This is a genomic window from Azospirillum agricola (assembly GCF_020005195.1).
Classification (GTDB): Bacteria; Pseudomonadota; Alphaproteobacteria; order Azospirillales; family Azospirillaceae; genus Azospirillum; species Azospirillum agricola.
Genome location: NZ_JAIFZR010000005.1, coordinates 2,226,391 through 2,966,187 on the forward strand (window position 1 = coordinate 2,226,391; position 739,797 = coordinate 2,966,187).

Annotated in this window: 672 protein-coding genes, 5 tRNA genes, 1 other RNA gene, 6 pseudogenes and 4 riboswitches (1 of these 688 only partly in view); of the genes and pseudogenes, 350 read left to right on the forward strand and 334 right to left on the reverse strand. The window is 69.1% G+C overall.

Annotated features, from left to right (window positions below):
* The 11 genes from JN22_RS25530 to JN22_RS25580 form a co-directional block, all read left to right on the forward strand.
* A protein-coding gene (locus JN22_RS25530; protein WP_085556560.1) for a phage tail sheath C-terminal domain-containing protein crosses the window boundary here: on the forward strand, positions 1-1,143 show its 3' portion. 273 nt of this gene lie to the left of the window's left edge; only the last 1,143 of its 1,416 coding nucleotides appear in the window; the start codon falls outside the window, past its left edge; it ends in the stop codon at positions 1,141-1,143.
* Positions 1,143-1,658, forward strand: coding sequence for a phage major tail tube protein (locus tag JN22_RS25535; protein ID WP_085556561.1), 516 nt, complete (start codon positions 1,143-1,145; stop codon positions 1,656-1,658). The genes JN22_RS25530 and JN22_RS25535 overlap by 1 nt, the downstream gene beginning before the upstream one ends.
* Before the next feature lie 97 nt (positions 1,659-1,755).
* Complete coding sequence (locus tag JN22_RS25540; RefSeq protein ID WP_211099686.1) at positions 1,756-2,031, forward strand: phage tail assembly protein; 276 nt, start codon at positions 1,756-1,758, stop codon at positions 2,029-2,031.
* Positions 2,032-2,054: 23 nt separating this feature from the next.
* Positions 2,055-2,183, forward strand: coding sequence for a GpE family phage tail protein (locus tag JN22_RS25545; RefSeq protein ID WP_085556563.1), 129 nt, complete (start codon positions 2,055-2,057; stop codon positions 2,181-2,183).
* Entirely contained in the window at positions 2,176-4,491 is a 2,316-nt protein-coding gene (locus JN22_RS25550) for a hypothetical protein (RefSeq protein WP_085556564.1), read from the forward strand. The genes JN22_RS25545 and JN22_RS25550 overlap by 8 nt, the downstream gene beginning before the upstream one ends.
* Before the next feature lie 18 nt (positions 4,492-4,509).
* On the forward strand, positions 4,510-4,965 hold the full coding sequence (locus JN22_RS25555) for a phage tail protein (protein WP_143268427.1): 456 nt from the start codon (positions 4,510-4,512) through the stop codon (positions 4,963-4,965).
* Entirely contained in the window at positions 4,962-5,171 is a 210-nt protein-coding gene (locus JN22_RS25560) for a tail protein X (protein WP_085556566.1), read from the forward strand. Before JN22_RS25555 ends, JN22_RS25560 begins: the two co-directional genes overlap by 4 nt.
* Positions 5,172-5,174: 3 nt before the next feature.
* On the forward strand, positions 5,175-6,227 hold the full coding sequence (locus JN22_RS25565) for a phage late control D family protein (protein ID WP_085556567.1): 1,053 nt from the start codon (positions 5,175-5,177) through the stop codon (positions 6,225-6,227).
* Positions 6,228-6,358: 131 nt separating this feature from the next.
* Entirely contained in the window at positions 6,359-6,772 is a 414-nt protein-coding gene (locus JN22_RS25570; RefSeq protein WP_085556568.1) for a glycoside hydrolase family protein, read from the forward strand.
* Positions 6,773-6,828: 56 nt separating this feature from the next.
* Positions 6,829-6,996 carry a hypothetical protein gene (locus JN22_RS25575; protein WP_179166223.1) on the forward strand — a complete coding sequence of 56 codons (168 nt, stop codon included), beginning with the start codon at positions 6,829-6,831 and terminating at the stop codon, positions 6,994-6,996.
* Positions 6,997-7,175: 179 nt separating this feature from the next.
* On the forward strand, positions 7,176-7,418 hold the full coding sequence (locus JN22_RS25580) for a hypothetical protein (RefSeq protein ID WP_223677883.1): 243 nt from the start codon (positions 7,176-7,178) through the stop codon (positions 7,416-7,418).
* A 456-nt stretch (positions 7,419-7,874) separates the two neighbouring features.
* On the opposite strand, the gene hisI is transcribed toward JN22_RS25580, so the two are convergent.
* The gene (hisI, locus tag JN22_RS25585; protein ID WP_085556569.1) at positions 7,875-8,306 is read right to left on the reverse strand and encodes a phosphoribosyl-AMP cyclohydrolase; all 432 of its coding nucleotides are present in this window, start codon (positions 8,304-8,306) and stop codon (positions 7,875-7,877) included.
* Between the two features lie 26 nt (positions 8,307-8,332).
* Entirely contained in the window at positions 8,333-9,511 is a 1,179-nt protein-coding gene (gene metC / locus JN22_RS25590; RefSeq protein WP_085556570.1) for a cystathionine beta-lyase, read from the reverse strand.
* A gap of 289 nt (positions 9,512-9,800) precedes the next feature.
* Between metC and JN22_RS25595 the strand changes: the two genes are divergently transcribed.
* The 5 genes from JN22_RS25595 (at position 9,801) to JN22_RS25615 (ending at position 15,356) form a co-directional block, all read left to right on the forward strand.
* On the forward strand, positions 9,801-10,820 hold the full coding sequence (locus JN22_RS25595; protein WP_085556571.1) for a transporter substrate-binding domain-containing protein: 1,020 nt from the start codon (positions 9,801-9,803) through the stop codon (positions 10,818-10,820).
* A gap of 220 nt (positions 10,821-11,040) precedes the next feature.
* Entirely contained in the window at positions 11,041-12,240 is a 1,200-nt protein-coding gene (locus JN22_RS25600) for an amino acid ABC transporter permease (protein ID WP_085556572.1), read from the forward strand.
* Positions 12,240-13,349 carry an amino acid ABC transporter permease gene (locus JN22_RS25605; protein WP_085556573.1) on the forward strand — a complete coding sequence of 370 codons (1,110 nt, stop codon included), beginning with the start codon at positions 12,240-12,242 and terminating at the stop codon, positions 13,347-13,349. Before JN22_RS25600 ends, JN22_RS25605 begins: the two co-directional genes overlap by 1 nt.
* A 16-nt stretch (positions 13,350-13,365) precedes the next feature.
* Positions 13,366-14,142, forward strand: coding sequence for an amino acid ABC transporter ATP-binding protein (locus JN22_RS25610; RefSeq protein WP_085556574.1), 777 nt, complete (start codon positions 13,366-13,368; stop codon positions 14,140-14,142).
* 128 nt (positions 14,143-14,270) lie between these two features.
* Positions 14,271-15,356 (forward strand): pyridoxal phosphate-dependent aminotransferase, encoded by a 1,086-nt coding sequence (locus tag JN22_RS25615; RefSeq protein WP_085556575.1) that lies wholly within the window; start codon positions 14,271-14,273, stop codon positions 15,354-15,356.
* 218 nt (positions 15,357-15,574) lie between these two features.
* Here the strand turns inward: JN22_RS25615 and JN22_RS35385 are convergent.
* The 8 genes and pseudogenes from JN22_RS35385 to JN22_RS25655 form a co-directional block, all read right to left on the reverse strand.
* Positions 15,575-15,719 (reverse strand): annotated as a pseudogene (locus tag JN22_RS35385) (DapH/DapD/GlmU-related protein); the annotation flags it as partial.
* 454 nt (positions 15,720-16,173) lie between these two features.
* Positions 16,174-16,794, reverse strand: a complete 621-nt coding sequence (locus JN22_RS25625; RefSeq protein ID WP_085556577.1) for a GNAT family N-acetyltransferase — start codon at positions 16,792-16,794, stop codon at positions 16,174-16,176.
* Positions 16,770-17,207 carry a GNAT family acetyltransferase gene (locus JN22_RS25630; protein WP_085556578.1) on the reverse strand — a complete coding sequence of 146 codons (438 nt, stop codon included), beginning with the start codon at positions 17,205-17,207 and terminating at the stop codon, positions 16,770-16,772. Before JN22_RS25630 ends, JN22_RS25625 begins: the two co-directional genes overlap by 25 nt.
* On the reverse strand, positions 17,204-18,091 hold the full coding sequence (locus JN22_RS25635) for a sulfurtransferase (protein ID WP_085556579.1): 888 nt from the start codon (positions 18,089-18,091) through the stop codon (positions 17,204-17,206). The genes JN22_RS25630 and JN22_RS25635 overlap by 4 nt, the downstream gene beginning before the upstream one ends.
* 29 nt (positions 18,092-18,120) lie before the next feature.
* Positions 18,121-18,828, reverse strand: coding sequence for an alanyl-tRNA editing protein (locus JN22_RS25640; protein WP_085556580.1), 708 nt, complete (start codon positions 18,826-18,828; stop codon positions 18,121-18,123).
* A gap of 19 nt (positions 18,829-18,847) precedes the next feature.
* Positions 18,848-19,849, reverse strand: a complete 1,002-nt coding sequence (locus JN22_RS25645) for a cysteine synthase A (protein WP_085556581.1) — start codon at positions 19,847-19,849, stop codon at positions 18,848-18,850.
* A 104-nt stretch (positions 19,850-19,953) separates the two neighbouring features.
* Entirely contained in the window at positions 19,954-20,577 is a 624-nt protein-coding gene (locus JN22_RS25650; RefSeq protein WP_085556582.1) for an NUDIX domain-containing protein, read from the reverse strand.
* A gap of 64 nt (positions 20,578-20,641) precedes the next feature.
* Positions 20,642-21,715, reverse strand: coding sequence for a S1C family serine protease (locus JN22_RS25655; protein ID WP_085556583.1), 1,074 nt, complete (start codon positions 21,713-21,715; stop codon positions 20,642-20,644).
* A gap of 164 nt (positions 21,716-21,879) precedes the next feature.
* Between JN22_RS25655 and JN22_RS25660 the strand changes: the two genes are divergently transcribed.
* Together JN22_RS25660 and JN22_RS25665 are read left to right on the forward strand one after the other, a co-directional pair.
* A complete protein-coding gene (locus JN22_RS25660; RefSeq protein WP_179166224.1) occupies positions 21,880-22,056 on the forward strand; it encodes a hypothetical protein in 177 nt (58 codons plus the stop codon).
* Positions 22,057-22,116: 60 nt separating this feature from the next.
* Entirely contained in the window at positions 22,117-22,350 is a 234-nt protein-coding gene (locus JN22_RS25665) for a hypothetical protein (protein ID WP_085556584.1), read from the forward strand.
* 64 nt (positions 22,351-22,414) lie between these two features.
* On the opposite strand, the gene JN22_RS25670 is transcribed toward JN22_RS25665, so the two are convergent.
* From JN22_RS25670 to JN22_RS25700, 7 genes are all read right to left on the reverse strand, one after another.
* Positions 22,415-22,573 carry a hypothetical protein gene (locus JN22_RS25670; RefSeq protein ID WP_179166225.1) on the reverse strand — a complete coding sequence of 53 codons (159 nt, stop codon included), beginning with the start codon at positions 22,571-22,573 and terminating at the stop codon, positions 22,415-22,417.
* A gap of 300 nt (positions 22,574-22,873) precedes the next feature.
* Positions 22,874-22,949 (reverse strand) — tRNA-Asn (locus JN22_RS25675).
* Between the two features lie 196 nt (positions 22,950-23,145).
* Positions 23,146-23,541: a COG4315 family predicted lipoprotein gene (locus tag JN22_RS25680; protein WP_085556585.1), complete on the reverse strand. Its 396-nt coding sequence runs from the start codon at positions 23,539-23,541 to the stop codon at positions 23,146-23,148.
* A 133-nt stretch (positions 23,542-23,674) separates the two neighbouring features.
* Positions 23,675-24,325, reverse strand: a complete 651-nt coding sequence (gene plsY / locus JN22_RS25685; RefSeq protein ID WP_085556586.1) for a glycerol-3-phosphate 1-O-acyltransferase PlsY — start codon at positions 24,323-24,325, stop codon at positions 23,675-23,677.
* The gene (locus tag JN22_RS25690; RefSeq protein WP_085556587.1) at positions 24,297-25,589 is read right to left on the reverse strand and encodes a dihydroorotase; all 1,293 of its coding nucleotides are present in this window, start codon (positions 25,587-25,589) and stop codon (positions 24,297-24,299) included. Before JN22_RS25690 ends, plsY begins: the two co-directional genes overlap by 29 nt.
* Complete coding sequence (locus tag JN22_RS25695) at positions 25,586-26,548, reverse strand: aspartate carbamoyltransferase catalytic subunit (protein ID WP_085556588.1); 963 nt, start codon at positions 26,546-26,548, stop codon at positions 25,586-25,588. Before JN22_RS25695 ends, JN22_RS25690 begins: the two co-directional genes overlap by 4 nt.
* 86 nt (positions 26,549-26,634) lie before the next feature.
* Entirely contained in the window at positions 26,635-27,525 is an 891-nt protein-coding gene (locus tag JN22_RS25700) for a transcriptional regulator GcvA (protein WP_085556589.1), read from the reverse strand.
* Positions 27,526-27,754: 229 nt separating this feature from the next.
* On the opposite strand from JN22_RS25700, the gene JN22_RS25705 reads away from it, so the two are divergent.
* The 5 genes from JN22_RS25705 to JN22_RS25725 all read left to right on the forward strand — a co-directional run bounded on the left by JN22_RS25705 (position 27,755) and on the right by JN22_RS25725 (position 30,199).
* Positions 27,755-27,991: a DUF1127 domain-containing protein gene (locus tag JN22_RS25705; RefSeq protein WP_085556590.1), complete on the forward strand. Its 237-nt coding sequence runs from the start codon at positions 27,755-27,757 to the stop codon at positions 27,989-27,991.
* Positions 27,991-28,413, forward strand: coding sequence for a GFA family protein (locus JN22_RS25710; RefSeq protein ID WP_085556591.1), 423 nt, complete (start codon positions 27,991-27,993; stop codon positions 28,411-28,413). The genes JN22_RS25705 and JN22_RS25710 overlap by 1 nt, the downstream gene beginning before the upstream one ends.
* Positions 28,410-28,823, forward strand: a complete 414-nt coding sequence (locus JN22_RS25715) for a GFA family protein (protein WP_085556592.1) — start codon at positions 28,410-28,412, stop codon at positions 28,821-28,823. The genes JN22_RS25710 and JN22_RS25715 overlap by 4 nt, the downstream gene beginning before the upstream one ends.
* 141 nt (positions 28,824-28,964) lie before the next feature.
* Positions 28,965-29,312, forward strand: coding sequence for a cupredoxin domain-containing protein (locus tag JN22_RS25720; RefSeq protein ID WP_085556593.1), 348 nt, complete (start codon positions 28,965-28,967; stop codon positions 29,310-29,312).
* A gap of 53 nt (positions 29,313-29,365) precedes the next feature.
* Complete coding sequence (locus tag JN22_RS25725) at positions 29,366-30,199, forward strand: FTR1 family iron permease (protein WP_085556594.1); 834 nt, start codon at positions 29,366-29,368, stop codon at positions 30,197-30,199.
* Between the two features lie 112 nt (positions 30,200-30,311).
* Here the strand turns inward: JN22_RS25725 and ruvX are convergent, their stop codons facing one another.
* Positions 30,312-30,887 carry a Holliday junction resolvase RuvX gene (gene ruvX, locus JN22_RS25730; RefSeq protein ID WP_085556595.1) on the reverse strand — a complete coding sequence of 192 codons (576 nt, stop codon included), beginning with the start codon at positions 30,885-30,887 and terminating at the stop codon, positions 30,312-30,314.
* Positions 30,888-30,966: 79 nt separating this feature from the next.
* Between ruvX and JN22_RS25735 the strand changes: the two genes are divergently transcribed.
* The 4 genes from JN22_RS25735 (at position 30,967) to gatA (ending at position 33,800) form a co-directional block, all read left to right on the forward strand.
* Positions 30,967-31,491: a GNAT family N-acetyltransferase gene (locus JN22_RS25735; RefSeq protein WP_085556596.1), complete on the forward strand. Its 525-nt coding sequence runs from the start codon at positions 30,967-30,969 to the stop codon at positions 31,489-31,491.
* Positions 31,492-31,581: 90 nt separating this feature from the next.
* Positions 31,582-31,899, forward strand: coding sequence for a hypothetical protein (locus JN22_RS25740; RefSeq protein ID WP_223677884.1), 318 nt, complete (start codon positions 31,582-31,584; stop codon positions 31,897-31,899).
* Positions 31,900-32,031: 132 nt separating this feature from the next.
* Complete coding sequence (gene gatC, locus JN22_RS25745; RefSeq protein WP_085556598.1) at positions 32,032-32,319, forward strand: Asp-tRNA(Asn)/Glu-tRNA(Gln) amidotransferase subunit GatC; 288 nt, start codon at positions 32,032-32,034, stop codon at positions 32,317-32,319.
* Positions 32,319-33,800 carry an Asp-tRNA(Asn)/Glu-tRNA(Gln) amidotransferase subunit GatA gene (gene gatA / locus JN22_RS25750; protein ID WP_085556599.1) on the forward strand — a complete coding sequence of 494 codons (1,482 nt, stop codon included), beginning with the start codon at positions 32,319-32,321 and terminating at the stop codon, positions 33,798-33,800. The genes gatC and gatA overlap by 1 nt, the downstream gene beginning before the upstream one ends.
* Before the next feature lie 73 nt (positions 33,801-33,873).
* Here gatA and JN22_RS25755 read toward each other — a convergent pair whose 3' ends face one another.
* Both JN22_RS25755 and JN22_RS25760 read right to left on the reverse strand, forming a co-directional pair.
* Entirely contained in the window at positions 33,874-34,089 is a 216-nt protein-coding gene (locus tag JN22_RS25755) for a hypothetical protein (RefSeq protein WP_085556600.1), read from the reverse strand.
* A 67-nt stretch (positions 34,090-34,156) separates the two neighbouring features.
* The gene (locus JN22_RS25760) at positions 34,157-34,741 is read right to left on the reverse strand and encodes a GNAT family N-acetyltransferase (protein ID WP_085556601.1); all 585 of its coding nucleotides are present in this window, start codon (positions 34,739-34,741) and stop codon (positions 34,157-34,159) included.
* Between the two features lie 392 nt (positions 34,742-35,133).
* Between JN22_RS25760 and JN22_RS25765 the strand changes: the two genes are divergently transcribed.
* Positions 35,134-35,304, forward strand: coding sequence for a hypothetical protein (locus JN22_RS25765; protein ID WP_179166164.1), 171 nt, complete (start codon positions 35,134-35,136; stop codon positions 35,302-35,304).
* A 155-nt stretch (positions 35,305-35,459) separates the two neighbouring features.
* Here JN22_RS25765 and JN22_RS25770 read toward each other — a convergent pair whose 3' ends face one another.
* From JN22_RS25770 to JN22_RS25785, 4 genes are all read right to left on the reverse strand, one after another.
* Entirely contained in the window at positions 35,460-36,806 is a 1,347-nt protein-coding gene (locus JN22_RS25770; protein ID WP_085556602.1) for a globin-coupled sensor protein, read from the reverse strand.
* 385 nt (positions 36,807-37,191) lie between these two features.
* Positions 37,192-38,082, reverse strand: a complete 891-nt coding sequence (gene rpoH, locus JN22_RS25775) for an RNA polymerase sigma factor RpoH (protein WP_085556603.1) — start codon at positions 38,080-38,082, stop codon at positions 37,192-37,194.
* A gap of 580 nt (positions 38,083-38,662) precedes the next feature.
* Positions 38,663-39,070, reverse strand: a complete 408-nt coding sequence (locus JN22_RS25780; RefSeq protein WP_085556604.1) for a MucR family transcriptional regulator — start codon at positions 39,068-39,070, stop codon at positions 38,663-38,665.
* A gap of 29 nt (positions 39,071-39,099) precedes the next feature.
* A complete protein-coding gene (locus JN22_RS25785) occupies positions 39,100-39,375 on the reverse strand; it encodes an HU family DNA-binding protein (RefSeq protein ID WP_085556605.1) in 276 nt (91 codons plus the stop codon).
* A 428-nt stretch (positions 39,376-39,803) separates the two neighbouring features.
* On the opposite strand from JN22_RS25785, the gene JN22_RS25790 reads away from it, so the two are divergent.
* Positions 39,804-40,790 carry a TerC family protein gene (locus JN22_RS25790; RefSeq protein WP_396021979.1) on the forward strand — a complete coding sequence of 329 codons (987 nt, stop codon included), beginning with the start codon at positions 39,804-39,806 and terminating at the stop codon, positions 40,788-40,790.
* Between the two features lie 73 nt (positions 40,791-40,863).
* On the opposite strand, the gene hemB is transcribed toward JN22_RS25790, so the two are convergent.
* From hemB to JN22_RS25805, 3 genes are all read right to left on the reverse strand, one after another.
* Entirely contained in the window at positions 40,864-41,868 is a 1,005-nt protein-coding gene (gene hemB / locus JN22_RS25795) for a porphobilinogen synthase (RefSeq protein ID WP_085556607.1), read from the reverse strand.
* A gap of 104 nt (positions 41,869-41,972) precedes the next feature.
* Positions 41,973-42,821, reverse strand: coding sequence for a metallophosphoesterase family protein (locus JN22_RS25800; protein ID WP_085556608.1), 849 nt, complete (start codon positions 42,819-42,821; stop codon positions 41,973-41,975).
* 19 nt (positions 42,822-42,840) lie between these two features.
* Positions 42,841-43,734 (reverse strand): diacylglycerol/lipid kinase family protein, encoded by an 894-nt coding sequence (locus tag JN22_RS25805; protein WP_085556609.1) that lies wholly within the window; start codon positions 43,732-43,734, stop codon positions 42,841-42,843.
* Between the two features lie 306 nt (positions 43,735-44,040).
* On the opposite strand from JN22_RS25805, the gene JN22_RS25810 reads away from it, so the two are divergent.
* The 5 genes from JN22_RS25810 to JN22_RS25830 all read left to right on the forward strand — a co-directional run bounded on the left by JN22_RS25810 (position 44,041) and on the right by JN22_RS25830 (position 49,804).
* Positions 44,041-45,102, forward strand: coding sequence for an enoyl-CoA hydratase/isomerase family protein (locus JN22_RS25810; protein ID WP_085556610.1), 1,062 nt, complete (start codon positions 44,041-44,043; stop codon positions 45,100-45,102).
* Between the two features lie 294 nt (positions 45,103-45,396).
* Entirely contained in the window at positions 45,397-45,870 is a 474-nt protein-coding gene (locus JN22_RS25815; protein WP_085556611.1) for a MarR family winged helix-turn-helix transcriptional regulator, read from the forward strand.
* 240 nt (positions 45,871-46,110) lie between these two features.
* A complete protein-coding gene (locus JN22_RS25820; protein WP_143268431.1) occupies positions 46,111-47,382 on the forward strand; it encodes a cation:proton antiporter in 1,272 nt (423 codons plus the stop codon).
* Positions 47,383-47,556: 174 nt separating this feature from the next.
* Positions 47,557-48,789, forward strand: a complete 1,233-nt coding sequence (locus JN22_RS25825) for an ABC transporter substrate-binding protein (RefSeq protein WP_085556613.1) — start codon at positions 47,557-47,559, stop codon at positions 48,787-48,789.
* Positions 48,790-49,141: 352 nt separating this feature from the next.
* Entirely contained in the window at positions 49,142-49,804 is a 663-nt protein-coding gene (locus tag JN22_RS25830) for a phasin family protein (RefSeq protein ID WP_085556614.1), read from the forward strand.
* Between the two features lie 93 nt (positions 49,805-49,897).
* On the opposite strand, the gene JN22_RS25835 is transcribed toward JN22_RS25830, so the two are convergent.
* Both JN22_RS25835 and JN22_RS25840 read right to left on the reverse strand, forming a co-directional pair.
* A complete protein-coding gene (locus tag JN22_RS25835) occupies positions 49,898-50,737 on the reverse strand; it encodes a 23S rRNA (adenine(2030)-N(6))-methyltransferase RlmJ (protein ID WP_085556615.1) in 840 nt (279 codons plus the stop codon).
* A gap of 72 nt (positions 50,738-50,809) precedes the next feature.
* Positions 50,810-51,400: a transglycosylase SLT domain-containing protein gene (locus JN22_RS25840; RefSeq protein ID WP_223677885.1), complete on the reverse strand. Its 591-nt coding sequence runs from the start codon at positions 51,398-51,400 to the stop codon at positions 50,810-50,812.
* Between the two features lie 614 nt (positions 51,401-52,014).
* Here JN22_RS25840 and JN22_RS25845 point away from each other — a divergent pair.
* The gene (locus tag JN22_RS25845; RefSeq protein ID WP_085556617.1) at positions 52,015-53,349 is read left to right on the forward strand and encodes a tetratricopeptide repeat protein; all 1,335 of its coding nucleotides are present in this window, start codon (positions 52,015-52,017) and stop codon (positions 53,347-53,349) included.
* A gap of 25 nt (positions 53,350-53,374) precedes the next feature.
* Here the strand turns inward: JN22_RS25845 and JN22_RS25850 are convergent, their stop codons facing one another.
* Positions 53,375-54,826, reverse strand: coding sequence for an alkaline phosphatase D family protein (locus tag JN22_RS25850; RefSeq protein ID WP_085556618.1), 1,452 nt, complete (start codon positions 54,824-54,826; stop codon positions 53,375-53,377).
* Between the two features lie 210 nt (positions 54,827-55,036).
* Positions 55,037-55,261: an anti-sigma factor family protein gene (locus JN22_RS25855; protein WP_085556619.1), complete on the reverse strand. Its 225-nt coding sequence runs from the start codon at positions 55,259-55,261 to the stop codon at positions 55,037-55,039.
* A gap of 347 nt (positions 55,262-55,608) precedes the next feature.
* Between JN22_RS25855 and JN22_RS25860 the strand changes: the two genes are divergently transcribed.
* Positions 55,609-56,469 carry an SDR family oxidoreductase gene (locus tag JN22_RS25860; protein ID WP_085556620.1) on the forward strand — a complete coding sequence of 287 codons (861 nt, stop codon included), beginning with the start codon at positions 55,609-55,611 and terminating at the stop codon, positions 56,467-56,469.
* 142 nt (positions 56,470-56,611) lie between these two features.
* On the opposite strand, the gene JN22_RS25865 is transcribed toward JN22_RS25860, so the two are convergent.
* Together JN22_RS25865 and JN22_RS25870 are read right to left on the reverse strand one after the other, a co-directional pair.
* Positions 56,612-57,085 (reverse strand): sigma-70 family RNA polymerase sigma factor, encoded by a 474-nt coding sequence (locus JN22_RS25865; protein WP_085556621.1) that lies wholly within the window; start codon positions 57,083-57,085, stop codon positions 56,612-56,614.
* Between the two features lie 470 nt (positions 57,086-57,555).
* Complete coding sequence (locus JN22_RS25870; protein WP_085556622.1) at positions 57,556-58,044, reverse strand: GNAT family N-acetyltransferase; 489 nt, start codon at positions 58,042-58,044, stop codon at positions 57,556-57,558.
* A 198-nt stretch (positions 58,045-58,242) separates the two neighbouring features.
* Between JN22_RS25870 and JN22_RS25875 the strand changes: the two genes are divergently transcribed.
* The 5 genes from JN22_RS25875 (at position 58,243) to JN22_RS25895 (ending at position 66,052) form a co-directional block, all read left to right on the forward strand.
* A complete protein-coding gene (locus JN22_RS25875; RefSeq protein ID WP_085556623.1) occupies positions 58,243-60,744 on the forward strand; it encodes a glycogen/starch/alpha-glucan phosphorylase in 2,502 nt (833 codons plus the stop codon).
* Between the two features lie 280 nt (positions 60,745-61,024).
* Positions 61,025-62,062 (forward strand): aspartate-semialdehyde dehydrogenase, encoded by a 1,038-nt coding sequence (locus JN22_RS25880; protein ID WP_085556624.1) that lies wholly within the window; start codon positions 61,025-61,027, stop codon positions 62,060-62,062.
* A gap of 143 nt (positions 62,063-62,205) precedes the next feature.
* A complete protein-coding gene (locus JN22_RS25885) occupies positions 62,206-63,813 on the forward strand; it encodes a peptide chain release factor 3 (protein WP_085556625.1) in 1,608 nt (535 codons plus the stop codon).
* Positions 63,814-64,071: 258 nt separating this feature from the next.
* Positions 64,072-65,679, forward strand: coding sequence for a sensor histidine kinase (locus JN22_RS25890; protein WP_085556626.1), 1,608 nt, complete (start codon positions 64,072-64,074; stop codon positions 65,677-65,679).
* Positions 65,672-66,052, forward strand: coding sequence for a response regulator (locus tag JN22_RS25895; RefSeq protein WP_085556627.1), 381 nt, complete (start codon positions 65,672-65,674; stop codon positions 66,050-66,052). Before JN22_RS25890 ends, JN22_RS25895 begins: the two co-directional genes overlap by 8 nt.
* Before the next feature lie 7 nt (positions 66,053-66,059).
* Here JN22_RS25895 and JN22_RS25900 read toward each other — a convergent pair whose 3' ends face one another.
* From JN22_RS25900 to JN22_RS25915, 4 genes are all read right to left on the reverse strand, one after another.
* Complete coding sequence (locus JN22_RS25900; protein ID WP_085556628.1) at positions 66,060-66,941, reverse strand: transglutaminase family protein; 882 nt, start codon at positions 66,939-66,941, stop codon at positions 66,060-66,062.
* 46 nt (positions 66,942-66,987) lie between these two features.
* Positions 66,988-69,537 (reverse strand): circularly permuted type 2 ATP-grasp protein, encoded by a 2,550-nt coding sequence (locus tag JN22_RS25905; RefSeq protein ID WP_085556629.1) that lies wholly within the window; start codon positions 69,535-69,537, stop codon positions 66,988-66,990.
* 283 nt (positions 69,538-69,820) lie between these two features.
* On the reverse strand, positions 69,821-71,851 hold the full coding sequence (locus JN22_RS25910; protein WP_085556630.1) for a di-heme-cytochrome C peroxidase: 2,031 nt from the start codon (positions 71,849-71,851) through the stop codon (positions 69,821-69,823).
* Positions 71,852-72,165: 314 nt separating this feature from the next.
* A complete protein-coding gene (locus tag JN22_RS25915; protein WP_085556631.1) occupies positions 72,166-75,522 on the reverse strand; it encodes a transglutaminase family protein in 3,357 nt (1,118 codons plus the stop codon).
* 234 nt (positions 75,523-75,756) lie between these two features.
* Between JN22_RS25915 and JN22_RS25920 the strand changes: the two genes are divergently transcribed.
* A complete protein-coding gene (locus tag JN22_RS25920; protein WP_085556632.1) occupies positions 75,757-76,680 on the forward strand; it encodes a hypothetical protein in 924 nt (307 codons plus the stop codon).
* A gap of 16 nt (positions 76,681-76,696) precedes the next feature.
* The gene (locus JN22_RS25925; protein WP_085556633.1) at positions 76,697-77,524 is read left to right on the forward strand and encodes a lysozyme inhibitor LprI family protein; all 828 of its coding nucleotides are present in this window, start codon (positions 76,697-76,699) and stop codon (positions 77,522-77,524) included.
* A gap of 98 nt (positions 77,525-77,622) precedes the next feature.
* On the opposite strand, the gene JN22_RS25930 is transcribed toward JN22_RS25925, so the two are convergent.
* Positions 77,623-78,531: an aldose 1-epimerase gene (locus tag JN22_RS25930; protein ID WP_085556634.1), complete on the reverse strand. Its 909-nt coding sequence runs from the start codon at positions 78,529-78,531 to the stop codon at positions 77,623-77,625.
* Positions 78,532-78,747: 216 nt separating this feature from the next.
* Between JN22_RS25930 and JN22_RS25935 the strand changes: the two genes are divergently transcribed.
* Complete coding sequence (locus JN22_RS25935; RefSeq protein WP_223677886.1) at positions 78,748-81,426, forward strand: serine/threonine-protein kinase; 2,679 nt, start codon at positions 78,748-78,750, stop codon at positions 81,424-81,426.
* A gap of 61 nt (positions 81,427-81,487) precedes the next feature.
* Here JN22_RS25935 and JN22_RS25940 read toward each other — a convergent pair whose 3' ends face one another.
* The 3 genes from JN22_RS25940 to purM all read right to left on the reverse strand — a co-directional run bounded on the left by JN22_RS25940 (position 81,488) and on the right by purM (position 83,538).
* A complete protein-coding gene (locus JN22_RS25940) occupies positions 81,488-81,631 on the reverse strand; it encodes an aa3-type cytochrome c oxidase subunit IV (protein ID WP_085556636.1) in 144 nt (47 codons plus the stop codon).
* Positions 81,632-81,820: 189 nt separating this feature from the next.
* Complete coding sequence (gene purN, locus JN22_RS25945; RefSeq protein ID WP_085557350.1) at positions 81,821-82,480, reverse strand: phosphoribosylglycinamide formyltransferase; 660 nt, start codon at positions 82,478-82,480, stop codon at positions 81,821-81,823.
* Entirely contained in the window at positions 82,477-83,538 is a 1,062-nt protein-coding gene (purM, locus tag JN22_RS25950) for a phosphoribosylformylglycinamidine cyclo-ligase (RefSeq protein ID WP_085556637.1), read from the reverse strand. The genes purN and purM overlap by 4 nt, the downstream gene beginning before the upstream one ends.
* 97 nt (positions 83,539-83,635) lie before the next feature.
* On the opposite strand from purM, the gene JN22_RS25955 reads away from it, so the two are divergent.
* From JN22_RS25955 to JN22_RS25985, 7 genes are all read left to right on the forward strand, one after another.
* Entirely contained in the window at positions 83,636-85,033 is a 1,398-nt protein-coding gene (locus JN22_RS25955) for a DUF2066 domain-containing protein (RefSeq protein WP_085556638.1), read from the forward strand.
* Positions 85,030-85,590, forward strand: coding sequence for a CDP-alcohol phosphatidyltransferase family protein (locus JN22_RS25960; RefSeq protein WP_085556639.1), 561 nt, complete (start codon positions 85,030-85,032; stop codon positions 85,588-85,590). The genes JN22_RS25955 and JN22_RS25960 overlap by 4 nt, the downstream gene beginning before the upstream one ends.
* Positions 85,587-86,654: an AI-2E family transporter gene (locus tag JN22_RS25965; RefSeq protein WP_085556640.1), complete on the forward strand. Its 1,068-nt coding sequence runs from the start codon at positions 85,587-85,589 to the stop codon at positions 86,652-86,654. The genes JN22_RS25960 and JN22_RS25965 overlap by 4 nt, the downstream gene beginning before the upstream one ends.
* 45 nt (positions 86,655-86,699) lie before the next feature.
* Positions 86,700-87,404, forward strand: a complete 705-nt coding sequence (locus JN22_RS25970) for an HdaA/DnaA family protein (RefSeq protein ID WP_085557351.1) — start codon at positions 86,700-86,702, stop codon at positions 87,402-87,404.
* Positions 87,405-87,430: 26 nt separating this feature from the next.
* Positions 87,431-88,210, forward strand: a complete 780-nt coding sequence (locus JN22_RS25975; protein WP_085556641.1) for an SDR family oxidoreductase — start codon at positions 87,431-87,433, stop codon at positions 88,208-88,210.
* Positions 88,211-88,511: 301 nt separating this feature from the next.
* Complete coding sequence (locus tag JN22_RS25980; RefSeq protein ID WP_085556642.1) at positions 88,512-88,994, forward strand: MarR family transcriptional regulator; 483 nt, start codon at positions 88,512-88,514, stop codon at positions 88,992-88,994.
* 494 nt (positions 88,995-89,488) lie between these two features.
* Positions 89,489-91,066 (forward strand): AAA family ATPase, encoded by a 1,578-nt coding sequence (locus JN22_RS25985; RefSeq protein WP_223677887.1) that lies wholly within the window; start codon positions 89,489-89,491, stop codon positions 91,064-91,066.
* Positions 91,067-91,138: 72 nt separating this feature from the next.
* Here JN22_RS25985 and JN22_RS25990 read toward each other — a convergent pair whose 3' ends face one another.
* Positions 91,139-91,318, reverse strand: a complete 180-nt coding sequence (locus tag JN22_RS25990; protein ID WP_085556644.1) for a hypothetical protein — start codon at positions 91,316-91,318, stop codon at positions 91,139-91,141.
* 542 nt (positions 91,319-91,860) lie between these two features.
* Here JN22_RS25990 and JN22_RS25995 point away from each other — a divergent pair.
* Positions 91,861-92,559 carry a LuxR C-terminal-related transcriptional regulator gene (locus JN22_RS25995; protein ID WP_085556645.1) on the forward strand — a complete coding sequence of 233 codons (699 nt, stop codon included), beginning with the start codon at positions 91,861-91,863 and terminating at the stop codon, positions 92,557-92,559.
* 216 nt (positions 92,560-92,775) lie between these two features.
* Here JN22_RS25995 and JN22_RS26000 read toward each other — a convergent pair whose 3' ends face one another.
* Positions 92,776-93,519 (reverse strand): response regulator transcription factor, encoded by a 744-nt coding sequence (locus JN22_RS26000; protein WP_223677888.1) that lies wholly within the window; start codon positions 93,517-93,519, stop codon positions 92,776-92,778.
* Positions 93,520-94,287: 768 nt separating this feature from the next.
* Here JN22_RS26000 and JN22_RS26005 point away from each other — a divergent pair.
* The 4 genes from JN22_RS26005 to der all read left to right on the forward strand — a co-directional run bounded on the left by JN22_RS26005 (position 94,288) and on the right by der (position 98,665).
* On the forward strand, positions 94,288-94,932 hold the full coding sequence (locus tag JN22_RS26005; RefSeq protein WP_085556647.1) for a response regulator transcription factor: 645 nt from the start codon (positions 94,288-94,290) through the stop codon (positions 94,930-94,932).
* 293 nt (positions 94,933-95,225) lie between these two features.
* The gene (locus tag JN22_RS26010) at positions 95,226-95,870 is read left to right on the forward strand and encodes a tetratricopeptide repeat protein (protein ID WP_085556648.1); all 645 of its coding nucleotides are present in this window, start codon (positions 95,226-95,228) and stop codon (positions 95,868-95,870) included.
* Between the two features lie 3 nt (positions 95,871-95,873).
* Positions 95,874-97,220 (forward strand): PQQ-like beta-propeller repeat protein, encoded by a 1,347-nt coding sequence (locus JN22_RS26015; protein ID WP_085556649.1) that lies wholly within the window; start codon positions 95,874-95,876, stop codon positions 97,218-97,220.
* Between the two features lie 35 nt (positions 97,221-97,255).
* Positions 97,256-98,665 (forward strand): ribosome biogenesis GTPase Der, encoded by a 1,410-nt coding sequence (der, locus tag JN22_RS26020; protein ID WP_085556650.1) that lies wholly within the window; start codon positions 97,256-97,258, stop codon positions 98,663-98,665.
* Between the two features lie 16 nt (positions 98,666-98,681).
* Here the strand turns inward: der and JN22_RS26025 are convergent, their stop codons facing one another.
* Genes JN22_RS26025 through map form a run of 4 tightly spaced genes read right to left on the reverse strand, consistent with a single transcriptional unit; the run spans position 98,682 to position 101,175 of the window.
* Positions 98,682-99,116 carry a cupin domain-containing protein gene (locus JN22_RS26025; protein ID WP_085556651.1) on the reverse strand — a complete coding sequence of 145 codons (435 nt, stop codon included), beginning with the start codon at positions 99,114-99,116 and terminating at the stop codon, positions 98,682-98,684.
* 2 nt (positions 99,117-99,118) lie between these two features.
* Positions 99,119-99,709: a Uma2 family endonuclease gene (locus JN22_RS26030; RefSeq protein WP_085556652.1), complete on the reverse strand. Its 591-nt coding sequence runs from the start codon at positions 99,707-99,709 to the stop codon at positions 99,119-99,121.
* Between the two features lie 48 nt (positions 99,710-99,757).
* Positions 99,758-100,366, reverse strand: a complete 609-nt coding sequence (locus tag JN22_RS26035) for an NUDIX hydrolase (protein WP_085556653.1) — start codon at positions 100,364-100,366, stop codon at positions 99,758-99,760.
* Positions 100,363-101,175 (reverse strand): type I methionyl aminopeptidase, encoded by an 813-nt coding sequence (map, locus tag JN22_RS26040; RefSeq protein WP_085556654.1) that lies wholly within the window; start codon positions 101,173-101,175, stop codon positions 100,363-100,365. The genes JN22_RS26035 and map overlap by 4 nt, the downstream gene beginning before the upstream one ends.
* A 176-nt stretch (positions 101,176-101,351) precedes the next feature.
* Here map and radA point away from each other — a divergent pair, with 176 nt between their 5' ends.
* The 4 genes from radA (at position 101,352) to JN22_RS26060 (ending at position 105,906) form a co-directional block, all read left to right on the forward strand.
* Positions 101,352-102,758 carry a DNA repair protein RadA gene (gene radA, locus JN22_RS26045; protein WP_085556655.1) on the forward strand — a complete coding sequence of 469 codons (1,407 nt, stop codon included), beginning with the start codon at positions 101,352-101,354 and terminating at the stop codon, positions 102,756-102,758.
* A gap of 27 nt (positions 102,759-102,785) precedes the next feature.
* The gene (locus JN22_RS26050) at positions 102,786-103,472 is read left to right on the forward strand and encodes a CvpA family protein (protein WP_085556656.1); all 687 of its coding nucleotides are present in this window, start codon (positions 102,786-102,788) and stop codon (positions 103,470-103,472) included.
* An 85-nt stretch (positions 103,473-103,557) separates the two neighbouring features.
* Entirely contained in the window at positions 103,558-105,006 is a 1,449-nt protein-coding gene (gene purF, locus JN22_RS26055) for an amidophosphoribosyltransferase (protein WP_085556657.1), read from the forward strand.
* Between the two features lie 192 nt (positions 105,007-105,198).
* Positions 105,199-105,906 carry an SDR family NAD(P)-dependent oxidoreductase gene (locus JN22_RS26060; protein ID WP_085556658.1) on the forward strand — a complete coding sequence of 236 codons (708 nt, stop codon included), beginning with the start codon at positions 105,199-105,201 and terminating at the stop codon, positions 105,904-105,906.
* A 123-nt stretch (positions 105,907-106,029) separates the two neighbouring features.
* On the opposite strand, the gene JN22_RS26065 is transcribed toward JN22_RS26060, so the two are convergent.
* The 3 genes from JN22_RS26065 to JN22_RS26075 all read right to left on the reverse strand — a co-directional run bounded on the left by JN22_RS26065 (position 106,030) and on the right by JN22_RS26075 (position 107,519).
* Positions 106,030-106,197, reverse strand: a complete 168-nt coding sequence (locus JN22_RS26065; RefSeq protein ID WP_179166227.1) for an RSP_7527 family protein — start codon at positions 106,195-106,197, stop codon at positions 106,030-106,032.
* Positions 106,198-106,355: 158 nt separating this feature from the next.
* Complete coding sequence (locus tag JN22_RS26070; protein WP_143268435.1) at positions 106,356-106,640, reverse strand: hypothetical protein; 285 nt, start codon at positions 106,638-106,640, stop codon at positions 106,356-106,358.
* A 63-nt stretch (positions 106,641-106,703) separates the two neighbouring features.
* Positions 106,704-107,519 (reverse strand): hypothetical protein, encoded by an 816-nt coding sequence (locus tag JN22_RS26075; RefSeq protein ID WP_085556660.1) that lies wholly within the window; start codon positions 107,517-107,519, stop codon positions 106,704-106,706.
* 59 nt (positions 107,520-107,578) lie between these two features.
* Between JN22_RS26075 and JN22_RS26080 the strand changes: the two genes are divergently transcribed.
* The 8 genes from JN22_RS26080 (at position 107,579) to moaE (ending at position 114,696) form a co-directional block, all read left to right on the forward strand.
* A complete protein-coding gene (locus tag JN22_RS26080; RefSeq protein WP_085556661.1) occupies positions 107,579-108,349 on the forward strand; it encodes an SDR family oxidoreductase in 771 nt (256 codons plus the stop codon).
* A gap of 407 nt (positions 108,350-108,756) precedes the next feature.
* Positions 108,757-110,739 carry an excinuclease ABC subunit UvrC gene (gene uvrC / locus JN22_RS26085; protein WP_085556662.1) on the forward strand — a complete coding sequence of 661 codons (1,983 nt, stop codon included), beginning with the start codon at positions 108,757-108,759 and terminating at the stop codon, positions 110,737-110,739.
* Between the two features lie 51 nt (positions 110,740-110,790).
* On the forward strand, positions 110,791-111,396 hold the full coding sequence (gene pgsA / locus JN22_RS26090; protein ID WP_085556663.1) for a CDP-diacylglycerol--glycerol-3-phosphate 3-phosphatidyltransferase: 606 nt from the start codon (positions 110,791-110,793) through the stop codon (positions 111,394-111,396).
* A 24-nt stretch (positions 111,397-111,420) separates the two neighbouring features.
* A complete protein-coding gene (gene mobB, locus JN22_RS26095; RefSeq protein ID WP_085556664.1) occupies positions 111,421-111,924 on the forward strand; it encodes a molybdopterin-guanine dinucleotide biosynthesis protein B in 504 nt (167 codons plus the stop codon).
* A gap of 10 nt (positions 111,925-111,934) precedes the next feature.
* Entirely contained in the window at positions 111,935-112,561 is a 627-nt protein-coding gene (locus JN22_RS26100; RefSeq protein WP_085556665.1) for an HAD hydrolase-like protein, read from the forward strand.
* A gap of 165 nt (positions 112,562-112,726) precedes the next feature.
* Positions 112,727-113,992 (forward strand): molybdopterin molybdotransferase MoeA, encoded by a 1,266-nt coding sequence (gene moeA / locus JN22_RS26105; RefSeq protein WP_085556666.1) that lies wholly within the window; start codon positions 112,727-112,729, stop codon positions 113,990-113,992.
* Positions 113,992-114,243, forward strand: a complete 252-nt coding sequence (gene moaD, locus JN22_RS26110; RefSeq protein WP_085556667.1) for a molybdopterin converting factor subunit 1 — start codon at positions 113,992-113,994, stop codon at positions 114,241-114,243. Before moeA ends, moaD begins: the two co-directional genes overlap by 1 nt.
* Positions 114,244-114,696 (forward strand): molybdopterin synthase catalytic subunit MoaE, encoded by a 453-nt coding sequence (moaE, locus tag JN22_RS26115; protein WP_085556668.1) that lies wholly within the window; start codon positions 114,244-114,246, stop codon positions 114,694-114,696.
* A gap of 56 nt (positions 114,697-114,752) precedes the next feature.
* Here moaE and JN22_RS26120 read toward each other — a convergent pair whose 3' ends face one another.
* Together JN22_RS26120 and JN22_RS26125 are read right to left on the reverse strand one after the other, a co-directional pair.
* On the reverse strand, positions 114,753-115,235 hold the full coding sequence (locus JN22_RS26120) for a peroxiredoxin (RefSeq protein WP_085556669.1): 483 nt from the start codon (positions 115,233-115,235) through the stop codon (positions 114,753-114,755).
* A gap of 51 nt (positions 115,236-115,286) precedes the next feature.
* Positions 115,287-117,416 carry a protein-disulfide reductase DsbD family protein gene (locus JN22_RS26125; RefSeq protein ID WP_085556670.1) on the reverse strand — a complete coding sequence of 710 codons (2,130 nt, stop codon included), beginning with the start codon at positions 117,414-117,416 and terminating at the stop codon, positions 115,287-115,289.
* Positions 117,417-117,597: 181 nt separating this feature from the next.
* Here JN22_RS26125 and JN22_RS26130 point away from each other — a divergent pair, with 181 nt between their 5' ends.
* On the forward strand, positions 117,598-118,173 hold the full coding sequence (locus JN22_RS26130) for a YqgE/AlgH family protein (RefSeq protein ID WP_085556671.1): 576 nt from the start codon (positions 117,598-117,600) through the stop codon (positions 118,171-118,173).
* 68 nt (positions 118,174-118,241) lie between these two features.
* Here JN22_RS26130 and rnhA read toward each other — a convergent pair whose 3' ends face one another.
* Genes rnhA through cysQ form a run of 4 tightly spaced genes read right to left on the reverse strand, consistent with a single transcriptional unit; the run spans position 118,242 to position 121,340 of the window.
* The gene (gene rnhA / locus JN22_RS26135) at positions 118,242-118,703 is read right to left on the reverse strand and encodes a ribonuclease HI (protein ID WP_085556672.1); all 462 of its coding nucleotides are present in this window, start codon (positions 118,701-118,703) and stop codon (positions 118,242-118,244) included.
* Positions 118,704-118,706: 3 nt separating this feature from the next.
* Entirely contained in the window at positions 118,707-119,690 is a 984-nt protein-coding gene (locus JN22_RS26140; protein WP_085556673.1) for a homoserine kinase, read from the reverse strand.
* A gap of 13 nt (positions 119,691-119,703) precedes the next feature.
* Positions 119,704-120,573 carry a ferritin-like domain-containing protein gene (locus tag JN22_RS26145; RefSeq protein WP_085556674.1) on the reverse strand — a complete coding sequence of 290 codons (870 nt, stop codon included), beginning with the start codon at positions 120,571-120,573 and terminating at the stop codon, positions 119,704-119,706.
* Positions 120,567-121,340, reverse strand: a complete 774-nt coding sequence (gene cysQ / locus JN22_RS26150) for a 3'(2'),5'-bisphosphate nucleotidase CysQ (RefSeq protein ID WP_085556675.1) — start codon at positions 121,338-121,340, stop codon at positions 120,567-120,569. The genes JN22_RS26145 and cysQ overlap by 7 nt, the downstream gene beginning before the upstream one ends.
* Positions 121,341-121,431: 91 nt before the next feature.
* Here cysQ and JN22_RS26155 point away from each other — a divergent pair, with 91 nt between their 5' ends.
* Positions 121,432-121,974 carry a GNAT family N-acetyltransferase gene (locus JN22_RS26155; RefSeq protein ID WP_085556676.1) on the forward strand — a complete coding sequence of 181 codons (543 nt, stop codon included), beginning with the start codon at positions 121,432-121,434 and terminating at the stop codon, positions 121,972-121,974.
* Between the two features lie 132 nt (positions 121,975-122,106).
* Here the strand turns inward: JN22_RS26155 and JN22_RS26160 are convergent, their stop codons facing one another.
* Entirely contained in the window at positions 122,107-123,564 is a 1,458-nt protein-coding gene (locus JN22_RS26160) for a catalase (RefSeq protein ID WP_085556677.1), read from the reverse strand.
* 121 nt (positions 123,565-123,685) lie between these two features.
* Here JN22_RS26160 and JN22_RS26165 point away from each other — a divergent pair, with 121 nt between their 5' ends.
* Entirely contained in the window at positions 123,686-124,597 is a 912-nt protein-coding gene (locus JN22_RS26165) for a LysR substrate-binding domain-containing protein (protein ID WP_085556678.1), read from the forward strand.
* 7 nt (positions 124,598-124,604) lie between these two features.
* Here the strand turns inward: JN22_RS26165 and JN22_RS26170 are convergent, their stop codons facing one another.
* The gene (locus JN22_RS26170) at positions 124,605-125,096 is read right to left on the reverse strand and encodes a hypothetical protein (RefSeq protein WP_085556679.1); all 492 of its coding nucleotides are present in this window, start codon (positions 125,094-125,096) and stop codon (positions 124,605-124,607) included.
* Between the two features lie 116 nt (positions 125,097-125,212).
* Positions 125,213-126,019, reverse strand: a complete 807-nt coding sequence (locus JN22_RS26175; RefSeq protein ID WP_085556680.1) for an alpha/beta hydrolase — start codon at positions 126,017-126,019, stop codon at positions 125,213-125,215.
* A gap of 135 nt (positions 126,020-126,154) precedes the next feature.
* On the opposite strand from JN22_RS26175, the gene JN22_RS26180 reads away from it, so the two are divergent.
* The 4 genes from JN22_RS26180 to JN22_RS26195 are packed head-to-tail and all read left to right on the forward strand — an operon-like array spanning position 126,155 to position 129,311.
* On the forward strand, positions 126,155-126,631 hold the full coding sequence (locus JN22_RS26180; protein ID WP_223677889.1) for a cupin domain-containing protein: 477 nt from the start codon (positions 126,155-126,157) through the stop codon (positions 126,629-126,631).
* Positions 126,625-127,170 (forward strand): bifunctional adenosylcobinamide kinase/adenosylcobinamide-phosphate guanylyltransferase, encoded by a 546-nt coding sequence (cobU, locus tag JN22_RS26185; RefSeq protein WP_085556682.1) that lies wholly within the window; start codon positions 126,625-126,627, stop codon positions 127,168-127,170. Before JN22_RS26180 ends, cobU begins: the two co-directional genes overlap by 7 nt.
* Positions 127,167-127,811 (forward strand): cob(I)yrinic acid a,c-diamide adenosyltransferase, encoded by a 645-nt coding sequence (cobO, locus tag JN22_RS26190; protein ID WP_085556683.1) that lies wholly within the window; start codon positions 127,167-127,169, stop codon positions 127,809-127,811. The genes cobU and cobO overlap by 4 nt, the downstream gene beginning before the upstream one ends.
* A 3-nt stretch (positions 127,812-127,814) precedes the next feature.
* A complete protein-coding gene (locus JN22_RS26195; RefSeq protein ID WP_085556684.1) occupies positions 127,815-129,311 on the forward strand; it encodes a cobyric acid synthase in 1,497 nt (498 codons plus the stop codon).
* A 2-nt stretch (positions 129,312-129,313) separates the two neighbouring features.
* Here JN22_RS26195 and cbiB read toward each other — a convergent pair whose 3' ends face one another.
* Positions 129,314-130,276, reverse strand: a complete 963-nt coding sequence (gene cbiB, locus JN22_RS26200; protein WP_085556685.1) for an adenosylcobinamide-phosphate synthase CbiB — start codon at positions 130,274-130,276, stop codon at positions 129,314-129,316.
* A 44-nt stretch (positions 130,277-130,320) separates the two neighbouring features.
* Here cbiB and cobD point away from each other — a divergent pair, with 44 nt between their 5' ends.
* The 4 genes from cobD to JN22_RS35275 all read left to right on the forward strand — a co-directional run bounded on the left by cobD (position 130,321) and on the right by JN22_RS35275 (position 135,111).
* Complete coding sequence (gene cobD / locus JN22_RS26205) at positions 130,321-131,394, forward strand: threonine-phosphate decarboxylase CobD (protein WP_396021982.1); 1,074 nt, start codon at positions 130,321-130,323, stop codon at positions 131,392-131,394.
* 130 nt (positions 131,395-131,524) lie between these two features.
* Positions 131,525-133,141, forward strand: coding sequence for a sensor domain-containing diguanylate cyclase (locus JN22_RS26210; protein ID WP_085556687.1), 1,617 nt, complete (start codon positions 131,525-131,527; stop codon positions 133,139-133,141).
* Between the two features lie 166 nt (positions 133,142-133,307).
* Positions 133,308-133,832: a PAS domain-containing protein gene (locus JN22_RS26215; RefSeq protein WP_085556688.1), complete on the forward strand. Its 525-nt coding sequence runs from the start codon at positions 133,308-133,310 to the stop codon at positions 133,830-133,832.
* Positions 133,807-135,111 (forward strand): methyl-accepting chemotaxis protein, encoded by a 1,305-nt coding sequence (locus tag JN22_RS35275; RefSeq protein WP_085556689.1) that lies wholly within the window; start codon positions 133,807-133,809, stop codon positions 135,109-135,111. The genes JN22_RS26215 and JN22_RS35275 overlap by 26 nt, the downstream gene beginning before the upstream one ends.
* 66 nt (positions 135,112-135,177) lie before the next feature.
* Here JN22_RS35275 and JN22_RS26225 read toward each other — a convergent pair whose 3' ends face one another.
* Positions 135,178-136,116, reverse strand: coding sequence for a response regulator (locus JN22_RS26225; protein ID WP_085556690.1), 939 nt, complete (start codon positions 136,114-136,116; stop codon positions 135,178-135,180).
* Positions 136,117-136,255: 139 nt separating this feature from the next.
* Here JN22_RS26225 and JN22_RS26230 point away from each other — a divergent pair, with 139 nt between their 5' ends.
* Positions 136,256-137,002, forward strand: coding sequence for a glutathione S-transferase family protein (locus JN22_RS26230; protein ID WP_223677890.1), 747 nt, complete (start codon positions 136,256-136,258; stop codon positions 137,000-137,002).
* A 21-nt stretch (positions 137,003-137,023) separates the two neighbouring features.
* On the opposite strand, the gene JN22_RS26235 is transcribed toward JN22_RS26230, so the two are convergent.
* The 3 genes from JN22_RS26235 to JN22_RS26245 are packed head-to-tail and all read right to left on the reverse strand — an operon-like array spanning position 137,024 to position 138,922.
* Positions 137,024-137,356: a DUF1244 domain-containing protein gene (locus JN22_RS26235; RefSeq protein ID WP_085556691.1), complete on the reverse strand. Its 333-nt coding sequence runs from the start codon at positions 137,354-137,356 to the stop codon at positions 137,024-137,026.
* Positions 137,357-137,382: 26 nt separating this feature from the next.
* A complete protein-coding gene (locus JN22_RS26240; protein WP_085556692.1) occupies positions 137,383-138,660 on the reverse strand; it encodes a DUF2478 domain-containing protein in 1,278 nt (425 codons plus the stop codon).
* A gap of 28 nt (positions 138,661-138,688) precedes the next feature.
* Positions 138,689-138,922: a sulfurtransferase TusA family protein gene (locus tag JN22_RS26245; protein ID WP_247877521.1), complete on the reverse strand. Its 234-nt coding sequence runs from the start codon at positions 138,920-138,922 to the stop codon at positions 138,689-138,691.
* Positions 138,923-139,117: 195 nt separating this feature from the next.
* Here JN22_RS26245 and JN22_RS26250 point away from each other — a divergent pair, with 195 nt between their 5' ends.
* The 3 genes from JN22_RS26250 to JN22_RS26260 all read left to right on the forward strand — a co-directional run bounded on the left by JN22_RS26250 (position 139,118) and on the right by JN22_RS26260 (position 142,708).
* On the forward strand, positions 139,118-140,125 hold the full coding sequence (locus JN22_RS26250; protein ID WP_085556694.1) for an SDR family oxidoreductase: 1,008 nt from the start codon (positions 139,118-139,120) through the stop codon (positions 140,123-140,125).
* 82 nt (positions 140,126-140,207) lie between these two features.
* A complete protein-coding gene (locus JN22_RS26255; protein WP_085556695.1) occupies positions 140,208-141,458 on the forward strand; it encodes an Hsp70 family protein in 1,251 nt (416 codons plus the stop codon).
* Positions 141,459-141,679: 221 nt separating this feature from the next.
* Complete coding sequence (locus JN22_RS26260; RefSeq protein WP_085556696.1) at positions 141,680-142,708, forward strand: fatty acid desaturase; 1,029 nt, start codon at positions 141,680-141,682, stop codon at positions 142,706-142,708.
* A gap of 83 nt (positions 142,709-142,791) precedes the next feature.
* Here the strand turns inward: JN22_RS26260 and JN22_RS26265 are convergent, their stop codons facing one another.
* From JN22_RS26265 to JN22_RS26280, 4 genes are all read right to left on the reverse strand, one after another.
* Positions 142,792-143,619, reverse strand: a complete 828-nt coding sequence (locus JN22_RS26265; protein ID WP_085556697.1) for a universal stress protein — start codon at positions 143,617-143,619, stop codon at positions 142,792-142,794.
* A 117-nt stretch (positions 143,620-143,736) separates the two neighbouring features.
* Positions 143,737-144,690, reverse strand: coding sequence for an ABC transporter substrate-binding protein (locus JN22_RS26270; protein WP_085556698.1), 954 nt, complete (start codon positions 144,688-144,690; stop codon positions 143,737-143,739).
* A gap of 32 nt (positions 144,691-144,722) precedes the next feature.
* Entirely contained in the window at positions 144,723-145,490 is a 768-nt protein-coding gene (locus tag JN22_RS26275; RefSeq protein WP_085556699.1) for an ABC transporter permease, read from the reverse strand.
* A gap of 10 nt (positions 145,491-145,500) precedes the next feature.
* Positions 145,501-146,280 carry an ABC transporter ATP-binding protein gene (locus JN22_RS26280; protein WP_085556700.1) on the reverse strand — a complete coding sequence of 260 codons (780 nt, stop codon included), beginning with the start codon at positions 146,278-146,280 and terminating at the stop codon, positions 145,501-145,503.
* A riboswitch (TPP riboswitch) is annotated at positions 146,273-146,381 on the reverse strand. It overlaps the preceding gene by 8 nt.
* A gap of 160 nt (positions 146,382-146,541) precedes the next feature.
* On the opposite strand from JN22_RS26280, the gene JN22_RS26285 reads away from it, so the two are divergent.
* The 3 genes from JN22_RS26285 to JN22_RS26295 all read left to right on the forward strand — a co-directional run bounded on the left by JN22_RS26285 (position 146,542) and on the right by JN22_RS26295 (position 148,965).
* Positions 146,542-147,663 carry an acetoin utilization protein AcuC gene (locus JN22_RS26285; protein ID WP_223677891.1) on the forward strand — a complete coding sequence of 374 codons (1,122 nt, stop codon included), beginning with the start codon at positions 146,542-146,544 and terminating at the stop codon, positions 147,661-147,663.
* 169 nt (positions 147,664-147,832) lie between these two features.
* Positions 147,833-148,411 carry a hypothetical protein gene (locus tag JN22_RS26290; protein WP_085556701.1) on the forward strand — a complete coding sequence of 193 codons (579 nt, stop codon included), beginning with the start codon at positions 147,833-147,835 and terminating at the stop codon, positions 148,409-148,411.
* Positions 148,411-148,965: a hypothetical protein gene (locus tag JN22_RS26295; RefSeq protein ID WP_085556702.1), complete on the forward strand. Its 555-nt coding sequence runs from the start codon at positions 148,411-148,413 to the stop codon at positions 148,963-148,965. Before JN22_RS26290 ends, JN22_RS26295 begins: the two co-directional genes overlap by 1 nt.
* Before the next feature lie 75 nt (positions 148,966-149,040).
* Here JN22_RS26295 and JN22_RS26300 read toward each other — a convergent pair whose 3' ends face one another.
* Positions 149,041-150,687 (reverse strand): hypothetical protein, encoded by a 1,647-nt coding sequence (locus tag JN22_RS26300; protein WP_085556703.1) that lies wholly within the window; start codon positions 150,685-150,687, stop codon positions 149,041-149,043.
* Between the two features lie 235 nt (positions 150,688-150,922).
* Here JN22_RS26300 and JN22_RS26305 point away from each other — a divergent pair, with 235 nt between their 5' ends.
* The 3 genes from JN22_RS26305 to JN22_RS26315 all read left to right on the forward strand — a co-directional run bounded on the left by JN22_RS26305 (position 150,923) and on the right by JN22_RS26315 (position 153,074).
* Entirely contained in the window at positions 150,923-151,618 is a 696-nt protein-coding gene (locus JN22_RS26305; protein WP_085556704.1) for a hypothetical protein, read from the forward strand.
* A 199-nt stretch (positions 151,619-151,817) separates the two neighbouring features.
* Positions 151,818-152,246: a response regulator gene (locus JN22_RS26310; RefSeq protein ID WP_085556705.1), complete on the forward strand. Its 429-nt coding sequence runs from the start codon at positions 151,818-151,820 to the stop codon at positions 152,244-152,246.
* Between the two features lie 339 nt (positions 152,247-152,585).
* A complete protein-coding gene (locus JN22_RS26315) occupies positions 152,586-153,074 on the forward strand; it encodes a single-stranded DNA-binding protein (RefSeq protein ID WP_085556706.1) in 489 nt (162 codons plus the stop codon).
* 142 nt (positions 153,075-153,216) lie between these two features.
* Here JN22_RS26315 and JN22_RS26320 read toward each other — a convergent pair whose 3' ends face one another.
* The gene (locus JN22_RS26320) at positions 153,217-154,449 is read right to left on the reverse strand and encodes a hypothetical protein (protein WP_223677892.1); all 1,233 of its coding nucleotides are present in this window, start codon (positions 154,447-154,449) and stop codon (positions 153,217-153,219) included.
* A 311-nt stretch (positions 154,450-154,760) separates the two neighbouring features.
* Here JN22_RS26320 and JN22_RS26325 point away from each other — a divergent pair, with 311 nt between their 5' ends.
* Complete coding sequence (locus JN22_RS26325) at positions 154,761-155,345, forward strand: hypothetical protein (protein WP_085556708.1); 585 nt, start codon at positions 154,761-154,763, stop codon at positions 155,343-155,345.
* 25 nt (positions 155,346-155,370) lie between these two features.
* Here the strand turns inward: JN22_RS26325 and JN22_RS26330 are convergent, their stop codons facing one another.
* Entirely contained in the window at positions 155,371-157,248 is a 1,878-nt protein-coding gene (locus JN22_RS26330; RefSeq protein ID WP_223677893.1) for a lytic transglycosylase domain-containing protein, read from the reverse strand.
* A 153-nt stretch (positions 157,249-157,401) separates the two neighbouring features.
* Here JN22_RS26330 and dapA point away from each other — a divergent pair, with 153 nt between their 5' ends.
* From dapA to JN22_RS26350, 4 genes are all read left to right on the forward strand, one after another.
* Positions 157,402-158,277 (forward strand): 4-hydroxy-tetrahydrodipicolinate synthase, encoded by an 876-nt coding sequence (dapA, locus tag JN22_RS26335; protein ID WP_085557354.1) that lies wholly within the window; start codon positions 157,402-157,404, stop codon positions 158,275-158,277.
* A 26-nt stretch (positions 158,278-158,303) separates the two neighbouring features.
* The gene (gene smpB, locus JN22_RS26340) at positions 158,304-158,777 is read left to right on the forward strand and encodes an SsrA-binding protein SmpB (RefSeq protein ID WP_085556710.1); all 474 of its coding nucleotides are present in this window, start codon (positions 158,304-158,306) and stop codon (positions 158,775-158,777) included.
* A gap of 270 nt (positions 158,778-159,047) precedes the next feature.
* The gene (locus JN22_RS26345) at positions 159,048-160,076 is read left to right on the forward strand and encodes a methyltransferase (RefSeq protein WP_085556711.1); all 1,029 of its coding nucleotides are present in this window, start codon (positions 159,048-159,050) and stop codon (positions 160,074-160,076) included.
* Between the two features lie 40 nt (positions 160,077-160,116).
* Positions 160,117-160,710, forward strand: coding sequence for a class I SAM-dependent methyltransferase (locus JN22_RS26350; RefSeq protein WP_085556712.1), 594 nt, complete (start codon positions 160,117-160,119; stop codon positions 160,708-160,710).
* A gap of 51 nt (positions 160,711-160,761) precedes the next feature.
* Here JN22_RS26350 and JN22_RS26355 read toward each other — a convergent pair whose 3' ends face one another.
* Together JN22_RS26355 and JN22_RS26360 are read right to left on the reverse strand one after the other, a co-directional pair.
* Positions 160,762-161,223 (reverse strand): HAD family hydrolase, encoded by a 462-nt coding sequence (locus tag JN22_RS26355; RefSeq protein ID WP_085556713.1) that lies wholly within the window; start codon positions 161,221-161,223, stop codon positions 160,762-160,764.
* Entirely contained in the window at positions 161,223-163,175 is a 1,953-nt protein-coding gene (locus JN22_RS26360) for an acetoacetate--CoA ligase (RefSeq protein ID WP_085556714.1), read from the reverse strand. Before JN22_RS26360 ends, JN22_RS26355 begins: the two co-directional genes overlap by 1 nt.
* Positions 163,176-163,349: 174 nt before the next feature.
* Between JN22_RS26360 and JN22_RS26365 the strand changes: the two genes are divergently transcribed.
* The 3 genes from JN22_RS26365 to JN22_RS26375 all read left to right on the forward strand — a co-directional run bounded on the left by JN22_RS26365 (position 163,350) and on the right by JN22_RS26375 (position 166,263).
* A complete protein-coding gene (locus JN22_RS26365) occupies positions 163,350-164,453 on the forward strand; it encodes a polysaccharide pyruvyl transferase family protein (protein WP_085556715.1) in 1,104 nt (367 codons plus the stop codon).
* An 81-nt stretch (positions 164,454-164,534) separates the two neighbouring features.
* The gene (locus JN22_RS26370) at positions 164,535-165,956 is read left to right on the forward strand and encodes an FAD-dependent oxidoreductase (RefSeq protein ID WP_085556716.1); all 1,422 of its coding nucleotides are present in this window, start codon (positions 164,535-164,537) and stop codon (positions 165,954-165,956) included.
* A 151-nt stretch (positions 165,957-166,107) separates the two neighbouring features.
* Positions 166,108-166,263: a DUF3309 family protein gene (locus JN22_RS26375; protein WP_085556717.1), complete on the forward strand. Its 156-nt coding sequence runs from the start codon at positions 166,108-166,110 to the stop codon at positions 166,261-166,263.
* A gap of 1 nt (position 166,264) precedes the next feature.
* Here the strand turns inward: JN22_RS26375 and JN22_RS26380 are convergent, their stop codons facing one another.
* Positions 166,265-166,495: a hypothetical protein gene (locus JN22_RS26380; RefSeq protein ID WP_223677894.1), complete on the reverse strand. Its 231-nt coding sequence runs from the start codon at positions 166,493-166,495 to the stop codon at positions 166,265-166,267.
* 149 nt (positions 166,496-166,644) lie between these two features.
* Here JN22_RS26380 and JN22_RS26385 point away from each other — a divergent pair, with 149 nt between their 5' ends.
* Entirely contained in the window at positions 166,645-167,121 is a 477-nt protein-coding gene (locus JN22_RS26385; protein ID WP_085556719.1) for a CYTH domain-containing protein, read from the forward strand.
* 150 nt (positions 167,122-167,271) lie between these two features.
* Here the strand turns inward: JN22_RS26385 and JN22_RS26390 are convergent, their stop codons facing one another.
* The 7 genes from JN22_RS26390 to JN22_RS26420 all read right to left on the reverse strand — a co-directional run bounded on the left by JN22_RS26390 (position 167,272) and on the right by JN22_RS26420 (position 176,360).
* Complete coding sequence (locus JN22_RS26390; protein WP_085556720.1) at positions 167,272-169,671, reverse strand: methyl-accepting chemotaxis protein; 2,400 nt, start codon at positions 169,669-169,671, stop codon at positions 167,272-167,274.
* A 110-nt stretch (positions 169,672-169,781) separates the two neighbouring features.
* The gene (locus tag JN22_RS26395) at positions 169,782-170,957 is read right to left on the reverse strand and encodes a GNAT family N-acetyltransferase (protein ID WP_085556721.1); all 1,176 of its coding nucleotides are present in this window, start codon (positions 170,955-170,957) and stop codon (positions 169,782-169,784) included.
* The gene (gene queG, locus JN22_RS26400; protein ID WP_085556722.1) at positions 170,954-172,015 is read right to left on the reverse strand and encodes a tRNA epoxyqueuosine(34) reductase QueG; all 1,062 of its coding nucleotides are present in this window, start codon (positions 172,013-172,015) and stop codon (positions 170,954-170,956) included. The genes JN22_RS26395 and queG overlap by 4 nt, the downstream gene beginning before the upstream one ends.
* Entirely contained in the window at positions 172,002-172,466 is a 465-nt protein-coding gene (gene queF, locus JN22_RS26405; protein WP_085556723.1) for a preQ(1) synthase, read from the reverse strand. Before queF ends, queG begins: the two co-directional genes overlap by 14 nt.
* The gene (tgt, locus tag JN22_RS26410; RefSeq protein ID WP_085556724.1) at positions 172,459-173,748 is read right to left on the reverse strand and encodes a tRNA guanosine(34) transglycosylase Tgt; all 1,290 of its coding nucleotides are present in this window, start codon (positions 173,746-173,748) and stop codon (positions 172,459-172,461) included. The genes queF and tgt overlap by 8 nt, the downstream gene beginning before the upstream one ends.
* Positions 173,745-174,773, reverse strand: a complete 1,029-nt coding sequence (gene queA / locus JN22_RS26415) for a tRNA preQ1(34) S-adenosylmethionine ribosyltransferase-isomerase QueA (protein ID WP_085556725.1) — start codon at positions 174,771-174,773, stop codon at positions 173,745-173,747. The genes tgt and queA overlap by 4 nt, the downstream gene beginning before the upstream one ends.
* A gap of 240 nt (positions 174,774-175,013) precedes the next feature.
* The gene (locus tag JN22_RS26420; protein ID WP_085556726.1) at positions 175,014-176,360 is read right to left on the reverse strand and encodes an ABC1 kinase family protein; all 1,347 of its coding nucleotides are present in this window, start codon (positions 176,358-176,360) and stop codon (positions 175,014-175,016) included.
* A gap of 943 nt (positions 176,361-177,303) precedes the next feature.
* Here JN22_RS26420 and JN22_RS26425 point away from each other — a divergent pair.
* The 5 genes and pseudogenes from JN22_RS26425 (at position 177,304) to JN22_RS26445 (ending at position 183,086) form a co-directional block, all read left to right on the forward strand.
* Entirely contained in the window at positions 177,304-178,515 is a 1,212-nt protein-coding gene (locus tag JN22_RS26425; RefSeq protein ID WP_223677895.1) for an ABC transporter substrate-binding protein, read from the forward strand.
* Between the two features lie 101 nt (positions 178,516-178,616).
* Complete coding sequence (locus JN22_RS26430; protein WP_085556727.1) at positions 178,617-179,642, forward strand: Ppx/GppA phosphatase family protein; 1,026 nt, start codon at positions 178,617-178,619, stop codon at positions 179,640-179,642.
* A gap of 41 nt (positions 179,643-179,683) precedes the next feature.
* Positions 179,684-180,391: an RlmE family RNA methyltransferase gene (locus tag JN22_RS26435; RefSeq protein ID WP_085556728.1), complete on the forward strand. Its 708-nt coding sequence runs from the start codon at positions 179,684-179,686 to the stop codon at positions 180,389-180,391.
* Positions 180,392-180,525: 134 nt separating this feature from the next.
* Positions 180,526-182,004 (forward strand): IMP dehydrogenase, encoded by a 1,479-nt coding sequence (gene guaB, locus JN22_RS26440; RefSeq protein WP_085556729.1) that lies wholly within the window; start codon positions 180,526-180,528, stop codon positions 182,002-182,004.
* Between the two features lie 125 nt (positions 182,005-182,129).
* Positions 182,130-183,086 (forward strand): annotated as a pseudogene (locus tag JN22_RS26445) (IS630 family transposase).
* Between the two features lie 31 nt (positions 183,087-183,117).
* Here the strand turns inward: JN22_RS26445 and JN22_RS26450 are convergent.
* From JN22_RS26450 to mltA, 3 genes are read right to left on the reverse strand one after another with little or no spacing between them, the layout of a single operon-like run.
* The gene (locus tag JN22_RS26450; protein WP_085556730.1) at positions 183,118-183,882 is read right to left on the reverse strand and encodes a TrmH family RNA methyltransferase; all 765 of its coding nucleotides are present in this window, start codon (positions 183,880-183,882) and stop codon (positions 183,118-183,120) included.
* Between the two features lie 29 nt (positions 183,883-183,911).
* Entirely contained in the window at positions 183,912-184,445 is a 534-nt protein-coding gene (locus JN22_RS26455; RefSeq protein ID WP_085556731.1) for a GNAT family N-acetyltransferase, read from the reverse strand.
* 12 nt (positions 184,446-184,457) lie between these two features.
* Positions 184,458-185,597 carry a murein transglycosylase A gene (gene mltA, locus JN22_RS26460; RefSeq protein WP_223677896.1) on the reverse strand — a complete coding sequence of 380 codons (1,140 nt, stop codon included), beginning with the start codon at positions 185,595-185,597 and terminating at the stop codon, positions 184,458-184,460.
* Positions 185,598-185,956: 359 nt separating this feature from the next.
* Between mltA and JN22_RS26465 the strand changes: the two genes are divergently transcribed.
* The 4 genes from JN22_RS26465 to JN22_RS26480 all read left to right on the forward strand — a co-directional run bounded on the left by JN22_RS26465 (position 185,957) and on the right by JN22_RS26480 (position 190,894).
* The gene (locus JN22_RS26465; protein WP_085556733.1) at positions 185,957-187,339 is read left to right on the forward strand and encodes an RsmB/NOP family class I SAM-dependent RNA methyltransferase; all 1,383 of its coding nucleotides are present in this window, start codon (positions 185,957-185,959) and stop codon (positions 187,337-187,339) included.
* 196 nt (positions 187,340-187,535) lie between these two features.
* Entirely contained in the window at positions 187,536-189,044 is a 1,509-nt protein-coding gene (locus JN22_RS26470) for a leucyl aminopeptidase (protein ID WP_085556734.1), read from the forward strand.
* Positions 189,045-189,097: 53 nt separating this feature from the next.
* The gene (locus tag JN22_RS26475) at positions 189,098-189,547 is read left to right on the forward strand and encodes a DNA polymerase III subunit chi (protein WP_085556735.1); all 450 of its coding nucleotides are present in this window, start codon (positions 189,098-189,100) and stop codon (positions 189,545-189,547) included.
* A 132-nt stretch (positions 189,548-189,679) separates the two neighbouring features.
* The gene (locus JN22_RS26480; RefSeq protein ID WP_085556736.1) at positions 189,680-190,894 is read left to right on the forward strand and encodes an ATP-binding response regulator; all 1,215 of its coding nucleotides are present in this window, start codon (positions 189,680-189,682) and stop codon (positions 190,892-190,894) included.
* 19 nt (positions 190,895-190,913) lie between these two features.
* On the opposite strand, the gene JN22_RS26485 is transcribed toward JN22_RS26480, so the two are convergent.
* Together JN22_RS26485 and JN22_RS26490 are read right to left on the reverse strand one after the other, a co-directional pair.
* Positions 190,914-191,681, reverse strand: a complete 768-nt coding sequence (locus JN22_RS26485; protein ID WP_085556737.1) for a class II glutamine amidotransferase — start codon at positions 191,679-191,681, stop codon at positions 190,914-190,916.
* Positions 191,682-191,850: 169 nt separating this feature from the next.
* On the reverse strand, positions 191,851-192,876 hold the full coding sequence (locus JN22_RS26490; protein ID WP_085556738.1) for a DUF2125 domain-containing protein: 1,026 nt from the start codon (positions 192,874-192,876) through the stop codon (positions 191,851-191,853).
* A 109-nt stretch (positions 192,877-192,985) separates the two neighbouring features.
* Here JN22_RS26490 and JN22_RS26495 point away from each other — a divergent pair, with 109 nt between their 5' ends.
* The 3 genes from JN22_RS26495 to JN22_RS26505 all read left to right on the forward strand — a co-directional run bounded on the left by JN22_RS26495 (position 192,986) and on the right by JN22_RS26505 (position 196,669).
* A complete protein-coding gene (locus JN22_RS26495; protein WP_085557356.1) occupies positions 192,986-193,606 on the forward strand; it encodes a gamma-glutamylcyclotransferase in 621 nt (206 codons plus the stop codon).
* Positions 193,607-193,678: 72 nt separating this feature from the next.
* Positions 193,679-195,655, forward strand: coding sequence for a M1 family metallopeptidase (locus JN22_RS26500; protein ID WP_085557357.1), 1,977 nt, complete (start codon positions 193,679-193,681; stop codon positions 195,653-195,655).
* 192 nt (positions 195,656-195,847) lie between these two features.
* Entirely contained in the window at positions 195,848-196,669 is an 822-nt protein-coding gene (locus JN22_RS26505; protein ID WP_085556739.1) for a universal stress protein, read from the forward strand.
* A 43-nt stretch (positions 196,670-196,712) separates the two neighbouring features.
* On the opposite strand, the gene JN22_RS26510 is transcribed toward JN22_RS26505, so the two are convergent.
* From JN22_RS26510 to JN22_RS26530, 5 genes are read right to left on the reverse strand one after another with little or no spacing between them, the layout of a single operon-like run.
* Positions 196,713-197,213 (reverse strand): DUF934 domain-containing protein, encoded by a 501-nt coding sequence (locus JN22_RS26510; RefSeq protein WP_085556740.1) that lies wholly within the window; start codon positions 197,211-197,213, stop codon positions 196,713-196,715.
* Positions 197,200-198,891: a nitrite/sulfite reductase gene (locus JN22_RS26515; protein WP_085556741.1), complete on the reverse strand. Its 1,692-nt coding sequence runs from the start codon at positions 198,889-198,891 to the stop codon at positions 197,200-197,202. Before JN22_RS26515 ends, JN22_RS26510 begins: the two co-directional genes overlap by 14 nt.
* A 45-nt stretch (positions 198,892-198,936) precedes the next feature.
* Entirely contained in the window at positions 198,937-199,272 is a 336-nt protein-coding gene (locus JN22_RS26520) for a DUF2849 domain-containing protein (protein ID WP_085556742.1), read from the reverse strand.
* A gap of 41 nt (positions 199,273-199,313) precedes the next feature.
* Positions 199,314-200,135 (reverse strand): uroporphyrinogen-III C-methyltransferase, encoded by an 822-nt coding sequence (cobA, locus tag JN22_RS26525; protein WP_143268441.1) that lies wholly within the window; start codon positions 200,133-200,135, stop codon positions 199,314-199,316.
* The gene (locus JN22_RS26530) at positions 200,132-200,689 is read right to left on the reverse strand and encodes a precorrin-2 dehydrogenase/sirohydrochlorin ferrochelatase family protein (protein WP_085556744.1); all 558 of its coding nucleotides are present in this window, start codon (positions 200,687-200,689) and stop codon (positions 200,132-200,134) included. The genes cobA and JN22_RS26530 overlap by 4 nt, the downstream gene beginning before the upstream one ends.
* Before the next feature lie 235 nt (positions 200,690-200,924).
* Here JN22_RS26530 and JN22_RS26535 point away from each other — a divergent pair, with 235 nt between their 5' ends.
* The 6 genes from JN22_RS26535 to JN22_RS26560 all read left to right on the forward strand — a co-directional run bounded on the left by JN22_RS26535 (position 200,925) and on the right by JN22_RS26560 (position 207,166).
* Positions 200,925-201,647 (forward strand): phosphoadenylyl-sulfate reductase, encoded by a 723-nt coding sequence (locus JN22_RS26535; RefSeq protein WP_396021983.1) that lies wholly within the window; start codon positions 200,925-200,927, stop codon positions 201,645-201,647.
* On the forward strand, positions 201,644-202,441 hold the full coding sequence (cysD, locus tag JN22_RS26540; RefSeq protein WP_085556746.1) for a sulfate adenylyltransferase subunit CysD: 798 nt from the start codon (positions 201,644-201,646) through the stop codon (positions 202,439-202,441). The genes JN22_RS26535 and cysD overlap by 4 nt, the downstream gene beginning before the upstream one ends.
* Positions 202,441-204,312, forward strand: a complete 1,872-nt coding sequence (gene cysC / locus JN22_RS26545; RefSeq protein ID WP_085556747.1) for an adenylyl-sulfate kinase — start codon at positions 202,441-202,443, stop codon at positions 204,310-204,312. The genes cysD and cysC overlap by 1 nt, the downstream gene beginning before the upstream one ends.
* A 279-nt stretch (positions 204,313-204,591) precedes the next feature.
* Positions 204,592-205,623, forward strand: coding sequence for an ABC transporter substrate-binding protein (locus JN22_RS26550; RefSeq protein WP_085556748.1), 1,032 nt, complete (start codon positions 204,592-204,594; stop codon positions 205,621-205,623).
* Between the two features lie 20 nt (positions 205,624-205,643).
* Positions 205,644-206,396, forward strand: a complete 753-nt coding sequence (locus JN22_RS26555) for an ABC transporter permease (protein WP_085556749.1) — start codon at positions 205,644-205,646, stop codon at positions 206,394-206,396.
* Positions 206,384-207,166 carry an ABC transporter ATP-binding protein gene (locus tag JN22_RS26560; protein WP_085556750.1) on the forward strand — a complete coding sequence of 261 codons (783 nt, stop codon included), beginning with the start codon at positions 206,384-206,386 and terminating at the stop codon, positions 207,164-207,166. The genes JN22_RS26555 and JN22_RS26560 overlap by 13 nt, the downstream gene beginning before the upstream one ends.
* 36 nt (positions 207,167-207,202) lie before the next feature.
* On the opposite strand, the gene JN22_RS26565 is transcribed toward JN22_RS26560, so the two are convergent.
* The 3 genes from JN22_RS26565 to JN22_RS26575 form a co-directional block, all read right to left on the reverse strand.
* Positions 207,203-208,417: a threonine ammonia-lyase gene (locus JN22_RS26565; RefSeq protein ID WP_085556751.1), complete on the reverse strand. Its 1,215-nt coding sequence runs from the start codon at positions 208,415-208,417 to the stop codon at positions 207,203-207,205.
* A gap of 2 nt (positions 208,418-208,419) precedes the next feature.
* The gene (locus JN22_RS26570) at positions 208,420-210,831 is read right to left on the reverse strand and encodes a penicillin acylase family protein (protein WP_223677897.1); all 2,412 of its coding nucleotides are present in this window, start codon (positions 210,829-210,831) and stop codon (positions 208,420-208,422) included.
* A gap of 70 nt (positions 210,832-210,901) precedes the next feature.
* Positions 210,902-213,169 carry a hybrid sensor histidine kinase/response regulator gene (locus tag JN22_RS26575; RefSeq protein ID WP_085556753.1) on the reverse strand — a complete coding sequence of 756 codons (2,268 nt, stop codon included), beginning with the start codon at positions 213,167-213,169 and terminating at the stop codon, positions 210,902-210,904.
* A gap of 157 nt (positions 213,170-213,326) precedes the next feature.
* On the opposite strand from JN22_RS26575, the gene JN22_RS26580 reads away from it, so the two are divergent.
* The 7 genes from JN22_RS26580 (at position 213,327) to JN22_RS26610 (ending at position 218,531) form a co-directional block, all read left to right on the forward strand.
* Positions 213,327-213,848, forward strand: a complete 522-nt coding sequence (locus JN22_RS26580; RefSeq protein WP_085556754.1) for a hypothetical protein — start codon at positions 213,327-213,329, stop codon at positions 213,846-213,848.
* A gap of 119 nt (positions 213,849-213,967) precedes the next feature.
* Positions 213,968-214,828, forward strand: coding sequence for a lytic transglycosylase domain-containing protein (locus tag JN22_RS26585; protein ID WP_223677898.1), 861 nt, complete (start codon positions 213,968-213,970; stop codon positions 214,826-214,828).
* A 78-nt stretch (positions 214,829-214,906) separates the two neighbouring features.
* A complete protein-coding gene (locus tag JN22_RS26590) occupies positions 214,907-215,770 on the forward strand; it encodes an alpha/beta fold hydrolase (protein ID WP_143268443.1) in 864 nt (287 codons plus the stop codon).
* A 10-nt stretch (positions 215,771-215,780) separates the two neighbouring features.
* On the forward strand, positions 215,781-216,371 hold the full coding sequence (locus JN22_RS26595; protein ID WP_143268445.1) for a hypothetical protein: 591 nt from the start codon (positions 215,781-215,783) through the stop codon (positions 216,369-216,371).
* A gap of 31 nt (positions 216,372-216,402) precedes the next feature.
* Positions 216,403-217,290: a 16S rRNA (adenine(1518)-N(6)/adenine(1519)-N(6))-dimethyltransferase RsmA gene (gene rsmA / locus JN22_RS26600; protein WP_085556756.1), complete on the forward strand. Its 888-nt coding sequence runs from the start codon at positions 216,403-216,405 to the stop codon at positions 217,288-217,290.
* 10 nt (positions 217,291-217,300) lie between these two features.
* Positions 217,301-217,726: an alternative ribosome rescue aminoacyl-tRNA hydrolase ArfB gene (gene arfB / locus JN22_RS26605; protein WP_085556757.1), complete on the forward strand. Its 426-nt coding sequence runs from the start codon at positions 217,301-217,303 to the stop codon at positions 217,724-217,726.
* Between the two features lie 103 nt (positions 217,727-217,829).
* On the forward strand, positions 217,830-218,531 hold the full coding sequence (locus tag JN22_RS26610) for a type 1 glutamine amidotransferase (protein WP_085556758.1): 702 nt from the start codon (positions 217,830-217,832) through the stop codon (positions 218,529-218,531).
* On the opposite strand, the gene JN22_RS26615 is transcribed toward JN22_RS26610, so the two are convergent.
* The 9 genes from JN22_RS26615 to JN22_RS26655 all read right to left on the reverse strand — a co-directional run bounded on the left by JN22_RS26615 (position 218,497) and on the right by JN22_RS26655 (position 227,980).
* A complete protein-coding gene (locus tag JN22_RS26615) occupies positions 218,497-220,137 on the reverse strand; it encodes an NTP transferase domain-containing protein (protein ID WP_085556759.1) in 1,641 nt (546 codons plus the stop codon). The two genes, JN22_RS26610 and JN22_RS26615, sit on opposite strands and share 35 nt — an antisense overlap.
* Positions 220,138-220,176: 39 nt before the next feature.
* A complete protein-coding gene (locus JN22_RS26620) occupies positions 220,177-220,893 on the reverse strand; it encodes an XdhC family protein (RefSeq protein ID WP_085556760.1) in 717 nt (238 codons plus the stop codon).
* Positions 220,890-221,219, reverse strand: a complete 330-nt coding sequence (locus JN22_RS26625; RefSeq protein ID WP_085556761.1) for an XdhC family protein — start codon at positions 221,217-221,219, stop codon at positions 220,890-220,892. Before JN22_RS26625 ends, JN22_RS26620 begins: the two co-directional genes overlap by 4 nt.
* Positions 221,216-222,391 (reverse strand): vWA domain-containing protein, encoded by a 1,176-nt coding sequence (locus JN22_RS26630; RefSeq protein WP_085556762.1) that lies wholly within the window; start codon positions 222,389-222,391, stop codon positions 221,216-221,218. Before JN22_RS26630 ends, JN22_RS26625 begins: the two co-directional genes overlap by 4 nt.
* Positions 222,392-222,444: 53 nt before the next feature.
* On the reverse strand, positions 222,445-222,867 hold the full coding sequence (locus tag JN22_RS26635) for a hypothetical protein (protein WP_143268447.1): 423 nt from the start codon (positions 222,865-222,867) through the stop codon (positions 222,445-222,447).
* Between the two features lie 100 nt (positions 222,868-222,967).
* On the reverse strand, positions 222,968-223,921 hold the full coding sequence (locus JN22_RS26640; RefSeq protein ID WP_085556763.1) for an AAA family ATPase: 954 nt from the start codon (positions 223,919-223,921) through the stop codon (positions 222,968-222,970).
* 265 nt (positions 223,922-224,186) lie between these two features.
* On the reverse strand, positions 224,187-224,978 hold the full coding sequence (locus JN22_RS26645) for an FAD binding domain-containing protein (RefSeq protein ID WP_085556764.1): 792 nt from the start codon (positions 224,976-224,978) through the stop codon (positions 224,187-224,189).
* A 54-nt stretch (positions 224,979-225,032) separates the two neighbouring features.
* Positions 225,033-227,420, reverse strand: coding sequence for a xanthine dehydrogenase family protein molybdopterin-binding subunit (locus JN22_RS26650; RefSeq protein ID WP_085556765.1), 2,388 nt, complete (start codon positions 227,418-227,420; stop codon positions 225,033-225,035).
* 59 nt (positions 227,421-227,479) lie between these two features.
* Entirely contained in the window at positions 227,480-227,980 is a 501-nt protein-coding gene (locus JN22_RS26655) for a (2Fe-2S)-binding protein (protein ID WP_085556766.1), read from the reverse strand.
* Positions 227,981-228,267: 287 nt separating this feature from the next.
* Here JN22_RS26655 and JN22_RS26660 point away from each other — a divergent pair, with 287 nt between their 5' ends.
* From JN22_RS26660 to JN22_RS26670, 3 genes are read left to right on the forward strand one after another with little or no spacing between them, the layout of a single operon-like run.
* The gene (locus JN22_RS26660) at positions 228,268-229,206 is read left to right on the forward strand and encodes a TAXI family TRAP transporter solute-binding subunit (protein ID WP_085556767.1); all 939 of its coding nucleotides are present in this window, start codon (positions 228,268-228,270) and stop codon (positions 229,204-229,206) included.
* Positions 229,207-229,231: 25 nt separating this feature from the next.
* Positions 229,232-231,325, forward strand: coding sequence for a TRAP transporter permease (locus tag JN22_RS26665; protein WP_085556768.1), 2,094 nt, complete (start codon positions 229,232-229,234; stop codon positions 231,323-231,325).
* Positions 231,322-231,702 (forward strand): DUF1850 domain-containing protein, encoded by a 381-nt coding sequence (locus JN22_RS26670; protein WP_223677899.1) that lies wholly within the window; start codon positions 231,322-231,324, stop codon positions 231,700-231,702. Before JN22_RS26665 ends, JN22_RS26670 begins: the two co-directional genes overlap by 4 nt.
* Before the next feature lie 29 nt (positions 231,703-231,731).
* Here the strand turns inward: JN22_RS26670 and JN22_RS26675 are convergent, their stop codons facing one another.
* The gene (locus JN22_RS26675; protein WP_085556770.1) at positions 231,732-232,658 is read right to left on the reverse strand and encodes a bifunctional helix-turn-helix transcriptional regulator/GNAT family N-acetyltransferase; all 927 of its coding nucleotides are present in this window, start codon (positions 232,656-232,658) and stop codon (positions 231,732-231,734) included.
* 216 nt (positions 232,659-232,874) lie between these two features.
* Here JN22_RS26675 and JN22_RS26680 point away from each other — a divergent pair, with 216 nt between their 5' ends.
* Complete coding sequence (locus JN22_RS26680) at positions 232,875-234,329, forward strand: sodium:proton antiporter (RefSeq protein ID WP_085556771.1); 1,455 nt, start codon at positions 232,875-232,877, stop codon at positions 234,327-234,329.
* 19 nt (positions 234,330-234,348) lie between these two features.
* Here the strand turns inward: JN22_RS26680 and mazG are convergent, their stop codons facing one another.
* Positions 234,349-235,158 carry a nucleoside triphosphate pyrophosphohydrolase gene (mazG, locus tag JN22_RS26685; protein WP_085556772.1) on the reverse strand — a complete coding sequence of 270 codons (810 nt, stop codon included), beginning with the start codon at positions 235,156-235,158 and terminating at the stop codon, positions 234,349-234,351.
* Positions 235,159-235,608: 450 nt separating this feature from the next.
* Between mazG and JN22_RS26690 the strand changes: the two genes are divergently transcribed.
* Positions 235,609-236,976 (forward strand): hypothetical protein, encoded by a 1,368-nt coding sequence (locus tag JN22_RS26690; protein WP_143268449.1) that lies wholly within the window; start codon positions 235,609-235,611, stop codon positions 236,974-236,976.
* 125 nt (positions 236,977-237,101) lie between these two features.
* The gene (locus JN22_RS26695) at positions 237,102-238,325 is read left to right on the forward strand and encodes a lysozyme inhibitor LprI family protein (RefSeq protein WP_143268451.1); all 1,224 of its coding nucleotides are present in this window, start codon (positions 237,102-237,104) and stop codon (positions 238,323-238,325) included.
* 41 nt (positions 238,326-238,366) lie between these two features.
* On the opposite strand, the gene ppx is transcribed toward JN22_RS26695, so the two are convergent.
* The gene (ppx, locus tag JN22_RS26700; protein WP_223677900.1) at positions 238,367-239,908 is read right to left on the reverse strand and encodes an exopolyphosphatase; all 1,542 of its coding nucleotides are present in this window, start codon (positions 239,906-239,908) and stop codon (positions 238,367-238,369) included.
* A 31-nt stretch (positions 239,909-239,939) separates the two neighbouring features.
* Complete coding sequence (locus tag JN22_RS26705; protein ID WP_085556776.1) at positions 239,940-242,087, reverse strand: RNA degradosome polyphosphate kinase; 2,148 nt, start codon at positions 242,085-242,087, stop codon at positions 239,940-239,942.
* A 127-nt stretch (positions 242,088-242,214) separates the two neighbouring features.
* On the opposite strand from JN22_RS26705, the gene JN22_RS26710 reads away from it, so the two are divergent.
* From JN22_RS26710 to trmFO, 7 genes are all read left to right on the forward strand, one after another.
* Positions 242,215-242,733 carry a SixA phosphatase family protein gene (locus JN22_RS26710; RefSeq protein WP_085556777.1) on the forward strand — a complete coding sequence of 173 codons (519 nt, stop codon included), beginning with the start codon at positions 242,215-242,217 and terminating at the stop codon, positions 242,731-242,733.
* A gap of 67 nt (positions 242,734-242,800) precedes the next feature.
* Positions 242,801-244,378 carry a CYTH and CHAD domain-containing protein gene (locus JN22_RS26715; RefSeq protein WP_085556778.1) on the forward strand — a complete coding sequence of 526 codons (1,578 nt, stop codon included), beginning with the start codon at positions 242,801-242,803 and terminating at the stop codon, positions 244,376-244,378.
* Between the two features lie 285 nt (positions 244,379-244,663).
* Positions 244,664-247,516 (forward strand): excinuclease ABC subunit UvrA, encoded by a 2,853-nt coding sequence (gene uvrA, locus JN22_RS26720; RefSeq protein WP_085556779.1) that lies wholly within the window; start codon positions 244,664-244,666, stop codon positions 247,514-247,516.
* Positions 247,517-247,577: 61 nt separating this feature from the next.
* The gene (locus JN22_RS26725) at positions 247,578-247,808 is read left to right on the forward strand and encodes a hypothetical protein (RefSeq protein WP_085556780.1); all 231 of its coding nucleotides are present in this window, start codon (positions 247,578-247,580) and stop codon (positions 247,806-247,808) included.
* 107 nt (positions 247,809-247,915) lie between these two features.
* Positions 247,916-248,221: a nucleotidyltransferase family protein gene (locus JN22_RS26730; protein ID WP_179166228.1), complete on the forward strand. Its 306-nt coding sequence runs from the start codon at positions 247,916-247,918 to the stop codon at positions 248,219-248,221.
* A complete protein-coding gene (locus tag JN22_RS26735) occupies positions 248,209-248,616 on the forward strand; it encodes a nucleotidyltransferase substrate binding protein (protein WP_085556782.1) in 408 nt (135 codons plus the stop codon). The genes JN22_RS26730 and JN22_RS26735 overlap by 13 nt, the downstream gene beginning before the upstream one ends.
* Positions 248,617-248,670: 54 nt before the next feature.
* Positions 248,671-250,014, forward strand: a complete 1,344-nt coding sequence (gene trmFO / locus JN22_RS26740; RefSeq protein WP_085556783.1) for a methylenetetrahydrofolate--tRNA-(uracil(54)-C(5))-methyltransferase (FADH(2)-oxidizing) TrmFO — start codon at positions 248,671-248,673, stop codon at positions 250,012-250,014.
* Positions 250,015-250,040: 26 nt separating this feature from the next.
* On the opposite strand, the gene JN22_RS26745 is transcribed toward trmFO, so the two are convergent.
* On the reverse strand, positions 250,041-250,895 hold the full coding sequence (locus JN22_RS26745) for a phytoene/squalene synthase family protein (RefSeq protein WP_085556784.1): 855 nt from the start codon (positions 250,893-250,895) through the stop codon (positions 250,041-250,043).
* 123 nt (positions 250,896-251,018) lie between these two features.
* On the opposite strand from JN22_RS26745, the gene JN22_RS26750 reads away from it, so the two are divergent.
* The 4 genes from JN22_RS26750 to JN22_RS26765 all read left to right on the forward strand — a co-directional run bounded on the left by JN22_RS26750 (position 251,019) and on the right by JN22_RS26765 (position 254,831).
* Positions 251,019-251,903 (forward strand): squalene/phytoene synthase family protein, encoded by an 885-nt coding sequence (locus JN22_RS26750; RefSeq protein ID WP_085556785.1) that lies wholly within the window; start codon positions 251,019-251,021, stop codon positions 251,901-251,903.
* A 46-nt stretch (positions 251,904-251,949) separates the two neighbouring features.
* Positions 251,950-252,843 (forward strand): presqualene diphosphate synthase HpnD, encoded by an 894-nt coding sequence (gene hpnD, locus JN22_RS26755; RefSeq protein ID WP_085556786.1) that lies wholly within the window; start codon positions 251,950-251,952, stop codon positions 252,841-252,843.
* Positions 252,840-254,105, forward strand: coding sequence for a hydroxysqualene dehydroxylase HpnE (gene hpnE, locus JN22_RS26760; protein WP_143268456.1), 1,266 nt, complete (start codon positions 252,840-252,842; stop codon positions 254,103-254,105). Before hpnD ends, hpnE begins: the two co-directional genes overlap by 4 nt.
* 132 nt (positions 254,106-254,237) lie before the next feature.
* Entirely contained in the window at positions 254,238-254,831 is a 594-nt protein-coding gene (locus JN22_RS26765) for a superoxide dismutase (protein ID WP_143268458.1), read from the forward strand.
* 107 nt (positions 254,832-254,938) lie between these two features.
* Here JN22_RS26765 and JN22_RS26770 read toward each other — a convergent pair whose 3' ends face one another.
* From JN22_RS26770 to yajC, 4 genes are all read right to left on the reverse strand, one after another.
* Positions 254,939-255,316: an Mth938-like domain-containing protein gene (locus JN22_RS26770; RefSeq protein ID WP_085556787.1), complete on the reverse strand. Its 378-nt coding sequence runs from the start codon at positions 255,314-255,316 to the stop codon at positions 254,939-254,941.
* Positions 255,317-255,335: 19 nt separating this feature from the next.
* Positions 255,336-256,286 (reverse strand): protein translocase subunit SecF, encoded by a 951-nt coding sequence (gene secF / locus JN22_RS26775; RefSeq protein WP_085556788.1) that lies wholly within the window; start codon positions 256,284-256,286, stop codon positions 255,336-255,338.
* Between the two features lie 11 nt (positions 256,287-256,297).
* On the reverse strand, positions 256,298-257,896 hold the full coding sequence (gene secD / locus JN22_RS26780) for a protein translocase subunit SecD (RefSeq protein WP_085556789.1): 1,599 nt from the start codon (positions 257,894-257,896) through the stop codon (positions 256,298-256,300).
* Positions 257,897-257,963: 67 nt separating this feature from the next.
* Complete coding sequence (gene yajC / locus JN22_RS26785; RefSeq protein WP_085556790.1) at positions 257,964-258,389, reverse strand: preprotein translocase subunit YajC; 426 nt, start codon at positions 258,387-258,389, stop codon at positions 257,964-257,966.
* A gap of 224 nt (positions 258,390-258,613) precedes the next feature.
* Here yajC and JN22_RS26790 point away from each other — a divergent pair, with 224 nt between their 5' ends.
* Positions 258,614-259,471, forward strand: coding sequence for an ATP-binding protein (locus JN22_RS26790; protein ID WP_085556791.1), 858 nt, complete (start codon positions 258,614-258,616; stop codon positions 259,469-259,471).
* On the opposite strand, the gene JN22_RS26795 is transcribed toward JN22_RS26790, so the two are convergent.
* Genes JN22_RS26795 through serS form a run of 4 tightly spaced genes read right to left on the reverse strand, consistent with a single transcriptional unit; the run spans position 259,428 to position 263,480 of the window.
* Positions 259,428-260,780, reverse strand: a complete 1,353-nt coding sequence (locus JN22_RS26795) for a LysM peptidoglycan-binding domain-containing M23 family metallopeptidase (protein ID WP_085556792.1) — start codon at positions 260,778-260,780, stop codon at positions 259,428-259,430. The two genes, JN22_RS26790 and JN22_RS26795, sit on opposite strands and share 44 nt — an antisense overlap.
* Positions 260,777-261,433, reverse strand: coding sequence for a protein-L-isoaspartate(D-aspartate) O-methyltransferase (locus tag JN22_RS26800; protein WP_085556793.1), 657 nt, complete (start codon positions 261,431-261,433; stop codon positions 260,777-260,779). Before JN22_RS26800 ends, JN22_RS26795 begins: the two co-directional genes overlap by 4 nt.
* Complete coding sequence (gene surE / locus JN22_RS26805; protein ID WP_085556794.1) at positions 261,430-262,215, reverse strand: 5'/3'-nucleotidase SurE; 786 nt, start codon at positions 262,213-262,215, stop codon at positions 261,430-261,432. The genes JN22_RS26800 and surE overlap by 4 nt, the downstream gene beginning before the upstream one ends.
* On the reverse strand, positions 262,215-263,480 hold the full coding sequence (gene serS, locus JN22_RS26810; protein WP_085556795.1) for a serine--tRNA ligase: 1,266 nt from the start codon (positions 263,478-263,480) through the stop codon (positions 262,215-262,217). Before serS ends, surE begins: the two co-directional genes overlap by 1 nt.
* Positions 263,481-263,822: 342 nt before the next feature.
* Between serS and JN22_RS26815 the strand changes: the two genes are divergently transcribed.
* The 5 genes from JN22_RS26815 (at position 263,823) to JN22_RS26835 (ending at position 271,766) form a co-directional block, all read left to right on the forward strand.
* A complete protein-coding gene (locus tag JN22_RS26815) occupies positions 263,823-265,025 on the forward strand; it encodes an MFS transporter (RefSeq protein ID WP_223677901.1) in 1,203 nt (400 codons plus the stop codon).
* 121 nt (positions 265,026-265,146) lie between these two features.
* Entirely contained in the window at positions 265,147-265,704 is a 558-nt protein-coding gene (locus JN22_RS26820; RefSeq protein WP_085556798.1) for a 1,2-dihydroxy-3-keto-5-methylthiopentene dioxygenase, read from the forward strand.
* A gap of 785 nt (positions 265,705-266,489) precedes the next feature.
* Positions 266,490-267,773, forward strand: coding sequence for a type III PLP-dependent enzyme (locus JN22_RS26825; protein WP_085556799.1), 1,284 nt, complete (start codon positions 266,490-266,492; stop codon positions 267,771-267,773).
* Positions 267,774-267,939: 166 nt separating this feature from the next.
* The gene (locus tag JN22_RS26830) at positions 267,940-269,361 is read left to right on the forward strand and encodes a homospermidine synthase (protein WP_085556800.1); all 1,422 of its coding nucleotides are present in this window, start codon (positions 267,940-267,942) and stop codon (positions 269,359-269,361) included.
* Positions 269,362-269,474: 113 nt separating this feature from the next.
* Complete coding sequence (locus tag JN22_RS26835) at positions 269,475-271,766, forward strand: LPS-assembly protein LptD (protein ID WP_085556801.1); 2,292 nt, start codon at positions 269,475-269,477, stop codon at positions 271,764-271,766.
* Here the strand turns inward: JN22_RS26835 and JN22_RS26840 are convergent.
* Positions 271,723-272,313, reverse strand: coding sequence for a D-glycero-alpha-D-manno-heptose-1,7-bisphosphate 7-phosphatase (locus JN22_RS26840; protein WP_211099687.1), 591 nt, complete (start codon positions 272,311-272,313; stop codon positions 271,723-271,725). The two genes, JN22_RS26835 and JN22_RS26840, sit on opposite strands and share 44 nt — an antisense overlap.
* A gap of 179 nt (positions 272,314-272,492) precedes the next feature.
* On the opposite strand from JN22_RS26840, the gene JN22_RS26845 reads away from it, so the two are divergent.
* On the forward strand, positions 272,493-273,218 hold the full coding sequence (locus tag JN22_RS26845; protein ID WP_085556803.1) for a hypothetical protein: 726 nt from the start codon (positions 272,493-272,495) through the stop codon (positions 273,216-273,218).
* Between the two features lie 9 nt (positions 273,219-273,227).
* Here the strand turns inward: JN22_RS26845 and JN22_RS35025 are convergent, their stop codons facing one another.
* From JN22_RS35025 to JN22_RS26870, 4 genes are read right to left on the reverse strand one after another with little or no spacing between them, the layout of a single operon-like run.
* Positions 273,228-275,237: an O-linked N-acetylglucosamine transferase, SPINDLY family protein gene (locus tag JN22_RS35025; protein WP_085556804.1), complete on the reverse strand. Its 2,010-nt coding sequence runs from the start codon at positions 275,235-275,237 to the stop codon at positions 273,228-273,230.
* Between the two features lies 1 nt (position 275,238).
* A complete protein-coding gene (locus JN22_RS26860; RefSeq protein WP_085556805.1) occupies positions 275,239-275,589 on the reverse strand; it encodes a YdbL family protein in 351 nt (116 codons plus the stop codon).
* Positions 275,586-275,849, reverse strand: coding sequence for a YnbE family lipoprotein (locus JN22_RS26865; protein ID WP_085556806.1), 264 nt, complete (start codon positions 275,847-275,849; stop codon positions 275,586-275,588). Before JN22_RS26865 ends, JN22_RS26860 begins: the two co-directional genes overlap by 4 nt.
* A gap of 18 nt (positions 275,850-275,867) precedes the next feature.
* Complete coding sequence (locus JN22_RS26870; RefSeq protein ID WP_143268460.1) at positions 275,868-277,505, reverse strand: intermembrane phospholipid transport protein YdbH family protein; 1,638 nt, start codon at positions 277,503-277,505, stop codon at positions 275,868-275,870.
* A 210-nt stretch (positions 277,506-277,715) separates the two neighbouring features.
* Between JN22_RS26870 and JN22_RS26875 the strand changes: the two genes are divergently transcribed.
* A complete protein-coding gene (locus JN22_RS26875; RefSeq protein ID WP_085556807.1) occupies positions 277,716-278,267 on the forward strand; it encodes a peptidylprolyl isomerase in 552 nt (183 codons plus the stop codon).
* A gap of 213 nt (positions 278,268-278,480) precedes the next feature.
* On the opposite strand, the gene JN22_RS26880 is transcribed toward JN22_RS26875, so the two are convergent.
* Positions 278,481-280,439, reverse strand: a complete 1,959-nt coding sequence (locus tag JN22_RS26880; RefSeq protein ID WP_085556808.1) for a methyl-accepting chemotaxis protein — start codon at positions 280,437-280,439, stop codon at positions 278,481-278,483.
* Positions 280,440-280,682: 243 nt separating this feature from the next.
* Here JN22_RS26880 and JN22_RS26885 point away from each other — a divergent pair, with 243 nt between their 5' ends.
* The 8 genes from JN22_RS26885 (at position 280,683) to JN22_RS26920 (ending at position 288,798) form a co-directional block, all read left to right on the forward strand.
* Positions 280,683-281,477, forward strand: coding sequence for a YdcF family protein (locus JN22_RS26885; RefSeq protein ID WP_223677902.1), 795 nt, complete (start codon positions 280,683-280,685; stop codon positions 281,475-281,477).
* Positions 281,478-281,590: 113 nt separating this feature from the next.
* Positions 281,591-282,553 carry a septal ring lytic transglycosylase RlpA family protein gene (locus tag JN22_RS26890; protein WP_085557361.1) on the forward strand — a complete coding sequence of 321 codons (963 nt, stop codon included), beginning with the start codon at positions 281,591-281,593 and terminating at the stop codon, positions 282,551-282,553.
* A 45-nt stretch (positions 282,554-282,598) separates the two neighbouring features.
* The gene (locus tag JN22_RS26895) at positions 282,599-283,762 is read left to right on the forward strand and encodes a D-alanyl-D-alanine carboxypeptidase family protein (protein ID WP_085556810.1); all 1,164 of its coding nucleotides are present in this window, start codon (positions 282,599-282,601) and stop codon (positions 283,760-283,762) included.
* Between the two features lie 65 nt (positions 283,763-283,827).
* Positions 283,828-284,469 carry a dTMP kinase gene (tmk, locus tag JN22_RS26900; RefSeq protein WP_085556811.1) on the forward strand — a complete coding sequence of 214 codons (642 nt, stop codon included), beginning with the start codon at positions 283,828-283,830 and terminating at the stop codon, positions 284,467-284,469.
* Positions 284,466-285,590: a DNA polymerase III subunit delta' gene (locus JN22_RS26905; RefSeq protein ID WP_085556812.1), complete on the forward strand. Its 1,125-nt coding sequence runs from the start codon at positions 284,466-284,468 to the stop codon at positions 285,588-285,590. The genes tmk and JN22_RS26905 overlap by 4 nt, the downstream gene beginning before the upstream one ends.
* Positions 285,591-285,644: 54 nt before the next feature.
* Positions 285,645-287,195 carry a methionine--tRNA ligase gene (gene metG / locus JN22_RS26910; RefSeq protein ID WP_085556813.1) on the forward strand — a complete coding sequence of 517 codons (1,551 nt, stop codon included), beginning with the start codon at positions 285,645-285,647 and terminating at the stop codon, positions 287,193-287,195.
* Between the two features lie 11 nt (positions 287,196-287,206).
* Positions 287,207-287,986 (forward strand): TatD family hydrolase, encoded by a 780-nt coding sequence (locus tag JN22_RS26915; RefSeq protein ID WP_085557362.1) that lies wholly within the window; start codon positions 287,207-287,209, stop codon positions 287,984-287,986.
* On the forward strand, positions 287,983-288,798 hold the full coding sequence (locus tag JN22_RS26920; RefSeq protein WP_143268462.1) for an MBL fold metallo-hydrolase: 816 nt from the start codon (positions 287,983-287,985) through the stop codon (positions 288,796-288,798). The genes JN22_RS26915 and JN22_RS26920 overlap by 4 nt, the downstream gene beginning before the upstream one ends.
* 23 nt (positions 288,799-288,821) lie before the next feature.
* Here JN22_RS26920 and JN22_RS26925 read toward each other — a convergent pair whose 3' ends face one another.
* Positions 288,822-290,627 carry an ABC transporter ATP-binding protein gene (locus JN22_RS26925; protein ID WP_223677903.1) on the reverse strand — a complete coding sequence of 602 codons (1,806 nt, stop codon included), beginning with the start codon at positions 290,625-290,627 and terminating at the stop codon, positions 288,822-288,824.
* A gap of 214 nt (positions 290,628-290,841) precedes the next feature.
* Here JN22_RS26925 and JN22_RS26930 point away from each other — a divergent pair, with 214 nt between their 5' ends.
* Positions 290,842-291,837 (forward strand): patatin-like phospholipase family protein, encoded by a 996-nt coding sequence (locus tag JN22_RS26930; protein WP_223677904.1) that lies wholly within the window; start codon positions 290,842-290,844, stop codon positions 291,835-291,837.
* 117 nt (positions 291,838-291,954) lie between these two features.
* On the opposite strand, the gene JN22_RS26935 is transcribed toward JN22_RS26930, so the two are convergent.
* A complete protein-coding gene (locus JN22_RS26935; RefSeq protein WP_085556816.1) occupies positions 291,955-292,146 on the reverse strand; it encodes a hypothetical protein in 192 nt (63 codons plus the stop codon).
* A gap of 157 nt (positions 292,147-292,303) precedes the next feature.
* Between JN22_RS26935 and JN22_RS26940 the strand changes: the two genes are divergently transcribed.
* The 3 genes from JN22_RS26940 (at position 292,304) to JN22_RS26950 (ending at position 295,842) form a co-directional block, all read left to right on the forward strand.
* On the forward strand, positions 292,304-292,783 hold the full coding sequence (locus tag JN22_RS26940; protein ID WP_085556817.1) for an RT0821/Lpp0805 family surface protein: 480 nt from the start codon (positions 292,304-292,306) through the stop codon (positions 292,781-292,783).
* A 136-nt stretch (positions 292,784-292,919) separates the two neighbouring features.
* On the forward strand, positions 292,920-294,803 hold the full coding sequence (locus JN22_RS26945) for a potassium/proton antiporter (protein WP_085556818.1): 1,884 nt from the start codon (positions 292,920-292,922) through the stop codon (positions 294,801-294,803).
* Between the two features lie 93 nt (positions 294,804-294,896).
* Positions 294,897-295,842, forward strand: a protein-coding gene (locus tag JN22_RS26950) for an IS630 family transposase (protein WP_143268068.1) whose coding sequence is annotated in 2 segments (ribosomal slippage) — positions 294,897-295,235 and positions 295,237-295,842 — 945 coding nt in all. Because the reading frame shifts where the segments join, the coding sequence is not laid out codon by codon here.
* 47 nt (positions 295,843-295,889) lie between these two features.
* Here JN22_RS26950 and JN22_RS26955 read toward each other — a convergent pair.
* The gene (locus JN22_RS26955; RefSeq protein WP_085556819.1) at positions 295,890-298,097 is read right to left on the reverse strand and encodes a putative bifunctional diguanylate cyclase/phosphodiesterase; all 2,208 of its coding nucleotides are present in this window, start codon (positions 298,095-298,097) and stop codon (positions 295,890-295,892) included.
* Between the two features lie 348 nt (positions 298,098-298,445).
* Positions 298,446-298,607 (reverse strand): hypothetical protein, encoded by a 162-nt coding sequence (locus JN22_RS26960; protein ID WP_179166229.1) that lies wholly within the window; start codon positions 298,605-298,607, stop codon positions 298,446-298,448.
* Between JN22_RS26960 and JN22_RS26965 the strand changes: the two genes are divergently transcribed.
* The gene (locus tag JN22_RS26965; protein ID WP_143268465.1) at positions 298,606-298,839 is read left to right on the forward strand and encodes a hypothetical protein; all 234 of its coding nucleotides are present in this window, start codon (positions 298,606-298,608) and stop codon (positions 298,837-298,839) included. The two genes, JN22_RS26960 and JN22_RS26965, sit on opposite strands and share 2 nt — an antisense overlap.
* Here JN22_RS26965 and JN22_RS26970 read toward each other — a convergent pair.
* A complete protein-coding gene (locus JN22_RS26970) occupies positions 298,811-299,155 on the reverse strand; it encodes a YnfA family protein (protein ID WP_085556821.1) in 345 nt (114 codons plus the stop codon). The genes JN22_RS26965 and JN22_RS26970 overlap by 29 nt on opposite strands.
* A gap of 166 nt (positions 299,156-299,321) precedes the next feature.
* Between JN22_RS26970 and JN22_RS26975 the strand changes: the two genes are divergently transcribed.
* Positions 299,322-299,528: a hypothetical protein gene (locus JN22_RS26975; protein ID WP_143268467.1), complete on the forward strand. Its 207-nt coding sequence runs from the start codon at positions 299,322-299,324 to the stop codon at positions 299,526-299,528.
* 149 nt (positions 299,529-299,677) lie between these two features.
* Positions 299,678-299,860, forward strand: coding sequence for a CsbD family protein (locus JN22_RS26980; RefSeq protein WP_085556823.1), 183 nt, complete (start codon positions 299,678-299,680; stop codon positions 299,858-299,860).
* Positions 299,861-299,956: 96 nt separating this feature from the next.
* Here the strand turns inward: JN22_RS26980 and JN22_RS26985 are convergent, their stop codons facing one another.
* Entirely contained in the window at positions 299,957-301,726 is a 1,770-nt protein-coding gene (locus JN22_RS26985; protein WP_085556824.1) for a Na/Pi cotransporter family protein, read from the reverse strand.
* A gap of 238 nt (positions 301,727-301,964) precedes the next feature.
* Here JN22_RS26985 and JN22_RS26990 point away from each other — a divergent pair, with 238 nt between their 5' ends.
* Both JN22_RS26990 and trpE read left to right on the forward strand, forming a co-directional pair.
* Positions 301,965-303,848, forward strand: a complete 1,884-nt coding sequence (locus tag JN22_RS26990) for a peptidylprolyl isomerase (RefSeq protein ID WP_085556825.1) — start codon at positions 301,965-301,967, stop codon at positions 303,846-303,848.
* 48 nt (positions 303,849-303,896) lie between these two features.
* Positions 303,897-305,408, forward strand: coding sequence for an anthranilate synthase component I (trpE, locus tag JN22_RS26995; protein WP_085556826.1), 1,512 nt, complete (start codon positions 303,897-303,899; stop codon positions 305,406-305,408).
* A 61-nt stretch (positions 305,409-305,469) separates the two neighbouring features.
* Here the strand turns inward: trpE and JN22_RS27000 are convergent, their stop codons facing one another.
* From JN22_RS27000 to JN22_RS27010, 3 genes are read right to left on the reverse strand one after another with little or no spacing between them, the layout of a single operon-like run.
* Entirely contained in the window at positions 305,470-305,754 is a 285-nt protein-coding gene (locus JN22_RS27000; protein ID WP_317852935.1) for an FmdB family zinc ribbon protein, read from the reverse strand.
* A 38-nt stretch (positions 305,755-305,792) separates the two neighbouring features.
* Positions 305,793-305,996 (reverse strand): heavy-metal-associated domain-containing protein, encoded by a 204-nt coding sequence (locus JN22_RS27005; protein ID WP_085556828.1) that lies wholly within the window; start codon positions 305,994-305,996, stop codon positions 305,793-305,795.
* A 26-nt stretch (positions 305,997-306,022) separates the two neighbouring features.
* The gene (locus tag JN22_RS27010; protein WP_085556829.1) at positions 306,023-307,204 is read right to left on the reverse strand and encodes a divergent polysaccharide deacetylase family protein; all 1,182 of its coding nucleotides are present in this window, start codon (positions 307,202-307,204) and stop codon (positions 306,023-306,025) included.
* Positions 307,205-307,360: 156 nt separating this feature from the next.
* Between JN22_RS27010 and JN22_RS27015 the strand changes: the two genes are divergently transcribed.
* From JN22_RS27015 to lexA, 8 genes are all read left to right on the forward strand, one after another.
* Positions 307,361-308,725 carry a tetratricopeptide repeat protein gene (locus JN22_RS27015; RefSeq protein ID WP_085556830.1) on the forward strand — a complete coding sequence of 455 codons (1,365 nt, stop codon included), beginning with the start codon at positions 307,361-307,363 and terminating at the stop codon, positions 308,723-308,725.
* A 430-nt stretch (positions 308,726-309,155) separates the two neighbouring features.
* Positions 309,156-309,749 carry an anthranilate synthase component II gene (locus JN22_RS27020; protein ID WP_085556831.1) on the forward strand — a complete coding sequence of 198 codons (594 nt, stop codon included), beginning with the start codon at positions 309,156-309,158 and terminating at the stop codon, positions 309,747-309,749.
* Positions 309,746-310,798: an anthranilate phosphoribosyltransferase gene (gene trpD, locus JN22_RS27025; RefSeq protein WP_211099688.1), complete on the forward strand. Its 1,053-nt coding sequence runs from the start codon at positions 309,746-309,748 to the stop codon at positions 310,796-310,798. The genes JN22_RS27020 and trpD overlap by 4 nt, the downstream gene beginning before the upstream one ends.
* Entirely contained in the window at positions 310,795-311,589 is a 795-nt protein-coding gene (trpC, locus tag JN22_RS27030) for an indole-3-glycerol phosphate synthase TrpC (protein WP_085556832.1), read from the forward strand. Before trpD ends, trpC begins: the two co-directional genes overlap by 4 nt.
* A 4-nt stretch (positions 311,590-311,593) precedes the next feature.
* Positions 311,594-312,052 (forward strand): GNAT family N-acetyltransferase, encoded by a 459-nt coding sequence (locus JN22_RS27035; protein ID WP_085556833.1) that lies wholly within the window; start codon positions 311,594-311,596, stop codon positions 312,050-312,052.
* Entirely contained in the window at positions 312,049-312,561 is a 513-nt protein-coding gene (gene moaC / locus JN22_RS27040; RefSeq protein WP_085556834.1) for a cyclic pyranopterin monophosphate synthase MoaC, read from the forward strand. Before JN22_RS27035 ends, moaC begins: the two co-directional genes overlap by 4 nt.
* The gene (locus JN22_RS27045) at positions 312,545-313,774 is read left to right on the forward strand and encodes a molybdopterin molybdotransferase MoeA (RefSeq protein ID WP_085556835.1); all 1,230 of its coding nucleotides are present in this window, start codon (positions 312,545-312,547) and stop codon (positions 313,772-313,774) included. Before moaC ends, JN22_RS27045 begins: the two co-directional genes overlap by 17 nt.
* 141 nt (positions 313,775-313,915) lie before the next feature.
* Positions 313,916-314,632, forward strand: a complete 717-nt coding sequence (gene lexA / locus JN22_RS27050; RefSeq protein WP_085556836.1) for a transcriptional repressor LexA — start codon at positions 313,916-313,918, stop codon at positions 314,630-314,632.
* 138 nt (positions 314,633-314,770) lie between these two features.
* On the opposite strand, the gene JN22_RS27055 is transcribed toward lexA, so the two are convergent.
* Positions 314,771-316,939 carry a ComEC/Rec2 family competence protein gene (locus JN22_RS27055; protein WP_223677905.1) on the reverse strand — a complete coding sequence of 723 codons (2,169 nt, stop codon included), beginning with the start codon at positions 316,937-316,939 and terminating at the stop codon, positions 314,771-314,773.
* Between the two features lie 148 nt (positions 316,940-317,087).
* Between JN22_RS27055 and gltX the strand changes: the two genes are divergently transcribed.
* From gltX to JN22_RS27070, 3 genes are all read left to right on the forward strand, one after another.
* Positions 317,088-318,494, forward strand: a complete 1,407-nt coding sequence (gene gltX, locus JN22_RS27060) for a glutamate--tRNA ligase (RefSeq protein ID WP_085556838.1) — start codon at positions 317,088-317,090, stop codon at positions 318,492-318,494.
* A 100-nt stretch (positions 318,495-318,594) separates the two neighbouring features.
* Entirely contained in the window at positions 318,595-319,908 is a 1,314-nt protein-coding gene (gltA, locus tag JN22_RS27065; RefSeq protein ID WP_085556839.1) for a citrate synthase, read from the forward strand.
* A 22-nt stretch (positions 319,909-319,930) separates the two neighbouring features.
* Positions 319,931-320,104, forward strand: a complete 174-nt coding sequence (locus tag JN22_RS27070) for a hypothetical protein (RefSeq protein ID WP_179166230.1) — start codon at positions 319,931-319,933, stop codon at positions 320,102-320,104.
* 6 nt (positions 320,105-320,110) lie between these two features.
* Here the strand turns inward: JN22_RS27070 and JN22_RS27075 are convergent, their stop codons facing one another.
* Positions 320,111-320,518, reverse strand: a complete 408-nt coding sequence (locus tag JN22_RS27075; protein ID WP_085556840.1) for a rhodanese-like domain-containing protein — start codon at positions 320,516-320,518, stop codon at positions 320,111-320,113.
* Positions 320,519-320,591: 73 nt separating this feature from the next.
* On the opposite strand from JN22_RS27075, the gene ftrA reads away from it, so the two are divergent.
* Positions 320,592-321,578, forward strand: coding sequence for a transcriptional regulator FtrA (ftrA, locus tag JN22_RS27080; protein WP_223677906.1), 987 nt, complete (start codon positions 320,592-320,594; stop codon positions 321,576-321,578).
* 58 nt (positions 321,579-321,636) lie between these two features.
* Here ftrA and JN22_RS27085 read toward each other — a convergent pair whose 3' ends face one another.
* The 16 genes from JN22_RS27085 to rpsB all read right to left on the reverse strand — a co-directional run bounded on the left by JN22_RS27085 (position 321,637) and on the right by rpsB (position 336,472).
* Positions 321,637-322,194 carry a hypothetical protein gene (locus JN22_RS27085; protein ID WP_085556842.1) on the reverse strand — a complete coding sequence of 186 codons (558 nt, stop codon included), beginning with the start codon at positions 322,192-322,194 and terminating at the stop codon, positions 321,637-321,639.
* Positions 322,195-322,333: 139 nt separating this feature from the next.
* Positions 322,334-322,729 carry a lactoylglutathione lyase gene (gloA, locus tag JN22_RS27090; protein ID WP_085556843.1) on the reverse strand — a complete coding sequence of 132 codons (396 nt, stop codon included), beginning with the start codon at positions 322,727-322,729 and terminating at the stop codon, positions 322,334-322,336.
* On the reverse strand, positions 322,726-323,919 hold the full coding sequence (lpxB, locus tag JN22_RS27095) for a lipid-A-disaccharide synthase (protein WP_085556844.1): 1,194 nt from the start codon (positions 323,917-323,919) through the stop codon (positions 322,726-322,728). Before lpxB ends, gloA begins: the two co-directional genes overlap by 4 nt.
* The gene (locus tag JN22_RS27100) at positions 323,916-324,767 is read right to left on the reverse strand and encodes an LpxI family protein (RefSeq protein ID WP_085557365.1); all 852 of its coding nucleotides are present in this window, start codon (positions 324,765-324,767) and stop codon (positions 323,916-323,918) included. Before JN22_RS27100 ends, lpxB begins: the two co-directional genes overlap by 4 nt.
* Positions 324,768-324,786: 19 nt before the next feature.
* Positions 324,787-325,581: an acyl-ACP--UDP-N-acetylglucosamine O-acyltransferase gene (gene lpxA, locus JN22_RS27105; protein ID WP_085556845.1), complete on the reverse strand. Its 795-nt coding sequence runs from the start codon at positions 325,579-325,581 to the stop codon at positions 324,787-324,789.
* Positions 325,578-326,060 (reverse strand): 3-hydroxyacyl-ACP dehydratase FabZ, encoded by a 483-nt coding sequence (fabZ, locus tag JN22_RS27110; RefSeq protein ID WP_085556846.1) that lies wholly within the window; start codon positions 326,058-326,060, stop codon positions 325,578-325,580. The genes lpxA and fabZ overlap by 4 nt, the downstream gene beginning before the upstream one ends.
* A gap of 210 nt (positions 326,061-326,270) precedes the next feature.
* Complete coding sequence (locus tag JN22_RS27115; protein WP_085556847.1) at positions 326,271-326,927, reverse strand: OmpH family outer membrane protein; 657 nt, start codon at positions 326,925-326,927, stop codon at positions 326,271-326,273.
* 1 nt (position 326,928) lies between these two features.
* Positions 326,929-329,256 (reverse strand): outer membrane protein assembly factor BamA, encoded by a 2,328-nt coding sequence (gene bamA, locus JN22_RS27120; protein WP_143268469.1) that lies wholly within the window; start codon positions 329,254-329,256, stop codon positions 326,929-326,931.
* Between the two features lie 27 nt (positions 329,257-329,283).
* Complete coding sequence (rseP, locus tag JN22_RS27125) at positions 329,284-330,417, reverse strand: RIP metalloprotease RseP (RefSeq protein ID WP_085556848.1); 1,134 nt, start codon at positions 330,415-330,417, stop codon at positions 329,284-329,286.
* 37 nt (positions 330,418-330,454) lie between these two features.
* Positions 330,455-331,654 carry a 1-deoxy-D-xylulose-5-phosphate reductoisomerase gene (locus JN22_RS27130; protein WP_085556849.1) on the reverse strand — a complete coding sequence of 400 codons (1,200 nt, stop codon included), beginning with the start codon at positions 331,652-331,654 and terminating at the stop codon, positions 330,455-330,457.
* Positions 331,645-332,526 carry a phosphatidate cytidylyltransferase gene (locus JN22_RS27135; protein WP_085556850.1) on the reverse strand — a complete coding sequence of 294 codons (882 nt, stop codon included), beginning with the start codon at positions 332,524-332,526 and terminating at the stop codon, positions 331,645-331,647. Before JN22_RS27135 ends, JN22_RS27130 begins: the two co-directional genes overlap by 10 nt.
* On the reverse strand, positions 332,468-333,223 hold the full coding sequence (locus JN22_RS27140) for an isoprenyl transferase (RefSeq protein ID WP_179166231.1): 756 nt from the start codon (positions 333,221-333,223) through the stop codon (positions 332,468-332,470). The genes JN22_RS27135 and JN22_RS27140 overlap by 59 nt, the downstream gene beginning before the upstream one ends.
* 6 nt (positions 333,224-333,229) lie before the next feature.
* Positions 333,230-333,787 (reverse strand): ribosome recycling factor, encoded by a 558-nt coding sequence (gene frr, locus JN22_RS27145; RefSeq protein WP_085556851.1) that lies wholly within the window; start codon positions 333,785-333,787, stop codon positions 333,230-333,232.
* A 5-nt stretch (positions 333,788-333,792) separates the two neighbouring features.
* Positions 333,793-334,572 carry a UMP kinase gene (gene pyrH / locus JN22_RS27150; RefSeq protein WP_085556852.1) on the reverse strand — a complete coding sequence of 260 codons (780 nt, stop codon included), beginning with the start codon at positions 334,570-334,572 and terminating at the stop codon, positions 333,793-333,795.
* A gap of 49 nt (positions 334,573-334,621) precedes the next feature.
* Positions 334,622-335,554, reverse strand: coding sequence for a translation elongation factor Ts (gene tsf / locus JN22_RS27155; protein ID WP_085556853.1), 933 nt, complete (start codon positions 335,552-335,554; stop codon positions 334,622-334,624).
* 135 nt (positions 335,555-335,689) lie between these two features.
* Positions 335,690-336,472: a 30S ribosomal protein S2 gene (gene rpsB, locus JN22_RS27160; protein WP_085556854.1), complete on the reverse strand. Its 783-nt coding sequence runs from the start codon at positions 336,470-336,472 to the stop codon at positions 335,690-335,692.
* A gap of 376 nt (positions 336,473-336,848) precedes the next feature.
* On the opposite strand from rpsB, the gene JN22_RS27165 reads away from it, so the two are divergent.
* Positions 336,849-337,664, forward strand: coding sequence for an EcsC family protein (locus JN22_RS27165; RefSeq protein ID WP_179166232.1), 816 nt, complete (start codon positions 336,849-336,851; stop codon positions 337,662-337,664).
* Positions 337,665-337,746: 82 nt separating this feature from the next.
* On the opposite strand, the gene aspS is transcribed toward JN22_RS27165, so the two are convergent.
* Positions 337,747-339,564, reverse strand: coding sequence for an aspartate--tRNA ligase (gene aspS, locus JN22_RS27170; protein ID WP_085556856.1), 1,818 nt, complete (start codon positions 339,562-339,564; stop codon positions 337,747-337,749).
* Positions 339,565-339,748: 184 nt separating this feature from the next.
* Between aspS and rnd the strand changes: the two genes are divergently transcribed.
* A complete protein-coding gene (rnd, locus tag JN22_RS27175) occupies positions 339,749-340,939 on the forward strand; it encodes a ribonuclease D (RefSeq protein ID WP_085556857.1) in 1,191 nt (396 codons plus the stop codon).
* Between the two features lie 279 nt (positions 340,940-341,218).
* Positions 341,219-342,508: a hypothetical protein gene (locus JN22_RS27180; RefSeq protein WP_085556858.1), complete on the forward strand. Its 1,290-nt coding sequence runs from the start codon at positions 341,219-341,221 to the stop codon at positions 342,506-342,508.
* A 3-nt stretch (positions 342,509-342,511) separates the two neighbouring features.
* On the opposite strand, the gene JN22_RS27185 is transcribed toward JN22_RS27180, so the two are convergent.
* Positions 342,512-343,273: an SDR family NAD(P)-dependent oxidoreductase gene (locus tag JN22_RS27185; protein ID WP_085556859.1), complete on the reverse strand. Its 762-nt coding sequence runs from the start codon at positions 343,271-343,273 to the stop codon at positions 342,512-342,514.
* A gap of 118 nt (positions 343,274-343,391) precedes the next feature.
* Here JN22_RS27185 and JN22_RS27190 point away from each other — a divergent pair, with 118 nt between their 5' ends.
* A complete protein-coding gene (locus JN22_RS27190; protein WP_085556860.1) occupies positions 343,392-344,258 on the forward strand; it encodes a YicC/YloC family endoribonuclease in 867 nt (288 codons plus the stop codon).
* A 5-nt stretch (positions 344,259-344,263) separates the two neighbouring features.
* Positions 344,264-344,932: a guanylate kinase gene (gmk, locus tag JN22_RS27195; protein ID WP_085557368.1), complete on the forward strand. Its 669-nt coding sequence runs from the start codon at positions 344,264-344,266 to the stop codon at positions 344,930-344,932.
* A gap of 53 nt (positions 344,933-344,985) precedes the next feature.
* Here gmk and ribB read toward each other — a convergent pair whose 3' ends face one another.
* Together ribB and JN22_RS27205 are read right to left on the reverse strand one after the other, a co-directional pair.
* The gene (gene ribB, locus JN22_RS27200) at positions 344,986-345,669 is read right to left on the reverse strand and encodes a 3,4-dihydroxy-2-butanone-4-phosphate synthase (protein WP_085556861.1); all 684 of its coding nucleotides are present in this window, start codon (positions 345,667-345,669) and stop codon (positions 344,986-344,988) included.
* A 134-nt stretch (positions 345,670-345,803) separates the two neighbouring features.
* A riboswitch (FMN riboswitch) is annotated at positions 345,804-345,956 on the reverse strand.
* 94 nt (positions 345,957-346,050) lie between these two features.
* A complete protein-coding gene (locus JN22_RS27205; protein WP_085556862.1) occupies positions 346,051-346,782 on the reverse strand; it encodes a DUF6065 family protein in 732 nt (243 codons plus the stop codon).
* Positions 346,783-347,061: 279 nt separating this feature from the next.
* On the opposite strand from JN22_RS27205, the gene JN22_RS27210 reads away from it, so the two are divergent.
* The 3 genes from JN22_RS27210 to JN22_RS27220 all read left to right on the forward strand — a co-directional run bounded on the left by JN22_RS27210 (position 347,062) and on the right by JN22_RS27220 (position 350,424).
* Positions 347,062-348,747, forward strand: coding sequence for a methyl-accepting chemotaxis protein (locus JN22_RS27210; protein ID WP_179166233.1), 1,686 nt, complete (start codon positions 347,062-347,064; stop codon positions 348,745-348,747).
* Between the two features lie 88 nt (positions 348,748-348,835).
* A complete protein-coding gene (locus JN22_RS27215) occupies positions 348,836-350,002 on the forward strand; it encodes a PLP-dependent cysteine synthase family protein (RefSeq protein WP_085556864.1) in 1,167 nt (388 codons plus the stop codon).
* Positions 349,999-350,424: a winged helix-turn-helix domain-containing protein gene (locus JN22_RS27220; protein ID WP_085556865.1), complete on the forward strand. Its 426-nt coding sequence runs from the start codon at positions 349,999-350,001 to the stop codon at positions 350,422-350,424. Before JN22_RS27215 ends, JN22_RS27220 begins: the two co-directional genes overlap by 4 nt.
* Before the next feature lie 13 nt (positions 350,425-350,437).
* Here JN22_RS27220 and JN22_RS27225 read toward each other — a convergent pair whose 3' ends face one another.
* Positions 350,438-350,863: an acyl-CoA thioesterase gene (locus JN22_RS27225; protein WP_085556866.1), complete on the reverse strand. Its 426-nt coding sequence runs from the start codon at positions 350,861-350,863 to the stop codon at positions 350,438-350,440.
* 108 nt (positions 350,864-350,971) lie between these two features.
* On the opposite strand from JN22_RS27225, the gene parE reads away from it, so the two are divergent.
* Both parE and JN22_RS27235 read left to right on the forward strand, forming a co-directional pair.
* The gene (gene parE / locus JN22_RS27230) at positions 350,972-352,960 is read left to right on the forward strand and encodes a DNA topoisomerase IV subunit B (protein WP_085556867.1); all 1,989 of its coding nucleotides are present in this window, start codon (positions 350,972-350,974) and stop codon (positions 352,958-352,960) included.
* Positions 352,961-353,051: 91 nt separating this feature from the next.
* Entirely contained in the window at positions 353,052-353,621 is a 570-nt protein-coding gene (locus JN22_RS27235) for a hypothetical protein (protein WP_085556868.1), read from the forward strand.
* Positions 353,622-353,787: 166 nt separating this feature from the next.
* On the opposite strand, the gene JN22_RS27240 is transcribed toward JN22_RS27235, so the two are convergent.
* Entirely contained in the window at positions 353,788-354,489 is a 702-nt protein-coding gene (locus JN22_RS27240; protein ID WP_143268473.1) for an alpha/beta fold hydrolase, read from the reverse strand.
* A 28-nt stretch (positions 354,490-354,517) separates the two neighbouring features.
* On the reverse strand, positions 354,518-355,063 hold the full coding sequence (locus JN22_RS27245; protein WP_085556870.1) for a hydrolase: 546 nt from the start codon (positions 355,061-355,063) through the stop codon (positions 354,518-354,520).
* A gap of 218 nt (positions 355,064-355,281) precedes the next feature.
* Here JN22_RS27245 and JN22_RS27250 point away from each other — a divergent pair, with 218 nt between their 5' ends.
* Together JN22_RS27250 and JN22_RS27255 are read left to right on the forward strand one after the other, a co-directional pair.
* Positions 355,282-356,826 (forward strand): DEAD/DEAH box helicase, encoded by a 1,545-nt coding sequence (locus JN22_RS27250; protein ID WP_085556871.1) that lies wholly within the window; start codon positions 355,282-355,284, stop codon positions 356,824-356,826.
* Positions 356,827-356,830: 4 nt separating this feature from the next.
* Positions 356,831-357,073: an Lrp/AsnC ligand binding domain-containing protein gene (locus tag JN22_RS27255; protein ID WP_085556872.1), complete on the forward strand. Its 243-nt coding sequence runs from the start codon at positions 356,831-356,833 to the stop codon at positions 357,071-357,073.
* A 399-nt stretch (positions 357,074-357,472) separates the two neighbouring features.
* Here JN22_RS27255 and cas2 read toward each other — a convergent pair whose 3' ends face one another.
* The 6 genes from cas2 to JN22_RS27285 form a co-directional block, all read right to left on the reverse strand.
* On the reverse strand, positions 357,473-357,802 hold the full coding sequence (gene cas2 / locus JN22_RS27260; RefSeq protein WP_211099689.1) for a CRISPR-associated endonuclease Cas2: 330 nt from the start codon (positions 357,800-357,802) through the stop codon (positions 357,473-357,475).
* Positions 357,756-358,739: a type II CRISPR-associated endonuclease Cas1 gene (cas1, locus tag JN22_RS27265; protein ID WP_085556874.1), complete on the reverse strand. Its 984-nt coding sequence runs from the start codon at positions 358,737-358,739 to the stop codon at positions 357,756-357,758. Before cas1 ends, cas2 begins: the two co-directional genes overlap by 47 nt.
* A 3-nt stretch (positions 358,740-358,742) precedes the next feature.
* Entirely contained in the window at positions 358,743-361,931 is a 3,189-nt protein-coding gene (gene cas9 / locus JN22_RS27270; protein WP_143268475.1) for a type II CRISPR RNA-guided endonuclease Cas9, read from the reverse strand.
* 271 nt (positions 361,932-362,202) lie between these two features.
* Positions 362,203-362,370, reverse strand: a complete 168-nt coding sequence (locus tag JN22_RS27275; protein WP_179166234.1) for a hypothetical protein — start codon at positions 362,368-362,370, stop codon at positions 362,203-362,205.
* A gap of 293 nt (positions 362,371-362,663) precedes the next feature.
* A tRNA-Pro gene (locus JN22_RS27280) sits at positions 362,664-362,740 on the reverse strand.
* 65 nt (positions 362,741-362,805) lie between these two features.
* Positions 362,806-362,897: transfer RNA gene (locus tag JN22_RS27285), tRNA-Ser, on the reverse strand.
* Between the two features lie 230 nt (positions 362,898-363,127).
* Between JN22_RS27285 and JN22_RS27290 the strand changes: the two genes are divergently transcribed.
* Positions 363,128-363,364, forward strand: coding sequence for a hypothetical protein (locus tag JN22_RS27290; RefSeq protein WP_085556878.1), 237 nt, complete (start codon positions 363,128-363,130; stop codon positions 363,362-363,364).
* A 54-nt stretch (positions 363,365-363,418) separates the two neighbouring features.
* Here the strand turns inward: JN22_RS27290 and JN22_RS27295 are convergent, their stop codons facing one another.
* A complete protein-coding gene (locus tag JN22_RS27295; RefSeq protein ID WP_085556879.1) occupies positions 363,419-365,176 on the reverse strand; it encodes a PAS domain-containing sensor histidine kinase in 1,758 nt (585 codons plus the stop codon).
* A 157-nt stretch (positions 365,177-365,333) separates the two neighbouring features.
* The gene (gene gatB / locus JN22_RS27300) at positions 365,334-366,785 is read right to left on the reverse strand and encodes an Asp-tRNA(Asn)/Glu-tRNA(Gln) amidotransferase subunit GatB (RefSeq protein WP_085556880.1); all 1,452 of its coding nucleotides are present in this window, start codon (positions 366,783-366,785) and stop codon (positions 365,334-365,336) included.
* Between the two features lie 216 nt (positions 366,786-367,001).
* On the opposite strand from gatB, the gene JN22_RS27305 reads away from it, so the two are divergent.
* On the forward strand, positions 367,002-367,697 hold the full coding sequence (locus JN22_RS27305; RefSeq protein WP_085556881.1) for a Clp protease/crotonase-like domain-containing protein: 696 nt from the start codon (positions 367,002-367,004) through the stop codon (positions 367,695-367,697).
* A 25-nt stretch (positions 367,698-367,722) separates the two neighbouring features.
* Here JN22_RS27305 and JN22_RS27310 read toward each other — a convergent pair whose 3' ends face one another.
* Together JN22_RS27310 and fliN are read right to left on the reverse strand one after the other, a co-directional pair.
* Positions 367,723-368,952 carry a diaminopropionate ammonia-lyase gene (locus JN22_RS27310; RefSeq protein WP_085556882.1) on the reverse strand — a complete coding sequence of 410 codons (1,230 nt, stop codon included), beginning with the start codon at positions 368,950-368,952 and terminating at the stop codon, positions 367,723-367,725.
* Positions 368,953-369,101: 149 nt separating this feature from the next.
* Positions 369,102-369,404, reverse strand: a complete 303-nt coding sequence (fliN, locus tag JN22_RS27315; protein WP_085556883.1) for a flagellar motor switch protein FliN — start codon at positions 369,402-369,404, stop codon at positions 369,102-369,104.
* Positions 369,405-369,633: 229 nt separating this feature from the next.
* Here fliN and JN22_RS27320 point away from each other — a divergent pair, with 229 nt between their 5' ends.
* On the forward strand, positions 369,634-370,491 hold the full coding sequence (locus JN22_RS27320) for a sulfurtransferase (RefSeq protein WP_085556884.1): 858 nt from the start codon (positions 369,634-369,636) through the stop codon (positions 370,489-370,491).
* A gap of 4 nt (positions 370,492-370,495) precedes the next feature.
* On the opposite strand, the gene murJ (JN22_RS27325) is transcribed toward JN22_RS27320, so the two are convergent.
* Positions 370,496-372,043 (reverse strand): murein biosynthesis integral membrane protein MurJ, encoded by a 1,548-nt coding sequence (gene murJ, locus JN22_RS27325; RefSeq protein ID WP_143268477.1) that lies wholly within the window; start codon positions 372,041-372,043, stop codon positions 370,496-370,498.
* A gap of 120 nt (positions 372,044-372,163) precedes the next feature.
* Here murJ (JN22_RS27325) and JN22_RS27330 point away from each other — a divergent pair, with 120 nt between their 5' ends.
* On the forward strand, positions 372,164-372,949 hold the full coding sequence (locus tag JN22_RS27330; RefSeq protein WP_085556886.1) for an alpha/beta fold hydrolase: 786 nt from the start codon (positions 372,164-372,166) through the stop codon (positions 372,947-372,949).
* Positions 372,950-373,118: 169 nt separating this feature from the next.
* Complete coding sequence (gene eno, locus JN22_RS27335; protein WP_085556887.1) at positions 373,119-374,396, forward strand: phosphopyruvate hydratase; 1,278 nt, start codon at positions 373,119-373,121, stop codon at positions 374,394-374,396.
* Positions 374,397-374,506: 110 nt separating this feature from the next.
* Here the strand turns inward: eno and JN22_RS27340 are convergent, their stop codons facing one another.
* From JN22_RS27340 to JN22_RS27350, 3 genes are all read right to left on the reverse strand, one after another.
* Positions 374,507-375,574 (reverse strand): extracellular catalytic domain type 2 short-chain-length polyhydroxyalkanoate depolymerase, encoded by a 1,068-nt coding sequence (locus tag JN22_RS27340; protein ID WP_085556888.1) that lies wholly within the window; start codon positions 375,572-375,574, stop codon positions 374,507-374,509.
* Positions 375,575-375,578: 4 nt separating this feature from the next.
* The gene (locus tag JN22_RS27345) at positions 375,579-376,568 is read right to left on the reverse strand and encodes an extracellular catalytic domain type 2 short-chain-length polyhydroxyalkanoate depolymerase (RefSeq protein WP_085557369.1); all 990 of its coding nucleotides are present in this window, start codon (positions 376,566-376,568) and stop codon (positions 375,579-375,581) included.
* A gap of 248 nt (positions 376,569-376,816) precedes the next feature.
* Positions 376,817-377,344, reverse strand: a complete 528-nt coding sequence (locus tag JN22_RS27350; protein WP_085556889.1) for a peroxiredoxin — start codon at positions 377,342-377,344, stop codon at positions 376,817-376,819.
* A 476-nt stretch (positions 377,345-377,820) separates the two neighbouring features.
* Here JN22_RS27350 and JN22_RS27355 point away from each other — a divergent pair, with 476 nt between their 5' ends.
* Together JN22_RS27355 and JN22_RS27360 are read left to right on the forward strand one after the other, a co-directional pair.
* The gene (locus JN22_RS27355) at positions 377,821-379,449 is read left to right on the forward strand and encodes a type I secretion system permease/ATPase (protein WP_085556890.1); all 1,629 of its coding nucleotides are present in this window, start codon (positions 377,821-377,823) and stop codon (positions 379,447-379,449) included.
* Positions 379,450-379,506: 57 nt separating this feature from the next.
* On the forward strand, positions 379,507-380,931 hold the full coding sequence (locus tag JN22_RS27360; RefSeq protein ID WP_085556891.1) for an HlyD family type I secretion periplasmic adaptor subunit: 1,425 nt from the start codon (positions 379,507-379,509) through the stop codon (positions 380,929-380,931).
* A 128-nt stretch (positions 380,932-381,059) separates the two neighbouring features.
* Here JN22_RS27360 and JN22_RS27365 read toward each other — a convergent pair whose 3' ends face one another.
* Complete coding sequence (locus JN22_RS27365) at positions 381,060-381,395, reverse strand: hypothetical protein (protein ID WP_223677907.1); 336 nt, start codon at positions 381,393-381,395, stop codon at positions 381,060-381,062.
* Between the two features lie 297 nt (positions 381,396-381,692).
* Between JN22_RS27365 and phaC the strand changes: the two genes are divergently transcribed.
* Complete coding sequence (gene phaC, locus JN22_RS27370; protein ID WP_085556893.1) at positions 381,693-383,498, forward strand: class I poly(R)-hydroxyalkanoic acid synthase; 1,806 nt, start codon at positions 381,693-381,695, stop codon at positions 383,496-383,498.
* Positions 383,499-383,649: 151 nt separating this feature from the next.
* Here phaC and JN22_RS27375 read toward each other — a convergent pair whose 3' ends face one another.
* Positions 383,650-384,741, reverse strand: coding sequence for an alpha/beta hydrolase (locus tag JN22_RS27375; RefSeq protein WP_085556894.1), 1,092 nt, complete (start codon positions 384,739-384,741; stop codon positions 383,650-383,652).
* A gap of 76 nt (positions 384,742-384,817) precedes the next feature.
* On the opposite strand from JN22_RS27375, the gene JN22_RS27380 reads away from it, so the two are divergent.
* The gene (locus tag JN22_RS27380; RefSeq protein ID WP_085556895.1) at positions 384,818-385,705 is read left to right on the forward strand and encodes an AraC family transcriptional regulator; all 888 of its coding nucleotides are present in this window, start codon (positions 384,818-384,820) and stop codon (positions 385,703-385,705) included.
* Positions 385,706-385,710: 5 nt separating this feature from the next.
* Here the strand turns inward: JN22_RS27380 and JN22_RS27385 are convergent, their stop codons facing one another.
* Positions 385,711-389,028 (reverse strand): maltotransferase domain-containing protein, encoded by a 3,318-nt coding sequence (locus JN22_RS27385; RefSeq protein WP_085556896.1) that lies wholly within the window; start codon positions 389,026-389,028, stop codon positions 385,711-385,713.
* A 201-nt stretch (positions 389,029-389,229) separates the two neighbouring features.
* Between JN22_RS27385 and JN22_RS27390 the strand changes: the two genes are divergently transcribed.
* Positions 389,230-390,054, forward strand: a complete 825-nt coding sequence (locus tag JN22_RS27390) for a polyphosphate kinase 2 family protein (RefSeq protein WP_085556897.1) — start codon at positions 389,230-389,232, stop codon at positions 390,052-390,054.
* 16 nt (positions 390,055-390,070) lie between these two features.
* Here the strand turns inward: JN22_RS27390 and JN22_RS27395 are convergent, their stop codons facing one another.
* From JN22_RS27395 to flgB, 22 genes are all read right to left on the reverse strand, one after another.
* On the reverse strand, positions 390,071-391,876 hold the full coding sequence (locus JN22_RS27395; RefSeq protein ID WP_223677908.1) for a chloride channel protein: 1,806 nt from the start codon (positions 391,874-391,876) through the stop codon (positions 390,071-390,073).
* Between the two features lie 105 nt (positions 391,877-391,981).
* A complete protein-coding gene (locus JN22_RS27400) occupies positions 391,982-393,235 on the reverse strand; it encodes a hypothetical protein (RefSeq protein ID WP_223677909.1) in 1,254 nt (417 codons plus the stop codon).
* A gap of 90 nt (positions 393,236-393,325) precedes the next feature.
* The gene (locus JN22_RS27405) at positions 393,326-394,039 is read right to left on the reverse strand and encodes an ABC transporter ATP-binding protein (protein ID WP_085556900.1); all 714 of its coding nucleotides are present in this window, start codon (positions 394,037-394,039) and stop codon (positions 393,326-393,328) included.
* Positions 394,036-395,751, reverse strand: a complete 1,716-nt coding sequence (locus JN22_RS27410; RefSeq protein WP_085556901.1) for a branched-chain amino acid ABC transporter ATP-binding protein/permease — start codon at positions 395,749-395,751, stop codon at positions 394,036-394,038. The genes JN22_RS27405 and JN22_RS27410 overlap by 4 nt, the downstream gene beginning before the upstream one ends.
* Positions 395,752-395,941: 190 nt before the next feature.
* Entirely contained in the window at positions 395,942-396,817 is an 876-nt protein-coding gene (locus tag JN22_RS27415) for a branched-chain amino acid ABC transporter permease (RefSeq protein ID WP_085556902.1), read from the reverse strand.
* Between the two features lies 1 nt (position 396,818).
* The gene (locus tag JN22_RS27420; protein ID WP_085556903.1) at positions 396,819-397,925 is read right to left on the reverse strand and encodes an ABC transporter substrate-binding protein; all 1,107 of its coding nucleotides are present in this window, start codon (positions 397,923-397,925) and stop codon (positions 396,819-396,821) included.
* Positions 397,926-398,010: 85 nt separating this feature from the next.
* A riboswitch (TPP riboswitch) is annotated at positions 398,011-398,108 on the reverse strand.
* A 47-nt stretch (positions 398,109-398,155) separates the two neighbouring features.
* Entirely contained in the window at positions 398,156-399,073 is a 918-nt protein-coding gene (locus tag JN22_RS27425; RefSeq protein ID WP_085556904.1) for a DMT family transporter, read from the reverse strand.
* Positions 399,074-399,338: 265 nt separating this feature from the next.
* Entirely contained in the window at positions 399,339-400,667 is a 1,329-nt protein-coding gene (gene deoA, locus JN22_RS27430) for a thymidine phosphorylase (RefSeq protein WP_085556905.1), read from the reverse strand.
* Positions 400,668-400,670: 3 nt separating this feature from the next.
* Positions 400,671-401,483 carry a deoxyribose-phosphate aldolase gene (gene deoC, locus JN22_RS27435; protein WP_085556906.1) on the reverse strand — a complete coding sequence of 271 codons (813 nt, stop codon included), beginning with the start codon at positions 401,481-401,483 and terminating at the stop codon, positions 400,671-400,673.
* Positions 401,480-402,313 (reverse strand): purine-nucleoside phosphorylase, encoded by an 834-nt coding sequence (locus JN22_RS27440; RefSeq protein WP_085556907.1) that lies wholly within the window; start codon positions 402,311-402,313, stop codon positions 401,480-401,482. Before JN22_RS27440 ends, deoC begins: the two co-directional genes overlap by 4 nt.
* Positions 402,314-402,327: 14 nt before the next feature.
* Positions 402,328-402,738 (reverse strand): cytidine deaminase, encoded by a 411-nt coding sequence (gene cdd / locus JN22_RS27445; protein ID WP_085556908.1) that lies wholly within the window; start codon positions 402,736-402,738, stop codon positions 402,328-402,330.
* Between the two features lie 4 nt (positions 402,739-402,742).
* The gene (locus tag JN22_RS27450; protein WP_085556909.1) at positions 402,743-403,717 is read right to left on the reverse strand and encodes an ABC transporter permease; all 975 of its coding nucleotides are present in this window, start codon (positions 403,715-403,717) and stop codon (positions 402,743-402,745) included.
* Positions 403,718-403,720: 3 nt separating this feature from the next.
* Positions 403,721-404,860 (reverse strand): ABC transporter permease, encoded by a 1,140-nt coding sequence (locus tag JN22_RS27455; protein WP_085556910.1) that lies wholly within the window; start codon positions 404,858-404,860, stop codon positions 403,721-403,723.
* Between the two features lie 103 nt (positions 404,861-404,963).
* Positions 404,964-405,770 (reverse strand): ion transporter, encoded by an 807-nt coding sequence (locus JN22_RS27460; RefSeq protein WP_085556911.1) that lies wholly within the window; start codon positions 405,768-405,770, stop codon positions 404,964-404,966.
* 217 nt (positions 405,771-405,987) lie between these two features.
* Positions 405,988-407,067 carry a recombinase RecA gene (gene recA / locus JN22_RS27465; RefSeq protein WP_085556912.1) on the reverse strand — a complete coding sequence of 360 codons (1,080 nt, stop codon included), beginning with the start codon at positions 407,065-407,067 and terminating at the stop codon, positions 405,988-405,990.
* Positions 407,068-407,219: 152 nt separating this feature from the next.
* Entirely contained in the window at positions 407,220-409,730 is a 2,511-nt protein-coding gene (locus tag JN22_RS27470) for a PAS domain-containing hybrid sensor histidine kinase/response regulator (RefSeq protein WP_085557370.1), read from the reverse strand.
* A gap of 51 nt (positions 409,731-409,781) precedes the next feature.
* The gene (gene flhB / locus JN22_RS27475; RefSeq protein WP_085556913.1) at positions 409,782-410,858 is read right to left on the reverse strand and encodes a flagellar biosynthesis protein FlhB; all 1,077 of its coding nucleotides are present in this window, start codon (positions 410,856-410,858) and stop codon (positions 409,782-409,784) included.
* A 29-nt stretch (positions 410,859-410,887) separates the two neighbouring features.
* Positions 410,888-411,658 (reverse strand): flagellar biosynthetic protein FliR, encoded by a 771-nt coding sequence (gene fliR / locus JN22_RS27480; protein WP_085556914.1) that lies wholly within the window; start codon positions 411,656-411,658, stop codon positions 410,888-410,890.
* Positions 411,655-412,002, reverse strand: coding sequence for a flagellar biosynthetic protein FliQ (locus JN22_RS27485; protein WP_085556915.1), 348 nt, complete (start codon positions 412,000-412,002; stop codon positions 411,655-411,657). The genes fliR and JN22_RS27485 overlap by 4 nt, the downstream gene beginning before the upstream one ends.
* Before the next feature lie 39 nt (positions 412,003-412,041).
* Positions 412,042-412,344 carry a flagellar hook-basal body complex protein FliE gene (gene fliE / locus JN22_RS27490; protein WP_085556916.1) on the reverse strand — a complete coding sequence of 101 codons (303 nt, stop codon included), beginning with the start codon at positions 412,342-412,344 and terminating at the stop codon, positions 412,042-412,044.
* Between the two features lie 40 nt (positions 412,345-412,384).
* A complete protein-coding gene (gene flgC / locus JN22_RS27495) occupies positions 412,385-412,795 on the reverse strand; it encodes a flagellar basal body rod protein FlgC (protein ID WP_085556917.1) in 411 nt (136 codons plus the stop codon).
* Between the two features lie 52 nt (positions 412,796-412,847).
* Positions 412,848-413,252, reverse strand: coding sequence for a flagellar basal body rod protein FlgB (flgB, locus tag JN22_RS27500; protein WP_085556918.1), 405 nt, complete (start codon positions 413,250-413,252; stop codon positions 412,848-412,850).
* 288 nt (positions 413,253-413,540) lie between these two features.
* Here flgB and JN22_RS27505 point away from each other — a divergent pair, with 288 nt between their 5' ends.
* From JN22_RS27505 to JN22_RS27530, 6 genes are all read left to right on the forward strand, one after another.
* Positions 413,541-413,927 (forward strand): EscU/YscU/HrcU family type III secretion system export apparatus switch protein, encoded by a 387-nt coding sequence (locus JN22_RS27505; protein ID WP_396021990.1) that lies wholly within the window; start codon positions 413,541-413,543, stop codon positions 413,925-413,927.
* A complete protein-coding gene (locus tag JN22_RS27510) occupies positions 413,924-414,322 on the forward strand; it encodes a hypothetical protein (RefSeq protein WP_085556920.1) in 399 nt (132 codons plus the stop codon). The genes JN22_RS27505 and JN22_RS27510 overlap by 4 nt, the downstream gene beginning before the upstream one ends.
* Before the next feature lie 3 nt (positions 414,323-414,325).
* Positions 414,326-414,664, forward strand: a complete 339-nt coding sequence (locus tag JN22_RS27515) for a FliO/MopB family protein (RefSeq protein ID WP_085556921.1) — start codon at positions 414,326-414,328, stop codon at positions 414,662-414,664.
* On the forward strand, positions 414,661-415,419 hold the full coding sequence (gene fliP / locus JN22_RS27520; RefSeq protein ID WP_085556922.1) for a flagellar type III secretion system pore protein FliP: 759 nt from the start codon (positions 414,661-414,663) through the stop codon (positions 415,417-415,419). The genes JN22_RS27515 and fliP overlap by 4 nt, the downstream gene beginning before the upstream one ends.
* Before the next feature lie 207 nt (positions 415,420-415,626).
* On the forward strand, positions 415,627-417,525 hold the full coding sequence (locus JN22_RS27525; RefSeq protein WP_085556923.1) for a potassium transporter Kup: 1,899 nt from the start codon (positions 415,627-415,629) through the stop codon (positions 417,523-417,525).
* A 242-nt stretch (positions 417,526-417,767) separates the two neighbouring features.
* Positions 417,768-418,223: a fasciclin domain-containing protein gene (locus JN22_RS27530; RefSeq protein ID WP_317852936.1), complete on the forward strand. Its 456-nt coding sequence runs from the start codon at positions 417,768-417,770 to the stop codon at positions 418,221-418,223.
* A gap of 65 nt (positions 418,224-418,288) precedes the next feature.
* Here JN22_RS27530 and JN22_RS27535 read toward each other — a convergent pair whose 3' ends face one another.
* The 5 genes from JN22_RS27535 to JN22_RS35030 all read right to left on the reverse strand — a co-directional run bounded on the left by JN22_RS27535 (position 418,289) and on the right by JN22_RS35030 (position 424,441).
* On the reverse strand, positions 418,289-421,792 hold the full coding sequence (locus JN22_RS27535; protein WP_085556925.1) for a tetratricopeptide repeat protein: 3,504 nt from the start codon (positions 421,790-421,792) through the stop codon (positions 418,289-418,291).
* Between the two features lies 1 nt (position 421,793).
* The gene (locus JN22_RS27540) at positions 421,794-422,525 is read right to left on the reverse strand and encodes an OmpA/MotB family protein (protein WP_085556926.1); all 732 of its coding nucleotides are present in this window, start codon (positions 422,523-422,525) and stop codon (positions 421,794-421,796) included.
* On the reverse strand, positions 422,522-423,319 hold the full coding sequence (locus JN22_RS27545; protein ID WP_223677910.1) for a hypothetical protein: 798 nt from the start codon (positions 423,317-423,319) through the stop codon (positions 422,522-422,524). The genes JN22_RS27540 and JN22_RS27545 overlap by 4 nt, the downstream gene beginning before the upstream one ends.
* A gap of 4 nt (positions 423,320-423,323) precedes the next feature.
* A complete protein-coding gene (locus JN22_RS27550; protein WP_085556927.1) occupies positions 423,324-424,046 on the reverse strand; it encodes a protein phosphatase CheZ in 723 nt (240 codons plus the stop codon).
* A 260-nt stretch (positions 424,047-424,306) separates the two neighbouring features.
* Positions 424,307-424,441: a hypothetical protein gene (locus JN22_RS35030; protein ID WP_263300997.1), complete on the reverse strand. Its 135-nt coding sequence runs from the start codon at positions 424,439-424,441 to the stop codon at positions 424,307-424,309.
* Positions 424,442-424,734: 293 nt separating this feature from the next.
* On the opposite strand from JN22_RS35030, the gene rssA reads away from it, so the two are divergent.
* Both rssA and JN22_RS27560 read left to right on the forward strand, forming a co-directional pair.
* On the forward strand, positions 424,735-425,718 hold the full coding sequence (gene rssA / locus JN22_RS27555) for a patatin-like phospholipase RssA (RefSeq protein WP_085556928.1): 984 nt from the start codon (positions 424,735-424,737) through the stop codon (positions 425,716-425,718).
* Between the two features lie 247 nt (positions 425,719-425,965).
* Positions 425,966-427,453 (forward strand): matrixin family metalloprotease, encoded by a 1,488-nt coding sequence (locus JN22_RS27560; RefSeq protein WP_223677911.1) that lies wholly within the window; start codon positions 425,966-425,968, stop codon positions 427,451-427,453.
* 25 nt (positions 427,454-427,478) lie between these two features.
* On the opposite strand, the gene JN22_RS27565 is transcribed toward JN22_RS27560, so the two are convergent.
* A complete protein-coding gene (locus JN22_RS27565) occupies positions 427,479-428,444 on the reverse strand; it encodes an SAM-dependent methyltransferase (RefSeq protein ID WP_085556929.1) in 966 nt (321 codons plus the stop codon).
* A 238-nt stretch (positions 428,445-428,682) separates the two neighbouring features.
* Here JN22_RS27565 and JN22_RS35390 point away from each other — a divergent pair.
* The 3 genes and pseudogenes from JN22_RS35390 to JN22_RS27575 form a co-directional block, all read left to right on the forward strand.
* Positions 428,683-428,766 (forward strand): annotated as a pseudogene (locus JN22_RS35390) ((2Fe-2S)-binding protein); the annotation flags it as partial.
* A 57-nt stretch (positions 428,767-428,823) separates the two neighbouring features.
* Positions 428,824-428,952, forward strand: coding sequence for a hypothetical protein (locus tag JN22_RS35040; RefSeq protein WP_263301179.1), 129 nt, complete (start codon positions 428,824-428,826; stop codon positions 428,950-428,952).
* 466 nt (positions 428,953-429,418) lie between these two features.
* The gene (locus JN22_RS27575) at positions 429,419-429,724 is read left to right on the forward strand and encodes a hypothetical protein (RefSeq protein ID WP_085556931.1); all 306 of its coding nucleotides are present in this window, start codon (positions 429,419-429,421) and stop codon (positions 429,722-429,724) included.
* 86 nt (positions 429,725-429,810) lie between these two features.
* Here JN22_RS27575 and JN22_RS27580 read toward each other — a convergent pair whose 3' ends face one another.
* From JN22_RS27580 to JN22_RS27595, 4 genes are read right to left on the reverse strand one after another with little or no spacing between them, the layout of a single operon-like run.
* Positions 429,811-430,824 (reverse strand): MotE family protein, encoded by a 1,014-nt coding sequence (locus JN22_RS27580; RefSeq protein WP_143268479.1) that lies wholly within the window; start codon positions 430,822-430,824, stop codon positions 429,811-429,813.
* Positions 430,821-431,438 (reverse strand): DUF6468 domain-containing protein, encoded by a 618-nt coding sequence (locus JN22_RS27585; protein ID WP_223677912.1) that lies wholly within the window; start codon positions 431,436-431,438, stop codon positions 430,821-430,823. The genes JN22_RS27580 and JN22_RS27585 overlap by 4 nt, the downstream gene beginning before the upstream one ends.
* 5 nt (positions 431,439-431,443) lie before the next feature.
* Positions 431,444-432,520 carry a flagellar motor switch protein FliM gene (gene fliM / locus JN22_RS27590; protein WP_085556933.1) on the reverse strand — a complete coding sequence of 359 codons (1,077 nt, stop codon included), beginning with the start codon at positions 432,518-432,520 and terminating at the stop codon, positions 431,444-431,446.
* Positions 432,521-432,537: 17 nt separating this feature from the next.
* Positions 432,538-433,068: a flagellar basal body-associated FliL family protein gene (locus JN22_RS27595; RefSeq protein ID WP_085556934.1), complete on the reverse strand. Its 531-nt coding sequence runs from the start codon at positions 433,066-433,068 to the stop codon at positions 432,538-432,540.
* Positions 433,069-433,656: 588 nt separating this feature from the next.
* Here JN22_RS27595 and flgF point away from each other — a divergent pair.
* From flgF to JN22_RS27620, 5 genes are all read left to right on the forward strand, one after another.
* Positions 433,657-434,379, forward strand: coding sequence for a flagellar basal-body rod protein FlgF (gene flgF / locus JN22_RS27600; RefSeq protein WP_085556935.1), 723 nt, complete (start codon positions 433,657-433,659; stop codon positions 434,377-434,379).
* 31 nt (positions 434,380-434,410) lie between these two features.
* On the forward strand, positions 434,411-435,196 hold the full coding sequence (gene flgG, locus JN22_RS27605; protein WP_085556936.1) for a flagellar basal-body rod protein FlgG: 786 nt from the start codon (positions 434,411-434,413) through the stop codon (positions 435,194-435,196).
* A gap of 51 nt (positions 435,197-435,247) precedes the next feature.
* A complete protein-coding gene (flgA, locus tag JN22_RS27610) occupies positions 435,248-436,030 on the forward strand; it encodes a flagellar basal body P-ring formation chaperone FlgA (RefSeq protein WP_085556937.1) in 783 nt (260 codons plus the stop codon).
* A gap of 13 nt (positions 436,031-436,043) precedes the next feature.
* Entirely contained in the window at positions 436,044-436,826 is a 783-nt protein-coding gene (gene flgH / locus JN22_RS27615; RefSeq protein ID WP_085556938.1) for a flagellar basal body L-ring protein FlgH, read from the forward strand.
* 525 nt (positions 436,827-437,351) lie between these two features.
* Positions 437,352-437,735, forward strand: coding sequence for a hypothetical protein (locus tag JN22_RS27620; protein WP_085556939.1), 384 nt, complete (start codon positions 437,352-437,354; stop codon positions 437,733-437,735).
* Positions 437,736-438,101: 366 nt separating this feature from the next.
* On the opposite strand, the gene JN22_RS35045 is transcribed toward JN22_RS27620, so the two are convergent.
* From JN22_RS35045 to JN22_RS27650, 7 genes are all read right to left on the reverse strand, one after another.
* The gene (locus tag JN22_RS35045; protein ID WP_263300999.1) at positions 438,102-438,236 is read right to left on the reverse strand and encodes a hypothetical protein; all 135 of its coding nucleotides are present in this window, start codon (positions 438,234-438,236) and stop codon (positions 438,102-438,104) included.
* Between the two features lie 2 nt (positions 438,237-438,238).
* Positions 438,239-438,697 (reverse strand): structural protein, encoded by a 459-nt coding sequence (locus JN22_RS27625; protein ID WP_211099691.1) that lies wholly within the window; start codon positions 438,695-438,697, stop codon positions 438,239-438,241.
* Positions 438,698-438,707: 10 nt separating this feature from the next.
* Positions 438,708-438,980: a hypothetical protein gene (locus JN22_RS27630; protein ID WP_143268481.1), complete on the reverse strand. Its 273-nt coding sequence runs from the start codon at positions 438,978-438,980 to the stop codon at positions 438,708-438,710.
* 74 nt (positions 438,981-439,054) lie between these two features.
* Positions 439,055-440,674 (reverse strand): glycosyl hydrolase family 28-related protein, encoded by a 1,620-nt coding sequence (locus JN22_RS27635; protein WP_085556941.1) that lies wholly within the window; start codon positions 440,672-440,674, stop codon positions 439,055-439,057.
* A 67-nt stretch (positions 440,675-440,741) separates the two neighbouring features.
* Positions 440,742-441,200, reverse strand: coding sequence for a hypothetical protein (locus JN22_RS27640; protein WP_085556942.1), 459 nt, complete (start codon positions 441,198-441,200; stop codon positions 440,742-440,744).
* Between the two features lie 51 nt (positions 441,201-441,251).
* Positions 441,252-441,500 (reverse strand): hypothetical protein, encoded by a 249-nt coding sequence (locus tag JN22_RS27645; protein ID WP_085556943.1) that lies wholly within the window; start codon positions 441,498-441,500, stop codon positions 441,252-441,254.
* A complete protein-coding gene (locus JN22_RS27650) occupies positions 441,497-441,805 on the reverse strand; it encodes a hypothetical protein (RefSeq protein WP_085556944.1) in 309 nt (102 codons plus the stop codon). The genes JN22_RS27645 and JN22_RS27650 overlap by 4 nt, the downstream gene beginning before the upstream one ends.
* 331 nt (positions 441,806-442,136) lie before the next feature.
* Here JN22_RS27650 and JN22_RS27655 point away from each other — a divergent pair, with 331 nt between their 5' ends.
* Complete coding sequence (locus JN22_RS27655) at positions 442,137-442,328, forward strand: hypothetical protein (protein WP_143268487.1); 192 nt, start codon at positions 442,137-442,139, stop codon at positions 442,326-442,328.
* Between the two features lie 58 nt (positions 442,329-442,386).
* Positions 442,387-442,560, forward strand: coding sequence for a hypothetical protein (locus JN22_RS27660; protein WP_179166235.1), 174 nt, complete (start codon positions 442,387-442,389; stop codon positions 442,558-442,560).
* Positions 442,561-442,858: 298 nt separating this feature from the next.
* Here JN22_RS27660 and JN22_RS27665 read toward each other — a convergent pair.
* Positions 442,859-443,002, reverse strand: a pseudogene (locus JN22_RS27665) (ClpX C4-type zinc finger protein); the annotation flags it as partial.
* 93 nt (positions 443,003-443,095) lie between these two features.
* Positions 443,096-443,242, reverse strand: coding sequence for a hypothetical protein (locus JN22_RS27670; protein ID WP_179166236.1), 147 nt, complete (start codon positions 443,240-443,242; stop codon positions 443,096-443,098).
* Between the two features lie 337 nt (positions 443,243-443,579).
* On the opposite strand from JN22_RS27670, the gene JN22_RS27675 reads away from it, so the two are divergent.
* Entirely contained in the window at positions 443,580-443,981 is a 402-nt protein-coding gene (locus JN22_RS27675; RefSeq protein ID WP_179166237.1) for a helix-turn-helix domain-containing protein, read from the forward strand.
* 790 nt (positions 443,982-444,771) lie between these two features.
* On the forward strand, positions 444,772-445,665 hold the full coding sequence (locus tag JN22_RS27680) for a Rha family transcriptional regulator (RefSeq protein ID WP_143268489.1): 894 nt from the start codon (positions 444,772-444,774) through the stop codon (positions 445,663-445,665).
* 65 nt (positions 445,666-445,730) lie between these two features.
* Here JN22_RS27680 and JN22_RS35050 read toward each other — a convergent pair whose 3' ends face one another.
* Positions 445,731-446,996 carry a calcium-binding protein gene (locus JN22_RS35050; RefSeq protein WP_179166238.1) on the reverse strand — a complete coding sequence of 422 codons (1,266 nt, stop codon included), beginning with the start codon at positions 446,994-446,996 and terminating at the stop codon, positions 445,731-445,733.
* 268 nt (positions 446,997-447,264) lie between these two features.
* Positions 447,265-447,573, reverse strand: coding sequence for a hypothetical protein (locus tag JN22_RS27690; RefSeq protein ID WP_085556948.1), 309 nt, complete (start codon positions 447,571-447,573; stop codon positions 447,265-447,267).
* A 97-nt stretch (positions 447,574-447,670) separates the two neighbouring features.
* Between JN22_RS27690 and JN22_RS27695 the strand changes: the two genes are divergently transcribed.
* The 10 genes from JN22_RS27695 (at position 447,671) to JN22_RS27740 (ending at position 455,399) form a co-directional block, all read left to right on the forward strand.
* The gene (locus JN22_RS27695; RefSeq protein WP_143268497.1) at positions 447,671-447,997 is read left to right on the forward strand and encodes a hypothetical protein; all 327 of its coding nucleotides are present in this window, start codon (positions 447,671-447,673) and stop codon (positions 447,995-447,997) included.
* Positions 447,998-448,000: 3 nt separating this feature from the next.
* Positions 448,001-448,297, forward strand: a complete 297-nt coding sequence (locus JN22_RS27700) for a hypothetical protein (RefSeq protein ID WP_085556950.1) — start codon at positions 448,001-448,003, stop codon at positions 448,295-448,297.
* A gap of 323 nt (positions 448,298-448,620) precedes the next feature.
* Positions 448,621-448,803 carry a hypothetical protein gene (locus tag JN22_RS27705; RefSeq protein ID WP_085556951.1) on the forward strand — a complete coding sequence of 61 codons (183 nt, stop codon included), beginning with the start codon at positions 448,621-448,623 and terminating at the stop codon, positions 448,801-448,803.
* Positions 448,800-449,402, forward strand: coding sequence for a hypothetical protein (locus tag JN22_RS27710; protein WP_179166239.1), 603 nt, complete (start codon positions 448,800-448,802; stop codon positions 449,400-449,402). The genes JN22_RS27705 and JN22_RS27710 overlap by 4 nt, the downstream gene beginning before the upstream one ends.
* Positions 449,392-449,991, forward strand: a complete 600-nt coding sequence (locus tag JN22_RS27715) for a hypothetical protein (protein ID WP_179166240.1) — start codon at positions 449,392-449,394, stop codon at positions 449,989-449,991. Before JN22_RS27710 ends, JN22_RS27715 begins: the two co-directional genes overlap by 11 nt.
* A complete protein-coding gene (locus tag JN22_RS27720; protein WP_179166241.1) occupies positions 449,975-450,454 on the forward strand; it encodes a tyrosine-type recombinase/integrase in 480 nt (159 codons plus the stop codon). Before JN22_RS27715 ends, JN22_RS27720 begins: the two co-directional genes overlap by 17 nt.
* Positions 450,455-450,707: 253 nt before the next feature.
* Complete coding sequence (locus JN22_RS27725; RefSeq protein WP_085556953.1) at positions 450,708-452,090, forward strand: tyrosine-type recombinase/integrase; 1,383 nt, start codon at positions 450,708-450,710, stop codon at positions 452,088-452,090.
* 1 nt (position 452,091) lies between these two features.
* The gene (locus JN22_RS27730) at positions 452,092-452,472 is read left to right on the forward strand and encodes a hypothetical protein (protein WP_143268505.1); all 381 of its coding nucleotides are present in this window, start codon (positions 452,092-452,094) and stop codon (positions 452,470-452,472) included.
* Between the two features lie 348 nt (positions 452,473-452,820).
* Positions 452,821-453,297 carry a hypothetical protein gene (locus tag JN22_RS27735; RefSeq protein WP_179166242.1) on the forward strand — a complete coding sequence of 159 codons (477 nt, stop codon included), beginning with the start codon at positions 452,821-452,823 and terminating at the stop codon, positions 453,295-453,297.
* A 2-nt stretch (positions 453,298-453,299) separates the two neighbouring features.
* Positions 453,300-455,399 (forward strand): AAA family ATPase, encoded by a 2,100-nt coding sequence (locus tag JN22_RS27740; RefSeq protein ID WP_179166243.1) that lies wholly within the window; start codon positions 453,300-453,302, stop codon positions 455,397-455,399.
* Between the two features lie 38 nt (positions 455,400-455,437).
* Here JN22_RS27740 and JN22_RS27745 read toward each other — a convergent pair whose 3' ends face one another.
* Positions 455,438-456,634 carry an IS256 family transposase gene (locus JN22_RS27745; protein WP_085553231.1) on the reverse strand — a complete coding sequence of 399 codons (1,197 nt, stop codon included), beginning with the start codon at positions 456,632-456,634 and terminating at the stop codon, positions 455,438-455,440.
* Between the two features lie 460 nt (positions 456,635-457,094).
* Between JN22_RS27745 and nusG the strand changes: the two genes are divergently transcribed.
* The 10 genes from nusG (at position 457,095) to JN22_RS27795 (ending at position 466,052) form a co-directional block, all read left to right on the forward strand.
* Entirely contained in the window at positions 457,095-457,664 is a 570-nt protein-coding gene (nusG, locus tag JN22_RS27750; protein ID WP_085556955.1) for a transcription termination/antitermination protein NusG, read from the forward strand.
* On the forward strand, positions 457,658-458,884 hold the full coding sequence (locus tag JN22_RS27755) for a phage portal protein (protein WP_085556956.1): 1,227 nt from the start codon (positions 457,658-457,660) through the stop codon (positions 458,882-458,884). Before nusG ends, JN22_RS27755 begins: the two co-directional genes overlap by 7 nt.
* Positions 458,868-459,404 (forward strand): HK97 family phage prohead protease, encoded by a 537-nt coding sequence (locus JN22_RS27760; RefSeq protein ID WP_085556957.1) that lies wholly within the window; start codon positions 458,868-458,870, stop codon positions 459,402-459,404. The genes JN22_RS27755 and JN22_RS27760 overlap by 17 nt, the downstream gene beginning before the upstream one ends.
* A complete protein-coding gene (locus JN22_RS27765) occupies positions 459,405-460,595 on the forward strand; it encodes a phage major capsid protein (protein ID WP_085556958.1) in 1,191 nt (396 codons plus the stop codon).
* Between the two features lie 13 nt (positions 460,596-460,608).
* A complete protein-coding gene (locus JN22_RS27770; RefSeq protein WP_085556959.1) occupies positions 460,609-461,034 on the forward strand; it encodes a hypothetical protein in 426 nt (141 codons plus the stop codon).
* A gap of 9 nt (positions 461,035-461,043) precedes the next feature.
* Complete coding sequence (locus JN22_RS27775) at positions 461,044-461,427, forward strand: HNH endonuclease signature motif containing protein (RefSeq protein ID WP_223677913.1); 384 nt, start codon at positions 461,044-461,046, stop codon at positions 461,425-461,427.
* Positions 461,428-461,543: 116 nt separating this feature from the next.
* The gene (locus JN22_RS27780; RefSeq protein WP_223677914.1) at positions 461,544-461,924 is read left to right on the forward strand and encodes a phage terminase small subunit P27 family; all 381 of its coding nucleotides are present in this window, start codon (positions 461,544-461,546) and stop codon (positions 461,922-461,924) included.
* On the forward strand, positions 461,896-463,488 hold the full coding sequence (locus JN22_RS27785) for a terminase large subunit (protein ID WP_085556961.1): 1,593 nt from the start codon (positions 461,896-461,898) through the stop codon (positions 463,486-463,488). Before JN22_RS27780 ends, JN22_RS27785 begins: the two co-directional genes overlap by 29 nt.
* Positions 463,489-463,917: 429 nt before the next feature.
* Positions 463,918-465,033, forward strand: coding sequence for a hypothetical protein (locus JN22_RS27790; RefSeq protein WP_143268509.1), 1,116 nt, complete (start codon positions 463,918-463,920; stop codon positions 465,031-465,033).
* Positions 465,034-465,752: 719 nt separating this feature from the next.
* Positions 465,753-466,052 (forward strand): hypothetical protein, encoded by a 300-nt coding sequence (locus JN22_RS27795; RefSeq protein ID WP_085556962.1) that lies wholly within the window; start codon positions 465,753-465,755, stop codon positions 466,050-466,052.
* Between the two features lie 72 nt (positions 466,053-466,124).
* Here the strand turns inward: JN22_RS27795 and JN22_RS27800 are convergent, their stop codons facing one another.
* From JN22_RS27800 to JN22_RS27835, 7 genes are all read right to left on the reverse strand, one after another.
* Positions 466,125-466,886 (reverse strand): hypothetical protein, encoded by a 762-nt coding sequence (locus tag JN22_RS27800; RefSeq protein WP_143268511.1) that lies wholly within the window; start codon positions 466,884-466,886, stop codon positions 466,125-466,127.
* A 941-nt stretch (positions 466,887-467,827) separates the two neighbouring features.
* Positions 467,828-468,031 carry a hypothetical protein gene (locus JN22_RS27810; protein WP_085556965.1) on the reverse strand — a complete coding sequence of 68 codons (204 nt, stop codon included), beginning with the start codon at positions 468,029-468,031 and terminating at the stop codon, positions 467,828-467,830.
* A 109-nt stretch (positions 468,032-468,140) separates the two neighbouring features.
* Positions 468,141-468,827, reverse strand: a complete 687-nt coding sequence (locus JN22_RS27815) for an Abi-alpha family protein (RefSeq protein ID WP_085556966.1) — start codon at positions 468,825-468,827, stop codon at positions 468,141-468,143.
* Between the two features lie 178 nt (positions 468,828-469,005).
* Positions 469,006-469,081, reverse strand: a tRNA-Lys gene (locus JN22_RS27820).
* Positions 469,082-469,229: 148 nt separating this feature from the next.
* Positions 469,230-469,796 (reverse strand): pantetheine-phosphate adenylyltransferase, encoded by a 567-nt coding sequence (gene coaD, locus JN22_RS27825; RefSeq protein WP_085556967.1) that lies wholly within the window; start codon positions 469,794-469,796, stop codon positions 469,230-469,232.
* Positions 469,797-469,821: 25 nt separating this feature from the next.
* Positions 469,822-472,605 (reverse strand): DNA gyrase subunit A, encoded by a 2,784-nt coding sequence (gene gyrA, locus JN22_RS27830; RefSeq protein ID WP_085556968.1) that lies wholly within the window; start codon positions 472,603-472,605, stop codon positions 469,822-469,824.
* Between the two features lie 152 nt (positions 472,606-472,757).
* Positions 472,758-474,104: an MATE family efflux transporter gene (locus tag JN22_RS27835; protein WP_085557374.1), complete on the reverse strand. Its 1,347-nt coding sequence runs from the start codon at positions 474,102-474,104 to the stop codon at positions 472,758-472,760.
* A gap of 233 nt (positions 474,105-474,337) precedes the next feature.
* Here JN22_RS27835 and JN22_RS27840 point away from each other — a divergent pair, with 233 nt between their 5' ends.
* The 4 genes from JN22_RS27840 to JN22_RS27855 all read left to right on the forward strand — a co-directional run bounded on the left by JN22_RS27840 (position 474,338) and on the right by JN22_RS27855 (position 476,394).
* Positions 474,338-474,502, forward strand: a complete 165-nt coding sequence (locus tag JN22_RS27840; protein WP_085557375.1) for an entericidin A/B family lipoprotein — start codon at positions 474,338-474,340, stop codon at positions 474,500-474,502.
* Between the two features lie 94 nt (positions 474,503-474,596).
* Positions 474,597-474,785 carry a hypothetical protein gene (locus tag JN22_RS27845; protein WP_085556969.1) on the forward strand — a complete coding sequence of 63 codons (189 nt, stop codon included), beginning with the start codon at positions 474,597-474,599 and terminating at the stop codon, positions 474,783-474,785.
* A 275-nt stretch (positions 474,786-475,060) separates the two neighbouring features.
* Positions 475,061-475,741, forward strand: a complete 681-nt coding sequence (locus JN22_RS27850; RefSeq protein ID WP_085556970.1) for a calcium-binding protein — start codon at positions 475,061-475,063, stop codon at positions 475,739-475,741.
* Between the two features lie 170 nt (positions 475,742-475,911).
* Positions 475,912-476,394 (forward strand): hypothetical protein, encoded by a 483-nt coding sequence (locus JN22_RS27855; protein ID WP_085556971.1) that lies wholly within the window; start codon positions 475,912-475,914, stop codon positions 476,392-476,394.
* Between the two features lie 21 nt (positions 476,395-476,415).
* Here the strand turns inward: JN22_RS27855 and JN22_RS27860 are convergent, their stop codons facing one another.
* Genes JN22_RS27860 through JN22_RS27870 form a run of 3 tightly spaced genes read right to left on the reverse strand, consistent with a single transcriptional unit; the run spans position 476,416 to position 481,440 of the window.
* Positions 476,416-477,390: an ACT domain-containing protein gene (locus JN22_RS27860; protein WP_223677915.1), complete on the reverse strand. Its 975-nt coding sequence runs from the start codon at positions 477,388-477,390 to the stop codon at positions 476,416-476,418.
* Positions 477,391-477,449: 59 nt separating this feature from the next.
* Positions 477,450-481,076: a transcription-repair coupling factor gene (gene mfd, locus JN22_RS27865; RefSeq protein ID WP_085556973.1), complete on the reverse strand. Its 3,627-nt coding sequence runs from the start codon at positions 481,074-481,076 to the stop codon at positions 477,450-477,452.
* 43 nt (positions 481,077-481,119) lie between these two features.
* On the reverse strand, positions 481,120-481,440 hold the full coding sequence (locus JN22_RS27870; RefSeq protein WP_085556974.1) for an FAD assembly factor SdhE: 321 nt from the start codon (positions 481,438-481,440) through the stop codon (positions 481,120-481,122).
* A 223-nt stretch (positions 481,441-481,663) separates the two neighbouring features.
* On the opposite strand from JN22_RS27870, the gene sugE reads away from it, so the two are divergent.
* Positions 481,664-481,981, forward strand: a complete 318-nt coding sequence (gene sugE / locus JN22_RS27875; RefSeq protein ID WP_085556975.1) for a quaternary ammonium compound efflux SMR transporter SugE — start codon at positions 481,664-481,666, stop codon at positions 481,979-481,981.
* Positions 481,982-482,116: 135 nt separating this feature from the next.
* On the opposite strand, the gene JN22_RS27880 is transcribed toward sugE, so the two are convergent.
* Positions 482,117-482,536 carry an OsmC family protein gene (locus JN22_RS27880; RefSeq protein WP_085556976.1) on the reverse strand — a complete coding sequence of 140 codons (420 nt, stop codon included), beginning with the start codon at positions 482,534-482,536 and terminating at the stop codon, positions 482,117-482,119.
* Positions 482,537-482,724: 188 nt separating this feature from the next.
* Here JN22_RS27880 and JN22_RS27885 point away from each other — a divergent pair, with 188 nt between their 5' ends.
* Together JN22_RS27885 and JN22_RS27890 are read left to right on the forward strand one after the other, a co-directional pair.
* Complete coding sequence (locus tag JN22_RS27885; RefSeq protein WP_085556977.1) at positions 482,725-483,111, forward strand: hypothetical protein; 387 nt, start codon at positions 482,725-482,727, stop codon at positions 483,109-483,111.
* Positions 483,112-483,227: 116 nt separating this feature from the next.
* Complete coding sequence (locus JN22_RS27890; RefSeq protein ID WP_085556978.1) at positions 483,228-483,677, forward strand: hypothetical protein; 450 nt, start codon at positions 483,228-483,230, stop codon at positions 483,675-483,677.
* Here the strand turns inward: JN22_RS27890 and JN22_RS27895 are convergent.
* From JN22_RS27895 to JN22_RS27920, 6 genes are all read right to left on the reverse strand, one after another.
* Positions 483,667-484,614, reverse strand: a complete 948-nt coding sequence (locus JN22_RS27895; RefSeq protein WP_085556979.1) for an SH3 domain-containing protein — start codon at positions 484,612-484,614, stop codon at positions 483,667-483,669. The two genes, JN22_RS27890 and JN22_RS27895, sit on opposite strands and share 11 nt — an antisense overlap.
* Positions 484,611-484,847: a hypothetical protein gene (locus JN22_RS27900; protein WP_085556980.1), complete on the reverse strand. Its 237-nt coding sequence runs from the start codon at positions 484,845-484,847 to the stop codon at positions 484,611-484,613. Before JN22_RS27900 ends, JN22_RS27895 begins: the two co-directional genes overlap by 4 nt.
* A 27-nt stretch (positions 484,848-484,874) precedes the next feature.
* The gene (locus JN22_RS27905; protein ID WP_085556981.1) at positions 484,875-487,985 is read right to left on the reverse strand and encodes an efflux RND transporter permease subunit; all 3,111 of its coding nucleotides are present in this window, start codon (positions 487,983-487,985) and stop codon (positions 484,875-484,877) included.
* Positions 487,986-488,000: 15 nt separating this feature from the next.
* Positions 488,001-488,546, reverse strand: coding sequence for a hypothetical protein (locus JN22_RS27910; RefSeq protein WP_085556982.1), 546 nt, complete (start codon positions 488,544-488,546; stop codon positions 488,001-488,003).
* Between the two features lie 26 nt (positions 488,547-488,572).
* Positions 488,573-490,234 (reverse strand): efflux RND transporter periplasmic adaptor subunit, encoded by a 1,662-nt coding sequence (locus JN22_RS27915; RefSeq protein WP_143268513.1) that lies wholly within the window; start codon positions 490,232-490,234, stop codon positions 488,573-488,575.
* A 204-nt stretch (positions 490,235-490,438) separates the two neighbouring features.
* Positions 490,439-491,170 carry an MlaA family lipoprotein gene (locus JN22_RS27920; protein ID WP_085556984.1) on the reverse strand — a complete coding sequence of 244 codons (732 nt, stop codon included), beginning with the start codon at positions 491,168-491,170 and terminating at the stop codon, positions 490,439-490,441.
* Positions 491,171-491,401: 231 nt separating this feature from the next.
* On the opposite strand from JN22_RS27920, the gene JN22_RS27925 reads away from it, so the two are divergent.
* A complete protein-coding gene (locus JN22_RS27925) occupies positions 491,402-491,806 on the forward strand; it encodes a DUF6524 family protein (protein WP_085556985.1) in 405 nt (134 codons plus the stop codon).
* A gap of 40 nt (positions 491,807-491,846) precedes the next feature.
* Positions 491,847-492,251, forward strand: a complete 405-nt coding sequence (locus JN22_RS27930) for a DUF6524 family protein (RefSeq protein WP_085556986.1) — start codon at positions 491,847-491,849, stop codon at positions 492,249-492,251.
* Positions 492,252-492,316: 65 nt separating this feature from the next.
* Here JN22_RS27930 and JN22_RS27935 read toward each other — a convergent pair whose 3' ends face one another.
* The 5 genes from JN22_RS27935 to metZ form a co-directional block, all read right to left on the reverse strand.
* A complete protein-coding gene (locus tag JN22_RS27935) occupies positions 492,317-493,369 on the reverse strand; it encodes a tetratricopeptide repeat protein (protein ID WP_223677957.1) in 1,053 nt (350 codons plus the stop codon).
* 195 nt (positions 493,370-493,564) lie between these two features.
* Positions 493,565-494,233, reverse strand: a complete 669-nt coding sequence (locus JN22_RS27940; protein WP_085556988.1) for a hypothetical protein — start codon at positions 494,231-494,233, stop codon at positions 493,565-493,567.
* 68 nt (positions 494,234-494,301) lie between these two features.
* Positions 494,302-494,730: a hypothetical protein gene (locus JN22_RS27945; RefSeq protein ID WP_085556989.1), complete on the reverse strand. Its 429-nt coding sequence runs from the start codon at positions 494,728-494,730 to the stop codon at positions 494,302-494,304.
* A gap of 290 nt (positions 494,731-495,020) precedes the next feature.
* On the reverse strand, positions 495,021-495,536 hold the full coding sequence (locus JN22_RS27950; protein WP_085556990.1) for a phasin family protein: 516 nt from the start codon (positions 495,534-495,536) through the stop codon (positions 495,021-495,023).
* A 72-nt stretch (positions 495,537-495,608) separates the two neighbouring features.
* Positions 495,609-496,817, reverse strand: coding sequence for an O-succinylhomoserine sulfhydrylase (metZ, locus tag JN22_RS27955; protein ID WP_085556991.1), 1,209 nt, complete (start codon positions 496,815-496,817; stop codon positions 495,609-495,611).
* Positions 496,818-496,898: 81 nt separating this feature from the next.
* Positions 496,899-496,978: riboswitch (SAM riboswitch) on the reverse strand.
* A 192-nt stretch (positions 496,979-497,170) separates the two neighbouring features.
* Between metZ and JN22_RS27960 the strand changes: the two genes are divergently transcribed.
* Positions 497,171-498,061 (forward strand): DMT family transporter, encoded by an 891-nt coding sequence (locus JN22_RS27960; protein WP_085556992.1) that lies wholly within the window; start codon positions 497,171-497,173, stop codon positions 498,059-498,061.
* An 18-nt stretch (positions 498,062-498,079) separates the two neighbouring features.
* On the opposite strand, the gene murJ (JN22_RS27965) is transcribed toward JN22_RS27960, so the two are convergent.
* Positions 498,080-499,645 carry a murein biosynthesis integral membrane protein MurJ gene (gene murJ, locus JN22_RS27965; protein ID WP_085556993.1) on the reverse strand — a complete coding sequence of 522 codons (1,566 nt, stop codon included), beginning with the start codon at positions 499,643-499,645 and terminating at the stop codon, positions 498,080-498,082.
* Between the two features lie 219 nt (positions 499,646-499,864).
* Between murJ (JN22_RS27965) and JN22_RS27970 the strand changes: the two genes are divergently transcribed.
* A complete protein-coding gene (locus tag JN22_RS27970; protein ID WP_223677916.1) occupies positions 499,865-502,336 on the forward strand; it encodes an ATP-binding protein in 2,472 nt (823 codons plus the stop codon).
* A gap of 15 nt (positions 502,337-502,351) precedes the next feature.
* On the opposite strand, the gene JN22_RS27975 is transcribed toward JN22_RS27970, so the two are convergent.
* The 7 genes from JN22_RS27975 to JN22_RS28005 form a co-directional block, all read right to left on the reverse strand.
* Complete coding sequence (locus tag JN22_RS27975; protein WP_223677917.1) at positions 502,352-504,286, reverse strand: PAS domain-containing sensor histidine kinase; 1,935 nt, start codon at positions 504,284-504,286, stop codon at positions 502,352-502,354.
* Between the two features lie 66 nt (positions 504,287-504,352).
* Positions 504,353-505,225: a VOC family protein gene (locus JN22_RS27980; protein ID WP_085556995.1), complete on the reverse strand. Its 873-nt coding sequence runs from the start codon at positions 505,223-505,225 to the stop codon at positions 504,353-504,355.
* Between the two features lie 131 nt (positions 505,226-505,356).
* Positions 505,357-506,292 carry an electron transfer flavoprotein subunit alpha/FixB family protein gene (locus tag JN22_RS27985; RefSeq protein WP_085556996.1) on the reverse strand — a complete coding sequence of 312 codons (936 nt, stop codon included), beginning with the start codon at positions 506,290-506,292 and terminating at the stop codon, positions 505,357-505,359.
* A gap of 17 nt (positions 506,293-506,309) precedes the next feature.
* A complete protein-coding gene (locus tag JN22_RS27990; protein WP_085556997.1) occupies positions 506,310-507,059 on the reverse strand; it encodes an electron transfer flavoprotein subunit beta/FixA family protein in 750 nt (249 codons plus the stop codon).
* Between the two features lie 57 nt (positions 507,060-507,116).
* On the reverse strand, positions 507,117-507,647 hold the full coding sequence (locus JN22_RS27995) for a thioesterase family protein (RefSeq protein WP_085556998.1): 531 nt from the start codon (positions 507,645-507,647) through the stop codon (positions 507,117-507,119).
* A gap of 91 nt (positions 507,648-507,738) precedes the next feature.
* Positions 507,739-508,128 (reverse strand): MerR family transcriptional regulator, encoded by a 390-nt coding sequence (locus JN22_RS28000; protein ID WP_085556999.1) that lies wholly within the window; start codon positions 508,126-508,128, stop codon positions 507,739-507,741.
* A gap of 158 nt (positions 508,129-508,286) precedes the next feature.
* Positions 508,287-510,017, reverse strand: coding sequence for a long-chain-fatty-acid--CoA ligase (locus JN22_RS28005; RefSeq protein ID WP_085557000.1), 1,731 nt, complete (start codon positions 510,015-510,017; stop codon positions 508,287-508,289).
* 157 nt (positions 510,018-510,174) lie between these two features.
* Between JN22_RS28005 and JN22_RS28010 the strand changes: the two genes are divergently transcribed.
* From JN22_RS28010 to JN22_RS28025, 4 genes are all read left to right on the forward strand, one after another.
* Entirely contained in the window at positions 510,175-510,477 is a 303-nt protein-coding gene (locus JN22_RS28010) for an SCP2 sterol-binding domain-containing protein (RefSeq protein ID WP_085557001.1), read from the forward strand.
* A 53-nt stretch (positions 510,478-510,530) separates the two neighbouring features.
* Positions 510,531-511,184 carry a DUF6134 family protein gene (locus tag JN22_RS28015; protein ID WP_085557002.1) on the forward strand — a complete coding sequence of 218 codons (654 nt, stop codon included), beginning with the start codon at positions 510,531-510,533 and terminating at the stop codon, positions 511,182-511,184.
* Between the two features lie 18 nt (positions 511,185-511,202).
* Positions 511,203-511,487 (forward strand): DUF1488 family protein, encoded by a 285-nt coding sequence (locus tag JN22_RS28020; RefSeq protein WP_085557003.1) that lies wholly within the window; start codon positions 511,203-511,205, stop codon positions 511,485-511,487.
* Positions 511,488-511,666: 179 nt separating this feature from the next.
* Positions 511,667-512,215 carry a hypothetical protein gene (locus JN22_RS28025; RefSeq protein WP_085557004.1) on the forward strand — a complete coding sequence of 183 codons (549 nt, stop codon included), beginning with the start codon at positions 511,667-511,669 and terminating at the stop codon, positions 512,213-512,215.
* Between the two features lie 103 nt (positions 512,216-512,318).
* Here JN22_RS28025 and JN22_RS28030 read toward each other — a convergent pair whose 3' ends face one another.
* Positions 512,319-512,825, reverse strand: coding sequence for a flavin reductase family protein (locus JN22_RS28030; RefSeq protein ID WP_085557005.1), 507 nt, complete (start codon positions 512,823-512,825; stop codon positions 512,319-512,321).
* Between the two features lie 226 nt (positions 512,826-513,051).
* Between JN22_RS28030 and JN22_RS28035 the strand changes: the two genes are divergently transcribed.
* From JN22_RS28035 to JN22_RS28050, 4 genes are all read left to right on the forward strand, one after another.
* Positions 513,052-514,230, forward strand: coding sequence for a flagellar motor protein MotB (locus JN22_RS28035; RefSeq protein ID WP_085557006.1), 1,179 nt, complete (start codon positions 513,052-513,054; stop codon positions 514,228-514,230).
* A gap of 258 nt (positions 514,231-514,488) precedes the next feature.
* Positions 514,489-515,874, forward strand: a complete 1,386-nt coding sequence (locus JN22_RS28040) for a circularly permuted type 2 ATP-grasp protein (protein WP_223677918.1) — start codon at positions 514,489-514,491, stop codon at positions 515,872-515,874.
* Positions 515,871-516,848, forward strand: a complete 978-nt coding sequence (locus JN22_RS28045) for an alpha-E domain-containing protein (protein WP_085557008.1) — start codon at positions 515,871-515,873, stop codon at positions 516,846-516,848. The genes JN22_RS28040 and JN22_RS28045 overlap by 4 nt, the downstream gene beginning before the upstream one ends.
* Before the next feature lie 85 nt (positions 516,849-516,933).
* The gene (locus JN22_RS28050) at positions 516,934-517,680 is read left to right on the forward strand and encodes an arginyltransferase (protein WP_085557009.1); all 747 of its coding nucleotides are present in this window, start codon (positions 516,934-516,936) and stop codon (positions 517,678-517,680) included.
* Positions 517,681-517,864: 184 nt separating this feature from the next.
* Here the strand turns inward: JN22_RS28050 and JN22_RS28055 are convergent, their stop codons facing one another.
* Entirely contained in the window at positions 517,865-519,556 is a 1,692-nt protein-coding gene (locus JN22_RS28055; protein ID WP_085557010.1) for a HAMP domain-containing methyl-accepting chemotaxis protein, read from the reverse strand.
* Positions 519,557-520,038: 482 nt separating this feature from the next.
* On the opposite strand from JN22_RS28055, the gene JN22_RS28060 reads away from it, so the two are divergent.
* Complete coding sequence (locus JN22_RS28060; protein WP_085557011.1) at positions 520,039-520,578, forward strand: TRAP transporter small permease subunit; 540 nt, start codon at positions 520,039-520,041, stop codon at positions 520,576-520,578.
* A 19-nt stretch (positions 520,579-520,597) separates the two neighbouring features.
* The gene (locus JN22_RS28065; RefSeq protein ID WP_085557012.1) at positions 520,598-522,097 is read left to right on the forward strand and encodes a TRAP transporter large permease; all 1,500 of its coding nucleotides are present in this window, start codon (positions 520,598-520,600) and stop codon (positions 522,095-522,097) included.
* A gap of 203 nt (positions 522,098-522,300) precedes the next feature.
* Here JN22_RS28065 and JN22_RS28070 read toward each other — a convergent pair whose 3' ends face one another.
* The 3 genes from JN22_RS28070 to recO form a co-directional block, all read right to left on the reverse strand.
* Positions 522,301-523,398: a TRAP transporter substrate-binding protein gene (locus tag JN22_RS28070; protein ID WP_085557377.1), complete on the reverse strand. Its 1,098-nt coding sequence runs from the start codon at positions 523,396-523,398 to the stop codon at positions 522,301-522,303.
* A 285-nt stretch (positions 523,399-523,683) separates the two neighbouring features.
* Complete coding sequence (parC, locus tag JN22_RS28075) at positions 523,684-525,903, reverse strand: DNA topoisomerase IV subunit A (protein ID WP_085557013.1); 2,220 nt, start codon at positions 525,901-525,903, stop codon at positions 523,684-523,686.
* Between the two features lie 18 nt (positions 525,904-525,921).
* Entirely contained in the window at positions 525,922-526,644 is a 723-nt protein-coding gene (gene recO / locus JN22_RS28080) for a DNA repair protein RecO (RefSeq protein WP_085557014.1), read from the reverse strand.
* A 194-nt stretch (positions 526,645-526,838) separates the two neighbouring features.
* Between recO and JN22_RS28085 the strand changes: the two genes are divergently transcribed.
* Both JN22_RS28085 and JN22_RS28090 read left to right on the forward strand, forming a co-directional pair.
* Complete coding sequence (locus JN22_RS28085; protein ID WP_085557015.1) at positions 526,839-529,337, forward strand: sensor domain-containing protein; 2,499 nt, start codon at positions 526,839-526,841, stop codon at positions 529,335-529,337.
* A 31-nt stretch (positions 529,338-529,368) separates the two neighbouring features.
* A complete protein-coding gene (locus JN22_RS28090) occupies positions 529,369-529,752 on the forward strand; it encodes a hypothetical protein (RefSeq protein WP_085557016.1) in 384 nt (127 codons plus the stop codon).
* A gap of 198 nt (positions 529,753-529,950) precedes the next feature.
* Here JN22_RS28090 and era read toward each other — a convergent pair whose 3' ends face one another.
* The 7 genes from era to rpoZ form a co-directional block, all read right to left on the reverse strand.
* On the reverse strand, positions 529,951-530,856 hold the full coding sequence (gene era / locus JN22_RS28095; RefSeq protein ID WP_085557378.1) for a GTPase Era: 906 nt from the start codon (positions 530,854-530,856) through the stop codon (positions 529,951-529,953).
* 145 nt (positions 530,857-531,001) lie between these two features.
* Positions 531,002-531,706, reverse strand: coding sequence for a ribonuclease III (rnc, locus tag JN22_RS28100; RefSeq protein WP_223677919.1), 705 nt, complete (start codon positions 531,704-531,706; stop codon positions 531,002-531,004).
* 78 nt (positions 531,707-531,784) lie between these two features.
* Complete coding sequence (gene lepB, locus JN22_RS28105; RefSeq protein ID WP_085557018.1) at positions 531,785-532,552, reverse strand: signal peptidase I; 768 nt, start codon at positions 532,550-532,552, stop codon at positions 531,785-531,787.
* Complete coding sequence (acpS, locus tag JN22_RS28110) at positions 532,549-533,046, reverse strand: holo-ACP synthase (protein ID WP_449658112.1); 498 nt, start codon at positions 533,044-533,046, stop codon at positions 532,549-532,551. The genes lepB and acpS overlap by 4 nt, the downstream gene beginning before the upstream one ends.
* Positions 533,043-533,777, reverse strand: a complete 735-nt coding sequence (locus tag JN22_RS28115; protein WP_085557019.1) for a pyridoxine 5'-phosphate synthase — start codon at positions 533,775-533,777, stop codon at positions 533,043-533,045. Before JN22_RS28115 ends, acpS begins: the two co-directional genes overlap by 4 nt.
* Positions 533,778-533,927: 150 nt before the next feature.
* On the reverse strand, positions 533,928-536,102 hold the full coding sequence (locus JN22_RS28120) for a RelA/SpoT family protein (protein WP_085557020.1): 2,175 nt from the start codon (positions 536,100-536,102) through the stop codon (positions 533,928-533,930).
* Between the two features lie 94 nt (positions 536,103-536,196).
* On the reverse strand, positions 536,197-536,631 hold the full coding sequence (rpoZ, locus tag JN22_RS28125) for a DNA-directed RNA polymerase subunit omega (protein WP_085557021.1): 435 nt from the start codon (positions 536,629-536,631) through the stop codon (positions 536,197-536,199).
* Between the two features lie 233 nt (positions 536,632-536,864).
* Between rpoZ and JN22_RS28130 the strand changes: the two genes are divergently transcribed.
* Positions 536,865-537,518 (forward strand): LabA-like NYN domain-containing protein, encoded by a 654-nt coding sequence (locus tag JN22_RS28130; protein ID WP_396022000.1) that lies wholly within the window; start codon positions 536,865-536,867, stop codon positions 537,516-537,518.
* 150 nt (positions 537,519-537,668) lie between these two features.
* Here JN22_RS28130 and pdxA read toward each other — a convergent pair whose 3' ends face one another.
* The 3 genes from pdxA to lptG all read right to left on the reverse strand — a co-directional run bounded on the left by pdxA (position 537,669) and on the right by lptG (position 541,381).
* Entirely contained in the window at positions 537,669-538,703 is a 1,035-nt protein-coding gene (gene pdxA, locus JN22_RS28135; RefSeq protein WP_085557022.1) for a 4-hydroxythreonine-4-phosphate dehydrogenase PdxA, read from the reverse strand.
* Entirely contained in the window at positions 538,703-540,133 is a 1,431-nt protein-coding gene (locus tag JN22_RS28140) for a peptidylprolyl isomerase (RefSeq protein WP_085557023.1), read from the reverse strand. The genes pdxA and JN22_RS28140 overlap by 1 nt, the downstream gene beginning before the upstream one ends.
* 153 nt (positions 540,134-540,286) lie before the next feature.
* A complete protein-coding gene (lptG, locus tag JN22_RS28145; protein WP_085557024.1) occupies positions 540,287-541,381 on the reverse strand; it encodes an LPS export ABC transporter permease LptG in 1,095 nt (364 codons plus the stop codon).
* A 238-nt stretch (positions 541,382-541,619) separates the two neighbouring features.
* Here lptG and JN22_RS28150 point away from each other — a divergent pair, with 238 nt between their 5' ends.
* The 3 genes and pseudogenes from JN22_RS28150 to JN22_RS28160 all read left to right on the forward strand — a co-directional run bounded on the left by JN22_RS28150 (position 541,620) and on the right by JN22_RS28160 (position 545,393).
* Positions 541,620-542,180 (forward strand): GNAT family N-acetyltransferase, encoded by a 561-nt coding sequence (locus tag JN22_RS28150; RefSeq protein WP_085557025.1) that lies wholly within the window; start codon positions 541,620-541,622, stop codon positions 542,178-542,180.
* 36 nt (positions 542,181-542,216) lie between these two features.
* Complete coding sequence (gene guaA / locus JN22_RS28155; protein ID WP_209779300.1) at positions 542,217-543,800, forward strand: glutamine-hydrolyzing GMP synthase; 1,584 nt, start codon at positions 542,217-542,219, stop codon at positions 543,798-543,800.
* Positions 543,801-544,122: 322 nt separating this feature from the next.
* Positions 544,123-545,393 (forward strand): annotated as a pseudogene (locus JN22_RS28160) (IS256 family transposase).
* Between the two features lie 53 nt (positions 545,394-545,446).
* Here the strand turns inward: JN22_RS28160 and JN22_RS28165 are convergent.
* The gene (locus tag JN22_RS28165; RefSeq protein WP_085557027.1) at positions 545,447-546,247 is read right to left on the reverse strand and encodes an alpha/beta fold hydrolase; all 801 of its coding nucleotides are present in this window, start codon (positions 546,245-546,247) and stop codon (positions 545,447-545,449) included.
* Positions 546,248-546,634: 387 nt separating this feature from the next.
* Here JN22_RS28165 and JN22_RS28170 point away from each other — a divergent pair, with 387 nt between their 5' ends.
* The 4 genes from JN22_RS28170 (at position 546,635) to JN22_RS28190 (ending at position 552,184) form a co-directional block, all read left to right on the forward strand.
* The gene (locus JN22_RS28170; RefSeq protein WP_179166246.1) at positions 546,635-547,087 is read left to right on the forward strand and encodes a response regulator; all 453 of its coding nucleotides are present in this window, start codon (positions 546,635-546,637) and stop codon (positions 547,085-547,087) included.
* 178 nt (positions 547,088-547,265) lie between these two features.
* Positions 547,266-547,505 (forward strand): hypothetical protein, encoded by a 240-nt coding sequence (locus JN22_RS28175; protein WP_085557029.1) that lies wholly within the window; start codon positions 547,266-547,268, stop codon positions 547,503-547,505.
* A 393-nt stretch (positions 547,506-547,898) separates the two neighbouring features.
* Positions 547,899-550,337 carry a diguanylate cyclase domain-containing protein gene (locus JN22_RS28180; protein WP_085557030.1) on the forward strand — a complete coding sequence of 813 codons (2,439 nt, stop codon included), beginning with the start codon at positions 547,899-547,901 and terminating at the stop codon, positions 550,335-550,337.
* Positions 550,334-552,184: a putative bifunctional diguanylate cyclase/phosphodiesterase gene (locus JN22_RS28190; RefSeq protein ID WP_282183175.1), complete on the forward strand. Its 1,851-nt coding sequence runs from the start codon at positions 550,334-550,336 to the stop codon at positions 552,182-552,184. Before JN22_RS28180 ends, JN22_RS28190 begins: the two co-directional genes overlap by 4 nt.
* A 41-nt stretch (positions 552,185-552,225) precedes the next feature.
* Here the strand turns inward: JN22_RS28190 and JN22_RS28195 are convergent, their stop codons facing one another.
* Entirely contained in the window at positions 552,226-553,272 is a 1,047-nt protein-coding gene (locus JN22_RS28195; protein WP_223677920.1) for a lytic transglycosylase domain-containing protein, read from the reverse strand.
* Positions 553,273-553,530: 258 nt separating this feature from the next.
* Between JN22_RS28195 and JN22_RS28200 the strand changes: the two genes are divergently transcribed.
* Together JN22_RS28200 and JN22_RS28205 are read left to right on the forward strand one after the other, a co-directional pair.
* Positions 553,531-554,718 carry an efflux RND transporter periplasmic adaptor subunit gene (locus JN22_RS28200; protein WP_085557033.1) on the forward strand — a complete coding sequence of 396 codons (1,188 nt, stop codon included), beginning with the start codon at positions 553,531-553,533 and terminating at the stop codon, positions 554,716-554,718.
* Between the two features lie 3 nt (positions 554,719-554,721).
* Complete coding sequence (locus tag JN22_RS28205) at positions 554,722-557,850, forward strand: efflux RND transporter permease subunit (RefSeq protein ID WP_085557034.1); 3,129 nt, start codon at positions 554,722-554,724, stop codon at positions 557,848-557,850.
* A 1-nt stretch (position 557,851) separates the two neighbouring features.
* Here JN22_RS28205 and JN22_RS28210 read toward each other — a convergent pair whose 3' ends face one another.
* A complete protein-coding gene (locus JN22_RS28210) occupies positions 557,852-558,931 on the reverse strand; it encodes a patatin-like phospholipase family protein (RefSeq protein WP_085557381.1) in 1,080 nt (359 codons plus the stop codon).
* Positions 558,932-559,111: 180 nt separating this feature from the next.
* Between JN22_RS28210 and JN22_RS35280 the strand changes: the two genes are divergently transcribed.
* The 5 genes from JN22_RS35280 (at position 559,112) to JN22_RS28235 (ending at position 564,552) form a co-directional block, all read left to right on the forward strand.
* Entirely contained in the window at positions 559,112-559,939 is an 828-nt protein-coding gene (locus JN22_RS35280; RefSeq protein WP_085557035.1) for a TrmH family RNA methyltransferase, read from the forward strand.
* Positions 559,936-562,158, forward strand: coding sequence for a helicase-related protein (locus JN22_RS28220; protein WP_085557036.1), 2,223 nt, complete (start codon positions 559,936-559,938; stop codon positions 562,156-562,158). Before JN22_RS35280 ends, JN22_RS28220 begins: the two co-directional genes overlap by 4 nt.
* A 282-nt stretch (positions 562,159-562,440) precedes the next feature.
* The gene (locus JN22_RS28225; RefSeq protein WP_223677921.1) at positions 562,441-563,721 is read left to right on the forward strand and encodes an Nramp family divalent metal transporter; all 1,281 of its coding nucleotides are present in this window, start codon (positions 562,441-562,443) and stop codon (positions 563,719-563,721) included.
* A 117-nt stretch (positions 563,722-563,838) separates the two neighbouring features.
* The gene (locus JN22_RS28230) at positions 563,839-564,054 is read left to right on the forward strand and encodes a SlyX family protein (RefSeq protein ID WP_085557038.1); all 216 of its coding nucleotides are present in this window, start codon (positions 563,839-563,841) and stop codon (positions 564,052-564,054) included.
* Positions 564,055-564,096: 42 nt separating this feature from the next.
* Positions 564,097-564,552, forward strand: coding sequence for a cupin domain-containing protein (locus tag JN22_RS28235; RefSeq protein ID WP_085557039.1), 456 nt, complete (start codon positions 564,097-564,099; stop codon positions 564,550-564,552).
* Positions 564,553-564,556: 4 nt separating this feature from the next.
* On the opposite strand, the gene JN22_RS28240 is transcribed toward JN22_RS28235, so the two are convergent.
* The 8 genes from JN22_RS28240 to JN22_RS28275 form a co-directional block, all read right to left on the reverse strand.
* Positions 564,557-566,080 (reverse strand): multicopper oxidase family protein, encoded by a 1,524-nt coding sequence (locus tag JN22_RS28240; RefSeq protein ID WP_085557040.1) that lies wholly within the window; start codon positions 566,078-566,080, stop codon positions 564,557-564,559.
* Between the two features lie 83 nt (positions 566,081-566,163).
* On the reverse strand, positions 566,164-566,583 hold the full coding sequence (locus tag JN22_RS28245; RefSeq protein WP_143268515.1) for a hypothetical protein: 420 nt from the start codon (positions 566,581-566,583) through the stop codon (positions 566,164-566,166).
* Between the two features lie 391 nt (positions 566,584-566,974).
* Entirely contained in the window at positions 566,975-569,065 is a 2,091-nt protein-coding gene (gene pbpC, locus JN22_RS28250; RefSeq protein WP_223677922.1) for a penicillin-binding protein 1C, read from the reverse strand.
* A 4-nt stretch (positions 569,066-569,069) separates the two neighbouring features.
* Positions 569,070-574,289: an alpha-2-macroglobulin family protein gene (locus JN22_RS28255; protein WP_085557043.1), complete on the reverse strand. Its 5,220-nt coding sequence runs from the start codon at positions 574,287-574,289 to the stop codon at positions 569,070-569,072.
* A gap of 88 nt (positions 574,290-574,377) precedes the next feature.
* Positions 574,378-575,265 (reverse strand): LysR family transcriptional regulator, encoded by an 888-nt coding sequence (locus tag JN22_RS28260; protein ID WP_085557044.1) that lies wholly within the window; start codon positions 575,263-575,265, stop codon positions 574,378-574,380.
* Between the two features lie 25 nt (positions 575,266-575,290).
* Entirely contained in the window at positions 575,291-576,289 is a 999-nt protein-coding gene (locus tag JN22_RS28265) for a YeiH family protein (RefSeq protein ID WP_143268517.1), read from the reverse strand.
* 91 nt (positions 576,290-576,380) lie between these two features.
* Positions 576,381-577,631, reverse strand: a complete 1,251-nt coding sequence (locus JN22_RS28270) for a molybdopterin molybdotransferase MoeA (RefSeq protein WP_085557045.1) — start codon at positions 577,629-577,631, stop codon at positions 576,381-576,383.
* Between the two features lie 128 nt (positions 577,632-577,759).
* Complete coding sequence (locus JN22_RS28275) at positions 577,760-578,953, reverse strand: vWA domain-containing protein (RefSeq protein WP_085557046.1); 1,194 nt, start codon at positions 578,951-578,953, stop codon at positions 577,760-577,762.
* A 57-nt stretch (positions 578,954-579,010) separates the two neighbouring features.
* Here JN22_RS28275 and JN22_RS28280 point away from each other — a divergent pair, with 57 nt between their 5' ends.
* Positions 579,011-579,586 carry an HD domain-containing protein gene (locus JN22_RS28280; protein WP_085557047.1) on the forward strand — a complete coding sequence of 192 codons (576 nt, stop codon included), beginning with the start codon at positions 579,011-579,013 and terminating at the stop codon, positions 579,584-579,586.
* 259 nt (positions 579,587-579,845) lie between these two features.
* Here the strand turns inward: JN22_RS28280 and JN22_RS28285 are convergent, their stop codons facing one another.
* The 4 genes from JN22_RS28285 to JN22_RS28300 form a co-directional block, all read right to left on the reverse strand.
* Positions 579,846-580,502, reverse strand: a complete 657-nt coding sequence (locus JN22_RS28285; RefSeq protein WP_223677923.1) for a DUF2497 domain-containing protein — start codon at positions 580,500-580,502, stop codon at positions 579,846-579,848.
* A gap of 128 nt (positions 580,503-580,630) precedes the next feature.
* Entirely contained in the window at positions 580,631-582,022 is a 1,392-nt protein-coding gene (locus JN22_RS28290) for a TolC family outer membrane protein (protein WP_085557049.1), read from the reverse strand.
* A 2-nt stretch (positions 582,023-582,024) separates the two neighbouring features.
* On the reverse strand, positions 582,025-582,351 hold the full coding sequence (locus JN22_RS28295; protein ID WP_085557050.1) for a rhodanese-like domain-containing protein: 327 nt from the start codon (positions 582,349-582,351) through the stop codon (positions 582,025-582,027).
* An 86-nt stretch (positions 582,352-582,437) separates the two neighbouring features.
* Positions 582,438-583,094, reverse strand: a complete 657-nt coding sequence (locus JN22_RS28300; RefSeq protein ID WP_085557051.1) for a protein-L-isoaspartate O-methyltransferase family protein — start codon at positions 583,092-583,094, stop codon at positions 582,438-582,440.
* Positions 583,095-583,365: 271 nt separating this feature from the next.
* On the opposite strand from JN22_RS28300, the gene JN22_RS28305 reads away from it, so the two are divergent.
* Positions 583,366-583,439: transfer RNA gene (locus tag JN22_RS28305), tRNA-Cys, on the forward strand.
* 368 nt (positions 583,440-583,807) lie between these two features.
* Positions 583,808-583,993 (forward strand): hypothetical protein, encoded by a 186-nt coding sequence (locus tag JN22_RS28310; protein ID WP_085557052.1) that lies wholly within the window; start codon positions 583,808-583,810, stop codon positions 583,991-583,993.
* Positions 583,994-583,999: 6 nt separating this feature from the next.
* Here JN22_RS28310 and JN22_RS28315 read toward each other — a convergent pair whose 3' ends face one another.
* Both JN22_RS28315 and JN22_RS28320 read right to left on the reverse strand, forming a co-directional pair.
* The gene (locus tag JN22_RS28315; RefSeq protein ID WP_085557053.1) at positions 584,000-584,212 is read right to left on the reverse strand and encodes a hypothetical protein; all 213 of its coding nucleotides are present in this window, start codon (positions 584,210-584,212) and stop codon (positions 584,000-584,002) included.
* A 120-nt stretch (positions 584,213-584,332) separates the two neighbouring features.
* A complete protein-coding gene (locus JN22_RS28320; RefSeq protein WP_085557054.1) occupies positions 584,333-584,638 on the reverse strand; it encodes a hypothetical protein in 306 nt (101 codons plus the stop codon).
* Positions 584,639-584,904: 266 nt separating this feature from the next.
* Here JN22_RS28320 and JN22_RS28325 point away from each other — a divergent pair, with 266 nt between their 5' ends.
* The gene (locus JN22_RS28325) at positions 584,905-585,699 is read left to right on the forward strand and encodes a C1 family peptidase (RefSeq protein WP_179166248.1); all 795 of its coding nucleotides are present in this window, start codon (positions 584,905-584,907) and stop codon (positions 585,697-585,699) included.
* A gap of 79 nt (positions 585,700-585,778) precedes the next feature.
* On the opposite strand, the gene dksA is transcribed toward JN22_RS28325, so the two are convergent.
* Positions 585,779-586,198, reverse strand: coding sequence for an RNA polymerase-binding protein DksA (gene dksA, locus JN22_RS28330; protein ID WP_085557056.1), 420 nt, complete (start codon positions 586,196-586,198; stop codon positions 585,779-585,781).
* Positions 586,199-586,388: 190 nt separating this feature from the next.
* Positions 586,389-586,814 (reverse strand): flagellar assembly protein FliX, encoded by a 426-nt coding sequence (locus JN22_RS28335; RefSeq protein WP_085557057.1) that lies wholly within the window; start codon positions 586,812-586,814, stop codon positions 586,389-586,391.
* Positions 586,815-587,046: 232 nt separating this feature from the next.
* On the opposite strand from JN22_RS28335, the gene JN22_RS28340 reads away from it, so the two are divergent.
* The 6 genes from JN22_RS28340 (at position 587,047) to sciP (ending at position 592,468) form a co-directional block, all read left to right on the forward strand.
* Complete coding sequence (locus JN22_RS28340) at positions 587,047-588,201, forward strand: flagellar basal body P-ring protein FlgI (RefSeq protein WP_085557058.1); 1,155 nt, start codon at positions 587,047-587,049, stop codon at positions 588,199-588,201.
* Positions 588,201-588,578, forward strand: coding sequence for a rod-binding protein (locus JN22_RS28345; protein WP_085557059.1), 378 nt, complete (start codon positions 588,201-588,203; stop codon positions 588,576-588,578). Before JN22_RS28340 ends, JN22_RS28345 begins: the two co-directional genes overlap by 1 nt.
* The gene (locus JN22_RS28350) at positions 588,571-589,083 is read left to right on the forward strand and encodes a flagellar basal-body protein (RefSeq protein ID WP_085557060.1); all 513 of its coding nucleotides are present in this window, start codon (positions 588,571-588,573) and stop codon (positions 589,081-589,083) included. The genes JN22_RS28345 and JN22_RS28350 overlap by 8 nt, the downstream gene beginning before the upstream one ends.
* Before the next feature lie 273 nt (positions 589,084-589,356).
* Positions 589,357-591,168 carry a flagellar hook-length control protein FliK gene (locus tag JN22_RS28355; RefSeq protein WP_085557061.1) on the forward strand — a complete coding sequence of 604 codons (1,812 nt, stop codon included), beginning with the start codon at positions 589,357-589,359 and terminating at the stop codon, positions 591,166-591,168.
* A 78-nt stretch (positions 591,169-591,246) separates the two neighbouring features.
* Positions 591,247-591,990, forward strand: a complete 744-nt coding sequence (locus tag JN22_RS28360; protein ID WP_085557062.1) for a flagellar hook assembly protein FlgD — start codon at positions 591,247-591,249, stop codon at positions 591,988-591,990.
* Between the two features lie 217 nt (positions 591,991-592,207).
* Complete coding sequence (gene sciP / locus JN22_RS28365) at positions 592,208-592,468, forward strand: CtrA inhibitor SciP (RefSeq protein ID WP_449658113.1); 261 nt, start codon at positions 592,208-592,210, stop codon at positions 592,466-592,468.
* 102 nt (positions 592,469-592,570) lie between these two features.
* On the opposite strand, the gene JN22_RS35060 is transcribed toward sciP, so the two are convergent.
* A complete protein-coding gene (locus JN22_RS35060) occupies positions 592,571-593,164 on the reverse strand; it encodes a TetR/AcrR family transcriptional regulator (RefSeq protein WP_085557064.1) in 594 nt (197 codons plus the stop codon).
* 140 nt (positions 593,165-593,304) lie between these two features.
* On the opposite strand from JN22_RS35060, the pseudogene JN22_RS28375 reads away from it, so the two are divergent.
* Positions 593,305-593,769 (forward strand): annotated as a pseudogene (locus JN22_RS28375) (MaoC family dehydratase); the annotation flags it as partial.
* 62 nt (positions 593,770-593,831) lie between these two features.
* On the opposite strand, the gene JN22_RS28380 reads toward JN22_RS28375, so the two are convergent.
* Both JN22_RS28380 and JN22_RS28385 read right to left on the reverse strand, forming a co-directional pair.
* Entirely contained in the window at positions 593,832-594,923 is a 1,092-nt protein-coding gene (locus tag JN22_RS28380; protein WP_085557066.1) for a TRAP transporter substrate-binding protein, read from the reverse strand.
* 476 nt (positions 594,924-595,399) lie between these two features.
* Positions 595,400-596,014, reverse strand: a complete 615-nt coding sequence (locus tag JN22_RS28385) for a DUF882 domain-containing protein (RefSeq protein WP_085557067.1) — start codon at positions 596,012-596,014, stop codon at positions 595,400-595,402.
* Between the two features lie 509 nt (positions 596,015-596,523).
* Between JN22_RS28385 and JN22_RS28390 the strand changes: the two genes are divergently transcribed.
* On the forward strand, positions 596,524-597,807 hold the full coding sequence (locus JN22_RS28390; protein WP_085557068.1) for a pentapeptide repeat-containing protein: 1,284 nt from the start codon (positions 596,524-596,526) through the stop codon (positions 597,805-597,807).
* Between the two features lie 23 nt (positions 597,808-597,830).
* On the opposite strand, the gene JN22_RS28395 is transcribed toward JN22_RS28390, so the two are convergent.
* From JN22_RS28395 to JN22_RS28405, 3 genes are all read right to left on the reverse strand, one after another.
* The gene (locus JN22_RS28395) at positions 597,831-599,528 is read right to left on the reverse strand and encodes a sensor histidine kinase (RefSeq protein ID WP_223677924.1); all 1,698 of its coding nucleotides are present in this window, start codon (positions 599,526-599,528) and stop codon (positions 597,831-597,833) included.
* 169 nt (positions 599,529-599,697) lie between these two features.
* A complete protein-coding gene (locus tag JN22_RS28400; protein ID WP_085557069.1) occupies positions 599,698-600,294 on the reverse strand; it encodes a response regulator transcription factor in 597 nt (198 codons plus the stop codon).
* An 18-nt stretch (positions 600,295-600,312) separates the two neighbouring features.
* The gene (locus JN22_RS28405) at positions 600,313-602,268 is read right to left on the reverse strand and encodes an ATP-binding protein (RefSeq protein WP_085557070.1); all 1,956 of its coding nucleotides are present in this window, start codon (positions 602,266-602,268) and stop codon (positions 600,313-600,315) included.
* Positions 602,269-602,477: 209 nt separating this feature from the next.
* Here JN22_RS28405 and JN22_RS28410 point away from each other — a divergent pair, with 209 nt between their 5' ends.
* From JN22_RS28410 to JN22_RS28430, 5 genes are all read left to right on the forward strand, one after another.
* Entirely contained in the window at positions 602,478-603,488 is a 1,011-nt protein-coding gene (locus JN22_RS28410; protein ID WP_085557071.1) for a TRAP transporter substrate-binding protein, read from the forward strand.
* A 229-nt stretch (positions 603,489-603,717) separates the two neighbouring features.
* Positions 603,718-604,287 (forward strand): TRAP transporter small permease, encoded by a 570-nt coding sequence (locus JN22_RS28415; protein ID WP_085557072.1) that lies wholly within the window; start codon positions 603,718-603,720, stop codon positions 604,285-604,287.
* Positions 604,284-605,582: a TRAP transporter large permease gene (locus tag JN22_RS28420; RefSeq protein ID WP_085557073.1), complete on the forward strand. Its 1,299-nt coding sequence runs from the start codon at positions 604,284-604,286 to the stop codon at positions 605,580-605,582. Before JN22_RS28415 ends, JN22_RS28420 begins: the two co-directional genes overlap by 4 nt.
* Positions 605,583-605,733: 151 nt before the next feature.
* Positions 605,734-607,785, forward strand: a complete 2,052-nt coding sequence (locus JN22_RS28425; protein WP_085557074.1) for a molybdopterin-dependent oxidoreductase — start codon at positions 605,734-605,736, stop codon at positions 607,783-607,785.
* Between the two features lie 103 nt (positions 607,786-607,888).
* Complete coding sequence (locus JN22_RS28430) at positions 607,889-608,980, forward strand: NAD(P)H-dependent flavin oxidoreductase (RefSeq protein ID WP_085557075.1); 1,092 nt, start codon at positions 607,889-607,891, stop codon at positions 608,978-608,980.
* A 96-nt stretch (positions 608,981-609,076) separates the two neighbouring features.
* Here the strand turns inward: JN22_RS28430 and JN22_RS28435 are convergent, their stop codons facing one another.
* The 3 genes from JN22_RS28435 to JN22_RS28445 form a co-directional block, all read right to left on the reverse strand.
* The gene (locus JN22_RS28435; protein ID WP_143268519.1) at positions 609,077-610,102 is read right to left on the reverse strand and encodes a GGDEF domain-containing protein; all 1,026 of its coding nucleotides are present in this window, start codon (positions 610,100-610,102) and stop codon (positions 609,077-609,079) included.
* A gap of 101 nt (positions 610,103-610,203) precedes the next feature.
* Positions 610,204-610,713 (reverse strand): pentapeptide repeat-containing protein, encoded by a 510-nt coding sequence (locus tag JN22_RS28440; protein ID WP_085557077.1) that lies wholly within the window; start codon positions 610,711-610,713, stop codon positions 610,204-610,206.
* 75 nt (positions 610,714-610,788) lie between these two features.
* Positions 610,789-611,298: a thioesterase family protein gene (locus tag JN22_RS28445; protein WP_223677925.1), complete on the reverse strand. Its 510-nt coding sequence runs from the start codon at positions 611,296-611,298 to the stop codon at positions 610,789-610,791.
* A 224-nt stretch (positions 611,299-611,522) separates the two neighbouring features.
* Here JN22_RS28445 and JN22_RS28450 point away from each other — a divergent pair, with 224 nt between their 5' ends.
* Positions 611,523-613,397 (forward strand): S8 family serine peptidase, encoded by a 1,875-nt coding sequence (locus tag JN22_RS28450; RefSeq protein WP_179166249.1) that lies wholly within the window; start codon positions 611,523-611,525, stop codon positions 613,395-613,397.
* A 152-nt stretch (positions 613,398-613,549) separates the two neighbouring features.
* On the opposite strand, the gene JN22_RS28455 is transcribed toward JN22_RS28450, so the two are convergent.
* From JN22_RS28455 to JN22_RS28475, 5 genes are all read right to left on the reverse strand, one after another.
* On the reverse strand, positions 613,550-613,792 hold the full coding sequence (locus JN22_RS28455) for a hypothetical protein (RefSeq protein WP_143268521.1): 243 nt from the start codon (positions 613,790-613,792) through the stop codon (positions 613,550-613,552).
* Positions 613,793-614,176: 384 nt separating this feature from the next.
* Complete coding sequence (gene metH, locus JN22_RS28460) at positions 614,177-617,668, reverse strand: methionine synthase (RefSeq protein ID WP_085557080.1); 3,492 nt, start codon at positions 617,666-617,668, stop codon at positions 614,177-614,179.
* A 42-nt stretch (positions 617,669-617,710) separates the two neighbouring features.
* A complete protein-coding gene (locus tag JN22_RS28465) occupies positions 617,711-618,184 on the reverse strand; it encodes a DUF29 domain-containing protein (RefSeq protein ID WP_085557081.1) in 474 nt (157 codons plus the stop codon).
* A 48-nt stretch (positions 618,185-618,232) separates the two neighbouring features.
* The gene (gene metF, locus JN22_RS28470) at positions 618,233-619,123 is read right to left on the reverse strand and encodes a methylenetetrahydrofolate reductase [NAD(P)H] (protein WP_085557082.1); all 891 of its coding nucleotides are present in this window, start codon (positions 619,121-619,123) and stop codon (positions 618,233-618,235) included.
* Positions 619,120-620,118, reverse strand: coding sequence for an ArsR/SmtB family transcription factor (locus JN22_RS28475; RefSeq protein WP_085557083.1), 999 nt, complete (start codon positions 620,116-620,118; stop codon positions 619,120-619,122). The genes metF and JN22_RS28475 overlap by 4 nt, the downstream gene beginning before the upstream one ends.
* Before the next feature lie 394 nt (positions 620,119-620,512).
* Between JN22_RS28475 and JN22_RS28480 the strand changes: the two genes are divergently transcribed.
* Both JN22_RS28480 and JN22_RS28485 read left to right on the forward strand, forming a co-directional pair.
* A complete protein-coding gene (locus JN22_RS28480; protein WP_085557084.1) occupies positions 620,513-621,286 on the forward strand; it encodes an MlaA family lipoprotein in 774 nt (257 codons plus the stop codon).
* Positions 621,287-621,404: 118 nt separating this feature from the next.
* Positions 621,405-622,034, forward strand: coding sequence for an MlaC/ttg2D family ABC transporter substrate-binding protein (locus JN22_RS28485; protein ID WP_085557085.1), 630 nt, complete (start codon positions 621,405-621,407; stop codon positions 622,032-622,034).
* Positions 622,035-622,106: 72 nt separating this feature from the next.
* Here the strand turns inward: JN22_RS28485 and JN22_RS28490 are convergent, their stop codons facing one another.
* Positions 622,107-623,369 (reverse strand): MFS transporter, encoded by a 1,263-nt coding sequence (locus JN22_RS28490; RefSeq protein WP_085557086.1) that lies wholly within the window; start codon positions 623,367-623,369, stop codon positions 622,107-622,109.
* Positions 623,370-623,554: 185 nt separating this feature from the next.
* On the opposite strand from JN22_RS28490, the gene JN22_RS28495 reads away from it, so the two are divergent.
* From JN22_RS28495 to JN22_RS28510, 4 genes are all read left to right on the forward strand, one after another.
* Positions 623,555-625,039 (forward strand): pentapeptide repeat-containing protein, encoded by a 1,485-nt coding sequence (locus JN22_RS28495; RefSeq protein WP_085557087.1) that lies wholly within the window; start codon positions 623,555-623,557, stop codon positions 625,037-625,039.
* A 167-nt stretch (positions 625,040-625,206) separates the two neighbouring features.
* Complete coding sequence (locus tag JN22_RS28500; protein ID WP_223677926.1) at positions 625,207-625,704, forward strand: hypothetical protein; 498 nt, start codon at positions 625,207-625,209, stop codon at positions 625,702-625,704.
* Between the two features lie 314 nt (positions 625,705-626,018).
* Entirely contained in the window at positions 626,019-626,387 is a 369-nt protein-coding gene (locus JN22_RS28505) for a calcium-binding protein (RefSeq protein ID WP_179166250.1), read from the forward strand.
* A 3-nt stretch (positions 626,388-626,390) separates the two neighbouring features.
* Positions 626,391-627,425 carry a calcium-binding protein gene (locus JN22_RS28510; protein WP_085557089.1) on the forward strand — a complete coding sequence of 345 codons (1,035 nt, stop codon included), beginning with the start codon at positions 626,391-626,393 and terminating at the stop codon, positions 627,423-627,425.
* A gap of 63 nt (positions 627,426-627,488) precedes the next feature.
* On the opposite strand, the gene ettA is transcribed toward JN22_RS28510, so the two are convergent.
* Positions 627,489-629,165, reverse strand: a complete 1,677-nt coding sequence (ettA, locus tag JN22_RS28515; RefSeq protein ID WP_085557090.1) for an energy-dependent translational throttle protein EttA — start codon at positions 629,163-629,165, stop codon at positions 627,489-627,491.
* A gap of 130 nt (positions 629,166-629,295) precedes the next feature.
* Between ettA and JN22_RS28520 the strand changes: the two genes are divergently transcribed.
* Positions 629,296-629,763, forward strand: coding sequence for a YaiI/YqxD family protein (locus JN22_RS28520; RefSeq protein ID WP_085557091.1), 468 nt, complete (start codon positions 629,296-629,298; stop codon positions 629,761-629,763).
* 9 nt (positions 629,764-629,772) lie between these two features.
* On the opposite strand, the gene JN22_RS28525 is transcribed toward JN22_RS28520, so the two are convergent.
* Positions 629,773-631,176 carry an FAD-binding oxidoreductase gene (locus tag JN22_RS28525; RefSeq protein WP_085557092.1) on the reverse strand — a complete coding sequence of 468 codons (1,404 nt, stop codon included), beginning with the start codon at positions 631,174-631,176 and terminating at the stop codon, positions 629,773-629,775.
* Between the two features lie 192 nt (positions 631,177-631,368).
* Here JN22_RS28525 and JN22_RS28530 point away from each other — a divergent pair, with 192 nt between their 5' ends.
* Positions 631,369-631,641 carry a hypothetical protein gene (locus JN22_RS28530; protein WP_085557093.1) on the forward strand — a complete coding sequence of 91 codons (273 nt, stop codon included), beginning with the start codon at positions 631,369-631,371 and terminating at the stop codon, positions 631,639-631,641.
* 42 nt (positions 631,642-631,683) lie between these two features.
* Here JN22_RS28530 and JN22_RS28535 read toward each other — a convergent pair whose 3' ends face one another.
* Both JN22_RS28535 and JN22_RS28540 read right to left on the reverse strand, forming a co-directional pair.
* A complete protein-coding gene (locus JN22_RS28535; protein ID WP_223677959.1) occupies positions 631,684-635,364 on the reverse strand; it encodes a hydantoinase B/oxoprolinase family protein in 3,681 nt (1,226 codons plus the stop codon).
* A 128-nt stretch (positions 635,365-635,492) separates the two neighbouring features.
* Entirely contained in the window at positions 635,493-636,056 is a 564-nt protein-coding gene (locus tag JN22_RS28540; protein WP_085557094.1) for a GNAT family N-acetyltransferase, read from the reverse strand.
* Positions 636,057-636,368: 312 nt separating this feature from the next.
* On the opposite strand from JN22_RS28540, the gene JN22_RS28545 reads away from it, so the two are divergent.
* The 25 genes from JN22_RS28545 to lpxC all read left to right on the forward strand — a co-directional run bounded on the left by JN22_RS28545 (position 636,369) and on the right by lpxC (position 664,702).
* Positions 636,369-637,145 (forward strand): TerB family tellurite resistance protein, encoded by a 777-nt coding sequence (locus JN22_RS28545; RefSeq protein ID WP_085557387.1) that lies wholly within the window; start codon positions 636,369-636,371, stop codon positions 637,143-637,145.
* Between the two features lie 171 nt (positions 637,146-637,316).
* On the forward strand, positions 637,317-638,462 hold the full coding sequence (locus JN22_RS28550; protein ID WP_223677927.1) for a hypothetical protein: 1,146 nt from the start codon (positions 637,317-637,319) through the stop codon (positions 638,460-638,462).
* Positions 638,463-638,567: 105 nt separating this feature from the next.
* Positions 638,568-640,391, forward strand: a complete 1,824-nt coding sequence (locus tag JN22_RS28555; RefSeq protein WP_085557095.1) for an ATP-binding cassette domain-containing protein — start codon at positions 638,568-638,570, stop codon at positions 640,389-640,391.
* Positions 640,388-641,266, forward strand: coding sequence for a DMT family transporter (locus JN22_RS28560; protein WP_085557096.1), 879 nt, complete (start codon positions 640,388-640,390; stop codon positions 641,264-641,266). The genes JN22_RS28555 and JN22_RS28560 overlap by 4 nt, the downstream gene beginning before the upstream one ends.
* Positions 641,263-641,952 (forward strand): N-acetylmuramoyl-L-alanine amidase, encoded by a 690-nt coding sequence (locus tag JN22_RS28565; protein ID WP_085557097.1) that lies wholly within the window; start codon positions 641,263-641,265, stop codon positions 641,950-641,952. Before JN22_RS28560 ends, JN22_RS28565 begins: the two co-directional genes overlap by 4 nt.
* Before the next feature lie 67 nt (positions 641,953-642,019).
* A complete protein-coding gene (locus JN22_RS28570) occupies positions 642,020-642,598 on the forward strand; it encodes a Uma2 family endonuclease (RefSeq protein ID WP_085557098.1) in 579 nt (192 codons plus the stop codon).
* 49 nt (positions 642,599-642,647) lie between these two features.
* An RNA gene (gene rnpB, locus JN22_RS28575) (RNase P RNA component class A) lies at positions 642,648-643,048 on the forward strand.
* Between the two features lie 757 nt (positions 643,049-643,805).
* Positions 643,806-644,252, forward strand: coding sequence for a division/cell wall cluster transcriptional repressor MraZ (locus tag JN22_RS28580; RefSeq protein WP_223677928.1), 447 nt, complete (start codon positions 643,806-643,808; stop codon positions 644,250-644,252).
* Positions 644,249-645,223 (forward strand): 16S rRNA (cytosine(1402)-N(4))-methyltransferase RsmH, encoded by a 975-nt coding sequence (gene rsmH / locus JN22_RS28585; protein ID WP_085557100.1) that lies wholly within the window; start codon positions 644,249-644,251, stop codon positions 645,221-645,223. Before JN22_RS28580 ends, rsmH begins: the two co-directional genes overlap by 4 nt.
* A complete protein-coding gene (ftsL, locus tag JN22_RS28590) occupies positions 645,220-646,002 on the forward strand; it encodes a cell division protein FtsL (RefSeq protein ID WP_085557101.1) in 783 nt (260 codons plus the stop codon). Before rsmH ends, ftsL begins: the two co-directional genes overlap by 4 nt.
* The gene (locus JN22_RS28595) at positions 645,999-647,813 is read left to right on the forward strand and encodes a peptidoglycan D,D-transpeptidase FtsI family protein (RefSeq protein ID WP_085557102.1); all 1,815 of its coding nucleotides are present in this window, start codon (positions 645,999-646,001) and stop codon (positions 647,811-647,813) included. Before ftsL ends, JN22_RS28595 begins: the two co-directional genes overlap by 4 nt.
* Entirely contained in the window at positions 647,776-649,254 is a 1,479-nt protein-coding gene (locus JN22_RS28600) for a UDP-N-acetylmuramoyl-L-alanyl-D-glutamate--2,6-diaminopimelate ligase (RefSeq protein WP_085557103.1), read from the forward strand. The genes JN22_RS28595 and JN22_RS28600 overlap by 38 nt, the downstream gene beginning before the upstream one ends.
* Positions 649,251-650,765 (forward strand): UDP-N-acetylmuramoylalanyl-D-glutamyl-2,6-diaminopimelate--D-alanyl-D-alanine ligase, encoded by a 1,515-nt coding sequence (locus JN22_RS28605; protein WP_085557104.1) that lies wholly within the window; start codon positions 649,251-649,253, stop codon positions 650,763-650,765. Before JN22_RS28600 ends, JN22_RS28605 begins: the two co-directional genes overlap by 4 nt.
* 9 nt (positions 650,766-650,774) lie before the next feature.
* Positions 650,775-651,860: a phospho-N-acetylmuramoyl-pentapeptide-transferase gene (gene mraY, locus JN22_RS28610; RefSeq protein ID WP_085557105.1), complete on the forward strand. Its 1,086-nt coding sequence runs from the start codon at positions 650,775-650,777 to the stop codon at positions 651,858-651,860.
* Positions 651,861-651,875: 15 nt separating this feature from the next.
* Positions 651,876-653,297: a UDP-N-acetylmuramoyl-L-alanine--D-glutamate ligase gene (gene murD, locus JN22_RS28615; protein WP_085557106.1), complete on the forward strand. Its 1,422-nt coding sequence runs from the start codon at positions 651,876-651,878 to the stop codon at positions 653,295-653,297.
* Entirely contained in the window at positions 653,294-654,415 is a 1,122-nt protein-coding gene (locus JN22_RS28620) for an FtsW/RodA/SpoVE family cell cycle protein (protein WP_085557107.1), read from the forward strand. The genes murD and JN22_RS28620 overlap by 4 nt, the downstream gene beginning before the upstream one ends.
* Positions 654,416-654,426: 11 nt before the next feature.
* Positions 654,427-655,617 (forward strand): undecaprenyldiphospho-muramoylpentapeptide beta-N-acetylglucosaminyltransferase, encoded by a 1,191-nt coding sequence (gene murG, locus JN22_RS28625; RefSeq protein WP_223677929.1) that lies wholly within the window; start codon positions 654,427-654,429, stop codon positions 655,615-655,617.
* Positions 655,614-655,865, forward strand: a complete 252-nt coding sequence (locus tag JN22_RS28630) for a hypothetical protein (protein WP_085557109.1) — start codon at positions 655,614-655,616, stop codon at positions 655,863-655,865. The genes murG and JN22_RS28630 overlap by 4 nt, the downstream gene beginning before the upstream one ends.
* 11 nt (positions 655,866-655,876) lie before the next feature.
* A complete protein-coding gene (gene murC, locus JN22_RS28635; protein ID WP_085557110.1) occupies positions 655,877-657,295 on the forward strand; it encodes a UDP-N-acetylmuramate--L-alanine ligase in 1,419 nt (472 codons plus the stop codon).
* Entirely contained in the window at positions 657,292-658,245 is a 954-nt protein-coding gene (gene murB / locus JN22_RS28640) for a UDP-N-acetylmuramate dehydrogenase (protein WP_085557111.1), read from the forward strand. The genes murC and murB overlap by 4 nt, the downstream gene beginning before the upstream one ends.
* Positions 658,242-659,186: a D-alanine--D-alanine ligase gene (locus JN22_RS28645; RefSeq protein WP_085557112.1), complete on the forward strand. Its 945-nt coding sequence runs from the start codon at positions 658,242-658,244 to the stop codon at positions 659,184-659,186. The genes murB and JN22_RS28645 overlap by 4 nt, the downstream gene beginning before the upstream one ends.
* Complete coding sequence (locus JN22_RS28650) at positions 659,171-660,133, forward strand: cell division protein FtsQ/DivIB (RefSeq protein ID WP_085557113.1); 963 nt, start codon at positions 659,171-659,173, stop codon at positions 660,131-660,133. The genes JN22_RS28645 and JN22_RS28650 overlap by 16 nt, the downstream gene beginning before the upstream one ends.
* A 44-nt stretch (positions 660,134-660,177) precedes the next feature.
* Positions 660,178-661,452 carry a cell division protein FtsA gene (gene ftsA / locus JN22_RS28655; protein ID WP_085557389.1) on the forward strand — a complete coding sequence of 425 codons (1,275 nt, stop codon included), beginning with the start codon at positions 660,178-660,180 and terminating at the stop codon, positions 661,450-661,452.
* A 115-nt stretch (positions 661,453-661,567) separates the two neighbouring features.
* The gene (gene ftsZ / locus JN22_RS28660) at positions 661,568-663,430 is read left to right on the forward strand and encodes a cell division protein FtsZ (RefSeq protein WP_085557114.1); all 1,863 of its coding nucleotides are present in this window, start codon (positions 661,568-661,570) and stop codon (positions 663,428-663,430) included.
* Positions 663,431-663,763: 333 nt separating this feature from the next.
* Complete coding sequence (gene lpxC / locus JN22_RS28665; protein WP_085557115.1) at positions 663,764-664,702, forward strand: UDP-3-O-acyl-N-acetylglucosamine deacetylase; 939 nt, start codon at positions 663,764-663,766, stop codon at positions 664,700-664,702.
* Positions 664,703-664,973: 271 nt separating this feature from the next.
* Here the strand turns inward: lpxC and JN22_RS28670 are convergent, their stop codons facing one another.
* Both JN22_RS28670 and ligA read right to left on the reverse strand, forming a co-directional pair.
* Positions 664,974-665,411: a bacteriohemerythrin gene (locus JN22_RS28670; RefSeq protein ID WP_223677930.1), complete on the reverse strand. Its 438-nt coding sequence runs from the start codon at positions 665,409-665,411 to the stop codon at positions 664,974-664,976.
* Between the two features lie 250 nt (positions 665,412-665,661).
* Positions 665,662-668,043 carry an NAD-dependent DNA ligase LigA gene (gene ligA, locus JN22_RS28675; protein ID WP_085557116.1) on the reverse strand — a complete coding sequence of 794 codons (2,382 nt, stop codon included), beginning with the start codon at positions 668,041-668,043 and terminating at the stop codon, positions 665,662-665,664.
* Between the two features lie 168 nt (positions 668,044-668,211).
* Between ligA and JN22_RS28680 the strand changes: the two genes are divergently transcribed.
* Positions 668,212-668,736: a hypothetical protein gene (locus tag JN22_RS28680; RefSeq protein ID WP_085557117.1), complete on the forward strand. Its 525-nt coding sequence runs from the start codon at positions 668,212-668,214 to the stop codon at positions 668,734-668,736.
* 148 nt (positions 668,737-668,884) lie between these two features.
* Here the strand turns inward: JN22_RS28680 and recN are convergent, their stop codons facing one another.
* The 10 genes from recN to JN22_RS28730 all read right to left on the reverse strand — a co-directional run bounded on the left by recN (position 668,885) and on the right by JN22_RS28730 (position 682,941).
* Positions 668,885-670,564, reverse strand: coding sequence for a DNA repair protein RecN (gene recN, locus JN22_RS28685; protein WP_085557118.1), 1,680 nt, complete (start codon positions 670,562-670,564; stop codon positions 668,885-668,887).
* A gap of 8 nt (positions 670,565-670,572) precedes the next feature.
* On the reverse strand, positions 670,573-671,388 hold the full coding sequence (locus JN22_RS28690; RefSeq protein WP_085557119.1) for an outer membrane protein assembly factor BamD: 816 nt from the start codon (positions 671,386-671,388) through the stop codon (positions 670,573-670,575).
* Between the two features lie 168 nt (positions 671,389-671,556).
* The gene (locus tag JN22_RS28695; protein WP_085557120.1) at positions 671,557-672,297 is read right to left on the reverse strand and encodes a protein phosphatase CheZ; all 741 of its coding nucleotides are present in this window, start codon (positions 672,295-672,297) and stop codon (positions 671,557-671,559) included.
* A gap of 161 nt (positions 672,298-672,458) precedes the next feature.
* Positions 672,459-673,490: a protein phosphatase CheZ gene (locus tag JN22_RS28700; protein ID WP_223677931.1), complete on the reverse strand. Its 1,032-nt coding sequence runs from the start codon at positions 673,488-673,490 to the stop codon at positions 672,459-672,461.
* A 191-nt stretch (positions 673,491-673,681) separates the two neighbouring features.
* Entirely contained in the window at positions 673,682-674,047 is a 366-nt protein-coding gene (locus JN22_RS28705; protein ID WP_085557122.1) for a chemotaxis response regulator CheY, read from the reverse strand.
* Between the two features lie 236 nt (positions 674,048-674,283).
* On the reverse strand, positions 674,284-676,305 hold the full coding sequence (locus tag JN22_RS28710) for an aminopeptidase P family protein (protein ID WP_085557123.1): 2,022 nt from the start codon (positions 676,303-676,305) through the stop codon (positions 674,284-674,286).
* 93 nt (positions 676,306-676,398) lie between these two features.
* Complete coding sequence (locus JN22_RS28715; RefSeq protein WP_085557124.1) at positions 676,399-676,869, reverse strand: tellurite resistance TerB family protein; 471 nt, start codon at positions 676,867-676,869, stop codon at positions 676,399-676,401.
* A gap of 156 nt (positions 676,870-677,025) precedes the next feature.
* Entirely contained in the window at positions 677,026-677,919 is an 894-nt protein-coding gene (locus tag JN22_RS28720) for a 50S ribosomal protein L11 methyltransferase (protein ID WP_085557125.1), read from the reverse strand.
* A gap of 191 nt (positions 677,920-678,110) precedes the next feature.
* The gene (locus JN22_RS28725) at positions 678,111-679,310 is read right to left on the reverse strand and encodes a hypothetical protein (RefSeq protein WP_085557126.1); all 1,200 of its coding nucleotides are present in this window, start codon (positions 679,308-679,310) and stop codon (positions 678,111-678,113) included.
* 130 nt (positions 679,311-679,440) lie between these two features.
* Positions 679,441-682,941: a UvrD-helicase domain-containing protein gene (locus JN22_RS28730; protein ID WP_223677932.1), complete on the reverse strand. Its 3,501-nt coding sequence runs from the start codon at positions 682,939-682,941 to the stop codon at positions 679,441-679,443.
* A 528-nt stretch (positions 682,942-683,469) separates the two neighbouring features.
* Between JN22_RS28730 and JN22_RS28735 the strand changes: the two genes are divergently transcribed.
* Both JN22_RS28735 and JN22_RS28740 read left to right on the forward strand, forming a co-directional pair.
* Positions 683,470-684,156: a LuxR C-terminal-related transcriptional regulator gene (locus JN22_RS28735; protein WP_085557127.1), complete on the forward strand. Its 687-nt coding sequence runs from the start codon at positions 683,470-683,472 to the stop codon at positions 684,154-684,156.
* A gap of 215 nt (positions 684,157-684,371) precedes the next feature.
* The gene (locus JN22_RS28740) at positions 684,372-685,046 is read left to right on the forward strand and encodes a LuxR C-terminal-related transcriptional regulator (RefSeq protein WP_085557128.1); all 675 of its coding nucleotides are present in this window, start codon (positions 684,372-684,374) and stop codon (positions 685,044-685,046) included.
* 134 nt (positions 685,047-685,180) lie between these two features.
* Here the strand turns inward: JN22_RS28740 and JN22_RS28745 are convergent, their stop codons facing one another.
* A complete protein-coding gene (locus JN22_RS28745) occupies positions 685,181-685,528 on the reverse strand; it encodes a hypothetical protein (protein ID WP_085557129.1) in 348 nt (115 codons plus the stop codon).
* A gap of 362 nt (positions 685,529-685,890) precedes the next feature.
* Positions 685,891-686,172: a hypothetical protein gene (locus JN22_RS28750; RefSeq protein WP_085557130.1), complete on the reverse strand. Its 282-nt coding sequence runs from the start codon at positions 686,170-686,172 to the stop codon at positions 685,891-685,893.
* 266 nt (positions 686,173-686,438) lie between these two features.
* On the opposite strand from JN22_RS28750, the gene JN22_RS28755 reads away from it, so the two are divergent.
* Entirely contained in the window at positions 686,439-687,182 is a 744-nt protein-coding gene (locus JN22_RS28755) for a helix-turn-helix transcriptional regulator (protein WP_179166251.1), read from the forward strand.
* Positions 687,183-687,240: 58 nt separating this feature from the next.
* Here the strand turns inward: JN22_RS28755 and JN22_RS28760 are convergent, their stop codons facing one another.
* Complete coding sequence (locus JN22_RS28760; protein WP_179166252.1) at positions 687,241-687,828, reverse strand: alpha/beta hydrolase; 588 nt, start codon at positions 687,826-687,828, stop codon at positions 687,241-687,243.
* A 219-nt stretch (positions 687,829-688,047) separates the two neighbouring features.
* Positions 688,048-688,599: a hypothetical protein gene (locus JN22_RS28765; protein WP_085557132.1), complete on the reverse strand. Its 552-nt coding sequence runs from the start codon at positions 688,597-688,599 to the stop codon at positions 688,048-688,050.
* Positions 688,600-688,811: 212 nt separating this feature from the next.
* Between JN22_RS28765 and JN22_RS28770 the strand changes: the two genes are divergently transcribed.
* Positions 688,812-689,252, forward strand: coding sequence for a YccF domain-containing protein (locus JN22_RS28770; protein WP_085557133.1), 441 nt, complete (start codon positions 688,812-688,814; stop codon positions 689,250-689,252).
* 271 nt (positions 689,253-689,523) lie between these two features.
* On the opposite strand, the gene JN22_RS28775 is transcribed toward JN22_RS28770, so the two are convergent.
* Entirely contained in the window at positions 689,524-690,711 is a 1,188-nt protein-coding gene (locus JN22_RS28775) for a DUF3095 family protein (RefSeq protein ID WP_085557134.1), read from the reverse strand.
* 137 nt (positions 690,712-690,848) lie between these two features.
* The gene (locus tag JN22_RS28780) at positions 690,849-691,280 is read right to left on the reverse strand and encodes a CBS domain-containing protein (protein WP_179166253.1); all 432 of its coding nucleotides are present in this window, start codon (positions 691,278-691,280) and stop codon (positions 690,849-690,851) included.
* Positions 691,281-691,662: 382 nt separating this feature from the next.
* Between JN22_RS28780 and JN22_RS28785 the strand changes: the two genes are divergently transcribed.
* Together JN22_RS28785 and mutL are read left to right on the forward strand one after the other, a co-directional pair.
* Positions 691,663-692,028, forward strand: coding sequence for a hypothetical protein (locus tag JN22_RS28785; RefSeq protein ID WP_085557136.1), 366 nt, complete (start codon positions 691,663-691,665; stop codon positions 692,026-692,028).
* Positions 692,029-692,090: 62 nt separating this feature from the next.
* A complete protein-coding gene (mutL, locus tag JN22_RS28790) occupies positions 692,091-694,022 on the forward strand; it encodes a DNA mismatch repair endonuclease MutL (protein WP_085557137.1) in 1,932 nt (643 codons plus the stop codon).
* A 114-nt stretch (positions 694,023-694,136) separates the two neighbouring features.
* Here the strand turns inward: mutL and JN22_RS28795 are convergent, their stop codons facing one another.
* Both JN22_RS28795 and JN22_RS28800 read right to left on the reverse strand, forming a co-directional pair.
* Positions 694,137-696,059 (reverse strand): ShlB/FhaC/HecB family hemolysin secretion/activation protein, encoded by a 1,923-nt coding sequence (locus JN22_RS28795; protein ID WP_085557138.1) that lies wholly within the window; start codon positions 696,057-696,059, stop codon positions 694,137-694,139.
* A 35-nt stretch (positions 696,060-696,094) separates the two neighbouring features.
* Complete coding sequence (locus JN22_RS28800; protein ID WP_263301001.1) at positions 696,095-703,327, reverse strand: MBG domain-containing protein; 7,233 nt, start codon at positions 703,325-703,327, stop codon at positions 696,095-696,097.
* A gap of 562 nt (positions 703,328-703,889) precedes the next feature.
* Between JN22_RS28800 and JN22_RS28810 the strand changes: the two genes are divergently transcribed.
* Both JN22_RS28810 and JN22_RS28815 read left to right on the forward strand, forming a co-directional pair.
* Positions 703,890-704,582, forward strand: a complete 693-nt coding sequence (locus JN22_RS28810; protein WP_085557139.1) for a response regulator — start codon at positions 703,890-703,892, stop codon at positions 704,580-704,582.
* A 4-nt stretch (positions 704,583-704,586) separates the two neighbouring features.
* A complete protein-coding gene (locus JN22_RS28815; RefSeq protein WP_085557140.1) occupies positions 704,587-706,479 on the forward strand; it encodes a sensor histidine kinase in 1,893 nt (630 codons plus the stop codon).
* A 187-nt stretch (positions 706,480-706,666) separates the two neighbouring features.
* Here JN22_RS28815 and JN22_RS28820 read toward each other — a convergent pair whose 3' ends face one another.
* The 4 genes from JN22_RS28820 to JN22_RS28835 form a co-directional block, all read right to left on the reverse strand.
* Positions 706,667-707,047 (reverse strand): GcrA family cell cycle regulator, encoded by a 381-nt coding sequence (locus JN22_RS28820; protein WP_085557141.1) that lies wholly within the window; start codon positions 707,045-707,047, stop codon positions 706,667-706,669.
* Between the two features lie 166 nt (positions 707,048-707,213).
* Positions 707,214-708,014 (reverse strand): anti-sigma factor family protein, encoded by an 801-nt coding sequence (locus JN22_RS28825; RefSeq protein ID WP_085557142.1) that lies wholly within the window; start codon positions 708,012-708,014, stop codon positions 707,214-707,216.
* The gene (locus JN22_RS28830) at positions 708,014-708,565 is read right to left on the reverse strand and encodes an RNA polymerase sigma factor (protein WP_085557393.1); all 552 of its coding nucleotides are present in this window, start codon (positions 708,563-708,565) and stop codon (positions 708,014-708,016) included. Before JN22_RS28830 ends, JN22_RS28825 begins: the two co-directional genes overlap by 1 nt.
* A gap of 45 nt (positions 708,566-708,610) precedes the next feature.
* A complete protein-coding gene (locus tag JN22_RS28835) occupies positions 708,611-710,053 on the reverse strand; it encodes an NADP-dependent isocitrate dehydrogenase (protein WP_179166254.1) in 1,443 nt (480 codons plus the stop codon).
* 303 nt (positions 710,054-710,356) lie between these two features.
* Between JN22_RS28835 and JN22_RS28840 the strand changes: the two genes are divergently transcribed.
* The 3 genes from JN22_RS28840 (at position 710,357) to JN22_RS28850 (ending at position 715,706) form a co-directional block, all read left to right on the forward strand.
* On the forward strand, positions 710,357-712,582 hold the full coding sequence (locus tag JN22_RS28840; RefSeq protein ID WP_085557143.1) for a SulP family inorganic anion transporter: 2,226 nt from the start codon (positions 710,357-710,359) through the stop codon (positions 712,580-712,582).
* A gap of 97 nt (positions 712,583-712,679) precedes the next feature.
* Positions 712,680-714,617, forward strand: coding sequence for an O-linked N-acetylglucosamine transferase, SPINDLY family protein (locus tag JN22_RS28845; protein WP_085557144.1), 1,938 nt, complete (start codon positions 712,680-712,682; stop codon positions 714,615-714,617).
* A gap of 291 nt (positions 714,618-714,908) precedes the next feature.
* Complete coding sequence (locus tag JN22_RS28850; protein WP_223677933.1) at positions 714,909-715,706, forward strand: DUF2189 domain-containing protein; 798 nt, start codon at positions 714,909-714,911, stop codon at positions 715,704-715,706.
* Between the two features lie 59 nt (positions 715,707-715,765).
* Here the strand turns inward: JN22_RS28850 and ntrX are convergent, their stop codons facing one another.
* The 6 genes from ntrX to JN22_RS28880 form a co-directional block, all read right to left on the reverse strand.
* Complete coding sequence (gene ntrX / locus JN22_RS28855; protein WP_085557146.1) at positions 715,766-717,166, reverse strand: nitrogen assimilation response regulator NtrX; 1,401 nt, start codon at positions 717,164-717,166, stop codon at positions 715,766-715,768.
* Entirely contained in the window at positions 717,156-719,474 is a 2,319-nt protein-coding gene (locus tag JN22_RS28860; protein ID WP_085557147.1) for a sensor histidine kinase NtrY-like, read from the reverse strand. Before JN22_RS28860 ends, ntrX begins: the two co-directional genes overlap by 11 nt.
* Before the next feature lie 167 nt (positions 719,475-719,641).
* Positions 719,642-721,087 (reverse strand): nitrogen regulation protein NR(I), encoded by a 1,446-nt coding sequence (gene ntrC / locus JN22_RS28865; protein ID WP_085557148.1) that lies wholly within the window; start codon positions 721,085-721,087, stop codon positions 719,642-719,644.
* The gene (locus JN22_RS28870; RefSeq protein ID WP_085557149.1) at positions 721,087-722,268 is read right to left on the reverse strand and encodes a two-component system sensor histidine kinase NtrB; all 1,182 of its coding nucleotides are present in this window, start codon (positions 722,266-722,268) and stop codon (positions 721,087-721,089) included. The genes ntrC and JN22_RS28870 overlap by 1 nt, the downstream gene beginning before the upstream one ends.
* Positions 722,268-723,254: a tRNA dihydrouridine synthase DusB gene (dusB, locus tag JN22_RS28875; RefSeq protein WP_085557150.1), complete on the reverse strand. Its 987-nt coding sequence runs from the start codon at positions 723,252-723,254 to the stop codon at positions 722,268-722,270. The genes JN22_RS28870 and dusB overlap by 1 nt, the downstream gene beginning before the upstream one ends.
* Positions 723,255-723,406: 152 nt before the next feature.
* The gene (locus JN22_RS28880) at positions 723,407-724,237 is read right to left on the reverse strand and encodes a cytochrome C assembly family protein (RefSeq protein ID WP_085557395.1); all 831 of its coding nucleotides are present in this window, start codon (positions 724,235-724,237) and stop codon (positions 723,407-723,409) included.
* Between the two features lie 198 nt (positions 724,238-724,435).
* Between JN22_RS28880 and JN22_RS28885 the strand changes: the two genes are divergently transcribed.
* From JN22_RS28885 to JN22_RS28920, 8 genes are all read left to right on the forward strand, one after another.
* Entirely contained in the window at positions 724,436-725,605 is a 1,170-nt protein-coding gene (locus JN22_RS28885; RefSeq protein WP_085557151.1) for a bifunctional 2-C-methyl-D-erythritol 4-phosphate cytidylyltransferase/2-C-methyl-D-erythritol 2,4-cyclodiphosphate synthase, read from the forward strand.
* 58 nt (positions 725,606-725,663) lie between these two features.
* Positions 725,664-726,167, forward strand: a complete 504-nt coding sequence (locus tag JN22_RS28890) for a CinA family protein (RefSeq protein ID WP_085557152.1) — start codon at positions 725,664-725,666, stop codon at positions 726,165-726,167.
* Between the two features lie 36 nt (positions 726,168-726,203).
* Complete coding sequence (locus JN22_RS28895) at positions 726,204-726,392, forward strand: 4-oxalocrotonate tautomerase (protein ID WP_085557153.1); 189 nt, start codon at positions 726,204-726,206, stop codon at positions 726,390-726,392.
* A gap of 282 nt (positions 726,393-726,674) precedes the next feature.
* Complete coding sequence (gene ileS / locus JN22_RS28900) at positions 726,675-729,518, forward strand: isoleucine--tRNA ligase (protein ID WP_085557154.1); 2,844 nt, start codon at positions 726,675-726,677, stop codon at positions 729,516-729,518.
* A 199-nt stretch (positions 729,519-729,717) separates the two neighbouring features.
* Positions 729,718-730,221, forward strand: a complete 504-nt coding sequence (gene lspA, locus JN22_RS28905) for a signal peptidase II (protein WP_085557155.1) — start codon at positions 729,718-729,720, stop codon at positions 730,219-730,221.
* Between the two features lie 80 nt (positions 730,222-730,301).
* Positions 730,302-730,898 carry a DUF3035 domain-containing protein gene (locus JN22_RS28910; RefSeq protein ID WP_085557156.1) on the forward strand — a complete coding sequence of 199 codons (597 nt, stop codon included), beginning with the start codon at positions 730,302-730,304 and terminating at the stop codon, positions 730,896-730,898.
* A gap of 103 nt (positions 730,899-731,001) precedes the next feature.
* Positions 731,002-732,384, forward strand: coding sequence for a M16 family metallopeptidase (locus JN22_RS28915; RefSeq protein WP_085557157.1), 1,383 nt, complete (start codon positions 731,002-731,004; stop codon positions 732,382-732,384).
* Positions 732,385-732,386: 2 nt separating this feature from the next.
* Positions 732,387-733,742: a M16 family metallopeptidase gene (locus JN22_RS28920; protein WP_085557158.1), complete on the forward strand. Its 1,356-nt coding sequence runs from the start codon at positions 732,387-732,389 to the stop codon at positions 733,740-733,742.
* Positions 733,743-733,766: 24 nt separating this feature from the next.
* Here JN22_RS28920 and JN22_RS28925 read toward each other — a convergent pair whose 3' ends face one another.
* Entirely contained in the window at positions 733,767-733,952 is a 186-nt protein-coding gene (locus tag JN22_RS28925; RefSeq protein WP_085557159.1) for a hypothetical protein, read from the reverse strand.
* Between the two features lie 170 nt (positions 733,953-734,122).
* Here JN22_RS28925 and pgi point away from each other — a divergent pair, with 170 nt between their 5' ends.
* Positions 734,123-735,775 carry a glucose-6-phosphate isomerase gene (gene pgi, locus JN22_RS28930; RefSeq protein WP_085557160.1) on the forward strand — a complete coding sequence of 551 codons (1,653 nt, stop codon included), beginning with the start codon at positions 734,123-734,125 and terminating at the stop codon, positions 735,773-735,775.
* A gap of 168 nt (positions 735,776-735,943) precedes the next feature.
* A complete protein-coding gene (locus JN22_RS28935) occupies positions 735,944-736,210 on the forward strand; it encodes a hypothetical protein (RefSeq protein WP_223677934.1) in 267 nt (88 codons plus the stop codon).
* A 130-nt stretch (positions 736,211-736,340) separates the two neighbouring features.
* Here the strand turns inward: JN22_RS28935 and JN22_RS28940 are convergent, their stop codons facing one another.
* The 3 genes from JN22_RS28940 to JN22_RS28950 form a co-directional block, all read right to left on the reverse strand.
* Positions 736,341-737,537, reverse strand: coding sequence for an acetate/propionate family kinase (locus tag JN22_RS28940; RefSeq protein ID WP_085557161.1), 1,197 nt, complete (start codon positions 737,535-737,537; stop codon positions 736,341-736,343).
* Between the two features lie 13 nt (positions 737,538-737,550).
* Entirely contained in the window at positions 737,551-738,939 is a 1,389-nt protein-coding gene (locus tag JN22_RS28945) for a bifunctional enoyl-CoA hydratase/phosphate acetyltransferase (protein ID WP_143268691.1), read from the reverse strand.
* A 545-nt stretch (positions 738,940-739,484) separates the two neighbouring features.
* Positions 739,485-739,797, reverse strand: a 313-nt coding sequence (locus JN22_RS28950; protein ID WP_223677935.1) for a sensor histidine kinase, incomplete at its 5' end; no start/stop codon positions are given.

The following is a 739,797-nucleotide window of genomic DNA, read 5'->3' on the forward strand; positions in this document are numbered from 1 at the left end:
GGGGCGGACGATGCCGCCAAGGCCGCCGCCACCCTCACCAACATCCTCGGCGGCGTGGACGGCGCCACCGGCGCCTACACCGGCGTCCACGCCCTGCTGGCCGCCCGCACGGATCTGGACCTGACCCCGCGCATCCTGTGCGCGCCGGGCTTCACCCACCAGCGCACGGTCGGCGGCGTCACCGGCGCCGTGGTGGCCGCCGGCGGCAGCGGCTACGCGGCCGGCACCACCAGCGTGACCATCACCGGCGACGGCACCGGCGCCGAGGCCACCGCCACCGTGACCGACGGCGCCGTCACCGGCATCACCGTCACCAAGCCGGGGCGCGGCTACAGCAGCGCCACCGTCACCATCACCGGAGCCGGCACCGGCGCCGCCGCCACCGCGAACCTCGGTAACGTCGCCAACGCGGTGGTGGCCGAACTGCTCGGCATCGCCGAACGCATCCGCGCCGTGATCATTGCCGACGGCCCTGGCAGCACCGACGAGGCGGCCGTCGCCTACCGCGGCGACTGGGGCTCGCCGCGCGTGTTCGTGGTCGATCCCTGGGGACTGGTGATGAAGGACGGCGAGCCGGCGGCGGAACCGCTGTCCGCCCGCGTCGCCGGCCTGATCGCCAAGACCGACAACGACCGCGGCTTCTGGTGGAGCCCCTCCAACCAGGCGATCAACGGCATCGTCGGCACCTCCCGCGCGGTGGACTTCACGCTGGGGGATGCGAACTGCCGGGCCAATTACCTGAACGAGCACGAGGTCGCGACGGTCATCCGCGAGGACGGCTTCCGCCTGTGGGGCAACCGGAGCTGCTCCAGCGACCCGAAATGGGCGTTCCTGTCGGTCCGCCGCACCGCCGACATGATCAACGACAGCCTCCAGCGGGCGCATCTGTGGGCGGTCGACCGCAACATCACCCGGACCTACCTGGAGGACGTCACGGAAGGCGTCAACGCCTACCTGCGCAGCCTCACCGCGCAGGGCGCCATCCTCGGCGGCCGCTGCTGGCCCGATCCGGACCTCAACTCGGCCGCCAACATCGCGCAGGGCAAGGTCTTCTTCAACTTCGACTTCACCCCGCCCTATCCGGCCGAGCACATCACCTTCCGGTCGCATCTGGTGAACGACTACATTGCGGAGATCCTGTGATGGCGATCCAACTCCCCCGCGTCCTGAAGAATCTGAACCTGTTCATCGACGGCTCCGGCTATGCCGGCCGCGTGGAAAGCGTGGTCCTGCCCAAGCTGTCCCTCAAGACCGAGGAGTACCGCGCCGGCGGCATGGATTTGCCGGTCGAGGTCGACGTCGGCATGGCCAAGCTGGAAGCGTCGCTGGTCCTTTCCGACTTCGATCCGGCGCTGTTCGCATCCTTCGGTCTTCTCGACCTCGTCGGCATTCCCGTCACCATCCGCGGTGCCTTCCAGGCGCAGGGCAACGCGGAGGTGACGTCGGTGGTCGTCAACCTGCGCGGCGGGTGGCGGGAGATGGATGTCGGAACCTGGAAGGCGGGGGACAAGTCGACCCTCACCCTCGCCGTCGCCGCCCACTACTACAAGCTCACCGTGAACGGGGAGGAGCTGGTGGAGATCGACGCCATCAACATGGTGCGCTCCATCGGCGGCGTCGACCTGCTGGCCGCCCAGCGCGTCGCCGTCGGCCTCTGACCCTCTTTTCCCGATAGCCACCACGGACAGGGCCGGCGCGGCGACACCGCCGCCGCCGGCCCTGTCGTTTTTAAATCCCGACATGGGGAGCATGGATATGAACGACACGCAGACCATCGGGCCGCGCCGCGTCGCGCTGAGCGTGCCCATCGCGATCGACGGGCAGGAGACGGCGGAGATCACCCTGCGGCGTCCCAAGGTCGCCGACCTCCGGCGCATGGACGCCGTGAAGGGCGGGGACCTGTCCAAGACGCTGTGGATGATCGGCCAGCTCGCCGGCCTGTCGCCGCAGGAGGTCGACGAGATCGATGCCGGGGACCTGGAGGCCATCGCGGAGGTGGTCGCGGGTTTTACCGGGAGGGGGCGGGAGTAGCCCCGGACATTCTGTGGGCGGCCATGGCGGACGTGGCCGCCGTCTTCCACTGGCCTCCGTCCGCGATGGACGAGATGGAGCCGGCGGACCTGCTGCGCTGGCACGGGCTGGCGCGGGAACGCGGCTCCATGACCGGAGGGATGCATGGCTGAACAGGACCCCACCCTCGCGGGTAAGAAGTTTTCGGAACTCGTCAAGAAGATGGGCAACGTGACGGCATGGGTGTCCGACGCCGTCGCGGGCATGAACCGGGACCAAAGCGTTTCCAACTTGGTAAAGACCATCAAGAGGCTGGCGCGGGAGGGGCTGGAGGCTCGGGCGGGGGTTCGGGGGTATGTCCCCGGTCCGGCCGGCGCGCGTGCGGCCAGGGTCGGACCGGGCCTGTCGTCCTTGAAAACCTACCTGACGCAGCGCGGCGAGGCGGTACGGGCACAGTTCGAGAGGTTCGAGAAGCACGCCAAGCTCTCCGCCATGGGGGACCGCTTCAAGGCCGTGGGAGGGCAGATCGTCACGACCCGCGAGCAGGCGTCCGGTTTGGCCGGCTTGACCGGGCAGGGCCTGTCGGCCTTGTCGGGTGCGCTGGCTTCCACGGGGAAGAGCGCCCTCAGGGCGTCGGCGGATTTCGAGACGTACAAGGCCGTCCTGACCACCATCATGGGGGAGGACAAGGCCAAAACCTCCATGACGTGGATCGACGAGTTCACCCGGAAGACACCCTTCAAGCTGGCGGGAGTGACCCAGGCCTTCATGACGTTGAAGGGTGAAGGCATCGATCCGATGGATGGGACCCTTCAGGCTCTGGGGGACGCCGCCGCCGCCACCGGCAAGCCGCTGAACGACCTGGCGGAGGCGTTCGCCGACGGTGCCGGCGGCGATTGGAAGGGGCTGAAGAAACTCGGCATCACGCTCAAGAAGACCCAGGGCGACATGATGTCGATGACCTACACCGACAAGAGCGGTCGGGAACAGACCATCGAAGCGGCGAAGAAGGACAGCGAGGCCATGCAGGCGGCCATCCTGCATGTCCTCAAGGCCAAGGGGTTCGGCGGAACCCTCGATGCCCTGTCGCAAACCTGGGATGGGATGTGGTCCAGCCTTCAGCACAGCCTGTCCGGCTTCCTGCGCATGATCGGGGACGCCGGGGCCTTCGAGTCCCTGAAGGGCAAGCTGCGGTCCATCCTGGAACTGATCGCCCGATGGAAGGCGGATGGCACCCTCCAGGCCTGGGCCAACAGGATATCCGACAGCCTGAAAACGCTGTTCGATTTTATCGAGGCCAAACTGACTGGGGTGGATTGGGGGAACCTGTTCACGACGGCGACCACCGCCGTTTCGGATTTCGTGGGGTGGGTCCAGCGTGCCGTGGCCTATGTCGGCGGCTGGGAGAACGCCGTGCTGATCCTCGTGGCGGCCTTGAACGCCAACCTGCTGCTGTCTCTGGTCGGTCTTGTTGGCCAGTTCGCGGCCCTGGTGCCGTTGATGGCGCGCGTCATCGTGGCGGTGGCGAGCCTCAACCCGGTACTGGCCTTGATCGGAAGCCTCGCGATGGCGGTGTATCTGATCTACGAGCATTGGGGAAACCTTCCGGCCTTCTTTGCGAGCGTGTTGAACGCAATCGCTCCGATGGCTCAAGGCGTGATGGATGCCTTGCGCACTGCCTTGGAGGGGGCGTCCTCTTGGTTGTCTGATTTCTGTGATGGTGTCCGCGCTGCCTTTGAAGAGGGGTTCATCAACGGGATCATCCATGTGGTCGATAGAATGACCCTCCGGCCCTACCTTGCCAAGATCGCCCAGGAGGCACTGCTGTTCCTCACCGGTATCGATCTCTACGCCATCGGCGCGGAGTTGATTCAGGATCTGTGGGGAGGCATCAAGGCCAAATGGGCGGAACTGGAGTCCTGGCTGACCGATAAATTAAAAAGCCTGACCGACTGGATTCCGGATGTGGCCAAGGACAAGCTTGGCATAACGGCGCCCAGCGGTACGCTGACGGTTCCACCGGCCAACGAGAACCGGAGCGCGGTGGAACGGGTGGCTGCTTCCGGGAGCAAGGCGCTGGCCGCCGGGCTGATGGCCGCGACCCTGGCGGCCGGGCCGGTGGCGGCGTCCCCCACCGTGGCGAAGGCGGCGTCCTCCGCTCTGCCGGCGGTGGAGAATGCGGGCAAAATTCCGGGCGCCGCCTTGGCCGTTCCGGGCGGAGCGGGCGCCCCGTTCCTGTCCCTGTCCCCATCACCAATTGCCCCGTCGCCCATCGCCCCGTCGCCGCCCGGCTCACCGCCCGGCCCGTCATCCGGCAATGTGGTGAACGCGCCGGTGAACGTGTCGATCACCGTCAACGGGATGGCGGAGCTCGATGCCTTGCGCCGGGAGACGGAGAGCGCGGTGCGGTTCGCTCTGGCCGAGTGGACGTCCCGCCAGCAAGCGGACGCCGAGGCGTCCCTGTTCGACCAATGGGCATGATCACTGACGGAGACCGGCATGGCCGAGCGCATCATGTTGGGTTTGGGGGATTTTCGCTTCGAGGTGGGGACCGCCGCCTACCAGTCCATGAAGCGCTCCCAGTCCTTCCGGTGGGGAAAACAGGACCGGATCGGCCGCTCGCCGGCCCTCCAGTTCACCGGCCCCGACCTCCAGACCGTGGAGTTGACCGGAGTCATCCATCCCGCCTTCCGGGGCGGCCTGGGGCAGATCCCGCGGATGCGGGAGATGGCGGCCCTGGGCACGCCGCTGGAACTGGTGGCCGGCACCGGCACGGTGTTGGGCCTCTGGTGCATCACGGAGGTCAGCGAAACGGGCACCGTCCTCACCGACGACGGACGCCCCCGCAAGGTGGAGTTCACCTTGAAGCTCCAGGAATACGGGGACGACGCGCCGGACGTCATCATCCTGGAGGAAACGACCGGCCCGGCCGGAGGAGAGGAGGATCAGCCATGACGCTCCAGTATGTGAGCAAGGCCGGCGACACAGCCGACGGCATTGCGTGGAAGCGGTACGGCGCCCGTTCCGGCACGGTGGAAGCCCTGCTGGACGCCAACCCCGGCCTGGCCGACCAGGGCGCCGTGCTGCCGGCGGGGCTTCTCGTCACGTTGCCGGAGCCTCCCGCGGAGACGGCGCGGGCGGTGATCAGGATTTGGGGGTGACCGATGCGGCCAGCCTTCCGACTGTTGGCGGGCGGGGCGGACATCACCGCCAACATCAAGGACCGCCTGCTGTCCATCACCTACCACGACGAGGCGGAAACCAAATCCGATCGTCTCACCATCCGGCTGGACGATCGGTCCAGACCGGGAAGCGGAGCCCATGTGGCTCTGCCGGATGTCGGCACCCGGCTGGAGCTGTCGCTGGGGTATGAGGGGAGCGGGCTGGTCGCCGTCGGCTCCTTCACCGTGGACCGCATCAAGCACAGCGGCCCGCCCGCCACGCTGGAGGTCGGGGCCACGGCGGCCGACATGCCGGGCCCGTTCCGCTCCCCGGCGTCCCGGTCCTGGGACGGCACCACGCTGGGGGCCATCGCGCGGGAGATCGCCGACGCCCATGGCTACCGCGCCAAGGTGGCGGCGGCGCTGGACGCCGTGCCGGTGGAGCACGAGGACCAGACCAACGAAAGCCCGATGGCCTTCCTCAACCGTCTGGCGGCCCGGCATGACGGGGTGGCCAAGCCGGTGAACGGATTCCTGGTGCTGGCTCCGAAGGGCACGGCCAAATCCGTCACCGGCCGGTCCCTGCCCGCCGTTTCCCTGCGGCCGGAGCGGATGTCCCGCTGGGACTTCAGCTATTCCGCCCGGAAGGAGGCCGGCGAGGCCGCCAAGGACGGGACCGGCAAGGCCGGCAGCGGGGGAGGGGTGCGGACGGTCTATTGGGACAAGGACGCGGCCCGGATGGTCGAGGTGACGACGGGCTCTGCGCCTTACCAGAACGCCCGTTTCGCCTCATCCGATCCACGGGCCGCCAAGGCGGACGCGGCCTCCACGAAGAACCGGAAGGACCGCGAGAAGGCCGAGTTCTCCGCCACCTGTCCGGGGGACCCGGCGTTCCAGGCGGAACAGAGGCTGGTTCTCGGCGGATTCCGGCCGGGGATTCCCACCGAATGGCGCCTGACCAGCGTCGAGCATAAGCTGGAGAACGGCGCGTACTCGATGTCGATCAAGGCGGAACTGTTCAACGGCGCGCAGGCGGACGCGGCGCAACCGGAATGACGTCCATCCGGATGGCCGGGCCTTGCGGCCCGCGTTGCTCCGCGCGCCTCGTCCTCCCTCCCATCTCCGGCCTCGCAAGGTTCGGCGGTTCCGGCCGCCGATTGCCCATCGCAAACGCAAAGGTGTCTTCCATGCCCGACGTGACCAAGCTTAAAGCGGATTTGATCCGCGACGAGGATCTGCGGTTGAAGCCCTACCGCTGCACCGCCGGCAAACTCACCATCGGGGTGGGCCGGAACCTGGAGGATGTCGGCATCGTCAGGGAGGAAGCCATGCTTCTCCTCGACAACGACATCGCCCGGATCACCGCCGATCTCGACCGCGCTCTGCCCTGGTGGCGGACACTGTCGGAGCCCCGCCGGCGCGCCTTGGCCAACATGGGCTTCAATCTCGGCATCGACCGCCTGCGGGGCTTCCGCAAGATGCTGGCCGCCCTGGAGGCCGGTGATTGCGCCCGCGCCGCGCTGGAGGCGGAGGACAGCCTGTGGGCCCGTCAGGTCGGCGGGCGCGCCGCCCGCATCATTGGAGCCATCCGCAACGGGTGATGGCCGCCGGCCGCGGCGATCACCCGGCAAAACGATCACGCAGAAAGGAGAATCCCATGTTCCAGGTCATCCTCCGTGCCCTGTCCCAGCCCTCGACCTACGCCGGTCTGTCCGGCCTGGCCGGAGCCGCCGGGCTGTCCGCTCCGGAATTCCAGGCGACCGCTTCGCTGCTGGCGGCCCTGTTCGGGGCCGTGGCCGTGTTCGTGAACGAGCGCGGCGCCTGATCCTTCGTTTCGCTTCCACCCGGCGGGTGGGAAAAGGCCCCCGGCGCTTCGGCGCCGGGGGCCTTTTTGCGTTGCGGAGCGGTTCCCGGAACCGGGACCGGCATTCCCCGTTTCACAGGCTCGGCGGGGCCGGTATTCTGAAGGCCGGGTTCCGCCATGGCCGATGTCGAGGTGCTGTCTTGGGATGGATCGTCAGAACGCTGGTCTTGTGCTTCATCGTCGGCTTCATCCTTTCGGTGTTGCGGATCGATCCGGCCAGCATCCTCACCGACAGCTGGGAGACGGTTCGCGACATCGCCGAGCTGGCGCTCGACGCGGGGCGCTGGGCCTTGCCCTATATCCTGATCGGCGCGGTGATCGTCGTCCCCCTGTCTGTGCTGGGCGCCCTGCTGCGCTGGTCGCGCTCGCGCCATCGGCCGTGACATGGGCAGCCGCGGGCAAAAAAATAGGAGGCGCCGTTGCCGGGCCTCCTAAACAGGGAGGGTTAGAGACAATTCAAACAATAGGCCCGGCGGAAGGCTTCTACCTTGATCCACATCAACGGGCCAGTTGTTTGCGCTCCCAAGCGGAAAGCCGCACGAAAAAACCGGAGCATCCTGGGATGCTCCGGTCCAGTGATATACAGGGAGGGTTAGAGACGGACGAACCCTAGGCGGATCGCCTAGGTCCTTCGTTGATCTGCATCAAATTAAGGCAAAATCCATCGGACCACTTCAATCCGTCGGATGGGCAAAAAAAGGCCGGACATCCAAGAGAATGTCCGGCGCAGTCGTATACAGGGAGGGTTAGAGACAAGGCGATGTCTATACCCTTCGTCTGGGCCTCAACATGACATGGATCAAAAGACCGCCATGGCGGGAGCCGGCATGCCGGTTCGGTCATCCATGGTTGTGATCGTGCCCGTGATGATTCTGGCCGTAGAGCACGCTGGGATCGGTTTCGACCGCCTGGATCACCTCCAGCTTGCCGTCGCGCCATGCCCGGTAGAAGCAGCTCCGCCGGCCGGTGTGGCAGGCGACTCCATCCTGCTCGACGATCAGAAGCAAGGTGTCGCCGTCGCAGTCGACGCGGAAATCCTTCAGCCGCTGGACCTGCCCCGACGTCTCGCCCTTGCGCCACAGCCCGCCGCGCGAGCGCGACCAGTAGCAGACCCGGCCGGTGCTGAGGGTCTCGATGACCGCGTCGCGGTTCATCCAGGCCATCATCAGAATCTCGCCGGTGCCCTCGGCCTGCGCGATGGCCGGAACCAGACCGTCCGCCGTGAAGCGGATGGCGGCCAGCACCTCCTCGAACGCGGTCGCGTCCGTCATGCCCGTATCTCCTGGAAAATCCGCCCTCACAGGGCGGCGTTGAGGCGTCGGAACGCGTTGTCGAGGTCGCGGATGAGGTCGTCGGGATGCTCCAGCCCGGCGTGCAGGCGCAGCACCTGACCCGGATCGGTCCAGCGCGTCGCCGTGCGGATGGCGGCCGGGCGGGTCGGCAGCAGCAGGCTCTCGAAGCCGCCCCAGCTGTAGCCCATCCCGAACAGCTCCAGATCGTCGACCATCGCGGCCAGCGCCGCGCGCGGCACCGGGTTGATGACGATGGAGAACAGACCGCTGGAGCCGGTGAAGTCGCGCTTCCACAGCGCGTGGCCGGGGAAGTCGGGGCGCGCCGGATGCAGCACGCGCGTCACCTCCGGCCGGGATGCCAGCCAGTCGGCGAGGATCAGCGCGCTCTCCTGGTGCTGGCGCATGCGCACCGACAGGGTGCGCAGGCCGCGCATGCCGAGGAACAGGTCGTCCGGCCCGGCGCAGGTCCCGAAGCGGGTCGCCGCCTTCTTCACCGGGGTCCACAGCTCCTCGTCGCGGCAGGTAATGACGCCGAGCATCGCGTCGGCGTGGCCGACCATGTATTTCGTCGCGGCGTGGATCGAGACGTCGACCCCATGGTCGAAGGGCCGGAAGAACAGCGGCGTCGCCCAGGTGTTGTCGAGCAGCACGGTGGCGCCGACCGACTTCGCGGCCTCGGCGATGGCCGGGACGTCCTGAATCTCGAAGGTCAGCGAGCCCGGGGATTCGAGGAAGACGACGCTGGTGTTCGGGCGCAGCAGCGCCGCGATGCCGGCGCCGATGCAGGGATCGAAGAACTCGACCTCGACCCCGTAGGGGATCAGCGTCTCGCGGGCGAACCGCCGCGTCGGGCCATAGACGCTGTCGCTGACCAGCACATGGTCGCCGGCCTTGGTGAAGGCGCTGAGCGCGGTGGCGATGGCGGCGAGGCCCGACGCGGTGTGGACGGCGCGCCAGCCGCCTTCCAGCGCGGCCACCGACTCCTCGAAGGCGAAGCTGGTCGGTGTGCCCATGCGGCCGTAATGCACGCCTTCCAGCTGGTTGCGGTCGCTCGCCTCCAGCGCGTCGAGCGTCGGGAACAGCACGGTCGAGCAATGATAGACCGGCGGGTTGACGATGCCGTGGTTGTCTCGCGGGCTGCGGCCGGCGTGAACCAGGAGGGTGTCCGTGGTGGCGTTCTTCATCGGCTGTCCGTTTCGCGTGGAAGCTGTTTTGGGCTGGCCGGACATCTTGTCATCCCGTTCCCCGCGCCGCCATCACAGATTCGGCGCCAAGTCCCGGATGCCGTTGGGTTCTTCCCCAACCTCCTAGCCGAACAGAGGATTCGACAAGTCGGATAAAGTTGATGCACTCTTGTCACACGCGCATGGCTGCCGCGCGATCCGGACGGGTGTCCGGCGTTGCCAGGGGCCGGACGCGTCGTCACGCCGCTCAAACGCGGATAACGCAAGAACAGGGTGGAGCTTAAGCATCATGAAATCCGGAATCCTGGCCGCCGCCGCTGCGGCCGTGGTTGTTACCGCTACCGCCGGTGCCGGCGCCGCCACGCTGGACACCGTCAAGCAGCGCGGCTTCGTGCAGTGCGGCGTCAACGCCGGCCTGCCGGGCTTCGGCAACCCGGACAGCGCCGGCAACTGGACCGGCCTGGACGTCGATTACTGCCGCGCCGTCGCGGTGGCGATCTTCAACGATCCGAACAAGGTCAAGTTCACCCCGCTCTCCGCCCAGCAGCGCTTCCCCGCCATCCAGTCGGGCGAGGTCGACCTGCTGTCGCGCAACACCACCGTCACGCTGACCCGCGACACCTCGGTCGGCCTGAACTTCGCCCCCGTCACCTACTATGACGGCCAGGGCTTCATGGTGAACAAGAAGCTCGGCGTGAAGAGCGCCAAGGAGCTGAACGGCGCCACCGTCTGCGTCCAGTCCGGCACCACCACCGAGCTGAACCTGGCCGATTACTTCCGCGCCAACAACATGAGCTACAACCCGGTCGTCATCGAGTCGAACGACGAGGTGAACGCCGCCTACTTCGCCGGCCGCTGCGACGTGCTGACCACCGACGTGTCGGGCCTCGCCGGCACCCGCGCCGGCGTCGCCCCGGTTCCCGACGACCACGTCATCCTGCCGGAGGTCATCTCCAAGGAGCCGCTGGCTCCCGCCGTCCGCCATGGCGACGACCAGTGGTTCGACATCGTCAAGTGGACGGTCAACGCGACCATCCAGGCGGAGGAGTTCGGCATCAACTCCAAGAACGCCGACGAGTTCGTCAACTCGAAGAACCCGGACATCCAGCGCTTCCTCGGCACCTCGCCTGGCCTCGGCAAGGCGCTCGGCCTGGACGAGAAGTACGCGCTGAACGTCATCAAGAAGGTCGGCAACTACGGCGAGATCTTCGACCGCAACGTCGGTCCGGGCACCCCGCTGAAGCTGGAGCGCGGCCTGAACGCGCTGTGGACCAAGGGCGGCCTGCAATATTCGGCGCCGTTCCGGTAAGCCGGTCGGCAGTTCGGTCTGAGGGGGGCCGCCCGCCGGAAACAGGGGGCGGGCGGCCCGCCAAGTGAGAGAGCGACCGCGAAGGGGACCAACGAATTCCCCACGCATCACGTCGCATTGGGAGACATGTCGCATCCGACGGTGTGGGAAAAAGCCCGGAACAACGTCCGGGACCGCGTGGGCACCGGATGGAGCGCGATGGTTCGAGGGAGAGTAGTCCGTGGCGACCGAGACCCGGACCACCCAAGGCGCGCCCGCGCCGGGTGGCTCATCGTTTTCCCTCAGCGACCCGACGTTCCGCGCGGTGGTCTACCAGCTTCTGGTGGTCGGCGCGGTCGTCCTGGTCGGCTGGTTCCTGATATCCAACACGCTCGACAATCTGGCACGGCGCTCCATCGCCACCGGATACCACTTCCTGGAGCGTGAGGCCTCCTTCGGCATCGGCGAATCGATGATCGATTATTCGCCGAAGGACAGCTACGGCCGGGCCTTCCTGGTCGGCGTGCTGAACACGCTGAAGGTGTCGGTCATCGGCATCGTCCTGGCGACGGTCCTCGGCACGCTGGTCGGCGTGGCGCGGCTGTCCAGCAACTGGCTGATCGCCAAGCTGGCCTCGACCTTCGTCGAGATCGTCCGCAACGTCCCGCCGCTGCTGCAACTCTTCTTCTGGTACGCGCTGGTGTCCGACAGCCTGCCGCCGGTGCGCAACGCGCTGAACCCGGTGCCGGGCGTCTTCCTGTCGCAGCGCGGCCTGTGGGTGCCGTCGCTCAGCGCCAGCCCGGTCTGGGCGACGATGGGCATCGCCTTCGCGGTCGCCGTGATCCTGACCATCTTCCTGAACCGCTGGGCCAAGGACCGGCAGGCGCGGACCGGGCAGATCTTCCCGGTGGGCCGCGCGGCGCTGGGTCTGCTGATCGGGCTGCCGCTGATCGCCTACGTCGCCGGCGGGGCGCCGACGGCGCTCGACATGCCGCGGCTGGCCGGCTTCAACTTCGTCGGCGGCATGGCGCTGTCGCCGGAATTCTTCGCCATCCTCACCGGCCTGACCGTCTACACCTCCGCCTTCATCGCCGAGGTGGTGCGCAGCGGCATCGTCGCCGTCAACTGGGGCCAGACCGAGGCGGCCCGCGCGCTGGGCCTGCCGAGCGGCCCGACGCTCCGCCTCGTCATCCTGCCGCAGGCGCTGCGGGTGATCGTGCCGCCGCTGACCAGCCAGTACCTGAACCTGACCAAGAACAGCTCGCTGGCGCTGGCCATCGGCTATCCCGATCTGGTGTCGATCGCCAACACGACGCTCAACCAGACCGGCCAGGCGATCGAGGGCGTGACGATGATCATGGGCACCTACCTGACCATCAGCCTCAGCATTTCGATCTTCATGAACTGGTACAACAAGCGCATCGCGCTGGTGGAGCGGTAATGGCGACGACCGACAACGTCCAACCCGTCGGCCTGCCGGACGAGCGTCCGCCGGCCAACACCATCGGCCCCGTCGCGTGGCTGCGGAACAACCTGTTCAACACCTGGTACAACGCCATCCTGACGGTGCTGGTGCTGGCCCTGCTGGGCTCGGCGATCCCGCCCTTCCTCGACTGGCTGCTGATCAAGGCGCACGGGCTCGACTCGACCTCGCAGGAATGCCGCCAGGGCGGCGGCGCCTGCTGGGGCTTCATCAGCGAGAAGCTGCGCTTCATCATGTTCGGCACCTTCCCCTACGCCGAGCAGTGGCGCCCCTTCGTGACCATCGCGATCTTCATCGCGCTGTTGCTGGCGAGCTGCGACCGCCGCTTCTGGAAGCCATGGTTCGGCCTCGTCTGGGCCGCCGGTCTGGCGGCGGTGGCGATCCTGATGTGGGGCGGCGTGCTCGGCCTGACCTATGTCGAGAACACGCTGTGGGGCGGCCTGCCGCTGACCATCATCCTGTCGGTGATCGGTCTGGCCGTGGCCTTTCCGGTGGCGATCCTGCTGGCGCTCGGCCGCCGTTCCAACATGCCGGCGGTCAAGGTGCTGTGCGTCACCTACATCGAGCTGATCCGCGGCGTGCCGCTGATCAGCCTGCTGTTCATGGCCTCGGTGATGTTCCCGCTGTTCCTGCCCAACGGCGTGTCGGTGGACAAGCTGCTGCGCGCCCAGGTCGCCTTCATCATGTTCGCCGCCGCCTACATGGCCGAGGCGATCCGCGGCGGTCTCCAGGCGATCCCCAAGGGGCAGTACGAGGCGGCCGACGGGCTCGGGCTGGGCTACTGGCAGAAGATGCGCAAGATCATCCTGCCGCAGGCGCTCGCCGTCGCCATTCCGCCGCTGGTGAACACCTTCATCAGCTTCTTCAAGGACACCTCGCTGGTCATCATCATCGGCCTCTACGACCTGCTCGGCACCGCCAAGGCGGCGCTGTCCGACCCGGCGTGGCGCGGCTTCTACCGCGAGGCGTACCTGTTCATCGGCGTCATCTACTGGATCTTCTGCTACAGCATGTCGAAGTACAGCCAGAAGCTGGAACGCGACCTGAACCGCAGCCATCGCCGCTAAGGGAGTACAAGGAACCATGGCCCAGGTCGCCCAACAGGCCCATCACATCTCCGTCGGCGAAGAGATCATCCGCTGCACGGGCGTCAACAAGTGGTACGGCGAGTTCCACGTCCTCAAGAACATCGACCTCAGCGTCCAGAAGGGCGAGCGCATCGTCGTCTGCGGTCCCTCGGGATCCGGCAAATCGACGATGATCCGCTGCCTGAACCGGCTGGAGGAGCACCAGAAGGGCACGATCGTCGTCGACGGCATCGAGCTGACCAACAACCTGAAGAACATCGAGCTGGTGCGCCGCGAGGTCGGCATGGTGTTCCAGCACTTCAACCTGTTCCCGCACCTGACCGTGCTGGAGAACTGCACGCTGGCCCCCATCTGGGTGCGCAAGAAGCCGAAGGCCGAGGCCGAGGACATCGCCATGCGCTACCTCAAGCGCGTGCGCATCGCCGAGCAGGCCAACAAGTATCCCGGCCAGCTCTCCGGCGGCCAGCAGCAGCGCGTCGCCATCGCGCGCTCGCTGTGCATGAGCCCGAAGGTCATGCTGTTCGACGAGCCGACCTCGGCGCTCGACCCCGAAATGGTCAAGGAGGTGCTCGACGTCATGATCGGGCTGGCCGAGGACGGCATGACCATGCTCTGCGTCACCCATGAGATGGGCTTCGCCAAATCGGTTGCCGACCGGGTCATCTTCATGGACCGCGGCGAAATCGTCGAGCAGGACACGCCGGACCGCTTCTTCACCAACCCGAAGTCGGAGCGGACCAAGCTGTTCCTCAGCCAGATCCTGAATCACTGACCTTCGGAAACAAACGCCGTTTTTCCCGGTGTGCGGCGCAATGAAGTGTGGCGACGCACGCCGGTTTCAGGTTCAATCCTCTTCCGTTACGCGCTGCCGGCTGCCACGCACAACGGAGACCGTGCCTCATGGATCTGCTCAGCCCACGCCCTGGCGTCGTACAGATCAAGCCTTACCGGCCGACGCGCCCGCCCAAGGATGGCCGGCGCTGGATCGACCTCTCGCTGACGCAAAATCCCCTGGGGCCGAGCCCGGCGGCGCTGGCCGCCTACCGCAACGCGGCCGGCCAGATCCACCGCTACCCCGACTGGAGCCAGGATTCGCTGCGCCACGCCATTGCCCGGCGCTATGCCATCGACGTCGAGCGCGTCGTCTGCACCGCCGGGTCGGAGGAACTGATCCATCTGGTGACCCAGGCCTTCGCCGGTCCTGGCGACGAGGTGCTGTGCCACGAGCGCGGCTATCGCGGTTTCCTGAAGGCGATCCGCGCGTCGGGCGCCACGGCGGTGGTCGCGGCGGAGCGCGACATGGTGGTCGACGTCCAGGCGATGATCGACCGCGCCAACGAGCGCACGCGGATCTGCTTCCTCGCCAACCCGAACAACCCGACCGGCACCTACATCCCGGCCGAATATGTCCAGAGGCTGCGCGCCGGGCTGCCACCGCACACGCTGCTGGTGCTCGATTCGGCCTACGCCGACTATTGCCGGCGACCCGACTACAGCGACGGGACGGAGATCGTCGAGACCTCCGACAACGTGCTGATGATCCGGACCTTCTCGAAGATGCATGGGCTGGCCGGGCTGCGGGTCGGCTGGGGCTATGGTCCGGCGGCGGTGATCGAGGCGGTCAACGCGATCCGTGGCGCCTTCAACGTCGCCACCCCGGCCCAGGCCGCCGCGACGGCCGCGCTTGGCGACGCCGAGCATGAGGAGGCGACCTACGCCCACAACGCCGAATGGCTTCCCTGGTTGTCGCGCGAGTTGGAGCGGGTGGGGCTGCGGGTCTACCCGAGCGTCTGCAACTTCGTGCTGGCCCGCGTGCCGACCGACCCGTCGCTGGGCGTCCAGGCGGTGATCGACCATCTGGCGGGGCGCGGCATCCTGGTGAAGCCGGTTGCCGACTACGGCCTGCCGGACTGCTTGCGCATCACCGTCGGGCGCGAAGAAGAGAACAAGCTCCTGGTCGCTGCCTTGGCGGAGATATTGGGATAGCATGGGGAACCTGAGGTACCCACTCTATGTGAACAACTTTATGGGGGTTAATCTTTTCGGTTTGAATTTTTTTAAAGTCCCTGAGATCTCAGAAAACTCTTCGATAAATTTTTCCGGATCATTTGTCTGGAGATGGCAGAAATCCTTGAATTCATAATCCCACCATTTTATTGAACTTAAATTAAGAATAATTTTTTCGGGAAATCTCATTTTCAGGATTTTTCCAGGATTACCTCCAAATATTGAATAGGAAGGAACATCCTTGGTTACCACGGATCCCGCGGCGATTACGGCTCCGTCTCCTATTTCCACTCCAGGAAAAACGGATACATTTCGGCCAATCCAGACGTCATTGCCAATGATAGGGGGCGGTTTCTGTGGATTGACGTGTGTGTGAAAAGAGATTTTTTGGTCATCGGCATAAAGCCTTGACGCCAGCATCATGGGGTCCGTCAGCATTGGTGAAGTGCTGATATACTCATGGGCATGGCGCGGTGCCGGCACATCGAATCCAGCGGCGATCGAGCAATAACGACCAATTTTGATTGATGATATCAAGGGCGACCAAGAATAAGAAAAAGCTCCCATTGTACAAAGGCAGCTTCCAGCAAAAAAACTAGTATACGGCTCAATGTCCGTAAATTCATCAAAATGGATGAAGTTCTCGCCTGGAAAACGCTCCCGGAAGGCCGCATCCGAGAAGCCGCCAGGGGACAAAAATATCCGAAAACTCTGAAGAATATCACGAAATGAGTTGGTGAGTTCGGCCTTGTAGACGGTCATGCAGAGTGCCTTGATCAGGATGATTTTTGGAAAATCATGGGCTTATGATCGGAATGTGCGGTCCGGCGCTCTTCGGCAAGGGTCCGCCGATCCGGGGGTCGCGGATCTCCCGCACGACATGCCGCACCGGCTTGAATCCCATGCTCTGGTAGAGCGGCAGCGCCTTGGGGTGGTCGAAGCTGCACGTGTTGACGACCAGCTTCCTCGCCCCGCCGTCCCAGGCCAGCCGGATCGCGGTGTCGAGCAGCCAGGGACCGAGCTTCAGCCCGATGAAGTCCGGGATCATGCCGAAATAGGCGAGGTCGGTCGCCGCTTCCCGCCGGTCGAGCTCGGCGTAGCCGGCCGGAGTCCCGCTCACGTACAGAACCCAGACCTCGACGCGCGGGTCGTTGAGGCTGCGCTCCAGCTCCTTGCGCGGCAGGCGGCGGCGCTCGTGCCACAGCCACGGTTCGCCGACCGTGTCGTAGAGGTAGCGGTAGAAGGACCAGTTCGGCGGGTTGGCGCGGACCAGCGCCACATCGCCCTTCGGCCGGGCCAGCGGCGCGTGGCTCGGCGGCGCCGTCATCTCCAGATAGGTGACGATGACCGAGAGGTTCCCCGGCTTCACGGCGGTCGGCAGGGCGGGGCGCATCAGGGAGAAGGTTTCGTCAGCCATTTCTGCATCATCGTAACGGGCGAGGTGGCATAGCCCAACCGCTCGTAGAAGGCCAGCACCCGCTGGTTGGTCTCGCGCACCAGAAGCTGGACCTTGGGCATCCCGGCCTCGGCCAGCCAGCGTTCGGCGGCCTCGACCATGCGGTGCCCGTAACCGCGCTTCTGGTGGGCGGGATCGACGGCCACATAATAGATCCAGCCCCGGTGCCCGTCATGGCCGACCATCGCGCTGGCGACGATGCCGCCGTCCAGCGTGCCGAGCAGGATGGTCGAGTTCGGCCGGGAGAGCGCCAGCGCGATGTCCGCCGCCGGGTCGTTCCAGGGAACGACCAGTCCGCAGGCGGTCCACAGCGCCACCACCGCGTCGCGGTCGGAGGGGTCGCAGACGCGGATGGCGAGCGTCGGTCCGGTCACGCGGCGCGCGGCCCGGTTTCGATGGGCAGGTCGGGGCGCAGGCCCCATTCCGCCCAGGAGCCATCATAAATGGCGACGTCCGTCTTGCCGGCGGTCGCCAGACCCAGCGCGATCACGCAGGCGGTGATGCCGCTGCCGCAGGAGGCCACCACCGGCCGGCCGAGATCCAGCCCGGCCGCCTCGGCCTTCGCCCGGATGGCGTCGGGCGGCAGCAGGAGCTTGGTGTCCGGATCCATCAGGTCAGTGTGCGGCAGGTTGAAGCTGCCGGGGATGCGCCCGCTGCGGCGGCCGGGCCAGGGCTCGGCGGCGTTGCCCTCGAAGCGGGCCGGGGCACGGGCGTCGGTCACTTGTTCGGCCTTGCGGTCGATGTTGGCGAGCACGTCGTCGACGCCGCGCACCAGCTCCGGACGCAGCCGGGCGGTGAAGCTCCCTGGCGCGGCGGTGGGCACGGTGCCCGATTCGGTCGGGCGTCCCTCGGCCAGCCAGCGCGGCAGGCCGCCGTCGAGCACCGCCACCGTGTCGTGGCCGAACAGCCGGAACATCCACCAGACCCGCGCCGCCGCCGTGGCGATGCCGGCGCTGTCGTAGGTCACGACCGTATCGCCGTCGCCGATGCCGAGCGCGCCGACCTTGGCGGCGAACAGCGCGGCGTCCGGCACCATGTGGGGCAGGGGGCCGGTGTCGGGCGCCGAGATGTCGTCGACCTCGGCGAAGCGGGCGCCGGGGATGCGGCGCTCGGCGAATTCGGCGTGGGTGTCGCGGTTCTGCGAGGCGAAGTACCAGGAGCAGTCGAGCACCCGCAGGCCGGGGCGGCCCAGATTGCGGGCCAGCCAGTCGGTGGAGACGATGGGGCCGGGCAGGGCCTCGACGGAATTGTCAGTCATGGCGGCGTCTTCCCTTCGTTTCTTCGGGCTCAGTCCTTCAGCGCGATGACGACGCGCCGGTTCTGCTTGCCCTTGTTCTCGATCTTGGTGACCTCGATGCCGCCGATCTCGCCGGTGCGGGCGACGTGGGTGCCGCCGCAGGGCTGGAGATCCACCCCCTCGACGTCCAGCAGGCGGACGCGGCCCGAGCCGGTCGGCGGCTTGACCGACATGGTGCGCACCAGCTCGGGCGCGGCCGCCATCTCCTCGTCGGTGATCCAGCGGGTGCCGACGGGTGTGTCGGCGGTGATCAGCGCGTTGACGGCGGCGGCGATGGCGTCCTTGTCCAGGCTCTCGGCCGGCACGTTGAAGTCGAGGCGGCTCTTGTCGGCCCCGATCTGCCCGCCGGTGACCGAGCCGGGCACCACGGCGCACAGCAGATGCAGCGCCGTGTGCATCCGCATGTGGCGGTGGCGCCGTTCCCAGTCGATGACCGCCTCGACCTCGGTGCCGGGAGCGGGCGGGGTGGCCCCGGCCTCCGGCACATGGATCACGTCGTCGGGGCCGCCGTCGCCCTTCACCGTGTCGGTGATGCGGATTTCGCCGCCGCCGAAGCGCAGCGCCCCGCTGTCGCCGGGCTGGCCGCCGCCGGTCGGGTAGAAGACGGTCCGGTCGAGCCGGATGCCGCGCTCGTCCACCGAAACGACGGTGGCGGTGCAGCGTTGGGCGTAAGCGTCGTCGCGAAACAGCGCGTCCATGGAACCCCGCGAGGAAGAATCAGGCGAGCCAATCAGGCACGGGCAGATTCTTCTCACGAAGGAAGTCCGGATTGAAGAGCTTCGATTGGTAACGCTGCCCCCCGTCGCACAGGATGGTCACGACGGTGTGGCCCGGCCCGAGGTCGCGGGCGACGCGGATGGCGGCGGCGATGTTGATGCCCGACGAGCCGCCCAGCACCAGCCCCTGCGTCCTGATCAGGTCGAAGATGATCGGCAGCGCTTCCTCATCGGTGATCTGGAGCGCCTGGTCGATCGGCGCGCCCTCCAGATTGGCGGTGATGCGGCCCTGGCCGATGCCTTCGGTGATCGAGCTTCCCTCGGCCTTCAGCTCGCCGTACGCGTAGTAATTGTACAGCGAGGCGCCCATCGGGTCGGCCAGCGCGATGCGGATGCTGGGGTTGCGCTCCTTGAGCGCCAGACCGATGCCGGCCAGCGTGCCGCCGCTGCCGACCGCGCAGGTGAAGGCGTCCACCCGGCCCCCGGTCTGCTCCCAGATCTCGGGGCCGGTGGTCAGGCGGTGGCCCTCGCGGTTGGCGACGTTGTCGAACTGGTTGGCCCAGATGGCGCCGTTGGGCTCGGTCTTCGCCAGCTCCTCGGCCAGCCGGCCGGAGTAGCGCACGTAATTGTCGGGGTTGGAGTAGGGCACCGCCGGAACCAGCCGCAGGTCGGCGCCGACCAGCCGCAGCATGTCCTTCTTTTCCTGGCTCTGGGTTTCCGGCATGACGATGACGGTGCGGTAGCCCAGCGCGTTGCCGACCAGCGCCAGCCCGATGCCGGTGTTGCCGGCCGTGCCCTCGACGATGGTGCCGCCGGGGCGCAGCAGCCCGCGCCGCTCGGCATCCTGGACGATGGCGAGCGCCGCGCGGTCCTTCACCGAGCCGCCGGGATTCAGGAATTCCGCCTTGCCGAGGATGTCGCACCCCGTCGCCTTCGAGGGGCCTTCCAGGCGGATCAGCGGCGTGTTTCCGATGGCGCCGATGAAGCCGTTGCGAATGTCCACGACCGAGTCTCCTGAATCCTGATGCCGAATGTTGGCCTTCACTATCGGGAGATAGCGGCCGTGATTCAAGATGGGTCTGTGAAATGCAGCATTGAACAAATTTCTCAGGTGGAAACTTGGCCATCGTCGAGCCAGCGCCGGCGCAGCGCCTCGCGGTGGCGGGCCAGCCAGCCGATGGCGATGATGGCGACGGAGTTGCGAAGGCGGTTCTCATCCATCAGCCGGATCGCCTCGTCGCTCGGCATCACCATGATGCGGATGTCCTCGTGCTCCTCCTCCAGCCCGCCGGTCGCGGCCAGCCCACGGCTGTCGACCCGCCCGCAGAAGACGAAGACCTGCTCGGTGAAGGCGCCGGGGCTGACGAAGTAATCGCCGATCGGTTCGATCGCGCCGATGGTGCAGCCGGCCTCCTCGACGGCCTCGCGGCGGGCGACCTCCTCGGGGGTTTCGCCCTCGCCAACCATGCCGGCGACGATCTCGGTCATCCAGGCCGGACCGCCGACGGCGGCGGAGCCGACGCGGAACTGCTCGATCATCACCACGGCGTCGCGGTCGGGATCGTAGAGCAGCACGCCGACCGCCGGCCCGCGGTCGCAGACCTCGCGCGGCGGCAGCACGCCGGTCCAGGTGCCGTCGAACTTCTTGTGGCGCAGGCGGTACACGTCGATGGTCAGAAAGCCCTTGTAGGCCGTCGTCCTGTCGAGGATCTCGATGTCGGGATGGTCCATGGCGAGTCTGCCCCGGAAGCGGAATGAAATGGGTCCTTCCAGGGTTTACCGCATCCTTCCCCCGCTACAAGGTCGGATTCAGCCGCAGGAAGCGCACGCGGTCGGCCGATGGCACGGTGACCGGCTCCAGCCGCGCCCCGCGCAGCACTTCCAGCGGCACCACCACGCCGGCCGGTCCCAGCCCCCAGAGCTTGCGGTAGAAATCGGCCAGCCCGCTGAAGCGCTGTCCGCCGACCCCGACGATCTGGTCGCCCGGCCGCACCCCGGCCGATTCGGCGGGGCCGCGCGGCGACACTTTCTCGACCAGCAGCCGGCCCTGCTCCTCGCGCAGGGTCACGCCCAGCCAGGGGCGGGCCGGCTCCTGCCGCTTGCCGTAGGCGAGCAGGTCGGCGAGGATCGGCTCCAGGGCCGAGATCGGTACGAACATGTTGCCCGGCAGCCCGCGCCCCTCCATCGCCTGCGCCACCAGCAGCGAGCCGACGCCCACCAGCGCGCCGTTGCGGTCGACCAGCGCCGCTCCGTTGAAGGCGCGGATCGGCGGGAAGGTGAACAGCGCCTCGTCCAGCAGATACTCCCAATAGCCGGCGAACTCGCGCTTGCCGACCAGCTTCACCGCCGTCGCCGACCGGTTGCGGCCGCCGCTGAGCGCCAGCAGCGCGTCGCCTTCCTCCACCGCCGCCACGCTGCCCAGCCGCAGCCACGGCGACTCGAAGCCCATCCCGGCGCGCAGCAGGCCGAAGCCGCTGACCGGGTCGTAGGCGACCAGGGTCGCCGGATAGCCCTTGCCCTCCAGCGTGGTCACCTGGATTTCCGAGGCTTCCATGACGGTGTAGCCGATGGTCAGGATCAGGCCGGATCCGTCGATGACGATGCCGCTGCCCTCGCGGGTGGAGCCCAGCGTCTGGGAGCTTTGCGAGTCCGGCGGGACCACCGCCGAGACGCCGACCACGGCGCGCATCAGCCGGTCGGCGTTCAGCCCCTCGGCGGCGCGAAGGGGGGCCGAGGGGAACAAGATCAGGAGAAGGAGGAAGAGACCGGCGCCGCGCGCCGCCAAGGTGGCTGCGGTGGTCCTGGCTGCGATGGCCCAGGCTTCGATGAGATTCGTTCCGGTGATGGTGGCTGTGACGACGACCCGCATGCTTGCCGCCCTCCCGCAAACGCGGATCCGCCCCGGAGCCGCCCCTCATGACATTGCGTGCGAGTCGCGGCGCATCAAGGCGTGACCGTCGCCATCGGCGTGAAACATGCCGCTCCGGCCGGTGTTGTCGTGGAGAAGCATCAGCCATAAGGGAGACCCATGTGATGCCCATCAGCAGCGAGCAGGACCTCGAGCGCGCCGTGGAGGAATTCCAGCGTCTGAGCGACGCGCCCGACGAGTCGAAGGAGGGGGAGCGGCGCAGGGTTCTGGACGCGGACATCAAGGCGTATTACGCCCAATGTTCCGACGCCCTGCGGCCCGGCAAGCCACGCCACGAGTGAGGGACTCCGATCCGTTCCCTTCCTTCGCGGCCACGATGAACGAGAGAGGAATGGTCGGCGATGAAGCGAACGGACACCTGCTACACCTGCCGCTTCTGGGAGGGGCAGGGCCTGCGCCAGCGCGGGCCGAAGGGAACCTGCCGGCGCTACCCGCCGGTGGTGACCCCGCGCAGCCCCGATGGCAACTTCCCCGTCACCCTGTCCACCGACTGGTGCGGGGAATGGAAGCGGGTGGCGTCGCAGGCCGTCGAGGGCGATCCCGATACGACCATCTACGACGATCTCGTCGGCTGAGCGGGCTCGCCGGCTGAGCGGGGCCGGTGGCCGCTGAAGCCGTGTCGCGGGGGCGACCGGACGATCAGCGGGGCAGGGGCGCCATGATCAGCGTGCGGGAGGCTTCCGGCAGGGAGCGGTCGCCGTCCAGCATCATGTCCCAGTCCAGCCCGAGCAGCAGCAGCGCGGTCACCATGACGACGGCGAACAGGAACGCAGCGCCGGTGCAATCGCGCAATCGCATCGGCGCGTCTTCCCCCAGAGGCCTGGCGGGCGGGTCGAGCGGGTGGGATCCTCGCAGTGGCAGAAGCATGGCGGTCCTCCTTCGGCGGAGCACCCAACCGACGGGCTCGGTTCGGAATTGTTGCAAAGTTTAAACCTGTCGGCCCTCCGGCGGCAGTTCGCTTCCGGTGCATCAGCCCCACCATTTGGGCTTATACGATGTCGCCGGAACGGAGACGGTTTGGCCGAACGGCCGATTTCCACGCGGGGCGCCGGAAAAGGAAAAGGGCCGGACGCTGCTGGCGTCCGGCCCTTTTCAATCTGGCTCCCGGTGCTGGACTCGAACCAGCGACAAGCGGATTAACAGTCCGCTGCTCTACCAACTGAGCTAACCGGGATCGGAAGCCCTTGTTCGGGCTGCCGTTGTTGGCGTGGGCGGGTGTATAGCGAAAGATTTCCCGCCTGCCAAGCCCTATCCGACGAAAAAACGCAAACCGCTGAAGAAGCGGCGGGAGGGGGCTGCCGCGACGCCCGCTCCCGCCGGGTTGCGCGCCGACCGGTCCGTTTCGGAAGCCGCTCGGCGCGCCGGTCCTGTCATGGCTTCGCGACGTGCCAGACACTGTTCACGCCGTCACCCGTGGTGTCGCCGGCCTTGGCGTCCTTGGCCCATGTGTAGAGCGGCTTGCCGTTGTAGGCCCATTGCCTGGACCCGTCGTCGCGGGCGATGACGGTGTATTTCCCCATCGGCTTGGCCGAGGCGTCCGCCATCAGCGGCGGCCAGTTCGCGGCACAGGGACCGTTGCAGGTCGATTTCCCGGCGGTGTCCTTGTCGAAGACGTAGAGCGTCATGCCCTTCGCGTCGGTCAGCACCGGCCCCATGGCCGTCTTGCCGGTCATCGCCGGCTCCTTTCCCTGCGCAAGGGCGGACGGTCCGGACAGGGCGATGCCCAGGCCGAAGGCAAGCGCGGTGATGCGGGCTGTGGATGTCATCGTTCGATCCTCCCCATAAGCGAAGCGCGCTGGTTGGCGGCGCCGCTTCATCATGGACGCGGGGAGGCGGTAAATATTCCTCAAGGATGGATACGGCCGTTTGATCCGCATCCACCTTCAAAGAGGGGGCGCTTCAGGGGACCGCCTTCTTCTTGCCAGCGCCGATCCTCGGTTCTTCGCCCTTCAGCAGGCGGCGGATGTTGGCCTCGTGGCGGACGAAGACCAGGACGGCGATGAACAGGCACAGGCCGGCGACCAGCGGGCCGCCGAAATACCAGCCGGTCAGCGGGCTGAGAGCCAGCGCGGTCAGCGCCGACAGCGACGAGATGCGGAAGACCGCCGCCATGACCAGCCAGGTCAGGCAGGCCAGCAGCCCGGCCGGCCAGCACACCGCCAGCAGCACGCCGAGCGCCGTGGCGACACCCTTGCCGCCCTTGAAGCCGAGCCAGACCGGAAAGCTGTGGCCCAGCATGGCGCCACCGGCCGCCAGGACCGCCGCCTCCAGCCCGAGAAAGGCCGGGCCGGCCCACAGGAAGGCGAGCAGCGCCGCGATGGCGCCCTTGCCGCTGTCCAGCAGCAGCGTGGCGAGCGCCAGCGGCTTGTTGCCGGTGCGGAGCACGTTGGTCGCCCCGATGTTGCCGGAACCGATCTGGCGGATGTCGCCCAGCCCGGCCATGCGGGTGAGCACGAGGCCGAAGGGGATCGAGCCCAGCAGATAGCCCAGCAGGGCGCAGACGGCCAGCATGACCACCGGCTCAGCCCTCCGTCCAGACGGTGCGGCCATCGACGATGGTGCGCAGCGGACGGCCCTGGACCGGGCGGTTCTCGAAGGGCGAGTTCTTCGACTTCGACCGGAAGCGCGAGACGTCGATCTGCCAGGGGCTGTCGAGGTCGAAGACCACGAGGTCGGCGGCGGCCCCCCTGGCGATGCGGCCGAGGGCCAGGTCGAGGATCGCCGCCGGGTTGGCGGTGACGCAGGCCAGCGCCTTCAACAGCGGCAGCCTGCCCTTGTGGACCAGCTCCAGCGTCAGCGGCAGCAGCGTCTCCAGCCCGATCACGCCGAAGGCGGCCTGGGCGAAGGGCAGGCGCTTCTGGTCCTGGTCCTGCGGCACATGGTCGGACGCGATGGCGTCGATGGTGCCGTCGGCCAGCCCCTCGACCACCGCGCGGCGGTCCATCTCGCCGCGCAGCGGCGGCGAGACCTTGGCGTAGGTGCGGTAGTCGCCGACATCGACCTCGGTCAGGGCGAAATAGTGCGGGGCGGTGTCGCAGGTCACGCGCAGGCCGCGCGCCTTGGCCCGGCGGATCAGCTCCACCGACTCCGAGGTGGTGACGTGGGCGAAGTGCAGCCGGCCGCCGGTCAGCTCGACCAGCCGCAGGTCGCGCTCGATCATGATGATCTCGGCCTCGCGCGGGATGCCGACGAGGCCGAGGCGGGTGGCGATCTCGCCGGAATTCATCATGCCGCCCGAGGACAGCGACGGCTCCTCCGGGTGCTGCACGATCAGCTTGTCGAAGGTCCTGGCGTAGCTCAGCGCCCGGCGCATCGTCTTGGCGCTGCCGATCGCCTTGGTGCCGTCGGTGAAGGCGACGGCGCCGGCCTGGGCCAGCAGGCCCATCTCGGTGATCTCCTTCCCTTCCGTCCCGCGCGTGGCGGAGCCGTAGGCGAAGACCTTGACCAGCCTGGCCTCGCGGGCGCGGCGGGCGACGAACTCCAGCCCGGCGACCTCGTCGAGCACCGGCGTGGTGTTGGGCAGCAGCGCCATCGCGGTGATGCCGCCGGCGGCGGCGGCGCGCGACGCGCTCTTGATCGTGTCCTTCTCCTCCTCGCCGGGCTCGCCGATCAGCACGCGCATGTCGACGAGGCCGGGGGCGAGGCAGAGGCCGTCCAGGTTCACCGCCTCGGCGTCGGCGGGCACGCCGTCGCGGAACAGGTCCGGACCGAAATCGGCGATCTTGCCGCCCTCGGTCAGCAGGTCGGCGCGCTGGTCCAGCCCGGTCGCGGGATCGAGCAGGCGGGCGTTCAGGTAGGCGACGCGGCTGTTCATTGGTCGGCCTTCCGGCGTTCGCGGGTCAGGAGGTCGAGGACGGCCATGCGCACGGCGACGCCCAGCTCGACCTGGTCGAGGATCATCGAGCGCTTGAGGTCGTCGGCGACCTCCGAGTCGATCTCGACGCCGCGGTTCATCGGGCCGGGGTGCATGATGACCGCGTCCGGCTTGGCGACCTCCAGCTTCTCGTAGTCGAGGCCGTAGAAGTAGAAGTATTCGCGGGTCGAGGGGATGTACTGGCCGCTCATCCGCTCGGTCTGGAGCCGCAGCATCATCACGACGTCGGCGTCCTTCAGGCCGGTCTTCATCTGATGATGGACCTCGACGCCGAGCCGGTCGATCTGCGAGGGCAGCAGGGTCGGCGGCGCCACGCAGCGCACGCGGGCGCCCATGGCGTTCAGCAGATGGATGTTGGAGCGCGCCACCCGGCTGTGCAGGATGTCGCCGCAGATCGCCACCACCAGCCCTTCCAGCCGGCCGACGCGGCGGCGGATCGCCAGCGCGTCGAGCAGCGCCTGGGTCGGGTGCTCGTGGTGCCCGTCGCCGGCGTTGATGACCGAGCAGTTGACCTTGTCGGCCAGCAGCTTGACGGCGCCCGAGTCGGCGTGGCGCACGACCAGCGCGTCGAGATGCATGGCATTGAGCGTCATCGCCGTGTCGATCAGCGTCTCGCCCTTCTTCACCGAGCTGCCGTCCGACGACATGTTGATGACGTCGGCGCCCAGCCGCTTGCCGGCCAGCTCGAAGCTGGTGCGGGTGCGGGTGGAGTTCTCGAAGAACAGGTTCACCAGCGTGCGGCCGTCCAGCAGGGCGGACTTCTTCACGGGGCGGCGGTTCTGCTCGACATAGCCGTCGGCGAGGTCGAGGATCCGGGTGATCTCGCCGGCCCGCAACCCCTCGATGCCGAGAAGGTGGCGGTGCGGGAAGATCTCGTCTTGGGGGTGGGGCGCGCTCATGGGCGCGGACTATAGGAGCGGTGCGGGGCGCCCGCAAGCGGGTGCCGCCGGTATTCAGGGCAATCGCTTGCGGCCTCCGCGCGCGCTCACGGCGTGTTGGCGGCCTCCTCGAACAGCCAGTCGCGGAAGGCCTTCACCTTGGGCCGGTTGAAGTAATGCGGCGGGGCGACGACGTAGTAGGCGAGGCTGCCGGGCAGCCCGACGTTGAACAGCCGCACCAGCCGGCCGCTGGCGATGTCGTCGGACACCAGGACGCCGCGCGCCAGCGCGATGCCGTGGCCGTTGATCGCCGCCTGCAACGTGAAGGACGAATCGTCGAAGCGCAGGCCGCGGTCGACATCCACCCCCTCGATCCCGGCCGCCCGGCACCAGACCGCCCAGGAGATGTTGTAGTCGTCGTGCAGCAGGGTGTGGTTGCAGAGGTCCTCCGGGCAGGTCAGCGGGCGCTCGCCGTTGAGCAGCGACGGGTGGCCGACCGGGAAGATGTCCTCGGTCAGCAACCGCTCGACCCGCAGGTCGGGCCAGACGCCGGTGCCGAAGCGGATCGCCAGATCGACGTCGTGCCGGGTGAAATCCACCATCTGGATGGTGCTCTGCACGCGGACGTCGGTGTCGGGATAGCGCTTCTGGAAGCGCATCAGCCGCGGCACCAGCCATTTCGACGCGAAGCTCGGCATGGTGGAGATGGTCAGGGCGCCGGCGCTGTCGGTGCGGATCAGCTTCTCGGTCGCCTGGGACAGCGTGTCCATCGCCTCGCGCACCGGCGGCAGATAGTTCTGCCCGGCCTCGGTCAGCGCCAGCGCGCGGTTCATTCGGCGAAACAGGGGTAATCCGAGCCACTCCTCCAGCGCCTTGATCTGGTGGCTCACCGCCGCCTGGGTGACGTGGAGTTCGTCGGCCGCCTTGGTGAAGGACAGGTGACGGGCGGCGGCTTCGAAGGCGCGAAGCGCGTTCAGCGGGGGCAGGCGGCGGGACATCGGGATCCGGGGAAGGTATCGGATTAGTTTCTCTAATCGACTCTATGAGAAAGCGTCGTTTGTCCGCAAGGCGTCGTTCGGTCATCTTCAGTCCCACGACGACAGCCGATGCGGCGCGGTCGAGAAGCCTTCCGTCGATCCCCGCATCCAGCCCCTCGAAGCGTGTCTTTCCCATCATCCCCGCATGGCCCGTCCTTCGGGCCTGGTTCTTCGGGCAAGGAGACCGATCATGAGCCGGATCACCCAATCCACCCTGTCCAGCACCCGGACCATGGCGGCGGAGCGTTCCGCTTTCGCCGGTGCCGGCGGCCTGCTGGCCGCGCTGTTCGACCGCATGGCGACCTGGAGCGAGCGGCGCCGCCAGCGGCTGGCGCTGGAAGCCCTGCCGGACCATCTGCTGTCCGACATCGGCGTGTCGCGCGCCGACGCCTCGACCGAGGCCGACAAGCCTTTCTGGCGGGGCTGATGTCCGCTTCCGGCCTCACCGTGTGGACCGGCGGCTGCCTGTGCGGCGGCGTGCGCTACGAGATCGGTTCCCCGCCGGAACCGGTCTCGTTCTGCCATTGCGGCCAGTGCCGCCGCCAGCACAGCCATGTCGGCGCTTACGCCGGGGTGCCGCGCGCGGCGCTTCGCCTGACCGCCGCCGACACGCTGACGTGGTACGCCTCTTCCGGCCGGGCGCGGCGCGGCTTCTGCGCGCGTTGTGGGTCCGGGCTGTTCTGGGAGGCCGTCGATGACGCCGAGCGCATCACGGTGACCGCCGGCAGCCTGGACGACGCGCCGGGCTTGCGCGCCGACCGGCACATCATGGTCGATTGCAAGGGCTCCTATTACGAGATCGGCGCCGACGGGTTGGAACGGCGGACCAGCGCGGGAGAGACGGAATGAGCGGAGAGCAGGGGTTGCCCGGCGGCTGCCTGTGCGGCGGCGTGCGGTTCCTGGCCACGGAACGGCCGATGGGGGTGGTGAACTGCCATTGCGGGCAGTGCCGCCGCTTTCACGGGCATCTCGGCGCCTACATCACCGTGCCGCGCGACACCGTGTTCTTCGACGCCGACTCCACGCTGGTCTGGTACCGCTCGTCCGACAAGGCCGAGCGCGGCTTCTGCGGGCGCTGCGGCTCGTCGCTGTTCTGGAAGGGCGACGGCAACGCGTGGGTCGACATCGCCGCCGGAACCCTCGACCAACCGACCGGCCTGACCACGCTGCGGCACATCTTCGTCGCCGACAAGGCCGACTACTACGCGATCGACGACGGGCTGGAGCGCTTCGACGGCACCGCGCCGGAGCCGCCCTAACCGTCTTTCCTTCCAGCCGGATGCGCGTTTCCGTCGCAGGGGGCGTGCGAAGGGCGCGGGGCGCTTTTCGTTGACCCTGGGTATCTCGGGTGAGAATGCTTTGCATATGCAAGAACGCTCACCGTTCCGAGGTTCCGCCCCATGCACCGCCTGATCGCCCCCCTGGCCCTTGCGGCCGCCCTCCTGCTGCCCGCCCTGACGTCCCGTGCGCCCGCGCTGGCGGATGACGCGCCGGTCACCATCGTCATCAAGGACCACAAGTTCGAACCCGCCGAGGTGAAAGTCCCCGCGAACAGGCGGGTGACGCTGCTGGTCGACAACCAGGACGTGACGTCCGAGGAGTTCGAGAGCGCCGAGCTGAAGGTCGAGAAGATCGTCGGCGGCCGCAAGCAGATGAAGGTCGCGATCGGGCCGCTGAAACCCGGACGCTATCCGTTCTTCGGCGAGTTCCACGAAGCCACCGCCCAGGGCGCCGTCCTGGCCGAGTGAGCCGGCCGTTTCGCTTTCCCCTTCGCGCCGGTCCTTCCTCGGAGACGTCCGCCATGCTCGCCAGTCTGATCATCGTGTTCCGCGAGGTGCTCGAAGCCGGCCTCGTCATCGGCATCGTGCTTGCCGCCACCCAGGGGGTCGTGGGGCGCGCCCGCTGGATCGCCACCGGCATCGCCGCCGGCATCGTCGGATCCTGCGTCGTCGCGGCCTTCGCCGACGGCATCAGCGCGCTGTTCGCCGACACCGGGCAGGAGATGTTCAACGCCGGGGTCCTGCTGGTCGCCGTCGTCATGCTGGCCTGGCACAACGCCTGGATGGCCCAGCATGGCCGGGAACTGGCGCGCGACATGGCGGCGGTCGGCCGCGCGGTGGCGAGCGGCGAGCGCACGCTGGCGGCGCTCGCCATTGTGATCGGCGTCGCCGTGCTGCGCGAAGGGTCGGAGATCGTGCTGTTCCTCACCGGCATCGTGGCGTCGGAGGAGGGCGGCTTCGCCACCGTGCTGCTCGGCGGGCTGGGCGGCGTGGCGCTCGGCGCCCTGGTGTCGGTTCTGCTCTACGCCGGGCTGCTGCGCATCCCGACGCGCCATCTCTTCTCGGTGACGACGTGGCTGCTGACCCTGCTGGCGGCGGGGATGGCGTCCACCGCCGTCACCTTCCTGGCCCAGGCCGGCCTGCTGGAGGCCGGCGGCGAAATTCTGTGGGACAGCTCGTTCCTGCTGCGCGACAAGAGCCTGTTCGGGCAGGCGCTGCATGTGCTGGTCGGCTACACCGACCGGCCGACCGAGGCGCAACTGATCGCCTATGTGGCGGTGGTGCTGGGCATTCTGCTGCTGACCCGCTGGGCGGCGCGCAACCAGCCGCCGGGCGGCCGCATCAGCGCGGCCTGAGGCCGGCGCTTTCCATCGTGACCGGGCTTGGCCCGGTCACCCGCGCGCAAGCATGAGCTCTGCCCTTGGATGCCCGTGCCGGGCACGGGCATGACGCATGAAGGAGCGCCGTTCAGCGGTCGGCGCGGTCTGTCCAGCCGCCGGGGCCGTCGTCGTCACCGTCACCGTCACCGTCACCGTCACCGTCCGCCCCCTCGGCCTCGCGACGGCGCTGGTTCGCCAGCATGTCGAGCGCGCCTTGCAGGATGTAGGCGGCGGCCATCTTGTCGACCACCTCGTCGCGCCGCTTGCGGGTCATGTCGGCCTCGCCGATCATGAAGCGTTCGACCGCCGATGTGGACAGCCGCTCGTCCCAGAAGGCGATCTCCGCCTCCCAGCCCAGCAGGTCGGCGCGTTCCAGCAGATTCTTGGCGAAGGCGCGCACCGATTCGACGCGCGGTCCCTCCGACCCGTCCATGTTCAGCGGCAGCCCGACCACCAGCCCGCCGATGCCGTAATCGCGGATCGTCTTTCCCAGTTCGCGCGCGTCCTGGGTGAATTTGGTCCGCTTCAGCGTGCCGATGGGCGAGGCGACGACCAGTCCGGGGTCGGCGACCGCCAGCCCGACCGTCTTGCTGCCGACGTCGAGCCCGAGAAGCCGTTGCCCCTTGCCCAGCCGGGCGGCGAGTTCGGAGAGTGTGTGGATCATGCGCCGACCATAGGAGCCCACGGGGATTGCCGCAAGACCACTTGAGTTGTCCGGAGCGGCCCTCCACTGTCTCCGGATCATGACCCATCCGCCCCGCATTGTCGGCGACCGTCCGCTGACCGACGCCGACATCCCCACCGTCTGTGGCTTTCCCCGCAACGCCGAGGAGCTGTATTTCCTGTTTCCCCGCGCCACATGGCCGCTGACCCCCGGACAGGTCCGCGCCAGCCTGGCGGAGCGGCGCGACCCGACCGTGGCGATCCTGGACGGCCAGGCGGTCGGCTACGCCAATTTCGTCGCCTTCGAGGAGGGGCGGACCACCAGCCTCGGCAACCTCGCCGTCGATCCGCGGCGGCGGCGGCAGGGCATCGCCGAGCATCTGGTGCGGACGATGATGGAGCGCGCCTTCTCGGTCCACGACCTGCCGGAGATGACACTCTCCTGCTTCAACACCAACACGCCGGGCCTGCTGCTCTACGCCAAGCTCGGCATGACGCCGATCGGGCTCACGACGCACGTCGCGCCCTGGGGCGATACGGTCGCTCTGCTGAAGCTGCGGATGACCCGCGAGGCGTGGCGGGGCGGGGCGGTGGCGGCGTCCTGAGCGGGCGGCCGTCTTGCGGATCATTCTGCTATGTTGTAACGTTTTTGGGTTGCAACCTTAGTCCTGGCTCCGACCCGCGGAGCGGAACCGATGGGGCGGAGAATGGGTGGGCGGACGCGGAACACTGGCCGGCGGGACATCCTCCGGGGGCTGGCGGCCGGTGGGGCGGTCCTGCTCTCCGGATCGGGGGCCGGCGCCATCACCGCCCGGCCGTCCTCGGATTACGGCGCCGTGCTGGACGCGGCCTGCGGACCGTCGGCCGACCATGCCAGGCAGATCGCCGAGATCGAGAACGCCTTCGGCCTCACACGTCCCGACCCGCGCATGATCGAGCGTCTTCGGCGCACCGCGTGCCCGAACTGCGGCTGCCCCCTGATGCCGCCGGCCGGCCCGTCCGACGCCTTCTGAGCGGTTGGCCGATGCATTTTTCGCGTCCCTGTCGCCGTCTTCGGCCGGGCGGGGTGCCGCGAACGTTGCGGCGGGCCGGCGCGGGTGATAGCTTCGCGGCGGATTTCCAATATTTTGGAAGAGAGTAGAGGCATGTCGCTCGACAAGGCCACGGTGGCCAAGATCGCGCATCTGGCCCGCATCAAGGTGCCGGACGGGGAACTGGAATCGCTGGCGGGGGAACTCAGCCAGATCCTGACCTTCGTGGAACAGCTCAACGAGGTCGACACGAAGGACGTGCCGCCGATGACCAGCGTCGCCGCGCAGAAGCTGCGCCGGCGCAAGGACGCGGTCACCGACGGCGGCTATGCGGCCCAGGTCCTGTCGAACGGTCCGGAAACGGCCGAAAGCTTCTACGTCGTGCCGAAGGTGGTCGAGTGATGACGGCGCTCACGCATCTGACCATGGCGGGGGCGCTGGACGGCCTCGCCAAGAAGGAGTTCACCGCGGTCGAACTGGCCGAGGCGCATGTGCGCGCGGTCGAGGCCGTGCGCCCCTTCAACATCTTCATCACCGAGACGCCCGACGCCGCGCTGGCGATGGCCAAGGCCAGCGACGAACGCCGCGCCAAGGGCGAGGCCGGTCCGATGGACGGCCTGCCCATCGCGGTGAAGGATCTGTTCTGCACCAAGGGCGTCGCCACCACGGCCGGCAGCCACATCCTCGACGGCTTCAAGCCGGAGTATGAGTCGACGGTGACGTCGCAGCTCTGGCGCGACGGCGCCGTGATGCTCGGCAAGGTCAACCTCGACGAGTTCGCCATGGGCTCGGCCACCATCACCGCCCACCAGGGCGAGACGGTCAGCCCCTGGAGCCCCGGCGCGCCGGGCGCCTGGGATCGGAAGATCGTGGCGGGCGGCTCGTCGGGCGGCTCGGCCGCCGTCATCGCCGCGCGCGCCGCGCTGGGCGCCACCGGCACCGACACCGGCGGCTCGATCCGCCAGCCGGCCGGCTACACCGGCACGGTCGGCATCAAGCCGACCTACGGCCGCTGCTCGCGCTGGGGCATCGTCGCCTACGCCTCCTCGCTCGACCAGGCCGGGCCGATGACCCGCACGGTCGAGGACGCGGCGATCATGCTGCGCTCGATGTGCGGCTTCGATCCCAAGGATTCGACCTCGGTCGACATGGCCGTGCCGGACTTCCGCGCCGCGCTGACCGGCGACATCCGCGGCCTGCGCGTCGGCATTCCCAAGGAATACCGGGTCGAGGGGCTGTCGGCCGAGATCGACGCGTTGTGGACTCAGGGCATCGAGTGGCTGAAGGAGGCCGGCGCCGTGCCGGTCGAGATCAGCCTGCCGCACACCAAATACGCTCTGGCCGCCTATTACATCATCGCCCCGGCCGAGGCGTCCTCCAACCTCGCGCGCTACGACGGTGTCCGCTACGGCCTGCGGGTCGAGGGCGGCAGCCTGTCGGAGATGTACGAGAACACGCGCGGCGCCGGCTTCGGCAGCGAGGTTCGCCGCCGCATCCTGATCGGCACCTACGTGCTGTCGGCCGGCTATTACGACGCCTACTACAACAAGGCCCGCCAGGTGCGCACGCGCATCAAGTGGGACTTCGACGAGGCGTTCAAGAGCTGCGACGTCATCCTGACGCCGACCGCCCCCAGCACCCCCTTCGCCATCGGCGAGAAGATGGATGATCCGGTGCAGATGTACCTGAACGACGTCTTCACCGTGCCGATCAACCTCGCCGGCCTGCCGGCGATGTCGGTCCCGGCCGGTCTGGGGGCCGACGGTCTGCCGCTCGGCCTGCAACTGATCGGCCGCCCGTTCGACGAGGAGACCCTGCTCCGCGTCGGTCAGGTGGTGGAAAAGGCGGCGAACGTCACGGCGCTGCCGCCCTTCGTGGCCTGAAGATTCGTCTTCGACGGGAAAAGGACCGGCTCCGATGGGGCCGGCCCTTTTTCTTTGAGGACGGGCGGGGCGGTCAGGCCCCGCCGATGCCCTTGATGTAGGTCTCGCCGGTCTTCGGGTCGATGGCCTCGCCGGTGCCGGGCGTGCCGGGAGCGGCCTCGTCACGGTCGCTCAGCGGTTCGTTCCGCGGCTGGACCGGGATCGGCTTGGCCGCCGGCCGGTCGGCGGCCGGACGGTCCTTTTGCGGGCGATCCGTTTGCGTGTGGTCGGGCGTGCGGTCGTCGGCCATCGTCGGGGCTTCCTCTTGGCTGCGGATGGTTGCGGTCGCTTCCTACAACAGGAGGCGGGCGCGATGATCACTCCGCCGCCAGGATCGCCACGGAGGCCTGGGCCGGTGCGACGCGCTTGTGCAGCAGCCACTGGTCGATGACGACGCGGACCAGCACGCCGTCGGGGGTGTGGTAGCTGAAATGGCCGCGCTCGGTTCCACAGCGCAGATAGCCGAGCCGGTCGTAGAAGGGCAGGACCCCGGCGTTGTCGCGGTCGACGCCCAACTCGGCGACACCGCCGCCGCGTTCCGCCACGACCTCTTCCGCCGCGCGCATCAGCCGGCTGCCCAGCCCCGCTCCGCGGAAGGGCTGGAACACCCGCAGCGCCCACAGGGTCGCGCGGCCGAGATGGCGCTTGCGCATGAAGTCCACGCAGATCTGGCCAGCCGGAAAGCCGTTCACCTCGGCCAGCAGCATCGCGCCGACGCCACGTTCCTGCATGCGGAAGGCGTTGCCGATGATCTCGCGGTGCGCGGTGTGCAGGCCGAACCATTCCAGCACCGGAAGGTCGTCGGCGCGTGCCGGGCGGATCGCCACTGTCAGGGACAGCGTGTCCGGGTCCGTGGTCGCCGATGCCGGCCGCATCCTGAAGCCCCACCCGCCATCCGCCATCGCTCGGCTCCTTCCTCTCCTGTGCGCCCTTTCGGCCCGTCCGGCAGCCTTCCGGCCTCGATCTTCCGCCGGGTCGACAGATGAACGGCTGCGAAAAGCCGGCGTTCCCGCCTCTGCCTCATGGACAGGACGGAAGAGGGAAGCGCTTGTCGCCGAATTTCAGAAAATATATCGAAAATACAATGAAACGTCCGGGGTGTGTGGAGAGTGATCAAGGTCTGGAAAGAATTTCATGCTCCATGAAGGGATTGAGGCAAGTTGAGTGGTGTTCGGCTGATTGACAACCGTCCGCATTGTTTGATACCCATAGAAAAGATGTTGGGAACTTCGTGGCGACAATGAAGTTAATCACAACATTATCTAAAATTTTATCTTCAGGGCGGAGGCGGAACATGATGAGAATCGTCAATCTGGGACGCACGGGGCTCTTCGTCGTGATGCGTGGCGGCGCGTTGGCCAATCTCGACGGCCGCAGCCATTGGGGATCGGCCGATGAGGCGCGCCGGGCGGCGCAAATGGCCAACCTGCCGGTCAGTGATTTCGTCGTGCGGACGATGCCTTGAGAATCCGTCCGGCGGGAATCCTTGCGACGCGTGCGGCGTCCGGGACAGGGCAGGGCACACGGTAAAGCGGAACAAACGATAAGGGGCGCGTCCACGCATTGGACGCGCCCCTTTCTCGTCAGCGGTGCCGCGACGGACGCGGCGCTTGGCGGAGGTCAGCCGGCGCGCACGCGGGCGAGGAAGCGGTCGACCTCGTTCCCCAGGGTCTGCGCCTGATGCGAGAGCTGGTTGGTCGCCTCCAGAACCCTGCGGGCCTCGCCCCCGGCGTCGTTGGCCGAGTTGTTGACGCGGACGATGGTCTCGCTGACCTCGCGGGTTCCGACCGATGCCTGCTGGACGTTGCGGGCGATCTCCGTGGTCGCGGCTCCCTGCTCCTCCATCGCCGTGGCGATCGAGGTCGAGATCTCGTTGATGCGGGAGATCGTGCCGGAGATGGAGCGGATCGCCCCGACCGCCTCCTGCGTGGCGCCCTGGACGGCACCGATCTGCGCGTTGATCTCCTCGGTGGCCTTGGCGGTCTGGTTGGCGAGGCTCTTCACCTCGCTGGCGACCACCGCGAAGCCCTTGCCGGCTTCGCCCGCCCGCGCTGCCTCGATCGTCGCGTTCAACGCCAGCAGGTTGGTCTGGGACGCGATGTCGTGGATCAGCTTCACCACCTGCCCGATCTTGCTGGCGGCGTCGGCCAGCCCCTGCACGGTGGCGTTGGTCCGCTCGGCCTCGGTCATGGCGGCGCTGGCGATGGCGGCCGATTGGGTGACCTGCTGGCTGATCTCGCCGATCGAGGCGGTCAGTTCCTCCGCCGCGGCGGCGACGGTCTGGATGTTGACGGACGCCTCCTCGGCGGCGGCGGCGACCTGGGTCGACTGCTCGCTGGTCTGGGCGGCCGTGCGGTTCATGCTCTGCGCGGTGGTCTGCAACTGCCCGGCGGCGGCGGCCACCCCCTGGACGACGCTCTTCACCTCGCGCTCGAAGCTGTCGGCGGTCGAGCCGAGTTCGCGGGTGATGATCGCCGCCGTGTTCAGGTCGATGTAGACCGAGGTCGCCAGATCCATGTCGAGGAAGACGGCCTTGTTGATGGCCTGGAGCAGGGCCGCCAGCTTCTCCGGCTTCTTGCGGTGGAGCTGGGCGGCCTGGTCGATCAGCCGGTTCAGCATGTAGCAGTAGGCGCCGGTGTACCAGCGCGGCTCCAGCCCGATGCGCTGGTGGGTCTGGCCGATCTTCAGGACCTGGCTGACGTAGGAATCGTCGAAGGTTCCGGTGAAGACGTTGCGCAGCCAATGCTGCTTTTGCAGGTCGCGGGCGCGGCCGACGGTGGCCGGGTTGGCCAGGAGCTGGGAGATCTGCGGGACCGCGCGCAGGTATGAATAGAAGTCATCCAGGATTTGGTCGATCCGCTGCGCCAGGTAGGGTTGGAACTCGCGAAGCGCGGCTTTCGTGGAGTCATCGATCCGCAGGAAAGCGATGCGATCTGCGATTGACTGGGTCTGGGCAGGATTCGACATGGAGTGATCTCCGGATAGCGTTATGAGCAGTATACAAAGAGTTTGTTAAAATTTTGGGAGCTTAAGGCGGGCCGGTCATCATGCGTATCTTAACGTATCTTTAAAGACGTCACTTTGTCGCACTTCAAGATTTTGAAGAGGCCGAATTCCGCTTCCGAAGGGGGCGGCGGGTTTTTGCGAGCCTCTGAAACGGAATCGAGGGGATGAGGACAGAAAGAAACCGGCGGAGCCAGGGCGCCGCCGGTTGGAAGTTCGACAGGTCTGGAGGCTAGAAGCGGGCGAACGGCCCGCGGCGCCGTGCGCGGGCGGCTCTCGTCGAGCCGGCCGGCACGCCCACAAGGCCGCTGCCAAGGCGGCGGCCCTGTGGGAAAACTGTGTCAAGCGGTCAGGCGACCATCGGCGTGGCCGGACGGCGCAGGGCCTGCGCGGCGCTCAGCACCGCCTTCTGAAGCTTCTCGAAGGCGCGGACCTCGATCTGCCGCACCCGCTCGCGCGAGACGGAGAATTGCTGGCTCAGCGCTTCCAGCGTCGAGGGGTCGTCCTTCAGGCGGCGCTCGAACAGGATGCGGCGTTCACGCGGGTCGAGCCGGTCGAGCGCCTGGCCGACCAGACGGCGGCGGAGCGCCAGCTCGTCGGCGTCGGCCAGCATGACGTCCTGCGTCGGGCGGTCGTCGGCCAGCAACTCCAGCCAGTTGGTTTCGCCGTCGCTCGACAGGGTGGCGTCGAGCGAGCTGTCGTTGGCGGCCAGCCGGCGGTTCATCTCGATGACCTCGGTTTCCGGCACGTCCAGCTCGGTGGCGATGGTGGCGACGGTCTCGGGCGACAGGTCGCCCTGCTCCAGCTCGGCCATCTGGCTCTTCAGGCGGCGCAGGTTGAAGAACAGCTTCTTCTGCGCGGCGGTCGTGCCCATCTTCACCAGCGACCAGCTGTGCAGGATGTATTCCTGGATCGCCGCGCGGATCCACCAGGTGGCGTAGGTGGCGAAGCGGAAGCCGCGCTGCGGATCGAATTTCTGGGCGGCCTGCATCAGGCCGACATTGCCTTCCGCCACCAGATCGACGAGCGACAGGCCGTAGCCGCCGAAGCCGCGGGCGATCTTGATGACGAGGCGGAGGTGGCTGCCGACGAGCTGCTCCAGGGCGTGCGGGTTGCCGCGCTCGCGCCAGGCTATGGCAAGCTCACGCTCGTCGTCCGGAGCCAGGATTGGGAACCGCTTGGATTCTTCGACGTAGCGGGTCAGGCTGGCGCTTTCGCCGGTCAGAAGTTTCTTCAGCACGCTAATGCCTCCTCTCCAACGCTCCACGGTCGGCCGTGACGCGGTGTTCCATTGGCGAATGCAAGACCAGCATCCACCACGTCGGCTTTTTGCTTTGTCGGGGTTTGTATTCGCCGCGCTTCTTCAGGAACAACGTCCGTCAGACACTGTTAATGTGAATGGGCGTTCCTGTTGGATCAAGCCCTTAAAGGGAAGATGCCGGGTGTTTTTCGGCGTATACCCACGCTCTTCTGCCACGGGGGCAGGCGCTCCGGCGGATCGGACCTTGCTATGACCCTGTCCATTTGGCCGATGGCCGTTCGGACAGGTGCGCGCTCTTTCCGCCGCAGGATCGGCGGTGCCCCGGTGGAATGCCGGACGACCCCTGTCGGCCTTATGACCATGGTCGTCTATGCATCGGACCGGCGGAAGGGAGGAGGGCCGGGCGGGGCGTAGGAACCCTAGATGGGAAGGCTGCGGCAGAGCACCACCCGCACCTTCGGCCTATGCCGTCATTTCTTCGATCCGGACATTCGGGCAGGAAAAAAGGCGCATCCCGGCGGGATGCGCCTTTCCGAGGCGGCGGGAGCGCGGGCGGAGGTTACTCCGCGGAGCGCTTGCGGCCGAGACCGAGCTTGGTCGCCATTTCCGAGCGCGCCTTGGCGTAGTTCGGGGCGACCATCGGGTATTCGGCCGGCAGGCCCCACTTGGCGCGGTATTCGTCGGGCGACAGGTCGTAGACCGTCTTCAGATGCCGCTTCAGCATCTTCAGCTTCTTCCCGTCCTCCAGGCAGACGATGTATTCCGGCGTGACCGATTTCTTGATCGACACGGCGGGAATCAGCTCCGACTTGGCGGGAGCCGGCTTGTCCTCACCCAGGTTGCGGAAGGCCGCCTGCACGTTGTGGATCAGCGACGGCAGTTCATGGACCGACACCGTGTTGTTGCCGACATAGGCGGCGACGACCTTTGCGGTCAGCGATTGCAGATCGGCGGACTCGATGGTCATGGCGGCATTCCCTTCCGGCGCGGGGGCGATCAGCCGTTCACCGAATCGCGCAGTTGCTTGGCCGGCTTGAATTTCGGGGCCTTCGACGCGGCGATGGCGACCACCTCGCCGGTGCGCGGGTTGCGGCCCTCGCGGGCGGCGCGCTCGGCGACCTCGAAGATGCCGAAGCCGGCGAGACGGACGTCTTCGCCACGGCCCAAAGCGGAGGAGATGCCCTCGAACACCGCCTGAACGACCTTGGCCGCGTCGGCCTTCTTGATGCCGGCGTTGGTGGCGACGGTTTCGATCAGTTCGGCCTGGTTCATGCAACACTCCATTGGGTTTGGTTTGGTTTCGGTTTTTCGGAGTTATTGGCAGAACGTCTCCATCTGCACAAGAGGCAACACAGAAAAGGCAACTGTTGGTGTTTTTCTTTGACACCGTTCGTGTCCGATCTGTGGCTGGGATGCACCAAGCCATTGGCCGCGGACGGGGGGCGGAAGGCGGGGGCGGTCGTGGCGCCGGCGCCGCCCGGCCGGATGACGGCGACTCGCGGGGGTGGCGAAAGGCTTGAAATCGGTGCTCTTGACGCGGCGGCGGGCCTCACCACGTAACCAGACGTTCGGGTCCGGGCCCCTCTGGCGACCGAGGCGTCGGTCGTGATGTCGGAACCGCTTGATTTTCCCGCTGACGCAGCGCCATCAAGTGGATCGTTTCGATGGACAGCTTATACGCGTCCTTTCTTTTTGAAGTCATGGGGAAACCGCTTTGGGTCTGGCTGGCCTTCATTGGCATCGTCACCACGCTGCTGGCGTTCGATCTGGGTGTCCTCAACCGCCGCGACCATGAGATCGGCATCGCGGAAAGCCTGAAGCTCTCGGCTTTCTACATCACCGTCGCCCTGCTGTTCGGCGGCTGGATCTGGTGGTCGATGGGCCAGGAATCGGCCATCCTCTACTACACCGGCTTCTTCATCGAGAAGAGCCTGTCGCTCGACAACGTCTTCGTCATATCGCTGATCTTCGGCTTCTTCGCCGTGCCCCGCGCGGTGCAGCACCGCGTGCTGTTCTGGGGCATCCTCGGCGTGATCCTGCTGCGCGGCCTGATGATCGGCGCCGGCGCGGCGCTGGTGTCGGAATTCCACTGGGTCCTCTACATCTTCGGCGGCTTCCTGCTGCTGACCGGCGTGAAGATGCTGTTCGCGTCGGATTCCGAGCCGGACATCGCGCACAACCCGGTGCTGGGCTTCCTGAAGCGCCATCTCCGCGTCACCGACCGCTTCCACGGGCATCATTTCTTCGTGAAGCTGCCGGAAGGGCCGGGTGGCGCCCTGCGCTGGGCGGCGACGCCGCTTCTGCTGGCGCTCATCATGGTCGAGCTGGCCGATCTGGTCTTCGCGGTCGACAGCGTGCCGGCGATCTTCGCCATCACCACCGACCCGTATCTGGTCTACACCAGCAACATCTTCGCCGTGCTGGGCCTGCGCGCCCTGTATTTCGCGCTGGCGGCGATGGTCCACCGCTTCCGTTACCTGAAATACGCGCTGGCGCTGGTGCTGGTGTTCATCGGTTCGAAGATCTTCTACACGCAGTTCTTCGGCAAGATGGATCCGCTGATCTCGCTGGGCGTGACGCTGGGCCTGATCGCCGGCGGCGTCGTGGTCTCGCTGGTCAAGACCCGCCAGGAGGAGCGGGCGGCGCTCGACTCCGGGCAGCGTGACGCCGGCATGAAAACCGGTTGAGCATAGGAAAAGGGCCGGGATATCCCCGGCCCTTTTCCGTCATGCGCTCAAAAGCCGGCGTTCGCAGGCGGGTTCAGCCCTGCCGCAGCAGCTTCGCCGCGTCCACCGCGCCATAGGTCAGGATCGCGTCGCAGCCGGCGCGCTTGAAGCCGGTCAGCGTCTCGATCAGCGCCTTGTCGTAATCGAGCCAGCCATGCCCCGCCGCCGCGCGCAGCATCGCGTACTCGCCCGACACATGATAGGCGAAGGTCGGCACCGCGAAGCTGTCCTTCACCCGGCGGATGATGTCGAGATAGGGCAGGCCGGGCTTGACCATGATCATGTCGGCGCCCTCCTGGAGATCCTGCGCCACCTCGCGCAGGGCCTCGTCGCTGTTCGCCGGGTTCATCTGGTAGGTCTTCTTGTCGCCCTTCAGGAAGCCGCCGGAATTCACCGCGTCGCGGAAGGGGCCGTAGAAGGCCGAGGCGTATTTCGCCGCGTAGGAGCAGACCCGCACCAGCTGGTGCCCCTCGGCGTCGAGCCGGTCGCGGATGGCGCCGATTCGCCCGTCCATCATGTCGGACGGCGCGACGATGTCGGCCCCGGCCTCGGCCTGGGACAGGGCCTGGCGAACCAGCACCTCCACCGATTCGTCGTTCAGGATGCGGCCGTCGCGCAGGATGCCGTCGTGGCCGTGGCTGGTGTAGGGGTCGAGCGCCACGTCGCACAGCACGCCGACGTCGGGCGCGGCCGCCTTCAACGCGCGGATGGCGCGGTTCATCAGGTTGTCGGGGCGGTAGGATTCGGCCCCGTCCTCCGACTTGCCCTCGGCGCCGACCACCGGGAACAGCGCGACGCAGGGAACGCCGAGGTCGCCGGCCCCGGCCACCGCCTCGCACAGAAGGTCGATGGTCAGCCGCTCCACCCCCGGCATCGAGGCGACCGGCTGGCGCTGGTTCTCCCCCTCGATGACGAAGACCGGCCAGATCAGGTCGTCGACCGTCAACCTGTTCTCGGCGACGAGGCGCCGGGTCCAGGAATCGGCGCGGTTGCGGCGCAGGCGCGTGCGCGGAAAGGAGGAGGGCAGGGAGATCGGCATCGCAAAACCAGGCATCGTGCAGAAAGTTGCGCGATCCTACGCCTTCCGTTGCCGATAACTCAAGCCGGCGGGCCACCATGCCACAGGGAACTTACCGGGCGGGGTCACGCCGCGCTGCCGACCGGGCGGAATCCGCTGTCCTGCGCCTGCAACTCCCAGCGCTGTCCCCGCTTGATCCAGGTGGAGACGAGGCCGGCGGTGAAGGCCGCGCCCTCCCACGAGCGGACCTCGAAGGTGACCTGGGGCGGGGCGATGGCGATCAGGTTGTAGGCGTTGGCCTCGTTGCGCAGCCGCGTCGAGGTCGCGGTGGAGGCCTGGGCGACCAGGATCGAGCGGGCGACCTGGGTGTGGTGGCTCATGATGTCGCCGGAATAGGCCTTGTGAAGATGACCGGCCAGCATCAGGTCGACGCCGCAGCTCTCCAGCGCCGGCAGCGCCAGCTTGTGGCGGCCGACCAGCCGGGTGTCGGGCGAATCCGGCGGGGGCAGGAAGGGGTGGTGGGTGAACAGCACCTTGAACACGGTTTCGGGCAGCTCGCAGAACACCTCGCGCACCCGCTGGATCTGCGCCTTGTTCATGCGGCCTTCGGAGAAGTCCAGGATGACCGGGCGGGCGGTGTTGATGCCCAGCACGGCAATCTCGGAATCGACGTGGATCGGGCTGAGATCGGCCGAGATGTAGCGGCGGTAATGGCCGAACGGGTCGGTGAAACGGCGGAAGACGTTGTAGACCGGGATGTCGTGGTTGCCCGGCACCACCAGATAGGGAGCGGTCAATTCGCGCAGGAAGGCGCGCGCCGCCTCGAAATGGCGGGGCTTGGCCCGCTGCACGAGGTCGCCGGAGATGACGATCAGGTCGGGGCGCTGCGCCGCCAGATCGGCCAGCAGCCCATCGACGACCTTGTGGTCGATCCGTCCGAAATGCAGGTCCGAGATGTGCGCCAGCCTCTTCACCCGAACCTCTCGCGTTGCGTCAGCGTGGGGCCAGCACCTTCAGCGCCTCCGGACGAATCCGGTAGTGCAGCGGCCCGGCCATCTTCCGCACCTCGCCATCGTTGACCATCTTCAGCGTCCGCCGCCGGCTGTGGACCGTCAGGCTCGTCACGGTGAACGTATCCAACGCCTCATCCTGCCTCCAGGTTCCCGTGACCAGACGCCCCATCAGCCGCAGCATCGCCAGCGCGCTGCGCTGGTGCGCCACATAGACGCCCAGCCGGCCACCGTCGAGCGAGGCCCGCCGCAGCACGAGGCCGAAGCCGTCGTCGTAGGGGTTGTTGGACACCGCCAGCACCGGCGTGCGGACCCGGCGCGGCCCGTCGCCCCAGTCGAGCCGGACGTCGAGCATCGGCAGCCGGTAGAGCGTCTTGGCCAGCGCCACGGCGGCGCCCGGCCATTTCAGCAGCCGGTGCAGCTTGCGATGCCGCTCGCGCTCCTGCACCACGGCCGGGTAGAAGCCGAGCACCGAGCTGTTGAGATAAGGCTCCCCGTTCACCTCGGCGACGTCGATCGCCCGCATGCTCCCGGCGGCCAGCGCCTGGGCCGCAGCCTCGATCTCCAGCGGGATGGCGAGGTCGCGGGCCAGCAGGTTGAGGGTGCCCAGCGGCAGCACGCCCAGGGCCTTGCCGGTCGGCAGCGCCAGCCGCACCGCGGTGTGGACGGTGCCGTCGCCGCCGCCGACCACCACGCAGTCGGCGTCGGACGCCAGCGCGCGCTCGATCTCCCCGGTGCAGGCGGCGCCCTCGACGGTGCGCAGATCGACCTCGGCGCCCTGGGCTTCGAAGGCGGCGCGCACGGCGGAGACCGGGCCTTCGAGCGGACGGTCGACCAGCGATCCGGCCGACTGGTTCAGTATGACGGCAACCTTCATGACGCTGGCTCGGCCTTCCCCGGTCGTTGTCCCTCACAGATGAGGGCGCGGTCGCAACGGGCCAAGCCCCCGCTTGGTTCCCGGCCGCCGTCGCGTCGATCGTTCCGGTCAGCGGGACGGCTGGCGGGACGGCTGGCGGGATGGCCGGTCCCTTTCAATCCGCTGGCGTATGGCTGGTTTGACAGATCCGCCGCCGCACGTATCATCGGGGCCGTCCGGTTTTTTGACCGAGAGACAGCCGGACGCGGGTTGCCCCGCTATCGCGACCGCCCGATTCGACAACGATAACCGAGAAAAACCAAGACGATGAGCGACGCTGCTGAGATTCTGTTCGAACGCCGGGGCGCCATCGGCCTCGTCACGCTTAACCGGCCGAAGGCGCTGAACGCCCTGACGCTCAACATGGTCCGCCTGTTCATTCCGCAGCTCCGGGCCTGGGACGCCGATCCCGAGGTCAAGGCCGTCGTCATCCAGGGCGCCGGCGAGAAGGCCTTCTGCGCCGGTGGCGACGTGGTCGGGCTCTACGAGGCCGGCAAGGCGGCGCGCGAGGGCAACGGCGACGGGTCCATCGTTCGCGCCTTCTTCAGCGAGGAGTACATCCTCAACCGCCTGATCAAGCGCCTGTCCAAACCCTACGTCGCGCTGATCGACGGCATCTCGATGGGCGGCGGCGTCGGGCTGTCGGAACACGGCACCCACCGCATCGTCACCGAGCGCACGCTGTTCGCCATGCCGGAGACCGGGATCGGCCTCTACCCCGACGTCGGCGGCACCTATTTCCTGCCGCGCCTGCCGGGACAGACCGGGGTGTGGCTCGGCCTGACCGGCGACCGGCTGAAGGCGGCCGACATGCTGGCGATCGGCGCCGCCGACGCCTTCGTGCCGAGCGCCGGGATCGAGGCGCTGGTCGCCGACCTCGCCGCCGGCACCCCGCCGGACGAGGCGGTCGCCAAGGCCAAGGGTTCGGCCGGCGAGGCCGGCGTTCCCGCCAACCGGGCGGCCATCGACCGTTGCTACGGCTTCGACACGGTGGAGGCCATCGTCAAGGCGCTGGAGGCCGAGGGCACCGACTGGGCGGCCGCCCAGCTCGCCACGCTGAGGCGCGTGTCGCCGACCAGCCTGAAGGTCACGCTGACCGCGCTGCGGCGCGGCGCCAAGCTCGACTTCGACGCCTGCATGGTGCAAGAACTGCGCCTCAGCCTCGCCTTCCTGGCCGGCGACGATTTCTACGAGGGAATCCGCGCGGCGCTGGTCGACAAGGACAAGAACCCGAAATGGAAGCCGGCCGATCTGGCCGGGGTCGGCCCGTCCGACGTCGAGCGCCATTTCGCGGAGCCGGCCGGCGGCGATCTCGTCTTCGCCGATTGAGGATGACGGCCGGAGGGGAGACCCTCCGGCTTTCGCCGGGCTCGGTCCGGCCAATTCTTGAGAAGGGCGGTCGGGCATTGATGGTGCCGCCGTACCGCGGCCGAGTGGCTGCTCTCGGTTTGATCGAATGTCCTATTTGAACGGCAAATCAACAGGACGCCGCCCTTTCCATTGCGCCTCGTCTTTTCCGGAATTATTAAGATGATTGCCGACGAATGATCGGTTAATCTCGTCTTAAGGTCCCGGTAACGTCCTTGCGCGGGGACGGTCCGGTGAGAGCCAAAGGAGACCGCGGTGCGCAAACCCTATTATGAAAGCATCCTGTTGATCGAGCGGCTTCACCGCCATTTCCTCGAAGTGCTCAAGACCGAGCTGGACCGGCTGGGGATCCAGGACATCAACAACGTCCAGAGCCTCATCCTCTACAACATCGGCGAAGACGAGATGACGGTCGGCGAACTGACCGCGCGCGGCTATTATCTGGGCTCCAACGTCTCCTACAACGTCAAGAAGATGGTCGAGAACGGCTATCTCGGGCAGGAGCGTTCGCCGCACGACCGCCGGTCGGTGCGCGTCCGCCTGTCGGAGAAGGGCCTCGACCTGCGCGAGAAGATCAGCCTGATGTTCGAGCGTCATCTGACCGCCCTGGAGAAGGCCGGCTTCAGCGACGAGGAGCTGACCAAGGCGAACGAGACCCTGCGCAAGCTGGAGCGTTTCTGGTCCGCCTCGCTCGATTACAGCGGCTTTCCGATGACCTCGGCGGCCTGACCGCCGGCTGTTCCCGGCCGCGTTTGGCTCGCGCGGCCGCCTTCTGCGACGTTTCCCGATCCCGGTTGGGGAACGTCCCCTTATCAGAGCCGATTCGCGGCGGTAGAAGATCGCCGCCTTTCCCCGACATCCCCTCATCCGTCGCGCCGGCGTTTCGGTCTGTCCGGGCCGAACAGCCTCCAGCCTTGTTGAGGTTGGATTCGGCCGCGCGGTTCGCGGCCGCCACGGATCGGGCGGTGGATGTCCTACGTCGTCATGCTGGTCGGGTTTGGCCTTCTGGTGCTGCTGGTGGCGTGGCTGCCGATGGTGCTGAAGGAACTGCCGCTGTCGCTGCCCATCATCTGCGTCGGGCTCGGCTATGGCGCCTTCACCCTGTCGGGGCTGGACGCGCCGGATCCGATGAGCTTTCCGAAGGCCACGGAGCGGTTGACCGAACTGCTGGTCATCGTCGCGCTGATGGGGGCCGGGCTGAAGCTCGACCGGCCGCCGGGCTGGCGGTCCTGGTCGATCACCTGGCGGCTGCTCGGCGTCACCATGCCGCTGTCCATTCTCGGCATCGGCCTGATCGGCTGGTGCGGACTCGGGCTGCCGCCGGCGGCGGCGATCCTGCTGGGAGCGGCGCTGGCGCCGACCGATCCGGTGCTCGCCTCCGACATCCAGGTCGGGCCGCCGCAATCGGGCGAGGAGGACGAGATCCGCTTCAGCCTGACGTCGGAAGCCGGGCTGAACGACGGGCTGGCCTTCCCCTTCGTCCATCTCGCCGTGGCCGTCGTCCTGGACGAGGGGAGCGGCGCCGGGTGGCTGCTGCATTGGTTCGCGCTGGACGTTCTGTGGAAGCTCGCCGCCGGAATCGGGATGGGGTGGGTGATCGGCAAGCTCCTGGCGCTGGCGACCTTCCGCGTGCCGAACCGGGCCAAGCTGTCGCGGACCGGCGACGGCTTCGTCTCGCTGGGAATCACGCTGATCGCCTACGGCTCCACCGAACTGGTGGGCGGCTACGGATTCGTCGCCGTCTTCGTCAGCGCCGTGGCGTTGCGCGATGCCGAGCGGTCCCACCGCTACCATGAGACGCTGCATGATTTCATCGAGCAAACCGAGCGCCTGCTGATGATGGTCGTGCTGGTGCTGTTCGGCGGCACGCTGGCCGATGGCCTGCTCCATCCGCTGCCAGGGGGGGGCGTGCTGGCGGTCCTGGTCATCCTGTTCGTCCTGCGGCCCCTGACGGGCTGGCTCGGCCTGTGGGGAGCCGCGATGTCCACGGGCGAGAAGCTCGCCATCGGCTTCTTCGGGATCCGCGGCATGGGCAGCATCTATTACATCGCCTTTGCCCTGAACGCCGCCGACTTCGGCGTTCAGGGCAAGCTGTGGGCGCTGACCGGTCTCACCGTGCTTCTCTCGATTCTCGTCCATGGCACCACGGTGACGCCGGTGATGCGGCGCATGGACAACCGGCGGCGGCGCGGCTCCGGCGGTTCGGCAGCGCCGGATGGAGAAAGCGCGCGCGTCGCCTGACCATTCCCGAAATCTGTTTCATATGCTGAAAATCAGCTTCGCCTCCAAGATGATGCGCCTGCATAGTGTTGTCGGCGAGGACATGGCCGGACCGTTCCGTCACCGTCGCCGACCGCCCAGGTGCCATATCCCGAGAGCCACATCCAAGAATCGCTGAGGGGGAGGAATTCACGCATGAACGCACGTCTTCTGGCCGGTGCCGCGCTGGCCGCCTTGACCGTGGGAAGCATCGCTTCCGGCCCCGCCTCGGCGCAGGGCAAGCTGTCGGGCGACACCGTCAAGATCGGTGTGCTGAACGACCGCTCCGGCCTCTACGCCGATCTCGGCGGCGAGGGATCGGCGATCGCCGCCCGCATGGCGGCCGAGGAGTTCGGCAACAAGATTCTCGGCAAGCCGATCCAGATCGTCACCGCCGACCACCAGAACAAGCCGGACATCGGCTCCAACCTCGCCCGCCAATGGATCGACCAGGACGGCGTCGACGTCATCGTCGACGTGCCGAACTCCGGCGTCGCGCTGGCGGTGCAGGAGGTGACGCGCGAGAAGAAGACCGTCTTCCTGATGGAAGGGCCGGCGACCTCGCGGCTGACCGGCGACGCCTGCTCGCCCACCGGCTTCCACTGGGCCTACGACACCCACGCGCTGGCCGTCGGCACCGGCCGCGCCATGGTGCAGGAGGGCGGCAAGAGCTGGTATTTCCTGACCGCCGATTACGCCTTCGGCCATCAACTGGAGGCCGACACCTCGGCCGAGGTGAAGAAGGCCGGCGGGCAGGTGATGGGGGCGGTCCGCACCCCGCTGAACACCGCCGACTTCTCCTCCTTCCTGCTCCAGGCCCAGTCGTCGGGCGCGCAGGTCGTCGGGCTCGCCAACGCCGGTGGCGACACCATCACCTCGATCAAGCAGGCGGCCGAATTCGGCCTGACCCAGAGCGGCAAGCAGAGGCTGGCCGGGCTGCTGATCTTCCTCTCCGATGTCCACGCGCTGGGGCTCCAGGTGGCGCAGGACCTGGTGCTGACCACCGGCTTCTATTGGGACATGGACGACGAGAAGCGCGCCTGGTCCAAGAAGTTCGCCGAGAAGTTCGGCGGCCGGATGCCGACCATGGTGCAGGCCGGCAGCTATTCCGCCGTCCGCCATTACCTGAAGGCGGTGGAGGCCGCCGGCACCGACGACGGCCCGACCGTCGCGGCCAAGATGAAGGAGATGCCGGTCAACGACATGTTCGCCAAGAACGGCAAGATCCTGGCCAACGGCCGCATGGTCCACGACATGTATCTGGCCCGCGTCAAGAAGCCGTCCGAATCGAAGGGGCCGTGGGACTATTACCAGATCCTGCGCACCATCCCCGGCGAGGAGGCGTTCGCCACGCTGGCGGAGAGCGGCTGCAAGATCGCGGCGAAGTGACCTGACGCGACGTCCGCCCCGCTCGGGAAATCGGGGGTGGACATTCCTGGCAAGCTTCGCCGGGTGTGCCGGCAAGGTGGGCCGGCAAAGAGCATCGTCGAGCGGAAGCGTCGCTGCATTGCGGCAGCAGTACTGTCGCAATGCAGCGGAAGGCTAATAAGTGAAGGGCTTCAAGGGATTGAAGAATCCTATACCCCGAAAGAATGGATATTCTTTTATTACTTTGCGCCATGGATGGTTTTTGATTTGACGTGTTATATCCTCGTCGCGTGTGGCGGTGCAGCATAAAGGTCCACGCGCAATTTTGGGAAGAAACGTCCGAATCGGACGAACCAAAACGAGGAGCATTGGCATGGCCACCGACAAGGATACGCAGACCGCGTTGCGCGAGGCGACGGCACGCACCAGGGGTGCGGTCGACGAAGCGGTGCGGGCCGGCGAGTCCGCAACCCGCCGCGCCGCCGACGCCGCGCGCTCCATGGCCGAGGACAGCGCCGAGGCCGGCCGCCGCGCCGTCGACGAGGGGGCGGAGACCGGCCGCAAAGCGCTCGACGCCGGGGCCGACCTGACCCGGCGCGGGGCCGAAACGGCGCGTGATCTGGCGGGCACCGCCCAGGAGGTCGCGAACCGCACGACCAGCCAGTTCCAGCGGACCTTCGGGCTGTCGAGCGAGGCCCAGGGCGAGGTGATGCATCAGGCGCGCGAGAACATGGATGTCATGGTCAAGTGCGGCAGCGTGCTGGCCGACGGCTTCCAGTCGATCTGGAAGGAATGGATGGGGCTGGCTCAGGAGGTCGCGAGCCGCAACGCCAGCGCGGTCAATTCGCTGATGCGCAGCCGCAGCGTTCCCGATTTCTACGCCACCCAGAGCAGTGTGCTGAAGGAGAATGTCCAGCTCGTGCTGGACCGCAGCGTCAAGGTGTCGGAGCTGTCGGCCCGCACCGCCCACGACGCCATCAGCAAGCTGGCCAACCGCGCCGAGGACGCCGCCAGGGAAACCGGCCGCTGCGTCTGACGGCCGAAGCAAACCGTTTCGAGAGTTCCATCCTGACTTGCCCCCGGCCCGCAAGGGCCGGGGGATTTTGCGTTCCGATGGAGCGGGAAGGGGTCAGCGTTCCGGCACCAGCCAGCTCACCGCCGCTCCGCCGCCGGTGGTGGGAAGCGACTCGTGCAGGGCGGGCAGCATGGCGCGCAGCGTGTCGTCCAGCGTCCAGGGCGGGTTGACGATCAGCAGGCCCGAGCCGTTGAGGCGGAGGTGCGTGTCCTCCGGGTGCCACGTCAGTTCGGCCAGCAGGATCTTCGGGATGCCGGTCTTCTCGACCGCGTCCTGGAACCGCCAGACGGCGGCGCGCTCCTTGATCGGGTACCACAGGGCGTAGATTCCGGTCGGCCAGCGGCGATGCGCGGCGGCCAGCCCCTCGGCCATGCGGGCGAACTCGTCGGGTTGCTCGAAAGGCGGATCAATCAGGACGAGGCCGCGCTTCTCCCTGGGTGGCAGATGCGCCTTGAGCGCGACATAGGCGTCGGTCTGGTGGACGGCGACGCTGCGGTCGCCGGCGAATTCGGCCTTCAGGCTGCGGGCGTCGTCGGGGTGCAGTTCGGCGAGGACCAGCCGGTCCTGGTCGCGCAGGGCATTGCGGGCGATGCAGGGCGATCCCGGATACCAGCGCAGCTGCCCGTCCGGATTCGCCGCCGCCACGCTGCGCAGATAGGGCTCGAGCGCCGGATGCGGGGCGGGGGCGCCGAACAGGCGGCCGATGCCGTCCTCATGCTCGCGGGTCTTCCGCGCGGGCTCCGACCATAGGTCGTAGAGCCCGATGCCGGCGTGGGTGTCGAGCACGCAGAACGGGGCGGGCTTGGCGCGCAGATGGTCGAGGATCAGCGCCAGGACGGCGTGCTTCATCACGTCGGCCGGGTTGCCGGCGTGGAAGATGTGGCGGTAGTTCATGCCGGGGATCTACCCCATCACGGACGCCCGCGCCAGATCCCTCTCAAAGCTTCGAATCCGCGCCGCGGGCGGTCAATCGATGGCCGCGACCTGCTGGGCGTTGCGGAAGCTGCGGCGGGTCTTGGGGGCGACGCTGACCGTGTCGGTGTCCTCGCAGCGCGAGGAGGCCAGCAGCTTGGCGCTTTGCGCGTCCAGCTCGCTCAGATGTTGCCAGATTTTGCAGACATAGGCCTGGGAGCGGTGGCTGGAGCTGCCGTTGTAACGGGCCAGGGCGGTCTTCCAGTTGCCCTCTTCCCCATGGAAACGGACGAGGAGCTGGCCGGCGTAGAACACGTTGTCGCGGGGCTGGACGATCTTCTCGACGGGCTGGAACTGCCCCCGGTGCGACGCCAGCGACAGCTGCATGCAGCCGACATAGGTGTTGGAGCGAAGCTGGCCGCGGTGGTCGCGAAGATGCTTGGCGGCGTCGCCGACGTTGCGGGCGAAGTAGGAGCGGCCTTGCAGGCTCATGGCGAAGGGGTGGGGAGCGCCGTCCTGGCCGCTCTCGACCAGAGCGATCGCCACCAGCAGGCCGGAGGGGATGTTGAGCTTCTGCTCGGCTTCCACCGCGTGGGTCACGCAGCTTTCCTGTGCCAGGGCCGGCTTCGCTGCCAGCGGGGCCATCAAGAGTCCGGCAGCCAGTGCGCAGCATCCACCCAATGTGGCGCGTACGCGCTGTTTTCGTCCTCGCATCTCCGACCTCCTCTGTCTGGTGCCCCGCCTTGTACGGTGGCTGTTTGACCCCCTGCGCGGGGTCCTTTTTCCGATCGCCGAGTCGCTTACGGCGACCGCCTCCTAACCTGGGTTCGACGCCTCCCAATCGGGCGCCGGGGTGACATTTCCAAAAATTTGATCCATCGTCAACCCACTTGCGCCCTGGTAATACCACACCCTTCGCTCGTCGAATGTCACAGAGGGCGGCGAATCGGCGTGCCTATGCCCTGTGATTCCGGTCATAAGCCTTTGAATTAAGCCGAAACTGCACAATGGGGCATGACCTCTCCGAACGGTTGGGCGAGACCCTACGAAAAAAGGGCTACTGCAACCGCGTGTCGCCGGAATCACACGGCCGGATCATTTTCGGGGCCCCCTTGCGCGGCGCAACATGATCGGGCAATAAGCTGTGCCGCCCCATGACCCGGCTCCAGCCTCGCGAACGCCCCGGACTCGGGCGAGTCGCCGCGAGCCGCCGGGCGGGCGCCCCGTTTCGTTCCCCCGCATCCTTGAGGATCACGCGCGTGTCATCGGACCCGGCCGCCGGCGCTTTCGCCGTGGACATCGACAGCCTGTTTCAACTGGGGTACGACCGCCTCTACGCCGGTGACGCCGACGGTGCGGCCGCCGCCTTCCGCCTGGCGGTCGCCGCCAATCCCGGCAACGGCGAGGCTTGGGCCGCCCTGGCGGAGACGGCCGGCGCCGTTGCGGCCCACGCCCATGCGGTCGCCATCGATCCGCGTTCCTGGACGTGGCGGCTGGGGCTCGCCGAGGCGCTGCGGCTCGCCGGCGCGCTGGACGACTCCGTCGCCCTCTACCGGGTCCTGGCGGAGGAGCGGGCGGATTCGGCGCCGGTCCGTCTCGGCCACGCCCGCGCCCTGCGCGCCGCCGGCCGCGCCGCGGAGGCGCTCGCCGAACATCGGGAGGCCGCCGCGCTGCGCCCCGACGACTCCGAGTCCGCCCTGGAGCTGGCCGAGGCGCTGGTCGCCGCCGGGGACGCCCTCGCCGCGGTGGAGCTGCTGCAACCGCTGTCCCGCCGCGCGCCGGACGACGCGGCGCTGCACCATGCGGTCGGCCGCGCCTGGATCGCCCTGCGCGAACCGGAGAAGGCGCTGAGCGCCCTGCGCCGCGCCCGCGCCCTCGATCCGGAGGACCGGCTGGGCACCGCGCCCCTGATCGCGGCGCTGGAGGCCGGGGAGGGGGCCGATCTGTCCGCCGCCTATGTGCGGGCGCTGTTCGACCGCTACGCCGACCGTTTCGACCAGGATCTGCTGGGCAAGCTCGGTTACGCGGCTCCCGATCTGCTGCGGTCGGCGGTGGACCGGGTGAGCGGATCCGGTGCAAGGGTGGGGGCCGGGGCGATCGGGCCGGCCGCCGGGCCGCGGGTGCTCGATCTCGGCTGCGGCACCGGTCTGGCGGGGGTGAGCTTCCGTCCGCTCGCCGGGTTCCTGGCGGGAGTCGACCTGTCGCCGCGCATGGTCGACAAGGCGCGCGACCGGCGGCTCTACGACGATCTGCGGGTCGGCGACGTGGTGGCCGCGCTCGACGAGGCCCCGGCCGCCTGGGATCTGCTGGTGGCCGCCGACGTGCTGGTCTACATCGGCGACCTCGATCCGGTCTTCCGGGCGGCGGCGCGGGCGCTGGTTCCGGGCGGCCGGTTCGCCGCGACGGTGGAGCGCTCGCCGGAGGACGGCTTCACCCTCGGCCCGGCGCGCCGCTACGCCCACGCCGAGACCTATCTGCGGGCGACGGCCAAGGCGGCCGGCCTGCCGATCCGGCTGATGGAGCCCTGCACCCCGCGCCGGGAAAAGGGCGCCGGCGTGCCGGGGCTGCTGTTCGTGGTCGAACGGCCGCTCTGATCGCCGCGCTTCGGATCGCCGGCATTCAGATCGCCTGGGCGTAGCGCGTCTCGTCCTTTTCGGCGGTCCAGCGGGCGTGCAGCTGCCCCTTGCCGTCGAACGCCAGGGCGAGCCAGCCGCGCTTGGCGACGGTGCGGCGGCCGGTTTCCGCGAAGGCCGGCGTGTCGAGCCCATGGCCCGGCAAAGGCTGTTCCCGCCGCGCCGCCAGCCGCTCCACCGCCTGGGCCAGCCAGCCGGCCGGCGGAGTCGCGGTCAGCGGCGGCCCCAGCAACTGCCAGAGTTCGACGCCGCCGCCGCGCAGCACCGAACGGCCCGCGAAGCCCGAGCCGCCCGACAGGGCGGTGACCCGGCAGCCGGTGCGGCGGGAGAAGTCGGTCAGCGCGCCGATCAGCCGCTCCCATTCGGCGGCATGGTCCCGGCTGCGCCATTGGTCCCCCAGCGACCGGGCCCGTCCGGCCATCCCCGGCAGCCAGGAGGCCAACCGTTCCAGCCCGGCCGTCGCCGGAAACAGCAGGGGCGTTCCGGTCATCAGGATCAGGTGCCGGCAATCCTGGAAACGGTCGAGCCAGTCCGGCAACTGCGCCCAGCTGTGGTCGGACAGGACTCGGCTCCGTGTCCGTTCGGCGCGCGCATCGAGCGCCAGCAGGCCGGTCTCGCCGATGAGGAAGCCCTGGCTCGCCGTTCCGCGGGCGGCGCCCCAGGCGCAGTCGGGCGGCGACTCGGCGAGCGCCCCCATCTGGAACAGCGAGACGTTGCGCCGCGCCGCCATCAGGACGCCGCGCATGACCTTGGTCGCCGCCTCGGCTTCCGGCAGGCGGCCCCAGCCGGTGGCGATGTCGGCGTCGTCCCACATCATGACCGAGGGGATGCTGGCCAGGGTCTGCGCCGTGTCCGCCTGGGCCCATTGGTGCAGGTAGCGCTCGAAGCCGGCGTCGATCAGTTCCTCCGCCATCGCCGGGGAGAAGGGCTGGGCCGCGCGCGCGCGTCCGGACTGGCGGCGCCACGCGGCGAATTGCGGGGAGTCCGCCATCACGGCGTCGCCGTCGATCTGCCCGCCGCCATGCAGCAGAAGATGGTGGCGGTCGGTGGCGTGGCGCGCGAGCAGGTCCCCCCACAGGCCGGGCTCTCCGCCGGTTCCGGTCGTTCCGCCCCCGCAGACGAAGGCGAGGCGCGGGCGCGAGAAGCGGCCCGGAACGACGATGCTCCAGGACGGCCCCTCGGGAAAGCCGTAGGTGACGTCGGTGTCCTGCATCCCGCGCGGCACCGCGAAGTCGAAGCGCCAGACATGGCGCCGCCGCCACTGGGTCAGATGGCGTGGCGGAACGGGCAGGGTGACGCCGTCGACCCGCAGATCCTCCGGCTCGACCTCGCCGTCGAGGACGAACAGGGCGGACAGCCACCAGCGGTCGCGCTGCTCGCCGCGGAAATAAAGAATGGGGCCGAGCAGGATGCTCGGTTCGGCCCGTCTGCGCGCCATGCCCGTCTTCTCATCCGGTTCCGGTCGAGCCCCGGCGCGGTTCCGCCGGCCGGCTTGCCTGGATCCGATAGCCGAACGCGCCGTCCCGCGCATGCGAAAAAGCCGTTCGGGCCTGCGCCGGGTTATAAAAAAGGCGGCCGGAACCGAACCGGTCGCCTTGTCCTGCGTCATTCCGCTCTTCGACGGCGTGGAGCGCGCGCAAGCGCGCCGCTAGCTGTTCCGCTTGCGCAACAGATCGAGCATGCGGGAGGGAACCTCCTCGTCGAGCACGGGGTCGTAGAGCCGGTGAAGCTCCTCGACATGCTGGCGGTGAAGCGACAGCAGCGCCTTGGCGTCGGCATCGCTTTCGACGGCGCTCTCGAACCGCTGGCGCTCCTGGTCGTCCAGGGCGCCGTCCAGATAGGCGTTGATATCGGTCATCGTCACACGCTTCATGTCTGTCGTTCCCGGAGGTCGCCGGGGATCAAGCCCAGGGGACGAAAACAAACCGTACGGCATTCGGCGGTGTTGCCATCCTGCGTGGGCTGGCGGAACGGTGCCTACCTCATCTTATGGTGTGCAACGTGGCCTTCGCCAGTCGGACGAAAGGCTCAGTCCACGCTCTCCCCTTCGACGTTCGGCCCGCGGCATCATCCTTTTCCGTGTCTCTCGCGGAGGGTAACAGCGGTGCGGGAGGGTTGTTCCCAGCCATTTCCACCGGGAACGCCTGGATCCGCCTTCTGTTGTGACGGTGCAACGCATGTTCCGGTCGCCCCATCCGGACCACCGCAAAGGAGAAGGCCATGGCCCAACAAGAGAGCCGCCAACCGCCCCAGCATCAGGACAGCCGCCCCGGCCATGAGGGGCCCATGCACCCCAAGCCATCCGAGACGGCCCCCGGCTACCGCGGCAGCGGCAAGCTGCGCGACAAGGTGGCGCTGATCACCGGCGGCGACAGCGGCATCGGCCGCGCCGTCGCCGTGCTGTACGCCCGCGAGGGCGCCAAAGTCGGCATCCTGTACCTGTGCGAGGACGAGGACGCCGAGGACACCCGCCGTCTCGTGGAGGCGGAGGGGCGTCCCTGCACCCTCCTGCGCGGCGACGCCGGCCAGGAGGAGACCTGCCGCAAGGCGGTGGCGCGGATGATCGAGGAGCATGGCCGCCTCGACATCCTCATCAACAATGCCGCCGAGCAGCACCCGCAGGAGTCGATCGAGGACATCACGGCCGAGCAGCTGGAGCGGACCTTCCGCACCAACGTCTTCGCCCAGTTCCATCTGGTGAAGGCCGCCCTGCCGCACCTGGCCGAGGGGGCCTGCATCATCAACACGGCGTCGGTCACCGCCTACAAGGGCAGCCCGAAGCTGCTGGACTATTCGGCGACCAAGGGGGCCATCGTCGCCTTCACCCGCTCGCTGTCGATGGCGCTGACGGAGCGCGGCATCCGCGTGAACGCGGTGGCGCCCGGCCCGATCTGGACCCCGCTGATCCCCTCGACCTTCACCGCCGAGGAGGTCGCCGAGTTCGGCGGCAACACCCCGATGAAGCGCGCTGGCCAGCCCGACGAGGTGGCGCCGGCCTATGTGTTCCTGGCGTCGAGCGACTCTTCCTACATGTCGGGGCAGGTGCTGCATCCGAACGGCGGCACCGTGGTCAATGGCTGATTCCGGGGCATTCCAGGGCTGATTCCGGGACTGACTCCGGCGCTCGATCCGGCGGATGGCAATGAGCGGGCGAGCATGGAAAAGGCCCCTCCCCCGCGAAGGGGAGGGGCCTCGGGCGAGTCGGGGAAAGGGAAAGGAAGGGTCAGGCGGCCATCAGGTTGTTCAACCGTTCGCGGGCACGGCACAGGCGGGAGCGGATCGTGCCGATCGACACGTTCAGCGTTTCCGCCGCCTCCTGGTAGGGGCGCCCCTCGATGGCGACCAGCTTCACCACCTTGCGCTGGCTGGGGGTGAGGGCGGAAAAGGCGCGGTCGACGTCGCGGAACATCAGCCGCGACATCTGCGCGGCCTCGACCGACATGGCGCCGTCCCACAGCTCCACCTTGGTGACGTGGCGGTCGCGCTGGAGGTTGTTGAAATGCAGATTCTTCAGCATGGTGGTCAGCCACGCCTGCATGTTCGTGCCGGGTTCGAAACGATGCTGACGGGAAAGGGCGCGGGCCAGGCAATCCTGCATCAGGTCCTCCGCCGCGCTGGCGTCGCGGGTCAGTTTGCAGGCGTAGCGTTGCAGGTTGGGCATGCAGCGGATCAGCTCGGATTCGAACGAGTACGCCATGATCGTTATTTCCTCCACAAGGTATGCCGCGTCCCCGTCCGCCGCGCGTCCCGTTCGGAGGCGCGGCGAGGCTGCCGGCCGGGTGGCGCCCGGACGGAGACGACGATTCCCCATCCGGCGCGCGGTTCGGCCGCGGGCCGGTTTCCGGGGAGTGACAAGGCGGTGTCGGGGTCGGTAACGGCGGTTAGAAGGCCCGGCCGATGGAGCCGGAAAGGCGCGCGGAACGAACGGTCGTCATAGGTCCCTCATCGCTCGGCAAGGGGGCGCTTCCGGCGGCGGACCGCTCTGGAGAACGCTCCCGGTGATGATCGCGTTGGTTCATGAACGCGGGGCGATCCGGGTTGTTCCCCGGCCGAGGGCGGAAAGAGCGACTTCGGCGAGGTCGGGCGGCGATTTCGGCCCAACGGCCGCAGAAAGGCTTAACCCTATCGTTATGACAGGGCGCGCGACGGTTGCCGGACCGGAACGATTCAGGCCTCCAGCCGCTTTTCCAGTCGCAACGCCGCCATGTCGTCTTCATAATACTGGAGGTACAGGCCGAACACGCCGTATCCGGTGCGGGTGTAGAGGGCGATGGCCGGGGTGTTGTCGCGCCGCACCTCCAGCCGGATGGCGCGGCAGCCATGGCCCCGCGCCGCGTCCTCCAGCGCCGCCAGCAGGCGGCGGGCGATCCCCAGCCGGCGGCAGCCGGGATCGACGGCGAAGGAGGTCAGGCGGCCGATCCGCGTCCCCGCGTGGAACCCGACGACCCCGTAGCCGGCGACGCGCCCGGCCCGCTCGGCCACCAGGAACGCGCCCTTGGCGTGCGTGATGGCGTAGCGGAAGTTGCGCCGGCTCATCCGGTCGGTCGGGAAGCACAGATCCTCGATGGCCAGCAGCGCCGGAATGTCGCGCAATTCGGCCCGGCGGAACGCAATCGGTGTTGCGGCGCAGTGGACAGGATCGATTTCGTGACGCATCGTTGAGGGGTCGGAAGAGGAGGGCGAGCCATCCTACTCCCTTTGCACCAAAGGGAAAGCGGGCGCTCCGCCGATTCCGGAAAGCAATGCTTAACCAAGCCAATGGACTGTTGTCGTCAGGAAGCGCCGGCCGTGTGATCCACGCCCCCTCGTGATCCTCCCGCTCCCGCTGGCCCAGTCAACGCAGAAGGTCAAGACATGGACGCTCGGTACAAATCCCGTGAAATCGAACGCCGCAGTCTGGATGTCGACGGCCTCAAACGATCATTCCTTGAATGGCTGGTCTATTCGGTCGGCAAGGACGCCCGCGCCGCGACGCGCCGCGACTGGTTCCACACCGTGGCGCTGGCCGTCCGCGACCGTGTCGTCGACCGTTGGATGGACACGACGCGCAGCTATTACCACGAGGATGCCAAGCGTGTTTACTACCTCTCGCTCGAATTCCTGATCGGGCGGCTGCTGACCAACAGCCTGTCCAACCTGGGCATCATCGAGGAGTGCCGGCAGGCGCTCGACCGGCTGGGCCTGTCGATGGACGACGTCACCGATTCCGAACCGGACGCGGCGCTCGGCAACGGCGGCCTCGGCCGTCTCGCCGCCTGCTTCCTCGACAGTATGGCCTCGCAGGGGCTGCCCGGCTACGGCTACGGCATCCGCTACGAGTTCGGCCTGTTCGAGCAGCGCTTCGAGCATGGCTGGCAGGTCGAATACCCGGAACAGTGGCTTCAGTTCGGCAACCCCTGGGAGTTCGCCCGGCCGGAGGTGCTCTACCCGGTCCAGTTCTACGGCCGCGTCGAGGAGTTCCGCGACAGCGTCGGCGAGCGCGCCTACCGCTGGGTCGACGCCGATCGCGTTCTGGCGATGGCCTACGACACGCCGGTGGTCGGCTTCGGCGGCGACACCATCAACACGCTGCGCCTGTGGTCGGCGCGGGCGACGCGCGACTTCAACTTCGGGCACTTCAACGACGGCGCCTACATGAAGGCGGTCGAGCAGAAGATCCTGTCGGAGAATCTCAGCCGCGTCCTCTACCCGAACGACGCGACCGAAACCGGCAAGGAGCTGCGCTTCAAGCAGGAATACTTCTTCACCTCGGCGTCGTTGCAGGACATCCTGCGCCGCTATCTCCAGCACCACACCAGCTTCGACAATCTTCCCAACAAGGCGGCGATCCAGCTCAACGACACCCACCCGGCGATCGGCATCGCCGAGCTGATGCGGCTGCTGGTCGACCAGCACGCGCTGCGCTGGGACGCGGCGTGGGAGATCACGCGGGCGACCTTCGCCTACACCAACCACACCCTGCTGCCGGAGGCGCTGGAAGCCTGGCCGGTGCGGATGGTCGAGCGCGTTCTGCCGCGCCACATGCAGATCATCTACGAGATCAACGCCAAGTTCCTGAACCGCTCCAAGGCGCGGACCTCGGGCGACAACGCCAAGCTGTCGCGCCTGTCGCTGATCGACGAGCGCGGCGACCGCCGCGTGCGCATGGGCAACCTGGCCTTCCTCGGCTCGCACAAGGTCAACGGCGTCTCGGCGCTGCACACCGACCTGATGAAGCAGACGGTCTTCGCCGACTTCCACGAGGAATTCCCCGACCGCATCAACAACAAGACCAACGGCATCACCCCGCGCCGCTGGCTGAAGCAGGCCAACCCGGCCCTGTCGGAGCTGATCACGTCGCGCATCGGCGAGGGCTGGATCTCCGACCTGGAGCAGATCGGGGCGCTCAAGGAGAAGGCCGACGACGTGGTGTTCCGCGAGGAGTTCCGCCGGGCCAAGCGCAAGAACAAGAAGCGGCTGGCCGCCTACATCGCCCGCCAGACCGGCGAGGAGGTGCAGGTCGACAGCATCTTCGACGTGCAGGTCAAGCGCATGCACGAGTACAAGCGCCAGCTTCTCAACGTGCTGCACACGGTGGCGCTCTACAACGAGATGCGCGACAACCCGACCGTCTCCTGGGTGCCGGTCACCAAGATCTTCGCCGGCAAGGCGGCGCCCTCCTACCACATGGCCAAGCTGATCATCAAACTGATCAACGACGTCGCCAAGGTGGTGAACCACGACCCGTCGGTGCACGACAACCTGAAGGTCGTCTATCTGCCCAACTACAACGTCACCGCGGCGGAGATCATCATCCCGGCCGCCGACATCTCCGAGCAGATCTCCACCGCCGGCATGGAGGCGTCGGGCACCGGCAACATGAAGCTGGCGCTGAACGGTGCCTTGACCATCGGCACGCTGGACGGCGCCAACGTCGAGATCCGCGAGCATGTCGGCCCCGACAACATCTTCATCTTCGGCATGACCGCCGACGAGGTGAACGACCTGCGGGTGTCGGGCGGCTTCAACCCGCGCGAGGTCATCGCCTCGAACCCCAGCCTGAAGCGGGCGCTCGACATGATCTCGACCGGCGTCTTCTCGCCGGACGACCGCAACCGCTACCACCCGATCCTCCAGGCGCTGACCGACGGCGGCGACCATTTCCTGGTGACCGCCGACTTCGCCGACTATTGCCGGGCGCAGGAGGCGGCGATGCAGCTCTACCGCGATCCGGAGGAATGGACCCGCAAGGCGATCCTCAACACGGCGAGCATGGGCTGGTTCTCCTCCGACCGCACGGTCAACGAGTACGCCAAGGAGATCTGGGACGTGCATCCGGTCAAGCCGACCCACGAGGGCGACGGCTTCCGGCCGTAACCGGGGCCGGACCGAGATAAATGCGACGACGGCCGCGCGGGCGCTTTACAAGCCCCGCGCGGTCCAGTATGAAGCCTGACCATGATCCGCATCGCCATCACCACCACGACTACGAAAAAAGCGACTCGCTGCGGCGGGCCGTCTCGTGGCGTGTGCTGATCGGACCGATCCGCGCGTATCTTCCACGAGGCAGGCCCCGCCGGACACGGACGGGGCCTCGTCGTATCCGGGGTCTTCGTCCGGTCCAACCACCAGGACCAGACAGGAACGGACCCCGACAATGAGCAGCAACCAAGCCAGCAGCCCCGCCCCCCGCCGCGTCGCCGTCGTCGGCGCCACCGGCGCCGTGGGCCGCGAGATGGTCAGCGTCCTCCACGCCCGCAACTTCCCGGTTTCCGAGATCGCCCTCTTCGCGTCGGAGCGCAGCGCCGGCAAGGTGCAGGACGGCCCCTACGGCCCGCTGACCCTCAAGGCCTTCGACGCCGAGGTGGTGAAGGGCTACGACGTGGTGCTGCTGGCCGTGTCGGGCGATTTCGCCAAGGAGCACGCCAAGACTCTCGCCTCGGCCGGGGCGCTGGTGATCGACAACAGCTCGGCCTTCCGCTACGACGCCGACATCCCGCTGATCGTTCCGGAGATCAACGCCGCCGCCTTCCATGAGGCCTTCCAGGCCGGCAGCCGGCTGATCGCCAACCCGAACTGCACGACGGCCATCGCCGTGGTGGCGCTCGGGCCCCTGCACAAGGCGTTCGGCCTTCGCCGCGTCATCGTCTCGACCTATCAGGCGACCAGCGGCGCCGGCGCCGAGGGCATGGCCGAGCTTGAGGAGCAGACCCGCAACCAGCTCGACGGCAAGCCGGTCACCAACAGCGTGTTCCGCCACCCGATCCCCTTCAACCTGATCCCGCAGATCGACGCCTTCCAGGACAACGGCTACACCAAGGAAGAGATGAAGGTCACCTGGGAGACGCGGAAGATCCTGGATCTGCCCGATCTGGCCCTGAGCTGCACGGCGGTCCGCATCCCGACCTACCGCGCGCATTCGGAGGCCATCACCATCGAGACGCTCCAGCCGGTCACGCCCGACGCCGCCCGCGCGGTGCTGGCCGACGCCGCCGGCGTCAAGGTGGTGGACGATCCGGCCAACGGCGCCTACCCGATGCCGCTGAACGCCGCCGGCCAGTTCGACGTCGAGGTCGGCCGCATCCGCGGCAACCTCGTCTTCGGCGACCATGGCCTCGACCTCTTCGTCTGCGGCGACCAGCTTCTGAAGGGCGCCGCCCTCAACGCGGTGCAGATCGCCGAGCTGGCGCTCTGATCCGGCGGTGGGCTGAGCCAAGCCTCTGGAAACCGGCGGCTTCGGCTGCTATGTAATGCGACGAGGGCCGATGGGCGTGTTCCGCCTGTCGGCCCTTTTCGCCGTTCGCATCGTTTTTCGCCTCAGTCACGGGACTCTTGCGCATGTCCGAGCTTCAGGACGCCGTCTCCCGCCGTCGGACCTTCGCCATCATCGCGCACCCCGACGCCGGCAAGACCACGCTCACGGAAAAGCTGCTGCTGTTCGGCGGCGCCATCCAGATGGCCGGCGCCGTCAAGGCGCGCGGCGAGCAGCGCCGCGCCAAGTCCGACTGGATGAAGGTGGAGCGCGAACGCGGAATCTCGGTCACCGCCTCGGTGATGACCTTCGATTACGACGGGCGCACCTTCAACCTGCTCGACACGCCGGGCCACGAGGACTTCTCGGAAGACACCTACCGCACGCTGACCGCCGTGGACAGCGCCGTGATGGTGATCGACGGGGCGAAGGGCATCGAATCCCAGACGCTGAAGCTGTTCGAGGTCTGCCGCCTGCGCGACGTGCCGATCATCACCTTCTGCAACAAGATGGACCGCGAGGCCCGCGACCCGTTCGACCTCATCTCGGAGATCGAAAGCTCGCTGGCGCTGGAGGTCACTCCGGCGAGCTGGCCGATCGGCATGGGCCGCGACTTCCTCGGCTGCTACGACCTGATCCGCGACCGGCTGATCCTGATGGACCGCAGCAAGGGCGACGAGATCGACGAGGGCATCGAGTGCAACGGCCTCGACGACCCGCGCCTCGACGAGCTGCTGCCGGCCCACGCCGCCGCCAAGCTGCGCGAGGAGGTCGAGATGGCGCGCGGCCTGATGCCGCCCTTCGATCTGGAGGCCTACCGTGCCGGCCACCTGACGCCGATCTATTTCGGCTCGGCGATCAACAATTTCGGCGTGCGCGAGCTGCTGTCGGGTCTGGCCGAGAACGCGCCGCCGCCGCGCCCGCAGCCGGCCGATCCGCGCACCGTCCAACCGGACGAGGAGAAGATCACCGGCTTCGTGTTCAAGGTCCAGGCCAACATGGACCCCAACCACCGCGACCGCATCGCCTTCGTCCGCCTCTGCTCCGGCCGCTACAAGCGCGGCGCCAAGCTGAAGCATGTCCGCTCGGGCAAGCTGATGGCGGTGAACAACGCCGTGCTGTTCCTGGCCCGCGACCGCGAGGTGGCGGAAGAGGCGTGGCCGGGCGACATCATGGGCATCCCCAACCACGGATCCCTGCGAATCGGCGATACGCTGACCGAGGGCGAGGAACTGCGCTTCACCGGCGTGCCGAGCTTCGCGCCGGAGCTGTTGCAGCGCGTGCGGCCCGACGACCCCATGCGGGTCAAGCATCTGCGCAAGGCGCTGGAGCATTTCGCGGAGGAAGGCGCCTCCCAGGTGTTCAAGCCGCTGACCGGGGCCGACTGGGTGGTCGGCGTGGTCGGTCAGCTCCAGTTCGAGGTGCTCGCCGCCCGCATCGAGGCGGAATACGGACTCCAGGCCCGCTTCGAGGGGGCCGGGCTCGACGCCGCGCGCTGGATCGAGACCGACGACAAGGTCCAGTTGGAGAAGTTCATCGACCTCAACCGCTCGGCTCTGGCGGAGGACCATGACGGCGCTCTGGTGTTCCTGGCCCGCAACGCCTGGCACCTGAACCGTTCGCAGGAGGATTATCCGGCCCTGCGCTTCCTCAAGACGCGCGAACAGAACCGCAAGGTCCACACGGCCGCCTGACGCGCACCGCTCGCGAGCATCGGCGGCTCGATCCCCATGGGCCGCCGCCCTTTTGCGCCCAGCCGGTGATTTGCCGGTCGGCGGGCATGGTCGGGGGTTTGGCTCTATTTCTTTCGATGAGATGAGTGAGCCGATTGGCGTCTTGACGGCGTCAATCCGTTGGTCAAACGTGGCATGGTTTCGGGTTGTTTCGGCTCGAAACCGTCACCTCGATCCGGTGACAAGAGAGCCGGGCCGGGGTAGGGAAGCGAGGTCCGCATGGCGGGAGCACTGGAGTCGGTGTGGGATGCGAGCGAGTTCGTGCCGCACGGTGTGTGCCTGTTGTGGAGACCCGACATACTGGCGCTGCATGTCGGTGCCGACAGCCTGATCGGCCTGTCCTATTTCTCGATTCCGCTGGCCCTGCTCTATTTCGTCCACCGCCGCCGCGACATCGCCTTCGGCTGGGTGGCGGTCCTGTTTGCGCTCTTCATCCTCGCCTGCGGCACCACGCATTTCTTCAACATCTGGACCCTGTGGAACGCCGACTACGTCACCGAGGCGGCGATCAAGGGCTTCACCGCGCTGGTCTCGCTGCTGACGGCGGTGACGCTGTGGCTGCTGATGCCGCGCCTGCTGGCCCTGCCCAGCCCGCGCCAGATGGCCGAGGCCAACGAGGCGCTCCAGCGCGAGATCGAGATCCGCCGGCAGGCCGAGCAGCGCTATTCCGGCTTCTTCAACAATCTGGGCGAGGCGCTGTTCATCGTCTCGGTGCGGCCCGACGGGCAGTTCGTCTACGACGCGATCAACCCGGCGCTGGCGCGGGCGACCGGGCTCGATCCGGAGCGCCTGCGCGGCCGGCTCGTCACCGAGGCGCTGGCTCCGTCCCTGGCCGGGGACATCCTTCCCCGCTACACCGAGTGCCGCGACGGCGGCGTCCCGGTCGATTACGAGGAGACGCTGGATCTGCCGGCCGGCCGCCGGGTCTTCCACACGGTTCTGGTGCCGGTGCGCGACGCGGACGGGCGGGTCGCCCAGATTCTCGGCAGCGGCCGCGACATCACCGAGCGCAAGCGCTTCCAGGAGGAGCTGGTCCAGACCACCAAGATGGCGACGCTCGGCACGCTGGCGGCCGGCATGGCGCACGAGATGAGCCAGCCGCTCAACGTCATCCGCCTGTGGGTCGAGAACGCCCTCGACCGGCTGCGCGCGGGCGCCACCGACCCGGTCCGGCTGGAGCGGACCATGACGCTGGTGATCGAGCAGACCGAGCGGATGGGCAAGCTGATCGACCATGTCCGTGCCTTCGGGCGGCGCGACGGCGGCGGGCAGTGCGACTTCACGCCGGCCGGCAGCGTCCGCAGCGCCGTCGATCTGGTCCGCCACCAGTATGGGCTGGAGAACATCGACCTGCGCGAGGAGCTGCCCCCGGAATCCGGGACGGGTGGAGCGTCGGAGCTGGTGGTGCGCGGCCGTCCCTTGCAGCTCGAACAGGTGGTTCTCAACCTGCTCGCCAACGCGCGCGACGCCGTTCTGGCGCGGCGGGCGGCGGACGGCGAGGGAGGCGGTGGGCCGGCCGGCCGCATCGAGGTGGCGGTGCGCGACGACGCGACGTTGGGCGTCGCCGTCATCCAGGTGACCGACGATGGCGGCGGCATCGACCCGGCGATATTGCCGCGCATCTTCGATCCCTTCTTTACGACCAAGGATGTAGGAAAGGGATCGGGGCTTGGCTTGTCGATCGGTTATGGCATCATCGATTCGATGAATGGCCGCATCGAGGCGGTCAATGTGGAGCTGGACGGTGGCCGCCGTGGCGTGCGCTTCACGATCACGCTGCCGGTTCAGCCGCTCGCCCCCCAGGATCGGGAGCTGTCGCATGCCTGACCCCTTCCACATCCTGGTCGCCGAGGACGAGGCCCTGGCCGCGATGGCCCTGGAGGATTTCCTGTCGATCAAGGGCTTCCGCGTGACACTGGCCGGGGACGGAATCGAGGCGATGGAGCGCTACGCCGAGGATCCGGCCGACGCGCTGATCACCGACCTGCGGATGCCGCGCATGGACGGGCACGCGCTGATCCGCGAGATGCGGGCGCGCCATGTCACGCTGCCGGTGCTGGTGATGACCGGCTTCCTGACCCAGGACACCGACCTGACGGACGAGCGCTGGAAGCCGCTGGAGATCCTCAGCAAGCCGGTCAACCCGCAGACGATCCTGGAGACGCTGCGGCGCATGCTCGGCGTGCCGCGGACGGCTTGAGCGGCGCTCAGCCCTCCAGCGGCTCCACATCGACGCTGACGGTCAGGCCGTGGCCGACGCCGCCGATCAGCACGCCGCGCGCCGGGCTGACGTCGTCGTAGTCGCGCCCCCAGGCGATGGTGATGAAGTCGCGGTTGGCGATGCAGGCGTTGGTCGGGCAGACGTCGAGCCAGCCGGCCGGGCCGCACCAGACCGAGGCCCAGGCGTGGCTGACGTCGGCGCCGACCAGACGGGGCTGCCCCGGCGGCGGCAGGGTGCGCAGATAGCCCGACACGTAGCGGGCCGGCAGCCCCATCGTGCGGACGCAGCCGACGATGATGTGGGCGAAATCCTGGCAGACGCCGCGCCGCTTGCGCATGACCTCGGCCATCGGCGTGGCGACGGTGGTCGCCGCCGGGTCGAAGGCGAAATCCCTGTTGACCCGCTGCATCAGGTCGACGGCCGCCGCCGCCACCGGCCGTCCTGGGGTGAAGGAGGCGCGGGCGTAGTCCATCAGTTCCGGGCTGGCCTTCACCAGCGCGCTGTCGAAGCAGTATTGCGTGATCTCCGCCCCGTCATCCGGGCCGGACAGGCCGCGCAGGCTGTCGCGGACATGCTCCCAGGATTGCGTCGCGGCGATGTCCAGCGGCGGCTGGTCATGAACCTCGACCTCGCTCTCGGCGATGACGCTGAAGGTCCGGTGCGGCTCCTGCACGGCGACGTAGGTGACGGTGTTGCCGAAATAATCAACCCGGTCGCTGCGCACCGCCGGAGCCGGCTCCACCGTCAGCAGGGCGCGGCGGACCCGCTGGCGCGGGTGCGGCCGGGCGGTCAGATGCAGCAGATGGTGCGAGACCGGCACATCCTCGCCATAGTCGTACGCCGTCTCGTGGCGCACGCGGTAGCGCATGGGGGCCGCCGGGGCGGAACCCTGGGCGGCGGGGGCGGGGGCGGGGTCAGGCCGATCGGGCGAAGGCATGGCTGAAATACGCGTGTGCGAGGAAGTTGGATATGTCCGGCAGCGACATCGCCAGCGTGTCGAGCAGCGTGTGCAGGGCGTCGCTCGACCGCAGGGCCTCCGGCTTGCGCAGGCTGCCGCGCGCGGCGGCGACGATCGACAGGGCGCCGCCGGTCGGGTCGCCGGTGCTGCCGGCGCCGTGGTTGGGCAGGGCGCTGAGATGCCGCTCCAGCGCCGCGAGCTGGAAGGCCAGCGCGCGCGGGTTGCCCTCGTCGGCCAGCAGCAACTCCAGCACCGGGGTGCGCTGCACGCTGGTCAGGTAGCGCGCGCGGTAGGTCATCACGCTCTCGCCAAGCTCCAGCAGGACGGCGAGCGAGGCCGCCTGCACCGCCTCGTCCTGGCGGTCGAGGTCGGCGACGCGGATGCCGCGCAGCACGGCGACCGTGTGCAGGGCCCGCTCGATCCGCCGTCCGATGTCGAGGAAGCGCCAGCCGGGGCCGCGCGTCATGCTCTCCTGCTCCAGCCCGGCGACGGCGGCGAGGCTGGTCATCAGGTCGTCCATGCGCAGCAGCAGGGCGGCGGCGTCGAGGCGGACGCGCGGCGGCTGGGTCTGGCGGTCGATGGTGGAGATGACGCGCCACATGTCCATCGACAGCCGGTCGCGCACCGAATAGGCGGTGCGGTGCAGCCGGAGGACCTGCGAGCGCAGGCTGTTCGGGTGGTCGGGATCGACCACGGCGGAATAGAGCGCGTCGCGCAGGCCGCGCCCGCCGCCCGCCTCGGTGACGCGGGTCATCTCCCAGGGGATCATGCCGGTCGACGCCTGGAGCGTCAGCAGCGGGCGGAGCTGCGCCGAGGCACCCGGCATGTTGCCGTCGGTCAGCCGGCCCTGGGTGGCGCGCAGCAGCCGGACCGTTCCCTCCGACCGTTCGGCATAGCGGCCCAGCCAGTACAACCCGTCGGCGACGCGGCTCGGCAGGTCGCCGGCGGCGGGACGGGCGACGGCGGGCGTCGGTTCGGTGGCGATGGCCGGACGCGGCTGGGCGGGCGCCACCTCCGACCGGCGGGCGGCGAGGATCCAGGTGTCCTTGCTGCCGCCGCCGCGTTGCATCGACACCACCAGCCGGCCGGATTCGCTCGACACGCGGGTCAGGCCGCCGGGCATCACCGTGTAGCCGCCGCTGGGGGTGGCGCACAGGAAGACGCGCAGCACCAGCGGGCGCGGCTGGAGCTTGCCGTCCTGCCAGACCGGGGCGGTGGAGAGCGCCATCTGCTCCTGCGCCACGTAATACCAGGGGCGCTGCCGGATCTTCTCGACCAGCGCCGCCTTCTCGCCGGCCGCCAGGGTGGCGCCGAAGATCGGCTCGAAGGGCAGGGACGGGAAGGCCGGCTTGAGGACCAGCCCGTCGAGATGGTCGATGACGTAGGCGCGCTCGGCGTCGTTGCCGCACCACCAGCTTGCCACGCCGGGCAGCCGCAGCTCCTCGCCCAGCAGATGGCGGCACAGCGTCGGCAGCGACGACTTGATCGCCATCGATTCCATCAGGCCGGAGCCCAGCGCGTTGGCCACCACCACCGTGCCGGCGCGCACCGCCTCGATCAGCCCGGCGACGCCGAGCGAGCTGTCGGCGCGCAGCTCAAGCGGATCGGCGAAGTCGGCGTCGAGCCGCCGCAGGATGACGTCGACCGGCTCCAGCCCCGACAGGGTCTTCAGGAACACCTGCCGGTCGCGCACCGTCAGGTCCGCCCCCTCCACCAGCGTGATGCCGAGGTAGCGGGCGATGTAGACATGCTCGAAATAGGTCTCGTTGTAGGGGCCGGGGGTCAGCAGCACCACGCGCGACCGTTCGCGGCGTGGGCTGATCGACAGCAGCGTCTCCTTCAGCGTGTCGAAGAAGGGGGCGAGCCGCTCGACCTGGCAATGGCGGAAGCTGTCGGGCAGCACCTTCGCCATCACCGCGCGGTTTTCCAGCGTGTAGCCGCTGCCGCTCGGCGCCTGGGTGCGGTCGGACAGCACCCACCAGCGCCCGTCCGGCGCGCGGGCGAGGTCGGCGGCGTAGAAATGCAGATGGACGTCGTTCGGAACGCGGATGCCGTGGACGGCGCGGCGGAATCCCGGATCGGCGTGGATGACCGCCGGGGGCAGCCGGCCGTAGCGGGTCAGGGTCTGCGGGCCGTAGAGGTCGGTCAGGATGGCGTTGAGCAGCGAGGCGCGCTGGATCAGCCCCGATTCGATGGCCTTCCACTCGTGCGCCGGCAGCAGCAGCGGCATCATGTCGAGCGGCCAGGGCCGTTCCATCCCCTTGGGGTCGCCGTAGATGTTGTAGGTGACGCCGTTCTGGTGCAGCAGCCGCCGCGCCTCCTCCCAGCGCACCGCCATCAGGTCGGCGTCGAGGGGGCCGAGCGTGCTCATGAAGGTCTGCCAGTGCGGCCGCAGCCGGCCCTGGCCGGTCACCATCTCGTCATAGACCTGGCCGGAGCCGTAGCCCATGGCGTCGGCCTCGCCGAACAGCGATCCCTGGGCGAAGGGCACCGGTTGCGTTCCCATCAGGGGTGCGTTGGCCGGTGCGGCGGCGGAGGGATCGTACTGGGACAAGGTCGGGACGGTGCTTTTTGCCTATGAAGGAAGCAACAGTGTGAACGTCCCGGCCCGCCGATGCAAGAACGGCGGGCCGGAACGGCTTCCGATGGCGCAATATTCCTTCCGGATCATGCCGCTAGGCCGTTCGTTCAGGAAAGACCGCCGCCGGCGCCGGCTTGCGGCGTACTCCGGCGGCGGTCCCTGGCGGCGGTCCCCGGACCGCTCCCCCGATCGATGCCGGGCGATGCGGTCAGAGGGTCTTCAGATACTCCAGCAGCTGCCAGCGCTGGGTGTCGGTCAGATGGGCGCCGAACTCGTGCCCGCTGTTCCGGTTGCCCGGCTTGCTGGTGTCGAACAGGAAGGTCGAGCTTGGCGCCGCCGAATCAACCCCGACCTTGACCGGGTCGAGGGCGCCCCCGCCCATCCGGAAGCTGGCCGACCGCTGGGCCGCCGGCAGCAGCATCTCGTACAGGTTCGGCACCGAGCCGTTGTGCATGTAGGGGGCCGTCGCCCAGACGCCGTCGAGCGGACGCGCCTTGTAGGCGAGCAGCCTCTTGATGGTGTCCGCGAACTCCTGTGTCGCCTTGGCGGGGTCCTTCGCCTTTTCCGCCGCTGCCCGGCTCGGTCCGGCGGCGGGGACCGGCGGCTTCACCCTGCTGGAGGCTTGCAGGACGCTGATGATCTTCCGGTGCTGGTCGGTCATCGGCGCGCCCGGCTTGACGAGGGGGGTGGTGTCGAGCGGCTTGCCGGGCGGCTGGGACGCGGCGGCGGACATAGTGGCCGACTGCGACTGCGACTGGGCGGCCCAGGCCGGGGTTGCGGACCCGCCTCCGGCTCCGCTCTTGATGAGGTCGTCGATCAGCCCCGGATCCTTGACGATGTCGCCGAGCATCGCGCCGATCACCGCGTTGGACAGCAGGTTGACGGCGGTGTCCGGATTCTTCAGCTTGGCTCCGCCCAGCAGCTCCGGCGGCATGGCGACGCCGGCGATGGCCCCGGTGTCGGACTGGCGGCACAGCGCGTCCACCGCCATCTTCGGGTCGGAGGCGTAGTTGACCGTCACCATCTTCGCCGTGACCGCCGCCTCGATGCCCTGGGTGCAGATCATGTTGAAGGCGGCGATGACCTTTGTGGGATCGTTCGGGTAGGGCCAGGTGAACAGCGGCTCCATGTGGACGGGGGCGGTGGTGTAGGTCTCGCCGCGCGGCAGGAGCGTGTGGCAGCTCACGCAATTCTGCTGGTAGAGGTCGGCGCCGGCCGCCGCCTTGACGATGTCGACGGTGCCGGCGATGGAGTCCGGCCAGACCGGGGACCGGAGCTGGCGGAGCTGGTTCTCCATCGCCACCAAGTTCCGCCCGCGCACGGTCGAATCATAGTAATAATGCATGACGGTGGGCTTCTTCAGCCTCACGTCGCCGAACACGCCCAGCACCTCGCCGGCGTTGCGCCCCAGCGCGTCGAAAGCGTTGTTGTTGGGCAGCAGGCCGTTCCACTGCACCCAGGGCTGATGCGGGGCGTCCCACAGGAAGGGGTAGCTGACCGGCGCGTCGGGCGGCCGGTTGTTCTTCGGGATCTTGAGGTCGATCCCCGACACCCGGTTGAAGATCATGCCGAAGGCGTCGGTCCGCATCGGCCCCCAGGGGGTGGCCGGCGTGCTCTGCGCCACGAAGGCGGTGAAGCTCGTGTCGAACGCCTTGAGCTGTTCGAGGAGCGCCAGCCGCTGCTGCGGGTTGGCGTCGGGGCCGAGCACGCGGGTCGAGAAGGGCTCGAACACGCCGTCCACGGTGGTGGTGGTGTGGACCGCGTCGCGGATCGCGCTGATCAGGCCATAGAGGTCGCCGGTGGTCACGGCGCCGTCGAGGCGGAGCGTCTTGCCGTTGACCGTCAGGTCGCCGGTGTGGCAGGCGGCGCAGGTCATGCCGAACCATGCCGTCTTGTCGGGATCGACGTCCTTGACGAAGCCGAGCGGCAGCCCGTCCGGATTCCATTTGCCGGCCGCGTCGGCGGGATAGCCGTAACGGGACAGGCTCTTGACGAAGGGCGCCTTGGTCTGCGGATCCTCCAGCGCCATGAACCAGTCATAGCGCATGATCTGCGAGCCCTGGCTCGTGTTGTAATACCACTGGCGCGCGTCCTGCGACCAGTTCTGGTCGAGGTACCAGACGCCGTCGATCTGCGTCGGCGGCTTGACCGGCACCTCGCGCGGCGGGGCCGGCGGCTCGGCGCAGGCGCTCAGCAGAAGGCTGGCCGCGGCGGCGGTTCCGAAAATCCTGGCTTTCATCCCTGTTGTCCCCCAGCAGGTTGATGGCTTGTCGCCTTCAGCGGGTGAGGGTAGGTTCGATAATCGTGAAACGGGTATACGTATTACGATTTTATCGGAAAAATTATTCCCGGACATATGGATGCAGGCAATCGGGTGGGCGATCCGGTCGCTGTCGGGAAGACGGCCAGGGGCGAGGCGATGGGGAAGGGGCGACTCGTGGACGTCTTCCGCCCCCACCCCGGACCTCCCCGCTCTCAGGCGGACCGGAGGTTCGCCTGCCGCGTCAGCGCAAGCGAAGCTTGCGCGTGAGCTGAGCGGGGGAGGGGAAAAGGCTACCCCCGCCGCAGGTCCAGCGTCATCGGGAACTGCGGGTTGCGTTCCTCGCCCGGCACCGTCATCGGGCCCGGCGTGTGGCCGAAGGGGAAGAAGCGGGCGAGGCGCCGGCCCTCGGCCTCGTTGGCGTTGACCGGGAAGGTGTCGTAGTTGCGCCCGCCCGGATGCATGACGTGATAGGTGCTGCCGCCGATCGACCGGCCCGCCCAGCTGTCGACGATGTCGAAGATCAAGGGCGTGTGGACCGGGATGGTCGGGTGCAGGCAGGAGGGCGGTTGCCACGCGCGGTACCGCACGCCGCCGACGAACTCGCCCTCGGTCCCGGTCGGGACCAGCGGCACGCGGCGCCCGTTGCAGGTGATGGCGTAGCGCGCGTCGATCAGGCCGCTGACCCGCACCTGCACCCGCTCGACCGAGCTGTCCACATAGCGCACCGTGCCGCCGCCGCCCGGCTCCTCGCCCAGGACGTGCCAGGGCTCCAGCGCCATGCGCAGCTCCATGGTGATGCCGCGCTGGCTGACATGGCCGTAGGTCGGGAAGCGGAAGTTCATGTGCGGCGCGAACCACGCATCCTCCAGCGGGTAGCCGTGGTCGCGCAGATCCTGGAGCACGTCGGCCAGATCCTGCTGCACGAAATGGGGCAGCATGAAGCGGTCGTGCAGCTCGTTGCCCCAGCGCACCAGCCGGCCCTTGTAGGGAGTCTTCCAGAAGCGCGCGACCAGCGCCCGCATCAGGAGCTGCTGGGTCAGGCTCATCTCCGCGTGGGGCGGCATCTCGAAGGCGCGGAACTCGACCAGCCCGAGCCGCCCGGTGGAGCTGTCCGGCGAATAGAGCTTGTCGATGCAGAATTCGGCCCGGTGGGTGTTGCCCTGCACGTCGACCAGCAGGTTGCGCAGGATGCGGTCGATCATCCAGGGCGGGCACTGGCCGAAGCTGGCGATCTGCCGGTCGATCTCGGTGAAGGCGATGTCGAGTTCATAGAGCTGGTCGTCGCGCGCCTCGTCGACGCGCGGCGCCTGGCTGGTCGGCCCGATGAACATGCCGGAGAAGACATAGGACAGCGCCGGGTGGTTCTGCCAGTAGGTGATCAGGCTGCGCAGCAGGTCGGGCCGTCGCAGGAACGGGCTGTCGGCCGCCGTGGCCCCGCCCATCACCACATGGTTGCCGCCGCCGGTGCCGGTGTGGCGTCCGTCGATCATGAACTTCTCGGCGCACAGCCGCGACTGGCGGGCGTCCTCGTAGAGGTCCAGCGTGTTGCGCACCAGCTCGTCCCAGCTGTGGGCCGGGTGGATGTTGACCTCGATCACGCCGGGGTCGGGGGTGACGGCCAGCGAGTTCAGGCGCGGGTCCTTGGGCGGCTGGTAGCCCTCGATCACCACCGGCATGTCGAGTTCGACGGCGGTCGCCTCGATCTCTGCCAGCATCGCCAGATAATCCTCCAGCGTGCTCATCGGCGGCATGAACAGGTGGAGGCGGCCGTTGCGCGCCTCGCAGGTCAGCGCGGTGCGGACGATCCACCAGGCCGACTTGCCCTCTTCCGGAACCTCGGCGCGGACCTCGGCCATCACGCGCTGGCGCTGGGCCTCGCGCGCCTCGCCATGGACGCCGCGGTCGGAATCGCGGGCCGCGCGTCGGGCGTCGACGCTGCGCTGGAGCGGGTGCGGCGGCAGGGGTTGCCGCTCCTCGAACGGGTCGGTCTCCCAGGCGTAGGGGTAGTCGCTCTTCGACACCCAGGGCAGCGAGCCGAGCGGCAGGCGGTAGCCGACCGGGCTGTCGCCGGGGATCAGCACCAGCTTCTCCTGGCGCAGCGGCCATGTGCTCGAGAGCCAGACCGGGCCCTTCTGGGTCATGCGCCGGTTGATCGGCATGGCGAAGCCGACCGGCTCGTTCAGCCCCTTGGTGAAGACGCGGGCGAGGCGCTCGCGCTCCTCCTTGTCGTCCAGCTTGCTGTTCAGCGGATCGACGTTGATCGGGAGCTTGGCCTCCTTGTTCAGGTAGTGCCAGGAATCCTCATAGGCGGCGAGCACCACCGCCGGATCGACGCCCAGCCGCTTCGCCAGCGTCACCAGGAAGACGCCGGCGTCCTGCGCGGTGTGGCCGTAATCGACGTTCTCCTTCGCCAGCAGGTCGGTGTTGGCCCACATCGCCTCGCCGTCGCGGCGCCAGTAGACGGTCATCGCCCAGCGCGGCAGCGATTCGCCGGGGTACCATTTGCCCTGGCCGAAATGCAGCAGCCCGCCGGGGGCGAAGCGCGCCATCATGCGGTGGATCAGGTCGGCGGCGAGCCGGCGCTTGTTGGGACCGACGGCGGCGGTGTTCCACTCCGCCCCCTCCATGTCGTCGATCGACACGAAGGTCGGCTCGCCGCCCATGGTCAGGCGGACGTCGCCGGTCTTCAGATCCTCGTCCACCCGGTGGCCGAGCGCCTCGATGGCCGACCATTGCTGGGGCGTGTAGGGCTTGGTGACGCGCGGCGCCTCGTAGATGCGGGTGACCGACATCGCGTGGTCGAACTCGACCTCCGCCTCGTCGACGAGGCCGGAGATGGGGGCGGCGGACGAGGCGTCGGGGGTGCAGGCCAGCGGGATGTGGCCCTCGCCGGCCAGCAGGCCCGAGGTCGGGTCGAGCCCGACCCAGCCGGCGCCGGGCAGGAAGACCTCGGTCCAGGCGTGCAGGTCGGTGAAGTCGGTCTCGGTGCCGGACGGGCCGTCCAGCGCCTTCTGGTCGGCGGTGAGCTGGATCAGGTAGCCGGACACGAAGCGCGCCGCCAAGCCCATGTTCCGCAGGATCTGCACCAGCAGCCACGCCGAATCGCGGCACGACCCGGTGCGCTTGCTCAGCGTCTCCTCGCAGGTCTGGATGCCCGGCTCCAGCCGGATGACGTAGCCGATGTCCTTCTGGAGCCGCTGGTTGATGTCGATCAGGAAGTTGATGGTCGGGGTCGGCTCGCGGGGGACCGTCGCCAGATAGGCGGCCAGCGCCGGCTCGACCGTCTCCGTCTCCAGATAGGGGCGAAGCTCCTTCTCCAGCCAGTCCTCGTAGGCGAAGGGGAAGCTCTGCGCCTTCTCCTCCAGGAAGAAGTCGAAGGGGTTGATCGACGCGATCTCGGCGACGAGATCGACCTCGACGATGAATTCGCGGGTCTTCTCCGGGAAGACGAAGCGGGCCTGGTAGTTGGACTGCGGATCCTGCTGCCAGTTCAGGAAATGATGCTTGGGCGTGACGCGCAGGGAGTAGCTGAGGATCGGCGTCCGGCAATGCGGGGCCGGGCGGAGGCGGACGATCTGCGGACCGAGGGACACCAGCCGGTCGTAACGGTAGATGGTCTTGTGATTCAGCGCGACGTGGATCGCCATGTATACCCCGCCTCTTTCCTGTTCGAATATCTTCGCCCGCCGGTTGGTCCGGCGCTTCGTCGGAAACGGTAACACCGATGAAATCCGCCCGACAGGGTGCCCGCGCACCGACTCTACCGCAGTTGCGAGAAAGTCACGATCTTGCCCGGCCGGTGGGCCTCGGCTTTCATTCGTTCGCGTTCCCCGTTATATCGGTTCACACTGGGTCCGGGGTTTCGCGACGGGGCGGGGGCGATGGTGTCACTGGCGTCTTCCTCCATGGGCAGCGGGATGGCGGGCAGCGGGATGGGCGGCGCCGGGCGCGGCGTGGTCACGGGGAAATACTTCAACTTCAAGCCGCTGCCGCCGCCCGCCGACATCCTCGGCAACCCGCTGGTGGTCGCCGACCTGCCGACCCACAAGCTGCCCAGGGAAACCGCCGGCAGCCGGTTCAAGCGCTTCCTCGCCCGCTTCAGCCTGGGCAGCCAGTCGTCGGAGACGCGGCTGCGCTGGAAGCTGCACGACACCATCCACGCGACCATGGCGTCGCTGTCGCCGTGCGCCTCGCTGGTGGCGGGGAAGCGGGCGGGGCCGAAGCGCCGGAAACTGTCGGTGCCCGTCATCGTCGTGCGCCACCCCTACCACCTGCGTCATGTCTTCGAGACGCTGCCCCAGATCCCCGCCGCCCTGGGGATGGAGCGGCGGTTCCTGGAATTGCTGATGACCCGCGCGCTGAAGCGCTACGGCGAACAGATGGCGCTGGTGAAGGGCAGCCCCTTCTCCTTCGAGCACGAGGCGCGGGAGTATTTCTTCGCCGGCTTCCGCCTGGAGAAGCACATCAAGCAGGTCACCAATCCCGACGAGCGCTTCGCCGCGTTGCAGGCCATCTACATCAATTATTTCCATGGCCGGAACTACTACTACTACGCGCTGTTGCGGCGGGAGAAGCTGGCGCCCGACAACAAGCTGTTCATGCTGTTCGCCCGCGCCGTCTATTTCATGGCGCGCGTCGACTGGAACGGCGAGCTGCTCGACAAGCCCAACCCGCGCTCGATGCCCCGGCGCGACGAGGTGATGTTCTTCGTCGAACGTGACAAGTCGGTCCTGACGCGCTATCGCAGCGACCAGGATTTCCAGCGTCAGGTCAAGGCGGTGCTGGAAGCCTTTCCAGCGGCTTGATTTCGGGGTTTGAGCGATGCGCGTTGTCTCCCTGCCGGCCGGCCTGCTCGCCGGTTTGCTGATGGTGGGTTCCGTTCAGGCTTCGGCTCAGGAGGCCGTCCAGAAGGCGGCCCCGGAAGCGGCCCCCAAGACGGGATGCGCCGCAAGCGAATCGCCGGTTGCCGAACTGATCTGCCGCGACCCCGCCCTGGCCGCCGCGACGGAAGCGGTGGATGGCGCGCTGAAGGCTCTGGGCGCGACGACCGACGATCTGGGACGCGCCGCCATCGAGGCCGGCCAGACCCTGTGGCGCTCGCGCCGGGACGAGGGCTGCCCGGTCGCAGCCGCCGACCTCGCCGATCCCAAGGTGGCGAAGGCCCGCGTGGACTGCCTGCTGCGGGCGAGCAGGGCGCGCGTGGCCGCGCTCGACGCCGAGCGGGCGGCGCGCGGCAGGCCGGTGGCCGACCTGCCGTTGACCATCACCGACGCGGCCGCTCCCCGGCTGGTCGCGGTGCCGTCGCGGCCGCCGGCCCTGACCCGTCCGGTGTCGGCGCTGGCGCTGGTCGGGCGCTGGGCCAAGGCCGATCCGGTCAGCCGGGCGCCGATCGACGACTGCCGGACCTCCTATCTGGACGTCACGCGGGAGCAGGCCGTCCAGGCGGTGGATCCCCGTCTTCCGTTCTTCCCGATCGAGGGGAGGCTGGCCGCCGACACGGATCCGGCCGAGGGCATGACGGTGACTGGCGAGAACGGCCCGGTGGGAAGCCTTCGGCTGGAGGCGGCGGAAACGCCGAGGCTGGACCGTCTGGTGCTGCGGCTGGCGCCGCCGGCCACCTTCGCCGCGACCTTCGTGCGCTGCCGGTAGTGCCTTGAAGCACGTCATGCCCGTTGCTTGGCACGGGCATGACGGAAGGAGCCGCGAGACGGTTGTCTACAGCGCCGGTTGTCTAAAGCGTCGGTTGTCTACAGCGCCGCGACGCGGAAGCGCACGGTGCCGGTCAGCCGTTCGCCGGGAGGCAGGGCGATCACGCCGGCGTCCGGTTCCTGGGGGCGGTTCAGCGCGTCGGTCATGTGGCTGACCGGCTCCAGGCACAGGTAATCCTCGCCGGCCGGCGCGTAGACGATCAGGTGGCCGAACGGCCCGTCGGCGACGATGGTCAGCGACAGCCCCCGCCCCGGCCATTCCAGGACGGCCCGGCCGTCCCAGCCGGTGAAGCCGTGGTCCAGCACCAGCCCATCCATCGCCACGCCCTTGGGGAAATTCCAGGCGGGCGGCAGCGGGCGGCGGTTGCGCGGGAGGATCGTCTCGTCGCTTTCCCACATCCCGTTCAGCCGTGCCGTCACCCGCGTGCCCGGCGGCTTCGGGAAATAGGGGTGGAGGCCGAAGCCGGCCGGCATGACGCTGTCGGACTCGTTCACCAGCTCCAGCGTCACCGTCAGCCCGTCGTCGTCCAGCGCGACGGTCTGCGCCGCGCTGTAGCTCCACGGCCAGGAATCGGCCCGATGGCGGAAGGCCAGGCGCGCCGCCGAGGCGGTCCGCTCCTCCACCTGCCCCTCGACCCGCCAGGGAACCGCCCAGCCATGGCCGTGGATGCGGTGGGGGGAACCGGGATCGGTCGGCATCTCCACACGGCGCCCCTGGAAGGTGAAGCGGCCGCCGGCGACCCGGTTCGAAAAGGGAATCAGCGGGAAGCAGGCCATGTCCGGAGCGAAGTCGCCGGCCATCGCCGCTTCGCTCGCCGGCCGGAACAGATCGATCGTCCCGTCGGGGCCGCTCCGCCTCCAGGCGGCGATGGAGCCGCCGCAGCCGGGGGCGAGAAGGCACTCCATGGCGCCGTGCCGCAGCGCCACCATGTCGTGGACCCCAATCATGCGTGCTCCCCGCTTTCAGCCGCTCCGGTCTTATCGCACATGCGAAGTGGGAAGGAAACGCCCCATCCCCGCTGTCGCAGGATCGCCACAACAGGTGTGTATTCGATGAAAAATGTCGATATCGTACACGCCTCCTTTACCGGCGCGATGGAACACTGCCAGCGACCGCGTTCCGCCAGCGCCCGCCGGTCCTGCCCCCCGTGTCGAAAGGCTCGCGTGCCCAGCCCTCTGCCCAGCCGTCCGGCCGCACCTCCGCCGCCCTCCGCCGTCGGAGCCTTCGACGAGGCGGAGCTGTGCGGAAGCCTTGCCGAATGTCACGGCTGGCAGGGCCGCATGGTCATCGGCATCGCCCTGCGCTCCTACCTCGATCCGCTGTTTCTGACCCCGACCGAGCTGATCCACCACGCCAAGCCGCTGAAGGTTCTGCTGGGGCATGGGCAACTGGTGGAAAGCGCGGTGGCGCGGATCGCCGCCGTCCAGGGGCGTCTGCCCGGTCAGGAGCCGCGCGCCCGCCGGCTGGCGCTCCAGGCCGCCGTCGACGAGAGCTGGGCGAAGGCGCGCGCCGCCCAGATCGCCTTCGCCGACATTCCCAAGGGCCGCTCCGCCGTCGATTCCGTGCTGGCGGCCGCGCCGGGCCAATCGCCGACCGGCGATGTCGCCTACGACCTGCGCGTTGCGCTGAGCCTGGAACTGTACGAACTCAAGAGCTGGTCGGCCAAGCTCGACCGGCTGCTCGATATCCTCCAGTGGGACCGCGACGAGCGTCTGTCCGGCGTGGTCGACGGCATGATCGGCGACGTGCTGTGCTCGGCCGCCGCCGGGGTCGAGCTGCTGGGCGGCGGGCTGCCGCCCGGCGCGCTGCTGGTCACGCTGTGCGAGCTGCTGTGCGGCCGGGTCCGCATGGACGCGATGGGACCGAACCGGCTGGGCGTGCTGAACGCGCTGTTCCGCCAGGGCAAGCTGCCGCAGGCGCGGCTGGCCGTGCTCGACCGTGTCCGCCGTCAGTTGAAGGCGCCGCAGCCGCTGGGGCGGGGCGCCTTCGACCAGGAGGCCGAGTGCCTGAAGACGCTGCTCGGCCATCTGCTGACGCGCAACGGGCTGACCGGCGGTCCGGCGATGGCCGACGCGCTGACCGTCCGCTATTCCCGCCGGTTGGAGCAGGGCGGGGCGAGCGCCTATCGCCGCTCCATCGTCGGGCTGGGCGAGGGGCAGCCGGACCTGATCTGCCGCATCCATTACCTGACCGCCGTGGCCGCGGTTCCGGCGGCCGAGCGGCACATGGGCGAGATCGCGGCCTCGCTCGACGCCGCCGTCGGCAATGAGCTGCTGATCGAGAACATGCTGGTCCAGACGCCCGACACGGGGCTGCTGGAGCGGGATTTGGCCGGCGCGCTCGATGCGATCCGTGACTCCGCCCTGCCGTGGGAGGCACGCGGGCCGATCGCCGAGAAGGCGGAGCGGGCGATCGACGGCTACGCCAAATCGGGGAACCTTGCCGCGCGGCTGCGGCAGGTCGAGCCGGTGCTGCGCCGGCGCACCATCCGGCTGGCCGAGATCGCCTGCTCCGGCCTGATCCGCGAGGACGGCGCCCTGCCGCTGATGCGCCAGCACATCCTGGAGATCGTTCGCCAACCGCAGTTCCAGGCCGAACTCGCCGCCCAGCAGAACAACGAGATGGCGCAGGCCGAGGTGCGGCGCCTGTTCGAGCTGCTCGACCGGCTGCGGCAGATGGCGACGGCTCCGGCCCCGGCGCCGCAGCCGCCCGGCCCTTCGGCCGCCGCCACCGTGTCGGCGCCGCCTCCAGCGACGCCCCCGCTCCGTCCGGTGGCGGCACCGCAGGGCGCCGGCGGCCCCATGGCGGCCCCCGCTCCGGCGGTGACGGTCGCGCTGCCGCCCGGTTCCGTTCCGGGACTCTCGGGAACCGGCCTGGACGGGCGCTGCCCGAGCTGCTTCGCCGACCGGCCGACGCGCGACGCCTGCCGGAATTGCGGCTATCCCGCCAGCTCCGACAACCGGCCGGGGGTGCATCTGATGCCCGGCACGGCGCTGCTCGACCGTTACCGGGTGGGCCGTGTGCTGGGGCAGGGCGGGTTCGGCGCGACCTATCTGGGCTGGGACGACCGGCTGCGCGTGAAGGTGGCGATCAAGGAGTTCTACCCCTCGAACCTGATTTCACGGGCGCCCGGCTCCTTCGGCGTCGTTCCCTTCTCCGACGAGCACGCGCGGGGCTTCGCCGCCGGTCTGGCGAAGTTCCTCGACGAGGCGCGGATGCTCGCCCGGCTGCGCGACATCAAGGAGATCGTCGGCGTCCAGGATTTCTTCGAGGAGAACGCCACCGCCTATCTCGTCATGGAGCTGCTGGAGGGCCGCACCATGAAGAAGTATCTGGCCGACAGCGGCGGGCGGATCGACGTGCGCCGCACGCTGGGGGTGCTGACGCCCATCATGAGGGCGTTGCAGACCATCCATGAGCAGGGGCTCATCCATCGCGACATCAGCCCGGACAACATCTTCCTGACCAGCGCGGGTGAGCGCAAGCTGCTGGATTTCGGCGCCGCGCGGCGGTCGGCGGGGCAGGGGGACGGGCTGACCGTGATCCTGAAGCCGGGCTACGCCCCGCCGGAGCAATATTCCAACGAGGGCCGGCAGGGCCCCTGGTCGGACGTCTACGCCCTGTGCGCCACCATGTATCTGGCGCTGACCGGCAAGACGCCGCCGGACGCCACCGCCCGTTTCGTGAGCGACCGGGTTCCACGGCCGAACGAACTCGGCGCCGCCCTGCCGCCGTCTTTCGAGAAGGTGCTGCTGGCCGGTCTCGCCATGCGCTGGCAGGACCGTCCGCAGAGCATGCGCGACCTGCTGCGCGGCATGACCAACGCGTTGGGGGCGGGCTGAGCGGGCGGAGCCGGGGGAAACGCCGCCGGGAGGAACCGGCGGCGCAAAGACGGGATCACTTCTACAGGGTGATCAGCGCCATCAGGACCAGCACGGCGATGACGCCGGCGGTGCTGAGCTTCACGAACTTGGTGAAGGCGATCCAATTCTGCATGTGGGTGCGGACCAGCTCTTCGCTGACCGGGTTGGAACCGACGGCGGCCATCTCAGGAACCCTCCTTTTGGTTTGTGTTGCCCGCAATTCTGCCGAAGCAGATGGGAAGCGCAACAGAAACCGGCAATGCCCGACGGTTTTGGGAGGGTTTGTGTGGATGGGAAGGCCGGCCCCCCACCTATCCTCCGCCGCTGGGTCGGGAAAGGGGCGGGATGGGCGCGCATGCCCGCGTCTGAACGCTCAAAAAGGCGGGTTGACCACCGAATCCAGCACCAGGCCGCCCCCCTCGATCCGCACCAGATCGCCATCGACGCGGGCGCGGCCCTCGGCGATCAGGCGGACGGCGTGCGGGTAGAGCCGGTGCTCCGATTCCAGCACGCGGCCGGCGAGGGCGTCCGCGTCGTCGCCGGGCAGGACCGGAACGGCGGCCTGCGCGACGATCGGCCCGTCGTCCATCGCCGGGCGGACGAAATGCACGGTGCAGCCGTGGAACCGCACCCCCGTCGCCAGCGCCCGCGCGTGCGTGTCCAGCCCCTTGAAGGAGGGCAGCAGCGACGGGTGGATGTTGATGAGCCGGTCGCGCCAGCTTTCGACGAACCATTCCGACAGGATGCGCATGAAGCCGGCGAGGCAGACCAGCTCGACGCCGGCCTCCCGCAGCCTGGCGTCCATCGCCGCCTCGAAGGCCGGCTTGTCGCCGGGGAAATCGCGGTGGCTGACGACCGTGGTCGGAATGCCGGCCGCCGCCGCGCGCTCCAGCCCGTAGGCGTCGGCCTTGTTGGACAGGACGAGCGCGATCTCGGCCGGGAAGTCCGGGGCGGCGCAGGCGTCGATCAACGCCTGCAAGTTGCTGCCCCGGCCCGAGATCAGGACACCGAGCTTGAGCTTCGCGGAGGTCACGGAGCCCACGCCGCATCCATGCCGGTGACGGTGACGCGGGCGTCGCCCTCCTTCAGCGCGGTGACGGTGCCGACGGTGAAGACCGTCTCGCCGCCCTCGGTGAGGATGTCGATGGCCTGCTGCGCCTTGTCGGCCGGGACCACGGCGACCATGCCGAGCCCGACGTTGAAGGTGCGGGCCATCTCGTAGGGGGCGATGCCGCCGGTCTTCATCAGCCAGCCGAACACCGGGGGCAGGGTCCAGGTCGAGGCGTCCAGCGTCACGCCGAGCCCGTCGGGCAGCACGCGCGGGATGTTCTCGATCAGGCCGCCGCCGGTGATGTGGGCGAGCGCCCGGACGCTGCCGGCGCGCACGGCCTTCAGCGTGCTCTTCACATAGATGCGCGTCGGGGTCAGCAGCGCCTCGCCCAGCGTCCTGGAGGAATCCCACGGGCATTCGGCGTCGTAGCCGAGGCCGGATTTCTCGACCAGCTTGCGGACCAGCGAATAGCCGTTGGAATGCACGCCGGTCGAGGCCAGACCAAGCACCACGTCGCCCGCCTGCACGGCCGAGCCGGTCAGCGCATGCTCGCGCTCGACCGCGCCGACCGAGAAGCCGGCGAGGTCGTAGTCGCCTTCCGAATACATGCCCGGCATCTCGGCGGTCTCGCCGCCGACCAGCGCGCAGCCGGCCTGGCGGCAGCCCTCGGCGATGCCCGACACGATGGCGCGGCCGGCGGCCACGTCGAGCTTGCCCGTCGCGTAGTAATCCAGGAAGAGAAGCGGCTCCGCCCCTTGAACAACCAGATCGTTGACGCACATCGCCACAAGGTCGATGCCGACCGTGTCGTGGCGGTTCGCCAGGATCGCGACCTTCAGCTTGGTGCCGACGCCGTCGGTGGTGGCGACCAGCAGCGGATCCTGGTAGCCGGCCGCGCGCAGGTCGAACAGCGCGCCGAAGCCGCCCAGGCCCGCGTCGGAGCCGGAGCGCGCGGTGGAGCGGGCAAGGGGCTTGATCGCTTCGACAAGCGCGTTGCCCGCGTCGATGTCCACACCGGCCTGCTTGTAGGCGTCGGACATGTTATAGGACTGGGTGCTGATGGTATCCTCGCTTGGGCTGAGCTATATACCGGGCCGTTGGATCGGCCCGAACATACTCGAATCGGAAGGCATTGCAATGCTCCACCGCCGCCGCGCGCCGCTGTTTGCGGGTCTCGCCGCCCTGTCCGTCGCCTGCGTCCTCTCGGGCGGGCCGGCCGGGGCGCAAACCGTCGCGCCGCCGCCCGCCTCCATGCCCTCTGCCGTGCCCTCCGCGCTGCCCTCCTCCACGCCGACGGCCAACACCGCCGCCGACGCCTTCGCGGTGTCGGGCGTCAAGGTGGACATCAACGCCGCCAACGCCAACACCGCCCGCGACCAGGCGATCCGCGAGGCGCAGAGCAAGGCCTGGGTCGAGCTGTACAAGCGTCTTGTCCCCGGCGGCGGCAACCCGCCGCGCCTGTCGGAGACCGATATCGCCCGCCTGGTCCAGGGTTTCGAGATCGACGAGGAGAAGGTGTCGGCCACCCGTTACGTCGGGTCGATCACCGTGCGCTTCCGTCCAAACGCGGTGCGCGACGCCATCGGCGGCGCCGGCAGCGCCCAGTATGTCGAGCCGCCGACCCGCCCCTTCGTGGTGCTGCCGCTGACGGTCACCGACGGGCGTACCCTGCTGTGGGAGGACCGCACCCCCTGGCGCGCCGCCTGGGAGGAGCGCCCGGCAACCTCTTCGCTGGTGCCGCTGGTGGTGCCGGACGGCGAGCTGCCCGACGCCCAGGCCATCGGGACGGAGGAGGCGGTGAACGGCAACGCCGACGCGCTCAACCGCATCGCCCAGCGCTACCACGCCGGCGGGGTCATCGTCGCGCGGACGGAGCTGCCGGCCGGCGGCCCCGACCTGTCGCGCGGTTTGGTGGTGGATCTCACCCGCTACGGGCTGGACGGCACCCGCGAGACCCAGACCATCAACGTCAAGCCCGACGCTTCGGACCGGCCGACCGATTTCCTGACCCGCGCCGTGACCTTTGTCGGCGCCCAGCTCGACGAGGCGTGGCGCCGCAACAACGTGACGGCGACCGGGCCGGAGCAGACCACGCTGGTCCGCGTGCCGCTGGGCAGCGCCGCCGACTGGGTGGAGACCCGCAAGCGGCTGGCCGGCCTCGCCGCCGTGACCCGCAACGAGCTGCTGTCGATGACCCGGTCGGAGGCGCTGGTCAACCTGACCCATCGCGGCGACCCCGACCGTCTGGCCCCCCTGCTGAACAAGCGCGACCTCGGGCTGACCCGCGTGGCGCCGCCGGCCGCCATGGGCACGGCGCCGCTGCCGGTGTCCGCCGCCGGCTGGCAGCTCACCCTGCTGCCGCGCGGCTCGGGCTCGGGCTCGGGCGATGCGGCGGCCCCGGCCGCCAACCCCGGCGCGATCCCTCTGGCGCCCTCGGCTCCGCTGGGAACGGCGCCGGCCGCGGCCTATCCCACCGGCGGGCTCGGCGCGCCGCCGCGCAACCTGGGCACCCTGCCGGTGAGAAACGCACCGTGAGCGTTCCCAACATCATCACCTTCCTGCGCATCCTGGCGGTGCCGCTGGCGATGTACATGATCCTCACCGGGAACATGGTCTGGGCCTTCGGCCTGTTCGTCGCGGCCGGCCTGTCCGACGCGCTGGACGGCGCCATCGCCCGCATGTTCCGCGCCCGCACCGTGCTGGGCGGCTATCTCGACCCGCTGGCCGACAAGGCGCTGATCGTCGGCGTCTATGTTGCGCTCGGCCATGTCGGGCTGATTCCGCTGTGGCTGGTCATGCTGGTGGTGTTCCGCGACGTCATGATCATCGCCGGCGTCATCCTGCTGTTCACCCTGAAGGAGACGCTGGCGATGCAGCCGCTCTACATCAGCAAGGTGAACACGGTGGTGCAGATCGCGCTGGCCGCCGCCGTGCTGGCGCCGGCCGCGCTGGGGCTGCCGAATCCGCGGCTGTTCGGGATGGAGCTGGTCGAGGCGCTGGTCTATGTCTGCGCGGCGACGACGGCCGGCTCCGGCCTCGCCTACGCCCGGCGCGCGGCGCTGCTGTTCAACCGGCTCGGCGGTGTCCGGTGACGGACTCCAAGCAGATCCGCTTCTGGCTGATCGGACTCGGGCTGTTCGTGCTGGCGCTCTGGCTGCTCGCCGGCATGCTGCTGCCCTTCGTGGTCGGGCTGGCGCTGGCCTATCTGCTCGATCCGCTGGTCGACCGGCTGGAGGCGATCCGCCTGCCGCGCTGGCTCGGCACCACGCTGGTGCTGCTGTCCTTCCTGCTGGTGCTGGTGGTGTTCGTCCTGCTGCTGGTGCCGCTGGTCCAGGGCCAGATCGCCCATCTGCTGGAGGTGCTGCCGCACTACGCCGCCGTGGTGAAGGAGCGGGCGCTGCCGGCGATCAACCGCCTGCTGCACCGGCTGCCGCCCGACGACATGGAGCGGCTGCGCGCCGCCGCCGGCACCTACGCCGGCGACGTCGCCGGCTGGGTCGCCAAGGTGGTGAGCAGCATCCTGTCGGGCGGGCTGGCCCTGTTCGACGTGCTGTCGCTGATGTTCATCACCCCGATCGTCGCCTTCTACATGATGCGCGACTGGGACGTGATGGTCGCCAAGGTGGACGCCTGGCTGCCGCTCCAGCACGCCGAGACGATCCGCGCGCAGGCGCGCGAGGTGGATTCCACCCTATCCGGCTTCGTGCGCGGGCAGGCGATGGTCTGTCTCGTGCTCGGCCTGTTCTACGCGCTGGCGCTCTCGGCGGCCGGGCTGGATTTCGGGCTGGTGATCGGGCTGGTCGCCGGGCTGCTGTCCTTCATCCCCTATGTCGGCTCGCTGTTCGGATTCGTCGCCAGCACCGGGCTTGCCCTTCTCCAGTTCGACGAGTTCTGGCGAGTCGGGCTGGTGGTCGGGATTTTCCTGTTCGGGCAGGCGATCGAGGGCAACGTCCTGACGCCGAAGCTGGTCGGCGACAAGGTTGGCCTGCACGCGGTCTGGGTGATGTTCGCCCTGCTGGCCGGGGCCAGCCTGTTCGGTTTCCTCGGCGTGCTGCTGGCGGTTCCGGTCGCCGCGGTCATCGGCGTGTTGACCCGCTTCGCGTTGCGCCAGTATCTCTCAAGCGGCTACTACCGGGGCGTGACGCCGGAACCTTGACCGCTTTTCCTTTTGGGCCGCCTTTCCTCCTGCCTTGAGTTCCCGATGAGCTTGCCGGCACAGATTCCGCTCGACCTCGGGCACCGGACGGCGATGGGCTGCGAGGATTTCCTCGTGGCGCCCAGCAACGCCGACGCGGTGGCGTGGCTCGACCGCTGGCCGTCCTGGCCGGCGCCGGCCCTGACCGTGTACGGGCCGGCGGGCTGCGGCAAGACCCATCTCGGCCATGTCTGGCGGGCGCGCAGCCACGCGGTCATCGCCAGCGGCGCCAGCCTCGACGCCGCCGACCTGCCGGAGCTGCTCGCCGCCGCCAACGCCGTGGTGGTCGAGGAGGCCGACAAGGTTGCCGGCAAGCCGGCGCGCGAGGAGGCGCTGTTCCACCTCTACAACCTCGCCCGCGAGCAGGGCGGCCATCTGCTGCTGCTGTCGCGCAAGGCGCCGTCGCGCTGGCGGGCGCGGCTGGCCGACCTGCGCTCGCGCATCAAGGGGGCGCCGGCGGTCGAGGTCGCGGCCCCCGACGACGCGCTGCTCGCCGCCGTGCTGGTCAAGCTGTTCGCCGACCGCCAGCTGCGGCCGGGGCTGGAGGTCGTCACCTACCTGCTGACGCGGATGGAGCGCTCGCTGGATTCCGCGCGCACCCTGGTGGCGGCGCTCGACCACGCCTCGCTGGCGGGGCACCGCCGGGTGACGGTTCCGCTCGCCCGCGAGGTTCTGGCCGAACTGGAACACCGGCCAAAGACACGACAGTAGCGACACGACGATAGGGAGGATACGCCATGGATTTGGGCATCGCCGGCCGCCGCGCGCTCGTCTGCGCCGCCAGCAAGGGGTTGGGCAAGGCCTGCGCGCTGGCCCTGGCCAGGGAGGGCGTCCACGTCACCCTGACCGCCCGCAGCGCCGACGCGCTGGAGGAGGCCGCCGCCGAGATCCGCGCCGCCACCGGCGTGACCGTGACCACCGCCGCCGGCGACATCGCCACCGAGGAGGGACGGGCCGCCGCGCTCGCCGCCTGTCCGGAGCCGGACATCCTCGTCAACAACGCCGGCGGTCCGCCGCCGGGCGACTTCCGCGACTGGGAGCGCGAGGACTGGATCCGCGCGCTCGACGCCAACATGCTGGCGCCGATCCTGCTGATCAAGGCGACGGTCGACGGCATGATCGGCCGCCGCTTCGGCCGCATCGTCAACATCACCTCGGGGGCCGTGAAGGCGCCGATCCCGATCCTCGGCCTGTCCAACGGGGCGCGGACCGGGCTGACCGGCTTCGTCGCCGGGCTGTCGCGCCAGACGGTCAAGCACAACGTCACCATCAACAACCTGCTGCCCGGCCCCTTCGAGACCGACCGCCTGCGCAAGACCATGGAGGGCGGCGCCAAGGCGTCGGGCCGCAGCATCGACGAGGAGATGGACCTGCGCCGCCAGAGCAACCCGGCCGGACGCTTCGGCGACCCCGACGAGTTCGGCGCCGCCTGCGCCTGGATCTGCTCGGCCCGATCCGGCTTCATGACCGGGCAGAACATCCTGCTGGACGGCGGGGCCTACGCCGGCACGCTGTGAGCGTGGTCTCCGGACACCCAATTTTTGGACACGGATGAACATGGATGCTGTCCTTCATCCCGTTCATCCGTGAGCCGGCGCAGCCGGCATCCGTGTTCATCCGTGTCAAAATTTTTCGAACCTTTTGCCGCCGACCTGATAGTCCGGCTCCGGCCGGTGCCGCTTCCGGCGTCCCAAGTTTGTCCCCCCAATTCGCGACAAAAGCCCTTCATCGTGGCGGGCCAGGGGAGTGGCGGGGATCGCCGCCCCCTTCGCGTTCCCTCCGGGGGCGGACAGGGCTCAGGCAACAGGAAGCACGATCATGCAGAGTGCGGCGACCCCGGCGGTCTACACCGACCTCGGCCGCGTCATGGAGAGCATCACGCGGCGGTTTCTCGATGTTCTGCGGATGGAACTGGCGCGGATCGGCGTCACCGACCTCAGCCCGACCCAGGCGTTGATGCTGCTCCACATCGGCAACGAGGAACTGTCGGTCCGCGACCTGCTGGAGCGCGGTTATTATCTGGGCTCCAACGCCTCCTACAATCTGAAGCATCTGGTCGAGGCCGGCTATGTCGACCGCACGCCGTCGCAGCGCGACCGCCGCGCCGCCCGGCTGCGCCTGTCGGAGCGCGGCCTCGCCACCTGCGAAGGTCTGAGGCGGCTGGAGGCCGCGCGTGCCGACAACCTTGTGCGCAGCGAGACCGACGGCGCCGATTTCGAGACGACCTACCGCACCCTGCGCCGGCTGGAGCGCGCCTGGATGGATCTGATCCGTTACGACGACTCTCCCGACCCCTCCTGACCATCTTTTCGTGGTGGGTCGCTCCGGGGCTGTCGCCCCCGGTCGGTCGTTGCCTTTCCGGAAAGAACCACACCCTATCCCATTTCTGCCTCAAGACGGAACGTAAGGGGTCTTTGAAGCGAACATAATAGGAACTTATTCGTTGCCGTACCCCGTTCGTTCTGGTATCAAGCTGGAACACAACATGAACATGGGGGGTTGGCATGTCGGTTCTGGCTTTCGTGCGTGAATGCGTGACGCTCGCGGTGCTGCTGGCCAGCCTCTACGGCTGGATCATGGTCGGCCCGCTGCTGGTGGGATGAGACGGGGAGCCGCCCCTCATCCGAACGGAGTCGCCGGAAGGGCGATGCTGCGTCGGTATGATATCCGAAATCCCAACCCATCCCGCCGGCCGCATCGCTTACATCGGGTAGACGCGGATCGGTTCCCTCGCTGAAACAAGCGCTTGCCGGGGCCGGTGCCGCAAACGCCGACAAGCGTGAGGACTGGGACGGATGCGCAACTTCTTTCGGAAACGGCGGACGGCAACGGCGGCGGACGAGCGGGTACCGGCAGCAGGCGCCGCTGGCGGCGTCGGCATAACGGGCGGCGGTCTGGGCGGCGGTGCCCCCGCCGGCGGTGCGCCGGCGGCGGGTTCGGCCCATCACGGCTTCGCCCGTCCGCCCGGTCCTTCCCATCTGCGGCCCATCGACGGGATGCGCGGGGACGGAATGCGCGGACCGGCGGCGCCCCGCCAGCCGGACATTCTCGGGCAGGACGCGACGGGCGACCATCGCGGGCGCATGTTCCCGGCGCCCGGCGGCGGCGATGCGGGCGACGCCGAGTTGCCGCGCTTCACCATGACCGTCAACGGTGGCTTCCGCGGCGGCATGGGGGTGAACGCGCCGGCCATGCTGAAGGGGCTGACGCCGGAACTGAACGGCCTGCTGCGCGAGGCCTTCACCCCGACACGCCCCAAGCAGCAGCTCAACGGCCTGTTCATCGGCCGCAGCGACACGCTGCGCCGCATCATCTCGGCCATCGAGGAGGAGCGGGCGCACGTCATCCTCTACGGCGACCGCGGGCGCGGCAAGACCTCCGTCGCCAACGGCATCGAGAAAATCGCCGCCCAGGCCGGCTATCTGTCGCTGAAGCTGACGTGCAGCGCCGAACTCAGCTTCGAGGACATCTTCCGGCACTTCCTGAAGAAGATCCCCTCGACCTACTACCGCTCCGGGGCGGACAACCCCTTCGCGGCGCGGCGCAACTTCGCCAGCTTCAACGAGCTGCTGCCGGACGGCACCTTCAGCGTCACCGAGCTGAACGAGGTGCTGTCGGGCATCCACGCCACCCATGTGCTGCTGATCCTGGACGAGTACGACCGCGTCACCGACGAGGATTTCCGCAACAAGCTGGCCGAGCTGTTCAAGAACCTCACCGACAGCTCGATTCCGGTGACCCTGCTGGTGGTCGGCGTCGCCGAGAATCTCGACCAGCTTCTCGGCAAGCATCCGTCGATCCAGCGTTCGCTGGTGCCGGTGCATCTGCCGCTGATGACCGACCAGGAGATCGGCCGGCTGATCCAGGCCGGGGCGGAGAACGCCGGCATCGGCTTCGCGCCCGACGTGGTGCAGCGGATCGCCGAGTTCGTGCGCGGGCTTCCCTACTACGCCCAGCTTCTGGGGTTGCACGCGGCGCGCAGCGCGGTCAGCCGCGGCAGCACCATCGTGGAGCGTTCGGATCTGGCCTACGCCGTCGCCCGCTGTCTCCAGGAGGCCGAGCGCGGCATCGTCGACAGCTACGCCCGCGCCCTGGCCGCCGAACGGCGCGGCGAACTGGAGGACGCGCTGCTCGCCGCCGGTCTGTGCCCGGCCGACGCCTACGGCACCTTCGACCCGGCCGACCTGGCGGGGGAGGGGGGTGAGCCGCCGAGCCGCGAGATGCTCGACCTGCTGAAGCGCCTGACCCGCGAAGACCATGGCGCGGTGCTGGCCCCGGTGATCGAGCCCGGGCGGGAGCGCTACCGCTTCCGCAACCAGATGATGCGCCAGTATGTCCTGATGCGTCAGGCGAACGAGCGCGGCCAGATCTGATCCATTCCCGATCCGGCCCATTTCCGAGGCCCTTCCCCATTGCCGGGGAAGGGCCTTTTCTTGTGGAGTGGGTCAGGGAGGCGAATCGAGCATGATGACCGCCGCCACGATCGCCGCGATGGCGCCGCAGAGGATCGCGACGATCGCGAGGCTGCGCAGGAACTGGCGGAACTCCCCCTGCTTCCAGGCGCTGCGCGCCAGCAGCAGGAGATAGCCGGCGATTCCCGCCCCGATGATCTGCCAGCCCGTCATGCCGTCCCCGCGATTCGCGGCCGCAGAAGCGCATGGGCGGGGTCGGCTCGTCAAGGCCGGTCGGAGGATGCGGAAAAGGGGCGGGACGGGCGTCCGGACAGGGGGCGGCCGTTACGCCGAAAGGCTATGGTCCCGGATGGGGGGAGGGGAAGGCGCGACCTTCCGCGCAGCGGGTTTTCTGCAATTCACGGCGCTATTTTTAGAATCCACATCACTCAATGCGCGTTTTTATTGACAAATAAGTGGTGGTTGTCACGAAGAATAACCTTTTCGATGGGATGAGACGAATACTTTCAACGAGGCCGTTTACACCTTCAAGAGGTCGTGGCTTTGCGCATATGTCCAATGCGTTCTTCTTTTAACTCCGGAGAGTGGTAACGTAGGACACGACACGGGGGTAAGCTCACCCTAAATATTGGTAGGCCGAAGACTTCGAAGGGGGGCGGCGCCGGATGGTTCGGATAGCCGGACGCCCACACGATCGGAATCGTTTTCTGGTCCGCCGTGTCACGACGATCGATCCAAATTCGCGGGAGCTGACCATGGACACAGTGCGTGCTTTTCTGATCGACTCCAACAAGCTGTTCCGCGAGGGATTGAAGCGGCTGCTCGACGACTCGCCGTTCCAGATCGGCGCCGAGGCCGGCAACCTCCGCGAGGCGCTGAACAGCGTCGAGAACGGCCTGCGTCCGCAGCTCGTCCTGCTCGACCTCCAGAACGGCGGCGACGAGGAGGCGGAAGGGATGCGCCGGCTGCGCGCCCAACTGCCGGACGCCCGCATGGTCATCCTGACCAGCGATCTCTGCACCCGCCGCCTGGCCAACGCGCTGGAGGCGGGGGCCGACGGCTACCTGATGAAGGACCTGTCGTCCGACGCTCTGGCCCAGTCGTTGAAGCTGGTGATGATGGGCGAGAAGGTGTTCCCGACCCATCTGGCCGCGCTTCTGATCTCCGGCCGGGTCAACGGCAACGGCACCGAGATGCCGGTGTCGCGCAAGGGGCTGTCGCAGCGCGAGGTGCAGATCCTGCGCTGCCTGCTGAACGGCGACAGCAACAAGATGATCGCCAACCATCTGAACATCACCGAGGCGACGGTGAAGGTCCACCTGAAGAGCCTGCTGCGCAAGATCAACGCCTCCAACCGCACCCAGGCCGCCATCTGGGCGCTCAACAACGGCATCGGCGGCGAACTGGCCGGCGCCGGCGTGGTGGCGGCTGCCGCGACGGCGGCCCACCAGTAACCGTTCCCCACCACGGCTCGACCGCGAAAAGCCCCTCTTCCATCAGGAGGAGGGGCTTTTCGCGTGGGCGCCCCTTGCCGAAACCCGCGACCCGGCCGGATGCCGCAGGGCGGGCGGCGCAAGGGGCGTGACCGCGGGGACGTCGCAAAAAAAACCTCCGGACTTGTGATCCGGAGGGCTTCGAAGCCGATGGGCCGTGGGGGGAGGCCGGCGGGGCTAGGCTCCCGCCGCGCGCTGCTGCTGGGCGGCGTGCATGTGGGGGGGCACGACCCCGTCGCGCGCCGATTGCAGGGCGCCCTGCTGGCGCGCGGCGAAGACCCCGGCCTCGGTCCGGTTGCGGAAATGGAGCTTGGACAGCACGCTGCGCACCATCGACTTGATCACCGCCTCCGACAGGTCCAGCGCGTTGGCGATGGTCCGGTTGTTCAGCCCCTGGCCCAGCAGGCGCAGGGTCTCGTATTCCGGATCGGACAGGCGGGGCAGCAGGCTGAGCCGGATTTCGTCCACCCCCAGCCGCGACAGGAACTGCTTGGGCATCAGGCAGTGGCCCTCCAGCCCGAGGTCCAGCAGCTCGTTGATGCGGTCGACGTTGAGATCCTCGAACACCCAGGCGTCGGCGAAGGCCAGGATGTGGGCGGCGTCGAGCAACTCGCGCGACGACAGCACCACGACGATCCGGGAGCGCCGCGACAGGCGCAGATAGACCATCGGCTCGTTCTCGCGCAGCGCGGTGAACTGCTGGAGGCCGATCAGGATGGCGTCCGGCGTCAGCGCGCTCTGCGTCAGGTCGGTGATGTCGTGCAGCACCGTCACCCGGTGCCGGCCACCACGGTCGAGCGCCTGCACCACGGTTTCGGTCAGCGCGTTGTTGTCGAGGATCAGGCAGACATGCATGGGGGTCACCGCGTTGCGGGTCTGGTGAGATGCTTTCTCATGGGCGTACTCATGATGTGTGTGCATGGGTCAGCTCTGTCTGGAGGAGGCATCCACGGCTGGCCCGAACCGGGCATTGCCGCCTGCGTCTCGGTTGAATGGAAAACCGACCGTGTGTTCGGCCGGCCCAGGCACGCGCAATCCCGATATTTCATAAAATGTTCCAAGTATTCCTGTAAAAGAGAAGAGTTCGCTGGTGGTCCTGGAATAATTTAGAAATTGATGAGGTGGCACGTAAATCGAACGATGGATTATCAACCGAGATCGTCAAGCACAGCCAGGATGGTCGCCTCTTGTTTCGGGACGGTAACACCTCTGGAATGTTGTGTGCTGAACGGGTCACAGCCGATTGCGCGTTGGTACAGGGATCCTTCCGGGAGATTCGAACGGTTCGGCCTGACCCTCCGCGCCCTCGATTCGGGGTTAGTTCAGCTCTGCTCACACGAACGGGATCGCTTCGCAAAGGTTCCAAGACGATTCCCTGCGCGAACGGAGACGATTTTTGCATTTTCGAGTGCTTCGATTGGACGGGCTCAGTCCCGAATCGGGTTTCCTGCCGCGAATCTATGACTTATGGCCTGGGCAATGCTTGGGCGCGCTCTGCCGTATGGTTCGGTCATGGCGCGGCGCGGCGGCTAATGACCTATGGCCCTTGTCGATATACAGCCCCTCTTCCGATCGTGGTATCAATCACCCAAGCCAGTTAAGGCGAGCGAGACGATCCGGGGGCCGCGGGGGCTTACCGGACGCGAAGGCGAGGCCCGCAAGGGGCGGCGAACGAGGGTGACGGGGATCATGAAAATCCTGATCGGTGACGACCATCTGCTGTTCCGTGAAGGGCTGCGGCGGCTGCTCGAGCAGCTGCATGGCGATGCCACCTTCATCGAGGCGGGGACCTTCAACGAACTGCTCGACCGCTGCCGGTCGGACATCACCTACGACATCGTGCTGATGGATCTGCACATGCCGAACTGGCCGGGCTTCGACGGCCTGCGCGACGTCCAGGCCTTGCAGCCGGGGGTTCCCATCGTCGTCATCTCCGCCTCCGAGGCGCTGGGCGACATCCGCGGCGCGCTCGACCACGGCGCCACCGGCTACATTCCGAAATCCAGCAGCGTCAAGGTCATGATGGGCGCGCTGAACCTCGTCTTCTCCGGCGGCATCTATGTTCCGCCCGGAGCCCTGACCGCCAGCATGGACGCGGCGCCGCGCCGCCGCTCGCCGCTGGACGTCGCCGACCGCAGCGGCGGCTACGGCCTGACCCAGCGCCAGCGCGAGGTTCTCGAATGCCTGCGGCTGGGCAAGTCGAACAAGCAGATCGCCTATGAACTGGGTCTGTCGGAAGGCACCGTCAAGATCCACGTCACCGCCATCTTCAAGTCGCTGGGCGTCAAGAACCGCACGCAGGCGGTGATCGCCGCCGCGGCGATGACGGCCTGACGGTTTCCGGGGCGACCTCGTTTCCCTCCGTGTTTCGCTGACATCGGGTGGTGCGCTGAAAAAGGGCCGTGCGGGCGTCGTCCCGCGCGGCCTTTCGCCTGTCCGGCCATCCGAATCCCCAGGGGGCATGGGGGGCGGGGCGCCGTGCGCACTTGACCGGGCGTGGTACCCAATGCTATCCGGCCCTGTGATGGCGCGGACAGGCCCCTCCGGCCAGCCGGGGGTGCCGTTCCGCCCGACCCGAGACCGCGCCGCCGTCCCGGCCGCACGAACAAGGACCGCACCGCAGCGCCATGAGCGATATTTTCCGCGAAGTCGACGAGGATCTGCGCCGCGATCGCGCGGAGCATGTGTTCAAGAAGTATGGCGGCGCCATGATCGCCGCCGCCGTGCTTCTGGTCGCCGGAACCGGCGGCTACACCGCGTGGCGCAACTGGCAGGCCTCCAAGCAGCAGCAGGACACCGCGGCTCTCGTCACCGCCATCTCGCAGACCGCGCAGGGGCCGGAGAAGGGCGTCGAGGCGCTCGCCGCCTACGCCGGCAGCGCCGACCCGCGCATGGCCGCCTTCGCCCAGTTCAACGCCGCGGCGCTGCTGCTGCGCCAGGGCAAGCCGGCCGACGCCGCGACGATCTATGACGGCATCGCCGCCAACAGCTCCGTCGATCCGGTCTACCGCGACCTCGCCACCCTGCTGGGGGCGATGCAGCGGGTCGAGAGCGGCGACGCCGCCCAGCTCACCGCCAGGCTCCAGCCGTTGACCGCCGACAGCAGCCCGTGGCGCTTCACCGCGCGCGAGCTGACCGCCTTGCTGGCCGCCCGCGGCGGCGACACCGCCAAGGCGCGCGGCCTCTTCCAGCAACTGGCCGACGACCAGCAGGCGCCGAGCGGCGTCCGCTCCCGCGCCGCCGACCTCGCCTCCCTCTACGGCAAGACCTGACGAATGACCACGGCCCGTCCTCTGCGCCGTTCGGCGCTCCTGTCCGCTTCGCTGCTCGCCGTCCTGCTGGGCGGTTGCGACACCGTCGGCGACTGGTTCGGCAAGACTCCCGAACCGCCGCTGCCGGGGCAGCGTGTCTCCGTCCTGACCCGCGAGCGCAAGATCGAGCCGGACGCCCGTCTGGCCGACGTCGCGGTCACCGTGCCGCCGCCGGCCGCCAACGTCGCCTGGCCGCAGGCGGGCGGCACGCCGGACCACGCCATGGGGCATCTCGCCCTTGCGGCCAGCCCGTCCGAGGCGTGGCGCGGCGACATCGGCAGCGGGTCGAGCAGCTCGCGCGCCCTGCTGGGCGTTCCGGTGGTCGCCGACGGCAAGATCTTCGCCATGGACGCCGACGCGCATGTCGCGGCGCTCGACGAGCAGACCGGCCGGTCGCTGTGGCGCGTCGACACCAAGCCCGAGCATGAGCGCGGCGGCGCCACCGGCGGCGGCGTGTCCTACGCCGACGGACGCCTCTACGCCGCCACCGGCTTCGCCGAGGTGATGGCGATGGATCCGGCCAACGGCTCGGTCCTGTGGCGCAAGCGCGTCGCCGGCCCGGTGCGCGGCGCTCCGACCGTGTCGGGCGGGCGGGTCCTCGTGCTGACGCTCGACAACCAGATCGTCGCCCTGTCGACCGGCGACGGCACCGTGCAATGGTCGCAGCAGGGCATCCTGGAAACTGCCGGCCTGCTCGGCGCCGCCAGCCCGGCCGCGACGTCGACCCTGGTCGTCGCCCCCTACTCGTCGGGCGAGCTGTTCGGGCTGCGGCCCGAGACCGGCCGCGTCGCGTGGCAGGAGAGCCTCGCCGCCATCCGCCGCACCGGGGCCCTCAGCAACCTCGCCGACATCCGCGGCCTGCCGGTGATCGACCGCGGCACCGTCTACGCCATCGGCCATTCCGGCCGCATGGTCGCCATCGACGAGCGGATCGGCAACCGGGTGTGGGAGGCCGAGATCGGCGGCACCCAGACCCCGTGGCTGGCCGGCGACTATCTGTTCACCGTGACCAACGACGCCGAGCTGGTGGCGGTGACCCGTCAGGCGGGCCGCGCCCGCTGGGTGGCTCCGCTCGACCGCTACGACGATCCCAAGGACAAGACCGGCCCGATCACCTGGGCGGGGCCGGTGCTGGCCGGCGGCCGCCTGTGGGTGGCCGGCTCGAACGGCCAGCTGCTCGGCCTGTCGCCGAACAACGGCGCGGTCGAGGTCACCCGCAAGCTGCCGGCGGCCGCCTACTTGCCGCCGGTCGTCGCCAACAACACTCTCTATGTCCTGTGCGACAACGGGACGCTTGCCGCGTTCCGTTGATGCTTCTCGTCTGTCTTTAGGAAAACCCTGGCGCCATGTCGTTCACAGTCGTTCTCGTCGGTCGGCCGAATGTCGGCAAATCGACCCTGTTCAACCGCCTGGCCGGCAAGAAGCTGGCCCTGGTGGACGACACGCCGGGCGTCACCCGCGACTGGCGCTCCGCGCCCGGATTCGTCGGCGGCCTGTCCTTCACGGTGGTGGACACCGCCGGGCTCGAGGACGTCACCGACGACAGCCTGGAGGCGCGCATGCGCCGCCAGACCGAGCAGGCGCTGGAACGCGCCGACGTCGCGCTGTTCATCATCGACGCGCGCGCCGGCGTGACCCCGATGGACCGCCATTTCGCCTCCATCCTGCGCAAGAGCAAGACCCCGGTCCTGCTGGTCGCCAACAAGTCCGAAGGCAAGGCGTCGAAGTCCGGGCTCTACGAATCCTACGAGCTTGGGCTGGGCGACCCGATCCCGCTTTCCGCCGAGCATGGCGAAGGCATGGCCGATCTGGTCGAGGGGCTGCTGCCTTTCGTTCCCAAGGAGGAGGCCGAGGCCGAGGCCGAGGAGGCCGCGCCCGCCGCCGACGCGTCCGACGAGGGACCGATCCCCGTCGGCGACCAGCCGGAGCCGGAAGAGGACAAGGCCAAGCCGATCCAGATCGCCATCGTCGGCCGTCCCAACGTCGGCAAGTCGACCCTGCTCAACAGCCTCGTCGGCGAGGAGCGGGTGCTGACCGGGCCGGAGGCCGGCATGACCCGCGACGCGATCAGCGTCGATTGGGAATGGCGCGACCGCCGCTTCAAGCTGGTCGACACCGCCGGCATGCGCCGCCGCGCCCGCGTCGACGAGAAGGTCGAGAAGCTGGCCGTCGCCGACACGCTGCGCGTCATCCGCATGGCGAACGTCGTGGTGCTGGTGGTCGACGCCGAGGCGATCCTCGACAAGCAGGACCTCAACATCGCCCGCATGGTGATCTCGGAAGGCCGCTCGCTGGTCATCGCGGTCAACAAGTGGGACATCGTCGACGACCGCGCCATGGCGCTGCGGCAGGTCGAGGACAAGCTGGAGGCGGCGCTCGGCTACATCAAGGGCGTCAAGGTCGTTACCATCTCGGCCCTGAGGAACCAGAAGCTCGGCACGCTGCTCGACGCCATCGTCGACACCTACGCGGTGTGGAACCGGCGCATCCCGACCTCGCAGCTCAACCGCTGGATCGAGGGCGTGCTCGACCACCATCCGCCGCCCCTGATCGAAGGGCGCCGGGTGAAGATCCGCTACGTGACCCAGGTGAAGTCGCGGCCGCCGACCTTCGCGCTGTTCGTCAACAAGCCGCTCGACCTGCCGGAAAGCTACCAGCGCTACCTGATCGGCCATCTGCGCGACAGCTTCGACCTGCCGGGCGTGCCGTTGCGGCTGCTGCTGCGCAAGGGCAACAACCCCTACGCCAAGGAGTGAGGGGAGGGGGCCGGAGTCAGGCCGGCCCCGGATCCCAATCCGGCGGTGCCAGGGTGAAGCCGGCGAACTCGAAGGCCGGCGCCACGGTGCAGCTCACCAGCGACCAATCCCCCAGGCTGCGGGCCGACTGCCAGGCGCCGACCGGCACGACCGCCTGCGGCCGTTCTCCCGCCGCGAGATCCATGCCGAGCCTGTGAACACGGGTTCCGGGAGCGGCCTCGTCGTGAATCGACAGCTCCAGCGGCGCGCCGCCGTGCCACAGCCAGATCTCGACGGCGTCCACCTTGTGCCAGTGGGACCGCTCGCCGGCCTTCAGCAGGAAGTAGATCGCCGTCACCGCGCCGCGCCCCTCGGCGGGAGCGCGGTAGGTTTCCACGTAGAATCCGCCCTCGGGGTGCCGCTGGAGACCGAGCAGCGCGATCAGGCGGTCGGCATCGAAGGCGTCCATCATCGCTAGTCCTCGTCGTCGGATTCGCCGTCGAGGGCAAAGGGCACCTCGGTGTCCTCGTAGATGACCGCAAGCGGCAGTTCGACCCCCAGCGCCGGAAGGCGCAGGACGCCGGCCTCGCCCGAGACCACCTCGTGCAGCCAGCCGTCGCCGTCGCGGCGGAAGCTCTCCACGGCGGCGGCGCGCTGGTGGACGATCACGTACTGCGTCAGCGAGGGTAGGGTGCGGTAGGCCGTGTTCTTGGTCAGGTGATCGCGGGTCGCGGTGCTGTCGGACAGCACCTCGACGATCACGCTCGGCTCGGAGGCCAAGCGGTCCTGGTCGTTGAGCTTGGCGCAGGTGACCAGAACATCCGGATAGAAGACCGAGTCGTCGGCGATGGTCTTCATGTTTTCCTGGAAAACCCGGCACGGAGTGCCGCGCAGAGCGCTCCGGAGCGCTGTGTAGATGTTGCCGGCGATCTGGTTGTGCGCCACGGTTCCGCCGACCATGGCGACGATCTCGCCATGATGGAACTCGTGGCGCCCGTCTTGCCGTTCCTCCCAAGCGAGGAATTCGGCCACCGTCATCGTCCGATGCTTGCGCAAGGCACCCATAGCCACGCCTCCCACCGTCCTGCCGTTCCGGCCATCACCTTATCACGGTCAGACTGTCCGTGCCCGCGCCGCCATGCCCAATCCCTCGCGCAGTTCCGGCAGCAGCACGGCGCCGAGCATGGCGATCACCGGCAGGAAGGCATAGTCGCCGCGCGCCGCCGCCTCGATCAGCTCCTCGCGGCTGTGCAGCTCGATCCGCATCTCCTCCAGGTCGCCGTCGTCGGGCTCGGCGATCTTGCGGGCGTTGCGGGCGTGGAACATGTGGCAGGCGCAGCCGCGATGGTTGCCCTGCACGACGAAGTCGCCGAGCCCGGTCCACTCGTCGGAGACGTAGCCGGTCTCCTCCAGCAACTCGCGCTTGGCGGCGGCCAGCGGATCCTCGCCGGGAGAGAGGGCGCCGGCCGGAAAGGTCAGGCTGACCCGCCGAGCCCCGTGCTTGTAGGTGCGCAGCATGACGACCCGGCCGTCCCCGGTCTCGACGAACATCACGGCGTAGTCGGGCTGCTCGACCTGATAGAAGCTTTCGACCCGGCGGCCGTCGGGAAGCTCGACCGTCTCGGCGCGCACCTTCAGGAAGGGGCTGGCGTCCAGCAGGTCGCGGCTGCCCAGCACCGTCCAGGGCTTCAGCGGCTCGTCGCCGCCGGATTCCCCGCTCAAGCGGCGTCTCCGTAGGGCGGCTGGGTGAAGCCGGCGGGGGAGAGGGTGAAGATCTCGCAGCCGTCTTCGGTGATGCCGATCTGGTGCTCGAACTGCGCCGACAGCGAACGGTCGCGGGTCACCGTGGTCCAGCCGTCCGACAGGATCTTCACCTCGGGGCGGCCGGCGTTGATCATCGGCTCCACCGTGAAGACCATGCCGGGCTTCAGCTCGACGCCGGTGCCGGGCTTGCCGAAATGGTCGACGTGCGGGGCGTCGTGGAAGACCTGCCCGATGCCGTGCCCGCCGAAGTCGCGCACCACCGAGCAGCGGTTCGCCTCGGCCAGCGTCTGGATGGCGTGGCCGATGTCGCCCAGATGATTGCCGGGCCTCGCCTGGGCGATGCCGGCCATCATGCAGCGGTAGGTCAGGTCGACCAGATTGCGCGCCTTCACGCCGATCTTCTCGCCGACGAAATACATGCGGCTGCTGTCGCCGTACCAGCCGTCGAGGATCACCGTCACGTCGATGTTGACGATGTCGCCCTCGGCCAGCCGCTTGTCGTCGCTGGGGATGCCGTGGTTGACGACATGGTTGGGCGAGATGCAGCAGGCCTTCGGGTAGCCGTGATAGCCGATGGTGGCGGGGATGCCGCCGCGGTCGCGCTGGAACGTCTCGATCAGCTGGTCGAGCCGGCCGGTGCTGACCCCCGGCACCACGAAGGCGCCGATGTAGTCCAACGTCTCCGCCGCCAGCCGGCACGCCTTGCGGATCGCCTCGAACCCTTCCGGTCCATGCAGAACGATGCGCTTGCCTTCCTTGTCCGCCACAAATCCCCCGGTCTTCGTCGTCGTGGTGCGAATGTTCGTCGTCGCAGTAAACTACCACCTCGGCGGGCCGAAAAAAGCCCCCGCATTTTCATGGCTGGACCCGGCCGGGGCCATAGGATTCCCGGAAACGCCTTGCTATATGTTGGCCGTCTTACCCCCATCGGACTACCAGACCTTTGGCGAAGCCAACCACCCGCTACGTCTGCCAAGCCTGCGGCGCCTCCTTTCCGAAATGGGCGGGGCGCTGCGACGCCTGCGGCGAATGGAACAGCCTCGTCGAGGAGGCCGCGCCCGACGCGGCGCCGAAGGGGCTGGGCGTCTCGCGCGGCCGCCGGCTGGAGTTCGTCGGGCTGGAGGGATCGAGCGCCGCCCCGCCGCGCCGCCTGACCGGCATCGCCGAATTCGACCGGGTGTGCGGCGGCGGGCTGGTGCCCGGCTCGGCGATCCTCATCGGCGGCGATCCCGGCATCGGCAAATCGACGCTGCTGCTCCAGGCGATGGCGCGGCTGGCGCAGAACCACCGCTGCGCCTACGTCTCGGGCGAGGAGGCGGTCGACCAGGTGCGGCTGCGCGCCCAGCGGCTGGGCTGCGCCAACGCGCCGGTCAGCCTCGCCTCGGCGACCAACGTCCGCGACATCGTCGCCTCGCTCGACGAGGCGAACGGTCCCGAGATCATCGTCATCGATTCGATCCAGACCATGTATGTCGATGTGCTGGACAGCGCGCCGGGCACCGTCGCCCAGGTGCGCGCCAGCGCGCAGGAGCTGATCCGCGTCGCCAAGCGGCGCGGCGTCGTGCTGCTGCTGGTCGGCCACGTCACCAAGGAAGGCACCATCGCCGGCCCCCGCGTGCTGGAGCACATGGTCGACACGGTGCTCTATTTCGAGGGCGAGCGCGGCCACCAGTTCCGCATCCTGCGCGCGGTGAAGAACCGCTTCGGCCCGACCGACGAGATCGGCGTCTTCGAGATGGGCGACGGCGGCCTCGGCGAGGTCGCCAACCCGTCCGCCCTGTTCCTCGCCGAGCGGCGCGGCGACGTGTCGGGCGCCGCCGTCTTCGCCGGGATGGAGGGCACCCGCCCGGTGCTGGTCGAGGTGCAGGCGCTGGTGGCGCCGTCGCCGCTCGGCACGCCGCGCCGGGCGGTGGTCGGCTGGGATTCGGCACGGCTCGCCATGGTGCTGGCGGTGCTGGAGGCGCGCTGCGGCGTGCAGATCGGCACCAACGACGTCTATCTGAGCGTGGCCGGCGGCCTGCGCATCACCGAGCCGGCGGCCGATCTGGCGGTCGCCGCCGCGCTGGTGTCCTCGCTGACCGGGGAGCCGGTGCCGGCCGACGCCGTGGTGTTCGGCGAACTCGGCCTGTCGGGCGAGGTCCGCGCCGTGAGCCAGACCGACACGCGGCTGAAGGAGGCGGCGAAGCTCGGCTTCTCCTCCGCCATCTTCCCGGCGCGGCGCACCGGCAAGCGCGGCCGCAACGCCGACAACGGATTGAAAAGCGTGGAATTGCAGCAACTGGGCGAATTGTTGCCGCTGTTCCAGCAGGGCTCGCGGCCGGCCCGGCCGCGTCATCGCGACGACGAGTGAGAGCAGGGACGAGGGGACGACACGACCATGGAGAATTTTCCCGTCAACCCGGCGGATCTCGCCGTCATCGCGGTGCTGCTGCTGGCGGCGCTGCTGGCCTTCACGCGCGGCCTGGTGGCCGAGGTGCTGTCGGTCGCCGCCTGGGCCGGTGCCGCGGTGGTGACGCTCTACGCGCTGCCGCATGTCCTGCCCTTCGTGCAGGCGCAGATCAAGCTGGAGATGGTGGCCTACGCGGTCACCGCCGTCGGCCTCTACATCGTCTCGCTGGTCGTGCTGACCCTGGTCGGCCGGGCGCTGTCGCGCGGCGTGCAGAATTCCGGCCTTTCGGCGCTCGACCGCTCGCTCGGCTTCGTCTTCGGTCTGGCCAAGGGTGCCATTCTGGTGTCGGTGGCCTATCTCTTCTTCGTGTGGCTGGTGCCCAACACGGCGGAGCATCCGGTCTGGCTGCAAACCGCCAAGACCCGGCCCTTCCTGGCGAACGGCGCCGCCATGCTCTACGACTTCGTGCCGGAGACTCTGCGCAAGGAAGGGGTGGGGCAGATGGACATCGCGCGCGAGCAGGCCAAGCGGGCGATGGAGGCCAAGGAGGCGCTGGACCGCCTGTCCACGCCGGTGCCCAGCCAACCGAAGACCGGGGGTGCGTCGCAATCCGATACCGGCTATAAGGACCGCGACCGCGCCGAGATTGAACGGCTGATGCAGAACGCGCGATAAAAAGCGCGGTTTTCTGCTCTTTTTCGTTGTGAGTTCACCGCGTTTACGGCGCCCGGCAGGGGCGCTTTCACGAAGGACCTTAGCGATGCTGACGACGCATCCGTTCGACGACGACAAGCTGCGCGAGGAGTGCGGCGTGTTCGGGATCTACGGCAACCCGCAGGCGGGCGCCATCACCGCGCTGGGGCTGCACGCCCTTCAGCATCGCGGTCAGGAGGCGGCGGGCATCGTCAGCTTCGACGGCGGGCGCTTCCATCTTCAGCACACGCTGGGCCTGGTCGGCGACCATTTCAGCTCCGAGGCGGTGATCGCCAAGCTGAAGGGCGGCACGGCCATCGGCCATGTCCGCTACGCCACCACCGGCGACACCTCGATCCGCAACGTCCAACCGCTCTACGCCGACTTCGAGTTCGGCGGCTTCGCGCTGGCCCACAACGGCAACCTGACCAACGCGCAGACCCTGCGCCGCCAGCTGGTCCGCCGCGGCTGCCTGTTCCAGTCCTCCACCGACACCGAGGTCATCGTCCATCTGATGGCGACGGCGCGCGGCGGCTCGCCGGTCGACCGGCTGATCGAGGCGGTGCGGCAGGTCGAGGGCGCCTTCTCGCTGGTGGCGCTGACCTCCAACGAGGTGATCGGCGTGCGCGACCCGCTGGGCGTGCGCCCGCTGGTGCTCGGCCGGCTCGGCGACACCCACATCCTGACCAGCGAGACCTGCGCGCTCGACATCGTCGGCGCCGAGCTGGTGCGCGACGTCGAGCCGGGCGAGATGATCGTCATCGACGGCTCGGGCGTCCACAGCATGCGGCCGTTCCAGCCGCACGGCCGCCGCTTCTGCATCTTCGAATACATCTACTTCGCGCGGCCGGACAGCGTGATGGAGGGCACCTCCGTCTATCAGGCCCGCCAGCGCATCGGCCGCGAGCTGGCGCGCGAGGCCGGGGTCCCCGCCGACGTCATCGTCCCGGTTCCCGACAGCGGCGTGCCGGCGGCGCTGGGCTACGCCCAGGAAAGCGGCGTGCCCTTCGACCTGGGCATCATCCGCAACCACTATGTCGGCCGCACCTTCATCGAGCCGACCGACCAGATCCGCCACCTCGGCGTGAAGCTGAAGCACAACGCCAACCGCGCGATGATCGAGGGCAAGCGCGTCGTGCTGGTGGACGACTCCATCGTGCGCGGCACGACCTCGAAGAAGATCGTCGAGATGGTGCGCGCCGCCGGGGCCGCCGAGGTCCACATGCGGATCTCCAGCCCGCCGACCTCGCACCCCTGCTTCTACGGCATCGACACGCCGGAGCAGAGCAAGCTGCTCGCCCACCGCATGACGGTGGAACAGATGCGCGAGTTCATCCAGGCCGACAGCCTCGCCTTCATCTCGCTCGACGGCCTGTACCGGGCGATGGGCGAGGAGAAGCGCGACCCGGCGAAGCTCAGCTACTGCGACGCCTGCTTCACCGGCGATTACCCGATCGCCCTGACCGACGCGCTCGACAGCCCGCCGGTCGAAGCCAACGTCGCCGTCCGGGCGTAAGAAAACCTCCCTCTCCCGCCCCGGGAGAGGGAAGGGGCCCGCGAAGCGGGAAGGGTGAGGGGCTGGCGGGACATGGATTTCGTGCCACGCCCGACAGCCCCTCACCCTCCCCACCGCTTCGCGGCGGGTCCCCTCCCTCTCCCGGGACGGGAGAGGGCCTAACAGTCCCCCCGAACCCGAGAGCCAGATCCCATGTCCCGTCTGTCCGGCCGCATCGCCCTTGTCACCGGCGCCTCGCGCGGCATCGGCGCCGCCGTCGCCAAGCGCTTCGCCGCCGAGGGCGCGCACGTCATCCTGACCGCCCGCACCGTCGGCGGGCTGGAGGAGGTGGACGACGAGATCCAGAAGGCCACCGGCCACAACGCCACCCTGGTGCCGCTGGATCTGCGCGACTACGACAAGATCGACCAGCTCGGCTATTCGGTGTACGAGCGCTTCGGCAAGCTCGACATCCTCGTCAGCAACGCCGGCGCGCTGGAGGCGCTCGGCCCGATCGCCCAGTACGATCCGAAGCTGTGGTCGCGGGTGATGGACCTGAACGTGACGTCGAACTATCGGCTGATCCGCTCCTTCGACCGGCTTCTGCGCACGTCGGAGAGCGGCCGGGCGATCTTCGTGACGTCCTCCGCCGCCAAGGCGCCCTATCCCTACTGGAGCCCCTACGGGGCCAGCAAGGCGGCGCTGGAGATGGTCGTGAAGACCTACGCGCTGGAGATCGCCGCGTCGCCGCTGCGGGTCAACCTGATCGACCCCGGCGTGGTCGCCACCAAGATGCGCACCCAGGCCTTCCCCGGCGAGGACCCGAAGTCCATCACCCAGCCCGACCAGATCACCGACCGCTTCGTCGATCTGGCCGAGGCCGCCTGCACCCTGCACGGCGAGATCGTCAACGCCCAGTGAGTGGGGGGGACGGGGCGGCATCGTCCGCCCCTTTCCAAAAACCATCCGCAAGCGCCGAAAGGCGGAGAAACGGGCGTCGGCCTCGTCTCTCCGCCGTGCGGAGCGTCACCATGAAGGGTGGTGTCAGCGGGCGTTCGGCGTCAGGGCCGGGCCGTGGTCGCCGTGGCCGGACAGCGCGGCGCGCAGCTTGCCGAACAGTTCGCGGATGTAGTCGGCGCGCATCTGGCGGGCGGCCTTCATGATCTCTTCGTGGCTGCGCGGGTCGCGTTCGTAAATCATGGTCTTGGACATGGCAGGGATATCTCCTCGTCGAGAGAGACGTCCCCTCCCCGGACTTTCTTGTTTCGCCTCTGAAGATAGGGAAAAAGGCTGTCCCAAGAAGCGCCATGCCTGCATTGCCGCCCAACGCTGCGCGTATCAGCTTGGTCAATCAACATGACCGCAAACAATTACTTCCCGCCACCATCGCGCCCGCCATCCACCGCGACGTTGCGGTCGTCGACGATGCGGTCGTCCCGGACCTGTTCGGGCTGCGGGCGGTCGCGGCCGTCCTCGCGCGGGCGGGGCAGGGGGCCGGTGCCGAGCCCGCGGGCCTCCTCGCTGCCGGGGATGCCGTAATCCGCCTCCGCGCCGGGGCCTTCGACGTTCTGGAAGCCCATCTCGCGCTCGTCCACGTCGGGCTGAGCGCGGGTGTCGCGGATGTCGAGTGGTTCCTTGCGTTGGTCGGTCGCCATGCCGGTCTCCTGTTCCAATGGAATGGGGTTTCCCTTCGCATCAACAGGCGGACAGCGCGCTCGTCACCGCGCGGACAGCGCGCTCGTCACCGTGCGGACGTCGAACCAGGCGCCGACGCTGTGGCGCAGGTCGTGGCGGCGGTCCTGCTCGGGGGCCGGCGCGATGTCCCACAGCCAGGACAGGTCCGGGGCGGGCAGGGGAAGGCCCCAGACCGAATCCTCCCGCTCCAGGATGGTGCCGGACTCCAGCCATTGGCTTTCGATGTCGGTGAACAGGGCGGCGGTATCGGCGATGCCGCCCAGCCACTCCAGATGGTCGCGGGCGAGCCGCCGCGCGAAGGCGACGCGCTCCGCCGGCGGAACCATGGGAGCCCGCCGCTCCACCGCGTCCAGCGGCAGCAGCGGCAGTTGGGACAGCAGGTTGCAGGAGATCGCGAAGGCGAAGCCCCCACCGGGAACGGGCGGTGGCGTGAAGCCGGCGGGCAGCCCCCGCCCGGCGTCCAGCGCCTCGGCCAGCGGGCTGAGCGCCCCGGTCGCGTCCAGCGTCAGCAGCCGCACGTTGGGGAGGCGCGCCGCCCGCCGCCGCACCGGGCGGGCGTGCAGCATGTCGAGCAGCACCACCTCGTCGAACCGGCTGGCCAGTTCGTCCAGCGGCACCTCGATCAGCAGGCCGGAGCCGGCGACCAGCGCGCGCCCGCCTTCCGGAGCCCGCTCCGTCGCCTCCAGGATGAAGCGCCGGCAGGCGGCGACGTGCGGCGCCCAGGCGCGGCGCTGGCGCCGGTACCGCGCGCCCAGCGCGACCAGTTCCGACAGATAGCCCAGGCGGCGGGGCAGCGGGTCGCAGGGGGTGGTCAGATACTCCAAAGCCTCGCGCAGCATGGGCGGTTTGTCCTCCGTCTCCCCTTGACCCGCGACGGTGGCAAGGTACCTATGGCGGCATGGTCGAGATCAAGAGGAAAGCGGCTCTCGTCACCGGAGCCGGCAAGCGCATCGGGCGTGCCATCGCGCTCGATCTCGCGGCCCAGGGCTGGGCCGTCGCCGTCCATTACCGCAGTTCCCGCGCCGACGCCGACGCCGTCGTCGCCGGAATCGAGCGGGCCGGCGGCCGGGCCGCCGCCTTCGCCGCCGACCTCGGGCGCGAGGAGGAGGTGCGGGCGCTGGTCCCCGCCGTGATCGACCGCCTCGGTCCGCTGACCCTGCTGGTCAACAACGCCTCCCGGTTCGAGCGCGACGCGGTTGCCGACGCCACCCGCGAGTCCTGGGACGCGCACATGGAGGCGAACCTCCGCGCGCCCTTCGTGCTGTCGCAGGAGTTCGCGTCCCGGTTGCCGCCGGAGGAGGGTGGCCTGATCGTCAACCTGCTGGATCAGCGTGTGTGGAACCCGACCCCGCACTTCCTCTCCTACACGGTGTCGAAGATGGGGCTGTGGGCGCTGACCCGCACGCTGGCGCAGGCGCTGGCCCCGCGCATCCGCGTCAACGGCATCGGCCCCGGCCCGACCCTGCGCAACGAGCGCCAGAGCGAGGCGGAGTTCGCCGCCCAGTGGGACTCCACCCCGCTGCGCCGGGGCACGACGCCGGAGGAGATCTGCGCGGCCATCCGCTTCCTGGTTTCGGCCCCGGCGATGACCGGCCAGATGATCGCGCTGGACGGCGGCGAGCATCTCGGATGGGCGCAGCCGGCGCATGGCTTCGTGCCCGTCGAATGACGGGAGGCGGGGTGCGCTGCACAAGGTCCGGACGCACCGTTTCCCCACCGCCGGAAGGGCCGGCGGGCGGCGGCCTGGCCGTGAAGGACCGCGCGTTTTACACAGGTGCCCTCCGCGACGCAAGCTCCGCCTTTGGGGCTATGACATTTTTATGCCTGTGGGCGATTTGCCACAGTCGATTCAGTGTTGACGCATATAAATCAATGACTTAGAAAAAATGCCTCATTTTTAGGCAACTGTGCGGCAACCCTTGCAACGCTTGGCTCCCGGCCCACTACCCCCTTCGTTATCGACAAACTTATCCACAGGATTGGTGGATAGTCTTTCCGGGTGGGGCAACCGACGCCTCCGCGCCTTTCGCGCGGCTTGCGGTTGACCCCGCGCGGCGGCTCGACGACATTCTGGCCATGTCCGAAACGCAGCCCTCCGACCCGGCCGCCAGCCTGCCGGGCGATCCGCCCGCCAATCTGCCCGCCGACCCGCCCGCCGACCCGACGCAAAGCCCGGAGACGGCTCCCCAGCGTCCCCGCCGCCGCCCCGCCGACCTCGCGCGCGGCGTGGAGATCATCCGCGAGCATCTGAAGACGCTGCCGCAGACGCCGGGCGTCTACCGCATGCTGGCGGGCGACGGGGCGGTGCTCTATGTCGGCAAGGCGCGCAACCTGAAGCGCCGGGTGACCAACTACACCCAGGTCGCCAAGCTGCCGATCCGCCTCCAGCGCATGGTTTCCGAGACCGAGACCATGGAGTTCGTCAACACCCACACCGAGGTGGAGGCGCTGCTTCTCGAATCGAACCTGATCAAGAAGCTGATGCCCCGCTACAACGTGTTGTTGCGGGATGACAAGACCTTTCCGCACATCATGATCACCAGGGATCATGACTACCCGCAGCTCACCAAGCATCGCGGGGCGCGCGGGCGCGACGCCGACTATTTCGGCCCCTTCGCCTCGGCCGGGGCGGTCAACCGGACGATCACCGCGCTCCAGCGCGCCTTCCTGCTGCGCAACTGCGCCGACACCGTGTTCGCCGCGCGCTCGCGGCCCTGCCTGCAATACCAGATCAAGCGCTGCACCGCGCCCTGCGTCGGCCGCGTCACCCCGGCGGAGTATCAGGCCCAGGTCGGGCAGGCGCGCGCCTTCCTGTCCGGCAAGAGCCGCGACATCCAGACGGAGTTCGCCGCGAGGATGATGGAGTCCTCGGAGGCGATGGATTTCGAGGCGGCGGCGCGCTACCGCGACCGCATCCGCGCGCTCACCGCCATCCAGGCCCACCAGGACATCAACGTCGAGGGGGTGGTGGAGGACGCCGACGTCGTGGCGGCCCACGCCGAGGGCGGCGTCACCTGCATCCAGGTCTTCTTCTTCCGCGGCGGGCGCAACTACGGCAACCGCGCCTATTTCCCCAGCCACGACAAGGCGGCGGAGACGGAGGAGGTGCTGGCCGCCTTCATCGCCCAGTTCTACGAGAACAAGGCGGCCCCGCCGCTGGTGCTGGTCAGCCACGCGCTGCCCGAACTGGAGCTGCTGACCGAGGCGCTGGCCGTGCGCGCCGGCCACAAGGTCGAGCTGGTCGAGCCCAAGCGCGGCGAGAAGCGCCGCATCGTCGAGCACGCCCTGACCAACGCGCGCGAGGCGCATGGCCGCCGGCTGGCCGAAAGCTCGTCGCAGGCGCGGCTGCTGGAGGGGGTGGCCGGCGTCTTCGGGATGGATTCCGCGCCGGAGCGGGTCGAGGTCTACGACAACTCGCACATCCAGGGCGCGCACGCCATCGGCGCCATGATCGTCGCCGGGCCGGAGGGCTTTATCAAGAACGCCTACCGCAAGTTCAACATCAAGAGCGAGGGCGCGGCCGGCGACGACTTCGCCATGATGCGCGAGGTGCTGACCCGCCGCTTCGGCCGCGCGGTGAAGGAGGATCCGGAACGCACGCTCGGCACCTGGCCCGATCTGGTGCTGATCGACGGCGGGCTCGGCCAGTTGAACGTCGCGCTGGAGGTCTTCGCCGAGCTGGGCATCGACGACGTGACGCTGGTCGGCATCGCCAAGGGGCCGGACCGCGACGCCGGGCGCGAGCATTTCTTCATGGAGAACCGGCCGCCCTTCCAGATGGAGATGCGCGACCCGGTGCTGTATTTCCTGCAACGGCTGCGCGACGAGGCCCACCGCTTCGCCATCGGCACCCACCGGGCCAAGCGCACCAAGGCGATCGGCAAATCCCCGATCGACGAGATCGCCGGCATCGGCCCCGCCCGCAAGAAGGCGCTGCTGCACCATTTCGGCAGCGGGGCGGCGGTGGCGCGGGCCGGGCTGGCCGATCTGGAGGCGGTGGAAGGGATCAATCGGGCGGTGGCGAAAAAGATATACGATCACTTCCATCCCGACGGTTAGAATGGGGAAGCCCGCATTCTTCCTGCCCTCCAGCGGTTCGAGCCTCCGATCATGTTGACCAGCCTGCCCAACCTGCTGACCCTGTCGCGAATCGCGGTGATCCCGCTGGTCGTCGGGCTGTTCTACATTCCGGAGGCGTGGGCCGCCTACACCGCCTGCGGGCTCTACGCGGCGGCCTGCATCACCGACTGGTTCGACGGCTACCTCGCCCGCGCCTGGGCGCAGGAGAGCGTCATCGGCAAGTTCCTCGACCCCATCGCCGACAAGCTGCTGGTGGCGGCGACGCTGATCATGCTGGCCGGATTCGGGCGGCTGGGCGGCCTGTCGATCCTGCCGGCGGTGACGATCCTGCTGCGCGAGGTGCTGGTGTCGGGGCTGCGCGAGTATCTCGCCGGCCTGCATGTCGGCGTGCCGGTGACGTGGCTGGCGAAGTGGAAGACCGGCATCCAGATGGTGGCGCTGGGCTTCCTGATCGTCGGCGACTACGCCCCGCCGGAGATCCCCTCGACCATCCTCGGCACGGTGGGCCTGTGGATCGCCGCGGCGCTGACCTTCTACACCGGCTGGGACTACATGCGCGCCGGCCTGACCCACATGATGGCGGAACAGCCGCCCAAGCGCGGCGCCGCCGCCCGGTCCGCCGGCAGCGCCGGCTGAGACCCTTCGCTACGAGTGCCCGACATGAAGATTTTCGGTCTGACCGGCTGGAGCGGCAGCGGCAAGACGTCGCTGGTCGTCCGGCTGATCCCGGCGCTGACGGCGCGGGGCCTGCGCGTCTCCACGATCAAGCACGCCCACAAGGGCTTCGACATCGATCATCCCGGCAAGGACAGCCACAACCACCGGCTGGCCGGGGCCACCGAGGTGCTGGTCAGCTCGCCTAAGCGCTGGGCCCTGATGCACGAGCTGCGCGGGGACGATCCGGAACCGGCGCTCGCCGACCTGCTGCCCAAGCTGGCGCCGGTCGACCTGCTGCTGATCGAGGGCTTCAAGCGCGAGCCGCACGAGAAGATCGAGGTGTGGCGGAGCGCGGTCGGCAAGCCGCTTATCGCGCCCGAAGATCCGCAGATCGTCGCCGTGGCCAGCGACGGGCCGGTGCCGGGCTGCCCGGTCCCGCTGCTCGATCTCGACGACGCCGAGGCCATCGCCGCCTTCGTGATGGCCCGCTGCGGGCTGGAGCGCTGACGCCCCTTCCATGCTCCACAGGCTCGTCATCTTCGATTTCGACGGCACGCTGGCCGATTCCTTTCCCTGGTTCGTCGGCGTCCTCAACGGCGTTGCCGGACGCTACGGCTTCCAGCCGGTCCGGCCGGAGGAGATGGAGACGCTGCGCGGCTATGACGCCCGCCGGATCATGCGGCACCTGCGGGTGCCCCTGTGGAAGCTGCCCTTCATCGCCAGCCACATGCGCCGGCTGATGGCGCGGGACATCGACGGCATCCAGCTTTTCGACGGGGTGCCGGCGATGCTGCGGACGCTGACCGGGCGCGGCGTCACCGTCGCCATCGTCAGTTCGAATTCGGTGGACAACATCCGCCGCATCCTGGGGCCGGAGAACGCGGCGCTGGTGTCGCGCTACGCCTGCGGCGCCTCGCTGTTCGGCAAGCCGGCCAAGTTCCGCGGGATCCTGCGCGACACCGGCATCCCGGCTGCGGACGCCATCGCCATCGGCGACGAGCTGCGCGACATCGAGGCGGCGCGGCGGGTCGGCGTCGCCTGCGCCGCCGTCACCTGGGGGTACACGCGGGGCGACGCGCTGGAGGCCCACCGGCCCGACCGGCTGTTCCGGCGTGTCGAGGAGATCCCGGCCGGCCTCGCCTGACCGGCGCCGAAGCGGGTCCCATTTCCCCCTTCGCAGCCACGGGTGCGGCGGACTAAAGTTTCGTGCGTTTAATAAGAAACGCACGAAACTTTAGCCTTTTGATGACGAGCGGATTCACGCTCCAAACCGATTCCGGTTTTACGCGATCCGCTCTAGAGTGGCCCCATGGTGCAACTCAGCGACGATTGCTTCGCCTTCGGCGGCGGGATGATGACGGTGGATCGCGCGCTCGCCCTGCTGGCGGAGCGGACGCATCCGGTCACGGCGCCGGAACGGATACCCCTGGCCGGGGCGCTCGGGCGCGTGCTGGCCGCCGACGTCATCGCCCCCTTCAGCGTTCCGCCGCACGACAACGCGGCGGTGGACGGCTACGCGGTGTGCTTCGACGATCTCGCCCCGGATGCGCCGACGGTCCTGCCGGTGACCGGGCGGGTGGCCGCCGGGCAGGCGCTCGGCCGGTCCGCCGCGCGGGGGGAGGCGGTGCGCATCTTCACCGGCGCGCCGATGCCCGAGGGCTGCGACACCGTCTTCATGCAGGAGGATTGCCGTGCCGCCACCCTGGACGGCGCGACCACCGTCACGCTGCCGCCCGGCATCCGGCGCGGCGCCAACCGGCGGCCGGCCGGGGAGGACGTGACGGCGGGGGCGACCGTGCTCGCCGCCGGCCGGCGGCTGCGTCCGGAGGACATCGGCCTGCTCGCCTCGCTCGGGCAGCGCGACGTGGCGGTGCGGACGCCGCTGCGGGTCGCCGTCTTCTCGACCGGCGACGAGGTGCGGGAGCCGGGAACGGCGCTCGCCCCCGGCGCGGTCTACGACGCCAACCGCTTCGCGCTCATGGCCCTGCTGGCGCGGCTCGGCTGCGCGGTGACCGATCTCGGCATCCTGCCCGACCGCGTCGGGACGATCCGCGACGCTCTGGCCGGGGCGGCGGCGACGCAGGACGCGATCGTCACCTCCGGCGGCATGTCCACCGGGGAGGAGGACCATGTCCGGGCGGCGGTCGAGGCGTCGGGGCGGCTCGATTTCTGGCGCCTCGCCATCAAGCCTGGCCGCCCGGTCGCGCTGGGCCGGGTGGGGGAGGCGGCCTTCATCGGGCTTCCCGGCAACCCGGTGGCGGTGGTCGTCACCTTCCTGCGCATCGCCCGGCCGATCCTGCTGCTGATGATGGGCGCGGCCGACGGGGCGCCGCCGCTGTTTCCGGTGCGCGCCGCGTTCGCCTACAAGAAGAAGCCCGGCCGCCGCGAGTATCTGCGCGGTTCGCTGGTCCGCGACGCCGATGGAGTCCTGAGCGTGGTGAAGCACCCGCGCGACGGGGCCGGCGTCCTGTCCTCGCTGGTCGAATCCGACGGGCTGATCGAGCTGCCCGAGGATCTGGCCGGCGTCGAGCCGGGCATGACGGTGGATTTCCTGCCTTTCAACGAGGTCCGGTGATGAAGATTCTCTATTTCGCGTGGCTGCGCACCAAGATCGGGGTGCCGGCCGAGACGGTCGAACTGCCGGCCGAGGTGACGACTGTCGGCGCGCTGGTCGAGTGGCTGAAGACCCGCAGCGAGCGGCACGCCGACGCGCTGGCCAACAGCAAGGTGGTCAAGGTCGCGGTCAACCAGGAGCATGTGCCCTACGACCACCCGCTGTCGCCCGGCGACGAGGTCGCCCTGTTCCCGCCGGTCACGGGGGGCTGAATGGCGATCCGGGTCCAGGCCGGGGATTTCGACGTCGGCGCCGAATACGCCGCGCTGACGGCGGGGCGGACCTCGGTCGGCGGCGTGACGCTGTTCGTCGGTCTGGTGCGCGACATCGCCGGCGGCGAGGCGGTCAGCGCCATGACGCTGGAGCATTATCCCGGCATGACCGAGCGGCAGCTGGAGGCCGTCGAGGCGGAGGCCCGGCGCCGCTGGCCGCTCGACGACGTGCTGATCGTCCACCGCTACGGCCGGCTGGAGCCGGGCGACCGGATCGTTCTCGTCGCCACCGCGTCGGCGCACCGGGACGCGGCCTTCGACTCCTGCCGCTTCCTGATCGACTGGCTGAAGACCAGGGCGCCCTTCTGGAAGCTGGAGGCGACGCCCGGCGGGGAGCGCTGGGTCGAGGCCAAGGACAGCGACGACGCGGCCGCCGCGCGCTGGACGGAGTAGGGAAGGCGGGGGCGGGCCGGTGCGGGGACGAAAGGCCCGTCCCCGCCCGTCGCCGCTTACAGCGTGGCGAGGATCGCCTCGGCCGAGGACACCTCGAACTTGCCCGGCTCCTCGACCGCGACGTGGGTGACCTTGCCGTCCTCCGCCACCAGGGCGAAACGCTTGCCGCGCGTGCCCAGCCCATGGCCCGACGCGTCCATCGTCAGGCCCAGCGCCGACGTGAAGGTCGCGTTGCCGTCCGGCAGCATGACGACCGAATCCCCGACATTGCCCTTGTCGCCCCAGGCCCGCATGACGAACGGGTCGTTGACGGCGAGGCAGACGATGGTGTCGACGCCCTTGGCCTTCAGCGCCCCGGCGTTCTGGACGAAGCCCGGCAGATGCTTGGCCGAGCAGGTCGGGGTGAAGGCGCCGGGAACCGAGAACAGGACGACCTTCTTGCCCTTGAACAGCTCGTCGGTGGTCACGTCCTGCATGCCGTTGGCGGTCAGGTGCTTCAGCGTGACCGACGGGATGGTGTCGCCAACCTGGATGCTCATGTCTCTAACCCTTCCTGATTTTTTATGGGTGAACGGGTTTGGCGGCGAACTCTAGCAGCCTGCGCCGCCACCGCAAGACGGCGCGGCCGTCAGCGACCCCACTATTCCGTTCTGCGGACGGGCGGCGCGGTCGAGCGCCTCGATCACCGCCGCTTCGCTCAGCAGTTCCGGCAGCGCGATGCCCCGTGGCGCGCCCGGTCCATAGACGATGTTGAAGGGGATGCCGTAGCGGCCGTGGGAGGCCAGGAAGCGGGCGATGCCGTCGTCCGGCCGCGTCCAGTCGGCGCGCATGGCGACCAGGGCGGGATCGTCGAAGCGCTTGGCGACGGTGTCGCGGTTCAGCACCAGCTTCTTGTTCGCCTGGCAGGTGATGCACCAGTCGGCGGTGACGTCCACGAACACGGTGCGGCCGGCGGCGACATGGTCGCGGATCGCCGCCTCGTCGAAGCCCGTCCAGCGGGCCGCCGCCTCCGTGACCGTCACCGCCCCGGCACCGGCCAGGGGGCCGAGCGCCGCCGGCAGCGCGAGGGCCGCGACCGCCAGCAGACCGGCCAGCGCCGGCCCGGCCCGGCGGCCGTTCCCGGCCAGACGCCGCCCGGCCCAGAGGACCGCCACCAGCGCGATCATGAGCCCCCCGACCCCGGCGGCCGGCGCCGTCCCGATCTGCACGGTCAGCACCGACAGCAGCCACAGGGCCGTCAGAGCGAGCGCGAAGCCCATGACCGCCCGCAGGGTCGCCATCCAGCGCCCCGGACGCGGCAGCCAGGCGGCCAGACGCGGCCACGCCGCGACCAGCAGATAGGGCGCCGCCAGGCCGATCCCCAGCGCCGTGAAGATGGCGAAGACCTCGGCCGGCCCGTTGGCGAGCGCGAAGCCGACCGCCGTCCCCAGGAAGGGCGCCGAGCAGGGCGTCGCCAGCAGGGTCGCGAAGGCCCCGGTGGCGAAGGGGCCGGCCAGCCCGTCGCCCTCCAGCCGGTCGGCCAGGGCGCGCGGCAAGGGGACCTCGAACAGCCCCCAGAGATTGGCCGAGAACAGGGTGACCAGCACCACCATGAAGACGAGGAACAGCGGCTGCTGGAACTGGATGCCCCAGCCGACGGCGCCGCCCGCCGCCTTCACCGCGACCAGCGCCGACGCCAGCACCAGGAAGGAGGTCAGGATTCCGGCGGCGCTGGCGAGGAAGCCGGCCCGCACCGCGCGCGGCGCGCGGCCGCCCTGCTTGACCACCGACAGCAGCTTCAACGACAGCACCGGCAGCACGCAGGGCATCAGGTTGAGGATCAGCCCGCCGAGCAGCGCCACCCCCAGCATTGCCCACAGCCCGCCCGACGGAGCCGTCCGTCCCGGCGCCGCCGTGGCCGGAGCCTCCACCGACCGCGCGCCGTCCACCAGCGTCACCGTCACCGCCCGCCCGGCGAGGTCGAGTCCCTGCGGCGGGTCGGAGGCCGGAACGCTCAGCCGCACGCGGCGGTCGTTGTCGGAAAAGACCGCCTTGGGGGCGGAGAAGGTCAGCGGCGGGTCGGTTTCGACGAAGACGTCCGGCGAGACGAAGCCGTCGGCGGCGGTCGCCTCGATCTCCAGCGCGGTCCCGCTGGCGCGCACCGATTCGACGGCCAGCAGGCTGTTGCCCTGGCGCGGCACCAGCGACTGGGCGCGGGCGACGTCGTTCGCCGATTCCGACGGCGCGGCCGGTCCGGCGGGAAGCGCCAGGGCCAGCTTGACCGTCTGCGGCACGCAGATCTCGGAGCAGACCAGCAGTTCGGCGGTGAGCGCCAGATCGACCGGCTTGCCGGGCTCGGCCGGGACAGCTTGAAGCGGGAACATCACCTCGACGTCGTAGCCCGCCGTCTCGAAGCCCAGCACGGAGAAGCGGTGCGGCGCCGGGTAGGCGAGCGACGCCTCCTTCAGGTTGGCCGAGCCGCTCCAGTCCAGGCGCGGGGCGAATCCGGCGTCGCCGGGGGACCGCCAATAGGTCTTCCAGCCCGGCTCCAGCCGCAGCTCCAGCCCGAGCGGCAGCGCCGCGAGGTCGCCGGTGCCGCGGACCGAGGACACCAGGCGGGCTTCGACCTGCCCGGCCTTGAACCAGGGGCTTTGCGCCTCTCCGGCAAGGGCGGGGGGGACGGCGGACGCGGCCCCCAGCAGACCGAGAAGGGCGAGCGCGGGAGGGGCAAACCTTTTCATCGTCGGCACTGTTCTCATATCTGAAGGGCCACGCGGACCGTCGCACCCATATATAGGTGACAAAGCTCGGCCGCTGCTGTCACACTCCGGTGAAAGCGTCACGAGAGCGCCCACCACAACCGAACGTTCGGACAGGCGCGGCTTTACGCCGTTCCCCGACCGACGACAAGGATACCCGCCCATGCCGCGCCTCACCAAGTCCTCGGAATCGCTGACCGGCCAATTGCTGATCGCCATGCCCGGAATGGAGGATCCCCGTTTCCAGCGCACCGTGATCTACATGTGCGCCCACAGCGAGGAAGGTGCCATGGGTTTGGTGGTCAACCGGCTGTTCGGCTCGATCACCTTCGAGGATCTGCTGGAGCAGCTCGACATGGAGGTGCCGCAGCCGGTCAACAACCTGCCGGTCCATTACGGCGGGCCGGTCGAATCGGGGCGGGGGTTCGTGCTGCATTCCACCGACTATGTGCGGGATGGCACGCTGGTGGTGAACGACGACGTCGCCCTGACGGCGACCATCGACATCCTGCGCGCCATCTCCGAGGATCGCGGCCCGCGCCGCAACCTCCTGCTGCTCGGCTACGCCGGCTGGGGGCCGGGGCAGCTCGACGCCGAGTTCCAGGCCAACGGCTGGCTCAACGTGCCCTGCGACGAGGAGCTGCTGTTCGACACCGACCTCGAGGCGAAATGGGAGCGCTCGATCGCCAAGCTGGGCGTCAGCGTCTCGATGCTGTCGGGCGAAGCCGGGCACGCCTAAAAAGCGACAGGACATTTCCCCCGCCCTGGAGCGGGGGGCCGCCGCGACCGGCGGCGGCCGGCGAACCGTTATCCCTGGGCGCGCACGTCCGCGACGCCGCGCCGGGCGAGTTCGTCGGCGCGCTCGTTCTCCGGGTGGCCGGCGTGGCCGCGCACCCAATGGAACTCGATCCGGTGCTGGCGCTGCGCGGCGTCGAGCCGCTGCCACAGATCGACGTTCTTCACCGGCTTCCTGTCGGCGGTGGTCCAGTTCTTGGCCTTCCAGCCGTGGATCCATTTGGTGATGCCGTTCTTCACATACTCGCTGTCGGTGTAGAGGCGGACCGTCACCGGCTTCTTCAGGGCTTCCAGCGCCTGGATGGCCGCCATCAGCTCCATGCGGTTGTTGGTCGTCGCCGGCTCGCCGCCATACAGCTCCTTCTCCACCGCGCCGTAGCGCAGGATGGCGCCCCAGCCGCCGGGGCCGGGGTTGCCGCTGCACGCGCCGTCGGTGAAGATGTCCACCGCCTTGGAGCCCTGATCGTCACTCATGATTCAGGCTTCCGCCGGCTGTTCGTCGTCGAGGAAATAGTCGCCGAGCCCCCGCACCGTCTGGTGGAAGCGCAGCTTGCGCAGATACTCCAGGGGATCCTTGGGCCGCACGAAGGCGCCCGGCGGGTGGTTCAGCCAGTCGTAGAGCCGGGTCAGCAGGAAGCGCACGGCGCTGCCCCGGCACAGCCAGGGCAGGGCGTCCAGCTCGGCGCGCGACAGCGGGCGGACCTTGCGGTAGTTGGTCAGCAGCAGCCGGGCCTTGGTGGCGTTGAACGACCCGTCGACCTCGAAACACCAGGCGTTGATGCAGATGGCGATGTCGTAGGCCAGGAAGTCGTTGCAGGCGAAGTAGAAGTCGATCAGCCCCGACAGGCTGTCGCCACGGAAGAACACGTTGTCGGGGAACAGGTCGGCGTGAATGACGCCGGATGGCAGGCCCGTCGGCCAGTTGGCCTCCAGCGCCGCCAGCTCGGCCTCCAGCGTCGCCCGCAGGCCGGGCGCCACCTCGTCGGCGCGGGACGCCGATTTGGCGAACAGGTCCTGCCAGCCGGCCAGCGCCAGCGCGTTCGGCCGCTCCATCCGGAAATCGGCGACCGCCAGATGCAGGCGGGCCAGCGCCTCGCCGAGCTGCGCGCAGTGCTGCGGGTGGATGCGGCGCGGCCACATGCCGGCCAGGAAGGTGACGATCACCGCCGGACGGCCGCACAGCTCGCGCAGCGCCACCCCGTCGCGACCGGGCACCGGCAGCGGGCTGGCGACGCCCTTCTCGGCCAGATGCTCCATCAGCCCGAGGAAGAAGGGCAGATCCTCCCGCCGCGTGCGCTTCTCGTAAAGCGTCAGGATGTAGGGGCCGCGTTCGGTCACCAGCAGGAAGTTGGAATTCTCCACCCCCTCCGCGATGCCCTTGCACGACAGCACCGCGCCCAGATCGTACTGGGCGGCGAAGGTGCTGAGATCCTCGTCGGAGACTTCGGTGTATACGGCCATGATGCCCTGCGCCTTACCGGGTTTCGTGCTGCCGGTCAACGGCGGCCTGTTTCGTGGTGCCCTGTCTCGGGGCGGGCTGTTCGGGAAGGGGGGTGATCGGCTCGTAATATTCCGGGCCGAAGCCGGCGCGCTCGCGGCTCGGCACGTTGAAGGGGCGCTTCAGGCCGCCGCGGAAATGGCGGCCGACCAGTTCCTGCCACAGAGCGACCGGCTCCGCGCCGCGCTGGGCGCAGAGATGGACGAACCAGCGCCGGCCGGCGGCGACATGGTCGATCTCCTCGTCGTGGATGGTCTGGAGCAGGTCGGCGCTCTCCTGGTCGCCGAAATCGCGCAGGCGGCGCACCGTGTCGGGGGTGACGTCGAGCCCGCGCGCCTCCAGCACCATCGGCACCACCGCCAGCCGGGCGGCGACGTCGTGCGCGGTCTCGGTCGCCGCCTGCCACAGCCCGTCATGGGCCGGCAAATCGCCGTAGGAGGCGCCGAGCGCGTTCAGCCGCTCCTCCAGCATGACGAAATGCCGCGCCTCGTCGTCGGCGACCCGGACCCAGTCGTCGGTGAATCCCTTCGGCAGGCCGGCGGAGGCGAAGCGGCAGACCAGATCCCAGGCGAGGTCGATGGCGTTCAGCTCGATGTGGGCCAGCGCGTGCAGCAGGGCGACGCGGTTCTGCGCGCTGCCGCCGCGCCCGCGCTTGGGCATGTCGCGCGGCAGCTTCAGCTCCGGCCGCTCGGGCCGCGCCGGGCGGTCGGGTGGCGTCACGGTGACGGCGGGGGAGAGGGCGCCGTCGCGCCACGCGGCGGCAAAGGCGCGGGTCAGGCGCACCTTCTCCAGCGGCGGCGCGGTGGTCAGGACCGCGACGGCCGCTTCGCCGAGGTTGCTCACCATCCGTAGGCGATGAAATTCGGGTTGGCGATGTCGGGCTTGCCATAGAGCAGGGGCGAGCCGTCCGGCTGCTCGACCCGGCCGCCGGCGCCGACCAGCACGGCGTGGCCGGCGGCGGTGTCCCATTCGCTGGTCGGGCCGAAACGCGGGTAGAGATCCGCCTTGCCGCAGGCCACGGTGCAGAATTTCAGCGACGACCCGCAGGTGATGCGGTTCTTGACCGTGTGGCCGGCGAGGAAGGCGTCGAACGCGGCGCCGCTGCCGTGCGAGCGGCTGGCGACCACGGTCAGCCCGTCGGCCGGGCGGTTGCGCACGGCGATGGGGTGGTCGTGCCGCCCCTCCGCCCAATGCACCGCCGTGCCCGGCCCGGCCGCCGCGTAGAGGTCGCCGGTCGCCGGGGCGTAGACGACTCCCAGCACCGGGACGCCGTTCTCGATCAGCGCGATGTTGACGGTGAACTCGCCGTTGCGCGAGATGAATTCCTTGGTGCCGTCGAGCGGATCGACCAGCCAGAAACGCCCGCCGGAGATGTCCGGCCGGTGCCCGGCGGCCGTCGCCTCCTCCGCCACCACCGGGATGCCGGGGGTCAGGTGGTGCAGGGCGGGAAGGATCACCGCCTCGGCCGCGTGATCGGCCTGCGTCACCGGGCTGCCGTCGACCTTGGTGGCGACGTCGATGCCGTCGTTGTAGAAGCGCAGGATCACCTGACCGGCCTCGTGGGCGATGGTGCGGACCGTGGGCAGCAGGCTCGCCACAGCGGCGTCGGGCATGGTGGTGTCTCCTCAAGCGTGGGGAGTCACCATAGCGCGCCGAACGGGTGGGCCGGAAGATCTTGAACGGGTTGCAAAGCGGAGAAGGCGGATGAGCGTGCGGTGGAGAGCGATGGGCGGAATGGACCTCGACGCGGTGCTGGCCATCGCCGACGTCGTGCATCCCGACTACCCGGAGGAACGCGCGGTCTTCGCCGAGCGGCTGGCGCTTTTCCCCGATGGCTGCCGGCTGGCAGAGGGGGGTGACGGGCGCGCGCTGGGCTACGGCGTGATGCATCCGGGGCTGCTGGGGGTGCCGCCGCCGCTCGACGCCCCGCTGGGGGAACTGCCGGCTGCGGCGGATTGCCTCTACCTGCACGACATCGCGCTGCTGCCAGGGACGCGCGGGCTTGGGCTGGGCGCGTCGGTGTTGCGGGACGCCCACGCGCTGGCCGCCGCGCGGGGGTACGGCTGGCTGGCGCTGACCTCGACGCCGGGCGCCCGGAGCTACTGGGACCGGGCCGGATTCGCGCCCTACGCGGACGCCAGCCCGGCCCTGGCGGCGAAGCTGGCGAGCTATGGCGAGGGGATGGCCTACATGGTGATGGCGGTGGTTCCCTCTCCCGCCTCGGGAGAGGGAAGGGGCCCGCGATAGCGGGAAGGGTGAGGGGCTGTGTGGACATGGATTTGGTACCACGCCCGATAGCCCCTCACCCTCCCCACCGCTGCGCGGCGGGTCCCCTCCCTCTCCCGGGGCGGGAGAGGGCGTGCCGCCCGCTTCACGGGCTCACTCCGCCGCGACGGCCGTCTCGATCTCCACCCCCAGCCGCTTGGCGACGCCGGCGCCGTAGGCCGGGTCGGCGGTCAGGAAATGGCGAAGCTGGCGCTGCTGGATGAAGGCCGGGGCCTTGCCCAGCGAGCCGGCGATGTTGTCCATCAGCCGCGCTTGCGCTTCGGCGCCGATCAGGCGGAACAGGGCGCCGGCCTGCGAATAATCGTCGTTGCCGGCGCGGTGGTCATAGCGGTCGGCGTCGCCGGAGACGCGCAGCGGCGGCTCGGCCTTGCCCGGATCCTGCGCCGGGCCGCCGAAGCTGTTCGGCTCGTAGTTCGGACGGCCGCCGCCGTTGCCGTCGAAGCGCATGGCGCCGTCGCGCTGGTAGGTGCGCGCCTCGGTGGCGTGCGGGCGGTTGACCGGCAGATGGCCGTGGTTCGCGCCCAGCCGGTAGCGGTGGGCGTCGGCGTAGGCGAACAGCCGGCCTTGCAGCATCTTGTCCGGGCTGAAGGAGACGCCGGGCACCACGTTGGCCGGGCTGAAGGCCGACTGCTCGACCTCGGCGAAGTAGTTCTCCGGGTTGCGGTTCAACACCAGCTCGCCGATCTCGATCAGCGGGTAGTCGGCGTGCGGCCACACCTTGGTCAGGTCGAAGGGGTTGATGGCGCAGCGCTCGGCCTCCAGCTCCGGCATGATCTGCACCGAGACGGTCCAGGCCGGGAAATCGCCGTCCTCGATCGAGGCGAACAGGTCGCGGGTGGCGTGGTCGGGGTCGATGCCGGCGACGCGGGCGGCCTGCTCGGCGGTGAGGTTCTCGATCCCCTGGCGGGTCTTGAAGTGGTACTTGACCCAGACCCGCTGATTGGCGGCGTTGATCCACGAGAAGGTGTGGCTGGAGAAGCCGTCCATGTGGCGGTAGCCGCGCGGCGTGCCGCGGTCGCTGAACAGGATCGTCAGCTGGTGCATCGTCTCCGGCGACAGCGAGAAGAAGTCCCAGACCGCCGTCGGATCCTTCAGGTTGGTGGCCGGGTTGCGCTTTTGCGTGTGGATGAAGTCCGGGAACTTCAGCGGGTCGCGGACGAAGAAGACCGGCGTGTTGTTGCCGACCAGATCGTAGTTGCCTTCCTTGGTGTAGAACTTCACGGCGAAGCCGCGCGGGTCGCGGTCGGCGTCGGCCGAGCCCTTCTCGCCGCCGACGGTGGAGAAGCGCAGGAAGACCTCGGTCTCCTTGCCGACCGCCGACAGGAAGGCGGCCTTGGTGTAAGGCGTCACGTCGCGGGTGACGCGGAAGACGCCGTAGGCGCCGGCCCCCTTGGCGTGGACCACGCGCTCCGGGATGCGCTCGCGGTTGAAATGGGCGAGCTTCTCGATCAGATGGAAGTCCTGCATCAGCAGCGGGCCGCGCGGGCCCGCGCTCAGGGAGTTCTGGTTGTCGGCGACGGGGATGCCGGCGGCGGTGGTCAGGCTGCTCATGGGTTTCATCCTTCGCGTTTTTTGTGCGTTTCTGGGTTGGGACCGCTCTCGCCTCTGGTTATCCGCCGCTCGGTTCAATATATCCAAGTCATGGTTCTGAACGGATCGATAGGGAAATTCTATGAACTTGGCCGGGCTGTCCCTGCGCGACCTGGAGTATGTCGTCGCCGTCGATGAGCAGCGGCATTTCGGCAGGGCGGCGGAACGCTGCGCGGTCAGCCAGCCGTCGCTCAGCGCGCAGATCCGCAAGCTGGAGGAGGTGCTGGGCGTCACCCTGTTCGAGCGGACGAGCCGCCGCGTCCTGCCGACCCAGCCGGGCGAGCTGGTGATCCGGCAGGCCCGCGTCGTGCTGGAGGAGGCCCGCCGTCTGCTGACCCTGGCGCGGGGGATGGAGGGGACGCTGACCGGCGACATCGCCATCGGGGCGATCCAGACGCTGGGGCCGTATCTGTTCCCCCACGCGCTGCCGGTGATGCGCCGGCATCTTCCCGACGCGCGGCTGATCCTGTCGGAGGGACGGACGGACGGCCTGCTGGACGAGCTGCGCGAGGGGCGGATCGACGCCGTGCTGTTGGCCCTGCCGGCCGAGGGGGACGGATTCGCGAGCGAGGCGCTGTTCTTCGAGCCCTTCCTGCTCGCCCATCCGGCGGGGCACCGGCTGGAGGGGTTGCCCTCCATCGCGCTGGCGGACCTCGATCCCAGCGAGCTGGTCCTTCTGGAGGAGGGGCATTGCCTGCGCGATCAGGCGCTGGCGGCCTGCGGCGGCGCGGCGCGCGGCATGCGGCACGCCACCGGGCTGGAGACGCTGCGCCACATGGTGGCGGCCGGCGCCGGCTACACGCTGATGCCGCAACTGGCGGCGGGGGAGGGCACGACGGTCGGCGGTCTGATCGCCTACCGCCCCTTCGAGGGAGAGCCGCCCGGCCGCAGGGTCGGTCTGGTCTGGCGGGCCAGCGACCCGCGCGGACCGGGCTTCCGGGCCCTGGCGGAACGGCTCAGGGCCGAGCCGCCGCCGGGCGTCCGGCCGGTCTGAACGGCCGTCAGGAGGCTTGGCGCAAGGTGTCGGTCGATGCGGGCTGGCGGTGCGGCGCCTTGGGGAAGGGCAGGATGTCGCCCGACGCCCTTCCGGCTTCCCGTCCGCCGCGCGGCTCCGTGCCATTCAGGATCCAGCCGTAGGCGGCGGTGATGAGGATGCGGTCGCGGCCGTCGCTGACGAGGATTCTCAGGTCGGCGGCCTTCCCGGCGACGGCCAGCCGCCTCGCCAGCGCCGGATCGGTCAGCAGGACCGCGCTCCGTCCCATCCCGCCGCGGGTCAGCAGCTTCGCCAGCCCTTCCAGATGGGCCGGGGACAGGGCGGCGTCGCTCGCGTCGCGGAGATCGAGGAACAGGCCGGCCGGGCGTGGCCGGCCGCACACCCGGTCGGCGGCATCGCGCAGCGCCGCGATCCAGGCCGGGCGGTCGCCCTCGGTCAGGCTCTTGTAGAGAATGGCGTGGACCCCCCAGTCGTTGACCGAGACTGAAAAGCCTTTCATGGTCCACCCCTCTCCGTTGGCGCTCCGCCCGCGCCGGGGATCGGCGGGGCGGGCGTGGAGTCGAGGATATCGACCGCATTCCTAACAATCAGTTTACAAAACAATCGAGCGGGCGCTCAGGCCGCCTTCCTCATCAGGGCCTCGGTCAGCCAGCCGTCGATCCGTTCGGCGGCCTTTTCCCAGCCATGCTCCAGCATGATGGCGTGGCCCATGCCCGGCATGAACACCGCCTCGGTTCCGAGCGCGCGGGCGGTCCACAGAACCTCCTCGCGGGGGAACAGCAGATCCTTCTCCGCGCCCATGACCATCACCGGGATGTCGCGCGGCGGCAGGAGCGGGAAGGGAATCCAGCCGCCGATGTCCATCAGCACCCGGCGCGATTCCTCCTGGAGGTAGGGCTCGTAGACGGCGGCCTCGGCCTCCGGCATCTGGTCGGAGAACATGGCGCGGCGCACCGCCGCCGGATCGACGGCCGAGGTTCCCAGCGTCATCAGCACCGACATCTGCTGGAACACATGGGGCGCCCGCCACATCAGCCCCATGGTGGAGGACAGCAGCCCGTGCGGCGGGGCCGAGGCCATCAGCACGCCGGCCGGGAAGCCGCCCTTGCGCAGCGCCCGCTGCACCACCAGGCCGCCCATCGAATGGCCGATCAGCACCGGCGGCGCCGAGCAGCGGCCGGCCGCCTCCAGCACGTCGTCGACGTAATCGGCGATGCCGAAGCCGTGCAGCCGCTCGCGCCCCTCGCTGCCGCCATGGCCGCGCAGGGAGACGGCGTGCGCCTCCCAGCCGCGCGCGGCGAACCAGGGCAGGAACTTGGCCTCCCAGATCCAGGCGGCGCTGAAGGCGCCGTGGACGAACAGGAGCGGCGCCGGCTTGGCGGGACCGGCGGGACGGTGGCTGAGAATTTCAAGCTGGGACATCGGGCTCGCGGATGGTCGTTGCGCGGTGCGGTGAGAATGGTGCCGGAGCCTGGCGCTGTCCAGTTGCGCCGCGTGCGGTTTGACGCCGCCGGCCGGGTTTGCGACAGTCGCCACCCGCAACCGCAGGAGACGGCCGTGACGACCGATTCCGCCCCGCCAAAGGCGCCTGTTCTGGATCCGGCGACGCTGACCGCGCGCCCCGGCGAGACCGACTATCCGGAACCGTTCCGGGCGCAGGTCGCCGGGCGCCACCGGCTGGCGCTGGGTGATCCGCTGGGAATCAGCAGGTTCGGGGTGAACCTGACGCGACTCGACCCCGGCGCCTCCTCGGCCCTGCGCCACTGGCACAGCCGGCAGGACGAGTTCGTCTATGTGGTCGAGGGCGAACTGGTGCTGGTCACCGACGCCGGCGAGACGCGGCTGACCGCCGGCCTGTGCGCGGGCTTCCCGGCCGGGGCGGCGGACGGCCACCGGCTGGTCAACCGCAGCGACCGTCCGGCCCGCTATCTGGAGGTCGGCGACCGCAGTGCCGGCGACGTCATCGACTATTCCGACGAGGACATGGTGTGGCGCGACGGCGCCTACCATCACCGCGACGGCTCGCCATGGTGAGCGGCCCGGATCTGACCGCCCCCGACCTCACCCTGGTGCTGGGCGGCGCCCGCTCCGGCAAGAGCCGCCACGCCGAGGGGCTGGTGACGGCGCTCGGCGGGCCGCGAATCTACATCGCCACCTCGCGGGTCTGGGACGACGAGATGGCCGAGCGGGTGGCGATGCACCGCGACGATCGCGGCCCGGACTGGACGACAATCGAGGAGCCGCTGGATCTGGCCGGCGCCCTGCGCCGCCACGCCGCCCCCGGCACCGGCCTGCTGGTCGATTGCCTCACCCTGTGGCTGACCAACCTGATGATGGCCGAGGCCGACATCGCCGCCGAAACGGCGGCGCTGGCCGAAACTCTGCCGACGCTGCCCGGCCGGATCGTGCTGGTGTCGAACGAGGTCGGGCTCGGCATCGTGCCCGACAACGCGCTGGCCCGCCGCTTCCGCGACCATGCCGGACGCTTGCACCAGACCATCGCGGCGCTGGCCCCGCGCGTCGTCCTCACCGTGGCCGGCCTGCCGCTGTTCGTGAAAGGAAACGCCCCATGACCGAGTCCAGCAGGACCGACACCCCGGAGACCGGCGACAAGGCCGAGGCCAACCGCCGCCACGCCGAGAAGATGAAGCGCCGCAAGGCGTTGCAGGAGCGCACGCTGGCCTCCAAGACCATCGAGAAGGGGCTTCTCATGGTCCACACCGGCAAGGGCAAGGGCAAGTCCACCGCCGCCTTCGGCCTGATGATGCGGGCGGTCGGTCACGGCATGCGGGTCGGCATGGTCCAGTTCGTCAAGGGCGCCTGGTCCACCGGCGAGACGGTGGCGCTGGAGCGCTTCGAGGATCTGGTGGACTTCCACACGATGGGCGAGGGCTTCACCTGGGACACCCAGGACCGCGCCCGCGACGTCGCCGCCGCCGAGGCCGCCTGGGCCAAGGCCAGGGCGATGATGGACGACCCGCACTACCGCCTGATCGTGCTGGACGAGCTGAACATCGCGCTGCGCATGGATTACCTGCCGCTCGACGAGGTGCTGGCGGTCCTTGCGGCGCGGCGTCCCGACCTGCATGTCTGCGTCACCGGCCGCAACGCCAAGCCGGAGCTGATCGCCGCCGCCGACCTCGTCACCGAGATGACGCTGGTCAAGCACCCCTTCGAGGCCGGGGTGAAGGCCCAGGCCGGAATCGAGTTCTGATCCATGGCCATCCCCACGGCGACCCCGGCGGCCGCGCCGCGCCGGGCGCGCGCGATCATGCTCCAGGGCACCGGGTCGGACGTCGGCAAGTCGCTGCTGGTCGCCGGTCTGTGCCGGGCGCTGGTGCGGCGCGGGCTGTCCGTGCGGCCCTTCAAGCCCCAGAACATGTCGAACAATGCCGCCGTCACCGCCGACGGCGGCGAGATCGGCCGGGCCCAGGCGCTCCAGGCGCGGGCCTGCGGGGTGGCGCCGACCGTCCACATGAACCCGGTGCTGCTGAAGCCGCAGTCGGACATCGGCTCGCAGATCGTCGTGCGCGGCGTCGTGGTCGGGACGGCGAAGGCCGCCGACTATCAGGCACGCAAGCGCGAACTGCTTGGCACCGTGCTAGACAGCTTCGAGCGGCTGAGGGCGGAGGCCGACATCGTCGTCGTCGAGGGCGCCGGCAGCCCGGCCGAGGTCAATCTGCGGGCCGGCGACATCGCCAACATGGGCTTTGCCACCGCCGCCGGGGTGCCGGTGCTGCTGGTCGGCGACATCGACCGGGGCGGGGTGATCGCCAGCCTCGTCGGCACCCACGCGCTTCTCCCCCAGGATGAGCGGGAGCGCATCAAGGGCTTTCTCATCAACAAGTTCCGTGGCGACGTCCGGCTGTTCGACGAGGGCCTGCGCATCATCGAGCGGCACACCGGCTGGCGCGGCTTCGGCGTCGTGCCCTGGCTGGCCGAGGCGGCGACCCTGCCGGCGGAGGACGCGGTGGCGCTCGACCGCACGCGCGCCGCCGGCGGCGGCGGTCTGCGCATCGCCGTGCCGATGCTGTCGCGCATCGCCAACTTCGACGATTTCGACCCGCTGGCGCAGGAGCCGGGGGTGTCGCTGACCATGGTGCCGCCGGGGCGTCCGCTGCCGGGGGATTGCGATCTGGTGATCCTGCCGGGGACCAAGGCGACCATCGCGGACCTCGCCTTCCTGCGCGCCCAGGGCTGGGACGTCGATCTGCTGGCCCATTGGCGGCGCGGCGGGCGGGTGCTTGGCGTCTGCGGCGGCTACCAGATGCTCGGGCGCCGCATCGCCGATCCCGACGGCATCGAGGGGCCGCCGGGCGAGGCCGCCGGGCTCGGGCTCCTGGACGTCGACACCGTGCTGAAGGGGCCGAAGGTGCTGGAGGAGGCGCGGGGCACCGAGCGCCGCACCGGCGCCGCCGTGGCCGGCTACGAGATGCACATGGGCCGCACCGACGGGCCGGACCGCGCCCGCCCGATGCTGGATCTTGCGGAGGGCGGCAGCGACGGCGCCGTGTCGGAGGACGGCCGGGTTGCGGGCTGCTACCTGCACGGCCTGTTCGGCGCGGACGGATTCCGTGGCGCCTTCCTGGCCGGGCTGGGCGGGGGCGGGTCGGAGCTGTCCTACGGTGCGGCGGTCGACCGGGCGCTCGACGCCATCGCCGAACGGCTGGAGCGCGAGATCGACATCGACGGGCTGCTCGCCGTCGCGGAGTGACGCTATCCGAAGACCGCCAGCACCAGCGCCGACGCTCCCAGCACGACGCAGGCCCGCCGGTAGAGCGCCAACGCCCGCCCGATGTCCGCCGGAGTCGCCGCCGTCCGTCCGCCGCCCAGCCAGACATCCTCGATGCGCGTCGCGCCATAGACGCGCGGGCCGCCCAGCCGCAGGTCGAGGGCGCCGGCCATCGCCGCCTCCGGCCAGCCGGCGTTGGGCGAGCGGTGGCGGTGGGCGTCGCGCCGCACCGACCGCCACGCCTCCGCCGAATCGGCCCCCGTGGTGAAGCGGGCGGCGACCGTCAGCAGCAGCGCGGTCAGCCGCGAACCCGGCAGATTGACCAGATCGTCGAGCCGCGCCGCCGCCCAGCCGAACGCCTCGTGGCGCGGGGTGCGGTGGCCGATCATGCTGTCGGCGGTGTTGATCGCCTTGTAGAGCGCGATCCCCGGCAACCCGCCGACCAGCAGCCAGACGGCCGGGGCGACGATTCCGTCCGAGAAATTCTCGGCGAGGCTCTCGATGGCGGCGCGGCAGACGGCCGGCTCGTCGAGCGTCGCCGGGTTGCGGCCGACGATCATCGCCACCGCCGCCCGTCCGCCCTCCAGCCCCCCCTTGGCGAAGCCCCTGGGCACGGCGGCGACATGGTCGTGCAGGCTGCGCTGCGCCAGCAGGGTCGAGGCCAGCGCCGCCTCCAGCAGCCAGCCGAAGGGCAGCAGCCGGCACAGCCACGCCACGGCGACCGCCACCCCGCCCACCGTCAGCAGCAGGACCAGCAGGGCGAGCGCGCCGAACGCCTTGCGGCGGGCGAAGCCGTCGCCCTCATGGTTGAGCGCGCGGTCGAGCTGCGCGATAAGCGCACCGATCCACACGACGGGATGGCGGACGCGGGCGTAGAGTGCGTCCGGGTAGCCGGCCATCGCCTCGATCGCGAGGGCGGCGGCGAGCAGGAATGGATGAAGCGGCACGACGGCGGAATCCTGGCGGGTTGGGTTTGGGCAGGTAAGGTTTCATGAGCGGAATCGGGGGCGGGATGATGGCCGAAAGCACGGCGGCGACCAAGGATTTGCGGGACGGCATCCTGCATGGCGGCGACCTGGACGGCGCGCGCGCCGCCTTTCCCGACGCCCCGCAGCCGTGGGTCGATCTTTCGACCGGCATCAACCCATGGTCCTACCCGTTGCCGCCGATCCCGCCCGACGCCTGGACCCGGCTGCCCGCGCGCGGGGCGGAGATGGCGTTGCGCGAGGCGGCGGCGGCCTGCTACGGCGCGCCGTCGGCCGAACGGGTCGCCGCCGCGTCGGGATCGCAGGCGCTGATCCAGCTTCTCCCCCGCCTGCGCGCGCCGGGCCGGGTCGCCGTGCTGGCCCCGACCTACGCCGAGCACGCGCTCTGCTGGGCCGGCGCCGGCCATCGACTGTCCGAAACCACCGATCCGGAAACCGCCGACGCCGACGTGCTGGTCGTCGTCAACCCCAACAACCCGGATGGGCGGCTGCTGGAACCGGCCCGGCTGCTGGCCCTGGCGGAGCGGCAGGCGGGGCGGGGCGGCTGGCTGGTGGTGGACGAGGCCTTCGCCGATTGCGAGCCGGCCGGCAGCGTCGCGCCCTTCGCCGGGACGCCGGGTCTGGTCGTGCTGCGCTCCTTCGGGAAGTTCTTCGGGCTGGCCGGCCTGCGGCTCGGTGTCGCGCTGGCCGAGCCGGCCCTGGCGGCGGCCCTGCGCGCGGCGGTCGGTCCCTGGGCGGTGTCCGGGCCGGGGCTGGCGGTCGCCGCGGCGGCGCTGTCCGACCGCGACTGGATCGCCGCGACGCGGATCCGCCTGCGGGCGGAGGCGGAAGCGCTGGACCGGCTGTTGACCGGCGTCGGGCTGACCGTGGCCGGCGGCACCGACCTCTTCCGTCTGGTGACGCATCCCGACGCCCGGTCGCTCCACCGGATCCTGGGCGAAGCCGGCATTCTGGTCCGCCGATTCGAGCAGCGGCCGGACTGGCTGCGCCTGGGCTTGCCGGCCGACGGCGAGGCCCGCCGCCGCCTGCGCGACGCCTGCGCCGTGGCCTGTCGCCCCCGCCAGCCTTCAGCCTGTTGAACGGTCGAAGGAATCCGCCTCCGCGCAACCCGTCGGCTGGCCCCCTGGCCGGGGCGGAAGGGGGCCGCGTGTTTCAGTCGCGAGATACCATCATTGCAAGGAAATAATATTTTATGGGAAACTAATACGCATGTTCGATTCGGGTAGCACGGCGATGATCTCTCAGGAAAACGGGAACGACCCGCGCCAGGCGGGGTGGCGGGCGTTCGACGTTTTGCCGGCGGCTGTGTGCGTGGTCACGCCGATGGGGGAGATCCGTTACGCCAACCCGGCCCTGCACGCCCTGCTCGGTCATCCGGTGCCGTCGCTGGTCGGGACGCTCCTGAGCGAGCTGGAGGTCGCCGCCGGCACGGCCGCCCCGTCGGGAAGCGGGCGGCAGTTGCGCCGCCGCGACGGCCGTTGCCTGTGGGTCGCCGAAACCGCCACGCCCATCGAGGGACCCGACGGGACGCCGCTCCAACTCAGCGTCTTCACGGAAATCGACGAATGGCGGCGGCGCGAGCTGGAACTGCACAACCGCCTGCTGATGCGGGAGGCGCTGTTCGACACGCTGCCGGTGCCCGTCTTCGTCAAGGACGTTCGCGGGCAGTACGCCGACGTCAACAGCGCCTTCGAGCGCTACACCGGGCTCGACCGCCGCGACATCCTGCAACGGACCGCCTTCGCGCTGATGGAGCCCGGCTCCGCCAAGGTGCATGCCGCCCACGACCGCCGGCTTCTGGCCGGGGAGGGGGAAGCCCATTACGAGGAGCCGGTGCCCGTCGCCGACGGCAGCCTGCGCATGGCCAGCCTGAGCAAGGTGTCCTTCCGCGACAGCGCCGGCAACATCGGCGGCATCGTCGGCGTCATCCACGACCTCATCGACTCCCAGCCCAACGAAGCGCGGCTGGAGGCGATCCTGGAGCAGAGCCCGATCGGCGTGTCGGTGTCGCGCCGCGACGACGGGCGGATCGTCTTCGTCAACACCCGATTCGCCGAGCTGATCGGGCTGCCGCGCGAGCGGCTGGTCGGCAGCCGGGCGCGCGACTACTATCTCGACAACCACCAGCGCGAGCGGGTGCTGGAGCGGCTGCGCGCCGCCGGCGCCGTCGTGAACATGGAGGTCCAGTTCAAGAAGGCCGACGGGTCGCCCTTCTGGACCCTGTTCACCGTCAACCAGGCGATCATCCAGGGGGTGGAGGTCAACCTCGCCTGGATCTACGACTACACCGAGCGCCGCAACATGGAGGAGGCGTTGCGCGACATGGCGTCGCGCGATCCGCTGACCGGCATCCACAACCGGCGCTCCTTCATGGAGCTGGCGCGCCAGCAGCTCGCCCGCGCCCACCGCTTCCACGAGCCGCTGGCGGTCTTCGTGCTCGACGTCGATCATTTCAAGCGGATCAACGACAGCTACGGCCACGCCACCGGCGACGACGCCCTGCGCATGGTCGCCGCCGGCTGCCAGGCGATCCTGCGCGAATATGATCTGCTGGGCCGCCTGGGCGGCGAGGAGTTCGTCGTCGTGCTGCCCGGCGCCACCGCCGACGAGACCCGCGTGGTGGCGGAGCGGGTGCGCCGCTATCTGGCGCGCATGCCGATTCCGGGTCCGGACGGCCGCTTCCACCTGACCTCCAGCATCGGCATCGCCGGGCTGGAGGGGGCGACCGACACGCTGGAGAAGGCCATTCACCGCGCCGATCTGGCGCTCTACCGGGCCAAGCACGAGGGGCGGAACCGGGTGGTCGTCTATGAGCCGGGAATGTGACCGGCACCGCACCCCATAGGTAAAGGAACCCTGAAACCCTGAGCGCGCGTGCGGTTTTGCCGCACCCGTTCGTGTGCGATAAATGCGGCGATCGGACAGTTGCTCCGCTATCCAGCCTTGACATCCGGTATTACCACCGGGTGCCCTTGCGGGGAGACGGGCGGCCATGACCTCGACCAGAGCACCCCTGACCGGCCACGAACGCAGGTTCGCGGCCGATGAGATCATCGTTTCCAAGACCGATCTCAAGGGCGTCATCACCTACGCCAACGACGTCTTCCTGCGGGTCAGCGGCTTTTCCGAGAGCGAGCTTCTCGGACGGCCGCACAACATCGTGCGCCATCCCGACATGCCGCGCTGCGTCTACCGCCTGTTGTGGGAGCGCATCAAGGGCGGCCACGAGATCTTCGCCTATGTCGTGAACCGGGCGCGCAACGGCGACCATTACTGGGTGCTCGCCCATGTCACGCCGTTGCTCGACGCGGACGGCACCATCGCCGGCTACCATTCCAGCCGCCGCCTGCCCGAGCGCCGGGCGGTGGAGGCGGCCATCGGCCTTTACGCCGCGCTCCGGGAGGAGGAGGCGCGCCACCGCGCGCCCTCCGACGCCATGGCGGCCTCGGCCGGGATGCTGGACGAACTCCTGCGCGGGAAGGGCATGAGCTATGACGAATTTGTCCTCGGTCTCTAAGGCGCGGATCGCGGTCTGGCTGGTCGGGGCGCTGGCCGCGCTCCAGGCGGCGCTGGGCGGGATGGGCGGACGCTGGGACATGGCGGCGCTCGCCCTGGCGACGCTGGCCGGCTGCGTCCTGATGGCGCGCTGGCTGGCGCTGACCGCCCGGTCGCTCGCCCGCGCCGGGGCGGTGCTGGCGGCGGCGGAGCGCGGCGACCTGCAACCGCGCGTCCTGCACATCCATGGCCACAACGAGATCGCCGACCTGCTGCGCACGCTCAACCGCCTGCTCGACCGCGTGGAATCCTTCGGCAAGGAGGCCAACGCGGCGATGCGTTTCGCGGCGGAGGGACGCTATTTCCGCCGCATCGTGATGACCGGCATGCTGGGCGAGTTCGGCGCCTATTCCCGCTCGATCAACGCCGGGCTGGACGCGATGGACGGCAAAAGCCGCGAGTTCGTCGACAGCGCCACCCGCATCGGCGACAACATCAAGGGCGTGGCGCAGAGCCTCTCGGCCAGCGCCGCGCAGCTGGAATCGGCCTCATCCTCGATGACCCACGTCGCGTCGGTGGCGAGCGAGCAATCGACCTCCGCCGCCTCGGCGGCCGGGCAGGTGTCGGTGAACGTGGACGGCGTCGCCGCCGCGACCGGCGAGGTGTCCGGGGCGATCGGCGAGGTGGCGCGCGGCGTCACCCGCACCGCGACGCTGGCGCGGGAATCGGTCGGCAAGGTCGCCGACGCCGACCGCACCATCGGCCTGCTGATCGCGGCCTCCGAACAGATCGGCGAGGTGGTCAACCTGATCAACGCCATCGCCGGCCAGACCAACCTGCTGGCGCTGAACGCCACCATCGAGGCGGCGCGGGCGGGCGAGGCCGGCAAGGGATTCGCGGTCGTCGCGACCGAGGTGAAGAACCTCGCCAGCCAGACCGCCAAGGCCACCGAGGACATCCACGCCCAGGTCGCCCAGGTGCAGGCGGTGAGCCGCGACGCCGCCGAGGCGATCCGCCACATCGGCGCCATCATCCACGACATCGACGAGATCGCCGTCGGCATCGCCGGGGCCGCCGAGGAGCAGAGCGCCGCCATCGGCGGCATCAGCCGGTCGATCCACGACGCCTCCGACGGCGTGCGGACGGTGGCCGGCGCGGTCACCCAGGTGTCGGGCGGCGCGCAGGAGGCGAGCGCCGCCGCCAGCCAGGTCCTGGCGTCGGCCGGGGATCTGGCGCGGCGGGCGGCGACCCTGCACGGCGACATCGACGCCTTCGTGCGTCGCGTCTGCGGCAGCCGCTGAGCTTACCCGCCGTTGAAATTACCAGCCGCTGAAATTACCGGCCACTGAGCTTGCCGGCCGTGGGCCTCATCGGTCGCCGGGCGTGGGACCGTCGGCGTCCGGCCCGGACCGGGTGAGGTCGACGACGCCGACCGCCTGGTTGCCGGTGCCGACATAGGCGAGCCGGTCGAAGCCGACCATGCGGGCCAGCGCGATGCCGCGCCCGTGGGTGGCGGTCGATTGGAAGGCGTCGAGCGTCAGGTAGCGGCTCGAATCGAAGCCGGGACCGGTGTCGGTGACGGTGAAGACGATGCGGTCGTCGCCGCGCTCGACACGCAGGGTCGCGTGCTTGTCGCGATTCTCCGGCAGGGCGAGCCGCCGCTCGATCTCCCCTCCCAGCTTGCCGTCCACCTTCAGGATGCTCTTGGCCTCGAAGCCGATGCCGAGATTGCCGTGCTCCACCGCGTTCATCAGGATTTCCGACAGCCCGAAGGTCAGGCTGTGGGTGGTGTTGGCGAGCGAGGACAGGGCGATGGCGAGATTCTGCGCCTCCTGCGGGGTCCGGAAACGGAAGGTCGCGTCGCGCAGCAGGGCGATGGCGTCGGCGCGCGAGCGCAGGTTGCCGCGCAGGCTCTTCATCCGGCCGGAGCTTTCCTCCGCCGCCCGGACGACGGAGCGCAGCAGGGCGCCGTCGTAGGGCTTGATGAGGTAGTAAAAGACCCCGGCGCGGACCGCCGCCGCGATCTCCGCGCTGCTGTCGGAGATGGTCTGGATGATGACCGGAATCTCCGCCAGCGCCGGCACCGCCTTCATGCGCTCGTACAGCTCCAGACCGTCGCCGTCGTGCAGGCGGCGGTCGAGCAGGGCGACATGGATGGTGACGCCGGGGGTGTTCAGGATGCTCCACGCCTGCGCCAACGTCTCGGCCTCGAGCGTGCGGTAGCCGATGCGGGCCAGATAGCCGGCCACGATGGCACGCGTCATTTCCTCGTCGTCGACAACCAGGGCGGTGACGGGTTCGGCCATGTTCCGCATGTCTCCGGCGGGTGGGGCGGCGGGTGGGGCGGCGGCAAGTCGCGGCGGTTTCAAAGAGACCGCCGGCTCTCTACCTAACTCAAGTTAGGAGCGATTTTAACTTAAAAACGGTTCTCGTTGAAATTGTAACGTGCGCGACGCATTCCAGAAACGACACGACGGGCGGGACGTCTCCTGGAATCCGTCGGTTGCCGGCGGGGATCATGCTAGGGTCGCCGTCCAGGTGTCGGTTCTGTCGATGGAGGCTGCGGTGATCCTGATTGGTCAGTATGATTCCCCTTTCGTGCGGCGCGTGGCCATCGCGTTGCGGATCTACGGGCTCGACCATGAACACCGGCCCTGGTCGGTCTTCGGCGACGCGGCGGCGATCGCCCGTTTCAACCCGCTGAAGCGCGTTCCCACCCTGGTTCTCGACGACGGCGAGGTGCTGATCGAAAGCGGCGCCATCCTCGACCATCTCGACGAGCTGGCCGGACCGGATCGGGCCCTGATCGCGCGGCACGGGCCGGAGCGGCGCCGGGCGTTGAAGGTTTGCGCCCTGGCGACCGGCCTTGCCGACAAGGCGGTGAGCCTGGTGTACGAGCGGGTGCTCCACCAGGAGACGTCGGCGGTCTGGATCGAGCGCTGCGCGTCGCAGATCGCCGGCGTTCTCGACGCGCTGGAGGCCGACCGGGCCGGGCGTCCCGGTCCCTGGTGGTTCGGCGGCGCCATCGGGCACGCCGACATCGCGGTCGGCTGCGTCCTGCGCTTCGTCGGCGAGGCGCATCCCGGCGTCTTCGATGCCGGCCGCTGGCCCGCCCTGGCGGCCCACGCCGCCGCCTGCGAGGCGCTGGAGCCGTTCCAGGCCGTCGTGCAGCCCTTCTCGGTCAGCGCCTGAGGGGGGGCTTGCGGGCCGGGGTCAGCGGGCGTTGTGGCCGCTGATCTCGGCGTGCAGGGGCTTGGTGTCCTCGAAGCGCTGCTGCTGTTCGGGGCTGGCCTCCTTCTGGTGCTTGGCCTTCCATTCGGAATAGGGCATGCCGTAGACGGCGACGCGGGCGTCCTCGTCGGACAGGGCGACCCCGCGTTCCTTCGCGGCGGCGGCGTACCATTTCGACAGGCAGTTGCGGCAGAAGCCGGCGAGATTCATCAGGTCGATGTTCTGCACGTCGGTGCGCTTGCGCAGATGCTCGACCAGACCGCGGAAGGCGGCGGCTTCCAGCTCGACTCGGGTCTGGGGATCCAGATCGGCCATGGTGTGTCTCTCTCCTGGTGGTCTTCTTATGAGATGGGCGGCCGGTGCAGCGTGACCATCCGGCCATGCGGGTGAAAATCGCGCGACCCGCCGCCGGCCGCGATGGTGCGGGCCACCGCGTCGCGGTCCTCCGCGACGAAGCCGGCCAGCGATTCGATGCCGTAGGCGAACAGGCGCGGGGTCAGCGGCGTGCCGGGGCCGATCAGGGCGACCCGCGCGCCGGCGGCGACGCGCAGCAGGCGGGGCAGGGTGCGGTTGGCGAAGGTCGAGGCGGTGATCGCCACCGCCTCGGCGCCGGGCAGCAGCCAGTCGCAGGCGGCCTCCGGATACTCGCCGTCGCGCGGCGTCATGTCGATCACCTGGGCGCGCGGCAGGCGGCTGGCGATCTGCGGGAAGCCGCCGATCACCACGACGCGCCCCTCGACCCCGGCGAACAGGTCCAGCCCGTTGCCGGCGGCGCCGGTCAGGCCGGGGCGGTTGTAATGGGCGTTGATCGCCGCCATCCCGACCACGAGGTCCAGCGGGTCCCAGCCGCGCGCGGCGAGCGCCGCCAGGTCGCGCAGGCTTCTGCCGGCCCAGCGCTCCGTCGGCTCCTGGCCGCCGCCGGGCGTCTGGCGGGCGGCGACGCCCAATCCGCTTTGGACCGCTCCCTCGTCCGTCTCCACCAGCGCCCATTGCGCGCCGACCACCACGCGGCGGACCGGGACGTCGGCGACGCCGAGCAGCAGATCCTCGTAGAGCCGCTGCGGCCCCCACCAGCGCCACAGCGCCTCCATGGTCGGGGCCAGCCAGTCGCTGAAGCCGCCGGTCGCCGCCTGCCATTCGTTGAGGTAGCGGCTGCCGACGCTGGTCAGCAGCGGGATGCCGTCGGCGATGCCGGCCAGCATCTCGTCGATCAGCCCGTCGCCGGTCGCCTCCAGCCCGGCGAACTTGTTGATCACCAGCAGGTCGACCCGCTCGGCCAGCGCGCGCCGCACCGCCTGGCTGGCGTCGGCGACCCCGGTGGGATCGACCCGGCAGGATTGCGATTCCCGGCCCAGCCGCTGCGTGATGTCGAAGGCGTGGCCGGTGGCGACGTCCACCAGCTCCATCACCTCGGCGCAGGCGTCGTCGATGGCGCCATGGTTGCGCTGGACCAGCCCGCCGACACGGAAGCCCCGGCGGATCAGCTCCGCCGCGAAATCGTCCAGCAGCCTGTCGACCCCGACCGAGCCGGGGCCGTGGATGACGGCGCCGGGGCGCAGCGGCGGCGGCAGGGCGGGGGATAGGGCAGGGGGCAGGGCGGGAGACAGGGAAGGCGGCATCGGGAATCCTTCCGCGACCGGGACGGGCTCAGCCGCCGCGCCGGATGTGGTAGACGAACAGGGTGGCGTGGGCGGCGTCAGGACGTGTCTCGGCCCGGACCTCGTGGGCGACCAGCAGGTTGTCGGTCGTGTTGCAGAAATGCTTGAAGTCGATGACCGAGGCCGGGTCGGTCGCGGTGACGATCACCTCCTCCCCCGGCGCCATGCGGTCCAGGAGCGCCCGTGTGCGCAGGATGGGCAGCGGGCAATGCAGTCCCGTCACGTCAAGCTCTCTCGCCGGCACCGCGCCCGCTCCTTATCCGTTTCCGGGAAAACCAAACCCTTACCGGGCGTATGACTGTAGCGGGTTCGCCGGACCTACTCCAGCCGGATGGCGCGGCTCCCGCCCCGCCGCGACATTCCGGACGCCTTTCTGTTGTCGGTGGCAGAGCGTTCGGAATTCGGGAGTGGACGGGCGATGGCGACACGGTTCGACGACAGGGTGGTGGTCATCACCGGGGCTTCCAGCGGCATCGGCCGCGCGGCGGCGCTGGAGTTCGCGCGGCGGGGCGCCTCGGTGGTGCTGGCGGCGCGGCGGCTGGCCGCCCTGCACGAGGTGGCCGAGGCCTGCGTCGAGGCCGGCGGGCGGGCCATGGTGGTGCCGACCGACGTCACCGACCAGGACGGCGTGCGCCGCCTCGCCGAGCGGGCGCTGGCCGGCTTCGGCGGCATCGACGTCTGGGTCAACAACGCCGGCGTGCTGGCGCTGGGCAGTTTCGAGGAAACGCCGGAGGACGTCTTCGAGCGGGTCGTCCAGACCAACTTCTTCGGCGTCGTCCATGGCTGCCGCGCGGTGCTGCCGCATTTTCTCGACGAGGGGCGGGGCGTCGTCATCAACACCGCCTCGATGGTCGCCAACGTCGGCCAGCGCTACGCCACCGCCTATGTCGGCAGCAAGTTCGCGGTGCGCGGCTTCACCGAATCGCTGCGCCAGGAACTGGTCGACGAACCGGACATCCACATCTGCACCGTGATGCCCGCCGCCGTCGACACGCCGCTGTGGCAGCACGCCGCCAACTACACCGGCCGCGCCGTCAAGCCGATGGAGCCGATCCACCAGCCGGAGGAGGTCGCCGCCGCCATCGTCGCCCTGGCGGACTCCCCCCAGCGCGAGCTGTTCGTCGGCGCCGAGGGCCGGCTCGCCGCGCTGGCGAACGCGGTGGCGCCGGCGCTGGCCGAACGCTCAATGGCGCACGGCATCGACCGCAACATGTTCGCCAACCGGCCGGCGCGGGCGACGTCCGGCGGCGTGCTCTCCGCCATGCCCGAGCATCAGGGCACCAGCGGCGGATGGGCGCCGCCGCCGCGCGGCGACCGCCGCTTCTCCTGGGCCAACCTGACGCTGTTCCTGCTGCCCATCCTGCTGGCCAGCCGGCCGGCGCTGTCGGGCCTCGCGTCCGCGCGCCTGTCCGCACGCGCGTCTTGATCCCGCCGTCCGGAGCCGTTATACGCTCGCCCCTTTTCCGCGGCCCGCAGACCGGGGCCGGAGGGCAGGAGGGGGACGGGCGATGACGGCTTGCGGACTCGATTTCGGGACGTCCAACACGACGCTGGGCGTGCGGGACGGCGACGCCTTCCGCCTGCTGGCGCTGGACGGCGTGCGGACGACGCTGCCGACGGCGGTCTTCTTCGATTTCGAGGCCGACGCCGTGACCATCGGCCAGGCCGCCGTCGATTCCTACGTCTCGGGCGTCGAGGGGCGGCTGATGCGCTCCATCAAGTCGATGCTCGGCACCGACCTGATCGACGCCGACACCGCGCTGCGCAAGGGCCGCATCAGCTTCCGGGCGGTGATCGGCACCTTCCTCGACACGGTGAAGACGCGGGCCGAAACCGCCCACGGCGCTCCCCTGACCGACGTGGTGGTCGGCCGCCCGGTGCATTTCGTCGACGGCGACCCGGCCGGCGACGCCGCGGCCGAGGAGACGCTGGGCGCCATCGCGCGCGCCGCCGGCTTCCGCGAGGTTTCCTTCCAGTTCGAGCCGATCGCCGCCGCGCTCGATTACGAGCAGCAGGTGTCCGGCGAGGAGCTGGCGCTGATCGCCGACATCGGCGGCGGCACCTCCGACTTCTCCGTCGTCCGCATCGGGCCGGAGCGGCGTGGCCGGCCCGACCGTTCGGGCGACATCCTGGCCAACGACGGCATCCGCGTCGGCGGCACCGACTTCGACCGCGACCTCAGCCTCGCCACCGCCATGCCGGAGCTGGGCCACGGCAGCGCCATGAAGCGGGCCGGGCTGCTGGCGCCCAGGAGCATCTATTTCGATCTGGCGACCTGGTCGAAGATCAACTTCCTCTACACCAACAAGGCGATGGCCGAGCTGGAGCGCTTCCGGCGCGATTCCGCCGTGCCGGACAAGATCGAGCGGCTGATCGGAATCGTCGAGCACCGCCAGGGCCACGCGCTGGCGATGGCGGTGGAGCGGGCCAAGATCGCCCTGTCCGACGCGGACGAAACGCGGCTGGCGATCGACTGGGGCGACGGCGAACTGGCGCTGCCGGTCGACGTCGCCGGGCTGAACCGCGCCACCGGGGCGCTGGCGGGGCGGATCGGCGACCGCATCCGCTCCTGCCTCGCCGAGGCCGGCGTCACCCCCGACCGAATCGACGCGGTGTTCCTGACCGGCGGCTCGACCCTGCTGCCGCAGGTCCGCGCCGCCATCCTGGCCGAGGCGCCGGGCGCCCGCGTGGTCGAGGGCAACATCTTCGGGTCGGTCGGGCTGGGTCTCACCGTGGAAGCACAAAGACGTTACGGTTGACGGATTCTGTGCACCGCAGCATTCCGGAAAGCGGAAAAATCGCCGCGCCCCAACTTTGCGACAGTATTTCCTTCGGCCATACGCTATTTTGCAGTCCGGACGACCCCCTGGCCAACTTTGACCGCGGAAACCCCTTCTCGATGACCGTTGCCGCTCCGGCACCGCTGCTTGGTGCCCCGGTTTCGCCCGCCGAAACCACCGTTCCGCCTTGCGCATCCTCCATGAAAGATCCGGCCGCCAAGGCCGCGCACCGCAAGGCGCAGGCCCGTTTCTGGGCGGAGCGGCTCGCCGATTACAAGAGCCCGGTGACCAGCCGCAGTCTGGGCCAGCTCGCCACCACCCTGCTGCCCCTGGTGGCGCTGGTCGCGGCGATGGGCTTCGCGCTGGAGGTCGGCTATTGGCTGACCCTGCTGCTGGCGGTGCCGGCGGCGCTGTTCCTGACCCGGCTGTTCGTGCTCCAGCATGATTGCGGCCACGGTTCCTTCTTCAAGGCCGACTGGGCCAACAACTGGGTCGGCCGCTGCCTCAGCGTCTTCACCGTCACCCCCTACGAGGTCTGGCGGCGCGACCACGCCATCCACCACGCGACCTCCGGCAACCTCGACAAGCGCGGTACCGGCGACATCGACACCCTGACGGTCCGCGAGTATCTGGCGCTCAGCCGTTGGAAGCGTCTGGCCTACCGCATCTACCGCCATCCGGTGGTGCTGTTCGGCATCGGTCCGACGGTGCTGTTCATGTGGAAGTTCCGCTTCCCGCTCGGCGACCAGACGCGCGACGTCAAGGCGTGGCTCAGCGTGCTGTCGACCAACGCGATGATCGCCGGCGGCCTCGCCGCCTTCATGCTGGCCTTCGGCGCCCTGCCGGTGCTGATGGTGTGGGCCCCGGTGGTGATCCTGGCGGCGACCATCGGCATCTGGCTGTTCTACGTGCAGCACCAGTTCGAGAACGTCTACTGGCGCAGCCAGGACGAATGGGACTTCCACGAGGCGGCGGTCGAGGGCTGCTCCTTCTACGACCTGCCGCGCTGGCTGCACTGGGTGACCGGCTACATCGGCTATCACCACGTCCATCACCTGGCCTCGCGCGTGCCGAACTACCGTCTGCGCGACTGCCATCTGGCGATCCAGGAGTTCCAGAAGGTCGCCCGCATCGGCGTCTGGGACAGCCTGAAGACCGTGCGCCTGGCCCTGTTCGACGAGGACAGCCGCCGCATGATCGGCTTCCGCGACCTGCGCGCGATGGCCTGACCGATGGCCTGACGGCCGGTCTTCCGATCGTTGGCGAGATCGCTTCGGGCGGCATGGATCACTCCATGCCGCCCGAAGCGTTTTCAGTGCGACATCAGCGTCGGCAGCGGCATGCCGGCCAGCACGCTGCGGGTGGCGCCGCCCAGCACCAGCTCGCGCAGGCGCGAATGGCCGTAGGCGCCCATCACCAGAAGGTCGGCGCCGAGATCGGCGGCGGTGGACAGGATGCGGTCGCCGACCTCGCCGCCGCCGGTGGCGGTCTCGGTCCGCTGGGCGGCGGCGATGCCGTGCCGCCCCAGCCAGTCGACCAGCGCCGGCCCGTCCCCGTCGCGCCGGCCCGGCGGCGTGACCGTCAGGACCGTCACCGATTCCGCCGTCTCCAGGAAGGGCATGGCGTTGCGCACCGCGTGGGTCGCCTCGCGGCCGTTCTTCCAGGCGATCAGCACGTTGCGCCCGATGGGCGCCGTCGCCGGCTGGTCGGGCGGCAGCACCAGGGTGGGGCAGGCGGTCGCCAGCGGCAGCCGGTCCGGCACATGCAGCGGCACCCGCTCCCCCGACCGCTCGGCGGCGGACTGGGCGACGATGGCGAGGTCGGCGTAGGTCGCGCGCTCCGCCAGCAGCTCGACATGGTCGCCCTCGTCGACGCTCCACCGGTGGGAAACGCCGTCGAGGGCGACGGAGACCTCGGCCTCGATGCGCTCGGCGTTCTCGTGGGCGATGGCGGTCGCCTCGGCGATGTAGCCGTAGGAGGCGGCGCGGCCGGTCGCTCCCGCCGGCATCGACACCGGGGTGGCGATGTAGAGAGCCTCGACATGGGCGGAGAAGCGCCTCGCCAGCGCCGCGGCGACCGCCAGCCGGCTGGCGTGGGCGTCGTCGTTCGCCATGTGCAGGAGGATGGTCTTGATCGGCATGCGCTTCCCTCGCTGTTGATCGGCTCCCTTCTGCGTCCGGACGGGACGGCGGAGCATTGACCCTCTAGGTAATGCTCCGCGCGCCGTTCTGGCAACAGGACCCGCGCGGGAAAGACGTTACTTGACCACCACCGCGTAGCGCTCGACCGGCTCGACCTTCTGGATCAGGCCGCGCGCCTTGAGGAATTCGGCGAAGCGGGCGTAGCGCTGGCTGTCCAGGGCCGCCGGGCTGTGCGAGAAGCGCGGCAGCGTGTCGGCCCAGGCGCGGCGGTTCAGCTCGTCGTTCAGCTCGGGGCGGTCCTTGACGAAGGCGGCCTGCGCCTCCTCCGGATGGTTCAGGATGTAGAGGGTGGCGCGCTCGACCGCGTCCAGGAAGCGCTTGATGCGGGCGTCGCCGGTCTTGTCCTTGTGGGCGATGACGATCAGCTCGTCGTAGGGCGGCACCCCTTCCTCCTCGGGGAAGAAGGCGCGGCCGGGATGCTTCTCGATCTCCATCTGGTTCAGCTCGAAGTTCCGGAAGGCGCCGACCACGGCGTCCACCTGCCCCGACAGAAGCGACGGCGACAGCGAGAAGTTCACGTTCACCAGCGTGACATCCTTCAGGCCCAGCCCGTGCTTCTCCAGCATGGCGCCGAGCAGCGCGTCCTCGAAGCCGGCGATGGAAAAGCCGATCTTGCGCCCCTTCAGGTCCGGAATCGTCTTCACCGGCCCGTCGCGCAGCACGACGACCGAGTTCAGCGGCGTCGACACCAGCGTGCCGACGCGGACCAGCGGCAACCCCTCGGCGACGTGGAGGATGAGCTGCGGCTGGTAGGAGATGGCGAGGTCGGTGCCGCCGGCGGCCACCAGCTTGGGCGGGTCGTTGGGATCGGCGGGCGCGGTCAGCGTCACGTCGAGCCCGGCCTCCTTGAAGAAGCCCTTCTCCTGCGCCACCACCAGCGGGGCGTGGTCCGGGTTGACGAACCAGTCCAGCATGACCGACAGCTTGTCGGCCGCCTTTTCCTGGGCCACGGCCGGCAGGGCCGTCATCAAGCCGGCGGCGACGGCCGCCACGGCGAACATGCGCTTCATCCCGATTTCCTCTTGTCCATGGAGCAGGCGCTTTATCCGTTGAGGCCGCCCGCCGGTTGCGTGTCGGATTGCCAGGGCAGCGCGCGCCGGGCCAGCGCGTTCACGGCGGCGTAGAGCGCCACCGCGAACAGGCCGAGCACCAGCACGGCGGCGAACAGCAGGTCGATCTGCATGCGCGCGTTGGCGTGCAGCATCAGGTAGCCGAGGCCGGAGGAGGAGCCGACCCACTCGCCGATCACCGCCCCGATGGGCGCCACGGCGGCGGCGACCCGCACCCCCGACCAGAAGGCGGGCAGGGCCGCCGGCAGGCGGATCGACCACAGCGTCGCGGCCGGCGTGGCCCCCATGGTGCGGGCGAGGTCGAGCCAGCCGGGATCGGTGCGGCGCAGCCCGTCGAACAGGGCGGTCGTCACCGGGAAATAGATGATCAGCACCGCCATGGCGATCTTCGAGGCCATGCCGTAGCCGAGCCACAGCACCAGCAGCGGCGCCAGCGCGAAGACCGGAATGGCCTGGCTGACCACCAGCAGCGGCATCAGCCAGCGCTGCGCCGCGCGGAAGCGGGCGAGCGTCAGGGCGCTGACTCCGCCCAGCACGACGCCGCCGACCAGCCCCAGCAGAATCTCGGTCAGAGTCGTCAGCCCGTGCTGCATCAGCAGCGGCGCCTGCCGCTGCATCGCCTCGGCGACGGCCAGCGGACCCGGCAGCAGGTAGCGGGGCAGGCCGGTCAGCCACACCAGCCCCTGCCACGCGCCCAGCAGCACCGCCAGGGTGACGGCGCCGCGCGCCAGCCCCCTCATGCCGGCCCCCTCATGCCGCCAGCCTGCGCAGCAGCTCGGCCTGGAGCGCCAGCAGGGCCGGATCGTCGACCCGGCGCGGGGCGGTGCCCGGCGGCTCCAGCGCCGGACCGACGGTCGCCGGGCGGCCGGTCATCACATGCAGCCGGTCGCCGATGCGCAGCGCCTCCAGCGGGTCGTGCGTCACCATCAGCACGGTGCGCCCGGCCAGCGTCTCCGCCGCCGTCTCCTGGAGCCGCAGCCGGGTCAGCGCGTCGAGCGCCGAGAAGGGCTCGTCCATCAGGACCAGCGGCTTGTCCTCCATCAGCGTGCGGGCCAGCGCCACCCGCTGCCGCTGCCCGCCGGACAGCGACGCCGGGCGGTCGCGCTCGCGCCCGGCCAGCCCGACGCGGGCGAGCAGGGCGACGGCGCGCTCCACCCGGTCCGCGTCCGGTTTCCGCCGCCGCAGCCGGTCGCCGAGCAGCGCGTTGTCGAGCACGGACAGCCAGGGCAGCAGCAGATCCTGCTGGGCCATGTAGGCGATGCGCCCGGCAAGCGGCCGGCCGTCGCCGGCTTCCACGCGGGTCGGCGGCTCGGGTTCGGCCAGCCCGGCCAGCACGCGCAGCAGCGTGGTCTTGCCGACGCCGCTCGGCCCCAGCAGGCAGGTCGTCCGCCCGGCCTCCAGCGTCAGGGTCAGGTCGGAGAATAGCACCGTCCCGCCGTAGGTCAGCCGCGCCGAGGACACCGCGACGGGCAGGGCCGCGACGTGGGGAGGGACCGGCCGGGCGCCGGAACGGAGAAGGACATCGGTCATGACTCACTGATCCCTACGCCGGTGTGAACCGGATCAGGTTCCAGGGGTCGTCCCACGCCTTGGGACCTCTCAGCCGACCATCGGCTCCCCCCAGTGAAGGCGCCGACTATAGGCGGGCGGCGGCGGGCGCCGCAAGGGGGCGGTGGCGCCATCCCGCCTTGCGGAAACGCGTATGGCGCCGGCCCTTGACCGGAGGTTCCGGCCGCGCCACGTCATCGACGGCGGCGTTCCGCTCGCGCTGCGGCCAGACCGGATCATCCCTTGCCCGTTCCCCTGTTCATCGGCCCCCTGTTCATCGGCGGCGAGATTTACCGCGGCTCGACCTACGGGCCGAAGCACCCGCTGGCGATTCCGCGCGTCTCGACCGTGATCGACCTCAGCCGCGCCATGGGCTGGCTTCCCGAGACACGGTATCTCGACACCCATGTCGCGACGGAGCGCGAGCTTGCCCGGTTCCATACACCCGACTACATCGCCGCCCTGCGCCGCGCCGAGGCGGAGCAGCGGGTCGATGCGGAGACCGGCGCCCGCCACAACCTCGGCAAGCTGGAGAATCCGGTCTTCCCCGAGATGTACCGGCGTCCGGCGACCAGCGCCGGTTCGGCGATCCAGGCGGCGCGGCTGCTGCTGGAGCGTCCGTCCGGCATCGTCTACGCCCCGGCCAGCGGCACCCACCACGCGCGGGCCGGACGGGCCAGCGGCTTCTGCTACTTCAACGCGCCGGTGCTGGGCATCCTGGAACTGCTCGACCAGGGGGTGCAGCGGGTGCTGTACGTCGATCTCGACGCCCACCACGGCGACGGGGTCGAGGAGGCGTTCGCGGAGGATGGGCGGGTGCTGACCGTCTCGGTCCACGAGGAGGGCCGCTGGCCCCGCACGGGAAAGGCGGAAGACCGCCACGCCGTCCAGGCCCGCAACCTGCCGGTGCCGCCCGGCTTCAACGACAGCGAGATGGCGTACCTGATGGAGAAGGCCATCCTGCCGCTGGGCCGCGCCTTCCGGCCGGAGGTCCTCGTCATCCAGACCGGCGCCGACGCGCTGGCCGAGGATCCGCTGAGCCGGCTGGAGCTGTCCAACCGCGCGCTGTGGGACTCGGTGGCGGCGCTGCTGCCGCTGGCGCCCAGGATTCTCGTGGTCGGCGGCGGCGGCTACAACCCATGGTCGGTCGGGCGCTGCTGGGCCGGGATCTGGGCGGTTCTGAACGGCATCGACCCGGTCACGGACCCGACCCCGGAGGCCGAGGCGGTTCTGCGCGCCCTGACCTGGACGCGCGCCGCCGGCCGCAACCCGCCGCCGCACTGGTTCACCACCCTGGCCGACGAACGCCGGCCCGGCCCGGTGCGCGATGCGGTCCGCCGCATGGTCGATGTGGCGCTGGCGTGACGATCCCGTGGCGGTTGCGATTCGGATCGTCGAATTCCGTCACGTTTCGTTGACGAAACCGGATTGTTCGGGGATTCTGCTTTTCATGCGGTTCCGGTCGCGCCCCGTCGGGTGGCGCTGGCCCGGCTCCAGGGCGCGAGCGCGCGGGTTTGGGAGTGCTGGCGGACGGATGTCGAACACGACGCTGTTCCTGATCGCCATCGTCGTCATCATGCTGGCCGCGATCCCCGTGGCCATGATGCTGAAGGATTTCCTGCCGGGCATCCTGGAGAAAAGCTCCGGCCTCGACCAGCTGGAGAACCGCATCTACGTCCTCCATGCCGAGTCGCACGACCTCCAGGACCGGGTGAACGGGCTGGTCCAGCGCCGCAACGGGCAGGCGTCCGACAAGCACCGGCTGGAGGCCGACATCCGCAAGGCGGAGAAGCAGATCCGGGAGCTGGCCGAGCAGCCGCCGCTGTTCGTCCACGAGGTCGGCGATCCGCAGGCCGGCCTGACCAAGTTCGTCGCCAGCGTCAGCCAGGAGAAGGCGTCGGCCGCCGCCCGGCTCAACGGGGACCGGGCGCAGGTCAACCCGATCTGGCGCTGCGCCAACGTCGCCGAGATCTGGGCGGCCAGCCAGGAGGAGGCGCGGCAGATGGTGGACGTGGCCTTTCCCTTCAAGATGGGCTTCGAGACGTCCTTCCAGCGCGCCGGCAAGGGCGCGCCGAAGAAGCCGGCGCTGCCGCCGAAGGTGGATGCCGTCTGATGATGCTCAACTTCATCATCGTCCTCGCCATCGTCGCCATCGGGGCGTGGCTCGGCAACGTGCTGCTGACGGTGGAGGCGCGGGTGTCGCAGACCCGCAACCGGGTGCGGGGCGCGCGGAGCAAGCTCGACGCGCTCGAAGGCAACATCCGGCGCCTCCACCGCGAGGAGGAGAAGCTGCACGCCGAGATGGATGAGCTGATGCGCGACGTGGTCGGTCTGCGCAAGGAGCAGTCGGAGGTCCAGCGCCGCCTGTCGGAAGCCCAGGCCAGGCGGCGCCCGCAGATCCTGATCCTGACCGACCGTCGCAACCCCAACGACAAGGAATGGCTGGTCACGGTGGTGAACCAGCAGATCGGCGAGATCGACGCCGCGCACCCGCTGGCGCTCGATTGGGCGCGCGGGCGCGAGTATCTGGTGTGGGCGGACTCGGAGCGCGAGGCCGCCGAACGCGCCAACCGCCGCTTCAGCGCCCGGCCGGGCTATCAGGTGAAGGCGGTGGCGCCCGTGAAGGGCGACCTGTATTCGGCGGGCGCGGCGCGCGGCGCGGCCTAGGTCCCGCTCCGCGCTTTCGCGCTCCGTCCCGCAAGGCCCTTCCCCGGCCGGGCGTGGCCGGGGAAGGGAAGGGGCTCAGCGGGCGCCGGCCTTGGCCGGGGCGTTGCCGGTCTGGCGGAAGGCGTCGTGCAGGTAGGGCGACAGCGCCAGACGCATGTTGCGCAGCCACTCGTGGATGACGATCAGCGAGCGCGAGGCGACCGGCGGCGTCATGCCCAGCTTCACCAGATCCTCGCGGGTCATGGTGGCGACCTGATCCAGCCGGTGGCCGGTCAGCCGCGCCCAGGCCGGGGCGGTGCAGGGGGGCATCGCGATGACGTGGACGCCCTCGCGCTCGACCATCTCGGCCTTGCGGCGGGCGTACTGGCTGTCCTCCAGCTGGCTGAAGGGGCCGGAGGAGCCGTTCTCGACCAGCACGCGCTTGGCCTTCGGCGCGATGGCCGCCACCCGCTCCAGCGTCGCCATGCCGGTGGACAGCGAGGCGAGATCGACCGTGACCGGCACCATGAAGGTCAGCCGTTCGCCGTCGCCGACGTAATAGTCGAAGCCCGACACCTCGGCCCAGTTGAAGAACCACTGCGAGATGTTGCCGCCGAAGTCGTACAGGCGGCCGCCGCGCTGCAACTCCGGCCCGATCAGATCCCAGAACTCGTAGAAGCCGTCGCCCGAGCCCATCATGTTCATGAAGTCCTGGGTGATGCGGCGGTGTTCGACCACCTCCGGACCGAACAGGCGGGCGAGACGCTCGTTCACCTCGTACTCGACGACCTTCAGTTGCAGGCCTTCCAGCATGGCGGTCGCCATCAGGTGATGGGACAGCAGCGTCTTGCCGACGCCGCCGCGGTCATTGAGGACGAAGATCGTGCCCAGCATGCGATCGCCTTTCCAAAAAACGTTCGTTGTTTCGTCGTGAGAGAGGGTTGAGCGGGTGATGTGCGATGCCGTGGGCGGCGGAGCCGCGGGCAGGGGGGGCACGGCCGCCGTTTCCGGCAGGCCCGTGTCCCAATGCGCCGGTTCGGGATGGTCCGGTCCGGGGTTCGGTGCGTCGAGGGGTGGTGCATCGTCCAGGGCCGCCGGGACCTGGGACTCCGCAGGGGACGGCTCTGCGGGTTCGGCCTCCGGTTCCGGAGGCGTCGCGGCGGGGTCCTCCCCCGGCAGGGGCACTGCGGCGGTGGTCCCCGTTTCCGGGGCCGCCGCCTCGCTGTCCGGGATTTCGCCGTCCGGACTCCCGTCAGCCAGGTTTTCGTCGTTCGGAGGTGCGCCGTCCGCCGAGTCGGTCAACGCCGTTTCCTCGCCCGCTTCCCGATCGCCGACCCGATCGCCGACCGTCTCGTCGCGTCGTGGCGGAATATCCCGAGGCGTGGAAGGTTCGGCGGCGCCGTCATCGGCGGCCGGCGGGCGCCGGGCCTCCAGCGCCGCCCGATGCACGGCGGCCAGCGTTTCCGGCGGGGTCGCGGAGGCATCCTCCGCCGATTCGGCGCCGCGCCCCTCGTTGCCGACCAGGAAGAAGGCGGAGCGCAGCGTCACCGCCGAGATCGGCTGGTTGTCGCGGGCGGTCACGCCCAGCCTGGCCAGCAGTTCGGAGATTTCGGCCCAGGACAGGCCGCGTTCGCGCATCAGCCCGATGTCGGCATAGCTTTCGCGCACGGCCTGCATGGCGCTGCGGTTGCCGGTGGGGCGATCGGCAAGGAGCCGTTCAAGTTCCGTGCGATCGATCGACACCGTCGGGGATTCCGGAAAGAATTGGGCGTTGGATTGGATGCCGCGGGAACGAGAAGCCGCAAGGAATCCGTTCCCCCGGCGGGCAAAAAATAGTACAAGCGGCCACAGCGCGCAAACGGTTTCCAAGCGCTCTTAACGGCGTTAAACAAGCAGCTTGCGGCGTGCCGCGCGACGGTTTCCGGTGTTGACGCGGTTTCAGGATCGAACAGGATCGAATCTCCAGGGTCTGGTCAGGATGCCTCACGACTTCGGGTCTTTCGGGTCGCGCGACCGTCGTTCCGGATCGGCTTCCGCTTCGGGAATCGGCTTCCACGAATTGCGGCAGGCGTGCGAGATCTCGACCCTGCGGGAGGATGTGGAGCGTCTGGCGCACGAGGCCGCCACGCTGCGCGACCGCGTCGAGGAGGCGGTCGAGGACATCCGCGACCGCTTCGCCGCGCTCAGCGCCGAACAGCTGACCGACGCGGCGGCGATGGCGCCGCTGCTCCAGGTCGCCGTCACCACCCTGTTGGACATCCGCGAGCAGACGCGGCGGCTGAACACGCGGACCGGCCCGCTGCCCGACGACGACCGGTCCTCCTGGCTGGCCGCCGCCGACGCCCCGCCCGTCCGCCCGGCCGCCGCCGCCCCGCCTTGCGCGCCGGCGCCACCCGCCCAACCGCTCCCGCCGGAGGTGGCCGCGCCGGCCGCGCGGGCGGCGTCGCCTTTCCCGGTCCCGCCGCCCCACGTCCCCGACGCCGTTCCTCCGGTCCCCGCCGCCCCGGCTGCCACGGGTTCCGCGGGTTCCGGTCCCGGCGCGCCGTCGGCCTCCTGGCTCACCGCCCGGCCGTCCCCAACGCCTCCCCCGTCCCGCGCGGCGGCGACGCGGAGCGGCGGCCCGTCCCCCGCGAAGCCGGGCGGCATCGACTGGCTCGGCCCGGCCGGCCGCTGATCCCTGTCCGGCATCCCGCATGGCTTCGGCCCGCCGGCTGGGGGCGGCGCATTCTGTCCGGAGTCCCGCCCGAAAGTTCATTTTCGCAACGAATGCGCTTGCAATTTCGGGGTGAGGGTAATATGACTGGGGAAATGGTAAATTAAATTTTACCAAAAAACGCAGCGATTGCCCGCAACGTTCGCCGAGGTCGGTCCCGATGCTGAAGGCCGATACCCTGACCCGATCGACCGGCGCCTCCCGGCCCCGCCCGCCGAGCCGCCCCCTGCGCCTTCTGGTCGTCGAAGACGAGCAGCTGTCGGCGGAAGCCGTCTGCATGGCGGTCAGCGATCTTGGTCACACCGTCTGCGGGACGGCGGCGACGGAAGCCGAAGCGGTCGAGATCGCGGCGCGGGTCCGCCCGGACGTCGCGCTGATGGACGTCCGTCTGGCCGGCGGCGATGGCATCGCGGCCGCGCGGCGGCTCCACACCGACCATGGCATCCGCTCCATCTTCCTGTCCGGCTACGCCGACCATGGCGTCATGGCGCGCATCACCGAGACCTACCCGCTGGGCGTGGTCCACAAGCCCTTTTCGCACGGTCAGCTGAAGGTGGTTCTGGATCTGGCCGCCCGCCGTCTGCGCTGAGGTCTGCGCTGAGCGCGGGCGTCCGGTCTTTTTCGTCTCCTCGACGTTACGCCGAAGGAATCCGTTTCCCGGCGCTCCCTGTTCTGCTATAAATGTTCATGGAGTGTTCTTGTTCGGCGCGGTGGGGTGAGTGCTCCGCGCCGGCGCGATGGGAACGCTTCGACGGCGGTTGACCCGCGCCCCGTCCCCGTGCTTCGGTGCGGCCGGACCATGGCGGGGTCGCGACTTGTCACGCTGGCCCCCGCGAACGGGAACCCTCGGCATCCGGATGCCCACCGCCGGGCATCCCCATGGGCCGGCAAGGATGCTGGGACACTCGCGCTTACGGAGTATCGAGCGATGAATGTTTGGACGTTTACGGGACGCTTGGGCGCCGACGGCGAGTTGCGCACGACCCAGAGCGGCGAGAAGGTGCTGGGCTTCCGCGTTGCCAACGACGTTGGCTTCGGCGACCGCAAGACGACCCAGTGGGTCGATTGCTCGATCTGGGGCCGCCGCGCCGAGTCGCTGGCTCCGCACCTGACCAAGGGCAAGGCCGTTGTCATCTCCGGCGAGGTGACGCTGCGCGAGTTCGAGAAGCGCGACGGTACCCGCGGCGCCGGCCTGTCGGTCCGCGTGGCCGAGATCGACTTCACCGGCGGCAACCGCGAGGAAGGCGGCGGTGGCGGCAGCTATGGCGGTGGCGGTGGCGGTGGCGGTTACGAGTCGCGCGGCGAGTCCCGTGGCGGCGGCGGTGGGTATGGCGGTGGCGCCGGTTCCGGCGGTGGCCGCAGCGGCGGTGGCGCTCCGCCCCGTCACGAGGATCTGGACGACGAAATCCCGTTCTGAAATCGACCGGACGCTCTCGGGTAAGGTCGAAAGACCGTGAAACGCCCAGGGAGCTTCGTTGCGCATCCCTTCCGGAGCCAATCCCGCATGTGTGGGATCGGTTCCGGGACGATGTGCGGGGAATGCCGGCTCGGCGCTTCCGTCAGCGCAGGGTGTTGCTCTTCAGGCCGGAGACGATGCCCATCGCCCGCTTGCCTTCCGCCATGTGGTTCAGCAGGGCGTTGATCATCTGGCGGCGGTTCGCCTTTCCCACCATGTATTCACGGTCGATCTCCGCGAGAATCTTCCTGTTCTCCTCCTGCATGTCGGCCGCCATCTCCTTGTAGGCGACGTTGGTCGCCCCGATCATTTGAAGTCCGATGCCCTTGGCCGAAACCGGGTTGTAGCTCATCTGTTCGATGGTCTGCACATTGTCGGGCGTGAAGAGGCTGAGCGCCACCAGCGCCGGGGCGTTGGTGAATCCGGTCACCTTCAGATTGCGGTACACCGCTTCCGACAGGAAATTCCAGTCGATGCGGTCGCCCATCGCCCAGCGGTTCGACTTCAGCGCCATGTTGAGGCGCTCCGCCTCCCTATACTCGCGGTAGGACGGAATGGTTTTGACGGTGTTCTCGGCGCCGGCACGCACCAGCGGATCATTTTCGAACGCCCCGATCATCTTGAGCGATTGGTTCATTTCATTGGCCATGACCGAGGTCGAGAGAACGAAATCGACCTTTTCGGTTTTCAGGCGCTCCAGCACATTCTCGTAATAGAATTTACCGTAGAAGGCGAAATCCCCCCGCAGGGTCGTCGCCATCAGCCCGTTCTCGTTCGACATGTTGTCGGCGGCGGCGAGGATCGGATTGGCGTAGGTCGGGGTAAGGTGCCTGCGCACCGCGTCGGCGTATTTCTGCTCCAGCGTCTTGCGCCACTGGTCCAGGAGCGTGGCGTATTTCTGGCTGGTCGCCAGCGGAGCCAGCTTGAAGCTGCCCGACAGCGCCTTGTGCAGTTCCTGGGTTTCCGCCCAGTCGATTTCGTTGCGGAAGACTCCACCCGCCGTCAGCCGGGGGCGATAAACCGGCTCGAGGACGCCGACTCCCTGTGCCAGCATCGAGCGTGCCAGATCAATGTACGGTTTGCGAAGCGTCAGGGATTGAACGTATTTTCGGCCGGAGATTTCCTTGTTTCCGAAATAATACTCGCCGGTTTCGTCGCTAACGACTTTTCCCGTATTGGCCGTTATCAGGGCGATCCATTCCTTCTTGTCGGATTCGTCCGCAATGATCGGCTGGTACTTCGAATTCGGAACCCCCGACATGTCGGCCATGGTTTTTACGCAACCCGACAGGGCGATGGCCGCGGCAAGGGCGACGAAAACCCGTTTTATCTCCATGATGAATGCAATCTCCGAGGGATGAACATGTCGCATTTTTCTGAAATGTAGAATAACATTCCATCTGTCGTTCGGAAAGCGATGCGGCTGCTTCACAAGGACATCCCATCCCCCATCCCCCGTCCTCATGGCGGCCGTGTTTGCCCTCCTGACCCTTCTCCGCCCTCGGCGGACCAAAAAGGCCCGCCCGGCAGGGAAGGGAAGGAGAGGGCTGGGGTGGGGGTGGGGCGCTCGTGGCCCAATCCGCGCGGTTCCGTCGAGAGCGGCTTCCGATCATTCCGGCTTCACCCGACAGCGAGGCTTCGTCAATCATGCTGCCCCGCAACACGCCGGCCGCCTTTGCGCTGCTTTCCGCCATTCTTCTTTCGGTCAACCCGCATCCGGCGGCGTCGGACAGCCCGCGCGGCGTCGCTCGTACGGTGATCGCCACGCTGTCGGGCGACCTCAACGGCGACGGCGTTCCCGACCGCGCGGTGCTGACCGGGCTGGACGACGAGGCCGATCTGGCGGTCCATCTGTCGGTTGATGGCGCATTGCCGGCCGACCCGACGCTGTACCGGCAGGCCATCGGCTGGAAGGGTGAGCTCGCCGGGACGCTGCCGGAGATGTCGATCACGCCGCGCGGCTCGCTGGTGGTGGTGTTCCAGAACGACGCCATCGGCCGCAACCGCTGGCGCGAGCAGTTGACCATCGCCTTCCGCAACGGTGTTCTGGTGGTTGCCGGCTACACCAATGCGTCACGCGACACGCTGGATCCGAAGGGCGGTGGATCGTGCGACCTGAACCTGCTGTCCGGCAAGGGCGTGCGGAACGGGAAGCCGGTTACCATCCCAGCCAAACCCGTTCCGCTGGCCGACTGGACGCAGGACTCGGTCCCCGAATCCTGCGTTTTCTGAACCGGCGGAAGCGGCGGCGCGACGGTCAGCGCCGCAGGTCGCGGTCGAGGTTCAGGTCGGCCTTCGTCCCTTCGAGGCGCGAGCGGTAGACCAGCACGGCCTCCATCACCCGCTGCACGTAGTTGCGCGTCTCGTAGATCGGGATCAGCTCGATCCAGTCGACCACGTCGATGCTGCCGGAGCGCGGGTCGCCGTAGGTCTGGATCCACTGCCGCACCCGGTTCGGCCCGGCGTTGTAGCCGGCGATCGCCAGCACGTAGGAGCCGTTGAAGCGGTCGATCAGATCCGACAGATAGGCCGACCCCAGCGTGACGTTGTAGTCGGGGTCGCTGGTCAGCCGCCCGTTGGCGTGCTTCAGCCCGAGCTTGCCGGCAACGAGCTGCGCCGTGGCCGGCATGAGCTGCATCAGCCCGCGCGCTCCCGCCGACGAGACGACGCGGGTGTTGAAGGTGCTCTCCTGGCGGATGATGCCATGGACCAGCGCCAGCTCCGGCGAGGCGGGGCGGGCGTCGATCATCGGGTAGCCGGCCTCGACCAGGAAGACGTCGTTCTGCGCCGCGTCCTTGGCGGCGGCGACCGCCAGATCGCGGCGGCCGACGGCGCTCGCCAGCCGGGCGGCCAGCGTGTAGTCGGCCGGCGTCTTGGCGTCGAGGCTGAGGCGGCGCAGGAAGGCGGTCACCCGCTCGTCGTCGCTGCCCTCGATTTCGGCGAGCAGCCGCACCACGCGCACCACCTCGCGGCGCTCGAAGGCGGTCGCCTCGGCGTTCGACACCTGCGGCGGGGCGGGCAGGGTGACCTTGCCGCCGGCGAGGTGGCGGGCGGAGAGCTGGCCATAGAAGGTCGTGCCGTAGGGGGCGGCCTTGGCGTACCACTCGTTGGCCTGGGCGGTCTGGCCGAGCGCCTCGGCGGCGCGCCCGCACCAGTAGGCGCCGCGCGCCTTGCTGATCGGCGCGCTGACCGAGCGGTAGAGCTTGTTGAAATGGTTGAACGCCTCCGACGGCTGGTCGAGGAAGCGCAGCGCCAGGAAGCCGGCCAGGAACTCGGCTTCGGCGAAGCCGGAGCCGTCCTTCTGGCCGTGCGCCCTCACCAGCCGGTAGGCGAGGTTGTAGTCGCCGCGCTCGATGGCGCGCCGCGCCAGCAGATGGCGCTCGCTCCACCACGCCTGCGGGCGGCCCATCTCGGCGGGGGCCTGGGTGATGATCTCCAGCGCGCCGGCGTCGTCGCCCTTGCGGCGGCGCCAGCGGGCGCGGTCGAACAGCAGGCCGGGGTCGTTGCGCAGGTTCGGCGCCACCCGCCCGACCGCCGCGTCGGCGTTGCCGTTGTCGGTGTCGAGCGCGATGCGCGCCTCGATCAGCGTGTCGTAGGCGTCGTCGAAGAAGGGCAGCATCCGGCGCACCGGCGCCTCCTGCCGCTCCCACAGCAGCCGGTCGATGCGCGCCTTGTGGTCCTGTTGGCGCAGGTGCGAGCGGTAGCGGACGAGGAAGGCGGCCTCCTCGTCGGCGGTGAAGTTGCTCTCCACCCAGCGGGCGCGGATCAGCGGGACGGCGCGTTCCGTGCCGCCGCCGCCGATCAGCGTGTCGGCGTGCATCAGGAAGCCGTCGTTGGACAGCGGCGGATACTGCCGGAACCACGCCAGCACCTGGTCGGCGTCGAGGTCGACCGGCATCGCCTTCTCGGCCTGCCGGCGCAACTGCGCCTGGTTGGGCCAGTCGGGGTTGTCGCGGATGAAGGACGATATCTCGGCGAAGCTGCCGCCGCTCGGCGTCGCCAGCGTCATCCAGCGGATCACCTTGGCGGGCAGCGGGTCGGCGGCCTGCCCGGCCAGCCGCTGCGCCTCGTCGTGGCGCTCGTTGTCGGCCGCCTTGAAGGCCTGCCGGTAGAGCGCCAGATCCTGCGGGCTCAAGGCTCCGCCCAGCGCGGAAGCGGGGGCGAAAACGGGGGCGGGGAGGGCGAGCAAAGCCGCCAAAATTGCCGTTCTGGCGCTCTTGCCCAAGACGGCGGGGAGGTCTAATGTGCGCAACTCTTTTTTTCCAGAAGTCCGTCTGAGGAGGCTGCCATGTTCCACGGTTCCATCGTCGCTCTCTTGACTCCGTTCAAGGGCGGGAAAGTGGACGAGGCCGCCTTCCAGTCCTTCGTGGAGTGGCACGTCGCCCAGGGCACCCATGGCCTGGTCCCCTGCGGCACCACCGGCGAATCGCCGACCCTCTCCCACGACGAGCACAACCGCGTCGTCGAGCTGTGCATCGAGGCGGCCGGCGGCAAGGTGCCGGTGATGGCCGGCAGCGGCTCCAACTCGACCGACGAGGCGATCGCGCTCACCCGCCACGCCAAGAAGGCGGGCGCGCAGGCGGCGCTCGTGGTGACGCCCTACTACAACAAGCCGTCTCAAGAGGGTCTCTACCAGCATTTCAAGGCGATCCATGACGCGGCGGATTTGCCGATCTTCATTTACAACATTCCGGGCCGCAGTGTCGTGGATATGTCTGTGGCCACGATGGCCCGGCTGGCCAAGCTGCCGAACATCGTCGGCGTGAAGGACGCCACCGCCGACCTGTCGCGCCCGTCGCGCCTGCTGGCGGAGGTCGGCCCCGACTTCATCCAGCTCTCGGGCGAGGACGCCACCGCGCTGGGCTTCAACGCGCAGGGCGGCACCGGCTGCATCTCGGTGACGGCCAACATCGCGCCGGCGCTCTGCTCGGCGATGCAGACCGCCTGGGCCAAGGGCGACCTGAAGGAGGCGTTCCGCCTGCGCGACGTGCTGTCGCCGCTGCACGACGCCATGTTCGTCGAGACCAGCCCGGCCCCGGTGAAGTTCGCCGCCAGCCTGCTCGGCCTCGCCACCGACGAGGTTCGTCTGCCGCTGGTCACGGCCTCGGAATCCGCCCGCGCCGCCGTGCGCGCGGCCATGAGCAAAGCCGGCCTGCTGTCGTAAGGGCGCGGGCCGCCGAGGAGAACGCAGTGTCGCGCGACACGGAAGTTAAAAAATACGCGGCGCAGAACCGTCGGGCGCGCTTCGACTTCTTCATCGACGACACCTTGGAGGCCGGCATCATGCTGACCGGCACCGAGGTGAAGTCGCTGCGGAACGGCCGCGCCAGCGTGAACGAGGCCTATGCGGGGCTGAAGGGCGGGGAGCTGTTCCTGTTCAACGCCTACATCCCCGAATACCTCCAGGCCGGGCGCTGGCTCCAGCACGAGCCCAAGCGCCCGCGCAAGCTGCTGATCCGCCGCCGCGAGCTGGACAAGCTGGCGGCCGGGATCAAGCAGAAGGGCGTCACGCTGATCCCGATGTCGGTCTATTTCAACGACCGCGGCATGGCCAAGGTCGAGCTCGGCATCGCCACCGGCAAGAAGAAGCACGACAAGCGCAACACCGAGAAGGAACGCACCTGGCAGCGCGACAAGGCGCGCCTGATGCGGGACAAGAACTGAGCTTTTTTGTCTCTCCCTCTCCCGCCCCGGGAGAGGGCGTGAAGACGACGGCCGCAGGCCGGACGAGCGCCGAAGGCGATCGTAGACGGAACGCGGTCGTGAGATTTACGAACGACCTCGGGGCCCGCGATAGCGGGAAGGGTGAGGGGCTATGTGGACATGGATTTCGTACCACGCCCGCCAGCCCCTCACCCTCCCCACCGCTTCGCGGCGGGTCCCCTCCCTCTCTCCCGGGGCGGGAGAGGGACTGTCACACCAAGGATTCTCACAGTGAGCCGATTGGACAACCGTGCGACGGACCGCGATTCCACCATCGCCGTCGTCGCGGCGGAAGCCTTGGCCGAGCGCCGGCCGCAGGGGCGCATCCTCGTCGCCTTCGATTCCGATGGCGGCATCGAACGGGCGCTCGCCGAGGGCGGGGCGGAGGTCGTGTCCTGGCTGCGGCTCGCCCAGGCAGGCCGCATGGCGACGCCCTGGCCGGCGGACGGTCCCTTCGACGGGGCGGTGCTGCGGCTGCCGCGCGGCTGGGCCTCCTTCGGGATGGCGCTGCACGCGCTGGCGGCGCGGCTGGCGCCGGGGGCGCCGCTGTGGATCGTCGGCAGCAACGACGAGGGCGTGACATCGGCGCCCAAGCGCTTCGACGGGCTGGTCGAGGGGGCGGAGACGCTGACCATCAAGCGCCGCGCCCGCGTCCTGGAGACCCGCCGCACCGCCGTCCCGGCGCGCGGCGCGCTGGAGGCGTGGCGGGAGAGCGTGACCCTGCCGCTGCCCGAGCCGGCCGCCCCGCTGGATCTCGTCTCCTACCCCGGCCTGTTCGCCCACGGCCATCTCGACCCCGGCACCGAATGCCTGCTGCGCGTGCTGCCGGAGGTCGCGGCCGGCACGCGGGTGCTCGATTTCGGTTGCGGCGCCGGGGTGATCGCGCGGGCGGTGCGCGAGCGCCAGCCCGAGGCGGTTTTGACCCTGCTGGACATCGACGCGGTCGCGTTGCACGCGGCCCGCCAGAACGTGCCGGATGCCGAACTGGTGCTGAGCGACGGGCTGGCCGGTCTCGGCACCCGCGAGCGCTTCGGGCTGATCCTGTCCAACCCGCCGCTCCACCGCGGCAAGGACGAGGATTTCGGCATGCTGGAGGCGCTGGTCGCCGGCACCAAGCAGTATCTCAAGCTGCGCGGCTCGCTGGTGGCGGTGACGCAGCGGACGGCCGGCGTCGGCAAGCTGTTCAAGACCGCTTTCGGCCACGCCGACCTGCTGCTGGAGACCACCCAGTTCCAGGTGTGGAAGGGCACGCCGAAGTAACGCGCCGGCTGCCGCCACGCGTGGGCAAGGGAGGGACGAAATGCGCGGGAACAGCGGGTATGGCGAGAACGCGGAAGCGCTCACCGAACAGTACGAGAGCGTGGCGTTTTCCGATGTCCACCGCGACGTGCTTCACCTCTTTCCGTCCCAGCCGAGCCGGATCCTGGACATCGGCGCGGGCACCGGGCGCGACGCCGCCGCCCTCGCGCTGTCCGGCCATGATGTGACCGCCGTCGAACCGACGACGGAGCTTCGCAGCGCGGGGATGCGCATCCACGCGGCGCAGCCGATCCTGTGGATCGACGACGGCCTCCCGGATCTGGCGGTGGTGAGAGGCAAGGGCGGGTCGTACGACGTCGTGATGCTGACCGCCGTGTGGATGCACCTCGACGAGGCCGAGCGCGGCATCGCGATGCCGCATCTCGCCGCCCTCCTGACCCGCAAGGGCAGGGTGGTGATGTCCTTGCGGCACGGGCCGGTGCCGGCGGGGCGGACGATGCACGACGTTTCGGCCGCCGAGACCGTTGAACTCGCCGCTTCGGTCGGCCTCCGCTGCATCCATCACAGTCAACGGGAGGATATGCTCGGGCGCGGCGACGTGTCCTGGAGCTTCCTTGGCCTGGAGGCGGACTGACGGCCGCCATCCTCGGTGCCGTCACGCTTACGGTGCACGCATCCCTCGGCGTCAGAACCCCAGCTTGCTCAGCGCGCCGATGCTCTCCGCCGCGCTGCGGTGCAGGATGAACGCGCCGCCCGCCGCCTCCCAGGGCTCTTGCGCCTTTTCCCGGTCGTCGACCAGCACGGTGCCGGGGCCGCCGTGGCGCGGCTTGTCGCGGGCCATGCAGGTGATGACCCGGACGTCGGCCCCGAGCATCCGGGCGACCCAGCGGGTCTTCTGCGCCGGCGCCCAGCTTCCCAGCGGCAGGCCGGTCAGGATGGTCGGCCGGTGGGGCGCGCAGAAGGCCCACAGCTCCTGCGCGTCGTGCATGAACTCCAGCGTGCCGAAGAAGTCGGGGTGGCGGGACAGCGCCCGCCACATCTCCTTCATCGGCAGCTGTTCCGGCCGCTTGCCGGTGACCGCGACGACGCCCCGGTCGAAATCGGCCAGCACCCCGTCGAGATCGAGGAACAGCGCCGGCAGTTCCATCAGGCGCCGCCCAGTTCGGTCCGCTCGCGGAACTCGTCGAGCGCCTGCGGGTTGGCGAGCGCCTCGGTGTTCTTGATCGGGCGGCCGTGAACGGCGTCGCGCACCGCCAGCTCGGTGATCTTGCCCGACCGCGTGCGCGGGATGTCGCTGACCTGGACGATCTTCGCCGGCACATGGCGCGGCGAGCAATTGTCCTTGATCCGCTTGCGGATCGTCGCCTCGAGCCCGGAATCGAGCGTCATCCCCTCGCGCAGCACGACGAACAGGATGACGCGGACGTCGCCGTCCCATTCCTGGCCGATGCAGACCGCCTCCATGATCTCGGGCAACTGCTCGACCTGCCGGTAGATCTCGGCGGTGCCGATGCGCACGCCGCCGGGATTGAGCACCGCGTCGGAGCGGCCGTAGATCACCCAGCCGCCATGCTGCGTCTGCTCGATGAAGTCGCCATGGACCCAGACGTTGGGGAAGCGGTCGAAATAGGCGGCGCGGTACTTGGCGCCGTCGGGGTCGGCCCAGAAGCCGATGGGCATGCTGGGGAAGGGACGGGTGCAGACCAGCTCGCCCTTCTCGCCGCGCACGGCGTGGCCGTTGTCGTCGAAGGCCTCCACCGCCATGCCGAGGCCGCGCGTCTGGATCTCGCCCTTCCACACCGGGGCGATCGGGTTGCCCAGCACGAAGCAGGACATGATGTCGGTGCCGCCGCTGATCGAGGCGAGATGCACGTCCGCCTTGATGCCCTCGTAGACGAAGTCGAAATTCTCCGGCATCAGCGGCGAGCCGGTCGAGGCGATCGCCCGCAGGCTGGCCAGCGAATGGGTCTCGATCGGCCGCAGCCCGGACTTCTCCAGCGACTGGATGAACTTGGCCGAGGTGCCGAACACGGTGATCCGCTCGGCGTCGGCGTAGTCGAACAGGATGTTCCCGTTCGGCGCGAAGGGCGATCCGTCATACAGGACCAGCGTCGTGCCGCTCGTCAGCCCGCTGACCAGCCAGTTCCACATCATCCAGCCGCAGGTGGTGAAGTAGAACAGCCGGTCGCCCGGCTTCAGGTCGCAGTGCAGCCGGTGCTCCTTGACGTGCTGGAGCAGCGTGCCGCCGGTGCCGTGCACGATGCATTTCGGCTTTCCGGTGGTGCCCGACGAATAGAGGATGAACAGCGGGTGGTCGAAGGCGACCCGCTCGAACACCGGCTCGGTGGCGGGGTGCGGCGCCATGAACTCCCGGAAGCCGATGGCGCCCGGCACGCCGGACAGATCCGGCGCCTCGGCGACGTAGGGCACGACGACGGTGGCGACGACGGTCGGCAGGTCCTTCAGCACCTCGGCGAGCTTGGCGCGGACGTCGTGGCTCTTGCCGTTGTACCAGTAGGCGTCGGGGGCGAAGACCACCTTCGGCTCGATCTGGCCGAAGCGGTCGACGATGCCCTGCACGCCGAAGTCGGGCGAGCAGGAGGACCACACGGCGCCGAGGCTGGCCGTCGCGATCATCGCCGCCAGCGTCTCCGGCATGTTCGGCATGATCGCCGCCACCCGGTCTCCCTTGGTCACGCCCTTGGCCTTCAGCGCCTGCTGCAACCGCGAGACGGTCGCCCGCAGCTCGGCGCCCGACCAGCGGTATTTCACCTTGTCCTCGCCCCAGAACACCAGCGCCGTGTCGTCGGGCGCGTTGGCCAGCATGTTCTCGGCGTAGCTCAGGCTGGCCTCGGGGAACCAGCGGGCGCCCGGCATCCTGTTGCCGTCCAGCAGATCGACCCCGCCGAGGTCGCCCGTCAGCCCGGCCCACTCCCATAGGAAGCGCCAGAAGCGCTCCTTCTCGGCGATGGTCCAGTTGTAGAGCGCCTCGTAATCATCCAGCCGCAGCCCGAAGCGCGCGTTGGCCGCGTCGCGGAAGGCGGTCAGGTTGGCCTGGGCGACGCGTTCCTCGCTCGGGCGCCACAGCGGAGTGTCCATGCTCTCGTTTTCCCTCGTTACCATGGTGGGGCCGGATTGTTCGGCGCCTCGGATTGCGGGGCAGCATAGCGCAGCTTCCGGCCGCTTGTCTGTCCCTAGAGTGCGGTTGCGAAAACGGAACTTTCGCGTGGTCCGGCCGGTTCCCCTTGGAACGCTCAACCCTGGCGAGGCGGCATGACGGTCATCGGCATTTCAGGCTCTTACGGCGGTCTGAACACGGGCGACGAGGCGATCCTGACCTCGGCCATCGAGCAGTTGCGGGCCACGGTCCCCGGCGTGGAGATCGTCGTCTTCACCCGCAACGCCGACCACACCCGCCAGCACCACGCGGTCGACCGCGTGCTGAACCCGCGCGAGGCGATGCGCGACGAGATCATGCCGGAGGTCGAGCGGCTCGACCTGCTGCTGCTCGGCGGCGGCGGCATCCTCTATGACAGCGAGGCGCGGACCTACCTGCGCGAGGTCACCATCGCCCAGCGGCTCGGCATTCCCACCCACACCTTCGCCATCGGCGTCGGCCCGCTGCGCGACCAGACCGAGCGCGACGCGGTGCGCGACGGGCTCGACCGCATGGGCGGCATCACCGTGCGCGAACTCAGCGCCAAGCGGCTGATCGAGGAGATCGGCGTCCGCCTGCCGGTCGAGGTCACCGCCGACCCGGCCCTGCTGCTGACCCCCGACCCCTTCACCGACGAGATGCTGGCCGAGGCCGGCATCCCGCGCGACCGGCCGCTGGTCGGTCTGTCGGTGCGCGAGCAGGGGGCGGCCGCACCCGACCTGTCCGACGCCGCCTACCACCAGCTTCTCGCCGAGGCCGCCGACTTCATCGTCGAGCGCTTCGGCGCCGACGTGGTGTTCGTGCCGATGGAGCGCGCCGACGTGCGCGAGGCCCACCGCGTCATGGGCCGCATGGCGCTGCCCGACCGCGCGCATCTGCTGAAGTACCGGTACGGCCCGCGCCAGATCATCGGGCTGATGCGGCATTTCCAGATGGCGGTCGGCATGCGGCTGCATTTCCTGATCTTCGCGGCGATCACCGGAACCCCGCTGATCGCCTTGCCCTACGCCTCCAAGGTGTTCGACTTCCTGACCTCGCTGGGGATGGAGCCGCGCGCCACGGTCGCCCACACCACGGCGGGAACCTTCCTGGCCGACCTCGACCGGCTGTGGGACCACCGCGACGACCAGCGCGCCCTGCTGCGCGACGGGGTGCCCGCGCTTCAGGATCTCGCGCGCCGGACCGCCCCGCTCGCCACCCGCGCCGCAAGGGGGGAGTGAGGGAGCCGCCTCGCATTCGCCCGTTCCCCCTCCAGGCGGAGGGGGAACGGGCAACACGCCCAGCATGAAGGAGACCGACCCGTGCCCGTCCTGACCCTGCCGCCCAACCCCGCCACCGTGATGCTGCCGCCGCGCGCCGCCACCCGCGTCGGCCGCTGCGACGTGCTGGTCGTCGGCGGCGGGCCGGCGGGGATGGCGGCGGCGATCGGCGCCTCCCAGGCCGGCGCCGACACCATCCTGGTCGAGCGCTACGGCTTCCTCGGCGGCAACGCCACGGTGGCGCTGGTCATGCCGTGGATGAGCTTCTACACCCAGCGCGGCTCGGTCGCTGTGGTCGACAACACCAAGCTGATGCCGCAGGACCACGGCCCCGGAGAGCCGGTGGTCGGCGGCGCCCTGTCGCTGTTCCTCGGCCGGCTCTACGCCGCCCACGGCGCCATCCCGCCCTCGCCGGACACCGGCTTCACCGTGCCCTTCGACCCGGAGATCCTGAAGGCGGTGTCGCAGGAGGTGCTCGACGAATCCGGGGTCAGGGTGCTGCTGCACGCCTTCGCCTCCGGCATCGTCGGCGAGCGCGGACGGCCGACCGGCGTGGTGTTCGAAACCAAGTCCGGCCCGCTGGTGATCGAGGCCGGCACCATCGTCGACGGCACCGGCGACGGCGACATCGCGGCGCTGTCCGGGGCCGATTACGAGGTCGGCCGGGAGGAGGACGGTCTGGTCCAGCCGATGACGCTGATGTTCCGGCTGGTCGGTTTCGACCGCGACCTGTTCTCGCGCTTCGTCCACGAGAACCCGACCCAGTGGCGCGGCGTGCACGGGCTGTGGGATCTCGTCTCGAAGGCGACGGCCAACGGCGACCTGTCGCTGACCCGCGAGGACATCCTGTTCTTCGGCACCACCCACCCGGACGAGGTGGCGCTGAACTGCACCCGCGTCACCGGCGTGCTCGGCACCGACGTCTTCGACCTGACCCGCGCGGAATGGGAGAGCCGGCGGCAGGCCGCGCAGATCACCGCCTTCATGCGGAAATACGTGCCGGGTTTCGCCGACTCGCACCTGTGCCAGACCGGCGTCGCCGCCGGCGTGCGCGAGACGCGGCGGATCGTCGGCGACTACCGGATGACCGCCGACGACGTGCTGGGCGCCGCGAAGTTCGAGGACGCGGTGGCGCGCGGCACCTACCCGGTCGACATCCACAGCCCGACCGGAAAGGGCACGACCTTGCGCAAGGTGCCGAGCGGCGAATGGTACGAGGTGCCGCTGGGGGCCCTGCTCCCGAGGGGGATGGACAATCTGCTGGTCGCCGGCCGCTGCATCTCGGGCAGCCACGAGGCGCATTCCTCCTACCGGGTGACGCCGACCTGCATGGCGACGGGGCAGGCGGCCGGAGTCTGCGCCGCCTTCGCCAGCGCCCGGCGCGAGCAGCCCCGCGCCATCCCCGCCCGCGCGGTGCAGAAGGAACTGCTGCGCCAGGGCGCGCTGCTGCGGCCGGTGGAGTGACGCGGACGATCCGCCGGTCCCGTTCGGGGGTGTCGGACGGGGAGGCGCCTCACCCCTTCGTGGCAACCGGAGGGGGCGCTCTCCCCAAGCTGGAACAAAGCCGTGGAATTCCCGTTCCGATCACTGCCTATCCGTCACTTGGGAGGATGCCATGATCGGCACGATTCTGCTCGTTATCCTGATTCTTCTGCTTCTCGGTGCCGTCCCGGCCTGGCCGCACAGCCGCGGCTGGGGCTATGGGCCGAGCGGCATCCTGGGCGTTCTGCTGATCGTCCTGATCGTGCTGCTGCTGATGGGGCGGATCTGACCTAGCCCCGTTTTCCCCGGATGCGGGAGGGCCGGCGGAGCGCGAACAGCAGCCAACCGACCGGCCCCAGCATCAGCACCATCACCAGCCAGCCGGCGCGCGGGCCGAACGGGCAGCGCGACCCCGGCGGCGGACGCCAGCCGCCCCCGCGCGGCGACAGCGCGACGTGCAGCAGCGGCAGCCCGTAAAGGGCCGACAGGATCAGCCAGGGCAGGAAATCGGCGTCGGACATGCCGCAGGGTAGCATCGTTGCGGCCATCCGTCGCGCACCGCCGTCCGGCGGTCATGGCGGCACCGCGAAAAGCACGCGACTGGATGGCTTGCCCAACCTATCCGTTTTTACTAGGCTCCCTGCCATCGGACTGTCCAAAAGGCCAAGCCATGGCACTGGAGATCGAGCGCCGCTTCCTGGTCCGCAGGGACATCCGGCATCTGTGCCGGAACGGGGTGCGCATCATCCAGGGGTACCTGCCGCAGAGCGGCGACAACACCGTCCGTGTCCGTCTGACCGACGACGACGCCACCCTCACCATCAAGACCCGGAAGACCGGCGCCTGCCGCGAGGAGCTGGAATACCCGCTGGGTTTCGATCTGGCCCGCAAGCTGCTGCGCCATTCCTGCACCGGCCGCGTCGTCCGCAAGACCCGCTACCTGCACCGCCAGGACGGCTTCTGCTGGGAGATCGACGTGTTCGAGGGGGAGAACGCCGGCCTCGTCATCGCCGAGGTCGAGCTGTCCGATCCGAACCAGCTTCTGCCGCTTCCCGACTGGATCGGGGCGGAGATCACCAGCCTGCGCGCCTACAGCAACTCCTCGCTGTCGCGCGCGCCGATCCGCCGCTGGACCGCCGCCGCCTGAGCGGGGCATGCTCGTCAAGGGCGGGCACGCTTCCCGTTCGCCTTGGCCTGACTTGATCCGGCCACCCACGGGCGCGCTTCAAAAGCCATCGGAGGTTTGCCCGCGGATGCCCGGCGCAAGGCCGGGCATGACGGAAGGCGATGCGGTGGCTTACGCCGTGCGCACCTTGTTGAGGAAGCCCTGCACCTCGCCGCGCAGCCGGTCGGCCTGACCGGCCAGGGTGCGGCTGGCCAGCAGCACCGCGTCGGCGGCTCCGCCGGTCTTGCTGGCGGCGGTCGTCACCTCGGCGATGTTCTGCATGACCTGCTGGGTGCCCTCGGCGGCCTGCTGGACGTTCTGGGCGATCTCGCGGGTCGCCATGCCCTGCTGCTCCATCGCCTGGGCGATGTCGGTCACGGTGCGGCTGATGGTGGTCACCGCGTCGGAGATGGTGCGGATCGCGTCGACCGCGCTGACGGTGGCCGACTGCATCTCCATCACCTGGGTCGAGATCTCCTCGGTGGCCTTCGCCGTCTGGCCGGCGAGGTTCTTCACCTCGGTCGCCACCACGGCGAATCCCTTGCCCGCCTCGCCCGCCCGCGCCGCCTCGATGGTGGCGTTCAGCGCCAGCAGGTTGGTCTGCTCGGCGATCTCGCCGATCAGCCCGACCACCTGGCCGATGCGCTCGGCGGCGTGCGACAGCCCTTCGACGATGCCGTTGGTCTGCACCGCCTTCTGCGCGGCGCCGACCGCCGCGTCGGAGCTGGCGTTGAGCTGGCGCGAGATCTCGGCGATGGAGGCCGACAACTCCTCCGCCGCCGCGGCGACGGTCTGCACGTTGTTGGTCGCCTGCTGCGAGGCGGTGGCGACGGCGGTCGACTTGGCGGTGGTCAGCGCCGCGTCCGACGACATCTCCTGGGCGTCGCGGCCCAGCGTGCCGGCCGATTCGGTCAGCGACACCACCACGCCCGACACAGCCTGCTCGAAGCCGTTGGCGAACTCGTTCATGGTGCGGCGGCGGTCGGCGTCGATCTGCTGGCGCATCTCCTCGCGCTCGCGCTCCATCCGCTGCATCTCCAGGGCGTTGTCCTTGAAGATGGTCATGGCCTGGGCCATGGCGCGCAGCTCGTCCTTGCGGTCGCTGCCGGGCACGTCGACCGACAGGTCGCCTTCGGCCAGACGGCCCATGGCGCCGGTCATCGCGTGCAGCGGGTGGGTGATGGCGCGGTCGATGACGAAGGCCATGATGGCGCCGAGCAGCAGCGCCACGGCGGAGCCGACGGCGATGACCATGCCGGAGCTGGCGCGCCCGCTCTCGCGGTCGTCGCGCTGCATCGTCACCAGACGGCCGACCTGGTCGCTGACCGACGCGGCGGCCTTGGCCATCGCCAGCGAGGCGTCGTGCTGCTTGCGGCTGGTGGCGACCAGCGCCGCGAATTCGGTGTCGAAGGCCCGCGCCGCCTCGGTGGTCGCGGCGATCAGGGCGCGGCCCTCCTTGTCGACCAGCAGGGGGGCGGCCTTGGCGGCGAGGTCCAGCATCTCCTTGACGGCGCCCGTCACCAGGGCCTGCGAGGCGGCCGAGCCGCTCAACAGGAAGTCGCGCTGGCCGAGCATGGCCGACTGGGCGCTCTGCACCAGCCGCATCGCCAGACCGCGCAGCAGCACCGCCTCGTTCACCTCGGACTGGGCGTAGGCCGACGCCTCCAGCAGGGCCGAGGACACCATGGTCTGGTTTTCCTGAAGCTCCAGCGCGCGGATCTGCGCGGCGCGCGCCGCGTCGTCGACGGCCTGGGCGCGGTCCTCGGGAATGGGGCCGGCGATGGCGCGCATCGCCTGGAAGGCCTCGCGGTAGGCGTGGGTGTCGGCGGTGATCTGCTGGGACAGCGTTTCGTCGTTGGTGCCGGCCAGATCCCTCTCCACCGCCTCGGCGGTCGCCACCAGCTCGTCGATGGCGGCGGCGATGCGGTCGGGCAACAGGGTCGCGCCGGTGCGCAGATACTCGCTCTGAAGCCGGCGGGCCTCCTGCACGCGCTCGATCAGCCGGTTGGCGCGCTCGGCCGTCTCGCCGCTGTGGCGGACGGCGGTGTCGGCGTCCTTCTGGCTGACCATGTTCTGGTCGTAGCGGTCGGACTGCTGCCTGCCGATCTTCTCGGCGTTGTCCTTCAGGGCGTTGGCCCGCGTCTCCATGCTGGCGGTGCGGGTGTGCGCCTCGTTGTCCTGGGCGACGAAGTTGGCGAAGGCGGCGCGGTAGCCGTCGATGCCCGCCAGGATGTCGTCCACCAGCCGCAAGCCCTCGCCGGCGGCGAGCGCCGCGCGGGTGTCCTGCGCCTCGCCGCGCAGCGCGTCGAGCATCACCGGCACGCTGGTTGCCGCCTTGGCGTCGCGCTCGGTCACGAAGCGCGCCTCCTCGATGCGGACGGACTTCAGCCGGGCGTCGAGTTCGGCCGTGTGGGCGGCGAGATCGACGCGCTCGGCATAGGTGCGCAAGCTGTTCCAGCCGACGAACGCCACGGCAACCGTCAGCAGCAGCACGGTGGCGAAACCGAGCGCGATCCGTGTTCCGATCGTCATGGATGGTGAACTCCCCGATGGCCTGCGGTGCGATTGCCGCTCTTACCCCCTTAGTTAAGCACCATGGGTTAATTTCAGGTTTGATGCAGGTCAGGTAGCGCCCCTGATTTTCAGAAGCGATCGTTCATCCAGGGGTGTGCGCCGCAAAACAACTGGTCGAGGGTTTCAATCACGACATCTTCGCCGTCCAGCATCCCTGCTTGCCGAAGCGCGCGAGCGGAGGCGTGGCCGCTGAACAGCGTCGAAAAAGCGGCGATCCCAATTCTCGCGACCGCCGAGTCGTCTTGCGCGCGTTCGGCGATTACGCCAGTGCCTCCGTCAACCTGAAGATGGAAGCGTCCCGAATTGTCGGGAATTAGAGAATCATTTGTATCGAAAGTGATGGAACCAACGACGTTCGGCGGATAACCACGGGCCGTGAGCGCGCGCCGCACATCCAGGACGCGCAGAAGCCATTCCTCGCGCCCGTCCATCCGCACCCCGGAATCGTCGGCCAGCAGCGCCAGCGGGTCGTCGGGGCCGCCGTGCCACGCCACCCGCTCCACCTGGGCGCGGTAGCCGGCGAGCAGGCGCCGGGCCAGCCGCAGCGCCAGCGGGGTCGGCGCGCACAGGTCGGCGACGGTCAGAAGCCCATCCTTGGGCGGCGTCACCGCGACGTAACCTTCCGGCCCGTCCGCCCCGCACAGCAGGAAGACGTCGGACGGCTCGCCGTCCGGGCAGAGGGCGAGGTTCCACAGGGCCTCGTTGCGTTCGGGCAGGCCGTTCGCCCCGGCCAGCAGCGCGCGGCGCAGCGCGGCCAGCGGGGCCGCGTCGAGCGGGTCGGCCGGCCGGATGCAATCTCCGGGTTCGGCGGAGGGGGCGCCCAGGGCGGCCGGGGGCGCGCTCCAGCCGCAGGACACCCCGCCGCGCCCGTAGCCGAGCCGCCGGTAGAAGGGCAGGGTGGAATGCCACAGGACGGAGACGGCGGCCCCGGCCTCCCGGCCCTCGGCGAGCACCCTCCGCATCAGGGCCGATCCGGTCCCGCCGCCGCGCAGGGCCGGCTCGACCGCCACCATGGCGACTCCCTGGGCCGGCACCGGGCGGCCGCCGAACCATTGGTCCATGCCCCACAGCGCGGCGCAGCCGGCGATGGAGCGCCCGTCCGCGCCGCGCAGGCTGCGGATGGTGTCGTTGCCGAACAGCGCGGCGTAGCGGTCGAACAGGTCGCGGGGGACGCCGAAGCCGGTCCGCGACAGCCGGGCGATGGCGTCGAAATCGTCGGGGGAGGCGGGGCCGTAAACAGTCATCGCGTCAGTCTTTCCATGGCCCAGCGCGCCGAATCGCGCACGACGTCGCTGGGGTCGTCGATCAGGGCTTCGGCGGCCGGGCGCAGGCGGCGGTCGCCGCTGTTGCCCAAGGCCACCAGCACATTGCGCACGAAGCGGTCGCGGCCGATCCGCTTGACCGGCGAGCCGCTGAACACCTGCCGGAACCCCGGATCGTCCAACTGCGCCAGATCGGCGAGGCGCGGCGCCGTCAGCTCGGCGCGCGGCAGGAAGGCCGGCTCGCGCGTCGCGCGCGCGAACTTGTTCCACGGGCAGGCGGCGAGGCAGTCGTCGCAGCCGTAGACGCGGTTGCCGATCAGCGGCTTGAGGTCGTCGGGGATCGGCCCCTTGTTCTCGATGGTCAAATAGGAGATGCAGCGCCGCGCGTCGAGCTGGTAGGGCGCCGGGAAGGCGTTCGTCGGGCAGGCGGTCTGGCAGGCGGTGCAGGAGCCGCAGCGGTCGCGGCCCGGCTCGTCGGCGGGCAGTTCCAGCGTCGTGTAGATTTCGCCGAGGAACAGCCAGGAGCCGTGGTCGCGCGACACGAGGTTGGTGTGCTTGCCCTGCCAGCCCAGCCCGGCGCGCTCGGCCAGCGGCTTTTCCATGACGGGGGCGGTGTCGACGAACACCTTCACCCCGGCCTTGGTCTGGTGGTGCAGCCAGTGGCCGAGCGTCTTCAGCCGCCCCTTGATCAGGTCGTGATAGTCGCGGTTGCGCGCGTAGACCGAGACGATTCCCCGGTCGGGATGCTCCAGCAGCCCGCGCGGGTCGGCGTGCGGGGCGTAGCTGGTGCCGAGCGCGATGACCGTCCGCGCCTCGTCCCACAGGTCGCGGGGATGGCTGCGCTGGTCGCCGCGCTCGGCCATCCAGCCCATGTCGCCGTGACGGCCGGCGGCCAGGAAGGCGGCCAGCTTCGCGCGCGCCTCCGGTCCAAGGGCGGCCGGCGCGAAGCCGACCGCGTCGAAGCCCAGCGCCAGCGCGCGGTCGCGGATGCGTTCCCGCAACAGCGCCGGGTCGCTCGGCGGCCGCTCAGCCCCGGCCACGGTAGGTCTGGACGTCCTGCGACGGGATCCACACGCCCTTCGGCGGCTCGCCGGTCTGGTAGAAGACGTCGATGGGGATGCCGCCGCGCGGGTACCAGTAGCCGCCGATGCGCAGCCAGACCGGCGACAGCTCCGCCACCAGCCGTTTGCCGATGCCCACCGTGCAGGCCTCGTGGAAGGCGCCGTGGTTGCGGAAGCTGGTGAGGAACAGCTTCAGCGACTTGCTCTCGACCAGCCAGTCGCCCGGCACATAGTCGATGACCAGATGGGCGAAGTCGGGTTGTCCGGTGATCGGGCACAGCGAGGTGAATTCGGGTGCTGTGAAGCGCACGACGTAGCCGTCGCCGGGGTTCGGGTTGGGCACGCGCTCCAGCACCGCCTCTTCCGGTGTCTTCGGCTGGATCGTGGCGCCGCCGAGCTGGGTCAGGTTGGCGTAGATGTTCTCACTCATCGCTCTTGTCCTCTGCGGCCACGGCGGCCGCGGCCTCGCTCTTCCCGACCGGGGCCTGATCGGTCTTCGGCGTCTGCTGCGGGCGATTCTGCCCAGGGCGGTTCTGCCCAGGGCGGTTCTGCTTCGGCGGCTTCGGCGGCTTGCCGATGGGATCGGCGGTCGCCTCGACGTCGCCCTCGTTCAGCCGGGCCTCCAGGGCGGTGGCGGCCTGCTCGAACCGGCCCTCGGCGATGGCGTGGCGCATCTCCCGCATCAGATCCTGGTAGTAATGCAGGTTGTGCCAGGTCAGCAGCATCGGCCCCAGCATCTCGTTCGCCTTGAACAGATGATGCAGATAGCCCCGGCTGTACTTCTGACAAGCCGGGCAGCCGCATTCGGCGTCGAGCGGGCGCTCGTCGTGGGCGTGGCGGGCGTTGCGGATGTTGATGGTGCCGCGCCGCACGAAGGCTTGGCCGGTGCGCCCCGAGCGGGTCGGCATCACGCAGTCGAACATGTCGACGCCGCGCCGCACCGCGCCGATCAGGTCGCTCGGCCGGCCGACGCCCATCAGGTAGCGTGGGCGCTCCCGGACCATCGCCGGCTCGGTGAAGTCCAGCACGGTGAACATCGTCTCCTGCCCCTCGCCGACCGCCAGCCCGCCGATGGCGTAGCCGTCGAAGCCGATGTCGGACAGGGCCGCGACGCTCTCCGCCCGCAGCTCCGGATAGACGCTGCCCTGGACGATGCCGAACAGGCCGTAGCCGGGGCGTTCGACGAAGGCGTCCTTGCTGCGCTTCGCCCAGCGCATCGACAGCCGCATCGAGGATTCCGCCTGCGCCTGGGTCGCCGGGAAGGGCGTGCATTCGTCCAGGCACATGGTGATGTTGCTGTCCAGCAGGTGCTGGATTTGGATCGAGCGTTCCGGCGTCAGATGGTGGCGGCTGCCGTCGAGGTGCGATTTGAAGGTGACGCCCTCTTCCGACATGGTGCGCAGGTCGGACAGGCTCATCACCTGGAAGCCGCCGCTGTCGGTCAGGATCGGCTTGTCCCAGTTCATGAAGCGGTGCAGCCCGCCGAGCTGCGCCACCCGCTCCGCCGTCGGCCGCAGCATCAGGTGGTAGGTGTTGCCGAGCAGGATTTCGGCTCCGGTCGAGGCCACGGCGTCGGTGGTCATCGCCTTGACGGTGGCGGCGGTGCCGACCGGCATGAAGGCCGGCGTCTCGATGGAGCCGTGGGCGGTGGTCACGCGCCCGCGCCGCGCCCGCCCGTCGGTCGCCAGAAGCTCGAAGCCGATACCGGTCATGTTGGATCCGTCCTGTGCAGAAGCGAGGCGTCGCCGTAGCTGAAGAAGCGGTACTCGGCGGCGATGGCGTGGGCGTAGGCCGCCTTCATGCGATCGAAGCCGGCGAAGGCGCAGACCAGCATGAACAAGGTCGATTTCGGCAGGTGGAAGTTGGTCCACAGCAGATCGACGATGCGGAAGCGGTAGCCTGGCGTGATGAAGATGCTGGTGTCGCCGCTGAAGGGGGCGAGCGTGCCGTCCTCCCGCCCCGCCGTCTCCAGGATGCGCAGCGCGGTGGTGCCGACCGAGACGATCCGCCCGCCGTCGCGCCGGGCGGCGTTCACCGCCTCGGCGGTCTCCGGGGAGATCTCGCCCCATTCGCTGTGCATCCTGTGCTCGGCGATGTCGTCGACCTTCACCGGCAGGAAGGTTCCGGCCCCGACATGCAGCGTCACCGGAACCCGCCGGACTCCGCGCGCGTCGAGTGCGGCCAGCAGCTCCGGCGTGAAGTGCAGACCGGCGGTGGGGGCGGCGACGGCCCCCTCGCGCGCGGCGAAGACGGTCTGGTAATCGGCGTCGTCGTCCGCGCCGGACTTGCGGCGGATGTAGGGGGGCAGGGGCATGCGGCCGTGGCGGTGCAGCGCCTCCATGAGATCCGGGCCGCCGGCGGAGAAGCGCAGCCGCACCTCCATGCCGTCCTTGGCGATGACTTCGGCAGAGAAATCCTCGGCGATCACGATGACGTCACCGGGCTTCAGCCGCTTGCCGGGCCGGGCGAAGCTCGCCCATTCGCGCTCGCCGAGCCGCTTGTGCAGGGTGATCTCCACCGCCACCTCGCCGCGCCTTCCGTCGAGGCGGGCCGGGATGACGCGGGTGTCGTTGACGACCATCAGGTCGCCCGGCTGCAACAGCGCGGGCAGGTCGCGCACGACGCGGTCGTGCAGCCGGTCGCCCACCTCCAGCAGGCGGGCGGCGTCGCGCGGCCGGACGGGATGCTCGGCGATCCGGTCGGGCGGCAGGTCGAAGTCGAAATCGGCGGTCTTCATGGAGGCGGCAGCTATAGACCGAACCGCCCGCCCTTGGGAAGGCATGCGGTGGGGCAGGGCGGGACAATCGGCGGAATGCGGTCGGGAAGGTGGACCTTTGACACGGATGAACACGGATTTTTACACGGATGAACACGGATGAACACGGATGACGGCTGACCGGCGTGTATCCATCATCCGCGGGCGGGCGAAGCCCGCATCTTGTTCATCCGTGTCAAATCCCTCCTGACCGAACACTGTTCATTCCGGCGGCGGCAACCCTTGCGCAGCCAGCGCGGCGGCCTGCCGGGCGGCGAGCGTCTCGACGTCGAAATCCTGGATCAGCCCCTGGAACAGCCGGTACCAGTTCACCTCCGCCTTCAGGTGCAGGAAGACCGAGCCAAGCCCGACGGCGGCGCGGTCCATGAAGACGAACTCGCGCGGGATCGCCACGCCGCCGACCCGGCGCAGCTCGGCATGGACCTTCCCGGCGGTCTCGCGGCCGTAATGGCCGCCGTTGGTCTCCTCGATGCGGCGGCTGCGGTCGTCCATGATCGGGGCGTAGACGAAGCGCGCCCAGATGTTCAGGACCTCGACCAGTTCCTTGGACGGGTCGGCGAAGCCCCAGGTCCGGTAGGCCTCGGTCGCCGCCTCCTGGTCGTCGGTGCGCAGCGCGTTGTAGAGGTCGATCACGCCCTTGACGAAGCTCGGCCGGAAGACGCGCACGCAGCCGAAATCCAGCAGGTTGATCGAGCGGTCGGGACGGACCGAATAGTTGCCGAGATGCGGGTCGCCGTGGATCACCCCGTAATTGTAGAAGGGCACGTACCAGGTGCGGAACATGTTCATCGCCAGCTCGTCGCGCGCCTCCGGATGCTCGGCGACGAACTCCAGGATCTTGCGGCCGTCGACCCATTCCAGGGTCAGCAGGCGGCGGGTCGACAGCTCCCCGACGATCTCCGGCACATGGACGCCGGGGGTGTCGGCCAGCATGGCGCGGTAGAGGCGGGCGTGCTTGGCTTCCCGCTCGTAATCCAGCTCCTCGCGCAGGCGGGCGCCGATCTCCGTCTGGATGTGGCGGGTCGAGATGGCGCTGTCGGTGCGCTCGAAGATGGCGAGGATCAGCCCGAGCTGCCGCAGATCCGCCTCCACCGCCGAGGCCATGTCGGGGTATTGCAGCTTGCAGGCCAGCCGCCGCCCGTCCGGCCCGACCGCCCGGTGCACCTGCCCGAGCGAGGCGGCGGCGGCGGCCTCATGCTCGAAGCTCCGGAAGCGGGATTGCCAGGACGGCCCCAGCTCGCTCGCCATCCGCCGCTTGACGAAGGGCCAGCCCATCGACGGCGCGTCGGCCTGGAGCTGCGACAGCTCCTGCACATACTCGCGGGGCAGGGCGTCGGGGATGGTGGACAGGAGCTGCGCCACCTTCATCAGCGGCCCCTTCAGCCCGCCCAGCGCCGCCCGCAGCTCGGCCGCGTGCTTGTCGCGTTGCAGGGGGATGCCCAGCACCCGTTCCCCGGCGAAACGGGCGGCCAGGCCGCCCACGGCGGTTCCGACGCGCGCGTAACGCGCGATCCGGCGACCCAATCGGTTCTCGTCCTCGTTCGGCATGGATCACAAAGTGGTGCGGAGGGGGCAAAAGGCCAGCCCGCGCCGCTGCGGCGAATTTCGCAATGCGGGAATAGGACGGGCTCTTGACAGGCCCGGCGAACAGGCGCAGGCTTCTTCTTACAGTAATCGTGCCTGAGGTGAACAAAACGGCTTCACTGTCAACCGCTAAGCTCAAGCAACACTGCGCGAGCGAAAGTCGATACCGAAGCAAGGGAGGGTGAGTAAAATCATGACTCCACCGGCGCTTACTTGAGCATGCCGATCTGTTCGGCCTAAACAGTTTTGAGATTTGTCGCCCATCGGGCGAAAGAGATGCGAGCCCTCAGCGCTTGCAACGGAAACCCTCGCAATACTTTGCGAGGGTTTCTTTTTTGTTTGATCGACAGCAAAAAATCGCCGTTTCCGATGCTTTCCTCTGTTGACAGCCGGTCCAATCAGGTTCAGGCTTCTCCTTACAGTAATCGCTGAGGTGACGAAAACAGCTTCACCGCTCAAGATTTCGCTCAGGTCGCTCGGCTTGAGACGGATACTCGATACCGAAGCAAGGGAGGGTGAGTAAGATCATGGCTCCACCGGCGCTTACTTGATGAAGCCGAAACACTCGGCCTGAACATTTCGAGGGTTCCTCGCCTGACCGGCGACAAGACCTGTGGGCCGTCAGGCCCCTCAACGAAAGCCCCCGCAGTCTGTGCGGGGGCTTTCTTTTTGCCCGGTGGGGGCGGCTTCCGCTCCGGAACGGCGTTCTCCCCGCTCGTCGCAACAGCGGTCGGCAGCAGGGTCTCATCCCTCCGCCCCACGACACACCCTCTCGACAGCGATAAGGTTTCATACGATACTGTTTGTGTTGACTAACAAACTGTCCGGCCCGCCACGGGCCGGCAAGCGGTTGGCGTTCCGGAAAAGACGGCAAGAAACGCTCCAAGAAAGCAAACGGGAGGAACCATTGAACGCAACGATACGGCCCGTCGCCGTCGCGGCGGCGCTGCTCGCCGGCACGGCGCTCACCATTCCGGCCGAGGCCGCCCAGCCGGTGAGGATCGGCGTCCTGGCGGACGAGGCCGGCTTCGCCTCGGACATCGGCGGCAAGGGCGCCACGGTCGCCGCCCGCATGGCGGTGGAGGATTTCGGCGGCACGGTGCTCGACCGGCCGATCGAGATCGTTTCGGCCGACATGCAGAACAAGCCGGACGTCGCCTCCAACATCGTGCGGCGCTGGTTCGACCTCGATGGCGTCGACATGGTGACGGACATCCCCGTTTCCTCGGTGGCGCTGGCGGTGCAGGCGGTGGCGCGCGAGAAGAAGAAGGTGCTGATGATCAGCGCCGCGACGACGACCGAACTGACCAACGCCCAATGCTCGCCCTACAGCATCCATTGGGCGGACGACACGGCGTCGCTGGCGGTGGGCGCCACCAAGGCGGTGGTGCAGGCCGGCGGCACCTCCTGGTACTTCATCACCGCCGACTTCGCCTTCGGCACGGCGATGGAGAAGGCGGCGACCGACGCCATCAAGCAGGCCGGCGGCAGCGTGCTGGGCAGCGTCAAGCACCCGATCGGCACCAGCGATTTCGGCTCCTACCTGCTGAGCGCCCAGGCCAGCGGCGCCAAGGTGGTGGCGCTCGCCAACGTCGGGGCCGACACCATCGGGGCCATCAAGCAGGCCGGCGAGTTCGGCTTGACGGCCGGCGGCCAGCGCATGGTCGGCTACATCGTCTTCATCACCGACGTGCATTCGCTGGGGCTGGATCTGGCCAAGGGCCTCTACGTCACCGAGGGCTTCTACTGGGACCGGAATGACAGAACCCGCGCCTGGTCCAAGCGCTTCCTCGAGCGCCACGGCAAGATGCCGAGCAAGGAGCAGGCGAACACCTACCTCGCCACCCTGCACTGGCTGAAGGCGGTCAAGGCCGCCGGCACCACCGATTCCGAGCCGGTGACCGCCAGGATGAAGGCGATGCCGACCGACTATTTCGGCACCCCCGGCAGCATCCGCAAGGATGGCCGCGTGCTCTATGATCTGGCGCTCTATCAGGTGAAGAGCCCGGCGGAAAGCAAGGCGCCGTGGGACTATTACACCCAGGTCCGCAGCATTCCGGCGTCGGAGGCCTTCCTGCCGCTGGAGTCCAGCACCTGTCCCTTCGTGACCGGCAAGTAGCGCATGCCATCATCCGCCCGGCGGGATTTCCCGGAAGAGGGGTTCCCGCCGGACCGTAAACCGGGTTACACTCCGCTCTTTAAGCGCGGCGGGAAGACTTCGTGGATTTGCAGGTGCAAGGCGAACGGCAGAACGACACCGGACGGTTGCGTTCGTCGGCGCTGGTGCGCCCGGTCTTCGCCGCGCTCGATCTCGGGACCAACAACTGCCGCCTGCTGATCGCGAAGGCCGCCCCCGGCGGCGGCTTCCGCGTCATCGACGCCTTTTCGCGCATCGTCCGCCTCGGCGAGGGGCTGAGCCGCAACGACCGGCTGTCCGACAGCGCGATGGAGCGCACCATCGACGCGCTGCGCATCTGCGGCTCCAAGATCGAGCGGCGCGGCGTGACCGCCGCCCGCGCCGTCGGCACCGAGGCCTGCCGCCGCGCCGTCAATTGCGGCGAGTTCGTCGAGGCGGTGGAGCGCGAAACCGGCATCGCCCTGGAGATCATCTCCAGCCAGGAGGAGGGCCGGCTGGCGCTGGCCGGCTGCGCCTCGCTGCTGGAAACCCACAGCCCCTACGCGCTGGTCTTCGACATCGGCGGCGGTTCCACCGAGCTGATGTGGCTGGAGCAGGTGCGCGGCCGCGCGCCGCGCGTCCTCGACCAGACCTCCATCCGCTGCGGCGTCATCGGCCTGACCGAGGAGTTCGGCGGGCCGGAGGTGACGCCCGCCATGTACGCCCGCATGGTCGAGGCGGTGGCCGACGCCATCGCCCCCTTCGAGGCGCGCAACAACATCCAGCGCCGCGTCGCCGCCGGCCAGGTGCAGATGCTCGGCACCTCGGGCACGGTGACGACGCTGGCCGGCGTGCATCTGGGGCTGTGCCGCTACGACCGCCGGGCGGTGGACGGCAGCTACCTGCGCATCGATCACGCCCGCACGGTGATCGGGCATCTCGTCGGGCTGGACTTCGACGGCCGCGCGCGGCATCCCTGCATCGGGCAGGACCGCGCCGATCTGGTCGTCGCCGGCTGCGCCGTGCTGGAGGCGCTGTGCGACGTCTGGCCGGTGGAGCGGCTGCGCATCGCCGACCGCGGCCTGCGCGAGGGAATTTTGGTGGACCTGATCGGGTCGGCCGGGGAATGACCGGCCGCCGCGCCGGGTGATCGAGGGTATTGAGAAGCATCATGGTTGAGAAGAATTCGTCGTCGCGTCCTGGAGGGCGCCGCGCCACGGTTCGCGTGAAGACCGCCGGCAAGCGCTCGGAATCCTCCAAGCGCTGGCTGGAGCGGCACCTGAACGACCCCTATGTGGCGGAGGCGACCAAGCGCGGCTACCGCTCGCGCGCCGCCTTCAAGCTGTTGCAGCTGGACGAGAAGTTCCGGCTGCTCGGCCCCGGCAAGCGGGTGGTCGATCTCGGCGCCGCCCCCGGCGGCTGGACGCAGATCGCGGTGGAGAAGGTGCAGGTTTCCAAGGAGGGCTGGAAGGTCGTCGGGCTCGACATCCTGCCGATGGACGCGGTTCCCGGCGCCACCACCATGCAGGCCGACTTCCTGGAGGACGGCGCGTCCGACCGGCTGAAGGAGGCGCTGGGCGGGCCGGCCGACGTCGTGCTGAGCGACATGGCGGCGCCGACGACCGGCCACCAGCAGACCGACCATCTGCGCATCATGGCGCTGGCCGAGGCCGCCTACGACTTCGCCGAGGAGGTGCTGGCGCCGGGCGGCGCCTTCGTCGCCAAGCTGTTCCAGGGCGGGGCGGAACGCTCGCTGCTCGACCGGCTCAAGCGCGACTTCGCCGTGGTCCGCCACGCCAAGCCGCCGGCCAGCCGCGCGGAATCCTCGGAGACCTACGTGGTCGCCACCGGCTTCCGTGGCGGGAACGCCAACGATTGAGCGGATGGTTGGGAGGGCCCGCGAATTCGGCGCTCTTTTACCGCTTTGCATGACAGATGCTGTGTGCGCACGGGTTCACAAGCCCATTCTCTTGTGTATAGTGCGCCACGTTTTTCTTCCGGGAGATCCACAGCATGGCGCGCGACACGAAAATCCGCGAGGCCCTGACCTTCGACGACGTCCTTTTGGTTCCGGCCGAGAGTTCCGTCCTGCCGAACGACGTGGACACCCGGACAAGGCTGACCAAGTCCATCGAGCTGGGCATCCCGCTGATGTCCTCGGCGATGGACACCGTGACGGAGAGCCGTCTCGCCATCGCCATGGCCCAGGCCGGCGGCATCGGCGTCGTCCACCGCAACCTGACCATCGAGCAGCAGGCCGAGGAGGTCCGCAAGGTCAAGCGGTACGAGTCGGGCATGGTGGTCAACCCGATCACCATCACGCCGAACGCGACGCTGGCCGACGCGCTGCAACTGATGGCCGACTACCGCATCTCCGGCATCCCGGTGGTGGAGAGCCGCGACGCGCTCGGCAGCGGCAAGCTGGTCGGCATGCTGACCAACCGCGACGTCCGCTTCGCCACCGACCCGCGCCAGCCGATCAGCGAGCTGATGACCAAGGACTTGGTGACGGTGCGTGAGGGCGTCAGCCAGGAGGAGGGCAAGCGCCTTCTCCACCAGCACCGCATCGAGAAGCTGCTGGTGGTCGACGAGGATTACCGCTGCATCGGCCTCCTCACCGTCAAGGACATCGAGAAGGCGCAGGCCTATCCCAACGCCTGCAAGGACGGCAAGGGCCGCCTGCGCGTCGCCGCCGCCACCGGCACCGGCAACGATGGGCTGGCGCGCGCCGAGGCGCTGTTCGACGCGGGCGTCGACGTGCTGGTGGTCGACACCGCGCACGGCCATTCGCTGAAGGTCCTCGATCAGGTCCGCGCCGCCCGCGCCCTGTCCAGCTACACCCAGGTCATCGCCGGCAACGTCGCCACGGCGGAAGCCGCCAAGGCGCTGATCGACGCCGGCGTCGACGCCGTGAAGGTCGGCATCGGTCCGGGCTCCATCTGCACCACCCGCATCATCGCCGGCGTCGGCGTTCCGCAGCTCACCGCCGTGATGGACGTGGTGGACGAGTGCGAGAAGCACGGCATTCCGGTGATCGCCGACGGCGGCATCAAGTATTCGGGCGATCTCGCCAAGGCCATCGCCGGCGGCGCCAGCGTTGCCATGCTGGGCAGCCTGTTCGCCGGCACCGACGAGAGCCCCGGCGAGGTCATCCTGTTCCAGGGCCGCTCCTACAAGAGCTACCGCGGCATGGGTTCGGTCGGCGCGATGGCGCGCGGTTCGGCGGACCGCTACTTCCAACAGGAAGTCTCGACCATGAAGCTGGTGCCGGAAGGCGTCGAGGGCCGCGTCCCCTACAAGGGCCCGGTGTCGGCGGTCATCCACCAGCTCGTCGGCGGCCTGCGCGCGGCGATGGGCTACACCGGCAGCGCCTCGATCGCCGAGATGCGCGAGAAGTGCCAGTTCGTCCGCATCACCAACGCCGGCCTGCGCGAGAGCCACGTCCACGACATCACCATCACCAACGAGTCGCCGAACTACCGCCAGGGGTGATGAAGCGACCCTCCGTGAAGCTGGCCCTCTCCCCCCTGGGGAGAGGGTTAGAGCTTCGAGCTTGAAACGCGAATCGTTGTTGCTCCTGGGCCTGGGTTGTGATTCACCGTCGTTGGAGGTGGATCATGGGTCGAGGTTATTCGTCGGATCTGCGGGTCCGGATTTACGGTGAGATCGAGCAAGGCGGTTCGCGTCGGGCAGCGGCCCGGCGCTTCGGTGTCAGCGCGAGCACGAGCGTGCGGCTGGCCCAGCGGATGGCGGCGACCGGCTCGCTGGAGCCGGCCCGGCAAGGGCGCCCGCCGGGCGGCGGCAAGCTGGCGCCCTACGCCGAGCTTCTGACTGGCTGGGTGGACGCGCAAGGCGACCTCACCATGCCGGAACTGGCGGCCAGGCTGAAAGCCGAGCAGGGTATCACGGCTCACCCGGCCTCGCTGTCGCGCTTCCTGATCGCTCGCGGCTACAGCGTCAAAAAAAAACGCTGCTGGCGAGCGAGGCCGATCGCGCTGACGTCGCCCAGGACCGCCAGACCTGGCGTCGCCACCGCCAACCTCGGATGCGCGCGGAACCGGAGCGGCTGGTGTTCCTCGACGAGACCGCCACCACCACGAAAATGACCCGGCTGCGGGGGCGGGCCAAGCGCGGCCAGCGGCTCAAGGCCAAGGCCCCGGTTGGCCACTGGGGCACCCAGACCTTCATCGCCGCCTTGCGCTGCGACGGCCTGACCGCCCCCTGGATCATCAAGGGCGCGATGAACAAGGCGCTCTTCGAGACCTACGTCGAAACCCAGCTCGCCCCGACCCTGCGGCCGGGCGATGTCGTCATCCTCGACAACCTGTCCAGCCACAAGAGCGAGAAGGCCAAGGCCACTCAAGGCCAAGGGCGCCTGGTTCCTCTTCCTGCCGCCCTACAGCCCCCATCTCAATCCCATCGAGATGGCTTTTGCCAAGCTCAAGGCCCACCTCCGCCGTATCGGTGCTCGAACCATCGACGACCTGTGGAAAGCCGTCGGCTCCATCTGCGACCTCTACACACCCGACGAATGCTGGAACTATCTCAGGCACGCAGGGTATGCACCAGATTAAACGCTCGAAACTCTAGACTTGCGGAATGACGTTATTTGCCCACCGCCGCGAAGCGCGCGAACAGGGCGACGCTGACGGCGACGGTCGCGTTCAGCGATTCCACGGTGCCGGTCGTCGGCACCGACAGCCGCGCCGCCGGGCAGTCCGCCGGCACGCCCTGGCCTTCCTCACCCAGAATCAGCCGCATGTCCGCCGGCCAGTCGAAGCGCGTCAGATCCGCGCCGCCGCCGTCGAGCGCGTAGAGCGGTCCCGCCGCCGCGTTGACCTCGGCCCAGCGCGGACCGCGCAGCAGCGTCAGCGTGAACTGCGCGTTGGACGCCGCGCGCAGGCATTTCGGGTGGAAGGGATGCGCGGCCCCCTCCAGCAGAACGATCCGCGACGCGCCGAAGGCGGCGGCGCTGCGCAGCAGGGCGCCGAGGTTGCTGGGATCCCCGAGCGCGCAGAGCAGCTCCAGCCCTTGCGGCGGCCGGCTCAGATCGAGGACGGGCAGGCGCGGCACGTTGCCGACCAGCAGCGGGAAGCCGGTTCCCGAGACGTCCAGCGTCCGGAACAGGGCGGGGGCCAGTTGCACCGGCTCGACGCCCGGCGGAATGGCCCAGCCGGCGATGTCCGCCGGATCGGTGAACAGCAGCCGCTCGAACCGGTCGGGGTGGTGGCGCAGGGCCTCCGGCACCGTCTTCAGCCCGGCGAGCAGAAATTTGCCGTGCTTTTTCAGGCCGCGCCCATCGAGCGCGGATTCCCACAGCTTGAACTGCGCGTTGTGCGGGCTTTCGATGAGCAGCGGCGGGCGGGACATGGCGGACGCTTTCGGAAGTTTCGCCCTGCCTAGCACAGCCTCCGGCCCAAAAACAGCAGGGCGCCGCGTTGCAGCGCGTCGGTGAAGCCGGCCCGCTGGTAGAAGGCCACGTTGCGCGCGAAGACCCCCGTCACCAGATGCACGCCGGGCAGGCCGTCGGCCCGGCAATCCTCGGCGAAGCCGTCCACCAGCCGCCGCCCGATCCCGTGGTCCCGCCAGCCGGGCCGGACGTTGACATGGAGATGCGCCGGGTAGGCGGCGAAACGGTCGGCGAAGACCTCGTATTTCGGGACGACCCGCGCCAGCGCTTCCGCTCCGGCGCTGTCCTTGCAGCCGGTCAGGTAGCCGACGACGGTCTCGCCCCCGCAGCCGTCCTCCGCCAGGGCGAACCAGAGGTCGGCCGGCGCGTGCTCGACATACCAGCCGGTCCAGGTCGCCAGGAAGGCGCGGCGCTCCGCCTCGGAGGCGAACTCCGTCCGCGTCGTCGAGGCGAAGAAGATGTCCTCCAGCGCGGCGAGCGCGGCCGCGCGGTCGGGCAGGGCGGTCAGACGGGCCAGCCGCAAGGATGGTCTCCCTTATCTGCGCTGGGCCGTCTCGATGGACAGGTTGCGCGGCGACAGCATGGTGTAGCGCCCGCGCGCCTTCATGACGCCGGCCCCGTCCTCGGCCTCGGCGCCGTGGCCCCAATAGAGGTCGCCGCGCACCGGCCCCTTGATGGCGCCGCCGGTGTCCTGGGCCAGCACCAGCCGGTTGATGGCGCCGCCCGGCACCGGCGCCTCGCGCACCTCCAGCCACAGCGGCACGCCGAGCGGGATGTGCTCGGGATCGACCGCGAGGCTGCGGCCCGGCGTCAGCTCCATGTTGCGGGCGCCGCGCGGGCCGCCCTCGCTGCGCGGCTTGAAGAAGACGTAGGAGGGATTCAGGTCCATCACCCGCTTGGCCTCGTCCGGATGATTCTTCAGCCAGGAACGGATCAGTTGCAGCGACATCTGCTCCGGCGTGGCGTCGCCGCGCTCGATGATGTGGCGGCCGATCGGGTAATAGCCGTGACCGTTCTGCCCGGCGTAGCCCAGCCCGACGAGCGAGCCGTCGGTCATCCGCACCCGGCCCGACCCCTGGATCTCCAGGAAGAAGGCGTCGACCGCGTCGTCCACCCACATCAGCTCCAGCCCCTTGCCCTTCAGCGCGCCGTCGGTGATGCGGGCGCGGGTGGGCAGGCCGCGCTTGCCGCGCGGCGGCATCCGGTAGAGCGGCACAGTGTAACGGTCGGTGCGCGTCCAGCTTCCGCGCAGCTCGATCTCGTAATAGCCGGTGAACAGCCCATCCTGCCCGGTGCCGAGCGCCACCGGGGTGAAGAAGGTCTCGAAGAAGCGGCGTGCCGCCTCGGGGTCGCCGGCCGGCAGGTCGCGGGCGGCGGCGCAGATGGAGCGCCAGTCGTCGGTGGTGCCGGCGGCGCGCAGCGGCCCCAGCGCGCGGCCCGGCGGCTGCCCCTTCACCCAGCCGCAGGTGCGCTGCACGGCGGGAACCGCCTGGGCGTGGTCGTCGTCGGTCCAGCCGGCCAGCGCGCGGAAATCGGGCGCCACCTGATCCAGGCTCACCCGCTGCGACGCCGGGCGCTGGGCCAGCGATTCCGGTCCCGCCGTCCCGGCGCAGGCCGCCAGCAGCGCCACGCCGCACATCATCGCCGCGCGCGCCAACGCGCGATTGACAGCCATGCGCGCCAACCCACGCACGACTTCCCCCTCGACCGCAGCCGCCATCGCCCACGCCCCCAGCAGGATCCGGAATTTCCGATAAGGCCCCAGGAGGCGGTCCCGGCCGCGACTGTCACGGCTTGGTCACATCCCTCTTTCGTTTTTGCCGGGCGCCGGAAGGTCCGTCAACGACTGTTTGCGCCTTCGGATTAACCCTTGCGGCGTTGTCACGGCCATCCTCGCGGCCGCTCCGGCTGCGGCCGAGCGCGCAAGGCGTGACAAGCCACCGGCAAACGCGGTATCGACAGAGTGGGCCGACGCGGCTTCGCGTCCGCCGGCATTCCCATGCCCCCTTTTCATCTCCGCAGGACTTCGCCGCCATGACACCCGCCGCCCGCCTCCAGGCGGTCATCGATCTGCTGACCGAGATCGACGAGACCCCCCGCCCCGCCGACGCGGTGATGAGCGCCTATTTCCGCAACCGCCGCTTCATCGGGTCGAAGGACCGCACCCACATCGCGCAGACCTCCTACGCGATCCTGCGGCGCCACGCCCGGCTCGGCTGGTGGATCGAGCGGACGGGCTTCCCGCGCGCCACGCCGCGTGCCCGCGTGCTGGCCTATTCGCTGCTGGAGGAGCGCCGCAACGCCGGCGTCGTGCTGGAGATGTTCAGCGGCGGCAAGTTCGCCCCGGCCCGCCTGACGGATGAGGAGCTGGCGCTGGTCACCGCGCTCGACACCCACACGCTCGACCACCCGGACATGCCGGAGACCGTGCGCGTCGAGTGCCCGGAGTGGGCGGAGGGCCCGATGCGCGCCGCGCTCGGCGACCGCTTCGCGGTGGAGATGGAGAAGCTGCTCGACGCGGCGCCGCTCGACCTGCGCGTCAACTCCATGAAGGCCAACCAGGCGAGCGCCATCAAGGCGCTGAGCAAGGTGCAGATCACGGCGGAGACGACGCAGTGGTCGCCCTGGGGCCTGCGGGTCAAGGGCCGTCCGCAGCTGGCCGGCGTCGGCGCCTTCAAGGACGGGCTGGTCGAGATCCAGGACGAGGGGTCGCAGCTCGTGGCGCTCGCCGTCGCGCCCCGGCCCGGCCATCAGGTGGTGGATTTCTGCGCCGGGGCCGGCGGCAAGACGCTGGCCATCGCCGCCTACATGAAGAACAAGGGCCGCGTCGTCGCCTGCGACGTGCTGGAGAAGCGCCTGAAGCGCGCCACCGAGCGGTTCCGCCGCGCCGGTCTGCACAACATCGAGGCGCACCCGCTGACCAGCGAGCGCGATCCCTGGGTGAAGCGCCACAAGCGCAAGTTCGACCGCGTGCTGGTGGACGCCCCCTGCTCGGGCACCGGCACCTGGCGCCGCAACCCCGACGCCCGCTGGCGCCAGCTCGGGCCGGGGCTGGAGCAACTGCTGCCGCTCCAGGCCAACATCCTGGACAGCGCCGCGCGTCTGGTGAAGCCGGGCGGGCGGCTGATCTACGCCACCTGCTCGATGCTGCACGACGAGAACGAGGGGCAGGTCGAGGCCTTCCTGCAAAGCCATCCCGACTTCACCGTCAAGCCGATCGCCGAGGTCTGGGCGGAGGAGGAGGCCGGCACGCCGCCGGTCGAGGGCCCGTTCCTGCGCCTGACGCCGGCCCGCCACGACACCGACGGCTTCTTCGCCGCCGTGCTCGACCGCAAGGCGGAGGACAGCTTCCCCACCGCCGAGGCCGGGGTGGATGAGGTCGATCCGCTGGAACTCGGCAAGGCGATCGACGCCTGACCGGGGCCTGACGCTTGAAGCCCCTCTCCCTCAGGGAGAAGGGCTTCATTGAGCGATCGCCCCGTCGCGCCGTCCTATGCCTTGACAGGCGGGGTGGCGCGCTCCTTATCGCTGGGTTAGGGTTTCCCCCGCTTCATCGCTTCCGGGCGCGTCCCGCCGCCCCCGCCATCTCAAGCCGACATCTCAAGAGGACCACATGAAGTTCTCCTTCGCCAAGCCGGCCCTGCCCAGCAGCGGCATCCTCGCCGTCACCGTCGCCGCCGACCGCAGCCTGGGCGTGCTCGGCCAGGAACTCGACCAGAAGACCGGCGGCGCGCTCGGCCGCGCCATGGCCGCCGCGCGCTACAGCGGCAAGAAGGACGAGACGCTGACCCTGCTGGCCCCGGCGGGCGTCGAGCTGGAGCGCATCCTGCTGGTCGGCGTCGGCAAGGCCGGGGAGATCTCCGACCTCGTGCTGCAATCGGCCGGCGGCACGCTGTTCGCGGCGCTCGACAAGGCCGGCGACGAGGTGTCGGTGCTGGTCGACCTGCCGTCCGGCGCCGCCCTGGCCGGCGCGGCGGCCGCCGCCGAGATCGCCTTCGGCGCCCGCCTGCGTTCCTACAAGTTCGACAAGTACCGCACCAACGACCGCAAGGCCGACAAGAAGGAGCCGAAGCCGAGCCTGCGCAAGCTGACGCTGCTGGTTGCCGAGCCCGACGCCGCCAAGAAGGCCTTCGCCAGGCTCGACGGTCTGGCCGATGCGGTGTTCTTCGCCCGCGATCTGGTGTCGGAGCCGGCCAACGTCATCTACCCGGAAAGCCTCGCCGACCGCACCAAGGCGCTGGCCGAGTTCGGCGTCGAGGTCGAGATCCTCGACCAGAAGAAGCTGCGCAAGATCGGCATGGGCGCGCTGCTCGGCGTGGCCCAGGGCAGCGCCAACGAGGCGCGCGTCGTGGTGATGCGCTACAACGGCAACGGCGACGCCGAGGACCAGCGCCCGGTCGCCTTCATCGGCAAGGGCGTGACCTTCGACACCGGCGGCATCTCGATCAAGGGTGCGGCCGGCATGGAGGACATGAAGTGGGACATGGGCGGTTCGGCGACCGTCATCGGCACCATGTACGCGCTGGCCGCCCGCAAGGCCAAGGTCAACGCCGTCGGCATCGTCGGGCTGGTGGAGAACATGCCGTCGGGCACCGCGCAGCGGCCGGGCGACATCGTCACCTCGCTGTCGGGCCAGACCATCGAGGTCATCAACACCGACGCCGAGGGCCGTCTGGTGCTGGCCGACTGCCTGTCCTACGCGCAGGACGTCTTCAAGCCCAAGCTGATGATCGACCTCGCCACCCTGACCGGCGCCATCATCGTCGCGCTGGGGCATGAGCACGCCGGCCTGTTCAGCAACGACGACGCGCTGTCGGCCAACCTGACCGCCGCCGGCCTGAAGGTCGGCCAGCCGGTCTGGCGCCTGCCGATGAACGACGCCTACGACAAGGAGATCGAGACCCCGGCCGCCGACATGAAGAATGTCGGGTCGGGCGGCGGCGCCGGCAGCATCGTCGGCGCGCAGTTCCTCAAGCGCTTCGTCAACGACGTGCCGTGGGCGCACATCGACATCGCCGGCGTCGCCTGGGCCAAGAAGGACAGCGCCACCGTGCCGAAGGGCGCCACCGCCTTCGGCGTGCGTCTGCTCGACCGCTTCGTCGCGGACTTCCACGAGGGCTGACGATCAAGCCCCTCTCCCGGGGCGGGAGAGGGGCGTTCCCCGGAACGAGGCCCATGACCGAAGTCCGATTCTATCATCTCCAGCGCCGGACGCTGGAGCAGGCGCTTCCCAAGATCCTGGAGAAGGTGCTGGAGCGGAACTGGCGCGCCGTCGTCCTCGCCGGCTCGGCCGAGCGGGTGGACGCGCTCAACCAGCATCTGTGGACCTACGATCCCGGCTCCTTCCTGCCGCACGGCGCCGCGCGCGACGGATTCGCCGACCAACAGCCGGTCTGGCTGACCGCCGAGGACGAGAACCCCAACGGCGCCACCGTGCTGGTCACGGTGGACGGGTCGGTCAGCGACCGTATGGGCGGCTTCGAGCTTGTCTGCGACCTGTTCGACGGCAACGACGAGGAGGCCGTTCTCGCCGCGCGCGGCCGCTGGAAGGCGTGCAAGGCCGCAGGCCATTCCCTGACCTACTGGCAGCAGAACGAGCGCGGCGGCTGGGACAAGCGCGCGTGAGGCTGGGAACGACGCGTCGTTGCCGGGAAAGGTGCCGAACCATTGCAATAAAGTCGTTGCATTTCAGCGGTGACCCGGCAAGGCTTGTGTCCCAAACAGACGGTTCGTCTCGAACGTGAGGGCCGCGTCCCGATGATCCGAAGCCAGATCGACCCGTCGCTCGAACGCCAGATCAAGGATGCCAGCATCCTGATCGTCGACGACAACATCTCCAACGTGGAGCTGTTGCGCGAGATCCTGACCCATGACGGCTACGCCCGCATCCGCGGCGAGACCGATCCGCGCAAGGTCCCCTACCTGTGCGCCGGCGAATCCTTCGACCTGCTGCTCATCGACATCCGCATGCCGCACATGAGCGGGTTCGAACTGATGGAGCGTCTGAGGCCGGTGTTCGGCGCCGACTATGTTCCGATCCTGGTGCTGACCGCCCAGACCGACCAGGAGACCCGGCGCAAGTCGCTGGAACTCGGCGCCAACGACTTCCTGACCAAACCCTTCATCGCCTGGGAGCTGCTGCACCGGGTCCGCAACATGGTGGAGATCCGCACCCTCTACCGCCGCACCGTCGAGCAGAACCGCGACCTGGAGCGCCGCGTCTCCGAGCGCACCGCCGAGCTGAGCAGCGCGCTCGACGCCGCCCGGCAGGCCGACCGCGCCAAGCTGGATTTCCTGTCGGTGATGAGCCACGAGCTGCGCACGCCGCTGAACTCGATCATCGGCTTCGCCGACGTGCTGGGCAGCGAGGGGATGGGCAAGCTCGGCCATCCCGACTATGTGGAGTACGCCAAGCTGATCGAGGACAGCGGCAAGTCGCTGCTGACCATGGTCAACAACATCCTCGACTACACGCGTGGCTCGACCGGGGCCATCGAGCTTCAGGAATCCGACGTCAACCTGCCGCAGCTGCTGAGCTCCTGCGTCGACCTGCTGGGGCCGAAGGCCGATCCGAAGCGGCTGACCGTGGCGGCGCAGCCCTGCGCGCCCTTCCGCCTGCGCGCCGACCACCGGCGGCTGCGCGAGATGATCCTCAACGTGCTCGACAACGCGGTGAAGTTCACGCCGCCGGATGGCCATGTGCTGGCCTCCATCGAGCAGCGGCAGGGCGCGGTCGCCGTGGTCGTGCGCGACGACGGACCGGGCATCGCGCCGGAACTCATGGGGCGCATCTTCGACCCCTTCTTCCAGGCCGAGCGGTCGCTGGTGCGCCAGCATGAGGGGATCGGGCTGGGGCTGCCCATCGTCCGCCGCCTCGCCGAGCTGCATGGCGGCAGCGTCGAGCTGGACAGCGCGCCGGGGCAGGGCACCGCCGTGACCATCCTGCTGCCGGCCGGCCGCCTGACCGGCTGACTCCTTCCGGCCCGGTCCGTCAGTGGAAGGTGAAGGTTTCGGGCAAGGCGCCGAGGCGGGCGACCAGACCGCCGCCGGCCGGTACCGGACGCCATTGGTCGCGCTGGGCGTCCACCGGCTCCGACACCACGACCAGCCCGTTGCCGCTGCTGCGCCAGTAGAGGCTGGGCGGCTTGTCGTCGGAGGCCCAGCGCACCGCCCACACCGTCCGCCCGTCGGTCCAGGTCGCGGTGAAGCGCAGCGGCGCGGTGATGCCGAGCGCCGCCATCTCGTCGCGGATGGCGTGCAGCACGGTCTGGAAGGCGCCGACCGAATCCTCCTCCAGCCCGTGGCCGAGCGCGGCGAGGAAGATCGCCTCGCTGTCGGTCGTGCCGGTTCGGGTGGCGTAGAGGTGGTCGGGGATCATCGCCTCGACCTTGCGGCGCAGCCGGGTCCAGTCGCCGACCTGCCCGTTGTGCATGAACAGGAAGCGCCCGGCCTTGAAGGGGTGGCAGTTGGCCCGGCTGACCGCCGTTCCGGTCGCCGCCCGCACATGGGCGAAGAACAGGTGCGAGCGGACATGGCCGCAGATCGATTGCAGGTTCTCGTCCGACCAGGCCGGGCGGATCTCGCAGTAGCGGCCGGGCTCGGGACGCTCGCTGTACCAGCCGACGCCGAAGCCGTCGCCGTTGGTCTCGGTCTTCGCCTCCGACGCGCGCATCGACTGCTCGATCAGCGAATGGCAGGGCGTGCAGACCAGCGTTTCCAACAACACCGGCTCACCGCAATAGGCAAGAAAACGGCACATCGGCGGGCGCACCTTGAAGGCAATGCGAGGCGAGGATGCAGCGCAGCACAGGTGCGTCAATTTGGCCAGAACGCCGCTGTGAAACAAGAGGCGGCGTTCACGGATCCGTCATGAGGACAGGGGGTGTGGCTTTTCTGCCGGGCCGCCCCCGCCGTCCACCACGCCCCACCTACCACGCCACGCGCGGCACCGACGCGACCTTCAGCGGGCCGAGGAACAGCGCGCTGTTCTGCACGGTGACCGGGGCGGTGAGGACCGATGCGCCGCCGGGGCCGGTCGGGCGGGACAGCATGGCCAGCACCGTGCGGGCCATCGCCGCCTCGTTCGGCCGCATCATCGGCTTGACCGCGTCCAGCACCGCCGGGGCGCCCTGGATCTCCGCCGTCAGCGCCGCCTGCGGCTGGAGGTCGCCGTCGAGCGCCAGCGTCCCGTTCATCGTCACCGCCAGCGGACCCCAGTTCAGCGCCAGCCGGTCCAGCTCCACGGTGCCGCCGTCGCGGCTCCAGGCCGACAGGCCGGCCGGCTCGGGACGCGGCGGCCGGCCGAGCACGCGGGCCGACAGCTCGGCGCGCTTCACCTCGCGGCCGAGCGCGGGCGGGGTGGTTTCGGGCAGGGTCAGCCCGTTGGCGATGATGCCGACCGTCAGGCCGGTCGCGGTGTGGGCGGCGGGCGGCTCGCCCGGCTGCGCGGCGCTGACGTCGAGCGAGGCGATGGGCATCGGCAGCCCCGCCGCCTGGGCCGTCAGGTCGGTGAAGGACAGCCGGAGTCGCTCGACGGTGCCGGCCAGCGACCACACCGCGTGCCCGGTGCCGCCGCCGCGCGCCGTGAGGTCGAGCGGCGGCTGGCCGGCCTGGACCAGCGTCAGCCGCTGCTCGCCGGGCAGGCTGAGGGCCACCTGGGTGACGTTCCAGGGCGCGGCCTCCGCCACCAGCCGCCCGCCGCGCCATTCCGCGCCGCGCGTCGCCAGATGCGGCTGCTCCAGCGTCGCGCGCAGGGTGAAGGGGAAGCCGTCCACCGCCAGCCCGCCATGCTCGACCAGCGCGCCGTTGGCCCTCTGCTCCGCGACCCAGGCGAGCAGCCCCTGCTCGACCATGCGGGCGGCCTGCCACCACCACAGCGCGTAGCCGGCGAGCGGCAGGGCCACCAGAAGAGCCAGGATCAGGCCGGATCGGCGGCGAAACTTGGGAAGACGCATGGGGGAGCTGTCCGTTTCGTGTCGGTCCCGTTATAGCGGCTGGCGGAAACCCATGCTAGGCTTGCTCCTTCCCTGGCGCCGCCGTCGCGCCGGCTGCGCCGCGCGGACCATGCCTGCCGACACGCACACCGCTTCCCCCGTCCGGTCCTCTCCCCTCTGGTCGTCCGACATCGCCGTGACGCCCGGCGCCGATCTCTGGGTCTTCGCCTACGGCTCCCTGATGTGGAATCCCGGCATTCCCTTCGTCGAGCGCCACGCCGCGACGCTGGGCGGCTACCACCGCCGCTTCTGCGTCGCCTCGCACCGCTACCGCGGCACGCCGGAACGGCCGGGGCTGGTGCTCGGCCTCGACCGTGGCGGCTCCTGCCGGGGCATCGTCTTCCGCGTCCCGGCGGCGGCGGTGCCGGAGGCGCTGGACTATCTCTGGGAACGCGAGATGGACAACCGCGTCTACCGGCCGAAGATGCTGCGCGTCCGCCTGCGCGACGGGCGCTCGGCGGAGGGGGCGACGGCGGTGGAGGCCTGCTGCTTCGTCGTCGACCGGGGGCACCGGCAATATTGCGGCTGCCTGGAGGCGTCCGAGCTGGTCGCGCGCATCGCCGGCTGCTGCGGCGCGCGCGGGCCGAACATCGAGTATCTGGCCAACACGGTCGTGCATCTCGACGAGCTGGGCATCCGCGACGAGGCGTTGCACCGGCTCTACCAAGCCGTCCTCGGCCACCGCGCGTAACCCGCCGTCCGGCGGAGGGACCCGGTGCTGGCGCCCTGGCGCCCTGGCGGCGGGGCGCCTATCTTCGGGGGCATGCCGACTCCCCGCCTCGCCCCCCTCGTTCCGATGGTCGCCGCGCTGATCCTGGGCGTCGTTGCCCCGGCCTGGGCCGCCACCGCTCTCACCCCCGCCGTCCATCACGACCTCGACGTCACGCTGGATCCCGCCGCCGGGACGCTGGAGGTGACCGACCGCGTGAGCCTGCCGCCCGGCGTTCGGGAGTTCCGCCTGCTCCCTGGACTGACCCTGCGCGAGGCCAGCGCCGCCGGCCGGCCGCTGCCGGCACGGCGCGACGGCGGCCGTCTGACGCTGACCGTCCCGGAGGGGGCGGGCGAGGTGACAATCCGCTATGGTGGCACGCTGCCGGATTTTGGAAGGGAGCGCTCCATCGGGGCGGCTGTCGGGGCCGAGGGCGCCTTCCTGCCCGGCCTGTCCGGCTGGCTGCCCTCGACGGGCGGCGAAACCGGCGGCGAACCGCCGAGCTGGCGCCTGTCGGTCCGCGTTCCGGCGCCCTTCGCCGCCGTGGCGACCGGCCGGCTGGTGAAGGAAGTTCGGGAGGCCGGCACCTACCGCGCCGTGTTCGAGGAAACCCGCGGCGTCGAGGAGCCCTCGCTGTTCGCCGGCCCCTGGACGGTGACGGAGCGGATGCACGGCGCGCTGCGCCTGCGCCTCTACGGCCATCCCGGACAGGAGGCGCTGGCCGGGGATTACCTCGACCTGACGGGGCGGGCCATCGACGGCTACGCGGCGCGGATCGGCGCCTACCCGTTCGACGGCTTCTCCATCGTCTCGGTGCCGCCGCCGGTGGGGCTGGGCTTTCCGGGGCTGACCGCGCTGGGGCGGTCGGTGCTGCCGCTGCCCTTCGTCCGTGGGCAGTCGCTGACCCACGAGGTCCTGCACAACTGGTGGGGCAACGGCGTCCGGGTGGGGGAGGGCGGCAACTGGGCGGAGGGGCTGACCACCTATCTGGCCGACCACGCCGCCGCCGAGGACCGCGACCCCGCCGCCGGGCGGGCGATGCGGCTGGACTGGCTGCGCGACTACGCGGCCCTGCCGGCCGAGCGCGACAGCCGGCTGACCGATTTCCGGGGAAAGACCCACGACGCCTCGCAGATCGTCGGCTACGGCAAGGCGGCGATGCTGTTCCACATGCTGCGCGCCGAGGTTGGCGCCGACGCCTTCGACGCCGGCCTGCGCGGCTTCTGGAGCGCCCACGCCTTCCAGGAGGCGGGCTGGACCGATCTGCGCCGCGCCTTCGAGACGGCGGCCAAGCGCGACCTCGGCGGCTTCTTCGCCCAGTGGCTCGACCGGCGCGGCGCCCCGGCCCTGACCCTGGCCGACGCGCGGGCGGAGGGGAACGCCGTCAGGCTGACGCTGCGGCAGGAGGCCGACCGGCCCTACGCCCTCTCGGTTCCGGTGGCCGTCGAGACCCCGGCCGGCACCGAGCGCCACCACCTGCGCCTGGATGGCCGCGAGGCTTCGGCGACCCTGCGCACCGCCGCCCGTCCGCTGGCGGTGACGGTCGATCCCGACTTCGCCCTGTTCCGCCGTCTCGGCGCGGGGGAGGCGCCGCCGATCCTGCGCGATGTGACGCTCGATCCCGGAACCGCCGTGATCGTCGCGGCGACCGGGGAGGCGGCGACGGCGGCCAAGGCCCTGGCCGACCGTCTGGTGGACGGGAAGGCCGGAAACGCCGGTGCCGGATCGCCCGCGCTGCTGGTCGGCACCGACGAGGCCGTCGCGGCGGCGCTGGCCGGGCGCGGTCTGCCGCCGGTTCCGGAGTCGCTGGCCGGCCGGGGAAGCGCGCGGGTGTGGACCGCCCGCCCGGCCGGGGGCGCCCCGCTGCTGGTGGTGTCCGGCGCGGACGCGGCGGCCTTGCAGGCGCTGCTGCGCCCGCTGCCGCATTACGGGCGGCAGAGCTGGCTGGTCTTCGACGGCGCCAGGGCGGCCGACCGTGGCGTCTGGCCGGTGGGCGACAGCCCGTTGCGGCGGATCCTCGCCGAGCCCTGAACGCGCTTCGCGGCTCCGGCGCCAATTCGCCGGGACGGCGATTTGGAGGTGCATCGCCGGAGCGGCTCTGGCCTTCCGCGACGCTTTGCCGCAGTATCGACCGCCTTGCCGGGTATACACATGATGCCACCATGAACCGTCGCCGGCCCTTCAAACCAGGGAGGGCCGCATAAGACAGCGGGAGGAAACACCATGCCTTACAAGCACATTCTCGTTCATCTGGATTCCAGCCCGCACGTCGAGGCCCGCCTCGACGCCGCCATCGCGCTGGCGGCCAAGCATGGCGCCTTTCTGCGCGGCCTGTTCGCGCAGGGCGACCGCAACGCCACCAGCATCATCGCGCGCCGTCCCAGCGAGCATCTGACCGAAGCCGCCGCGAAGAGCGAGGCGCTCTTCAACGCAAGGCTGGCCGCCGCCGGCCTGAAGGGGCAGTGGCACGGGCTGACCCATGGCGAGCACAACCACGTGGTCCGCGAGATGATCATCTGGTCGCGCTTCGCCGACCTGACCGTGCTCGGGCAGTATGACCGCGAGATCGGCTCGTCGGGTGCGCCGGAGGAATTGAACGAGCAGGTGGTGCTGAATTCTGGCCGGCCGGTGCTGGTGATCCCCTACGCCGGCCATTTCCCGGTGATCGGCAAGCGCGTCGCCGTCGCCTGGAACGCCGAGCGCGAGGCCGCGCGCGCCCTGTCCGATTCCCTGCCGCTGCTCGAGAAGGCCGACGAGATCACGGTGATCACCGTGCTGACCCAGGCGTCGGGCGACCATGCGGAGACGCCGCGCGTCGGGCTGCTCGATCATCTGGCCCTGCACGGAATCAGCGCCGAGCAGACGCACTTCACCGTGACCGACATCGGCGCGATGGATGCGCTGCTGGCCCGCACCATGGACACCGGCGCCGACCTGCTGGTGATGGGCGCCCACGGGCATTACGGCTTCCCATTCCTGCACCGCGGCAGCGGGACGCGCCACGTCCTGCGGACCTGCCCGGTTCCGCTGCTGCTGTCGCATTGAGGATATCGCCCTCTCCCGCTCCGGGAGAGGGCATTCTCGGGTATCACCCCACCTTCAGCTTCCGGCGCAGCAGGGACAGCGGATCCGTCTCGTCCAGGCTGGGCTGGAAGGCGACGGTGATCTCCGTCAGCGCGTTGGCCCAGCTCTCCGGGTTGGTGTCCTCCGGCGCCTCGACCGACGTGAAGCCGGTGCGGACCAGGAATTGGTACTGGTCGGGAATCACATGCCCGACCGCCCGGATCTCGCCGGTGTAGCCGTAGCGCTCCCGCAGCTCGCGCGCGGTGGAGAAGCCGCGCCCGTCGCGGAATTTCGCGAACTCCACGGCGACCAGCGCGAAGCGGTCGAGATCCGGGGCGATGGCCCTGGCCAGGGTGCCGCTCTTCAGCCGCACGCCGAGCTTGGCGTTGCGGCCGTCGAAGCTCGCGCGTTCCGCCTGCCAGCGCTCGAAGCTGATGATGACCGGGCGGTCGTTGGGCACCGGCTCCCCGTCGGGGGCGAAGCTCCAGGCGTCCTCGCCGATGCGGCCATTCTCAATCAGCGGCATAGATTCTCTCCTTGAACGGCGCATGGCCGACGCGCTTGAGGGTGTCGATGAAGCGCTCGTCCTCGCCGGTCCGGTTGGCCAGATAGACCTCGACGATGGCCTCGACGGCGTCCACCGCCTCGGTCTCGGTCACAGCCGGGCCGAGGATGTCGCCGATCGCCGCCGTCAGGGTCGGGTCGCCGCCGACGGTGATCTGGTAGAACTCGGTGCCCTTCTTGTCGACGCCGAGGATGCCGATGGCGGCGATGTGGTGATGGCCGCAGGCGTTGATGCAGCCGCTGATCTTGATGCCCAGCTCGCCGATGGTGCGCTGGCGGATCGGGTCGGCGAAGCGGGCCGACAGAGCCTGCGCCAGCGGGATCGAGCGGGCGTTGGCGAGCGCGCAGTAATCCAGGCCGGGGCAGGCGATGATGTCGCCGATCAGCCCGGCGTTGGCGGTGCCGAGCCCGGCGGCGTCGAGCCGCGTCCACAGTTCGAACAGCTCGTCCTGCTTGACGTGGGCCAGCACGATGTTCTGGACATGGCTGACGCGCAGCTCGCCGAAGCTGTGGCGCTCGGCGAGGTCGGCGATGAGGTCCATCTGGTCGCAGGTGGCGTCGCCGGGGATGCCGCCCGCCGGCTTCAGCGAGATGGTGGCGATGGCGTAGCCGGGCTGCTTGTGCTCGGCGACGTTCACCGCGACCCAGTTGGCGAAATCCTGGCTCTCCGCCTTGGCGCGTTCCAGCGCGTCCGAGCGCGCCGGCAGCTCCTCGAAGGGCGGCGGGGCGAAATGCGCGCGGATCCCGGCGACGATCTCGGGGTCCAGCCGGTATTTCGCGCCGCGCAGCCGGGCGAACTCCTCCTCGACCTCCGCCTTGAATTTTTCAAGGCCAAGCTCGTGGACGAGGATCTTGATGCGCGCCTTGTAGATGTTGTCGCGCCGGCCATACTGGTTGTAGACGCGCAGGATGGCTTCGAGATAGGCGACGAAATCCTCCTCGGCCACCCACTCGCGCACCAGCTTGCCGATGAAGGGCGAGCGCCCGAGCCCGCCGCCGACGTAGAAGGTGAAGCCGGCCTCGCCCGCCGCGTTGCGCTTGGCCAGCAGCCCGACGTCGTGGACGCGCACGGCGGCGCGGTCGCTGGCCGCACCCGAGATGGCGATCTTGAACTTGCGCGGCAGATAGGTGAATTCGGGGTGCAGCGTCGTCCATTGCCGCAGGATCTCGGCGTAGACGCGGCCATCCACCACCTCATCCGCTGCGGCGCCGACGAACTGGTCGGTGGTGACGTTGCGCACGCAGTTGCCGCTGGTCTGCAACGCGTGCATGTCGACCTCGGCCAGCTCGTGCAGGATGGCCGGGGTGTCCTCCAGCTTGATCCAGTTGTATTGCAGGTTCTGGCGCGTGGTGAAGTGGCCGTAGCCCCGGTCGTACCGGCGGCCGATCGAGGCCAGCTTGCGGAGCTGCACCGAGGTCATGACGCCGTAGGGCACGGCGATGCGCAGCATGTAGGCGTGGAGCTGGAGATAGAGGCCGTTCATCAGCCGGATCGGCTTGAACTCCTCCTCCGTCAGCTCGCCGGCCAGGCGGCGCTCGACCTGTTTGCGGAACTGCTCGACGCGTTCGCCGACGAAGCGGCGGTCGATCTCGTCGTAATGGTAGATCCCGGCGCGGGCGCCGGGCGCGATGTGGTTCATGTCACTGTTCCCAAGGCCGGGGTAAGCGCTGGCTTGCAGGGGCGGTCAGGCCGCGGCCTGCTTGCCGAGATCGAGACGGACGGAGGGGCCGAGCGCGCGGATGCGCTCGCGCATCTTGACCGGCACCGGGACGCCGTTCTCCGTCTCGACGTCGAAGGCGTAGATGTCGACGCCGAACTGCTCGCGCTCGGCCCGTGGCTTGGCGGCGGCGAGCGCCGTCTCGGCCTTGGCGGCGGGGAACAGGGCCGCGTCGGCGAAGGATTCGACCCAGGCCGTGGCCACCTCGCCCCCGGCGTTCCAGTCCGGACCCAGGAACACGACGACGCCATCGCGCAGACGGTTGGCGGTGATGGCTTTCAACGATCCATCTTGCGACGGCATCTGGCTCTCCTCGCTTCTCTAAACTCAGGCTGTTCTCGAATTCAGGCGGTCAGGACGGCGGCCGGCGCGGTCGCCGTGGCCGTCTGCTGGAACCCGTGCATCCAGCCGCGCAGCCGAACCACCTCGCCGATGGCGACGATGGCCGGCCGTTTGGGCTGTAGCCGGACGAGGTCCTCGCCGCAACGGGCAAGATTGGTCTCGATCACCGACTGGGCTTCGGTCGAGGCGCTCGACACGATGGCGACCGGCGTCATCGGCGGCTTGCCGGCGGCGATCAGGCGGCGGGCGATCTCGTCCAGCGTGCCGAGCGCCATGTAGAACACCAGCGCTCCCGGCAGCTTGGCCAGCACGGCGAAGTCGAGCGACTCCGGCAGTGCTCCCGACCTGTCGTGCCCCGTCACGAAGGTGGCGGTCGTCGCCATGCCGCGGTGCGTCACCGGAATGCCGGCGTAGGCGAGCCCGCCGATCCCGGCGGTGATGCCGGGCACGACGCGGAAGGGGACGCCCGCCGCGGCCAGCGCCAGACACTCCTCGCCGCCGCGTCCGAAGACGAAGGGGTCGCCGCCCTTCAGCCGCAGCACCCGCAGCCCCTCGCCGGCCAGCTCGACCAGCGTGGCGTTGATCGCGTCCTGCGTCGGGGAGGGCCGGCCGGCCCGCTTGCCGAGGTCGATCATCCGCGCCGCCGGGTTGGCCAGCGCGAGGATGGCCGGATCGACCAGCGCGTCGTGGATGATCGCGTCGGCCTCGCCCAGCGCCTTGGCGGCCAGCAGGGTCAGCAGGCCGGGGTCGCCGGGGCCGGCGCCGGCCAGCCAGACGCTGCCCGGCGCGAAGTCCGGCAGGGCGAGGCCGTGGACGCCGATCATGGCAGCCATCCCTCTCGGGCGATCCGCTCCTTGGTCGCGGTGGCGATGGCGGACATCGAGGCGCCCGCCTTGCGCATCCCGTCGCGCAGGTCGGAGATGGTCCGCAGGCGCTCGGCCCACACCTCCGGGAACAGCGCCTCCAGCCGCTCGCGCAGCAGCCTCGCCAGGGTCGGGCTGCGCCCGCCGGTCGAGACGCTCAGCAGCAGGTCGCCGCGCCGGACCACGGAGGGGGAGTGGAAATCGCACAGGGGAACGACGTCCTCGACGTTCACCAGGATCCGCCGCGCCCGCGCCCGTTCGGCCAGCTCCGTTTCGACCGCCGGATCCAGCCCGGCGACGAACAGCACGCGCACCGCGTCGAGTTCGTCGGGGCCGGGCAGGGCGCGCACCAGACGCTCCCCGGCCAGCGCCGCGAATTCCCCGTCCGGTTCCGGTGAATAGACCGTCGGATCGGCACCGCCCTCGCGCAGCTGGGTCAGGCGGCGCACCGCCAGCGGGCCGTTGCCGGCCAGCGCCATCGGCGCGCGCGCCGGGTCGAGGACCAGCGGGATCATCGCCGGCCGCCGACGCCGCCGGCGCGATGGAGGGCGTGCCAAACCACACCGGGAATTGCGGGGAAAATAAGCATGGCGGTATTTAGCCCACGCCCGACGGGACATTCAACACATTTCACACAAAGGGTACATTCCTATTAAACAAGTAGATAATGTATTTGCGTTGCACCCGAACCGGACGGGTGATAATGTGCAAATCACAGAGCCAATTCTACTTATTGAGTAGACAAAAGCCATGCCGGAAGGTTCGACGACGATGGATGCGGTGGCGCGGGTCGAGGAATTGACCGCCTTGTATGGAACGCTCGAAGGCGCGCCGTTGCTGGCGGCGGTCCATGGGGCGTTCGACGGGCGCGTCGCGCTCGTGTCGTCCTTCGGCACCGAATCCGCCGTGCTGCTGGCGCTGGCCGCCGAGGCGAAGCCGGACTTTCCGGTCGTCTTCGTCAACACCGGCAAGCTGTTTGGCGAGACGCTGCGCTACCGCGACCAGCTTGTGGAAGCGCTGGGCCTGACCGACGTGCGCGAGGTCGGTCCGACGGCCGACGATCTCGCGGCCGGCGACCCGCAGGGGATGCTGTTCGCCAAGGATTACGACGCCTGCTGCCACCTGCGCAAAACGGTGCCGCTGGACCGCGCGCTGGCGGGCCTGGACGCCTGGGTGACCGGGCGCAAGCGCTTCCAGGCTGCCACCCGCGCCGCGTTGCCGCTGTTCGAGGCGGAAGGAAACCGTGTCAAGATCAACCCCCTCGCCGCCTGGGACAAGGCGCGGCTGGAGGAGGAGTTCATCCGGCGCGACCTGCCGCGCCACCCGCTGGAGGCCGACGGGTTCCTGTCCATCGGCTGTTACACCTGCACCGAGCGCGTGGCGCCCGGCGCCGACCCGCGTTCCGGCCGTTGGGCCGGCAGCGCCAAAACCGAATGCGGCATACACATGAGCATGATTGGAACCGCCCGATGAGCGCCGATCTCGACCAGCTTGAGAACCAGAGCATCTACATCCTCCGCGAGGCCTACAACCGCATCGACAAGCTCGCCCTGCTGTGGTCGATCGGCAAGGACAGCAACGCGCTGCTCTGGCTCTGCCGCAAGGCGTTCTTCGGCCGCATTCCGTTCCCCGTGGTGCAGCTCGACACCGCCATGGAACTGCCGGAGGTCTACGAGTTCCGCGACCGCATCGCCAAGGAGTGGGACCTGAACCTCGTCGTCGAGCAGTGCCCGCCGGAAGAGGAGATGGACCAGACCCTTCCGCCGCTGACCCGCGCCGCCGCGCGCAAGACGGAAGGGCTGAAGAACCTGCTGCGCAACGACGCCTACCAGGGCGTCATGGTCGGCATCCGCCGCGACGAGCAGGCGACCCGCGCCAAGGAGCGCGTCTTCTCGCCGCGCTCGCTGGAGGGCGACTGGGACGTCAAGGACCAGCCGGCGGAGTTCTGGGACCATTACAAGACGCGCTTCCCCGAGGGCGTCCATGTCCGCATCCATCCGCTGCTGGCCTGGACCGAGCTGGACATCTGGCGCTACTCGCAGCGCGAGGGGATTCCCATCGTCCCGCTGTACTTCGCCCGCGACGGCAAGCGCTACCGCTCGCTCGGCGAGAAGAACATCACCTTCCCGGTGGATTCGACCGCCGCGACCATCGACGAGATCATCGCCGAGCTCCAGGTGACCCGCGTGCCGGAACGCGCCGGCCGCGCCATGGACAACGAATCCGAAGACAGCTTCGAGCGCCTGCGCAGCGTGGGGTACATGTAATGCCGCATTCTCAACTCCGCATCGTCATCGTCGGCCATGTCGACCATGGCAAGTCCACGCTGATCGGCCGCCTGCTGAACGACACCGGCAGCCTGCCCGACGGCAAGGTCGAGCAGGTCCAGGAGATGAGCCGCAAGCGCGGCATGCCCTTCGAATGGGCCTTCGTGATGGACGCCCTCCAGGCCGAGCGCGACCAGGGCATCACCATCGACACCACCCAGATCCACTTCAAGACGGCGCAGCGCCCCTACGTCATCATCGACGCGCCCGGCCACACCGAGTTCCTCAAGAACATGGTGACCGGCGCGTCCCAGGCCGACGCCGCGCTGCTGGTGATCGACGCCGGCGAGGGCGCCCTGGAGCAGTCGCGCCGCCACGCCTACCTGCTGCATCTGCTGGGCGTCCGTCAGGTCGCGGTGGTCATCAACAAGATGGACCGGGTGGAATTCTCGCAGGCCCGCTACGAGACCGTCGCCCACGAGATCAAGGAGTATCTGGCGGAACTCGGCCTGTTCCCCAAGGCGGTGATCCCGATCTCCGCCCGCAACGGCGACAACATCGTCGCCCGCAACACGGAGCAGGCGCGCTGGTACCTGGGGCCCACGGTGATCGAGCAGCTCGACTCCTTCCGGCCGCAGCAGACCTCGCCCGACCAGCCGCTGCGCTTCCCCTTGCAGGATGTCTACAAGCCCGACGACCGCCGCATCCTGGCCGGCCGCGTCGAGAGCGGGAGGCTGCGCGTCGGCGACACGCTGCGCTTCGCCCCGACCGGGGCCAGCGCCAAGGTGGTCAGCATCGAGGCGTGGAACCATCCGGAGACCGTGCTGTCGGCCCAGGCCGGGCAGAGCATCGGCGTCACGCTCGACAAGCGCATCTTCGCCGAGCGCGGCCACGTCGCCTACCATGAGGATTCCGCCCCGGTCCTGACCCACCGGCTGAGCGTCCGCCTGTTCTGGCTGGTGTCGGAGCCGATGCAGGTCGGCCGCACCTACACGCTGAAGATCGCCACCGCCGAGCACCGGGTGACGGTGGAGCAGGTGACGGCGGTCATCAACGTCGAGGATCTGACCAGCACCCCCGGCAAGGCGGTGCACCGCAACGAGGTGGCGGAGGTCGTGCTGCGCTCCCGCTCGCCGATCGCGGTGGATCTGGCGGCGGAGCTGCCGCGCACCGGGCGCGGCGTGCTGCTCGACGGCCACGATGTCGTCGGCGGCTGCCTCGTGGTCGAGGCCGAGGATTCGGCGACGGCCAACATCACCGAGGTGTCGCACACCGTCTCGGCCGAGGAGCGTTCGGCGGCCAACGGCCACAGGGGCGGCATCCTGTGGCTGACCGGCCTGTCGGGCGCCGGCAAGTCGACGCTGGCCATGGCGTTGGAGCGCGCGCTGTTCGACCGCGGCTGGCAGACCTTCGTGCTGGACGGCGACAACGTCCGCAACGGGCTGAACGCCGGCCTGGGCTTCTCGCCCGACGACCGGGCCGAGAACATCCGCCGCGTCGCCGAGACGGCCAAGCTGTTCGCCGACGCCGGGATGGTGGTCATCGCCTCGCTGATCTCGCCGCTGCGCGACGACCGGGCGCGGGCGCGGGTGATCGGCGGCGACCGCTTCCACGAGGTGCATGTCGCCGCCGATCTGGCGACCTGCGAGGAGCGCGACCCGAAGGGCCTCTACAAGAAGGCGCGGGCCGGCGAGATCGCCGAGTTCACCGGCGTCTCGGCGCCCTACGAGGCGCCCGAGCAGCCGGAACTGGTGATCGACACCGCCGCTCTGAGCCGCAGCGAGGCGCTCGCCCATCTCCTCGACTACGTCGACGAGACGCTGGGCAAGGCCAGCCTGCGGACCGGCAAGGAGTTGACCTACGTGATCTGAGGCGACCGAGCCCGTTCAAATGATAAGCCCTTCTCCCCTTGCGGGAGAAGGGTTGGGATGAGGGGTGTTCCGCCGCAGGCGGAAGATTTGCTCGCCCCCTCACCCCAACTCCTCTCCCTCAGGGAGAGGGGCTTACGGGCGTGCCGAAGTGGATGCACACAGAAACAACTTGTAAATCTCGTTAAATCTCCAATTCCCTTCGATCCTTCTGTTGAAATCGATCTTCCTTCATCCGGTTTTCGTGCTAAACAGCAGCAGAACCCTTTCGAGGAAGATCCGATGCCCAGCTTGACCCGCCGTGCCGCCATCGCCGCGATGGCCGCTTTCGCGTCCCTCTCGACCCTCGCGCCCGGCGCCGTGCGCGCCGCCGATCCGGTGAAGCTCGAAATCGGTTACATCCCGATCCTCGCCGCCGCCCCGCTGTTCCTCATCGACGGCCAGGGCTGGGCCAAGGATGCCGGCATCGCCCTGAAGCTGACCCGCTTCGAATCCGGGCCGCACGCCATCCAGGCGCTGGCCGCCGGCCAGATCGACCTGCTCTACGCCGGCGTCGCCCCGGTGCTGGTCGCCCGCACCAAGGGCGTCGATGTCTCGGTCATCGCCAACTCGGCGGTCGAGGAGATGGTCGTCGCCGCGCGCGGTCCCTTCGCCAAGTCGGTGGGCGCCACCCCGACCGCCGAGTCCTTCAAGAAGTTCGCCGCCGACACCGGCCGCAAGGCCAAGATCGGCACCCAGCCGCCGGGCTCGGTCCCCGACACGGTGCTGAAGCACTGGCTGTTCAAGGTCGTGAAGGTCGATCCCGCCGACGTCGAGCTGGTGCCGATGGGAATCGAGAAGACCCAGCAGGCGCTGCTGGCCGGCGCGCTCGACGCCGCGACCATCCGCGAGCCGACGGTCACCGTCACCCAGCAGATGGACCGGAACGTCGTGCTGCTGGCGACCGGCGCCCAGATGTTCCCGGACCAGCCCGGCACCGTGGTGTCGGCGCGCGGCGAGGTGCTGAAGAAGAACCCCGAGGCCATCGGCGCCCTGGTCAAGGCGCATCTGCGCGCCGTCGATCAGATCGCCAAGGATCCGGCCGGCTCCGCGAAGGTCGTCAACGAGTATCTCGGCAAGGGCCTGCTGGAGCCGGCGACGCTGGAGGCCGCCTTCCGGGGGCCGGGCTCCAAGTTCGTCGCCGATCCGCACGGCGTGGTTCCGGCGGTCGAGAAGATGATGAACTACGCCAAGGAGATCGGCTCGGCCGAGGGCGTCATTCCGGTGGCGGAAGCCTTCGATTTCCGCTTCTATGACGCCGCCGTGGCCAAGTAAGCACAACAGCAAGACGTTCGATGAAGACCCGCACCTCACTCGCCCTGTCGGCGCTCGGCGTCGTCGCCTTCCTCCTGCTGTGGGAGGCGGTGGCGCAGAGCGGCATCGTCCCCGCCCGCCTGATCCCGTCGCCCAGCGCCGTCCCCGCCGCCTTCCTCTCCGAGTTCCGCAGCGGGACCTGGCAGGCGATGGTGCTGGCCAGCCTGTCGCACTATCTGGTCGGGCTGTCGCTGGGGGCGTTCCTCGGCGTGTCCTTCGGGACGGCGGCGGCGCTGTGGGGGCGGTGGGACGCCTTCCAGGCCTGGGTCGTGCGCATGCTGCGCCCGATCCCGGCCATCGCCTGGATCCCCTTCGCCATCATCTGGTTCGGCGTCAGCGAGGGGGCGGCCTCCTTCCTGATCGCGCTGACGGTCTTCTGGATCAACTACTACGCCAGCTACGCCGCCGTGCGCGGGGTGGACAAGGACCTGATCGAGCTGGGCCACGCCTTCGGCCAGGGCGGGCTCGTCCCGCGCCTGTTCAAGATCGTGCTGCCGGGTGCTTTGCCGGGCATCCTGTCCGGCCTGCGGGCCGGGCTGGGGCAGGGCTGGATGACCGTCGTCGCGGCCGAGCTGTTCGGCATCTCGGGCCTCGGCATGCGGATGATGGAGGCGTCGGGCCTGCTGGCGACCCACATCGTCGTTCTCTACATGGTGACCATCGCGCTGCTCTACGGCGTGTCGGACTTCCTGTTCATGCAAGTGCAGTCGCGGGTTCTCTCATGGCAACGGTAAACGGGGCGCCGGCCAACGGCGCGGTATCAAGCGGCGCGGCGGTGATCGACCTCAAGAACGTCTCCATCGGCTACGGGGCCGACACGCCGCCGGTGCTGGTGGACGTCGACCTGACGGTGGAGCGCGGCAGCTTCGTCGCCATCGTCGGGCCGTCGGGGGTCGGAAAATCGACCCTGCTGCGCGTCGTCGCCGGCCTGCACAAGGCGCGCACCGGCGGCGTCACCATCCACCAGGACCCGCGCCCGGCCCACCGCCCGGTCGGGCTGGTCTTCCAGGACGCCCGGCTGCTGCCCTGGCGCCGGGTGGTGAAGAACGTCCAGCTCGGGCTGGAGGGGCTGCCGGTCAGCCGCGCCGAGCGGCTGCGCCGGGCCGAGGAGGCGCTGAAGCTGGTGCGTCTCGACGGCTACGCCCGCCGCTGGCCCTACGAGCTGTCGGGCGGCCAGCGCCAGCGCGTCGGCATTGCCCGCGCGATGGCGGTCGATCCCGACATCCTGCTGATGGACGAGCCGTTCGGCGCGCTCGACGCCATCACCCGCAACAACCTCCAGGACGAGCTGCGGCGGATCCACCGGGAGACCGGCAAGACGATCCTGTTCGTGACCCACGACCTTGAGGAGGCGGTGCATCTGGCCGACCGCATCATCGTGCTGGGCGGCACCCCGGCGCGGGTGGTCCGCGACGTGCGCAACAACGCCGGCCGCGACGGCGCGGTGTTCCGCGAGCAGGTCGAGCAGCTCCGGCTGGAGATCGCCGACAACTACAGCATTTGAGGGGGTGCCCCCTCTTCCGTCCCGGAAGAGGGCGTTCTACGAGACGTTGGTCATCAGCGCGGTCGGGTAGCCGGCCTCCGTCATCCGCGCGATCAGCGCCTGCACATGCGTCTGGTCGCGGGTTTCCAGCACGACATCCACCTCGGCCATCTTCACCGGCACGTTGTGGAACAGCCGCTGGTGATAGACCTCGACGATGTTGGCCCCGGCCTCGCCGAGCAGGCGGGTGACGCGGGCCAGCGCGCCGGGGGCGTCCGTGATGCCGATGCGCAGCCGGACGATCCGCCCCTCATAGACCAGACCGCGCATCAGGACCTGCGCCAGGATGCGGGAATCGATGTTGCCGCCCGACACGACGATCCCGACGTTGCGGCCCTTGAACGCTTCCGGGTCGTTCAGCACCGCCGCCAGCGCCGCCGCGCCGGCCCCCTCGGCGACCAGCTTCTGCATGGTGGACAGGCGGTAGACCGCCTCCTCCAGCCGCGTCTCGTCGACCTCGACCACCTCATCGACCAGCGCGCGGACGATCGGCAGGGTCAGCCCGCCGGGCGCCTTCACCGCGATGCCCTCGGCGATGGTGGCGCCGCCGCAGGCCACCGGCTGGCCGGCCAGCGCCTGCCGCATCGCCGGGTAGAGGCTGCACTGGACGCCGACCACGCGGATCCCCGGCTTCAGCGCCTTGGCCGCCGTCGCCATGCCGGCGATCAGCCCGCCGCCGCCGATGGGCACCACCAGCGTGTCGAGGTCGGGCACCGCGTCGAGGAACTCCAGCGCCGCCGTGCCCTGGCCGGCGGCGACGAAGGGGTCGTCGTAGGGGTGGACGAAGGTCAGCCCCTCGCGCGCCGCCAGATCATGGGCGAAGGCCGCCGCGTCGCTCAGCGTGTCGCCGTGCAGCTCCACCTTGGCGCCCAGGCTCTCCGTCCGCTCCACCTTGGTGAAGGGGGTGAAGCTGGGCATGACGATGGTCGAGCGGATGCCGAGCCTTGTCGCGTGACAAGCCACCGCCTGCGCGTGGTTGCCGGCCGACATGGCGATGACGCCGGCCCGCCGCTCCGCCTCGCCGAGCGACAGCAGCTTGTTGAGCGCGCCGCGCTCCTTGAAGGAGCCGGTGGCGTGCTGGCTCTCCAGCTTCAGGTGCAGCCGGCAGCCCGCCATGTCCCCCAGGCGGGGCGCCGGCACGGCCGGAGTGGATGACAGATGTCCCGCGATGCGCGCCGCCGCGGCGCGCACGTCCTCCAGCGTTATCGTCATGGTCAGTTCGTCCCGGTGTTGCGTGGTGTGAGTGTCAGCACCTCCGCCCCTGCCGTGGTCAGCGTGCCACGGTCGCCGGACAGACGCAACGAGCCGCCGTCGCGCCACATCGACACCAGATCGCCCCAATGGGCCGAGAAGGGGTTGCCCGACTGGCCGGTCGCGATGACGAACCGGGAATTGTCGAGGTCGGCCAGATCATACACCCCGCGATACCCCGCGCCATGGACATGGGCGAAGGGCGCGGCCGCGTCGCGGATCCGCGTGGTCCCCCGGTTGACGGTGAAGAAGCCGCCGTCGGTCTCGACCGACAGGTCGCTCATCCCGCCGAGCAGCGGGATGCGGTCGAGCATCCGGTGCTTCAGCGCCACCTTGTGCTCGTCGCCCCAGCGCCAGTTCGCCACCGTCGAGCCGTGGCGCTTCTCCAGCATGGTCAGCGCGTCGCTCAGAGCGCTGGCGATGGCGTCGGCGCAGCTCTCGGTCGCCGAGGTGGCGACGTCGTCGCACCATTGCGGCCGTTCCTTCAGCACCCGCATCAGGGCGGCCGGCCGCAGCTCCCAATAGACCGCGAAGTCGGGGCCGAGCTCGTCGGCGAAGACGGTGCGGACCAGGGCGCGCAGCCACGCCTCGAAGATCAGCGGTTCCGGCCGGTCGCGCGCCATCGTGCCGTCCCAGCCCTTCAGCAGGGCCACCGCGTCGGCCGCCATGCCGCGCGGCACCGGGTATTTCAGCAGCTCCGGCAGCAGCTCGCGGGCGGGCAGGGAAACGACGTCCATCTGCTGGCGCGCCACGTCCTCGACCGAATGGCGGCCGGTGCCCAGCATCTCGACGATGCGCTTGGCCCGCGACGGATCCGGCCATTCGGTGGCGATGCGGTAGGGATAGTCGGCGCCGACGATGGCGTTGTTGGCGTTGACGAACTGGCCCGACGGCGGGTTGACCGCCTGCGGCAGCGCGTAATAGGGCAGGAAGCCGGTCCAGTCATACTCGCCGGTCCAGCCCGGAACCGGCACCCGCCCGTCGCCCTTGCGGCGGATCGGCACCCGGCCGGGGGAGATCAGCCCGACCTCGCCCGTCTGGTCGGCGTAGACGATGTTCTGCTGCGGCGAGACGTGCAGGCGCAGCGCCTCGCGCACCGCCTCGGCGTCCCCGGCGTGGTTCAGGCGGTAGAGCGCCTCGGCCGAGCTGTCGTCGGCGGCCAGACCGGGGAAGGAGAGGGCGAGGACATGGCCGGCGGGCGCCGTGCCGTCGGCCTCCAGGTCGGAGATCACCGGGCCGTGCCGGGTCTCGCGCACAGTCAGCGTCTCGTCGGGCCGGCCGGCGACGCGGATGGTCTCCTTGCGGCTCTCGAAGGGCTGGCTGCCGTCGGGGGTGGCGTAGCGGGCGGGATCCTGCGGGTCGATCCTCTCGACGAAGAGGTCCTGCGTGTCGCTGTGGGTGGTGGTGAAGCCCCAGGCGACCTTGCCGTTGTGCCCGAGGATGTGCAGCGGCACGCCGGGCACGGTGGCCCCGGCGATGCTGTGCTCCGGCGTGACGATGCGGGCGAGGTACCAGAGGATCGGCGCGTCGAGCCCGAGATGCGGATCGTTGGCGATGATCGGCTTGCCGGTGCTGGTGCGGGCGCCGGTCAGCGCCCATTCGTTCGACGCGGTGTCGAAGCCGAGCGTCGGCAGCGCCGCGAGGGTCCGTTGCAGCAGCGGCCCGAGGTCGCGCTGGCCGCGCAGTTCGGTCGCCAGCGTCACCGGCGAGCCGGGCGGATCGGGCGGGAACAGGTCGTCGACCTGCTGCGGCGTCAGCCGCTCCAGCACGCGGGCGCGGAACAGCTCGTCGCGGTGGTTGGCCGAGAGCTGCAACGCCATCAGCTTGGCCCAGACCAGGCTGTCGGCCGGCGTCCACGGCTCCGGCGTGTGGCGGAGAAGCTGGAACTCGATGGGCAGCGCCTCCCGCCGGGTGGCGAGGTAGCCGTTGACCCCCTCGGCGTAGGCGTCGAACGCCGCGCGCGCCGGCGGGGAGAGGGTGGCGGCCATCGCCTCGGCGGAGCGGCGGACGCCCAGCGTCCGCATCATGCGGTCGTTGCGCAGCGCGAAGTCGCCGAAGCGGGTGCCGACCAGCCCGGCCAGCCGGCCCGACCCGGCGAGCCTCATCGTCTCCATCTGCCACAGCCGGTCCTGGGCGTGGGCGTAGCCGAGGGCGCGGTAGGCGTCGCGCTCGCTCGTCGCGAAGATGTGCGGCACGCCGTGGGAATCGCGGATGATCTCGGTCGCCGCGCCCAGGCCGGGAAGGGAGACGCTGCCGCCGGTCTGCGGCTGCTGGGCGCGCATCCACAGGAAGGCGCCTCCCAGGGCCAGCGGCGGCAGGAGGACCAGGACCCCCGCCGCGACGGCGATGCGGGTCAGCAGGGGTTTGCGCAGCATTGCGGCTCGCAGTTCAGGAATCGACGGCATGGGACTGCAACACGGGGGGAGGGGGCGGAGAGCCGCAGCTTTACGCCGCCGAGGCCAGAATGTCGCGCAGGATCGACGGCGACACCGGCTTGTGCAGCAGCCGGTGGCCGCTGCGCTGCACCTCGGCGATGCGGGCCGGGTCGGTGTCGCCGGTCAGCACCACGGCGGGCACGCGCACGCCGCACACCCCGTAGATGTCGCGGATCGCCTGGACGCCGGTCCGCCCCTCGCGCAGGCGGTAGTCGGCGACGATCATCGCCGGGCGCTGGCCGAGGTTCAGCAGCGTGTCGATCGCCTCGTCGGCGGACACGGCGGCGACCACGTCGTAGCCCCACTCCTCCAGCATGGCGCGCATGCTGAGCAGGATGATGCTGTCGTCCTCGACGACGACGATCAGCCCCTTGCCGCGCGGGCGGTCGACGGGCGCGCGGGCCGGCTTCGGCACGGCGCGCGGCGTCACCGCCGGCACCTCCAGCAGGAAGGCGCTGCCGCGTCCGGGCTCCGAGTGGACCGTCATCCCATGGTCGAGCAGACCGGCCAGCCGCTTGACGATCGCCAGCCCGAGGCCGAGCCCCTTGCGGCGGTCGCGCTCCGGGTTGGCGAGCTGCGTGAACTCCTGGAAGATGTCCTGGAACTTGTCGGCCGGAATGCCGATGCCCTGGTCGAACACCCCCAGCCGCAGCCGGCCGTCGCGGTGCAGGCAGCCGAGCAGGATGCCGCCGCTCTCCGAATAGCGGATGGCGTTCTCGATCAGGTTGCGCAGGATGCGCTCCATCAGGGCCGGGTCGCTGCTGGTCCAACTGCTGGTCGGCACGTAGCGCAGCTCCAGCCCGGCCTCCAGGGCGCGGACCCGGTATTCCTCGGCCAGCCGGGCCATCAGGGGGGCGAGCGCGAACTCGGTGACGTTCGGCTTCACCACCCCGGCGTCGAGCTTCGACACGTCGAGCAGGCTGTCCAGCATCACCCGCAGCCCGTTCAGCGATTCGCTCATGCTCGCCAGCAGCGGCGCGGTCGGGTGGCCCTCCAGCTTGTCGGACAGGGCGTGGGCGAAGAAGAACAGCGATTGCAGCGGCTGGCGCAGGTCGTGGCTGGCGGCGGCGAGGAACTTGGTCTTGGCGCGGTCGGCGCGCTCGGCGGCGCCCTGGGCGCTCAGCGCCTCCTCCCGCGCCGCCTCCGCCTCGTCGCGGGCGCGCAGGATGGCGACCTCGGCCGCCTTGCGGGCGGTGATGTCGCGCATGATGCCGGTGAACAGCCGCCGCTTGCCCGCCCGCCATTCGGCGACCGACAGGTCGAGCGGGAAGGTGCTGCCGTCCTTGCGCCGCCCCTCCACCTCGCGGCCGATGCCGATGATCCGGCGCTCCTCGGTGCGGCGGTAGCGGGCGAGGTAGCCGTCATGGGCGGACTGGTGCGGCTCCGGCATCAGCATGGAGATGTTGCGGCCGATCGTCTCGGCGGCGGTGTAGCCGAAGGTCCGTTCGGCGGCCGGGTTGTAGGATTCGATGACGCCGCGCTCGTCGATCACCACGATGGGATCGACGGCGGTGTCGACGATGGCGCGGTAGCGGGCGTCCTGCTCCGCCGTCCGTTCGTCGTGGATGCGGCGGTCGAGCAGCGACGAGACCAGCGCCAGCGCCAGCAGCACCAGCGTGCCCAGCCCGGTCATCGTCGCCAGCAGCGGCGAGGAGAGCGAGGGCATCCCGCCATGCACCGTCCCATGGGCGCCGATGCCGGGCTCCATGCCGGCGGCGGCCATGCCGGTGTAGTGCATCGCCACCACCGCCAGCCCGAGCAGGACGGCGCCGGCGGCGCGCTGAAGCGGCCGGGTGGTGCGGAAGGCGAGCCAGAGCGCCACCGTCGACGCCACGATGGCGATGGCGACCGAAGCCGCGACAAGACCCGCGTCGTAGGACAAGCGACCCTCCATGCGCAGACCGGCCATGCCCACATAATGCATGGCGACGATCCCGAGGCCGGTGATGCCGCCGGCGATCGGCAAGGTGAGGCGGTGGAACCGCCGATGCGCCGCGGTGAACAGCCCGACCCCCGACATCGCCACGGCGATCAGGAAGGACAGGGCGGTCAGCCCGGCGTCGTAGCCGACCGGCTGGTCCATCCGGTAGGCCAGCATGCCGACGAAATGCATCGACCAGATTCCGGCGCCCAGCGCCAGGGCGGCCCCGCCCAGCCAGGATGCCTCTGTCCGCCCCGCGCCCTGCGCGTGGTGGGCGAGATCCAGCGCCACGTAAGCGCCGAAGACGGCGATCACGTAGGACAGGGCGACGAGGAGCGGATCGTAATGGCCGGGCAAGGGAGTTACGTCGCCATGCTGCAAGGGTTGCACTGGACGGGGAAGAGTTCCCGCCCCCGTATGGACAATTTGGGCGAGCGTGCCACCCCCACCAACCCAACGAAAGGCCTTCCTTCGTGGTAGAAAACGTTCTAGGCCATCCGTACGGGTATGACCAATGAGCAGGATCTCCCTCCGTATCCGGGCCGTCGCCGCGCGCGCCCTGCGGCCGTTGGTCACGGCGCTGGCCCTGCTTTATTTTCTGATCGACGCGCTGGTCTATTGGGTGGTGAAGCCCTTCGCCCGATGGGTCGGGCGGCTGCCGGTCTTCGCGCGGTTCGCGCTGTGGGTCGGCGGGCTGGGGCGCTACCCGTCGCTGGCGCTGGTCCTGGTGCCGCTGGCGTTGCTGGAGCCGGCCAAGCCGGCCGCCGCCTGGTTGCTCGCCACCGGGCGCCCGCTGAGCGGGATTCTGGTGCTGGCCGGGGCGGAGCTGGTCAAGATCACGCTGGTCGAGCGGCTGTTCCATCTGACGCGTCCCAAGCTGATGACGATCCCCTGGTTCGCCTGGCTGTTCCTGCGCGCGGTCCGCTGGCTCGACTGGCTGAAGTCGCTGCCGCCCTGGCGGGCCGCCCGGCGCGCCGCGAAACGGATCGGCGAGGCGGCGCGGCGCCTCGCGGCGGCGCTGCGCGGGGCGGGGTAGGGACAAGAGTCGGTGCAACCCTGCCCCGACCTTGCCGAGTCGGGCCGGCGACCCCATACTTGCCCGGCGCCCCCCGTGCCTGTCGGGCGTGTGCCTGTGCGGATTCGGAGGATGAAGGGTTGAACGGTCGCGTCGTCTCGGTGGTGCTGGCCGGGCTTCTCGCCTTGGCGGCGCCCGCAGCCCTGGCGGCCGACAAGCCCGCGTCATCCGTGGCGGAACTCGCCGCGCCGGCCCGGCCGTCGTCCCTGCCCAAGCGCTCGACCGATTGCGAGGCGGCGGAGCAGGGCAACGCCGACGCCGCCTTCCGGCTGGCCCGCCGCTACCTGTTCGGGGTCGGCGTGACCAAGAACCGCCGGCTCGGCACCGCGTGGCTGCGCGCGGCGGCCTCGCTCGGGCATGGCGAGGCGCGGCGTCTCGCCAACTACGTCCCCGGCCGCATGGGCCGCATCCGCCCCTGGTGCCGGCCCGGCGCCGGCCCGGTGCGCGAACCGTCGGCGCCGCCGGCCGAGATCGTCCGGCTGGTCAACGCCATCGCCCCCAGGCATGGCGTCGATCCGGCGCTGGTGCTGGCGGTGATCCAGGCGGAGAGCGCCTTCCGCACCGACGCGGTGTCGCCCAAGGAGGCCGCCGGGCTGATGCAGCTCATCCCCGACACCGCCGACCGCTTCGGCGTCGACAATGTTTTCGACCCGGCGCAGAACATCACCGGCGGGGTGCGCTACCTGCGCTGGCTGCTGAGCTACTTCCAGGGCGACGTGACGCTGGCGCTCGCCGGCTACAACGCCGGGGAACGGGCGGTCGACCGCTTCAAGGGCGTGCCGCCCTACGAGGAGACCCGCAACTACGTCCGCATCATCCGCCGGGTCTACGGCGCCGAGCGCCACCCCTTCGACGACCGCGCGGCCGATCCCTCGCCGCTGTTCGCCGCCGGCGCGGCTGCGGAGTTGCCACGCCCCGCCAAATCGCCGAAAAAGGGCTGAGAGCCGAACGTCCCCGGCCCGACACCCCAAGCCGAACACCCCAAGCCGAACACCCGGATCATCAGGAGACCCCGCCCCGTGCCGATGTCCGAACGCAGCTTCCTTGGCCTCAGCGCCGCCGGGTTCCATCGGGTGGCCTACACGCAATGGGGGCGCGACGACGCGGCGCGCACCGTGGTCTGCGTCCATGGCCTGACCCGCAACGGGCGCGATTTCGACCATCTGGCCCTGGCGCTGGCCGACCGCCGCCGGGTCGCCTGCCCGGACGTGGTGGGGCGCGGGCGCAGCGGCTGGCTGCCGGTCCCGTCGCTTTACGGCTACCCGCAATATTGCGCCGACATGGCCGGCCTGATCGCCCGGCTGGGGGTGGAGGAGGTCGATTGGGTCGGCACCTCGATGGGCGGGCTGATCGGCATGACGCTGGCCGCCCAGCCGAACAGCCCGATCCGCCGGCTGGTCATCAACGACGTCGGCCCCTTCATCGCCAAGGCCGGGCTCCAGCGCATCGCCGACTATGTGGGCAAGGATCCGGTGTTCGAGGATCTGCCGGCCGTCGAATCCTACCTGCGCTTCGTCCTGATGGGGTTCGGCCGGCTGTCGGACGCCTGCTGGCGCCACATGGCGGAGCACAGCGCGCGCCGCCGCCCGGACGGCCGCTACGGCCTCGCCTACGACCCCGGCATCGCCGAGGCGTTCAAGAACCAGCCGATGAACGACGTCGATCTCTGGGCGCTGTGGGACCGCATCCAATGCCCGGTGCTGGTGCTGCGCGGCGCCGATTCCGACCTTCTGACCGCCGGGACCGCCGAGGAGATGACCCGGCGCGGTCCCGGCGCCGGGCCGGGCGTGCGCGTGGTCGAGTTCGCCCACACCGGCCACGCGCCGGCGCTGATGAGCGAGGACCAGATCGCCGTCGTCCGCGACTTCCTTCTCGACGCGTAGGGCGGATCCGATGCCCCGCCTCCTCTGGGTCGCTCTGCTGGCCGGGTTGGGGGGAGCGCTGGCGGCGGTGCCGGCCGGTGCCCAGGGCGATGCGCAGGTCGCAAGGCAGAGGGACGCGCTCGACTGGCTGGCCGGCGAGCCGATGACCCTGCTGGACTGGGGCATCGCCAGGCTGCGCGGGGACCTCGACGACGCGGCGGGGGAGGCGGCGCATGGCGGGCGCTCCACGCTCGCGCGCAGCGGGGTGTTCTACCGCCCGCAGGACCGCCGCATCGTCGCCTACGCCAGCTTCGTCGAGCCGCCGGCCAACCGCACCGACGCGGTCTGCGTCGAGCTGTTCGGGCGTCTGGCCGCGGCGCTGGTCCATGGCGCGCCGCAGGGCTCGGGCGGGGCGAGCTGGTATCTGGAGAATCTGTTCGGCCACGAGGCCCGCTTCGCCAGCCGCCCGCCGGATCTGGGGGAGCAGATGGCCGACCGCGTCGCCTTGCAGGTGACGGTCGGCGCGCGGGCGGCCGACGCCTTCGAGGATTCCCGCCGCGTCACCTGCACGGGCCGGCTCGACTCCCCGCCTTCCGCCATCGCCCTGCGCGTGGAGGGCTGACGGCGGCGCGGCGGCGGCTTATAAGACGAACATGACCGATCCGATTGCCGCCCCCGCCACCGCTTCCGTCCCGACCTTCGACCCGCACGCCCTGCCGCCGCTGCGCGACGTCATCGCGCGCTTCGACCTGGGAGCGAAGAAGTCGCTCGGGCAGAATTTCCTGCTCGATCTGAACCTGACGGGGCGCATCGCCCGCTCGGCCGGACCCATGAAGGGCGTCACCGCGATCGAGGTCGGCCCCGGCCCCGGCGGCCTGACCCGCGCCCTGCTGGCGACCGACGCGGTGAAGGTGATCGCCATCGAGCGCGACCGCCGCTTCATCGAGGCGCTCCAGGAGGTGGTCGACGCCGCCGCCGGCCGGCTGAGCATCGTCGAGGCCGACGCGCTGACCGTCGATCCGGAGGCGCTGGCCCCGGCGCCGCGCGCGATCGTCGCCAACCTGCCCTACAATGTGGCGACGCCGCTGCTGCTCGGCTGGCTGGCGCGCATCGATTCCTACGTCAGCCTGACCCTGATGTTCCAGAAGGAGGTCGCCGACCGGCTGGTGGCGCGGCCCGGCAGCAAGGCCTATGGCCGGCTGTCGGTCATCACGCAGTGGCGGTCGGACGCGCGGGTTCTGTTCAACCTGCCGCCGCGCGCCTTCACCCCGCCGCCGAAGGTCGAATCCACGGTCGTCCAGCTGACCCCGCGCGCCAACCCGGAACCGGCCGATTGGAAGGCGGTCGAGCAGGTGACCGCCGCCGCCTTCGGCCAGCGCCGCAAGATGCTGCGCCAGAGCCTGAAGTCCCTGGGCAACGCCGAGGCGCTGCTCGAGGAGGTCGGCATCGCCCCGACCGCGCGGGCCGAGGAGATCGACATCGCCGGCTTCGCCGCGCTGGCCCGCGCCCACCGCGCGCGGAATCCGGTGGAGACGCCGTGATGGCCCCCTCATGACGACGATCCGCGTCACCCCCCGGATCAGCCTGGACGAGAGCGAACTCCACGAGGATTTCGTCCGCGCCTCCGGTCCGGGCGGCCAGCACGTCAACAAGACCGAGTCCGCCGTTCAGCTTCGCTTCGACGTCGCCGCCTCCCCGAACATTCCGCCGGATGTGAAGGCCCGGCTGGTGAAGCTGGCGGGATCGCGGATGACCTCCGACGGGGTGCTGATCATCCAGGGCGACAGCTACCGCAGCCAGCTTCGCAACCGCGAGGATGTGCGGGAGCGGCTGATCGACCTGATCCGCGACGCCTCGGTGCCGCCCAAGATCCGCCGCAAGACCAAGCCGACCTACGGATCCCAGCAGCGGCGGCTGGAGGGGAAGGCCAAGCGATCGGAAGTCAAGCAGGGCCGGCGCGGCCCGACGGGGGATTGACCGCCCGCATGGCCGCCTTGCAAGGGCGCCGGCCGTCTTGAACTGCACCCGCGGCGGCCTCACAACAGGATGTCGCTATTCCAATGACGTGAGCGTGCCCACCATGCGCATCCTGGTCGTGCAGAACAGCCGCACCGCCCCCATCGGCCTCGTCGGCGAGGCGCTGGCCGACAACGGCGCCGCCCTGGTCACCGTCGCCGCCAACGAGGGCGAGGCGATTCCGGCGCTGGACGGTTATGCCGGCCTGGTCGTGCTGGGCGGCCCCCAGGATGCCTGGAACGACGCCCAAGGCCCGCATTTCCCGGTGGTGATGGAGACGATCCGCGCCTTCACCGAGGCCGACCGCCCGGTGATGGGCATCTGCCTCGGCGCCCAGCTCGCCGCGCGGGCCTATGGCGCGCGGGTCTACCGGCACGAGGTCGCCGAGCTGGGCATCCACGGCGTGACGCTGAACGAGCGGGCCGCCGACGATCCCGTGCTCGGCGGGCTGGGGCCCGAGCTGAAGCTCGCCCAATGGCATTACGACACCTTCGAGTTCCCCGAGGGCGCGGTGCCGCTGGCCCACAGCGCCGCCTGCGGCCGGCAGGCCTTCCGCCTCGGCCGCGCCACCTACGGCTTCCAGTTCCACCCGGAGGCGACCGGGGAGATCGTGCGCGGCTGGGCCTCGCGCTTCGGCGAGGAGGCGCGGGAGCGCAACCGCGGCCTGCTCGACGGGCTGGACGCGGCGCTCGACGCCCATCTGCCGGCGGCGGAGACCTTCACCCGGACGATCACCCGGCGCTGGCTGGATCTGGCGGCGCCCTGAACTGCGCGAGCAGTTCCGGAGTGTCCACATCGTAGAGGATGCCGGCGTCGTCCACCGGAACCTCGCAAACCCGGTCGGCGTGCAGCCCGAGCAGCCGCTTGGCGCCGCTGTCGCCGGTCAGGGCGGCCATCTCGGTGAAGAAGGCGCGGTCCCACAGCACCGGGTTGCCTTGCTTGCCGTGGGTGGTCGGAATGCAGATGGCGCGGCCCTCCGCCGGGCTGTAGGCGGCGACCAGCCGGTCGATCACCCCGGCCGCGACGCGCGGCATGTCGCCCAGGCAGACGACCACCGCGTCGGATTCGCTGGGCACCGCCGCCAGCCCGGCGCGCAGCGAGCCGCTCAAGCCCTCGGCGAAGGCCGGGTTATGGACGAAGGTGACGGGTTTGCCGGAGAGCGCGGCGGCGACCCGCTCGCCCTGGTGGCCGGTGACGACGATGACGCTGGCCGCCTGGCTCGCCAGCGCCGCATCCACCGCGCGGGCGACCAGCGGCGTGCCGCCGACGTCGGCCAGCAGCTTGTTGGTGTCGCCCATCCGGCTCGACCGGCCGGCGGCCAGCACCAGGGCGGTGACTCGCGGAGCGCGCGGGGTCTCGGCGACGGCGCCGGAGCGGGGCAGGGGACGGCTCGGGATCTCGGCCAGCAGGCCGCCGACCCCCATCCGCATCACGTCCGCCCGCGACGGCGGCAAGCCGGCGGCGATCCGTTGCAGCACCCAGTCGAAGCCGTTCAGCTTGGGCGAGCGGGCGCAGCCCGGCAATCCAAGCACCGGACGCTCGCCGGCCCGCGCGCCGAGACGGGCGAGCAGCAGCAGGTTGCCGGGATCGACCGGCATGCCGAAATGCTCGACCGTTCCGCCGGCCCGCTCGATGGCGGCGGGCAGCACGTCGCGCCGGTCGGTGATGGCCGACGCCCCGGCGATCAGCAGCAGATCGACCGGCGGCGCCTCGTCGATGCGCCCGGCGAGATCCGTCTCGTCGTGGCCGCAGCGCGCCTCATGGACCAGCCGGCCGCCCAGCGCCTCGATCCGGTCGCGGGTGACGCCGACGGTCTTGTCGAGCACGCTGTCCTTGACGCCCGGCAGACGGGTCTGGATCAACCCGACCGTCAGCGGCCGGAAGGCGGCGACGCGCAGCGGCGGCGAACCGGCCAGGATGGCCTCCGCCTCCTCGACACAGCGGGCGGGGGCGGCGAAGGGAATGATCTTGACGGTCGCCAGCATCTGCCCCGGCTCGACCGGCGACAGGTCGGGCAGGGTGGCGACGGTCACGCTCTCGTCGATCAGGTTGATCGTGTCGAGGCGGGCGGCGTCGAGCCGCAGCAGGCCGCGCCCGGCGGCGAACAGGTTGACCCGCCCGGTGAAGGCGGCGGCGACGGTGACGCCCTCGCCGGCCACCGCCGTGGCAACGCGCGAGGCCGCCTCGTCCTCGCCCAGATCGTCGGCCGACAGCCGCGCGGCGATGACCGTCTCGATTCCGAGGCCGCGCAGGGTGGCGACGTCCGCGGCGGACAGGCGGCGGCCCTTCTTGAAGGCGACCGCGCCGCGCCGCAGGGAATGCGCCAGGATGGCGCCCTCGGCGTCGCTCAGCGGGACGGAGCCGAACTGCATGGACGCGGGCGCTCCCTCGGGGCGGTTAGGGCAGGGCGGTCAGCAGGGGTGGTTCTCTCCCCGGCGGACGCAGGTGATCTGCGCCAGGATGGCGATGGCGATTTCAGATGGGGTGACGGCGCCGATCGACAAGCCCACCGGGCCACGGATCCGCTTCACCTCGGCCTCGCTCAGCCCCTCGTCGCGCAGGCGGTCGAGGCGCAGCGCGTGGGTGCGCTTGCTGCCCAGCGCGCCGACGTAGAAGGCCGGGGAGCGCAGCGCCGCGATCAGCGCCGGGTCGTCCAGCTTGGGGTCGTGCGTCAGCGTGACGATGGCGGTGCGGACGTCGGGCTTCAGCGCGGCCAGCGCCTCGTCCGGCCACAGGTCGCTCAGCTTGGTGCCGGGAAAGCGCGCCTCGGTCGCGAAGGCGCCGCGCGGGTCGATCACCGTCACGTCGTAGCCGGTCAGCGCCGCCACCGGGGCCAGCGCCTGGGCGATGTGGACGGCGCCGACGATCAGCAGCCGCATGGCCGGGTTGTGGACATGCACGAACAGCTTGAAGCCGTCCTCGTCCTGCGGGTCGGTCAGCAGGCCGGAGCGGTCCTGGCGGATGCGGCGGCGCACCTCGTCCAGCAGGTCGGGCTCCAGCCCGAAGCCGCCATGCACGGCGTCGTCATAGACCAGCGATTGCAGGCCGCTGTTCAGATCGGTGACCAGGGCCACCGGAAGGGCGGCCTCCTTGGCGGCGACCAGACGGTCGAGAATATCGCGTTTCATTCCACGGCCTCGACATAGACCTGAACCTGCCCGCCGCAGGCCAGCCCGACTTCCCAGGCCATTTCGTTGGTGATGCCGAAGGACAGCAGGCGCGGTTCGCCGTCCTCCATCGTCTTGGCCGCCTCGTGGGCGACGGCGCCCTCGATGCAGCCGCCCGACACGGATCCGGCCATCGAGCCGGCGTTGTCGACCGCCATCTGGCTGCCGACCGGGCGCGGCGAGGATCCCCAGGTCGCGACCACGGTCGCCAGCGCGACCTTGCGGCCGGCGGCCCGCCATGCGGCCGCCTGCTCCACGATGTTGTCAGCCATCAGGGTGTCGTTCATCCCGCCGCCTCCTTGACCCAGCGGCGCAAGCCCGGATGCCGGCGCGGGCCCTCGCGCGACAGGGCGTCGGCGAGACCGGCGAGGCTGTTGAGGCTGTGAGCCGCTCGAAAATCGTCCACATGCGGCAGCAGCGCCCGGATGCCGGAGGACTTCGGCGCGAAGCCTTCCCAGCGCAACAATGGATTCAGCCAGACGAGCCGCCGGCAGCTTTTGTGCAACCGTTCGGCCTCCGCCGCAAGCCCTTCCCCTGCATCCCTGTCCAGCCCGTCGGTAATGAGAAGCACCACGGCGCCCTGTCCCAGCACGCGCCGCGCCCACTGGCGGTTGAAGGCGTGCAGCGCCGTGCCGATCCGCGTGCCGCCCGACCAGTCGGCCACCGCGCCCGACACGGCGTCGAGCGCCACGTCCACATCCTTGTGGCGCAGATGGCGGGTGATGTTGGTCAGCCGGGTCCCGAACACGAAGCTGTGCACCCGGTCGCGGTCGTTGGTCACCGCGTGCATGAAATGCAGCAGCATGCGCGAGTAGCGCGTCATCGAGCCGGAGATGTCGCACAGCACGACCAGCGGCGGCGGCCGGGTGCGCCGCCGCTTGCGCGCCAGATCGGCGAGGTCGCCGCCCGCCCGCAGCATGCGGCGCAGCGTGCCGCGCGGATCGACGCGCGGTCCGGCCGGGTCGGGGCGGTGGCGCCGCGTCGTCACCTCGGCCAGCGGCAGGGCGAGGCGGGTGAGCAGGCGCTTGGCCTGCGCCATCTCCTCGCCGGTCATCTTCTCGAAATCCTTGTCCTGCAACCGTTCGGCGGCGGAGACGGTGAAGCTGGCGTCGATCTCGATCTCGGTCTTCTCGGGGCCGTCCTCTTCCTTTCCCGCGCCATGCAGGGCCTCGGCGAGGCGCTGGGCCATCTCGGCGCGGTCGGGCGCGGCCTCCGTCCGCACGGTCGGCAGCATCAGCGCCATCATCCGCTTCAGGATGTCGGGGTTGCGCCAGAAGATGTGGAACGCCTGGTCGAACAGCTCGCTCTGGTCGCGGCGGTTGACGAACACGGCGTGCAGCGCCCAGTAGAAGTCGGTCCGGTTGCCGAGCCCGACCGTCTCCACCGCCTCGACCGCCTGCAACACCTTCCCCGGCCCGACCGGCAGCCCGGCGGCGCGCAGCGCGCGGGCGAAATGCATCAGGTTGAGGACCAGCCGGCTATTGATGGAAGCCCCCCTGCAAGTTCATGAGTTTAGACAATATTGATATTATCGCTGTTGGGCAGGCTCGCTGTGGCCGCCTTTTTGATTGAGCAGGTCGCTATTGCAGCTGCTCCTGATTGAGAATTTGTCGGAAGTTCTATAACCAGCAAAGATTTATGGGAATTTGACAAGCTTAAATTCAGAACGATGTAACTTATAATTCCTCTCAGATCTACGGCGCTTCCGCCCCAAAGAACAACGCGAACTTGGTTAACTGGAGTTCTTGCTTTAAATCCGGAATCAATAAAATACATAACCTTATTGTAATCATGATAATTAAACCCCGGACACCCACGATCCCAACTCACCAAAAATGGCTTTTTATGTCCAGAATTTACACCAGCATTATATACTGAAGATAAAAGCATGTCGTTATCTATGAGATTTTTTATTTTTTCGAGCGTAGACGGCATTTTCCCCTCATTTGCAAACTGATGATCAATTGAAATCAATAATAATGCAGATTTTTAGCAATTAATCAACCTCTGGTGAAAAATTACAGGCTTTTTTCGGCTATCGGGCGGTGGTGGCGGCGAGTTCGGTCTTCACCTGCGACAGGATGCGGGCGGCCTCGCTGCCCTGGATGCGGGCGATGTCGTCCTGGTACTTCAGCAGCGTGCCCAGCGTGTCGTTGATGACCGAGGGTTCCAGCTCCAGCTGGTTCAACTCGACCAGCGCCTGCGCCCAATCCAGCGTCTCCGCCACCCCCGGCGCCTTGTAGAGGTCGAGGCCGCGCAGTGACTGCACGAAGCCCACCACCTGGGCCGCCAGCCGCGCGTCGGCGCGCGGCGCCTTGACCGCGACGATCTCGCGCTCCCGCGCGGCCGACGGGTAATCGACCCAATGGTAGAAGCAGCGCCGCTTCAGCGCGTCGTGGATCTCGCGCGTGCGGTTGGAGGTGAGGATGACGATCGGCGGCTCCGGCGCGCGGATGGTGCCGTATTCGGGGATGGAGACCTGGAAGTCGGAGAGGATCTCCAGCAGATACGCCTCGAAGGGTTCGTCGGTGCGGTCCAGCTCGTCGATCAGCAGCACCGGCGGGCCGGCGGGATCGGGTTCCAGCGCCTGGAGCAGCGGCCGCTTGACCAGGAAGCGCTCGGAGAACAGGTCGGCGGCCAGCGCGTCGCGGTCGGAAGCGCCACCGCCGGCGCTGTTGGCGGTCGCCTCGGCCAGCCGGATCTCCATCATCTGGCGGGCGTAGTTCCACTCATAGACGGCGGAGGAAGCGTCGAGCCCCTCGTAGCATTGCAGGCGCAGCAGGCGGCGGCCCAGCGTGGCCGACAGCACCTTGGCGATCTCGGTCTTGCCGACGCCGGCCTCGCCCTCCAGGAACAGCGGCCGCTTGAGCTTCAGCGCGAGGTAGAGCGCCGTCGCCAGCGAGCGGTCGGCGACGTAGTCGCCACGGGTGAGAAGCGCCAGCGTGTCATCGACGGAGACGGGGACGGAGGCGGGGAGGGGGATGGTCATGAACACCTTGCGGACTGGCGGAGATTGCCCTCTCCCGCCCCGGGAGAGGGCGCAGAACCGACGGCCGCAGGCCGGACGAGCGCCGAAGGCGATCGTAGGTGGCGCGCGATCGCGAGACTTGCGAGCGACCGTGGGACCCGCGAAGCGGGGAGGGTGAGGGGCTATCGGGACATGGATTTCGTACCACACCCTCTAGCCCCTCACCCTTCCCACCGCTTCGCGGCGGGCCCCTTCCCTCTCCCGGGGCGGGAGAGGGAGAATCATATCACCCCGCCGCCTCGACCGCCCGCTTCGCCATCACGGTGACGAGATGGGCGCGGTACTCGGCGCTGGCGTGCAGGTCGGCGTTCAGGCCATCGGCCCCCACCGACAGGCCGTTCAGCGCCTCGGCCCGGAAATCGGCGGCCAGCGCCGTCTCGAACGCCTCGGCGCGGAAGACCGACCCGCCGGCCCCCGTCACCGCGACGCGGACCTCCGCCCCGAAGCGCGCCACGAAGACGCCGACGATGGCGTAGCGGCTGGCCGGGTTGCGGAACTTGGCGTAGGCCGCCTTGTCGGGCTTGGCGAAGCGCACCGCCTTGACGATCTCGCCCGGCTCCAGCGCCGTCTCGAACATGCCGGTGAAGAAGGCGTCGCCGGCGATCTCCCGCCGGTCGGTCACCACCGTGCCCTTCAGCGCCACCACCGCCGCCGGATAGTCGGCCGACGGGTCGGCGTTGGCGATGGAGCCGCCGAGCGTCCCCATGTTGCGGACCTGCCGGTCGCCGATGCCCTCCGCCAGGCTCGCCAGCGCCGGGATGACGCGCCGGACGAGGTCGGAATAGGCCACCTCGGCGTGGCGGGTGAAGGCGCCGATCTCCAGCCCGCCGCCGGCCTCGCGGATGCCCTTCAGCTCGGCGATGGCGCCGAGGTCGATCAGGTCGGACGGCCGGGCCAGCCGCTGCTTGAGCGTCGGCAGCAGGGTTTGCCCGCCGCCGAGCAGCTTGGCGTCCTCCGCCTGGAGGGCGGCGGCGGCCTCGGCGAGGGACCTGGGCCGCTGGTACGAGAATGCGTACATCGGGTCTTCTCCTTATTCCTCGGCGGTCATTTGGCGGCGATCATTCGGCGGCGGTCATTCGGCGGCCATGGCCGGGGTGGCGGCCTGGATGACACGCCAGACCTTCTCCGGCGTGGCCGGCATGTCCATATGGATGACGCCGTAGGCCGCCAGCGCATCGACCACCGCGTTCATCACGGCGGCCGAGGCGCCGATGGTCCCGGCCTCGCCGCAACCCTTCACGCCGAGCGGGTTGTGGGTGCAGGGCTGGTCCTCGTGGTAACGCACGGTGAAGGACGGCACGTCGTCGGCGCGCGGCATGCAGTAGTCCATGTAGGAGCCGGTCAGCAACTGGCCGGACTCGTCGTAGACGCAGTTCTCGAACAGCGCCTGCCCGATGCCCTGGACCAGCCCGCCATGCACCTGCCCCTCGACGATCAGCGGGTTGATGACCCGGCCGAAATCATCGACGGCGGCGAAGGCGACCACTTCGGTGACGCCGGTCTCCGGGTCGATCTCCACCTCGCAGACGTGGCAGCCGTTGGGGTAGGTGAAGTTCTTGGGGTCGTAGAAGGCCTGCTCGTCCAGCCCCGGCTCCAGCTCGTCGAGCGGGAAATTGTGCGGGACGTAGGCTTGCAGGGCGATGTCGCCGATGCCGAGCCCCTTGTCGGTGCCCGCCACGGTGAAGCGGCCGTCCTTGACCTCGATGTCGCTCTCGGCCGCCTCCAGCATGTGGGCGGCGATCTTCCGGGCCTTGCGCTCGACCTTGTCCATCGCCTTGACCAGCGCCGAGCCGCCGACCGCCAGCGAGCGCGAACCGTAGGTGCCCATGCCGAACGGGATCTTGGCGGTGTCGCCGTGGACGATCTCGACATTCTCGATGGGAATGCCGAAGCGTTCGGCGACGAGCTGGGCGAAGGTCGTCTCGTGGCCCTGGCCGTGGCTGTGCGAGCCGGTGAAGACCGTCACCGAGCCGGTCGGGTGGAAGCGCACCTCCGCGCACTCGTACAGGCCCGCCCGCGCGCCCAGCGCGCCGGCGACGTTGCTGGGGGCGATGCCGCAGGCCTCGATGTAGGTGGCGAAGCCGATGCCGCGCAGCTTGCCCTTGGCCCTGGACGCCGCCTTGCGCGCCTGGAATCCGTCGTAATCGACCAGCGGCAGGGCGATCTCCAGATTCTTGGCGAAGTCGCCGGTGTCGTATTGCAGGGCGACCGGCGTCTGGTAGGGCATCGCCTCCGCCGGCACGAAGTTGCGCCGCCGGATCTCGGTGCGGTCGAGCCCGGCGACTCCCGCCGCGACGTCGACCAGCCGCTCGATCAGGTAGCAGGCCTCCGGACGGCCGGCGCCGCGGTAGGCGTCCACCGGGGCGGTGTTGGTGAAGACCGCCTTGACCTCGGCGTAGATCGCCGGGGTCTTGTACTGGCCGGCCAGCAGGGTGGCGTAGAGGTAGGTCGGGATCGAGGGCGCGAAGGTCGAGAGATAGGCGCCGAGGTTGGCCAGGGTGGACACGCGCAGCCCCAGGAAATGGCCGTCCTTGTCCATCGCCATCTCGGCGTGGCTGACATGGTCGCGGCCGTGCGCGTCGGTGAGGAAGCTCTCCGAACGGTCGGCGGTCCATTTCACCGGACGCCCGATCCGGCGCGCCGCCCAGGTGACGACGGCCTCCTCGCCGTAATGGAAGATCTTCGAGCCGAAGCCGCCGCCGACGTCCGGCGCCACGACGCGCAGCTTGTGCTCGGGGATGCCCAGCACGAAGGCGCCCATCAGCAGCCGGATGACGTGCGGGTTCTGGCTGGTGGTGGTCAGCGTGTAGTCGCCGGTCGCCGCGTCGTACTCGCCGAGCGCCGCGCGCGGCTCCATCGCGTTGGGCACCAGCCGGTTGTTCACGAGGTCGATGCGGGCGATGTGCGCCGCCTGCACGAAGGCCGAATCCACCGCCGCCTTGTCGCCGAGATGCCAGTCGTAGCAGACGTTGCCCGGCGCGTCGTCGTGGACCAGCGCCGCCGCATCCTCGACCGCGCGGGTGGAGGAGGCGACCGCCGGCAGTTCCTCGTAATCGACCACGACCAGCTCGGCGGCGTCGCGCGCCTGCTCGCGGGTCTCGGCGATGACCACGGCCACCGCGTCGCCGACGTAGCGCACGCGGCCGCGCGCCAGCGGGAAATGGCCCGGCTCCTTCATCGGCGAGCCGTCCTTGGAGTGGATCTGCCAGCCGCAGGGCAGGCTGCCGACCTTGTCGGCCTCCATGTCGGCGCCGGTCAGCACGGCGACGACCCCCGGCGCGGCCAGAGCCTCCGCCGCGTCGATGCCCTTGACCAGGGCGTGCGCGTAGGGCGAGCGGACATGCACCGCGTGGGTCATGTTCGGGCGCTTGAAATCGTCCGTGTAGCTGCCGCGGCCGGTCAGGAACCGCTGGTCCTCGCGCCGGCGCACCGGGGCGCCGATGCCGTTGGGGTTCGCCATCTCGTGAATCCTCCCATCGGAACGCTTCTTGTTCGCAAGACTGGTGCGGTTGCCGCGCCTTACTCCGCCGCGACCTTCGCCGACTCGGTCCCGGCCATCGCCTCGGCTCCGGCCATCACCGCCTTGACGATGTTGTGGTAGCCGGTGCAGCGGCAGATGTTGCCCTCCAGACCCTCGCGGATCTCCTGCTCGGTCGGGCTGGGGTTGTCGCGCACCAGATCCACGGCGCTCATCACCATGCCCGGCGTGCAGAAGCCGCATTGCAGCCCGTGATGCTCGCGGAAGGCGGCCTGCATCGGGTGCAGCGTGCCGTCGGCCGCCGCCAGCCCCTCGATGGTGGTGACGGCGGCGCCGTCGGCCTGGAGCGCCAGCGCGGTGCAGGACTTCACCGAGCGGCCGTCGACATGCACGACGCAGGCGCCGCACTGGCTGGTGTCGCACCCGACATGGGTTCCCGTCAGGCCCAGGGTTTCGCGCAGGAAGGTGACGAGCAGGGTGCGCTCCTCCACCTCGCGCGTGACCGTCTTGCCGTTGACGGTCATCGTAACGGTACTCGGCATTGGATACCTCCCGCTGGCTAACTTTCGGCTGGCAGTTTGGTCGGCCCGCTTCCGTGCGGATGTCGGCGGTCATTCCACCGCAAGGATAGGGTAGCCCTCCCCGCCGAGGTCAAGCGGTCCTATGGCCGTCGGCCGAAAGAATGGGATTGAAATGGTCTATGACTCGGATTGTACGTACTGGCGCGCAATTTTGCGCCGCGTTACAGTGGCTTGGCAAGAGCCCGCGAGCAAAGCGGGCGCAAACGGCCTCAGAACGTCACGTCAAAAACGCCCTTGGGAGAAAACGCATGAAACGCTTCGCCGCCGCCGTCGGAGTCTGCCTGTTCCTGTCGCTGCCGGCGCAGGCCGAATCCTTCATCACCGTGCTGACCGGGGGCACCAGCGGCGTCTACTACCCGCTGGGCGTGGCGCTTTCCAACGTCTACGGCAAGGCGCTGCCGGGCGCCAAGGTGACGGCGCAGGCCACCAAGGCGTCGGTGGAGAATCTCAACCTGCTCCAGGCCGGGCGCGGCGAGATCGGCTTCACGCTCGGCGATTCGCTGAGCGACGCCTGGAAGGGCAACGAGGAGGTCGGCTTCAAGGCCAAGCTGGAGAAGCTGCGCACCATCGCCGCCATCTACCCCAACTACATCCAGGTGGTGGCGACCAAGGAGTCGGGCATCAGGACGCTGGCCGACCTGAAGGGCAAGCGCGTGTCGGTCGGCGCGCCGAAATCGGGGACGGAGCTGAACGCGCGGGCGATCTTCCACGCCGCCGGCCTCGACTACAAGGATTTCTCCAAGACCGAATATCTTCCCTTCGGCGAATCGGTCGATCTGATGAAGAACCGCCAGCTCGACGCGACGCTGATCTCGGCGGGTCTCGGCGTCGCCGCGATCAAGGATCTGTCGGCCTCGCAGGAGGTCACCGTCGTCACCATCCCGGCGGAAATCATCGCCAAGGTCGGCGACCCCGCCTACATCGCGGAGACGGTGCCGCCCAACACCTACCCCGGCCAGACCGAGGCGGTGCCGACCGCCGCCGTGCGCAACCTGCTGGTCACCCATTCCGGCGTGTCGGACGACGCGGCCTACGCGATGACCAAGACGCTGTTCGACAATCTCGACGCGCTGGCCGCCGCCCATGTCGCCGCCAGGCAGATCAAGCTGGACGCCACCGCCACCCAGTCGCCGGTGCCGCTGCACCCAGGCGCGGCCAAATTCTACAAGGAAAAGGGTCTGATGTGAGCGGACACCGGCCGGAGACGCCGCGTTGACCACGAAACAGGGCGAGGCGGACGCCCAGATCCGCCAAGCCATCGACCGCGAGAATCCGTCCACCGTCGCCGCCTTCGAGGGCTTCGACGGGCGGGCGGTCTTCGCCATCGCCGTCGCCTTCTCCGTCTTCCAGCTGTGGACGGCCGCCTTCAACCCCGTGTCCAGCATGGTGGTGCGGTCGGTCCATGTCGGCTTCCTGCTGCTGATGACCTTCGCCCTGTTCGGTTTTCGTCAGGAGTCGGCGCGCAAGCGGGTGCCCTGGTACGACTGGCTGCTCGGCCTGACCGCCTTCGGCACCGGCCTGTACCACTACGTGTTCGAGGTCGAGCTGATCCAGCGCTCGGGGGATCCCAGCACCGCCGACCTGATCGTCGGCGCCATCGCGGTGGCGCTGGTCTTCGAGGCGGCGCGGCGCATCATGGGGCTGGCGCTGCCGATCATGTGCGGCGTCTTCATCCCCTACGCGCTGTTCGGGCGCCATCTGCCCTTCGGGCTCGGGCATCGCGGCTACGACCTGGATCAGGTCATCGACAACCTGTTCCTGTCCACGGAAGGCATCTACGGCACCCCGACCTTCGTCTCGGCCAGCTACATCTTCCTGTTCATCCTGTTCGGCGCCTTCCTGGAGCGGGCCGGGATGATCAAGCTGTTCAACGACGTCTCGCTCGGGCTGGTCGGCCACGCCAAGGGCGGACCGGCCAAGGTGGCGGTGATCTCGTCGGGCCTGATGGGCACCATCAACGGGTCGGGCGTCGCCAACGTGCTGACCACCGGCCAGTTCACCATCCCGCTGATGATGCGCTTCGGCTACCGCCCGGCCTTCGCCGGCGCCGTGGAGGCCACCGCCAGCATGGGCGGACAGCTGATGCCGCCGGTGATGGGGGCCGCCGCCTTCATCATGGCGGAGACCATCGGCGTGCCCTACAGCGAGGTGGCGATCGCCGCGGCGATCCCGGCCATCCTCTATTTCGGCAGCGCCTTCTGGATGGTCCATCTGGAGGCCGGCATGCGAAACCTCGTCGGCCTGCCGCGCGACCAGTGCCCGAGCGCGCTGAGGGCGGTGGTCGAGGGCTGGTACCTGCTGCTGCCGCTGGCGGCGCTGATCTACCTGCTGTTCTCCGGCTTCACGCCGCTGTTCGCCGGGGTGATCGGCATCGCGGCGACGGCGGCGCTGATCCTCGGCATGAGCATCGCCGGCGCCGTCGGCGCCACGGCGCTGCGCGTCGCCTTCTGGGTCGTGGTCGGGCTGGCCGCGGCGGGGCTGTGGCGGCTCGGCATGCGCACCGAGCACCTCGCCTTCACCATGGTGGCGCTGCTGATCGTCCCCTGCCTGATGTTCCGGGGCGGGCGGGAGACGCTGCGGCTGGTGGTCAACAGCATCGCCGACGGCGCCAAGAACGCCATCGGCGTCGGCGTCGCCTGCGCGCTGGTCGGCGTGCTGATCGGCATGATGACGCTGACCGGGCTGGCGTCGAGCTTCGCCTCGACCATCGTCGACTGGTCGGGCGGCAACCTGCTGGCGGCTCTGGTGCTGACGATGATCGCCTGCATCGTGCTGGGCACCGGCCTGCCGACGACGGCGAACTACATCATCACCGCCTCGATCGCCGCCCCCGCCTTGCTGACCATGGGCGTGCCGCTGATCGTCAGCCACATGTTCGTCTTCTATTTCGGCATCATGGCCGACCTGACGCCGCCGGTGGCGCTGGCCGCGCTGGCCGCCTCGTCGATCTGCAAGGCCGACCATATGGAGATCGGCTGGATCGCCGCCCGCGTCGCCATGGCCGGCTACGTCGTGCCCTTCATGGCGGTCTACGACCCGGCGCTGGTGTTGCAGACCGGCGACTGGCTGGCGGTGGCCTATGTGTTCGGCAAGGCCTGCGTCGCCATCGCGCTCTGGGGGGCGGCGACCATCGGCTTCTTCTGGACGCCGCTGCCGCTGGCGGCGCGCGTTTACGCGGCCGCCACCGCCTTCCTGTTCGTGCTGGCCCTGCCGGTGACCGACGAAACCGCCTTCGCGATGACCGGCCTGTTCCTGCTCTGGCAGCACCGGCGGCGGCGGACCCAGACGGCCCTGCGGGCGGCGTGAGCGCATCGCTGTGCCTGATGGCCCTCGGCGGCGCGCTGCTCGCGGCGCTGCCGGGGCCGTCCTTCACCCTGTCCTGGACGCACTCCATCGAGAAGACCGAATGGCGGGAGGCGTGGCGGGTCGAGGCCGGCCGCCTCGTTCCCGTCGAGGCCCGCGTGCGCGGCGCCGGCGCCGGCATGGAGCCGGGGCCGGACGCCCGCCTGACCGCCGACGGCTGGTGGGTGTGGGTGCCCGGCCTGCCGCCGCAGGAGAGCGTGACGCTCGCCGCCTCGTCCTTCACCGCCGAGCATCGCCTGTGCGCGGGCGACCTCTGCAAGCCGCTCGGCGGCTGGACCGGGCGGCGTGACGAACCCGTGACGCTGCGCGCCTGCCCGTGACGCGGGCTCGAACATCGGAAGACGCGCTGTTACGGCGCGAGGTCCAGCGACCAGATCTGGTCCACAAGATCGTGACCGAACCGATGGTTCGGCATTTCCCGGGTCATCACGAAGCCGGCGCGCCGATAGAGCCGGCAGGCGGCGGCCAGCACGCTGACGGTCCAGAGATCCAGGCGCCGGTAACCCAGCTCGCGCGCGCGAGCGACGCAGGCCGCGACCAGCCGCCCGCCCACGCCCATGCCCCGCGCGTCGGATTCGACGTAGAGCAGGCGGAGCTTGGCGGCCCCCGGTTCCTCGCCGCGCACCAGGAAGACCGAGCCCACCATCCGCCCGCCAGCCTCCGCGATCCAGCAATCGTCCTTCGCGGGATCGAAGGCTTCGTGGAAATCGGCCAGAATGCGGGCGACCAGGGCCTCGTAATCGCCGTTCCATCCGTATTCGGAGCTGTAGAGGATCGCCTGACGGGCGGCGACGAGGCCGAGGTCGCCCGGCCGCAGCCCCCGGAGCGTCACCGTGGGCTCGTCACCGTCGAAGACCTCGTTGATGGCGACCGCCGCCGACAGGAGGCGGGAGCGCTGGAACGGACCCAGGCTCTCGATGAGCGTTCCGACCGCCGCGCGCGTGCTGGCCTCAAGGGCCGCGAAGGCGGCCCGCCCCTCCTCGGTGAGGGAAAGAAGCTGGTGGCGGCCGTGGGCCGGATTCTCGCGGACCGCGACGAGGCCGCGGTCCAGGAACCGTTTGACGGTCCGGCTGAGCTGGGCCGGGTCGAGGCGCAGCGCGCGGGCGATCTCCGCGGCCATCGGGCTGGTCCGGTTCGCCAGCTCGTACAGGATGCGCGCCTCGCTGAGGGTGAAGGGGCTGCCGTCGTAGGTGGCGTCGAGAAGCCCCAGACGGCTCGTGTAGGTCCGATTGAAAGCGCGCAACGTCGCGACGTCCCGGTCGTGCTGAGCGGTCATGGGGCCTCCAGTGTTGACTCAATCAATATTCGACACTGTTGATCGAGTCAACACTGCCCGGCCGGCATTTTCCAATCCCACGCCCGAAACCCGCCGGCGGGCAGGGCAGGGTGGGGGGGAGGCATGGCGACCCGCCGGGCCCCGCCGCCTCGCTTGCGCTTGGGCTCCTTCACCCCGCATACTCCCGCCCCTTCCGCCAGCCGACAATTCGGACCCATGACGAACCTGCCCTTCCTCCCCCGCCTTGCCGCGGCCGCGCTCGCGCTGGCGGGCTTCCTTCTGGCCGGAGCGCCCGGCCTCGCCCTGGCCGCGGAAGCCGGCGCGCCGCATCTCGACGGGCGCGCGATGGGCGTGCTGTGGGTGGTGCCCTTCGCCGGCATCCTGCTGTCGATCGCGCTGTTCCCGCTGCTGGCCCCGCTGGTCTGGCACCATCATTTCGGCAAGATCTCGGCCGCCTGGGCGCTGGCCTTCCTGCTGCCCTTCGCCGCCGTCTTCGGGGTCGGGCTGGCGACCTACGAGCTTCTGCACACGCTGCTGCTGGAATACATCCCCTTCATCGTGCTGCTGACCGCGCTGTTCACGGTGGCCGGCGGCGTCCGGCTGACCGGATCGCTGGTCGGCACGCCGCTGGCCAACACGGTCGGACTGGCGCTGGGGACCGCGCTGGCCAGCGTGATGGGGACGACCGGCGCCTCGATGCTGCTGATCCGGCCGCTGCTGCGCGCCAACGAGCACCGCCGCCACAAGGTCCACACCGTCGTCTTCTTCATCTTCCTGGTGTCGAACGTCGGCGGCTCGCTGACGCCGCTCGGCGACCCGCCGCTGTTCCTGGGCTTCCTGAAGGGCGTCAGCTTCTTCTGGCCGACCATCCATCTGCTCGGGCCGATGGTCTTCCTGTCGGCGCTGCTGCTGGCGATCTATTTCGCCCTCGACCTGTTCCTCCACACCCGCGATCCCGGCAAGCATCCGCTGATCGAGGGCGTGCACGAACGCGAGCCGGTGCGCATCGAGGGCGGCGTCAATCTGCTGCTGCTGGCCGCCATCGTCGGCGCCGTGCTGCTGAGCGGCGTCTGGCATCCCGGCACCGGCGTCACGCTGTACCATGTCGCGGTGCCGCTGGAGACCATCGTCTCGCAGATCCTGCTGGTCGCGATCACGCTGCTGTCGCTGAGGCTGACCAGCGCCAGGAGCCGCAGCCTCAACGGCTTCAGCTGGGGGCCGATCCTGGAGGTCGCCAAGCTGTTCGCGGCGATCTTCCTGACCATCATCCCGGCCATCGCCATCCTGAAGGCCGGCACCGACGGCGCGCTCGGCGCCATCATCGCCGCCGTGAACGACAACGGCACGCCGAACCCCGCCGCCTATTTCTGGGCGACCGGCATCCTGTCGAGCTTCCTCGACAACGCGCCGACCTACCTGATCTTCTTCAACACGGCCGGCGGCGACGCGCAGGTCCTGATGGGCGATCTGGCGCTGACCCTGACGGCGATCTCGGCCGGCGCGGTGTTCATGGGGGCGAACAGCTACATCGGCAACGCCCCCAACTTCATGGTCAAGGCGATCGCCGAGGAGCGCGGCGTCGCCATGCCCAGCTTCTTCGGCTACATGGTGTGGTCCTGCGGCATCCTGGTGCCGCTGCTGGGGCTGACGACCCTGGTGTTTTTCGTGTGAGAGGGCAGGCGAGGGCGCCTCAGCCCTCGCCGCGTTCCTCCCGCTTGGCCTGCTGCCAGAAGGCTTCCATCTCGTCGAGCGTGGCGTCCTGCGGCTTGCGGCCCTGGTCGGCGAGCAGCGCCTCGATGCGGTGGAAGCGGCGCTCGAACTTGGCGTTGGTGCCGCGCAGCGCCGATTCAGGCTCGACCTTCAGGCGGCGCGCCAGATTGACCAGGGCGAACAGCAGGTCGCCCAACTCGTCGGCGACCCGCTCCTGGGCCGAGCCGGCGTCCATCTCGGCCCGCAATTCCCGGACCTCCTCCTCGATCTTGTCGAGGATGTCGCGGGCGTCGGTCCAGTCGAAGCCGACCCGCGCGGCGCGGTTCTGCAACTTCAGGGCGCGGGTCAGGGCGGGCAGGGCGGGGATGACGCCCTCCAGCGCCGACGGGGCGCGCCCTTCCTCGGCGGCCTTGGCGGCGCGCTCGGCGGCCTTGTGCTCCTCCCAACGCGAGGTCTGGTGGTCGGCGGTCTTCACCTCGTCGGGGCCGAAGACGTGCGGATGGCGGCGGATCATCTTGTCGGTGATGACGCCGGCGACCTCCTCGAAATCGAACAGCCCTTCCTCGCGCGCCATCTGGCTGTAATAGACGACCTGGAACAGCAGGTCGCCGAGTTCCTCGCGCAGCGCCGTCTTGTCGTCCTTCTCGATGGCGTCGGCGACCTCGTAGGCCTCCTCGATGGTGTGCGGCGCGATGGTCCTGTAGGTCTGCACCAGATCCCACGGGCAGCCGCCGTTCGGATCGCGCAGCCGCGCCATGACGTCGATGAGCCGGTCGATGTTGCGGGTCATGGAATGCGGTCTCCGGAACGGGAACGAATGGAAGGAAGGTGGATCGGGAGCGCGACGATAACCGAGCCATCAGGGCATGGGAAGACCGGGGGCACGAAAATCACATAATCAACATTATGGAAAATAATATCCGGCAAGCCCGACCTGCCTCATGGAAACGAGCCGGTTCCGGTCAGGCACTCGAATCCCGTTCCGCGCGAACAGGATGCCTCATGCACAATTGGCCGACTCCCTTGCTGTCGCGGGATGTGACATCCTGTCAGCCGCATGGCCGGAGAGCCCGGCGACACCCCCAACGATGATGGAGCATCAATGCCACGGAATCCGAACCGGCCTTTGTGGCGCGCATCATCCTCGACACCGCAACCACCGGATCGGCCCTCCGGAGCCGCCGCCCCCACGGCTGCGCGCTTGTCGGCGCCACCCCCGCCCGGTCTCCTTCCGGTCCAAATGAAGAGAAAAGATTGGGACCAGGGCCATCATCAGGCGCTTCCTCCGGCGGCTTTCGGCCAAGGGCGGGCGCCGAAGAAGCCGGAGACGCCGGGATGGCCGCAACCCGCCTTGGCGGCCGGCCCGCGAACCATTCAGCCCTGCAACCGGAATTCCGCTCCGGCCCATCAGCCGCCAGGAATCGGCGCGCGGCCCCCGGCGGCGGGCCATCGTCCCTTCCGCCCCGGCGTCGTCCAGGCCATGGAGGTGTTGAACCCCGTCTCCCTGGAGCAGAGGCAGGTTATCGAGCAAGGAAACATTCCTCAAGAAGCCTATCAGGCTTCAGAGAAGCAAATCATGGATTTGAGGAATGTCGTGCAAAAATGGAACGGCTCCGTTCCCAGTGTCGCCACCTTCAAAAATGACACCTCTGTGTTTTTTGAACTGTCATACACACTGGCGTTCGGACAGATCATCAACAATCTTGCTTTTTTCCATGCGGCGCGAACCCAGGAAGAAAAAATCATAAGGGCAAACCATCTGATCCTATCCTGCAATTACTGGCTTCGAAAGGCGAACGTCAAGACCAAGGATTCAAAGCCGCTGGATTACGTCAACAACGGCCAACTGCCCAAGGGTGGCTTGAAACTCAAGGGTGCGGAAAGCCGCCGTGTGCCGATCCTTGCGCTGAGCGTCCTGCTGTCGAACTGGCTGACCGGCCAGGGCAAGACGGCCACAATCTCTTCGATCATCGACAGCATGACGATACCGAATCAGGGCATGACCCCCGACCATGGTTCCAAAGACGTCATATGGTGGAACAGATTCGCCGGAAATAGAGTTCCCGAAACGATCAAGACGAAGGAACTCCGCAACGAAGGCTCCTTCGATGACATCGATGAAAGGCTGGTCAGTCTTGACAACGATAGCCAGAAACGGATTGCCAAGCTGATTTTCAGGGCCGGCGTGGCCTACAAGTGGGGCAACAACGATTTTGGGAGAATCGACGACGTCGGCTACGCCCTGTTCAACACATCCTCTTCCGGCGTTCATTTCGTGATGGATCGCCGTGGCCGGATTTACGCGGGAACGCTGTCGAACGTCTTCTTCGTCCATTCCTCCCTCGTGGGCTTCGCCGACGCCCTCTCCGCCGGCTTCATCGTTGCCAAGCAGGGCAGGATCACCGGCATCAAGAACGACAGCGGACACTACAAGCCGGGAGCCGAGGAGATGGTCAAGGCGCTGCAACGGCTGGAGCTTTACGGGGTGAATCTGTCCGGCGTGAGCGTCGAGCGGCTCCAAGCCACCCATCGGCTGGGCGGCCGGGTGTTCTCCGCCGCCGAAATCCTCAATGCACCTTCCGGCAAATGGCCGGACGAGGAGGGTTGACCAGGCCCGACGGCATGGGCTTGACGGCATGGGAGGCAGCGCAGGGTCGCGTCGCGGCCGCTTCCGGTCCGTCCTCCGATGCACTATCGTCGGCGCCGGCGATGGACACCGGAAGATTTGGCGGCGTGCGACGGTTCGACATGGCGATGGCGCGTTTCAAGGCGGGGCTTCTCATCGGGACGGCCCTGTTGGTGGTTGGAGTCTTCGGCGCCGGGAGCAGCGCGGCGCAGAGCCTGTCCTGCGCGAAGCCGGCAAGCGCGGTGGACCGCACGCTCTGCGCCAGCGCCGACCTGAGGATCGCCGCCGAGGATGTCGCGGCGGCGTTGCGCGACACGCTGGCCAACACGCCGCTGGCCGAGCGCGATCCCGTCACGCGCGGCCAGCAGGCGTTCCTGGCGGAGCGTGACCGGCTGTGCGCCGACCGCTCCGGCCTCGCCGCCTGCCGCCAGTCCTACGAGAAGCGCGTCGCCGACCTCCAGGCGCAGAACAGCGCCGCGCAGAAGAAGCTGGCCGCCGTCGCCGCCGGGATTCCCAGGGATCCGAAGGCCGCCGCCGCCGCCCTGCAACGCTACGACGGCGCCGCCGCCAAGGCATGGCAGGTCTATCTGCTTCAGTCGGGCCTGCTTCAGTCGGGCCAAACCCAGGCCGCCGACCGCGAGGCGACGGTGCGCGCCCTGGTCGCCTCGGTGATCGACAAGGATCTGCCGCCCGACCCGGAGTTGAAGGAGGAAATGCGCAACCTCGGCGATGTGGCGACGGCGCCCCTCGGCACGGCGCTTCTGTTCCTGCGCCATGTCCTGTCGACCACCGAGATGGAGGCGCCCTGCTTCCTCTTCACCCGGCACGGCCAGCCGGCCTTCGAGGCGTTCGGCCCCTTCTGGGGCAACAGCCGCGACGCCTCCCCCGCCCTGTGCGAACCGCCCTCCTCCCTCTACGACCTGCCGGAATGGCAGCGGATCGAGGCGCGCCTCGCGCCCGCCGTCGATCCCGCCCTGGAGGAGCGCGGCAGCATCCGCGAAGGCTACGAACGGCAGTTCGCGGTCGACAACCTGCAAGCCTCGCTGGTCCCCGGCACCCTGCTGGAATCGCCCCATTCGCCGGAGGCCCGCAAGGCCGCCGAACAGCGCAAGGCGACGGTGACCGCCTTTCGGAGCTGGAGCGACTTCGCGGTCTGGCCGGAGGCCGACTACAAGGCGGTCGTCGCCGCCCTGCCCGCCGCCCAGGCCGCGACGGCGCGGATCTACCGGGAGAAGTTCGGCCTGAACCAGCAGACGGCCGATCAGGCCGCCCGCGCCGCCGCCGACCGCTTCATCGCCGCCCGGCTGGGCCTGCTGATGCCGGACGACTGATCCGGAGCGGCCGGACCGGCCACCGGCAATTCGGTCACCGTCTATTCGGCCGCCTGCGGGCGCATCGGCTGGGCGATGTCGCCCTTGCGGTTCAGCGCCTTGGCCAACGCGTCGACACGGCGCTGCACCGCCTCGCCCGACGGTACGGTCCCGTCGTCGGGCAGGGTCAGCACCAGACGCTCGCCGACGACCTTCAGGCTGGTCCGCTCCAGCAGCGCGGTGGCGCCGCCCGACAGCGTGTGCGCCAGCCGCAGCGCCAGCCCGAGCACCAGCGCCTTCAGCCCCTGCCCTTCGCTCAGCAGCGAGCGGGCGCCCAGAGTCTGCGGTGATTCGACGGTGCCGGCGTAGCGGGCGTAGGCGGCCAGCGCCAGGAAGGCCCGCTCGTCATGGTCGAGCGCCGGGAACGGGTAGCGCAGGATGCGCAGGAAGGCGTGCTCGGCGCGGTAGTCGGGATGCTCGGCCCAGCCGACGTCGCTCAGCAGGCAGGCGGCGTGGCGCAGCCGGGTGGCGTTGTCGTCCTCGCCGGCGAACAGCCCGGCGGTCCAGTCCAGCAGCAGCGACGGGTCGCCCATCCGCACGAAACGCTGCGCCCAGTCCGCGGCCGAGGCCAGCAGCGGATCCACGCGCCGGCCTTCCGGCGTCAGCAGCGAATAGAGATGCCCCTCGCGCAGGCCATAGGCGGAGAACACCACCCTGGACGGCTGGGCCGCGCGCAGCAGCCGCTCGAACACCAGCGCCGCGAAGGGCAGCGTGTCGAGCCGCCGCCGCGAGCCCGACAGCTTCTCCAGCGACGAGCGGCTCTGCCGGCCCATCAGGGCCGCGAACTCCCGCGCCTCGCCGGCCGGCATGCTGTAATGGTGGATGATGTGCAGCGGGTGGTTGCTCTGCTCCATGTGCAGCTTGGCGATGGCGCGCCAGCTTCCGCCCACCGGGTAGAAGGGCCGTCCCTTGGCCTTGCCGAGCCAGGGCAGCGATTCCAGACGCTGGTCGATCAGCCGGATCAGCCCGTTCTGGCGCGTCACCCCGGTTTCCATCAGCCGCAGCGGGCCGAGCGGCAGGGTGACCTGCTCGCCGATGGCGCCGCGGTCGAGCGACACCAGCTCCAGGCTGCCGCCGCCGAGGTCGCCGACCAGCCCGTCGGCCTCCGGCGTGCCGGACAGCACGCCCATCGCCGAGAGCCGGGCCTCCTCCTCGCCGCTGATGACGCGGACGGTCAGGCCGGTCGACCGCTCCACCCGTTCGACGAAGGCGGCGCCGTCGCGGGCGTCGCGGACCGCCGCCGTGGCGATCACGTCCAGCCTCGCCACCCGCATGCCGGCGGCGAGGCGGGCGAAGCGCTCCAGCGCGGTCAGCCCCTGGGCAACGCCGTCCGGGTTGAGGTTGCCGGTCTTCTCCACCCCGCGCCCGAGGCCGCACAGCACCTTCTCGTTGAACAGCGCCAGCGGCGACCGGATCAGCCCGTCATAAACGACCAGCCGGATCGAGTTCGACCCGATGTCGATCACCGCGACCCGGCCGCCCGAGTTTCCAAGGGCCAAATCCCCGCCGGCGCCTTCGGCCGGTGAGACCGTGCGATTGTCCATCCCCATCGTCGTCGACTCCGTCACCCGAACCTCAGGACACCGTACGCAACATCAAACGCGGAGGCGTCTTTTTGTTGCTCAGGGCGCTTCCCCGGCCCGACAGGCTGGGGTTGGTCATGAAGTAATTGTGGACGCTGAAGGCGTCCGGACCAGCCTTGATGCGGTGGTACACGCCGTCGGGGCCGAGCTTCCAGGTGCTGGCGTCGTCCTTCAGGTTGGCGACCATGATCTGGTCGAGCACCTGCTCGTGCACGGTCGGATTCTCGATGGGGATCAGCGTCTCGATCCGGCGGTCGAGGTTGCGGGTCATCCAGTCGGCCGAGGAGATGAACAGCTTGGCCTGCGGGCTGGGCAGCCCGTGGCCGTTGCCGAAGCAGATCACCCGGCCATGCTCCAGGAAGCGTCCGACGATGCTGCGCACCCGGATGTTCTCCGACAGGCCCGGCACGCCCGGCCGCAGGCAGCAGATGCCGCGGATCACCATGTCGATCTGCACGCCGGCCTGCGACGCCTTGTAAAGCTGGTCGATGATGGTCGGATCGACCAGCGAGTTCAGCTTCACCCAGATGGCGGCCGGCCGCCCGGCGGCGGCGTGGGCCATCTCCGCCTGGATCAGCTCGGCCAGCCGCTGGCGCAGCGTGATCGGGGCGATGGCGATCTTCTCCAGCACCTTGGGCGTGGCGTAGCCGGTCATGAAGTTGAACATCACCGCCGCGTCGTGGCAGAGCGCCGGGTCGCAGGTGAAGAATGACAGGTCGGTGTAGATCTTGGCGGTGATCGGGTGGTAGTTGCCGGTCCCGAAATGCACGTAGCTGCGCAGCGCCTTCTTCTCGCGCCGCACCACCATCGACACCTTGGCGTGGGTCTTGAGATCGACGAAGCCGTAGACCACCTGGGCGCCGGCGCGTTCCAGGTCGCGGGCCCAGCGGATGTTGGCCTCCTCGTCGAAGCGGGCCTTCAGCTCGACCAGCGCGGTCACCGACTTGCCGGCCTCGGCCGCCTCGATCAGGGCGGCGACGATCGGGCTGTCCTTGCTGGTGCGGTAGAGCGTCTGCTTGATGGCGACGACCTGCGGGTCGCGCGCCGCCTGCCGGACGAACTGCACCACCACGTCGAAGCTCTCGTACGGGTGGTGGACCACCAGATCCTTGTGGCGGATCGCCGCGAAGCAGTCGCCGCCGAAGTCGCGGATGCGCTCGGGGAAGCGCGCGTTGAAGGGGCGGAAGACCAGATCCGGCCGCTCGTCGACGATCAGGTTCTTGGTGTCGGTCAGGCCGATCAGCCCGTCGAGGCTGAAGACGTCCTCGCTGACGACGTTCAGTTCATGCCGCAGGAACTCGCGCAGGTCGGCGGCCATGCCGCTGTCGGTCTCCAGCCGGATCACGCTGCCGCGCCGGCGGCGCTTCAGCGCCGTCTCGAAGGTGCGGACCAGATCCTCGGCCTCCTCCTCGATCTCGATCTCGCTGTCGCGCAGCACCCGGAAGACGCCGTTGCCCTTGACCTGGAACGGAGGGAACAGGCGGTCGATGAACAGCATCACCACCTTCTCCAGCTGGACGAAGCGGATGTCCGAGCCGGGCAGACGGATGAAGCGCTCGATCTGCGAGGGCAGCGGCACCAGCGCGTCGATGTGGCGCCCCTTCACCGGGTCGTGCAGCTGGAGCGCCAGCGAGAAGCCCAGGTTGGGCAGGAAGGGGAAGGGGTGGGCCGGATCGACGGCGATCGGCGTCAGGATCGGGAAGATGTCGTCGAGGAACTTGGCCTCCAGCCAGTCCTTCTCGCCCTCGGTCAGCTCGTCGGGGTCGGCGACGGTGATGTTGGCCTCGCGCAGGTCGCCCTTCAGCGAGCGCCACATCGCCTGCTGGCTCGCCATCAGCTCGACGATGCGCTGTTTCACCGCACTCAGCTGCTGGGCCGGGGTGAGGTTTTCCGGGCTGGGAGTCTTCACTCCGGCCGCCACCTGCCCCTTCAGGCCGGCGACTCGGACCATGTAGAACTCGTCCAGGTTGCTGGCCGAGATCGACAGGAACCGCAGCCGTTCCAACAGCGGGTGGTTCGGATTTTCAGCTTCGTCCAGGACCCGCTGGTTGAAGGCCAGCCACGACAGTTCGCGATTGATGAAGCGCTCCGGCGCGGTGGCTTCGATGCAGACCGTTTCGAGATCCTGGAGATTGGTCACGGCACCCTCTGAGGTTCGTCAGCCGCCCCCGCCCCGGACGGGCGAGGGGATGCAAAGATGGCGGACAAGTCTATCCCATCTGCGTTACGGTTTCAGGACTCCTGTTTCGGATAAGCCCCCCCTTGCGATGAAGACCCTGTTTCTCCTTCGCCACGCCAAATCCTCCTGGGACGCTCCGGGCCTGGGCGACCACGAGCGGCCGCTCGCCCCGCGCGGCGAGAAGGCGGCGACCCTGGTCGGCCGCCATCTCGCCGCCCACCACGCGCGCGTCGATCTGGTGCTGTGCTCCACCGCCGTCCGCGCCGTGGAGACCCGCAAGCGGGTGATGGCCGCCATGGGCGTGCCCTTCCCGCCGGTGGAGCATGAGCGCGGCCTCTATCTGTGCGGCGCCCGCACCCTGCTGGAGCGGCTGCGCGACGCGCCGGATTCGGCGACCGGGCTGATGCTGGTGGCCCACAACCCGGATCTGCACGATCTGGCGCAGGAGCTGGCCGGCGACGGCCCGGCCGAGCACCGCCACGCGCTCGCCGACAAATTCCCGACCGGCGCCTGCGCCGTGCTGGTGTTCGGGGCGATGCGCTGGCGCGACCTCGATCTCGGGGCCGGGCGGCTGGCGGATTTTGTGCAGCCGCGGAAACTCTCTTAACGCGGTGCGTCCTCTTGGGGTATCCACGGATCCGGCCGCCAACGTCCGGACCGGGAGGATTTGCCGTTTGCCCCAAGCCAAGCCCGACACGGCCGCCAACAGCCAGCCCGGCGGAACCGCCTTCCGCGAGGTCGAGCTGAAGCTTCACGTCGCCCCGGCGGATCTCGCCCGCGTGGCGGCCCTGCCCGCCGTCCGCGAGCTGGCCGACGGACCGGCGGTGGTCAGCCATCTGCGCACCGTCTATTTCGACACGCCCGACCTGCGGCTGTTCGCCAACGGGGTCGCCTTCCGGGTGCGGCGCGACGGCGACCGCTTCATCCAGACGCTGAAGACCGTGAACAGCGCCACGCCCGGCGATTCGGCGGCGGTCGCGGTGCGCCGGGAATGGGAATGGGTGGTGGCCGGCGAGACGCCGGACTTCACCGTTCTGGCGGCGGAGGGGGTGGCCGGTCTGGTCCCCGCCGACGCGCGCGACGCCCTGCGTCCGCTGTTCGTCACCGAGTTCCGCCGCACCGCCGTGATGGTCCGCCCCGACGCGGCGACCACCATCGAGCTGGCGGTGGACGAGGGCCGCGTCACCGCCGGCACCGCCAGCGTGCCGATCAGCGAGGTCGAGCTGGAGCTGAAGGCCGGCCGCGTCGCCCGGCTGTTCGACCTCGCGCTGCGCCTGCAACGCGCCGTGCCGATGCGCATCGGCACGGAGAGCAAGGCGGAGCTGGGCCTGCGGCTGGTCACCGGGCGCCTGCCGCCGCCGGTCGGCTCGGAGCCGCTCGGCCTGTCTCCCGTCACCACGGTGGCGGAGGCCTACCGTCACATCGTCCGCCACGCGCTGCGCCAGTTCCTCGCCAACGAAGCCTGCGCGCTGGCCGGCGGCGACGTCGAGGGGCTGCACCGCATGCGCGTCGCGCTGCGCCGGCTGCGCATCGCCCACCGGCTGTTCGCGCCGCTGATCGGGTCGGTCGAGGCCGACCGGCTGGTCGCCGAAAGCCGGGCGATGGCCAAGCAGCTCGGCCCGGCGCGCGGCTGGGACGTGCTGCTGACCGGGGTCATCGACCCGCTGTCGGCCAACCCCAAGGCGCCGCCGGGCCTGCCGATCCTCGCCGCCGCCGCCCGCAGCGCCGGCGCCGGACCGGCCCGCCAGGCGGTCGCCGCCATCCTCGCCCCGCACGGCACCACCACCGTTCTGGGACTGGCCGCCTGGCTGGAGGACGGGCGCTGGCTGGCCAACGCCGGCAAGGACAGCCGGGCGGCGCTCGACGCCCCGGTCACGTCCGTCGCCGGCCCCTGGCTGTCGGCCCGCCTCGCCAAGCTGGGCAAGCCGGCCAAGCTGCCCGACGAGCCGAAGGAGCGCGAGAAGCTGCGCCGCCGCCTGCGCACGCTGCGCTACGTCGCCGAGTTCTTCCGCGGCCTCTACCCGGAATCCGCCACCCTGCCCTTCCTGGCGGCGCTCGATTCGCTGCTGGCGGCCCACGACGCCGACCACGACGCGGCAACCGGCCGCAAGATGCTGGCCGCCCTGCCCGGCGCCGACCCGCGGACCGTGGCGGCGGCCGTCGCCTGGATCGACCGGCAGGCCGACAAGCGGCGCAAGGCGCTGCCCGAGCTGTGGAAACGTTTTCGAGACACGCCGGTTTTCTGGACCTGACCCGCGCGCGGCGCCGTTGGGAACCGCCTGTCCGCCGCCTATATCGTCCCATCGGCCGAAGCGGGCATCGAGGAACGGGCGTAGGCACTTCGAGCCCTTCTCCCCTCGTGGGAGAAGGGTTGGGATGAGGGGGATTCGCCGCAGGCGAAAGAGAGAGTTTGCTTTGCCCCCTCACCCCACCCCCTCTCCCTCGGGGGAGAGGGGCTTTCAAAGTGCATATGGCCCCCTCACCGCCCGCATGAAGCCGCTTTCCAACCGGATCGGCTTCGAGTAAAAGAACAACCCATGAACAAGTACATCAGCGTCCGCGGCGCGCGGGAACACAACCTGAAGAACGTCGATGTGGACCTGCCGCGCGACGAACTGATCGTCATCACCGGCCTGTCGGGGTCCGGCAAGTCGTCGCTGGCCTTCGACACCATCTACGCCGAGGGGCAGCGCCGCTACGTCGAGAGCCTGTCGGCCTACGCGCGCCAGTTCCTGGAGCTGATGCAGAAGCCCGACGTCGATTCGATCGAGGGGCTGTCGCCGGCCATATCGATCGAGCAGAAGACGACGTCGAAGAATCCGCGCTCCACCGTCGGCACGGTGACCGAGATCTACGACTACATGCGCCTGCTGTGGGCGCGGGTCGGCATCCCCTACTCGCCGGCGACCGGCCTGCCGATCGAAAGCCAGACGGTCAGCCAGATGGTCGACCGCATCATGGCGATGCCGGAGGGCACCCGCCTGCTGCTGCTGGCCCCCTTCGTGCGCGGCCGCAAGGGCGAGTACAAGAAGGAGATCCAGGATCTCCGCAAGCGCGGCTTCCAGCGCGTCCGCGTCGACGGCACCATGCACGAGATCGACGAGGTGCCGGCGCTCAACAAGAAGCTGAAGCACGACATCGAGGTGGTGGTCGACCGCATCGTGGTGCGCGAGGGGCTGGGCAACCGCCTGGCCGATTCGCTGGAGACCGCGCTGGGTCTGGCCGACGGCATCGTCTGGGTCGAGAACGCCGAGACCAACGAGCAGACCGTCTTCTCGCAGAAATTCGCCTGCCCGGTGTCCGGCTTCACGATTCCGGAGATCGAGCCGCGCCTGTTCTCCTTCAACAACCCGTTCGGCTCCTGCCCGGCCTGCGAGGGTCTGGGCAGCAAGATCTATTTCGACCCGATGCTGGTCGTCCCCGACGAGCGGCTGACGCTCGGCAAGGGCGCCATAGCACCCTGGGCCGGCTCGACCTCCAAATACTACGACCAGACGCTGGAGAGCATCGCCCAGCACTTCAACGTGTCGATGGGCACGCCGTGGGAAGAACTGCCGGAGACGGTCCGCCAGACCATCCTCTACGGGTCGGGCGGCACCGCCATCACCATGACCTACGACGACGGGCTGCGCAGCTACCAGACCAACAAGCCGTTCGAGGGCATCGTCACCAACCTGGAGCGCCGCTACCGGGAGACCGAGAGCGCCTGGATGCGCGACGAGCTGTCGAAGTACCAGTCCTCCCAGCCCTGCGAGGTCTGCAAGGGCGCCCGACTGAAGCCGGAGGCGCTGGCCGTCAAGGTGAACGGCCACCACATCTCGCAGGCGGCGGAAATGTCGATCTCCGACGCGGCGGCGTGGTTCGGCGGGCTGAACGAGCATCTGCGCCCGAAGGACCGCGAGATCGCCTATCGCATCCTGAAGGAGATCAACGAGCGGCTGGGTTTCCTCAACGCGGTCGGGCTGGAATACCTCACGCTCAGCCGCGGCTCCGGCACGCTCTCCGGCGGCGAGAGCCAGCGCATCCGCCTGGCCTCGCAGATCGGCTCCGGCCTGACCGGCGTGCTCTATGTGCTGGACGAGCCGTCGATCGGCCTGCACCAGCGCGACAACGACCGGCTGCTGGAGACGCTGAAGCGGCTGCGCGACATCGGCAACACCGTCGTCGTCGTCGAGCATGACGAGGACGCCATCCGCAGCGCCGACTATCTGGTCGACATGGGCCCCGGCGCCGGCCAGCACGGCGGCAACGTCATCGCCCAGGGCACGCCGGAGGAGGTCCAGAAGAACCCCGACAGCGTCACCGCCCAGTTCCTCAACGGCACCCGCTTCGTCCCCATCCCCGACGAGCGCCGCCCCGGCCATCCCGGCCAGTTCCTGGAGGTGACCGGCGCCCGCGCCAACAACCTGCGGAACGTTTCGACGAAGATTCCGCTCGGCACCTTCACCTGCGTGACCGGCGTGTCGGGCGGCGGCAAGTCCACCCTGATCATCGAGACTCTCTACAAGGCCGTCGCCCGCAAGCTGATGGGCGCCCGCGAGCACCCGGCCGAGCACGACACGGTGATGGGGCTGGAGCATCTCGACAAGGTGATCGACATCGACCAGTCGCCGATCGGCCGCACCCCGCGCTCGAACCCGGCGACCTACACCGGGGCCTTCACGCCGATGCGCGACTGGTTCGCCGGCCTGCCGGAGGCCAAGGCGCGCGGCTACGGCCCCGGCCGCTTCTCCTTCAACGTCAAGGGCGGGCGCTGCGAGGCGTGCCAGGGCGACGGCGTCATCAAGATCGAGATGCACTTCCTGCCCGACGTCTACGTGACCTGCGACGTCTGCCACGGCAAGCGCTACAACCGCGAGACGCTGGAGGTCACCTACCGCGACAAGACCATCGCCGACGTGCTCGACATGACGGTCGAGGAGGGCAAGGAGTTCTTCAAGGCGGTGCCCGGCATCCGCGACAAGCTCGACACGCTGGAGCGGGTGGGGCTCGGCTACATCCACATCGGGCAGGCGGCGACCACCCTGTCGGGCGGCGAGGCGCAGCGCGTCAAGCTTTCCAAGGAACTCAGCCGCCGCGCCACCGGCCGCACCCTCTACATCCTCGACGAGCCGACGACGGGCCTGCACTTCGCCGACGTCGAGAAGCTGATGGAGGTGCTTCACGCGCTGGTCGACCAGGGCAACACGGTGCTGGTGATCGAGCACAATCTGGAGGTCATCAAGACCGCCGACTGGATCATCGACCTCGGGCCGGAGGGCGGCACCGGCGGCGGCGAGATCGTGGCGGAGGGCACGCCGGAGGATGTGGCGAAGGTCAAGCGCAGCTACACCGGCCGCTATCTGGCCCCCTACCTGAAGGCGAAGCCCAAGTCGCGAAAGAGGGCGTGAACAAACAGAGGCTCGGCGGTGTTTCCCGGTCATTGTTCGCTCTGAAACGAGGAGACGAGGAATGACCAGGACGCTTCTGACCGGTGTCGGCGCCGCCATGGGCGCCGCCCTCCTGCTGGCCGCCTGCGGGTCCGACGGCAGCAGCACCAGCACGACGACCACCACCACCACGACCCCGAACTACGGATCGAGCACGGTCGTCACGCCGGCTCCCTCGGGTTCGGCCACCGTCGTGACCCCGGCCCCGTCCTCGACCACCGTCGAGCGCCGCACGACGACCAAGACGGAGTGAGGGGCGGACACGCTCCGCCCGTTATCGCGGCCGGCCCCGTGCGGAACGGGGCCGGCCGTTTTCGTTGGGAAGGGCTGACGGCCCGGTTCCGTGCTATGATCCTTCCCATGATGAACGACGTCCGCCTGCGCGCGCTCGACACCGTCAAGTGGATCCTGTTCGACCGGCTTGCGGGACATCCCGCGCGCGTGTACCTGTTCGGTTCCTGCGCGCGCGGCAACCCGCGCCACTGGAGCGACATCGACGTCGCCATCGAACCGTCCGAACCGCTGCCGGCCGGCCTGCTCGCGGACATCGACGAGGATCTGGAAGAGAGCACGGTGCCTTATTTCGTCGATGTGGTGAATCTCGCGACGGCAAGGCCCGAACTCCGCGATACGGTCAGGCGGGAGGGCGTCGAATGGACCCGCTAGAGCGGAAGCTGGACAACGCGGGGCTGGCCTTGCGGCGTTTCCAGGAGATCCTGACGCACCCGGTCGACGAGATCGTGCGGGATTCGGCGATCCTCCGTTTCACCCTGGCGACCGAGACGGCCTGGAAGGCGGCCCGCGCCGTGATCGCGGAACGGGCCGGGCCGGAACGCCTGACCTCCGCCAGCCCCAAGGCGATCGTGCGCGAAAGCCAGATCGCCGGCCTGTTGACCGAGGCGCAGGCGGAAGCGGCCCTCGGCATGATGAACGACCGCAACCTGACGGTTCACACCTACGACGAGGAGAAGGCCAACGAGCTGTTCTCCCGCCTGCCCGGCCACGCGGCGCTCATCGACGCGTGGTTGACGGCCATGCGCAGCGGTGCGACAGGCTTCTAGCCGACGCCGGCTTTCACACCCTCCGTTCTTCGCCTCTGTTTTCTGGAAAGATTCATGACCGACACCCTTCGCCCCGTCCATGTCATCGGCGGCGGTCTCGCCGGATCCGAGGCCGCGTGGCAGCTCGCCTCGCGCGGCGTGCCCGTGGTCCTGCACGAGATGCGGCCCGTCCGCAAGACCGACGCCCACGACACCGACAAGCTGGCGGAACTGGTCTGCTCCAACTCCTTCCGCTCCGACGACGCCGAGTACAACGCGGTCGGGCTGCTGCACGAGGAGATGCGGCGCTGCGGCTCGCTGATCCTGCGCTGCGCCGACGCCCACAAGGTGCCGGCCGGCGGGGCGCTCGCCATGGACCGCGACGGCTTCGCCGGCGCCGTGACCGAGGCGATCACCGGCCATCCCCTCATCACCGTCGAGCGCGGCGAGATCGCCGGCCTGCCGCCCGAGGAATGGGACAGCGTCATCGTCGCCACCGGCCCGCTGACCTCGCCGCCGCTGGCCGAGGCGATCCGCGCCTTCACCGGCGAGGAATCGCTGGCCTTCTTCGACGCCATCGCCCCCATCGTCTATCTGGAGAGCGTCGACCTGTCGAAGGCGTGGTTCCAGTCGCGCTACGACAAGCCCGGCCCCGGCGGCACCGGCAAGGACTACATCAACTGCGCCTTCGAGAAGGACGAGTACCGCGCCTTCATCGACGCGCTGATCGCCGGCGAGAAGACCGACTTCAAGGAGTGGGAGAAGAACACGCCCTACTTCGAGGGCTGCCTGCCGATCGAGGTGATGGCGGAGCGCGGCGTCGATACCCTGCGCTACGGCCCGATGAAGCCGGTCGGCCTGACCAACCCGCACAAGCCGGAACGCCGTCCCTACGCCGTCGTCCAGCTTCGCCAGGACAACGCGTTGGGCACCCTCTACAACCTCGTCGGCTTCCAGACCAAGCTGCGCCACGCCGAGCAGACGCGCATCTTCCGCATGATCCCCGGCCTGGAGAAGGCCGAGTTCGCGCGGCTGGGCGGCCTGCACCGCAACACCTTCCTGAACAGCCCGCGCCTGCTCGACGGCGCCCTGCGCCTGAAGGCGCAGCCGCGCCTGCGCTTCGCCGGTCAGGTGACGGGCTGCGAGGGCTACGTGGAGAGCGCGGCCGTCGGCCTGCTCGCCGGCCGCTTCGCCTCGGCCGAACGTCTGGGCCAGCCCATCGTCAACCCGCCGGTCACGACCGCGCTGGGCGCGATTCTCGGCCACATCACCGGCGGCGCGGAGGCCGAGACCTTCCAGCCGATGAACGTCAATTTCGGCCTGTTCCCGCCGGTGGACGAGAAGATCCGCGGGCGCGACCGCAAGCTGGCCTACACCCGCCGCGCCCTGGCCGACCTCGACGGCTGGCTGGCGGCCTGACCGCCCGGCCCGTCCGACCGCCGTCGTCAGTACGCCCCGCGCACCGCCGCCCAGCCCAGCCGCAGCTGACGGAACGGGTTGGGCAGCAGCACGCGCGGGGCAAAGGGATCGTTGCCCTCCCGCGCGAGAACGCCGAGATGCAACTCGGCCAGCACCGCCGGCAGCAGGGCCGGCACGGCGGCGCGCGGCACCGAGCGGCGCAGCTTGCGCGCCTCGCCCAGATGCTTGCGCGCCACCAGCGCGACGTCGCCCACCACCGGCCGCAGCTCGGGCGTGGAGCGCAGTTCGAACAGGTCGTGCGACCGTGCCCCCTGCCGCGCCATCAGGTCGGCGGGCAGCAACTGCCGGTGCTGGCGCGCCAGGAAGGGCACGGCGCGCAGGATGCCGGCCAGGGCGTAGGCGATGCCGACATGGCGCCCGGCGGCCATCGCCGCCTCGTCGCGCACGCCCAGGATCTCCAGCGCCAGTTGGACCAGCGGCGCCCCGGTGACCTCGGCGTAGTTGACCAGACAGGTCAGGTCGGCCGGCGGCGTGTCGTCGAGGTCGGCCTCGCGCGCGTCGATCAGCCGGTCGAACAGGGCGCGGCTCAACCCCAGGCTCCGCGCCGCTTCCGCCAGCGGATCCATCACCGCGTGGCGGGGTACGGGTCCGTCCCCATAGACAGCCTCGATGCCGTCGCGCCAAAATTGGAGCCGCATCTGCCCCATGATCGGCTCGCTGACCACCTCGCGGGTCTTGGCGATCTCCAGATTGAAGGCGTGCAACGCGAACAGGGCTTCGCGCCGGTCCGCCGGGGCGAAGAGACCTGCCAGAAAGTGATCGTTGTCATACTTCCGGACCTCCCGTCCGCAATAAGACAGGTCGGTGGTCGTCTTCGCCATGTGAAACCCGGATGGAAAAAGAGGGGTGGATCGCGGTGAGGCGGCGGTCAAAGCTTGAGTCCACGCCTATATGAAGCACACTCGATCGCACCGCCAGTCCCGACGCGCAGCAGGCAGGGCCCCATGACGGATTTCAACACGGACTTCAACACCGCCCCGGCGAAACCCCGCAGGCCGAGCCCGATCGCCCGCAAGGACGAGAGCACGGAAAACTTCCCGGTCGCGTCGCGCCTGCTGCCGAAGCAGTTGCGCCCGCACGTCATCGCCTTCTACCGCTTCCTGCGGCTGGCCGACGACATCGCCGACGACATGGATCTGGAGCCGGAGACCAAGCTGGCCTATCTGGAGGCGCTGGAACGCGCCCTGACCTCGGGGCAGGCCAAGCACGCCTACCTGAAGCCGGCGCTCGACCTGCGCGACAGCCTGAAGGCGACCGGGGTCAGCGACCGCCACGCCCGGCAGGTGCTGCGCGCCTTCCGCCGCGACGCCGTCGGCGCCCGCTGCCACAGCTGGAGCGACCTGCTGCTCTATTGCCGCTTCTCCGCCAACCCGGTCGGGCGCTACCTGCTGGAGCTGCATGGCGAGGGGGTGGCCGCCGGCCCGGCGTCCGACGCGCTGTGCTCGGCCCTCCAGGTGCTGAACCATCTTCAGGACGCGCGCGAGGACTGGTCGCAGCTCGGCCGCTGCTACATCCCGCTGACCTGGTTCGAGGAGGCCGGCGTCAGCGTCGAGCGGCTGGTGGAGCATGAGAGCGATCCCCGCCTGCGCGCCATCTTCGACCAGGCGCTGGAGCACACCGACCGCCTGCTGGAGCGCGCCGCCCCCCTGCCCGGCCTGATCCAGCATCGCGGCCTGCGGATGGAGGCGTCGGTCATCCTCAGCCTCGCGCAATCGCTGTCGCAGCGGCTGAAGGCCCGCGACCCGATGAAGGCGCGGGTCGTGCTGGGTCCGCACCACAAGCTGGTCGCCGTGGCGCGGGGGCTGGCGCGAAGCTTCTCCGCCTCCTAAACTTCCGGGCCGCGTTCGTCCGAACGCCCGGCCCGGGAAGATCCGCATGACGCCTCCGCTGTCCGATTCGTCTCCGCCCCCGTCCACCGACACGCCCTCGGCGGTGGCGGAGCGGTCGGGAAGCAGCTTCTATTGGCCGATGCGGCTGCTGCCGGCGTCCAAGCGCGCCGCGATGTTCGCCATCTACGCCTTCTGCCGGCGCGTCGACGACATCGCCGACGAGCCGGGCGATCCGACGGAAAAGCGCGACGCGCTGGATTGCTGGCGGCGCACGATTCGCGGCCTCTATTCCGGCGACGCGCCGACCGGCCCGCTGCCCGCCGCGCTGAAGGGCGCCATCGACCGCTACGGCCTGCCCCGCGCCGAGTTCGAGGCGGTGATCGACGGCATGGCGATGGATGTCGGCGGCGATGCCGGCGGCGGGCTGCGGGCGCCCGGCCTGCCCACCCTGCGCCTCTATTGCCGCCGCGTCGCCGGGGCCGTCGGCATGCTGGCGATCCGCGTCTTCGACCGCGCCGACCCGGCGACCGAGGCCTTCGCGCTGGCGCTCGGCGAGGCGCTGCAACTGACCAACATCCTGCGCGACCTCGCCGAGGACGCGGCGCTCGGCCGCCTCTACCTGCCGCGCGAACTGCTGGACGCCGCCGGGATCGGCACGGACGTGCCGGACGAGGCGCTGGCCCATCCCGGACTGCCCCACGCCTGCGAGGCGCTGGCCGAGCTGGCGGAAACCCGCTTCGCCGAGGCGCGGGCGGCCATCGCGGGGACGGCGCGCGGCTCGCTGTGGGCGGCCGTCGCCATGATGGTTCTCTACCACCGGCTGCTGCGGCGCCTGCGGGCGCGGGGCTGGAGCGATCCGGCGGTCCGTGTCCGGCTCGGCCGGCGCGAAAGCGCCTGGGTAGCGTTGCGCTGCCTGATCGGCGTGCCGCCCGCCGCGTGACCGCCCCGCCTTCTCCCAACGCCGGAACGGTGCATGTGATCGGCGCCGGGCTCGCCGGCCTGTCGGCCGCCCTCCGTCTGGCCGAGGCGGGGCGACGCGTCGTCCTGCACGAGCAGGCCCCCCAGGCCGGCGGGCGCTGCCGCTCCTTCCACGACGCCACGCTCGACCGGACGCTCGACAACGGCAGCCACATGGTCCTCGGCGGCAACCGGGCGCTGCTGGATTACGCACGCCGGATCGGGGGGGCCGGCGCGCTGACGGAACTTCGCCCGGCCGCCTTTCCCTTCCTCGACCTGCGCGACGGCGCCGCCTGGACCCTGCGGCCCGGCGGGCTCTGGCTGTTCGACGAGGCGCGGCGGGTGCCGGGAAGCCGGCCCTGGCAGTATCTCGCCGCGCTGCGCGCCGTGCTGGCCGGTCCGGCGGCGGCGCTGGACGCGGTTCTGCCTCCGCACGGCCCGCTGCACGGCCGGCTGTGGGCTCCGCTGGCGGTGTCGGCGATGAACGGCCCGACCGCGCGGGTGTCGGCCCGCCTGTTCGGCGCGGTGATGCGGGAGACCCTGCTGCGCGGCGAGGCGGCCTGCCGGCCGGTGATCGCCGCGCAAGGGCTGTCCGCCGCCTTCGTCGATCCGGCCCTGAACCGCCTCGCGACGCTCGGCTGCGAGGTCCGGTTCGGCGCGCGCGTGGACGGACTGCGTTTCGACGGCGGCCGGCTGGCCGGGTTGTCCATCGCAGGCTCCGGTTTCGACCTTGGGCGGATGGATTCCGTCATCCTCGCGACGCCGGCCTGGGTGGCCGGGCGGCTGGTGCCGGGGCTGTCCGTGCCGCCGCCCGGCCCGGCCATCGTCAACGTCCATTACCGCTTCGACGGGCCGGTGAGCCTGCCGGGCGGGCTCCCCTTTCTCGCGCTGGTCGGCGGGCGGGCGGAATGGCTGTTCGCGCGCGGCGACGTGCTGTCGGTCACCGTCAGCGACGCCGACGCCCTGGCCGACCAGCCGGCCGACGCCATCGCCGCCCGCCTGTGGAGCGACGTCGCGGCGGCCCTGCGACTCGATGTCCCGATTCGCCCCTTCCGGGTGGTCAAGGAGCGCCGGGCGACCCCCGATCAGGCGCCCGACTCGGTGCGGCGCCGCCCGCCCGCCCGCTCCCGCTGGAGCAACCTCGCCCTGGCCGGAGACTGGACGGACACAGGACTTCCAGCCACCCTGGAGGCCGCGGTGCGCTCCGGCGACCGGGCGGCGGCGCTGCTTCTCGCCAAGCCCTAGCCTCTTTCTCTCAGTCTGGAGCCATTCCAGCCTTCACTTTGCCGCGCCGTCGGCCTATCTGGACGGGTGGATGGGCCAGGCCCGCAAAGCCAAGCTCGGAAGTGCATCCAAAAAAGAGAGAGGGTATTCAAGATGGCGTTCGAACTTCCGCCGCTCCCCTACGCGTACGACGCTCTGGAGCCGTACATCTCGTCGCAGACCCTGCATCTGCACCACGACAAGCACCACCAGACCTACGTCACCAACCTGAACAACCTGACCAAGGACAGCCCGCTGGCCAACGCCAGCCTGGAGGAGGTCATCAAGGCCTCGGCTGGCGACGCCTCGAAGGTCGGCATCTTCAACAACGCCGCGCAGGTGTGGAACCACACCTTCTTCTGGCAGTGCCTGAAGAAGGACGGCGGCACCATCCCGGCCGCCCTGGAAGCCCGTCTGGTCGCCGATTTCGGCAGCGTCGAGAAGTTCAAGGAAGAGCTGACCCAGGCCGCCCTGACCCAGTTCGGCTCGGGCTGGGCCTGGCTGTACGAGGAGGGCGGCAAGCTGAAGGTCGGCAAGACCGGCAACGCCGACACCCCGCTGGCGCACGGCCAGAAGCCGCTGTTCACCATCGACGTGTGGGAGCACGCCTACTACGTCGATTTCCAGAACCGCCGCGCCGACTTCGTGAAGGCCGTCATCGACAACCTCGCGAACTGGGACTTCGCCGCCGAGCAGCTCGCGGCCTGATCCCGACGGCCTGACCGCGAGGTCGCGCTGAAAACGCGCTGAAAAACGCGAAGGCGCCCCCGACCGGGGGCGCCTTCGTCGTTTCGGACGGGATGAACGCGGAGCGGTCAGACCGGCAGCAGCGCCGCCGCCACCCGCCGGCCCTCGGCCAGCAGCACGTTGTAGGTGCGGCAGGCCGCCCCGCTGTCCATGAACTCCACCACGATGCCGGCCCCGCGCAGCTCCTGGCGGAGCGCCTTCGACACCAGCTTCATGGTCGGGCCGGTGCCGAGCAGCAGCAGTTCCACCTTCGGCTCCGCCTCCAGCACCGCCGCGAAGTCGGCGGCGGTCAGCGCCGCCGCGTCGGTGGCGGTCCAGGGCAGCGTGCGGTCGGGCAGCACGATGACCGCGCCGACACGCCACTGACTCGACACGCAAAACTGCCCCTCGCCATAGCCGTCGATGACCTGACGGTCGGACGGGATGATCGGCGTGATGTCGGCCATGGCTGGATCCTGTCTTCCGTTACGGCGTCGTCGCCGCGTTGGAGGCGGCGGCCTCCGGCGCGCCGCGGCGCAGGCGGTTCTCGCCCAGGAACAGCAAGATGGGGGCGGCGATGAAGATCGACGAGGTCGTCGCGATGAACACGCCGAGCAGCAGCACGATTCCGAAATCCTGCAACGCCTCGCCGCCGAACAGCGCCAGCGGGATGACCGACAGGAAGGTGCACATCGAGGTGCCGACGGTGCGGTTCAGCGTCTCGTTGATCGACAGGTCGATCAGGTCGCGCAGCGGCATCTTCTTGTAGATGCGCAGGTTCTCGCGCATCCGGTCGTAGACCACGACCTTGTCGTTGATCGAGTAGCCCATGATCGTCAGGATCGCCGCGATCGCCGTCAGGTTGAACTGCATGCCGGTGATGGCGTAGAAGCCGATGATCTTGGTGATGTCGAGCAGCAGCGTCACCACCGCGCCCAGGCCGAACTGCCATTCGAAGCGGAACCAGATGTAGATCAGCATCGCCACCATGGCGAGGCCCATCGCCAGCATGCCGTTGGCGAACAGCTCCGAGCTGACCGAGGCGCCGACCGCCTCGACGCGGCGGACCTGGGTGCCCGGCAGGATCTGGGCCAGCGAGGCGCGCACCTTGTCGGCGGCCACCTGCTGGGCGGCGTCGTCGCCCGGCTGGCGCTCCAGCCGGATCAGCACGTCCTGCGGCGAGCCGAACTCCTGCAACGCCACCTGCCCCATGCCCAGCTCGCCCAGCGAGTGGCGCAGCGAGGCGAAGTCGGCGGCCTGCGGGGTGCGGGCCTCGATGACGATGCCGCCCTGGAAGTCGATGCCGTAGTTCAGGCCCGGATGGAAGAACAGGACGATCGAGGCGATCGACAGGAACGCCGAGGTCAGCAGGCCGGCGAACCGGCCGTTCATGAACGGGATCTTGGTGTCGTCGGGGACGAGGCGGAGGTGGAACATGGATCGTCCTCTCAAACCGGCAGCGCGGCGGGCCGCGTGCGGCGCAGCCACGTCACCATCATCAGGCGCACCAGCACCGTCGCGGTGAACATGGAGATCAGGATGCCGAAGGTGATGGTGACGGCGAAGCCCTTGATGGCGCCGGTGCCGAAGATGAACAGCAAGGCCATCTTGAGCGCCGTCGTCAGGTTCGAATCGACGATGGTGCTGTAGGCGCGGCTGAAGCCGGCCTCCATCGAGGCGAAGACGCCCCGGCCCTTCCTCGTTTCCTCGCGGATGCGCTCGTTGATCAGGATGTTGGCGTCCACCGCGAGGCCGAGCGACAGCAGCACGCCGGCGATGCCGGGCAGCGTCAGCGTCGCCTGGAGCATCGACAGCGCCGCCAGCGTCAGCACGAGGTTGACCAGCAGGGCGAAGCAGGCGAAGGAACCGAACAGCCCGTAGGACGCGATCATGTAGATGCAGACCATGACGAAGCCGACCATCACGGCGGTCAGGCCGGCGCGGATGGAATCGGCGCCGAGGTCGGGCCCGACCGTGCGTTCCTCGATCACCTTCAGCGGCGCCGGCAGGGCGCCGGCGCGCAGCAGCACGGCAAGGTCGTTGGCGGTGGCGGCGGAGAAGTTGCCGCTGATCTGGCCGCGCCCGCCGGTGATCGGCTCGCGGATGACCGGCGCGCTGATGACCTTGTTGTCCAGCACGATGGCGAAGGGGCGGCCGACATTCGCCTTGGTGATCTCGGCGAAGCGGTTGGCGCCGGCGCTGTTGAACTCGAAGTTCACCACCCATTCGCCGGTCTGCGAGTTGGTCGAGGCCGACGCGTTCTTCAGCGTGGCGCCGTCGACCTCGACCTTCTTGCGGATGACGTAGGTGGTCTGGAACCGCTCGCCCTCGGCCGACGGCAGGATCTCGGAGCCCGGAGGGGCGCGGCCGGTCGAGGGGTCGGCGTTGGTGTCGACCAGACGGAAGGTCATCTTCGCCGTGGTGCCGAGCAGCCGCTTGACGCGGTCGGGATCCTCGACGCCGGGAAGCTGGACCAGGATGCGGTCGTTGCCCTGGCGGGCGATGGTCGGCTCGTTGACGCCGGTCTCGTCGATGCGGCGGCGGACGATCTCGATCGACTGCTCGATGGCCTGCGTCGCGCGGTCGCGCAGCGCCACCTCGCTCAGCTGGACCGTCACCGTGCTGCCGTTGGCGCTCACCGTCAGGTCAGGCTGGCCGCCGCCGAGCGCCGTGCCGCCGACCGGGCTGGCGAGGCCGCGCAGAGCCTTCACCGCCTCGTCGGCCTGGGCCGGGTCGCGGAGCTGGACGGTCACGGCGCGCTCGCCGGGGTTGATCGCGGTGTAGCCGACGTTGGCGGTGCGCAGCTGCTGCCGCGCCCCGTCCACCAGCCCCTCGACGCGGTCGCGGATGACCGCGCCCATGTCGACTTCGAGCAGCAGATGCGATCCGCCGCGCAGGTCGAGACCCAGCGACACCTTGCTGTGGGCGTACCAGCCGGGCAGGTGCGCCAGCGTGTCACGGCCGAGGAAGTTCGGCAGCATCATGACGAAGCCGGCGGCGCAGATCGCCACGATCGTGTAAATCTTCCAACGCGAAAAATACAGCATGCGTCACTCGAATCCGATTCGACGACCGGCGCGCTGGTGACCGGCGCCGGCCCTGTTTGCGCCGGTCTTACTTGCGGCCGAACAGCTTGCCGATGCCGCCGGCGGCCGGGGTCTCGGCGGGCTTGGCCTCGCCCTCGGCGGCGGCCGGGGTGGCGCCGTCGCCGCCCTTGCCGGCCGGCTCGGTCTTGGCCAGCACGAGGTTGACCGTGGAGCGGACGCAGCGGACGCGGACATTCTCGGCGATCTCGACGGTCAGCTCGTCGTCGGCGCCGACCTTGGTCACGGTGCCGATGATGCCGCCGCCGGTCACGACGCGGTCGCCGCGGCGGATGTTGCCCAGCATCGCCTTGTGCTCCTTCATCTTCTTCTGCTGGGGGCGGATCAGCAGGAAGTAGAAGACGACGAAGATCAGAATCAGCGGCAGGAATTGCACGAGCATGTCGCTGCCGCCAGCCGGCGCCGCGGTCTGTGCATAAGCCGTCGAAACGAACATCAGGGAGCTCCTTTTGGTTTGGTCCCGGCGCGGGTTCGGCGGACCGCCGGGACGCCGCGACTATAGCCGCCCATGCCCCGGATGCAACGGTGATGCGGCGAAAACCGGGGAATGGCGGCTGCTTGTGCGCACGCATTGCTGTGATACCGTGCGATCGCGTCGGAAAGATGGCTGCGCCGACCGCCGGTTTCCATGAAATTTTGTGAAAAGGTGCCTGGAAAACGATGTCCCCCGACTCCCTGCTTCCGTTGCTGACCCGCATCGCCGACGCGCTGGAGCGTCTGGCCCCGCCGGCCTCCGTGCCGCTCGACCTGACCGCGGCCGACGCCTTCGTCTGGCACACCGAGCCGGACCGGCTGGAGCCGGTGCCCGCCGTCAACCGGGTCGACATCGTCCTGCTCCAGGGCGTCGAGCGGCAGCGCGACACCCTGCTGGAGAACACCCGCCGCTTCGCCGCCGGCTATCCCGCCAACAACGCCCTGCTGTGGGGCGCGCGCGGCACCGGCAAGAGTTCGCTGGTCAAGTCGGTCCACGCGCTGCTGTGCCAGGAGCGTCCCGGCGAACTGGTTCTGGTGGAAATCCACCGCGAGGACATCCCCACCCTGCCCCGCCTGCTGACCCGGCTGAAGGGCGAGACGCGGCGCTTCATCCTGTTCTGCGACGACCTGTCCTTCGACCATGACGACGCGCACTACAAGTCGCTGAAGGCGGTGCTCGACGGCGGCATCGAGGGGCGGCCGGAGAACGTCGTGTTCTACGCGACCTCGAACCGCCGCCACCTGATGCCGCGCGAGATGATCGACAACGAGCGCTCGACCGCCATCAACCCCGGCGAGGCGGTCGAGGAGAAGGTGTCGCTGTCCGACCGCTTCGGCCTGTGGCTCGGCTTCCACAACTGCGACCAGGACACCTACTTCGCGATGATCGAGGGCTACGCCCGCCACTTCGGCCTGGAGATCCCGCTGGACCAGCTCCGCGCCGAGGCGGTGGAATGGTCGGTCACGCGCGGCAGCCGCTCGGGCCGCGTCGCGTGGCAGTTCATCCAGGACCTGGCGGGCCGTCTCGGAAAGCCCCTTCGATAGGCCGGCGGTCCATCTGATCGGTCGGATCGACCGCCTGGCTGCCCTTGCGAAGCTCGAAATGGAGCTGCGGGCTGCTGACGGCGCCGGTCTGGCCGACCCGGCCCACCGTCTGCCCGCGCTTCACCGTGGCGCCGCGCTCCACGTCGATGCGGTCGAGGTGGGCGTAGGCGGTGATCCAGCCGTCGGCGTGCTTCAGCAGCAGCAGGTTGCCGAAGCCGCGCAGCTCGTTGCCGGCGTAGGCGACGACGCCATTGTCGGCGGCGACCACCGCCGTGCCCTTGCCGGCGGCGATGTTCAGCCCGTCGTTGTGCAGCCCGTCCGGCTTGGGGCCGTAGCCGGAGATCAGCTTGCCCTTCACCGGCCACAGGAAGCGCGCCGAGCCGCGCGGCGGCGGCGCGGCGACCTCGGCCTTCGGTTCCGGCTTGGGCGGCGCGGCGGCGACCTCGGTCGGCGCCGGCGCGGCGGTGCGGCCGGCCGGAAGGCTGGGCGGCAGCGGCGAGGCGGCGACCGCCGCCGGGGCGTCCGGAGCGGGAGCCGGCTCGGCCGTCACGCCGGGTTTCGAGCCGGGCGGGCGGAGCGAGACCGGAGCCTGTCCCGGCTGATAGGCGACCTCCGGTTCTCCGGACGCGGCGGCGGCGGGACCGCCCGGCTTCGCGGCGGACGGCGGCGGCGCGGTGACGCCGCCCCCCGGAGAGCCGGACGGGGGAGCGGACGGCGCGGCGCCCGGCGCCGGCAGCTCGGCCGCCTGGATCGAGCCGCGGCCGGCGCGCGGCGCGCCATCGGCGGCGCCCGGCGGAGCGGCGGGAACGGTTCCAGCATCGGCCAGCACGACCGGCCCGGAGGACGGCCGTTGCCCGGCGCCCGGCAGGCGGAGCGGCTGGCCGGCCTGCACCGCGTAGGGCGGCGACAGGTTGTTGAGGGTGGTCAGCTCGCTGACGTCCACATTGTGCATGCGGGAGATGCCGTAGAGCGTGTCGCCCTTCTGCACGATGTATTGCCGCGCCGCCGGCAGGGTCAGCCGTTGCCCGACCTCCAGCTTGTAGGGCGGCGTCAGGCGGTTGATCTCGATCAGGTCGCGCAATGGCACATTGTAGCGCCGGGACAGCATGTAGGCGTTGTCGCCCTTCTGCACCGTGATGGCGCCCCCGGCGGAGTCCGGCGTTCCCCCCATCATGTCGGTGAAGGGGGCCAAACCGCCGATCCGCTCGCAGCCCGCCAGCGCCAGCAGGGCGAGCGAGACGGCGGCGAGGCGCGCGGCGAGGCCGCCCCGGCGCGCGGACGGGGGGACGGACGGAGCGGCGGGCGTCATGATGCGGAACGGACCTGTTGCGGCGGGTCGGACAGCAGCGGAACGAAACGGACGGGCCACAGGTCCTCCCGGATAAGACCATCTTCGGTGCGCCGGAAGCGGACCACCTTCTGATCGTGGTAGCCGTCGCCCAGCGGAATGAGCATGACACCACCAACGGCGAGCTGATCCGTCAAGTCTTTTGGCGGCTCCGGCCCGCCGGCGGCCGTGACCAATACGCGCAGGAACGGCGCCTGCTCCGGCCAGCCGCGCGTTCCGTCGCCGAGCCGCGTGGTGATGTTGTCGATCCCAAGCGCCCGGAAACGCCTTTCCGCCTCGCCCAGCAGCGGTTTCAGCCGTTCGATGGTGAAGACGCGGCGGCACAGCCGCGCCAGCACCGCCGCCTGGTAGCCGGAGCCGGTGCCGACCTCCAGCACCAGATGGCGGGGGTGCAGTTCCAGGGCCTGGGTCATCAGCCCGACGACCAGCGGCTGGCTGATCGTCTGGCCGAGCTCGATCGGCAGGGCGGTGTTCTCCCAGGCCTGGTCCTGGAAGGCGTCGGGGACGAAGACCTCGCGCGGGACCCGTTCGATGGCGGCCAACACCTTGGTGTCGGTCACGCCGGACTGGCGCAACGCCATCAGCAAACGGATCTTGCGCGCGTCGATCGTCACACGAAGGCCTGCCTCAGCGTCTGCAAGGTTGGGGTGTGGGTGAGGTCGAGATAGACCGGCGTCACCGAGATGCCGCCGTCGTGCAGAACGACGTGGATGTCGGTGTCCGGGGTGGCGTCGGCCTCGCCGCGCAGGGTGCCGATCCAGATGTAGGGCTTGCCGCGCGGATCGACCCGCTCGAACAGTTCGTCGCCGATCTTGCGCTTGCCGTGGCGGACCACCTGGATGCCGGAGACCTCGGCGGCCGGGCGGGCCGGGAAGTTCACGTTCAGCAGCACGTTCTTCGGCCACGCCACCGTGACCGCCTTGCGCACCACCTCGGCGCCGTGGGCCTCGGCCGCCGACCAGTCGATCGGCTGGCCCGGCTCGTAATGCTGGCTCATGGCGATGGCGGGGACGCCGAGCAGCGTCGCCTCCATCGCCGCGGCGATGGTGCCGGAGTAGGTCACGTCCTCGCCGATGTTGGAGCCCTGGTTGACGCCGGACAGCACCAGCGTCGGGCGGGACTCCTTCATCACGTGGTTGATCGCCAGCAGCACGCAGTCGGTCGGCGTGCCGTCGACGGTGAAGCGGCGTTCGCCCAGCGTGCGCAGGCGCAGCGGCCGGTTGATGGTCAGCGAATGGCTGGCGGCCGACTGCTCCATCTCCGGCGCGACCACCCAGACGTCGTCGGACAGGGATCGGGCGATCGCCTCCAGCACCTTCAGCCCGTGGGCGTGGATGCCGTCGTCGTTGGTGACGAGAATGCGGGTCCGGGACAGGTCGAGCGGCAGGTCGAACATCAGGCGGTAATCCTTTCCGCTCCGCGCATGTAGGGCCGGAGGGCTTCGGGAATCAGGATCGAACCATCGGGCTGCTGGTAGTTCTCCAGCACCGCGATCAGGCAGCGCCCGACCGCCACACCCGACCCGTTCAGGGTGTGAAGGAATTGAGTTTGCTTCTCCCCCTTGGCTCTGCAACGGGCCTTCATCCGTCGCGCCTGGAAATCGCCGCAATTGGAGACGCTGGAGATCTCGCGGTAGGCGTTCTGGCCGGGCAGCCACACCTCGACGTCATAGGTCTTGCGCGACGAGAAGCCCATGTCGCCGGTGCACAGCACGATGGTGCGGTAGGCCAGCCCCAGCCGTTCCAGCACGGTCTCGGCGCAGCGGGTCATCCGCTGGTGCTCCGCCTCCGACTGCTCGGGCGTGGCGATGCCGACCATCTCGACCTTCCAGAACTGGTGCTGGCGGATCATGCCGCGCGTGTCGCGCCCGGCCGAGCCGGCTTCCGCGCGGAAGCAGGGGGTCAGCGCGGTGTAACGCAGCGGCAGATCCTCCGCCGCGACGATCTGGTCGTTGACGAGGTTGGTCAGCGGCACTTCCGAGGTCGGGATCAGATAATGGTCGCCGGCCTTGAACAGATCCTCCTCGAACTTCGGCAGCTGGCCGGTGCCGAACAGGGCGTTGTCGCGCACCATCAGCGGCGGGGCGATCTCGGTGTAGCCGTGCTCGCCGGTGTGGATGTCCAGCATGAAGTCGGCCAGCGCGCGCTCCAGCCGGGCGAGCCCGCCCTTCAGCACGGTGAAGCGGGCGCCGGACATGCGGACGGCCGCCTCGAAATCCATCAGGCCGAGCGCCTCGCCCAGCTCGTAATGCTGCTTGGGGTCGGCGATGTCGGGCGGGGTGCCCCAGCGGCGGATCTCGACGTTGGCGGTCTCGTCGGGGCCGTCCGGCACCTCGTCGGCCGGAAGGTTGGGGATGCCGGCCAGCAGCGTGTCGAGTTCGGCGCCGAGGCGGCGCTCCTCCTCCTCGACCTGCGGCAGCCGCTCCTTGAGCTGGGCCATCTCGTCGAGGATGGGCTGGGCGTCGCGGCCCTCGCGCTTGGCGACGCCGATCTCCTTGGCCGCCTCGTTGCGGCGGGCCTGCATCTCCTGCATCTGGGTCTGCGCGGAGCGGCGGCGGCCGTCCAGGTCGAGCACGGACGACGACAGCGCCGCCAATCCCCGGCGGCCGAGGCCGCGGTCGAAGGCTTCGGGATTCTCACGGATGGCGCGAAGATCGTGCATGGCTCGAACGGATTTCGAATGATAGGGAGGCTGTTTATACGGCGCGCCTTGCCGAAGGTCCAGAGCGAGGCCGGAAATCGGGCGGTCGGGGAAAGCGATGGAAGCCCTTCTCCCTGAGGAAGAAGGGTTGGGATGAGGGGGATTCCGCCACAGGCGGAAAGAGCTTGCGGCCTCCTCACCCCAACCCACGAAACCCGCGAGGGGAGAGGGGCTTCGGATGGACTTGCGCTCCGGTCATGGCGGACGCGCCGAGACCGCCTTGGACAAGAGGCCTGCCGACGGGTCAATCTGCGCCATGCCGCACCGCAACATGGGTGTGGACACGCGATGAGAGGACCAGCGGTGCGCGACGGAGACGAACCGGGCTACCTGACGGCGGGAAGCGCCGCCTACCGGCTGGCAAGCCGCATCCTCTTCGTGGCCGGCTTCTCCACCTTCGCCACGCTCTATTGCGTGCAGCCGCTGCTGCCCGACTTCGTGCGCGAGTTCGGCGTCACCCCGGCGGAATCGAGCCTGTCGCTGTCGCTGACCACCGGGATGCTGGCCGGGATGCTGCTGGTGGCCGGCGCCGTGTCGGACGGGGTCGGGCGCAAGCCGATCATGGTCGCCTCCCTGCTGGCGGTCGGGCTGCTGGGGATCGTCGGGGCGCTGGTGCCGGACTGGCACGGCTTCCTGATCGTCCGCGCGCTGGAGGGCGTGGCGCTGAGCGGGCTTCCCGCCGTCGCCATGGCCTACGTCTCCGAGGAGGTCGATCCGAAATCGGCCGGCGTGGCGATGGGGCTCTACATCGGCGGCACCGCGGTCGGCGGCATGTCGGGCCGGGTGCTGACCGCGGTGGTCACCGATCTCGGGACCTGGAGGCTGGCGGTCGGCGTCGTCGGCGCGATCGGCATCGCGGCGGCCGTGACCGTCTGGGCCGGTCTGCCGCCGTCGCGCCATTTCCACCGGCGCCCGGCCGGCCTGCGGGAGCTGGTCAAGGCGTGGCGCGGGCTGCTCGGCGACGGCGGGCTGCTCGGGCTGTTCTCGCTGGGCTTCCTGCTGATGGGGGGCTTCGTCACCGTCTTCAACTACATCGGCTTCCGGTTGGCCGAGGAGCCCTTCGCGCTGCGCCCGGCGGTGGTCGGCGCGATCTTCCTGGTCTACAGCTTCGGCGTGGTCAGCTCGCCGCTGTTCGGGCGGCTGGCCGGGACCTATGGCAACGCCCGCACGCTGGCGGCGGCGGTGCTGCTGATGCTGATCGGGCTGGCGCTGATGGAGCCGGACAGCCTGTGGTTCATCGCGCCGGGCATCGCGCTGTTCACCTTCGCCTTCTTCGGCGCCCATTCCACCGTGTCGGCCTGGATCGGCCAGCGCGCCACGGTCAACCGGGGGCAGGCGTCGTCGATCTACCTGTTCTGCTACTACATGGGCTCCACCGTGGCGGGGACGCTGGGCGGGCTGTTCTGGCACGATTTCGGCTGGACCGGGGTCGCCGCCTTCATCGCGCTGCTGCTGGCGGTGGCCGCTCTGGTCGCCGGCCGGCTTCTGCTGGCGGCGCGGCGCTGAGCGGCCGGGGCCGAGCGGCGAAGGGTCGCGGGGCCGCGAAAAGGATTGCCGTCGCCGCTTGCCGGGAACAGGGTTTGCCCGAGGGCTGGGGAACCAGGCCGGAACAGCGGACCTGAGCGCCATGACCCACCTGACCGTCTATCACGAGCACGACCCGGTGCGGCCCGAACTCGCCACCGGCGACCCGATCGTGCTGGCCGGCCATCTCGCCATGGCGGGGGTTCTGTTCGAACGCTGGCCGGCGGAACACCCTCTTCCCCCGGATGCCGGCAGCGACGCCGTGCTGGCGGCCTACGCCGCCCCCATCGCGCGGCTGAAGGGGGCGCGGGGCTACCGGTCGGCCGACGTGGCCCGCGTGCCGCGCGGCGTGCCCGACGCCGCCGCGCTGCGGGCGAAGTTCCTCGACGAGCACACCCACACCGAGGACGAGGCCCGCTTCTTCGTGGAGGGCAGCGGCGCCTTCTACCTGCATCTGCGGCCGCGCGTGCTGCGCCTCGTCTGCGAGGCCGGCGACCTGCTGAGCGTGCCGGCGGGAACCCCCCACTGGTTCGACATGGGGGCGGACCCGCATTTCACCGCGATCCGCTTCTTCACCCGCCCCGACGGCTGGGTCGCGGAACCGACCGGCGATCCTATCGCCGCGCGCTTCCCGGCCTACGAGGGGCCGGAGGCGATCTAGGCACTGACTCTCATGCCCCCTGCGAATCCGGCCTTTATCCCCTCTCCGGGGGGAAGGGGGATTTCGCGGCACCCCGGGACATGTGCCTGCCAGAACCCCCATGGACCGGGGTTTTCCCGACACCCCCACGTGCAGGACATTTTTCCTATATCATGGGCGCCGACCACTCGCCGCCCATGGAGCCCCGCCGTGCCGCCCTCCCCCGCGCCCTTCCTCCCCCTCCCCATGCGGTGCATGCGGCGCATGGGTCACCGGACCGTGGAACATGGAACGGACCCGGAAAAACGTTCCACGGTGTTTCAAACGTTCCAAACGTTCCACTCCCCGCTTTCCAGGCGCGGCACGCGGCCCCCGCCACCGCGCGGCCCCGCTTCCGTACAAACCCGTATCCCAAAAAATTCACTTGAATCGCCGCCGGAAAAGCGTAATTCAAAGCGAACGACGCACCCGCACGTGCCTATGGCCCTCTGTGGTTATGCTACGACGTACCGCGTCCTTTTTGGCAGAACCGACCATTCCAGTGGGTCGGTCCCGAGAGGGAGGTCAGTATGTACGCTGCCCACGGTGGGGCTGTGAGACGGTAGCCCTGCAGCCGGTTCATCGACGCGCTGTTGCCCGGAGCTTCGCAGCCCGGGGCCGCTGCCCGACCCGGCTTTCCGTCTCCCACCCTCCCCTATCCGATCCATTCGCCGATTCCGCTCCGCGCGCCAGCCTTGGCCGCAACGGGTCGCCGTCTGCTTGTCTGGGCCGGCTTCGCCGCCGCGCCCAGGGTATGGAGTTGCGCCATGGGCTTCCTGCGTTCCCGTTCCGCCGTCACCCCGCTCCGCCGCAACGGCTCGGCCACCACCGCGACCGTCTCGCTGTCGAGCGGCCGCCGCACCACCGTCACCCAGGCGGTCGCCCTGCACCGCCCGGAGGAGCCGATGCACTGCATCCGCCCCGGCGTGCTGGCCGACACCGCCGAGAGCTTCCTCGCCGCCTTCGGTGAGGCGACCGCCTCGGTCGGGCGCGGCGGCGACGTGCTCTACGCCGTGAAGTGCAACCCGGAACCGGCGGTGCTGCGCGCCCTGTGGGCCGGCGGCGTGCGCCATTTCGACGTCGCCTCCCCCGGCGAGATCCGCCTGATCCGCCAGATGTTCCCCGAGGCGGTGCTGCACTACATGCACCCGGTGAAGGGCCGTCAGGCGATCCGTGCCGCCTACCAGCAGCATGGCGTCCGCGACTTCGTGCTCGACAGCCGCGAGGAGCTGGACAAGATCCTGGAGGAGACCGACGGCGCCGCCGACCTCGGCCTCGTCGTCCGGCTGGCGCTGCCCAAGGGCAACGCCGTCTACGACCTGTCGGGCAAGTTCGGCGCCGCCATGGCCGACGCCGTGGAACTGCTGCGCGCCGTCCGCGCCGCCGCCCCCAAGGTCGGCGTCTCCTTCCATGTCGGCTCGCAGATGCTGGATCCGGCCGCCTACGAACGGGCGCTGGCGTTGGCCGGGCGCGTGATCGCCGAGGCCGGCGTGACCATCGACGTGCTCGACGTCGGCGGCGGCTTCCCGGTGTCCTATCCGGGCGTCACCCCGCCGCCGCTGGGCGACTTCATGGCCGCCATCGCGCGCGGCGTCGCCGCCCTCGGCCTGCCGGAGACCTGCCGCGTCTGGTGCGAGCCGGGCCGCGCGCTGGTGGCGCCGGGCGTGTCGCTGGTGGTCCAGGTGGTCAAGCGCCGGGGCGACGAGCTGTTCATCAACGACGGCGTCTACGGCGCCCTGTCGGATGCCGGCGTTCCCGGCTTCCGCTTCCCGGCGCGGATGATCCGTCCCTTCGAGGCGATGACCGACGCCGGGGGCGTGGCGTTCAGCTTCTACGGCCCGACCTGCGACAGCGCCGACAGGATGAACGGCCCCTTCCTGCTGCCCGCCGACATCAAGGCGGGCGACTGGATCGAGCTGGGGCAGCTCGGCGCCTACGGCTCCTGCCTGCGGACCGCCTTCAACGGTTTCGACCAGGCGAAGGTGGTCGAGGTGGCGGACGCGCCGCTGCTGGAGACCCCCGGCTACCTCCTGCGGTCGTGCGCCGCCTGACGGCGGCAATCGAACGTCCCGCCGGAAACTGTGGATAAAGTCTAAAGACACCCGTACCATCGACCAGCCGGCGCCATCCCGCCCTTCTTCACCGAAGAGACGGGAGCGCCGGCTTGCGTCGTCGTTTCGATTACTTCGGCAAACTACCTTGGAGGAGCACGCAATCATGGCCCTGGACACGAAGTTCCAGACGTTCACAGGCCGCATGGTCATCGTTGGTTTCGGTTCGATCGGCCAGGGGGTTCTGCCTTTGCTGTTGCGCCATCTGGACGGCCTGACGGCCGACCGGATCACCATCGTCACGGCCGAGGAGCGCGGGCGCGAGGAGGCGGAGCAATACGGCGTCGCCTTCCACAACAACCCGCTGAACAACGACAACTTCTTCCAGATCCTGAAGCCGCTGCTCGACAAGGGCGATTTCCTCGTCAACGTGTCGGTCGACGTCTCGTCGATCGCCTTGATCGAGTTCTGCCATCGCATCGGCGCCAACTACATCGACACCTGCATCGAGCCCTGGGCCGGCGGCTACACCGACCCGACCCTGTCGCCCTCGCTGCGCTCGAACTACGCGCTGCGCGAGACCGCGCTGGCCACGCGCGACAGGCTGGCCGGCGGCCCGACCGCGGTCATCACCCACGGCGCCAACCCCGGCCTCGTCTCGCATTTCGTCAAGCAGGCCCTGCTCAACATCGCCGCCGACACCGGCGTCGAAACCGACATCCCGACCGACCGCGACGGCTGGGGACGGCTGGCGCGGACGCTGGGGATCAAGACCATCCACGTCGCCGAGCGCGACACCCAGGTGTCGAACCAGCCCAAGCGGATCGGCGAGTTCGTCAACACCTGGTCGATCGACGGCTTCGTCGGCGAGGGCTGCCAGCCGGCCGAACTCGGCTGGGGCACGCACGAGCGGCATTTCCCCGAGGACGGCCGCCGCCACGACTTCGGCAGCGACGCCGCCATCTACCTGATGCGGCCCGGCGCCTCGACCAAGGTGCGGACCTGGACCCCGCTGGAGGGCCCCTTCCACGGCTTCCTGATCACCCACAGCGAATCGATCTCGATCGCCGACTATTTCACGGTGCGCGAGGGCGGACAGGTGGTCTACCGGCCGACCTGCCACTACGCCTACCACCCGTGCGACGACGCGGTGAAATCGATCCACGAGCTGGCCGGCAAGAACTGGGCGATGCAGGCGACCCAGCGGCTGATGATGGACGAGATCACCAGCGGCATGGACGAGCTGGGCGTGCTGCTGATGGGCAACCCGAAGGGCGCCTACTGGTACGGCTCGCGCATGACCATCGACGAGGCGCGGGAGCTGGTTCCCTACAACAACGCCACCTCGATCCAGGTGACCTCCACCATCCTGGGGGGCATCGTCTGGGCGCTGGAGAACCCGAATCGGGGCGTCGTCGAACCCGACGAGATCGATTTCCGCCGGGTGCTGGAGATCGCCACGCCCTACCTCGGCGAGGTGGTCGGCGCCTATGGCGACTGGACGCCGTTGCAGGACCGCAACCTTCTGTTCCCGGAGGACATCGACGAAAGCGATCCGTGGCAGTTCAAGAACTTCCGCGTGCTCTGAACGGCCGGGCCCAGGACCGGCGGTGGCCGGGCGGTAACAGCCGCCCGGCCACCGCCGGACGCCCGAACCGAAACCGTTGACTTGGCGGGGCGCTTCCCCCAATCGTTCGTGCCATGCCCACGCACGCTCCCCGGCGCGCCCGCGCCAACGCCAAGCCCGCCTCGTCCCTGATCCTGCGCTCCGGCATCGTCGGGCTGATGATCGCGTGCGGGGTGGCGACCGTCGATCTGGCCAGCGCCCAGTCACCCGCGAAGGAACCGCAGCCGCCGGTTCTGCTGACCGCCGACCAGGTGACCTTCGACGAGCCGAACGGCCTCGTCACCGCGACGGGCAACGTGGAACTGGCGCAGGACAAGCGCAGCGTCCGCGCCGACACGATCACCTACAACCAGAAGACCAAGGTCGTCACCGCGACCGGCGCCGTCCGCCTGGTCGAGCCGTCGGGCGACATCGTCTTCGCCGACTACGCCGAGCTGACCGACGACCTGAAGGACGTGTTCATCGAGAACATCCGCGTCCTGATGATCGACAACGGCCGCATGGCCGGCAACGAGGGCGAACGGCGCGAAGGCCGGCTGACGCGCGTCAACCGCGGCGTCTACAGCCCTTGCGACCTGTGCAAGACCGATCCGACCCGGGCGCCGCTGTGGCAGATCCGCGCCGTCCGCATCGTCCACGACAACCAGGAGCACGAGGTCCGCTACAAGGACGCGACGATGGAGATCTTCGGAATCCCCATCGGCTACACGCCCTACCTGTCGCACCCCGATCCGTCGGTCGACCGCAAGAGCGGTTTCCTGACGCCGTCCTTCGGCAACAGCTCCGACCTCGGCTTCATCCTGAAGAACCATTATTACTGGGACATCGGGAAGGACCAGGACGCGACCTTCGACCTCCAGGGCTATTCCAAGCAGGGGCTGCTTCTGGGCGGCCAGTACCGCAAGCGCTTCGAGAACGGCCGGCTTGAGCTGGAGGGCGCCATCACGCGCGCCGACCTCGCCAACGGCCAGCAGACCGGCGCACCCAAGGACAAGCGCACGCGCGGCTACGTCGCCGCCAAGGGCCTGTTCGACATCGACGAGACCTGGCGGGCCGGCTTCGACCTGAAGCGGGCGAGCGAGGAGACCTTCCTGCGCCGCTATTACGACTTCCGCGAGGATTATCTCACCAGCAAGGCGTATGTGGAGGGGTTCCAGGGGCGCAACTACGCCTCGGTCGCCGCCTACGGATTCCAGGACCTGCGCTACGGCAACACGGTGGCCGAGCCGATCGCCGTGCCGGCGGCCCGCTACAACGCGCTGGGCGAGCCGGGCAGCCTGCTCGGCGGGCGCTGGTCGTTCGACACCAGCCTGCTGGCCGTCACCCGGCCGGACGACGCCGGGCCGAACAGCCGGCGCTTCGTGGTGCAGCCGGGCTGGGAACGCAACATCATCGCGCGCGCCGGCTTCATCACCACCCTGTCGGCGAGCGTGCTGGCCGCCGGCTACACCGCCGACCGCTTCAACTCGTCCGATCCGACGACGCGCGGCACCGGGGAGTCGAACGGCGTCCGGCTGTTCCCGCAGGGACAGCTCACCGTCCGTTACCCCTTCGTCCGCTACGGGGCGTCCTCGCAGCAGCTGGTCGAGCCGATCGTGCAGCTCACCGCCTCGCCCAAGCTCGGCAACAGGAAGATCTTCCCCAACGAGGACAGCCTCGACGTCGAGTTCGACGAGGTCAACCTGCTGACGCCCAACCGCTACACCGGCATCGACCGGCTGGACGACGGCGTGCGCGTGACCTACGGCCTGCGCACCGCGCTGTACGGCTACAAGGAAGGGTCGGCCAGCCTGTTCCTCGGCCAGAGCCGCCGCCTGACCGACGCCAACTCCGGTTTCCAGGTCGGCTCGGGGCTGGAGGACCGGGTGTCGGACTATGTCGGCCGGCTCGACCTTCAGCCGGCCGACTGGCTGGACGTGAACTACGGCTTCCGCATCGACCACGACACCCTGAGGCCGCGCCGCCATTCGCTGAACGCCTCGGCCGGCGTGCCGATGCTGCGGGTGTCGACCGCCTACACCTACGTCGACCAGACCGCCTCGCGCGCCGCCGTCACCCAGGACCGGGTGGAGCAGGCGACCTTCGGCCTGTCGTCGGCCTTCTCGGATCACTGGAGCCTGGGCGTCGCCCACGTCCAGGCGATGGAGCCGCAGCCGGGCGCGCGGACCAGCCTCGCCACCCTGACCTACAACGACGAGTGCCTGATCTTCCAGACGGTGCTCCGCCGCGACTACACCACGACGGCCGGCGACGTGAAGGACGGCAACAGCATCTTCTTCCGCTTCGTCTTCAAGAACGTCGGCGAGATCACGACCCCGGCCATCAGCGCGAGTTTCCTGGGCGGCGGTTCGTCCTCGTCCAACTAGCCAGCAGCGGCAGGATGTCCGCCAGACGGCCGAGCTTGTGGTCGGCCGTTCGCGTTTCGGCACCGGCCTCCGGATTGGCATCCGAACCGACCAGCAGCTTCAGCCCGACACCGGCCGCCTGCGCCGCCTGCATGTCGGTCGGCTGGTCGCCGACGAACACCGAGCGGGCAAGGTCGAGGTCGAGGCGCCGCGCCGCCTCCAGGATCATCCCGGGGCCGGGCTTGCGCCAGAAGCTCTCGCGGGCGTAACGCTCGACCGGGCCGCCGCGGTGGTAGGGGCAATGGAAGACCCCGGCCAGTTCGATGCCGCGCGCCCGGAACTCCCCCGTCATCCAGGCGGTGAAATCGAGGAACTCCGCCTCGGTGAAGTAGCCGCGCGCGATGCCCGACTGGTTGGTGATGACCGCGACGCGGTAGCCCTGGTCCACCGCCGCCCGCGCCAGATCGAAGATGCCATCCATGAACTGGAAGCGGTCGTGGGTGACCACGTAGCCATGGTCGACGTTGACGACGCCGTCACGGTCGAGGAACAGGGCGGGACAGGGCAAGGCGCGGAACTCCCGGTGGCCGACAGGCGATGACAAAGTTCGGACGTTGGTAGCATGGCGCGGGCAACGGGAAAACAATGTCCGGGCCATTGTCTGTGACGGGGCTGTCAAGGGGTTGCATCGCACCGGCGTTGCCGCTAGCCATAGTGCCCTTCCCCGCCACACCGCTGCGACGCATCATGACCCTCGGACGCTATGATTACGAACGACGCTACCGGCGCCGTGTCTGGGCCGGCTTCGGCAAGTTCGGGCTTCTGGCCGCGGTGATCCTGGGGGTCGGGCTGTTCGCCTACCAGATGGGCATCGAACAGCTGAAGGGCCGCGACGTCACCCTGCGCGAGGAGATCGCCACCCTGTCGCGCCAGAAGGCCGAGTTCGAACTGCTGGCCTCGCAGATGCAGACGGCGGCCCGCACGGCGGAGGCGCGCAGCGCCGAGCTGGAGGCGAGGCTCCAGCGCGAGGTGCCGACCGGCGACCTCGCCCGTCTGTCGCAGCTCGTCAGCGAGCGGCTGAAGGGCGGCCTCGACGCCAACCGCCTGTCCTTCGTGATCTCCCAGGCACAGACGCCGCGCAACTGCCAGCCGGCGGACAGCAAGCGCTTCGTCCTGTCGACCCCGCTGTTGAAGAGCGGCGTGCGCGGGACCACCTTCGGCAACGGCACCATCACGGTGTCCGGCGAGGGACAGTCGTCGCACAACAACCAGGGCAACCCGGAAAGCTGGTTCGACCCCGGTCAGCCGGTGACGATCAAGATCACCGGCATCGGCGGCAAGACCGCCACCGCGACCGGCGTGCTGCCGCTCCACCAGTCGCTGGTGGTGGACAACAACGAGTACCGCTTCACCTTCGCCGCCGGCCAGCGCTCCTTCGTCGACGTCACCGCCGACCGCTGCGCCTATCCCTGACGCTTTTCCCTAGCCGGGCACCGCGAAGGAGCGCGGCGCCTCGCCGCGCGCGTGGATGTCCCACATGGTCGTGAAGGCGCTTTCCAGGCGACGGGCGAAGCGCGCGCTGTCGAACAGGGGCGCCACCTCCCGGTTCTCGGCGAGGCGTGACCGCAGCGCCTTCAGCGCTTCCGGCCGGCGCGCGAGGTCGAGCGCCATCGCCTCGTAGGCCTCCCAGCTCTCGGCCACGAGGTCCGGCAGACCGACCGCGCGCAGCAGGCTGGCGCCGACACGCGCGGCGAAGCTCCCGCCCAGCATGGTCAGCACCGGCAGCCCGGCCCACAGCGCCTCGCCGGCGGTGGTGTGGGCGCCGACCGGGCCGGTGTCGAGGAACAGATCGGCCAGCCGGTAGCGCGCCAGATGGTCCGGGCCGGGCAGACGCGGCGCGAAGACCAGCCGCTCCGGCGCCACTCCCCGCGCCACCGCCTCGCGGCGCAGATTGCCGGGCACCTCGGGATGGCTGGCCAGCAGCCAGAGGACCGAGCCGGGAACCGCGTCGAGAAGGCGGCACCAGCGGCCGAACAGCTCCGGCCCGATCTTGTAGGCGGCGTTGAAGCAGCAGAAGACGAAGCCATCCTCGGGCAGCCCGCAGGCGGCGCGGCCGGGTGTCGGGCCGATGGCGCGGGTGCGGTCGTTGGGCTGGTAGCTGCCGGGCAGATGGACGATGCGCTCGCTGTAGGCGGGCTGCTGGTCGAAGGGCGCGACGGCGGCGTCGGCGATGACGTAATCGATGAAGCCGGCCCCCACGCTGCCGGGATAGCCCAGCCATTGCGCCTGGACCGGCGCCGGCCGGTGGGCGGCGATGCCCGGCCGGGCATGCTGGGTGTGCCCTTTCAAATCGACCAGCAGATCGATGCGCTCGGCGTGGATGCGGTGGGCGGCGTCCTCGTCGGGCAGCGCCGACAGATCGATGAAGCGGTCGAAGCCGCGCCGCAGACGCGCTCGCATCGGCCCGCCGTCGTCGGCGCCGTGCGACAGGCCGACGATGGTGAAACGGTCGCGGTCGTGCCGTTCGATCAGTTCGGCGATCAGCACGGCGGTCGCGTGCTCGTGGTAGTCGGCCGACAGATAGCCGACGCGCAGCCGCTCGCCCCGCTCCCTGCGGAGGGGGAACGCCGGGCGGATGCCGCGCGTGCGCCACGCGCTGTAGCGTTCGGCGCACGCGCGCTCCAGAGCCGGGCCGGCGCCCTCGCCCAGGAAGATCCAGGGATGGACCTGCTCGGTCCGTCCGTCGCGCACCGCCGCGATGAGACGGACCGACAGCTCATCCAGCCCGTCCCAGCGCGCGAGATGCCGGCGCTGCTGCACCAGTTGGGCAAGCACGCCTCCGGCGTCGGGCAGGCCAAGACGCAAGGCCCGCTCGAAGCCCGGCAGGCTTTCGGGAATCCGGTCCGTCTCCTTCAGCGCCAGCGCCAGGTTGGCGTGTGCCTCGGCCAGATCGGGGCGCAGGGCCAGCGTGTTGCGGAACCCCCGGACCGCGCCTTCCCCGTCACCACGGTCGCGCCGGACGGCGGCGAGGTTCAGCCAGCCCGCCGCCAACCCGCAATCGGTCGCCAGCGCGCGGCGCAGCGCCGCCTCCGCCTCGTCCCAGCGGCCCAGCGCGCGCAGCATGGCGCCCTCGTTGCAGGCGGCACCGGCGAAGGACGGCATGAGGCGGGCAGCCTCGCCATAGGACTCCGCCGCCTCGCCGGTGCGGCCGAGTGCCTGGAGCGTGACGCCCAGATTGAAGTGGTTGCCGCCGAAGCCCGGCAGCCAAGCGACGGCCCGGCGGTGATGCGCCTCCGCTTCCGCCGCCCGGCCCTGCCTGCGCAGCGCCTCGCCGAAGTTGGAGCGGGCGACCGCCTCCTCCGGCGTGCCGGCCTCGCCCAGCGCGTCGAGCGCCGCGAACAGCGCCGACAGAATGGCCGGATCTCCCGGCCGTTCGGACAGCCGGCGGCGCTGCTCGCGAAGCGCCGCGCGCGGATCGGTGCCGGCGGTCACGTCACTTGCGCTGCCAATGGCCGGCCGGCGTCATGACGAACTGGCCGGCGGGCGTGCGCTCGACCAGCTGCTGGCCGGCGACCGCCTGCACCTTGTCGAGCGCGGTGCCGTTGCTTGCGGCGATCTGCTTGTAGCGGGCGAGGCGCTGGGCGTTGACCTCGGCCACCAGCGTCTCGACCAGCGGCGGCGCGCCGGGGAGCGAGCCGACCAGACCGTCCGGCCGTTCGCCGATCTGTCCGGCCGTCTTGGCGGCAGCCAGCGCATCCTGAGCCATGGCGGGAGCGGAGGCCAGGACGGGAGCCCCCAGCAGGAACAGGGCCGCGGTCATGGCGCGGAGGAAACGGCTGGTCATGGCGTCTTCCCCTTGGTGGCGGCCGGCGTTGCGCCGGACACGGAAGCGGGCGGCAGGCCGAACAGGCCGGGATCGTTGCGGATGGCGCTGTCGACGTCGCGCTCCAGCTTGACGCGGACCTCCTGCTCGATGCGGACGTTCAGATTGATCTCGATCGGTTTGTCGGGCGCCTCGATCTTCACGGTCGGGGAGCAGGCCACCAACGCCACGGCGAGAAGCGGTGGTGCCAGCAGGCTGGGGAATCGGGTCTTGGTCGTCATGATGGCCGTCAGGGGTCCTTACTTGTCGAAACCGGTCATGCGGTCGCGCACCGCGTCGGGGATGCGGGCGGCGTCGAGGCTCTGGCGCAGGATCCGGTCGAGCGCGCCCGACAGCTTAAGGTTAAGCGCGACCGGATGACCATCATAGAATGAGGGGTTGGCGCCGCGCACCGACAAGCCGACGCTGAGATCGGCCCCCGCCTCCCCATCGATGGTCAGGCGCAGGCTCTCGTAACGGAAGTCGGTCAGCGCGCCGAGCAGCAGCGCGCCGGGGCTGCCGTCCTCTCCCTGAAGGGAGGGTGGCGGATGGGCCGGGTCGTAACGCAGGGTGCCGGCGTCCCGTGCCTCCAGCACGCCGCCGTCGAACCGGACATGCTGGCCGTCCAGCCGGACCGGCAACATGCCGGACAGGGTGCCGGTGGCCTCCATCCCCTCGACGTCGATGAGGTCGAAGATTCGGGCGAGATCCACCCCCTCGGCACGGAGGGTCACCGTGCCCTTGGGCGCGGTCGGCGACAGCTCGAACGGGTCGGCGCGCAGCCGCCCGCCCGCCCAGTTCCACACCGCCTCATCGACGTCGAGCCGGCGGTCGCGGCCGTAGCCGAAGCGGACGGTGCCGTCGGTCAGCGGCACGCCGACGTCGAGCAGCGCGACCGCCAGCTTTTGGCCATCCGGGATGACCGGCGGCAACAGGCTGGAGAGGGCAACGGTCCCCTTCACCCCGGCGACGGTTACCGGCCCAAGCTTCCCGGCGGCGTCCTGAACCCGGATCTGCCCGCTGGAACGGGTGCCGGACGCTCCCCAAACCAACGTTCCCTTGACGGTCAGGGTGCCCGAGGCGCCGCCAATCGATCCGGCCAGCAGCGGCGACAACGCTTTCGCCCCTGGCCCATTCGGGACGAGGCGCACCGGCTTGGTCTGGAGATCGGCCCGGCCTTCGCCCGTCCGCGCATCGTGGGTGCCGCTCAGATTGGCCGTCAGCAGCCCCTGCGCGCCGGCCGCCGTGCCGGTGAAGCGCCAGACCATGTCGTCCGCCGCCTGCCTGCCTTGAATCTGGAGCGCCAACGGCACCAACTCGGCCGGGTTGACGGTCCGGCGCAGCGCGGCGGCACGGGCATCCACCTCCTGTCCGGGCGGTGATTGCATCCAAGCCACCGACAGGCCGTCGACACGCAGGGCGCGCGCCGGCAGATCCAGGCGGGGCGCCCGCAGGTCGGCCGCCAGGGTCAGCCCGTCGCCGGACCAGCGCAGGGCCGAGGCATCCTTGGGCGCGCACAGGGTCAGCCCGTTTGGCAGGGCGAGGGATTCGCCGTGCAGCGAGAGCTCCTTCCCCGCGCCCTCCAGGCAGCCGAGCGGCATTGCCGTCAGCGCCCAATCCGACAAAGCCACAACCACGGTGCCCGACAGCCGCGCACGTCCGCCGAGCGGCACGCCCAGCGCGGCACCGGCGCCGTCCAGGGGGCCGAAATCGATGGCGGCGTCCAGTTGCAGCGCCCAGCGGTCGGGATCGAGGCCGATCCGGCCTACGTCAACCACGGCCCCTTCGAAGCCGGCACGGCGCAAGGCCATGGTCGCGGCGGCGCCCAACCCGGCGTCGGCGAACAGGACGGCGGGCACGGCGACGGTCACCGCCGCTCCGGCCAGCAGGACCGCCACCCTCCACGGCCGCCTCCGGCGCACCGTCCCGCTCCCATCCCCGACCAAACGCTGTCTCCCGCTCTTCGACCCGCCGTCATCAACACCCACTTGCGACCCTATCGTCCGTGACTTTTGGAGGATAGTGTGGGGACCGCCGGGCGGCTTTGCATCGGGTGGCTTTTCCCCTATGGTCCCCGGCGCGGATTTCGGAACATCGGAGTGTTTCGCATGTTGCGGTGGACCCGCGTGTTGCTGGCGGCCCTGTTCGCCATGTTTCTAATCTCTCAGGGGGAGGCCAAGGCCTTGGATCCGGAAAACACCCTTTACCTCGACCTCAAGGACGGTCGAGTCGTGATCGAGATGCGTCCCGACCTGGCGCCCAACCACGTCGCCCGCATCAAGGAGCTGACCCGCCAGGGCTTCTACAACGGCGTCGTCTTCCACCGCGTGATCGACGGCTTCATGGCCCAGACGGGCGACCCGACCGGCACCGGCTCGGGCGGCTCGGGCAAGAAGCTGAAGGCCGAGTTCTCCAGCGCCCCGCACATCCGCGGCACGCTGTCGATGGCCCGCACGCCCGATCCGGACAGCGCCGACAGCCAGTTCTTCATCTGCTTCGCGCCCTCCTCCTTCCTCGACCGCCAGTACACCGTCTGGGGCCGCGTCGTCGAGGGCATGGAGTTCGTCGACAACATCAAGAAGGGCAGCCAATCCGCCAACGGCGCGGTCAAGGATCCCGACAAGATCGTCAAGATGCAGGTCGCGGCCGACGCCAAGTAAGGCCGGCAGGGCTGAAGGGTCGCTCCCCGCCCCGTCTCGTCATGACCGGGCCCGTCCCGGTCATCCACGCGGAAACCGGATGGTTCACCCATGGATGCCCGCGCCAAGCACGGGCATGGCGTTCGGAGAAGCGCGGAACGGTGGTTCCCATCAGCCGGACCAGACAAAAGGCCCGCCTTCCGATCGGAGGCGGGCCTTTTGCGTGGAGGACGTTCAGACCTTGATCGACGCCACGAACCGGTCGGCGTCGCTTTCGAGCTGTTGCAGCTCGGTGGTGAGTTGGCCGGCGGAATACATCATCTCGACGGCCGACTTGCCGGTCTCGGCGGCGGTGATGGCCATGGTGCTGACGCTTTCCGACACCTCGTGCGAGTTGTGGGTGGCGCGGTCCACCGCCGAGGCGATCTTCTGCGTGTGCTCCAACTGCTGGCTGACGGCGGCGGACACCTCGCCGGACAGGATCTGCACCTCCTCCACCGTGGCGCGGATGGCGCGGATGGCGTCCACCACGTCGGCGGTGGCGCCCTGGATGGCGCCGATCTGCGAACCGATGTCCTCGGTCGCCTTGGCCGTCTGGCCGGCCAACACCTTGACCTCCTGCGCCACGACCGCGAAGCCCTTTCCCGCTTCGCCGGCCCGCGCCGCCTCGATGGTGGCGTTGAGAGCCAGAAGATTGGTTTGCCCGGCGATGTCGGTGATCAGCCGGACGATCTCGCCGATCCGTTGCGAGCTGTCGGCCAGCGCCTGCACCGCGGCGTCGCTCTGCCGCGCCCGGTTCACCGCCCGCTCCACCGCGGTCGAGGTGGTGGTGACCCGGCCGCCGATCTCGCCGATCGAGCTGCTCAGCGTCTGCGACACCGTGTTGACGATGCCGACCACCTCCGACGTCTGCTCCGCTTTCTCCGCCGTGTGGAGCGCCTGCTCCTTCATCGTCTCGGCGATGTCGCGCAGCAGATGGGCGCCGTTGCGGATCTGCTCGGTGGCGTTGCCGACGGTGCCGAGCACCCGGCCGAAGGCGCCGTCGAAGTCGGTCGCCACGTCGCGCAGCGACGCCTTGCGGTCGGCCTCGGCGCGGCGCTCGGCCTCGCGCGCCTCGATCTCCAGATCGTGGGTGCGTTGCAAGTTGTCCTTGAACACGGCGACGGCGCGGGCCATGGCGCCGATCTCGTCGCGCCGCCGGGTGCCGGGCACCGCGGCGGCGCGGTCGCCGGCGGCCAGCTTCTCCATCGCCGCCTCGATCAGCCGCAGCGGGCCGGTGATGCTGCGCGCCACGAACAGGCTGGTGACGATGAAGCCGACGAGCAGCACCGAACCGGCCATCAGCGCGTTGGTGGTGACCTCCTCGCCGACGGCGTTCTGCGTGTTCACCGCCCCGGCCATGCCGGCGTTGGCGCTCTCCAGCAGCGCGTCGAAGCGCGGGACGAGCGCCTGGAAGGCGCCGTTGAAGGACTGGACCTGGGCACGGAACGCCTTGCTGCCATCGACGAACTTGCCGAGGTCGGTGCGGTAGGTGCGCGCCAGCCCCTCCAGCTTGAGCTGGGTGGTCTCGTCCAGCCCGGCGTCGGCAAGGAAGAAGATGAACTCGTTGAAGGCCTTGCGATGCCCCGACAGCATCCCCTCGTCCTGGTAGATGATGAAGTCCTTCTCCATCTTGCGCATCGATTCCATGCGGCCGGACAGCTTGTCGGCGTTCGGCCACTGCTTCAATTCGTCCTCGATGGCCTTCGCCGAGGCTCGCAGGACGCCGCGCAGGCCCGTCTCGTCGGTCAGCCCCAACTCCTTGGCCTTGTCGACCACGCCGGAGAACTGACCGTTCAAGCCGGACAGCCCGCCCGCCACCTGCTCGATATCCGCTCCCGCCATCAGTTCGCCGGCCTTGTCCTTGATGCCGGCCAGCAGTTCCACCGCCGCTCCGGCGTTGGCCTCGAAGGAGCGGGCGGCCTCGGCGTCGCGCTCGGCCACGAAGCGCTGGCCCTGGAACTGGAGGCGGGCGACCCGGCGTTCGACGTCGGTGATCTGTTCGTAGATCCCGCGGAACCGGTTCATCTCGGCCGTCGCCTCGAACACCTGCCGCGCGCCGACCGCGACGGTGCCGCCCAGCAACCCCACCGTGACCAGGGAGGCGACGACCAGCAGCGCGATCCGCGTGCCGATGGAGAGGTTGGACAGCATGGGCCGGGTTCCTTTTCGACTGGGCCGGATTTTCGCAAGGCCGATCACCCGGCGGACAGGAGGCGTTCCGGCGGGCGGCAAAGATTAACGCCGCACCGGCGACGCCCTTGTTAAGGAACCATGTCGTTTTTGTGTCACGGGCAGCCCGTCCAACCCCGCATTGCCGGCCAAGCTTGGTTTGCCGGAAAGCGGCGGCAGCGCTTATGCTCCGGCCCGTCGGCCATGACCCGTGCGAGGGAACCGGTGCTGTCCTTTGTCCTGTCGAAGCTGTTCTGGGGGATCCTCAACCCTGCCAACGCGCTGGTCCTGCTGCTGGCGCTCGGCGCGCTGATGCTGCGGCGCCCGCGCTGGCGCCGTGCCGGCGAGCGGCTGGTGATGGTGGCGGCGCTCGGATTCCTGGCGGCGACCTTCACGCCGATGGGTTCCTTTGTCGCACTGCCGCTGGAGAACCGCTTTCCCCGCGTCGAGCCGGCCGGGCCGGTGGACGGCATCATCATGCTGGGCGGGGCGGTCAATCCGCCGATCACCGCCGACCGCGGCGATCCCTCGGTCAACGACGCGGCGGAGCGGGTGCTGGCCTTCGCCGATCTGGCGCGGCGCTTTCCCGACGCCAAGGCCGTCTTCACCGGCGGCTCCGGCCGGCTGCTCGGCCAGGACACCAAGGAAGATGCCTCGATCCGCGCGGCGCTGGCCCAGGCCGGCGTCCCCGAGGGGCGGGTGATCTACGAGACGGAATCCCGCAACACCTGGGAAAACGCCCTGTTCAGCCGCGATCTGGTCCGGCCGGCCCCGGAAGAGCGCTGGGTGCTGGTGACCTCGGCGATGCACATGCCGCGCTCGGTCGGCATCTTCCGGCGCATCGGCTGGGAGGTGGTCCCCTACCCGGTCGATTACCGGACCCGGCACGACGGCCGCCCCTACCTCCGCTTCGAGCTGGAGCACAGCCTGCCGGTGCTCAGCCAGTCGGTGCGCGAGTGGATCGGGCTGGTTTCCTACCGGCTGATGGACCGCACCGCCACCCTGTTCCCGGCTCCATGAGGGGTGCCCTGCCACCCATCTGAAGGATTGTTGGGACGGCGCCGCTCCAGCCTTGGCGCGAGCGTGGCAACTCGGCTAGAGTGCCGCCCTCTGTCGAACAAGGGATGTCGTGGATGGGCCGCTGGCGCAGGCTGAGAGGGGCAATGGTGCTGGCCGGCGTGGCCGCGCTCGCCGCCTGCGCGCAGGCTCCCACCGTCGGCGGCCCCGGCCTGCCGACCAGCGGCATCTACAAGGTCGGCAAGCCCTATCAGATCAATGGCGTCTGGTATTATCCGGCCGAGGATTTCGCTTATGACGAGACCGGGGTCGCCTCCTGGTACGGGCCGGGCTTCCACGCCAAGACCACGGCCAACGGCGAGCTCTACGACCAGAACGAACTGACGGCGGCGCACCGGACGTTGCCGATGCCCAGCCTCGTCCGCGTCACCAACCTGGACAACGGACGCTCGGTGGTGGTGCGGGTCAACGACCGCGGCCCCTACGCCAACGGCCGGGTCATCGACATGTCGCGGCGCGGCGCGCAACTCCTGGGATTTGAGGGCAACGGCACCGCCAAGGTGCGCGTCCAGATCCTGGCGGAGGAGACCCGCGCCATCGCCGCCGCCGCACGCCAGGGCACCCCCGCCCCCATCCTGGCCGAAACCGACGGCCCGGCGCCGAAGCCGGTGCCGCGCAGCCGCATCGAGGTCGCCGGCCCCGCCGCCGGCCCCACCACGAACAAGGAACCGTCCGCCGGCATCGTCGGCAAGCCGGTGCCGCCGCCCACGACGGTGGCGGGCGCGGTGGTCGAGGGGCGCTTCGTGCCGGCGCCGGTGGTGGCACAGATGCCGGTCCCCGCCGGCCACGAGAACCTGTTCGTGCAGATCGGCGCCTTCGGCAGCGCCGAGAACGTCGCGCGGGTGCGCGCCCGCCTCGCCGCCATCGGGCAGCCGGCGGCCGTGACCGCCACCCGGACCGGAAAACAGACCTTGCAGCGGGTCCGCGTCGGCCCGCTGGAGAGCGTCGACCGTGCCGACGCCGTGCTCACCCAGATCATTCAGGCTGGCCTTACGGAAGCCAAAATCGTGGTCGATTGATCGCCCCAGGCTGATTCGACCATGTTTCCTTGGAGGGACGTTACCATGAACGCTGTTGTCGTCCGCACCCGCGCCGTGATCGGCCTCGCGGTCGCGCTGGCCTCGGCGAATGTCGCGCTGGCTGTCGGGGCGCATGCCGCCACCATCGACACCATCGCCAAACAGGCGATCCTGCTCGACCTGACCTCGAACACAGTCCTGTTCGAGAAGAACGCCGACGAGCGCATGGCTCCGTCGTCGATGAGCAAGATCATGACCGCCTATCTGGTGTTCGAGGCGATCAAGGGCGGCCGCCTGACGCTGGAGAGCACCCTGCCGGTGACCGAGCGGGCGTGGCGCATGCAGGGCTCCAAGATGTTCGTGGAGCTGCACAACAACATCAAGGTCGACGACCTTCTGAAGGGCGTCATCGTCCAGTCCGGCAACGACGCCTGCATCGTGCTGGCGGAGGGCCTGTCGGGTTCGGAATCGGCCTTCGCGGCCCAGGCGACCAAGAAGGCGAAGGAACTGGGACTGACCGGCACCAACCTGACCAACGCCACCGGCTGGCCCGATCCCAACCACTACATGACGGCGCGGGATCTGGCGCTCCTGGCCGAGCACCTGATCAAGGACTTCCCCGAATACTACCATTACTATTCGATGCGGGAGTTCAAGTATCACGGCATCACCCAGGGCAACCGCAACCCGCTGCTCTACCGTGGGATGAACGTGGACGGCATGAAAACCGGCCACACCGAGGCTGGCGGCTACGGCCTGACCGCGTCCGGCGAGCGTGAGGGGCGCCGGCTGCTGCTGGTGGTCAACGGGCTTCCCAGCATGCAATCCCGCGCCGACGAATCCGCCCGTCTGATCGAGTGGGGCTTCCGCGAGTTCGCCACCTATTCCCTGTTCAAGGGCGGCGAGACGATCGAGCAGGTTCCCGTCTGGCTCGGCGAGCAGGACATGGTTCCGGTCTCGGTGCCGAAGGACCTCAACGTCACGATGGCGCGCGCCGACCGGTCGGGCATGAAGGTGTCGCTGGTCAGCAGCGCGCCGGTCGCCGCCCCGATCAAGAAGGGCGACGTCGTCGGCAAGGTGATGATCACCGCCCCCGGCTTCCCCGGCAAGGAGGTGCCGGTGGTCGCGGCGCAGGACGTCGAGAAGCTGGGCTTCGTCGGCCGTGCCTTCGCGGCGGCCAAGTATCTGGTCTTCGGCGCCAAGAGCTAGGCGACCTCAAAAGCCCTTCTTTTCCCGCGAGGAGAGAAGGGTTCTTCAAGAATGGGCAGCAACAAATGACCGTCACGAAGGGCCGCTTCATCACGCTGGAGGGCGGCGAGGGCGCCGGCAAGTCGACCCAGCTCCGCCGTCTGGCCGAGGCGCTGAACGCGCGCGGGATCGACGTGCTGACCACGCGCGAACCGGGCGGCTCACCGGGCGCCGAGGAGATCCGCGCCCTGCTGGTGTCCGGCGAGACCGGCCGCTGGGGCGCCGTCACCGAGGCGCTGCTGCACACCGCGGCCCGCCGCGACCATCTGGAGCGCACCGTGTGGCCGGCGCTTGAGGCTGGCCGCTGGGTGCTGTGCGACCGCTTCTTCGACAGCACCATGGCCTATCAGGGCTACGGGCTGGGGTTGGGCCGCGACCTGATCGCCGGCTTGCAGAGGACGGCGCTCGGCGACTTCCGTCCCGATCTGACGCTGATCCTCGACATCGCGGTGGAGACTGGGCTGCGCCGCGCCGCCTCCCGACACGGCGGCGAGGATCGCTACGAACGGATGGACATCGGCTTCCACCAGCGGCTTCGCGACGGCTTCCTCGACATCGCCCGGCGCGAGCCGGAGCGCTGCTCGGTGATCGACGCCGACGCGGACCTCGACAGCGTCCAGGCCCGCGTCTGGAACGCCACAGCCACCCGCCTGACGCTGGCATCATGAGCAAGGCCCGTGCCGCCACTGGATCCGCCACCCAGTCCGCCGCCGACGAGGGGTTGTCCCCACGCCGCAATCCTGAGTTGACGGGACACGTCGAGGCCGAACAGCTCCTGCTCGACGCCTGGAACTCGGGCCGACTGCCCCACGCTTGGCTGATCGGCGGCACGCCCGGCATCGGCAAGGCGACGCTGGCCTACCGCTTCGCCCGCTTCGTGCTGGCCCAGGAACCGCCGGGAGACAGCCTGTTCGGCGGCAACGCCCCGGCGACCTCGTTGCACCTGCCTTCCGACCATCCGGTGTTTCGCCGCGTCGCGTCCGGCGGGCACGCCGACCTGCTGACCGTGGAGCGCCAGCGCGACGAGAAGCGCGACCGGCTGAAGCGCGACATCGCCGTCGACGACGTCCGCAAGATCGGTCCCTTCCTGCGTCGGACATCGGCCGAGGGCGGCTGGCGCGTGGCGGTAATCGACGGCGCGGATCGCATGAATCTCAGTGGCTTGAACGCTATTCTTAAGATTTTGGAGGAACCGCCGCCCGGTGCCCTGCTGCTGCTGATCAGCGACAACCCCGGCGGCATGTTGCCCACCATCCGCTCGCGCTGCCGCAAGCTGTCTCTTAACGCTCTACCTGAGGATTCGGTTGTCAACCTGTTGATACAGAACCGTTCCGACATCGCGGAAGAAGATCGGCCGGCGCTCGCCCGGCTGGCGGAAGGCAGCGTCGGGCGGGCGATCCACCTTGCCGACGCCGGAGGGCTGGCGCTCTACCGCGAGATGATCGGGTTGCTGTCCGGCCTGCCCCGGCTCGACGTGGCCGCCGCGCACGCTTTTGGCGACAAGCTGACCCGCAAACAGGACGACGGCCTCTACGAGACGGCGACCGAGCTGCTGGTCTGGTGGCTCGCCCGCTTCGCCCGCTCTCTGGCGCGCGGGCAATGGCCCGCAGAGGTGGTTCCGGGCGAGGCCGCCCTGATGACCCGCCTCGCCAACGCCCGCGGCCTTGAACGTTGGGTGGAGGTGTGGGAAAAGGTCCAACGCCTCTTCGCTCGTGCGGAATCCGCAAATCTGGACCGCAAGCAGGTGGTACTGAACGCCTTGGCGGCGCTGGAAACCGCCGCCACTTAATAGAGCAGTGCAAAGACAGCAGTGCCGAACAACCCCTCGGGAGAGTGCCGAACAATGGCCGGGCCGAAGACGTTTTACCTGACGACGCCGATCTACTACGTGAACGACGTGCCGCACATCGGCCACGCCTACACGACCCTCGCCTGCGACGTCCTCGCCCGGTTCATGCGCCTCGACGGTTACGACGTGAAGTTCCTGACCGGCACCGACGAGCACGGCCAGAAGGTGGAGAAGTCGGCCGAGAAGGCCGGGATCCCGCCGCAGGACTTCACCGATCGGGTGTCGCAGAATTTCCGCGACCTCGTCTCGCTGATGAACTACTCCAACGACGACTTCATCCGCACCACCGAGCCGCGCCACGTCGCCTCGGTGCAGGCGCTGTGGAAGGTGTTGGAGGAAAAGGGCGAGATCTATCTCGGCTCCTACGCCGGCTGGTACTCCGTGCGCGACGAGGCCTTCTATGGCGAGGACGAGCTGACCACCAGCCCGTCCGGCAAGAAGATCGCCCCGACCGGCGCCGAGTGCGAATGGGTCGAGGAACCCTCCTACTTCTTCAGGCTCTCGGCCTGGCAGGACCGGCTGATCGCTTTCTACGAGGCGAACCCGGACTTCATCGCCCCGGCCGGCAAGCGCAACGAGGTGATGGCCTTCGTCAAGTCGGGCCTGAAGGACCTGTCGGTCAGCCGCACCACCTTCAAATGGGGCATCCCGGTGCCCGGCAACGACGCGCACATCATGTATGTGTGGCTCGACGCGCTGGCCAACTACATCACCGCCGTCGGCTACCCCAACACGGACGGCGACTTCGCCAAATACTGGCCGGCCGACCTGCACATGGTCGGCAAGGACATCCTGCGCTTCCACGCCGTCTACTGGCCGGCCTTCCTGATGGCCGCCGGCCTGCCGGCGCCCAAGCGCGTCTTCGCCCACGGCTGGTGGACGATCGAAGGCCAGAAGATGTCGAAGTCGCTCGGCAACGTCATCGCGCCGGAGACGCTGGTCACCACCTACGGCCTCGACCAGACCCGCTACTTCCTGCTGCGCGAGGTGCCCTTCGGCAACGACGGCGACTTCTCGCACAAGCAGATGGTCGCCCGCATCAACGGCAACCTCGCCAACGATTACGGCAACCTCGTGCAGCGCGTGCTGTCGATGATCGGCAAGAATTGCGGCGGCGCCGTGCCGACCCCCGGCCCCTTCACCGAGGCCGACAACGCCCTGCTGGGCGCGGCGCACGGGCTGCTCGACGTGGTGCGCGCGGAGATCCGCGCCCAGGCCTTCCACAAGGCGCTCGACGCCATCTGGGCGGTGATCGGCGACAGCAACCGCTACGTCGACGAGCAGGCGCCCTGGACGCTGAAGAAGACCGATCCGGCGCGCATGGCCACCGTGCTCTATGTGCTGGCCGAGACGATCCGCCACCTTGCCATCCTGACCCAGCCGGTCATGCCCGACGCCTCGGCGAAGATCCTGGACCAGCTGGCCCAGGGGCCGGACGCGCGCGGCTTCGGCAACCTTGGGCCGGCGGGCACGCTGGTCGCGGGCACCCCGCTGCCGACCTCGCAGGGCGTCTTCCCGCGCTTCGTCGAAGAACCGAAAGCCTGAGTGCCTTGAACATGCTGGTCGACAGCCACTGCCATCTTGACTTCCCCGACTTCGCCGAGGAGCTGGACGCGGTCGTCGACCGCGCCCGGCAGGCCGGGGTCGGCCGTATGGTCACCATCTGCACCCACCTGACCCGTTTCGACCGCATCCTGGCGGTGGCGGAACGCTACGACGACGTGCTCTGCACCGTCGGCGTCCACCCCCACCAGGCGGCCGAGGAGTTCGCGGTCACGACCGTCGAGGCGCTGGTCGAGCGCTCGAAGCACCCGAAGGTGATCGGGCTCGGCGAGACCGGGCTCGACTATTTCTACGACAAGAGTCCGCGCGACCAGCAGCAGGAATGTTTCCGCCGGCACATCCGCGCCAGCCTGGAAACCGGCCTGCCGCTGATCATCCACACCCGCGATGCCGACGACGACACCATGCGCATCGTCAAGGAGGAGGCCGCCGGCCAGCCGGTGAAGGGTCTGCTGCACTGCTTCAGCTCCGGCCGCGCGCTCGCCGAGGAGGCGCTGGAGTTCGGCTTCACCCTGTCGCTGTCGGGGATCGTCACCTTCAAGAAGTCCGAGGAACTGCGCGACATCGTCAAGGACGTGCCGCTCGACCGCATCCTGGTCGAGACCGACGCGCCCTATCTGGCGCCCATCCCCTTCCGCGGCAAGCGCAACGAGCCAGCCTTCGTCGCCCACACCGCCGCGACGGTCGCCGGGGTCAAGGGCGTCGCGCCCGAAGAATTGGCCCGCGTGACCACCGAGAACTTCTTCCGCCTGTTCGACAAGGCGACCGCATGAGCGACGCGGGCCGATCCGCCGGGCCGATCCGCATTACCGTTCTCGGCTGTGGCGGCTCGCGCGGCGTTCCGGTGGTCGGCCCCGGCGGCTGGGGACGCTGCGACCCGGCCAACCCGAGGAACCACCGCCTGCGCCCATCGGTGCTGGTTGAATCGGCGCAGGGCGGGGGGGATAACGCGGCGGTGCTGGTTGACAGTTCGCCCGACCTGCGCCAGCAACTCCTCGCCAGCGGCTGCGAGCGGCTGGACGCCGTGCTGTGGACCCACCAGCACGCCGACCACGCCCACGGCATCGACGAGCTGCGCGAGATTTGCCGGCTGATGCAGGCACCGCTCGACGCCTATGGCTGGGACGAGCATCTGCGGGATCTCGAGACCCGCTTCCCCTATTGCTTCGAGCCGTTGAAGCCGGGCTTTCCCTATTACCGTCCTGTGCTGAACGCGCGACGCGTGACCGGCCCCTTCATGGTCGGCGATCTCCCGGTGATCCCGTTCGAGCAGGATCACGGCTACATGAAGACGGTCGGCTACCGCTTCGACCGCTTCGCCTATTCGACTGACGTGGTCCGGCTCGACGAAGCCGCCTTCGCGGCGTTGGAGGGCGTCGATACCTGGATCGTCGATTGCGGACGCATCGAGCCGCCGCACCCGGTCCACGCCCATCTGGCGCTGACCCTGTCCTGGATCGAGCGGGTCCGCCCCCGGCGCGCCTACCTGACCCATATGGACAACAGCATGGATTACGATCACCTGCGCCGCATCCTGCCGGCCGGGGTCGAGCCCGCCTACGACGGGCTGGTGATCGAGGTCTGACAACCCTCCCGGGGATCGGTCTTTCAGCCGGCGGCCCGGACCACCTCATCCTCGCCGAACTGCAAACGGCAGAGCCGTGCGTAGGCGCCGTTGGCGGCCAGCAGGGCGTCGTGGGTCCCCTGCTCGATGATGCGTCCGCCCTCCATCACCACGATGCGGTCGGCGTTGCGCACCGTCGCCAGACGGTGGGCGATCACCAGCGTGGTGCGCCCCTGCGTCAGCCGCTCCAGGGCGCCCTGCACCAGCCGCTCGGATTCGCTGTCGAGCGCGCTGGTCGCCTCGTCAAGCAGAAGAATCGGCGCGTCCTTCAGGAAGGCGCGGGCCAGCGCCAGACGCTGGCGCTCGCCGCCCGACAGCTTCACCCCGCGGTCGCCGATGACGGTGTCGTAGCCCTCCGGCAACCGCATCACGAAGTCATGCGCGGCGGCGGCCTTGGCCGAAGCGATCACATCACCGAGCGGGGCGTCGAGCCGGCCGAAGGCGATGTTGGCGCGCACCGTGTCGTTGAACAGCACCGTGTCCTGACTGACGATCGACACCGCGCCGCGCAGGCTGCGCAGGGTGGCGCCGCGGACGTCCTGCCCGTCGATCGTGACCCGCCCGTCCACCGTGTCGTAGAGGCGCGGAATCAGATTGAAGACCGTCGATTTGCCGGCGCCGCTGCGCCCGACCAGCGCCACCGTGCAGCCGGCCGGCACATCCAGGTCGACGCCCTTCAGCGTCTCGACCCCCGCCTCGTAGGCGAAGCGGACGCCATGCAGGGCGACCGCCCCCTTGGTCAGGGCCAGCGGCCTTGCATCGGGCGCTTCGGTGATTGTCGGCCGTTCGTCGACCAGCTCGAAGATGCGCTGGGCGGCGGCCAGGCCCTCCTGGAGAGCGGCATTCAGCGTGCCGATGGCGCGCACCGGCTGGGCCGCCATCAGCAGCGCGCCGACGAAGCCGGAGAAAGCGCCGACCGAGCCCTCGCCCATCGCCATGCGGTAGCCGGAGAAGGCGATCACGCCGGCGACCGCGACGCCACCCAGCACCTCCATCATCGGGTCGATGCGCGAACGGGCACGCGTCGCCTTCATGGTCAGATGGTAATTGTCCTCGAAGGCGCCGGCGGCGCGGGTCCGCTCGTAATCCTCCAGGCAGTAGGTCTTGACCATGCGGGCGCCCGACAGGCTTTCGGTCAGCAGCGAGGTCATGTCGCCCATCTGCGCCTGGGTGTCGCGCGACACCCGGCGCAGCCGCTTGCCTATCCGCACGATGGGGATGGCGGCGATGGGGTAGATGACGAAGACGATCAAGGACAGGAGCCAGTCGAGGTAGAACATCGACCCGACCAGCGCCACCACCGTCAGGATGTCGCGCACCAGCCCGGTCAACGTGCGCGACAGCGCGTTGCGGATCAGGTCGACGTCGTTGATGAAGCGCGAGGTCAGCGAGCCGGTGGGGGCCGCGTGGATCTGGGCCATGTCGGCGGCCAGCAGATGCGAAAACATCGACAGGCGGACGTCGGCGATGATGCGCTGAACGATGTCGCTGGTCACCACCGTCTGGGCGTAAAGCGACACGCCCTTGACCATCGTCACCAGCACGATCAGCGCCGGAATCACCAACAGCATCCCCCGGTCCTGCGCCGAGAACATGGCGTAGGACTGGTCGATCAGCAGCGGGTAGGCCCCGGTGGTCGCGGCGACCAGCGCCATCAGCAGGAAGGACAACCCCAGCTTGGCCCGGTAGGGCCGCACCCAGTCGCGCCACATGCGGCCGACCAGCCGCTCGGTCGTCGCGTCCAGGCGCAACGGCACGCCGCCTGCCTTGCCCACGGTCGTCTTGCTCACGGTCGCGCTCTTTCCTGCGTTCGGGGATCGGCCTTCGTGAAGTCCGCCATCCATTGCCCGATGGCTTAGCCGATGGGGTCCGGTTTTGTCCACCGGGGCGCGGGTCGGGGGCGCCATCCAGCCTTCCTTAACCCACTTATGGAATCATCAGGACAATCGGTCGCACAATCAATGTGCATCGACCGATGGGGAGACGATGCGGAAGGAGAACGCCATGGCGAACGGTGGAACGGGCGGCAACAGATCCTCCAGGCCGCGCATCGGCATCGCGCTGGGCGGTGGAGTGGCGCGCGGCTGGGCACACATCGGGGTGCTGCGGGCGCTGAAACGGTACGGCATCGAAGCCGACATCGTCTGCGGCGCCTCGGTCGGCGCGCTGGTCGGCGGCCTGCATCTGGCCGGAAAGCTCGGCGTGCTGGAAGAGTGGGTGCGCGGCCTCAGCCGGATGAAGATCGTCGGCTATCTGGATCTGCGGCTGCGCCAGGGGGGCGGGCTGATCGGCGGCGACCGTCTGATGGCGGAGATGCGGCTCCATCTCGGCGACCTGCGGATCGAGGAACTGCCGGTACCCTACGCCGCCGTCGCCACCGATCTCGCGACCGGCCATGAGGTGTGGTTGCAGGATGGAGAGCTGGCGGACGCCATCCGGGCGTCGATCTCGCTTCCCGGCGTCTTCCCCCCGGTGCTGATCGACGGACGCTGGATGATCGACGGGGCGCTGGTCAACCCGGTTCCGGTGTCGGCCTGCCGGGCGCTGGGGGCGCAGATGGTCATCGGGGTCAATCTGGCCGGCGACATATTGGGCAAGGCCCGCAAGCCCGGCGCCGCCATTCCGACCGCCGCCGGCTTCGACTTGCTGAAGCTGATCGACGAGGAGATGCCGGAAACCCGCTCCTCATCCGCCATCGGGGCACTGACCCGGCGCATCTTCCGCCGGGACTACGAAGGGCCGAGCCTGTTCGGCGTTATGGTGTCGTCCCTCGGCATCGTCACCGACCGCATCACGCGGTCGCGGCTCGCCGGGGAGCCACCGGACGTTCACATCGCCCCCCGGCTCGGCCACATCGGACTGACGGAGTTCGACCGGGCCGACGACTGCATCCGCGAAGGCGAGGCGGCGGTCGAGCGCGCCCTCCCCGACCTGCATGACGCCTTGGCGGTTTTCGCGACCAGCCCGCGCGAAAGCACGCGCGCGCCGGTGCGAAGCTGACACCATCCAGGGGATGCGCCGAAACGTCCGCCTCCTCCTGTCCGCCACACCCGGCCTTGGGCCGGTTACGACGCGATGCAGGGGGTGAAGCCGACGTTTCCGCGCATCTCCGAAGCGTCAATGATCCAGGGCGGTGCCCAGCGCGGCACCGCCCAGGCCGCCGATGATCGCGCCTCGGCGCCCGTCCACCGCATAGCCGCCGGCCGCGCCGGCCGCGCCGCCGACCACGCCGCCGGTCGAGCAGGCAGCCACGGAAAGAAGCGCCAGGGCGGCTCCGACCAGGCGCAAACGGGACGTCAAACGGGACATGGGAAACCCTCCTCGTGGTCACTGTTCCTTCTCTCAACACACGAAAAGGCGTTTTGCTTCCATCCGACCCGTTCTTTTGCCTGCGCTTTTGAACGGGAACATTCGCCCTGGCCGCGCGTTTCCCCAGGTTTGGAACGAAGCAGCGGGGGAAACCAGCATGAATCGGACGAAGACCACACGCGCCATGGCGCTCGCCACCGTCATGGCCCTGTCGGTCGGCGCCTGCCAGACCGGCAGCATGAGCACCTCGGAGACCGTCGGCACGCTGGGCGGCGCCGTGGCCGGCGGCCTGCTGGGATCGCGCTTCGGCGGCGGCGCCGGCAAGGTGGCGACCACCGCCGTCGGCACGCTGCTCGGCGCCTACGCCGGCAACCTGCTGGGCCGTCGATTCGGCGACGCCGACCAGACCCGCGCCTCGGACGCGGAGGAGCGCGCCGTCTCCAGCAACCAGGCCATCACCTGGAACAATCCGCAGAGCGGCTACAGCGGCAACGTCCAGCCAACCCGCACCTATCAGGATTCCAACGGCCAGACCTGCCGCGACTACACCCACACGGTGACGATCGACGGCAAGAGGGAGGTTGCGCGCGGCACCGCCTGCCGCCAGGGGGACGGAAACTGGAAGCTGGTGTCCTGACCGCACCTGTCCGGACGGTTGAACTCCAATCCGAAAGACCGACTCCGGGCGGTTCGCCTTGCGGACGGTGTGGGTTAACGCCAAGATCGACGGGTTCCGCCCAGCGGCGGCCCGACGGATATGGCGCGCGAGGCATATGGAGGCGGTCAGCTACATCATCCTGATTGGTTCGACCCTGCTGATCGCCAGCATCCTGACCAGCTATCTGGCCTTGCGGATCGGCACGCCCCTGCTGCTGATCTTTCTCGGCATCGGCCTGCTGGCAGGCGAGGACGGAATCGGTCACATCGCGTTCAACGATCCGCAATCGGCCTTCCTGATCGGATCGATGGCGCTGGCCGTGATCCTGTTCGAGAGCGGATTCGACACCAAGCTGTCGAGCTACCGCGCTGCCGCATGGCCGGCCATGTCGCTGGCAACGGTCGGGGTGGCGGTCACCACCGGGGTGATCGGGGTGGCCGCCCATCATCTGATGAAGCTGCCCTGGGCGGAGGCTCTGCTGGTCGGGGCGGCGGTCAGCTCCACCGACGCGGCGGCGGTGTTCTTCCTGCTGCGGGTCGGCGGCATCACGCTGCGCGACCGCGTGCGCTCGACACTGGAGATCGAGTCGGGCACCAACGACCCGGTCGCCATCATGCTGACCATCATCCTGGTGGAAGCGGCCAGCCACGGCTGGGCCTCCCCCTGGGCGGTTCTGGAGGAGCTGGTCCGCGCCTTCTCCTTCGGGGCGGCGCTCGGGCTGGCCGGCGGGTGGCTGCTGGTCACCTTCATCAACCGGGCCAACTTCGAGACCGGGTTGAACCCGGTTGTGACGCTGACCTTCGCCCTGTTCATCTTCGCCAGCACCAACATGCTGGGCGGCAGCGGCTATCTGGCGGTCTACGCCGCCGGCCTGTACGCCGGCAACGTCAAGCTGCGCGGCGCCCTGGAGCTGCGGCGCTTCCACTCCGGGCTGACCTGGCTCAGCCAGATCGTCATGTTCGTGATGCTCGGGCTGCTCGCCACCCCGCGCGAGTTCGGCGAGATCGCGCTGCCGGCCCTCGTCATCGCCCTGCTGCTGATCCTGGTCGCCCGGCCGCTGGCGGTCTGGCTCTGCCTGCTGCCCTTCCGCTTCTCGGCCAACGAGACGACCTTCATCGCCTGGGTGGGCCTGCGCGGCGCCGTGTCGCTGCTGCTGGCGCTGGTGCCGGTGCTGGGCGGGCTGGAGAACGGCCAGAGGGTGTTCAACGCCGCCTTCATCGTCGTCTGCGTCTCGCTGCTGGTTCAAGGCTGGACCATCGGCGCGATGGCGCGCTGGCTGAAGCTGATCGTGCCGCCGCGCCGCGGGCCGGTCGAGCGCGTCGAGCTGGAGCTGCCCGGCAACGCCGACCAGGAGCTGGTCGCCTACACCGTCCACGCCAAGTCGCCGGCGGCGCGCGGCCAGCGCATGCCGCGCTGGGCGCGCCCGTCGCTGGTCATCCGGGCCGGCTCGGTGGTGCCGCCGCATAAGGTCAAGCCGCTACAGCCGGGCGATCATGTCTATCTGTTCTCGGCGCCCGACCGGCTGCCTCTGATCGACAAGCTGTTCGGCGGCAGCCGGGCGCTCGACCAGGACGACCGCGAGTTCTACGGCGACCTCGTGCTCAGCCCCGACGCGACGGTGGAGCAGATCGCCGAGATGTACGGCCTGCCCCTGTCGCTGGCCAACGCCAAGCTGACCCTGCGCGACCTGCTGCGCAACGAGTTCGGCGGCTCCTGCGAACTGGGCGACCGGGTAAGGATGGGCGGAGTCGAGCTGATCGTCCGCGACATGGACGATCATGGCATCACCTCGGTCGGGCTGGCGCTGGAGCCCACCGGCGTCGGCAAGCCGCGCGTGGTCCTCTTTGCCCGCCCGCGGGCGCTGGCCGGCGCGCTCGGCGACTGGTGGCGGGAACGCTCCTTCCAGCGCTGGAAGCGCCGCGAGCAGCGGCGGGAAGGAGGAAGCGGCGGACAATTGACGGACGACCGGCCGGGCGACGGGGTCGCGGGGTCGGATTAGAGTCTGTCTGTTTGTGTCTGAATCGGAGATGGGGATTCCCGAGGGAGCGGATGTGTGATTCAACGGGTTGACTGATTTGGGAGATCAACCCTGATGGCACGTCCGTTGTCTCTGGATCTTCGTGAGCGGATTGCGGCGGCGTTGGCGAGTGGCCTGACGACCCGCGCGGTGGCGCAGCAGTTCAGCGTCTCAGTTGCGACGGCAGTGCGGATCGGTCAGAAGCAACGTGCCGGACAAGGGCTTGAGCCGGGCAAGATGGGCGGTCATCGTCCCTTCGTGCTGGGGCCGGAGGCGGTGGATTGGCTGCGCGAGCGGCTGGCTGAGAAGGGCGACCTGACGATCCGGGCGCTGACGGCGGAGTTGGCGGAACGCGGCACAGTGGTGACGCCGGACACCGTCTGGCGATGCGTGCGCCGGTTGGGCCTCAGCTTCAAAAAAAACGCTGCTGGCCAAGGAGCAGGATGGGACGAAGCTGGCTCGCTTCCGAGCGCGCTGGAAAGCCCACCAGCATAAGATCGATCCCAAGCGCCTGGTCTTCATCGACGAGACCTGGGTGAAGACCAACATGACCCGCACCCGGGGTTGGTGTGCGCAGGGCCAGCCTTACCTCGCCAAAGTTCCCCACGGCCATTGGAAGACGCTGACTTTCCTGGCAGGCCTGCGTCACGACAGGATCGTGGCTCCTCTGGTCCTGGATGGGCCGATCAACGGGACCATGTTTACGGCCTGGGTCGAGCAATTCCTGGTGCCCACCCTGGCACCGGGCGATGTCGTCGTTCTCGACAACCTGGGCAGTCACAAAGGAGCCGCGGCGCGCAACGCCATACGGAATGTCGGCGCCCATCTGCTCTTCCTGCCGCCCTACAGTCCTGATCTCAATCCCATCGAGATGATGTTCGCAAAGCTCAAAACCTTGGTCCGGAAAGCCGAGGAAAGGACGATCGAAGCCGTATGGCGGCGCATCGGAAACCTGCTGGAGCACTTCCAGCCTCACGAGTGCGCCGCATATATCCGACATGCAGGATACGATCCTACTTAAATCAGACAGACTCTAGTTCTCCCACCCGCTCCCTTCCCGATTCCTCTTCAGGCGTGTGCCTTCGGCTCCGGCACGCCCACGCCATGCACGCCCTGCCCCCGAACCATCTCGCCCAGCGCCTCGGCGGTCATCGGCCGGCCGAAGAGATAGCCCTGCATCATGTCGCAACCGACCGACACCAGGAAATCGCGCTGCTCCTCCGTCTCCACCCCTTCGGCGACGGTGGCGAGGCCGAGGCCGTGGGCCATGCCGATCGCGGCGCGGATCAGCGCGTTGCTCTTCGGATTTTCCGGCACGTCGACGACGAAGGCGCGGTCGATCTTCAGCTTGGCGACCGGCAATTGCTGGACGTAGCTGAGCGACGAATAGCCCGACCCGAAATCGTCGATGGCCGCCTGGATTCCCAGCGCCGCCAGCTCGCCCAGCGTCCGCACCGCCACCTTCAGGTCACGCACCGCCGCCTGCTCGGTGATCTCCAGCCCCAGCCGGGTCCGCAGATCCGGGCAGTCGGCCAGCAGTTCCTCCAGCCGGGGGGTCAGGTTGCCGCGCAGGAACTGCTGGCCGGAGATGTTGAGGAACACCCGCTCCGGCAGCACGCCCTCGCCCTGCCAGCGCGCCATCTGGCCGATGGCGGTGGACAGGACCCAATCGGTGATCGGCACGATCAGGCCGCTTTCCTCCGCAACCGGAATGAACTCGCCGGGCGACACCGGCCCCAGCGTGTGGTGCGTCCAGCGCAGCAGCGCCTCGGCCGAGACGATGCGGCCGGTGCGGTCGACGATCGGCTGGTAGACCAGATGCATCTCGTTGCGCTCGATGGCGTGGGTGAGATGCACGGTGAGCAGCATGCGCCGCGTCGCCGCCGCCGCCATCTCCGGCGTGTAGAAGCACACCGCGTTGCCGCCGTCGTGCTGGACCGCCTGGAGGGCCAGCTTGGCCTTGGCGTTGAGATCCTCCAGCGATTGCCGTGGGCCATCCTGGAGGGCGGCGCCGATCGACAGCCGAAGCCGCACCCAGTGGCGATCGGCGTAGATCGAGGCGGTGAGCCGGTCGTGCAGCACGTCGGCCAGCGTCCGGGCGTGCTCCATCCCGTCGACCCGCGCCAGAGCCGCGAACTCGTCGGCGGCGATGCGGCAGATGTAGGTGTTGGCCGGCAGAACCTCGGTCACCCGGCTGACCATTGCCTTCAGCGCCGCGTCGCCGACATGGAAGCCGAACGCCTCGTTGACGTCGCTGAACTGGTCGACGTCCAGGGTGAACAGGGCGAAGCCGCCCTCCCCGTCCCCGCCGCCGTCGCGCAGCAGCGCCTCGCATTCCTCCAGGAAGGCGGTGCGGGTGAGGACCCCGGTCAGCGGGTCGTGCCGCGCCAGATAGGAGGCGCGCTGTTCCGCCGCCAACCGGTCGGAGATGTCGCGGATGATGCCGACGAAGGTGACGTTGTCGCCCAGCCGCGCCTCGCCGACGCTGAGATGGATGGGGAAGACGGTGCCGTCCTTGCGGCGGCCCAGCGTGTCGCGGCCGATGCCGATGATCTTCGGCCGCTCCGTCCGCATGTAGGTGTCGACGTATTTGGCGTGGTCGCGCGAGAAGGGCGGCGGCATCAGCACGGTCATGCTCTGGCCGAGCAGTTCCCCCTCCTCGTAACCGAACAGGGTCAGGCAGGCGCGGTTGATCGAGCGGATCAGGCCGCTGCGGTCGGACACGATGATCCCGTCGACCGCCGCGTCGAGCAGGGTGGCGACAAAGGGATCGCGGCGGGTGACGAACTCGGCGACGCGGCGCGTGTCGGCGGTGTCGAGAAAGCTGCCGAGGAACCCCAGCGTCTCCCCGGCCGCGTCGCGGTGGGCCAGCAGGCTGCCGCTGACCAGCGCGCGGCTCCCGTCCTGGCCGGCGACCTCGCAATCGACCGGGACCGACCCGGCGCCGGACCGGGTCAGTACGGCGACCGCCTCGCCGACCGCGCGGGCCAGCGGGTGATCGAGCCCGTCGAGGGCGGATCCGGCGAGGCCGGCCGGCGCGCGGCCGAGCAGGGCGGAGAAACGGTGGTCGGCGTGGCGGCACAGGCCGTCGGCGCCGATGTAGACCAGGGCGAGGTCGGTGTGGCTCAGCAGGCTGGAGGCGAGCGACGCCAGAAAGGCGGGATCGCGGGGAAGACCGCTCTCCTCCGTTCCATCCCGATCATGCTCATGCTCCGCCGGCTTCTCATGCAAGGACTTGTTCGCTTTCACCGCTGTCGCCGCACCATTCACGGACATGAATGGGCATCCCGCCGGAGGGATTATGACCCTCCCATCCGAATTTTCCAACGCCCCCAAACTCCGTGCCCCATCCGGTCGCGGACGGACGAAAACACCCATGGCAAACCACCCGACCTCGCGCGCGCCACGTCCGGCGCGCCATAAACCGTTTTGCACTCTAACGGTCATAGGGATGTCACCGATTGACATGGTTCAATCGGCCGAACGATTTTTCAACGGGACGAAAGTGTCATCCGCCGGCCTGGCCGCGCAACCGGCCAGTGCGGTCTCTGCAACAAAAAGGAGGTGCCGGACCATCGGGCTTGGACCGCAAGCGGGTTTGCGGGCAAGATGCTCCCGGTTCCGTCATGCCTCCGCATCGGCGGAAAAAAAGCCGACCAACCCTGTTTCATGGGGAATAAAGCGCCGGCCTTCGACGTTCATTCGGCAAACACCACTGGAGTGCAACTCCGGACCGAGTTCGTCGGGCCACCACAACCGAGCAGCAGAGATGGGGAGCATCGCCATGACCACCGCCTTCCGCCACATTCGCCATGCCGACGGACGCGCGTATTACGAGGGAAAGCCGCTTTCCCTGGCCGATGCCCAGATCATGCTGAACGACGACATTCTGCGGCGGATGGTGCGGGTCGACGCCTACCTGCGAATCGATGAGTCGGGTCTGGTCCTGGAAACCGGCCCCTGCGGTGCGCCGTTGGTGAACCGCCCTTTCACCCCCCACGCGGGCCAGCCAGGATAACCACCGTCCCGACGAGGCAGAGCAGCGCGCCGGCCATGTCCCAGCAGTCCGGCCGCACCCCCTCGACCAGCCACAGCCAGAGCAGCGACGCGCCGATGTAGACCCCGCCATAGGCGGCGTAGGCCCGGCCGGCAAACTCCGCGTCGACCCGCGTCAGCAGCCACGCGAAGGCGCACAGGCTGGCGATCCCCGGCGCGGCCCACCACGCCGACTGCCCCAGCCGCAGCCAGGCCCAGAAGGCGAAGCAGCCAGCGATTTCCGCCAGCGCGGCCGCCCCGTAAAGCCCCACTGCCAGGAAGGTTGCCGACTGTCCCATGCGCTTGCTTCCAGCCCCCCGAGGCCGATATTTCGTATTTTGTTAAAATACGGCACAGTTTGTTTCAATTTTCCCCGGCCATGTTGCTGGGTTTTCATATTTTTTCAAGCGCACCGAGGCATGCTTCCGACTGGAACGGAAGCGGGACGCCATGATTCCGGGGGCGATGATTCTGGACACGACGAATCCGATGTTCGATGCCATCGAGACCATCAAAGGCACGGACGTGATCTCGGACGAGAAGAAATGCGCCCTGTTCCAAGGCATCGAGCGCCTGCGGCGAAGCCATTGCCCACCGAACCAGACGTTGTGCACGGCCTGTCCGACGCGGCGGCGCTGTCTGGCCGACATTCTGGATCTGCTGGGATCCTGAAGCCTTCCGGTATCGCCTGTTCCCCGGCCGGCGATTCTCCGCGACCGGCTGGTTAACCCAATTTGCGGCTCCGTCACGTTTGCGCTCGGGACCCTTTCCGCGACCGGCCTGTTGTTTCCTGCATAATCAAGACACAACGGAGGTCCACCATGGATAAGGATCGTATCGAAGGCGCCGCCCGCACCGCGAAGGGCACCATCAAGGAAACCGCCGGCAAGCTGATGGGCGACACCAAGATGGAAGCCGAAGGCAAGACCGAGAAGGCCGCCGGCAAGGTCCAGAACACGGTCGGCGGGGCGAAGGACGCGGCGCGCGACGCGCTGAAGGAGTAACCGCCCCCCACGACGCAGTGGACTGCGAAGCGACAAGGCCCCGCCCCGGTTCCACCGGGGCGGGGTTTCGCATGTCGAGGCCTCCCGCCGCGAGGCTCAGCCCGCCGGCAGCGCATCGAGTTCCACCGGGCGCGCCTGTGGAGGAAACACTTCATCGGACACCGCGCCACCGTCACCCGATGCGCCAGCCTGGGCGCCGCTCTCCTCGCCCAGCCGCAGGTTCAGCAGGCGGGCCAGTTCCCACAGAGCGCTTTCGGCCAGCCCCAAGGCGGCCAGCAGCCGGGTCCGTTCGGTCAGCGGGATGCCGCCGTCGGCTTCGAGGTAACCCTGCCGCAGCCGCGCCGCCGCGCCGCCGCGATCGCCGATCATCGAGCGCATCATCCGCAGATCGTCGGTGTCGCCGCTGCCCAGCGCCGCCAGCGATTCGAGCAGCACCGCGTCCAGCGCCTCGACCAGGATGTCGGCGAAGCTCCGGCCGGCCGGCGACAGCGGCTCGCCCCCCAGTTCACGGGTGAAATCGAACAGGTGACGTTCCAGCGCCCGGCCATGGTCCTGACTTTGGAGGACGCGCATGAGCACCGGCACCAGCGGCGGCGGGATCGGGCGCTTGCACAGGTTGCCGGCGAAATCGTCGATCTCGCGCGCCAGCGAGCCGAGCGCCGTGTGCAGGGCCGCGGCGCGGACGCCGGCCTTGCGCGACTCGTCCGGCCTCGATCCCTCGAACCTTGCCGCGGACAACAGCGCCGGCAACGCCTGCTGGAAGCGGACCTGCTCGCGCTCCAGCAGGCGGACGGCGGTCTCCGGCTCCTCCAGCGCCTTGGCGAACAGGTGGCGGGGCACCGACAACTCGTCGTCCTCGCCCTGCCCCTGCCCGACCTTCGACAGAATGCGCGCCATCAGCGGCACGAAGGGCAGCATCACCGCCGTGTTGAAGACGTTGAAGCCGGTCGAGTAGGAGGCGATGGCGATCGGCACCAGCGGGTGGCTGACCGTGGCGTCGGCGGCGGTGACGGCGGCGCCGGGATCGCCGCCCAGCGCCCAGGCGACCAGCTTCAGCGACAGCGGGAACAGCGGCAGCATCAGCAGCACGCCGATGACGTTGAAGGCCATGTGGCCGTAGGCGGTGCGCCGGGCGTTGGGCGACAGGTTCAGCGCCGCGACGTAGGAGGTCGCCGTGGTGCCGACGTCGGCCCCCAGCGTGAAGGCGAGCGCCGCATGCCAATCCATCACGCCCGAGGCGCCCAGCCCCATGACGATGCCAACGGTCGCCGACGAGGAATGGATGATCGCCGTGACCAGCGCCGACAGCAGCACGCAGAGCAGGATCCCGCCGTAGCTGTCGGCCGACAGCCAGGTGAAGATCTCCATCATCGCCGGGGCCGAACGGATCGGCCGGAAGCCGCTGGTCAGCAGATCCAGCCCGTAGAAGATCATCCCCAGCCCGAGCAACGCCAGCGCCGCGTAGCGGACCCTCGGCCGACCGACGAAAAGATAGACCAGCGCGGCCACGCCGATCACCGGCAGCCCCCATTTGCCGATGGGCAGCGCGACGAAGACGGTGGTCAGCGTCGTGCCGATGTTGGCGCCCATGATCAGGCCGATGGCCTGCTCCAGCGTCACGATGCCGCTGTTGACGAAGCCGACCACCATGACGGTCATCACCGTGCTGGACTGGATGACGCCCGTCACGAAGGTGCCGGTCAGAAGCGCGAAGATGCGGTTCGTCGTGAAGCGTTCGAGAATTTGGCGCATGCGCGCCACCGCCAGCGACTGGATGCCGTCGGACAGGAACTCCATGCCCAGCATGAACAGCCCCAGCCCGCCCAGCACGCGGAACACCATGTCCTGAAGAATGTCGGCGTCCATCGAGCCTCCGCCCCTTTCACAAAAGCGTCACGAAGAATACGCGGGCCATCGGAGAAGGCAAAAAGGAAGCACCACGAACGGATCGCCGGCGCAATTTTCCTTTGGACGGTTTCCCCCGGCGGATGTCCGGCAACCCGGCACAACCGGCCGGAAATGCGCTGTTGCCGCCCCACCGCGCCCTATCTATGATGCGCCGCCCCGGCCGGACGGCCGAACGACGCGCTCAGATTCGGGTCCCATGCTCCAGTTCATCCGCAATTTCGCCGGTTCGTGGGTCGTCAAGATCCTGTTCGTCCTGTTGATCCTCAGCTTCGGTGTCTGGGGGATCGGCGACGTGTTCCGCTCCAGCGTCCCCACCACGGTGGCCGAGGTCGGCAAGGTCGCGATCGAGCGCGACGCTCTGGACCAGGAATTCCGCCGGCAGATGGACCGGCTGCGCCCGATGCTCGGCGGCAACCTGACGACCGAGCAGGCCAAGCAGTTCGGCCTGCTCGACCAGTCGCTGAACGCGCTGATCCAGCGCACGCTGTTCGACCTCGCCGCCAAGGACGCCGGAATCAGCGTCGGGCCGGACGTGGTCAAGCTGCGCATCGCCGACGAACCCGCCTTCCGCAACCCGCAGGGCCAGTTCGATCCGAACCTGTTCCGCAGCGTGCTGCGCAACAACCAGTTGACCGAGGAGGGGTATGTCGCCGTGGTCACCCGCGAGACCGCGCGCGAGCTGGTGGCTGGTGCCGTCAACGCCGGGGTGGCCGCGCCGAAGCCGCTGGTCCAGGCGCTCTACCGCTTCCGCGGCGAGACGCGCGTCGCCGAGTTGGTGACCCTCCCCAACGCGGCCGTCGGCGACGTCGGCGTTCCGGACGATGCCGAGATCACCAAATCCTACGAGGATCATCAGGTCCGCTTCACCGCCCCCGAATACCGCGCCCTGACCGTCGCCCAGCTCTCGCCGGACGCCTTGGCCAAGGACATCAAGATCGAGGACGACCAGCTCCGCGCCGCCTACGACGAGCGGTCGGCCGAGTTCGGCACGCCGGAGAAGCGCACCGTCCAGATGGTGGTGGTCGACGACGAGGCGAAGGCGAAGGCCATCGCCGAGGCGGCCAAGACCAGGAGCCTGACCGACGCCGCCAAGGAGGCGGGGATCGAGCCGCTGACTCTCGACAACATCGCCCGCGCCGAGCTGCCGGAGCTGGGCGACGCCGCCTTCGCCCTGGAGCAGGGCAAGCCCAGCGAGGCGATCAAGAGCGCGCTCGGCTGGCATGTGCTGGCCGTCACCGGCATCCAGGCCGGCTCCACCAGGAGCTTCGAGGAGGTGCGCGACCAGCTGCGCGCCGAACTCCAGAAGGAGAAGGCGCTCGACGCCGTCTTCTCCATCGCCAACCGGGCCGAGGACCAGCTCGCCAGCGGCGCTTCGCTGGACGAGGTGGCTCAGGCCCAGGGTCTGGTCGTGACCAAGGTCGCCGCCATCGACAGCACCGGCAAGGCTCCGGACGGCAAGGAGGCCGCCCCCAACCTGCCCGCCCTGAAGGCGCTGCTGCCGACCGCCTTCCAGCTCCGTTCCGGCGCAGCCTCCAACCTCACCGAAGGACAGGGCAGCGTCTTCACCGCCGTCCGCGTCGACAGCGTCATCCCCGCCGCCGTCCGTCCGCTGGCCGAGGTGCGCGATCAGGTGATCGCCGACTGGCAGGCCGCCAAGCGCGCCGAACTGGCCGCCAAAAAGGCCGAGGACATCGCCGCCAAGCTCAAGCAGGGTGCCGAGCAGGCCGCCCAGACCGTGGCCACCGACGCCGGCGCCAGCTTCGCCATGACCACGCCCTTCACCCGCGACGCCCGCTCGGTCGAGGGGCTGCCCGGCGATCTGGTGCGCAAGCTGTTCGACGCCAAGCCCGGCGATGTGGTCAGCGGCGCCAGCGCCGACGCCCAGGTCGTCGCCCGCCTGAAGGAGGTCATCGCCGCCAACCCGGCCGCCGATGCCGCCGCCCTCGGCCCGATCGAGAGCACGATCACCCAGGGGATCGAGAGCGACCTGATGGCGCAGTTCGGCAACGCCCTGCGCGGCCACTACCCGGTCCAGATCCATCGCCAGCGGATCGACCAGTTCTTCGCCGCCAGCAACTGAGGTCCCGCCCCCGCGTTCGCGCGGGGGCCTGCGAGAGAGGTTCGTGCCGTGAAGGTCCTGCCCGAGAACACCGCCTTCGACGCCGTCTACGCCGCCGGCCGGCCGCAGGTGGTGTGGACCACCCTGGTCAGCGACCTGGAGACCCCGGTCTCCGCCTACATGAAGCTGGCGGACGGCCGCCCCTTCGGCTTCCTGCTGGAATCGGCGGAGCGCGGTGCCGGGTCGCGGCGCGACCGCTACTCGGTGATCGGCTTCAAGCCCGACGTGGTGTGGCGCTCGCGCGGGGCCAGGGCGGAGATCAACCGCGACGCCTTGCACGACCGCGACGCCTACAGGCCCCTCGAGTCCGCCCCGCTGGAAGCGCTGCGTTCCCTCATCAACGAAAGCCGCATCGAGCTGCCGGCCGAGTTGCCGCCGATGGCCGCCGGCCTGTTCGGCTACATGACCTACGACATGGTCCGGCTGATGGAGCGTCTGCCCGACGCCAACCCGGACGAGTTGAACATCCCCGACGCCATCCTGACGCGGCCCAGCATTGTCGCCATCTTCGACAGCCACACCGATTCGATCACGCTGGTGACGCCCGTCTGGCCGAAGGCCGGGCGGGACGCGGCCGCCGCCTACGCCGACGCGCGGGAGCGGCTGACCGACGCGCTGGCCGACCTGGAGCGCCCACTGCCCTACCGGCGCGAGCCGCGCAGCGACGCCGGGCTGCCGCTCGCCTGGACCTCCAACACGACGCGCGAGGAGTATCACGCGATCGTCGAGCGGGCAAAGGAGTACATCCGCGCCGGCGACATCTTCCAGGTCGTGCCGTCGCAGCGCATCCGCTTCCCCTTCAAGCCGTCACCGCTTGCGCTGTACCGCACGCTGCGCCGCCTGAACCCGTCGCCCTTCCTGTTCCACTGCGACTTCGGCGAACTGACCATCGTCGGCTCCAGCCCCGAGATCCTGGTCCGCGTGCGCGATGGCAAGGTGACGGTTCGCCCCATCGCCGGCACCCGCAAGCGCGGCGCCACGCCGGAGGAGGACCGGGCGCTCGCCGACGACCTGCTGAGCGATCCCAAGGAACTGGCCGAGCATCTCATGCTGCTCGACCTCGGCCGCAACGACGTCGGCCGCGTGGCCAAGGTCGGGACCGTCAAGGTGACGGCCAAGATGATCGTCGAGCTGTACAGCCACGTCATGCACATCGTGTCCAACGTCGAGGGCGACCTCGACCCGAAGCACGACGCGCTGGATGCGCTGATCGCCGGCTTCCCGGCCGGCACGGTGTCGGGCGCGCCGAAGGTCCGCGCCATGGAGATCATCGACGAGCTGGAAAAGGCACGGCGCGGCGTCTATGCCGGCTGCGTCGGCTATTTCGGCGCCTCGGGGGCGATGGACACCTGCATCGCGCTGCGCACGGCGGTCCTGAAGGACGGCATGATGTATGTCCAGGCCGGCGGCGGCGTCGTCGCCGACAGCGACCCGGAAGCCGAGTACCAGGAGACCGTCAACAAGGCCAAGGCGTTGATCCGCGCGGCCGAGGAGACGGTCAAGGCGACCTCTGCGCGGTAGGTGTCCGGCAGTTCCAGGAGCCCTTCCCCCGACATGGAGGAGAGGCTCCCGGAGCGTTCCGTCACCGCTTCGGCCGCTCCGACCGGCTGTAATTGCTGAAATGCCCTTCGCGCGCCGCCTGTCTGCGGGCGCCCTGGATGATCGCGCCGGACTTGCCTTCGGCAGCGATGGACGACACCAGGCGGTTCACGTCGACGCTCCCGCAAGCGGGACAGGGCGGCGTCTCGGAGAAGCGGGCCAGGGTTTCGAACCCGTGGTCACAAGCTTTGCAACGGAACGAATAAAGCGGCATGGGGCCTCGCGGGCGGGTGCGGTTGTGATCCGGACCCGCCGAGTATTCCCTCATGACCGTAAAAATAAAATGGTTTTGTTGCGACGCAGCGCTCAGGCGGCGCCGCCGAAGTCGAAGCCGGCGGCCTCGACTGCCGTCCGCACCGTTTCCAGCGGCACGCCGCCCGCAACGATCACGGTGCCGACGGACAGATCGACGGTGACGGCGGCGGCCGGCGCCGCCTTGACGATGGCGTTCGAAACCGAACGGGCACAGCCGCTACAGGTCATCCCGCCCACCTTGTACGCATCAGTCATGACTTCACTCTCCTCGTGGGCACGCCTCAGCCGCCCGCGTGATGCGCGCGGACCACGGCGCTGACCGGGACCAGAACGAACCCACGCTTTTGCACATCCGGCACCCAGGACGCCAGTGCCTCGATTGTCGCATCATGGGGATGCCCGATGGCGATGCCGTAGCCCTGGCGCTTCGCGACCTGCTCGACCTTGGCCAACTGGGCGCGAACGGCGGCGACCTGGGCGGTGTTGTCGAGGAAGATGTCGCGACCGGCGAAGGGCATCTTCAGCTCCTGGGCAAGGCCGATGCCGGCGCTTTTCGGAGTCGTCCGGCTGTCCAGCCACAGCAGGCCGCGCCGGTGAAGCTCGGCCAGCACCGGGGCCAGCGCCGCGCGGTCGGCGGTGAATCGGCTGCCCATGTGGTTGTTCACCCCGACATAGCCGTCGAAGCTGTCGAGCGCCGCGCGGAAGCGGCGCAGGACCTCCCCCCTGTCGAGCGAGACCAGCAGCGCCTCGGGGCCTGGGTCGGCCTTGACGCTGGGTTCCATGGGCATGTGCAGCATCAGTTCGTGCCCGTTGGCGCGGGCGGCGCGGGCCTGGGCCGGCAGGTCACGGGCATAGGGCAGCCAGGACAGGGTCAGCGGCCCCGGCAACGCCGCCATCCGAGCCGCACGCCTGCGGTCCAGCCCCATGTCGTCGATGACGATGGCGATCACCGGCTTGCCCGCCGGTACCGTCACCGGCACGGCGTTCTTCCGCCACAGGGCGGCGTTGCCGGCCGGCGGCTGCACCGGCGGATGGGCGGGCGGCGCCGGTGGCGGCAGCATCGCCAGGGTTGTCGGCAGCGGAGCGGGTGATGGAGCGACCGGAGGCGGAGCGGCGACCTCCTCCTCTTCCGCACCCATCGCCGGGTCCGGCCGAACGATCGGGGGCGGCGTGGGAACCACCGGTTCAACCGGCGACGGAGCCTTGACGGCGACGGGGGACGGGGGCGGCTGAGGAACCGGAGCCGGCGCCGAAACGGCAGGCTGGACCGGCCGTGCCGGGGCCGCGACCTGAACCGCCGGCTTGCTTCCGGACTCCGTCACCAGCGACACGCCGAAGCCGATGGCGAAGACCGCCGCGACGGCCGCGAGTGCCAGAACGAGCGGGTTTCTGGCGAGACCGGCCTTGCCAGCCGCTTTGCCTGCGGTCTTGCGGGTGGCCTTGCGCGGGGTCTTGCGGACCATGGCGGGACGTTCCATCCTGATGACGACGAAAGGGCGGCACAGTGGCACCCGGCCACCACCCGCCGCAACCGGCCTTTCGGCGCGAGCACGCAGAGCAGCACCGACGCCGGCGCCATTGAGGCATCACCGTCCACCGGATTCGCAAGGGACAGAATTATGGCCACCGTCCAGGAGGCGCTTCTCTTCGCGTTCGACCTTCACCGGGAAGGCCGCCTGACGGAAGCCGACACCATCTACCAGCGCATTCTGGACGTTGCTCCGGGCTTTCCCGAGGCGCTCCACCTCCGTGGTCTCATCCTGGCGGAAGCCGGCCGCCTGGAGGAAGCGGCCGGGCACATCGACCGGGCGATCGCCGGAAACGGGGCAAAGGCGGATTATCATGCCAACCTCGCGAGCGTACTCGAGGCGCTGGACCGCCAGGACGAGGCCGCCGACCGTCTCACCGCTGCCGTGGCCCTGGATTCCGCCAAGGTCGAAGCCCTGAACGGCTTCGCCGCCCGCCGGCTGCGCCAAGGCCAGCCGGATCTGGCCGCCCGGATCCTGAGGGACGGGGTGGCGGCGGCTCCGCTGCTGCCCGAATTGCGCTACAATCTCGCCCTTGCCCTGACCCGGCTCGGGCGGGACGCGGAAGCGGCGGCCCAGCACCGGGCCGGGCTGCTCCTCGCCCCGGACGATGCCGGCGCGGCGCGGCTTCTTTCTGAACGGCTGTGCGCGTTGAACAGGGACCAGGATGCCATGCGGATCCTGGTCCGCGCGGTCCGCCTCGATCCGGCACAGCCCGATTCCTGGAATCTCCTCGGCAATCGGCAGAAAGCCGACTCAAGGCTTTCCGAGGCGCGCCGCAGCTACGAGCGGGGATTGTCGCTGGCCCCCGGCGCCGCCGAGATTTGGAACAACCGGTCGAGCGCTTTGAAGGGACAAGGCGATCTTCCGGGAGCCGTGGCGGCTCTGCGCCGCGCTCATGCGCTTTTTCCAGATTCCCCGGCGATCCTGAACAATCTGGCCGACGCCTTCCTGCTGTCCGGCGAAGCGGAGGACGCGCTGGACGCGGCGGAGCAGGCGCTCGCCCTGGCTCCCGAGCTTGCGGATGCCAGGGTCATACGCGCCGTCGCGCTGCTCTCCCTCGAACGTTTCGCGCAGGGATGGGCCGCCTGGGAAGACCGCTGGTTGGCTGAGCCCTGGAGTCTATTCGCCGCGCGCTTCCCGCAGCCGGCCTGGGACGGACGCCCTCCCGCCTCCGGACAGTTGCTCATCTGGGGGGAGCAGGGCGTGGGAGACGAAATCCAGTTCGCCGCCCTCGTTCCATCCTTGACGCGGGCCGGGATCGACTGCGTGCTGGAATGCGAGGAGCGCCTTATCCCGCTGTTCGAGCGTTCCCTGCCCGCCGTCCGGCTGGTCGCCCGCACCACCCCTCCCGACCCGGCGCTACTGTCGCCCGGCATCGCGGCGCAGTGCCCGTCCGGCTCCCGCCCCGGTTTCTCCTGGAAGACAGCGGCCGGTTCAGGCTCAATCCCTATCTGAAGGCCGATCCGGAGCGCACCGCTACCCTGCGGGCACGCTGCACCGCCGCCCCCACCGACACTCTGCCAAGCCGTCCGCTGTTGATCGGCATCGCCTGGCACACGACCAATCCCAAGCAGGGGTGCAGCCGAAACCTTCCACTCGCCACGCTTGCTCGGAGCCTCAACCTGCCAGGCGTCCGGATGGTGGTCCTGCAATAGTGGGTCGCGGCGCTTGAGAAGGACGGGATCGACGTCCGCGACCGGCTCGCGGCGCTCGTGGGTCGGGCGCCGACGGCGTGACGCGACAGACTCGGGAGGCTGGAAATCCGCCCCCCCAGCCGCTAGGGTGGCGGCGGTGGAACGGGGCCGGAACGGCGCGGCCCCGGAACGGCGCAGCCGGGGGCTTGGCCAGCGGCGCGACCGGACGATTCAGGCGAAGGCGAAGGCGCATGCTGCTGCTCATCGACAACTACGACAGCTTTACCTACAACCTCGTCCATTATCTGGGCGAGCTGGGCGCCGACGTGCAGGTCCGCCGCAACGACGCCCTGACGGTGGACGAGGCCATGGCCCTGCGCCCCGACGGCATCGTGCTGTCGCCCGGCCCCTGCGATCCCGACCGCGCCGGCATCTGCCTGCCCCTGATCGACGCCGCCGCCAAGGCGCGGCTGCCGCTGCTGGGGGTCTGCCTGGGCCACCAGTCGATCGGCCAGTCCTTCGGCGGCAAGGTCGTCCGCGCGCCGGTGCCGATGCATGGCAAGGTCGACAACATGCGGCATGACGGGCGCGGGGTGCTGGCCGGCCTGCCCTCCCCCTTCCGCGCCACCCGCTACCATTCGCTGATCGTCGAACGCGCCAGCCTGCCCGCCTGCCTGGAGGTCACCGGCGAGACGGGGGACGGCCTGATCATGGCGCTCGCCCACCGCGAGCTGCCGATCCACGGCGTGCAATTCCATCCGGAAAGCATCGAGAGCGAGCACGGTCACCAGATCCTGCGGAATTTCCTGGACATGACCCGTCCCCGCCTGGAGAGCGCGGCATGAGCGCTCCGTCCTCCCATGGCGACATCGCCGACATGAAGGCCATCCTGGCGCGCGTCGCCGCCGGCCATACCCTGACCGAGGCCGAGGCCGGGCTCGCCTTCGACATCATCATGTCGGGCAACGCCACCCCTTCGCAGATGGGCGGCTTCCTGATGGCGCTGCGCGTTCGCGGCGAGACGGTGGACGAGATCACCGGCGCCGCCCGCGTCATGCGCGCCAAGGCGGTCCCGGTCGAGGCGCCGGCCGGCACCATCGACACCTGCGGCACCGGCGGCGACGGGGTCGGCACCTACAACATCTCGACCGCCGCCGCGCTGGTGGTGTCGGCCTGCGGCGTCCCGGTCGCCAAGCACGGCAACCGCGCCATGTCATCGAAGTCGGGTGCGGCCGACGTGCTGGGCGCGCTCGGCGTCAACCTCGACTGCGATCTCGGTCTGGTCCGCAAGGCCCTGTGGGACGCCGGCATCGGCTTCCTGATGGCGCCGCGCCACCACCTTGCCATGCGCAACGTCGGCCCGACACGGGTCGAGCTGGGCACCCGCACCATCTTCAACCTGATGGGGCCGCTCTCCAACCCGGCGACGGCCAGGCGCCAGCTCCTCGGCGTCTACGCCCGGCAGTGGGTGGAGCCGCTGGCCCAGGTGCTCAAGCGCCTGGGCTCGGAGGCGGCCTGGATCGTCCACGGCTCCGACGGGCTCGACGAGATCACCACCACCGGCCCGACCACCGTCGCCCAGTTGAAGGACGGCGCCGTCACCGTGTTCGAGGTGACGCCCGAGGACGCCGGCCTGCCGCGCGCCGCCATCGACGATTTGCGCGGTGGCGACGCCCAGGTCAACGCGGCGGCGATCCATGCCCTGTTCGACGGCGTGCGCGGCCCCTACCGCGACATCGTGCTGATCAACGCCGCCGCCGCCTTGCTGGTGGCCGGCAGGGCGGCCACGCTGAAGGACGGCGTAGCGCTCGCCGCCGACGCCATCGACGGCGGGGCCGCCCGCGAGCGGCTGAACCGCCTCGTCGCCATCACCAACGAGACGGTGCCCGCATGAGCGACGTCCTGACCCGCATCAACGCCGACAAGCGCGCGCTGGTCGCCGCGCGCAAAGCCGCCCGCCCGCTGGCGGAGGTGGAGGCGGCGGCCCGCGCCGCCGACCCGGCGCGCGGCTTCGTCGCCGCCCTGCGCGGCGCCGTCGAGGCCGGCCGCTACGGCCTGATCGCCGAGATCAAGAAGGCCAGCCCGTCGAAGGGCCTGATCCGCGCCGACTTCGACCCGCCGACGCTCGCCCGCGCCTACCGCGAGGGCGGGGCGACCTGCCTGTCGGTGCTGACCGACGAACCCTATTTCCAGGGCAAGGACGAGTATCTGGTCGCCGCCCGCGCCGCCGTCGATCTGCCGGTGCTGCGCAAGGACTTCATGGTCGATCCCTACCAGATCGTCGAGGCGCGCGCGCTCGGCGCCGACTGCATCCTGATCATCATGGCCTCGCTGTCCGACACCCAGGCCGGCGAGATCGAGGACGCCGCCATCGCCCAGGGGCTCGACGTGCTGGTCGAGGTGCACGACCGCGCCGAGCTGGACCGCGCTCTGCTGCTGAGGACGCCCCTGCTCGGCGTCAACAACCGCAACCTCAAGACGCTCGCCGTCGACATCGCGACGACGGAGGAACTGGCGCGCAACGTGCCGGCCGACCGCATGCTGGTGGCGGAAAGCGGGCTCTACAGCCCGGCCGACCTGTCGCGGATGGCGGCGGTGGGCGCGCGCTGCTTCCTGGTCGGCGAATCGCTGATGCGGCAGGAGGACGTCGCCGCCGCGACCCGCGCCCTGCTGGCCAGAGGCTGATCCCATGCCGGACGTCGCCATCGCCGCCGAGGATCCGCGCCAGGAGGCGGTGACCGCCCTGGTCGCCGCCCTCGACTCCTACCTGACGGACCTCTACCCGGAGGACTCCTGCCACCTGCTCGATGTCGAATCGCTGGCGGCGGCCGACGTTCGCTTCCTCGTGGCGCGCAAGGGTGAGCATCCGGTCGGCTGCGCCGCCCTGCGCGTCGATCCCGAGGGCTATGGCGAGGTCAAGCGCATGTATGTGGCGCCCGCCGTGCGCGGCGGCCGCATCGGCGCACGGCTGCTCGACCGGTTGGCGGAGCAGGCCAGGGTCGAGGGGCTGAACTCCCTGCGGCTGGAAACCGGCATCCATCAGGCGGAGGCGCTGATGCTCTACCACAAAACCGGCTTCACGGAACGCGGCCCCTACGCCGATTATCCGGACATCCCCCTCAGCATCTTCATGGAAAAGGCCCTATGACCGGCTTCACCCATTTCGACGCGGAAGGGCGCGCGGTGATGGTCGACGTCTCCGACAAGGCGGAGACCGAGCGCACGGCGACCGCCGCCGGATCGGTGCTGATGCGGCCGGAAACGCTGCGGCTGATCATGGAGGGCGGCGTCAAGAAAGGCGACGTGCTGTCGGTGGCCCGGCTGGCCGGCATCATGGGGGCCAAGCGCACTCCCGACCTGATCCCGCTGTGCCACCCGCTGATGCTGACCTCGGTCAAGGTGGAGCTGACCTGCGACCCCGACCGCAACGCCATCGACATCGCCGCGACCTGCAAGCTGAAGGGCCGCACGGGCGTGGAGATGGAGGCGCTGACCGCCGTCTCGGTCGCGGCGCTGACCGTCTATGACATGTGCAAGGCAGTGGACCGCGGCATGACCATCACCGCCGTCCGCCTGCTGCGCAAGGCCGGCGGCAAGAGCGGCGATTGGACATCCGGCGCGCTGCCAGCGGAATCCGCCGATGATCCCGGTCGCTGAGGCGCGCGCCCGCATCCTCGCCGCCTTCACGGCACTGCCGGCCGAGACGGTCGCCTTGCCCGATGCGCTCGGCCGCGTGCTGGCCGAGCCGGTCGTCGCCCGGCTGACCCAGCCGCCCTTCGACGCCGCCGCCATGGACGGCTGGGCGGTGCGCGCCGCCGACGTCGCCGAGGCCCGCGCCGACCACCCGGTCACGCTGCGCCGCATCGGCGAATCCGCCGCCGGCCACGCCTTCTCCGGCCGGGTGGGGCCGGGCGAAGCGGTGCGCATCTTCACCGGCGCGCCCCTGCCCGCCGGCGCCGACGCCGTGGTGATGCAGGAGGATTGCACGGCCGACGCCCGCACGGTCCGCATCGGCCGTGCCGTCGTCGCCGGCCGCTTCGTGCGCCACGCCGGCTTCGACTTCGCCGCCGGACAGGAACTGCTGCCCAAGAGCCGACGGCTGACCGCGCGCGACGTCGCGCTGGCGGCCGGCGCCAATGTGCCGTGGCTCGCCGTCCACCGCCGCCCGCGCGTCGCCGTTCTCGCCACCGGCGACGAGATCGCCCTGCCCGGCGATCCGCTGGGGCCGAGCCAGATCGTCAGCACCAACGCGCTCGGCCTCTGCGCCCTGGTGACGACCCAGGGCGGCGTCGCCCACAATCTCGGCATCGCCCGCGACACCGCCGAGAGCGTCGCCGCCATGGCCGCCGGCGCGACCGGCTGCGACCTGCTGGTGACCACCGGCGGCGCGGCCCAGGGCGATTACGACCTCGTTCGCGACGTGCTGGCCGACAAGGGTGTGTCGCTCGACGTCCACGCCATCGCCATGCGGCCCGGCAAGGCGGTGATGTTCGGACGGGCGGGAAGCGTTCCGCTGCTGGGGCTTCCCGGAAACCCGGTGTCCACCGGCGTTACCGCCCTCCTGTTCCTCCGGCCGGTCCTGCGGCTGCTGCAAGGGCTGTCGCCGGACGAGGATGCCGGGCCGGTCCGCGCCCGGCTGGCGGTGGCGCTGAAGGCCAACGACCGGCGGGAGGATTACCTGCGCGCCACGCTGGCGACCGGGGCCGACGGCGGCCTGACCGTTACGCCCTTCGCGCGCCAGGACAGCGCGATCACCTCGCTCTACGCACAGGCCGACTGCCTGATCCGCCGCGCCGCCCACGCGCCGCCGGCCAGTCCCGGCGAGATGGTGGAGATCCTTTCCCTGTCCGGCGGCGCGCTGAATCCTTAGCGGGGACTGGAGCGGAAATCGATCCAACCTTCGGTGAGGCCGCGTCGAGAGACCTTGACGTTCTGCGGGAACCAAACTAGAACATGGGGTAACGTTTTACTTTTGTTCCATGTCCAGTGTGGCGACCGCCGGGAGGCACAAATGCTCACGCGCAAGCAGCACGAATTGCTGCTTTTCATCAACGAGCGGCTCGGCCAGGGCGGTGTTTCCCCTTCGTTCGACGAGATGAAGGACGCGCTCGGGCTGAAATCCAAGTCGGGCATCCACCGTCTGATCACCGGGCTGGAGGAGCGCGGCTTCATCCGCCGCCTGCCCCACCGCGCCCGCGCGCTGGAGGTCCTGCGCCTGCCGGAAGGGCTGGAGGCGTCCCGTGGCCGGTCGTCCTCCGCCTCGGCCCGCTCGAAGTTCCAGCCGAACGTCATCAAGGGCGACTTCGCCCTGACCGGCCGCGAGGTGAGCCGGTCCCCGGTGGTCGAGACGGTGCAGTTGCCGCTTTATGGCCGGATCGCCGCCGGTACGCCGATCGAGGCGTTGCGCGACGGATCCTCCTTCATCGACATCCCGGCGACGATGCTGACCGCCGGCGATCACTACGCCCTTGAGGTGGCCGGCGATTCGATGATCGAGGCGGGAATCCTCGACCACGATACCGTCATCATCCAGCGCTGCGATTCGGCCGACAACGGCGCCATCGTCGTCGCCCTGGTCGATGAGGGCGAGGTGACGCTGAAGCGGCTGCGCCGCAAGGGCAACACGGTCGCGCTGGAGCCAGCCAACGCCTCCTACGAAACCCGGATCTTCGGCGCCGACCGCGTCCGTGTCCAGGGCAAGCTGGTCGGGCTGGTCCGCAAGTACTGACGGTCCGCGAGGAAACGCCTCCTTTCCTCCCCGCCTCTTCCGTCATGACCGGGCTTGTTCCGGTCATCCACGTGGAAACTTGAAGCTTGCCCGTGGATGCCCGCGTCAAGCACGGGCATGATGGATCCGGAGCCGGCGTTACCGCCGCCCTGTCCAGGGGCGGTCGCCCCGCTGGTCGCGCACGCTTTCGATCCGGATGCCTCCTGCCTCCAGATACAGCGCGTGCGCGCCATCGCGGCGCAGACGCCAGCGGTCGATGACCAGCGGCGCCCGGCAGGCCCGGGCCGGAAAGGCGGCGACAACGACGTCCGCACCGCCGCAATCCTCATCCAGCGCGTCCGGCAGACGCAGCAGAGCCACGGTCCGGCCACCCCTCCGGTAGAGGCAGCCCAGCGCGTCGCAGGTCAATTCTCCCCCGGCGCCGGCTCCGGTGCGTGGCCAGGGCTCGTCCGGCTCGGGAACGCCGTCCCGCTGCAACCAGGTTTCGGCGGTGCGCCCCTCGCTTTTCACCGACAGGCTGAGACGGCCGGAGGCGGCACGAACGGCGGCGATCCTGCCATCGCCGGACACGAGGACATCCGGCCGCTCGACCAGCGCCGGGGTCGCGAGGCCGGCGGCCACGGCGGCCAGCCCCCACCAGCGCCAGCGGCGGGTCCACACGCACAGCCAGAGGCCGCCGAGGATCACCGCCGCGAAGCCGCCGGCCGGCATCGCCGGGACGGTCAGCGACGCCCAGGGCAGCCCGCCGAAGAACTCGGCGGTCCAGATCACCACCCGGTCGCCCCAATTCATCGCGATCACCGCCGGAGCCTCCAGCCCGAAGGGGAACAGCGCGTAGGCGATCAGGCTCCACGGCATCACCCAGAAGGAGGTGACGGGAATGGCGATCATGTTGGACAGCACGCCGTAGAAGGCGATCTGCTGGAAATGGAACAGGGAGAAGGGCAGCGTCGCCAGCGTCGCGATGACGCTGGTCAGCACGATCCCGCCGACATAGAGCGCGGACCGTCCGAACCAGCCGGCGTCGCGCCCCCAGCGCGCCAGCGGTCCACCGCCCTCGAAGGCGGCGATCAGCGCCACCACCGCCGCAAAGGACATCTGGAAGCTCGGGCCCAGCATGCCTTCCGGGTCCATCGCCGCCGTGACGATGCCGGCGAAGGCGACCAGCCGCATGCTGAGCGGGTCGCGGTCCAGCAAGACCGCGCCCATGACGAGGCCGGTCATCAGCACCGAGCGCACCGTTGGCAGCGGCGCGCCCACCAGCAGTGTGTAGGCGAGCGCCGACAGGATTCCGCACAGCGCCGCGATCTTCTTGATCGGCCAGCGCAGCGCGATGAAGGGGATGGCCGCCAGCAGTGCCCGCACCACATAGAACAGGATGCCCGCCGCGATCCCCACATGCAGGCCGGAGATCGACAGCAGATGCGCCAGCCCGCTGTTGCGGAAGGCGTCCATCGTCGCGTCGGGAATGGCGAACTGCTCGCCGTTCAGCAGCGCGGCGGTGACGCTGGCTTCCACCGGGTCGGAGATGGTCGCCGCCACCCGCTCGGCGATATGGCCGCGCGCGCGCTCGAAGGCCACCGTCACGGCGGCCCAGCCGGTGAGCGGCGGCGCCTCGATCACCTCCGCCGCCCCGACCGAGAATCCGGCGGCGCCCAGCCCCATGAAATAGGCCCGCCGCTGGAAATCGAAGGCTCCCGGCTCGGCGGGCGGAGCCGGCGGCGACAGGGTGGCGCGAAGCCGGACCAGGGCGCCGGGCGGTGGCGGCGGATAGCGATCCGACAGGCGGATCCGCAAGGCGGCGGGCGTCTCCTCGGGTTTCAGCCGGCTCACCGTCGGATCGCGCAGGGTGATTCGCAAGGCGCCCGGCCGCCGCTCCACCGCCATCACCCGGCCGGTGACGACCGCCGACGGAATTTCGCGCGCCAGGATCGGGCTCGCCACCCGCCAGGCGTGACCCTGCGCCGTCAGGAATCCGGCGGCCACCACCAGCAATCCCAGCGCGACGGCCAGACCGGGCAGCCAGCGGCGCAACAGCGCAAACCCCAGAATCGCGCCACCGACCGCCACAAGACCGGCCCATGCGGGCGGTTCGCTCCGCAAGGCGAAATACAGCACCGCGCCGAACCCGAAGCCCACGGGGATCCACAGCACCCAGCGTTCACGCTCCGCTGCCAGTTGCCTGACCAGCCAGTTCCAGGCCCGGAACAGCGGACCGAGCAGCCGTGGCGGGGATTTCGCCGGGGGCGTTTCCCACGCCTCGTCCAGCTCATCCCCGGCCCCCCCGTCGGCGGAACGGTCGGTCACGCGCGCCGCCCCTCCGACGATCGCTGCCGCACCGCCTCCTTTGCCGCCCATGCGCGCATGGCATTGCCCCTGAACCGGGTCCCTGTGGTAAACGATGGAACACACTCCGTTGCAGTGTAGCAGCGCAGAACCCGGAATTGAGACACCGATGACCGTCGTCACCCGTTTCGCCCCGTCGCCCACCGGCTTTCTCCACATCGGCGGTGGCCGCACCGCCCTGTTCAACTGGCTGTACGCCAAGCGGATGGGCGGCAAGTTCCTGCTGCGGATCGAAGACACCGACCGGCAACGCTCCACCCAGGCCGCCGTGGACGCGATCCTCGATGGGTTGACGTGGCTGGGCCTGGATTGGGACGGCGAGGCGGTCAGCCAGTTCGAGCGCAAGGACCGCCACGCCGAGGTCGCCCACCAGATGCTCGCCGCCGGCAAGGCCTACCGCTGCTATTGCAGCCCGGAGGAGCTGGAGCAGATGCGCGCCGCCCAGAAGGCCGCCGGCCAGCCGATGCGCTACGACGGCCGCTGGCGCGACCGCCCCGAGTCCGACGCCCCGGCCGGAGTCGCCCCCGTCATCCGCCTGAAGGCTCCGCAGGAGGGGCAGACCGTCCTCAAGGACCTCGTCCAGGGCGAGGTGACGGTGCAGAACGCCCAGCTCGACGACCTGATCCTGCTGCGCGCCGACGGCACCCCGACTTATCTGTTGGCCGTGGTGGTGGACGACCACGACATGGGCGTGACCCACGTCGTGCGCGGCGACGACCACCTGACCAACACCTTCCGCCAGATCCAGATCTTCAACGCCATGGGCTGGGACCTGCCGCAGTTCGGCCACATCCCGCTGATCCATGGCGCCGACGGGGCCAAGCTGTCCAAGCGCCACGGCGCGCTCGGCGTCGACGCTTACCGCGACCTCGGCTATCTGCCGGAGGCGGTGCGCAATTACCTGATGCGGCTCGGCTGGTCGCACGGCGACGAGGAGATCATCTCGACCGAGCAGGCCATCGAGTGGTTCGACCTGGAGAGCATCGGCCGCTCCCCATCGCGCTTCGACTTCGCCAAGCTCGACAACCTCAACGCCCATTACATGCGCCAGGCCGACGATGCCCGGCTGGTCGGGCTGGTCGTGCCGCGGCTGGAGGCCGACCTCGGCCGCGCGCTCTCCGACTCCGACCGCGCCCTGCTGACCCGCGCGATGAACGGGTTGAAGCAGCGCGCCCGCACGGTGGTCGACCTCGCCCAGAGCGCCCGCTTCTACGTCGCCGCCCGGCCGCTCGCCTATGATGAAAAGGCGTCGGCCCTGCTGGACGAAAAAGGCCGCGGGCTGTTGAAGGAACTGGCCGACCAGTTCGCCGGGGAAACGGACTTCACCGCGGCGGCGCTGGAGACCCGTGTCCGTGCCTTCGCCGAAGCGAGTGGCGAAAAATTGGGCAAGGTGGCGCAACCGCTGCGGGCGGCGCTGACCGGCTCGACCGTGTCGCCCCCGATCTTCGAGGTTGCCGAACTTCTCGGCCGGGAGGAGACTTTGTCTCGCATCCGCGACGCAGCGGGTGCAGCATAAAGTCGGTTCCGTGCGTTGCCATCGGCCTGTCATAGAACTATGCTGCGCCGACGCAAAAAAGGGCACCAAGCCCAGACCTCAACGATAAGGACGTGCCGAGATGACCCAGACTGAGGACGGCAACGACACCGTCACCCTCATCGACAACAAAACGGGCAAACAGGTCACGATGCCGGTGCTGCATGGCAGCGTGGGGCCGAGCGTGATCGACATCCGCAAGCTCTATGCCGCCACCGGCTACTTCACCTACGATCCGGGCTTCACGTCCACCGGCTCCTGCGAGTCGGCGATCACCTACATCGACGGCGACGAGGGTGTCCTGCTGCACCGCGGCTACGCCATCGACGAGCTGGCCAAGAACTCGACCTTCCCAGAGGTCTGCTTCCTGCTGCTGAACGGCCATCTGCCGACGGCCGCCGAGAGCGCCGAGTTCGACATCATCCTGCGCCGCCACTCGATGGTTCATGAGCAGCTGACGAAGTTCTACAGCGGCTTCCGCCGCGACGCGCACCCGATGGCGATCATGTGCGGCGTCGTCGGCGCCCTGTCGGCCTTCTACCACGACTCGACCGACATCGAGGATCCGGTGGAGCGCAAGATCGCCGCGCACCGGCTGATCGCCAAGATGCCGACCATCGCCGCGATGGCCTACAAGTATTCGGTCGGCCAGCCCTTCATGTATCCGCGCAACGACCTGACCTACGCGGAGAATTTCCTCTACATGACCTTCGGCACGCCCTGCGAGCCGTACAAGGTCAACCCGATCCTGTCCAAGGCGATGGACAAGATCTTCATCCTGCACGCCGACCACGAGCAGAACGCCTCGACCTCGACCGTCCGTCTGGCCGGCTCGTCGGGTGCCAACCCGTTCGCCTGCATCGCCGCCGGCATCGCCTCGCTGTGGGGTCCCGCCCATGGCGGCGCCAACGAGGCCGTGCTGAAGATGCTGGAGGAGATCGGCTCGGTCGATCGCATTCCGGAGATCGTCCGCCGCGCCAAGGACAAGAACGACAACTTCCGCCTGATGGGCTTCGGCCACCGGGTCTACAAGAACTACGACCCGCGCGCCCAGGTCATGCGCGAGACCTGCCACGAGGTGCTCGCCGAGCTCGGCATCAAGAACGAGCCGCTGCTCGACATCGCGATGGAGCTGGAGAAGATCGCCCTCTCCGACCCGTACTTCATCGAGAAGAAGCTGTATCCGAACGTCGACTTCTACTCGGGCATCATCCTGAAGGCGATGGGCTTCCCGACCAGCATGTTCACCGTGCTGTTCGCGCTGGCCCGCACCGTCGGCTGGATCAGCCAGTGGAAGGAGATGATCGAGGATCCGGTGCAGAAGATCGGCCGTCCGCGCCAGCTCTTCACCGGCGAGACCAAGCGGCCGTTCGTGCCGCTGAACGAGCGTGGCTAACCGGCCCACAGCTCACATCGGAATGGGCGGCTCCAACGGGGCCGCCCAGGACCCGGCTGCGTTCATCGTGCCGGCCCGGCGGGTGCGTCTGCACCCGCCGGCCAACGACAACAAGGCGCCGCTCGGCTGGCGCCTGCGCCGGCTGGTGGTGTATCTGCTGATCCTGGCGCTGGTCGCCGGCGTCGTGCTGATCTGAGCACCGTCACTCCGTGTCCTGCCCTGCCGCGATGGCGAAGCCCTCGTCGGCCCACCCGGTCATGCCGCCGATCATCAGCTTGACCGGCCGCCCGAGACGGGCCAGCCGCAGCGCCGCCCGATCCGCTCCATTGCAGTGCGGCCCGGCGCAATAGACGACGAACAGCGTCTCCGCCGCCCACTCCTCCATCCTCCGCGCCGTCATCTTGCCATGCGGCAGATTGAACGCTCCGGGAACATGGCCACGCGCGAAGGCCGCCGGACCGCGCACGTCGAGCAGGACGAAGTCGGCGGGACCGCCCTTCAGCGCCTCATGGACGTCCCAGCAATCCGTCTCCAGCGACAGGCGGCGAGCGAAATGCTCCTCGGCCAGGGTGGAGGGAGCGGCGGCGATCTCGGCGACCAGACTGGGCATGGAACAGGCTCCGTTCGGGGATATGACCGACCCCGACGGTGCCGCAGCCGGCACAGGCTGGAAAGTGGCGCGGATGCCAGTTACCGTGCGGATCATGCCAAACACTCCGCACCTCGTCGTCGCCCTCGCCTATGACGGCCTCTGCACCTTCGAGTTCGGCGTCGCCGTCGAAGTGTTCGGCCTGCCGCGCCCGGAACTCGGGCCGGACTGGTACCGCTTCGCCGTCGCGGCGCTCGACCCCGGTCCGCTGCGGGCGATGGGCGGCGTCCGCTTGCTGGCCGACGGCGGGCTGGAATTGCTGGAGGCGGCCGGCACCATCGTCATTCCCGGCTGGCGCGGAGCCCGCGAGCCGGTTCCAGCCATCCTGACGGAGGCGTTGCGGCGGGCCCATGCACGGGGTGCCCGCATCCTGTCGATCTGCTCCGGCGCCTTCGTGCTCGCCGCCGCCGGCCTGCTGAACGGCCGGCGGGCAACGACCCACTGGCGCTACGCCGAAACGCTCGGCGATCTCTATCCGGCGATCCGTGTGGCGCCCGACGTGCTCTATGTGGATGAAGGGAACATCCTGACCTCCGCCGGCAGCGCTGCCGGGATCGATCTGTGCCTGCATCTGGTGCGGCGCGATTTCGGCCCGGAGGCCGCAAACAGCGTCGCGCGCCGGCTGGTGGTCCAGCCGCACCGCGAGGGTGGCCAGGCGCAGTTCATCGAAACGCCGGTTCCCACGGCGCGGGAGGGCGCCCGGCTCGGCCCTCTGCTCGATCATCTCCGTGAAAGGCTGGAGGAGGAGCACACGCTGGCCTCCATGGCCGAGCGGGCCGGCATGAGCCTGCGCACCTTCCTGCGCCGCTTCAACGCGCTGACCGGCCGGACGCCAGGGGAATGGCTTCTGGCCGAACGGCTCGCCCGTGCCCGCGCCCTGCTGGAAAGCGGAGAGACGGCGGTGGAGGAGGTGGCGACACGGGCCGGCTTCGGCTCCGCCGCCACGCTGCGCCACCATTTCCGCCAGCGGCTGGGCATCAGCCCGGCGACATACCGGGCGCGGTTCCGCCGTTCCGTTTGAGACCGGCTGCAACAGCGCCGGAACCATTTTTCCCGGCAAAATTGTCCGGCCGGCAAGATCACGCCATCTGCTGCGCCAGGAACAGCAGGCGCGCCCGCTTGGTTTCCTGGATTTGCCCATACAGGGGATCCTGCATCATCGCCGTTTCGTCAAAGATCGGTTTGGGCTTGGGCAGCGAGTCGTAACGCTGCTGGCTTATCGCGGTCTCGGACGCCACCACCTTGCCGCCAAGCAGCTTGGCCACCGCCTCCGCCCGCGCCTGCGCCAGCAGCGGGCCGGATTTCCCGTTTGGCCCGATGTCGGGAATGCGCCCTTCGACCTGGGCGCCGACGCTGTTGGAGGTGATCAGGAAGCCGTTGTTGTCGACCCGCGCGAGTTCCTTCCCACCGACCATGACCCGGGCGTAGTCCTTGTAGGCCGGATGGTCGGAAAGGTCCGCAGGCTCGGTGTAGCGATGCCGCAGCATCATTTCCTGGGAGTCGATGAGTCTTTGAAAATGTTCCTGCGGAGCTTCGGTCAGCTTGACGGCCTTCAGCCCCGAAACGTCGATGCGCTTGGCGTTGGCGATCGAATATGGGCCTGAGCCCGACTGGACGGTGAGTTGACCGGACGACATGTTTGAGCCTCCCCCAAGGACACACGGTTTGCCTGGGGAGGTTCAAGCAAAAGCTGCGCCATAGGGTTGCGCGCGGACGACGGGCAGCACCGCGTCCCGGCGGCCGGCGGCGTTCAAGCCGCCAGCCGTCCAGGAACTCTTACTTCTTCTCGATCAACTCGACCTTGTAGCCGTCCGGATCCTCGATGAAGGCGATCACAGTGCTGCCATGCTTCATCGGGCCGGGCGCGCGCGGGATCTTGACGCCTTCCGCCGCCAGCTTGTCGCAGGTGGCGTAAATATCCGGCACGCCAAGCGCGATGTGGCCATAGCCGGTGCCGATCTCGTAGGGCTCCGCCTGGTCCCAATTATGGGTCAGCTCCAGCACCGCGGTGTCGGATTCGTCGCCGTAGCCGACGAAGGCCAGGGTGAAGCGGCCGCCCTCGTAATCGTTGCGGCGCAGCAGCTTCATGCCGAGCAGCCGCGTATAGAAATCGATCGACTTGTCCAAATCCAGAACGCGCAGCATCGTGTGCAGCAGTCGGAAATCGCTCATGGTCTTGCCTCTCCCGCTTCGGGGTTGGGGTGGTGTCGGGCGATGACGTCGAGGATGGCGCGGGCGGCGCGCTCGCTGGGCGGGCGGTCGCCCTGCCCCAGCCACCGGGCGACCTCGGCCACGCCGTCGATCTGCGTTTGCCGGGCCTGCGGGTCGTCGAGCAGCCGCGCCAGTTCCCCGGCCAGCCGGTCAGGCCGGCAATCCTGCTGGAGCAGTTCGGGCACCAGCATGCGGTCGAGCATCAGGTTGACGAGATTGACATACTTCACGCGGATCAGTCGTCGATAGAGCGCCACCGTCACCGGGTTCAGCCGGTAGGCGATCACCGCCGGCAACCGGGCGAGCGCCAGTTCCAACGCCACGGTTCCCGACGCGGCGAGCGCCGCCTCCGCCGCTGCGAAGGCGTCGTATTTGGCGGAGTCGCCCTCGATCACGATGGTGCGCACGGGCCAGTCGGCGACCGCCGCGATGACGCGGTCGCGCACCGTCGCCACCGTCGGCACGACGGCGACCAGACCGGGATGGGTCGGCCGCAACCGTTCCAGCGTCGCGCGGAAATCGGGAAGCAGGCGGCTCACCTCGCCCTTGCGGCTGCCCGGCAGGATGGCGACCAGCCGATCGGTGGGGGCCAGACCATGCCGCCCCCGGAAGCGGCCGGCATCGCCGGCCCCCGCCCCGCTCTCGACCACCGAATGGCCGACGAAGGTGCAGGCCAGCCCCTCGCGCTCGAAATAGGGCGGCTCAAAGGGTAGGACGGCCAGGAGGTGGTCGTAGATCGCCGCGTATTTGGCGGCGCGCTTGGGTTTCCAGGCCCAGACCGTCGGCGCGACGTAATGGACCAGCGGAATGCCAGGCGCCGCCGCCCGGACCTTTTTCGACACCCGCACCGTGAAGCCGGGCGAATCGATGCCGACCACCACGGCGGGGCGGTCGCGCAGGATCGTCTCCACCGTCTGGTCGATGCGGCGGATCAGATTGGGAAGATGCGGCAACAGCTCGAAGATGCCGAACAGCGTCAGTTCCGCCATGGGAAACAGGCTTTCGAGCCCTTCGGCGATCATCCGCTCGCCGCCGATGCCGGCAAACCGCACACGCCCGCCGGTCAGCCGCTTGGCCGAGGCCATCAGCCGGGCGCCGAGCGCATCGCCCGACGGCTCTCCGGCGATCAGGAAGAGGGTCGGCACGCTCATGGCGCCGGCCCGGTGGAAGCGCCCGGCGCGTCGATGCCGACGACGAACAGGCCGAGCCGATCGGCCGTCCGCGCCACCGCCGCGCGATCAACCAGCAGGCTGCCGCCCGCCTCGACCGCGATGCCGCGCAGACCGGCCGCCGCCGCGTTCTCCACCGTCGTCACGCCCATGGTCGGCAGGTCGATGCGGCGGTCCTGGCGCGGCTTGGCGAGCTTGACCAGAACCCCGCCTGGCCCCGGCCGCGCCAGCCCGGCGCAACGCGCCAGCATGGCGTCGGTGCCCTCGATGGCCTCGACCGCCAGCACGATGCCCTGCTGGACCACCGCGCCCTGCCCGACGTCGAGATTGCCCATCGCCCGCGCCACCTCGGCCGCGCGGGCAATGTCGCGCAGGGCCTCCGCATCCGGAACCAACGATCCGACGGGGCCGGGGGTGGTCAGCAAATCCTTCAGCAAATCATGCAACCCGACGACACGGAACCCGTCCTCCTCCAGTTCGCGCACCACGGCGCGCAGCAGCCCGTCGTCACCGAGCGCCCGCGCGCCGACCCGCGCCAGGAAGCGCGTGGTCCGCCAGTCGGGCAGCAGTTCGGTGAAGGAGGGACGCTTGACCGGCCCGGCGAACACCACGTCGCCGACGCCCTCGTCGTGCAGACGGCGGATGATGGTCCCGGCAGCCCCAAAACGGCTCCACAGATGCGGGAGCCCGGCCACGGTGTCGGGATCGGTGTGCCCCTCGAAGGCGACCAGGAAGACCGGCCGCCCCTGCCCCAGCGCCGCCGCCGCGATGCGCGCCGGCAGCGTGCCGCCGCCGGCGAGGATGGCGAGCTTCTGCGGAACGGCGGTCACGGGGCGGGGCTCCGCCGCCTCAGCCTTCACGCGGCTGGCAGAGCGAGCGGGCCTCTTTGGCGCGGATGAAGTCGAGCACGTCGGTGATCAGGGCGCGCTCGCCGAAATCGCGGCCGACCCCCTCCACACGCTCGGCGAAGGTGCCCTCCGGACCGAACAGCATGCGGTAGGCGGCCCGCAACGCGTGGATGTCGTCCTTCTTGAAGCCGCGCCGCTCCAGCCCGACCAGATTGAGCCCGGCCAAGCGTGCCCGGTCGCCCATGACGAGGCCGAAGGGGATCACGTCGTTCTCGACGCCCGACATGCCACCGATCATGGCGTGGGCACCGATGCGGACGAACTGACGCACCGCCGACAGACCGCCGATGATGACGTAATCGCCCAGCGTCACATGGCCGCCCAGCGTCGCGTTGTTCGCCAGGATCACATGGTTGCCGACGATGCAGTCGTGCGCCACATGCGAACCCATCATGAACAGCCCGTCGTCGCCGACGCGGGTGATCATGCCGCCGCCCTCGGTCCCCGGATTCATCGTCACATGCTCACGGATCTGGTTCCGCGCGCCGATGACCAGCTCCGACGGCTCGCCATGGAACTTCAGGTCCTGCGGCCGATGGCCGATGGAGGCAAACGGGTAGATCTCCGTGCCGGCGCCGATGCGCGTCCGCCCCTCCACCGCGACATGGGACACCAACCGCACGCCATCGCCCAGTTCGACCTGGGGACCGACGACGCAGAAGGGGCCGATCGAGACGCCCTCGCCCAGCGAGGCGGCGGGATCGACGATGGCGGACGGGTGGATGGTGACGGTCATTTCTCGTCCAGGATCATGGCGGAATAGACGGCTTCGGCGACGAGGACGCCGTTGACCTTGGCCTCGCCCTGAAACTTCCAGACGTTGGCGCGCTTGCGCTGCTTGGTGACATGGATGTGGATGGTGTCACCCGGCGTCACCGGGCGGCGGAAGCGCGCCTCGTCCACCGTCATGAAATAGACCAGCTTGCCCTCGGCTTCGGCCCCGAGCGTGCCGACGACCAGGACGGCCGAGGTCTGGGCCATCGCCTCGATGATCAGCACGCCGGGCATGACCGGACGCGAGGGGAAATGCCCCTGGAAGAAGGGCTCGTTGATCGAGACGTTCTTGATGCCGGTGGCACTCTCGCCCAGCACGATGTCGACCACCCGCTCGATCATCAGGATCGGATAGCGGTGCGGGATCATCTGCATGATCCGGTTCACGTCGAGATCGGGAAGCGTGTTGCTTTGCGCGTTGTTGTCTGCCGTTACATCCATCGTCCGGCCGCCCGCCTTTCCAAAACCGCCGAAAGTTTCCGCGTTCCCAAAACCGGGAACGGGGCGCCGCGTCGCCGCGGCGTCTGACCTGTTCGCCGCCTTCTTGCCCGATTTCGGCGGCGACTGCAATCGCTCAGCCGGCGTCCCCCGGCAACGAAAAGGGCCGCCATCGCCCGGACGGGCGGTGGCGGCCCTTTTTTCCGGACGCCCTTACTGCTTGGGAACGTTGAGAGCGACCTGCGGAAGCTTCTTGTTCACCCGCTCCAGAACGGTGTCGGTGACGTCGAGCTGGGTGTCGACCAGAACGAACTGCTGGCGCGCCAGCACCAGATTGGCGCCACGCTCGCGCGAGATGTCGGCGACGATCTCGACCATCGTCTTGTGGACCACCGCCATCGCCTCGTTCAGCGAGGTCTCCAGCACCCGCTTGCGGGTCTGGACGGTCTTCTGCACCTCGGCGACCTGCTTCTCGAAGTCACGCCGCTTGTTGGCGAGCGCTTCCGGCGCCAGAACGGTCTGCTGCTTGCGCAGTTCGTCCTCGCCCTTGCGCAGTTTGTCCTCGAGCGCCGAGATTTCCTTCTGGTAGGTCTCGCGCAGCGTCTCGAAGGACTTGGAGATGCCCTTCGAGGCGTTGGATTCCTGCATGATCTTCTGGACGTCGATCACCGCGATCACCGGCGCCTTCAGCTCGCCCGTCGCCGGAGCGGCGGCGGGGGCCGCCGCGGCAGGAGCGGGGGCGGCCGCCTTGGGCGGCTCGGCCTTGGGAGCCGCCTGGGCCAGGACCGCCGGAGCGTAGGACAGACCGGCGGTCACGGCGACCGACAGGGCGGCGGCGCGAAGCGTCGCCTTGAGCGTGCTGGATTGCATCTTAGAACCTGGTTCCGAAGCTGAAACGGATGAGCTCTTTCTTGTCGTAGCTTTCCTTGCGCAGAGGAAGCGCCACGTCGAGACGGATCGGGCCGAACGGCGACTTCCACGACACGCCGGTGCCGACCGACACGCGGATCGATTCCTTGTCGACGACGTTCGGATCGCTGATGTCGACCTTGCCCAGCGAGCCGACGTCGGTGAAGGCGTGGCCGAGCAGTCCGAACTCCTCTGGCAGGCCGAAGGGGAAGCTCATCTCGACCGAGGCGCGGGCGTAGCGCGTGCCGCCCAGCGAATCGCCGGTCGTGATGTCGCGCGGACCGATGCCGGCGGTGTTGAAACCGCGCAGCGTGTCGCCGCCGATGAAGAAGCGATCGGCCAAGGCCACCTTCTGGCCCATGCCGAGGATGTAGCCCAGCTCGCCGGTGGTGCTCAGCACCCAGTTCTCACCGTCCAACGGCAGGTAATAGCCACCGGCCAGACGGTTGCGCAGGAAGCGCACCGAACCGCCGAGACCGGCGATGTCGTTGGTCAGACGGATGAAGTAACCCTCGGTCGGCGTCAGCTTGCTGTTGCGCCGGTCGTAGGTCAGCTCCTGGCCGATCAGCGAGGTCAGACGCTCGCCCTTCTGCTCCTGCACGTATTTCGAGGCGGTGATCGGCACCTCCTCGATCAGGGTGTCCTGGAGCTGGTAGTAAACGCGCTGGCGCAGGTTTTCGCTCAACGGGAAGCCCAGACGCAGCGAGAATCCGGTGTTCTTCTCGTTGAAGGAGCTTTCGTCCTGGTAGTTGCGGCGGACACGGAAGATGTCGACGCCGGCCGACAGGTCGCGGTCGAGGAAATAGGGCTCGGTGAAGGAAATGTCGTATTCCTGGCGGACGCCGGAAATCGTCGCCCCCAGCCGCAGATCCTGGCCGCGGCCCAGCAGGTTGCGCTCGCGGATCGAGAAGTCGCCCAGGGGACCGTCGGAGGTCGAGAAACCGGCGCCGATGGAGATTTCGCCGGTCGACTGTTCGGCCACCTCGACGTTGACCACGGTGCGGTCGGGAACGCTGCTTTCGGCGGTGGTGACGTTCACCCGCTCGAAATACCCCAGATCCTTGATGCGCTGCTCGGACCGCTTCAGCTTGGAAGAGCTGAACGGGTCGCCTTCGGACAGCAGCATCTCGCGCCGGATCACCTTGTCCAGCGTGCGGACGTTGCCGTTGATGTCGATGCGGTCGACGAAGACGCGCGGCCCCTCGTTGATCTCGTAGGTGATGTCGATCGCCTGGGTCTCGCGGTTCCGCGAGATGCGCGGCCGGACATCGACGAAGGCGTATTGCAGGTCGCCGACCGCCGAGGTCAGCTTGGTGATGGTGTTCTCCACCTCCTGCGCGTTGTACCAGTCCCCTTCCTTGGTCGTCGTGATCGTCTCAAGGGTCGCCGGGTCGAGCTGCTTCAGCGAGGATTTGATGTCGATCTTGCCGAACTTGTAGCGCTCGCCTTCCTCGATGGTGAAGGTGATGAAGAACGCCTCGCGGTCCGGCGTCAGCTCGGCCACCGCGGAGACCACGCGGAAATCGGCGTAGCCCTCCTTCAGGTAGAAGCGGCGCAACAGGTCACGGTCGTAGTTCAACCGGTCGGGGTCGTAGTTGTCGTCCGAGGTCAGGAACCGCCACCAGGCGGTCTCCTTGGTCTGGATCGCCTCGCGCAGGGAGCCGTCGGAGAATTTCTCGTTGCCGACGAAGGTGATGCCGCGCACGCCGGTGCGCACACCCTCGTTGATCTCGAAGACCAGATCGACGCGGTTCTGGTCGAGCTGGATGATCTTCGGCTCGACCGTGGCCGCGAATCGGCCCTGGCGGCGGTAGATGTCCTGGATGCGCTGGACGTCGTTCTGCACGCGGGTGCGGGTGTAGACCACGCGCGGACGAAGCTGGATTTCCTTCTCCAGATTGTCCTTCTCGATCCGCTTGTTGCCCTCGAAGGCGATGCGGTTGATGATCGGGTTCTCGACCACCGCCACCACCAGCGTGTCGCCGTCGCGCCGCAGCGTGACGTCGGCGAACAGGCCTGTGTTGAACAGCGCCTTCAGGGACTGGTCGATGCGGTCGGGATCGAACGAATCGCCCGGCTGAATCGCCAGATAGGAGCGGACCGTGGAGGCCTCGATGCGCTGGATGCCATCGACACGGATGTCGCGCACCGTTCCGCCGGAAAAGACCTGGGCGACCGACGACCCGAACGCCGCTGACGGGGACCCTGACTGGGCGAGGGCGACAGACACCGTCGTCATGGCGCAGCCGGCCAGCAGGCCCGCCACCAGAACTTTGCTCGACACCGGCAAATCACGCTCCCTGGCAAGGGGCTGGCGTTACGACACCAGTCCCCGGAAGAAATCGACCACGCGCAATTGAACGAGGTCGTTCCACGTGGCGAAGACCATGAGCGTTAATACCAAAGCCAATCCAATGCGGAAACCGTATTCTTGCGCTCTCGCTCCGAGGGGGCGTCCGCGCAGCGCCTCGATGCCGTAGAACAGCAGATGGCCGCCGTCGAGCATCGGCACCGGGAAGAGATTGATCAGGCCGAGGTTGACCGACAGGAAGGTCATGAACCAGACCAGCGGGTACCAGCCCGACTGCGCCACCTCACCCGACATCTGGGCGATGCGCAGCGGCCCGCCCAGCTCCTCGGTCCCGCGCGAGCCCTCGACCATCTGGCCGAGCGCGGTGAAGGTGCCGGTGATCATCCCCATCACCTCGCGCCCGGCCTGCCAGACGGCGGTCAACGGGTCGTGGCGCTTCATATCGACGCTGCCGCGGGTGATGCCGAGCTGGCCGACACGGTGGGTGTTGCCGAGTCGGTCGGTCATCTCGCGGGCGTCGGGAGTCGCGTCGAGCGTGACCACCCTGCCCTCGCGCTCGACCTCCATCCGCAGCGTCTCGCCCGGCTTGATCGAGACGATCTGGCGGATTTCCTCGAAGCGCTGGATGCCGGCCCCGTCGATCGACAGGATCAGGTCGCCCGGCTGGAGCCCGGCGCGCTCGGCGGCGCTGCCCGGCTGCACGCCGCCGACGTCGGCAGGCGTGAAGGACTGGCCGGCGGTGGCGAACAGCACCGCCAGCACCACGATGGAGAAGACGAAGTTGGCGATAGGGCCGGCGGCGACCACGGCGGCGCGCTGGCCCAGCCGCTTGTGGTGGAAGGAGACGGCGCGCTCCTCCGCCGACATGGCGGTCAGATGGGCGCCGGGCGTGCTGGCCGGATCGGCGTCGCCGAACATCTTGACGTAGCCACCGAGCGGCAGGGCGCTGAACTTCCAGCGCGTGCCGGTTCGGTCGGTGAAACCGAACAGCTCCGGCCCGAAGCCGATGGAGAAGACCTCGATCCGCACGCCGTTGCGCCGCGCGACCAGATAATGGCCAAGCTCATGCACGAACACGAGCACGGTGAGGACCACCAGGAACGCGAGAACCGAGGTCCAGAAACCGCCGAGAACGTCCATCACCACCCTTTGCGCCCGTTCGGGCCTCGAACTCGGATCACCGGCTGCCAACCGCAGACGCACCGCAGGCCGTCACGCGCGCGGCGGCGTCGCGGCGCGCCTCGGCATCGGCCTCGCGCACTGCGGCAAGATCACGCAGCGGGCGGTGGGGCAACGCCGCCAGCGTGCCCTCGACGATTTTTTCGATGTCGAGGAAGCCGATCCGGCGGTCGAGAAACGCCTGGACGGCCACCTCGTTGGCGGCACTGAGAATAGTAGGAGCGCCCCCCCCGCTTTGCAAGGAGGCGCGGGCCAGCCGCAGGGCCGGAAAACGCACGGGATCCGGCGCTTCGAAGGTCAGGGTCGCCGCCCGTGTCAGGTCGAGCCGCTCGGCCGGGGTGGCGATGCGCGCCGGCCAGCCGAGCGCGTAGGCGATCGGCGTGCGCATGTCGGGCGTGCCGAGCTGCGCCAGCACGGAGCCGTCGACATACTCGACCAGCGAATGGATCACCGACTGCGGGTGGACCAGGATGTCGATGCGCTCCTCGGGGATGCCGAAGAGGAAATGCGCTTCGATCAGCTCCAGCCCCTTGTTCATCATGGTGGCGCTGTCGACCGAGATCTTGGCGCCCATGTCCCAGGTCGGGTGCGCCACCGCCTGCTCGCGCGTCGCCGCCGCCATGAAGGCGCGGTCGCGCGTGCGGAACGGGCCGCCCGACGCGGTCAGGATCAGCCGGGCGACGCTTTCGGTCCGGGCGAAGTCGAAGACCTGGTAGATGGCGGAATGCTCGCTGTCGACCGGCAGCAGCGTGGCGCCGTGGACGCGCACCTCCTCCATCATCAGGTCGCCGGCGCAGACCAGCACCTCCTTGTTGGCGAAGGCGACGATGGCGCCGCGGCGCACGGCGGCGAGCGTCGGCTCAAGCCCGGCGGCGCCGACGATGGCCGCCATCACCCAGTCGGCGGGGCGCTGCGCCGCCTCGGCCACCGCCTGCGGACCGGCGGCCGTCTCGATGCCGGTGCCGGCAAGGCGCTCCCTCAGCTCGGCGTGCCCCGCGGGATCGGCAACGACGGCGAGCCGGGCCTTCAGGCGCCGGGCCTGCTCGGCAAGAAGGGCGACGTTGCGGTTGGCGGTCAGCGCCTCGACCGGGAAGCGCTCCGGGTCGCGGGCGACGAGATCCACGGTCTGGGTCCCGACCGAGCCGGTCGAACCCAGGATCGTCACCCGCCGGGGGCCACCGCCCGTCGTCACCACCATGATAGAGCCGTTCCGATGGTCGCGTGGAAAACAGCCAGCACCGGGGCGGCGACCAGAAGCCCGTCGATGCGGTCGAGGATGCCGCCATGCCCGGGAATGAGCTGGCCGCTGTCCTTGACGTCGTAGCGGCGCTTGACCGCCGATTCGAAGAGGTCGCCCGCCTGCCCCACCACCGCCGCCACGGCACCCATCAGCAGCGCCAGGGCCGGCATCGCCGCGCCGACGGCGAGAGCGATCAGCCAGCCGACCAGGGCGGCGGCGGCCATGCCGCCGATCAGGCCGGCCCAGGTCTTCTTCGGGCTGATGCGCGGCGCCAGCTTCGGTCCGCCGATGGAACGGCCGGCCGCGTAAGCACCGATGTCGGTGGCCCAGATGGCGAGCATGGCGAAAAGGAACAGGGCCAGCCCATCGCCCGGCAGGTCGCGCAACCACGTCAGGCCGGCCATTCCCGCCGCGACGTAGAAAACGCCGAAGCCGAGCAGGCCGCGGTCGCGGCCGCCGCCGGCCAGCGCGGTCAGCGCGGAAAAGGCGACGGCCACCCCCAGCCCGACCCAGGGTCCGGCGGCCAATTGCGCCATCAGGGACACCAGCACGCCGGCAACCGACATCAGCCGCGCCGGCAGGCGCCGGGCGCTGGGGACCAAATTGATCCATTCGGAAATGGCGACGACCGCGCCGAAGGCGATCAAGGCGCGGAAGACCCAGCCGCCGGCCCAGACGGCGCCAAGCACGATCGGCGCCATGATCAGCGCCGAGACCACGCGGGTCTTGAGGTCGCCCGTCTTCGGGTTGGGTTTTCCCGCGGAGGCCGACTCAGCGGGAGCCGGCCGTGGTGGCGCCGAAGCGGCGTTCCCGTCGGTGGAACTCTTCAATCGCCGCCTCCAGATCGCGCTTGGTGAAATCGGGCCAGAGCGTGTCGATGAACACCAGCTCGGCGTAGGCCGCCTGCCACAGCAGGAAATTGCTGATGCGCTTCTCGCCGCTGGTGCGGATGATCAGGTCGGGATCGGGAATGTCGGCGGTGAACAGGCGGGCGGCGAAGGCACCCTCATCGATGGCGCTGGCGCTCACCCGGCCGGCAGCCACATCCTCGGCCAGCCGCCGGGCCGCCAGCACGATCTCCTGCCGCGACCCGTAGCTGAGGGCGACGACCAGCGTCATCGTCCTGTTGTCGCGGGTCAGATCCTCGGCGTTGTCGATCAGCCGGTTGATGTCGTCGGACAGGCGGAGCCGGTCGCCGATCACCCGCAGCCGGATGCCGGCCTTGTGCAGTTCGGCGACTTCGCTGCGCAGATAGAAGCGCAGCAGGCCCATGAGGTCGGTGACCTCCTCCTCCGGCCGCCGCCAGTTCTCCGAGGAGAAGCTGAAGATGGTCAGGGTGCCGACGCCCAGTTCGCGCGCCGCCTCCACGGTGCGACGGACGGCGTCCACGCCCTTTTTGTGGCCGGCGGTGCGCGGCAGGCCGCGCGCCTTCGCCCAGCGCCCGTTGCCATCCATGATGATGGCCACATGCTCGGGAGGGGTGATCGAACCGCTTCCGTCCATCCGGTTCTCGTCCGCGTCGCGCATTCCGGATCAGACCTGCATGATGTCCTTTTCCTTTTGCGCTAGCGTGTCGTCGACCAGCTTGATGTGCTGGTCGGTCAGCGCCTGCACCTTGTCGGACTGCGTTTTCAGCTCGTCCTGCGTGATCTCGCTGGCCTTCTCGGCTTTCTTCAGGCCGTCCATGCCGTCGCGGCGGATGTTGCGGATGGCGACGCGGGTCTGCTCGGCGTATTTGTGGGCGACCTTCGCCAACTCGGCGCGGCGCTCCTGCGTCAGGTCGGGCAGCGGCACGCGGATGACCTGACCCTCGGCCTGCGGGTTCAGCCCGAGACCCGAATCGCGGATGGCCTTCTCGACCGCCTTGGTCATGCCGCGGTCCCACACCTGCACCGTGATCAGGCGCGGCTCGGGAACCGAGACGGTGCCGACCTCCTTGAGGTGGACGCGGTTGCCATAGGCCTCGACCATGACCGGCTCCAGCAGGCTAGAGGAGGCGCGGCCGGTACGGAGGCCGGTGAGTTCCTTGCGAAACGACTCGAGCGCGCCTTCCATGCGGCGCTTCAGGTCCGATGTGTCGGGCGCAGCCACGGGACCTACTCCCTTTCTTCCGTTATGATGGTGTGCTTGCCACGGCCCTGCATCACCTCGGCGAAGGAACCGGGGGTGTGGATCGAGAGGACCAGGATGGGGATCCGGCTGTCTCGTGCCAGGGCGATCGCCGACGCGTCCATCACCTGGAGATCCTGGGCCAGGACGTCCATGTAGGTGAGGCGGTCGTAATGCGTGGCGGTCGGGTCCTTCTTGGGGTCGGCGGTGTAGACGCCGTCCACCTGCGTGCCCTTCAGCAGCCCGTCGCAGCCCATTTCCGAGGCGCGCAGCGCCGCGGCGGTGTCGGTGGTGAAGAAGGGGTTGCCGGTGCCGGCGGCGAAGATCACCACCCGCCCCTTTTCCATGTGACGGATCGCGCGGCGCCGGATGTAGGGCTCGCAGACCGACGACATGGGGATGGCCGACTGCACGCGGGTCGGCACGCCCATCCGTTCGAGCGCGCTCTGCATCGAGAGCGCGTTCATCACGGTGGCGAGCATCCCGATGTAGTCGGCCGACGCGCGCTCCATGCCGCCCGCCGCCCCCTTGACACCGCGGAAGATGTTCCCCCCGCCGATGACCAGGCAAACCTGGACACCGAGCGCGACCACCGCCTTCACCTCGTTGGCGATGCGGTTGACCATGTCCGGATCGAGGCCGTAGTCGCGCTGCCCCATCAGCGCCTCGCCCGACACCTTCAGCAGCACCCGCTTGTAGCGGATGCTCTCCGGTGCGATGGCCGGCGTGGTGGTTCCGGTGGTCTCGGCCCCGTTGATCTCGGGCATGAGGGGAACGCTCCCTTGCTGTTTCGAATGCGGCGCGGCGTGGAGGTTATCAGGCCTGACCGGCGGCGGTGGCGGCCACTTCGGCGGCGAAGTCGCTCTGGGCCTTCTCGATGCCCTCGCCCAGCGCGAAGCGGGCGAAGGACGCGACCTTGACCGGAGCGCCGATGTCCTTGGCGGCGTTCTCGACCACCTTGCGGACCTTGGTCTCGCCGTCGATCACGTAGACCTGCTCGAGCAGGCAGACCTCTTCGTAATACTTACGGACGCGGCCCTCGACCATCTTCTCGATGATGTTCTCCGGCTTGCCCGAGGCGCGGGCCTGCTCGGCCAGCACGCTGCGCTCGCGCTCCAGCGCCGAGCTGTCGACGTCGGCGATGTCGAGCGCCTCCGGACGGGCGGCGGCGATGTGCATGGCGATCTGCTTGCCGAGGTCGGCCAGCTTGGCCACGTCGCCAGTCGACTCCAGCGCGACCAGCACGCCGATCTTGCCGAGGCCCGGCGCGATGGCGGAGTGGACGTAGCTGACGACGGTGCCGGCCGACACTTCCAGCGTCACGGCGCGACGCAGGTTCATGTTCTCGCCGACGGTGGCGATCAGGCTGGTCAGCTCGTCCTGGGCGGTGTGCGCGGTGCCCGGGTAGGCGGCGGCCTTCAGCGCCTCGACGTCGCCGCCGGTGGCGAGCGCGATCTCGGCGGCCTTGGCGGCGAAGCCCTGGAACTTGTCGTTGCGGGCGACGAAGTCGGTCTCGGCGTTCACCTCGACGACGGCGCCCTTGGTGCCAGCGGTGGCGACGGCGACCAGACCCTCGGCGGCGATGCGGCCCGACTTCTTGGCGGCGGCGGCGAGGCCCTTCTTGCGGAGCCAGTCAACGGCGCCCTCGAGGTCGCCCTGGGTCTCGTTCAGAGCCTTCTTGCAATCCATCATGCCCGCGCCGGTCTTCTCGCGCAGTTCCTTGACGAGCGAGGCGGTAATCTCGGCCATGTTGCGCCCTCTTCCTTACAAGCGATCCGTGGCGGATCGGATTGAGTCACAAAGTCAATTCGGGTGGCAACCCACAAAAAAGGCAGCCGGGCCATTGGTCATAAGGCCCGGCTGCCCCTTTCCAAACCGCTGGGGTCAGGCCTGGGCGGCTTCGGCGGCGGTCTCGTCTTCCGGCAGTTGCTCGGCCGGGGCGTCCTCACGGGCGCCGACGTCGATGCCGGCGGCGCTCATCTCGGCCTGCAGGCCGTCGAGGACCGAACCGACCACCAGATCGCAGTACAGGTCGATGGCGCGCAGGGCGTCGTCGTTGCCCGGAATCGGGAAAGCGACGCCGTCCGGATCGGAGTTGCTGTCGAGGACCGCGATGACCGGGATGCCGAGCTTGTTGGCTTCCTTGACCGCGATCGACTCCTTGTTGGTGTCGATGATGAAGATGACGTCCGGCAGGCCGCCCATCTCCTTGATGCCGCCCAGCGCGCGCTCCAGCTTGTCGCGCTCGCGGGTCAGCTCGAGGATCTCGCGCTTGGTCAGGCCCGAGGTGTCGCCGCCCAGACGCTCTTCCATCTCGCGCAGGCGCTTGATCGACAGCGAAATGGTCTTCCAGTTGGTCAGCATGCCGCCGAGCCAACGGTGGTTGACGTAGTACTGGCCGCACTTCGAGGCGGCCTCGGCGATGCGCTCCTGGGCCTGGCGCTTGGTGCCGACGAACAGCACGCGGCCACCGCCGGCGACGACGTCACGCGCGGCCTGGAGGGCGCGGTGCAGCATCGGGACGGTCTGTTCCAGATCGATGATGTGCACGCCGTTACGCACACCGAAGATGTACTGGTTCATCTTCGGGTTCCAGCGACGGGTGTGGTGACCGAAGTGGACGCCGGCCTCGAGCAGCTGGCGCATGGTGAAGGTGGGCATAGCCATGGAAAAATCCCTTTTTCCGGTTGGTCCGCCGCGGGCGTCTGTCCACAGGTGTGGACACCGGATCGGGCCATCGGGGTAAAACCGAGGGTCCGCCAGCCCGCGTGAGGTTTTGACGACGGCGCTTACATAGCCCGATGAACCGGGTTTGGCAACAGCGATGGCAGGAAAAGAACGGTCGGATGCCGTCGATCCTTGCCGGCCGCGGCGGGACCGGGCGGCAGGTCGGATCCTCCCTCCTCCCGAACCCGATTCGTCCCCATATTTCCCGACGACCATCCGTTGCGCGCAATCTCGCCAGACCGGGAAAACCGTTGGAGACGGTCGCGCGGCGTTCGCGGCTCTTCACTGGAACTCAACAGCGCCAAGGAATGGAAACGTGCCGGATCCTCATGAGATTTCCAGAAACACGAATTCATGCGCCATCTTGGAGAGGGAGGATTTCGAGATCCTCGTGCAGGCCGCGAACGAATACATCGCGGCCAGAAGCACTCTCATGAGCTTCATGTCCTCGCTCGGCAGCAAGATCGAGGCTGGCATCGACATGCTGCCGGAGGGAACAAAGGCGACCCTCCTCGACGCCATCCGCGGCGCCTTGGAGCACGCGCACAGGATATCGACCGGATACATGGACAACGAGAAGGGCCGCGAGGCGTCCACGGGGCTGTACAGCCTCATCGGTGCCGCCACGGGGGCCGCGAGCGGCTTTTTCGGGCTGGCGGCCACCGCCGCGGAGCTTCCGATCGCGACGGCGACCATCATGCGATCGATCGCCGACATAGCGCGCTCGAAAGGCGCCGATCTCGACGATGTCGGCGTCCAGGCGACCTGCATCGAGGTCTTCGCCTATGGCGGCCCGCTCGAGGATGACGACGATGCCGACATCGCCTTCGTGACGTCGAGGCTCGGAGCCACGCTGGGCGCCGCCCCCATCTCCGAAATGATCACCAAGGTCGCCGCCCGCTACGCGATCGCGATTTCCCCGAAGATCCTGGCGCAATCGGTCCCCATCACCGGCGCCGTCCTGGGCGCCGCGCTGAACTGGACCTACATGCGGTTCTACCAGTCGATCGCTTCCGTCCTCTTCACGCTCCGCCCGGTCGAGTTGCGGTACGACAAGGATCAGGTCCGCTCCTGCTTCGCGTCGATCGTGCGGGAGATCGAGAAGGAGAAATTTCCCCGGAAGAAGGCTTGAGCGAACGGCAAGCCGGGAAATGGCAAGGGCCATGGCGTCCGACGCCATGGCCCCTTCGCGATGAACGCGTGCGCCCTGCCCTTTACGCCTGCGGCGCGGCGACCTTCGGCTTGGGCAGGTCGAGCTTGATGTGCAGCTCCTTCAGGCGGGTCTGATCGACCTGCGCCGGGGCCTGCATCAGCAGATCCTCGGCCCGCTGGTTCAGCGGGAAGGCGATGACCTCGCGGATGTTCGGCTCGTCGGCCAGCAGCATGACGATGCGGTCGATGCCCGGCGCCGAGCCGCCGTGCGGCGGGGCTCCCAGCTTGAACGCGCTCAGCATGCCGCCGAATCGGGCCTCCAGCTCCTCCGGCGGGTAGCCGGCGATGTCGAAGGCCTTGTACATCACCTCCGGCAGATGGTTCCGGATAGCGCCCGACGACAGCTCGACGCCGTTGCAGACGATGTCGTACTGGTAGGCCTTGATGTCGAGCGGGTTCATCTCCTCCAGCGCCTTCAGGCCGCCCTGCGGCATCGAGAAGGGGTTGTGGCTGAAGATGACCTTGTTGGTCTCCTCGTCCAGCTCGTACATCGGGAAATCGACGATCCAGCAGAAGCGGAAGGCGTTCTTCTCGATGAGGTCCAGCTCCTCACCGATGCGGGTGCGGGCCAAGCCGGCCAGCTTGGCCGCCGGGCCGGGCTGGTCGCAGACGAAGAAGACCGCGTCGCCGTCCTCGAGCCCGACCAGCTCGCGCAGGGCGGCCTGCGCGGCCTCCGGCACGAACTTGGCGATCGGACCCTTGCCGCCGGCGGCCTCCATGACGATGTAGCCGAGGCCGGGAGCGCCGAGACCACGCGCCCAGTCGTTCAGCTTGTCGAAGAAGCTGCGCGGACGGTCAGAGACCTTCGGCGCGCGGATGGCGCGGACGACGCCGCCCTTCTCCACCGTCTGCTTGAAGGCGCGGAACTCGACGTCGTCGCGCTTGAAGATTTCGGTGACGTCGGTGATGACCAGCGGGTTGCGCAGGTCGGGCTTGTCGTTGCCGTACTTCAGCATCGACTCGGCGAAGCTGATGCGGCGGAACGGCGCCTGGTCGATGACCGGCTTGGTCTCGCGGCGGAAGCCGCCGAACTCGTCGAAGAGCCCGTGCAGCACCGGCTCGACGGCGGCGAAGACGTCCTCCTGGGTGACGAAGGACATCTCGAAATCGAGCTGGTAGAACTCGCCCGGGCTGCGGTCGGCGCGCGCGTCCTCGTCGCGGAAGCAGGGCGCGATCTGGAAGTAGCGGTCGAAGCCGGCGACCATCAGCAGCTGCTTGAACTGCTGCGGCGCCTGCGGCAGGGCGTAGAACTTGCCGGGGTGGTTGCGGCTCGGCACCAGATAGTCGCGGGCGCCCTCCGGCGAGGAGGCCGTCAGGATCGGCGTCTGGAACTCGGTGAAGCCCTGGTCGATCATCCGGCGGCGCGCCGACGCGATGACGCGCGAGCGCAGCAGGATGTTCTCGTGGATGCGCTCGCGCCGCAGGTCGAGGAAGCGGTAGCGCAGGCGCATGTCCTCGCCGGTGTCGGCCTCCTGGTTGACCTGGAGCGGGATCTGCTCCGCCTCGCCCTGGACCGTCAACTCGGCGATCTGCATCTCGATGCGGCCGGTCGGCAGCTTGTCGTTGATCGTCTCGGCGGTGCGCTTGACGACCTTGCCGGTGACGGTGATCACCGATTCCAGCTTCAGCCGGTTGGCGACCTCGAAGGCGGGATTCGAGGTGTCGACCACGCACTGCGTCAGGCCGTAATGGTCGCGCAGGTCGACGAACAGAAGCTGTCCGTGGTCGCGCTTCCGGTTGATCCAGCCCGACAGGCGGACGGTTTCGCCGGCATTCTCTTCACGAAGCTGGCCGCAGGTGTGCGTGCGGTAGGGGTGCATGGGTCGAAACACCTTGAAAAGGTCGGATTCCGGCAAGGAAATGGGGTCCGACACACCACACCGTAAGCCGGTGAAAGTCAAGCCGCGTACGACGAATGCGCACGCGGCGCGTCGCCGCCGAGCGAAAGCGCAACGATCTTTCACCCCCCTTTAACCCGCCCGCCGCCTCGTGTATGAAGCAACCATGACGCTCATCACGACAAACGACGCCCTTCAGGCCTTCTGCCAGTCGCTGGCCGGGGCCGAATACATCACGGTCGATACCGAGTTCCTGCGGGAAAAGACCTATTGGCCGCAGCTCTGCCTCGTGCAGATCGGGGGACCCGACGGCGCCGTCGCCATCGACCCGCTGGCCGAGGGGCTCGATCTGGCGCCGCTCTACGCCGTGATGGGCGATCCGTCGATCCTCAAGGTCTTCCACGCCGCCCGCCAGGACGTGGAAATCTTCTGGCACCTGTCCGGCAGCATCCCCACCCCGCTGTTCGACACCCAGGTCGCCGCCATGGTCTGCGGCTTCGGCGAGAGCGTCGGTTACGAGACGCTGGTCACCAAGCTGGCTGGCGCGCGCATCGACAAGTCCAGCCGCTTCACCGACTGGTCGCACCGCCCCCTGACCGAGCGGCAGCTGACCTACGCGCTGTCCGACGTCATCCACCTGCGCCCGGCCTACGAGAAGCTGAAGCGCCGCCTCGCCCGCACCGGCCGCTCGCACTGGCTGGAGGAGGAGATGGCGATCCTCACCGACCCGCGCACCTACCAGGTCGATCCTGACAGCTCCTGGCTGCGCCTGAAGGTGCGCACCAACAAGCCGCGCTTCATGGCGGTACTGAAGGAGCTGGCGGCGTGGCGCGAACGCGAGGCGCAGCGCCGCGACATGCCGCGCTCGCGCGTGCTGCGCGACGAGGCGCTGCTGGAGATCGCCGCCCACGCCCCGACCAGCGTCGACGACCTCGCCCGCACCCGCGGCATGGGTCGGGGCTTCGCCGAGGGGCGCCAGGGGGCCGACGTGCTGGCCGCCGTCCAGGCCGGTCTCGACATTCCCGACCGCGACCTGCCCAAGATCGAGCCGCGGGAGGAGCCGCCGCCCGGACTGCAACCGATCGTCGAGCTTCTCCGCGTCCTGCTGAAGATGAAGTGCGACGAGAACAACGTCGCCGCCAAGCTCGTCGCCTCCTCGGCCGATCTGGAGGCGATGGCGGCCGACGATTCCGCGGACGTTCCGGCGATGCAGGGCTGGCGCCGCGAACTGTTCGGAGACGACGCGCTCGCCCTCAAGCATGGAAGGATCGCGCTGGCGGTCATAAACCGTCGTGTCCGCATCGTTCCTGCTGGAGAACCGATGCCGCTCCCGAAATCCGAAGAAACCGAAACTTGACGTTTCTGGATGGCGTGGTTTCGATGGGCCTATCGCTTTAGGCACAATATCGAATGCATTTATTTCGTTAACCATGCCTTAAAGGCTTTTTAAAGAAAGTTGCAAGCAGTATCGGTTCGGGGCCGCATGTCCTTGTCCAGTGCTTCCAGTGCTTGGTCGGGACGTGACTCCGGCTCCGCCCGTCATCCGGCGCGTTCCTGGTCGGGAGCGCGCGGGCATGCCGGTGTCTGCGGACACGGCGGCGTGATCGGGAAAAGTCGGTTCGGGGGAAGGCACGGAATGAGCAGGTTCGGCGGCAAACCACCGATGGGACGGGACCGGGTCCGGCTTTCCACGACGGAAAAGCAGGCCGCCGTCGCCGCCGCCAAGGACCAGCGCCCCGATTTCGACAATGACAAGCTGCTGAATCTGCTGCGCTCGGCCAAGAGCGAACTCCAGGGCATGCGGCTGATCCACATGCACCTGTCGCTGCTGCGCGACAAGGATCCCACCAGCCAGATGATGGTCCGCACCATCATCCAGGAGCTGGGAAGCAAGGCGTCCTTCCTGCAATCCTTCAACATTTCCAACGGCGACGTCATCATCCTCTACAAGGGGCTGAAGCTGACCGGCGTGACCGATGTTTGCCAGAAGCTGGAACAGGTCTTCCTGTCGAAGACGACGCTGACCGGGCCGAATCCCTACAAGGAGTATTCGCTCTACTCGATCATGGAACTGGCGTTGAACTTCATCAACGTCATCCGCTTCATCGAGGAATTGCAGGCCAACGAGACCGGCGGCGGCCCGCTGGAGACCAAGCCCCCCATCACGCTGGAGGAACTGGGCAAGCTCGAACGCTCCATGCAGATGTTCGACCTGTCGCCCTTCCTGTTCAATCAGGCCATCGCCAACATCGGCAAGGGCAGCGAGGAGGAGATGGAGTATTTCGAACTCTACATCTCCATCAAGCTGTTGCAGGAGCGTCTCTGCCCGGACTACGACATCACCGCCAACAAATGGCTGTTCAACTACTTCACCGCCAACCTCGACCAGTCGGTGCTGCGGGCGTTGAACCACGGACTCAGCTTCATGCGCGGGCGGCGGATCGGCATCAACATCAACCTGTCGACGGTGATCTCCACCGGCTTCGTGAAGTTCGACGAGCGGCTGCCGATGGATTTCCGCGGGCAGGTCGTGCTGGAGGTCTCCAAGGGCGACCTGATCGAGAACCTGTCGCTGTTCAACGAGGTGGTCGAGTTCGCGCAGGACCGTCGTTACCAGATCGCGGTGGACGGGCTGAATCCCTTCTGGGTGACGAACTTCGACCTGGAGTATCTCAACGCCGATTACGCGAAGATCTTCTGGTCGAACGACATGCTGGAGATGGAACCGTCCTTCGAAAAGTACTTCCGCGACCGCATCGCCGAGCAGGACCGCTGCAAATTCATCCTGGCGCGCTGCGACAGCGTGTCGAGCCTCGTCTACGCGCACAAGATGGGCATCAACTTCGTCCAGGGCCGCGCGGTGGACAACATTCTGCGCAAGGGCGTCAGCGTCCGCGACGCCATCGCCCACGCCAAGGCCGACTGACCCTCACCCCTTCTTCGGCGCGCGGGTCAGGGCGGCGTCGGTCCAACCCGGCGGCAGCAGCGCCAGCAGCCACACCGCCGCCGCCATCGGCCAGGGAAAGCCGATGCGCGCCGCGTTGCGCTCCAGCCCGCGCTTGATCGTCCGCGCCGCCGCGTCGGTCTCGACCAGGAAGGGCATGGGAAAACGGTTGACCGCCGTCATCCGGCTCTTGACGAAGCCGGGGCAGATCACCGAGACGCCGATCCCCTCCGCCGCCAGATCGCCGCGCAACGCCTCGCCATAGACGCGCACCGCCGCCTTGCTGGCGCAGTAGGCCGGAGCGCCCGGCAAGCCCCGAAAACCCGCCTGCGACGCCATCAGCGCGATCTGCCCGCGCCGCCGCGCCCGCATCGCCGGCAGCAGCGGATGGATGCTGTTCAGAACGCCGTCGATGTTGACCGACAGGATGCGGCGGGCCTGCGCCTCGCTCTCCACCCCGCCGCCGGTGCCGGCGGAAATCCCGGCGTTGGCGATCACCAGATCGACCGGAGTCGCGGCGTCCACCGCCGTCAGCCACGACGCCATCGCCTCCCGGTCGGCGGCGTCCACCAGCCCGGCGGTGACCGACGCGCCGGCCCGGCGACAGCGTTCCGCCACCTCCTCCAGCCGCGCCGGATCGCGGCCGGTCAGCGCCAGGGCCATGCCGGGCGCTGCGTAGAGGCCGGCCAGGGCCGCGCCGATGCCGCTGGAGGCGCCAGTGATGACGATGGAACGCGGATCCCGCATGAAACCTCTCCCTTGCCCGCTTGTTGCCGGATCATACCGCCGGTATAAGGTGGGCCACATCATTCAACAGCTTGCAGCCGAGGTCCCCTTGCCCGCCCATCGCCCTGTTGTCGCCAGCATGACCGGTTTCGCGCGTGTGGACGGGCACGGGGACGGCTTCTCCTGGACCTTCGAGGCGAAGAGCGTCAACGGCCGCAGCCTGGATCTGCGCTGCCGCCTGCCGTCCGGCTTCGACGGCGTCGAGGCGGTGGCCCGCGCCGAGGTGCCGAAGAAGCTGGCGCGCGGCAACGTCAACCTGACCCTCACCGTCAACCGCAGCCAGGCCGTCTCGCAGCTGCGCATCAACCGCGAGCTTCTGGCCCAGGTGCTGGAGTTGGCCCGCGAGATCGAGGGCGCCGGGGCCGCGCCGCCGCGCCTCGATTCGCTGCTGGCGGTGCGCGGCATCATCGAACCGGTCGAGGAGGACGAGACCGAGGCGCGTGAACGGGTCGAATCGGCGCTGAAGGCCGATCTGGCCAAGCTGATCGACCAGCTCGCCGTCAACCGGCTGGCCGAGGGCGCCCGGTTGGCGGCGGTGCTGAACGGCCATCTCGACGAGATCGCCCGGCTGGTCGAGGCCGCCGGGGCTTGCGCCTCGACCCAGCCCGAGGCGCTGCGCGAGAAGCTGCGCACCCAGGTCGCCACCATCCTCGGCTCCTTCCCCGCCCTGTCGGAGGAACGCCTCGCCCAGGAGGCGGCGATCCTCATCGGCAAGGCCGATGTGCGGGAGGAGATGGACCGGCTGCGCGCCCACATCCAGGCCGCCCGCGACATGATGACGGAGGGCGGCGCCATCGGCCGCCGCTTCGACTTCCTCTGCCAGGAATTCAACCGCGAGGCCAACACGCTGTGCTCCAAGTCGGCCGACGTGGAATTGACCCGCATCGGCCTGTCGCTGAAAGCCTCGATCGAGCAGCTTCGCGAACAGGTCCAAAACATCGAGTGACCGCCATGGCCCCGCAGCGCACCCAGTCGCCCGCTTCCCCTTCGAAGACCATCTCCCGGCGCGGCCTGATGCTGGTGCTGTCGTCGCCCTCTGGCGCCGGCAAGACGACCATCTCGCGCCGCCTGCTCGACCGCGACGGCGACCTCGCCATGTCGGTGTCGGTGACGACCCGCCCGATGCGCCCCGGCGAGGTTCCGGGCGTCGATTACCATTTCATCGACCTTGAGCTGTTCGACCGCATGGTCGAGGCCGGCGAGCTGCTCGAATACGCCCGCGTCTTCGGCAACTGCTACGGCACGCCGCGCGGCGCCGTCGAGGACGCGCTGGCGTCCGGCCGCGACGTGCTGTTCGACATCGACTGGCAGGGCACTCAGCAGTTGGCGCAGAACGCCCGCGACGATCTCGTCAGCGTCTTCGTCCTGCCGCCCTCGGGCGAGGAGCTCGAACGCCGTCTGCACAGCCGCGCCCAGGATTCGGCGGAGGTCATCGCCAACCGCATGGCCAAGGCGTCCGACGAGATCAGCCACTGGGCCGAATACGATTACGTCATCGTCAACCACGACGTCGAGGAAAGCGTGGCGGCGGTGGAGGCCATCCTGCGCGCCGAGCGGCTGCGCCGCCGCCGGCAGGTCGGCCTGCCGCGATTCGTGCAGACCGTGCAGGCCGCGCTGTAGGCGGGGAGCGGAAGAAGCCCCGTCCCGATGGAACGGGGCTTCTTCCCTTTGCCTCAGGCGACCGACGACAGCCGGGCGCTCGCCACCAGATCCTCGATGGTGACGACCGGCATACCGTGCGTCTCGGCAAAGGCGACCAGTTCCGGCAGCCGCGCCATGCTGCCGTCCGGGTTCATCACCTCGCAGAGGACGCCGGCCGGCTTGCGGCCGGCCCGGCGCATCAGATCGATGGTCGCCTCGCTGTGCCCCCGGCGCGCCGCCAGCCCGCCCGGATGGGCGCGGATCGGGAAGACGTGTCCGGGACGCGCCAGATCGTCGGGCCGGCAATCGTCGGCGATGGCGGCGCGGATGGTGGTGACGCGGTCAGCCGCCGACACGCCGGTCGACACCCCCTCGCGCGCCTCGATCGACACCGTAAAGCCAGTGCCAAAGCGCGAGCTGTTGGACTCGACCATTGGCGGCAGCTCCAGCCGGCGCAGATGCTCGGCCGGCAGGATGAGGCAGACGATGCCGGTGCAGGTGCGGATGAGGAAGTTCATCTGCGCGGCCGTGATGGTTTCGGCGGCGTAGACGATGTCGCCTTCGTTCTCGCGGTCCTCGTCATCCACGACGATGACGCCTTGCCCCTCGCGCAGCGCGTCGAGCGCACGGTCGATCCGTTCGGCGGCCGTGCCGAAACGGGCCAGGAGACTGTTGCCATGCTGGGCTTGAACAGACTGATTCACAAACTGATTCATGGGTCTTACTCCGGTTCGAGCAAGCCTGAATCAGGGCGCAAAGAGACAGCCGACGGCCGGGAACGGAATCCCCGGACCATCGTCGCAGGCCACCGCCGCCGCCGCCGGTTTTCCGGGGACGTCACCCATGGCCGGCTCATTCTCTTTCATCCGGACTGTGACCGTCGGCCCCGGCGTCTCACCGGGTCTGCTGACCCCGCGGCCAATGGCCGCGGGCGCTCGCGGGCTCCCTCCCTTGCGAGGAGGATACCGCCGGTAGGGACTTCCACCCTGCCCTGAGAACAAGCGCTATGACACCGCCCGACAGCGGACGGCTGCTCTTCACCTATCGACAGGCGATGGATCTTGTCAACGCCCCGCCTCGAAGAAAGCCGAGCTTTCTCACCTTGCGGGAAACGGCTTCGGCCGCAACTTGATCTCGTGCCCGTCCGGGCCGTCGCTGCCGTCGGGCTGCTTGCCCCGGTAATAGCCCTTCTGCCAGCGCTCCTGCGCGGCGGCGCTGCCGGGCTTCTGGAGTTCGGCGTTGAACTGGCTGCGCGAGGTCGCCCAATGGCGGTACTGCGCCGCGGTTTCCGGGTCGCTGTCGAGTTCGCGGATCTCCGGTTCCAGCGATTCGACCAGACCGCGCTGGATCGGCATCAGGTGGGCGTAGGGCTCGCCCTTCTCCCAGGTCACCGGCACGTTGGGTGCGGTGAACTTCCAGTTCATGGTGAAGGGATAGGGCGACCAGTCGGTCTCGATGATTCCCGAGAGTCCCATGATCCCATGCTTGGGATGGTTGATCGGCCCGGTGACCATCAGGTTGATCCCCGGCGGCGTGCGGAACAGCACGGCGACGTGGAAGGTCAGGACGCCGCTGCCGAAATGGCTCGCCGGCAGCAGCGGATGCTGCTCCTCCGCCGTCACCGTGATGGCATCGATGCCGGTGCCGCCGTTCCACACCGCCGTCGCGCGGCAGGGGCTGCACACCTCCCACCCGTGCATGCTGGCGATGTTCAGGGGCAGACAGCGGTAGCCGTACTGCTCCGGCAACGCGTCGATCCAATCGCGCGTGGCGCGGGCGGGACGGATATCGGGAAGCGCGCCCGACAGCGGGTATGCGATCAAGGTCATGGAGTCACTCTGCCAGATGCGATGCCGGGCGGTAAGCCGTCCGAGGCGGATAGGACGTCGCACCGGGGTAGAACGCCCGTCGAGTCCGATGTCCTGCAAAGATCACCGTTTTTGCACCTGCGTCATACTGTCCGTCTGTCTTTAGTGACGATTGCATACGGCCATTGCGCCGTATTAGCCATGGAAAATTTGTTGATATTCCCCGCTCGGGCCGGAGCGGCGCTGTTTGGGCGCTGCCGGCCCGCTCGTGGGCGAACCGATGGAAAGCGGACGGTCGGCATGCGGATTTCCTTTCACAGCATCAGAGCGAAGCTTCTGATCCTTCAAGGGCTTTTCATCGTCGCCATCCTGGCGGCGGGGGTCTGGTCGGCCTATGCGAAGCGGGCCATGATGGTCGACGGCTACGAGAACACCATCCGTTCGGTGGTGGAATCCTCCGTCGCGATCCTGAAATCCTACGACGCGCGGATGGCCAGGGGCGAACTCACCAAGGAAGAGGCGCAGGCACGCGCCAAGGACGCGCTGCGCTCGGTGCGCTTCTCCGGGCAGGAATACGTCTTCGGCTTCGAGTATGACGGGACCAACGTGTTCCACATACGGCCCGACATCGAGGGCACCCGCAAGCTGGCCGATTTCAAGTCGAGCGACGGCACCCTGATCATCCGCGAACTGCTCAGCCGTGCGCGGGCCGGCATCGGGTTCCTGGTCTACGACTTCCCCAAGGCCGGCGGCGACCAGCCCTTCCCCAAGCTCGCCTACGCCGCCCTTTACGAGCCCTGGGGCTGGATGATCGGCACCGGCGTCTACATCGACGACGTCGATGCCGCCTTCCGCTCGATCCTGGTCGGCACGCTGGCGACCACCGTCGCCACCGCCCTGCTGCTCGGGCTGTTCGGCTACCGTCTGGTGTCGCGCATCGCCAACGGGCTCGACAGCATCGCCGGGGCCACCGGCAAGATCGCCAGGGGCGACCTCGCCGCCACGGTCGAGGGGGCGGAACGGCGCGACGAGGTCGGCACGCTGGCCCGCGCGGTCGAAGCCCTGCGGCTGACGGCCATCGAGGCGGCGGACCTGCGCGCCGGACAGGCCGCGCTGGAAGCCCGCGCCGCCGAGGAGCGCCGCGCCGCCATGAACCGCTTCGCCGATGATTTCGAGCGCACGGTCGGCAGCCTGGTCCGCTCGGTCGCCGAGGCGGCGGAGACGCTGACCGGCACCTCCAGCGCCATGAGCCGGGGAGCCGATCAGACCACCGGCCTGATGGGCACCGCCGCCGAGGCCGCCAGCCACACGTCCGGCAACGTCAACGCCGTGGCCGAGGCGACCGAGCAGCTCGCCGCCTCGATCCGCGAGATCGCCCAGCAGGTCGCCGAATCGACCGCCGGCTCGACCCGCGCGGTCGAGGATGTGCGGCGCACCTACCAGCTCATCGAACAGCTCGACACGGTGGCCAAGCGCACCGTCGAGGTGGTCGACCTCATCCGCTCCATCGCCGCGCAGACCAACCTGCTGGCGCTGAACGCCACCATCGAGGCGGCCCGTGCCGGCGAGGCCGGCAAGGGCTTCGCCGTCGTCGCCAGCGAGGTGAAGAACCTCGCCAACCAGACCGCCAAGGCGACCGACGACGTGCAGGCGCAGATCGCGGCGATGACGGCGGCCACCGCCTCGGTGGTCGACGCCATGCGCGGGGTCGGCGGGGTGATCGAGACGGTGAACAACGTCGCCTCCAGCATCTCCGCCGCCATCGAGGAGCAGGGGGCGGCGACCCGCAACATCAGCGCCAACGTCAACGAGGCGGCGCAGGGCGTCGCCCAGGTGTCGAGCAGCCTGACGATGGTGTGCGGCCACGCCACCGCCACCGGCAACGCCTCCGCCGAGGTGGCCGAGGCCGCCCGCGCCGTCAGCGGTCAGACCGAGCGCATGCGGACCGAGGTGTCGGGCTTCCTCGCCAAGATCCGCCAGGGATAAAGGGGATCCGGAGGGGGCGGTCGCGGGACGGGGTGCATTCCGCAACAATCCGCGCTATGGAAGGATCCGGATTTCCTGGATGGCTTCCATGACCACCCCCTCCTCCACCGCGCCCATGCCCGCGCCCGTTTCGACGCCGCGCGGCTGGCTCGACGAGGCGCTGCGGCGCATCGACGCGGACGTCAACCGTTCGGCCGACACCCACCTGCTGCGCCTGCCGATTCCGGGGGCGCCGGGCGTGACGCTGTACCTGAAGGACGAATCGACCCACCCCACCGGCAGCCTGAAGCACCGGCTGGCGCGATCCCTGTTCCTCTACGCGCTGTGCAACGGCTGGGTCCGCGAGGGCAGCACGGTGATCGAGGCGTCGTCGGGCTCGACCGCCGTGTCGGAAGCCTATTTCGCCCAGCTTCTCGACCTTCCCTTCGTCGCGGTGATGCCGCGCGGCACCTCGCCGGCCAAGATCGCGCAGATCGAGTTCTACGGCGGCCGTTGCCACATGGTGGAGCGCGCGTCGGAGGTCTGCGCGGAGGCACGGAGGCTGGCGCGGTCCTGCGACGGCCATTTCATGGACCAGTTCACCTACGCCGAACGCGCCACCGACTGGCGCGGCAACAACAACATCGCCCAATCCATCTTCGAGCAGCTGGCGCAGGAGCCGCACCCGGTTCCCGACTGGATCGTCTGCGGCGCCGGCACCGGCGGCACCTCGGCCACGATGGGGCGCTACGTGCGCTACCGCCGGCTGCCGACGCGGGTCTGCGTTCCCGATCCGGAACAATCCGCCTTCTTCGAAAGCTTCCGCGACGGCAACCCCGACGCCACCGCGCCGCGCGGCTCGGGCATCGAGGGGATCGGGCGGCCGACGGTGGAACCCTCCTTCCAGGCGGGCGTCATCGACCGCATGGTCAAGGTGCCGGACGCCGCCAGCGTCGCCGCCGCCTGGGTGCTGCGCGACCGGCTGGGGCGCTCCTGCGGCGGCTCGACCGGCACCAATCTGATCGGCTGCATCACGCTGATCGCCGGAATGCTGCGCGAGGGGCGGCGGGGCAGCGTCGCCACCCTGCTGTGCGATTCGGGGGAACGCTACGCCGGCACCTACTTCAACCGCGACTGGCTGGCCAGCGCCGGCCTGGACATCGATCCGTGGATCGCCCGGATCGACGGCTTCTTCCGCACCGGCGCGTGGAGCACAGAGGGGGACGGCTGGGAGCTGGCGACGGCCGACCGCCCGGAAAGGCAGGGAACGCCATGACCCGCATGCGAATCCGGATCGATTTCCAGCCCGGCGGATCGATCGGCCCCGGCAAGATCATGCTGCTGGAACGGATCCGGGAAACCGGCTCGATCTCCGCCGCCGGGCGGGCGCTCGGCATGTCCTACCGGCGGGCGTGGCTGCTGGTCGACGACCTCAACCACATCTTCCGCGAGCCGGTGGTCAGCGCCGCGGTCGGCGGCAAGCATGGCGGCGGCACCGTGCTGACCGCCTTCGGCGAGCAGGTGATCGACCATTACCGCGCGGTGGAGCGCGAGGCCCGCGTCGCCACCGCCCACCGTCTGGCGGCGCTCCAGGCCACCGTCAACCCGGACTACGGCGCCACCGACAAGACGGTGGACGACGGAAGTTTCGCCGGCGATCCCGGCCTTCAGCCCGGCTGCGAAACGACCGGCGGATAGGCGCCTGGCGCGCTCACCCCGGCGGCACCTCGCGCGGCTTGCGGTCCTCGCCGATGGCGACGTAGGTGAAGACACCCTCGGTGACCTTGATCGGTTCGGCTCCGGACCGTTCCCGGCGCACCCAGGTTTCGATGCGCACCCGGATCGAGGTGCGGCCGACCTTCTCGACGGTGGCGAAGCAACTCACCTCGTCGCCGACATAGACCGGCTTGTGGAAGGTCATCGCCTCGATTCCGACGGTGGCGACCCGGCCGCGCGAGCGGCGCACCGCCACCGTGCCGCCGGCCAGATCCATCTGCGCCAACAGCCAGCCGCCGAAGATGTCGCCGTTCGGATTGGTGTCGGCCGGCATGGCGATGGCCCGCAAGGCCGGCCCGTTGTCGAAATCATACCCCGCGCCTCCGGTCCCCGTCCCCCCGGTCCCTGCACCCTTGGTCATCGGCCCCTCGCAGTCGCAAAAAATTGACGCACCAAATCTTGTATCGAGGGTATATAAGCGCCACAGGATGCGCTTGCGCACCCCTGACGAAATTCCTATCATGCCGCCATGAGCGATCTTTTCGAGAACAAAGGGCCCAAGGCCGACAGCTACTCCGCCCAGGACATCGAGGTTCTGGAAGGGCTTGAGCCCGTGCGCCGTCGCCCCGGCATGTACATCGGCGGCACCGACGACCGGGCGCTGCACCACCTCGTCGCCGAGGTTCTGGACAACGCGATGGACGAGGCCGTCGCCGGCCATGCCAGCCGCATCGACCTGGAGCTGACGGCCGACGGCACCGTGGTGGTGCGCGACAACGGGCGCGGCATCCCGATCGACGACCACCCGAAATACCCCGGCAAGTCGGCGCTGGAAGTCATCCTGACGACGCTGCATTCGGGCGGAAAATTCTCCAACAAGGTGTACGAGACCTCGGGCGGCCTGCACGGCGTCGGCCTGTCGGTGGTCAACGCCCTGTCCGACCGGCTGACGGTGGAGATCGCCCGCGAGAAGCAGCTGTACGTGCAGGAGTACAGCCGCGGCCTGCCGCAGGGGCCGCTGACGCCCAAGGGCAACGTCAACCGGCGCGGCACCACCATCCGCTTCCACCCCGACCCCGAAATCTTCGGGGAGACCGCGCGTTTCGAACCGCACCGGCTGTACCGGCTGGCGCGCTCGAAGGCCTATCTCTACCGCGGTGTCGAGATCCGCTGGAGTTGCGATCCCTCGCTGCTCTCCGTCGACGCGACGACTCCGGCGGCGGAGACGCTGCATTTCCCCGGCGGCCTGCTCGACTACCTGACGGCGGCGCTGCGCGATCGCAGGACCCTGACCCCCTCCCCCTTCGCCGGCTCGCTGGACTTTCCCGGCGGCCAGGGGCGCGTCGAATGGGCGGTGGCGTGGCCGGACGACGACGAGGGCTTCTCGCACACCTACTGCAACACGGTACCCACCCCGCTCGGCGGCACGCACGAGGCGGGCCTGCGGGCGGCGCTGACGCGCGGTCTGAAGGCCTATGGCGAGCTGACCAACAACAAGCGCGCCGGGCAGGTCACCGCCGACGACGTGATGGGCGACGCCTGCGTCCTGCTGTCGGTCTTCATCCGCGAGCCGCATTTCCAGGGTCAGACCAAGGAGAAGCTGGTTACGGCCGAGGCCCAGCGCCTCGTCGAGACGGCGGTGAAGGACCATTTCGACCATTGGCTGTCGGGCAACCCGCCGTCCGCCAACGCCCTGCTCGACCGGCTGATCGAGAAAGCCGAGGAGCGGATGCGCCGCAAGCAGTCGAAGGAGATGGGCCGCAAGACCGCGACCCGCCGCCTGCGCCTGCCCGGCAAGCTGGCCGACTGCTCGCGCAACTCGCCCGAGGGCACCGAGATCTTCCTGGTCGAGGGCGATTCGGCCGGCGGTTCCGCCAAGCAGGCGCGCCAGCGCGAGACCCAGGCGATCCTGCCGCTGCGCGGCAAGATCCTGAACGTCGCCAGCGCCTCGACCGACAAGATGCGGGCCAACCAGGAGCTGAACGACCTGACCCAGGCTCTGGGCTGCGGCGTCGGCAAGGATTTCTCGAGCGACAAGCTGCGCTACGAACGGGTCATCATCATGACCGACGCCGACGTGGACGGCGCCCACATCGCCTCGCTGCTGATGACCTTCTTCTACCGGGAGATGCCGGGGCTGATCCAGAACGGGCACCTGTACTTGGCGCTGCCGCCGCTCTACCGGCTGAGCCACGGCAACAAGCAGGTCTACGCCCGCGACGACGCCCACAAGGACGAACTGCTGTCCCGCCAGTTCAAGGGCAAGAAGCCGGACATCAGCCGCTTCAAGGGCCTGGGCGAAATGATGCCGGCGCAGTTGCGCGACACCACCATGGATCCGGCCAAGCGCACCCTGCTGCGCGTCGTCGTTCCCAACGCCGCCGATCCGGAGGAGCGTGCCGACAGCGACCGCACCCGGATGCTGGTCGAGGATCTGATGGGAAAGCGGCCGGAGCTGCGCTTCCGCTTCATCCAGGACAACGCCAAGTTCGTGAAGGCCGACGACATCGACGTCTGACGGCGGCGGGGCGCTCCCGTCCTGCTCCTGTCAATCGTGCCCTGGCGCGCCATATCAGAGCAGGACGGTTTCTGATCGGAGTGAGGATGAGATGACTCGCTGGCACGCGCTCCCGGCCCTGCTCCTCGCCGGAACGGCCCTGCCGTTGCTGGGGGGCTGCATGAACGAGCGGGTGGTGGCGAACGACCCGATGCCCGCCTACACGCTCAGCGAGGTCGCCTACGCCGCGTCGGAGCGGGATCTGCGGGTGGTCCTGATCGGCGACCCTTTCGGACTGGACCCGCAGAGCTTCGCCGCAAAGGTGCTGCCCTCGATGCAGAACCGCGTCTTCGGCGTGAAGACCAATCTGACGACCACGCCGAACGAGACAGCCCGGCCCGACTACAAGGTCGTGCTGGCCTTCAACATCGCCAACACGACGCTCAGTTCCGCCATCTGCGGCGACGCCCCCATCCCGACGCGGCCGCCGGGCGGCCCGATCGTCGTCCAGGGCGCCTTCTGCCGTGGCGGCGGGGCGCTGACCTCGGCCACCGGCTGGCTCGACCGGCCGCAGGGGCCCGACGACCGGGATTTCCAGTACCTGATCAGCGACATGACCTTCTCGCTGTTCCCGACGAGGCAGGCCAACGACACACGGTGTGGCGGCAACCCCGACTGCTGAGGCGTCCCGCCGAGGCATCCGGGGCCCTGACGCCACGGCCTCGGGGGCATTGTGAAGGACAGGCTTCCGGCTCCCCATCGTGTCCGCCGTCCTCCGGCGCGTCATGGCCGTGGCAAGCCCGGTCACGATGGAAAAGGCCTGGAGGCGGTTGCTTCCAGATGAACCGTCAGGGACGCAGCAGCCAGTCGCGCATCAGCGCGGTGACCGCCTGCGGCTGCTCCATCGCCGACAGATGCCCGCACTGCTCGACCAGCGCCAGCCGGGCGCCGGGAATGGCGGCGGCCATCTCCGCGTGCAGGTCGGGCGGGGTCAGCGCGTCCTCTCGCCCGCACAGGACCAGGGTCGGACAGCGGATGGCGCCGAGGCCGGGCCGGCTGTCCGGCCGGTTCATGATGGCGTTCTGTTCGCGCGCGTAGCCCTCGACTCCGACCCGCTCCATCTGGGCCAGCACCGAGTCGACCAGCGGCCGGTCGGACAGCCGGTCGGGATGGACCAACCGTGCCAGCCCGGCCCGCATCACCGAGCCGTACTTGCCCTGCCGGGCGAGCGCCACGGCGTCGCGGCGGTTGGCCGTCTGCTCCGGCGTGTCGGGCCGCGCGCTGGTGTCCAGCAGCGCCAGCCGCTCCACCCGCTCCGGAGCGCGCCGCAGGATCTCCAGCGCGACGTAACCGCCCATCGACAGGCCGCCGAGCGCGAATCGGGAAGGCGCGCCATCAAGGACATGCTCCGCCATGGCGCCGATCGAATCATGGGCCGCCAGGTTGGCGACGCGGGCCTCCGCGACCTCGGCGAGATGGCGGACCTGGTGTTCCCACAGCGCCGCGTCGAGCGGCATGCCAGGAAGCAGGATCAGGGTCGGCCAGGTCATTCCTTCCACCTCCGTCATCGTCCCGCCGTCACTTGATCAGGGCGCTGACGGTCTTGAAGACCGGCGTCCCCGCACGTTCCAGCCATTCGAACACCACCATCTCGGTGGTGACGATGGAGGCCCCGGCGGCGCGCAGGCGGTCGATGGCGGCGGCGTGGTTGGCCGGCGTGCGCGACGACACGGCGTCGGCGACCAGATGAACCGTGTATCCGAGTCGCAGCAACCCAAGCGCGGTCTGCAACACGCAGACATGCGCCTCGGTCCCGCACAGAACGACGGAGCGGCGGCGCAGCCCCTCCAGCGCGGCGACGAAGGCCGGCTCGCCGGTGGAGGCGAAGGTGATCTTTTCGATGGTCGGCGTGCCGGCGGGCAGCGCGGCGCGGACCGGTTCCACCGTCTCGCCCAGCCCCTTGGCGTACTGTTCGGTCAGGAGCACCGGGACGGACAGCGCCCCGGCCGCCTTCAGCAGGATGCCGGCGTTGCGCAGCACCCGGCCGGACTCGTGGATGGCGGGCAGCAGACGGGCCTGCACGTCGACGACGACCAGGACCGACTCTTCGGCGCGGATAAGCATGGACGGACACTCTCCAACGAGGAACCACAGCCCTCCCAGGGGCGACCCAACCTACCGCAAGTCGGTTTTTCCGCCAACGGCGGCGGCATTCCCGCCTATTTTGGGGGTTTCAACATCGGGTCTATTGACATGGGCCTTTGACTACCTATTCTGCCGCACTATCTAGGCATCGGGCGTTGCACGCTCGATTTGCGAACTCCAGATCAGAAACAGGTTGGATGCTATTTTCGGAACTTGGGCTTGGCCCTGACGTCCTGCGCGCCATCGAGGACAAGGGTTACACCCAGCCGACGCCCATTCAGGAACAGGCGATTCCCTGGGTCCTGCAAGGCCGCGACGTGCTCGGCTGCGCGCAGACCGGAACCGGCAAGACGGCGGGCTTCACCCTGCCGATGATCTCGCTGCTCGCCTCCGGGCGGGCGCGGGCACGGATGCCGCGGTCGCTGATCCTGGAACCGACGCGCGAACTGGCCGCCCAGGTGGCGGACAGCTTCGAGATGTACGGCAAGTACCACAAGCTCAGCATGGCGCTGCTGATCGGCGGGGAGACCTTCTCCGAGCAGGTCAAGAAGCTGGACCGCGGCGTGGACGTGCTGATCGCGACTCCGGGTCGTCTGATCGACCTGTTCGAGCGCGGCAACATCATGCTGAACGACATCAAGGTCTTCGTCATCGACGAGGCCGACCGCATGCTCGACATGGGATTCATTCCGGACATCGAGCGAATAGTCAGCAAGCTGCCGAAGACCCGCCAGACCCTGTTCTTCTCGGCGACCATGCCGCCGGAGATCCGACGTCTGGCCGACGCCTTCCTGACCACTCCGCAGGAGGTGACGGTCGCCCCGCCCGCCTCCCCGGCGGAAACGGTCACCCAGGCCATGGCCCTGGTGCAGGACATGGACAAGCGCAAGGCTCTGCGCCACCTGCTGCGCACCGAGGACGTCAAGAACGCCTTCATCTTCTGCAACCGCAAGCGCGACATTGCCGTGCTCCAGAAGTCGCTTGAGCGTCACGGCTTCAACGCCGGCGCACTGCACGGCGACATGGTGCAGTCCAAGCGAACCGAGACGCTCGACCTGTTCAAGAAGGGCGAGATCTCGTTGCTGGTCTGCTCCGATGTCGCGGCGCGCGGCATCGACGTCCAGGGTCTCAGCCACGTCTTCAACTTCGACGTGCCCCTGACCCCCGACGATTACGTCCACCGCATCGGCCGCACCGGCCGCGCCGGCAAGCAGGGCCGCGCCTTCATGCTGGCGACGCCCGACGACACCAAGCTGGTCGGCGCCATCACGCGCCTCATCAAACGGGAGATTCCGATGATCGCCATCGACGGCCTCGAGACGGCCGAGTTCGGCGACGAGGACGCTCGCCCCCGCCGTGGCGGCCGTGGCGGCAGCCGCAGCCGTTCCGAAGGTCGCCCGGAAGCCCGGTCGCGCGATGAGCGGCCGAGCCGCGAGGAGCGCCCCGCTCGGGAAGAGCGCGCCGTCCGTGACGAGCGTCCCCCCCGTGAGGAACGTCCGCTTCGCGAGGAGCGTCCGGAGCGTCAGCCGCGTGAATCGCTGGCTGCCGCGGAAGCCCGCCGCAATGGCGAGCCGCGCCGCGATCGTGACCGCGACCGCCGCCGCCGCCGTGACGACGATGACGACGATGTGTCGGTGATCGGTTTCGGTGACCACATGCCCGCCTTCATGCTGCGCTCGGCCCGGCCTCGCCCGGCGGCGGAGACGGTCGCGGAATCCGCCGAGCAGAGCCAGGAGGGCTGAGTCCGTGCAGACCATCTTCGTCATGGTCAAGTGCGAGCTGGGAAAGGCCTATCTGGTCGCCGACCAGGCGGTCCAGCAGATTGAACCGGTGTCGGAGGTGCATTCCATCTCCGGCCAGTACGATCTTCTGATGAAGTGCTATCTCGGACAGGACGACGACATCGGCCGTTTCGTGACCGAGCATGTCCAGACCTTGCCGGGCGTCCGCGACACCTTTACGCTGATCGCCTACAAGGCCTTCGCATAGACACTGATCATCGCTTTGCGGGAAGGGCCGGGAATTTCCCGGCCCTTTTTTCTTTTCCGAATTGTCGCTGACCGCACCCGGCCGCCCACCGTTGCGGCTGGACTCCGATCCCCCAGCGGCTACAATCCTCAAAACTCTCGCCGGCTAGAGATTTGAGTTGCGGCTGGACCCCGATCCCACAGCGGCTACAATCGGGCGGCAGGAGCGGTTCGAGATGAGCACGTTGCGGCTGGACCCCGATCCCACAGCGGCTACAATTGACCGTCTGTCCGCAGGACCGGGAGGATTGTTGCGGCTGGACCCCGATCCCACAGCGGCTACAATAGGTCTCCAGATAACGCTTTGTTATAAAAGCGCTATCTGGAGATTTTTCCATTGCCATCCGGAGCTAACCAGCCATCAAAACAGCTTAAACTGTTCGTAACGCGCTCCGGGTTCCCGTTTCGTGCGCGCCTCCAAACAGACCATTGTCTGGTATTGGCGATCGGTGAAGGTCAAGATCTGCACTTTTCCCCTCTTCGGGACATTGGAACGGATGCGTCCGATTCGCGCTTCAACCTGCGGCGTTCCCGCACAGAAACGCAGGTAGACGCTGAACTGCGACATCTCAAAACCTTCATCCAGCAAGAAGTTCCGAAATTTCGTCGCTGCCTTCCGATCCGACTTCGTCACCGTCGGCAGATCAAACATCACCATCATCCACATCAAGCGATACGCGCTGAGTGCCATGCGCGCCCTCCTTGCGAGATTGCGGAACAGCCAAATCGAGCGGCAGTGGCAACAACGGCAAATCCAAGACCTTCCGTTCACCCACCATCACCTGCGCAAGCGACGAGGCAAGCCGAAACAGACAGGTGGACAAAGGCGTCACGCCAACCTCGGTCCGCAGGTCCTGCACCAGAATTCCCGCCAGGACGCGCTTGGTTTCACGGTCCACCTCTTGCTGCCCGCCGGCCACAAGCCGATGGACAACGACATCGACCAAGGGCCGGAATGGCTCCATCAAATCATCGACAAGGCACATCGGGTTGTATCGGTTGGAATGCTTCAGCCCGAGCGTGGGATGCAACCCGGCCGCCGCGACGGCTCGCGCGGTGCCGCCACGCAAGACCGCATACCCATAATTCAACAGACCGTTGATGCCCGGCTCATCGCTGTCGCGTCGGAAATCCGATCCGAACAGCAACGGCCAATACCGACGCGCCGCCTGCGCCTCGATGTTGTCGGGGTCACCCGACCGTAGTTTCCGAGCAAGTTCCACGAAGGCACCCGCCGGCTGACCGAGTGATTCAAGAACCGCCCCCTGCGTTCGCACCTTGGCTCGCGCGATGGCCTGCCACAATCGGTTCTTGAAGGCATCGGTCACTTCGGCCTGCGCCCGCATCCGCTGAGCCTGGACGTGATGGCCGTCGGTCGGCCACAAAATGGCGGCAGGACTGAAGTTGCGCCCGCACAGAACAACCGCACAGTCCCTTTCCAGCAGCGCCAGCAACAGGTTGTTGGAATAGGTCAACCCATGGGCGGTGCCGATCAACACCGCGATGTCGTCCAGCGGCACGCGGCCGATTTCATTGCCACGCGCCGAGACCACCATGAACCCACGATCAAGCGACAGATGCCGCCCGTCTTCCGCAACCTCGATGACGATCCCGGCCGCGCTTGCCATGGCTCACTCCACCGGCCCCTTGTCGTGGACATAGCCGAGCAGGTCCACGCCGGCGGGCCTTGCCTGGGCTTTTCGCAGGGCCTCGGGAGAGCTGTAGCGGTACTTGAAGGGATCGCCCTTGTCGGCGTCCCGAGCCTTCAGGTTCCCGGCTTCGTGATGGGAGGCGAGGACGATCTGGCCCTCGGAGAACTTTACCACCCGCAGGATCTGGCGGTCGGGCGCGACGCCCAGCGCCAGCAGGTCGCCCTTGAACAGCCGAAACAGCGGCGTGTCCGAGTTGCCGACCACGCGCCGGGCCGCCCATTCCTGGAACGGGCGGCCATCCTCGGTACGCGCGGAGCCGGTCTCGGCCACCCATTGGCGATGCAACTGGTACGCCTCGTGGGTGCTGACGATCCGCCCGGTCCAGCGGCCCCGCCCGTCGCGGAGGATCTCGTACCACGCGTTGCTGTCGCCCTTGTAGAGCTTGAACACCGCGCCGGCCGGGTCGCGGACCGGAATCGGGCTGCCCAGCTTGTCGAGCATCCGCACGCGGCGCACGGTTCCGTTCGTCCATTCGAAGGCGCTCAACGCCTCGGCGAAGCCGCGCCCCTGCGCCGCCTGCGCCTCGACGTGGGCCTCCAGCGCGGCCGCCAGCTTGGGATCGCGGATGTTCGGCAAATCCTTGGCGGTCAGGCTGGCGAGCGGCTTGCGCGTCACCACCACATGGGCGCCGTCCGCCTGGACGGCCACCGGGCCATAGGCGGTGTCGTTGTGCATGCGGCCCTGCCAGCCGTGCTCCGCCTTGTGCGAGACGACGATGCCGCGCGCTTTGTCCCGCACCTGGTCGCCGAAGGAATCGACGCCCAGCCCGTCGAAGGGATCGGGCAGGCCATCGAACAGCCGCTCCAGCTCGTTGACCTCCGCCCGCTCGGCCGCCTTGGCGACCTGCTGCACGAGCCGCTGGTCGACGACGCCGAGCACCGCGGCGTCGACGGCGTGGTGCCGATGGTCGCTGCGGTTCTTGAGGTTCGAGTCGGAGAGGATCTTGTTCAGTCCCCAGCGGGCCCGCAGCAGCGCCGTCAGCCGGACGGGCGCCACACGCACCCTTTCCAGCGGCAGGATGCTGCCGAGATACTGCCGGGCGATGCGGGACAGATGCCGGGTTTCCGTGAGCTGGCGGTCGAGGAAGCCCTTCTCGCCGTTGAAGCGCTCCATCGCGTCGGGTTGGAAGCGCCAACGCTTGTTCCGGGGCAGTTGCTCGGCCCGCTCGCCGATGGCCGCCCAGTCGTAGCCGTCCACCGGGACGACGCCGAAGGCTTCCCAAGGGGTGCGGTTGCGCTTGAAGCGGTTGGCGCCGCGCACGCAGACGATCTTGTTGTCGGGGCCGTCGCTCAGCGTCTTGCTGAAGGGCAGGATGTGGTCGATGTCCACGTCGCCTTGCAGCAGGCGTGTCAGGCTGATGACCTCGCCGGTGTAGACGCACACGCGGGCCAAGCCATGCTGCGGCAGTTCCTCCCACAGGCGCAGGCGCAGGCGCGACTCGGCCTTCACCTCGACCCCGAGTTCGCGCAGGCGGTTGGCGCGTTCCTCGTTCCGGCGCTGGTTCTGCGCCTGGTCGCGCTGGAGCTTCTCGCGTTCGTCGCGGCTGCGCTTCAGGTCGCGGGCGAGTTCGACGACGATCTCCTCCGGCTTGCCCCAGCGCTGGATGATGCGGTTGACCAGCTTGCGCAGCTCGTTCAGGCCGATGTGGACGGTCGGGTTCGGGAAGCGGCCGAGCCGCAGCTCCGGCGGGTCGGACGGCTCGCCGGTGCCGAAGGCGATGAAGCGCTCCAGCGGCTCGCCGTAATAGGGAAGCTCGTCGAGCAGCGAGTCGGGCCGGAAATCCGAATGGTGGAGGCCCAGGGCGCTCACCGCCTCGTCATAGCGCAGGTGCTGGTCGCGCATCAGCGGGACGACCTCCTCCAGCGCCTTTTCGCTGAGGCTGCAATGGCCGTCCGGCAGGCCGGGGCGCTCGGCGGTGAGAATCGCCACCTCCCAGCCCAGGCCGACATTCTCGACCAGCCAGACGGCGAGTTCCTCCTCATCCTCGGTGTCGAGCAGGCGGCCGACAATCGCGCGCTGGCGGGCCGGCGGCAGGTCGTGCCAGGGCGGGCCGATCCGCCGGCGCTTGCCCTTGTCGGCCGACAGGGCGTCGGCCACCGCGTCGCCCTTCAGGCGGTCGCGCTTCTCGTCCTCCAGGTTGATGCGGGTGTCGGGGGGAAGCTTCAGGTCCTTGCGCATCGCCTTGAAGGTCAGGTCGCCCTTGCGGCACAGGCGCGCGAACAGGGCGGCGCTCTCGTCGGCGGTCAGCTCCCATTGGGGTTCGCCAGGACGCTCGAAGCGCAGGTTGGCCAGCTCCGTCAGGATGCGGAACTGCTGGGCGATGGGCAGGGCCCAGGGGGCGCGCTCCTCGGTGGGGTACAGGGTGCATTTGCCCGGCTTCACCGGCTTCAGCGGGCGCTGGTGGAAGATGATCGACTCGATCCGGTCCCACTGGGCGGGAGTCACGCCGGGCTGGTGCGGAGCCTGCACGGCGCGGATCACCTGGAACTCCTCATGCACCAGCGAGCGGTCGGGGTAGAAGCTGTAGGACGCCTTGGCCCCGGCGCCGGTCAGGCGAGCGCGCACCGGCTCGCGGCGGGCGTGGCGGGCGGCGAGCCACTGGCCGAGCGTGCCGGCGCCGCTGGCGGCCAGCTCCTCCTTCAGGGCCGAGATCCCGGTCTTGACCTTGCCGGCCTCGTTCTCGTCACCGGCGGCCTTGCGGTTGCTCTTGAAACCCCGGCGCTGGTTCAGGTGGAACAGGGCGCGGCCGAGCTGGTGGGGCGGCAGAGGCTCCGCCACCGCGCGGGCTCGCAGGGTGTAGGGGTCGTCGTGCTCCAGGGCCTTGCGGTCGGCCGGATCGGGCGGCATCAGGCCGGCGGCAGCCAGAGCGTTCATCAGCACGGTGCGCCGCCGCAGGTAGCGGTCGCGCCGCCGCCGCATCGAGCGCGCCAGCCGGCGGTCAGCAGCCAGCGACGCCTTCGATTTCGGATCGCGCCCATCGGGGAAGATGCGGACACCCATGCGCCGGATCCCGCAGGGCCGCCCCTCGCCGTTCAGATCGAGCAGGCAGAAGCCGATGCTGTTGGTGCCGAGATCGAGGGCGAGGCGATAGCGGAGACGCTTGGACAAGGGATTCCTCCCGCGCGGTCGGCGAGGGATTGAAGTTCCTTCGCCTTGGAAAGAGCTGGATTGTCTTTCTGCGCCCGAAGCGTGTCTAGCTTGAATGCTTCTTCAACCCTCTTGACGGGCGCTGAATGGAGTGCGAGCCTAAGCGTGGAAAGACAATCACCTTTGCTTAGCCGCTGGGGGATCGGGGTCCTTCCGTTAACACGTCACGGGGGTTCGCCCCTGGTGGCACAAGATGTGCGGCGGGCTTCGGCCCGCCGCGTTTCGTTTGGGCCTACCCCTGCCCTCCCATGGTGCTCTGGCCAGCGAGGAACTGGCGGATGGCGATCGCCTCGCGTTCCAGGATTTCGGCGACGGTGTCGATGTCAATCCGCTCGCCTCGGCGCAGGCGGTGGAGGGCTTGGCCGGTCAGCGCGGCGCTGAAGCACCGTTTCCACGACACGAAGGCAAGCTTCGTCTCCGCCGTCGCCCTCGTGGCGCCTGCCGCCGTCACGCAGCAGCTCGCGCGGCACAAGAGCTACGAGACCACCTGCCGCTATCTGCGCGTCGCCGACAAGGCCGCCCGGCGTGCCGTCGAGGACGCGACCATGGCGAGTCTGCGTGTGGGAATCGGCTCGACTTCCACACAGGATTTCCACACGAAGGCTGTCAGCGGGCCGGACGGTGCTGCGGTCGGGCCAAATGAAAAAGCCTTGGAACCGTTGGGTTCCAAGGCTTCTCATATCCGTCCGGAACTGGTCGGAGCGACAGGATTTGAACCTGCGACCCCCAGACCCCCAGTCTGATGCGCTACCAGGCTGCGCTACGCTCCGTCAAACAAACCACGGGATTCCGTGGCTTGGTTCCGAACGGTGTGACCAGGAAACTTTCCTGGTCGTGGCGGAGGGGATGGGATTCGAACCCACGATACGGTTTAACCCGTATGACGGTTTAGCAAACCGTTGCCTTCAGCCACTCGGCCACCCCTCCAACCCGGTCCGCATCCTTGCGGTGCGGCTGGCGTGGGTGGGTTTCTAGCGGCCCGACCGGCCCCTTGTCAACGCTTACAAACCATAAATTCAAAAGATTAGAACAGCCAAGAAAGTGAGATAAATCTGTATAAAATTTTAGTCATTTTTTAATCTCCACGGGCTAGAATGGAACCATGAGCAACGAACCCTTCGGGTGAACCGCCTCACCCGCCTGCCGCGGAGGACACCATGACCCTGTCACGCCGGTGCGCCGAAACGCTGATCGATCTCGTCGAAATCAAGTTGAGTTGCCTGGAGGTCACCGACCGCGAGGACATGCGGGAAAAGGAACTCCTGATGCGTTGCGTGCAGGAATTGAACGCGGAACTCCGGGGCGAGAACGGAAGCGCCGCCGCCCTGGCCGCGCCCAAGCGCCGCGGCCGTCGGCCCAAGCATCTGCAATTGCACGAACTGCACGCCGCCTGACCCGTCCGGCGTTCCGGACCGGCGGCCGATGATCCACTTCGGCGGGCCCGAAGGTCAGGGAGAGGCCGCCACCACCACCGGCTGCGGCTGAGCGGCCGGTGCCTCGCGCGGCAGGAGCAGGGTGAAGCGGGTCCCCTGCCCCGGCCAGGAGCGCACCGACACAGTGCCCCCCAGCGGCCCGGTGACCGTGTTGAACACGATGTGCAGGCCGAGCCCCGAACCGCCCTGCCCGCGCTTGGTGGTGAAGAAGGGATCGAACACCCTCGACAGATGCTCCGGCTCGATTCCGGCGCCGTCGTCCATGAAGTCGATCCGCACCCGGTCCGGGCCATCCGCCTGCCCGGCGATTCGGATCGTTCCCGTTCCGCCGTCGCCATAGGCGTGGACGATGGCGTTGATCACCAGATTGGTCAGAACCTGACCGAGCGCGCCGGGAAAGCTGTCCATCATCAGATCCTCGGTGCACTCGACCGTCAGGGTCAGCCGGGTCCGCTTCAACCGGGGACGCAGCGAGAACAGGATCTCCGCGATGTAGCCGCGCAGGTCGAAGACCCGGCGGTCGCCGGAAGACTGGTCGACCGCCACCTGCTTGAAGCTCTGGACCAGCGAGGCGGCGCGGTCGATGTTCGCCATCATCAGCCGGGCGCTCTCGCCCAGCCCGTCGAGGAAATCGGTGAAATCGGATCGGCGCAGCGTCCCGCAGGTGAAGCGGTCCCGCAGCATCTGCGCCTGCTCGCCGATGTGGCTGGCGGCGGTCAGGGCGATGCCGATCGGGGTGTTGATCTCATGCGCCACACCGGCGACCAGTTGGCCCAGCGACGCCATCGTCTCGGCCTGGATCAGACTCTCCTGGGCGGCCCGCAGGTCGGTCAGCGCCCGCTCGGCATCCTCACGCGCGCGAATCGAGGAAGCCTCCGCCGTCTTGCGGTCGGTGATGTCGTACAGCCAGGTCAGCAGCGCCGACTCGCCGTCCAGCTCGATCATGTTCCAGGAGGACAGCACCCAGACCACGGCACCGTCCGGTCGGCGGAAGCGGATCTCGGCATCACGGAACGGCCCCTCGCGGTCGAATCGGGCGATCAGCGCCGCGCGGTCGGACGGGTCGGCGTAAAGATCCGGGATCGGCGTCCGCATCAGTTCGGCACGGTCGCGACCCAGCAGATGAACGGACTGGGCATTGCAGAACAGCCAGCGCCCATCGCGGGTCGTCAGGTTCAGGCCGATGGGCGCCGCCTCCATGATCTTCAGCAACCTCTCCTCGCTGGCGCGCAGGCGCTCGCTTTGCCGCCGCGATTCGGTGATGTCGCTCATGATCCCGGCGTAGCGGACCGCGCGCCCCTCGCCGTCGCGAAAGGCCCGGCCCTTGGCGGCGATCCAGATCCAGCCGCCGCTTTCGTGCCGCATGCGGTATTCGTAGGCGTAGCTGCTGGTCTCGCCGCCGAGATGGGCGGCGATGTGGGCGAGAACCCGCTCGCGGTCGTCGGGATGCAGACGCCGTTCCCAGAAATCGGCGGGCATCGGCGGGACATCGGCATAGCCGAGCATCGCGGGGAAGGTGTCCGACCACCAGCAGGTGCCGGCCACCAGATCGGCGTCCCAAACCGCCGCTCCGGTCGCCTCCAGCGCCATCTCCAGCCGCTCGCCGATGATGCCGCGATGGATGGCGGCCTCGCGTTCGAGCAGCGCGCTGCTGGCGGAACGGTGTCCGTGGCGCTGCCCCCGCCGCCAGCCCAGCGCGGCTCCCGAAACAGCGCCGAGGAGCATGCCGACGCCCAGCGCCGCCAGCGCGACGATCACCCCCTCGTCCGTCATGGCCCCTCCCCATCCGAGAGATAGTGGCCACAGCAGTCCGGAAAATCCAATCCCGCCGTTTGGCCGGACGGAATGCCCGCCCCAAGAAAAAAGCCTCTCCCGCGACGGGAGAGGCTTTCTCACAGGCTTGGCCGGACGGCGCGTGGCGCCGGTGGCGTCAGCCCTTCAGCTTGGTGGTCAGGATCTCGTTGACAAGGGCGGGATTCGCCTTGCCCTGGGTCGCCTTCATGACCTGGCCGACGAAGAAGCCGAACAGCTTGTCCTTGCCGCCGCGGAACTCGGCCACCTTGTCGGCGTTGGCGGCCATCACCGTGTCGATGGCGCCCTCGATGGCGCCGGTGTCGGTGACCTGCCGCAGCCCCTTCTTCTCGACGATGTCGGCGGCCTTTTCACCAGTCTCGAACATCGCCTCGAACACCTCCTTGGCGATGCGCCCGGAGATGGTGTTGTCGGCGATCAGGTCGATCAGGCCGCCGAGATTCTCGGCGCTGACCGGGTTGTCCTCGATCTCCTTGCCGGCCTTGTTCAGATAGCCGAACAGCTCGCCGGTGACCCAATTGGAGGCCAGTTTCGGGTCACGTCCCTTGGCGACCGCCTCGAAGTAATCGGCCTTGGCGCGTTCCGACACCAGCACGCCGGCGTCGTACACCGACAGCTTGTAGTCGTCGATGAAGCGCGCCTTCTTCTCGTCGGGCAACTCCGGCAAGGTGTTCCTGATCGCCTCGACCCAGTCGGCCTCCAGTTCAAGCGGCAGCAGGTCGGGATCGGGGAAGTAGCGGTAGTCGTGCGCCTCCTCCTTCGACCGCATCGAGCGGGTCACGAACTTGGTCGTGTCCCACAGGCGGGTCTCCTGCTTGATCGTGCCGCCTTCCTCGATCACCTCGATCTGACGGCGCGCCTCGTACTCGATGGCGGCCTGGACGAAGCGGATGGAGTTGACGTTCTTGATCTCGCAACGCGTGCCGAAGGGCGCGCCCGGCTTGCGCACCGACACGTTCACGTCGCAGCGCATGGAGCCCTCCTCCATGTTGCCGTCGCAGGTGCCGAGGTAGCGCAGGATCGAACGCAGCTTGCGCAGGTAGGCGCCGGCCTCCTCCGAGGTGCGCATGTCGGGTTCCGACACGATCTCCATCAAGGCGACGCCCGACCGGTTGAGGTCGATGTAGGTCTTGGCCGGGTGCTGGTCGTGCAGGGACTTGCCCGCGTCCTGCTCCAGATGCAGGCGGGTGATGCCGACGGTGCGGCTGGTGCCGTCGGGCAGGTCCAGCACGATCTCGCCGGTGCCGACGATCGGCTGGAGGAACTGGCTGATCTGGTAGCCCTGCGGCAGGTCGGCGTAGAAGTAGTTCTTGCGGTCGAACACCGAGTGCAGGTTGATCTGCGCTTTCAGGCCCAGCCCGGTGCGGACCGCCTGCTCGACGCAATACTCGTTGATGACCGGCAGCATGCCGGGGAACGCGGCGTCGACGAAGCTGACCTGGCTGTTGGGGGCCGCCCCGAACTCGGTGGCGGAGCCGGAAAACAGCTTCGCGTTCGAAATCACCTGGGCATGCACCTCAAGCCCGATCACGATTTCCCAATCGCCCGTTTCACCCTGGATGTACGACATCGTTCCGCTCTTCGACGTTCTGGCGCGGGGACGGCCGGACGGCGCCCGGCAGTCCCTTGGAATCCCACTCTTCTTCTAACGCCCTTTGCGCGGCGGCGCACGCTTTATCACGCTGGCCGGACGCTACCCCCATTGCGCGACACCCCCGGAGCCCTCCGTTAACCGTCAGGCAAGCTTTCACCGCCACGCTGGACACAGCAGCAAGGAGGTTCGGTCATGGCGGTGAAGACGGCAGCACGGACGGCGGCACGGTGGCTCGGCCTGGGCGCCCTGCTGACGATGGGCGCCGCCACGCACGGCTTCGCCGCCGACACGCCGGCCGCCATGGCGGTGGCGCACCCCGCCCCCCAGTCCGCCGCCGAGCGCATCGCCAGCGAGTTCCCGGACGCCGCCCTCAGCCGCTCCGAGCAGGGCGGCGCCACCGTGCTGCGGGTCGACGGAATCATCACCGCCGGGGTCGAGCAGCGCTTCGCCGAAGCCCTGCGCGGCCTGCCGGCCGGACGTCCGTTGGTGGTCGAACTGTCCAGCCCGGGCGGCTTCACCTCGGCCGGCTACAGGATGATCGACGCGGTGCTGGCCGAGCGGCAGTCGGGGCGCTCCATCGCCACGCGGGTGCGCGGCGGCGAATCCTGCGAGAGCATGTGCGTCGGCCTCTACCTCGCCGGCTACCCGCGCTACGCGGCGCCCAGCGCGGAGTTCATGGTGCACGCCCCGCGCATGGCCGAGAACGGCCGGATGACCATGCGCTCGACGCAGACGATGGTGCAGCGGCTGGTGTCGCTCGGCGCCTCGCCGGTGTGGGTCGAGCGGGTCAAGGCGGCCGGCGGCTTCTCCGGCGCCCTCGACTACCGCGAGAAGGCCGACCGGCTGACCGCCGACGGCGCCAACATCGTCACCGAACTGACCCGCTGACACCGGCCGGAAGGGCCGCGCCCGCTCACGCCGCCGCGACCGCCTCCGGTGAGCGGCCGACGAGCCGCTCGTAGACCTGCGGATCGGTCGCCCCCTCCGTCCCGAACACCAGCACCCGCGCGTCGGGCGCCAGCCCGAGCGCGCGGCGGACATCCTCGTGCGCGGCGGCGCAGAGCAGGCCGGCCAGACCGGCAACCCCCGATTCCCCGGCGACGATCGCCCGCCCGCCATGCTCGCCGTCGGCCAGCTTGCGCATGGTGCGGACGGCGCCTTCGTCCGGGATGGTCAGGAAATCGTCGGCCCCGCGTTCCAGGATCGCCCAGGCGAGCAGCGAGACCTCGCCGCAGGCCAGACCGGCCATGACGGTGTCGAGCCCGCCCACCGACCGGGCCGGGCGCCCCGCCAGCGCGCTCTGATACAGGCAATCGGCGGTGTGGGGCTCGACCACGACGAGGCGCGGGCGCTGGCGGCCCAGGCTCTCCCACAGATGGGCGCAGACGGCGGCGGGCAGACTGCCAACCCCGCCCTGGACGAAGACATGGGTCGGCCGCTCGCTGGCGGGAAGCTGCGAGAGCGCCTCCTCCACCATCACGCTGTAGCCCTGCATGACGTCGCGCGGGATGTCCATATAGCCGGTGTAGGAGGTGTCGGACACCACGAACCAGCCGTTCGCCGCCGCGTCGGCCGCCGCGCGCCGCACCGCGTCGTCGTAGGGGCCGTCCACCACCACGACCTTCGCGCCATAGGCGGCGATGGCCTCGCGACGCCCGGCCGAACAGGCGGCGGGAACGTAGATCACGCAGTTGCAGCCGAACACCTGGGCGCCCCAGGCGACCGACCGGCCATGGTTGCCATCGGTCGCCGTGGTCACGGTCAAGGCGCGCGTCACCTTGGCGTAGCGCCCGACCACCAGATCGAGCGCCGTCACCGGCACGCCGGGAACCCGCGCCGTCACCTCGCGCGCCATCAGCCGCAGCACGGCGTAGGCCCCGCCCAGCGCCTTGAAGCTGCCGAGCGCGAAGCGGCCGCTTTCGTCCTTGTACCAGAGCCGGTCGATCCCGGCCTCGCGCGCCAATCCGGGCAGCGAGCGCAGCGGCGTCGGCGCGTAGCCGGGCCAGGCGCCGATCTCGGCCATCGCCTCATCGAAGGCGGCGCGGCTCAGGATCGCGCGTTCCGACGGGCCATAGGCGCGTTCGCGGTCGGCGTTGGGGTTGGAAATCAGGCGGGGGATGCAGGACGACAGGGCTTCGGGCATCGCTTCGCTCTCCGGGCCGCCGGTTCGAAAACCAGCGGTCACGAGACCAGAAGCCACCGCCACCCGTCAAGACGGGTCGCGCGACGCAGACGTCGAACGCAGAGGACAAAGGGTCGCAAGGACCGGCGGCGCTCCGCGAAAGGAACGGCTCAACGCTTCCACTCGCGGCTGGACTTGATGAAGTCGGTCAGCGTCACGCCGATCTTGTCGTCGATGATCGCCACCTCGCCGCGGGCCACCAGCACGCCTTCCACATAGACGTCGGTGGGATCCTTGAGCTGCCGGTCCAGTTCCACGACGGCGCCGCGGCCCAGCTTCAGCAGGTCGCGGACGCGGAGCATGGCGGTGCCGATCACGACCTTGATCTCCACCGGCGCGTCGCCGATGGCGAAGGAGCCCGGATCCCCGTCGTTGGGGTCGGGGGCGCCGAGCAGGTCGTCGATGTTGGCCATGAACCGTTCCTCCACCGCGCGCCGGCGCGGCCGTGTGACAGCCCGTCACCCTACACCCGGCGGCGGCGGCGGGGCAACGCCGTCCCAACCGCGGCCTTGCGACAAGAATCGGCTTCCCCCACACTGGCCGTCACCGGGGCGGCGCCCACCCGTCCTTCCACGCGCGTTCCGTTGCCGCAACGACCGCGCCGATCAGCAGGGACTCCCGAACGGGGAGCAGCGTCACGCCATGACCAACCAAACCGCAGCGCCACCGACCGCAACGCCACTTGTCGATTCCGGCTGGCTGAAGAGCCGGCTCGGCACCCCCGGCCTCGTCGTGCTCGACGTCCGCACGCCGCCGGCCGGCGGCTTCGTTCCGGGATCGCTCCATTCCGACTACGCAACGGCCGGCTGGCGCGCCACCATTGGCGCCGGCCCCGGCATGCTGCCGGACGAGGCGGCGCTGGAACGGATGATCGGGGCCTTGGGCATCGGCAACGCCGACCATGTGGTGCTGGTCGCGGCCGGCGCGAACGCCGCCGACATGGGCAACGCCACCCGGGTCTACTGGACGTTCCGGACGCTGGGCCACGACGCCGTGTCGGTGCTCGACGGCGGCTTCAAGGCGTGGACCGCCGCCGGCAACCCGGTGGAGGCCGAGCCGGCGACCCGTCCGGCGGCGACCTTCACCGCCGCCCCGCGCGGCGACCTGCGCGCCACCCTGCCCCAGGTCGAGGCCGCCGTCGCCACCGGCACCACGCCGCTGCACGACGCCCGATCGGCCGAGCAGTTCGCCGGCAAGGCGAAGAGCCCGCAGGCGCGTGCCGCCGGCACCTTGCCCGGCGCGGTCAACATCGACAACGGCGCCTTCTATTCCGGAACCGACGGGCGCTTCGTGCCGGCCAGCACGGTGCGGGCGCTGGCCGGCGAGGCTGGACTGGAATTGGGGAACGCGCCGATCACCTTCTGCAACACCGGCCACCTTGCCTCGGTGTCGTGGTTCGCGCTCAGCGAGATCGCCGGCGTGGCCGGCGTGCGGCTCTACGACGGCTCCATGTCGGAATGGAGCGCCGACCCGGCCCGGCCGCTCAAGAACGCCGGCTGACTCCTCACGCGGCGCGGCGGCGGCGCAGACGGGACAGGTCGGAACGCCGCACCAGACCGAGCGCCAGCGCCGCGACCGCGTAGGCCAGAATCCCGGCCACGGCCAGCAGCGCCAGCCCCGCCAGCCGCTCGAACAGGCCGTGCGCCGTCAGCCAGGGCGACAGCCGCTCCTGCACCAGCCACAGCACGCCCGCCATGGCGGCGGCGGCGGCGGCCATGCGCGGCAGGTTGCGGAGCAGCCGCGCGTCGGCCTTGAACAGCCCGCGCCGGATCAGCAGCCAGGCGAGCAGCCCGGCGTTGACCCAGGCACCGACCGAGGTCGCCACCGCCAGCCCGACCTGAGCCAACGGGCCCATCAGCGCCAGCTTCAGCGCGACGTTGACCGCGACAGCGGCGAGCGCCACCCGCACCGGCGTCGCCGTGTCGTGGCGGGCGTAGAAGCCGCTGACGAGGCTGCGGATCACCACGAAGGCCGGCAGGCCGAGCGCGTAGGCCTGCAAGGTCGCGGCCGAGGCCGCCGCGTCGCTCGGCCCGAAGGCGCCATGCTGGAACAGCACGGCGACGATCGGCAGCCCGGCGACCAGGAAGGCGACGGCGGCGGGCAGCGTCAGCACCAGCGAGAACTCCACCGCGCGGTTCTGGCTGTCGACCGCGCCGGCCTCGTCGCCGCCCTTGATGCGCTTGGCCATTTCCGGCAGCAGGACGGTGCCGACGGCGATGCCGATGACGCCCAGCGGCAGCTGGTTCAGCCGGTCGGCGTAGTAGAGGTAGGAGACCGCCCCGGTCGGCAGGGCGGACGCGATCAGCGTGTCGGCGAACAGGCTGATCTGCGTCAGCCCCGACCCCAGCGCCGCCGGCCCCAGCACCGTCAGGAATCGCTTCACGTCGGCCGACCAGCGCGGCCGCACCAGCCGCAGCCCCATCCCGGCCTTGCGGGCGTCCCAGGCCAGATAGGCGAACTGCGCGACGCCCGAGGCGAAGACGCCCCAGGACAGCGCGTGCCCGGCGCTCGGCATCAGCGGGGTCGCCAGAACCAGCGCCGCGATCAGGCACAGATTCATGACGATGGGGGCTGCCGCCGCCGCGCCGAAACGGCTCATGCTGTTCAGCACGCCGCCATAGAGCGACACCAGCGAGATGAACAGCAGGTAGGGGAAGGTGATGCTGGTGAACAGCACGGCCAGCCGGAACTTCTCCGGTTCGCCGGCGAATCCGGGGGCGAAGACCGTCATGAACTGCGGCATCACCGCCAGCACCGCCAGCAGGAACAGCACCTGCACGATCAGCAGCAGCGCCATCACCTCCTCGGCGAAACGCTTGGCAGCCTCCTGCCCGTCCTGCACCAGCTTGGCCGAGAAGAGAGGCACGAAGGCCGAGTTGAAGGCCCCCTCGGCGAACAACGCGCGGAAGTGGTTGGGCAGCCGGAAGGCGACGAAGAAGGCGTCGGCGACCGGCCCGGCGCCGAGCAGCGCGGCGGTCAGCACGTCGCGCAGGAAGCCCAGCACCCGGCTGGCCAGCGTCAGACCGCCGACGGACAGAATGTGACGGAACACGATTGCGGGGACCTTCGAGAAAAAACGCGGCCGGGAAAAACGCAGCGGCATCCTGGCGGCACCGCCGCTATCCTCATAGGATCACCGCCCTGCCCCGTCCAGCACAACGGATCCCGACCGATGCCGCAGTCCTCCCCCCTGGCCCTGACCTATCTGGAAGCGGGCGAAGCCAACGGCGGCACGCCGCTGCTGGTCCTGCACGGCCTGTTCGGGTCGGCCCGCAACTGGCAGACGCTGGCCCGCCGCTTCGCCGAATCGCACCGGGTCTACGCGCTCGACCTGCGCAACCACGGCGGCGCGCCGTGGGCCGACGCCATGACCTACGAGGCAATGGCCGACGACGTGCTGCGATTCCTCGACGACCGCGGATTCGCGCGGGCCGCCGTGGTCGGCCACTCGATGGGCGGCAAGGCGGCGATGACGCTGGCGCTGCGCCACCCCGGCCGGGTCGAGCGGCTGATCGTCGCGGACATCGCGCCGGTCGCCTACAGCCACACCCACGCCCCCTTCGTCGCCGCCATGAAGGCCGCCAAGCTGGAAGGGCACAGCCGCCGGCAGGAGATCGAGGCGCAGTTGGTGGACGCCGTTCCGGAGGCGCCGCTGCGTTCCTTCCTAATGCAGAACCTCGTGCTGGAAGAGGGGAAGTTCGCGTGGCGGATCAACCTCGACGCCATCGGCAACGCGATGGGCGATCTGATCGGCTACCCGGACCTCGGCGACGCCCGGTACGACGGCCCCACCCTGTTCGTCGGCGGCACGAGGTCCGACTACATCCTGCCGGAGCACCACGAGGCCATCCGCCGCCGCTTCCCCAAGGCCGAGATCGCCATGATCGAGGGCGCCGGCCACTGGCTGCACGCCGAACGGCCGGAGGAATTCGCCCGGCTGGTTGAAGCCTTTGTCTGATGAGGGCCTTCGTCTGACGCGGCTTTCGTCCGAATAGGCGCTTTGGCGGAGAGATCCTCGCCCAAGCAGACCTTGCATCCCCCGGACGCGGGGGCTATCAAGCCAGCGCGCCCCAAAACGCGGCCCGAACCATAGCGCGGCCGCTTTTTTCGCGAAGGATCGACCGACCATGAGCGCCATCACCGAGATTCACGCCCGCGAGATTCTGGACAGCCGCGGCAACCCGACCGTCGAAGTGGACGTCGCGCTGGAAAGCGGCGCCTTCGGCCGTGCCGCCGTCCCCTCGGGCGCCTCCACCGGCGCCCACGAGGCGGTCGAGCTGCGCGACGGCGACAAGGGCCGCTACGGCGGCAAGGGCGTGCTGAAGGCCGTCGAGGCGGTCAACGGTGAGCTGTACGACGCCCTCGCCGGCCTCGACGCCGCCGATCAGCGCGCCATCGACCTCGCCATGATCGAGGTCGACGGCACCGCGAACAAGGCCCGCCTCGGCGCCAACGCCATCCTCGGCGTGTCGCTGGCGGTCGCCAAGGCCTCGGCCGAGGAAGCCGGCCTGCCGCTCTACCGCTACGTCGGCGGCGCCTTCGCGTCGCTGCTGCCGGTGCCGATGATGAACATCATCAACGGCGGCGCCCACGCCGACAACCCGATCGACATCCAGGAATTCATGATCATGCCGGTGGGTGCCGAGACCGGCGCCGACGCCATCCGCATGGGCGCCGAGATCTTCCAGTCGCTGAAGAAGAAGCTGAAGGACGCCGGCCACAACACCAACGTCGGCGACGAGGGCGGCTTCGCCCCCAACATCGGCTCGACCGACGAGGCGCTCGGCTTCGTCATGAAGGCGATCGAGGCCGCCGGCTACAAGCCGGGCGACGACGTCATGCTGGCGCTCGACGCCGCCTCGACCGAGTTCTTCAAGAACGGCAAGTACGAGCTGGCCGGCGAGGGCAAGTCGCTGAGCCCTGAGCAGATGGTGTCCTACTGGTCGGATCTGGTCGGCCGCTACCCGATCATCTCGATCGAGGACGGCATGTCCGAGGACGACTGGGAAGGCTGGAAGGCGCTGACCGAGGCGATCGGCAAGAAGGTGCAGCTGGTCGGCGACGACCTGTTCGTCACCAACCCGGCGCGTCTGGCCGACGGCATCAAGAAGGGGGTCGCCAACTCCATCCTGGTGAAGGTCAACCAGATCGGCACCCTGTCGGAGACGCTGGAAGCCGTCGACATGGCGCACAAGGCCGGCTACACCGCCGTCCTGTCGCACCGTTCGGGCGAGACCGAGGACAGCACCATCGCCGACCTCGCCGTCGCCACCAACTGCGGCCAGATCAAGACCGGCTCGCTGAGCCGTTCGGACCGTCTCGCCAAGTACAACCAGCTCATCCGCATCGAGGAGCAGCTCGGCGTCGCCGCCCGTTTCGCCGGCCGCGGCATCCTGAAGGCGTAAGCTCAGGAATGTGAGTGTGTGAAAAAGCCCCTCTCCGGTCCGCCGGAGGGGGGCTTTTCGTTCCTGCCCTTCTCCCCCCTTGCGGGAGAAGGGCTTGTCGGTCGGTGAGGTTACTGCTCGTCCGCCAGCGCGCCGAGCATCTTGCGGATCGCCGTCATCTGGAAGCCACCCTTGCGGGCGAAGTCGTAGCCGGTGTAGGCGAACCAGTCCCAGCAGGCCTTGGGGTTGGAACTCGGCTTGGCCGTCGAATCGATCTGCGGGTAGAGCACGACGAGGTTGTTCACGTCGGCCCAGCGGTTGTAGTCGGTCTTGGTGGCGAAATGGTCGCCGATCAGGTTGGCCGGCATCTGGCAGCCGTGGAAGGCGACGTGGATTTTGCAGGTCTGGCCCTGCTGGCAGGCCTCGGGCACGTAGATGTAGCCGCTGGTCGCCATGCCGGTGCGGCTGGTGTCGCCGACGAACGGCGTCTGGTCGAACAACGCCACCTTCTTCGCCGCCTCGGGCGCGTTCGGCGTCCTGGTGTCCGGGTAGAGGTGCTTCAGGATGTCGCCGGCCTGATCGTACTGGCAGTTGTTGATGTACTCGCTCTTCTGCCCTTCCTTCGGGATGAAGTCGCAGGCCGCGCCATAGCCGTCGGTGATGTAGGCGTGGGCCGCCTTGGGCAGCTTCACGTACTTGAAGTTGGCGTCCGGCACGCCGACCGCCTTGTAGAACTGCGCCGTCGCCTCGGCGACCGGACGGGTGACCGTCTTGTCGTTGTCGCCGTTGAACAGGTAGATGCGCGACTGGGCGAGGTTGGCCAGCGGATCGATGTCCTTGGCCTTCTCGCGCGCCTGGGCGTTGGCGACCAGCGCCGGCACGTCGGGGGCGCCGAGCGAGGTGTCCATGCAGCGCTTCAGCGCGACGACCGCCGGTGCCAGCCCGCCGGGCGACACCTCGGCGCAGGCGTAGGGACCGCCGGCGACGATGCCGGCGCCCTTCACGATGTCGGAATAGGCCACCTGGAACTGGCCGGCCATGTAGGCGCCCGACGAGATGCCCGACACCGTCGTCTGCGACAGGTCGATCTTCAGCTTCAGCTTCGCCAGGGAAAGCTCGGCGGCCTGGGCCGGCTGGAGGGCGAACGCCAGCAGGCCGGCAACGGCCAGGCTGGACAAGAATCTTGCGCGTGTCGTCATGGGATTACCTCTGCCCTGCCAAGGTTTTCAACATCGCGTTGATCGCGGCGATCTGCGCCCCGCTTCTGGTCGCGTAATCCTGCCCCGTGGTGCCGCGCCAGTCCCAGCAGCCGAGCGGATTTCCGGGTCGCCCCTCCGCCATCTGCGGGTACAGCACGATTAGATTGTTGTTGGCCGCCCATTGGTTGTAGCCGGCGGCGGTGGTGACGGCGTCGCCGACGCTGGCGGCCGACTGGCGGCAGCCGTGGAAGACGACATGAACCGCGCAGGCCGCCCCGCCGGCACAAGCCGGCGGCACATGGACATAGCCGGTGTCGGCCAGCCCGCTGCGGTCCGATCCGTCCGCCCCAAGGAAGGGGGTTTGGTCGAAGGGGACGGCCGCGCGCGGTTCGGAAACCGGCGGGTTGAGCCCGCCATAGACGTGCGAGAGGATCTGCCCGGCCTGGTCGTAGGTGCCGCAGGCGTTGACGTAGGGCGGCCGGTTGGCGTTGCAGTCGTTCGGCCCGCCGGGGGCGATGAAGCCGTGCCCGGCCTCGATCCCCTTCTCGTAACGGATCTGGTTCGCCGGCACCTTGGCGGCGCGGTAGAAATCCTGCACCGCGTCGACCGCCGCCGTGCTGACGATCATGTCGTTGCGGCCGCTGAACAGGTAGACGCGCGCGGATTTCACGCCTTCCAGCGGATCGATCCGGCCCAGCCCGGCCAGCGGAACCGCCTGTTCGTAAAGGGCCTGGGCCTGCGGCCAGAAGCCGTTCGCCTGCATGCAGGCGGCCGCCAGCAGCGGATTCTCCGCCGCACACAGATAGGCGCCACCGGCCACCACCCCGACGCCGATCACCGAGGCGGAGTTCGCGACATGGAACTGCGTCGCCATGAACCCGCCGGCCGACAGGCCCGACACCGAGGTCTTGGCCAGATCCACCCGGAAGGAGCCGAGCGGCGCGGGCTTGGCCGGCTGGGCGATGCCCGCGCCGGTCATGGCGAGAACGGCCATGACAACCAAAAACCACAGGACCGGCCGCTTGTGCGCCATAACCACGTCTTCCCGCCACCCGTTGCGCAGCGGAACGTAGCAACATGACTGGAAAAGTCTACCTTAAAGAGATTTATCCTCGGGGATAAATGAGCTTTGCGTGCCAATGAATGAAACCGCTCTCCACAGGGAGGGCGGTCATGAAAAAGGGCCGGCGAAGGCTTTTCCTCCACCGGCCCATTTCCCGCGGCCGAACGACCGCCAACACATCAGGAGCGCAGATACTCCAGGACCGTTTCCGGCGAGGACACGGTGTAGGGATCGCCGTTCTCGCCCGCATCGTTGATGCCCGGCTCCTCGAACCACTTCTCGATGACGCCGTCCTTGACGACCATCGCGTAGCGCCAGGACCGCTGGCCGAAGCCGACGTGATCCTTGTTGATCAGCATGCCCATGCGACGGGTGAAGTGGCCCGAACCGTCGGGGATCAGCTTCACCTTCTTCAGGTTCAGGCTCTTGCCCCACTGGAACATGACGAAGGCGTCGTTGACGCTGAGGCAATAGACCTCGTCGATGCCGAGATCCTTGAACTCCTCGTACATCCGCTCGAAGGCCGGGCATTGCTCGTTCGAGCAGGTCGGGGTGAAGGCGCCGGGCAGCGAGAACACCACGACGCGCTTGCCGGCGAACAGATCGTCGCTCGTCACATCCTGCCAGCGGAACGGATTCGGCCCGCCGACGCTCTCGTCGCGCACGCGGGTCTTGAACACGACCGAGGGAACCTTGCGCCCTTCCATGCTTCGTCTCCGACTCTCTCAAGATGGCGATGGCCGGCCGGGCGGTGCACGGCCGACGGGATGAAAACCGGAAGGCACGATACCCGTTTCGCACCTGCGCTCCAACCAGGGAGGCCCGCCTGCGCGGATCCGCCCCTCCATTCCGTCCCTCCCGCGGAATCCGCCCCGGATGCGCCCGGACTCCCGCCCCGGCGCCCCGGTCCTGTGGGATTAAGTGGTAAGTCCCGGTGGCAATCTTGTGACGGGCACTCTTCTTAAGGGTGCGTTTACCAAGATGGCGTCTTCTGTCCCTCGCCTGCATCCAGTGGGCACTGCGCCAAACGGTGACAATTGGAGGGCTCTTCATGCCTGCTACCGAAAAGACGACTTCGCGATCGACGGCTGACAAGGCCAAGAAAGAATCCATTTTCAATCGCCGTTATTTCTCAAGGATACTTGTTAGTGCCTTTGTCTTCAGCGCCGCCATCAATCTTCTGATGCTGGCGATGCCGCTCTATTCGTTGCAGGTGTTCAGCCGGGCGATCCCGTCGGGGAATTACGACACCTTGATCATGCTGACGGTCATCGTCGTCATTGCCCTGACGCTCAGCGCCGGATTGGAGATGGTCCGCTCCCGCCTGCTGGCCCGCGCCGGCAACGCGCTGGAGGTCAAGTGGCGCCGCCGCCTGACCGCCGAGGCGCTCGACTCCGCCGGCCGCGGCCGACCGGACTCGGCGCCGCTCGCCGACCTCATGGAGGTCAAGGGCGCCCTGTCCCGCCCCAGCCTGCCGGCCCTGATGGATCTGCCCTGGGCGCCGCTCTACGTGCTCGGCATCTACGTCATCCACCCGATGCTGGCCGCCATCCTGGTCGTCTCGATGCTGCTGATGGCGCTGATGGGCTGGATCGCCCATGTCGCGATCAAGAGCTTCGCCGAGGACGGCAAGCAGCCTTCCAGCCGCGCCCAGAAGCTGTTCGACGCCCTGCTGACCAAGTCCGACACGGTGCGCGGCCTGCGCATGGGCGGTTCGGCCATGGACTCGGTGTCCCGCGACTTCCTGACCTCCAGCGCGCTCCAGGGTCTGGCGCATGAGCGGTCCGCCGCCATCGGCGCCGCCACCAAGTGGCTGCGCATGGTGCTCCAGATCGCCGTCACCGCCACCGGCGCCTGGCTGGTCATCGAGCAGCACCTGTCCTTCGGCGGCATGATCGCCACCTCGATGCTGGTCGGCCGCGGCCTCGCCCCGATCGAGCAGACCGCCGGCGCCTGGGGTGCCCTGATCCGCTCCTACCAGGCCACCAGCCGCCTGCTGCCGCTGCTGAAGCGCCTGTCCCGTGAGCCGGAGCGTCCCGCCGTGCCGGTCGAGAACGAGCGCCTCGTCGTCGAAAACCTGCTGTTCGTCTCCCCCCGCGATCAGAAGCCGGTGCTGCGCAGCGTGTCCCTGACGGTCGAGCCGGGCGAGACCATCTGCGTCGCCGGTCCGAACCGGGCGGGCAAGTCGATCCTGGCCCGCCTGCTGGCCGGCGTCGCCATCCCCTCGGCCGGCACCGTGCGCCTCGGCGGCCTGTCCGTCGCCACCTTGAGCCCCGAGACTCCCGAGCAGGGCATCGGCTACCTGCCGCAGCACGTCGACCTTCTGCCCGGCAGCATCGCCGACAACATCGCCCGCTTCGCCACCGCCAGCCGCGAGCAGGTCGAGGCCGCCGCCAAGGCCGTCGGCATCCACGAGTGGATCGAGACGCTGCCCGCCGGCTACGACACCGACGTCGCCGATCCGCTGTTCCCGATGACCGGCGCCTCGGCCCGCATGATCGGTCTGGCCCGCGCCGGCTTCGGCCAGCCGCCCCTGCTGGTCCTCGACGAGCCGGCCGCCGGCCTGGACGAGCTGGGCATGAAGTCGGTCCGCGAGTTCATCACCGCCGCCAAGAAGCGCGGCGCCACCACCATCGTCTGCACCCATTCCCCGGCCTTCGTCGACCTGTCCGACCGCACCTACGTGCTGAAGAACGGCATGGCCATGGAGCTGCCGCGTCAGGACCAGCAGGCGCAGCAGGGCGTGAACTTCGCCCGTCTCCGCAACCTCGGCCCCGCGCCGGTCGGTGCGGCCATGGGGGCCGCCGGCTGAGCCGGCCCCCCTCCCCGCCCCCAGCCCCCTCCGGACGCCGAGCACAAGGATAGCGACATGACCACCCTGACCACGACCTTCCCGACCCCGCTCCAGCCGAACCAGCCGCCGCACCAGCCGGAATCGAACCAGTCGAAGCCGACCCGCAAGTCGATGCAGATCACCTCGCTCCACGCGCTGCGGTCGATGGTGCCGGAGACCAGCATCGGCGGCCTGCTGACCGGCGGCTTCCTGGTCCTGGCGGTCGGTCTGGGCGGCATGACCGGCTGGGCGGCGATCGCTCCCCTGCACAGCGCCATCTCGGCGACCGGCGCGCTCGCCCCGGAGACCGGCCGCAAGGTCGTGAAGCACACCGAGGGCGGCCAGATCGGCGAGATCCTGGTCAAGGAAGGCGACCGGGTGAAGGCCGGCCAGGTCCTGATGCGGCTGGACAGCACCGAGGCGTTCACCCGCCTGGAGATGCTGAACGCCTCCTGGCTCGACACGCTGGCGCTGGAGGCCCGCCTCTCGGCCGAGCTGTTCGAGAAGGGCGCCATCGAGTGGCCGAAGGACCTGCTGGACCGCCGCGCCGGCACCCCCGCCGTCGACACCTCGATGCGCAACCAGGACACCCTGTTCCAGGTCCGCCGCTCGCAGCTCGAGACCGAGGCCAAGCTGAGCCAGGAGCGCGTCGCCTCGCTGGGCGACGAGGTCCGCAGCCTGGAACAGCAGCGCCAGTTCCTCGCCCGCGAGCTGAAGCTGTCCGAGGAGGACATGCGGATCACCCAGGGCCTGCTCGACCGCGGCAACGCCACCCGCACCAAGATGGTCGAGCAGCAGAAGGAGAACGCGCAGCTCCACTCCCGCGGCCATGAGCTGGAGGCCCGCATCTCGCAGGCCCGTCAGGCCGCCGTCGACGCCCAGGGCGATCTGGTGCGCCGCCGCAGCGACTTCCGCGAGAAGGTGCTGGTCGATCTGGAGAAGGCCCGCGGCGACGTGCAGAAGTACGCCGAGCAGATCCGCGACGCCCGCAACCGCCTCGAGAACCGCGCCATCAAGGCCCCGGACGACGGCAACGTCGTGATGTACGGCCACCCGGCCGTCGGCGGCACCATCGCGGCCAACGAGCCGATCCTCGACATCGTTCCCGACAACCAGGCCCTGCTGGCCGAGATCAAGGTCCAGCCGAAGGACGTCAAGTCGCTGGCGGTCGATCTGCCGGTGAAGATCCAGCTCACCGCCTACGACAGCCGCGTCGTCGGCTCGCTCGACGGCACGGTGTCCTACGTCTCGGCCGACCGCGTGACCGACCCGATGACCCGCCAGGAGCATTATCTGGCCCGCGTCCGCCTGAAGGACTCCGACACCCATCAGGTCCACAACCTGAAGATCAAGGCCGGCATGCCGGTGGAGGCCCGCATCGTCCTGGCTCCGCGCACCCCGCTCGACTACCTGATCCAGCCGCTGAAGCAGTCCTACGTGAAGGCCTTCATCCAGGAGTGATCCGGCGCGCCCTTGCGGAAGGGGAAGCGAGGGAAGAGCATCGACCACAAAAAAGCCCCCCGTCCACCTGGACGCGGGGCTTTTTTCTTATGCTTGAGCCAGTTTGTGCAAGTTCGCCTGGCCTCCCCTCAGCTCCGGCCCGGCTGGAGGTTCGGCTTGGGCGGAACCGCCATGGGGGTCGGCAGCGGCTCCGGCATGGGGATGGCCTCGGTGGCGGCCTTGCGCTGGCGCGACGCCTCGCGGTCCTTCGCCAGCCGGTCCATCTCGGTCTGGCGCTGCGCCTCGGTGGTCAGGTCGGTCGGGCGCGGCGGAACCGTTCCGAGATTCGGATAGTCGGTGCGCTCGCCGGTCATCGCGCGGATGGGCGACGGATTGTCGCTGACCGGCGAGGGCGCGCCGGTGACGGAGCCGAACAGGCCGGTGTCGAGCGCCCGCTCGCTGCATGCTGCAACGCCCAAAACCATAGGCGTAGCAACGAAAACCGCTCCCAACACCCGCCGAACCGCCGCGGTTTCGCGTCCACCCTTGGCCATCGCCCGCCCCTTGTCGCTTGCCGCATCGCCGCTCTTGTGCGGCGGCGCGTGAAATGAAATCTTCACAGCAGCGGTGTATGAGGACTCTCACAACTTTCGCGCACCGCATCGCCGGGACGGCCGTCGCAGGTCGGCCCGGCGATTCTGGTACCGCTCCGCCTGTTGTATAGCCGCCCGCTCGCCCCTCCTGAAGCGCAAAACTCGCTTAAGACAAGAAGGACCGAACCCATGGCCGAGAATCAGGCCCCCGACGTCAAGCTTCCCGATCCGGTCGAGATGTCCCGCGCGATGTCCCGCATCGCCGAACAGAGCCAGCGGCTTGTCTCCGAGTTCCTGTCGCGTCAGGCCGCCGATGGCATCGGCTCCAAGAATGCCGGTCCGGACCCCATGGGCGTCGGCCACGCCTTCCTGGAGATGACCACCCGCATGATGGCCGACCCGGCCAAGCTGATGCAGGCGCAGATGTCGCTGTGGCAGGATTACCTGACGCTGTGGCAGCGGACGACGCAGCGCTTCTTCGGGCAGGACACCCAGCCGGTCATCGCCCCGGCCAAGGACGACCGCCGCTTCAAGGATTCGGCCTGGGACGAGAACACGCTCTTCGACTTCATCAAGCAATCCTACCTGCTGAGCGCCCGGTGGATGCAGTCCACGGTGAACCAGGTGGACGGGCTCGACGACCACACCGCCAAGAAGGTGGATTTCTACACCCGCCAGTTCGTCGACGCGATGGCGCCCTCCAACTTCGTCATGACGAATCCGGAGGTTCTGCGCGCGACCATCGAGAGCGGCGGCGAGAATCTGGTCAAGGGCCTGGAGCATCTGCTGAAGGATCTGGAGCGCGGCAAGGGCGAGCTGCGCATCTCGATGACCGACTACGACGCCTTCCAGCTCGGCAAGAACATCGCGGTCACGCCGGGCAAGGTGGTCTTCCAGACCAGCCTGATGCAGCTGATCCAGTACACGCCGACCACGCCGGACGTGAACAAGCGCCCGCTGATGATCGTGCCGCCCTGGATCAACAAGTACTACATCCTCGATCTGCGCGAGAAGAACAGCTTCATCAAGTGGGCGGTCGACCAGGGCCACACCGTCTTCGTCCTGTCCTGGGTCAACCCGGACGAGACCTTGGCGGCCAAGGGCTTCGAGGACTACATGTTCGAGGGCCCGCTGGCCGCGCTCGACGCCATCAAGCAGGCGACCGGCGAGGACGACGTCAACGCCATCGGCTATTGCCTGGGCGGCACGCTGCTCGCCTCGACGCTCGCCTACATGGCGGTCAAGAAGGACAACCGCATCAAGTCGGTGACCTTCTTCACCACCATGCTGGACTTCACCGAGGCCGGCGAGCTGTCGATCTTCATCGACGAGGAGCAGCTGACCTACATCGAAGGCCAGATGGCCGAGCAGGGCTATCTCGACGGCGCCAAGATGGCGACCACCTTCAACATGCTGCGGGCCAACGACCTGATCTGGTCGTTCGTGGTGAACAACTACCTGCTGGGCAAGGATCCGTTCCCGTTCGACCTGCTCTACTGGAACGGCGACAGCACCCGCATGCCGGCGGCGATGCACAGCTTCTACCTGCGCAACATGTACCAGAAGAACCAGCTGGTGCAGCCGGGCGCGGTGACGCTGGGCGGCGTGCCGATCGACCTGACCAAGGTCAAGGTCCCGACGATGTTCCTGTCGGCCCGCGAGGACCACATCGCCCCGTGGAAGAGCACCTACGCCGGCGCGCAGCAGTTCACCGGCCCGGTGAAGTTCGTGCTGGGCGCCTCGGGCCACATCGCCGGCGTCGTCAACCCGCCGGCGGCCAACAAGTACGGCTACTGGACCAACGACAAGCTGCCCAAGTCGCCCGACGAGTGGCTGGAGACGGCGACCCAGACCCCCGGTTCCTGGTGGACCGAGTGGAACCGCTGGGTGTCGGGCTTCGCCGACGGCAAGGTTCCCGCCCGCCAGCCCGGCGACGGCAAGCTGGCCGTGATCGAGGACGCGCCCGGCAGCTACGCCAAGGTCAAGAACGACTGAGGCTGACGCAGGTCCCTTCGCAGCCCCTCTCCCCTTGCGGGAGAGGGGTTGGCGTGAGGCGCGCACACGGGCGGGGATCGTTCAAGGGACGCGGTTTCTCGCCCGCTTGCCGCCCCCCTTCCCCCGGCAGGGGGGCGTATCGCCGCTCCCGTCAGCCGCCGGCCGGTGCAGGGGCCGGTTCGACGCGGAGGGCATCCAGTTCGGTTCCGGACATGGCGGGGAAGCCGGCCCCGTCCGGAGCGAGTGCCCAGCGGATGGCCTCGCCCAGCCGCTCCAGCGCCTCCCGGCTTTCGCGCAGCTCCTGCCCATGCGCCTGGAACTCGTGGGTCATGTGTTCCCAGACATCCAGGCGCACCCGCGCGCCCTGGCCACGGGCCTCCCGCGCGAAGTCGCGAATCATGTCGACGAGGATCTCCTTGCCGCCAGCCTGAAGGTAAAGCGGCGCCAGCCCCCGCAAATCCTGGTGGATGGGGGAGAGTTCGGCGTCGCTGAGCCCGCCCTCGCCCTTCAGCCAGTCCGCGAAGCGCAGGGTCATGTAGCCCTGGACGAGATCGTAGCGGTCGTTGCCGAACTGGCTGGCGCCCCGTCGCCCGACGTCGGTCCATGGGCTGAGGCCGATCCCGATCGCCGGCTGCGGCAACCCCGCCGCACGCGCCCCGACCAGCGTCATCAAGGTCAGATGGCCGCCCGCGGAATCCCCGCACACAATAAGGCGGGACGGCTCGATGCCCTCGGAAAGCAGGAACCGGTAGGCCGCCAGCCCGTCCTCGATCTGCGCCGGATGCGGATGCTCGGGCGTCAGGCGGTAGTCGGGGGCGAAGACGGGGAGCCCCAGCTTGTCGGCCAGCATGGCGATGAACCGGCGCGTCACGTCGGCGTAGAAGCTGTACCCGCCGCCATGGAAGTGCAGCAGCGTGGCCTCCCCCTTGCGGACGCGCGGGATGAACCAGTCGCCGCGTGGCTCGCCGGGACGGCTCGGACGGACATCCACCTCGGGAACACGGTCCAGGACATGAACCAGGCTGTCGAAATAGGCGCGGGCCTCGGCGATGTCGCGAAGCGCGAAGGCGTGGTTGAACTGCGCCCGCCAGAACAGGTTGCCGATCTCGAACAGAGGACTCCATTCCGGCACCAGCGGCCTGCCGAGGGCGCGGCGGGCCAGCACATGGGCGGAAAGCAGGCTGATGGTGGCGAGGCTGCGGGCTTTGTGGCGCAGGCGCCCCTGAAGTATCGTCTTGGCCATGTTCGGCTCCAGTGGTCGGATGACCAACTTCTCCCTGGAGCCAGACCCGCCATATAGAACGGAAACGTCACCGGCGATGCCGCCCGCTGCCTCTGTGTCCGCTGCCTCCGCCCGCCTGCTGCTGCCCCGCCCCTCGCTCGCCGGCGGCATCTTCGCCGGTGTGGCGCGCGACACGCGCGCCTCCATGCTGTCGGACGACCAGCGCTTCAACCATTACCCGGCGACGCCGATGTCGATGGTCTCGCTGATCTTCGAAGGCACGCTCCACATGGTGGAGGAGCAGGGAGACGGCGTCCCACCGACCCTCGGCCCGCCCCTGCCGAGTCTGGTCCTGTCCGGACCGCAGCGCCGCCCCGTCTCAAGCTGGTCGCCCGGACCGGTCCACGCCCTGTCGGTCGCCTTCTACCCGGAAGCCCTGGGTTCCCTCATCGGAATCGACGCCGAACGCCTCGTCGGCCGGGTCCTGCCGCTGGAGGGGGCCGTCACCGGTCCGCTGCTGGCGGCTTTCCAAACCCTTCTCGGGATGGAGACGGACGTTGCGGCCTTCCATCGGCTGGAGGATCTGCTGGAGCCGCTGTGGTCCGATTCGCGTCCGCATGGCAACGGACGGGCACCGCTGATGGCGGACTGGCTGCGCTCGCTGGCGGTGAGGGCGGCGCTGTCCGGCGCCGGCCGGGGCGTGCGGCAGGCCCAGCGCCGCATCAAGGGGTGGACCGGCCTGAGCCGTCGCGAACTTCAGCTTTTCGCGCGTGTCGAGGAGGTGGCCGTCCACGCCGCGCGGAACCGCGAGGCCGGGACGCTCGACCTCGCGGCGCTTGCCAACGATCTGGGGTTTTCCGACCAATCGCACATGGGCCGGGAGGTCCGCCGGCTCACCGGCCTCTCTCCGGGAAAGCTGACCGACCTCATGGCCACCCACGAGTCCTTCTGGCTCTACCGGCTGCTCGGCGGGAGCTTCGGGTGACGCCATCACACCCCCGGCGGGGTGATGCGCCAGATCGCCGCCGGATTCTGCGGGTCGAGCCAGACATGCTGGAACTTGCCGATCCAGGTGAAGCGATGGCCGCTGAACAGATCCTCCACCTGGACATGGGCGCCGTCCGGCAGGCCCAGCTCCCACAGCGGCACCTCGATGGTCCCGCCATGGGCGTTGTGCGGATCGAGGTTGACCGCGATCAGGATCACGTTGTCCTTCGCCGCCGTCATTTTGCCGTAGAGCAGGATGTTGTCGTCGTGGACGTTGTAGAACTTCAAGTTCGTGAAGCCGTGCAGCGCCGGATTCTCCCGGCGGATGCGGTTGATCGCCGTCACATAGTCGCGGATGTTGCCCGGCCGGTTCCAGTCCCAGTGGCGGATTTCATACTTCTCTGAATGGTTGTATTCCTGCTTGCCGGGATAGGCCTCCGCCTCGCACAGCAGATAGGGGCCGTAGAGCCCGTAGACGCCGGCCAGCGTCGCCGCCAGCACCGCGCGGGACATGTGGGCCGGGCGCCCGCCCTCGGTCAGGATCGGTGGCAGGATGTCCGGCGTGTTGGCGAAGAAGTTCGGCCGCATGTACTCCTTGGACGGCCCCTGGGTCAGCTCCGTCAGGTACTCCGTCAGCTCCGCCTTGGTGTTGCGCCAAGTGAAGTAGCTGTAGGACTGGGTGTAGCCGACCTTGGCCAGCCGCTGCATCAGCTTGGGCCGGGTGAAGGCCTCGGCCAGGAACAGGGCGTCGGGGTAGCGGTCCTGCACCTCGCGGATCATCCATTCCCAGAAGGGGAAGGGTTTGGTGTGCGGGTTGTCGACGCGGAAGATGCGCACCCCCTCGCGGCACCACAGCAACACCACGTCGCGCAGCGCGTACCACAGGTCCGGGTAGGACTCGCGGTAGAAGCTGACGTTGACGATGTCCTGGTACTTCTTGGGCGGATTCTCGGCGTAGCGGATGGAGCCGTCCGGACGCCAGTAGAACCAGTGCGGGTGCTCCTTCACCCAAGGATGATCGGGCGAGCACTGCACCGCGAAGTCGAGCGCGATCTCCAGCCCATGCCGCTTCGCCTCGCGGACCAGCCGGCGGAAGCCCTCGAAATCGCCGATCATCGGGTCGATGGCATCGTGCCCGCCCTCCTCCGCGCCGATGGCGTAGGGCACGCCGGGATCGTCCGGACCGGGGTTCAGCGTGTTGTTTTTCCCCTTGCGAAAGGCACGGCCGATCGGGTGGATCGGCGGGAAATACAGCACGTCGAAGCCCATGTCGCGGACCATCGGCAACAGGGTCACGACGTCGTCGAAGGTTCCCGGCCGCGACGGGTCGGGCGAGGCCGAGCGCGGGAAGATCTCGAACCAGGCCGAGAAGGCCCCGGCGGTGCGGTCGACATACACCTCAAGCTCGCGCACGTAGCGCGACTTGTATTGCCGCTCGCCGTAGAGCGCCATCGCCTGGCGCGGCTCGTCGGACAGCGCGTAGTCGATCAGCTCCCGCCCGGAGAGCTGCTGCATGCGGTCGACCACCACGCGCAGCGCGGCGCGGCCCCCGGCCTCGTTCAGCGTGATCGAATGCTCGATGAAGCGGCGGCCCTCGACCAGTTCCAGATCGACGTTCAGGCCGGCGTCGACCTTCTTCTTGAAGTCGGCCCGCCAGCTTTCCCACACATCGCGCCACGCCTCGATGCTGTAGACGTAGCGGGTGTTGCGGGTCAGCGGCACCCGGCCGACCCAGCGGTCGTTTTCATACAGGCGCATCGGCGCCTCGCGCCACTCCGTCTCGTCCACCGGCTTGTAGGTGACGACGGCGGCGAGCACGAAGGTGCCGTCGGTGAAGATGTCGGCCCACACCTCCATCAGGTCGCCCACCGCGCGCTTCACCGCGAAGCGGCCGCCGTCCAGCTCCGGATAGACGTTCTCGATCGTCATGCGGCCGGCGGCGATCCGGTCCATCCAGCCGCGTTCCTCGACGTCGTGCAGCTCGACGGCGCGCGCCTGCGCCGGCTGGGCGCGGAAGACGCGCAGTTCCAGCGGGCGCAGGTTCAACGGCGCGCCGGGCTCGAAGGGCAGCGGCACGGCCTCGGGCGTCACGTCCTCGAAATCGCGGAAGCCGCCGCCGGTCGCCGCCAGCAGCGGGCCGGGGTCGATGGCGTGCGGCCGGTTCTCGTCGGGGTTCAACAGCAGAATGGCGGCGCCGTCCGGGCCATCGGGCGCGGCGCCGTCCACCGTGCGCAGCAGGCCAAGCACCGGGCTATGGGGTGCGGTGATCCGGCGCTGCGGCCCCTCGACGTTCAGCGCCGGGGCCGCCGCCTTCATGGCGTTCACCGCGCCGATGAAGCCGGTCAGGTCGAGCTTGGGCTGTTCCCAGTCGGCGGGGCTGCTGTTCACCACGTCCAGCTTGCGGGTGAAGCCGTACTCGAAGCCGACCGGCATCATGATTCCGGTCGAGAAGCTGGCGGCGAACAGGTAGTGCATCTTCAGCTGGGCGGCGAGCCGGACATGGTCCTGGCTGCCGACCTCGGCGGCCAGCCGGTCGGTGTCGTGGCTCTCCGGGAAGGCGACCGACGGGGCGATCCAGCGGAACGCCTCATACTGGTCGAGCAGCCAATCGGCCTTGAAGTCCCACCATTTGGCGCTGTTGAACAGGAAGTCGAAGCCGGCGCCGCACAGGTCGCGCACCTGCTCCACCGTGCAGCCCAGCGTCTCGGCGAAGAACTTGACCTCCGGGTTCCAGGAGCGGGCGGCGTCGATCAGGCTGCGCCACACTTCGGCCGGCACCTGATAGGCGGCGTCGCAGCGGAAGCCCTTCACGCCCAGCCCGATGTAATGGCGCAGGTAGCCGCTCCAATATTCGACCAGCCCGGCCCGTGCCTCGGCCTTGCCGTAATCCAGCGAGGCGAGGTCGCCCCACACCGTCACCCGGCTGGTGTCGGCGGGATCGACGGCGCCGGGGCTGTGCAGGTCGCCGTCGGGCCCGCGCAGGTACCAGTCGGGATGCTGCCCGACCAGCAGCGCGTCGCGCGCGGTGTGGTTGATCACCAGATCCATCATCACCGACTGGCCGTGCCCGGCCGCCTGCCGGATGAAGCCGCGCAGCAGCTCGTCGTCGCTCTCGGTCGCCCCGCCGCGCAAGGCGTCGTGCAGCCGGTACGGATCCTTGACCGCGTAGAGGCTGCCGGAGAAGCCCGGCTGGTGGATCGGATTCAGGAACACCCAGTCGAAGCCCATCCCCTGGATGCGCGGCAGATGGCCCGCCCAATCGCGCACCGGGCCGACCAGGGTCGGAAACAGGTTGTAGATGCGCGGTCCGGTCTCGGTCATGGAATCCCCTCGCGGATTGCCGCCGGTTTCGACCGTTGACAGTCCGCGCAACCCCATGTGGGATCGTCCCCATGTAGGATCGTCGTTGGACGGCAACCCGGCACCGGCGCGTGGCCCTCGCGGCTCAACCCCCGGGATCACGGAAGGTTCCCCGCCGTTCCTTACTCTGGAACACTCTCCCACTCCCGACAAGGACCCGCCATGGCCGACAAGCCCGCCAAAATCCAGAAAATCCGCCTCGACAAGCTGGATCAGACGGACACCCGGATCGACTCGGCCGAGGAGTACGAGCACCGGCTCGGCAAGCTCCAGAAGGAGCTGCTGCACATCCAGCAGACCTATTGGCACGAGAAGCGCCGCGCCATCCTCGTCTTCGAGGGCTGGGACGCCGGCGGCAAGGGCGGGGCGATCCGCCGCCTGACCGAGCCGCTCGACCCGCGCGGCTTCCATGTCTGGCCGATCTCCGCCCCGACGGCGGAGGAGCAGAGCAAGCACTACCTCTACCGCTTCTGGACCAAGCTGCCGGCCGGCGGCACCTTCGCCATCTTCGACCGCTCCTGGTACGGCCGCGTGCTGGTCGAGCGGATCGAGGGTCTGGCGACCAAGGAGCAGTGGAAGCGCGCCTACGACGAGATCAACGAGTTCGAGCGGCTGCTGACCGACGACGGCGTGCGCATCGTCAAGCTGTTCCTCCACATCACGCCGGAAGAGCAGCTGGAGCGCTTCCGCGAACGGTTGAACAACCCTTACAAGCGCTGGAAGCTGACCGAGGAGGATCTGCGCAACCGTGCCAAGTGGGACGAGTACGTCAAGGCGACGGAGACGATGTTCGACAAGACCTCCACCCCGAACGCGCCCTGGACCGCGATCCCGGCGAACTCGAAATGGTTCGCGCGGCTGGCGGTTCTGGATGCCGTGACCAGGGCGCTGAAGGAGGGGGTGGACGTCAGCCCGCCGCCGATGGACGGCAATGTTGCCCGGATCGCCGCCAGGATGCTGGGCGTGGAGACTCCGCAAGGCGTCTGACGCGCGGCGGCACCGCTCAGTCGCGTCCCCACAGCCCGCGCTCTCCCAGATCCTCGCCGCGCTGGCGCTCCAGGGCCTGGGAGTAGCGGCGGAGCGCGTAGGACTCGGTCACGTAGCCGACGACGCGACGGTCGCCGGGGGCGGCCAGCACCGGCAACGCCTCGACCTCCGCCGCGCAGAAGCGCCGCAGGGCGGTGCGCGCGTCGTCGCCGGGAAACAGGCCGAGGTCGGGATGACGCGCCAGATCCGCGACGGTCATGTCCTCGGCCGTGGCGTCCAGCTCCGGGTCGTGGGCCGCCGCCATGTCGATGATCCCGGCGTAGAACCCCTGCCCATCGACCGCGAACAGGATCTTCGAGGATCCCAGCGGGTGCAGCCGGCGCAGCGCGGCGACGCTGTGGCTGGCCAGCACCGTCTTGACGTCGCTGCGCATCAGCCGGACCACCGTCAACTCCGACAGCCAGCCGACGTCGTAGGCGCCGCGGATCGGCACGCCGCGCAGGTGGAAGCGCCATGTGGCGAAGGAATAGCCGAAGGCGTGGCGGACGACGACGGTCGACACCACCACCCCGATCAGCACGCCGGACGCCGCCCACAGATCCTGCGTCGTCTCCAGCACCAGCAGAACCATGGTCACCGGCGCGCCGATCACCCCCGCCGCCACCGACCCCATGCCGACCAGCAGCAGCAGGCCGCGGTCCACGCCCAGCCCCGGCGCCACCGTCTCGGCAAGGATCGCCAGCAGCCCGCCGAACAGCCCGCCGAGAAACAGCGAGGCGCTGAACAACCCGCCGCGGAACCCCGACCCCAGCGACAGCGCCGAAGCCAGGATCTTCGCCACCAGCGTCAGCAGCAGGGCCAGCGCGCCGCCGGCCAGTTCCGGCGGCACGGCCCCCGGCCCGCTGCCCATCACCGCCGGCACCGCCAACGCCAGCCCACCGACCCCGAGCCCCCCCAGCGCCGGACCGAGCCAGCGCGGCACCCGCAGCCGGCGGAACGCCCATTCCGCGAAGGTCACCGCCTGCATGGCCAGGATGCTGAGCCAGCCGGCGAGGAAGCCGACCACGCCGCAGACCGCGTAATCCCAGCCCGCCACCACCACCGGCCGGCCGAGCGCCAGCGGAGCCTCCGCGTCGGTCAGCAGCCCGGACGCCGCCACCGCCAGCACCGCCGCCGCCCCGACCGGGGCCAGCGCCGCCAGCGTGTAGCCGCCCAGCACCAGCTCGAAGGCGTAGAAGGCGCCGGCCAGCGGCGCGTGATAGGCCGCCGCGATGGCCGCGGCCGCCCCGCAGCCCACCGTCGTTCGCAGATCCGCCCGCCGCAGCCGCAGCCGTTGCCCGACCGCCGAGGCCAGCCCGGCGCCGGCCTGGGTGTAGGCGGCCTCCATCCCGACCGAGGCGCCCGATCCGTTGGACAGGGTGGTCGTCACGGTCAGGCGCAGGCTGTCGATCAGCGACATCTTGCCGCCGTAGAGCGCGTTGGCCTCCACCGCATCGACGATGTCGCGCGGGCGCCACCGGCGGATGAGCGTCACCAGAATTCCCAGCAGCAGGCCGCCCAGCGCCGGCACCGCCAGCGCCCGCGTGGGATCGAGCGCCGCCTGCCCCAGCCTCTCCCCTTCCGGCAGACCGAAGACGAGCGCCTGCAAGGCGATGACGCCCTCGTGCAGCGTTCCCACCGCAAGACCGATGACGCCGCCCAGCAGGGCCGACAGGAGGACGACCGCCAGCGCGCTGTCGCGCACGCTCCACCGCGCCAGCGAGGCCGGTTTGGGATCAAGGGTGGCGCAGAGGTCGGTTCCGGCGCGGGCGCCCTGCTCCATACCGCTCTCGAGGGCGCCGCTTTCCAGGGATGAGGCGTTGTCCGGCATACACCGGACATGGCGCCGCCCGGCGTTTCGTCAACCAATACGGTGGGAGAGCAGCCGTCAGGGCTTGGCCGGCGCGGAAGTGGCAGCCGGAGGTGTCTCCGGTGCCGGGGCGGTCGCCGCGGCGGGCGCGGCCGAAGCCGGAGCGGAGGATGCCGCTGCCGCCGGCGCCGCCGCGGCGGTTCCCGCCTTGCGCAGCACCTGGGCCAGATTGTCGCGGACCTTGTCGGCCAGCGCGACGTCGGGCTCGCCCGCCTCGTGGAACAGCACGGTGAACAGCCGTCCCTGCGACAGCAGGAAGGTCAGCGAGACATGCAGCGTCCCCTGCGGCATCGCGCAATCGACCGCCCCCGTGCGCAGGGTGACGGTTCCCGCCTGTTCGCTGGCGTTGAGCGAAATGGTGCCGGTGCCCTCGCAACGGCTTTTCATCGCCTCGGCGAAGGCGCCGGACAGTTCGTCCAGCTTGGCCCCGTCGCCGACCACCCGCTCGCGGATGCCGCCGACGATCGGCCCGAACCGCCACGCCACGTCGGCCGGGCGCTGGTCGGCCGGCACCTTGTCCATCGGCACCAGTTCGGCGTCGCGCACCCCGGCGGAGGCGAGCAGGCCGGCCAGTCCCTCCGGCAGGCGCGCCTGCGGCGGGACCGGCGGCTTCGTGCCGGTGGAGGTCTTGATCGGCGGCACGTTGCCGCCCTTGTCGACGCAGGTCTTCAGATCGGTCAGCACCTTCTTGGTGCCCTTCAGCGCGAATGCGATGCGGTCGGACGCCGAGGCGACCACCAGCTCCTTGCCGTTCATCAGCGCGGTGACCAGCTCCTCGTCCTTGCCGTTGGAGACGACCAGCATGTCGGGCTGCGGCGCGATGGCGACGCGCTCGCGCTTCAGCTTGCCGTCGACCTCGACCTTGACCGGCCATTTCTCGCCGGGCGGAAGCTGGGCGCCGGGGATGCCGATGCCGATGTTGGTCTCGCCCTTCTGGCTGCGTGCGATCATCAGCACATGGCCCGAAGTGAAGCCGCCCTCGATCACGCAATAGGCGAACTTGCCGTCCTTGTCCTTGGCGGCACCGCCCTCCCAGCCATCCTCAAGCTCGGCCGGGCCGTCCTTGGCGGGAGCGGACCGCGCCGCCGGGGCACCGGGGCGGCCGGCCGGTCCGACCACCTCGGTCTCGGTCGCCGGGACGCCGTAATAGGCGGCGGGCGGCAGCGTCGGCTCGACCGGCACCAGTTCCGCCACCTGCACGCCCGCCGCCGACGGCACCGCCACGGAGAGAAGAAGGAGCGCGGAGAGCGGAGCGGCGAAACGGGCGGTCATGACGAGGTAATCCATAAGTCCGTTGTGGGCGCGAAGCTATCCGCGACCGCGCCGGTCCGCAAGGGCAACCGAGCCCCCCGACCGCAAAGGTCATACGCCGAAGAAGGCGTCGTGCAGCGCCGCCTCGGTCAGGCCGGCGGACGGCCCGTCCCGGACGACCCTGCCCAGCCGCAGCAGCACGGCGCGCGGGGCGGCGGACAGGGCGCGGACGGCGCTCTGCTCGGCCAGCAGAACGGCGGTGCCCGACGCCGCGATGGCGCGGACGGCGGCGAACAGCTCGTCGGCCAGCTTGGGCGACAGGCCGAGCGAGGGCTCATCGAGCAGCAGCAGGCGCGGCCGCCCCATCATCGCCCGGCCAAGGCTGAGCATCTGCTGCTGGCCGCCGGACAAACGCCACGCGCCCTCCCCGCTCTTGCGGGCAAGATCAGGGAACAGGGCGAAGATCCGCTCGACGTCGCGGGCGCGCTCGCGGCGGTCGTCGAGCCCGGCGACCTCCAGATTGTCGCGCACGCTCATGCCGGCGAAGACCCGCCGCCCCTCCGGCACGTAACCGAGGCCGAGCCGCACCCGCCGCTCCGTCGCCAGCCCGGCGAGGTCGGCGCCGTCGAAGCGCACGCTTCCCCGCGCCGGCCCCCGCGTCGGAACAAGGCCGAGCAACGCCTTCAGCAGCGTCGACTTGCCGGCTCCGTTGGCGCCCAGCAGCGCCACCGTCTCGCCCGCCGCGACCGACAGCGAGACGGAGTCCAGCGCGGTGGCGCCGCCATAGGCGACGGACAGCCCCTCCACCGACAGCAGCGCGGTCATGGCGTTCCCCCGCCAAGATAGGCGGCGACCACGGCGGCATCGCTCCGCACCCCCTCCGGCGGCCCCTCGTACAGCGTCCGCCCTCGGTCCAGGCAGACGACCCGGCCAGCCAGCGGCAGCAAGAATCCCATGTCGTGCTCCACCACCAGCAAGGCCACGCCCTCCGCCGCCAGGGCGCGCAGGCGGACGGCCAGATCGGCCTTCTCGGAATCGGTCAGTCCGGCCGCCGGCTCGTCGAGCAGCAGCACCGACGGGCGGCGGGCCAGCGCCCGCGCCAACTCCACCCGCCGCCTCGACGCCGCCGGCAGATCGCGGCACGGTCGCGCCGCAAGCTCGCCCACCCCCATGCGGTCGAGCGCCCAGCGGGCGTGCGACTCCGCAGCCGCGAGGTCGCTGTCCGACGCCAGCCGGGCGGCGGCCACCGCCTCCAGCGCCGTGGAGCCGTCCGGCAAGGCCGCCGCCTGGAAGCTGCGGGCCAGACCGGCGCGGGCCAGACGGTCCGGGCGCGCGCCGGTGAGGGCTTGGCCGGCCAGCCGTACCGTGCCGGCGTCGGGGCGCTCCAACCCGGAAATCAGGTTGATCAGCGTCGTCTTGCCCGACCCGTTGGGGCCGATCAGGCCAGTGATGGTGCCGGCCCGCAGGATCAGCGACACGCCCTGCACCGCGTGGACGCCGCCGAAGGCCTTCGACAGCCCTTCGACCGACAGCGCCTCCCCGTCGCGCTTGCGACCGGGCGGGGGCTCCGCCGCGTCGGGGACGGGACGGGCACGGCGCGGGAACAGCCGCTCCAGCAGGCCGGTCAGCCCGTCGGGCGCCAGCAGGATGGTCAGCAGCAGCGCCGCGCCATAGACGATCAGGTAGCTGCGCTCCAGCGCGCGGAACCATTCCGGCAGATGGACCAGCAGCACGGCGCCCAGCACCGCGCCGGCCATCCGCCCGCGCCCGCCGACCACCGCGATGGTGAGGATGGAGACCATCACCGGGAACTCCAGCACCTCGGGCGACACCACCCGCTGGGTGTGCACGGCAAGCGCCCCGGCCGCTCCGGCGAACAGCGCGCTGACGCCGAAGGCGGTCAACCGCAGCCGGCCGACGTCCAGCCCCAGCGTGGCCGCCGCCATCGGATCGTCGCGCACCAGCGCCAGCGCCCGCCCCAGCCGCCCGCGTGCCAGCCACCAGCCGAGGGTGCCCCCGACCGCCACCATCCCCCAGACCAGCGCCGCCATCGGCAGCCCGCGCGGCACCGCCCAGCCGAACAGCGCGACGCCGGGCACGCCGGGCAGCCCGTTGGCACCGCCGGTCAACTCCGGCGCATTGACCGCCAGCAGATGCAGAACCTGGGCGATGCCGAGCGTCGCCAACGCGAAGTAATGCGATTCCAGCCGCAGCACCGCCAGCCCGACCGGCAGCGCCACCAGCAACGGCACCAGCAGGGACAGCGGAAAGGTGACGGCGAAGTCCAGCCCGTACCGGCTGCCGAGAATCCCGGTGACGTAGGCGCCCAGCCCGAAGAAGGCGCCCTGGGCGAGCGACAGCGCCCCGCCCAGCCCGAACAGGATCTGGAAGCCGAAGGCGGCCAGCGCGTACACCCCGGCGACGGTCAGCACCCGCAGCCCGTAGGGCGACGCGAAGCCGACCGCGTGGACGAACAGCGCCAGTGCCGCGAGTGCCAGGATGCCGTCGGCCACGCGGCCGGAAAGCGAAGCCCGCATCTAGCGCTCCCTCCCCGTCCGCTTGAGTCCCTCTCCCGCCCCGGGAGAGGGGGGCGCCGAAGGCGCCGGGTGAGGGGTTCCCCAAGGATCCAGGCGCATGCGTCTTGGAGAACCCCTCACCCTTCCCGCCTGCGGCGGGCCCCTTCCCTCTCCCGGGGCGGGAGAGGGAGCCATCCCCGGATCGGACATCTCACGCACGGCGGCGCACCGCTTCGCCGAACAGCCCTTGCGGCCGGACCACCAGGATCACCAGCAACGTCGCGTAGAGCGCGCCCAGCGCCACCGGGTAGGACAGCACCGACGACACCCCGACCTCGAACAGCGCGATCAGTAGCGCGCCCGCCACCGCCCCCGGCACCGAGCCCCAGCCGCCGACCGTCACCGCGATGTAGGCCTTCAGGATCAGATCGCCGCCCGCCGTCGGCGTGACGAAATAGCGGTTGGCGAGCAGCAACCCCGCCGCCCCGGCACAGGCCGTGCCGATGGCGAAGGTGATGAGGATCATCGCCGTCACCGGCACGCCGCAGGCCCGCGCCATCTCCGGATCCTGCGCGGTGGCGCGCAGCCGCCGGCCGAGTTGCGTGCGCCCGAACACCCATTGCTGGACGCCGATCAGCAGGGCGGCGACGGCGACGATGGCGACCGACTGCTCGGCCACCGCAACCCCGCCGATCCGCCAGAGCCCATCGCCGAACAGCGGCGGCGCCACGCGCGGCTCCGGCCCGAACAGCACGGAGGCGCCGTTCTGCAGGATGATGCCCACCGCGATGGTGCTGATGAACACCGACACCGGCGGGCGCCGACGCAGCGGCAGATAGGCCGCCGCCGCCAGCAGCAGCCCCAGCCCGGCCATCAGCACCAGCACCACCGGCAGCAGCACGATGCCCGGCAGCGGGATCAGCGGCGCCAGCGCCACCGCCAGCAGGCCGCCGGCCATCACCAGATCGCCCTGCGCGAAGTTCACCGCCGAGGTGGCGTTCAGCACCAGCACGAAGCCGAGGGCCACCAGCGCGTAGGCCGCCCCCAGCGCCACCCCGTTCAGCAGGAGCTGAAGCGCCGTCGCCACCCTACTTCACCACGCCCGCCACATCGTTGTAGCGCTTGACCAGCGCCGGCACGCGGCTGGTGCCGTCGTAGCAGACGATCACCGCGGAATGGGCCATGTTGCCCTTGCCGTCCGACTTGTAGGTCATGGCGAGGCCGGCGTGGCTACCGCCGGCCAGCGCCTTGCGGATGTCCTCGGCTGTCTTCGCGCCATCCCGCACCGCCGCCAGCACCATCCTCATCCCGTCATACTGGCCGAGCGCGAAGGCGTCCGGCTCCTTGCCGAAGGCGGCGCGGTAGGAGGCGGTGAAGGCCTCCATCGCCGGCGACCCGCCGGAAATGGGCGAGGCGGCGGTCTCCGCGCACACACCCTTCAGCTCGGCCGGCTCCAGCAGAGCCGCCGTGCTCGGCTGGTGCATGGCGGAGCCGGCGACGATGGGCAGGGTGACGCCGCTCGCCGCCGCCTGCTTCAACAGCAGCGCGGTCGGCCCGGAATGCAGATGGAGCACCAGCACGTCCGGCTTGGCTGCCAGCGCCTTGGTCAGCACCGGCAGCAGATCCTTGGCCGCCGGGTCGACGCCCTCCTCGAACACCAGCTCGGCGCCCAACGCCTTGAAGGCCGGCTCCAGATGGGCCTTGCCGCTCTGGCCGTAGGCGGTGGTCTGGTAGATCAGCGCCGGCCGCTTGCGGCCCAGCTCCTCCACCACGTAGCGGGCGTGGGCGGTCTTGGTCACGGCGTCGCCGGGGAAGAAGCGGAAGACCCAGGGATTGCCCTGCTCGGTGATCGAGGCGGTGCCCGACACGGTGACCAGCGGCAGCTTCAGCTCGGCCGCCAGCGGCAGCATCGCCAACATCTGCGTGCCCAGCATGCTCGCCGCCACGGCGCCGACGCTGCCGTTGCCGGCCGCCCGCTCCAGCGCCGTCACCGCCGCCTCCGGCGAGGTGCCGGTGTCGATGACGTCCGCTTTGGCGCCGGCCTCCGTCAGCGCCAGCGCGGCGCCGTTGCGCTGGCTGGTGCCCTCCAGCGACAGGAAGCCGGTCAGCGGGACCAGCACCGGAAAGGACAGCGTCTCGGCCCGTGCCGGCAGCGCCGCCAGAAGACCAAGAGCAAGGAAAGCCGCGCGCCGCATGACCGAAAAACTCCTCCTGCGCCGGCGGCGGGAGGACTGAACGGGGCAACGGGAGGGCCGGTCGGGGAAAGGCCGGTCGGCCGGGTCGTTGGCGCGCTCGGCTCCCTTCGCCGGCATGACCCGGATCAGGTTCGATGGGTGTGGTCTCAGCCCGCCGTCAGACGGGCACCCCAGCCGTGAACGAGGGGGCGAGAGTGTCGCCGCCCTCCCCATCCTGTCAAGCGGTCCTGTCAGGCGCCGCGCCGCCGCCGGTCCTTCATGGTTTCACGATGCAGGATGTAGAGGCCGCTGCCGATGATCACCATCGCGCCCGCCAACACCGGCACGGTCGGCAGGTCGCCGAACACCAGATAGCCGAACAGGCTGGCCCAGACCATGCCGGTGTACTCGAAGGGCGCCACCACCGAGGGCGGCGCGCGGCGGAAGGCCTGGGTCAGCAGCACCTGCGCCACCGCGCCCAGCGCGCCGACCGTCGCCATCAGCCCCAGTTCGGTCGCCGAGGGCGGGATCCAGACGGGAACCGCCAGCACGCCGCTGACCACCGTCGTCGTCATCAGCAGGTAGATGACGATGGAGGCGGCGGTCTCGGTCCGCGACAGCCCGCGCACCGCCAGCGCCGCCAGAGCATAGAACAGGGCGGCGCACAGCCCGACCAGCACCGGGACGACCGGCGCCCCGGTCGAGGGCTGGGCCATCACCACCACGCCGCCGAAGCCGAACAGCACCGCCGCCCAGCGCCGCCAGCCCACCGCCTCGCCCAGCAGCGGCCCCGACAGCGCCGTGATGAACAGCGGCCCGGCGAAGCTCAGGACATAGACCTCGGCCAGCGGCAGATGCTTGAAGGCGTAGAAGAAGCAGCCCATCGACAGCAGCCCGGCAAAGGCCCGCCAGACATGCCCCCAGGGCCGCCGGGTCCGCAGCGCCGCCAGCCCGCCGCCGCGCGTCATCGTGTAGCCGCCGACCAGCAGCAGCGCCACCGCCGAGCGCACGAACATCAGCTGCGGCACCGGGTAGCTGGCCGACAGGAACTTGATGAGCGTGTCCATCGCCGCGAACAGCAGGATCGTCACCAGGAAACAGCCGACGGCGTAGGGGACCGAATCGGCCTCGGCGGGCAGCAGCTCGGCGCGTTTGACGGCTTCGGTCATCAATGGACTCGGGGAACGGGAAATGGCGAGGTTGCCCACATTATAGGCAAGCCGCATCGTCGCCCAATGCCGCAACCGCAGATCAGCCCAGCGTCGGTCCGGATTTGGCCCGGACTTGGCCCTGCAATCCGCTCTCGGCTTCCCAGCCACGTCATGCCCGTGCTTGACACGGGCATCCACGGGCAAGCTTCAAGAAACCGCGTGGATGACCGGGACAAGCCCGGTCATGACGAGCAGCACCAATAAAGCGGTTGTTTCCACATGGTTACACCCGCTTGGCGATCAGCGGGCCGCGCGGCGGAGCGGTGTCGGCCACGGTGACGGCGCGCCGCAGGCGCTCCGCCGCCTCGTCGGCCTGCGCCTCGGTCCGCGCGTGGAGGATGGCGAGCGGCTGCGCGCTCGGCCCGCCCGCCGGCCCGACCTCCGTCCCCAGCCCAGCGACCGAATCGAGGCCGACCGCGAAGTCGATGGCGTCGGTCACCTTGGTGCGCCCGCCGCCCAACGCCACCACGGCCATGCCGACCGCCCGCGTGTCGATGGACGCCACCCGTCCCGCCCGCCCGGCGAAGACCGGCCGCACCACCGGCGCTTGGTCGAGATGGCAGTCGGGCCGCTCCAGCAGATCCGACGGACCGCCCAGCGCCTGGACCATGCGGGCGAAGCGCTCGGCGGCGCGGCCGTCGCGCACGGAACGGTCGGCCATCGCGCGGCCCGCCGCCGCGTCCGGCGCCAGCTTGGCCAGCGCCAGCAGTTCGCCGGCCAGCGCCACCGTCACCTCGTAGAGGCGCGGCTCGGCCGGCTCGCCGCGCAGGATGGCGAGGCACTCGCGCATCTCCAGCGCGTTGCCGGCGCTGCGGCCCAGCACCTCGTTCATGTCGGTCAGCAGGGCCACCGCCGGCAGCTCGGCGCCGACCGAGACGGTGACGATGCTCTCGGCCAGCGCCTCGGCATCCTCCAGCCGCTGCATGAAGGCGCCGGAGCCGAACTTCACGTCCATCACCAGCGCGTCGAGCCCGGCGGCGAGCTTCTTCGACAGGATCGAGGCGGTGATCAGGTCGAGCGACTCGACCGTCGCCGTCACGTCGCGGATCGCGTAGAGCCGCCGGTCGGCCGGGGCGATGTCGTCGGTGGCGCCAATCACGGCGCAGCCGACCTCTTTCACCACCCGGCGCAGCAGGTCGTTGTCGGGCTTGGCGCGGTAGCCGGGGATCGCCTCGAACTTGTCGAGCGTGCCGCCGGTATGCCCCAGCCCGCGCCCCGACACCATCGGCACGAAACCGCCGCAGGCCGCCAGCATTGGCGCCAGGATCAGGCTGACCTTGTCGCCGACCCCGCCGGTCGAATGCTTGTCGATCACCGGGCCGGGCAGGTTCAGCGATCGCCACTCCATCACCGTGCCCGAATCGCGCATGGCGCGGGTCAGGGCGACGCGCTCGCCCAGATCCATGCCGCGGAAGAACACCGCCATGGCGAAGGCCGCCGCCTGGCTTTCCGTCACCGACCCGTCGGTGATGCCGCGCACGAAGGCGGCGATGGTGGCGGCGTCGAGCGCCACCCCGTCGCGCTTGGCCCGGACGATTTCCTGCGGCAGCATCGCTCAGTAACCCGCCACCGCCGCCGGGGCCACGCCATGGCCGGCCTCGGCCAGCAGGGCGTCGAGCAGGCTCGACGCGCCGAAGCGGAAGGTCTTCGGCGTCGCCCAGCCCTCGCCCAGGATTTCATCGGCCAGCGCCAGGAACAGCGCCGCCCCGGCGGCATCGCGGATGCCGCCCGCCGCCTTGAAGCCGACCTCCTTTCCCGATTCGTAGATGCTGTCGAGAATCACCGCCGCCGCCTCCGGCGTCGCCGCCGGCTGGGTCTTTCCGGTCGAGGTCTTCAGGAAGTCCGCCCCCGCCGCGATGGCGTCGCGCGCCGCCCAGGCCAGCAGATCGGCGTCGGGGAAAGCCCCCGATTCGAGGATGACCTTCATCAGCGCCGCGCTGCCGCAGGCCTCCCGGCAGGCCTTCACCACGTTCATCGGCTGGGTGCGGGCGCCGTCGATGAAGGCGCGGTAGGGCAGCACGACGTCGATCTCGTCGGCCCCGTCGGCGACGGCGCGGCGCGCCTCGGCGGCGACCGCGGCGGCGTCGGCCTCGCCGGTCGGGAAATTGACCACGGTGGCGACCTTCACCGGCGTGCCCTCCAGCGCCTTGCGCGCGGTCGCGACGAAGCGCGGCCAGACGCAGACGGCGGCCACCGGCCCCGCCGGGGTGACGGCGCGGGCGCACAGCGCCTCGACCGTGCGGTCGGTGTCGTCGCCGTTCAGGCTGGTGAGGTCGAGCATCCCGATGGCCCGGCGCGCCGTGGCGTCGTCGGACGGGGCGTTGGCGCAGGCGTCGAGCGCGCTTTGCAGGTCGGCAGGCAGCTTCATGACCGGGACCCGTCCTTTTCATGCAGGCGTTCAAGGAAACCGACCAGCAGCCGCTCCAGATCGGAGGCGGCGGCCGAGGCGGCGCTCAGGGTCTGGTGGTGGTCGACCGGGCCGTCGCCCAGCCCCACCCCCAGGTTGGTGATCACCGCGCAGCCGGCGACCCGCAGACCGCAATGCCGGGCGACGATGCATTCGGGGACCGTGGACATGCCGACCGCGTCGGCGCCGAGCCGCTGCATCATCCGCACCTCGGCCGGAGTCTCGAAGGAAGGGCCGGGATAGGCGGCGTAGACCCCCTCCGCCAGCTCGAGGCCGAGCGTGCCGGCCACGTCCCTCAGCAGGGCGCGAAGCTGCGGATCCCAGGCGTCGGTCATGCTGGGGAAACGGTCGCCGAACGCCTCGTCGTTGGGGCCGGTCAGCGGATTGGCGCCCAGCAGGTTCAGATGGTCGCTGATCGCCATCAGCCGGCCGGGCCCGACCTCCGTCCGCAGGGAGCCAGCGGCGGCGGTCAGAACCAGCGTGTCGCAGCCGGCCAGCTTCAGCGCGCGGACCGCCGTCTTCAAGGCGTCGAAGCCGTTGCCCTCATAGGCGTGGACGCGGCCCTGCATGCAGGCAACCTCGACCCCGCCGAGCGTGCCGACGACCAGCCGCCCGGCGTGACCGGCAACGCTGGGGACCGGGAAGCCGGACAGGTCGGCGTAGGGAATGGCGACGGGATCGCCGATCCGGTCGGCGATGCCGCCCAGACCGGATCCCAGCACGATGCCGACCCGCAGCCGGTGGCCGGGGGCGCGGTGGAGGATGTCCGCGGCGGCGCGGGCAGCGGTCATGATCGGCACTCCGGTCAGAAGGCTAAATTGGTGGGGCCGAACGAATGCGGCAACAGCGCGTCCAAAGTAAAGCTCCGGCGCAGCCCCGCCGGGTCTCCGACATGGATCGGCGTGTCGGGGGCGGCGAACTCGCGGATGCGCTGGCGGCAGCCGCCGCAGGGCGTGCAGAGCGCGTCTCCTGGCTCCCCGCCGACCACCGCTATGGCGGCGATGCGGCGGTCGCCCGCCGCGACCATGGCGCCGATGGCCGAGGCCTCGGCGCACTGCCCCTGCGGGTAGGCGGCGTTCTCGACGTTGGCGCCGACGAAGATCCGTCCCGATTCGCCGCGGATGGCGGCGCCGACCTTGAAGTTGGAATAGGGGGCGTGGGCGTTGGCGCGCACCGCGCGCGCCGCCGCGATCAAGTCTTCGAGACCGTCCACCATGGCTTCAGCGCTCCTTGACGTAGGGGATGCCGCTCGCCTTGGGGGCGATCGCCTTGCCGACGAAGCCCGCCAGCAGAAGCACGGTCAGAAGATAGGGAATGGCCTGGATGAATTGGACGGGAATAACGCCGATCCCCGGCAGGGGCACCCCTTGCAGCCGCACCTGCACCGCGTCGGTGAAGGCGAAGAGCAGGCAGGCGAACAGCGCCGGTCCCGGCCGCCATTTTCCGAAGATCAGCGCCGCCAGCGCCAGATAGCCCTTGCCCGCCGTCATGTCGCGAACGAAACCGGCCCCGTGCCCGGTCGACAGATAGGCGCCGGCCATGCCGGTCAGCACCCCCGTCACGATCAGGGCCTGATAGCGCAGCCGCGTGACGGAAATGCCGGCGGTCTCCACCGCCGCCGGATTTTCGCCCACCGCCCGCAGCCGCAGCCCGAATCGCGAGCGGTAGAGCACCCAATGGGTCGCCACCACCAGCGCCAGCGTCACCCAGATCAGGATGTTGGTGCCGTCGATCAGCTCGCGCCAGACGGCGCCCAGGATCGGTATCCCGGACAGCGTCTCCCCGCTCGGCAGATCGACCGAGGGCAGCCGCGCCGAGGAGGGCAGCAACGGCGTCTGCCCGCCCTGCTGGAACCAGGCGTAGGCGAGCGACGGCGCCAGCCCGGCCACCAGGATATTGATCGCCATGCCCGACACCACCTGGTTGCCATGGTGGGTGACGCAGGCGAAGCCGTGGACCAGCGCCAGCGCCACCCCGGCGGCGATGGCGGCCAACAGGCCGAGCCAGGGGTTGCCGGTGGCCGACGCGGCAGCAGCGGCGAAGAAGGCGCCGGCCAGCATCTTGCCTTCCAGCCCGATGTCGACCACCCCGGCCCGCTCGCAATAGAGCCCGGCGAAGGCCGCCAGCACCAGCGGGGTCGCCACCCGGATGGTGGCGCCGAGCAGTTGCAGCACCAGCAGAAAGGCGTCCTCCATGGCTCAGCCCCTTCCCGAATCGGCGGCGGGCGCGGCGCGGCGGCGGAACAGCGCCTCGATCGGCTGCTTGAACAGATTCTCCATGGCGCCGGCGAACAGGATGACGAGGCCCTGGATGACCATCACCAGTTCGCGGTTGATGGTCGGGTATTCGAAGGAGACCTGCCCGCCGCCCTGGGCCAGCACGCCGAACAGCAGCGCCGCCAGCACGATCCCGACCGGGTGGTTGCGCCCCATCAGCGCCACCGCGATGCCGACGAAGCCGACCCCGCCGGTGAAGTTCAGGATGATGCGGTGCTGCACCCCGAGGATCTCGTTGACGCCGACGAAGCCGGCGAGCGCGCCGGACAGCAGCATGGCGATGACGATGTTGCGCGACGGCGAGATGCCGGCGTAGACCGCCGCCCGCTCGTTGCGGCCGACCGTGCGCAGCTCGTAGCCCCAGCGGGTGTGGCGCAGGAAGATCTGGAACAGGACGCAGCAGGCCAGCGCCCACAGGAAGGACAGGTTCAGCGGCGAGGCCGGGATGGTCACGCCGACCCAGCCGAGCGCCCGCTCCATCGACGGGAGCCACAGGCCGGGATCGAACTCGCGGGTTTCCGGCGACTGGCTGCCCGGCCGGATCAGCACATCGACCAGCAGCCACGTCATCAGCGAGGCGGCGATGAAGTTGAACATGATCGTCGTTATGACGATGTGGCTGCCGCGCCTGGCCTGGAGCCACGCCGGGACGAAGGCCCAGGCCGCCCCAAACAGCGCCGAGGCGAGGATCGCCAGCAGCGCCACCACCGGCCAGGGCCAGCCGGTCAGCGCCAACGCGACGAGCCCGGCGCCCAAGCCCCCGAGATAGGCCTGCCCTTCGCCGCCGATGTTGAACAGCCCGCAATGGAAGGCGATGGCGACCGCCAGCCCGGTGAAGATGTAGTCGGTCGCGTAATAGAGCGTGTAGCCGATGGCCTCGGGATAGCCGAGCGCCTCCGACAGCATCAGCGCCAGCACGTCGACCGGGTTCTCGCCGATGACCAGGATCACCAGCCCCGACAGCGCGAAGGCGACGGTAAGGTTCAGAACCGGCAGCAGCGCGTACCCGACCCAGCCCGGCACGGCACCCGGTTGCCCCCACCCCGACCCGCTCGACCGCATGGCACCCCCGGACGTCAATCGCCGCCTTCGATCTTTAACCGCTGGCGTGCCGGATCACCAAGGAATTTCCAAGCCTTGGGCGCTGGGAAGCATGCCCGTCGCGTCAGTCGGACGGCTTGTCGTCGATGTGGATCACGCCGCCGCAATGCTTGCAATGGATGGCGTCGAAATCATGCCGGCTCAGCCCGCAGGCCGGGCATTCGACATGGGCCTTGTTGGGCCGGAACAGGCTCTGCGCGAATTTGAGGAAAAGCCCGACGCCCAGCAGCATGATCACCACCGACATCAGCCGGCCATGGGTGCCGACCAGCGTGATGTCACCGAACCCGGTGGTCGTCAGCGTCGTCACGGTGAAGTACATGGCGTCGATGTAGGAGACGATCCGGTCGTTCCGCCCGATCTGCGTGACGTACACGAAGGCGGACACCACGAAGACGAAGACGACGAGATTGACCACCGCCAGCATCATCTCGCCGCGCTCGGCGACCCAGCGGTTTCCCCGCCGCAGGTTGCGCAGCAGGGCGTAGGAGCGCAGCAGGCGCATCGCCCGCAGAACCCGGAGGAACGCGTAGTCGGAGGTGAAGATCGGGGCGAGCATCGACAGGATCACGACCACGTCGGCCAGGGTCCAGACGCTCAGGAAGAAGCGCCGCCGGTTCCGCGCGATCCAGCCGCGCGCCAGCATGTCCGTCAGAAGAAGGAAACCGAGGACGTAATCAACCCAGAGGATCCAGCCCGACGGCGGCAGGAAGGTGGTGACGAGGAAGAACAGCACCGTGGCGAGATCGAACCCCGCCATTCCCATGCGGAAACTGGTGTGGGCCTCGTAGAGGAAGCGGATTTTGGCCCGCAGCGACTTCAGCTTGAGAAGCCGATCGGTGTCCGACAGTGCGCCGGCTTCATCGGACATGCCGCCCCCACAAAGCCCTTTCCAGCCGGCCCTCAGGACATGCGCGGAAGCCGCAGCTCCGCCCGCTCGACCCCGTCATGCCCGTGCTCGGCACGGGCATCCACGTACAAACCTCAAGCACCGCACGTCATGACCGGGACAAGCCCGGTCATGACGTGGGAAGGCGAGCTGGCGGCCGTTCCGCCTTAAACCTCGACGGAACCACCCGGAAGCGCGCTCACTCCGGCGTCGCGGCCTCGCCGTCGGCTTCCGGCGTGCCCATCATCGCGTCGGCGACGAGACCGGCGTTGCCGCGGATCTTCGCCTCGATGGCGTCGGCCATCTCGGGGTTGTTGCGCAGGAAGGTCTTGGCGTTCTCGCGGCCTTGGCCGATGCGCGTGCCCTCGTAGCTGAACCAGGCGCCCGACTTGTCCACCACGCCGGCCTGGATGCCGAGGTCGAGCAGCTCGCCCACCTTCGACACGCCCTCGCCGTACATGATGTCGAACTCGACCACGCGGAAGGGCGGGGCCATCTTGTTCTTCACCACCTTCACGCGGGTCTGGTTGCCGACCACGGTGTCGCGGTCCTTGATGGCGCCGATGCGGCGGATGTCGAGACGGACCGAGGCGTAGAACTTCAGCGCGTTGCCGCCCGTCGTCGTCTCCGGGTTGCCGAACATCACGCCGATCTTCAGGCGGATCTGGTTGATGAAGATGACCAGGCAGTTCGACTTGGAGATCGAGCCGGTCAGCTTGCGCAGCGCCTGGCTCATCAGGCGGGCGTGCAGGCCGACGTGGCTGTCGCCCATCTCGCCTTCCAGTTCGGCGCGCGGCACCAGGGCCGCCACCGAATCGACCACCAGCACGTCGATGGCGCCGGAGCGCACCAGCGTGTCGGCGATCTCCAGCGCCTGCTCGCCGGCGTCGGGCTGCGAGATCAGCAACTCGTCGATGTTGACGCCAAGCTTGCGGGCGTAGGACGGGTCGAGCGCGTGCTCGGCGTCGACGAAGGCGCAGGTTCCGCCGGCCTTCTGGGCCTGGGCGATGGCGTGCAGAGCCAGCGTGGTCTTGCCCGAGCTTTCCGGCCCGTAGATTTCGATGATGCGGCCCTTGGGCAGGCCGCCGATGCCCAGCGCGATGTCGAGGCCGAGGGAGCCGGTGGAGATCACCTCCGTATCGACCAGGTTCTCGCGGGCGCCGAGCTTCATGATCGAGCCCTTGCCGAACGCGCGTTCGATCTGGCTCAGAGCGGCGTCGAGCGCCTTCTGCTTGTCCATGGAATCCTTCTCGACCAAACGAAGCTGTGCGGACGACATGCCCGGTACCTCTCTCTTAGACCACAGGGTCGGCACTCTTGCAACGAGGCTGAATGTACTCTCTTCGTTCCCGTTTGCAAGGGTCGATGTTCTCCTGACGTTCTCAAAAAGAGGCCCGGCGAGGGTTGGACCGGAAACGGTCACGCGCAACGTCACCGGCCGTCGCGGATGACCTCCTTGACCTTGGAGGCAAGCTGCTTGAGGGAGAAGGGCTTGGGCAGGAAATGCGCGACATCGACGCCGTCGACATCGCCCAGCCGGTCCTCCGCATAGCCGGAAATGAAGATCACCCGCATCTCCGGCCGCAGCCGGCGGACGTGGCGGGCCAGCGTCGGGCCGTCCATCTGCGGCATCACCACGTCGGTGATCAGCAGGTCGATGCGGGCGCCGTCGCTCTCGATCTGCTGCAAGGCGGCCTCGCCGTTCTTGGCCTCCAGCACCTGATAGCCCTTGTTGCGCAGCGCGCGGGCGGAGAAGACACGGACGGCGTCCTCGTCCTCGACCAGCAGGATGACGCCGGAGCCGGTCAGGTCGCTGCCGCGCCGTTCGCGCGGCTCGGCGGTGTCGACCGGCCGCACCTCGCCCTGGTGGCGGGGCAGCAGGATGGTGAAGGTCGTCCCCTCCCCCACCGCCGAATCGACCAGCACGAAGCCGCCGGTCTGCCGCACGATGCCGTACACGGTGGACAGCCCCAGCCCGGTGCCCGACCCGACCTCCTTGGTCGTGTAGAAGGGCTCGAAGATGCGTTGCAGATTCTCGCGCGCGATGCCGCAGCCGGTGTCGATCACCTCGATCGAGACGTAGGAGCCGGCGGGAACCGTCTCGTGCTCGCGCCGCTCGGGCTGGGCCAGGCTGTGGTTGGAGGTCACCACGGTCAGCCGCCCGCCGCCGCCCATCGCATCGCGCGCGTTGACGACGAGGTTGATGATGACCTGCTCGAGCTGGTTCTGGTCCACCTTGACGAGCCCAAGGTCCCGGCCGTGGATCATCTTCAGTTCGATGTTCTCGCCGATCAGCCGGCGCAGCAGGTTGGCCAGCTCGGCCAGCACGTCGGTGACGTTGATGACACGCGGCTGAAGGGTCTGCTGGCGCGAGAAGGCGAGGAGCTGGCGGACCAGATTCGCGGCGCGGTTGGCGTTCTGCTTGATCTGCACGATGTCGCTGAAGGACTGGTCGCCCGGCTTGTGGCGCAGCAGCAGCAGGTCGCAGAAGCCGATCATCGCGGTCAGCAGGTTGTTGAAGTCGTGCGCCACGCCACCGGCGAGCTGGCCGACCGCCTGCATCTTCTGCGACTGGGCGAACTGGGCCTCCAGGCTCTTGCGCTCGGTCATGTCGATGAAATGCAGGATCAGCCCGGCGGCGCCCCCGCCGCCGACACCGCCCAGGCGGCGGGCGTAGAGCTGAGCCGTCAGTTCCCGTCCGCCGGACAGGCGGACCTCCAGCGGAGCCGCCGGATCGTCGCCGCCCTGCACCGAGGCGAGCCGCGCCGCCACCGCCTCGCGCTCCGCCGGGACGATCAGCTCGGCCATCGGGCGGCCGATCACGCTGCCCGCCTCGCTGCCGATCAGGCCGAGGAAGGCCTGGTTGCATTCGGTCAGCCGCCCTTCCTCGTCGACCAGGGCGATGCCGATCGGCGCGTCCTCGAAGAAGCGCTGAAAGCGCTGCTCGGACAGGCGCAGCGCCTCCCGCCATTCATGCTCCGGCGTCAGGTCGCGCACGACGGAGCGGGTGTGGATCGATCCGCCATCGTCCGCCACCACCACGCTCTGCGCCACCGAGGCCTGGAAGCGGCGCCCCTGGAAGCCGCGCATGCCGAGTTCGCCGCGCTGCTCGGGCCCGCCCCCCTCGAACAGGTCGTAGGGCGCCGCCCCCTCCGGCGGCTCCTCCAGGATGTCGTGCAGCCGCCGGTCGCCATCGGTCAGGTCGCCCGGTTCGCCGCCCAGCCATTTCGCCAGCGTGGCGTTGACGAACAGGAACTGCCCATCCTGATCGACCGAGAAGAAGCCGACCGGCGCGTGCTCCATGAAGTCGGCGAGCTTCGACTGCTCGCGCAGCATCACCTGCTCAAGCTCGCGCCGCGCCGTGATGTCCTCGACCCGCCAATGGACGGAGCCGGGAAAGCCCTCGACCGGCTGCCCCTGCACCCGGCGCCATTCCGGGGGGCGCCCGTCCGGTCCCGGCACCGCCAGCTCGGCCGAGGCGGCGGCCCCGGCGTGCACGCGGTCGCGTAGTCGGCTGAATTCGCGGGCGCTGTCGGGATCGGCGGCGAACTGGCGCTCCAGCGCGTCGATCGGACGCTCGCCGGTCCGCTGGCCCGACAGCTCCCGGAAGGCGGCGTTGACGAAGACGACCTTGCCGCGCTCGTCGCACAGGAGCTGGCCGGCCGGCAAGCCTTCCAGCGCGTTGCCGAGCAGCGCGCCGACCCGCGCCGAGCGGCGGGCCACGGTGAAGACCCGGCCGATCAGCAGCCCCACGCCCGCCGCCGCCGCGACGGCGCCGCCCCAGGTGACCGGCTCGCGGTCGATCAGCAGCCCGGCCGCCAGCGCCGCCAGTCCGGCCGGGGCCAGACCGTAATAGAGCAGGGCCGTCGCCAGCGCGCCGGAGGGCCGGTCCGGCGTGGCCCGGCCGCGCGCGGAACCGAGAAGGGAAGATGCGTCGTCCACCAAAACTCCAACGAACCGGACCGTCGAAGGGGAGATCAGTTGCGCAGCGTGTCAGTTGCGCATTGCCCGCCCCTTCAGCTTGAAGACATAGGTAATGACTTCGGCGACCGCCCGATAGTGCTCGGAAGGAACCTCCTCGTCGATATCGCAAGCGGCATAGAGCGCACGGGCGAGGGGAGGATTCTCGATCACCGGAACCTTGTTGGCCTCGGCGATCTCGCGGATCTTGAACGCGACCTGATCGACGCCCTTGGCCAGCACCATCGGCGCGCCCATCTGGGACGGGTCGTATTTCAGCGCCACCGCGAAGTGGGTCGGGTTGGTCACCACCACGTCGGCGCCGGGCACCGCGGCCATCATGCGCTTGCGGGCGCGCTCGAACCGGATCTGGCGGATGCGGCCCTTGACGTGCGGATCGCCTTCGGACTGCTTGTGCTCGTCCTTCACCTCCTGCTTCGTCATCTTCATCTTCTTGTCGAACTGCATCCTTTGCCAGATGAAGTCGCCGCCGGCGATGAAGGTCAGCACCACCAGAACCCCGATCAGCAGACGGTAGGCCAGCCCGTCGATGTGCTGGAGCAGGGCCATCATCTCGATGCCGATGTAGTTCTCGATGCCCCTGAACATCGGTTGCAGCGCAAGATAGGCGACCCCGCCGACCACCGCCAGCTTGGCCAGACTCTTCGCCAGCTCGACGAGCTGGTTGACCTTGAACATGTTGGCGATGCCGGGCAGCGGGTTCAGCTTCCCGAACTTCGGGGCGATGAGCTGCCAGGAGATATGGAAGCCGGTCTGCCCGATGGTCGACATCACCCCGGCGACCACGAAGAGCAGGATGGGGAGCCACAGCGCCCACAGGGAATCCATCATCGCCCGGTACAGCAGGGCGCCGACTCCGGCCCGGTCGAAGGTGATCTGGTCGAGATTCTCGAAATAATAGTTCAGGCGAAGGAACATGCCCTTCAGGGTGCCCGGCAGGATCGACACCAGCACGATCGTCATGGCGGCGACCATCAGCCAGTTCGCCACCTCGCGCGTCATCGCGTAGTTGCCCTGCTTGTGGGCTTCGTCGAGCTTCTTCTGTGTCGGTTCTTCTGTTTTGGAGGACTCGTCCGCGTCTTCCGACACCGGCTTCTCCCTTGTCGGTCAGCGGGCCGTCACAGCGGCCGCAGGAAATCCACGAAGGTCGACTCGAAACGCGACAACCAGAACATCATCATCGCCGCCAGCGTCAAGGCGAACATCAGCAGACCCAGCAGCACCTGGATCGAGGTGAAGAGCTGGAAGACCTGGACCTGCGGCGCCAGCTTGTTCAGCAGCCCGAGCGCCAGGGCGAAGAGCAGGCCGATGATGAGGAAGGGCGCCGCCATCTGGGCGCCCAGCAGGAAGGTCTTCGACACCAGCTGCCCGATCACGTTCGCCATGTCGTCGATCGGAATCGGCGCTCCCGGCACGAAGGTGGTGTAGCTGTCGACCACCGCCATGATCAGCAGATGATGCAGGTCGGTGACGAACAGCAGCAGCAGCCCCAGCCATCCCATCAGCGCGCCGGGCAACGAGCCGCTGGTCGCCATCGCCGGGTTGAAGATCTGGGCGTTGGACAGGCCGCTCTCCAGCGCGACGATGGTGCCAGCGACCTCCAGCGCCCCCATCAGCAAGCGTCCGACGGTGCCCAGGAAGATGCCGACGGTCATTTCCCCCATCACCAGCACGACGAGCTGGAAGGGGTTGTCCGGCATCGGCGGCAGCTGCGGCCGCAGGACCGGGGCGACGACCACGCTGATCGCCAGCGCGAGCAGGAGCCGCGTGCGCGCGGTCACGAAGGCGTCGCCCACCGTCGGCATGACGGTGAAGGCGGTGCCGACCCGGGCGAAGACGATCATCCAGACGAAGAGCTGCTCGCCGACCAGTTGCTGAAGGGCGTTCATCCGCCGGACGGCGCCGCGCCGGGGGTGAGGCCGGTGCCGGGCGTGAAGGGCGCGCCGCCGTTCTGGCTGGCGCCGACGCCGATGGCGACGATGCGGTCGGCGATCTCGTGCTGGAAGAACTCGCTCAACTCACCCAACATGAAGGGCATCAGCAGGATCGACAGGGCGAAGACCACCAGCAGCTTCGGCACCATCGCCAGGGTCTGCTCGCTGATCTGGGTGACGGCCTGGAACACCGAGATCACCGTGCCGAGCAGCATCATGATGATGAGAATCGGTCCGGCCACGATCACCAGGGTGATGATCGAGGTGCGGCAAAGCTCGATGACTTCGGTTTCGTTCATGACGCGCGCCGGAGGCCGATGGGGGGGCCGAGGCGGCCGTCACATCGGCATGCGAAGGATTTCCTGATAGGCGTTCAACACCTTGTCGCGCACCGCCGTCACGGTCTGGAGGGTGACTTCGGCGTTGGTGACCGCCTGGACCACGTCGTTCAGGTCGGCCTTGCCGATCGCGGCCTGCGCCGACATGGTCTCGCTCTTCTGCATCGTGCCGATGGCGCTGTGGGCCGCCTGCTCCAGCACCTCGCCGAAGGAGGCGCCCTCGGTTGGTCCCAGGGCCTTCGGTCCGGTCGCGCGGGCGGCGGTGTTGGCGTAGGCGGTGGCGGCACTCAGCGGGTTGACCATGGTGGCGATTCCGTAATCTGGCGTTTACCGATCCCGCGCGTCAGGTGCGCAGGATTTCGATGGTGCGCATCAGCATCTGGCGCGCGGTGTCGATGGCGGACAGGTTGGCCTCGTAGCTGCGCTGGGCCTCGCGCATGTCCATCGCCTCGATCACGGAACTCACGTTGGGCAGCAGGACATAGCCGTCGGCGTCGGCCGAGGGGTGCGACGGATCGTAGCGGCGCTGGAAGTCGCCCTTGTCGACGTCGATCTTGCCGACGCGGACCTTCTCGACGTCCATCGTGCGGTCCAGCACATTCTGGAAGGTCACGACCTTGCGGCGGTAGGGAAGATCGCCCGGCGTCTCCGCCGTGGTGTTGGCGTTGGCCAGATTCTCCGAAATAACCTTCAGGCGCGTGCCCTGCGCCTTCATGCCCGAGGCGGAGACCGCCATCGACTGGTAGAGATCCATGCCGTCCCCCCTCAAACCTCAACCCCGCCCGCCGCAGCCGGGCCGGACGCCGTCAGCCGCCGGTGCGGATCGCCGACTTGATCATCATCACCTGCTTCTTATACAGGTTGGTCATGGTCTGATAATCCATCGAATTCTGGCTCATCCGCATCATCTGGTCTTCAAGGATGACGTTGTTGCCGTCCGGCGCCGTCTCGTAGGGATCGCGGACCTTCTGCTCCTGCGCCATGCCGCCGGGGCCGCGCGTGCCGGCCAGATGCGAGGCGTTGGTCGCCGTCGGCGTCAGGCGGCGGCTGTCGCTCAGCGCGTCGCGGAAGGTGAAGGATTTCAGATCCTTGGTCTTGTATTCCGGGGTGTCGGCGTTGGCGATGTTCTGCGAGATGACCTCCTGGCGCTGGGTCAGCCAGTCCATCCTGCGCGACATCAACTTGAAGAGGCCGAGATTTCCGAGGTCCATGGCCCACGTTCCGGATGAGGACGCCGTCCCGCCCGCGCCAGGATTGGGCGGATGAACCACGTCTCCAGCATGGTCGCCCTTTTGCGTTAACGAAAGATGAATCAGGCCGGTCGAAAGCCCCGATGGATGGCCCGGCGGGGGCTCCGCACGGAGGCCTGGACGGACGTCGCGGGGTGCGGCGCACGCCCCGCCTTTACACTTCGTTAAGCCTGCCGGTCCAGGATGCCGGCATCGCCCAAGCCGAGCGCTCGCGGGCATCGCCCCAGACTTTCCGGCAGGTATCCCCGCGTGCCCGCGCCTCCGCCCCAGACCGACCGCCCGCCCCCCCAGACGGATCGACCGGCGGACCGGCCGGCCGGCCGGGATCGGGCCGCCCGCCGCCCGGTGGCGGTCGCGCTGAAATACGAGTTGGGCACCCAGTCGCTGCCGCGCATCGTCGCCACCGGCAAGGGCACGGTCGCCGAGCAGATCCTGGAGCTGGCCTTCGCCAACGGCGTGAAGGTGCGCGAGGACGCCGATCTGGTCGAGGTGCTGTCCGCCATCGAGGTCGACAGCGATATCCCGGTCGAGGCCATCGCCGCCGTCGCCGAAATCCTCGCCCATGTCTACCGCGCCAACGGCACACTGCCGACGGCACCGCCCGACGACGCCGACGAGGAGGCCAGCGTCCCGTGACCGAACCGTCCGCCCCTTCGCTCCTTCCCCCTCCCCTGTCCGCCGCCGGCGTCGCCGCGCTGGCCGACGCGCTGGCCGAAGCCCGCCGGGAGGCCGACTCCGGCGTGCTCATCGATCTGGCCGGGCTGGAGGAGCGCGTCGCCGCCCTGTGCGCCGCCGCCGAGTCCCTGCCCCGCGCCGAGGCGCAGGCGCTGCTCGGTCCGCTGGGCGATCTGGTGGCGGCGCTCGATCCGCTGGCCGCCGCGCTGAAGACCCAGCACGCCACCCGCGACGCGGCGCTGGACGGGCGCGACGATCCGCACACCGCCCGACAGCGCGCCGCCGCCGCCTATGGGCGCGGCCCGGCCGCGCCCCCCGCCCCGCCTCCCCTCCCGTCCGACGACGAGCCGACCTGAGCCATGGATCTCGACCAGTACATCAAATTCGTGATGGCGCTCCTGTTCGTCGTCCTGCTGATCGTCGCGGTGGCGTGGCTGATGCGGCGGATCGGACTCGGCGGCGTCACCGCCGGAACGATGCGCCACCGCCGCCTCGGCGTCGTCGAGGTGATGGCGCTGGACGCCAAGCGCCGGCTGGTTCTGGTCCGCCGCGACGACCGCGAGCACCTGATCCTGCTGAGCGCCACCGGCGACCTGGTGGTGGAAAGCGCGCCGGCCGCCGATTTCCACAGCACGCTGAGCGCGACGGCGGCCCAGCCAGCCCCGCCCTCTCCGCGCGGCGGGGAGTCCGCGCCGTGAGCGCCCGCCGCCTCCTCGCGGCCGTGGCGCTGGCGCTGCTGGTCGGTGTCACCGCCGGCCTGTGCGCCGGGCCGGCGCTGGCCCAGAGCCTGACCTTCGACCTGGGCGACGCCGGAGGCACCGCGACCGGCCGCATCGTCCAGATGGTGGCGCTGATCACGGTGCTGTCGCTGGCCCCGTCGATCCTGATCATGATGACGGCCTTCACCCGCATCGTCATCGTGCTGTCCTTCCTGCGCAACGCGCTGGGCGTGCAGCAGGTGCCGCCGACGACGGTGATGATGTCGCTGGCTCTGTTCCTGACCTTCTTCGTCATGGCCCCGGTCTTCGAGCGCAGCTACACCCAGGGCATCCAGCCGCTGATCAACCAGGAGATCGACGAGGTCGAGGCGTTCCGCCGCACCGTCGGCCCCCTGCGCGAATTCATGCTGAATCACACCGGCGAGAAGGACCTGCGCCTGTTCATGGACATGGCGCGGCTCCAGAACGTGCAGGAGCCGGCCGACACCCCGCTGCATGTGCTGGTCCCGGCCTTCATGATCTCGGAGATCAAGCGCGGGTTCGAGATCGGATTCCTGCTGTTCCTGCCCTTCCTGATCATCGACATGGTGGTGTCGTCGATCCTGATGGCGATGGGCATGATGATGCTGCCGCCGACCATGGTGGCGATTCCGTTCAAGATCATCTTCTTCGTTCTGGTCGACGGCTGGTACCTGATCGCCGGATCGCTCGCCCGCAGTTTCGGCACCCTCTAGGGCCCCGGCGGCGGGGATTTCCGCGCACTTCGTCGCAGCCCATCGCCCGGCGCGACGCGCGGCAAGGCCACGCTGGCGTTGCAGCGGGGAAACGCGTATGAGGGTGGCCATGGTCGCCGACACGCCGGGCGGTTTCCCACGGCATCGGTCCCTTGGCTGAGGCATCGCCGTCCCACTCACGGACCCTTTTCGGACCCTGTTCCATCCATGTCAGACACGACTTTGAAGGCCGCGACGCCCGACACGGGCAAGCTCGCGGGGCTCACGTTCGGTGCGCTCGGCGTCGTGTACGGCGACATCGGGACCAGCCCGCTCTACACCCTGCGGGAGTGCTTCGGCGGCGAACACGGGCTGCCGCTGACCCCCGCCAACATCATGGGCATCATGTCCCTGGTGTTCTGGGCGCTGATCGTCGTGGTGACGGTGAAGTACGTCATCTTCGTCATGCGGGCCGACAACAAGGGCGAGGGCGGCATCCTGTCGCTGCTGGCGCTGGCCAGCACCCGGCGGCCGGATTCCTCGGGCAAGCTGACGCTGCTGACGGCGCTCGGTCTCTTCGGCGCCTCCCTCTTCTACGGCGACGGCATGATAACGCCGGCGATGTCGGTGCTGTCGGCGGTGGAGGGGCTGGAGGTCGCGGAGCCGGCGCTTGAATCGGCGGTGGTGCCGGTGACCGTCGCCATCCTGATCGCGCTCTTCGCCATCCAGAGCCACGGCACCTCGCGGGTCGGCAGCCTGTTCGGCCCGATCATGCTGGCCTGGTTCACCACGCTCGGCGTCCTCGGCCTGATCGAGGTGGTGCGGGAGCCCGCGATCCTCGTCGCCTTCGACCCACGCTATGCCGTCGCCTTCTTCCTGGAGAACGGCACCGCCGGCTTCCTGGTGCTGGGGGCGGTGGTTCTGGCCGTCACCGGCGGCGAGGCGCTCTACGCCGACATGGGCCATTTCGGCCGTCGCCCCATCCAGATCGCCTGGCTGTTCATCGTCCTGCCGGCGCTGCTGTTGAACTATCTGGGCCAGTGCGCCCTGCTGCTGAGCGATCCCTCCGCGGTGCGCAGCCCCTTCTACCTGCTGGCGCCGGACTGGGGCCTCTACCCGATGATCGGGCTGTCGACCATGGCGGCGGTCATCGCCAGCCAGGCGGTGATCTCCGGCGTCTTCTCCCTGACCCGGCAGGCGGTGCAGCTCGGCCTCTGCCCGAGGCTGGACATCCGCCACACCTCCAACGAGGAGGAGGGGCAGATCTACATCCCGCGCGCCAACTGGGGCCTGTGCTTCGCGGTGATCGGGCTGGTCGTGGTCTTCCAGTCGTCGAGCCGGCTGGCCTCGGCCTACGGCATCGCCGTCACCGGCGACATGATCATCACCACCCTGCTCGCCCTGGTCGTCGCCCACCGCCGCTGGAACTGGAGCCTGCCGCTCTGCCTGGCCGTCGGCGGCGGCTTCCTGATGGTCGACCTGTCCTTCTTCGCCGCCAACGCGGTCAAGATCCCGCATGGCGGCTGGGTGCCGCTGGCCATCGCCGTGGTGACGGTCGGGCTGATGGCGACGTGGCGGCGCGGCCGCGCGGTGCTGAGCATCCGGCTGGCCGAGGAATCGCTGCCGCTCGACGCCTTCATCCGGCGGCAGGCCAAATCCACCGACATCCACCGGGTGAAGGGCACGGCGGTCTTCATGACCTCCAGCTCCAACACGGTGCCGATCGCCCTGCTGCACAACCTGAAGCACAACCAGGTGATGCACGAGCGCGTCGTCTTCGTAACCGTGGTGGTCGACGACGTGCCGCGCGTGCCGGCCAAGGACCGCGTGCTGGTCGAGGGGCTGGCGGAGGGCTTCTACCGCATCACCGTCCGCTACGGCTTCTCGCAGGAACCGAACATCCCGAAGGCGCTGCGTCTGTGCAAGGCGTTCGGGCTGGAGTTCGACGTGATGGCGACCTCCTTCTTCCTGGGGCGCGAGACGCTGATCCCGCAGATGAACTCGCAGATGGCGCTGTGGCGCGAGAAGCTGTTCGTCGTCATGTCCCGCACCTCGGTCAGCGCCACCGACTTCTTCAAGTTGCCGCCCAACCGCGTGGTCGAACTGGGCACCCAGGTCCAGCTCTGAACGGCGGCCGGGCCGCTACGCCAAAATGGCTACCACCTCAAGAACAAAGAGAATCGGCGCTTCGGCGCCGATTTCCGTGATCTGATTTCTCTGCCCCTCCGTAAATGTGATGTGTCTGCCAAGAGCAGACTCCAAATGCATGAGGGATCGCTATGAAGAAGGCTGCGACCGTGGCCCTCGCCACTCTTCTTTTTGCCGGCTCCGCTTTTGCGGCGATGGAAAAGACTGTCGGCGGGGCTCCTATGTATCCCACCAAGACCATTGTCGAGAACGCATCCCAGTCGAAGGACCACACCACGCTGGTCGCGGCCGTGAAGGCCGCCGGTCTGGTCGACACCCTCAACGGCAAGGGGCCCTTCACCGTCTTCGCCCCCACCAACGCCGCCTTCGACGCCCTGCCCAAGGGCACGGTGGACACGCTGCTGAAGCCGGAGAACAAGGGCCAGCTCACCAAGATCCTCACCTACCACGTCGTCCCCGGCACCCTGCACGCCAAGGATCTCGCCGCCGACATCAAGAAGGGCAACGGCAAGGCGATGCTGAAGACGGTGGAGGGCGAACAGCTCACCGTCATGGAGCAGGGCGGCAAGGTCATGATCGCCGACGCGGCCGGCAACAAGGCCACCGTCACCATCGCCGACGTCGACCAGTCGAACGGCGTGGTCCATGTCATCGACAAGGTCCTGCTGCCGAAGTGACGGCGCGGTAACGGGGACGTTCACCCCCTCGCCCCAACCCCTCTCCCTCAGGGAGAGGGGTTTTTTCAACTCGTCGGCTTGGCGGCGGTCTGTTTGCCGCGGTAGTTCTTCAGGAATTTCTGGAACATGTCGACCTCGGCCACCCGGCTGCGGATGGTGCTGACGTCGATCAGCCCCAGCGCCTGCTCCGGCCGGGTCAGCACGCGGAAGGCGTCCTCGTTGGGGCCGCCCTTCATCGCCGGCTCGAAATCCTTGCGCATCTGGCTCAGCCCGGTGCCGTCGCCGGCCAGCGCCAGCGCCACGGCCCGGTTCAGCACGAGCTGCGAGGCGCCGGGGTCGAGAATCTGGCCGGCCGGCGGCGGCGGGCCGATCACCTTGTTCAGCGCCAGCGCGGCGGCGTCCCATTTCTGGCCGCGCCACGCGATGTCCACCCGCAGCAGGTTGGCATTGGTGCTGTCGTCCTCGGCCAGCAGCCGCAGCGCCTCGTCGCCGCGGTTCAGCTCGGCCATCGCCTTGGCCTGCATCAGCCGGCGCTCCGCCATCAGGTCGGCCGGGATGCCCGGCACGTTGGACAGCTCCAGCGCCTTCAGCGCCTCCTCCGGCTTGTTGTCGAGCAGCCGGATCGAGGCCAGCCGCGTGCCGATGCGCGCCTTGTCCTGGCCGGCCAGCCGGTATTCGACCTGATGCTGCAACAGGTCGGCGGCGCGGTTCAGCAGATCGACGGCGATCAGCCGCTCGGCGAGCTGGCGGATGATCTCGTCGCCAGCCTCGCCCACCGGGGTCAGCTCACGGAACTGGTCATAGAGCTGAAGCGCCTCCAGCGTCGGCAGCCGCGCGGCGCCATCCTTGTAGAGGTCGGCGAAGATGCGCGACATGTCCTTGGTGATCGCCTCGGCGCGCGGGGTGTCGGCGACCAGGGCCGCCGTCTCCTTCATGGTGTTGAAGCCCTCGGCGTATTTGCCGCCGGCGATCAGCACCTCGCCCATGCGCGAGCGGATCTGCATCTCCAGGTCGTCGCCGCGCCAGGTGAAGGTCAGGCCGGCGAGTTGCTCGGCGGCGGCGGTCGGCGACATCCGGCCCTCCGCCAGCTCCAGGTTGGTCAGGGCCAGCCCGGCCTTGGCGCGGTAAAGCCGGTCGAGGCTCTGGTAGGATTGCTGGAGCTGCTCGCGGGCGCGGTCGGTCTCGCCGGTCTGGGCGTAGTAGAGGCCGCGCAGATACTGCACGTCCGGCCGTTCCTCGGCCTCCGGGCCGCTGCGCTCCAGCACGCGGTCGATCAGGCGCTTGGCGTTGGTCGGATCCTGGGTCTCCAGCGCCGCCTCGGCCGCCTTCAGCCCGAGCTTGCCGATCATCGGGTCGGGGTAGGAGTTCAGGATGCCGGAGGTCGCCTTGAAGCCGGCCATCGCCGCCGGCCAGTCGCGCTTCTCCGCCGCGATGGCGGCGCGCCACAGCGCGGCCTCCGGGTTGCCGGCGAGGCTGGGCACGGTCAGGTCGGCCTCACCCCCGGCGAGATTGCCGGTCAGCACGCGGGCCGCACCGCGCAGGGCGCGGAACTCCGGCCAGCCCTCCAGGTCGGGCTGCCCCTGCTGGAGCACGTCGAGCATGCCCAGCGTCTCCTGCCCGAAGCCGTTGGCGAAGTAGAAGCGCGCGAGGTCGAGCTGCGCCTTCGGCCGTTCCGATTCCGGAGCGTTGACGACAGCGAGCTGAAGCTCCTGCCGCGAATCGGTGTAATGGTCGAGGTCGCCGTGCTTCCAGGCCGGCAGGTTGAACAGGCGGCGGCCCTGGAGTTGCGGCTCCGCCGCGCCCCTGGCGGACGAGGAGCCGCCCGGCGGACCACCCGTCCCCTGGGCCGTCGGCGACGGCTGCGGCATCTGCGGGAAGGGCGTGGCGGGCTGGCCGGCGGCCGGGTTGCCGGCGTCGGCGGCCGGCGACATGTGCAGCCCGCCGGCGGAGGTCAGCTCCACCCCCTCCTTCACCGGGCGGACGGTGACGTTGTCGGAGATCGGCCGCACCACCACGCCCTGGTAGGAAGGCATGACCTCCAGGTCCGGGTAGCGCCGGGACTCGGCCACGCCCTGGCCGGGGCCGGGCAGCGGCACCACCTGCACGCGGTCGCCGACGTCGGGGTCGGAGATCTGAACGACGTTCGCCGCGTCGGGCGCCCGCACCAGCAGCCGCGCGCCGAGCAGGAAGTCCGGCTCCGCATCGATCCGCAGGTCGTTGGCGCCGCTCATGTTCGCCGGCCGGGCGGAGGAGGTGACCGTCCAGGTCGTGCCCTTCCGCTCGACTGTCGGCCAGACCATCGGGCCGATCTTGGTGCGGAAGGCGGTGCCGCCGGTCGCCGGGACCGGCTCGATCCGGCCCATCAGCTCGGAGCCCGGCCCGGAAACCTTCCCCGCCCCGATGGGCATCGGCCGGTCGAAGACGATGTAGAGCTGACCCGCGCGCGGGTAGACGGCGATCGACGCCGGGCCGCCCGTCTCGAAGGTCAGGGTCGGTCCCTTCGGGCCGGGAGCGGGCTGCGGCTTCGCCTCCTCCGCCGGCGGGGAGGCCGCCGAGGCGGTGGCCGCGTTGGACGCAACGGCCGAGCTGCCCGACCGCGCCGAGGCCACCGTCGGTGGCTCCTTGGGCGGCGGCGCCATCGGCGCGGCCGGAGCCGGAGCGGCCGCGGGGGGGGCCGAACCGGGGGGCGCCGAACCGGACGGGGGCGCCGGAACCGGATCGGGGCGCACCGTGGTGATGGTGCCGGCCGGGGTTTCGGCGACCGGACCCTTGCGGGTCCCGGCGTTCAGCACGTCGAGAACGACGCTGCGGCCGGACTTGGAATCCCTGACCTCGGAATCCTGCGGCACCGCGAAGGTGACGGCCAGCGCGCCGTTGGGTTGACGGAACTGCTCGATGTTGCGGACGTTGCGCAGGCTGGCCTTCGCCGCCTGCGCCAGATCGGCCGAGCCGCCCTTGTCGAAGGTCACGGTGACGGCGGCGCCGTCACGCTTCACCGAATACTCGACCGGAGCCGGCCAGTCGAAGGTCACACGGCTGGATTCGGGCTGATCGGCCACCCGCACCCCGACACGACCCACCGACGCGACCGGCCTGTCGGGAGCGGGCTGGCCGTTAGCGGGCTTGCCGTCGCCAGCCTGAGCCGGCGCGGGCTGAGCCGGCTGGGTGGTCGTTGCCGCAGCGGCGGCCGGCGACAGGTCGACGGCGACCGACCGGCCGTTGCGGAAGCTCTTCAGCGTGACCGGACGCTTCAGGTCGAAGACGACGGTCTTGCCATCCGCCTCCACCCGGCCACCCGACAGGTAGTCGGGCAAGGCCGACACCGCGCGGTCGAGCGGGGCGTCGATCGGCTGGTCGAAGGCGATGAGCAGCCGGCCGTCCTCGACCCGCGCGCTGTATCCCACCGCCGTCGGCCAGTCGAAGACCATCCGGCCGAAATCCTTGTGGGCGGCGGCACGCACCGGAACGCTGGCGGCGCCGGCGGAGGCGACCGGCACGGCCAGCAGCGCCACCGCGGCCGCAAAGCCGCAGAGCCAACGCCGTGTCCCGTATCCCGTCCGCCCCGTCACCTCAATCCGCTCCTTCCTCACGCACTACGATGTCCACCCGGACGCGCCCTCCGGCGGTTCCGGCGCCCGCCGCGCTTGGCAACGACGGCGTCTCCATCACCGCGCGGGCCACCAGATCGCGCTGGTAGCCGGTTTCCCGCAGGGCGGCGGACACCGCCACCGCGCGGGTCAGCGCCCGCTCCCAGGCGACACCGCCGGCCGGATCCTCGCGCTCGGCGTGGCCGACCACCTCGATCCGGTTGCCGATGCGGCCGACCACGGCGCCCAGCAGAAACAGGATGCGCCGCCCCGGATCGGTGAAGAGGGCTCCCGTCTCGTCGAACATGCTCTCGCCCGGCAGACCGATGACCACCCGGTCATCCTCCCGGCGGACCTCCACCGCGGCCAGCTCGGCGTTCGCCCCGATCTGGCCGCGCAGCAGCGCGCCCAGATAGCCGAGGTCGATGGCCGCCCGCGCCTCCACCGCCTGCGCGTTGAAGGCCGCCCGCGGCTCGGCGGGCCGGTCCGACGGCGCCGTCGCGGTGGAACGCGCGGCGGGGATCGTCTCCGACAGCCCCTGGGTCAGCCGCACCCAGCGCTGCGTTTCCGGCTCGCTCATCGAATACATCAGAACGAAGAAGGCGAGCATCAAGGAAATCAGGTCGGTGAAGCTGATCAGCCACATCGTCTTGCGATGCCCGCCCGGATCGTCCCCGGCCCTCCCCGCTCCGCCGACGCGCGGCACCCGGATCATGGCCGTCCTCCGCCCGGTTTCCCGGCCCCTGGAAGGCCGGCCGGTGCCGACGCGGCGCCCTTCCCGGCCGACGGCTCGTCGGACAGCCTCAGGGTGAACAACAGCCGGACGCCGCCAGGGTCACCGCGCTCGATGCCGATCGTGACGTTTTGCGGCGGGGCGCCGCCGGCGATCAGCGCGCGGGCCAGCACGCCGCCGCGCGCCACCGGACCCGGCGGCTGGCTGGGCGAGCCGGTCGGGCCGATGCCGAGCAGCGCGTCCAGCTCCATCCGCTCGCCCTTCCGGGACTCCCGCAACGCGTCGACGACCCGGTCGATCAGCCCCTGGCGGTCCGGCCGCAGGGCCATGGTCCCGGCGACGAACAGGTCGTCGGCCGGCAGCCGCACCTCCAGCAGGCGGCCGGGCGCCACCCTCTCGACCTTGGCGACGGCGACGGCGGTGGCGAACAGGGTGCCGACGCTGTCCAGACGCTGCACCGCGAAGACGGTGCCGGCCCGCGAGGCCACCGTCTCGGTTCCCTCGCGCAGGCGGGGATCGACCACGAAATCCGAGAAGCTCCTCTCCAGCGAGGCGGCGACCGCCTTGACCTTCTGCACCGTCTGCACCGACTGGGCGTTCAGCACGATGAAAAAGACCAGCAGCAGCAGGAACAGCGACAGCAGCAGCACGATGCTGCCGTTGTTGGGGTTGACGTGGGTGGCCGGGCGGGCGCTCAGCAGGCTCCCGGACGCGCCGGACCCGACGCGCGGGAGGGAGGGACCGGCGGAACCGGAACTGGGCTTGCCGGCCAGCATGGCGTCAATCGAAGCTCGCCAGCAGGCGGTCGATCTCGTCCTGGTCCATGGCGTTGCCCGGAAGCTGCGGGCCATGCAGCAGCTTCTGGTCGGCCTCAGCGGAACCGGCGGGGGCGGAATCGGCAACCGCCGGCTCCGGATTGGCGGCGGCCTCCTCGGCGGCCAGCTTGGCCAGACGGGGGGCGTGGTTCTGGCGCACCTCGTTGCCGAAGGCGGCGACGATCATGTCGACCTTCGCCTCGATGTGCTTGAGGGTGCGAACCACCTTGGTGATCCGCTGCCCGGTAATGTCCTGGAAGTTGCAGGCCTCGTAGATCTTGGTGATCTGGTCGTTCAGCTTGGCGCCCGTCCCGGCGTCGGTCTGGCCGGCCACCGCGCCGATGGCGTCGCAGGCGTCGAAGATCGCGAAGGTCGCCTTTTCGGTGGCGCCCACCACCGCGTCCAGCTCGTCGGTCGCGCTGCGGATGTGCTCGTCGCGGATTTCCTCGGGCTGGAGCGCCGCAAGCTCCTGCTTGGCGTTCTCGATGAACCTGGCGAGGTCGACGACCTCCTTGTAGAGCCGCAGGTCGGTGGCCGAAATGTCGCCGTCCATGCTGCCGAGGATCGAGCGGACGATGTCCGTCACCTCGTCGCGCGTCAGGGGCTGGGCGGCTTCGGCGAAGGCGGCGTCGATGCGCTGTCTCAGGAGCTTCTGCTCCATCACGGACGACTGGGCGGAGAGGGTCATTGGCGTGTCCAGCGAGAGGGCGTGCCGGCGACGGTCACGATCGATTGATGCCGGAACCTCCCGAGTGCCGATCCGGAGCCGGAACTCCCGCGTTCCGACCGCACCCGTTCCGACCAGACCGGCGCTCACCGACCCAGGATTTGTTCAAGCCATCTTAACCTAGATTGTGTCGGTTAAGAGGCCGTAAAGACGATGACGGGCAAGCAACAGAGGCGTGGATGAGTGTGGCGCGACCGCAACAGAGATCGCGGCGGGATGGCTTACAGCAGGCCGACGGTGATCGGCGCGCCGACCAGCGTGGCGGCGACCAGGATCAGCACGGTGACGGCGATCATCTTCTCCGTCGCCGACCAGCGCTGCCAGTCCTTCTTGAAGCTCTTCAGTTCGTCGGCCATGGTAATCCACCGCTTTGGCTAACAATCTAGATACCCGACAAAAATGCGCGCCGACCAGTTGATCTATGGTTAACGCGCAGCATAGGGTGAATCATTCCATCCACTGGCACAGAAATGCCACAGTCCCGCCCCTTGCCGGTGATACCAGTCAAAAGTCGGTAAAATCAGGGGGTTTTCCATTCTCTGGCTGGGCAAGAGCGGCCACGCGCCCGGCTTGCCCCGAAAGGCATCTTTCGCCTACGGATGGCATTGCTTAGATACCACTCTCAAGGTCAAGCCGGAGGGAAGCGTCGATGGATGGCCAGCGTGTGGAAAGCCGGAACGGCAGCGGTCTGAAGATCGGGTTGGCGCTGGGCAGCGGCGCCGCGCGCGGCTGGGCGCACATCGGCGTGCTGCGTGCCCTGGAGGAAAGCGGGATCGAGCCCGACATCATCTGCGGCACGTCGATCGGCGCGGCGGTGGGGGCCGCCTATCTGACCGACCAGCTCGACGAGTTGCAGGCCTGGGCACAGAAGATGGGCTGGCTCGGCATGCTGGGGATCATCGACCTCACCTTCCGGCGCGGCGGCCTCGTGGCGTCGGAGAAGGCGTTCGAGCGCTTCCACAACGAGCGCACCGACGTGCGGATCGAGGATCTGCCCCTGTCCTTCGCCTCGGTCGCCACCGACCTGTCGACGGGGCGCGAGATCTGGCTGCGCGAGGGGCCGCTGCTGCCGGCGGTGCTCGCCTCGGCGGCGATGCCCGGCCTGTTCCCGGCGGTGCGGCACGAAGGGCGCTGGCTGGTCGACGGGGCTCTGGTCAATCCGGTGCCGGTGTCGCTGTGCCGGGCGCTGGGCGCCGACGTGGTCGTCGCGGTGAACCTGAACAGCGAGCTGTCACCGCTCGGCCGTCCCAACGCCAAGGCGGAGGCCCGGCGCGAGCCGGTGACCGCCGGGGGCGACGCCATCTCCCCGACCTTCTCGCAACTGACCGGGCAGATCTCCACCTGGCTGGGGCGCAAGCCGAACCGGCGCACCCGCTTCCTGGCCGACCAGCTCGACCATTCCCGCGCCCAGATCCCCAACGCGCTGGAGGTCATGGCGGGGTCGATCGACATCATGCAGGACCGCATCACCCGCTCGCGCCTCGCCGGGGAGCCGCCGGACGTGCTGATCGCCCCGCGCCTCTCCCACATCGGCATCCTGGAGTTCGACCGCGCCGCCGAGGCGGTGGAGATCGGCTACGCCGCCGCGTCGATGCTGCGGCCCTCCATCGAGCTGGCGCTGCGGCGGGCCTGATCGCCGCAGGACTTTTCGCGGGTGCGCGTATTATCCGGCTGGACGGGATCTGCCGATCCCGCCTTCCGCCCGACCCGAGCGCCCGCAAGACCCAGCAAGACCCAGCAAGACAAGGAACCCGCGCCGATGAGCGACGACGAGGCGGCCGCCAGCAGCGCCGCCGGCATCCCCTCCCCCATCTCGGCTCTCCTGACCCCGGGCACCGCCCATTGGGGGGCCGGCAACACGGTGCTGGGCAGCGGCCTCGGTGGGCGGAGCGGTCACGGTCACCTACGCCTTCATGACCAGCTCACGGCAGGCGTCGAGCGCCGACGCGACCGGCTTCGCGGCGATGAGCGCCACACAGCAAACCGCCGTCCGGCAGGCGCTGGCGACCTGGGGCGCCGTCGCCAACGTCACCTTCATCGAGACGACCGACGTCGCCGCGGCGACCATCACCTTCGCCACCAACCGGCAGCGCGGCCAGACGGCCGCCTACACCTACTATCCCTCCACCAGTTCCACCGGCGGTGCCGTCTTCGTCGCCAACGACAGCGCCACCAACGCCAACCCGACGGTCGGCAGCTACGGCTTCCTGACGCTGGTCCACGAGATCGGCCATGCGCTGGGCCTCAAGCACCCCGGCAACTACAACGCCGGTTCGTCGGGCGGCGAGGACGGCCCCTACCTCTCCGCCGCCGAGGACAACTACGCCTACACCGTCATGTCATACCACAACAACGCGTCGCTGCCGTCGGGCGTCTATCCGACCGGCCCCGGCATCCACGACATCGCCGCGATCCAATACCTGTATGGCGCCAACATAGCTGCGGCGCCCGGCAACGACAGCTACGCGCTCGCCTCCGGCGCCTACGTCACGCTGTGGGATCCCAACGGCGTCAACACGCTGAACGGTGCCACCCAGAGCGCCGCGCTGTCCATCGACCTGCGCGAGGGAACCTTCAGCAGCGTGGGCGGCGTTCTGTCGGTCGGTCTGGCCCACGGCACCCGCATCCAGAAGGCCGTCGGGGGAACCGGCAACGACAGCTTCACCGTCAACAGCCTGGGCAACCGCATCGATGGCGGGGCCGGTGACGACACCGTTTATCTCAGCGGCACGCGCGCCCAGTACGGCATCCGGCTGACCTCGACGGGCGCCTATGTCGTCAGCGGGGTCGAGGGCAACGACGTCCTGACCGGCATCGAGCATCTCCGCTTCTCGGACGGCAGCGTCGCGCTGACCGCCGCTGCCGCCGGCAGCTTCGACGCGCTGCGCTACCTAGCCTCCAACGCCGACCTGGTGACCGCCTACGGCACCGACACCACGGCCGCCACCAGCCATTACGTCGAGCTGGGCGTCGTCGAGGGGCGCAGCCTGGCCGGCTTCGACCCCTACAATTACCTCGCCGGCTACAACGACCTGATGGACGCGTTCGGCAACGACGTCTCGGCGGCCACGCGCCACTACATCCAGCACGGCCGCGCGGAGGGGCGCAGCGCCACGCTCTTCGACACGCTGTCCTACGAGGCCAGCAACCCCGACCTGATCCGCGCCTTCGGCACCGACACCGAAGCGGTCGAGCTGCATTACCTGACCTCCGGCCGCTACGAGGGTCGTTCGCTGGCCTCCTTCGACGCCGCCGCCTATCTGGTCAGCTACGCCGATCTGCGCACCGCCTTCGGCGGCGACCTGACGGCGGCGACGCGCCACTATGTCCAGCACGGCTACGCGGAGGGCCGGACCGTCATCGCCTGACCGGCCATGGATGTGGCCACCGCCCTCAGACCGCCGGCCACATCCAGGTCAGCTCGTGCTTGTTGTGGTGGAGGTGCAGCACCCGCCCGCCGGGGATGGCGGCGAAGGCGCGCGCCGTCTCATGATCGGTGTCGGCCTGGAATTTCAGGGTGCAGACGAAGCGCTTGGCAAGGCCGCTGTCCATCCAGTCGCGCACGAGCCGCAGCAGCCGCGTCGGGTAGCAGATCACGTCGCAGCACAGCCAGTCCACCGGCCCGACATCCTGAGGCTTCAGTCCGAAGGCGCTCTCCTGGCGGATCTCGACGCGCGGCAACCGGGCGATGGCCGGATCGAGCGGCGCCTTGTCGACGCTGACCACCGAGGCCCCCAGCTCGTGCAGCACCCAGGTCCAGCCGCCGGGGCAGGCGCCGAGGTCGAGGCAGCGGTCGCCCGGCCCCGGCTGCTCGCCGAACAGGGTCAGCGCCTCCCACAGCTTGAGATAGGCGCGGTTGGGCGGGGCGGTCCGGTTCTCGACGAAGGGCACTTCGCCGTGCCGGAAGGGGCTGGAGCAGCGCGCCGCCGCAACGATGGTGTTTTCGTCCAGCAGCGTCCAGGAGCCCAGCGGCGCCGTCGGCAACGGCGACGGGAAGACCACCGGCTTGGCCGAGACGTGCGGCAGGTTGTCCTGGATCAGCGCGGCGCGGCGGTGGTGGCGCTGCGACCACAGCGCCCAGTTCCGCTGGATGCCGCGCAGCGCCTTGGCCCCGCCCTTGATGGAGCCGATTTCGATCCGCACCGGATCGAACCAGATGTTCTGCGCCCAGGCGGCGGGCCGCGCCGGGCCGTCGGCGAAGACCAGCCGGCCATCCACCGCGGCGACGTCGCCCAGTTCCGCCACCAGGTCGTCGACGAATCCATCGGGCGCCAGATAGACCGTCTGCCCCAAGGGGGCAATGGACGGGCTGGCCGAAGGAAGGGCGGAGTCGGGCGCGGGGTCGGGAGTGTCTTGCATGCCCACGGGCTACCGCCGCCGCGCCGCGATTGCAAGCGCAAGAGAGAGGCGGCGCCACCGCTCACCCGCCCGATGGAGGTTGTGACAAAGGAGCGCACTCCGAAAGCGTGTGAGAGGCGTTCGCAATTGGTCGATTGACAACGATTCGCAGTATCAGTACATCTGAGCGCAGGAAACGACCCGCCGACAGCGGCGCCCGCCAAGGCGCCGCCCCGTCAACGACCGGTGCTGAGGGCTTATGTACGTTTGCATCTGCCACGCGTTGAACGACAAGAAAGTCAAGGCGGCCCTCAGCAACGGCGCAAAGACTCCCGCTTCTGTTTTTCGTCACTACGAATGCCAGGTCCAGTGCGGCAAATGCGTGCCGATGATGCGCGCGATGGCCAACGATCACCGCACCGCCCCCGCCAGCCATTGCGGCGCCTGCTCCGACCAGCACGATCACCATCACGACCATGCCCCGGTCAATGGCGATCTGGTCCCCGCCTATGGCGTCGCCGCGGAATAAACACCCCCTCCCCCCTTCCCGTGCTTTTCACCCGTTCGTTCGGTTTCCAATCCGGCCTCGACTTTGAAAAGGAGAGGCCGGCTTCGCCTTTCGGCTGCGGCAAAATGGTCGCTGTCTATGATTTTTGGTTGGATTGACTAAAGCCCGGCCCTGAGGCACAAAACCTTCAACAAACGATAATCAAAACGTCAGGCGAATGGCGTACCAAGAGCCATTAAAAACATGGACCGGGTAAAAAAAGCCGGCCAATGAGGAAACGCACATCAACCAAGAAGAACTCTTTGGGTTCGGGCTTTGCTTATCCCCTTCAAGGGATAGGCGGCCCGGCCGGCTTTCTTTTGGGCATAACGGCCATCCCCCATCGGGGATGTCCCCCCTGCGCTTCCGGCGCGTTTCTGCCGGGCGCCAGCGTGGCTATGGTGCCGACCGGTTCACCCGACGAGTGTCACCGTTCAGGGAGAAGTTCATGAGCAGCCGCGAACGGCAAGCCTTCGACGCGCTCAGCCGCGATCTGGTCCTGCACGCCGCCGACCGCATGGAACGCCTGCGCTCCACCGTCGAACGCGCCGAGATCGAGGGACGGGAAATGTGGGAGCGCACGCTCGACAGCCTGCGCGGGCTTCGCAACCGCGCCTCCGGCCACATCGAGGCCGCCCGCCGGGCCGATGACGACGCCTGGCCCTTCGCCCGTGCCCGCGCCGACCAGGCGATGCGGGAGCTGATGCACGCGCTCGACGACATCGACGGCCGTCTCCAAAGGCTGGCCGCGTAGGAACTGGTTGCGTCGCCACAGGAAGCGGGCCGGATCGGACAGCCGATCCGGCCCGTTTGCTCTCAGGCTCAGGATTGTTCTGGGGCTCAGTTGACCTTCATCGGCACCCGGCGCTCGACCAGGGCCGAGGTCACCTCCTTGGCCTTGACCGGGTCCATCGCCGCCAGGATCGGCGCCGTCTTCTGTTCCTTCATCCGTTGGATGACCCCCAGCAGTACGGGCATGTCCAGCTCCTCGAAGATGCGGGCGGCCTCCTTGGGCTTCATCGTCTCGTAGATCTTCACGAGGCTCTCAAGCTGCGCCGACTGCTTCTCGTCGCCCTGGTTCATCAGCTTCTGGATGTCGGTGCGGACCTTCTCCATCTCCGCCACCTTCTGGTCGATCCGCTTCTCGGCGGCGGCCAGCAGTGCCTCGCGCTGCTCCATCTCCTTGGTCCGCTGTTCGATCTCGGCGCGGCGCTCGGCGAAATGCTTCAGCAGTTCCTGGTTGTCGATCGGGCCGAGCGGGGCCAGCGGCGCCATGCCGGCGGCGGGGGGCGGCGCCGGGTTCGAGCCGCCCTGGGCAGGCGCTCCGTCCTTCGGCGGGTTCGGGACGCTGGCCGTCTGGGGGGCGCCGGCCGGCTTGGTCGTCGCGGCGGGCGGCTTGGCCGGCGGGTTCTCGGCCAGCGACACCGGAAATTCCGGCAGACGCACGTCGCGCGCGACGAGGCGCCACAGATCGCCGACCCGGACACCGAGCATCAGGACCGCGACGAAGATCGTCAGCGGCAGCAGACGGAAACGGATCCCCTTCATGCGCGCACGCAGACGCTCCCCCAGCGGACGCCGGGGCGTGGCGGCCTTGCGCGGCTTTCCCTTCGGCTTGCCCTTGGCGCCGGAACGGGCCGCCGGACGGGCAGCGGCGGCGGGCTGGCCGGACGGCTGGCCGGCTGCCGGCGGATTCGCCACGGAGGCGGAAACCCGCACCCCGGTCGGCGCGGCGCCGGCCGGCCGGATCACCACCCGTTCCTCCGCCCGCGCTGCGGTCGCGCCCGGCTGAGCCGTCGGTTTCGCGGCCAGCTGGGCGGCGAACTCCGCGATGAACTTCTGCGCGTCGCTCATCCGATCCCCCTACCGGCGTTCTCGATCGCCTGGAGCAGTTCACGTTCGGCCCGCGACAGGCTTTCGCCGTCGCGGGTTATCGGGTCGCGGGCCAAGGGTTGCGGCTCGCGCGCTTCCGGGGCCACGGCGCGACGCGGCGCGAGGTCCAGCCGGACCGGCGGCGGCGCGTCGTCATGGTCGTCGTCGTGCGCGTCGAGCGGCACCGGGCGGGCCAGCTGGCGCGGGGCGAGCGCCGGCTTGACCGGGGTGCGCGCCATCGGGCCGCGCGCCGCGCCAGGGCGCCCCTGGTCGCGCCCGCCATCGCGCTCGGCGACGTTGCCCAGCCGGGTGGCCAGCGTGTCGGCGGCCTCGATCATGAAGTGCAGCTCGTCGCGCAGGGCCTGCGCCTTGGCCACGGTGCGCTGGAGATCCTCGCCGGTGTCGGCGGCGGTCTTCTTCAGCCCGCGCACGCCGGTGTCGGCCTTGGCCATCGCGTCGTTCAGCCCCTGGATCAGCTCGGCCATCTCGCCGCGGCTCTCGCGCAGCTTGACGATCTGCTTGTTGAGGATGATCGCGTAGGCGATGGTCGCCGCCAGCAGGCCGACGATGACCAGATCCAGGATCAGGGAGATCATTGGACTCACAGCCGCATGACCTCCTGCTTGGGAAGTTCCTTTTCCAGCCGCACCGCGATGTGGCCGCCCTTGCGGCCCATGCGGCCCTGGAACATCGAGACGTCGCCGCAGCGCAGCTCGATGGCGCCGTCGGGCGTGGCGTTCAGCAGGATGCGGGTGCCGACGCGCCAGTTCAGCACATCGTGCAGCGTCATCGTCACCTCGTCGAGCACGGCCGACAGATCGACGTCCGTCACCATCAGCTCCGACGCCAAATGGGTTTCCCAGATCGAGTCACGGCCGAACTTCTCGCCCATGAACATCTGGAGCAGCAGTTCGCGGACCGGCTCCAGCGTCGCGTAGGGGATCATCAGCTCCAGCCGGCCGCCGCGATCCTCCATGTCGATGCGCAGCTTGACCAGCACCGCCGCGTTGGCGGGCCGCGCGATGGTGGCGAAGCGCGGGTTGGTCTCCAGCCGGTCGAAGCGGAAGGTCACCGGCGACAGCGGGTCGAAGGCGGCGGACAGGTCGGACAGCACCACATGAACCATGCGCTCCACGAGGTTGCGCTCGATGGTGGTGTAGGGGCGGCCCTCGATGCGCATCGCCGCCGTGCCGCGCCGGCCGCCGAGCAGCACGTCGACGATCGAGTAGATCAGCGCCGAGTCCACGACCATCAGGCCGTAATTGTCCCACTCCTCCGCCTTGAAGACCGACAGCATCGCCGGCAGGGGGATCGAGTTCAGATAGTCGCCGAAACGCACCGAGGAAATCTGGTCGAGGCTGACCTCGACGTTGTCGGAGGTGAAGTTGCGGAGCGAGGTCGACATCATGCGGACGAGGCGGTCGAAGACCACCTCCAGCATGGGCAGGCGTTCGTAGTTGACCAGCGCCGAGTTGACCAGCGCCATGATGCCGGAGTTGTCGCCGTCGCCGGCCCCGCCCTGGTCGAAGCCGAGCAGGCTGTCGATCTCGTCCTGGTTCAGGACGCGGGTGGACCCGCCGCCGCCGCCCATGTCGCCGACGTCGCCGCTGTCCTCCGCCAGCGCCGCCCATTCGGCGGCAAGCCGTTCCTCTTCGCTCAGCTCCTCGGTGTCGCTCATGGCCCGCGTCCCCGCCGTTACTGGACCAGCATTTCTTTGAACAGCACGTCCTTCACCTTCACCGGATGGGCGGCGGCGGTGATGCGCATCAGCAGCTCCTGCCGCAGACGGTACATGCCGGCCGACCCGCGCAGATCCTCCAGCCGCAACTCGCGCAGGTAAACCTGGAAATTGTCGATGATGCGCGGCAGCACATGTTCAACCGCCGAGACGTCCTCCGGTTTCGACAGCTGGATCGAAATCTTGATCTTCAGGAAGGCGGGCCGCTTGCCGGCGCTGTTCAGGTTCACCAGCATGTCGGGCAGGTCGTAGAAGACCGGGGCCGCGTGCGGGTCGGGCTGCGCGGGTTCGGCGGGGTGCGCCTCCTCCGCGTGCTCCTCGGTCTTGCCGAGCAGGCTGTCCAGCAGGCCGGAGAAATACACCCCCGCCCCGGCGCCGATCAGCAGCACCAGCGGGAGAATGACGAACAGCACCAGCTTCTTGCCGCTGAATTTCTTTCGCGGCAGTCCGTCGGTCGAAAGTTCGCCGGTATCGGCTTCGGCGGCCATGGGGATCCTGGGTGGCTTCGGGGGCGGGGACGATCCCGCCGACCGGCCAAAGTTATCTTTGGGATAGTTAATAAGTCCTTTCGACACCCCTGCGGGGTGCCTCCCCGCAAGGAATTCCAGCGCTCTGTGCCCGAAACGGCACGCTTTTTGATTGGTCGCGCCCGGACCTCCGTGTCCGGAAACGGGATGGGCTCAGGCCGCCGGCTTTCCAGGATCGTCATGCCCGTGCTTGTCATGGGCAACCGCCGGCGCGTGCGCGCGCTCGCGGATGACGGCCCGGCTCAAGGCCGGGCATGACGATCCCGGAAGGGAAAGCAGGCCCCCTCCCCCGACGCCCGGATTCCGTCCTCCCACCCGCATGGCCCGGCGCCACGGCGGGAACGGGAGAGTCTTGCCCGGCGGAACCCGGCAGGAACGGTCCCGCCCCGGCAGTTTCTGCCCGGCATCCCCTGCCCCGCCCGGCCGGAACGCCATCGCCTTGCCGGGAATCCAGGGAAACCGCCGTCTCCGCAAGGTTGGCACGCCGCCTGCAACACCCCTTTTCGCCGGTCGGATGTCGGCCCGACCCCGTGTGAAGGATGAGGCAAGATGGAAAATTCGATCTACGTCGCTCTGTCGCGCCAGCTCACCCTGCGGCGGCAGCTTGATGTGACGTCGAACAACATCGCGAACATGAACACGACCGGCTACAAGAACCAGCGCATGCTGTTCACCGAGTTCATGGAAAAGCCGGCCCTCCACGAGCGTGTCAGCTTCGTCCAGGACCGCGCCGTGGTCCGCGACCTCTCGGTCGGGGCGATGACCCAGACCGGAAACCCGATGGATCTGGCGCTGACCGGCAACGGGTACTTCACCGTCGATACCGCCAGCGGCCCGCGCTACACCCGCGCCGGCAACTTCCGCCTGAACGACCAGCGCCAGATGGTCGATGGCGGCGGCCTGCCGGTGCTGGCCGACAACGGCCAGCCCATCGTGCTGCCCGCCGGCACGTCGGACGTGAAGGTCAGCGGCGACGGCACCGTCTCCACCGAACTCGGCCCGGTCGGCAAGCTGAACATCGTCACCTTCAAGAACGAGCAGCTGATGACCGAGGTCGGCTCCGGCCTCTACGTCTCCGACGAGGAGCCGCAGCCGGCCCCGGCCGACACCAAGGTGGCACAAGGCTTGCTTGAGGGTAGCAACGTGAAGCCCGTCGTGGAGATGACGCAGATGATCGAGGTCCAGCGCAGCTACATGTCGGCGCAGCGCGTCATCGACAACGAGCACGAGCGCATCCGCTCGATGATCCAGAAGCTGGGCCGCTCGGCCTGAGCCCCGCCCGAAGACGAGAGGAAACAGACCCATGCGCAGCCTCGCCATCGGCGCCACCGGCATGATCGCCCAGCAGCTCAACGTCGAGACGATCTCGAACAACATCGCGAACGCCACGACCACCGGCTTCAAGAAGCAGCGGGCCGAGTTCCAGGATCTGCTCTACCAGAATTTGCGCCGCATCGGCTCGACCTCCTCGGACGCCGGCACCGTCGTGCCGACCGGCGTGCAGATCGGCGCCGGCGTCCGCGTCGCCGCCGTGGCCCGCGTGCTGGAACAGGGCAACCTGAACATCACCGACAACAAGCTGGACGTCGCCATCAACGGCTCGGGCTATTTCCAGGTGACGCTGCCCAGCGGCGACACCAGCTACACCCGCGCCGGCAACTTCAAGCTGTCGCCCGAGGGCGTGATCGTCACCGCCGACGGCTACCCGATCCAGCCGAACATCACCATCCCGAACAACGCCGTCGACGTGGCGATCAACCCGTCGGGCGAGGTGCTGGTGAAGCTGGACGGCCAGACCGCCACGCAGAATGTCGGCCAGATCCAGCTCGCCACCTTCGCCAACGCCGCCGGCCTGGAGGCCATCGGCGACAATCTGTTCCTGGAAACGGGCGCCTCGGGCCAGGCGGTCACCGCCAACCCCGGCAACCCCGGCTTCGGCCGGCTGACCCAGGGGGCGCTGGAGACCTCCAACGTCAACGTGGTGCAGGAAATCACGACTCTGATCACCGCGCAGCGGGCGTACGAGATGAACTCCAAGATCATCAAGACGACCGACGAGATGATGCAGCAAGCCAGCCAGATGAAGTAACGCCGCCAGCCAGCCCCCTCGTCTGGCCCTTCTGTTCCGGGAACCGCCGCCATGAAGCGCACCCTCTCCATCCTCCTCCTCGGCACCGCCCTGCTGGCCGCCCCCGGCGCCGCGTTCGCGGCCGCCATGGGAGCCCCCGCCATGGGAACCCCCGCCGGCGCCGGGCCGGACACCCCGCCGCCGTCCATGGTCTACGGCACCCCGCATGTGGAGGCCGTCCTGTCCGACGCGCTGTCCCGTGTGGTGACGGTCGGCCGGTTGCAGATGGAACTGGACAGCCGCGCCATCGAACTGCGCGCGCCCCAGGGCGCCGGCGGCCTCACGGTGGAGAACCTTTATTACAACCCGGTGCAGGGCCGTTTCGCGGCGGAGATCGTGGTGTCGAACACCCAGCCGGCGGTTCGCCTGCCGGTCGCCGGCCGCGCCTTCGGCGTGGTCCAGGTGCCGGTGCTGGCCCGCCGGGTGGTCCCCGGCGACGTCATCGGCCCGAGCGACGTCGACTGGCAGGACGTCCGCGCCGATCAGACCAGCAGCGACACCGCCGCCACCGACGCCCAGCTTATCGGCATGACGCCCCGGCGCGGCGTCCCGACCAACCAGCCGGTGCGGCTGCGCGACCTCCAGTCGCCGCGCATGATCGACAAGGGCGCGCTCGTCACCATCACGCTGGCGACCGAGAGCATGTCGCTGACCACCCAGGGCAAGGCCCTCCAGGACGGCGGCCGCGGCGAAGTGATCCGCGTCGTCAACACCCAGTCCAACCGCATCGTCGAAGCGACGGTCGCGGGTCACAATCTCGTCGCCGTGGCAAAGCCCGGCACCATCGCGAAGTAAGGAGAAAGCTCCCATGCCCGCCATCCAGACCGCCGCCGGGACCGCCACCAAGGCCGCCTTCCGCTTCGCGATGATCGCCGCCGCCGCCGCTTCGCTGACCGCCTGCAACGCCGCCTCGCGCATCGGCGACATCGGCAAGGCGCCGGAACTGAGCCAGATCCAGGACCCCCAGGCCAAGCCGGGCTACCAGCCGGTCAGCCTGCCGATGCCGACCCCGCTGCCGACCGAGCGCAACCCGAATTCGCTGTGGCGGACCGGCGCCAAGGCCTTCTTCAAGGATCAGCGCGCGGGCAAGGTCGGCGACCTGCTGACGGTCAACATCTCCATCGACGACCAGGCCAAGCTGGCCAACGAGAGCAAGCGGTCGCGCGCCAACGGCGAGAAGGCCGGCATGCCCAACCTGTTCGGGCTGGAGGCCGGCACGCTGAGCCGCGTCCTGCCGGCTGGCGCCAGCGCCTCCAACCTCGTCGACCTGAACAGCAGCACGACGAACGACGGCAAGGGCTCGGTGGACCGCAACGAGAAGATCGAACTGAAGGTGGCGGCGCTGATCACGCAGACCCTGCCCAACGGCAACCTCGTCATCCAGGGCCGCCAGGAGGTGCGCGTGAACTACGAGGTGCGCGACCTCCAGATCACCGGCGTGATCCGGCCCGAGGACATCACCGCCCAAAACACCGTCAGCTACGAGAAGATCGCCGAGGCCCGCATCTCCTACGGCGGCCGCGGCCAGATCACCGACGTGCAGCAGCCGCGCTACGGCCAGCAGCTCTTCGACATCATCATGCCTTTCTGACGACGCTCAGGCGTCAAATCGGGAATTTTCCCAATAAATCCAAGGAGGAAGGAGGCTTCGGCCTCCTTCCTGCCGTTGCAAGCCGGTCCCAGGCGCTTCCTGATCCCCAGCCATTTTCAAGCGCTGCAAAATATTCCGTGCAACAGGGACGCGACACGGCATCCCTTGCCGTTTCGCGTCCTGTTCCCGGCAGTTTCTGCCGATAAGGAAAACTCCGCGCGCAGGGCCGGGGCTGGTGCAATCGGAAGAGAATTCGGTTGATGGGCGGTTCACCCGGCCTTGCGGATGGCCCCGCTGAAACAGGGAAGGTCGGCCAGCACGAGACCGGCCGAAGCGTCCGGCAGTTCCTGCATCCGCGTCGCGGCGGCGATCGTCGCGGAGGCCGTGGCCCTGGGTTTTCGCACGGAGAAAACGGCAGGCCATCACAGGTTAATGACGGATCACGCAGCTCGTGGTCTTTCACACAAGCCGAAGCTCCCAGGCTTTGAGCACCCCCGTGCGCTCAATGACGGATGAGGCCAAGCCGTGAAGTCACTGAAAGGCGCGACCGTTCTGGTCCTTGAGCACAACGCGATTTTGCGTCTTGGCGTCGAAGCCTTGATCGAGTCGTGGGAAGCCGAGGTTGTTTCTGGGGACAACTTCGACGATATTCTGAAGATTGTGGAGGAGGCGCATCTGCGCCCGTCCGTTATGCTGCTTCCGCCGACGGACCGCCAAGTCACAGCCGACCGGCTGGCACGCCGTTTGGAGACCGATCTTGGCTACCGGGTTCCCTGGATTGGGATCACCGCGGATTTCAGCCTGCTGCAACGCTGGCAGGCTGGGGAGTTCGGTGGAACGCTTCTGGAAATGCCCTGCTCACCGGAGACGCTGCACGCGGCGTTGCTGGATGCGCTGCGAAAGGAATGATGGGCGAAGTGGTCCGCACCACCTCGCCGCGGCGCCACATCGTACAGCAACCGGACAATGGCGGTGTCCCGCACCCGGAACAATAGCGCGCCCAGGGAAAAGGCGGTTTGACACGCGAAGTGGCGGGAGTTTGACACTCCCGCCAAATCAAGCTCTAAGTCTTTGATATTTTGGTGATCCGGGTGGGATTCGAACCCACGGCCACATGATTAAAAGAAATGCTGGTATTAAAAAAATCAACGGCGGTTAAGACTTGTTCCGCCTAGGTTCTCTCACAGAAAATCAATGGGTTGCGAGCGAAGTCTAAACAGAAAGGGCCGCTCCGGGTGGGGCGGCCCTCTCCATTTCGGCGCGGCAGGGTGGCTGTCAGCCGCCGACGAGCGCCGAGAGCACGGTCGGCAGGAGGTTGGTCCCGGCGACCTGATCGAGGATGGCGGCCCCGATGGCGGCGAGCAGCAGGCCGAGCTTCTTACGGCCGATTCGGTTGACGACGGCGTCCATGGTCAGGCTCCCGTTCCGAGCGCCAGCCGGACGGCCGCGCTGTAGATCGCCAGCTCGTACCAGTCGGCCGGACGGTTGGCCGGCGAGCGGCCGTTCTCGTGGGCGACGATGGCGCGGGCCATGGCGCCGAGCATGCCGGGCTCCGACCAGTCGACGGCGTTGTCGGGGTTGACGCCACAGCGCCGGGCGACGGTCGCGATGTAGGCCGGCGTGTCGTTCTCGTTCGGCGGCGCCCACCGGGCGATGGCCTGGGAAATGGTCCGGAGCTTGTGCTTCCGGCGGTAGTTCAGCAGGACCCGCATCAGGGCGCGGAGGCCGAACACCGGGTCGTCGAAGGTGCAGAATGCCGGGTCGGGCTGGCGATCGGACAGGCCCTGCCAGTCGTCGCCGTGCCGCAGGTTGCCGGGGTTGTTGTTGCGGATGCCGCGCGGGAGGTTGGCGAGGGGAGTGACGGTCGTCATGGTCGGTTCCTCATTCGGCGGAGGCGCGCTTGGTTACGGCGACCAGCACCTGATGCATGGTGTTCTTCATGTCGTGGAAGCCCTGCTCCATGCGGGCAAGGCGCTCGCGCAGGTCGTCGTGGTCGTCGACGCGGGCCTTCAGGGCGTCCAGCGACTTGCCCAGCCCGTCGATGACGGCGTCGCGCTTGGCAGCCGCCCACGACATGCGGATCACGAACCAGAGGAGGCCCGCCGTGGGTATGGCGGCGCCCCCAAGCATCGTCAGGATATTCTGGGGCTCCACGTCTTCGCTCCCGGTTGGTGGTGCCCCACCGTGGCACCACCTTCGCGCACGCTCCAACGCACCGGGGCGAGGGTTCAGACGACGTGAACCGAGGCGAAGGTGTAGAGCGGGTTCTGGCCGATCGTCCGGGACGCCCCCGACACCTGATAGGCGTAGATTTCGATGACGTCGTTCGGGTTCACGTCCATCAGGCGGTTGATCTGCGCGCCGGTCACGCTGGCGTAGATCGCCCCGTTGCGATAGATGGCGATGGAGTGGTCGGAGCCGGACGGGAGGTCCGTCCAGTAGAGCGTGGCCCGAATGTCGAGCCGGCAGCGACGGTAGCAGAACAACCGGCTGTTGGCCGCGTCCCACCACGCGCCGTCATTCGGACTCGCCGAGTTGAACAGCACCTTGTGCAGCCCGCCGCCGCTCGCGATGGTCTGGTTCGATCCCATGTAGGCGAAGCAGGACGGTAGTTCGGTCCAGTAGGGGGCGGCGACGGCGCCGTCGAAGAGGTTCCCCCGTTGCGTGATCTGCACATAGGGGCTGTCCGGCTGCGCGATGTAGGGGCGCGATGCATCGTCGACATACGGCGCGCCGCCAACCGCGGCCAACGACCTGAAGCCATTCCCGATGATCGCCACCGAAACCGGATGGTTGGTCGGGTCGATTCGAATGTTGCCCCCGATGTATTGTTGAAAATTCGGATTGTAAATTCCAATATTCGTTTCGGTCTGGACGCCGGACTCGGTCACATACTGGAAAATAGGCGTGTGAATACGATTGAAGGTACAGCCGTCGATCACATAGGCGCACTTGTTGTCGTCTTGGATGATCCAAATATCTGCGGTTCCGACATTACCTTCGAAGTAGACCCCGCGGAAGGTGGCGCCCACTCCGCCTTCCAGGCCGGCGTTTACGATGGAAACAGCGTGTCGTCCGTCCCCAGTGCCGCCACGCCCGCAATGCTCGATGCTCCCGCCGAACCAGTTGCAGACAGCCCCATCCACCAAAGACACGCCAAACTGTGCGCACAGACCAACCGTGCAGCCGATGAAATTGAGGTTGTTCGGCCCGGAGCGGTAGGCGTCGGAGCCGCCATCAGCATTGCGGTCCGCGTAGATGCCTCGCAGGCAGAACCGAATGTTCAGCTTCTCGAAGACGCCGGACAGCACGTCACGCATGTAGAGGCCGTAGTTCGCGCCGAGGATGCGGATGCTGTGCATCTTGAAGAACGCGAAGTTCTCCATGGCGATGGCAACGGCGGTGCCGCCGGCGCATTCGATCCCGAACCCGCCGATCTCGGACCACGCCTGCATGCCCGCCCCGCCCGCGCCACCGAGGATCTTGAGGGCGGTCCCAGCCCCCAGCGCCGACGTGGGCGCGATAATGCTGTTGCTTGGCCCGTCGCCCTCAATGCACAGACGGTTGCCCTGATCGAGCGAGTTCCCCGTCAGGTCGGCGACCAACCCTGACGTGGTCTTGTAGACGCCGGCCGGCAGGTAGAGGCGCTGCGAATGGGCGATGGCCCAGTTGAGCGCGGCCTGGATCGCCGCCGTGTCGTCATGCGAGCCGTCGCCCTTGGCGCCGAAGCGCTTCACGGACACGCGCTCGGTCAGGATGGATTCCAGCGTCTGGGATGCGCCGCCCGAGAGGAGGGGCAGCCCGGCAATCATGGCGGTGCTGACGCGGGTCAGGTCGGACAGGCTCATGGTGCGGATCCGTAAAAGGGGGCGTGGATGGCGACGAGGACGCCGTCAGGGGGCGCCTCGCCGAAGGTCAGGGGCGCGCGGCGGAAGTCGAGAGGCTGTAGGCGGCCGGTGCCTGCCGGACGCCGCCGACGAGGACGACGTAGCGGGTTGGGGCGGTGGACAGCCGGCCGGGGATGCTGAAGGTCGTGGCGACGCCGTTGCCCGTCCCGGTCCACGTCAGGTCCGAGCCGTCGCCGAAGGTCGCGGTGGGCCGGGCGTCCGACCAGATCGATCCCGTTGCGGGCAGGCCGGCGACGGCGGTTTCAAGGGCGGCGATGTCGTCGCCCTGGCCCTCGACGGTGGAGGCCACCATGTCGAGCGCTGCGCCCTGGTCGCCGACCACGTCCGTCAGGTCGGAGAGGTCCGCCTTCACGCCGGTCAGGTCGGCCGTCGTCGAGGCCGCGCCCTTCTGGAGGGCTGCGACCTTCTCGTCGACGGTCAGCGCCGGCTTTGCGGCGGGGTACAGGCGGGGGCGGGTCTGCTGCATGGGGCAACCGTGCCGCAGCGGCGGCGCGGCCCCCAACGCACGGGCCGGCGGTCAGTTCGAGGCGACGCAAAGCCACGAGTTGTTTTCGGCGGCTGTGCGGGCGGTCCAGGTGATGCCGTCCGGCGAGGTCATGATCTGGCTGGTGCCGCTCAGGCAGGCGGCGGGGGCGCGGTTGTCGTTCGCTCGGGCGGATTCGATGGCAGCGAAAATGGCCGTCTTGCGCTCGGCGGTCAGCGGGCCGCCGAAGCGCTGATGATGGCGGTGGTTGGCGTGGTTGTCGTTGCAGTTCACCGGGATCATGCCGCGCCCCCTTTGACCAGACGCTCCAGCCGGGCGCGGCGCGACGCGGCGGCGGCGGGGCTGTCGGGTTCGTAGATCTCGGCGACCACGCCGGGGCCATACAGGCGGTCGGCCAGCAGGATGTACGGCTCATCGGCCAGACGCCCGGCCAGCCAGCCCTGAACGGTGCGCAGGCTGACCGGCTGGCCAGCGGCTTCGAAGTCGGTGACGATGCGCTTGGCGGCGTCGCGCCCGCGCTCCGTGCGGAGGATGCGCGCCCAGGCCGATCCGGCCTCCGACCGCTGGTCGCCCCGCAGAACGCGCAAGCCCTGCGTATTCTGCGCACTGTCTTTCGCGGCGTTGTGCGATGCAGCATCCAACTCGCCGAAGTTGAAAAGTGCCGGAGTTTCTACCGGCTTCGACTTGGGCCGTTCCGCCGGCACGTGCGCCGGCATCAACGACAGTTGCGAGGCGGCAACCATGTCAGGACCACAACACGAAGAGGGCGAGCGCCCCGATCCACACCACCAGGACCGCCACCGTCACGGCGATGTCACCCCAAAGAGGGTCGGCGGTCACAACGGAAGCGTCGTCACCCTCCCTGGGCGCTCTGTAGTGGCTCGGGCCGCAACGGTCCAAGGTGGTAGGCATGGCATCATGGGGGAGACTGTGTCCACCCCGGCTGTGACGATCTTCAACGGGCATTCGGTGTCCCTCTGCGGCGTGCGGGTGGAAGGTCTGCCAGGCCTGTCGGTGGGCGACGGCACCGTCGTCATGCGGGTCGAGCCGCCACCGGCGCGGCGGCCGGGGCCCAGGCTGGTCTATTCGGAGGAGAGGACGGAGCCATGACGGCCCCGTCCTCCTGCGCTACCATCGGTCGTGTCACCAACCCGATGGAGCAACCTGCATGTCCGAAATTCCTGTGCGCCTCGCGCCCGATCAGCTTGAGTGGCTGGCCGCAATCACCATCGCGACGCAAAAGGCTGCGGCAGAAGGGGATGCGCGTCCGGTCCGGATCGCCCTTCTTCTTCCAGGAGTCATCCAGCAGATGCGTCAACACGGGATCATCCCTCCCGCGTAACGGGATCGGTGCCGCTCGGCACGGCGCCAGTGCGGCACCATCCCTCCAACTGGCTGGCATTCTCGATCAGGCTGGCGAGCGAAGCGGCGTCCGTCTCGAAGGCAAGGGCTTCTTCGACCAGCAACCGGCGGATGCCCGACGACAGCGCGCGCATGATCTGGGAGGCCCGCTCGATGATTGCGGTCGGGTTGTCGGCGATGCACCGGCCGCCGCGCTTCAGCGCCATCAGGACGGCCTCTTCGCGGAGGGTCAGGGTCGCCGCCGGTTCCTTGCCGAAGTCCATCCCGACCGCGATTCCCTCCGCGCGGATGATGTCCGCGCACAGGCCGACGCACTCGTCGCAGATGAAGGATGGCGACGGGCCGGCGATCAGCTTGCGGACCTCGTGTTGGCTCTTGCCGCAGAAGGAACAGTAGAGCGTTGCCGCCGGGGGCTTCGTCATGGTCGTCTCCGTGGAATTGAGGATGCGCGCTTGGGCGGGGCTGAACTCGGCCACGACGCGGGCGACGGCGTAGCGAAGGGCGTCCGCGTCCATTTACGCGCGTCCTTCGTTTGTCGGTTTGCCGCAGGGATCGACCTCGGCCCAATCCTCTGGCGTCATCCGGCCCACCTCGTGGGTGAGCGCCGGCATGGCGAACCACAGGATCACGCGGCCGATGAAGAGGCGCAGGCGATGAAGCATCAAGCCGCCCTCCCCTCGTGCGGAGGTGGGGGAAGGGGTGGCATGGGGCCCTGATCGGGCAGACGCTGGGCCGCCTCAATGAAGGCTTCGGCCCGCTCGATACGGCTAAGGGTCACCATCCCCTGACGAATGCGGGGGATGAGCTTGTGGTCCCCCGCAGACCGCAAACCGAACTCCCGTTCGGTCATCCCAGTCTCGGCAAGGAACCTTGTGATGCTTGAGAGCACATGTTAGCGGGTCTTCATAAGCCCTTGCTTATGGGGTATTTATGCCCCATAAGCAAGGGCCAATTTGCCCCGATACTGATGCCCCTGGCCCGTGGCATATTTGCCCCGCCATGGAGTTGAACTACGTCCAACAAGAACTGCGTCGACGCCGCGAGGCGGCCGGCCTGTCTCAACGAGGTCTTTCGCTGTTGGTGGGGGATAATGACTCTCTCGTGAAGAAGATTGAGAACGGTCTAAGCAAAAACCCTCGCATCGACACTCTGAAAGCTCTCGCTGAGGCCCTTAATTGCAAGGTGTCCGACCTCACCGGCGACCCTGACGAACCAAGCCACGACAAGGATGAGGGCAAAGGAAAGGCGGGCACTTCTACGCAAAATATCGATGATCTCACCATTGGCGATGAAAATGAAATTGACCGTAAATTTTCCGAACTATGGGAAAAACTGAACAAATCAACCAAGTTGAAAACAATCAAGATCATGGAGATCTTGCTTTCTCCTGAAGACGAATAAGCGTTTCTATTATGTCGATTACCTTTCTTTTCTGATGCCCCGACAGCCGCGACCATAAGGCCGCCCTGTATCGTCGATCGCTTTTGATGCCCCTTCCGGGCTGTTCGTCGCTACCACCTCAGACATCACACCCTCCCCGCAGGCGCGCCGCTCCGAGCGCTCTTTATAGGAACAAATTCCTTTGATAGGCGCAAAATAGGAAATTATATGTCGCCACCCGTTTCCGACGCGTCGCGTTGCAGCGAACGGCGGTTAAGGCCGAGTGACGGGCAAGGTGAGGGAAAACACTGACTGGTCATGACGGCTCCAAGGCGACATATCACCGTATGCAAATCGGCCAATTGCGGCAGGATGCATGACGGTTGAAGGGCGTCGCGTGGAAGCGCGGACTCAGTAGCTAAAGCGGTTGGCAGCCCCCCCGGAAGCCGACCCGCCGTCACCCTGTCTTTCAAGGTGATGGACGACATATTACACACCAATGGGTGATCTTGCAGCCATTGCCGTGTTTTGCACCTGTAACAATACTTGAATATTGGGGTATGTATATTGCACACAAAGCGGCGCAATCCAACGTGTTCAGTGCAATTTCAGCGTCGGGAAATTGTTACGAATTGTTGCCGTCCCATGCGGCGCCCTGTCGCATGCACGCCGGGCGATCAGGTGGCGGCGGTTGATCCGTCCATACGGCTCGTGTCACGATCCGAGAAATGAGAACGGCGGCGCACCGGATGGTGGCCGCCGCTTCATGGGCGCCGTTGGGCGGCGTCCGGGTCACAACCACGAAAGACGAATGATCACGACCAGTTCCGAGATTACACCGGCCTCCTCCAGCAATGCCACCCTGACCGTTGCCTCGGTCGAAGGAGAGGCGCGCATCCTCGATACCGATCTTGCATCTCGCCTCGGGTTCGCCGAGCCACGCATGATTCGCAACCTGATCAAGCGGCACCTTTCGAGTCTGGATGCGCTCGGGGTTCGTTCCACCGTGAAACTTACTCCGGAAAACAATGGGTTAGGTGGCGCCTCGGCGACAGCGTTCATGCTGAACCGCAAGCAGGCGATCTTCATCACGGCGAAGTCGGAAACCGTCAACGCCACCGACATCACCATTGAGATCATCGAGCGGTTCGATGCCTACGAGAAGGGCTTGCTGTCGGCTGATGCTGACGAACTGGCCCGCCGGACGGACGGGATCGCGCGCATGCTGGCGCGCAAGGTGACGGGCCTGGAGCGGACGGTCGCCGAACTGGCCAACACGCTGCAAGCGCTCGCGAGCGGCGTGACCAACCTCGCGCTCGCCGCCGATGGCCGCGTGGCCGGGCTGGCACTGATCTCCGTCCGGCAGCTGATGGACCAAGCCGGGGCGCTTTCCAAGGGCCGGAACAGCCTGAACCGCCGGGTGCGGAATGCGCTCATGAAGCTGGCCGCGACCACGGGCGTCAAGGGCGTGACGGACTGCCCGCACACTGGCGTGACGCTGTTCCCCATCGACTTCGCCCGCGAGTTCATGACGACCACGGGGAATGCGTGGGTGGCGGCTCACAACGCCAGCCTCGCCCCGCAAGGCGACCTGTTCGCCGGCCAGCCCGCCAAGAAGCGGAAGACCAAGGCGCCCCGCCCCGCCAATGACGCGCACCCCCGCGCGGCCAACAGCAACAGCCGCAAGAAGCGCGGCGCCGCCTGACCGCCCACGAAAAAGCCCGCCTCGGATCGCTCCGGGCGGGCTGGGGTATCGACAATACGGGAGGGTCAGTAGCTCAGCACGAAGTTGCTCGCCGACAAGCTGGTTGCCCCCCAGACGGACAGCACGCCGTCCGCGATGCGGTCGCCATTGGTGTCCACGAAGACGCGCGCCTCGACACCATTGGTCCCCGTCGTGACGTCGTAGCGCACCTGCGGCACACCAGGCGCCGAGACAAATTCCGCCGTCCCCATGAAGACAATTGGCGAGCCGCCCGTCAGGCGCGAGATGTCGATCTTGTCGCCTTCCGCTGCACTGAAATCGGTGATGACTTCGTTCGGCGCAAAACCCGCCTGAAGGACAAGCGCCGTCCGCTCGTCGAGATCCGCAATCGAGAAATAGCCGAACGTGTCGGCGCCCGTCCCTCCGGTCAGGGTATCTCCGCCCCGTCCGCCATACAGAATGTCGTTGCCGACGCCGCCAACCAGCGTGTCGGCGCCCGTGCCGCCGTCCAGTACGTCATTGCCCAAGCCGCCGGACAGCAGATCGTTCCCCGCTGCGCCCTGGAGGTAATCGGCTGCGCTCCCGCCCGTCAGCACATCGTTCCCGGCTGATCCGGTCAGGCTTTCCGATAGAGCCGCACCGGTCATATTGATCGTGCGGCCCGTATAGGTCCCTTCCCAGCCCGCCGCCTGCCCCCACAGCACGAAATGCTGGTAGCCGCTGCTGATCGAGCCGGCGCGGACTGCTGCCGCAACGTCGGGATGGGCCAGATAATAGGCGTTATTGTCGAACGCCGAGCCGTTCTTTGCCCAGCCCGCCGCCGCGCCCCAGCGTTCGTAATGCTGCTGACCCGATACAAAGACCCCGGCTGCAACCGCAGAGGCCACATCAGGGTGCGCGGCGAGATAGTAGGACTCGTTGAAGTCGGCGGCGTTGGCCGCCCGACCCTCGATTTGTCCGTAGGTAATGAAGTGCTGTTGCGGCGCGCCTTCAGCTCGACCAACGATGGCGTTCACATCCGGATTTTCGGCCAGGTAGAACGCGCTGTCAAAGGTCGAGATCGAGTTCCCGGCCCATCCGGCAGCAGCACCCCACTGCTGGTAATGCGCGAAGCCGCTGGCATAGGTTCCAGCACGCACAGCGGCGGCCACGTCGGGGTGCTGCGCAAGGTAGTAGCTCTCGCTGTATTCGAGCGTCGCCGATCCCTGGCGTCCGGCGGCTGCGCCCCAGAGCGTGAAGTGATGTAGGCCGGACGGTATAGCTCCTGCGCGGACAGCCGCCGCGACGTCCGGATATTGCCTTAAGTAGTACGCCTCATCAAAAGCGGCCACGATCCATCCCCCAAGCTTTTTTGGCGCCCCGAGCGCCACCGTCGCGAGTATGACCGGGGCATCCCTTTTTTGTATCGGGGCAAAAAAGCCCTTTACGGGGCATTCATACCCCATTCATAATCCGCCTCACCCCACCCGAACGGGCGCCCCTACCCCTCCCGTTCGTGTGCGGATCCGTGAAACTCTCCGGCGCGTCGGCGTCGGGGCCTTCCCCCGAGGTGAAGAACATGGGCAATCACTTTACCGGGCGGTTCTCTCCGCCGGACGTTCAAAAGGATCTGCGCGACGCCGAGGATGCGCGGCGCGAGGGGCTTCGCCGCCGGGAGCGTGACGAGGCGATCCGGCGTACCAGCGTTTCGGCCAGGCCGTCGGCCAGCCCGGCGCGCAGCGCCAGCGGCGCCCGCTCGGCCAGCAGCGCCCCGGACGCCACCGACTTCCTCACCGGCACCGCGATCCACCACAGCATCAGCGACACGTCGTCGTCCTGCTCATCGTCCAGCAGCAGCGACGGCAGCGGGTCGAGCAGCAGCGACAGCGGGTCGTCCTCCTGCGACTGACCCTCCCGCCCGGAGCGCATCCGGGCCGGCTCCCCGAGCTGCGGCGCGCCAGACGCGCGGCGGCTCCGGCATGCGGACGCCTATCTCGCGGCGTTGCAGGCGCAGCCCTCCCTGGACGTGACCGCCGACGCGGTGCAGGAGGCAGCGCGGCAGTTCGTTTCCTGCACCCCGGCTCATTGGCCGGACAGCACGCCCCTTTCCATGCTGGTGCCGGAAGGGGAAGACGAGCCCGAAGACGCGGACGATCCGTCGCCGCTGAACCTCGGGCACCTCCGCGTGCTCGCCGCCGCCCGCGCTGTCCCCGCCCCAGAGGCGGTGGTGGAGGCGCTGACCGATGCTCTGACCACCATGATGAAGGCGCACCCGGTCAGCACGAGCGTTGCCCAGACCGACGCGGCCATCAAGGCGCACGCCGCTCTGCGCGCCGCCAAGGGGGAGGGCTGAGCCATGTGCAACGTCCACAGCATCGACTGCCTGAACCCAGCCTACCACGACCACACCGATTGCTTCGGCGACGGCTACCTTTATGACCCGGACAGCGACGGCATCGAGCCGGACGTTATCCGGCCGCCCTGCCCGTACTGCAAAGAGACAGAGTTCCGGGCTTGGGCGGAGGAGTGGGCTTTAGACGATGCGGAGGCCGAAGCCATGCGCGCAGCCGTCCCGCGCATCATCGAAATGGCCCACCGGCAGAACGGCGTCCGCGCCCTCCGGCAGGCACAGGGTGAGGGGGAGCAGCCGTGAGACACCGTCGCAACAACGACATCAAGGCGCCGGACGGCTTCACGCTGGGCGGCATGCGGCTGGTTCGGCGAGACGGAACCTTGTTTTCGGCCGGTCTTGGTGGCGCTGCCCAGATGAGTGGATCGGTGAAAAGGTGTGGGTCCACGTCATCGATCCACTTGGCGCAGAGATCGAGGCGGCGCCACCAGGGCAGCACATCTATTCGGCCCGCTTGGACCGAGCGACCGTCGCTCTGGATTGCGCCGACCGACCCGCCGCGAAGCCCGTCTTTCGAAACCCCGATTTTAAGGCGTGGGGAAACCGCGCCCGTGAGGGAGCCTGACATGCCCACGACCACCGAGACCACCTGCGGCACGACGCTTCCGGCGGGCACCACCTGCGGCGACTGCGCCCACATCCGCCGTTGCTCCGCCATGTTCGGTCACGACGCCACCGACACCTATTGCGACTGGGCGCCGAGCCGGTTCCGGCCGCACCCCACCGCCAGCCAGGAGCCCCAGCCGTGACCGCACACGACAAGGCGCTGTCGCTCCTCCCGCCGCTGGTCGATTTCGACGTCATCGACCTGGACGACCTCAATCGCTGCCTGACCGATTGGGAGCACAAGATGGGGCCGTGGACGCGGCCCGACTACGGCGACCAATGGCTGTTCGGCCTGCGCCACGACGGGCGGCTCGTCGCCGTCACGGCATCCTGCGCGCTGATGACGCCGCGTTGCGCAGCTGGCCTGTCCCGCGCCGAGGCATTCGAGCTTGGCCGGGTCTGCGCCATCGCCCCGGACTGGTGCAGGGTCGCCGTCCGGCTGTGGCGCATGTCGGTCTATCCGGCCATCAGCGCCGCGCGCGGCTACCAGTGGGGCATCAGCTATCAGGACGCCCTGCTGCACAGCGGCGACCTCTACCGCCACGATGGTTGGGCGCGCATCGCCTTTGCTCGCGGCTCGTCGTCCACCGACCAGCGCACCGGGCGCAAGGGCCGCGACAAATGGATATGGGGCTGGCACCCGGACCCCGCCGCGCGCCGCGCCGCCCAACTCCCTCAAGCCACAGTCGACGCCATCCAGGCCCGCCTGGACGCCAGACAGGAGACCGCCCGTGCAGCATGACGCACACGACACACCGGAGAGCGTCGCCGCGCTGACCGAGGAACTGCGGATCGTGCGCAGTGATACTGCCAACGCGATGGAGCGCGCCCAACGAGCCGAAGCCCGCAACGTGATCCTGCGGGGGAAGGACACCTACGACCTACCGGCGGTGCTAGAGCGAGCCCGCGGCCTTCAGGCTGAGGTGGATGAACTCCGGTACGAGCGCGATCCGCGCAACGCGAGCATCGTCACGAAGCGTGTGCGAGCCAAGGCGGCGGCGGCGAACAAAGCGCGTGAAGCCGCCGAGGCCCGCGCCACCCAGGCCGAAGCCGCCCTTGCCGCCTCCGAGAAGGACCGGCAGCGCATGCGGGAGGCTTTGGAGAAGGCGCGACCGATTGTCGACGCCTTTCGTGCCTCGGGCGTCGATCTACTGGCCTCCGACTACGACATCTGCCGCTTGGTCTGCCCTCACATCACCGTCGTGCAGATGGAGGCATTCTGCGCCGCCCTCACCACCCAGCTGGACACCACGGCGGCCGCGCTGCCGGGGGCGCAGGACAACCGAGGAGGGGCGCGACAGCATAGCCCTTGCGGTGGAACTGGCCTATGACACCGGCCAGCGGCAGGCGGACATCCTCAGCCTTACCTGGACGCAGTACGACGGCACGGCCTTCATGGTCCAGCAGAGCAAGACCGCCGCCAAGGTCGTGGCCTCCGTATCGCCCGAAATGCGCGCACGACTCGCCACCGTGAAGCGGACGGGGGTTCAGGTCGTCATAGCGGAGGCCACGGGGCAACCCTACAAGCGGATGTATTTCTCACACGAGTTCACCCGGCTCCGGAAGCTGGCGGGCCTTCCCGATGACCTTCAGTTCCGGGATCTGCGCCGGACGGCGGCGACGGAGCTTGGGCAGGCGGGGGCGACCGACGACCAGATCAGGGCGCAGACAGGGCACAAATCGCGCAATGTCGTGTCGGTTTACGTGGTCCCGGAGCGGGCCATGTCCGAAGGTGGACAGGAGAAGCGGAGGGCTTGGAGGAAACGAGGCGAGAACGATGAGTCTAAATCGTAGTCGCCCCGAGTCTAAAAAATGGTGATCCGGGTGGGATTCGAACCCACGGCCACATGATTAAAAGTCCTTTTCGAGCACTCTCCCTAACGCCTTGAAAAACCTGTGTCCGCATGCAAGAGCAGCGCAGACACGTTGCTATTGCTCGATATTTTGTTGACTGAAAATGACAAAGAGCGCCACACTCCGCCAGCTAAAGCCGTGTCGTGTGCGGACACAATGCGGACATGAATGGCCGGGTAAGGACCCTTTTGATATGGCGGACAAGCTCAGCGATCGAACAGTGAAAGCCCTCCCCTCCCCGGCCAGCGGCAACCGCGTGGCCTATGATGCGGAAGTGAAAGGTTTTGGTGTTCGGGTGACGGCGGCGGGCGCTAAAGCGTTCGTGCTGAACTACAGGACAGCCGGCCGGGAGCGCCGGATCACCATAGGCTCTTTCCCCGATTGGTCCGTGGCCGCTGCACGAGATGAGGCGAAGACCCTCAAGCAGCGGATCGACCGCGGCGAGGATCCGCTGGCTGAGCGCGAGGCTCACCGCGCGGCCCCAACCGTCGCCGAGTTGGTTCAGAAATTCAAGGAAGACTATCTACCGCGAAAGCGCCCAAGCACCGTTCAGCAATACACTTTGATATTTGACAATATCGTCATTCCGAAAATCGGCAGCAGGAAAGCAGAAGAAATAAAGCACGCCGACATTGATGCTATCCATAGAGAGGTAAGCAAGCGCACACCAATTCAAGCCAATCGTGTTGTCGCCGTGCTTTCAAAGCTTTTTAGTTGGTCGATTAAGTTGGGAATCAGGGCCGACAACCCCGCACAAGGCATCGAACGGAACAACGAGAACAAGCGCGCCCGGTATCTCTCGACGGAAGAGATCGCGTTTCTTCTGGATGCATTGGCTTCCCATCCGGAGCCAGCCAGTGCAAACGCTATCCGCCTCCTCATGCTGACCGGTGCTCGTCGCACCGAGGTCCTGGCCGCGACCTGGAGCATGTTCGACCTCAAGGCCGGGGTATGGGTGAAGCCATCGGCACACACCAAGCAGCGGAAGGAGCATCGCGCCCCGTTGTCCGCTCCGTCTCTGGCGTTGCTGTCCGCGATGCTGGGCGAGGCCGAAAGGAAAGCCACAGAGGACAAAAAGGCCCCCAGCGAATTCCTGTTCCCCAGCCCAACAGGTGAAGGCCCCCAATCGGAGATCCAGAAGAGCTGGACGTCTGTGACACAGCGCGCGACCGTCGCCATGTGGGCGGCGGCACCCGACACGGCGCCCGGCCGGCTGGTGGCCGAACTGGTCGCGGCAGCCGAGCGGGCGGCGGGGGCCAACGCCGCGCCGCGGATGCCGAGCTACGCGGAGGTGGTGAAACTGGCCGAGATGCAGAAGGTGAAGCTGCCGCCGGGGCTGACCGACGTGCGGGTGCATGACCTGCGCCACACCTTCGCGTCTATCCTCGTCAGTTCGGGCGCGTCGCTGCCGCTGATCGGCGCGTTGCTCGGACACACCCAGGCATCGACCACCCAGCGGTATGCCCATCTGTTCGATGATCCGTTGCGGGCTGCCGCCGAACGTGTCGGCGCCTTGGTAAGCGGCGTGTCGGCCGGGCCGGGCGCCAACGTGATTCCTTTGAAGCGGGGTGCGTGAGATGCCCAACATGGTTGCAGAGGATTTTATTGAAGCAGTCAGTTGGCTTTCGGAAAATGCTCCCGATGATGCAACAAAAGAGGCATTTTCTACGCTCATCATGAAATACATGCTGAGTGATATAGATATCCCGAGCGCCATTCCTCTTCCAGAGAAGCGCCGGGGCCCTCGCCCATTGCCTAACGCAACGTGGGAAAGACGGAAGAAAGAAGCGCAACGTCTTGAAGCACTATGCAAGGAATTTGGTGATTCAGTAGGAAGCACGCTGAGATTACGCGCCAAGGAAGAACTCGGATCTGACGCTACAGAAGGTGAAATCGATGCTCGGTTCAATCAATTGAGCGTGGCACACTACGCCGCACTACGCTGGGAGAAGCGCTAGCGAATTTACGGTGAATTGCGCTAGCAGTAGTCTATTTCCCTATTACAATCTAGACCTACACACTTGTCGAACGTTGGCGCAATTCTGTCCTCGCTTGATCAATTCAGCGAGGGGATCGACCAACATGAAAACTCTGTCCGGCATTCTTGAAGGTTACGCCGACAAAGAGGGTATTGCAGGGGCGCTTGGTTGCTCGGATCGCACTGTCGATCGACTGAGAAACCAGCCGGATGGACTGCCCTATGTGAAAGTCGGCGGGCGGATTTACTTTAACATTGATTCGTGTCGTCGCTGGATCGCCGGTCGAGAGGTTCAGCGGAACCCGAAGATCCGTAGGGGTTCTGGGCGATGACCCCCAGCCCGGTGTTCCCGATGTCGCGCGCCAAGCTCCTGGAATTAGCCGACGTCACCCACCCGCACCTCAAGCCTCTCGTCCTGGCGGCGGCCCATCATCGCATCTTCTTCGGCACCGTGCTCCAGCATGCCGGACGTTTTGACCCGCCACCGGCGGCTCGGCCCTTCGTGCTCCTCGTCGGCGATGACATGTTCGAGACGCTGGGGCCTGCGGCTTTCCACTCCAAGTCCCTGCGCCGTGTTCTGGCCGGAGCCACGCACGTCGGCATCAACGCCGCGAACATTCAGGCCGGGATCTATGCCCGCGCCGCGGAACTCGCCGCCGCCGGCGGCCGGGTGGTCCTGGTCGAATGCCGGCCCGAGACAGAACGGGAATGGCTTGCGTTCGCCGGCAGGCATGCGCCCGCCGCGGACAAGCTGGTGAGCACTCCGAACGTCGCGTCCTACGCCCGCTCATCGGGAAGGGCATGAGCATGTCGACGATGCTGACGGTTCCTTATGCTCTCTGGTGGAAACGTGGGTTCCGCGACCTCGTGTCCGTCGTGCCCCCTGGCGCTCCGTTGTCCAACCGCACGAAACTCCGTTTAGAAGATCGGGGCAAGGTGCCCGGCCTGCACGGGCGCCACGGCTGGTACGGCTTCGATTGGATGAAGCACGAAACCACCGCAGAGGACGCCGCGACCTGGGAGGGCCACGGCGCCAACCTGGGCCTGCGCGCCACCCGATTCCCAGCGATCGACATCGACGTGACGGACCGCGAGATCCGCGACTTCATCCAAGGGCTGGCGGATCGGCACCTCGGCCCTGCACCCGCGCGCACTGGCCGGGCGCCCAAGCTGCTGCTGGTCTACCGGCTGGCCGACGATCAGGCCCCGATGACCCGCCGCCGGCTGTGGTTCAAGGGGCCGGACGGGCGCGACCACCTCGTCGAGGTACTGGGCCACGGGCAGCAGTATGTCGTCGAGGGCATGCACCCCGTCACGCGCAAGCCCTACACCTGGGACGCACATCCGGCAGAACGCGACGCTATCGCCCTCTCTCCCATCACGCTCGCCCAGGTGGACGACTTTATGGTCGAGATGCGTTACTTGCTCGAAACCATGGGGGGCTGCACGGACCTGCGCTGGGAGGGCTCGGGCGACGCGGTGACGGATCGGGAGGCCATCGTGCAGGAAGACCTGCAGGCGCCCAGCCTCGACGCCCTGGCCGCCGCCGTCGCCACCATCCCCAACGACAACGAGCGGTTCCCAAGCCGCACCGACTATCTGCGCATGGGCTGCGCCATCAAGGCGGCCGGGGCGGACGATCCCGATCGGGCCCTGGAGGTCTGGGAGGAGTGGGCCTGCCGATGGGAGGGCAACGCGACCATCGCGGGCAACGATCCCATCGAGGTCGTGAGCGACTGGGAGCGCATGAAGGCGCCGTTCGAGGTCGGTTGGGGCTATGTGCGCGACGTCGCCCAGGAATGCGGCTTCGCGGTCGCGGCCACCGAGTTCGACGAGCTGCCGGCCGAGGATCTGACGGACCTGCTGCCAAAGGCTCCTTCGGACACCTTCCCCGCCTTGTCTCTCGCTGACTGCCTTGCGTCCCAACTGCGGCCGGTTCGGTGGCGCATCGAGGGTTGGCTACCGGAAAGCGGCTTGGTGGTGATTTTCGGCCCGTCCAACGCCTTCAAGAGCTTCATCGCGATCGATATGGCCCTGTGCGTTGCCAACGGCATACCCTGGCATGGACACCGCGTCGCCCAAGGCCCCGTCCTGTATCTGGCTCTGGAGGGGGGCGATGGTGTCGTGCGCCAGCGGGTGCCGGGATGGCACCGGCACCACAATCGCCTTGATGCCGACCCGCCATTCCGCGTCATCACGGTTCCGGTCACCTTGTCCAAAGCCGCGGACGCTGAAAAGCTCCAAAGAACGGCCAATGCCTGCTTCGGCAAACCACCTGTCGTCATTTGCGTCGATGTTCTCAAGCGCAGCATGACCGGCACGGACAGTTCTGACGAGGATGTTGCCCCACTACTGGACACCGTGCGCCGTGTCTTTCCGTCTACCTGCGTGCTGTTCATCACCCATACGGGCTGGGGAGACTCCAACAGGTCACGCGGCTCCACGGACCTTTGGGGCAGCTTCGACACTCGCCTGAAGGCGAACGGCGAGGCCGCCGCCCGACGTGTCACGCTGGAGGTAGAGCGCCACAAAGACGCCGAAAGCGGCGCCAAGGTTGCTTTCAAGCTAGAGACAATCGAGACCGGCTTGGCTGACGAAGGCGGGAACCCGATCGGCACGCTCGTGCCCCTGTGCGATCTTCACGGCGAATTCGACGATACGGGCAGTGAGCTGTCGCCGAGGGAGCAGGAAGCCCTCGAAGCCCTTCAAGCGCTCATCGGCACCGACAAGGACACCGTGCAGGCGTCCGGCGGGGGACGGGCCGTCAAGCGCGAAGCATGGCGCCACAAAGCCTACGCCCGTTTCGGCGACGCGCTGGCCGAGAGCAGCCGGGCGAAGACATTTGATCGCGCTGCGAAGCGGTTGGAGAGCGCCGGGTACGATCGTGCCCCGGGGTGTGGTGTCTGAGGAGGCTTCGTGTTCCTCGGCGCGCTGAGGCTGCCGGTTTACTCCGCTGAGATGACAAGCGGGTCGCCCGCAGGGTTGCACAGCACGGCCAAGCTTTCCATGGTCATGTAGCGTCGGCATACAGCCCACTCGTCGTGTTGCTCCAGCAGCAGGGCGCCGACCAGTCGGGTGACGGCGGCTTCGCATGGGAAGATGCCGACGACATTGGTGCGCCGCTTGATCTCGCCGTTCAGGCGTTCCAAGGGGTTGGTGGAGTGCAGCTTGGTGCGCAGGTCCTTGGGATAGGCCATGTAGGCCAGCACGTCGAACTCGGCCTCGTCCATCAAGGCGGCCAGTTTGGAGAAGCGCGGCCGCAGGCTGTCGGCGACGTGTCGCCACTGCTCGTGGGCGGCCTGGGCGGTCTCCTGGGCAAAGGCGGTGCGGATGGTGGCGGCGACCATCGTCTGGTGCGCCTTGCCGACGCAGGCCAGGAGGTTCCTCATGCAATGAACACGACACCGTTGGAGTGTCGCGCCCAGCACCTTGGAAGCGGCGGCCTTCAGCCCGAGATGAGCATCGGCGATCACCAGTTTCACTCCGCGCAGCCCCCGGCGCGTCAAGGAGCGCAGGAACTCGCTCCAGAAGATTTCGGCTTCCGACAGCCCGAGACCGAGCCCCAGCACCTCGCGCCGGCCATCGGTGGTGACGCCGATGGCGAGTATGGCGGCAACCGAGACGATGCGGCCGTCCTGGCGCACTTTGACATAGGTGGCGTCCAGCCACACAAAGGGCCAGTCACCCTCCAGCGGCCGGTTCAAAAACGCCTGGACGCGCTCGTCGATGTCCTGGCACAGGCGGCTGACCTGGCTCTTCGAGATGCCGATCATGCCCATCGCCTTGACCAAGTCATCGACGTTGCGCGTCGAGATGCCCTGCACGTAGGCCTCCTGGATCACCGCGACCAGCACCTTCTCCGCCGTGCGCCGTGGCTCCAGGAAGGCCGGGAAGTAGGAGCCGCGCCGAAGCTTGGGGATCCGAAGGTCGATGGCCCCGGCGCGGGTTTCCCAGCTCCGCTCGCGATACCCGTTGCGCTTGGTCTGCCGCTCGTCCGTGCGCTCGCCGTAACCGGCGCCGCACAAGGTTTCGACCTCCAGTTCCATCAGCCGCTGGGCGGCGAAACCGACCATCTCGCGCAGGAAGTCAGCGTCGGCGCTCTTCCCAATCAGGTCCTGAAGAGCGATCCTGTCCTCGGTCATCGTGGTCTCCGTCACAGTTGATGGTCGTCAAGCAACCTCAACTTACCGAAGACACACGGTGACCGCCTGCTTCCGAACGGCTGGCCCGCCTGCGCCAGCTAGGGGGGAGCGCTCCGGCGGGCCAGCCTCACGTTCGGACACCACTCACCGGGACGCGACCCCGGGTACATCATGCGGGAGCGCGATCTGGTCTCACTGACCTCGCTCGGGGAGGCGTGATGAGACATGAGACAGGGCAGGACATCGGTAAGACATGTCCATTCCCGTTTGATGAGACAGGACAGGACACACCCCTAAGGGGTGTCCTGGTGTCTCACGGGCGTCCTAAGGCCCTACCCACTCAGAACCACAAAATTTCATTATGTAGTATTGACGTATAGGTCAACAACACTAAATATTGATTATCTCCCGAGTCGCGCGTAGGGTGGCCGAACTGCCAACCCGATTCGCAGGCCCGGCAATGAGCGACCTGTTTTCCGATTGCGAATGGTTCGCCGTGGTTTCCAAGCCCGGCCACCAGCAACAGGCCAAGGAGTGCCTTGAGCGGCGGGGCTTCCGCGTGTTCCTCCCCATGGTGCTGGAGGAGCGCACCCGCCGGGGAGTGAAGGAGGCCGCACACCGCCCGTTGTTCGGCCGGTATGTGTTCGTCGGGGTTCATCTCGAACAGCCGTTCCACCCCATCGCCAGCACGCCGGGTGTGGCCTTCATCCTTCGCGGCGTTGGTGGCATCCCCAGCCGCGTGACAGCGCTGGCGCTGCGTCTGGTCAAGAGCCGCTGTGACGCCGATGGCGGCGCCGTCAACCTGATCCCTGGCGCCCGCGTAGCCCAGTGGAAACCGAACCAGCCGCTCAAGGTGCTGGAGGGACCGTTCCGCGATTTCATTGGCCAGTTCGCCGGTGGGTCCGGAGAGACGGCACGGGTCTTCCTCGATGTGCTCGGTCGTTCGACGGTGGTGTCCATAGGCGCCCAACACCTCGAACCTGCGGTACCCGCCAGCACCGTCGACGAACTGGAGCGGCTGGCATGCTGAAGGGAATCAGGGACCTGTTCCGGGGCGTGGAGCGCAAGAGTGCGGACGGTTACGAGGTGCTAACCGGCGGCGCGCTGCCCACCGCTGCGGGGGTGTCCGTCTCGCCCGAGGCCGCCATGCGCTGTTCGGTTTCCTTCGCCTGCATCAAGGTGATTGCCGAAACCATCGAGCAACTGACGCCGCACCTGTACCGCCGCAAGGGCGATGACCGGGAGCGCGCCACCGACCATCCCCTCTACGCCCTGGTGACCAAGGCTGCGAACGACTGGACGCCGGCCAGCGAGTTCCGCTTGGTGCTGGGAACTCACTTCGCCACCCACGGCAACGCCTACGCCTTCGTGAACCGCGACGCCGCCGGCCGGGTGGTGGAGCTCATCCCGCTCGACCCCCGCACCGTCTCCGTTCGCCAAGACCCGCGCACCATGGCGCCGATCTACATGGTCGCCACCGGCAACCCGGCGCTGCCCGCCCGCGAGTACGACCGCTCCGAGATCCTGCACATCCGCGGCGTCGGGCTGGACGTCCACAAGGGCGCCTCGCCCGTCACGCTGGGCCGGGAGGCCATCGGGCTGTCCCTCACCCTGGAGCATCACTGCGGCTCCCTGTTCGGCAACGGCGCCAAGCCGTCCGGGCTGCTGAAAGTCAAGGGCCGGCTGAACGAAGACCAGTTCCGCCGGGTCCGCGCCATGTTCTCCAACTTCTATCAGGGCGTGACCGGCAAGCGGACCATGATCCTGAGCGAGGACATGGACTTCCAACAGGTCCAGTTGAACAGCGTGGATGCGCAAACCCTGGAGATGCGCCGCTTTCAGGTGGAGGAGGTGAGCCGCTTCTGGCGGGTGCCGCTGCATCTGGTCAACGAGATGGATCGCGCCACCCACGCCAACGCGGAGAGCATGGGGCAACAGTTCCTCACCTTCTGCATGCTGCCGATCCTGCGCCTGTGGTGCGACGCCATGGCGATCACCCTGCTGACGCCCGAGGAACGGGAAACCCTCTACTTCGAGTTCTTGGTGGACGATCTGGCCCGCGCCGACATCGCCGCCCGCTTCACGGCGATGAGCAGCGCGATTTCCGCCGGCATCCTGAACCCGAACGAGGCCCGCGCCATGGAGAACCGCCCACCGTACGCCGGGGGCGAAACGTTCATGCGGCCGGTCAACACCGCGCCGGCCCCGACCACCACCGGCAAGGGGGCGGCCGATGCTCCGGCGGCGTGATCTGGAAACCCGCTTCCAGGCGGACCCGGCCGGCAGCTTCGAGGGCTACGCCAGCGTCTACGGCGTCAAGGACAGCTACGGCGACACGGTGGCGCCCGGTGCCTTCGCCGCCTCCCTGGCCGCCCACCGCAACGGCCAGCGCCGCGTCCTCATGCTGTGGGCGCACAACCCGGCCGAACCCATCGGCGTGTGGGAGGGGCTGGAGGAGGACGCGCGCGGGCTGAAGGTGCGCGGCCGGCTGATCCTCTCCACCCGCAGGGGGCAGGAAGCCCGCGACCTGATGCGGGCCGGTGCGCTCGACGGGCTGTCGATCGGCTTCCGGACGCGGCGCGCGGTGCGGGCATCGGGCGGCGGCCGGGTGCTGCAGGACGTGGAACTGGTGGAGGTGAGCTTGGTCGCGCTGCCGAGCAATCGGGACGCGCGGGTTCTGAGCGTGAAGTCGGCGGCGGGTGCCGCCCCCGGAGCGGCCGGGCTTGCCGCGTTCATCCGCGCCTGTGCGGCGCAACTCGGAGGACAGTGAATGCAGACGATGAAGACGCGGGCCGATTGGGAAACCCGCGACGAGGGCGACGCCGGCACCGAAGGCGGGGCGGCGGGCCTGGACGAAATCCGTTCGGCCGTGGAGGGCTTCACCGCCACAGTGGACCAGCGCTTCGGGCAGATGGACACGGCGCTGGCCGAAATCCGCTCTCGCCAGGATCGCACCGAGACGGTGCTGCGCCGGCCGGGCGCTGGCGGCACCGAGCGGCGCAACGAGGGTGGTGAGGGCGGCGGCATCGAGCGTCGCTCCTTCGAGAACTATCTGCGCGGCGGCACCGCCGTCATGGAACTGACCGAAGTGCGGACCCTGCGCACGGGTGACGACCCCAGCGCCGGCTACCTCGCCCCGTCCGAGTTCATCGCCGAGGTGGACAAGAACATCGTGCTGTGGTCGCCCGTGCGCCAGCTCGCCACGGTGCGCAGCACGGCGCGCGGCTCGGTGGAGCTGCCCAAGCGCATCGGCCGTCCCACCGCAACGTGGGTGGAGGAGTTGGAGGATCGGGAGAACTCCGAAACCGGCAGCCGCTACGGCAAGTCCGCCTACGAGGTGAAGGAGCTGACCGCCTTCATCGACGTGTCCTTCTCCACCCTGGAGGACGCCGCCGTCGACATCTTCGGCGAGCTGGCCGCCGACCTGGCGGAAGAGTTCGGCCAGGCCGAGGGCGAAGCCTTCGTCACCGGCAACGGCGTGAAGCGCCCCATGGGCTTCATGTCGGACACCACCATCCCGACCGTGGCGAGCGGCGACGCGGCGAAGATCACCGCCGACTCGCTGATCGACCTGTTCCACGCCCTGCCGTCGCCCTACCGCACCAACGCCGTGTGGGGGATGAACTCCACCACGCTCGGGTCGATCCGTAAGCTGAAGACCACCGGGGGCGAATACCTGCTGTCCATGTCGGGGCTGGCCGGCTCGCCTGTCACCACCATCCTGGGCCGTCCGGTGGTAGAGCTGCCCGACCTGCCGGATGTGGCCGGCGGCGCCGTGCCCCTGGTGTTCGGCGACTTCGCGCAGGGCTACCGGGTGTTCGACCGGGTGGGCTTCTCCCTGCTGCGCGACGACCTGACCCAGCGCACCAAGGGCAAGTGCCGCTTCCACGCCCGCAAGCGGGTGGCCGGCGACGTGCGGAAGTCGGAAGCCCTGCGCAAGCTGCGCATCGCGGCGAACTGAGGGGGACTGGAACATGCGCGATCTGCTGAACAACATCCACCCCGTCACCGTCATCCCGCCGGGCACGGCGCCGACCGACAACACGCCCATCGTCTCGGCCATCGTCGACCGGTTGGGCTTCAGCTCCGTGACCTTCGTCATCCTCACCGGCACGCTGGCCGATGCGGACGCCACCTTCACCGTGAAGCTGGAGCACGGCGACGCGGCGAACCTGTCGGACGCGGAGGAGGTGCCCGACGCGCTGATGGTGGGCACCGAGGCCCTGGCCGGCTTCACCCACGCCGACGACGGCAAGGCCCGCAAGTTGGGCTACGTCGGGGGCAAGCGGTACCAGCGCCTCACCGTCACCCCGGCCGGCAACGCCAGCGCCGCGAACCTGGGGGCCGTGGCGATCCTCGGTCACCCGGTCAACGCTCCCACCGCCAACCCGCCCGCCTGAGGTTCCGCCATGCCACGCGCCATTCCCAAGCTGTGCCCGCTGCTGAAACACGGGATCTACGAGGGCCAGCGTTGCCCGAAGTGTGCCGCTGAGTCGCGGGCGCGGGCGGACCAGCACCGCCCATCCGCGGCGGCGCGTGGCTATGACGGCGCGTGGCGCCGCGTGCGCAAGGACTTCCTGGCTGCGCATCCGGCCTGCTGTGCCGCCGGGTGCAGCCAGCCCGCGACCGAGGTGGATCATGTCCAGAGCATCGCCGACCGGCCGGAGCTGCGGCTGTCGTGGTCCAACCTGCGGGGCTTCTGCAAGCCGCACCACTCGCAGCGGACGGGCCGGGACCAAGGTGCCTTCGCCCGGCCTGCAACAAAAAGACAGGATGTTGCCGATAGGGGGTAGGGGGTTCTGAATTTCAACCCATGGGGCCGGGACCGGAGGGGCAGTCACGCGCCCGAGAGAACCGAATTGAGCAAATGGGCAAAGGAGGACGGACGGTGCGTGGACGGAAACCGGAGTTGAAGGCGATCGACGGCGGGCTGGCCCGGCTGCCGCCCGCGCCGTCCTGGCTGCCGATCGAGGCGAAAGCCGAATGGCGCCGCGTCGTGCCGGGCCTGCGCGCCCGCAAGACGGTGACGCGCGAAGACCTGCCCATGCTGGAGGCGTATTGCCTCGCAGCCGGTACCGTGCGCCGCATGCAGGCGACGCTTGCCACCGAGGGCGACACCATCACCAGCGCCAAGGGCGAGGTGCGGCGCCACCCCGCGTTCCAAACCATGTTCCAGGCCCTGACCGAAAGCCGCCGGTTGGCGGCCGAGCTGGGCTTGACCCCGGCCAGCCGCAACAAGGCCGCTCCCACGGACACCAGCGATGACGACCTATCCGACCTGGATCTCTGACGGCTCCGACATTCCCGACCCGCTGGGCTACGGGCAACGCGCCATCGATTTCCTGCGTGTGCTGCGCCACCCGAAATCGACCCTGCCCAAGCGCGGCTTCCAGCTTCACGGCTTTCAAGAGCGCCTGGTCCGCCGCATCTACGGCCCGCGCCACCCGGACGGCCGGCGGATCGTCCGCAACGTCGTCATGCTGCTGCCGCGCGGTGGCCGCATGACCAGCCTAGGCGCCGGCTTGGGGCTGCTGCACACCATCGGCCCCGAGCGGGTGCCCGGCGGGTTGGCGCTGTTCGCCGCGTCGGATCGCGAGCAAGCCCGCATCGGCTTCGAGGAGGCCGCCGGCATCTGCCGGGAGGATCCGCGCATCGAGAAGGTGCTGCGGTTCATCGACTACCGGCACCGCATCGAGCATCCCAAGAGCGGGTGCCAGCTCCGGGCGATCTCCTGCGACGCGGCGCGCTCCCACGGTACGACGCCCACCTTCGCCCTGGTGGACGAGCTGCACGCCTGGCCCAAGCGCGACCTGTGGGACGTGATCCGCACCGGCTTGGTGAAGGTGCCCGGCTCCCTATCCGTCGTCATCACCACCGCCGGGCGCGGCCAGCAGAACGTCGCCCACGACATCGTCGACTATGCCCGCCGGGTCGCCCGCGGCGAGATCGACGACCCCGGCACCCTGCCCGTGCTGTTCGAAACGCCGGCGGATGCGGACTGGCGGGACGAGCGGGTGTGGTTCCGCGCCAACCCTGGCTTGGTCCACGGCTTCCCCGATCTGGACGGCCTGCGCCAGCTCGCCCGCGAAGCTGAGAACCGGCCGGCCGATCGCGAGGCGTTCCGGCAACTGCACCTGAATGTGTGGCTCGACCACTCGACGGATCCGTTCGTCGAAATGCCGGTCTACGACGAGGGCGCGGCGCCGCTCGACCTGGGCGCGCTGGAAAGCGCTCCGTGCTGGCTGGGAGTGGACCTCTCCAGCAACAGCGACCTGACGGTGGTGGTGGCGTGCTGGCGCGTGGGCAATGGCTACGCCGTGCTGCCGCACTTCTTCTGCCCGGCGGACAACCTGCGGGGCCGCCAGGACCGGGACGGGGCGCCCTATGTCCGCTGGGCCGAGGATGGGCTGATCGAGCCGACACCGGGCAACGTGGTGGACTTTCGCGCGGTGGAGGGCTGCATCCGCGACCTGTGCGACCGATTCGCCGTCCAGTCTATCGGGCTCGACCCGCACCTTGCTCGCTCGACCATCAACAATCTGTCGGAGGACGGCTATCCGGCGGTGGAGGTGCGGCAAGGCTGGGTGACGATGGCGCCGGCCATCAAGGAGCTGGAGCGCGCCATCGTCGGGCGCCAGTTCCAGCACGGCGGACATGAGGTGCTGCGCTGGTGCTTCGACAACATCCAAGTGGAGACTGATCGGGCCGGCAACCGGCTGTTCAGCAAGGGCAAGGCGCGCGACCGGATCGACGGGGCGGTGGCCTGCGCCATCGCCGTGTCGCTGGCGCAGCACGGCGAGGCGGGCGGCTCGATCTACGATCTGGACGTGGAAGACGATGAGTTCTTCATTTGAGTGGAGGCGAGGCCCGTGACGTGAGCGTGCTGAACTAAGGTTCCCCCGCCACTGAACGGCCGAACCGTCTTCACGGGCCGCTCTGAACAATAGCGCCGGTCGGGGTTCACGGGCAAGGCGGCGAATAGCGGGTTTTGCGATGAAGCTTCGCCACCGGCGGCTTAGCCACTGCACCTAACCTGTCCAAGCTGTTAGGGTCGCGATGGAGGATAGATCATCATGCGGTATCCCTTGGCTGCGGCAACTTGAATGCTCCAGATGTTCGACTAAACAGCGCAAGACGGTTGATAGGCGAGAGATTTGTAGAATGGTCTAAATACCCTACTTAGCCGGCAGTCGTTGACGCGCAATGGTAGCGCTGTTAATGATCTGCTTATCGGCTTTGCAGAACTTAGCCGCCCATTTCGCATCGACCTACAGAGGGTTCGGATGACGCCCAGCGTGAATGAGCGAACAGTGCTACTCTTCAATCTCATTGTCGGCGCCGTTCCCGCTGAAGCTGCGCCAAGCGCAAGGCAGTTACCCTTTAGGGAAATCGCTGCTATCCTTCAACGCGTTAAGGACGCGGGATTGGCTGTCGAAATTCGCAGCGCCGATGAGGTTCAGCAAGAAGAGGAAGCGGACGCTCAAGCTGAAGTGCATCTGCCACAGATCGGAAACCCTGCAGTACCAGTCGTGGCACTGCCAGCGGCCGAGGTCGCGGTGCTAGAGCGACCGGCTGGTGCTCCAGCAGGGCGGGCCAACGCCATAATCCTTCAACACATCGAGATCCATCCCGATGATGGGACGGTCAGCTTGTTCTTCCAGGCTGGCGATGCTCAGGGAACAAACCCGGCCTTCTTAAATCCGACCACTCGGGGGATCCGGTTTGCTCGGCCGCGGGCGGGTGAATCAAATGGCTATTCTGCTCATTTAGTTATTGGATCATCTCGGCAAAATGGCGTCTATCGGGCCGCCCTTGAACGTATGCCGAGCCTTGGCCGCAACGCGATTATCTCGTTCCTAAATCGCCTCATCACTCTGGGCGTCAAAATGGACGAGGATCGCGGTCGCTGGCTTTTTATTGATCCAGAAAGAAAACAACGTTCATACCGTCCCAAAATGTCTTCAACTCTTCAGATGTCTCGGCAGCTCGGGCAGGACCTTCAGGAAAATGCTCTTACAACGATTGAGCTTATTGGCGATGATGTAATTGATGAGTTTGACGAATTCGATCAGGTAACGCCTATTCGACGCCGTATGGAGTTGAGAGTTAAAAGTGACAGGCTAGGAGAGAACGCAGTAAATTTGCTTAACGGGCTTCTCGTTAAGGCAAGGAATCTGCGCTATACCAGAATGGACATTAAATTACGGCGAACGGCGACTGGACAGACATCTTCAGCTCGCTTGAACACTGCTATGATGGATGCGGCAGAGGCTGTTTACGCGCGCAACGAGATTATAAACGGATTTGAAAGGGAGCTTGAGCAGTGCTGGGAGGCGATACACCAACCGACGGTCGCCAAGATCAAGCGGCTCGTTCAGAACAACGACCTATGGAACTAAGACCCAGACACATTGGGTCGTCCATCAAACGCTTGTTCGTCCCTATGCGCTATCTCAGGATTTCACATCCGGAGAAGAAAGTTTACGATATAATATTACCAATAATTTTTGTGATAACTGGCTTGGGCATATATAACGCACTGCCCGTAAAGCCACCCTTATTGGGCGATAACGGTGTCTTGAAAGATTTTAAGGATGTTCTTACCCTTCTTATCGCATTTTTTGTAGCAGCTCTTGCTGCTATTGCTACTTTCCAGAGGCCTGGGTTAGACGAAGTCATGAAAGGGTCCAACCCACCTTCTATCCCTGTTTACCAGTACTCTAGAAAATGGTGGAAACCCCTGACGAGACGGGAGTTTTTGTGCCATCTTTTTGGATATCTTTCTTTCCTTAGCCTTATACTTTTCGTTACAATAACCATTGTCAAGATATCATCCCCCTCTCTAAAGCAAGTGGTTGAGCCACACTCATACATACTTATCAAAAATATTTTCATTGCGCTATTCTCTGGGGGGATAGGACACCTCTTAGTTACAACAATGCTTGCTTTATATTATCTAACTGACCGAATCCATAGAGAGTAATTTGGCCCGATAGAGTTGGAAGGCCCCCGACCAAACTACGCCGAAGGCTCTACCATCTTGCAACATTATCGGATCCACACCGGACACCGATGCCAGTACGTCGAAGATTGACCGACCAAGGAACTCCGGGCACTGATGAAGACCCCAATGGCCCGCGATCCCGATATGGCCGGTCTGCCAAACTGGCCGCGTCTTTTGACACGTGCGCAGGCTGCCTCCTACCTGGGCTTGACCATCAATGGCTTTAGCCGGGGCATGGAGGATGGGATGTGGCCTAGTCCTATTACCTATGGCGGCAGTAAGCTATGGGACCGCCGCCGCCTCGACGAAGCAGTGGACCTGTTGTCCGGCTATGTGATCGAAACCTACGAGCAAGATGTGGAGGAAGCGGATCGGAAGCGGCGGCGTGACGCCTGGAACGCAAAGCGCCGATAGGCTGAATAGAAAGTCGGTGCCGAGAACCGGCCAGCAGGCACGAAAGCCCGCGGCACCGACCAATCGCTACGTCTACACCCGCTGTTCGGGGGCGACCTGCCGTACCATGAAGTCACGCAGCAGGGTCACGGCGGCTTCTTGCGCCTCCACCCAATTGCCATCGGTCAGGCCGGTGACGCCGTCCACCAGCAGGTTCAGCACGGCCAGCGCATCGGCCGGGGTCCGGGGCAGCGTGGTGAATACCACGCGCCGGATCTCGCACGCTTCCACCACCAAATGATCCAGCGGATCGTCGGCGCCGTCTTTGACGGCGGCTTGGTAATCGCCCAGCAGGGCGAACACCTTGGCGCTGGCGGCGGAGAAGGTCACGCCCAGCCCCGGAATGAGGGTCGATCCGCCGGTCCGCCCCATCGCCGCGCGGGCGATACGTTCGGCCGGACCGTCAATTGATTCGATCATGCGCCACAGCATTCCGGCGTGATGAACATTGTCCAGGATCTCCTTCAGGTCCGGCGTCATGTCGCTCCCGAAGACGATGACTTCCCAGGCGTCTTCGCAGTCGATGTACTTGGTCAACAAATAGCGGAGCTGGCGCGCCATCCCGTCCATGGTTTTCGGGCAGAATTCCTCGATGCGCAGACCAATGTTGAAAGCAATATCCTCGTAGAGCCTTTCTTCGCCATCCGGGGCGCACTGGTAGGCCGTCACGGCGTCGGTGAAGGCGTCCCAGGCGAACAGCAGTTCGGCGTCGGGATGGGCGCCCGGCCGGGTGCCGCGCTTGGGCAGTCCGTTGATGCAGCCGGGCAAAGTCGTGGTATTCTCGGAACCAGCCATGGTCCGTAGCTCCTCTACAGCTCGGGTTGTGGTTAGGCCGAACCGGGAGGTGCGAACTCCCGATTCGGTCGCCTTGTCCTCCAGGGCCAAGATTGATACAGTGTGTCAAACGCCGACTATTACAGTCAATAGAAACTTTGACACACTGTGATAAGGTTTGTGATGACACCGGAACAATGCAAGATGGCTCGTGCCGGGCTTGGCCTTGGAGTTCGAGATTTGGCAGCCTTGGCAGAAGTGGCCCCTGGAACCATCACTCGGCTAGAGCGCGGGGAGAGCATCTATCCAAGGACTCTGGAAACGATCCGCGCGGCCCTTGAAGCGGCTGGGATCGTGTTCGTCCCCGCTGGCCCGTATCAAGGCGAAGGTGGCCCCGGTATCCGGTTCAACGCCCCGCCGGATGAATGATATATCCGGGGTGCGGCCAGTCTCCCCTTCAGCCTGCCGCGCGATCAGCCGGGAACGGTACGACATTAGTGGGAGGCGGGTTGCTGATGCCCACCATCCGGTGTATCTCGGAAAAAGCACACACTTATTATAGAGGCGGCTCCCGCCGTATGAACCTCACGGAGTTTCTGTACATATACGCACCGATTACTAAAGCAATACCAGCTCCCGTACCCGCAGATACGAGGAGTCCAGTTAGAGAAAGATCGACATGAATTTTATCGGCAATAAAGCTAATTAACCCAAAACCAGCAACAGCGCCTACGACGCCCCATTGTTTTTGCTCACTTACAGTCATCCCATGAACTTTTATTGCTCCGCAGCCTGGACAAACACGTTGAACAACCTGAGTTCCGCAATGACCGCACGCATAAGCCATTGGACTTTCCCTTATAAATGCAAGTGTTTCTCCTGAAATTCCTACCATATCGGGAGCATGGATTTGAACGAAACAACTCAAACTGTGTAAGAAAGTCGCAGGCGACAGCGCTCAATCAGCGCAGCAGCGCTGCGGTGATGATCTCTTTGTAGCGCTCGTCGGCGGTCAGCCGGACCGCCACGTCTTCCGGCACAGCGGCCAGCAGTTCGGCAATCAGCTCCGCCGTGTGGCGTTCCCGATTCGCTTTGCGTTGACGATGAATTCGGGCGCGCTCCGCACCGGAGAGCGGTTGTTCAAGCTGCCTCGGTCTAGCTTGCATCAAGCCCTCTTTTCGTTACGCAACGAAAATAGCGTTACGCAACGATAACAGCAAGGGGTTTTGTTGCGTAACGCGATAAGTTGATCGAGGGTGGGAGCCCTCCACGCCGCTACGAGTTTGTCTCGCGCTGTTGGGCGGTGCAGGCCTGCACGAAGGCAAGGCCGAGCGGTGTGATCGCGGCGGTCGCCGGATGCATCCAGCCGCCCCAGGTCATACCGAGCGTGATGCACCCCAGCCGGTAGAGATTCCCGAGGGACACAGCCACGTCCTTTGTCGGCATAGCCGCGTCCGCTTCGCTCTGTTCGTCGATCTCAACGCACTCAGGCAACTTGCCCGTCAGGACGGTGCCGTTCCCCGCGTTCGGAGCCGTTGCGATAGCCACGAGGCACTTCACATCAAGGGCCGTCATGTCGGCGAGTATGGACACGAACGCACGCCGCATCTCGGTTCCGCTGGCGGCATCCGCCGCGTTCGTCAGCAAGGTCGCCCATCGGTCCTGGAGATTGTCGTCCTCCTCAACTGCGGCGTAAGAGAGAAGCGGCAGCCCAACCGCCAGGGGAAGCTGTCGAGTTGGCCCGGACATGCCCCGCTCCTTCATGAGCGCATCGACGCGATCCATTAGCCGGATCCGACGCTCGAACCGCGCGACCTTGAGCTGGTCCTGGACCATCCCCACCACCTCAGTCGCCGGCCCGGCAATGAAGCTCCCCAGGTCGCGAGCTGCGTCCACCACCTTTCCGCCAAGCTCGGCGGACGCCTTCACCGCTTTGGCCCATCCGCCCGATGGATCGTCCATTCCCCACTCCCCTCCGAATCACAAGGACAGCCGGAGGATAGCGCCTGCCGTGGTCCATTGCATCGCAATGGCACGGACACGCCTTGTCCGAAATGCGGACATCGTGCGGACACAAAAGCAAAGGCCCCGGCAGATCGCTCGGGGCCTTCGTCTAACCACTTGATATTCAAGCTGTTTTTGGTGATCCGGGTGGGATTCGAACCCACGGCCACATGATTAAAAGTCACGTGCTCTACCAACTGAGCTACCGGATCGGAACTCATGCGAGACGGGAAAACCGGAAGAAAACCGGCCTCCCGCTCGGGTGGGCGCACCATAGGGAGACGCGCCGGGAAGGTCAACCATCGTGTTCACGATGGCATTCAAGAAATCAGCGCGCTCCGGCAAACCGCCCGAACAGCCTCACGACAGGGTCTGGACCTTGCTGGTCTCGCCGTCACCCCCGGCATCCAGGGCGAAACGCTGGGTCAGACGCTCGGCGACGCGTGGCGAGACGAAATGGCGGATGTCGCCGCCCAGGCGCCCGATCTCCTTCACGAAGCGCGACGAGATGAATTGGTGCTTTTCCGACGACATCAGGAAGATCGTCTCGACCTTCGGATTCAGCCGCGCGTTCATCCCCGCCATCTGGAACTCGTACTCGAAGTCCGAGACGGCGCGCAGGCCGCGGATTATGACGCTGGCGTTCATCTCGATGGCGAAATGCATCAGCAGCGTGTCGAAGGCGCGAACCTCGATGCTGGCGCCGTTGTTCAGCCCCGCCACATCCTCCCGCACCATCTCCACCCGCTCGTCGGTCGAGTAGAGGGGGCCCTTGCCGGCGTTGCGGGCGACGCCGATGATCAGGTGATCGACCTGACGGGCCGCCCGCTGGATGATGTCCATGTGGCCGTTGGTGATCGGGTCGAAGGTGCCGGGATAGACACCGACCCGACGCTTGCCGCTGGTCTCGGACACGCTGCTCACCATGGGAGTTCCCCTCTCCGCCCTGCCGTTACTCGTTCGACCCGCCGGCAAAACCGCCGGCGCCGTCCGTCTGACCATCCGGAGCGCCGTCCACCGACGCTTCGGTCTCGCCGCCCTGCCCGTTCTCCGCCTCGTCCTCGGCGATGGAGGCCACAGACACCACCCGCTCCTCCGCCCCCACGCGGAACAGCGTGACGCCCAGCGTCTTTCGGCCCGCCACCCGCACGTCGTGCAGCGGCATGCGGATCACTTGGCCGCCGTTGGTCACCATCATCACCTGATGGCTCGCCTCCACCGGGAAGGTGGCGACGATCGAGCCGTTGCGCTCGCCCATCTCCATGTTCCAGATGCCCTGGCCGCCACGGCCGGCCACCCGGTATTCGTAGGAGGAGGAGCGCTTGCCGTACCCCTTGTCCGACACGGTCAGGATGTACTGCTCGCGCCGCTTCAACTCCTCATAGCGCTCCGGCGACAGGGTGACCGCCTCGGCCGAAACCTCCTCGGCCTCGGGGGCCGCCTCGCCCTCCATCTCGACGCCTTCCTCGCGGCGCATCTTGAAGAAGGCGGCGCGCTCCTCCGCCGACGCCTCGACATGGTCGAGCATCGACATGGACACGACCTCGTCGCCATCGGCCAGCTTGATGCCGCGCACGCCGGTCGAGGTGCGGCCGGCGAAGACACGCACGTCGTCGACCTGGAAGCGGATGCATTTGCCGCCGCTGGTCGCCAGCAGCACGTCGTCGGTCTCGGAGCAGGTGCGCACCGCGATCAAGCGCTCGCCCTCCTCCTCCAGCTTCATGGCGATCAGGCCGTTGGAGCGGATGTTGGCGAAGTCGGACATGCGGTTGCGCCGCACGTTGCCCTTCGACGTCGCGAAGACGACGTGCAGATCGGCCCAGGTCGCCTCGTCCTCGGGCAGCGGCAGCACGGTGGTGATGGTCTCGCCGTCGATCAGCGGCAGCAGATTCACGAAGGCCTTGCCGCGCGCCTGCGGGTTGCCGAGCGGCAGCCGGTAGACCTTCAGCTTGTAGACCATGCCGCGGTTCGAGAAGAGCAGCAGCGGCGTGTGGGTGTTGGCGACGAACAGGTCGCTGACCGCGTCCTCCGCCTTCATCGACATGCCGGCGCGGCCCTTGCCGCCGCGCTTCTGCGACCGGTAGGTCGAGAGCGGCACCCGCTTCACGTAGCCCGACTGGCTGACGGTGACGACCATGTCCTCGCGCTGGATCAGGTCCTCGATGTCGGCCTCGAACTCCAGCTCCTGGATCTCGGTGCGGCGCGGGTTGCCGAAGCGCTCCTTCATCTCGACGAGTTCGTCGCGCAGGATGCCCAGCAGCTTCGGCCGGTTGGCGAGCGTCGCCAGGAAATCGGCGATCTGGTCGGTGACGTCCGTCAGCTCGGCGCCGATCTTGTCGCGCTCCAGACCGGTCAGCCGGTGCAGGCGCAGGTCGAGGATGGCGCGGGCCTGCTGGTCCGACAGGCGGTAGGTGCCCTGCGGGCTGACGCCGCGGCCCGGCTCGTCGATCAGCTCGATCAGCGGGCCGACGTCGTGCACCGGCCACTCGCGCTCCATGATGGATTCGCGCGCCCACACCGGATCGGGGGCGCTGCGGATGAGCTGGATCATCGCGTCGAGGTTGGCGACGGCGACGGCGAGGCCGACCAAGGTGTGCGCCCGCTCGCGCGCCTTGCCCAGCAGGAACTCGGTCCGCCGGGTGATGACCTGCTCGCGGAACTGGACGAAGGCCTCGATGATCTGCTTGAGGTTCAGCAGCTCGGGGCGCCCGCCGCGCAGCGCCAGCATGTTGACGCCGAACGAGGTCTGGAGCTGGGTGTGGCGGAAGAGCTGGGCCAGCACCACCTCGGGCACCGCGTCGCGCTTCAGCTCGACCACCACGCGCACGCCGTCGCGGTCGGATTCGTCGCGCAGGTCGGCGATGCCCTCGATGGTCTTGTCGTTGACGACCTCGCCGATGCGCTCCATCAGCTTGGCCTTGTTGACCTGGTAGGGAATCTCGGTGGCGACGATGGCGAAGCGGTCCTTGCGGATCTCCTCGATGTCGGTCTTCGCGCGCAGCACGACCGAACCACGCCCGGTCTGCAAGCCCGAACGGCTGCCCGAACGGCCGAGGATCAGGCCGCCCGTCGGGAAGTCGGGACCGGGCACATGCTCCATCAGCTCGTCGAGCGTGATGTCGTTGTCGTCGATGTAGGCGCAGCAGGCGTCGATCACCTCGCCCAGATTGTGGGGCGGGATGTTGGTCGCCATGCCGACGGCGATGCCGCCGGCGCCGTTGACCAGGATGTTGGGGAAGCGCGCCGGGACGACGGTCGGCTCGCGGCCCGAATCGTCATAGCTCGCCTGGAAGTCGATGGTGTCCTTGTCGATGTCGTCGAGCAGAGCCTCGGCCGACTTGGCGAGCCGCGCCTCGGTGTAGCGCATCGCCGCCGCCGGGTCGCCGTCCATCGAGCCGAAATTGCCCTGGCCGTCGATCAGCGGCAGCCGCATGGAGAAGTCCTGCGCCATGCGGACCATGGCGTCGTAGATCGCGCTGTCGCCGTGCGGGTGGTATTTACCCATCACGTCGCCGACGATGCGCGCCGACTTCTTGTAGGGCTTGGTCGAGTCGTACCCGCCCTCCTTCATCGCGTAGAGGATGCGCCGATGCACCGGCTTCAGCCCGTCGCGGACGTCGGGCAAAGCGCGGCTCACGATCACGCTCATCGCGTAGTCGAGATACGATTTCCGCATCTCGTCTTCGATGTTGATCGGCGCGATGTCGGAGGCGGGAGGAAGGGGCGCGTTGCTCAAGCAGGGACACTCATTCTTCGGTCGGCGCCGCCGCGGGACCGCGGTGGCGCTGGCCCTGCGGGCCGAAGGTTAACAGCTGGAAATATACCAGCTTTCGCATATGCACACAACGCCTGGGGCCGTTTTCCGGCGCCGGGGAGCACCCCGGCCGGTCAACGGCGGCTCAGATGCGCGAAGCGCAGCGAAAGAACGCTGACGGATACCACACTGGCGATCAAAATGCCCTCGAAAAGCCCGCGCGCGCCCCGATCCAGCCCGAACACGAGCAGGGCGGACACGGGAATCATCACCACGGCGTAGGACACGAAATGCAGCGCCGTCGGCACCCAGGCGTCGTGACGGCCACGCAGCGCGTTGGCCATCACCGTCTGCCCGCCGTCGGCGATCAGGATCCAGGCGCCGAAGGCGATCAGCGGCGCCACGGCGGCCAGCAGATTCTCGTCGGTGGTGTAGATGGCGCCGATGGTCTCGGGCAGCAGCCGGTAGAGCACGCCAACCACCGCCAGAATGGCGCTGGTGACGGCCAGACCGGTCCAGCCGGCCATCGCCATGTCGCGGCGGTCGCCCTGCCCGTAGGCGACGCCGACCCGCACCGCCGTCGCCGAGGCCAGCCCGACCGCCGCCATGAAGGGCAGCGCGATCAGGTTCAGCCCGACCGTGTAGGCGCCGAGCGCCAGCGGCGAGATCATGCCGGCGAACAGCCCGAGCGCCGCGAAGGCGCCGCTCTCGACGCCGATGCTGGTCCCGGCGGCGTAGCCGAGATGACGCTGTTTCGCCGCGCCCGACCACCAGTCCTTCACCGGAACGCGGACGTGCCAGCGGGCGTGGTCGCTCATCCACCAGGCGTAGGCGACCAGCCCGATCCCCATCGCCCAGCGCACGGCCGTCGTCGCCCAGGCCGACCCGACCGCTCCCATGGCGGGAAAGCCGAGATGCCCCCAGACCAGCGCCCAGGCCAGCAGCCCGTTGACGATGTTGCCCAGCACCATCGCCACCATGCCGGGGATTGGACGCTTGATGCCCTCCAGGAAGAAGCCGGTGGTGATGTAGAGCATCATGCCCGGCGAGCCGAGCCCGAGCACGGCGAGCACGGCCCCGCCGCCCCGCGCCAGATCCTCGGTCTGGCCGCCCAGCCGGAACAGCGGCGCCCCCAGCAGCGAGATCAGCGCGAAGAGCACGCCCAGCAGCAGGGCGTAGGGAATCGAGCGGCGCCAGGTCCGCCCGCACTCCGCCTCGTTCCCGGCGCCCAGCGCGTGGGCGGTGATCATCACCGTGCCCATCAGCAGCCCGACCCCGGTGCCGACCATGATGTTGGCCGGCAGGTGCGCCAACCCGTAATAGGCCAGTTCCTGCGCGGCGTAGCGGCCGACGATCGCGGTGTCGACCGCCATCATCACCATCAGCCCGGCGCGCGAAACGATCACCGGGGCCGCCAGCCGCAGCAGTTCGCCAACATGGCCGCGCAGGCGTTCGGACTGGGACAGGGCGATGGAGGTCATGATGGTCACACGCGGTCTGTTGACGGGTGGCGGCTGAACGGGCGGTGATCGAAAACTGGGCAGACTGTCGAAAAGCCGGTCATCTTGACCGCCCGGCGTACCGCGTCAAGAGCGCTGAGCCGCACCGAATGGACGGTTGCGCGCCACGCATGGCGCCGTGGAACCAAGCCCGTCCGCGCGCCGTTGAACAGACGAACCCCCTGCCGCCCCATCCGCTCGCAAAGGAGACGACCATGCCCCGTGCAACGACCCGTGCGATTCAGCTTCCCGTGCGTGAGGTGGTGCTCATCAGCTTCGTCGTCGCCTTCGCGGCCCTGCTCACGGGCTGCAACACCGTGGAGGGGGCCGGGCAGGACATCAAGGCCGGCGGGCGGGCGATCGAACGTTCCGCCGAGTGAACGGCTCCGGCGATCGCGTTGGACGACCGCCAGCCCCGCCAGAACCGAGCCGACCAGAGCCAGAGCCATAGCCAGAGCCAAGGAGAGACAGCCCATGCCCGATCCGCAGAAGCCGGCCACCCCCGGCGAGATTCCGGCGCCGGCCACCCCGTCCACGCCGCAGCCCGATCGGCCGACAACCCCCGAGCCCTATCCGGTGCCGCCCAACCCGGATGTCCCCCCGGAAATGCCGCCGCCGGCCGACGAGCCAATGCCCGGCATGCCGAACCCGACCACCGCGTGAGACGCACCCCGCCCCTCCCTGACGAACGCTGGGGAGGGGCGAATTCCAAAACAAACCTCGCCATGAACAAGTATTGATGTCACAGAAAAATCACAGATAGCCTATTTCTCAAGAGAAATAATTTCGAATTCAGAACCACTTTAATATCACAGATCATTAAAAATGGGTTGATATGTGATATTACTCAAATGCCGAGAGTATTGCCTCCTTTTCCTATTTCGCTCTCCCCCTCGATTGCGGTTAATATTCCGTTAACGCAATCGAGGAGACGCGCTATGTCGACCTTCTGGGGAAAAGCCACCAACGACACCATCACCGGCACGGCGAACGGCGACCTCATCCACGGAATGGATGGTCATGACCGACTCGATGGCGGTGCCGGCAACGATCTGATGTATGGCGAGCGCGGCAACGATTCGCTGATCGGCGGCCTCGGCAACGACTCGCTGCACGGCGGCGACGGCAACGACTGGCTGGGCGACCCCTACGGCAACGAAGCCGGCGACGACATGATGTGGGGCGACCAGGGCAACGACCAGCTGTTCGGCGGGGCGGGCAACGACTGGCTCGACGGCGGCATCATGAACGACACCATCAAGGGCGGCCGCGGCAACGACACCATGATCGGCGGCGCCGGCGACGACTACCTGATCGACACGCTGCGCGACGACGGCAGCGACGTGTTCCAGCCCGGCACCGGCAACGACACGATGGTCAGCTACATGGACGGCACGCTCGACTGCTTCATCATGGAGCAGGCGGTCGGCGGCTTCGGCCACGACCAGATCCAGTATTTCGAGAAGGGGATCGACCGGATCGAGTTCAGCGGCTACACCGCGTCGCAGATGACCATGACGACATCTGGAAGCTCGACCATCTTCTCCTTCTACGACGGCTCGCATCTGACCGTGGACCAAACCGGCTTATCCGCCGGGCATGACTTCTTCTTCGTGTAGTCCAAAGACAATCTGACGGCGGGAGGCGGACGGCGATGGCCCATCCTCCGCCCCCCCACCTCTCTTTGGGAGTCCTCCTTCGGAGTGGCACGGCCAACCTCCAGCCTCCGCTGTTGCCTAGTCCAAGCGGACCCCCAATCCGCGCGCCACCAGCAGCGAGGCCTGATCCCATGAACCGTTCCCCGAAACGCTCCGTCCTCACCCTTGTGTCGGCCGGCGCGGTGCTGGCGCTGGGCGCCTGCGCCCAGACCGGCCCGGCGACGACGGCGCAGGACGTCTCCACCCTGTCGCCCCTGCAACTGGTCGGGCTGAGCGTGCAGTCGGCCGACGGGACGCGCACGCTGGGCAGCGTCGACGATCTCGTGGTGACTCCGGACAACCGGATCCAGCAGGTCATCGTCGGCACGGGCTCGCCGATGTACCCGACCGCGCGCAAGACCACGGTCAACACCGCCGATCTGCGCTACGCCCCCAACCGGCAGGCGGTGATCCTCGTCGGCATGACGCCCACCCAGTTCGCCGCCCTGCCGATGACCGACAGCACCGACCGCATGATCTCCATGGGCAGCGGCACCGCCACGGGCAACCCGTACCCGCCGCGAACGGGGCTGGAGCCGACCAACTGGACCGGCGCCACCACCCTTTCCCGCTGACGGCATCCCCCCGGCCGCCCCTCAGCCGTCGTCGCGCAGCACCGTGCAGCTCAGAGCCAGAACCTCGGCCGCCTTGTCGAGGTCGTCGGCGCGCACCAGCACATAATCGGTGCCATAGGTCGACATCGCGAGGATCGGCACATGCGCCTGCGCAAGCGGCACGGCGATGCGCGCCAGGACGCCGAACAGCGAGACGTCGAGCGGGCCTTCGACCTTGAAGGCCCGCCAGCCGCGCTCGGCCTTCACCCCCTCGGGAACGCGGTCCTCGCGGCAAAGGATCGACAGCCCCTCCCCCGTCCGCGTCGCCCCGACCAGCGGCTCGCTCCAGTCGAGCCAGGAAGGCAGCCCTTGCCCCGGCGGCACCTGCGCCACCGCCAGCCGGCCGGGCAGCACCGAGAGGGTCAGCCCGCTGTGGTCGCGCGGCGCCAGCGCGGCGGTCAACGTCGCCTCGTCCACCTCGAAGGGCTTCAGAATGCGTTGGGCACGGGCGGCCAGCGACGGCACATCCGACCGCAGCGCGCAGCCCAGCATCTCCGCCGCGGTCGCGCGCAGGTCGCCGTCCTGGTCGGCGAGATCGACGACCGCCTGCAAGGCGCTGGTCTGGACGATGCGGCTCGGGCTGTTCTCGAACCAGCCGGCCAGCAGGATGGCGGCGCGGTGGCGCTGCCCGCCGTCCAGCGTCAGGCGCGGCAGGATCCGCGCGATGTGCCAGCGCACCTCGGCCTGCTCGATGGCGACGGCGTCGGTCAGCAGGGATTCGGTGTAGGGATCGAGCCATGCCCCGTTGCCGCGCGACATCCGCTCCAGCGAATCCGCCGCGCGCATGCGCACGCTGGGATCACCGTCGAACAGGCAGGCGAACAGTTCCGGCAGCTTGGCCGGATTGGCCGCGACGTCCGCCGCGACGGAGGGGGCGTCGCCCTCGACCCGGCGGTCGCCTCGGGCAAGACGGGCGGCGATGGACAGACGGGCCTCCATCGGCACACGGCCGCCCACCCTAACCTTCCCCCGCCGGGCGGGGCGGGGGCATCGCGGCCCGAACCGGAACGATCATCCTATCGCCGCCCCGGCAGATGGCGGCCGAAGCGCGAGCCCGCCTTCAGCGCGGTCGGGCGCGGCGGCGGGGGTGGAGGCGGCGGGGGCGGCGTGTCGGCGCGCGGGACGCCGCCGCCGGCCGCCATCTCGGCCAGATCCCTGACCAGCTTCTGGACGCTGCGCACACGGGCCTGCGGGTCGGGCCATTCGCGGCTGTAGACCAGCTTGTGATCGGGCCGCAGCTTCATCAGCGTCAGGTGGCCGGCGATGTAGGTCAGCAGCTTGGCCGGTTCGGCGAAGACGTTGTCGTGGAAGGTCAGCACCAGCCCTTTCGGCCCGGCGTCGACCCGCTCGACGTTGGCCTGCTTGCACAGCCGCTTGATGGTGACGACGTCGAGCAGATTGTCGACCTCCTCCGGCAGCTTGCCGAAGCGGTCGATCAACTCGGCGGCGAAGCCATCGACCTCGGCGCGGTCGACCAGATCAGCAATGCGCCGGTAGAGCGACAGCCGCACCGTCAGGTCGGGCACGTAGCTTTCCGGGATCAGCACCGGCGTGCCGAGGTTGATCTGCGGCACCCACTCCTGCGCGGCGGCCGCCGCGATGGCGCCCTCCTGCATGGAGGCCCGCGCGTTGGCGACCGCCTCCTCCAGCATCTGCTGGTACAGCTCGACGCCGACCTCGCGCACCTGCCCCGACTGCTCCTCGCCCAGCAAATTGCCGGCGCCGCGGATGTCCATGTCGTGGCTGGCGAGCTGGAAGCCGGCCCCCAGGCTGTCGAGCGTCTCGATGACGTGCAGGCGCTGCTGCGCCGTGGAACTCAGGGGCTTGTTGGCGGCGTAGGTCAGATAGGCGTAGCCGCGCTTCTTCGAACGGCCGACGCGCCCGCGGATCTGGTAGAGCTGCGCCAGACCGAACAGGTCGGCGCGGTGGACGATCAGCGTGTTGGCGTTGGGGATGTCCAGCCCGCTCTCGATGATGTTGGTGGCGAGCAGAAGGTCGAACTTGCCCTCGTCAAAAGCGGTCATCACGTCTTCCAGCTCGCTGGCCGCCATCTGGCCGTGGGCCATGACCATCTTGACCTCGGGTACCAGCTCCTTCACCCGCTCGGCGACCTTCGCCAGATCCTCGACGCGCGGGCAGACGTAGAAGGTCTGGCCGCCCCGGTAATGCTCGCGCAGGATCGCTTCGCGGATCACCACCCCGTCATAGGGCAGCACGAAGGTCCGCACCGCCAGACGGTCGACCGGCGGCGTGGCGATCAGCGACAGCTCGCGCACGCCCGACAGCGCCATCTGGAGCGTGCGCGGGATCGGCGTCGCGGTCAGGGTCAGGACGTGGATGTCGGCGCGCAGCTCCTTCAGGCGCTCCTTCTGCTTGACACCGAAATGCTGCTCCTCGTCGACGATGACCATGCCGAGCTGCTTGAAGTCGAGCGTCTTAGCCAGCAGCGCGTGGGTGCCGACGACGATGTCGGCGGTGCCCTCGGCCAGTTCCTTCTTGACCAGCGTCTGCTCGCGCGCCGTCACCATGCGGGAGAGCTGCACCACCCGCACCGGCAGCCCGGCGAAGCGTGTCGCGAAGGTTTTGAAATGCTGGCGCGCCAGCAGCGTCGTCGGCACCACGACGGCGACCTGCTTGCCGCTCATCGCCACCATGAAGGCGGCGCGCAGCGCGACCTCGGTCTTACCGAAGCCGACGTCGCCGCAAACCAGACGGTCCATCGGCCGGCCGCTGCCGAGATCGGTGAAGATGTCCTCGATCGCCTTGAGCTGGTCGTCGGTTTCGGGATAGGGGAAGCGCGCGGCGAACTCCTGGTAGACGCCCTCCGGGGTCAGCACCGGGTCGGCCTTCTTCAGCATGCGCTCGGCGGCGATCTTCAGCAGGGCTTCCGCCATGTCCTTCAGGCGCTTCTTGACCCGCGCCTTGCGGCCCTGCCAGCCGGCGCCGCCCAGCTTGTCGAGCTGGACGTTGGCGTCCTCCGAGCCGTAGCGCGACAGGACCTCGATGTTCTCGACCGGGACGTAGAGCTTGTCGCCGCCCTCGTAGACGATGCGCAGGCAGTCGTGCGGCGCGCCGGTGACCTCCAGAGTCTCCAGCCCGTCGTAACGGCCGATGCCGTGGTCCATGTGGACGACGACGTCGCCCTCGTGCAGCGCCGAATGCTCGGCGATGAAGTTGGCGGCCTTGCGCTTCTTCTTGGCCGGACGGACGAGGCGGTCGCCGAGGATGTCCTGCTCGGTGATCACCGCCAGATCGGCCGCGGCGAAGCCGTGCTCCATCCCCAGCACGATGGTGCCGATCACGCCACGGTCGAAGCGGCGGACGTCCTCCATGCTGTCGGCCGGCTCCAGCCCCGGAATGCCGTGGTCGGCCAGCACGTTGGACAGGCGGTCGCGCGAGCCGGCCGAATAGCCGGCGACCAGCACCCGCCGCCCGTCCGCCCGCAGCGCCCGGATATGGTCCTTCACCGCGTCGAAGACGTTGACGTCGGGACGGTTGCGCTCCTCGGCGAAGTCGTGGCCGCGCTTGCCGCCGGCGTCCACCGTGCCCTTGATGCCGGGGGGCGTGGCGAAGACCTGCAACTGCGCCACCGCGCGCTGGCTCAGCAGCACGTCCCAGCTTCCGGAATCGAGGAACAGCGAGCGGACCGGCACCGGCTTGTAGACCGGCGCGCCCGTCCGTTTCTCGATCGCCATCATGCCGTCGCGCGAGGCGTGGAAATCCTCGATCTGGGCAAGGCGGGCGTCGCGCGCCTCCAGCGCCTGATGGTCGAGGCTGACGATGCCGCGCGGCAGGTAATCGAAGATCGTGTCCATGCTCTCATGGAACAGCGGCAGCCAATGCTCCATCCCGCCGTAGGAACGGCCGGCGGAGATCGCCTCGTAGAGCGGATCGTCATTGGTGACCGCGCCGAACAGCTCGCGGTAGCCGGAACGGAAGCGGGCGATCCCGGCCTCGTCGAGGAAGACCTCCGACATCGGCTTCAGCTCGACCTTGTCGCGCTTCTCGGTGGTGCGCTGGCTCATCGGGTCGAAGGCGCGCACCCCCTCCAGCTCGTCGCCGAACAGGTCGAGGCGCAGCGGCTCGTCGGTGCCGGGTGGGAACAGGTCGACGATGCCGCCGCGGATGGCGAACTCGCCCGGCTCGCGCACCGTCTGGGCGCGGGTGTAGCCGTTGCCGGCGAGGTAGCGCTGGAGCTTCTCCAGGTCGATGCGGTCGCGCAACTTGGCCTGGAAGGTCGCGTCCTTGAAGGCCGAGCGGGGCGGCACCTTCTGCACCGCCGCGTTGACCGTGGTCAGCACCAGCAGCGGCGCCAGCCCGTCTCGGTGGCCGGCCGCCGCCTGCCGGGCGATCAGCCGGGTCAGCGCGTCGATGCGCTTGGCGACGATGCCGCCGTTGGGCGACACGCGGTCGTAGGGCAGGCAGTCCCAGGCCGGAAGGGTCAGCACCTCCAGCCCCGGCGCGAAGAAGGCCAGCGCCTCGGCCAGCAGGGCGGCACGCGTGTCGTCGAGCGCAACGTGCAGCAGCCCGTAGGCCCCGGCTTTCTTCGCAAGCTCGGCGAGGACGCGGGCGTCCTGCCCTTCCGGCGCGCCGCCGATCAGGAGACGGCCGGCGCGGCCGGGCTGGAGATCGAAACTGACCAAGGGACATGCCTTCGCGAACGGGTGGGACGGGCGCCCCGGAGCGTCAGGAACCCTGGCGCGGGGTGTAGCGGAACGCGGTCAACAGCCGCATGACGTCGTTGTCATGCTCGGCCGGCACCGGCTCGCGCCCGGACATCCAGTTGTAGAGATCGGGATCGCTCAGTTCCAGCAGAGCCTCGTAACGGTCGAGCATGCCACTGTCGAAGCCGCCGACATGGGCGTCGGCGAAGCTGCCGATCAGCAGATCCATCTCGCGCATGCCGCGATGCCAGGAACGGAAGCGCAGCCGCTTGCGGCGGTCGTCGATGGATTCGCCGGTGGATTTCACGGCGGATGGCGCCGTCTGGTCAGCGTGCTCGGTCATCGTCTCTCAACATCGAAAGCCCCTCGGCCACCGGCGGAGGGGGAACCATTCAGGAACCCCATCCTGCACGGGCGGCACCGGGGATGCAACCGCTCGCGCGCGGCTTGACCGAAGGACCATCCCGACCATATAGGAAGCGACCCCGGCGGGGACGACCCCGCCGCCCAAAGGGGAGAACACGCGCGGGGACGGCCCTGCCTTCCGACCAGAAGGAGGCGCCGTCATGGCGTGGATCGTACTTGCGTTGGCCGGCCTGCTGGAAATCGGCTGGGCCATCGGCCTCAAGCACACCGAAGGCTTCACCCGCCTGTGGCCCAGCGTCTGGACCGCGGCGGCCATGCTGGGCAGCATCGGCCTGCTCGGCATCGCCCTGAAGACGCTGCCGCTCGGCACCGCCTACGCCGTATGGACCGGGATCGGCACGGTCGGCACCGCCATCCTCGGCATGGCGCTGTTCGGCGAACCGGCGGGTGCGGCGCGCCTGCTCTGCATCGCCGCCATCATCGGCGGAATCGCCGGACTGAAGCTGCTGCACGGCTGAAAACCGTGCGAAGCAACCGCTTTCTCACGTCATCCGTCATGCCCGGCCTTGTACCGGACATCCACGCGCAACCTTGAAGCGCGCCCGTGGATGCCCGTGCCAAGCACGGGCATGACGGAAAACAGGAGCGTCACCTCAGGGGGCCTCGACCACCTCGAAATCATGGGTGATCGTCGCGGTCTGCCCCAGCATGATCGAGGCCGAGCAGTATTTCTCGGCCGACAGGGCGATGGCGCGCTCCACCTTCGCCGGGTCGAGATTGCGGCCGGTCACCGTGAAATGCATGTGGATCCTGGTGAAGACCTTCGGATCGGTGTCGGCGCGCTCGGCCTCGATGGCGGCAACGCAGTCGGTGATGGCCTGACGGCCCTTCTCCAGGATCATCACCACGTCGAAGCAGGAGCAGCCGCCCATGCCGATCAGCAGCATCTCCATAGGGCGGACGCCCAGATTGCGACCCCCGGCCTCCGGCGCGCCGTCCATCACCACCGCGTGACCGCTGCCGGATTCGCCGACGAACATCTTGCCGTCCACCCAGGTGACGCGCGCCTTCATGACCCTGCTCTCCGCAAACCGGTTGTCGTTCCGGCTGCGAAGCTAGGCGCCCGGCCGCATCGGCGCAAGCGCGACGCGGCGGCGGCCGTGCTTTCCCCTTGCCGCTCCGTGAGTGCCGGTATATTCCGATTGTCAGGGTCCGCCGGCCCCATTCGCACCCCTGCCCTTTCCCGAACGGAGGAGCACCGATGCGCCGCATCCTGTCCGCAGCATCCCTCGCCCTGCCGCTGACCGCGGCCACGCTCGGCGCCGGTTCCGCGCATGCACAGGATGACAGCTTCACCGAACGGGCGGTCGTCTCCTGCCTGAGCGGGGCCACGGTCAGCGGGCTGACCTCGGGGCTGGTGCTGATGCCGTTGGTCAACAGCGGGATCGGCACCTCCGTCGCGGTGTCCGCCGTCGCGCTGTCCGCCGGGGTCGGCTGCGGCGCCGGTCTGGCCTTCACCACCGCCTCCACCGGCTACAGCTGGGTCTACCGCAACGTGACCAAGGCGCCGGCCGAAGCGACCTCGGCGCCATCCCCCGCCATGCGCGAACGCACCACACCGAACCCCATGCTGCACGCCGCACGGTGACGCTCGCCGACGTGGTAGGACGCCCACCCCATCGGTGAATCCGGAAGAGTTCGGAACCGATCAACCGATTCGTTGCGTTCCCCGGTGCAGTTCCAGCCTGTTCCGGAGACCGTGCCATGCCCCGCCCCGCCATCGACCGTCCGGCCCTCGCCGTCCTGCTGCTGACGGGACTTCTGGCAAGCGCCACCCTGTCCCCCGCCCACGCCAACACCGGCGGCGAAAACGGCGCCAGCGGCCTGCCGGCCGATTTCCCGACCCTGTCGAGCGAACCGGCGCTCGCCCAGCGTCAGGCGATGGGATGCAGCGTGGTCGGTTTGGGGCTGACGGGTCTGGCGCTGGCGTCGGGGGTGGCCGGAACCGGCGGCGTGGGCGGGCCGGTGGTCGGCCAGATCCTCACCTATTTCGGCGCCGGCTGCACCATGGGCGTCTTCATCGCCACCGCCTTCCCGACGGGCGACGCGGGCGGGGCCACCACGCCGGCCCAGGCGCGGCCCGTGGTTCCGCAGCCCGACCCGGCTGTGCAGAAGCTCCGCCTCCGGTTGGAGGCGGCGGCGCTCATCCCATGATGGTGCGCCGCTCGTTCGACGCCGGGGGAGACGGCGGGGAGGACGGCGGCGGGGCTGCACCGGGGCCGGGAGCGGTTGGAGCGGAGCCGGCGGGCTCCTGCCACCACCAGCCCTCGGTCAGCCACGACCACGTCGCGGAATAGCCGCTCCAGAACCAATCCGCCCAACCCTGCCCCGGACGCAGACCGTCGAGCGTGCGGTCGCTCCACTCCTTGACCGGCTTCAGCCATTCCTCGGCGGTGTCGAGCCGCTTGCCGAGCTTTTCCAGATCAGCCTTCTGCTCGGCGATCTGGGCCGAGATCTGCTCTTGCAGGCCGATCAGCCGGTCCATGAAACCGCCGGGCTTGTCACCCTCGGCGGCGGCGCCGCGCAGGCCGGCGATGTCGTCGCGCAGGGCGCCGATCGCCGATTCCAACGCCTGTTGCCGCTCCGCGACGCCCCGCGTGGCAGCGCTCTCCTCGACCCGCTTGCGGATGTCGGCCAGCGCCGCATCCATCTTGTCGAGCCGTTCGCGCAACGCTTCACCCACCGGATCGGCGGCCGGCGGCGGCACGGCGGGAACCGCCGGGGAGGGCGCCGGGGGCAGCGGGTCGGCGGCGACCGGCCGCAGCAGATCGGCGAAGACGTAGCCGCTGCGGCCATCCTCGCGCGTCACCGCGTACCAGGGCGCGTCGGCGACCTTGCCCGTCACCTTCAGCCGCACCCCGGACTCGATCAGAGCGATGCGGGCGCCCTGCTGGCTCGGCTGCTGGCGCAGGTTGGTGCGGCCGACCGTCACGTAATCGCCGGAGACCGGCTGGAGCTGCACGGCCGCGGGCCGCGCCGTCTGCGCAGCCGTCTGGGCCGAAACGGGGCCGGACGTTCCGACCAGTCCGATCGCCAGGGCCAAGGCCAGGGTTGCAACCCGCAAGCGGGGAGACGGAACAGAATGGCTCATCGGGCGTCCGCTTCCTCGCTCACAAAATCCGCCTCGCGCATCAGACGGTCGATCTCGGCCTCCTCCTTCAGCAACTGGCGGTCCAGTTCGCCATTGACCGGCCGGCTGCTCCACAACGCGTCGGCGTAGAAGGTGTCGTACCAGTCCTGCAACGCGTTCATGCCGATGTCCAGCGCCACGCTGCCCATCAGCGTGGCGGCGACCACCGCCGAGGTGAGAGAAAACGGCCCCATCTGCGTGCGTTCCCTTCCCTGCGGCGGTCAGTAGGTTTCGACGGCGAGGTCGCCGGTCTCGCTGAGCAGCCGCTCCAGCGCCGGCTGCCCGAAGCGGTAGAACAGCACCGGCGTGGTCAGCGTGTCCAGCATGGTCGAACTGATCAGCCCGCCGAAAATCACCAGCGCCACCGGATGCAGGATTTCCCCGCCCGGCGCGTCCGACACGATCAGCAGCGGGATCAGCGCCAGCCCGGCCGACAGGGCCGTCATCATCACCGGCATCAGCCGCTCGTCACAGCCCCGCACCACCAGCGCGCGGCCCGCCGGCATGTTGTCGTGCAGGGCGAGGTTGATGAAGTGGCTGATCTTGAGCACGCCGTTGCGCACGGCGACGCCGGCCACGGCGATGAAGCCGATCATGGCGGCGAGACTCAGATCCTCGCCGAACATCCACAGGGCGGCGACGCTGCCGATCAGCGCCAGCGGGATGTTGCCCATGACGATGGCGGTGAACACCACCGAGCGGTAGCGCTGGTACAGCACCAGGAAGATCATCGCCGCCGACAGCAGAGCCAGCCCGGCCATGACTCCCCGGCTGTCCTCCTCCTGGCGGAAGCTGCCCTCCAGGTTGGTGGTGTAGCCCTGGGGCAGCGGCGTCGCCGCGATGGCCGCGCGCATCTTCGCCACGATAGCCGACAGGTCCGACCCGTCGGTGTTGGCGGTCACGGCGATGCGGCGCAGCCCGTTCTCGCGCAGGATCTGGTTGGGACCGTCGGTGTTGACCACCGCCGCGATGGAGGAGAGCGGCACGTAGCCGGCCGGCGTCTCCATGCGGAGCTGCGACAGCGCCTCCATCGAGCGGTCGGCGTCGGCCAGCTTGATCAGCACGTCGAAGCGCTTGCCGTCGTCGATCACCTGCGACACCACCCGCCCGTTGGACAGGCTCTCCAGCGCCTGGGTCATCGCCGCGGGGGTCACGCCGAACAGCTTGGCGCGGGCGTAATCCATGGTGATGCGGATCTGCGGCACCCGCACCTGCTGCTCGACCATCAGATCGACCAGACCGGGGACCTCCTTGAAGCGCTGGTGGAAGGTCTCGGCCAGCACCCGCAGCGTGCCCAGGTCGTCGCCGTAGATCTTCAGCACGATGGCGCCGCGCACGCCGTTCTGGGCGACCTGCATGCGGGACGTCAGGAACTGGGTGACGGTCAGGTCGACCGGCAGGATCGACAGGCGGTGGCGCAGATCCTCGATGATCTCGGCCCGGCCGCGCTCGCCGAGCGCGATGCGGACCGGAAATTCGCTGGCGCTGACCGGATCGGCGTCCTCGTCGTTCTCGTTGCGCCCGGTCCGCCGCGAGACGCTGACCACCTCCGGCACCTGGAGGATCAGCCGCTCCGCCATCTGGCCGATGCGCACCGAATCGTTCAGCGAGATGCCCGGCTTGTTGAGAAGCTGCACATAGAGCGTCCCCTCGTTGAAGGGCGGCAGGAAGGAGCGCGGCAGGAAGGGCATCGACAGGGCGGCCAGCGCCACCAGACCGGCGGCGACCCCCATCAGCAGCTTCTGGTGATCCAGCGCCCAGTCGAGCGCTCGGCGGTTGGCCGCCTTCATCGCCAGCACCGGCTTGCCGTGGTAGGAGTCGCCGAGCGACTTCATCCCCGGCAGGAAATAGGAGCACAGCACCGGCGTCAGCGTCATCGACACGACGAGGCTGGCGAAGATCGAGATGATGTAGGCCAGCCCGAGCGGGCCGAACAGGCGGCCCTGCTCGCCCGGCATGGCGAACAGCGGCAGGAAGACCAGCAGGATGATCATCGTCGCGTAGACGATGCCCGACCGCACCTCCTGCGAGGCGTCGGCGATCACCGTCAGCGACGGGCGCGGCAGCGGGCGCTGCCGGTTCTCGCTCAGGCGGCGCAGGATGTTCTCGACGTTGACCACCGAATCGTCGACGAGCTGGCCGATGCCGATGGCGATGCCGCCCAGCGTCATCGTGTTGATGGTGGCGCCGAGCAGATGGAAAGTGATGACCGTCACCAGAAGCGAGACGGGGATCGACAGCATGGCGATCACCGTGGTCTGCACGTTCATCAGGAACGCCGCCAGCACGATGATCACGATGATGATGGCGTCGCGCAGCACATGCTTGACGGTGTCGATGGAGTCGGTGACCAGTTCCGCCTGGCTGTAGGAGATCTGGTCGGCCCGCACCCCGCGCGGCAGGCTGGGCCCCAGCGTCTTCATCAGCGCCTCGACCGCGGCGGCGGTGTCCACCGTGTTGGCGCTGGGATGCTTCAGCACCGACAGAAGCACCGCCGGGCGCCCGTTGAAGGCGCCGTCGCCGCGCTTCACCTTCGGCGCGAAGCCGACCTCGCCGAGCTGGCTCAGCACCACCGGCCTGTCCTCGCGGTAGGCGACGACGAGGCTGCGGATGTCCTCCAGGCTGCGGCTGCGGCTGACATTGCGGATGATGACTTCGGAGTTGTGCAGGTCGTTGAAGCCGCCGCTGCTGTTGGCGCCGAAGGCGTTCAGCGCCTGCTCGACCTTGGCGATGCTGATGTCCAGCGTCCGCATCGCGCCCAGGTCGGGGGTGAAGCGGAACTGCCGGACGTCGCCGCCCACCGTGTAGACCTGCGACACGCCCTCCACCGCCATCAGCCGGGGGCGGATGGTCCAGTCGGCCAGTTCGCGCAACGCCATCAGGTCGCCGGATTCCGTGGTCAGCGCGATCTGAAGGATCAGGCCGGCGACCGACGACATCGGGGCCATCTGCGGCGTCAGCCCCTCCGGCAGCCGGTCGCGCGCCATGGCGATGCGCTCGCCGACGAGCTGGCGGTTGCGGTAGGGGTCGGTTCCCCACTGGAACTCGGCGTAGATCAGCGAGAAGCCGGGGCTCGACACGCTGCGCACGCGCGACACGCCGGGCATGCCGTTCAGCAGCGTCTCCAGCGGGAAGGTGACGAGCTGCTCGACCTCCTCGGGCGCCAGGCCGCCGGCCTCGGTCACCACCGTGACGACCGGCTGGTGCAGCTCCGGCAGCAGCGCCACCGGCATGTCGCGGCCGATCAGGACGCCCCAGACACTCAGGAGCGCGGTCAGGACGAGCACCGGAACACGGTGGCGGAGACAGAAACCGACGAGCGCCTGGAACATGGATGATCCGTCCCGTCAGACCGCGCCGGCAATCGCCGATGGCGCGGACCGTCGGCGACGGCCGCGCCACGCCAGCCCGGCGACCCCGGCCAGGGCGGCGGCGCCGAGCGCCAGCCACAGCGGCCGTGACCGCCCTTCGGAATGGGCCGGCGCGGGCGGCGGCGTCACCACCAGTTCCGCCGCCGTCTGGCCGGCGCCGAGCGCACTCTGGACCGAGACGGTCAGCGGCGTGTGGCCGATCGCCGGCAGGAAGGGGCCGGCGCGGTAGAGGCCGGGGGCGGTCTCGGTCAGCGTCAGATCGATCTTCGGCCCCTTGACCGTCACCTGCCCGCCCGCCACCGGGGCGTTGTCGCCGAGCCGGTCGAGGAAGGCGTAGAGCTGCCGGTTCGCCGCGATCAGGACGACCCCGACCGGCCCGACCGAGACGGCGACACGGGGCGCCTCCCGCTCCTCCGTCGCGGCCGCCCGGGCATCGGCTGCCACAAGGGAGGCCACGAGGGCCAGAGCCGCCAGCGCGTGCGGAGCGCAGCGGCGGATGCGGCCGGAAACGATGCGAGCCATGGCGTTCCTCCCCCCTGTCCTGTCGGTCATTGCAGTTGAACCAGAAGCCGCGTGCCGCGCGTGACGATCTGCGCGCCGGGCGACAGCCCGGCGGTGACCAGCACGCTGCGGCCGTCGATGGCCTCGGTCTTCACGGTACGCGGCACGAAAATCTCCGGCGCCACATGTTCCCAGACCTCCTCCAGGCCGCTGGCGCCGACCACCACCGAATCATGCGGGATGATGATGCCGGCGCGGGATTTCTGGGTGCTTCGGATGGCGACGGTCACCGGGCGGCCGACCCGCAGCCCCTCGATGGGCTTCTCGATGCGGAACATCAGCGGCACCGCCTGCTGCTGCATGGCAAGACCGCTGCCGACGAAACCGATGTCGAGCGCCTGCCCCTCCGGCGTCAGCGCCACGGCGGCGTCGACGGCGGCGGCGGTCTTGGCGACGTCGGGATCGGCGGCGATGGCCTCGATCCACAAGCGGTTCGGGTTGACGATCTCGAAGATCTTCTCGCCGGGATGGACGATGCGCCCGTTGATCGCGTTGGAGACCGAGATCACCCCGTCGGTCGAGGCGCGCAGCGCCTCCTGCGTCTGCAACATCGGCAACAGGGCCGCACGCTCGCGGCGCAGCCCCTCCAGCCGCATTTCCGACTGGATCACCTTGCCGTCGCGGAAGGGCACGAACCAGAACTGTTTCATCAGCTCCAGATTCTCCGCGGTGATGCGGATCTCGTTGGTCAGCCGCGCCACTTCGCGCCGCACCTGGGTACGGTCGACAACGCCGACGGCGGGCGTGACGTAGCCGAGGATCTGGCCCTGCTTGACCTCCTCGCCCAGCACCGGCAGGCCGGTCTTGGGCGGCTCGATGCGGCCGATGAGGCTGGCCTCGACGTCGCCGTGGGCGTTGGGATCGGGAACGATGCGGCCCGGCAGGCGGGCCGACAGCGCGGCCTCCCCGGTTTCCACCTTCTGCGTGCGCAGATCGAACAGCCGCTGCAACGGCTTGGGCACGAAGAAGGAGCCGTCCGGCCGCCGCCGCGCCTTGTCGAGCACGAGGTCGGCGAACAGCTTCGGATCGAGCGGAGCGGCCTCCGGCTCGGCCGTCGCCAGGGCCGGAGGCGGCCGGACGGCGACGGGAAGCGGAGGCTGGGCCGAAGCGGCGCCGCCCTGCGCGGGCGGTGCCGGCGGCGGCGGAACCGTCTGGGAGACGGGCTGCGCGGCCGGCGGATGGGGAGGCGGCGACTGCGGAAGCGGCGGCTGCGGGAGCGGCACCGCGTTCATCCGCGACCCACCGATGCGGCCATCCATTCCAGGCGGATCGGGTTCGCTGACTCCGGGGACGGCCACCGGGGTCCCGTTCGCGCCGAAGACGTAGGCCACCTCCCAGGCGAACTGGTTGACCGTCTGCCCGGCGGAGCGGACCGGACCGGCGATCATGCCGGGCACGCCCGCCAGCGCGGACGCGCCGCTCGCGGCGAGTCCGACGCCGGTGTCGACGGCTTTCGAGGCCGCCCGCTGAAGCTCGTCGAGGACGCCGGCGGTCTCCGCCGCCTCCGGAAGCGTCCGGCCGCCCGACAGGACCGTCGGATCGGCGTCGTCGACAGCCGGACGCGACCACCAGGCGGCCTGAACGGCATCGGCGCATGTCAGCGCCGTCAACGCCACGGTCACCCGCAAGGCCGCTCGTCTCAACCGCATCGCACGGGGTCTCCCTGGCGTCCCGCCGGCGTCGCACGCGCCAGCCCATCGGCTTCATCCCGAAGGATTAATCCTTCGGGGAAAGCATGCACGGATAATCATTGATAGGAAAGATCGGAATACCCATGGAAAAGGCCGGCGAACACTTGATCACAGGTCGTTATCGCCGGAAACCATCGAGCCGCGGCAAGTGACGTGCCGACTCTATTGTTGATCGCCACCATAAGGTGCGCCCGATGTGGCGACGCCGGCGCACTGGGCCTCGCGGATGCGGGTGTAGAGGCCGCGCTCCAACGCGTAGGCGTCGAGATTGGGATTGCCGACGAACCCCTCGATGAAGCCGTCGTCCAGGTAGCGCACCATACCGTCGCCGGTCCGGTACACCATGTAGGTGGAGAGCCCGAGCGCCGAATAGGTGCCGACCATCGTGGCCGACCGCCCCAGCAGATCGCGCCCGGTCGTCGGCCCCAGGAAGGGCAGCACCATGTAGGGTCCCGGCGTCAGCCCCCAATGGCACAGGACGTTGCCGAGATCGTCCTGCCGGCTTTTCAGCGCGAAGCGCGAGGCGGCGACGTCGTACCAGCCGCCCAGCCCGACCGTCGTGTTGACGAGGAAGCGGCCCGCCGATGTCCCGGCGTTTGGAAAATCGGCGCGCAGCGTGCTGCTGATCGCGGTCCAGGGTTCCCGCAGATTGGCGAAGACGTTGGAGATGCCGGCCCGCGTGCCGGCCGAAAGGCCGCTGGCGTAGGTCTGCCGCAACGGCTCCAAAGCGCTGGAATTGAACCCGTTGTTGAAGGCGAACACCGCGCGGTTGTAGCCCTCCCACGGATCGAAGGTCGTCAGGTCGAGCGCCGCCGCGGGGCGGGCGGCCATGAGTCCCGCCGCGAGCGGCACCAGCAACGGGGCGGCGAGACCCAGCGCGCGAACAGCCATCATGCCCGGTTCCCCCGACAACCCGCCCGGCGCGGAATCCGTCGGAGCGCAACGCACCGCGACTCTACCGGCTTCGCGCGCCGCGCGAAAGCCGGTCGCTCAAAAGTCATACACGCATCGTTGGACGTCCAGCCGGTTGCGGGGGTAGAGTGCGCTTTCCGTCCCTGCCCTCCCCCTGCGCGCCCGACGGCGCACATCGAGGGCGCACCGGAAGGGCGCACGCGAAGACCCGCCATGCTGACGATTCCCGGATACATCGTTCGCCTTCTGGCGGCCATGCTCGTCATCTTCGGCACCTACAACCCCTCGGGCTATTCCTATTACCACTGGCTCCAGGTCGATTTCGGCGACTGGGCGTTCAAGCTGTTCGTCGGACTGCTGCTGATGGTCACCATCTATCTCCAGGCCAACGCCCTGTGGCGGTCGATGCGGCTGGTCGGCAGCGTCTCGCTGACCCTGGTCATCGTCACCGCGGTCTGGTTCGCCTCCGACCTCGGGCTGATCGACCTCAGCGACGGCACGGAACTGACGCTGGCGATCCAGATCGGCCTCACCGCCCTGCTCGGAACCGGCTTCAGCTGGTCGCACATCCGCTACCGCCTGAGCGGCCAAGTGGATTCGGAGAACATCACGCAATGAGCATCGCCCCTGCGCACACGCCCGACCGGATCGGCCGGGCATGAAGGGGCTGGGCCTCGTCACACGGGCGCTGAGCTGCTTCCTGCTGGTCTTCGCGACCTGGAACCCGCTCGGCTACTCCTACATCCACTGGCTGTTCAGCGCCGACGGCTCCCACCTGTCCGCCAAGGCGCTGGCCGGCGCCTTCCTGCTCGGCTGCTACATCGTCTATCTGCGGGTGACGTGGCTGGCCCTGCGGGTGTGGCGGACGCTGGTGATCCTCGGCGTCATGCTGACCGGCTATCTGGCGATGCGGCGCGCCGGGATGCTCGACCCCGACGCGCCCTTCTGGTCCAGCTACGTCGTGCTGATCCTCACCGGAACGGTGCTGACCATCGGAATCTGCTGGGCGCACGTCAAGCGGCGGATGACCGGACAGTCCCAGGTGCTCAGCCCGCCGCCCTGACGGCCATCCCCCGAGGGGGCCCGGAGCGTCCCGGCGAGACGCCCCGGCGAAGCGTTCCCCATGGGTCAGCCGGCGACCGCCCCGGTCACCACCGGCGTCACGGACTTCAGGTTGTCACGGTACTCGGCGCGCTCCGGAACCCGGTCCACCGCCCGCTGGAACATCTCGCGCGCGTCGGCCTGCTTGCCCTGGTCGCGCAGCAGCTTGCCCCAGGCGTTGTAGAGGTCGGCGAAGTTCGGGTCGGCCTGCTCGGCGCGGCGGAACATCGTCACCGCCTCCTCCGGACGCCCGGTGGCGGCCAGCGACACGCCCCACTGGGTGTAGGCGTGCGGGTAGCGGGTGCGCTTCTCGGCGTCGGCGGCCAAAACCTCCTTGTACTTGCCGATGGCCTCCTCATGCTTGCCCAGCGCCGCCAGAGCCAGCCCGGTGTTGTAGATCGGGTTGACGAAATCCGCGCGCATCAGCTTGGCTTCGTTGAACTTCTCGATCGCCTCCTCCGGCTTGCCCTGTTGCAGCAGGACCAGACCGTTCAGGTTGACAGCCCAATGGCGGTCCTCCTTGGGCATGACGATCATGCAGTTGCGCAGTTCGCGCAGCGTGTCGGCGTAGTCCTTGCCGCCGGCGTCGCGCGTCGTCTCGTAGTAATAGGAGGCGACGATGTAGGGATCGATGAAGCGCGCCACGTCGATGGCGACCGGACGGATCAGTTCCTCGGGGCGCGGCCCCTGGCTGGACACCGAGATGGTCCGGCCCTTCTTGCGGTCCTCGCCGCGCACGGTGAACTCGTAGCCATGCTCCAGCTTCACCACCTCGCCGCCGAAGGTGTAGGTGACGAGGCCCATGATCTCCTGCGTCGCCTTGATCGGCTTGAGGAACTCGAACTGCTCGGCGACGACCTTGACCGCGGTCTCGTCGTCGGTCAGCCCGACCTTCTGCTGTTCCTTGGCGGTGCGGGCGGCGCGGTTGACGGCGCGGACCTCGCTGGCAAGGCGGGAGGCGACCACCTTGGGCGTGAAGCCCTCCTCCTCCACCGAGACGGGAACATCGATCTCGCGGAAAAGAATGGAGCTTCCCTCAAAGAAAACCGAATAGCCGAGCAGCGCCGAGAGCGCGAACACAGGCAAGGTCAAAATCCCGAAATCCATCGCCAACCCCCAGCCGGACAGTTGTTTTCAACATTAACGTGAAATCGGACTCTGAATTGCCCGTCACGCTTCCCCGAATCTTGCAGAACGCTCAGCAAAACTACCGCTGTTCCTCGCTCCTGTCGATAACGCTCCGTTCCGGACAATTCAGTTTCCAACCATCGCCCGTCACGACCCCTTGGTCCGGCCGGTGAAGCCGTGCTGGCCGTTGCTGCCGGTCGGCGGCGACCGGCGGCGACGCCGGAACAGGCCGAGCACCCCGTAACGAAACTCCTGCAACAATAGAATCGCAACCGCGATGGACCAGAAATTCAGCCGGTTGAGCAGCCACAGCCCGGCATGGGCGGCGTAGACGGTCAGCCCGGCAGCCAGCACCGCCATCAGCAGGTCGAGCAGGAAGGCCAGCAGCATCGGGCCGCGCATCCCCGACGCCACCGTCAGGCCGACATCGACGGCGAACAGGGTGCCGACCAGCATCGCCACGACGCCGTAGTTCAGGCGGGCGTCGTCGGTCAACAGAACCTCGACCAGACGGTCGGGCGCATCGCCCATCCGCTGCGCGACCAGTTCGGCGAATTCGCCGATCGACAGGTCCCAGGGCCCGCCGTCGGCGAAGATGGCGGCGAAGGTGAGGCTGCCCGGCTGCCACAGCGCCGCCAGCATGCAGGCGCCCAGCGCCAGGCCGCAGAAGGTCGCCAGCGCCGGCCGCCAGGACCCGTAGGGGTGGTGCAGGTGGGCCGCGTCGCTGATGCGGACCCACAGCGAAAAGGGCAGCACCAGCGCCACCGGCAGCGCCAGAAGAAGAAAAACCGATTGCAGGAGAGACAAGACGTCCATGCGGCCCGGTCCGGTCGAGCGTCAGGAAAAGCGGCCGAGAACGCAACGCCGCCGGAGCGGCGCCGGACTCAGACCTCGACGTTCTTGTACCAGCGCTTGGAACGCAGCAGGCCGGCGCGGCGCGGCTCGTAACCGTTGTCGATCATGATGCGCTTGACCTGCCGCTTGGACTCCTCCTCGCCGATGGCGTCGTTGGAGAAGTCGCGCAGAATGGCGGAAGTCTGCAGGAACTGGTCCTTGCTGATCTTGCCCTTCTTGCCGGCATGGCGGTCGAGGACTTGGCGGATGCGCAGCCCGGTCTCGCTCTCGAAGACGAAATCCTCGTCGGCCGCCACCGTGCGCAGCAGGCCGCGGGCGTCGTCGAGCGACAGCTCGTAGCGGGTCACGCCCTCTTCCAGGATGCGCCGTTCCGTTTCACGGCTGATGAACTTGCTGGTCAGACCGTTGAGCTTGACGAGATCGGCAAAGCGCTTGCGCGCGTCGTCGTTGGCGGACATGGAGCTTCCTTGCAGAAACGAAAACCGACGGAACGATAAGAAACGAACTCGACGGTCGGCGTGGTCGCCTCGCGGCCCCTACCCCCTCCGACGTACCTCATTTACCTTCGGCACTCATTGACCTGTCAAGGCATGAGAGGCCCGCAAACGCATGAAAGGCTGTGAGATCTTCACGTCGGAACGGGAGAACGGCGGCCTTGCGGCCAAGCCCGCGTCCGGACACCGGGACAGGCCCCCGCAAGGGAATCCCCCGCCGGTCGGCCGGACGCTCTGCAAGCGGTCGGAAACGGTCAGGCCGCCTCGCGCGCCAGACGGCGGGCGTTGGCGCGGACCTTGCGGTAGGCCGGGTTGATGCCGGCGGCGGTCAGGGTGGCGGCGGCCTCGACCAGACGCAGGCTGGCGTGGATTCCGGCGTCCACCGCCTCGGCGATGGCGCGCTGCTGGATGCCGGCGAGGTCGGCCGGCGAGCGGCAGGCGCTGAGCCCCCCGAACACCGCGGTCGCCGCCTGCGCCTGCTTGGCCAGCATCGTCATCCAGGCGTTGGAGAATTCGCCGAGCCCGGTGGCGACGGCGTGGAAGGCCTCGACCGAGGCCTCCACCTTCTCCGACCCCATGCGGATGAACTCCGGGTTGGCGAAGTCGATCGGGTTGCCCATGGCGGCCGCCATCATGGCGGTGCGGTAGCCGATGGTCTGCGCGGCGGCGACCCCCATCTCGCCGCTGCGCATGCCCGTCTTGGCGAGGTGACCGGCCACGGCGCACAGGCGCTCCGCGGGATGATCCTTGCCGGTTCTGTAGACTGCCATTCCTCAACACCTCGCTGGATATCGTTGCCGGAGCCTCAACGCTGCACTGCAACATAGGTTCCGGCACGATCTTTACGCCTCGGCGAGCGCGCGGTCGAGATCTTCCACGATGTCCTGCGGATCCTCCAGCCCGACCGACAGGCGCAGCAGGCCCGGCAGGATCTTCGCCGACGCCTTCTCCTCGTCGGTCAGCTTGCAGTGGGTGGTGGTCGCCGGATGGGTGACGAGGCTCTTCGAATCGCCGAGATTGTTGGAGATCATCACCATGCGCAGGCCGTTGAGCGTGTTGAACGCCTCGGCCTTGCCGCCCTTCAGGAAGATCGACAGCATGTTGCCGCCGCCGGTCATCTGCTTGCGCACCAGATCGTGCTGCGGGTGGCTGGCGAGCAGCGGGTAGAGCACGCGCTCCACCTTCGGGTGCGTCTCCAGGAACTGGGCGACCTGGAAGGCGGCGGCCGACTGCGCCTGGACCCGCAGTTCCAGCGTCTCCATCCCCTTCAGCAGCAGCCAGGCGTTGAAGGGCGACAGCGTCGGCCCGGTGTGGCGCAGGAAGGGGTGGATGACCTCGGCACCGTATTTGGCATCCTTGGCCAGGATGACGCCGCCCAGGCAGCGGCCCTGCCCGTCGATGTGCTTGGTCGCCGAATAGATGACGACGTCGGCGCCGAACTCGAACGGGCGCTGGAGAACCGGGGTGGCGAAGGCGTTGTCGACCACCACCACGGCGCCGGCCTTGTGCGCCAGATCGCAGACGGCGGCGAGGTCGACGACCTCCAGCCCCGGATTCGACGGGGTTTCCAGGAACACCGCCTTGGCCGGTCTGGACAGCGCCTCCTCCCAGGCCGACAGGTCGGTGCCGTCGACGAACACCGCCTCGATGCCGAAGCGCGGGCAGAGTTCCTTGACGATCCAGTAGCAGGAGATGAACAGCGAGCGCGGCGCGACCACCCGGTCGCCGGCGCGCAGGCCGCTCATCAGCGCGCCATGCACGGCCGCCATGCCGCTGGCGGTGGCGCAGGCCCAGCCGGCGCCCTCATACTCGGCCAGCCGGTCCTCGAACATCGCGGTGGTCGGGTTGCGGAAGCGGCCGTAGACATGGCGGGTGCCATCGTTGGCGAAGGCGTGCTCCGCCTCCTCGGCCGAGCCGTAAACGAAGCCGGAGGTCTGGTACAGCGCCTCGCAGGTCTCGTCGAAGGACGAGCGGCGGGTGCCGCCATGGACCAGCTTGGACCGGGGCCGCAGCCCCGAGACGTTCGGATTGCGATGATCGGTGCGCGACACGACGCGACTCTCCCCTCGAATGCCGCCGGTGGGGCGAAGCCGGCCACAAACGAAAAACGCCCCGACCGATCGGGTCGAGGCGCGGACGCGGCTCGGACCTTTTTAGCGGGTTGTTTTACGTGGCCCGCAAGCCGGTCGACCAAATCACCACGTGAATCCGCTTGTACGTCCGGCGGCGGCGACCGTCAAGGGCGTTCAGGGCGATGGGCCGAGGCACTTCGTCCATAAGTCGGATATGCACAGTCTTTTTGATGTGGATACTGACGATCCGGCATCCCCGCAGCCGCCGGTGGCCCCCGTGACCCCGGCCTTCCGGAGACCCTCGCGAAACCATGGCAGCGATCAGACCCACGATGGACCAGCGCCCTTCGCCACCTCGCCCCGCCGGCCTTGGCCGGGGGCGCACCGCCCTGCTCACCGGCGCGGCGATGCTGGGCTTCGCCGCCAACTCGATCCTGTGCCGGCTGGCCCTGATCCAGACGACGATCGACCCCGCCGTCTTCACGGCCGTCCGCATCGCCTCCGGCGCCGCGAGCCTGTGGCTGATCATCGCGCTGACCACGCGGCGCGGCTCCATCGGCGGGTCCTGGACAGGGGCGCTGGCCCTGCTCGGCTACGCGGCGTGCTTCTCCTTCGCCTACGTCTCGCTGCCCGCCGGCACCGGCGCGCTGCTGCTGTTCGGCGCCGTCCAGGCCACCATGATCGCGGCCGGCCTGCTGAAGGGGGAGCGGCTGGCGGCTGGCCAGTGGGCGGGGCTGGGGCTGGCCTTCGCCGGGCTGGTGGTCCTGCTGGCGCCGGGGGTGTCGGCTCCCTCGCCGTCCGGCGCGCTGCTGATGGTGGCGGCCGGCATCGCCTGGGGCGCCTACTCGCTGCTCGGGCGCAGCGCCCGCGACCCCATCGCCACCACGGCCGGCAACTTCCTGCGCGCCGTCCCGCCGGCCCTGCTGCTCGCCGTGCCGGCCGCCATCCCGGCGTTGAGCGGCGCCGGCTTCGACGGCATGGGGCTGCTGTACGCCGCGCTGTCCGGCGGGCTGGCCTCGGGGGTCGGCTACGCGCTCTGGTACGCGGCCCTTCCCGCCCTGACCGCCGCCCGCGCCGCGTCGGTCCAGCTCAGCGTTCCGGTCATCACCGTGCTGGGCGCCGCCGCGACGCTGGGCGAGGGAATCGGTCTGATCCTGGCCGTATCGTCGGCCGCCGTGCTCGGGGGAATCGCCCTGGTCATCGCCGGCCGCCGCCGCGTCTGACGGCGGGAGGCGCGCCGGTCACGCCTGCGCGTCCTCCGGCTCCCGCTTCAGGAAGCCCTTGAGGTCGGCGACGCTCGCCCCGCCCAGACCCTGCGCCAGCCCGCCGAACACCGCCGCCCCGCCGGCCACCAGCAGCGCCAGGGCGCCGAATCGCACGAGCGTCGCCGGATGGGCGAGCCAGGGCGCCAGCACGGCGCCGCCCGCCGCCAGCGCCACCCCCATGCCCGCCGCGGCCGCAACGATTCGCGGGGCCCGCCGGATCAGCCGCTCGTCGAGCGCCAGCCGGCCGCGCCGGTGCAGCGCCAGCGCCAGAAGCCCGACGTCCAGCCAGGCCGTCAGCCCGGTGGCGAGCGCGATGCCGACATGCCCGAGCGCCGGCAGCAGCGCCAGCGCCAGCAGCGCGGTGGCGACCGTCACCACGACGGCGACGCGCACCGGGGTCGCGGTGTCGTGGCGGGCGAAGAAGGCGGCGTTCAGCGACTTCACGATCACATAGGCCGGAATGCCGACCGCGTAGGCGGCGAGCGCCAGCGCGGTCGCGTGCGTCTCCGCCGGCCCGAAGGCGCCGCGCTCGAACAGCACGGCGACGATCGGGCCGCCCGACACCCCGAGCGCGACCGCCGCCGGCAGGCCGACCAGCAGGCTGAATTCCAAGGCGCGGCTCAGGTAATGGCGCACCATCCGCTCGTCGCCGGCCGCGGCGAAGCGGGCCAGAACCGGCAGCAGCGCGGTGCCGATGGCGATGCCGATGACGCCGAGCGGCATCTGGTTCAGCCGGTCTGCGTAATAGAGGAAGGACACCGCCCCCGACGGCAGCAGGGAAGCCAGCACGATGTTGAGGAACAGGTTGATCTGCATGACCCCGGCCCCCAGCGCTCCCGGCCCGACCAGCCGGAACAGCCGCCGCATCCCCTCGCTGATCCGGGGCGCCCGCAGCCGCAGCACGACGCCGGCGGCGCGGCAGGCCCAGGCCATCCAGACGAGCTGGACCACGCCCGACAGGGTGACCGCCGCCGCCATCGCCGTCCCCGGCTCCAGCCCCATCCGGGGGGCGACCAGCAGGGCGGCCACCAGCGTCAGGTTGAAGGCGATCGGCGCCGCCGCGAAGGGGCCGAAACGGTCCAGCGCGTTGAGGATGCCCCCGAGCAGGGCGACCAGCGAGATCAGCATCAGATAGGGAAAGGTCAGCCGCGCCATGTCGACCGCCAGCGCGAACTTCGCCGGCTCGTCGCCGAAGCCGGGCGCCAGCCCGTGCATCAGCCAGGGCATCGCGGCGATGGCGGCCAGCGTGAAGGGCAGCAGCGCCGCGATCAGCACGGCCAGCGCCTCCTCGGCGAAGCGGACGGCGGCGGCGCGCCCGCGCGTCTGGAGTTCCGCCGCGAAGAGCGGGACGAAGGCGACTCCGAACGCCCCCTCGGCGAACAGGCGGCGGAACAGGTTGGGCAGCTTGAGCGCGACGAAGAAGGCGTCGGCCACCGGCCCCGCCCCGAGCACCGACGCGGTCAGGATGTCGCGGGCGAAGCCGGCGAGCCGGCTCAGCAGGGTCAGGCCGCCGACGGTGGCGATGGCGCGGGCGAAGCTCATGCGGCGCGGTATAGCGGGCTCGCCGGGCCCGGCAAAGCCCTCCTTTCGCCCGACTTGCGCGGAAGTGGAAAACACACCGGCCTGCGCCACCCTGGAACGAGTATGGGCGTTGCTTCGGCGCCTGGGTTGTTGCATGCTGGCCGCCGTTCGCCAACCTGCCGTCCCGGTTCCGGTGACGGCGATGGCCGCTTCGGATCGCGCTTGCCGGCAGGAGAGGGTGTGAGACGGGCTGTCAGGTTCCTGCTGAAGATCGAAGGCCGGCTCGTCCTGCCGGCGCTCGCGGTGGCGCTGGGACTCGCTGCCCTGTGGTGGATCCTCATCGACCGCATCGGCCGCGAGGAGCGGCTGCTCGACCTGTCCGCCCGGCAGAAGACCACCGTCATGGCCCGGCTGGTCGAGGAGCACGCGGTCGCCACCTTCCGCCGGGTGGACGATCTGCTGTTCGATCTGGTGGCCCACGCCGACCAGAACCGCGCGATGCAGCTCCCTTCCCGCCGCGCCTTCGAGGAGGGGCTGGTGATGGGCGTGCGCGTCTACGACGCCAAGGGGCTGCTGACCATGGAGTCGGGCCGCTCGGCCTTCCGCGCCGCGATCACCGGACGGGACGAGTTCGAGACGCAGCGGGCATCGGGACGGCGCCGGGTGGTCATCGGCACGCCCTATCTGGCGCCCGACAGCAACGACCTGCTGATCCCCGTCTCGCGCCGCCTGGAAACCCCGTCCGGCGCCTTTGCCGGCGTCGCGGTGGCCGACGTCCCGGTGGCGGCCTTCCTGCATTTCTACCGTGTGCTCGGCCTGCCGGCGGAGGCGAGCGTGGCCCTGCTGCGCACCGACGGAACCATGCTCGCCCGCCACGACATGGCCGAGCAGGCGGCCGGGCGCAGCTTCGCCTCCGACTCCTGGCGCCGCATGGTCAGCCGGCCGGACGGCAATCTGCGGACGGTCAGCAGCCTGGACGGGGTGGAGCGCATCCTCGCCCACCGCAGCGCGCAGGACTACGCGCTGGTCGCCGTCGTCGGCGAATCCGTGGAATCGGTGTTCGGCCCCTGGCGTGACAACGCGCGGCTCTACATCGGCTGGGCCATCGCCACCACGGCGGTCATCCTGCTGTTCACCGCCGGCTTCGTGATCGAGCTGCAATGGCGCCGCCGCGCCGACCGCGCGCTGCGCATCCGCGACCGCGCCATCGCCTGGAGCGGCGACGGCGTCCTGATCGCCGACGCCACCCGGCCGGGCATGCCCATCGTCTACGGCAACCCGGCGCTGGAGCGGCTGATGGGGCTGGCCCACCACAGCCTTCCCGGCCATGGCGCGCTGTGGGCGCTGGAACGGGCGGTCGCCGACCCGGCCCTGCTGGCCCCCCTGCGCGACGCCATCCTCGTCGGGCGCGACGCCCGCGTCGAGTTCGAGCGGCCCGGCGGTCCGGGCGGGGCGCGCGCCTGCCTGGAACTGCGCGCCTCGCCGGTACGCGACGACGACGGCCGGCTGGTCAACCTGATCGCCACCGTCCGCGACATCTCCGAGCACAAGCGGGCGCAGGACGCGCTGAGCGAGGCGCGGCGCGAGGCCGACCGCGCCAACATCGCCAAGTCCAAGTTCCTGGCCGCCGCCAGCCACGACCTGCGCCAGCCGGTGCAGTCGCTGATGCTGTTGATGGAGGTGCTGTCGGTCCGCGCCGCCGACGCCGCGACCCGCAACGTGCTGAACACCATGGACCGGGCGCTGAGCGCCCTGAAGATGCTGCTGGACGGGCTGCTCGACGTCTCGCGGCTGGAGGCGGGGGCGGTGACCCCGGCGCCGGAGGTCTTCGCCGTCGCCGACCTGCTGGAACGGGTCTCGGCCAACAGCCGGCCGGTCGCCATCCGCAAGGGGCTGCTGTTCCACATCGTCCCCTGCCACGCCCACATCCGCAGCGACCCGATGCTGCTCGGCCGCATTCTCCAGAATCTGGCGGAGAACGCCCTGCGCTACACCGACCGGGGACGCATCCTGATCGGCTGCCGCCGGCGCGGCGGCGTCCTGCGGATCGAGGTGTGGGACACCGGAATCGGCATCCCGCCCGACCAGCAGGAGGACATCTTCCAGGAGTTCGTGCAGGTCGGCAACGCCGGCCGCAACCGCGACCAGGGGCTGGGGCTCGGGCTGGCGGTGGTGCGCCGGCTGTCGGCGATGCTCGGCCATCCGGTGAGCCTGCGCTCGGTTCCCGGCCGGGGCTCCGTCTTCATGGTCGAGGTGCCGCTGGCCGACGCGCCCCGCGCGGCCTCCAAACAGGACGCCGCTCCGCCGGAGCCGCCGCCCGCCGCCGCCGTGCTGGTGGTCGAGGACGACGAGATCGTCCGCGAGGGCCTGCGGGCGATGCTGTCCGAGTGGGGATACCGGGTGCTGGCCGCCGAATCCTGCGCCGAGGCGCTGGAACTGGTCCGCCATGGCCCGCCGCCCGACGTGATCGTCGCCGACTACCGGCTGCGCGACGGCCGCACGGGAACCGAGGCGATCCGCGAGATCCGTCTGGCGCTCGGCCGCATCCTGCCGGGAATCCTGGTGACCGGCGACACCGCCCCAGCCCGCGCGCAGGAGGCGGAGGCCGGCGATTTCCAGGTCATGCACAAGCCGGTGATGGCCGGCGACCTGCAACGGGCCGTCGCCGAGGCGATGGAGCCGCTCCGCCGGAACGGCCCGCGCCCGGTCTGACCCTGCATCCGGTTCCTACTCCGCGCCGGGGGCCCGCCGGGGCAGACGCAGGGTGAAGACGGCGCCCTCCCCCGGAGCGTTGCGCACCGTCAACTGCCCGCCCAGCGTCTGCGTCGCCAGATTGTAGGCGATGTGCAGCCCGAGCCCGACACAGCCCGCGTGCCGGGCGGTGGTGAAGAACGGGTCGTAGATCTTGGGCAGGTCGCCGTCGAGGATCCCCTGCCCGTCATCGGCGTGCACCACCTCGATCCAGTCATCGTCGATGGCCCGGATGTCGATGGCGATGCGGCCGCTCCGCTCCGGCCGGAAGGCGTGGGTCAGAGCGTTGCGCACCAGATGGGTCAGCACGCGGGCGAAGGCGCCGGGATAGCTTTCCAGTTGCAGCGCCTCCGGGCAGGTCAGCACCACCCGGTGGCCGGATGAGCCGATCTGCGTGTGCAGGCTCAGCAGCACGTCCTCGGTGTATTCGCGCAGGTAGAAGGTGCGGCGCTCGTCGCCGGTCTGGTCGGCGGACACCTGCTTGAACATATGGACGAGCGCCGCGATGCGCTCGGTGTTGCCGACCAGGAGCTGCCCCGCCTCCTGCGCCACCTCCAGGAAGCCGGAGAGCGCCGAGCGGGTCAGCGCGTTGGCGCCGAACTGGCGGCGGACGTCCTCGGCCCGGCTCAGCAGATGCGAGGCGGTGGTCAGGGCGACGCCGACCGGTCCGTTCACCTCGTGCGCCACCCCGGCGACGAGCTGGCCGAGCGATGCCATCTTCTCGGTCTGCACCAGGCTGTCCTGCGCGGCCTGGAGTTCGCCGTAGGCTTGCTCGATCCGGGTCTTGGCGGCGCGCAACGCCTCGGCCGCCTGCGCCCGCTCGGTGGTGTCGAGCATCACGCCGAACACATGGGTCAGCCGCCCGTCCAGATCGAAGCGCGGCGCGCAGGAGGAGGAAACGTAGCGGACGTCGCCGGCCCGGTCGATCACCCGGTACTCGACATAGACGCGCCGGGAGTTGCCGATGACGCTTTCCAGCATGTTGCCGAACGAGCGCCGGTCGTCCGGATGCAGGATGCCCAGCAGATTGTCGAAGGTCGGCAGGAAATCGCGCGGATCCTGGCCGCAGACGTCGAACGCCTCGGCGTTCCACACCAGATCGCCGCTGTGGATCCCGTATTCCCAATAGCCGAGATGGCCGGTGCGGTAGGCCTCCTCCAGCCGCTGCTTGGCCGCCTCGAGCTGGGCGGCGGCCTCCGCACGCTCCGTGCTGTCCATCAGCACGCCGAAGACGTGGGTCAGCCGCCCGTCGCGGTCGAAGCGCGGCGCACAGGAGGAGGAGACGCAGCGGGTCCGCCCCTCCCCGTCCCGCACGCGGTATTCGGCGTAGACGCGGACCGGATGCCCGACGACGCCCTCCAGCATGTTGCCGAAGGACAGCCGGTCGTCCGGGTGGAGGATGTCCAGCAGGGCGTCGAAGCCGGCGTCGAAGCGGTCCCGCCCATGGCCGAGCACGGCGAGGGCGGTGTCGTCCAGCAGCAGCGCGCCGGACTGGATGCCATATTCCCAATAGCCCAGCTTGGCGGTGCGGCAGGCCTCCTCCAGCCGCGCCGTCGCCAGTTCCAGGCCATGCTCGGTGCGCCGCTGGTCGGTGACGTCCTGGAGGATGGCGATCCAGGGCGGACCGCCGACGCGGACCGACAGGTCGCGCTCGCGCCCGTCGCGCGCGGTCAGGCGAAGCTCGCGCGTCTCGCCCGGCCGGACCTCGTCCAGCGCGTCGGCAAGGCCGTCGGCCGTCCGGTAGAGCGCGGCGAAGAGACGGTTGCCGCGCAGCCGGCCGGCGGAGTCGCGCCGCAGGGCCGGCAGCGGCAGCGCATCGAACAGCGCGGCGTCCGTCGCCTCCGGCTCAGCGCCCGCCTGCGCCGAATCACCCGCCACCGCCATCGCCGTCTCCGCGCGCGTCTGCCGCATCGTCCGCCCCGTCAGCAGATTAGACGAGCACCCCGCCCGCGCCTACGCCGAATTGTAGGCGCCCGCTCAGGGAATGAGCGCGTCGAGCTCGAAATCCCGCGCGAAGGCGACCATCGCGCCGCAGGCGCTGGTCGAGCTCACCCGCAGCACGCCGTTGCCGACCACGGTCGGGAACTTGCTCTTCTGGAGGACCTGCTGCGCCTTTTCCAGGTCGGCGACGCGGACCACCATCCCGGCGAGGAAGGGGCGCGGAGTCGCGAAGGCCGGGTCGCTGGTCCAGGCCCAGTGCAGGCGGTCGGGGGACGCCACCAGCAGCGGCGTGTTGCCGGTGTCCACCACGCGGGCCGAGCCGCGCTCGACGACCGGCGCGCCGAACAGACGGGCGTAGGCCCCGGCCGTCGCGTCCGGATCGTCGGCGGCGACCACGAGGGCGGCCAGCCCGGTGGCGCCGTTGGCGTGGTCCAGGCTGTCGGGCCGCCAGACGATGTCGGGGGTGTGGTGTTGGCACAGGAACACGCGCCCGCCGGGGGTGGTCTGCGGGTCGATCTGGGTGATGGTGAAGCGGGCGTCGCGGGTGCCGCCGGGCAGCTCGACCGGACGGCCGAAATCGACGGCCTCCTCCGCCGGAAAGCCGGCGGCGGCAAGCGGATCGCGGGCGGCGCGCGCGTCGGCGGTCTTCAGCGCCACGGCGGCTACACCCTCGCGCCTCAGCAGGAAGTCGGCGTAATGGGCGTTGGCCGGACGCTTCTCCTCGATGCCCAGCAGCTCGACGTAGGTGTCGTCCCGGAACATCAGGGTGTGGTTGGCCGATTTCAGCTCGGTGTGATGGCCGCGCGGCGTCACGGTGAAGCCGAGACGGCCGTAGGCGTCGCGCGCCGCGTCGAGATCGCGGACGGCGACGACCAGATGATCCAGTCCGGTGATTCCGTTGATGCTCATGGCGGCCCCGTTTCCTGGCTTGTCCTTGGTCGGGTCAGCGATAGAGCAGCCGTCCCGCTCCGGCAAGAGGCTTCGGAACGCCGGGCGGCGGGCCGGGAGACCCCCGCCCCGCCTCGATCACCTCTGGCGGATCAGAGCGCCTGCTCAAGCTCCGGCACGGCCTTGAAGAGGTCGGCGACCAGACCGTAATCGGCGACCTGGAAGATGGGCGCTTCCTCGTCCTTGTTGATGGCGACGATGACCTTGCTGTCCTTCATGCCGGCGAGGTGCTGGATGGCACCGGAAATGCCGACGGCGATGTACAGTTCGGGCGCCACGATCTTGCCGGTTTGCCCGACCTGGTAATCGTTGGGCACGAAGCCGGCATCCACGGCGGCGCGCGAGGCGCCGACGGCGGCGCCCAGCTTGTCGGCCAGCGCCTCCAGCAGCGGGAAGTTCTCGCCCGACTGCATGCCGCGCCCGCCCGACACCACCACGCGGGCGGCGGTCAGCTCCGGACGCTCCGACTTGGTCAGCTCGGCCGAGACGAAGCGCGACAGGCCGGCGGCCCCGGCGCCCGCGACCGGCTCGACCGACGCCGAACCGTCGGTCGCGGCGGCGGTCTCGAAGGCGGTGGTCCGCACGGTGACGATTTTCACCGCGTCCTTCGACTGGACGGTGGCGATGGCGTTGCCGGCGTAGATCGGCCGCTCGAACGTGTCGGCCGAGACGACGCCGGTGATGTCCGAGATCGCGGCGACGTCGAGCAGCGCGGCGACGCGCGGCAGCAGATTCTTGCCGACCGAGGTGGCGCCGGCCAGCACATGGCCGTAACCGCCCTTGGCGATCGACACCACCAGCGGGGCGACCTCCTCGGGCAGCTGATGCTCAAAGGCGGCGTCGTCGGCCAGCAGGACCTTCGACACGCCGGCGACCTTGGAGGCGGCCTCGGCGACAGCCTGGGCGCCCTTGCCGGCGACCAGGAGATGGACGTCGCCGCCAATTTGGGCGGCGGCGGTGACGGCGTTCAGCGTGGCGGGCTTGAGCGTCGCGTTGTCGTGCTCGGCGACGACGAGAATGTTGGCCATGGTCAGTTCATCCCCTCTCAGATCACCCGCGCTTCGGTCTTCAGCTTGTCGACCAGGGCAGCAACATCAGCCACCTTGACGCCGGCCTTGCGCTTGGCCGGCTCGACCACCTTCAGCGTCGTCAGGCGCGGGGCGACATCGACGCCCAGGCTGTCCGGGGTGACGGTCTCCAGCGGCTTCTTCTTCGCCTTCATGATGTTGGGCAGCGAGGCGTAGCGCGGCTCGTTCAGCCGCAGGTCGGCGGTCACGATGGCGGGAAGCTTGAGCTCCACCGTCTCCAGCCCGCCGTCGATCTCGCGGGTGACGGCGACGCTGCCCTCGCCGGGCACGAGCTTCGAGGCGAAGGTGCCCTGGCCCCAGCCGAGCAATGCGGCGAGCATCTGGCCGGTCTGGTTGCAGTCGTCGTCGATCGCCTGCTTGCCGAGGATGACCAGCGTCGGGCCTTCCTTCTCGACCAGCGCCTTCAGCACCTTGGCGACGGCCAGCGGCTGGGTCTCGGCGTCGGTCTGCACCAGGATGGCGCGGTCGGCCCCCATGGCGAGCGCCGTGCGCAGCGTCTCCTGCGCCTGGGCCGGGCCGACCGACACGGCGACGATCTCGCTCGCCTTGCCGGCTTCCTTGAGGCGAACCGCTTCCTCGACGGCGATCTCGTCGAAGGGGTTCATGCTCATCTTCACGTTGGCGGTCTCGACGCCGCTGCCGTCCGCCTTCACGCGGATCTTGACGTTGTAGTCGACCACTCGCTTAACGGGCACCAGGATCCTCATGGCGCGCTCTCCTTCCTTGGATTGTTTTTTCGTATCGTACTGGCCGTGTCGCACTGGTCAGGCGGCGGCGGACAGCGGCTGTCCGCGCCACGCGGCGACGGATTCGGGCATCGGCGGCGATTCGCCCGTCTCGCCCACGGCGGCCATCACCTCGGCCGGCGGCACGATGCGGCCGCGCGCCAGAAAGGCGCCCTGCACCACCGCCAGCGCGGCGGTGCCGGAGGCGGTCTCCATGCGATGCTCGATGAAGATGTACTTGTCGTCCCAGCACAGGACGCGGGTGAGCAGGGTGAAGCGCTGGAACGGCTTCAGCGACCGGCGGAAGCGGACGTTCGCCGCGCCGACCACCGGCTGCCAGCGGTTGCGCAGGACGGCGCGGCCCAGCCCGCCCCGGATCACCAGATCCGTCCGCCCGAGGTCCATCAGGCTGAAATAGCGGGCGTTGGTCATGTGCATGTTGAGGTCCAGGTCGGTCGGCCAGACCCGGAACCTCAGCGGCACCTCGTCCAGAAGACCCGTCCGGCGGCCACGCAGGACTGCGACCAACGCTCCCGCCACCACGGCGACCAAGCGGAAGATCAGGTTCATGCCCGTCCTCCGCGCGTCGTCGGTTGTTTCATCATGCTCCGTTCCTCCCCCGGTGTCGGCCGACGCCCGGGCGGCGCGGCGCCGTCCCGGTTCAGGCGTCCTTGGCGGCCTTGCGCCCCGCCAGGATGGTGGTGACCTGGTCCTCGATCTCCTTCAACTCCGCGACGGTGGTTTCCAGATCCTCGCGCTGCTGCGCCAGATCCTTCAACCGCTTCTGCACCCGCTTCAGCAGCGTCTTCTGCTGCTCGACGCCACCGTCGACGTTGTAGAGGTCGAGGTATTCGCGGATTTCCGCCAGCGAGAAGCCCAGCCGCTTGCCACGCAGGATCAGCTTCAGCCGGGCGCGGTCGCGCTTGGTGTAGACCCGGTTGTTGCCGACACGGTTGGGCGCCAGCAACCCCTTGACCTCGTAGAAGCGGAGAGCCCGCGGGGTGATACCCAGCTCTTCCGCAAGCTGATTGACCGTGTAGAGCTGTTCCATCCCTGGGATGACCTTTTTGTTCACGCCGACCATGCCTGGGCCGCCATGCCTGGGCCGCCACGCTTGGACCGGCTTCCGGCCGGTCCGCCGTTCGTAACACAGGCGCCGCGGCGTGATAAGGCTTCCCTTTACGTCTCCGTCAACAGGATGACTTGGCGTCAACCTACGGTCTTACCGGCCGCCTCGGCCACAAGCTCCTTCTTCGACAGCTTTCCAACGGCGGTCTTCGGCAACTCGGCGCGGAACTCGATGGCGGTCGGCATCTCGATGCGCGAGATCTTGTCGCGCAGGAAATCCTTGAGCTGCTCGGCCGTCAGCTCGGCCCCCGGCTTCAACTGGACGAAGGCCTTCGGCGTCTGGCCGCGATACTCGTCGGCCAAGCCGATGACGCAGACGGCGACCACGTCGGGGTGCTGGTAGATCGCCTCCTCGATCATGCGCGGATACACGTTGTAGCCGCTACAGATGATGAGATCCTTCAACCGGTCGAGCAGGAAGACGTAACCATCCTCGTCCATCGTCCCGACATCGCCGGTGAACAGGAAGCCGTCGACGATGGTGCGGTCGGTCTCCTCGGCGCGGCCCCAATAGCCGGCCATGACGTTCGGCCCGGCGATCGCGACCTGCCCCTTCTCGCCGACGCCAAGCACCCGCGAGGGATCCTCCAGCCCGCGAATCTCGATGGTGATGCCCGGCAGCGGCAGGCCGATGGAGCCCTCCTTGTTGGTGCCGGTCAGCGGGTTGGCGGCGCAGACCGGCGAGGCCTCCGACAGGCCGTAGCCTTCGATCAGCACGCAGCCGGTCGCCTGCTCGAACTGGCGCTTCAGCTCCATCGGCAGCGGCGCCCCGCCGGAGATGCAGTAGCGGATCGAGGTCAGCGCGTAGCGCCCGACCCGCGGGTGGCTCAGCAGCGCCTTGTACATGGTCGGCACGCCGGGTACGAGGGTCGGCTTGCGCCTGGCGATGGTCTTCAGCACCTGCTCGGTCTCGAAGCGCGGCAGCATGACCAGCTCCGCCCCGGCCGCCAGCCCCATGTTGAGGATCACCGTCATGGCGAAGACGTGGAAGAAGGGCAGCACCGCCAGCATCCGCTCCTGCCCCAGCGCCATGCCGGGGAACCACGCCGCCACCTGCCGGGCGTTGGCCAGCAGATTGTGATGGGTCAGCATGGCGCCCTTGGGCACGCCGGTGGTGCCGCCGGTGTATTGCAGCACGGCGACGTCACGCAGCGGGTCGATGCGCACCGGCCTCACCGCGCCGTCGTTCGCCAGCAGCGCGTCGAAATCGACGTGGCGCCGGTCCCAGGTGATGGGAGCGACCTCGCTGCGCTTCAGCACGCGGAACAGCACGCCCTTGACCGTCGGCAGGATGGTCGGCATGCGGCAGACGACGACGGTCTTCAGCCGGGTGCGCTCCAGCATCAGGGCGACGCGCGGGTAGATCTGCTTCAGATCGAGCGTGACCATGATGTCGGTCTGCGAATCCTCGATCTGGTGCTCCAGCTCGCGCTCGACGTAGAGCGGGTTGTAGTTCACCACCGTGCCGCCGGCCTTCAGCACCCCGTAATAGGCGATCACGTAGGTCGGCGAGTTCGGCAGGCACAGCCCGACCCGCACGCCCGAGCCGACCCCCATGTCCTGGAAGCCCCGCGCGGCGCGGTTCACCAATTCCAGCACCTCGGCGTAGCTGTAGCGCCGCCCAAGGAAATCCAGGCAGGGCCGGTCGGCGTAGCGCTTGGCGGCGTCCTCGAAGAGCTGGTGCAGCGGGGTCGGCGCAAAGCTCTGGTCCCAGGCGATGCCGGCTGGATAATGGGCGAGCCACGGGCGGTTCCCGGCGGAGAAGCTCGTGGCCCCGGCGGCCGGGACGGACTGCGCAAGCGGTTCGGACATCGGTTTCGCTCCCCTTGGCGACGGACGGTTCCCGGATCGTCGCCGCGTCGGTTGTCCCGCCGGCCGCCTGGAACGCTTTCGTTATGACGTTGACGTAAACGTAAACTTTGCCTACTGTCAAGAGCAGTCGCACGGACAATTTCGGAAGGAAGCTTTCATGGTCGACGACATCCTGAACGAGATGCGCAACCGCGCTGCGACGCTGCGCGGCCTGAACGCCTCGGTCCGCTTCCTGCTGGGCAAGGATGGCCAGGTGATCCGGGTCGACGCCCGCACCAACCCGGTCAGCATCACCCAGGACGACGCCGAGGCCGACTGCACCATCCGCATCTCGCCGGAGAATCTGGCCAAGCTGATCGACGGCCGCCTGAACCCGATGCTGGCCTTCACCATGGGCAAGCTGAAGGTCGAGGGCTCGATGGGCATCGCCATGAAGCTGGCCCAGCTCCTCGACGAATAAGCGGCCGCCAAGAGCCGCTTTCGACACCCGTTCCAGACACCGGGAGGAAACCCATGACGACGATCGCGCGCCGCACCACCCTGACGGCCGCCCTGCTGCTGCCGCTGCTGTCCGCCGCCCCCCTGGCCGGCGCCAGCGCCACCGGGGCGGCCCGCAGCCAGACCTACCAGATCCTGATGGGCGAGGACCCCATCGGCACCGAGCAGGTGACGGTGGAGCCGCAGGGCGACCGCACCAGGGTGACGGTCACCGCGACCACGCGGGTGAAGGTGCTGTTCATCAACTTCCGCTACGACCACAAGCGGGAGGAGCTGTGGAAGGGCAACGCGCTGGAATCGATGCGCGCCACCACCGACGACGACGGCACGCCCCATGCGCTGGAGCTGGTCCGCAAGGGCAACAGCTTCGCCCTGACCGCCGACGGCAAGACATCGGAGCTTCCGGCCGGCGCCCTGCCCCTGACCCTGTGGACCCCGGAAGTGCTGAAGCACCCGCAACTGATCTCCGTCATCGACGGGGCGCCCTACAGCGTGAGGACGCGGGCGGTCGGGAGCGAGATCGTCGAGGCCGGCGGCCGCAAGGTCGAGGCCCAGCATCACCGCATCGAGGGCGACGTCGAGCGCGACCTGTGGTTCGCCGCCGACGGGACGCTGCTCAAGACGCGCTTCAAACGCAGCGGCTATGATATCACCTACGTCCTGAAGTGATTTCCCCATGAGGACGTGATGCCCATCTTCGTGTTCCCCGACGATCCGATCTGGAACGAGGAGGCCGACGCCGTCGAATTCGCGGTCGAGGTCGGGGAATATCAGGGCCGCGTCTTCGTGACCCGCCGCGTGCTCCAGGGCATCGTCGGCCACCGCCCGCAGCCGGACGAGGCGGTTCAGCAGGTCTGCATGAACCGTCAGCTGTTCGACCGGGCGGTGGAACAGCGCATCATCGACCGCAAGCTCGACCCCGACGCCAACGTCCATCTGACCGGCCGGGACATCGCGCGGGCGGCGCGATAGGAGGTTCCCCCTGCGGCCCGGCCGGATTTGCCCCTGGGCAAAACACGCCGGGGCGGAAAGCGGTCCGGCGTGCCGGGACACGCATGATGCGGCCGGTTTCCAGGGGAGAGACGTGGCCTGCCTCTTGCTTGCGGCCAATGGCAACGGCGCATGCCGCAGAACCGCAAGGGGAACCACAGATGCAGATTCTCGATCAGCGCCCGCCCGCCGGTCTGGCCGGCCTCCTGGACAGGAGCAAGGCGACGGGCGCGGGCACGCAGACCGACGCCAACCGCTTCTCCGACCTGCTGTCGGCCGCCCAAGGCAACGCCGCCGCACCGGACACGGCCAAGCCGGGTGCCCAGGAGGATGAAACCATCGCGCGGATGCAGAAGGAACTGGACGCCTACAAACGGGAACGCGACGAGGTCGTCCGGAACCGGACCAGCGTGCCGCCGGCGTTCCAGATCGCCCTGCCCGCCACCGACCAGGGCTACGTCCCCTTCGTGACCCCCGACCAGCAGGCGCTGCTCGACCGCATCACCGACCGCTACATCGGACGGCCGCAGCAGGATTTCGAGAAGATGTGGGAGGAGTTGGACGCCAACGGCGTCGGGCCGCAGCAGTTGGCGCGCACCGCCAAATATTTCGTCGGCCCCGACGGCGATGTCGTCAGCCGCGCGGTGGCGATGGGCGGCGGGCCGTCGACGAAACCAACCAGCACCGCCTGGATGGCGTCCGCCCTCTGATCGCGGATGCCCGGTCCCCCATCCGGCCCCCCCATGAGGATCCCGCATGACGCGCCTCATCAGCCCGGCGGACCTTTCCGGAGGCCGCCGGGCCCGAGGCCCCTTATGCGATCCCCGCGTACCGCCCGCGGAAATACAGCAGCGGGTTGCCGTCCTCGCGCGAGCTCAGCCGGCGCACGCGTCCCACGATGATCACATGGTCGCCGCCGTCGAACAGGTGGGCACGGTCGCATTCCAGCGTCGCCAGGCAGTCCGACAGGATCGGCACGCCGGTGTCCCAGGTCTCGACCGCCAACCCGTTCCAGCGCTCCTGAAGGTCGCGGCGCGAGAAGCGCGCCGACAGCTCCTCCTGGCCGTCCGCCAGGATGTTCACCGCGAAGGACGGCGCCGCCGTGAAGGCCGGAAAGGACGCCGACGCCCGCCCCAGGCAGAACTGCACCAGCGGCGGGTCGAGCGACACCGACGAGAAGGAGTTGACCGTCACGCCCACCGGCCGGCCGTCGGGTTCGAGCGCGGTGATGACGGCGATGCCAGTGGCGAAGCAGCCCAGCGCGCTGCGGAACGCACGGGAATCGATCGGTTGGTCGGCGATCGGTTGGTCGGTGGTCATGGCGGCCTTTTTTTGGGGCTCGACGGTGTGGTGAACCCTGGGGAGTAACCCAGCGTGGCGGTGGGCGCAAGCGCTTCCCCATGCCGGGGAAAGGCTTTAAGACGATTTTAAGGAAGGTGAGGCAACCTTCGCCGGCGGCAAGTGGCCATGCGCGAAGCGGTGCCGCGACCGGCACATGTCTGGCACACACCTGCCCGGCGCATCGCCCCCCTCTTCGACGGACAGCATGAGCGCGACCCCCGGCGGCGGCGAACGCCCGATCATCATCAAGAAGAAGAAGGGCGGGCACGGCGGCCATCATGGCGGCGCGTGGAAGGTGGCCTACGCCGACTTCGTGACCGCGATGATGGCCTTCTTCCTGCTGCTGTGGCTGCTGAACGTCACCACCTCGGACCAGCGCAAGGGCATCGCCGACTATTTCTCCCCCGTCTCGGTCAGCCGCGAGCAATCGGGCTCGGGCGGCATGCTGGGCGGCAAGACCATCACCGTGCCGGGCGCGCAGATTTCCCCCTCCTCGCCGATGTCGGCCGACGTGCCGGTCTCCGGCCCGCCCGGCTACTCCTCGCAGGAGACGGAGGATTCCGACGACCCGACCGAGGCCGCCGTCGGTCCCGGCGAGGGCACCGGCCCCGGCCGCGAGGGCCAGACCGGCGCCAACGCCTCGATGAGCGCCGCTCCCGGCGCCACCGAGCAGAAGGGCAGCGAATCCCGCGCCGACTACCAGCGCCGCATGGAGGAGATGGCCAAGCAGCTCGGCATCCCCGGCCAGAAGCCCGGCGAGAAGCTCTCCGACTTCGGCGAGCGGGTGAAGGAGGCGAGCGAGCATCTCCAGGACGCCCAGCAGGAGGCCAAGCAGTTCCAGCAGGCCGCCAGCGAGATCCGCCAGGCCATCCAGTCGGTGCCGGAGCTGGAGCCGCTGGCCCAGAACCTGATGATCGACCAGACGCCGGAGGGCCTGCGCATCCAGATCGTCGACCAGGACCGCGTGTCGATGTTCCCCGGCGGCTCCGGCCAGATGTACCCGCAGACCCGCCAGCTCGTGCAGCAGGTCGCCAAGGCGCTGGTCAAGCTGCCCAACAAGCTGTCGATCAGCGGCCACACCGACGGCACCCCCTTCCCCGCCGGGTCGGGCCGCGACAACTGGGATCTGTCGAGCGAACGCGCCAACGCCACCCGCCGCGCGCTCATCGCCGGCGGCATCGACGAGGCGCGAATCCAGGACGTCGTCGGCAAGGCCGACCGCGACCCGCTGGCCCCCGACCAGCCCGGCAGCCCGCGCAACCGCCGCATCAGCATGGTTCTGCTGCGCGAATCCCAGGCGGTCCCGGCCGCCGGCGGCGCCTCGGCCGCGTCCGTTGCACCCGCTGCGACCAAAGCCTCACCAACACCGGCACCTAGGCGCTAAATTCTTTCGCAGTACCAGCCGAATTCTTGCTTTGCCCGTAGGCCGAGCAAGGAAACGCGTGTTTGCCCCTGTTCAAAGCGCGCGGCGATGCGTCATACTTGCTGCACAATCCGATGCCGCGGGGACGATGCCGCCCGGCGGCCGATGAATGGTCCGATACCAAGCGCGGGGGAGTCTGTGAGCGTACCCGAGGGCAAACCGTCAGACCTTTTGTCATCCTATGATCCCGGCCTGTATTTCGACGAACTGTTCGGAAGCATGGATTTGCCGGCCGAACACACGGCGCTGATACGGCAACGACTGTCGGGACTGGATTTCGATGAATTGCGCCGCCGGGCGCAGGATGTGGAGCGGGAACTCTACAATCTCGGCATCACCTTCATCGTCTACTCCGACAAGGACGCGGTCGACCGCATCCTCCCCTTCGACACCATTCCCCGCGTCATCTCTGCCAAGGAATGGGCGCATCTGGAAGCGGGGGTCACCCAGCGCGTCACCGCGCTCAACCTGTTCCTCCACGACATCTACCACGACCAGAAGATCCTCAAGGACGGCGTGATCCCGCGCGACCTGGTCGAGGGCAACCACAATTTCCGCCCGCAGATGATCGGGCTCGACGTTCCGTTCAACACCTACATCCACATCATGGGCACCGATCTGGTGCGCGACCGCCAGGGCACCTTCCGGGTGCTGGAGGACAACGGCCGGGTGCCGTCGGGCGTGTCCTACGTGGTCGAGAACCGCCACATGATGCAGCGGGTCTTCCCCGACCTGATGCAGGACATCGGCATCCGCCCGGTCGACAATTACGGCCACAAGCTGCTGGACGCGATGATGGAGATCGCGCCGCAGGGGGTGACGGATCCGCAGGTGGCGCTGCTGTCGCCGGGCACCTACAACTCGGCCTATTTCGAGCACATCTTCCTCGCCCGCGAGATGGGCGTGCCGCTGGTCGAGGGCCGCGATCTGGTGGTGGAGAACGACCGCGTCTACATGAAGACGACCAACGGTCTGGCGCCGCTGCACTCGATCTACCGGCGGCTCGACGACGCCTTCCTCGACCCGCGCGCCTTCAACCCGGACAGCCTGCTCGGCGTGCCCGGCATCCTGGAGGCCTACCGCAAGGGCAACGTGGCACTCGCCAACGCCATCGGCACCGGGGTGGCCGACGACAAGGCGGTCTACTGCTACGTGCCGCGGATGATCAAATACTACCTCGACCAGGACCCGATCATCCCCAACGTCGACACCCGCATCTGCCGCGAGCCCGACGCCCTGCAATACACGCTGGATCATCTGGCCGAGCTGGTGGTCAAGCCGGTCGGCGAGGCCGGCGGCTACGGCATCACCATCGGCCCGCGCGCCAGCAAGGCCGAGTTGGAGGAGTGCCGCGCCAAGCTACTGGCCGACCCGTCCAACTACATCAGCCAGCCGGTGGTCGACCTGTCGGTCTGCCCGACCGTCACCGAGGACGGCATCGAGCCGCGCCACGTCGACCTGCGCCCCTTCGCGATCACGGCGAAAAACACCTGGGTGCTGCCCGGCGGCCTGTCGCGCGTCGCGCTGAAGAAGGGCACGCTGATCGTCAATTCGTCCCAGGGCGGCGGCTCGAAGGACACCTGGGTCTTGGAAGGTGCGGCATGAACCTGCTCGCCCGCTACGCCGAAAACATCTTCTGGATGGCCCGCTACATGGAGCGGGCCGAGAATCTCGCCCGCATCCTGGATGTGCACGAGAGCTTCGCGCGCGACACGCGCGGGGCGACCAACTGGTTCTCGATCGTCCAGCTGAACGCGGACGAGAAGGACTTCTTCAGCCGCCACGACCGCCCGACGGCCACCGCGGTCATCCATTACTACATGTTCGACACGCAGAACCAGAATTCGCTGCTGTCGATGCTGCGGATGGCGCGGGAGAACGCGCGGACCCTGCGCCCCTGGATCTCGACCGAGATGTGGACGCAGATCAACGTGTTCCACAACAAGCTGCTGGAGATGTCGGCCAAGGGCATCGCCACCCAGAACCTGTCCAAGGTCTGCACCTGGATCAAGGAGGAGTGCCAGACCCACGCCGGCATCACCGAGGGTACCTTCTACCGCGACCAGGGCTGGTACTTCTACCAGATGGGCAAATACATCGAGCGGGCCGACCAGACCACGCGCCTGCTCGACATCAAGTACCACACCCTGCTGCCCTCGCCGGTGGAGGTCGGGTCGACGCTGGACGTCAGCCAGTGGACCACGGTGCTGCGCTCGACCGCCGGCTACCACGCCTTCCGCCGGGTCTACCCGCGCGGCATGTCGCCGACCACGGTCGCCGGCTTCATGCTGTTCAACGAGGGCTTCCCGCGCTCGGTCGTCATGTGCGTCCGCCAGATCGACGGGCTGCTGACCCGGATGCGCTCGCGCTACGACCTGCGCGGCGGCTCGAACGCCATGGAGCGGGTGGACGAGCTGCTGGCGGCCCTGCTGTCGCGGCCGATCGAATCGGTGCTGCGTGACGGGCTGCACGAGTATCTCGACTGGATCCAGTTGCAGCTCAGCGTCGTCACCACCGAGATCGCCCAGGCCTTTTTTGGTATGGACGCGCCTCTGGCTGTTCAGAGCCAGTCGCAGTAAGCTGACCGGCGGGGGCCCCGAGCCCCCGCCCCCTTCCCGCCCCTTCCCACCCGTTGGGGCGCCCGTCGAGGCAACACCTGTCAGCATGTCGGTCATCCAGCCGCCGCAACGCCCCCTGCAGCAATTCTTCCGGTCGGGGCCGATGCCCTGCCCCTACCTGCCGGGCCGTGTCGAGCGCAAGCTGTTCACCCGCCTGGTCGGCCCCTACGCGACCGAGGTGAACTCCACCCTGTCGCGCGCCGGCTTCCGCCGCAGCCACGACATCGTCTACCGCCCGGTCTGCCCGAACTGCCAGGCCTGCGTGCCGGTGCGGGTGCCGGTCGCCGAGTTCGTCCCGACACGCTCGCAGCGGCGGGTGATCAAGCTGAACCAGGATGTCCGGCTGATCGAGCGCCCGGCCTACGCGACCTCGGAACAGTACCGGCTCTTCGCCCAGTACCAGAACTCCCGCCACGGCGAATCCGACATGGCGCGGATGGCGATGGGCGACTTCGCCGCGATGGTCGACGAGGGCCGCGCCGACACCAGCCTGCTGGAGGCGCGCGACGCCGAGAACCGGCTGATCGGCTGCATGCTGACCGACCGGCTGGCCGACGGCTTCTCCGCCGTCTACAGCTTCTACGACGCGTCGCAGGACCGCCGCAGCCTGGGCACCCACATGATCCTCGGCCTGATCGAGCGGGCGCGGATGGCGGGCATGCCCTACGTCTATCTCGGCTACTGGATCGCCGACAGCCGCAAGATGGCCTACAAGGCGCGCTTCCACCCGCTGGAGGCGCTGGGTCCCGAAGGCTGGCACCGCCGCCCCCGCATCGACGACGGTGAGGGCTGAGGGCAGGCGGGATCGCCCGTCCCGTTCCCGCGGAGGCTGTGTCTTCATGCCCGGACTTGAACCGGGCGTTCACGGGCAAACCTCCAAGCTTCCGCATGGATGCCCGGATCAAGTCCGGGCATGACGAAACGGAAAGGCGCCGGTGTCGCCACCGGCTTCCTCCCCATTCTTCAAAACCTGCTGCTCATGCCGCCTTGATGCGGACGATGAAGTTCTCGACGTCGTGGCGCAGGGTTTCGGCCTGCCGCGACAGCTCGCCGGCGGCACCCAGAACCTGACCGGCGGCGCTCCCCGCCTCGCCCGCCGCCTGGGTGACCTGGATGATGCTGCCGGTCACCTCCTGCGTGCCGCAGGCGGCCTGCTGGACGCTGCGGGAGATTTCGTTGGTCGCCGCCGACTGCTCCTCGATGGCGGCGGCGATGCCGGTGGTGATGTCGTTGATGCTGCCGATGGTCTCGCCGATGCCGGCGATCGCCTGCACCACGCCCTGGGTCGTCTGCTGGATGGCGCTGATCTGCGACGCGATCTCCTCGGTGGCCTTCGCCGTCTGACCGGCGAGGCTCTTGACCTCCGACGCGACGACCGCAAAACCCTTGCCGGCCTCGCCGGCGCGGGCGGCCTCGATGGTCGCGTTCAGCGCCAGCAGGTTGGTCTGGCTGGCGATGTCGGTGATCAGCCCGACGACCTCGCCGATCTTCTGCGCGGCTTCCGACAGGCTGCGCACCGTCTCGCTGGTCCGCGCCGCCTCGCCCACCGCCTTGCCGGCGATGTCGGCCGAACGGATCACCTGGCCGCCGATCTCGCGGATCGAACTGGCCATCTCCTCGGTCGCGGTGGCGACCGTCTGCACGTTGGCGCTGGTCTGTTCGGCGGCCGACGCCACGACGTTGGCCTGGGCGTTGGTCTGCTCGGCCATCGCCGACATGCTGTGGGCGGTGGCGTCCAGCTCCGACGCGGCGGCGGCGACGGTGCGGAGCGCCGTGGAGGCCGACGCGTCGAACTCGGCGACCATGCGGTCGATGGCTTCGGCCCGGCGCTGCTTGGCCTGCTGCTCGGCGACCTGGATGGCAGCGAGGCGGTCGGCCTCGATCAGGCCGTCCTTGAAGACCTGGACGGCGCGCGCCATGGCGCCGATCTCATCCCTCCGCTCCGTGCCGTCGATCGCCACGCCCATGTCATGATTCGCCAACCGCCCCATCATCCCGGTCATCGCCTGCACCGGACGGGCCACGGTGACGACGATCATCCAGCCCGCCGCGATGCAGCCGGCGACAACCGCCACCAACGCACCGATGATCCACAGGCGGCTGGAGAAATAGATCGCCTCGCCGGCGTTCGCCGCCCGGATGGCCTCCCGCTGGTTGTAGCCGATCAGTTCCTCGAGGATCGCCTTCGACTTGCGGTGCTCGTCGCGCGACACCCCGCGAAAGATCGCCCCGGCCTTCTCATTGTCGTTCTTGCGGGACAGCGGGAGGAGTTGCTGCGTGCTGATCGCAAGATAATGGTCCCACGAGGCGTTGAACTTGCGGAAGGTTTCCGTTTCCCAGCCGGGTGTCAGCAGCCTCTCGTAAGCCTTGATCTTCCCGGCGATGGAGCGGGCGGTCTCTTCCAGCGTGCGGTCCTCGACCGCGATCTCCTCGGGCGTCGTCGCCATCACATGGGCGCCCTCGACCACCCGGTAGAAGTCGAAGGCGATGTTGAGGCCGGCGATCGCCGTCGCCGAAGGCAGCCAATTGTCGCGGATGGCCGAAGCCTCGTCGTTGACCACCGACAGGCGGTTGACGGCGAAGCCGCCAAGAGCGACGGCGCACAGCAGCACGACCGAGAAGGCCCCGATCGCCTTCTGTTTCACCGATGCGTTCGACAACCAGGACATTTTCCGCCACTCCCTCATTCTTTGCTCGGTCCCGTCGGCGGCCGGCCCTCGATGCGGAAAACCGCGATCCGACAGCGGGACAAGAGCGCTCGATCCGTTCATGAGGCCGAAGAAGCAAAGGCTGTGCCGCAACCCAGGGATGGTTTAGCCGCAACAATTTTGGCACGCCCAACAATGCCTTGGAGGTAACAGGCGCCCTTTCGGGCAATCAAACCCATCGCTTCACGTCTGGACAAATGGGATCCTTTCGGAATCTGCCTCGCGAAATGCGAAAACGAACCCGCCGGCTCACATCTACGTGATTCCACGTAGCTCCTTCGTATCCCTTGCAAGCATCTGACCAGAAATGGATATTTCTGCTCAAACTGATCTTTTGGTGTACCCTCTTTCCGCAGGGCGTCGTTTCGCGGCGCAGACACGCGGCAGCAACAAAAGGAAACGGGCCGGCTCGACCGCGCCCCTGCAACAGGGAGGCTTCTCCGTTGGGAGTCCTGCTCAAAATCAGCGGGCTGATCGATGCCGTGAATGACGGCATCGGCAAACTCGTCTATTGGCTGGTGCTCGTCGCCGTCATCGTCAGCGCCGGCAACGCGGTGATCCGATACACGTTGAACACAAGCTCCAACGCCTGGCTGGAGCTGCAATGGTATCTGTTCTCGGCGGTGTTCCTGCTGTGCGCGGGCTACACGTTCCTGCGCAACGAGCACATCCGCATCGACGTCATCCTCGGCCGCTTTTCCAAGCGGGTGCAGGCGGCGGTCGACGTCTTCGGAATCCTGTTCTTCATGCTCCCGATGACGATCCTCATCATGGTTCTGTCCTGGCCGATGTTCAAGGACAGCTTCCTCACCAACGAGATGTCGAGCGACGCCGGCGGCCTGATCCGCTGGCCCGCCAAGCTCCTGGTTCCGGTCGGTTTCTTCCTGCTGACCGCGCAAGGGGTGTCCGAACTGATCAAGCGCATCGCCTTCCTCGCCGGCGTCATCGACGAGCCGGGCGAGAAGATGCACGGCCACTCATAAGCACCGGGAGCCACACAGGATGCTCGCTTTCATAGCCGAGAATTTGGCGCCGGTGATGTTCGGCGCCCTGGTTCTGTTTCTTCTGATGGGGTTCCCGGTCGCCTTCGCGCTGGCCGCCAACGGTCTGGTCTTCGGCCTGATCGGCATCGAACTGGGCCTGCTGACCCCGGCCCTGATGCAGGCGCTGCCGGAACGCGTGTTCGGCATCATGCGCAACGACACGCTGCTGGCGATTCCCTTCTTCACCTTCATGGGGCTGATCCTCGAACGGTCGGGCATGGCCGAGGATCTGCTCGACACCATCGGCCAGCTCTTCGGCCCGATCCGCGGCGGCCTCGCCTTCGCGGTCATCTTCGTCGGCGCGCTCTTGGCGGCGACCACCGGCGTGGTGGCGGCCTCGGTCATCTCGATGGGACTGATCTCGCTGCCGATCATGCTGCGCTACGGCTACGACCGGCGGATCGCCAGCGGCGTCATCGCCGCGTCGGGCACGCTGGCCCAGATCATTCCGCCCTCGCTGGTGCTAATCGTGCTGGCCGACCAGCTCGGCCGCTCGGTCGGCGACATGTACGCCGGCGCGCTGATCCCCGGCCTCGTGCTGACCGGCCTCTACGCCGGTTACATCATTCTGACCGCCATCATCCGTCCGGAGGCCGTCCCGGCCCTGCCGATGGAGGCGCGGACGCTGCAAGGCGCCAAACTGTTCCTGCGTGTCATCACCACGCTGGTGCCGCCGCTGGTGCTGATCTTCCTGGTGCTGGGCACCATCTTCCTCGGCATCGCCACCCCGACCGAGGGCGGCGCCATGGGAGCCGCCGGCGCGATCCTGCTGGCGCTCGCCAAGAGGAAGCTCGGCTGGTCGCTGATGCGCCAGGCGATGGATTCGACGGCGAAGCTGTCCTCCTTCGTCCTGTTCATCCTGATCGGCTCGACCGTGTTCGGCCTCGTCTTCCGCGCGGTCAACGGCGACCTGTGGGTCGAACATCTGCTGACCGGCCTGCCCGGCGGCCAGCTCGGCTTCCTGATCGTCTGCAACATCCTGGTCTTCGTCCTGGCCTTCTTCCTCGACTTCTTCGAGCTGGCCTTCATCATCGTGCCGCTGCTGGGGCCGGTGGCGGACAAGCTGGGCATCGACCTGATCTGGTTCGGCGTGCTGCTCGGCGTCAACATGCAGACCAGCTTCATGCACCCGCCCTTCGGCTTCGCGCTGTTCTTCCTGCGCAGCGTGGCGCCAAAGACCGACTACATCGACAAGGTCACCGGCAAGCTGACCGCCAAGGTCACGACCGGCCAGATCTACTGGGGAGCGGTTCCCTTCGTCATCATCCAGCTCATCATGGTGGCGCTGGTCATCGCCTTCCCCAGCCTGGTCGATGCCGGCCTGGATCGCGGACCGGCCATCGATCTCGACAAGGTGAAGATCGAGATCCCGTCCTTCGAGGACAACGCCCCCCCGCCCTTCCCCGGGCAGGAAGACGACCCGAACAACGACATCATGAAGCAGTTTCAGCAGAAGTGACGCGTCACGGGGCTGGCGTGGAAGAGGGGCCGGAATTTTCCCGGCCCCTTTTTCCTTTGCCCTTCCTCAAGATACGGCCACGAAAAAGGCCCCGCGCGAGCGGGGCCTCCCGATGCCTTCTCCTTCAAGCTTGCCCGTGGATGACTGGGCGAGCCCGGTCATGACGACGGCTGCCGAAGGGACGGCTGCCGAAGGAGCGATGCCTACTTCTTCGAAGCCAGCGGGCCCGCGGCGTAGACGAAGCGGTCGAAGCTGTATTCCGCCACGCGGAACCACAGATACTCCTCCTCGCGGAACTTGCGCCACTGCTCGTAGATCTTGCGGAACTTCTCGTTCTTGGCGGCCTCTTCCTCGTAGGTCTCGATGGCGGCCTGGTAGCACGCCTGCATGACCTCGTTCGGGAAGGGGCGGAGCTGCGTGCCGGCGGCGACCAGACGCTTCAGCGCCAGCATGTTCTGGACGTCGTACTTACCCAGCATGTCGAGCGTCGCATCGGAGCAGGCCGCCTCCAGCGCCGCCTTGTAGTGCTTCGGCAGCGCATCGTACTGCGCCTGGTTGACCATCATCGACACCTGCGGGCCGCCTTCCCACCAGCCCGGATAATAATAGTACTTGGCGACCTTCTGGAAGCCGAGCTTCTCGTCGTCGTAGGGGCCGACGAACTCGGCGCTGTCGATGGTGCCCTTCTCCAGCGCCGGGTAGATGTCGCCGCCGCCGATCTGCTGCGGGACGACGCCCAGCTTGGCCATGATCGTGCCCGCGTAACCGCCGATGCGGAACTTCAGACCCTTCAGATCCTCGACGGTCTTGATCTCCTTGCGGAACCAGCCGCCCATCTGGGTGCCGGTGTTGCCGGCGCAGAACTGGACGATGTTGTGGCCGGCGAAGAATTCGCGCATCAGTTCCTTGCCGCCGCCATGGGTCATCCAGGCGTTCTGCTGGCGGGCGTTCAGGCCGAAGGGCATCGCCGCGTCGAAGCAGAAGGTCGGATCCTTGCCGACATAGTAATAGGAAACGGTGTGGCCGCACTCGATGGTGTTGTCCTTCACCGCGTCCAGCACCTGGAGCGCCGGAACGATCTCGCCGCCGGCGAAGACGCGGATCTGGAACTTGCCCTCGGTGATTTCGGCGACGCGCTTGGCGACGAATTCGGCGCCACCGTAGATGGTGTCCAGGCTCTTGGGAAAGCTGGAGGCGCAGCGCCACTTGATCTCGGGATTGCTTTGCGCGATGGCCGGAGCAGCCAGCGTGCTGGCAGCGACACCCACACCGGCAGAGGTCAGAAAAGCCCGACGTTTCATGGAGAAGACTCCCTTGTTCATTTTCTGTTTTGAGTTTTTTCAGCGTGTCCACACCCCATCGTGCCGGCCGGTTCCGGAGCGGCCCGACGGAACGGGCAAGGAAAGCGGGAAAATCGGGGTGCGTGGCTGATCATTCCGGACGGTGCGGCCGCTCCACCCCAGCTTTCTTTCGCTGATCGGATTATGCAGGAAGCGGATGGTCCCGATCAAGGCCCAACGAAAAATGCGTGTATTTCGTCAGGGGGTTACCGGCGCGGGACGAACCCGCGCCGGTGGGGGCGCCGCTCAGGTGAAACGGTTCTGCTTGGGGAAACCGTTGGGCACAGTCCAACCGGTCTTGGCCTTGTCGTCAAACCAGCGGTTCAGATCGGTCACAACGAATTTGCGCCCACCATTCTCCCAGCTCAACCCATCGTCCATGGCGAAGGTCTTCACATCGGAAACGCTGCCGTCCTTGTAACGCTGGAGCGTCACCCCCTTGCCCCGCGTCATCAACGGCACCTCGGCCAGCGGCAGCACACGCATCTTACGGTTGTTTCCGACGACCGCGACATGATCGCCGTTGATCAGGTGACAGATACGGGCGCTCTTGCCCTCGTCCAAATTCAGCACCTGCCGGCCACTGCGGGTCTGGGCGAGCAGTTCGCTCTCCTCGATCTGAAAACCGCGCCCATCCTCGGACACCACCAACCGCAGGCCGGCCGGATGATGGCGGAACAGGTCGACGATCTCGGCGTCGTTGCCGAGGTCGATCATCAGCCGCACCGGCTCGCCGAAGCCGCGGCCGCGCGGCAGCTTGTCGACCCCCACCGTGAAGAACTTGCCGTTGCTGGCGAAGACCAGCAGCTTGTCGGTCGTCTCGCAGGGGATGACGAAGCCCTTGGAATCGCCGTCCTTGTACTTCACGTCCTCGGCGTCGGTCAGATGGCCGCGCACCGCGCGGATCCAGCCCTTGGCGGAGCAGATGACCGTCACCGGCTCGCGCTCGACCGTCGCCTCCAGCGGCACCTCGATGAGGGCCGGGGCGTCGGCGACGTCGGTGCGCCGCTTGCCGAGCGCTCCGCCTCCGAACTTCTTCTTGATCTCGGCGATTCCCTCGGCGATGCGCTTCCAGCGCAGCCCCTCGTCGCCCAGCAGTTCGAGCAGACCGTTCTTCTCGGCGGTCAGCGCGTCGTGCTCGCGCCGGATCTCCATCTCCTCCAGCTTGCGCAGGTTGCGCAGCCGCATGTTGAGGATGGCGTCGGCCTGCACGTCGGTCAGCGAGAAGGCGCGGATCAGCTCCTGCTTGGGCTCGTCCTCCTCGCGGATGATGCGGATGACCTCATCGAGATTCAGGTAGGCGACCAGATAGCCGCCGAGAATCTCCAGCCGGTGGTCGATCTGCCGCAGCCGATGGTTCGAGCGGCGGACCAGCACCTCGTGCCGGTGGTCGAGGAAGGCCTGGAGCACCTCGCGCAGGTTCATCACGCGCGGCACATGGTCGGCGCCCAGCACGTTCATGTTCAGCGCAAAACGGATCTCCAGATCCGTCGCCTGGAACAGCGAGGCCATCAGGACCTCGGGATCGACGTTGCGGTTCTTCGGCACCAGCACCAGGCGGATGTCCTCGGCCGATTCGTCGCGGACGTCCTCCAGCAGGATCAGCTTCTTGTTGGTCAGCAGCTCGGCGATCTTCTCGATCAGCCGGGCCTTCTGCACCTGGTAGGGGATCTCGGTGACGACGATCTGCCAGGTCCCCTGCCCCATCCGCTCCACCGTCCAGCGGGCGCGCAGGCGGAAGGCGCCGCGCCCGGTGCGGTAGGATTCGACGATGCTCGCGCGGGGCTCGACCAGCAGGCCGCCGGTCGGGAAATCGGGGCCGGGCATGAAGCCGACCAGCGTCTCGATCGAGGCGTCGCGGTGCTTGATCAGGTGGCGCAGCGCGTCGCAGATCTCGCCGACATTGTGCGGCGGGATGTTGGTCGCCATGCCGACGGCGATGCCGCTCGACCCGTTGGCCAGCAGGTTGGGGAAGTTGGCCGGCAGGACCGCCGGCTCGTCGCCATCGCCGTCGTAGGTCGGACGCAGGTCGACGGCGTCCTCGTCGATGCCGTCCAGCAGGGCCTTGGCGACCTCGGTCAGCCGCGCCTCGGTGTAGCGCATGGCCGCGGCGCTGTCGCCGTCGATGTTGCCGAAATTGCCCTGCCCGTCGATCAGCGGGTAGCGGACGGCAAAGCTCTGCGCCAGACGCACCAGCGCGTCGTAGACCGACGTGTCGCCGTGCGGGTGGAACTTGCCGATGACGTCGCCGACGACGCGGGCCGACTTCTTGGGCGGCGTCGTCGGCTCCAGCCGGAGCTGGCTCATGGCGTAGAGCAGGCGGCGGTGCACCGGCTTCAGCCCGTCGCGCACGTCGGGCAGCGAGCGGGACATGATGGTCGACAGCGCGTAGCTGAGATAGCGCTCGCCGAGCGCGTCGGCGAGCGGCTTCTCCAGGATGTCGAGGGCGGGATCTTGCGGCTTCATGCCGTGTGTCTACCAGTTCTAGCGCGGGCGCGCTACCGCGTTCGCGTAACGTTCTCTTAATCGCTCGCGCGCCGGCGGCAGCGGCCCATTCAGCAGATGGCGCTCCAGGAAATGGCCGGTCAGGCGCAGGCCATGCTCGACCTCCGCCGGCCCGCCGCCGCCCCGTCCGGCCAGGAAATCGGGCAGCGGCAGCAGCCGCTCGCGGTAGGGTTCACCGACCGAGGCGGTGACGGCGCGGCCGGTGCGCGGGCTGACATAGGCAAGGTAGTCGTTGGCGCCCGACACCGCGCAACGGTCGAGATCCAGCCCGAAGCCAAGCTCGGCCAGCAGCCCGATCTCCCACCGCACGTAGGCCTCGGCCCAGGCCGGCGCGTCGAGCAGCCCGAACAGCGCCAGAAGCCCGTCGAACAGCGCCGGGTGGGGGTCATGCTCGGGGGCGGCCGCTTCCACCAGGGCGCAGGCACTGGCCAGCGCCGCAAGCGCCGCCGGGTCGTCGAAGAAGGCGGCGGCGTAGCCTCGGACCGGCTCCAGCGTGAAGTGGCCGAGATGCTCGGCCAGCCGGCCCCGCCAACGCGCGGCGACCAGCGTTCCGGGTTCCATCGCGCCGCGCAGGCGGGGAGAGCGTCCGCCCATGACCAGCCCGGCGTGCCGCCCGTGCTCGCGGGTCAGCAACGTCGCGACGGCCGATCCCTCGCCCTGCGGGCGGGACGACAGAAGGATGCCCTGATCGGACCATTCCATGAACACAGCTCTATCAGGCGGGGCGATTTGTCGCCACCCCGGCTTTTGCAAGGGCGAGGCTTGACGTGCGCAACCATCGACGTATACGCCAAGCCCTCTTCATTGTTCCTTCACCAAGCCGTCCCTAGGATGGCATCATCCTTGAGCAACGGTGGGCCTCCCCGCCACACGCCGAGAGGTTCGACGAGGGGGTTTTGGGCAGCAACATCGATCGATATCTCCTGGCGGAAAAGGCCGGCTCCGAAGGCGTGTGGGATTGGGACCTGCGCAGCGACACGCTGTACCTCTCCCCCCGCTTCAAGGAGTTCCTCGGCCTGCCTCCCGGCGACGTGAACCGGCCCGGCGACTGGCTGTCACTGGTGCACGCCGACGATGTCGATTGGCTGCACGCCTCCTTCGAGGCCCAGATGGTCGGGCTGTCGGTGCCGTTCCAGATCGAGCACCGGGTCCGCCGTGCCGATTCCGCCAAGACGGGCGAGGCGCGCTGGCGCTGGCTGGTCTGCCGCGGCATGGCGGTGATGGACGATTCCGGCGAGCCGGTCCGGCTGGTCGGTTCGGTCTCCGACATCACCGACCGCAAGACCGCCGAGCAGGAGTTGCGCCGCAGCGAGGAGCGCTACGCGCTCGCCGCCGCCGCAAGCAACGACGGGCTCTACGACTGGGATCTCGTCACCGACCGGGTCTATTACTCGCCGCGCTGGGCGTCGCTGCTCGGACTCGCGGCGACCGAACTGACGGACAGCCCGCAGGAATGGCTGGGCCGAATCCACCCGGCCGACCGCAGCGTCATGCTCGACGCGCTGGAGGCGCTGGGAAGGCCCGGCGACGCCGCCTTCCAGGTCGAGTACCGCATGCGCACCGCCGACGGCGCCACCCGCTGGATGGCCTGCCGCGGCATCGCCGTGCTCGACCCCGCCGGCACGCCGATCCGGCTGGTCGGCAGCCAGGCCGACGTCACCGACCGCAAGACCGCCGAGCAGCGCCTGCGCCAGAGCGAGGAGCGCTACGCGCTCGCCGCCGCCGGGGCCGCCGACGGGCTGTGGGACTGGCAGGTCGACAGCGGGGAGATCTATTACTCGCCGCGCTGGAAGGCGATGCTCGGCTACGGCGAGGCCGAGATTTCCGGCACCATCGCCGAGTGGTTCGACCGGGTGACGCCCAGCGACCTCGACGGGCTGCGCAGCGCCATCAACCTGCATCTGACCGGCGAGCGCAACCATCTCCAGCACGAGTTCCGCATCCGCCGCGCCGACGGCGACGAGGCCTGGATGCTGGTGCGCGGGCTGGCGGTGCGCAACGAGCAGGGGTCGGCCGTCCGCATCGCCGGCTCGATGACCGACATCACCGCCCGCAAGAAGGCGGAGCAGCAGTTGCTGTTCGACGCCTTCCACGACCCGATGACCGGCCTGCCCAACCGCACCCTGATGCTCGACCGCATCGGGCAGGCGCTGGACCGCAACAAGCGGACCGGCGCGCGGCAGTTCGCCACCATCCTGATCGACCTCGACCGCTTCAAGTCGATCAACGACGCGCTCGGCACCGCCACCGGCGACCGGCTGCTGCGGATCATCGCCAAGCGGCTCGACAACAGCCGCCGCATCGGCGACACGCTGGCCCGGCTGTCGGCCGACGAGTTCGCCATCCTGCTCGACGACATCGACGACGCCGGCGACGCGCTGGGCGCGGCGGAGCGCATGGCGCAGGCGATCTCCCGCCCGGTGAACCTGGACGGCCATGACATCGTGCTGACCGCCTCGATCGGCATCGCGCTGAGCGCCACCGGCTACGAGAAGCCGGAGGACATGCTGCGCGACGCCAGCCTCGCCATGTACCGCGCCAAGTCGGGCGGGCGGGCGCGCATCGACGTGTTCGACGGCAACCTGCGCCGGCAGGCGATGGCGGTGATGCGGACCGAGGCCGACCTGCGCACCGCGCTGGAGCAGGACCAGCTCTGCCTGCACTACCAGCCCATCGTGTCGCTGAAGACGGGGGCCATCGCCGGCTTCGAGGCGCTGATGCGCTGGAACCACCCGGACCGCGGGCTCGTTCCGCCGATGGAGTTCATCCCGCTGGCCGAGGAGTCCGGGCTGATCCTGCCGATGGGCCGCTGGGCGCTGGAGGAGGCGACCCGTCAGCTCGTGGCGTGGCAGCGGCAGTTCCCGCGCCCGACCCCGCTGTTCATGAGCGTCAACGTCTCCCCACGCCAGTTCCGCGACGACGACCTCGCCGGGGTGGTGGAGGATCTGCTGGAACGGACCGCCATCCCACCGTCGAGCCTGAAGCTGGAACTGACCGAAAGCCTGCTGATGCAGGATCCGGACAAGTGCCGCGAGGTGATGCGGCGGATCCGCGCCATGGACGTGCGGCTGTCGATCGACGATTTCGGCACCGGCTATTCCTCGCTGGCCTACCTGCACAGCTTCCCGGTCGACACGCTGAAGATCGACCGCACCTTCGTCAAGGCGCTGTCGTCCGGCGAGGGGAACGCCGCCATCGTCCAGGTCATCGCCACCCTCGCCACCATCCTCAACATGGACGTGGTCGCCGAAGGGGTTGAATCCGAGAGCGAGGCGGAGTATCTGCGCGACATCATGTGCCAGTACGCGCAGGGCTACCACTTCGCCCGCCCCACCCCGGCCGCCGCCGCCGAGCGTCTGCTGGTGGCCGAGACCGAACGCGCGCTGGCCTCCTAGGCAACCCGCATACCCCAAGGAGAACCCCCGCATGTCCGACCGCAGTTGCGGCGAATGCACCCTGTGCTGCAAGCTGATGGGGGTGCCGGAGCTGAAGAAGCCCTCCGCCAAATGGTGCGCCTCCTGCGACCAGGGCAAGGGCTGCTCGATCTACGAGGAGCGCCCGCCATCCTGCCGGAACTTCCAATGCTTCTGGCTGATGGACGAGAATTTCCCGGACGAGTTCCGACCCGACCGCATCCACGCGCTGGCCGCCTTCAACGACGTGAAGAACAGCTGCGTGCTCCATGTCGACCCGGCCAAGCCGCGCGCCATGGGCAGCCGCGAGGTGCGGGCACTGACCGACGCGCTTCTCAAGGTCTATGAGAAGGTGTTCTTCCTGTGCGGCAAGGAAAGCGCGATGTTGCAGCGGTGATGCGCCTGCCCCCCGAAGATTTGATCGATGAATCTTCGATTGGGAATTGCCGCCATGCCTATTCCACTGTCCTCGTCATGACCGGGCTTGTACCGGTCATCCACGTGCAATCTCTTTTGCATGATTTGCGGGCGTGGATGCCCGGCACAAGGCCGGGCATGACGAACAGACAGAGGCATGTTTGGGCAAAGGCAGACCTCACGACGCCCCGAAATCCAGCCCCCAGGCCGAATAGCGTTCGGGATCGTCGACCCAGCCCTCGCGCACCTTGACGAACAGGATCAGGTGGACGCGGCGCTCCAGCATCTTCTGCAACTCGCCGCGCGCCGACTGGCCCAGCGACTTGATGCGCTGGCCGCCCTTGCCCAGCACGATGGCCTTCTGGCTTTCGCGCTGGACGAAGATCACCTGCGAGATCTTCACCGACCCGTCGTCGAACTCCTCCCAGGTCTCGGTCTCGACCGTCGCCGAATAGGGAAGCTCCTGGTGCAGTTGCAGGAACAGCTTCTCGCGCGTGATCTCCGCCGCCAGCAGGCGCATCGGCATGTCGGAGATCTGGTCCTCCGGGAAATGCCAGGGACCCTCGGGCAGCCGTTCGGCCAGGAACTTCCTCAGATGGGCGACGCCGTCCTCGGTCGAGGCCGACACCATGAAGATGTCGGTGAACACGCCGCTCTGCTGGAACTCGTCGGCGATGCCGAGCAGCACGTCGCGCTTCACCAGATCGATCTTGTTGAGGATCAGGATGGCCTGCCGGCCCTGCTCCTTCAACCGGGCGACGATGCTGCGGGTGTCGTCGTCGATGCCGCGGCGCGACACGTCGTAGAGCACGCCGATGACGTCGGCGTCGTCGGCCCCCTGCCACGCCGCCGCGACCATGGCGCGGTCGAGCCGGCGCTTGGGCTTGAAGATGCCGGGCGTGTCGACGAAGATCAGCTGGCTGTCGCCCTCGATGGTGATGCCGAGCACGCGGGTGCGCGTCGTCTGCACCTTGGGGCTGACGATCGACACCTTGCTGCCGATCATCGCGTTCAGCAGCGTCGACTTGCCGGCGTTGGGGGCGCCGACCAGCGCCACGAAGCCGCAGCGCGGGTTCTCCGGCATGGAGACGAGCGGCGGCAGTTCGATGCCGGCGCTCTCCACCGTCTCGCCCTCCTCCCCGTCCTCGTCGTCAGCGCCTTCCTCGGAACCCTCCGGGGCGTCCTCGAAATCCTCATCCTCGAACGAATCGTCGATGTCGTCGCGACCGTCAGTCATCGACCTGCACTCCCACCTGGCGCAACAACGCGTTGGCCGCCTTCTTCTCCGCGACGCGCTTCGAGGGGCCGGTGCCGGTGACCGGCTCCATCCCCGCGACGCGCACCGCAACCACGAACACCGGCTCGTGCGCCGGGCCGCTGCGTTCGACCAGCTCGTAGCTGGGCAGCGGCTTGCCGCGCCCCTGCGCCCATTCCTGCAAGGTCGTCTTCGAATCGAGCGGCGGCGGAGCCGCCTTCTCGATGTGATCCGCCAGCGCGCCGCGGACGAAGCGGGTCACCGCCTCCAGCCCGCCGTCGAGATAGAGCGCGCCGAGCACGGCCTCGCAAGCGTCGCCCAGGATGGTGCGGTTGGCGCGCCCGCCGCTCTGCGCCTCGGCCGGCGACAGGCGCAGATAGGCGCCGAGCCCGATGGCGTCGGCGACCCGGCCCAGCGACTCGCGGCGCACCAGCGCGGCGTGCCGCTTGGCCAGCGCCCCCTCGCGGTCCTGCGGGTAATGCTCCAGCAACCATTCGGCGACGACGAGCCCGACCACGCGGTCGCCCAGGAACTCCAGCCGCTCGTAGGCGATGCCGGGGCCGTTGTGCGACTTGCGGCCGTTGCGCTCCAGTCCCATCAGGCTGGGGTGGGTCACCGCGTCCTGCAACAGCCCCAGATTGGCGAATTCGTGGCCGAGCGACCGGGCGAGCAACGCCACGTCCGCCGATTCCTCGCTGTGCTTTCCATGACCGGCGTCCGCAACGTTATGCGTGGACGCCGTCCGATCCTCTGTCAATTACCGGACTCCGCTGAACAGGCGGCTGAACCGGAGATCCACCGGCCAGCGCCACACCTCGAAGAAGCGGGTGCCTTCGTCGAGGGAGAAGAAAAGGAACTCGGCGCGGCCGACGAGATTTTCCACCGGGACGAACCCGACCTGGGCCGGCACCCGGCTGTCCAGCGAGTTGTCGCGGTTGTCGCCCATCATGAAGACGTGGTTCTCGGGCACCTTGTAGGCCGGCGTGTTGTCGAGCGGGCCGTTGTCCGACTCCTCGATGATCCGGTGGGTGCGGCCGTTGGGCAGCGTCTCGGCATATTGCGCGGTGCGCACCGTGCGGCCGAGCCCGTCCTGCGAGACGTAATCCTCGATGCGCTCGCGCTTCACCGGCTGGCCGTTGATGTGCAGCACGCCGCCGATCATCTGGATCGTGTCGCCGGGCAGGCCGATCACCCGCTTGATGTAGTCGGTCTTGTTGTCGCGCGGCAGCTTGAACACCGCCACGTCGCCGCGCTCCGGCAAACCGCCGAAGATGCGCCCCTCGAACAGCGGCACGCCGAAGGAGACGGTGTGCTTGCTGTAGCCGTAGGAGAATTTCGAGACGAACAGATAGTCGCCGATCAGCAGCGTCGGGATCATCGACCCGGACGGGATGTTGAAGGGCTCGAAGGCGAAGGTGCGCACGCCGAAGGCGATGATCACGGCGTAGAGCACCGTCTTCACCGTTTCGGCGAAGCCGGAGTCCTTGGGCTTGGCGGAGGTCGCCGTGTCCTTCTGGAAAGTCATGCTGGGTTCGCCGTGTCGGTGGGAAGGGTCGCCGGCCCGGTCTCGACGTCCGGTTCGGCGCTGATGATGACGAAGGCTTCCGCCATCGGGTACTCGTCGGTCAGGGTGACGTGGATGCGGGCGCGCATGCCGGGCGGCGTGATCGCCCGCAGCCGCTTCAGCGCGCCGCCGGTGAGGATCATGGTCGGCTGGCCGGACGGCAGGTTGACCACCCCCATGTCGCGCCAGAACACCCCGTCGCGGAAGCCGGTGCCGAGCGCCTTGGAACACGCCTCCTTGGCGGCGAAGCGCTTGGCGTAGCTCGACGCCCGCGCGCTGTGGCGCCCGGCCGAGCCGGCGCGACGCTCCGACTTCGCCTGCTCGACCTCGGTGAAGATGCGCTCGATGAAGCGCGCGCCGAAGCGTTCCAGCGATTTCTCGACGCGGCGGATGTCGATCAGATCGTTGCCGATGCCGAGGATCAGGCCTGGAATCATGCCGGCTCCCATCTTCATGGGCGGGCCGCCTTCATCGCCCCGCGCATGCGGGCGATGGCGTTGGTCAGCCCGACGAAGATCGCCTCGCCGATCAGGAAATGGCCGATGTTCAGCTCGACGATGGTCGGGATCGCGGCGACCGGCCCGACGGTGGCGTAGCTCAGCCCGTGGCCGGCGTGGCATTCCAGTCCGATGGCCTCGGCGTGGGCGGCGGCGCGGACGATGCGCTCCAGCTCGCGGGCCCGCGCCTCCGGAGTGTCCGCGTCGCAATAGGCCCCGGTGTGCAGTTCCACCACCGGGGCGCCGAGCGCCCTCGCGGCGTCGAGCTGCGCCGGCTCGGGATCGATGAACAGGGAGACGCGGATGCCGGCGGCGCCCAGCTCGCCGACCGGACGCGCCAGGGCGGCGGCGTTGCCGATCACGTCCAGGCCGCCCTCGGTCGTCACCTCGGTGCGCTTCTCCGGAACGAGGCAGGCGGCGTGCGGCTTGTGACGGAGCGCGATGGCCAGCATCTCGTCGGTCGCCGCCATTTCGAAATTCAGCGGGCGGCTGATCTCGGCCACCAGCCGCTCGATGTCGCGGTCGGTGATGTGGCGCCGGTCCTCGCGCAGATGGGCGGTGATGCCGTCGGCACCGGCCTCGATGGCGAGCAGCGCCGCGCGCACGGGGTCGGGATGCCCCCCCCCGCGTGCGTTGCGGACGGTCGCCACATGGTCGATGTTCACGCCTAGGCGCAGGAAACGGGACATCAAAGCACTCCAAACGGCCGCCGGCCGGTACCGGGAAAGCACGGCGATTCCGTCTATATAGCGGTGCCGGGGCGTCGCGTCACGCCCGATGCGGACGTTTCGCCCATCGCCGGTCGGGATCGGGAACGCCGTGCGGCGGAAACGGAGACGTCAGCGCCCCCGCGCCCGCTCCACCGAATGGATGACCGGGGTCGCGCGCAGGGCCGCCATGATGTTGGTCAGGTGCTTGGCGTCCTTCACGTCGATGTCGATCAGCAGCTCGAAATAGTCGGTGCTGCGGTTGGTGATCTTCTGGTGGATGATGTTGCCCTGGTTCTTGCCGATCACGGTAAACAGGGTGCCGAGCGAGCCCTGCTCGTTGCCGATGACCACGGTGATGCGGCCGACATGCTCCTCCGGCGTGTCCTGGCCGCTTTCCCAGGAGACGTCGATCCAGCGCTCCGGCGATTCGTGGAAGCTCTCCAGCGTCTCGCAGTCGATGGTGTGGATGGTGACGCCCTTGCCGGTGGTGACGATGCCGACGATGCGGTCGCCCGGCAGCGGGTGGCAGCAGCGGGCGTAATGCACCGCCATGCCGGGGATCAGGCCGCGGATCGGCAGCGGCGATTCCTTGCCGCGCGCCTTGGCCTTGGCCTTCTGGGTCTGCGCCGCCTTCTCGTCCAGGTCGCGCAGCGCCGGCTGGGCGTTCTGCGCCTTGTGGCCGGGGAAGACGGCGTGGAAGACCTCGCGCACCGTGTGCAGGCCGGAGCCGACACCGGCCATCAGATCGTCCACCGTCGGCTGCTGGAAGATCTTGATGGCCGCTTCCAGCGACTTTTCCGAGAACTCGTAGCCTTCCGCCTTGAACTGCCGCATCAGCATGCCGCGGCCGAGCTCGACATACTGGGCACGCTGCTGGGTGCGCAGGAACTTGCGGATGCGCGCCCGCGCCTTGCCGGTGACGACGAAGCGCTCCCAGCCGGGAACCGGGGTCTGCGCCTTCGAGGTGACGATGTCGACCTGGTCGCCGTTCTGCAACTGCGTGCGCAGCGGCAGCATGCGGCCGTTGATCTTGGCGCCGACGCAATGGTCGCCGACCTGCGAATGGACGGCGTAGGCGAAATCGACCGGGGTCGCGCCGCGCGGCAGCGCGATCAGGTCGCCCTTCGGCGTGAAGCAGAAGACCTGGTCCTGGAAGAGTTCGAGCTTGGTGTGCTCCAGGAACTCTTCCGGCTTCTGCGCGTGCTCCAGGATGTCGAGCAGCTCGCGCAGCCAGCGGTACTCGCCGCCCGTCGTGCGCGGCTGGTGATCCTGCTTGTAAGCCCAGTGGGCGGCGACGCCCAGCTCGGCGATCTCGTGCATGTCCTTGGTGCGGATCTGCACCTCGATCCGGTTGCGGCCGGGACCGATCACGCCGGTGTGCAGGCTGCGGTAGCCGTTGGGCTTCGGCGTCGAGATGTAGTCCTTGAAGCGCCCCGGCACCACCGGGTAATGGGCGTGGACGACGCCGAGCGCCTGATAGCATTCCCCCACCGTGTTGACGGTGATGCGGAAGGCCATGATGTCGGAAAGCTGTTCGAAGCTGACGTTCTTGCGCTGGAGCTTGCGCCAGATCGAATAGGCCGACTTCTCGCGCCCCGAGACGGGCACGTCGGGCAGCCCCTCCTCCGCCAGCACGTCGCGCAGCTCGGTGATGATGGTCTGGACGCGGCTCTCGCCCTCGGTGCGCAGGCGGGCGAGCTGGGCCAGGATGCTGTCGCGGGCATCGGGATTCAGCTCGGCGAAGGCGAGGTCGTCCAGTTCGTCCTTGATCTTGTGCATGCCGATGCGCTCGGCGAGCGGCGAGTAGATCTCGATCGTCTCGCGGGCGATCCGCTTGCGCTTTTCCGGCTTCTTCAGGTGGTAGAGCGTGCGCATGTTGTGAAGCCGGTCGGCCAGCTTCACCAGGAGGACGCGGATATCCTCCGACATGGCGATGACCAGCTTGCGGAAATTCTCCGCCTGCTTGGCCTGCTCGCTGTGCAGTTCCAGGCGCGACAGCTTGGTGACGCCGTCGACCAGCCGGGCGATCTCCTTGCCGAACACCCGCTCGATGTCCTCGAGCGTGGCGACCGTGTCCTCGACCGTGTCGTGAAGCAGGGCCGTGGCGATGGTGCCGGCGTCCAGCTTCATCTGGGTGAGGATGCCGGCGACTTCCAAAGGATGCAGGAAGTAGGGGTCGCCGGACGCGCGCGTCTGCGACCCGTGCGCCTTCATGGAGAAGACGTAGGCGCGGTTGAGGAGATCCTCGTCCGCCGAGGGATCATACGCCTTGACGCGCTCGACAAGCTCGTACTGCCGGATCATGCGGCCCGACCCGACGCGCGCGGCGTCCCCTCTTCGTGAAAAACTCCGGGAGGCCGGATGCCCCCCGCCCTAGCGGCCCGATCGTCGTCCAGGATCAGATGTCCCCGTCGCCATCCTCGGTCATGCTGAAGCCGGCGCCCGGCTCGGCATCCATGTCGGCGGCGACGTCGTCGCCCTCGTCGAGCTCCTCGCCGTCGCTCTCGCTCATGCCGTCCTCGTCGCCCAGCGAGTTGTTGCCGCGCGCCGCCCAGTCGTTCTCGCCGGCCATCAGCTCGACGATCTCCTCCTCGGGCTCGTCGGGCTCGACATGCTTCTGGTGGCCCTTGATCAGGGCGTTCTTGAGATAGTCGAGCGACACCGTCTCGTCCGCGATCTCGCGGAGCGCCACGACCGGGTTCTTGTCGTTGTCGCGGTCGATGGACAGCGGAGCGCCGGAAGCCACCTCACGGGCGCGCTGAGCGGCCATCATCACCAGCTCGAAACGGTTCGGAACCTTCAGGACGCAATCTTCAACGGTAACGCGGGCCATGCCAAACGAACTCCGGCTTCATAGGAGGTCTTTGACTGTATAGACCCGGCCCGGCCGGCGCAAGCGCGAACAGGACATTTCACGGCTTCCGCGCAGGAGAAAAGCCGCTGGCCCCGTATTAGGGACATCACCCCTTGTCGGGGCGGTCAGCATGCACTAATTTCACAACAGGGATATAGCGATATTCTATATTTCGACCATATATTCCAAGCGATCACGAAAGGATTACGACATTGGAACGCAGCACAACATTGCCGCGCGACGTCAGCAAATTGTTCTACAAAGAAGAACGTCTCGCCCTGTTCATTGATGGGGCCAATCTTTACGCCGCGGCGCGATCGCTCGGCTTCGACATAGACTACAAAAGATTGCGCGACGGTTTCGCCGGCGAGGGAAGGTTGGTTCGCGCCTTCTATTATACCGCATTGGTTGAAGACCAGGAGTATTCGCCGATCCGTCCGCTGGTCGATTGGCTGGACTACAACGGCTACACCATGGTGACCAAGCCGACCAAGGAGTTCACCGACGCGTCGGGCCGGCGCAAGATCAAAGGCAACATGGACATCGAGCTGGCCATCGACGTCATGGAGATCGCCGACCGAGTCGACCACATCCTGCTCTTCTCGGGCGACGGCGATTTCCGCCGGCTGGTCGAGGCGGTGCAGCGCAAGGGCGTGCGCGTCAGCGTGATCAGCACGGTGCGCTCTCAGCCGCCGATGGTCGCCGACGAACTGCGCCGGCAGGCCGACAACTTCATCGAGTTGCAGGATCTGGCGCCCTTCATCGCGCGGCAGCATCACCACCGCGAGCCGCCCGCCGCCAGCTACCACGACCATCATCCCCAGCACAACGCGCCGTCGATGTACGATCCCGACGACCACAGCTGATCGCCGGGCATCCATTCCCACTCGTCCCGCCCGGCCTCGCGCCGGGCATCCGCGACCGCCAGCCACGGCGATGCCGGGGGGAAACCCGGCCATGCCCGTTGGGCGGCTTCGGCCCGTCGAGCGGCGTCGGACCGAGGCGCAAGCCGCTTCTTATGCCCCGGCGCGCCGGTTGCGCGCCATCCGGTCGGCCGTCCTCATCGCCTCGATCAAACTGACCGCGCCGGCCTTCCCCGTGCCGGCGATGTCGAGCGCCGTGCCGTGGTCGGGCGAGGTGCGGACGAAGGGCAGCCCGAGCGTGATGTTCACGCCGCTGTCGAAATCGACCGTCTTCAACGGAATCAGCGCCTGGTCGTGGTACATGCACAGCGCCGCGTCGAAGCCCGACCGCGCCGCCGCGTGGAACAGGGTGTCGGACGGGCGCGGCCCGGCGACCCCGATCCCCTCGGCGCGCAGGGCGGCGACCGCCGGCTCGATGATGTCGATCTCCTCGCGCCCCATCGCCCCGCCCTCCCCCGCGTGCGGGTTCAGGGCCGCCACCGCCAGACGCGGACGCGCGATGCCGAAGTCGCGGACCAGCGCCGCCGCCGTCACCCGCCCGGCGTGGACGATGGCGGAGGCGCTCAACCGCTCCACCGCCTCGCGCAGCGAGACATGGATGGTGACCGGAACGACGCGCAGGTCAGCCGCGGCCAGCATCATGATCGGCTCGTCCGCCAGCCCGGCGAGATGCGCCAGATATTCGGTGTGGCCGGGATGCCGGAAGCCGGCGGCGTAGAGCGCCGATTTCTGGATGGGGTTGGTGACGACCGCCGACGCCTCCCCGGCCCGGACCAAGGCGACCGCCCGGTCGATGCTGGCGATCACGGCGGCGCCGTTCGCCGGATCCGGACGGCCCGCCACGACCGGCGCCGCCAGCGCGACCGGCAACACCGGCAATGCGTTGTCGAAGAGCGCGACCGCCTCGGCGGCCGACGCGACGGCGCGCACCGGCACGTCCAGCCCCAGCCGGGCGGCCAGGGCCGCCAGCCGCGCCGGATCGTCGAGAAGGACGAAGGGAGGAAGCCCGGTGTCGCGGCGCGACTCCCAGGCCTTCAGCGTGATGTCCCCGCCGATTCCCGCCGGCTCGCCCATGGTGACGGCCAGCGGCGGTCCATCGGGCGGGCGGCGGTCCGGCGGGGCGCCCATCAGACGCGCACCTCGATGAAGGCCGAGCGGCGCAGGTCGCGCAGATAGCGTCGGGCCAGCAGGTCGGCGCGCTCGTTCATCAGGTCATGCTCGACCTCCTCGCGGCCCGGCAGCTTGGCCTCCTTGACGGGGGTCGGCGCCGGCGGGGGGGGAGCCGGCTGGGCCTCCGGCGGCGGCTGGATCATCGGCACGTCCCGCTTGCAGACGATCAGGATGACGGCGGCGGCCGGGCTCAGCAGCACCGGACTCGGCTGGCCGAGCGGAATGCCGACGGCGAGCTGCTGGAGGCCGGGCGGCAGGTCCTTGACCCGCAAGGTGCCCATGTCGCCGGATTCCGGGACGCCGGTGGCCTTGGCCTTGGCCTCGAAATCCGTGCAGCTCTTGATCGTCTTGCGCAGCTTCTCGGCGGCGTCCTTGACCGACTTCGCGTCCTCCTTGGAAGCGATCGGCATGACGATCTGCTTCATGTTGACCGACGCCCTGGCGATGTCCGGGCGCGGCTGCGGGCGCGGCGGCGGCGGCGGAGCGGCCTGCATCTCGCCGCCGGTGCTGCCGAAGGGGCGCTGCCCGCGCACCAGCAGGATGTGGTAGCCGGTCGCCGTGCGGACCGGCGACGACAGCTGGCCGGGACGCATGGTCGCCAGCGCGCGGTCGATCTCGGCCGACATCTCGCCGGTGCGGACCCAGCCCAGGTCGCCACCCGACGCGGCGCCGGCCGACTGCGAGAACTGCCGGGCCAGCGCCGGGAAATTGCCACCCCGGCGGACCTCCTCGAGCAGGCGGTCGGCGGTGCGGCGCACCTCGTCCTCCTGGTCGGGGGTGTCGACCGCCAGGAAGATCTCGGCCAGCAGATACTCGGGCTTGCCAATGTTGGCCTTCAGCCGCTCCATCGCGGCCTCGACCTCCTCCTCGCCGATCACGACCTCCTGGCGGACGCGGCGGCTCATCACCCGCTGCCACGCGAGCAGCGCGCGGACCTGCTCGCTCAGGGTCGAGACCGGGATGCCCTGGTTCTTGAGCATCGTCTCGAGCTGCGGACGGCTGATGCGGTTCTGCTCGGCGATGCGCTTGATCGCCTCGTCGATCTCGTTTTGGGAGATGGAGACCCCCGACCGCTTGGCCTCCTGGAGCTGAAGCCGCTCGTCCACCAGCTGGCGGATCACCTGCGGGGTCAGCCGCTGCCGCGTCTCCTGGCTTTCCTGGGTGCCGGTGTTGAGCAGGGCCAGCCGGATGCGCGCGTTGACGTCGGAGTACGAGATCACCTCGTCGTTGACGACGGCGGCGATGCGCTCGCCGCCCGGCGCCGCGGCCGCACTGCCCTGGGTCTTCGCGGCGGGCGGCTTGGTCGTCTGCGCCATGGCGGGAAGGGCCAGGACGGCACAGGCGGTCGCCACGGCAAAGGCCGACCGGACGGCTCGCAAACTCGGCATGGTGCTCCAGCTCCAAAAACAGGTTGCCCGTTCATACGGCCGGGTTAGGGCCTCTGCAAACGAAATCCTATGCCCTCTGTCCGGGGCGGAATTGTGGCGTTTCGTCCCAGGACGCCTCCGGGGGCGCCCCCGGGGACGCCGGGAGGCGGGGCGTCAGCCGTCCTCGAGATGCAGCAGGGCCGCCGTGCCCAGCAGCAGGCTGATGCCCGCCGGGCTCCAGGCCGCCATCAGGATCGGAATGGTCTCCGACATGCCGAAGGTCCGCACCACGTCGGTGGTGACGAACAGGACGAAGCCGGTCAGCACCCCGCCGGTGACCATCGCCATGGTGCCGCCGCGCCGGGGCAGCCGCAGCGAGAAGGCGGCGGCGAACAGGACCATCGCCAGGAACAGGAAGGGCTGCGACAGCAGCGACTGGTAATGCAGCCGGTGCCGCACCGCCGGGAATCCGGTGGTCTCCAGCGTGTGGATGAAACGCGGCAGATCCCAGAAGGAGATGGTCTCGGGCGGGGCGAAGCTCTCCTCGATGGTCGCCATGTCCATCTCGGTCGGGATGGTGTAGGTCGCCAGCGTCTCCGGATCCTTCTTGGCCCGGTTCAGCACGGCGTCATGCAGCTCCCACCGTTTGTCCTTCAGGATGGCGCCCGGCGCATCGACCCGTCCCAGGTAGTTCTGGTCGGCATCGAACAGGAAGACGATCACGTTCGTCATCTCGAACGTCACCGGGTTGACCAGCTCCGCATGGATGAAGAACTGCTCCTTCTCGCTGCTCTGCCGCAGCCACAGGCCGGAGCGCGAGATGTTCAGCGTGTTGGACTTCATCTTCAGGTAGCGGTCCTGAAGCTGGTCGTACTTGGCGATGAAGACGGCCCCGACCGGGTTGATCACCGTCACCTTGACCACCCCGATGGCGGCGGCGGCGATCAGCACCGGCATCAGGAACTGCCAGGCCGAGACGCCGACCGCGCGGGCGACCACCAGCTCGGCGCTGCGGGTCAGGCGCCAGAAGGTGAACATGCCGGCGAACAGGATGACGAAGGGGAAGATCTGCTGGCCGATCTCCGGCAGCTTCAGCAGAGCCATCTGCACGACGAGGCCGAAGGTGACGTTCGGCTTGGTGCCCGCGCGGCGCAGCAGCTCGACGACGTCGAGCAGCAGCACGATCGACAGCAGGATCACCATCAGCAGGCAGAACCACAGGATGAACTGGCGGCCGATGTAGCGGGAGAGCGTGGGCGAGGAATACATGCGATCCGGTCTCCGGAACCGTCCGGGGCCGGGGCCCGTCGCGGCTTGTCCGGGCTTCTGTACCGCCGTTGCGCCGGGATGACAACCTCGGCGCTCCCCGGCGCTTTCCTCCGGCCCTTTCCTCCGGTCGCGGCCGCCTGCCGCCCGGCCCCTTCCCCTCCTGCCCGTTTTCCGACTGGACTTCCCCGTTCCGTCCTTCACACTGCGTGTCGGGTGGTTTCCGGTGGAGGGACGGTCGATGACGAACCCGACAGTCGCAATCCGCAAGGCGCGCGCCGCCGACGCGCCGGGCATGGCCCGCGTCCATGTGCAGAGCTGGCGCTCCACCTACCCCGGCCTGATCCCGGACTCCTTCCTGGTCGGCCTGTCGGAACCGGCCTCGGCGGCCCGCTGGCGGTCGGTGGTCGAGACGCAGGGCTCCGGCCAGAGCGCCCTCGTCGCCGTCGATGCGGCCGGCGCCGTCGTGGGCATCGCCGCCTTCGGCACGCGGCGGGGCGCGATCGACGGCTATGACGGCGAGTTCTACGCGCTCTACCTGCTGGAGGAGGCGAAGGGTCTGGGGATCGGCCGCCGGCTGATGGCCGCGATGGCCGAACGGCTTCTGGCCGCCGGGCTGCGCTCCGCCTTCGTCTGGTGCCTGCGCGACAACCCCTCCCGCTGGTTCTACGAACGGCTGGGCGGCGTGCGCGTCGCCGAACGGCCGATCCGCTTCGCCGGAGCGCCGCTGGTGGAGATCGCCTATGGCTGGCGCGACCTGGCCCCGCTTGCACGCTTGTCGGCGGGACCGGAGGTGGGGTAGACACGGGACTTGAGTCCCCCGCATCAGGATTCGACGATGTCGACCGCTTCCGTTACCGCCGCTCACGCCCTCTCCAACGAGCGCGTCCTCATTCTCGATTTCGGGTCGCAGGTGACCCAGCTGATCGCGCGCCGCGTGCGCGAGAGCGGCGTCTACTGCGAGATTCACCCCTTCGGCATGAGCGAGGAGCGCATCCGCGCCTACGCGCCCAAGGCGGTGATTCTGTCCGGCAGCCCGGCCTCCGTCACCGAGGAGAACGGCCCTCGCGCCCCGCAGGCGGTGTTCGACCTCGGCGTGCCGGTGCTGGGCATCTGCTATGGCCAGCAGACCATGTGCCACCAGCTCGGCGGCGCCGTCTCCGGTTCCGACCATCGCGAGTTCGGCCGCGCCTTCATCGAGATCAAGGAGCCCTGCGCCCTGTTCGACGGGCTGTGGGAATTGGGCTCGCGCGAGCAGGTGTGGATGAGCCACGGCGACCGCGTCACGGCGATTCCCCCCGGTTTCCGCGCGGTGGCGGTCAGCGACGGCGCGCCCTTCGCCGTCATCGCCGACGACACCCGTCATTTCTACGGCGTTCAGTTCCACCCGGAGGTCGTCCACACCCCGCACGGCGCGCAGCTTCTGGCGAACTTCGTCCACGGCGTCGCCGGGATCAAGGGCGACTGGACGATGGCCGCCTTCAAGCAGCAGGCCATCGAGAAGATCCGCGCCCAGGTCGGCACGGGCAAGGTGATCTGCGGCCTGTCGGGCGGCGTCGATTCCTCGGTGGCGGCGGTGCTGATCCACGAGGCGATCGGCGACCAGCTCACCTGCATCTTCGTGGACACCGGCCTGATGCGCGCCGGCGAGGCGGACGAGGTCGTCACCCTGTTCCGCGACCACTACAACATCCCGCTGGTCCACCGCGAGGCGTCGGACCTGTTCCTCGGCAAGCTGGCCGGCGTCACCGACCCGGAGCAGAAGCGCAAGATCATCGGCGGCCTGTTCATCGAGGTCTTCGACGAGGAGAGCCACAAGATCGGCGGCGCCGAGTTCCTGGCCCAGGGCACCCTCTACCCCGACGTGATCGAGAGCGTCTCCTTCACCGGCGGCCCGTCGGTGACGATCAAGTCGCACCACAACGTCGGCGGCCTGCCGGAGCGGATGAAGCTGAAGCTGGTCGAGCCGCTGCGCGAGCTGTTCAAGGACGAGGTCCGGGCGCTCGGCCGCGAGCTTGGCCTGCCGGCCGCCTTCATCGGCCGCCACCCCTTCCCCGGTCCGGGGCTGGCGATCCGCATCCCCGGCGACATCACCCCGGAGAAGCTTGAGATCCTGCGCAAGGCCGACACGGTCTATCTGGAGGAGATCCGCAACGCCGGCCTGTACGACGCCATCTGGCAGGCCTTCGCGGTGCTGCTGCCGGTGCGCACGGTGGGCGTGATGGGCGACGGCCGCACCTACGACCATGTGCTGGCGCTGCGCGCGGTGACCTCGACCGATGGCATGACGGCCGACTGGTACCAGTTCCCGCACGAGTTCCTGGCGCGGGTGTCGAACCGCATCGTCAACGAGGTCCGCGGCGTCAACCGGGTGGTCTACGACATCACCAGCAAGCCGCCCGGCACCATCGAGTGGGAGTGAGGGGCACAAGCGGCGGCAACACCGTAGTTTCGGCCGCGGTTTTCGCCGCCGCTCAATCGCCGTTCTCGTCCGTTCCTTGCTCCCATTGAGCTGGTTTTTTCCATTTCCGTCTCGCAGGGTCGATCTGCGCGCGCTTTCAGGATAATGTAAAGCCGCTTTAATGGGCGGGGTTGCTCCAGCCTAGAACAACTGGAGCAAAGCGCGCGGCAAGCTGAAAGCCGAGCAGAGCTATGCAGGAAACTGGGTGATGACGGTCTGAGGCAGACGGCGTATCGAGGCGGGTGACGAGCCAGCCCGAACCTCCATGAGGGAGCGATACGCCATGGACGAGAATAGCAAGGTTGTCCCGTTGCGTCAGCCGGAGGAGATCGACGATCCGCTGAGGGCCATCCTACGCGCTGGTGCCCGCCGGTTGCTGGAACAGGCCATCGAGGCGGATGGTGGACGCCTTTCTGGCATCGATGAAAGAGCTGAAGCTGGCGGACGGCCGCGCCCGGGTGGTCCGGCACGGGCACGGCCCCGAGCGGGCGATTCAGACCGGCATCGGGTCGGTTCCGGTGCGCCGGGTCAAGATGCGCGACCGTGGCGCCGAGGAAACCAGCGCACACATTCGCTTCACCTCGGCCCTGCTGCCGCGCTGGGCACGCCGGACCAAGAGCCTGGATGCGTTGTTGCCCATCCTCTCTTTGCGCGGCGTTTCCACCGGCGACTTCCAGGAGGCGCTCGGGACCTTGCTCGGCAAGGAGGCACCGAACCTGTCCCCCTCGGTGATCGGCCGGCTGAAGGAGGAGTGGGCGGCCGACTACGCGCGCTGGCAAAAGCGCGACCTGTCGGAGCGCCGCTATGTCTACATCTGGGCCGACGGTGTTTACCTGTAGGCTCGCATGGAGCCGACCGCCGAGTGCATGCTGGTGATCATCGGCGCCACCCCGGAAGGCAAGAAGGAACTGGTCGGCTTCCAGGTCGGCATGCGCGAGAGCGCGCAGAGCTGGCGTGAGCTGCTGGTCGACGTCCAGGCCCGCGGCCCTGACCACCGCCCCCGAACTCGCCATCGCCGATGGAGCGCTCGGCTTTTGGAAGGCGCTGGAGGGAGTCTTCCCCTCCACCCGGCACCAGCGGTGCTGGCAACACAAAACGGTCAACGTGCTGAACAAGGTGGCCAAGTCCGTCCAGCCCGCGCTGAAGCAGGACCTGCGCGAGATCTGGATGGCCCCGGATCGGGAGACGGCGCAAGCCGCCCTGGCAACGTTCGAAAGGAAGTACGCGGCCAAGCACGCCAAGGCGGTCGAATGCTTGACCAAGGACTGCGAGACACTGCTCACCTTCTACGACTTCCCCGCCGAGCATTGGGACCACGTTCGGACGACGAACCCCATCGAAAGCGTGTTCGCTACCGTCCGCCACCGGACGGTTCGGACCAAAGGGGCGTTGTCGCAGGAGACCGCCAAGCTGATGGTCTTCAAGCTGATCACCGCCGCCGCAAAAACCTGGCGCCGCCTGAAAGGCGAAAACCAGTTGCTCAAGGTGATCCAGGGCGTCACATTCCGCAACGGCATCAAGGTCACCGAAGCCGCCTCACAGAACACCGCCTGACCAGACCGTCACCCACTTTCCCGCATAGCTCCGCGGCCCGTCCACCCCATCACTCACAGATGCCGCCTCAGGATGCCGAGGATCAGTTCAGGATTGGTGAGGTGCGGCAGATGCCCCTCCGCTTCCGCCAGTTCGAGCGTGCAGACGGGGATTTCGGCGCGCACGAATTCGGCCACACTCATCGGCACGGCCGGATCCTTGGTGGACTGGATGACCACGGTGGGTACGGTCGTCAACGGCAACTGGTCACGGAAGTCGGACGTGAAGACCGTGATCAGCATGGACAGGGCGATGTCGGGCTTCATCGCCAACAGCCCCTTCGTGAACTCGCCGGTGAACGCGGGCGATGGTGTCTTCCCGACCGCCATCGGAGCGAATTTCTTGACCCATGCGGCGTAATTCTCCCGCGCCGCGTCGAAGATTTGCTCCAGGTCGCTTTTCTCGAACCCTCCCCTGTAGGAACCGATGTTCATGTAGCAAGGGGATGGCGCGATGAGGATGAGCTTGCGGAAAAGATCGGGCCGCCGGATGGAGGCAAGGATGCCGATCATGCCGCTCATGGAATGACCGACATAGGTCACGGGACCGGATTCCGCATGCTCCAGCAGCGCGATCAGATCCGTGGCGAAGGCATCGAGACGACGATGCGTGGCCGCATTGAAGACGGCGGCGCTGCGCGGATTGCAGCCCATCAGGTCGAACAGGACAACCCGGAAGGAGGAGGAAAGCGCGTCGGCTATGGGGCGCCAGACCTCTTGATTGCACCCAAAACCATGCGAGAGCACGACGGTGGACGGCCCCGAGCCAAGAACGCGAAGATCGTGAAGAAACAGCGGGTTGGGCAGCGCTTTCATGGGGCCTTCCTGTATTGTGGAGAGTTATATTGCGGCTCAAACCGATGGTTCAAGCGGTTGCCGCCCCCCGAGGACCCGGCTCGAATGGCTTTTTCCAATGAAAGCGCGGACCCCGCATCCGCCCTTCCAAAGCCATGGCGCCCTGCAAGCCGCAGGCCCCTCCCCTTCTTCGTCAAACGATCCACGGGCATGCCCAAGCGCCCAGGGCTGGCCGTTTCGAAGCGGCGCAGGCGGGCAGGTCCTGCCCGATGGAGGGAATTTTAGGAAAATCCCACAATTTTTCCGTGGTCTTCACGCCCTTATCGCTTGCCATTTCGGCCGCTCCCACCTCCTATGCGTGGAAAGCGGGCATGCCAGCCCGGCCCCATGCAAACCGCGAGGTCCACGGTGCCGTTGCGCAAAGCGAAACTCACGATCCTGATCGTGGAGAACGAGGCCATCCTCAGGATGACCACCTCCGAACTCCTGGAAGCCTGGGGACACGAGACCGTGCTGGCCGGCAGCGCCGACGAGGCCATCGCGCTGGTCGAGGCCGGCGCCCGGCCGGACTTCGCGTTGCTGGACATCCTGCTCGGCGCGGGCCCGGACGGCATCGCGCTGGCGTCCATCCTGCGCAAGCGCTGGGATATCCTCTCGATCTTCGTGTCGGCCAACCTCCAGGGCGAGCCCCTGAACCAGGCGATCCGCACCGGCCCACTCCATATCCTGAAGAAGCCCTTCACGGAAATGGACCTGCGGCGGATGCTGAGCTACGCCAGGGAAACGCTGACGGACGAGCCCTGCGACGTCGATCCGGGCAACATCTGGCTCAAGCCCGACCGGGGCGAGGCTGTGCTGTAGCGGACCGCCGACCGCCGACCGCCGCGCCCGGCTGGCGAAAGCCGGCACCGTCAGGCTGCGCCAAACGGATGGGCTGCAATTTTCCGTTCCACGCCCCATGTCCCAGGGAAAGGGCAACCGCCCCCTCGAAAGGCATGGCCCCAGGATACCGGGGCCGGGAAACACGGGAAGGAAGCAAATGGCCTTGATCCCCTGCGCCGCTTGCGGCCACATGATCTCCGCCCAGGCCCCGTCCTGCCCCTCCTGCGGGCACCCTGGAGCCAACGCGCCGAACAGCGGGCGCGAAGGGGTGGCGCGAATCGCCGGAACCGTCGCCGGCTCCTACATCTCGGCGCAGATGCTGGCGAGCGTGATCGTCGGGTCCGTGGCCATCATCAGCTTCGCCGCCATCATGATCGCCGTGATCCTGAAAGGCTGACCGCCGCCGCAGGGAGCCGCCGCACGGCTATAGACGCGGAAGACACCGGCCTCTTGTCGGATAGCGTCCACCATCTTCTTGGACGTTATCGGAAAAATGGGAAACCCCACTTCGTTCCATTACCAGAGCGCGACAGCCTGTCAAGGATCCCTTCGTCATCGTCTTGCGGGCCACCCCGTTTGGCAGGCGGCATCGGTTTGGCAGGCGCCGCCGCGGGGCTTGCGACGCTCCCGTGATCGGGTGTTTCCCTGAATTGCCCGTCCCCCCGGTTCATGGTTTGGGAAGAGAGGCGCGGCGTAGCGTCCTCAAGAGGGTGAACAGAGAGCCGGCATGGTCAGATGGATTTCGACGGCCTCTTTCCGCCGCCTGCGACGGCGACAGCCCCCTGCATGGATGGCCGCCCTCCCCAGCCTGCTTCTCGCCGCCGGTGTCGCCGCCCTCATGGCCATGACGCTCTACGATTCCCGAAGGGACGCCTGGGAGCGGGCGGGCGAGGCCGGGCGGAATCTCGTGCAGGCGATCGAGCATGATCTGTCCTCCGACATCCGGCTGATCGACCTCACGCTCCAGACCACGCTCGACATGCTGGACCGGGCCGAAGGCATGGTGCAAAGCCCGCGCTTCCAGCCGGAGCTGCTGGAGGCGCTCATCGCGTCGGCTCATTACCTCGATGCCGTCCTGCTGCTCGACGGGAAAGGCGACGTTCTTTTCGACTCGCGTGGGGATAGGGGAAAAGCGGTCCACAACATGGGGGACCGGGATTACTTCACCGCGCTCCGGGACACCCCTGCCAGCGGCCTCTATGTCAGCCGCCCCTATCGCAGCCGGTTGACCGGGGACGCGCTGAGCATCGGCTTCAGCCGGCGCTGGTCGCGCGCCGACGGCGGCTTCGCCGGCGTCGTGCTCGGGGTGATCCGCGTGGCGGCCCTGAAGGAGCTGTTCGAACGCATCCAGCTTGACGCCCGCAGTTCCATCACGCTGCTGCGCGACGATGGCTGCGTGCTCATGCGGAGCCCCTTCAACGAGGAACAGATCGGGCGCGACCTCAGCAAGGGTCCGGCGATTCCGAAGATGATGGCGTCCCCGAGCGGCCAGTTCACAGCGGTCGCCGCGATCGACGGGGAGGAACGTCTGTACTCGCACCGGCGGCTGGAAGGCGTGCCCGCCGTCATCAACGTGGCCCTCAGCGTCCGGGAGATCTACGCCGCCTGGTGGCGCAAGGCCGTGATCGTCGGGTTGGCGACCCTGGCGCTGGCGGGAGCGACGGTGGCGATGACGCTGGCGCTGCTGGGCGAGCTGGCGCGCCGCCGTGCGGCCGAACAGACCGCGCGGGAGAGCGAGGCGACCTTCCGGCTGCTGGCGGAGAATTCGAGCGACGCGGTGGCGCGGATCGACCTCGACGGCCTGTGCCGCTACGTCTCCCCGGCGTCGGAGCAGGTCCTTGGACGGCGGCCGGAGACCATGGTCGGCCGCTCCATCGTCGAGGGCGTCCTGCCGGACGACCTGCCGACCCTGCGCGACGCCATGGCCTCGCTGCGCGGCGGCACGCGGTCGGTCACCGTGGCCTACCGCATCGCCCGCCCAGACGGACGGCCGGACTGGATCGAAGCGACGGCGCGAACGGTCGCGAGCGAGAGCACGGGGCACCCCGAGTCCGTGGTCGTGGTCGCACGCGACATCTCCAAGCGCAAGCGGCTGGAGGAGGAGCTCGCCGTCGCCGCGCGCACCGACGGCCTGACCGGCCTTGCCAACCGGCGCTCGTTCGACGAGGCGCTGGACCACGCGTGGATGCGGGCGCGTCGGACCAGCGCGCCGCTGTCGCTGCTCCTGATCGACATCGATCGCTTCAAGCTCTTCAACGACGCCTACGGCCATCCGGCGGGGGATGCCTGCCTGCGCCGGGTCGCCGCCACCATGGCCGGGCTGGCCCGGCGGCCCGGCGATCTCGCCGCCCGTTACGGGGGCGAGGAAATGGCCGTCATCCTTCCCGACACCGACGAGGCCGGCGCGGTCGAGCTGGCCGAACGGCTCCGCTCCGCCATCCAGGGCCTCGACCTGGAGCATGCCCACAACCCGCCGTCCGGGGTCGTGACCGTCAGCATCGGGGTGGCCGCCACCGTACCGCCGGACGGCGACAGGCTGGAGCCCGCAACGCTCGTCGCCGCGGCCGACGGCGCGCTCTATGCCGCCAAGCACGCAGGCCGGAACCGGGTCATGCTGTCCACGGCCGTGCCGCCGTCGCCCGTTGCGTCGCTTGTTCCGGAGGATGAGGCCTCCCGCCTCGTGGCCTTCGAGCGTTACCGGGACGCCGGACTGACCGGGCCGGGCGATCCGGAGCTCGACCGGATCTCGAGCCTCGCCGCCAGGGCGTTCGGAACCCCCGTCGCCCTCGTGACCCTGGCCGGACGGGACAGCCTGACCTTCGCCGGGCGCACGGGCATGCCGAGCGACGGCATGCCGCGCACCGCCTCCTTCTGCGCCCATATCCTGGCGGGCGCGGATGACTCCCTGGTCGTTCCCAACGCGACCGCCGATTTCCGCTTTGCCGGCAACCCGCTCGTCACCGAACCGCCGGGCGTCCGGTTCTACGCCGGCGTCCCGCTGATCTGCCCCGAGACGAAGAAACGGCTCGGCGCGCTGTGCGTCATCGATTATAAGGCCAGGCCGGCGTTCGCGGAGTCCCAGTTGGTGAGGCTGCGGCAGTTCGCCGATCTGGCGGCAAGGAGCCTCGCCAGCCGGGCGCGGGTGCCGGAGACCGGCCCGCCCGCTGGCGGAGCCTACGCAGCGGCCATGGTGTGCGCGAACCGAACGCAAGGAACACAGACGTCGTGACGCCTCCTCCACCGATGCAACCGGCCGCGGTTCCGGTCAACGAGCGGGACCGTCTGGCCGCCCTTCGGCGCTTCGAACTGCTCGACACTCCGCCCGAGGCGGCCTTCGACCAGATCACCCGGCTGGCGGCCAAGGTGCTGAACGCCCCGATCGCCCTGATCTCGCTGATCGACGAGAACCGGCAATGGTTCAAGTCCCGGATCGGGCTGGACGCGCAGGAGACGCCGCGCGAATTCGCCTTCTGCGCTCACGCCCTGTCCTCCGACGGCCTCTTCGTCGTCCACGACGCCAGCCTCGACGCGCGGTTCGCGGCGAACCCGCTGGTCACCGGCGATCCGAACATCCGCTTCTACGCCGGCGCGCCGCTGCGGACGGCCGATGGGCTGGCGCTCGGCACCTTGTGCGTGATCGACCGCAAGGCCCGCCCCTCGCTCTCCCCGGCGGAGGAGGAATCGCTCCGCGACCTCTCGGCCATGGTGATGGCCCACATCGAGGCGCGCCGGGCCGTCGGATATCTGCATCCCCTCACGGCGCTGTCGAACCGTTTCCGCTTCCTGAAGGACATCGACGCATTCCTCGCGGATGCGGCGCGGCTGGAGGATTCCGGACACTCCCTGCCACGGGCGGCGATCGTCGTCGTCGATGCCGCCGCATCCCACCAGTACGCCGAACTCACCCGCGTGCTGGGGCAAGTGTCGGCCGACGCCTTCGAGGTCGACGCGGCCCGGCGGATCGGCGAAAACCTGCCGGCGCGCGCCAAGCTCTACCACCTGTCGGCCGCCCGCTTCGCCTGCGTGCTTCCGGATGGAGAGGATGCCGATCTGGAGGGCACGCTTGGCCGTCTGGCCGCCACGCTGCGTCAGCCCTTCCTGTTCCAGAGTGTGCCCTTCGCGGCGTCGGGCGGCATCGGCTGCGCCCGATGCCCCGGCGATGGCGATGGCGCTGGAAGCGTGGAACTGCTGCGGGCCGCGACCAGCGCGACGCACCAGTCGTTGCAGGAGCAGAAGCCCTGGTGCCGCTACGACGCGGTGCAGGACCGGGCGTCCCAGCGGGCGTTCCAGGTTCTCAGGGGGCTGACCGACGCCTTCACCGCCCAGGATCAACTGAGCGTCCTCTATCAGCCCAAGATCGACCTGCGGACGAACGCCTGCGTCGGGGCGGAAGCCCTGCTGCGCTGGACCCATCCGGTGCTCGGCCCCATCTCTCCCGGAGAGTTCGTTCCCCTGGCCGAGCGGACCGCGCTGGTGCGGCCGCTCACCGAATGGGTGATGACGGCCGTGCTGTCGCAAGTGGCGCGATGGCACGGGCGCGGGCTCCGGCTGCCCATCTCGATCAACATTTCCATGCTCGATCTTGCCTCCGCCACCTTCGCCTCCCGCGTGGCGGCCATGCTCGACCGCCATGGCGTCCAGGCGGGCTGGATCGATTTCGAGGTGACGGAAAGCGCGTTGATGATGGATCGGGCCGAAGCCGGGCGGCAGTTCGACCAGCTCCGCCATCTCGGCGTCGAGGTGGAGATCGACGATTTCGGCACCGGGCAAAGCGCCCTGTCCTACCTGAAGGACATTCCCGCGACGGTGGTCAAGATCGACCAGCGTTTCATCCGCTCGCTCGCGAGCGAGCGCAGCGACCAGATCATGGTCCGCTCGACGATCGACCTCGCCCACGACCTGGGCTATCAGGTCGTTGCGGAGGGGATCGAAACCGTCGCGGTCTACGACTGGCTGCGCGACCACGGCTGCGACATCGGCCAGGGCTATCTGATGGCGCGCCCGCTCACGGCACCGGCCTTCGAGGGCTGGCTGGCCGCGGGCGGTTACTCGCCGGTGGCTCGCGAACCGGCGTGACAGGGGCTCCCGCAGCCGGTGCCAGGGCCGGTGTCAGACCGTCACATCCCTTCCCGGCTGGCCACCGTCACGCACATCTTGTCCTTGCCCTTCAGACTGCCGCAGCCGTTGGGACGCTGAGACACGAAGCGGATGACCACCCGCTGGTTGCTGCCCAGAGCCTGGGGGGTCAGCAGCGCCTCGGCAACCTGCGCCTCCACCGAGCGGGCCGGCGCCTGACCGAGGCGCGGCGCGCCACGCGGAGCCGGAGCCGGAGCCGGTTCGGCGCTGGCGACCACCACCGGCGCGGGGGAGGAAGCGGGGGCGGGCTTCGGATCCATCCGCTTCGGCTCGACCACGACAGCGGCGGGAGCGGCGGCCGATGCGACGGCCACGGGCGACGCCTCCGGTCTGCTCTCCACGGGTGCCGGCGGCGGCGCCAGGGCGACCACGACCTCTCCGGCCGTCCGCGTCGGCTTCGGCGCGTCGTTGGGAACCACCGCCACCTCGATGGCGGACGCGCCCGCCGACTGCGACGGCTCGCGCGGGGCGGAGCCGCGCAGCACCGGGGTCAGCGCCGCAATGTACTGCCGCGTTTCGCGCGGCAGCTTCTGCTTGCCGGCAAGATGGCCGGCGTAGCAGGCCGGGCCGCAGTTGTAGGCGGCCAGGAATCCCGGCGCGCCGAACAGGTCGTACATTTCGCGCAGATAGGCGGTGCCGGCCAGGATGTTGTCACGCGGGTCGGCCGGGTTCGGCCCCAGCCCGTACTGCCAGCGCATCAGTTCGTAGGTTCCCGGCATCACCTGCATCAGGCCGATCGCCCCGGCGGAGCTGGTCAGCGGCTTGCCGTTCGCCGCCGTGGCGCGCCCGTTGCTCTCGCGCTGCATGACCGCGCGGATCCACTTCTCCGGCATGTCGTAGCGTTCGGACGCCTCGCGGATCAGATGCGCCCAGCGGCCCAGCGGATCCTTGGGGTCGGGCACGAAGGCCGTCTCGACCGGCGGGGCAACCACCGTCTGCGGCCCTTCGGAGGCGCAGCCGGCAAGCCCCAAAGCAAGGCACAGCAAGGCACCGGCGGCGGGGATCGTCGCGAGATGTCGTTTGACCACGAGGGATTTTCCGTGCTGTTGGCGCGGGGGATCGAAAGTGTTAGGCCGCTTTTTCGGTGTAGAGAGGTTCCCTGTCAAGCGACAACACGGCCGTTTCCTCTGATCCAGGTCAATCATCTGTGATGATCGTCGGCGCAATATGGATTTTCGGCAAATCTCCATAGATTGGTTCTTATTTCGAAGGTCTGTATTGATGAGAACCTTGACGGAACATCGTTGCCGCTCTTACTGAAGACGCCACAGCAGGACCCCTCCTTCATGACCGCGCCCACCGTCACCGACACCCCCGCCGCCCCGCGCCGTCTCCGCTGGCTGTGGCTGGTCCTGCTGATCGTGGCGCTGGCCGCCGCCGGCGCCCTGTGGCGGGCCCGCGGCATGGGGAGCGCCGGCGGAACCGCCTCCACCGCCCAGCCCGCCACGCCGCCGGCCGAGCGCCCGGTCGAACTCGCCGGGCTGGAGGTCACGCGCATGGCGCCGCGCCGGCTGACCGACACCGTGCGGCTCAGCGGCTCGGTGGCGCCGATGGAGCAGTCGGCGGTCAAGGCCGAGGTCGCCGCCCGGCTGGTCGAGGTGACCGTCCGCGAGGGGCAGCCGGTGCGCAAGGGGCAGGTGCTCGCCCGCTTCGACACCGCCGACCTCACCGCCCGCCTCAACGAGAAGCTCAGCAACCTGGAGGGGGCCAGGGCGCAGCTCGTGCTGGCGGAGAAGACCCGCTCCAAGAACATCGCCCTGCACCAGAAGAACATCGTTTCGGACACCAACCTCGATCAGGCGCAGAGCAGCTTCCAGGTCCAGCAGGCCCAGGTCGGCGCGCTGACCGCCCAGGTCGAGCTGGCGCGCAAGGCGCTGCGCGACGCGGTGGTGCTCAGCCCGATCGACGGCATGGTCGCCACGCGCTCGGTCAATCCGGGGGAGAATCTCGCGGTCAACGCCGCGCTCTTCACCGTCGTCGATCTCAGCCGGGTCGAGGTCGAGGCGACCGTCCCGGCCGACGACGTCGCCCGGCTGAGGACCGGCCAGACGGTGCGGCTGCGGGTGGAGGGCTTCGGCGAGCGCGACTTCGTCGGCGCCATCGCCCGCATCAACCCGATGGCGCGGGCAGGCTCCCGGGCCATCCCGGTCTATGTCAGCCTCGACAACGCCGATGGCGCCTTGCGCGGCGGCATGTTCGCCAGCGGCGAGGCGCTGGTCGCCGAGGCGGAGAACGCGCTGGCCCTGCCCCCGGTCGCCGTCCGCCACGACGCGCAGGGCGACTACGCGCTGGTGATCGCCGGCGGGCGCACCGAGCGGCGCGCCGTCACCCGCACCGGCGTCTGGTCGCGCGGCGATCTGGTGCAGGTGGAGGGGCTGGCGCCCGGCGACCGCGTCGTCACCGGCAACCTGCCCGGCCTCGCCGCCGGCCGCCCCGTCACCGTGTTGGGGACCGAAAGCGGCGGGAGTCTCTGAGCCATGCCGATCACCCGCATCAGCGTCGATAACCCGGTCTTCGCCACCATGATGATGGTGGCGCTGATGGTGCTCGGGCTGTTCTCCTACAACCGCCTCGGCGTGGACCAGTTTCCCAATGTGGATTTCCCGGTCGTCGTCGTCTCCACCCAATATCCCGGAGCCAGCCCGGAGACGGTGGAGACCGACGTCACCCGCCCGGTCGAGGACGCCGTCAACACCATCGCCGGCATAAAGACGCTGACCTCGCGCTCCTACGAGAGCCAGTCGGTGGTGATCGCCGAGTTCGACCTGAAGACCTCCTCCGTCCAGGCGTTGCAGGACGTGCGCGAGAAGGTGTCGGCGATCCGCGCCGCCTTCCAGGAGGACGTCAAGGATCCGCAGATCACCCGCTTCAACCCGGACGACCAGCCCATCCTGTCGCTGGCGGTGAAGTCCGACATCCGCCCCCTGCGCGACCTGACGACGCTGACCGACCAGATCGTCCTGAAGCGGTTGCAGAACGTGCGCGGCGTCGGCAAGGCGACCATCGCCGGCGGGGTGAAGCGCCAGATCCAGGTGCGCCTGAGGCCGGAGAAGCTGGAGGCGCTGACCGTCGGCGTCGACGAGGTGATCCGCGCCGTCACCGGCGAGAACCAGGACATGCCGGCCGGCACCGTGTCGGGCAACGGCAGCGAGCGCGTCGTCCAGGTCGACGGCCGGGTGAAGGATCCCCGACAGATCCTCGATCTCATCGTCGCCCGGCGCGGCGGCGCGCCGGTACGCGTCGGTCAGGTCGCCGAGGTGGTGGACGGGCAGGAGGAGCAGGATTCGCTGGCGCTGTTCAACGGCGCTCCGGCGCTGGCCGTCGATATCGTCAAGGTGCAGGGCGCCAACACGGTGGAGGTCGCGCGCGGCCTCTACACAGCCATCGCCGAGTTGAAGCAGGCCGGCGGCGCCCTGCCCGCCGACGTCGTCCTGGAGATCGTGCGCGACAGCTCGCGCGGCATCACCGGCTCGCTGAACAACGTGCAGAAGACGCTGGTCGAGGGCGGCGTCCTGACCGTGCTGATCGTCATGCTATTCCTCGGGTCCTGGCGCAGCACGGTGATCACCGCGCTGACCCTGCCGGTGGCCGTGCTCGGCACCTTCGGGGTGCTGGCGGCGCTGGGCTTCACGCTGAACGTCATGACGCTGATGGCGCTGTCGCTCGCCATCGGCATCCTGATCGACGACGCCATCGTGGTGCGCGAGAACATCATGCGCCACCTCGCCAAGGGCCAGGGCCACCGGCAGGCGGCGCTCGACGGCACGTCGGAGATCGGCTTGGCGGTGCTGGCGACGACGCTGACCATCGTCGCGGTGTTCCTGCCGGTCGCCTTCATGGGCGGCATCATCGGCCGCTTCTTCCTGCAATTCGGCGTCACCGTCTCGGCCGCCGTGCTGATCTCGCTGTTCGTGTCCTTCACGCTCGACCCGATGCTGTCGAGCGTCTGGTACGACCCGGCGGCCCACGGCCGGCACGGGCGGGGATTCTTCGGCCGCTTCGCGCGGGCCTTCGGGCGCGGCTTCGACGCGCTGTCGCACGGCTACGGCCGGGCGCTGGGCTGGAGCCTGCGCCACCGCTGGGTGGTCCTGCTGGGCGCGCTCGTCGTCTTCGTCGGCAGCTTCGCGCTGGTGCCGCGCATCGGCGTGGAGTTCGCGCCGGCCGCCGACCTCGGCGAGCAGATCGTCGAGATCGAGGCGCCGGTCGGCTCCTCGCTCGACTACACGGCGGCCAAGGTCCGGCAGGTCGAGGCGGCGATCCGCGAATTCCCCGAGGTCGCCTACACCTACGCCACGGTGAACACCGGCGTGTCGGTCGGCCGCAACCGGGGCAGCGTCTACATCCGCTACGTGCCGATCGACCAGCGCAGGCGCTCGCCCAACGATCTGGCGCCGCTGCTGCGCGACCGCATGGCGGTGATCCCCGGCGTGATCGTCGGCATCGCCATCCCCGGCGTCGGCGGGGTGCAGAAGCAGATCCAGGTGTCGGTGCAGGGCCGTGACATCGCCGAACTCGACCGCATCGCCCGGCGGGTCGCCGACGCCATGGCCGGCATCCGTGGCTTCGTCGACGTCGACAGCAGCCTGAAGGCCGCCAAGCCCACCCTGTCGGTCCGGCTCGACCGCGATCTGGCGAGCGACCTCGGCATCGGCACCGCCAAGGTGGCCAGCACGCTGCGCCCGCTCTTCGCCGGCGACAAGGTGTCGAGTTGGAAGGCGCCCGACGGCGAGAGCTACGACGTGCTGGTCCGCCTGCCGGAGGGCGACCGCGTCGGCCGCGCCGACCTCGACCGGATTTATCTGGCGGGGTCGGCCGACGCCAGCGGCACGCCGCGCATGGTGCCGCTGTCGCAGGTGAGCAGCGTTTCCACCACGCTGGGCGCCTCGCAGATCAACCGCCGCGACCTCCAGCGCGAGGTGAACGTCTCGGCCAACGTCCAGGGCCGCGCGGCGGGCGACGCCGGCGGGGAGTTGCAGGCGGCCATCGCCGGAATCGAACTGCCACCCGGCTACCGCATCGTCTTCGGCGGCTCGACCAAGGACATCGCCGAGACCAGCGGCTACGCGGCGCAGGCGCTCGCGCTGGCGGTGATCCTGATCTACCTGATCCTCGCCTCGCAGTTCGGCAGCTTCCTGCAACCGCTGGCGATCATGGCGTCGCTGCCGCTGGCGCTGGTCGGCGTGTTCCTCGGGCTGCTGGTGGCCGGATCGACGCTGAACATCTTCAGCGCCATCGGCTTCATCATGCTGATGGGGCTGGTGACCAAGAACGCCATCCTGCTGGTCGATTTCGCCAACCAGGCCCGCGCCAGGGGAGCCGACCTGCGCGCCGCACTCGTCGAGGCCGGAATCATCCGCCTGCGCCCCATCGTCATGACCACCATGGCGATGATCTTCGGCATGATCCCGCTGGCGCTCGGCATCGGCGAGGGCGCGCAGCAGCGGGCGCCGATGGCGCACGCGGTGATCGGCGGATTGATCTCCTCGACCATCCTGACGCTGCTGGTGGTGCCGGTGATCCTCAGCTATCTCGACGGGCTGTCGCGCCGTCTTAAGCGTCGTTTCGCCCACAAGGACCCGGACGCCCGCGCCCGGCCGGCGGAGTGACTCACACGAAGGCGGGGGACCGCAGCGTCGACTCCACGCCGACGGAGTTGAAGTTGTTCTCCAGCCAGCGGTCGCCGGCCCGGCGTCCGGCCTCGCGCAGCCAGGACAGGAAGGCCCAGTCGGTCATCATCTTCGAATAGACGCCGAGGTCGCGCAGTTCCGCGTCGGCGTCGATCAGATGCAGGTTGGACTCGACCCCGTAGGCCGCCAGCGCCCGCAGCTCGCGCACCAGCGGCGCGTTGAAGGTGATCTGGCTGAGGCGCGCCGCGATCCCGGCGGCGTCCTCCGGCGTGTCGGGGACGGTCAGCGGGTTGATCGTCACCAGCGCGACATCCACGCCGGGGCAGGCCCGGATCAGCGGGAACACCGCCGGGTTGGCGATGTAGCCGCCGTCCCAGTAATCCTGCCCGTCGATGCGCACCGCGCGGAACAGGTGAGGCAGGCAGGCCGAGGCCAGCAGATGATCGACGCCGACCTCCGTCTCGTCGAACAGGGTCAGCCCGCCGCTGCGCACGTTGGTGGCGCTGACGAACAGCCGCAGCCCGGCCGAACGGATCAGGTCCGGCTCGATCAGTTCGCCCAGCAGGGCGCGCAGGGGATGGAAGTCGGCCGACTGGAGCTGGTAGGGCGTGATCCAACGGCGCGCCCAGTCGAGCAGATGGGTGCCCGGCGTGTGGTCGACGTTCCAGCGGCCGAACATCCAGGCGCTCAGCCCCGGCTGGATCGGGCCGAGCCGTCCGGCGGCGCTGATCCGCTCCCAGAAGCGGTCGAGTTCCGCCCGCGCGCCCTCCCGGCCGCCGCGCGCCCAGCCCTGGACCAGCACGGCGGCGTTCATCGCCCCGGCGCTCGCTCCGCTGACGCCGGCGATCTCGATATCCTCCTCCAGCAGGCGGTCGAGCACACCCCAGGTGAAGGCGCCGTGCGCCCCGCCGCCCTGGAGGGCGAGCGCCAGACGCTTCGTCGGCCCCGTCACGGGAGGGCGGGAGGGCAGGCGGGTCGGGTGCGGCAGAGCCGGAACGGTCGCCCCGGCGCCGCCCGACCGGCGCCGCAGGGCGCTCCAGAGCTTCGCAAGTTTCGCCATGATGCGGATCCCCACGATGATGCTGCATTGCAACATGAGCGCCCGCCACGGCAACGGCAAGGGTGACCCGACCTTCGGCCGAGCCCCTGGCGGGTACCGGCGCGGACGGCCACAACATGGAAAGCCCCGGCGGAATGCTCTAAGCATGGGCCTTCCCGCAACGCCGCGACTGGACGACCTGTGCCGACGATCATACCCATCGAGGACCCGGACGATCCGCGCATCGCCGCCTACCGCGACGTGCGCGAGCGCGATCTGGTCGGGCGCGACGGGCACTTCATCGCCGAGGGCGCCGTCGTCGTCCGCAGCCTCGTGGAAGCCCGGCACCATCGCGCGCTGTCGCTGCTGCTCGCCGACAAGCGGGTCGAGGCGCTGGCCACGCTGCTCGCCAAGCTGCCCCAGGGCACGCCGGTCTACACCGCGACGCAAGCCGTGCTCGACCGCATCGCCGGTTTCCCGCTGCACCGGGGCATCCTGGCGCTGGGGGAGAAGGCACCGATGCCGGCGGCCGCCGACCTGCTGGCCGCGACCGGACAGCGGGCGCGGATCGTCCTGCTGTTCGGCATCGGCAACCACGACAATCTCGGCGGCATCTTCCGCAACGCCGCCGCCTTCGGGGCCGACGGGGTGATCCTCGATTCCGGCTGCTGCGACCCGTTCTACCGCAAGGCCATCCGGGTGTCGGTCGGCGCCACCCTGCTGGTCCCGACCGCAAGGCTGACGCCGGGCGAGGATCCGCTGGCCCTGCTCGACGCCGCCGGCTTCCAGGCGGTGGCGCTCAGCCCCTCCGGCGCCAAGACGCTGGCCGCCCTGGCGCCGCCGCCGCGAGCCGCCCTGCTGTTCGGCTCCGAGGGGCCGGGCTTGCCCGCCGCCCTGCTCGCCCGCGCCCGCACGGTGCGCATCCCGATGGCGGGAAGCTTCGATTCGCTGAACGTCGCGACGACCAGCGGCATCGTCCTGCACCATTTCGCCGCCAGTCCCCCTCCCGATGGGACACTTGCCCGATGACCGATCCCATCACCGATCCCGCCCTGGACGAAGCCCCCGCCGCCGACCCGCATCTGGTCCATGACCTGGCGTCCTCCCACCCGGAGGTGACGACGCTGGCCGCCGCCGGTCTGGCGCGGATGACCGACGCGGAAGGGCGCGGCCTCGTCCCGCTCGGCCTGCCGCTGCCCAAGGGCAAGCGCGACCTGCTGGTGCCCGCCGACCGGCGCCCGGCGATCCTGCTGGAGATCCAGGGCCGCATCGACCGCGCGCGGCGACGCGACGCCCTGCTGGCCCAGGGGCGCCGCGCGCTGGCCGACAGCCGCACCGCCCTGCTGTCGGCCGAGGACCGCACCCGCGTGCGCGCCGTCCGCACCGACGAGTTGCGCTGGCCCGGCCTGCCCCTGCCCGTCCGCCTCCAGGCCAGCCGCAGCCTCGACGCGCTGGAGTTGGCCGACCTCGACGACGGTACCCTCGCCAGCCGGCTGGAGAACGACCCGGCCCTGGCCGGTGCGCTGGACGACTCCCTGTCGCGCGTCGCCGCCGCGCTGCGCGCCTACGCCGAGGAGATCGGCGAGCCGCCCGACGCCTGGACCTTCGCCGCCTTCGGCGACCGGCTGAGCCGCGCCGCGCGCAACCGCTTCGACGCCGACGATCTGCTCGACCGCTGGCAGCGCGAGCACGATCTGTGGCGCCGCGAGCGGGCGGAATCGCGCGGCCGCGCCTACGTCGACCGCCATTTCGACTTCGCCCATTTCGAACGGCTGTTCCCGGTGGCGCGCGGCCTGAACCGCCGGCTGGTGCTGGTCATCGGCCCGACCAACTCCGGCAAGACGCACCGCGCCATCGCCGCGCTGAAATCCGCCCGCGACGGCGTCTACCTCGCCCCGCTGCGCCTGCTGGCGCTGGAGGTGATGGAGCGCCTGAACGCCGAGGGCACCCCGACCACGCTGGTCACCGGCGAGGAGGAGATCCGCACCCCCGGCGCCCGCCACACCGCCTCGACCATCGAGGTGATGGATCCCGACCGCCCGGTCGAGGTCGCGGTGATCGACGAGATCCAGATGCTGGCCGATCCCGACCGCGGCTGGGCCTGGACCGCCGCGCTGATGGGGGTGCCGGCAGACACCGTCTACATCCTCGGCGCGCCGGAGGTGCGTCCGCTGGTCGAGCGCGCCGCCGCCTATCTCGGCGAACCGCTGGAGGTGGTGGAGCTCGACCGCAAGACCCCGCTGACCGCGCTGGAGCAGCGGCTGGACTGGCCGGACATCGAGCCGGGCGACGCGCTGATCGCCTTCTCCCGGCGCGAGGTCCATTCCGTGCGCGACACGCTGCTGGCGCGCGGCCTGACGGTGGCGACGGTCTACGGCGCGCTCGCCCCCGCCGTCCGCCGGCGCGAGGCGGCGCGCTTCCTGTCGGGCGAGGCCGACGTGGTGGTGGCGACCGACGCCATCGGCATGGGGTTGAACCTGCCCTGCCGCCGGGTGCTGTTCACCGCGCTGGAGAAGTTCGACGGCACCGCCGTCCGCCCGCTGACCGCCACCGAGGTCAAGCAGATCGCCGGCCGCGCCGGCCGCTTCGGCCAGTTCGAGGAGGGCTTCTACGGCGTCGTCGCGCGCGGCACGCCGGGACAGCTCCGCCAGTTGCTGGAGCGCCCGGACAACCGGCTGCGCCCCGACGCCCCGCTCGCCGTCCGCCCGACCCGCGCCATGCTCGCCCGGCTGGCCGCCCACATCGGCACCGGGGAGACCAAGCTGCTGGTCGATTGCTTCGCCGACGCGACGGTGACGGGCTCACCCTTCCGGCTGTCCGACCTGTCGGGGCTGCGCCGGGCGGCGCTGCTGCTCGACGCCCGGCGGCTGGCGCTGGCCGACCGGCTCGACCTGCTGCTCGCCCCGGCCGACCTGGAGGATTCCGCCGACGCCGCCACCTTCGCCGCCATCCTCGACGCCATCGAATCGGGAGAGGCCCTGCCGCTCGGCCGGCTGATCCCGCCCCGGCTCGACGGGCTGGAGGCCGACGCGCTGGAGGGGCTGTCGCGCGCCTGCGACCTGTATTTCTGGGCGTCGCGCAAGTTTCCCCGCAACCTGCCCGACCGCGACCGCGTGCGCTCCACCCGCGACGCCATCGGCCAGCGCCTGTCGGAAAGGCTGGCGTCGCGCGCGCGGCGGCGCGAACCGCCACCCGCCGCCGGTTTCCGGGGCGCGCCGCGCAAGCGCTTCGGACCAAGGCGCCGCTGAGCGGTGTCGCTGACCGGCCCCGCTGGCCTTGCGCCAAGGTCGACGCTGTACGGAAGGGGATGATGACCGCCTCGCCGTGAACCAAACGCGCCCTAGCTTGTTCTGAACGCACTCCCCGGCGCCCGTTCGCGAAGCCCCGCGCGCGGGCACGGATAGGAGGAAACTATCGCTGCCCTTGGAAGTCACGATTGGACCTCCATGTCTTGCTCTGGCAGATTGAGAATTGATCGCAATTACGAGTCCGAATTACGATCCAAGACCGTTCGTTCAGGAGCTTCCGGCGTGATCACCCCCTCCCCCTCCGCGCAGTCTGCCGCTCCCCTGCCGACCCGCCGCTTCTGGACGATGATGGGGCCGGGCTTCGTCGTCGCCGTCGGCTACATGGATCCGGGCAACTGGGCCACCGACATCGCCGCCGGCGCCAGCTTCGGCTTCGCGCTGCTGTCGGCGGTGCTGATCGCCAGCCTCGCCGGCATCTTCCTGCAAACCCTGATCGTCCGGCTGACGCTGGCGACCGGCAAGGATCTGGCCCGCCTGATCCGCGACCGCTTCCCGCGCCCGGTGGCGATGGTGGTCTGGGTGGTGTCGGAGCTGGCGATGATCGCCACCGATCTGGCCGAGCTGCTGGGCAGCGCCATCGCGCTGAAGCTGCTGTTCGGCATCCCGATCCTGGCCGGCGTGGTGATCGCCGCCGTCGCCACCTTCGCCATCCTGGCGCTGCCGGGCGCGCGCGGCCGGGCGCCGGAGATCGTCGTCGGCGTGCTGATGAGCGTGGTCGTCGTCTGCTTCGGCTGGGAGCTGGTGATGGCCAGGCCCGATCCCGGCGCCCTGCTGGCCGGCCTGGTCCCGACCATCGACCTGGCCCGCGATCCGGAGATGCTGTACCTGTCGCTGGGCATCATCGGCGCCACCGTGATGCCGCACAACCTGTACCTGCACTCCGGCCTGGTGCGCTCGCGGCTGGCCGCCGAGGCGACCGAGGCCGACCGCAAGCGCGCCGCCCGCTGGCTGACGATCGACCTGTCGGGCGCCCTGGCGCTGGCCGGTCTGGTCAACGGCTCGATCCTGGCGGTCGCCGCCATCGCCTTCCAGGGCATCGCCCCGGACGCCGCGGCGCCCGGCATCGAGGACGCCCACGCCCTGCTGGGCAGCACCATCGGCGGGGCCGCCGCCCTGGTCTTCGCCATCGCCCTGCTGGCCGCTGGGCAAAGCTCCACCACCACCGGAACGATGGCCGGGCAGATCGTCACCGAAGGCTTCCTGAACCTGCGGCTGCGCCCGCTGACCCGCGCGCTGGTGACCCGCGGCGCTTCGCTGATCCCGGCGCTTGGCATCCTGTGGAGTTCGGGCGACGGGTCGGCGGACGAACTGCTGGTGCTGAGCCAGGTGATCCTGGCGCTGACCCTGCCCTTCATCCTGGTGCCGATGCTGCTGCTGCTGCGCAACCGCAGCCTGATGGGCGGGCTGGCGATGGCGCCGCTGACCCTGCGGATCGCCAGCGTCATGGTGGTCGTGCTGACGGCGCTCTCGGGCTGGCTGGCCGGAACCTCCGCGATGGCCTGACTGACGGGGGCATGAGACAGGAGGCATGACAGGGTTTGGCCCGGCGCGCTCGACCTGACGCGGGGAATGGTCCATCCTGCGGCCCCCTCCCCGCCACCGCCGACCGGACACCGCGCCATGGATGCCGCCCTCGAACAACGCCTGACCGACCTGGAAAGCCGCCTTGCCCATCACGAGCGCATGGCGGAGGAGATGTCGGAGGTCATGTTCCGCCAGGGCCAGATCATCGACCGGCTGACGCTGCACATCCGCCAGATGCGTGACCGGCTGGCCGAGGTCGAATCCGGCGGGGGCCGCTCGCCCCAGGACGACCGCCCCCCGCCGCACTACTGAGCACCCAGCCGCGTCACCCCGACCACACCGGACGAGCCCAGCATGCGACGCCCCGCCGCCCTCCTCGCCCTGCCCATCATCCTCCTGCCGGCCTTCGGCGCCTCGGCCGCCGAGCCCCGCCCGATGGCCGTGTCCTGCACCGTGCTGATGCCGGCCGGCCCCGTGCCTGGCCTGGCCGGCTCCCTGCGGATGGTGGAGAAGCTGACCGTCCCGCCCGGCCATGACGCCCACCGCCATGCCCACGACATCGTGGAGTACATGGAGGTGCTGAGCGGCACCGGACACCTGACCATCGACAAGCGCCCGGACGTGCCGTTGGCACCGGGTGTGGTCGTGGAGATTCCGCCGAACACCCGGCACCAGCAGCGCAACGCCAGCGACACCGAACCGCTGGTCTACACCGCGACCTTCATCGGCAGGGGCGGCGCGCACGCCCTGACCACCTACAAGGGCGAGAAGGACAGCAGCGCCGGCTGCCCCCACCGCCTGCCGAGGTGACCGGTCAGCCGCCGTAGACGACCTCGGTCATCATCCCGGTCGCCATGTGCAGAAGGTTGTGGCAGTGCAGCGGCCAGCGGCCGTGGTTGTCGGCGTCGAAGGCGACGGTCACGGCCGCGCCGTCCGGCACCAGCACCGTATCGCGCACCGCCCCGGCCAGCGGCTTGCCGTTCAGCCCGACCACCTGGAAATGATGGCCGTGCAGGTGCATCGGGTGGGCCATGCCCGACGCATTCTCCAGCGTCAGTTCCACCCGCTGCCCCCTGGCGACCTCCAGCGGGACATGCTCGCCGAAGACCCGGTCGTCCAGCGTCCAGACATAGGGCGTCATCGAGCCGGTCAGCCGCACACGACGGACGAGATCCGCCGGCCGCGCGGCCAAGGGCGCCAGGGCGGTCAGAGCGGCTTCCAGCGACAGGTCGAGCGGCCCGCTCGGCCGGCCGGCGCGGTCGTCGAGCTTCGCCACGGGCGCACCGGGTGTGGCGAGCAGGATGCCGGTGCGTTCCACCGCCCCCTCGCGCAGCGCCAGTATGGGGAAGACGCCGCCGCCGGACGGAAGGGTCAGGCGGATGTCGAGCCGCTGGCCCATCGACATCCCGAAGCGCCGCCCCTCCACCGGACGGACCGGCGTGCCGTCCACGGCGACGACCTGTCCGGTCAGGGCGCCGAGGTCGATGTGGAAGGCGGTCGAGGTCGCGCCGTTGATGATGCGCAGCCGCACCCGACCGCCGCGCTCCACCCGCACCACCTCCGGATCGGCGAGGGTGCGGTCGTTGGCGAGGTAGGCGTCGTAATCGACGTCGTTGAGGTCCATCGCCATCGCGCCGTCCCCATGACCGCCGCCATGACCGCCGCCATGCCCAGCGGAACCGGACATGGTATGCCCGGCCATGCCCCCCTGCGCCGGCATGGCGTGCGAGGCGTGGCCCGCCGCCGTCGGGCCGGCCCCATGCCCGCCGCCATGGGCGGAAGGAGCGGCACCGCCCGTCAGGCCGGCCAACAGGTCCGCCGGGTCGCGGAAGGTGAAGTCGTGGAGCAGGACCGTCACCTCCTGCTCGTCGGCGCGCAGGTCGTCCGCGGTCCGCACGATCAGGGGAGCCGCCATCAGGCGCTGCTCCTGCAAGCCATGGTGGGAGTGCATCCAGTGCGTGCCGGAGCGCGCGGCGAAGTCGTAGCTCTGCGTCGCTCCGTCCGGGATGGTCGGCCGGTTGGCGTCGGCGACGCCGTCCTGCGCGTAGGGCGGGGTCTGGCCGTGCCAGTGGATGATGGTGTCCTCGCCCGACCTGTTGGTCAGATCGACCCGGAAGGGCTGGCCGGGGTCGAGCATCAGCCCGGCGGCGCCGTTGGGCTGGCGGATGCCGAAGACGGTGGCGGGCTTGCCCTTCACCTCCAGCGTGCGGCGCTCGACCGTCAGGCGAAACGGAGCGCCCTGGGCCAGGACCTGGCGGGGAAAGACGGGAAGCAGGGCGGCACAGCCGCCGGCCGCCGCCGCGGCGAGCAGCCGGCGGCGGGAAAGCGCGTGAGTCATGAGGGACTCCGGAAATCTCGATGGGATGTGGCGGAGCGCGGGGCTCCGGTCTCGATTCCCCGGACGGTGCGGGGAACGGTCCGTCATCCCAGACGGGGCGGCGGCAAGTCCGGCGGTACGCCCTCGCCCTCCAGCAGCGCCACGCCGGACGGGGGGCTGGACCGGCCGGACGGCATCGCCATCGCCATGGCCTCGGCGGCGATTCCGACATGCATGAACACGCAGGCGGGTCCGGCGCAGCAGGGAGGACGCGATGAATCCGGCCGATGGTGGCAGGGCGCGTCGGCACCGGGCATGGACAGCACGGGCCGGACGCTTGCCGTCGTGGCCTGGGCCGTTCCGGAATGATGGCCCGCCGTTGCCGCGCCGGTCGCCTCGCGATGATCGGCGTGCGGCGCGGGCGCGGCCGAGGCGGCGGCGGGCCACAGCAGGACAGCCAGCAGCATGGCCCCCACCAGCGCCGGCATCTCCCGCCACAGCCTTCTCCAAGCCTTGATCCGCATCCGGCGTCGTCCTGATCTTCCGGCCTTTCAGATAGGTCGAACGGCGGAACCGGTCAACCGGCCAGCCCCTTCGCCAGCTCCATTAACCTTATGGGCATAGCTGCCCTCGCGAGCATGGAACTGCAACAAAGCCCCCCTATATTGGCCGTCACCCGAAACAAATCCCTGTTCCCCCGTCATGACCGTCACCGCCCGCCAGGGCCAGCCCAACGCCCGCCAACTGCATTGCGCCTGCTGCGGCCGCCCCTTCTCCCGCCCATCCATGCGGGGTCCGGCGCCGCTCTATTGCTCGGCCGATTGCCAGAAGCAGATGCGGGTGCGCTCGCGGGTGTGGAGCCGGACGAGTCAGCCCCAGCCCCGCGACCCATTCCGCCAAGCCTCCTAAAATCCGTCACTGGATGGTGATGGTCGCGCTGTCGCTGCGGCCATCGGCGTCGAGCACCGTGATCCGCACCGGCCCCGGCCCGTCCGGACGCCACACCACGTCGCGGGCGATCGGCGACAGGGCGATGCGCCGCCCGTCGATCAGCCAGGACAGCGGACGCCGCCCGCCGGACGCCGACAGGGTCAGCGGTTCCCCCCGCCCGTCGGGGCCGAGCGCCTCCACCTCCATGTCGCCGCTGGGAAACAGCAGGCGCGGCCGGTCGGGCTGCCGCCCGTCCATCAGGGCCGGGTTGCCGGCGTGCAGCCGGCGCAGCAGCTCCGCCGGCGGCGCCGAGGCGATCGGTCCGGCCGGACGTCCACGGTCGCGGGGCAGCAGGTCGAAGACCTGGAAGAGCAGCGGGGCCGCCGTGTTGCGGCCGTAGCGGTCGGGGCTCGGCGTGCCGTCCGGCCGCCCGGCCCAGACGCCGACCGTGTAGCGCTCCGTCACCCCGAAGGCCCAGGCGTCGCGGAAGCCGTAGCTGGTCCCCGTCTTCAGCGCTATGGGACCGCTGCCCCGCAGTTCCTGCGCCTGCACCGTGCCGGGCGGCGGCGGGCTGCCCTCCAGGATGGCGCGCACCTGCTGGGCGGCGGAGGCCGACAGCAGCCGCGTCTCCACCCCGTCGCCCTCGTCCGGGGTCGCCCGCAGCGGCGCCACCATCCCTTCGCGCGCCAGCCCCGCGTAGAGCGTCGCCATGTCCCACAGATTGATCGAGGCGCCGCCGAGCGCCACCGGCAGCCCTGGAACGGTGGTGCCGGCCGGCATCACCAGCCGCGCGCCGACCCGCCGCAGCGCGTCGGCGAAGCGCAGCGGCCCGACCCGGTCGAGCACCAGAACGGCCGGGATGTTCAGCGAGCGCTGCAACGCCTCCTGGATGGTCAGGTCGCCGTTGAAGCCACGGTCGAAGTTGCGCGGCGCGTAATCGCCGAAGCGGGTGGAGACGTCGGCCACCTGGGTCAGCGGGTGGATGATGCCGTCGTCGAAGCCCAGCCCGTAGATGAAGGGCTTCAGCGCCGACCCCGGCGAGCGCACCGCCCGCACCATGTCGATCGGCCCCAGCCGCCGCTCGTCGAGCGCGTCGGAACTGCCGAGATACGCCAGGACCGAGCGGGTCCGGTTGTCCACCACCAGCACCGCCAGCCCGGCGCGCTCGTGCAGGGTGGCGGCCTCGCGGCGGGCCAGCGACTCGACGGCGCGCTGGAGGTCGCCGTCCAGCGTGGTCGCCACCAACGGCTCGCCCGGCCGCTGCGCCCGCAGCGCCCCGGCAAGATGCGGAGCGGAGGCCGGGAGCGGCAGACGGAGCGACGGCACCGGCTCCGTCTTCGCCTCGTCGGCCGCCTTCACCGACAGCACGCCGGCCAGCACGGCGCGGTCGAGCACCTTGTCGCGCGCCGCCCGCGCCCGCTCCGGGTAGCGGTCGGCGCGCAGCCGCGACGGCGCCTGGGGCAAGGCCACCAGCAGCGCCGCCTCGGCGGCGTCCAATTCGGTCGGCGGCTTGCCGAACAGCATCAGGGAGGCGGCGCGGATGCCCTCGACGTTGCCGCCATAGGGGGCGAGCGTCAGGTACATGCCGAGGATCGCGCGCTTGTCGTAGCGCCATTCGAGCTGCGCCGCGCGCGCCGCCTCGATCAGCTTGGCCGACAGGGTGCGGGGACGCGGCTCCAGCAGGCGGGCGACCTGCATGGTCAGGGTCGAGGCACCCGACACCACGCGCCCGGCCCCGAGATTCTGCCCGACCGCCCGCAGCACCGCCAGCGGGTCGACGCCGGGATGGCTCTCGAACCGGCGGTCCTCGTAGGCCATCAGCAGATCGACGAACAGCGGCGCCACGTCGCCGGCCACCGCCGGCAGGCGCCACGCCCCGTCGCGGTTGGTGAAGACGCGCAGCGGCTTGCCGCCACGGTCCGCCACCGTCACCGACAGCTCGTCCAGCCGGGCGAGCGGCGGCGGGAACAGCGCGTCGAGGGTGAGCGCCGTCCCGGCCAGCGCCCCCAGCGCGGCGGCGCCCACCGCAACGATGGGCAGGGCGCCGGTCAGGAGTTTGCGCAGACGCGCCCGCAACCCGTCACTCCGCCGGATGGACGGTGATGCGGCCGACGGTCTGCCGGGCGAAGAAGCGCGGCTTGTACATGTCCTCCACCACAGCACCCGGCATCTCGTAGACGCCCGGCGTGATGGCGCGGACGATGAAGGCCAGCTTGAAGGTCTTCTCCCCCTCCGACAGATCCACCGCCGCGACGAAGCGGTCGTCGCGCGCCTCGCTCGTACGGGTCGCGCTGAGGTCGCCGAGCCAGGACAGGTCGGAGACCGAACCCGCCCCGAGATTGGCGTTCTCGATCTCCCAACCCGCCGGCAGCGGGTGGGTGATGGCGACCTGATGATAGAGGTTGGTGTTGGCCTCGCCCTCCAGCACGACGACGAACACGTCGTTCTGGCGGATGGCGTCGAGGTTCAGCGGCTCGCCCTTGCGGGTGAAGAAGTTGCGCTTGACGCGCAGCCCCTCGCGGGCCGCCGGCAGCGGCGTCACCGGCACGCCGGACACCGACACCGCCTGCCACACCGCCGCCTTGCCGGCGTTGGACACCGGCAGCCCGGCGCTGAGCTGGGCCAGGGTCGGCGTCAGGTCCACGCGCGGTCCGTCGCGCCTCACCCCGCCCGGCAGGGTCAGCTCGACCCGCGCCGGGGCGCCGCGCAGCAGCGTGTCGGCGGCCAGCACCGACCACGCCTTCTCCTGCGTGTTGGTGCGGTTGGCCGCGGTGGCCGAGGCCGGCAGGCGGTCGAGCAGCGTCGGCAGCCGGTTGCCGGCCATGTTGACCTCCGAGGCCAGCACGATCAGCGCGGCCGCGTCGCGGACGGTCGAGCCGTAGTCGGCGTGCCACTCCTCTCGGGCCAGCCGGGCGGCGGCGGAGTCGAAGGCGCTGGTCGCGCGCTCCGTGTCGCCCATGCGGGCGAGCGCCGCGCCGAGCTGCCCCTTGGCGAGCGGAGTCGGCAGCTTGTCGAGCGCGGTGTCGTGCAGGTAGCGCGCCGGCCCCGGCAGCGCGATGCCGGCCAGCGCCAGCGTGTGCAGGGCGTAGGCGCGCACCGCCAGCTCCTCCGGCTCGCTGGCGCTGGCGATGGCGCGCTGGCGCAGCCACGCCAGCGCGTCGGCCAACGGCTTGTCGGGAATCGCCTGCCCCTTCTGCCTGGCGCGGACCAGGAACTCGGTGGCGTAGGCGGTCAGCCAGCCGTCGGCCTGGTCCTGGGCGCTCCACAGCCCGAAGGCGCCGTCGAAGCGCTGCTTGTCGAGCGTGCGCGAGATCGCCTGCTGGATGCGGCTCTCCAGCCCGTCATCCGGCTTGCGGTCGGTGCCGAGCGCCAGTTCCACATCCTTCACCGACATCAGCGGCAGCGCGCGGCTGACGGTCTGCTCCAGACAGCCGAACGGGTAGCGGTCGAGCGCCCGCAGGATGCCGCCGACGTCGAAGGGCGGCGCGGTGGTGAAGCTGGCCGACCACGCCGTGGTTCCCGGCACGTAGGCGGCCAGTTCCGCCCCGTCGAAGCGCAGGGATTCGCCGGGCGCCACCTGACGGGTGACGAACTGGGTCTCCACCCCGCGCGCCGGGCGCACGGTGATGCCGTACTCGTGGGCGACCGTAAGGTTTTCGGGCCCCTTCACCGACAGGGCGACGTGGCCGATGCCGGCCGACAGACCCTTCAGCGGGACGATCAGCGTCTTGCGCTCTCCCTTCTCCAGGGCGACCGACAGGCTGCCGCCCTGCACCGACACGGCGTCGCGGCCCTCGACCGTCACCGCGTAGGTTCCGGCGGCGGCCTCGACGTTGTGGAGCGAGAGCGTCACCCGGCTGTCGTCGCCAGGGGCGAGGAAGCGCGGCAGGATGGCGTCGGCGACCAGCGGGTCGCGCACCGTCACCGGCTTGTCGGCCGAACCGACGCGGCCACGGCTGTAGGCGACCGCCATCAGGCGAAGCTCGCCGTTGAAGTCGGGCACGTCGAAGCGGATACGGGCGATGCCGTCGGACCCGACCTTCACCGGCCCCTTGAACAGCGATACCACGGTGAAGGGCACCACGGGCAGGCCGGCGCCGCTGGAATCGCCACCCTGGCGCAGGGCGCCGAACGGCCCGTCGAGCGCGTCGATCAGGTGCCCGTAATCGTCGCGGATGTCGAGGCCGAGCGTCCGCTTGCCGAAGAAATGCCGGCCCGGCTGCGGGCTGGCGAAGTCGGTCAGGCGCAGGATGCCCTCGTCCACCGCCGCCAGCGTGACATAGGCGTCCTCGGTCAGGCTGCCGCCGCCGGCCGGCGTCACCTTCAGCGCGACCTCCAGCGGGCCGTTCGGACGAATCGTCGCCGGGGCGTCGAGCGCCACGTCGAGCGTGCGCACCGACGGGTCGATGCCGACCCAGGCGACGCCGAGTGCCCGCACCGGCTGGCGCTCCCGCCCCTTGACCGGCGGGCGGTAGGCGGTGGCGGTGACGTAGGCGCCCGGACCCCAGGCGGCGTCCACCGGAATCTCGACGGTGGCGCCCTCGGCGGGGACCGACAGGGTGCGGACGTCGAACAGCCGGTCGGTCGCCACGGTCAGCAGCACCTCGCCGGCGAAGGGCGGCGCGATGCGGACACGCGCGGTGTCGCCGGGGCGGTAGGCCTGCTTGTCGGTCGAGACCTCCAGCTTGTCGGGCACGTCGCCGCTGTCGTCGCCGCCCTGCCAACCGACGTAGAAGCGGTAGGAGGAGGCGACGCCCGCCGCCTTGTCAGTCACCTCGACGCGGTAGCGGCCGAAGTCGCGCTTCCCGAGCGCCAGCGCCACCGGCTTGTCGGCCAGCGCCGCGACGGTGCCGGACGCCAGGGAGACGTTGCGGACGCTGGAGTTGTAGCTGTAGCGGCCGCCCTGCCGGTACCATTGGTAGACGACGCGCTCCTCGACCAACTCCCAGCTCAGGCCGGGCTTGGCGATCTGGGTGCCGTCGGGGGCCACCGCCACGAGGTCGAAGCCCGCCTCCTGCCCCTCGCCGATGCGGCCGTCCTTGAAATGCGGGCGCAAGCCCAGCGCGTGGGCCTTGGGACGCACCGGCACCGTCACCGACTTGCGCACCGGGCGTCCGCCCGGCTCGGACAGGGTGGCGGTGATCTGGGCGCGCAGCGGGCGGCTGGTGTCGGGGACGTCCTTCAGCTCCACCGCGACATGCGACCGGCCCTGTTCGTCGGTGGTCGGGAACTCAAGCTCGGTGAATTTCGAATCGAAACTGTCCTGCACCCGGCCGAAGCGGAAATCCTTGAAGTTCGGATAGGGAACGGGATCGGGCTGGAGCAGCACCTCCGCCGTGCCGTCGAGGCCGGCGGCGGGCGGGCCGTAGAGGAAGCGCCCCTGCGCTACCACCTCGAAGGGCTGGCCCGGCACCAGGATCGGCCCGCCGGCGGTCAGGTCGAGCGCCAGCTTGATCGGCACGAAATCCTCGACCTGGAAGGAGCCGCGCCCGACCGGCTCGCCCTTCGGGTCGCCGTAGACCAACACCTGCCAGCCGCCGATCGGCGCCGTGCGCGACAGGCTCAACGGCAGGGCGACGCCGCCGGCCGCCTGGACCTGGACCGGGGCGGAGTAATACTCGGTGCCGCTCGGGCGCAGCACCTTGACGGTCAGCGGGAAATTCTCCACCGCCTCGGTCTTGTCGTCGCGCAGCAGGACCGAGAGGTTGACGGTCTCGCCCTGCCGGTAGACCCCACGGTCGGTGTAGACGAAGGCGTCCATCGGCCCCGGCGCGGCGCGGCCGCCGACGCCACGGTCGCTGAGGTCGAAGGCCGACCCCGTCAGATCCTGCATGGCGAAGTCGGTGCCGAGATAGGCCATCACCATGTCGGGGCTGTTGCCGCCGGTCTTCATCAGGCCGGGCGCGAAGCGGGCGCGGCCCAGCTCGTCGGTCTTGACCCGCGCCAGCTCGGTGTTGTTGCGGGCGACCAGCGCCACCTCGACCCCGGCCATCGGCTTGGCGGTGCCGTAGGACCGCGCGAAGACGGTCAGCCCGTCGGCGCCGCGCAGGCTGGTCAGCCCGATGTCGGAGACCAGCACCCACTGCGTCGCCAGATCGTCCCAGGGATCGGCCGGCTCGACGTCGGCCGGCTGGGCGGTGACGGCGTAGAGGCCCGGCTTGGGGTCGTCGCCGACCGCCTTGCGGAAGGGCAGCGCCACCGTGGTGTCGCGGTTGCGCTCGCCCTTCACGTCCATCTCGCCCTTCCACACCAGCTCGCCGTTGCGGTCGGCCAGCACCTCGGCGGAATTGGCGGTCAGCGGGTTGAACAGCCGCCCCTCGGACATGCCGGGAACCAGCGCGCGGTCGGTGATGCGGTAGACCGCGACCGCCAGCTTGTCGGCGTTCACGGCGATCAGCGGAATCCCGTCCGGCCCGCTGCGCGGCAGGATGAAGGCCGAGCCGCGGAAGGCCGCCATGGCGGGGCGGTCGGGCACCCGCACCGACTGGGTCTCGTCGGCCTTGAGGTCGATGCCGTCCTCGCCGGGCAGGCCCTGGCGCAGGGTGACGGTGTAGCCGTTGCCATGGGTGACGCCGCGCAGGCACAGCGTGTTCTCGCGCGCCTCGACCGACAGCTTGGTTTGCGGCTCGACCCGCAGGTAATCCTCGAAACGCACGCCCTTGCGGGTGCTGAGCTGGTCGGAGAACTGGAAGCAGGCGCGCGGCGTGGCGTCCGGATTGACGGTGACGGCGGTCAGGCGCAGGCCGGCCTTGCGGCGCATGGCGACCCAGCGCCCTTCCAGACCCGGCGCGCGGGCGTCGAGGATACCCGGCTCGATCCGACCCGCCATCTCGCGGATGGAGGCGAGCGCCTTGGCCGCCTCGTCCGGCTTGCCGAAGGATTCGTCCATCAGCGTGGCGATGCGCCAGAGGATGGCGACGCGGTCCTCGTCCTTGGCGTCGGTCCGGCCGGCCAGCACGGCGGCGTGCAGCGCGCGCTCCTTGTTGGGGGCGGGCAGCGCCGACCAGGCGGCGCTCAGTTCCAGCCAGACCGACGGCGTGTTGGCGCCCTGGATGATGGCCTGCTCGAATTTCGGAACGGCCGAGGTGGCGTCCTTGCGCTCCATCGCGGCGCGCGCCTGCTTCAGCGCGTCGGCCTGGAGCTTGGGATTCGGCTGCGGCCCCGCCTTGGCGAACAGGCTGTTGCCATAGGCGGCCGCGTCGGCCAGCGCCCCCGGCGGCGTGTAGTCGGCCCCCGCCGGGCCGGACGCCATCAACGCCACCACCAGGATCCAGACCAGAGCCAGCAGCCTTGCCATCATGTCGCCTTCAACGAAGTTCGCGGGATGAGTTCGCGTGCGCCCCCTTTATACGCTTGATAACAGTGCCTTGACGACCCACCCAGCCGGCCTATCCATCCGGGATCGCCAGCCGGACGAACTCCCGCTCGGCGGCGCTGCGGTGGCGGTCCCGGTGGCGCACGAGGTGGAAGGCGCGCTCCGGCAGATCCAGCCCGGCGACAGCGACGAGTCGGCCGTCGCGCAGGTCGTCCCGCACCACCAGATCGGACAGCACGCTCACCCCCAGCCCGGCGAGCAGCGCGTGGCGGATCACCGAGCCGCCGGGCAGCGTCATCGCGACGGTGAGGGTCGCCGGGTCCAGTCCGGCGGCGCGGACCGCCGATTCGAACAGGACGCGCGTGCCCGAACCGGGTTCGCGCAGGATCCAGCGCGCGGCGGCGAGGTCGCCGGGCGTGGCCGTCCCACGCTCCGCCCAGGGATGCGCGCGGGCGACCGCCAGCACCAGCCGGTCGCCCGGCACCCGCTCGCTCATCAGGGCCGGGTCGCTCACCGCGCCCTCGGCGATGCCCAGTTCGGCGCGGCCGTCGCGCACCGCCTCGGCAACGCCCTCGGTGTTGCCGATCGACAGGTCGACGCGGATGCCGGGAAAGGCGGCGGCGAAGCGGGCAAGGCGCGGCGGCAGCCAGTGGTTGCCGACCGTCTGGCTGGCGACCAGCCGCAGCGTGCCGCGCGCCAGCCCCGACAGGTCGGCGAGCATCGCGCCGGTTTCCTCGACCTTGCGCAGGATCGACCGCGCCTCCGCCCGCAGCAGGGTGCCGGCGGCGGTCAGCTCCACCCGGCGGCCGATGCGGTCGAACAGGCGCAGGCCGTGCTCCGCCTCCAGCGCGGCGACGGCGGCGCTGACCGCAGGCTGCGACAGCCGCAGGGTCTCGGCGGCGCGGGTGAAATGGAGGGCGTCGGCGACCGCCACGAAGATGCGCAACTGTTCCAGGGTCATGAAGGAAGGAACTCCGGCCGGCGCGTCAGGCGAAGCACAGGATGCCGATCAGGCTGAAGCACGCAAGGAACAGCGTCGCCCCCAGACCGAGCAGCAGCGGGCGCGGCCCCCTGGCCAGCAGCTTCGAGGGATCGGCGTCCAGCCCCATGGCGCCCAGCGCCATCGCCAGCAGGAAGGGGGCGGCCTGCCCGGCCCAGCCGCGCACCAGCTCCGGCAGCAGCCCGGCGCTGTTCAGCGCGATCAGCCCGAGGAAGCCGGCGACGAACCAGGGCAGCGGCGCCGGGCCTCCATCCGCCCCTCTCCCGCCGCGCCGGGCCAGCAAGGCCCCCATCGTCACCACGACCGGGGCCAGCAGCATGACCCGCCACAGCTTGGCGAGCGTGCCGATCTCCCCCGCCTCCCGCCCGTCCTGGAAGGCGGTGGCGACCGCCTGCCCGACCTCGTGGATCGACGCCCCCGCCCACAGTCCGAAGACGTGCGGATTCAGCGCCAGCGCCTCGGCGAGCAGCGGGTAGGCCAGCATCGACAGCGTGCCGCACAGGGTGACGCAGGCGATGGCGTAGGCGACGTCCTCCTCCTCGGCGCGGGCGACGCTGTTGACGGCGAGCACGGCCGACGCGCCGCAGATCGAGGTTCCCGCCCCGATCAGCCGGGCGAGCCCCGGCTCCACCCCCAGCGCGCGGCCGAGCCGCCCGGTGAACCACAGGCTTGCCGCCAGCGAGGCGGCGACCACCGCCAACCCGGCGACGCCGAGCGTCCCGACCTGCGCCGCCGTCACCTGGGCGCCGAGCAGCACCACGGCGGCGCGCAGCAGCGGCCGCACGGTGAAGGCGACGCCCGGCCGCAAACTCTCCCGCGCGCCGACAACGGCGCGCAGCGCCATGCCGAGCAGCACCGCCAGCAGCAGCGGGCTGACGCTGTGCCAGCCGAAGGCGGCGACCAGCGCGGAGGCCGTGCCGGCCAGCAGGGCCGACACGAGAACGCCGGGAAACAGGCTTGTGACAGAGCCTCGGACCATCATCATTCCACCCTCCAATTCCACAGGGAAAATGGAGGGAAATCGATGATCGGTCCAATTTATTGTCTTTACCGTTTCGATCAGAAAAACGGATCGCTCACGCGAACAGACCGGTGAAGGGCAGGAAATCGACCAGATCGCCGGGACGGATGGCCGTCGTTTCGGCCGGCATGTCGACCAGCCCGTCGGCCTCGACCATCGAGGTGAGAACGCCGGAGCTGTTGCTCGGGAACTTGACCGCCAGCGGACGGCCGTCCGCCCCGCGTTCCAGCCGGGCGCGCAGGAACTCGCGGCGTCCCGCCTTCTTGTCGAAGGAGAAACCGGCGACCACGAGACTGCGCGGGGTCGCGGTGCTCGTGGCGCCCGACAGCCGCAACACCAGCGGGCGGCCGACCAGCAGGAAGGTCACCATCGCCGACACCGGGTTGCCCGGCAGCCCGAGGAAGGGCGTGTTCCCCACCCGCCCGAGCGCCAGCGGTTTGCCCGGCTTGATGGCCAGCGTCCACAGGTCGATGGAGCCCAGCGCGTCGACCGCCGCCTTGACATGGTCCTCCTCACCGACCGACACGCCGCCGCTGGTGATCAGCAGATCGGCGGTTCCGGCCGCGTCGGCCAGCGCCGCGCGGGTGGCGTCGGGCCGGTCGGGCAGGATGCCGAGGTCGCGGACCTCCACCCCCAGCGCGTCGAGCTGGGCGGCCAGCGTGTAGCGGTTGGCGTCGTAGATGGCGTGGTTCGGCTTCGGCGTTCCCGGTTCACGCAGCTCGTCGCCGGTCGAGAACAGCACGACGCGCAGCCGCTTGCGGACGCTCAGCGACGCGCGGCCGACGGCGGCGGCCAGCCCGACCTCCTGCGCGCGCATCCGCTGGCCGGGGCGCAGCACCACCGAGCCGGCGGTCATGTCCTCTCCGGCCGGGCGGATGTTGGCGCCACGCTTCAGGGCGGCGGGAACCAGCACGCCGTCGCCTTCACCCTGGCAATCCTCCTGCATGGCGACGGTGTCGGCACCGGCCGGGACCGGCGCGCCGGTGAAGATGCGCACCGCCTGCCCGGCCCCGACCACGCCGCCGAAGCTGGAGCCGGCCGGCACCCGGCCGACCACCGACAGATGCCGGAAACCGCCCGCCACCTCGGCCCCCGTTCCGGCGGCGTAGCCCCAGCCGTCCATCGCCGACACGTCGGCCGGCGGCACGTTCAGCGGGGCAGTCACGTCCTCCGCCAGCACACGGCCGAGCGCCGCGCGCAACGGCACCTCCTCCGTGCCGGTGACGGGACCGAAGCCCCGGTCGATGCGGGCGACCGCCTGGTCGAGCGACAGGGCGGTCGGGCCGTGAGCGGTGCAGTCATCCATCGAAATCGTCCTTACCCGGTGTCATGGTCGCGGTTGCGCGAGCAGGCGTATACCGCATACCACACGACGACGCCTTGTCCTGGGTCAAGCGTCCGTTCGCCAAACCAGCAAAAAGCGGCGCGCCCGCTTCAGCGCACCAGTTCGCGCATCGCCCCGTCCAACCCCTCCAGCGTCAGCGGAAACATCCGCCCGTCCATCAGGCGCTGCATCAGCCGCGTGCTCTCCGAATAGGTCCAATAGGGTTGCGGCGTCGGGTTCAGCCACACCGCCTTGCCGTAGACCGACAGCAAGCGCTGCATCCAGACCTGCCCGGCCTCCTCGTTCCAATGCTCGACGCTGCCGCCGGGATAGACGATCTCGTAGGGGCTCATCGCCGCGTCGCCGACGAAGACCAGCTTGTAATCCGGCGGATAGGTGTGCAGCACGTCGAAGGTCGGGATGCGCTCGGTGTGGCGCCGGGCGTTGTCGCGCCAGACGCCCTCGTAGACGCAGTTGTGGAAGTAGAAGTGCTCCAGATGCTTGAATTCGCCGCGCGCGGCGGAGAACAGCTCCTCCACCAGCCGGATGTGGTCGTCCATCGAGCCGCCGACGTCGAGGAACAGCAGCACCTTCACCGCGTTGTGCCGCTCCGGCACCATCTTCAGGTCGAGCCAGCCGGCGTTGGCCGCGGTGGCGCGGATGGTGCCCGGCAGGTCCAGCTCGCTGGCGGCACCCGTGCGGGCGAACTTGCGCAGGCGGCGCAGCGCCACCTTGATGTTGCGGGTGCCGATCTCCACCCCGTCGTCGAGATTCTTGAACTCGCGCCTGTCCCACACCTTCACGGCGCGGCGGTGGCGGCTCTCGTGCTGGCCGATCCGCACACCCTCCGGGTTGTAGCCGTAGGCGCCGAAGGGCGACGTGCCGGCGGTGCCGATCCATTTCGACCCGCCCTGGTGCCGCCCCTTCTGCTCGGCGAGCCGCTGCGCCAGGGTCTCCATCAGCTTGTCCCAGCCGCCGAGCGCCTGGACCTGCGCCTTCTCCTCCTCGGTCAGGAAGCGCTCGGCGAGTTTGCGCAGCCATTCCTCCGGAATCTCGGTGACCGGCACCTCGTCGGCGCCGCCCTCCCCCTCCCCCGTCACACCCTTGAAGGTCTGGCCGAACACGCGGTCGAAGCGATCGAGATTGCGCTCGTCCTTCACCAGACAGCTGCGGCTGAGGTAATAGAACTCCTCGACGCGGAAGGACGCGGTTCCCTGCTTCATGGCCTCCATGAGAGTCAGGTACTCCGTCAGCGAGACGGGGACACCGGCCTTGCGCAGATCGAAGAAGAAAGTCGTGAACATCAGCGGTCCTTCGCGCGGGTCTCGGGCGGAGAGTAACGCCGGACAGGAAAGAACGCCATGAGCCCCTCCAGCAGCCTGCCCCCCTCTCCCCTCCTGGACTTCGCCCGCGCGCTGGATTTCGCCGCGCACAAGCACATCGACCAGCGCCGCAAGGGGGTGCGCGCCGAGCCCTACGTCAACCACCTGTCGGAGGTGGCGCTGCTGGTCGCCGAGGCGACCGGCGGCGCCGATCCGGTGGTGGTGATCGCCGCCTTGCTGCACGACACGCTGGAGGACACTGACGCCAGCTACGAGGAGATCGAACGCCTGTTCGGGCCGGAGGTCGTCAAGGTGGTGGCCGAGACGACCGACGACAAGCGCATGTCCAAGGCCGAGCGCAAGCAGCACCAGATCGACGCGGCCCCGACCGCCTCGACCCGCGCCAAGCTGGTGAAGCTGGCCGACAAGGTGTCGAACCTGCGCTCGATGGCCGCCAGCCCGCCGGCCGACTGGCCGCTGATCCGGAAGGTCGAGTATTTCGAATGGGCGCACGCCGTCGTGGCGGGCTTGCGCGGCACCAACGCCCGGCTGGAGGCGCTGTTCGACCGCGCCTATCACGACGGGCTGGCGGAACTGCGCGGCGAAAATGTTTGAGGCGACGGCGGCTACGGCATGCATGCGTAAGCCGAAGCACTTTTTTTACACGGATGAACACAGACAGACACGGATCAGAAAAAATCATCACCAACATTGCGGAACAGGTCAAAGGCGGTCACTCGTCTCGCCCATCCGTGTCTATCTGTGTTCATCCGTGTAAAAAAGAAAAGGCCAATCCCGAATGATGGAGCTGGCCTTTTTCCTTCCACTTCGTACCGATTGAAAAAGCGGTCCAAGCCGATCAAACGGCGACCGATCAGAATTTCTGCGACCGGCGGATCATCCGGTCGATCTCCTGCTGCACGAGTCGCTCCACGATGGTCGGCAGATTCTCGTCCAGCCATTCCTTCAGCAGCGGCTTCAGCAGTTCGCGCACGACCTCCTCCACCGTGCGGATGCCGATCGGCATCGGCCCGATCGACAGGTCGTCCCCCAACTCGCGCGCCAGATGGGTCAGATGATGCGAGGCATCCTCCGCCGTCCGGCGGGAGATCAGGCCGTCGTCCACATCGACGGGGCGACGGCGCGGGCGCGGCGGGGGCGGCGGCTCGTCGTCCTCGAAATCGTCGAAGGCCGGCGCCGGGCGCCGCGCCGCGGGGCGCGGTGGAGGCGGCGGCTCCGGTTCGGGTTCGTCGAACAGCGACGGGCGGGGCGGCGGCTCGGGAAAGGCGGGCTCGTCCTTCCACGGATCCGGCTCCGGCTCCCCGAAATCCGGCATCTCGGCGACCGGATCCTCCTCGACCATCTGGGTGAGTTCCAGAACGTCGTCGTCATCCTCCTCCTCCATCATCGGAGGGGGCGGAGGCGGTGGCGGGGGTGGCGGAGGCGGGGGTGGAGGCGACGCGGCCTCGGTCTTCGCGGGCTCGCCGTCCTCGGAAATGATCCGACGGATGGAGGCGAGGATTTCCTCCATCGATGGTTCTTGCTGGCCCTTATCGCTCATCGTCGAAAACCCGAGACGTCAACCCGCCCCAAACCTAGGGCAGACGTCGGTAAAAAGCCACAATACAAAAACGGCCCGCTTTCGCGGGCCGTCTCGTTTCACTCGGACACCGAGGTGCCGAACCATTTGCCCCGCGTCTTGTCGTAATTCGCCTGGGGATCGTAATACTGGATCGGCAAGTTGAGCTGCTGCGCCGTCAATTGTCCCGTCGCCGCGAGAACATTGAAGGCCGCGACCATTTCGTCACGCTGGGCGCGCACCAGGAAGACCCGGCCGTTCAGCAGTTCCTGCTCCTGGTTCAGCACGTCGAGAACGGTGCGCGAGCCGACCTGCGCCTCCTGCCGGACGCCTTCCAGGGCGATTTCCGCCGCCTTGATCTGCGCCGAATAGGACTCGATGCTGGCGCGCGCGGTTTGCAGGGCCTGCCACGCGCTGATCGCCGATTCCGTGACGGACCGGCGCGCCTCCTCGATTTGCAGGCGGGCCTGGTTCGCCGTCTGCTTGGCCTCGCGGACCAGGGCTTCCGGCTGGCCGGCCTGATAGAGCGGGATGGTCACCTGGGCGGTGAGCTGCGCGCTGTCCGACCGCTTCAGGTCGACGCCCGAGGAGCGGCCCGGATCGTAGTTGCGGGTGCCGGTGGCCGACAGGTTGACCGACGGCAGCATGCGGCCGAACTGCTGGTCGACCGTCGCCTGCTGCGCGGCCTCCGTGTAGCTCGCCGACAGGACGTTCGGGTTGTTGGCACGGGCCAGCTCGACCAGCTCGTCCAGCGTCTTGGGCAGCTTGAAGGAGGGCTTGGGCGCCTTCAGGTTGCCGGGGGCGGCCCCGACGACCCGCTCGTAGGTCGCGCGCGAGGCCTTGAGCTGGCCATCGGCCGAGATTTTCGAGGCGATGGCGCCGGCCAGACGCGACTCGGACTGGCTGACGTCGGTGCGGGTGTATTCACCGACGCGGAAACGGTCGCGGGCGGCGTCGAGCTGGCGGCGCAGCACCTGCTCGTTGTTGTTCTGGAGCTGGAGCACCGCCTGGTTCTGGACGATGTCCAGATAGGCCTGCGCGGCGTTCAGAAGGATCGTCTGCTCGCTGGCGATCAGCGAGGCGCGCTGCGCTTCGACAAGCCGCTCGGCCCGGCGGACGGCAGGACCTACGGTCGCGTCGTAGACCGGCTGGCTGGCGCTGAGGCCGAGGCTCTTGGCGTTCGCCTCCGACCCGGTCGAACCCCCGTCGAACTTGCTTTCGCTGATCGAGCGGGTGACGCCGGCGGTGGCGCGGACGGTCGGACGGTAGCCGGACAGCGCCTGCGGAACGCCTTCGTCGACGGCGCGCAGGCGGGCGCGCTGGGCACCCAGCGTCGGGTTGTTGGCGTAAGCCTGGGCCAGCGCCTGTTCCAGCGACTGGGCCCACGCCACGCCGGCCCCGCCACCCAGCGTGGCGGTCAGGGTCAAGGCCGTCGCCAGCAAGGGGCGCGCAAAACGGCTTCGCACGGTCATGTTCAATAGACCTTCATGTTCGGGTCGATTCGGCGCGCCCAGGCATCGACGCCGCCATCGAGATTGATGGCGCGGTCGAACCCCTGGGAACGCAGCCACATGGTGACTTGCGCGCTGCGGCCACCGTGGTGGCACACGACGACGATGTCGCGGTCCTTCGGCAATTCCGCGACGCGGGCCGGAAGGCCGTTCATCGGAATGTGCAGGCTGCCGTCGATGGCGCACAGGCCATACTCCCACGCCTCGCGCACGTCGAGGAGGAGGGCGTCGTCGCCGGCTTTCCGGCGGCGGTCCAGCTCTTCGACCTCGATCTCGAACGGTGCGGGCATGGGGCTATCACTTTCGCGCAAGGGTACCGGCGACGGTAACGCAGAACCGCAAGGATGTGAACTGCACGGTTCAGTTCAAACGATCATCAGAACACAAAAGACGTCTTTTTCTCGAATCCCGGCAGCGCGTGGGGCTGCGCCTCGAACAGGATGCGGCTGGACAGCACGCCGCCGGCGCGCTGGAACAGCCGGACCTCGCCGACTCCGCGCTCGTCCCGCACGATGGCGACCAGACGGCCGTCCTCGGCGAGCTGCGCGGCCAGAGCCGCCGGAACCTCCGGGATGGTACCCTCGATGACGATGACGTCGTAAGGGCCGCTCTGGGCGTACCCCTCCGCCATCGGGGCGGTCACGATGGTGGCGTTGGCGACGCCCTGGGCGGCAAGCGCGGCGGTGGCGGCGGCGGTCAGGCCCGCGTCGCTGTCGACGCCGACGACCGAGGCCGCCAGACGGGCGAGAACCGCCGTCGAATAGCCGCCGGCGCAGCCGACGTCGAGCACCCGGTCGGTTTCCTGCACGGAAACGAACTGGAGCATGCGGGCGAAGACCATCGGCTCGAGCAGGTAGCGGCCGTTGCCGAGCGGCAGGTCGTCGTCGACATAGGCGACGCCGCGGGCGGATTCGGGAACGAAGAGCTCGCGGGGGGTTTCGGACAGGACATCGACGAGGCGATGGTCCGTGACCTTGTTCGGACGAATCTGTCCCTCGACCATGAAGAAGCGGGCGGCGGCGAAATCGGTCATGGCGGTCGCTTGTATGGATGTGTTGTGACGGCACCGGCACCAAGCCGACCACGAGACGGCTCCTGCCATGGCGGTTTATATAGCCGCAAAGCCTTCAGGAACACAACGTCACAGCCGCGCGGCTCCAGCTTCGAGCCCGGTCGCGGCGGCGCGATGAAGGAACGTGGGAAAAGCATCACCATTCGCCTTGACCGGCCGGCGGCGGGTCGTTATACCACCGCTCCACACCGCGACGCTCTCCCGACGGGAACGGCGTCGACGCTGACAGGATGGCGCGGTGGCAGAGTGGTGATGCAGCGGACTGCAAATCCGTGTACGTGGGTTCGATTCCCGCCCGTGCCTCCATCCTAAAAAACAATCACATCAGATGGTTGGCCCTGCTCGCGCGGGGTTTTTTGTTGGCCGGCGCACCGCCGGGGCCGGCAAGCCCGCGCCGGGCCGATCGACGGCTTTCAAGCCTCGGCGGGTTTTGCGCACCCACCGCCCCGACGCGGACGCCCATCCCGCTTCCCGCGTCCAAAAGGAAAAAGCTCCGGCGATGGGCCGGGGCCGGCACGAATCGGGCATCGCCCGGAAGCGCCCTGTTTCCGGAATTCCCGCCCTCTTCGCGCATCGCCCGGATTCCGGACGGCCGGCATCGGAAGAGGGAGGGATCGCCCGATGGCCCGGTGTAGGCTTGGGCGACCGCCCCATCCATACCGGCGAGGCACCCGATGACCGATGACGCGACGACCGATGACCGGCAGTCCCCGCGAATCCAGCGGCTGACCGACGCCCTGCACGCGATCACCCTGGAGGCCGGCTCCGCCCGGTCCGCCCTGTGCGAACACGAGTTGGTCATCCGGCTCGACAACATCCTTGCGCTGGCCCAGGCGGCACTCCGGGACGGCACCGCCTAGCCACGGTCATTCGCCCCAATCCATCTGGCCGTCCCAGCTGCTGTCGGACGAGCCGGCGGTGACGCCGTAACCGCTCTCGTAGGAGGTCGGGCTGCCGCCGGAGGAACCGCTGACGGCTCCGCCCGCCCCCGAGGAGTTCCCCGGCGAATCCATCGACACGCCACTGCACGCCGCGGCCGACAGGCAAAGCACGGTGATCGACATGGCCTTCGCAAGCATCGCTTTGCTCTCCCCTCTTCCTCATGGGTTTGGTTGCCCACAGGGAACTGACGCGGGAATGCTGCGAAGCAACACCAGCCAGAAGCATATGTCCGAACGGGGGGCCGAAACGGAGCGGGACTAAGCCCGCGTCGGTTTCCCCCGTGGAGGGAAGCGGCTGGAGGTCGCCCCGGCGGCCGGACGGCGGTAGTCCGGCGCGTCGGGATCGGGCCCCGGCCCGGCCTTGGCCGCCTGCGCATGGGCGATCGCCGCCTCCAGGTCGCGGATCCGTTCCTGCAAGGGCTGGATCAGGGCGGCTCCGGCGCCGCGCCCCTTGAACTGGTCGAGATCCTGCTTCAGCCGGGCCGCTTGGCTCTTCATCTCGGCCAGGCTCGGCTCGCCGGGCTTCTTGCTCGTGCGGTAGACGCTTTCCTCATGTCGGCTCACGGGAAGAACCTCCTGATTGCGTTCGGTCGCGTCGGCAGGACCGACGCCCGCATGCTAATCCGCATCCGCCGGAACCGCAGCAAGCTTCCGCGGTTCCGGAGAAACAATCCTGCGATCCGGCCCCTTTCATTCAGAAAGGCCCGTCCTCCTGCGACGCCGCCGTCACCGCCCGCCCCTTTACAAGCCCCGGAATCGCATCGACCATGGGAGGAGGCCGCTCGGCCTTGCTCTCATCGAACGACGCCTTTCCGGAACGAACGCGCAGCATGATCGATCCCGACAGCCGGTACACGCCCGTCCTCAACTGCGTTCCGTCCCGCAACACGCAAGCGGACTGGACTTGGCAGGTGGCGCTCGACAGCGGAGCGGTGCCGGCCGTCTCCTCCCGGCATCTGCCCGATTCGGTGGATCTCCGGGACGACCGCTGGCCGGTGAGTTGCCAGGGAACGAGCGGTGCCTGCGTCGGCTTCGCCACGGCCGACGGCGTGCTGCGCTACCACTTCGCCCGGAAGGCGATGATCGACATCGCGGTCCGGCTGTCGCCGCGCTTCATCTGGATGGCCGACAAGGAAACCGACGAACTCACCAGCTACCCCACGACCTTCATCGAGGCCGAGGGCGCCCAGCCCAAACGGGCGTTGGAGATCGCCCGGCAATATGGATGCGCGCTGGACGACGATCTGCCGATGGACGGGCCGCTGTGGGAGGGCACCGCCGAGGCCTTCTACGCCAAGGCGGCCAGATTCCGCATCGCCAGCTTCCACAATCTCGGCGTCAGTCCGGCGGTGTGGCGCAAATGGCTGGCCACCAACGGGCCGATCCTGACCCGCCTCGACGCCGACGACTCCTGGATGGGGGCCGGGGCGGACGGCGAACTCGAACGCCACGACCCGCGAAGCGTCAAGGGCGGCCATGCGGTCTGCGTCGTCGGCTACCGCCGCGACGGCAGCTTCATCGTCCGCAACAGTTGGGGGCCGGGCTGGGGCGACCAGGGCTTCGCCTACGCCAGCGCCGACTATGTCCGATCGGCCTTCCGCGAAGGCTACGGAGTCGTGGTCTGACAAACCGCAGGCCGCCACCGCGCGTGACGGCCGGATTCGACCGTCACGTTTCCCCGGAAAGGGGCGGCGGAGGCAGCGCTCAGTCGTCGCGCTGCGTGCGCTCCATGCGCTCGTGACGCTCCTGGGCCTCCAGGCTCAGCGTCGCGATCGGACGGGCGTCGAGGCGGCGGACCGCGATCGGATCCCCCGTCTCCTCGCAATAGCCGTAGCTGCCGTCCTGGAGACGCTCCAGCGCCGCGTCGATCTTGGAGATCAGCTTGCGCTCGCGGTCACGGGTGCGCAGTTCCAGGGCGCGGTCGGTCTCGGCCGACGCGCGGTCGGCGATGTCCGGTTCCTGGATACCGCCTTCCTGGAGGCTGTTCAGCGTCCCGCTGGATTCCGCCAACAGCTCGGCGCGCCAGCGCAGAAGCTTCTGGCGGAAATATTCCCGCATGACCGGGTTCATGAACGCCTCGTCTTCCGACGGGGTGTAGTTCTGAGGCAGAAGCGGCGACGTCATCCGAAAGCATCCAGCGCAAAAGGGGTGATCCGGGCGGCGCGGAGTATAGGCAGGCGGACGCGCGTCCGCAACCCCGTGGTTGGGGGCCGGAACGATCAAACAAGCCCTTGGAATGAAAAAGATTTGTAACCTTTTTGCGACCGGATCGACAACCGCCGGCTGCGCTGCGGCGCAGCATGGGCGGCGACCGTCATGAGGTCAGCTTCGCCAGCTCGACCTGGGCGCGCAGATCGATCTCGTCGAGGATCTCGGCGAGGTCGGGGTCGTCCACCTGGGCGCGGCGCGTCTGCACCACCTTGGCGAGATCCATCAGCTTCTGCGTGGACAGCGTGCCGGCCAGCAGGCCGTGCTGGATTTCCTCCAGCCGGTCGAGCATCTCCTCCGCCCGCATCTTTCCGCGCGAGGCCCGCGCGGTCGCGTCGTCGGTCGCGTCGACCTCCTGCAAGGCGAGCACGCCCGAGACGCCGGACACCGACGCGGTCGCGCTGACGCCCTGGGGGCCGCCGCTCTCGCCGACGAGCTGCTTCGAGAAGGCCGCACCGGAGGAGCCTTCGGCCTTGCCGGTGCGGCGGACCGGACCGCCGCCGCGTATGTTGCCGGAGCCTTCGACTTTCATGATCCGTGCGACCGTCTGAGGTAAATGGATGCTGTAACGCGCATACTCTAGATGGGCCAAGCTTAACACCCGGTCAAGGTTTGCCGCAATCGGGCAAAAATTGCCGCGCCGGCGTGACCAGAAGGCGCCATTTCCCGGCGATTCTTCAGGACAAGCCGCCATCCGCGCCGAACCGGGTCTTTGGCATGGGGTTTGTATGGGGACGGGGTGCCCGTTCAGGAGTGCCCGCGTCATGCTGTCCACCGCCCTCGCCTTTCTGCGCCGTGCCGTCACGCTCTCCGGCCTCGTGGCCGGCCTCGTGCTCGCCCTGGCCGCGGCGCTGCCGGCGGGGCCGGCCGAGGCCGCCTCGGCGCGCATCAAGGACGTCGTCGATGTCGAAGGCGTTCGCGACAACATGCTGATCGGCTACGGCCTCGTGGTCGGGCTGAACGGCACGGGCGACAGCCTGAACAACTCGCCCTTCACCGAACAGAGCCTGGTCGGCATGCTGGAACGGATGGGCGTCAACACCCGCGGCACCAACCTGCGCACGAAGAACGTGGCGGCGGTGATGGTGACGGCCACGCTCCAGGCCTACGCGGCGCAGGGCACGCGCATCGACGTCACCGTCTCGGCGATGGGCGACAGCAAGAGCCTGCTGGGCGGCACCCTGCTGGTCACCCCGCTGATGGGCGCCGACGGCGAGGTCTACGCCGTGGCGCAGGGGCCGATCGCCGTGTCGGGCTTTTCCGCCCAGGGCCAGGGCGCCAGCGTGACGCGCGGCGTGCCGACCGCCGGCCGCATCTCCGCCGGCGCCATCGTCGAGCGCGAGATCCAGTTCTCGCTGGCCGAGCTGCCGGTTCTGCGCCTCAGCTTGCGCAACCCCGACTTCACCACCGCCCAGCGGGTGGCGACGGCCATCAACATCCAGCTTCGCGGCAACCGCGCCCAGGCGACCGACCCGTCCTCGGTCCTGCTGACGGTGCCGGAGGTGAGGCGCGGCGACATCGTCGGCCTGATCACCGAGATCGAGCAGCTTCGCGTCACCCCCGATCAGGTGGCCCGCGTGGTGGTGGACGAGAAGTCCGGCGTCATCGTGATGGGCGAGAACGTCCGCATCTCCACCGTCGCCATCGCCCAGGGCAACCTGACCATCCGCATCACCGAGACGCCGCAGGTCAGCCAGCCCAGCCCCTTCAGCCAGGGCCAGACCGCGGTGGTGCCGCGCACCGACATCCAGGTCGACGACCAGTCCAACAACCGCCTCGCCGTGATGAATTCCGGGGTGACGTTGCAGGAGTTGGTACAATCCTTGAATGCTCTGGGGGTAGGCCCGCGGGACATGATCGCCATCCTCCAGTCGATCAAGGCCGCCGGAGCCCTGCAAGCCGAGATCGAGGTGATCTGATGGACCTGAGCCCCGCCCTTCCCCCGACGCCAGCCCCGCGCCTGCCGACGCTGATCGAACGGGCGAAGGCCGAGGGCTACGGCGTCCGCACCCAGGCAAAGATTTCCGACCTCGAGGCCAGGGTCGACCCGGCAAAGCTTGCCCAGATCCGCAAGTCCGCCAACGAATTCGAGAACGTCTTCGTGTCCCAGATGATGGGCCACATGTTCGAAGGCATCGAAACCGACGAAACCTTCGGCGGCGGGCGGGGCGAGGAGATGTTCCGCCCGATGCTGATCGAGCAGTTCAGCAAGCAGGTCACCCAGCGCGGCGGTCTCGGCATCGCCAGCCAAGTCTACCAGGAACTTCTTCGCGCCCAGGAGGCCAGCCATGGATAAGGTCGACGTCCGCTTCCCGCAGCCGGCCAAGGCCGCGCCCTCCAACCTGCCGAAAAACGCCCTCGAACGCGCCACCGCGCTGGTCGAGCTGATGGACCGGCTCGCCGCCCTGCTGGAGCGCGAGGCCGCCGCCGTCCGCGCCCGCCGCCCGGCCGCCGAACTGGCCCGGCTCGCCAAGGACAAGCAGCCGATGTCGCTGGTCTACGAGGAGATCTCCCGCCTCCTGCGCGTCGACCGCGAGGGGGTGATGGGGCTGCCGGCGGAGCTGAAGCTGGCGCTGAGGGAGGCCACCGGCAAGCTCTACGCCGCCACGGCCGACAACGCCGAGGCCCTGCGCGTCGGCGGGCAGGCCCAGAAGATCGTGGTCGACACCGTCGTCGCCGCCGTCAGCCGGGCCCAGAAGGCGCCGGTTTCCGCCTACGCCGCGCATATGGGCGGCGGGCGGGGGCACAGCCCGCAACCCAGCGGGCCGCGCACCGCCTCGGCGCTCAACACCCGGCTCTGACCCCGGAACCGCCAGTCCGGACCGCCACATCCAACGCATGGGGCCGCTCCACCCGGAGCGGCCTTTTCTTTTGCGGAAAGCTCGCGCCCGACGCGGCGCGGCAAGAAAGGCCGGGACGACCCGGCGGTTTTTGCCGCCCTCCGGCGGGAACTGCCGCATCGGGAGGGCCCGCGGCCGGACGGGACGGCCGATCCCGCACACGAAGGCCGCCCGGCGGTTGGCCCGGCAGTTGCATTGTTCCCGACGCGCCCCGCCGTCTTGAGGAACCGTCCCATGGAAATCCAATCGAACATCGCAGCGTCCTCCCTGTTCGACGGCCTTTCCCAGCCCCAGGCCCAGGGGACCGGCACCAAGGACGACATGTTCTCCAAGATGATGGACCGCATGCTGAGCGACTCCATCGCCCGCAAACGCGACCAGGCCGACGCGGCCGCCAAGGACGCGGCGAAGGACGCCGCCCGCGAGGCCCGCGACGCCAGGGCCGAGGCGCAGCGCAAGGCGCCGATCCGCGCCGAACGGCCGCGCCTCGACGCCCCCCCTCCCCCGCGCCAGCCGGAGCGGCCGGAGCCGCAGACCGTCGCGCGCGCCGAGACCACCCCGCCCGCCCGCGAGGCGGCGAAGGACGCGGCCCCCGCCAAGGCGGACGAGCCGGCGCGCAAGACCACGGCGGCCAGGACCGACAAGCCGGCCGCCAAGGACACGGCGAAGATCGCCAAGGACACCGCCGCGCCGGACAAGGCCGCCGGGACGGCCACCGACGACGACGACGCCACCGGCGGGACGGACGGCGCGTCAGAGGCGGACGGCACCGATGTCCTGGCCGACGGCAACCAGACCGCCGGCGACCGGGACATCGGTGACCAGACCATGGTTGTCGACGTGACGGTGACCGTCACCGAAACGGTGGTCGAGGTCGTGACGCCGACCGCCAGCGACACCCTGCTGGCGAGCCTGCAACTGACCGGCGTCGCCACGCAGGGTCCGGCGCCGGAGGCCGCCACCGCCGCAACGCCCACCGTCGACGGAGACGCCGCCGCTGGCGCCGCGGCCCAGCCCCAGGCCGACCCGGCCGCGCAGCTCGCGGCGCAGCTCGCCCAGGCCCGGCAGGCGGCGACGCAGGGTGCCGGACAGGCCGCCAACAAGGCCATGGATGGGACAACCGGGCAGGCCGCCGACGGCAAGGCCGCCACGGATGCGGCGCCGACGGCCGACGGCCTGCCACCCGTCGAGCTCGCGTCCGACGCCGGCCAATCCGTCGAGGCGCTGCCGACCGACGAGGACGCCGCGCTCCCCGCCAGCTTCGCCGACATGATCGCCGCCGCGAAGGCGAAGATGGGCGAAAAGGGCGGCGCGCGTCAGCCGGGCACCGAATCGGGAAGCCAGAACAACGGCCAGCCGCAGCCCCAGCCCAACATTGCCCAGGCCCCGACGCCCGCCGCGCCCGTTCTGGAATCGCTGAAGAGCACGGCCGACAGCCAGGCCGTCGGCGCTCTCGCCGCCGCCGGCGCTCCGTCCGCCATCGCCGACTCCGGCGCGGCCCAGCAGACCGGCGGGTCGCACGCCCACGCGGCGATCGCCGCGATGGAGGCTCCGCGCGCCGCCGCCTCGGTCGATCCGGCCCAGGCGGCGGCGGTGCTGCGGCCGTCGCGCGGCACCGCCGGCCTGCCGATGGGCGTGCCCGATCAGGTCGCCGTGCACATCAAGAAGAACGTCGCCAGCGACGTCGACCAGTTCACCATCAACCTGCACCCGGCCGAGTTGGGACGGATCGACATCAAGCTGGACATCGGGGCCGACGGGCGCGTCAACGCGATGGTCGCGGTGGAGAAGGCCCAGACGCTGGAACTGCTGCAACGCGACAGCCGCGGCCTGGAGCGCGCCCTTCAGGACGCCGGCCTGCAAGCCGATTCGAACAGCCTGAACTTCAGCCTGCGCGGCGAGGGCAACCCGTTCCAGGGCAACGCCAAGGGCGGCTCGGGCAAGCGCGGCCGCGGCTTCGGCGGAGGCGACGAGGAGGTGGCGGAGGCGGGGACCGCCGCCTACACCGTGACGGTCGGCAACGGCCGCCTGGATATCCACGCCTGAGCCATCCACGCCCGAGCCCCCGCACCCCGCCTTTCCATTCGGCCGAACGACGGCCACCGAGCCTGAAGGACAACCGCCATGACCACCACCACCGGCACCTCCGATGCGGCGCTGAACCAGTACGGCACCTACGCGGGCACCAAGTCCACCGGCTCGAAGACCGTCACCAAGAACACCAACCTGACCGACGAGGACAAGACGGCCAGCGCCACGAAAGGTCTCGGCGACAATTTCGAGACCTTCCTGACCATGCTGACGACGCAGATGAAGAACCAGGATCCGCTGAAGCCGATGGACACGAACGACATGACCAAGCAGCTGGTCGAGTTCGCCAACGTCGAGCAGAACATCGGCACCAACAGCCGCCTGGACAAGCTGGTAAAGCTCCAGGGCGCCGGCACCGCCTCGACCAACCTCGCCTATCTCGGCCGCACCGTCGCCTACGAGGGCGACCGCTTCCAGTACACGGACGGCATGACCACCGCGCCGCTGGGCTACGAGCTGGCGACCGCCGCCAAGTCGGTTCGTGTCGATATCCTTGATTCGCAAGGGCGAATCGTCCGCTCGATGCCGGGTGAGACGACGGCCGGCACCAAGCACGCCGTCAATTGGGACTTCAAGGACGACAACGGCAAGGCGGTGCAGCCCGGCATCTACCGGCTGAACATCGCCCCGGTGGCGGAGCAGAAGGACACGACGATCAAGGCGACCACCTACACCTTCGGCACCGTCGGCGGCATCGGATCGGGCAAGGACGGCGAAACCGTGCTGACCATCAACTCGCAGGAAATCCCGCTGTCGAGCCTCACCACCGTCTACTGAGGCCGGACATTATCCACCCCGTCCGGGTAAGCTTCTACCCCGCGCGGACTCATTAACCCTTTCGTTTAGGTATTTGTTAAGTGCCGGCGCCTAAAGTACCCCGAAATCGTGGAATGCACAGTCTGGGTCGGAGCGTCCGCGCATGGCACTTATCGAGTATGAAACCAGCGAGGATTTAGCCGCTGGCACAGCGGTCATCGGCCCGGAAGGGCGCCCCATGACCGAGAACGATCTTCCGCCGCCTGACACCAAGCGCTGGGTCATGCGTCGCAAGGCCGAGGTCGTGGCCGGTGTCCGTTCGGGCCTGATAAGCCTTGAGGAGGCCTGCCGCCGCTACACCCTGTCGGTGGAGGAGTTCCTGTCCTGGCAGCGGCTGATCGACAGCCACGGCATGCGGGGCCTGCGCGCCACGCGCCTCCAGGACTACCGTGGCGACGGCCAGTTCCAGGTCCGCCCGCGCATCGACGCCGCCGAGTAAGCGACGCCGCCATTCCGTTCCGGTCACGCCGCAGGCATTCCCTGCGGCGTTTGTGCATGGCCGTCCGGGCCGCGTTGAGCACCGAACGAAGCCGGGCGTCCGTCAGGCCATGCGCGCGCAGGCGGCATCGATCAGGACTGCCGCCGCCGAGGCCACCATGCCGGAGTCGCCGTCCGGCCCCAATGTCTGCCCGGCCGAATAGGCCCCCTCCATCAGCACCTGGAGATGCCCGGCCAGCCGGTCGGGGTCCACCGCTCCCGCCGCCGCCGCCAGGGCGCGCAGCCGGTCGCGCACCGCGCGTTTCTGCGCCAGCGCCACCCCGCGCGCCGGGTTGTCCGGGTCGCGCAGTTCCGACGCCGCGTTGGTGAAGGGGCAGCCACGGAACTGCGGATGCTCGATCCAATGGCCGAGCGAGACGAACAGCGCCTTCAACTGCGCCACGGGATCGCCGGGGTGGCGGGCGACGACCCGGTCCCACCAGTCCCGGTGAAGCGCCGCGTTGCGCTCCAGATAGGCGCGGACCAGATCCTCCTTGGACGCGAAATTGCGGTAGAGGCTCATCTTGGCGACGCCGGAGCGGGCGATGATGGTGTCGACCCCGACGGCCCGGATCCCCTCGCGGTAGAACAGTTCCGCCGCCGTGTCGAGAATCCGTTCCCGTGCCGTCGTCCTGCGTGTCTGAGCCACCGCGTTCATTCCAACCCTCCCCCGCGCCGTCGCACCGTTGGATCGAGGGCGCGATTCGTCGGATTGACAATGATACAGACCTGTCTCTACCATGAGGAAAGAGACAGACCGGTCTCAATCATAGACGCCGACCGCGAGGAAAGGAACCGGGGATGCGCTATTTCGAAGACCTGACGGTGGGCGACCGCTTCAGCGGCGGACCGCTGACCGTCACCGAGGACGAGATCGTCGGATTCGCCGCCCGCTTCGACCCCCAGCCCTTCCATCTCGACGCGGAGGCCGCCAAGGACACGCTGTTCGGCGGGCTCGCGGCCAGCGGCTGGCACACGGCAAGCCTGACCATGCGGATGATCGTCGGCAGCGACACCGAACTGGCCGGCGGCTACATCGGCGTGGGGGTGGACAGCATCGCGTGGCCGAAGCCGACCCGCCCCGGCGACCGGCTGCGCGTGGAAAGCGAAATCGTCGAGTTGCGGCGGTCGGCCAAGCGGCCGGAGCGCGGCATCGCCCGCATCCGCACCGTCACGCTGAACCAGGCGGATGAGATCGTGCAGACGATGGTCGCCAATCTGCTGGTGCCCGCCCGCGCCGCCGCGACAGCGGTGCCGGCGTAAGGAAAAAGGCCCCGGCGGGTGAACCGCCGGGGCCCTTGCGGTGCCCGTCCGGGCGCGTCCGCTCAGCCGCGCTTGGCCCCGGCCGTGAAGACGAAGTTGTCGAAGGAGCTTTCGCCGACGCGGAACCAGAGATACTCCTCCTCGCGGAACTTCTTCCACGGCTCGAAGATCTTGGCGAATTTCGGGTTGCTCTTGGCGGTCTCGTCGTACAGCTCGAAGGCCGCCTTGTAGCAGGCCTCCATGACCTCGCGCGGGAACGGCCTCAACTGCGCGCCGCCGGCGACCAGACGGCGCAGGGCGGCCGGGTTCTCCGCGTCATACTTGGCGTTCATGGTCAGGTTGGCCTCGAAGCAGGCCGCCTCCAGGATCGCCTGGTAGGTCTTCGGAAGCTGTTCCCACTGCTGCTGGTTGACGTAGAGTGAGACGTTGAGCCCGCCTTCCCACCAGCCCGGATAGTAGTAATACTTGGCGACCTTGTTGAAGCCGAGCTTCTCGTCGTCGTAGGGACCGATCCACTCCGCCGCGTCGATGGTGCCCTTTTCCAGAGACGGGTAGATGTCGCCGCCGGCGATCTGCTGCGGCACGGTTCCGAGCTTGGCGAGCACCTGCCCGGCAAAGCCGCCGATGCGGAACTTCAGGCCCTTCAGATCCTCGACGGTCTTGATCTCCTTGCGGAACCAGCCGCCCATCTGGACGCCGGTGTTGCCCGCCGGGAAATTCACCACGCCGTAACCCTGGAAGAACTCGCGCAGCAGAGCCATGCCGCCGCCATTGTAGATCCAGGCGTTCTGCTGGCGGGCGTTCAGACCGAAGGGAACCGTGGCGTCGAAGGTGAAGGTCGGATCCTTGCCGACGTAATAATAGCTGGCGGTGTGGCCGCACTCGACCGTGCCGTTCTGCACGGCGTCGAGCACCTGGAGGCCGGGAACGAGCTCGCCCGACGCGAAGGGGCGGATCTGGAACTTGCCGTCGGTCGCCGCCGCGACGCGATGGGCGATGGTGTCGGCGCCGCCATAGATGGTGTCCAGGCTCTTGGGGAAGCTGGAGGCGAGACGCCAGCGGATTTCGGGCTGCGACTGCGCGATGGCCGGAGCCGCGAGCGTGCTGGCCGCGACGCCGACGCCCGCCGAAGTCAGAAAGGAGCGACGCTTCATGGACGTTTCCTCTTGGTTATAACAAGTCTCATAGGACAGATGCACAGCCCCATGAAACTCCACTCTGACGATACGCTCAATTAGATGGGGCTGTCAGAACAGCACAAATCCGCAAATTGCATGGCAATCATGCTTGTGGGGTATTTCACGGAAAGCGCATAGGATTACACTGAAACTTTTCGTCACAAGGGAAAGCACGAGCCTGTCCTTGACAATTCCCGCTTCCGCGCAGTGACGGAACACACGCGGCGGGCCATGCGGGCATACCACAGCAACCCGGCCTCCGAAGCGCACCCCGCGCCACACCCAGGGGATCGGCTCGCCGCTTGTGGCGGCGATCGTTCGCATCGGGAACGGTATAAGCCGCGGACCGTCCAGCCCACCCCTACTTTCGTTTATGGGGTGAGGAATGCAAAGAGCCCGCCAGGCGCGGGGCATGGCGGGCTCTTGGACAGGCGGGGGGCTGAAACGGACCGTCACCAGTGGCGAAGCGGCCCGACGTCGACGTGGATGAAGTTGCTGTCGGGGTAATAGCCGACCCCGCCGGCACGCAGGCTCAGCGCCGCGCGCTGCAACTGGCGGAGACCGAGGCCGGGAACCCGCAGGTCGATGGCCTTGCCCTGCATGTGGTAGCTGTTCTGGGCGACGCCCGATCCGTCGGCCTCGCGCAGCATCGCGTTGGTTTCCGGCGAGCGGTAGGCCGACACGATCTGGATCGGCCCGCGGTTGCCGATCTTGCGGCCGAGCGCGTGGACGAGGTCCAGCAGCTTCGGGTCGATGGCGTGGACAGCCCCGGTGCGATGGTCGCGCAGCAGCCGGTTGATCTCACGCATGCCGTCGCGCAGGTAACGGCCCTTGGCCCAATATTCGGCGCGGATGCGTTCGCCGGTGTGCAGATTGATCAGCGAGAGCTGGCGCGGGGGAGCGCGCAGCGCCGCCTCCGCCTCGACCGGCGCCAGCATGGCGGCGGCAGCCAGACCGAGACCGCCGCGCAGCAGATGGCGGCGGCCAAGCGGGCCGGCGGTCGGGTGGCCCATGGAATCGTCCGGGCGTGCCGTCGTTTCGGACAAGACGTCCGCGTCCTTGATCATGCTTCCTCGTGTCCCCTGTTCCGGCCCCCGCCGGATTCGCGCTGCGGCGCAATACCCCGAAGGGTGGGACACTTTTAGGCTGACGGTAACTCTTTGTGTCAAGGGACCAATGGTTAAGAACTGCCAAAAAGCTTGAAGTCCGTGGATTTCCATGACATTGCGCGCAACAGCCCAGCCCCCGCCCCTTCGTTGCCGGTCTGTAACAAATCCGGCATGGCCATCGATTCGCCCGTCGGGGCCACCGCCGAGTCGCAACCGAGTCGCGCTGGCGTCCCGACGGAAACGCCCGCCCGCGCCGCGCCAGCCCCTCCCCATGCCTGCGAACGAAGCGTCAGCGGAGCTTCGGCGCACCGAAACGGAGTGGCGGGCGGCGACGGACCCGCCTCTCCGAAAGAGGACGCGCGAATGGAGAATCATTCAGCCTTCGGTAAGGAATCACGACGCATGATTGTCGCAGTGAAACCATCACGTGGCGTCGACTTCCCGTGCCCACGGCCACCATACCCACCATGTCCTCCGTGTCCTTCTTCCGGCCCGATCAACTGGCCGAGGTGCTGGACCGCCATGCCCGCTGGATCAAGGGCCAGCCGGGCGGCGTCCGTGCCAACCTCGCCATGGCCGACCTGGAGGGCGCCGACCTGTCGCAGCGCGATCTGCGCGGCGCCCGGCTGGTCGGGGCCAAGCTGGCGCGCGGGCGGCTGAACGGCACCAATCTGGCCGGCGCCGACCTGTTCGGGGTCGACCTGCGCGACGCCGACATCAGCCGCGCCAACCTGATGCAGACCGACCTGCGCGGCGCCCGGTTGCGCGCGGCGGATTTCTCCAACGCCAACCTCAAGGGCGCCGACCTGCGCAGCGGCACGCTGGAGCCGGGCGGCACCGCAAGGCGCGGCTCCGGCCCCGACGTGCAGGACGCCGAAGGGACGCGTCTGATCCACAAGGCCGCCCTCGCCCGCCTACAGAACGAGACGACGGCCACCGGCGGCATCCCGACCGACCTGACCGGCGCCGTGCTGCGCGGCGCCAACCTGTCCGACGCCGACCTCTCCGGCTCGATCCTTCAGAACGCCGACCTGTCGGGCGCGACGCTGAACGGCGCCAACCTGACCGGCGTGCGGCTGAACGGCGCCAACCTGTCCGGCGCCTCGCTGGACGGCACCCGCTTCGACAACGCCGATCTGGTCGGCACCCGGATGGCCGACTGCGACCTGTCGCAGGCCGACATGGGCACGGCGCAGATGACCCGCCCCATCGACAGCGTGGGGTCGGAGATCCAGCACGCCATCTTCGACCACGAGCGCTGGATCGACAGCTTCGGCCAGCGCGGGCGGCGCGCCGACCTCGATGGCGCCGACCTGCGCCGCGCCGACCTGCGCAACGTCAATCTCAGCGCCGCGTCGATGCGGGGCGCCGACCTGTCGGCGGCGGCGCTGACCGGCGCCCGGCTGATCATGACCGATCTGTCCGGCGCCAACCTGGAGGGCGCCAACCTGATGGGCGCCGACCTGTCCGGCGCCAACCTCAGCTACGCCGTGCTGAACGGCGCCGACCTGACGCGGGTGCGGCTCGGCCCGGCGGAGATCAAGGATCCCTCGGGCCGGCCGACCGGCCGCTCCTGGGCCGCCAACCTGATGGGTGCGGACCTGCGACGCGCGTTGATGGTCGGGACCTGTCTGGTGCAGGCCAATCTGGCGGAGGCCAACCTGGAAAGCGCCGACATGGACGGCGCCGACATGGCGGGCGCCAAGCTGCAACGCGCCAATTTGCCCGGCAAGCCGCCGCGCCGGCGCTGACGCGCCGCCCCCCCTCCTCCCCCTCAGGGCAGCGTGATCGTCACCGTCGTGCCGACGCCGGAGGCGCTGTCCACATTCAGCGTGCCGCCATGCGCCTCGACGAAGCGCTTGGCCAGCGGCAGTCCCAGCCCGGTTCCCGATTCCGACTTGGTCAGGTAATTGTTGACCTGCCGGAACGGCTCCATGGCTATGGTCAGTTCCACCGCCGTCATGCCGATGCCGGTGTCGGCGATGACAATGACCGCCCCCTTGCCCTCGGCCCCCGCCGCCGCCTCGATCCGCACGGCGCCGCCGGCCGGGGTGAACTTGATGGCGTTGGACAGGATGTTCAGCACCGCCTGACGCAGCCGCACCCCGTCGACCACCACCATCAGGGCCGGATCGATGGTGCCGGCGGTCACCGCCACGCCCTTGCGCGCCGACAGCGCCTCCACCAGCCCCAGGCAGTCGGCCAACAGTTCGCCCAGCGCGATTCGTGCCGGGAACAGCTCCAGCCGCCCGGCCTCGATCTTCGCCATGTCCAGCAGTTCGTTGACGAGGTCGAGGAGATGGCGGCCCGACTGGTGGATCGCCCGGATGTACTCGGCGTGCTTGGGCGACGCCGGGCCGAAGATTCCGGACAGCAGCGCCTCGGTGAAGCCGATGATGGCGTTCAGCGGGGTGCGCAGCTCGTGGCTCATGTTGGCGAGGAACTCGCTCTTGGCCCGGTTGGCCGCCTCGGCGTGGTCCTTCTCGGCCTCCAGCCGGCGGCGCTGCTCGATCAGGAAGGCCTCGCGGGCGCGGCGCACCTCCTGCTCGGCCTTGCGGCGGCGGCGGAAGGAGCGCGACACCACCAGCGCCAGCGCCAGCGTGGCGGCGCAGGCGGCGGTCCCGCCCCCGACCACCGCCAGCCGCGTCGACGCCAGCCGTTCGTTCACCTGGCCGGCGGGCATGCCGAGCACGACCGTCCACTGCGTGTCCGGCGACCGATGGAAGACGGTGTACACGTCGTCGCCGTCCAGGGTCCTGGTGACGAACAGCCCCTCGTCGCTGCCCGACGACAGCCGGGCCTCCAGCGAGGGCGGGATGCGCTGGCCGAGATGCGCGGCGGCGTCGCGCGACCGGGCGGCGATCAGCATCGACGGATCGACGATGCCGATCGTCCAGTCCGACGGAACCGCACGGGTCTTGAGCACGCCGGCCAGCCCTTCCAGCCCGACCGACAGCGAGAGCACGTAGCGCACGCGCTCCTCGTCGAAGATCGGCGCGCGCAGGACCAGGGCCGGGCGGCCGGGCGGCCCGCCGGGCGGCAGAACCCCGCCGATCACCGAACGGCCGCTCTCGATCACCTTGCGCGTGATCGGATCGAGCCGGGGCGGCGGCAGCGGCTGGACCCCCAGCGGGTATAGGGTGTGGAAGACGAAGCGGTTGCTGTCGGCGTCGACCAGCCCCATCGCCAGCCAGCCGCCCTGGCTGTGGGCGGCTGCGGTCGCCGCGGCGTAAAGGCTGGGAACATTCTCGACGTCGGACTGTCCAAGGGCCGCCAGCAGCTCCAACGGCCGGAGTTGGCTCGCCAGCTCGCGGTCCACGCTCAACGACAGTGACTGGGCCAGCCCCCGCAGGTCGTCCTCGAGTTCCGCCTGGTGCCGGACGTCGAGCAGCCACGCCATCGCCGCGGCGAACAGCAGCAGCGGCGCCGCAGCCGCCAGTCCAAGCGCCGGAAAGGAGGAAGGCAAACGCAACGGCCGAGGCTCCCGCCAGAATACATATGACCTGTGTAGCGAACCATGGCCCGGCGCACCAAACTATTCGCGGAAATAGGGGAAAAACACTAGGACCGTCCCCGCACCGGGCAATCATCCACGCGCCGCCCAGCGGCATTTCCCAACATGTCCATGACAACAATATGTCTCAACCGGCGCTGGTCAGCAGGCGGGTCAACTCGACCGCCGTCTTCACCCGCATTTTTTCGAACACGTGCGAGCGGTGAACTTCCACCGTGCGCATGCTGATGCCCAGCTCGTCGGCGATCACTTTGTTCAGCCGGCCGGCGACCACCAGTTCCATCACCTGCCGCTCGCGCTGGGTCAGGCTGGCGATCCGCGCGGCGACTCCGGCCTGCCCGGCCTCGCGCGCGCGCTGCTCGGCGTCGAAGGCCAGCGCCTCGATCACGCGGTCGACCAGGTCGTTGTCGTTGAAGGGCTTCTCGACGAAGTCGCGGGCTCCCTTCTTCAGGGCGCTGACCGCGCTCGGCACGTCGCCATGGCCGGTCAGGAAGATCACCGGCAAGCGGCAGCCCTGGGCGCGCAGCCGGTCGAACAGCTCCAGCCCGCTCATCCCCTCCATCCGGATGTCGAGCAGCAGGCACCCCGCCGTCTCCGCCGTCCAGGCATCGAGGAACTCCCGCGCCGACGCCCACCCCGCCACCGGAACGCTGCGCGACTGGAACAGCCAGCCGAGCGCGTCGCGAATCGCCTCGTCGTCGTCGACGATGTGCAGGGTGGTCATTCGGCGGCCTCCAGGGACTTAGGAAGAGGATTCGGAACACAGGGGAAGGGAGAACAGGAACCGGGTGCCGCCGCCGGGCGCCGCCTCGAACCACAGGCGTCCGCGGTGGTGCTCGACGATGGAGCGGCAGATGTTCAGGCCCATTCCCATACCCTCGCTCTTCGTGGTGAAGAAGGGGGAAAACAGCCCCTCGGCGATCTCCGGGGCGATGCCGCAGCCATGGTCGCGGATGGCGGTCAGCAGCGCGCCCTCGGCGCGGGTGACGGTGACCGACAGCCGGCGCCCGGCGCGCGGTGTCCTGGCCATCGCCTCGATGCCGTTGCGCATCAGGTTCAGCACCACCTGCTGCAACAGGATGCGGTCCCCCGGCACCGGCGGCAGGTCGGCCGGCGCGTCCAGCTCCACCCGCACGCCGAGCCGGGCGGCGTCGGCCCCCATCAGACCGACGCAATCCTCCAGCACTTGCGGCAGCGAGCAGGGGGCGACGTTCGGCTCGCTCTTGCGCACGAAGTCATGGACCCGGCGCACGATCAACCCGGCGCGCCGCGCCTGGGCCGCCAGCTTGTCGAGCGCCGCCGCCACCTCCTGCGTGTCGAACCGGCCCGAGCGCAGGCGGTTCAGGCAGCCGGTGCAGTAGCTGGCGATGGCCGACAGCGGCTGGTTCAGCTCGTGCGCCAGGGTGGACGCCATCTCGCCCATGGTGATCAGGCGGGAGGTCTGCTGCAACCGCTCCTGCTGCTGGCGCGCCAGCTCCTCCGACCGCTTGCGCTCGGTGATGTCGAGCACCGAACCCATCCAGCCGGTGTGCCGCCCGTTGGCGTCGATCAGCGGCGCCTCGTAGATCAGCGCGTCGAAGCGCTCGCCGTTGGCGCGCTGGAAGCGCATCTCCAGCCCGCTTTCCGGCGCGCGGCCCGCCAGCACGTCGTGGAAGGCGGCCTCGGCGCGGTCGAGATCCTCGGGCAGCCAGTAGGGCATCGGCGGACCATGGTCGACCATCTCCTCGGCGCTCAGCCCGACCATCCGGCAGAAGGCCGGGTTGACGTAGGTGATGCGGCCGTCGAGGTCGCGGGCGCGCATGCCCACCGTCAGGCTGTCCTCCATCGCCTTGCGGAAGGCGTGCTCGGCGCGCAGCGCCTCCTCCGCCCGCAGCCGGCCGGCGATGTGGCGGCGCAGCGACCACAGGCTCCACAGCGCCGATCCGGTCAGGCCGAAGATCGCCACCACCAGGATCGTCCGGGTGCCGTTGGAGTCGGTGGGATAGGCGGTGGCCACCAGCGCCACGCCGTGCCCCGGCGGGTCGAAGGGGATGACGTGGCTGCGCGCCGGATCGGGCGCCGCCCCCGTCATCGTTCCCGGCACCGCCATCCGCGACTTCGCCCCGAGCACCGTCCCCCGCGCGTCGATGACCTCCAACTGGTAGCGCTGGGCGAACCACCAGGGGACATGATGGGTCAGCATCGCCTCGAAGGAGAAGACGCCGACCAGCGCCCCGGCGAACACCCCGTCGCGGTGGAGCGGGAAGACCGCGTCGAATCCGGTGTCGCTTGGATCGATGCGGTAGGTCGCGCTGTAGGCGCGCAACCCCGACGCGCGGGCGATCCGGAAGGCGTCGTCGCGCGGCGACGGCCCCGGCTCCCCATCCGGCACCGCCATCCCGCCGCCCGACGGTGGCTCGGCCATGCGGGTGCGCCCGTCGGCGTCGAGCCACAGGAGGCGCTCGATGGCCGGGTTGGTGTTCACGACCATCCGCGCCATGGCGGCGAATTGACGCAGATCGGGCTGTTCACGGTTCAGGGCGTCGGCCAGCCGCTCCAGCTTGTCCTCGTCGGACGTCAACTGGAAGTGGAGGTTCTGCTCGACCCACAGGGCGTCCTTGATGAGCGCCAGGGCCTCCTCGTCGCGCTCGCTCCGGTGAAGAAGCCAGAGGAAAGCACCCAGAAGCACCACGACCAGCGCCATGGCGACGATCGGCATGACGTGCGGCGCCCCATGCAGGGAACGCGGTCCGAAGAGCGGCGGCGGCGGGGCGGCGGGGCTGGGCACGGGCGGCGGAACCGGAGGTGGATGAGACAGGCTGCGGATATCCACAATAGCCCCGACGGAGGGAGTATTGAAGAATAGCCAATAAGTCCGGGACCGAACATTCGGTCCTACGGAAAATTTCAAAGGAAGGGACGCACCCGATGAAACTCGTCAAACTGCTCTGCGCGGCCGCGGTCGGCTGCCTGATGTCGGCTCCGGTCGCCCTGGCGCAGGACCAGATCCTCATCAAGTTCAGCCACGTCGTCGCCCCCGACACCCCCAAGGGCAAGGGCGCGGAGAAGTTCAAGGAGCTGGCCGAGAAGGCCACCGCCGGCAAGGTGAAGATCGAGGTCTATCCCAACAGCCAGCTCTACAAGGACAAGGAGGAGCTCGAGGCCCTCCAGCTCGGCGCCGTGCAGATGCTGGCCCCGTCGCTCGCCAAGTTCGGCCCGCTGGGCGCCAAGGAATTCGAGGTCTTCGACCTGCCCTACATCTTCCCGAACAAGGAGGTCCTGCGCCGCGTGACCGAGGGTCCGATCGGCAAGCAGCTCTTCTCGAAGCTGGAGTCGAAGGGCATCACCGGGCTGGCCTATTGGGACAACGGCTTCAAGATCATGAGCGCCAACAAGCCGCTCATCAAGCCGGAGGACATGAAGGGCCAGAAGATGCGCATCCAGTCCTCCAAGGTGCTGGACGCCCAGATGCGCGCGCTGAGCGCCCTGCCGCAGGTCATGGCCTTCTCCGAGGTGTACCAGGCGTTGCAGACCGGCGTCGTCGACGGCACCGAGAACCCGCCGTCCAACATGTACACCCAGAAGATGCACGAGGTGCAGAAGCACGCGACGCTGACCGACCACGGCTATCTCGGCTACGCGGTCATCGTGAACAAGAAGTTCTGGGACGGGCTGCCGGCCGACATCCGCACCGCGCTGGACGGCGCGATGAAGGAAGCCACCGCCTACGCCAACGACATCGCCCAGAACGAGAACGACGTCTCGATGGCGCAGATGAAGGCGTCGGGCAAGACCCAGTTCCACGAGCAGACCAAGGAAGAGCGCGCCGCCTGGGTCAAGGCTCTGATGCCGGTCCACAAGGACGCCGAGTCCCGCGTTGGCAAGGACCTGATCGAGTCGATCTACAAGGAAGCCGCCGCCGCCGGCTTCAAGATGTAAGCGGACGGGTCGTTCCGCCGATACCTCCCTCTCCCGCCCCGGGAGAGGGAAGGGGCCCGCTGAAAGCGGGAAGGGTGAGGAGGGGCTATCGGAGCATGGATTCAAGCCGCACGCCCGATAGCCCCTCACCCTCCCCACGCCTGCGGCGTGGGTCCCCTCCCTCTCCCGGGACGGGAGAGGGCAAAGCTTCCAGCCCAAAAACACCCCGCCGACCGGGAGTTTCCCCTTCATGCTCCTACGACTGCTCGACCGTCTCGAGGAGGCGCTGATCGCCTTCCTCATGGCGGCGGCGACGCTCGTCATCTTCGCGGCCGTCGTCCACCGCTACCTGTCCGGCGTGCCGGTGATCCAGGACTATGTCCTGCACTGGAATCTCGCCTGGGCGCAGGAAATCTGCATCTACATGTTCGTCTGGATGGCCAAGTTCGGCGCCGCCTATGGCGTGCGCACCGGCATCCACGTCGGCGTCGACGTCGTCATCAACCGGATGCGGCCCGACCTGCGGGCCAAGTTCGTTCTGTTCGGGCTGGGGGCCGGGGCGCTGTTCACCGGCGTCGTCGGGTCGCTGGGGGCGCGCTTCGTCTACCACATCGCACAGACCGAGCAGGTTTCGGCCGATCTGGAAATGCCGATGTGGATCGTCTATCTGGCGGTCCCGCTTGGGTCCTACCTGATGTGCTTCCGCTTCCTCCAGGTCGCCTGGAATTTCGTCCGCACCGGTGAACTGCCCCACCACGACCATGCCCAGGTCGACGGCATCGACCCGGTCGAAGCCGCCAAGGAAGGAGGCCCGGCATGAACGCCGCCATCATCTTCGGGCTTCTGCTCGCCCTCATGCTCACCGGCATGCCGATCTCCATCTCGCTCGGCCTGACGGTGCTGTCCTTCCTGTTCTTCATGACCGACGTTCCCATCGACGCGGTCGCGCTGAAGCTGTTCACCGGCATCGAGAAGTTCGAGATCATGGCGATCCCGTTCTTCATCCTGGCCGGCAATTTCCTGACCCATGGCGGCGTCGCCCGCCGCATGATCAACTTCGCCACCTCGATGGTCGGGCACTGGCACGGCGGCCTCGGGCTGGCCGGCGTCATGGCCTGCGCGCTGTTCGCGGCGGTGTCGGGCTCCAGCCCGGCGACCGTGGTCGCCATCGGCTCGATCATCCTGCCGGCGATGGTGGCGCAGGGCTTCCCGCGCAACTTCGGCGCCGGCATCGTCACCACCTCGGGCGCGCTGGGCATCCTGATCCCGCCGTCGATCGTGATGGTGATGTACTGCGTCGCCACCACCGGCCACCCGCAGGCCGCCTCGATCGGTCAGATGTTCATCGCCGGCGTCGTGCCGGGCATCATGCTGGCCACCCTTCTCGGCTTCACCACCTGGTACCGCGCCCGCAAGTTCGGCTACCCGCGCCTGCCCAAGGCCAGCGCCGGCGAACGGATCAAGGCGCTGCGCGAGAGCTTCTGGGGCCTGCTGCTGATCGTCGTGGTGATGGGCGGCATCTACAGCGGCGTCTTCACGCCGACCGAGGCGGCGGCGATGGCGGCGGTCTACGCCTTCATCGTGGCGGTCTTCATCTACAAGGACATGCCGCTGAGCCGCGTGCCGAAGGTGCTGCTGGACAGCGCCAGCATGTCGGCGATGCTGCTCTACATCATCACCAACGCCGTGCTGTTCTCGTTCCTGATGACGTCGGAGCAGATCCCGCAGAACATGGCGGCCTGGATCCTCGACCAGAACATGGGCGTGTGGGTCTTCCTGCTGGTGGTGAACATCATCCTGCTGGCGGCCGGCAACTTCATGGAGCCGTCCTCGATCGTCCTCATCATGGCGCCGATCCTGTTCCCGGTCGCCATGAAGCTGGGCATCGACCCGGTGCATTTCGGCATCCTGATCATCGTGAACATGGAAGTCGGCATGTGCCACCCGCCGGTCGGCCTGAACCTCTACGTCGCCTCGGGCATCACCAAGATGGGCATCACCGAACTGACCGTGGCCGTCTGGCCGTGGCTGCTGACGATGCTGATCTTCCTGGGCATGATCACCTACATCCCGGCGATCACCCTGTGGTTCCCGCGTCTGCTCGGCTTCATGTAAAGCCACAGTCGGCAAGCGGTTTTTGAGTGAGAAAGGCACCAAGTCCTCCCGGTCCGGACTTGGTGCCTTTCTCTTTTGATGGTTGTCGCGTTCCGACGGCGCGCTCTACACTCCGGCTTTCCTGCCGCCATGCCAGCCCGGAGTGCCCGCCTTGCCGGCCCAGTATCTGCCCACCGCCTGCCCGCACGATTGCCCGAGCACCTGCGCCCTGGAGGTCGAGCGGCTGGCCCCCGACCGCATCGGCAAGGTCCGGGGCGCCGCCGACAACAGCTACACGGCCGGGGTGATCTGCGCGAAGGTCAGCCGCTACGCCGAGCGCGTGCATTCCCCCGACCGGCTGAAGACCCCGCTGCTGCGCAACGGCCCCAAGGGCTCCGGCCAGTGGAAGGAAATCGGCTGGGACGAGGCGCTCGACCGCATCGCCGAGTCCTTCCTGACCGCCGAGCGCAGCCTGGGCGCCGAGTCCGTCTGGCCGCTCTACTACGCCGGCACCATGGGGCTGGTGCAGCGCGGCGCCATCCAGCGCCTGCGCCACGCCAAGGGCTATTCCCGCCAGATCAGCACCGTCTGCGACACGCCGGCCAACATGGGCTGGCTGGCCGGCTACGGCGACATCCGCGGCGCCGACCCGCGCGAGATGGCCGAGAGCGACCTGATCGTCAACTGGGGCGGCAACCCGGTCGCCACCCAGGTCAACGTGATGACCCACGTCAGCCGCGCCCGCAAGGGGCGCGGCGCCAAGCTGGTCACCATCGACCCCTACCGCACCGGCACCGCCGAGGTGTCGGACCTGCACCTGATGCTGCGGCCGGGCACCGACGGGGCGCTGGCCTGCGCGGTGATGCATGTGCTGTTCCGCGAGGGCTTCGCCGACCGCGCCTACCTCGCCCGCCTGACCGCCGAGCCCGAGCGCTTCGAGGCGCATCTCGCCAGCCGCACGCCGGAATGGGCCTCGGCCATCACCGGCCTCGGCGTCGCCGAGATCGAGGACTTCGCCCGCCTCTACGGTTCGACCCCGCGCAGCTACCTGCGCATCGGCTACGGAGTCAGCCGCACCCACAACGGCGCGGCGCAGATGCACGCGGTGTCCTGCCTGCCCATCGTCACCGGCTCCTGGCAGCACAAGGGCGGCGGCGGGCTCTACTGCTCGTCGGGCATATACAACCTCGACAGGACGTTGTCAGAGGGGCTGGACCGGGTCGACAAGCACATCCGCGCCTTCGACCAGTCGCGCACCGGCGCGGTGCTGACCGGCGACCCGCGCGACCTGACCAGCGGCCCGCCGGTGACGGCGATGCTGATCCAGAACACCAACCCGGCGGCGATCTGCCCGGATTCCAACCGTGTCCGCCAGGGCTTCCTGCGCGAGGATCTGTTCGTCGCGGTGCACGAGCAGTTCATGACCGACACGGCGCAACTCGCCGATCTGGTCATCCCCGCCACCACCTTCCTGGAGCATGACGACATCTACCGCGGCGGCGGCCAGATGCACATCGTCATCGGCCGCAAGGTGATCGAGCCCCAGCACGAGGCGCGCGAGAACCATTGGGTGATCTCGGAGATCGCTCGCCGGGTCGGGGCCGAGCATCCCGGCTTCGGCATGAGCGCGCTGGAGATCATCGACGCGATGCTGAGGACCTCCGGCCTTGGCGACGCGGCGACGCTGACCGAAAACCGCTGGATCGACGCCCAGCCCGATTTCGAGACCTCGCATTTCCTCAACGGCTTCGCCTTCCCCGACGGCAGGTTCCGCTTCGCGCCGGACTGGGCGGCGCTCGGCCCCTATGGCGGGATGCCGGAGTTGCCCGACCACATGCCGCCCGGCCGCGAGGCCGACGACGAGCACCCCTTCCGCCTCGTCACCGCCCCGGCCCGCCAGTTCCTCAACACCAGCTTCGGCGAGACGGTGACCTCCCAGCGCCGGGAAGGCCGCCCGACCGCGCTGATCCACCCGGAGGATGCCGCCGGGCTGGCTCTCGCCGAGGGCGCGCCGGTGCGGCTCGGCAACCTCCAGGGCAGCGTGGTGGTGCACGCCAAGCCCTTCGCCGGGGTGCCGCGCGGGGTGGTGATCGTCGAGGGCATCTGGCCGAACACCGCCTTCGTCGAGGGCATCGGCATCAACAGCCTGACCTCGCCGGAACCGATCCCACCGGCCGGCGGCGCCGCCTTCCACGACACGGCGGTGTGGCTGCGGGCGGCGTGAAAATCCATCACTGGAAGTGAACGCCGCCTTCTGAACAAGTCGTTGGTCGTGATGGGGTGGCGGGCGTAGCATCGCCGCCAACGACCAACGGACGGAGGCGGCGATGCCCGCGCACACGGAAACCTTGGAACGTCTGGGGCTGCGCTCCCCGATCATTCAGGCGCCGATGGCCGGCGGCGGCGACACCGCCGCCCTGGTCGCGGCGGTCAACGAGGCCGGCGGCTTCGGCTTCGTCGGCGCCGCCTACCTCGGCCCCGCACAGATCGCCGAGCGCGCCCGCGACATCCGCGCCCGCACCGCCCTGCCCTTCGGCATCAACCTCTTCGCCCCCCTGCCGGAACCGGCCCCCTCGCCGGTCACGAAGGAGGCGCTGGCGCGGGTGGCGCCCTTCTTCGCCGAACTCGGCCTGCCCGCCCCCACGGCGCCGGCCTATCCTGGCGACGCCTTCGCCGCGCAGATGCCCGCGCTGCTCGACAGCGGCGCGGCCGCCTTCAGCGTCACCTTCGGCCTGCCGCCCGCCGAGGCGGTGGAGGCGGCCAAGGCGCGCGGCCTGCGCGTGATCGGCACCGCCACCACGGTCGCCGAGGCCGTCGCGCTGGAGCGGGCCGGCGTCGACGCGGTGGTCGCACAGGGCAGCGAGGCCGGGGGCCATCGCGGCAGCTTCCTCGGCGATCCGGCCGAGAACCTCGTCGGCACGATGGCGCTGGTTCCCCAGGTCGCCGACGCGGTGCGGGTGCCGGTCATCGCATCCGGCGGCATCATGGACGGGCGCGGGGTCGCCGCCGCCCTGGCGCTGGGAGCGGTCGCGGTGCAGTTCGGCACCGTCTTCCTGACCAGCGACGAGGCCGGCGCGCCCGACGCCCACAAGCAGGCGATCCTCGACGCCAGTGAGGATCAGACCCGCATCACCCACGCCTTCTCCGGCCGGCCGGCGCGCGGCATCCTCAATCGATTCATGGAACGGGTCGAGGATCCGGACGCGGACGCGGCGGTCCTGCCCTTCCCGCTCCAGAACGCGCTGACCCGCCCGTTGCGCACCGCCGCCGCCCAGCAGGGCCGCGCCGAATTCCTGTCGCTCTGGAGCGGCCAGGGGCTGCGCATGGCGAAGCGCCGCCCGGCGGCGGAGATCGTCGCCGACCTGCTGCGGGACAGCCAGGCGGTGATCCGCCGCCTGTCCGTCGGGGCGGGCGGCTAGAGCGGATCGCGTAAAACCGGAATCGGTTTGGAGCGTGAATCCGCTCGTCATCAAAAGGCTAAAGTTTCGGGCGTTTCTTATTAAACGCACGAAACTTTAAGCCTCCACCTGCACCCGGTTGCGTCCGCCGCGCTTGGCGCCATAGAGCGCCTGATCGGCGCGGCGGATGAAGGCGTTCATCCCCTCGCCCGGCCGGAACTGGGCGACGCCGACCGACAGGGCGACGGTGCCGTAATTGGCGTTGCGCGCCTTGTTGACGATCTGCCGCCCGCCGACGAAGGTCCGCACCTGCTCCGCCACCTTCGCCGCGTTGTCCAGGCTGGTGCGCGGCAGGATGATCGCGAACTCCTCCCCGCCATAGCGGGCGGCGGTGTCGCGGCCCTTGATGCATTCCGTCAGCATGCGGGCGACCAGCTTCAGCACATGGTCGCCGACCAGATGGCCGTGCGTGTCGTTGAAGGTCTTGAAATGGTCGATGTCGAGCATCAGCAGCGACAGCGGCTGCCCGTCGCGCCCGGCCTCGTCGATGGCGTCGAGCAGCATCAGGTCGAAGGCCTTGCGGTTGGCGATGCCGGTCAGCCCGTCGGTCAACGCCTCGCGCCGCGCGCTGTCGAGGCTGACCCGCATCTCCGCAAGCTGGTGGCTCGATTCCTGGAGCTGGAGCTGGAGCGCGGTCTGCCGCTCGACGATGGATGCGGTCTCGGCGGCGATGGCGGCGACCATGGCGCGCAGGTCGTTCAGACCGAGCGGCTGGGTCAGTTCGTCCTGGAAACCGCTCAGGGCGTGGCCGTAGCGCTCGGTCTCCGACCCGACGCTGCCGAGCTGCTCCAGGATGCGGCCCAGCGCGTAGCGCGCCTTGTCGGAAGTCTCGCGGATCGCCTGGACCTCGGCGTCCAGCGTGAAGAAGCGCTTGAACAGCTCCTCGCACAGGCTCTGCGACAGGGCGATGCCGTCGCGGCTGGCGATGTCCACCGCGCGGGTCAAATCCGGATTCTGGCCGCTGAAATAGACGTACCAGAGGGTGAAGTGTTCCGGGCTCGGCGGCAGGCGGTCAGCCAACATACGATCCAGCGCCCTGCCGGCCAAGGCGCTGGCCCTCTCGAACTCATCCCTGCTGGTCACCGGCGCCGCCTGTCGAAGAAACAATTCGATCTCGAACGATACGCGGGCTTGGCCGTTTCGGCAAGCGCGTTCTGTTGCGAGACTTCAGGCAACCAATCTCTTTAGTTGCACTGGCCGACCGAGTTTTCCGCACAGATGCGCGCGCCGTCGATCCAGCGCGCCCCCGACAGGTCGGCGTGGCGGAAATCCGTCCCGCCCAGCTTGGCGCCCGTGAAGTCGGCGCGGGCCAGGGTCGCTCCGATCAACTTGGCGTTGCGCAGATCGGCGTCCCGGAAGGAGGCTCCCGTCAGGTCGGCGCGGGTGAAGTCCGCCTCGATCAGCCTCGCCCGGTCGAACCGCGCCCCCGGCGCCGCCGTGCTGATGAATTTGGAACGATAGCCGTCGGCCTCGCTGAGATCGGCGTTGGCCAGGGTGGAGCGCTGGAAACTGGTGTCGCGCAGCATCGCGCCGGTCAGCGCCACTCCCGTCATCGTCTGCCCTTCGAAGGAGCAGCGCCGCCACGCCACCTTCGGCCCGGCGGGATCGGTGCAATCGGCGAGGGCCGGAACGGAGATCGACACGAACGCCAGGGCGGCGACGGCGAACAGGCGGGGGGCGAAACGAAGCTTCATCCTTCAACAGATGGGGATGGCCGCGCCCAGGACAACATCCCCCAGCGCGTTGACCGGGCGCGTCAATCGGACGCATCAATCGGATGGCGCGAGGCGCCCAACCGCACGCCCGGCCTGGGACGGGCGCGGCAGGACGGCGTGCGCGGCGGCCTGCGCCGCCAACGTCGCGGCGACCGCCTCCGGGAACGGGCAGGTGCGCCGCTGCTCCAGATCGACATGCAGCAGCATGAACTCCGCCGTCGCCGCCAGCCAGCCCTGCTCCGCGTGGTGCATCTGGTGGAACAGGTGCAGCCGCTTGCCGTCCGCCCCCAGGACATGAGTGGCGAAGCGCAGCGGCGTCCCCTCCGTCACCTCGCGCGCGTAGGTCAGATGGGCATCGACCACGAACAGCGAGCGCTTGTCCCGCTCCACATAGGCCTTGCCGAGCCCGAACCGGTCGAGCGCCGCATCCGTCGCCTGATCGAAAGCCAGCAGGTAATAGGCGACGTTCATATGGCCGTTGTAGTCGATCCACTCCGGCCGGACGGTGGCCCGGTGCAGGTCGAGCGGAGTGCCGGTGATGATTCCGCCGGAAAGCATGGTCATACGCAGACATCCTCGAAGGTTGCGGCGCGGCGCGCGGCACGGAATTCCCCGGCGGCGCCCCACAGCCGCCCATTGCAGCGGGGCGCCGAAACCCGTCGGCGTCAGGCCCAGGACAGGCCGTTCGCCTATCGGAACATTCTTTGAAATCGTCGGCACTTTAGCTAAGGTGTACCCGCTTGTTAACGGCACAGCGCAGAGTTGGACGCATGACCGGACATCGAAAGTTGGACGCCCTGTTCGGTCGGTTGGCTGCGCCTCCCCATTATGACGATCAGGCCGCCATGCCGAAAGCGGCCGCTTCGCACGAGGGCGACCAATACGGGGACCATCGACACGGGGACGACCGAAGCGCCGATGGCGCGGAATGGCCGGAAGACACCCCCGACGCGACGATCCGGGCGATCGTCTATCTGGCGGGCGACCGGCTGCCGGATGCCCTCGAGAGATACGCCTGCGTCAGGATCACCGATCGCATCTGCGTAGTGGAACTGCCGTCCGCCGACCTTTGGCAGCTCACCGACCTGCCGGAGGTGCAGTTCATCGAGGCGCCTCGGGCCGTGTCCCCCCAACTCGACAGCTCGGTCCGCTTCGTCAAGGGAACCAAGCCGACCCACGGCGCGTCCGCAAGCAGTCTGACCGGCAAGAACACGATCATCGGCGTGATCGACTGGGGGTTCGACTTCACGTCCCGTGATTTTTGCCGCCTGGACAGCGGCGGCAAGGAGTGTTCCCGGATTTTGTTCCTTTGGGATCAGACCCTTTCCCCTCAGGCGGGCGAGCATGCGCCCGCCGGACATGGCGTGGGCGTCGAATACGACCAGGCCGCGATCAGCAAGGCGGTCAATGGCGCCAATCCCTTCACCAGCGTCCGCCACCGGCCCGAAAGCGGCAGCCACGGCACCCATGTTCTGGGCATCGCCGCCGGCAACGGGCGCCAGACCTGCCCGTCCCATCCGGCCGGCACCTATGTCGGAATGGCGCCCGACGCGGATTTGATCCTCGTCCACCCAAAGCGAATCAACGGCGAAACCATCACCGATTCCACCTATCTCGTGGAAGCGATCTCCTACATCTTCAAGAAGGCGGCCGGGCTGAAGCGCCCCTGCGTGATCAATCTCAGCCTGGGGCAGAACGGCGGCAGCCATGACGGCGAAAGCGCCGTCGAGCAGACCATCGACGATTATCTCACGGGTCATCGGGGCCGGGCCGTGGTCGCCGCCGCCGGGAATGCAAGAGATCTCGGGACCCATGCGTCGGGGATCATGCCGGGGCCGGGCAGCACACGCCTTGTGAAATGGAAAATCGCGAACGGCGGCACGAGCATCATGAGCCAGACCGGCAAGCTCGTTCGTCTTCACCCCCATCGCATGGAAATCTGGCACTCGTCGCGCGACGTTTTCAAGGTGCGCCTGCATGGTCCGAATGGCTTCGCCACGAATTGGGTGGATCCCATGGATCCCAACACGGCCCACAGCGGGACGTCGAAGAACTTCAAGACCGACATCAACGCCGTCCGCTTCACCGACAGGAATGGTGATGCGCAGATCGCGATCACGGTCGAAACGACGCACCTCGCCACCGCGTCCGGATACGACGATTGGGCCGTTGAACTGTGCAGCGTCGCCGTGGCCGATGGGCGTTATCACGCCTGGATCGAAACCGCCGCTGACGTGCCATGGGCGCAGTCGGTGTTCACGAGCGGTGACACGGACGAGCGCTGCACCCTCACGACGCCGGGGACCAGCCGCCGTGTGATCGCCGTCGGAAATTACGATCACAGGAAGCAAATCGTCGCCTCCAGCAGCAGCCAGGGGCCGACCCGCGATGGGCGCTCCAAGCCCGACCTGGCCGCCCCCGGCACCGCGATCCATTCCTCGAACGCCGGAACCCCGCCGGCCCGCATCGCGATGACCGGAACCAGCATGAGCGCGCCCCATGTGACGGGAGCCGTCGCGCTGATGCTCGAAGCCGATCCAAAGCTCCGCAGCAGCGTGATCCCAAAAATGCTGATGGCCTCGGCGACCCCGCTTCCCAAGGCCAATCCCGAACTCGTCGGGGCGGGCATCCTCAACGTCGACGCGCTCTTGAAACTGATCTGATCCGAAGCGACAGGCCGCCTCCGGTCCCCTCTCCGGGGGATCCGCTATCGGAACGGGGAGAGCCGGGGCAGCCCAAGGCGGGAGACGAGGCGGAAGAGGTCACCGGCGGGAAAAGCGGAAATGGCCGGAGGGAGCGCTTCGGCAGCCCCCCTTCAACGAAACGGGGAATCCGACTCGATGTAGGACACCTCGTCCAAGCTGGCCAGCTCGAACAACCGCTTCACTGGAATGGCAACGGTCATCAGGGAGGGCCGTTCGAACTGGTGGGAAATTCTGCCCCCGAGCCGCTCCACATCCTCGCGCAGCACGCTCAGGTTCGCCGCCCGGTCGACTTCGACCAGGGCCGACACCATCACCGTTCCATCGGTCTCATCCGAGCGGCGGATCAGCCGCATGGCCCCGGGCCCTATACGGCGCTGAAGCCGTCGATCCATGATGACAACCGGCATCAACAACACCTTTCGATGTTACGCGGAAGCCCACCTTCCCACACACAGACCATCTTGCCTCGGCCCGCGCCCGGTCATCGGTGGGCTAGCCTAGATTCATTTCAAGGGCTTCGCCATAGGAATATCCGCGGGAGGGCGTGCCGGCGCAAGACAGGGGAAACCGCCCCCTCCAGCTTCCATGCCCGCCCACTCCCGCCGGCCTTCTCCGGCCTCACCCTCCTCGGTCGCTCCAGCCTCCAATCGTCTCATGATGGGCGGAGGAATCGCCACGATTCGAAAGCAGCACCGCCGTTCGATCCCTCCTCTCCGTTCGAGCCTCCTCCGGCTCGCTCAAACGCTGAAATACTTGGCGCGCGGATGATGAAGAACGATGGCGGACGTGCTTTGTTCCGGGTGGAGCTGATCCTCGTCCGACATCTCGATGCCGATCCGCCCGGCGTCGAGCAGCTTCAGAAGCTGCTCCTGGTCCTTCAGGTTCGGGCAGGCCGGGTAGCCGAAGCTGTAGCGGGAGCCGCGGTAGGACTGCTGCAACAGCTTCTCCTTGTCGCGGCTGTCCTCGGCGCCGTAGCCCAGCTCCGAGCGGATGCGGGCGTGGACGTACTCCGCCATCGCCTCGGTCATCTCCACCGACAGGCCGTGCAGGTAGAGGTAATCCTGGTAGCGGTTCTCGGCGAACCATTCCCGCGCCACCTCGGCGCAATGCTGGCCCATGGTGACGACCTGGAGGCCGAGCACGTCGCGCTCCGGATCGGTCACGTCGCGCAGGAAGTCGGCGATGCACTCGCCGTCCTCCTTGGCCTGACGCGGCAGGGAGAAGCGCGCCGCCTCGGTGATCCCGTCCTCCTCGAACAGGATGACGTCGTTGCCGTCGGCCGCCGCCTTCCAATAGCCGTAGACGGCGGTCGGCCGCAGAATGGTCTCGGTCGCGGCGATGCGCAGGATGCGGTCGAGCACCGGCCGCAGCTCCTTCTTCGCCCACTCCTTGAACTCCTCGAAGGACTTGCCGTCCTTCCGGTAACCCCACTGGAGCTGGTAGAGCATCCGCTCGTTCAGGTAGGTGACCAGCGTCTTCAGCGGCACATGGTCGATCAGCTTCGGCCCCCAGAAGGGCGGGGTCGGCACCGGCACGCCCTCGGCCAGCCGGCGGCGGCGGGCGCGCACGGCGTCCTTGTCCACCGGGCCGGTGGCGGCGCTGGTCGCCTGCCCCAGCACGCGGCGGCGGTTGACCGCCTTGCCGGCGCGCTTGGCCTGCTGGATGGCGAGCTGCTGGTCGAAGCTGCCGCCGACCACCTGATCCATCAGCGTCAGCCCATCGAAGGCGTCGCCGGCGTAGGCCACGCGGCCCGAGCCGTAGGAGGCCACGCAGTCGCCCTCGACATAGGCGCGGGTCAGGGCGGCGCCGCCGAGCAGCACCGGCACCTCCAGCCCCTCGCGGGTCATCTCGGCGAGATTCTCGCGCATCACCACGGTGGATTTCACCAGCAGGCCGGACATGCCGACGGCGTCGGCCTTGTGCTCCTTGGCGGCCTGGATGATGGTCGTCACCGGCTGCTTGATGCCGAGGTTGATCACCTTGTAGCCGTTGTTGGTCAGGATGATGTCGACGAGGTTCTTGCCGATGTCGTGGACGTCGCCCTTCACGGTGGCCAGCACCAGCGTGCCCTTCTGCTGGCCGTCGATCTTCTCCATGTGCGGCTCCAGCCATGCCACGGCGGCCTTCATCGTCTCGGCCGACTGAAGCACGAAGGGAAGCTGCATCTTGCCGGCGCCGAACAGCTCGCCGACCACCTTCATGCCGTCGAGCAGGTAGGTGTTGATGATTTCCAGCGGCGGGTGGGTCTTCATCGCCTCGGCGAGGTCGTCCTCCAGCCCGGTGCGGTCGCCGTCGACGATGCGCTCCTTCAGCCGCTCCTCGACCGTCTCGGCGCGCGCCTTCTTCTTGGCGTCCGCCGCCTTGCGGCCCTCGAACAGCGCGATGAAGGCCTGCAAGGGATCATACCCCTCGGCGCGGCGGTCGAAGATCAGATCCTCGGCGGTTTTCACCTCCTTTTCGGGGATCTGGTGCAGCGGCAGGATCTTGGAGACGTGGACGATGGCCCCGGTCATCCCGCGCTTGACCGCGTGGTCGAGGAACACCGAGTTCAGCACATGGCGCGCCGCCGCGTTCAGGCCGAAGGAGATGTTCGACAGGCCGAGGATGATCTGGCAGCCGGGCATCTCGCGGGCGATCGCCTCGATGCCCTCAAGCGTCCAGACGCCGAGCTTGCGGTCGTCCTCGTTGCCGGTGGCGATGGTGAAGGTCAGCGGGTCGAACAGCAGGTCGGCCGGCGCCAGCCCGTACTCGTTCACGGCGAGGTCGTAGAGGCGCCTGGCGATCTCCAGCTTGCGCTCGGGAGTCTTCGCCATGCCCTCCTCGTCGATGGTCAGCGCGATCACCGCCGCGCCGAACTTCTTGGCGAGCGCCAGACGCTTGCGGGCCGGCTCATCGCCGTCCTCGAAATTGATCGAGTTGAGGATCGCCTTGCCGCCATAGAGCGCCAGCGCCTTCTCCAGCACGATGTATTCGGTGGAATCGACGACCAGCGGCGCCGTCACCGAACCGACGAAGCGCGAGACCACCGCGTCCATCTCCGCCACCTCGTCGCGGCCGACGAAGGCGGTGCAGACGTCCAGCGAATGCGAGCCCTCCTTGACCTGCTCGCGCGCCATCTCGACGCAGCCGTCCCAGTCATGGCGCTCCTGAAGCTCGCGCCACTTCTTGGAGCCGTTGGCGTTGCAGCGCTCGCCGATGGCGAAGAAGGCGTTTTCCTGGCGCAGCGTGACCTGGGAATAGAGCGAGGCCACCGCCGGCACCCAATGCACCGTGCGGCCCTTCGGATTCGGGCGGTGCGCGCCGGCCGGCGCCAGCTTCCGCAGCATCTGGTTCGCCGCCGCGATGTGCGGGACATTGGTGCCGCAGCAGCCGCCGACGAGGTTCACCCCGTCCTCCGTGACGAAGCGCTCCAGCCAATGGGCGAAATCGTCGGCGCGCAACGGGTAATGGGTCTTGCCGTCGAGCAGTTCCGGCAGGCCGGCGTTCGGCTGCACCGACACCAGCCCCGGCCAGTTCTGCGACAGCCAGCGGACATGCTCGCTCATCTCCAGCGGGCCGGTGGCGCAGTTCAGCCCGAGCAGCGGCACGTCGAGCGCCTGGATCACCGTGGCCGCCGCCGCGATGTCGGTGCCGACCAGCAGCGTGCCGGTGGTCTCCACCGTCACCTGCACGAAGACCGGCGTGTCGGCTCCGGCTTCGGCCCGCGCGCGCTTGATGCCGTTGACGGCGGCCTTGATCTGCAAGGGGTCCTGGCAGGTCTCCACCAGGATGGCGTCGGCGCCGCCGGCGATCAGGCCGGCGGCCTGGACGAAGAAGCTGTCCTCCAGCGGCTGGTAGGCGATGTGGCCCAGGCTGGGCAGCTTGGTGCCCGGCCCGACCGAGCCGATGACGAAGCGCGGCTGCCCGTCGGTGAAGGTCGAAGCCGCCTCGCGCGCCAGCTCGACGGCGCGCTGGTTGATCTCGAAGGCCTTCTCGGCGATGCCGAACTCGCCCAGCGTGACCGGGGAGGCACCGAAGGTGTCGGTTTCCACCATGTCGGCCCCGGCCTCGAAATAGCCGCGATGGATCTCGCGGACGATGTCGGGGCGCGACAGCGGCAGGATGTCGGTGCAGTTCTCGTGCCCCCAGTAATCCTTCTCGACGTCGAGGTCGAGCGCCTGGATGCGGCTGCCGAACCCGCCATCGCACAGCAGAACGCGGTCACGCAGAGTGTCGAGGATGTGAGCCATGGGGAGAGTTCTTATCCGTTGCTTTGGGCGGGTGTTCGAAAGTCAGGAAAGATCGTGGCGGTTGACCGGCCACCAGTAGGGATCGAGGATTTGGTCGAGGGTGTAAGGGCAATCGGTAAGGGCAAGCTCGACGGCTATCCGATCCTGCTCCAGTCCGTCGATGGCGTAGTCGCGACCACGCCGGTACGCTTTGCCGAGGTCCAGCTTGCCACGAAGGCTCGGGCTGTCGTCCAGCGCATCGTTGGCCTGATCGCGCTGCTCACGGACCGACCAGCGCCATCCACCACGCGGCTCGACAGCCGGCGAGTGTTCCAGCTTCAGGAGGTGTTCGATCACACGGACCAGCGCGCTTTCGACCGCGCGCAACTCCGACCGGCCCATGCTCTCGATCTCCTCGGCGACGTTCTCCCAATCGATGGGCGTGTTGATGCGTTCGCGCGCGGCCTCGCGCAGCAGACGGGCCTGCTCCTCGGTCCAGGCGAGGAAATCCGTGTCGTACCCGATCCGGCTGTCCATGGCATCCACCCTCCGCGCCACCACGCCCGAGATTAGCACAGGGCCGCGTCAGCCGGCGACCGGCGCCGGGGTTGCCGCCTTGGCCTTCACCCCCAGCATGCGGCAGATGGCGATGGTCAGGTCGGAGCGGTTCAGCGTGTAGAAATGGAAGTCCGAGATTCCCTGCGCCTGCAACGCCTGGCACTGCTCCGCCGCCACCGTCGCGGCGACGAGCTGCCGGGTCTCCGGATCGGCGTCCAGCCCCTCGAAGGTGGCGGCGAGCTTCGCCGGCATCGAGGCGCCGCACTTGCCGGCGAACTCCACCGCGCGGGCGAAATTGGTGATCGGCAGGATGCCCGGCACCACCGGCACATGGATGCCCGCCGCGGCGCAGCGGTCGAGGAAGCGGAAATAGGCGTCGTTGTCGAAGAAGAACTGGGTGATGGCGCGGGTCGCCCCGGCGTCGACCTTGCGCTTGAGGTTGTCGAGGTCGAACTGGGCGCTCGGCGCCTCCGGATGGCTCTCCGGATAGGCGGCGACCGAGATCTCGAAATCGGCGATGCGCTTCATCCCCGCCACCAGATCGGCGGCGTAGGCGTAGCCGCCGGGAAACGGCTCATAGCGGCCGCCGACGCCCCCCGCCGTCTCCGGCGGGTCGCCGCGCAGCGCCACCAGATGGCGGATGCCGGCGTCCCAATAGCTGCGGGCGATGGAATCGATCTCGTCCCGCGTCGCGCCGACGCAGGTGAAGTGGGCGGCGGCCGGGATGCCGGTCTCCGCCTGGATGCGGGTGACGGTGGCGTGGGTCCGCTCGCGCGTCGAGCCGCCGGCCCCGTAGGTCACCGAGACGAAGCTCGGGGCAAGCGGAGCCAGCCGCTGGATCGACTGCCACAGGCTCTGCTCCATCTTCTCCGTCTTCGGCGGGAAGAATTCGAAGCTGACTGACGGGGTGGCGGTCATGACGTGGCTCCGCTGTGCGAAAGGGCGGGTTGGGAGACGGCGGCCGGCGCGCCCGCGAGGCGGGTCGCCGGCCAGATGGAGACGGTGAGCGGATCGCCCGGCAGATGCGCCACCGGGCCGCAGGACAGGCCCGACTGGCGGCACCAGCCGGCGACCTCCTGGTCGGCGAAGCCCAGCCGGCGGTGCGCGTGCTCCTCGCGCAGCGTCTCCAGCGTGTGGGGCGCGAAATCGACCACCAGCAGCCGGCCGCCGGGGCGCAGCACGCGCGCCGCCTCGGCGACGACCTCGGCCGGCGATTCGGTGAAGTGCAGCACCTGATGGATCACCGCGGCGTCGAAGGAGCCGCTCGGAAAGGGAAGCTGGTACATGTCGGCCTGCCGCACATGGCAGTGGCGCAGGCCGGCCTCCTCCAGCGTGGTGCGGGCCACCGCCAGCATCTCGCGCGACTGGTCCACCCCGACCGCGCGCTGAACCCGCGGCCCCAGCACCTCCAGCATCCGGCCGGTGCCGGTGCCGATGTCCAGCAACTCCTCCACCGCCTTGCCATCGGGGCCGCCGGCCGGGAACAGGCGCAGCAGCGCGGCCTCGACCTCGTCCTCCGCCACATGCAGGGAGCGGATCTCGTGCCAGCGGGCGGCGTTCTCGCGGAAATAGGCGGCGGCGGTCTCGGACCGGCCGCGCTTGATCGCCTCCAGCCGCTCCAGGTCCAGCGTCAGGGTCGGGTCGCTGTCGGGGATGGCGTCGACCAGCACGCGCGCCAGCTCCGCCGAGGCGCCCTTCTCGGCCAGCCGGTAGAAGGCGAAGGTGCCCTCGCGGAAGCGGTCGAGCAGCCCGGCGTCGCACAGCAGCTTCAGGTGGCGCGAGACGCGCGGCTGACTCTGGCCCAGGATCTGGGTCAGCTCGGTCACCGTCAGCTCGCCGTGCGCGCACAGCGCCAGCAGCCGGAGCCGTGTGGTCTCCGCCGCCGCCTTCAGAGTCGCAAGCAGATTGTCCATCGCCCCGCATCCATCCCGAATCGCCCGCCCGGATCAAGTTTCCGGGCCGCGGCGCACCCGCAGCTTCGGATACAGATATAAAGATATCTTTATGCGTCGTAAATCGTTTTTCACCGCGCATCCCCGGACAACCCGCGGATTTCCGGTGCGGCAACGGTATCACAGCCTCCGGGCGGAGCTGAGACCGGGCCGCCGCCCGCACTGGTCAAACGGCCAAGCCTGTGTTAGTCCACGAAAAGGTGGAAATTGGACGATTTCTCGCACAGTCTTCACCATGAACGCGCCGCCGCCTTGCCAGAGTTTGGGAACTCCAGCCGCGGGAGTCCTCGGATGATGGTTGGACGGGCCGGCGATCCGACCCGAGTTGAGCCTTCACACAAAGAGCCGACGCACCATGAAGCTGGCCAGCCTCTCCCGCTCCCTCCTCCGTTCGGCCACCGTCGCCGTCCTGGCCCTGACCGCGACGGCCTGCGCCAACCGGCCGGCCGACTCGGACGCCGCCTATGAGGTCAACGACCCCCTGGAAGTGCCGAACCGCTTCGTGTTCGCCGCCAACGAGGCCGTCGACGTGCTGGCCCTGCGCCCGGCGGCGGAGGTCTATGTCGGGCTGGTGCCGGATCCCGTCCGCGACGCGATCCACAACTTCATCGACAACCTGATGTCGCCGCTCTACATCGCCAACAACCTGCTTCAGGGCAATTTCGAGGGCGCGCAGTTCGCCACCGGCCGCTTCCTGACCAACACCGTGCTGGGCGCGGGCGGTCTCGCCGACGTGGCGACGGCGGCCGGCATCCCCGAGCGGCCCGAGGATTTCGGCCAGACCCTGGCGGTCTGGGGCGTCGGCGACGGCCCCTATCTGGTGCTGCCGCTGCTCGGGCCGTCGAATCTGCGCGACGCCGCCGGCTATGGCGTCGACACCGTCGCCGATCCGGTCCGCATCTGGGCCTACGCCCATGACGGCCAGGGCCTGATGATGGCCCGCGCCGGCGTCAGCGCCGTCGACCGCCGGTCGGAAGTGCTCAAGTCGGTGGACGACCTGCGCCGCAATTCGCTCGACTTCTACGCCACGGTGCGCAGCCTGCACCAGCAGCAGCGCCGGGCGGACATCGCCAACAAGCCGGGCGGCGGTCCGGAATTCCCGGACTTCGGCACGGCCCCGAAGCCCTGAGGCTTCCCGACGGCGGCGCTCCACCGGGCGCCGCCGCCGCTGTTTCGGCGATCGCTTTTCCACCCTTGGCCAGAAGACCGTTGACAATGGCTCTCCAGCCGCCACTTTTGACCCTACCATGCTGACACGTCGCCTGTTTGTCGCGTGCGCGGCCCTGCTCGCGGTGAGCAGCTGGGCCGGGCGCCCCCTTCTCTCCCCCGCCTTCGCGCAAAACGCGGATCCGGGAGCCGGTGCGTTCATCCAGAAGCTGGGGAACGACGCCATCGCCACCTTCTCGGACAAGAGCACGCCGCGCGACCAGGCGCTGGTCAAGTTCCGGACTCTGCTCAACCAGGGCTTCGACGTTCCCTACATCGGGCGCTGGGTGCTGGGCCGTTACTGGAACCAGGCGACCGAGGCCCAGCAGGCCGAATACCAGAAGCTGTTCGAGCAACTGATCGTCACGACCTACGCCGAACGCTTCATCGAGTATTCGGGCGAGACCTTCCGCATCGCCGGCACCGCGCCGGAGGGCGAGACCGACACCATGGTCACGACCCAGATCGTCCGCCCCAACGGCCCGCCGATCAACGTGAGCTGGCGTGTCCGCAAGAAGGGCGCCGACTACAAGATCATCGACATGGTGGTGGAGAATGTCAGCATGGGCGTGACCCAGCGGCAGGAGTTCGCCTCCGTCGTGCAGCAGAACGGCGGCAAGATCGACGGGCTGATCCAGGCCCTGCGCCAGAAGGTCGGCCGGACCGGCTGACCGCCGCAAGCCGCGCCGACACCGTGAAACCAGGGCCGCTCCCTCGGGAGCGGCCTTTTCTTTGCCCCCCGGTCAGCAGCGCTGCGGCGCCGGCACCGCCGGGGAAAGCTCGGCGCCCGGCCGGGTTTCCGGCATCGCCAGCGCGAACAGCGCGAGCGCCACGCCGGCCACCGCCGCCAGGGTGAGGAACGCCGCGCTGTAGCCGGCGTGGACGACGACAAGGCCGGCCACGCTGGTGCTCAGCGCGGCACCGATGCCCTGCATGGTGGCGATGGCGCCCTGGCTGACGTTGAAGCGGCCGGATCCCCGCGTCAGATCGGCGACGACGACCGGGAACAGCGCCCCGAACACCCCGGCCCCGATGCCGTCCAGGAGTTGCACGCCGACCAGCCAGTAGGGCGCGTCCGACAGGGTGTAGAGCACGCCGCGCAAGGGAAGGATCAGGAATCCGGCGAGGAAGATCGGCTTGCGCCCCCAGAGATCCGCCTTGGCGCCGACCAGCGCCGCGACCGGCACCATGACGAGCTGGGCCGCCACGATGCAGAGCGACATCAGCGTGGTGCCCAGGTTGCGGTCCTGGAGCGCCAGCTTCTGGCCGACCAGCGGCAGCATCGCCGCGTTGGCGAAGTGGAACAGGGAGGCGCAGGCCGCGAAGATCAGCAGCGGGCGGCAGGTCAGGATCACGCCCAGCCCGGACGGCTCGTCCCGCCCCTGCCCCGCTGCGCGGCGCTGCGCAGGGAACGCCTCGCCGTCCAGCCCGCGCGCGACGTCGTGGTCGATGGCCGCTCCGTCGATCCTCGCAATGGCGATGATGCTGGCGACCGTCATCGCCGTCATCAGCCAGAACACGGCGATGGGGCCGAAGGCGTAGGCGGCCAGACCGGCCAGCGCGGCGGCCACGGCGTTGCCGGCGTGGTTGAAGGACTCGTTGCGCCCGATGCGCCGCGTGAAGGCGCGCGGCCCGACCAGCCCCAGGCTGACGGCGGCGATGGCCGGCGGAAACAGGGCGCCGGCGGCGCCGGTGACGGCCTGCACGGTCGCCACCAGCGGAAAGCCCGGCAGCAGGGGCAGCAGCAGCGATCCGCCGGTCACCAGCAGGGCGGCACCCGCCATGACGGCCCGTTTCCACCGGGTGCGGTCGATCAGGGCGCCGGCCGGCATCTGCGCGACGATGCCCGCGATGCCGCCGATGGACATCACCACGCCGATGCTGGCCTCGTCCCAACGCTGGACGACCAGAAGGTAAATGGCGAGATAGGGGCCCAGCCCGTCGCGCACATCGGCCAGAAAGAAGTTGAGCCAATCCAGCGTCCGGTGATGCGGACCTGCACCCATGATGATGTCTCCGCCGGGAGAGGAGGAACGGTCCCGACTGAACACGCCGCCATGGCATTCGGCCATCCCGAACCGCAAGCGTGATCGGGCGACCGCGAATCCGTGACGCGGAGGGGTGGAACGGCTATCTTGCTGTGTTGAGGCACTTGTCTTTCGTCATAGACGCAACCGGGACCACCGACGCCATGGCCGAACGCGATCCGAACGAGATCGAGGAGATCCGCAAGATCATCCTGGCCCATCAGGCGTGGCTGAAGCGGCCGGCCAGCGGCAAGCGCGCCGATCTCAGCTTCCGCGATCTGTCGCGGCTGAACCTGGAACGCGTGGCCCTGTCGGGGGCCAAGCTGGCCGGCGCCAACCTGTCCAACGCGCGCATGGTGAAGGCCGACCTGTCGCAAGCCGACCTGTTCGGCGCCGACATGGAGGGGGTCAACCTGTCCGCCGCCATGCTGGCCGGGGCCGACCTGCGCGGCGCCAACCTGCACAGGGCGCTTCTGACCGACGCCAACCTGCGCGGCGCCGATTTCCGCGCCGGCGAACTGCTGGACGACACCCAGAAGACCACGCGCGGCACCGGCACCACCCGGCTGACCGAGGCGAAAATGGAACGGTCGATCCTGGCCGGCGCCAACTTCGCCGGCTGCGACCTGACCGGAGCCGATCTGAACGACGCCGACCTGACCGGGGCGGAACTGACCTCGGCCGTGCTGATGGGCACCGATTTCGGCGGGGCGACGCTCGATGGCGCCACCTTCGGCAACACGGTGATGGACCAGGCGACGCTGACGCGCACCTACATCCCCTTCGCCCTGCCGCCCGACGCCATCGTCCAGCCCAACTACACCGCCATGCCGGTCGCCGAGTTCCTGGAACTGGTCGCCCGGCACGAGGCCTGGGTGGACAGCGGCGGAGCGGAAGGCGCGCGACTCGACCTCGATCTCGTCTCGGTGGCGGGGGCCGACCTCAAGGGCCGGTCGCTGGCCGCCGCGCGGCTGCGACGCTGCCGCCTGCCCGGCGCCCGCCTGACCAAGGCGAGCCTCGAAATGGCGGAGCTGTCCTACATCGACCTCGACGAATCCGATCTCAGCGGCGCGGTGCTGCGCGGGGCGACGCTGCGCCGCGCCTACCTGTCGCACGCGCTGCTGGTCGGTGCCGACGCCGGCCCGGCGCAGTTGGCGGGCGGGCGGGCGTGGCCGACCAATTTCGACGGCGCCGATTTTTCCGACGCCGACCTGCGCGACGCCCGGATGGGCGAAGCGGTGGTACGCGGGGCGATCTTCACCAACGCGCTGATCGAGGGCAGCGGCATCGACGTCGCCGACGGCGTCACGCCCTTCCCTCCGCCCCCGTTGGAGGAGCGGCGGCGCCAGAAGCGTTTCGTCCGCCCCGGACTGGTGGTCCACACCGAGCATGGGGTGTTTCCAACCCGCAACTGGTCGGTCGGCGGCCTGTGCCTGCTGGCGGTGGACCAGCCCTACCGCCGCGGCCAGACCTTCCAGGCCCGCGTGACGATGGCCGACCGGCAGGAGGTGACGGCGGTCGCCGATCTGCTCGTCCTCCACCGCGACGAGGAGCGCGGCCAGCTTTCGGTGCGCTTCCACCAGTATGGCGACGATCTGAAGGCGTTGCTGAAGGCGGCCTTTTTGGAGCACCAGAAGCTGGCCGGCTGACCGCAGCCCCGACACGGCGGGGCCGCCGAGTCCGGAAGAAAACGTATTTTTGTCCATTGCCTGCCGGATGGACAATCCAAAACACGAACATCCACCCCATGTTATGGCCATGCTATGATTGGCGAGGCCACTCCATCCGGTTGAACGGCAGACGGCGGGGGAAACGCATGGCGACCTTGAAGGAGTTCGAAGACGCCCTGAAGGCGGCGGGCAACACCGCGGCCCTGGCGATTCTGGAGACGCTGCGCGAGCGCGACCGCGCCACCCGGTCGGTCCGGCCGGCGCGCCGGCTGACCGGGCGCAAGATGACCCCGGAGCTGGCGGCGGAAATCCTGTATTTCCATCGCAACACGGAAATGACCCAGCAGGAGATCGCCTTCCAGTTGGGCGTCAACCAGGGACGGGTGAACGAGGTCATCAAGCGGGGCAAATGGCTCGACGGCGACCCGGCCTCTCCCGAGGCCGTCGCCCGTGACAAGGCCCGCGACCGCGCCAGGAAGGGCGTCGGCGTCACGCCGAAACGGCCGGCGCCGAAGACAGCCGAACCGCGCAGACCGGCCGAGCCACCCGCCCGCGATGCGGTTGCCAAGCCCGGAAAGCCGGAAAAAGACAACCGAAGCCGAACGGCGCGGCCATCGGGACAGTTGGCGCTCGACGGAATCTGAAGACCGCCGGTCGGCGACCGCATCTCCCATCCGCCCCGACACCGCAACGGTCCGGCCGCGAGGCCCGCGACGAACCGGCCTGTCCGCGCGATGGCACGCGAGAACGCGCCACCACACCCACAGAATGTCCGCCGCGAAATATTTCTCTTTAAAAACGAACGAAACGGGAGAGATAACTATCTTAGGATGCAAAAATCCTGTTGACCCGATCCAGCTATCTTTGGCGCCATGACCCTCCTCCGGTTGCCATTCCCGCATCACCGTCTCTTCCTTGCGATCAACAGGGCGGCCGGAAGCATGGAGGGAGAAGCATCTTGGCCGTCATCACTGGCGACGATTTCAACAATGTCCTGACCGGCACCGCCGAGGACGACACGCTGTACGGCTACGCGGGCAACGACACGCTGAACGGCGGTCCGGGGGCCGACACCCTGATCGGCGGAACGGGGGACGACGACTACATCGTCGACGACATCGGCGACGTGGTCGTCGAGGACACGGTGCCGGGCATCGACGAGGTGTTCACCTCGCTCAACGCCTACACCCTCGGCGCCATGGTCGAGAACGTCATCTTCACCGGCACCGGCAACTTCACCGGCCAGGGCAACGCCATCTCGAACTACCTGCAAGGCGGGGCCGGCAACGACACCCTGGACGGCGGCGCCTTCAGCGACACCATGTGAGGCATGGGCGGCGACGACGTCTACTTCGTCGACAACGACCGGGACATCGTGTGGGAGGATGCCGGCGGCGGCTACGACGAGATCCGCACCACCCTGTCGAGCCTGACGCTCGGCACCCACGACGTCGAGGCGCTGACCTTCATCGGCACCGGCAGCTTCGCCGGCACCGGGAACGCACTCGACAACCGGCTGACGGGCGGGACCGGCGACGACACGCTCGACGGCGGCGACGGGCATGACCGGCTCGACGGCGGCCTCGGTGCCGACCTCCTGATCGGCGGGGCCGGACACGACGACTACATCGTCGACGACATCGGCGACGTCGTCGTCGAGGACGCGGTGCCGGGCATCGACGAGGTGTTCACCTCGCTGAACGCCTACGGCCTGAGCGACAACGTCGAGAATGTGATCTTCACCGGCACCGGCGATTTCACCGGCACCGGCAACGGCATCTCGAACTACCTGAAGGGCGGAGCCGGCAACGACACACTGGACGGCGGGGCCTTCAACGACAGCATGCAGGGCATGGGCGGCGATGACGTCTACATCGTCGACAACATCCTGGATCAGGTCTGGGAGGATGCCGGCAACGGCTACGACGAGATCCGCACCACCCTGTCGGGCCTGACGCTCGGCACCCACGACGTCGAGGCGCTGACCTTCATCGGCACCGGCAACTTCAGCGGCACCGGCAACACGCTCGACAACCGCCTGACGGGGGGAGCCGGCGACGACACCCTCGACGGCGGCGACGGTGACGACCGGCTCGACGGCGGTGCCGGCGTCAACCAACTCACCGGGGGGGCCGGCGCCGACCTGTTCGTCTTCGGCCCGGCCGGCACGCAGACCGTCACCGACTTCGACGCGGCGGCCGACCGGATCGAGGTCCACGGCTTCGCCAGCGCCGGCGACGCCCTCGCTGCCATGCAGCAGGCCGGAAGCGACGTCCTGCTGGTTTCCGGAACCTCGTCGCTGACCTTGTCCGGGGTGAATCTCGCCGCCCTGACGACGGCGAATCTGACGATCTTCGGGATGTAGAAAGACCGACGGCCCCTCCCCCGCATCCGGGAGAGGGGCCGTCGGACACCGATCGGAAACGGATCAGCCGCGGACCAGCGGCTTGTACTTGATGCGGTGCGGCTGGTCGGCCTCGGCGCCCAGGCGGCGCTTCTTGTCCGCCTCGTAATCCTGGAAGTTGCCTTCGAACCATTCGACGTGGCTGTCGCCCTCGAAGGCCAGGATGTGGGTGGCAATGCGGTCGAGGAACCAGCGATCGTGGCTGATGACCACGGCGCAGCCGGCGAAGCCCTCCAGCGCGTCTTCCAGGGCGCGCAGCGTGTCGACGTCGAGATCGTTGGTCGGTTCGTCGAGCAGCAGGACGTTGGCGCCGGACTTCAGCATCTTGGCGAGGTGGACGCGGTTGCGCTCACCGCCCGAGAGCTGGCCGACCTTCTTCTGCTGGTCCGGCCCGCGGAAGTTGAAGCTGGAGACGTAGGCGCGGCTCGGCATTGTCTTCTTGCCCAGCTCGACGAGGTCGAGCCCGTCGGAGATCTCCTCCCACACCGTCTTCTTCGGGTTGAGCGAATCACGGCTTTGATCGACGTAGCCGAGCTTCACTGTGTCGCCGACGCGGAAGGTGCCGGCGTCCGGCCCGTCCTGCCCGGTGATCATGCGGAACAGCGTGGTCTTGCCGGCGCCGTTCGGGCCGATGACGCCGACGATGCCGCCCGGCGGCAGCCGGAAGGACAGGCCGTCGATCAGCAGGCGGTCGTTGAAGCCCTTGTTGATGTTCTCGGCCTCGATGACCACGTTGCCCAGGCGCGGCGGCACCGGGATGACGATCTTGGTCTCGCCGGCCGTCTCCTTGCCGCTCTCGGCCAGCAGCGTCTCGTAGGCGGAGATGCGGGCCTTGCTCTTGGCCTGGCGGGCGCGCGGCGACTGGCGGATCCATTCCAGCTCGGTGGCGAGCTGCTTCTGGCGCGACTCCTCCTGGCGGCCTTCCTGCTCCAGGCGCTTCTGCTTCTGCTCCAGCCAGGACGAATAGTTGCCCTCGTAGGGAATCCCCGACCCACGGTCGAGCTCGAGGATCCAGCCGGTGACGTTGTCGAGGAAGTAGCGGTCGTGGGTGACGAGGACGACGGTGCCCTTGTAGTCCTCCAGGTGCTTCTGGAGCCACGCCACGGACTCGGCGTCGAGGTGGTTGGTCGGCTCGTCGAGCAGCAGCAGGTCGGGCTTTTCCAACAGCAGCTTGCACAGCGCGACGCGGCGCTTCTCGCCGCCCGACAGCTTCTCGACGCTGGAATCGCCCGGCGGGCAGCGCAGCGCGTCCATGGCGATCTCGACCGTGCGGTCCAGATCCCAGGCGTCGGCGTGGTCGATCTTCTCCTGAAGGTCGGCCTGCTCGGTCAGCAGCGCGTCGAAGTCGGCGTCCGGGTCGGCCATCAGGTTCGACACTTCGTTGAAGCGGTCGATCAGGGCCTTGGTGTCGGCCAGCGCCTCCAGGACATTCTCCTGGACGGTCTTGGTCGGGTCGAGCTGCGGCTCCTGCGGCAGGTAGCCGACCTTGGCGCCCTCGGCCGACCAGGCCTCGCCCGAATAGTCCTTGTCCAGCCCGGCCATGATCTTCAGCAGCGTCGACTTGCCGGCGCCGTTGACGCCGAGCACGCCGATCTTCACCCCCGGCAGGAACGAGAGCCAGACATTGTCGAGGGTCTTCTTGCCGCCAGGATAGACCTTGGTCAGACCCTTCATGACATAAACATACTGATAGGACGCCATGCGCCGCTCCGACCTTCCCGGGTAAGAAAAAAAGCGCCGCCGGGCGGCGCCACTTCGCTGAGAGCAGGTTTTAGCGCATAAGGACGCCCGACGAAACCATGTTGAAACCGGGAATAGGGGGAGGGTGCCGTTGGTCGAGATTTACGTGGACGCCGATGCCTGTCCGGTGAAGGCCGAGATCTACAAGGTCGCCGGCCGCACCGGCTGCAAGGTGTGGATCGTCGCCAACAGCCCGCTGCGGCTGCCGACCGACTGCCTGTCGGAACTGGTGGTGGTCAGCGACGGCTTCGACGCCGCCGACGACTGGATCGCCGAGCGGGCGGGGCCGAGCGACGTCGTCGTCACCGCCGACATCCAGCTCGCCGACCGCTGCGTGAAGCGCGACGCGGTGGTGATCGGCCCGACCGGGCGGCCCTTCACGGCGGACAGCATCGGCTCGGCGCTGGCGACCCGCGCGCTGATGCAGGATCTGCGCGACATGGGCGTGGTCGGCGGCGGCAACGCCCCGATGAGCCAGCGCGACAAGTCCCAGTTCCTCCAGACCCTCGACCAGGCCGTCCAGGCGCTGAAGGCCGGCCGGCGGCCGAGGTTCCGGTAGCCGTTTCCCTCAGACCCGCACGACCTTGCCGGGGTTCAGCAGATTGTGCGGGTCGAGGGCCAGCTTCACCTCGCCCATCACCGCGTAGGCGTCGCCGGCCTCCTGCTCCAGGAAGGCCATCTTGCCGTAGCCGATGCCGTGCTCGCCGGTGCAGGTGCCGCCCATCGCCAGGGCACGGGCGACCATCCGGTCGTTCAGGCGCTGGGCCTCGGCCATCTCCTCCGGCTTGTCGGGGTCGATGACGTAGACGAGGTGGAAGTTGCCGTCGCCGACATGGCCGACCATCGGGGCCAGCATGTTGGATTCCGCCAGATCCTTCTTGGTTTCCAGGATGCAGTCGGCCAGCCGCGAGATCGGCACGCAGACGTCGGTCGGCCAGCCCTTCGAGCCCGGCCGCAGGGCGAGCGCCGCGTAATAGCCGTCGTGCCGGGCCTGCCACAGCCTGGAGCGGTCCTCCGGCCGGGTCGCCCAGGCGAACTCCATCCCGCCATGCTCCGACGCGATGGCGGCGGCCATCTCGGCCTGCTCCTTGACGCCGGCCTCGGTGCCGTGGAACTCGAAGAACAGCGTCGGGGCGACGGCGTAGTCGAGCTTGGAATATTTGTTCACCGCGTCCATCTGCACCTCGTCGAGCAGCTCGATGCGGGCGATGGGAATGCCGGACTGGATGGTCTGGATGACGGTGTTCACCGCGCCATGGATGTCGGTGAAGGCGCAGACCGCCGACGAGATCGCCTCCGGAATGCCGTAGAGCTTCAACGTCACCTCGGTGATGATGCCGAGCGTCCCTTCCGAGCCGACGAACAGCCGGGTCAGGTCGTAGCCGGCCGCCGACTTGCGCGCCCGGCCGCCGGTCTTGATGATCCGCCCGTCGGCCAGCACCACGGTCAGCCCCAGCACGTTCTCGCGCATGGTGCCGTAGCGCACCGCGTTGGTGCCGCTGGCCCGCGTCGCCGTCATGCCGCCGAGCGAGGCGTCGGCGCCGGGATCGATGGGGAAGAACAGGCCGGTGTCGCGCAGATGCTCGTTCAGCCGCTTGCGGGTCACGCCGGCCTGGACGGTGACGTCGAGATCCTCCGGGCTGACGCGCAGGATCTGGTTCATGCCGGACACATCGATGGTGATGCCGCCGGCCAGCGCCGCGATGCCGCCCTCCAGCGAGGTGCCGGTGCCGAAGGGGATGATCGGCAGCTTGTGCTTCGCGCAGATCCTGACGATCGCGCTGACCTCCTCCGTGGACTGGGCGAAGGCGACCCCGTCCGGCGGGAAGGCGGCGTGGTAGGACTCGTCCTTGCCATGATGCTCGCGCACCGGACCGGAAGTGCTGAACCGCTCGCCGAGCAGCGCCGTCAGCTCCGCCCGCGCCTCCTCGGTCAGGGCGGCGCGCGGCTGGGTGGTGGCAATGGCGGTCATGGGCTTCGGCCTCCCCGATCGATGGTTCATTTGTATGACCAAGGGAAGCTACTAAGCCCGGCAAGCGCTTGGCAAGACGGGCAAAATGCAGGGGTGGGATGCCGCCGCGGCGGCGGCGCATACGAAGGTGGGCTCCAATTGACTCGAGGCGGGTTGCCGGACGACGATGACACAACCCTGCGGAGAGCATCGATGGCCGAACCGACACTGACTGACGTCATGAACGCCATCCTCGACCTCGGCCGTCACGTCAACGAACGGCTGGACAGGACCGAAGAACGGTTGGACATACGGATCGACAGGCTGGATGCGCGGATCGACGCCTTGCAGTCCGAAGTGAAGGAGGGCTTCAGCAAGGTCCATTCCGACCTGCGGGTGCTCGACGCCCGGCTGGACGAGCAGCGCCAGACCTTGAACGCCCTGATCCCCACCCAGATCGCCGCCATCCCTCCCGCAGCCGAGTAGCCGGCAAGCCGGAGCGGCCCGAAGGCCGCTCCCCGCCCCGCCTCACGCCTCGTCCTTCTCCCCATAGCCACCGCCGCCCGGCGTCTCGATCACCAGCGCGTCGCCCGGCTGCACCGCCGTGTGGTCCTGCGGGGCCAACTCCTGCACGCCGCCGTCCGCCCGCTGGATCCAGGTGCGGCCCAGCGCGCCGTCCGCCCCGCCCTTCAGGCCGAAGGGCGCCACCCGGCGGTGGTTGGCGAGGATGGCGGCGGTCATCGGCTCCAGGAAGCGCAGGCGGCGCACCACCCCGTCGCCGCCCCGCCAGCGCCCCGCCCCGCCCGATCCGCGCCGGATGCGGAAGCTCTCGACCAGCACCGGGAAGCGCCACTCCAGCACCTCCGGATCGGTCAGGCGCGAGTTGGTCATATGGGTCTGCACCGCGTCCGTGCCGTCGAAGCCGTCGCCGGCCCCCGAGCCGCCGCACACCGTCTCGTAATACTGGTGCCGCTCGTTGCCGAAGGTGGTGTTGTTCATGGTGCCCTGGGCCGACGCCATCACCCCCAGCGCGCCGAACAGGGCGTCGACGATGCACTGGCTGGTCTCGACGTTGCCGGCCACCACGGCGGCCGGGGCCTTGGGCGCCAGCATGCTGCCCTCGGGGATGACGATCTCGATGGGGCGCAGGCAGCCCTCGTTCATCGGGATGTCGTCGTCGACCAGCGTGCGGAAGACGTAGAGCACCGCCGCCCGGCACACCGCCGACGGCGCGTTGAAGTTGTTGGCGAGCTGCGCGCTGGTCCCGGTGAAATCGACCTTGGCCGACCGGCTCTCGCGGTCGATCGACACCGCCAGCCGGATGACCGCGCCGTTGTCGAGCAGGACCGAGAAGGAGCCGTCGCCCAGCACGCCGATGGCGCGGCGGACCTGCTCCTCGGCGTTGTCCTGGACATGGCGCATGTAGGCGGTGACGGTGGCCAGCCCGTGGGTGCGGACGATGCGGTGAAGCTCGCGCGCGCCCTGCTCGTTGGCGGCGATCTGCGCCTTGAGGTCGCCGATGTTCTGCGCCGGGTTGCGCGCCGGGTGCGGACCGGCGGACAGCAGCTCCAGCAGCTCGGCCTCGCGGAAGCGGCCGCCCCCCGCCCCGATCTCGACCAGCGGCACGCAGTCGAGCAGCACGCCCTCGTCGGCGATGGTGGTGCTGTCCGGCGGCATCGAGCCGGGGGTGACGCCGCCGACGTCGGCGTGGTGCCCGCGCGAGGCGACGAAGAACAGCAGCTCGCGCCCCGCTTCGTCGAACACCGGGGAGACGACGGTGATGTCCGGCAGGTGGGTCCCGCCATGGTAGGGGTCGTTGAGCGCGAAGACCTCGCCGGGGACGAAGCTCCCGCCACGCCGCTCGACCACCGCGCGGACGCTCTCGCCCATCGAGCCGAGATGCACCGGCATGTGCGGCGCGTTGGCGATCAGCCCGCCCTCGCGGTCGAACAGGGCGCAGGAGAAGTCGAGCCGCTCCTTGATGTTCACCGAGCGGGCGGTCTTCTCCAGCGTCACGCCCATGCGCTCGGCGATCGCCATGAACAGGTTGTTGAAGACCTCCAGCGTCACCGGGTCCACCCTGGTCCCGGCGGCGAGGCGCTGGCTCGCCGGCTCCAGCCGGATCAGCACCAGATGGTTCCTGCGGGTGACCTCCGCCATCCAGCCGGGTTCGACCACCGTGGTGGCGACCGCCTCGGCCAGGATCGCCGGACCGACGATGCGGTTGCCGGGCTGGAGCTGGGCGCGGTCGTAGAGCGGCGCCTCGCGGTCCTTGCCGCCGCTGTGCAGCGTGACGGTGGCGAGCCGGCGCGGCAGCACGCCGGTCGGGCCGCCGAGGTCGGGATCCTCCACCACGTCGGTCAGGCCGACCGCCTCCAGCGTCACCGACTCCACCTCCAGCGCGGTGCCGGGGGTGAGGAAGCCGTAGCGCTGGCGGTGCGCCTCGGCGAAGGCGGCGGCCATGGCGATGCGCGAGCCGAAGGGCACCGCCAACGCGGTGTCCGACCCCGACGCCTTGATGTGGACGCGGCGGTTGACGGTCTGGCGCTCCGCCGGGATGCCCTGGCGGGTCAGCTCGGCCCGCCCCTCGGTGTCGAGGTCGGTGAACAGGATGGTCAGCCGATCGACCACCGCGTCGCTCAGCGGCCCCTCGACCGCGCGCTCGCGGATGGCGACCGTGTCGGCCAACCCGATGCCGTAGGCCGACAGCACGCCGGCCTGCGGGTGCAGGAACACCCGCGTCATGCCCAGCGCGTCGGCGACGGCGCAGACATGCTGCCCGGCCGCCCCGCCGAAGCCGTTCAGCGTGTAATGGGTGACGTCGTGCCCGCGCTCCACCGAGATCTTCTTGATGGCGTTGGCCATGTTGTCGACGGCGACGCGCAGGAAGCCCTCCGCCACCTGCTTGGGCGTCATCGCCGTGCCGAGCGTGGCGTTGACGGTCGCCGCCAGCTCCGTGAACCTCGCCGTCACCACCGCCGCGTCGAGCGGCTGGTCGCCGTCGGGCCCGAAGACCTGCGGGAAGAAGCGCGGCTGGAGCTTGCCGACCATCACGTTGCAGTCGGTGACGGTCAGCGGGCCGCCGCGCCGGTAGCAGGCCGGGCCGGGGTTGGCGCCGGCGCTGTCCGGCCCGACGCGGAAGCGGGTGCCGTCGAAGACGCAGAGCGAGCCGCCGCCGGCCGCCACCGTGTGGATGTGCATCATCGGCGCGCGCACCCGCACCCCGGCGACCACCGTGTCGAAGGCCCGCTCATACTCCCCGGCGTAGTGCGACACGTCGGTCGAGGTGCCGCCCATGTCGAAGCCGATGACCTTGTCGAAGCCGGCCATCCGCGCGGTGCGCACGGCGCCGACCACGCCGCCCGCCGGTCCCGACAGGATGGCGTCCTTGCCCTGGAAGCGCCGGGCGTCGGTCAGCCCGCCGTTGGACTGCATGAACATCAGCGGCACGGCCCCCGAGGGACCGGCCAACTCGCCGGCCACCTTGTCCACGTAACGGCGCAGGATCGGCGAGAGGTAGGCGTCGGCCACCGTGGTGTCGCCGCGCCCGACCAGCTTCATCAGCGGGCTGACCAGATGGCTGACCGACACCTGGGTGAAGCCGACGGCGCGGGCCAGCGAGGCGACCTGCCGCTCATGCTCGGGATAACGGTAGCCGTGCATCAGCACCACGGCGGCGGCGCGGAAGCCCAGCCGGTAGGCCTCCTCCAGCCCGCGGCGGACGGCGTGCAGGTCCACCGGCTTCAGCACGCGGCCGTCGGCCATCACCCGCTCCGGCGCCTCGACCACGCGGGTGTGAAGCTGTTCGGGAAGGACGATGCGGCGGGCGAAGATCTTCGGACGCGCCTGGTGCCCGATGCGGAGCTGGTCGCCGAACCCCTCCGTCACCACCAGCACGGTCGGTTCGCCCTTGCGCTCCAGCAGGGCGTTGGTGGCGACGGTCGTGCCCATCTTGACGGCCTCGACCGCCTCGACCGGGACCGGCTCGCCCGGCTTCAGCCCGAGCAGGTCGCGGATGCCCTGGACGGCGGCGTCGGCGTAGCGCTCCGGATTGTCGGACAGCAGCTTATGGGTGACGACCGCGCCGTCCGGGCGGCGCGCCACGATGTCGGTGAAGGTGCCCCCACGGTCGATCCAGAACTGCCAGCGGCCGATTCCGCCGCCCTCGCCGTCCCGGCCCTTTCCGCCGCCGTCCATCGTCCCGTCCATGCTTCGCACCCACGCTCTCCCCGCGCGGCACCGCGCCGCGCTCGAGGGCGGAGTTTCGCGATCCGGCGGCCCGCGTCAACGGCTGGATACCATGGCGCGTCGAAAGGCGGCCCGGTCAGGCGGTCAGATCAGGCGGCCGCGCGGCGGTCCTGGTTGGAGGAGAAGCTGGCGAGGATGCTGTTGACGGCGCCCGAACCGTCCTCCAGCGCTTCCAGCGCGAAGGAGAACTGGTTGGGGGACGGCAGGTCGAAGCGGGCGGTGATCTCGCCATACTCCATCGCGATGCTGCCGCCGAAACGCCGCGCCAGCGCCCGCATGCGGACGTTCTCGGCCAGGCACAGCATGTGGACGCGGCTGATCGACCGGTTGCGGGCGACGGTCAGGGCACGGCGGATCAGGGTGCTGCCGATGCCACGCCCCTGGAGTTCCTTCTCCACGCTGACGCCGAACTCGGCCTCGTCGGGCCACAGAATGCGGTCGCCGCACAGTTCCAGGGCGGCGCGCAGCTCGCCGTTCAGGAAGGCGCCGATCAGCGTGGTGCGCCCCCAGTCGATCGCCGCGCAATGACGCTCCAGCGATTCGTCCGAGACGGTTCCGGCGAAGCGGGCGTAGCGGTCGGCGCGATCGAGGCGAAGAAGGTGCGCCCGGTACAGGGGCAGTTCGGTCGGCAGGATCTTGCGGATGACAGGCATGGCTCTCGCTCACGGTTCTCGAGTGTCGAAAACGCATTGCGCAGAACGTTCGTCCCCAGGGAACCGGCGCCGGCCCTCTTGCCGGGGCGCGGTCGCCATGGGCTGCGGACTCGCCGCCGCCCTCTTTGTTGCACCGCAACATGGCGTGTTGCGTGGATTTCGCAAGCGCTCATTCGAACTTTGCAAAGCGAACACCGGCTTTCTGTTGCGGCAAAGTCACAGTTGGACAGGAACCGCCTCCGCCCGTTATGCTTGGGTCCGCTGCGCTGAGCCCGTTATGCCGGGTTCGAATCGACGGTACGGATGGCGGTGATGACGGTCTGGGGCAAGATTCTCGGTGGGGCGGCGGGTTTCGCCATCGGCGGGCCGCTGGGCGCCCTGATCGGCGCGCTGGCCGGCCATGCCGTCGACCGCCTGAGCGGGGAGGCCGCCGGCACCAGCCCCGCCAGCACCGACGCCGAGGCGCAGGCGGCGATGCAGACCGTCGCCTTCACCATCGGCGTGATCGCGCTGGCCGCCAAGATGGCGCGGGCTGACGGCGTGGTGAAGCGGGTCGAGATCGACACCTTCAAGCGCCTTTTCCGCGTCCCGCCCGACGAGCTGGAGAATGTCGGCCGCGTCTTCGACCTCGCCCGCCGCGACACCCACGGCTTCGAGGAATACGCCCGCCAGATCGCCGACCTCTTCGAGGACCGCCACGCGGTGCTGGAGGAGCTGCTCGACAGCCTGCTGATGATCGCCGAGGCCGACGACGAGTTGCATGAGACGGAGGTGGAGTATCTGCGGGCGGTCGCCGGCATCTTCGGCTTTGCCGAGACCGATTTCGAACGCATCCTCGCCGGCCACCACCGCGCCGGCACCCCGGACGAGACCGACCCCTATCAGGTGCTGGGCGTCAGCCGCTCCACCGACGACGCGGCGCTGAAGGCGGCGCACCGGCGTCTGGTGCGCGAACACCACCCCGACCTGCTGGTCGCCCAGGGCATGCCGCAGGAGTTCGTCGATCTGGCGACCCAGAAGATCGCGCTGATCAACGCCGCCTACGACCGCATCCGCAAGGAACGCGAAGGCGCCGTCGCGCTGTCGTGACGCGGCGCGAGAACGGGCGCCCGCCACGGCCTTGGGATTGTTTTTCCTATCCGGTTTTTCCATTTCCGCCCTATTCTCCCCCGGACGCCGGCCCCGCACTGCCCCTCGCCCGCGGGGCAGGGTTGGGAAACGCGCTCCCGCCGACCGCCGTCCCGAGGGGAACCGACGAGCATGCCGCGCCCGACCATCGCCCTGTGCCTGGGCGTCACCATGGCCCTCGCCCTGCCCTCCGGCGCCAAGGCGCAGGCGGCACCCGGCGGCCCCGTCATCCTCGGTCAGCCGATCACCCTCAACCTCGGAGCCCCCGCCGCCGGCGCCGATTGCCCGGCCGCCGCCGCCGGGCTGAACGCGCAGGGGCTGCTCCTGGTCGCCAACGGCCAGACCATTCCCGGCGCCCACGCCAGCTTCGGCTGCTCGGCCAAGGGCGAGGTCGTCGGCACCGCCTCCACCTCCATCGCCGGCAACAGCGCCGAGGCGGTGGAGCGCCGGGCGGCGTGGCAGAACGCCTTCGACGGCTTCTTCTCGCTGGCCCGCGCCAAATCCCTGCCGGTCGCCTTCGGGCCGGCCGGCGGCGGCGTCGCCACACCGCCCAAGCTCGTCACCATCCAGGGGGCGAGCGACCGCGACCTGACGCTCGCGGCCGTCTGCTTCGCCCTGATCGGCCTGCTCTTCCTGCTGGCCTTCCTCCGCCATTTCGGCCGCGACGCCATCAACGGCTTCCCCGACGTGCCGAAGCCCGCCGGCTATGTGCCGCCCTACAGCCTGTCGCGCTTCCAGCTCCTGTGGTGGAGCGGCATCGTCACCGCCTCCTACGCGGCGCTCATCGCCGTCATCGGGTCGATGGACACCGTCAGCACCGGCACCATGGCTCTGATGGGAATCGTCGGCGGCACCTCGGTGCTCGCGGTGTTCCAGGACAACCGGCCGAGCGGCGACGACGACCACCGCCAGCAGCACCGCGCCGCCTACCTCGCCGCCGCCCAGGCCGACCCGCCCGACAGGGCGCGAATGGCCGCCGCCGTCGCCGCGATCTACCCACTCTCCGAGGGGGTGCTCACCGACCTGCTGACCGACGTCCACGGCTACAACATCCACCGGCTGCAACTGCTGGCCTGGACCGTCGTGCTGGGCGCCGCCTTCCTCTACGAGGCCACCCGCACGCTCGGCATGCCGGAGCTGTCGGCCAACCTGCTGGCCCTGACCGGCATCAGCAACGGCACCTATTTCGGCTTCAAGATGCAGGAGCAGCAGGTGGAGCCACCGGCGCAACCGCTTCCCCCTTCTCCGGCCGTCCCGGTGCCGGTGCCGGCCGGCTGACGCGCAACCCGGCCCCGGCGTTTTTAACCATCGCCGGATGGCGGACGGGCGCGGTATAACCCCCGCGTCCTTCCTCACTTCCGCTTTCCGGCGCACGAACGGTCCATGGCTCCTCCCGCACCCATCACGGCGCTCCAGGGCGTCTCCGTCACCTTCGGCGGGCGTCCGCTGTTCGAGACCATCGACATGGCCATCGGCCGGGGCGACCGCGCCTGTCTGGTCGGCCGCAACGGCTCGGGCAAATCGACCCTGATGAAGGTGCTGGCCGGGCTGATCCAGCCGGACGACGGCGTGGTCTTCGTCCAGCCCGGCTCGCGCATCGCCTATCTGCCGCAGGAGCCCGACTATCGCGGCTGCGCCACCGTCCAGGATTACGTCGTCCAGGGGCTGCCCGCCGACGAGCAGGACGAGGCGCACCGGGTGGACGCCGTGCTCGACCGCCTCCAGGTCGCCGGCCACCGCGACCCGCTCAGCCTGTCGGGCGGCGAGTCGCGCCGCACCGCGCTGGCCCGCACGCTGGTTGGCAACCCCGACGTCATGCTGCTCGACGAGCCGACCAACCACCTCGACCTCCCCACCATCGAGTGGCTTGAGGATGAGCTGCTGTCCTTCCGCGGCGGGCTGCTGCTGATCAGCCACGACCGCGCCTTCCTCAACCGGCTGGCCAAGCGGACGCTGTGGCTCGACCGTGGCACGGTGCGCGCCACCGAGCGCGGCTTCTCCGAGTTCGAGGCGTGGCAGGCCGAGGTCTTCGAGTCGGAGGAGGCCGCCGCCCACAAGCTCGACCGCAAGATCGAGGGCGAGATGAAGTGGCTGCGCGAGGGCATCTCCGCCCGGCGCACCCGCAACATGGGCCGCGTGCGCAACCTGATGGCGCTGCGCGGCGACCGCGCCGAACAGATCCGCGGCGGCCAGCAGGCCAAGCTCGCCATCGCCGAGGCCGAGCGCGGCGGCCGGCTGGTCATCGAGGCGACCGGCATCGCCAAGGGGTTCGACTCGGAGGAGGGGCGCAAGACCATCGTCAGCGGCTTCTCCACCCGCATCCTGCGCGGCGACCGGGTCGGACTGATCGGGCCGAACGGCGCCGGCAAATCGACCCTGCTGAAGATGCTGACCGGCCAACTGGAGCCCGACGAGGGCACGGTGAAGCTCGGCACCAACCTCGACACCGCCTATTTCGACCAGCGCCGCGAGGGGCTGGATCCGGAGGACACCATCCGCAAGGTGCTGTGCCCGTTCGGCGGCGACGCGGTGATGGTCAACGGCCAGTCGCGCCACGTCGCCGGCTACATCAAGGACTTCCTGTTCGACACCCGGCAGCTCGACAGCCCGGTCAAGGCGCTGTCGGGCGGGGAGCGCAACCGGCTGCTGCTGGCCCGTCTGTTCGCCAAGCCCAGCAACCTGATGATCCTCGACGAGCCGACCAACGACCTCGACATGGACACGCTGGACCTGCTGGAGGACGTGCTCGGCGACTACCAGGGCACGCTGCTGCTGGTCAGCCACGACCGCGACTTCCTCGACCGGCTGGTGACCAGCACCATCGCGCTGGAGGGCGACGGCACCGCCAGCGAGTACGCCGGCGGCTATTCCGACTATCTGGTGCAGCGCCCGGCCAAGGCGGCGCCGGCCGCCGTCGCGGCCAAGCCCAAGCCGGCCGCCGCCCCGGCCGCCGCCAAGCCGCGCGGCAAGCTGAGCTACAAGGACCAGCGCGAGCTGGACGACCTGCCGTCGCGCATGGACAAGCTGTCGGCCGAGATCGCCAAGCTGGAAACCGTCATCGGCGACCCCGACCTGTTCAGCCGCGACCCGGCGAAGTTCCAGAAGACCAGCGACCAGCTCCACGGCAAGCAGGCCGAGCTGGCGGCGGCCGAGGAGCGCTGGCTGGAGCTGGAGGCCCTGCGCGAGGAGCTGGAGGCCGGTCGGTGAGCTTCGCCCACGCGCTCCAGGCCCTGGCGGTGATGGCCCTGTGGGGGCTGAACTTCGTGGTGTCCAAATGGGCGCTGCTGGAGTTCCCGCCGCTGTTCGTGATGTTCATCCGCTTCGTCCTGGTCTCGGCGCTGATCGTTCCCTTCTTCCGCGTCCCGCGCGAGAAGCTGCTGCCGATCGCGGCGCTGTCGGTGACGCTGGGCAGCATCCATTTCCCGCTGATGTTCAACGGGCTGCGCGGCATCGACGCCGCCACCGCCTCGCTGGCGGTGCAGGCCCAGGTTCCCTTCTCGTCGCTGCTGGCGGCGCTGGTCTTCAAGGACAAGCTGGGCTGGCGGCGCGCCACCGGCATGATGGCCGCCTTCGCCGGCGTGCTGGTCATCGCCGGGGAGCCGCGGCTGGGCGACGCCCTGCCCTCGCTGCTGATGCTGCTGGCGGCCAGCCTCGCCTTCGCGGTGGCCAGCATCCAGATGAAGCTGATCGGCTCGGTGAACGGCTTCGCCGTCAACGGCTGGATGGCGTTGATGGCGGCGCCGCAGTTGCTGGCCCTGTCGCTGCTGTTCGAGCAGGGGCAGATGGAGTCGCTGGCGAACGCGACGTGGCTCGGCTGGGGGTCGATCGTCTACATGGCGGTGGCTGTGACCATCGTCGCCTATGGGCTGTGGTACCCGCTGCTCGGCCGCTACGACGTCAACCAGACCATGCCCTATCTGCTGACCGTGCCGGTGTTCGGCGTGGCGTCCGGCGTGCTGCTGATGGGCGACCCGGTGACGCTGAACCTCGCGCTGGGCGGCCTGCTGACCATCGGCGGCGTCGCGGTGATCGTGAAGCGCCGTCCGCGCACGGTCAGCGAGACGGTGACGAACCCGACATGACGCCGTCTCGGATCGAGCGCCCCTCCCCCAACCACGGCCCCCGGCCGGAGGGCGCGCGGGTCGAGCTGCTGATCCTCCACTACACCGGCATGCCGACCGCCCGCCACGCGCTCGACCGGCTGTGCGACCCGACCTCCCAGGTCAGCGCCCATTACACGGTGGACGAGGACGGCACGGTCTACGCCCATGTCCCCGAGGATCGCCGCGCGTGGCACGCCGGGGTGTCGCGCTGGCGGGGACTGGGCGACGTGAACGGCCGCTCGGTCGGCGTCGAGATCGTCAACCCCGGCCACGAGTTCGGCTACCGCCCCTTCCCGACCGTTCAGATGACGGCGGTGGCGGCGCTGTGCCGAGGCATCGTGGCCCGCCACGGGATCGCCGCCGCCGACGTGCTGGGACACAGCGACGTCGCCCCGGCGCGCAAGGAGGATCCGGGCGAGCTGTTCGACTGGCCCGGCCTCGCCGCCCAAGGCGTCGGGCTGTGGCCCACGCCGTCCCCGGCGGACGATGCCCAGGCCAATGCCGGAGAGGTGAACGCCTTGCTGGGGCGCTATGGGTACGACCCGGCCGAGCCGCGGGCGCTGCTCTCCTTCCAGCGCCATTTCCACCCGGACGGCATGACCGGCAGCGCGGACCGCGAGACTGTGCGACGGCTGCGGGCGCTGCTGCGGCTGACGGGGCGCTGATCCACCCTCGCCCCTCGCCGGCCCACGGTCTATATTGAGGGAACCGGAACGCCAGCGGGAGAGCGGCATGTCGGAAGCCTTCAAGCGCATGACCCTGGACGAGTTCCTCGTCTGGAGCGACGGAACCGACACGCGCTACGAACTGATCGACGGCGTTCCGGTGGCGATGGCGCCCAGCCATGGCGCGCACCAGATTGTCGCGAGCAACATCGCGCGGCACTTCGGCAACGCCCTCGACAACCGCCCGCCCTGCCATGTCCGTTCCGAAGCCGGCATCCTCAAGCCGAACAGCTTCCGCGGCTACTTCCAGGCCGATCTCGCCGTCACCTGCACACCGCACCGGCATGGCCAGTATGACACGCCGAACCCGCTGGTGATCGTCGAGGTGCTGTCGCGCTCGACCGAGGAGCACGACCGCCGGGTCAAGCTGCCGGTCTACCGCTCGATTCCGTCCGTGCGGGAGATCCTGCTGGTCCACAGCGACACCCTGTTCGTCGAGCTGCACCGCCGGCTCGACGACAGCCGCTGGCAGTGCGACCTGCTGGTCGAGCCCGAGGCGGTGCTGCGGCTGGAGAGCATTCCCGTGGAGATTCCGCTGACGGCGCTCTACGCAAACGTCGATCTCGGCCACGATCCGCAGGGGTGAGGCGATTTGGGGTTTGCCCCCACCGGAACAACTCTATAGAACGGCCTCGCCAGATGGCCGGATGGCCGCCTTCGGTGAAAGCCGGGGGAGGAAAGTCCGGGCTCCACGGAAACACGGTGCCGGTTAACGGCCGGCGGGGGCGACCCTAGGGACAGTGCCACAGAGAGCAGACCGCCGATGTTTCGACATCGGTAAGGGTGAAAGGGTGCGGTAAGAGCGCACCGCGTTCCTGGCAACAGGAACGGCACGGTAAACCCCACCGGGAGCAAGACCGAATAGGAGCGGCCCGGCCACCCGTCCAACCGGACGGCATGGAGGCCAAGCGCGTTTCCGCGCCGTCGCTCGGGTTGGTCGCGCGAGGCGTCGGGCAACCGGCGTCCCAGACGAATGGCCATCGCCCGGACCCTCGGGTCCGGGACACAGAACCCGGCTTACAGGCCATCTGGCGCTTTCCACACACAAGACCTTCCGCGAGGACTCCGCCCCGCCCACGGCGGCCACCCCATGGCCTCCAATGGGATGGCGCGGGGGACCGCGTGCCCCTGGGATGACGTGGGTCATAGGTCCCCAGGGAGCGCATCCTTCTGGGACGGCATGGGCGGGCGCGGGGCATAGCGACGCACCCCCGCCTCTCCACCCCTCTCATCCCCAACCCATCCCCAGCCTTTCCGCCCTTTCGTTCACCTTTTCCCCAGAACGATCCACAGGCGGTGGATAACTGTGGGGCCATTTCCCATGCCATCCCATGACTAACCCCGAATCCAGACCCGAAGGAATACCCCATTCGGCGAGGTCGATTCGCGCTGTGGAAATGTTATGACTCCGACGAATTCGCACAAATGCCTGGAACAATCGCCGAACCGCTGTGGATAACGTTATCCACATCCGTCGAAACCGCCGGAATACTGCGGAGACTCGGAGATTCGGTTTGCATATTTGCTTCAAAGCCACAGGTGCGCCCAAAAGTCTTGACACCCCGAATTGAATACTAGGGGGGCCGTTGACGCCCATAGCGTCCCATGCTATCCCAAGAATGCCCATTTAAGGGGGGCTCATACCCATCCTGGTTAACACCGGCGAGGGGAAGGGCCATGGGCAAGGCGGGGCTGGCGCGGAAGAATCCGCGCGGGGGGATAGCGGGGGGACCACCGGGCCAATGGCCGTTTTCCTGTCCACATACGTCAACAAAGTTGACAGGAAAGGGCGCGTGTCCATCCCGGCACAGTTCAGGCAGTCGCTTGCCAAGACGACGGCGCCGAACATTGTGTATCTCTGGCCCTCCCTCAACCATCAAGCCCTGGAGGGAGCCGACCAGGACTATCTCGACGTCCTGTCCGACAGCCTCGAATCCCCCGATCTCGACGCCGACGAACGCGACATGATTGAGACCTTCATCTTCGGCAAGCTCGTTCCCGTCTCCCTCGACGCCGAAGGCCGCATCGTCCTGCCCAAGGAGCTGGCGGAATTCGCCGGCATCGGCGAGGAGGCGTCCTTCATCGGCCGCCGCAAGACCTTCCAGCTCTGGGAGCCCGAGGCGCTGAAGGCCCACGAGGCCGCGCTCCGCGAACAGGTCGTGCGCAAGGACATCTCGTTGAGCCAGATCGTCGCCAAGGCCTCGCGCGGCGCCGCCGGCCGGGCCGGAGGTGACGCATGACCGCCTCCCCCATCCACATCCCCGTCCTTCTCCACGAGGTCGTCGAGTCGCTCTCCCCGCGCGACGGCGGCGTCTATGTGGACGGCACCTTCGGGGCCGGCGGTTACAGCCGCGCCCTGCTGGAGGCGGCCGACTGCCGCGTCTGGGGCATCGACCGCGACCCCGCCGCGATCGAGCGCGGGCGCGTCCTGGCCCGGCAGTTCCCCGGCCGGCTGGAGATCGTCGAGGGCTGCTTCGGCGACATGGAGTCGCTGCTGGCCGAGCGCAGCGTGACCCGCGTCGACGGCGTGGCGCTCGACGTCGGCGTCTCCTCCCCGCAGATCGACGAGCCGGAGCGCGGCTTCTCCTTCCGCTTCGACGGCCCGCTCGACATGCGCATGGGACGCGACGGCCCGACCGCCGCCGACGTCGTCAACCACGCCGGCGAATCGGAGCTGGCCGACATCCTCTACCATCTGGGCGAGGAGCGCCGGGCCTATCAGGTCGCCCGCGCCATCGTCGCCGCCCGCCAGACCGCGCCGATCACCCGCACCCGGCAGCTCGCCGAGCTGATCCGGTCGGTGGTGCCGAAGGGGAAGGGCGACGCCATCGACCCGGCGACCCGCAGCTTCCAGGCGCTGCGCATCCATGTGAACGACGAGCTGGGCGAACTCCGGCGCGGCCTCGCCGCCGCCGAGTCGCTGCTCGGCCCCGGCGGCCGGCTGGCCGTCGTCTCCTTCCATTCGCTGGAGGACCGCGAGGTCAAGACGTTCCTGAAGGACCGTTCCTCGCCCCCGCCCTCCCCGTCCCGCCACACGCCCGCGGCCCCGGTCGCGGCGCGCTCCCCATCCTTCCGCCTGCTGTCGCGCAAGCCCGTGGCGGCCAGCGACACGGAAGCCCGAGACAATCCCCGCGCCCGGTCCGCCCGGCTGCGCGCGGCCGAACGCACCGAGGCCCCGGCTTTCCCGGCGCCCGGCAAGGAGGCGGCATGAAAGGCAAGACCTGGCTGTTCTGGGGCGGTCTGATCGCCGCCGCCGGAGGCGTGCTGTTCCAGACCAGCTACGACGTGCAGGATCTGGAGGAGAAGCTCGCCGGGCTGAACCGCCGAATCGTGACCGAGCAGGAATCCATCCAGGTCCTCAAGGCCGAGTGGAGCTACCTGAACGATCCGACCAAGCTGGAGGAGATGGCCCGCGCCCACCTCGCCCTGCAACCGGTCGAGGCACGGCAGTTCCTGGCGCTCGACGTGATTCCGATGCGCCCCGCCCCGGCGCCCGACGCGCCGGTCCAGCCGCTTCCCGGCCGTGGCCTGACGCCCGCGCCGCTGCCGCCGATGGTCGCGGCCCCGGCGCCGCAGATCGCGTCCGCCCGCGTTCCGGCGCCGAAGACCCCGGCGCCGATCGAGCAGGCGCTCGAGAAGGCGCCGGTGGTCATCCCGGCCGCCCTGTCCTCCCCCAGGCCCGCCCCGGCGCCGGCCCGGACCGCGCCGATCAAACCGTCGACCCTGGTCCCGGCGTCGGCTCGCGCCCCGGCGCTGCCGCCGGCCTCGGCGCCGCTGCCCCCGGCCCAGCCCTCGGCGGCCCCCGGCAAGCTGGCGCCCAACCAGCCGCTGCCCTCGCTGAACCGTCCGACCGACGTCGCCTCCCGGCCGCTGCCGGCCCCGGCGCCGAAGGCGGCCGCTCCGGCTCGGGCCGCGGCGCCGCAGCCCTACACGCCCAAACCCACCGACAGCCTCGGCCTCCTCGTCGCCCGGCTGGGGGCCAACCAATGAGCTATCCGCCGCCGCCCTACGGCCACCCCCCGCAGGACGCCCCACCGCCGCCGGTCGCCAAGCCGCGGACGACGCTGGCGGTGGCGATGGAACAGAGCCGCTACCGGCTGCTGGTCACGGCGGCCGTGGTGACGACGGTGTTTTCCGCGATCAGCGTCAAGCTGGTCGCCGCGACCCTGTTCGTGCAGGCGGCCGAGCCGCGCCAGCACCACGCGCTGGAGCTGGACGGCACCACCACCAACCGGGCCGACATTCTCGACCGCAACGGCAACCTGCTGGCGACCTCGCTGGTCACCCAGTCGCTCTACGCCGACCCAAAGCTGGTCTCGCGGCCCGATGAGGCGGCCCGCAAGCTGGTTTCGGCCCTGCCCGAGCTGGACTACAAGGACGTCCTGACCAAGCTCAGCGGCGAGAAGCGATTCGTCTGGCTCAAGCGCAACCTGACGCCCAAGCAGCAGGCGGCGGTGCACCGGCTGGGCATCCCCGGCGTGTCGTTCGAACGGGAGGAGCGGCGCTTCTACCCGGCGGCCAACCTGACCTCGCACGTCGTCGGCTTCACCGGGGTCGACAACAACGGCCTCGCCGCGCTGGAACAATCCTTCAACAAGCGGCTGACCGAGGATCCGGGCACGCCGCTCCAGCTCTCCATCGACCTGCGGCTCCAGCATGTCCTGAAGAAGGAGCTGGCGGCGACGGTGCAGGAGTTCAGCGCCATCGGCGCCGCCGGCATCATCTTCGACGTCCGCTCGGGCGAGGTGATGGCGATGACCTCGCTGCCCGACTTCGATCCGCATGATCCGACCGGGCTCGATCCCGACACGCTGTTCAACCGGGCGACGCTCGGCGTGTACGAGATGGGTTCGACCTTCAAGATCTTCAACTCGGCGTTGGCGCTCGATTCCGGCAAGATCCGGGTGTCGGATTACTTCGACGCGATCCACCCGATCAAGATCGGCCGCTTCACCATCAACGAATATCATGGTCTTGGCCGCGCCCTGACGGTGGCGGAGGTGTTCCAGCATTCGTCCAACCTCGGCTCCGTCCGCATGGTGCAGCAGGTCGGCATCCCGGCGCAGAAGGCCTTCATGACCAAGATGGGCTTCACCAAGCCCACCGCGCTGGAGCTGCCGGAGAATGGCTGGCCGCTCGTGCCCAACCCGTGGCGCGAGGTCAACAGCATGACGATCTCCTTCGGGCACGGCATCTCGGTCAGCCCGATGCACACGGTCACGGCGGCGGCCTCGATCATCAACGGCGGCGTCATGCACCAGCCGACGCTCATCAAACGCGAGCCGGGCGCCCCGGTTCCCGGCGAACAGGTCGTTTCGCGCCAGACCTCCGAGATGATGCGCCGGATGTTCCGTTTCGTGGTGACGGAGGGCACCGGCAAGTCGGCCGGCGTGAAGGGCTACGTCGTCGGCGGCAAGACCGGCACGGCCGACAAGCAGAAGGGCCGGCACTACCAGAAGAACTCGCGCATGTCGTCCTTCCTCGGCGCCTTCCCGATGAACGACCCGCGCTACATCGTCTATGTGCTGGTCGACGAACCGAAGGCGACGGCGAAGACCTACGGCTACGCCACCGGCGGCTGGGTCGCCGCCCCGGCGGTCGGCCGCATCATCAAGCAGGTCGGCCCGCTGCTGAACGTCCCGACGCAGGACGAGAGTTCGCCCGAGATCCTGAACGCCACCTACCTGAACGCCGCCGGCTCCACCAACTGGTCGGCCCCGCCGCAGGCGCCCATGTCCGCAACTCCAGCCAAGGGAAGCACCGTTGCGTCTTTCCCAACTCCTGCCAAGTCGCAGCGCTGACCTCATCGCCGGCCGGCCCGACCCGGACGTGACCGGGCTGACCGCGGACAGCCGCGCGGTCAGGCCCGGTTTCGTCTTTGCGGCCCTGGCCGGCGCCAAGGCCGACGGGCGCGCCTTCATCGCCGACGCGCTGGCCAGGGGCGCCGTCGCCGTGCTGGCGGCCGAGGGCACGGAGCTGCCGGCCGGCTCCGGCGCCGTGCTGCTGACCGATGCGCAGCCCCGCCTCGCCTTCGCCCGGATGGCGGCCGCCTTCCATGGCGGCCAGCCCGAGACGGTGGTCGCCGTCACCGGCACCAACGGCAAGACCTCCACCGTCCAGTTCGCCGCGCAGATCTGGGAGCGGATGGGCGAGACGGCGGCCACGCTCGGCACGCTGGGCCTGCTCGGCCCCGGCCTGGGCGGCTACGGCGCCATGACCACGCCCGACCCGGTGTCGCTGCACAAAAGCCTGCGGGCCGTCAAGGACGCCGGCATCGAGAATCTGGCGATGGAGGCGTCGAGCCACGGGCTCGACCAGTTCCGCCTGGACGGGGTGCGTCTCAAGGCGGCCGGCTTCACCAACCTGACGCGCGACCATCTCGACTACCACGGCACGATGGAGTCCTACCGCGACGCCAAGGCGATGCTGTTCGACCGCGTGCTGCCGCCCGGCGGCACCGCCGTGCTGAACGCCGACAGCTACGACTTCCCTCATTTCGCCGCGATTTGTACCCAGCGCGGCCACAGGGTCCTGTCCTATGGTCTGGCCGGCACCGAGTTGAAGGTCAACGGGGTGCAGCCGCTGGCCCATGGCCAGCGCCTCGCCCTGACCGTGCTGGGCAGCGACGTCGCCGTCGACCTGCCGCTGGCGGGGCGCTTCCAGGCCTGGAACGTGCTCTGCGCGCTGGGCCTGGTCATCGGCGCGGGCGCCGACGTGGAGCGGGCGGTCGCCACGCTGTCCCTGCTGGACGGCGTGCCGGGCCGTCTCCAGCACGTCGCCACCCACCCGAACGGGGCGGCGGTCTACGTCGATTTCGCCCACACGCCCGACGCGCTGGAGACGGTGCTGACGGCGCTGCGCTCGCACGCCGCCCGCCATCTGGTGACGGTGTTCGGCTGCGGCGGCGACCGCGACCGCGGCAAGCGTCCGGTGATGGGGGAACTGGCGGCCCGTCTGGCCGACCGCGCCATCGTCACCGACGACAACCCGCGCACCGAGGATCCGGCCTTCGTCCGGGGCGAGGTGCTGGCGGGCGCAACCGGTCCGCTGTCGGGGCGGCTGGAGGAGATCGGCGACCGCGCCGAGGCCATCCGGGCCGCGGTGCGCGGGCTCCAGCCCGGCGACGTCCTCGTGATCGCCGGCAAGGGGCACGAGCAGGGACAAACGATCGGCACCGAGGTCCGCCCCTTCGACGACGCGGAGGAGGCCCGGCAAGCCGTAGCGGAGGTTGGAGCAGCATGAGCGACGACACCACCCCCACCCGGCGGGTTCTGTGGACCGCCGGGGACGCCGCCGCCGCGACCGGAGGCCGGACCGCGCAGGGCTGGGCCGCCACCGGCGTGACCATCGACAGCCGCAAGGTCGCCCCCGGCGACCTGTTCGTCGCCATCCAGGGGCCGAACTTCGACGGCCATGCCTTCGTCGGTTCGGCGCTGGCGGCCGGCGCCGCCGCCGCCCTGGTCTCGCACGTGCCCGACGGGCTGCCCGCCGACGCCCCCCTGCTCCGGGTCGAGGGCGACACGCTGGACGCCATGGCCGCGCTCGGCGCCGCCGCCCGCGCCCGCTGCACCGACGCGCGGATGGTCGGCGTCACCGGCTCGGTCGGCAAGACCGGCACCAAGGAGACGCTGCGCCACGTCCTGTCGGCGCAAGGGCCGACCTACGCCACCGAGGGCAGCCTGAACAACCATTGGGGAGTGCCGCTGTCGCTGGCCCGCCTGCCCGCCGACAGCCGCTACGGCGTGTTCGAGCTGGGGATGAACCACGCCGGTGAACTCGGGCCGCTGTCGCGGCAGGTCAGGCCCGACGTCGCGGTCGTCACCACCATCGAGGCGGCGCATCTGGAGTTCTTCGCCTCGGTCGACGCCATCGCCGACGCCAAGGCCGAGATCTTCGAGGGGCTGAACCCAAACGGCGTCGCCGTGCTGAACCGCGACAACCCGCAGTACGGCCGGCTCGCCGCCGCCGCCCGCGCCCATGGGCTGACCCATGTCTGGGGCTTCGGCGGCCATGACGATTCCGAGGCGCGGCTGCTCGACGTCTCGCTGCACGCGACGTGCAGCGCGGTGACCGCGCTGATCCGCGGCGAGCGCATCCAATACTGCCTGTCGCTGCCCGGCAAGCATTGGGTGATGAACAGCCTCGCCGTGCTGCTGGCCGCCAAGGCGCTGGGCGCCGACGTCGCCACCGCGGCGCGCTCGCTCTCCACGTTGCAGCCGGTCAAGGGGCGCGGCACCCGCAAACGCATTCATCTGGCGCAGGGCGCCTTTACCCTGATCGACGAGAGCTACAACGCCAGCCCGGCCGCCATGCTGGCGACGCTGGAGGTGCTGGGCAAGCTCGACCCCGGCGCCGGTGGCCGCCGCATCGCCGTGCTGGGCGACATGCGCGAGCTGGGCGAGCGCGCCGACGCGCTGCACGCAGCACTCGCCGAACCGCTGCACGCCGCCCATGTCGACGCCGTCTACGCCTGCGGCCCGCACATGCGGGCGCTGTTCGACCGGCTGCCGGCCGCCATGCGCGGCGCCTGGACCGAGACCAGCGTCGAGCTGGCCCCCATCGTCACCGCCGCCGCCAAGGGCGGCGACGTGGTGATGGTCAAGGGCTCGCTGGGCAGCCGCACCGGCCTGATCGTCGAGGCGCTGGCCGCTCTTGAAAGCCGGGCCGACACCCGTCGCACCGACACCGCTTCCACCCCGACCACCACCACAACAACGGCACAGCCGCAGGCCGCCAACGGTCAGCGAGGCTGATGGGACCCGATGCTCTACAACCTTCTCTTCCCGCTGGCGGATGTCTTCACGCCGTTCAACCTGTTCCGGTACCTGACCTTCCGGACGGGCGGCGCGATGATCACCGCGCTGGTCATCAGCTTCATGTTCTTCCCCACCCTGATCGGCTGGCTGAAGAGGAAGCAGGGTGAGGGCCAGCCGATCCGCGCCGACGGGCCGGAGACCCATTTCAAGAAGAAGGGCACGCCCACCATGGGCGGCCTGATGATCCTGATCGCCATGACGGTCAGCACGCTGCTGTGGGCCGACCTGACCAACGCCTATCTGTGGATCGTGCTGATGGTGACCATCGGCTACGGCCTGATCGGCTTCGGCGACGATTACCTGAAGCTGACCAAGCGCAACACCAAGGGGCTGTCCGGCCGCTTCCGCCTGGGCTGGGAGGTCGCCATCGGGCTGACCGCCTCGGCCCTGATCATGTGGGTGTCGGCCCCGCCGCTGTCGGGCGGCGTCGCCGTTCCCTTCGTCAAGGATTTCCTGATCCAGCTCTCCTGGTTCTTCGTACCGTTCGGCGCCTTCATCATGGTCGGCGCTTCGAACTCGGTGAACCTGACCGACGGGCTGGACGGGCTCGCCATCGTGCCGACGATGATCGCGGCCGGCTGCTTCGGGTTGATCTCCTACCTGTCGGGCAACGCCATCTTCGCCAACTACCTGCAAATCCACCATGTTCCGGGTTCCGGCGAATTGGCCGTCTTTTGTGGCGCTCTTGTTGGTGCGGGATTGGGATTCCTCTGGTACAACGCCCCGCCCGCCATGGTTTTCATGGGAGATACGGGTTCCCTGTCGCTCGGCGGGGCTCTGGGTGCCGTCAGCGTGGTGACCAAGCACGAGATCGTGCTCGCCATCATCGGCGGTCTGTTCGTGTTGGAGACGGTTTCGGTCATCGTGCAGGTCGCGTCGTTCAAGCTCACGGGCAAGCGGGTCTTCCGCATGGCCCCGCTGCATCATCATTTCGAGAAGAAGGGCTGGGCCGAACCGACGGTGGTGATCCGCTTCTGGATCATCGCCTCGATCCTGGCGCTCGTCGGCCTCTCCACCTTGAAGCTGCGCTGAGGGGGGGAGCGGGCGATGATCGACCTTTTCTTCATGGATGGCCTGCCGGTCGCGGTGATGGGTCTCGGCAAGTCCGGCCTCGCCACCGCCAGGGCGCTCCGCGACAGCGGCGCCGACGTCCGGGTGTGGGACGACAACCCCGCCTCGCGCGCCGCCGCCGAGGCGAACGGCTTCCAAGTGGTCGATCTCGCCACCGCTGACCTGTCGAGCCTGACCACCATCGTCTGGTCGCCCGGCATCCCCCACACCTACCCGGCCCCGCACCCGGTCGCCGTGCGCGCCCGCGAGGCCGGCATCGAGCTGGTCTGCGACGTCGAGCTGCTCGGCCGGGCCGAGCGCGAGTCCGCCTTCATCGGCATCACCGGCACCAACGGCAAGTCGACCACAACGACGCTGGTCGGCCATGTCATGGCCGCCGCCGGGCGCCGGATCGCGGTCGGCGGCAACCTCGGCACGCCGGTGCTGACCTTCGACCCGCTGGGCGCCGACGGCACCCACATCCTGGAAATGTCGAGCTACCAGCTCGAACTCACCTTCTCCATCACCTTCGACGTCGCCGTCCTGCTGAACATCACGCCGGACCACCTCGCCCGCCACGGCGGGATGGAGGGCTACGTCGCGGCGAAGAGGATGATCTTCCACCGCCAGACCAAGCCGCGCACGGCGGTGATCGGCGTGGACGACGCGCTCTGCCGCAAGATTTACGAGGATCTCGCCGCCGTCGGCGACCAGCGCGTCTGGCCGGTCTCGGCGCAAGGCCCCATCGCGGGCGGCGTCTACGCCGCCGACGGCTGGCTGGTCGACGACACCGGCGCCGCCGCCGAAAAAATCGCCGAGCTGGCCCGCTTCCCGGCCCTGCTCGGCACCCACAACTGGCAGAACGCCGCCGCCGCCTTCGCCGCCTGCAAGGCCGCCGGGGTTCCGGCCGCGACCATCGTCGCGGCGATGGAAAGCTTCCCCGGCCTCGCCCACCGCCAGCAGCTCGTCGCCAGCGTCGAGGGCGTCCGCTTCGTCAACGACAGCAAGGCGACCAACGCCGACGCCACGGAAAAGGCGCTGGCCACCTTCGACCCGATCTACTGGATCCTCGGCGGCCAGGCCAAGGAGACCGGGCTGGACGGGCTGGAGGGCTACATGGGCCGCGTCCGCCACGCCTTCCTGATCGGCGAGGCGCAGGACGTCTTCGCCGACTGGCTCGGCGCGCGCGGCGTCGCCTTCACCAAGTGCGGGACGCTCGACATCGCCACCACCAAGGCCGCCGGCCTCGCGCTGGCCGAGGGGCTGGAAGGCGCCTGCGTGCTGCTGTCGCCGGCCTGCGCGTCGTGGGACCAGTTCGCCAATTTCGAAAAGCGGGGCGAGGCCTTCGCCGCCTACGCCGCCGCCATCGCCAAGGCCCGGCAACCGGCCCATCAACAGAGCGGGAGCGCGGACGAATGATCACCTTCGACCGCACCGACCAATCCATCTTCGGCCGCTGGTGGTGGACGGTGGACCGCTGGCAGCTCGGCGCCGTGGCGCTCCTGATGTTCCTCGGCACCGTGCTGATCACCGCGGCCAGCCCGCCGGTGGCCGAGCGCATCGGCATCCAGGACACCTTCTACTTCGTCGAGCGGCATCTGATGATGCTGATCCCGACCATCGCCATCATGTGCGGCGTCTCGCTGCTCAGCCCGCGCGGGGTGCGCCGGGTGGCGCTCGGCGTCTTCCTGGTCGCCGTGGTGCTGGTCTACGCGACGCTGGTCGTCGGCGTCGAGATCAAGGGCGCGCGCCGCTGGATCCACATCCCCGGCCTGTCGATCCAGCCCTCGGAGTTCGTGAAGCCGGCCTTCGCGGTGGTCGCGGCCTGGCTGTTCTCGCTGTCGAAGACGTCGCCCGGCTTCCCCGGCGCGCTGGTGTCGATCGCGCTCTACGGGGCCACCATGGCCGGGCTGATCCTGCAACCCGACCTCGGCATGACCTTCGTGGTGTCGGCGGTGTGGTTCACCCAGTTCTTCCTGGCCGGGCTGAACATCATGCTGGTGATGGGGCTGGGCGGGCTCGGCGTCGTCGGGCTGGTCGGCGCCTACTACACGCTTCCCCACGTCACCAGCCGCATCAACCGCTTCCTCGATCCGGCGGCGGGCGACAATTATCAGGTCAACCGCTCGATGGAGGCCTTCGCCAACGGCGGCCTGCTCGGCACCGGACCGGGCCAGGGGACCGTCAAGTTCTCGCTGCCCGACAGCCACGCCGACTTCATCTTCGCCGTCGCCGGCGAGGAGATGGGACTGATCTTCTGTCTGGTGATGGTGGTGCTGTTCGCCTTCGTCGTGTTGCGCGGCTTCGCCCGCGTCTTCAACGACACCAACTATTTCGTCCTGCTGGCGACCGCCGGCCTGCTGATCCAGTTCGGGTTGCAGGCGGCGATCAACATGGGGTCCTCGCTGCACCTGATGCCGACCAAGGGCATGACGCTGCCCTTCATCTCCTACGGCGGTTCGTCGCTGCTGGCGCTCGGTTTCGGCATGGGCATGGTGCTGGCGCTGACGCGCAAGCGCTTCGGCCCGATGGAATGAGGGAGCCCGGCATGACGGACGCATCCAGAAAGGTCATCGTGCTGGCCGCCGGCGGCACCGGCGGGCACATGTTCCCGGCCGAGGCGCTGGCCCGCGAGCTGCTGGCGCGCGGCCGGGCCGTGGCTCTGGTCACCGACCGGCGCGGCCACGCCTTCGGCGACAGCCTGCCGGAGGTGCCGGTCCACCGCATCCGCGCCGCCTCCCCCGGCGGCGGCATCGCCGGCCGGCTGAAGGCCGCCCTCCAGATGGGGCTCGGCCTGCTGGAGGCGCGCGCGCTGCTGCGCCGGCTCCAGCCGGCGGCGGTGGTCGGCTTCGGCGGCTACCCGTCGGTCCCGACCGTCTACGCCGCCGCCCACGCGAAAATCCCGGCGCTGCTGCACGAGCAGAACGCCGTGCTCGGCCGCGCCAACCGCATGCTGATCGCCGGCGCCAGGCGGCTGGCCGTCGCCTTCACCACCGTCGCCCGCATCGACGAGGGCGACCGCGCCAAGGCCGTCCAGGTCATCCGGACGGGCAACCCGGTCCGCCCGGCCGTCGCCGCCCGCCGGACCTCGCCCTACGCGGCGCCGGCCGGCAACGGCCCGGTCAACCTGCTGGTGATGGGCGGCAGCCAGGGGGCGCGCGTCTTCTCCGAGATCATCCCCCAGGCGCTCGCCCGCCTGCCGGAAAGCCTGCGCGCCCGCATCCACCTGTCGCAGCAATGCCGGCCGGAGGATCTGGAGGAGGCGGGCGCCGCGCTGTCGGGTCTCGGTCTCGGCGGGCTGGAGTTGCAGAGCTTCTTCCGCGACGTGCCGGAGCGGCTGGCCGCCTGCCACCTCGCCGTCACCCGCGCCGGGGCATCCACCATCGCCGAGCTGACCTGCGTCGGCCGTCCGGCGATTCTGGTGCCCTACCCGCACGCCACCGACGACCACCAGACCGCCAACGCCCGCCAGCTCGCCGAGGCGGGTGCGGCGTGGCTCGTCCCCCAGCCGGACTTTACGGCGGAGACGCTGGCCGCCCGGCTGGGCGAGCTTCTGTCCTCCCCCGCCACGCTGGGGGCCGCCGCCGACGCCGCCCACCGCTGGGGCACCGCCGACGCCGCGTCGTCGCTGGCCGACGCGGTACTGGGGATGCTCGGTGCCGGTGCCGGCACGAACGGCGCCAACGGAAACCACCACGACCACAACGCCGATTCCATCGCCAAGGGGGCCGCGGAATGAACAAGGGGATGCGCCACCTGACGCGGCCGACGCCGCGCCCGCTGCGGGACTATCCGGCGGACATGACGCGGACCGAGGGGGGCTGGTTCAACCGGCCACACTGCCCGCTGATTCCGCGCGCCATCGTCGGCGAGGGCTTCCTGCGCGACCGCCTGCATGTCATTCATGGCTCCCAACCGCTGCCGCCGGACCTGACCGACGGGGCGGTGGACGCCACCCTTCGCCTGATGCTTCGCCGCGGAAAGTAAAGTTCACAGACATGCGCGCCCTCCCCCTCTCCATCGGCACCATCCACTTCGTCGGCATCGGCGGCATCGGCATGAGCGGCATCGCCGAGGTGCTGCGCAACCTGGGCTACACGGTCCAGGGGTCCGACCTGTCGGAGAGCGCCAACGTCAAGCGCCTGCGCGACCTCGGCATCACCGTGTCGATCGGCCACCGGGCGGAGAACATCGCCGGGGCCGCCGTGATCGTCGTCTCATCGGCGGTCAAACGCGACAACCCGGAGGTCGTCGCCGCCCGCGCCGCGCTGGTCCCCGTGGTGCGCCGGGCCGAGATGCTGGGCGAGCTGATGCGGCTGAAATGGGCGATCGCCATCGGCGGCACCCACGGCAAGACGACGACCACCTCGATGGTCGGCCACATGCTGGAGCACGCCAACCTCGACCCGACCGTCATCAACGGCGGCATCATCAACGCCTACGGCTCCAACACCCGGCTGGGCACCGGCGACTGGATGGTGGTCGAGGCGGACGAGAGCGACGGCACCTTCGTGAAGCTGCCGGCCTGCATCGCCGTCGTCACCAACATGGATCCCGAGCATCTGGACTTCTACGGCACCTTCGACAACGCGCGGGCCGCCTTCGACAGCTTCGTCCAGAACATCCCCTTCTACGGCTTCGCGGCGCTGTGCATCGACCATCCCGAAGTGCAGGCGATGATCCCCCGCGTGTCCGACCGCCGCATCGTCACCTACGGCTTCTCGCCGCAGGCCGACATCCGCGCGGTCAACGTCGAGCTGGGTCCGGCGGGCGCCAAGTACGACGTGCTGATCTACGACCGCCACACGGGCGAGACCCGCGCCATCGCCGGCGTGCGGCTGCCGATGCACGGGCCGCACAACGTCCAGAATTCGCTGGCCTGCTTCGCGGTCGGCAACGAGATGGGGCTGCCCGACGTCGTCATGCGCGACAGCATGGCGAAGTTCCAGGGCGTCAAGCGCCGCTTCACCCAGACCGGCGAGGCCAACGGCGTCACCGTCATCGACGATTACGGCCACCACCCGGTGGAGATAGCCGCCGTCCTGAAGGCGGCGCGCACCGCCGGCACCGGCCGCACCATCGCCGTCGTGCAGCCGCACCGCTACTCGCGCCTCGCCAACCTGTTCGAGGATTTCTGCACCTGCTTCAACGACGCCGACGCGGTGATCGTCGCCGACGTCTACGCGGCCGGCGAGCAGCCGATCGAGGGCGTCAGCCGCGATTCTCTGGTCGAGGGGCTGCGCATGCATGGCCATCGCCAGGTCGTCGCGCTGCAAAACCCGCAGGAACTGGCCCAGATCGTCCACGGGATGGTCAAGCCCGGCGACTTCGTGGTCTGCCTCGGCGCCGGCAACATCACCCAATGGGCCAACGCGCTGCCGGGCGAGCTGACCGCGCTGCACGGGGCGACGGCATGACGATGGCGGCGTCCGGCACGACCGGCCCTCACCTGATCGACCGCATGCCGGCCTGCCGTGGCCGGCTGAGCGCCGACGCCCCCTTGGCGCCGGTGACGTGGTTCCGCGTCGGCGGCCCGGCCGAGGTCATGTTCCGCCCGGCCGACGCCGACGATCTGGCGGAGTTCCTGGCGCAACTTCCGGCCGAGGTCCCAGTGACGGTGATCGGCGTCGCGTCGAACCTGCTGGTGCGCGACGGCGGCATTCCCGGCGTGACCATCCGGCTCGGCCGCGGCTTCACCGGCATCGCGGCGGAAGGCGACACCGTGACCGTCGGCGCCGCCGCCCTCGACCTCAACGTGGCGACGGTGGCGCGCGACGCCGGCATCGCCGGGCTGGAGTTCCTGTCGGGCATCCCCGGCACCATCGGCGGGGCCCTGCGCATGAACGGCGGCGCCTACGGCCGCGAGACCGCCGACGTGCTGGTCTCCGCCCAGGCGGTCGGCCGCGACGGCCGGCGGCTGGCGTTCGACCACGCCGGCATGGGCTTCACCTACCGCCACGCAGCGGCCCCGGCCGACTGCATCTTCACCGGCGCGACCTTGCGCGGCGAGCCGGGCAACCCGCTGGAGATCGCGCGCCGCATGGCGGAGATATCCTCCAAGCGCGCCGACAGCCAGCCGATCCGCTCGCGCACCGGCGGCTCGACCTTCAAGAACCCGACTATCAACAATCCTGGCGGCCACAAGGCCTGGGAGCTGATCGACGAGGCCGGCTGCCGCGGCCTGTCCATCGGCGACGCCCAGGTGTCGGAAAAGCACTGCAACTTCCTGATCAACCAGGGGACGGCCAGCGCCGCCGATCTGGAGGCGCTGGGCGAAGAGGTCCGCCGCCGTGTGTTCGAGACCTCCGGCGTGACGCTGGAGTGGGAAATCAAGCGCGTCGGGATTCCGGCGGGAGACGCCCAATGACCGACGCCCTGTTCCCCCACAAGAAGCATGTCGCCGTCCTGATGGGCGGCTGGTCGGCCGAGCGCGAGGTCTCGCTGGTCAGCGGGGCCGGCGTCGCCAAGGCTCTGGAGGAGGAAGGCTACCGCGTCACCGCCGTGGACGTGCAGCGCGACTTGGCCGGGCTGATGCAGGCGCTGACCAGCCCGCGCCCCGACGTGGTGTTCAACGCCCTGCACGGGCGCGGCGGCGAGGACGGCACGATCCAGGGCATCCTGGAATTCCTCGGCCTGCCCTACACCCATTCCGGCGTCCAGGCCTCGGCCATCGCCATGGACAAGGCGATGACCAAGCGCGTGCTCGGCACCGCCGGGGTCCGCTCGCCCAAGGGCTTGGTCCTGACGCGCGGCGAGATCACCGGCGGCGCCCACCCGATGCCGGCCCCCTACATCGTCAAGCCGGTGGACGAGGGCTCGACCGTCGGCGTCACGCTGGTGCGCGAGGGGCAGAACAGCCCGGTCGGCGACGCCTGGACCTTCGGCGACCGCGCGCTGGTCGAGGAGTTCATCCCCGGCCGCGAGCTGACCGTCGGGGTCATGGGCGACCGCGCCCTGGCGGTGACGGAGATCGTCTTCGAGGCTCAGGTCTACGACTACACGGCGAAATACAGCGCCGGCCACGCCGTCCACACCATCCCGGCCGCCATCCCCGACGCCGTCGCCGAGGAGGCGAGGCGGCTGGCGGTGCTGGCCCACCAGACCCTGGGCTGCCGGGGCGTTTCGCGCAGCGACTTCCGTTGGGACGACAGCCGGCCGGGAACCGACGGCCTGTACTTCCTGGAGATCAACAACCAGCCGGGCATGACGCCCCTGTCGCTGGTGCCCGAACAGGCCGCGCATGTGGGGATTTCCTACGGCGCGCTGGTCGGCTGGCTCGTGGAGAACGCCGGATGTCAGCTCGCCTGATGGCCAACCCGCAGTTCCGCCCGACGCTCGGCGGACGCGCGCCCCGCGACGAGATGCCGGCACCGCCCCGCGCCATGGCGGCGTCGGCGCAGAAGGGCAACCGCCGCCGCGCCTGGCCGCGCTGGACCCGGCCCGCCGTCAAGGCGGCGCTGGTGCTGGTGCCGGTCCTGCTGCTGGCCGGCGCCGCCGGCACCGCCTGGAAGCGCGCCAGCCTCGCCGAGACGATGGCGGCGGCGCGCGACAGCCTGGTCGACGCCAGCGGCGCGCTGGGTTTCTCGCTGAACGAGATCCTGGTGGTCGGCCGCACCGAGACGGAGCGCGACGCGGTGATGCAGGCGCTCGGCGTCCACCGGGGGGAGCCGATCCTCGGCATCGACCTCGCCGAGGCCAAGGCCCGGCTGGAGGAGCTGCCCTGGGTGTCCTCGGTCTCGATCGAGCGCCGCCTGCCCGGCATCCTCTACATCAGCCTGTCGGAGCGCCAACCGATGGCGATCTGGCAGCACGAGCGCCGCTTCACCGTCATCGACCGCGCCGGCCGCCCGCTGGCCGACGCGGTGGAACTGGCGCGGCGCGGCAACCAGCGCATCGACACGCTGCCCCAGGTGATCGGCGCCAACGCGCCGCAGCAGGTGCAGAGCCTGCTGACCGCGCTCGACCGCGTGCCGGCGATCCGGCCGCGCGTCACCTCGGCGAGCTGGATCAGCGATCGCCGCTGGAACCTCCAGCTCGACAACGGCGTGACCATCAAGCTGCCCGAGGGCGACGGCATGCCGACGGCGCTGCGCCAGCTCGCGGAGATGGAGGCGACCGGCCGCGTGCTCGACCGCGACATCGTGGCCGTCGACCTGCGCCAGCCCGATCGTGCCATTCTGCAAACCAGCGACACGGCGCAGCTTCCGGGCTGGGAGGACGACTCCAAGAAGAAGTCGAACGGCAAGAAGACATGAGTGGGACGAACGGCGGCGGGCTGGGCTGAGAGGGCATGTTCGGCATGGGATTCAACGGGGCCAAGAAGCCGAAACGACCGACGCGCGGCGGCATCGTCGCGGCGCTGGACGTCGGCTCGACCAAGGTGTGCTGCATCATCGCGCGGATGGACGAGCCCGGCTCGGTCCGCGTGATCGGTGTCGGCCACCAGATCGCCACGGGCATCCGCGCCGGCTCGATCATCGACATGGAGGCGGCGGAAACCTCAATCGGCGCCGCCGTCCACGCCGCCGAGCAGATGGCCGGCGAGACGATCCGCGACGTCGTCGTCAACGTCTCCATGGGCCACCCCCGCTCGCACGCCTTCAACGCGCAGGTGCCGGTCTACGGCCAGGAGGTGACGGAGGGCGACATCCGCCGCGCCATGGCGCACGCCCGCACGCTCCAGGCCGGCCCCGACCAGACGCTGATCCACACCATCCCGCTGGGCTTCAACCTCGACGCCAGCCGCGGCATCCGCGACCCCAAGGGGATGTACGGCAACCAGCTCGGCGCCCAGCTCCACGTCGTCACCGCGTCGGCCGGCGCCATCCGCACGCTGCACACCTGCATCGCCCGCTGCCACCTCGACATCGAGAGCATGGTGGTCAGCCCCTTCGCGTCGGGCCTCGCCTGCCTGGTCGAGGACGAGATGGAGATGGGCGCCGCCTGCATCGACATCGGCGGCGGCGGCACGACGATCTCCATCTTCTCCGAAGGCAATCTGGTGTGGACCGGCGCCGTGCCGCTCGGCGGGCGCCACGTCACCAACGACATCGCCCACGGGCTCGCCACCACGCTCGCCCACGCCGAGCGGTTGAAGGCGCTCTACGGCAGCGCCCGCGCCAACCCGGCCGACGAGCGCGAGATGATCGAGGTGCCGCAGGTCGGCGAGGACGAGCGCAGCGAGAGCGGCACCGCCAGCATGCCGCGCTCCTTCCTGGTCAGCGTCATCCAGGCCCGGATGGAGGAAATCTTCGAGGAGATCCGCGGCGCGCTGGAGCAGTCGGGTTACGCCCGGCTGGTCGGCCGCCGCGTCGTCCTCACCGGCGGCGCCAGCCAGCTGCCCAACACACGCGAGCTGGCACAGCTCATCCTCGACAAGCAGGTCCGCATCGGTCGCCCGACCCGGATCGCCGGCCTCAACGAGGCGCATGGCGGTCCGGCCTTCGCGACGGCGGCGGGCCTTCTCCTACACGCCGTGCGCAACCCGACGGAGCTGATGGTGACCGGCCAGGAGGCCGTCGCCAACACCGGACTCCTCGGGCGCGTCGGCCTGTGGCTGCGGGAGAATCTCTGATGATTTTCCCCGCCGCACCCACCCGATTCCCGATCCGGCAGGCCCTGGACCCAACCGGGGACCGATCGAGAAAAGCCTTGAAACCCAAATCAAAACAGGTTGTGGAGAACCAAGAATGATCAACGTGACCATTCCCCAGATCGAACCCGAATTGAAGCCGCGCATCACCGTCTTCGGTGTCGGCGGCGCCGGCGGCAACGCCGTCAACAACATGATCAAGTCGAACCTGGAGGGCGTGGACTTCGTCGTCGGCAACACCGACGCCCAGGCACTGAAGGGCTCGCTCTGCGAGAAGCGCCTCCAGCTCGGCACCGCGACCACGCGCGGCCTCGGCGCCGGCTCCAAGCCGGACGTCGGCCGCGCCTCGGCCGAGGAGCAGATGGAGGAAATCTGCCAGTTCCTCGAAGGCGCCAACATGGTGTTCATCACCGCCGGCATGGGCGGTGGCACCGGCACGGGTGCGGCCCCGGTCATCGCGCGCGCGGCGCGCGAGCGCGGCCTGCTGACCGTCGGCGTCGTGACCAAGCCCTTCCATTTCGAGGGCGGCCACCGCATGCGTCTGGCCGAGGGCGGCATCGCCGAACTCCAGCAGTATGTCGACACGCTGATCATCATCCCGAACCAGAACCTGTTCCGCATCGCCAACGAAAAGACGACCTTCGCGGACGCCTTCAAGATGGCCGACGACGTGCTGCATTCGGGCGTGCGCGGCGTCACCGACCTGATGGTGATGCCCGGCCTGATCAACCTGGACTTCGCCGACATCCGCTCCGTCATGACCGAGATGGGCAAGGCGATGATGGGCACCGGCGAGGCCAGCGGCGAGCGCCGCGCCATCGAGGCCGCCGAGGCCGCCATCTCCAACCCGCTGCTCGACGACGTGTCGATGAAGGGTGCGCGCGGCGTCCTCATCAACATCACCGGCGGCTACGACATGACGCTGTTCGAGGTCGACGAGGCGGCCAACCGCGTCCGCGACGAGGTCGATCCCGACGCCAACATCATCTTCGGCTCGACCTTCGACGCCTCGCTGGACGGCATGATGCGCGTGTCGGTCGTCGCCACCGGCATCGACGCGGCGGCGATGAGCAACCCGCGCCCGCTGCACCCGGTCAACCTGTCGCTGGTCTCCGACCGCGCCAAGAAGCCGGGCGCGCCCGCCGGCCTGACCACCGCCTCGCCGGCGATGCCGGCCGCCGCCCCGGCGATCCCCAGCGCCGCCACCACGCTGCGCCAGTCGCAGCCGGTGACCGCCGGCTCGAACGCCCTCCAGCACGACCCGGCGCAGCAGGCCGGCCATTACGCCGCCCCGGCGCCGGAGAGCGCCCCGTCCAAGCCGGCCTCCGGCCCGCTGCACGGCGAGAGCCAGGACGGCCACTTCTTCGCGCCCAAGCCGGCCGACGCCGGCCCGCGCCAGCCGGTGACGGTCGGCGCCCAGCCGGCCCCGTCCTACCCGCCGCAGCCGGCCCAGCCGCAGCAGGCCCACCAGCAGCCCGCCCCGGCGATGAGCGCTCCGGCGCCGCAGCCGCAGCACCACGCCGCCCCGGCGCCGCAGCACCACCCGTCCGGCCTGTCGGTCGGGCACGCTCCGGCCCCGGAACCCGCTCCGGCGCCGCGCAAGGGCAACTTCCTGTTCGGTCTGGTGACCGGCCTCGGCCGCAAGTCCGAGCCGGCGCCGCAGCCGGCCCCGCAGGCCCAACCCTACCCGCCGGCCCCGCAGCAGTACCCGGCCGCACCCGCCTACCCGGCGCCGCAGGCCGCCCAGCCGCAATACCCGTCGGCCCCGGCCTATCCGGCGCCCCAGCAGCAGCCGCAGCAGCAGCCGGCCTACCAGCCGGCCCCGCAGCCGCAGCAGGCCGCCTACCCGGCGGCCCCGCAGCCGATGGCCCCGGCTCCGCGCCCGGCGGCCGAAGGCCAGCCGAAGACCGAACAGGAAGAGCTGGACATCCCCGCCTTCCTGCGCCGCCAGGCCAACTGATCCGGCGGCCAAGCGATCCCGGCGAAAGCCGGAGATAACCGCCGGCCGCCGCCTCGATGCGGCGCCGGCGGCTCCACAACCTGACCGAAAATTTCGGCCCCCGGGGACGCGTCCGCGCAGCCCCGGGGGATTTTTTGTTTCTGTCCGGATGATCCGTCCCTCCTCCTTTTGCTCTGCAACAAACGGTAACAATGAGTGATTTGCCCTGGTTCGGAGCCGGTGTTACCAAGACAGCATGGTCAAAGGTGGCAAGTGGCCAGCGCGGCGCCCGAAGCAGAGCGACGCAAGGTCACAGCGCCCCAGACCGGAACGAGACGAAGACGGACAGACATCGTGATCAACAATCGTGGTAATGCGGACGGATTGTTCCAGCAGACCCTGAAGAAGCCGGTGACCATCACCGGCATCGGGCTGCATTCGGGCGCCATCGTCACGCTGACGATTGCCCCGGCCGATGCGAATTCCGGAATCACCTTCATCCGCACCGACCTGCGCGGGGCCGCCGCGATCGTCCCGGCGCGCTGGGACGCGGTGGTCGACACCCGCATGTGCACCGTCATCGGCAACAGCCACGGCACCACCATCGGCACGATCGAGCATCTGATGTCGGCGCTGGCCGGCTGCGGCATCGACAACGCCGTGGTGTCGCTCGACAACATCGAAGTGCCGATCATGGACGGCAGCGCCGCCCCCTTCGTCGCCGCCATCGAGCAGGCCGGCATCGCCGTGTCCGGCGCGCCGCGCCGGGTGATCCGCATCCTGAAGCCGGTCACCGTCAGCGACGGCGTCAAGAGCGCCACCTTCACCCCCGACGAGACGACGGTCTTCAGCTTCGACATCGATTTCGACAGCGCCGCCATCGCCCAGCAGTCGCACGCGGTCGAGCTGGACGGCGACGTCTTCAAAGACGAGATCAGCCGCGCCCGCACCTTCGGCTTCCTGCACGAGGTCGAGGGGCTTCGCAAGATGGGGCTGGCCCGTGGCGGCTCGCTGGAGAACGCCGTGGTCATCTCGGGCGACACGGTGATGAACGCCGACGGCCTGCGCTTCAGCGACGAGTTCGTGCGCCACAAGATCCTGGACGCCGTCGGCGACCTGTATCTGGCCGGCGCCCCGTTCGTCGGACGTTTCCACGGCGTGCGTTCCGGCCACGCGCTGAACAACCAGCTTCTGCGCGCGCTGTTCGCCGACCGCAGCGCGTGGCGCTACGACAGCGCCGTCGTGTCGCTGCCGGCGGCCCGCCGGGCGCTGGAGCAGCTCGCGGTCGCCTGACCCGATCCAGTTTCCACCAATGCCTGCCCTGCCCTCCCCCTCCGGGGAGGGCATTTTCTTTTGCGCCAAGCCCCTCCCCTTCCAGATGGGGTCAGCCCAAAGAAAAAGCGCCCTCCCCTTTCGGAGAAGGCGCCGATGTCCGCAGCGCGCGTTTCGATTATGCGCGTTCCAAGCGATGAACTTGTTTGCGAATTATATCAATATTTTATGAAATTTCTTTGAGATATTGGCTGAACTCTGACGGGATTTTCATCCCACCCTTCCACGCTCGCTACCCCGCCGCCGCCTGCGGCTCCTCCCCCGTCGCGGCGTACTCGCCGAAGCGGGTGTCCTCCTTCAGGATGTGCTGGCCGAGCCAATCGGCGCAGAAGATGAACACCTCCTCGCCGGTGATGCCCTCACGGTTGGCGCGGAAGCTGTCCCGGTAGGCCTCCACCTGCCGGGTCAGCGAATCGTGCAGCGCCTTGTGGGACGCGAAGGTCGGGTAGTTCGCCCGCAACATGCAGGCTTCCTCGGCGGCGAAGTGATGCCGGGTGTAGGCGATCAGCTCGTCGAGAATTGCCTCGATCAGAGCGGGATCCTGACGGTTGGCCTCGTCGAACAGCTTGTTGACGATGGCGATCAGCACGCGGTGGTCGGCGTCGAGATCGTCGTTGCCGACGCTCATCCAGCGCGACCACTGGATGGCGTCCATCTGCATGGAGTCCATGGCGCTTCCTTCTTCCCCAGGGCCTGTGCCGGCCGCGACGATGCCGCGCGGGTGTTGACCACCCGTCTCGTGGATATGGCATGGCGGAACAGCAGCGTTTTCTTATGTGACCCGCAAGGCTTTCTCCCGTCAACTCGGCCAGAGGTCGATGCGACATTATGGCCGCTGCGGCAAGGAAGCGCAGCGATGGCGGTCAACCACCGCTCATGAGGCGCCGCTCATGAGACGCGGATCATAAGGCCGTCCGCCATCACCCGCCGATCGTCTCCAGCCATTCATCCTCGGTCAGGATGGTCACGCCCAGTTCCCGCGCCTTGTCGGCCTTGCTGCCGGCGTCCGCCCCGACCACCACATAATCGGTCTTGCGCGACACCGACCCGGCGACCTTGGCGCCCAGCGACTCGGCCCGCGCCTTGGCCTCCGGACGGGTCATCCTCTCCAGCGAGCCGGTGAAGACCACCGTCTTGCCGGCCACCGGGGAGTTGCCGGCCTTCGGCGCCTCGGCCTCCAGCACGGTCAGGCGGGCGGCGAGGTCGCGGACGATGGTGAGGTTGCGATCCTCCAGGAAGAAGGCGGCGACCTCCCCGGCGGCGACCTCCCCGACGTCGGGGGTGGCGACCAGATCGGTCCAGGCGGGGCCGGGCGCCTGCGCCACCGCCTCGGCCATCGCCGCCGCCCAGCCCTCCAGCGTCCCGTAGCGCTCGGCCAGCGCGCGGGCGGCCTTGACGTTCAGCGGCTTGATGCCGAGCCCGCCGATCACCGTCTCCGGCCGCAGCAGCTCCTTGCCCGGATACTGCTCCAGCTTCTCCAGGTTCGACGGCTCCCCGAACCAGGCCAGGATGGCGTTGACCGTGGTCGGCCCGACGCCGTCGATCTCGTGCAGGTCGCGCCACGCCGGACCGGGCATGGCGCGGCCGGCCTCGATCATGCCGTCGATCCAGCCCTCCATCGTCCTGCAATGGCGGGCCAGCGACTTGGCCGTCACCTCGCCGACATGGCGGATACCGAGCGCGAAGATGACCCGGTGCAGCTCGATGCCGCTGCGGCGCTGGTTGATGGCGGCGAACAGGTTCTCGACCGACTTCTCCTTCCAGCCGAAGCGGCCAACCAGCCCCACCTGTCCTTCCTGGACGCGGCCTTCCAGCGTGAAGATGTCGGCCGGCGACCTGATGAAGCCCTCGTCCCAGAACTCCTCGATGATCTTCTCGCCCAGCCCCTCGATGTCGAAGGCGTTGCGCGAGACGAAATGGCGCAGCCGCTCCTTGGCCTGGGCGGCGCAGATCAGGCCGCCGGTGCAGCGCCGCACCACCTCGCCCGGCTCGCGGACGGCGAGACTGCCGCAGACCGGGCAGGTTTCCAGCGGCCGGTAGGGCGCGCTGTCGGCCGGACGCTGCGACAGCACCACCTCGACCACCTGCGGGATGACGTCGCCGGCCCGCTGCACCACCACCAGATCGCCGACGCGGATGTCCTTGCGGGCGATCTCGTCCTCGTTGTGCAGGGTGGCGCGGCTGACGACAACTCCGCCGACGGTGATGTCCTCCAGTTCGGCGACCGGGGTCAGGGCGCCGGTGCGGCCGACCTGGATGGTGATCGCCTTCAGCCGGGTCTGCGCCTGCTCGGCCGGGAATTTGTGGGCGATGGCCCAGCGCGGCGCCCGGCTGACGAAGCCCAGCCGCTGCTGAAGCTCCAGGCTGTCGACCTTGTAGACGACGCCGTCGATGTCGAAGGGCAAGCCCGCGCGGCGGCGCCCGATGCCCTCGTAATAGGCCAGCAGCTTGTCGGTGCCGTCGCACAGTTCGGCCGGGCGGTTGAGCTGGAAGCCCCAGCCCTTCAGCTTTTCCCGGATGTGCCACTGGCTGTCGGCGATCGGCTCCGACACCTCGCCCAGCGCGTAGCCGAAGAATCCGAGCGGCCGCGACGCCGTGATCGCCGAATCGAGCTGGCGCAAGGACCCGGCCGCCGCGTTGCGCGGGTTGGCGAACAGCGGCTCGCCCTTCTCGGCGCGGGCGTCGTTCATCGCGCGGAAATCGTCGCGGTCCATGTAGACCTCGCCGCGCACCTCCAGCACATCGGGGAAGGGAGCGGTCAGGCGCTTGGGCACGTCGCGGATGGTGCGGACGTTGGCGGTGACGTTCTCCCCCTCGGCCCCGTCGCCGCGCGTCGCGGCCAGCACCAGCTCCCCCTTCTCGTAGCGCAGCGAGCAGGACAGCCCGTCGATCTTCGGTTCGGCCACGAAGGAAACCGGCGCATCCTCCCCCAGTCCCAGGAAGCGGCGCACGCGCGCGACGAACTCGGCCACGTCGCCGGGGGCGAAGGCGTTGCCGAGCGACAGCATCGGCACCGCGTGGCGGACCTTGCCGAAGCCGGCGGCGGGGGCGGCGCCGACCCGCAGGCTCGGCGAATCGGCGCGGCGCAGCTCGGGGAAGCGCGCCTCGATGGAGCCGTTGCGGCGGACCAGCGCGTCGTAGTCGGCGTCGCTGATCTCCGGCTGGTCCTGCTGGTGATAGAGCCGGTCGTGATGCGCGATCTCCGCCGCCAGGGCGGCCAGCTCCGCCTGGGCCTGCTCCAGCGTCAGCGCCTCGACGGGCACGGCGCGGGGGGTGGGGGGCGTGTCGAACAGATCCATCATGACGGTCTCTTGGTGCCGGATATCTGGTGCCGGATGCCGGCCGGCCGAAGCGTGGCCGGGGGGCCGGGGTTGGGCCGGGCAGCATAGCGCCACTCGCAGCCCGGTGGGAGTCGCGAGGGCGGTGCCCACCCGTGTATGATGCGACGCGAGAGACGACCGGACAGCCCGATGCCAAGACCGCCCGCCGCCAGCCTGACGATCGACGACCGGCTCGTCGTCGCCGCCGCGCTGGACCGAATCTTCTACGACGACCCCGACCATTTCGCCCCGGAAGACGCCGTGACGGTGCGCCGGCTGATCCCGCAGGGCGGCTCCGGCTGGCTGCGCCTGGGCTTCCGCGCCGAAACGCGCGGCCCGTCGATGAAGGGCGAGGCGGCCGGGGTCGGCGATGTCCGGCTGGACGACGAGAAGACGGTGGTCGAGGGCAACGTCGGTGAATCGACGGCCTACCGCTGCGGCCAGTACAAGATCACCAACCATGGCGGCGACCTGGAAATCTGGCAGGTGATGAGCGACGAGTTCGCCCAGGAACCCAAGGGCGCCCGGCTGGAATTCGGAGCCGGCGGCGAGCCGGAACAGCTCACCTTCTTCCAGCCGCGCGACATCGAGTTGCGCATTCCCTTCACCAGCTTCGCCATCGGCGTCCGGCTGGGCGGCTGGCAGTTCTGGAAACGGGCGGCGCTGCGGAACTGAAAGCGCATGGCAGCGACGACCCCACCGTCCCCCAAACGTCATGCCCATGCTTGGCACGGGCATGCACGGGCGAGTCTCAAGCTTCCGCGTGGATGACCGGGACGAGCCCGGTCATGACGACAGAGGGGAGACGCGATCGGTTGCGGAGCTACCCGCGCCCGGCGATCAGGCTGTCGGCGGCCGCGCGGGCCTCGGCCGTCACGGTGGCGCCGGACAGCATGCGGGCGATCTCCTCGCGGCGCTCGTCGCCGTCCAGTTCGGCGACGCCGGTGGTGACCTGCTCGCCCTTCTGCGATTTCTGAACCTTCAGATGAACGGCGCCGCGCGCCGCCACCTGCGGGCTGTGCGTCACCACCAGCACCTGGAGCCCGTGGCCCAGCGTCTCCAGCCGCTCGCCGACCGCCGCGGCGACGGCACCGCCGATGCCGGTGTCGACCTCGTCGAACACCAGCGTTCCGATGGTCGAGGTCTGGGCCAACACCACCTTCAGCGCCAGCATGAAACGGGCCAGCTCGCCGCCGGACGCGATCTTGTTCAGCGCGCCGGGCGGAGCGCCGGGGTTGGTCGCCACCTGGAAGGCAACGCGGTCGATGCCCGACGCCCCCCATTCCGACTCGTCGAGCGATTCGACCAGCGTGCGGAACTTCGCCTTGTCGAGCTTCAGCGGGGTCAGCTCGACCGCCACCGCCGCGTCGAGCCGGCCGGCGGCCTCGCGCCGCGCGGCGCTCAGCGTCTCGGCGGCGGCGTGGTAGGCGGCGCGCGCGACCGCCGCCTCCTTGGCGAGGCGGGTCAGCAGGTCGCCCTGGTCCTCGATCAGCAGCAAACGGCCGGCCATGTCCTCGCGCAGCGCGGCCAGCGCGTCGACGTCGACGCCGTGCTTGCGGGCGGCGGCGCGCAGGGCGAACAGCCGCTCCTCCAACTTTTCCAGGGCGCGCGGATCCATGTCGACGCCGCTGGAGGCGGATTGCAGGGCGGCGATGGCCTCCCCCGCCTCGGTCGCCGCACGGTCGAGCGCGGCGATCACCGGATCGAGCGTGCCGCCGGCCTTGTCGGCGATGCGGCTCAGGGTGCGGATGGCCGAGGACAGGGAGCGCTCGACCCCGCGATCGCCGGACAGCTCGGCGTAGGCGGCGTTCATGCCGTCCACCAGCTTTTCCCGGTGCATCAGGACGGCGCGCGTCTCGGCCAGTTCGGCCTCCTCGCCGGGCTTGGGCGACAGCGCGTCCAGCTCGGCGACGGCGTGGCGGAGATACTCCTCCTCGGAGCGGGCGCGGGCGATCTCGGCGGCGGCGGAATGGCGGGCGTCCTCGACCTGCCGCCACGCCCGGTGCGAGGCCGCGACCTGCGCCGCCTGGGCGGCGAGCCCGGCGTAGGCGTCAAGCACGCCACGGTGCGTCTGCGGGTTCAGCAGGCCATGGGTGTCGAACTGGCCATGGACCTCGACCAGCTCCTCCCCGAGCTTCTTCAGCAGCCCGACGCCGACCGCCTGGTCGTTGACCCAGGCGCGGCTGCGCCCGTCGGCGCTGACGGTGCGGCGGACGACCAGACGGCCCTCGGCGTTGGCGTCGGCGTCCAGCCCCTGCTCCTTGAGGATGGCCAGTGCCGGATGATCGCCGGACAGCTCGAACTCGGCGGTGACGGCGGCCTGATCGGCGCCATGCCGCACCAGCCCGGATTCGGCCCGCGCGCCGAGCGCCAGCCCCAGGGCGTCGAGCAGGATGGACTTGCCGGCGCCGGTCTCGCCGGTCAGGGCGACGAGGCCCCGGCGGAAGGACAGGCTCAACCGTTCGATCAGGACGACGTCCCGGATCGTCAGGGAGGCCAGCATGGAGCGCCCTAGAACAGGGAGTTCCAGGCTTTGCTGAGCCACGATCTCTCGTTTCGCTCGGGACGCAGGTTGGCGTCCACCAGCAGTGCGTAGCTGTCCGTGTACCATTCGCTGCCGGGGAAGTTGTGGCCAAGCACGGCCGCTGCGGTCTTCGCTTCGTCGGTCACGCCGAGCGCCAGATAGCATTCCACCAGCCGGTGCAACGCCTCAGGGACATGGGAGGTCGTCTGGTAGGTTTCAATCACCGCCCGGAAACGCCCGATGGCCGCCGTGTACTGCTGCTGGCGCAGGTAGAAGCGCCCGACCTCCATCTCCTTGCCGGCGAGATGGTCGTTGGTCAGGTCGATCTTCAGCTTGGCGTCGCGGGCGTACTGGCTCTCGGGGAAGCGGCGCACCACCTCCGACAGGGCATCGAGCGCCTGCCGCGTCATCTTCTGGTCGCGGCGGACGTCGGTGATCTGCTCGTAATAGGACAGCGCCCGCATGTAATAGGCGTAGGCGACGTCCGGGCTGCCGGGGTGAAGCTGGATGAAGCGGTCGAGCGCCAGGATGGCGTCGTCGTACTTCAAATCCTGGTAATGGGCGTAAGCGGCCATCAGCTGCGCCTTGCTCGCCGATTCCGAATAGGGATGCTGGCGCTCCACCTCGTCGTAGAGCTTGGCGGCCTTCTTGAACGACTCGTCCTTCATCGCCGCGTCGGCTTCGGACAGGAGCTGGTCGGCCGGACGCTCGACATACGCGTCCTCCTTGGTGGAGGAGCAGGCGGCAAGGGCGGCCGACAGAAGGATGGCCGTCAGCGGCAGGCGGGGGGAGCGGAAAAGCATCGTCGTCTTGGGCTCTTTCGGAGTTGCCCCTGTATAGCACGCCGGGGTGCGGGCGCCGCAAGCGGATCTCGGCGAAAGGGGAAGGAGAACAGCCCGCTGGAGGCAGGACGCAAAAACCTCCTCCCCATGCGCGGGAGGAGGTTCCGGTCATCCCGACAATCGTGCCGGTCAGCCGAACAGCGCGTCGATGTCGGCCTGGCTGATGTTGCCGCTGTCGGGGGTCGCCTCGGCCGGGCCGTGCAGGTCGAGATGCTCGTCCTTCTTGGTGACCGAGGGCGGCAGCGGCATCGCCTCGAACTCGCGCTTGTTCCACAGGCCCATCATGGCGTCGACGCGCTCCTCGATGAAGGACATCGCGCGCACGACCTTGGTGATGCGCTGGCCGGTCAGGTCCTGGAAGTTGCATGCCTCGTAGATGCGGACGATCACGTCGGTCATGTCGTTGACGCGGTCGCGGCTGTAGCCCTCGGGCAGCGACGACTTCAGCTCCGCCACCACCTCCTCCAGCTCCTCGGCGCAGGCCATGATGGTGTTGGTCGCCGCCTCGGTCGCCGAGACGACGGCGCTCAGTTCCTGGCTCGCCTGCTGGAACTTGTCCTCACCGCCGGCCAGCGGGTGGCGGATGGCCGCCATCTCCACCTTGGTGGCCTTGATGCGGCCGGAGATGTCGGCGATTTCGACCTGGATCTGGTCGATCTGCGCCGCGTCCATGGTCAGGAAGCGGTCGAGCTTGGCCCCCAGATCGCCGATCGCGCGCAGCACTTCCGTGTTGTCGAGCGCCACCGCCTGGGTCGGGCCGGCGATGGCGGGGGTGACCGCGACCGCCTCGTCGATGATCGCCTGGAAGGGGTTCCCCGTCTTGCGGGCCTTCTGAAGCTCGGCCATGAAGGGCTTGGTCATCTGCTTCATGCTCTGCGGTCCCGCCTCTGTGGAACGGCCGTTCTCGGCCAGGATGGTCGGAAGAGGCGCACGCAAGACAGGGCGCGCCGTCGCTCGGAATTATCGCATACGAACCTTAACGATTGGTCCTTCGCACCCCTGCGGCTTCCCCCGACCGCCGACCATCCGCCCTACCCGAACAGGGCGTCGATGGCCGCCTGGTCGAGCGGCGTGGGCGGCTCCTCGGCCGCCGGAGGCGGGGGCGGCGCCTTTGCCGCGGGCTTCGCCGCCTTGATCGGAGCACCCGGCGGTTTCGGCACCGGCTTCTTGGCCGCCGGGGCCGCCGGGGCCGGCTTAGGCGCCGGCGCCGGCGCCGGGCTGTCGAACATGCTGTCGATGTCCGACTGGCTCGCCTTCGCGGCGGGTGCCGGCGAATCGAACATGCTGTCGATATCGGACTGGCTCGCCTTCGCGGCAGGCGCCGGCGCGTCGAACAGGCTGTCGATATCGGACTGGCTCGCCTTCGCGGCGGGCGCCGGTGAATCGAACATGCTGTCGATGTCCGATTGGCTCGCCTTGACGGGTGCCACGGCCGGCGGTTCGGACGGCGGGGGCGCCGAAGCGGCCGCCGGGACCACCATCGGGGCCGGGCTGTCGAACATGCTGTCGACGTCCGCCTGGCTGACGCCGTGGCCGTCGAGCTGGGGGCCGTTCAGCAGATGGGCGTCCGGCCGCGTGTCGGTCTGCTCCTCCGCCACGGCGATGCCCGCCAGGCCATCCTCGCCCCAGATGTTGATCATGGCGATGACGCGCTGCTCGATGTAACGGAGCGCGTTGACCACCTTGCTGGTGCGCTGGCCGGTCAGATCCTGGAAGGAGCAGGCGGTGAAGATGTTGTTCACCTCCGCGTCGATCTCGCCGCAGAGGCCGGGATCGGCGCCGGCGCCGCGCAGCTTGCCGGACAGGTCCATCAACCGTTCGGCCGCGTTCAGGATCTCGAACGAGGCGCGCTCCGTCGAGATCACGATCGCATCCAGCTCGTTGGTTGCCGAGAGGATCTTGTCGCCGCCGCCGTCGGCCGGGCGCAGGGCCGCGACCTCGCGCCGGGCCTGCTCGATGGAGGCCGCCATCTCCATCAGTTCGCGCCGCAGGACGCCGACATGCTTGCCGGCCTCCACCGCTTCGCTCTGACGGTTCCAGGAGGTGCGGAACTCCTGGAGCATCGCGCGGACTTCTTCCGTCGCGGCCCCGAGGGACCGCCGATGGAGACGACGCAGAAAGGCCCGCCCCTTGGTCGACCGAGCGATCGCTTCTTCGATCTGCTCGAACTCTTCCTCGGACAGCTGTGCAAGCTGCTCCAACCTGTCCACTCCCCCCACCTAGGCCGTCCCCCGCTCGATCCAGCGACGACGAATCAACCGCCGATGACGGCCTGAATCTTCTGCTTCAGGGTGTCGGCGTTGAACGGCTTGACGATGTAGTTGTTCACGCCGGCCTGCTTGGCGGCGATGACGTTCTCGGTCTTGCTCTCGGCGGTGACCATGATGAACGGCGTCGGCGCCAGCTTGGCGTCGGCGCGGATTTCCTTGAGGAGCTGGAGGCCGGTCATCGGCTCCATGTTCCAGTCGGAGATGATGAGGCCGAACTTGCTCTCGCGCAGCTTCGCCAGCGCCGACACGCCGTCGCCGGCCTCGTCGATGTCGGTGTAGCCGATCTGGGTCAACAGGTTCCGCACGATGCGCCGCATGGTGGCGTAATCATCGACGACGAGGATCTTCATCTAGACGTCTCCGCATATGTCCGTTGCCGGTGGATGTCCGGCGTTACGCTCACCCGGCGCGGAACGCCGCGCCGTCTTTCCTGATCGGTGTACCGACTGTGATGCCCTAACTTTGCAGAAAAGTCATCCCCGCAGACACACTGAAGCAGCCGGGTAAAGAACGGGTTACCGAGTTCGCGGGACCTTGCCAGATTCGTTCCCGGAACGCACGGCGTTTCGCACCCGTCATACAACTCTCAGCCGAGGGCCAGCGGCGCCGTCGCCCCGGCCAGCCACGCCGCGTCCCCGGCGTCGAGTTGCGGGGTCAATTCGTCGCGCACGCGGGCGTGGTAGGCGTCGACCCAGGCCAACTCCTCGCCGGTGAGCAGCGAGACCTCGATCAGCGTCCGGTCGATCGGGGCCAGCGTCAGCGGCTCGAAGCCCAGCATCGGGCGCTCGGCGTCCGCGATCTCCACCGGCTGGACCACCACGAGATTCTCGATGCGGATGCCGTAGGCGCCGGTCTTGTAGTAGCCGGGCTCGTTGGACAGGATCATGCCGGGCTGGAGGGCGACGCTGTTGCCGATCTTGGAGATGCGCTGAGGCCCCTCATGCACCGACAGGAAGCTGCCGACCCCGTGGCCGGTGCCGTGGTCGTAGTCCAGACCGGCCGCCCACAGCGGCAGGCGGGCCAGCGCGTCGAGCTGCGACCCGGTCGTGCCCTGCGGGAAGCGGGCGGTGGACAGGGCGATGTGCCCCTTCAGCACGCGGGTGAAGCGGTCGCGCATCTCCGGGCCGGGGCTGCCGACCGCCAGCGTCCGGGTGACGTCGGTGGTGCCGTCGAGATACTGGGCGCCGCTGTCGAGCAGGAACAGGCTGTCGGGGTCGAGCCGCCGGTCGGTCTCCGGCGTCACCCGGTAATGGACGATGGCGCCGTTCGGCCCCGCCCCGGCGATGGTGTCGAAGCTGAGGCCGCGGAACCGCTCGCCGCCGCGCCGGAAGGCCAGCAGCCGGTCGGCGACGGCGATCTCGGTCAGCCCGCCCTTCGGCGCCTCCGTCGCGAACCAGCGCAGGAAGCGCACGAGCGCGGCGCCGTCGCGGGCATGGGCGGCGCGGGTGCCGGCCAGTTCCGCCGCGTTCTTGCAGGCCTTGGGCAGCGCGCAGGGGTCGGTGTCGCGCTCGATCCTCGCGCCGGCCAGATGCAGGCGGTCGACGATCCAGGCCGAGGTCGAGGCCGGGTCGGCCAGGACCCGCGCCGAGCCGCGCGCCACGGCGTCGAGCGCCGGTCCGAACTCCGGCACCGGGCGGACGCGGACCCGGTCGCCGAGATGGGCGACGGTGCGCGGGGCGAGCTTGCGCGGGTCGAGGAACAGCTCGACCGCTCCATCCGCCGCCAGAATCGCGAAGGACAGCGGCAGCGGCGTGCAGGGCACGTCGGCGCCGCGGATGTTCAGCAGCCAGGCGATGCTGTCGGGCTGGGTCAGCACGGCGGCGGCGATGCCCTTGGCCGCCAGCTCACCGGCGAGACGGGCGCGCTTGCCGGCCGAATCGTCGCCGGTGAAGGCGGCGTCCTGCGGCACCACCGGCGCCAGCGGGGCCGGCGGCTGGTCGGCCCACACCGAATCGAGCGGGTTGTCCTCGCAGGCGATCAGGTGGATGCCGGCGCGCTCCAGCACCGGGCGCAGCTTCTCCACCCAGCCGGCGGTGTGCAGCCACGGGTCGTAACCGAGCCGCCCCCCGTCGGGCAGAGCCTCGACCAGCCAGTCGGACAGGGGATCCTCGACGAGGTGCCGGTATTCGTAGAGGGCGGCGGGAACCTCGGCGCGGACCTGGATGGTGTAGCGGCCGTCGACGAAGATCGCGGCCCGGCCGGCGGTGACCACCGCGTTGCCGGCCGAGCCGTTGAAGCCGGTCAGCCAAGCCAGGCGCTGGGCGCGCGGCGGCACATACTCGCCCTGGTGCTCGTCGCCGCGCGGCACGACGAAGCCGTCGAGGGAGCGGCGCTTCAGCGCGCCGCGCAGGGCGGCCAGCCGGGCGGCGGCGTCGGGGCGCGGCGCGGCGGGAACGGAGGCCAAATCCGCCTTGAGCGCCTGGAGCTGTCCGGCCAGCGCGTCCGGCAGGCCCTCTCCCACCAGCGCCAGCCACGCCGCCGGATCCTCGCCCTCCGGCGCCGCCAGCACGCCGGCCACCAGCGCGCGGATGTCGGCGGGCGTGCGGCCGGTTCCGGCCTCGGTCAACAGGGTCGCAAGGGCGTCGTCGCCGCGGTACGCGCTGGGCACGGGGCTTTTCCTCGAACAATGGAGGCCGGTGGCCGGCCATGTCCGTCCAGGCTAGGACACCCCGCGCCACGCACGCAAGCGGCGGCGCGTCCGCTACACCGGAAGACCGGCGTCGTCGGGCAGGCCGAGCCGGCGCACCACCCGCTTGCGGGCCTCGCCCCGCTCGAAGTCGGAGACGTGCAGCAGGCCGCCGATCCGCCGCAGCAGGCTGGCCTCCAGGTCGTGGAGTTCGCCGTCGGCGTAGGCGACCTCCCACAGCATCTCGATGATCCACAGCCGCTGGTCGGGCGGGCAGCGTTCCAGGATGACGGAAACGTAGCGGTGGTAGGGCGAGGCGTCCTCGGTGTCGAACACGGCGGCGGAGAGCAGATCCTGCGCCTCCTCCTCGCTCAGGCCGAAGCGCTGGCGGGTGACGGCGAGGATGCGCTCGCGCTCGCTCTCGGCGATGGTGTCGTCGGTGCGGGCGGCCTCCACCAGAAGGGCGGCGGCGGCGGCCTGGAGGGCGTCCTCGTCCCGCTCCGGCGGTTCGCGGGTTTCGAAGAACGCCTTGATGCGGTTCAGCATGTGGTCTCCCTCTGGGGTGCTAGAGCGTGCACCCCTGAGGAAGTCGAAACGAGCCCCCGAAGTTTCAACGGCCCGAAAATTTCAATGGCCTGACGCTCGGGGAGCCCGGCCGGGGAGCCCGGCGCCCGGCGGCCCGAAGGTCCGGCGCCCGAAGACTCAGCGCTTGACGACGAGCGTCGTCCATTCCCCCACCGGGATGCGGGCGACCAGACGCAGGCCCTGGTTGCGGTGGGCCTGGATGACGTGCCGTTCCTGCCGGTTCAGCAGCCCGGCGAGCACGGCGTAGCCCCCCTTCTTCAGGTGGCGGCGGAGCTGCGGCGCCATGCGGGCAAGCGGACGGGCCAGGATGTTGGCGGTGATCAGCGTGTAGGGCTTGTGCCGGCCGACCAGCCGGGTGTGGTAGCCGTCGCCGCCCTGGGCGCGGATGCGCCCCTTCATCCCGTTGATCGCCGTGTTGATCTTGGTGACGCGCACCGCCTCGGGGTCGATGTCGACCGCCGTGACCGGAATCCGCCAGCGCTTGGCCACCGCCAGCGCCAGGATGCCCGAGCCGCAGCCCATGTCGAGCGCGCCGCGGCGGCCGCCGCGCGGCAGCTTCAGGTGGCGCGACAGCCGGTCGAGCGCCTGGAGGCAGCCGTTGGTCGAGCCGTGCTCCCCCGTGCCGAAGGCGGTCGCGGCGTCGACCAGCAGCGGGATGCTGCCGGCCGGGACCGTGCCCTCGTGGTGCGAGCCGTGGACGAAGAAGCGCCCGGCGCGGATCGGCGGGAAGCCCTGGTAGCTGTGCGACACCCAGTCGATGGGCGGCAGACGCTCGACGATCAGCTTGGGCTCCTCGATGCCGACGGCCTCGGCCAGCACGGCGACGCGGGCGGTGAGGCGGGCCTCGTCGGGGGGCGACTGGTCGGTGGCCTCGACCAGCCAGTCGCCGCCGTCCTCCTCCAGCTCGAAGGTCGAGACCGCATCGGCGTGATCGCCCACCGCCTCGGCGAAAGCCGGAGCGTGGGCCTCGGGAACGACGAGCGCGATGCGCCAGAGCGGGGTGCGGGACATGGGCGGAAACTTTCGGGGGAGGACTCTCTCGGTATGTTCGGTTTGTAACCACGCCGACACGAAGACTCAAAGAAATTCACGATGGGGGATCGCGTCCAAGCGTCTCAGCCGCATTCCGGCCCGGACGCGGGAGCGGCCGCCCCGCCCCGCCCGCCCCGCCCGCGCACGTCCACACCCGCCCCAGGAACGGCTCAGCGCCCCGGCGACAACCGATCGGCGATGTCGTCCATTCCCTGCCCGCGCAGGACGGCCTGCCGATGGCGCAGCAGCCGCCGGTCGAGCGCCCTGGCCATGACCGTCCCGCCGAGCAACTGCCCGTCGGCGCCCTTCAGGCGTTCGGTCACCGTCTGGATCAGCATGGCCTCCGCCTTGGGATCGCGGCGGTCGAGCGGCTGGTCGCCGGCCAGCGCGCGGTGCAGCCGGTCGAGCAGGACCAGCCGGCCGAGCGGCGCCCGCCCCTGCCGCGCCAGTTCGCACACCCGCAGCAGGGCGGCGGTCGGGGCGGCCCCCGCCGGATCGGGGTCGCGGCCGTGGAGGGCGTCGGCCAGCGCGCACAGCCCCATGGCGAGGCTCGGCTGCGCGCCCAGCAGCTCCTTCAGGGTGTCGGCGGAACCGAGAATGTCGGCGACCACCCCGTCGAGCAGCGCCAGATGCCGCGCCTCGGCGTCGTCGTGCATCAGGGCCAGCAGCATGTCGAGCTTGCCCGACGGCGTGTTGCCTTCCACCAGATGCAGGGTCAGCAGCGCCAGGAACAGCGGGTCGTGCCCCCCTTCCCCCACAGCCGCGTCGATGCGGCGGCTGGTCGCCGAAAGGTCGAACGCGTCGAAGGCGGGCAGGCGCTTGCGTTCCGCCAGGAAATCCCGCGCGCGGGCGGCGGCGGCGTCGACCAGCCCGCGCAGCTCCTTCACCCGCGCCGGCACCGCGACGCCGTGAAGGTCGGCGTGGTGGCGGGCAACGGCGTGGATCGCCGCGCTGAGCAGCGCCCCCTGCTCGTCGAGCCGGCGGAAGCTGGACCAGGAATGGAGCAGTTCGGTCGGGGTGATGCGCTGGGCGTCGAGAAAGGGGCGGAGCAGCCGGCCGATCACCAGCCGGCTTTCGAAGCCGCACAGATCGTCCAGGGTCCGGCACGGCGGCGCGCCTTCCGCCGAACCGCCGAGCGCCATCGGCTTCCTCGCCACCCCCGGCGCCTTCTTGTTGAGGATGACGGTTTCCAGGCTGAGCCCGGCCAGCGAACGGAACTTGACGACCTTGATCTCCTCGACCGCGCCGGCGGCAAGGCGGGAGCGGGCGCAGGACAGCGCCGCCTCCTGGTCGGTGAAGGCGCCCTCGATCTGCCAGCGGCCGTCGCGGCGGCACTGCACCTCGTAACTGCTGCTGCCCTTGCCGAACACGAATCCCGCTCCTCCGGCCGTTGGTCGTCGGAAAAAGCCTGCGCCGCCGGGACGGGGCGGCGCTGTGACGAGCGTCACAGGGGGACCCTTCGCCGCACCCCCGCCCTTACCCCGTCCTCATCCCGCCTTGTCATCCCGCCTTGTCGGCGGCCACCACGAAACTGTCCATCACCTTCTTGGTTCCCGAGTGGTCGAACTCGATCGCCAGCTTGTCCTGCTCCACCGCGATCACCGTGCCATAGCCGAACTTCTGATGAAAGACGCGGGCGCCCCTAACGAAGGGCGCGTCGGGACGCTCGCGCGGAGCGACCGCGTAGGCCCCCTGGTCCAGCGTGATGGTCTTCGGCGCCGGGGCCTGCCGGGTCGAGCCGCGGAACTGGAAGCCGCCTCCCCCGAATGCCCCCCCGGCGGCGCCACCGAAGCTGCCCGCCGCGTCGCGATAGCCGGTCGCCCCGCCGCCGGCGAACAGGCCGGTCGCCGCCTCGGCCTCCACATTGTCCTTCGGCAGTTCGTCGACGAAGCGCGAGGGCAGCGCGCTGACCCAGTTGCCGTAGAGCCGGCGGTTGGCGGCATGGCTGACATAGGCGCGCTTGCGGGCACGGGTCAGCCCGACATAGGCCAGCCGCCGCTCCTCCTCCAGACCGGCGATGCCGGTCTCGTCGAGCGCGCGCTGGTTGGGGAACACCCCCTCCTCCCAGCCGGGCAGGAAGACGCGGTCGAACTCCAGCCCCTTGGCGCCGTGCAGGGTCATCACCGTCACCTGGTCGATGCCGGCGGCCTCGGCGTTCTCCATCACCAGCGCGACATGCTCCAGGAAGCCCGGCAGATTCTCGAACTCCGCCATGGCGGTGACGAGTTCCTTCAGGTTCTCCAGCCGGCCGGGGGCCTCGGGGGTCTTGTCCTCCTGCCACATGCGGGTGTAGCCGCTCTCGTCCAGCACCATGCGGGCCAGATCGGTGTGCGGCAGCGTCGCCATCAGCGCGCGCCAGCGGAAGAAGTCCTGAAGCAGGCCGCGCAGGGTGGCGCGCAGCTTCGGCTTCAGCTCGTCGGTCTCGGTCAGCGCCCAGCCGGCCTCGGTCAGCGGAACGCCGCGCGCGCGGGCGGCGGTGTAGAGGCACTGCATGGCGGCCGGGCCGACGCCGCGCTTGGGCAGATTGACGATGCGCTCGAAGGCGAGGTCGTCGTCGGGCGAGTTGACGACCCGGAAATAGGCCATCGCGTCGCGGATTTCCTGCCGCTCGTAGAAGCGCGGGCCGCCCAGCACCTTGTAGGGCAGCCCCAGCGTGATGAAGCGCTCCTCGAACTCGCGGGTCTGGAAGCCGGCGCGCACCAGCACGGCGACCTGCGACAGCGGGACGCCCTTGCGCTGGAGGTTCTCAATCTCCTCGCCGACCCAGCGCGCCTCCTCCTCGCCGTCCCACACCGCCTTGACGCGGATCGGCTCGCCGCCGTCGGCCTGGGTCCACAGCGTCTTGCCGAGCCGCCCCTGGTTGTGGGCGATCAGCCCCGACGCGGCGGCCAGGATGTTCCCGGTGGAGCGGTAGTTCTGCTCCAGCTTCACGATGGTGGCGCCGGGGAAGTCGGTCTCGAAGCGCAGGATGTTGCCGATCTCCGCGCCGCGCCACGCGTAGATCGAATTGTGCGTCACGATGCCGTTGGCGATGAAGTTGTGCGTCCGTTCGACGTCGAGGTCGTGGACGGCCACCTCGCCCCGGCTCGTCCGGACCGACCGCACGGTCGCCAGCGTGCCGTCACCCCGGAACATCGACATGCCCGTCCGGACGGACCCGGCCGGGATCATCGGCAGGCTGGAACGGGTGCGGACGGACGGACGGTCCAGAACCGCGACGCCTCCATCGTCGGCCTCCCGTTCCGCCTCGTCCTCCGCAGGGCCGGCCCCGCTGCCGAAACGGGCGAACTGCACGAGGGCGATCCCGTCCTTGAAGACTTGGCGGACCTTGTCCACGACGCCCATCACATCGGAAAGATCCGCCATGACCGTCTCATGGCGCCACCCCTCGTGCCCCTTCTTCACCGGACGCACGGACAGGCCGATGCCGCGGAGCGCGGCGGCGTCATCGGGGTCGCTGCCGATGATCGAGATCCGGTGCCGCGGCCGGCCGCCGCTGCCGCCGCACAAAGTGACGGTGACGTTGCGACGCCGGCCGGCGTGGCTCTGCGGCCGGTAATGGGGACAGGCGCGGGAAAGCCCGTACAGCCCGAGCAGGTGGTCGCCGGCCTCCTCCGTCGGGATCTCGCCGAACAGCCGGTCCAGGATCGACTGGTCGTGAACGAGGCCGCCCGTCGATCCCCCCTTGCGGGCGACGAAGGGAAAGGTCGGAATGCGGTGCCTCAGCGAGAGGGTGTATTCCAGATAGCGCGCGTCGTTCTCGCTCTCGTGCGTCGCCAGGATCCAGACCGCATCCGCATGCTCCTGCCGGCAGCGGAGCTCATAGCCGATGACCGGGGAAGCCTGCCCTCGGGTGTAGGTCTGCGACGTGCCCAGGCGGAACCCGAAGCCCTGCTTGTGCATCAGATAGGTGAAATGAAGCTGCGGCGCCGTTCCCAGCCGGTAGCCGGCGAAGTGGCGGTGCTCCGGCGTCGTGGTCAGGCGGGTGCCGTCGTCCAGCTCGATCTCCACCAGATCGCCCGACCAGTCGTGCCGATGGGTCCGCGTCACCGTCGACGCACCGAAAAGGCCGCCGCCCTGCGCGGACCGCACGGCATCCCCGACCCGGATCGCCTCGACGGGCCGCTCCGAGCCGTCGGCCATCCGGATAAGCGTGCCCTCGACCACGCACTGGTCCTCGTCGCCGACGCAGCAGATGTTCTTGTGCGCCTGGGAAAGAATCCGCAGCCAGAGATACTGGGCGACGTTGGTGTCCTGATACTCGTCGACCAGCAGATACTTGAACTTGCGGTGGTACTCGGCCAGCACGTCGGGGTGGCCCTGGAAGATCGCCAGATTGTGCAGCAGCAGGTCGCCGAAGTCACAGGCGTTCAGCGTGCGCAGCCGCTCCTGGTAGGCGCGGTAGATCGCCACCACCCGGCCGCCGGCGACGTCGCCGCCGTCGCGGTCGTCCAGCCGGTCGGGAGTCAGGCCGCGGTCCTTCCAGCGCTCGATGGCGCCCAGCACCTGGCGGGCCGGCCATTTCTTCGAATCGATGTTCTCCGCCTCCAGCAGCTGCTTGATGAGGCGGACCTGATCGTCGGTGTCGAGAATGGTGAAGTTCGACTTCAACCCGACCAGCTCGGCGTGACGGCGCAGGATGCGGGCGGCCAGCGCGTGGAAGGTGCCGAGCCACCAGCCCTCCGGCTCGATCCCGACGAGGTGGGCGACGCGCTCGCGCATCTCGCGGGCGGCCTTGTTGGTGAAGGTCACCGCCAGGATCTGGAAGGCCGCCGCCCGGCGCGTCATCAGCAGATGCGCCAGCCGGGTGGTCAGCACGCGCGTCTTCCCGGTTCCCGCCCCGGCCAGCACCAGCACCGGCCCGTCGAGCGCCTCGACCGCCGCGCGCTGCGAGGGGTTCAGCCCGTCGAGATAGGCGAAGCGTTGCGCCGGCGTCGGCCCGGCAGCGGGTGCGGCGGGTGCGGCGTGGCTGAGCGGATCGTCGTCGAAGGAATCGGACATGGGAAAGCTTTCTCTTGCGGCGGCACGCTATATAGCACGCGCGCGCCGCGACCGAAGCCCATCCGCGAGAGCGCCCCCCGGCACGCCGCCAGCCCGCCCCACCCTGACGAACGGCCGAACCGATGGTCTATGCCGTCATCACCCAACCGCCCAAACACGCCATCGACGCCCTAGACCGCGAGGCCGATAAATCATTCACCTCCCTTCACCGAACGCATCATAGATGAATTTCAGAGATTTTCAGAAAATCCCTTTTCTGTCACAGACCATTATTCCCACAGATACTCTGGTCGTATTTTTGTTCAGAGCCTGGTCTTATCTTGGCTTAGGGCATATGCCCATTGCGAGACGCGAATTTTACCTTAGAGAAATTTTTTGAAGCGCAAATCGGGGGTATGTTCAGTGCAGATCGTGGCACCCCCGAAACCGAACGGTCAGGCGCAAGCCGGTTCCAGGGAACGGACGGGGATGACACCGAAGCGCCACCCGGCGCGACGCTCGGAACGAAACAGCAGGTGGGCAGCGGCCATGGATGCCATCAACGTTTTCCTCATCGATGCGAACAAGCTTTTCCGTGAGGGCATGAAGCGTCTGTTCGAAGGCACCCCCTTCCATGTCGTCGGCGAGGCCGGCAGCCTGCGCGACGGCACCGCGCCGATGAACGCGATCGGTCCGGACGGCATCGACATGCTGCTGGTCGACCTGCCCAGCGGCGTCGACGACGAGGTCGAGGCGATGCGGGTGCTGCGCGAGGAGCATCCCCACATCAAGACGGTCATCCTGACCACCGACCTGGACACCCGCCGCCTGTCGGCCGCGCTGGGCGCCGGCGCCGGCGGCTACCTGCTGAAGGACATCGCCTGCGAGGCGCTGATGCAGTCGCTGAAGCTGGTGATGATGGGCGAGAAGGTGTTCCCGACCCATCTGGCCGAGCTGCTGGTCAGCGGCCGCACCGAGGATATGGGCGCCGAGCTGCCGACCCGCCGCAAGGGGCTGTCGCAGCGCGAGGTGCAGATCCTGCGCTGCCTGCTGAACGGCAACAGCAACAAGATGATCGCCAACCACCTGCACATCACCGAGGCGACGGTGAAGGTTCATCTGAAGAGCCTGCTGCGCAAGATCAACGCCTCCAACCGCACCCAGGCCGCCATCTGGGCGCTCAACAACGGCATCGGCGACCAGACCGCCGAAGCGGGCATCGCCGCGACCGTCTGAGGACGGCCGGCGGAACGGACGATGAGGGTGGGGGCCGCGCGGTCCGGCCCCCCTCACCTCGCTCCCCTCGGTGCGGCTGGGCGGGCATACGGGGTCCGGCCTAAGACCAAAAGCGCACTACTGCACGGAATCGAGGGTCCTTATGTGAACGCCATGGGCCGTCCGGCCCGGCCAATCCGGCACCCCATCGACGCTTCACTCGGGACATGCCAGCGATGAATGTGCTGATCGCCGACGATCACCTGTTGTTCCGCGATGGTCTGCGCCGGCTGCTGGCGCAATTCGACGACGATATGACCTTCTTCGAGGCCAGCACCTACGACGAGGTGCACGCGCTGTGCGACGGGTCGGTCGATTACGATCTCATCCTGCTCGATCTCGGCATGCCGGGATGGACGGGCTTCGATGCTCTCGGGGGCATCCACGCGCGGCTGCCGAAGGCCCTGCTGGTCGTGGTATCGGGTTCGGAACGGCGGTCGGACCTGCTGGCGGCGCTCGAGAACGGGGCGGCCGGCTACATCCCGAAATCCTCCAGCGCCAAGGTGCTGCTCGGCGCCCTGCAACTGGTCCTGGCCGGCGGCATCTATCTGCCGGAACAGGCGATCCGCAGCGGCGACCGTCTCGACACCGGAAGCGTCGCCGGCCATCATGGCCTTGGAGCCGAGCCGGCGACCGACGAGGGCGCGGGTTTCGGCAACGGTCACGGCGACCAGCTGACGCCGCGCCAGCGCGACGTGCTGACCCGCCTGCGCGACGGCAAGTCCAACAAGCAGATCGCCCACGAACTGGGGCTGACCGAAGGAACGGTGAAGGTCCACGTCACCGCGATCCTGCGGCATCTCGGCGTGCGCAACCGCACCCAGGCCGCCCTGACCGCCCAGAGCCTCTGACGCTTCCCGCCGCAGCGGCGACGATTTCCGGAGCCTCGCCCCCGCCCATCCTCTCCCGGCCCCCGGGAGAGGATGCTCGTCATCCGGACCTCGTCACCATGACCGGCGTCGGTGACGGGCCGGTCGCGGCCGCGTCAACATTTGCGCATCGCCGGGGACAAGGCCGTCAGATCCTTCAAGTCATTGAAGTAATTGAATTGGACGATCTGCCCGCACCGATAGCTGGTGCCATCGCTGATCCATGTGATGCGAACCTTCGCGTTGCCGGTGAATTCTCCCTTCCTGGTCATGTCGAGTTCGGTCATCTGCCCGCCCCACTTGACGAAAAAGCCCTTCGACGTCACCATTTTAAGGCAGCCGGCCGGCATGTTCTTGGTCTTGCAGACTTCCGCTTCGGACGTCCATTTGGCCTGGGCCGGCATCGCGACCATCAAGCCGGCGCACAGGAAACACGAGGCAATCAAGGATTTGGGATCCGGCACGGCACACCCCTCTTGGGCAATGGCTTCTGAAAAGCATGGGTTCGAGGCATCGGTCGGACCGGAGGCGTTCCCTCCACCGCAAGGGCGGGGCGCTGGAGGGAGCCACGCTTCGCGTCGTGCCTACGGGAGATCGCGGGCGACGCGGAATCCGATCACGCCGCTTTTTCGCTGACCGCCTGGCCCAGGACCGCTGCGGTCAGCACGGCACCACCAGGAAAGCCGATCGTGGTCGCCACAAAATTGATTCGATGATTTGTTCCGCTGCCCCCGACCGGGCGTGCGGGCCCGTCGCGGCCCCGCATGCCCGGCCGTGGTCACGAGTCAAGCTTGTCCGGTAAAGCGAACCGGAGCAGCCCAGCCCGTTACCGGCACTGCGACGAGCTCATGGTCTGCGACGTGGCGGCCTGATGCCCCGCGGCCTTGCAGATCGCGTGGCCCTGGCGGTCCACGATCGAGGCCGCCTCGGACGCGGAACCGGCGCGAATGGTGACGGACGTGGATCCGGACGGTCCAACGCAGTAAACGGTGCACTGATATTCCCCAGCGACTGCGGCGCCGGCAAAGGAAAAGACGGAAAACGCCAGAGCTGCGGCGATATTTCTACGCTTCATGATGCGCACCCATGCGATGGTTGGTGCGTTCATTTGAATTTTCCACCGCCCTCACTTCAACCGGGAATTTTCCCGGTTGAAGTGAGGGGCAATCCATGGGCCAGATGCTTTGAGCGATGCTCAAACCCCGCGTAATCGGCGATTTTCCACCAAGGAAAGGCGCGGAGTGCCTTTGATCGCGTGCGCCATCCCGATGGTGTGGAATGGAGAATTCACTGACCGGAAGGCAGCTTTGGCCATGGGGGCCGACGCGTTGCCCTTCCGGAACCGTGCAGCCCCTCTCTCCAGACAGGAGCGCCATGACAAGACCCCCGCACGCCAACAAAGTCCTCGGCGCCGCCATCGAGGATTTCCGCCGCGCCACATCATTCGACGAGCTGTGGGCGGCGCTGCACCGCCACCTGGAGGGGTTCGGGATTCTCCGGGTGATGTATGGCAGCAAGGCGTCCCTGCTCGCCCCGCAGTTGACGAACATCTACCGTTGCAGTTACGCGAAGGATTACCTGAGGGAGAAGGAGAAGGAAGGGCTGGCCGCCGACTACTGCGTCCAGGCGGTTCAGAGGGAGCGCACGCCCATCTTGTGGAGCGACACGCAGCGCATAGCCGAGATCACGCAGGAGGCGACGCGTCGCTCGCTCGCGATCGACTGGAAATACGGCGTGATGACGGGGGTTTCCCTGCCGTTCCGCTTCAACGACAATCTGAGCGGCGGCGGTTTCGGTCTTCACGCTCCGAACATGGGGTGGAGCGAGTTCGATCGGATCTGGCAGGAACACGCCGCCACCATCCAGGCGATCTGCCGTGCCTTCGACATCCAGGTCCGCAAAAGCTGGGCTTCGACCCTCATACCCCTTTCCGATCTCGAGAAGGAATGCCTGCGCCGGCTCGGCGCGGGGTATCAGGCGAAGCAGATCGCCCATCAGCTGGGCATCTCCGCCAAGGCGGTCGGGAGGCAGACGGACAAGGCACGCGACACGCTGAAGGCGAGCAACGCGACCCAGGCGGTCATGAACGCCATGGCCTACAAGCTGATCCCCGCCTGACGCGGCGGCCCATCCCCCTTCGCCCAGCCTCCCTCGCCTCGCCTTCCTCGCCCCGGCGCTACATCCGCGCCCGCTCCACAGCCGCGATCAGCGCAGCCAGCGCGTTGCGCAGATCCGGCGCGTGGGTGCGCGGACGCACCGCGGCGGCGTCCGGCACGGCGACCACGGTCAGGGTCCGGCAGCCGGTCAGGCCGCTTTCCAGCACGGGCATGACCCCGGCCGGCGCGCTGCCCTGCATCAGGGTCACCGGCACCCGCAGGGCCGACAGCTCCGGTTCCAGCGCCCCCAGCCCATGGCCGTCCATCGGCAGGCCGATCAGCGCGGCCATCGCGTTCAGGCGCCGGCGCAGCGCCGATTCCGCCCCGACATCGTCGACGATCATCACCCCGCCGACCGTTTCCGGATGGTCGAGAGCGGCGCCCAGCGCGGCGGCGGCGGTCAGCACGCCGGCCACCAGCACCGGCTTGCGCCCGGCGCGCTCGACCAGCAGCGGACGCAGCGCGTCGCCGGGCGCGGGGACGGTCATCCACTCCTGGCCCGGAGGCACGCTGTGCAGCAGCCGCCACCAGGCGCCCTTGCCGGGATGCAGGAAAATCACCCGCCGGCCCCAGGGGTCGCCGGCCGTCCCGTCCGCGCGCGACGGCATGAACACCGAAGACCGGATGGGCGTGGGCCGGGTGACGGAGGGGGTGGAGTGGAAGAACAAGAGCGGGATCCCCCGGCTGGCGATTCCGCGATGGGAAGGCCCCATCGCCGAATCCCACCCTAGCGGAGGCCGAAGCCGTTCGTCCCGTTCGATAAATTGGCCATAAACCTTAACGTCCCGTGACAGGAATGGGCCGCCGGCCGTGGCCGGCGTGGCCGGTCAGTGCAGGGTCACCTCGGTTTCGGCCTCGCCGTCCTGGTCGTCGCCCGGCTCGCGCCGCAACTCGCCGGCCAGGCAGCGCCATTCCGGAGCGCCGCCAAGCTGCTGGAGAAGCTGGGTGGTGAAGGCGAAGACCGCGTGCTCCAGAGGGCCGTTGTCCTCGGCGTGGGCGTTGACGGTCAGGCAGGATTCGGCCGCGCTCTCGAAGATCGCGGCGGCGGCGGTCGCGCCCGGCCCCGGCAGGGGAATCGGGATCGCCTCCGGCTCCTGGCCGGTGGTGCGCAGCTTGGCCAGATTGTCGACCAGCAGCCGGGTGCGGATCGCGGTGTCGACGGCGGCGGCCATGGTGTAGCCGGCCTCCTCCTCGACGGTCGCGCGCAGCACCCGCAGGCCGGCGATCAGCCCGCGGACGACGTCGCCCGCTTCCCCCCGCTTGGCGGCCGCCGCGACGGCGGTCCCGAGAATGGCGGCGACCACCGGGGACAGCGATTCGCCCTCGGCCGGCCGGTTCGGCGCCTCGGCGCCGGAGTCGGTGTTCAATGCCTCGTTCATGCGGCCTCCGATCCGTGGGATCCGGGACCGGGCGCTCCGCCGTCGGAACACCCGCCCGGATGTGTCGTCACGTTGCCTGATCTTCGATTTGTGGACCGAACCGGTCCCCTTCAAGCCGCCGAAAGCGACGGTTCCCCACTTCTTTCGCGTCACCGCATCTGGTCGGGGGCTCTCGCCATCCCCACATCTGCGGCGAAAGGAGAACCCCCCTCATGCCTCTGGTCAGCTTTGTCCTCAACGTCCTGTGGGTCGTCACCGGCGGCATCTGGATGGCGCTCGGCTGGTTGCTCGCCGCCGTTCTGATGGCGGTGTCCATCATCGGCATTCCCTGGGCGCGCTCCGCCGTGACCATCGCCCGCTACACGCTGCTTCCCTTTGGGCAAACCGCCGTCCGCCGCGATGAGTTCCGTGGCCGCGAAGACATCGGCACCGGCGGCGTCGGTTTCATCGGCAACGTGATCTGGTTCGTGCTGGCCGGCTGGTGGCTGGCGCTCGGCCATCTGGTCGCCGCCGCCGGTCTGGCCATCACCATCATCGGCCTGCCCTTCGCCTGGGCGCATCTGAAGCTGGCGCTGCTCGCCCTCTGGCCGGTGGGAACCGAGATCGTCACCGACGACGAGGTGGAACGCCGCCGCGTCTACGGCCGGGTGTGACGGCCGGCGGCGGCCGGAAACGAACAGCCTCCGGCCGGACAGTTTTTCGCACAGGCGCACGGACGCCGTTCTCGAGCCTGCCCCCGCGCGGCTTGCAAGGGGAGAGCATTCCGGCCCGAGCCGTCCGGGCCCGAGCCGCTTGAACGTGAACCGTCAGGCCGCGGCGGCGCCTGTGGCATCGTGCGTTTCATATGAAGCGCACGATGCCATAGCTTTGTGTTTGGCGATCGGATTCACGCTTCAAATCGCTTCCGACTTCACGCGATCCGATCTAGCGCGGCGTTTCGGCCAGACGGCGCGGGGCGATCACCTTTCGCCCGGCCTTCATCGCCTTCAGCATCACCGAGGCCCGCCAGAAACCCAGCCCGGCGCCGTCGACGAAATGCACATGACGGTCGGTCGCGAAATCGCCGACCAGACAGGTGACCGTCGTCGCGTCGGCCAGCGCGACGCCGTAATCGACCTCCCCCGCCTCGGCCGCCTCGGACAGCAGCCGCTCGATGTCCGCCGCCTCCGTCCCGGTGACGTCGAGCACCATGCGCGGCCCGCCGGCCGATTTGCGGAAGTCGGAACGCCGCGCCATCGAGCGGCGGTAATGCTCCGGATCGAAGTTCGCCAGCTTCAGCCCGAACCGCATCAGCGCGCACAGGATGCCGGATTTGACCAGCGCGCCCGCCACCCGGCACAGCGCCTCGCCCGGCCGGCCGCCACGCGCCTCCATCAGCAGCGAGCGCCACGCCGGCGGCCAATGCATCGCCAGCCGCTCGCCGGTGCCGAGCGGGGCGGCCCCCGCCGTCGGCACGATGCGCTCGATGGCCCCCTGAATCCGGGCGAGCGCCGCCAGCCCGGCCGGCCCCTCATCCACCGCGTCGACGATGACGCACAGCACGGTGCCCCGGCGCGGCTTCACCGGATTCCAGCGGCACGAGACATTGTCCAACCCCGGCAGCGGACCGGCCGCCGGGGCCAGCCGCCAGCGCGCGTCGTCCTTCACCCAGGAATCGGCGGCCACCACCCCGGCGCCGAGAAACAGGCCGAAGGCGTTGCCGTTGCCGAGATCATGCAGCGCCGCCAGCACCTCCAGCCCCTGGTCGAGCAGGGCCTGGACCGGGACGATCCCGACCCGCAACGGCACGTCCATCGTCCCGCCCGACCAATGGGCCAGGGCCGCCAGCGCCGACCGCGCCTCCGCCTCCCGCCCCGGCGGCACGGCGGCGATGGCGCCGTCGCCGCCGAACTGGCAGGCGACCGGCTCCTCCCCCACCCGCATCGCCTGCGACAGCACGGCGACCACGGCGGCGGCGACGAAGTTCACGTCGCGGTGACGCCCCTCGCCGGCCAGCCGGGTGCTGCCGACCACGTCGGCGATGGCGAGCGACCACCCGCCGTCGAGCATGGCGTAGCGGCCGGGGTCCGCCGCCTCGGCGGCAAAATCCAGGATCGCCGGCAATCGTGCCATCGCGCCACCTCCATCGGACGGGGACATCCCGTCCGCGACGGTAGCACAAGCCCGGCCGATCCCGGTCCCGATCCTGCGCCATCGGCGCGGATGGGCCGCCCCCGATTGACGCCGTCGCGAAACCGCGACCGGCCGCCTCACAGCGTCTCGGTCAGATGGTCCATGACGGCCTTCTCGCGGTCGAGCACGGCCAGTTCCTCCCCGACGAAATCGCGCATCGACACGATGCCGACCACCCGCCCCTGCTCCACCACCGGCAGATGGCGCAGGGCGTTGGTCGCCATGCAGCGCAGCGCATCCCCCACCGTGGTGCCGGGGCTGGTGGTGACCGGACACGGCGTCATCACGGCCGAGAGCGGAGTCGCGTCGGGATCCAGCCCGTCGGCGACGACGCGGTCGGTCAGGTCGCGTTCGGTGAAGATGCCGGCGGCGCATGCGTCCGCCCCGGTGACGACGATGGACGCCACATGCTCCGCCTTCATGTGGCGGGCGGCGTCGCGGACGCTTGCCTGCGGCGGCAGGGCGACGATGCGATGGTTGCGAACCAAGTCCCCGATGGTGCGGTTCATCACGGCGGTTCCTCCCTTTCCGGGCGCGGCGCCGGTCCGGCGACCGCGCGGGATTCGTGCCGGCACCGGCACGTCTTCGCACGTGCAAAAATTCGCACACGCCCGTGCTCTCGCGTGCAAAGACAAGACGGGCCGATGGGAAATCCTAGGCCCCGCACGGGGTGATGACGAGCCTGTCGAGCCCAAGATGTCCGCATGTTGGCCATGCCGTCCCGGCATGCGACATAAGCGCCCGGATTTGCCGGTTGCCGCACGGATTGGCACGGAAAATCATCGATCGCCCAATAGGGGCAAACCATTAACCGTTACTAAACGAAATTTCCCGAAAACTGTTGCACCGTATCGGTAAGGTTAAAGCTTCTGGAAAGGGGCGTCGGGCTTCATGTCGTGGCTGTCGAAAATCACCGGTGGCGGGAAATCCGCCGCGGCGTCGGGCTCCTCGGGGGCAGCGCAGCGCGAGCGGCCGGCGGCTCCGCCGATGATCGTGATCGACCATCACGAGTACACGCCGGAGGAGTTCGCGCTCGGATCCTTCCGCATCCGCCCCTATGACGGCGACCTGATCGCCAAGCAGCAGTTCGACTTCCACATGGTCTTCGACCTGGGCAACGATCCGGTCAACGTGTCGTGCCGCGGGCTGGTCGTGAAGATGAACGAGCAGACCGGCCTCGTCGCCCGCTACCAGAGCCCGCAGCCCTTCTACGAGCGCAAGCTGATCGACTACATCCGCGCCTGGAAGGGCGTGTAGGCGGACCGGGCCTTCGCCGAAGATGGTGGCTCCCGACGGGCGGAGCCACTATATCTGCACACATGCCGATCCGTCTCCTGCCCGAAACCCTGGTCAACCGCATCGCCGCCGGCGAGGTGGTCGAACGTCCCGCCGCCGCCGTGAAGGAGCTGGTGGAGAACGCGCTCGACGCCGGAGCCACCCGCATCGACGTGGTGGTGCGCGACGGCGGCAAGTCGCTGATCACCATCACCGACGACGGCTGCGGCATGACGCCCGACGAGCTGTCGCTGGCGGTCGAGCGCCACGCCACCTCCAAGCTGCCGGGCGACGACCTGCTCGACATCCGGTCCCTGGGCTTCCGGGGCGAGGCCCTGCCCTCCATCGGCGCGGTCAGCCACCTGACCCTGACCAGCCGCCCGCGCGGCGCCGACAGCGCCTGGAGCCTGACGGTGGACGCCGGCCTCAAGGGCACGCCGCAGCCGGCCGCGCTCGCCGCCGGGACGCGGATCGAGGTGCGCGACCTGTTCGCCGCCGTGCCGGCCCGGCTGAAGTTCCTGAAGGCGCCGCGCACCGAATACGACCACATCGCCGACTGCCTGGAGCGGCTGGCGATGGCGCATCCCGGCGTGGCCTTCACCCTGTCGGACGGCGGGCGCAGCGGCCTTCGGCTGAGCGCGGCGCAGGGCGACCTGCTCGACGCCCGGCTGGCCCGGCTCGGCGCCCTGATGGGGCGCGACTTCCAGGAGAACGCCGTCCCGGTCCAGGCGGTGCGCGAGGGCGTGACGCTCGCCGGCTGGATCGGCCTGCCGACCCTGCACCGCCCGACCGCGCGCCACCAGCATCTGTTCGTCAACGGCCGCCCGGTGCGCGACAAGCTGATGGTCGGCGCGGTCCGCGCGGCCTACGCCGATTTCCTGCCGCGCGACCGCCACCCGCTGCTGGCGTTGTTCCTGGAGATCGACCCGCAGGAGGTCGACGTGAACGTCCACCCGGCCAAGGCCGAGGTGCGCTTCCGCGACCAGGGGCTGGTGCGCGGCTTGATCGTCGGCTCGCTGAAGCACGCGCTGGCCGAGGCCGGCCACCGCGCCTCGACCACGGTCGGGCTGGCGACTCTGGGCGCCCTGCGGCCGGAAAGACCGGAGGACGGCGGCACCCCGGACGGCGCCTTCACCCCCTCCCCCCTCCCCTACAACCGGGGCGGCGGTGGCGGGTCGTGGGGCGGTGGCGGGTCGTGGGGCGGTGGCTCCTGGGGCGGCAGCGCGGGCCAGCCGTCCTCGGCGGTGCCGCGCGGGCTGGCCGAGCGCTCGGCCGCCTTCCAGGCGCCTTACCAGAGCGGCCTGCCGCCCTTGCAGGGCCGCCTGTCGGGCTTCGCCCCGGCGGCGCGCCCGCCGGAATACGCCCCCGCCCCGGCCAACGCCCCGCCGCTCGACAGCCACCCGCTGGGCGCGGCGCGGGCGCAGGTCCACAACACCTACATCGTGGCGCAGACCGCCCACGGCATCGTCATCGTCGACCAGCACGCCGCCCACGAGCGTCTGGTCTACGAGCGGATGAAGGCCGCGCTGCTGGAGGGCGGCGTCAAGCGCCAGGCCCTGCTGATTCCCGAACTGGTCGAGCTGGACGAGCCGTCGGCCAACCGCCTGCTGGGCCGCGCCGCCGAACTGGCCGAGCTTGGCCTTGCGGTGGAGGGCTTCGGCCCCGGCTGCGTGCTGGTGCGGGAGGTGCCGGCGCTGCTCGGCCAGTCCGACGTCAAGAGCCTTGTCCGCGACCTCGCCGAGGAGCTGGCCGAGCTGGGGGACGCGTTGTCGCTGAAGGAGCGGCTGGAGGACGTCTGCGGCACCATGGCCTGCCACGGCTCGGTGCGCGCCGGCCGCGCGCTTGGGGTGGAGGAGATGAACGCCCTGCTGCGCCAGATGGAGGCGACCCCCCACAGCGGCCAGTGCAACCACGGCCGCCCCACCTATGTGGAGCTGAAGCTGGCCGACATCGAGCGTCTGTTCGGACGGCGATAGGTTGTCGAACCACGAACGGATTGAAGGGCGCCGGGTTTTCCGGAGGCCATCCGGTTTGAACGCCGCGATGGCCGCGCGCCCGTTTCGGGTGAAACGCGGGCCGGAACAGGTCCGTCAGAAGGAAACCAGCATCCTGGCCTGAGCGGTCAGAGTGCCGCGGCTGGTTTCCGGCCCATCGGTGAGCGCCACGCCGACATTCATGCCGGCTTGCAGCATCTGCCCCAGCGTGTAATCGACGCCGGCCCCCAACCCCACCAGCGTGGTGTCGGCGCGTTCGCCGATGCTCCGAAGGGTACCGACATTGTGGTTGTGGCCGTGCCCGACGTCGAGAAACGCAAAGGGAGAAGCGGCGTCCTCCACCGGGCCGATCCCGGTCGCGCCGAAACGGCCCAGGACGGCGAAGGGCGGCAGCCGCACCTCGTTGCGCAGCACGAAACCGGAATCGACGCTGCCGTCGTTCAGCGTGTACCCACGGGTGGCGTACAGCCCGCCGATGGCGAGCTGTTCGGTTTCCGGCAGCGCCCTGTCCACCAGCTGGCCCGTGATCTCGGCGTTCCAGGAGAGGTCGCCCAGCCACGGCACGCCGGTCAGCGGAGTCTCCCGTCTGAACACTCCATAGAGGTAGGCGTAATCGGCCTCCTCGACGCGGCCGTTGGAAAAGCTGTTCCATGCCGCACGGCTGTTGCCGGGCACCAAGCCGGCCCGGTTGACCACGGCGCGGAGGTCGACGATGGTCGAACCGCCGCCGGCCTGAAGCCAGGAGCCCCCCCAGCCGACCGTCAGGTCGAACACCCCGGCGGCCCCGTCGGCAAGCGCCGTTCCCTGGCTCAGCGCCTTGCGCGACAGCCATTTCGGCGTCACCCCCCCGTACAGGTCCCCCCATCCGGCAAGCCTTCCGTCGATGTTGGACAGCGCCGAGCGGTAGAGGATCGGCAATTCGACGGTGGTGTTGCGGATGGTGAGAAGACCGCCGGCGCTGTCCTGGGAGGTGGCGACGAAGCTGGGGGTCAGGCTGAGCGCCTGCCGCGCGAAGGTCGGGATGATGATCCGCCCGGCGTGGCTGGCGTAGGACGGCCGCCGGCTTCCCGACAGCCTCAGGGAGCCGGGATCGGACACCGCGTCGCGGCTGCCGGTCAGCTGGTAGGACAGGGTGAGATCGTTGAGGGACTCGAAGCCGGCGGCGAAGCCGATGAAGACGCGGTCGAGACTCCGGCTGCGCAGGCTGCCGGTGTTGGACAGGCCGGCGAAGGCCTGCCATGGCCGGCGGCGGGTGATCTCCAGCGTCAGGTCGCTGGCCCCCGGATCGGACCCCGGTTCGAAGACCCCGTTCAACTGGCGGTAGGGGAAACGGTTCAGCCAGTCGAGGTCCTCGGAAATCCGGTCGGCCTCAATCAGCGCGCCGCTGGGTGCCCGCACGGCGTCGGCAAGACCGGCGGCGGCCGGAGTGCCGTCCGCCTCCCTGACGCGGACTTCCCCGGTCCGGAAGGGCAGAACGCGGAGTTGCAGCACGCCCTTGGTGATCTCCTGGGGCGGGGCGGTGACCGAGACGAACGGCCGCCCGGCCTCGCGATAGGCTTTGGCGAGGGCTGCCTGGACCTCCGCCAATCGCCTGCGCGAGAGGGGCTGGCCGAGGAACGGGTCGAGCGCGTCGGCGATGCGCCGCCGGTCCAGCCCCTCCACCCCCGATGACGTGATCCCCGCCGGGGGATCGGACGTCACCGGATCGGTCAGCCCGATAAGCCGGATGCCCGTGATGTCGACGCCGAACGGGGTGTCGTCGGCGTCAGTTGCCGGGCCGTCGGCGGTGCGCAGGCCGCCTCCCCCGCCCGCGACCGCCGGCGGCAGGTTGCGCTCCACCGATACGGGCGCCTGCGCCAACGCCGCGTCCGGAGACAGTTGCAGCAGGACGAGCAGAGCCGCCGGAACGGCAAGCCAGCGTGAGGCGAGCCAGCGTGACGGCCCGGTCCGCCGGGCGAACGCCGCGGCGTCGCGATGGAAGGTCGGGCGGATGACGGTGGAGCGTGCGGCGGCGATCATGGGCTGGCGATCATGGGCTGGAGTCGTTCTGTTCGTCAGGGCGTGGAGAAGCGAAGGAACCGGCCGAACCGCGTGTTCTCCGGATGGGGGGCCGCCGCGCAGGAGCTGCTGGCCGCGGCACCGCCGATGCAAGCCGCGGCAACGCTCGCGGTCCCCTGGGAATCGGGGTTGCCCGAGGCCTCTCCGGACACGCCGGTGGTGGCGCTTGCGTTGCCGGACGCCAGTTGAGGACCGGCGGACGAGAAGGGCGCCGGAGCGGCGTTGCCCTGGAAAGGCTGCGTCGCCTGCGAAGCCGTCACCACCACCAGATTTCGCGGCAGGATCGAATTCGCGAGCGCCTGCGTCAGCCCGTCCACCCGCGCCGGTTCCGATGGGTCGCGGCTTTCCGGGGTGGGGGACTGTGGTTCCACGGTTTCCCCGGCGGCGATCACCGTCAGCGCCCCGGGCCTGAAGGTGAGGTCGTAGTTGGGGGAAGCCGCCAGCGTCCCCCGGCCGATGGTGTAGGATCCGGCCGGCGAGGCGGCGGACGCGGCCGTGGTCAGGAAGCCGCCGAGCGTGTCGCCGTTGACGAGCCCCCGTCCGTCGACGCTGTAGGTCAGGGTCGGGTTGGCGGTCCCGGCGGGACGGCTGAGGGTGTCCGCCGTCACCAGGATCGGGCGGGGAGATACCGTCAGCGCCCCGTCGACGTAGGTGACGGTGTAGTTCGACAGCCGCCCGCCCACGGCATTCGACGCGGCGATTCCGTAGCTGCCCACCCCCGCGGTTGCCGCGGCGCCGGCGCTGGTCAGGCTGACCGACGACACGCTGTCGCCGTTCCTCAGACCGGTCGCGGTGAAGCCGCCCAGCGTGGCGGTGTCGCCGTAGGTCTTGCGCGCCGCGTCGGCGGCGATGGTCAGCGCGGCGGGATCGACCGTCAGCATGCCGCCCGCATAGGTGATGGTGTAGTTCGACAGCCCGCTGCCCTGCGCCGACGAGGCGGTGACGGCATAGCTGCCGACCCCGGCGGTTGCCGCCGTGCCGGTGCTGGCCAGCGTCACGCCGGTCACGTTGTCGCCGTTCCTCAACCCGGACGTGGTGAAGCCGCTCAAGGTGGGAATGTCGCCGTAGGTTTTGCTGGCCGAACCGGCGGCGATGGTCAGCGCCGCCGGGGTCACGGTCAGCCTGCCATCGGCATAGGTGATGGCGTAGTTCGACAGCCCGCTGCCCTGCGCCGACGAGGCGGCGACGGCATAGCTGCCGACCCCGGCGCCGGCCGCGGCGCCGGCGCTGGACAGCGTTACGCCGGTCACGCTGTCGCCGTTCCTCAACCCGGCCGTGGTGAAGCCGCTCAAGGTGGGAATGTCGCCGTAGGTTTTGCTGGCCGAACCGGCGGCGATGGTCAGCGCCGCCGGGGTGACGGTCAGACGGCCATCGGCATAGGTGATGACGTAGTTCGACAACCCGTTGCCCACGGCATCGGACACGGCGATGGCGTAGCTGCCAACCCCGGCGGTTGCCTCCATGCCGCTGCCGGACAGCGTCACCCCGGTCACGCTGTCGCCGTTCTTCAGGCCGGTCGCGGTGAAGCCGCCCAGCGTGGCGGTGTCGCCGTAGGTCTTGCGCACCGCGTCGGCGCTGACGGTCAGCGCGGCTGGATCGACCGTCAGCGTGCCGCCGGCATAGGTGATGGTGTAGTTCGACAACCCGTTGCCCACGGCATCGGACACGGCGATGGCGTAGCTGCCGACCCCGGCGGTTGCCTCCATCCCGCTGCCGGACAGCGTCACCCCGGTCACGCTGTCGCCGTTCTTCAGGCCGGACGTGGTGAAGCCGCCCAGCGTGGCGGTGTCGCCGTAGGTCTTGCGCACCGCGTCGGCGCTGACGGTCAGCGCGGCGGGATCGACCGTCAGCGTGCCGCCCGCATAGGTGATGACGTAGTTCGACAGCCCGCTGCCCTGGGCCGACGAGGCGGTGACGGCATAGCTGCCGACCCCGGCGGTTGCCGCCGTGCCGGTGCTGGCCAGCGTCACGCCGGTCACGCTGTCGCCGTTCTTCAGGCCGGACGTGGTGAAGCCGCTCAAGGTGGGAATGTCGCCGTAGGTCTTGCGCGCGGCGTCGGCGCTGACGGTCAGAGCCGCCGGGGTCACGGTCTGCGCGACGTTGCCGTAATAGAACACCCGGTAGTCGGTTCCTTTGGCGCTGGTGACCGTGGTGTTCGCCGTGGCCAGCCCGGTGGTGGCCGGTGTCGCCGAAACGGCGGCCGCCGGATCGACCGCGGCCGTCCCGCCGGTCAGTGACAGGCTGTCGCCAGCCTTGCCGAAGACATAGGTGGTGGGGCTGATTTGCCCGGACACTCCCGTAACCGTGCCCGAGTTGCTGCCGTAGACCGACGTCACCGACAGTTCCTTGACTCGAAGGACCGGCGCCATGGAGTAGAGCACCGGGTAATAGCCGCTGCTCGACGGCGCCCAGGTGGTTTCGAAGTCCCAGTCGCTCGCCCCCGTCATGAAGGAGGCCGTGTTCTGGAACTCCGCCGTCGTCAGGCCGGTCACCCCTGCAAGCGTGGCTTGGGAGCCGGCGTGTGCGTCCGTCCCGGCAGCCGTGGTGTCGAAATAGGACGAGGAGATGGTGCCGTTGGCGAAAAAACCGGCGAACCCGCCCACCATCGAGGATCCCGACACGGCTTTCGTCGTGTAGGACTGGGTGATGAGGCCGGTGTTCAGACCGACAAGGCCGCCGACCGATATGTCGCCGGATACGGCGCCGCCTGTTGCGTAGGAGAAGGCGATCGCGCCCGCGTTTTCGGCGACGAGGCCGCCGGTGTCCGTGCCGTTGCTTCCCGACACGGTTCCCGTCGCGTAGGACAGGTTGATGGCGCCGGAATTCTTGCCGACGAGGCCGCCGACCGTGCTCCGTCCCGTCACGCTTCCCGTCGCGTAGGACAGGTCGATGGTGCCGGTGTTTTCGCCGACCAGACCACCGATCTGGTCGCCGCCGACCGTGGGTTGCGACACCGTCGCCGTGACGTAGGATCGGGTGATGGTGCCGGTGTTCTTGCCAACGAGGCCGCCCAGGGAAGACCCCTGGACGCTCCCGGTGACGTAGGCGTTGGTGATGGAACCGCCGTTCTCGCCGGCAAGGCCGCCGACGATATAGCCGGCCCCGGTGAGGGCGATGTCGGTCAGGCCGAGGTTGCTGACGCTGCCGGTGGCACCGATGACGCCGAACAGCCCCTGGTTCGTCCCGGAATAATCTTCCGGCTTGATCGCCAGCCCCCGGACGACATGGCCCTGGCCGTCGAGCGAGCCGGCGAACGCGGCCGAACTGTTCCCGACCGGCACGAACCCGTACTTGATCCCGCTGCCGCGCCACAGGCCGGCGGCGTTGCCGCCGCCGGTCTCGCTGGCATCGACATCGACGGCCAGCGTGTAGGCGGCGGCCGGATCGAGCTGCATCAATTGAAGCTGATGCGCGTTGTGGATGCTGGTGGCGTGCTCCGAGCGCAGGAAGGGCCGGGTCTGACCGTCGACGAGATACCAGCCGGTGCTCAGGTTGAAATTGCCGTAGGTCGCCGCGCTGAAGGCGTCGGCCGTGTCGATGCCGGTGACGTTGTTGCTGGCGCCGTTGCCGGTCCCGATTCCACCGGCCTGCCCCGTGGTGCCCTTGTCCCAATAGCTGGCGTTGATGCCGCCCTCGGCGTTCCGCCCGGCTAGGCCACCCACCTTGCAGTCGCTGGCGGTGCAGGTGCCGGCCAGGGTGACCTGTCCCGTCGCGTAGGCGTTGGTGATGGTGCCGTAGTAATTGTCGCCGACCAGGCCGCCGACGAAATGCTCGCCGTCGCTGGCGTCGATGGTGCCGGTGACCGATCCGGTCGCGTAGACGTTGGTGACGGTGGCGTCCTCGACCCCGCCGAGCAGGCCGCCGGCCTTGTTGTCCGTCGCCGTGACGGCGCCGGTGGCATAGCTCTCCGAAAGCGTTCCCGACCCGCCCCGCAGGGCGCCGATCAGCCCCCCGACGGTCGCCGTCCCGCTCACCGATCCGGTCGCGTAGGCTTTGGTCACCCTGTCGTTTTCGGTGTCGCCGATCAGGCCGCCGACGCCGCTGGCGCCATTGACCGCGCCGGTGGCGTAAACGGCTTCGAAGGTTCCGTTCTGGGACTTGCCGACAAGACCGCCGACATTGTCGCCGGCGCCGGTCACGCTTCCCGTGGCGTAGGATTGCGTGACCGTGCCGTCGCCGTTCCCGCCGACGAGACCGCCGACCCCGGCGCCGCTGGTTCCCGTCACGCTTCCCGTGGCATGGGATTCCGTGACGGTGCCGTAGTTGGCGCCGGCCAGCCCCCCGACGTTGCTGCCGGCGCCGGTCACGCTTCCCGTGGCGTAGGACTGCGAGACGGTGATGGTGGTGTGGCCGACGAGGCCGCCGATGTCATCGCCGGATCCCGACACGCTGCCCGTGGCGTGGGATTGGCTGACGGTCTCCTGGTTCCAGCCGACGAGGCCGCCGACATAGCGGCTTCCCGACACCGTCCCGGTGGCGTGGGACTGGGTGACGGTGGCCGAGTTGAAGCCGACGAGGCCGCCGACATTGTCGGTTCCGGTCACGCCTCCCGTGGCGTGGGACGCCGTCACGGTGCCGCTCTGGTGCCAGCCGACCAGACCGCCGACATGCTCGGTTCCCGTCACGGCTCCCGTGGCGTAGGACTGCGAGACGTTGGAGGTGAGGTAATTGTCGCCGACGAGGCCGCCGACCTTGGTGGTTCCACTCACGCTTCCCGTGGCGTAGGAGTCCGTGATGTTGGAGACGTTCCAGCCGACGAGGCCGCCGACGCTCTCGCCGGTTCCGGTCACGCTTCCCGTTGCATGGGACTGCGTGACGGTGCCCTCGTTCCAGCCGGAGAGGCCGCCGACATGCACGGCTCCCGACACGGTTCCCGTGGCGTAGGAGCCGGAGACGGTCCCGTTATGGTAGCCGAGCAGGCCGCCGATGCGCTCGTCGGTTCCCGTGATGCTTCCCGTGGCATGGGACTGGGTGACGGTGCCCTGGCTCCAGCCGACGAGACCGCCCACACCCTTCACTCCCGACACGCTTGACGTGGCGCGGGACTGGGCGATGGCGGAGACCGCGGCGGCGGAGCCGATCAGGCCGCCGACCCGCTCGGTTCCCGTGACGCTTCCCCCCGTGGCGGAGGCGTTCGTCACGGCGCCGACGGTGGCGCCGGCAACCGCGCCGACCCTGGTCTTGCCGGTCACCGCAGGGTTGACCACGCCGAAATCGCGCAGGAGGCTGCCGGTGCCCAGCGTGCCGAACAGGCCGACGTAATCGGTGGCGGGGGCGGTGATCGTCAGGTTGGAGACGCTGTTGCCCAGGCCGGCGAAGGTTCCGGTGAAGGTGCCGGACACCAGGGCCGCGCTGTAGGTGGTTCCCGCCGCATCCAGGCTTCGCGCCAGCGCGTAGCGCCCGGAAAGCCCGGTGCTCTCGATGGCGTCGAGCGCCGCCATGTCGTGGATGAGCGTGTAGCTGTCGAGCGCACCCGCCTCGCCGATCCGCAGCGTGGCGTTGGCTCCCGCCAGCGTGATCGAGCCGGCGCTGCCGATGCCGTACCCCTTGCCGGCGCCGTGCTGGAGGACCAGACCCGCCGCCGTCCCGGAGGCGGTGAGCGGGGCGTTGACGGCGATGTCGCCGTCGGCGGCCAGCGTCAGCACGGTGTCGGCCGACCACGACACCGGCGCCGCCACGGTGATGTCGCCGGCCTGGCTGCCGCCCGCCCCGGTGGACACCGTGACGTTGGCCGACGCCAGGGCGGCCGTCAGGGTGGAGGCGTTCAGCACGCTGTCGTTGCCGCTGGCGGACAGGCCCGAGAGGCTGCTGTCCGAGGTCGTGGAGATCGTCAGGTTGTAGGGATCGAGCAGAAGCGTTCCGGTCCGGCCCGCCGCCGCGGTCAGGTCCGCGCTGCCGTGGTAGGACAGCGTCGCCTTGCCCGACACCTCGGCGCTGCCGCCGTTGCCGCCCACGCCGGCCCCCCGCGCCGTGATCGCGCCGAGAAACTCCGTGCGCTCGTCCGACCACACCACCACGCTGCCGCCGTCGCCGGCCATGCCGTTGGCGGCGGTCCCGCTGGCGTCAAGCCGCGCCCCGGCGGCGACGGTGGTCGTTCTGGCGCTCGCGACCGTCTCCTTCAGCGTCTTGCGGGCCGCGTCCCTGCCGCCCTGGTAGTCGCCGCCGACCACGATCGCCCCGCCACGGCTGCCGGAGACGTCCACCGTGGCCGTGCCGGTCAGCGTCACCGCCGTGCCGGTCACAGCCACCGTGCCGCCCTTGCCCGTCGCCCCCTTTCCGCCCGCGCTTCTTCCTCCAGCGCTTTTCCGTCCGGCGCCCTGGTTCCCGGCGCCCAGATTCCCGGCGCCGCTGGCCGACAGCGTGCCGGTGACAATGGCCTTGCCGCCGGAGACCCGGATGTCGCCGCCCTCGACCGTGCCGTTGTCCCCCTTCCGGGTCGCGGCGATGGCGCCACCCGCCTCGACGGTGCCGCCGTCGCCGGCGGTCAGGAAGATGCGTCCCCCCGTGCTGGCGGTGCCGGTGGCGGCGATCACGCCGCCGGTGTTCCCGGCCAGCGCGTAGACGTTGCCGCCATTGGCGCGGATCTCCGCCGCGGCCGCGGCGATCCGACCGGAGGTCCTGGCTGCGGTGTCGGCCCCGCCGACCTTGACCTGGAACTTGCCGCCCTCGACCGCGCCGTCCTTCACCAGCACCTCGTACCCGGCGGCGAGGCCCACCGTGCCGTTGGGAGCGGCGAGGGTGCCGCTGTTGGAGACCTCCCGGGCGATCAGCGCCACGTCGCCGCCCAGCGAACCGATCGACCCGGCGTTGGTCACCGTCGCCTTGGAGGTGCCGGAGAAGCTCTTGTCCCCGCCCTTCAGGAACGCCGCGTCGGGAACGTCGAGGGTGGAGGCGGTGAAGGAACCGCCGGTGAGCACCTTCCCGCCCGGCCCCACCGCCACACCGGCCGGGTTGACCAGATAGACCGACCCGGTGGCGGTCAGCGAGCCGTCGATGCGCGAGGGGATGTTGCCGGTGACGCGGTTCAACGTCGCGCCGCCGCCGTTGTTGATGGCGACGCTGTTCCCCGCCCCGATCGAGAAGCTGTTCCAGTTGATGACCGCGTTCCGGGAGGCCTGGTCGATGATGACGCTGGTGCCCGACGGGGTGACGATGGACACCGCCCCGGCGGCGACCGACGGGCCGGCCGGCAGCGTCTGGGCCGTGGCCGGGGCAATGGCGCTCTCCATCAGGGCGACGCTGGTGATCAGGCCAAGCGACAGTCGGGCCAGGGATCGGCCGGCCAGGAATGATCCGGAAGACCGGGGTGCCGGGTGGCAGGACGTTTGCCGGGGGATTTTCCGGAGGGGGCGGCCGGGAGCGGCGCCATGGAGCGCCACCGTCTTCGGAACACCGGCGGACTTGGCAAGACCCGTCTTCGCGCTCACAACGCACCCCTGTCGTTCCGCTTGGCGGCAGTCCGGCAACGCCCGCATTCCCGGCTCGGCGGCCCTGTCGATGCAGGCGGCCGGGAAGGGGTGCAGCGCATCGCGTCGGAACACCTATGTGTCAACGGACGATAAGGGGGGGCTCGACGGCCCGGCACCCCATGTTTATGGGGGCGGCGGCCGGGCATCCCAGGGTCGCCGCCCCGGCCCTCCCATGAATATGGGAGAGGGCCGGGGCGGCTTCCGATAAGGGGTTGTTGGTCCGCAACGCGCCCATTATCGTCGGTGGGCACCTTCACTCCACGCATGAGGGCGGCGGCGGCCGCCGGTCCGCGCCATGCCGTTCGAGGATCGCAGGGAATCCATGTCATCGCGCCGGGCCGACGAACCGCTTTTCGGTTCCCGCCACATCACGGTCGTCCTGGTGGAGGACGACCCGCCGACGCGCGATCATCTGGCGGAGACCCTGGCCGCCTCCGACGGCATCCGGCTCCTGGCCTCCGCCGGCACGCTGCAAGCCGCGCGGGAGGCCTGCGAACGCTTCCTTCCCACGGTTCTGATCACCGACCTGCAATTGCCGGACGGCCACGGCGCCGACCTGATCCGCGAGGTCCGGCATCGCTATCCGGCCACCGAGATCATGGTGATCTCGGTTCTGGGCGACGAGAACAGCGTGGTGACGGCGATCCGCGCCGGGGCGTCGGGCTACATCCTCAAGGATTCCGAGCCGGTGGACATGGTGGAGGCGGTCCATGGCCTGATCGAGGGGCGCTCCCCCATCTCGGCCTCCATCGCCCGCTACATCATCAGGCGGGTTCAGGACGGCTCGTTCGGCGAGGACCGCAAGCCGGCGCCGCTGCTGACCCCGCGCGAGACCGACATCCTGTGGGGCATCGCCAAGGGATTCACCTACAACGACATCGCCGACCGGCTGGGCCTGTCGCGGCAGACCGTGCCCTCCTACATCAAGAACATCTACCGCAAGCTGGAGGTGAATTCGCGCTCGGAGGCGGTCTTCGAGGCGATCGAACGCAAGCTGATCCGGCTTGGAGAGTGAAACCGTGGCCGCCGGCTTCATCGAGGCCACCGGGGGCGGTGGACGACCGCTCCTGCTCCGCCGCCTGATCATCGGCCTGTTCTACCTGACCGTTCTCGCGGTGGGCATCGGCTCGCCGCTGCTCACCCTGTCGCCGCCCGAGGGCGGCATCGACATCGACCGCGCCATGTTCCGGCCGCTGGAGTCCCTCGACCGTCCAGCCGATGTCGCGGAAACCCCCGTGCCCCTGCCCCACAGCTTCCGGGTGCCCGGTGCCGGCCGGTTCGGCGGGGGACTCTACCGGCTGGAGTTCGATCATTCCCCGGACAGCGCCGAACCATGGTCCGTGCTGATTCCAAACTATTCCGGCCGCATTCTGGTGCGGGTCAACGGCACCCTGCTGTACGACAGCGATTGGACGCATTCGGGGAGGATCGCCACCCTGATATGGCCGGACATCATCACGATCCCGGCACCGCTGTTGCAGACCGGCTCCAACAGCGTGGAAATCCGCGCGGTGATGCTGTTCGGCCGGAAGAACTATCTCGGCGGCATCCATGCCGGACCCGACAGCCTGCTGCGGCCGGTGTACCAGCAGCACCGCTTTCTTCTGGTCATGCTGCCGCAACTGCTGTTCGCTTGGCAGTTCGCCTTCAGCGTGATGCTGTCGATCGTCTGGGCGGTCCGCCGCTCCGAACGGTCCTATATTCTGTATGCCGGCATCCTGTTCTTCAACTCGATGAGCAATCTCGTCGTCATCCTGCCGGAGTCGCTGGTCTCCCCGCTGGTCATGCCGCTGTCGAACCTGACCTTCTCCTGGGTGACGGCGCTGCTGGTGCCGTTCGCCTTCTGCTTCGTCAACCGCCGGCCGCCACGGGCCAGCATCCTGTTCGCGGCGTTGCCGGTCGGACTCACCGCGGCTTTCCTGCTTTTGCCTCCCGGAATCTTCCACGTTCTGAACTGGTACGTCGCCGTGCCGGTGGCCGTGACCTTGTCCTGCTGCGCCCTTGGCGTGCTCTTCTACGCGGCGTTCCGGCAGGGCAACGACGGCGCCCACATCATCCTGGGCGCCACGCTGCTGTCCCTGCTGATGATCCTCCACGAAGTGCCGATCCTCTACGGCGCCGAGGGCAAGCGGCTGTTCATCAACCCGTTCTCCATCCCCGTGTTCATGCTTCTGAGCGTGATCAGCACCATCCTGATGTGGCGCTTCGCGGCGGCGCTGAACGCGGTGGACCAGTTCAATGGCAAGCTGCGCCGGGAGATCGCGGACGCGGAGACGGCGCTGCGCACCAGCCTGGCCCGCGAGCAGGCCCAGGAAAGGGCCATCGCGCTCGAAGCCGAGCGCTCGCGCCTGACCCGCGACCTCCACGACGGCCTCGCCGGCCAGCTGGTGTCGATGGTGGCGCTCAGCCGCCGCGCGGATACCGTGGCCGGCGACTTCGGCACCGCGGCGCGCAAGGCGCTGGTCGACCTGCGCCTGGTCATCGCCTCGATGGCCGAGGTCGGCGATGATCCCGGCATGATGCTGGCGAACTTCCGGGACCACATCCAACCCCAGCTTCGCGCGCTCGGCATCGCCCTGGACTGGCAGATGCACGCCCTGCCGGAGGGGGCCGGATGGTCGTCCTCGGCCGCGCTGGAGCTGTTCCGTCTGCTTCAGGAGGCGACGATGAACGCCGCCAGGCATTCGGGAGCCGATCAGGTGAGGATCGAGATCCGGCCGACCGACGACGGGGTGCGCGTGGTGGTCTCCGACGAGGGATGCGGCGGCGCGTCCGACCGCCCCGGCGGCTACGGCCTTGCCAACATGCGGCGGCGGGCACGGGCCATCGGCGCCCGGCTTGCCATCGTCTCCGGTCCGGACGGCACCCGCATCGTTCTGGACCTGCCCAGACAGACAGCCGGGCAGCCATAGAGCGGCAGGAAAGCGGCAGGAGAGCGGCAGGCCATCCTCTCAGCCGAAGCCCGTCGCCGCGCGACAGCCGCAAGGCCGTACAGGCTCGGGCGGAATCAATCCGTTCAACAACGCCCAGGAAACGAAAAGGCCCGCCTCTCCCCCGAGAGGCAGGCCATTTGCCCGTGAGCCTGACAGGAAAGCCGAATCAGGCGGCGCCGACGTTGCGGTCGCGCTCGCGATCGTCCTCGCGCTTCTTGCTGCTGCCGGTCGGTTGGTAGGCCAGGGCGGCGTGCTCCGCGCAATAGGGCAGCCCGGCCAGCGAGGGCTTGCCGCAGAAATGGAAATCCTGGTGCTTGGGGTCGCCCACCGGCCATTTGCACATGCGCTCGGTCAGCGCCAGGATGGTGGCGCCCCGCGTCGGCTTCTTCTTGATCGGCGACGGCCGGCCCGACAGGCCAAGGCGGTGCGCCTTGCCGATCACGGCGTTGCGGCTGATGTCCCCCAGACTGTCGGCAATCTCGCTCGCGCTCAACCCCTGGGACCACAAATCCTTGAGACGCTGGATACGCTCGTCCGTCCAACTCATCCCCGAGTACTCCCGATCCGGTAGTGCCTGCCGTTGGGTCACGGTCTGACGCCGTTTTCCATAAGCCGCAACATTTTGTGCCAGCCGGGGAGGAACCTACCAGATGAATGCCGCAAACGATAGGGGGTCGCGGCAACATTCCTGTGCATAAGTCCGGGGGTGCCCCCTAGGAGTTCAGGGCACCATACACCTCCTCGGCGATGCCGGAAAGGGTAGCCCGATCGATATCGCCCGTTATCGCCAGCGCCAAACCATTGTCACGCCAGTAGAGCGCCTGCAACCCGCCATCCCGCGCGAAACGGAAGGCGGTGCCCCCGGCGTTGGGGGTCGGGCGGATGTACAGGGTGATGCGGCGACCGGCCGCATCCTCGTACATGAAGAGCGCGACCGGCCCGTCGGAATCCGCCAGCAGCCGCCCGCCCATCAGCTCGTAGCCACCCTGGGTGACCTTCGGACAGCGCATGGTCCTGCCGATCCGCTTGGACAGCCAATTGATCAGATGCGCCTCCTGGTCGACGCCGACCTCGACCGGATGACGGACCTCGACGGTGAAGACACGATGGGCGGCGACGGCGTCGGTGACGAAGGCGGCGCTCAGCGGATCGCCGCCGCGCCCGCCGGCACGGTCGCGCACCACCCAGCCGGTGGCCCCGCCGGCGACGAAGACCAGCAGCGAGGCCGCCAGCGCCGCCGCCCACATCCGGCCCCGCCCGGCGAAGCGCGACGCCGGCTCCCCGCGCGCCGCGAAGGGCGGGCGCAACGGATCCGGCACCGGCTGGTCGATCAGCGGGCCGAAGCTCCGCATCATCAGGGCCCGCTGGTCACGGTAGCGCTCGACGCGCTGCGCCTCCTCCGGGTGGTCGGCGAGATGGCGTTCGACGGCGGCGCGGCGCTCCTCCGGCAGTTCGCCGTCGAGCCAGGCGTGCAGGTCGGCCTCGGTCACGGGGTTGCTGGGGCCGCTCGTCATCACTTGATCCTCCTCACCGTCTGCTCGATTCCACCGTCGAGCAGCACCCTCAAACGCTCGCGGGCCCGCGCCAGCCGGGACATCACCGTACCGATGGGCAGTTCCAGCACCTCGGCCACCTCGCGGTAGGACAGCCCCTCCATCCCGGTCAGCAACAGGACCGTGCGGTGCTCGTCGGTCAACTGCCCGAAGGCGCGAACGAAGTCGCGCACCGCCCCGCGGTCGGCCGGCGGGGCGCTGAGGGCGAGGTCGTCGGCCAGATCCTCGACCGGCACCTCCGGCCCGCGCCGGCGCCGGCCGCGCAGCCCCGAAATGTGCAGGTTGTGCAGGATCGTCATCAGCCAGCCGCCGAGCCGCGACGGGTCGCGCAGCGCGTGGCGGTTGGCCAGCGCCTTCTCCACGCAATCCTGCACGAGGTCGTCGGCGTCGTGCCGGTTGCCGACGAGGGCGGTGGCGTATCGCCGCAGCCGGGGCACATGCGCGGCGATGGCGCGGTCGTCGATCTCGGGGGGGCTCATGTCCGGTCCATCGGGGGCGGTCTCACCGTTCATGACGCCCTCCCCCATCCGGTTATTCCCTCGGCCCCCGGCCCGGACTCAGCCGGGCGTCGAAAAACCGGCCTTGCCGTCGAAATTGCAGAGATTCTCGGTCTGGGTGAAGTCGATGCCGGCGTCGGCCAGCCGGCCGAGCAGCTCGACGATGGCGGCGTGCCTGACCGGGCCGTGGGTGGCCTGGAAGCGGCAGCGCCAATGGTCGGTGCAGAAGACGTCGAGGTTGCCGTCCGGCCACACCCGCTGCGAGCGGTTGGAGATGCTGACCAGCGTCAACGCCTCGGTCGAGAGCGGCCCGACCAGATCGGCCAGATCGTTCGGCACCCCGCCCGACCATTGCAGGAAGACGTCGACCCCGACCAGCTCCTTGACCGCGACGCGGCGCGGCGACAGGCGGTTGACGCCGTCATAGGCCGGCCGCGCGGTGGTGTAGCCGACGGTCGGCATGGTGACCGGCATCTGGCCCAGCCGCTCGACCACCGCGTCGGCGAAGGCGCGGGTGCCGACGCGCACCCGGCCGATGCCGCGCGCGAAGATGTCGGCGGTGTGGATGCCGTCCTCGATCGTCTTCAGCCACGCGTTGTGGATGCGCGCGGCGATGTCGCCCTGCCCGATGTGGACCAGCATCATCACCCCCGCCATCAGCAGGCCCGACGGGTTGGCGATGCCCTGCCCGGCGATCATCGGGGCCGAGCCGTGGATCGCCTCGAACATGGCGCAGGTCTCGCCGATGTTGGCGGAGCCGGCCAGCCCGACCGAGCCGGTGATCTGCGCCGCGATGTCCGAAACGATGTCGCCGTAGAGGTTGAGCGTGACGATGACGTCGAAGCGCTCCGGCTGGTCGGCGAGGCGGGCGGCGCCGATGTCGACGATCAGATGGTCGGCCTTGATCTCCGGATACTCGGCGGCGAGCTCGTAGAAGATCTTCAGGAACAGCCCGTCCGTCATCTTCATGACGTTGTCCTTGACGAAGGCCGTCACCTTCTGCCGGTGGTTGGAGCGGGCGTAGTCGAAGGCGTAGCGGACGATGCGCTCGGACCCCGGCCGGGAGATCAGCTTGACCGACTGGATCACGTCGTCGGTCTGGCGATGCTCGATGCCGGCGTAGAGATCCTCCTCGTTCTCGCGGATGATCACCACGTCCATGCGCGGGTGGCGCGTGCGGACGTAGGGATGGTAGGCGACGCAGGGCCGGACGTTGGCGAACAGCCCCAGCGTGGTGCGCGCGGTGACGTTCAGCGACTTGTTGCCATGGCCCTGCGGCGTGGTGATCGGCCCCTTCAGGAAGACGCGGGTGCGGCGGATCGACCCCCAGCCGGCGGCGTCCAGCCCGCCGGCATGGCCGCGCCGGTAGACGGCCTCGCCGGCCGGCACCTCCTCCACCTTCAGCCGCGCGCCGGCCGCGTTCATCACGTGGAGCACCGCGTCCGTGATCTCGGGGCCGATGCCGTCGCCGCGTGCGACCGTGATGGGGGTGATATCGCGCATGCACTCGCTCCGAAGGGACGCGCGACCGTAGACGGAAAACGGGGTGATTTTCAATGGGGGGAGGTGGCGCACCCCCGCCCCGCTCCGGCCCGGCCCCACGGCCCCGGTCCCGCCGCCCGGCCCGATCCGGGCATGACGGCCCCGCGACGCCGCGGCAACCGTGCAAGCCGCTGTTTTGGCTTGCGCCCGGAACCGTGCTTGCGGTCATTGTGACGCATGGGGCAACCACCAGCGGCTGTCCTGGGAACAACCATTGGGAACGGCCGCCGCCATCCGGCGGAACGCCGCACGACACCGGACAGCATGCCCGACACCAGCACGACAGAACAGCAACGGCGCGGCGGCCGCGCCATCCTGGCCTCCGGAATGATCGGCCTGGTCGCGGGCATCGACAATCTCGGGAACGGGCTGGCGATCGCGGCCCTGCTGTTTTCCGGCCCGCTCGCCTCCGGCCTGGGCATGGGCGTCGGCGCCGTGCTGCTCAGCGCCGCCATCCTGGCGCTGCTGGTCGGCCTGCGCAGCACGCAGCCCGACACCGTCGCCCTGGTCCAGGAAACCAGCGTCGCCGTTCTGGCCGCGACCATCGCGGCGATGGCCGCCGACATGCCGGACGCCCCCGCCGACGTCCGGGTGGCGACCGCCCTGGCGATCCTGGGAACCAGCACCCTGGTCACCGGCGCCCTGTTCTGGCTGGTCGGCCGGCTGCGGCTGGGCACGCTCGTCCGTTTCTTCCCCTACCCGGTCGTCGCCGGCTTCCTCGCCGGGTCGGGCTGGCTGCTGGTGGAGGGCGGGCTCGCCATGCTGACGGGGGTGCACGCGCCGCTCGCCAACCCGCGACTTCTGGCCGATCCGACGATCCTGGCCAAGCTGGTTCCGGCGGCGCTTCTCGCCGTCCTGCTGGTCGCCGCCCTGCGCCGCAGCGCCTCGCCCTTCATCCTGCCGGGCGTGCTGGTGGGGGCGGCGCTGGCCTTCCACGCGCTGATCGCCCTGCTGGGGATCACCCCCGACCAGGCCCGCGCCTGGGAGTGGCTGCCGACCGTGCCCGGCGGCACCGTCAGCCTGCCGCTGCCCACCGGGATCGTCGCGGCGGCCGACTGGTCGCGGGTCGTGGCCGCGGCCCCGGCAATCCTGTCGGTGGCGGTCCTCGGCCTCGTCGGCCTGCTCCTCAACAGCAGCGGCATCGAGCTGGCGAGCGGCCGCGACATCGACGCCAACACCGAACTGCGCGTCACCGGCGGCGCCAACCTGATCGCCGGGCTGTTCGCCGGGCCGTCCGGCTTCGTCGGGCTCGGCATGACGCTGCTCGCCGGCCGGCTCGGCGCCGCCGACCGCTGGGCCGGGGTGGCGACGGCCGCCGTCATCGGGCTCGGCCTGTTCTTCGCCGGCTGGCTGGTGGCGAACACCCCGGTCTTCCTCACGGCCGGGCTGATCCTGTTCCTCGGCGTCGAGCTGTTGCAGGAATGGGCGGTCGCCTCGCGCAAGCGATTGCCGCGCGGCGACTGGCTGATCGTCCTGGCGGTGCTGGCCGCCATCGCCGGGATCGGCTTCATCGAGGGTCTCCTCCTCGGTCTGGCCGTGTCGCTGGCGACCTTCGTCTACACCTACGCCCGCCTGCCGGTGATCCGGCTGAGCACGACGGGCCGCACGCTGCGCAGCCGGGTCGACCGCTCCCCGGCGGCGACGCACCATCTGACCGAGGCCGGCGGAGCCGTCGAAATCCTGCAACTGCAAGGCTTCCTCTTCTTCGGCACGGCCGAGCAGATCGTCCATCGGGTCCGCCGCCGCCTGTCCGACACGGACGCGCCGCCGCTCCGCTTCCTGATCGTCGATTTCGCCCACATCAAGGGCATGGATTCGGCGGCGGCGACCGGCTTCGCCCGCATCCGCAACCTGACCGCCGCCACGGGCGTCCGCCTCGTCCTCAGCGGCCTCCCGCCCAAGGTGGCCGCCATGCTGGCGATGGCCGCGCCGGAGCTGGAGGACGATCCGGCGCTGACCCGCGCCATCGACATCGACCACGCCCTGGAAGCCTGCGAGAACAGCCTTCTCGCAACGGCCCCCCTGCCCGCGCCCGCCCTGCCCTCGGCGAACGGCGAGCTGATCCATCATCTGGAGGAGGCCATCGGCCCCCACCCACGGCTGGCCGACGCCGCCGCGGCGCTGGACGAGCTGCGGCTGACGCCGGAGGCGGTGCTGATCCGGGCCGGCGAGACGGCCAGCGACGTCTACATCGTCGGCCGGGGCCGCGTGAAGGTCCAGACCACCCGCCCCGACGGCCAGCGCCTGCGGCTGCGCACGATGACCGGCGGCGCCGTGGTGGGCGAGATCGCGCTGCTGCTCGGCCAACGGCGCACCGCCGACGTGGTGGTGGACGAGCCCTCGGTCATCTACCGCCTGACCGCCGCGACCCTCGCCCGGCTGGAGCGGGAGGACGCCGAACTGGCCTTCGTCTTCCACCGCCTGCTGGCGACGACGCTGGCCGAGAAGCTGACGCGGGCCAATCTGGTGATCGAGCAGGCCCACCGCTAGGATCCCCGGCGCCCCGGGGCGCCGCCCGCGAACGGCTTGCCGCCGGCCCAACGGCCTGCTACGCAGCGTCCGGTGACGATGTCGGAGCGGTCGAACCATGCACACCCCGAAGCGCCCAGCCGGGAAGCAGCCCACGCCCGCCGACCTGCGGGACGCCCAGCAGAAGCTCGACGGCGCCGTCGCCGCCGCCCAGCAGGGCCGGTTCGCCCAGGCCGCCAAGCTGTTCGAGCAGGCCGCGCGGCGCGTGCCGCTGACGCCGTCGATGGCCGGGTTCGGGCGCGACCTCCAGGTCGCGATCGGCAACCAGGCCTTTGCGGAACAGCGCTTCCGCGACGCGCTCGCCGGATTCGAGGCGGCGCGCCGCTACGATCCCGCCCACCCCGGCGTGCTGCTGAACATCGGCAACAGCCTGATGAGGATGGGCGCCTTCGAGCGCGCGGCGGCGGCCCTGGCCGACACGCTGGCCGTCCAGCCCGGCAACCCGGAGGCGCTGCGCAGCCTGTCCGCGGCCCTCTTCCAGCTCGGCGCGCTGGACCGGGCGGAACGGACCGGCCGGATCGCCGCCGCCGTCTCTCCCGAGGCGCCGGCCGTCTGGTTCAACCAGGGCACCATCCTGAAAGGCCGGAAGCGGCTTGACGCCGCCATCGCGGCCTACCGCCGGACGCTCGCGCTGGCCCCCGGCCACGCGGCGGCCGAGGTCGCGCTGATCCAGGCGAAGCAGCAGGCCTGCGACTGGTCGGGCTTCGACGACGACGCGGCATCCCTGGAGGCGATCGCCACGCGCGGCCTTCCCGTGCAGGCGGCGATGCTGCTCTCCCACAAGGTCCGGCCCCCGGCGCTGCTGGCGGCGGCGCGCGCCCACGCCGCGACGATCCCTTCGGCCCCCCCGCGCCGCAAGGCGGCCAGGCGGGCCGCCACCATCACGGTCGGCTATCTCTCCGACGATTTCCGCCAGCATCCGGTGGCCCATCTGCTGGCCGAGGTGCTGGCCCTGCACGACCGGACGCGGTTCCGGATCGTCGCCTACAGCTACGGCCCGGACGACCAGGGCGAGGAGCGGCGGCGCATCCGCGAGGGGGTGGACCGTTTCGTCGACATCGACGCCCTTCCCAGCGAGGCCGCCGCCGAGGCGATCCGCCGCGACGGCGTCGACATCCTGGTCGACCTGAAAGGCTACACCGGCCGCGCCCGGCCGGAGATCCTCGCCCTGCGCCCGGCCCCGGTGCAGGTCAGCTATCTGGGCTATCCGGGAACCATGGGGGCGGCCTGGATCGACTGCATCCTCGCCGATTCCGTGGCGCTGCCGCCCGAGCTGGAAGCCGGATTCAGCGAGGCGGTCGCCCGCCTGCCCGGCTGCTTCCTGCCGCGCGACCGGCGCAACCACGCCGGAGCCCCGCCGCCCCGCTCGGCCTGCGGCCTGCCGGACGACGCCTTCGTGCTGGCCTGCTTCAACGCCGCGCACAAGATCACCCCGGACATCTGGGCGGTGTGGATGACGCTGCTGCGCGACATTCCCGACGCGGTGCTGTGGTTGCCCCGCCCGGTCCCCGAGGCCGAGCGGAACCTGCGCGGCGCGGCGCTGGCCCATGGCGTCGCGGCGGAGCGCCTGATCCTCGCCCCCTGGGTCGAACGGCTCGACGACCATCTGGCGCGGCTGCAACAGGCCGATCTGGTGCTCGACACCCTGCATTACGGGGCCCACACCACGGCCAGCGACGCGCTGTGGGTCGGCGTGCCGATGGTGAGCTGTCCGGGCGAGACCTTCCAGTCGCGGGTGGGCGCCAGCCTGCTGCACGCGGCCGGGCTGTCCGGTTTCGTGGCGGGATCGCTCGACGGCTACGCGGAGACGGTGCGCTCCTGGGCCGGACGGCGCGCCGAACTTCGCGCGCTGCGGGAGGATTTGCGGAGCCGGCGCGACGGCAACCCCGTCTTCGACATGCCGGCGCACACGCGGGCGCTGGAGGCGGCCTATCTCAGGATGCTGGAGGACTGGCAGCGCGGAGACCGGCCGACCTCCTTCACGCTTCCCGCCTGAACGGAGCCGCCGGCGGTATTCTTCGCCATGCTCACAGTTCGTCACGCGCATTGGTCGTATACGAACGTTGTCGGATGCGGGCCGCCATCGGCGGGAGTAGGCTGGCCGGTGATCGTGGTTCGGTCCACCCCGCACCAAGCCCCGCGCCAAGGCGACCGGCCGGACGTCGCGCCGACCCGCATCGACCGCCGGACCGAACCCTTCGCGACATCGCGTTCACCCCCGCCCCACCGCAGATCGCTGTGGAGCGGACGGGATGAAGGAGATCGGACGATGGCACGACGATGGTCCATGCCCCACATGCCGAGCCGGCATCTGGCCGACATGGTGATGGTCCCCACCAACCCCGTTGTGCGCCGCATCCGCGCCCGCGACCTGCGGGACGCGCTGGCGCTGGGCTGGCGGGACTTCCTGGCGTCGCCGACGCAGCTTCTCTTCCTCGGCGTCATCTACCCGCTGGTCGGTCTGGTCGCCGGGCGGGCGGCCTATGGCGGCGACCTGCTGCCGCTGTTCTATCCGCTGGTCGCCGGACTGGCCTTCGTCGGTCCGCTCGCCGCGGTCGGCCTCTACGAGCTGAGCCGGCGGCGCGAGCGCGGACAGCCGGTGTCCTGGCTCAACACGCTGGACGTCTTCCGCTCCCCGGCGATCTGGTCGATCGCGGCGATGGGGCTGATGATGCTGACCCTGTTCGTGCTGTGGCTGGGCGCGGCGCAGATCGTCTACGACCGGACGCTGGGCACGCTGCACCCGGCCTCGGCCGGCGATTTCGTCCGCCTGATGCTCGAAACGCCGGAAGGCTGGCGGATGATCCTGCTCGGCAACCTCGTCGGGCTGGCCTTCGCCATCGTCGCGCTGGCGCTGAGCGTCGTGTCCTTCCCGATGATGCTGGACCGTCAGGTCGACTGGATCATCGCCATGCAGACCTCGATCCGCGCGGTGATGGCCAACCCGCGGTCCATGGCGCTGTGGGGCGCCATCGTCGTCGCGGCGCTGGTCGTCGGCTGCCTGCCGGCCTTCGTCGGGCTGGCGGTCGTCATGCCGGTGCTGGGGCACGCGACCTGGCACCTCTACCGGCGCACGGTCGGGTGATCCCCGCGCCTGAGGAACCGTCCTGAGAGACGGCCGGCCCCAACGGGCCGGCTGTCCCCTCACTCGATGAACAGCTTGCCCTTCTCGCTGCCGTGGACGCCGAGCGACTTCAGCTTGCGGTGCAGGGCCGAGCGCTCCATGCCGACGAAGGAGGCGGTGCGCGAGATGTTGCCGCCGAAGCGGGTGACCTGGGCCAGCAGATACTCGCGCTCGAAGACCTCGCGGGCCTCGCGCAGCGGCAGCCCCATGATCTCGCCGCCCTTGTCCCATTTCAGGACGGTCGGCGTGATGGCGCCGATCTCCGGCGGCAGGGTGTCGGCGCGGATCGGCTCCTTGGGATCGCCCTGCGCCATGATCAGCAGCCAGTCGACCACGTTGCGGAGCTGGCGCACGTTGCCCGGCCAGTCGTAGGCCTGGAGCGCCGCCATGGCGTCCTCGCCGAACTCGCGGACCGGCAGGCCCGACGCCTCGGCGGAGCGCTGCATGAAGTGGCGGGCCAGCAGCGGGATGTCCTCGCGCCGCTCGGCCAGCGACGGCACGCGGATCGGCACCACCGACAGGCGGTAGAAGAGGTCCTGGCGGAAGCGCCCCTGCTCGATCTCGGCCTGGAGGTCGCGGTTGGAGGTGGCGATGACGCGGACGTCGACCTCGACCCGCTGGCCGCCGCCGACCCGCTCGAACACCTGCTCCTGGAGGGCGCGGACGATCTTGCCCTGGGTTTCCAGCGGCATGTCGGCGACCTCGTCGAGCAGCAGCGTGCCGCCGTGGGCCTGCTCGAAGGTGCCGATCTTGCGGCCCATGCCGTCGACCCCGGCCTCGGTGCCGAACAGCTCCATCTCCAGCCGCTCCGGCCGCATGGTGGCGCAGTTCAGCCCGACGAAGGGGCCGGTGTTGCGGCGCGAGCGGGCGTGGATCAGCCGGGCCACCACCTCCTTGCCGGAACCGGCCGGGCCGGTGATGAGCACGCGGCTGCCGGTTGGGGCGACCTTCTCGATGCTCTGGCGCACCTGGTTGATCGGCGAGGAGCGGCCGACCAGCTCGACGTCGCCGCCGGCGCGCAGCCGCAGCTCCTGGTTCTCGCGCTTCAGCCGGGAGGCCTCGATGGCGCGCTCGACCATCAGCAGCAGCCGGTCGGCCTTGAAGGGCTTCTCGATGAAGTCGTAGGCGCCGACCTTGATCGCCTGGACGGCGGTCTCGATGTTGCCGTGGCCCGAGATCATGATGACCGGCAGGTTGGCGTGGTCGCGCATCAGCTGTTCCAGGATCTGCAAGCCGTCCAGGCGGCTGCCCTGGAGCCAGATGTCGAGCACGACCAGGCTGGGCCGCCGCGCCGCGACCTGGGCGAACGCCTGGTCGGCGTCGGCCGCCTCGCGGGTCTTGATGCCTTCGTCGTTCAGGATGCCGGTGATCAGCATCCGGATGTCGGCTTCGTCGTCGACGACCAGAATGTCATGCGCCATGGGCTGCGTGCCTCGTCTCTTCGCCGGTCTCCGCCGGCCTGTCGTCGCGTCCGCCGGGCTCCGCCACGGCCGCAACAGGGTGCGGAATCACCAGGGTGACGCGGGCCCCGGCCGCACCGACGCGGTCCTCCAGGGTCAGCACGCCGCCATGGTCCTCCATGATCTTCTTCACGATGGCGAGCCCCAGGCCGGTGCCCTTGGCCCGCGTCGTCACGTAGGGTTCGGTCAGCCGGTCGCGCTGCTCGTCGGTCGGCAGGCCCTTGCCGTTGTCCTCGACCACCACCGTCACCTTCTCCGCGTCGCCCTCGACGGCGATGGAGACCTCGCCGGGCGGCAGGGGCGAGCCGTCCGGGGACGGGCCGCGCCCCTCGATGGCGTCGGCGGCGTTCTGCAACAGGTTGGTCAGCGCCTGCGAGATCTGCCGGCTGTCGCAAGCGACGGTCAGCGGCCCCGACGGCAGATGCGGGTCGAAGCGGATCTTCCCGGCGTGCGCGCTCGATTGCAGGAACACCGCCTGCCGGACCAGATCGTTGAGGTTGCAGGGCTTCATCACCGGCTGCGGCATGCGCGCGAAGGCCGAGAACTCGTCCACCATGCGCCGGATGTCGTCCACCTGGCGGACGATGGTGTCCGTGCACATGGTGAAGACCTCGGTGTCGCTGGTGATCTCCTTCAGGTACTTGCGGCGCAGGCGCTCGGCGGAAAGCTGGATCGGCGTCAGCGGGTTCTTGATCTCGTGGGCGATGCGCCGCGCCACGTCGGCCCAGGCCGCCTTGCGCTGGGCGGACGCCAGTTCGGTGATGTCGTCGAAGGTCACGACGTAGCCGCGCACCTCGCCGCCCCGCCCCTCGGCCGCGATGCGGACCAGCAGGGTCAGCGTCGTCTTGCCGGCGCGCCGTATCTGGATCTGGTCCTGCAACACCCGGCCCGGCCGCTTCGGCGCGTTCTCCAGCAGTTCGGCCATCTCCGGCGACAGGTCGGCCAGCGAGCGGCCGACCAGCGTGTCGGGGTCCTCCACCCCCAGCAGGCGGGCGGCCGACAGGTTCGGCAGGTTGATGAAGCCGTCGGCGTCGAGCCCGAGCACGCCGGCCGAGACACCCGACAAGACCGTCTCGGTGAAGCGGCGGCGCTCGTCGAGCAGCCGGTTGGTGGAGAGCAGCTCGCGCCGCTGGCCCTCGATCTCGGTGGTCATGCGGTTGAAGGCGCGCGACAGCAGGACGAACTCGTCCTCGCCCGGCGGCTCCGACACGCGGACGGTGAGGTCGCCGGCCCGCACCCGCTCGGCGGCGCCGATCAGCGCGCTGATCGGCTTGGCCAGCCGGGTGGCGAAGTTCAGACCGGCCCACACCGCCGCCAGCAGCAGCAGCATCGCCACCACCAGGAAGAGCAGCGTGAAGGTGATCTGGAGGCTGCCGCGCTGGCTTTCCAGCGCCGCGTACTCCCTCACCGCCCCCTCGGCCGAGGCCATGTGCGACAGCACGCGCGGCTCGACCATGCGGCCGACATAGAGGAAGGTGTCGGTCATCCGGTCGAGGCTGACCAGCGCGCGCACGCGGTCGTCGTTCTCGCTGATGATGAGGGCGACCTCGCCGCGGCGGGCGAGATTCACCTTCTCCTCGGGGATCGGGTCGAATTCGAGGGTGAAGGTGTAGCCGGACCGCGCCAGGATGGCCCCGGTCGTGCCGTTGAAGACGATCGCCTCCGACAGCGCGCGCAGCATCGCCTGGGTGGTGACGATCTGCTCGAAGCGCTGCGGGTCGCTCGACAGGCGGGTTTCCTGCGACAGGTCGTTGGCCATCGCCAGCGCGTCGGCGCGGATGTTCTGCTGGTGCTCGTGCAGGTAGGCGCTGGCGACGGCCAGCGATTCATTGACCGCCGTGCGCACCCGGTCGCTGAACCAGCTCTGCACGCCCACATAGAAGAACAGGGTGGAGAAGACCGCCATGATGATGGCCGGCGCCACCGCCAGCAGGCTGAACACCAGCACCAGCCGGGAATGCAGCCGCGACCCCGCCAGACCGCGCCGCCGCCCGATCCAGATCATCACGATCCGCCGCGAGATCAGCACGCCCAGCGTCAGCAGCAGCGCCAGATCCAGCGTCAGCAGCAGCGTCACCGTGCGCGGGTTCGACTGCACGAAGGGGCCGCTCTCGGTCATCGCGGCGTAGGTCGCGAAGCCGGCGGCCAGCGCCGCCAGCGACAGCGCGAAGGCCAGCCGCTTGCCAAGGCCGACCCGCGTCGACCAGCGGAGGAACTGCTGCCACAACGGCGTGGAGGGCGGCGTGGGGGTTTCGGTGGTTGACGACATGGTCCGGCGCAAATCTGTTGCCGGAAAGATACACTTCTGTTGCTGCACTGCCAAGCGACAACCGCTCTGCCTTTCGGACAGGCCAGCCGTCATGCCCAAAGGGGGTGGGACTGGACGACCGGCCTGTCACAAAAATGGCACGCCCCATGGGATCGGGGCGAATCGGCTCACTTGATGCCGCGCATCACCTGGATGTCGAGATCGCGGATCTTCTTGCGCAGGGTGTTGCGGTTCAGCCCGAGGAGCTGCGCCGCCTTGATCTGGTTGCCGCGGGTCGCCGACAGGCTGAGCGAGATCAGCGGCCGCTCGATCTCGCGCAGCACGCGGTCGTACAGGCCGTTGGAGGGCATGCCATCCTTGTGGGCGGCGAAATAGTCCTTCAGGTGCCGCTCGACGGCCGAGGACAGGCCCTCGCTCTGCGGCTCCTCCACCGGCTGGGCGGCCGGGGTGGCGTCGGCCAGCTCGGCCTCCACCACGTCGAGGCTGATGACCTCCTGCGAATAGAGCGCGGCCAGCCGGCGGACGAGATTCTCCAGCTCGCGCACGTTGCCCGGCCAGCGGTAGCGCTTGAGCCGGTCCATGGCGCCCTGGTCGATGCTCTTGGCCGGCAGGCCCTGGCTGATGCCGATGTTCAGGAAATGCCGGACCAGCAGCGGGATGTCCTCGGTCCGCTCGCGCAGCGGCGGGAGGCGGATCGGCACGACGCACAGGCGGTAGAACAGATCCTCGCGGAACAGCCCCTGGCGGATCAGCGTGCGCAGGTCGCGGTGGGTCGCCGCGATGATGCGGACGTCGGTCTTGATCGGGGTGCGGCCGCCGACCGTGGTGTACTCGCCCTCCTGCAACACGCGCAGCAGGCGGGTCTGCGCGTCGAGCGGCATGTCGCCGATCTCGTCGAGGAACAGGGTGCCGCCCTGCGCCTGCTCGAAACGGCCGGTCGAACGGTTGGTGGCGCCGGTGAAGGCGCCCTTCTCGTGGCCGAACAGCTCGGACTCGATCAGCTCGCGCGGGATGGCCGCCATGTTGATGGCGACGAAGCCGCCGTTGCGGCGCTTGCCGTAATCGTGCAGCGCGCGGGCCACCAGTTCCTTGCCGGTGCCCGACTCGCCGGTGATCATCACCGTCAGGTCGGTGCCCATCAGGCGGGCGAGCACGCGGTAGATTTCCTGCATCGCCGGCGAACGGCCGATCAAGGGAAGCTGCTCGTCCCCGTCGGCGTCGCCGTTCGCCACCGGGGCCGGCGGCGTGTTCGAGTTCAGCGCCCGTTCGACGACCGACACCAGCTCCTTCAGGTCGAAGGGCTTGGGCAGATACTCGAAGGCGCCGCGCTCGGCCGCCTTGACGGCGGTGATCAGCGTGTTCTGCGCGCTCATCACGATGACGCGCATCTCGGGGCGCAGCTTCTTGATGCGCGGGATCAGGTCCAGCCCGTTCTCGTCGGGCATCACCACGTCGGTGATGACCAGATCGCCCTGCCCGTCCGCCACCCAGCGCCACAGCGTGGCGGCGTTGCCGGTGGTGCGGACCTCGTGGCCGAGGCGGGCGAGCGCCTGGGTAAGCACGGTGCGGATGGCGCGGTCGTCATCCGCGATCAGAATGGTCGCCGCAGTCATCAACGCCCCCCCCGAACGCCCCGAACCCGCGAGACGGCCTGGGAAATCTGCGATTCATCATACATGGGCAGCGACACCTTGAAGACGGTCCGGCGCGGCTGGCTGTCGAACTCGATGGTTCCGCCATGATCGCCGATGAGTTTCGCCACCAATGCAAGACCAAGGCCAGTCCCGTTGACTTTGCTGGTCACGAAGGGATCGAACAGGTTCGACTGCAAGTCTTCCGGAATCCCGTCGCCGTTATCCTGAACCGAGACCTGGAGCGGCAGATGCAGCCGGGTGTCGCCACCCGGAAGCGCCATGCGGACGCCGTGCTGGTAGGCGGTGGTCAGCGTGATCTCGCCGCCCGTTTCCGGGGCAGCCTCTGCCGCATTTTTGATCAGATTCAGAAAAACCTGCACAAGTTGGTCGCGATTGCCGTAAACCGGAGGCAGGGACGGGTCGTAACGCTCGACAAAGCGTATTTTTCGGGCAAAGCCGCTCTGGGCGATGGTGCGCACATGCTCCAGCACCGTGTGGATGTTGACGGCGGTCCGTTCCAGCGGGCGCTCGTCGGAGAACACCTCCATCCGGTTGACCAGCGCCACGATGCGGTCGGCCTCGTCGCAGATCAGCCGGGTCAGCACACGGTCCTGGTCGTGCGCGTTCTCCTCCAGGAGCTGGGCGGCGCCACGGATGCCCGACAGCGGGTTCTTCACCTCGTGCGCCAGCATCGCCGCCATCGCGGTGACCGAGCGGGCGGCGTGGCGGTGGGTCAGCGAGTTGTCGATCTTCCGCGCGATGGAACGCTCGTGCACCGTCACCAGCACATGGTCCGGCGGGTCGCCCATCGCCGCGACCTGCACCGTCACATGGTGTGGGCCGATGCGCGGGGTGTCGATGACGACGCCCTCCTGCGACACCCGGCGGCTGCCGCGCCGCACCTGCTCGATCAGCCCCATGACCGGGCTGTCGGGCGGCAGCAGCTCCGCCAGGGCCATGCCCTCCAGGACGCTGGCCGACAGGTCGAAGAACTCCTGCGCCTCCAGATTGACGAAGCGGACCTCGCCCTCCCCGTCCACCACCAGGACCGGATCGGGCAGCCCGTTCAGCACGACGGACGCGTCGATCTTCCCCGGACGCGTCCCGCCGGCGCGGGGACGGCGGCGCGGCGCGGATGCTGCGGTCGGCACGGAATCCATCAAGCGGCCATCCTTTCGATTGCCGGGTCGTAGAAAGCGCGGATGTGGCGGCGCACCGCCTCGGGGTCCGACAGGCGGTTGACCTCCTGGCGGAACTCGTTCGAGCCGCGCAGGCCGGTCGAATACCAGGAGACGTGCTTGCGGGCGACGCGCAGGCCGCCCTCGGCGCCGTAATGGACCAGCATCGCCTCGAAATGCTCCAGCAGCGTGTCGCGCTGCTCCTCCAGCGACGGGTCGGGCAGCCGCTCGCCGGTGGCGAGGTGGCGCATGACCTGCGCCGGGAACCAGGGGCGTCCATAGGCGCCGCGCCCGATCATCACGCCGTCGGCGCCGGATTCGGCCAGCGCGCGGTCGACATCCTCCAGCGTCGTGATGTCGCCGTTGACGACCAGCGGGATCGACACGGCCTCCCTTACCTTGCGGACGAAGCTCCAGTCGGCGGAGCCGGTGTAGAACTGCTCGCGGGTGCGGCCATGGACCGTCACCATCTTGATGCCGCACTCCTGCGCGATGCGCGCCAGCGCCGGGGCGTTGCGGTTGGTTTCGTCCCAGCCGGTGCGCATCTTCAGCGTCACCGGGATGGACACCGCCTTGACGGTGGCCTCCAGGATGCGCGCGGCGTGGATCTCGTCGCGCATCAGGGCGGAGCCGGCGTGGCCGTTCACCACCTTCTTGACCGGACAGCCGAAATTGATGTCGACCAGGGCGGCGCCGCGGTCCTCGTTCAGCTTGGCGGCCTCGGCCATCACCTCGGGCTCGCAGCCGGCGAGTTGGACGGCCATCGGGAACTCCTCCGGCTCCGTCTGGACCATACGGAGGGTCTGGCGGTTCTCGCGGACCATCGCGGTGCTGGCGACCATCTCCGACACGACGAGGCCGCAGCCGGCACGCTTGACCAGACGGCGGAAGGGAAGATCGGTGACGCCCGACATCGGCGCCAGGATCACGGGACCGGCGAGCGCAATCGGACCGATGTGTATGGTCATTCGTACCTGCCGCACCTGCCCGCGGGATGGGCAAACAATCGAATTGCCGAGATTTTGTGCAGACTAGCACAAGGATGCGCCAGTGTGCAAGCGCGAAGGCCCGATCGCCCCTCCGCCGACCCCTTCCGCGTCCTTGCCCGCCCGGAAGGCGATCAGGTCCAGGCCGGTTGCCCGACCAGGATGTTGGAGACGAACTTCACGCCCGGATAGGCGAGCGTGAGAAGAAGATAGGCAATCAGAACCATGCGCGCGGCGGTGCGCCCGCGCATGCCGGTGCGGAACTGGGCGATCAGCAGCGCGCCGACCACCGCGAAGGTCGCCAGCGACAGCATGGTCTTGTGGTCGATGCGGAGCGCCGTCCCCTGCTCGAAATACAGCACGGCCATGCCGGTCGCCAGACCGGCGCCCAGCACCACCTCCGACGCCACCAGCAGACCGACCTGGAGCCGCTCGCTCTCCGCCACCGGCGGCAGGAAGCGGGTCAGCGGCGTCGGGCGCTTGGCCTTCAGCGACCGTTCCTGGAGGAAGGCGGCGAGCGAAGCGACGGCGCTGAGCGTCAGCAGGGCGTAGGTGAAGACCGAGATGGCGATGTGCAGGTCGATCCAGATGCCCGGCGCGCCGCCGCGCAGGACCGGAGCCGGCTTGTCCTCGGTCAGGGTCGCCAGCGCGCCGACCGCCAGCAGATAGGGAAAGAGCAGCGGCGACAGCCGCCACGCGCTGCGGTGCAGGGCGCTGAAGCCGACGAACAGCGCCATGCTGGCGGCGACCGTCACCCACAGCGCCGTCGAAAAGCCGGTCTGCCACTGCCCGGCCACCTGCGTCACCGCCCACAGGCCGGGACCGGCGGCGGCCAGCAGCAGCGCCCCCCAGAAGGCCGGCGTCCGCCCCTCGCCCCCCTGCCCGCCGGCGCGGCGGTAGGGATAGACCGAGGCCGGCACCAGCGTGAGCAGCGCCGTGAGGCTCAAGAGAAGATTCTGCGACATGAGGGCGATCATACTCCCGTTGTCCGCCGCCACCGACCGGCTTGCCCGACCCTGCGCGTCACGCTGGCTCATCCACGGTGCCGCCCGTCCACGGGGCGTGGCGGGCGGGTCGCGGGTCTTGGCGGAACCACGGCGACAGGCTAGGCTCCGCCGCGTTCCCGTCAAGTGTCCTCGACGCATGGATATACGGTTCTCACCATGACCCTCTGCATCGCCCTGATCGTCGCCGGCGGCACCGGCCAGCGTTTCGGGGCCGAACGCCCCAAGCAATATCTCGACCTCGCCGGAAAACCCATCCTGCGCCGCACGGTGGAGGCCTTTCTGTCGCACCCGCGTGTGTCCTCGGTCCAGGTCGTCATCGATCCGGCCCGGCGCGATCTGTACGACGCAGCCGTCGCCGGGCTCGGCCTGCCGGAGCCGGTGGCCGGCGGCGCCACGCGGCAGGACTCGGTGCGCAACGGGCTGGAAGCGCTGGCGACACGGGGCGGCTGCGACGCCGTGCTGATCCACGACGCCGCCCGCCCGCTGGTCGACGCCGACACCATCGCGGCGGTGATCGCGGCGCTGGAGCACGCCCCCGGCGCCATCGCCGCCGTTCCGCTGGCCGACACGCTGAAGCGCGGCGCCGACGGAACGGTGGCCGGAACGGTGGACCGCGACGGGCTGTGGCGGGCGCAGACCCCGCAGGGCTTCCGCTTCGCCGACATCCTGGCCGCCCATCGGGACGCCGCCGGCCTGTCCCTGACGGACGACGCGGCGGTGGCCGAGCGGGCCGGGCTGGCGGTGGCGCTGGTGCCCGCCAAGGAGGAGAATTTCAAGGTGACGACCCCCGACGACCTGACCCGCGCCGCGCGCGTCCTGACGGCTTCCCAGGGCGCCTCGCTGGGCGACATCCGCACGGGAACCGGGTTCGACGTCCACCGCTTCACCGACGGCGAGTTCGTCACGCTGTGCGGGCTGCGGGTGCCGCACACGCACGGTTTGGAGGGGCATTCGGACGCCGACGTCGGGCTGCACGCCCTGACCGACGCCATCCTCGGCGCGCTCGCCGCCGGCGACATCGGCAGCCATTTCCCACCGAGCGACCCGCAATGGCGCGGCGCCGACAGCGCCCGGTTCCTGCGCCACGCCGCCGACCTCGTGGCGGCGCGCGGCGGCGTCATCGCCCACACCGACATCACCATCATCTGCGAGCGTCCGAAGGTCGGCCCGCACCGCGCGGCGATGGCCGCCCGCGTCGCCGAAATCCTGGGGATCGCGCCCGACCGGGTCAGCGTCAAGGCGACGACGACGGAACGGCTCGGCTTCACCGGCCGGGGCGAGGGCATCGCCGCCCAGGCGGCCGCCACCATCCGCCTTCCGGGCTGAGCCAAGTCCAGGCTACAGTGCGGGGCCGCACACGAGACGTTCCGGGAGTGCCTTGCCGATGTTTCCCGACACCATCCGCGACCTCGCCGCCCAGACGCTGGCCGAATACGGGCTTGCCGGCTATCTGCTCGCGACGGCGGAATCCTGCACCGGCGGCCTGATCGCCGGGGTGCTGACCGAAATCGCCGGCTCCTCCAAGGTCGTCGACCGCGGCTTCGTCACCTACAGCAACATCGCCAAGACCGAGATGCTGCGGGTGCCGGCCAGCCTGCTGCACGCCCACGGCGCGGTCAGCCCGGAAGTGGCGGTGGCGATGGCGGTCGGCGCGCTCGCCATGTCGCGGGCCGACGTGACGGTCGCCGTGACCGGCGTCGCCGGGCCGGGCGGCGGGTCGGCCGAAAAGCCGGTCGGCCGCGTCTACATCGCCACCGCCGTGCGCGGCGGCGACGCCCGCGCCAAGGAGTACACCTTCCCCGGCGACCGCGAGGCGGTGCGTCTGGCCACCGTCCAGGCGGCGCTGGAACGGCTGCGCGTCGCCCGCCCGGCCCACAGCCTGCGCTGACCGTCCCAACCACCAGCGAATCCGGAGGAAACCCCCATGCCGACCATCAACATCCAGCTCTTCGAGGGGCGGACGCTCGAACAGAAGCGCGAATACGCCAAGGCGCTGACCGAGGCCACCGTGAAGGTGCTCGGCTGCCCGCCCTCGGCGGTGGACATCATCTTTCAGGACGTGAGGAAGAGCGACTGGGCCAGCGGCGGCGTGCTGTGGTCCGACGCCACCTGACCAGGCGCATGGCGCCGACCGGCGGGGCCGCCCGCCGAGCGCCGGCAGGCGCTCCGCCCTTTCCCGGAACGGGAAGGGGTTGAGACTGCGTGAGCCCGTCTTGACCGCACCGCACACGCCGCTAATATCCCGCGCCATGGACGTCTCTCTGCGGATCCTTGCGCTTCGCGCGCGAATTACCGGCCCGGCTCTCTGAGGAGGGCCGGGATCGAGACCCTTATCGTGCGTCGGGGGCCGGTTGCGCCGCCCGATGGTGACGCCTTTTCCCCCCAGGGATCCGACATGACCCGCGACTACAAATCGACCGTCTTCCTGCCCCGCACCGACTTCCCCATGCGCGGCGGCCTGCCGACCAAGGAGCCCGAGCTGCTGAAGCGCTGGGCCGAGATGGACCTGTTCGGCAAGCTGCGCGCCGGCGCCAAGGGCCGCAGGAAGTTCGTCCTGCACGACGGCCCGCCCTACGCCAACGGCAACATCCACATCGGTCACGCGGTCAACAAGATCCTCAAGGACGTCATCGTCCGCACCCGGCAGATGCAGGGCTTCGACGCCGACTACGTCCCCGGCTGGGACTGCCACGGCCTGCCCATCGAGTGGAAGATCGAGGAGAAGTACCGCAAGGCCGGCAAGAACAAGGACGAGGTTCCGCTCATCCAGTTCCGCGCCGAATGCCGCCAGTTCGCCGAGGAGTGGGTCGGCATCCAGGCCGACGAGTTCCGCCGCCTGGGCGTCGAGGGCGACTGGAAACAGCCCTACGCCACCATGACCTTCCCGGCGGAAGCCCAGATCGTCCGCGAGATCCACAAGTTCGCGGCCAACGGCGGCCTCTACAAGGGCGCCAAGCCGGTGATGTGGTCGGTGGTCGAGAAGACCGCGCTGGCCGACGCCGAGATCGAGTATCACGACCACACCTCGACCACCATCTTCGCCCGCTTCGCGGTGTGGGGCTCGTCGGCGCCGGAGATCGACGAGGCCAGCATCGTCATCTGGACGACCACCCCCTGGACCCTGCCGGCCAACCGGGCCATCGCCTATGGCGACGAGATCGAGTACGCCACCTACAAGGTCCTGGCCGTCGCCGAGGGCAGCAAGGGCGTGGTCGGCGAGCGGCTCGTGATGGCGACCGCGCTGGCCGAATCGGTCTTCAAGGAGGCCGGGATCACCGAGTGGCGCCAGTTGCACCGCTTCCCCGGTTCGCGGCTGGCCGGCACCTTCTGCCACCACCCGCTGACCCGCAAGGGCTACGACTTCAAGGTGCCGATGCTGCCCGGCGGCTTCGTCACCACCGACGCCGGCACCGGCTTCGTCCACATCGCGCCCAGCCACGGCGAGGACGACTTCCATCTCGGCCAGGCCCACGGCATCGAGGTGCCGCAGACGGTCGGCGAGGACGGGCGCTACTACGCCCATGTCCCGCTCTTCGCCGGCCTGGCGGTCTACACCGACCAGGGCAAGCCCGGCCCGGCCAACAAGGCGGTGATCGCCGAGTTCGAGGAAAGCGGCTCGCTGCTCGCCAGCAACCGCATCAAGCACAGCTACCCGCATTCCTGGCGCTCCAAGGCGCCGCTGATCTTCCGCACCACGCCGCAATGGTTCATCTCGATGGAGACGAACGACCTGCGCAAGACGGCGTTGCAGGCGATCTCCGACACCCGCTGGGTGCCCGAGCAGGGCGAGAACCGCATCCGCTCGATGATCGAGAGCCGGCCCGACTGGTGCATCAGCCGCCAGCGCGCCTGGGGCGTGCCGATCGCGCTGTTCGTCCGCAAGGCCGACGGCGCCATCCTGCGCGACCCGGACGTCTTCGCCCGCATCGCCGACATCTTCGAGCGCGAGGGCGCCGACGCCTGGTTCGCCCGCGACCCGCAGGACTTCCTCGGCAACGGCTACCGCGCCGACGAGTTCGAGCAGGTCAAGGACATCGTCGACGTCTGGTTCGAGTCCGGCTCCTCCCACGCCTTCGTGCTGGAGCAGCGGCTGGAGGAACTGGCCTGGCCGGCCGACCTCTATCTGGAAGGCTCCGACCAGCACCGCGGCTGGTTCCATTCCTCGCTGCTGGAAAGCTGCGGCACGCGCGGCCGCGCGCCCTACAACGCGGTGCTGACCCACGGCTTCGTGCTCGACGAGCAGGGCCGCAAGATGTCCAAGTCGCTGGGCAACGTCGTCGCTCCGCAGGAAATCTGCGACCAGTACGGCGCCGACATCCTGCGGCTGTGGATCATCAACTCCGACTATTCGGAGGATCTGCGGATCGGCAAGGAGATCATCAAGACCCAGGCCGACCTCTACCGCCGCCTGCGCAACACGCTGCGCTACCTGCTGGGCGCGCTCGCCGACTACAGCCCGGCCGAGCGCATCGAGGCGGCGCGGATGCCGGAGCTGGAGCGCTGGGTCCTGCACCGTCTGGCCGAGCTGGACGCCACGGTCCGCGAGAAGATCGAGGCCTACGACTTCCACGCCCTGTTCGTGGCGCTGCACAACTTCTGCGCGGTGGAGCTGTCGGCCTTCTACTTCGACGTCCGCAAGGACAGCCTCTACTGCGACGCTCCCGATTCGGTGCGCCGCCGGTCGGTGCGGACGGTGATGGAGCACCTGTTCTCGGCGCTGACCGCGTGGCTCGCCCCCATCCTCTGCTTCACGGCGGAAGAGGCGTGGCTGGCCCGTCCGGAAGGCCTGACGGAGGGGGATGGCTGGAGCGAGGAGAGCGTGCATCTGCGCGGCTTCCCGGCCATCCCGGCCGAGTGGCGCGACGACGCGCTCGCCGCCAAGTGGGAGGCGGTGCGCAACGTCCGCCGCGTCGTCACCGGCGCCCTGGAGCTGGAGCGGGCCAACAAGAAGATCGGCTCGTCCCTGCAAGCCAACCCGGCGGTGTATGTCGACGCGGCGACCAGGGCGCTGCTGGCCGACGTCGATTTCCAGGACGTCTGCATCACCTCGGCGATCACCGTCGTCGACGGGACGGCGCCCGAGGGGGCCTTCACCCTGCCCGACGTGGCGAACATCGCGGTCGCCCCGGCGCTGGCCGAGGGCGAGAAGTGCGAGCGCTGCTGGAAGGTCCTGCCGGAGGTCTCCACCGTCGCCGCCCACCCGACGCTGTGCGTCCGCTGCTCCGACGCGGTGGAATGATCCGCTTCTCCGCATCCGCGCGTCCATTCCCTCTCCCCCCTGGGGAGAGGGTTAGGGTGAGGGGGTTCCGCTTGCCGGACGCCTCTCGCCGCGCGTCCCCCTCACCCCGACCCTCTCCCCGCCTTTCGGCGCAGCTTCGCTTCGCCTGTCGGCGGCGCAAGCTGCGCTTGCGCCGGGGGGGAGAGGGGGAGACCGTCCGATGAACGCCTTCACCAGCGCCACACCCCGCTCCTACACCCTGTTCGGGCTGATCGTCGCCGTCGCCGTGGTGGCGCTCGACCAGCTCACGAAATGGTGGATCCTCGACGTGGTGATGCAGCCCGTGCCGCATGTCGTCGAGGTCACGTCCTTCTTCAACCTGGTGCTGGTGTGGAACTACGGCGTCAGCTTCGGCACCTTCGCCAGCGGGGCATCCTACATGCCCTATGTGCTGAGCGGGATCGCCGCCGTCATCACCGTCAGCCTCGTGATCTGGCTGCGGCAGGCGGAACGCCTGCTGGTGGCGCTGTCCATCGGCTTCATCATCGGCGGCGCCGTCGGCAACGTGGTGGACCGGCTGCGCTTCGGCGCGGTGGCGGACTTCCTCGATTTCCACGTCGGCTCGTGGCATTTCTGGGCCTTCAACGTCGCCGACAGCGGCATCAGCGTCGGCGTCGTCCTGCTGCTGATCGACAGTCTGGTCGCCGGCCGCGAAAAGTCGTAAGAAATCCCCGACCGAAAGCGCTATAAGGGGGCGGGCTCTCTCCCCGGCCGCGGCCAGTTGACTGACGACGGAATCCGAACGTGACCAGCATCCCTTCCGCCTTCTCCCCTTCCCGGACCCTGCGCCCCCTGCTCGGGCTGGCGCTCGCGGCGCTGGCGCTCGCCGGCTGCTCGGACGTCCGCCGGTCCATCGGGCTCGACCGGCAGAGCCCGGACGAGTTCTCCGTCGTCTCCCGCGCGCCGCTGACGCTGCCGCCCAGCATGCAGGCCAACCTGCCCAAGCCGCGCCCCGGCGCGGCGCGCCCGCAGGACTCCACCCCGACCCAGGTCGCCGCCGGCGCCGTCTTCGGCGGCTCATCGCGCGGCCGTGGAACCCCGGCCACGGGCGGTTCGGCCGGCGAGAGCGCGCTGGTCGCCCAGGCCAGCGCGCGGGACGGCATCGACCCGAACATCCGCAACAAGGTCGACCAGGAGACCACCCAGCTCATCGTCGCCGACAAGAGCTGGATCGACAGCCTGCTGTTCTGGCAGAGCCAGGAGCAGCCCTTCTCCATCGTCGATCCGAAGCAGGAGCAGCAGCGCCTGCGCGAGGCCCAGGCCCAGGGCCGCTCGGTGGACGGCACCACCACCCCGACCATCGAGCGCAAGCGCAAGGCGCCGCTGGAAGGCTTGTTCTAAGCCGGCCGCCACACCAGTTTCCGGGGGCGCCTTCCACATGGAAGGCGCCCCTTTCGATTCGGGCCCGTCCCTCTGCGGCCCGTCCTTCATTCGGGGAGCCTCCATGCCCGCCGCCCTGTCCGCCCGCCGCGTCCTCGCGTCGGGTCTGCTCGCCCTGACGGTCACGCTGCTGCCGCCGGCCTTCGCCCCCCCGGCCCAGGCCGCCGAAAAGGGGGTGTTCTTCCCGGAAAGCTTCACGCTGGCCAACGGCATGCAGGTGGTGGTCATCCCCAACCGCCGCGTGCCGGTCGTGACCCACATGGTCTGGTACAAGGTGGGGGCCGCCGACGAGGATCGCGGCGTCTCCGGCATCGCCCATTTCCTCGAACATCTGATGTTCAAGGGCACCGACGAGGTTCCGGCCGGCGCCTTCAGCCGCATCGTCGCCAAGAATGGCGGGCGCGACAACGCCTTCACCTCCTACGACTACACAGCCTACCACCAGAACGTCGCGCGCGACCGGCTGGAGCTGGTGATGCGGATGGAGGCCGACCGCATGTCCAACCTCAAGCTGACCGACGCGGTGGTCTACCCCGAGCGCGACGTCATCATCGAGGAGCGCCGCCAGCGGATCGAGAACGAGCCGGCCGACCGCATCGGCGAGCAGATCAACGCCACCCTGTTCGTCCACCACCCCTACGGCACCCCGGTGATCGGCTGGCCGCAGGAGATGGCGAACCTGACCCGCGAGGAGGCCGAGCGCTTCTACAAGACCTGGTACGCCCCCAACAACGCGATCCTCGTGGTGTCGGGCGACGTCTCGGCCGAGGAACTGAAGCCGCTGGCCGAGAAGTATTACGGCGCCATCCCCGCCCGCCCGGTGCCGGAACGCCACCGCGTCACCGAGCCGCCGATCTCCGCCGAGCGCCGCGTCACGCTGCGCGACGCCGAGGTGCGGCAGCCGTCGGTGCGGCGGATCTGGATCGCCCCCTCCTACCGGCTCGACCCCGAGCAGCAGGCCTACCCGCTCCAGGTGCTGAGCGAGATCATGAGCGGCGGCCCGACCTCGCGCCTCTACCGCAGCCTCGTGGTGGAGCAGAAGATCGCGACCTCGGCCTGGCTCGGCTACAACCCGGACGCCTGGGACATGGGCACGCTGAGCGCCGGCGCCACCCCGGCCGCCGGGGTCGAGATGGACAAGCTGGAAGCCGCGCTGTGGGCGGAGCTGCGCAAGGCCGCCGAGGGCGGCGTGACGGAGGAGGAGGTCGCCACCGCCCGCAAGCGGATGTTGGCCGAGGCGGCCTATGCCCGCGACAGCCTGACCGGCCCGGCGCAGACGCTGGGCGCGGCGCTCGCCACCGGCCAGAGCCTGGACGACGTGGAGAGCTGGCCGGTGCGCATCGACGCCGTGACCGCCGCCCAGGTGAACGCCGCCGCGAAGGCGGTGCTGGGCAAGACCAACCACGTCACCGGCCTGCTGCTGCCGCTCCAGGGAAAGGACAGCTGAGGATGAACGCGCTTCACCGGACTTCGCTCGTCGCCGCCACGGCCCTGGTCCTCACCGTGCTCTCCGTAGCCCCCTCCGCCTGGGCCATCGACATCAAGCGCGTCGTCAGTCCCGGCGGGATCGAGGCGTGGCTGGTCGAGGACCACAAGGTTCCGGTCATCGCCCTGGAGTGGGCCTTCGAAGGCGCCGGCGGCACCGACCCGCAGGGCAAGGAGGGGCTCGCCAACCTCGCCTCCCACACGCTCGACGAGGGCGCCGGCCCCTACGATTCGCAGGCCTTCCAGACCCGCTTGCAGGACAGCGCCGTCTCGCTCAGCTACAGCGCCGGGCGCGACGCCTTCAGCGGCTCGCTGCGCACCCTCAGCGACCGCCGCGACGAGGCCTTCGACCTGGCCCGCCTGTCGCTGGCCGAACCGCGCTTCGAAACCGAGGCGATCGAGCGCATGCGGGCGGCCGTGCTCTCCAGCCTGAAGCGCGACCTCGCCGACCCCAACTATGTCGGCCGCCGGCTGTTCTACAGCACCGCCTTCCCCGACCATCCCTATGGCGGCGAGATCCGCGGCACGCTCGACAGCCTGCCGCGCATCACCGCCGACGACCTGCGCGGGTTCGTGAAGAGCCAGTTCGGCCGCGACCGGCTGGTCGTGGCGGCGGCCGGCGACATCGCCCCGGACGATCTGGCCAAGGCGCTCGACCGCATCTTCGGCGGGCTGCCGGCCAAGACGACGGTCGCCACCATCCCCGACGTCACGCCGAAGGGGTTGGGCGAGACCATCCTGGCGCCGCGCCCGACCGCGCAGACCGTCATGCTGATGGGCCAGCCGGGCGTGAAGCGCGACGATCCCGACTGGTACGCCGCCAGCGTGATGAACTATGTGCTGGGCGGCGGCGGCTTCGGCTCGCGGCTGATGGAGGAGGTGCGCGAGAAGCGCGGCCTCAGCTATGGCGTCTACAGCTACCTGATCCCGATGGACCACACGGCGCTGGTCATGGCCGGCGGTTCCACCGTCAACGCCAAGGCCGGGCAGGCGCTCGACATCATCCGCCAGGAATGGGCGCGCATGGCCAAGGACGGGCTGACCGACGAGGAGCTGGCCGACGCCAAGACCTACCTCACCGGCTCCTTTCCGCTGCAACTCGGCTCGACCCAGTCGATCGCCCGCATCCTGTTGCAGGTCCAGCGCGACCGGCTGGGCATCGGGTATCTCGACCAGCGCGACCGCTACATCAACGCGGTGACGCAGGACGACATCCGCCGCGTCGCCAAGCGGCTGCTCGACCCCGCCACGCTGCTGACCGTGCTGGTCGGCCGCCCCGAGGGCGTCACCCCGACGAAGACGCTGGAAGGCGGAAGCTGATCCCGCCCTCCGCGCTCCGTTCCCTCACGCCAAATCCGGCTGGCTGCCGGGAAAGCGCGGGTCGCCCGGCTCGACCGGGCTGCCCGGAACCTTGCCGGGGATGATGCCGATCTGGTCGGGACGGTCGTCGCGCTCGCGCTGCTCCTCGCGCTCCTCCGGCGTGGGAACCGGCGGGACGTCGCCGACCGTATCGCTGGGCTTGTCCGACATGACGTGTCTCCTTTGCATGGTCAGACCAGCAACAGCCCGCCCCTGGACAAGTTGCCTAGCCCATCGGTGGGCCGGGTCTCGCGCGTTTTGGCGCGTGGCCGCCCATGGCGGTCGGTGCTAGGCTTCGCGCGCCGCGTCAAAGGACCATCGCGCAAGGAGTCCAAAGCATCATGACCGCGCTCACCCGTTCGCCCGCCTGGGCGGCGCTCGCCCAGCACCGCCGCGAGTTCGGCGACACCCACATGCGCGACCTGTTCGCCGCCGATCCCGGCCGCTTCGACGCCTTCAGCCTGGAAGCCGCCGGGCTGTTCCTCGACTATTCGAAGAACCGCGCCACCAAGGACACGCTCGGCCTGCTGCTGGACCTCGCCCGGCAGCAGGACGTCGAGGGCTGGCGCGACCGCATGTTCGCCGGCGAGCCGATCAACCTCACCGAGAAGCGCGCCGTCCTGCACACCGCGCTGCGCAACCGCTCCGACCGGCCGGTCCGGGTCGACGGGCGCGACGTGATGCCGGACGTCCGCGCCGTGCTGGAGCGCATGAACGCCTTCGCCACGGCGGTGCGCGACGGGGCGTGGACCGGCTACACCGGCCAGCCGATCACCGACGTGGTGAACATCGGCATCGGTGGCTCCGACCTCGGCCCGGTGATGGTGACGGAGGCGCTGAAACCCTTCGCCCACCCGCATGTGGCGCTGCATTTCGTCTCCAACGTCGACGGCACCCATCTGGCCGAGACGCTGAAGTGGCTCGACCCCGACACCACCCTGTTCGTCATCGCCTCCAAGACCTTCACGACGCAGGAGACGCTGACCAACGCCCATTCCGCCCGCCGCTGGTTCCTGGAGAGCGCGGGTGACGAGGCGCACGTCGCCAAGCATTTCGTCGCCGTCTCGACCAACGAGGCGGAGGTGGTCAAGTTCGGCATCGACCCGGCCAACATGTTCGGCTTCTGGGACTGGGTCGGCGGCCGCTACTCGCTGTGGTCGGCCATCGGCCTGCCCATCGCCATCGCCATCGGGCCGGAGCGCTTCGCCGAGCTGCTGGACGGCGCCCACGCGATGGACGAGCATTTCCGCACCGCGCCGCTGGAACGCAACATGCCGGCGCTGCTCGGGCTGCTCGGCGTCTGGTACCGGAATTTCTGGGACGCCTCGTCCTACGCGGTGCTGCCCTACGACCAGTATCTGCACCGCTTCGCCGCCTACCTCCAGCAGCTCGACATGGAGAGCAACGGCAAGTCGGTGACGCGCGGCGGCGAGCCGGTCGACCACGACACCGGCCCGGTGCTGTTCGGCGAGCCCGGCACCAACGGCCAGCACGCCTTCTACCAGCTCATCCACCAGGGGACCTCGCTGATCCCCTGCGACTTCATCGCGGCGGCGGCCAGCCACAACCCGATCGGGGCGGAGGCCGGGGCGCATCACCGCATCCTGCTGTCCAACGTCTTCGCCCAGGCCGAGGCGCTGATGCGCGGCAAGACCGCCGACGAGGTGCGCGCCGAGATGGCGAAGGCCGGCAAGGCACCGGAGGAGGTCGAGGCGCTGGTCCCCCACCGCGTCTTCCCCGGCAACCGGCCGTCCAACACCATCCTGGTCAAGAGCCTGACCCCGGCGGCGCTGGGCGCGCTGATCGCGCTCTACGAGCACAAGGTGTTCGTCCAGGGCATCGTCTGGGACATCAACAGCTTCGACCAGTGGGGCGTCGAGCTGGGCAAGCAGCTCGCCGGCGCCATCCTGCCGGAGCTGACCGCCGGCCCGAGGGAGGGCGCGCACGACAGCTCGACCACCGGCCTGATGGCGTGGTGGCGGGCCAACCGGTAGCGGGCGGGTTCGGCAACCTGTGCCCCCACCCCGGCCCTCCCCGCTCGCGCGGGGGGTTGGGGTGGGGGGAGCCCAACGACACCCGGCTTGATGGCGCAAGGAACAATTTCGATTCGCGGCGGTTGAAACGGAAAAGCCCGATGAACCCCACTTTTCCGGAGACCCGTCATGCCCATGCGATTATCCACGCGCTTCCGCATCGCGAGCCTGATTTTCGGGATGATCAACGCCGTCCTGTTCGGAGCCGGCGCCCTTCTGGTGCTGTCCACGGATCTGATGGAACAGGCCATGACCCTGCTGCCGCTGGTGGTCGTGTGCAGCTTCGTCTTCGCCGCCCCCATCGCCTGGCTTCTGGCTCCGCGCCTGCGCCTGCGTTTCTGGCGGGCGCGTGAGGAACAGACCGAGGTTCGGCGAATGTCCCGACGGGCTTGGTGAGTGGTGTCTCGTCATGGCCGGGCTTGTCCCGGCCATGACGAGCGCGCTTGGGATGTGCGCGTGGATGCCCGGCTCAAGGCCGGGCATGACGGAAAAGTGAAGAGACGCGCTTGTCTTCCGCGCCTTCCCCTTACCGCGCCAGCGCGTTGCGGGTGTGCAGCGCGATCATCCGTTCCTCGTCGGTCGGGATGACGTAGACCGGGATACGGCTGTCGGCGGTCGAGATCTTCACCGCGTTGGCCGTGTTCGCCGCCTCGTCGATCGTGACGCCGAGCCACGCCAGCTTGTCGCCGACCCGCGCCCGCACCGGGGACGAGCGTTCGCCGATGCCGGCCGTGAAGACCAGCGCGTCGATGCCGCCCATCGAGGAGGCCAGACCGCCGGTCTCCTTGGCGATGCGGAAGCAGAACAGCTCCACCGCCTCCTCGGCGTGGGGATCGGCGCTCTCCAGCAGGGCGCGCATGTCGTTCGACACGCCCGACACGCCGAGCAGCCCCGACCTGTTGTAGAGCAGCTTCTCGATCGCCCCGGCGTCGAGCCCCTTCTGGCGCATCAGATAGATCAGCACGCCGGGATCGATGGCGCCGCAGCGGGTGCCCATCGGCAGCCCGTCGAGCGCGGTGAAGCCCATCGTGCTGTCGACGCTGCGCCCGGCGTGGATCGCGCACATGCTGGCGCCGCTGCCGAGATGGGCGACGACGACGCGGCCATCGGCCAGCTCCGGCGCGATCTCCGGCAGGCGGCGGGCGATGTACTCGTAGCTCAGCCCGTGAAAGCCGTAACGGCGCACGCCCTCATCCGTCAGCTCGCGCGGGATGGCGAACATGCCGGCCTGCCAGGGCTGGCCGCGGTGGAAGGCGGTGTCGAAGCAGGCGACCTGCGGCAGTTCCGGATGCGCCTCGGCCAGCGCCCGCATGGCGGCGAGGTTGTGCGGCTGGTGCAGCGGGGCCAGCGGGACCAGCCCCTCCAGCTCCTCCAGCACGGCCGGGGTCACCAGCACCGGGGCGGCGTGGCGGACGCCGCCATGCACCACCCGGTGGCCGGCGGCGACGAGGGTCGCTCCCTCCAGCCGCTCCTCGATCCAGTCGAGCAGGTGGCGCAGCAGCGCCGTGCGGTCGGACGCCTCGCCGGCCTGCCAGGCCTTGGAGGCGAGCGGCCGGCGCTCGGCGTCCTTGGCCTCGAAGACCGGCGCGGTGCCGATGCCGGAGATCTGGCCGTTCACGGCGACCACCGGATCGCCCTGCCCGCTGTCGCGGAACAGCGTGAACTTCAAGCTCGACGAGCCGGCGTTGATGACGAGGATGGCCTTGCTGGCGATGGCGCTCATGACCGCCCTCCCCTCACTCGGCGGCCGGGGCGGCGCCGCGGCGGCGCGCGGCGGCCGACAGCACCGCGACGGCGCAGGAGGCCAGACGGGTGCGCACGTTGTCGGCGCGGCTGGTCAGGATGATCGGCACGCGGGCGCCGAGCACGATGCCGGCGGCGTCGGCGTGGGCCAGGAAGGAGAGCTGCTTGGCCAGCATGTTGCCGGCCTCCAGGTCGGGAACCAGCAGGATGTCGGCCTTGCCCGACACGTCCGACGTGATGCCCTTGGTGATCGCCGCCTCGCGGCTGATGGCGTTGTCGAAGGCCAGCGGGCCGTCGAGGATGCCGCCGGTGATCTGGCCGCGGTCGGCCATCTTGCACAGCGCCGCCGCCTCCAGCGTCGAGGCGATCTTCGGGTTCACCGTCTCGACCGCCGACAGGATGGCGACGCGCGGCACGTCGACGCCCAGCACCTTGGCCAGATCGATGGCGTTCTGGACGATGTGGACCTTGTCCTCCAGCGTCGGGTAGATGTTGATCGCCGCGTCGGTGATCAGCAGCGGCCGCGGGTAGGTCGGCACGTTCATCACGAAGACGTGGCTGAGCCGGCGGCCGGTGCGCAGGCCGGTCTCCTTGCGGACGACCTCGCCCATCAGCTCGTCGGTGTGCAGCGAGCCCTTCATCACCGCCTCGACCTCGCCGGTGCGGGCCAGACGGACGCCGGTCTCGGCCGAGGCGTGGCTGTGCGCCGCGTCGACGATGCGGAAGCGGGCGATGTTCAGGCCGTAGGTCTCGGCGAGCGAGCGGATCTTGGATTCCGGCCCGACCAGCACCGGGTCGATCAGGTTGGCCTCGGCGGCCTCGACGGCGCCGCGCAGCGAGCTTTCGTCGCAGGGATGCACGACGGCGGTCGGCACCGGCGGCAGCGACTCGCACTTCTTCAGCATCAGCTCGTGGCCGTCATGCCGGATGACCTGCACCTGCGGCAGCTCGGCGGCGGCCAGCACCACCTTCTCGGTCGGGGCGACGACCTCGGCGGTGCCGGAGATGATGGTCTTGCCGTCCTGGTTGGTGACGGCGCAGTCGAACAGCACCGTCTTGCGCGCCTCGTCCTTCGACGCGGCGGTGACGGTCACGGTCACGACGTCTCCCAGCAGGACGCGGTGGTGGAAGCGCAGATCCTGGCCGACATAGACCGTCCCCGGCCCCGGCAGCAGCGTGCCCAGCACCGCCGAGACCAGCGAGGCGGACCACATGCTGTGGCCGACCACCAGATGGTCGGCGGCGTAGTTCTCGTCCAGGTGGGAGGGGTTCAGATCGCCGGACACCGTGGCGAACAGCTCGATGTCGGACATGGTCAGGCGCCGCGACAGGCTGGCCTGCTGACCGATGCGGATTTCGTCGAACGTGATGTTTTCGATCATGGTGCTGCCGTTGTTGCCGTTCTGCGCGGTGCCGCTGCGGCCGTACAGGTCGGACGCGAAGGCGGCGGTGGCGGTGTCCATCTCAAGCTCCTCACAAGGATCGCGGCGCCGGAGCCCTGGTTTCCCGGTCCGGTTTTGGGCCGTGTCCTCCCGATTCCGGTTCCTTCGCTCACAGGAAGGCCGGAACCTTTCTTGGTTATTCCTTCGCACCCGAAGCAAAAGCGATCCAAAGACGCTCAAGCATTGCGGCGGGTGCGACGGCAAAGCTCTTCGGGCGCCAGAAATACCGCAGTGCACGCCGCACCCCAATGACCTATGTCAAAGACTGCACTAAGCTCTTGTTACAGTGAGGTTACTGGGTTCTTTTCGAAACAGTGAGCGTGTGCAGCATAGCGGAAACTTGCACGTCCGGAATCAAGAAATCTCCGGTGGCGGCGGCATTGCCACGATTTTTGCGGCGCGTCACGGACAATCGGCGGGCGCCCCGGACTCCGGCTTCAGACCATCGACTCCGCCTGGAGTCAGGCCATCGACTCCGCCTGGAGTCAGACAAATGACTCCGCCTGGAGGACGAGCGGCACGCTGACGGCGAACACCGTGCCGCGCCCGACGCGGGACCGCACCGTCACCGGATGGTCGAGAATCTGCGCGGTGCGGCGGACGATGGACAGCCCCAGCCCCAGCCCGCCGGCGCTGTCGCGCTGGTCGGTGCCGCAGCGGTAGAAATCCTCGAAGATGGCGGTCATCTGGTCGTCGGGAATTCCGGGGCCGGTGTCCCACACCTCGACCAGCAGCCGGTCGGCGCGCCGCCGGCAGCCATCAGGATGCGCCCCTGCTCGGTGTAGCGGAGCGCGTTGA

Bases quoted from the DNA above. Each gene is read 5' to 3' on its own strand.
- rseP (WP_085556848.1), bottom strand. From the start codon at position 330,417: ATGGACGTTCTCGGCGGTTTCTGGACCTCGGTTCTCGCGTTCCTGGTG.
- JN22_RS25665 (WP_085556584.1), top strand. From the start codon at position 22,117: ATGAAGCGAACGGACACCTGCTACACCTGCCGCTTCTGGGAGGGGCAG.
- JN22_RS28885 (WP_085557151.1), top strand. From the start codon at position 724,436: ATGACCCTCTGCATCGCCCTGATCGTCGCCGGCGGCACCGGCCAGCGT.
- JN22_RS26480 (WP_085556736.1), top strand. From the start codon at position 189,680: ATGATCCGAAGCCAGATCGACCCGTCGCTCGAACGCCAGATCAAGGAT.
- JN22_RS26365 (WP_085556715.1), top strand. From the start codon at position 163,350: ATGACGGTCATCGGCATTTCAGGCTCTTACGGCGGTCTGAACACGGGC.
- JN22_RS25870 (WP_085556622.1), bottom strand. From the start codon at position 58,044: ATGCGTCACGAAATCGATCCTGTCCACTGCGCCGCAACACCGATTGCG.
- JN22_RS26390 (WP_085556720.1), bottom strand. From the start codon at position 169,671: ATGACGATCGGAACACGGATCGCGCTCGGTTTCGCCACCGTGCTGCTG.
- JN22_RS27355 (WP_085556890.1), top strand. From the start codon at position 377,821: ATGCTGGCGATGCCGCTCTATTCGTTGCAGGTGTTCAGCCGGGCGATC.
- pyrH (WP_085556852.1), bottom strand. From the start codon at position 334,572: ATGCCCGAGATCAACGGGGCCGAGACCACCGGAACCACCACGCCGGCC.
- JN22_RS26930 (WP_223677904.1), top strand. From the start codon at position 290,842: ATGGCGAACGGTGGAACGGGCGGCAACAGATCCTCCAGGCCGCGCATC.
- gltX (WP_085556838.1), top strand. From the start codon at position 317,088: ATGACCGTCGTCACCCGTTTCGCCCCGTCGCCCACCGGCTTTCTCCAC.
- mraY (WP_085557105.1), top strand. From the start codon at position 650,775: ATGCTCTACAACCTTCTCTTCCCGCTGGCGGATGTCTTCACGCCGTTC.
- queF (WP_085556723.1), bottom strand. From the start codon at position 172,466: ATGAGTGAGAACATCTACGCCAACCTGACCCAGCTCGGCGGCGCCACG.
- JN22_RS25605 (WP_085556573.1), top strand. From the start codon at position 12,240: ATGGCGACGACCGACAACGTCCAACCCGTCGGCCTGCCGGACGAGCGT.
- fabZ (WP_085556846.1), bottom strand. From the start codon at position 326,060: ATGGATGTAACGGCAGACAACAACGCGCAAAGCAACACGCTTCCCGAT.
- JN22_RS25695 (WP_085556588.1), bottom strand. From the start codon at position 26,548: ATGAGCGCGCCCCACCCCCAAGACGAGATCTTCCCGCACCGCCACCTT.
- JN22_RS27380 (WP_085556895.1), top strand. From the start codon at position 384,818: ATGCCGCCCGCTGCCTCTGTGTCCGCTGCCTCCGCCCGCCTGCTGCTG.
- mltA (WP_223677896.1), bottom strand. From the start codon at position 185,597: ATGGCTGTCAATCGCGCGTTGGCGCGCGCGGCGATGATGTGCGGCGTG.
- murJ (WP_085556993.1), bottom strand. From the start codon at position 499,645: ATGAGCTTCGCCCGCGCCATCGCCACCGTCGGCGGCCTGACCCTGCTG.
- JN22_RS26355 (WP_085556713.1), bottom strand. From the start codon at position 161,223: ATGGAACTGCCGGCGCTGTTCCTCGATCTCGACGGGGTGCTGGCCGAT.
- JN22_RS27140 (WP_179166231.1), bottom strand. From the start codon at position 333,223: ATGCGCGACGCGGACGAGAACCGGATGGACGGAAGCGGTTCGATCACC.
- JN22_RS27995 (WP_085556998.1), bottom strand. From the start codon at position 507,647: ATGAACCTGATCTTCCGCTTGGTCGCCGTGGTGGCGGGAGCGTTGGTC.
- flgH (WP_085556938.1), top strand. From the start codon at position 436,044: ATGCCCGCCATCCAGACCGCCGCCGGGACCGCCACCAAGGCCGCCTTC.
- cas2 (WP_211099689.1), bottom strand. From the start codon at position 357,802: ATGGCACTCAGCGCGTATCGCTTGATGTGGATGATGGTGATGTTTGAT.
- JN22_RS25720 (WP_085556593.1), top strand. From the start codon at position 28,965: ATGCACCGCCTGATCGCCCCCCTGGCCCTTGCGGCCGCCCTCCTGCTG.
- JN22_RS25890 (WP_085556626.1), top strand. From the start codon at position 64,072: ATGGCGGGAGCACTGGAGTCGGTGTGGGATGCGAGCGAGTTCGTGCCG.
- JN22_RS28070 (WP_085557377.1), bottom strand. From the start codon at position 523,398: ATGAAACGTCGGGCTTTTCTGACCTCTGCCGGTGTGGGTGTCGCTGCC.
- JN22_RS28150 (WP_085557025.1), top strand. From the start codon at position 541,620: ATGACGAACCCGACAGTCGCAATCCGCAAGGCGCGCGCCGCCGACGCG.
- JN22_RS27210 (WP_179166233.1), top strand. From the start codon at position 347,062: ATGCGGATTTCCTTTCACAGCATCAGAGCGAAGCTTCTGATCCTTCAA.
- JN22_RS27385 (WP_085556896.1), bottom strand. From the start codon at position 389,028: ATGACCGAGACCGGACCGCGCATCTACAACCTGTTTCCGACCCTGGTC.
- JN22_RS28495 (WP_085557087.1), top strand. From the start codon at position 623,555: ATGGCCGAACGCGATCCGAACGAGATCGAGGAGATCCGCAAGATCATC.
- JN22_RS28120 (WP_085557020.1), bottom strand. From the start codon at position 536,102: ATGATCCGGCAGTACGAGCTTGTCGAGCGCGTCAAGGCGTATGATCCC.
- pdxA (WP_085557022.1), bottom strand. From the start codon at position 538,703: ATGGGCGCCCCGCCGGACCGCCGCCCGCCCGATGGACCGCCGCTGGCC.
- JN22_RS26030 (WP_085556652.1), bottom strand. From the start codon at position 99,709: ATGGGTGCCTTGCGCAAGCATCGGACGATGACGGTGGCCGAATTCCTC.
- JN22_RS25650 (WP_085556582.1), bottom strand. From the start codon at position 20,577: ATGGACCATCCCGACATCGAGATCCTCGACAGGACGACGGCCTACAAG.
- JN22_RS26450 (WP_085556730.1), bottom strand. From the start codon at position 183,882: ATGTCCCGCCCGCCGCTGCTCATCGAAAGCCCGCACAACGCGCAGTTC.
- JN22_RS27850 (WP_085556970.1), top strand. From the start codon at position 475,061: ATGTCGACCTTCTGGGGAAAAGCCACCAACGACACCATCACCGGCACG.
- JN22_RS28530 (WP_085557093.1), top strand. From the start codon at position 631,369: ATGGCCGAACCGACACTGACTGACGTCATGAACGCCATCCTCGACCTC.
- lpxA (WP_085556845.1), bottom strand. From the start codon at position 325,581: ATGACCGTCACCATCCACCCGTCCGCCATCGTCGATCCCGCCGCCTCG.
- JN22_RS26235 (WP_085556691.1), bottom strand. From the start codon at position 137,356: ATGGCCGATCTGGATCCCCAGACCCGAGTCGAGCTGGAAGCCGCCGCC.
- JN22_RS27115 (WP_085556847.1), bottom strand. From the start codon at position 326,927: ATGCAATCCAGCACGCTCAAGGCGACGCTTCGCGCCGCCGCCCTGTCG.
- JN22_RS28255 (WP_085557043.1), bottom strand. From the start codon at position 574,289: ATGATGGCAAGGCTGCTGGCTCTGGTCTGGATCCTGGTGGTGGCGTTG.
- secD (WP_085556789.1), bottom strand. From the start codon at position 257,896: ATGCTGTATTTTTCGCGTTGGAAGATTTACACGATCGTGGCGATCTGC.
- tgt (WP_085556724.1), bottom strand. From the start codon at position 173,748: ATGACCGGTATCGGCTTCGAGCTTCTGGCGACCGACGGGCGGGCGCGG.
- JN22_RS28020 (WP_085557003.1), top strand. From the start codon at position 511,203: ATGCCCATCTTCGTGTTCCCCGACGATCCGATCTGGAACGAGGAGGCC.
- JN22_RS28705 (WP_085557122.1), bottom strand. From the start codon at position 674,047: ATGAAGATCCTCGTCGTCGATGATTACGCCACCATGCGGCGCATCGTG.
- JN22_RS25865 (WP_085556621.1), bottom strand. From the start codon at position 57,085: ATGGCGTACTCGTTCGAATCCGAGCTGATCCGCTGCATGCCCAACCTG.
- JN22_RS26615 (WP_085556759.1), bottom strand. From the start codon at position 220,137: ATGCAGTTCGGCTCCGTCCCGCTGAGCGACGCCGAGGGCGCCATCCTG.
- JN22_RS26350 (WP_085556712.1), top strand. From the start codon at position 160,117: ATGCGCGGGAACAGCGGGTATGGCGAGAACGCGGAAGCGCTCACCGAA.
- JN22_RS27730 (WP_143268505.1), top strand. From the start codon at position 452,092: ATGCCCAACATGGTTGCAGAGGATTTTATTGAAGCAGTCAGTTGGCTT.
- JN22_RS35040 (WP_263301179.1), top strand. From the start codon at position 428,824: ATGGCCAACGATCACCGCACCGCCCCCGCCAGCCATTGCGGCGCCTGC.
- JN22_RS26170 (WP_085556679.1), bottom strand. From the start codon at position 125,096: ATGAAAGGCTTTTCAGTCTCGGTCAACGACTGGGGGGTCCACGCCATT.
- JN22_RS27375 (WP_085556894.1), bottom strand. From the start codon at position 384,741: ATGGCCAAGACGATACTTCAGGGGCGCCTGCGCCACAAAGCCCGCAGC.
- JN22_RS25905 (WP_085556629.1), bottom strand. From the start codon at position 69,537: ATGGGAACGCAACCGGTGCCCTTCGCCCAGGGATCGCTGTTCGGCGAG.
- JN22_RS26745 (WP_085556784.1), bottom strand. From the start codon at position 250,895: ATGGCGAAGACGACCACCGACCTGTCTTATTGCGGACGGGAGGTCCGG.
- JN22_RS26940 (WP_085556817.1), top strand. From the start codon at position 292,304: ATGAATCGGACGAAGACCACACGCGCCATGGCGCTCGCCACCGTCATG.
- JN22_RS27945 (WP_085556989.1), bottom strand. From the start codon at position 494,730: ATGTCCGCCAACGACGACGCGCGCAAGCGCTTTGCCGATCTCGTCAAG.
- JN22_RS26280 (WP_085556700.1), bottom strand. From the start codon at position 146,280: ATGACCGATGTCCTTCTCCGTTCCGGCGCCCGGCCGGTCCCTCCCCAC.
- JN22_RS27670 (WP_179166236.1), bottom strand. From the start codon at position 443,242: ATGCTTCATCGCCTGCGCCTCTTCATCGGCCGCGTGATCCTGTGGTTC.
- JN22_RS25690 (WP_085556587.1), bottom strand. From the start codon at position 25,589: ATGAACAGCCGCGTCGCCTACCTGAACGCCCGCCTGCTCGATCCCGCG.
- JN22_RS26265 (WP_085556697.1), bottom strand. From the start codon at position 143,619: ATGCCGATCAAGACCATCCTCCTGCACATGGCGAACGACGACGCCCAC.
- JN22_RS25920 (WP_085556632.1), top strand. From the start codon at position 75,757: ATGGTGTCACTGGCGTCTTCCTCCATGGGCAGCGGGATGGCGGGCAGC.
- JN22_RS25855 (WP_085556619.1), bottom strand. From the start codon at position 55,261: ATGAAGCGTGTGACGATGACCGATATCAACGCCTATCTGGACGGCGCC.
- JN22_RS26650 (WP_085556765.1), bottom strand. From the start codon at position 227,420: ATGGCGAACCCCAACGGCATCGGCGCCCCGGTGCGCCGGCGCGAGGAC.
- mazG (WP_085556772.1), bottom strand. From the start codon at position 235,158: ATGACCCGCAACATCGACCGGCTCATCGACGTCATGGCGCGGCTGCGC.
- mutL (WP_085557137.1), top strand. From the start codon at position 692,091: ATGCCGATCCGTCTCCTGCCCGAAACCCTGGTCAACCGCATCGCCGCC.
- JN22_RS25725 (WP_085556594.1), top strand. From the start codon at position 29,366: ATGCTCGCCAGTCTGATCATCGTGTTCCGCGAGGTGCTCGAAGCCGGC.
- fliN (WP_085556883.1), bottom strand. From the start codon at position 369,404: ATGGCCAACATCGACGACCTGCTCGGCGCCCCCGACCCCAACGACGGG.
- JN22_RS27290 (WP_085556878.1), top strand. From the start codon at position 363,128: ATGACCCTGTCACGCCGGTGCGCCGAAACGCTGATCGATCTCGTCGAA.
- gatC (WP_085556598.1), top strand. From the start codon at position 32,032: ATGTCGCTCGACAAGGCCACGGTGGCCAAGATCGCGCATCTGGCCCGC.
- JN22_RS25860 (WP_085556620.1), top strand. From the start codon at position 55,609: ATGGCCCAACAAGAGAGCCGCCAACCGCCCCAGCATCAGGACAGCCGC.
- JN22_RS27400 (WP_223677909.1), bottom strand. From the start codon at position 393,235: ATGACCGCCCGTTTCGCCGCTCCGCTCTCCGCGCTCCTTCTTCTCTCC.
- JN22_RS26790 (WP_085556791.1), top strand. From the start codon at position 258,614: ATGTCCCCCGACTCCCTGCTTCCGTTGCTGACCCGCATCGCCGACGCG.
- fliM (WP_085556933.1), bottom strand. From the start codon at position 432,520: ATGAGCGACACCGAGGAGCTGAGCGAAGAGGAACGGCTTGCCGCCGAA.
- JN22_RS27795 (WP_085556962.1), top strand. From the start codon at position 465,753: ATGAAGACCCCAATGGCCCGCGATCCCGATATGGCCGGTCTGCCAAAC.
- JN22_RS28605 (WP_085557104.1), top strand. From the start codon at position 649,251: ATGAGCGACGACACCACCCCCACCCGGCGGGTTCTGTGGACCGCCGGG.
- JN22_RS27565 (WP_085556929.1), bottom strand. From the start codon at position 428,444: ATGCAAGACACTCCCGACCCCGCGCCCGACTCCGCCCTTCCTTCGGCC.
- JN22_RS26640 (WP_085556763.1), bottom strand. From the start codon at position 223,921: ATGACCATCCCCCTCCCCGCCTCCGTCCCCGTCTCCGTCGATGACACG.
- JN22_RS26890 (WP_085557361.1), top strand. From the start codon at position 281,591: ATGGGCCGCTGGCGCAGGCTGAGAGGGGCAATGGTGCTGGCCGGCGTG.
- JN22_RS28485 (WP_085557085.1), top strand. From the start codon at position 621,405: ATGCTGACACGTCGCCTGTTTGTCGCGTGCGCGGCCCTGCTCGCGGTG.
- JN22_RS27035 (WP_085556833.1), top strand. From the start codon at position 311,594: ATGCCGGACGTCGCCATCGCCGCCGAGGATCCGCGCCAGGAGGCGGTG.
- JN22_RS26210 (WP_085556687.1), top strand. From the start codon at position 131,525: ATGTTCGATTCGGGTAGCACGGCGATGATCTCTCAGGAAAACGGGAAC.
- JN22_RS25895 (WP_085556627.1), top strand. From the start codon at position 65,672: ATGCCTGACCCCTTCCACATCCTGGTCGCCGAGGACGAGGCCCTGGCC.
- flgC (WP_085556917.1), bottom strand. From the start codon at position 412,795: ATGGATCTCTACCAGTCGATGGCGGTCTCCGCCTCGGGCATGAAGGCG.
- JN22_RS28670 (WP_223677930.1), bottom strand. From the start codon at position 665,411: ATGGACTCCATGCAGATGGACGCCATCCAGTGGTCGCGCTGGATGAGC.
- flgG (WP_085556936.1), top strand. From the start codon at position 434,411: ATGCGCAGCCTCGCCATCGGCGCCACCGGCATGATCGCCCAGCAGCTC.
- JN22_RS28490 (WP_085557086.1), bottom strand. From the start codon at position 623,369: ATGGGTGCAGGTCCGCATCACCGGACGCTGGATTGGCTCAACTTCTTT.
- JN22_RS27770 (WP_085556959.1), top strand. From the start codon at position 460,609: ATGCGCGATCTGCTGAACAACATCCACCCCGTCACCGTCATCCCGCCG.
- JN22_RS27455 (WP_085556910.1), bottom strand. From the start codon at position 404,860: ATGCGGTCGAGCGGGTCGGGGTGGGGGCAACCGGGTGCCGTGCCGGGC.
- JN22_RS26100 (WP_085556665.1), top strand. From the start codon at position 111,935: ATGCTCCACAGGCTCGTCATCTTCGATTTCGACGGCACGCTGGCCGAT.
- lexA (WP_085556836.1), top strand. From the start codon at position 313,916: ATGCTCACGCGCAAGCAGCACGAATTGCTGCTTTTCATCAACGAGCGG.
- queA (WP_085556725.1), bottom strand. From the start codon at position 174,773: ATGAAGACCGCCGATTTCGACTTCGACCTGCCGCCCGACCGGATCGCC.
- JN22_RS26215 (WP_085556688.1), top strand. From the start codon at position 133,308: ATGACCTCGACCAGAGCACCCCTGACCGGCCACGAACGCAGGTTCGCG.
- JN22_RS35275 (WP_085556689.1), top strand. From the start codon at position 133,807: ATGACGAATTTGTCCTCGGTCTCTAAGGCGCGGATCGCGGTCTGGCTG.
- JN22_RS27020 (WP_085556831.1), top strand. From the start codon at position 309,156: ATGCTGCTGCTCATCGACAACTACGACAGCTTTACCTACAACCTCGTC.
- JN22_RS27395 (WP_223677908.1), bottom strand. From the start codon at position 391,876: ATGGAGCAGGGCGCCCGCGCCGGAACCGACCTCTGCGCCACCCTTGAT.
- JN22_RS26625 (WP_085556761.1), bottom strand. From the start codon at position 221,219: ATGAACGACACCCTGATGGCTGACAACATCGTGGAGCAGGCGGCCGCA.
- JN22_RS25550 (WP_085556564.1), top strand. From the start codon at position 2,176: ATGGCTGAACAGGACCCCACCCTCGCGGGTAAGAAGTTTTCGGAACTC.
- JN22_RS25610 (WP_085556574.1), top strand. From the start codon at position 13,366: ATGGCCCAGGTCGCCCAACAGGCCCATCACATCTCCGTCGGCGAAGAG.
- JN22_RS26680 (WP_085556771.1), top strand. From the start codon at position 232,875: ATGACGAACCTGCCCTTCCTCCCCCGCCTTGCCGCGGCCGCGCTCGCG.
- JN22_RS26240 (WP_085556692.1), bottom strand. From the start codon at position 138,660: ATGCCGCCTTCCCTGTCTCCCGCCCTGCCCCCTGCCCTATCCCCCGCC.
- JN22_RS25780 (WP_085556604.1), bottom strand. From the start codon at position 39,070: ATGACCATCGAGTCCGCCGATCTGCAATCGCTGACCGCAAAGGTCGTC.
- JN22_RS25565 (WP_085556567.1), top strand. From the start codon at position 5,175: ATGCGGCCAGCCTTCCGACTGTTGGCGGGCGGGGCGGACATCACCGCC.
- rssA (WP_085556928.1), top strand. From the start codon at position 424,735: ATGGATGGCCAGCGTGTGGAAAGCCGGAACGGCAGCGGTCTGAAGATC.
- JN22_RS25640 (WP_085556580.1), bottom strand. From the start codon at position 18,828: ATGGACGCGCTGTTTCGCGACGACGCTTACGCCCAACGCTGCACCGCC.
- JN22_RS28300 (WP_085557051.1), bottom strand. From the start codon at position 583,094: ATGACCGATTTCGCCGCCGCCCGCTTCTTCATGGTCGAGGGACAGATT.
- JN22_RS26025 (WP_085556651.1), bottom strand. From the start codon at position 99,116: ATGATGGACGCCTTCGATGCCGACCGCCTGATCGCGCTGCTCGGTCTC.
- JN22_RS26895 (WP_085556810.1), top strand. From the start codon at position 282,599: ATGAACGCTGTTGTCGTCCGCACCCGCGCCGTGATCGGCCTCGCGGTC.
- JN22_RS26565 (WP_085556751.1), bottom strand. From the start codon at position 208,417: ATGACGATAACGCTGGAGGACGTGCGCGCCGCGGCGGCGCGCATCGCG.
- JN22_RS26610 (WP_085556758.1), top strand. From the start codon at position 217,830: ATGCGCATCCTGGTCGTGCAGAACAGCCGCACCGCCCCCATCGGCCTC.
- lptG (WP_085557024.1), bottom strand. From the start codon at position 541,381: ATGTATTCCTCGCCCACGCTCTCCCGCTACATCGGCCGCCAGTTCATC.
- JN22_RS26315 (WP_085556706.1), top strand. From the start codon at position 152,586: ATGAATGTTTGGACGTTTACGGGACGCTTGGGCGCCGACGGCGAGTTG.
- JN22_RS26945 (WP_085556818.1), top strand. From the start codon at position 292,920: ATGGAGGCGGTCAGCTACATCATCCTGATTGGTTCGACCCTGCTGATC.
- JN22_RS28840 (WP_085557143.1), top strand. From the start codon at position 710,357: ATGCCCGACACCAGCACGACAGAACAGCAACGGCGCGGCGGCCGCGCC.
- JN22_RS28525 (WP_085557092.1), bottom strand. From the start codon at position 631,176: ATGACCGCCATTGCCACCACCCAGCCGCGCGCCGCCCTGACCGAGGAG.
- JN22_RS26375 (WP_085556717.1), top strand. From the start codon at position 166,108: ATGATCGGCACGATTCTGCTCGTTATCCTGATTCTTCTGCTTCTCGGT.
- JN22_RS25765 (WP_179166164.1), top strand. From the start codon at position 35,134: ATGATGAGAATCGTCAATCTGGGACGCACGGGGCTCTTCGTCGTGATG.
- JN22_RS28290 (WP_085557049.1), bottom strand. From the start codon at position 582,022: ATGACCGTGCGAAGCCGTTTTGCGCGCCCCTTGCTGGCGACGGCCTTG.
- JN22_RS27895 (WP_085556979.1), bottom strand. From the start codon at position 484,614: ATGAGCCATTCTGTTCCGTCTCCCCGCTTGCGGGTTGCAACCCTGGCC.
- JN22_RS26490 (WP_085556738.1), bottom strand. From the start codon at position 192,876: ATGCGTCTTCCCAAGTTTCGCCGCCGATCCGGCCTGATCCTGGCTCTT.
- murD (WP_085557106.1), top strand. From the start codon at position 651,876: ATGATCGACCTTTTCTTCATGGATGGCCTGCCGGTCGCGGTGATGGGT.
- JN22_RS28645 (WP_085557112.1), top strand. From the start codon at position 658,242: ATGACCGACGCCCTGTTCCCCCACAAGAAGCATGTCGCCGTCCTGATG.
- JN22_RS28595 (WP_085557102.1), top strand. From the start codon at position 645,999: ATGAGCTATCCGCCGCCGCCCTACGGCCACCCCCCGCAGGACGCCCCA.
- JN22_RS35060 (WP_085557064.1), bottom strand. From the start codon at position 593,164: ATGAACGCGGTGGCTCAGACACGCAGGACGACGGCACGGGAACGGATT.
- JN22_RS35045 (WP_263300999.1), bottom strand. From the start codon at position 438,236: ATGGACGCCGTCGTCAACCGAATCGGCCGTAAGAAGCTCGGCCTGCTG.
- rsmA (WP_085556756.1), top strand. From the start codon at position 216,403: ATGACCGATCCGATTGCCGCCCCCGCCACCGCTTCCGTCCCGACCTTC.
- JN22_RS27405 (WP_085556900.1), bottom strand. From the start codon at position 394,039: ATGACCGCGCTGCTGTCGGTGGAGGGGCTGTCCGTCGCCTATGGCGGC.
- flgF (WP_085556935.1), top strand. From the start codon at position 433,657: ATGGAAAATTCGATCTACGTCGCTCTGTCGCGCCAGCTCACCCTGCGG.
- JN22_RS27790 (WP_143268509.1), top strand. From the start codon at position 463,918: ATGACGCCCAGCGTGAATGAGCGAACAGTGCTACTCTTCAATCTCATT.
- JN22_RS28265 (WP_143268517.1), bottom strand. From the start codon at position 576,289: ATGATGATGGTCCGAGGCTCTGTCACAAGCCTGTTTCCCGGCGTTCTC.
- JN22_RS27635 (WP_085556941.1), bottom strand. From the start codon at position 440,674: ATGAGCCTGTCCGACCTGACCCGCGTCAGCACCGCCATGATTGCCGGG.
- JN22_RS28180 (WP_085557030.1), top strand. From the start codon at position 547,899: ATGGCCGCCCTCCCCAGCCTGCTTCTCGCCGCCGGTGTCGCCGCCCTC.
- JN22_RS25840 (WP_223677885.1), bottom strand. From the start codon at position 51,400: ATGGCCCCGCTGGCAGCGAAGCCGGCCCTGGCACAGGAAAGCTGCGTG.
- JN22_RS28280 (WP_085557047.1), top strand. From the start codon at position 579,011: ATGAGCCCCTCCAGCAGCCTGCCCCCCTCTCCCCTCCTGGACTTCGCC.
- JN22_RS28720 (WP_085557125.1), bottom strand. From the start codon at position 677,919: ATGTCCCGCACCCCGCTCTGGCGCATCGCGCTCGTCGTTCCCGAGGCC.
- ligA (WP_085557116.1), bottom strand. From the start codon at position 668,043: ATGATGGATCTGTTCGACACGCCCCCCACCCCCCGCGCCGTGCCCGTC.
- cysQ (WP_085556675.1), bottom strand. From the start codon at position 121,340: ATGCCCGACGCCGCTGTGGCGAGCCTGCTGCCCACGGTCCGCACCATC.
- ribB (WP_085556861.1), bottom strand. From the start codon at position 345,669: ATGAATCAGTTTGTGAATCAGTCTGTTCAAGCCCAGCATGGCAACAGT.
- mobB (WP_085556664.1), top strand. From the start codon at position 111,421: ATGAAGATTTTCGGTCTGACCGGCTGGAGCGGCAGCGGCAAGACGTCG.
- JN22_RS28915 (WP_085557157.1), top strand. From the start codon at position 731,002: ATGCCCGCCGCCCTGTCCGCCCGCCGCGTCCTCGCGTCGGGTCTGCTC.
- JN22_RS26175 (WP_085556680.1), bottom strand. From the start codon at position 126,019: ATGTCCCAGCTTGAAATTCTCAGCCACCGTCCCGCCGGTCCCGCCAAG.
- JN22_RS27070 (WP_179166230.1), top strand. From the start codon at position 319,931: ATGGGCGGCTCCAACGGGGCCGCCCAGGACCCGGCTGCGTTCATCGTG.
- rpoZ (WP_085557021.1), bottom strand. From the start codon at position 536,631: ATGGCCCGCGTTACCGTTGAAGATTGCGTCCTGAAGGTTCCGAACCGT.
- JN22_RS27940 (WP_085556988.1), bottom strand. From the start codon at position 494,233: ATGGACGTCTTGTCTCTCCTGCAATCGGTTTTTCTTCTTCTGGCGCTG.
- JN22_RS28310 (WP_085557052.1), top strand. From the start codon at position 583,808: ATGACCGATGACGCGACGACCGATGACCGGCAGTCCCCGCGAATCCAG.
- JN22_RS27185 (WP_085556859.1), bottom strand. From the start codon at position 343,273: ATGCGGGATCCGCGTTCCATCGTCATCACTGGCGCCTCCAGCGGCATC.
- nusG (WP_085556955.1), top strand. From the start codon at position 457,095: ATGAGCGACCTGTTTTCCGATTGCGAATGGTTCGCCGTGGTTTCCAAG.
- JN22_RS27190 (WP_085556860.1), top strand. From the start codon at position 343,392: ATGACCGGTTTCGCGCGTGTGGACGGGCACGGGGACGGCTTCTCCTGG.
- JN22_RS27810 (WP_085556965.1), bottom strand. From the start codon at position 468,031: ATGCAAGCTAGACCGAGGCAGCTTGAACAACCGCTCTCCGGTGCGGAG.
- rnd (WP_085556857.1), top strand. From the start codon at position 339,749: ATGACGCTCATCACGACAAACGACGCCCTTCAGGCCTTCTGCCAGTCG.
- JN22_RS27740 (WP_179166243.1), top strand. From the start codon at position 453,300: ATGTCGACGATGCTGACGGTTCCTTATGCTCTCTGGTGGAAACGTGGG.
- JN22_RS28800 (WP_263301001.1), bottom strand. From the start codon at position 703,327: ATGGAGAGCGCCATTGCCCCGGCCACGGCCCAGACGCTGCCGGCCGGC.
- JN22_RS26730 (WP_179166228.1), top strand. From the start codon at position 247,916: ATGATGAACGACGTCCGCCTGCGCGCGCTCGACACCGTCAAGTGGATC.
- JN22_RS26270 (WP_085556698.1), bottom strand. From the start codon at position 144,690: ATGAAGCGCATGTTCGCCGTGGCGGCCGTCGCCGCCGGCTTGATGACG.
- JN22_RS28700 (WP_223677931.1), bottom strand. From the start codon at position 673,490: ATGCTCCAGGAGTTCCGCACCTCCTGGAACCGTCAGAGCGAAGCGGTG.
- JN22_RS28050 (WP_085557009.1), top strand. From the start codon at position 516,934: ATGTCGGTCATCCAGCCGCCGCAACGCCCCCTGCAGCAATTCTTCCGG.
- JN22_RS26065 (WP_179166227.1), bottom strand. From the start codon at position 106,197: ATGTCCAAGACCATGATTTACGAACGCGACCCGCGCAGCCACGAAGAG.
- JN22_RS26145 (WP_085556674.1), bottom strand. From the start codon at position 120,573: ATGGTGAGCAACCTCGGCGAAGCGGCCGTCGCGGTCCTGACCACCGCG.
- recA (WP_085556912.1), bottom strand. From the start codon at position 407,067: ATGTCGTCCGCACAGCTTCGTTTGGTCGAGAAGGATTCCATGGACAAG.
- JN22_RS26395 (WP_085556721.1), bottom strand. From the start codon at position 170,957: ATGACTGTTTACGGCCCCGCCTCCCCCGACGATTTCGACGCCATCGCC.
- trmFO (WP_085556783.1), top strand. From the start codon at position 248,671: ATGACCGACACCCTTCGCCCCGTCCATGTCATCGGCGGCGGTCTCGCC.
- JN22_RS28945 (WP_143268691.1), bottom strand. From the start codon at position 738,939: ATGATCGAAAACATCACGTTCGACGAAATCCGCATCGGTCAGCAGGCC.
- JN22_RS28000 (WP_085556999.1), bottom strand. From the start codon at position 508,128: ATGGAACAGCTCTACACGGTCAATCAGCTTGCGGAAGAGCTGGGTATC.
- JN22_RS26915 (WP_085557362.1), top strand. From the start codon at position 287,207: ATGCTGGTCGACAGCCACTGCCATCTTGACTTCCCCGACTTCGCCGAG.
- JN22_RS25540 (WP_211099686.1), top strand. From the start codon at position 1,756: ATGAACGACACGCAGACCATCGGGCCGCGCCGCGTCGCGCTGAGCGTG.
- JN22_RS28555 (WP_085557095.1), top strand. From the start codon at position 638,568: ATGGCTCCTCCCGCACCCATCACGGCGCTCCAGGGCGTCTCCGTCACC.
- fliR (WP_085556914.1), bottom strand. From the start codon at position 411,658: ATGAACGCCCTTCAGCAACTGGTCGGCGAGCAGCTCTTCGTCTGGATG.
- JN22_RS28935 (WP_223677934.1), top strand. From the start codon at position 735,944: ATGCCCATGCGATTATCCACGCGCTTCCGCATCGCGAGCCTGATTTTC.
- gmk (WP_085557368.1), top strand. From the start codon at position 344,264: ATGGCCCCGCAGCGCACCCAGTCGCCCGCTTCCCCTTCGAAGACCATC.
- JN22_RS28285 (WP_223677923.1), bottom strand. From the start codon at position 580,502: ATGGAGGAAATCCTCGCCTCCATCCGTCGGATCATTTCCGAGGACGGC.
- JN22_RS27340 (WP_085556888.1), bottom strand. From the start codon at position 375,574: ATGACGACACGCGCAAGATTCTTGTCCAGCCTGGCCGTTGCCGGCCTG.
- surE (WP_085556794.1), bottom strand. From the start codon at position 262,215: ATGTTCGACCTGCCGCTCGACCTGTCCCGGACCCGCATTCTCGTCACC.
- flgA (WP_085556937.1), top strand. From the start codon at position 435,248: ATGAAGCGCACCCTCTCCATCCTCCTCCTCGGCACCGCCCTGCTGGCC.
- JN22_RS25955 (WP_085556638.1), top strand. From the start codon at position 83,636: ATGCTCCACCGCCGCCGCGCGCCGCTGTTTGCGGGTCTCGCCGCCCTG.
- JN22_RS25625 (WP_085556577.1), bottom strand. From the start codon at position 16,794: ATGGCTGACGAAACCTTCTCCCTGATGCGCCCCGCCCTGCCGACCGCC.
- pgi (WP_085557160.1), top strand. From the start codon at position 734,123: ATGACCGCGCTCACCCGTTCGCCCGCCTGGGCGGCGCTCGCCCAGCAC.
- JN22_RS25770 (WP_085556602.1), bottom strand. From the start codon at position 36,806: ATGTCGAATCCTGCCCAGACCCAGTCAATCGCAGATCGCATCGCTTTC.
- plsY (WP_085556586.1), bottom strand. From the start codon at position 24,325: ATGGCCGCACCGTCTGGACGGAGGGCTGAGCCGGTGGTCATGCTGGCC.
- JN22_RS28055 (WP_085557010.1), bottom strand. From the start codon at position 519,556: ATGTCCTGGTTGTCGAACGCATCGGTGAAACAGAAGGCGATCGGGGCC.
- yajC (WP_085556790.1), bottom strand. From the start codon at position 258,389: ATGTTCGTTTCGACGGCTTATGCACAGACCGCGGCGCCGGCTGGCGGC.
- JN22_RS26960 (WP_179166229.1), bottom strand. From the start codon at position 298,607: ATGGCGATGCTCCCCATCTCTGCTGCTCGGTTGTGGTGGCCCGACGAA.
- JN22_RS28175 (WP_085557029.1), top strand. From the start codon at position 547,266: ATGGCCTTGATCCCCTGCGCCGCTTGCGGCCACATGATCTCCGCCCAG.
- JN22_RS25705 (WP_085556590.1), top strand. From the start codon at position 27,755: ATGAGCCGGATCACCCAATCCACCCTGTCCAGCACCCGGACCATGGCG.
- JN22_RS27595 (WP_085556934.1), bottom strand. From the start codon at position 433,068: ATGGCCGCCGAAGCCGATACCGGCGAACTTTCGACCGACGGACTGCCG.
- JN22_RS27225 (WP_085556866.1), bottom strand. From the start codon at position 350,863: ATGACCAAGGGTGCAGGGACCGGGGGGACGGGGACCGGAGGCGCGGGG.
- coaD (WP_085556967.1), bottom strand. From the start codon at position 469,796: ATGGTGAGCAGCGTGTCCGAGACCAGCGGCAAGCGTCGGGTCGGTGTC.
- JN22_RS27930 (WP_085556986.1), top strand. From the start codon at position 491,847: ATGAAGGGGCTGGGCCTCGTCACACGGGCGCTGAGCTGCTTCCTGCTG.
- JN22_RS27180 (WP_085556858.1), top strand. From the start codon at position 341,219: ATGAGCAGGTTCGGCGGCAAACCACCGATGGGACGGGACCGGGTCCGG.
- JN22_RS28040 (WP_223677918.1), top strand. From the start codon at position 514,489: ATGGATTTGCCGGCCGAACACACGGCGCTGATACGGCAACGACTGTCG.
- JN22_RS26985 (WP_085556824.1), bottom strand. From the start codon at position 301,726: ATGGACGCCGACATTCTTCAGGACATGGTGTTCCGCGTGCTGGGCGGG.
- JN22_RS27660 (WP_179166235.1), top strand. From the start codon at position 442,387: ATGTCCGAAATTCCTGTGCGCCTCGCGCCCGATCAGCTTGAGTGGCTG.
- JN22_RS28920 (WP_085557158.1), top strand. From the start codon at position 732,387: ATGAACGCGCTTCACCGGACTTCGCTCGTCGCCGCCACGGCCCTGGTC.
- JN22_RS28695 (WP_085557120.1), bottom strand. From the start codon at position 672,297: ATGAAGCAGATGACCAAGCCCTTCATGGCCGAGCTTCAGAAGGCCCGC.
- JN22_RS27835 (WP_085557374.1), bottom strand. From the start codon at position 474,104: ATGACCTCCATCGCCCTGTCCCAGTCCGAACGCCTGCGCGGCCATGTT.
- JN22_RS28065 (WP_085557012.1), top strand. From the start codon at position 520,598: ATGCTCGCTTTCATAGCCGAGAATTTGGCGCCGGTGATGTTCGGCGCC.
- JN22_RS27075 (WP_085556840.1), bottom strand. From the start codon at position 320,518: ATGCCCAGTCTGGTCGCCGAGATCGCCGCCGCTCCCTCCACCCTGGCC.
- JN22_RS26070 (WP_143268435.1), bottom strand. From the start codon at position 106,640: ATGGCGACCGACCAACGCAAGGAACCACTCGACATCCGCGACACCCGC.
- JN22_RS27900 (WP_085556980.1), bottom strand. From the start codon at position 484,847: ATGGGGCCGTTTTCTCTCACCTCGGCGGTGGTCGCCGCCACGCTGATG.
- JN22_RS28335 (WP_085557057.1), bottom strand. From the start codon at position 586,814: ATGAAAGTCGAAGGCTCCGGCAACATACGCGGCGGCGGTCCGGTCCGC.
- JN22_RS28295 (WP_085557050.1), bottom strand. From the start codon at position 582,351: ATGCCCGCACCGTTCGAGATCGAGGTCGAAGAGCTGGACCGCCGCCGG.
- JN22_RS26955 (WP_085556819.1), bottom strand. From the start codon at position 298,097: ATGTCCGTGAATGGTGCGGCGACAGCGGTGAAAGCGAACAAGTCCTTG.
- moaE (WP_085556668.1), top strand. From the start codon at position 114,244: ATGGCGATCCGGGTCCAGGCCGGGGATTTCGACGTCGGCGCCGAATAC.
- JN22_RS27485 (WP_085556915.1), bottom strand. From the start codon at position 412,002: ATGAACGAAACCGAAGTCATCGAGCTTTGCCGCACCTCGATCATCACC.
- JN22_RS27735 (WP_179166242.1), top strand. From the start codon at position 452,821: ATGACCCCCAGCCCGGTGTTCCCGATGTCGCGCGCCAAGCTCCTGGAA.
- JN22_RS26435 (WP_085556728.1), top strand. From the start codon at position 179,684: ATGGTTGAGAAGAATTCGTCGTCGCGTCCTGGAGGGCGCCGCGCCACG.
- JN22_RS27640 (WP_085556942.1), bottom strand. From the start codon at position 441,200: ATGCAGCAGACCCGCCCCCGCCTGTACCCCGCCGCAAAGCCGGCGCTG.
- JN22_RS27220 (WP_085556865.1), top strand. From the start codon at position 349,999: ATGACCCGCATGCGAATCCGGATCGATTTCCAGCCCGGCGGATCGATC.
- cobA (WP_143268441.1), bottom strand. From the start codon at position 200,135: ATGATCGGCGTCCACGGCCTCGCCCTGCCGGACTTCGCGCCGGGCAGC.
- JN22_RS27845 (WP_085556969.1), top strand. From the start codon at position 474,597: ATGCCCGATCCGCAGAAGCCGGCCACCCCCGGCGAGATTCCGGCGCCG.
- dusB (WP_085557150.1), bottom strand. From the start codon at position 723,254: ATGACCATACACATCGGTCCGATTGCGCTCGCCGGTCCCGTGATCCTG.
- purM (WP_085556637.1), bottom strand. From the start codon at position 83,538: ATGTCCGACGCCTACAAGCAGGCCGGTGTGGACATCGACGCGGGCAAC.
- JN22_RS27840 (WP_085557375.1), top strand. From the start codon at position 474,338: ATGCCCCGTGCAACGACCCGTGCGATTCAGCTTCCCGTGCGTGAGGTG.
- JN22_RS26060 (WP_085556658.1), top strand. From the start codon at position 105,199: ATGTCCCGTCTGTCCGGCCGCATCGCCCTTGTCACCGGCGCCTCGCGC.
- JN22_RS26120 (WP_085556669.1), bottom strand. From the start codon at position 115,235: ATGAGCATCCAGGTTGGCGACACCATCCCGTCGGTCACGCTGAAGCAC.
- JN22_RS28340 (WP_085557058.1), top strand. From the start codon at position 587,047: ATGCTGTCCACCGCCCTCGCCTTTCTGCGCCGTGCCGTCACGCTCTCC.
- JN22_RS25810 (WP_085556610.1), top strand. From the start codon at position 44,041: ATGAGCGACGCTGCTGAGATTCTGTTCGAACGCCGGGGCGCCATCGGC.
- metC (WP_085556570.1), bottom strand. From the start codon at position 9,511: ATGAAGAACGCCACCACGGACACCCTCCTGGTTCACGCCGGCCGCAGC.
- JN22_RS27215 (WP_085556864.1), top strand. From the start codon at position 348,836: ATGACCACCCCCTCCTCCACCGCGCCCATGCCCGCGCCCGTTTCGACG.
- JN22_RS28770 (WP_085557133.1), top strand. From the start codon at position 688,812: ATGCCTCTGGTCAGCTTTGTCCTCAACGTCCTGTGGGTCGTCACCGGC.
- JN22_RS28200 (WP_085557033.1), top strand. From the start codon at position 553,531: ATGACCGCGCCCACCGTCACCGACACCCCCGCCGCCCCGCGCCGTCTC.
- JN22_RS27880 (WP_085556976.1), bottom strand. From the start codon at position 482,536: ATGAAGGCGCGCGTCACCTGGGTGGACGGCAAGATGTTCGTCGGCGAA.
- JN22_RS28850 (WP_223677933.1), top strand. From the start codon at position 714,909: ATGCCCCACATGCCGAGCCGGCATCTGGCCGACATGGTGATGGTCCCC.
- moeA (WP_085556666.1), top strand. From the start codon at position 112,727: ATGGTGCAACTCAGCGACGATTGCTTCGCCTTCGGCGGCGGGATGATG.
- JN22_RS26725 (WP_085556780.1), top strand. From the start codon at position 247,578: ATGACCAGGACGCTTCTGACCGGTGTCGGCGCCGCCATGGGCGCCGCC.
- JN22_RS26420 (WP_085556726.1), bottom strand. From the start codon at position 176,360: ATGCCGAACGAGGACGAGAACCGATTGGGTCGCCGGATCGCGCGTTAC.
- JN22_RS26990 (WP_085556825.1), top strand. From the start codon at position 301,965: ATGCTCCAGTTCATCCGCAATTTCGCCGGTTCGTGGGTCGTCAAGATC.
- ppx (WP_223677900.1), bottom strand. From the start codon at position 239,908: ATGGACAATCGCACGGTCTCACCGGCCGAAGGCGCCGGCGGGGATTTG.
- JN22_RS27425 (WP_085556904.1), bottom strand. From the start codon at position 399,073: ATGACCGAAGCCGTCAAACGCGCCGAGCTGCTGCCCGCCGAGGCCGAT.
- JN22_RS28025 (WP_085557004.1), top strand. From the start codon at position 511,667: ATGCAGATTCTCGATCAGCGCCCGCCCGCCGGTCTGGCCGGCCTCCTG.
- fliE (WP_085556916.1), bottom strand. From the start codon at position 412,344: ATGGTCAACCCGCTGAGTGCCGCCACCGCCTACGCCAACACCGCCGCC.
- JN22_RS27755 (WP_085556956.1), top strand. From the start codon at position 457,658: ATGCTGAAGGGAATCAGGGACCTGTTCCGGGGCGTGGAGCGCAAGAGT.
- JN22_RS28860 (WP_085557147.1), bottom strand. From the start codon at position 719,474: ATGTCGTCAACCACCGAAACCCCCACGCCGCCCTCCACGCCGTTGTGG.
- JN22_RS28500 (WP_223677926.1), top strand. From the start codon at position 625,207: ATGGCGACCTTGAAGGAGTTCGAAGACGCCCTGAAGGCGGCGGGCAAC.
- JN22_RS26965 (WP_143268465.1), top strand. From the start codon at position 298,606: ATGACCACCGCCTTCCGCCACATTCGCCATGCCGACGGACGCGCGTAT.
- JN22_RS27460 (WP_085556911.1), bottom strand. From the start codon at position 405,770: ATGTCCGATGAAGCCGGCGCACTGTCGGACACCGATCGGCTTCTCAAG.
- JN22_RS26015 (WP_085556649.1), top strand. From the start codon at position 95,874: ATGACCACGGCCCGTCCTCTGCGCCGTTCGGCGCTCCTGTCCGCTTCG.
- JN22_RS26195 (WP_085556684.1), top strand. From the start codon at position 127,815: ATGGCCATCCCCACGGCGACCCCGGCGGCCGCGCCGCGCCGGGCGCGC.
- uvrC (WP_085556662.1), top strand. From the start codon at position 108,757: ATGTCCGAAACGCAGCCCTCCGACCCGGCCGCCAGCCTGCCGGGCGAT.
- JN22_RS27240 (WP_143268473.1), bottom strand. From the start codon at position 354,489: ATGACCTGGCCGACCCTGATCCTGCTTCCTGGCATGCCGCTCGACGCG.
- JN22_RS25785 (WP_085556605.1), bottom strand. From the start codon at position 39,375: ATGAACCAGGCCGAACTGATCGAAACCGTCGCCACCAACGCCGGCATC.
- JN22_RS27700 (WP_085556950.1), top strand. From the start codon at position 448,001: ATGTGCAACGTCCACAGCATCGACTGCCTGAACCCAGCCTACCACGAC.
- JN22_RS28735 (WP_085557127.1), top strand. From the start codon at position 683,470: ATGGATGCCATCAACGTTTTCCTCATCGATGCGAACAAGCTTTTCCGT.
- JN22_RS26255 (WP_085556695.1), top strand. From the start codon at position 140,208: ATGACGGCTTGCGGACTCGATTTCGGGACGTCCAACACGACGCTGGGC.
- JN22_RS28890 (WP_085557152.1), top strand. From the start codon at position 725,664: ATGTTTCCCGACACCATCCGCGACCTCGCCGCCCAGACGCTGGCCGAA.
- JN22_RS26000 (WP_223677888.1), bottom strand. From the start codon at position 93,519: ATGCACACACATCATGAGTACGCCCATGAGAAAGCATCTCACCAGACC.
- dapA (WP_085557354.1), top strand. From the start codon at position 157,402: ATGTTCCACGGTTCCATCGTCGCTCTCTTGACTCCGTTCAAGGGCGGG.
- JN22_RS28825 (WP_085557142.1), bottom strand. From the start codon at position 708,014: ATGACGAGCGGCCCCAGCAACCCCGTGACCGAGGCCGACCTGCACGCC.
- JN22_RS28550 (WP_223677927.1), top strand. From the start codon at position 637,317: ATGCCGCGCCCGACCATCGCCCTGTGCCTGGGCGTCACCATGGCCCTC.
- JN22_RS28775 (WP_085557134.1), bottom strand. From the start codon at position 690,711: ATGGCACGATTGCCGGCGATCCTGGATTTTGCCGCCGAGGCGGCGGAC.
- JN22_RS28030 (WP_085557005.1), bottom strand. From the start codon at position 512,825: ATGACCACCGACCAACCGATCGCCGACCAACCGATCGATTCCCGTGCG.
- JN22_RS26310 (WP_085556705.1), top strand. From the start codon at position 151,818: ATGCTGAAGGCCGATACCCTGACCCGATCGACCGGCGCCTCCCGGCCC.
- JN22_RS26485 (WP_085556737.1), bottom strand. From the start codon at position 191,681: ATGTGCCGTTTTCTTGCCTATTGCGGTGAGCCGGTGTTGTTGGAAACG.
- JN22_RS27915 (WP_143268513.1), bottom strand. From the start codon at position 490,234: ATGCGGTTGAGACGAGCGGCCTTGCGGGTGACCGTGGCGTTGACGGCG.
- JN22_RS25970 (WP_085557351.1), top strand. From the start codon at position 86,700: ATGAGCTTGCCGGCACAGATTCCGCTCGACCTCGGGCACCGGACGGCG.
- JN22_RS27525 (WP_085556923.1), top strand. From the start codon at position 415,627: ATGTCAGACACGACTTTGAAGGCCGCGACGCCCGACACGGGCAAGCTC.
- JN22_RS27330 (WP_085556886.1), top strand. From the start codon at position 372,164: ATGCCGCAGTCCTCCCCCCTGGCCCTGACCTATCTGGAAGCGGGCGAA.
- JN22_RS27960 (WP_085556992.1), top strand. From the start codon at position 497,171: ATGGACCAGCGCCCTTCGCCACCTCGCCCCGCCGGCCTTGGCCGGGGG.
- rsmH (WP_085557100.1), top strand. From the start codon at position 644,249: ATGACCGCCTCCCCCATCCACATCCCCGTCCTTCTCCACGAGGTCGTC.
- JN22_RS26155 (WP_085556676.1), top strand. From the start codon at position 121,432: ATGAGCGTGCGGTGGAGAGCGATGGGCGGAATGGACCTCGACGCGGTG.
- murC (WP_085557110.1), top strand. From the start codon at position 655,877: ATGCGCGCCCTCCCCCTCTCCATCGGCACCATCCACTTCGTCGGCATC.
- JN22_RS25710 (WP_085556591.1), top strand. From the start codon at position 27,991: ATGTCCGCTTCCGGCCTCACCGTGTGGACCGGCGGCTGCCTGTGCGGC.
- JN22_RS27245 (WP_085556870.1), bottom strand. From the start codon at position 355,063: ATGCTTATCCGCGCCGAAGAGTCGGTCCTGGTCGTCGTCGACGTGCAG.
- JN22_RS28750 (WP_085557130.1), bottom strand. From the start codon at position 686,172: ATGAACGCACCAACCATCGCATGGGTGCGCATCATGAAGCGTAGAAAT.
- JN22_RS26475 (WP_085556735.1), top strand. From the start codon at position 189,098: ATGACCGAAGTCCGATTCTATCATCTCCAGCGCCGGACGCTGGAGCAG.
- JN22_RS28270 (WP_085557045.1), bottom strand. From the start codon at position 577,631: ATGGATGACTGCACCGCTCACGGCCCGACCGCCCTGTCGCTCGACCAG.
- JN22_RS25850 (WP_085556618.1), bottom strand. From the start codon at position 54,826: ATGGCGCGCAGACGGGCCGAACCGAGCATCCTGCTCGGCCCCATTCTT.
- JN22_RS25715 (WP_085556592.1), top strand. From the start codon at position 28,410: ATGAGCGGAGAGCAGGGGTTGCCCGGCGGCTGCCTGTGCGGCGGCGTG.
- JN22_RS26080 (WP_085556661.1), top strand. From the start codon at position 107,579: ATGGTCGAGATCAAGAGGAAAGCGGCTCTCGTCACCGGAGCCGGCAAG.
- JN22_RS28730 (WP_223677932.1), bottom strand. From the start codon at position 682,941: ATGTCCGATTCCTTCGACGACGATCCGCTCAGCCACGCCGCACCCGCC.
- acpS (WP_449658112.1), bottom strand. From the start codon at position 533,046: ATGAAGATGGGAGCCGGCATGATTCCAGGCCTGATCCTCGGCATCGGC.
- JN22_RS25990 (WP_085556644.1), bottom strand. From the start codon at position 91,318: ATGACGGGCTGGCAGATCATCGGGGCGGGAATCGCCGGCTATCTCCTG.
- JN22_RS27655 (WP_143268487.1), top strand. From the start codon at position 442,137: ATGGGGGAGACTGTGTCCACCCCGGCTGTGACGATCTTCAACGGGCAT.
- JN22_RS27545 (WP_223677910.1), bottom strand. From the start codon at position 423,319: ATGCTGGCCGGCAAGCCCAGTTCCGGTTCCGCCGGTCCCTCCCTCCCG.
- JN22_RS27745 (WP_085553231.1), bottom strand. From the start codon at position 456,634: ATGACCGAGGACAGGATCGCTCTTCAGGACCTGATTGGGAAGAGCGCC.
- JN22_RS28810 (WP_085557139.1), top strand. From the start codon at position 703,890: ATGTCATCGCGCCGGGCCGACGAACCGCTTTTCGGTTCCCGCCACATC.
- JN22_RS28360 (WP_085557062.1), top strand. From the start codon at position 591,247: ATGACCACCACCACCGGCACCTCCGATGCGGCGCTGAACCAGTACGGC.
- ftsL (WP_085557101.1), top strand. From the start codon at position 645,220: ATGAAAGGCAAGACCTGGCTGTTCTGGGGCGGTCTGATCGCCGCCGCC.
- JN22_RS27760 (WP_085556957.1), top strand. From the start codon at position 458,868: ATGCTCCGGCGGCGTGATCTGGAAACCCGCTTCCAGGCGGACCCGGCC.
- JN22_RS28235 (WP_085557039.1), top strand. From the start codon at position 564,097: ATGCGACGCCCCGCCGCCCTCCTCGCCCTGCCCATCATCCTCCTGCCG.
- cobU (WP_085556682.1), top strand. From the start codon at position 126,625: ATGGTGAGCGGCCCGGATCTGACCGCCCCCGACCTCACCCTGGTGCTG.
- JN22_RS28570 (WP_085557098.1), top strand. From the start codon at position 642,020: ATGTCGGAAGCCTTCAAGCGCATGACCCTGGACGAGTTCCTCGTCTGG.
- pgsA (WP_085556663.1), top strand. From the start codon at position 110,791: ATGTTGACCAGCCTGCCCAACCTGCTGACCCTGTCGCGAATCGCGGTG.
- JN22_RS26075 (WP_085556660.1), bottom strand. From the start codon at position 107,519: ATGCTGCGCGAGGCTTTGGAGTATCTGACCACCCCCTGCGACCCGCTG.
- JN22_RS27320 (WP_085556884.1), top strand. From the start codon at position 369,634: ATGACCAACCAAACCGCAGCGCCACCGACCGCAACGCCACTTGTCGAT.
- JN22_RS26465 (WP_085556733.1), top strand. From the start codon at position 185,957: ATGACACCCGCCGCCCGCCTCCAGGCGGTCATCGATCTGCTGACCGAG.
- trpC (WP_085556832.1), top strand. From the start codon at position 310,795: ATGAGCGACGTCCTGACCCGCATCAACGCCGACAAGCGCGCGCTGGTC.
- secF (WP_085556788.1), bottom strand. From the start codon at position 256,286: ATGTTCCACCTCCGCCTCGTCCCCGACGACACCAAGATCCCGTTCATG.
- gloA (WP_085556843.1), bottom strand. From the start codon at position 322,729: ATGAGCGATTTCCGACTGCTGCACACGATGCTGCGCGTTCTGGATTTG.
- JN22_RS27890 (WP_085556978.1), top strand. From the start codon at position 483,228: ATGCCCCGCCCCGCCATCGACCGTCCGGCCCTCGCCGTCCTGCTGCTG.
- JN22_RS26325 (WP_085556708.1), top strand. From the start codon at position 154,761: ATGCTGCCCCGCAACACGCCGGCCGCCTTTGCGCTGCTTTCCGCCATT.
- JN22_RS26385 (WP_085556719.1), top strand. From the start codon at position 166,645: ATGGCACTGGAGATCGAGCGCCGCTTCCTGGTCCGCAGGGACATCCGG.
- JN22_RS28405 (WP_085557070.1), bottom strand. From the start codon at position 602,268: ATGCCGATCGTCGCCATGGCGCTGGTCGTGGTGCTTCTGGGTGCTTTC.
- JN22_RS25875 (WP_085556623.1), top strand. From the start codon at position 58,243: ATGGACGCTCGGTACAAATCCCGTGAAATCGAACGCCGCAGTCTGGAT.
- JN22_RS27680 (WP_143268489.1), top strand. From the start codon at position 444,772: ATGATCACGACCAGTTCCGAGATTACACCGGCCTCCTCCAGCAATGCC.
- JN22_RS27305 (WP_085556881.1), top strand. From the start codon at position 367,002: ATGGCGGTGAAGACGGCAGCACGGACGGCGGCACGGTGGCTCGGCCTG.
- JN22_RS28880 (WP_085557395.1), bottom strand. From the start codon at position 724,237: ATGTCGCAGAATCTTCTCTTGAGCCTCACGGCGCTGCTCACGCTGGTG.
- JN22_RS27410 (WP_085556901.1), bottom strand. From the start codon at position 395,751: ATGCGGGCTTCGCTTTCCGGCCGCGTGGCCGACGGCATCCTGGCACTC.
- JN22_RS28240 (WP_085557040.1), bottom strand. From the start codon at position 566,080: ATGACTCACGCGCTTTCCCGCCGCCGGCTGCTCGCCGCGGCGGCGGCC.
- JN22_RS26770 (WP_085556787.1), bottom strand. From the start codon at position 255,316: ATGGCCGACATCACGCCGATCATCCCGTCCGACCGTCAGGTCATCGAC.
- JN22_RS28480 (WP_085557084.1), top strand. From the start codon at position 620,513: ATGAAGCTGGCCAGCCTCTCCCGCTCCCTCCTCCGTTCGGCCACCGTC.
- sugE (WP_085556975.1), top strand. From the start codon at position 481,664: ATGGCGTGGATCGTACTTGCGTTGGCCGGCCTGCTGGAAATCGGCTGG.
- JN22_RS26845 (WP_085556803.1), top strand. From the start codon at position 272,493: ATGACCCTCGGACGCTATGATTACGAACGACGCTACCGGCGCCGTGTC.
- JN22_RS26130 (WP_085556671.1), top strand. From the start codon at position 117,598: ATGCCGCGCCTCACCAAGTCCTCGGAATCGCTGACCGGCCAATTGCTG.
- JN22_RS26320 (WP_223677892.1), bottom strand. From the start codon at position 154,449: ATGGAGATAAAACGGGTTTTCGTCGCCCTTGCCGCGGCCATCGCCCTG.
- JN22_RS28760 (WP_179166252.1), bottom strand. From the start codon at position 687,828: ATGCCGTCGCGCGCGGACGGGACGGCCGGCGACCCCTGGGGCCGGCGG.
- JN22_RS26765 (WP_143268458.1), top strand. From the start codon at position 254,238: ATGGCGTTCGAACTTCCGCCGCTCCCCTACGCGTACGACGCTCTGGAG.
- JN22_RS27420 (WP_085556903.1), bottom strand. From the start codon at position 397,925: ATGCGGCGCGCGGCTTTCCTTGCTCTTGGTCTTCTGGCGGCGCTGCCG.
- cobO (WP_085556683.1), top strand. From the start codon at position 127,167: ATGACCGAGTCCAGCAGGACCGACACCCCGGAGACCGGCGACAAGGCC.
- JN22_RS27980 (WP_085556995.1), bottom strand. From the start codon at position 505,225: ATGAGCATCAACGGAATCACCGGACTGGATCATCTGGTCGTCGCCGTC.
- JN22_RS26295 (WP_085556702.1), top strand. From the start codon at position 148,411: ATGATGCTCAACTTCATCATCGTCCTCGCCATCGTCGCCATCGGGGCG.
- JN22_RS27045 (WP_085556835.1), top strand. From the start codon at position 312,545: ATGATCCCGGTCGCTGAGGCGCGCGCCCGCATCCTCGCCGCCTTCACG.
- JN22_RS28165 (WP_085557027.1), bottom strand. From the start codon at position 546,247: ATGAAAGCGCTGCCCAACCCGCTGTTTCTTCACGATCTTCGCGTTCTT.
- JN22_RS27990 (WP_085556997.1), bottom strand. From the start codon at position 507,059: ATGAGGATCCTGGTGCCCGTTAAGCGAGTGGTCGACTACAACGTCAAG.
- JN22_RS26555 (WP_085556749.1), top strand. From the start codon at position 205,644: ATGAAGACCCGCACCTCACTCGCCCTGTCGGCGCTCGGCGTCGTCGCC.
- JN22_RS25940 (WP_085556636.1), bottom strand. From the start codon at position 81,631: ATGGCCGCCGTCGGTTCCAACCCGGTCAGCGAAGAGCTGGTCCGCACC.
- JN22_RS25980 (WP_085556642.1), top strand. From the start codon at position 88,512: ATGCAGAGTGCGGCGACCCCGGCGGTCTACACCGACCTCGGCCGCGTC.
- cas1 (WP_085556874.1), bottom strand. From the start codon at position 358,739: ATGGCAAGCGCGGCCGGGATCGTCATCGAGGTTGCGGAAGACGGGCGG.
- JN22_RS25680 (WP_085556585.1), bottom strand. From the start codon at position 23,541: ATGACATCCACAGCCCGCATCACCGCGCTTGCCTTCGGCCTGGGCATC.
- JN22_RS27345 (WP_085557369.1), bottom strand. From the start codon at position 376,568: ATGGCCGTTCTCGCCATGACCGGCGCGGGCATCGCCCAGCCGGCCAAG.
- JN22_RS28455 (WP_143268521.1), bottom strand. From the start codon at position 613,792: ATGCGGCTGATCCGCCGCTCGGATGAGACCGATGGAACGGTGATGGTG.
- ileS (WP_085557154.1), top strand. From the start codon at position 726,675: ATGACCCGCGACTACAAATCGACCGTCTTCCTGCCCCGCACCGACTTC.
- tmk (WP_085556811.1), top strand. From the start codon at position 283,828: ATGACCGTCACGAAGGGCCGCTTCATCACGCTGGAGGGCGGCGAGGGC.
- moaC (WP_085556834.1), top strand. From the start codon at position 312,049: ATGACCGGCTTCACCCATTTCGACGCGGAAGGGCGCGCGGTGATGGTC.
- JN22_RS27585 (WP_223677912.1), bottom strand. From the start codon at position 431,438: ATGATCTCCCTGATCCTGGATCTGGTCATCGTCGGCCTGCTGGCGGCG.
- arfB (WP_085556757.1), top strand. From the start codon at position 217,301: ATGACGACGATCCGCGTCACCCCCCGGATCAGCCTGGACGAGAGCGAA.
- JN22_RS27005 (WP_085556828.1), bottom strand. From the start codon at position 305,996: ATGACTGATGCGTACAAGGTGGGCGGGATGACCTGTAGCGGCTGTGCC.
- JN22_RS26690 (WP_143268449.1), top strand. From the start codon at position 235,609: ATGAAGAGAAAAGATTGGGACCAGGGCCATCATCAGGCGCTTCCTCCG.
- lpxB (WP_085556844.1), bottom strand. From the start codon at position 323,919: ATGAGCGTGCCGACCCTCTTCCTGATCGCCGGAGAGCCGTCGGGCGAT.
- JN22_RS25560 (WP_085556566.1), top strand. From the start codon at position 4,962: ATGACGCTCCAGTATGTGAGCAAGGCCGGCGACACAGCCGACGGCATT.
- JN22_RS28205 (WP_085557034.1), top strand. From the start codon at position 554,722: ATGCCGATCACCCGCATCAGCGTCGATAACCCGGTCTTCGCCACCATG.
- JN22_RS26595 (WP_143268445.1), top strand. From the start codon at position 215,781: ATGCCCCGCCTCCTCTGGGTCGCTCTGCTGGCCGGGTTGGGGGGAGCG.
- JN22_RS28780 (WP_179166253.1), bottom strand. From the start codon at position 691,280: ATGAACCGCACCATCGGGGACTTGGTTCGCAACCATCGCATCGTCGCC.
- JN22_RS27530 (WP_317852936.1), top strand. From the start codon at position 417,768: ATGTATCCCACCAAGACCATTGTCGAGAACGCATCCCAGTCGAAGGAC.
- JN22_RS25545 (WP_085556563.1), top strand. From the start codon at position 2,055: ATGGCGGACGTGGCCGCCGTCTTCCACTGGCCTCCGTCCGCGATGGAC.
- JN22_RS25900 (WP_085556628.1), bottom strand. From the start codon at position 66,941: ATGCGCTACCGCGTGCGCCACGAGACGGCGTACGACTATGGCGAGGAT.
- JN22_RS28845 (WP_085557144.1), top strand. From the start codon at position 712,680: ATGCACACCCCGAAGCGCCCAGCCGGGAAGCAGCCCACGCCCGCCGAC.
- JN22_RS26380 (WP_223677894.1), bottom strand. From the start codon at position 166,495: ATGTCCGACGCCGATTTCCTGCCCTGGCTGATCCTGTCGGCCCTTTAC.
- JN22_RS27450 (WP_085556909.1), bottom strand. From the start codon at position 403,717: ATGGAGGACGCCTTTCTGCTGGTGCTGCAACTGCTCGGCGCCACCATC.
- JN22_RS27575 (WP_085556931.1), top strand. From the start codon at position 429,419: ATGAGCAGCCGCGAACGGCAAGCCTTCGACGCGCTCAGCCGCGATCTG.
- JN22_RS27295 (WP_085556879.1), bottom strand. From the start codon at position 365,176: ATGACGGACGAGGGGGTGATCGTCGCGCTGGCGGCGCTGGGCGTCGGC.
- hemB (WP_085556607.1), bottom strand. From the start codon at position 41,868: ATGCCGATCTCCCTGCCCTCCTCCTTTCCGCGCACGCGCCTGCGCCGC.
- JN22_RS25535 (WP_085556561.1), top strand. From the start codon at position 1,143: ATGGCGATCCAACTCCCCCGCGTCCTGAAGAATCTGAACCTGTTCATC.
- guaB (WP_085556729.1), top strand. From the start codon at position 180,526: ATGGCGCGCGACACGAAAATCCGCGAGGCCCTGACCTTCGACGACGTC.
- JN22_RS25670 (WP_179166225.1), bottom strand. From the start codon at position 22,573: ATGCGATTGCGCGATTGCACCGGCGCTGCGTTCCTGTTCGCCGTCGTC.
- JN22_RS25925 (WP_085556633.1), top strand. From the start codon at position 76,697: ATGCGCGTTGTCTCCCTGCCGGCCGGCCTGCTCGCCGGTTTGCTGATG.
- JN22_RS27725 (WP_085556953.1), top strand. From the start codon at position 450,708: ATGGCGGACAAGCTCAGCGATCGAACAGTGAAAGCCCTCCCCTCCCCG.
- metF (WP_085557082.1), bottom strand. From the start codon at position 619,123: ATGACCGCCACCCCGTCAGTCAGCTTCGAATTCTTCCCGCCGAAGACG.
- JN22_RS25825 (WP_085556613.1), top strand. From the start codon at position 47,557: ATGAACGCACGTCTTCTGGCCGGTGCCGCGCTGGCCGCCTTGACCGTG.
- cdd (WP_085556908.1), bottom strand. From the start codon at position 402,738: ATGGTGGACGGTCTCGAAGACTTGATCGCGGCGGCGCGCGCGGTGCGC.
- JN22_RS27235 (WP_085556868.1), top strand. From the start codon at position 353,052: ATGACTCGCTGGCACGCGCTCCCGGCCCTGCTCCTCGCCGGAACGGCC.
- JN22_RS26820 (WP_085556798.1), top strand. From the start codon at position 265,147: ATGACCCACCTGACCGTCTATCACGAGCACGACCCGGTGCGGCCCGAA.
- JN22_RS26635 (WP_143268447.1), bottom strand. From the start codon at position 222,867: ATGCCGTCTACGCTCGAAAAAATAAAAAATCTCATAGATAACGACATG.
- JN22_RS25555 (WP_143268427.1), top strand. From the start codon at position 4,510: ATGGCCGAGCGCATCATGTTGGGTTTGGGGGATTTTCGCTTCGAGGTG.
- JN22_RS26980 (WP_085556823.1), top strand. From the start codon at position 299,678: ATGGATAAGGATCGTATCGAAGGCGCCGCCCGCACCGCGAAGGGCACC.
- JN22_RS25740 (WP_223677884.1), top strand. From the start codon at position 31,582: ATGGGGCGGAGAATGGGTGGGCGGACGCGGAACACTGGCCGGCGGGAC.
- JN22_RS26500 (WP_085557357.1), top strand. From the start codon at position 193,679: ATGCCGACTCCCCGCCTCGCCCCCCTCGTTCCGATGGTCGCCGCGCTG.
- JN22_RS26920 (WP_143268462.1), top strand. From the start codon at position 287,983: ATGAGCGACGCGGGCCGATCCGCCGGGCCGATCCGCATTACCGTTCTC.
- JN22_RS27885 (WP_085556977.1), top strand. From the start codon at position 482,725: ATGCGCCGCATCCTGTCCGCAGCATCCCTCGCCCTGCCGCTGACCGCG.
- JN22_RS27910 (WP_085556982.1), bottom strand. From the start codon at position 488,546: ATGGCTCGCATCGTTTCCGGCCGCATCCGCCGCTGCGCTCCGCACGCG.
- JN22_RS28275 (WP_085557046.1), bottom strand. From the start codon at position 578,953: ATGTTCACGACTTTCTTCTTCGATCTGCGCAAGGCCGGTGTCCCCGTC.
- JN22_RS25760 (WP_085556601.1), bottom strand. From the start codon at position 34,741: ATGGCGGATGGCGGGTGGGGCTTCAGGATGCGGCCGGCATCGGCGACC.
- JN22_RS26860 (WP_085556805.1), bottom strand. From the start codon at position 275,589: ATGACCAGCCGTTTCCTCCGCGCCATGACCGCGGCCCTGTTCCTGCTG.
- JN22_RS28715 (WP_085557124.1), bottom strand. From the start codon at position 676,869: ATGCTGAACCGCATCAAGGCGTTCTTCGAAACCCGCGAACCGCCGGAG.
- JN22_RS28565 (WP_085557097.1), top strand. From the start codon at position 641,263: ATGACGCCGTCTCGGATCGAGCGCCCCTCCCCCAACCACGGCCCCCGG.
- JN22_RS26160 (WP_085556677.1), bottom strand. From the start codon at position 123,564: ATGAGCAGCCTGACCACCGCCGCCGGCATCCCCGTCGCCGACAACCAG.
- JN22_RS25700 (WP_085556589.1), bottom strand. From the start codon at position 27,525: ATGTCCCGCCGCCTGCCCCCGCTGAACGCGCTTCGCGCCTTCGAAGCC.
- dksA (WP_085557056.1), bottom strand. From the start codon at position 586,198: ATGACGTCGCCGCTTCTGCCTCAGAACTACACCCCGTCGGAAGACGAG.
- JN22_RS26140 (WP_085556673.1), bottom strand. From the start codon at position 119,690: ATGGCCGTATACACCGAAGTCTCCGACGAGGATCTCAGCACCTTCGCC.
- ftrA (WP_223677906.1), top strand. From the start codon at position 320,592: ATGCCAGTTACCGTGCGGATCATGCCAAACACTCCGCACCTCGTCGTC.
- JN22_RS26550 (WP_085556748.1), top strand. From the start codon at position 204,592: ATGCCCAGCTTGACCCGCCGTGCCGCCATCGCCGCGATGGCCGCTTTC.
- purF (WP_085556657.1), top strand. From the start codon at position 103,558: ATGCTGACGACGCATCCGTTCGACGACGACAAGCTGCGCGAGGAGTGC.
- JN22_RS28765 (WP_085557132.1), bottom strand. From the start codon at position 688,599: ATGAACGAGGCATTGAACACCGACTCCGGCGCCGAGGCGCCGAACCGG.
- JN22_RS27920 (WP_085556984.1), bottom strand. From the start codon at position 491,170: ATGATGGCTGTTCGCGCGCTGGGTCTCGCCGCCCCGTTGCTGGTGCCG.
- JN22_RS27205 (WP_085556862.1), bottom strand. From the start codon at position 346,782: ATGACCTTGATCGCATACCCGCTGTCGGGCGCGCTTCCCGATATCCGT.
- JN22_RS26225 (WP_085556690.1), bottom strand. From the start codon at position 136,116: ATGGCCGAACCCGTCACCGCCCTGGTTGTCGACGACGAGGAAATGACG.
- JN22_RS26505 (WP_085556739.1), top strand. From the start codon at position 195,848: ATGCCTTACAAGCACATTCTCGTTCATCTGGATTCCAGCCCGCACGTC.
- JN22_RS27925 (WP_085556985.1), top strand. From the start codon at position 491,402: ATGCTGACGATTCCCGGATACATCGTTCGCCTTCTGGCGGCCATGCTC.
- deoC (WP_085556906.1), bottom strand. From the start codon at position 401,483: ATGAAGCTGCCTGCCGACCTGCAAAGCGCGCTCGACGCCTGCGCCAAC.
- ntrC (WP_085557148.1), bottom strand. From the start codon at position 721,087: ATGACTGCGGCGACCATTCTGATCGCGGATGACGACCGCGCCATCCGC.
- JN22_RS26835 (WP_085556801.1), top strand. From the start codon at position 269,475: ATGCCCACGCACGCTCCCCGGCGCGCCCGCGCCAACGCCAAGCCCGCC.
- JN22_RS25595 (WP_085556571.1), top strand. From the start codon at position 9,801: ATGAAATCCGGAATCCTGGCCGCCGCCGCTGCGGCCGTGGTTGTTACC.
- rpsB (WP_085556854.1), bottom strand. From the start codon at position 336,472: ATGGCTATGCCCACCTTCACCATGCGCCAGCTGCTCGAGGCCGGCGTC.
- JN22_RS28430 (WP_085557075.1), top strand. From the start codon at position 607,889: ATGCCCGCGCACACGGAAACCTTGGAACGTCTGGGGCTGCGCTCCCCG.
- JN22_RS26970 (WP_085556821.1), bottom strand. From the start codon at position 299,155: ATGGGACAGTCGGCAACCTTCCTGGCAGTGGGGCTTTACGGGGCGGCC.
- JN22_RS26495 (WP_085557356.1), top strand. From the start codon at position 192,986: ATGCCTGCCGACACGCACACCGCTTCCCCCGTCCGGTCCTCTCCCCTC.
- JN22_RS27775 (WP_223677913.1), top strand. From the start codon at position 461,044: ATGCCACGCGCCATTCCCAAGCTGTGCCCGCTGCTGAAACACGGGATC.
- JN22_RS26250 (WP_085556694.1), top strand. From the start codon at position 139,118: ATGGCGACACGGTTCGACGACAGGGTGGTGGTCATCACCGGGGCTTCC.
- JN22_RS28545 (WP_085557387.1), top strand. From the start codon at position 636,369: ATGACGGTCTGGGGCAAGATTCTCGGTGGGGCGGCGGGTTTCGCCATC.
- JN22_RS26005 (WP_085556647.1), top strand. From the start codon at position 94,288: ATGAAAATCCTGATCGGTGACGACCATCTGCTGTTCCGTGAAGGGCTG.
- rnhA (WP_085556672.1), bottom strand. From the start codon at position 118,703: ATGAGTGACGATCAGGGCTCCAAGGCGGTGGACATCTTCACCGACGGC.
- JN22_RS26360 (WP_085556714.1), bottom strand. From the start codon at position 163,175: ATGGACACTCCGCTGTGGCGCCCGAGCGAGGAACGCGTCGCCCAGGCC.
- murB (WP_085557111.1), top strand. From the start codon at position 657,292: ATGACGATGGCGGCGTCCGGCACGACCGGCCCTCACCTGATCGACCGC.
- JN22_RS25660 (WP_179166224.1), top strand. From the start codon at position 21,880: ATGCCCATCAGCAGCGAGCAGGACCTCGAGCGCGCCGTGGAGGAATTC.
- JN22_RS26050 (WP_085556656.1), top strand. From the start codon at position 102,786: ATGGAGAATTTTCCCGTCAACCCGGCGGATCTCGCCGTCATCGCGGTG.
- JN22_RS28440 (WP_085557077.1), bottom strand. From the start codon at position 610,713: ATGAAGCTTCGTTTCGCCCCCCGCCTGTTCGCCGTCGCCGCCCTGGCG.
- JN22_RS27440 (WP_085556907.1), bottom strand. From the start codon at position 402,313: ATGACCGCTGCCCGCGCCGCCGCGGACATCCTCCACCGCGCCCCCGGC.
- JN22_RS28355 (WP_085557061.1), top strand. From the start codon at position 589,357: ATGGAAATCCAATCGAACATCGCAGCGTCCTCCCTGTTCGACGGCCTT.
- JN22_RS26520 (WP_085556742.1), bottom strand. From the start codon at position 199,272: ATGCCGTCGCAAGATGGATCGTTGAAAGCCATCACCGCCAACCGTCTG.
- era (WP_085557378.1), bottom strand. From the start codon at position 530,856: ATGCCGGAGAACCCGCGCTGCGGCTTCGTGGCGCTGGTCGGCGCCCCC.
- JN22_RS26905 (WP_085556812.1), top strand. From the start codon at position 284,466: ATGAGCAAGGCCCGTGCCGCCACTGGATCCGCCACCCAGTCCGCCGCC.
- JN22_RS26830 (WP_085556800.1), top strand. From the start codon at position 267,940: ATGGCCCTGGACACGAAGTTCCAGACGTTCACAGGCCGCATGGTCATC.
- JN22_RS28785 (WP_085557136.1), top strand. From the start codon at position 691,663: ATGTCGTGGCTGTCGAAAATCACCGGTGGCGGGAAATCCGCCGCGGCG.
- JN22_RS25885 (WP_085556625.1), top strand. From the start codon at position 62,206: ATGTCCGAGCTTCAGGACGCCGTCTCCCGCCGTCGGACCTTCGCCATC.
- JN22_RS28315 (WP_085557053.1), bottom strand. From the start codon at position 584,212: ATGCTTGCGAAGGCCATGTCGATCACCGTGCTTTGCCTGTCGGCCGCG.
- JN22_RS26630 (WP_085556762.1), bottom strand. From the start codon at position 222,391: ATGCATTTCGCCCGCGCGCTGCGCGCCGCCGGGCTGCCGGTCGGGCCG.
- JN22_RS27015 (WP_085556830.1), top strand. From the start codon at position 307,361: ATGGCCACCGTCCAGGAGGCGCTTCTCTTCGCGTTCGACCTTCACCGG.
- JN22_RS28755 (WP_179166251.1), top strand. From the start codon at position 686,439: ATGACAAGACCCCCGCACGCCAACAAAGTCCTCGGCGCCGCCATCGAG.
- cobD (WP_396021982.1), top strand. From the start codon at position 130,321: ATGAGCGGAATCGGGGGCGGGATGATGGCCGAAAGCACGGCGGCGACC.
- JN22_RS28140 (WP_085557023.1), bottom strand. From the start codon at position 540,133: ATGCCGAGTTTGCGAGCCGTCCGGTCGGCCTTTGCCGTGGCGACCGCC.
- JN22_RS27815 (WP_085556966.1), bottom strand. From the start codon at position 468,827: ATGGACGATCCATCGGGCGGATGGGCCAAAGCGGTGAAGGCGTCCGCC.
- JN22_RS28925 (WP_085557159.1), bottom strand. From the start codon at position 733,952: ATGTCGGACAAGCCCAGCGATACGGTCGGCGACGTCCCGCCGGTTCCC.
- JN22_RS27010 (WP_085556829.1), bottom strand. From the start codon at position 307,204: ATGGTCCGCAAGACCCCGCGCAAGGCCACCCGCAAGACCGCAGGCAAA.
- JN22_RS28465 (WP_085557081.1), bottom strand. From the start codon at position 618,184: ATGGACAGCCGGATCGGGTACGACACGGATTTCCTCGCCTGGACCGAG.
- JN22_RS26645 (WP_085556764.1), bottom strand. From the start codon at position 224,978: ATGTACGCATTCTCGTACCAGCGGCCCAGGTCCCTCGCCGAGGCCGCC.
- JN22_RS26125 (WP_085556670.1), bottom strand. From the start codon at position 117,416: ATGAAAAGGTTTGCCCCTCCCGCGCTCGCCCTTCTCGGTCTGCTGGGG.
- JN22_RS28230 (WP_085557038.1), top strand. From the start codon at position 563,839: ATGGATGCCGCCCTCGAACAACGCCTGACCGACCTGGAAAGCCGCCTT.
- JN22_RS28420 (WP_085557073.1), top strand. From the start codon at position 604,284: ATGAACGCCGCCATCATCTTCGGGCTTCTGCTCGCCCTCATGCTCACC.
- JN22_RS25830 (WP_085556614.1), top strand. From the start codon at position 49,142: ATGGCCACCGACAAGGATACGCAGACCGCGTTGCGCGAGGCGACGGCA.
- JN22_RS26470 (WP_085556734.1), top strand. From the start codon at position 187,536: ATGAAGTTCTCCTTCGCCAAGCCGGCCCTGCCCAGCAGCGGCATCCTC.
- JN22_RS26620 (WP_085556760.1), bottom strand. From the start codon at position 220,893: ATGAAACGCGATATTCTCGACCGTCTGGTCGCCGCCAAGGAGGCCGCC.
- JN22_RS28220 (WP_085557036.1), top strand. From the start codon at position 559,936: ATGACCGATCCCATCACCGATCCCGCCCTGGACGAAGCCCCCGCCGCC.
- JN22_RS28325 (WP_179166248.1), top strand. From the start codon at position 584,905: ATGATCGATCCCGACAGCCGGTACACGCCCGTCCTCAACTGCGTTCCG.
- JN22_RS26535 (WP_396021983.1), top strand. From the start codon at position 200,925: ATGCCGGAAGGTTCGACGACGATGGATGCGGTGGCGCGGGTCGAGGAA.
- JN22_RS25820 (WP_143268431.1), top strand. From the start codon at position 46,111: ATGTCCTACGTCGTCATGCTGGTCGGGTTTGGCCTTCTGGTGCTGCTG.
- JN22_RS27085 (WP_085556842.1), bottom strand. From the start codon at position 322,194: ATGTCGTCCGGTCAACTCACCGTCCAGTCGGGCTCAGGCCCATATTCG.
- lepB (WP_085557018.1), bottom strand. From the start codon at position 532,552: ATGACTTTCCAGAAGGACACGGCGACCTCCGCCAAGCCCAAGGACTCC.
- JN22_RS28015 (WP_085557002.1), top strand. From the start codon at position 510,531: ATGACGACGATCGCGCGCCGCACCACCCTGACGGCCGCCCTGCTGCTG.
- cysD (WP_085556746.1), top strand. From the start codon at position 201,644: ATGAGCGCCGATCTCGACCAGCTTGAGAACCAGAGCATCTACATCCTC.
- JN22_RS28345 (WP_085557059.1), top strand. From the start codon at position 588,201: ATGGACCTGAGCCCCGCCCTTCCCCCGACGCCAGCCCCGCGCCTGCCG.
- aspS (WP_085556856.1), bottom strand. From the start codon at position 339,564: ATGCACCCCTACCGCACGCACACCTGCGGCCAGCTTCGTGAAGAGAAT.
- JN22_RS28895 (WP_085557153.1), top strand. From the start codon at position 726,204: ATGCCGACCATCAACATCCAGCTCTTCGAGGGGCGGACGCTCGAACAG.
- JN22_RS26165 (WP_085556678.1), top strand. From the start codon at position 123,686: ATGAACTTGGCCGGGCTGTCCCTGCGCGACCTGGAGTATGTCGTCGCC.
- JN22_RS27130 (WP_085556849.1), bottom strand. From the start codon at position 331,654: ATGGTGGTGACGACGGGCGGTGGCCCCCGGCGGGTGACGATCCTGGGT.
- JN22_RS26510 (WP_085556740.1), bottom strand. From the start codon at position 197,213: ATGCCGCTGATTGAGAATGGCCGCATCGGCGAGGACGCCTGGAGCTTC.
- JN22_RS28835 (WP_179166254.1), bottom strand. From the start codon at position 710,053: ATGCGCGATATCACCCCCATCACGGTCGCACGCGGCGACGGCATCGGC.
- JN22_RS27365 (WP_223677907.1), bottom strand. From the start codon at position 381,395: ATGGTTTTGGGCGTTGCAGCATGCAGCGAGCGGGCGCTCGACACCGGC.
- JN22_RS25910 (WP_085556630.1), bottom strand. From the start codon at position 71,851: ATGAAAGCCAGGATTTTCGGAACCGCCGCCGCGGCCAGCCTTCTGCTG.
- JN22_RS25975 (WP_085556641.1), top strand. From the start codon at position 87,431: ATGGATTTGGGCATCGCCGGCCGCCGCGCGCTCGTCTGCGCCGCCAGC.
- recO (WP_085557014.1), bottom strand. From the start codon at position 526,644: ATGGAATGGTCCGATCAGGGCATCCTTCTGTCGTCCCGCCCGCAGGGC.
- moaD (WP_085556667.1), top strand. From the start codon at position 113,992: ATGAAGATTCTCTATTTCGCGTGGCTGCGCACCAAGATCGGGGTGCCG.
- JN22_RS26305 (WP_085556704.1), top strand. From the start codon at position 150,923: ATGCCTCACGACTTCGGGTCTTTCGGGTCGCGCGACCGTCGTTCCGGA.
- guaA (WP_209779300.1), top strand. From the start codon at position 542,217: ATGTCGACCGCTTCCGTTACCGCCGCTCACGCCCTCTCCAACGAGCGC.
- JN22_RS25930 (WP_085556634.1), bottom strand. From the start codon at position 78,531: ATGATTGGGGTCCACGACATGGTGGCGCTGCGGCACGGCGCCATGGAG.
- gatB (WP_085556880.1), bottom strand. From the start codon at position 366,785: ATGTCGTACATCCAGGGTGAAACGGGCGATTGGGAAATCGTGATCGGG.
- JN22_RS27985 (WP_085556996.1), bottom strand. From the start codon at position 506,292: ATGGCCAACATTCTCGTCGTCGCCGAGCACGACAACGCGACGCTCAAG.
- JN22_RS28870 (WP_085557149.1), bottom strand. From the start codon at position 722,268: ATGGATTCCGTGCCGACCGCAGCATCCGCGCCGCGCCGCCGTCCCCGC.
- JN22_RS28005 (WP_085557000.1), bottom strand. From the start codon at position 510,017: ATGTCCGAACCGCTTGCGCAGTCCGTCCCGGCCGCCGGGGCCACGAGC.
- JN22_RS28630 (WP_085557109.1), top strand. From the start codon at position 655,614: ATGAACAAGGGGATGCGCCACCTGACGCGGCCGACGCCGCGCCCGCTG.
- JN22_RS27675 (WP_179166237.1), top strand. From the start codon at position 443,580: ATGGAGTTGAACTACGTCCAACAAGAACTGCGTCGACGCCGCGAGGCG.
- JN22_RS26975 (WP_143268467.1), top strand. From the start codon at position 299,322: ATGATTCTGGACACGACGAATCCGATGTTCGATGCCATCGAGACCATC.
- JN22_RS28620 (WP_085557107.1), top strand. From the start codon at position 653,294: ATGATCACCTTCGACCGCACCGACCAATCCATCTTCGGCCGCTGGTGG.
- JN22_RS26750 (WP_085556785.1), top strand. From the start codon at position 251,019: ATGACGGATTTCAACACGGACTTCAACACCGCCCCGGCGAAACCCCGC.
- JN22_RS25635 (WP_085556579.1), bottom strand. From the start codon at position 18,091: ATGACTGACAATTCCGTCGAGGCCCTGCCCGGCCCCATCGTCTCCACC.
- JN22_RS26660 (WP_085556767.1), top strand. From the start codon at position 228,268: ATGAAACGCTTCGCCGCCGCCGTCGGAGTCTGCCTGTTCCTGTCGCTG.
- metH (WP_085557080.1), bottom strand. From the start codon at position 617,668: ATGGCTCACATCCTCGACACTCTGCGTGACCGCGTTCTGCTGTGCGAT.
- JN22_RS28795 (WP_085557138.1), bottom strand. From the start codon at position 696,059: ATGATCGCCGCCGCACGCTCCACCGTCATCCGCCCGACCTTCCATCGC.
- lspA (WP_085557155.1), top strand. From the start codon at position 729,718: ATGAACGCCTTCACCAGCGCCACACCCCGCTCCTACACCCTGTTCGGG.
- parE (WP_085556867.1), top strand. From the start codon at position 350,972: ATGAGCGATCTTTTCGAGAACAAAGGGCCCAAGGCCGACAGCTACTCC.
- JN22_RS27690 (WP_085556948.1), bottom strand. From the start codon at position 447,573: ATGCGCTCCGGGCGGGAGGGTCAGTCGCAGGAGGACGACCCGCTGTCG.
- JN22_RS27705 (WP_085556951.1), top strand. From the start codon at position 448,621: ATGCCCACGACCACCGAGACCACCTGCGGCACGACGCTTCCGGCGGGC.
- JN22_RS27310 (WP_085556882.1), bottom strand. From the start codon at position 368,952: ATGCCCGAAGCCCTGTCGTCCTGCATCCCCCGCCTGATTTCCAACCCC.
- JN22_RS28115 (WP_085557019.1), bottom strand. From the start codon at position 533,777: ATGTCCCGTTTCCTGCGCCTAGGCGTGAACATCGACCATGTGGCGACC.
- ftsA (WP_085557389.1), top strand. From the start codon at position 660,178: ATGGGATTCAACGGGGCCAAGAAGCCGAAACGACCGACGCGCGGCGGC.
- JN22_RS28650 (WP_085557113.1), top strand. From the start codon at position 659,171: ATGTCAGCTCGCCTGATGGCCAACCCGCAGTTCCGCCCGACGCTCGGC.
- JN22_RS28210 (WP_085557381.1), bottom strand. From the start codon at position 558,931: ATGGCGAAACTTGCGAAGCTCTGGAGCGCCCTGCGGCGCCGGTCGGGC.
- trpD (WP_211099688.1), top strand. From the start codon at position 309,746: ATGAGCGCTCCGTCCTCCCATGGCGACATCGCCGACATGAAGGCCATC.
- JN22_RS25575 (WP_179166223.1), top strand. From the start codon at position 6,829: ATGTTCCAGGTCATCCTCCGTGCCCTGTCCCAGCCCTCGACCTACGCC.
- JN22_RS26735 (WP_085556782.1), top strand. From the start codon at position 248,209: ATGGACCCGCTAGAGCGGAAGCTGGACAACGCGGGGCTGGCCTTGCGG.
- JN22_RS27000 (WP_317852935.1), bottom strand. From the start codon at position 305,754: ATGAGGGAATACTCGGCGGGTCCGGATCACAACCGCACCCGCCCGCGA.
- JN22_RS26675 (WP_085556770.1), bottom strand. From the start codon at position 232,658: ATGACCGCTCAGCACGACCGGGACGTCGCGACGTTGCGCGCTTTCAAT.
- JN22_RS27785 (WP_085556961.1), top strand. From the start codon at position 461,896: ATGACGACCTATCCGACCTGGATCTCTGACGGCTCCGACATTCCCGAC.
- JN22_RS27360 (WP_085556891.1), top strand. From the start codon at position 379,507: ATGACCACCCTGACCACGACCTTCCCGACCCCGCTCCAGCCGAACCAG.
- JN22_RS28010 (WP_085557001.1), top strand. From the start codon at position 510,175: ATGGTCGACGACATCCTGAACGAGATGCGCAACCGCGCTGCGACGCTG.
- JN22_RS25880 (WP_085556624.1), top strand. From the start codon at position 61,025: ATGAGCAGCAACCAAGCCAGCAGCCCCGCCCCCCGCCGCGTCGCCGTC.
- JN22_RS27625 (WP_211099691.1), bottom strand. From the start codon at position 438,697: ATGACGACCGTCACTCCCCTCGCCAACCTCCCGCGCGGCATCCGCAAC.
- JN22_RS25755 (WP_085556600.1), bottom strand. From the start codon at position 34,089: ATGGCCGACGACCGCACGCCCGACCACACGCAAACGGATCGCCCGCAA.
- JN22_RS28830 (WP_085557393.1), bottom strand. From the start codon at position 708,565: ATGAACGGTGAGACCGCCCCCGATGGACCGGACATGAGCCCCCCCGAG.
- JN22_RS27870 (WP_085556974.1), bottom strand. From the start codon at position 481,440: ATGACCGAGCACGCTGACCAGACGGCGCCATCCGCCGTGAAATCCACC.
- JN22_RS26570 (WP_223677897.1), bottom strand. From the start codon at position 210,831: ATGCTGCGCAAACCCCTGCTGACCCGCATCGCCGTCGCGGCGGGGGTC.
- JN22_RS28690 (WP_085557119.1), bottom strand. From the start codon at position 671,388: ATGCTTTTCCGCTCCCCCCGCCTGCCGCTGACGGCCATCCTTCTGTCG.
- JN22_RS28740 (WP_085557128.1), top strand. From the start codon at position 684,372: ATGAATGTGCTGATCGCCGACGATCACCTGTTGTTCCGCGATGGTCTG.
- uvrA (WP_085556779.1), top strand. From the start codon at position 244,664: ATGAACAAGTACATCAGCGTCCGCGGCGCGCGGGAACACAACCTGAAG.
- serS (WP_085556795.1), bottom strand. From the start codon at position 263,480: ATGCACGATCTTCGCGCCATCCGTGAGAATCCCGAAGCCTTCGACCGC.
- JN22_RS27800 (WP_143268511.1), bottom strand. From the start codon at position 466,886: ATGGCTGGTTCCGAGAATACCACGACTTTGCCCGGCTGCATCAACGGA.
- JN22_RS26580 (WP_085556754.1), top strand. From the start codon at position 213,327: ATGAGCAGGATCTCCCTCCGTATCCGGGCCGTCGCCGCGCGCGCCCTG.
- tsf (WP_085556853.1), bottom strand. From the start codon at position 335,554: ATGGCCGAGATTACCGCCTCGCTCGTCAAGGAACTGCGCGAGAAGACC.
- JN22_RS27350 (WP_085556889.1), bottom strand. From the start codon at position 377,344: ATGGAAGGGCGCAAGGTTCCCTCGGTCGTGTTCAAGACCCGCGTGCGC.
- JN22_RS35030 (WP_263300997.1), bottom strand. From the start codon at position 424,441: ATGGCCGACGAACTGAAGAGCTTCAAGAAGGACTGGCAGCGCTGGTCG.
- JN22_RS25835 (WP_085556615.1), bottom strand. From the start codon at position 50,737: ATGAACTACCGCCACATCTTCCACGCCGGCAACCCGGCCGACGTGATG.
- JN22_RS28415 (WP_085557072.1), top strand. From the start codon at position 603,718: ATGCTCCTACGACTGCTCGACCGTCTCGAGGAGGCGCTGATCGCCTTC.
- JN22_RS28940 (WP_085557161.1), bottom strand. From the start codon at position 737,537: ATGAGCGCCATCGCCAGCAAGGCCATCCTCGTCATCAACGCCGGCTCG.
- JN22_RS25570 (WP_085556568.1), top strand. From the start codon at position 6,359: ATGCCCGACGTGACCAAGCTTAAAGCGGATTTGATCCGCGACGAGGAT.
- JN22_RS27250 (WP_085556871.1), top strand. From the start codon at position 355,282: ATGCTATTTTCGGAACTTGGGCTTGGCCCTGACGTCCTGCGCGCCATC.
- JN22_RS28045 (WP_085557008.1), top strand. From the start codon at position 515,871: ATGAACCTGCTCGCCCGCTACGCCGAAAACATCTTCTGGATGGCCCGC.
- gatA (WP_085556599.1), top strand. From the start codon at position 32,319: ATGACGGCGCTCACGCATCTGACCATGGCGGGGGCGCTGGACGGCCTC.
- JN22_RS28390 (WP_085557068.1), top strand. From the start codon at position 596,524: ATGTCCTCCGTGTCCTTCTTCCGGCCCGATCAACTGGCCGAGGTGCTG.
- JN22_RS26010 (WP_085556648.1), top strand. From the start codon at position 95,226: ATGAGCGATATTTTCCGCGAAGTCGACGAGGATCTGCGCCGCGATCGC.
- eno (WP_085556887.1), top strand. From the start codon at position 373,119: ATGAGCGCCATCACCGAGATTCACGCCCGCGAGATTCTGGACAGCCGC.
- JN22_RS26795 (WP_085556792.1), bottom strand. From the start codon at position 260,780: ATGACGCCCGCCGCTCCGTCCGTCCCCCCGTCCGCGCGCCGGGGCGGC.
- JN22_RS25615 (WP_085556575.1), top strand. From the start codon at position 14,271: ATGGATCTGCTCAGCCCACGCCCTGGCGTCGTACAGATCAAGCCTTAC.
- deoA (WP_085556905.1), bottom strand. From the start codon at position 400,667: ATGCTGCCGCAGGAAATCGTCCGGGCCAAGCGCGACGGGGTGGCGCTC.
- JN22_RS28510 (WP_085557089.1), top strand. From the start codon at position 626,391: ATGGGCGGCGACGACGTCTACTTCGTCGACAACGACCGGGACATCGTG.
- JN22_RS25985 (WP_223677887.1), top strand. From the start codon at position 89,489: ATGCGCAACTTCTTTCGGAAACGGCGGACGGCAACGGCGGCGGACGAG.
- JN22_RS25915 (WP_085556631.1), bottom strand. From the start codon at position 75,522: ATGGCGATCCACGTCGCGCTGAATCACAAGACCATCTACCGTTACGAC.
- JN22_RS28400 (WP_085557069.1), bottom strand. From the start codon at position 600,294: ATGACCACCCTGCACATCGTCGACGACGACGAGGCGATTCGCGACGCG.
- JN22_RS26880 (WP_085556808.1), bottom strand. From the start codon at position 280,439: ATGCTGTCCAACCTCTCCATCGGCACGCGGATCGCGCTGCTGGTCGTC.
- JN22_RS28475 (WP_085557083.1), bottom strand. From the start codon at position 620,118: ATGGACAATCTGCTTGCGACTCTGAAGGCGGCGGCGGAGACCACACGG.
- ettA (WP_085557090.1), bottom strand. From the start codon at position 629,165: ATGGCGTCCTATCAGTATGTTTATGTCATGAAGGGTCTGACCAAGGTC.
- JN22_RS27540 (WP_085556926.1), bottom strand. From the start codon at position 422,525: ATGATCCGGGTGCCGCGCGTCGGCGGAGCGGGGAGGGCCGGGGACGAT.
- ruvX (WP_085556595.1), bottom strand. From the start codon at position 30,887: ATGATCCACACACTCTCCGAACTCGCCGCCCGGCTGGGCAAGGGGCAA.
- JN22_RS26875 (WP_085556807.1), top strand. From the start codon at position 277,716: ATGTTGCGGTGGACCCGCGTGTTGCTGGCGGCCCTGTTCGCCATGTTT.
- JN22_RS27765 (WP_085556958.1), top strand. From the start codon at position 459,405: ATGCAGACGATGAAGACGCGGGCCGATTGGGAAACCCGCGACGAGGGC.
- parC (WP_085557013.1), bottom strand. From the start codon at position 525,903: ATGAAGCCGCAAGATCCCGCCCTCGACATCCTGGAGAAGCCGCTCGCC.
- JN22_RS28245 (WP_143268515.1), bottom strand. From the start codon at position 566,583: ATGCGGATCAAGGCTTGGAGAAGGCTGTGGCGGGAGATGCCGGCGCTG.
- JN22_RS27390 (WP_085556897.1), top strand. From the start codon at position 389,230: ATGGCCGACAAGCCCGCCAAAATCCAGAAAATCCGCCTCGACAAGCTG.
- sciP (WP_449658113.1), top strand. From the start codon at position 592,208: ATGACCGAGAACGATCTTCCGCCGCCTGACACCAAGCGCTGGGTCATG.
- JN22_RS28350 (WP_085557060.1), top strand. From the start codon at position 588,571: ATGGATAAGGTCGACGTCCGCTTCCCGCAGCCGGCCAAGGCCGCGCCC.
- JN22_RS26260 (WP_085556696.1), top strand. From the start codon at position 141,680: ATGAAAGATCCGGCCGCCAAGGCCGCGCACCGCAAGGCGCAGGCCCGT.
- hpnD (WP_085556786.1), top strand. From the start codon at position 251,950: ATGACGCCTCCGCTGTCCGATTCGTCTCCGCCCCCGTCCACCGACACG.
- JN22_RS27550 (WP_085556927.1), bottom strand. From the start codon at position 424,046: ATGACCCTCTCCGCCCAGTCGTCCGTGATGGAGCAGAAGCTCCTGAGA.
- JN22_RS25655 (WP_085556583.1), bottom strand. From the start codon at position 21,715: ATGCGGGTCGTCGTCACAGCCACCATCACCGGAACGAATCTCATCGAA.
- JN22_RS26935 (WP_085556816.1), bottom strand. From the start codon at position 292,146: ATGTCCCGTTTGACGTCCCGTTTGCGCCTGGTCGGAGCCGCCCTGGCG.
- recN (WP_085557118.1), bottom strand. From the start codon at position 670,564: ATGCTGGCCTCCCTGACGATCCGGGACGTCGTCCTGATCGAACGGTTG.
- JN22_RS26655 (WP_085556766.1), bottom strand. From the start codon at position 227,980: ATGCCGAGTACCGTTACGATGACCGTCAACGGCAAGACGGTCACGCGC.
- murG (WP_223677929.1), top strand. From the start codon at position 654,427: ATGACGGACGCATCCAGAAAGGTCATCGTGCTGGCCGCCGGCGGCACC.
- gltA (WP_085556839.1), top strand. From the start codon at position 318,595: ATGACCCAGACTGAGGACGGCAACGACACCGTCACCCTCATCGACAAC.
- JN22_RS28535 (WP_223677959.1), bottom strand. From the start codon at position 635,364: ATGGACGGGACGATGGACGGCGGCGGAAAGGGCCGGGACGGCGAGGGC.
- ftsZ (WP_085557114.1), top strand. From the start codon at position 661,568: ATGATCAACGTGACCATTCCCCAGATCGAACCCGAATTGAAGCCGCGC.
- ntrX (WP_085557146.1), bottom strand. From the start codon at position 717,166: ATGGCGCATGACATTCTGGTCGTCGACGACGAAGCCGACATCCGGATG.
- JN22_RS27950 (WP_085556990.1), bottom strand. From the start codon at position 495,536: ATGGCAGTCTACAGAACCGGCAAGGATCATCCCGCGGAGCGCCTGTGC.
- JN22_RS27515 (WP_085556921.1), top strand. From the start codon at position 414,326: ATGGATCTCGACCAGTACATCAAATTCGTGATGGCGCTCCTGTTCGTC.
- JN22_RS28680 (WP_085557117.1), top strand. From the start codon at position 668,212: ATGCCAAGACCGCCCGCCGCCAGCCTGACGATCGACGACCGGCTCGTC.
- JN22_RS27905 (WP_085556981.1), bottom strand. From the start codon at position 487,985: ATGTTCCAGGCGCTCGTCGGTTTCTGTCTCCGCCACCGTGTTCCGGTG.
- JN22_RS27645 (WP_085556943.1), bottom strand. From the start codon at position 441,500: ATGATCCCGGTGAACTGCAACGACAACCACGCCAACCACCGCCATCAT.
- cysC (WP_085556747.1), top strand. From the start codon at position 202,441: ATGCCGCATTCTCAACTCCGCATCGTCATCGTCGGCCATGTCGACCAT.
- JN22_RS28410 (WP_085557071.1), top strand. From the start codon at position 602,478: ATGAAACTCGTCAAACTGCTCTGCGCGGCCGCGGTCGGCTGCCTGATG.
- JN22_RS27975 (WP_223677917.1), bottom strand. From the start codon at position 504,286: ATGCGGCAGACGCGCGCGGAGACGGCGATGGCGGTGGCGGGTGATTCG.
- flgB (WP_085556918.1), bottom strand. From the start codon at position 413,252: ATGGACCTCGGAAATCTCGGCCTCTTCAAGTTGATGTCGCGCAGGATG.
- JN22_RS26710 (WP_085556777.1), top strand. From the start codon at position 242,215: ATGAAGACCCTGTTTCTCCTTCGCCACGCCAAATCCTCCTGGGACGCT.
- JN22_RS26275 (WP_085556699.1), bottom strand. From the start codon at position 145,490: ATGAGGGGGCTGGCGCGCGGCGCCGTCACCCTGGCGGTGCTGCTGGGC.
- JN22_RS28380 (WP_085557066.1), bottom strand. From the start codon at position 594,923: ATGAAGCGTCGCTCCTTTCTGACTTCGGCGGGCGTCGGCGTCGCGGCC.
- JN22_RS25995 (WP_085556645.1), top strand. From the start codon at position 91,861: ATGGACACAGTGCGTGCTTTTCTGATCGACTCCAACAAGCTGTTCCGC.
- JN22_RS26825 (WP_085556799.1), top strand. From the start codon at position 266,490: ATGGGCTTCCTGCGTTCCCGTTCCGCCGTCACCCCGCTCCGCCGCAAC.
- JN22_RS28540 (WP_085557094.1), bottom strand. From the start codon at position 636,056: ATGCCTGTCATCCGCAAGATCCTGCCGACCGAACTGCCCCTGTACCGG.
- JN22_RS28090 (WP_085557016.1), top strand. From the start codon at position 529,369: ATGTCCGACCGCAGTTGCGGCGAATGCACCCTGTGCTGCAAGCTGATG.
- JN22_RS25735 (WP_085556596.1), top strand. From the start codon at position 30,967: ATGACCCATCCGCCCCGCATTGTCGGCGACCGTCCGCTGACCGACGCC.
- der (WP_085556650.1), top strand. From the start codon at position 97,256: ATGTCGTTCACAGTCGTTCTCGTCGGTCGGCCGAATGTCGGCAAATCG.
- JN22_RS27855 (WP_085556971.1), top strand. From the start codon at position 475,912: ATGAACCGTTCCCCGAAACGCTCCGTCCTCACCCTTGTGTCGGCCGGC.
- JN22_RS27580 (WP_143268479.1), bottom strand. From the start codon at position 430,824: ATGAGCGACGCGCAGAAGTTCATCGCGGAGTTCGCCGCCCAGCTGGCC.
- JN22_RS28035 (WP_085557006.1), top strand. From the start codon at position 513,052: ATGAGCGCGACCCCCGGCGGCGGCGAACGCCCGATCATCATCAAGAAG.
- JN22_RS26515 (WP_085556741.1), bottom strand. From the start codon at position 198,891: ATGAACCACATCGCGCCCGGCGCCCGCGCCGGGATCTACCATTACGAC.
- JN22_RS25805 (WP_085556609.1), bottom strand. From the start codon at position 43,734: ATGAAGGTTGCCGTCATACTGAACCAGTCGGCCGGATCGCTGGTCGAC.
- JN22_RS26530 (WP_085556744.1), bottom strand. From the start codon at position 200,689: ATGATCCCGCTGGTCCTCGACCCGGCGCGCGCGCCGATGGCGCTGGCC.
- JN22_RS25790 (WP_396021979.1), top strand. From the start codon at position 39,804: ATGGGGAAACCGCTTTGGGTCTGGCTGGCCTTCATTGGCATCGTCACC.
- JN22_RS26560 (WP_085556750.1), top strand. From the start codon at position 206,384: ATGGCAACGGTAAACGGGGCGCCGGCCAACGGCGCGGTATCAAGCGGC.
- hisI (WP_085556569.1), bottom strand. From the start codon at position 8,306: ATGACGGACGCGACCGCGTTCGAGGAGGTGCTGGCCGCCATCCGCTTC.
- JN22_RS26290 (WP_085556701.1), top strand. From the start codon at position 147,833: ATGTCGAACACGACGCTGTTCCTGATCGCCATCGTCGTCATCATGCTG.
- metG (WP_085556813.1), top strand. From the start codon at position 285,645: ATGGCCGGGCCGAAGACGTTTTACCTGACGACGCCGATCTACTACGTG.
- JN22_RS28385 (WP_085557067.1), bottom strand. From the start codon at position 596,014: ATGATCAAGGACGCGGACGTCTTGTCCGAAACGACGGCACGCCCGGAC.
- JN22_RS28445 (WP_223677925.1), bottom strand. From the start codon at position 611,298: ATGACCATGCTTTCCGGCGGAATCATCACCGGCACTCCGCTCGACCTG.
- JN22_RS26865 (WP_085556806.1), bottom strand. From the start codon at position 275,849: ATGACGACCAAGACCCGATTCCCCAGCCTGCTGGCACCACCGCTTCTC.
- JN22_RS28260 (WP_085557044.1), bottom strand. From the start codon at position 575,265: ATGACCCTGGAACAGTTGCGCATCTTCGTGGCGGTCGCCGACGCCCTC.
- JN22_RS28820 (WP_085557141.1), bottom strand. From the start codon at position 707,047: ATGAGTTGGACGGACGAGCGTATCCAGCGTCTCAAGGATTTGTGGTCC.
- phaC (WP_085556893.1), top strand. From the start codon at position 381,693: ATGGCCGAGAATCAGGCCCCCGACGTCAAGCTTCCCGATCCGGTCGAG.